Below are 922,746 nucleotides of genomic sequence, written 5' to 3' on the forward strand. Positions count from 1 at the left end.
GAACGCCGTATCACGTACGCAAATCCCGCCTTACCCAGCGGAATACATTTCACTATGAATTGGCGATTTAAGAATCTTTCACAAAGTAGTCACTTTTTTGGAAGGAAAAAGGATTCTAATTTATGATAAAAAGATTCATATTTATTTTAGTATTTATAAAAAGATATTGTCAAGGGAAAGCAATGGGTAAACGTCAGTTTCATCCAACGAAACCATTTCTTTCACGAAAAAGTGCCCAATTTGCCCTTTATTCGAAATCTTCCAGTCCATCGTCCCACTCACCCTGTTGCTGATCCTCATCGACCAGACGTTTGAGTACCTGACGCACCTGGTCCCCGCCGAAGCCCCTACGCATTAAATATGCTCCCGTTTTACGTTTGCGATCCAGCATCTCCCCATGGGTTTGCTGCCATTTTTTCCGTCCCACGGCGAGCGCGCTCTCCAATTCGGCATCTGCACTGATCTCGCCCAATGCCTCGGAGATCAGCTCCGTGCCGATTCCCTTCTGTCTCAGTTCCTGCTTGACCCACAGCCGTCCCTTCTTATGGCTGGTCATTCGCTGCTCTGTCCACATCTTGGCGTATAACGCGTCATCAATCAGCTTGTCCTTCTCCAGGCGCTCCAGCGTCGTCTCCACGCTGCTCGGCTCGAAACCTTTTTGCTGCAGTCGCTGGGTGATCTCCTTGGCTGTTCTTGGCTTCCTAGCCAGATGATTCAACGCCTCTACGTAAGCCCGCTGTCGCTCGTCGGCCACGATAATTTCTTCCAACTCTTCCTTACGAAAAACATTTCCCTTGAACATCCTGTATTTCAGCATTACATCTTCATGAACGGTCATGAGGTACGGACCAAACGCGATTCGGTATCGATGTTTGGGCTTTTTCAGCATTTCGACTGAAGTTACAACCAAATCCTCGTGAGCCGGAAAATGCTCAATACCTGATGATTCTGCCTGCTCCGACATTTCTTTATTCTCTTCTTCCATATGTCGCTCCTCTCACTACCGCGCCATCCTGAGTAAAATAACCAAGACTGACTCTCAATTCTGGATAAATGCAAAGAAGACCGTCTGGTGTTACAAACACCGGACAGTCCTCAACACTTAATCGTTAACCAGCAATTTACTATTCTACTTTAAACAACTCTTGCTCTTCTATTTCCTCTTGTTCCTTATCCTTCTCGGAAGGCTCAGGAACAGCCGTAGTCAGATTGCTCGCTTCACGGATTTTGTTCTCGATAACACTAGCAATCTCCGGATTCTCCTTCAAGAATTGCTTCGCATTCTCACGTCCTTGGCCAAGACGGTCACCTGCATAAGAATACCATGCACCACTCTTATCCACGATATCGAGGTCCGTTCCGATATCGATTAGGCTTCCCTCTCTAGAGATGCCTTCACCGTACATAATATCAAGCTCAGCCTGTTTGAAAGGTGGCGCTACCTTGTTCTTAACAACCTTAATCCGTGTGCGGTTACCCACCACATCGTTCCCCATCTTGATGCTCTCAATTCGACGCACATCCAAACGAACCGTCGAGTAGAACTTCAGAGCACGTCCGCCTGGAGTCGTCTCAGGGTTACCAAACATAACACCAACCTTCTCACGAAGCTGGTTGATAAAGATGGCAATCGTTTTCGATTTATTAATAGCACCCGACAATTTACGAAGAGCCTGGGACATCAGACGAGCTTGCAGACCCACGTGGGAGTCCCCCATGTCGCCTTCAATTTCAGCTTTTGGAACAAGCGCAGCAACCGAGTCAATAACGATGACATCCACTGCACCACTGCGTACCAGAGCTTCCGCAATTTCCAACGCCTGCTCACCCGTGTCCGGTTGGGAGAGCAGCAATTCATCAATATTAACGCCCAGTTTGCTTGCATACGATGGATCCAGAGCATGCTCGGCATCGATAAATGCAGCCTGTCCACCAGCCCTCTGAACTTCCGCAATAGCATGGAGGGCTACTGTTGTTTTACCGGAGGATTCCGGTCCATACACTTCAATAATCCGGCCTCTAGGCAAGCCGCCGGTTCCTAAAGCTATATCCAATGCCAACGATCCGCTCGGCACAATCTCAACTTGCATGTGGGTGGATTCACCCAGTTTCATGATGGAACCTTTTCCGAACTGTTTCTCTATCTGACGAAGCGCCATTTCCAGCGCAGCACGACGATCTGACAATTGTTCCACAACCCTTCACTGTTGATAGTCATATCATACCTTGTTTTGACACGTTTGCCAAGCTTTTTTTCGAACATACATTCGTTTTTTTTATTCAACGCCCCTTCCGGTATATGCTCCATCCCCTATGTATAAAGAACAAGAACCGTGGCAACATCATTCGATATGCCACGGTTCTTCCGTATTTCCCATTATACTTGGAACTGTTCGTTAATTCAAGAAGAGGTACCAAGCAAGGTGTAAATTATTTACTTTTTTTGAAAAGCGGATATCTCTATTTTTGCAAAATTAATCTTGTTTGGAGGCAACAAGACGCTGCCAAAGCCGGTAGAGCAGCGCCTTCGTCGCACGGAGCCGGATCGTCTCACGGTTACCCTGGAGGTGCAGCTCATGCACTTCTGTTTCTTTTCCCCGTTGAGACAATCCGATGTAAACAAGACCTATAGGCTTGCGTTCAGCGTACCCTGGACCTGCTACGCCCGTTACCGATAAACCAAAGTCGCTGTCGGTTACCATCCGAACATGATCTGCAAGCGCTTCGGCAACCTCCGCACTGACGGCTCCCGGCGCATCATCCCCCTCGAGCAGCGCATGCGGGATATGCACAAGCTTCTCCTTGATCTGGTTAGTGTAACAGACGATCCCGCCAAGGAACATCGATGCGCTGCCGGGGATGGAGGTCAGCGTCTCCGCTACAAGGCCTCCTGTGCAGCTCTCCGCGGCGCTTAGCGTCCAGCTATGATCCGCCATCATATCTACAATAACCTTCTCAATGGGCACATCCTCGTTAGCATACATAAACTCAGGGCCTCTCTCCTGGATCCGGGCTTCCAGTTCATTCAGCCGGACCATCGCCTCAGCCTCGCTGGAAGCCTTCGTGGAGATTCGGACGGTGACCTCCCCTTCCTTGGCATACAATGCAATCGTCGGATCGGTCTGGGCCGTAATCAGGTCTTCCAGGCGCTTATCAAGCGCGGACTCCCCGATGCCTGCGAATTTGAGCATCTTCGAATAGATGGGAAGCTCTCCCGTAAGCACATGCTGCAGAAGCCAAGGCTTGGCCTCCTGCTCAAACATCGGCATCAGTTCTTTCGGCGGACCCGGCAACACAATATAATGAGTGCCTTCATACGATACCGCGTTCCCGACGGCGAGGCCTGTTTCGTTCGGAAGCGGAGTCCCTCCCTCGATGGCCAGGGCCTGGCGCCGATTGTTCTCGGTCATTACGGATCCCCGTTCTTGGAAGAAACGTTCGATCCGGTCCATAGCCATCCGATCAATATGCAATGAACGATTCAGAAAGGATGCGAGCGCATCCTTCGTCAGGTCATCCTGTGTGGGGCCCAGGCCGCCGGACAGAAGCACGATATCGGCTCTGCTGCTGGACAGCTGCAAGGTCTCCTTGAGCCTCTCCATGTTATCCCCGACAACGGTTTGATAGTACACATCGATTCCCATTGAGGCAAGCTGTCTGGACAAATACTGTGCATTGGTATTCACAATCTGTCCAAGGAGAAGTTCGGTTCCAACTGCAATGATTTCTGCTTTCATGATTCGTCGATCCTCCTGTATCTTCTATCTCTTCACAATACTCGCCACTCGCCGTCACAAATTTATTACCCTGCGGAAGAAAAAAGCAATAGGATAGCTCCTATTGCCGTTATGCCCCGGTACCTTTAAGAAGATGCCTGTTCTGGACAAAATATTCGATTCCCGAATAGATCGTAATTATCGCGGCAGCCCAGATTGCAATGACATCAAACGGAATTCCCAAGAATACAAACGGGAAATTATTGATCAGAAGCGCGACAATTGCCACAATCTGAATCACCGTCTTGATTTTTCCTGATTGACCTGCTGCAACGACGGAACCTTCCAGGAGCGCAATTTGTCTCAAGCCAGTAACCGCGAATTCTCTGCTGATAATGACAACAGCAATCCATGATTCACATTTCCCCATCTCCACAAGCGATATGAGGATAGCTGCCACCAGCAGTTTGTCCGCGAGCGGATCCATAAGTTTACCCAGGTTTGTCACCATATTGTTTTTCCGGGCCAAATACCCGTCAATCCCATCCGTGCTTGCAGCAAGTATGAATATCAAAGCCGCAATCAATTGGTTATAGGGCAGGACAAAATCATTCCATACAATAGGAGCCGGATAAAAATCAAAATCCACCAGCAGAAAAATCATCATGACAGGGATCAAGCAAATGCGGGCCAACGTGATACGATTGGGTAAATTCATGGGGCAACCTCCCTTGCAACGGGTTGTCTTGAAATTTTCGCAGACCCCGCGACTGTTATCCATCTGTACTTCAATAGGGTCGCTCTTCCCAAGAGCCTAAAGGGTTTGAAGCGTGAAGCGCTGTCTGTCATATTCATCCCCCAGTGATCTATGTATACGTTAATCCTTATATATCGTTTTTTAGTATAATATTTCCGCTCACGCCCTGTCAAAAGAAACAACCTGTCCATCCAATCCTACGTGAGCCTGTGACGGCGTTTATTTGAAATTGGTGAACTGCAGGTCCAGAGAAAGATCCGCTTTGCGAAGCAGCTGCATGATCTGTTGAAGATCGTCCTTGTTTTTTCCGGTTACCCGAATTTGGTCACCTTGAATCTGACTCTTGACCTTCAGCTTGGAATCACGGATCAATATATTGATCTTTTTCGAATTTTCCTGATCGATCCCTTGCTTTAAGGTCAAACGCTGGCGAACGGTACCCATGGAAGCCGGCTCGATCTTGCTGTACTCCACATTTTTCAGCGACAAGCCCCGTTTCACCATCTTGGTTTGCAAAATATCAATAACGGCGTTGAGTTTATACTCGTCATCGGATGCAATGACCAGTGCGTCCTTGTCCAGCTTCAAGCTGCTCTTGCTGCCCTTGAAGTCAAAACGGTTCTCAATCTCCCGCTCCGCCTGATTAACCGCATTACTAAGTTCCTGCATATCCATTTTGGATACGATATCAAATGAATTTTCTGAAGCCATGGTGAATCCTTCCTTTCATTAACGATAATGCTTCTATTATAGGTAAAACATAGAGACAAGTCTAATCCCATTAAGGATCAGCGGGTGGATCCGGAACGAAAAAGACTCCGCTTATCGCCAACACCCGGCGAAAACGAAGTCTGCTCCTTCAACTGCTAGCTTTCTCATCCTGCACCGGACGGCGGAACATGCTCAATATACCAAGCAAAATATGTGCCAGTCCAAAGCCTAATATGCCATATCCCCAGTCGCTTGGAATCAAATAATAGCCCAAGAGGCTGACGATGACGCCTAATCCGAATATAATCCAGTTGACCGTCACGAAAGCAACACCTCTTCCATGAAGCGAAATAACAGCATGCAGCTGCATGCTGTTATTTTGGCCTGGAGGTGAGACAATTATTCTACATCCGTAGTGCCTGTAGAGTCAGTAGTACTGGTATCCGTAGTCCCTGTGGAACCATCTGCCGGCTCCAGCAAGATACGCGACGTTGATTTCCCATCTGTTACGGGCTGGCCGCCAACCGTAATGGTGGTTGCAGCGGAATTCCCCGATTTCACGTAGAGTCCCTGGCTATCCAGGTCAAAGCTGAGCGCAGCACCATTCTCAAGCATTTGGAAAGCCAGCTTCTCCCCGGAGGTATTGTAACCACGATACACTTCTACCCAGCTCTTTCCTTCACTTGTTGCCACAATTTCAACCTTCACAGACGAGCCTGATACCTTAAATACGGTGTTCTTGCCTTCCGTCCGGTCCTGCGTCACCGTAGTTGCTCCAGGCGTTGTATTCCCTGGTTCATCGATGTCCGTGCCATCTGTTCCATCCGTTGCGTCTGTTCCTTCACCGTCTGTGCCTTCGTTACCTGTACCGTCCGTGGCGTTATCGCCGCCCTGCGCTCCGTCACCTGGGGTGGCGGGATCCGTATTGCCAGAATCTTCCGGCTTTTGCGCTTGATCCGTCTGCGTCTGGTCATTATTGCTTACCTGAGGTTCATCCTTAGGCTCATTCGAATTGATTGCCACCAAATAAATGACGACAACGATCAGAATCGGGAATGTCCACATCAGCAGAGTAGGCAGCCATTTCATGTTCCGTTCGGCTGAAGGTCTGGTGGCACGCTTTTGAATAACCGGCTCCATGGTCGCTTCCGGTTCGGATTTAGGCACATCCTGTTTATGACCTTCAAGCAGTTCGTCCGGGTCAATCCCCACCGCTTCCGCATAGGTTTTGATGAATGCCCGCACGTAAAAACTGCCGGGAAGTACTTTGTAATCCCCTGCCTCGATGGCTTCCAAGTATCGCTTGCGTATTTTTGTCATTTCCTGCACATCATCAAGGCTCATCCCTTTTTGTAGACGCGCCTCCCTCAATTGCTGTCCCAGTTCGGACATGCCATCACCTCCTACTTTAGAATTTCGTGGTCAAAGTCAAAAAAATATTATAAATCGTCACTATAAGAGCCCGTGAACGTATCATAAACGATTTCCTCTTCCGGATTGTTTCGCAATTCGATTATAATGTCGAAATCATCATAGGAATATTCGGATTCGCGAACAAAAATATCCGGATGCTCGATCACCTTCGTGCTCCCCATCCCCATAATATCCTGCAGGAGCTGATAGTGGCGCTCATTCGATCGGATCGTGCTGACAATCCCGTCAATGATGAAAACGTTGTTCGAGTTCATCTCGTCCTCAGAGAGTTGACTGCGAATGGTTTGGCGGAGCAGCGTAGAGGAGACAAACGTCCAGCGCTTCATCGCGCAGACGCTGCCAGCGATAATGGACTCGGTTTTGCCGACGCGAGGCATTCCGCGAAGACCGATGACCTGATTACCTTCCCTTTTGAACAATTCACCCAAAAAATCAACAAGTAAACCGAGCTCATCACGCGTAAAACGAAACGTTTTACGATCATCCGAGTCCCGGTCAATATATCGTCCATGTCGGACAGCCAAAATATCCACCAGTTTTGGGGGTCTCAAGGCTGTTACCGTAATATTTTTCATTTTGTTTAACATTTTGCCCATCAGGATAATTTTTTCTTCATCATCCGTTTCCAGCAGCATTCCGCGAGTTTGGCCTTCAACGCCGTTAATTGTCAGGATGTTGACTTCGAGCATACCTAACACGGATGCAATGTCACCGAGCAAACCAGGTCGGTTCTTATGTATCTTGTATTCCATGTACCATTGATTCGATTCCACAAAGACACCTCTTTGCACTTCTTTTCCATCAATATTCGACAAATTTCAGCGAAAATCGCACGCAAAAACAGGTCAAATGAAAAATGGGTCACGTTAATGATATATAAAATAAAAATGAAAGGCAAGTATTAACGATGACATGAAAATTACATTCTTTTTTCTTGACAAAAAGCCCCCGTTGGCGGGGGGCTTTTTGCAAGAGGGTTATGCGTTGTTCTTGGCCAGTTTCACCATCAGACGCGCGATAACGTGGCGTTCTTCCTCGTTACCTACATCCCACAATTCTTTCAGTGCCCGGTTAGATGAGTTTTGCGGATCAACCTTCTCATCAAGGAAATCACCAATCTCATAAGCCAGCTGAGAAATGGTGTCTTCACTCATACCCGCTTTCTCGGCTTGAACGACACGATCGCCCAGGAATTTCTTCCAAGAATCAAAGTTTTTGATTACGGATGACATGAGTTAAATCCTCCTTTTGCGTGGTGGCAATTCAGATTTAAAGTAACAATAGTAATATGTCCCCGTAACCAATACCTTATGAGTGGTGAATTGCACCACGAACTTACGATCAGGTCACCCAGCCGCCATTCGGGCTGATCACTTGCCCGGTAATGTATCCCGACTCGGGAAGCGCCAGAAAATACACCAGTGATGAAATCTCATCCGGCTGTGCCAATCTGCCGACCGGAATCTCATCCTCCAGCATGCGGATCTCATCCGATTCCAGATGCCCCAGCATGGACGTATCCACCGCTCCGGGTGCAACGGCGTTCACCGTCACGCCTGATGGGGCAAGCTCCTTCGCAAGGGCCTTCGTAAAGGCGTTAACGCCGCCCTTGCTTGTTGAATACAATACCTCGCAGGAGGCACCCGATAAACCCCAGATTGAGGACACATTGATAATCCTGCCAAACCGCTGGGAGATCATACGCCCCATAAACGCCTGGGAACACAGAAACATCCCTCTCAGGTTAATGGACATCAAAGTGTCCCACTCTTCTTCCGTCACGTCAGACAGAAGCCCATAATGGGATACCCCGGCGTTGTTTACCAGGATATCGGGCTCCATATCATGACTCTGCAGCTTCTCTTTCATGCGCAATATCTGCTCTTTGTCGCGAAGGTCCGCAGATACGGTTAATACCTTAGCTCCATAGCCCATACAGCGACGGGCAACTTCATTGGCCGCTTCATGCGAATTCATGTAGTGAATAACCACATTCATGCGTACCGAGGCAAAGCGCTCGGCAACAGCCGCACCAATGCCTCTGCTCGCACCGGTGATCAGCACCGTCATTTCCCCGATCGGTTTCAGTTCTCTTCCCATGTCTTGCTTCATTACGGACTCACAACGATCGATACGGCCAATTGATCCCAATCGACATGCTCCTGCAGGCGGCGGTTTACATCATCAATGGCAATGGATTCATAAACCGAAAGAACCTTGAAGAAATCCACCCCGCGGAATTGATAGCGAGTGAATTCATGAGCAATGTTTTCCGGGGAATTGAGCATACGCAAGTATCCGCCCATTTTCTTTTTGCGGGCACGTTCAAAGTCGGAGACCTGAAATCCGGTTGCCTTTAGCTTATCCACCTCTGTGCGGATGCGCTCCAGCAGTTGATCCGGATCCTTCGTATCTCCGCCAACAGCAGAGAACGCATACTGGGGTGAACTGTTATACTCATGGCCGAAGCTGTCGGAAATCAAATCTTCGTCATATAGCTGCTGATACAATTCCGTACTGGATCCGAACAGGAGATCCATCATCAGCTTCGTTGTCAAATCGCGTCGCAGCTGCTCCTCGGCCGTTAAACCGATCTGCTTCTCCTTGAAGCCGAACAGGCATTTCGGAAGTGATACAGCCAGGCGGCTCTCTCTCCGCTTCTCTTCAACTCCCTGCGGCTCTTGATCGAATAAACGCTCAATGGAGCCTTGCTTCTCATACGATTTCGCGGCTTGATTCGAACGGATCAGGTTCATCGTTTCTACAGGATCTACGCCACCCACCACGAACAGCAGCATGTTGCTCGGGTGATAAAACGCATTGTAGCACGTATACAGATCTTCCTTCGTAATCGTCCCGATGGATTCAACCGTACCGGCAATATCAATATGCACCGGATGCACCTTATACATCGCTTCGATCAGACCGAAGTATACGCGCCAATCCGGATTGTCCTGGTACATGTTGATTTCCTGGCCGATAATCCCTTTTTCCTTCTCCACGTTCTGATCGGTAAAATAAGGGTTCTGCACGAAATTGATCAGTGTCTCCAAATTTTCATGGATGTTCTCCGTGGCAGAGAAGAGATACACGGTCTGGTCAAAGCTTGTAAATGCATTCGCCGAGGCACCGTTCGAGGCAAACTTGGCAAAAATGTCGCCTTCCGGCTCCTCAAACATTTTGTGCTCGAGAAAATGCGCAATGCCATCAGGTACGCGAGTTTCGGACTCGCCTTCGACCTTGAAATGGTTATCCACCGAACCGTATTTGGTTGCGAAGGTCGCATAAGTTTTCTGGAAGCCGGGTTTAGGCAGCACGTACACGTGCAGCCCGTTATCCATCACTTCGTAGTACAGCGTCTCCTGCAGGTTGTCATAATGAATGCTCTCCACCGGCTATTCCTCCTTTTGACCTTTCAGGAAATAGATCGTATCCAGCGAAAATGCCGCAGCCGCCTGCTTCACATCATCCACTGTAATGCCTTCCACCTGCTGCAGCAGCTCATCCGGCGTACGTTCCCGGCCTGAGAGCGTCCGATTGAAGTCATAGGCAATCATCTCAAAGGCCGAATCCTGCATTTCCTTAATTACGTTGCGAATCATCGCTTTCGTTTGGGTCATTTCGATATCCGTAATGGCACCCTTAGCCATGTCATCAAGCTGCTGGCGAATAATTTGGACGGCCTTCTCGAAATTTTGAACTTCGATGCCGGACTGAATGGTAGCAATCCCTTTATGACCGTCATATCGGGACGACGCGTAATACGCCAGACTTTCCTTCTCCCTCACGTTAACGAATAGCTTTGAATGCGGGTAACTTCCCAAAATCCCGTTATACATGAGCGCAGCGGCATACTCATCATCGCCGTAAGTAATCGTGCTTCTCAGGCCCATGTTGAGCTTGCCTTGATTAATGTCCAGCTTCTCCACAACCGTCTGCGTCTCGCTCGCGACCGTTCGTGTGGTGGAAGGGACATAATCCTTACTTCCGGTTCGGTTCAGTTTAAAATGCTCCTCTACGAGCTTCTTCACCTCATCCAAACTCGTATCGCCAACTACATACAGATCAAGAACAGATTCATTAAGCCAATTCTGATAGGACTCATACAAGCCTTCCGGCGTGATACCGTCAAGATCCTTCCGTTCTCCTAACGGATGCAATCGATACGGTTCGTTCTTGCACATGACCTCAATGCAGCGTTCCGCGGCGTAACGAATCTTATCATTGACGATGGACTCCAGCTTCTTGCGGACCGTGTCACGCTCGGTCTGTACATAAGATTTGCGGAATGTGCCATTCTCTAGCACAGGCTGGGTGAAAGCTTCACCCAAAAAAGCAAATGAAGAGCGCAGCAGGCTCTCCGGACTCTTAACAAAAGAGTCATTGATCGTATCCATGCGAAAGTGCACGATCTGATAATCGCCACGCTTATACACGTCAAATCCAAATCCGGCGCCATATAACTGCTCCAACTGCTCTCGGAATGCTCTTGTTTCCGGGTATGAAACGGTTCCTCTGCGCAGCACAAAAGGTGTAAGCGCGGTCGAGGTCACGGTTTCTTCTGCTAATGGACTTCCGGCGTAAAGCGATATCGCAAATGTCTTGAATCGGTTGGTCGGCAACACGTGAATTCGTATTCCTCCGGCCATACCGTGTTCAAATTCCGTTTTCGTCAAGGTCCATATCCCCTTACATCATGGATTGTCGTTGCCATAATTTACTTCATAGATAACTTTCATTCTAACCCATTGCAAAGTGAAGAAGCAACCGAAGACAGGCCCCGGTTGCTGTTGTTTGCGGCTTACATACAGAAGATATGTTGACCGATGGTTTTGACTTGAGGGCGGGTCCATATCCATGGCGAGGTCGCTGTTTTCGGATTAAAGTAATACAGACAGCCCCCTGTCGGATCCCAGCCATTTAGCGCCTGCTCTACGGCTTTCCGCGCCTGCTCGTTCGGCTCAAGCCATATTTGACCGTCAGCTACAGCGGTAAAGGCTCTCGGCTCAAATATAACCCCATGCGGCGAGTTAGGGAAGCTTGGAGATTTCACTCGATTGAGAATAACCGCCGCTACGGCAACCTGGCCTTCGAACGGTTCTCCGCGCGCTTCGCCATAAACGGCATTCGCCATGATCCTTAAATCGTTGTCTGAAAGTCCCATGGTATTCGAAGAGGCTAAGTTGTTATTGCCGCCTTCCTTGTTGGATGTACCGCCGCCCGCACCGGCCGCTGCTCCGCCCCCACCTTCATGAAGCTTCGGAGCGGTCGGACGGAAATCCTTGGTTGCATTATACAGTTTAAGCTTGACCTTCGGACCTACGATACCGTCAACCTTCATGCCAAACTCCGATTGGAACCATTTAACGGATCCTTGGGTTTTGGAACCGAATACGCTATCGATTTTGCCATGATAAAAGCCCAGGTATTTCAGACGGCCTTGCAGCTCATACACATCTTCGCCGGTAGAACCAAATTTGATGGTCTGCTGGCTAAAGGTTGGCAAAGCTTCCTGAAGATTTGAATGATCTGCTTTAAGGCCTCCCTGAGCTAAGACAACGGCAGATAACAGGATCGCAATGCTGATCAGAATCCAGATTCTTGAGTTTTTCATGCTGCGCTCTACCTTTCTCTTGTGGTTTAACAAGCCTCGCTACCGTTATTATGACAAGCCTGCCAGTTTCCTATGCACCTGTTCGGCGAGAGGAGCGAACGAAGACGGCACATCATTGAAACACAAAGAGAGCTGTTCCTCTAAGGAACAGCTCCTTGTCGTTCGGAGTAGAGTTAACGATCCTGCACCGATTTATTCAGATGTTCTGCCAAGTTCTACACACGCCATGACCAACGCTCCGACCCCATGAAGATCATTCTCGCATTGATGCCTTTCCACATAGTGCTTATAATCGCCGACACCTGTCCCGATGCAGATTTTAGGCATAACCAGATGCCCCTGATCATTCATATATACGGATTGGGCCAGGCCAGTATATCCGTGTCTTGCGTGCGAGATCAGGGAAGAATCCAGGTAACCGAGACGGATTCCTTTGGCTAAGGTATATATGAAGAGACTGGAGCATGAGGTTTCCAGCCAATTGTCCTCCCGGCCCCCCTTATCTATAACCTGATACCACAGCCCGGTCAGCGGATCCTGATAACGCACCAGCGCCTCACTTAATTCGCGGAGCACGACAGCCAGTTCTTCCCTCGCCGGATGATCCTCAGGCAGTAAATCAAGGAATTCCACGATCGACAGCGCATACCAGCCTAACGCGCGTCCCCAAAATTCCGGGGATTGTCCGCTAACCGGATCTGCCCAAGGCATCGTTCTGCTCTCGTCCCAAGCATGATAAAATAACCCGGTTGCCTGATCCTTGGTATGGGAACGCATCAACCTCTCCTGGAACAGCACCTCGTCAAATAAATGCGGCTCGTTATACTGCTGCGCATATTTCATCGTGAACACGCCACCCATATACAAGCCGTCCAGCCACATCTGGTAAGGATAGCGATCCTTATGCCAGTATCCTCCATCCGTGGTCCGATTCAGCGTAGATAACAGACGGAGCAGTTTATCAGCGGCAGCCCTGTACCGATGTTCGGGACATACAGCATCCAGCTCCATCAGGAGTTGGCCCGCTTGAACGGAATCCAGCTCCCCCCGCTCCAGCAGCAGATTCCCGTTGGAGTCCACCAGATGATCGACATAACCCTTTACGTAATCCAGAAACTTTGACTCACCGCTAAATTTCCACAATTGAGACATGCCAACCAGAAATACGCCCTGGTGGTAATGCCACCGCCCTGCAGGCGGCAGCTGCTCCGGCGAATACGTTCCCATGATCGATTGACAAGCCTTGGTGCCAAGTTGTAGGGGTGATAAGGTTAACGGTCCTTGCTGCTGAATAGGATTGGACATATGTGCTCCTCCTCTTTTTTCTAACCATCGTTCCAACAACTCACGCTATAAAATGACGCCATCCTTAAAAATGGATATTTCCCGGAAGCCATTGCGTTCATTTCTCGTCTGTTCAACACCCGAGGCTAATTGGACCATACGATTCATGAGTTCCTCATGGAGATCCTCCATGCTTTTGCCTTCCAGCAAAGCACCTGCATTAAAATCAATCCAATGCTTTTTGCGAGCGGCCAGTTCGGAATTGGTCGCGATTTTGACGGTGGGGACCGGGCCGCCAAACGGCGTCCCCCTACCCGTTGTGAACAGGACGAGATGGGCGCCCGCTGCAGCCAAGGCCGTAACCGATACGAGATCATTGCCTGGCGCTTCGATCAGGTTTAACCCCGGCTTCGTTGATCTCACGCCGTAACGGAGTACATCGGACACCGTGGCATTTCCCCCTTTTTGAGTGCACCCCAGTGATTTCTCCTCCAGGGTTGTGATGCCACCCTCTTTATTCCCTGGAGAAGGATTTTCATAGATTTCCTGTCCGTGCGATACGAAATATTGCTTAAAATTGTTAATCAGCACCGTAATATCCTTAAACACCTGTTCGTCGGCTGCCCGATCCATCAGGATCGTTTCGGCTCCGAACATCTCCGGCACCTCCGTCAGCAGAGCTGTGCCACCGTGAGCGGTGATGGTATCTGCAATGCGGCCCGCCAGCGGATTGGCTGTAATGCCCGACAGACCGTCCGAACCCCCGCATTTCAGTCCGACCTTCAGTTTGGAGAGAGGAACTTCCGTTCGTTTGAAAGTCTCGGCATATTCCACAAGCTCGGATATGAGGGACATGCCCTCCTCCAATTCATCCTCCATATCCTGAGCACGCATATACTTGATCCGTTTCCCGTCCTGCTCGCCAATCATGGCCTGCATTTGATCGATCTGATTATTCTCGCAGCCGAGCCCGATAATAAGCACGCCTGCCGCATTGCCATGCTGGGCCAGGGACGAGAGCAGACGCTGGGTATGGCTTAGATCATCTCCAAGCTGCGAGCAGCCGTAGGGATGCGGGAAGTGATAAACTCCATCAATGCCTCTCCCTTGAAACTGCTGGCCAGCCATACGCGCTAACAGCTCGCAGGTTTTGTTAATGCAGCCGACGGTGTTGATGATCCAAATTTCGTTGCGGATCCCAACCTCACCGCTTGATCTGATATACCCTTGGAACATCGAGGATTCCATAACAGTTGGTGAATCTTGAGGCACTGCTTTTGCACTAGGATTATACTGGTACTCCACTTCACCGGATAGTCCGGTTTTCAAATTGTGAGTATGGATCCATCGTCCCGGCAAAATGACTTCCTTCGCCAGTCCGATCGAATAACCGAATTTTAAAACATGGCTGCCCGGCTCTATCAATCGAAGAGCCACCTTGTGACCTTTGGGCACGTTCTCGGTTACCTCGATCGCATGCTCCTTCCCGTTCAGAAGCCCGATGGCATGTTCTCCTGCTGACAAAGGACGAAGCGCGATGCCTACATCATCCTTGTTGTGAAGTATGACGATGTCGCTCATGTCTCGATCAGCTCCATTTCTTCGATATAGCCGCTTACAACTTCATGAAGATGGGATATCCGGTTCAAATCCTCGCCCCATAAAGCCTGATTGCCAAGAATGGATGCCACAAGCTGACGTATACTCCATTCCCCCTCTTCTACCTTTTGCCACGCTTGATAAAATGTCATCAGGCTGTCCGGATCATCTCTTAACAGCATCTGTTTACCGTCAAGACACGTTCCGTACCACTGCCCCTCGACCGATTTGGCATGATACAGACGGATTAAGGAGGCTAATCCCCGAGTCATGAGGCTTGGGAGCGTGTTGTGCGAACTGACATATTCTTTTAAGCTTGGCAAAAGCCTCACCTTGAACTTGGAGATGCTGTTCATGGCAATATCCTGGAGCTTGTGCCGAAGAAAGGGATTGCGGAATCGCTCCCATACAGATATGGCATATGCCGTAACCTCTTCCAACGGGAGAGGCACCAAGGGGACGATCTCTTGCAGCATTGCGTCGCGAATGTCTTTTCCCCATTCCGTGCTTTCTGCGATCTCTTTCACTTCAGTGAAACCATGAAGCAAACCGATGGAAGCCATCAGCGTATGCGTTCCATTCAATATTCTTACCTTTCTCACTTGATACGGGGTCAGATCGGGTACCCATCTTGCCTGGAGACCCGCTGACTGCAGGGGCAGCCTGGACTCCAATGACGGGTCGCCCTCAATAGCCCAGAAATAATAGGGCTCCGCCGTGTTCAACAATCGGTCTTCATAACCCCATTGGTCAAAATAGCGCTCAGCCTCTTCCGGATAACCGGTTACGATCCGGTCCACAAGTGAGTTCAGAAACAGGTTGCACTCCTCGACCCAGCTCTGAAAAGCCGGCGAAAGGCCCCAATCCTCTGCATGCCGCAGCACAACCGAGCGCAAGATGTCCCCGTTTCGTTCCAGCAGCTCGCATGGGAGGATCAACAGGCCCTTGTCCGGCGAGCCTTCATAACACTCATAACGCCGATATAAAAGCATAGTCAGCTTTGCGGGGAATGACATCGGTGGTTCCGACGGATTCCAGTCACTGAGCTGATAATCGAGACCAGCTTCCGTTGTATTGGAGACTACGATCTCCAGGGAATCCAGCTCGGCGATCCTTAAGAAATTCTCCCATTCCGCATAAGGATCTATGATCTTTGAGAACACCGGGATCCACCGTTCTTCTTCTATCTTCCGTCCATCCTGGATACCTCGGGTCAGCAAACCGTAAATCCCTTCCTGCTCTCGAAGCTGCTCCAGCTTGCGTCGTCCCCCTGGTCTTGGCTGACTGACGGCAACGCTCCCTTGAAATAACCCCTGCCGGTTGCATTCATAGATCATCCAATCGAAGAACCCTCTAAGAAAGTTGCCCTCGCCGATTTGAAGCACCTTAACAGGGTAATTCAACATTTCCAAGTGGTTCTGCTGTTGTAATTGTAAAAAATCCCGTCCTATCAACTTCAGCGCTCGGCCACGGTCTGTCTTTGCATCCATGATCTGATCTATCTCCCTTCCATCCCGCCAAATCGGAAGTAACTCTCTGCGTTGTTGTAACAAATATCCTGTACAATTCCCCCGAGCCATGGAAGATCTTCCGGCGCTTCTCCCCGTGTAACCCAATCTCCGAAGAGATTGCACAGAATCCGCCGGAAATACTCATGACGGGTATAGGATAAGAAACTTCTGGAGTCGGTCAGCATGCCGACAAATCGGCTTAACAGCCCCATATTGCCTAGTTTGCTCATCTGGTCGACCATACCGTCCTTGGTATCGTTGAACCACCACGCGGATCCGAACTGAATTTTACCCGGAATGCCGTCGCCTTGAAAACTGCCGATCAGTGCTGCGAGAATATCGTTATCGCTTGGGTTAAGTGAATAGAGAATCGTTCTCGGAAGTGCCCGCTCTTGATCAAGCCGATCCATCAACTTCACGAGCGGTACCGCGATTGGACTATCGTGAATCGAATCATAACCGGTATCCGGGCCCAATTCTCGGAACATCCGGGTGTTATTGTTGCGCTGGGCATTAATATGAAATTGCATGACCCAGCCGAGTTTTGCGTAGATTTGGCCGAGATAAAGCAGCGTATACGTTTTGAATTGTTCCTCCTCCTGACGGGAAACCCGCTCCCCTTTAAGCGCTTTCAGGAATATGTCAGCCGCTTGCTTCTCCGTAACCTCTTGATAGGGCACATAATCCAGCGCATGATCGGATACCCGGCCGCCAACCGAATGGAAAAACTTAGCCCGCTGCTCAAGTGCCTTCAGAAATACCGAATAATCCGTAATCTCCATCCGGCTTCGGTCCGCCAACAATTTCACCCAGGGCAGGAACGTCTCCCGGTTAATCTCCAGTCCCTTATCCGGACGGAATGAGGGGAGCATCTGAAATCCGGTATCGCCTTCCTCCGCCAACTTGATATGATAATCCAGGTTATCCGTCGGATCATCTGTCGTACAGACGACTTTCACACGGCTTGAAACGATCAATCCCCGGGTTGTCAAATCATGTTCCTGCAGTCGCTTGTTCGCCGCTTCCCATATCTGCGGAGCATTCTGTTCATGAATGATATCCCTAATGCCAAACAGTCTTTGCAGCTCCAGATGAGACCAATGGAATAACGGATTGCCGATCGTCATCGGAACGGTGCGCGTCCAAGCCAAGAAGCGGTCATAATCGCTCACTCCCGGGCCGCCCGCGATGTATGACTCTTCCACTCCAGCGGCTCGCATTGCCCGCCATTTATAGTGATCGCCGTTAATCCACGCTTCGGTCAAGTTCTCAAACCGGTGATTGTCATAGATCATTTTCGGACTCAGATGACAGTGGTAGTCGATGATTGGCATGTCTTTTGCATAATCGTGGTATAAGGTACGCGCAGTCTCGTTGTTGAGCAAAAAATGTTCATCCATAAAAGGTCTCATCATAACACCGCCCATTTCTGTAGATTATCTACTATGTTACGGCATCATCAGTTGGATTTCTTCACGTTTATTGCGAAATTGAAGGATTATTCAACATATCTTGCTTTGTTTTGGTCAATAGAAGTTGCTACAATATAACTGAAGAACTGGAATAGACCTGATCATGAAGGAATTGAAACGAAGCGGGGGCGATTATGATATCCAGCGATACCCATACCGTAACCTACGGAGAAGAAGAAGGGGAATTTTACTACCATCGCATTCATCGCACAAAGCCCTTTGAACGAAATAACCATTATCATGGAACCTATGAAGTCTACTATCTGGTTTCAGGCGAGCGCAATTATTTTATCAAAGAAAAATTGTACACCATTCGGGCGGGAGACCTCATTCTCATCAATAAATTCGACGTTCATAAAACCTCGGGTCAAGGCGATCCGGAGCATGAACGTATCGTCATAAATTTTAGCGATTCTTTTCTGGGGAAAGGCCACCCCTTGCTGGCATCCGGATTGCTGAGCATGTTTAATCAGGATACGCCGCTGCTGCGTTTAACCGTTCCAGAGCAAGCAATCATCATGCAAATTTTGAATAAAATGGCCGATGAGATCAGAGAAGGCTCTGCTTCGTACGAATACATGCTGCAGGTACTGCTTACCGAGTTATTAATTAAAACCTCTCGGTTAACCCATTCCGCCTCGCTGCCTGCTCACATCTCCATGAACCCGCTCCATCAGAAAATCACGGACGTCGTTAAGTTTATTCACGCCCATTACGCAGACAAAATCACGCTGCAGCAATTATCTGAAACCTTCTACATCAGCCCGTTCTACCTGTCCCGGATATTCAAAGAAATTACGGGCTTTACGATCATTAACTATCTGAACCTCACCCGCATTCGCGAGGCACAGCGCCTTCTGACGGATACGGACCTGAAAATCGTGGACATCGCCGAATCGATCGGCTTTGAAAGCCTGACGCATTTTGACCGAACCTTTAAGAAACTTATGAAAATGACGGCAAGCAAATACCGCAAAAGGCACAGCATCCCGTGAACCAACAAAAAAGGAAGCGATCAACCCAAAATTCTGGTTGTTCGCTTCCTTTTTCTGAAGTTAAGGGATTGACTCCCTTAACTGATTCGATTCTGCTGTTGTTGGTATTGCTCCATAGACATCAGCACTTCCCGCGGTTTGCTTCCCTCGTAAGGTCCGATAATCCCGCGTGCCTCCATGGAATCTATAAGACGCGCTGCACGGGTATAGCCTACGCGCATTCTCCGCTGCAGCAGCGATACGGACGCTTGCTTCGCTTCCAATACGATGGTCACCGCCTGCTCATACAGCTCATCCAATTCTTCTTCATCCGAATTCGACGATTCCTCTATCTCAGGCACTAACGACTCATCATATTCCGCCTGCCCTTGATCCCGGACAAAATCCACAATGTTCTCTACCTCATGATCACTCATGAAGGCTCCCTGCACCCGAATCGGCTTGGAGGAGCCCATCGGCATAAACAGCATATCCCCGCGGCCAAGCAGCTTCTCTGCTCCCGCCATATCCAGAATCGTTCGGGAATCGACCTGCGAAGACACGCCAAAGGCAATACGCGACGGAATGTTTGCTTTAATGACCCCCGTAATAACGTCGACCGACGGACGCTGCGTCGCGATGATCAAGTGAATCCCGGCGGCACGGGCCATTTGGGCCAGACGCGTGATCGCGTCTTCCACATCGTTGGCTGCAACCATCATCAAATCGGCCAGCTCGTCCACGATCACGACGATATAAGGCAATACTGCCGGCAGATTATCCTTCATCAGATTGTTGTAACCTTCAATATTTCGCGTCCCGGATTTGGAGAACAGCTCATACCGTTTCTCCATCTCTACTACGATTTTCTTAAGTGCCAAGGATGCCCGCTTCGGATCCGTTACCACCGGTGCCATCAAATGCGGAATTCCGTTGTAGACATTGAGCTCGACCATCTTCGGATCGACCATCAGGAACTTAACCTCATCCGGCTTCGCTTTATACAGAATGCTGGTAATGATGCCGTTGATACATACGGATTTACCCGAACCCGTTGCACCTGCAACAAGGAGATGGGGCATGCGTGCCAAATTACCGACAATCGTCTGACCTGAAATATCACGGCCAAATGCAATTGACAGCTTCGATTCCGCTTCCTGGAACGTCGGCGTCTCCATAACCTCTCTCATCGTAACCAGTGATACTTCGTTGTTCGGCACTTCGATCCCGATGGCTGATTTGCCAGGAATCGGCGCTTCCATCCGAATATCCTTGGCCGCAAGTGCGAGTGCAATATCATCGGTCAGATTGACGATCCGGCTGACCTTAACCCCGATGTCCGGCTGAATTTCATAGCGGGTTACCGACGGCCCCCGGACCACCTCCAGCACCTTGGCCCGAACGCCGAAACTTTCCAGCGTCGCCTCCAGCTTGCGCGCTGTCTGCATATAATCATTCTGGTCTCCACCCTTACCCCCGTTATTCGGTTTGGATAGCAGCCGGAATGGAGGCAGCTTGTACGGCTTGGGCGGCGGAGCCGGAGGTGCTGCCGGTGCCGTTCCCTCCTGCCCCTCATTACCTGCAGTAGCAGCTTCATTCAACTCGCCATTCGACGCTTCAAGGCCACCCATGGGCTCAGGACTTGCTGCCGTGTTCCCCGAAGGGTCCCCTTGTGCCGAAGGTATCACCGCTTCGTGATCGTCGTACTCGTCATCCAGACGTCCTTCTTGTTTCACTTGCTCGAAGAAATCACGAATAATCGGCGAGGAAGGCACGGATTCTGCTGCAGGAGTGATAACATCCGCTCCCTCCTCCGGTTGAACCGGACTGTTGAACAGGACGACCTCCCCTTTCTCCTTAGCACCATGCCCGTTGCCAACGGTAAATACCGGAGCCGCCTCATCCGCAGCATCCCCAGCCTCTTCCACTGCTTCGTTCCGTTTGTTGCCTTTGGAACCGAACAACTGGAAGAATTGCGGCGCTTTGCGGCGCGGCAGTCTCATGCTCTCCATATCATCCAGATCATCATCTTCATCCAGATCTTCCGGCAGCTTGATGCGTTGTTCCTTCGCGCTTGATTTCGCCGCAGCTCTAGATTTGGTCTGCTGGCTGTTCACTTTTTTCTGAATCCGTTCTCCAGCCTTTACAACCCTCACGCGGAACATCCGCATTAAATCCACATAGGACAGATTGGTAATCAGCATGAAGCTGATCACTAGCATGACAATCACAATCAACTTTGCCCCTATGCTGCCAAACAGCATTAACAGAAAGGCAAACTGCAACGCTCCAATGTAACCGCCGCTGATGTCTCTACCCATGACGGGATGATGTCCATCATCTGCCCCGGCATGAAGGAGCTCGCCTTGCAAATCACTATGTATCTGGCTCATCGCATTTGACGCATTCAATTGTCCAATCGGGGCCAGCTTCGACTCCAAACCTGCAATGCTGCTCATTAAAGTGAGCGATAATACCAAGAGAAGGACACCGGTGCGTCTGCTGTTCCACCGTTTGGGCCATTTCCGGTGAATCATCACCATTAACCCGTAATAGATGCCGATTAGGGGGATGATAAAATAATACTTGCCCAGCAGATATCCCGACATCTTGGACAGGGAACGCCCCACCGGTGCTTCTCCGGATAATGCGATGACCGAAAGTGTCATCAATACAATCCCATAAATTTCATACTTCAATACGGCTGCAAAGGCTGCCTTCTTCTTTCTTTTCCGCTTTGCCAAAAGTGTCACCCCCGAATCCATATTATAGCATAATATTCGGTGGCGTACCTATGTTCTGTTTTCAGCCTTTAGCCTCATTTTCAACCGTCGGAATATAGCGAATCATTGCCCCCGGAGCGTAGCGTGGATTCAAATAATCTTGAAGCCCGCAATCGAGTAAACGGACAATTTTCGCCTGATCCTCTGCCATAGGTTCAACTTCCATTAGTATTCCTTCAACCCGAACTTCCCTGGACGTGACGGCTGCCTGTTCCCCTTGCAGCATCCCGATCGGATCCAATGGCATGACGCTATACCATATCATTGCGTAATCCCTCCAGGTATCGTTTTACGTTCTTCAATCATGCTATTCAAACGGCTTAATGCCTGCCCAATGCCCCCCACCTCGTTCATAAGGCCATATTTGACGGCGTCTGTACCTGAAACCGCGGTACCGATATCCCTGTTCAATTCACCGGTTTTGAACATCAGATCCTTAAACAGTTCCTCTGTTATCCTCGAATGACTCGTTACAAAACGTACGACACGTTCCTGCATTTTTTCCATGTATTCAAAGGTTTGCGGCACGCCAATGACTAACCCGCTCATGCGTATCGGGTGAATGGTCATCGTCGCGCTCTCCGCGATGATCGAGTGATCTGCTGCTACAGCGATAGGGACGCCGATACTGTGCCCCCCTCCAATGACTACCGTTACGGTCGGTTTGCTGAGCGATGCAATCATCTCGGCAATGGCAAGTCCGGCTTCAACGTCGCCGCCAACGGTATTGAGTATGATCAAGAGTCCTTCGATCCGCGGATTTTGCTCAGCTGCCACAAGCTGTGGAATCATATGCTCATATTTTGTGGTTTTATTTTGCGGTGGAAGCACGATATGTCCCTCGATTTGTCCAATGATGGTCATGCAAAAAACGTTGGATTCCCCGCCGCTCGGCAGTCCCGTCTGTCCCAGCTGCTGTATCGTTTCCGTTACGGCCGCTTTTTTGCCTTCCTCGGTGGGGACGACCGGAGGCGCTTCCGTCTCGCCAGTCCATCCTGCTCTTCTGTTGCCGGTAGTCCATTGATCTTTCTCCATCGCGCATCCCTGCCTTTATCTTAATGTCTAGCTGCTGCAATCAACACATAGCTAACCCTTAGTATGGCAAATGACGGGATCATTTTATGCTTATATGGGTACATTCAGCTTGGCAGCGGAATAGCAGCAACCAAAAAAACTCCTGCCGAAATCATTCGGGAGAAGTTTAAGGATCAACCTATAAAAAGCCCCTCTTTCGCGGGAACCGTCCAATTATTACCTGCGAAAAAGGGGCGACTGTGTGCCTGATTATTTTATTATCTTGTATCAGACTTCCATAATGATCGGCAAGATCATCGGTCTGCGACGTGTTTGTTCATACAAGAAGCGTCCCAAAGCGTCTTTTACGCTGGTTTTCAGTGACGCCCACTCATTCACGTTTTCACTCATCAGCTTCTGAAGCGTGCTGGAAACGATACGGTTCGCTTCATCCAGAAGCCCTTCGGATTCCCGTACGTATACGAATCCACGCGAAATAATATCAGGACCGGATACGATGGAACCGTTTTGCTTGCTCAAGGTAACGACAACGACCAGAATTCCGTCCTGGGACAGAAGCTTGCGGTCGCGCAATACGATGTTTCCTACGTCACCAACGCCAAGTCCGTCAATCAGAACATTTCCCGCGGTTACTTTGCCGGCTTTGCGGGCCGAGCCACCTTGGATTTCCACAATTTCACCGATATCGGTAATAAAAATGTTGTCCGGATCAACACCAACGGACTCTGCAAGCAGAGCGTGACGGCGCTGCATCCGATATTCTCCATGGACAGGGATGAAAAATTGCGGTTTCATCAGATTCAGCATCAACTTGAGTTCTTCCTGGCTGCCATGACCCGATACGTGGACACCCGAATTGGATCCACTATAAATCACGTCTGCTCCAAGGCGGAACAACTCATCAATCGTACGTCCCACATATTTTTCATTACCTGGAACCGGAGTTGCTGCAATGATAACCGTATCCCCTGGCAGAATGTCCACCTTGCGGTGAGTGGAACGTGCCATGCGTGTGAGCGCTGACATCGGCTCTCCCTGACTGCCTGTACACAATACGACAACCCGGTCAGCTGCCATTTTGTTAACCTCTTCAGGTTCGATCAGCATGCCGTCCGGAATGTGCAAATATCCAAGCTCAGCGGCAATGGACACCACATTGACCATGCTTCTTCCGATAACCGTTATTTTGCGTCCCGTGGATTCGGCTGCATTAACAACCTGCTGAATCCGGTGCACATTCGATGCAAACGTTGCAACAACTACCCGCTGCTCGGCTTTGCGGAAAATATCTTCCAGCACGATGCCCACGTTTTTCTCGGAAGGCGTGAAACCTGGTCTCTCTGCGTTCGTACTATCTGACAGAAGAGCCAATACTCCCTTGCTTCCGATCTCAGCCATACGCTGCAGATCCGCATATTGGTCGTTTACCGGAGTATGGTCGAACTTAAAGTCACCCGTATGCACAACATTGCCTTCCGGTGTTTCGATACAGATCCCTACGGAATCCGGGATACTGTGATTGGTCTTGAAGAAGGTCGCTTTCAGTGTGTTTCCGAGTTGTACTTCCGAATCCGCATGGATCAGAATCCGTTTCGTCTCACCCAGCAAATTCGCTTCTCTGAGCTTGTTTTCCACTAATCCGAGCGTCAATTTCGTTCCGTACACAGGAACATTCAAGTGTTTCAATACGTAAGGGAGGCCGCCGATATGGTCCTCGTGACCGTGAGTCAGCAAAATCGCTCTCACTTTGTCGCGATTCTCCGTTAAATAGCTAATATCAGGAATAACAATATCAATCCCAAGCATATCTTCTTCTGGGAACTTCAATCCCGCATCCACGACAACGATGTCATTGGCATATTGAATGACATACATGTTCTTCCCGATCTCACCGACGCCGCCCAAGGCAAAAATCGATAGTTTATCGTTGCTTATTTTCTTAGACAAATGTATCTAACCCTCCTATAGTTTTGGACGTCGTACCATTGTTATATTAAATTTCAAAAAAATACCGCACCCAGTCACTTGAATTCATTATACATGATGAAAAAGTGAAAACACAAGTCAACCACCTTCGTGAGCCATAGGATACCCAGAAACAGAAGGGTTTAAAACGAAGAAAGCCACTGCCTTCATTGAAGGCAATGGCTTAGGTTTGGTAGGTGCGCAGCTTACAAGGATGACAGCATATTACGGATAAATGCAGCCTCGTTCTCACTTGGAGAAACGAGCGGCAGACGAACGCCGCCGACCTGATAGCCCCGCTCATGCAGAGCGAATTTAACCGCCGCCGGGTTTGGAAGCGGGTCAGGACATTCAAACAGGCCCTTGAACAACGTGAACAAGGATTGATGCAGCTTGGCGGCTTCCTTCACGTTTCCTTCCACATAGGCGTGGATCATATCCTTCATGCGGGCACCAGCGATATGGCTGGCCACGCTTACGATTCCGTAAGCACCTACGGCCAGAGCAGGCAGGGCTGAGGAATCGTCGCCGGAATAAACGATGAAGCCGTCCGGAGCACCTGCCGCAATGGCGGTGACCTGATCAATCGAAGCACATTCCTTCGTCGCAACGATGTTCGGTAATTGAGCCAGACGCAGGGTGGTAGCCGCGCTTAGGCTGATGCCCGTCCGTCCCGGCACATTGTACAGCATGATAGGTAAGGAAGTTGCCTCAGCGATCGCCTTAAAATGCTGGTAGAGCCCTTCCTGGTTCGGCTTATTGTAGTACGGAGCGACAAGCAAAATGCCATCGACGCCGCAGCTTTCCGCTTTTTTCGTCAATTCTGCAGAATGTGCCGTATCGTTGCTGCCGGTACCTGCGATAATCTTGCTTCGTCCACCTGCCTGCTTCACTGCGAACTTAAACAATTCAAGCTTCTCGTCTTCGCTAAGCGTTGGGGATTCGCCCGTCGTTCCTGCAATGACCAGAGAGTCCGACTTCTGTTCGACAATCAGGTACTCAATCAATCTCGCAGTCTCGTCCCAATTGATCTCGTTATTCTGATCAAATGGGGTTACCATAGCCGTAATCAATCTTCCGAAATCCACAATGATTCCTCCTTAAAGCTCTCCCGAACAGGCAAGCTTCCTTCGTAAGTAATCTTATATATAGTATTTCCTATCAAACGATTAACGAACAGACTCTAAGGTATTATCGGTGAAGTTCAAATTTGTGATGCAATGCGCGCAGCGCTTGAGCCATGTCTTCCTTCTTCACAAGCACCCAGATCGTAGTGTTCGAATCTGCCGATTGCAGAATCGGAATATCGTGCTCGCTCAAGGATTCTACGATTTTGGCCATGATGCCAGGAACCCCGTTGATGCCGCCGCCAATAACGGATACCTTTGCACAGCCGGACAAGCTTTTTGGTTTCAAATCCAGGCTCTGCAGCACTTCAATCGCCTTCTCCGAGTCGCTGTCAAACACTGTATAAAGGACTCCCGTAGGGGTAACATTAATAAAGTCCACGCTAATGGAATGCTCCGCCATCGATTTGAAAACCTTCAGTTGAAGACCTTCCGTGCGATCGCATTCCACTGAGATTTGCGTAATATTGCTTACATAAGCAACTCCCGTCACAAAGCGGTCCACAATTCCGGATTGTATATCTCTGAAGCCCTCCGGCTGGGTAACCAGTGTTCCCTCATTATCCGAGAAGGTTGACCGCACTCTGACCGGAATTTGGGATTGCATGGCAATCTCAACTGCTCTAGGATGAATGACCTTGGCACCTTGATGAGCCATATTGCAAATCTCTGTATAACTTACATAGCTGAGTGGCTTCGCATCCTCGACGATGCGGGGATCTGCCGTAAGAATGCCGTTGACATCCGTGTAGATATCAACCATTTCGGCGCGAAGCGCGGCTCCAAGCGCGGTGGCCGAGGTATCGCTTCCGCCCCTGCCCAGCGTCGTGAAGTCACCCGAATCGGTCTGCCCCTGGAAACCAGTGACGATAACAACTTGGTGAGACTCCAACTCTTTCAAAACCCGTTCAGGTTTTACGTCCTTAATGCGTGCATTTCCGAAGTGATCGTCTGTAAGAAATCCGGCTTGGGCACCCGTCAGCACCGTCGCGGTTATCCCTTCATGCTGAAGCAGACTGCATAGCGTTGTGGCTGAGATAATCTCACCGCAGCAGAGCAGCATATCCCGCTCTCTGTCTGGAAGCGCGTTTCCGCTCTGACCGATCCAATCCAGAAGAGTATCTGTAGCGTAAGGCTCCCCGCGGCGTCCCATAGCCGATACGACCACGACCAATTGGTAGTGATTAGCCAGTTCGCGCTGGATGTGCCCAATAACATGGGTTCTTGCTTGCGGTGTAGACAACGAGGTTCCGCCGAATTTTTGAACTAAGATGCGCATAAAATATTCCTCCGTTTATATATGCCCAGGAGACGTAAATTTCGGGCCGACCGATTGAAACGGCCGGCTACTAAGCCAGGCCGTTCCGTTTGTTGACGATGATTTCTGCGATTAGCACGGCATTCCACATGCTGCACCCTTCAGAAAATGATCTGAAACGATCCACATGTTAAGTCCGCACTGATGTCCCTCCAACAGCTTGAGGATCTTTTGCCCGACTGCGCCAGTTGCTCCAACAACGGCCACATTATAATAATGCTCGGTCATATGGCTAAATTCCCCTTCATGAATGAAACTGCAGCTGTAACTTTCTATGTTGCCCTTATTGATCAAAAGGCTTTATCGCGGTTAACGCGAATATTCAACGATCATCGGCTGCAGCTGCTTCCCTTCCAGGGCCGCATAACACGCTTCCGGAATCAAATCCATTTTGGCGACAAGCGAGTTAGGCTTCTGCTGCGGATTATCCTGTCCGTAAGGAACAAAATAAATATTTTTCGTTACAAGCAGCTTCGCGATATTCGCCGCATTCAGTCCAAGGCCATCATTCGTTGAAATCGCCAGAACCAGCGGTCTGCAATTTCTCATCTGCGCCTTGGCTGCCATTAACACAGGGCTGTCAGTCATCGCATTGGCCAGCTTGCTGGTCGTGTTTCCCGTACATGGGGCGATAACCAAAACGTCAAGAAGCTTGGATGGGCCTAGCGGTTCCGCCTCCACAATTGTAGAAATAATATCATTCCCGGTTATATCTTTCAACTGTTTCTGCCAATTCTCCGATGTGCCGAATCGGGTATCCGTTGTCATAATAGTGCTGGACACAATCGGCACCACATTCGCTCCACCATCTTTGAACCGCTGGATCTGCGGCATCACTTCTTCAAGCGTGCAGTGCGATCCTGTCAGGGCATAACCCACTGTTATTCCATTCCAATTCATCTACGCATCCCCCCGAATCTTGATTTCTTCAGAAATCAGCTCCACCAGCGTATTGGCCATAATGATGCCGGCTGTTTTAGGAGCCACGATTCCGGGTAGTCCGGGTGCGAGCATGGCTTTGATACCCCGTTTTTCAGCATAGCGAAAATCGCATCCACCGGGTGCGGAGGCAAGGTCGATGATGACAGCCTCCCGAGGCATTTTCGAGATGATTTGTGCTGTGACTATCATAGTTGGAATCGTGTTAAAAAGCAAGTCAATATCCGACACATAAGAACTCAGATCCCTTACCAGGAAGGGCTTCCAGCCCATTTCCTCCGCTCTGGCATAGTGCTCCGATTTACGTACGCCCATCCGAATTTTGGCACCCAGGCCTTGCAGGCTGCGCGCCATGGTGAATCCTGTCCGTCCCATGCCAAGCACCATGCTGGTTGATCCGTGAATCGTAAAATCCGTGTTTTGGATCGCCATCATCAGTGCACCTTCCGCTGTCGGAATGGAATTATAGATGGCTACATCGTCCCTCTCCAAAATCTCTACCAGCTTGATCTTATATTTGTCACATAGCGAGCGCAAATAGGGCTTCGCCATGCCTGTATAGATCACTCCATGTCCAGGCATCGCTGCGATATGCTCCTCCTGCAGTCGCAATGCCCCCTCTGAGAACAGCGCGCTGACACGTCCCTCATCATCACATCCCACGACAGGCAGGATCAGAGCATCAGCATTCGATAACAGCTCTGGCGTGAGCTGCTCGCGAGTCACTCCCTGAAAAGAATCCTGCAGTTTCTCAAACCCGGCGATCATGACGGAGGCATCCATCTCAGCGCATTTTCGTATGACTTCAATTTGCCTTGCGTCTCCACCTACAAAGACGGTCCGGACTCCAGTCAGCATGGAAGGCCTCGCTCCTTTCTTCTAACCAACGTATAAACCATCTTATGCCGTCGCCTATAGGGTGGTGAGCGCATTTCAATTAAACTACCGCCTTAACGCAATAAATAACACTATAGATGGCGAGTCGGATCCGAAGCCATTTTGCATGGACGCTAACGCAAAAAACACCGCCCGGCTAGGCCGGAGCGGTGTGCTTGGTAAAACCATGATGATGATATCCATAAATTATCTATAATATAGATTACTTGCCGGTATGACCGAATCCGCCTGCACCCCGTACGGTATCGGACAACTCGTCAACTTCCATGAATTCTACCGCCGGGACGGTTTTGAACACCATCTGGGCAATGCGTTCATTACGCTCAATTGCAAATGGCTCTTGTCCTAAATTCACCAGCAGCACCTTCACTTCCCCGCGATAATCAGCATCAATCGTGCCTGGAGAATTCAAGCAGGTAATACCATGTTTGTAGGCCAGTCCGCTGCGCGGACGGATTTGAGCTTCAAGTTCGGCCGGCATGGCAATCGCAAAACCGGTCGGGATTAATTTGCGTTCGCCCGGGTTCAATACCACCGGCTCATGAACCGCCGCGTGCAGATCAAAACCTGCGGCTAGTTCGGACATTTTCACGGGAAGTTTCACATCTTCATTACCTGGCAATCTATTGATTTGAACGTAGTGCAACAAATTCATTCCTCCTAAGTACATTCAGTGCTTTATCTGAAGTTCCTACCATCGCTAGTGCATATGGAGTCCCGAACATGCGGTCAAGAACCACGTCGACATCCTTCATGTCCACCTGCTCAATCCGCTTAATAATTTCATCCAGGCTAAAATGGCGACCCAGCATTAATTCGTTCTTACCCAAGCGATTCATGCGGCTGCTCGTGCTCTCCAGACTCAGAATGAGACTGCCCTTCAGTTGTTCCTTCCCTTTGCGCAGCTCTTCCTCTGTCATACCGTTCTGTGCCAGATCCTGCAGCATTTCCGTGGTCAGTTGAAGGACTTCCTTTGTCTGTTTGGGCGCTGTGCCCGCATAAATGGTGAACATTCCGTTATCTGCGTGCGAACTATGATATGAGTATACCGAATAAGCCAGTCCGCGCTTCTCCCGGATTTCCTGAAACAAGCGTGAACTCATGCCGCCGCCAATGGCGTTATTCAAGAGTACCATTGCATACTGAAGCTCGTCTCCGATGGAGCAGCCGGGAAACGACATGCAGATATGATTCTGCTCTGTTTTCTTCTTACGGAACTGAACACCATCCAAAAAGGCAGGCACGGCCAGCAGTTCGGAGCTGCCGTGATTGGCAAAGCCGCCAAAATGACGCTCCAATAACTCAATCGCATCCTCATTAATGTTGCCTGCCAGAGCGATCACTGTATTCTCAATGGTATAGTGTTTGTCCATGTAATTTCTCAGCGCTTGCGAATCCATCGATTCCAGCCGTTCCTTTGTGCCAAGAATCGGATAAGCCAGCGGATGATCGCCGTATGCCGATAACGACATCAGGTCATGCACCAGATCATCCGGTGTATCCTCATACATCGCGATCTCTTCCAGAATGACATTCTTCTCTTTGGCTAACTCGCCCGCATCCAGCTTGGAGTTGAAGAACATGTCGGACAGCACGTCAACCGCAATCGGAAAATGCTCATCCAGCACCTTGGCGTAATAACACGTATATTCCTTGGACGTAAAAGCGTTGACGTTGCCGCCGATAGCATCAAATTCTTCAGCAATGGCACGGGCGTCAAAGCGATCGGTCCCTTTGAACATCATGTGCTCTATAAAATGCGTTATCCCGTTGATGTCCTCCGATTCATTGCGGGATCCGGTCTTCACCCAAATACCGAATGAAACCGAACGACTTGTCGGGATTTGCTCCATAACCACTCTTAGGCCGTTAGACAATTGTATTTTTTTCACGAGGGCCCCCCTAACTGTTCCATCCAGGCTCACTTTGGCTGATTACCAGCCTCATGCCATCCATTCATTCTATCAAACTTTACCATGCCGCTCAACTTCCCTTCGGCATAATTCGCTCAGGAGAAAGCGTCTGGCTCACGGTTCCGATTTCCAGCCCTTTGGCCCGTATTCCGTCAATCATTCCCTTTAACGCCCGGGACGAGGAATCGGTGGGATGCATCAAAATCAGGAAACCCGGCTCCACCTTCGTGGAGATTTTCTGAACGACAGCATCCGGTGCAGGATGCTTCCAATCGACCGTATCGAGCGTCCACAGGACTGTCTTCAATCCCCTTGCCTGGGCTATGGATACGGTCTGCTGATTAAAATCGCCGGAAGGCGGCGCAAACCATTTGTTCTCCACACCGAGGCTTTCTTTGAGCAGATCCTGCGTCTTCGCGATTTCCAGTTCCGCCCGATCTCTGCTGAGACGGCTCATATTCGGATGCGTATAGGCATGATTCTCCACCTCATGACCTCGTTTCAGAATTTCGCCGGCAAGCTCCGGGTTCTTCTTCAACCAGCTCCCATCCAGGAAAAAGGTCGTCTTCACTTTCTCCGCATCCAGCGTGTTCAGCATCGGTACCAGAAATTCATTCCCCCAGGCCACGTTAATCATCAGCGATACCATCGGCTTGTTGGGGTTGCCCCGATAAATCGGTTGCTCTCCAAGATCATTAAGCGTTACTTTGGCCGGAATTTGCCGGTATACGTAAGGAATGGCCTCTCCAGCTTTTCGCTTTTTCGACGATGCTGCTTGGTATGTAGCTTCAATATCGATCTCAAGTCCATTATAACCGGGAATCGCTTTCCAGACGGAGTCCACCCTGGCATCCACCGGCTCAATGCGTGATTTTGCCGCAGCGGCTTCGATTTGACTCAATAAATTCAGATCTACTGCATTCTCTGAACCGCTAACGAGTTGCCCCTCGGGTTTAATCTGCAGTCCCGAAACATATCCCCAGGCCCCGCTGAACACGGCAACAGCCGACACCATTGCGGCACCGGTTAGCAGCACAACCATCTTTTTTCCATTCATGGGCATATCCACCCTCCCCTTGAGAAGCTTTGTCCCATTTTATGTAGGTTCAGGAGGAAATATGTGCCTCAAAGTGGGCCTATGCCGTGAAGCCTATTGTAGATGCTTGTTCAAGACTAGAGGAATCCCATGGGCCGAAAAGATTAAAAAAAGAGCCAGAATGATAGGTTCTGCCTCTTTTCCTTGTATCTATATGCTGTTAAACAAACAAAGCGCGGATTAAGATCCGCTCTTGTTTGTTTCCGCAGTCAAAACCGCTTTGCGAGACAGGTTAATCCGTCCCTGCTGGTCGATTTCGGTAACCTTCACAGTAATGACATCACCGATGGCAACCACGTCCTCTACCTTCGCTACGCGCTCAGTCGAGAGCTGGGAGATATGAACAAGCCCGTCTTTGTTAGGCAGAATTTCAACGAATGCACCGAATTTCTCAATCCGTTTGACAGTACCTGTATAGATTTCGCCAACAGCTACCTCACGGACGATGCCTTCGATAATCGAAAGAGCTTTTTTGTTCATCTCATCGTTGGCAGATGCAATGAACACGCGGCCGTCTTGTTCGATATCGATCTTCACGCCGGTTTCCTCGATGATTTTGTTAATGATCTTGCCGCCGGCACCGATCACATCGCGAATTTTGTCCGGGTTGATCTGCATCGTAATAATCTTAGGCGCATATTGGGACAACGTTTCTCTTGGCTTTTGAATGGCTTCTGCCATTTTTCCAAGGATATGCATGCGTCCTTCTTTTGCTTGCTGCAGTGCTTCCTGCAAAATCGCGCGGTCAATACCGTCAATTTTGATATCCATTTGAATGGCGGTAACCCCGTCAGGTGTCCCTGCCACTTTGAAGTCCATGTCGCCGAGATGATCTTCCATCCCTTGAATATCCGTCAAGATGGAAACATGATCTCCGTCTTTAATCAAGCCCATCGCCACGCCGGCTACAGGTGCTTTGATCGGCACCCCTGCATCCATCATAGCAAGTGTGCTTGCACAAATACTCGCTTGGGAGGTCGAACCATTCGACTCAATTACTTCGGACACGAGGCGAATCGTGTACGGGAATTCCACTTCATTCGGAATAACCTTCGACAATGCACGTTCACCAAGTGCACCATGACCGATTTCACGACGGCCTGGAGCGCGAAGCGGACGAGCTTCCCCTACGCTGAACGGCGGGAAGTTGTAATGGTGCATGAAACGCTTGGTCTCTTCCAGATCGATTCCATCGAGAATCTGTACATCACCTAGAGCACCTAGTGTACATACGCTAAGAGCCTGGGTTTGTCCACGTGTGAACAGACCGGAACCATGCGTTCTAGGCAGCAGACTGGTATCGCAATCGATAGGACGGATCTCAGACAGACCACGACCGTCCGGACGAACTTTGTCATGCGTGATCAAACGTCGAACTTCTTCCTTCACGATATCGTGAAGCACTTCTTTAACATCCTTCAACAACTCAGGTGTCTCGATATACTTCTCTTCAAATACGGTGTATGCTTCATCATTGATAGCGTCAATCGCATCCTGGCGAGCATGTTTCTCCTCAATGCGAACGGCTTCAACAAGACGGGCTTCGGCGAAATCACGCACTTCACGATTCACCGTTTCATTGACCGCATGAAGTTTAACTGCCATTTTCTCTTTACCGCAAGCGGCTACGAGTTCCTCGATCTTAGCTACGATTTTCTTGATTTCCTCATGCCCGAACATAATCGCTTCCAGCATGACTTCCTCAGGAACTTCGTTCGCTTCGGCTTCAACCATCATGATTGCATCTTTGGTACCTGAAACAACAAGATAGATGTCGCTTGCTTCCTGCTGTGCAATATTCGGATTCACCACAAATTCGCCATCAATACGCCCTACGGCTACGCCGCCGATCGGACCGTTAAAAGGCACATCCGAGATGCTCAAGGCAGCGGAAGTACCGATCATGGCCGCGATTTCCGGCTCGCAATCCTGATCTACGCTCATCACGAGATTCAGAACCTGTACATCATTACGGAATCCTTCAGGGAACAACGGACGAATCGGACGGTCTGTCAGACGGCTGGCAAGAATCGCTTTCTCGCTTGGTCTGCCTTCGCGTTTGATGAATCCACCCGGAATTTTACCGACTGCGTACAAACGCTCCTCATAGTTGACCGTCAATGGAAAGAAATCCAAATCCTTCGGTTCACTGGAAGCTGTCACTGTACACAGGACTGCCGTTTCGCCGTAACGAACCATCACAGCCGCATTTGCCTGCTTCGCAAGGCGCCCTGTTTCGAATACGAGGGGTCTTCCGCCAAGCTGCATTTCAACACGTGTTTCCATGTAATCCCTCCTCATGGGGATAAATTTTTTTGAAATCTTCTTCTACCATCAGCATGTCTTTTGCAAAACGCTGTCCACATTTCCTAACCAGAGCCATCCAAACGGTCGAAATCGCAAACCTATGTACAGGAACAACCCGAACCGTATAGAACATTCTCCGTATAGATTGCCCCTGGTTATACCATTAAGCGAAATTTAGCGAACAGACCACGCCTACAATCTATAAGAATCTATATTAAGATAACCCCACAAAGTGGAGTTTAGGCTATGAAGCGTACGCAGTACTTTGTGGGGAAGCTCGAAAACGGTAAATTGTACAATACTTAGAAAAGAGCCCGGCTGTGCCGCTGTCGTTCCAAGAAGGACAGTGGACAACCAGGCTGTTTTCGGCACATCTTATGGATGATTAGCGACGCAATCCAAGCTTCTCGATCAAAGCACTGTAACGTTTAACATCCTTGTTTTTCAAGTATGCAAGCAACTTACGGCGTTGGCCGACCATTTTCAACAATCCACGACGGGAATGATGATCCTTCTTGTGTGTACGCAAGTGGTCAGTCAAGTTCGTAATGTTTTCCGTTAGGATAGCGATTTGCACCTCTGGAGATCCTGTATCGGACTCATGAGTTTTGTGCTCGTCAATCAGTTGTTGTTTACGTTCTTGAGTTAATGCCATCCTGTTCACCTCCCTCATTATAATCGCCGTTGGCCCAGGTACCGACGGTGAGATCGAACATCCAAGCCAAGGTTAAAATCGCCCAATCTTCAGGCGACCTCTAAGAGTATAGCATACTTTACCTGAAAAAGAAAATCCGTTTGCGAACAATTTGTCCCAAAACGTTTATTCACTGATTTCTAATATTTTGCGAGCCTCGACGGCATCTCGCTGAATCCACTCCACAAGTTCCTGAACCGATTCGAATTTATGCTCCTTGCGGATATATTGAACGATATCCACCGTCATGGTCTGATCATACAGATCCCCTTCAAAATCAAACAGATGCACCTCAAAAATAGGCTCTGTGATCCCTTCATGGAACGTTGGCTTCACGCCGATGTTCATCACGCCCGGAATCCAGTCGTGATGCTTATCCGTGCGTGCCCGAACGGCATAGACGCCTAATGCAGGTGCCACGAACGGATCCGTCAATTCCAGGTTAGCGGTAGGAAAACCAATCTTTCTTCCCCGCTTCTCCCCATGAATGACCGTGCCGCGGATATGATAATTCCGTCCGAACCAGCGGTTTGCATCCGACAGCTGCCCCGTTTTCAAGGCAATCCGTATGGATGAACTTCCTACCTTCTCGCCATCAACCAAGAATGGCGGAACCGTAACGACAGACATCCGGTCTTCACCGAGTTCCTGAAGTTTGACTGCGTCACCGGCGCCTTTATGGCCGAAACGGAAATCAAACCCGACCACCGCTGTTTGAAGATTCAAGGGAAACAGCATCTCTTCAACAAATGTTTCCGGACTCACCTGGGAGAATTCCTTATTGAACTCGACAACGTACAAAATATCGATGCCCATCTCCTCAAGCAACTGCTGCTTGTCAGGCTGAGGCGTCAGATATCCCTCATAGCTTCCTTTACCAATCACGTCTTTCGGATGAGGATAAAAGGTAATAACGGCGGCCGGCACTCCATTCTCCCGCGCAATATTGACTGCGGTTGAAAGCACGCTGGCATGTCCCAGGTGAAGACCGTCGAACTGGCCGATTGCAGCTACCTTCGGCTCGGCAGCTTCTCGTACGATATCAGAAGATACAGGATAAGATAAAGAAACAATCCTCATGATTACTCACCTCCACTCACTAAATCCAGTCATGCTTAGGAAAATACTTTCACAGGAACGATAGCCCCTGTCTCCTCTTGCTGCTGATAGATTCCCAGAAAGTTTTCCTTTATATCATACAAGCGAATAGGCTCCGAGCTGTCAACAGGTGGTTCTACCGCTCTCGAGGACAAGCGCTGTCCCTGCAGGGCAGCATCCGTTTTCTCTTCAGAAACCGTATGCTTCGGCAGATAATCAATCGCTTGATCCACGGGAATAAGCCGGGTGTGCAGCGTTTCATCCTTCATGAACTGCTCAATTTGCTCCAGGGTTAAGCACTGCTCCTCCGTGATTCCCGCCGATACTGTGCGTACCAGCTTAACCATGACAGACGGCACGCCGAGTTTCCTCCCGATATCCACGCAAAGCGTGCGGATGTATGTACCTTTGGAGCACAATACTCGAAAAGAAATTTCCGTATACTCCCCTTCAGCATCAAAATCCGTCATTTCGATTTCATGAATCGTTACGGTCCGGCTCTTGCGCTCCACGGTCTTACCTTCTCTGGCAAGCTCGTATAATCGTTTACCATTGATTTTGACAGCGGAAAACATGGGTGGGATCTGAGAAATCTGGCCTGTAAAAGATTGCAGCGCTTCAAGCGCCTCTTCTCTGGTCACATGAACATCATCTACCGTCTCTACTACTTGCCCAGTGATATCCTCGGTATCCGTCGAATATCCAAGACGGAGGACCGCGTGATACTCTTTAGGCAGTTCCTGAAGGTATTCCACTACTCGCGTGGCTCTCCCCAGGCATAACGGAAGCACGCCTGTTACTTCGGGGTCCAGCGTACCCGTATGTCCAATTCGCTTCATGCGAACCATTCCACGAACCTTCGCCACCACATCGTGGGATGTCCAGCCTGCCGGTTTGTGAACGGCCAAGATGCCTTCTAATTGCGTCATAACTTTAATCTCACCTGCTCTACTACTCTAGGGATGATGTCCTGAAGGGAGCCTTCAATGCTGCAACCGGCTGCCCGAACATGGCCGCCTCCTCCAAATAACTGGGCTAATGCCGCAACATCCACTTTTCCGGCTGAACGCAAACTCGCCTTGACCATTCCGGATTTCAGTGACTTGAATAGAATCCCGACTTCAACTCCTTGAATGTTTCGGGGGTAATTCACAATCCCTTCCAGATCCTCGCTAACGGCGCCGCATGATTCCATAAACTCAGGCGTTACGTATACCCAGGCTATTTTACCATCATCCGACACACTTAACGTATTTAATGCCTGAACCAGCACTTTCATCTGTGGAAGCGTCATTTCCTCTAGTAACGTTTCCGCAATTTCAGGTCCGTTCACGCCATAGGACAACAGATCGGAAGCGATGCTCATAACCTTAGGCGATGTATTCGAGTACCGAAAACCGCCGGTATCCGTTAGCAATCCCGTATAAATCGCTGTTGCAATATCGGCATCCCAGTCCACTTCAAACAAATTCAGCAAATCATAAAGGATTTCTGCGGTTGCTGCCGCATCCGGCACGACCAGGTTGACGACTCCATAACGATCATTTGTTGGATGATGGTCAATATTAACGATGCTTGCCTGATCGGCAAATACCTGTTTCGTATAGCCTACTCTAGCAAAATCCGCACAATCCACACAAATGACGTGAGAGAACGTTCTTCCTGGCTGCTCTTCAGACAGATTGAGAATGTCTTCTGCATGCCACAACATTTTCATGCGTTTTGGAATGGGCCCCTCATTAATCATCGTAAATTTCTTGCCCAGACATGAGAGAAGCCAGCCCACCGCAAGGGTGGAACTGACTGCATCTCCATCGGGCTGAACATGCGACACAACCAAATAATCATCGTGCTCCAGCAGGAACGATTTCACCTGCTGCAGCTCTTGTTCATAGGTCTGCATTCGCCCTCTCCTTTATAAAAACGAACTACTCTATTTCTCTTCGCGATCCACGATTTCGGTCAGCAGCTTCTCAATATGGCTGCCATACGCAATGGAATCATCGAATTTGAAGATCAGCTCCGGCACATGCCGAAGTCGGATCCGCTTGCCCAGCTCGGAGCGGAGAAAGCCGCTTGCCTTCTCCAACCCTTTTAAGGAAGCTGCCTTCTGCTCGTCGTCGCCGAGCACGCTCAGGTATACCTTCGCTTGAGACAGGTCATTTGTAACATCAACACCGGTCACAGTAATGAAACCGATTCTTGGGTCTTTCATCTCTGATTGGATCAGTTGGCTGAGCTCTTTTTTAATCTGCTCGCCTACGCGCCCAGTTCTGATTTTTGCCATGGTCTGATCACCTCATTCGTTAGCGCTCTACCGTCTCCATGATGAAGGCTTCGATTACGTCTCCTTCTTTGACGTCGCTATAGCTTACCAAGGTAATACCACACTCATAACCTTGTGCCACTTCTTTAGCGTCATCTTTAAAGCGCTTGAGGGAATCGATCTTGCCTTCATGAACGACAATGCCGTCACGGATCAAGCGAGCTTCTGCGTTACGCGTAATTTTACCGGATGTCACCATACATCCTGCAATCGTACCCACTTTGCTCACTTTAAAGGTGCTACGGACTTCCGCATGACCGATCACGGTTTCTTTGTACTCCGGATCGAGCATCCCCTTCATAGCTTGCTCAATTTCCTCGATTACATTATATATTACACGGTGCAGACGAATATCAACCTTTTCCTGCTCGGCGGTTTGTTTCGCTTGGACGTCCGGACGAACGTTAAAGCCGATAACAATCGCGTTGGAGGCAGCTGCCAAAATAATATCGGACTCCGTGATCGCCCCGGCACCGCTGTGGAGAATTTTGACGCGAACGCCTTCCACTTCGATTTTGTTCAAGGAACCTTTCAGTGCCTCAACAGAACCTTGTACGTCACCTTTGATAATCACGTTAAGATCTTTGATCTCGCCGTCCTTAATGTGTTGGAACAGGTCATCCAGCGTCACGCGAGTATTCGTGTTCAACTCGGATTGACGATGGGTAATCGCACGCTTATCAGCGATATTACGCGCTTTACGCTCATCCTCAAACACCATAAACGGATCGCCGGCACCTGGAACTTCAGTCAAACCGGTAATTTCAACTGGTGTTGAAGGACCCGCTTCTTTTAATCGACGGCCTTTATCGTTCACCATCGCACGAATACGTCCAAAGCAGTTGCCCGCTACGAAGGCGTCGCCCACTTTCAATGTACCATGCTGAACGAGAATGCGTGCTACCGGACCTCTGCCTTTATCCAGCTCAGCCTCAATAACGGTACCGCGTGCGCGTTTGTCAGGATTTGCTTTGTATTCATTCACTTCTGCTACCAGAAGGATCATTTCAAGCAAGTCTTCCAGACCCATCCGCTGTTTCGCCGAAACGTTAACAAAGATGGTATCTCCGCCCCACTCTTCAGGCACTAATTCGTATTCCGTCAATTCTTGTTTAACTTTATCCGGGTTAGCATCCGGTTTATCGATTTTGTTCACGGCAACGATGATCGGCAAACCTGCTGCTTTCGCATGGTTAATCGCTTCGACTGTCTGTGGCATTACGCCGTCGTCAGCCGCAACCACGATGATCGTCATGTCCGTTACTTGTGCACCACGGGCACGCATAGCTGTAAACGCTTCGTGACCCGGTGTATCCAGGAACGTAATCTTCTTGTTATTGATCTCGACTTGGTAAGCACCGATATGCTGCGTAATACCGCCAGCTTCGCCACTTGATACGTTCGCGGAACGGATCGCATCAAGCAGCGTCGTTTTACCGTGGTCGACGTGACCCATAATAGTAACGACTGGTGGACGCTCTTTCAGTTCTTCAGGAGCATCGTTTTCTTCAACGGTCTCAAAACGATCTTCCTCTACCGGAATTTTCACTTCGACTTCTACACCGAATTCACCAGCGAGCAATAGAATCGTATCGATATCCAGCTCCTGGTTGATGGTGGCCATCACGCCGAGGAAAATCAGCTTCTTGATGACTTCGGAAGCGTCCTTATGAAGCAGCTTCGCCGTTTCACCGACGGTCATGTTGCCACGGACGATAATTTTCTTCGGCGTGTTGTCGATTTTCTCGCGAGGCGGCTGCTGATTATATTGATTCCGGCCGCGGTTGTTCTTTCCACCGCGATTGTTGCCACGGAATCCTCCCTGACGGTTGTCATCAAAACGTTTGGAGTCTGAACGATTGTTATTGTTGTTTCTGGAATTGCGGTTCTGGCCATTGCTGTTATTGCTATTGTTATTGTTGGATCCTGAGAAACCGCCTCCGGTTCCACCCGGCTTGCTCTGTGGACGCGCTCCGCCTTGGTTGTTGCTGCCCTGCGGACGCGTTCCACCTTGATTATTGCCTTGCGGACGTGCGCCGCCTTGACCTCCGCCCTGAGGACGTGATCCGGTCTGCGTGCTGCCGCCTGGTCTGGATGATTGGCTACGATTGTTCTGCTGACTTCCTTGTGCGGAGCCAGACTGATTTCTTCTGGTATCCTGCCCTCCTTGGGGACGCTGGGAACCTGAAGTGTTCTGAGTGTTTTGATTCGTTCTACTATTCATACCTACCTGCTTTTCCTGTTGTTTTTTGGGCTGGCTTTGACCTTGTTGTCCTGGTGCTCTCTGTCCTGAATTACGCATACCGTCCTGCCCATTACGGTTGCCTTCGGCACTTACACTAGCGGAAGTGCCTTCTGTTTTTGCATTGGATACAGTCGCAGCCGCATTGGCTCCGGAAACCGCTGGTTTACGGTTCTCGGTTCGGGAAGCGTCACCACTATCCCGCTTGGCTGCTGCATTGGATTTGATATCTTTGAAAAACTGCTCTACCTTGGACACCGTATCGTTCTCCATTACGCTCATATGGTTATTGACCGGAATGTTCAAACGTTTGAGGATCGTGATGATTTCTTTACTGCTCATGTTCAACGATTTAGCATATTCGTATACTCGAAGTTTATTGTCTTTGTTTTCCTGTTTACTCAATATACTCCACCTCCGACATTGTCTCCATTTTCTTGGAGATCATTTCTGCGAATCCTTGATCCGTAACTGCCAGCACAACCCGCTCGGGTTTACCTACACTTGTGCCCAGACTTTCCCGGTCAAATCCGATTACCAGAGGGATATTGTAAGTACCGCATTTATCGCGGAACTTCTTTGTTGTATTAACTGAGGCGTCACCCGCCAGAATAACCAATTTTGCATCAGAAGACCGGATGGCTTTGAGCACGATCTCATCCCCGGTAACCACCTTACCTGCCCTCATGGCCAGGCCGAGCTGAGAAAGCGCCCTATTCATCATCGGCAGCACTCTCTTTTGCAGCCAGGAATTCATCTTCCACCTTGATGAAATCCTGTGCCAACTGTTCATAGATCTCAGGTTTCACATGTTGTTTCAACGCTCGATCCAGTGCTTTATTTTTGTGTGCCAGCTTGAAGCAGGAAACTTTGCCGCATAAATACGCTCCCCGTCCCGATTTTTTGCCGGTGAGATCGATCAGGACAGCATCCTCGGGCGTCCTAACAATCCGGATAAGCTCTTTCTTCGGCATCATTTCCTGACACGCTACACATTTACGCAGCGGTATCTTTCTCTGTTTCAAGACGACAACCCCCTGTCATTTGGAATTAATCGACAGAGACGGAATCCTGGTGCATTTCACCTGATTGGGACTTCGGTCTGCCAAATTCCTGCTCCGCCTGACTTTCGCTCTTAATATCAATCTTCCAGCCTGTCAGCTTCGCCGCGAGACGAGCATTCTGGCCTTTGATCCCAATCGCAAGCGAGAGTTGATAATCCGGAACAATTACACGCGCCATCTTCTCATCTTCAAATACTTGAACTTCAAGTACTTTGGATGGGCTGAGCGCATTGGCCACGTATTCTTCAACCTGATCGGAATAACGCACGATGTCAATTTTTTCGCCGCGAAGCTCATTGACAATCGTCTGTACGCGCATACCCTTAGGTCCTACGCAAGAACCAACCGGATCGACTTCATCGTTGCGGGAAAATACCGCAATTTTGGAGCGAAATCCAGCTTCACGCGCAACCGAGCGAATTTCAACGACGCCATCAAAGATTTCCGGCACTTCAAGCTCGAACAGGCGCTTCAAGAGGCCCGGATGCGTACGGGACAGCATAATCTGCGGCCCCTTGGTTGTGTTCTCAACCTTGGTAATGTAAGCTTTGATCCGGTCGCCATGCTTGAACTTCTCGTTAGGCATAAGCTCGGTAAGCGGCAAGGCCGCCTCGATCTTGCCAAGGTCGATATAGATGTTGCGTAAATCTTGGCGCTGCAGCGTACCCGTTACGATATCATCTTCCTTGTCAATAAAAGCGCTGTAGATCAGGCCTCGTTCGGCTTCTCTAATGCGCTGGGTAACAACTTGCTTTGCCGTTTGAGCTGCGATCCGTCCGAAATCACGTGGCGTAACCTCGATTTCCGCTATATCTTCAATCTGAAAATGCGGATTGATTTCCCGGGCCGCATGCAGCGAAATTTCAGTCCGCGGATCCAGCACCTCGTCCACAATCAGCTTCCGCGCGAACACCTTGATGACACCCGTATTGCGATTCATGTCTACCCGTACATTTTGCGCCGTGTTAAAATTGCGCTTGTAACTCGAGATCAGTGCCGCTTCAATGGCTTCAAACAGCACATCTTTGCTGATGCCCTTTTCTCTTTCCAACTCATTCATCGCTTCAATAAAATCCATACTCATTGAAAATCGGTTCCCCCTTTCAAAACTTCCGTTTAAAAAATGATGGCCAATCTGGCACTGGCTACTTTTGCATATGGAATCACGTGCTGCTTCTTGACGGTTTGAATGACTAGCTCCTCGTTATCGAAGGATTCCAGCTTGCCTTCAAACTCTTTCAACCCGTTAATCGGCTCGTATACCGTAACAAACACGTTCTTGCCGACTGACTTCGCAACATCCTCTTTTTTCTTCAGGGGACGTTCCGCTCCAGGAGAAGAGACTTCAAGAAAATAAGCTGTCGGAATCGGATCGTTCTCGTCCAGCTTCTGGCTCAGGTATTCACTGATTAAACCGCAATCGTCAATGTCAATGCCGCCGTCTTTATCAACAAACACGCGCAAGAACCAGTTGCTTCCTTCCTTAACGTATTCCACATCTACCAGTTCAAAGCCGTGTTCGTCCAAATACGGCTGCACCATTTCTTCCACAGTCGTTTTAATCTTTGATGTGCTCAAAGAACATAACCTCCAAGTTGATTTCCTATATACCAAAGAGTAAAGAGTGGGTTGCCCCACTCTTTACACAACGGTTTTATCTCCATGATTACCAAAAAAATTATAACATAGTCTGGTAATAGTGACAAGTATGACTCCTTGACTGTCAAGGCGTCACGGCCATGAAAGGAAAACAAGAATCAGAACAATGACAACTGATTGCTCTCCGGCAGACCGCGGAAGCATCCCATTTGGGTCAACAGCTCCACGGCGGTTTTGCTTGCCTTCGATTTTTGCTGGAAATCCTCTATGGAGAGGAATTCACCGAATTCACGTGCGGCAGCAATATTGCGGGCGGCATTATCACCGATCCCCTGCAGTGCAGAGAACGGCGGAATGAGCGAATCTCCATCCACCTTAAATCGGAGCGCATCCGATTCATACAGATCGATGTTCTTAAACGAGAAGCCCCTTGCCGTCATCTCCAGCGCCATCTCCAGAATTGGCAGCATCCCTTTTTCCTTCGGGCTTGCTCCGAAGCCCAGCTGCTCAATCTCTTCAATTCGGCGATAAATCGCCTCATAGCCCTGACAGCATAATTCGATATCGAAGTCCTCGGCTCGAACCGAGAAGTACGTTGCATAATATTCTATCGGATAATAAAGCTTGAAGTAAGCCGTCCGCACCGCTGAGATAACATACGCAGCGGCGTGGGCTTTCGGGAACATGTACTGGATTTTGAGACAGGAATCAATGTACCACTGCGGCACTTTGCATTTCTTCATCTCGTCAATCCATTCCTGTGACAACCCCCGGCCTTTACGCACACTTTCTGTTATCTTAAATGCGAGGCTAGCATCCATGCCTGCCTTATAAATCAGGAACAACATGATATCGTCGCGGCAACCAATAACGGTTTTGATGTTGCATGTACCATTCTTGATGAGCTCTTGAGCATTGCCGAGCCAAACGCCGGTTCCATGTGACAGACCTGAGATTTGCAACAAGTCGGCAAAACTCGACGGCTGCGATTCCACCAGCATCTGGCGTACAAATTTGGTTCCCATCTCCGGAACGCCGAAGGTGGCCACCGGTGAGCGTATTTGCTCCGGCTTGACGCCCAGCGCTTCCGTTGAGTTGAACATGCTCATCACTTTCGGATCGTTCATCGGAATGGTCGTTGGATCCACGCCGGTCAAATCCTGAAGCATTCTCATCATGGTTGGATCATCGTGCCCGAGTATATCAAGCTTGAGCAAATTCGCTTCAAAGGCATGATAATCGAAATGCGTCGTTTTCCACTCGGCGTTGACATCGTCCGCAGGGAATTGCACCGGCGTAATCTCTTCCACTTCGATGTAATCCGGCACAACGACAATACCGCCGGGATGTTGGCCCGTGCTTCGCTTGACGCCGGTACAGCCTGACGCAAGCCGGTTCAACTCCGCGCCCCGCCAGCGCTTGTTGTTGTGTTCCTCGTATTTTTTAGCGAAACCAAACGCCGTCTTCTCTGCCACGGTACCGATGGTTCCGGCACGGAATACATTCTCCTCGCCAAACATCTCTTTGGTGAAATTATGGGCATGCGGCTGGTATTCACCGGAGAAGTTCAAGTCAATATCGGGAACCTTATCCCCTTTAAAACCCAGGAAGGTTTCAAAAGGTATATCCTGTCCCTCGCCTTTCATCATGTTTCCGCATTCCGGACAAGCTTTGTCCGGCAAGTCAAATCCACTCGGCACGCTGCCGTCCAGGAACCATTCGCTGTGCTTGCAATCGCTGTTCAAGCAAATGTAATGGGCGGGAAGCGGGTTAACCTCGGATATGCCGAGGAATGTGGCAACGACGGATGAGCCTACGGAACCCCGTGAACCAACCAAATAGCCGTCCCGGTTTGATTTCTTAACCAGTTTCTCGGAAATCAAATAGTTCGCTGAGAAACCGTATTTAATGATCGGCTCAAGCTCTTTCTCCAACCGGGCCACTACGACCTCCGGCAAGTTCTCGCCATAAATGGACTTGGCCGTGTCGTAGCAGGTGTTGCGGATTTCTTCATCCGCGCCATCCAGAATCGGCGTAAACAGCTTATCCGGGAACAATTCCAACTCTTCAAAGCGATCGGCCAGCTCGCTAGTGTTCGTCACAACAACTTCATAACATTTGTTCTGTCCCAAAAACCCGAACTCTTCGAGCATCTCTTCCGTAGTCCGAAAATGCGCGTCAGGCTTGCGCATATCCTTGAGCGGGCTGAAACCGGTAATCCCATGGATGGTAATGTCCCGGAACAGCTTATCCCGCGGTTCAAGATAGTGCACGTTTCCTGTGGCGATGACTGGCTTGTTCAGCTTTTCCCCAATGCGCACGACTTTGGAAATTGCGGTTTTTATCTCTTCGGGACTGCCTACCAAGCCTTTGTCCACCAGATGCATATACATCGTCAACGGCTGAATCTCCAAAACATCGTAGAAGTCCGCAATCTCTTCGGCTTCCTCCTCCGTTTTGTTCAGCACCGTTTCGAAGAACTCCCCTTTTTCGCAGCCGGATAGCACCAGTAACCCATCTCGCATCTCTTGAAGCTTGGATTTAGGAATACACGGCACTCGCTTGAAATATTCGGTATGTGACATGGAGATCAGCTTGTACAAGTTTTTCTTGCCCGTCATATTCAAAGCATAAATACCGCAGTGGAAAGGACGGGTATTGGACAGATCCGTACCGACGTAATCATTGAGGCGGTCCAGCATCTTGACGCCTTTGGTTTTGTCCACATCGCTAAGGAGCCCGTTCAGGATTCCAGCCAGTGCAATCGTATCGTCAATCGCGCGGTGATGGCTTTCGAGCAGTACCTTATACTTATCTGCTAATGTGTTAAGACGATGATTTTTAAGTCCCGGATGCACCAGACGTGCAAGCTCCAGCGTATCCAGGTAGGGATTGTCAAGCGTATCCATCCCGGCATTCTTGAGTGCTGCCTGAATGAACCCCATGTCAAATCGAGCGTTGTGAGCCACAAGTACGGCATCCCCAACGAATTCAACAAACTCTTTCAATACCGGCTCCAATTCAGGAGCATCCTTAACCATATCGTCATTGATATTGGTCAATTGCTGGATATGATATGGAATTCGCTCATGCGGGTTAACGAAGGTTGCGTATCGATCAATCTCCTTGCCATCGTTCATCTTCACGGCAGCAAGCTCGATGATTTTGTTTGCGGTAATGGACAAACCTGTGGTTTCAATATCGAATACCACATAAGTGGCACTGCTGAGTTCAATCGACTGTGCCTGTTCCACGATGTTGACGGCATCATTCACGACATTGGCCTCAACGCCGTACATCATTTTAATCCCATGCTTCTTGGCGTTCTTTGCTGCATCAGGATAACACTGTACACCACCATGATCACTTACGGCGATGGCTTTATGTCCCCAGCTCGCCGCTGTTTTGATATAACGGTCGATCGGCGTGACCGCGTCCATCGTGCTCATGGTCGTATGCAGATGGAATTCCACCCGCTTCTCGGCCGCGTTATCCTTGCGCGAAGGAGGCGACGGTACTTCGTTGAGATCAGACGGGATCATCACCAGCTCAGGCACCTGCATAAACCGGTCGTATTCAATCCGTCCGCGAGCCTTCACCCACTTGCCGTTTTCAAGCAAACTCAATACCTTAAGATCGTCCTTCGTCTTGCCAAACATTTTCATTTGCAAGGAATCGCTGAAATCCGTCAGATAGAATGTGAATAACGTACTGCCGTTACGAAGCTCCTTACGATCCAATCCGAAGATGGTCCCCTGAATCGTAATTTTCTTCTCTTCGTCTTGGATCTCCTGGAGCGGAACCGGCTGATCCTTGATATCATACCCAACCTGCAGCCGAACCGCGCCCTCTTCCTCATCCTCCGCGTCCAGCTCAGCTTCCATGCTGCTCATGATCTGCTCGATCACTTCGCGCTCTTCTTCTCGCTTCCTCTGCTCGAACTCCTCATAAGCTGCCTGACCATTATCACCAACCTGCATCTTCACACGCAGCGTCAGATCAAAATATTGTCCGAAAAAACGGGTAATGGCGGCATCGATCTGTTTCTTTCGGGCAAGCTCAAGCGACATGCCATCCGACATGGAGAGAAGGACTTGCCCATCCTCCACCTCGTATTTGGCCCTTGCCATCCATCCATTAACTGAAGGGATCTCCCGATGTGCCCACTCTAGAAACAAGCCCCAATATTCTTGCACGATATCTGCTTCGGGAACGCCGCTTCCATATCGGAACACAAATTTGATCTTCGCGATATGCCCCATCTTCTCCTGAATTCTTAGACAAAATGTGCGATAGACCTCAGCTGGAACCAAGGTCTCCTTCAGGACGGTTATTCTCCAGTCCTTGCTGGCCCTGCTTGTCTCTACTTGCTCGATCACACCATCCAAAAAATAGGGTTCCACCAGATTGGCCGGAACATCTCCCTGCTTGACCAGCAGTTCAAATCGCTTCCTTTTATCTTCTGTTGTGTCCATGGTTCCCTCCCCCTGCATTGCACAAAGCTATAAGAAAAACTTCTATCGACGTACATCCACAGAAGACAAACTGCGTTTAGTCGATGTAAAAAAATAGAATAAAGCCTCCGCTGGCAGCACCCATTCGTCCTGCCCCAAAAAGAAGAGCGTCCGCCATACTGCCATCCGGAAGCTTACTCCAGATGATGAATCCCGGTTTTGGACGAAGGACTCCTCCCTCACCCAAACTTGCCGGGAACTCATATTATCGATTTACTAGTACGCTCTCGCGAACAGCACCGTATGTTTCGCATCATCACCGCATACGAGACACTTGGTTTTCTTCTCAGACGGTTCAAACGGAATGTTTCTGCTCGTAGCACCGGTTTCTTGCTTGACAGTATCTTCACAAGATTCCGAACCGCACCATCCTGCCAAGGTAAACCCGCGTTTTTCTTCCATGCTTTCCTTCATTTCATCCAGCGTTTCCACGGAATAGAAATGATCCTCACGGAACTGCTTCGCGCGCTCGAACATTTCCTGGTGCACCTGCTCCAGCATATTCTGTACTTCCTGTGTCAGATTAGCCTGTTCTACGATTTTCTTCTCACCTGTTATGCGGGAGACAAGCACGCACACGCCATTCTCCATGTCACGTGGCCCGATCTCCAGACGCACCGGAACTCCGCGCATTTCATACTCATTGAATTTCCAGCCTGGACGCACATCCGGATTATCGTCAACGCGTACGCGGATGCCTGCTGATTTCAGTTCACGGAACAGCTCGTCCGTACGACCCACAACCGCATCTCTCGTCTTCGGTGGACCGATTGGAATCATGATCACTTGCGTTGGCGCGACTTTAGGAGGAAGCACCAATCCGCGATCATCCCCGTGAACCATAATCAAGGAACCAATGAGACGCGTGCTGACGCCCCAGGATGTTGTATGAGCGTATTCCAGCGTATTTTCACGGTTCAAATATTGAATGTCAAAAGCTTGTGAGAAGTTGGTACCCATATAATGCGAAGTACCTGCCTGTACAGCTCGTCCGTCTTTCATCATCGCTTCGATCGAGAATGTATCCACGGCGCCTGCGAATTTCTCCGAAGGTGTCTTCTGTCCTTTGATTACCGGAATCGCGAGATAGTCCTCTACGAATTGCTGATAGATATCCAGCATTTGCATGGTTTCCCCTCTTGCCTCAACTTCCGTTTCATGAGCAGTATGGCCTTCTTGCCATAGAAACTCGCTCGTGCGAAGGAATGGCAGCGTGCGTTTTTCCCAGCGTACCACGTTGGCCCACTGGTTGATCAGCACAGGGAGATCACGATAGGATTGAATCCATTTGGAATACATATGTCCGAACATCGTTTCAGAAGTCGGACGGATTGCCAGACGCTCTTCCAACTTCTCTCCTGCCGCTTCCGTTACCCATGGCAGCTCCGGATTAAATCCTTCGACATGCTCCTTCTCCTTCTGGAAAAAGCTCTCGGGAATGAACAGCGGGAAATACGCATTCCGATGGCCCGTCGCCTTAAAGCGCCGATCCAACTCTTCCTGGATATGCTCCCAAATTTCATAACCGTCCGGTTTGAAGACGATGCAGCCTCTGACTGGAGAATAATCCATCAGGTCCGCTTTTTTGATGACATCGATATACCAGCGCGAGAAATCTTCCGCTTGCGGCGTAATCTCCGTCACGAATTGTTTATCCTTCGATTCCTTAGACATATAAATCGTGTGCCTCCCATTAATAAAACGCATGGTCAAAGCTCCTGATTCAGGCGGCTCGACTGGCGTTATTGGCGATATGTGTGAACGAGCTGCGGCTATAAAGCCAGCCCTTATAGTAACTCCATTTGCTAGATAGTGAAGCGTTATAATCTGCTAACAATAGAAAAGGTACGGCATTCGTTGCGGCTGGCGCACCGAGCCGTACCTTAGGGTTTATCCGTTGATCAAACGTAAAATATCGTTATAGGTTACGGCTATCATTAACAGGAACAGCATTGCAAACCCGATAAAATGAACCATGCCTTCTCGGTTCGGGTCAACTGGCTTGCCCCTTAAAGCTTCGATCCCTAAGAATACGAGCCGGCTTCCATCCAATGCCGGTATCGGCAGCAGATTGAATATGCCCAGATACAAGCTTAGAATGGCTGCCCAATAGGTCAGCTGTGCGATACCCTGTTTGGCGATTTGTCCCGTCACTTCGAACGTCCGTACAGGACCGCCAAGATCATCCATGGAGAACTTCTGAATCAACTGTCTGAAGCCCTGGAAAATAATATTCGTTGTATCTACCATCGCGGTCCCGGAACTGGTAATTGTCTCCCCAATTCCTGCGGATCGGGTAGGAAGCTTGGGAACAATCCCGACCTTGCCGCCTTCCTGACCCTCCATGGTCCGCGGAGTTAAGGTCAGATCAAATGACTCCTCACCCCGGCGTACCGTCCATTCCATCGGCTTGTCCTTGGAAGCCGCAATCAATTCGATCATCTTCTGATAATCGGCACCAATAGCGGTTCCGTTAATGCTCTCAATGATGTCTCCCTCTTTCAGATTGGCTTCATCTGCAGGCATGCCTTTGGTAATCTCACCAATCTGTACATAGGTTGGATTCTCAACCGGTATACCGGCCATTTGGATGTGAAGAGCAAACAGCACGAAGGCCAGAATGAAGTTCATGACAGGACCTGCAAAAATCGCAAGCGCTCTTTGGCCCACGGTTTTGCTGCCGAATTGGCGGTCTCTCGGTGCGATCTGCGTCTCTACACCTTTGGCTACCGTTAAGGCTTGCGGATGGATTTCAAATTGCTGGAATTCACCATCCACATCAAGCCTAACCGACAAACGATCCACCATATCCATAAACTGGACTTCGCCGCGAATAACATTCTTACGGTTGTCGAGTTGATCCAGATAAATCTTTTTCACTTGATTCTCTGCATTCAATCGAACCGCAATCGTCTGACCGGGTTGAATCTCAACAAGTTCCGGATCTTCTCCGGCCATGCGGGCATATCCGCCGAATGGAAGTAGACGAAGTGTAAACTGCGTTTCATTGCGTTTATATGAGAACAGCTTTGGACCAAATCCAATCGCGAACTCGCGTACCAAGATTCCGGCACGCCGGGCAAAATAATAGTGACCCCATTCGTGCACGGTAACGATCACAAAAAACATGAGCACCGTTAAAAAAACGACCCGAACCATTTCCAATTCTTTACATCCCCCTTTTCCTCTGAGAACGCAGTATGTCCCTATAGATTATCATTATTCTCCTGTCGTCCACAAGAGAATCACAAGCTATCCGCTTTTTTTCAAGGGAGATTTCAAAAACACTTCAAATCCTATAGTCGGGAAGCTAATTCACGTGCAATTCGATCATTCTCTTCAATCGTCTCCAGTGCCGGTTCCGGCACAGCATGATGGCTTTGCAGCACTTCCTCAATGATCTCTTCTATCCGCAGAAAAGAGATTTCGCCGCGGAGAAACCGGGCAACCGCAATTTCATTGGCAGCATTGAATACCGTTGGCGCTGTCCCACCCATTTTACCACATTCATAAGCAAGCCTTAAACAAGGAAAACGTTCAAGGTCCATCTCCCGGAAATGCAGCTTGCCCGCTTCTGCCAAAGATAGCCTTGGCGCAGGCGAAGACCAACGCTCCGGATAAGTAAGCGCATATTGAATCGGAACCCGCATATCCGGGTTGCCGAGCTGGGCAATAATACTCGAATCACGGAATTCCACAAAAGAGTGAATGATGCTTTCCGGATGAAGAAGCACGGAAATATTGTCATAAGGAATATCATACAACCAGTGGGCCTCCATCACCTCAAGCCCTTTATTGACCATGGTGGCCGAATCAATCGTGATTTTGGCACCCATGGACCAGTTTGGATGTTTAAGCGCATCCTCCACCGTAACGTTAACCAGTTGTTCACGGGTATAATCCCGGAATGAGCCTCCGGAAGCCGTCAGCGTAATCCGTTCAATATCTTCATGCCGCTCTCCGTTGAGGCATTGGAATATGGCGGAATGCTCACTATCAATCGGCAAGAGTTTTACCCCTTTTGCAGCCGCTCGAGCCGTAACCAGATGACCAGCAGTTACCAATGTTTCCTTATTGGCAAGCCCGATTGTCTTCCCCTCATCGATCGCTGCAAGCGTAGAGGACAGCCCCATGCTTCCAACGACCGCTGTAACCACCATTTCCGCATCCGTCGCTGCCGCAATCTCGATCAAACCTTCATGACCATGGAACACTTCGGTTCCGGCAGGAAGATCATGCCTGATGCTGTCAGCAAGCTCTTTTGTGGCAACGGACACTTTACGCGGAGAAAACTCCTTGACCTGCTGAAGCAGCACTTCCTTATTACTCCCTGCTGCAAGGCCCTCAATCTGAAAATGTTCCCGGTGTTTCCTCACGACATCCAAGGTCTGGGTACCAATGGAGCCAGTGGAGCCGAGTACGCTGATCTTCTTCATGCACATCTTTCCTTTCATCAGTAAGGCAGGAGACTCAATATATGTACAAACGGAAATACGACGATCCAACTGTCACATCGATCCAGTATCCCTCCATGGCCCGGCAGCAGTTTGCCCGAATCCTTGATGTCATACACCCGTTTATAAGCGGATTGCACCAAATCTCCGAGTTGACCGATAACAGCGCAGGAAAGTCCAATCAGAATCGCTTGTCCAGCCGTCAGGAATCCATCTGAGAAGAATGAAAAGAGCAGTGATGTGAACACGGCAATGACCACACCGCCGAGCGCACCCTCAACCGTTTTGTTCGGGCTTATGGAAGGCCATAATTTATGGCGCCCCATGGCGCGTCCGACAAAATACGCTCCCGCATCACTTGCCCAGATCGAGGCCAGAAGCAGAAAAGTCCAGAATACGCCATGGCCGTCAGGAGCATGTCGTGATTCGGCGATAAAGGAAAATCCGATTCCGATATACGCTGATGCCAAAAATAATAATGAAACCCGTTTGATATCAATTACATTCTTCGTCGTTACGGTCGCCAGCAAAAATAAAAGGAGCAGGATCCAAAGTACATGTTCCCACGGGATCTGAATATTCAAATTAAGCGGACCCCATGGAAATACAAGCAGCAGCACCCCCGCGTACCCAATCCATGCCGTTCCCCCGAACGGTGCCGTATTGGTCATGCGCACAAACTCATAATAACCGATTAGCGCCATCGCCAGAATAAGAAGATGGTACCATAGACCGCCTATGAAACATAATCCTAAAAAGACCGCTCCCGCTATAATTCCGGTAATCAATCGCTGTTTCAAAACGTTCCATCCTCCATCGGCTACGAAAGTCCACCGTAGCGCCTTGTTCTTTGTTGATAATCGGCTATGGCCTCCACCAAATGATCTTTGGTAAACTCCGGCCAATAGGCATCCGTAAACCATAGCTCACTATACGCGAGCTGCCACAGCATGAAATTACTCAGCCGCAGCTCGCCGCTTGTGCGGATCAGTAAATCCGGATCCGGCAATTCGCCTGTGAGGAGCCGCTGGCCAATCAGTTCCTCTGTAATATCCTCAGGACGAAGAATTCCGTCTCGCACATCTCGTCCGAGCGCCTTGACACTTTCGGTGATCTCTTTCCGGCTGCCGTAATTGAGCGCAAAGTTAAGCACAAGCCCGTCATTGCCGGCTGTCTTCGCAACTGCTTCTTCCATCGCAGACACGGTATGGGATGGAAGGTCTTCCGGATGCCCCATCATGCGGACCTGGACATTTTTTTCGATCAGCTCCTCCAGCTCAATAGCCAGGAACTCCTGAGGAAGCTTCATCAGAAAATCGACCTCATCCTTCGGACGCGTCCAATTTTCTGTCGAAAAAGCATACATCGTCAATATTTTGATTCCCAAATCATCGGCAGCAATGGCCGCTCTTTTGACAGCCTTCATGCCATTCTGATGGCCAACGATTCGCGGCATACCGCGCCGTTTCGCCCAGCGTCCATTACCATCCATGATGATGGCGACATGATGTGGGATGTTGTCCGGAGAGAGCTGATGCGTCTGCTGACTGTCCTCCTGATTCAACCACGATCGAACCCGTTTGATCATTCCATTTCCTCCAGGCATCTTTCTGCAAAAAAAGAGACAAACCCCACCATTGACAGGAGGGGCCACAAGTCTCTTATACTTCCATAATCTCTTTTTCTTTAGCAACGAGGACTTTGTCGACTTCTGCGATAAATTTATCCGTCGCTTTTTGGATATCTTCCTGATGTCTCCGGGACTCGTCCTCGGAAATATCTGTTTTCTCCAATTTTTTGATGTCGTCGTTGGCATCACGGCGAATGTTGCGGATGGCCACTTTCGCTTCCTCGCCGAATTTCTTCGTCATTTTCACCAGCTCGGTTCTGCGCTCTTCCGTCAGTGCAGGTACGACGAGGCGAATTTGATTACCATCATTCGCCGGCGTCAATCCGACATCCGATTTCATGATCGCTTTCTCGATATCGGCCAAGGACGACTTGTCCCAAGGCTGGATCATGAGCGTTCTGGAGTCCGGCGTGCTGATGTTAGCCAGCTGATTCAGCGGGGTTGGCGCTCCGTAGTATTCCACCGTGATCCGGTCGAGTAGCGCTGGCGCTGCCCGTCCTGCGCGCAGCGTTGCCAGGTCACGCTTCAAAGACAGGATCGCTTTTTCCATGCGTTCTTCTGCATTCTTTTTCACCGATTGCGGCATTAATCTACACTCCCTTTGACGATCGTTCCGATTTTCTCGCCCAGAACGACGCGCTTGATATTACCTTGCTCCGTAATAGCGAAGACGATGAGCGGGATGTTGTTGTCCATACATAACGATGAAGCTGTAGAGTCCATTACCCCAAGGTTTTTGTTCAATACGTCTAGATACGTCAGCTGCTCGTACTTCTCGGCAGTTTCATCCTTAAATGGATCAGCGGAGTACACTCCGTCCACCTTGTTCTTCGCCATGAGAATCACTTCTGCTTCGATTTCCGCTGCGCGAAGCGCTGCAGTCGTATCGGTGGAGAAGTAGGGGTTACCTGTTCCTGCCGCGAAAATAACGACACGACCTTTTTCCAAATGCCGAATGGCTCTACGGCGAATATACGGCTCCGCAATTTGCTGCATGGAGATAGAGGTTTGCACTCGAGTCGGCACGTCGATCTGCTCCAAAGCATCTTGCAATGCCAAAGAGTTCATCACCGTTGCCAACATCCCCATATAATCTGCTGTTGCACGGTCTATTCCGTTCGCGCTGCCAGCAATACCGCGCCAGATGTTCCCGCCGCCGCACACGATCGCGACCTCCACACCAAGCTCGACAACCTCACGAACCTGCTCAGCGATCGATGAGATCGTCTCAGCATCAATACCATATCCATTCTGCCCTGAAAGGGATTCCCCACTGACTTTCAATATCACTCGTTTATATACAGGCTGTTCCAAATGATAACCCTCCACTTTAAGACGGCGCCTAAGTATACGACGCCCGTTTGAAAAACGACAGACAGACACACCGGCACACTGCTTGACGGTTTATAAAAATCGGGTAAACACATCCGTCTCAAGTAGAAACTTCTGGTCGTCTAATCAAGACTTAAATCCATACTTTCTTGTGAGATAAGGGTGCCTTTACTCCGAATTTATAACAATCTTATCTCTCTTATGCCTTTATATCTCTTAAAAAAGAAGGAACACAGGTGTGTTCCACTCTTTTCTATAAGTTATATTAGCCTATTCGGCTTATTTATTCACCTGGGACATAACTTCTTCAACGAAGTTGTCTTGTTTTTTCTCCAAGCCTTCGCCCAATTCAAAACGAGCAAAACGACGGATGGAGATGTTCTCACCGATCGTGCTGATTTTTTCGTTAAGCAGCGTGTTGATCGTTTTGTCAGGATCTTTGATGAAGGATTGCTCAAGCAAGCAATACTCTTCATAGTATTTGTTGATGCGGCCTTCAACCATTTTTTCAACGATTTTTTCAGGCTTGCCTTCGTTCAGGGCTTGGTTTTTCAAAATTTCTTTCTCTTTCTCAAGCTCTTCCGTTGGCACTTCTTCGCGACGAACATATTTAGGGTTTGCAGCGGCAATATGCATCGCGATATCGCGAGCAAACTCTTTGAATTGATCTGTTTTACCTACGAAGTCGGTTTCACAGTTGATTTCAACGAGAACGCCGATTCGTCCGCCGCCGTGAATATAAGACTCGACAACGCCTTCAGTTGCAATACGTCCAGCTTTGTTAGCTGCTGCAGACAAACCTTTTTCGCGAAGTACTGCGACCGCTTTGTCGATATCACCATTTGTTTCATCCAGCGCTTTTTTGCAATCCAGCATGCCCGCGCCTGTTCTTTCGCGAAGTTCTTTTACCGCACTAGCTGTTACTGCCATTAGAATTCCCTCCAAATTGGTATGATGAAGTTTGCGTTTGAACCTCTCGAAAACCGTCATACGATTGTTCTCTCCAAGATTCAGACCGCGTTAAGTAGTTGTTCTTCCCCTGCGATGCCAGGCTCCAGATTCCACGCGTTATTCGCACGTCACCCGTTCTAACATCTTAAAAAAAGGGCAGTGAGAGGTTATACACCTACCAACCACCCTTTTCATTTAATTCATGATTTATACGTTTAATCCTGATTACGCAGTTGTTTCTTCGCCTTGGTGAGCTTCAACAACAGCATCGGCCATTTTACCAGTCAACAATTTAACAGCGCGAATCGCGTCATCGTTACCTGGGATTACATAGTCGATTTCATCCGGATCACAGTTCGTATCAACGATACCAACGATTGGGATACCCAATTTGCGAGCTTCCGCTACGGCGATACGCTCTTTGCGAGGATCGATAACGAACAATGCGCTTGGAAGACCCTTCATGTTCTTGATACCACCCAAGAATTTCTCAAGACGATCTTTCTCTTTGCGGAGAAGGATAACCTCTTTCTTAGGCAATACTTGGAACGTGCCGTCCTCTTCCCAAGCTTCGAGCTGCTTCAAGCGGTTAATACGCTTTTGGATTGTTTCGAAGTTAGTCAAAGTTCCGCCGAGCCAACGTTGGTTGATGTAGTACATACCGCAACGCTCTGCTTCTTCCTTCACGGAATCTTGAGCTTGTTTTTTCGTGCCGACGAACAGGATTGTACCGTTCTCTCCAGCTACGTTTTTCACGAAGTTGAATGCTTCTTCAACTTTCTTGACCGTTTTTTGCAGGTCGATGATGTAGATACCGTTTCTTTCAGTGAAGATAAATTTATCCATTTTCGGGTTCCAGCGACGAGTCTGGTGACCGAAGTGTACGCCAGCTTCCAAAAGCTGTTTCATGGAAATTACTGCCATCTTCACGCACCTCCTAAGTTTGGTTTTTGTGTGTCCCTCCGCCAAGATCATTTTTCATTAAGACTCCCAATCCTGGAAGCACCCTCAACGAAATCACTCTAGCGTGTGTTTTAACACCGTCAATTACTATAACATAACCATGGGCAGGTTGCAATGTCTTTTGTGTACTTGATCAGGTCCATTCCATCAACGGCTGCAACCAGATCCTGTAAAGAAAAAAACCACTCTCAACCGAAGGGCTAGTTGGAGGGTTTTGCTGTGATTTTGGTTATGATCGAATTGTAGCTCTCGCCTGCTGTGAACGAATATGTACCGCTTTGGATCATGGTGTTGATCTTTTTCTCGGTTGCCTTATTAATGAATGCTTGTTTGTTATCAATGACGCCTGCACGCAAAAGACTGTTTGCCACATCACTGAGATTATTTCCAGCTGGAATATTCACTTTGATAGGCGCCTCCGCTTTGGCTGGCGTTTTCGGCTTCGCCGGATCCGTCACTTTGAGAGTAGATTCCTGTTTCTTATCCACGCCCGCTTCAGGCTTCTCCGGCTGCTGCGGTGCTTCCGGCTTGTCCGTTCCCGTCTTCCGTGCAGGATCGGCCCCTTCTTCGGACTCACCAGCGCTCTCACCAAGCCTCTTCTCTTCCCACTGCTCCGCCGTCATCAGCTCGTCCGAACCTTCGACGACTTGCATATCCAAAGCTTCCGCTGCAGCCATCAGCTGCTCCTTCGTTAACTCCTGCGTCTCCGATGCGGCTGTGCCTTGACCGATCCACATCAGCTGAAGCAGCACTGCGCCGATCACGAGACCGCTCCCCAGGCCCATCATAAATGTACGGTTCTTGATCACACGGATTCCTCCTGTTTGGCCAACTGGATAATAAGTTGAACTTCGCCTCGCTGAAGACCCGTGGTCTTGGCAATCATATCGATGGACTTTCCTTGTTCATATAGATCAAACAGCTCCGCGTATCTGGATTTGATGGAATGGACAAGTGGTGCAGGCTCAGCTTCGGAAGCCGCTGCAGCCTCTCCTGCAGACAAAGAAGCGGCCGCAGTCGTTTGCGCCAGCTTCTCTTCCGCTGTTCGAAGACGCGTTTGCGATTCGGTCATTTTCTGCTCCATGGCCAGCATGCGCTCCCGCAAATCACTGATCTGTTCTTGATGTGCTTGCTGCTTGGCATCAAGATCTTTCTTCATCTGACCAACCAGTTCCACCAGCTGTTCGTTCTCGTTCTGGATTTCCGCCATATATCCTTCAAGCGTGTTCTCCACTTCTTTTACAACCCGCTCGCTGGACACGGCCTCTTCACGGCGTTTCGGCAGCATAAAAGCATACAGCACGGCGGCAATGCCAAGCAGCACGATATATATCCATGGTTTCAAATCCATTAACTCCTTTGTGCCTATAAATTATCTAGAGCGAAACATCGAAATTTTTGCCTTTATAGGGATGCTCTGCCGGCTGCTCCAATGTCTCGCCCGTTTCCGCCGTTCCCCGACCTTGTTGCTGCCCAGAGGATTGACGGCTCCCGTCATCGCGCACGGCTGTTTCCGCCGTCTCACTCACTTCAGTACTTCGCTGGGCTTCCGCACGGCTGTTCTTGGATAACTCACCCGCAAGCAGCGTCTGATCATTCATCGGGCGCTGCTGGGATTCATTATGCATCTTGCCCGCTTCATTGGTTCTGGGGACCGCAATTTGCATCTCAACCGATTTCAAACTCAATGGAATCACCTCATGATATAGGATCATGTCCACAAGCATTTAAAACGTCTGTTCTGTCCTACAAGAGCGGTACCATAGTGATATCCCCTTCATGATAGTAAAAAGAAACCCGCTGCGTGGGATCCTTAACAAAGCGGGTATACCGCCCTATGACAATTTTGGCACCGCCGTAGATCGTCTTTACCACATTCACTCTTGCTTTGCCGGTATCCTCAAGCATCTTCTCGATTTCCAGCATTCGGTCCTTAATATCGGATTGTTCTGCCATGTTTGATTTTTTGGTGGCATTCAGTTTGATTCGCAGCGCCAGCTTGTCTGGCGACAATTGACCCGAGGAAGCTAACTGATTCAGAAGATAAAGCGCTTTATCGGTTTTATCCATACTTTCCAATGACTGTTTCAATTGGGCTCTAAGATCCGACAGTTCATTCCGCAGCTCCGGGAGAACACCAACTTCAATTACGGTAGCTGTCGACATGCTGTTTCCGATCGTTCGGGCAACCACTTTTTCACCCGCCTGCAAAATGCCGCCTACCACAAGGCCCTTCATACCGTTGCATTCGATATTCCGGACCGCCCGGATATTGGAGTGCATGATGCTCTGCGAGACAAATACGCTAGCGCCGGCTATGACGTTTCCATCCTGGATGAACGAGCTTTTGACATCCTGACCCGCCTTGACATAACCCTTGTTATAACCGATGATTCCGCCGGATATATCGATCGAGCCTTCAGCCTCCAGCTCGGCTCCTTCCACAAAGCCAGTGACTCGGATGTCCCCTGCTGCCTTGATTCTGAATCCAGTCAGCACATTGCCGCGAATGACCACCGTGCCGACAAAGTCGATATTGCCTATACTGTAATCAACATCTCCGTTAATCTCATATACCGGAAACACATTGATTTTTCCCTTTTCGGTTTTGGTGAGGAGTCCGTCAATTGCAGCGTACATTGCGGTTTTCTCGGCGTTAACAACGACGTTCTTCCCAACCTTGAAATGAGCTTCCTTTCCCGGTTTGCTCGGAATCTCCTCTCCGGTCACCGCCGTTCCAGGGACTCCCTTCGTTGGCGGGATTCGGGTGGCTAGCAGCTGCCCCTTCTTTACATTATTTAAACGAATCACTTCTTTATAATCCACTTTGCCATCTTCGATCTCAAGCGGCTTCAGATTTGTCTCATTCCCAAAATTAACGGTAAATTCGATTCTGCCGTTCTGTCCGTGCATAGGTTCCGTTCCCATTGCAATCGGCGTTCTACTATATTGATATTCCTCCGCATGATCTGCGATTCGCCGCAACGTATCATGTTGAAGTCCATATCGTATCTGGTGACTTCTCAGAAATTGTTCAAGAGCTTCTACAGAACAAGAGAAATCCTTCTCCCATTTGGTGAACTGTATATAGGCGACGACCTTGTCATCCGATAGCGTAACGCTAAAGTACTGATCCAATGCATAATCTACAGACAATCCAGGAACCCCCTTCATATATGGCAAGCGTCAATCGTTTTGCATCAGCAAATCCCGATCTTTATCGAGCGCGCCCCGAAGTCTCAAAATCGCTTTGGAATGAAGCTGAGATATTCGTGAAGGTGATAGCGACATCACTTCAGCAATTTCGCTGAGTGATAAATCCTCATAATATAATAAGGAAACTACGGTCCGCTCTTTCGGGGTTAATTTACCGATACCCTTCATCAGGGCTTCTCGCAGGTAAAATTCATGGACCTTGTGATCCGGATTTTTCGCTTTCTCATCAACCAGGAGCGACATTCGGGTCTCAGACTCCTCCTCGCGGATCGGATCCTCCAGAGATGTCAATGTCATGACTGCTACTTCCTGCAGCATGTGCCGGAATTCCTTCTCGGTCACGTCAAGGTAATCACTCATCTCGGAATCACTGACGCTGCGTAAATACTTCTGTTCCAACTGCTGATATGCAGTTTCAATCTTCTTCGCCTTCTCGCGGACAGAGCGCGGCACCCAGTCCCCCTGGCGCAGCGAGTCCAGAATAGCCCCACGCACACGCCAAGAAGCATAGGTTTCGAATTGCAGGCCTCGTTTGTAATCAAACTTCTCGATGGCGTCAATCAGACCCATTACCCCATTGCTGGCCAAATCTCCCTTAGAAACGTTCTTCGGAAGACCGATGGCCAAACGGCTTGAAACATAGTCAACGATGTGCAAATGATATTCGATTAGTTTCTTCTTCGCTTCATGGTCTCCATCTTCCTTCCATGCGCTCCATAAATCCGCATGGTTTAGCACAGAAGCTTTACGTTCGTCCAATTGCCTTCACCCTCCTTATTTTTCCGTAAGGTGACGAACGGCCTTGGCCAGTTCTTCGGGTTCTTTCGTTGAAACCAGCTTAGGAGGATTTAGCGGTACAAAGTCTCCATTCTCTTTGCTGCTGGATTCGGAATGGATTAAATCCATCAATTCCCGATCCTCATCAGGCGTGGATAAATCAAGAACAGTCCCTCGGTCTTGCTCCCGCTGCGTGTCGGCGTCCCCTTGAACAGTGGCTCGCGGACCCGTAATGGCACCAAACACCCAATTCAACAGGAACGCCAGAAGAAACCAAATCGTACATGCAAGGAGAGCACGATTCATGCTAGTCATCCACAGATTGTTACGTATGGAGAAAATAAATGTGAACACAAATCCGGCAATTCCAGTCATCAGATAAAAACGAAGTTTTCCCATTAGCTACAATTCCTTTATGCCCTTTTGTACGCTTCGTATTGTAAACTTACCCGTTGCACAGTCCAACTCAACGGTTCTTCCGTAATTTCCTCCGGTATCCTCGGCAATTAGCGTTATCCCCATCTGCTCGAGCCCAGCCTTGCAGGACTCCACATTACGAGGACCGATGCGCATGGTGTCACCGGAGCCGGCAAAAGCAAACATTTGAGCTCCACCGGCCATTTTGGCTACCATACGTGCCGGGGAAGCCCCCAAGTTCCTCATCTTGTTCAACAGAATCGGAAGAGCCGTATCGGCGTATTTTGCCAGGTTTAGCTGCCCTTCTCTGGCAATCGCTGAAGATGGAAGCATCACATGCGCCATTCCACCAATCTTCGTCACCGGATCATACAACGTCAGTCCGACGCACGAGCCGAGCCCCGTTGTACGCAAAATACCGTTTGGACCTGCGACGTTCAGATCCGCCATGGCTACTTTCACTATGCTTTGTTCTTCAATCATGCTCTAAAGGCACTCCTAAAGCTTCGAAAATTTGAGCAAATGATTGTGGATCAGGTATGAGGAAGAACTGGCCTTCCACCTCGTTCTGCCCTTCTAGGAACGTCGTGTTGATTAAGAGGGCATCGTCTCCCATTTCTCCGAACTGCAGCAGTCCATAACTTAAGATGGCACCTGCCATATCCATCGCGAGAGCCGGCACCGTAGGTGTCATGGACAGATTGGTCAAATCAGCGAGCGACGATAAGTACGAGCCTGACAATATATTTCCGATCTCGCATAATGCGGACTGCTCCATCTCGGAGAATTGCTCCTCATCCGACACTTCAAAGCCCGCCAGATTCTGCAGCAAATTCTTCCCGGCTTCCGGACTCATAATAAAGAAGAGATTTCCCGGCGCACTGCCTTCTACCCGTAAAAATACGGCAAGAACGAGTTGTTCGCTCCCTCCTACACTTTCGGCAATCTGTTCAAAAGGCAGGAGTTGAACTTTGGGAACAGCCATATCAATCGGTTTGTTAAGCAAGCGGGAGAGGGCGGTTGCCGCATTGCCCGCTCCGATGTTTCCAACTTCCTTCAAAACATCCATTTTGATTTCCTTGCCATGCTTAAACAGCTCCACTGTCTACTCCTCAAGGCCTTCCAGCTGAATAATCTCACTTTTGTTCAGCACTTCGGACAGATTCAGCATGACGAGAAGGCGCTCCTCTCCTACCTTCGCGACACCGCGAAGATATTTCGCTTTAATTCCGCCGACAACCTCAGGTGGATTGTCAATGCTGTCCGTATTCAGATCGATGACATCACTTGCCGAATCCACGATAAAACCTACCTGCATGTCATTGACCGCCACGATGATAACCCGCGTTTGATCGGTTGCTTCAACCTCTTCCAATCCAAAGCGGCCGCGCAGATTGATTACAGGAATGACGACGCCGCGAAGATTAATAACCCCTTTTACGAAAGCATAGGTCTTGGGAACACGCGTAATGGGCATCATTCGCTCAATGGTCTGAACCTTGTCTACCTCGATGCCGTATTCTTCCTCGCCAAGTCTAAAGACAATAACCTTGATTTCTTCTCCCATGAATAAGTCCTCCTTCAAAATGTGTGGCCTGCCGCCTGAGTTATAGCAACCTGTTATTTGATAAATGCATTTGCGTCAATAATGAGAGCGACTTGTCCATCCCCTAGAATGGTTGCTCCGGATACTCCCTGAATGGCAGGCAGATATTTACCCAAATTCTTAATGACGATTTCACTCTGTCCGATAAAATCATCGATGGTAAGTGCCGCCAGACGATCCCCTTTGCGGATTACAACGATCTCTGTTTCTTCTTCCAGCTCCTCATCAAAATTCGGAATTTCAAACAAGCGGCTGAGCGAGATGACCGGAATCAGCGATTCTCGGAACTGGATCATGCGACTGCCGTGAACATGTTTGATTTGGCCACGCTTGATGATGCCCGTTTCAACAATGGAGGAAAGCGGAATCGCATATTTTTCAGATCCCATCCGGATTAACATAGCTGCAATGATAGACAGCGTTAATGGAAGCTGAACGGAAAAGTTCGTGCCTTTCCCCGGTGTCGAGTAGATGGTGACGTTACCGCCCAGGGCAACTATTTTGGATTTAACAACGTCGAGCCCAACACCTCGGCCGGATACATCCGAAATTTTCTCTGCGGTGCTGAATCCCGGTGCGAACAGCAGTTGATTGACCTCGTCATCGGTCATGGTCGCTGCTTCGGCCTCTGTCACAACGCCTTTTGCCAGCGCGTTCTTTAGAATTTTGTCACGGTAAATGCCGCGTCCGTCATCTTCAATCTCAATGAAAACATTGTTGCCGCTATGAAACGCGCGCAGATGCACGGTACCGGTCTCCGGTTTACCAGCAGCGATGCGGTCGGCAACAGGTTCGACACCATGGTCAGCCGAGTTGCGCAGCAAGTGGACCAGCGGGTCACCAATCTCATCAATAACCGTACGATCCAGCTCCGTCTCAGCTCCGGTAATAATCAAATCAATCTTCTTGTCCAGTGTTTTGGCAAGGTCACGCACCATCCTTGGGAAACGATTAAACACCGTATCTACAGGAACCATGCGCAGCTTCAGGACGATATTCTGCAAATCGCTGCTCACGCGGCTCATATGCTCAACGGTGTCCGTCAGCTCCTGATTCTTGGACTCACTGGCCAATTGCTCTAGCCGTACCCGGTCAATCAGCAGCTCACTGAACAGATTCATTAATACATCCAGCCGCTCAATATCAACCCGGATCGTTCTCGAAGGATTACCTCCCCCTGCATTTCGGGCAGGTGCCTTGGACTCTTTGGCAGGCGCTGAAGGACTCTTGGCTTCCGGTGAAGCCACAGCCGCTGGAGCTGCCTCTGAAACTTGCGGTTTGACAGCTTCTGCTGTAGCCGCGCTCTCCTGAACCATTTGCTGCAAAGATTCATGATCGAGCGCCACAACCGTAGTAGTCTCGATCTCCGAAACGCCCAGAATCTGGCTTTCAATGTCTTGCGTTTCTCTTTGCGTTATGTAATACAACGAAAATACGCGATCGAATTCACCTTGTTCAATCTCTTGAACGTCCGGATACGTTTTGACGATTTCCCCGGATCTTTCCAGCGTTTCGAATACCATGTAGGCACGAACCGCCTTGAGTTGGCAATCCTCTCGCAATGTCACTTGTATATATAAAACCTTATGTCCTTCCGAAATCGATTGATCAAGCACGGAAAATTGAAACTCATCCAATTCAATTCCTTGGACGGCCACAGCGGAGTTATCTCCTTCGGCAGCTGCCCCTCCAGGCAAAGCTCCTTCACCACGTACAATCGACTGCAAGGAAGCCACGATCGAGGAAACATCCGCTTTCCCGTCTCCGCCTTCGGTAATATCCTGCACCATCGATTCAAGAGCGTCCAAGCTTTTGAAGAGCGTGTCAAAGATAAAATCCTGCATCTTTAGCTTTTCGTTCCGGACAAGATCCAGCACGTTTTCCATCTGGTGGGTAAGTGAAGCCAGATCTTCGTATCCCATCGTTGCTGCCATACCCTTCAACGTATGAGCCGATCGGAAAATAATCTGTACGATCCCGATATCGTCCGGGTTGCTTTCTAATTGAAGCATGTTTTCATTTAATGATTGCAGATGATCATTTGACTCATCAATAAACATTGTCAAATATTGATTCATGTCCATTGAGAGACACCTCCTCTTCAAGTTCACTTTCCGTTATTTACAGCTTGAACCATTCTAGGTGCAATATCATGAAGCGGCAGAACGTGGCTTACGCAACCGAGCTCAACAGCCGATCTTGGCATCCCGTATACGACGCAGGTTTGCTCGCTCTCCGCATAGGTGGATGTCACTCCTGAATCGTAAAGCTTCTTCATCATTCTCGCTCCATCGCTTCCCATTCCGGTCATCAGCACCGCATGACGTTTGATCATGGTCAACGGCAGTAGGGATTCGAACAGCACATCTACAGACGGACGGTGACCATTGCGAGTCTCATCCTGACTGATCCTGATTTGGTAAGCGCCGCTGTCCGAGCGGTAAACCCTCATATGGCTGCCCCCCGGTGCAATGTAGGCTTTCCCCGTTTCCAATACCATCCCTTGTTCTGCTTCCATGACCTCCAGCTGACTGAATGAATTCAAGCGCTGTGCAAGCGATTTGGTAAAACTCGGCGGCATATGTTGAACGATGACAATCGGGGCACAGAAGTCGCCGGGAATGGGCTCGAGAAAAGCTTTCAATGCTCTTGGCCCGCCTGTGGAGCAGCCCACCGCAACCAAATCCGTCAATTCCGTTGACTGCGGTATCTTGGCTTCACGGAGCTGACGACCCTCGTTCTCTGGAAGCAAGACTGGAGCTAAGTCTGCAACAGGCTTACGATCTGCCCGTTTTCTCTTTGAACCAGAGGGCTCGGCGCCGTCCGTAACAGTAGGCATCTTCTTCTCAACAGTCTGAGATGACGGCAAACGAAGCGAATCCATTCGCTTGCTCCGTTGGTCAGTCTCGCGGACCGTCGTTCGCGTCTCATTCAGCTGCGGCTTCTTGTTCAGCGTTTTGTCAGAAGGCTTTGGCGAAAGAGGAACCGTTATGTCCGCACTCCGTCGTCTCTGCTCTTCTTCTTCCCACAATGCCCTCCGCTGTTTAGCCTGCATCGCCGCATTCAGTTGCTTCATTAGTTCTGAACGCACCTGCTCAATATCAAGCGCATTAGAAATGGAAGGCTTTCGTATAAAATCAAATGCTCCTGCCTCAAGGGCAAGAATGGTCTCTTTCATGCCTTGCTCATTAATGCCGGACAACATAATGACCGGACGGGGGCCCGATTCCATAATGAACTTCAGAGCATCCAGGCCGTTCATTTCCGGCATTTCTACATCCAGTGTAATGACATCCGGATTCAATTCCTTTACTTTCCGAACGGCGTCAAGCCCGTTATCAGCTGTTCCGACAACCTGAAAAGATGGATCACGCTCGATGAAATCGGAAAAGATTTTCCTCATAAATGCGGAATCGTCAACGACAAGCACACGAAAAGGCTTCATAGATGTCCACCTCAGTTTCCATTAATCCAAGCAAAGAATCATTTCGTACGTTTGAGCCACCGATGCATAAATCCTTTGATTCCCTTCGGAGCTTTCGGCTCTGTGGCAGCAGGAACGGTCATGTAGCGAAGCGCGATCCGTCTGATATCACTAGAGGCGTTACATCGTGGATAAGCTGCTGTAAATGGGACCTGCCGCTTAACCGCCTGAACAACATGCGTATCATCTGCAATCGAGCCGAGCAGCTTGATGTCGATATCAAGGAAACGCTGGGCCGTCAAAATAATTTTGTTTGCTGCCTCCCGAGCCTCCTGTTCATCACTCGCACGATTGACAATTAGGCTGAACGGAACCTGGTTTTCCGTGCCGTGCACCACCTTGATTAAGGCATAAGCATCCGTAATGGATGTCGGTTCCGGCGTCGTGACGACAAGGCATTGATCAGCGGACGTAATAAACCTCATATTTTCCTTGGACAAGCCAGCTCCCGTGTCAAAAATGATATAGTCCATTTCCGAGGAAATAATTTCAATCTGTGAAATAAAATAATTCATTTCCTCTTCAGACAGGGACATCATGTCAGCCAAACCGGAACCTCCGGCAATGTAAGGAAGCTTGTCCGGTCCATATTGAATTACTTCTTCAATGCTCTTCTCCCGGCGAATGAGATGATACAAGCTGTACCGAGAGCTCACGCCCATAAGAACGTCAATGTTAGCCATCCCGATATCGGCATCAAACACCAATACCTTTTTGCCCATCGACTGTAAAGTCAGCGCAAAATTCAGTGTGAAATTGGATTTCCCAACCCCGCCTTTACCGCTGCTGACCGTAATAATCTTGGCCGTTCTTGGAGATGCTGCCTTACCGCTGTTCCCTGATTGCTGAGAAAAAACAAGCTGGCGGAGCGATTGAGCTTGATCCGTCATGTACGAATCTCTCCCAGCAGTAGATGGCATAACCGCTCGCTGTCGGCCATCAACAGATCATCCGGCACATTTTGACCATTGGTCATATAGGACAAGCGAAGGTTATGGGCATCTATCAGATTAAACAAGGAGCCGTAACTGCCGGTCTCATCCATCTTCGTGAAGATGACCTTATCGAGTTCGTATTTGCTGAAATGATCCGCGATTTTGATCATATCGCTGCTCTTGGAGGTCAGGCTGAGCACAAGATAGGTTTCGCTTTGATCGGAATGGGAGAACAGGCTTTGAAGCTCGGAAACGAGCAGCTCGTTCCGATAGTTCCGGCCTGCTGTATCCATCAACACCAAATCACAATCCTGCAGCTTCTGAAGGGCTCGCTGCATATCACCAGGCGATTGCACGACTTCCATCGGCACATTGAGAATGGATGCATAAGTACGTAGCTGTTCAACGGCAGATATCCGATACGTATCGGAAGTAATAAAACCTACCTTGCGTTGGTTACGGAACAGCTGCTCTGCAGCGATCTTCGCGATCGTGGTAGTCTTACCGACCCCTGTCGGTCCAGCGATATATACAATCCGCGTCTCGGGTTGAACGCCGCCGCCGATACGCCCCTCAAGGAACGCCTCAGCTTGCTTGTAAATCACGTTCTGCAGCTCGGCCTCACTCATCTTCATATGATTAGCTTTCCAGGCTTCCTCCGCGGCCGTGAGCCACTCTTCCGTCAGTTTGGCCGAAAGATCCTGCTTGAGCAGCTGATCCCGAATGAAATGCAGCGGCTCAGGAAGATGCTGCGCTTCAAGATTTTGCCTGGATAATCGCGCAATCCATTCCTTCATTTCCTTAAGTTCTTCAAGGACTCTTTGTTCGGATTCGCTAATTCCTAGACGGGAACTTAAAGACTCCTCCTGTCCCCCACGGGATGATTGAACCGATTGAACAGATTCAACGGAAGCTGCTGTTTCCGTTTGATCGTTTCGCATCGCTGCTTGTGCAGCTGCTTCAGGCTGTTGCACATGGCCCACTTCGTTCTTTTGCCTGTTAACTTCCTCCTCGGAAGCTGCAACCTGGCTCAGAATCTCGGCAAAACGACTATAGTCATCCTCATGCTGTACGCCGGAAGCTGTATCCGTGTTACTCGCAGAATTCGTGGAGGTCTGTGTACCGGGCTTCGAGATTTCAGCCGTTCGTTGATAAGCCTTGGGTACAGCACCAGAAGGTACAGCAGGCAGAACTTTGGACTTCATCGGAGCAGAACCTTTGGATTTCTCCGCTTGCTCTACTGCCGCGATCACCTCGATCTTCTTACGGGTAAACATCCCCAGGAATCCGCCTACCTTGGTTTCCTTCGTACTCAGTATGACGGCATCCGCACCCAAATCCGTACGAATGTGCTGCATCGCCTCAGGCATCGTGTCGACGATATACCTCTTCACTCTCATAAGTTCACCACTCCGACACTTTGAATTTCGACGTTCGGCTCCAGCTCACTATAGGACAACACCGGAATATCCTGCATGCTTCGTTCAATGACCTGCCTTAAATACATTCTTATGGCCGGTGAGGTAAGCAGAACAGGCTGCTGTCCCATCTGAATGATCCGGTTAACCTGTTCACTGAGCTTCTGAAACACACTCTGTGTCGATGCCGGGTCCATGGCGAGATAGCTTCCTTGGTCACTCTGCTGGACGCTTTCGGCGATCTTCTTCTCCAGCTGCGGTCCAACCGTGATAACCCGCATGGCCTCGCCCTCTTGAGCATATTGCTGTGTAATTTGGCGAGAGAGGGCTTGTCTAACATATTCGGTAAGGACATCGGGATCTTTCGAATAATGTCCGTAATCCGCAAGGGTCTCGAGAATTGTGACCATGTCCCGGATTGAGATTTTTTCGCGGAGCAGCTTAGCCAATACCTTCTGTACTTCTCCAATGGTCAGCACAGAAGGAATAAGCTCGTCCACAAGGACCGGATAGCTTTCTCGAATATTGTCAACCAATGCCTTGGTCTCCTGGCGCCCAATCAGCTCATGGGCATGTCTCTTAATTAACTCAGTCAAATGGGTAGCCACAACAGATGGTGGATCGACAACAGTATAGCCAGCAAGATCCGCTCGCTCTTTCATGGCTTCATCTATCCAAAGAGCAGGAAGCCCGAATGCCGGTTCGGTCGTTTCGATCCCCGTTACGGAATCATCCTCGTACCCAGGGCTCATGGCGAGATAGTGATTTAATAATAATTCACCACCGCCGACAGCATTCCCTTTTATTTTTATGACATATTCATTCGGTTTTAGTTGAATATTGTCGCGAATTCGGATAACCGGTACGACGAGTCCCAGCTCAAGTGCGCATTGTCTCCGAATCATAATGATCCGGTCCAATAAATCTCCACCTTGCTGCGCGTCTGCGAGCGGAATCAACCCATACCCGAATTCGAATTCGATCGGGTCCACCTGAAGCAGGTTGATCACACTTTCCGGACTTCGAACCTCTTCGATTTGCTGTTCCTCCTCCAACTGCTCCACTTCGACCTGCTTGCGATCCAGATTGTTCTGCATCCTCCGTGCCGCAATGAATAAGATGAGAGCAATCGGTGCGGTCGTAATCAGATGAATGGGTGTGAAAATCCCTAGCAACAGAACGGTACCTGAAACAATGTACAATAGATGAGGGTAGGAGAAGAGCTGCCCTGTTAGATCCTCCGCCAGGTTCCCTTCCGAAGAGGCTCTTGTAACAATCAAGCCCGCTGCAGTGGAAATCAGAAGCGCCGGAATCTGACTGACCAATCCGTCCCCGATAGTCAGGATGGAGTAAGTGCTCATCGCGTCTCCGAATGACATTCCATGAATCGAGATCCCGATGATAAACCCGCCGATCAGGTTGATCAGCATGATGACAATCGTGGCGATGGCATCACCCTTAACGAATTTACTTGCACCATCCATAGCCCCGTAAAAATCGGCTTCCCGCTCGATTTTTCTTCTGCGCTCCCTGGCTTGCTGCTCATTGATCAAACCTGCGTTCAAATCCGCATCGATACTCATCTGTTTACCAGGCATCGCATCGAGCGTAAATCTTGCCGCAACCTCGGCTACCCGCTCCGAGCCTTTGGTAATGACGATGAACTGTACGACAACGAGAATCAAAAAGACGATGAAGCCAACCGCAATTTCACCATTCGCTATCCACTTACCAAACGTGGCTACAACCTCACCCGCGCTAGCTTCCGACAGGATCAGCTTCGTTGTCGAAATGTTAAGCGCTACACGAAACAGTGTCGTGATGAGCAATAAGGAAGGGAAAATGGAGAAGTCCAGGGCTTCCTTCGTATTCATGGCCACCAGCAAAATAATAAGCGCCAGCGAGACATTGATAATCAGGAGTACATCGAGCAGCCATACCGGGATCGGAAGAATCATCATGAGTACGATGCCAATGACACCCGCAAGGACAGATAGATCTTTTATTTTCACTGCACTGACGCCTCCGGTCCCTAATTATTTCACTTTACCTTTTAGTTTATATACATAGGCCAGCACTTCCGCTACGGCCTGGAACAGGTCTCCCGGAATCGAATCCCCGATTTCCGACCGTTGGTACAAAGCGCGTGCCAGCGGCTTGTTTTCCATCGTTATAATTCCGTGTTCCTTCGCTATTTCTTTAATCCGCAAGGCCATGAAATCCTGGCCCTTCGCAATGATCTGCGGAGCTTCCATCATGGACCCGTCATATTTGATCGCCACTGCAAAGTGGGTAGGGTTTGTGATGATAACGTCGGCATTCGGGACTTCCTGCATCATCCGCTGAAGTGCCATCCGACGCTGGCGTTCCCTGATCTTTCCCTTAATCAGCGGATCGCCCTCCATCTTCTTGTACTCGTCTTTGATGTCCTGTTTGGACATTCGAATGTTTTTTTCGTAATCATATTTCTGATACATATAATCCAGAATGGCTAGGATAATCAGCCCGATGGCAATCTTGAAACCCAGTGACATGGTGATATCGGCCACGAAATGAAAAATGGTGTCGGGTCCCATCGTTGACAAGGAAGATAGTCCTTCCCTCGCAGCCCACAAGGTGGTGTACACGAGGTAACCGATGATGGTCAATTTAATGACCGATTTCAAAAATTCGACCAAGGAACGCATCGAGAATATGTTCTTGAACCCTTTGATGGGATCGATTTTACTGAACTTCATTTTCAAAGTCTCGCCCGTCAGCATAAACCCGACCTGCAAATAATTAGCCACCAGCGCAATAACGAACACCGAGATAAACAACGGAGCCAGCAGAAGCAAGATTTGGACACCGTACTCCCCAAATAACTGCATCACATTGTCTTTCGTAACGTCCATGGAGAGCCGATTAATATAAATGTCGGTGAATAATCGAACGATGCGGTCTCTCATATACCCGCCGAAAATTAACAAGCAAAAGAATGCGGCCAGCAAAACCGATGCACCCGATACCTCCATACTCTTGGCAACTTGGCCTTTCTTACGCGTATCCTGGCGTTTCTTCGGTGTGGCTTTCTCCGTCTTTTCACCAGCGAAAAGCTGTAAGTTGACCGGATACCGGTATGACATCTGCTTCACCTCCATCCTCCTTAAGTCGGCCCGTCTCCAATAACGCCGAGCAACTGCCGGAGTGCTTCAAACATTTTGGCAAACAGATGATCAAATAGTGACACCAGCATCGGCATGAGCAGCATCAGCAGCACGAGTCCAACGATGATTTTGATGATAATACCTATAACAAATACATTGAACTGCGGTGCCGTCCTTGCCAGAAAGCCAAGCCCGACATCGGTCAGGAACAGGGCTGCTACCAGCGGAGCGGCCATTTGAAGTGCCAATACAAAAGAGTGCGAGAATGTCCGTACGAGAAAATCCGTTACATTGCCGTCATGGATCTTCCCAAACACATCACCCGTAATCGGAATCCAATCATAGCTGTACATGATCGCATCGAGCAGATAATGGTGACCATTCATGCTCAGGAATACCAGTAGAGCCAGATAATACTTGAAGGTACCGATTAATGGGGTTGAAGTCCCTGTAAATGGATCGATGACATTGGCCATGCTGAACCCGATCTGAATATCAATTAATGCTCCTGCCGTTTGGACGACGGTCATAATAAGATAAGCAGTGAAACCAAGAAGCAGTCCCACCAATACTTCCTGGACAATCAATATGACATAAGACAGATCTTGCGGAACCACTTCTCCGAGCCCGAACGAAAAATATACGATCAGGGCAATGATGGCCGAAAGGCCTATTTTGTAAGAAGCAGGTATACCGCGTGAAGTAAACACTGGCGATATTACAAAAAAAGCTGTTATTCGACAAAAAATAAGCATGAAAACAGGTAAACTTTGCTGTAACCATTCCATGGACACTCAGCCTATCCGATATATTTGTAGAGATTGTCCAAAATCCCGTGGGTAAAATCCACTAACGTCGTTAATATCCAAGGACCAAACAGCAGTAATGCTACAAGAACAATAATAATTTTTGGTACGAAAGCCAGCGTCTGTTCCTGGATTTGTGTTGTCGCTTGAAAAATACTGATGATAAGTCCGACAACCAGTGCGAGAACCAGCATCGGTGCGCTCACCTGGAGCACAATATAGACCGCTTGTCCTGCCAGACCGATAATAAATTCAGCGCTCACGGCGAGTCCCCCTGTATTCGAATTACTTGCCGCTTATTGCTACGTGTTAAAGCTCATCAGCATGGATTTCACGACCAGATACCAGCCGTCTACCAAAACGAAGAGCAAAATCTTGAATGGCAGCGAGATCATGACCGGCGGCAGCATCATCATACCCATCGCCATCAGCACGCTGGCAACCACGATATCGATGACCAGAAACGGAATGAAGATCATAAAGCCCATTTGAAAGCCGGTCTTCAGCTCACTAATGGCAAATGCCGGTACCAAAACCGTTAAGGGAATATCCTCGTAAGATTCGGGTTTCTCTGCGCCTGTGTAATTCATGAACAACAATAGATCCTTTTCCCGTGTGTGTGCGAACATGAACTTCTTCATTGGATCTTGAGCCTTATCCAGCGCTTCCGCTTGGGTAATCTCACCTTTAAGGTAGGGCTGGAGCGCTACATCATTCATCGACGACAACGTTGGAGCCATTACGAATAAGGTAAGAAACAGGGCCAGGCCGATCAACACTTGGTTTGGCGGTGTTTGCTGTGTGCCGAGCGAAGTGCGGACAAAGCCAAGCACGATAACAATCCTTGTAAAACTAGTCATCAGCACCAGTATCGCCGGTGCAATGCTAAGAATGGTGATCAGGAGTATCAAGGACAAGGAGCTTGTCCCCGGTGTGTCTCCCTCATTGCCGATTTGAATATCGATGTTTGGAATCGGATCCGCAAATGCCGTATGGGAAAACAGAAATCCAAACAATATGAAAATCGCGATAGCGTACGAGATCTTTTTATTCATGAATCTTTTTGATCCTCCCGCAGCAATTCTTCGACCTTTTCTTTCCGGTTCGGTACGCTGCGCAGCTTGGATTCGAACACTTCATGGAAAGAAGATGTATCGTCCAATTCCATTTCTTCCGGTGGTTTGCCTTTACGGAGTTTTGCCGCCAATTTCGTTATGAAAGGCGGCAGTGCCCCATTATGTATTCCAGAATCCTGTTCAAATGCAGCTTGGATAAGCGCAACTTCAGCTGGATCAGAAATTTTGTCCACCAACCGGACGTCTTCGCCAACTCCGATCACATAGATGATGCCCCCAATTTCGACGAGCTGAAGGGACTTGTTAGGGCCCATCCCAACCGCACCCAAAGTACGAATGGAGCGGCCCTGCATCCAGCTCTGATTCTTTCTGCTGAGAAAGCGAATCAGGAACACGATCAACGCAACGATGATGGCAAGTACGATAAAGACATAAAATAACTGTAAATAATACCCGGTAGTACTACTTGAGCTTAATCCATCAGAAGCTGCCATCATCATAAGAAGAATCCTTATACGCCAAGCGTCTTATTGATGGCTTCAATGACTCTGTCCGATTGGAACGGTTTAACGATAAAGTCCTTGGCTCCAGCTTGAATCGCATCAATAACCATCGCTTGTTGGCCCATGGCAGAGCACATAATCACTTTTGCGTTCGCATCGACTTTTTTAATCTCTTTCAGCGCTGCGATACCATCCATTTCCGGCATCGTAATATCCATCGTAATCAGATCTGGACGAAGTTCTTTAAATTTCTCGATTGCTTGCGCACCGTCCTGTGCTTCTCCCACAACCTCGAATCCGTTCTTGACCAATATGTCACGGATCATCATTCTCATAAATGCAGCATCGTCCACAATCAGAATTCGGTTAGCCATTGATAAAAATCCTCCCTAAAATGTTTGTGCTATTGTAATTTTTGAATCCGGTCCCATTGGCTTACGATATCCGTCACGCGTACACCAAAGTTCTCATCGATGACAACGACCTCGCCTTTGGCAATCAGTTTATGATTGACAAGGATGTCTACAGGCTCACCGGCAAGCTTGTCCAACTCGATGATCGAACCTTGTGACATTTCCAGGATATCCTTAATTTGCTTTTGAGTCCTCCCTAATTCTACGGTGACTTTAAGGGGAATGTCCATCAGTAAGTTCAGATTGTTTTCATCCACCTGGGTGTATGGCGCAGATTGCAGATTAGCGAACTGTACGGGCTGTACATTCACATTGCGATTTGGCATGCCGCCATACTGTTGCGGCTGCCCTTGGTAAGGCATCTGCGGCTGTCCATATGGCATGGATTGCGGGATCTGTTCTCCCTGTCCTTGCACTGGCTGGCCGTAGCCTTGTCCGTAGTCGAATCCTTGGCCCATGTCATTGCCATTAACAGGGTTAGCCGGTGCTTGAGCCGGTTCCTGTGTACTGACAGGTGCTTCCACCGTCGGCGCGGCTTCCTGCTTCGCAGGCTGCGGCTCTTCCGTCCCGTTGATAAGCATGTGAACCATATCCTTGGAAAAATGAACGGGAAGCAACTGCATAATGGTTGAATCAATAAGGTCACCGATAATTAATCGGAATGAAATCTTAATCAATGTTTCATCCGGCGGAAGGTTGTTAACCCCTTCACCATTGGCCATGTTCAGAATGTCAATGCCTGGCGGCGATATATTGACAAACCGGTTAAAAATCGTTGACATGCTCGTCGCGGAAGAGCCCATCATCTGGTTCATCGCTTCCTGAACGGCACTGATATGAATCTCGTTGAGTTCCTCTTCCACGGGGTTGCCTTCCCCGCCTAACATCAGATCAGCAATGACCTGAGCATCGCGTGTTTTAATGACTAGAGAGTTAATTCCTTCAAATCCATCCACATAAGTAACATGTACCGCTACATGAGGCTTCGGAAATTCTTCCTCAAACTCGCTTCGCTTAATGATCGACACTTTGGGTGTCGTGATATCCACTTTTTTGCCCAGCAAGGTAGACAGAGCGGTTGCAGCACTTCCAAAGGTAATGTTACCAATCTCACCAAGCGCGTCCTGCTCTAGAGGTGTTAATACATCATCGACAGTCGCCGCCGAAGGAATTGATGCTGGTGATGCCATTTCCGACTGTTTTAACAAAGCGTCGATTTCTTCCTGGGATAAATAGTCTTTACTCGTCAAATTCTTCAGCTCCTTCGATGACAATTTCATCGATTTGTACAGCAACCCGGTCTTTTATCGTTCCGGGACTGCCAATAAACTTTAATCTGTCCCCAACCTTTATGGAAAGTCCATCATGCATCGGTTTGTTTAATGAGATGACGTCGCCGACACTCAGTCCTAAAAATTCGGACACCGTAAGCTGTGAAACGCCCAGCTCGGCAACAATCGGAAGCTTGGCTTTACTTACACGCTGCTTAAGAGCATCTACTTCCTCCGGAACACTCGCTTTTTTCTCCGAGATAAACCACTGATGCGCCGATAGCTTGGACATGATCGGTTCCAGCACCACATGCGGGATACACAGATTAATCATCCCCGTGGTATCGCCGATTTTGGTGCTAAGGGAAATTAGCGCAATGGTTTCGTTCGGAGAAACGATCTGCATAAATTGCGGATTCGTTTCCAATGCCTCAAGGCGCGGTGAGATGTCCAGCACCGTTTTCCACGCTTCCTGCAGACTATCGAATGCCCGGCTGAAAATGCGCTCCATGATGATTGTCTCGATTTCGGTCATCGAGCTGACGGAAGAAGGAGCAATACCCGTTCCTCCCAGCAAACGGTCCAGCATCGCGTAAGCAATGTTCGGATGGACCTCAAGCACCATGCGCCCGACAAGCGGTTCCGCCTCGAATATATTAAGAACTGTCATTTTGGGTATGGAGCGAATAAATTCATCATATGGAAGCTGTTCAACCTGCACCACATTGATTTGCACAAAAGTACGTAATTGCGCTGAGAAATAAGTAGTCAGATATCGTGCAAAATTCTCGTGAATGCGGGTCAAGCTCCGAATATGATCCTTGGAAAACCGGAGTGCCCTCTTAAAATCATAAGAACGAATTTTCTTTTGCGTTTCCTCTTTTTTCAGTTCTTCAGCATCCATTTCCCCTGAAGAGAGAGCGGCCAATAAGGCATCGATCTCATTCTGCGATAAAACATCAACCATCTACTCACCCCCTTACAGGTCGTCCGACGAACAGTCTAGATACCTACGATCATTACTTCTGTCATTTCGATTTGAATTAACTGCCCGGACGTTAACGACTTATTGATCAGGTTCTGCAGCTTGCCAATAAACTGTTCGCGCCCTTTGGAGTCATTAAGCAACTCGGGTTTCGTGTCGGCCAACGTTTTGATAATAATCGGTTTGATTTTAATCTCCTTGATTTTATCGAATTCTTCCTTTGCTTTTTTATCATTAAGCTGAAAAGCAAAGGCCATCTGGGCAATATGTTCAGGATCAGCGAGATTCGTCTTGATCCCGGTGATTTCCGAGGTCATCTTGACGATCTCATCGGCTGACAACTTGGATAAAGCCGCTGCATTAGCCGAAGCCTGACTTTTACTGTTATCGAATTTGTCCGACAATAGGAAAATCGCGACAACAATCAACGTAATAGATAACAGGATCGTAATTAACCAGGGGAGCATCTTTTTCATGAAGGTTCCTCCAATTGCTGCACTTTAATGGTAGCTTGATGAATGCCTACCTCGTGATGATAAGCCTTAACGGAAGCGATGATTTCATTTGCACTTTCAAGCACAATCATGCGCTTTCCATTAATCAAAGTAATGTAGGTGTCAGGAGTCTCCTCAACCATTTCTATCAACAGCGCGTTAAGCCACAACTGCGAACCATTTAACCTCGTTACCGATATCATGGACAGCCTCCTTGTTTAATGAGGGAGGGGGCTCCCCCTCCCTCTCCATCCTTATCGTTTCAGATTGACAACTTCTTGAAGCACTTCGTCCGAAGTCGTGATAATCCGGGAGTTGGCTTGGAAGCCGCGCTGTGAGACAATCATTTCCGAAAATTCGCTGGTCAGGTCAACGTTGGACATCTCGAGCTGACCAGCAATAATAGCCCCGGTTCCTTCTTCGGCGTTGTTCGCTTCAAACCTTACGGCATCCAAATCGCCGTCCGGGATTGCATTCAGAGTTACGCGATACAAATTGCCGCCGATTTTCTCCAGGCCTTCCGGATTCGGGATTTTCGCAACGCCGATGATGGCTCCCTCTTCCGTTGTCCCGTCACTCATCTTCTGAATGATGGCGCCATTCTGCGCAATCGTGAATGCCGTTACATCATCGTCCAACTGGATAGGATCACCGTTCGAATCAAGAACGAGCATACCGTCCGAAGTTACCAGGTTACGCGCAACGTCTACATGAAAGTCACCTGCGCGGGTCAAGAAAGCCATATCTTGATCCTCGCTAAGCTTCACCATGAAAAATCCGTCTCCGTCAATTCTCAGGTCCGTCGGATTATTGGTTGTCATTGCGCTACCTGGAGTATGCAATGTATCGATCGAGCCGATCGATACACCAAGACCGACCTGCTTCGCGTTTACACCACCGGTAGGATCGTCGGTTCCCGGTGTAACACCGGACATCGTTTGGCTGAGAATATCTTTAAACATGACACGTCCCGCTTTAAACCCAACTGTGTTTACGTTGGCAATGTTATTACCAATGACATCAAGCTTGGTTTGGAAACCTCTCATTCCGGAAATACCGGAATACATGGATCTTAACATCGATTTTCCTCCTTTTGTTATGGACCGCTTCTGTCGATCAGCGGCCGCCTGGCTTCCTCACGGGCCAGCCAGATTTATGAGATAATAACTGCACTATCAATTTGCGTGAATACGTTGTCCTTCATCGCTTTACCATCCATCGCAGTGACCACGGTCCGATTCGGAATATTTACAATGAGAGCCATATCCTTCATCAGAATGAGTGATTCCTTACTCCCCTTCGCAGCAGCTTTGTCCACCGCGCTCTGGATCTGCGCAAGCTGATCACCCTTTAATTCAATGCCGCGCTGCTGAAGTCTCTTCGCCGCATGATTGCTGATTTTAAGCAGATTCTCATTTAAAAGTTCCTGGAACGTCCCGGCGGGTGGATAAGCCTGAGCTTGTCCTATCTTTCGCTCATTATGAAGAGCCGCGGGATGTATTTTTCCAGGGTATAGATGGCCTATCATCATGCGGTCACTCATGGCGCTGTTCCCCCAGGCTCTTCTCCCCCTTGTCCGGGATCTCCGGCTTCAGGAACTGACGGATCGGGATTGCCTGTTTCGGGTACGGAAGGATCCGGATTGTTTGTTACAGGATCTGTTGGGCCCTGATTACTGGTGTCAGGTACAGAAGGACCCGGATTGTTTATTTCAGGATCTGTCGGACCTGAATTCAATGCATCTGGATCATTCTCGGTTACAGCGTTCTCGATTTTCACAATCTGGTCAAGCGATACTTCACTGTCACCGACTTTGGCATAATGGACGCCTTCACGAACAATGATGGAATCTACGATCCCACTCTTTATGACGGACTCCGTGCCATCTTCCGGCTTGAACATCCAGCTGATCTGTTTACCGATCAAACTTGAAGCAGCGCCCAGAGACTGACTCATCGCCGTTAATTGAGTATTGATATTCATCAGCTGCTCCAGGGAAGTAAACTGGGCCATTTGGGCAATAAACTCCCGGTCCTGCATCGGCTGAAGCGGATCCTGGTGCCTTAATTGCGTAATCAGGATGCTCAAGAACTGATCCTTTCCAAGCTCCTGGCCGTTTCCGTTTTTACTGCTGACATTCCCTTTAGCATAGTTGGGCCACATATTTTTCGTAGATACCGGATTAGTTGCCATCCAAGCTCACCTCCTCACTGTTAGGCTTTCGCGGTAAATGTTCCTGCTTGTACAAGTTCATCGTCGGCTTGATGCTCAGCAATCCAATCGTTCAATTCTTCCGTCAGATTTGCGGCCAGCACGGCATCATCGGAAGGTCTATCCTTCTCCTTTGAGCGGTGCTGCGGCTGCTGCTGGCCTGATCCAGGCTGACGGCCGTCTTGATAAAGATTCGCATTGGAAGGCTGGCTGCTCTGCGTAACTTCAATTTTCTCGATCTGCAGCCCTTGAGCTTGCAATGCGCTTCGAAGCTGTGCCATTTGCTGGTCAATCAGCTCTTTAGCATCCGTCGAACGTGTCATGAACTGGGCGATTAATTGGCCATTCTGCATCGTAAGTTTGATATCTACTTGACCCAGATGTTCCGGATTCAAGGAGATTCTCGCTTCCGTAAAACCGGTTTGTTTCACGATTTCGAGCTTATTAATAATGAAGGAAGTCATTTCGCTTCCAAAGTTCTCAACAGGCACCGGCGGAGCTGCAGGCTTTACTGCAACTTGCGTACCTGAACGCAGGGCTAGCTGACCGGCAGTGACCGTTCCTTGCTCCAACAGCGAATCGCCTTCGTTAATCACGAACTCAGTTGCTGTACCATCAACGTCGGTACTTAACGTCAGCGATGACCACTTGGCATTCGCTTGGCCCGTTGTTTGTGATGAAGCCGACTGTCCTGAAGTATTCGTGGATACGTTAGACTGAACGGCATCCGGTTGCTTTTGGGCCAGAATGTTATCAAAACTGCCGCTTGCCTTACTCTCCCCGGTCCCTGTTCCTTGACCAAGCAGACTATGGAAAGATTGGACAAGCTGTTTTACAGCAGCTTCGGTAGTCAGATCCACCTGACCAGATTTGGACAGCATCGATGCCAGCTGGCTGATCGTATCCTGTACTGCAAATCGAATGGTCTCTGGTCTGGAAGCCAATGGAGATATCTCATTCCCATCCGAATTTTCTTGTGCTTGAGGAGAAGCTCCGCTCAGCATAAGATTCGCTTGCGTTAGCCAGTTCTGCAGCTCTTGCAATAAGGATGGATCCTCCATTAATGCCTGATCCATGGTGTCCAGCTCCTGCAGCAAACCTTGAAGCAATTCCATCAAGCCTTCAAGCGATGCATCGGTTTCCGAAGAATACTGCGCAAGCAAGGATTCCAGCTTGGCAGCGACTTCCGTCGAAGTTGTTGAAGCGCTGTTACCGCTGCTGTTCATCTGGTAAGCCAGTGTCGCATCAAAGGAAACAGCCGCTGTCGTTTGACCCGCCGCGCTTGTCTTTCCGCTTCCCGAGGGACTGCTCACGGATGAAGACATGTTTTGGACCGTTATTGTCATCGTCTTATTTCACCTCCTTTCCTGAGGATGGAGATTCATTTCAGAGCTTATTTAGAGCCCATCAGGCGATTCAATATCTTTGCTGCCAGCTCCGCATCTTTCGAGGACATCGCATTTAAAATCCGTGAACGAGTAGCATCATCCACTGTATTTAGAATGGTCATGGTCTTAGCGGGGCTGATCTTATACGTTTGCATCAGCAGCTCGGCAGCGTTGGCGGGTGTCATTCCGGCAAAGGTCTGATTCAACTGGTTTTTATCCAGATTGTCGGATGACTTCTTCTGCGCTGCCTCCGTTTCGTTCTTCTTGAGCCTGGATTGCAAAGCCGCGATGGCCAGATCTTCAGAAGTCTCAGCATCTTTAAGCATCATGGTTGCATCTGCAGCCGTTTTCGGATCCATTTTCTGCAGAATGGCAACCCGATTGCTGCTCTTCATCTGACTAAGCATAAGCACCATTTCTTCCAGCGTAAGGTTTTGCATAATCGGTGCGGCTTTGCTTGGACTCATGTCGGCGTAGAGCTTGGACAGTTCACGAATCTGCTTGGTATATGCGTCTTCTTCTTCTGTCTCACCGCTTGTCGATGTGCTTTGCATCGAATCAATTTGGGTTTCCAGCTCTTTCACCTTGTTTTCCTGCTTTGCTTTTTGCTCAGTTACTTCATTTAATGTCTCTTCGCGTTCGGCAAGCTGCTTCTTGAGTTCAACAATCGTAGCTTCCGCGCTTTCTTCCTGCTGCTTCGCTTCTTTGAGTTTCTGCTCTTCCGGGGTCAGCACCGGATCCGGGACCCAGTTCTTCACGATCGGAATTTTATTGGCTACATCGATTAGTCCATCCCGCACATCGGCTCTAAAAAATACGGCAAGCGCCCCGAGCAGAACAATCGTGAATATAGCAGGTACCAAAATCAACAGTATCCGTTCAAATCCTCCGCCTGATTCTTCCTTATCAAGCGGCATGTCTTTTCGTGCCACTCTCATTCCTCCTTCGCGGTCATAACCCTTCGGTGTTTGCAAACCTTATCGGGCTTTGATCGCAAAACGTACCGTCGCCATTTCGTCCAGCTCGTTTTGTTCCCGAAGGAGACTTTCATGCCGGAACTTTTCTTGGGATTTGTCTCTTGCCTTTAACCACACTTTTTCGTCAAGCATCTTGTCAGACAATACCTTTTGTTTCTTCGTTACATTGACATGAGCGATCCGTATGTCATCCCGTTTCCGCTCAATGCATTCTTCCAAATACTCTGCATATACCTGAATGTTTCGAATCTCAGCGACCGGCACGCACCGCGATGCCACCTCCTGCTGAGCGCGATACATTTGATCCCGCATCTCATACAGCTCATTCAGATTTTTCTCTTCTGCCTGCAGCTTCCCGATGGCGCTTGACAGCATCCATTCGGCTTGCGTTTTCTCGTTGCTTTTCAGGTCTACGATTTTCTGGAATGCATATTGAAATTTCATTCTTCAAAGTCATCTCCTTGAAAACTCGGAAATCAAACGTTCCTGAACCTCATTCAATGTTGTCTTCTCATTCACTTTTTGCTTCGTGAAATCCCATATTCGCCCGATATATTCAATCGATTCATCGATATCAGCATTCGAGCCCTGTTGATATGCCCCAATATTGATCAAATCCTCCGAGTCCTTGTATATCGCCATCAGTCGCTTTACGTTCTCGGAAGCATCGATTTGTTCCTCCGGAGAAATATCTTTCATTACGCGGCTAATGCTAGCCAGCACATCGATAGCCGGGAAATGCCCTTTGTTCGCTATATTCCGGTTTAGAACGATATGACCATCGAGAATCCCCCTGACCGCATCCGCGATCGGTTCGTTCATATCATCACCGTCTACAAGCACCGTGTAAAAAGCGGTAATCGAGCCCGTTGGCCCTGTGCCTGCGCGTTCCAGAAGCTTCGGCAGACTAGCAAAAACAGACGGAGTATAACCACGCATGGCCGGCGGTTCTCCTACGGCAAGCCCTACTTCACGCTGCGCCATCGCATAGCGGGTAACGGAATCCATCATCAGCATCACATTCAGGCCGCGATCCCGGAAATATTCAGCGATCGTTGTAGCGATCAAGGCTCCCTTAATACGGATGAGTGCCGGTTGATCCGAGGTCGCTACAATCACGACGGACCGCTTTAACCCCTCGGGGCCCAAATCCCGTTCTATGAAATCCAGCACCTCGCGTCCACGTTCTCCGATCAAAGCAATGACATTGACATCGGCAGATGTATTTCGGGCGATCATCCCCATCAAGGTACTCTTCCCGACCCCGGACCCGGCGAATATGCCGACCCGCTGGCCTTTGCCGATAGATAGCAATCCGTCAATCGCGCGGACGCCGATGCTGATCGGTTCCTGAACCCTCGGCCTATTCAGCGGGTTCTGGGGGACATTATGGGTTGAATAATGCGGCATACGCGCTGGAATGATAGATCCGTCCAGCGGTTGTCCCAATCCGTCGAGCACTTTGCCAAGCAACTCCGAACCTACCTGCACGCTCAGCGGTTTGCCGGTACCGACTACATCACAACCGGGACCAATAGAGTGAAGCTCGCCGAGAGGCATCAGCAACACTTTGTTGTCTCTAAAACCCACGACCTCCGCCTTGAGCGGCTTGGATTGCTTCGTGGGATAGATGTAACAAACATCGCCGATGCTTGCATCCGGACCTTCGGACTCCACCATCAGCCCGATAACCTGCGTAACTTTACCGTTGATGCGAACGGGGTCCAGATGTTTCAGATAATCCATATACCGCGCGCTATTCAGCTTCTTCATCTTGATTTCTCCGTTCCTCATCATCAAGAGCGAACCGCACGAGTTCTTTTTTGATCTCGGCTAGCTGTGTATCGATGCGGGCATCCACGCTTCCGAAGGAAGACCTGATCACGCACCCGCGATCTTTAACCGTGGAATCCGGCAAAATTTGAAGTTCTGCCTGAGAATCGATCGATAATCCGAGCTCTTCCCGTGCTGCGTATACAAATTCGAATTGCTCAGGAGCTATGCAGAGAGAGATGACTCCTTTTTCCCGCTTGCGTGCCAGGTTCTTTCGAATCAGCTCCAGCGTGAAATCAGGTTCAATCGCAAGCTGACGATCCAGTACTTTCTCCGCTATGCTGCAGCTGAGCTCCACCAAGAACGGCTCCGCTTCCTGAATTAAATCATCCTTAGCTTGATGGGCGAGCTGAAGCAATTCACTCGCTTGTAAAGTCGCTTGCTCCATCAGTTCCTTCATCTCAAGTTCTGCCTTGGCTGAGCCCTCGGCGTATCCTTGGTTAAATCCTTCCATCTTCAGCGTTTCAGACAAATCCTCGTCCTGAAGCCTTCTTTCGGTCCACCACGCTTCAATCTGCTGCTGCGCTTCACTCAACAGCCGCTCCGCCTCTTCCGAAGCCTCACGGATTTGCCTTTCGGCAAACTCTTGAGCATCCTTCAGCATCTCATGCTTTAAGCGTTCAGCTTCAGCCAGCGTCTGTACAACAGCCGGCTCGGCAGTCGGGGGAGTATATTCCTCGACCGTTTCCTGGGTTGGTGACGCGTAACGACGAGCAAGATCCAACTCTTTCAACACATCCATCGGTTTATAGTGGGACGATTTGATCAAGTTAGACAATGATGTCATCTCCTCCGCCGCGAGCAATAATGACCTCGCCCGCTTCTTCGAGTCTTCGGATCGTGCTTACAATCCGCGTCTGAGCTTCCTCTACATCACGCAGCCGCACCGGCCCCATGTATTCCATTTCTTCGCGGAAGGTTTCGGCCATACGCTTGGACATGTTGCGGAAAATGACATCCCGTACCTCTTCGCTTGCCACTTTGAGTGCAAGCTGTAAATCGGCGTTCTCGACATCGCGGATAATACGCTGTATCGAACGGTTGTCCACGTTGACTATATCTTCGAATACGAACATCCGCTTCTTGATTTCTTCTGCGAGCTCAGGATCCTGGATTTCCAGGGAGTCGAGGATTGTTCGTTCCGTTCCTCGGTCAACGCCGTTCAAAATTTGAACGATGGATTCAATGCCACCCGCACTGGTGTAATCCTGCGTAACCGTCGCCGACAGCTTCTGTTCCAGCACGCGTTCCACCTGGGCGATGACTTCTGGTGAAGTACTGTCCATGACTGCAACCCTACGCGCTACTTCGGCCTGCTTCTCTTGCGGAAGCGAAGATAGGATCGCGGATGCCTGCTCGTATTGAAGATAGGACAAGACGAGTGCAATGGTCTGTGCATTTTCGTTCTGTATAAAGTTCAGGATTTGGCTTGGGTCCGCTTTGCGGGCAAAATCAAACGGTCTTACTTGAAGCGTTGCTGTCAGTCTGTTGATCACTTCCATCGCTTTTTGCTGTCCAAGTGCCTTTTCCAAAATCTCTTTAGCGTAATTAATACCGCCTTGCGAGATGTATTCCTGGGCTAGACAAATTTGATGGAATTCCTGAATAATGCTATCTTTCTCATCACTGTCGACTTTGCGAACATTCGCAATCTCCAGCGTTAATTGTTCAATTTCTTCATCTCGAAGATGCTTAAATATTTGAGCGGACACTTCCGGGCCAAGTGTAATGAGCAGTATAGCCGCTTTTTGACGTCCGCTTAACATTTGGTTATTTCCCTTAGCCAATGCTTCCACCTCTATTCCTCAGCTAGCCATGTGCGAAGTAAATTCACGAATTCATCTGGCTTCTTCTTCGCCAAGGTTTCGAGCTGCTTACGAACCTGGCTTTCATTGGTTATACTTTCGAGATTAATCGATGGGAATTCCGTAACTGGCGGAAGCAGAATGTCATCTTCAAATTCTTCCTGCTGCTGTCTGCGTCTGCGGATGATAAAATAGGCTCCTCCAGCAATTAACGCTAACGCAGCGATGCCAATCCCCCATAATACAGGTTTTGAAAGAACGGTTTTCGGATTTTCATCCGCATTTACATTAAATACCTGTGAAATAACCGAAACTTTTTTGGACAAATCAGCGTCTGTATAAGTAGAGTCTGTATCCGAGAGCGACGCTCGTACAATATTAACCAGAATGTTCTGTATTGCCGTTCTTGTTGCATCATCCAAAGTTTGTTGTCCGGCAGGTGGTTCAACCGAGACATTAATGGTTAAATCTTTAACAGTATATGGACTTGCTATGATATCCTTCGTAATCCGGTTAACTTCATAGTTAACGGTTTTGGAGAGCTCTTCCGAGTTCGTTTCTCCACTTCCAGAATCGCTAGGATATCCCGGAACAGCTTCTTCGCCTACACCGGCCACTCCGCCGGTTGGACTACTGGTTCCCGAATAGTTCTTCTGGATCTCCTGAACACTGAGCTCAATCCCCTTCATTTCTTCTTCATCAACAGGGGTTACGATGTTTTCTTTGCTCTGCACCTGATCAAAGTTCAGCTTCGAGGCAACCAGGACATTAACTTTATTCGATCCCATGTACTGCGAGAGAAACTGCTGAACATTTTGCCTAACATCGCTTTCGAATTTTTTCTGAAGCGCGAAGTTTTCTTCCACCTTGCCCATCAATCCACCTTGACCGCCTTTAGCTGTTGCGAGCAGCTCGACTTCGTCATTGGTGATTGTAATGTTCTCAACCGGCAAGTTTGGAATGGCTGTCTTCACCAGGTTGTAGTACCCGTCAATGACTTCTTGATTAGGACGATAGCCCGGTTTGAATTGCACAACTACGGAAGCACTGGCTTGATCTTCGTTTCCGTTCTTGGCAAATACACTTTCTTTTGGCAGATTTAATAATACCGTTGCATCTTGGACGCCCTGCATTTTCTCAAGCAGTCGTTCTACTTCGCCATTCAGTGCATTTACATATTTCACTTCGAATTCGTTATCTGTCATCCCGATGGCCGATGCGTTCTTCTCGAAGGTTTCGAATCCGATCGTACCATTCTGTACAAGTCCTTGAGACCCTACATCAATCTGGACTTTAGCTGCGCTCGTACTCGGAACCAGGATGCTTCTGCCATCCTCGCTCAGCTTGTAGGAAATCCCTTGAGTCTCCAGGTGGCTGATGATTCCTGCGGCATCGCTGGAATTTAGATCCCGGAATGCTACTTCGTACTTCGTCTTAGAGAACTGCATCGTTAGTACGATTAGAGCAATCAAAACAAATGCTATTGTAGCGATTAACATTATTTTTTGTTTGTTGCTGAATTGGTTCCAATACTGGGTCATTCTCTCCCTATATTGGGTAATTCTCTCGTTCACATTGTCACCCCATCCGAAACTTTGCTAGAAACATTTAGATTTGCGTGCGCATGATCTCTTGATAGGCTTCTACCACTTTGTTTCGGACCTGTGTTGTGAGCTGAATGCTCAACAGAGCCTGTTGGGCGGATATCATCGCCTGATCTACGTTTACTTGTCCAATCATTAATTTATCGCTCATGACATGAGCATTTTGTTCCTGTGCTGCCACAGAGTTCAGTGCTTCATTCAGGTAAGAGCCAAAATCGCGAATCGATTCGGAAGGAGTCGCTCCATTTTTCACTTGCTCCTGCAGTTGAAGCGGCTGTACGCCCTGAACACTGAACATTGCATTTTGAATCATCTCTTTCTCTCCTCCTACAATATGGGCTTATGTATTTTCACTTGTTATCTACCGATCTCCAATGCCTTCATAATCATCGCTTTCGAAGCATTTATCGCAGTAACGTTAGCTTCGTAAGAACGTGTAGCCGCTAGCATATCCACCATTTCCTTCGTAATGTCCACGTTAGGCATAAAGACATAGCCTGCCGCATTCGCATCAGGATGTGTAGGGTTATATACCTGTTTCAGCGGGGTTTGATCTTCCCGTACCTGGGCAACCTTTACCCCTTGTCCCACATTCTGTCCATTCATCTGTGCTCTAAGAAGCCCTTCAAACGATTCCTGCTGCGGCTGTAACACAACTGTTTTTCGGCGATACGGAACGGCTTGGCCATTCTCGATTCGTGCGCGTGTAGTTTCTGCATTGGCTATGTTGGAGGAGATGACATCCATTCGAAGCCGTTGTGCTGTTAGAGCTGATGCATTAATACCGAAACTATTGCTAATATTCATGAACCCTATCTCCCTTCAATAGCTGTACGCATCATTCGAATCTGCTCATTTACAGCTTGTATGTATGAATTATAACGGAGCTGATTCTCTGCAAGCAGCGACATTTCTCTGTCTGCATCGACATTATTCTGGTTGTTATTCATGGAGCTGCTGCCATCCTTCATGACCGAAGCATCAGGAATCCCCCCGGTTGGACCAATGACAAAATGCCTGGGATCTGTTCTTCTGCCCTGAAGTGACAATTGGGCCCCATCCATTTCTTTTTTCAGAAGACTCTCAAAGGATACCTCGGATCTCTTAAAATGAGGAGTATCCACGTTGGCGATGTTGTTTGCAATCACATTGTTTCTGAGATTTGCTGCATCCAAACCGCTTTGAAGCCGTTGAAAAGAACTATTATTCAACAGGTTCACTAGCTCATTCCTCCTGACTGGACTTTGCAGAAAGGTATTCCACTCTTCCTAGCTAAATCCTCTTTTTTCGACAAATCATATAATCCGTATGAACTAACCTAGGTCTTAAGTAGAAAAAGACAACATGATGTCACATAAACTAAGTTTCTTAAAGATTGGGACTTTTTACAATAAGAAAAAAGCCCTATCTTTTACCAAAAAGAAGGGCTTTGTGTTCATTTTTATCCGATTTTTTTCTATATTATTGCAAATCGTACCACTAAATCTGTAAAATTTAAGCGATTTTTCCCGAAGGGTAGGTCCTGCTACGACCCATAAAATTCACAAAAAATTACGAATCCGTCCCGATCCCTTCCAACATGCGAAATCGCTTCGACAACTTGCTAGTAGGGTCATGATGAATATCGACAATTATTTCCTTTCGCATACCCGGAAGATAGACCTATATGCATGCAACTACAGAATATACTGGCTCAGATCCCGGTCCTGGGCGATGCCGGCAAGTTTCTCCCGGACATACTGCGGCGTGATCACCATGCGGTCCAGCGTCAACTCAGGCGCTTCAAATGACAGGTCTTCGAGGAGCTTCTCCAATATCGTATGAAGTCTCCGCGCGCCTATATTCTCCGTGTTCTGGTTAACCGAAGCCGCGATTTGGGCGATCTCCCGTATTGCTTCTGGGGAAAACTCAACCTCAAGATCTTCAGTACGCAGCAGATTGACGTATTGCTTGGTTAGTGCATTTTTCGGTTCGGTCAAAATGGATACAAAATCGTCGAGTGACAAGCTGCTGAGCTCCACCCGAATCGGAAAACGCCCCTGAAGCTCGGGTATCAAATCCGATGGCTTCGCAATATGAAAAGCACCGGCAGCGATAAAGAGGACAAAGTCCGTTTTTACCGGCCCGTATTTCGTCATAATCGTGGAGCCTTCAACGATAGGCAAAATATCGCGCTGCACACCTTCTCTGGACACATCTGGACCTGATTGACGGCCCTGGCTGGCAACCTTGTCGATCTCGTCGATAAAGATAATACCGGATTGCTCTGCCCGACGAATAGACTCCTGAATGACATCATCCATATCGATAAGCTTGCCAGCTTCCTCTTGCGTCAGCACTTTCCTGGCTTCCTTGACGGACAGCTTGCGGCGCTTTGTGCGCTTTGGCATCAGATTACCGAACATTTCCTGCATGTTCATCCCCATCTGATCATTGCCCTGCCCCGCAAACATATCAAACATGTTCGGAGCAGCATCCTCGACATCAATCTCAATCGTTTCATCTTCAAGCTTACCGGACAGCAGGTTAAAACGAACTTGTCTCCGTTTCTCTTTGAGACTAACGTCCTTATCGTCCGCATCCTCATCTTCGGCCTGGGTATCGTTATTGGCACCGCCAAACAGCATCTCAAAGGGATTGCGCTGACTTTTCTGTCCTTTGGTTGAAGGTGCCAACAGCTGAACGATCCGCTCGTTCGCCATTTCCTCGGCTTTGTCCTTTACCTTCTCGGTACGTTCCAGCTTCACCATCCGGATCGCGGTTTCCACAAGATCACGTACCATGGATTCCACATCACGCCCAACATAACCAACCTCGGTAAACTTTGTCGCCTCGACCTTGACGAACGGTGCATGGACCAGCTTGGCAAGCCTTCTTGCAATCTCCGTTTTGCCGACGCCGGTAGGACCGATCATCAGAATGTTCTTCGGTACGATTTCATCCCGCTCGTCATCTGTAAGCAAACTCCGGCGATAGCGGTTCCGAAGGGCTACAGCGACCGATTTTTTAGCGTCCTTCTGCCCTACGATGTATTTATCCAGCTCGGATACAATCTGTCTTGGCGTCATCGATTCTTTACTCATCGCGAATACCTCCACCCCTGATATGGCTATATGTTACTGTATGGCATCCTTACAGCTCTTCGACAATAATATTGCTGTTGGTATAGACACACACCTCAGAAGCGATCTGAAGCGCCTCTCTCGCTATATCCTTTGCTTCCATATGTCCGGCATGTCGCTTAAGCGCCCGACCTGCCGACAAGGCAAAATTGCCGCCTGACCCTATGGCCAGCACATCATCATCGGGCTCGATGATTTCGCCGCCGCCTGAAATCAGGAGCATTCCTGTTTTATCCATAACAATCATCAAAGCCTCAAGTTTGCGAAGCACACGGTCTTGACGCCAGTCCTTCGCGAGCTCAACAGCGGCACGCTGCAGGTTTCCATGGTGCTCTTCCAGCTTGCCTTCGAATTTCTCAAATAACGTAATTGCATCCGCCACAGAACCGGCAAAACCGGCGACAACTTGTCCCCGGTAAAGACGGCGCACTTTCTTGGCGGTCTGCTTCATGACTACACTTTCACCAAATGTAACTTGGCCATCGCCGGCAATAGCTGCTGTGCCATTATGCCGTACTGCGCAAATCGTCGTGGCGTGAAAAGTCATTTCCATGATGGCAAGACCTCCCTAAGAAAATAAGATTAGATTGTATTTAGTTCGTTAGCATTAATAAATATTCGTACTCCGTCAAGAGCTCGGCTCGCAAGCGCTTCATTTTTTTCCTTTTTGTTGCGAATGCGCTTCTCGAGACTCGGAAGAAGACCGAAGTTCGCATTCATCGGCTGGAAGTTATCGGGATCTGCATGGGTGATGTAGTAGGCCATACTTCCGATGGTTGATTCCTGAGGGAATACAATCCCCTCCTGCCCCTGAGCTGCTCTTGCTGCATTGATTCCAGCAATCAATCCGGATGCCGCCGATTCAACATATCCTTCAACACCCGTCATTTGTCCCGCCAGATACAGATTAGGCCGTGTTTTTACCTGATAGGTTTGTTCCAGCAGTCTAGGCGAATTAACAAACGTATTGCGGTGCATGACGCCGTAACGCACAATTTCGGCGTTCTCGAGTCCCGGAATCATGGAAATGATCCGCTTCTGTTCGCCCCACTTCAAATGAGTCTGGAAACCGACAAGGTTGTAGAGAGTACCTGCCGCATTATCCTGACGGAGCTGCACCACAGCGTGTGGCAGCTTGCCTGTATGTGGGTTCACCAATCCAACAGGTTTCATGGGGCCAAACAAGGCGGTTTGTTTACCACGCTTCATCATAATCTCGATCGGCATGCAGCCTTCGAAATAAATCTCCTTCTCAAACTCTTTCAATTGAGCGACTTCGGCATTGATAAGAGCGTCATAGAAAGCGTCAAACTCCTCTTCCGTCATGGGACAATTCAGATATGCCGCTTCGCCTTTATCATAACGGGATGCCAGATAGACCTTGCTCATATCGATGGAATCCTTTTCCACGATCGGAGCAGCCGCATCGTAAAAATAGAAATAGTCCTCACCCATCAGCTCACGAATCTGTGATGACAATGCGGGCGAAGTCAGAGGCCCTGTGGCAATAACAACGATGCCTTCTTCAGGTATATGCTGAATTTCTTCATTTACAACCTCAATTAAAGGATGCTGATGCAGGGTTTCCGTAATTTCTCCCGAAAAACCATCACGATCAACGGCCAATGCGCCGCCAGCCGGGACGGAATTGCGGTCTGCCGAACCGATGACAAGCGAGTTCAGCATCCGCATTTCTTCCTTCAATACCCCGACTGCGTTGGTTAAACCGTTCGCGCGGAGCGAATTACTGCATACAAGCTCAGCGAACTTGTCCGTATGATGAGCCGGTGTCTTAACGACCGGCCGCATCTCATATAATGTAACGGGTACGCCGCGGCTAGCGATCTGCCAAGCAGCTTCACTGCCTGCAAGCCCTGCACCGATAACCGTAACCCTCTGTGAATCTGTCAAAGTCATTACCCCCTGTATGCCTTACAAATCTGCTGCATCGTCCTGTTCCTCGACCATTTCAGAATAATCACAAGAAGTACATTGAAGCTTGATGCCTTGCTTGCTCTTCTTCTCTACCATCAAACTACTGCAATTCGGACATGGCTTCGTTGACGGTTTATCCCATGATACAAAATCACATTCGGGATAACGATCACACCCAAAGAAGACGCGCCCCTTCTTGCTCCGGCGTTCCACGACATGACCTTCCTTGCATTTCGGGCACGCCACGCCGATATCTTTCACGATCGGCTTGGTATTCCGGCAATCCGGGAAGCCTGAGCATGCAAGAAACTTACCAAACCTGCCCAGCTTATACACCAATGGCTTACCGCATTTTTCGCAGATCTCATCGGAAACTTCATCTTCGATTTCGATTTCCTTCATTTCTTCCTCTGCTACTTCAAGGCGCTTTTCAAAGGATTCATAGAACTCTGCCAATACTTTGACCCAATCTTCGGAGCCCTCCTCCACATGGTCGAGGTCCTCTTCCATGTTCGCCGTAAACTCCACATTGAGAATTTCCGGGAAGAACTGCTCCATCTGTTCGATGACAAGTTCACCGAGCTCGGTTGGCATGAATTTTTTCTCTTCGATGGCAACATAGCCTCTCTTCTGGATCGTCTCCAGCGTCGGTGCATACGTACTAGGACGCCCTATACCGAGCTCCTCCAGCGTTCGGACAAGACGTGCTTCCGTATAACGCGGAGGCGGCTGTGTGAAGTGCTGCTTCGGCTCAATATCCTGCTTCTCCAGAATGTCGCCACTATGAAGCTCTGGCAGGTATTTATCTTCCTCAGTCGTCCCGTCGTCGTTGCCTTCAACGTAGACCTTCATAAATCCAGGGAAACGAACCTTCGAACCCGTTGCGCGGAAGACTGTCTTGCCCGCGGTAATGTCCACAGAAAGCGTATCCAGCACAGCAGAAGACATCTGACTCGCCACAAATCGCTCCCAAACCAGTTTATACAGGCGAAGCTGATCACGACTCATGAACGGCTTTACGGATTCAGGATCCCGCAGCACCGATGTAGGTCGAATCGCTTCATGCGCGTCCTGAGCGTTGGCCGCTTTTTTCGAGTATTGTCTCGGGCTCTCCGGAACGAACGGATCACCATACTTCTCGGTGATGTATTCTTTCGCTTCTTCTTGAGCCGTGCCTGAAATGCGCGTGGAATCCGTACGCATATAGGTAATCAAACCGACGGTGCCTTCCTTGCCAAGCTCGACGCCCTCGTACAGCTGCTGGGCAACGGACATGGTCTTGGCAGCCCGGAAACCAAGTTTACGTGCAGCTTCCTGCTGCAAGGAACTCGTCGTAAACGGTGGAGACGGGTGGCGCTGACGTTCGCGTTCTTTTACTTCGCCGACTTGGAAGGAAGCATCCCGAATCGCTTCGAGAATTTCATTGACTTCCTGTTCATTGGTCAGCTCCTTCTTCGCGCCGTTAAGCTGCGTGAATTTGGCTTCGAATGCGGATCCTTTAATGGCCAGCTTAGCTGTAATGGTCCAATATTCTTCCGGAACGAAAGCGCTTATCTCATTCTCACGGTCGAGAATGATTTTGACGGCTACCGATTGAACGCGGCCGGCAGAGAGTCCCTTTTTTACTTTCTTCCATAGAATAGGGCTGATCTTATAACCAACCAAACGGTCGAGGATACGTCTTGCCTGCTGCGCGTTAACCAAATCCATGTTAATTTTGCGCGGCGTCTTGAAGGCGTCCTTCACGGCCGTTTTCGTTATTTCATTAAATACAACCCGCAGGCTTTGAGTATCATCCAGCTCCAATGCATGCGCAAGATGCCATGCAATGGCTTCCCCTTCGCGATCGGGGTCAGCTGCGAGGTACACTTTTTTCACCTTTTTGCTAGCATCCTTAAGTTCCTTTAAGACAGAACCTTTTCCGCGGATCGTAATGTATTTCGGATTGAAGTCGTTTTCCACTTCAACCCCGATCTGGCTCTTCGGCAAATCGCGAACATGACCCATCGAAGCCTTCACGATATACTTGCTGCCGAGATATTTGCCAATCGTTTTCGCCTTAGCAGGCGACTCTACGATGACGAGTGAATCCGCCACAGGTTCATCCTCCTCTCCAACATTCAAACTTTCCCATTAAATGATCTTATATATAGCACCGGGTAATTGGGTAATCTGCTTTTTTATGATTAAAGATAACAGAACTGAATGCAAATGTCCAAAATCCCACCGGGTGCGCTCGATCATCTCATCCAGCGACCCGGGACCCTGTTCGAGCATATGGTATATTTGTCGTTCGTCATTTGTCAACCCGGCTAGTTCATCCGGATGCTCCTGACGAGGGGCCCGCCGCTCCTTATTGTATGTATCCGAAGCCACTTTTGGCAACCAGGAATCATATTCTTCTATTATATCACTAGCTTGCGTGACCATCTTGGCCCCTTGCTTGATCAAATCCAAGGTCCCTCTACTCTTGGGTGAAGTGAGAGGTCCCGGAACGGAGAACACGTCCCTTCCTGCCTCCAGGGCTAAATCCGCCGTAATCAACGATCCGCTGCGGGCATCCGCCTCTACCACCACGGTACCTAGCGTGAGTCCCGCAATAATCCGGTTTCGCTGCGGGAAGAATCCCGGGAGCGCCTTGGTGCCAGGCGGGTATTCGGAAATGATAAGTCCCTTTGCCGCGATTTCTTCATACAGCGATCGGTTCTCCGGTGGATATATCACGTCAATGCCGGCTCCGAGAACCGCTACTGTCGGTCCCCCGCTTCGCAAAGCCGTATCATGGACTACGCTATCAATGCCTCTGGCCATGCCGCTGACAACCATGAACCCTGCCCCTGCCAACTCCTCGGATAGCATCGTTGCAATCTTGCGCCCATATGCAGTAGGCATTCTTGTACCTACCATCGCAATCCCCGGCCTCGACAGCAGATGAGGATCGCCTATGCAATACAGTACCCAGGGTGCCTGTGGTGAAGATTTTAACATGTCCGGGTAGATATCATCGAGGGCTGTTATAATACGTATTTTTGAACGGTTTGTCAAATTCCATACCCCGGCTTCATGTTGTCCAAACCCGACATCATCCGCACTCGAAAGATCAATCTGCTTTCTTTCGACAACGGAAGAAAAATCTTTGGCCAGTTTATTCGCTTTTTCGACAGATAAACCACAGGTTCTCCAATCATTTGCATCATATGACAGCAGCCCCTGATGCAGTTCACCGTTCAATATGATTCGATTAATGGTCTTCCATCCGATACCTTCGCTTTCATGCAATGCGATGAGCAGTAAGCTATCCAGCTTCATAAGCGGGACCTCCTTAAAATATAAAATCAAAAGCAAAAAAGCAACCCTTCATTTCCTATTCAGGAAATAAAAGGTTGCTTACCTTAAATTATAACCATAGGCTTAGCCTAGGATTGCATAAGAATCTAGTTCTAGTGAGTCGTGCAAGACTCCAAAAGACCTTTCTCCTCAAGCACGCTAACCAGGGTTGAGCCCATTTCAGCAGGTGTAGGAGCTACCTTGATACCGCAAGCTTCAAGTACAGAGATTTTCTCCTTGGCTGTTCCTTTGCCGCCAGAAATAATCGCGCCTGCGTGGCCCATACGTTTTCCTGGAGGCGCCGTTGCGCCGCCAATGAAGCCTACCACTGGTTTAGTCATGTTCGCTTTGATCCATTCAGCCGCTTCTTCCTCTGCGGTACCGCCGATCTCACCGATCATAATAACCGCTTTGGTGTTAGGATCTTCATTAAAGAGTCTCAATACATCGATAAACTCCGTCCCTTTAACCGGGTCGCCGCCAATCCCTACGGCAGAGGATTGTCCGATGCCGCGAGCTGTCAGCTGATGAACGGCTTCATATGTCAGGGTACCACTGCGCGATACAACGCCGACGTGTCCTGGCGTATGGATGTAGCCAGGCATGATGCCGATTTTGCATTCACCCGGTGTAATGACACCAGGACAGTTAGGACCGATCAGACGAGTTTTCTTGCCTTCCATATAGCGGGATACTTTTACCATATCCAGCACCGGAATGCCTTCCGTAATACAAATAACCAGATCCATCTCGGCATCAACAGCTTCCAGAATGGAATCGGCTGCAAAAGCCGGAGGTACATAAATTACGCTAGCGGTTGCGCCTGTTTTGGCTTTGGCTTCCTCAATGGTGTTGTAAACCGGCAATTTGACGGTTTCGCCGTTCTCAAGCGTAATTTCAACTTCGGTTCCACCTTTGCCGGGTGAAGTTCCCCCGACCATCTGTGTACCGTAATCCAGGGCGCCTTTTGCATGGAAAAGGGCTGTTTTACCTGTAATCCCTTGCGTGATAACTTTTGTATTTTTATCGATCAAAATACTCACGATTGATTCACATCCCCTATTGTTATTTGAAAATGAAAGCAACCGCACGGCAGGGCTAAGAAGCCCATCGTGCCATGCCCCTTCAGGAATGAAATATTACTGAACGAGGGAGACGATCTTCTGTGCTCCGTCGGCCATGGAATCAGCAGGTACGATATTAAGACCGGACTCAGCCAGAATCTGCTTGCCGAGGTCTACGTTCGTTCCTTCCAAGCGTACAACAAGCGGACGAGTTAAGCCCAGCTGTTTTGCAGCTTCGACAACACCGGTAGCGATAACGTCGCAACGCATAATACCGCCGAAAATGTTGACAAAAATTCCTTTTACTTGAGGATCGGACAAAATAATCTTGAAGGCTTCCGTTACCTTCTCCGTTGTTGCACCGCCCCCAACATCAAGGAAGTTAGCAGGATCGCCGCCATAATACTTGATAATGTCCATTGTAGCCATGGCAAGACCTGCGCCGTTAACCATACAGCCGATGTTGCCATCGAGAGCTATGTAACTCAAATCGTATTTGGATGCTTCGATTTCCTTCTCGTCTTCTTCGTCCAGGTCGCGCAGTTCAAGGATGTCTTTATGACGGAACAACGCGTTGGAATCGAAATTGAGTTTGGCATCGAGAGCCATGACGTTTCCGTCACCGGTTACGACTAGCGGATTGATTTCAGCGATAGAGCAATCCTTCTCTACAAATGCCTTATACAAGGCCAGCATGAACTGAACGGCTTTACCTACCAGTTCATTCGGAATATTAATGGAATACGCTAATTTCCGCGCTTGGAATGTTTGAAGTCCGATCGCTGGATCTACAACCTCTTTAAAAATCTTCTCAGGAGTTGCTGCTGCAACTTCTTCAATCTCGGTACCGCCTTCTTCGGACGCCATCAAAACGACACGACCGGTAGCACGGTCAACGACCACACCGATATAATACTCTTTGCGAATATCGCAGCCCTCTTCAATGAGGAGACGCTTGACTTCCTTGCCTTCCGGACCTGTTTGGTGAGTCACCAACACCTTGCCCAGAATTTCTTCAGCATAAGCACGAACCTCATCCAGGCTCTTCGCCACTTTAACGCCGCCGGCTTTACCCCGACCGCCTGCGTGAATCTGTGCTTTGACAACGGTTACGGGACTACCCAAAGATTGTGCAGCTTCAACTGCTTCTTCTACCGTAAACGCTACCTTGCCGTTCGGAACAGCTACTCCATATTGCTTCAGTACTTGTTTTCCTTGATATTCATGGATATTCATTCTCGAATCCTCCTATCAACATGACTGGAACAAGGCTGGCTAACACGGAACTAATCTATGAAAGATTCCCCTGTCAACCTTTATATATTAAACCCAAGCTATTGTAACATGTTTTTAAAACGCTTACCTTAAAAAGTTCACAGTTTATCCACTCTATTTGGCATGGGTATGATTCCTTCCAGATATAAATTGGAGAAATATGTAAAAATCATTTGTTTTTCCGTGCATAGTGTATCAATCCAATGATCCCCAATGCGACAACGGCAATACCTAACAATCCTGCTAGCATAATCATAATATTTTCCCATAATATGGTCATCCCGCTTCCCTCTCCTATCCGAAATAATTAGTATATCGATTACTATTATACCATTAAATCCCTTTTTATTTAAGTTAAACTGTGACGCAAAATAAAACTCTTTATCCTTTTTCCACTATCCGTTAGAATGATTGAAAGATTAGTGAACGCATTCATAAGGAGATTCAGCATGAGTTGGTTGAAGTCATTTTTTCCACTGCATTCATTATTTGTTAAAATGCTGGTGTATTTTCTCATCGTGATTTTCCTGCTCTCCTCCTACAATTTATGGTCGATGACATTCTACTCCCGTAATGTAAACAATGAAATTGTCAAATATAATCTGACCCTGATTCGAAATACCGTAGATCAATTTGAGAAACAATACTCTACTTGGAAGAATCTCCTCCTCAACCTTCAGCACGATGAATTTGTCGGCAATATCAACAGGCAGGCCGATTCCGGCGGAAAGAAGGGCATCAATTATCTGCAGGTGGATATGGTGATGGATCAGATCCGGACCTTGGTAAGCCAGCCCTACTATCACTTGAACAATGTCATGATTTACTACCAGAATCATTCCTTCCTGCTTGAACGGGATGGCATCGTTGACGATGACCGCATGTTTAAGCATTACTACATAAGCGACTCCTATCCATACGAGTTCTGGAAACAGAGATATCACACAACCGGTTTTCTACATATGCTCCCCAGCAGCATTTTCTCCATCGGGACAGAGAAGAGCGAGTTACAGCTGATGCCTCTAATTACAAACGTACAGAGCAGTCCCTGGAAGATCATAGCTCTCGTAAATATGAAAAGCTGGTATGAATCCTATAAAGGAATGACCGGTTCCCGTTTTCTGCTGATGGACTCGGAGGGAGAAATTCTGTTCGAATCAGCCCCGGATGTGAAAACCCAGCCACTGCCGGAATGGGACGGCCAATCGGAATGGATGATGGAGAAGGGATCTTATTACTTTTACGAAAAGGGCACCCGCTCCGGCCTCACCTACGTCTCCATTATTCCGCATAACGAACTCAACCAAAGCATCAGCCGCATGAACTGGATTGCCGTGCTGTTATTTGCAGCTACCCTGCTCATCGGGATTCTGGCATCTTGGGTATTTTCCCGCAAAATCAATCGGCCGCTCAAGAGAATGGTTACAGGACTGGGCCAGGCGGAGATGGAGTTATATCAAGGGAGCATTGCCGAATTCAGCGCCATTTCCAACCACCTGAAGGGTTTGCAGCATGAACGAAAGAGCATCAAGGAATGGATGGACCATACCAAACCGCTCTTAACCAGCTACCATTATTTGGCCCAGTTCAAAAACTTTGCACTTGATACCGCCGCTGCCAAAGAGCTTTGGGTCGGCGAGGGTGCATTCATGGTTATCGTTTATCAGTTGAGGTACCGGCACGTCCCTTCGCGTCAGCTTGATGCCTTAATGACAAGAGCAACCGGCAAGATCAAAGATATGATCACGCTGCAAATACAAGAATCGTTTCCCCTATCCCACACCCTTCAGATGGAGGGCAAGCAAATCTTGTCCATTGTGTATACTCAAGAAAAATCTGATATGCTGCAGCAGTGTCTGAGTCAGCTCAAACAGATTTTTGATCAAGATCAAAGCACTTATCTCGTGAATATTGCGGTTTCGTCCGTGTTCCAGCAAACCTCTGATTTTGACCGGGCTTATGCAGAAGCCATGTCGCTCCTGCAACAAGCCATGCCGATTGAGGAAACCCAGATCATCTGGGAGAAAGAACGCCGTGAAGATGTAACAGGATTCACTGCCGAGCAAGAGCACGAGTTTTACGTGAATTTACAGGCCGGCAACGAGAGCAGCTGCCAATCGCTCATTGAGCGCGCCCTGGATCGATTGCAGCGGCAAGAGGCCACGGCCGATCAACTAAGCCACTTTGCCAAATCGGTCTCGGTCCGCATGAGAAGGACAGTAGAACTGCTGAAAATCAATATCGACGCACTTCCGGACTACGCAGAAAAGCTTGCATACAGCGTGACCCCTGAGCAATACCGCGACATCCTTCTCGACGAGCTCGCCCATGCAGCCCATGCGATCCGTCTGAAACGAGAGGAACATTACGATATCATTCAATATGTCTTTCATTATCTGGAGTCGCATTACGCTGAAGAAATATCGCTCGAACAGCTTGCTTCTAAACTCAACATGTCGCCTACTTATCTGTCAGGGTATATTAAAGAGAAAACGGGGAGCAACTTCAGCGACCAATTGAATTCGATTCGAATAACAAAAGCGAAAGAACTACTGCAGACAACAAATATGCCGATACAGGAAGTAGGCAACCGGATCGGCTACCGCAATGTCACTTCCTTTATCCGCATGTTCAAAAAAGTAACCGGCCAAACACCAGGTGATTACCGGAAAACCAACTGGATCCGATAACACACAGGTGAGCGGCCGGCCGCTTTAACCTGTAACCTTTAACCTTTAACCTTTAACCGAGCCAATCAAAGCCCCTTTTACAAAATACTTCTGTATAAACGGATAGACAAGCAGGATCGGCAAGGTGGACACCATAATGGTAGCGAATTTCAAGCCATCCTCCACCACCACGATATCGCCTACAACCGGACCATCCGTTCCCGTCAATTGCCCCGACAGCACGATGTTTCTTAAAATCACCTGGAGCGGCTGCATATCGGCATCCCGCAGATACAGCAGCGGCCCCATGAAATTATTCCACATCCCGACGGCATAATACAATCCGATGGTAGCCAGCACCGGCTTGGAGAGCGGGAGCACAATCCGGAAGAAGATTCCGATTTCGGACAACCCGTCTATTTTTCCGGATTCCTCTAGCTCTTGAGGCATACCCATGAAGAAAGTTCGCATGATGAGCAGATTCCAGGTGCCTACCGCTCCGGGCAGCACCATACCCCATATAGTATTGACAAAGCCAAGCTCCTTCACGACCAGAAACGTCGGAATCATCCCACCGTTAAAAAACATCGTAAAGACGATTAGCATCAAGATCGGTTTGCCCATGACCATCTTGGTCTTGGACAGCGCATAAGCCCCAAGTGCCGTTACAATCAAAGAAATGGCAGTTCCTGAAATCACATAAATCAGCGTGTTCTTATATCCTTTCAGCACCCGTCCGTCTTCGAACACATACTGATACATATCCAGGTTGAAGCCCCTCGGCCATAGCCATACTTCCCCGGAGGCGATGGATGCGGAATCACTGAGGGACACGGCCAGCATATAAACAAACGGGTATAGACACGCCATCACAATCCCGGACAAAATCAAGGCATTGAGCGCGTCAAACCAGTTCCATTTCGGTTTCATCACGTTCCTCCTTTACCAGATGCTGCTTCCGCTGACTCGTCGGCTGAACGAATTGGCCGCGATAATGAAGATAAAGCTGATGATGCCGGTAAACAGATCAATTGCCGTGGCATAACTGTAGTTGCCTTGCGTTAATCCGACCCTGTACACATAGGTGGATATAATATCGGCTGTCTCATAAGTGGCCGGAGTCGAGAGCAGGTATACTTTCTCAAAGCCGATCTCCAGTATTTTTCCGATATCAAGTATCAAGATAATCACGATCGCCGGCGCGATGCCGGGAAGTGTGATGTTCAGCGTCTGCTTCCACCGATTAGCCCCATCCATCCGTGCCGCCTCATATAATTGCGGATCGATTGCCGTCAAAGCAGCCAAATAGATGATAGTGCCCCATCCAATATGCTGCCATACGTCAGTCGTTACATAAATCGATCTAAACCAGGAGGCCTCAACCAGAAAGTTGATCCGCTCGACTCCAATTGCGCTGAGCAACTGGTTGACCACTCCACCTGTCGGGGACAGAAACATGACCGCGATTCCTGCTACAATCACGTTGGATATGAAATGCGGAAGATAACTGACCGTCTGGACAAACCGCTTCAAAAAGGATTTGCTCACCTCATTGATGAGTAACGCAAGAATAATAGGAGCCGGAAAACCGAAAATCAGCTTATATAACCCCAATAGAAATGTATTTCTGAGAACAGGCCAGAAGTCAGGCGTATTAAAAAACATGCTGAAATATTTGAACCCCACCCAGTCGCTCTCCGTGATCCCCTTAAATAAGTTGTAGTCCATAAAGGCGATCGAAATGCCGAATATGGGAACATACTTAAAAATGATGTAATACAGAGCACAGGGAAGAAGAAGCAGCAGCAGGTATTTGTCCCGCTTCACTTTCGTCAAGAAACTCGAATTCTGTGCTTGCAAAAACGTACCCTCCTTAGCGAAATCAAAACTGACCTACAGGCCCCTTCCCATAAGGACCGGGACCAGCCTATACTTCCGAAAGCCGGTCCGGGAAAGGAAAGCAGTGCGCTCATCTGGCAACATCCGTGCAGGTATAATTTTTACTTGGCTTCGTTTAGGAACTTTTGCGTCCGCTCATAAGCGCTCCTATGAACATCCAGCACCTGCTGCACGCCAAGCTTGTTCACTTCGTTCACGTAAGCATCCCAATCATCCATCGGTTTCTGTCCTAGAATGAACTTGGCAATCTGCTCCTCATGGAACTTTTTCACGGTTTCGCCGACCATGCTCAGCACTTCATTTTCTTCATTTGTATAGGCGAGCCTTGGCTGCGGCTTCGTTTCATGGTCAGGCGCAATTTTCATCGCTTCCCGCATTTTTGGAGAATACATGGACTCGTAAGCCGTCATATCCAATACCGTATGTGCCCCGATTGTTGCGATGCCCGTCTTGGTTCTCAAGTCGCCGAACTCTTTGTAATCCACGTTGAATTTGCGAGCCCCGTTCTCGGTTGTGAATGTCTCCCCTTCCCTACCCCAAGTTGCCAATTCAATTCCTTCGGGGGAGAACAAGAAATCGAGGTACTGAAGAAGCCGATCCCGCTCCTTGGAATTTGCCGCCACAGCAAAGCCGTCGGACTGCAATCCTGCGAATACATTGTGGGACTTGCCATCCGGAGTTCCAACAGGAGGAACCATATAATCGAGACTGAACTCGGATGCCTTATCCCCAAGCATTAACGGAAGCTCATCCATGATGCCGATATAGTCGCTGGCGATAAACGATTTGTTCTGAAGCAGCAGATCGTTAAATTGCTTGCGTTTATGCGCCATAAAGTCAGGTGCTACCAATCCTTCCGCATAAAACTTATTCATGTACTCAACCATTTTCTTGTAATTGTCCTCTGTCGGGCCGTAGCGCCATTCGTCCTTCTCATCATCGTAATAATAGCTGCTATTGGTGTTAAACGCCGGTGCCATATTAACCAGAGGACTCAAACCGTTAAACACGGCAATCGGAAAGCTCTCCGGATATATTTCCTTCAATCTTTTCGCAACCGTGTACAATTCGTCGTAGGTGGTCGGCGGCGTCAGATTGTGTTTCTCGAATACGTCGTCCCGGTAAAGCCACGACCGCCTGGATTGCTGCTCAAGTCCATACAACGGCATAAAATAGTTCTTCCCCTCGGGAGACAGAATAGCTGCCTTTACTTCCGGATGGTCCTCGAGAAACTTCCTGTAGTTCGGCATCTGATCCAAGTGCTCGAAATAGTCGACAAACGCTCCGCTTGCCCCGTGCGTGTTGGCGGCATTCAGGCTGTTGACCATCATAAGATCCGGTATCTCGCCCGAGGATATCGCCAGGTTCATCGTTGTGGTGTAATCACTCATCACAGGTTGTACCTTGAAGGAGATGCCGGTTTCTTCTTTCAAGTACTTATAAATCGGCCAATTTTCTTTATACGGCCAGTTCGTATGAGAGAAAGTCATCATCTCTAGTGTGACTTCCTTACCTAAGGCGACGTTTTCATGATTCTCCTCCTTTACCGCGTTTTCTTTTGAGCATCCGCTCAATAACGTGCCGGTTATAATGGCAGCTAATGCCAGCAACCCGAGCTTTCGGTTCCAAATTTTCACGCGAGCCCTCTCCCTTATGTATGATGATGTAACGCCAGCCGCTCTTAAGGCAGCATGTCGTTTATGATTTTGATTCTACTTACGAACCGGTGCGTTGACTATTGACATTCCTTCCCGTTATTGCCTGTAGCTACGATTCTGAAAAAGTGGCAACTTTCTGAACTACGGTACATTCACCGCTCAGATCCCGCACCACGGATGGGCCCTTGCCTATTGAATGGAGTTTCTTGCATAGTGCGAATTGACAGTCGGGAAGGAAAATTTTACAATACGGACTAGAGTCACACAGCGAAAATGAGGAAGCACCCTTTTCGAATCTTGGATGTTCTATTACGATTCAATCCACTGATATCAGAAATGAGGTGCTTTCATTTATGTACGGAAAACTTCATAGCGCTTGCTTGCACGGCATTGACGGCGTTGTCATCCAGGTGGAGGTGGACCTGGCGAACGGGCTGCCCCAAACTTCTATCATCGGTCTGCCTGATTCCTCCATTCGCGAATCTATTGAGCGGGTTCGGGCATCGATTAAAAACTGCGGTTTTACCTATCCCTTAAAACGGATAACCGTCAATCTTGCACCGGCAGATCTGCGCAAAGAGGGCTCTTCCTTCGATCTGGCGATCGCCGTCGGCATATTGCTAACAAGCGAGCAATGGACCTTTTCGAATGCCGGGCAAATGTTGATCCTGGGCGAACTTGCACTGGATGGTACACTTAGGCCCATCACAGGGGTATTGCCGATGGTAGAGCAAGCGAAAAAGGAAGGGTATGCCGGGGTTCTTCTTCCGCGCGAAAATGCTCCGGAAGCTGCATTGATCGGGGGGATCGAGGTCTATGGGCTCCAGCATTTAAAGGAGCTTATCCAGGAAGAGCCCGATGAGAACATCCTTGATAGTGAAGCTGGAGGAGCTACAAGCTTTACCGTTTCGCTGTCAAAGCTCAGATATGATCGGTCGACGCATACAAGCAGAACCCATGTGAACGGCCTGCAGGACAAGCAGCTGGAAGACTATAGAGATGTGATCGGTCAGCAGCATATCAAACGTGCCCTGACCATTGCTGCCGCAGGCATGCACAATATTCTGCTCATTGGGCCCCCGGGTACTGGAAAAACGATGCTCATGAAACGCCTCCCCACCATACTGCCGCCGCTGGCGGACCAAGAAGCGTTGACTACAACGAAAATCTTCAGCGCTGCCGGAAAGCTAAAGCCATCCGACGGGTTGATGACAAGACGCCCCTTTCGGTCCCCTCACCATACCATCTCGGCTGGCGGGCTCATCGGAGGCGGCACCATTCCGAAGCCGGGGGAAGTCAGTCTGGCCCATAAAGGCATTCTCTTCCTGGATGAGCTCCCCGAGTTCTCGAGGCATGTTCTGGAGGTGCTGCGACAGCCCCTGGAGGATCGCGAAGTAACCATCAGCCGGGCACGAGCGGTATTTACCTTCCCTGCGCACTTCATGCTCGCTTGTTCGATGAATCCCTGTCCGTGCGGTTATTACGGCAGTGATCACCCCCATCAACGCTGCACGTGCAGCGTTACCCGAATCGCTCAATACCGCGCTAGAATATCGGGGCCCTTGATGGATCGGATCGACCTTCAAGTAGACGTGCCTCGGCCTAAGGAATGGCCGGGAAGCGCAATACCTATATCATCCGAGCAAATGCGGGATCAAGTCTATGCGGCACAAACGATTCAATTGGAACGCTATAAACAGCTCCCGTTCAGCTGGAACAGCGAACTGTTCGGCAGCTTCCTGAGGAAACATGCGGTGCTGGACAAGGACTCGGCAGAGCTCCTGCAAGCGACAATCGATACGCTGGGCCTGAGCATGCGCGCTTATGACCGAATCCTGAAGCTGGCCAGAACCATTGCCGATCTGGAGGCATCCGATGCAATACAAAGCCAACATATCGCTGAAGCGATTCAATACCGTCAGCTGGATCGACAATATATCACTGCCGAAGAAACAACTCGTTGATGAAAGACAATAGCCCATGGTCATCAGGCTGATGACTCATGAAGACTGGAAGTTTGCTCCTATTGCATAAAATAAACCTGTCATACGCAAAGAAGGTGATGGAGCTCAGCTCCTATCACCTTCTTTGTTATGGCTGCTTCGGCTCGTACCCATCAAAATGCATTCTCGATATGATCCATCGAGACAGACGTCAGATCCGCGCGAAGCATAACGGAGATAACATCAAAACGGATTGGCCGGTCATAATAACGCTTATGATGAACGTACTGCTGGGCCGTGTTTCGGACCTGCATCACTTTGCGAGCATTCACGGACTCGGCAGGCGTGCCGAAGCTATTCGTTCCGCTTCGGCTTCTGACCTCAATTACCACAAGGGTCTCCCCTGTTTCAGCAACGATGTCCAGTTCTCCAAAGCGGCAGCGCCAATTGCGGTCCAAAATCCGGTATCCTTTTTCAATCAGGGAAGCGGCCGCCAGCTCTTCGGCAGCGGCTCCTTTTTGCTTGCGGCTGTCCTTTTTACCGGATGGCGAGTTCATTAGGGCATCATCCCTCCATCCTTCGCTTCACGATCCGCACGATAAACATATGTCAACACTTCCGCTACAAGCTGGTATAGCACCTCCGGAATCTGCTGATCCAGATCCAGCTTAGAGAGAATCTCCACCAAAGCTGCATCTTCTTGGACAGGGACGCCATGCTCTTTGGCCTTGTCTAATATAGACTCCGCCAATTTCCCTTGCCCTTTGGCAACCACAATCGGTGCTTCACTCTCGCCAGGCGTATATTTAAGGGCGACCGCCTTTTTCATGGCCGTTATTTGTCCTTGCTCTTTCTCTTCCTTGCTCATATCCGCATATCCACCCCTTTATAGGTTTGCGGGGTGTATTCTGCCGCCGTTCCCTGCACGGACGCGTCTGAAGTAAGCGGTGCAACTAAGGGTAGCGGTTCTGTTTTTACGCTAAGCAATTGATAGCCGATAGACGAAACAGCCTGAGCCAACTCTTGCTTTTTCCCCTCAAACAGCTCCGCGGCGTAACTCTGATCATTCCGAAAGCTGAGGCTGACAATCCGGTCAACGACCTGCACATCGATCAAGGTCGGGCCTAGAAATTTCATGTCCAAGTCGAACAACAGCCTGCAGTTGGTTGCATCCAGCTCGCCTTTTCGGCCTCTGCGGGATTGAATATGTACGGATGCCGTCTGTTCCCCGTCGACCCCATGCAGAGGTATGAACATGGTAACCTGTGCGAAAGGTGCTGTTCGATCGGTGTTTAGCAAGAGCTGCTGGCCCGTTAAATGCTGAACGACTTGCTGTGCCGCTTCCTTTAGCGCAGGCGGCGCATCCTGGCTGGACAACACCTGAAGCAACACTCCCTTCAGTGTGTCTTGCAGGGCAAGCGCCGATTCACCCGATGGCGTTGAGGCCATAACGGCTTGCTGTACGCCTTGGGCGATATTCTGCTGCCCGGATGGCACAACTGGCTGCGTCAAGCCCTGTTGATTCACAGCACCGGCCTGAGCATTCGCAGCAGCTTGCTGGCTCGCATTCGCCGCATTCCCTGGCGTGCCAAGAGCCCCAGGTGTAATCGCTGCTGCGCCACTGCTGCTAGGGGCAGGTGCTGCTGGCTGGGAAGCTGCTTGTCCGCCTGCTTGGCCTGCCGCGGCAGCGCTTGGCTCAGCTGCGGCGGGCAGCGGTGCAGCAGCACTCGCAGCTGGAGCAGGAGTGTGTGCTGGCACGGCCGCATTCGCTCCTGGAGCCGCGCCCGCGGCCGTGTTGCTGCTGGGCTGCGCGGCTGCCTGCTGCCCGGCAGGTGGTGCGGCGCTACCCGTGCGCGCCGCTTCGCCCGCGGGGCCCGTACCGGCCCCGCGCAGGGCTTGCTGCTCGTGCTCCGCACCGAGCAGCTTCAAGAGCCGCCCCACCCACGGCTCCGCGCTGGGGGTGGGCGGCTTTGGCGAAGGGCCTGCGGCACCTTCGCCTGGAGCTGCCGCCGGGCCCATGGCCACGGCGGCGGGTTGACCGGCGGCAGGCGTTGCCGTGCCGCCGCTGGCCCATGGCTGCGCGAGCTCGCCGCGCAGCTGCTGCAGCAAGCCTTGCAGCTTGGTCAGCAGCGCTTGCTGACCTGAGCCGGCCTGCGTGACACTGCCAGCGGAGGCCTCACCGCCAACCGTGGGAGGTGCTCCGGATGCTGCTTGTTTCCCCGCATCCACCAAACCTCCACTACCTGCGCTTAAAGCAGACGCCAGCTGCTGCTCCAACGACTGCAGTAGTTGATGCAGCTGGGGCCCGAATACCGCTTGATGCAGTCCCTTCACGCTTTCGGGGGTAATCGGCAGTCCGCGGTGAAACGCAATCGCAGCCGACTCCGCCCATTCCGCCGCGGGAATCTGCGGAGGCTTCACGGCCAATGCCTCGCGGAACATGGCGATATTGTCCTTCGTTAGCGGAACTCCCGCGTTCTGCATACCCCGGATCATTTCGCGGTTTTCCTTCGTATCCGGAAGACCGGCAAAATCCAGCACCTCAGCCATGGAAGACGGGGACAGCGGCTGTCCCGGCGTTTGACTAAGCGGCTTGAGAACGGCCGTCCCTCCCTCTCCCGGCGGCTGAACTTGCAGAAGGGCAGTTTCCCCGGCTCGAAGCGGCGTTTCCAGCTTCGCCTTCACTTGAACGCCCTGGATCTGCACCACGGCTTCTTGTCCGTCTTCCGATACGTTCATAACAACACCGCGAACGACCTGACCCGGTTTTAATTCCAACGTCTTGGCGTCTCCCGGCTTTTGCTCTCCCAGGAGGCCGCGAATCAACGATCCGATGTTCACGATAGTTCCTCCCACACCTTCTGTTTACCTTATATATCGGCAGCAGCCCGCCTTTTGACGAGGGCGGGCTGCATCGAAATCTAGAATAAGGACAATTGCTCAATCTCCATATTTTTCAGAAAGCTTCTTCTATGCATAGCGGTAGGTCCGTGCAGCTGCAGCTGTTCACGGTGAAACTTGGTAGCGTAGCCTTTATGTACGGCGATTCCGTATTCCGGATAACGCGTCTCCCATTCCCCTTCGCACAATCTGTCGCGAGTGACCTTGGCAATAATGGAGGCCGCAGCAATGGACTGGCTGTTAGCGTCGCCTTTAATGATGGCACGCTGGGGAATATCGCAATCCACCTTCTCGGCATCAACAAGCAGAAACTGGGGAGTAACAGCCAATTGCTCCATAGCCATCTTCATGGCAAGCCTTGCGGCTTGTTTGATGTTAATTCGGTCAATCGTTTCCGCATCCACCAAACCAACGCCAACCGCCAGCGCCTGTTCCATGATGAGATCATAGAGGGTTTCCCGCTTCTTGGCACTGAGTTTCTTCGAATCATTGATCCCTTCAATCACTAACCCCTCCGGCAAAACAACCGCCGCAGCGACCACGTCGCCGAACAAACAGCCGCGGCCTACTTCGTCAATACCTGCAATATGTATATAACGGCTCCAGTACTCACGCTCGTACATTAATAAATCTGTCATAGGTTTAACCCCTTTGGTTCCGAATTACCGCTTGTTTGATGTCTGTACATACGGTGTATCAAACACGTTCTATCAATCTAGTAACTCTTCTAGATTATCACACTCGCCACAGAGCGTCACCCTTTAACCCCCCTTTCCTGCTGGAGATGATGCGAAAATGCCGGTCCAAACAAGTCACGCACATCAAACGAAGTCGATCTTCAGAGCATCTACCGAGTTAAACTAGATAGAATCAATGCAGTCTAATCTCCTCCTGATCTGATCCATAAAAAATAACCATTCCGCCGTTAACCGGCAGAATGGTTATTTTTTGGTTTAAACTAGTGGAAGATAGCTCTCGTTCACCCTATTGAATCAATAAGGGGATTCCATCGAATAACGCCCAAGCTTGCCTGCGCGTAGTTCACGTAGGAAAATGCTCGAGGCTTTTTCCAGATCGACTCTTCCTCCGCTGACGATGCAGCCTCGTTTTCTTCCGATCGCTTCCATTATCGCCACAATTTCATCCGGGTTATCCAGATCTGTTGGGCGCTCCTTAAGATCAAAACGTTCGCTCATCGATTCCCAATAATAGTTGGAGAAATATTTGATCGCAAAAAAGGCAATATCCTCTACGTTCAATATTTCCTCTTTGATGGCGCCGGTTACCGCAAGACGATACCCTACATTCTGATCCTCGAATTTTGGCCACAGGATGCCGGGTGTATCCAGCAATTCCATCTCACCACCAGCAACCTTAATCCACTGTTGTCCTTTCGTGACACCCGGACGGTCTCCCGTCTCCGCAATGTTACGACCAGCAAGACGGTTAATCAGCGTGGATTTGCCTACATTCGGTATACCTACAATCAACACACGCATAGCTCGCGGGTTCATGCCCTTGGCTATTTGTTTATCGATCTTCTCTTTCAGCAGCAGCTTAATCTGGTTCGGAATATCCTTAACACCTGTCCCTGTGGATGCATCTACAGGAAAGGCGGTTAGGCCATTTTCCTTGAAGTGGGCTTGCCATTGCCTTGTGACCTCAGGATCTGCCAAATCGGCTTTATTCATAATAATGAGCCGCGGCTTGCCCTGCAAAATCTCGTCAATCATCGGATTTCGGCTTGAGAGCGGAAGCCTCGCATCGGTCAGTTCAATTACAGCATCGATCAGCTTCAGCTTCTCCTGAATTTGGCGGCGCGCTTTGGTCATATGTCCGGGAAACCATTGTATTGTCAAACGTCGTCACCTCTACTTTGCACTGCAAACTTTCATCGTTTCTTTAGCGCCTTGGCTAATGGTTGATGAGCCCTATGTCTTTAATCGGCCAGAAGATCAAGTCTGCTCGCCCGATAATATCCCCCAAAGGAACATATCCTATCATACGGCTGTCCGTGCTGTTGGAGCGGTTATCTCCCATCACAAACACATGACCATCTGGCACAACACCATCCTGAACGAACGAGTTCGGGAAATCTGTGTTATTGTATAATCTGTTTTCAGCATGGGCTTGATCAATCGCTTCCTGTATGTAGGTTTCATTCACAGGCTCCCCATTGACAAGCACTTTATCGCCTTCAACTTTAACCGTATCACCAGCAACTGCGATCACGCGTTTAATGAAATCCCTGCCCTCATCAGGAACATGGAATACGATAACTTCTCCACGCTCGGGTTTACGGATATCATATAAAATCTCATTGACGATCAGCTTCTGATTGGATACAAAGTTAGGTTCCATGGATGGACCCTGCACAATAAACGGTTTAAAGAGAAGCCAGCGAATGAGAACGACGAGAACCAGAGCAATGAGAAGAGCCTTCAGCCATTCTACAAGCTCGTTCTTAGCCTTTTTGGCCGGTTTCCCCACGTTGGTTTCAATTGCCTCCTGGTGTTGATCTTTCTCCATAACCCACCGTCCTTCTCTATAGATCGCTTTCGCATTATAGCGATTTTTGGATATACAAAAGGGGCTTGTATATACGCACAAGCCCCTTTTACTGCCTTGTAATTAACGACGAATTTCTTTAATTCTCGCTGCTTTACCGCGCAGTTCACGAAGATAATAAAGCTTCGCACGACGCACTTTACCACGGCGAGCCACTTCGATTTTATCGATTTTAGGCGAGTTGATTGGGAAAGTTCTTTCCACACCAACACCGTAAGAAATTTTACGAACGGTAAAAGTCTCACTGATTCCGCCACCGCGACGTTTAATTACTACACCTTCAAACAACTGGATACGCTCACGAGTTCCCTCGATAACCTTAACGTGTACTTTTAAAGTATCACCAGGACGAAAGCTCGGAATATCTTTACGAAGTTGTTCTTGAGTAATCGCTTGAACGATATTCATCTATGACTCCCTCCTCTCACACAGGTGTTCTTGCATCTTCCGGAAACTCTATGTATTTCCTTCATTATCCGCAGCGGACCACCGTATTCACAACAAAAGAAATGATAACATATTTTGTAGACCGAATCAAGTGTTTTATCTTTACACCCTCATGCATAAACCAGCTTTTTCTCCTAGCTCTGGTCCATAAAAAACCACTTCCAGCATGAAAAATCATGCCGAAAGCGGTTAGCCTCACCTTAATTTACGGTTTCTTTCGAGTCGTGCATGCCCTTATGACGCTTGCCATAGTATTCAAGGATGTCATCTACCGTTTGAAATTGAACTTCTGTATTTGTTGTTTCTTCTATTTTCGCTTCATGTTGTTGTCGATGTTCTGCCATGACAAGATGCCTCCCAGTTCTCAAGTGATTCTCCAGTTACATATTACCCATCAACGCAGGAGTTGTATCAGCAATATTAAAAAATATGACACTGAAGTATACAAATCTGGGCTAAGAGCCAATTCTAAAGATAGAAATCCTTGCGCCAGTTTGAGGAGCATTAATCGCTTTGCTGACTGGCGATAAATTATAGAGCCCTACGGTGTTACCGGCACTTAAATTGATGACCGCAGATCCTGATACCTCGGCAGTGGTTGAATTCGAGTTCATGTTCGCCGTACTGGTTATATTCCCGTTCACGAAGATTCCGAACGTGTTGGGAGCGGTTTGGCCATTTTCGAGCGATATCTGCCAATCTAAATAGTAAAAACCCGCTGTCACAATGGTCAACGTCGTTGTACCATTATATGTTACACCTTGAAGTGTGCTCGTCGAGAATGTTACAGGTGAATTAGTAGCCACATTTTGAGTGACTCCATTACTGGCATACAACACGCTGCCGCCGATAAGCGTATTCGCCTCCGTCGGACCGGTTGGACCTGCTGGACCTGTGGCTCCTGTGACTCCCGTTGGCCCAGTACTGCCAGTTGCTCCGGCAACGCCAGTCGGACCTGTTACTCCCGTCGCTCCTGTTGCTCCCGTTGGCCCTGTAACGCCTGCTGCGCCAGTTGTACCCGTAGCGCCAGTCGGACCTGTCACCCCGGTTACTCCTGTGGCACCTACTTCTCCCGTCGCTCCTGTTGGGCCTGTTACACCGGTTGCTCCTGTGATTCCTGTAACTCCCGTTGGCCCAGTTCCACCAGTTGCTCCGGCAACGCCAGTCGGACCTGTTACTCCCGTCGCTCCTGTTGCTCCTGCTGCTCCCGTGGCGCCCGTTGCGCCTGTGGATCCAGTTACGCCTGTAACTCCCGTTAACCCAGTATCACCAGTTGCGCCGGTTGCCCCAGTTACTCCGGCCGCCCCTGTTGCTCCAGTAGCACCTGTAACCCCTGTTTCACCAATTTCTCCGGTTGCTCCTGTCAGACCTGTCACCCCGGTTACTCCTGTGGCACCTACTTCTCCCGTTGCTCCTGTTGCGCCTGTCAATCCGGTCACTCCTGTGACACCAGTAGCTCCGGTTATGCCTGTTGCTCCTATCGGACCTACTGCTCCTGTTTCTCCCGTAGCTCCTGTTGCGCCTGTGGCTCCGGTAACTCCAATCGAGCCTGTTGGTCCCGTAGCGCCTGTTTCTCCTGTTGCTCCCGTTACTCCTGTGACGCCCGTAATTCCTGTAGCTCCAGTTTCTCCTGCTGATCCTGTAACGCCAGTCGGACCTGTTACTCCCGTCGCTCCTGCTGCTCCCGTGGCGCCCGTTGCGCCTGTGGCTCCAGTTACGCCTGTAACTCCCGTTAACCCAGTACCACCAGTTGCTCCGGTTGCCCCAGTTACACCTGTTATTCCGGTTACTCCTGTAATTCCTGTTGCATCAATTTCTCCGGTTGCTCCTGTCGGACCCGTAACTCCTGTTGGCCCCGTAACGCCGGTTACTCCTGTGGCACCTACTTCTCCCGTCGCTCCTGTCGGACCTGTTACACCGGTTGCTCCTGCAACTCCAGTTGCTCCCGTAGTACCTGTCGGACCTGTTAATCCAGTCACTCCCGTTGTTCCTGTTACTCCTGTAACTCCTGTTGCACCAATTTCTCCCGTCACTCCTGTTGGCCCCGTAACGCCGGTTACTCCTGTGGCACCTACTTCTCCCGTCCCTCCAGTTGGGCCTGTTACACCGGTTGCTCCCGTAGCTCCCGTAGCTCCTGTTGGACCCGTAGCTCCCGTTGGCCCGGTAACGCCTGTTGCTCCTGTAGCCCCTACTTCTCCGGTTGCTCCAGTCGGGCCTGTTACACCGGTTGGTCCTGCAGTTCCCGTTGGCCCTGTAGCGCCAGTTGCACCCGTAGCACCGGTCATGCCTGTTAATCCAGTCACTCCCGTTGCTCCTGTGACTCCTGTTGCACCAATTTCTCCAGTCGCTCCTGTCGGACCCGTTACTCCTGCTGGCCCCGTAACGCCGGTTACTCCTGTAGCACCTACTTCACCCGTCGCTCCAGTTGCGCCTATTATTCCAGTGGCTCCCGTTGCCCCGGTCTCGCCTACTGCTCCAGTCGCACCGGTTTCACCAGTCGGTCCGGTCGCTCCTGTTATCCCGCCAGGTGCCCCTGGCGGTCCTTCCGGACCTGTTGGACCTGTAGCACCCACCGCACCCGTCGGGCCAGTTGCTCCCGGCACGCCGTCCAATCCGGGCCCTCCTGTAGCACCTGCAATGCCTCTCGGGCCAGTCACACCCGTGGCTCCTGTCGCTCCAATCACGCCCGGCTGATCGTTACCTGGCACGTCTTCCAACGTTTCCTGGATCGTGAGACCTTGAACACTTTCAGCGCTCGTCCTTGCTACAGCTGGCAGAGATTGCAGAGCAGCATCTTGGACAGCCACCGGAATGCTTAATGTCGCTATCGTTCCTGAAAGAGCATTCGTATAGTTGATCAACTGTTCATTCAAATGTTCAGGCGACGCCCCATTCCGCAACGATGCATTAATTCCATCCGTTGCTTGTTGCAGCCTGCCCAGCTGTTGTCCGGAACTCCCTAATCTCGCAGCCTGCTGGTTAATTCCCTGAAGTACTTCAGTAAGCTGCTGACGAGACCCGGCCCCTGGATTCGTCGTTGCATTCATAATGTAAAAAGGCAGATTGTTCATTAAATTGATTAGAGGGACAGCATCCGCACTCGGAAACGCATTATCCAGCCTTGATTGAATACCATTTTGCAAAGCAGCGATATCCGGACCGATCTCGCCGCCGACCCCAATTCGTTCTCCATACATTTGAAACAACGTCATGACTTCATTCAATCTTGTTAAAATCCCTTCCAGATTGTCCGAATTGGAAATCCTTGCGATTTGCTGTACAACCTGCCTAAGACCCCGCCGTTCCCGCAGCGAGAACTTCATTTCCGAGACCAGATCGTTAAGGCTCTGCAATTGTATTTTGATAAGTGTGAAATCCTCGTTAACCGGCTGTTCCACAAATGCGTGTAACAGTGATATTAATTGACGGATCAATGTAACGAATGGAGTGGCTTGGTTCCTTCCGACACGGATTCGTCCGGGTGTAAGTCCTTGAATTACAACCTTGCTGTTCCTACGTTTCCTTCTTTCTTGCCTCAATCGATTTCACCCCTTACGATTAATGCATCCGCAAACGCCTATTTATCACACTATTCAATTCATACGAATTTTGTTCTCAGGTGCAAACATGAAACGTGCATATTACTACATACTAGCCACATTCAAGAAATAAAAAAAACGAACAGACCTGTGCTTACAGATCTGTTCGTGAGATTAAACAAAAAAGCTTATGAGGATCCCGCTTCTCGCTGAAGCTTGTTTAAATATGCCCGATCCTGCTTGGACAACTCCAGCTTGTCTAACAACTCAGGGCGACGCTCCCATGTCCGCTTAAGCGCCTGTTCCCGACGCCACACGTCAATATTTGCATGATGACCGCTTAACAAAATATCCGGCACTTTCCAGCCGCGAAACTCAGCCGGACGGGTATAGTGCGGATATTCCAGCAGGCCGGTACTGAATGAATCCGTCACCGCTGACGTTTCATTGCCTAGTACACCCGGCAGCAATCGGACCACTGAATCAATGGCAACCATCGCTGGCAGCTCTCCACCGGTAAGCACGTAATCCCCGATGGATAACTCATCGGTAACAAGAAACTCGCGAATCCGTTCATCATAACCTTCGTAATGACCGCATATAAACACCAGATGGTCTTCCTGAGACAACTCTTCGGCCTTTTTCTGCGTGAAGGTCTCTCCTTGCGGACACATCAGAATGACTCGCGGAGGCTTGGCTGTTCCGGAAATTTCCACTGGAATCTTTCCGGCAGGATTAGCCCCATCCTCATGATTCGAAATTTCATCCGTATCAGAAGCAAGGATATCCTCTACCGCAGCAAAAATCGGGTCCGGCTTTAACACCATCCCCCCACCGCCGCCATATGGAGTATCATCGACCTGACTGTGCTTATTTCCGGCATACTGGCGGAAGTTGATGGCATTCAAGTTCACAATTTGTTTTTCGGCTGCTTTACCCAGAATACTCGAATGAAACACACCATCGAACATCTCGGGGAACAGCGTCAGCACATCGATCCGCATGGACTATAACAACCCTTCCATGAGATGCACCCGAACAAGCTTCGATTCCTTGTCTACATCAAGTACGACATCCGGTATGGCCGGAAGGAGAACTTCTTTTCCCTCAGGTGTCTTGACAACCCACACATCATTCGCGCCTGGGGTCAAAATTTCGGTGATCAAGCCAAGCTCCTCGGCAGGGTCTTCGTCGGTCATCACCTTGCAGCCAATGATCTCATGGAAATAGTACTCGTTCTCCGGAAGCTCTTCCTGGAGATCCGCTGTGATCTTCAGCAGCGAGCCCTTATATTTTTCAGCATCATTGATGCCATGCAGCTCCTTGAATTTAACGATATACATGTTTTTATGAAAACGAGATGTATCCACCGTTACTTCAATCTTGCTCCCCTTGTCCGGGACAATATACAACTGGCTCTTTGGAGCAAATCGCTGGTCAGCAAAATCCGTATGCGGCATGACTTTAACTTCCCCGCGGATGCCGTGCGTATTCACGATTTTCCCTACAGTTAACAACTTTTCAGACATGGTCTTCCTCCTGCATCACTTAATAAACGTTCTAAGCTGGTTTGACCGGCTGATTTCTTCAGCATGTACGAAAAAGGGCTAGGACATGCATCCTAACCCCCTTTCGTATATTTTAAGAAATGATATCAACGGTCACCCGTTTATCCATTTTAACCGCCGCCGATGTTACGACTGTACGCAATGATTTGGCGATACGCCCTTGTTTGCCTATGACCTTCCCGACATCGTCAGGATGCACGTACAGCTCATATACAATCAAGTGCTCCTTCTCAACGGTTTTCACAGTCACATCTTCTGGATGATCCACTAAAGCCTTAGCAATAACGCGAACTAATTCTTCCATAGATAACCCTCGCGATCAGTCTTATTTCTGATGCTTCAGCTCATGAAACTTCTTCATTACGCCCGCTTTGCTAAGCAAGTTGCGAACCGTGTCAGATGCTTGCGCACCATTTTGAAGCCAGTTCAGTGCTTTCTCTTCATCGATTTTAACTTCAGCCGGTTGAGCAACCGGATTGTAATAACCGATTTCCTCGATAAAACGGCCATCACGTGGGGAACGGGAATCAGAAACCACCACGCGGTAGAAAGGAGCCTTGTGAGCACCCATGCGTTTCAGACGAATACGTACTGCCATTTGAAAATTCACCTCCTTCAAAAAATGTCCATTCGATATGACCGAGACTTAACGGAATGGAAACTTCATGCCTTTCCCACCGGTCAAGCCTTTTAGCTGTTTCATCGCTTTGTTCTTGCCGCCTTTAGGACCCATCATATCCGAGAACTGCTTCATCACGCGGCGCATTTCGTCAAACTGCTTGATGAGCCGGTTCACTTCAGCTAGCGAGGTTCCGCTGCCTGCCGCAATCCGTTTACGACGGTTGTGATTGATGATATCAGGCTGCTGCTTCTCCGCCGTTGTCATGGAGTGGACAATTGCCTCGATGCGTCCCATCTGCTTCTCGTCAACCTTGAGATCCTTGGCTTGCTTCATCTTGCCCATACCCGGAATCATATCCATCAGCTGATCCAGAGGACCGAGCTTCTTGACCTGATCCATCTGCTCCAGGAAATCCTCGAACGTAAATTCGGCATTACGCATTTTACGTTCCATTTCCTTGGCCTTGTCTGCATCAATGTTCGATTGTGCTTTCTCGATAAGAGACAGCATATCGCCCATTCCGAGAATCCGCGATGCCATCCGTTCTGGATGGAACGGCTCCAGCGCATCAATCTTCTCGCCAAGCGCCGCGAATTTGATCGGACATCCGGTAACCGCCTTAACCGAGAGGGCGGCACCGCCTCGGGTATCCCCGTCCAGTTTCGTGAGTACGACACCTGTCAGCGTCAATTGCTGGTTGAAGCTTTCCGCGACGTTCACCGCATCCTGACCCGTCATTGCGTCAACGACAAGCAGAACTTCGTCAGGATTTACGACGCTGTGAATCTGCTTCAATTCTTCCATCAGCTCTTCATCGACATGAAGGCGACCGGCAGTATCGATAATGACATAATCGTGACCATTATCTTTGGCATGCTGGAGGCCTTGCTTCGCGATTTCCACTGGGCTTGTCTTATCTCCCAGGGAGAACACCGGCACGTTGATCTGATCACCGAGTACTTCGAGCTGCTTGATCGCAGCAGGACGATAGATATCGCCGGCAACAAGCAGCGGTCGGCTGTTCTGCTTCTGAAGCAGCTTGGCCAGCTTGCCCGAAGTCGTTGTCTTACCGGCACCTTGCAAACCGGCCATCATAATGACCGTTGGCGGCTTATTGCTCTTCGCCAGTTTGGCTTGGCTTCCTCCCATCAACTCCGTCAGCTCTTTATTAACGATGTCAATGATCACCATGCCGGGCGTAAAGCTGTCCATCACTTCCTTGCCGATGGCCTTCTCTTTTACTTTGGATACGAAATCCTTAACCACTTTGAAGTTAACGTCGGCTTCGAGAAGCGCGAGTCGAACTTCACGCATGGCGGCTGTTACATCTTCTTCGGACACCTTGCCTTTACCACGAAGCTTGCTGAACACATTCTGTAGTCTGCTGGTCAATCCTTCAAACGCCATATCCGCCACCTCCGTTCATACTTAATCCCATACCTTTAATCGCTCAACCATATCGGTCATTACATTCTTATCATGTTCACCCAGGTCGCTACTCTCCACCATTTCCCGAAACTTATCCAGCTCCCGGATGCGCGTCTCATGCTTGCTCAGGAGCCCCAACTTCTCTTCATAGGACTCGAGCACCTGCTCTGCACGCTTGATATGTTCATAGACGGCCTGACGACTAATCTCAAATTCACCTGCGATTTCTCCAAGGGAAAAATCATCATGGAAATAATATTTCAAAAAGGTCTGCTGTTTCTCTGTCAGCAGCTGCTCATAGAAATCGAACAGCAAATTGATCCGGTTCGTCTTCTCGAGCCGATTCTCCTGACTCATTTAAGGGCACCCCCCTCGTCAAGGAAAAACACTTTACAGTTCGCTTAACGAACCTTATCATACAAAAAACAAAGGAGGATGTCAAGCCATTTCCCTTGTCATCCTTCTTCATGTTTAGGAAGCCTTCATCCTGCCCGTTCAACCGATAGGAAGAAGGTAGATCAGTATCGCAAAAAAGTGGAGAATCGAACCCGCCAGCACAAACAAATGCCAGATGGCATGATGGTAAGGAAAACCCCGCCATACATAGAATATAGTGCCCAGCGTGTACAGCACGCCCCCAATGGCAAGCAAATTCATACCTTGCGGCGCTACAACCGCCGTTAACGGATTCCAGGCAATGACGATCAACCAGCCCATCGCAATGTAAAATACCGTGGAGAGGAACAGAAACTTCTTGACGAAGAATGCTTTAAATACGACACCAAACAGCGCAACGCCCCATACGATCCCGAAGAGACTCCAGCCCAGCGTTCCCCGGATGGCAACCAGCAGGAAAGGCGTATACGTCCCTGCGATAAACAAGTAAATGGAGGAGTGGTCCATAAACTCAAAGAAATCCTTAGCTTTCCCGTCTCTCAAGCCGTGTACGAGCGTTGAGCTCAAATACAGCAGGAGCATCGTCGATCCGTAGATCGTAAAGCTAACCACATGCCAGGCAGTGCCCTTCAAACTTGAAAAAACAATCAGGAGCACCAGTGCTGCAACGCTTAGTGCCGCTCCTATGCCATGTGTTATTGCATTCGCTATCTCTTCTCTGCGTGGATATGTGTAAGTATTGGCCATAACAGGTATCCTTTCGCTTGAAATCTTATACTTCATTATACGCGCTGCGGGCATGCAAAATCAAAACCGCCCCCTATATCAGCCGCCCTGCGATTGGAAGAATTGCTGGATGGCGCTGACGATTTGGCGGGACGCGGTCCCGTCGCCAAACGGTTTATGGGCTCTTGCCATGCTGTGGTACGCTTCCTTATCCGTCAGCAGCTGCTCTATTCCAGCCTGAACCGCTTCACACTTTGTACCAACACATTTTAGAGTACCGGCAGTGACTCCTTCCGGGCGCTCGGTTTTATCCCTCAGCACCAGAACCGGCTTCCCCAGGGACGGAGCTTCCTCCTGTATACCGCCGGAGTCGGTCAAGACCAGATAGGAACGCTGCATAATATGATGGAGATCAACGACATCGAGCGGTTCGGTCAAGTGGATTCGCTCGTATCCCTCAAGCTCTTGCGCGACCGCCTCCTGCAGCACAGGGTTCGGATGGACCGGATATATCACTTCAATGTCAGGGTGCTTCTGGATCACCCGCTTCACCGCCTCAAACACCCCTTTCATCGGTTCTCCCCAATTCTCCCGCCGATGCATCGTCATCAGTATGAGTCGGCTATCTTTCCGTAACTTGTTCTGTATCGGATGCTCAAAAGGAGCCTGGAGTGTCCACTTCTCGTATCGATTCCCGTGTTTCCCGTTACATACACATGAGCCGAACGATTCTCGGCTTTGAGATTTGCTGCGGACAGTGCCGTCGGGGCAAAGTGCATATCCGCCACTCTGCCGATCCACTCCGGTTCATCTCCTCTGGGAACGGTGCATATTTATCATACGTCCGCAGCCCTGCTTCCACATGTCCCACCGGAACCTTCGCATAATAAGCTGCCAAAGCACCAATAAATGCTGTCGTTGTATCCCCGTGGACCAGCACAAGATCATGTTTTCTCGCTTGGAATACCTTCTCCATCCCTTTTAGCAGGTCAGCGCTCAGACTGTATAAGGATTGCCCTTCCTTCATGACATTCAGATCCGTTTGCGTCTGGATTTCAAAAAAACGAAGCGCCTGATCCAGCATCGCCCGGTGCTGGGCGGTTACGCATACGATTGGAGTTAATCCCGGGGCTGACTCCAATTCCTTGACCAAAGGTGCCCTTTTGATCGCTTCCGGCCCGTTCCGAATATAACAAGAACATTTTTCTGATTCACGAACCTTCACTCCCCCTCGTTTTATATGAAAAGATAGATCTGAAACCTCATATCTTAAGCATTATATGGAAAATTGATAGATTCGTTCCGGTCATGAGTATGCTTGTAGAAATCAACCATTTTTTGGTCATTCGGCTCATCCGTCCAATTCTATGAAGCTAGCAATGCATATATTATCCGAGTACAAAGAAAGGAGGAAACCTCTTGGCTGTTATCATTTATCCGAGAACAATGAACTGGTCGTATATGAAACAGAGACCGCAGCAGCTAATGGCTCAATTGGGCGCGCTTGGTCATCAGGTTTTCTTCGAAAACCTGGCACCGCTGGATAAGGAGTTCAAAGAAATTGAACCAAATGTGTTCCTATTCACAGATACCAAAACATTTCTGCACAAAAAATTGCCTGCCCTTCGCAAAGAACATCCGATTGTCGTCTGGACGACCTGGTCTAAACTCCGTACGCGCATTTCTACACTTTTCAAACCCGACATCACAATTTACGACTGCTGTGATGAATTTCCGCATTGGGCAAAATATGAACCTAAAATGATTGATGAAGCGGACCATGTCGTATGTACCGCAGAGGTGATTCACACCCGGTTGTCCCTGGCATATCCAGATAAACCGCTTACCCTGATCCCGAATGGCGCTGACTCTTCATTTTTTCATATTCCATTCAGTGAAAGGCCCGCCGATCTCCCTCCGGGTCCTGTTGTGGCTTATATCGGCGCCTGGGCGTATTGGGTAGATCATGAGCTGTTTGCTAAAGCGGCCCTTCGTTTCTCGAACGTCCAATTCGTTTCCATTGGAGCTCCTTACGGCAGCTCCGGCGATTATTCGAAGCTTCCCAATGTGCATATACTCGGTGAAAAGCCGCACCAGGAGCTCAAACGTTATCTGACTCATATTGACATTGCTTTGATCCCCTTCCAATACCATCCGATTACGCTGGCAACCAATCCAATCAAGGCGTACGAGTATATGGCATCCGGTGTTCGCGTACTATCAACAGCTCTGCCGGAATGCATTGCCATGGAGCCGCATGTTACCACAGCGACAACCCATGATGATTTCTTGGGCAAGCTGTCCTCCATGCTGCATCACCCGGATACAGCAGAGCATAAGCTGGCACGCATTGCCTACGCCAGAGAGAATCGCTGGGTTGAACGCGGATTGAAAGCCGATCAAGTGATTCGGCAGGCCATCCTGGACAAAGGCATGAGCTCCCATTGAAACCCTATGCCAAACTATGTACGCAGCCATTCGGCTACAGAGCCACCGATACGTTTACCTATCGCGAACAAATTATTCAGGAAATCTCACAAATAGACCGTGAGTGGATTCTATGGGGCGGTAACTTGTCCTTTTCCAATAAGAGCGCACAGACTTCCATTCCGATGCCAACCCCAATTCCAGATCATATTGTCTGTATATGCATGAACGGTGCCCCGCTATATTGGAGAAAATCCTGGCTGCTTGCTGCTCTTACCTACTGGAATAACAGGCTTCCGGCTGCCAAATTTCTGCCTTACGATCTGCTGTCCGAAGACTCAAGCCTTACGATGCATCTGGACCCAACGCAAAATCCCCAGTATCAAAAGGATCTGGAGTATATTCTCCCTATTCTGTCCGCAACAAGGATGCGAGATAACACCACCAGCTCCAAAGGGTCTTTATCCCCTGAAATTCCTCAGCAGCCTGTCGTCTCCATTCTGATGAGCATTCACAATATGAAGAACACTTTAGGCTGGAGCATCCGTTCCGTGTTGGCACAATCAAGCGATAACTGGGAGCTGCTAATAGGTGATGACGGCTCTGAAGACGATAGTCTGGAGGAAGCCTGTGCTTATCTTGACAGCAGAATTCGGGTTCTGTCTCAATCGCGTAACCGCGGAAAGGCGATCATGATGAATCGGCTGCTTTTCGAAGCAAATGGTCAATATATTCTGGAATTGGATGGCGATGACTGGCTGGCTCCCGATGCGGCCGCACTCCTGTCCAAAGCGCTTGACAACAATCCGGACAGCAGGATGGCCACGGGCCGGTATGGATGCTGGGAACGCACCCGGCAGCTCGGTCCTCTATGGAGAAGAAACGTTGATTCGGGCAAGCTTTATTCGGCGTGGTCTTCTTCCTTAAATCGAACGAATCTACACGGCCACCCGCTCATCCCCCGTATGTATCGAAAGTCATCCCTAATCGACATTGGCGGCTGGTGGGATCGGGAGAATCGCTTCGGACGTATCTTCGAAGATATCGATGTCATTACCAGGCTTCTTAAGCACAGCTCACCGATTCAGGTCGATGCCGTATTGTATCATCGCGTCATTTATGGCAGCAGTACCAGCCAACGTAACCGCAGCCTCTTCGAAGCCTGGTGTCAGCAAGCACACAAGAGTTAGACAGCGCTTGAAAAGGAGGTGATACGTACATGCATATTGCCGCTTCCGGGTACTATGGAATGGGAAACTTCGGTGATGATTTATTTCTTCACACCCTTCGCCAAGTATTCCATGATCATCACGTCTATCCCTGGAACTCCCGATTGGATCCCCGTCAGACGGATGCCTTCATCATCGGTGGCGGAGATTTAATTACACCCTACTCGTTCAGTCCCTATTACTTCCCCCCTCAGCTCGTAGGACAGCCCACTTGGGTCTATGGCGTCGGCATTGTGGATGCCTACCCCGAACACACCTGGCCTGAAGAGCAGGTATCCGCCTATCGGGATATCATCTCCAAGGCCAACCGCGCGGTGTTCCGGGATGAACGATCGTCGGCCATCGCCAAGCGGGCAGGCTTCCACCGGAATGTCGAAACAGCCCCTGACATGGTATTCGGCTATCGTCAGCCCGATATCCCGGTGAAACGTTTCTCTAAACGTCCAACGATTGGCGTCGTTGTGTTTTCCTATGAATCATTTCCGATGGACAACATGACCAAACTGCTGGCACATCTTATCGCCAAAGGCTATCATGCCGTCCTTATCCCGGTCATTCATCATCCGGGCAACGCGTACTCCGATTACAACACATGTCTGCAATTGCAGCAAAAGGTAAAGGAGTCCACACCTGGCGCTTCCATTGAGACGCTGCCGTTTCTTATGGACATTGAGCTCACTTACCGTTTCATTCAATCTGTCGACTATTTGATATCTTTCAAGCTTCACCCGTCGCTATCCGCTTTACGTGGCGGCAAGCCTGTACTGGCACTTAGCACCATGAGCAAAGTGCAAAGCCTGCTGAGCTCTTTTCAACTCGGTCAGTACTTTACGGATTATCGTCAACCACTAGATGTTCTGATCGATAAAACCGAAACCTTCCTTAAATACGGCCCTGGTCATGTACAGCAGATTATGCCCATGATCCGCACGGCGGAGGAAGAAAGCACTGCTTCGCTTCTGGATTTAAAGAAGCATATCGAAGAGCACAACCGTTGGTAATACAGAAAGGAGAATGACTATGTGTTGCTTCCTGTTCTGCAGAAGACTTGCAAGGCGAGTCAAGATGTTAACACGGCAGGTCGAACTTCTAAGCCAGGAAACCAGTCAATTAACCGAACGGGTAGAATCATTGGAAAGTCAGGTCCTCACGGGTTTAACGATTAATCCGGAGCTGACTCAATTTTTCGAAGTCCGTACCGGCCAACAAGTCCGGGTCAGCACAACGTTTGTCACGTTGGAAGGGGTCGTTTTGGCTACTGCTGAAGATGGTGTTCAGCTCCGTGAGGCATCTGGTGACCTTGTGCTGATTCCATTCGCCAATATTACTTCCGTTCAGTAATTCCTTCGAATGATGCTGGATCCTCAGCTTCAAACTTTCATTACGGCAAGGAGGTTAACCGATATGCGCTACGTGGATTGGCTGCAGGGATTTATCGGCTCGGAAACCGAAGTAATGGTGCCTGGAGATGTGATCATTGGCACGCTGACCAAAGTGGGCGAAGGAACCATCACCTTAAAAGTACCGCCCATTATCTATGGTCCTCCTACAGATACGGCCATTATCCCGCTTCGTTCAATTGAATTCGTTCGGATCGTCTCTTCATAAGAAGCATGTGCCCGCAGATCGAGCCGAACATGAAGAAGGACCGAAAGTATATCTTTCGGTCCTTCTATATACATATTCGATTAGACCAGTGTCTAGTCTTGTTGTTCTACAGCATTCTCTTCTTCTTTAATCAAACCCGCGAAGAGGGCATGAACGAACTGCTCGGAGTCAAAGGTCTGGAGGTCGCCCATTTTCTCTCCCAAGCCTACCAGCTTCACCGGAATATTCAACTCTTGACGAATCGCGATCACGATGCCGCCCTTAGCCGTGCCATCCAGCTTGGTTAATACGAGGCCGGTCACGCCGCTCTTCTCCCCAAACAGCTTCGCTTGGCTCAGCGCATTCTGTCCTGTCGTCGCATCAAGGACCATCAGTACCTCATGCGGGGCACTCGGAATTTCACGCTGAATGACGCGGAAGATTTTATTCAACTCTTCCATCAGATTCGTTTTGTTCTGAAGGCGTCCCGCCGTATCACAGAGGAGAACATCAGCTTGCCGCTGCTTCGCTGCTTGAACCGCATCAAACATAACAGCTGCCGGGTCTGAGCCGGGCTGCTGTTTAATGACTTCAACGCCAACCCGTTCTCCCCATACTTCCAGCTGTTCAATCGCACCTGCACGGAACGTGTCGCCCGCTGCGAGCAAAACCTTCTTGCCCTCCTGCTTGTAACGATGCGCCAGCTTGCCAATCGTAGTTGTTTTACCGACTCCGTTAACGCCGACAAACAGAATGACCGTAATGCCATCCGGATTCTCCCGCAGCTCATTGCTGCTGTCATCACGAAGGAGTCCCATCAGCTTCTCTGACAATACCGGCTGCAGATCGGCAGCGTCCTCAATCCGCCGTTTCTTCACTTCGGCACGAAGATCGTCCATCAGATCCATCACGGTATTGACGCCGACGTCAGCGCCAATTAGAATTTCTTCCAATTCCTCGTAAAATTCTTCATCGATCTTTTTCCGGCGAATCACCAGGTCCGACACTTTCTCGATAAATCCCTTCCGGGTTTTCTCGAGTCCGTCGCGGAACTGTTTTGTTACGTTTTCCGTTTTGCTGGAAATGCTCTCTTTTAACTTCTTAAAAAAGCTCATACGTACCCTCCATGTCGTTATGTTAAATTAGGCAATCTCCGCTTCCTCATTCTCAAGCTTGACGGACACCAGCTTCGACACGCCGCCTTCTTCCATCGTGACGCCGTACAGCACATCCGCCTCTTCCATCGTTCCTTTGCGGTGGGTGACCACAATAAACTGCGTTTGTTCAGAGAACTCCCGCAAATACTGGGCAAATCGGACCACGTTCGCTTCATCCAGCGCCGCTTCGACCTCATCCAGTACGCAGAACGGAACCGGCTTCACCTGCAAAATGGCAAACAGCAGCGCCATAGCGGTTAATGCACGCTCTCCGCCGGAGAGCAGCTGCAGATTTTGCAGCTTCTTGCCAGGGGGCTGTGCGACGATATCGATCCCGGTCTCAAGCAATCGATCCGGATCGATCAGGACCAGGTCGGCTCGTCCACCTCCGAACAACTTCGTAAATACCGTGCCGAACTCGCGCCGGATCGCATCGAATGTCAGCTTGAAGCGCTTGGACATTTCATCGTCCATTTCCTTAATGACCTGGTACAGCGTTGTCTTCGCTTCAACCAGATCCGCCTTTTGCTCACTCAAGAACAGATATCTCTCATTGACACGCTGATACTCTTCAATGGCCCCAAGATTCACATCTCCGAGGGAAGTTATCGACCTCTTCAAATCACGCACTTCGTTCTGAGCGGCAGTGATGTCTTCCGGAATCGGATACCGCTGCTTGGCAAGCTCATAACTCAGCTCATAGTCCTCGCTTAATTTCTTCAATATATTCTCAAGCTCAACATCGAGCCGGTTTACCCCAATCTCGGTCTGGCGAAGCTGATCATCCACTGACCGCAGCTGCGTGCGCTGTTCCTTGGTTTCGCTCTCTTCCAGCTCCAGCTTCCGGCTTAGCGCGGTGCGTGCAGCCCGTTTGAATTCAAGCTGCTGCGTCGCCTCTTCCTTCTTCAGCTTGTACTGGTTCAGATCCTTGATCTGCTTCACGCTTTCGCTTTCGTTCTGATTCAGGTCGGCTTGAACGGAGGCCAGCATCGTGCGGTTCTGCTTCTGCTCCTTCTCATGGTTGTCGACATCCGACTGAAGGCGCTTGAGCTGTTCCTCCAGCGAGAAGGTTTCCTGATCCAGCTTTCCTTCGCGAACCTTGAGGTTCGTCAGCTGACTCTGAAGCTCTTCCTTCGCCGATTCATTTGCTTTCCGGGCAAACTCTGCAGCTTGGATGGCCAGATGGGTTGATTTCTCTTCTTCCTCCAGCTCGAACAACAGCTTCTGCGCGCGTTCACGGCTTGCCTGAATCTCTTTGGCTTCCTTCTCTTGACTGCTCTTCTCTTCGCCTGCCAGCTCGGCTTGTTCGAGGACGTGGCGCAGCTCATGCTCAAGCTGCTTGCGGTCCCCTGCAGCCTGCTGTTCCTCAATCCGCTTATCGTCTCCAGCTTTACGGAGCTCGTCCAGCTTATCCTGAGATTCAATCATTTGATTCCGGACGCCTTCAATGCCCTGCTGCAGCTTCTCCAGCTGCTTCTCGGTTTCCGAAATTTCCTGATCGAGCTGATCCAATTGACGCTTGCGTCCCAGCAGACTGTTCGTTTTCTTGTGCTGACTACCGCCTGTCATGGATCCGCCTGCATTGACCACGTCTCCCTCGAGCGTGACTACACGGAAGCGATAGGAGAATCTTGCAGCAATCTTGTTCGCTTGCTCCAAGGTCTCGGCGATCACGACATTGCCGAGAAGACTGCCGACGATGTTGCTGTATCTGGAATCATACTTCACCAGCTCGGAGCCAAAGCCTACAAACCCGGCTTCCCCTTCCGCCAAATGCCGGTCGGATGCGGATACGTTCCGCGGACGAATGACGTCCAGAGGCAGAAAGGTCGCCCGACCTAACTGGCGCTGCTTCAGGAAGGCAATCGCCTGCCTGGATACGGATTCGTTCTCCATGACGATATGCTGAACCGATGCGCCAAGGGCGGTCTCCATCGCAAGCTCAAGCTTTTCCGGTACACGAATAAGCTCGGCCACAGCACCATGGACGCCATGGAGCACGGATTTGCGGGATGCCTTCAGCACTTCCTTAACACCTAGCATAAATCCGTCAAAATCGTCCTGAAGCTCTTTCATGGTATCGCGGCGGGAAATTTGTGCTTCTCGCTTCTGCTCCCATTTCCGAAGGGCTCCCTGCGTCTCTTCCTGCAATTTCTGCAGGGATTGATATCGCTCGCTCTCGCTGATATAACCGCTGCGAAGGTCGGCAATCTCTTTACCGAAGCGTTCAATGCTTCGATCGATACTCTCTTTGCGGCGGAGCAAATCCTCTTTCAGGGCTTCCCACTTACCTGACTCTTCTTGTGCTCGATTCATCCGCCGGTCCAGCGCCTCCTGCTGCTGGTCCGCATACCGGATTTCATTCCGCGCTTGAGCCATTTGGTTCATAAGCTCCAGCAAATTCCCCTTCAAGCTCTCTTCCTGCTGCTGACTGATTCCGCCGGTTACGCCCACCAGCTTCGCTTCTTCAGCTGACAGCTGATCCCGCACCTGGGTTAATTCCTGCTGGAGCTCTTGCAGCTTGCTCTTCATGCTCGCAAGCTCGCTTACGCGCTCTCCCAAACGATGATCGCCTGATTGCAAACTTTCTTCCAACTGCTCGCGCGTACGCTCCAGGTTACGGCGGCGCTCCTTAAGCACCTCGCCATAGCCTTCGCTCTTCTCAAACAGCTCGCTGAATTGGAGCAGCTGGCTCTGCAGATCCTCAACTTCCTGCTCCAGTTGGCGCAGTGCCGATCTGTCACTCTCCAGCTTGGCATCATGCGCGGATACAACGGTGGACAGAGCAAGCTGCTCTTCCTTCAGTTGCTCCAGCTTGGCATTGGCCTCGCTCCATGAGGTATGTATCTGTTCGATCTGATACACATACAGAGAGATTTCCTTGTGCTTCAGCTCTTCCCGAAGTTCCTTGTAGCGAATAGCCTTCTCGGACTGCTCTTTCAGCGGTCCGATCTGATCCTCAAGCTCTGTAACCAAGTCGTGGATACGAAGCAGGTTTTGCTCCGTTTCATCCAGCTTGCGCACAGACTCTTTTTTACGAGATTTATATTTAACGATCCCGGATGCTTCCTCAAAAATCCCCCGGCGATCTTCTGAACGTGTACTCAAAATTTCCTCAATGCGACCTTGTCCAATAATGGAATAGGCTTCTTTACCGATTCCGGTGTCCATGAACAGCTCCGTAATATCCTTGAGTCGGCACGATTGCCGATTAATGAAATACTCGCTGTCCCCGCTGCGGTGCACCCGTCTGGTTACGGTTACCTCGTTAAAATCCAGCGGCAGCACATGGTCCTCGTTGTCCAGCGTAAGGGAGACCTCTCCATAATTAACCGCTTTGCGCGCATCACTCCCGGCAAAGATAATATCCTCCATCTTGCCGCCGCGAAGCGATTTGGCGCTTTGCTCGCCGAGCACCCAGCGGATCCCATCGGAAATGTTGCTCTTACCGCTGCCATTCGGACCTACAACGGCTGTAATTCCCCGGACAAATTCCATCTCCGTCTTGTCGGCAAACGATTTAAATCCTGCTAACTCGATCCGTTTCAAAAACATATTCGACCTATCACCTCTCCTGCTATTGTACCACAAGTAGAATCGGCTTCACCGCCGTCTTTGGACGAGGTCCATCAACGTTATAAGCAGCTGTCCCTTATAAAGACAGACAACGAAAAGAGCAAAAAACAGTCATCCTATCCGGGTCCGGTTATCCGCTTGACTGCTCTTTGCTCTTTGTTTGTCATCACATCAGCGAAGCTTTAGGCATCCGCACGTTTCAGCTGCTTTAGGGCTACTGCCGCTGCCTGCTGCTCGGCTTCTTTCTTGGATCTGCCGCTTCCACGTCCAAGACATTCGCTTCCCATGTAAACCTCCGAGACAAACTCCCGCTCATGTGCCGGTCCTCGCTCTTCTACGATACGATATTCCAGTGCGCCCATGCCGTGATGCTGGGTCAGTTCCTGAAGCTCGGTCTTATAATCGCTCATCTGCGGACGACCGTTGACGGTCACCGTGGGAAAGACATGGTCGCTTAAAAACCGGCGAACCGCTTCCAATCCCTGATCCAGATAAAGCGCCCCCACAAATGACTCAAATACGTCTGCCAGAAGAGCCGGGCGGGTTCGACCGCCCGTCATTTCCTCTCCTTTGCCTAGCAGAACGTAACGTCCAAAATCCAGACCTACAGCGAATTGAACCAAGGAAGGCTCGCATACGATAGCGGCCCGCAGCTTGGTTAACTCACCTTCCGGACGGTCCGGAAATAGGTTGTATAAGAATTCGCTCACCGTCAGCTCCAGAACAGCATCCCCGAGAAATTCAAGACGCTCGTTGTCCTGGCTCTGACTGAAGCGATGTTCGTTTACATAAGATGCGTGGGTAAAGGCCTGCTTCAGCAGCATTGCATTGCGAAACTGGATTTGAAGTTTATGCTGTAACTGCTTCAGATCTCCACTCAACACACTGTCCCCTTACTCGGCGTATTTTTTCAGGATAATCGTAGCATTATGCCCGCCAAATCCAAACGAATTGGACATGACGATATCCAAATCGGCTTTACGCGGGTGATTCGGTACATAGTCAAGATCACACTCCGGATCTTGATCCTCCAGGTTAATCGTTGGTGCAATGATTTGGTTCTTCAAGCTCAGTCCGCAGATAACGGCCTCAACGCCGCCAGCAGCCCCAAGCAGGTGACCTGTCATCGACTTGGTCGAGCTAACGGCCACTTTATAGGCATGGTCACCGAGAGCCATCTTAACGGCCTTCGTTTCCGAGCGGTCACCCACCGGCGTTGAAGTCCCGTGAGCATTAATGTAATCCACTTCCTCCGGCGCAATGCCTGCGTCACGGATCGCCATCTTCATGCAGCGGGCTGCTCCATCCGGATCCGGCTCGGTAATATGATGGGCATCGGCACTAAGGCCATAGCCAACCACCTCGGCATAAATGTTGGCACCGCGTTTCAACGCATGCTCCAGGGATTCGATCACAAGTACGCCAGCGCCTTCACCCATTACAAAACCGTCGCGGCCGGTATCGAATGGCCGGCTGGCTTTCTCCGGCTCGTCATTGCGGGTTGACATTGCACGCATAGCGCAGAAACCAGCCATCCCTGTTGGACGAATGGTTGCCTCCGCCCCGCCGCAGATCATGACATCCGCATCACCACGCTGAATCAGACGATATGAATCGCCGATCGAATGTGTTCCGGTAGCACAAGCCGTAACCTGTGTGGTGTTCGGACCTTTGGCTCCCAGATTGATCGACATCTGGCCTGAGGCCATGTTTGCGATCATCATCGGAATAAAGAATGGGCTTACACGTTTCGGGCCCTTCTCGAGCAGGATATTATGCTGATCCTCCCAAGTTCCCAAACCGCCGATACCCGATCCGATCGATACGCCAACACGCTCTGCATCGGCATTCACTCCAATTTCAAGACCACTGTCCTCAAGCGCCTTCGAACCGGCTGCAACCGCAAGCTGTACAAATCGGTCCATCCTGCGGGCTTCTTTGCGATCCATGTAATCCTCCGGATTAAAATCCTTCATGGATGCTGCGATCTGCGTTGTGTAATCACTCACATCAAATGCTTCGATGCGGGATACGCCAGACTTGCCTTCCATCAAACTGTTCCAGAATGTATCCAGGTCTTGACCAATCGAGGTCATGACTCCCATTCCTGTTACAACGACTCTATGTTTCAAACAGACTCACCTCTATGTGGACTGCCCGTCCATCTATGAGGCCGCACACGCAGACTCATGATAACGAAGGCAGTAATAATCTATCACTTGTTCGTGCTAAAGCTTGGATTGAATGTGGAGAAGTCCCGTCTTGCTAAAGAACGGGACTTAACTGTAATGACTTAGGTATGAGATTGTATGTAATTTACAACTTCACCTACGGTCGTAATTTTCTCCGCATCTTCATCAGAGATCTCCATATCAAACTCATCTTCCAACTCCATCACCAATTCAACTACATCGAGAGAATCAGCTCCAAGGTCGTCTTTGAAAGATGCTTCTAATGTTACGTCGGCTTCGTCAACACCCAGGCGGTCGATAACGATGCGTTTCACGCGTTCCAATACATCGGACATCCGGCTCACCTCCTCTTGGTAATTATACGAGATATGACTTCAAATTGCCATAGAAGGCATTTGAAAACGATTTAATGCCCGGCGGCCAGCGCCGGAACAGTAGCGGCGTCTACATATACATGCCGCCATCCACATGCAGCACTTGTCCAGTCATATAGGATGCACTGGAAGATGCTAGAAAAGCAACCACGCCGGCAATCTCCTCCGGCTGACCCAGTCGGGCGAGCGGAATTCCGCCAAGCAGGCCTTCCCGCATATCCTCAGGAAGTTCCCGGGTCATATCGGTATCGATAAAACCAGGAGCCACAGCATTCACCGTAATCCCACGGGAAGCCAATTCCCGCGCGGCTGATTTGGTCAGACCGATGACTCCGGCTTTGGCCGCAACATAGTTGGCTTGCCCCGGGTTACCAAGCGCTCCGACAACGGAGGATATATTGATAATGCGTCCATAACGTTGTTTCATCATGGGACGCGTCACCGCCTTAAGACAATTGAATACCCCTTTAAGATTCGTTTCGATCACCTGATCGAACTCCTCTTCCTTCATCCGCATGATTAGATTATCTCTAGTAATCCCTGCATTATTCACCAGGATATCAATTCGACCAAAAGTCTCCATCACCTGCTTTACCATGGCATCGACTTCTTCAGTCCGTCCAACGTTGGATTTAACCGCGATGGCCGATACGCCCTTTGCGCGAATCGCCTCCACAACCTCGGTTGCGGCCGCTTCGCTGCCTGCATAATTGACAGCAACGTTAGCGCCCAGATCAGCAAGTCCAAGAGCAATGCTCCGGCCAATGCCGCGGGAAGCACCCGTAACAAGCGCAGTCTGTCCTTTTAGAGCTTCACTCATACCTATTCCTCCTTTCCAGAGTGATCTGGTTTTATCCATCGTTATTTATACTACGGTCTCCAAACTGCTGACGCTGTCCAGACTATTTACATTAATGACTTTGACGGATTTGTCAATCTTCTTGATCAAACCGCTGAGTACACTGCCAGGACCAATCTCGACGAAGGTATCCACGCCTTGAGCGATCATCCATTCCACGCTGTCATGCCACAACACGGGGGAGTATACCTGTTCCACCAGCAAACCGCGGATGGCAGCGGCATCTTCCACCGAACGCGCCGTCACATTGGCAACTACCGGCACGGAAGGGGTATTAAACGCAGCCTGCTCCAGTTTACCAGCCAGCCGATCAGCCGCCTCCTTCATCAAGGTCGAATGGAAGGGTCCGCTAACCTCCAGGGGGATAGCCCGCTTGCCGCCAGCTTCCTTCACTCTTTCTGCAGCAGATGCGACGCCTTGAGCTGAACCCGAGATGACGATTTGCCCCGGGCAGTTCATGTTCGCAAGTTCTACAACATGTCCCTCTGCCGTAATGCGCTTGCACAGCTCGGACAAAGCCTCACGATCTGCGCCAAGCACGGCTGCCATTGCGCCTTGACTTCCGGGAACGGCTGCCTCCATGTATTCTCCGCGGGCTCTAACGATCGACACAGCTTCTTCGAACGAAAGCACGCCTGCACATACAAGTGCACTGTATTCGCCGAGGGAATGGCCCGCAACGTAATCCGGTTCGATCCCCTTTCCGCGAATGGCTTCCAGGTAAGCCATGCTGGTTGCGAGTAGAGCTGGCTGAGTGTTTACCGTTTGTTTCAAATCTTCATCAGGACCATTAAAAATAATGGAGCTGAGCGGAAATCCAAGCTGATCATCCGCGGCTAGAAAAAGATCCCTTGCGGCAGGAACCGCATCATAGGCATCCTTACCCATTCCGACGGACTGAGCGCCTTGACCAGGAAATATAAATGCTGTTTTACCCAAAATCGTGTGCCCCCTTCTCTTATTTCACTAGGCCTAAAAGCTGTTATGTTTACCAGATAAGTACGGAGGAACCCCATGTTAATCCGCCACCAAACCCAACCATCAACACCTTGTCTCCTTCTTTCAGGCGGCCGGACTCCTGTGCTTCGACAAGAGCTAGCGGCACGGAAGCGGCTGAGGTATTGGCGTATTTATCAACATTGATCATGACCTTCTCTTCCGGAAGCTCCAATCGCTCCATGGCAGATTTAATAATCCGGATGTTGGCTTGATGAGGAATGAATAAGTCGATATCCTTTTTGTCGATGCCAGCTTTGGATAATACAGCTTCCGTGGCAGAACCCATTACCCGCACCGCAAATTTGAACACTTCGCGGCCGTTCATATAAATAAAGTGTTTATTCGTGTTAATTGTTTCAGCTGAAGCAGGCAATCTCGAACCGCCTGCCTCAATGTACAGATGCGCTCCACCTGCACCTTCCGCACCAAGATCAAAGGCTTGGAACCCGCGGCCTTCCGGCACTTCGCCGACAATCGCCGCTCCGGCACCGTCGCCGAACAGAACGCAGGTATTACGGTCGGTATAGTCCGTAATGCGGGACAAGCAGTCCACCCCGATCACCAAAGCATTGTTGTACATGCCCGTCTTCACGAAATTTGTAGCTGTAGCCAGGCCGTATACAAATCCCGAGCAAGCAGCCGACAGGTCAAATGCCGCCGCCTTTTTGGCTCCAAGCCGATCCTGAAGCAAACATGCGGTCGATGGAAAGAACATATCCGGCGTAATGGTCGCCACAATAATCAAGTCCAGATCCTCGGCGTTCATTCCGGCTGATTTCAACGCGTTCACAGCAGCGTGGTAAGCCAAATCCGACGTCGCTTCATGCGGAGCGGCAATATGCCGTTCCCGGATTCCCGTCATGGAGACAATCCATTCATCGCTTGTATCTACCATTTTCTCTAAATCACGATTTGACAATATTTTTTCAGGTACGTATTTGCCTGTGCCAATAATACCGACTGGACGCAAATTGTTCATTTCCTCACTCACTTCCCGCTGATTTCATTCGAAATACTCTCTACCAATCGGTTCTGCAGCGCCGTCCGCGCTTGGCGAACCCCATTCTTGATGGCGTTCGCATCCGATGAACCATGGCTCTTAACGACCAGACCGCCCAGACCAAGCAGAGGCGCTCCACCATGCTCCTTATAATCAAGCGTCGATTTCAGGCTGCGAAGCTCTGGCATCATCAAGGCGGCAGCCATCTTGGTCTTAAAAGACTTGCTGAACTGCTCCTTCAACAGCGAAAAGAGTGCGTCAGCTGTTCCTTCAATCGATTTCAACAAAATATTGCCCGAGAACCCGTCACATACGAGTACATCACAAACACCGTTCATGACATCGCGGGACTCAACATTGCCAACAAAATGAATGGGCAGCTCCTCCAGCAACGGATAAGCATGCTTCGTCAGTTCATTACCCTTGCCCGGCTCGGTACCGACATTTAACAGCCCGACCCGAGGTTTGGTGATTCCATGCACCTTCTCGCGATACAGGCTGCCCATTAATGCGTACTGCTGCAGATGCTCAGGCTTCGAATCCATATTCGCTCCAAGATCCAAGGCGAGCATCCCCTTGCCATCGAGAGTAGGAATCATTGGCGCAAGCGCAGGCCGCTCAATCCCCTTCATCCTGCCCACGACGAGTAGTCCGGTCGTCATGAGGGCCCCCGTATTGCCTGCCGAGATCATGGCATCGGCTTCACCTTCGCGAATCATGCGCCCAGCCACAACCATTGAAGCATCCTTCTTCCGGCGGACAGCCTTTACCGGCTCATCCTCCGCTTCTATGACTTCACTTGCATGAACCACCTTCAGATTGGACGGTTTGTCCTTCAACAGTGCTCCAATCTGCGCTTCATCCCCTACGAGAATGATCTCAGTATCGCTCCATTCCTGTGCAGCAATGAGCGCGCCTTCGACGTTACTCTGGGGAGCGTTGTCGCCGCCCATCGCATCAATCGCAATTCTCATGCCAAACTTCCTCCTTTACTTATGTCATTCTCCTGCAGATCGGTAGATTACGAAATTCCCCTGAAACACCATTTCATCAGCGACATAAGTAAACACTTCCACCTTGGCCTTTCCCTTCTGGCCAGCAATGGACCTAACGTAGGCTTTGGCAATGCATTTCTCGCCGAGACGCACCTGTCTCAAAAACCGTATATCCGCTGAAGACGTCAACGCGATTTCTTCATTGATTACGGCAATGGCAAGTGAATTGGCTTGAGCGAACACGTAATGACCGCGGGCAATTCGCGTTTTGCTGAATACATGTTCCTCACGGATTTCAAATATCGATATTCCGCTCTTGTCCAACTGCAAGTCAACGACATCCCCGATCACCTCTTCGAGTGACAAGGAACGAACCTGGTCATAAGAATGCTCCGCCATCTGCTTCATTCGCTCACGAAGCTCCGGGATGCCAAGTTCCATACGGTCAAGGCGTATCGTCTGAATGCTCACTTTAAGCTGGCGAGTCAACTCGCGGTCTGTAACAAAGGGATTCTCGTCGATCAGCTGAATCAGCCGCTGGTGACGGTCTTTCTTGGATAAACGATCGATGACGAAACAACTCCTTCTGCCGCTATGAAAGCCGCCATTCTTCAAACATACATATATGTAAATTAGTCGCAAATATTAGAACCTGGTACTAATGTTAAGTATAAATCATGTCACGTTAAAAAGAAAGGGGGACTTCAGACAAAAAAAATAGCACCTCACCAAAGATGAAGTACTACTTATTTAAAAATTATTGTTTGATGATCTCTCTTGCCTTATACGTTCCGCATACTTTACATACGCGATGAGCAAGTTTCAATTCTCCGCATTGCTCGCATTTCACCATGCCTGGCACAGCCAGCTTAAAATGAGTACGACGCTTGTCACGACGTGTTTTGGACGTTCTACGTTGAGGTACTGCCATGTTCCCACCTCCTTATCAATTCAACCCGCTGAACACGGGTGCCAAATCCATCATCATTTAAAGAAGTCCTTCAGTCCGGCTAGCCTAGGATCGATCACTTCCGTATCGCAGTTGCACGTGCTTTCATTCAGGTCCTTGCCGCAATTCGGGCAGAGTCCCTTGCAGTCGGCTTTGCACACCGGAGCTAGCGGCAGGTGGAGCAAAAATGCTTCTTCTACATAGGGAGTGAGATCCACACTCTCACCTTGCACGTATGTAGTGTCATCATTCTCATCCTGAATCGATTCAGGATCTACCACCGGCTGGAATACTTCATGAAAAGGGATGTGCACATGTTCGCTGATCGGCTTCAGACAGCGGGAGCAATTCATCTCCAGCTCGCCTTGCAACCTTCCATGAACATCCACCGTACCCGAAATCGATGAGGCTGCTGTCAAATCCACGTCTAATGGCTGAACAGCAATAATGTCCTTCCGATCCTTAACGGCATTGCTTACATCCACGGTTTGATGGAACTGTAACGGTTGATCGCTGGTTGTCAATTTACGAAATTGAATTAGCATATCCATCACTCCAAACAAACAAAGATTATTATACCGATTCCCAAAGACTTTTGTCAACAGGATAACCCTAAAGAACCATGATTGTTTCCCGATATTTCTCACGCTACAACGAGATTATCACCCATATATGGCGATGAGCTTATTGTTGCAGGAACGTCCTGTAATTATGTTATATTCTTATCAAGGAGTTGAAACTAATGAAGACGGTTGGCATTGTCGTTGAATATAATCCCTTACATAACGGTCATGTTCTGCATTATCGTAAATCCAAAGAAGTAACAGGGGCGGATGCCGTTGTTGCAGTGATGAGCGGTCCTTTTCTCCAACGCGGCGAACCTGCTATTGCAGGCAAACGCGCACGCGCCGAAATGGCCCTTGCCATGGGAGTAGATCTGTGCATCGAGCTGCCGGTAACCTATGCCGTGCAGCCTGCAGAATGGTTTGCATATGGTGCGATAGCTATTCTGGAAGCTACCGGGGTGGTGGACTGTCTTTCCTTCGGATCGGAGAGCGGTACACTGGAGCAGCTTCTACCGCTGTCCCGTTCGCTTGCCAGCGAATCCGGCGAGCTCCAATCCGAAATTGAAAGGCATCTCCGGGAAGGCATGAACTTCCCGTCCGCTTACGGTGCTGCCGCTGCAGCCCTATTCGGCGAGTCCGGACCAGCAATTGCCCATTTGCAAGAGCTGCTCACGCAGCCGAACAATTCCTTGGGCCTGCACTATCTGATTGCCCTCCACCGCCTGGGCAGCCGCATTACACCCTACACCATTCCAAGAGAAAACGCGCACTACCACGATCCCTTGCCGGGAGACTCGTCCATTGCCAGTGCAACCGCCATCCGTAACATCATTCTTTCACAGGGCTTGGAAGCAGCCAGACCCTACATCCCCGAATTCACGCACAACATCATGGAGCGGGAAGTGGAAAGCGGACTAGCTCCCGTCCACTGGGAACAGTTTCGTCAGCCGCTGTTTCAATCCCTACTCACGCATACACCCGCGCAGCTTGAAGGCTTCCTTGAAGTTACCGAAGGCTTGGAATATCGTGTTCAGCGCATGCTTGCGCAGTTGAAGCAGCCTACGGTTGGGTCTCTCCTCGAAGCGTTGAAGACCAAACGCTATACCCGCACCAAACTTCAGCGTATGCTCCTGCACATCATGCTCAATCATGACAAGGCATCCATGAATCGCGAGGAGCTGGCCAAAGGTCCGGGATATATCAGGGTCCTTGGCTTCAGCGACACAGGGCGTTCCTTGCTGAAACGAATGAAGCAAAGCGCCTCGCTACCTGTTATCCAGAAGCCGACAACGCTGGAGCATCCTCAGCTGGAGAGGGACCTGATGGCAGCCGCCGTATACGCCAACGGACACCCTAAGCCGGATATCCGCCATTACTACAGCGATTACCTGCTGCCGCCACTCACCCCTTAGGCGGCAGCTGCTCCAGATAATCTACTGCATCCTGCAGATCGTCAACCGGGACCAACTTCATATCCGTTTTGATTCGGTCCGCCCGCTTCTTGGCTTCATCGTAATTTTTTTGCGGCACAAAAAAGATATCGGCTTCCTTCCGGTCAGCTGCCACGATCTTATGTTTCACGCCGCCAATGGGACCTACGGCGCCTGATTTGTCAATGGTACCCGTTCCCGCTACCCGATAACCTCTGCTTAAATCACCTTCGGTGAGCTGGTTATAAATTTCAAGGGTAAAAATCAGTCCGGCTGAAGGTCCACCGATATTGGTATCCGCAAAATGAATGGTGTGATCGGGATTCGCCGGCTCTACGCTTTGCATCGTTGCAATCATGACGCCAAGACCCGGACGCTCCGCCCCGGTCTTCTCATCCTTAATGCTAACAAGCTGAACCTGTTCTTTAACGGTTTTCCCCTTGCGTTCAAGCTCCACGGACACCACTTCCCCGATCGTTTTCTCGCTTAACAGGCTGGCAATTTTCTCATTATCCTCTGCCGGCTGCCCATCAATCTTGATCAATTTATCGCCAGGCCGGAAATGCTCGGCATTAGCAGATTTTTCGGAGATCGACATCACGAATACATAAGCAGGCTCGATACTGTAGTCAATACCAGCTTCTTGATAAGCGGCTTCCATTGCAGCGGACTGGGAAGAATTCATGTAATACACTTGTGTGGCTGCATACTCGTCCTTACTCTGATCTCCCATTTTCTCGGCCTTTTTCACAACCTCCGAATTGGGATTAAACGCAGACATCATTAACAAAACCATATTGGCATAGCTTGCCGACACGGTTGTCATCATAAATGTGCCCTCTTCCGCCGGATCGCTCTTCTCGACATTGATCATGGGGCGAACCTCCTCGGCGCTCCCCGGCTGGTATACAAGATAAGGGGTCGGCATATAAACGACAACGTACAGCATGACCCCAACCATTAATAAATACAGCGCAATTTTTAAGCCATTCGGTTTTACAGACTTCTTCATGTAGTTTCCTTCCCTCCGCCTTATATATCCAGCCTTCCACCAAGTTTGGTCTGACGGTTGTCTCCTTTGCATAAAGTTGTACTAGCCATGTTTACGCTGAAAGGAGATTCCTTATGAATAAAGACAACGCCGTCAAGTCATCAAACGGGCTGTGGAACACCATCCTGCTGGGTGCTGCCGCTTTCCTGCTTGTACTGGCTGTCGTCAGCGCGCCCGAACCTGCCTTCCAAGCCACCCTGCAAGCACTTAAGCTATGGTGGAATATCGTATTTCCCGCTTTGCTGCCGTTTCTCGTACTGGTGGAAATACTCATCGCCTATGGCTGGGCCCATGGAGTTGGCGTACTGCTGGACCCTTTGATGAAAAAAATATTCAAACTTCCCGGTGCTGGCGGCTGGGTTCTTATAACAGGAATGACAGCCGGGTTCCCGGCAGGAGCGCAGGCCGCCTCCGGAATGTATAGACAAGGCGAGCTTCGTGTCGATGAGGCCGGAAGGCTCGCCGCTTTATCCCACTTCTGCAATCCAATGACCATTCTCGTTGTCATCGGAACTGGTCTGCTTCATCAACCGGAAGCTGGTTATCTGCTGCTGATCGTTCATTGGATTTCCGGACTGCTGGCCGCTTGGATATTCGGCCTTTTCCATAAACCGGCTTCTTCAGAAGGAACACGGCAGTTTACAGCATCGTTAAATAAAGTCCGATCAAGCAAATTTGCCCAACGTCCCCTCTTAAAAAGGGCAGCGACTGAGGCTCTGGAGGCCCATCAGCGGGATGGACGGAGCTTTGGCAAGTTACTGGGCGACTCCGTTACCCGTTCGGTTCAAACCTTAATGATGACAGGCGGCTTTATCTTGTTCTTCGCCGTCCTGACAAGAGTATTGACCGGTCACCTGCTGCCGCAGCTTCCGCCCTATCTTGTATCTGGACTATTGGAGGCCCATCTGGCAGCCCAATCCATCAGCTCATCGGCATTCCAAGCAGGCATATTGCAGCTGGCTGTACTGTCCGCCGCACTGGCATGGAGCGGAATCAGCGCTCAGCTGCAAAGCCTGTCGCTGATGCAGGAGACCGGTCTCTCTTGGCGTTACTTTATGGTGAAGCGAGCCTTGCATTCGGTGCTCGCCTTTGCGATTACACTGGCCTTGTGGAAACCGTTCAGCGCCCTATCAGCAGGCATCGTACCAGCCTTCCGAACGGAACCGCTGGATCACGCCAACGCGGATCAGCACTTCAACTTTTGGAGCGGATTGCCTTCATTCATGCAGGTTCAAGGCGTAATCTGCTTATTATTGATAGCGGCGTTCTGGCTGTGTTCCCGTCTTATTGACCGTTATCGCCGCTAAATTTACGGCGCATCGCGGCATGGACCTCGGGGCTGACCAGATCCGTTGTATCTCCATTAAAATGCGCGATTTCCTTAACAAGACTTGAGCTCAGGAACGAATATTTCGGGTGTGTCATCATAAAGATCGTCTCCGCATCCGGATTCAACTTATGATTGGTGGATGCTAATTGAAGTTCATATTCAAAGTCGGTCACCGTGCGGATCCCCCGTACAATGACCTGGGCATTCTTCTGGCGGATATAATTCGCCAGAAGGTCACGGAAGCTGTCGATTTCCACATTCGGAAGATGTGCTGTTTCCTGTCTCAAGAGGTCCTTGCGCTCTTCAATCGTGAACAGCGGGTTCTTGCTTAGATTATTCAACACGGCCACAATCAGCAGATCAAACTGCTTGGAAGCGCGTGTGATAATATCCATATGTCCCATGGTGACCGGATCAAAACTTCCCGGGTATACGGCAACACGGTATGTACTAGTATTCTCATTTCTCATCCTGTAATTCCTCCTCATCAAGCTCTGACGCTTGATCTTGCGCTGTGTCGTAACGGTATATCGATATGGCGGCTTCTCCGTACTTCGCAGTCCGGAAACAACAAAAGTCACCAAATTTCTCAGGATAATTGTAGCTTGATTCGTATTCCAATACCACCACAGCTGAATCTTGCAGCAAACCTCGCTCTGCCATGTCCAGCATCAGCTCATCACCATTCTTAAACCTGTATGGCGGGTCCAAAAAGACCAGATCGAAGCTGTAGCCGCGCTTTTCTAGCGCTTTAAGCGCTCGTGCCGCATCATTGCGGTACACCTCGGCGCCTTCTTCAAGCCTGGTTGCCTTCAAATTATCCTTGATCGTACTGATGCTCTTCGGCTCCACATCAATAAAAACAGCACGTTCCATCCCCCGGCTTAATGCCTCAATGCCAAGGCCTCCTGTGCCTGCGAACAGGTCAAGCAGGACGCCCCCCTCAAAGTAAGGACCGATCATACTGAATATGGATTCTTTCACTTTATCCGTCGTCGGACGGGTGCTTGTACCAGGCACACTTTTGAGCGGCCGGCCCTTTGCACTTCCGGATACTACTCTCACTGCTTCATTCACCCGTTTCATTATCTATAAATTCATTGCCAAGACAACGCCATTGACAGTAATTATCGTAACACAATCATCCCATATATGAAAAACGAAACATAACGTCTCTCCATTTTTTTTCAAAGTCAGGTATATTTCTACCGCAGCCGGGCATCCTTGAAATATCGACATCAATGAATGTCGTAGACAACCGCGGAGAAGACTTACGTTTCCCCATAAGCTCTTCGTCCGGTTTCTCCTCTCCCATGAGGGAATCTCTTCGGAGGTTCCCGAACTAAATCCCTGTAACGGCAATGTCTATTACAGGGATTTAGTTCTTTTTTTATGTTGAGCCGCTCACCTCGTTGAGCGGCTTTTTTCCATATCAATCCTCACCTTCTAGTCAGACGATTCACCTAACCTTATATGAAAAGCATAACCAATCCCTCTCAGCCAACGTTCTAACGATAAAGGGCATGATGGGAGGAACACGTGATGAACCTGTTTTTATATGCAGGATTGGGTTGCCTGTTGGTTGCAGGGCTTCTATCCGGAGCGTTTACTACGGGATACCAACAAAGAGACAACTTCTATGCTGAATCCAAGGACGACCGCGCATCCAGAGAGAGAGTAACCAACTGGTTCTTATTAGCCGGTTTCGTATTTCTTGCGGTCGCCGGTATTGTGTATTTGTTCCGCTAATTTGGCACTGTGAACATTTGCTCGCTCCCCGCAGCGCAGAATAAAAGCACAGAAGCACCGTTCAGGAAATTCGCCAAAATCGAAACGATGAAGAATGATTTATACGAGGCTTTATTGATATTGAGGGGGAACCGATATTACTTAATCAGGTTTCTGCTAACGATGATCCCCTTGGCAATCCCCTTAACTTAACACCGTTAGGTCGACGCAGTTCATCAAACAATCGCGAGCTTAACCGGCAAGACGCCCCCCGGATATCCGGCGAGCGTTTTTTTTGTTCCCCTCTTTAAGGTCATAACGCCACGCAACCTTTGCAGGAATAACACCGATTTTGTCGAATCAATAAATCTGTTTGAAAAATATTCCTAATGTTACAGTGAAGAGAGGTCATGTAAGTGAGAAGAACGTTGTATGTTCTCGTATTGTTCAGCATGCTGGTGGGACTTGGCTTTGCGGGCACGACGCACGGGATCGCTGCTGCCGAAGAGTCCAGGCTCCAGATCAGCGATATTGCGGGAAGAAACACCTACCTGATGAGCGATGGCTCCATGTGGTCCCTGATTGACGGACGACATGCCATACGGACGCCGGGTAAAGTTGCAGCCATCAGCGGTTATGAATACGAAGGCATTGGTATGACGCAGGATGGGCGATTAGTGGAATGGGATATCGGCAAGGGACCCGAGGTCGTTCCGGGAACAAGCGGCGTGAAGCAGATAGCGGGTTACTACTGGCTGAAGTCAGACGGTACCGTATGGGGCGGCTCGGAAAAAGCAAAAAACCTCAGCGGCATTTTGCTCATCGCCAATGCCGATCAAGAATTCGCCGCCTTGTCCTCCAACGGGGAGCTGTTACTGCAGGATAACTACAAAAAGGGACAATTCAAGAAGCTCGGCATCGTGGAAAACCCTTCAGGGATTAAATCCATGACGGTTCACAGCGGGCGTGTAGCCCTATTGCGTGACAACGGTGACGTGGTTGTATACGAAACGTCCAACTTTGACGATAACGGGCGCATCATACCAGTTACCGTCGCTCAGAATGCAGCTCATATCGTTTATGCTTCCAATGAGCCGACGGATCTTCTGATTGTGACGCTCCAAGACGGAACCGTATGGACAACCGGAGTGTATAAAGACCGCTGGAAGCTCAAGGAGCAGGTCTCCGGACTGAGCGGGATCGTAAAAACCTCCATTTACGGAAATGCAAAGGATCTATCGGAGGGATTCTATGCGCAGCGCTCTGACGGAAGCTGGATCCATCACCAGGATGGACAGAACAAATCGGTTGATGTGCCTGTCGTTAAGGCCGTATCGGTTTCGGTATCCGATGCCAAGCCTTATGTAGGGGATATCCTGGAAGTCAGTATCCAGGAGACTTACACGAACGGGGCCAAGATCAAAGTACCGATTAAAGATGCCCAGATCGATATAGAGAAGCCTTATTTGATGAACATGCAGAAGAATGGAACACTGAAGTCTGCGGGCGTTGGCAAGACACAGATTAGGGTAACCTCGGGTGGTCTGTCCAAATCGATAACGGTATCGTCCAGCCTGCGCAACAATTTGAAATATGCAAAACAGATCAACGGGAATATCATGGTGCCGGCGAAATCCGTCATTCAGGCACTGGGCGGCGCCTACTCGACCAAAAACGGAGCCGTGGAGGCCAAGTTCGGAGAGACCGTGCTCTCGCTTACAGTAGGCAGCAACCAGGCCAAGCTGAATGATAGTCCGCTGCGCCTAAAAGCAGCACCGATCACCGACAAAGGCGAGCTGCTGATTCCGGCCGCCGTGTTATCCGATGTTCTGGGTGCGAAAATCAGCTGGGATACCAAGTGGAAACAAGCGAATATCTCCTTCGGAAGCGATGCAGAGATGACCATTGTCTCTAACGAAACGGCTGGCTTGATCAAAAAAGCCATGCAAGGCAGCTTGGTTAAATTCATCGGCCGAACGTATTGGGTGAATGATTTCGAAGACCTGGAACGCTTCTCGAAATTATCGGTAACCGACATTTTGCCGGACGACAAAGGCGAATTCAACGTGATCTTCAAAACGGCATCAGGAAAAACAGTGAAAAGCTATCCTATGCGCTCTTCGGAAGTGCTGCAGCTGTTTGCAGACCGTTCTTCTTTATTAAATTACGACCCTTATCAAAAATACAAATGGTCCGCATCGGTCTGGAAACAAATTAAAGCAGGCCAGGTTTCCCTCGGCATGACAAAAGAACAGGTGCAGCTTTCATGGGGGAACCCGGCAGCCAAGGACATTACCACTGGCGGCGGTAAAACCATTGAAACCTGGGGGTACTCGAATTTCGATATCGTATCTTTCGTAAACGGTAAAGTTATACTGATTATGATGTAACATGAGTAACAGGCCGGGGCCAGACCTCTGACCGGATAATATTCGTTCTCCCAAGAACAGACCACTCTTCTCGAGCGGTCTGTTTTTATTAGTGATTTTCTGATAGACGGTTAAAACGATGATTCATGACAAGTCATGAAAGCCGATTCTCGCTTCAGAAAAAACAGGACCGCCCTAAGAAGAGGCCATGCCTCTTTTGGACGGTCTGTCGTTGTGACTGCTCATGGTGCTCGGTATCACTTATTGATTCAATTGGTTTGTTCACTCAAAAGATGGATTAGATAAATGCGCGAGTAATGATCACCAACAAGATGAATAATACCAAAATAGCACCTACAGAAGAGCCATATCCATAGCCACCATAACCTTCTCCTACTCCGCTCACATGAATCCCTCCTTTTTTGAACATACCACATGTTATGTTGGTTCCGCTCAAATGAACTGGGCTGCCACCTGTTCGGGTTAAGAATAATGAATCAGCCCATGCCTTGGAATCTGCCGGATTTGGATTGAACATTTCCTTTGATTCCGATATGAAAAAGGCGTGGTTTAACCGTCGTTCCACCACGCCTCATGCGATCACTAATTGTCTATACCTGCGAAAGTTGTTCTTTTTCATCCCGATCGGTCTCAGGATCTGAATATACTATTTTTCTGCGGCGATCGACCAAACCTTCCTCGCCCAACTCACGGTATTTGCGCATCCACACTTTCAGCCGTCCGATATCTGATATTTGTAAGGCGGATGCCACTTCTTTCTTAGTCATACCTTCCAGCCGCATGGCGACTGCCTTTTTCTTCGTTTCGAAACTGTAATGATGGAATGTCTGTCCCTTTTTCGCCATGATTATCACCTCTTTACTACCTTTATCGGCTATCATCGACCTTCTTTCAATACCTAGGGCCTATTCCGACATGCGCATGCCTTCAAGGTCTATAGAACCGATGGTGTTTCCACCTAAATAAATCCATGTTATGGTATAATTTATGTTACAACTTTACATAGAAATTGAGGGATCTCTTTTGTTTAAACTCATCATTTTTGGATTTCTGTTCTACATCTTCGGTAATCCGATTACGGCGATCCTGGTGCTGCTTCTCATCGTGTATGTGCTGGATCGCCGTTTTGTCGGGGTATTTCCCAGTTTGACAAAGCCAATCAAACGTGCACGGAATATTTCCAAGCTGCGCAGACAGATTGCAGTTAGCCCCAGCGACGTTTCATCAAGACACGAGCTTGCCAGATTACTCTTGGAGCGCCGTAAGTATGGGGAAGCCCTGAAGCTGCTGGAATCCATAGCATCCAGTCTAGAGGACTCCGCCGAATTCTGGGACGATATTGGAAATGCACGCCTGCATACCGGCAGCATCACACAAGGGGAAGCGAATATTATGCGGGCCCTGGAGATTAACCCGAGGGTCAAATATGGCCGGCCTTTTCTTCGGCTTGCTGATGCATTTCGGGATTCGGATCGGGAGAAGGCGCTCCATTATTTGGAACAGTTCCATTCCATTCACTCTTCCTCCAGCGAAGCCTTTTATTTGCTTGGTTATATGTATCAATCGCTTGGAAGGACTGAGGATGCCAAGAAGTCCTATCAGGAATCGCTGGATGTGTATCGGTCACTGCCGAAATACAAAAAACGGCAAGAACGTAAATGGGCGGTGCGAAGTTTTTTTAGGAAATTATTATAAATCATAAGTGATTATATATAAACCAAAGGGCGTCCACACGGTCAAGAGACCATGGGACACCCTTTTTTTGATCATTCGGTTTTCTATGCAAGTGGCTTGTACCCAAGTCGATTTAATTGTTCCGCGATCACCCGGTACCCTCGGCCATTCGGGTGTAAACCGTCCACCGACATCAGTTCTTTCTCTCGGCCAGAAAATTGTGTGTAAATATCAGCTACGCGAAAATAGCCGTCGCTTAACCCCATCAAATGCCGATTGAACCGAATCACGTATTCCGTCGCCTCCGTCCAGGCCGGATATGGATTATACAGACCGATAGCGCGAATATAATAAGGTTTGCTGACTGGTGACTTTATTTTTCGGATATGTTTGACGATATTAGCCACATGATTCTGACATCGATACAAGGCAGCGTCCAGCACCTCCCGATTCGGTCGACCTCCCGTGGACTTTACCGCACGTATCAAGTCATTGCCTCCGATTGATATCGTGATGATCTGGGCCTGCTGCAGATGATAGCGAAACGTAGGAAGCTGAACTACCCGATCGTATAACTCATCCGAGGTTAATCCGTTGACCCCGAGATTCTCATGGGCCACGAACTGGCGAAGCTTCTCCTCCGCCATCCGACGGTATAACGGAACAAAACCGCTGCCAGGCATCGCCCCAAACCCAAAGGTCAAGGAATCGCCGACAGCGGTATAATGGTACACCAACATGTTCACCCCCTGCCCCGCTCGTTACGACATTATATGAGGGATGCCCCCATTGCGAAACGGGTTTATTGTCTTGAATGGCAATTTTAATTACACTCCAAGACGGCAAACATGCTTTTAATCTGAATAGCTTATTCTTCGGACTCCTCCACCTCGTAGATGCAGCGGAATCTTTCAACGCCCGGATACTTCTCTCCCAAGCTGTATACCTCAAAGCCGATACTGCGATAGAAGTTTACGGCTTCTTCGTCCGTTTCCGCAATCACGCGGGCCGGTTTAGGCTGAACCTCAAGGAGCAGCTCCAAAATCAATCCGCGACCATATCCCTTTCCCCGATTCTCCGGAAGAACGGCAAGATGCCGAATGGTAAGCTCGTCCTGATCGATATCAAAACCGATGACTCCTAAGAGAAGCCCATCCTCTTCATATCCAAACAACCGGCTGCGGCCCGTCTGATAAGAAGCTGCAGCCTGATCCACCGCTTCCTGATCCGGAAATACCGAGTAACTGAGCAGTTCCTTTACTTCGGGTTGTATCGCTTGCACCGTTATATCTTTAAGCATACTTATCTCCAATCTAAAACTTGTATAGGTCTACAACATCTTCTCTGCACTGATTCCCAGCTTGCGCAGCAGCATCGCCGCCTGCGCTCGCTCGTCCTCCGACAAACCGCTAAGCACCTTAACCATCAATTCCTGATGCTGAGGAAAAATGGCTTCGAAGAATTCTTGTCCCTCTGCGGTAAGCTCAGCATAAATAACGCGGCGGTCCTCAGCGGAAGCCCGGCGAACCAGCAGGTTTTTCTTTTGAAGCTTATCCACCACATATGTAATGTTACCGCTGGAGATGAGCACCTTCTCCCCAATTTTCTGCAGCGGCTGCGGTCCTTTGTGATAGAGTACGTCCAATACACCGAATTCGGTGGAGTTCAATCCGTGACTATTGATGCTGCGATTCGAATGTGTCATAACAGCGTTATAAGCTCTGGCAAGGACAACCAGCAAATGTAACGGGGTATCCTCGTGTTCTTGAATATCCGACATATTTCACCCTCCGAGAGATATCATGTTATTAAGGTTAATGAACGCCGGATCAACTGTCAAATGTATTCTTTGCTTCTATGCTCCCGGAATGCAGTATCCGTACCGTTCCATCCTGGCAGCCTATGATCGCTTGGTCGGCCATACCGATAAACAGCCCATGTTCAACCACGCCCGGAATGACGCCTAGCCGGGAGCTCAATTCCTCTGGGTGGGCAATATGCTGAAACCGGCAATCAGCAATATAATTCCCGTTATCCGTAACATAAAACCCTTCATCTTGCTTACGACGGATTTGCACCATACAGCCAAGCTGGGCCAGTGACCGAACTGTCCACTCATAAGCAAAAGGGACAATCTCAACCGGCAGCGGAAAAGCACCGAGTTGAGCTACGGCTTTCGCTTCATCTGCCACAATCACGAGCCGTTCGCTGTGAAAAGCAGTGATCTTCTCACGGAGAAGCGCTCCGCCCCCTCCCTTGATTAACCGCAGCTGGTCGTCCAGCTCATCAGCCCCGTCAATCGTCAGATCCAAGCGATCGATCTGATGTATGGGCGTCAGGGAAATTCCTTGTTCCATAGCCAGCTTCTCCGAAGCTTCAGAGGTAGCCACGGCCTGGATCGAGAGTCCGGATCGGACCATCTCGCCGATTTTGAGAATGGCGTAATAAGCGGTTGAGCCTGTACCCAGCCCAATCTTCATTCCATCCTGCACATACTTGGCGGCATGCTCCGCCGCCATTTTCTTCATATAATATTCACTCGTCATATGAACCCCTCTTTCGTCTTAAGCTGAAGAAAAAGCTGCAAACCCGCTTGGCTGCTCTCGAAGAGAACAGTCCGGAGCGAGCCTCCCTTCTCAATCAGGAAGCCCGCCTCGACGATATGATCACGATGCTGGAATGGGTACTGTTTGAGCCAAGCGGATCCTATCATATGTAAAGCCGACTGACAAACGTCAGGGGCGCTAACTGCGCCCCTGACTTTCATCTACCTTTGAATCGCGGTCGCTCATCCTTCATAAGGCCTCGATAGAGGTTTGTTTTTGGGGGTCCCCGCAAAGTATTTGGAATAAGCATCGAAGCATAGGCTCCACTTTGTGGGGTAATTTTATATTTGCGCCTCCTTCTCCTGTGTGTACTGCTCAAGCCAATGGACATAGAGCTCTTCATTATCAGGAGAAAAACAAACGAAGTCAATCCGATCCAGGCGGTTATCCGGCAAATCTTCCTCAAGCAGCTTCGTAACCGCCTTTAACGCAACATCACATGCCGGAGCCTTAGGATACTCATAGATACCCGTGCTTATATTAGGAAAGGCGATGCTTCTGGCACCCACCTCGATTGCAAGCAAGAGACTGTTGCGGTAGCATTCCGCCAGCGTATGCTCCTCACGCCGTCCACCGCCCTCCCATATCGGGCCGACCGTATGAATGATATGCTGGGCAGGCAGCCGACCTGCACCGGTAATCACGGCATTGCCTGGCGGGCAGCCGCCTTGCTGCTTGCGAATTTCCATGCACTGCTCCATGATCTCCGGGCCGCCGGCGCTGTGAATTGCGCCGTCCACGCCTTTTCCACCCAGCAGTCCCGAATTTGCAGCATTGACGATAATGTCGCCCGTCCATGTCGTAATATCGCCTATAAAGACGGAGACCGATGTCCTTCCGATTATAAATGTTTTCATTTCGGAAAATCTCCTTTCGGTCTTTTATTTCTCTATTACCCCGCAAGTGGGTGGATTGACCCTGTTTGCCTATTCTGTTCTGGGCTTTTTTTTCGCAGCTGCAGACAGTCGATCGGTCAAACTCTTCTCTTCCGCTCCTTGCAGCGCTTCCTCCACCGTACGGTAGAACATCAGCGTGCCGGTATCCCTGGCCTTCGTCAAATGATGAAGAAACACATTGCCGGCTTGCTCCAGCTTCAAATCCTCCGACTCATTCTTGACCCGGCAAAGATATACCTTCATCATGCCTTGTGGATCGCGAAATTCCATGACGCCGATGGGACTCATCGATCTTTTGTCCTCCTCCGTGAACTGAGGCGTCATATAAACGGTATATTCCGAAGCAGGCGGAGGAATGTATGCTTCCCGTTTTTTATCCGCAATTAATTTGGAATTCATGAATGCGATGTAACCCGCCGCCGCGAACAAAAGGATGCAGGCAGCAATTGCGATATTGAACATGTATGTCTCTCCTTGTATATAATCAATCCATCAGGCTTTAACCTAAAGAGTTCCTCTCTATAAAAATACCCGTAATAACGCAATAATCAGTAAGTGCAGAGGATAAAATGAACGCCATACCCAGCGGCTCACCCGGATAGACTCCAGCTTCCTCCATATATGCGGGCCATAGGCTATCGCAGCCGTCGGGATGACACTCCACATCTGCAGCTCCCAGTTATTAAGGAACCAGAATAACAGGTTCAACACCATATGAAGCGGAACAAGCCAGCTGGCCTGGGCATATCGGAAAATCAAGATCAACAGCAGGCCGTAAGCTCCGTAATCAAACGGAAATTCACTCATTAACGCACAGGCGGCAACAACAATCATCCATGATAACAACTTGGAATCCGACCGTTCCAGCACATACAAAACGATGGCTCCAGCTACCAGGGTAATAACCACATTCAACCCTTTAGGATTCAACGCAAGCTGATAGGGAATTTGGGAGATGGCCGCAATGACGGCAAGCCGAATGATATACTTGGGTCTCGAAGAAGTGTAGCGGTGCCCCTGAACGAGAGCATAGACGTAGATTGGGAAAGCAATGCGGCCGATGATTCTCCAAATCTCCTGATGCGGAAAAAACACAAGTCCTACATGATCAATCAGCATCGTCAGCATGGCGATCCACTGCATGATAACCCCCTCCTCGCACTCGAAGATGTTGAATCTATATGTACTTGAAATCGATATATCTATTATGGGTTGCAACACTGGGACTTGCAAGCGAAGAAACATGAAAGAACTGGATATCCGGCATCCATGTCCAATATCCTCTATAATAAGATCAACAGCAACTTGAGAAGGAAAAGCGCTTGTTTGGATCAACATGATACAGATGGAGGTGACGGCCGTATGGAAAAGAAAAAGAACAACATGGCCCTTGGGATAAGCATGGGGATCGGCGTTGGCGTAGCCCTTGGCGTTGCCATGGATAATATCGCTATCGGCATAACGATCGGTGCCGCCATCGGCATTTCGTTTGGCTCAACCATGTCAAGCGATAACAAGAAGCCCCCTAATGAATAAACAGAACTTCAAATAACAGTAAATAGACCACCCGATTCTTGCCGGGTGGCCTGTTTGGCGTTCGTTTCCCTCTATTTCAATACAGCATGAATTTCTCGAATGTTCCCGTTCCGAACTTCATGAGCCAACGCTCCTGTAAGGAGGGGTCCATCCACCTTGATCGAATCCCCTCCCACCGTGATGAGAGTTAATCGCTGAATCGTAACGCCGTCCTGGCCATACGTATTTGCTGCGCGCTCGCTGCGATACGTCACCTTGACGGAACCAAGGAAGGTGAACGACACTTCTTGATTCTCGTCAAACAGCCAAGCCGGAAGCAGTGGGTTCAGATGCAGCTGAAGCTGGCCGCCTTCGTAACGGAATACCTTCTTCCCTGCCATCATCGTAATCCACATGCTTAGGAATTCGGCCGTCGATCCGCTAAGCCTTGCCACAAAACCTCGTCCATGCACGTGAGGATCCGGATTGACGCTACTGGCAATGAACGAGGAATTCTCCAGCGTGCTGCGTCCATAAACCGCCGGGTCCAGAAAAGGGACAAGGGATGTTTTGATTTCCGAGAAAAACTCGTCATACAATCCGACTTTTAATAATGAAAGCAAGTATTTATAGGTCATATGCAAAAATACGGATTCCCGCTCCAGCCACCCGGCTGTAAATGCACGGATGCGTCCGATTTCATCGGTTTCGCCTCCCAGGCTGACGGACGTTTTATACATCCCCAGCGCGGGATCATACAGATGGGAAGCCTTGATCCGATCATACATCGTTCTCGCCTGGCCTTCATCAGCGAGCTTCATTCCGCGGGCCGGTGCCTCCAGGAAATGCGGGAGCGCATATGCCTTGAATTCAAGCACTTTTGCCGCGGGCAAACCATAGCGGGTGATCACTGGGTTCCCCGCTGCATCCCGAACCTCTTCAAAGCGTTCGGCTTCAAAGCGGAAATACGTTGGCACGATTCCGCCTCCCATCTGCTCGGCACGCTGAATCCCTTCTTCGATTTTGTCCAAGAATGCCGCGTACATGACCTTCACGTTTTCCACCGACATCTCAACCTCCAGACCGCTGATCCCGTACCGGACCGATGCACGATAGGATTCACGCTGCCCCGCTACCAAGTCCCAATAACCGAATGAATCCAATGAGCCGGACTGATATTGCTGTACGGCTTCGTATACACTACCTAAGTAAGACGCGATCTCCTCCGGTACCTGAATCACTTGATGGCCACACCGCTCGGCCGCATCCACGATAAATGCGACCAAACGCTTCAATTCCATCGTTTCGCTCATACCCGATCCAAACAGTCCCGGCAAGCCGTTCATTGCGTCATTCCAGCCCGGCTTGTTCGCCTCCATCTCTACCCCCATCCCGTAAGGATCGAGTGTCGCCATTTTATTGAGGGACAATGAGATCATTTTGACAAACAGATTCGTGCGGTACATGCCGCCTAATCCGCCATCTACCCGCAGCCATTCCGCCGCGTTCCGTTTTCTGCCGAGCTTATTCAGCTTCTCCTCGTCCTCCAGCAGAGCACCATATTGCCGAACCTTGCCTCCTCGACTGATCACAACCTTCTCACTCCGCGGAAGGACGTACACCGGGCTGTCAAAGAACGTATACGTATTCTCCTCAAACAATAGTACCTCATAACGGTCGGGATAAATATTCAAGTAGGTATCAACTAAATCCATATTATACGTCCAATGATCCGACCAGAACCCTTCCCCGAACGAAGCTGCAAAATGCTGATCGGATATCGTCAACAGCCCGGATAAGAACTGTTCCTCGCTAATCTCCAACCTGATGGCTTGATCCGAAATCGCGTTGATGATTTTTCCTGGCGTATAGTCCCCGGCGCATGCCTTTGTCAGCTTCTCATAATCTTCCTCAGCCGCGGAAGCGCGCAGCAGCTCCTGCAGCTCCTCCTCCTTCCCTTCACTCACGCGAAATTTCGTCCCTTCTACGCTAAGCGGGTTATAACCGTCGGCTTGAATGAGACTGAAAAACATCCGGATATTGAACGTGCCCACCTTCGGGTTAAAAAACACGTCATTTCGTCGATTCTGATTCATATCCCGGAAATTGCCATTCCCTTGTGAATAGTACTCCGGCGCAAGAGAGAAGAAGTTATAATCCCGCTCCAGATCCCCATGCTTGCGGGAGTATAGATGGACAACGGCCCCTTCCTTCCCGTTATCGAATAGGAATGGATATCCGCCCCGCAGAAAATTGTCCAGATAGGACTGACGGCTATATTCGTCAAATAGGGGTAATCCCGTTTTGGTGGCCACATCCTCGGTTAATTTCCGGGTCAACGCCGAGGCCTCCTCGCGTTTACGGAGGATATAGGCAGGAGAACACAAATCTTTGGAACGTTTATTGATTTTACCGATATCGTTCACATGACCAACCAGTGTATAAACGGTCGCCGTCTCCCCAGGCTTAAGCTGAGTCGATAATCCGCTGAATCCGCATGGTACTTTGTTCACGGCATAAGGCGTGGCGTTCAGCAAAGCTTCCACCGAGTTCACAGCAAATCGATCAGGGTGGATCAAGGAAGTGTTTCCGCCAAAGATCAGCTCAAAGTCTACAAGGGGTTGGAGCAGCTTCCCATGCTGATTAAACGACAGGTAGAAGTGACCGCTCGTAACTTCGCTGACTTCCGCCTCGTCGTGCGTACTGGAGCGAACTTTATAGAACGGGATCCCCTGATCCAAGTTCTCCACCTCCATCCAGCTCCGCAGCAGATTGCCGACCTCCTTGTACCCGCTATTCTCGACACCGTAAGGCAGAATCTCCGGCATGCCGTCCAGCAGTTCAAGCGATACAGTCCCGGCTCCGATATTCGTTACGCTGACCTCGCGAACAAGGGCGGCAAAATCCTCACCAGGCAGCTGAAAATACGACACCGAAGTGCGAAGTCCTTTACCGGCATGCTCCTCCTCAATGACCAGCTCATTCTGACGAATCAGCATCGTTCTCTTCGCTTTGGAATCCGGCTGAAAGGATTGGAACGGCTCATAAACGGGCCCTGTCCCCGCCATCTTGATAAACGTGCGGAAACCGGTAGTCGAGACATTCTTATACGAGATATTCGCCGGGGAAAATTCCATGATTGGCGAGTTCTTATCGCGTATGCCGAAGCTGCATATTCCCTGACCCCGATTCACATAAAAGGTCCACATCGGAATCCCTTTCAAGCCTGCGATACCCGGCAGAAAGCTGGAAAACGGTTTGGCAAGATCATACTGCTCAATAACAAAGGTATCCTTCTCAAAACGATAATTTGACATGTTAGATCCTCCTTTAATGGGTCATAATCGACTCAACTCTAGAGTCCGATTACTTTCGAAACCGGTTTCGAAAAATGGTAAAAATGAGTCCTGCCTTATATTTCACCTAGGTGACCGGGTGGCAGGATTCCCGGATAATCAATTGAACTGGCAGCATAACCGACTTTACTGTTGCGTCTTGCTCTTCGATGGAAGAAAGAAGGAGCTCCGCCGCAACGGTGCCCAGCTGCTCCGTATCCTGGCGTATGGTCGTTAACGCAGGGGTGATGTAACGGGACATTTCAATATCATCAAAACCAATGATGGACACATCTCCCGGTACATGCAGGCCATGTTCCTGAACGGCACGAATCGCTCCAAGTGCGAGTAGATCACCTGCCGCATAAACAGCAGTCGGCCTCTCTCTAAGCCCCAGCAGCTTCTTCATGGCTTCGTATCCGCTCTCGGTGGAGAAAAAATCGCTGCCGGTTATGTACTCTCCCCTTAGATCCAGGTCAAGTTCCCGAAGGGCTTGCTCATAGCCTTGTTGGCGCTGTTCGCCTGCAAACGTATTCAATCCGCCCGATATATGGGCAATTCTGCGATGTCCGAGCGAATGCAAATACCGAAGTGCCTGCATGCTCCCTCCGATATTGTCGGAGTAAACCGAATGCACATGTTCCGGTGACGAATCCAGAATGACGCACGGAATGCCGCTATCCAGCAGTTCCTGGAAATCGGGATCCTCGCTGCTCGACAGAATGACGACCACACCGTCGACGCCTCGGATTTTGCAATGCTCCACATAACTGCTTCTTCGGCCGCCGACATCCTTGGAGATGAACATCAGATCATACCCTTTGGATACGGCAATTTTCTTAAAGCTTTCGATAACAGCTCCAAAATAGGGGTGACGAATCCCTGCTCCAGTGGCTTCTACAAAAAGAATACCAATGGTCCAGGATCGCTTCGTTGTAAGCGATCTGGCGTTTGCGTTTGGAAGATAGCCCATTTCCTTCGCGGTTGCCAGGATCTTGGCTCTCGTCTTCTCCCGGACATCCGGATAGTTGTTGAAGACTTTGGACACCGTCGTAGGCGAATAGCCTGTTTTCTTGGCAATATCATAAATCGTAGTCAACCTTGGAATCAGCTCCTGCACCTTCGCTGGCATATTCTAATTCAAATCTATCTGATATTAGATTCTACCTGTCCTGGCAGGCTCTCGTCAATGTTATTCCGCACGGACGGACTAGCAGGAGCCGAACCTTCGGTTATCAAAAAAACAAGTCTTCTAGGACAAGCTGGCAGATGCGGTCTGCGGCTTTGCAGGACTTGCCGTTTCCTGATGGCGAATCATCAGAACGCAGATCAGCGCGAGCAGCATGCTGCCAGCGGCACAATAAAACAGAATCGAATATCCCATGCCATCAATGAGCTTGCCCAGCAGAGGCGGTGACGAGATCGCCGCCAGCGAGGATACCAAATAGTACATTCCTGTCCGCGTCCCAATGCTGTCCTCCGATCCGGTAGATACGATAAACGGATAGGAGTTAATATTGATGCAAGCCCAGAATAACCCACCAACAGTCAGCAATACACGGAGCAACACCATTGATTCAACCCATGGTACAAGCGCAAAGACAATCAACAGCCCGCTGACGCCGATCAGAATCATCCGTTTCTTGCCGAATTTACCGCCGAGCCATCCGCTTGGAATGGCGAACAGAACAAAGGCGAGTGAAAAAAACGTTAAGGAAAAGGAAGCCTGCGATTCCGTTAGCCCCATCTCGTTCTTCCCGTACAGAGTAAACAGCGTCTCAACTCCCTGATAAGCGACAAACCAGAAAAATATAGCCGCCAAGAGCAGCACCGTCGTCCGATTGAGCTGACTCTTAAAGGAAACTTTAGTTTTGGCTTCCGTCTGAGCCTGATAGCCTGGAGCGTCGCGCTTCTCCTGGATAAATGTTCTCAAAATGAACAACGACACCAGCGTTATGCCGGCCGCTGCAATAAAAGGTAGGGAGCGATGAGCGCTATACAGTACCGAGCCCACGCCAAAAGCCAGTATAGACCCTATGCCGCCCATAAAGTTAATGATGCCGTTGGCCCTCGTGCGTCGTTTCTCCTCCGTAATATCCGGCATTAGTGAAACGGTAGGCGAACGATACAGGCTCATAGCCAGATTCATGAGGACCATGAACAGTATCAATGTTGCCATCCCGGTGTGAAACGGAATGATTGCGGTAAACAGAGCGCCAAGCGGCATTCCGATGAGCAGGTAAGGCATTCTTCTGCCATACCGGGTATGAGTACGGTCGCTTCGACTTCCAATCCATGGCTGCAAGAACAAGGCAAAGTAATTGTCGATCGTCATAAAAAAACCGATCAGTGCGACACTGGATATGTAATCCTCCAGAAAATAGGGCACAAACGCATTGTAGAGCGCCCAGGTAATGCTAATGCTGAAAAAGCCAAAGCCCAGCAGCCATGTTTTTTTCACAAAGTCACGCTCCCTTGGTTTGTAGCAATCCCCCGAGTACATCCGGATAATCCGTAATAATGCCCGCCACGTCTGCATCGATCAAGGCTTTCATCTGTTCCTCGTCATTGACAGTCCACGGGTGATAGACAACACCATGCTGCTTCGCTTCCGCTACCCATTCCGGTAGAACTGCGCGATGGTATGCATGAAGCGCATCCGCTTTAGCCAATTTGGCATACTCCCACGGTTTGTATAACCCTTCTCCATACAGCAGGCCGGTACGGATTTCAGGATCAATATGTTTGCACTCCACCAGGGAATAATGATTGAAACTTGAGATGACGATTTGCTCTGACATTTTGTAGTGTCTTACGGTCTCGATCACGCGCTTTTCCAGCTCAGGATATTGAATCGACCCGTTCTTCAGCTCAATGTTCACGATCGTGCCACGGTTTTTCGTTAATTCCAGCAGTTCTTCCAGCAGCGGAATCCGTTCCCCTTGAAAAGCCGCTCCAAACCATGAGCCTGCGTCCAACTTGGCCAGTTCGTCGTATGTATAATCTTTGACTAGCCCCTCAGCCCCCGTGGTACGGGCAACACTCTCATCATGGATCAGAACCAGCCTTCCATCCTTCGTCATCTGAACATCGGTTTCAATCCCGGTAGCTCCCTGCTCCAAGCCTTTGGCAAAGGCAGCCATCGTATTCTCGGGGCATATAGCCGATGACCCGCGGTGTGCAAAATTAATCAATTGTGACATTTGTACTTCCTCCTGAGTGGTTAGAAATTGGTTTGTACTATAAATATAGCTCGCAATTGTTAGAGCTATGTTATCATTCCATTTTTCATATTCCACATCGTTTTACGAAACCCTGTCATGCAGACAATTAATTTTTTGAATGGTTTGACTGATTTGCATGTCAGGCATATAATTGTTTAGACAACTATTTTTGAAAACTTGAAATGAAAGGTGTGACTTTTTTCTTGAAAGTACCTAAACGCAACCCCTCCATCGGTTTTCATCTGGGTTACACCTATCGCCGCGCATCCCATTTGTTTGCTAACGCCTTGAAGCCCTATGATATCACCCCTGAGCAATGGCTGGTGCTGTACCACATCGGAGAGCACGAAGGGTTAAATCAAAAGGAAGTTGCCGCCAAAGCGGACAAGGACCAACCGACCACTACCCGCATTTTGGATCTGCTCGAGAAAAAAGGATACACCCGCAAATCCGTTTCGGTAAACGACCGAAGAGCTTTCCAGCTCTATTTGACGGATACAGGCAAACAATTGATCGAGAAAACCACAACGATCGAAAGTCAGTGCGGTAGCCAGTTAATCGAAGGCATTGACGATCATCAATTAGAGATGTTCTGGGACACACTCTCACGCATCAATACCAACATACACAACTTAGAGAATAACAGGAGTGATGTTTCACATGAATGAAATAAATTCGAAACAACGATTATGGACCAAAGAATTCATCACCTTGATGGTCAGCAACCTGTTTCTGTTCCTGACCCTGCAGATGATGCTGACCACGCTGCCCGCATACGCCAAAGAGGCGTTTATGGCAAGCCCGCTTCAGGTCAGCCTGATAACCAGCCTGTTCGCCTTCAGTGCGATCGCTTCCCGCTTCGTGTCAAGCAAAGCGCTGGAAAAAGGAAAACTGCGCCTGCTTCTGTACGTCGGGCTGTTGATATCGCTGATAGCCACGCTCGGCTATTACTGGGCATCCGGCATCGCCTTTCTGCTGCTGATGCGCGTTTTGTTTGGCATCGGCTTTGGCATGACAAGCACCTCGTTTCCTACGATGGCTTCAGACGTCATTCCTATCAAACGACTGGGCGAGGGCATGGGGTATTTCGGATTATCCACTACACTCGCCATGTCGATCGGCCCGATGATCGGCTTGACGCTCCTGCAAGACGGGGGTTTCACACCGCTTGTGGTCATCACCGTCATCATCAATGTACTTATCTTCCCACTCGCCTACGTTCTGACGTTAAAATCGGCAAAACGGAATACGGAGCGCCCCGCAGCCGTTCAACCTCAAGTTGAGGAACAACCAAAGGGTTCATTCAATAAGAAGCTGATTCTACCCAGCATCCTTAACTTTTTGATGTCCATTACGTATGGCGGACTGCTGAGCTTCATGGCGTTGTTCGGCACCGAGGCTCACCTCCGGAATCCCCAGTATTTCTTCTTGTTCAATGCCATTGCCATTATACTGGTACGGCCGTTCTCCGGCAGAATCTATGACCGGTATGGGCACAAGGCGCTGGTTATACCTGCTGCTGTTCTGATGGTCACCGGTTTGCTGTTGCTGACCTTCGCCTCATCGACGGGAACTATGCTGTTATCGGCATTATGTTATGGCCTTGGCTTCGGTGCGATGCAGCCGTCCATCCAGACCTGGATGATCCAGGAGGTTCATCCGCTCCAGCGCGGCATGGCCAACGGCATGTTCTTCAACTCCCTGGATTTCGGTGTCGCTATCGGCTCTATCGCGCTCGGCTCCATCGCCAAATCCACTTCGTACATGATCATGTACCGATATTCAGCCATTGCGCTAGTGCTGTTGATCCTGATTTATATCGTCATGCAGGCAACCGGCAAATCGCGCACTAAAGCTACATCAAAGCTTGAGGATACCGAACCCACCGTTGCAGGATAACGGGGGTTCGAAAGCGAATCCAATTTTTTGGCATCTCTTTGATTTCATTCGAACATTTTGCACGCATCAAGCTCTGACCTACCGGATCGGACCCGGATGGATCATGCAGAGCCCGTTTACTCAATTATACGAGCGGACCTTCGTTCCCTATGCTCCCGATCCGTACCCGAAGATGAGAGAAAGGTCTTGTCTATTATTTATGGACAAGACCTTTCTTTTTCAAGCCCTGCGGTTTCTTGAAATCCACTCGGTATGAATTCCCTCCGGTATCGTCTTCCTTCGCCTCCGGCTTCACGGCGAATAATGTAAGCAGGCCACCTACAGCCGCGACGGCTGCCAACGTGCCGAACAGCACCCAATGATTCGCCCCGAGCAGCAGTGAGACAACTGGCGGACCGAGCGACACGCCGATAAAACGCATACTGCTATATAGGGAGGTAATGGTACCGCGCTGCTCCTTCTCAACACCTTCCGTCAGCAGCGTGTCCATGCATGGCAATACCATCCCGATCCCGATGCCACCAAGCGTCATCATGCCGACTACAAAATAGATCTGTGCACTAAATCCGGTTACGATCAAGGAAGCCGTCAAAATGGCCATGCCCGCGAAACCGGTCCACTTCTTAGCCGCTTTATTTTTGCCCGTAAATTTACCGGCTAAATAAGATGAAAGACATAACAAAGCTAGCGGAATCGCAAGCACCAGCCCTTTCACCACACCGTGTAAATGGTAAGTGCTTTCGAGCGTTTCCGACAAATAGAAAAGAACGCCGAACACGCCAAACATCGCGATGCCGCCGATGGCAAATATCGCATACAGCCATCTTCCCTTCTCGTGCAAAACCTGCTTGGTTGTTTTCAAAAACTCACGAATGGATTGTTTATCGTTATGGTTTGACTTTGGCGTCTTCACAAGAAAAATGACAAGCACGAATGAGATCAGGCACAGAACCGGAATAGCTATAAAGGGCAAGAACCAGATAAAACTTCCGAGCAGGGCACCCAGTATTGGACTGACTACCTTGCCAAACGTATTGGAGGTTTCGATAATACCCAAACTCTTACTAACCTCTTCTTCCTCTTTAAACATGTCACCGACAAGCGGAATGACAATGGGGAATGCCCCGGCAGCACCAATTCCCTGCAGAAACCGACCCGCCAAAATAACGAAATATGCCGCTGTCCCACTCAGCATCCAAGCTGCTACAGCCGAGACTGCTCCGCCTAACGCCGCAATAATTAAGCTTGGGATGATGATTTTCTTTCGTCCATAACGATCCGATAAATAACCGGCAATCGGAATCAGCAAGATGGCTACAACAGCATATACCGTTATAAGCATACTGACTTTGAAGGAACTGATCCCCAGAGCTTTTGAAATCTGCGGCAAAATGGGAATCAGCATGGAATTTCCCAACGTCATGATAAGTGGTATGGATGCAAGGGCAACCAGATCCCATTTTTTGTTTTCCATGAGAGAAAGACCACCTTTGCGTTATCTGTCATCCATATTGTAGGTTCTTTTACCCGGAATATGCATGATTGCAAGGTGGCCGTTTTTTCCCATATGCAATTTTTCCTTATTTATACTTTAAAGCCGGACATCAACTGCCGCAGCTTGCTGGACATTACATTCAAATCCTCAACGGAATTTGTAATTTCCTCCATAGAGGCCAGCTGCTCTTCCGTGGCTGCACTGACGCTTTGGGTTCCACCTGCCGTTGTCTCCGTGACCTCCTGAATTCTGCGGATTGCATGAACAAGCTCTCCTGCTCCGGAGTCCATCTGTTTAGTTGCAACAGTGACACTCTGAATTTGTTCGTTCAATTCGCCGACGGATTGCTCAATATCCTTAAAGGCTCTCTCGGCTCCTTGTGCCACGTTCATGCCCTCGGTCACTTCGCGGGTGCCCTGCTCCATGACGCCGGCCAAATCAACAATATCCTGCTGAAGCTCATGGACGAATTGTCTGATTTCGACGGAAGAGTTTGAGGCCTGATCAGCCAATTTTCGGACCTCAGCCGCTACAACCGCAAAACCTCTGCCATGCTCACCTGCCCGAGCGGCCTCAATGGAGGCATTCAAGGCAAGCAGTGATGTCTGCTCTGCAATTTCGATTATGATCTGTCCCATCGCTCCAATGTTGGAGGCCTTTTCGCCGAGCGCCCGCACCGATTGCGCAGATTGATCCACGCTGGTGCGTATGCCTTCCATCTGAGCCAGCGTATGTATAAGTGCCTGTTCCCCTTCAGCCGCAAGTTGGTTCGTCGTTGCTGCCAATCCGGAGACGCCTTGGGCGGCATGCGCGATATGTTTCATGCCTTCCGCCATGTCCGTTACCGTAGCTGTCGTTTCCTCCGTATCCTGAAGCTGGTTTTCTACCCCCGCCGCCAGCTCTTCCATAATCCCAGAGGTTTGCTGAGAAGCTTGACGGATTTCCTCGGTCGTGGAGTGCAGCGTCGAAGCTGCGACACCAACTTTGCCAGCCGTATCCTGCACCTGTACAACAAGCACCCTGAATCCATCAACCAGTTTATTGTAGGCGTCGGCTACCGCCCTGATCTCATCTTTCGTAGTAATCTGTAATCGGGTAACCAGATCACCACCGCCCTCGGCAATCTTTAAAAGTTGTTCGCTCATCTGATTCAAAGGACGAATCGAGCGAATAAGAAGATATCCCTGTATCGCAAAATAAGCGATACCTGCTATACCGATCAACATGATCACCATGTTCTGAAATCTGCTGCTGTCCGCAATCTGGTCAGCCTGCTTAGCCAAGGCTTCATTTTTATGCACCGTAAATTGGGCGATAAGCGTACTGAAGGAATTACGCACTTCCCGCTCCTTGCTAAACGCAGCCTCATATACCCGGAACGGCACAGCCTTGTAAAAACCGGTGTCATACCCTAATTTGTTTAACACCTCAGTCACGGCCTCGGTGTATATGACATACCCTGTTTCGATCTCGTTAAATACCTTTTGGTCTTCCTCAGCCGTCATCAAGCCTTTGGTTTCAGCCATGAGTTTGGCAACGGACTCCTGTTTCGCTTTCAATGAATCTGCAAAGGTCGAATCTCCGGTCAATAGGTAGCCCCGCTCATCATTAGAGACACCAGTCAATAGGGTCTCCAATTGCGTCAGGTTATAAATGACCTTCTGATCCACTTCAATAATTTCGCTGAACCTCTTCTCCGTCATGTTCGAAGTGATGAACGCGATGATTACGATAACCACCGTAACCGTTGCAAGAATCGTAGACGAAAGAATTAATTTTGTTTTTATCTTCATCCGCAAGCACCCGACCTTTGATATAAGTAATATACCCCCAATCCTTTTTTCGTCAAATTTGTGTCCAAAATGAATAGACTCGGCGGTCGAGAAAGCACTTATTCCGAAAATTATTGAAAAAAATTATTAATCACCGGTCAAATCATGATAAATATTGGATAACTCCCTCCTTATGGTATAACGTATATTCCCTAGCTCTCCCTTTATTGATTTCCGTTTTTTTCCTTTGCTCTGAAACATGGTTTGGTTTTCATATATCAATTAAGAAAAAAAGGCCTGCCTGAGTCTTTGCTCAGACAGACCTTTACTCATTTAATCTTGATCCGGTATAAAGTGGCTTTTTTTCCCGATATGATACACATGAAGTTTGTGCATGGCACGCGTACATGCGGTGTAGAACAGCTTGCGGTCGCTTTCGCGATGGTACACATCCTCAGAGCCGTTATAAATGATCACCGCGTCGAATTCCACGCCCTTGGCCAAATAGGCAGGAACGACAAGCGTTCCTTTCTCAAAAGCCGGAGTGGTTTTGGCAATTAATCGTGTTTGTATATCTGCTGACAACTGCTCGTGTACGCGTCTACTCTCCTCTTCTGTCCGGCAGATCACCGCGACGTACTGGAATCCCTGTTCATGAAGTTCACGGATATCAGAGACAATCGCTGCATGCAGGTGTTTTTCATCGTTCACCGCAACCACACGCGGAGCTTCGCCGCTTCGATTAAATGGAACGATCCGCTCCCCGCCCGGTATCATCTGCCGCGTGAAATCAACGATTTCATACGTGGACCGGTAGCTTTGCGTCAGATTGATAACCTCCGTATCCTCCTTGCCGTAAAGACTTACCAGATTTTCGAGATTGCCGAGTGCCTCTCCATGTGCATAAATCGCTTGATTAAGGTCTCCCAGCACCGTCATTTTCGCTCGTGGGAACAATCGCTTCAGGAATTCCAGCTGGAATCCGGAATAGTCCTGTACTTCATCAACAATGACGTGTCGAATCGACGTGTTCGTGCGGAAACCTTGAAGCAGCTCCTTCAGATAGAGGAACGGTGTCGCATCCTCATACAACAGCGATTTGTTGTCCAGTGACGCAACGGTAAGATTGCAGATTTCTTCCCAATAATCCGGGAGCATCTCCAAATTTCCGGCCGCCCGGCGAAATAACGATTCATCCGTATATAGTTTTCGATACATGCCCTTCACATCCACATAACGGAACCGCTTGATCCAGCGTCTGACCGGCTTGAGCCGATTGCTGATGACCATTTTGGCAAGGACGTCCCTTTCCTTATCGAAATCGTCAAACGTGTCTGCCTTCCGGTTTTGCTTACGTCTCATCGTTTGAAAGGCCCGTTGGTAATCCTCCGTATCCAGCAGCTGGATTTGCTCCTCCACCCACGGGGCGTCTTTTTCGCTCTGAGCAAACTCCGACAGGCGTTTCAGCATCCACTCTTTCATGAGGTCGATACGGCCAGCAAGCTTAACCGCCGCATCATAACCATAGAACTGCGCGGACATTTCGTCGGAGCTAACGATAACCTTACCTTGGAATACGACCGGCTTAAAGAGCATCCCGTCCTGTTCCAGCAGCTCCTTGTATCGTCTGATGGTGTCCAGATAAGCACCCGAGGATTTATAGGATATACTCTGAAGCCGTGCCCGGTAACGCGGCGAATCGTCCGCATTCAGCAGGGTTTCCGTCTGCGTGAACACGTCTTCTAGCTCAAACTCTTTGCCGAGCCGATGCTCCAGATAGGACTGAAAGGTCGTCTGCTGCATATTGTCCTCGCCAAGCTCCGGAAGCACCGTGGATACATAACTGTTGAACAGCGGGTTCGGTGAGAACAGAATCATCTGATCGGCCCGAAGCGTCTCCCGGTACTTATACAACAGATAGGCCACTCGCTGCAGTGCCGCTGAGGTTTTGCCGCTGCCAGCAGCCCCCTGAACGATCAGCATGCGGGTTTTGTCGTTTCGGATGACGGCATTCTGTTCCTTTTGAATTGTAGCTACGATGCTCTTCATCCGATCATCCGCGCTATGGCTGAGCACCTGCTGGAGCAGCTCGTCCCCGATCGTTACACCGGTATCAAACAATACCTTGATCTCGCCGTCATGGATGACGAATTGGCGCTTAAGCAGCATTTCGCCTTTGACCGTACCCGAAGGCGTTTCATATTGGGTCGGACCGGGTGCCCCGTCATAATACAAGCTTGATATCGGAGCCCGCCAGTCGTAAACCAGAAACGTCTCCATATGTTCATCCAAAAAAGACCCTGTCCCCAAATAAATGGTTTCCGTCTCCGTGGTTCCATCCTCTTGAAAATCAATGCGTCCAAAGTAAGGGGATTCCACAAGTTTTCTATACTTTTTAAGCAGCTTGCTGGATTGCAGATGAGCATGCTCACGTTCCGCGAGCACCTGCGACTGCTGTCTCAGGTTGGTGGACGTTTCACCCAAATCGTCCGGGTTGCTGAAGTTGACCGTTACTTCGTCCCAAAAGTCTTTCCGCATATCAATAACGACTTCACGGATATCTCCAACGCTCGCTTCCAGCTGAGATATTTTATTACCGATTTTCGTTGTCACTTCCGTTACCCGTGCCTGTTCTTCTTTCCAATCCTGTTCGCTGATAGCCATTTGTTCATCCCCCTAATATACTGGTTGACAGCGCAAGTTGCCTGTGTTATAATACAATTGTGATATTCTAACCACGAATCCTGATTTTAATGACAAATCATTGCTAATTATAACAATGAGCCCCGTATAATTCAACATCGAATTTCAGAACCGACCCACCGGGCGGTTTTTTTTGCGTTTATATACAATACCATTCCCAAAGCTCACTGCCAAGAGAAATCATCATAAATCCTGGTGCATGAAAACAGCCGATCAAATATGGCATCTTGATCGGCACCCTCATGGTGAACGTCACTTATTTACGCAGCCACGAGAACAAGGCTTCATCCTGCTCTTTATCATCCGCAACGCGGCTGATATGATCCGCTACACGGTTCAGCCGGTCAAGCTGATATCCGTAATCATACATGGAGGCAGCCACTACTGACAGCCGAAGCCCCCCGGCATTGGCGCCTGGCCCGCACATCACCTGCTCCATAAACGCTTCATTGTTCTCCGCCATGGTCTCAGCTTCGTCCTCATTCGGTTTCAGTTTATCTTCGAATTTCCACAAGATATGCTCATGGTACTTCATTAACCGCTCTAGATTATGATCAAACTTCTCGTCGATTTCTTCGGATCGTTCCGCCTGAAAATAGTGGTTCTCCACCGCATCCAGCACTTCATACCCCTTACGAAGGGATTGGAGCAATTGCTTATACACCACTAGCTGTCTTGCTTGACTGTACTTGGCCCGCTTTAGCTTCCTCTGCTCTTCCTCAAACAAATTGTATTTGTCGGACAACGATTTGATCGCCGATTCCAGCTCCTTCTTCTCCGCACGATACACCGAATCCTTCATTTCATGAGAGATGGCCGTGCGCAGCAGAAGTGACATTTTGCCAAATACAATATGAATCCGCGTGATGTACTGTTCCTTGGGTTTCGGGGGAAACACAAGAATATTGATAAGAAATGCAGATATGATACCAATAATCGTCAGAATAAAGCGATTGAGTGCAAAATCCCATTGACCTGAAGCTTCCATCACAGATATTACCGTGACGAGCGTAAGTCCGATGGTCTCACCCATATTCAGCTTCATACAAATCATAATCACTAAAACACACACCAAACCGACGGAAATAGGCTGATTCGATAAAAAGTATCCTCCGAGCATCGCCAGAATCGCACCGAGCGTACTGGTCTGCAGCTGGTCCAGGAAATATCTCCACGACCTGTATATGGATGGCTGCATTGCAAAAATCGCGGCTATGGCGGCAACAACAGGGGATTTAAAGTCAAAGAGCATGGCTAAATAAAGAGCCAGCGTCACGGCTAAGCCGGTTTTGAACATTCTTGCTCCAAACGCCACAGACAGCCCTCCTTACCGAACCCAATTTCACATCTATGGATACACACCATGATACATACTCCTCCGTTTGAACCGCTATTACATGAATTACCCTTGCGCTTCCAATGTTATGCAGTTTCTGATCCAATCCTATCTTCCGGGTTGGCCCGCTTCCCCATCCTCTTCTCGTAAGATCGGACCAGAAATCCAAGCCAAGCGCAAGCAGCCAAATATCCGCCAAGAATATCGCTTGGATAATGGACCCCAAGATAGACTCTGCTTAGTCCGATGCCCAGAATCATGACGACGGAGATGGATATTAAAGTCCCTCTCCCCGCCCTGCTGTCGATATGTCTCCACAGCAAGTAAGCCAACACGCTATAGAACGAGAAGGCAGCCATGGAATGTCCGCTGGGATAACTATATCCCGTAATTTCAATTAAGCGGTGGATGTCAGGCCTTGCCCGTTGAAAGACCCATTTTAATAATACATTCAGAATAGATGAACCGAAGACGACCACAATAAGGAGAAGGATCTCCACGCGGTGCCCCAGTACCCAATATAGCACGGCGATTACAATCAGACATAACATAATCACCGGTCCGATAGAACCTATAAACGACAGCCCGATGGCGATATCCGTGATAAGCGGCTGCTCCCAGGCTTGTACCGTTGTTATGATCGCCATGTCAAACGTTTCCAGGCCTTGCCGCTTTACCAAAGCTGCCAGCGTGACAAATCCTATGAGGCTGATCATCGATATGAGAAAAATCCAGCGTTGTCTTCCTGAAGTCGGGTGTAGCTTCTGTCCGCTCAACTCTCTTTTCTCCTTTGCCTTTGTTTCGAACCCGTGTCAATTGGTGAAAACAAGATAATATCATTTTCCCGAGATAAAGGAAAGTACATTTGGGATATACATGAAATATTCCGTAGTCTATGTCAAAATCGCAATGATTACTCTTTCAAGGAAATTTTTACCGTAAAGGAGCATGTCCACATGAAGATTCTCGTTGTCGGTGCCAACGGCCAAATCGGCAAACAGCTTACACATCTGTTGCAAGACCATGAAAGATATACCGTGAGAGCAATGGTACGAAAAGAGGAACAGGCCGCCCCATATCAAGCTGCCGGAATAGAGTGTGTTCTTGCGAACCTGGAAGGATCGGTCGAGGAGCTTGCTGATGCGGCGAAGAATTGCCAGGCGGTGGTATTCGCTGCCGGCTCAGGCGGAGCTACCGGATACGACAAAACCCTGTTAATCGATCTGGACGGAGCCGCAAAAATGATCGAAGCCGCCGAGCAGGCATCTGTTTCGCGTTTTGTAATGGTAAGTGCGATTGGGGCCCATCATCGGGAATTTTGGAATGAGGAGATCAAACCGTATTATGCCGCCAAGCATTACGCGGATCGCATGCTTCGTCAGAGCAGCCTCACGTACACCATCATTCGTCCAGGAGGACTTACAAATAGACCCGGTACCGGTCGTATTACCGCTGCGGAGGATATCCAGGGCGGATCAATTCCGCGCGAGGATGTAGCACGAACGATTCTGTTATCTTTGGATGAAGAAAATACCTTCCGTCGTTCCTTCGATCTGATTTCAGGAGATACTCCTATATCCGAAGCTTTATCCTCCATTTAAAGAGAATGCCTTTGCCAAAAAAATCGCCCCTTAGTATAAGCGGTACGGTTGTATCCGCTCATACTTCAGGGGCGATCTTTCAGTTCTGGTTGAATAATATAACCAGCTCACAATAAAGGCAGTCCATGCCAACGCAGCGCATAGATCGTGAATTGCTTCGTCAAATTAGCTTTTGTTTTGTTATCTTACGCGCCTGTCTTCTGCAGCATTTGATTCCGCAATATATCTTTTACCGCATCCACAGCTTCTTCCACCCGGTCCACCGCGACAACGATAGGCGTGCTTCCCTCATATTGACTGAAAGAGTGATTATACTTGGGATCATAATAATGCTCGAGCAGCAGCTGTATTCCCTGAGCAAATCGACCCTCTTCCAACGACTTGCCGATTTCCGCGGCGATAGGTGTGTGGATCCTGTTTTTGATTAATTGAAAGGCCGCCAAATATTGCTCTTTAAAAGCGGCAGGGTTGTAATCCTCCAGGATCTGGCGAACACGTTCCGCCATCGGCAGTTCCAACACGATGGCTACCCCCGACTCCTTCTTCTTCATCAGGAAATCGGGAACGGCAATTTTGCCGATCCGTTTGCTCTCCGCCTCAAATAACAAATACGGCGCAGATTCCAGTTGCTTCAGCCGCTCAACCAATCCCGAATCAAACGTCTTCTGATTATTCGCCTGGAGACCGATATGTCCAAAGATCGAGCCGCGATGTCCTGCCAGCCCTTCCAGATCCACGACCGGGTAGCCTTCCTGCTGAAGCTGTTTAAGCACTGCGGTCTTGCCTGTGCCTGTCAATCCATGAAGGACAAATGCTTCTGCGTCCAGACTCTTATGCTCCAGCGTATCCAGCACATACTTCCGGTAAGCCTTAATCCCGCCCGTAATTCGGTTGACATGGATATCCATTAAAGAGAGAACGGTTGCGGCGGTCCGACTGCGCATGCCGCCCCGCCAGCAATAGACCGCCTTATCCCCTTCGATCTCCTTGAATTGCTTCACAAAGCTCGGGAGCTTAGCCGACATAATGGCAAGTCCACGCTCTTTAGCCGCATCCACGCTCACCTGTTTATAAATCGTCCCGATCTCCGCCCGTTCTTCATCATTGAAGACCGGAATGTTCAGACTTCCCGGAATGGTGGAATCCCTGTACTCCGAAGGGGAACGGACATCAATCAAAGTAATCTTCTTCTTGCTTTGCAGTTCCATTAATTCTTTTACGGTGATGTCTTGAAACATGTCTGTTCGCTCCTTTATTGATACAAAACCCGATTCCCTTTATAACTCAACGACAATGCGATTCGGATGGTTATCCACGACCTCACCGATTCTTCCTGCTTCCAGACCCGCATGGCGAAGCTCTGACAGAAGCTGATCGGCCTGCGAGCCATCAACCGCAATGAGGAGTCCTCCTGAAGTAACGGCATCGCACAATATCCACTTATCAATCTGGTCCATGCTGTCCGGGAAATCCACGTCGTCCTTCACGTGATCATAGTTGTTTTTTGTACCGCCTGGAATAACACCACCATCGGCCATCTCTCGAACCCGCTCCAGAATGGGAACGGAAGGTTTAGAAATTCGGATCCCCGTGCCGCTTCCTTTCGCCATTTCAAGCGCATGGCCAAGGAGACCGAAACCAGTCACATCCGTGCACGCATGCACCTCATAAGGTTCCATGAGCTCGGCTGCCGTTTTGTTCAATGCCGCCATCACGGCGGTAACTCGGCGAATCTCCTCATCGCTTAACAAATCTTTCTTGATGGAACTCGTCAGGATACCCACGCCGATTGGCTTGGTCAAAATCAATGCATCGCCTGGCTTAGCACCGGCATTGGTCCTTACTCTGTCCGGATGGACAGTACCTGTAACGGCAAGGCCGAATTTTGGTTCTTTATCATCGATGGAGTGCCCGCCAACCAGGGTTACCCCCGCTTCCTTCAATTTATCCCCCGCACCTCTCAAAATATCCGTCAATACCTGCTTGTCCAGCGTTGAGATCGGAAATGCCACGATATTCAAGGCAGTCAACGGCTTGCCTCCCATGGCATAAATATCGCTGATGGCATTCGCTGCAGCCACTTGTCCAAAATCATAGGGATCATCCACAATCGGCGTAAAGAAATCGACGGTCTGAACCATAGCCAACTCATCCGTGAGGCGGTATACGCCAGCATCATCACTTGTATCCAAACCAACCAATAAATTGGGATTCGGCTCGGCTTGCGGGAGCTTGCGAATGACCTGTGCCAGGTCCGCAGGTCCGATCTTGCATCCGCATCCTCCTTTAGAGGAATACGAGGTTAATTTTATTTTCTCCGATTGACTCATAACGGGTCTTCCCTTCGTCTTAAGAGTTAATTTTAACAAAACACATGCAACAACCCCGGCGTGGATGCATAAAAAACGTCTCATCTACCCCGGGGATACTCTGATATTTGTCCGTTTACTAACACTTGTGATCACACACAATATCTATATTATAAGAAATCGGCTGCTCCAAGTCTAATGGTCTTCCTATTTCTTGCAATTACCGGGAATATCTTTCTTCGTTCTGTCCACAATGTGATATACTAATTGATTGGATATGTAAATCATTTCACAACGCATCGGGGGAATATAGATCATGAATCACTCAAGCGACGGCAGAATGGCCTTTGATCATTCGGATCGCAGAAGAACCATCTGGTTCATCACCATCTTCATCATCATTGCAGCAACAGGGCTAACCTACGTAAAATGGTGGCCTTATTACGATAAAGCGCTCAAAGCTATTATGGAGCACAGCATTGGCTCTTCCATATTAGGCCTGGACCCGGGCAATGCCGCGCCTTCTTGGCAAGCAGCCTGGGAATATGCGGTCACGTATTTTAAAGCAGTTTGGAAAGCGGCGGTGCTCGGTATCCTGCTCGGGACCTTGATCCAGTCGCTGCTGCCCTCCCAGTGGCTGCTCCGCGTACTTGGCAAAACCACCTTCGGCAGCACGGCGATTGGAGGAATCGCCTCCATTCCGGGCATGATGTGTTCCTGCTGCGCAGCACCGATCGCGATCGGTCTGCGTAAGAAAAAGGTGTCTGTAGGCTCCGCCCTCGCGTTCTGGATCGGTAACCCGACCATCAATCCGGCGACACTCGTGTTTATGACGTTTGTTTTGTCATGGAAATTCACCGCGCTGCGTTTGATCTTCGGCATCATTCTGACCTTTGGCGTCAGTTATCTGGCTAACCGCTTTGCCAAAGAGGCGAATCCAGTAGAGATTGACGCGCCAGAGAGCACTGAACAACTAGATGAACGTCCGCTGTGGAAACGCTGGTTCGCCAGCATCGGTCATATGATTATTCGGGTGGTACCGGCTTATTTTATCGCTGTGCTTCTCCTTGGCGCCCTGCAAGTGTGGATGTTCCCTCATTTGGGAGCTGCTGCTGGAAACACGCTGCTGGCCGTCATTTTCTTCTCCGTGATGGGAATGCTGTTTGTCATTCCAACCGCAGCGGAAATCCCGATCATTCAGGCCTTTATGGCCGCGGGCCTCGGAGCGGGCCCGGCCGCAGCGCTGCTTCTGACCCTGCCGGCCATCAGTCTTCCATCTCTTCTCATGGTGAGACGCTCATTCCCGAGGAACGTCATGTGGTTTGTTGTTGCTGCCGTGGTCCTGCTTGGAATTATATGCGGTATAGCGGGAATGCTGATCCTGTAGGCCCAGCTCCAACTTTTTCGATTATCTTTTCAATTTTTATTTTTTCTTAAGGTAAACCCTTGGCTTATCTGGTAAAGTGATTAAAGAATGAACCAACTCATTATTACATGCAGTCGAAGGGAGTCAATCATTAAATGAAAGATAACGATTTGCAGCCAAACCATCCGGGGCAACCCGAGGATGAACTAGGACAAGCCCAAGAGAAAGAGAATAACCAACAAGATCCGGGCAGCTTGTCTAATGAAGAAGAAAGAATAGATTCAACCTATCCTGAGTCGATCGAGCTTCACAAGGATGAGAACGAACAGCCTGCACTCATGCATCCAACAGGGGATCAACCGCTTAACGATGAACAGTCCCCTGCAGGTGGCGGCGGCAACGGAAGCAAAGGTTGGATGATCGCTTCGCTGGTATTGGCGGCAGCGTTAATCGTCGTCCTGATTGTCCCTCCGTTTGCCAAGGGATCCGGCAATGAAGCTATAGCTAAAGTCAATGACGTTAACATTACCAAGGATAATCTATACAACGAGCTTGTCAGCGCAGGCGGCAAACAAACACTCAATTCCATGATCACAGAGGAATTGATTCAGCAGGAGTTGAAGAAGAAATCCATTACGGTGACCGATGCTGACGTCAATAAAGAAGTGGATACCTTGAAGGGAAGTTTCCCGTCCGAGGATCAATTCAATAGTGCCCTTCAGCAAAGCGGCATGACGCTCGATGACCTGAAAGAGCAAACCAAAACCCAGGTCGAGCTCAAAAAACTGATGGCCGACAAAATCAAAGTCACCGATGAAGAAATTAAAGAAATTTACGACCAAAACAAAGAAAGCTTCGCTACGCCTGAGCAAGTTCGCGCATCCCACATCCTGGTCGAGACCAAGGAAGAAGCCGAAGCCATCGAGAAGCAGCTGAAGGAAGGCGCCGACTTTGCAGCGATTGCCAAAGAGAAGAACCAAGATGCTACGAAGGAAACCGGCGGCGACCTGGACTTCTTCGGACGCGGCCAGATGGACCCTGCATTTGAAGAAGCAGCGTTCAAATTGAAGAAGGGAGAGATCAGCGAGCCTGTGAAGAGCTCCTTCGGTTACCACATCATCAAGGTTACCGATCGTAAAGCAGCCACGAACCCTACCCTGGAAGATAAGAAGGAAGAAATTCGCAGTCAGCTTGAGAACCAGAAGGTTTATTCCGAATCCACGGCTTATATTCAAGAACTGAAGGATAAAGCAACCATCACCAATACGCTGGAAGAAACTCCGGCTAAAACGCCAGCAGATCCTGCAAAGGAAACACCGGAAGCACCTGCTGCACCATAAATATTAGTCCAAGCCCCTACCCTTGAGGTATGGGCTTTTTTTAATTCGAAATAAAAAGTTCTTTAAACCCCAGGGAAAACATGTTAGAATGTAAGCGTTATCAAATGTTGATCTTGGAAAAGGGGGAAGCAGAATGATGAAGCACGTATCGGAATCCCGCAACATGTATGAGGACTTCGTGGTGGAGACAGACATTCTGTTCTTTAAAACCGGATCGCACGGTTTGGTCAGCTTTCACGGCAGAAACTATAACATTAAAAAGAGAATGACTGCCGAAAAAATCGCATCCCTGCTCTCCGGTAAACAGTTCTATCATGTCGGCGGAAACTGCTACGTTAACGTAGACAAAATCACGACGGTAGAACAAGGCATCGTTTACTTTGGGGAGAAGGCACCTTCTGCCAAACATCTTCGGATTCCGAGATGGAAGCAAGAGTCACTCAAGCGCCTTGTCGCTGAAGTAAAACAGCCTGTTTGAGAGCAGCGCTCTCTTCAGTATCAGGCGTCAAACACAGAAGATCCCGTATCCGTTAACCGGAAGCGGGATCTTTTGGTTTACAGGGTTAAAGCTTCAGTTTTTTAGCATTGACGATGTACAGATGCTTCAGCGGCATTGCACCGTTTCTGTACTTCCGTGCACCGGATTCAAACAGAACGTACAGATCATTACCCCTCATCGCAATATTCTCGGACATCGGAGGCATCGTCAGCGGCGTAGCCGCAGCCTTTCCCTTTGCTCCACGAGTATATATGAGCAATTTGCTTGCATTGTTGCGGCCGCAGGATTGGCTGTACACAACGCGTGATTTCGTCACGACCGCCCCTTGTATACGGTCAGGTGTACTCCATATATAGGTCGCCTTCCGATTCGACGGGAAACCGTCGCTGGAGGTCAATGGATAACCTCGCAGTTTGCCCTTAGGTCCCGGCGCACACTGTTTGCCTCCTTGATCCTCACCATCCATATATTCGCCAATCCATAGAATGCCGTCTGAATACGTGGCATAGGATGCTTTATGGCCGAGCGCATATGGAGTCATGACAATATTGCTGTAATCTTTCTTGCTGCTAATTGTACTCAGCGGAATTTTGTACACATTTTTGCCGGACGCTACCCACAGATGATTTTTGCTAACCGCAAGCCCTCCGACATGCCCGGTATGCTTTTTGCTGCCGCTCTCATACAAATAGAGTGTTTTGATACGTTTGCTGGTTTTGCTGCTTGTAATCGAGATGCTGCTGGCTTGATTGTTGTCCTTATTGCCCCAATAATGCGAGATAATAATCCAGTTCTTGCTCGGAACGAGAGCCAGTCCTTGCGGAATCCACTCCTTGGTCCCGGAGTAACCAGGAATAGGAGCGCCCTTTTTGCTGATATCGAAAAACTTTTTGTACTTCGAGCTGGCTGCTTCGACCTCTCCGGGATGAACAAGCCCGCTTAAGCTGAAGATCAGCACTAAGCTAAGCAGGAGAAATGCATAACGTTTGGTTCCCTGTCGTTTACTCACAATGAATACACCTCTCTTCCATCGTCATAACCTATAACGGTATGATTTTCACCTTGCTTACCTACTTAAATGTATGTATTCTGGTCTGGTTGTACCTGATGATCGATAGGGATGCAATGGTATGATCCTACCCCTAACTTGCCCCATATTATGGTAATATCAAATTAAAGGCTTATGAACATAGAGAGGATGATTGCGCATCAATCCCTATTTTGATCCGAAATATCCGAAAGTTTTTACTGCTTTCTCCATTGAATATTGGATAGCCATTATGGTATTTATCGCCCTTAGCTCGCTGTTGTACCTGTTCAGGACTACAATCGCCTCCAAGCCTTCTTTGCAAAAGACCGTGAGATGGGGGCTGCTTGCTGCACTTTCGTTACCCGAAGCCTCCCTTCATATCTGGTATGCGTCAACGGGAATATGGGACCCTGCCACTTCGCTTCCATTGGAATTGTGCAGCTTGACCCTGTTTCTCTCCATCGCCATCCTGCTTACGGATGAACGCCGTCTATATCCGTTAGTTTACTTTGCCGGAATTGGAGGGGCCTTGCAAGCTATATTAACCCCCAATCTGGGTTACCCTTTTCCCCACTTCCGGTTCTTTCATTTCTTCGTTGTCCATATCGCGATCATATTGACGGCGTTGTACATGACATGGGTTCGAGGATACCGTCCAACCTGGAAATCCATTGCCTGGACGATGGTCTTCCTGAACGTATCCGCAGTCTTTGTTGGTCTGGTCAACCTCGCTGTCGGCTCGAATTATATGTTCCTGATGCACAAGCCGGACACGGCTTCGCTGCTAGACCTGCTGGGACCGCATCCCGTATACATCCTCGTTGAGGAGCTCATCGCACTCGCGCTGTTTATCCTTATGTATGCCGCCTTTTTTGTCATTCCGGATCGCTTGAAACGCAGTCGCCGCCGTAAACAAGAACAAACACCTTTTTCTTCGGCTGGCAGTTGAAGAAGGAGTCCTATAAATATAAAGCGTATGGATTGTAAACGCCCTGTGTATTCGGGTGCGGCAATCCATACGCTTTTTTTCAGGGAAAAGCCTAGACTAATCCTTAATCCTTAAGATACAGCCTGGAGGTTGCTTCCCAAATTTCGCCCGGAGCCAAACCGAACAAGCCGAGATCGTCAGCCGGCAAGTCCACGTTCGGTGCATTCACCAGGTTGATCTGTGGTTCGGGACAGAAGAACTTCCGGGATGCCTTGTTGTTCCATACCATCCACTGCTTATACGAATTGCCGACATCATAAACGAACGTTTTACCAAGCTTGGTATCCGTCAATTCCATGCGGTTTCTGCCATTTTGCGGAACGGCCGTGTAATGGTTGTCCATCGAATCGAAATAAGGATTTACGCCGCTTGTCCGAAGCAGTTCTTCTTCTGGCGTCAGAGTCTGGAACTTGCCAGTCGGCAGCATCCGCTCACTCATTTCCCACCGCTCGCCCATGGTAATTCTCACGACGCAGTCATCAGCCGTGCTCCCGGGTGCAAACGGAGCGTTGATCGCCGTGTGGAAGGCTAGCAGGCACGGCATGCTGCCGGTACCCAGATTACGGATAAACACATGCTGGGCCAATCCATCCTGATTCAGTGTATAGCGAAGCCGGAAGGTGAACTGGTGCGGAAGCATGGCATACACGGGATGATTCTCATCAATGGTGACCGAAACTACCACGTAGCTTTCAGCCTCGCTGCTGCCATACTCCTCCACACTCCAGGGAATCGTATGTAAAAAGCCATGGAGGTGGTTGCCCGTCTCTTCTTCATTGATTGGGAACTGATAGGTTTGTCCATTCCATGGAAACCGGCCGTCCTCATAACGGTTAGGCGGAAAGAGAACAGGAATGCCGTGAACGCCCGGATTGGATTTGAATGCTTCCATCTCGCCTGCTTCCGGTTCGCGGAGGAACCGGTAACCGCTTTCGTTATCCCTAAAAGCGATGAGATTGCCTCCGATTTCGGGCAATATCGCCGCTTCGTAAGGGCCGTGCTGGAGCCAAACCGCGCGCTCTCCGTGATATGATCCTTCATACGCTTGGTGGTTCATCGGGTCATCTCTCCTCTCAAGTGTGAACGTATATAGATTATCATACCAATGCCCTTAACTTCTATATTTGAGGAGGGATAGTCATTAGAGTCATCCGCTCCCCCCTCACCCCGTTTGTTTAAAATTACATACCGGTTAAGACGTAAGTTTCGTTTTAGAAGAGTTTTGCAAAAGTGGAGCCGGGGCCGATTGATCGCTTGCTGCAGGCTGTGTGGCCGAGACCAACTCCTCATCCAGTTCCTTCGTGTATTCGAGTGTCTGCTGCTCGCTCCAACCCAGTACCGTAGCCATATAATCGATCACAGGCAGCTTCCATTTTCTCGTCCAATCGATATGAAATAACAGGGAACCCGTGCGACGGATGAAAAAGTCGGCCGGCTTCGCTGCCATCTCATGCTGAATCGCATACATCAGAGGTACCAGCACCGATACCGGAAGCGCCGCTGCTTCCGCCTGTTCGGAGCCCTCCTTGGCCAAGCGGAACAATTCCGACACGTTGGAGCCGTACGTTCGCGCCCACTGCTCGGCGAGCTTACGGTCGATTCCTTGCGCGGCGCCGATCTCCGCCTGTTTGCGGACAAAATCAGGGAATTGGGCCGAGCCGCCAACCTGACCGCCGGAAATCGGCAGATTCTTCGTTACGCAGGCACCATACGCTTTCCCGCCGCTTTCTTGGATCCGTCTCGCAACCAGGTCGACGACGGTGCCGGCCATTTTGCGATAGCCGGTCAGCTTCCCTCCGGCAATGGTAATCAGGCCGGACGGGGACTCCCAAATTTCATCCTTTCGTGAAATTTCGGACGGGCTTTTGCCTTCCTCCAGAATCAGGGGCCGGACTCCCGCCCATCCCGATTCAACGTCTGCCGGGTTTAGCTTCACGCCAGGGAACATGTAATGAATGGCTTTCAATATATAATCCCGGTCCTCCACCGTGATCAAGGGACGTACGGGATCGGCCTTGTAGACCGTGTCGGTGGTGCCTACGTAGGTCTTCCCGTCGCGGGGAATAGCAAACACCATTCGGCCGTCAGGTGTATCGAAGTACACCGCTTGACGAAGCGGAAACTTGGATTGATCGATGACCAGATGAACCCCTTTGGTCAGCTGAAGCATTTTCCCCTTCTTGGACTTATCCATTTCGCGCACCTGATCCACCCAGGGCCCTGCCGCATTTACGATTTTGGTTCCGGATACAGACTTTTCCTTTCCACCCAGCATATCCCTCACGGTGATACCGGTGATTCGTCCATTTGCATCATAATTCAATGATTCGGCCTTCGCGTAATTGAACAGAACCGCCCCTCTAGCGGCTGCCTCCTTCATGACCTCCAGCGTCAGCCTGGCATCGTCCGTCCGGTATTCCACATAATAACCGCCGCCCTTAAGGCCCTCCTGCTTCAGAAGCGGCTCCCGCTTCAGTGTCTCGGATGCAGACAGCATGGAACGCCGTTCTCCCCGCTTTACGCCGGCCAGGAAATCATACACCATCAGCCCGATAGAGGTGCTGAACCTCCCAAAGGTGCCACCCCGGTGTATCGGCAGGAGCATCCACTCCGGCGTGGTAACATGCGGCCCATTCTCATACACAACAGCCCGTTCTTTGCCAACTTCGGCCACCATGCCAACTTCAAACTGCTTCAAGTACCGCAGTCCCCCATGCACCAGCTTGGTCGAACGGCTGCTCGTTCCTGCGGCAAAATCCTGCATTTCTACCAACAAAACCGACATCCCGCGGGTGACCGCATCCAGCGCAATCCCCGCACCGGTTATGCCTCCGCCGATTACGATCAGATCAAAGGTTGCCTCTGCAATTTCTTGAAATCGATGTCTGCGCTCCAAACTTGAAAACGACTGTACCTGCTTCACAATGAATCCCTCCCAGTATGATTTACCCTGTTTTTATCTATCGTTACCCTTCCAATGAAAAAAGACAGCAAAAAAGAGACCACGAAACGCGCAGTAACAAACCCCATATCATGAGGTATTCCGCGCCTAGTGGTCTCTCCAAGTCTCCAGACATGTATTCACTTAATGATCATTATACCATAGAAAATGCTAATGAAAAGCCATTGCCGCATAAACGGCTTTTTTCCAGCCGCTGTATAATTGCTCCCTTACGTCTTCCTCCATGGTTGGCTTGAAGCTTTGCCCCATGCTCCATTTGCTGCAGATTTCCTCCTGATCCTTCCAGAAGCCGACAGCGAGCCCCGCCAGGTAAGCGGCACCGAGTGCCGTTGTCTCCGTAATGTTCGGCTGTTCCACCGGAACATTCAGGATGTCGCTTTGGAATTCCATGAGAAACGTGTTGGATACAGCCCCTCCATCCACCCGCAGGGATGTGATGCCATAGCCGGAATCTTCTTCCATCACGGATAGGACATCCCGAGTTTGATACGCAAGCGACTCCAGTGTTGCACGGATGAAATGCTCCTTCGACGTGCCTCGCGTCAGGCCGAATACGGCCCCTCGGACATCGCTGTTCCAGTATGGACTGCCGAGTCCGACAAAAGCTGGCACCACGTACACGCCATCTGTTGAGTTGACCCGACGCGCATAGGGCTCACTGTCCTTCGCCTCGCGGAACATCCGAAGACCGTCGCGCAGCCACTGGATCGCCGAGCCGGCCACGAACACACTGCCCTCAAGCGCATACTGTACACCGCCATCCAGTCCCCAGGCGATCGTGGTGATCAGCCCATGCTCGGATTTTACGGGCTGGTCGCCGGTGTTCATCAGCATAAAGCTGCCGGTTCCGTAGGTCGTCTTCACCATGCCTTCCGAGAAGCAGGTCTGCCCAAATAGCGCCGCCTGCTGATCGCCGGCTGCTCCGGCAATTGGAACCTCGCGACCGAAGAAATGATAGGAAACGGTATTGGAATATACCTCGGAAGAAGGCCTGACTTCGGGCAGCATGGCCATGGGGATATCTAGGAGTTGCAGGAGCTCCTCATCCCATTTCAATTCATGAATGTTGTAGAGCATCGTTCGCGATGCGTTGGAATAATCGGTCACGTGCGCCTGGCCTCCGGACAGCTTCCAGATCAGCCAGGTATCGATGGTCCCGAATATAATGTCTCCGCGCTCGGCCCGCTCACGGGCACCGTCTACATGATCGAGGATCCATTTGATCTTCGTTCCCGAGAAATAAGGATCAATCAAAAGTCCGGTCTTCTCCCGAACCATCCCGTCATGTCCGGCGGCAATCAGCTCCTCGCAGATGCCCGCCGTCTGGCGGGATTGCCAGACAATGGCGTGGTATATCGGTTCGCCACTATTCCGATCCCATACCACGGCCGTCTCCCGCTGATTCGTAATTCCGATTCCGGCAATCTGATCCGCCTTCACGCCCGCTTCGGATAAGCATGTCGCAATGACCGCAAGAATGGAGCCCCATATTTCATTGGCATTCTGCTCCACCCAGCCCGGCTTGGGAAAATACTGCGGAAACTCCTTATGAGCCGAGTGTACGATTTCTCCTTCCTTGTTGAACAGGATCGCGCGCGAGCTTGTTGTTCCTTGGTCAAGCGCCAGAATGTACTGCTCCAATCAACTTCTCCCCTTCCGCATATGCATTTAACCAAAGATAACGTGCAGGTGGAAACGTTGTCAAATCCATTATTCCGTAAGCGAGAAACCTAGCAAGTCCTGCAGCAGGACTGAGGCCGCACCCATTAGCTTGTCTTCCTCGCCAAGGGAGGCCAAACCGAATACCATGTCCTCCTTCAGAATCGGCAGCGCATGCCGGTCTATATAGCTGCGCACCATTTCCAGCAAATTCGGATTTCCATGCGCCATATCCCCGCCCAGGATTAGCGCTTCGGGATTAAACATATTGACCAGATTGACGATGGCTGCTCCCAGAAGCTCAGCCACCTCCTCATTCAGATCCTTTGCCAGCTTGTCCCCTCTCCGAAGAGCTTCCTTGAATACGAACGGAACAATTTTACTGTAATCTCCCCCGCTGAGCTCCTGGATTAGCGTCGGTCTCCCCGTTGCGATTGCCGTAATAATTCGCGAATACACGGCCATCCAGCTGATGTAACTGTCGAGGCAGCCTACATTGCCGCATTCGCAGCGGATGCCGCTGCGGTTTACGCTCGTATGCCCGAATTCGCCGGCACCGCCATGCTTGCCCCTTAGGAGATGATCGTTAATTAAAATACCGGAACCAAGCCCGTCGCCAATGGAGATATAAATCAGGTTCGCAAATGCGTAATCGCCAAATCGGCGTTCAGCCAGTACAACGGAATTCATATCGTTCTCCACCCAGGTGCGCAGTCCATAGCGTTCTTCAATAATCCGTTTCAACGGAACATCGGTCATGCGAAGTTTCGTGTTATAGTGCACCAGGCCCTGACTATCACTCACAATACCCGGCACGGTAACGGAAATCCCGACACACCGCTCTAAGTCTTCTTGGCCTGTCATGAAATTGTCCATCAGGCTCAGCAGCCGCTCGATAACGGCTTCTCCTTGGAGCCCGGCTAGAGGATGCGTTTCCTTCTGGAGCACCTTCGCCTCCAGATTCATGCGGGCCAGCATCATAACCGAATTCGTTATCGCTACAGCGAACAAATAATGATTATCCGGATTGAATTTAAGCAGAATGGGTTTTCTCCCTCCGCTGGAGGAGCCCGTTCCAATCTCGGAAACGTAGCCTTCCTTGATGAGTTCCTGTACGGCTGAGGCGACCGTGGAGGGACTCAGCTTGTTTTTTTTGGCCAGATCGATTCTGGATATGGGTCCCTCTGTGCGGATCTTGTTCAGCACCATGGACCGGTTTAATGCCTGAATCAGCTTATGGTCACCTTTTTTCATATTGTTCAAGCAAGCTCAACCTCTCTATCGTTTCTTCGCATAGTGCGACTTTCTGTATCGGAAAAATGAGGATAGAATCACTATAACATGTTCCAGAACTGAATAAAAACTTATTCCATTACTCGAAATAAGATGTAACGTTAGATCTCATGCTGATTCTCTCATATTGTGAAAAAAAGAATTTAAATGGATTTGAAATCGCTATCTTGAAAAATAATCGACGGGATTATATAATCTTTCGCAATAGAAGCTGGTTGTTCTGTCAAGAAAGATAGCATATCGATGTTAACTTTTTTCGACTTATGGAATAACTATTGCTTTTTACATCACTTACATAAAGGGGGCGCATATGGGGTCCGCTTCACTTCGAACAAGCCGTACGACCAACCACGCTTGATCAAAAACCATGTGAATTCAAGGAGGGTTATCTGATGAAAAAAAGAATGTCTGTCCTGATTTCGGTATTATTCGTGTTCACCGCGTTACTCTCTGCTTGCGGAGGCGGCAATGCCTCTGGAGGAGAAAACGGCAAGAAGGTCATCAGCGTCGCTCTATGGGACGAAAATGTGCGGGACACGCTGGACAAGTCCATTAAAATTTTCAATGAGAAGCACCCGAATGTTGAAGTGAAAGTGACTTACACCCCATGGGCCGATTATTGGACCAAGCTGAAAACCAGCCTCGCCGGCAACAGCGGTCCTGACGTCTACTGGATGAACGGTCCTAACTTTCATTCCTATGCCTCCTCCGGTCTGATCAAAGACCTGTCTCCCCTAATTGAGCAAAGCGGTCTGGACACCTCGGTTTATACCGAAGCGCTCGTCGATATGTACACCTATCAGGGTAAACTTCACGGACTCCCTTACTTCCAGGATTCCGTTGGACTTTTTTACAATAAAGAATTGTTTGACCAAGCAGGTCTGCCTTATCCCGACAAGAGCTGGACCTGGCAAACCGTCGAGGAGAACGCAGCCAAGCTGACGGATAAATCGAACGGCATTTATGGCTTCATCGCGCCGATCGACAGCCAGATCGGATACTACAACTTCATTGCTCAAGCGGGCGGATACGTCATCTCGGACGATAAGAAATCATCTGGATTCGATACACCCGAAGCGCTATCGGCCTTCCAGTGGGAACAGAGCTTGATTGAGAAGGGTTATTCCCCAAGCGCCCAGCAGCAGCTTGAAACGAAGTCCCGCCAATTGTTCGGCTCCGGCAAGGCCGCTATGTTCCCGGGGATTTCGGTTAACTCCCCCGAGTTGTACAAGCTTCTCGGCGATAAACTCGGTGTCGCTGAACTTCCTGCCGGCAAGGAAAAGGCATCGATCGTTCATGGACTCAGCTGGGCCATCAACGGCAAGACGAAGGTCGAGCAGGAATCCTGGGAGCTGATTCAGATTCTTTCCGGCAAGGAAGGTCAGGAATTACTCGCCGAATCTGGATTCTCGATGCCTGCATACAAAGGCACGGAGGGCGGCTGGCTGAAGTCCATCCCATCTCTTGATCTACAGGTGTTCGTGGACAGCCTGGAGTTCGCCGTACCTTATCCCGTATCCCAGAAAACGGCAGAGTGGCAAGACGCTGAAGTCAAGGAAATTCAGGCGGCTTTCCTCGGAAAGAAATCGTTTGAAGAAGCACTGAAAAATGCCGGCGAACAGATGAATGCGATCCTTGCGACAGAAACGAAATGACAAGCTGCCACGCCCAATACGGAAATTAAGAAAGGACGGTGCAGCCTGTGAGCTCTCCCATCACCGTGACCACAGAACCTCCTAAAACAACAACCAAGCGAAAAGTTGGGAAACTTGCCGTACACGAAGCTGTCTGGGGGTATATCTTCATTCTTCCTGTTGTGCTGGGCCTCGGTCTGTTCTATATGGCACCTTCCGCAGCATCTCTGTTCCTGTCGTTTACGTCGTGGGATGGATTAACTTCACCTCAATTCATCGGATTCGATAACTTCGCAAATTTGATGAAGGACGACAAATTCACCGGTTCCTTGCTCAACACGATGCTGTATACGGTCGGTACGGTGCCATTATCCGTTGCACTCGCAACGGTGCTGGCCGTGCTCTTGAACCAGAAGATCAAAGGCATGGTCTTCTACCGCACCCTCTATTTCATTCCCGTGATCACCATGCCGATCGCGGTCGGCATGGTATGGAAATGGTTATACAACTCCGAATTCGGATTGATCAACCATGTGCTGGGCGTCATGAACCTGCCGCAGCCCAACTGGCTGTTCGATGAGCGATTCGCCTTGTTCTCCATCGTGCTTGTCAGTGTCTGGAGCAGCATCGGATACAATGCCGTCATTCTGCTGTCCGGTCTGCAGGGCATCTCCGGCAGCTATTATGAAGCGGCTTCGCTTGACGGAGCGGGGACGTTGTATAAGTTTTTCCGAATTACACTTCCTCTGCTCACGCCCAGCTTGTTCTTTGTCTTGGTCATGTCCTTCATCAATTCGTTCCAGGTGTTTGACCTGATCTTCATCATGATGGATCAACAGACCACGATGCTGGAATCCACCCGAACGGTTGTATACAGCATCTGGGAAGATGGCTTCAAATACTTCAACATGGGTTACGCTTCAGCGCAGGCCTTCATTCTGTTTATCGTTATTCTGATCATCACCATGGTCCAGATGTATATTCAGAAACGCTGGGTCCACTACCAATAACAGGAGGTGTGTAGATGTGAATACTTCAACCAATACGGGAAAAGCAAGCCGTCTAGCGGTCCACATCCTGTTAGCTGTCGGGGCGCTGCTCATGATTATGCCGTTTCTGTGGATGATATCCACATCCTTCAAGTCCTTTGCGGACTCCATGTCCGTTCCGCCCAAATGGCTGCCTGTAGAATGGCACCCGGACAACTACCTGCGGGTCATCCAAACCATCGACTTCGGTACCTATTACTTGAACACCATAATCGTGACGGTGGGACGGACGGCTGGCCAACTCATTCTGTGCTCCCTTGCAGCCTATGCATTTGCCAGCTTGAGATTCCCTTTCAAGAACGCCATCTTTCTCGCGCTCCTGGCCGTGTTGATGGTCCCTTCCCAGGTCGTTATGATTCCGAGCTTTGTCATCATGCGCGAGTTCAACTGGCTGGACACATTCTATGTGCTGATCATACCCGGCATATTTAGCGCCTTCGGTACATTCTTACTGAGACAGTTCTTTATGACGCTGCCGAAGGATCTGGAGGAAGCCGCCAAAATTGACGGCTGCAGTTACTTCCGGATTTACTGGAATATTTACTTGCCTTTATCCAAGGCGGCTCTCGTCTCCCTGGCGATCTTCACCATATTAGCCTCATGGAACGATCTTCTGTGGCCGCTCATCATGACAAGCTCTGAGGAGATGCGCGTGCTTTCGATCGGGATTTCCAGCTTCCAGGGACAGCATTCCACCGATTACCCGCTGCTGATGGCAGGCGCCCTAATGGCTACCCTTCCCATCATCATTCTGTTTATCTTCCTTCAGCGTTACTTCATTGAAGGCATTGCTATGAACGGGATTAAGGGATAGAACTCGGAAAGCACGAACCATGCAGAAAAAAGAGTGGACGGAAATGTTACAGGGTTAGTTATTGGAGCAGGCACCATGGGAAGAACCCATGGTGCCGCCTATGCTTCGATCCCGGGCGTTAAGCTTGCCGGCATTGCGGGTATCCGGGTGCAGGAAGCGCAGCAGAGTTAGCGGACAGACATGGCGTACAGGCCTATGCTTCATTCGAAGCAGCGGCACAGAAGGCGTCGTGGTATTTGAGAGGGTCTTCTGTGCTTTTTATCATTGCGCATCCGTCAATCTAGGTTCAAATGAGTGCTTGAATAATATGGATAGCGGGGCTATAATCACGTGTGAGTAATCGAGTTACCGGAATATGTAACCAACATCTTATACGATCAGGAGTGAGGCAATCTATGATTAAAGCAGGCGTGCTAGGAGCGGGAGGCATGGGCGCCGTCCATATCAAAAACCTTCACGGGAACGAACACGTTCAGCTGGCTGCAATATGCGATACCAATGAAACGTTAGCGCAGCAGCAGGCCGAACTGTACGGCACATCTTACTATACGGACGGCAGCACGATGCTGGAGCAAGAGCATCTGGATGTGCTGTACGTGTGCATTCCACCATTTTGCCATGGGGATATCGAAGAACAGGCAGCCGCGAAGGGCATTCACCTCATGGTCGAAAAGCCGCTGGGACTGGACGCCCAGTCCGTCCGCCACAAAGCCAAGGTCATTGCTGAAAGCGGAATCATTGCAGCTTCCGGCTACTGTCTGCGGTATCTGGACACGGTTGCGATTGCCAAAGACTTTCTCAAGGACAAAAAAATCGGCATGGTTCGCGCCCACTACATTACAACACCTGTACCAACTCCTTGGTGGCGCAAAAAGGCATTATCCGGCGGACAGCTAGTTGAGCAATCCACGCACACCATGGACTTGGTTCGCTACCTGTGCGGCGATATCACCCGCCTGTATGCCGATATGAAGCTGCTGCTGGTAGACGACATCCCGGACCTCGATATTCCGGATGTGGGCGCCATCCAATTCGTGTTGGATTCCGGAGCCGTCGGCCATATGCAAACTGGATTTATCCAGTTCGATCACCGCAGCGGAATCGAGATCATGGGCCGCGACTTCCGCGTCGTTCTGGACGGAACCACGCTCTCCATTGTAGAGAAGGAGAAAGAGATCGTGTATCGGAGCAAAACGGACTTCTACAAAAATCTTACCAACGCCTTGATCGACGCCATTCGTAACAACGACCCAAGCCTTGTGCTGGCATCTTATGAAGACGGCTTCAAGACGCTGGAAGTGACGCTTGCGGCCAATGAATCTGCGGAAACTGGAAAACCCGTTATCCTACAAGCATAATAATATGGGGCATGCTCATGGTCTGAAAACCTTGAGCATGCCCCTTGATTTTGAATTGGCATGGAGTAGCCAGTAACATATATGCTTGTCAATCCACCCGTTTCGCTTTCTTGTGCAAAGATATACTCGCCCCGCTCTTATAAACCAAGCGAAATATACTTCACCTCCAGGAACTCATCCATTCCGTAGTGCCCGCCTTCCCGGCCCAGTCCACTCTCTTTGAATCCACCGAATGGTGCTTGCGCCGTCGAAGGTACGGGATCATTCACGCCCACAATCCCGTAGTCCAGCGATTCCGCAATGTTGACCGCTTCGCCTAGATTCTGCGTGAATACATAGGCGGCTAAGCCATAAGGACTGTTATTGGCACGCTGCACCGCTTCGTCTATCGTCCGGAAAGTGGTAATCGGCGCAAGGGGGCCGAAGGTTTCCTCATTCATACACTCCATGTCATCGGTTGCGTTCATGATGACCGTCGGCTCAACATAATTGCGACCCAGCTCAGATAATGCTTGACCTCCTGCCAGAATGACGCCGCCCTTCTCTTCCGCGTCCTTGATCTGTCTTACGACTTTATCCACAGCGTCCCGGTTAATCAAAGGACCAATATCGACGCCGTTCTCCAGTCCATTTCCTACCTTCAATTGCTTGACAAGCTCAGCAAACTTCGCGGCAAACGCCTGCGCAATGCCTTCCTGAACATATACCCGGTTGGCACACACGCAGGTTTGTCCCCCATTGCGGAATTTAGAGGAGATTAATCCGGCAGCCGCTTGGTTCAGGTCAGCCTGATCCGTCACAATAAACGGCGCATGACCGCCAAGCTCCAGCGATATTTTCTTGACGTTAGCGGCAGCTCCGGCCATGAGCTGTTTCCCGACCTCGGTTGATCCTGTAAAAGACAGCTTTCTTACACGGCTGTCCGCCTGCCACACACCGGAAATGTCGCTTGAAGATCCAGTTACGATGTTAATGACCCCGGCAGGAATACCAGCCTGATCGGCAAGCTCTACCAGCTTGATGGCCGTGAATGGCGTCTCACCGGATGGCTTGATCACCACCGTGCATCCGGCTGCTAGAGCAGGCGCCACCTTACGGGTAATCATGGATGCCGGAAAGTTCCACGGCGTAATCGCTGCTACGACACCAACGGGCTGCTTCGTTACTATGATGCGTTGGCGGCTGGATGATCCGGGTATGGTCTCGCCGTAGATTCGTTTGCCTTCCTCCGCATACCAGGCCACAAAGCTGTTGGCATATTGTATCTCACCTGCTGCTTCCTTCAGCGGTTTCCCCTGCTCTGTGGTCATAATCCGCGCCAATTCATCCGTATGCTCCGCTATGAGCTGATGCCAGCGGCGCAGCAATTCCCCTCGCTCATTCGCCGTCCTGCGGGACCACGCCGGAAAAGCATCGGCTGCCGCATCGACGGCCAAGGCGGCTTCCTTCTTGCCAGCCTTGGACACGGTACCTATCACCTTGCCATCCGCCGGATTATATACATCCATCTGTTCTTCGGTCTGAATCCATTGTCCAGCAATATAGACTTGATTTCGAAACATAGTAAAGACCTCCTCATCGTCTCTTCAGGCTGCAAGTGTCTATTGATCATCATCTTCTAGGTCACGATTCGTCCTTCTTATTATCCGTTACCCACTTACCCTAATGCAAAAAAAATAAAACACCGGAGCTCATGTGAAAGCTCCAGTGTTTTCTATATTCATAACGACTTCACTATCTTATTTAATCGCTGCGTCTACTTCCGTGATCATTTCGGATACGGACGTCAGGCCGCCACCGGAAAGATACCAGAAATCCGGATTCAAGTAAACGATATTACCCTCTTTCGCCGCGTTCGTTGTATTCACAAGCTCGTTCTCAACGACCGCTTTAGCGCCTGAATCCCCTTCGCCTGTGGCAACCGCTGCACCGCGATCGACAACAAAGAGATAATCCGGGTTCATCTCAACGATGTACTCATTCGAAATGTCTTTACCATGTGTGCTGACTTCGATGTTAGGATCTACAGCTCCGAAACCGAACACGTCATGCAGAATGCCGAAGCGGGAACCTGGTCCGTATGCACTGATTTTGCCTTCGTTAGCCAGGATGATCAATGCCTTCTTGCCGGTTGCTGTAGCTTTCTCATTCAAAGCTTTGATGTTCTCGTCAATTGTAGCAAGCTCTTTTTCAACTTCTGCTTCTTTACCAAAGATTTGACCCAGCGTGTTCATGTTTGCTTTAAAGGATTCCATGTATTTGCTTGTATCCACACCCAGGAAGATGGTTGGGGCAATTTTGCTGAGTTCATCATACGCATCTTGCTGTCTGCCGGAAATGATGATCAGATCCGGTTTAATGCTGTTGATTTTCTCAAAGTCAGGTTCTTTCAAGCTGCCCACGTTCTCGTATTTCTTGTCTTCGAATTTAGACAGGTAGGCCGGGACATTCGCTTGTGGAACGCCCAAAACCTCAACACCCAATTTATCGACAGAGTCCAGAATACCAAAATCGAAAACAACGACGCGGGAAGGATTCTTCTTCACTGGTGTTTTGCCCAGTTGATGGGTAATCGTGATTTCATCGGTTGCAGCCGGTGTATCTCCAGCTGCATCTCCGCCGCCTGCGCCGCTTGTTTTATTATCTTGACCACAAGCCGCAAGTACAAGCGTAAACATTGCTACCATAAATAAAGCTAACCATTTTTTCATTGTTTCACACCCCATTTTTATATTTAAAAGCTTTAATAATCCAACATATATTTGAACTTATGGTTGAATATGTAATTTAATATGAACAGACTAAACCATGCCGTCCTGTATCCAAGGCAGCCCTGTCCTTGTCTATGATTAAGGATTCCGTGCTTCTGTTCCCCCAGAATCCTTATCCTCTACTCTCTACTACCATGTTGCTTAGCCGTAGTAGACGCATACCCGATTGTCATTAATCTCTTCGATCTCAATGTCCATGTCATAGATTCCGCGAAGCACATTGCTCTGAATGATGTTCTCGGTCTTCCCTTCGCTTTCAATGGCTCCATCCTTCAATGCCACGATGTAATCCGAATAGAAGGAAGCGAAGTTGATGTCATGAATCACGATTACAATCGTCTTGTTCAGATCAGCGACAAGCTTTCTGAGAATCTTCATAATCTGTACGGAGTGCTTCATGTCCAAATTGTTCAGAGGCTCATCCAGCAGGATATACTCTGTATTCTGGGCGATAACCATCGCAATGTAGGCACGCTGGGTCTGACCGCCGCTGAGCTGATGAAGATATTTATGCTGCATATCCCCAAGCTCCATATAAGAGATCGCCTCATCTACGTATTTCTCGTCTTCTGCGTTCAATCTGCCCTGAGAGTAAGGAAAACGACCGAAGGATACAAGCTCACGCACCGTCAGACGGAGGCTGATATGGTTGGATTGTTTCAGGATGGAAACCTTCTTCGCCAGATCGCCGCTCTTCCATTGGCTGACCTCTTTACCGTCCACCGTAATTTGTCCGCTGTCCTTGCCTGTTAATCTGCTAATCATGGACAGCAAGGTACTCTTGCCGGCACCGTTCGGGCCGATAAAGGAAGTGATTTGACCTTTCGGGATCGTAACCGACACGTTATCAACGACTTTTTTGCCGCCATAGACTTTCGATACGTTCGTAACCTGGATCATGCTTTACTCTCCTTTAGTAGCAGGTATATGAAGTAGACACCGCCGATGAAATTGATGATGACGCTGAGCGTTGTAGAGAACGTAAACACCCGTTCTACAACCAATTGACCGCCGACCAGTGCAATAATGCTAATCAGTACGGATGCTGCAATTAAATACGAATGCCTGTACGTCTTCATAACTTCGTACGCAACATTGACAACCAGGAGCCCGAGGAATGTGATCGGCCCTACCAAAGCGGTAGCCACCGAGATCAGAACGGCAACGACAATCAGAAGCCGCTTCACAACATAATCATAATTCACGCCGAGGTTGATCGCCTGCTCACGGCCAAGCGCCAGCACGTTCAGGTACTTGGCAAATCGGGCAAAGTACAGCAAGGTCAGCACAACGACAATGACCGACAGGACCAGAAGCTCGGTCTTCACATTGTTAAAGCTGGCAAACATTTTGTCGGCCACAAACTGGAACTCGTTCGGGTCAATCAACACTTCCATAAAAGAAGACATGCTCGAGAACAGGGTTCCAAAAATCATGCCGATCAGCAGTAGGAAGTAAATGTTGTTTCCTTCCCTTTTGAACAGAATCTTATATAAGACTCCGGCGAATAGGATCATCCCGCCGACGTTGATCAGAAAGTTAACGTTGCTGCCCAGTTTGTACAGCGTGAAGGATCCGAAGACGAAGATGACGGTGGTCTGGATCAGTACATATAAGGAATCTAATCCCATAACGCTTGGCGTCAGTATCCGGTTATTCGTGACCGTTTGAAACACCGTGGTAGACAGAGCGATCGCTCCGCCGGTCAGAATGATGGCAAGCACCTTCTTGATTCTTCTTGGAAGCGCGTAATCCCAATTGCCGCCAAGATCAATGAACAGAAAGACTGCCACCAGGATGATTGCCGCTGCGGCCAACAGGCCGAGTTTGGCTTTATAAGTCATAAGCCTTTCTCCTCATCAGTAAGAAAATGAATATACCGCTTCCGAGTACGCCCACGGTTAGACTAATCGGAATTTCATAGGGATAAATAATGATCCGGCCCAAGATGTCACAGAACAGTACGAACCCGGCCCCCAGCAGCGCGGTATGCGAAAGGCTTTTTTTCAAGTGGTCTCCTAAGTACAAACTGACAATATTAGGGATGATCAGACCAAGAAACGGAATCACGCCGACCGTCAGCACAACAGATGCCGTAACCAGCGCCACGATGACCAATCCCAGATTCACAACTCTCCGGTAGTGAAGACCCAGGTTGGTTGCAAACTCCTCTCCCATTCCGGCCACCGTAAACTTGTTGGCGAACAGATACGCCAGAATCAAAAGCGGGATACTAATATAGAGCATTTCATACTGGCCCTTCATGATCATGGAAAAATCACCCTGAAGCCATGCGGACATATTCTGAATAAGATCATATTTGTATGCAAAGAAGGTGGCTATCGAACTCACGATATTACCAAACATCAGCCCTACGAGCGGGATGAAGATCGCATCCTTAAACTTAATCCGATCCAGTATCTTCATGAAAATAAAGGTTCCTGCCAGAGCGAATACAAATGCCACGAGCATTTTGATAAGCGGACCGCTTGTCGTGAAGACGAGCATGGCTACCAAAATCCCCAGTCTGGCAGAGTCCATCGTGCCTGCCGTGGTCGGCGATACGAACTTATTGCGGCTGAGCTGCTGCATGATCAATCCGCAGATACTCATGCTGACACCCGCCAATATAAGACTGACAAGCCTAGGAATCCGGCTTACAAGCATAATATGCTGTTGTTGTTCTGTCATCGAGAACAGTTGCAGTGGCGAGATATCTTTAACTCCAATAAATAATGAGATTATCGAGAGTACCACAACGGCTGCAAATAAGTATCTAATCTTCATGGCTCTTCCTTCTATGCGTATGTCTCTAAAATATCCGGGATCTCGCAATTTCCAACGCCATTCTCATTGAGATTGATTATCAATCGCGCTCTGATATGCATTATATCATCCTCATTCTGGCTCGACAAGTGTAATTGAGAATCAAAATCAATTAATTTGTTCATACTTGTATATTTTGTTCATGAATTGTTCATAATATGAAGTTTCGAGAAGACATAGCTAATATCCTCAGGTAGGAAGCACTCCTTTCGTTTAAACCTCCATATAATGAAGCTTCTCAAAAAGCCAAACGGATTCAATTCATGTTTAATAGATAAGGGAAATTATATTTAATCAAAAGTCGTTGACAATTACTCTAAGTTATATTAATATACTAACATAAATATTATTCCTAACTAAACGTAAGTTAATATGGAATGATAATTAAAAATATTGCTAAATAAGCAACATGCATATTTGCTTGAAGTAAGGGACATCTTCTTATCAGGCGTATGCAAATTCGATTACACCAGGAGGTTTTTTTTTCAATGTCTAAAGATTTTTCAACTGCACTCAAAAGTCGCCGTTCTTATTACGGGATTAGCAAAGAATCCGTTATCTCGGACGAGCGTATTCAGGAAATCGTAAACGAAGCGGTTAAGTATACCCCGTCTTCTTTCAACTCCCAAAGTGCACGCGTCGTTGTATTGCTTGGCGAACAGCATGATAAACTGTGGAACATCACGGAAGGCATCCTGAAGGAAGTCGTTGGCGATGAAGAAGCATTCAAATCCACTGCCGAAAAAATGGGCGCATTCCGCGCTGGTTACGGTACGGTATTGTTCTTCGAGGACAACAACGTCATTGCCGGGCTGCAACAGAACTTTGCCGCTTATGCCGACAACTTCCCGATTTGGTCCAACCAATCCAACGGCATGCTGCAATTTGTAGTATGGACATCCCTTGAAGCAGAAGGTCTGGGTGCATCCCTGCAGCACTACAACCCGCTGATCGACGAAAAAGTAAAATCCGAATGGAACATCCCGGAAAGCTGGAAGCTGCTTGCTCAAATGCCTTTCGGTAAGCCGGCTGCTGAACCAGGCGAGAAAGAATTTGCACCGCTTGAAGATCGCGTAAAAGTATACAACTAATTAAATAGATGAAAAAAGGCCGCCTCCCTAAGTTCCCGCAACTTGGATAGGCGGTCCTTTTATAATGGGCAAAGATTGAAAAACCGATCACTAAGCGATACAATTAGTCAAGTAAGAACCCTCGAACTTCTAAGATAACAGAAGCTCCGGGCAAACTTGCGATAACCAACTACATAGGATGTTGGCTGTACTAGGGGTGCCATGTGCTGAGAGACGGCGGTTTGCCGTTAACCCTTAACACCCGATCTAGGTCATACTAGCGTGGGGAAGTGTAGCATTTATGTTTATTTCTTTTCGTAGGCATAACTGCACTTTCTTCACGGGGTGCGGTTTTTTTGCGTGGACTTATATCATGGGGAGGAAATAACAATGAATGAGCTTGTGTGCGGAACCAGTCGGATCGTCGGGTGCCGGTTCTCGGTATTTCCCATGACGGACCGGTTTGTGGAGGTCATCATGGGCGCACTACATTCCGTGGATACGGGGAAGGTATGGATTCAGACAGATGATGTGAGCACCTGTATTCGTGGACGTGCAGAGCATGTCTTTGATGTTACAAGGGCGATATTCGCCTATGCTGCAGCGAGTGGCGTGCACACCGTTTTTAATGGTACTTATTCCATCGGTTGCCCCGGAGATACGGACGCCGATGTATTTATGACTGAGGATTCGACCCTCTTAAACAACGACATCGGGGAACATGCCGATATTGAGACTGCCTGCCAATTCGCTCTTTACCCCATGGGTACCGATAACTACATGGATGTCATCTACGGTGCAGTTAATCGTGCGAAGGCAGCCGGGACATTCGCCGGAAGCGTTCATTACGCCAGCCGATTGGATGGGTCACTGGCCCAGGTGTTTGGATCCCTTGAAGAGGCGTTTTTACATGCGATTCAATCCGACAGCAGCCATTTGGTCATGACTGCGGTTGTGTCCGCACACAGCCCTTCGGTCAAAGCCGCATCGAATTGAGCTTTATTGAAGCAGACAAAAGCCCGGCAAGCGCCGGGCTTCCTGTCACTACTGCCAAGAATCTTGACGGTTTAAACCCAAGCACTCAAGATAATTACGAGCAGGATAAAGAGAACCAAAATAATTCCTACTGAATTGTTCCATCCACCGCCGCCATATACTCCGCTCATGAAGATCCCCTCCTGGATTTAAAGAATGACGTGATGTAATCACACTATTATAGTATTTCCCGTCTCGTGCTAGTGTCACGGCTAATGTACCCCTCTTTTTATATTGGCAAGGAAATTCTATTCCTCATAACCAATGAGAAGCTTGCCTCCGTACGGATGGAGCATTTCCTCGGTGAATGCCATAAGAACTGAAGGATCATCCTGGCGATACATCGCCGTGAGCGCTGTTTCCAATCGTTCTCCCAAGATCGAGTCATAGCGGTTGAACAGACGGAACAGTGTTTTCCCTTCACCCGTCCACTCCCGGTTCACCCTAAGTACAAAATCACAGAGAATCGCCGCTATTTTGTGCACCGTAAACCACTTTTCGGCATCCCTTCGGGGACTCTGCAAATCCAGCAGGTACTCGGTTAGCATATAACGGTATTCGTTAATGTCGGTTAGCGTCAAGGGCATGGGTCCGTAATTCAAGTCGCTTCGGGCTTCCGCCTGCACCTCTTCCCCCTCAGGCAGCGCGTGCAGCACCGTCCCTTCTACGACCATCCGCTGCAATGAAGGATTCGCCGCGATCACTCCCTCATCGAAATATTCGCGATAGGAGGATAAAGACAATATAAATATTTCCGCGATCCACCCATGTGCCTCTATCGTCTTCCTGCTGAAATCATGACCATCCCGTTCAATGACTATGATGTCCAAATCGGATTGTTCATTATATTCACCTCTGCTCGCGCTGCCGCCAAGCACAGCAAGCAAACAGTCGGGATAATCGTATTGTATGATGCGTTCCGCTGCCTCTACCGGTTCCATCCTCATGACGTTTCCTCCAGTATGATTCTGATCCTCCCGAAAAAAGGGCTCAAAATATCTAATTCAGCTAAAACCCTAAACGTACCTGAATCATATGGTAAATAAATAAACGATTACCCTCATGTTGATGACAAGGAAGAAGGGATAGATGAGATGAACTATATTCATATGCTCTCCAAATTAGGTATGGGCAGTGCCCACCCGGGAGGATTCGAGGCAACCCTCCGAATGCTGAAGAATTATCCCATTCAACCGGGCAGCCGCATTTTGGAGGTCGGGTGTGGAACGGGCAGAACCGCATGCCATCTTTCGGAGATGGGGTATCAAGTAACGGCCATTGACCTGAACGAAAATATGATCAAAAAAGCCCGTGCAAGAGCCGAAGCGATGGAAATCGACGTGCAGTTCCAACAAGCGGATGTATGCGCATTGCCTTTCGAGGACAACCAATTCGACCTAATCATGGCCGAATCCGTTACCGTATTTACGGATACTACGAAATCACTGCCCGAATATTACCGCGTTCTGGATCATGGAGGCGTCCTGCAGGACAGAGAATTGCTGCTTGATAAACCCATGCCGGAGGCAAAACTTCAGGAACTGCTCGAATTCTTCGGAATTCCTAATCTCATGATGAGGGAAGAATGGGCGGACTCCCTCTTGGCTTGCGGGTTTAAACAGGAAGAAATTCTGGAGTACAACCACTTCAATGACCAGTTAAAGGAAGAGCAAACACGTCATCTGGATACATTTGAACAGCGCGATAAAGGACTCCTGTTCGATGTGGCGCTCTGGGAAACGTTGTTCAAGCATGACCGCATGATCCTGGATAATACCGATTATCTCGCTTCCGCCTTATTCCGGGCTGTAAAATAAAATCACTTCATATCTGTGCATCAAGTGGGGATTCGCATATTTGCTGCGTATCCCCTCTCCCTCCTCAATTTCAGTCCTTTCGACCTAATCCAACACTTTTTGTCAATTGGTTATATCTAGTTTTGCCTGTCGATGCTATAATCATGGTAAATATATCCTATGTTGTTGAGGAGGACTCATTCTTATGGCATGGTTCAACAGACTCCCTATCTCGCGAAAAATTACCGCAGCCTGTTTTCTCATTGCCGCTTTGTTTGCGGTTCCAATGCTGCTTGCATTTATTCTAATGGGTAAAGCAATCATTGGCGTGGTCATCGTCGTGGCACTAACCGGTTTAACTTTTCCTCTTTCTCGTCTTATTGAGAAAACGCTTACCAATTCCTTTGCGGAGATCTCCAGCGTTTCCGCCAAAATCGCCAAAGGCGACTTCACCTTCCAGGTAGAAGAGGTTGGGGGCATGAACGATCTCAGCCGAACGTTCAACAGCATGGTGGACAAGCTTCGAAAAATATTGCAGGAAACCTCGGATATCACCCGCCAGGTCATGTCGTCAAGCTCCAACATCTCGATTAAAAACCAGGAGCTCATTCAAGTGATGAATCAAGTCTCCTTATCTTCCAATGAGCTGGCTGTCGGCGCGAACGAAATATCGGAAGACGTAGCCGAAATGACGCATTCCATCGGTGAGATCGAAGAGAAGGTCAGCAATTATACGCATTCAACCCAGGAAATGAATACCCGTTCGATCGAAACGCTGGGACTGGTTGAGCAAGGAAGGGACTCCGTTGCCAAGCAGTCTGCAGGGATGCAGCGTAATATTGACGCAACAGCCAAGGTCTCGGAATCCATTGATGCGCTGGCTAAGAGCGCCAGGGGAATTACGCAGATCACGGAGACGATCTCGGAACTTGCCGATCAGACCAACTTGTTATCCTTGAACGCATCCATTGAAGCGGCAAGGGCAGGCGAGCATGGCGCTGGCTTTGCCGTTGTCGCCCAAGAGGTGCGTAAATTGGCTGAGGAATCCACATCATCAACTCGGGAAGTATTCAATCTCGTACGGAGCATCGAATCGGACGTGAAACATGCAACTCAGAACATAAAAATTAATGAAGAGGTCGTCAGGCAGCAAACCGAAATGATCCGTGAAGCTGAGCTGGTGTTCATGGAGATTGTAAACAGTGTGCAGTATATTTCGGAACAGATCTCCGCTTTCTCCAAGGAGAGCGAATCCATGCTGGAAAGTGCGAAGAGCATTTCTTCCGCAATTCAGAATATATCGGCGATTACGCAGCAATCCGCCGCAGGAACGGAGCAGGTGTCGGCATCCATGAATGAGGGCATCTCATCGATCCAGAAGATGGCCGAGGAAGCAGAAGCGATGAATAATGCCGTCTTCCGGCTGCAAAAAACGATCAACATTTTCAAATTTTAAGTAGGGTACAGCCTCCATACATCATGTCTATTACTTTCGAAGCAGCAAACGAACCGAAAATGCGAAAAATGGCTGTGCAAGGATACCATCCTGAGCACAGCCATTTCTCATTGGACACATTTTTTTAATCTGACGAACCATCCGTGTGAGCAGACCCTTCATATGGGACAACTCCCTTTTGTATCATGTCAAGTACACCTGAATTATTGCTCGCTCCATAACCGCGCGATATTCACAAGCCGCCCTTCTTCAAACTCGACTCGATATATATCCGGCAGCGTCATTCCTTGCCAGAAATGATAATCGAATCGTTGATCATAATGCTGCAGCATAAGTGTCATAATGTCGCCGTGCGTGCCAATCACGACACGCTTTCCTAAATGCGTATTCAAGATTCCCTCTAGCACCTGGACTGCTCGGCTTTGTGCGGCTTTGCTGGATTCCCCTCCGGGAAAGGACGTGGTTGGATCCTGAAACAGCATCTTTTTGGCATCGAGGAAGGAATGCCCCTGAAAATCTCCGACTTTCCGTTCCCTTAAGTCCTCCTGCTCCGCAATCGGGAGTCCTAAAGCATCCGCCAATGGTTGGACCGTGACCCTGGCTCGCTGATAAGGGCTTGAAGTAATAGCGTCAATCCCTTCACCCAGGAGCAATTCCTTGACTCGAACCGCAGCGAGGGAGCCCTCCGCGGACAATCCCCGCGACCTTTCCTTCCCATCGATAAAGGGAGATTCCGCATGTCTCACAAAATAGATAGTCGTCATCCTTCGACCTCTGCTTCTTTATGAGACTCACCCTTTAATACGGGCTCCATCATCATCTCTACAAACGGTGTTAACGGTAACAAGCCCAATGACTCCAAGGGAATCCATTTGGCTCCTAATGAGTCTTGGCCGTCACCGTCCGTTTTGATAACAGCTTGAAGATCCAACAGCTCGACATCATACATGATACCGATGTGATGCAGCTCTTCCATCTGTTTCGCTTCATACTGATATACGATCGTGTAAGATACAGCCGTCCGAATGCTCCCCTTAATTGGAGAAAGTCCGGTTTCCTCTGAAAATTCGCGCTGCAGCGTATGCTCCGGCTCTTCTCCGAACTCAATGGAGCCGCCCGGTAAATCCCACTTCCCCTTGTGCGGTCCTCTCGCTTTCTGGATCAACAGGATATGATCATGCTGAATCAGTATTCCATAAACACCGAGATGCGTATGTTTCACCACGGTCAACAACCTCCTTTTCTTGCAGTGAAGGTAATCCATTGACTTCGGAATAGTACGTCTCTCCCATCCTTCACTTCCTGAATATCCTGCTGCACCTGCCGCCTCGTTAAGATCTCCCATTCCGAATACAGCTCATCAAGGATGGAAAAGGCTTTGTCGGCGGATAGATTCAACTCGATTAAGCCTGCCTCCTCTATGCCCGTTTCCTGATCGATTTCCTTTACCTCGGTGCTCATCAATATGCAATGTACGCCCTGCTCCACGGTTCCAGCCTGCATCTGTTTGATCTTGGATACAAAGGCTTCCTCGGAGCTCATATGCTCCAGACATGAGCATGCGATGACGTAATGATAAGTATCCTCGGTAATTTCATAGTGTTCTACGTCTGCCACAAGTGCCTCAAGATTTGAGCTTACGCCATGCAATGCGGCATACTGCAGCAGCTTGTCAACTGCCGATGGCAGCAGATCCACGCAGATGACCTTCCCGTTAACCGCTTGGATCCGCTGCGCAACCGGGATGCTGTTACGCCCGACGCCACAGCCTAGATCCAGTACCCGCATCTCATGAAACGGCAATAATTCCAAATGATCCAGGACCGTCTGAACGGGCTTGGCTAACCAGCTCCCAGGTTGAAACAGTACGGCTTCTTCGTACAATGTCTCGTGATACGATATTTCCTTTTCACGTGCGCGGTTGAATATGTCCATGCTATATCCCCTTGTTCTGGCCGTTATAAGGTCACTCTATAAATTCCATAAGGACAAGCCCATTTCCTTGCTCATTGCAACTCCTGCTAGGATACCTTTTTCTAATCTTCGCTTATCGTTAGCTGCGGCCACTGATCCTGCCATTGCTTCTTTCCTACCCGTTCCAAATAATAGCGTCGCTTATGAAAGTTTGGGCATCTGCGAACACGAAGCGCAAATAAATCCTCCAGTCCGTAAGGACAGCAGAGCTCAAGCTCTCCTTCGGCGTTCAGCCTTGCCCCGACCGCGGTAGCCGTCTCCGTCCAATGAGCTAACGCATCATGGGTCGAGTGATAGGGTTCATCTCCATTCTTCACATGCATTCTGGCCTGATTCTTGACCGACCATTTCGGGTTCCCCGTGGTTGTTCTTAGAAGCTCTTCCAATCGAATATCCCGGGCTTCAGACACATCTTCCGGATCGAAATACACCACATCGATATCCGTATGCCGATCCGTCCCTTCTAACCCATGAAGCAAGTCCCACACATAATTTCGGATGTAGCCTGCAGCAATATAGCATTGCGGCAGCCCTAAGTCACGAACGATGTCCAAATCCGTCATCAATTGCTGATGCTGTCTTATGTACTCCTTTAACCGTTTCTCTAACATACCATCCACCGCCAATGACCTAAATTCTTCTCAGCCCTCTTACCATTCAACTGCCACAAGTTCTTATACTAGTTAGCTGCAACTTGAATAAGAGCGTAACCCTAAAATCCTGTATTCGTGTAAAAAAGCATAGACCGCTTCACGAGAGAAGGAAACGGTCTATGCACACTCATAGATATAACTATTATATTCCAGATAATCCCTGAACGGCAAGAGAAGGCAGGGATTATGGGACGCAGCGGGTGATACCCGAGCTGCATGTTGGACAGGAATCTGAGCATGCATGCGCCATAACAGCTTCAACTTGAGCCAGATTGACTTCGGTATGCTCATGTAAGAGAGCTTATAAGCCGGATTTCGGACAGCCATGCACGAAATAATCCCACTACCGAACAATCAAGTCCAGTGGTGCTAGCTACACAGCCGCGTCCACCCGCTCCTGCGAAGCGCCGTCGCAGCGCTTGCACACTTTCAGGGCAGTCCCGTCCGATTTGGTTCGGGGATACAACAATTTCGTTCGGGTACTTTTGCACACCGGACATGTACCGCGCGCGCGAGTTGGTAGGTTCCACAAGGATTTGCCTCTTTTTTGTTTTGCCATTAGTCAGATACCCCATTTCATAGATTCATTATTATCACTCTTACTTATATGAAAGGGTTCAGCAGAACATGTCGGGCAGCTCCATTTAGATCTCACATACCATCGCTCACAACCATTGCAACCTCATCAGATCCGGAATAGATGGTGGATCGCCCTCATGGTACGCCTCCGTCGCACATTAGAAAAACGAGTGGGTAAGATAACAAAAGCGAGAAGGCAATGAAGACGCCCTCCCGCTTTTGCAACGAATTACTTATTTATAAAAGCCAGAATCTCTTCCTTGGACGGTATGGAGGCTTGCGCGCCTGGCCGGGTCACCGTCAATGCAGCCGCTGCAGTTGCAAACTGAAGGGCTTCTTCCGTTTTCAGCCCCTCCGTGCAAGCTGCCGCATAAGCACCGATGAACGTATCTCCTGCCGCCGTGGTATCCACGGGTCTGACGCGGAAAGCCGGAACGGTGAAACGCTCACCTTGTGCATTCCCATAGAAGCAGCCTTGCTCGCCAAGGGTGATGATCACGTTGGAGGTGCCTCTGCCGATAATCGACGTTGCAGCCGCATCCGCTGAAGCAGTGTCCTCCACCTTCAGGCCGCTTACCACTTCGGCTTCCGTCTCGTTCACAATCAAGGTATCGATCAGCGGCAACACGTCATGAGAGATCTTTCGCGCAGGCGCCGGATTCAACCAGACGCGAACGCCTGCCTTGTTGGCCGATTGGATAACATACTGCGTTGTCTGCCATGGAATTTCATTTTGCAGCAGTACAGCATATACTCCATCCCACTTCACCTCAGTCGCAACATCTTCTTCAGTCAACCGCCCATTGGCTCCTTCCGACAACACGATATAATTCTCGCCCGCCTCGTTAACCGTGATGATCGCCATCCCCGAGGTGCCTGTCTTGGAGAGGACGGATGTAACGCCAACCCCGCGCTCCTCCAAGGAAGCAACCAGGGTATTCCCAAAAGGATCAAGACCGACCGCGCCGACCATGACACAATCCGCACCTGCTGAGGCTGCAGCCACAGCCTGATTCGCTCCTTTACCCCCAGGAAAAAAAGATGTGCCTCTGCTATGAATCGTTTCTCCCGGCCGGGGAAACTGCTCTACATTACTCACAACATCCATATTAATGCTTCCAATGACAACTAGCTTGCGCAAAGATAACCTGCTCCCTTCTCTTAAACCAACTTCGGCTCTGATGTACGGACGTGAACATCCCTGATCTCATTCTCGCCATCCTCCAAGCAGCCAAAGCCGAACATGCCATGACCATAGGCGGTTTCCTTGCATTCTAGCACATGGTCTCCATTAATATACAAGATGAACCGATCCTTCTCGGACACCAGCTTCAGGCGGTATTCTTTCCCCCATTCCCAATCGTATCTTGCCGTAATCAGACGCTTGATCCCGAAGTCCTGTTTGATAAACGATACGGAATTCGGACCGTCGAACCCGGCCAGATAATGCCGCATGACCCCTTGCGCCCTCGTAATCAGACAATGGCTGGTGCCTGATATTGGTCTAATGGTCGCTTCAATCTCCATATCTCCTGCATAGTAATTGCCGGAATAGGACGAGGTATCCCCTTTAGATATACAATGCAATGCCCCGCCACGCAGCTCCCATTTTCCTCGATGATGCGAGAATGGAGTGACAGAAGCGAACTCTTTGGCCTGCTTGGCAAAATCGATCGTATAATCCGCAGCTCCCGTGATGCGGAATTGACCGACGAACAAACTACCGATAGCGCGGTTCAAGAGCGGCGACGGGCTCTCCAAGATCCAGCCGATCTCATCGATCATGGCGCCTTCGGTATCCGGAATGACGAATTCAACCGCGTTCCACTCTCCGCACGCTGGAGTATACGTTGCCAAACGCACTTCCTCCTGCGTATAAGTATTTCGCACATACGGAGTCAAGGTTACTGGTTCGCCTTCCCACTGATCCACATAAATTTGGGCGGATACGGTCTGCCCGCTATAGGCCAGGGGGGCAAAGGTCGGCTTATATTTCTCATCGTTAAACTCCGCCCGGCGATAGAACGGTTTATAGTAGATTTTGCTGCTGTCGCCTTCTACCAGTCGGTCAAAGACCACTTCCAAGGATCCTCTGCTATCATACGTATTCTTGGTTGAATGGCGCAAGACAGGCGTCTTGAACGAATTGCTTGTCCGAAAGCCGTGCGTGGACCCCGGCAGATCGAAATCGAAATACACCTCGCCTTGCTTCACCCGCGACACCAACGCTTCGGGGGCCTTCTCTCCATTGAGGCGATAGCCAAGCAATGCAAGCTCTTTGGCAAATGTCGGGAAATCCACCAGATTCAAATAACCGGATACACTGGAAGCCACGATGAAGTCATTGATCGGCTTGCGATAATGATCCGGAATCCCCGCCAGGCCGCCGTAAACGCCAAGGATCGTGCCCACGTTTCCGGCGTTGCAATCGGTGTCCCAGCCACACATCGATGCGATCTCGACCGTGCGTGCAAAATCCCCCTCACCATACAGAAGGGCAAGCACGCAGATCCCTGCATTCGGGATAATGTGGCAGACACCCGTATATTTATCGTATCCCCAGTGATCCTCCAAGTATTGACGGCAAGCGCGGAAATCGGAAGGTTTCTCCCGGTGGAAGTCCGTGACCGCATGCACCACGCGCGCATAAGTGGAGTCATCCGGAATCATGCGCAGTCCTTCCGCAATAATCTCATCCATGGATGAAGCATCAAAGGCTTTGGCTATGCAAGCAGCCATGAAGCGGGCGCCGTACAGCCCGTTGCCGTCGTGCGAAACACTGGCGGCTTTTTCCGCATAATCCGCCGCTTTCTCCGCCTGACCCGGGAACAGCAGGCCCCAGGAATCGATGAAGATCTGGCCGCCGATCTGCTCCGCCATCTCCGTGCCGTTGACCTCAATCGAACCGGAGCGGGGGGCTGAAATGCCTTTGCGCAGATTAACATAAGCACGGTGCTCCGTACTGATATCCTCGCCGCCCCACCAAAACATGCCGATCCCTTCCCTTGCGTAATTGAGCCATGCTCTACCCACGTCCTCCGGCTCAAGCTCGCGGTCCGTCGCATCGTCATACAGCGCGCGAATAAAGAAAACCGGACCGTTTGCGTCATCGTCCGCGGCAAAGGTTTTGTACGGCTTCACGTAATCCCGGATATCGCCGTATACGTCCCGAATGCGTTCATACGTCCAAGCTACCGGTTCGATGGGAGCACCGAGCCTTATGCCGATGTTCATGCCGATGAATCCCGCATATACCGTCTCTACATAATGTTTAGGTATCATTTGCTCTCCCTCCTGTATCAACCATTCCTCTACATCCGCTAAGCTGCAATTGCTTGTGAAAAACTATGGACTCACAATATTCTTCCGAGATTCATTGATGCGAAGATCCTCCTCAATGATCTGCGCGGCAATGCCGCTGAACCTGTCCGCGATGGCACATAGGTCCAAGCGGTTCACCTTATTCAGCTGCTCGATATCTTCCTTGCGGATGACCTCGCTGCCGTACATGGCACCCAGGATCACCCCGGCCATGACGCCGATCGAGTCCGTGTCGCGCCCGGAATTAACCCCGTCCAGGATCGAACGGTAGTACTCTCCGTCATTGAGCACGATGAACGCCAGTGCCATCGGCAGCTCTTCAATCGACCATAGGCGGCTTGGCGTATAATGGTTGCTCGGGATGCCGACCTTGTCGATATGGCGACTCACGTCATCGCCCATCGGCGAATATTTGAGCATGATCGCTTGCAATACCTCGATCACTTTGTCCATGTCATCCCGCTGATGCCGCAATTCGCGGGCGGCTTGCGTCATTTCCACAATGGCTGCTTTCGTGCCGTCTTTTGCCAGGCTGATCGCGGTGCGGACAATATCGTCCACACTCACCCCCGGCTCAAAGGCCTTCGCCACGCAAGCAGCCAGAACGCCTGCGGCTTCCAGACCGTAGCTGCTCTGATGACCCATCGCAAACAGGATGGCTTCATCATAAGCCGCCTTGGGATTGCCCGCATTGACGATCCCGATCGGGGCGATGTACATCGCCGCCCCGCAATTCACCATATTCCCGATGCCGCCTTCTCTCGGATCGCAATTAGCCAGCACATGACGCATGAAGATGTATTTTTCCGGATAGAACAACCGGTCAATGATCAACGTCTCCTCATTCAGCTCCGGGACAAACGTCTTGCGGAAGGCAATCTCCTTCACGAATTCATTGCCCATATCATAGGCATCCAAATGCCGGCCTTCAGTAAGATAAACATTCATGAGCGCAATGGTCATCAGCGTATCGTCCGTGACAATCCCGTCGCCCCTTACCCGTCCAAGCCGGACGTCGGCAGGCAGATCCATCTTATGCCATCTTGTCATAAGAGATTCCACGCGTCCGTATTTGGACTTGATCTCCTCGTACGTCAATTTCTCGATTGGAGCTCCCATTGCGTCTCCGAGCGCGGTGGATACCACCACGCCCCTCACCCGGTCACGAAACAAAGTCATAGTCATAGGCTCCTTACTTGATGTTTTCGTTGGCATATTTCGTAATTTCTGCACCGCCCGCAGCATTCCAGGCTTCAACGAATTGGTCGAATTGGGACAAGTCCTTCTTGCCCGTAATAAAGTCCGTCGAGTATTCCTTGTACAGGTTGTTCATCGCGTCCCAGTTGGCAATGAACTGCTCGGGAATGATAAAGTTGTTGTCTTCCGTGTAGAATTCGGTAGCCATTTTCAGCGATTCGGTACCCGGCTCACCCAGGAGCGGCGTTTTCAATGGCGTTTCCGATTGGATTTCGGTTGGCTCCCAGAAACGCGCATACCATTCGCTGTAATATTTCTCGTTCAGCTCGATCTCGCCGTCAACCACCTTGTAATGCTCATCTACGAAACCGAGGCGGTCCAGCATTTGGCCCTTCGGACTTGCAAGGTAATCGAACACCTTGAACGCTACGTCTTTATGCGGTGACTGCGAAGAGATCGCAAGCCCTCTGGATTCCTTCGTCACGTCGGTTGCCCCGAAGCCCTGCGCTTCGCCCTTGGCCGGCGGCAGCACGATCAGATTGGCGTCATCTCCGCCCAGTTCCTGCATTCTTCCATCATACAAATCGATGATTTTACCGGCTGTGCCCGTGATAACGGCAGCTTCCCCTTTATAGAAGGCGTCCTCCTTGGTATCCCATTGTTTTGTAATGAATTGCGGGTCCAGCAGCCCTTCCTTGTAGAGCTTATTGTAGAACGTCAGCTTTTCTTTTTCTTTCTGAGAAACCTTGGAATACTCATAAGTTCCGTCTTCCTTCTTGAGCCAAGTCGTATCCAAACCGAAAGCCGTATTGAAAATAAAGTTGATCTCGGCAATATCGCCTGCTGCCGTCAGCGCGTAGCTCGGCTTACCTTCACCCGGCTTCTTCTCCACCAGTTCCTTGAAGAAGGCATAATAATTGTCGACACTCGGGTTCTCCATCAAGGCCTTGGAGCTCTCCATGGCATTAAACCAATCCGCCCGGATGACCGGTGTTTTAGGTGCGAGCGGTTTGATCCACAGCAGATACGGATAACTTGCCATCCGGGTCTTGTTGTGCGGCTCCATGATATTTTTGATGTAAGTTGAATTTTCAATATAAGGTGTCAGATCTTCCAACAGACCTTGATCGGCAATTTGCTGGTCACCGCCCTGGAAATAGATGATATCCGGAATGGTTCCGCCCAGCAGCAGCAGATTCAGGTTCTCGGCATAACTGCCTTGTGCCAGATCCACAAGCTCGAATTTCACGTTCAAGCCTTCGTCTTCAGCCAGGGATTTCTCCAAGGTCTCGAAGAATTTAACCGAAACGGGGTTTGCCGTTCCTTCATCCTTGTACACGATCTTCAGCGTAACCGGATCCCCGGTCCCGTCAGACTGGGCGGTTCCGGGTTCAGTTTGACCTGCTCCCGGCGTGTTTGACTTCGATGTACATGCCGACATGACCATAACCAGCATGGCAACGATGAATAACAGGCTTAATTTTTTCATGTTCATCTTTCTCCCCTTTTTTGAATTTGAACATTCATGCCTTAAAAGTTAGCTGCCTTCGCCTTCCCGCTTAATCCTTCACCCCGCCCTCCAGTTCGCCTTTCGCGTAATATTTAAGAATGAACGGATATAGGAATAACAGCGGTACAATCGCAATCATGATCGTACCTGCCTGCAGGGAAGCAAAATCAAAGTTGATCGAGCTGTCGAACATGTTTTGGTTACCGATCAAGGACGTATTATCCTTGCGGACAACAAATTGTCTGAGTACAACCTGCAGCGGCCATTTGGTTGGATCCGAAATGTAGAGCGTGGCTCTGAAATATTCGTTCCAGTGATATACCCCGTAGAACAAACCCAATGTCGCCAGCCCCGGTTTGGACAGCGGCAGTATGATCTGACTATATAAGCGAAAATGACCTGCGCCGTCGATTCGGGAAGCCTCCAGAATCTCCTCCGGAATGTCCTGAATGAACCGCATAAGAATAAAGAGATAGTACACGTTGACCGCTTTGTACAGTATCAGTGATGTTAACGTATTCATCAGTCCGAGATCCTTTACCAGCAGGTATTCGGGAATCATGCCCGGCTCGAACACCATAATGACGATCAGAAAGAACAACACAACTTTTTTACCGATAAACTCGGTTCTGGCCAGCACGTACGCTGCCATGGAGGTCAGCAGCAGATTCAGGAATGTACCCGCTACGGTAATCCATACCGAATTCAGAATACTGCCCGTAATCAAGGGATTGGACAATAACAGTTGGTAATTGATCGTTGAGAATCCCTTCGGAAAAATGTCCAGTCCGCCCATCAAGTGGGCTTTGCCGGGATCGGTTAAGGATAGCGCCAGCAGATTCAGGAGAGGAACCAATACCATGAGCGTAAACACAAACAACATTAGATAAATAACGATTTTCGAAATCTCCAGCCGTCTCATCGTAATTCCCTCCTTTACCAGACGCCCTTGCCCGAGAAGCGCTTCGAGATGAAATGCGTGCCCAGGATGAGGATGATACCGATAACGCCCTTGAACAGACTTGCTGCGGTTGCATAAGCAAACTGTCCGTTCCCGATACCGATTCGGTACACATACGTGTCCAGAATATCCACCACACTGATGATGGAATCGTTCATAAAGTTAAACACTTGATCGAAACCAGCATTCATGAAGAAGCCCAGATTCAGAATGAAGACGGTTACAACTGTGCTATATAAATGAGGAAGCGTAATGAACCTCATCTGCTGCAGGCGGGTCGCCCCGTCAATCTTGGCTGCTTCATACAATCCTGGGCTGATCTTCATGATGGCTGCCAGATAGATGATGGAGTCCCAGCCGGCGCTTCGCCAGATTTCGGAAAATACAAGCACCCAACGAATATGCTCTTTGCTGGTCATGTAATCAACGGACGGCAGTTGAAAGAAATTCGCAATCAGATTGACTCCGCCTTCGGCAGGATTCAAGAGGCTGATCCAGATCCCGGCAATAACGACCCAGGATAGAAAATGCGGCAAATAAACCACGGATTGTACGTATTTGCGGTATTTCGAGCTTCGAACTTCATTAATAAGCAGTGATAACATGATTGGAATCGGGAATACAAATACGATTTTCATCAAACTGATGATGATGGTATTCTGCAGTACGCTTGTGAAGGCGGGCGAGCTGAATAGCGTCTTAAAGTGCTTCCACCCGACCCATACATGATCCCCCAGAATCCGGTAATCCTGAAAGGCAAGCTTCATGCCGTATAGCGGAATGATGTGAAAGATAAAAAAGTAGAGCAGAGGCAGCGACAGCATCGCGTATAGTACCCAATCCTGCCTTAAGCGTCTCAACACCTTCATGGCTTACCCCTCCTCCAGATGTTCAATGGATAATTTCATGAGGGGAGCATGCTGCTGGGCTCCGTACACGTCTCGGTCGCCGACACTGCCGGACGATATATCCCGCGACATCGTGATTTTGAAACCCAGCGCCTGGTCGAAAAATACCAGGTGATGAATCTGCTCCTCCCGTATCTGATACAGCTCGCATATCGTCCGTTTTGTAATGATGCCGGACTGTTTCACTTTGTCATATTGCTCTTTGGAATCAAACAACACGTCTAAAGTAATTTCGAAGGGGCCTGAGTTTTTGCTTCGCAGCACCTTCGCCAAATCGCCGAGTTGAGTCATGGTTTGATCCTCCTTATCGATGCTCTATCCGAAAAGCATTATTGTTCATTTCCATCAGATGGTAGACGGAGAATTCATAGACAGGACCGAACTCGATATCGCTTGGCGCGAAGGGAAAAGCCAGATTGCCTGCCGTTGATTTACGGCCTTCGTATCCATAATGCAGGAAGGTGGAACGCACCGTGGCGCAGATGCTGTTCGCTAACTCCTGCGTCTTGGCCACCACTTCGAACATAACGCCGACCTCGTGTCCGACGAACGACTCAGGCTCCTTGCTTCCGAGAACACCGTTCTTGCCGTAGTTGTAAAATTGAATCTGATAATCCGATTCCGGAATTTCCCGGTAATATTCCCGTGCCTGATTGCGAACATATTCCTCAACCTCTTCCAGCTTCCCGATCAGGATCGGATCCCGGATCCCCGCCACCACGAAGGTCCGATAAGCGACGCGCCTAGCGCCTTCCAGCTTAATGAAATATTTCTCTGCCGGAAGGAACCGGCTGCCGGTTACGCGAACGATGCCTTTCTCCTCTTCCTCGAAGCGGCAATTCTCCAAATCGAGCGTAAATCCGGGACCATGAAGAATATAAGGGTGTTCCTTCTCATAAAAGGTATGTGCCGCAACGCTGGTTGGGCTGCACGTCCGGTCCGGGTTAAGCGACTGAACGGTAAACGAATCGTCGCTGATCGTGCCAAGAATGCTGTCTTTGGTTGTTCCCGGTTCCGCGCACAATGCGCCGCATTCCAATATTTTGCCCAGATGATAGGATAGCCCCGGGTCCTTGCCGTGGTAGATCCCGATAGCCGCGAAAGGCGAAGGATCATACGCCCTGCCGCAGACGATGATGTCCACGCCCTGTTGAAGCGCTTCCACAATAGGTTCATGTCCCATCTGGGCAACGATGCTGTTGGTGGAGTCAATCAACTCACTGGTGAGTGGCGGAATATTCGGACTTAATGCCTTAATCCGCCCTTCTTCCTTCGCCTGATGGATTTCCTCCCGGGTGAAGTCGGCCCATATGACGGACACCTTGGCCTGAAGTCCCCGCTCATCCAAAATTTCATCAATGATGTCGAGTGTCCATTTCACATGGGTCCGTGCGCCCGAGCCGCCGGCCGAGCCGATGATGATCGGAATTTTTCGTGGCAAACCGTTCGTGAGCATAATATCCAGGTCTTTCTTAACCGCCCGCTTGCTGACGATCGATACGCCGGCACCCAACTTATGCGGTCCCCCATCCGTTGAGCCCGCATCAACAACGATGCCGTGCAGCTCGAACTCCAGTCCGTTCATGAAGGATTGTTCAGGAAATCCATATCCCAGCATGCCGCAGGGGGATAGAATTCGAATGTCTGTATTCATCTGCAGTCCCTCTTTACCAAAATATTCACCCATGACCATTGGATAATTGGATTATCCAATTTGTGCTAAAAGGGGTACGATTCTCCCCTCTTAAACATGAATGTAGTTTTTCTGTATGTTTTCTTTAACCCTGCTGAGATGGTTCAGCAAAGCCAGCTTTGCTTTTACCGGATCGCGTTCCTTAATAGCTTGCAAAATAAGTAAATGTTCTTCGTAGACCTCGCTCTTGCGACCCGGAATCTGGGCTGTTTTGCTCAGCGTCCGCTGAAGCAAATCCATATGCAATTCAATCATATTGACGAGGACCACGTTATGCGTGGCTTTAGCAATTGACAGGTGAAACGCCTGATCCGGCTTCGAGCGATCCTCCGCATTCTGATCAATCTCCCCCCACGTCGCGAAGGCTGCCTCAATCTCGGCGATATCCTCATCGGTTGCCCGCTTGGCCGCTAGCTCCACGATTCCTGTCTCGAACAATTCACGCGCCTCTAACAACTCAATGATAGTCGCACGTTCAATATTGTCCAGGATGCGGCTTCGATCCTCGGCAACATCCAGTGCCTTACTCAGGAAGCGCCCGCCGCCGGGTCTGGCTTCAATCAGTCCTTCGCGCTCCAGAATGCGGAATGCTTCCCGCAATGTCCCGCGGCTAATGCCAAACGATTGGGCCAGCTCCCGTTCAGTCGGAAGAACATCACCCGGAGCCAGATTTCCTTCCAGAATCAGATTCTTGATCTGTTCAATGACATCCTCGTACACCCGATGATATTTAATCTTCTTAATGGTCATATGACTACCCTCTCTATCCCTACTTGCGCAAACGATAATTGGGTGATCCAATTAACCGCATGTTTAGCATAAACGCATCGTAAAAGGCTGTCAAGCACAAAAAATAGCGCTTACATCATCGTTATGGAGATATTTATTGCCTGATTGAAGACATACACCGGGTAATTGGGTGACCCAATCATCTTCAGATTTTTCTTTTTCACATCATCTTATTGATCCACGTTATCCTTGTTATCCGCACCGTTGAGTATGGTTTACTTCAAATATGAGATAAGGTTTTTGATCCAACACCGCCTATAAATTTCAAAACAAATAACCCTGGCTTTGGACGGAAATCCATGACAGGGTTTATGCTCTCTAGAAAATCCAATATTAGGGTTGCGGTCTTCGTTTTGCCAACATCCATCGAACACATCCATATAAGCCGCCCAATACAATAAAGCCTCCAATTGCAGCCACGGTAAGCCATTCGCTATTCCGCTCGATCATTCCAAAAGCTACCTGAGCCTGGAGGGATTCCGCCCGTTCATATTGCCTGGTCAAATCCAGATCCCGCACATGTCTCTGTGTTAGCACCAGGCCTTGCAGGATCATAAATACAAAATAACCTATGTATATCGCTGCAGCAAACAGCACGGATTCCATAACTACACGTTTACGAGTCATTACGATTCTTCCTCTCTCCTTCTGACTTTCTAACCACAACCATAGTCCTTATATCCACTTCACAATCTCACTGATCACATAAGCGGCCGGAATGATCACCAGCTGTGCCAGCATGGTCCCAAAAAACCTTGAAACCATCAGCATCGTATATACTTTGCCAAGCTGGTCCCTCGCTTCCTCGTTCCGAGTCGCCTTGTCGGTAATCAAACCAAGCTGGGGATCGATAAATATCGTTAAAATAATCGTTGCAATTCCGTTGATCAGTCCGGATGCTTGGGATGCCGTGGTGCTGTACTGAGGAACGAGATGTGCTGCGTACAGAGATGACAGGACACCTACTGTGTAAAAAGCGGTGACCACAATATTCAGCATAATAAACCGTTTAGGTATTCCTAAGTAACGAAACTGACTCCATTTCAAATTGGGCTTTCTTATGTAATGCCTTGTGTTCTTGAGCTGTCCAATGGTCACACTGGATACCAGCTTCGGAATCGATCCGGCGACCTCCAGCTTACTGATGACTCTGCTGAACAGATTGACGAAGGTGGGAAACAACGCGATTGCGACAATCGTTCCGATCGAGGCCGCTAACAAAATCGCCCTGAAATAGGAAAGCACGTCAAACGAAGGATCCACCTTCGCATAATCAACAAACTTGGCCGTCAGCGGGGCTTGAACTAAGTTGGATGTTCGGGAAACCAGCACAATGATCCCCGTCAACGATAAGGCAACAGCAATCTTGTTTAGCTTCACCCCGGCATATCTTGCGGAGTATGATAAGGTTTCCGCCGTATGAATAATCATCGTCAGGACAAACACAACGATCAAGCTCTGTATCATAGAGGGCTCCTCCCCACCTGATGTTCAGTTCAAACGCCGTACCCTGTATTGTCGCCAATTGAGTCTGTAAGCTCTAGCCCACTCTTTATATCTATCCGATTTACGATCGAATTAGTACGTGCCCTCCCTGCTCTTCCAGCGTCAACGCCGTCCGACTATATATCTGATGCAGCTGCTGTTGAGTGATGAGACTGGCTTTGTGTTCAAATGTTACATGAAACCGTGAATTGCGTTCTGCAAGATACCGCAAATAGGCGTAGGCATCTCCATAATTCACATCATGATCCTGCTCCGGCAGGACAGGCAGATGATGCGTGAACTTGTCCTCATCATAAAATACGTTACTGTAATGGACCAAATAAACCTGGGATGCCATCCGATCAAGAAAATGATACGGATCAAACCCGTGAAAGGCCCTGCGGGTAATATCAAGCCTGGCCGTGTCCAGCACAAACCCGATTTCAGGATAAGCGTGAAAGCTATCCACAAACACATCCTCGTAATCACCAAAAAAATCATGCTCCAGCACAATACGCTGCCCATATCGGAGCTGCAGTTCACAGAGAAACTCAAATAACCGCTTGGAAATTTCCCGGAATTTTGTTTTGCTCAATTGGTTGTAACTATAACGATGTGCAGGATCGGGAAGTCTCGGATATGGGGTAAAGGGCTCCTGGAAGACCGGATAAAATGGATAATGGAACAGCATATAATCTGCGCCCACACTGGATGCTAACTGAACCTCGGCCGAGATTTGTTCTAGTGCTTCCTGAAAGTCCCCGGACTCGGGAGCATTAACTTGAGGCAATCGAAATCCAGCGTCGCCGAGAATCGGGGCATGCACACCGAAAGCGATCCGCTGGCTGCAGCAATAATCGCTGACCTGCAATAATGCCTCCCGATTCGGAAAGCTGCATATTTCCATCCCGCTGATATGCTGGTCAGCAAGCTCATCCCATCGTTCTTCCGTAAAGTGATCCCACATCCCTACCTGTAAACGCCTCGGAATCATGCCTTTGCCCCTCCTTTGACTTTCCTCTTATCCATGCCGAATCATGGATCCATAATCAACGCTGACCCGGCTGTGCGTCTCGGACGACAGACGAATTGCATCCAGAACAGCTTGTACCCTGTGGCCATCCACGAAATACGGCATGTTCAACGTTGATTGGTTTGCAGTTATACTGTGGTATATCCCATCTATCATCTGATAGAAGCCGTTATAATAGTGCGCCGCTGGTGCCTCCAGATCAGCAGGTGGTTGGAACGTCTCAATATCAATAAATTCAAATGCCCCGCCAAAGCTGCATTCGAGGGTATGGTCATCTCGCATCCTCAGCGTCCCCTTCGTTCCGTAAATCTCTAGCGTCCAACCGACTCCACGAATTCCCGGGAAAAATACATCCGCAAGGACAGAGGTTCCACCCTTAAAACGCCCTGAAAAGGTAAAGGCATCCTCAGCGTCCCTGAACTCAAGCCCTGCATCTCCCCTATAGGCAGGGATCTGGGTTCTCAGGTCGCCGTACACTTCCGTAATCTCTTCGTCCATCCACCATAGGAGTGAATCTATCATATGCGAACCGATCGCAAACAGGAATCCACCGCCATCCTCGCTGCGGGCTTCCCATCCCCGGTAAGAATTAGCCAGTACAGAGTATCCGGAGAAGCTCCCTGTATATTTGATATGCTGAATATCTCCCAGCTCTTTATCTTGCAGCATCTGTTTTATTCGTTGCCGAATCGGCGTCCATCTCCATTGAAAATTAACGAAAGCATGTCGGTCCAGCCGTTCCGACTCTCTCAGCATTTGTAACGTTTGCTCCGTATTCATGCCTAGAGGTTTCTCTGTCAGGACATGGTGGCCGGACTGCAAGGCGAGCATCGTCATTTCATAATGATGGACGGGTGCCGATACGATCGATACCAAATCCAACGGCTCACTCTCCAGCAAGTCACGCCAATTCCTGTAATACGGAATTCCATTCCACAAGCGGTCCTCCGTGCGTTGTCGATGGACACTAGCAATGGATTTCACTTCTATCCCCGGGTGCAGTTGAAGAATGGGAGCATGAACGGTACCGCCAAATCCGGTCCCTATGATTCCTACTGATATTGCCTTCATCTTATGAAACCTCCTAACATCAAGCTACCCGCCTGATGTTATTTTAACATTATTTCCCTCTCCCGTACCCTGTGACTTTGGCCAAGCCTAACTTTTCAATGGTCTAATGTACCCCCGCATCGTCGATGTTTTAAGTTTAAACGGTTGTTGCTTAGATCATAATGGAATTATAGAGGCTTATGTTTAAACGACGCTAACGTTGACTTAGCAGGGGGATCAACATGTGGAAAATGGTGCTTTCCTACCTTCCGGATTGGAAGGTTTTTATGCAGGGTTTCATCGCATTTGTGATTCCGTATATGATCTCTAGGTTTTTTAAATGGATTCATAACTCAAAGGAAGACTGAGGAAATGGCGGGTATCAACAATGAAACAACATGAGAATGAAAAAAGCAAAACATTGAGTTCTGCTCAAGCCTCATTAGAGCATTTTACGGGGAATTTCACCTTGGATTTTGAACTGGTAAGAAAAGAAATCGGCCATAACTCGGATGTGCACTTTAGGGAATTTCATATAGGAGGCACTGGCATTTGTGCGGCCCTCATTTTCTTAGATGGACTGTCGGATAAAGAACTCATCGACAAACACATCATGAAATCTCTTATGGTGAGCTTCTCCGAAAAAAACAATCAGAATCCATCTTTTGTGCAAGGGACCGTTTCTAAAGAGTTTATTAAAAATCAAGTTCTTACCATTAGTGAAGTAACCGAAGCACATCATGTAAAAGATTTAGTGTCCAAGATATTGACAGGTTCGACCGCACTGTTAGTGGATGGCGTGCAGAATGTGCTCATTCTCGGTACAACCAAAGGGAAATCACGCAGTATTGAAGAACCTTCATCGGAACCACTGGTTAGAGGCCCACGTGTAGGCTTCACAGAATCGTTAAGTGATAATACTGCCCTTTTACGACAGCATGGTGACAACTACAACTTGTCCATCATCAAGTTTCAAGTAGGACTACGTTCAAAAAAAGAACTTGTCATCGCCTATATCAAAGATATGGCGGACCCTGCTTTGGTGGAAGAGGTCCAGGAAAGAATCAAAAAAATAAAGATAGATGATGTACCGGAATCAGGATACGTAGAGCAGTTGATCGAGGATAATTACCTCAGTCCTTTTACACAAGTACAGAATACAGAGCGTCCCGACCGTGTTTACAGTGCCTTGATGGAAGGACGAGTTGCGATCTTGTTAGATGGGACGCCTTTCGCATTAATCGTTCCGGTTTCATTTAGTATGATGCTGCACTCACCAGAGGACTATTATGATCGTTGGTTACCGAGTTTTCTCATCCGCTTATTGCGTTATTTCGCGGCCCTTATATCGCTTTTTGGACCCTCCTTGTATATTTCGTTTGTCTCGTTTCACCAGGGAATGATCCCAACCAAACTGGCCTTGTCTATTATGGGCACGAGAGAAGGCGTCCCGTTTCCCGCAATAATTGAAGCACTGATCATGGAAATAGCCATCGAGATTCTGCGGGAGGGCGGACTTCGATTGCCTAAACCCATTGGTCCGGCCATGGGTATCGTCGGCGGATTGGTCATTGGGGAAGCCGCCGTACAAGCGGGGATTGTCAGTCCAATTTTGGTGATCGTGGTGGCGTTAACTGCCATTTCTTCCTTTACCGTCCCTCAATACAGCGCCGGAATTACGTTTCGCATGCTTCGTTTTGTAGCCATGTTTTTCGCTGCTGTGTTTGGATTGTATGGGGTCGTTCTCTTTTTCCTTTTCCTTTGCAGCCATTTAGTGAGGTTGAAGAGTTTTGGTGTTCCCTATATCACTCCGATCGTTCCTTATCGAGCAAGTGATTGGAAAGACTTTATGATTCGTATGCCACTTTTGAAGATGAAACGCCTTCGGAAGGCGATACATAAGAAAGATTCCATCCGCTAATGATAGCTCTCTATGAAAGGAAATACACCAACATGATAGGTAGTTCAAAAGACCAAATTACGACTTCGCAAGCAGTTGTTATCCTCGTCAATTATATTCTTGCAGCCGGGATCCTCACCCTCCCCCGCACATCTGTGGAGAAGGTGAAAACACCCGATGTGTGGATCACCGTTATTTTGGGCGGGATGATCGCAATGATCGTAGGGGTGATCATCGTGAAATTAAACAAGCGATTCCCCGAAAAAACCTTTTATCAATATAACCAAGAAATTGTAGGAAAATGGGTGGGCGGGTTCCTCAGTTTACTTGTGATCGGCTACTTTTTTACAATTTCTGCATATGAAGTCAGAACAATGGCAGAAGTAACCGGCCTTTTTTTGCTGGAAGGTACCCCCACCTGGGCCATCATCCTGCCTTTTATGTGGATAGGTCTCTATCTGATCATAGGCGGAATAAACACGATCGCCCGTTTGTTTGAAATCATATTCCCAATTACGATCGTCATTTTTTTATTGGTTGCCTTTTTGAGCTTAGGCATATTTGAGATTGATAATCTCCGTCCCGTATTAGGATTGGGAATTGCCCCCATGCTAAAAGGAATAAGGACAACGGCTCTTGCATTTTTAGGTTCTGAAATTATGCTGCTCCTTGTAGCCTTTATGAAACAGCCGGACAAAGCCGTAAAAGTTGTTCTAGTTGGAGTATTCATCCCCTTGCTCTTTTACGGCATAACCGTTGTCATGGTCATAGGAGCCCTATCGATCGATGGAGTGGTCACGAGCACATGGCCTACACTTGAGCTTATGCGAAGTTTTGAAATCCCCGGTTTGATCTTTGAACGGTTTGAATCTTTGCTGCTTGTGATATGGATTATGCAAATATTCACTACCTTTACCATTACCTATTATGCGGCTGCTTTAGGGCTGGCTCAGTTGTTCAAAAAGAAGATCCATCCATTTGTATATGGCTTGATTCCGATTATTTACATCATTGCCATGACTCCCAAAAATATTAATGACCTCTTTAAACTTGGGGATACCATCGGTAATGTCGCGTTATTATTATTTGCTGTACTACCATTAATCTTACTTCTAGTATCGAGACTGAGAGGTGGAAAAGCTTGAAGCACATCACGATACGGATCCTCTTGAGTGCGCTGTTGGTTCTTATACTCCTACCTCTTACTGGATGCTGGAGCAATAAAGAAATTGAAGATCTAGGCCTTATTGTAGGCACTTCATTGGATTTGGAAAAACAGGAGGGGGCTCGGGAAGAGTCAGCGGGACAAACAGGCAGGTATCCTAACCGGGATCAAATTACGATAACCAATCAATTTCTGACCGCAGAGACAACAGGTAAAGGAACAAAAACAGGTTCATCAACAAAAAAAGCTTACAACAACGTTTCTGAAACAGGAGATGCTATCCTGCCTACTTTACGCAATATGGTATTAAGAATCGACAAACGTGCCTTTGCCGAACATTCAAAAGTGATTATCATTGGAGAGGATCTTGCGCGTACTTTGGATTTGCAAAAGATGTTGGATTTTTTTATTAGAGAACAAGAGATGAGACCAAGCGGCCTCCTTCTAATTGCTCAAAACCGTGCGAGTAAAACACTAGAATCGAAAAAACCGATGGATATCCCAGCATTCCGGCTCGTTGAAATGACACACGGTCACGGAAGAACCACCAAAATTTTGCCTCCAACTACACTTACCAAAATAGAGGGGAAGCTGCATTCCGGAGCCAGCTTTCTTTTGCAAAATGTCGTCTCGTCGTCGAATGGAGAAATAAAATTTGCAGGAGCTGCCGTCATTGAAGGGAAAACTAAAAAACTGCGTGGTTTTTTGAATGAACAGGAAATAGAGGGCTTAACGTGGATAACCGGAAAGGGGAAAGGCGGTTTAGTTAAAAGCGTTGATAAAAAGACAGGGCAGCCTATTGTATACGAAATGCTGTCTATGAAAAGTAAAATTAAACCTCATGTTGATGGAAACAATATCTCGTTTAATATAGAAGTCGAGTCTGAAGGAAGAATTGCCGAGCATTGGGTGGTTTCGGAGAAACCCATTGAAACTGAATTTTTGAAAAGAGTGGAAAAAGCTATTGAAGAAGAGGTTGAGCGTTTGGTAAAGAATGTACTCGATAAAATTCAACATGAATACAAGACAGACGTTTCCGGTTTCGGAAACAAATTGAGAATTAAGTATCCTCATATATGGAAGACAGCCAAAAAAGATTGGGATCAAACATTTAGTGAGGTTCCGATCCAGTATGAGGTGAAAATAACGATCAAAGATTATGGGACATCCGATGAATGAGTTCGCTGTATATCCTTCTTCATCCCAATGGTGAATCGCTGAAAGCCCAGCTTCTCATAATACGGCTCCAGCTCTTCCTCACACATCAGCTGCGGGAAGACCCCGAACTTCTCGCAATGTTCAACCAATCGATGGAGGATCTCGCGGCCTATCCCTCTGGACTGATAATCCGGATGTACGCCTAATCCGCATATAACGCCGGTAATAACCCCATCGGAAACCAAACGTCCCATGCCTACCAATTTATGCCCTTCATATGCATAGATGGCATACCAGCTCTGCAAGCACATGGTTTTCAATTCGGTAACGGATAGATGAATAGAGTTCCAACCAAGCGAAGCGTACAAAGCTTCCAGTTGACGAAAATCCTCAGGCGCCTCTGAGGTATATATTACGGTCTGTACCATACAATCACCTTCCTTAGGATCTGTTTACCGGATACGCCATAACACTCATCAAGGCATTCTCGGCCTGTGTGGAATCGAGACGGCTGTATTGAACAAATACGGGTGCACTGCTCGTAACTTCCATAGCATAGGGAATACCTGGAGGAATACCGTGCCCGCCGTCCGTTTGAAGCGAGCTGGTTCGTATGTGCTTGGTTCTTCTTGCTGGTACGATGGTTTCCATTCCTAGCAATGGATCACGATCCTCGAAGTAAGCATGAATCGTAACCACAACGTACTGCTCGGTTAAGTTCAACACACAGACGGATTCATGACTGGTTAGTTCTCCGCTGCTTTCAGGAGGGATATACCCGTCGGGAATAATCCATTGTTTTTCGCCTTTTGACATGCGTTTCACTCCTCGCAACTCATGGATTTAGGCTGCATAAATAAAAATACATTCGCTATGGACACCGAAAATTCCTTTAATCCTCGTTGCGACCCATCACGCTAGCGCAAAAACAGAGACAACGGCTGGAGTCCAAGCGCCTTCAAACGGCGAGCCACCATGTCGGCCAACCGGGCCGCACCGCGCTCTTGAAAATGAGTGTCGTCCATGACGCCCTGCGGAAACAGAAGAAACTCCCCTGGCCTCCCCCACATAAACACGGATTTAGTCCCTTCGGGACCCAGCTGGTTAAAATTTCAGCTAACTCCATTATGGATTGGGAGCCTCCGAACATAAATTCAAATAACCGTTCTCCTTGTTCAAATAACCGACTACATAAGCAAAGTCTCTTTAATTATTCCAGGTGCTGGAATAACAGCGCTTGTATTGACAGCGTTTACAACCCGGTACATAATGTGTACACAACATTTTAGGACCAGCGCAAGGAGACGTTGCTGTGCAAAAATGGATAACGATTTATAAAAATATGAAAATCAAAAACAAGCTTTCCCTTCTTATCAGCTTAATCGTTGCAATGGCATTTACCTTCGCTGTCATCGTCCAGCAATATGCCTTCTCCATCTACGACGAGCAGCTGTACCTCAAATCATCCCAGGTCTTACACCTGTCCTCCTCTGCGATTGAGTCAGAGCTCGAGCGGATCGAACAGTTATCCTTCAACATCATTACCGATACCCAGATTCAAAATATGTTACGTTCCATCGCCGGGAGTGACTCCGATTATGATCGCCTCATCCTGCGACAGCATCTGGTGGACCGCCTCCTGAATTATGTAGGCTCCGAGCCGATGCTCTATTCCATCCACCTGATCGATTCCTACGATAAACAGCAGGACGTCGGCAGTGTCGTCCCGATTCATCCCGCCAAAAGGGAGTTTATTCTACAGCTTGCCGGAGAGGCGGATGGAGAAGAACGCTGGGTATACCCGGACGAAATGGATTCGGCTCTTCTACTTTCCCGGGAAATAAGATCCTACTCTGGAACCTTATTCGATCTTAACTACTTGGGAACCATCATTATTCGTATCAATATGGACAAAATCGTCCGGAAATCCACCGGTGGGGAGGGCGACCTAATCGTGACTTCGGGTACGGATGTCATCTACCCCGCAACCCCGCACTTCGATCCGGCTGTCATTCAATCCTCCCTATCATCTGGTAATGGGTACCTTACCCGTGAAATGGATGGTCATACCTACTTCATCGCACATAACCGATCAGGCAATACCGGATGGACGTATATGAATGTCACGCCCTTTAATCAATCCTTTAAGCAAATCATATTCATCAAAGAGCTTGTCATTATCGTGTTTACCGTTATTTTCGCAGTTGCGATCCTGCTCGGCATCCGGTTCAGCCGAGGCCTGACACGTCCCATCGAGAGTCTCATCACCCGGATGAAGCTCGCGGAAAAAGGAAACTTTGCCGAAGCCAACGTGCTGCCTCAGGACGCTGCCCCTGTCGCCATGAACGAGCTGGGACTGCTGCATCGGACATTCCGCCTCATGATCGAGAGAATCAACGCGCTCATTACCGAGAACTATTCGAACCAGCTGTTAATCAAAGAGACCGAGTTCAAAGCGCTGCAAGCCCAAATCAACCCCCACTTTCTGTATAACACGCTGGAATCCGTGAACTGGCTGGCGAAGATGAACAAGCAAACCCAAATCTCCGACATGGTGCAAGCATTAGCCTTCCTTCTTCGGAATTCCGTCAGCTTGAAGGAGCCGATTCTGACACTGGGAGAGGAACTGGAGATTGTTAGGAACTACGTCATTATTCAGAAATTCCGATTTGAAGACCGCCTAGATTTCACGATGGATGTGAAGGAGCAGGATTTGCAGCGCAAAATTCCAAAGCTGTCCCTTCAGCCCCTGCTCGAAAATGCGATTCATTATGCGCTGGAGCCTTCCGTTAACCCTTGCCGAATTACGTTGTCCTGCAAGGAGACCCCTTCCGCGTTCTGCGTCATCGTGGAGGATGACGGACCCGGCATGGCGCCGGATACGTTGACGCGATTACGAAGCGGCGAAATAGCCACCAGCGGTAACGGGATCGGACTGTTAAACATCGATGAACGGATCAAGCTGGCTTTTGGCGAGCACCACGGGTTAACCATCGACAGCGGATCGGGGCTTGGAACCCGGGTGATGCTGTCATTACCCAAATAACGGAGGGATTCGGATGTATAAAGTTCTGCTTGTGGACGATGAACGAATTATTCTAGACGGCATATCACAGATGGTGGATTGGTCGGCATACCGAACCGAGCTGGCCGGTACCGCCCAGAACGGAATTCAGGCATATGAAAAAATCGTCAGGGAGAGCCCGGATATCGTCGTATGCGATATTCGCATGCCCGGACTGGATGGGCTTGAGCTCGTAGCCAAAACCTATGCCTCCCACCCTCACATTAAATTCGTGCTGCTGTCCGGTTTCGGCGAATTTGAGTATGCAAACCGTGCCATGCAGTACGGAGTCAAGCATTACCTGCTCAAGCCGACCGACGAGGTCAAGATCGGAGGAGCGCTGAAAGAGGTCACTGACGAGCTGACCCTGAACCAAAACAAGGAATCATTTATCCAGGAGATGAAAGGCCGTCTTCGCAAGGTGCTTCCTCATGTCAAAGAACAGGTGCTCAAAGAGTTTGTCACCAACAAAACCTACGGACGCCATGACCTGGAGGAATACCGCAGCCTGTTCGAATATAATTTCGATCAGCCCGTCCGTCTGCTGTTGTTCCAACTGGAGGGCATTGTCGAATACGAGCATCAATTCGCCGTGAAGAACATCGCCGAGGATCTGTTGGACACCACGCTGCTGAGTACGACGATCGGGCAGCATGTTCTGGTGCTAATCGAGAACCACCATGATCAGCAGCGGCTCCATCAACAGCTGCAGGATATCCGGTGTACTTTTAAACAGTATTACAAGATGGACGTCACAATCGCGATCAGCGATCCCGGACCTGTAACCCTGGCGCGGAAGCTGTACCGGGATACGCTGCAATGCCTGAACTACCGTTTCTATCTGGATGATAGCGGAATGATCACCACGGAAGATACGCTTCATGCCGGCGGCTTGGAAGGAACGTTTGTCCTCGATGAGGAGCGCCTGTGCATGCCGGTCCGATCCGGCCACCGCAACGAAGCGGAGCTTGCCCTGGCCGAATTCATTCAGGAACTGAAGCGTGCGCAGCTTAGTATCGATATGACCAAATCCTATGTCATTCAGCAGTATGTATCCCTTATCCGTTTAACCGACCCGGATCAGATGCAAGAACGCTATGCACGGATTCCGGAGATCGCCGAGATGAGCACGCTTCAAGCCATTCAAGCCTTTTTGGAAGAATCGGTACGGGAAATCACGATGCGGAACTTCGAGCAGAACAAAGTCAAATATAATGCCATCGTCCGCAAGGTGGTTGAGATTATCGAGGAGCAGCTGGGCAACTCGGAGCTTACGCTCAATCTGGTGGCAAACGATATGCTATATATGAACGCCGACTATCTCGGCAAGCTGTTCAAGAAGGAGACCGGTGAGAAATTCTCCAATTACGTGATGAAACTGCGGATGAAGTGCGCAACTGAAATGATGATAAGCGATCCCGATATCAAGATTTTTGAAATGGCAGAGCTTCTCGGTTTCGGCGATAATCCCCAATATTTCAGCCAGGTGTTCAAAAAACAGATCGGGTGCACCCCCTCCGAATATATGAAAAGGAGTGATTAACTTGTACGTACATCTCTGCTTTTTAAACAAATTGCACGGTTTTTTTCCTTACTCTTTCCCCGCAGAAACAAGATAATTGGGAATGTAAGCACTGACATTTGAAGCGATATGAAGTGGTTTATCAACAAAGGGGAGGAAATGGAATGAAAAAAGTGTTAAACACGGTTCTGATGTTTTCCCTGATCGGAAGCTTGATTGGTTGTTCGGGCGGCGGCGCTGCAGAACCGCCAGCCAGCGGCGGAACCGGAACGGAGACACCGCCACCGGCTGCAAGCGATAGCAAGGATCCGGTCAAACTCCGCATTGCTTGGTGGGGCGGACAGTCCCGGCATGATTATACCTTGAAGGTCATTGAAATGTATGAGTCCCAGAATCCGCATGTCACGATTGAGCCGGAGTATGCTCCATTCGATGACTACTGGAAAAAGCTTGCCCCTCAAGCGGTGGCTGGCGGACTCCCGGACATTATTCAAATGGACATCTCCTATCTGAATCAATATGCTGGCCGGAATCAGCTGGCGGATTTGAAGCCGTTCACCGAAAGCGGCGAGCTGGATGTCGCCGATGTCAGCGAGAATGCGCTGAGCGGCGGTGAGGTCAACGGCAAGCTCGTTGCCATGAACCTCGGCGTGAACGCACTTCAGACCACCTTCGACGTTGAAACGATGAAGAAGAACGGCATCGATATTCCATCCAAAGAATGGACTTGGGACGACATGGACGCAATGGGTGCCCAAGCCAAGGAAAAAGGCCTGCAGATCGGAGGCTTTGCTTACCGGCATGACGTCTTCTTCCCTTACTACCTAAGAACTATCGGCCAGAAAATGTACAGCGCTGACGGTAAAACGATCGGATACAGTGACGACCAGCCCTTTATCGATTATTTCACACGCTATCAGAAATGGTACGACAACGGATATATCCTCTCTCTGGACAAGGAAGCCCAGAAGAAAGGCGTAGCGGAAGAGGATGAAATTGTCCTTGGCAACTCCATATCGGGCACGGGCTGGTCCAACCAGTTCCTTGCAGTGGCCAATCTGGTCACCGATCGTCCATTGGAGCTGAATCCGATGCCAGGGCCTGGAACGAAGGACGGTCTTTTCCTGAAACCTTCGATGTACTTCTCGGTCACCGAAACGTCCAAGCATAAAGAGGAAGCCGCTAAATTCATCAGCTTCTTCATTAACGACATCGAGGCCAACAAGCTGATTAAGGGCGAGCGCGGCGTTCCCGTATCCGCCAAGGTGAAGGAAGAGCTCAAGCCACTACTCTCGGAGAACGAAGCCAAAATTTTCGACTATGTCACTTGGGCTGAGGCCAACAGCACGCCAGGCGATCCTCCAAACCCGATTGGCGCGGTGGAGATCGAGAAGCTGCTGCGAGATCTCAGTGAACGTATTCTGTTCAAGAAAATCTCGATCGAAGATGCCGCGGCTGAATTCCGCAAGGAAGCGAACGCCATCTTGGCCAGATCTCAGCAATAACCAGGATACGGCTAGACAAGGCATCTCCGGCACATCTTTCCTGTGCAAGAGATGCCTTTTTATATCAGTGACCCCTGCACGGGGCGCAACCAAATCTGAATCGTAGGGGTTGAAATCTATGAAGAGGCTCCGTGAGAGCGAACACATCACCGGTTACGTGTTTTCAGCGCCGTTCGTTCTTGGTTTTCTCATCTTTACCTTATATCCAATCCTCTCGTCCCTGTATTATTCGTTCACCAATTATAATCTGATGGAAGCGCCAAGATGGCTGGGCCTCGGGAATTATGAGCGATTGTTCCTGGAGGACGACAAAATCGGCAAGTCGTTTCAGGTCACGTTCACCTATGTATTTGCCAGCGTCCCCCTCCGCCTCATCTTCGCTCTATTTGTTGCCATGATTCTGAATACCGCGACCAAGGCCGTGGGGCTGTACCGCTCCGCCTTCTACTTGCCTTCTCTCATCGGCGGAAGCGTGGCCGTGGCCATCATGTGGCAGCAGATATTCGGCGACAAGGGACTCGTGAACTCTGCCCTGTCCCTCTTCGGGATCCACTCCACGACCTCTTGGATCGGGAATCCCAGCACGGCGCTTTGGACGCTGATCGCATTGTCCATCTGGCAGTTCGGTTCCTCGATGATCATTTTTCTGGCTGGCTTGAAGAATATCCCAAGGGATTACTACGAAGCTGCCAGCGTGGACGGCGCCAACGCGGTCCATCGCTTTTTCAAAATTACGCTGCCTATGCTCAGTCCGATTATTTTGTTCAATCTGACGCTTCAGACGATTTCTGCGTTCCTGACCTTCACCCCTGCCTACATCATTTCGCGCGGAGAAGGCGGACCACTCGATCAAACGCTGCTCTATTCGCTTTATTTGTACCGCAAGGCGTTCTCGCATTTTGAAATGGGTTACGCGTCAGCGCTTGCCTGGATCATGCTCATTATCGTTGGTGCCCTAACCCTGCTCATCTTCAGATCATCTACCCGCTGGGTTCATTACGAGTCGAAAGGAGATTGACGGTTATGACCAAATCCAGACGTTTCCTCTACCATACCCTGGTCGGATTGTTCGCCCTCGGCATGACCTATCCAATTCTGTGGCTGGTGGCAAGCTCGCTTAAACCTAACCATGAAATATTCACGACGGCTTACAGCCTGATTCCGAGTCGGCTGGAATTCTCAAATTATGCTACAGGCTGGAAGGGTTTTGCCGGAACTACCTTCGGTACCTTCTTTCAAAATTCTTTTATCATTGTCATCATATCCACCATTGGTGCCGTCGCTTCCTCCGCGCTTGTCGCCTTCGGCCTGGCTCGGACCAAATTCTTCGGCCAGCAATTCTGGTTCGCCTGCATGATGATTACAATGATGCTGCCCCATGATGTCGTGATCGTTCCGCAATATGTGATGTTCGCTAAATTCGGCTGGCTGTCTTCCTTTAAGCCGTTAATTGTTCCCCAATTCTTCGGAATTCCGTTCTTTATCTTCCTGATCATGCAGTTCATCCGCACGATTCCGAAGGAGCTGGACGAAGCCGCCAAAATTGACGGATGCAGCAAATACGGGATATTCTTCCGGGTCGTTGTGCCGTTGATCGTGCCCGCTCTGATCACGTGTTCGATTTTCTCCTTCTACTGGAGATGGGATGACTTTATCAATCCGCTTATTTACTTGAACAATCCGGAGAAATACCCGGTATCACTCGCCTTGAAGCTATTCCTTGACGGGGAGTCGCTCAATAACTGGGGCGGCATGTTTGCCATGGCTACCTTATCGCTGCTGCCGGTCGTCATCGTCTTCTTCATCTTCCAGAAATACATCGTGGAAGGGATCAGCACAACGGGATTGAAAGGGTAATTCAATAGAATAAATTCAATGGAATATGAAGGGAGCTCATACGATGCCTGCACTTGTATTTGATGATCAACAGATTGAACATGTCATAGACCGCGTGGTCGACCGGACCTTTCGCATGGATTTCAGCTGGGATTGGCCGGGCGGGGTTGCCTTTTACGGAGTATGCGAAGCCTATAAGGCCACCGGCAAGAAGGAGTATCTGGAACGGCTGAAAGCCTGGGTCGACGAAAACATGGAGGAGGGGTTGCCCAAGCTGTCCGTCAACGGCGTCTCCATCGGCCACTCCTTGTTAACGTTGTACGAGGTTTATGAGGATGAGCGTTATATCGAAACGGCCAAGGAAATGGCCGATTATCTCACGCATGATGCGCTGCGTTTCGGCAACGGCATCTTTCAGCATACAGTGAACTCCGAAACGTATAACTTTCCGGAACAGGCGTGGGTTGATACCATGTTCATGGCAGGCTACTTCCTGCTTCGGATTGGCGTGATGCTGGACCGGGAGGATTATTTCGAGGATGGTCTGAAGCAATATCATGGCCATGAGGATTGCCTGCAGGATCCCGTTACAAATCTGTATTACCACGGCTGGGACAATATCGCCGGCAACCATATGTCAGGCGTCTTCTGGTGCCGGGGCAACGCCTGGGCTGCCCTTACGATGGCCCGTGCCCTGGAGCTCGTCCCGGTTACGCATCCCTCCTTCATGATCATCGAAGGCTCGCTACGCGACCAGCTCAGCGCCCTGGTTCGGCTGCAGCATGAATCCGGCCTGTGGCATACAATCACGACCGATCCGCAGTCTCCGCTGGAAACATCCGGGTCGGCCGGTATCGCTGCTGCCCTGCTGACCAAAGGACGCATCTACAATAAATACACGCAGAAGTCGATCGACGGCATTTTGTCCAAGATCACTGAGGATGGCACCGTTACCGGCGTATCCGCGGGAACGGCCGTCATGAAGGATACTGCAGGATACAGAGGCGTGCCGGATAAGCGGATACAAGGCTGGGGGCAAGGACTGGCCTTAACCTTTCTCGCAGAAGTGCTGAAGATCAGGAGCAATCCTTATTGATTAAATGGGATACCAAAAGGCAGGATTGGAGAGGATCAAGTTCGCCTCTACAGCCTGCCTTTTTGTTATATGCAATTTAACGCGATTCTGCGACTACGGTTCTTATCTATTGTCCTCTGTCTCGTCCTCACCGCTTTCCTTCTTCTGCTCTTCAGTCTTCTTCGGATGCGGCGTTCCGTCAAGTCCGTAGACTTCATCATAAGCGTCGAATATTTTCCTCGCAATCGGCGCAGCGCTTTGCGAACCGAAGCCGCCTTCCGGGACAACGACGGCCACCGCCAGCTTCGGATTATCGCGTGGAGCAAAGGCGATGAAAACGCCGTTATCAAGGTTAACACCTTTATATGATTGCTCGGATGTACCTGTTTTGCGGGCAAAATCATATTTAAAATCTTCGAAACCCGCGATACCTTGTGTGTTCATCCCCTGTTTAATGGTGTGCCAGTATTGCTTGGGAAAATCAACTTCATTAAGGACCTCGCGCCCGAATTCCTTGACCACTTTTCCATTCTGATCCGTTATTTTGCTGACCAGCTGCGGCTTGATTCGCTTGCCTTCATTCGCCAGCATCACCGTGTATTGAGCAAGCTGTAGAGGGGTGTATTTACCCTGCTGACCGAAGGAAGCGTAGGCTAACGCCGCAAGATTACTTCCCGCTGCTTTTGTATCAGTATAATTTTTCAGTCCTTTATGCTCCTTAGGCAAACCACTCCCCGTTACTACTCCAAGACCAAACTGCTCCATATACTCATCCCAGACCGTAACGCCCTTCTCGCCGCCATACTTGCTGACTAACTTTTTACCAACCCAATCGATCATGAAGGCATTCGATGATTGCTGAATCGCTTGCTGAGGTTTAATGGGTCCGATTCTATGGCCGCTGGAGTTCCGAATTTTCGTTTCGCTTCCTTCCCGACCTATCGAAGCGTACCCTTGATCGTTATACGTATCGTTAGGGCCAAACAACCCCTCATTTAGCCCGATCAACACCGTCAGCGGCTTAATAACGGAACCGAGAAAAATCATGGACTCGAACCCGTGTCCCGATCTGCCTGATCCGTATATCGTGATCGTGCCATTACCCGACGAGTCCACGACATCTTGTGTAATTTTGCCTCCGCTTCCCCAAACATTCGGGTCGTAATCCGGCATGCTGGCCATCGCGACCACATGGCCAGTATCAATTTCCATGGCGACGGCGTAGCCGGTGACAGCATCCTTATGAAGCTTACCCGATACCGGATTGGTATGAAGATATTGAAGCCGATCCATAATGGCTTGCTCTGTCGCAAGCTGAATGTCTTTATGGATCGTGGTGTGGATATTGAGGCCTTTTTCAGGAGCAACCATCGTTGGAACGCCATCCACCATATTCTGCGGATTAATCGGAATGCTGAGATACCCGCTCTTGCCGCGCAGTTCTTCCTGATACATCCGTTCCAATCCGTCATACCCCACCGACTCTTCTTCCGTGTAGATCAAGCCGGGATTCTCCTGATCCTTGTTGCTTTGATCGATAACCTCATAATCCTTTACGGATTTGGAGCCTCCGAACTTCCGCAAGTATCCGATCGTCTGAACGGCAACCGTATCCGGATCATAATGCCTTACATTCTCCTCCACAATCTGGACGCCGGGGAACTTGGCGCGGTTCTCCATGAAATAAGCGATCTCTTCCTTCGTCAAATCCGTCTTGATGCGTCTGGGTTCATAACCATGCTGCTTGTTATATTCCAAATCCAGGTCTTCAATCACTTTCTTCACCGTTATCGGTTCCGCCTTGGGGTCTCCATACTTGTTAAACGCCTGGACGATCTGCTTTGCCATCTTCTCGGCTTCCGGCCTGTTCGCTTTTCCCTTGTCCGTCTTCTTGCTGTAATCCTTCATGAGCGTGATATACAAAGAGTTCGAAGCCGTAGAGTAAGCAAGCTTGGTGCCGGACGCATCGATGATGGATCCCCGGATCGGCTGCAGCGGGAAGTGCTTCTGTTCTCCACCGGTTTCCTGACTCGCAAGCTCGGGTCCCTCAACGAACTGCAATATGGCCATGCGAACGATAATGACGCAAAAGATAAGAAATGCACTAAAAAAGAAAATATTAATCCGTCCGTTATATCTGCGTTTCATTTCCGTTTCATCCGGTACGTCCTTATAAATTTTAAAACCCTTCACATTGTCTACGCTCCTTTGTTATATGGTTTAATCCAGCCAAGTTGGCAGATGAGGCTGTTTCTCGAATTCAAAGATTCGCTGCAGCTGTTCCTGGGTATTCCGTTCTTCAGACAGCGGAGGCAGTTCGTCCAGCCGGAAAAAACCGACCGCAGACGTCTCCGTTCCCACGCCTGCAGCTCCGCCTGTAATGTCGCACTGAATGAACATTTTGTACACATGGAAGGCCGAAGGCGGATGGTTATGAAACTTCTTATCCAATACAGCCAGTAATCTCGTTGCGCGTACCTCATAACCCGCTTCTTCCTTCACTTCCTTCACAACAACCTCGGCAGGCGATAGACCGATGTCCGCCCATCCTCCCGGCAATGCCCAAGCCCCGTCGGCCTTTTCCTTCACCAGAAGTAGTTTCCCCTCTTGAAAAATAACGCCACGGACGTCCACCTTCGGCGTTTGGTATCCGGTTTCATTCGCAAAGAGCGTACGGATCTTCTCGTCGCCTGCTTCGGTATACTCCTGCATGATCTTGATGCTGAGCTCCCTTAGCTGCTCAAACCGTTCCTTGTCATAGACATCCCTCGTATATTCCAGTCCGGCCTGGCTGATCGCCTGTATCTCTTTTGCCCAATCCAACCATTTTAGTGTCATAGATTCATCCCTCTTCGATTTCTTCTCATATATATAACGCCTGCTACCCACGATTGGTTTATAATGGAAGTGTTTGATTTCAAAATTATAACATATTTTCCGCCTGATTATGAGACGAGTGATATATTAAGGGGGCTTTATTACATGAAGAAAACCCGATCGGTTCTATATGTAATCCTGCTAATCGTTGTGTTCGGTACGGGCTATTATGTCGGATCGAGGTCAGAGAATTCAAAACCGATCTCAAAGGAAAATGCCCGCAAAGCCATCCAAACCCTGTGGGTAAATTCCGCCGAACCTCCGTTGCCCAAGGTGGTGATCGAGGGTACAGAAATCCCGCTTCGGCGTAGTGGTTACTCCTGGTGCAACAGAAATAACTGCGTGACAACGGATGCGGCTCCGCCCAAGCTCGAGGATATGGCGCCGGTTGCCGTCACAGGCGGTACCGACATTCAGACAACGCCACCGGAAGGAATTCATGGTTTCACCATTCAAAACCTGACGGATCCTGATATCGACGGATATACCGTACCGACAGAACCCGGCTCGTACCTGTACGAAATTCATTGTACATGGCCTCTGGAGCAGGGACGCGCCAGCTTTTATTTTGCGGTAACGGTCCAATAGGGTAAGCAGCTCAACTAAAGCGATATCAGTGTTCATAAAAAAAGATGACCTCGACGAATTCGAGGTCATCTGCTTGCTAGTTAAGTCCAGGACGGTTTTCTCTGAACCTTCCCCAATCGGTTCACAGTTCAAACGCCTGGAATGTTTCCTTTTTCCATTAGGAATTCAGTCTTTCTCATCCCTTTGATTCGTTCGGATTAAGGCATACGCCAATTGTCCAGCCATCCCAAGGAATAAACCCGTACCGACGACAATATACACCATCGTGAATGTTTTACCAAGCGGTGTCTGCGGCACGAATTCCGGATGACCTACTGTACTCAACGTCACTATGCAGAAATACAGGGCATCCAGCACCGATAACCCTTCCTGCCTGGTATAAAACATCGTACCCGATATCAGCATAATGACGATCAATACAAACAGCGCTACAAAATACCGCTGCTTAAACGCTCGAAACAGACCGCTGAAGAGACGTTTTAACGTTAGTAAAAAAGATATCATCCCGAAAACCGTCCTATTCTATGACTGGAGTATACGTTACATAAATCACATACAGCTATTATATCAGCGTTTATCCCCTGGGCCCATCCACACTTAGAGGCTTAACCCTGAAGCGTCAGCAGTTCCCGGATTTCCGCCTCGGTCCAGCTTGGAAGCGACTCTTCTCCCGGTTGAACCAGTTCCTCGATCAGATCCTTCTTCTTCTGCTGCAGGGCGACCATTTTATCCTCGATGGTATCCTGCGCCACCAGCCGTATCACCTGCACAACCTTCTTCTGTCCGATGCGATGTGCCCTGTCCGTCGCCTGCTGCTCTACAGCAGGGTTCCACCACAGATCATACAAGATCACCGTATCGGCCCCGGTCAGGTTTAGCCCCGTTCCGCCTGCCTTCAGTGATATGAGGAACACTTCCCGTTCTCCTTCGTTGAAGCGTTCGCACAGCTTCACTCGCTCCGATGCCGGAGTCTGTCCATCCAAGTAGAAAAACGGGATCCCCCGATATCCGAGCTCCCCGGCAATCAGATTCAGCATCCCCGTAAACTGGGAGAATACCAGCATCCGTCTTCCCGCAAGCCGACATTCCTCAATGGTTTCCAGAAGCTGCTCAAACTTGGCCGAACTACCCTCATAGCCCTCCACGAATAGGGCCGGGTGACAGCAGATCTGGCGCAGACGAGTAATGCCCGCTAAGATGCGAATCCGACTCTTCTGAAAGCCATCCTGCGCCAAATGCTTGAGCGTCTCTTGCCTTAACTTCGCAAGATAGGCGGTATAGAGCTTCTTCTGTTCGACCAGCAGGCCCGATGCCTGAACCATCTCGATCTTCTCCGGCAGCTCCTTGAGCACATCCGATTTCAGCCTGCGAAGCAGGAAGGGACGCACTCGCCTCACCACGGTTTCTTTCGGCAATTCCTGAAACGTTTTTCGATCTCCAAAGAGTGCCGGGAAAACGGCATCATATATGGACCATAGTTCCTCAAGTCGGTTCTCGACCGGGGTACCTGTCAGAGCAAACCGATAACGGGCATGCAGCGTTTTGACTACCTGAGCCGTTTGCGTTGTGTAATTTTTGAAGAATTGGGCTTCATCCAGAATTAACGTTAAGAACGGCAGCTTCGCATAGCGCTCAACGTCCCTGCGGAGCAGCGGGTAAGAAGTAATGATGACATCTGCGTTCCCCGCATTCTGTATGATTTTAGCCCGTTCGGTCTGCGTACCATCGGCAATGACGGCCTTGATCTCGGGCGCAAACTTCTGGAGCTCATTATGCCAGTTATAGAGCAGAGAGGCCGGCGCCACGATCAGCGCAGGTTCGTTACGTTCTCTGATCTCCGGAAGTACTGACAGAATGAATGCAATGCTCTGAATCGTTTTACCAAGGCCCATATCATCGGCCAAGATGCCGCCGAAGCGGTAGTGGGCCATCGTCTTCATCCATTGGAAACCAAACTTCTGATAATCCCGGAGGACCGTTTCAAGGCTCGGCGGCACGGCAAAATCCAAATGATCCGGATTCTTCACATGCTGCAGCATTTGGCGCAAGGATCGGCCAAGCTGGACCGTTGATCCCGAATCTTCCCAATCCAGCAGCTGAAGTCCTTGGACTGCCGGCATTTTGAACTGCGTGCCCTCCCCTTCGTATAACCAAGGCCCTACCCGGTTCATTAAAGCAACCATTGCCTGGAACTCGGCGCTTTCCAGCGGAAGCAGCGCGCCGTTTCGCAACCGGTGATATTTGCGTTTTTCTTCAAGCGATTTGACGATCTCCCGAATTTCGGCTTCCCGAATCCCCTCCATATCAAACTTCAATTCAAGCCAATCCGTCCGTTCGTCGACCTCCACCCGCACCTTGGCGCCCATCGGTTCAGTAAGCACCCGTTCCTTCACGGCCGTCGTTGCATAAACAACCAGCAGCTTCTCCAGCTGCGGGATCGTATGATACAGGAAATCGTATTCGGCATCCTCATCGTTCATGAAGAAACCGCCATCGGTCTTGGCAAAGGAGGCGTTCTCCATGAGCTCAAGAATCCGCTGCTCCTGCTCTCCGTCGCGAACGAGGATCGAGCTGCTGCTGCGTATGGCGCGATGCCCCTCCAACGGATTAATGGTGATTTCTCCATATTGAAATTCGAGTCCGGCCAAAAGCCGGCCACGCACCCGGTCCAGATAGAGCTTCGCTTTTAAAGGCGTTTTGACAATGCGGTCAGATACGGTCTGTGCCACATGGACACTTCCAAGCTTCATCAATCCCGGAACCACCCGCTCCATAATGGACTCCATCATCTCAGGTTGAATCCGGATATGCGGTTTATTCGCATTCTCAAGCAGCTGCTTCATCTCGGAGAGTCTTCTGCAAGCATCCAATTCAAGCTGAATAAGCTTACCGTCCACAATGACGAGTCCGTAACTTTCCAGAACGATCATTCGCTCCAGTCCCTTGATCTTCATCAGGTATTGATCATTCCCGGCTTCATCAAACTCGAATTGAAGGGGGATCGGATCTTGAACGAATTCCAGCTTATCCGTGAGGATCCCGTCTAAAGACAACAGGGAATGGTTCGAATGGGATAATCGTTCCCTTACTTGGGGCCAAAAAGTGGGAGGAATAATCAGCATTCGGTCACCGCTTCCGTGTTTGCCATGCGGAGCATACATGTCCAGTGACTGTTTAAACATGCTTTCATGCTCGTATACACGAATCAGCTCCTGGAGAATATCATCATCCTCCTTTTTAAAACTGTGCAGCTCCGGATCGTATGTGAAATTCTTCGTGAACATGCAGGTTTTGCCGTATTTTACACACGCCAGAAACTCTCGAATCCGCTGCACGATATACAATCGTTTCTTACCTATTCGCAGCTCTACGCCGAACAAGTATTTCCGATTTCCGTAAGGATATAACTTGAAGATGAACTCCATCTCCAGAACTTCTCGGGTGTCAAACCTGGACGCTGCCGTGGCCCTCCGGCCTTCGGAATAAGAGAACAATCCGAGCAGCTGGCTGCTGAGCAGCGCATCCTGTTCCCCTTCATCCGAGCTTCTGTCATGCTCCGGAGAATACCGAGGCGTTAATTGCCCGTCTTCTGTATTTCCGCTACCTGAAGGATGTAATAACGATGGATAAGGGCGTATCGGAGCTTCCACCGTTTGCTCAATATCACGGATGTTCAGGAGCAGCGCCGCAATATGTCTGCACCGCTTCCGGGAGAATCCATAATCGATGCAGCTGCATTCGGTGAATACATCCCCGTTCGAGTCAATCTCGGCATAGGCGATACCCGACTCCTGATCCGTCACTTCTGCCTCGTATTTTCGAGTGTCCGGATCTTGTTTCAGCATCGTTACATGTCCATCTCTATATAAAACCCCGCCACGATCATAGGAGGTCTTTCCGCATAATAGTTTGATCACCCGTTCGGTCAGTTGGTAACCCATAACCACAATCCCTTCTCTATTTACTGCTAAAAAACAGTATACCATTTTGTGCGGAAAGGCTAGTAATGCCGATGGCCGATATTCGAAAACGTCTATCGACGTACATTCTCAGAAAACTGACCGCATTTACTGGGATATTTTTCGTGCCATATCAGGAAGGCCCATACTTTGGAGTTTATCCTTACTGATATCAAAAAAAAGAACTCGCCGCTACGGCAAGTTCTTCTTCCTCTGTTTCTCATAATAACGGGTCAAATTGTCATAGCGGGTGTTTTGGCCTCTCCATGCTCCGCTAGAAATAATGAAACCGACAATCATATAGATAAGAAAATAATAATAATACCGTGTTATAAAAAAATCAGGATCAAACTTGTCCTTGTCAAGAAACCAGGTGGCTGCAGCCCACACAATATATAATAAAAAGCCATGGAAAAGGCCCCGTGAAAGCACAAACCTGCCTTTTCCCTTCGCCCGAATCGCCGTCCATTTGCGATAGAATCGCTCATCTCGATTCATCCACTCCCTCCGCTTCGTGGCTTAGATACGTTTGTAATACAGCACCGTCCCGTCCAGTTGGCCGTTAGAGGATATGGCATAATCGGGTATGACTCCAGCTTGGATATAACCCAGAGACTGATACAGCTTGTTGGAGGGGTCCCCCTCCCGGGTATCTAAGACCAGCAAGGTTCTACCCTCTTGCTTGGCTTTCGGCTCCAGATGCAGCATCAACGCTCTGCCGATGCCGCCGCGACGGGATGCAGGATCCACCATCAGTTTCGCTACCTCGGCCCGGTGTCTACCATTCGCCTTCATGGCGCACTGCAGCTGAACCGTGCCGATCATCTGCCCATCCTGCACGGCAACCCACAGGGTAACCCCTGGGCCAAGTACATCCTCCCAGTAAGCGAAAGCTTCATCGTAAGACAGCGGAGCTAAGAATCCTACCGATGCCCCATTTTCAACTACCCGAATCAATAATTCCGTTAATTGATGATGCATGTCGGTTTCTAATGGATCGACTTCTATTATGGAAAACGCAGGGTTCATTATAGGACACTCCCTCTCTCTCATCTAATAAAATTATTCTATCCGTTCCGTTGGCATATGCAATCATTTTTTACGATGCGAAAACCACGACGCGTGGTCAGAATCCTCTTATCGCTTCAAGATGTCAGCCAGTGCTTTATTCAGCGTATCGTATGTAAAATGAAACCCTGCCTTGCAGAGTCTGTCCGGAATAACCCAGCGGCTCTTCAGCACCAGTTCCGTTTCGGTTTGAATAAGCCGGGCGCCCAGCTCAAGCAGCCATTTAGGTGACGGCAATCCCAATCTGCGATTCAATGAAAGCCGAAGCTGCTCCATCAGTTCCTTATTCGTAACCGGATAGGGAGACGCACAATTGAAAACCCCGCTCAGCTCTGCCCTCTCTTGTAAAAACAGAATCATGCGGTACAGATCCTCCACGTGGATCCAGCTGAACTTTTGCTTGCCCGTACCTTGAACGCCACCAAGTCCGTATTTTACCAGGTTAACATAAGGAGTCATGACGCCGCCGCCCGGTCCCAGTACGATGGCAATACGCAAAGCGATTTGTCTTGTTTGAGGCAGCGAGAATGAGAAGAAAGCGCGCTCCCATTCCTTGGCAACCTCGACGGAGAAGCCCAAGCCGATTTCGCCCTGCTCCTCCGTCATCGGCTTATCTTCCGCATGGCGATAAATCGTAGCCGTACTGGAATTAAACCATGTATGCGGAGGAGTATGGCATGCCTCGATGGCACTGCCGAGTATATTCGTTGTATCTACTCTTGATTTGATTATAAGCTCCTTATTTTTCTCATCGTAACGGCAATTGACCGATTTACCTGCTAAATTAATCAGCATATCCGCCCCCTCCAGGGCAGCAACGATAGCTTCTTGATCGTTCCATGCGATATGACCCTTCCGTCGGGATATCATAAGTACTTGTGTTTGCTGTTCATTCGTGAATTTTTTCGTAAGATAAGTTCCGATAAAGCCAGTTCCACCGGCCAAAACGATCTTTTTCATAGAATAGAATCAGCTCATTTCTCTTTGTTTTATCCACATAATAAACTTCCATGATATCTATTGATTCTTACAATATACCATTTCCTCAATAGAGAACAAAAAAGAAAACACCTTCCTCATAGAAGATGTTCCATTCATATAGAACTCGCGGAATCGTAAGATGATTTCAGAAAAACACCAAACTCTCTCTTCTTCCCGGTTCCTTCGGTATCTGCCAATTTCTCATATCTGTCAAAATGCGTTCCCCTAAGCAAAATCTGTAGGGATCTATTGATTTAATAGAGACATGATTTGGTTTTTCATGAACTGATAACTGTGGGGATCATCCTTCTTTGCATAAAAACGGAGTCCGTCCAGCGCTTTGAACAACTGATGGCCTAACAATCTCTCTTCAAAATAAGGAATACTGACGCCTTGCTGCTCCATCGCTTGCTGCAGCCTTTTCGGAAACTCCAGCATCGGGTACCACATATGAAGAACAGAGACATCCAGCATGAAGTCGCCGAACATGGCCATCTCCCAATCCACGATCCCCGTTACATTCTCGTTCTCTCCCAGCATATTGCCCAAATGGAAATCTCCATGTACAAGATATCGCTCTGGAGGCGAATAGCGAACCAGTTCGATCATGGTTTTGTAGATTTCTTCAAAAAAATCTTTTTCCAAAAAACTGCTCTCATACAGATTCTTCCACCCGTGGTAGAATCCTTCTTGCTCCTCATCGAAAACAGAGGTCATGTAGTCCAGCCATGAATGATGAGCAGCCTTGCCTTCCGGATTAATCCATCCATAGCCTTCATAGGACTCTCCGATATGTATCTGACGGATTCGCATGAATTGATGAACGATGTCGGGGATGAGCCCTCGAATTTGTGGCGGCTCAAGAGCACTTATCGGCGTACCGGATACTTTATCCGAAATGGAGAAGTGAATATTCTCCACTTTCCCTATCTTGTGGATACGGGGAATGGGCAGGAATTGCGTGCCGTACATATCGTAGATTTTAAGCGCTTTATGAAGGCTGTCCCCATTATCCTTAAAATGAATGACATAATCGGCTTCGCCCTTGCGGTAACTGAACACCTTACTCAGTTCCCCCATCTCGATGGGGGTGACATTCATTACCGATTCCCCTTCAATAAACTTCAGATGACTTACCGCCATATCCAACGTCATCTCTGGCTTAAATGTTTTCATAACATGATCTCCTCCTTCATCATCTGATCCGGGTTCGACTTGGACGTATTCCATCTTCGATTTAACCCGTCATGCCTTTATTCATACTCATGAGCTTCCGCCTCCAGGCAGGGTGCCGGGTCCATTGGTAAAACTTTGTGATGGCAAACACCAGTCCGGCACCAAAAACAACGCGCAGATGATTCCGACAATGGAGATAACCACGTTGTCCGATGTAATCCCACCGTATACTAATCCACTACCTAGCAGTACAAACGCCAGAGAGCCTATTAGCATTTTGGTCACTTTGGGATAAATCTTTATTTCTTCTTGTTCCTGCATGAGTCGCACTCCTCGTTTTTATTAACTTATGAAGACGATTCTATCATCCGTTGGTCATCCATCAATAACGAACTTGGAACTCCTTGACGAACACCGCTGTACCGGATATATAGACATCCATGGTCTCTTTCCAGCGATTCACTTGAACATTTACTCTCCCGTCTTTCCCCATTTCCTGGCCTTGTTCAATATTAAATTGAGCGGAGGATACTTCAGGGTTCAGGTAAGTCAAATAATAAGCTCCCATTACCCCCGATGCAGTTCCAGTTACCGGATCCTCCACGGTCCCAGAGTACGGCGATGAGAAATGTCTCGCGTGCATGAACGAAGACGCATCCATCGTTTCCAGGCAAAAAGGATGCAGTGAGGCTTTAGGATTTTCTATTAAAATGTCCGGAAACACTGCATTATCAGGGACCATCCGCTCAAAATGCTCCAACCCTTTAATCGGCACCAACAATGTCCAGATCCCCGTGCTTCCATACACGATGGGCATACTTAAGTCCAAATCGTCACGTTTCAGACCTATGGATGATGCCAAGCGGTCCACATCTCCCTCATAAGATATGAATTGAGGATGATCCTGCTTCATCTTCATGGTTAACTGGCCCTCGGCATTTTGAAACTCTATGGGCAGAATGCCCACTTTGGTCTCAATCCACACGGTTTCTTTTTCCGACAGCAGTCCCTTGGTTTTCAAGGCATACATGGATGCCATAGTGGCATGGCCGCACAGGTTCATTTCATGACCGGGAGTAAAATATCTCAGTCTAATATCTGCTTGATCTGATTTTAAGATAAAGGTGGTTTCATTGAATCCAACGCTGCTGGCGATGGATTGCATCTCTTCCTCCGTCAGTTCATCTGCATTCAAGACCACACCGGCAGGATTTCCCTTGTTAGGCTGCACCGAGAATGCATCATAATGAAGTACGTTAATGAATTTCATGTTCCTCTGATCCTTCTTTCTGCATCGTCTAGGAATTGCGATCGAAATTAGAGAAGATTTTACCATTGGGCATTTGTTAAATCTAGACCAAATTTACAAACGGCTTACTTCATACGATATACTTTATATCATCCGGACACACGTTATCGACTATAAGTTATCAAAAAACCGGCCAAAGATGGCCGGATTTATCATAATGTACATTTCTCTTCGAGTTAGGATAATCTGAATATCGACCAGACAATACCAGATGAAGTTGCTCCTCCAAGGTTTAGCGAAATGGCGAGACCATTGGCATCGTAGAACAAGCCGACCACATCGCCTGCATTCAATTGAACATCGCCAGCCAAGGTCACAGCACCATTTCCCAGAACCGCTCTTAAGGTTAGAACCAAGGCAACGTTAACATTCAACAGTGGAAACAATCCGCTGATTAAATCCGTTACAGTCGGTGAGGTCCTTCGTACAGTAAAGGCCGGATTGATTCCCGCTCCGAGGGATACGGTAACTACTGCTGATGTAGAATAATTTATCGTAGCCTGAACCTTCTCGGCTTCGGCATGAAGCAAATGGGCAATCGCGTTTTCTTCCATCGCAATCGATTTTAACAAACCGATGACTACCTCTTCTTTAGTCGGTCTGAAGGTCTCTTCGGGAATCTGCGGCATGCTCATGCTTAAGCCCCTCCTCGTGGAATGATTACTGTGCATGAAGTGAATGTGATCCCAGAATAATCTATCCCCATTTATTACTTAGAATATTGAGCTTTCAAGGGCGATATGCGTCATTTCTGAATAGAAAGGCTTCGCTTTAAGGATTACCCGGTTCATTTCGTAAGCTGACTTGAATATATATCTGGCATATTCTTATGAATCAAAACCATACATGGGGGTAATTTCATTGAACACAATCAGCCTATGCATGATCGTAAAAAACGAGGAACTCGTCTTAAACCGCTGTTTATCCTGTGTTGCCGACATCGTGGATGAGATCATCATTGTCGATACAGGCTCTACCGATCATACAAAAGAAATCGCTGAGTCCTTTACGGAGTTCATCTATGATTTTGAGTGGATTGACGATTTCTCGGCTGCACGAAATTTTGCTTTTAGTAAGGCTACCCAGGACTATATCCTATGGCTCGATGCTGACGATATACTGCTGGAAGAAGACCAGCTCAAGTTAATAGCGCTAAAAGAAAATCTTACGTCCGACATCGATTCCGTTACTATGCTCTATCATTTAAGTTCAGACGAATTTGGTAATGTCACCTTCAGTCTCCGGCGCAACCGTCTTGTGAAACGAAACCGAGGCTTCCGATGGATCGGACCCGTCCATGAGTATTTAGAGGTCTACGGCAATATTATCAATAGCGGTGTCGCGGTTAACCATCTCAGCTCGAAACATGATCCCGATACTGGCCGAAACCTTAGAATCTACGAGAAGCGTGAGACCGCTGGCGAATCGTTCACACCACGAGATTTATTCTATTATGCGAATGAATTAAAGGATCACGGCCAATTCGAGAAGGCTATTGATTATTACGAACAATTTTTACATACGGAAAAAGGTTGGATTGAGGATATCCTCACCGCCTGCAGCAGGCTATCCGATTGCCATCATGAGCTCGGAAACGGGCAAGCCTCTTTTGAATCCTCTATTAGATCCCTGCATTATGCGCCACCACGGTCAGAATTCTGCTGCCGCATCGGTTACCATTTTTTCGTAAAAAACAACTATGACACAGCCATCTATTGGTATAAACTAGCAACCGAGCTTGAGCTGCCTCCGGGTTACATGGGATTTCATAATCCCTCCTTCTCGACCTGGCTGCCTCATCTGCAATTGGCCGTTAATTATGACCGGATCGGAGCTCATGTACTTGCGAATCAGCATAATGAGAAGGCGCTTGTCTATCGTCCAGGCGATGAGACGATGCTGGCTAACCAAGAATATTTCCGAAACAAGCTGCAGGAGCTCGAAAGTGACCAAGAGAGGCCAAGCTTATGAAAGCAAAGGAACGCACGTGTTCTACTCGGCAGTCCTATACGGCAGAAGAATGAAATCCTGGACCATTTTCTGACTTCATTACTCCGGCTGGAACAGGACCATCTGGATGTATGCTATTTCTTTATTGATGACAACAACGATGAGTTATCCAGCGCACAATTGAGCCGATTTATGAGGGAGACAAACCATGTTGTAATCCATAGCGCTCAAAACGACGATTACGATTATATCCGCAACGAGACAACCCTTAGCAAAAACAACAGCCCGGCAACTAAAAAGCCGGGCTGCTGCTATTCTATTGGATCTATTTGACAGAGACGGTGATGGATACGGTCTTGGAATTGTACTGCCCTTTAATGCGGGCGGTTCCCTTCGCGATCGCTTCAATACGTCCGTTCGTTACTTTGGCAACGCTGGAGTTGCTGGTTGTCCAAACGGCGGTGTCTCCAACATTTGTTTTCGCGCCGGTATCGAATTCAGCAGTAACCGTTACAGTCTTAACGTCTCCGGGCTTCAGATTCAGTTTCTTCTCGCTTACCGTCAATTTCTTCAATTTCGGAACTACGTTTACCTTAACTGTAGCCTCTTTGCCTTGGTAAGAACCCGTAATCGTAGCCGTACCTTCGGCAACCGCTTTAACAGACGTTTTGGATACCGTCACAATCGCGCTGTCCGACGAGCTCCAATTCATCTTGGAGGAGAGAGAAACCGTCTTGCCATTGCTGTAGTAGCCTGTAACTTTAATCGATTTGGATTTCTTGATGTTGAGATCGATTTTCTCGGGCTCTACAACGATTTTTACAACTTCCTGTTCAACCACTACCGGAATCTTGATGTCTTTATTCAAGTAAGTTCCTTTCAGTGTCGTCGAACCTTTGGTTAATCCCTTAAGCGTACCGTCCTTGATGACAGCTGCCGAACCCGTCAGTGACCATTCAACGGAGGAGGTCACATCGCTCTCCTTGCCATCTTCAAATACAGCATTTACTTTCGGCAGCGCAATGCTTCTGCCCATAACCAGCTGATACTCTTCTACATCCGGCAGCAGCACCAGCACTTTTTCATTGACGGTAACCAGCACCGTCGCTACTTGTCTGGATCCAATCTTACCGGTGATTGTTGCTGTACCTGCATCAATGGCTTTGATTTTGCCGTCTTCGGTCGTTACCACTTTCTCATCGCTGGAAGTCCAGATAACCGCACTGCTGAAATCCTCTTTCTCGTCGTCCAGAAGCGTTCCCGTCACTTTAGGGAAAGATTTGGATTCGCCTTTGAGCACTTCCACTTCCGTATCGGCTGCCTCAAACTTGGTCACGGTCGGATAAACCTTTACCGTGAATTCTTTGCTGATTCCCAAGTAACTCACCTTGATGTTGGAGGTTCCCGAAGCTCTAGCTGTAATCACACCTCCATTAACGGATACGGCCAGCGGGTTGGATGAGGTCCATTCCCCGGCCACGTCAATGGATTGCGAAGCCGCGTTGCGAACCTTGGCTTGTACCGTAATCGAATCATTCATAAACAGCACCGGATTCTTGACGAAATCCGGCTGATCCAGAATTAAAGCTTCATATGGATTGCGCACATACACATCCAGTTTGGCCGTTGAACCCAGATAGCTCACGCTGATCGTAGATTTACCCAACGCAACCGGTTTTAGCTTGCCATCCTCTATTGCAGCTACGGAAGAATTGGATGATTTCAGCTCGATCTTATCCGTTACATCCATACCTGCATCGGTCTCCGATTGCTTGGCGAATACTTTCAGCTCAACAGGTGCATCGCCAACTAAGAGCTCCAGATCTTCGCCCGGGACGATCGCAAGCTTTTGGTAAGGTGCCGTGACTTTGACAGTAAAGGAAGCCTTACGTGCTTTGTATTCCGCAGTCACGGTTGCACTTCCCAAACCTACAAGGGTCAGTTCGCCTTTACTTACTTTTACTACGCTGTCATCGGAAGAGGTCCACTTCGCTTCTGTTGTTACGTCATTCGTTCCGTCAGCCAACGCTTTGACGGTTAGACCTTCCGTTCCAAGCTTATGTTCCACTTTATCCGGCTGATCCAGTTTAAACTCGTCAATGGCAAATTTGACATCAACATCAATCGTTTTGATCGCGCCTTTGAATTTTGCCGTAATTCGAGCCGTACCTTTCTCCAGTGGAATAATGAGTCCACCGTCAACCTTAACGATTCTTGTGTTGGACGAACTCCACGTCGATTCATTGGTTACATCCTTCTTCGTAGAAGAGCCTTCAATGTTAGCCAATACTCGAAGTTGTTCCGTTGTTTCATTAACGGTTAAGTAAATTTTGCTCTCGTTCGTATCAAATTCAATCGACGTTACGTCCCCGGAGGCGGCGAATACGCTGGTTGGAAAAACCATCGCCAACATCATCACAACGACAAGAAACATCTTCGTTGTCTTTCTGTTTAAGCTCATTTATTTCTCTCCTTTGTACCTTCTGTCTCTCAGGCTTTTTTTCAGTCTATCTCTATATCGACAGTCCCGGATTAAATCGTTACCTTCTGACGCCAAAATAGGCACAAAGTAGGATAATTTCCCAGCGCCGAATTCGAAAAAAATCCCGACGTGATGAAATGAACAGCTGCCCCAATTAGCTCAAGCCGGAGTGACGGTCATCTTACTCCATCAGTTCAATTTAATGAGTTTATAATTGTTCAACAGATAATGAATGCCCGAGTATATCGTCAAGGCTACTGCGGCTAGCATGAGAAATTCGTCCACTTGAATCATAGTGATGAGCTGAAACGGATAATTGTCCAGCAATACCGCTGCAATGGCTATCACCTGAAGCACCATTTTCAATTTCCCGAGACTGTCAGCGGACAATGCGATTCCCTGCTCGGATGCGACCATCCTAAGCCCTGTGATAACAAATTCCCGCGCAATGATGACAACGGCTATCCATGTCGCAACCATCCCTGATTGAACCATCATGATTAAGGCGACCGAAATGAGCAGTTTATCCGCGAGCGGGTCCAGTAATTTTCCGAGATTCGTAATTTGATTGTATTTCCTCGCGATATAACCGTCCAGCTTGTCCGTAGCCGAAGCAAGAAGGAATATACCCAGCGCGATGTTGGTTCCATAAACATGAATGAATCCGAAAAAGCCGCTTTTCTCGGTCAACCATAATGGGTATTCTGCAAAAAAAAGAATAAATAATGGAATCAACAGCATTCTGGCTATCGTAATACGGTTGGCAAGGTTCATCGGCTCATCTCCTCGATCTGCAATTGGAATCGTTCGTTTCTGCTAACTATTCGGCATCGTAAAAGATCATATGCTCTTTATCCGCGCGGTAATAATCCAGCCTGTCTTCCAAGCTGCCCGTATGAAACTCGAACATATGCCCATCCGGGTCCAGAAAGTAGATCGACTTCTTGTCCTTCACATCCCTTGACCTACCCGGCAGAATCTCCACCTGTAGCGCTTGCAGACGAAGCAGCGTTGTTTCATAATCCTTCTCTTCCAAGGTAAAGGCAATATGCGTATACGTTCTATTCGCGGTGCTTCTATCGACATCTTCTTCATTTAAAGCAATCCACAGTCCATTCAAATCGAAATAAGCCAGCTTTCTCCCCTTGACCAGAAGCTTGGCCTCAAACACGTCCCTGTAAAAAGCGATGGACCGTTCCAATTCCGAAACGGAAAAACAAAGATGGTTAATGGCTTGCAGTTTCATGGCTCCGGCGACTCCATTTCTATCGAAGATTCGATAAGATCCAGAACATGCAGCGGTTGATGGATCTTCTCGTACTCGCTCTCAATAAACGTATTGTACCAGTAGGCATGATACGGCCTTAAACCGGCGCTGCGAGCGCCTCTCAGCTCATCCGATCCGCCATCTCCGATAAAAAGGGAATCCTGCGGTGTTACGGACAAGCGCTCACAAGCTAATCGATAGATTTCTTCATTCGGCTTGGCTATCCCAACCTGATAAGAGAAGATGACGTCATCGAAGTAAGGTGCCAATCCGCTCTGGCCAAAAGAAATCACCTCTTCTTCCGAGCAATTGCTGATCAAGCCCAGCTTCAGACCCCTTTTACGCAGAAGTTCCAGCATTCTGCATATTTCATTCGATATCCTATTGAAAGGGATTTTCTTCTCGCTGACTCTCGACTGATAAAGGAACTCCACGTGTTCCTGAGGATAGGGCAAACTCTGCGAATCCAGAATGTCCTGAATCACCGAGTGATAGTCGGGAAAATGCCCATTCATTCTTCGCTCAAAACGGGTTCTCCACTCCTGTTTAAACTCCGCTTCCGATAAACCGAGTCTATACATATAGTCATAGGATCTCTTGGATAACCGCTTGCCGTTTGCAAACTCCGTGATTAACGTCTCATATAAATCGAAGAACACCGCCCTGACCGCCATACCGCACAGCTCCCTTCGTTATTCAACGATACCTGCTGCCTGAGGTATTTTCGCCGGATACCGCTTGACCGTTTCTTCCAGAACAATCCCTACCTTCTCGTCCCAAATCTCGCTTAATTCAAACGTGCCTTCTTCAAAAAATAACGGAAACCGGCGTTTAAACCAATCCTGCATGGGAAGTTTCAATGCCTCTTCCCTATCCACCCATAACAGCTCCCCCTCAGGTGGATGCTCCAGCAATTCCCCTTCAAAGGAAGTGGCCAAATAATTAAACACCATATACCGCAGCCCTGTATTCGGCTCACACGATTCCTCAAGGCCTTTATAGATGATGTCCTTTACAATCAAGCCGGTTTCTTCCCGCACCTCCCGAATGGCTCCGTTGACAATGCTTTCCGGAAAATCCACTTTGCCACCGGGCGCAATATAACCGGGAAATCCTTTGGCATCCGGTCTATTCATCAGCAGGATTCGGCTTCCGTCTTGGATCATACACATGGTGTACAACTTCACTTCGGTCTGCAACCTAATCCCTCATTCCTAACGATTCTACTTGGTTATAGTATACAACCGGAAGCGGTTCATTGAAATTCTTCATTTATATCTTCCAGAAGGAATCCACACGAAATGGAAATCCAGCACCAAAAAAAACGAGCAGCTTTGCACATCTGCTCGTTCATATGATTTCATGATAGCCTTACCTAATCATTTAACATCTCGCTCTTGTCACACTGGATGTGAATTGTCGTGCAAGCGCAGTTAATTCATCCCAACGCTCATTTTCGATAAGTGCCGGTTTCATCAGTGATCCGCCGATACCGGCTCACCAAGACCGCCATCGCGGTACTTCTGGATGTATCCGCCTACTGTTTTTCGAGTGCGATGAAGAGTTTTCGATATGTGCTCGAGGGTTTGTCCCTCCAAACGTAGGCGAACAGCCAGATAACGCTCATACATCCGTTTATTTGTTGTCTGTTTCATCGCTTGTTCAACGGCTTTGATTTCGCTTGAGTTTCCCATTCCCTTCACGTCCTTTTAAAAAGTCTTACTCCTTATTACCCAATTTTGGACATGGAGGTTAAAATGGGTAGATCTTTAAATCATCTTATATGGTTTAGAAAAAGTGATATTGTTTTCTTGCAGTGCTTCGGAGTCTTTTATTTTCAGGGTAGCGCCAAAAATGTCCGTTAATCTCATACTTGGCGGATGTACACGGGGGCTTAGCGGATGTTTGCGCATGATATTTGACTCACTGGAAAGGAGTAACGTGGAAAGGGCCGCTATGAAAAAAAGAAAAGGGAATGCATAGGGGGGGCAAACCCCATCCCTATGCATTCCCTTCATCGTACTTCTACTCATATGCGCCGATGTTCACAGCGTTCCCTTGCACTCTTGGCTGCCCGTCAATGTCCTGCGTTCCGATGATGGCCGTATCCGTCGATCCGGCATCGATCGCCGGGGACGAAGACTGGAGATGGAAGTCGCCTCCGGCAGCGTTGACAAATTTAGGATCTATAAACAAAGAATGCGCGTCGTTACCGGTTCCCGCTTTATATGCGGAGAAGCCTGTGTAATCTTTATTTTTCCATGTCCAGTATGCGTCAGCACTGCCGCCGGGAGCGAAGTATAGATTATAATCGACGACGTTCCCGGAATTCATGGTGTATTCGTTGTAGATCAGCACGTCCGTAGAGCTGGCCACAAAGATATTGTTCTTGATCACGTTATTTTGCGTATCGTATTGAACATAGAGCTGGCCGCTTCCATCGCCCAAAGTATCGTTTTTGTACACGGTGTTGTTCACCACCTTGCAATTCACCGTTGAGCCGCGCTGTTTATCGTAACCGCCCATGGCGATACCGGTCAGCCGGTTGCTGTACACCAGGTTGCTGCGAACCGTAATATTGCTGGTAGCTTTGCCGGCATGCTCGGAGGCAATTTCAATGCCGATGTCATTATTGTAGCTGTAGTTCTGCTCAATGATGCTGTCTTTGCCGCCATCAACATAAATACCGCCGGCTGAATTACTGTTATTCGGGAGCGTTTTCCCATAAGAAGGATTGGTGTTGGAAGAAATGTTGTATACCCGGTTGCCCTTCACCAAGCCATTACGGGCCTGATCATAAGCTGCATTCGGCGCTTTCCCCTCGAAACCGATAATATCGATCCCGATGTTGTCGTTATCGTGAATGAGATTGTCCGTCACCGCAAAGGTATCCACATTACCGTTCAGTACCAGTGTTTCACTGGAACCCAGGACAAGATTGTACAGCTCATTCCCATGAATCGTAATGTCATGAAGCGACTCCGGAGCTTTTGTGCCGTATACGGCGATACCATGAGCATCTCTGCCAAGCAAATCGCTGCCGGTTGGCGTGGCCGTGCTCTTGATATCATGGATCTTGTTGTTGGTCAGATTAATGAAGCCGCCTGAACCGTGGACATAAATCCCCACAGGCATCACGTTTCTGGAAGTCGTGGTATAGTTGCGAATCTCAAAGCCCTGAATGGTAATGTAATTAACATCGGTTATCTCGATAAGCCCTTCGATCCCATTGACTGAAAGTCCAGTACCATCGATGATTGGTTTCTCCGAACCATAGTTCGAGAAGACAATGGGGCCTTGTGAAGCCGTACCGGAGCGTGTTATCTTCAGCTTTTGATTATATACGCCGTCCCGAACATAGACTGTGCTGCCTGGAACAGCCTCGTCAGCCGCATGCTGCAGCGTTTTCCATGGTGCACTGCTCGTCCCCGGATTGGAGTCGCTGCCGCCCGTCGCCACATAATATTCGGTGCCTGCCGCCGAAACAGCGGGGGGTTGGACATTCCCAACTACTAAACCCAGTACAGCCATGCTTAATCCCATCAGTAAAATTTTTCCGAGTCTCAACACAATCTCTCATCTCCCATTATTAATTTGATTACGTAAGCCAAAAGTTCACTAATCAAGCATGCCCTGCCTGCAGACGGAATACGGTTTCCGTGGTCGGTAGATTCCCGGTGCCGCCGATCCCAAGGGTCGACAGCGCCCCACACGCGTTGGCAAATTGCAGCAGTTCCACACCGCCGAGACCTTGCAAATAACCGTAAATGATCCCCGCGTTGAAGCAGTCGCCCGCCCCTGTCGTATCCACCGGAGTTACCACGTACGGCTCGGCTGATATCGCGCTTCCGTCATGCTGGCGGAGCGACGCCCCTCTGGATCCTTGCTTGACCGCAGCCATTCCCGCCACCGGAGGGAGCATAGTCTCAAGCACACTTGTGACACGGTCCGCCGGGAAAATATGCAGCAGTTCATCCTCGCTCGGAATAAATAAATCCGTTTCAGCGAGCAGCGCGCTGATTCCCTCGCGATCCCACTGATTACCTACATCCCAGCCCGTATCAAATGAAGTGCTGACGCCGTCCGATCGCAGCCGCTTGAATAGCTCCAGCCAATGGGGTCTCATCCCGTCCTGCAAATAATAGGAGCCGAAGTGCAGATGAGTTGCCTTCCTTAGCAACGACTCCGGAATATAGTCCGGCGTCAATAGCGGAATGCTTCCGGCGTAGGTTAACAATCCCCGGTCAGCGGGTGTGGAGAAGGATAGCGTGACGCCTGTCTTGATTCCCGGCAACGCAGCGACATGCTCCGTATTGACACCCATACGCTCCAGTTCGCTTGTACAGAACTTGCCGAAATCATCATCCCCTACCACGCTGACAAACCTTACATCTGCTCCCAGGCTTGCCAAGGCGCAGGCCGTGATCGCCGAAGAGGAGCCGAGTACAACTTCGAAGCCGTCGACCATCTTCTCCCGGTTCCATTCCGGTATGACATCCTCGCTGGAAACAATGATATCCACGTTCAGTTCACCGGCAACGACAACAACAGGTGTTGCGGCCTTGGACTCCATCATTTCAATACCGGAACGATGCCCCGTTCCGCCTCGTACAGCTCTTCGAACATACGGCTGATTTCATCCAGCGAACAGACCGCTGCGGACAGCGGGTCCACCATTAGCGCATGGCGGGCCATTTCATTATCGCCCGTCAGCACAGCTCCCACCGCCAGATCAAAGAATGCCATGTTCGAGCGGCACAATGCGGCAAGATGCTCAGGAAGTCTCCCGAAACGGCAAGGATTGACGCCATTACGATCAACCATGCACGCCACCTCGACTACACCGTCGGACGGTAAATTTTCGATGAGACCCCGGTTAGGAACATTGCCGTAGATCACTTTCGGCTCATTCTTCAATACAGCTTCAATTATGATGGCTGCGTATTCATTGCTGGATTGCAGCTCCAGCGGAACCTTACCCTCCAACTGCTGAACGATCTTCTCATCGTTCTCTTTGCGCCAAATGGGCCAATTGTCGGCATAAAAACCAGTTGCGCCATTATAGCCGGAATTGCAGTGCAGATCAATTAGCGATTGGCGTTTCCGGTAATACGGAATATACTCCGAGAAATGGCCGCTCGATTCCGAGACGAAGGCGCCCAGGTATTTCATCGCGTCAAACCGGACTGGGTCCTGCCGCAGCATCTCCGGATCCTTCATTTTGTCAAGCAGGACAGGATACAGGTCTTTTCCGGCATGCGTCAGTTCCACGAACCAGGACATGTGGTTAATTCCGCCGGCTCTCCAAGCCATTTCTTCATAAGGGATTCCGGCATATTCCGCCAGTTGGCTGGATGTATTCTGAATGGAGTGGCACAGGCCAACCACCGGAATGTCCGTGATCCGGGAGGTCAGGAGCGTAACCGCTGACATAGGATTAGTATAGTTAAGAATCATACTATCCGGACACAGCTCTTCGATATCCCGGACGATCTCCACCCAGCTGGGAAGAGTGCGCAGGGTTTTAAACAGGCCGCCCGGTCCCAACGTATCGCCAATGCACTGATTGACCCCATATTTCAGCGGAATTTCATATTCATAACGGACCGTCTCCAGTCCGCCGACCTCAATCTGGTTGATCACAAACTGGGAACCGCCGATCACTTCCCTGCGGTCCGTGGAGGCAATGACCTCCCACCGTTTTCCCGTCATTTCTATAATTTTAAGCACCAGCTTGCGCGCAATTTCGAGCCGCTTCTCATCGATATCGACCAAAGCGATCGTGCCGCCCTCCAGTCCTTCAATCAAGAGGATATCCATGGTGATTTCCTGAGTAAACGCACTGCCTGCACCGATAATTGAAATTTTAGTCATAGCTCTTCTCCTCGCCCTTTCTCTTTATTTCATGCCTGTCATCGTCAGGCCTTTGATGAATTGCTTCTGGAAGATCAGGAATACAATAATAACCGGTATCGTAATCAAGACAGCCGCAGACATGACGACGTTGTAATTGACCATATGTGTCCCGTTAAAATACACAAGCGCCAGCGGAACGGTCATTTTACTCGTATCATTCAACACGATTAGCGGCCACAGGTAATTGTTCCATGAGTTCATGAACGTGAATATCCCCAGCGCCGACAGCATCGGCAGGATGAGCGGCGTAATAATGCGAAGCATAACCTTGAACTCGCCCGCTCCGTCCATTCTTGCGGCATCCAACAGTTCCTGCGGAATGTCCTCGATGAATTGCTTGGCCAGAAACACACCGTATGAGCTGACCAGATTAGGCAAAACAATCGCCATCAGATTGTTAACCAATCCAAGCTTTGCCGTAATAAGATAGGTCGGAATCATAATGACCTGGAACGGAATCATCATCGTGGCCAGGACCAGAATGAACAGCAGTTTCTTCCCCTTGAATTGATGCTTGGCGAAAATATACCCCGTAAGTGAACTGGTAAATAAAGTGGTGATCGTAATGACCACGGAGGTCACCAAACTGTTGAACAACCACTGTCCAAATGGCGCATCGCGGAAGACCGTCCGATAACCGTCCAGGCTGACCTCCCGGGGGAGAAACCCGCTGTTCGCCGATACGATCTCCATATTGCTTTTCAGTGAGGACAGCACCATCCATGCATAAGGCAGCAGCATAATACAAGCGGCTACCGCCAGCACGGCGATGAGAACCCCGTCCCAAACACTACGTCTGTAAGGCATAGGCTAGATATCCTCCTCTCAATATTCCCACTGGGTACGTCCCCATCTCAGTTGCAGCAAAGTGACCAGTAAAATGATCACCAGGAACACGGTCGCCATAGCCGAGGCGTATCCCATATTCGAGTTGGAGAACGCCTGATCATAAATATGCAGCGCCAGCACCCGCGTCTCATTGAAGGGCTCCCCCTTGGTCATGATCTGGAACTGAGGGAAGGCCTGGAAATAAGAGACGACCGTAGTCACGGAGACGAACAGCATCGTTCTGCGCAGCAGCGGCAGCGTGATCCGGCGGAAAATATGCCAGCGGCTCGCGCCTTCCAGGATCGCCGCTTCGTAGTACATGTCCGGGATGGAATCAAGCCCGGCTATAAAGAGGACGATGTTATAGCCAATATCAGCCCACAGGGTCATCATAATGACGGAATACAGCGCATAGTGCGGATCGCTCAGCCACTCGATCGGGGCGACATTCACCTTGGACAACAGCATATTGAACAGGCCGTTGTTATAATTGAACATGGTGTTCCATACGATGGCCGTCCCTGCAAGCGGCGCAATCGTCGGGAGAAAAAATACGGTTCGGAACAAATTTTTGAGCCAGCGAATTCTGACCCGCTGGATGGCCGAAGCAATCAGCAGCGTGATGATGATATTGACCAGCACGGTAATCGCCACGAATTTGAAGGTAACCCACAGCGACTTCAGAAAGACGGCATCCTCAAACATGCGGATATAATTTTCCGCTCCTACGAACAAAGCATTCGAACTGAGCGGATCATACTTAAACACGGACAATCCCAGGCTCCATGCAATGGGAAGGAAAGCAAACACAGCGAACAGCAGCAAAATCGGTGCCAGCGAAATGACGATAAATTTCCGCTTCCCCCTGGACCCCACCATCTCGCCTGCCGGCCTAACATTTCTGGCCCTGTTGGTGGGTACGCCATTACTCATACCAGAACACCCCTATCACTTATGTTGATCTTGACTATCGTTTATGGCCTTTTCGATGTCCGCTAGTCCGTCCTCCACACTTCGTTGCCCGCTTACCATCATCTGGAAGTTGTCATTCACTTGCTTGAAGAAGTAATCCCGGTCCGCTACAGGACCAATCCATTGGCCTAGCTGCAATATTTCCAACGAAGTTTTCATGAAAGGGTTATTTTTGAAAAATTCAGGGCTTTCTGCTATTTCTTTTTTGGCTGGAACTGTAAAGGTGTCTGTATTCCAAGCAGCAAGGTTGTCATTCTCCGAGACGTACCGGATGAACTCAAGCGCAGCTTCCTGCTGTTTGCTATTCTGTGCCACCGTAAGCCCCCAGCCGGATTCAGCCGCGAAGACAGGCGGGTTGTCCGTAAAGGACGGCACAGGCACATATTCAAAATCGTTTACGTTATAGCTGTTCAGCCCCACGGCGATAGCCCAGGGACCACGGTAAGTCATAGCTGAATTCCCTTGATAGAAATAGTCGGACGTATCCAACTCCCCGCCTAATGCAGTAAAATCCGCCACTTTATCATCGGCAACCAGCGATACTAATGCGGACATTGCCTGCTTCGCTTCCGGAGTACCGAAATTGACATGTCCATCCTCGCCCCAATAGGTTCCGCCCTGTTGCAGAATCAAAGACAGGAAAGTGAAGGTGATATTGTCCCTTGACACGAAGTCAAAGCCTTTAACTTTGATCACGTCGCCTTCCCGGACGGTCAACTCTTTCGCGTAATCCACAAGCTCAGCCCAAGTGGACGGCGGACTCTTGAGGCCTTGTTCCTCCAGCATTTTCGGATGGATAAGCATTCCGCCGTTTTCAATGTTGTATTCAAGCGGCAGCCCATAAAGCTTGTTGTCTCGTAGATACCCGCCGAGCGGGGCGTCATAGTACTCTTTCTTTACATTTTCACTATCGGGGATTTCGACTAGCATATTGTTCTTTGAATATTCAGGAACCCATGTGCCGAACATTTCGGCAATATCGGGCGGATTTTTAGCGGAGAACGAAGCTTTGAGCTTCTGGTTGTATACATCATACGGAAAGGTCTGAATTTCAATCTCCACATCAGGGTGTGCAGTTTTATAGTTTGCGATTAACTTCTTGTAAGCATTGACAATCGAATCTTCCTGATGGCTCCAAAACACCAGCTTCACCTTGCCCTTGTCTTGCGAATCTGCGGGCGTGTTGCTGCCGGGATTGGCCCCGCTTGAACAGCCTGTTGCGGTAAATACAACACAAAACATCGCAATCATCAGCATAAACTTGGAATATCGCATCAATATATCCTCCCATAACCTGTATATTGGCCTGTTCGCGAGGGGGCGGTCATGAGAAGAAAGCGCTATTAAGTAGAAGCAGTATGGTCTATGGTTGTATGTACGGCAATCTGCTGCTCCCTGCACGCTTGCTCAAACCAACCCTCGGGCTGCTTATTCGTAATTACTCCCGTCACCTGTTTCAAGGGAATAATGGTAAACAAGGCGCTTTTCTCCAGCTTGCTTTGGTCGAATACAGCATATACTTCACTGGAACGTTCGATCATTAATTGGGCAATACGGGCTTCAAGCTCGGAATGCATCGTAAATCCGTGATTCAGCGATACTCCGTCTACCCCGAGAAACATCTTCGTAATATTAATTCTGTCGATCACATTCTCCGCAAGCGGACCGCTTAACTCATAGCTCTTGGCACGCATGACGCCGCCAATCACTACCACCTGGATGTCTTCGGAATCGGCCAGCTCAAAAGCAATGTTCACCGCATTTGTGACAATGGTGATATTACGGCGGCTCTTCAGAGCTTTCGCAATAAAGAACGTCGTTGTACCCCCCGTCAGGCAAATGATGTCTCCTTCTTCCACCAAACTCGCTGCGGCTTCGGCAATTCGTTCCTTGTCCTGCCGCTTGAAATCGCGCTTATCCGCAAATGGCAATTCCGCTGCCGACTGCATCAGCAATCCTTCATAAATAGCTCCTCCGGTCGTGCGGATAATCCCTCCTGATTTCTCAAGCATATCCAGATCGCGTCTTGCAGTGGCTTCCGAGCAGCCAACGACCTCGATAATTTCCTGTAACGATATTTTTCCGTGCGATTTTATTAGCTCGAGCGTTTTCGCTCTGCGGAGTTCACCCTTTGAATATTGCATAACTCTCTCCTTTTAAATAACTGGGGCCGTAACCCGTTTTAGCTCTATTTTGGAGGATGAAAGGATAGATTGCAATATATGCCGAAATGAACCGAAATGAACTTGCATCTTGTCAAAAAACCAGTTGTAAACGCATTCACAAAACTTGAACATTGACCTGTCGGGCATATTCACGGAAAAGTGTGTAGTCGATGTCTCCCGCTCGATCGGACATCGCATTCGCCGCAGCCGCAGCGGCGGCCACGCGGAGCCTCTTCACGGCCGAATCGCCGCATTCTTCCGCATACGCCATACCGGCAACGAAGGCGTCGCCGCAGCCCACCGTATTCACGCTCTTGATGACCGGAGGCGTGACCAGATACCCTTCTCCTTCCAGGATCGCGATCGCTCCCCGGCTGCCGAGCGTAACGCACACCTGAACAATTCCCTGATCTGCCAGCATCTGCGCGGCCTGAGTCCATTCACTTGTCCCTCGCGGTTCGCGTCCCAGCCAACCGGCTAATTCCTGCTCGTTCGGCTTCACGAAGTACGGCAGTGCGGGCAGCCCTTCGCTTAAAGCTGCCCCACTGGTGTCTAGGAAGGCTCGCGCGCCTGCGGACCGGATGATACCGACCAGCTCTGCGTACAGACCGTCCGCCGCGCCCGCAGGCAGACTGCCGGACAGTACGACCACGCTGGATTGCAAGGCAAGCCTATGCAGCGTTTCCTTGATCCCGGCAGCTTCGATTTGCGTAATGCTCGGCCCTTGTCCGAGCAGTTCGGTCGAGCTTCCGCTGGATTCATCCAGAATGTTGAGACAGACCCGCGACTCTCCAGCCGCCTGGACAAATGCGGTCTGTATACCTCGTTCTGCGAGGCTGCTCTCAATAAATGTGCCGCTCGCGCCGGCGATGATGCCGGTAGCTGTCACTTGCCCGCCGAGCTGCCGGATCACCTTGGCGACATTGTTGCCTTTGCCCCCCGGCTCGTCGACCTGACGGGCCACCCGATGCACTTCGCCTGCGCGAAATTGGCTGACATAATAAGTTCTGTCAATGGCTGCGTTGAGCGTAACCGTAGTGATCATCTGGCAACGCCGGCTTTGCCGATGCTTCCGCAGAGCTGCATTTTTTCCATAGCCAGTCGTTTGACCGCTTCCTTAGCCGGAACCATGTATTTACGAGGATCATTCTCTTCAGGATGGGCCGAAAATACTCCTTTGATCGCATCAGAGAACGCAATACGCAGCTCGGTTGCAATGTTCACCTTGGACATCCCCAGCGATACCGCCTGATGAATTTGCTCGGCCGGAATGCCTGACCCGCCGTGCAGCACCAATGGAACCTCTACACGATCCGCTATACGCGCAATCCGCTCAAAATCAATATTCGGCTTGCCTTTGTAAATGCCATGGGCCGTTCCGATGGCGGGCGCCAATGTCGTTACACCCGTACGCTCAACGAACAGGCTGCATTCTGTGGGGTCGGCCAATGAAGCGTGCTGCTCATCCACGACGATATCATCCTCAACGCCGCCGACCTTACCGAGCTCCGCCTCCACATTCACGCCGGAAGCCAGGGCTACCTCCATCACTTTGCAGGTCTGTCTAACATTTTCCTCAAAAGAGTGCATAGAGGCATCAATCATGACTGAGGTGTAACCGGCCTGTATACATTGGATAATCGTCGAGAAATCAGTGCAATGATCCAGATGCAGAGCAATCGGAAGATTGGTCCGGTCCGCAGCGATTTTAACCGCATGGGCAATGTAATCCGGACCCAGATGTTTGACTGTCCCGACCGTGGATTGAATAATTAGCGGAGAGTCCGTTTCAACCGCCGCTTCAACCACAGCTTGAAGCATTTCCAGGGTGTGCACATTAAACGCGGCGACGGCGTATTTGTCCCTCCGCGCAATTTGCAGCATTTCAGTAGATGAGATGAGTGGCATGCATATCCCCCTTATTAATTTTTCGCTGCAGCACCGAGCTTGCAAATCATAAGGTCGTATTCTGCAGCTGTCTGAACAGTAACGCCTCCCTTCCACTAGGAAATTGCATCAGCAGAAGCAAGTAATGAATTTGATGTTTGTGATCATAATAATCTTTTATCGTGATTAAATCAATCATTTTATAAAAATTATTGTGTTGTTTTACGATATTTATGTCATTTCGATAACTTTATAGGTCTTTTATATTGCATTTTTGATTGAAATGATTATAAAATTGACTTAAAGCGTCATTATTTTATTTCCAGGAGGTTGCTTTTATGAGTTTGACCTATAATGAAATTAAAGGCCAATACAAGGCCTTGCAGTTGACCTACGATTATATGCTCGCCAAGCGCGATGAGATTACCGCCTTTGTCCAAGCGCAATCGATCACCTCCGTTACCTTTGTCGGCTCCGGCTCAAGCTATTGCTTAAGTGAATCGGCCGCTTTCACCTTCCGTATGCGTGCAGGCTTGCCTGCGATTTCATTGGCCGCCGGCGACCTGATGCTTCACTCATCCCGCTACCGCTCCATGCTGGAAGGCACCTTGTTGATCGCCCCGTCGCGCTCCGGCAGCACAAGCGAAGTGGTCGAAGCGCTGCGCTTGATCCAAGCCGGAGAGAATCCTGTTCCGGTATTGACCATTTCCTGCGTGAAGAGCTCCCCGCTGTCGGCACAGGCCAATTTCTCCCTGGAACTGCCTTGGGCTTTCGATCATAGCGTCTGCCAGACCCGCACCGTAACCAATCTGTATGCAGCCAATCTCCTGATTGGCGCCTTTCTTGGAAACGATGAAGCCCTGATAGCCGATATGCAAAAGGCCATTCATCTAGGCGAAGCTTATATGGCGCGTGTGGAGAACAGCATCCGCCGGACCGCCAACTTCGCCTGGACGAACGCCGTCGTACTCGCGGATGGTGAATTGCAGGGTCTGGCCGCCGAAGGCGCAATCGCCTTGACCGAGATCGCCAAGACACAAGCTCACTCGTACCATCTCCTGGATGTACGCCACGGCCCGATGGTCACGGTTGGGTCGGACACGCTCGTCATCGCGGCCTTGTCTAGCAGCGGAATCGACCATCAGCGCAACCTGATGCGCGATATCAAAGACAGGGGTGCCACCGTTATCGCGTTTGCCGATCATGTGTCCGTGGTGCCGCAAGAGATCGTCGATCTCGCCATCATTACAGACAGTCCGCTTGACGTCGCGGTACAGGGCATTCCGTTCATCTTCATCTCGCAAATCGCCGCTTTGGAAAGCGCCGAACGCCACGGCATTAACCCCGATCAGCCCGACGGGCTAGTCGCCTGGGTGAAGCTGTAAACCGAGTCGCCCCCGCATATAGCGGCAACAAAAATAGCGAATCTCCCATAACCAGGAGACTCGCTATTTTCTGTTTACGGCGCGCGGTTGACGGTAAACTTCGCCTGCGGCGTAACCATGAGCGTGATATAATGATTAAAGTAGAAAAAAGTGAGGTGAAGCTGATGAAATGGGAAGAGATTGCTGAATCGCTTCCAAGCGGTTTGGTTAGGGCACACCACGGATGGTGTATAACTGGATAATTTTCGTTTCTTTCGATAGCCGAAATGCGGATGAGCCAAGTGAGTAGCCATCATGTGTTCTTTGATCTCTTGATCCAGGGCTCCTTTTTGGCTACGGTCCAATCGCGTTGACCGCCACTTGTAGTAACTGGTTCTAGGTACTCCCAATCTTGTAACGCCGTGCAAGTCCCTCAGTTCCTCAATGATTTCGTAGTTTTGCTGTCGACTAAGGCTGTCTCCTTTAACAGATTTGGATACCGCTTTTTTAAATAATCTACCTGCGCTTTTAAATAATCCCGTTCTTCTTCGATACTTGAGAACATCGTGCGAGAGCATCCTCTCATTGGACCACCAGAGCCTTTACGCGTATCGAATGCCTCTCCATCTCGATATTTTCTCACCCACGTTTTAAGTTGTGTACAGCTTCGTATTCCCAACTTTTCTGCTACGGCTTGATAACTCGTTGATCCCTCGAGGTACAATTGAACTGCTCTTAATTTTAACTCCTCCGTATACGATTTAAAACTTATCCCTTTTTAGCCATAAAAATATCCCCTCCAAATTCGCTCGCTTCTCATGAGAACATGAGGCTTTTTTCGAGTGTCTACTTTGAGGGGATAATATCAGCTCTGGCCTTCTCGATAAGTGTATGATCAATCTGCTCGAATCTTCGCTTTACGCGGCCATTCTCATGTCGGACGAATATCCGCCATACATCATATAACTTGCGTTCGGGGTTTGAACCTGCATCGGAACCATGCAACCGATGGCTGATGCTTCACTGCTATTCCATTGAATAAGTCTAACGACCGCTTCAACATCCCCGGATTGGTATGCCTCTGCCAATGCCCGAAGATTCAGGGTCATCTCCTCCTCTTCCGGCATAGCCAATGCAAGTTCCTCTTCCTCTGGATCCAGCGATTGCAGCACTTTGTGGGCACGATGAAGGGCCGCTTTCACCGCGCCCTCCGTTGTTTTCAGTTTCATTGCGGTTTCCGAAACAGAATATTCATACACTTCACGAAGCAGCAGCACTGTTCGCTGCAGGGGCGACAAGTGTTCCAGCAGCCATTGAAAAGCGAACTCGATGTTCAGTTTGCTGTCCTCGTTCGACGTTTCTTCCCTAGGCAAAACTTGTTCCAGCTTCTCATCCAGAATTCGTCTATAAGTCTGATCCCGGCGGACCCGATCAATCCATGTATTCTTGGCAATCCGAAGCAGCAGCGCTTCGGGATTGACATGGCTCCGCTGCTTCATATGCTCCAGTGCCTTAATCCAAGTGTCCTGCACCAGATCATCGGAATCCCATGAGGAGTTTGTAAGGGACAGACAATATCTGTGCAGGGTAGCATTCAATTCCTCCAGACTCAGATCAGCCGAAGGGGAGACGCTCGGTCGATATATCGTCATCGGAAGCCAACTCCTTTCCTAATCTCAGTAAGATATCTTATAGGTAAACGAACGAAGTTATCTTTTCGTTACTTTGATGGTCGAAAATTTTATTTTGTGGTTTCTCCGTATCTTTTGCGGCTGCCTCTTCGTTTACTTGCTGAAACCAGAAAACCTAACGAATATGGAGGATGAAACCATGAATATTGTTCCTTATGTTGTTGAACAAACCAACCGGGGTGAACGATCTTACGATATTTATTCCAGATTGCTGAAGGATCGGATCGTGTTTGTGGGTGCAGCCATCGATGACGCCATCGCTAACAGTATTATTGCACAACTGCTGTTTCTGGCGGCTGAGGATCCTGAGAAGGATATCCACATGTACATTAACAGTCCGGGCGGCTCTGTTTCTGCGGGCTTTGGGATTTACGATACCATGCAAATTATCAAACCTCAAGTTAATACCATCTGCACGGGCTTCGCCGCTTCTTACGGCGCGATCCTGCTGCTGGCGGGGGCTAAAGGCAAACGCCTCGCGCTGCCGAATAGCGAGATCATGATCCATCAGCCGCTGGGTGGTGTACAGGGGCAGGCCACCGATATTGCCATTACAGCTAAACGCATCATAAAAACTCGCGAGAAGCTGGCGCACATTATATCCGAACGTACAGGTCAGTCGGTCGAGCGTGTCGAAAAAGATATGGAGCGGGATTATTTTATGTCAGCAGAAGAAGCGAAGGAATACGGGATCATTGACGATATCGTCACTAAACTGTGACGCTATTCAAAATCATGTCCAACACCGCTAGCCCCGATACTTTATTTTATTCACAAGGAGTGGACTGTATATGCTGAAAAGTTTGCTGAATCAGGAAGTAAGTATTTATTTTACAGATGGAAGTTATGTGCGGAGCGGCACGCTTGAAGAAGTAGGTGAACAATTCATACGGTATAAAGATGAATACGAGATGCTGTATGTACCGTTAACCGCCATTCGTTACGTTTCGGTGAATACCAAGGAACGAGACAAACCGAAGGTCGGATTCACGCCGACTGCCTGATCGGATAAACAAGAACCGCATGGGCTAACTTAGCTCATGCGGTTTTCGTTTGTATCGCTGTTTATTTTGTCTAATATGAATGAGACCATTCGCTGTTTACAGGCATCGTTCTGCTCCCTCTGATGAAAGCCGATAAATTGCAGGGTATGAACAACGGAGTAGAAATCAATCATCGCCCGCTGCTCTTCGTTCGCCCCCCACTGTCTGCATAACGCCTCCACGTAGGCCATTCCCTGATCTCCAATATCGGAGACCACCGCCGTCTGGGTGAGGGCGATCATGTACAGCGGGTCCCCGAAGCAGACCCAATCGAAATCAACGATGCCCTGAAGCTCGCCTTCGGCTACAATTACATTCTTGATTGTAAGATCATCAAGGAAACAGACAGGCTCTACTTGGTTGAAATAAGGCGTGTAACGCTGCTTCATCGTTTGTAATTGGACGATAGTCTCCGGAGTAACATCATCGATAATGTTATCTATGTGATTGCGGATATCACGATCAATGATCTGTGTCCAGGATGAAAAAGGCCCCTGTTCCCCGATCGGAACCCAACCGAATCCGGTGCCCCTGGGAAGCTCTGACACGCTGCGTTGGAATGCAATGATCTGTTCGGCAAGTTTGGCCAATTGTTCATGTGTCATTCCCTCAAGCTCATATCGGAGGTCCCGTCCGGGAAAGTGCTCCAGTATCATATAAGCAAAGGGGACCTGTTCCAAGGATACATCCGTTCGGATCACTCTCGGTACCGGCAAGCCTAATGAAGAGAGAATCGCAATATTGTCCGCTGTATGCTCCAAGACGCCGGGCTTGTAATTGGTTCTGAGAATGATTTGTTCGTCTGATAATGTCACTCTATACACCTGATTGGTATGGCCAAATGACATGGGTTCGATCTTTAGCGGCGGACTACCGTAAATCTCTGTTATAAGATCTTCCAGGCTCATCTCCAACACCTGCCCTTAACGGTTGCTTTTTTTATACATCTTCAAAATGTTCAACGACGGGGAATGGATCGTAAAAGTGGTGCAGCAGGTTTTTCCATTCCTGATATTCGGCGGATCCCCTAAAACCTATCGTGTGATCCTCCAAGGTCTCCCATTTCACCATTAGAACGTACTTGTGTTGATCCTCCAGGCATCGCTTCAACTCATGATGGATATATCCCTCCATCTTGGAGATGATCCCTGAGGCGACTTGGAAATTACGTTCAAAATCTGCCGTTAGTCCTGGTCTCACCTGCAGCATTGCCACTTCAAGTATCATCGTATTTCCTCCTTGGTATCAAGCTAATATTCATATCACTCTATCCTCTATATTCAAGCTCGGTAGAAGCCTGAAACGCAAATCCCCCCTCTTCATCCGGCTCAAGACGATACACCTTCTGGACGGCATTCAGGTTCAGCCCTCCATAAATATGCGGGTACAATTGGTTCATCTCATATAAGTCCTCATATACAATCTCCGCATCCACCTGATCTTCTTGAATACCCAGCACCAATAGATCCGTCCTACCAGTATAGAACATATTGGCTACTCCGCTGACTTGCTCCTCTGTGGAGCAGTGGATAAATCGGTCCGTCTGTAAGCTCGGCGGTTCGTACAATCTATTCTCTCGTGCTACCTTCTAGGCTTCCTTAGAAATCATATGATAGATCATGCCCTACGTTCCTCCAGTCGCTGTGCCCCCAAATTTCTTGGAATGGTTTGAAGCAAGGAAGAAATTCGGGGACAAAGCATATGCTTCCGGAGCGAGCTTTCCTGTGGAAAACTTTTAGCCGACCGCTCTCGCTTGTCCGGAATCGTTTCGTCCTCTCCGCTATGTTGTGCGAAAACATACGTTAGACATACGAAAAGAAACCGTTTCTTGATTTCTGATTGAGGACTGACGAAAGTGAGTCTAGAGGTCAGATGGCTTTCGTTTGCCCATAATCTGCGTCAAGCAAGCAGCAACGGACCGAAGAGCAAGAAATAGCGGTGCAAGGATAACATCCTGAGCACCGCCATTTCCTCATTTGACACATTTTTTAATCTGACGAATCGTCAGCCAAGTGAGTAAACCTACTTATGGGACTGCCCCTTTACAATCGTATATTGATCCGGGTCAAAATCCTCGAAGATTACTTCATGGACGGATTCGCCCAAAGCATACGCCAGCTGCCCATTGATAAAAACGGCACATGCCTGCTCATCAATGCCGATCCCACGCTTCACCTTCTTAGTTCTCATCCCCTCCAGCAGATTGGACTGGTCGCTCCACTCCGTATAGTGAACGCTGATCAATACATTCGAAAGTAACCCTACCCCTTGCTTAAACAGCATTACGCTCTGTTCATTATCCAGCGGCGATATGAGGCAGATCTCCGGAAGAATCAAGGCACCTGCCGAATTCCCCGCAATGGGAACACCGTTCTCATAACAGTTGATCAGCAGATCTTTAAAACGACCGGTCGCGTAATAGTGATGGTATTTCTCCGTGTTGCCCCCGCCAATAAATATCCCCGTGGCCTGTGACAACACCTGTTCGGCCTGTTCCATGTCCAGGATCCCATCCTCATCAGGAACGATCACCTGCATATCCCGGGCACCTGATTCTGTCCACATCTGCTGAAACAGGGGAACATACTCCTCCCAGCCCGGTCTGTTCATGATGCATAAAACGATTCTAGCGTTGGAACCGCCCGCTTGCTCTACAAATTGTCTATTGGTCTCTTTTTGAAAGGAATGTCCTCCAAGCAAATATAGATATCGATCCCTCAAGATAACCCCCCCCTTATTTCTTCTTTTTCGGACCTCGTTTGTAAACATAGAACAGCAGCACGGATATAAAGTAAATCGGAAGCAGGATAATGCCAATCACAGCGCTCAACAGGACGATGGAGAGCTGACCCCGGTCTGCCATAACATCGTAATTCACATACCCGTACACAATCCAAACCAGCCATACCAATGTAACGGCATATCCTATTTTATAAGGTAATCTCACAGCATTGTTCACATCCTAGAAGTTGATGACGTTACACATTCATAGACATTTCGAATACAACAATTCAGCAAACTCATGTTGGTTCCGTTCCATCCATTCACTTCTGATCAGAAGTTGCTTCAACATCAGGTGAAAATAGGAGGCGATGTTCCTTCCGGCCAAATGCTGTCCGATATAGATGCTTAATAATGAAACATAATATAACTCCATGATATAGGGAATCCACTGGATCTCTGCTCGGGTTAACCTCATATATTTTCGATATTCATCTAAAAACAACTCGACCTTCGTCAGGGTCTGGTCCTCTTGCTGAAGAAGATGGTTCAGACAGATGGATAGTTCCCATATCCGTAAGTCCATAGCCGCAAAATCAAAATCCAATACACCGCTCATCTCCCTGGACTGGGGATCGATCAAGAGATTAAAAACTAAAATATCATGATGGACCATTTGCTTAGGCAGTACATTCAGTTCAGCTGCATGGTTCAACCCAGATTCATAGTATCCTTGCAAAACAGCTATATGTTCGGCATCAATCTCAAAAGGAGGACATGTCAAAAACTCATAAATGTTCGTCTGATTGGCTAGAGAATGAAGGTTGTAAACTTCATGGAACGCAATCTCAGGACAAACCACATCAACGGAATTCAATTCGAATTGCTGAAGAGCATATGATATTTCCCCAACGGTCCGTCCATAACTAAGCACATCGTACATGCAGGATAGATCAGGGACCACTCCTTCGATAAAGCGTGTCAGGGAGCCCAAGGAACCGTCCGACAGAACCACGTACTTCGCATCATCCTTACAGGAGACGAAACCTGGAACATCAAACGATAAGGAACAACGCTCCAGATAAGCTGTTAATTCAACCTCGAACCGCAATCTCTCTTCATTCTTCGTATGACAATTGTATATTCTTGCAACGTATTTCCCTTGATTCATTACGACAATTCGGGAGTCATTCGTCATGCCGAAAGGCACGGTCTCGATCGAATGCACAGGTCCATGAACATAATGCTGCAAGAGCTCCAGAAATAAGTGTTCCAATGTCTACACCTCATTTTTTTCCAGCGCGTTCCCCTTATGATCAATCTTATAAACCCCATCCTGATTCATGGTCTCACTCAGCAATACCCCCTGATATTCGTGTAACTTGTTCGACACATACTCACGAAGGAATGCTGTCACGTATAGACTAATGGTCCTTTGAACCTGCGATACTTCACCCTCTTTAAACAGTAGGGGAACATCACTGAAGGTCATGTGATTGGCGACCTCTACCTTTAAACAGGACATATACCCAGACAAATAATAATACAACCCTTCATACCCATCGACAAATGGATTCAAGATCGCTTCTGAAAATTGGGGTTGGAGTTCCTTATGGGTACATTTTTCTTGCCGCATCACCAAAAACGGAGTTGCGATATCAGCTCTATCCTGCAGATGGAGAAGATGAAAGCTGGGATCCAGCAAAATCGCTGCCCTGAAATCCGCTTTTCTCTTCACGGCTTCAAATACAGCTGCCCCGCCCAAGGAATGTCCAACCAGACCGATCCGTTCCATGTCCATCAATGGGGATGAAAAACAAGACTCTAGCTCTTGCAAATGAGCGGCCGTATACAAAATATCCTCCACTCTTGCCTGCAACAGCTCGTCCCACAGAACAGTATCAATACTTTCGATGGATGACATCTTTCCCGCTTGTCTGATAAAGCGACCATCAGGATAAATAGAAAACATGGATTCGTCAGTCGCTCCAATCGTTACCACGATAAATCCCTGCTTGACTAAATTTTCGATTTGAAACATGTACATATCTCTTACAATCCCAAAGGCAGGAACATAGAGAATAACCGGGCGTTTCTCAGCTGTATACATGGGCTCGGCTTGATTCACCACCGGAATCCCTATCGATTTAATATGCTCCTCATCCGCACCCATCTCTTTGAGGCTAGCGAGTGCCATTTCAGCACAGGGATCAAACAATCGAGCGTACGATGAGACCGTGGGACTCTCTGCATTAGTCTCTGCCGGATAAAATAGACTGATTATGATACTCCTACCCATATCGCTAGAGTCAAAATCCCCCCTTGAGCGATCGTAAAACACATGTACAAACCTTCCTATGTTCATTCACTTCACTCCAGAATAAGGCAGTTATTAACGTTGCGAATATTATCAAGGCCAGAAGGAACATATGATTCATCTGTGCTACTTACATAAGTGGATCTAAGGCCGACCCGGATTAACCTCCGGCAGCCGGCAATCCGATGAATAAATAGATAAAGAGTCATGACATAGCTCCTTCACCCAATGTCGGCGAGCCAGCGAACGATCCTTACACACCCTGCTCCTCCCTGTAATGACTGACATCCCCATGCAGAATGATGGAAGGCACCTCATCCGTCAGTTCAATCTTGCTCAGGCATGTCGGGTGGATATATGGCAGATCCCACAGCCGGTCCATGCTTCTCCCTTCAAAATAAGCCATTAACAGCTTGACCACCACGGTATGCGTGACCAGCAAAATGCTGGCGCCTGGATTCGATGCGGCAATATCGACAAGCTTGTTCACCGCTCGTTCTCTGACCTCATGAAAAGTCTCGCTGCCCGGGACGCCGAACAGCTCCGGATGATTCCAGAAATGATCCAACTGCTGAGGATATAATTCGCCGATCCGTTCCTGTATCTGTCCTTCCCATACGCCCAAATTAATTTCTTTGAATTCATCGCAAGCCGTAACCGACACATCTCGGTTCCCTCTAATAATCTCGGCTGTATGGAATGCTCTGTTACTGGTACTCGAGTAAATGAGGTCGATAGGGTCATGCTGCAAGGCTTCGCCGAGCCATTCCGCTTGCTGAATGCCTAGCTTCGTCAGCGGCGAATCCAGATGTCCTTGAAATCGGTGTTGCACATTCCACTCGGTCTGTCCGTGTCTTACGAGGTAGATGGTGGTTGTTTCTTTCATCAATCGTTCCCTCCCTAACCTAGTATGCAACTCATCGTTCATCGTTCAGCTAAATCGAACGGTCTGCTTGACGTATGGCATAAGCCAGCTTGTACAGATCAGCAATATCCTGCCTGCCCGTCTCTTCAAATCGCTTAACAGCTTCCTCCAAATCAACCGCCCCTACCGCGATGACCTGCTCGCCATCTTCGGGATTTAGCGGCTCTCCGACGATGCGTACATCTCCGTAACCTACCAATCGGACAAAATGAGGATGGGGAATATGCGGCCGATAGGGAGTCTTGCAGCTGGATTCACAACGAAACTGGCCGAAGATCCGATATGACTCGAGCTCAGCACCCAGCTCCTCTTTAACTTCCCGTCTAAGTCCATCCATATAGGACTCTCCGGGTTCCAGGGTTCCTCCAGGGAGCTCCCAGCTTCCGTCCTCTACCTGAAAAATAATGCAGCGATCCCCGTCAAATGGAAGGATGGTGACATTGCTGACCATCGATTCTTCGAAATCTTCGCCTAGGGCAAACCTGGCTCGCACTACACCCCAATGGATATCATTCGAGAGAGCCGGGAACAGGCTCAAATCCGTGTTTTTTCTCATGAACACAATTCCTTTCGAGCTTTACAAATAATCATTCAACCTATGGAGTGCTGTATTCATGAACCATAAGCACCTGCTCCATCGAGCTCGTAAATCCAAGCCCCTTCAGCACGTTCACCAGTTCCTGATGCGAAGCCCGGATGTTGAATGCGGATCGCTTGCAGGCATAACCGGGCTGCATTATCTCCAGTATCGCCGTCTTCATCACAGCTTCTGCATCGGGGTGTCCTGGAGCGGCCTCACAGCGAAACAGCGTGATTGCTGTCAAACGACCTTTGGCATCGAACACCCGCTTAAACAAACCAAAGCCTACCTGTTCTTCCCCTTCATATACAATAACGCATTCGCCGTCCTTGATACTGGAAGCGTCTGTCTGCCAGACTTCACCGGATCGATAGAAGTCTACGGAGGCAGTCTCCGCGGCTAGGCCTCTGACCAGCGTATACCTTGAAGACGCATCCTGCGTACGCTGCTGCTCCATGGACTGTTCATTCGTCATGATGAGAAGCCGGTCGATGATTTCATATCCAACGCTTTCGTAGAGACGAATCGCTGGCGCATTTGTGCTGATCGCCTCTAAATAGGCACGACGGACGCCTTGTTCTACGTACAGCTCTTCGTTTTTCTCCATCATGTTCTTGCCGATTCCCTTCCCCCGGAAATCGGGGGCTATCGCCGTCCCGCCGTTACGTGCAATCTTAACGCCTTCTTCCTCCCGAAAGCTGTTCATGACGATGCCGGCCGGTACGCCATCCATATAACAAGCGAGTGATCTCTCCATGCACAGACCATCATTTCCGATACGGGCAATGAAACGGTCCAGCGGCATCGAGGCGTTAACCATGTACCCTTCAAATGAGTGATTCCAGAGCTCCGATACTTCCCGAATTGGAAGCGCGCTTAGCGGTTTGTATGTAATCATATTCAAATCCTCCTAATCCATGAGCCACGAGTGAGTAAGGCATATTTAGAGATGCTCTCTATTAAAAACATGCAGGAAAAACACCTGAGTAAAGTACTCATCGTGTTACCCTGCATGTCTTAGCAATGCTTATTTACGATTTAAAGAGCTGCATCGTCTACGCTGTCCAGCCAAGCTTCGATGCTGCCAATGACGGAAGTGACACAGCCATCCTCGAATGGGGAGATCAACCCTGCCACCTTCACCAGTTCAGTGAAGGACTTGCTTCCACCTTGACGGCACAGGTTCAGATAATCTGCCCATGCAGCGGATTGATCCTCATGCATCTTCTTCCAGAACTGGAATGCACAGATTTGAGCCAGCGTATAATCGATATAATAGAACGGCGAATTAAAGATATGACCTTGTTTATGCCAGAAACCGCCTTGCTCCAGATACGCATTATCATCATAGTTCCGGTGCGGCAGATATTTCCGCTCAATCTCGCGCCATGCCTGTTTCCGTTCGGCCGGCGTTGCATCCGGATTTTCATAAACAAAATGCTGGAATTCATCAACCGTAACCCCGTAAGGAATGAAGATAAGTCCGCTTGCGAGATGGTCGAAGCGGTATTTATCCGCCTCATCTTCGAAGAAGCGGTCCATCCACGGCCATGTGAAGAATTCCATGCTCATGGAATGAATTTCACACGCCTCATAGGTTGGGAACCCATACTCCGGCACCTCGAAACCTCTGCTCTCATACACTTGGAACGCATGACCGGCTTCGTGCGTCAGCACATCAATATCGCCGGAAGTCCCGTTAAAATTGGAGAAAATAAACGGTGCGCCGTACTCGCTAATATAGGTACAGTATCCACCGCTCTGCTTGCCTTTTTTGGCAACCAGATCCATGAGGCCGTTCTCCTGCATGAAGGTAAAGAACTCGTGAGTTTCCGGAGACAATTCTTCATACATCTTTGCACCATGGTTGACGATCCAATCCGGGTCACCCTTCGGTGTTGCATTCCCCGATTTGAATGAGAAGTTCTCATCGTAGTACAGCAGTTGGTCCACATCGATTCGTTTCTGCTGACGTTCTTTCAGCTTGGTTGCAACGGGAACGATATGCTCTAGCACCTGGTTGCGGAAATTAGCAACCATCTCCGCGTTATAATCCGTACGGGCCATGCGGGCATAACCAAGCTCTACATAGTTGTTAAAGCCTAGCTTCTTGGCAATCTTGGTTCTCACCTTAACCAGATCATCATAGATACGGTCGAAGTTTGCTTCGTTCTCAGCCATGAAGCCGCTGGACGCCTCCATAGCACGTTTACGCATATTGCGGTCCGTCGATTGCTGGAAAGGAATCAATTGCGACAAGGTACGCTCTTCACCTTCGAACTGAATTTTGGCAGAAGCGATCAGCTTCGAATATTCCGTCGTCAGTTTATTCTCCTGTTGCAAATCCTCAATGATCTCAGGACTGAATGTTTTGAGGGAGAGCTCTGCCAGTTGGAACAGCTGCCGCCCCCATTTGTTCTCAAGCTCGGCTCTGAATTTCGAATCCACGAGGGCCCGATAATAATCCGTTATGTATTCCTGGATGACGGGTCCATTCTCGTCAAAGAAATCCTGCTCTGCCTTATAGAACTCATCGTTCGTATCAATCGAATGCCGGATATACACCAGTTGACTCAGAGTATCCATCTCACTGCGGAGTTTGTTAATTTGGGTCATCGCCTGGTCCTGCTCCTCATACGTACTGGCGGAGGTGAAGGCGTTAAGTTGCTCTTTAAACTTTTGCTCAAAAGCTTTTACGTCGGGGCGTTCATAGCGATATTCGCTGAATTTCATAAGATACACCTGTCCTTTCCCATATAAAAAAATGGATCCTGGCGTCTGATACCAGATTCAAAACACCAAACCTAGTATCTAAATTCTATATGCTAATCACAATATCCTTCACAGGTCTATGAAATTCTACACACCCCTATTCGTTACGTGATGATCTTAAGGCCAATCGCTGAAGCCAGGATTAGAGCAATGAAGAAAACCCGACGCGCTTCCTTCGGTTCTCCGAACGCAAACATTCCCAGCAGCGTGCTGCCGGCCGTCCCGATTCCCGTCCAAATCGCATAAGCGGTTCCCATAGAAATAAAGGCCATCGCGTACGTCAGCAGCAGGAAACTCGAACCAAGCGAACAAGCTAAAAAGATATAGGAGCCCAAGCTGCGCGTCAAGCTCACCCTTCTTAAGGCGATCACACCCAACACTTCACATAACCCTGCGGCGATCAGAGCGAGCCATTCCATTACGCACCACTCTCCTTCGCCTGGTTATCCGTATCCTTCGTGACCAGTTTGAGTCCCAACACACCTGCAGCCAACATGCCAATCAGCAGCAGCTTGATGGGATTCGCCTGCTCGCCAAACACGACGATCTCCACCAGCACCGTACCGGCTGTCCCGAGTCCAGTGAAGATCACATATACCGTACCGATGGGAAGTTTAGCTGCAGAGTCCAGAAAAACTTTAAAGCTGAATATAATCGAAGCGATGGTAATGATCCACTGCCACCAGGTATCGGAATGCTTCAAACCGGATACCCATACAACCTCCAGTGCCCCCGCCAATAATAAGAGCCACCATGCCTTTTTCATCCTCCAACATCCTTCCACTCTATATTTGCATGAAAATATTTATGATGTAGTTGTGATTGTAATCTAAAAATGGCATACCGTATAATGATAAATAATAATGATGTCATCATTTTTAGTGATGCCTGAAGGAGAGAGGAAGGTTTAGATGGAGCTTACCGATCTGAAGGTTTTTCTGAGGATTGCCGATGAAGGGAATATTACCCGCGCTGCGGAGCAACTTGGGTATGTGCAGTCCAATGTTACGGCCCGGGTCAAAAAGCTCGAGAATGAACTGGGGGTTCCCTTATTCAACAGACACTCCAATGGAGTGACTTTGACGGAAAAAGGACGGATGTTCCGGGACTATGCGTGTACCATTCTCAATCTGTCTGAAGAAGCGGTGCGGGCTGTACAGGAAACGCCTTATCCAAGCGGTTCTTTAACCATTGGCGTCGTGGATACGGTGCATTGCGGACATTTCATTAAATCCTTGTCGGACTATCAAACCATGTACCCGGAAGTCACGCTATCGCTCTTGACCGGCAGCTCTTCGGAGCTGATTGCCCAAGTATTAAACTATCAGCTGGACGGTGCATTTGTGACAGGAAACATTCCGCCGAAGCTGGTTGCCGATTATGTAGAAGAGGACGAGGTCAAACTGCTGACCAAATCGAAGGAACAGCCCTTTCCCGACCTGGCGGTCACCAAATGGGCCGTTGCTCCAGCAGGATGCCCATTTCGAAGTATTCTCGAAAGATGGCTGTTAAGCGAAGGAATTCCGCTAACCAATATGATCGAAGTCTCATCGTTAGAGACCCAATTAGGCATCGTACAATCAGGTCTTGCCGCTACGCTGCTCCCCACCTCCGTCTTGAGCGGAGAATTTGCGGATATGGGCAGCTTCTCGATCCCGGAAGCCTTCCGGCATACCTCGACAAGCCTGATCCGGCGCAACGACCGGTTCAGGAACAAGGCATTTTCCGCTTTTGCCGAGCTGGTTAAAGTTAATTTCGATAAGACAGAAGGTTTATGAACTGTGATGTCTCAACATCATAGTTGTCCTCCCAGAGTGGATATAATGGTATTCTCTCCCGACAGTTCCATCTGTTGCTGGATATAATGGGCGACACCATCAAGTTCATTCGAGTCGATAATTTGGTCAGCCAGCTGCCGTATCCTTTCATGCGCGTTTCGCACCGCGATCCGGGTGCCTCCGGCTTCAAACAGCCCCATATCATTGATGTGGTCACCGAAAACCACCGTGCTCTCCAGATCAATACCCATATGGGAGGACCATAATTGCAGTCCGTCTCTTTTGTTTGCTTTAGCATGACTGAATTCCAAGAAAAAGTGGTTATGGATATAGTAATCCGGCATCATATGTGCATGAATCACATCACCGAATAATTCCATGACCTCGCACCGTATCGGCTCCAATTCCTCAAAAAGTCCAATGTATGTAAGAGCTAGCGTCCGGTAATCCGGCGGACAGTTCAGGGTCCTCACTTCCATAAATCGCGGATCATGGGGCCGACTATGATAAAAAGCCTTCTCTCCCTCTCTCCGCAGCGCCTCATGCAAAACACGCTCACGATGATCCACATCCAATGAAAAATAGTAAGGAGTAATACCAAACTTCCTCCCCACGTCGATAATCTCATTCGAGATCTCCCGTTCAAGCCAGGAACCATCGATTACAGTTTGATTCACCCCGTCATATATCAAAGCGCCGTTATATAGAATCAGCGGGTACTTCCAGGAGATTTCCGAGACGACGCTTTGAGCGCTAATATAGCCGCGGGCAGTAGCAAACGTGACGACCACGTCCTGCTCCAGAGCATTCGCGATAACATCCCTAGTATAGGGTGAGAGTGTCTGATCTGATCGTAGAAGCGTTCCATCCAGGTCGGTAATATACGCTCTTTTCTTCATCATGAAGCAATGCCTCCTTCGCCGTCCAGTATGTGACAAAACCCAGTCATAGAGTAGCTCTTCTAAGACTGGGCCTTTATTATGATTCAGACATCTTCCATGATTATACAACTTCTAAGTTGGATAGGGTAAAGGAATTCTATAGAGTCATCAATATGGCATAACTTGTCCCTCGGTGTGAGCACCTTCTCATAACGATCCCATACCATGACAACATCTCCATTATCAAGCACCGGAACACAGTATACACTGCCAATCTGTTTACCCTCTGGAATCTCCGTTATAAAACTCAGCATAGGGGGATGGCACCTCCGAGATTTATTTAGTGATACGCGGCTGAAGATAATCTATAACTTCTTCTATATGCTGAATCTCGGCAAGCGGAAAAACACCCATGCTGTTCATTCTCGCAATGTTCCCGCGATAGGCGATAAATGGAATTCCGGCGCTCTCGGAGGCCGTGCCATCCACCCAGGCATCTCCGACAGACAACCATTCCTTCGGTGATGTATGAGGGAAATGCTTCAATACCTCCAAATAACCATCAGGTGCCGGCTTTAACAAGCCCATGGCTTCTCTTCCAATAATGAGATCAAAATATTGCGCAATCCGATTCTCTTCCAATGCGGCCATCGCTGCTTCAACCGCATTATTCGTCACAATGGCCAGATGCATCTGCCCATGCAAGTGCTGAACAAGCTCGCTTGCGCCCGCTTCTAGTTCTGCACCCATCATCCCTCTCATCTCATGTTCTTTGGCAATATTCCACATCGCCTGACGAAGATCTTCCGACAGCTGCCCTGTATTCATGGCTTCAGCAATAATGGTTGAGGTGGTATGGGTGTCCATAGACAGACCTTGGGGCAAGATTCTGTGATGGCATAGAAAGGCGTAGATGTCCCTCTTCATCGCGCCAAAATCAATGCTGGAATGCAGCAGCGTATTATCCATATCAAAAATAATCCCTTTTATCGTGAACCCGATATCTAATCAACTCCCGTCATGGAAACGCCTTGAATTGCGGCTCCAGCAGGTAAGCCTGATTTGGGTATTCGGATCAATGATGTGACGCTTGCCTGGCCAGGGTAATCCTCCGTCCCATCATCTGCTTGTGAAGCTAAAGTGATATATAGATGATTCTTTGGATCCCCTATCTGTTCGCTGGTCATCTTCATGGATGCGATCCGAAAACCTTTTGCCGACGGAAGCTGTCCTCCGCTAATCAACATATAAATTTCCTGACTCGTTTCCTTAAGCACCCACCCGCCGGGAGCCCTATTTATGCTGTCATCATAAAGCTGTTGAATATCCGGATCAAGATGCGCTACCGAACGGGACTGCCAAGTAAATTCCGAGGCGGTTTTGGTATATAGAAGCTGCTCATACGGAACTTGAATATAGTCTGTCTCGCGGATTTCCCTTTCTTCTTCCGTTACACACTCCGCATCGTAGAAATCGTCTGCTCTCTGCTCATAGCAGCCTGAAATCAATATCATCATAACAATCATGGTGAACGTCAGCCGTCTGTTGATGCGTAGTCGCAAAAAATGCACACACCCCTTCATCTCCTAATCATACACAACTTCCGTACCGGCGATAAAATCGTGAAGGGAACGCTTATCCTCGCGCATCGCAACCATAAAGATACTCACGATGAGACCAATTCCAAACGTTAGCGTATACACAATTCCCGCTACGAGGTTGCGGAGCAGCATCGTTCCTATGCCCGGCGGCTCAAGAAAATCGAATTTGCGTATTCGAATGCCGCATAAACGCTTGCCGATGGTATAACCATTCCAATACACGGGCACCAAAATGGCATACAGACCATAAATCAAATTATTGATCGGCTCATTCTCAAAATTCCCAGTGATCAAACCTGCAATGAACCATAACGGAAGGCTCACGATGATTCCATCCAGAAGATTGGCGCCTAGCCGGATCCAAAAGCCGGCAACTTGGTTTTCGCCCATCAATATACCTCCTTAAAAAATCAAGATAGCATTTAATTATGGACTCCTATCGGCGCTGTCTGTCTGATCAAACTCCTCCCAGTTATGCTTGATCTTGTTCAGGTCATCCTCTAGCCATTTACGAATGATGGGGACGATGAAGCATAAGATACCGAGAATCAAACTAATGATGCTGAATATCCACGGCCCTTTTCCATATTCCGATAACAAATCCTCAAACATCCAGGGATTGTATATCCCCGCAATCGCGGCTGTTAAGTACCGGATACCGTACAAAAAAGCCGAAATAAAGATGAAAATAATGCCCATCGCTTTATTGTTCATAGGGTATCTAGTCCTTCCTATTATCAGTTACTTTATCAACCAAGCAGCGGCAAATGATTATACTCTTTGGCTAATTAGCTCACTTCTGGCTGCGATTAACCACGGATGCACCAATTTCATTTTGTCACGTTGATTCCATACATGGCCCAAATACACAAGCGCCGCTCCGTCTAAATCCAGTTCGTCCAGTTTAGTGCGCATGTCCGCTTGAAAGGTGTGATCGCCTTCAAGTTCCCAAGAGATCTTATCCGCAACGAATAATACCTTATCCAATTGGCTTGCCCCGGCTTTTAACGTTGTATGGCATTCAATAGCGTTCAATATGTCCGGAGAAGTGCAGCCGAAGATACGCTGAGCCATTTCCATGGAAAGCTTCTGATGAATGATCCTGATATATAGGTGTTCCTCTTCATTAATGGGTAAAGACCATTCTTCCGCGGCCTCCTTCATTTCACTTACCGAAATAGCATTGCTGATATCGTGCAGCAGCGCTGCCTGCCGGGCTGCATCTGGGTTTACATCAAATAACGGCGCGATGGCTAACGCCTCTCGAACTACATTCATGATATGCTCGAACGTTTCCTGCTCTCCATGCTTGATGAGAAAAGCTTCTACATCATCCCTTAGGTTATATGTAAACTCTATGCCATGAGTCAACTTACTAAACACGGAATCCCTCATCCTAGACACACACCTTTCCACACAACATTTTCCAATCCCTCATATCATTGTAAGCTTCGGTTCCTGATCGAACAATAGTTTTTCCCACATTTCCCCATATTGGCGTCATCCAGCTCATGTTGAGAATGTAACTTCTACACAACAAAATCAGCCACAAATACAAAAAACAGAATGACTTTCCTACATCGTAGTTAAGCCATTCTGCTGCCTGTTATACACTATTTTATGTATGATCGAAATATGCGGTTACGGTTATCTGCTCCTCGATTTCATAATGACCCCAAGCAAACCATAACCAATCGTAACACCTACCGAGTTCAAAATAAAATCGTCCACATCCAGGCTTCCTCGCCGGGAGATCAGCTGTGCCATTTCGAGCACGAATAACCCGACTAAAAAGAAACCCAACATCTTAATGTATCGAATTCGAAATACAACTGGAATCAACACCCCGAAAGGCACAAACACAGCGATATTCCCAACGATATTGATCAATGAAGCCAAGCTGCGAATGGGGAAATAACTTGCCATCGTCGAAAATGGCACCAGATTATAACTGAATTCCGATTGTGTTGTCCTCCCGAATCCCCAGATCATCCAGTAAGTTAGCAACATGGTGTATCCGATGAGGAGGATCAAGGCGATCATTTTATAATGCGATTTCATTGAGGTCTCCTGTGAAAATGAATTCAAACATATTTATCCAATACGTAGTCTTCGATTATTTCAATATTTCTGCGTTCCTGTGCATACTGTTTAATGTGCTTCTTAATATTCGGATACAAAATAATGTCGTCCAGCTGCTCGAGCGGAATCCATTTCACATCGGTTTGATTCGGATCTGGCGCAGCCGGAAGTTTCGGGGATGATCCTTCATGTGGATAACATTCAAACACGATGTATAGCGTGTGAATGTCCGTTATGTTATTTCCTGGTTGCTTATGAGGAGCATTGTCGTACACAAATGCGACAGGTCCAACCTGTGCTTCCAGCGTGGTTTCCTCGTACAATTCTCTCAAAGCGCCCTCTATAATCGACTCTCCTGGCTCGGCCCCGCCTCCAGGCAAATTGTAATGCATTCCGTTCTCATCTACATACTCGACCAATAACACATGCTCATTTTGAAAAACCAATGCTGTCGGTCTCACCCGAATATGATACGTCATAAAAACCACCTCTCCACACGGCTAATGAATAGCTGCTGAATTTTCTTGATCTGTCTATCATACAATTAACGAAGTCAAAATGGGAATATTATGTATAATTGCAGGTCAAAAAGGCTATCGGGTGATCGCAGCAACCTCCCAGATAACCTCCATCCATTAACACATATTGTTAATTCTTTTAACTTCCTGTTCGATCGTTATCATCCAGTCTCACAGTTTCTCCCGTTTCGCGAGAGACATTTGCAGCCTCCAGAAAACGAATGATCTCCAGCGTCTCAGATAAAGGAACGTCCGAGACACCTGTCGTGAACATCTTCATGATCTGCTCCAGCAGACTCGCATAATAGGGTTTCGGATGCGCCATGATGTCCACAAAGCTGCTAGCCTCTGTTCGATGAATGGTCATCCCAAAGCGTTCGTTACCTGCCCGATTTCCCCGGATCGTCCCGACTCTCCCGTCATTCCAAACCGCTGTTAATACCTCATGCAATTCGGTCGCAGCGACATGCACGCTTACGCATCCGGGTCCGAGAACACGGTAAAGCATCTCCGCCGCATGGATTCCATACCAGAAAAATCCCGGCTGTGTCGGCTGAAGGGGGAGCGGTCCGGCGCAGTCCACGCCAATGATATCATCTACACCGCCGCGAGCCAGTTCATCCTGAAGCCCTTGCGCATATCGAAGAGACGAGCTGCTCATAACGGTAGCCTGAAACTGCTCCGCCAGTTCGGCAATTTCTATTGCGTCCTTACTGCTCACCGCAAACGGCTTATCAATAAATACCATTTGGCAATGAGGAGCAATCGCGCGAAACAAGGACAGATGCGACCTTCCGTCGACCGCTTCGAGCATGACGGCATCGACCTGTTTGGCGACGTCTCCCGGAGAATCCAATATTTCGGCTCCCCACGCAACAAGTTCCTTGGTATACCCGTCCACCCGGCTTATACTAAGCTCGAAGTCCGGGGATCCTCCGGGAAATGCCGCTGTAACCCTTGCGCCTGGAACGTAATAGGGATGTGCCTTGTCATGCAGCATTTTCGAGAAAATGGAGACATGCGATGTATCCAAACCAATCATACCGATTTTCAAAATCATAAGCTCATTCTCCTCTACCTACAGCATTTTAAATGATCACGCTAGCTTTTCGATTCGCTATGTTATTGAGGATATCCAGCAGCCGAACATAGGCTTTTCTTTCAACCATCATATCATCCTGAACCACTAAAGGACGTGACTTTAATTCGTCTTTTAAATTAAACCTGAATCCAATGCAAAAAGACCGCCTCCATCTGATTATCAGACGTAGGCAGCCTTTTTAGAGGATTTATAAATGCTCCGTGCAGTTGAATAAGGGGCAATTCCATTCACCGTTGGACTTGGTTAGAAGAGTTAAGGAGGCATTATCCATATAGGTAGATACAAAACGCTGAGGTAGCAACTTTTGCAGAGATAATCCAATGACGGCGCCATGACTCACAACGAGAACATGCATGTTCTCATATGCTTGCATTACTTCCTCCAAAAACTGAGTTCCTCGCTCGGCGACATCCTCATAACGTTCCATATCTAAGTCCAGTTCCCGCCAGGAGTGCCCCCAAGTCACCAGCCTCTCTTCCTCTGTAGTTCCTTCAATAAGACCGCAATCGATCTCGCAAATTCGTTGATCTTCCATGATATCAAGCACAGAGATCTCTTCAGCAATGATCTGCGCAGTAGCTCTTGCACGGATCAGGGGACTTGAGATGATGATCTCCCAAGGCTCTTTCTTTAAGCGTTCAGCGATTCGTTGAGCCTGTTGCCTCCCCTCCCCATTAAGAGGAATATCGCTCCGTCCCTGAGCCCTATTCTGAACATTCCAATCCGTTATTCCGTGTCTAATAAGACCGATGGTAGCCGTATCATCCACCTCCCACTAGGTACATCTCCATGTAAATCTGCAATATACTCTCTAAGGCTGCATCCTCCATTTTATCACGATGAGGCGGTTCACCAGAGCCACAAATGCAAACACAATGGCAAACGTTATAAAGCCCGAGGATACCTGGCATGCCACCGCGGTTGCAAATATAAGAAATTCGATAAGCAGCACCACGGCATGCGGCAGCTTGATCCTTGCTTTCGGAGAGATGGTCATGCCCCAGATGACGGCTGCAAGCAGTGGAAGCCCAATACCGAGTGCAACCTGTGCCATGAGCCCGGAGCCATAATGGAAGCCCCAGTAACCAATCGAAAATAATAGAATCAATTCCAGAATAAATCGAATCGCAAGATTCAAAACTTTGAACATATTGGAGCACCTTTCGTTTCCTGTTGTATACCAAATGTCAATGCTGTAATCACAGCTCGATTTGCTCCAGGTGATGGATCATATGATCGACATAATCGTTAAATAACCACTCCAGCGTGACCTCCTTTTTATCGGGCAGCACACATTTTTTCTGGAAATCAGACGAATCCGCTTTTTGCATGACACGCAGAATCATCCGGTTCATCTGCTGCCACAGTGACAACACTTCCGATTGATCATATTGATCCTGGTAATTGTTCACCCGAACCCAATCGTTCTGCGCGTACCCCTGAATGGCAATCGGATAATCGGACAGCAAAATTTTTACAAACCGGATATGGTTATTTACCGCTGAATCGCAAAGGTGACCCAGAATCTCCTTCTTGGACCATTTATCGGGCGCAAGCTTCAGATTGAACTCCACCTCATTAGTCGCCGTTACAATCTCTGTCATTTCGGTAATCAATGCTTCCAGCTTCATGATTGACTCCATACGCTATTCCTCCTAAGAGCTCCTCTCAGCCAATAAGCTTAGAGAGCTTGGTTCCATTCTATTCGTGCAATCGGCATTCCCATGAAATCGCTATACTGCTTGGCAGCTTCCATAAACTCCTCTTCTCGATCATTCCTTGGCAAAAACGGACTAAATGCGATTTCGATGCCGCTGCGCTTGATCTCCCGCTTCCAGACACCGACCACTTCCCCGCCTACCACCATCATCGGTTGAAAAACCCCGTTGCGATGGGGAGCGATCTTCGCATCGTGCTCTGTCTCTATGATCGCGCTGCGATCCTTGTAACCCAAGTAATATTCATCAAAACCCGGAAGCAGAACCACCGAATCCGTATCAGTGGACACGGCCGGTGTTGTAACAGAGCTCCAGTATTCCGTGCCGTTGACAAAATCTAAACGAAGGTTTGATTTTACGGCCTCAAAGCCTCGTTTAGCTTCTGTCAGCGTTAATCCGACCCACCACGCAAAATCCTGAATCGTTGCGGGCCCGTGACCTGAAAAATAACGAAGCGCAAGCTCCGCCAGCGATTCTTCAAGCGTTAGCTCTCTCGAATTCGGGACCCATTCATCCAGCAGCACGAAACTCTGCTGTTTACCTTCATGCGGGCCGAAACAGATCATGCCTGTCCGTCCCAAATATCCGAGAATGAAATAACCGCGGCCATTCTTGGTGCTGATCCCCGCTTCCTCCAGCAACTCCATCAGTCTGGGACGGGATACGCGGGTACAGCCACTCAGCGCGTTGCGAATGATCGTGCGGCATCGATGGAGCGTACCTTCGTCAAGCTCAAGTTCGGCCTGCTTCTTCTTATCATGTGTGTGAAAGCGCGATGCCGTCAGCTTCAGCATCCACTTGGCATCCTCCGCAGGCACGAAGAATATCGTCCCTCGCATCGGCCAGGTCAGCACGATCTTGCGATCGATCATGGCCTGCTCCACATCGGACAGCTTGGCAGAATGTGTACGGAGACCGATTCCCCATACCGCTTGATGAAAATCCTGGGACTGCACAGCGCCGAGCCCTCTTACGACTTGCTCTGGACTCTCAGGCTTCATACCTGTTATTCCTTGATTGAACAGCCTTCGATTCGCTATGATTCGACTTGGCACAATGGTCACTCTCCTAAGACATGAATATCTCGCGAGCCTTGAGCCTTCATTTTAAATCCGGAATGGACATCCAGGCGCGATCGTTCTGCCAACTCACCTCAACCGGCGTCTCAAAAAACGAGGTCAAATTCCCGCTTGTCAGCATATCCTTGGAGCTCCCCTGTCCGAATACTGTGCCCCGGCGGATGAGCAACGAGTGCGAGAAGATCGGCAGTATTTCTTCGATATGGTGCGTAACGAATAGCAGGGTCGGCGCATCGGGCTTTGAAGCCAGTGCCGTAATGCTGGACAGCAGCGCTTCCCTCGACAGAAAATCCAGTCCGTTACAGGCCTCATCCAGTATCAACAGCCTTGGAGAAGCCATAAGCGCCCTAGCGATCAGCAGCTTCTGCTTCTCCCCTTGCGAACAGGTTTCATATGTACGACCCAGCAGATGAATGCAATTGAAATCCTTCATAAGCTGCTCAGCCTGTTCCCGATCTGCTTCATCCACCTTCTGATACAAGCCAATCGAGGCGTGTTTGCCGCTGATCACGACATCCAGCGTGGACTCATTCGGACGGATTCTTTCCTGCAACGAGGAGCTGACCCAGCCTATCGATTTACGCAATTCTCTTAAATCCACCCTGCCAAAACGATGCCCGAGCACCGAAACCGTACCGCTGGTCGGCCAGATATAACCGTTAATCATATTCAAAATGGTTGTCTTTCCGGAGCCGTTCAGCCCAAGAACCGCCCAATGCTCTCCTTGCTGTACGGTCCAATCCACGCCTGCAAGAACGGTCTTCTGCTCCCGTTGCCAGGTTACGTTATTCAGTTCAATCGTCGTGTTCATTGCTGATCTCTCTCCTTCTCTACTTCGTCTCTCTTTTCCTCTTTTCAAGGATTATACCAGCAATTACATATTCCTCAATAGCGAGATGAGATCCAGCCTTGTGAGCAGTCTACGTCTTGGAGTCAAGCTATGTATACCGAGCCGGACATTTCATATATTAAAGAAGCTTTGATCAACGATTAAATGTTGACAAATAATTATTTTCGTGTTATGATATAATATTTTTCTATTTACATGAGTTTGCTGATTTGATAATCTACTTCTACTCAAGATAAACACGGGAAGAACCCTTTATACGTGGAGGTATGTAACATGCAAATCGATCAAGGCATTGCCATGCTGGAAATTTCCGCAGCCATGCTGGGACGAATCGAAACGATCCATCCAACATTCATATGGGATCATCAGAACCGGGTGCTTATCGATACCGGCTATCCCGGCCAGTTCCCGATTATTCAGGAGCAGCTATCGGACATCGGGGTTTCCGTCCAGGATGTAAGCAAAATTATTATAACACACCAGGATTTGGATCATATCGGCAGTTTGCCGGCCATGATCCAGCACAGCAACCACGCCCCGGAAGTGTTCGCCAGCGAAATTGAAAAGCCTTATATCGAAGGAGATACAAGGCTTGTCAAATTATCGCCCGAGGCCATTACACAAGCGCTGGCTTCGATGCCGGATCACGTTCCGCCGGAGTGGAGGAATGCGTTTAAGCAAACGCTGGAGAATCCTCCCACAGCCCCAGTGAACAGCATTTTGCGCGACGGCGAGGAACTGCCGTTTGGCGGCGGTATCATCGTGATCCATACGCCGGGCCACACCCCGGGCCATACCAGCTTATATCATATGCCGAGCAAAACCCTGATTGCCGCAGATGCCCTGAACGTTGTAGAGGGACGACTGGTCGGACCAGATCCTGCAAACACTTATGATTTAGCATTAGCCAAGAGTTCCCTGCAAAAGCTCACTCAGTATGACATCCAGAACGTGATCTGTTATCATGGTGGTTTATTTACGGACAATCCCAATCAACACATTTGTGAATTGGCTTACCCTTAAAGCGTTTGTCGGTCCACTTTCGGTCAAGAAGGCTTCCCTTCTTTAAATCCATCGATCCAGCTAATCTCAAGGTACCACATATACGTATCACCGGCCGGCACTTCAGCTGCTGCCTGACGATCCATGGCATACGAGAGATCATCGAGCAGCCCCGTCGCAGGCTCCAGCGCAAGATGGTACTGTCCCTGATAGCCTCCGTAGTTCGCCCAAATCGCTAGATAAGGCACCTGCTCTTTAGGAAACAGCATACAGAGTCCTTCCTCCGCAACCGGATCATAAATGGAAGCTTGCCCATCCGGCAGCTCGCCTGCAAAATAAAACTTCTCCGCCGATGCTTCTAGCCTGCTCTCGGTTCGATTCAAGCGGATATGGGGCTTTTCATCCCATGGCTGCGGCCATTTCCGAATATCGCCGAATTCTCCCAATCGACCGTTCGCCGAGTACGATACGATGATCTCCCTCAGCTCGTGAGGAACGATAATCTCTGCGCCTTCATCGATCTGAAACAACGGATGTGCTGCCCACAGGAAAGAAAATGGGAACGGACTCGAATTATGAACGGCATAATCGATCCGCAGGGTATCTTCACGAGGGAAGGAGTAGGTTTTGCGCAGCTGATAAGGAATTCGAATTCCCTGCACGCTGCAGTGAAGCTGTTTTTCCTCGCTGTGCGCCTTCCATGGAATGGACCATACCTCGCCATGATCGGGAAGCACTGTTCCTTTCCATGGATAAACTGGATACCGGCAAGGATTAATCGTAGGAAACATCTCATCCCAGCCGCTGCCGTCCCGCTTTCCGAAGGAGCTTGCATACCCGTTCGTTTCCAAAGCTCCAGCAGGCTGCACCAGCCATTCCCTGCCAGTCTTTCGATTGCGAAGCGAGATGACCCTGCTTCCGAGTTCAGGCACCAGGACCATCTCCATCACCTCCGTGCACCCTGTCCAAACCTCATATCCATCCAGCATCCCTTTACTCCAGATCATCATCGTCATCTCCTCCGTTGTAGTCAACGCAACACACAGAATGCACAAATGCTCAAGGACCGTTCATAACGGCCCTTGAGAATAAAAAGTCAATCTTTTACATCAACGTCTTGCAAAGCGACAAATGCAACGCAGCTCCTTGATGGTGAGACTCCAGCTGCAGCACCTCGCGGAACAGGTTCTCCGCGGACTGCCGGTCACCGAGTCCAAGATGCCCAAGCCCCATCATGTAGCGGCAATGAATTTCGTTTCTTCGGTCCAGATCTTCATCAAACACCAGGAAGTCCGGCAGCGAGACGGCAAAGTAATCGATGCTCTGAGGCTCGAATATATGCTTCTCCCCGTAATCGATCAGCTTGTTAAACCGGCTGCGGGCTTCATTCTCTCGGCCCAGTCTCCGCAGCGCAGCCCCTTGATAAAAAATCATGTGCGGCGGCTGATCGTTGTAATACATCGCGCTGGTTGGCTCATCCAGCCCTTCCGAAGCTTTCAGGAAGTACGCCTCCGCCTCTTCGGACCGGCCAAGCCCGTCGTATGCGCAGCCCAGGTAATAATCGATGTTATTCTCCTGCGCTCCCGTGAGTTTCCCTTCATTGATGTTGAGCGGGTATTGCTTGGCAGCAAGGAGCTGCTCTACGGCATCCTCGCAGCGATGCTCCTGAAGCAGCTGCTTCGCCAGCTCCACCCGGGCCAATACGTACTGGGCCGGTACCTTACCCTCGCCGCCTTCCCAAGGGTGAAAGTTCCGTTTCAGAATCAAGGCCAATGCCTTCTCATAACGATTCAGCGTATTGTGCAGCGTCATATATTCCAGATATAAATCATCTCGCTGCTCGACCAGCTCCATGTGCTCCTCCATCGCTTTCAAGCGATCGGCCGGAGCATGACCGAGCTTTTTATACAGCTGGTCCAGCTCGTAGAAGACCCTGGCGTCCGCCGGATTCAGCGAGAAGGCTTTTTGCAGGGATACCGATGCTTTGTCGTGGTTCTGCCTCTTGTTATAGAAAGCGAGCGCCAGATTCCGGTGCGGCGTAGCGAAGCTGTCGTCCAGAGCGACCGAAGCTTCCCAGCTGCTTGTGGCTTCATCGTAGCGCTTCTTGTCGTACAGCAGATTCCCCAAGTAGTACAAAGCCTTCGCATCCTGAGGGTGTACGGCGAGCGCCTGCTTCAGCGTCGCGTAATCATGCAGGGAATTCGGGAAACAGTACGACGGATCGGCCGCTGAGGCCAATCGGTAATAAGCAGCTGCCTCTTCCGCTCGGTTCATCTTCATTAAATAACTGCCCTGATAGTAATAAACCATCGGATATACGGCAGGCCCTGTAAGGCGTTCGATGCGCTGCAGCACATCCAAAGCGTCGGCATATTGGCCTGCTTCCGCATAGTCCTGAGCCAAGGCGATATAATTGTGCGGACCATCGCGCAGGAGCTGGGCAAGCGATTCATAAGCCCGCCGGCTTTTAACCTCTTGCTTCTGTTCTTGATATACGGTTACCAGCTCGTTCATCGCGCCCGCATCCATGGGATCCAGCTTGAGCGTTTCCTCAAGCCATGACTCCGCATCCGCCAAGCGTCCCAGCTTTCTTAAGACGAAACTCTTGAGATGCCGCGCCTTATAATTACGGTACTGGGCAGCCAGGGATCGTTCGATCAGCTCGAACGCTTCCTCATATTCCAGCTTCTCGCAGGCAATCTGGGCTAAAGCGAGATAACCGGCCCCTTGCCAAGCCCCCGACCAGACCGACTTGTACAGATAAGCGTACGCTTCATCCAAACGCCCCTGCCATTTCAAAGCTTTGCCCAAATGATAGAACGGTTCGCTGTCATAGGGCCGGGCGTTGTGGCGGGTCAAGGTTACAATGGCTTTTCTAAAATAAACCTCACTCTGCGTAAAGCACCCTCTGCGCAGCAGGAGCAAACCATAGGCATTGTTCAGCCTGACGTCTCCCGCATCGCGCCGAAGACCTTCGATATAATAGGCTTCCGGTTCATAGGTTGCGTGCCTGTACTGTTCCAAATGCTGCCCTGCCAAGAACAGCGCTTCGGTATTCTTCAGGTCCTCCGGCTTGCCAATCGCCGTGGCCGGGTCTGGCGTCCGCTCCAAGGTACGCGGCTTGGGCTGGTAAGCGACCAGCTCTCTGCCGTCCTCAGCGAATACCGCGATTCTCATATCTTCTTCTCTGACACCAGGGTCCAGTTCGATCACGGACTGGAAGGTATCGGCCGGGGACAGCTTGACCTTCCGTTCCAAAAAGGTACGTCCCGCTCCCGTCACCAGGATTCGAGCCCCTTCCCTAACTGAGGTTGCATAGGCATGGACAACGGCCTTATGGTTGTGAACTTCGAGATTTACGGCGGCGTCAATGGACGCGTTCTTCACCAGCCCGATGTCTTTATAGGGCATGAAGTACTGCTTGAAGCTTTTCTCCTCATACGGCGCCAGCCAGGTGAAATCGGGCTGGTTATCGGTATACACGCCGGTCATAAGCTCGATGTACGGGCCGTCTTCGTCGGTCAAGTTGCGATCCCAGGCCTGGCCGAATTCGCCGTGACCCCATGTCCACTGTTTTTTGCCGGGAGATATATGTTTATTGGCCACATGCAGAATCCCCGCTTTCAAGCCATGGTCATAACCACCCACGAAATCGTAATCCGAATGATAGGCCATATAGGATGTCGGAACGGGAATGTTGCGGTACATGGAAATATCGACGCCCGCCGAATAGTCCTGCTTATAATACGTGCCGGTTGCGATCGGAAATTTGGACACGTCCCGTTTCCCATGATCGAACACCGCGTGAACATCCGGCGGAAATACGGACTGGGTATGATCGTTGACCGCTACGGCCGGATTCGCCCACCACAGAAAAGTCTGCGGCTCCGAGGTCCGATTGTACATCTGTGCGTGAATTTCAAGATACGCCTTGCCTGGATACAGCGTGAAGCCGGTAGACACCTTCGTGCCGTACATCCGGTCGATCTCGCCGACCCATACCGTCTTGCTGCCATCCGGGTGATCCGTTAAGCTCCACTCCACCTCGCCAAAGGTGTTCGGCCGGTGATGCTGCGGCCAGTTAAACTCGATTCCCCCGGAGATCCAAGGTCCCGCGAGGCCAACCAAAGCCGGCTTGATCACTTGATTGTGGTATACAAAATCATAGTTGTTGGTTTTATCGATGGCCCGGTAGATGCGGCCGCCAATCTGCGGCATGATCTGAATCTGCACGTAATCATTTTCAAGGAAAATGATCCGGTAGGGTTTTACTACTTTCTCATCATAAATTTTATCGATGACCGGCAGCGGATAGACACGCCCCGAGCTCCCCTGATACACCCGTTTCTCCAAAAACATCGGGTTCAGATCCGGCTTCCCCACTTCATACGTGGGAATCTCCACAGTCTCTTCCCGTACGCTCACATGCAGCTGTTTTGTCATGATTCGTCATCCCTCCATTAATATCAGCGTTGGCTGCTTCATGTCTCTATTTTATAAGCCCGCCTGCACGCAAGCCATTGACGATATCATGTTCATGATGGATTATATTCTGATTATTTCGTTTTCCATCAGGTTGACAAGACTGCCGCCCCGATACATAGTAAAGCTATGGATACCATACGAAAACCAGACGGATTTGCGTCTCAGAAAATCATTGTCCTCCCGGATCATATTATGAAAGAGGCGGCCCGGCATCCGCTTGTGGAACCGCTGCACGTAACCGACATCGGGTACTTTCCGCGTGCGCTTCATCACTACCGGGAACGCCCGGAGGGCAGCGGCGCGTACATCTTAATCTACTGCGTGGAGGGGGAAGGCTGGTACCGATTGAACGGCGGCAAAACCTATTCTCTGCTCAAGGGGCAGGCAGTCGTCATCCCGCCGGATACGCCGCATGAATATGCATCATTGGAGTTTCATCCCTGGAGTATTTACTGGTGGCATATGAAGGGGACGCATGCAGGTTTATTGTTCGATGGCTTTACCGACGCAGCCGAACCCGCCGTCGTTCCGGTCGAACAATCAAGGAGCATCGTGGAGCTGTTTCAGGAAAGTTACGAGCTGCTGCAAAAAGGGTATACGCTGAACCACATTATCCATGTCTCGCAGCTCGCCAGCCACCTGGCGGCCGTGATCCGCCTCGCCCGGCTCCAACCGCAGCGGGGGCTGCATCAGCACAACAAACATGATATGGAGCAGACACTTCTGTTCATGACCGAGCATCTGGAGGGCAATGTGAGCCTGAAGGAGCTGGCGGCCTACGCCAATCTGTCCATTCCGCACTTCACCTTCCGGTTCAAGGAAGCGACGGGCTACTCCCCCATCGATTACTATCTGCGGCTCAAAATCCAGCGAGCCTGCCAGTATCTGGACCTGACCGGCCAGAGCGTCAAGGAGATCAGCCACCGTCTCGGCTTCCAAGATCCCTACTACTTCTCGCGGTTGTTCAAAAAAATCATGGGAAAATCCCCTTCCGAATACCGAGATACCCGGAAGGGGTAGATCCTTCCTCATTGTCTCTAAGCAGCAGTGCGTTTCCGTAACGTCGCTGCTGATTCTTTTTTGGCGTCGTTTCCTCGGAGACCATGGCCCTGCACTTTCTCCTGTACTCGCTCCTTAATCATTCAATAATGAAAGAATTTGTGCATCTGTCGCCTACAGGCCTGATTTTCATCAGGATACAATGGGAGCTATCAATAGGCGAGAGGTGATTAATCATGAATGCACAAACGGCACAGTCGGCGGGCAAGGTCGAACTGGACAAGGACGTGAAAGCGATTGCCAAAACATTCAAAGGCCGCTGGAACGCTCCGTTAGCTGGCTACCTGTTCATTGCTCCCTGGCTGCTGGGTTTTCTCATTTTGCAGCTGTGGCCCATTATCCAGTCCTTCTATCTATCCTTCACCGAGTATTCGCTGCTGGAGCCGGCCCGCTGGATCGGACTCAAGAACTACCAGGATATCGCTCACGACCGGCTCTTCTTCAATTCGCTGAAGGTGACATTTCTGTATGTGATCGCTTCCGTGCCGCTGAAACTGCTGGTCGCACTTGCAATAGCCCTGTTGCTGAACCGGAAGATCCGGGGGATATCCTTCTACCGGACGATCATTTACCTGCCGTCCCTGATCGGCGGAAGCTTGGCGGTGGCCGTGCTATGGCGCAATATTTTTGGCCTGAACGGCTTCATTAATCAACTCGCGATATGGGTCGGTATCGCCCCCAAAAACTGGATCGGCACCCCCTCCACCGCCCTCGGCACCCTGGTGCTGCTGACAGCCTGGCAGTTCGGTTCATCGATGATTATTTTCCTTGCCGGTCTTAAACAAATCCCAAGCGAGTTGTATGAGGCTGCCTCCGTAGACGGGGCCTCTCCGCTCCGCAAGTTCATCCGGATTACCTTGCCCATGTTATCCCCGGTCATCCTGTTTAATCTGATCATGGGCATCATCAACGCATTCCAAATGTTCACTTCGGCTTTTGTTGTCACGAACGGAGGACCTGTTAACTCAACCGAGATGTTTGCTCTGTTCCTGTACAATAAAGCCTTCGGTTCGCTGCAGATGGGTTACGCCTCGGCCTTGGCCTGGATATTGCTCGTGATCATCGGCATCGCCACGGCGCTTAATTTCGTCGCGTCCAAGTACTGGGTCTTCTATGAAACTGAAACGGAGGGTCGCAAATGACAGGTGCTCATAATAAACGAAACTGGCTGGTCCACGTGCTGATGATCGCGTTCTGTTTTGTGATGTTTTATCCCGTGCTTTGGTGGATCGGCGCCTCCTTCAAATCGACGCCGGAAATCAGTCTGCCCACCCTGTTCCCTAAAGTATGGTTGTGGCAAAATTATACGGAAGGCTGGATGGCTCTGCCCAAGTATACATTTACACGCTTCTTTATGAACAGCCTCAAGCTCAACGTGGCGACCACGATCATTCACGTCATTTCAGCCAGCCTGGTAGCTTTCGGCTTCGCTAGACTGTCCTTTCCGCTGAAGGGGTTATGGTTTTCCATCCTATTGATGACCCTGATGCTTCCGGGCCAAGTCACGCTCATCCCGCAGTATACAATGTTCCATTCCTTCGACTGGATCAATACGTATCTGCCGCTGATCGTTCCGTCAGCCATGGGCGGAGCTTTCTTTATTTTCCTGATTGTCCAGTTCATCCGCGGCATTCCGCGAGAGCTCGACGAGTCGGCAAAAATCGACGGCTGCACCTGGTTCGGCATTTATCTGCGCATCATCATGCCGCTGACCCTGCCGGCACTCATCACGGTTACGATTTTCTCGTTTATTTGGGGCTGGGACGAATACTTTGGGCCTCTGATTTATCTGAATACCGTGGACAAGTATACAGTCCCGCTCGCGCTCAGGATGTTCATCGACTCCCAGTCGGCCGTTCCGTGGGGGCAACTGCTTGCCGTATCCCTGCTCTCCGTTCTGCCGCCGGTGGTCATTTTCTTTCTGGCGCAAAAGCATTTCGTGGAAGGGATCGCCACATCCGGGCTGAAAGGTTAAGTTTCAGAGCGGTAAACGGATACTGTGCCGCATTATTTCCAGCTCTTCTTCAGGTAACGGTCAAGCCGGACAATCGCGATCATCCGGCTTCCGCCATCATGGGCATCGAGGCAGCATCGCGAGATGAAGTGTCCTCATGGCTTCCAAAGGAAGGGGAAAACGCATGAATCCGTTTCGCACGTTCCGCATCGATTACGTTTTTTTCTTCAGCTTTGCCGGTTTTATCGCGGTCCTCATCACGATTATGATGATTGTCAGCTATCGGTTTTCGGCTGATGAGCAGGCGGACAGCGCCTCCAAGTACCAGCAGGCGGTGCTGCAGCAGCTCAACAAACAGCTTACAGACCAGATGAGCGCTGTGGAGCAAACCTCGCTAGCCGTGTCCATCAACTCTCCTCTGGTCAACTATGTAACGATGAAAGGAGATTATTATGAACGCAAGACGGCCAGGGACGAGCTGAACCGGGATTATTTGGCGCCGATGCTGAACAGCTCGCGCTCGATGTTTTCCTTTCAGATTTATATGAGTGATCCGCTTCAGGTCGACCCCAACGCCAACATTCAATACCTCCCGCTCGCCTCGGCCAGCCGGGAGAGCTGGTATCCGGCCATCGACAAATCCGATTTTCTCTGGATCGGCCAGCGTGAGGTCGGTTCGCCGCAGGGGAAGCAGCAGGTAATCAGCTTTGTCCGTAAAATCACCACGCTGGACGGCGTGAATCGGGGAATTCTGATCATCAATGTCCGGGTTAAATTTCTGCGGGAAATTCTGACGGAAGACAACTCCTCGGCCAGCCGGCTGCTGCTCGACTCCGGCGGCCGGATGATCATGCACACCCGGATTGCTCCGCCGCCCGGGGAAATCAATGCCATCCTGGAGAGGGTCAGCGGGGATACTGGCCATGCGCATCAGCTGCTGGATGCTGCCGGCTCGCTGCCGGAGAAGAACATGCTTACCGTATGGTCCCGGACGTCCCCGGGCAGCTGGATGCTGGTGGAGCTTACGCCCTGGAAGGAAATCACCAGCGGGAGTGTCCGCCTGGCCTGGACAATGGCCATTGTGGGAGCTGCCACCATTCTGCTGTCCTTGTTCTTCACGTTGTACCTTTCCCGGAATTTCACGCGGCCGATCCGGAAGCTGGTTCAGCTGATGCAGGCGTTCAATCCCGGGAAGCGCGGGCAGCCGCTGCCGACGGCATACCGCAACGAATTCGGCAGCTTGTTCAGCGGCTACCGCAAGCTCACCGAGCGGATCGAAACGCTGTATCAGTCGCTGGAGCAGCAGTATAAAGCGCAGCGCGAAGCGGAGATTAAGGCGCTTCAAGCGATGATTAACCCTCATTTTCTCTACAACACCCTGGATCAGCTGAACTGGATGGCGCTTGAAGCCGGCCAGGAGAAGATCAGCCGCGTGCTCGAGCTGATGGGGCAGATGTTCCGCATCGGGCTGTCGGGCGGCGAATCCATGATATCGATTCAGGAAGAGCTTTTGCACGTTGATTGCTATCTGAAAATCCAACAATTCAAGTGGGGCGAAGGATTGGAATGGCACATCGATTGCCCGAAAGATTTACAGCATCTGATGATTCCGAAGCTGACCCTGCAGCCCTTTGTAGAAAATGCCATTATGCATGGTTTTCATGGCAGACGTCAGGGCCGGATCCATCTGACTTGTGCGGAAGAAAACCGAGGCATCCGGATTTGGATTCGGGACGACGGCATCGGGCTTCGTGAAGACTGGAAAACGCGGAAACGCCATCCGACGGGCGGATACGGCATCCGCAACGTGACGGAGCGCATACAGGTTTATTTCGGCCCGCCCTTTGGCGTTTCGCTTCGCAATCGCACCGATGCGCCAGGCACCGAAGCGGAGATCTATTGGCCCAAGCTGAATCCGCAGCGCAATCACGAAGGGGGAAGAATACATGTGGACCATCGCAATCGTGGATGACGACCGGCAAGTGCTCGGCGGCATGTCCCGGCTGATCCCTTGGGAGCAGCTCGGCGTACGCCCCGTAGGGGAAGCCATGGATGGCGAAGAAGGACTGAGGCTGATTGAAGCAAGCCAGCCCGACATCGTCATCACGGATATTTATATGCCGGTCATGAACGGTCTCGACATGATCGAACAGCTCCGTAAGCAGCAGTACAACGGCAAAATCATCATTTTGAGCGGGTACTCGGATTTTGACTACGCTCGTAAAGCGCTGCGGCTTCAGGTCGACGATTATTTACCCAAGCCAGCCTCACCGACCACGATCCGCGAGGTCTTGCAGCGCGTCACCCGCGAGCTTGCGGAGCACCAGGCGCTCAAAAACAGAGAACGGGAGCTTCAAAACCAACTCATGGAGTATGAGCCGTATCTGGAAAGGGAATGGGTCAAATCCGTCCTCACCGGAGGGACATCCTCCCCGCTGACGGATCACTCCCGCATGCTGGAGCGCCTCGGCTGGAAGAATGCCCAATTCATGATGCTGGCCTTGGAAATCAAGCGGCAGGGACGCATGGAAGGCATCTCCGTCCGGGACTGGCACCTGTTCCGTTTCGCCGTTGGCAACACGGTGGAGGAGCTGGCCGGGCAGGACGGGCTTCGCAGCTATTTCCTGGAGCTGCATAGTCACCACATGGCACTGCTGCTGTATAAACCCCTCTCCTGGCCGACGGAAGCGTTCCGCTCGGAAGTTCTGGCGCTGGCAGGGCGAATCATTTCGTCCGTGCATCGATTCCTCAAGGTCAAGCTTCACATCGGCGCCGGTCTTCGCAAGGACGACTGGCTTGCTATCTCCGACTCCACCGAAGAGGCGTTTCAAGCACTCGCCGAGCGGCGCGAACCGGATGTCGCCCATCCCTGTGTCTACTTATATAACGAAGGCGGCTTCCGGCATTCAGCCCCCCGGAACGTGCGGCCGGTGCGGTTTTTCCAGGAGATGACCGACGCCGTGCGGACCTTCGACGAGCCCAGGGCACTGCTGGCACTGGACGACTTCTTCCGCAAGGACAGCGGGGCGGCTCAGCTCCAGCCCGACGAGCTTACCGCCATCGGAACGCAGTTGTTCGCCATTCTCTCCTATACGTTGTACGAGTCCGGCATCCGGCTCGACGATGAGCTATCTCTTACGGACTTGACCAAAGAACTGGGGCAATTGGAAGATGCACAGCAGTGGAAGGCATGGGTAGCCGAAAAAGTGAACCGAATCTGTTCTCGGTACACGCCGAACGAAAACCTCAAGCATAAAGAAACGGTCGATTATATCATCCAATACATTCATGAGCATTACGCCGAGAACATCCATCTTCAGGATGTGGCCGATCAGGTCTATATCTCCAAAAACTATCTCAGCACCTTATTCCGTCAGTTTACAGGTGAAACCTTTGGCGATTATCTAACCAGGGTGCGAATGGAAAAAGCGAAGAGCATGGTTCTCGAGAAAAAACTGCTGATCGCCGAAATCGCCGAGCGGGTCGGTTATCGGAATGTTCCGTACTTTACCACCCTGTTCAAAAAGCATACCGGGCGCAGCCCCACCGAGTTCCACAAAGCCTAAACGGACGGTTCCGTTTATTCCTGGCGCCTGAGCACCTCCATCTTCATTCGATCATCGTAAAATACTGAAATGATTTGTTGATTTGTCCCCTACAAGAAGGACCCTGGACTTGGTACGGTAAAGGAAGAAGATCAGTTACTTAAGGGAGGTTCATCCTATGAGAAAATCATGGCACCGTCTCGCCGCCGGCGCTGCGGCCGTGTTGTCGCTGTCCCTGGTTCTTTCCGCTTGCAGCGGGATCAAGAAAGAAGAAACCGGATCCGCGGAGTCGGGAGACAGCAAGTCCATCACGCTCCGGATCATGTGGTGGGGTTCTCAGGCCCGGCATGACGCAACTTTGAAAGCGCTTGATTTGTACTCTAAAAACCATCCTGGCATCACATTCGAACCGGAGTATCAGTCGTTCGACGGGTATCAGGACAAGCTGTCGACCCAGTCCGCGGGGAAAAACACGCCGGATATTTTCCAAATGGATGCCGCCTGGTTCAACGATTGGGCGTCCAGCGGACGTCTGGAGGACCTTTCCTCCATTCCGACGGACAATATCGATAAAGCGCTGCTCGAGACAGGCACCTACGAAGACAAACTGTATGCGATGCCGCTCGGCAACAACGCCTGGGGCATGGTGTACAACAAGACGATGATGGACAGCCTCGGCATTCAGCCGCCAAAGACATGGGACGAGTTTTTTGCTATGGCCCGCGACCTCAAGCCGAGGCTGGCCAAGGACCAATACCTCACGCGGGACCTGACCGCGGATGGCGCGTTCTACATGTCGTATCAGCTGGGTATGGGCAAAGGCTTCTCCATGAGCAAGGACGGAAAATTCCATTATGACGAGGCAACCTGGAAGGATTGGATGAACAAATGGGCGGAGCTGCGCAAGGACCAACTCGTGACGCCGCCTGACGTGACCGTATCGGATAAAGGGCAGGACGCGCAAATGGACCTGCTCATCCAGGAAAAAATTCTGCTTCGGGGCGCGCACGCCGCGGAATTCGGCGGAACGGATGCCTTAAAACCCGGCGTGATGGCGTTAACGACCCAGCCGAGGGGGATGCAGGCGAGCGGCTGGCTGAAAGCCTCCATGTACTGGAGCGTCAGCCCCAACAGCAAATATATAGAGGAGTCGAAGAAGTTCATCGACTGGTTCGTCAACAGCGAGGAAGCAGGAGAAATTTTGGGCACATCGCGGGGGATTCCGGTTAACAAAACCATAGCCGATGCGCTCCAACCCAAATTTACGGACGTCGATAAAAGTTCCCTCGGCCTGATCAACGAGGTCTCCAAGGACGGAGCCGCGTTTGACCCCGGCCCAGGGAATAAGGGCGGCTGGGCCAACTTCACGAAGGAATACGACAACATCACGCAGTCGATCATGTTCGGTAAAATCAGCGTCGACGAGGGCTGGGACCAGATTGTCAAATTGAGCAAAAGCCTGGAGTAATCCATGCCGTTAAGCCTGTCTGTTTCTAGGTTTGGTAAAAACCGTCACGCGAAAAGCGATGGCACTTCAAAAGCACCCGAAAATTCTCGGGTGCTTTTACTCGTTTATTTTATAACCCGGCAGAACGCAGAAACCGTCTGCAGTATAACAGGTACGCCATGATTCGAGCTGGTCGGTAGGCTAAACCCAGGACGGTAATCCACATTTCGCCCCTCCTTATGTCCATGATGCATCTAAAATCATTCATAACATGGACGTTAACGTGGAAGTCAACGGCAAAAAAACGCCGCATTGTCTATCAGACAACACGGCGTGCTTCGTTCCAGGTACATATTGATCTATTTTTGGATCTGAATCCGATAAACCAGGCTATCGAAATCCCCGCGCAGCGGCAGCTCGATCCCGATATTCATTAAAGCCCTGCCGCTCCACGTTCCAGCAAGTCCCTCAATGGCATACGACCGGTCGGCTTGCAGTCCGGTCAGCCGCAGTCTCGGCAGCGGTTCGCCCAGCTTCTGGCTGTGCAGGAACGCAAACAGCACGTTGTCGCTGCCGTCTTCGCTGCCGTACTGCACGGCCGTTACACCTTTATGCCGAAGCGTGTCTAGGCGATACTGGCTGCCGAACTGAACCAGATGACGAATGGATTTATACTGCGCGACAAATTCGGCCGATTCCGCTATCAGCTCGTCGCTCCACTCATTCAGGTTGGAGCCGATGCCGAGCGTTCCCATCATGGCGCTGTGGAAACGGTATTTCAGGGATACCTGTCTGCGATTCATCCCTGTCGGCGACTCCGTCACCCAGCAGGTCATCATCCGCGGAGCATACGTGTACGAGAAGCCCTCCTGAATGCTGAGACGGTCAAAGGCATCCGTATTATCGCTCGGCCAGGATTGGTCGGCATACCGGAAGATGCCAAGATCGATGCGCGCTCCGCCGCCGGCGCAGGTTTCAAACGCCACATGTGGGAACTTGCGCCGCAGCTCCGCCCAAATCTCGTACAGGCTCTGAACGTGGCGAATCCAGATCTCCTTCTGGCGGTGAAGCGGATGATCCTTCATGCCGGGTTCGGTTACGGTCCGGTTCATATCCCATTTAATGAACTTGATGTCATGCTGCTCCAGCAGGTCCGTCATAAACTGCAAAATGTACGCCTTAACCTCCGGCTTCGAAATTTTCAGCAGCAGCTGATTGCGAAGCTCCGAGCGCTCCCGCGTCTCGAAATGGTACACCCAATCCGGGTGCTCCCGGTACAGGTCGCTGTCCGGATTGACGGCCTCCGGCTCCACCCAGATGCCAAAATCCATGCCGAGCTCATGCACCTTGTCAATCAGCTCGCCGAGACCGTTCGGGAATTTTTCACGGTTCACGAACCAATCGCCAAGGCCGGCGCGATCATGGTTCCGCCCGCCGAACCATCCGTCGTCCACGACGAACAATTCCACGCCCATGCGCGCGGCTCTTTCGGCCAAAGCCATTTGATCCTTGGCATTGACATCGAAGTACGTCGCTTCCCAGGAGTTATACAGGACCGGTCTCGTCTGGCTGCCAGGCAGAACATCCGAATACTGATAGCGGTGCAGCCGCCGGCTCATCCCGCCAAAGCCTCCGCTGCTGTATCCCCCGACGAAGCCGGGCGTATCGAAGGCTTCTCCCGCTCCCAGCACCCACTCGCTGTCGAAATCGTTGATGCCCCCGGTCACCCGGACATGCTCGAACACCGTACGCTCGGCCGTGATCTTCCAGTTTCCGCTCCAGGCCAGCGCGCCGAACCATACCTGCCCCGCCGACTCCGTGGCATGTCCGTCATCCATTGCAAACCAAGGATTGGTGTGGCTGTCCGTAAAGCCCCTGCGGGATTCCAGCACCTTCTTTCCTTCGGTGAGGAAGGTGCTGCGCAGCTGAAATTCGCCGGACCATTTCCCCGTCACGTGCGTGAGGCGGTAATCCGTCAGATAGGGGATGACCCATGCCGCGGACTGCGCATTTTCCAGCACGATATCCGCCTCGCCGCGGTTTACGATCCGGGCTGAACGTTCAATTAAGTCGCACTCTGGAATCGCCCGATAAGACAGCTCCACTTCGAGCGGATACGCTTCGTCCTTCATGACGATGATCAGCGTCTCCCTGCCTTCCGTCTTGAGCGTGCGGTGCCCGGCATAACGAACTGCCAAGTCACGCACGCCATCCGGCATGCGGACCTTTAGGCTGGGCTCGCTGTATTTGACTCCGCCCCAGAAGCTGTATTCCTCCACCTCCGAATGGACTTCCGCGTCAAACGAGCTGTGCGATCTCGGCCGGAGCAGCGGCGCCGCGTCTTCGATTCCGACCGGCTCCCCCCAGTAGAGATGTTGCAGATTGCCGCTGTCGTTGATGCCGAACAGATAGGAGCTGTTATCGGTTTGTATCGCAAACACGCGAGACTGTTCTTGGTATTGAATGGTCACAGAATATCATCCTTCCGATTCGTGTTGATATGGTTTTTGCCTGAGCAAGAAAAGACGGAGAGCCAAAAGACGAAGCATCTTTTTGACTCTCCCTGGCCAGATTATTTGCCCCACAGCTCTTGACGTTTGTTGAAGTTGTCCGTATAAATCTTTTCCAGCTTGGCCAGGCCAGCCGCCTCGATCTCGGCCATCATCTGGTTATAGGATTCCACCACTTGATCCTCGGACGGCGACAGAGCCATCTTCAGGAAATATTTATTGATGGTGTCGTTCACCTTTGTTTCCATAATGGCTTCCGGCGTCCCGCCAGCCGGGCCCAGGTTGTCATACGGTGCCGTATCAAACGACGTATCGGCCAGGTTCTTGATCGCCAGATCCGTGACCGGATCGGTCTGATAACGGCCCATCAGGTCATACGGGGTTCCGTCCTCGCCCGGACCGTTCTTGATCATCCAGGTCCACTTGCGAATGCCCGTCGTACGGGAGGCTTCGTCCCAATTCTTCTTGAAGTCGTCCAGCACTTCTTGTCTTGGCACATGCTTGCCGTCCTTCATGTCCCAATGTTCGCCCTCAACTCCCCACATCAGCAGATACTGACCTTCCTCGCTGGCCAGGAAATCCAGCAGCTTCATCGTTCGGACCGGATCCTTGTTGGAGCGGCTGATGGCGACGCCGTCCCAGCCCAGGGAGCTCTTCGGTCCATAGGTTGCCTCTTCCGGCTTCACGCCCGGGGCCAGTACTTTATATTGGTAGAATTGACGCTCGTCCTCGGTTGCCTTATCGGCTGCTTCGGTTTTGAGCAGCGCATTCGCATTTCCCACATTCCAAAGCGCTTCCGCCGTGGCAAACACGTTACCGTTGCCCAGCTTCTGCTCGTACTGCTTGGTCTTCATCGTTGCCCATTCCTTGTCCAGCAACCCTTTACGGTACAGGGAATTCAGGAACTTGACCATTTCGAGATACTGCGGATCGCGGACGTCCTTCTTCAGCTCGCCGTTGGTCTCGTAATACGGCATCATGCCGTACATTCCTTTGAGGCTGCCGGTCACGCTGCCGATATTCTCGCCGTTGAGTGTCATCGGAATGCTTTCTTTCCCGTCGATCGTTGGATACTTCTCTTTGAACTTGACGAGCAGCTCCTCGAATTCCTCCGCGGTAAACGGCTCGCCGTTATTCACCTTATCCCCGACGCCCAGCTCCTTCATGATGTCCATGCGCATCATGAATCCGAATACCGGGTACTGCTCCAAGCCGTACCAGTTGGAGAAATAATAATTTTTGCCATCCTCGCTTCGGGTTTTGGTCAACGTGTCGCCGTACATTTTTTTGATATTCGGTCCATGCTCTTCGATCAGGTCATTCAGCGGGACGATCGCGCCGGAGGTAATATACTTGTTCATGATATCGCTTCCACGACTCAATAAAATAACATCGGGAAGATCGCCGCTGGCCAGCATCAGATTCAGCTTCTCGACCGGATTGCCCGTAGGCTGCTGGATCTCGACGGTGACGCCCGTTTTTTCCGTAATCACTTGCGCAACCGGGTTGGTAAAGGCATCCCCCGTGTTTTGGTCAAACCAGGTTAACGTGATCGGCGCGTTGCTGTCCGCATCCGTTCCACTGTCTCCGCCCGATGCCGCCTTCTGGTTGTCGGCGCAAGCCGAAAGCGTTGTCATAACTAGGGCTGCTGCCAGAATCAATTTTAGTTTCTTCATTTGCTGAACCCCTTTCTAAGGTCGTCATATTCAAAAGCTCGAATATATCTATCATTGTAAAAATCAGGAGTTCAATCATCTATAACGCAATCTTACAATTCATGATGCAAAACGTCTTTCATTCAGGGTAGCACCTGCTGCCTGTCCCGTTCGTTTGCTGGATGCCTATCGGAGATTACAGGTATCCGAATGGTCACCGCGGTTCCGATGCCGAGCCTGCTGAAGATGCTGACGCCATATTCCTCCCCGTAGGTCAGCTTGATCCGGTCATCCACATTTTTCACGCCGTATCCAGGCAGATTATCCGATTTGTTCAGCGCATGATCGAGCTGTTCCGGCGTCATCCCGATGCCGTCGTCAATAACCTGGAGCAAGAGGTCGTCCCCCTCCTGCTTTACTTTCACGATGATGTTGATCCCCGATTCGTCCCAGATGGCATGATTGATGCAGTTCTCGATAAAGGGCTGCAGGATCAGCTTGATCGTTGGGGTCCCGAACAGCTGCTCATCCAGGTCGTAATGCATATGGAGCTTGTCCCGGAACCGGATCTTCTGGATCGCGACATAATTCTTCACCAGATTGATTTCCTGCTCCAGCAGAATGATGCGTTTCCCTTTATTCAGCGACACCCGGTAATACTTGGCCAAATAATTGACCATCTGGTACACCTGCATGGCCCCTTCCTTGATCGCCAGGGAAGAGATGGAGGACAAGGTGTTGTACAGGAAATGGGGGTTGATCTGGGCCTGGAGCGTATTCAGTTCCGACTCCTTCCTTGCGATCTCCTTCACGTACACGTCATGGATCAGGGATTGTATGGTCGAAGCCATCTTATTGAACGCAAAGGAAACCTGGCCGATCTCATCATGCCCCATCGGCCTAATCGACAGCCGGAAATCCCCGCGCTCCACCTTCCGGATCTGCTGCAGAAGCACCTCGATGCGCTTGGTCATGACCTTGGTCGTAAAATATAACAGCAGGATGGCTATGCCAATCGCCAGCGCGGAGAACCAGATGACGTTCTTGGTCGCCTGATTCGCATTGGCCAGCAGCTCGTCGTAGGGCACGGTGATGACCGTGGACCAGCCGTTGCTGAGCTTTTTATACGTAAAAAAACGCTCCTGACCGTTAATCTTAATATCGAAAGAACCTGCATCCTGGGTCATTCGCTCCTGAATCGGGAACACGTCAAACAGCTGGTTGGATTGGAGATTCTGATCCCCCGTACTGATCACGCCGCCAAACTCGTCGATAATATAAACGCTTTTGTTGTAATTCTCCATTTTGATCAGGGAGTAGAATTCGTTTGCGTTAATGTCCATGGTCAAAATCCCGTACGGATGCTGCAGGCTGAAATAACTCAAGGAACGGGCAATGGTGATATACGCATCATCGGACTTGAAATCCCCGGAATGGAAGTACACCGTACTGCCGGCGGCATCCAGCACCTGTTCCTCCATCACCGGAGGCATCTCTTCCGTATATTTGACGTATTGGCCGTCGGAATAGAGGGTGTGGTTCCCCGTATATATCGTAATGCCCAGAATGTTGGCATTCAGGGTCATCAGGGACGGCAGCGTCCGGTTGATATATTGGTAGGCATCCAGATAATAGTACGCCTGCTCATAATCGGTAGACAGATAATTGCGGAGCTGCGCATCCATGTAGAGGATGTTCGACAGCTGATTGTAATACTCCAGCCGTTTCTCCACGTTGGTGTTAATCTGTGCCAGCGATCCGCCCAGCGCCGTATAGGTATGCTCCGTAATCGTGCTGCGCGTCGAAGAATACGAATAATAGATCAGCAGCGAGAACGGCAGGATGATCACGATGAGAAAGATGAAAAAGAACTTGTGCCGGAGCCGCCAGTTGGTGTATGCGCGTAAGTGCGCGAACGGGAGAACCCCTGCCAGACGGCTCCACAGGCCGGTCGGTCTAGATGTTTTTGCGGTATTCATTCGGCGTAACTCCTTGGCTTTTTAAGAATAAGGAAATGAAGTAGGATGTGCTCTCATAACCGACCCTTTGGGCGATATCCTGCACTTTGAGCGAATCGTCGGCCAGCAGCTCCTTGGCTTTGTTCAGCCGGATTCTCGTTAGGTAATCATGAATCGTCATCCCGGTTTTCTCCTTAAAGATGGAACGCAGGTAGTTGGGAGACAGATATACCTGATCGGACAAGCTGTTGATCGTGATGGCCTGGTGATAGGTCTGGTCGATCGTCGTGCGCACCTGGTGCACCAGCCTGGCATTTTTGTCCATGAACCGGTGTTCCAGCGTCCGAATCGCATGTCCGGCGAAATCGATGATGATCGCTTCGATTTCAATAATGGTTCGGCACTGATAGATGGAATGGTAAAGCTCCGCCCGCTTGTGGCTCTCCGTGATCGGTTCGTGGATCCCCTCCAGCAGACGCTCCACCAGTCCGATGGCAAAGTCGCACACTTCGGTTTTTCTGATTCGCAGCATGACCAGCCGGTTGAAGTAATCCCGCAGCTTCTGCGCGGCCTGCTCGGACGCCAGCTGATGAATGTCCTCGAAATAGGCCGTTTCTTCGAAAGGAGGAATTTGCCGGCTCTCCAGCTGCCGCAACACGTCCTTGGCATAGATGACTCTCCCGTTCCCGACGTAAAACATCTCCTCCAGCATCATCCGCGTCTCCCGGTATAAATCCTGGATGCGGGACAGCTCTTCCGGCTCCTCGTTCACGGCCGCGGTCATCGTAAAGCCCAGCGTATCCTGCATCTGCTTCAGCAAATCCTCCCACGTAAAGCGGCTCAGATGGCTAGCCGCATCCATGAAGATGCCCAGCTCGCCTTCCCGGCAGATGACCAGATCCGCCTCCAACTTCTTGTCCGCAAGCCACTCCTCCATATACGTCTGCAGACGCGCCATGCCATCCTCGAGGGACAGCCCCGGCTGTGCAGCGTGCGGAGCATCGAGGCCGAGCAGCGTTAGGGTATACGTTCTCGGCTCCGTATGTCGGGACAGCTTATGGTAGCTGGCAGCGAGGTTCCTGAATCGCTCCTTGTTCTGCTCGAACATCATCTCTCGTACAATATTGGATTTGGTCACGCGAATGGAGCGGTTCTTCATCCGCACTTCCTCGCAGCGCCGTTTCACTTTATCGATAACGCTTACAATTTCGCTCAGATCCAGCGGCTTCAATAAATAGCCGACGGCTCCCACGTTTAAGGCTGACTTCACATAATTGAATTCATCGTGTCCGGTCAGGAAGACAAACTGAATCCAGTCGAATAACTCACTCACCCGTTTCGACATATCAAGCCCGTTCATGACGGGCATCTGGACGTCCGTCAGTACGATATCGGGCTGAATCACCTCGATCTTCTCCAGGGCATCCCTGCCGTTCAGGGCTGTTCCGGCTACATATATCCCCATCTCTTCCCAACGAATATAATCTCGGATCATCTCAAGCTCCAGCTCTTCGTCATCTACGAGAAAAATGCTATACATGCTCATACCCCCTGTGTCGGCTTTATCCCTTAATATTATAGCGATTTTGTCTTTTTAACTATGGGAACAAGCAATGTAAGTTATTTTCAAGCATCTTTCGTTACATTGTCATATCGACACTCATTTTTTCCGAGTCTTATAATTTGAGTTAACTTGAGATGCGAGGTGCCCCATATGAAACCTGCTACAACCTTACAGACGCGGAGTGACTTGAACTTAAGTCCTCATCGAAAAAGCCGCTGGGCCATGCTGAAGCAGCAGAAATATCTATTCCTGATGATGCTGCCCGGACTGATCTGGGCCATTGTGTTTGCGTATACGCCCATGGTTGGTCTATACATGTCCTTCGTCAATTACCAGCCGACGCTTGGCGGCTTCTGGTCGACTTTATTCACGAGCGAGTTCGTCGGCTTGGAATGGTTCCGTTACTTCTTCAACAACGGCGACTTCTGGATCGTCATGCGAAATACGCTGGCCTCCACGCTGATCACGCTTCTCTTCTCCTTCCCGATGCCGATCCTGATCGCCATCGCGATTAATGAGATCAAGAATGTGAAGTTCAAAAAGACGGTGCAAACCGCCTCCTATCTTCCCTATTTCATATCCTGGGTTATCGCGGCCAACATCATCGTGACCCTGCTCTCCTCGGACGGCGCGATTAACGGCATATTGAAATTCCTCCACATTACCGATGAAAGCGTTTTATTCCTGCAGAACGGCAAGTACTTCTGGTGGATCGTCGCGCTCGGCAATACGTGGAAGGATATGGGATACAGCTCGATTATGTATTTGGCAGCCATCTCGTCCATCAACCAGGAGCTCTATGAAGCGGCCAAAGTCGACGGCGCCAACCGTTTTAAGCAGATCCGGTACATCACCCTGCCCCACCTGAAACCAACCATTGTCATTCTGCTGATTCTGGCGCTTGGCGGCATTCTGAACGCGGGCTTCGACCAGCACTTCCTGCTCGGCAATGACCTGACGCGGGATTACTCCGACGTCCTGTCCACCTATTCGTTCCGCTACGGCATTCAGAACGGCATGTTCTCCTATGCGGCTGCCGTCGGCATGTTCAGCTCCGTGGTCGCATTCATCATCGTGGTCATCGTCAATTACACGGCGAAGAAGCTGAACGGGCAATCCCTATTCTAAACCATAAGGAGGTACATCCATGTTAAGCAAAAAAACCGTGCCCGAGCGTATCTTCGATGCCTCTTTATACCTGTTCCTGACCGGCATCTTTCTCGTAACCTTCTATCCGTTCTGGAACATCCTGGTCATCTCCTTGAACGATGCGACCGATACGATGCGGGGCAACCTGTACTTCTGGCCTCGCGTGCCAACGATCGAGAGCTACCTGACCATCTTCCGGAACCCGGAAATCTGGAGCGCCATTAAGATTACCGTGCTCCGGACCATCGTTGGGACGGCGGTATCCATCTTCTTCATTACGCTGCTCGCCTATCCGCTCAGCAAGCGCAGCCTGCTCGGATGGAAATACTTCTCCTTCTTCTTTGTGTTCACGATGTATTTCGGCGGCGGGTTGATCCCGACGTATATGATCATCAAATCCCTGGGGCTGATTGACTCCTTCTGGGTCTACATCTTCCCTGGCTTAATCGGCGTCTTCCTGATGATTCTGGTGCGCACCTTCATGGAGCAGATCCCCGGCGAGATCGAGGAATCCTCCAAAATCGACGGCGCGAACGACCTGCAGACGTTCTTCCGCATCATCATGCCGCTGTGCGTGCCGGTGCTTGCCACGATCGGCCTGTTCCTGGCCATCGGCCACTGGAACTCCTGGTATGACTCCTATGTGTATACCTACAAGCCGGAGCTCAAGACGCTGCAGGCGGTTCTGGTCAAAATCCTCAACCAGTTCCAGACCGCCGGCATGATGTCCGATGCCCAGCAGCTGGCGCAGGGCTCCAAGCGGATCCCGGTCTCCAGCGAAAGCATCCGGATGGCGGTGACCATGGTCGCCACGCTGCCGATCATTATGGTGTATCCCTTTGTGCAAAGGTATTTTGTGAAGGGGATTATGATGGGGGCTATAAAGAGTTAGATTGTGGGGAAAAGAGTTAGTGTGTGAAAGGGAAAAAGATCGCTCTTACCCCTTCTGGGTAAGAGCGATCTTTAATTTTTAGAATTGTCGATAACCCTCGAAATAAACGGAGAATAATTTATATACTTCGTACATTCTCATCTCCAAACCAAGATTTTGCCTTCTCAAGCACTTTGTCACTAGGATTATGATAAAAGACAATCAGGTTGTTCTTTGCTCGGGTACAACAAACATAGAACATCTTTTGAGTTCTTATTAATATTGATTCTTTATCCTTTCTCTCACAAAACAAATAATCAAAATTATAGTCATTCCATTTACCATTGTCTAATATAACTAAAACATTATCAAATTCTGCACCTTTAATCTTATGTTGTGTTGAAAAAGGCGTATATCCTTCTAAGTAGGCAAATAAATTTTGAAACTCTTGAAACTCCACCTTTTTTACCCTATTAAAAATATACTCATTTTCAATGATATAATTATTAAAGCTATCATCTTTTTGACAGATCTTTTTCTCATCTGCAAAATCAATTACTTCCCCTATAGAACAATTGGACATCCCTTCGATTCGGTTAATAATATCTTTCACTTCCGTCTTATTCTTTATAGAAGTGATCTGAAATTCTGTTTTCCTGATAAAATCGTTATATGACTTCTCTTTATAAAGTTGTACTATGGTTTGGATCTTAAAAAGATGCTTAATCAAAGGATCCCTTTTCGAACCTACATTAGTTTCATCCTGTTCATTTTGTTTCTTGTCAGCAATAAGAGAATCTTTAGTCATATATAATCCCCGAACTTTTGAAAATGGAAGATCTTTTAATTGGTTATAAAGTGCATTATTTGTTGGATCATCGGTGATAATTTCTTTTCTTAATTTATTCCTATTTTTTAAAGCAATTAAATCTACTACTTGATCAAAGGTATATTGTTCATCAATTTCTATTTTATTTTCCTTAATTTTGGCCTTAATCTTATTTTTCAAATCAATTATCGGGTCCTTATCATATATCTCCATTAAAGTTGAGAATCCAGCTTTCGGAGCTATTAGATTATGTGTAAGGTACAATTCTTTTGTTTGTTTAGAGTCCTCAAAATTCCAATCTCTAAAAAACTCTGAATTCTTAATTTCATTAAGATTATTATTTGATGAGTACAGAAATTTAATATTTCCTTCTTTAATGTTGCCAATAGACATATTTGGAGCTTTATGATCTTGAGAAGGTTCTTGAGTCAATCCGTCAGCCCTTAATTTATTCGCTAACTCAATAACTAATTTTGGATTTCTTCTATTTTGTTTTTTCTTAACTTCTTTGATTTCTTGCGAATCAATATATTCTTTTAAATCGCCAATACTATTATCATAAATCGCTTGCATAGCATCACCGAAGAAACCTATTATATTCTTCTTTTTACTTTGTTTTATATGTTCTAAAAAAATTTCAATAACTAAAGGATCTGTATCTTGATATTCATCAATAAAGATGAATCGATATTTATCCTTCAAAATATCACAAAGGAGTGGGTAGTTTTTATACATTCGGTTTGCTAATTCAAGTAATTCATCATGCGAAATGATACCATCTTTAATACGGGAATACTCTTTGTATTGAATGCCTACAATTGAATCAATGCATTCTCCATCAACATTTGTTTCAGGAATTTTTATTTTTGAATTCTCATCGTTTATAAGAGTTACTAATTCTTTTTTTAAATTTCTTTGAAAGGATTTAATATTACTCCAAAGAAAATCATGTATAGTCGATACATATAAATTACTATGATCTACCCTTTCTTTAATTTCTTTTACAGCAGCATTTGTATATGTAATACACGCAACTTTTGTTGTTGGATTTTCTTCTAGTGCTTTCTTAATTACCTGTACTAGAGAATATGTTTTACCACTACCTGCACCTCCACTTAATAGGAAGTTTTCTCTATTATTGATAAGCTCAAATATCTGTTTGACTTCACTTTCTAGTTGTTCTTCAGCCATATTAACCCTTCCTTTATGTAACCTGGTATTTCCCAATTACAATATTTTTTATTTCCCTCTTCTAAACTATTAAGTAAAATCTCCATAGCAAAGGATGGCTTCTTTGATACACACTCTTCTGCTAAGAAATAGCAATCATTATTGTCATCATCAAAGTAATGGATATTTTTTAGACTTCTGAATTCATCCTTGTTATCTTGGATAAATTGTCTATTCAGATGAAAAAAGGAATCTTCGAAACTTCTAGCATGGTATACCTCAGAATTTTTATTTATTTCTGATGTTTGGTAAATAATTAGCACTTCTCCATTTTTTGATGGTACCCATTGTTTAGTTTCAATATTTTTTGTGACTATCTTATCTTCTAGCGTCAATCTTTTATAAAATTCGATTACTTTTACTTCATTAGTTGACTCTATGGATGATTCACTTATAGCAGTCGCAGCTACTTCTTCTAAATATGATTGAGAATACGCAGAGTAATTAATAAAATACTTCAAGGAAGCATTAGTTATTGTAGATGCTTCAATATCTGACACTCTGCATTTGACATCTGAACTGACTTCTTTACCTTGTTTTTCCTTAATTTCCTTTTTTGCAGAATCTATATCAGTAATAATCAAAGATTTTAAACCAATAAAGGCGATAAATTTTTCGAATATATGAGAATACGCACCAACTTCTACAATAGAAATGTTCTGTGAAAGTAAAGGATTCTCAATGTATTCTTGATCAACTTTTTTCATCATTGCTGGTAACAATATCCTTTCAGTGTCGCCCTCGATAAATATAGCCTTATCTGCAAAGAAAAGCTCTGCTCGATGTAGCGTTAAATATTGTTTCAAGAATTTATAATTATTTAATTCCCCATCTTTCTCATACTCATCTTTTAAATCTTTTAAATTTTTAGTGATCACTTCATTATGGTGAGTTTTATAGAAGTATTTAATATCGTTGAAGTCACTTTCTGAAGTGATATGGCACGAATGAGTCGAAATAATGGTTTGTAAATTAAAAGCTTTGCCATCCTCACCACTGCTAGCGTTCTTTAATATGTCTTTAATATTTTTAATGAATATGTACTGCATTTGTGGATGAGTGTGAGCTTCAGGCTCCTCTATAAAGAGCAAGTTAATATCTGCTGGTTCTTCATTCGGTTTGTTTTCTATTCTAAAATCACTCAAGAGAAGTTCAATTTCAAAAATCATACTAATTAAATTCAGATAACCTAGACCGTTATAATTTTCTGGCAATAAATGTTCTCCGTTATGGTCATACATTACAGTGGTATTATCCTTGAGCAATTCTTTATGTTGTAGTGTAGAGACAATCTTTATAATGGAATCTCCTTTGCTAAGACCACCAAACCGACCTACTTTATCAATTACTTTTTCAAACAAACCACTATATATTTCATTTAAATGTGCATCCGTTTTACTAAGAACATCTTTAAATTCTTGAATTTTATCCGTTTCATTTTCTTTTTCTTCTTTTTTCTTATAATAATTTGAAGATAATATCGAAAGTGTCTTATCAGAGTCTATATTCGATACATTTCTTTTTGCACTAATTATCTTGAAGTTCAAAACTTTATCAATAGAAATTTTCTCTTTAAACAAATCAATGTAATCACTCTCCATCACAGTCGATGTCTTATAATCAAAGCCTATTGATTTTCTGAATAGTTTAAAATACTTTTTATGGTTATTTTTTAGAAAGTCATTAATAGACTCCGTTCTTATCTCGTTTAAATCTACGATTGTATTTTTTTTATATTTAACTTTAAATTGTTCGTAGTCTACTTTCATCTCTCTTAGATCTTCTTCCAATAACTTATATTCGAATTTGATAACAATTGTTTTATTGCGAGGATCTAAATCTAGCATTAACTTACTAATGTTAGCTAAATTATCAGTTTCGTCGTATTCAATAAACACCATTAACGATATCCCCAAAAAAGAGATCTCTTGCTCTCCATCTGATTCATTTCCAATTATATTTTTCAGTTCCTTTTGAAATTCAATATTAAAATCGTCAAAGGTGAATGAATTTATATTCGATTTAGATCCGATAAATTTATCAAGTATTGAAAGTAATGAAGTTTTTCCGCAGTTGTTTTTACCTATTACTAAGGATAATTCTTTTTCGAGATCAAGTTCAAAAGATCTCAATAATCTAAAATTTTTGATCTTTATTTTTGTAATCTTCATTAATTTCGCTCCAGTTATCAAATTTTATAAAAATTCACATACTACTCAGAAATAACATTTAAAACAGAGAGATAGTTATTTAGTTTAATGCATCATTATTCCAACATATTACATTCTATAAAATAAGACTATTTCCTCTACAAATAAATAACAAGTCTAGTTATTATGAACTATCAAAAAAAAGAAGTCCTTGGAGTTAACCCAACAAAGACTTCTTATTTAAACCTAAATAGTATATCTAAGACATCATTTCCTCTCCACCTCACCCCCCTGCCTCAAGACCTACCTCCATCTCCCTCCCCCATAAAACACCCGCACACTCCCGTCCTCATTCCCCTTCACCCTCGCCTCAACCAACTTCCCATTCTCCCAGCTCATGTCCACCTCAATATTCCCTTTCGCCTTCAGCCCTTTCACGCTGCCTGTCGGCCACATGGCCGGCAGTGCAGGCAGGAGATGAATCTCGCCTTCGTGGCTCTGCAGCAGCATTTCCGCAATGGCGGCGGTGCCGCCGAAGTTGCCGTCGATGACAAAGATGTTGGCCTCGGCTCCGGCTACGCCGGGTTTGGAGTAGGTGAGCATGTTGTCGAAGCACAGTTCCCCGATCAGGTGAGCAATATGCTGCACGGCTTGGTCTCCGTCATGCAATCGGGCGTAGAAGAGTCCGAACAGGGCCGCGGTAAATTCGATATCCTCCAGGTCGGCCCGGCTGTTCCGGTTCTCCAATGTCACTCGGGCTGCCGCAGCTAGTTCCGGCGTATGATGCGGGGTGATTTGGCTGCCGGGATACAGGGCAAACAGATGCGACAGATGGCGGTGCTCCGGCTGCGCCTCCTCGTAGTCCTCCAGCCATTCCTGCAGCTGTCCCTTCTTGCCGATCATCAGCGGAGGCAATTGATCCAGCGCTGTCTGCCACTTCTGCTGAAGCTCCTCATCCACGCCCAGCGTCTGTGCTGCCTTCACGCAGAAGGCCAGCAAATCCCGAACCAGGACCTGATCCATGGTCGGGCCCATGGACAGCTGCTGATGCCCATCCTCCGGATTGCCGGTATAAAAGCTGTTCTCCGGCGAATTCGACGGACCTGTCACCAGCCAGCCATACTTCGGATGCACGGTCATGTAATCCATGAAAAAGGCCGCGGCCTCCTTCAGGACGGGATAGGCCAGCTCCTCCAGAAAAGCCTGATCCTGGTTATACGCGTAATGCTCCATCATATGCGTCGCGATCCACAGTCCGCCCGTCACGTTGAGCCCCCAGGAGGTTTCCCACCCCGGTGACGCAAATCCCCAGGCATTGGAGAATACATGGGCCACCCAGCCTTCGGCATCATAATAATGGCGCGCAGCCGAGCGACCGGCCACCGACAGCTGCTGGATGTACCGCATGAGCGGCTCATGGCTCTCGCTCAGGTTCGCGGCCTCCGTCGGAAAATAATTCATCTGGGTGTTCGTATCCAGGTGATAATCGCAGCTCCAGGCCATCTTGTTGGCTTCGCCGTCATTCCATATGCCTTGCAAATGCATGGGCAGGATGGAACCTTGTCGTGATCCACTAATCGTCAAATACCTTCCATATTGATAAAACAACGCAAACAACGCCGGATCATCCCGCTTGCCCTGCTTAAATCTACTGATCCGCTCGTCCGTAGGCAGACTGGCATGCTCGGAGCTTCCCAGATCTAAACTTACACGTTCATATAGCGGCTGATAATCCGCCAGATGCCTGGCTCTCAGCGCGTCATATCCTAGCAGCAGAGCCTGCTCCAGCTGCAACGCGCTTTTCTCTCGCCAGCCCTCACCTTCTTGACGGTAATCCGTATTCACCGCAAAATAAATCGCCGCCTCATCCGCCCCGGATACGTTTATGGTGTCAGCCGTGCAACTTACCTGCCCGCCTTCCGCAGCGACCCGAAGCTGGCCTTGGCAGGACACCCCGCACTCCCCATTGCTATGTATGCCTTCCAGCGCCTGTCCCCGGAATTCGATCGTATCCTTTTCGGTTACGACAGCATGAAAAGGACCATTCTCGCCTCGAATCGAAATGCGGAATGACACGCCTGACGACCCATGGCTGCTGCGAATCCGGGATACGATCACCTGATCGGCATGGGAAGCAAATACTTCTCGCGTCATCCCCGCTTCATCAATCTCGCAAAAAGAACGCACTATCGCCTCTTGCAGATCCAGTTCCCGATGGAACAGCGGCTTAGCTGCTGCCTCTTGTCTCCCGCCTTCGGATGGTTTCACGTTATGGTCAAACTCCAGAACGACTTGGCAAAGTCCCAGATTGGTGCCAAAATTCAATTTTTCCGGCTCCAGGTGCTTCTTGGCCAGTCGATCACCTTCGCGATAATTTCCTTGGAAGAAATACTGCCGCATCCGCTCCAAATCCGCTTTGCTGTTGCTTTGCCCTTGAGCCGGCTCCGGCTGGCCGGACCAATAAGTAGTTTCGGTAATATTCCAGACCTCCCGATGCGGAGCGGATATGACCACATTCCCCATTCGGCCGTTGCCGATCGGCAGCCCTTGCGGCCAGCCCTGAGCTGGTTTTGTATACCACAATTTCATGTCTGTCATTTTGCATTCTCCTCTTCATTTGATTTTCCAGTCTTGAGACAAGCGTTACCCTTACAACAAAGGCAAGAAATCGCGATTCCCGGATGGAGCCGAGAACCGCGATGAACTTGCAGATGTACATGATGAATTGATGACTTCTTCTTATGGATTAGGGACGATTTTATAAAGCTTGGATTCGGCCGCTTTTAGCGTCACATCCAGCGAAGAGCCAGACGCCGTCTGAGATTGACCGCTCCATACATCCGTCACCGTATAGGGCGCTGCCCCTTCCGAAGCGATACCGGCCCGAACGAGATCCACGGTGTGCTGCGCCGCATCTTGCGTATAGTTAAACACGGCTACATAGTGGGTTCCCTGATCGTCCAGCACGAATACGTTTGCTGCCTGCGTGCCCGTGTTGCCTTCTACCGGCCGGAACGCCTTGCCCTTCATCGCAAGCCCGTTTACTTCCGGATTCGTCAGCAGCGTTTCCATGTACTGCCTTGCCGTCGCATCCGTTACGTCATCCGAATTCAGGAAGACCGTGCCGGAGATTGCGGCCGCATTGACGCGCGACTGCGCGCCTTCGATCGATCCGCCTTTGGTTAAGTGCATATAGTCCGGATCGGTATAATGATAGATCGTTCCGTTCTGCCACCAGCCGTACGTGAGATTGTTCAGCTGGTATTCCGTGCTGCCGATACTTCCGTCGATATCGCACGAGATGCGGCGGCTGTGCGCATATTGGCTAGGGAACGGCGGCGCGATGGAAGCGCTGATGAACATGGAGCCGTCCAGCACTTCATTCAGGTAAGCCATCCCTTGATTGTAGGCCTGGACGCCGGTTTGAACGTTGGCGTCATCGTGCTTGCCTTCCATTGCTCCGTGGCTCAGAAAATCGATTTTGATATATTCAAAGCCCTTGCTCTTGAACTTATTCATGTAATAATCGATCCGCTGTTTCACGCCTGGATGTGTCGGATCTACGGCGTAAGCGCCGTCCAGCGTCGGCAGCACGTTTCCGTCCAAATCACGCAGCACGATATCGCCGTATTTATACTTGCCGTTCGTCCCTTCGACTTCCTGCTCCATATTGTTGCCCCAGTACACGAACGGCGAATAATAGATGCCGGCCTTCTGTCCATTGCTATGAATGAGCTGAACCAGATCCGTCAGCTGCTGATCCGTCATGTTATCCCAATAGGAATCGAGATTGATGTAGATATTGCCTTCATTGTTGAAGGAATGGTTCTGAATATGGTCTTTAAAATAATTCGAGACCGAAACTGCCTTGTCAAAGCTTAAATCGCTGGCATAAGCTCCCCAGCTGTTCCAGCCGACCGGAACGCCTTCTGGAATGTCTTCGCCAAAGGCTAACGGAGGCTGGATCGCTGCATTCACCTGGCCAAACTCCTCCAGCCCGGTCCGATAATCCTCGAAAAAGCCGACCATGATTTTCGGCGAAGCAATCTGCTTGCCCGTTACTTTTCCATGCGAGATCGTGTCCCACGTGGAGGTGGATGACGTAAATCCGCCATATACGCGCAGTTTGTTCAATTTGTCATTCGAGCCGCTCCAATAGATGCCGGTTTTCCACGTGTCATGCGTCACCGATCCGATAACGAGGCCGTTCCGGCTCGTATTGTCATAGATGGCCGTAAGTTCCGAGCTGATATACAGACCGTTGTTGAGGCCGGTATTCATCGACTTCGCTTGGTATCTGGACCAAGCATCATTGTCGAAGGGAACGACGAGGACCCGGTTATCGTCATAGCTGCCGATGTCGATGCCGCCTCTCGCTTCCATCGCGATGGGGGCTATGTTCCCCGTAGATATTGCGGAATGATGGGAAGCGACTGTTTCCGTAAGCAAATATGGCCCGTCTTCATAGACGTAATAAATTTGGCTGAGCGATGGCTTTCCCCCATCCTCATTCACAACCGTCACCTTGATGCCCTTGCCGGTTGCATCCTGGAATGGGACCACTTGATTTTTATAGAATTTATGATGTTTATAGTCCTTACTTGCAACCATCCGGTCGAGCTGGATCTCGCTGTATAATCCCTTGGCGACCGCTTTGCCATTCCAATTGTATTGCGACAATCCGGTCGAGGTGTTGTACAGCAGCTCATACGTCGGATTGGATACCTTGAAGCCGTTGGCATACTCGGTTAAGGTGATGGAGCCATAGCTGGTGGCTTTCTCTTGCTTGCCCAAATCGCCAATGCTTCCATCAGGGCCTGATCCGTCATCGCCGGCTGAATCAAAGGTCAGCTCAATCTTGTCAAAATCGGGCGAGTAGCCGCCTGCGTCATCGAACAGAATCGTGTTGCTGCCCTGCTTCAAGTAAATTTGAATCTGGTAGGTGTCGATCGTGTTCCAATCCGCTGTTTTCGGAAAACTGAAATTCTCCTTCTCCGCTCCGTTCACGGAGATCGAAGCCGCGCGGGAATCCCCGGAGATGTAGAACATGTTCATATTGTATATGCCGGCCTTATCGGCTTGAATCCCGTTGAACGTCAGGGTGGAGCCGCCGTACAGATTGCCGGCTTTTTGCCCGCCTGAACAGAAGCCGCAATCGACCGCTCCTGCATGGCCGGTAAACGCGTTCTCAGATGCCTCGGCCTCGTAGGAAAGGATGCCTCCGGCCGTTTGACTCGGCGGCTGCGGTTCTGCCGAAGCCAAGGAGCTGCCTAGCACAGACCCCGCTAACAGAATCGATAAGAATAGCATGAATGGCTTTTGGAAGAATTTGAACGGATGAATACTCACTGAACCTCTCCTCCTTCTATTCATTGATTTCGGCTTAATTTCAGGATTTTCGATTCGGCTGGCGCCAGCTCGACCGTAAGTGTACCCTCCGATTGACCCGCCGTTCCTTCCCACACATCCAGGACCGAGTAGGAAGCGTTCGCCTCGAGGCGGCAGCGTTCCAAGGAAACCGTCTTCTGCACGGACTCGGCCCCGTCAAAGTTAAATACGGCAATATACGTTGTTCCCGGTTCGCTTGGATGTGTCAGTACAAACGTATCCGCAGCCTGTTTCCCGTGATTCCCCTCTACGGGCACAAAGGTTCTACCCAATCGGGCAATCTCAGTGATTGCCTCATTTCCCAGCCAGGTCTTGGCGCGCCATGCCGCTTCCTCATGCCGGAAGTCATCGCCCAGCAGCAGCACCGTTCCCGAGATCACGGACGCGGTCAGACGGCTTCGACCTTCATGGCGGGTCGTCGAATCCTGGTTGAAGCTTTTATAGATCACGGCATGGTCCGGATCGTTAAAACGGTACAGCGTATCGTTCATCCACCACCCGTGCGTCAGCGAGTTCAGCAAATATTCCGTATCCTGGATCGTTCCGAACACATCGCAGGAAATTCTGCGGCTGTGCGCATAGGAATAAGGGAACAGCGGGGCAATCGACAGGTTGATGAAGAACGGTCTGCCGATCCGCTCCGGGGAGAGTTTATCCGTCAGATACGACAGGCCGTAATTGTATGCAGCGATCCCCGTCGTAATATCCGGGTCGTAATGCTTGCCTTCCAAAGCCCCGTGAGCCATGAAGTCCAGCTTGATATACTCAAATCCTTCGGAGATGAATTTATCCATGAACCAATCGATTCGCGCCAGGTTCCCGGGATGCGTAGGATCAATCGCAAGTCCTCCGGCAATATCCGGCAAAATCTCGCCATCCTGGTCGCGAAGCAGGATATCCCCATAGGTATACTTCCCATCGGTGCCCTCCACGGGGCTGCCAAACCCAGCCGGACTTCCCCAGAACGCAAACGGCGTCCAGTATGTACCGGGTTTGTGCCCGTTCTCGCGGACCCTTTTCAAGGCATCCTCCATCTCGGCAGGCGTAAGACGATCCCAGAATGCATCGAAATTAATGTACAGGGTATCCTCGTTATGAAAGCCCTGCGGCTGAACCTCCCGCTTCAGAAAATCGCTCGTCGCCACATAGAGGTCGTAATCCAGCGTGCTCATGGCGGCCGACCAGCTGTTCCAGCCGATCGGGACGCCGCCGTCCCAGCTCAGTGCAGGCGCTATCTTCGTATTCGCTTCCCCATACGCTTCAAGTCCTGTCCGGTAATCGTCGTAATCCCCTACCATAACCAGCGGAGATTCGACGCGTGTTCCACTTACGTAGCCATGCGGCTGGGAATCTCGGGTCATGATGTCGGCCGCGCCAGCGTACAGTTCCAGTTCATCCAGCTTGCCTGCGGTTTCCCCTTTCACGCGAATGCCGGTTTTCCATACGTCATGACTGATCGATCCCAGGATCAATCCATAACGGCTATCCGGCTGGAACAAGGCCGTCACTTCGTAACTTTCCGTCTCCAGCGGGGCCGTCTCCGTCAGATAGCGCACCCATTTGTCATTGTCATAAGGCACGCGGAGCACATGCAGCGCTTCTCCCGGAACCGTCTCGCTCCCACTTGATACTTTATCGGTTTTCACCACCGCGATGCGGTTCACCTTCATTTCCTCTTCGCCGACAATGACGACCCGCGTGATGAAAGATGAAGCTCCTTCATAGACGTAAAAATGCTGTTCCAGTCCTGGGAGCAGATCGGATTCATGCTTAATCACGGCATGGACTCCTGTACCGAACGAATCTTGGATCTTTTCCGGTTGGCCTATCATATAGTGGCGGTCGTAATTTCCCGTATGGTATTCCCGGCCCTGCCAGCGAAAGCCGCTTCGTACTTCTTGCAGAGCGAATCCCTTACTGCCTGCGTAGGCGTAACCGCCTTTTTCCAAATCCACCTCAATGGCCACCAGACCATTCGCCAAGCGAATGTGAGTTTCGGCATTCACCCCCACGTTCACCGCCGTATCGCTGCTTCCTAACATCTGTGGATTGCCTCCTTCTGCGTGCATCTGTGCTGCATTCAGGCCGTTATAGCATCAAGCGCCTTTTACAGCTTGGTACCATTATAGAAGCGCGGGTAAAGCGCTTACTATACAACGATCTTCCGATCCATATCGGGATATAACACATCTGGAGCGACCCATTTGTTAAAATGCAATATGGCCTCATTTCGCTATGAAATCACCTAATTAAAAAGGTTACCCGAGGACAAACGAATCGCCCGGATAACCTCTGTAAATACATAAGCTATATTGAAATAAAGCACCTATTCGCGAGCCGTGATGAAACACTTGATACCATCAGGACCCGTGAAACTGGAAAATCGGCCAATCCCAGGCTTATCCTGAGTCTCAATGATGGAATGCGCACCAAGCCTCCGAGCATTGATTAAACTTCGTTCACAGTCTTGAATGGTGTAATAAACATTCCATTCAGACCAAGCTGCTCCATTATCGGAAACAACCATACTCAGGCCGCATTCATATTGGCTACGATTCTGAAACACAATCGTTGCATCCTCATTTCGATTTTCAAGTTTCCAATCGACAGCTTCGAATAGAATTCTCCCGGTACTACTGCATTAGTTGATGTCAGTACCAGCCAGCACGGCAGCCCTTCTGTTGTCATATCCGATATCTCGTTATGGGCATCCTTAGTGATTGCATAGTGATCACGGCGCCCATTGGATCCTGAATGGTAGATAAACGCAAATTCATGACGTCAAAAGGTTCTCCAATAATTCATCTGATATCAGCCGGTGGCGGGGTCTTAGTCGCTAAAGCCGCCAGTATAGCAAGCATGTCGACTTCTAATTTCCACTGTCGGACCGGCGATTTCGCGATCTGGTCTACCAGATTGCGCACCAGCAACTCATGACTTCATTTTTGCTAAAGCGCAGCACCAAAAGAATCAAACATCTGTTTTATGTCAACTGCAGGATTGGATCTCTAGTTTACCTAGTTACATCAAGGGTTGGTTTAATTGTTTAAATAGCGAAAGTTGAGATGAAGTTAAATCAGGTCTGACCAACTATAGGACTCAATGCACGGATCACTCCAGTACCCCAATAGTTTCCCATTTAAACGAAATTTCTGAACGGATACCTGCTTCATCAGCTAGATCTATCAACGCTTGTTGCAAATCCTCTTTGTTTACGTAAACATAGGGACTTTTCCAACTGGATTCCAACTGCAATGAACGAATCTGATTCGGTTTGATTTTCGGGAAATTATAGACCCATTGTTGAAGATCAGATTCAGGAATATCAGACTTCACATTTTCACCGATAATGTCCAATATGTTTCCCCATTGGGAAATCCCTTGAAAATCCCCCAATTTCTCAATAATCTGCTTGATCACTTGCTGCTGTCGATCGTTACGTGCGAAATCGGAGGACTCTCGAGTCCCTTGATTTGATTTACGATACCTGACATAGTCGAGCACTTGTTGACCATTAAGAGTCTGCAAACCCTTTTTTAAATCGATATGCGTTCCGTCTGCGGAATCGTTATATTTCATATCCATGTCAACATCGATTTGCAGTCCTCCAAGTGCGTCCACGGTCTGCCGTAAGGCATCAAAATTCAACACGACCATATGATCAATCGGAAAACCTAGCAAATCAGAGAAAAAACGTTTTGTATTAGGAATAGCCTCTGACTTATCCTTTATATAGTAATAAGCATAATAATAATTGGATTTATGAGCAGGCAACGATTTAGGTTTTAGCAGCAAATCACGCGGCAGGGACAACAAACTAGCAGATTGGGTTTGTGGGTTGAAACTGACAAGCATAAGAACATCTGTATTCATCACCCCACCACCACCATCCCGACTATCTACACCCGCCAAAAGAAATGTCATAGGTTGAATCGATTCCTTCTTTACATAATCAATCGGATCATCAGCCAGCTTTGGAGCTGCCACACGTTGAATCGCAGCATCCGCCTTATAATATATATACCCCGCATAGATTCCAACTCCAAGTATCAGGACGCTTATAACAAGGTAAATGCTCATCATAACTTTACGAATTGCTTTTCTCTTAGGTTTGATAGACATAATTTCCTCCACTCAATTCTAATAACATTCAATTTTTGAGTTTAGAAGCTTTTTTATAACTTTTCCAAATATTTTTCTCGATTTTTTCATAAAGATTGATGCCAGCGTTCAAACATTTATGAGCTACAGACCATCGATAAACCATTTGATAAACCATAAACGCACTAATTACACCAATAAATGCTCCCGTGATGACATCAGAAGGATAATGAACACCATTCCAAACTCGGGAGAATGAAATTAAACCTGCCAATATAAGCCAAATTACGCCATCTTTCTTACGAAACAACCATATACCTGTTGCGATTACAAAGGCCCCAATCGAATGATTACTTGGAAATGAAGCGTTAGCGGAATGTTCAACTAATTGGTTAACCGTATGATGGACAAAAGGCCTATCCCTATAAAAAAAGTGAGAAAGTATACTACCAACACTAAATCCAACACAAGCTGACAAGAGAGTTGTTATCACCATTTGCCTGTTCTTATGGATGCGAGTAAACCAATAAACAATAATCCCCATGTAAAAGAGGTATTCCGCTTTTTCTGATAAAAAACGCATAAATGGATTTAGTGCAGAGAATGTTACTGCCATTTGATTGATGAATTGAAATACGAGATCATCCGTTTGAGAAATGCCCAATTTCTTAACCTGCTTTCTATTTCTGTAATAATAAGGTTGTCTTCAGTTCATTCTATATAGATATCGTTTTTATGAAATTTGACACTTAACACCAAACCAATTGCAATCATATTACTAAGTAGTGAGCTGCCTCCATAACTTATGAACGGTAAGGAAATACCCGTCAGGGGTACCAAGCCGATATGCATGCCTATATTAACGAAAATTTGAAAGACTAACATTCCTATAAGCCCGGTAACAAGATATGCCCCTGCAAGTTCTCTACTATCTTTGACGATATGAACCATACGATATATGAGAAGGAAATATAACAGTAACAGCACCGCAGAACCCAAAAAACCATATTCCTCGCCTATGACCACATAGATCGAATCGGAATACGCATAAGGAACAAACCCTCTACGTAAAAAAGATACGTCACTTCCAGTCAATCCTCCCAAAGCTATCGCATATTGTGCGTTTTTAACATGCCATGATTTATCGGGATCGCTGGCTGGGTCAAGAAAGGTCTGAATTCTTGACATTTGATGAGGCTCTACAATCTTGGATAACAATTCGAAATTGGCATAGTATAGCCATAATATTATGCCTACCGTAATGATCATAATACTGATGAACAGAATCATATATAATGAACGGATGTTACCCATCCACAGCATACTAAGCAGTGCACCCACAAAAACTAGAGAAGTGCCTAAATCCGGCTGCTGCATGATTAAGATGATAGGAATCATAAAAATGATACAAATCGGTAATATATCTTGAACAATTCGAAGCTGGGCTCCCTCTCGCTTGCCTAATAAATGAGCAATCAGAAGCACTGTAAATAATTTAGCTAATTCAGAAGGTTGAAGCTGAAAACTTCCAATACTTAGCCAACGAACAGCACCGTTAATGTTCTCTCCGGTAAACTTTACAAGAACCAGCATCCCTATGCCAATTACATAGAGAACGTAGGATAGCTTACCAAACAGAACTCTATAATCTAACAATGCGAGAGCCAGCATAGGAATGCAGAATGCACCGAATAGATATAAATAACTAATGTGAAGGCCTTCTAAATTCGTATCCACTGTAGCTCCATAAATAGCAATCGTACCAATGGCAACAAGACACAATATAATGAACAGCATGGTTTTATCCAGTTTTGAAATTATGTGGGTGATAAACATGATGGCTACCTCTATTTTGTTGAATTTCTGTAGGAATCCCCCTAAAAATGAACATCACAAATAATCCGATGAGCGCAAATACGCCTTGTTTCATGACGTAATGCCACGGACTACTGTGTTTTATGATTCAGGTCGGCCCCTTATTTTACCGTTCAAATCATAGGACACCTCCCCCATTTTAACTACAATCCTTGGGAAGGATATTCAAGATCGATCTTACCGTGATACTCCTCCTTGGATAACAGCTTCAATTTATCTTCACTCAAGCCATAAATGTCCAGACCATTTCCTGCAGCCCCTAGCGACCAGCCAAGCACGAGCTCGGATCGACCGTCCTGATCGATATCTGGAAATCCAGCATACTCCAAGCCGTAACCAAAGCCCTTGACTTCCGAGACGATTCGCCACTCCTCATTATCTTGCTTAAATAGCGCCGCTTTCAACATTTTACCTGTCGCTTTATTCTCTTCATATACAACGACGGCTTCATCGATACCGTCCCCGTCCATATCTCCGAACGAGATATCATTACCGTCTTTTCCCTGCGTAGGAACTAACAATTGAACCTCGTCAGGTAGTAATTTGATAAGTTCATGGTTGATTTTATCTCGCTGAATACTTGCTTCTGATAATGGAGGCTTAATCATATCTACTGGTGTTGCGGGAATCCCACATCCTCCGAGCAACAATAACGTAGTTGATATGAAACCTATTCTAATGAGTTTGTTGAGCATTCTGATTACCAGCTCCTCGATTGTCAAGGTTATTGACTATTCTATCTTTGAAAGGGAACGAAGTGGTTATGAAAAAGTTAAATTTTATAATTTTCTTCTATCGGCAAGTAGATCTGGACTTTCGTACCCTTACCTACCTCACTAATTATGCGTAATTCTCCATGATGTAACTTAATGATCTCATTTGATATGGATAGACCCAGACCACTGCCAGGTGCTTGTGGATCTACTTTGTAGAATTTTTGCAGCACATTCTCTAGATTCTCCTCTGCGATTCCTGACCCAGTGTCCTCAACGGTAATAACAACTTGTTCTAGAGCTGTATGAGCGTGTATAAAAATTCGACCATTGGCATCTGTAAATTTGAGTGAATTATCAATTAAATTAATGAGTACTTGCTTCAAACGATTCTCGTCTGCATTAATGTTAGGGAGATTCTCCTCTGCTTGTATTTCGAGTGAGACTCCTTGCCGAGCAGCTCTTGGGGCAAGTTGTCTACCCACATGATGCAATAATTCTGATAGATGAACAGGTGCTGAGTGTAAGACAATTCTTCCATTATCCAGTTTAGAGAAATCTAACAGTTCTTCCACCATACGAGATAACCTGTCGCTTTCTGATTCAATAATAGCAAATCCTTCTTTAAGGATTTGCTCGTTGTGATTCCCATTCGATTTCAGCGTGATGGCCCAGCCTTTAATTGACGTTAATGGCGTTCGCAGTTCATGGGACACGGATGAAATAAAATCATTTTTAAGCTGTTCGCTCTTCAAAATTCTACCTGCCATCATATTTAACGTATCAGCCAAAGAACCCAGCTCATCCTGATAGCGTTTATGTACTCTTATGCTGAAGTCTCCTTCTGTCATCTGATCTGCCGCCTGTTTAAGATCCTTAATTGATCTCGTGATGGTCCGAGACAACAATAGTCCAAGAACGGTAACAATCGCAAGAACAAACAGACCTACACAGATCAGTACGATTGAAATACGATTAACTGTCTGTAGTGTTTCAGTCAAGGAAGTGACAAATCTGACTTCTCCCACGATGATATCATTGGCTCGTAAGGGAAAAGATACCGCTAATATCGCTTCTTGGGTGGAAGGGTCCTTGCCTCTCCATGTGCCGGGTTGTCCTTGGAGTGCAGTTCGTACATCTAAATACGTAGTCATGTCATTGCCGCCTGGAAGTCCGGTAGAGTCCTGCAAAAGTCGGCCTGAGGAATTAATAATCTGTACTTGCGCATCCGAGTTATGTGCAAACCCCTTTAATAATCGATACGATTGTTTCTCCAGATCTTCATCGGCAAAATATTGCTGAAAAAAAGAAGCAGACAGCTCCGCTTGATTCATCAGAATCCGCTCAACATTATGAAGATAATAATATCTCACGTAAACCATGAGAAAAATCTCAAGAATGAGAACAGTGATACAGATGACCACAAAATAACTTCCTACTAATCTTTTCTGAATACCCACTTCTTAACCGTCCTTCCTGAAGCGATATCCTACTCCCCATACCGTTTCAATCCAATGTGGCTTGGAGCCATCATCTTCAATCTTTTCCCGTAACTTTCGCACGTGAACATCTACTGTTTTAGGATCTCCAACATAATCCTCTCCCCATACGAGATTTAATAATTCATTCCGGGATAGTGCTGTATCGGGATGTTCTAGAAAGGTTCTAACTAGTTGAAATTCCTTCGGCGTTAATTCAATAAAGAAGTCATGTTTGAACACTTTATTCGAATTCAGATCCATCCGAATTGGACCGGATTGAATCACGGATCTTTGCGGTTTTAGAGCAGTTTCTGTTCGGCGCAATATCGCATTAATTCGTGCTACAAGCTCTAACGGATTAAACGGTTTGACAATATAATCATCAGCTCCGATTTCTAATCCTTTGATCTTGTCCAGATCTTGTCCGCGGGCAGTTAAAAAGACGATGATGACCGCAGGCTCTATCTCTCTTAACTGTCGGCAGATTTCAAATCCATCAGCATCTGGCAGCATTATGTCCAGAACAACAACACCGGGTCGATTCGTAGTAAAGAGTTGTATCGCTTCTCCTCCAAATGCAGCCTCACTCACCACAAATCCGTTGTTTATTAAATTTATCGATACAAAACGTCTAATATGTGCATCATCTTCAACAATAAGTACTTGATTACGATTAGCGGTATTTATAGCTTCCACCCCCATAACTCGATTCCTAACACGTAAAACGCAAAAAAAGCCCCCCCTGTAAAGAGACAGCCTTGTACTCAGATCCTTATTCTTACCTGTGTAATTATTACATGTGGATATTACTCTAAATTGATTAACTTGTCAAAAGCTTCTACTGACCAAGGAATCCTGTCAACTGGATTATGTGCGTGTTGCAGCAAATACAGTGACCTTTCCTTGGTAAATCAATCAAAAACCGCCCCCGTAAATGCTTGGGGTGGAAATCTGCTCACGAAGCCTTTATGAAGAGTTGTGGTACTTAGCTTGACAATCCGTCGCAGAAAAAAGGACTACCTTCAGATGAAAGTACACACCCTTAGATAACCCTATTGAAAAATCACATCCAAAATCTTGGTCATGATTGCACACTCGATCGCGAATATAAAAAAACAGCTGCCTAAGAAAACAGATAACTTCAACTCACCCCATTGATCCTTCCAGAAGCGTCTTCGAAACAAAGAGATGATATCCGGTGTAAATGCGTATTTCACGGACTGCTTCAGATCGTCCACATTATCAAAAATCCGTCTGAAGATCCACTTGTATAACGGAATGTTAAGGATAAACAAAACAACATAAACCACAAGATAGAGTATACTGCACCACCGCCTTTAACTGTAGTATTTTTCACAAGCTTTATTGTTAATACACTGCTATCTAAAAATGCTTCCACCAGATCCCCGCGCACTCCGGCACCGTGGACCATTGATTCGCTATGATCTTGTCAGTTAACGCTTGACCGAAAAAGAACCCCGTTCTCCGCTGTGCCTCTTCGACCGACTCAAAAACATAATCCGTCCGAATCCACCGATGGCTAAATCCGTACTCCTGCTCTAATCCAGCATAATAATCGGTTAGGAAATGAGGGGGATTCGGCGTCTCCGTTCCGGTTCCCATCGTTTCCAGAATGATCATCGTCCCGCCCGGCCTCAAGACACGCCTCAGCTCCACCATGACAAGCCTCAGATTCTCACGGCCATCCTCTTCGCCTGAATTGGCCAAATAACTAATGCTCCAACCCGATACAATCAGATCAACACTCGAGGAATCAACCGGCAGGCTGCGGTGATCTGCAACGACAGTAGTCCAATTGCGGAAATCATAAGCTTCAGATAATTTCTCGTCCAATATATGTAACATCGGCTCGGATATATCGGTACAGATCAAGGATCTTACGTCTGGAGCAAGCAGCATGGATATCCGCCCTGATCCGGCTCCCAAATCCAGCACATCCAGTCCCTCATAAGGCTTTAATTCACGAATAATCTTGGATAAGTCGGGCTGTTTGCTAACCATGGCCTCATAGGCTTTAGCCTGTTGGCCGTAAATTTCATCAATATACACCACGTATACCCCCTCCTGAATCGGAACGATTAATCTTGCTTTTCCAACTCGCTTATCAGCTTGTCGATCCGATGAAAGTCTTCTTTTGCATCCTTACATATCGCCCTCATCGCTATGCCGGCAACTAGCAGTATGATGGCAATCATCAAAAAAAAACCGTAAGTATGCTGCCTCTTAAGTCATTCGTAAAGTTGTAAGCCAGAATTTCAGAGAATTGGCTGTTAAAGAACGTAATTATGGTCATAATGAAAAAAAGTGCGCTCAAACTCAGGAATACGATGGAGCATTTTCTTGTTCTGTCAAAGTACGGCATGTCATTTCCTCCTATCCAGCCTTCTTGCAGAATTATTTCTTCGCGAGGTTCCTTGTCTTCTGTCCATGAGCCTCTGTATCAGTTTGAACATGAAGCACAGCAGCAGCGAGAAGGCGATCATCATGAAGTACGTATTCCAGTTGAAAAATTGATTGTTCAAATGTATCGAAAGGAGGCCGCCGGTCGTAATGGATTCAATATGTTTCCAGTCCGCTGTCCCCCACCTCAATTCGAACGCCTCGGCTAGGACTACTCTATAGACTTCGAGTCGATGAAGCTGAAATACATAACCCGCTATAATATAGCCAGCCAGGGCTAAGATCAGCATGCTTAACTTGCTGAGGGACATCTTAAGATCCTTGAACATACGAATCCATTGAAGAACAAGCACCAGGAAAAGAATACTCAGAGGGATTAACAGCAGGATGACTGGATTTCCGTTTCCAGAACTAGTGCCAGGCTTCGGGGTCATGGCATTCCCCAGTAGAACCAATATTAGACAGACCAGAGCATTGATGAACAGACCGGTGAGATGTTTAATCTTCATTGTCATTACACTTCCCTCACGCTTCCCTCACGCTTCCCTGCAAAAGCCTATAATCTCTTCATGAACGAGCTCCGGCATCTCATGATTGATCGCATGGCCCGCGCCCGGAACGATGCGGTAACGCATCCCATTTGTCTCCAGTCTGGCAACCGCCTTCGGATAATAACTAAGCAAATCCTGCTCACTGATAACAAACAAGGATTTGCTGCGAACAGCCTGAATGTCGGCAGACGAATGGATCGTAATGGTATGCTTCATCATGGAGCGATTGTTAAAGTACTTCAGCAAGTAGCACCAGTGCTGCATAAGCTCCGGGTTGTTCTCGAATGCATCCGCATGGGTACCGCACAGCTTGCGAAGCAGTGTACGCACACTCCGTTCTGAAGGGAACAGTGCTTCCGGCAGAAAAGCCCTCATCATTTTGCTCATCACTTCAAGCTGACTTCCGGCAATGCCGCCAGCCAAGCATACAATCTTTCTTACTCTATTCGGTCTGACGATGGCGTAATGGTAGGCCAGATAAGCTCCATAGGATACACCGGCGATATAGACAGCATCTACATTCATAGCCTCAAGGATTTCGTCCAACCATTTTGCCTGATTGAAATCATGAGCATACTTGTCGTTTGGCTCGCTCTTCCCCGAACCTCCGATATTATCCACGGCGATGATATAGAAATTGCGGGATAACTCCGCCACGTTATAAATCCACATCATGGCGACGTTGTCGCCCGTTCCATGCAGTAACAGCAGCGGGGGGAGGTCCGATGAACCTGCCGTTATTACGTGAGTTATCCCGTACGAGGTAGATATTTCATGCTGCTCATACGGTACCGTCCATCCCTCCATCAGGCGGTCATAGGATTCATAGACAAGCTTTTGTCCATTAACGCTCTTAAAACGCTTCAATCCCTGCACCTCCAATGACATATCATGAGCTGAGTATCTTCAGCGGAGTCCGGAAAATATCGGGCAATCAATCGCTCGATGAACGAGTTAATCGCTGCCCTTCTGTCCGTTAATGTCTCATCAAGATCGAAGATTATCGCTTTTAACATCATAGGGGACCTGCTTTCTATCAGAAATGAGCCCGCTCTCCATTGGCTTTGGTGAAAATATGCTCCGGATATTTTAATGCCGTCGGGGGCAGCTGATCCTCTGGAAAGAACTTGAGTTCCGCGAACTCGTCATTCTCACGATCCACCTCACCCGAAATGATGCGGCATTCGAACACAATCGTAAGGTACTCCACTTGATGTCCGTTGCTGTACGTATATCGGCGTTCTTTTCCACCATATACCCCAATGATTCGTTCAGGTACGATATCAAGCCCAGTCTCTTCCTTCGCTTCGCGGGTCATCGCCTCTGCTGGGGATTCTCCCAGCTCGATGGCACCGGCCACAAGTCCCCATAAATCTTCATGATGCTTTCTTCCAAATAAAATAAAATCCTGATCATTGCGGATAATGCCGGCGACGGACGGCATAAATATTAACTGGTTTCCGATCTTTTCTCTTAGATCCTTATAGTAATCTGACATTCCCATGATTTGATGGCTCCTTTGGATTCCTAATAAAATGGATAACTAGAATCTGTTCTCTATTATTAATGCCCTCATCGTATGTATCGCACTGATTAATGCATCCTTATCGCGTTGTTTACCTTTTGGGGTTGATGTCATTTCTATCATTTCAAAGGCCTGCTCCACGCTAACCCATTTGATTTCCTGCGTTTCCTCATCATAATGAGCACTCCATCCTTCCGGACTCATCAAAAAATATTTCGTCACGCATGTATCCGATTCATATTCACCCGGAATGGCCGCGATAATGCTGCATTTATAACCTGTCTCCTCTAACACTTCCCGGGTTGCGGTTTCTTCCGGGGAGTTATCGCTTAATTCAGCACCGCCTTTGGCGAAGGTCCAAACATAGCCGCCCCAATGGTCGCTCGGACTTCTCATGAGGACCTCTTGATTCTGATTGAACACGATGCCTCCATAAGCATACTTGGATCTCCAGCTCAATTGGGCTCACTCCTTATGTAACTTCGCGTTTTCACGGTTCAATATGGATGTAATCTGCGCGATATGATGCTGGTTGTGCCACACAAATCGCTGCAGCGCGATATCCAGGGTAATGCTGCCAAGCACTTGAGTTCTCATGGTTCTTTTGAAATCCTCGGGCTGTAAGTCCTTCAGCAGTATAAGAAAACGAAAATGAAGTGTTTCCAAAAGCGTAAGCGAGTTCTCAATGGGAACCTCCGTGTAATCACTCAGTTCAGCCCATAAATCCTCCCGGTATGAGTTTGCCACCGGCTCCTCCTCGGTCAATGCACGTTTAAATCGCAAATATGCGTTCATATCGTTATCAGCCAGATGGTGCACAATTTGCTGAATACTCCACCCCTCTTCACGATAAGGCATATGCAGATGGGAAAGGGGACATTTCATTATGATTTGCCGGAGCGTCGGTACGATTGAAGGTATCTGTTGTATAAACCTCTGTCTCTCCTCCAATGTCGGCTCCACCTTTGGCTCAAAGGAACCCAGGGGAAAACGGATGCTGACCACTTCCTTACCTCCTCGATACATCAATCGTATCCTTCACATACGAAAACATATGAACGGTGTTCCACAGCAGTAAAGAACCATCATGCTTCTCATCCTATTACTAGTCCCCATCTATGGGTTAGACCTATGTTTGTTGTTGCAGATAGATCGTATAAACAATACACCGGAGAACACGGAAAGCAGCATGTGAATTTCCGGTTTCCCGAATATCTCTATAACAAACAGCCTTCCAAGTCCAAACCACTCGAGCCAATAAATACTAGGAATGAAGATGATGACCGTAAGTATAGCAGCTGGTAATAACAGCCAGCTTAATCGAACTTGCCCCTTAATTAAACAACCCAGTGCTCTCCACTCTATTAAAACTCCGAACAGAAATCCGTATAAGCTCATCTTTAATAACGAGAATTGCTGGGGAGATAAATCTTGATACGCTCTTTGAATTTCATCATGAGTTTCTGTCATCAGGTACAGTAATATGAACATACCGATGACAACGAATCCGCCAAAAGCGATTTTTTTAAGTTGGATCATCCCTCTTTCGCTCCTTTATTCAAAAAAATAATACGAAATAATCCGCTAAGAATTATGAATATGCGATGACCCAGAAGTTAGAAGCAAAGACGGATGAAACAATGCAAGCGAGTGCTGCACGCCATTCTTGAGATTCTCAACGATCTGTCTCATGACTTCGACATCCCGGAAATTCATGCTGTCATCTGCCAAGATATCAGGCAGCATAACCCACCGGCTATCCTTAATCTCGCCAGCTCCCAATTGAAGCGAGCCTCCCACCACTTCCCCGGTAAAATGAAACATGATGACATGGTTATTCAAACTGCTGAGGAATTGATAAACCCCTGTAGTGCCTGTCAATTGGACATCATATCCCGTCTCTTCCTTCACTTCTCTTATAGCCGCCTCAAGCACAGCTTCCCCAGGCTCGATGCGCCCGCCAGGGAAGTTCCAGGTATCCCGCACCGAAGGTTTATTTTCCTGGATGATGAGCACTTGATCCCCTTGAACAAGGGTAACGCTGACCACAAGTACAATTCCATTTTCCGTCATATCCTCATTCCTTTGCACACTGATCATAAACAAACAGAACCCACCTTTGGTGTTAACCACGAGGAGGGTTCTTGGATGAAATATTTGCTGATTAACATTATTCTACCGTTAACGCACATTACGCGCAATCCAACCATGTCGTTGAAACTTCAAAACGGATGACTACCCTTCTCGCGCATAATGATCCAGGCTTGTCCAAAAGGATCCGAAAAATCCAGAAACCATGCGAAGCCTTCGTCCCGAATCTGCTCAACTCTCGCGCCAGCCGCAGATAAATAGGAACTCAGTTCTACAATGTCCCGATTGGTTTTGAATATAAACGATGCCTCTTGTCCAGACTTCGGTTCCCCAGCATTCACGCATTCCAATAATAGATTGGGGCTATTGTACAGCGTCAACATATAGAAGCTCTCTTCCTGCATCAATATGTTAAACCCTAAATTTCGGGTGTACCATTCAGCCGCTGCCTCAATTGTATCTTTCGTAAAGATCATCCGGATGTCGTCCAATCCCTCCAGAACCGGAATGGGTTCCTCCACAGATTCCACCTGTGGCATTGGAGCCGGCTTATAACCACCTTCAAGATAGAGAGCTTCAATCTCGCGATTCTCAAGGGCACGATTATAGATCCGCAGATCGTCGATACGTCCCTGGAAAAAGAAGTACGGTTCATCGGTTGATTTTCTGCCTATATACATCCGTTCTTCATTGTGTGGTGTAAAACTGCCTGAACGCTCGGCAACGGGACGACCATTCACGTACATTCGGTAACGGGATTCCTCGTAAGTCATGGTCACATGATACCAGTGTTCCTTCACGATCTTGGCGTTCATCGATAGATCCGGTTCTCTCAGGAAACCATGGAGCGTAATATACTCATCCTTTGTGCTAAGCTGAAACGTCCGGTTCTGGTTGTGGCCATCTTGCGAAACTATTGCGCTATGCCATCCTCGGAGGATCTTGTGCGTATCATAATAACACCATACGGATATTGAAAAGGCATCATTAGAAAGAATAGGCGGTTGGTCGATCCGGACATAATGATTTCTGCCATCCAACGCTAAAGCCCCGCCCTTCCGTCCAAAGCGGTCGATGCCGTATTTTCCGCCTTCAAGCCGTCCATGTCGTCCCTCTCCGCTGCTGTCTCGTACATCACCATCGAACAAATACTCCAGTACGAGGCCTTTCCGTAAATCGATGTTATGGATAGTCCTGCCAAAAATCTCATCAATTGTGACCCCGAATACATCAGCGAGCATCGGAATTAGTAAAATATCCGGGCAGGATTGCCCATTCTCCCATTTACTCACGGCCTGATAGCTGACACCCAATCTGTTAGCCAATTGCTCTTGTGTGATGCCGAGCTGTTTTCGCAGCCTGCCGATATTTCCGTTAATCACGTTATTCGCCTGAATCATAAGTCAAGACCACCACTTTTCCATGAGATACCTCTACTATAAACAACACTGTAACGAAAAAACATAACGCGGATGTAGAGTATCGCTATCCGGAATTCAACCTCTGGTTGAGTTTCTTTTTTTGTCCGGCTATGGGTATATTCCTGATACGCTCATCCATTTCCTCCACGAATATCCATAACGAAAGCAAAAACCTAAAAAATTGTAAATACGCAACCAGCTAAAAATAAGATATGATATGGGCAAATCAGGAAGGGAGGACAGGTTAACAATTAACATCCACTTTAGAAGGAACATCATCTTGCACATGACGAAGGAGGAATTTTAATGAGAATCCCCAAAATCACCAGCCTGTTCATGATGCTTACATTTCTGACGACGGCGCCGTTATCCGCTTCCGGCGAACTGGCAAGCGCGGCTGAAGCATCGTCGGGGCCTTTGCGCGTGATGAGCTTCAACCTGCGTTATGCGGCCAATGACAGTCAACCTTGGGAGAACCGCCGCCCTGTTACGAAGAACCTGATTCTGGAGCATAAACCGGACGTCATCGGGACGCAGGAAGGACTTCATCGGCAAATTGTTGATCTGGAGAACGATCTGCCAGGATATGATCGGATTGGAGTCGGACGTGAAGGCGGGAACTTAGGGGAGTACATGGCGATTTTTTATAATACGGAGCGGCTGAAGCCCTTGGAGCAGTCTCACTTCTGGCTGTCCGATACGCCGCAGACGATCAGCTCCGCCAGCTGGGGGAACCAGATTCCACGCATGGCAACCTGGGTTCGATTTCAGGATCTTCAGAATGGCAAAACCTTTTATATGGTCAACACGCATCTGGATCACCAATCCGAGGTTTCCCGGCAGAAGAGCGCAGCACTCATCGTTGATAAGATGAAGGCCTTTGCCTCGGATATCCCCATAGTTGTGACCGGCGATTTCAATACTGTTCCGGGAAGCGAAACGTATTCGATTTTCACAAGCAACGGGCTGTCGGATGCACATGTCACCGCCAAGAAGCGAACCAACGATGACCTGGGAACCTTCCATAATTACAAGGACCCTACGGGCGGCGGCAGCGGAAACCGGATCGACTGGATTCTGCACGGCCAAGGCTGGAATGTTCTGCACAGCGCGATTATCAATTACCATGAAGACGGCCAATATCCGAGCGATCATTATCCCGTCATGATGGAAGGCACGCTGCAAAAGGCAAACAAAACCACTGAAGAAACCGTGCCCAAGCTGCCCTTGACTACGGCTCTGCGCATCACCGAGGTCGTCGCTAACTCGAACGAGCAAGGGAATTACAATTATGTGGAGATCTACAACCCGAATGACCGGGAGATTGATCTGGAAGGATATCAAATCTACTACTATTACGATCCTGCCCTCCCATTCGACAAATCCAAGTCCAATCGCTGGACCATTACGAAGGATCGCTACAGCACCGATACCATCATCCGCCCGAATGAAACCAAGGTGATCTGGATCAAGAAGCAACCCTGCTGTTATGACCTGAGTATGGAGCAGTTCCTTGCCAACTATAACGTCGCCTCCGGAGATGAGCTCTCTCCTTCTCAACTGCTGGCCGTCTTCACGCCGGGCAACAATCAGGGCCTGAACGGAACCTCCACCAGCGGACGCGCACTGGGTATTTCATCGCCATCCGGCACGCATCTTATAGGTGTCCAGTTCAATAACGGGCAGCTGGATGTCGGAGTCAACGAATCGATCACATATCAGGAGCCCGAGCCGCTGACAAGCATTATGCAGAAAAAAGAAACTCACCAAGTCCCTTCTCCAGGTCAACCGTAATATATAAAGTCCCCCTTGATCGCTGAAAGTGCCATCTAAGGGGGACTTACTTTATTAGATCGATGTGGATTTATATTGAACCGCCAAACACTGCTTCGCGATGTAAAAAATCTGACCCATATGCTCCGAGTAATGCGTGGCGCATTGATGCAGTATGTCGAGGTTGCTGCGGTCTTTACCGCGTACCGATTGAACCTGTTCAAAGTCCTCGCCAGGCATGGATTTAACCGTATCGATCAAGAACTGAAACCGATTCTTCACGATCTGAATCAGATCATCCCGGCTGACAAAAACCTGCGTCAACTCTTCCTCCCGGTTCCGTGTAACATCTTGATGCAGAATCCCCTTCATGACCCGCTCTTGAATGTTGCCTTCGATGTGCCTGATCAACGTCGATATGCTCAGACTGGAATGGTTTGGCCTCCAATTGACTTGCTCATCGTTTAACTGCACCAGCACTTTTAAGGTACGGCTGCGGATGTTTTCAAATTTTTCCTCCAGCCACTTCCGGTTGAACTCATGATCCATATCGCAACACTCCTTTTTGGGTATGATAAACGATTTGATGTCACGCCTTCATCGCTTTCCAGATGTATTTATGTTCACGAACCCCAAGCTGTCCGTCGATCTGATTCTCTCGTATCTTGGCGTCCAGCTCTCCCTTCATCTCCGGCAAGGTGAAATCAGGATTCCCTGGCGTATCCGACAGATTTAATGCAAATTCGTGGGCATTCGGGAAGTAAGTAATCGCTTCATTATACTCCTCAATCTCGACATTCATGTAGCCATTCTCCGACAATCGCCTTCGAACGTCAGTCACATCCGTATGGATCCCGATGATGGTGCCACCTGAAGCTAATATCCTGGGATGTTCCAGGATCGAGGTGGGCCCCCTGCGGTCATAGATGAGGTCAAACTGACCATCTTGAAAGGGCATCTCGGTCTTCGTTGTGGCATACACAAATTCCACATTCCGGGTTCCGCTGCTCTCGAGTAAGGATTGGGAGATTCGGATCATCTCCGCGGAGTTGTCAAATCCAATGATGTTCTCAGCATGCCTGGACATCCGGAGCGTGAACTCGCCATGCCCGCAGCCTGCATCCAGCACCGAATGAAACTGCGGCAGCATCTCCACTAACCGCTCCTCAAACACCTCTTCCGCCGATCTCCCGACTACGGTACACACCGCTCTTCCTTTGTAGCCGCCATTCCTGCGTGCGACCATGTCATACCAAGCGATTCCCATATGTTTCCTCCTCCGTGATAGGCTGCATTGCATTCACCATCCAAGATAGCAGAAACCTGTTGTAATATGATCTGGTACAAGCCGATAGGTACTGAAATCAACCGGTATATCTAATGAATTAAAATATTACCATTTTGTTCCGTAATGTCAACGGTTACATTCAAAAAAATTCCATCAAAATCATACCTTTATCTTTCAAAGTCCCCGATAGCATTCAGAAAAAACAATTGCTTTTGTCATAATTTGTCGTCTACAATGATGGGATATAAATCCAATACATAACTAAATACAGGGGGATTCAAATGTTTCTAAGAAGGTGGAGTCGATTATTATCTTTAACTCTTATTCTATCGTTGTGCATGACAACCATGGCAAGCGCGGCGGAATCCAGTCCATCCAAATATGCCTGGGCCAATGAATCCGTTGATTTCCTGAGATCCCATGGGGTCTTTAAGAACATGGAGAATCGAACAAATACCTTAGGCAAGATGGTGACCAAATCTGATCTTACCCTCATGGTTCATCGGTTGTTTACCGATTTACGGGTCGAAAGCGATAAGAACATCAAAATACCCGGCGTACCTAGTGAGCATTCATCTTACCAGATATTCAAGGATGTTTACGGCAGCATACCGTCGGCGCCGAGCGGATTAATTGCGGCCGCCGACAAAATCAATTATCATGACGAAACCTTCAAGTTTATACCGGAGAAAGTGCTAACACGCTGGGACTTGTTAATTACGCTGAATGCGCTGTTCGATGATATTGGATATTCCCTGGAGTTATCGGACGGTGAGTATATTGCGAGACTGCGGGATATCAAAGATCTTCCCAAAAGGTATTTCAATTCCTACAGCCAATATGAAAAATGGAAGTATGCCTATCAGCCGTTGGCACCCGAAATCGGATTGATGCAAGACAAAAAATGGGGGCCTTCCTTAGCCTCCGATCTGGATTACGTCAAAGCTTATGCACTGCTCGGCTTTGCCGAGGCGGGCATCATGAAACCCGACGCGAAAGGGTATTTTCGCCCGAACCAAAAGGTAACATTAGCCGAAACCGCAGTCGTCCTGCATCGTATTTACGACTATTATGATGGCAACGACTATGTCCAGGAACCATCAGCAGATGATCTCATCCCGAATGGCACAAGAAACTTTATCTATGCGGGTTCCCCATCAGGGCACGGAGAAAGTCCGGTTTCTGACTTTGCTTTGGTGAATCCCGATTCCATACCGGAATTCTATTTGGCCGTGAAGGCTTCAGAGAAAATCGACTTGCAAATCAACGTGAACGGGGAGCCATCCTTTTATACTTACGAACAATTGAGCAACCCTAAGCAGCCTGTTCGAATAGCCATGAATGGCGCATCCTATGCGGAGTTCATTCCCATTATCCGAAGTAAGGGCCAAAAAGCCACCGATGACAATAATAACATTGAAGTTATGTATTATTACGCTGATACATTCCAGGACTTCACCAAATTATTAGGGAATGAAACCAATTTCTAGTTAGACTGACAAAGGGAGTGCACAACTGTTACAAGCAGTAGGCACTCCCTTTTATCGTGGCACAAGACATATCAAGTTCTTAGAGTGCCCTCCAACCCGCTTTGCAGATCCTCAAATACCGGTCTTTGAACGGAGCTAATATCCTCTAATTCAATCTCATGCAATGCCTTGAATTCCAACTGCAACGACTCGTTGTTCACATCGTGATGAATAAGTACCCTGCCTTGTTCCTCTGTCTCCCCTTCCAAATCCACCATGGCGTTAAAAATAAACATCACAAACACGACTTCATTTCCGTCCGGATATCGATACTGCATTCTGGGTCCGCTATAGACCGCATGAAGTTCACTATCGCGGACGACCAGCCCCGTTTCTTCGAGCACTTCCCGTCTCATCGTCTCTTCCACGGATTCGCCGGCCTCCATACCGCCACCGGGAAGCCCCCAGTTGCCATAGTCTGAGCGTCGCTGGAGCAATATTCGCCCTTGATGATCCCGGATGATGGCGCCGCCAGTCACTATGATTTTCATATCAGCATAATCCTCTCCACATACGTATAGGCCAAGGGTTTACAGCATAAGCTTCGCTACCGATTCACCCTCCGACCACGGCATGACGCCGATTTCCTCAAAACCCGCTTTGACGTAAAGCTGCCTGGCCCGTTCGTTCTTCGGATCAAAACTTATCATAAGGACATCCGTCCGGTCAGGTTTGTTACGGATTTCTTCAACTATGTATCGCAAAGCCGCTTTACCGTAACCTTTCCCTTGAAAATTCCCGTCGATCATCAAACGGTAAATCCAGTAGTTCCCGTCATCGGAGTCCAAGCCATACAACGCGAATCCGACCATCGTCTGCTCATCATAAATGGCCATCGCTTCAAAATGTTCAAGAAATTGAAACTGGGCAATCGAATACAGATTGGAGGCAATAAATCCTTCTTGCTCCGGCCTGGCTTTCAGTTTAATGCATTCGGTCCAATTATCCTTATCAACTGGTTGCAGTCTAATCATGTTAAGCTCCTTCGATGGTTGTTGGTTTTATTCGTTGGTATAGATCATGCTCGTCAGTTCATCTCCTGGTAAGAACCCCAGCTTCGTATATAAAAGCTCAGCTCTATTCCCCGTAGTTACAAACAATCGTAGGACGTCATAATAGCGGTCTAATTTGCGTTCGGCTTTTCGTAACATATACTCGGCCAATCCCTTCCCCCTATAGGCATGAGCAACAGCAATTTCATAAATTAACGGTAGGTCCTCCCAAAGGGATACGAAACATACACCCACGATTTCATTGGATTGTTGATCGACTATAGTTGAAGAAGCATCTAATAGAATATCAATTGAATTATTCTCAAAATAATAAAGTATATCCTGGGTAAAAGCCTCACCATCACGGTCATCGATACTATTATGATAGGCATCCATCATCAGTCGGGTTATTTGCACCAATTCACCTGGTTCTGGTTGTTCACACCTAAATTGATCGACAAGGAATGGGCTGTGTGTATCCACTGTGGGTCGAATCATGCATTTTCTTGCTTGCTCGGGTTTAAAGCCTTCTGCCGCGAATGCTGCCATATGTTCAGGTAGAACGTTGTACGCATGTATTCTAGTGATTCCAGTTATATTCTCCAAGATATATTTCTTCAAATAAGCTGCAATCGGTTGCGAAAAACCAAAGGGAGGAATAGCAAACAGGGATCCCAGCGTATTCTCCGATATTGATATTCCTGCTATTCTTATACCGCCAGACATGATCCAGTAGCAGTCGTCCGCATCCGCCATCATCTGCTGCACATGCTTCCAACTCGGTCTGAACCAAACATTCTTCCGATATGTTGCAAAATACCTGGAATATAGGATAGGCTCTGCTTTAACTAATGAATATACCGGATGGATATGCTGCTGCGCCTCTCCCATTATCTATAGCTCCCTTCCTCGACTAAGACTTAACTTTCCATGACCAATCTTTTCAGTAAGTAATAATGCTGATGACCCCTCGGGGCATCGTCGATACGTGCAATCTCTTGAAATCCATGTTTTCGGTAGAATTCCGGCGCTTGAAAGCTGAAGGTATTAAGCTTGATGAAGGTACATTGCTTTTCTTTTGCAATCCTTTCGATCTCCTGTAGTAATCTTGAGCCGTAACCCCGCCCCCGGAATCGGTCATCCACCCACAGAATATCGACCTCAATCCAATTCCAGCAAAACACGCTATTGATCCCGCCTACGATATCACCATTCTCATCTTTTATATGTAAGTTGATCTCCTCATAATTCTGCTGTAAATCTTCTGCGATATGCTGTGCATTAAATTTGATCAGGTTCGTCCGTACCGAATGCGCTTCTTCAGGACTGCTTTGATTGATGTTAATCTGTGACAATTGGTCACTCCCCTTTCTCTTTACTTGTAGGTTTAATTGAACATTCAGCTTCATAACTTCCTCATCGCCAAACCAGATTCCCGTTTCCACAAAACCTAGATTGCTGTACAAAGTTTTCGCTATCTGGTTATCCTTATGTACGGTCAGGCGTATTTCTTTACATTGCGGAAATTGGCCTTGGATCCATGTAATCATCTGGAGTAAAGCTGCTCTGCCATATCCTTTGCCCTGTTCACTTGCATCTATTAAAAAGCCGTTAATCCAATAACCATCGGCTGTATTCACTTCATAAGCATGCATAATAAATCCAACCATTCGGTTCCCGTCATATATCGCAAAGGGAATGTATTCGACTTCATCACCATCCGGTTTGATGTAGATCTTGGCAAGAGATACAGCTACCGCTGGCACAAACCCCTGCTGTTGGTCCAAAACCTGCAATGCCAATGCTTCTTCCCAGTTCTTCCGATTGACCGGCATTAATTCTATGTCCATATCACTGTCCTCCCTAGCGAGCATACACTAAACCAAATAATACCATATGGAGAAACCATATTTCCGGGATTAAATGACTTTAGATAAACTCTTCCAAAATACATCCAGCCTATTCAACTATAATCCTCTATCACTGCTACCTTTTCATCTCTAAACGCAAATACGGATTTTCCCTTCATTTGAATCTATCGCCTGTCTTCATACCGTTGGGCAGATCCTAAGCGAGAATCCCCTCGTAGTCAATCTCAACCTGAGCTTTGTCATCTTCAAACGAATAACCAACGATAGTCTGACAACGATAGGAGAAGCCCTTCATTTTCATAGGATTCACATTACATATCTCCTTTCATCAGTTGGGTAGCAACCATGATTTTGTAAAACTCCGCCTTTTGCTTTGCACACTTCTCATCAGCTTATCATTTAATATACTGACTCTACTATAATAAAAGAGGTGAATCGAATGGGTCGTGTCCGTGCTGTTCCTCAACCAGATTTAGTATTAATCAGCTGGTCAAGAAACCCTCTTGTTACGGGCTCCGCGCGTAGAATCGTTGCTGCCCGTGTCATTGGCGATGCTTCTCCCTGCCGAGCTGATTTGACGCCGAATACACTGTTAAGAACCGCCTTAGCCTGCTTACTGGATCATGATGTAGGTTTCAAAATCGTATTCCGCCAAAGAACATCCAACATTAGCGGATACCTATTATTGCAGCGTAATTAATAGATTTGGGAAGGAGTAGCGATCATGCTGCTTCTTTTTTTAGCTCTTTTCATTAATATTGTTGCAAACAAGAAGCTTGCAAGTAAGCCAATTTCACAACAACAGTAAAGCTGCGGGCATAAGAAAACCAGTTGTTGAGAGCAACTGGTTCAGTAAAGTTCTTAGCTTGGATAGTTGTTTAACCAATTGAATGCTTGTTCATAATTATCAAAAAATTTAACGGATTCTTTTGTGTTGGATTGCTGTAAGTAATTCATGATCTCCCCTTCTTCAAGAAGAAACGCAATTGCCTTGCTGTGATTCAGAATGGTTTCATTGAAGAACTTATCTTTCCATGCTTTTTGAACGGAGAAGTGGTTTGGGGTATATCCTTTTCTATCTACCAATAATTTGTATTTCAGACCCTCACCAATAAACTGCTGACATGACTTTTCAAAACCATTAAACCATTCAATAACGTCATCAGTGTTTATCTTCCCTATCAGACGAGTAACAATTAAATCTCCTGCAACTGTAGTGCTAATATTCTTTTCAATCAAAGTGGAATCATCTCCCTTAGTTTCTATTATGCGTAAACTTGCTATAAAATCAATGTAAACAAAAACTATTCTGCCACTGAAGCAACACTATTCACGAAATGAGTCTATTTTATTTACGAATTTCGATACACATTATCAGCCTCTATACCCATATATTTACAGCTCAGGAACTCTCCATTCATTTCACAAGATCCCATCGATTGCCAGATTAGATTGCCCAGGAAATATCTTTTCTCGAATAGCCTTTTGTAATGAAAAAAGCTTGCAGGTATTCCTTCCCCCTGCAAGCTTCCTCGTAAGAACCTCTATTCACCTTTTTCATATCTAAACCATATCTCTATGATCTTTTGTCTCTATATTTATTTCAAAAGGGCAACACTTACGGCAACCTTCTCCAGCTGTGCTTTGCTTAAGGAATGATCCGGAGAGCTGATCGTCACGAAGCGGTCATTGATCTGAAATCCCAGCATGTCCGTATCATCCGGTGTATACCATTTCGCTTTAACCCCATTGGACAATGTAACCGGTTTGCTGTCATATCCGTGAGCGTAGTCTCTTGGGGAAATGTATACCGTCATATGTTTGAAGACCATGTTGACGCCATCTCCCGAAGCACCCGTCTTTTGATACACATCGCCTTTTACCATCTGACTTGGAGCATACGGTGCTTCGAAACCATCAAATTTAGAGAATGCATTTTTGATTTCTTTTAATTGAGCATCGTTATATTTCACTGTAGTTAACTCGATCGTCTGACCGTTTCCAGGATTACTTCCGATCAGCACCTGATGATTCTTCGCATCGTATTGCACGGGTACATTCAGTACATCAGCAATCGCGCGAACCGGCAAGTACGTTGTGTTTTGATATGTGATCGGTGTCAATTTTTTGCCCGTGTTATATACGGTACCGTCCACTTTGATACCGATGCTGTGATTCAGGTAAGCCGAGATTTTCTCCAGATTTGCTCCCGCATAGACGCCTGCAGCTCCCGTTAACGTCATTCCCAGCACGGCAACCGCCGCGATTGATTTTTTTAACTGTTTCATTTCATCCATTCCTCTCGTTGTCTCACCAACTTTCCAAGTCGATGAGTAATAGTATGAAGCATGATATCTTTATTTAAAATCAATGACATGCGTCGCAATTAAAGCTTCTTTATCATCAATCGTAATTCCCAATCTTTTTCCAGTTGGACTCCAAGTCAGAGGATAGACCGGATGGGCCGCAGGATGCACCGCTGAATAATAGGGCGCCATCCAGCTTACTTTCCCGGAAGCCGTATCAAACACATACACGCCGTTCATCCCGCTTTCATTCTCCGAATACACATCGAAGGCTAATCTGGCAGAATCCGGCGACCAGGACGGGTAAGAAATCAGATTGCCTTTTCCGATAAGTGATCCTTGCAAGCTGCCGGCTGCGTCATAGATCAGTAAATTGCTGCTTGAGTTCCCTTCTGCGTTGGTTGCTGTGGAGACGGCAATGTACTCTCCATCCGGCGAGATGGTAAAGCTCCATACATTTTCAATGAGATGTACCGGCTTCGACTGCCCCGGTTCAACCACCTTAAGCACCTGGTTCACATCGGTATAATAAATCCGGCCTTTACTCGCTCCGAATTGGTTGTAAATTTCAACGTCCTCATCCTCAATGGCGGTGATGGTGTAAGTACCGTTCGTGGAAATGAGACGAATCTCCCCCTTGCCGCTCATGGAGCCTGCCGCAAGAACATAGGTGTCCGCATCGAGCCAACCGCCAATCTCCATGTAGTTGTCACCCTTTACCGGTATGCTCTTGCCGGTACTTAGATCCTTCATAAAATTGTCTGCCGTGTACTTATCCCTCCATTTCTGTATGAAGCTATGTTTACCGTCCGGCGAGACCTCTTCCTTGACTAGATGTTGGCCTGGATGCGCCGCTTCATCATTCGTGAGCTCACGCCGCTCGCCTGTGCTTACGTTCACCTCTTCGGTGGCGTACGCATATTTCGGTTCTTCCGTTGCAGTTGCTTCCTTGACCATTTTGGTGGTAGTGACCCTGACCTCGTTCTCCGATATCCACGTCTCTATGTTGGACGAGGCAATCCGGTGCGTCTGATTCACGATCACTTCCCGACCGGCCTTCCCGCTTGCCCCGTCAACGACCGTGAGCTTTCGCTCTCCCGGTGCTTTACCTCCGGCATTCGATACAGGCGGCTGGCTGGATTGACTGTTCCCCGGTTCCACGATCGTCAACCGATCCTGGGACTGGCAGGCCGCAAGGGCTGCAGCCACAGCAATGACAGACAGCAACTTGACCCCATGCTTCCCAAATCTATGTTTCATAACAGGTTTCCTCCTATGCATATCCCCCAAGGAGCTTCGGCAGCTGCAACTAATGTGTCATAACATGCCGCCTCTTTCCCTGTTGAACTCAGTATAGAATGCGAATATTTCGATACGATATCGAGCTTGTAACGAACTTGTAAACAAAGATATACCCTTTAAAAAAAAGCCCCGACCTATTCAAAGTCTGAACTTTCTTCTGTCGAAATAACCTCTGACGATTGTGGCCGATTCATCGGCAAGACAATCACAAACGTAGAACCACTGGGACCGGATTCCACAAGCTGAACGGACCCATTCTGCTTCTCAGCCAGATTGCGTACCAGGGCTAGCCCCAGCCCTGTCCCTCCGTGAACCCTGGAGCGGTCGCTGCTCACCGTATAAAACGGATCGAAGATCCGTTCCCTTGCATCATCCGGGATTCCGATTCCGGTATCACTTACCTTGATGATCATCCGATCATGGCCATGCTCATCCTGCTTCACTTCGTTCGAGAGCGTGACAGTTCCTCCGGGCCGATTGTATTTAATTCCGTTATCCAACAGATTCAGAACCATGTGCATCAGATTCTCCGGATCGGCCCATACCTTACCATCCGTTAGGGAGGGCTGAATCGCAATGTTAGTTTGCTCTGCCTTAGCTTCCAGTCGGGCTGCCGCCTCTTGCAGAATCGGCAGAAGCTCTACGTGCTCCGCATGGGTTTCGAATTCGTAAATATCCATGGACGATAACTGAAGCGCCTTCTCCACCAATCGATATAGACGCTGTGCTTCCTTGCTGATCTGTCCCCTGGCTTCCTCAAGCAGGGCTGGATCATCGCGATACATTTCAAGCAAATCCGCATAGGCCAGTATGGAAGTCAGCGGCGTTTTCAATTCATGGCTGATATTCCCGATAAACTGCTTCTGCTGCTGTTCCAGCTCCTGCAGCCGTTCGATGGCATCCAGCAGCTTCAGCTTCTCCTCCGTGAGCTGGCTCACCGAGGAGGAAATTCGCCCGCTCATCTCATATATGCCTTGCGCCAGCTCACCGAGCTCATCATTTCGCTTAACCGTCGGCTCGCTAAGATAGACTCCTTCGCCAATCTTCTGCGCAGCCTGGTTCAATCTGCTGATGACATGAACCTGCCGCCAGACGTATAGAAAACCGATTAAGAAGCCCGCGGCCAATACGGCAAGACCCGTCACGATAAACAGGTTCTGGATCCGATCATAGAAAGCATGCTGCTCAGCTAGCGATGCGTGGAATTGAATCGTTCCGATCGGTTTATCCATATTCCGAAGCGGAGCGAGATAAAGCAGCTGGTCCCCCTCGGTAATGTAGGCGGAACGCCCTTGCGCTGTGTGTGCAAGTGCGTCTTGTACATCCATTTTCGGCTGAAACGGAAGGGAAGTCCCTGTGAATGTACCATCCAGCTTATACAGGGTCACCGGCATGCCGCTCTGGGTTCCAAGATCAACCGCTAGCCGTTGACCGACATTTTCCATAAAATCATCCGGCTGGGTTTGAGGATTCGTCAAAAATTCCTGATGAACCCTGAGATTGGCCGCTTCGGCTTCATGGGCGAAGGATTGCTCCAGGCGCACCCGCTGATCCTCCCGTATCCCAGCAAGAACCAATGTGCTAAGAACAACAACAACGGCGATCAACAGCAAGGCGAGAAGAAGTGCGACTTTCCACTTTAAGCCGAAACGGACCTTTCTTTTGCTCATGATGGAATCTCCGTGCTTTTATACCCAATGCCATAAACGGTTTGGATCACTTCGTGCTGGTTTCCCAGCTTCTTGCGCAATCTCTGGACGTGAATATCCACCGTACGCGTGCCGCCGGCAAAATCCATATCCCATACCTGTTCAAGCAAGGCCTCGCGCGAATATACCCGTTCCGGATTCCGAGCCAGGAGAGCCATAAGGTCAAACTCCTTCGGTGTGAGCTCAAGAGGTTTGCCTTCAGCATGAATGGTGCGATTCAACAGGTTAATGGTAAGCCCGGATATTCGGATGACATGCTGTTCCGGGGCTTGCTGCCCAACTGTCTCAGGGGTGCGGCTTCTTCGGGACAATGCCTTTACCCTGGCGATGATCTCCCGCATGTCAAAGGGCTTTGTCATATAATCATCCGCACCAAGCTCCAGCCCGAGCACTTTATCCACAATATCGTCCTTCACCGTCAAGAGCAGAATGGCAGGACGCTGCCGATCCTCGAGCTTGCGACAAACATCGTACCCGCTAAGCTTCGGCATCATAACATCGAGCACCATCACGTCAGGATCAAACGATTCCACACGCTCCAGCGCTTCCTGCCCATCCCCTGCCGTCTCCACCGTATGTCCTTCTCTTCGCAGCGCATAAGCGACTGCGCTTGAGATACTAATCTCATCATCCACTACAAGTACCTTGGTCATTGCAGATACGACTCCTTTACTGGCCGATTACAACATTTACTAGTGCAATGATGGTACCGTATCCGGCATCATAATTCAACCTGGATGGGCTGCAGTACACTTCAACAGAAAAAGAGAACCCAAGGCTCTCTTTGATTTACCCGCTTATTTTTCAAAAATATACATGGCACCATTCCTGGGTTGTACAAATCCCTTTCCTCGGTAACCTCTTTTGGACAATTCCTGAGTCAGCACTTTCATGAATGCACCATGACTAACCACTAATACGTTGCGATTATGGTAACGTTCTTCGATCCAATCGATGATATGCCCAGCTCGCTCCAGTGTCTCGCTTCTCCGCTCCGCTTGTGAGCCGTGAGACAAATACCAAGCCAAACGCCCCATCAGCAACCACATATGGTAATGAAGCTTTAGATTTCCCAAAGGATGAATCGATTGGACCTCAATCTCTCTTAACCGATTCGTTGCGATGATAGGGCCTGTATATATCGTTTCTGCCGTCTGAATGGCTCGGGATAAATCACTGGATATACATACGTTCCACTCCGAAAAACCATAGTCCAGGTCCGATTGTTCAATTTCGGCGTTATTGTAAGCTTCCACCCAAGCATTAAACTGATTGGACGTCATCCATTTTCTATCGAGTTCATGTATAACTTTAAAATGTCTTACCAATCCAATTTTCATAGGGCTCCTTAGGTCGTTTATTCTCGACTAACCGTGCCAAAAGAAATCTTCATATTCGGCGCGTAAGTTAACCACGAATCGCTATCAAACACCTGAAACAGCTTAAGTTCGGCGGCATATTGGGCTTGTGCTTCTTCCACTGATAAACCTCTCTGTACCAACTGCTCCACTACCTTAACCGAATCCTCGAGTTCCTGCCCAATGCCTTCTTCCTTCAAGGACTGAAAAAGCCGATCTTTCTCTGCAGCGTCCATATTCTGGTCCAAAAAATTCACTTTGTCACTGACTCGGCACTCCACATTCCGTAATCCCAGCTGACTTAGGAATATCGGCAGCTTCATGCCGATGTTTCCGTCTTTTCCGCTATCTTTGGCGCTCTCTTCGTACAATTTCTGTAATATGCCTAGAGGGACAACTTCAGAATGCTGGATTTCATCAAATCCATAATTTGCCGTATTAGCAATCCAATGGGGCTCAAAACAAATGACTCGGCCACCGTCCAGTACACTATCGATCATTTTTTGAAGAATCATCCGAGGGTTTGCCATATGTAATAAAAATGCATGGCAGATCGCAACGTCATACTGACGATGCACAAACATGTCCTCAATATCTCCTTGGATGAATTCAGCGGAATAGGGCAGCTTATCAAACACTTCTCTTGCTTCCTTGATCAAATCTTCACCTTTGTCTATACCTGTATAGGTTGACCCTTCGGGTAATAGCGGGAGAAGCTTCACTCCAAGATACCCATAGCCACAACCATAATCCACAATGTTAACGGGGGCATTCAATTTCCAGACGTTCTTCACTAGAAACTCCAGGTAGTCATCGTTGTAATATAACCATCTGGTATTTCTCAAATATTCGATTTTAGAATCCCAGTAATATTCGGACATCATCTTTACTCCTTCCTTCAAGCATCAAGATTCCTAACTAACTCCGTCCGTATCAAGCCTTGCCTTATGGATCACTTCACGAATGAAATCAGCCTTGCCGTTGGTATAGGCCACGCGGTCATGTTTATATTGACTCTCAAGAACTTTTTTTAAGGTATAATACTGATCCCTTGTATCCGGATGGTTCATTAAATACTCCCTGAATAAAATCTGGTCGTTCCACTGTTGGCCTTGATACTTGTAAACATGAAGATGATGGGTCCCCGCCCGCCATTGCCCTCTACGAAAGAAGAGTCGCTCCGGAAACTCCGGTTTAAACACATATTCATACCCGATTCTGGCCAGATTCTCTATATATTGTTCATTTACTAGCGTTAAACTCAAAATACCAGCCATCATATCGATGGTCGGTTTCGATCCTAAACCCATCACCGACGTGCTCCCGATATGTTCGATATGGACATCAAGTCCCTTCAGTGCTGACTCAATTTTAGCTTTTTCCCGTTCGAACTCGTCTTTCCAGTCCGGATTGTATGGTGTTACAATAACTTCTTCCATGCGAATATTCCTTTCGATACATGATAGACCATTACGCAGCCCTTATATATTCCGTCTCAGCTTAATTTCAAACTCCGGCTTCCATCTGCCCACCTGGAAAAACCCACCCGTTACGGTCCTTCACCAACAATATTTCACCGCGTTCATTCTCAACCACGCCGCCTACAGCGACATATGTGTTGGCATCATCATGACAACAGCCCCCGATAGATAAGATATACTTCAATTTTCACAAGACAAGGCCCCTTAGATTTCGTTATAATTCACAATGCTTCCAGGTTCAAAATTCTTCTCAATAATATGTAGCAGATGCGCCCCGATTTCCTCCGTAGATAGCAGCTGTCCAGACTCATGCGCATTGGCGAAGGCTTTGGCCATTTCAAACTCCTGCTCATTTTTCCCTCTGGCCATTCTTTGCATATCCGTGTCCACCATTCCAGGATTGACCGCAATGATCTCCACCGGGTTCTGCCGGTTCCTTTGCTCGGTCCCAACACTCTGTGTAAACATATTGATCCCAGCCTTCGCCGTGCAGTATACGCTCATCGTAGGTGCTGGATATGTTCCGGAGCCAGAAGAGATGTTGATGATTTTCTTTCGAATGGAGAGCCCCTCCGTTTTCTTGATGAAGCAGGAAGTTAAGATCATCGGCGCAATCAGACCGATTTGCACATTCATATGAATATCTATCGCATCGCATAGTTCAATGGCCTTCAGTGGTTCAAGCATGGACGCATTATTGATAAGGCAGATCATATCCGCATGATCGGCATCAATCTCGTCAAACACTCTATCCACAAGCTCCTCCAGACCCAACGTATCGCTCAGATTATATACATGGTGATTGTATTTTAGATAGCTGCTCAATCTCTCGGACGTTCCTCTCGCGACCCCATGCACGACATGGCCCTTCTCTAGAAGCATGTGGGCCAACTGCTCCCCGATTCCTCTCGAGGTTCCCGTAATTATGAAATGGCCTCCACTCAATGTTTTAACCTCCGTTATTCTAAAAAGATAGCTTCATAATATATTCTTCCACTTCTTCACCACGAGCATGGGCATAGCCCTTATCTTCCCCCCAGATGATGAAGCCGTTTTTTCCCAGGATCCGAATCGAGGCGATATGATCTTTAACTGCGCGTGCATACAATGGACGGGTTTTGATATCTCTGATAAATAACGAAAGGGCTCTCGTCGCTATGCCTTTCCCACAATATTCGCGCCCTATCCAGTAGCTGACTTCGGGCTGACCCATATGTTCGAATAATAAAATCTGCCCGGCTACTTGTCCCTCATATAAAACGGTTTTCTTGATGATGGTCTCATCGCCTAAGATTTTGGCCCAATGCGCATCAAAAGCTGCCTTATCCGAAGGATCTTTCACTGTATAAGCCGCCATGTAGTTTGCCTCAGGGTCTTGTTGTTGCTCAAAAAATATGGCAAGATCGTCTTCGAACACATCTCGCAATAGCACCTCAATCATCACTAGTCACCCCAGTCGCCTATTGTTTTCTTCCATCGTCTATACCTAATGGATTTCACATAAGACATCCGTTATCCTGCAACCATCGCACAATTTTCTAACTGCATTGTTATGCGAACCCAAAAGTGGCAGGAATAAATCGCTTGAAATTATGAAGAATAGGGTCCAGAAGATTTCGCCAAACTTGTGGTTTGATCACCAAGTCGAGGAAGCAGCCCAGCATTACATCTCTATTTTTAAAAATTCGCAGATCGAGCGTATCACGCGTTACGGTGCAGAGAAGAATGACAATCATGAGTTTGCCGAAGGTGCGATCATGACTGTGGAATTTCAGCTGGAAGGCCAACATTTTGTCGCCTTAAATGGCGGTCCGCATTTTACCTTCAACGAAGCCATTTCATTTATTGTGCATTGCGAAACTCAAGAAGAATTGAACTATTATTGGGAGAAGCTGTCTGAGGACGGTGACGAGAAAGCCCAAGTATGCGGTTGGCTGAAAGACAAGTTCGGTGTATCGTGGCAGATCGTCCCGGCTAACTTAAGCGAAATGATAACCGACCCCGATCCGGCAAAATCGGAACGAGTCATGAAAGCTTTACTCCAGACGAAATCAAAAATTGACATGCATGTGTTACAGCAAGCCTACGAGGGGTAAGGAAGGCTGCCTTTAGGGTAGCCTTTCTTAACCGTTGAAAGCTCTCTATCAGATCGAGGCGGGACATTAGTGATTACATCATAACTCAAGTTCATGCGTGACTAGTTCATCATCCGCATTTTCCTTAAAACCTAAATTCTTATAAAATTCAGCTGCCTTGGGATTGTCCGTTTTCAAGACGAGTTTAGTATAATGGCTGCTCGCCATATGAATTACCGCATCAACCAACTTTCTCCCGGCTCCATGACGCCGAAATTCCTTTAACACATACAGTCTGCGGATCCTGCCGATGCTTCCGTCAGAATACGGATCACGATTTAACCCGCAAATGCCAATGACTCTATGACCAACTCGACATTCAAACAAGGCTTCATCTTCATGCTGAAACGTATTGATGCCCTCTTTATATTCATTCACTAGCCTATGGATATTCCTAAATCCTTCTTCCTTGCTTTCAGTCAGGAGCTCGGTGATGTCTACTGCACCCAGGTCGGAAACTTCGTGAACGATCATGTTGTTCATGGTATGTCCTTATCCCCTGTTTCCCTGCAATTTTTATTATTTTTGTGGAGTCTAGTATTTAAAAAAAGTATTCAGAATACCAACCGCTCGTAATTGATAATCCTTGTTATCTTCCGTATATATTTGTTCGACTCCCATATAAATAGCAGCATGTTTTATATGCCCTGACTTAAACCGGATTTCCTTCCCGGATTTACTACATTTATTTTCTATCCCTGTGTTTACGCACGTAATTCCATATTCCTTCGACAACCATCTGTTGTAATCGGCCTCATTGGGGCAGGTAACTGCTAAAATGATGAGAACCAGTACCAATATTGCAACCATTCTTCTAATTAATTTTTTCATACCCCTTATCGTTTCTGCCCAATATACAATAAATGAGATGAGACTCCCAGAATGCTTGGGTTCTCCGCTTCCCGGTAGATCAGGTTCATGACTTCTTGGAATTCCTCTTCCCCACGGGACCGCCAATAATCGAACTGCTCTGCCTTGAAGGAGCCTGCTATACTTGACGAACCTATCAATTTGATCGTCTCGAAGCCATGCGATTCCATGAACGGCTTAACGTCCTCCAAGTTATAATAATACGCACCGGTAAATCTTCCTTCATCGTTATGATTGAATATCCCGGTCCTAACAAATTCCTTAATGCTGCTGATATTATCATTCGGTTTCCATTGTTCCGGAAATGATAATGATGTCATCAGATGCCGAATCCGGGTCATGAATGCCACAAAGACGTAGCCTCCCGTTTGAGTAACGCGATACAATTCCTGGACAGCCGTAGACCGATCCTGCTCAGTCTGCAAATGGTATAACGGTCCCATCATAAGTGCACCGTCAAACACCTCATCTTGAAATAGGCTAAGATCGTTGGCATTGGCACGGTGAAACCCCTTGAACTGGCCTGTTAACTTGAATTCTTCGGCTTTAGCAGCCGCAATCTCGACTAATCTTGGCGTAAGGTCTGTTAAGGTCACATCGTAACCGTTCTTCGCTAATTCTATCGAATACTTCCCAGGTCCCGCACCGTTATCCAACACATGACCTTTCTCAGGCAGCATACTCAAGATATGATGCAAATTGACGACAAATTCAATGGGCTCCCTATCCAAGCGCCCCCATTCATCGAAGGCATTATAATAATCTATCACTTTGTTCAACTGATTCACCCCTTCACTTAATCGCCTGCTTGTAGAGCTGAACAACAACCACAATACTCCCTGATTACCCCTTACTCGTCACTTCAATCCATCTAACGATGACTTCTTTTAATTGTTCTTTCTTCTCCTCCAGATCGTTTAAATTATAAATCTTCACGATTGCCCGATCATTAGAGGCCCATTCCAATAGAGTATCCTCAGGCATGGCTCCCTTGATGTCATGAGTTTGAACTTTTGGCCCACAATGAAAAATGATGCGAAAGAAGCCTTTCCCTTGTAAATTCAAAGTGATTCGGTCTTCGCCCTGAACGCAGAAGCTGGGTGCATTCCATTTGATCTGCTCGGTTATCTGATCATCGACGCTTAATATGAAGCTTCTTACTTCCTCAATTTCAGCCTTTAATGGATGCTCAAGATGGTGAAGATACTCCACGACTTGTTCGTGACCTGTTAATTTTGCCATCCATAACTCCTCCTCATATACTAAGGCAATTGAAGGAACTCATTTTACCCAGGTGGAATTCATTCATAATTTCCTTGCTGTCAAGATCGGCTGATAGAAACCCGATTCCGAAGGCATATGCCATCTGATATCGGTGAATCCCGCTTCCTCCAATATTGCACTTAATTCCGTTCTCAATAAAGCTCTATAGGATGTGCTGTTGACTTCAGTCTTCCATGACCCATCAAGCTCTTGCATAATAAATTGGTTGGTTATATAGTGATTTCCAGCTTCAGCCCAATCCCAGACTTGAAAAACGATACGTTTTCCTTCATCCATAACTCGGGGCAACGTGGAGCGCTGTTGATTCTGCAGAATCTCGTCATAGTCCCTCATCGATATAATCAGTAGCCCCTTGTCTCTAAGCTTCTCATAGAAGTTCCGGCAAGCCACGCTTAATTCTTGGTCGTCCAGTAGGTGGGGAACAGCATTGTCAGCAGACAAAACGACATCGAATTGACCAGGAACATCCTTATCCAGCGTCCTGAAATCCGCGACTCCAAAATGAACATGTACCCCAAACTTGTCAGCTTCCCTCTTCGCTCTCTCAACCGAATTGGGGCTAATATCTGTTGCCGTTACAGTAAAATCATGCTGCGCTAATCCCAAAGCCTGTGTTCCTATCCCACATGATGCATCCAGGAGATCGATCGGACCCTCATGGCCCTCTGCGTATAACGAACGAATAAACTTATCGAAGAAAGCCCCCTGCCATTGAACCGTTTCAGGCCAATTCTTAAATATCAGGTGATATGTTTCCGATAGCTCATTGTAAAAATACAAGCTTGTGTCCTTCAACCTTATCCCCTCCTATGAACAAAGCATGTTTTTATGCGAGTATTGTTAATAATGTCGATCCAAATCTTAAACCGTCTCTGGGAGCAAGCAAGAGTCCAAAAAATATGGACTAACGCCTTTTCAATAAATTTGCCCACTATGCTGATAATCTCCTTGGATTTCAGAATCCTTAACCAAGTTTCGTCTGACTTAAGGCCCCTTACAAATATGTTCCACACGGTAGATGAACTCCCCTGCAAGTTCCAATTGTGAACAGGCGAATTCCATATCCCCGTGACCTGCAATGGCGTAATCCACGTTGCCAAGTGTAGACATTAATATGCGGGCGGACAGTGCAAATCCAAAGGCATCCCGGTCTGCCACAATGTCGGGACGGCTTATCATAAACCGGAATGTTGGCTCCTGCTCCCCTTTAAATAAAGCCAGATTTGCCACAAATGAAGCCAGATCCCAGTAACGAGGCATCAAGGATACATCTTCAAAATCCATCCAGAGCCAGCCCCTTGGGCTCGGCATTAAATTGCGGGCATGAGCATCGCCATGGCTGGGAACCAACAGCTGGGATTCTGCGCGCATCTGTTGATCTATTTCATAAAATTTGTGGATTAATCGTTGTATCCGATCATCCGGATGAGCGGATAATCGCGTAACCGATTGATGGATCCTGTCCCACACACCCAGAATAGGGAGTTCTCCGGTATATTGCTCCATGGCAAGGGTTAATGTATTCACTATGTTGACCGCTTCGCTCGGTGAAGGGAATGGGAGTGCTGTTTGAGGAATGTACTCCCAGAACGTCATCCAGTGCCCATCCAGCTCAAGTGGTCCTTCTTGCGAGAAATGCACAGGCAGCAGCACTGGAACTCCCTCCTCGTGAAGATGAGAAGCTACGCGCAGCTCTTGTTCAAGTTTCTTGCCTATTTGGGGATCTTGTTCGGGGGTAAACGCAGCAACCCGGGCAACGATCGGATGAGGGGCCAAGTGAATGATGATATTTCCTCCGCAGCTTAAGATCTTTGGCATAACTTCAGTCAGGCCGAAATTCGCTGCAGCAATTTGCAAGTGGGAACAAAGACTGTCCATGGCTGACAAGGCAGCACCTCCTTTAAACGGTAATAGCATCATCTTAAAGTTCTCATCGTCTACTTCATTCTAATACTTCTACGACAATGATTATTGGGGTAACAACCTTTTTCAATCCGTTCAACACCTTTAGGATTCTATTTCACTCTGCCAGTGAGTTCCAGAGCTCCTCATACTGAAAGCAAAACCCGGCCTAAGATATTTCCTATCTAAGTCGGGTCATGTGGTGTTTGAGTATTTTTTTCTAATGAGATTAAATCGTAACTCCCTCTTCCCGATACGGCTTCAACAACGCCTCTCTCATCGCTTCATCCGTTTCAATCAAGGCACTGATCTGAATCGGGGTTTGTTCGACGAGCTTACCGTCCTTATATGTACAGCGATGATCATAGCAACTGGGATCATGCAAGATAAGTTCGAGCGAACCCGGTATATTGGCTGCAATTCCAACATTCGCATCGTCCGTTATCCATTTAACGGGTTTCCAATCCAATATGCCTTCAGCTGTCGTGATTGGAGTATGGTAGATGTAATCCTCAGGCACCTCTGCTAGATATAAATACATACCACCCGTAATAGAACCGTTGACGGACCAAGTCACTACGCCTTTAAAGGTTAGACTATAGTCTTGTAGATGTGTCTCTTCTTCCAATTCACGTAACATCGAGTCTCGTGGGGTTTCGTTCGCCTCCAGCTTGCCTCCCACGCCATTCCAGCACCCCATCCAGGGCGGGGATTTACGATTCAACAATAAAACCTCATCACCGCGCCGAATAAAACAAATATTGTATTTAATCATTTGAAATGGATCCCCCTTCTGCATCGGTTGCTCTTATGTTAAGCTTCTGGTCTTATCTTCGATTGGCTTCTGTTCATCTTCATGTCAGTTTACTTTGACAAAACTCCATTTACTGTTCGAGTAAGTTAACCAAACCTGGTACTCAGTGATTTCATCTCTAAATTCATATACCTTATCCATATCCAAGTAATGCCCAACGCCAGTAACAGGTACGCTTATACTCGCTTTGCTTTTAACGATTTTCGAGAAATCGATGAATAAGCCTTCCTTAGTCGATTCCAGAAGCATGGCGGCTATGTCATCTGGAAGGTCTTCCATTTTCCGACGTGTTAATCTATGTAATTTGGACACGATGACCCTAGACAACAGAGTCTTATAATCCTCAAGGTCAGATACATACAGCTTATTGAACCATCCATCATCATGCGCGTAGTAAGCAAACCTAGCTTTCGGTATTTCATGTAAGGGCTCGGCAAAATGAGCGAAGGTTAATAATTCCGCAATTTGAAGTTTGGTTAATTTGACCAGATCTTCTTCCCTATCAAAATCAACCCAGCAAAAATCTCCATAATCGTATACGCTATCTTCCACTAATCCATCAAGTTCTTGAGATGTCACATAATCTAATCTGGAATGGATACTCCACTGGGCATCTTCGAACTTGTGTTTAAGGAGAATCAAATTCTCCGGTCGGTTACTTACACATGACATAAATTCATAAAATTCAATGCCGTAGGAATAAAAGTACAGGTTATGTTGTTCCTTCCCATTCACATAGATCAAATCTCTAAGACTTTGTTTAGACATGATGACCTCTCTCTAATGCTATCAATGTATAGTCACTGCAAGCAACTACTCCCTCGAGTACAAGAGCGCACCACCAGACCCCAGAATAACGAAATGTTGACCAGACGGGGAAAAACCGCATTTTATTTTCCCATCCAGCCGGTTCAAATCGATTATCGCGGCATGTTTGAGATATTCATAGTTAGGGACAAACACCCGATCCAAGACTACGGAAGCCCTTGGCCACCAGGGGTAAATGACTTCCAGCATCCAGCCATCGTTCGTGATATGAATCCCGTCTCCAGACTCAAATCCAAAAATAGAAATGTCCTGTCCGTCCTGCGGAATACGAAAACTCAAGTAGTTATCGGTAATATGATCATCCGTTACATTAGGATCCTGGTCTCTGTGCAGTCGGTTCCCGGATCTGGCCTGTGTAATGCTGTAACCGGAGCTGCTGATCAGAACAAGGTTCTCATCGGCATCCCATCCGCACGCAATGCACCCCCCAGCCGGAATAATAACCTCGTGACGCCAAGGATGGGGTGGTTTCGTAGGTTCTTTGGCTTGTGCCTGGTGCAGCAAATCGATCTCAAACTTCGTTCTGATTTCTTTTTTTGAATGTTTAAAAGGGTTCATATCCTACTCCCCCATTGATCTGAATTAAGGCGAATACGCTCATTCCTTCTCTGCTGGTTAGTAAGACTAACCACGCTAATTAAAAACAATATCACGGTTTAGGATGATGATTCAACTCCTGTAGTCTTGTGTTAAGCTCATCCAATGAACGCTGCATGCGTTCCATCCTTCTCAGAGCAGAATATTGATTGCTGATAATCCCGGCCAAGCCGACTATCATAATGATAATAATCAAACCGATCATATGTAGAATGCATCCTTTCCGTTCTTAGATTGATCTCTAATAATATTTGTTATCGGGTAACATCGATGCGTACGTCCCCGGTTTATCAATTAAGGAAAATAAAAAATCATCCCGATCGCATCTTCTTGTTATGCGAAGGCGGATCATCACTACCCAACTCCTTGCGATGAAGAATAGGATTCATATTACTTTGATCGATGTTCAATGTTCCATCAGCTTGTTCTGCCTCATGATTAAATACCAAATACCCTCCAATGATTTCATTGCCTGACTCCAGTATATATCCCACAATCTGATTGTAAGTCATTGTTTTTTCTTGCAGAATATACCCTGTTTCGATAACCTCTTTATCCAAAAATGGTTTCAGGTCCACATGACCCAATTCTTTAATATCTTTCACATGCGACTTAAAGGATTGTAAAGTATGAGCAGCGTATTTTGTTTCGGACGCAAATCTATCAATGCTCCATCCGTAATCCTCCAAGTAATTAATATGCTGTTCTTTATGGATTTCTATGACGACCCCATCATCCTCTTTATTACAACCAACAAGGATAACTAACATTAGAATGAAAAAAAATTTTAATTTCAATTCTCCAGTCCTTTCTTGCATCAGGATTATATATCCGAATGAGAAGCCTTTAATTCCTTCTACACAAAACGGCTACGAGTATCCCATATGTGCGGGTCCAATTTTACCGCTGGCGTAAAAGTTGTCGTCAATGCGTACCGCCCACCGGATTCCGCAGATTGATAGGCACCGAACAGAATCTCGTGCACGTGCAGCTGCTGTTTCGCAGACTGGACGGGCTGTTCACCCGTACGGAGGCAGCGAACAAAATGGGCAATAACACTCTCATCACGTTGTTCCGCAATTTGACGATACGGGAGATAACAGTTCTCATTCCCCCGCCAATTGACTGGCTCCGCATCTGGAACAGCGTCTCCCAACGTGTGAACAACCAAAGGATATCCACCGTCATTCATAGCTATAGTGCCTTTTCGTCCGTAGATCAGCGTATTATTCTGCTTGAAGGACATTCCCCATAACGAGCGAATAACGGCATGCTGCCCACCTCCAAATTGAAGGATGAGGGTGGCATTATCATCCACATCGCTGTTCACCTTCTTACCATCGCCAACGATGCGATTGGGAATTAGCGTGTTGACTTCAGCCATCACACTTGCAGCGGGGCCTAACAAACCGATTACCCTTCTATTTCTCTATAAATACTCAGTGCCTTCTTCATCTTCTCTGTGTACTCCATGGAGTGGCTCGAATTTAATAGCTTAACATCCTGACGCCCGCTGGAGCTGAGCAGCTCCTTGTCACTTAATACCTGAATGAGCCTGTTCACGGTTCCTTTACTGCCATCTATAATGCGAATGTGATCCGGCAGCAGATCCGTTAAGATTCTTTTGTAAAAAGGATAGTGGGTACAGCCCAAGACGATGGTTCCATACTCATTCATATCGAAGGATTCGAATTGCTTGGTAAAGTAAGCATTCATGACCTTTTGATCGAAATTCAAAGCCTCACAGTGCTCTACCAACTCCGGCAGAGGCAGGGAGTCCACGATATGCATGCTATCGACTCGTCGAACCAAATCCCTGTACTTCGATTCCTTTAAGGTCAGCGGCGTAGCAAGCACCAAGATTCGCTTCCCGCTGGAACGATTGATTTCGACGGCCGGCTTTACGGCCGGCTCCATCCCGATGACTGGGATCGGATAAGCCTTCCTTAGATCGGAAATCGCCATACTTGTAGCCGTGTTGCATGCAACGACGATGGCTTTGACTTCTTCCTTCATGATCGTTTCCATCGCATGATGGATGTAAGATTTCACGTCTTCCTTGTCTTTGGTACCATATGGCACATGGAGGGTGTCCGCATAAAACAAAAAGTCTTCATGCGGCAGCTTCTTCATAGCCGCCGATAACACCGTTAAACCGCCTAAACCTGAATCAAAAAAAGCTATTCTCATGTTTTTCACCTATCGTTGTATGTTTTTCTGTCAGCATCCTTACGTAAATATCCTTATACATTATACTCCACTACTACAATCTTCGCAGGGCCATCTGTACGATTGGGATCGTAAGTGGATCAGGTTCAAAATACAGAACGACCCAGCCTTATTGTAATCTCAGAGGCCGGGTCGCGTGCGTCGTTTCTATGCAATTCTGAGAAAAACATGTAACTTCCTTCGCAAACATTAAGAAATGCGTGTTTTACTCAAAACATTTCAACAGTGCCAAGGCCTCTTCATGATCGGGTTCCAGAACAAGCGCCTCACGCGTGTATTCCAAAGCCTCCTCGTCAAGACCAAGCTCATAGCAGCAGATCGCCAAGCAATATAAAACCGTTGGCACCGGCTCGTCTTCATCCGTCTCCACGGATTCCTTCAGGAAGAACCTCGCATCCTCGTACATATCCATCTCGAACAGCACCAGCCCCGCGTCCAATGCCAGATCATAACGCTGCTCCATCACATAGTACGATGACCACATCTTATATATGCCTGTTCGGATATCCAGTATTTCTTCGTCATTGGCATCCGGCAGCAGATTCGAGATGCGTTTCGCGCTCTGAATGAAGAACTCGGCGTCATACCCACCCAAACGCCAAAAAGACAAAATTTGCTGCATGCCCATGCTCTCAATATTCCGGTCGATCCATTCCTTCATGCTGAAAAATTCATCCGGTCCGAAGCGTTCGATAAATTGGCGGTAAGCGATCCGAGTATTGGCATAACTCGTCGGTGCTTCCAGCATGAGGATACAGCCGATGTTAATATTTTTATAATGCTGCGTGGGGAAAATCGCCTCTGCACCCCTTTGCTCAAACACATACTGAAACGCATGATAATTTGCTGTAAGAGAGAAGCTGCCATGGAAAATTAATTGCGGCGGTTCGGCGAACTTCCAATTATCGATATGATGATCTCCTTTATCCGCTGTGAGAAGCATGAAACCCGACGTTGATAACTGATTCAGACGCTCCATGCAGGTCAAACCCACCTCTGGAAACAGGATATGCGAATCCTCCAGCTCTTGCTGGTAGTGGGCAATCACATCGCGGTACCGGTAGGTGTCCTCCTCGTATCTGGGTTCACGGCGATGCTCGTATGCCAGTTTCATTCGTTCCAGCACTTCAGCTGGCTTGAGTTTGTTGTGCTGCTCCGGAAATTCGATGACAACATCACTCTCGTAAATCTTGCCTTCCCCCACATAGATCAGTTCTTGCGGAATGCCGTCAAAAAAATAGTTAGCGACAACCAGCAGCGGCTGCTTCAGATCTCCAGGACGTATCGTTGTCTTCGATACCACCAGGTTCAATTCCGTGTCATGCACGGCATCGAACCTCGCGAAGTCCAGCAGTCCCTGTTCAATATAGGATTGCATGGCAGGATGTTGATTCCATGCTGTAACATTTTTAATCGGCAGATCGGTCATGACATAGCGGAAAGGGGGCAGTGCTATACCCGCAAAATCTCTCAGCTCGCACAGCTTGTGCAGCACATGGTAACCGAGGCGCCCGGCTCCGGCTCCCAATTCCAGAATTGTTACAGTTTCGGTTAGATCACCTTGATCGGCGCGGTCCCGAAGGAATCCGAATATAATTTCGGCGTAAGCTGTAGCAATCATAGGGTTGCTCGTAATATACTGTGGAACCTGATCATTATTCCAGGCTTTCATCCCCAGTTCTTCGTAATAATTCCGCTGTAGTTCCCAAATGGGTGCTTCACTGTAACGGAAGCGTTGTTGAATATTGTCCGTCATTCTATATAACCCTGCTCTCTGTATCATTAAAGTACACTCTGATGATGTGCATGCTCATATGCACCGGTCGACCAAGAACGTCTATTGAATCGTACCATATAACTTGGTTCTACCCAAACCTTCTAATGATAAAATCCTGTGTATAGGCTTGAGCTTGATGGCAAATATGCCATTCTTAGGCGTATAGGCACCTTTCCTTCCACACCCTAATATAGTGTAGGAGAACAGAAGGGCGGGATGTGCATGGGTACGAGCATGGAACGAGAACAATGGGCCATTTTCTTGGCAGCGATCTGCGGACAGACCTATACACAATTCACCAATACGGACGGCTCATTTGTCCTTCCGCTAAATTATTCGCTTTATGACACCATTGAGGCGAACTCCTTAATCAGCGTGTCCGAGCGCTTTGGGTTTATTCTAGAGTCACCGGATGAAATTATTATCGCCTTTCGGGGCACCAGTTCCACGACAAACTGGATCTCAGATGCCATCGCCTCCCAAAAAAACTTCAAATATATTAAGGACTCTTCTCTCACACACCGCGGTTTCACTAACATATACGCCTCTGCTCGCGGCCAGATTATGTCGGCACTTAACCAACTTCCTACCCACAAGACACTGTTCATTACCGGCCACAGCCTTGGAGGAGCGCTCGCAACCTTATGCGCAGTCGATGTGGCCGCCAACACGGACCACCAATCCCCTTATGTATTTACCTATGGGTCCCCTCGTGTGGGAGATCCCGATTTTGCCAAGGTCTTTGCCAAATATGTTCGAAGCAGCTGCCGCATTGCTAACCTGTTTGACGTCGTAACGCACGCCCCGCCTCATATCTACAAGATGCCAAAACGAGAGAAGAAATTCTATTACAGCCATGTGCATACCCAATGGCCCTTGACCTTCCAGAATGGGTCGGTGAGCGGAAACCACGTGATCGGAAGTTATTATACGGAGCTTGCCAAGCTCCAGCCGCAATTTGCCGAACGCTTAAGTTCGATGAATCCCGAGTTCTGTCCGGTTGTAGAATCACCTTTGGAGAAGGTGTAAGCCTATTTTTCGGATCATAAAAGAAAGCGGATTTCCCTGAGAAAGGAATCCGCTCTTTTATTTCTGATCTAACCAAGAATAGATTACACATGAGTACCGGTTAACATCGGGAACAAAACCTTCATTTCAGCTTCATTCGGTCTTCTGCCATAATCCGCAATTTCGAAAGGCTCTGCATATTGTACGCTGGCTGCATGGTCTTGGCCATATTGCTTCGCAAGTGAGGGCAGCATTTCGTTCGAGACGCTCAGGAACCGATCCCAATACTTCAGAATAAAGTCCCGCTTCTCTTCCCAGGTATTCGGTACCGCATCCAAGAAACCGCCCTGCCAAGGTGCAAACTCATAGAATTGGGAAGCGTGGGCATCACAGGCCAGCAATTTCTTCTCGATGACGCTTCCTGCATCGAAGACAATATCCGATTGATACGTCGCCCGTGCTGCATAATCCGGCATCAGCAGAAATATCGGCGATTTCTTCAATGACGGCACTTCAGGGACGGCATTAGGTACGTTCGCAACAAAATCTGCCGCATCCCGCACTACCTTCCCGACATTGCGGTTATCCACATGACCGGGACCGTCCGGATGGAACGTAATGACGATATCAGCCTCCCAGCCACGAATTTGACGGATCACTTCCTTGCGTACTTCGGGCGTTGGCATCAATTCGCCATCGGGAATAGGTAGGACGACGTATTCCAGTACCCCAAGACATTTTGCTGCCTCTTGCGCTTCTTGAATCCGACGTTCGACCAGCTGCTGCCCGCTCATTTCATGATGACCACAGCATCCATCGGTTAACGTTACAAACTTCACCCGATGCCCCATCTCCGCGTAAGCTGCCGAGATCGCGCCAGCATAGATTTCAGGTTCATCCGGATGCGCTGCAATGACAATCACATTGAGAATTTTAGACATCTGCTGCTTCCTCCTTGTAGTTTCTTGAATATACGATCGATATGATACCGATTACTTCGTCCGTTTCATCAATGGATGATCTTCCTTCAACTCCAGCAAATCCCACAGGTTCCCGTATAAATCCTTGAATACCGCCACCATGCCGTAATCCGCTTCTTTGGGCTCTCTTACAAACTCAATTCCCCGCGATACCATTTCACGATAATCTCTCCAGAAATCATCCGTGTATAAGAATAGGAACACCCTGCCGCCCGATTGGTTGCCTATAAATGGCTCTTGCTCCGGCTTGGACGCCTTGGCAAGCAATATTGTCGTGCCAGCCGATCCGGGAGGTGCTACGACCACCCAACGTTTATCTTGTTCAGGCTGGTATGTATCTTCAATCAAGGTGAAATTCAGCTTTTCGGTATAAAATGCGATAGCCTCATCATAGTCCTTCACGACTAAGGCGATATGGACAATGGATTGTATCATGTTCTCTCCCCCTCCGATATGATTGTTCAATTCTTGTACGATCATCATGAAGTTCCCGTCCGGGAGCTCAACTAGTCTTTCCTACAACTGTTTACCTTCAAAGAACTCTTTTTCAAGAATGGAGTAATAGAACTGATCCGTCCACTCTCCCTTCCAAAAAAGCTCTTCTTTAAAAACAGCTTCTTGGGTCATACCGATATGCTCCATAAGAGCTGCAGATCGAGCATTATGCGAATTGCACATACCAACCACTTTATGCGCGTGCAGTTGTTCAAAAGCAAATTTCAAAAGGAGATTAGCAGCCTCACTTCCGTATCCCTGTCCGCCATGTTGAGGAAGGATCGCAAATCCCAATTCCCAACTCTTCCTGTAGTCGATATAACTCCACACTTGAGCAAGTCCGATTGGAGTTCTATTCCGATCATTCACTAAACGAACGATAAAATCATAGCTTGTTGTTCCGCTTCCCTCATTGATTTTCTCCATATAGTTGCTTCGAACAACTTGTTCGTCGGACTGTACTGATTCTTCAAACTGCCATAAATCCCGATCGCATTCAATCCTGCATATAAAATCCAAGTCATCGTTTGTGATTCTAGATAAGATTACGTGTTCTCCATAGATCTCCATAAGGATCCTTTCTTATTACTATCATAGTATGGATTCATACGCACAAATACGATATTTTCTACTCAACCTTCCAAGCATGTGCTAATTTTATGAGTTCTTCTTTCGCTATTATTTCACTATCGCCTATAACTTCTCCTTCAATATAATAAGTTCTTATTAATTCCTCCGACTTTCCTTTAACGGGTTTCTGAATATATATCAAATAAAATACTTTATCCGGAGCTGGATAAGCTGCCGAACCACCATGTAGAAATCTAATTAATGTAGCCTGACCAATTGGCAGGTGTATACTTTCTTTGTTCGTTATTTCCGAATGATTTCGAATGCTCACATGTTCTGTCGGACCATCTTGTTGTCCAACCGTGAGCTTAATAAGATCTTTCCAAATAACTGAGTCTGTATGTTCATCTAATGTCAGGGTAACGGAGTTATTAGGAGTGGTAGCCTCATTCGATTTTGGGAGTAAAATGAATGTCATTAGAATTGAAATAAGTACAATAAGAAGCGATATAAAAACAGTGGATTTTTTGGTCATTTTGTTACCTTTCCTTAACCAGATTCTATATGCTTCGATCAATTTTTATCGACAGCGAAAGAGCGATGTTACAAGATGAGAACTTTCTTGCATACAACTCATCATCTACGTTTCATCAGAATTTTCTAAGCTTTGATACATATTTTATTTTATGGTATTATATATGTAATAAAGACCAAGTGCGGCGAACACTTGGTCAGTACAATTGGCTTGGATGGTTTATTCCCTTCTAAGTCATTCAGGAACGAAAAACCCACCTTCGGCGCTTAACCTTTGGGTGGGTTTTTACTTTTTCTTGTTGTTATTATTAATGTATGTTAAAAGAGCAAGAATGAACGATCCAAACAGAAACATAATCGTTAATGCATCCTTTACCTCCACGGCTTCACCCCCTTTCGAAGGGAAACCATGCCCACCCAAGATTCAATTGTAGTTATATTTTACCATGCTGACTGCCATCCCAAGTTTTGCAGTCCAATATAACGCCATTTGTATTTCCAATATCGAGCGTTGGAGTCAGCTTCACAGCTGCAAAGCCCTCCTCTGTTTCGATCAATTCCCCAACGAAATAGGCATGCCTTTTATATTCGGCCAGAAGTATCTTTTTATCATCACTTAAATTGAATTGAATAAGTGTTCCTGTTATTGTCTCGATTTCGAGATACCTATCTATCGCATCTTGCTCTGTTTTATATTGCTCTACCAACATGCCGACGATGACAAGTATGCGTATGATCATGATAACTTGCCCTTTAATTCTCTCAGTCTTAACAAAATTTGAGCTGCATGCCCTTTCATACATACGCTGATAAATAACCCTTCGTTAAATCGATCCCCGCGAATATAACTGGTCATTAATTTCCTAAGGGTTTCCAGATCGGCGTTCATGATGCTGCTATCCATATTGTTATCTAAGTTCCTATAGATCTCGTTCTCCATTAACCAGTCGCTCCAGTTAAATACCATTAAGAAGCCGACATCATCTAACGCTTTACGAAAACTTCCAATTTTCTCACTTTCGCACATGTATCCATTTACTTCATGATAAAAAACGGACCCAGGATCCTGGAAATATTCGAGGTATTGGAGTAATCGATCCACGTCTGCGGAGGTTAAGTCTGCGTCATACGGCATTCAATCACCTCACTGATTCTAATTAATCCCTGCACAGGGTTCCCACGGCACCTGGGGATTCCCCCTGAGGGCACTAGTTCTACTAGCGCCCTATCGGAGCTTTCCTAGCCTCGAATGTAATCATCTGATCCGCTTTAACGGGTTTATTCAACCATGCATAGTCAGCCGATTTCGTGATCTCTTCATAACCCTGCTTCTCTAGCATGAGTTCAAATTCGTGATATCCATACCAACTTAGAGGAAACCGTTGCAGCTCGGTCTGAATCAGATTCCCTTCCTTCCACTTTTCATATTTCATAATCGACACAGTTTTCTGCTCCAGCAGATTCATTTCCGTGATTCTTTCTTCTAATATGATCACTTCATGATCAGAAGTTTCCCAAGTTCTAGTAGAGGCATGATTCGCTTCGATATCAGTAGGAATAAACAAATCCATAATTAATCTGCCACCAGGTTTCAGATGAGAATAAAAATGATGCAGTGCGGCGACTGCCTGCTCCCGACCCTCCACTAATTGGAAAGATCCGGCGGGAATGATAATGGCTTCATATGAATCCGTCAATGCAAAGTTATGCATTTCGTCTTCATACAGTTTAGTTGCAAGGCCCAATTCCTCGACTCGTCTTCTGCAAGAATCCAGCATGGCTGCTGAGTTATCGACACCTTCCATATCGATCCCCGCTTGAAGCAACGGAATTAACACCCTGCCTGATCCACAGCCGACTTCCAGGACTTTTCCTTTTACCTCCTTCAGACGCTCTAAATAATACTCCACGTCACCAAACGAGAAACCTAATGGTTTACTCAGATCATACACTTCCGTACACAGCTCTCCGTACAAACTATACATAGGATAAAACTCTCCAATCTATATGTATTTTTTTGCTGTTAATGCCCTCTAAATCAGTATCATTACACTTCTCTTTTCTCATCCGGTCGATAGAGGATTCTTTGGTAATCCCAATCTTTAGTATCCATATCGCCTAGATACATTCTCTCATGCTCAGGTACTCGTTCATATTTCTCTCTAAGTTTTTCTCTGTAAAACTCGATGGGATTTTCTAAATATAAATAATAAGCATCCCTGCATTCTTCGAGCGCTGTTTTCTCTCCATTCAGTTTCTTGTGAAGATCCATGAATTCCTTATGTTTCTCCTCGATCTCTGCCGCATACAGCGGTTCAGATAATGTAACCTCTCCAAGTCCGGCCATGCGAATAGGCAATTCCCTATCAAAGGTAGTAAACAAAGTCCCGTCCTGAAACCAAACGTTTGCTTCGTCAAGATGGCACTGGACGTCTTGAGGCAGGTTGTAGATCATGACTTGACCGTCCTGGTAAACATTCAGATGAACTAAATAGTTCGCACCTTCGTTTTTCATAAAAATGTTGAAGCCGTCACCCTCCGCCGTCTGATAGAACAGTTCGCTTTTTACATAAAAATCAGTGGGACGGGGGGAATGGGCCACTCTTCTGGCTTCCCATTGCTTCTGCTCCCGCTCTGAAATTTCATATATATTCACGAATTCCGGATTCAAGAGCCGAATGGTCTGCTCAATGTGCTCATAGTAGCTTTCTTGATTAAATCTCCAGTTCGCTTCCTTCACTTGGAACGCACCCAGGCCATGTATAGACAGATTTTGGCCAACCGGTACGACAGGCGTCAGCCAGTTGGAGTTGATCTTGTTTTTTAAGCCTTTAAGGTCAACAAGCTCCCAGCAATTCGTCATGCCATCATCATAGATATCTACATCAATATAAAAGTACTGCCCTCCGTTGCAAATCACCCCCGGGATGGTTGTACCCTCAACGATTTTGGATCTTCGAATTTTTTTCATAGTATTCACCTTTTCGATTATAGTTAATGATGCTTCCGTCTATTACGAGCCTGGTGGCTAAACAGGATCGTAAAGTTTGAACCTGTAATTCGCATGTTAGGTGAAGCGATTAGAATCTATTTCTTTAGAGGCATTCCTTACATCATATAAGAGAGCCACAGGAAGAACTATACCATTTATATTTATAAACAATCTCTACTTATATCGATTCCCAAGGCACATTCAAGACCCTGGTGTTCTTCTTCGCATCGTAGCGAATGGAGTCAAATTTAACGCTTGGGTTTTTAATCGATAATGATTGATTGATCTATATGCCTAATATGCTAATGACCTTGTGATTCTGCAGTTGAAACGCGATCCAGTCCACGAATTCCTGCATGAGCCGGATTAATTGATCCATATTCTCTTCCAGGGCCTCGATAAAATCCGTTTCAGACGAAGTAAATATGAAGCCAATATGCTCCTTCAACTCCTCCGCTTGGGGACGGCCTTTCAAGAAAATCAGGGTTTCTTCAAGTCTGTTCACGATCCGCCTCCATCTTTCTGCATCCAATTCATTGAATGCATAGTGGTCGTACGGTTCATATTCTTTTTCAACGGCGCTTTCCAGGTAACCGAAAGTCTCTTCATCCATATAGATAGAATCCACGTTCCAGCACCGATTCCGGTAAGGCCCTGGCAATACCTCTATGTAACATGAACCTTCCAGCTCATCCAGCCTGTATATTTTCATAATACCATCCTTCTTGTTCCTAACATTCTCATTCTATATTACATCCTCATTTCCGTTTGGTAAAAATAGCAAAAGGACTCCCCCGGCTCATGAAAATCATGGCAACAGGAAGTCCCCTATGTGTAGTGCGTTTAAGCTACGCTCTTAAAAAGGCAATGTAATCCGTTATGATCCCCTTGTATCCCAAATGCCGGAGCATTGTAGTGATATTGCCTCTATGATATGTTCCATGATTTACGACCTGCTGGAGAATCTCCGAAATCGAATTTTGAAATGCTTCCCCCGCAGTGTTGTGATAAGTCACAACCTTCCCCATATCGTGAGCCGACGTTAAATATTCACGGTGCTCGGTTTGGAGCTGGCTCATGTATTGACGAGCTGCTTCCATATTTGCAAATGGTCTCGCGACAAGCGACGGAGGACTTTCCTCCTTGATTCGGGCAAACCAAACTTCCTCCGCAGCTGCAAGGTGACCGAGGACTTCCGCGATGGAGTTGAAGCCCAGATTCACTTCCTGGAGAAACACGCCTTCCGGCAAGGATTGCAAATGATTCAAAACTCTTTCGTTCGCCCACATGTGATAGTCGTACAATTGAAGATACGGTTTGTTCATTCTGCTCTCTCCTCTCTTGATCGCTTTATCGGTCGATTGGAATGCACGATATCCTAATACAACATCGATCCCGTCGAAAAAGCCCCCGGATTCTACACCCGATATGAGCACAGCAATTGGCTTTATATATGGGTATTCTCCATTGGATTCGGTTATCCTTTTTTCAACGCGTTCAGCACCCCATCCACCTCTCATTCGGCAGGTTGGTGGTGCTGCAGGCTTCCCCTCCGTCGAAGCCGCCAAGAGAGTCTGCGGTCGAGGGGCTGGTTTGGAAGCACGTTGTCCAGCCCCATTGGACCTTGTGATTCTTAGCCTTTCACCTGCAAACTCGCGATCGCTCCTCTTGTCGAGTCGGGGCCGACCTGAATGCGGAACTCGCCGGGCTCCACCACAGGCTTCATGTCAAGGCCGATTAGTTCCAGCTGCTCGCTGCCGATAGTGAACGTCACTTCCTGCGTCTCCCCTGCCTTCAAGAATACTTTTCGGAACCCTTTCAGAGCCTTCTCCGGCCGGGTCACGGAGGCGGACAAATCCGAGACGTACAACTGAACGACTTCCACGCCGTCCCGAGCTCCCGAGTTGGTCACGTCGATCCGGACCGTGGCTTCGCCACCTAATGGGATGAACTCCGGCTCGACCGTCAGGTGGCCGTAACGGAATTCCGTATAACTTAACCCGTAGCCGAACGGATATTTGGGCTCCAAATCCGTCTCCAGGTAACGCTTGCCCCGGGTCCGTCTTGCATTATAAGGAATCGGCAGCTGACCGACCTCCTTCGGAATGGACAGCGGCAGCCGACCGGACGGATTGACGTCGCCGAACAGTACGTCCGCGATCGCGTTGCCTCCCTCCTGGCCGGGATACCAAGCTTCTACGATCGCCGGAATAAACTCGTCGATCCACGGCTCCGTAATCGGCCGTCCGTTAATATAGATAACTACCACCGGCTTGCCAAGCTTATGGATCTCCTTCAGCAGCTCCAACTGCACGCCCATCAGCGTCAGGGTCGAGCGGTCAATCCCTTCCCCGCATTCCATATCGCTCTCGGCATGCCCGGTCACGACCGAGGCGCCGGTTCTCAGATCGATGGTGCCCTCCCCGAAATCCCGTGCGCTGGAGCCGCCAAGCACCATCACGATGACATCGGCTTGCTCGGCGCACGCCAGCGCCCGAGGAAACCCTTCCCTTGAATCGCCTTGAATGCGGCAGCCCGGCGCATACAGAACGCGGCTGTCTCCCAGCCGTCGGCGGATGCCGTCCAGCACCGTCACGATCTGCCCCGGCGGCTGAGGGGAGGTATAATCGCCAAGCTGATTATACGGCGCATGGGCGTTGGGGCCAATGACGGCAATCGTTCCGACACTCGGACCCAGAGGCAGCATGTTCCCCTCGTTCTTCAGGAGCACGATTCCTTCAGCCGCTGCTTGGTAGGCCAGTGCGATATGCTCTTTGCAGCCTATGACCTGCTCTGCCCAGGCTGGATCCATATAAGGCCGATCAAAGAGACCCAGCCGAAACTTCAGTTCCAACACGCGGCCGGCTGCCTTATTCAGATCGTCTTCGGTGATCAGCCCTTGCTCCAGCGCTTGGTGAAGATGTGCCCGGAACATGGTCCCGGACATCTCCATGTCGACACCAGCCTTTAGCGACTGGGCTGCCGCTTCCACGCCATTTCCGGCCGTATTATGACCGCATGCCAACATATGGATAGCGCCGCAATCGGTAATGACGAAGCCGTCGAAGTTCCATGCCTCGCGGAGCACGTCTTGCAGCAGGTACCGGCTGGACGTGCAAGGTACTCCGTCGATTTCGTTGTAGGCCGTCATGACCGACAAGGCTCCCGCTTCAACGGCCTTGCGAAACGGCAGCAGATCGACTTCGTGGAGCTCCCGGAGCCCGATATGCACCGGTGCCCCATTGCGCCCTCCTTCGGAAGCGCCGTAGCCTGCGAAATGCTTCAGCGTAGCCAGCAGGCTGGTATGCGAATCAAGGCGCTCTCCTTGCAGTCCCTGCACGGCGGCAACCGCAAATTCGGCCACCAAATGGGGGTCCTCGCCGAAGGTTTCTTCGGTACGGCCCCAGCGGGGATCCCGTACCACGTCCAGCACCGGCGAATAGGTGGCCGCTCCCCCCTGAGCCCTAGTCTCGGCAGCAACGGCTCGGCACATGCTCCGGAACAGCTCCGTGTTCCAGGTGCTCCCGATCGTGAGTGGTACGGGGAACACCGTCGCCCCGATCGCCATATGTCCGTGGGAGCATTCTTCCCCGAACAGAATCGGAATCCCCAGTCGAGCGTGCTCCATCGCGTAACGCTGAATCGCATTAACTGCTTCCGCCCCTTCCCGCGGGGACAGTCCGTTCGCCAGCGTCACCCCGGTCCAGGGATCGGCCCGCAGCGTACCGTACAAAGAACCGATTCCTCCCTCCGCAAGCTGCGACTTGAACTCCTCGGTAAGCTTGATCGTACCGTCGTCGCTCTTTATGTAAGCTTTCCAGCCGAACGGCTGGATCAGCTGTCCGATTTTCTCCACCGCCGTCATCCGCTCCAGCAAGTCCTCGACCCGCCGCGAAACTGGCCATGCAGCGTCCTTGTAGTCCATGGCGCACACCCTTCCTTTTTCCAGTTAAAATCGTTCAAAATGATTACATGCAATCGTTCGTTGAATGTTCCCCCATCCTATAGGGGTTCGGGTTTAGGCGCTTTCCCATCGGATTCAACGCCACACCGCCCAAGCAGCAGCCCTTCCGACGTTCCCAATTGAAGAAAAAGGCCCTCCGGCACGATCCGCTCGACCGGAGAACCTCCCTCTATGTGTATCGTGCAGAAGGCCGCGCCGTGACTATCCAGGTCAACAGAAAGAACCCTCTTCCAACCGTTTAAGGGGCGAGTACGCCTCAAGAAGGTTGGCTCTGCCGGATCCGTACCTCCTCCGGCCGGTATACGGTCCGCACTTGTCCCCCGGCATCGGTCATGAACATCACGGTCCGCTCCCGTTCCAATTCGAAGGCATAAACCGCTTCGGTTACCGGATCCCTTACCTCAACTTCTGCGCTTGCCCCATCCTCGGAAACGAAGACGTACAAGCTTCCATGCCCGAATGCCAGCTTGCGGCCGTAGATTCCGGGCAGCTCGCCTCCCTTCAGCCATTCCAGCTCAGGCGAAACGGCTGCGGAGCGGATAGCTTCCGCGTACAACGCCTGGATCGGCTCCCAGCGCTCGTTCATCTCGACCGGGAGCGGGCACCAGACGAACCGTCCCGCGCCCAAGATAACCGTGATGGGCTCTAGCGTCCCATCCAACCGGCCCGCCGGGCGATCCACCGCCAGCGCGTTAATCTTCCGTTCGCCGAACGAAACGGCGAAATGCTCTCCCGCCAGCTCCAGCGTTTCTTCCCGAAGAACGTTAGCATGGACGGTTTCGCCGATCTCCTGCTGCAAGCGGTGCGGCGCCGGCCCCCAATACGCATCGTTGCGCAGCGGGCCTGTCCACAGGACCGTGCTCCCTTCCCTTGCCAGGTCGAGGAGCTGATCAAACGCGGCATCGTCGAAATTGTGCGCGCTCGGCACAATAATCAGCTTGGCCGGATAGCGCTTCAGGTCCTCCAACTGGTATTCACCGATGCCCCGCGGATGGACGTTCATGCCGAACGTCAACGCGCGCATAGCCCTCGTCGTTGCTTCGTATGCCAGCTTGCGGCTGGAAAAATCATTCGAATACGGGTAAACGACGGCGATGTCCTCGAGCTGCCGTTCATCGTCGAACAGGCCGGCTGCTTCCTTCATGAAGCGGCCGAAGTCATAGGACACATCCGCTTCGGGCTTCTGCGTTCCGTCCGCCCGAAGCGCCCCGATGTTGGATTCGTTGGCGTTATCCATGAAGTAGTTAATATTCCAAATCCACTGCACGGCCCCCGCGCCTCCTGTCGAAAACGCATAGGCATACTTGCGCTCCAGAATGCTGCGCAACTCTTCCTCCGTCCGTTTGGCGATGCCGTCCGGACGCTGCACGTGCATGATGCCGGTCTCCTGGACCAGATTCGGCTTGTCCGGCGTTTTGGTGAATATGCCGTCCCAAGCCAGGTGATCGTTCTGCCACCAGGAGTGGACCGTCGTATAATCGACTGCGGGGCCGTAGAACGAAGGCGACGGGCGCTGGGAGCAGATGCCCTCATCCTGCCCGACCGTCACCAGTTGGCGGGGATCAGAGCGGCGAATGGTGCCGATGAGCTCGGATGCCCACCGATTGTGCATATCCATAGTGAACAGCGTGAAATCGATCCACGGTCCCCACTTCTTCGGCTGCAGCACGCTGTTGAACAGCTTGTCGTCCGGACTCGGCGCCGGCGCCGAGTCGAAGGACGGAAGCTCGCCAGGCGTCATGTTCCAGCGCTCCTGAAGCAGCGCGAGATCATCCCTGTGGCGCTCCCGGAGCCACTCGGACCAAGCTTGCCGCTCGAACCGGTCCCCTATCGATACCGGCCCCTCGAAGATTCGCTTCGGATCGAACAGCGAAGGCTCATTGATCAGGTCCCAATGCACGTTGGTCGTGCCCCTGTGACGTCCCACGATAGAAGCGACAAAGCGCTTTTGCGCCTCCACCGATCGCGGATCCAGGTACGGGTTCACGCCTTCCCAGGCTTCGGGTGCAAACGAGAAGAACGTAAACGTCACTTCCAGCTCATGCCGCTTGGCCGTCAGGATAAAGGCATCGATCGCCCGCATAACGTCCTCGGCAGCATGACCGTCGGCGTACATGATCATCCGGTATCCTGTCCATATACCCGTCCGAATCAGGTTGATCCCCGCCCGCTTCATCTCCGCCATATCCGCATCCCAACGCTGCACGTTCGGCAGATGGAGGAATTTGCGCGCGACGTCGGAGGTCATGTACGTCATGCCAACGATCGGAACCGTTCGTACGCCGCGGCGGAAGTAATCGCGCCCGCATTCCAGCCGCTCTCCCGCCTGCAGCAGCGGACGATCAACGCCCCATACCGCCTGGGTCAGGGTGCGGCGCTCCCCGGAATCGGACTCGGCTTCGCAAACGATCCGGTACAAGCCCGCTTCCAGCCGTACGGGTACGGACAAGCGAAGCTGCTGCAGATCCCGTTGTTCCATGCCGGCTTCCGACTTCTCGTGTCCGGTCCAGACGGTCTCGCCGTCGTCTTCCTTGATAAGACTCACATCAAAATGCCAGGTCTGCGCCGGGGCGGACGTCCGGGACAGCGCCTGCAGTTGGATCGTCAACCGCATTTGCTCGCCCGGCTCGTAAGAGGCATAGTTCGGCTTCAGCCACAGCTCTGTCACGCCTGTTCCCGCGTATTCGGCCAGATCCTTCAGGATGTCCATCCCTTTCGTATCCCAGAACGATGCCCTCAGCTGCTGGTTGATCAGAATCCAGCGGCCCCCCGCGTAATCGCCCTTATGCTGTTCCAGCATGACGACCGGAGCGGACCGCTCTCGTCGATCACGGTCCATGCCGATCAGCAGCGGCGAGATGACGGCGTCCATCGGACCGCATGCCCCCATCTCGGCCGGGATGTCGCTCGCTTTGGTCGGATGCAGCGTCAAGCCCCAGGTCGGCTCGATGCCGAACAGCTCCTCGCGTCCGTGCAGAATCGGAAATTCGGCAGAAGCCTTCAGCTCCCGGACGCGCGATACGTCAACCGCCAGCGCATCATGGATATCCATTCGCTGATGATAAGCCAACTGCTCGCGTTCGGCATGCCAGCTTCCGTTCAGCTCTCGAATCGGCCTGCGGAAAGGCACGCCACCGGCATGAACCAGACCGCCGCCGGCCTTCAGGTGGGCTTCGATGGCCGCCCAAGCCGCTTTCGGAAAGTACGGCCCGTGCAGATGAACCAGCGCGTCCCAGCCGCCTTCCGTCAGCCGCTCAGCCACGTCCGCGGCACCTGCGACCACCGCCCATTCCCGCAATCGATCCAGTGCCTCTGCAGACGGACGTTCGCCTTCGTAAGGAAAATGCTCGTCGTAAAATACCAGCGTTCTCATCGCTTACTCCTTTCTCGTCCGCGGCTGGCCGTCGACGTATACGGATGTTCCGCGCGTTCGGGCCCAGTCGGCGATCCGGGAAGGGTCGCCGGTCCAGAGGCGGTTTACTCCCCATTGATTCGTCTGCGGCCGCTCCTCGCATTCGATGCGGATGACCGGGAACAGCTCGGTCGGACGTTCCCGCGGCAGCCCTTCGATCCACAGCACGTCGCCCTCCTGTCGGAACGACAGCTCCTGCCCCGTTGTCAGCAGCGTAACCCGTGATACCGGCGTCACCAAGTCCGCCAGCCTCAGCACCGGCCTCCCATCCCAGAAGCGGATGATGAGATACAGCTTGTTGTCTTTCATCGTCTGCCGCCCGTAGGTGATGAACTCCGTGAGGTTCCCGCCGTCGGAGCCGTAGATGGCCTCGCCGTGAACGTCCAGCCACTCCCCGATCTTCAGCGCCCGCTCCACGAAGGCCGGGGGAAGCTGTCCGTCGGGCTGCGGTCCGACGTTAAGCAGAAGATTGCCGCCCACGGTCCCCCCTTTTTCCGCGCACTCGCACAGCATGTCGAGCAGAACGTCGGCCGGACGCCATCGTTCGCCGTTCGTATAGCCCCACAACCGCCACGTTGTTACCTGGCTGGATTCCCACAGCCGCTTCTGATCCGGAACGATGACATGCTCCGGCGAGCCGAAATCGCCCAGCACCTCAGAATCGCCCGAGCCGCCGCCGCCGTCCGCATGCAGCTTCTCCTCCTCGGACAACCCAAGGCGGTTGTTGACCAGGATGTCCGGCTGAATCGACTTCATCCGCTCCACCAGCTTGATGCTGTCCAGGTCCTCCGCGGTTCGCGGCCAGACCCCGTCAAAAAAGAAATGATCGATGCGCCCGTATTTCGTGACCAGCTCTTCCACTTGGGCATGCAAATACTGCTTCATCGTCTCCCAGCCCTCGGGATCCTTCTCCGGTCCGTCGAAGTAAGCCGGGATCCGCCAATCGATCCAGGAATAATATAAGCCGACCCGAAGCCCCTGGGCTCGGAACGCATCGGTAAATTCGCGCACCAGATCCCGGCCGGGCGCCTGCTTCGCGCTGGAATAATCCGTCGTGGCCGTATCCCACAAGCAATATCCGTCATGATGCCGCGTTGTTAAGCAGGCATATCTCATCCCCGCCTTGCGCGCGGTGTACGCCCAAAGCTCGGCGTCAAAGAACTCCGGATTCCACTCGCAGGCCTTCTGCGCGTATTCGGCCTGGTCCAAATGCTCCCGGAACAGAACCTGCTCGCCGCGCCCGTATTGGGCATAAGGCCCGAAATGAATAAACATGCCGTACCGGCTTTCCGTAAACCATTGCCAGCCTTCCCGGATGGCTTGTGTTTGCTTGGTCATGAACTACGTCCTCCTTATTCTGCACGGCTCTTGCCGTGCGGCCAGCCTTAATAAAGACTTTCGCTTCTAACTCTTTGAGCAGTCTCAAGGCTTCTTATGACCTTTACTCTAGCCCGGGAATCCCTGTCTTGAACACTTTACTTTTGAGAGAAAACTTTGATTTTGGCCAATATCGGAGAATTGAAGCCGTAAGGCGGCGCCCATGATCACTCCCGAATCCCCTTAGACTCGACTCGAAATTTCTCACGGCCTGCTTCATGGTTCATGCACGAAAAAAAGCAATTCCTCCCCGGCACTAACCGGGAGGAATTGCCCTGTTTAAAAATCATGTTCATTGCCGCCGATCGCGTCTGCACTTACGACTGACCGGCTCTCCACTCATCGAATTGCCGTTTATATTCCTCCACGACTTCATCGAGACCGGCGGACTTCATCGCGGCCAGCATTTTATCGTAGGCGTCCTCGTATTTAACGACCCCATGCATGACCGGATAGACGCTGGTCTTCAGCTCTGCGATGCAATTCGCGTACTGGGAAGCGACGTTTGCCGGATCGAAGGTGAAGCCGATCGTGATGCTGTTCACGGCATCGTCCGCAACCGTCGTACGGCGCTCCAGCCGCGCAGGATCTGTATTCGTCGGGTAACGGTTCATCTCGACGTGGCCGAGCAGCCAGTACGGAAGCTCATAAGCCGGAGAACCGTTCTCGTTCTTGGCCAGATAATCCTTCGTATTCTTGCCGGTATCCTTCCAATGGACGTCCTTCACGCCACTCTGTACGAGATCCATGTTCTCCTGGCTGCTGTACACCCAATTTAAAAATTGAATGCCGGCCTCCGGATGCGGAGACGTGGCCGAGATCCCGTTGGAATTCCGGATCGCGTAGGATCTAAATTTCGGCTGGTCCGCCAAATAGTAAATATCCAGCTTCGCGTCCGGGAATGTTTGAAGAATGGCGTCGCTCAAACCGACGTCGCCCGGTCGATACAGATAACGCCCGGCCAGCTCCTCCTGATTGATGACCTCCGTCGGTGTCGTAAGCAGATCACTCATGATCAGCCCGCGCTTGTATGCCTCGTTCATGTACAACACGTCTTTTTTGAACTCCTCGGTTTCAAACCAGGACTTCACGTTCCCCTGCTGATCGATATATATCATGTTGTCCGCCACGGTAAACGGATAGGTGTCGTACGTCGTATGCAGGAAGTAGGCAGGCTCCTCCAGCATCTTGATATACACGTTCTTGTTGTCCTGCGGCCAGTTCTTCTGCAGCGTCTCCGCCGCATCCAGCAGCTCCCCCGGCGATGTCGGTGGCTTCAGACCGTTTTTCTCGAGCAGATCGGTGCGGATCGTGAACATGCCATCGTTATAAGCGGTATCCGCCCAGAAATTCGGCACGTACGTGATCTTGCCGTTGATTTTCGACGACTCCCAGATCCAGTCCGGCATGGAAGCTTTCAGCTCGCTGCCATACTGATCCAGCAGATCGTCGATCGGAATGATTCCGCCGCTGCCGGCAAGCACCGTCGGTCCTTTTGTATCGTGCATGATGGCAATCAGCTCAAACTCCTCGCCCGTCGACATCATGAGGTTGGTCTTCTGATCCCATACGTCCCACGCGATGTAAGTCGGTTCATACGTGAGGTTCAGACCGTCGGCCTCCAGCTTCTCGTTGATCGCTTTAACCGCCGTTTCCAAATCCTGCGGCGCGGAGCCCGGAAGCAGATACCGGACCGGCAGCTTGTCCCCTCCGCCGTTCTCGCCGCTCGCCGATCCGTTCTCGCCGCCGGCATCACCCCCGCCGGAGCAGCCTGCGATTACGGATACCATAAATATCGCGGCTAGCCATAGTGCTAGCGCTTTCCTTTTTTTCATGTGTGTCTCCCCCTGTCTTCATTTGGTTTGCTCATGCGGTACGATTCCTATCTTAAGGAGACATTAGGGATGACGTATACTTCAAAATGATGATTTTCGCCATTTTAAAACGCTTGTAAGAGGTTGTTCAGAAAGTCATCTTTTGATCACGAGGCAGGTCAGGAAGCAGTCTAAGGCGTCGAATCTTGAATTCAGCCGGGCCTTCCGTTGCTCACGTAGGTTTGCAAGCTTATGCTTCCGAAGCCGTTTTCTTATGAAAACGTTCAGCTCCGCTACTCAGTCCCTAGCTTCATCCAACCTAAAGCGTTTTGCAAAAACGCACATCGGAAGCAAAGACTTCGGTGCTGAAAAGTCGAATTTCTGAACCCTCACTTTAACCGCCCGTCACTGCGCTTTTTTCGTCTCGATCGCATGCTGGCTTCGGAACTGTGCCGGGGAGATCTGGTAGTGCTTTTTAAACAGCGTATAAAAATAGGTCGTATTCAGAATGCCCACCTGCTCGCTGATCGATTGAACCGACTCCTCGGTGCTTGCGAGGAGCTCTCGGGCCTTTTCCAGTCGAACGGCATTCAGGTAATCGTTGAACGACAGCTCGCAATGCGCCTTGAAGAGCTTGCCGACATAGCTGCGGGACAGCTTCACCTCGCCCGCGACCTGCTCGAGCGACATATCCGGCCTTGCATAATGCTTGCGTACGTACATCTGGATAAAATCAACTACCTCCGCATGCCGAACCGCTCCCGATTCCTCGGACAGGCTGCAGAGCCTAAGGGCAAGATCCTTCAGGGCATCCGCGGTTTCCTGCAGCGTCTGAAAACGGGTAATCCGCCGGGTAAAGTCAAGGAAGAGATCCGCGCTTTCCCGATTTTTCACCGTATGGACATTGAGCTGCTTGTACAGGCCCCCGATGAACTGGTTGATGAAAAACATGACTTCATGGTAGTTGTAATCGCGAATTTCCTTAATCCACTGATCGATTTCCTTCTCTAATTTATCCCGCTGCTGCAGCTTGATGGCCTCGATGATGCGCTTCTCCCGCTTGTCCGGATACTGCGCCTCGGTATGCTCCGACTCCGCGGCGATGACCGGATCGCCATGGAACATCCTGCCCTTGCCTGCGAAGAAGCGCTGCTGGAAGCAGGACTGCGCGCAATCGAACGATTCGCGCAGCTCCTCGTACGTCTGCGCGGCAGTTCCGATGCCGACGGTGACGGACACGCGGAGCGTGCGGAGCATCTCGCCCTGCAGCTCCTCCAGCATGCCCAATACATGGAGCGGAAGCCGGCTCTGCTTCATGGGGAGAATGATCGCAATGGTCCCGTCCCCCACCGTTGCCACGCTCGCTCCCTCCGGTTCCAGCATCTGCTGGGCCGCCTGGGCGACGGCTGCGCAGGTATAGGACTGCAGCTCCTCGTCCTCGCCCCCGGGCGAGCCGTCTAAGCTGTCGAGCAAAAGGACAGCCGCCAAGAAATAGGGCCCCTTGCCTTCCCGGGCCAAACGGCGGAATGCCGTCTCGTCGCCGCCTTTCAGCAGCTGCAGCACGTGCGCCTGCCTGGCGACGGAAGCCTCGGACTCCATCGACTTCATTTTCTCCGTCATTTCGGCATAGGTTGTATCCAATATGGCAAATTCGTTGATTTGCAGCCGGTTTTCCTTCATTTTCGGTATGGCGCTCATTTTCTCCAGCAGGTGGCGGATCGGGTTGTACGCATGATGCGTCAGCCAGATCGACAAGAACATGCTGACGATGAAGCATGCCAAAGCGAGAACCAGCGCCGACGTTCGGAGGGCCTGCATGTTGAACAACAGATTTTGATATTGGCTTACGCTGATAAACGTCCAGTTCATATCCCTGGATTTGACGTAGGTAACGAGGCTTTTGCGGCCGTCGATGGAGCGGGTGAAGTAACCGCTTTCCGCGTCCGTTCCCAGAATGGACTGGACATAGGATTCCTGCGATACATCCTCCATGAACCGGGACCGATCCGAATGGGTGATGATGGTCCCCTTGTCGTCAATGACGTGCAGCGAATCCACCGCTTCGTTGCGGTAGCCTCCGATCAGATCCTGGATGGTGTCGGTGCTCATATTGATCACGATCGCGCCCTTGGAGCTTAACGGCGAATAATAGCTCGGAAGGAGGACGAAAGTAAGGACATCTTCGCTCCGGTTCGCCGAAGTGGCGGAAGAAATCTTGCGCGGAAACAGGTGAAAATAAGATGTATTCTTGCTGTTGATCTCCTCCAGCAGCGCCTTCTCCTGCTCCTTGGTAATCCCCTTCGTATTCAGATACGTGTTATTCGAGCCGTTATAGATCCCGATCGAATGGATGAACGGATAGGTGGACTGAACTCGGTTAAGGGTGCCGAACACTCCATACTGTTTCACCGGATCGGCCTCTTTGTCCAAAAGGGCATTCACGATCTCCTTGTCGCTGAGCAAAAGGTTGCCCACGTTATACACCTGGTCGCGGATGACGCTGGATACGGCGCTGTTCTGCTTCAGCATCGACTCGGATATTTTCCCTACCTCCTTCGCGGTGCTCCAGGAGAACATCATGTACAGGACGACGGTTACGAGGGCAATCATCGCTGCCGTGAGCAAAACAAAGCTGAGAAACATATTTCGATACACTGCATAACGGAATAATCGCTGCCGGATCATATTCTCCCTCCTTATCATTCGGTCTGTATAGTCAACTGAGATCTTATCATTCATGAAAATTACTAACATTATATGTAATATACATGTTAATTTAATAGGGTTGCCTAGCCATCCGATCGCTTGGAACGGATCGATATTTTATTCTCATCTTACATTTGCCGCAGGCATACATCAATATGAAAACGCATTCTTTATTTTCCTCCCCAAACTTCCCTTCATAGACTTCATCGGCTAAACCCCTTATAAAACAAAGCCTTTCCGGTCATTATTCAATCCTGGCGACACTGTGCGAAATACTCAAATTCGAAGTTTTTGCCGTTTTTTAAAACAGGCATTCACCCCTTCAATCCGCTCAAATTCCATTTTCATAGTTTACTGCACGCGGCAACTCTCTTTACACTCAAATCAGAACTGCTACGCTTGCAGCCCCCATCACTTACGAAAGGACGTGCCTACCTATGAAAAAAAGCCGCTCCGGCTTCCTGAGCGAAATCCGCTCGAACGGATCCGCCTACCTGCTCGTCGTACCGGCTGCCATCTATACGCTGGTCTTCGGTTATTTCACGCTTCCGTACATGCTCATTGCGTTTCAGAAATTCAACTTCAAGACAGGACTCTTCAATTCCGCCTGGGTCGGCTTTGACAATTTCAAGTTCTTCTTCTCGTCGCCCCGGGCGTGGGAGGTCACCTTCAACACCTTGAAGCTCAATTTTCTATTCATCATCGTCGGCACGCTCGGAGCCATGGCGCTGGCCATTCTGTTCAATGAACTGCGCAGCCGCTGGTTCTCGAGGGTGACGCAATCCACCATTCTGTTCCCGCATTTCTTGTCCTGGGTCATCGTCAGCTACATCATCTATAGCTTGCTGTCGACCGATTACGGCATCCTGAACCGGATCCTGGCGTTCTTCCATATTGATCCCGTCAACTGGTACGCCTCGCCACAGTACTGGACGTGGATTCTTACGACCGCGGCGGTCTGGAAGGACCTCGGGATGAACCTCGTCATCTACCTGGCTGCCATTACGGGAATCGATGACAGTTATTACGAAGCCGGCCGGATCGACGGCGCTACCCGCTGGCAGCTCATTCGTCACATTACGATTCCACTCATGCTGCCGACCATATCCATCCTGACCCTGCTGGCCTTGGGCAAAATCATGTACGGCAGCTTCGACATGATCTACGCCATCGTGAAAGACAACGGACTGCTGTATCCGACCGTCGACGTTATTGACACGTATGTGTTCCGTTCCCTTCGCACCATCGGGAATCCGGCTCAGGCGATGGCCGTCGGACTGTATCAATCCGTGGTCGGCTTTATTCTCGTATGGGGCAGCAACAAAATCGTGAAAAAGGTGAATCCGGACCATGCATTGTTCTAAAGCGTGCCGGAACCACTCGGAAAGGAGCCTAACTTAGATGACGTCCAGACCCAAATTTTTCGACGCCGTAAACACCGCCCTGATCGGCATCATCTCCATCCTCTGCATCCTGCCCATGCTGCTTGTGCTCATGGTGTCCTTTACCGACGAAGCCAGCATTAAACAATTCGGCTACCAGCTGTTTCCGAGCGATCTGTCGCTTGATGCTTACAAGCTGCTCCTGTTCGGCAGCACGCCGCTGTACCGAAGTTATATGATCTCGATCCTCGTGACGGTGGTCGGCACGATCCTTGCGGTCACCATTACATCCATGGCCGGATATACGCTGGCCGCCAAGCATATCCGTTACCGTAACGGGCTCGGACTGTTCTTTTTCATTACGATGGTATTTAACACGGGCCTGGTTCCCTGGTACCTGATCAACCTCAATCTCGGCATGAACAACACGATCTGGGCCCTGATCATTCCGTCCTTGGTGTTTAACCCGTTCAATCTGTTTCTCGTGCGCAACTACATGTCCCAAATTCCGCCATCCCTAACGGAGGCGGCCAAGATCGACGGCGCGAGCGATTTCTATATCGCGTTCCGGATCTACTTCCCGCTGTGCATGCCCGTCCTTGCAACGATCACGCTGTTCTACGGCATTGCCTACTGGAACAACTGGTTCAACGCCATCATGCTGGTGGACAACGAAAAGCTGTATCCCCTTCAGTATCTGCTGTTTAAGCTGAACTCCGAGATCAGCATGATCCAACAAATGCAGAGCAGCGGAGCCATTCTCGGCACCCAGACGCTTCCTCAGGAATCGGTGAAGATGGCCACCGCCATTCTCACGATCGGCCCGGTGGTGCTGTTCTATCCGTTCCTGCAGCGATATTTTATTAAAGGGCTGTTGATTGGCTCTTTGAAGGAGTAGTGGTTTCATCCACATGCCATGGTCTTTGGAAAAAAACCGTGAATCAGCTTTAACCGAAATCAAAGAGGCTAACCGTGTGAGCGGTTAGCCTCTTTTTTATATGATGGATGTCTTTATGGATACAAAGTCTGCGGCTTCGGATGGAGCATCGTCAACGGGGGTAGTTAGCGTAACCCTGATGTTGTGCATTGAGTCAGTAACGGTAATCCGGTCTTTGAAGAACAGGAAGAATGCTAAAACGCCCGGCTTTTGACTTCCCCTTGATACGCCAATGCATCCATAGCCCTTAACCGCTGAACTTCGCTCAGCTCCGATAACTCGGCCCATTTATATTCAGAATGTTCAGCACTGAGAATAATTTCCCCATGAAGCGGAATCGAACATCGAAATATGCCGACCTGCGCGTTGATATGACTGTGATAATAAAATCCGGTCAAAACCGCATCATGTAGGGTGATGCCCAGTTCTTCGCGGCATTCGCGGAAAATGGCTTCATGGATCGTTTCACCGGGGTCAACCCCGCCTCCGGGCAAACTCCATCCCTTGTTCCCATAAGTCCGTTTTAACAAAAGCAGCTTGCCGTCGGCGTTCGCTATGATGGCATGCACACCAAATCTGTACGTGTCATGAAAGCTCAAATTCCATCCTCCCATCCTGACATTAAAATGTTATATCCGCTAACGCAAACGATCCCTCATTTCCTCCAGCACAATTCCCCACCATGAAGAGGAACGGACGGCTGATTGATCCATATCTTTCAGCTCCCGCTTCATTTGTTCGAAGGCGCTCTTCCACTCGCGCTGAGTCTGCAAGGCGTCCGGACGGGTTCCCGGCTTGATCTCCCCTCTCCTAAACTTCTCAAGTTTCAGGCGAGATTGTTCCGCCGTCATGATCATGGGAGGTGGATCGGGCTGCAAGCGCTCCGACTGCTGTTGGAATAGGAACACCCGGTCCATAAATGCAAGCAGGCTCTCGACGGAGGCGTTCATGTAGGTCGGTTTCTGTGTACCGCCTTCCGTTACTGCCCAAATCTCCCCTGTATCCGTTTTGATCGCGACATGAAGCCCTTCGCTCCAGATCTCCCTTCCGATCGCGATATAGTCGCCATGAACATCCTGTAGCGGTAACGCTTGGTGAAACAGAAGACCCAAAGGAGGCTCTTGTAGCTCAAAGTTCGGCATTCCCCAATGCACGAGCATTTCCGCCGTCTTCTCGGGCATTCCCAGGCGATCCAAGCTTTCCCTCGTATAAGACAGCACTCCGTGATCATACAATGTGTGAAATTGCTGCTCCACTCTATCCCTCCCCTAAAATTCAAAACTGGTACGCAGTCTTAAGCATATGGTGATGAAATGGTCTACAGATATTCGCCGAAATAGAACTGCAGCGCTTCCCGGGAATACCCATCGCTTCCTTGCCACTCCGACATCGAGAAGAAATCGTCGTCTCTCCTTGGGCGCGTGCGAGGCGTGTCCTTCGGAACCAACACGCCAGCATATCCCAGTACTTCCATGAGCACGTCTCGTTCATGCTTGCTTGAAGGCAGAACATCCTTCAAGCGCTTCTCAAGATGACGCGGGCTATCTGTTTCGCCGCATCCGTCGACGGCTGTAATCAGCTTCCTCAGAATGGCGATATCCTCCTCTTTCACCGTCAGGTCCTCCTCATGGCTCAACAGCTCCAGATCGAGCCAGCAGTAGAGCAGCTGATTCAAACGGATGCCTCCCCATTTGACCCGTTCGAAATTCAGCACGTTCAGGTCGGCATTCACGTAATCCCGGTCGGACTGGAGCCCGGCATGGTTACAGTCTCCGCAGCTGCTGTAATTCGGCATGGCCGAGCGTCGTTCTTCGTACTGATGAAGAGGCAGGCGCGATGTAAGCGCCCAACTGGAAAGCGCGCTTCGCAGATGCACTTGTCTCGTGGACAGACTGTGCAGAAATGCGGCAGCAACCCTTTCTTTAGTAACCGTCTTATGTAAGCTATGAAGCCGCTGGATCAGCTCATCATGCCCGATGGTGATGGGATCGAACATCAGCCCCATGCTTTTCGCGTATTCAAAATCCTCCCCAGCAAATGGCATTGGGTTGTTCTTCCAGCCGCTGGATGACCAGAACGTTTGCAATAATATCTTTTTTGCCTTTTTGTCCACAGCTTCTCACTTCCCATTTTTTTCTTGCTCCTATCATATCAAAATAAGCAAAAAATTTATTTGAATCCTTCGATAATTTCATTTATTTGTTTAATATGTCTTTGTTCATGCAAGTACAGTGATTTAACCCATTCAATTAATAACATCTCTTTAAAGACAGGGTGGGTGAATTGTCTTCTGCTTAGCACCGACGGGTCTTCTAATGAATGGAGTAGTTCCGTTAGCTTCTCTCTTGAATGATGCAGTTTCTCGACAATTTCTTGATATTCTATAATTTCATCGGTTGGTTTAGCAATGTCAGGAGCTTCTAACTTTCTACTTCTGTCCAGCAGAAATTCCAAAGGTTTATTCTCAATAATTGAATCTTCCTTGCCCTTCAATCCTCTTTTAATAGCAACCACATACAATTCTTCTGTCTTATATAGGTGTTGACATACCTGGCTGATACTCCAACTGTTTGAGTCATGCCGCCTGTTCAGCTGCTCTCCGCTCAATCCATTGAGGACTGTAAGCAATACCTCCCTTGTTTCCTTTAATTTTTGATTAATTTCTTGAAATTCCAGGGTAACCACTCCTTCATTTCTGAAATCGTAAACAAAAGTGCCCCAGCCTTAGATAGCTGTTATCTTAGGCTTGGGGCATTTCACTGTCTGCTTCTTCCATTATTATACATCTGATAACCGAAGGGTGTAAGCCCCCAAGTGTAAATAGGCTTGCAAAAAAGTGTCTCTTCCGGCTTCACTTTATAGCAGAGTAACCTTCTCTTTTAATTTGAAACCGGCCTGCAAGAGGCCGGTTCGATGCGTTACGGCGTAAGGACGCCGTCGCCGATAATAATTCGCTGGGTTTTGCCATAATCGCCGGGCGTAGGAACGATGATAAACTGCAGCGTGTGGACGCTGCTCACATTCACATCGAGGTCGAGCGCAGCGGGCTTTGCCGAACTGAAAGAAAGCATCTTCAGCACTTTCTCGCCACCCATGACCTTGACCTTACTGCTGCCGTACTCGCTTCCGACGGTCAACTTGTCAACTGCGACTTCCGCAGTCAATCGCTTGTATTGCTGGTTCAGACCGACTGAAACAAATCGCATCCTAAAATGCAGATGATACGAAAAGGAAGATATAACTTATTCCTCAATAATTCGTGTCTTGACAATGGGGAGCATTACAGTTTTTGTCCCCCAAGTACAATTTTGTCTTCATTTGTCTCAACCTTCTGTTCAGATATGTCAGTGTTAATTGACACAAATCTCCCCATACTTACTGATGTCCAGATAATAATATCATTCATTTTGATTAATTCTCCTATAATACAGATTAATATCAATCCTATTATCATTCACTGAGTTAGTTCTGTATCATTTCGCCGATTTATGAGGGGAGATTTGTGTCAATCAATACCTCTCCTATGCAGATATATAAATAGGGTTTGTTCAGAGAATTGAGCCGAAAACTAAGTTTAGGGTTCTTTTACAACCTGGATATTATTAATGAACCCAGCCGTAGGTGTAAATATAGCAGTAAATTTATTACTCTTCACATCATACTCAAATAACCCACGTTCGTTTTTAACGATTGCTATCGTATATATTTTGCTGCCATCTTTAGAGTAATTGGCTTCTCCTCTTTGTAATCTTGTAGTTTCCCACTTACTCACACTAGTGGTTTTTCTAGCAGTATCATAGTCAATAACTATAGAGGGGATTTGCCCCTTGTTATATTCCTTGTCACCAAATGCAATAACATGACCCTCTTTATTCATCAGCATACGAATCCAGTAATTTTTACTAAAGAGCTTTGTTTTCTCTTTCAAATCGTAATCCGTTTCGTATATGGTATACGTTGGCATTTTGAAATTATTCTGTCCCGCAGGTCCATCTTGATGGGTCAGACTATAATTCCGTTCCTTCAACGAATAAGCCGAAGCATAAACTTTTTTGTTACTATGATCTAATGTAATAGCTTCTACGAGCTTGTCATCATCACCCCAGAGTCTCATCTCATTGGAGGTGAGATCAATAGCGCCTAATCGTATGGCTCTCTCTCCTTTTACATTAGCCACAAAAAATAATTGATCCCCTGAGGGAATAATATAGTTGACTGCAAATAAGTTATCGGTAAGTTGAGTGCTTTTTTCACTCGATAAATCTCTGACAAAGATCTGGTCTCCGTAATCTTTGTCTGTCCCTACCCTTTGGGTATAGTACACTACTTGATTAGGCTTATCATAAAAGCCCAACGGATATTGAGCTGTATATTCGAATTGAAAGACCTTTTTCAATTGCTTTGTAGCTGTATCATAGCTTAGTATTTGTGTCATTATGGATCCGTTTTCATCTGTAGTCGCATATTCTGAATAAGTCATCGTAATGTAATCCGTTGCAGGTGCTGGTGGCTTCTCCTCTGAACTAGCTTTAGGAGTAGTATTGGCTGTGCTTGTTGTTTCCGAACTAGCATCTTTAGACGAGCATGAAACCAGTAATATCGCTAACAACAAATACATTAACGTCTTTAATGTTTTTTTCAAATCAATCTCTCCTTAATTTCTGTTTCTATAATCAATTATGCCTATGGCTTAAGCCATAGGCATAATCTCTATAACTTTAAAATTGATAATAGTATCTACCCGGGAAAGATAATGTATCACTGTAAGTATAACCGAATTGTACATTATTCCAGCCCCAGAAATAGTTATCCATTACTGCATCAGGAAGAGAACCAATGTCGTTCTTATATACAGTTTTAACAATATTAGTATCTAACGCTCTAGCAGTGATTGGAGTTCCATGAATTGCATTATCAATTTGTTTTTTTGTTGCGATATCACCTGCTCCTAATGTCTTACCGCTTGATCCTACTGTTCCAGATCCACCAACACCAGCCCTGAAAACAGTAAATCTACCCTCTCCTGTTACAGCACCTGAAGAAATAATTACTTTTTGTCCTGATCCATATGTGTAAGTTCCTGCAGGTAAACGTCCTGGATAAGGGACTGTTGAACTTGGAATATCGGCTGCCACTGCTGCATGTTTCGGAGCAATACTCTCATCTACATAGACATGATTAATGTGTCCATCAGATCCATAGATAACTACAGTACCTGGAGATGGTTCTGGAAGATCAAATCCAAGATCTATCACTGGTAAATCCTTGACAGTATCTGCTACAGCTTTGAAAAAATCATCCTCAGCAGCTCTTCCATAAATATCCGGCACTTCTTCATAAGCTTGTAATGAACGTAATATATCATTTGTATCTCCAGCATGATCTGCTGCACTTGTATCATAGGTTATTATTGGTTTTTTCTCTGCATTATAAGTCAAAATTGCACCTGGAACAAAAGTTGTTGGTATCTGATTTTTCACAGCTTCCAAATCAATCCTTGTTTCGCGTGATTCGTTTGAAGTAATGCTATTTAGTTGAGAATTTTCAACAGCATTTACCATCACACCACCAGACAATAGCAATAAGGCCGTAGACAGGCTTACGGCAATCCATTTCTTGCTTTTCTTAGATTTCATTTTTACAACCTCCTCTAATTTATAAGAAATAGGGTCAATCCCACTTGCTTTCTGGAAAAATTTTCACTTTCTAGCCTTCATCTTTGAAGGTTAGACCGGAGAAATCCGTATACGATGATATTATTTTTATTTTTTTTCGTAATAATATCCTCTTATTATCAACTGTTTTGTATCTTCGGTCACTTCCTCACCAATATCTCCTCTAACAACTTCCTCTCGTGGAAATTGTTTTGGAAAAGGTGCATAATAAAATTCTCCATGTTCAGTTACTACACTTTCCACCGGTTCTGTTCGAGCTTTTCTGTCGTATTCAATTTGCCAATCTGGTAATGCTTTTTTTGGTGGAGTGGTGTCATTAATAGTCGAGTCTATAACTTGCTTATTATCTATAAGTTCTCTGATTATAAAAAAAGCGCTCATTAATACAAAACAACATGATGCAATGATTATAGTTCTTCTTAAAAACTTCTTATTCATGATCACTCACCCCTTCTAAGATGTTATTTGTTGTTGAGGAAATACTTAAAAGATAGCATCAATATATCCATTCCCTGAAATTGAAAAATCGTTCAAATTTGTTACCATTACTTGGTATGTACCAGGAGGTACGTTCCATATCTCTTTTGTTTCGTTCGTATGTGTAAATCTCCCATAGATGAGGGCTGGCGTTCCAAAGTAATCTCTGTTGACGAGTGTATAATTCACAGAGGGGGCTTTGTTACTATTAGTAGCCCACTGAACTACAGTAATCTTGTATTTAGTTGCTGAAGAAGTGAATTCACCTGAGAAGTGGGACACACCGGATGGACCAGCTGGTGCCAAATTATCAAAAGCCCAAGACATATTAGCCATAGGTTTAATATTTCCTTCTGGTTGAGTTTCTGTGGGTTCTACCATCAATGATTCTATAGGAATAGCATTTCTTATTGCCTCGTGATATTCTTCCTCAGTAAGATCACTTAAAATTGAGTCTGAATTCACAATTTCAGAATATGGCGGAAATCCTTTTACCCAATCGTTTTCAGCAGCCTCTGCATTAGAGACACTGCCAGTATGTAAACCTACAGATGTCAATATAACTACTAACATTGTTACAAGCATTTTTTTCATTGAAAAATCCTCCTCAATCGTTAATAAATAACGCATCTATCATGAACTTAGTTATGCTTTTCTAACGTTTCGTTTGTGAACTTCCCAGAAACGCAATAACATAACCACGATTAACACAAAATTTATCGAAAGAGAGATCATTTAAAATGTTGTTAATAGAGGATAGTTAATCCGAATTTAAGGTATGAATAGTATAAAGTATTTTTCTCAAATCTTGCGAAGTAAAATTTGTATTATTCTTACTTGAATGGCGACCTATGGAACATTGCCCTTCATGCTTCAATGCCTTGTCTTTCACTTACAGTTCACCTGTAATTAAAGCCTTCCATTAGGACGGCCAAATAAAGTAAAGGACACACATAAATCACATAAATCATAGATCATCTGTATCCCTTTCAAGAAATTAAAGCCAGTTTATTATTTTTATTGAATTGATATGCCTTCGACTATCATCTTTTTAAAAAGTGAGTCACAATGGTATGGTGATAGTCTTCATTGTTCTTCAGGCCAAACTTAAAAAGCGGGTGCCGATATTTAATCGGTACCCGCTCACTGCATGCTCTCTTCACATCCAATTATTGGTTTGATCACTGCTTTTTTCTCCAGCAAATCCTACAGATTAATTTATTTAAATCCTTCGATAATTTCATTTATTTGTTTAATATGTCTTTGTTCATGCAAGTACAGTGATTTAACCCATTCAATTAATAACATCTCTTTAAAGACAGGGTGGGTGAATTGTCTTCTGCTTAGCACCGACGGGTCTTCTAATGAATGGAGTAGTTCCGTTAGCTTCTCTCTTGAATGATGCAGTTTCTCGACAATTTCTTGATATTCTATAATTTCATCGGTTGGTTTAGCAATGTCAGGAGCTTCTAACTTTCTACTTCTGTCCAGCAGAAATTCCAAAGGTTTATTCTCAATAATTGAATCTTCCTTGCCCTTCAATCCTCTTTTAATAGCAACCACATACAATTCTTCTGTCTTATATAGGTGTTGACATACCTGGCTGATACTCCAACTGTTTGAGTCGTGCCGCCTGTTCAGCTGATCTCCATTCAATCCATTGAGGATTGTAAGCAATACATCCCTTGTTTCTTTTAATCTCTGATTGATTTCTTGAAGTTCCAGGGTAAACACTCCTTTCCATTGGTTTTTTAAGGTGCGATTGCTTTTCCGGATTGTTGACGATCTTCATTTCTAAAATAGTCAATAAAAAATGCCCCAGCCCTAGATAGCTGTTATCTTAGGCTGGGGCATGATCTGTCTGCTACTTCCATGATTATACATCTGATAGCCGAGGCGTGTAAGCCCTGCGTGCAAATATGGTAACAAAAAAATTGTTTCTTCCCGCTGCAAATCCATTATAGGAGGTCTTTCAGTTTTACAAATATAACGGTTGGACGGGCAATTGGGAACAACGAATCAAGCACGGAAAGCCTGCGGCACATTACCTTGCGCTAGGCTGGCTTCCGATTTACGAAGGAACATATTTTATTTTGAACAAAATCGAAGCCAGGGCAAGGATAGCAAACACGATTCCGCTCCAGATTAACTGATGGATACCCGCAACGGCTATCAACCAGCCCCCTACCGTGGTGCCAAGTGTAATGCCCAGGTTGGAAAACGATACAAACAAACTGTTGCCAAACTCCGGTGCATCTTCAGTCACCGTTGTCAGCCATGTTTGGCTGACGATTAATCCTCCGGAATGGACCATCCCCCATAAAACCACAACGATCATGGCCGGAATCCAGTATGGTGCCAGGCTATACAGCAGTACATAAACCGCAATATACAGGATAGGGAACAGCATCACGGTCACCCGTATGTTTTTTTGCAGCATGGCCCCAAAAACGAAATTGCCGAAAATCATGATGATTCCAAAACCCATCAGCATCACACTGATCACCGATCCGTTCATAGGTGTAACCTGGCTGAGGTATTCCGCAAAATAACTGTACACCGAAAACATTGCCGCAAAAATAAAAATGACCGACGTTATATTTAACCACAATGCGGGTTTCCGCAATATCCCCAGCTGTTTGCCGAATGACATTTTGTTCTTAACCGGCATGGACGGGAGCCAGGCCAATATACCAGCAAAGGCAATCGCGCTAACAGCCGCTCCAAACAAAAATGCGGTTTCCAGTGAAACCTTTTCCGCCAGGTAAGAAGTCAAAGGCACACCAAATGCAAATCCGAGCGTAATCCCGGCAAATACCTTCGTGACCGCTTTACTGCTCTTCTCAGGTGGAACCAGCTGGGCCGCAGTGACCAAAGCCACGGAAAAAAAGACCGGATGAAAGCAGGCCGGAATGATCCGGAACGCCAGCATCACTTCGAATTTCGATGTCATGGCGTACACGATATTGGACACCGCAAACATGAATACTGCGATAAGAAGAATCACTTTCCGATTGATACCGGATGCCAATAATGTCAGAAAGGGGCCCGAGATGGCGACCACAATGGCAAACACACTGACTAGCGTACCCGCCTGCGATGCCGTGATATTAAATTTCCGGGCCACTTGGGGCAGAACGCCAACGATACCCATTTCCGTCGTAATAATGCCAAAAACACCTAAAGCCAACATGATAATAAGTAAAGGGTTCACTTGTTTCTGTCTCAAAGAAATGATGCTCCTATTCTGTCATTTGTATTTTCATATCTGTATATGTAGATATGTTAGTCCGCAGCTTCACCATCTATATTCAATTATATATCTATATATCTAGATGAATTCGAACAAAAAAACACCTCCTTATAGTTTGTTTTGAATATACTCGGAAAATTCCTTGATGGTCTGTTCATTCCGGCGATAATAGGTCCACTTTCCGATACGCTCGGACTCAAGCAGTCCCGCTCTTTGAAGTGTCAGCAGATAATTGGAAATGACGGATTGCGCCAGCCCGCTCTTCTTTTGAATATCGGCTACACAAATTCCGGTCCGGAAACTGATGCCGTATTCCATATATTTTTTCTCCTCAAAATGATGCTCCGGGTTTTTCAGCCAATCCATGATTTGACAACGGGTCTCATTGGATAACGCTTTGTAAATTAAAATAGGTTCCATACAGATCATTATATCTATTTATATAGATTTGTAAATGTTTTTTTGAATACTGGTCACTGGATTAAATAGATAATCTAGAGTAAAAGACTTTCTAGACAAAGGATTGCCAAGTTCCCAAGAGTGCATCGAGGAAATCTACTGACATTACAAATATGCAGAACAAAAACAGACACGCTGAATAGCGTGTCTGTTTTTTCTTTTTCGGATAAATTCATTTGGAAACGAAGGTTTGATGTTGGTAATAGCTGTGCGACTCAGCTGAAATCAATGATGATTGATTGATCACTGTATAAATGGAATATTTATACATTACCTCATCACTTTAGCAAGCTCCGTGAAAATAACCCCGAGCGCGTGTGCGCCCGCATCCGGGTATCCGATGCTGCGTTCGCCTACCGTGCCCGCTCTACCCATTCGGGCAACGATGTCTGCCGTCTTCTGCGCTCCGAGCACCGCCGCTTCTGCCGCCTTAATCGCTGCTGGCTTCATCTCTTCACCTTGCTCTGCACTCTGCGTCCAGGAATCCGCGAACGGGACGAGTGCGTCGATCAATGTCTTGTCGCCGACGACAGCTCCTCTTCCGAACGATCTTTCGCCCGTATCCTGGATTCCTTTCACAACGGCCTGCATCATATCTGCGACCTCTTGAACGGACAATTCCTGCTTCTGACCGGCAGATTTACTCGCTGCACGGAATGCGGATCCCCAGATCGGTCCGGAAGCCCCGCCGCAATGCTCCATGATGATCAACGAGCAGGCGTCGAGGAAATCGCCGATATCGCTGAGATGGTGGGTCAGAATATCGTCCCACTCCGCCTTGAGCTGCTTGAAACCCTTGGCGACGCTCATGCCGAAATCGCCGTCTCCGGCATGGGCGTCGAGCTCGCAGAACGGCACCTCGTTCTCGATGATGACCTCGCTCATTTGATCGATCAGATATACGATATTTTGCAAGGATAGCCGGTTGTTCTTAATCACCGCAGCGTCAGCATCCGTATTGTTTTTATACGAAACTGCCCTCTCTGACTTCTCTTCTTGAATAACCTCGGTATAGTTCACGGGCTCAAAAGATCCCTTAACCGACAGTGCCGGCGTATCGCATGGCGCAGACAGCCACTTCTTGAGCGTCTCGTCCAGCTTCATGATTGTCACCGATGCACCTGCCATGTCGATGCTGGTCATATAGTTGCCGACGAAGACTTTGAATACCCGCTTGTTCCGGGACGCCAATTCACGCATCACGGAATTGTTCAGCAAGTACAGCTCCTGCAGCGGCGTGCCGCCAAACCCATTGATTAATACGGCAACTTCGTTCTCTGCAGAATCATTCATCTGCAAGTTGTCCAGCAAAGATGTGACCATCCGCTGCGCCAGCTCATCTGCAGGAACAACGTTCTCCCTACGGATTCCCGGTTCGCCGTGAATGCCGACGCCGTATTCCATCTCGTTATCTTCGATATGAAACGTCGGAGTTCCCTTGGCGGGCACGGTGCACGAGGTAAACGCAAAGCCGATGCTGCGAACATGGTTAATCGCATGCTGCGCCGCTTCTTTCACTTCCGGCAGGGACAGTCCCGCTTCTGCGGCTGCTCCGGCTACCTTATGAACGAGCACCGTTCCGGCAACCCCTCTTCTCCCTACCGTATAGAGACTGTCTTCAACGGCGATGTCATCGTCGACCTTCACATAATCCACTTGGATACCGTCCTCGCTCGCAAGGTGGGCCGCATTTTTGAAGTTCATGATGTCGCCGCTGTAATTTTTGATAATAAGCAGCGTTCCCTTATTACTCGCAGAGCTGCGGATCGCTTGATACACCTGGATTTGGGACGGGGAAGCAAACACATCGCCGCACACGGCCGCATCCAGCATGCCACTTCCAACGAATCCGGCATGAGCTGGTTCGTGGCCGCTTCCGCCGCCGCTGATCAGTGTAACTTTATCTTGGTTGATCTCTTTTTTGGAAATCACTTTGAATTTAGGGCTGAACGCTAACTCAGGATGCGCCAGCACAAGCCCATTGCACATTTCCCGAACCAAGGTTTCCGGTTTATTCATGATTTTCTTCATCTTATATCTCCTTACTTAATTTGTATTGACGACCCAACTGGTCAGCGGCCATAATCGCGGATGCTACCGCTTCCTCCGAAATCGGGAATGGCATCGAATGGATGGATTCCTCGGCAATACATGCCTTCTTGGCCACTTCAAGCAGCTCCTCGTAGGTCACACGCTCTACGCCGATATCCTCCAGGCACACAGGAAGACCGATCGACAGGCAGAAGTCCAGCACTTCCTTCATTTCGTCCCGGTCGGCATTCTCAAGCACCAATTGAGCAATCGTACTAAAGGCTACCTTCTCGCCGTGATAATAATGATGCGTTCCTTCAAGAGCCGTCAAGCCATTGTGAATCGCGTGAATCGCTGCCAAACCGCCGCTCTCGAAGCCTAGTCCCGATAACAGAATATTCGTCTCGACGATATTCTCCAAGGCTGGCGTCACAATATTTTGATCACAGGCCAGTTTTGCTCTATACCCGTTCTCAAGCAGTGTTTCATAACATAGCTTGGCAAGTCCCAGCGCTGTAATCGTCCCTTTGGCGTCACCGCATACGCCTTCGCGAACACCGCACGGCAGACCGGCATTGACATTGGAGTAAGATTGAGCCGTCGCTCTTGCTTCGAAATAGGTAGAGAGCGCATCCCCCATACCAGCAACAAGGAATCTAGTCGGCGCTTTGGCAATAACCGTCGTATCAATCATGACGACACTAGGACTTTGTTTAAAATAAGCATAATCATCGAATTCGCCTTCCGGAGTATAGAGTACCGCCGAATGGCTTGTCGGTGCATCGGTTGCCGCAATTGTCGGGACAACAATCAGGGCCTCACCTTCGGCTACGCATTTTGCCGTATCAATCGCTTTGCCTCCGCCGAGGCCAATCGTGCAGGCACATTGATGCTCCTTCGCCAAAGCTTGCAATCTGGCAACCTCCTGCCGGGAGCATTCCCCACGGAAGCCGCTTTCAACTAGCGTTATATTAAATTTCAGTTTCGTTGACTCCAGCTTGTCTTTCACCCGTGCAACATCATCGGGATGGGCAATCAGCAGAGCGGATTCACCGAATGTCTTCACAAAATAACCTAAATTCAACAGTTCGTTCTCACCTTGCACATATTTTGTCGGACTGATAAACGCTCTTCTCATGTTCATTCCTCCTAAGTAAACTATACTTATTATTATAGGTTGTACTTAATCGGGAAGCATGAAACAATGAGATCGGAATAAAGCGTTTTCTTATCGTATTTTTTTGTCATCTCTATGGAAAATTGTATTATCTTGTTCTTCAGTAGAAGCATTCGCTATAATATTCAGTAGAGTTTCTATAACTTTTCATAGGAGAATGTTGTCATGTCCAAATCCCGATATGATTTAGAAGAAATCATTGATTTGGAGAAATGGGAGAAGCTGCAGGATTCCTTATCGCTCGTGACCCAAATGGCGATCCTTACGATCGATTACAAGGGCGTTCCCGTCACCAAGCACAGCTACTGTCAGCCTTTCTGCCAAGGCGTGCGCCAGGATTCCCATCTCTCTCCATATTGTCAAAAATGCGACGCGCGTGCCGGCATTGAAGCGGTTCGCCAAAACAAGCCATACATCTATTTATGCCATTTCAACATTATCGATATCGCCATCCCGATCATTATTGATAACCAATATCTTGGTGCGATCATGGCGGGACAGCTCAAGCTCCGAGAATCTGACGCGCCGATGCTGGAGCAGATCGTATCTCGGCCGCCCAATGTGGAGTCAAACCGAAAGTTTAAGGAACTCGAAGGGGATTACGATGCACTACCCATCTTATCCTATGATGAGGTGACGAAGTGCGTGGATCTGCTGCTGCAATTAAGCACCTATATCGTGGAGGAAGCGATTCAGAAGCATACCACGATCGATTTATACAAAAAAGTGCTCACGTCCAACATGGATGCGCCAGCTTCCATGGAAGGTTATAACGAGTCGGATCGTGCGGTCCGCAGCATCCAATCCATGCAACAGGAGCTCTCAGGAGCACTGATCGATACCAAATTGAAGAATGGCGCTGGGCGGTTCGTCTCATCGAATGCCGTGCTTCAGCCTGCGTTTGACTACATTTTTACGCACAAGCATGAGAATTTCACCCTGAAGGAAATGGCCAAGCTTTGCCATATTAGTCCCAGCTATTTCAGCCGCATATTTACGAAAGAAACGGGAGAGAATTTCTCCGTCTTTATCGCCCGACTCAAGATTGAATGGGCCAAGCAGCTGTTGGAGTCCACCGATTCGCCGATCCATCAAGTGAGTGATGATTTGGGCTTCTGCGATACGGGCTATTTTATCAAAACATTTAAAAAGTTCGAGCACCTCACCCCGGCCGTGTACCGGAACATGTATGCCGGGCTATCGGCTAAGTGATCGGTTTACCAACCGATCATTACAAGTAAACCCCTTCGTTCATGAACGAAAGGGTTTTTGCACATCATCCATAATAATCGAATACAATTTTAAATCTTCATGTGACCCTTTAACCCAAATCGCTTTTCTTAATAAACCTTCATAGGACATGCCGGCCTTTTCCATCACTCTGGCTGACCCTACGTTTAATGGGTGACAACTGGCTTCGATTCTGACTAATCCCATTCTTTCAAATCCAAAAGAGATGATGGTCCTGATCACTTCGGTCATGTAACCACGATTCCAATAATCCTTGGAGAGGGCATAACCCAATTCAGCTTTAGCATGGTGAACATTCCAAGACATAAATCCTGAGGTCCCGATGATCTTTCCGGTTTCTTTGTCCACGATTCCCCAAGGGGCCACTGAATGTTGGCTGTATTTATGCAGGACCCTCGTTAAATAGAGGCGGGTATCTTCCATCGTTCGATGCGTCGGCCAGGCCGTATATCTCGATACGTCATCATCCGAGCCGTAATGAAATATATCCTGTTCGTCTTCGCTCCTCAGTTTTCTTAATATCGTTCTGTTTGTTTCTAACGTGGGGAGATCCGAAAAGACATCTTCGATCCGCATATCATTCACCCTCCAAAGCTATCACGATTGATTTGAAAAGAGACAGATAACATCTGCATAAAACCTTAATTATGTATGATATAGTTCCTTTGCACTTAAGTAAACTTCCGAGAGATAGTTCTTGTTTGGAACGAATCTTCTCATAATGGCTCTCTATCCTTTCAACTATTTATTCTTCTGCTTTGCAACTTGCATACCGCCGATGATAAGCATGAGAATCCCAATTACTGCTAGAATAATCCGAACTAAGAATGGACTCATTGAAAACACAGTTTCACCTTGCCATTGCAATTCGAACAACCTTTCATTCAGCCCCACAATCGCCAATAATGGCTTAAGAAACAAACTCAGCGCTAATAATACTATCCCCCAAATAATATTGCTATTCATTGATTCAAAACCTCTTTTCCAATTAAGATAAATGAAGATTAATTCACAATAAAACGATCTATCATTGCCTTTCTAGAATTTTATTCGTCATCGAAGAAAACAGGATAAAGCAATCAAGCGTCTCTCCTCTCGTCAGAGCGTCCAATACTACCGTACCATTAATCTTTGGTCTTATGACATCACGAAATGTATTTATATTTTTGTTAAACAGAAATCCATTATTAATTTATATTCCGATCTCCTGCATTTTCACCATAACTTTCTTGACCCTGCCATCCATATCCGTTCCCCCAAACTTTGGAAGCTTGAGTTCGCCTACAATCTTCCCATCGCGCATAAACATAATGCGCTCCGTCCGTGCCGCAACTTGTGCATCGTGAGTGACAAGCATGACCGCAGTACCGTCTGCATTGATTTCAGAGAATATGTCCATCGTTTCCTGAGCGGATATGGAGTTGAGTGCGCCCGTAGGCTCGTCGCCGAAAATAATGCTCGGGTTGTTCATCAGCGCCCGGCATATTCCCGCACGCTGAAGCTGACCACCCGAAACCTGGGTGATGCTGCGTTTTTCAAGCTCTGCAATGCCTACCCTTTTCATAAGCTCTCTTGCCTTCACCGAAATGTTCGCGGCGTTTTTTCGGTTATCCCGCATGGATGGAAGAATGATATTGTCGAGGATATTCAAATTTTTCAGCATCGTCGGCTGTTGGAACACAAAACCCATTTTGGTTCTGCGCATATCTGCAAGCTCATTCTCCCCAAGCGTCGATAAATCCTTACCCTCAAAAACGACTTTTCCGCCATTCACGCCATCCGTCCCGCTCAGTGCAAACAATAGCGTTGATTTCCCCGAGCCTGATGGTCCCATAACAGCTACGAACTCGCCCTCGTGAATATAGGCGGACACCCCGTCCAGAACATTGTGCTGTTCGCCGCCTTCACCGAAAGATTTTACGATATCATCACCGATAATCATCTTTTTCATCTGCCTACTCCTTTATATTTTCGGATATTGTTATTTGTCCTGCGCCCGATGTGCCGATCATGGTAGCGATTAGTATCGAGGCTATCATCATAAGCGGGCTATACAGATACGCCGAAAGCGGATTGACCGCAAAATGAAACGCCGACGCTCCAAACGAAGAGATAACCGCACCCGCAAGCATTTCTCCGAGCGTGTTTGCCAGAAGGGTTCCGAGAACCATGCCGACAATCAGAACAAATACAGAACGCGAAGCATATTGCACCTTAATGTCCGTGTTCGTAAATCCGAGAGCTTTCATAACGGCAATGGAATATCGGTCCTTAGCAACAAGCATTTTCATAAACAACAGGGTAATCAGTACCGATATTATCAGCGCAACAGCCATTGCTGCGTGTGAAGCCTTCTTGACGGAATTTATGGTTGAGCCGAATGTCTGTGCAACAAATTCATCAATATCTGAAATCTTGGCAAAATCAAACCTGTCCGCATAGTCCGAAATCCTGGCGTCGACAAGAGATTTATCCGAAAGTTCAGCGAAGATCATGCTCCACATCATATCCGCCGAATTGTCGGTGAATACCGCCTTTGCGGTCTTGCCGCCGTTGGTAATGTCGGAGTATATTCCGCTTACCGTTAGTTCCTTCTCCTGTCCCTCCATCACCAGCGTAATGCCATCACCGGCCTTTTTGCTCAGCTCATCCGCGTTCAAAACCGACAGTGCAATTTCATTCTCTGCGGCGGGTGCTCTGCCTTTGGAATAGGCAATTGGGAATATGGAATGGTCGCCGAGTTCGATTTTTATGTTTTCCTCAGAACCGTCTTCTGTTTTGATGTTAAATGCTTTTGTTGTAAGGACGGCAACCTTGGATATGGCACGGTCGCTGCTCATCGCATTCCGTAGTTCAGCCGTTTTCTCTGAAATGTTATCGGTCTGCTGTATGTCAGCACGTATATCATAGTTTCCGATCCCCATATATTGGATGAAGCTTGTAGAGGAGATGGTGTTGTACAAATTCTGTGGAACAATCATGATAAAGGCTGCAATCACCAACACCGTTAGGCTTGTAGCATAAAGCTTTTTCCTTGCGAGAACATCTTGGATACCGAGGAAAACATTCGTATTCAACACCCTGTTTCCACTTAGATTAAAACCTTTTGCGCCTGTGTTTTTCTCCTGTGAAGTGCCAAAGCGTATGGCTTCTGCGGCGGATATCTTTCGAAAACGTTTCAACACTGTGTTTACATAGGCGATGATGGCAAGGAATACAAGCAGTATGCCGATGATTCCGAACAATAAAGCATAAGCGGAATTTTCGCTTTCCCCCATATACAGCCTTATATTTTCAAGAAGCATGCCTTGGAACATAACCGACAGTGCAAAACCGAGCATACTACCCACCCCGGCAATCGCTGCGTATTTCGCAAGATACATCTTCTTTATGTCGGAAACACGCTGCCCTATTGCCTTCATAACCCCAATCTCGCGATAATCTTCTTCGATTTTCGCCAGGAGCGTAAATCGTATGCACATCAATGCGATGGCCACAACAAGCGCGCTCACAAAAAGTATAACCGCGATCATCAACCCATCGGAAAGTGCGTTCATCATTTTAAAAAGCTTATATGTAACGGTTGGTCCGTTTCCTTCAAGTCCTGCGGAGGCATAAGCCGTTTCAAATGAACCGAGCTCAGATAAATCCTTTAATCTAAACTCAATCAGATACTCCATGCTGCCGAGGCCCTTGATTTCCGCGTAATCATGTTCATGTACAAGAAATCTCTTGGATGAAGAGAGTGTAGAATTCATCTGCGAATCCCGGAGGAATCCCGCAACGATAAACTCCTTCCCACTAATGACCGCCTGATCACCGACCTTGGTGGTGCCATCCTTCATATAGCTTATTGGAACATACAACTCGCCGATGGCGGGTTTAATGATGTTACCGTCGAGATCAAGAAGATAATCGAATTTTTGGCTCTGCATGCTAAATCCGTTATCCTGGACACTATTCGCAAGCGAATGTTCGCCTAATCGTATCCGCGCACCGTCCATATTGAGAAATTCTATCACTTGTACATCATCCACATTGCTATGCTGCTCCGCAAAAGCCGAAAGCCGCGCAGTATCTATTTCACCGGAATGCATCTGCATAAAATGCGGGGTTTTAGCTTGCGTCATCAATGTGTTGAGCGCACCCGAGAGATTGACGACGAGGATCGCCGCGAGCGAAACAAGCATTGCCGCAGCAGCGACAAATACCATAGTTGTTAGCGTAGTGGCTTTGCTTTTTAAAAGATCATTGCGGATTATTCTGGAGTACATAAGACACCTCTGTTTTCAAGCATTTTAACCGACTTTAATTTATACAGAATGACCGAAGTTACGCATAACAGCATCCCGGCGATGATAATGAGAAATCCCATCCCTCTGCCGAGTCCCGTACCGATGATTTTTCCCACACTGTCAGAAAGCACGCCACCTTCAACTAACAAAGGGGTGAACACATAATCCGCCAAAACACCCGAAAGGGCATAAGCCACTACAAATCCAAGCTGGGAAAGGATTCCGATCAGTGCCCAAGCTCTGCCTTGAACGGAATTATCAATGTTGGTACGAACTAGAAAATCCAGGCTTGTGTTGGCAAACGGAAGCATTGCAAAAAACATGAATCCCGAAACACAGATCAAGGCAATATGTTCTCGAAATCCGAACGCCATCATAAACACGCCTACACCAAACAAAGAAATCGAAAGAATGTTCACATAACCCTTTTGAATGGGAAGAAATCCTATAATGACACTGGATACGAGCATTCCCGAAGCGATAATGGTTTCTATCATCCCTACGACGGAGCTGCTTGTAAACGTCAGCAGCATGGGAATGGAGAGTGTTTCAATAACTCCAAGGTAAAATGTCAGCACCGATGTCATAATCACAAGAACAAGCACACCTCTGTTAGTAGAGACAGCGTTCCAACCGGCTTTGATTTCGTGGATGAACGATTGCGTGTGTTCGTATGTCTTGGAGACAAGGCCCCTGCGGACGGCAAGCGTAGTTGCAACGGTGACAAAAAAAGTGCAAATGTCGATGACAAGCAGCAGCTTTATATCCGTAACGGTGAGCAAAAATCCCGCAAGGATCGGCGAAATCAGAAATTTTGCCGATCCTGCCACCTGGACAAAACCGCTTGCCCTCGTATACTGCTCCTCGGTCAGCAAATCCGTAACCGTAGCCTTGTATGCGGGGTCAAGCAGCGATGAAAACACCGAGCTTATGGTAACTCCCACACAAATTTGCCATAGCTGTGCTTCTCCGCGAAGCATGCATATGAGGATGAATACAAGGCCGATCGCAGAAAGACTATCGCCTAGCACCATTAACAGTCTGCGGTCATAGCGGTCCGCAAGCACTCCGGCAAATGCGCTTAAGAGTAACGACGGCATGAACGCAAGCAAGGTTACAAGAGCCATGGCCGAAGCCTTTCCCGTCTGTTGGAAAACATAAATCCCAAGTCCGAACGATGTGAGCCCGTTTCCTATGGTTGAAATAAGCTGTCCCGACCACAGTAAGAGAAATTTCTTGAAAGACTTCTCTGGTTTATTCATGGCTGCTCTCGTCTCCTCCACCAAACATCTGCATGACGTCCATCAGACTTCCGCTTGCTGCACCGAGCAGCCTTTCTACGTTACAAACAAAGGCCAGCATTCGTGAACCGCGCTCCTCATTCGTCAAGGTAATCATATCGTCATCAAAAACGGTATTCGCATAGATCACAACCATTTCCATGCATTCATACGGAAACGGTGTGCTGAACATTCCCTGCTCAATGCCTTCGCGGATGATTGCTGTCAGGATCGGCGGAAGGCCGTTGATGATGACCTTTTGTATTTTTTGATGCATCAGCGCGTTCTGCGGCTTGTGAATATGCTCCATAATTTCCTTGCTGCTTCCGCCGCTTAAGTTCATTGCCATCACAACGCGGATAATGCGTTCGACTACGGGTATCGTCTTGTCGGCGGCAATGACCTGTGCCGCATCCAGAAGACCGTCACTATACCGATCAATCAACGCATCCATAATATCCTCCTTCGACTTGAAGTGATGATACAAGGTTCCCCGCGCAATCCCGACCTTTTCGAGAATATCGTTTGTACTTGTGCCGTCAAAACCCTTCTGACCAAAGAGCTCATCCGCGGCGTCAAGGATTTCGTTCCTGCGTTCTTCCGCTTTTTTTACAACTCTCATTGTTACACCTCCTCTACACCGACCGACTGACTGTCGGTTATAGAATAACAGGTTTCCTGTTATTGTCAATATGTAGTTAGCTGAAAAACAAAAGCAGCCCATCCTCTATTGAGGAATGAGCTACTTTTAGTTGTTCATTAGCTGTTCTCCGAAATATATCCATCCCTTAAAAGGCCATAATACACGAGGTCTTCATATTGGTTCCATTTCCTCACATGCTGTCTTAAACGACCTTCATATTTCATTCCTAACTTTTCCATGACTTTACCCGATGCAGGGTTTTTCCCCAGATAACGGGCAAATATACGGTTCAATTTCATTTCGTCAAACGCATACCGTACGATACCTTTTGCCGCTTCCGTACAATATCCATTGTTCTTATACTGTCTCCCAATCCAATATGCAAGTTCACCATGATCAAAATTCCTATTACATCCAATACAGATAGCGCCTATTACATGCTGTTCTTCTTTATGTACGATAGCTAGTTCCAGTGATCGGTCTTCATTAAAGTTATGAGCATGTGTTTCTATCCATTGTTCTGCCATCCCATCCTCATACGGATGCGGGATATATAATGTTGTTTCCGCAATATATGGATCCCCTGCTAATTGTTGAACGACTTTGGCATCATCTAGACGGAAAGGCCGTAATGTCAATCTTTCCAATTGAATGGTCGGCAGTTTCTTCAAATGGTTCTCCCCCTTAGTTCCATGAATACTCCTCTGTTCCCTGTCAACCAAGAGAAGACAGACCCTTTTTCGGCAATCGAATCGTGAACGAAGTTCCTTGTGAAGGCTCACTTTCTACACTAATTGTGCCGTCATGAACCTGAACCAGCTTGTAGACAATCGCCATTCCGAGTCCCGTGCCCTCAGAGGTAGAATCCGTGGTCGTGCCCCGGTAATATTGCTGGAATAGGTGCTCCACCATATGGGCCGGCATCCCTACGCCATTGTCCTTGATGCGGATTACAGCATGCTCTCCTGTGTCCGCAATCTGTACATATATATTCGTATGTTCAGGATTGTGGAGGATGGAGTTCATCATCATATTTTGCAGGATGCGCTGCATGAATTTCAAATCAAAATCAACATAAATGGCAGGTGGATCCGCTTGAAAATGCAAATGATAGCTGCTCGCTTGCGGACTATTGCTGATATCGGCAACTACCCGTTTTGTAAATTCGACGATATCTTGATTCGTCTTCTGTAATGGCAAAGCGCCGTCAGCGCGATTGAGCTGTGTGACGAGGCTTAAATCTTGAATCAATTCCTCCATATGCTTTCCTTTGTCGTCCATTTCCCGAATGAAAGAGATCGCCTCTTCTTTCGACCACTCGTACTGCTCATTCAATAAAAGCGCTGAGTAGCCTTTGATATAGGTTAACGGTGTTTTCAAATCATGAGAAATCCCCGCAATCCATTCCTGCTTGGCTTCTTCGATTTGGCTCCTCTCGATTTCGTTCGCTTGCAGTTTGACTCTCAAGGATTGAAGATACTCAAGCACCTCCTGATACAGGCGGAACCGCATGCGAAGTTTCCCTTTACGGGTATATATTTGAGGCAAATCGTTAGGTTGCTCATAGTTGTCCTGCGAGAGTCGATGAATCCAGGCCATGATGAATCCGATCGGTCCGCCAAAATACCATCCAAACAAGACGATGCACAGCAGCGTACTCGCACCAAAGATCCATCCGACAAACAGTCCTTCATCATCTAGACTGACATGGATACCGAGCAAGGGAAGAAGGCCTTCAAGGATAATAACAACGAGTACACCCGTGCCAAGCATCCATAGAATAAGTCCTAATGCCAAATGAATCGTAAATCGAGTTTTTATTCGCATGACAGCGCCTCAGTCGGGGGGATGAATTTATAACCGATTCCCCGCAAATTCACGATGATTTTTGGTTTTCGGGTATCATCGCCGAGTTTTTTTCGCAGCTTGGCGATATGGATCGTGACCGTTTTTTCTTCCCCGTACACATCATTTCCCCATACCAATTCGTAAAGCTGAGCCGTCGTGAAGATATGATTCGGATGTTTACAAAAGAAATGCAGCAGCTCCAGCTCCTTCGCCGTGCATTCTACAGGTTGACGCTTCACGGTTAACGTTGCCGATTCCGGATGAAAAGAGAAGTAGCCGTAATCGAACGCCGTGTTTTGTTGATGAGCATTCTCCATAAACCTTTGCCGGCGAAGGATCGCCTTGATTCGGGCAATGACCTCCAGTGGATTAAACGGCTTGGTAATATAATCGTCCCCGCCGATCCCTAGACCCGTTAATTTGTCGAAGTCGGTGGAGCGTGCGCTAATAAAAATAATCGGTGCATTCGTATGTTTCCGAATCTCCGCACATAGTTCAAAACCGCTTAGATCCGGGAGCATAATATCGAGCAAAATCATATCATATGCCTTCTCTTTGATCCGCTGCAGCGCGCCTTTGCCCGATGATGCGGTGTCGATATGCGTAAAATTCTCTTTGCGAAGCGTGATCTCCAATAACTTCAAAATACCGATTTCATCATCGACAGCTAGTATGGATGCAGATTCCATTGCGATTTTCCCCTCACTTCAAGCTTTATCCTGTGTATTCACTTTTCTATCTTACTCTATTTACAAGATCCCGAGTTTACTCTAGTCAAAATGTTACGAGCTTTTTCCATTGTGTTTACTTTATTTTTACTTTCGTTCCCTAAGCTTAGTGTAGCACATCATTAAGGGAGGAAATGACAAGTGAACGCCGCCATTCAAATCAATCAAGTAAGCAAGGCATTCAAGGGCACGGAAACCATTACAAACGTCAATATGAGTATCAGCAGAGGAGAAATTTACGGATTTTTAGGTCCGAATGGAGCCGGTAAAACAACCATTATGAAAATGATCTTAAATCTGGTAAAACCATCTTCCGGTGATATCCAAGTATTCGATCAGTTGGTTCTGCCAACATCGGTTCAATACTTAAAAAGAATCGGCAGCATCATTGAATACCCCGTGTTTTACGACCGGCTGACTGCGGAGGCCAATTTGGAGTTTCATTGTAGATACATGGACTATCGCGATAAGACAGCGCTCAAGGAAGCGCTGGAGATCGTAGGTCTTCAGGGTGTGGGGAAGAAAAAAATCCATGAATTCTCTTTAGGGATGAAGCAGCGATTAGGGATTGCGCGCGCGATTGTTACGAAACCCGATATTCTTATTCTGGATGAACCTATCAATGGGCTTGACCCGATCGGGATTAAGGAAATGCGGGAGCTTTTCTTGCATTTAAAGGAGAGATACGGAACGACCATTTTAATTTCGAGTCATATCGTGTCCGAAATCGAATCGATCGCCGATACGATTGGCATTATTCATCAGGGAAAACTATTAAATGAAGTCAAGATGAATGATATTCGAAGACAACATGCCGGATCATTAGAAGAGTACTTCATCAATCTCATTCATGGAGGCAAACGCTATGCTTAAACTTATACAGCTGGAATGGCAAAAAAGTAACATATCCCGTTATTTTAAAGGATTGGCCGTTTGTATCGTGGCTATTTTCTCCGCCGCTGCATTGATGTCCCAGGGCCCTAGCGGTGATAGTGAACCGCTGTTTCAAAATTATACTGAATTCATTACTTTAACGGATATTTTAATGCGCATCACTTATATCATTTTCGCGAGCGTTATTTTATCACGTTTAGTGATTGAGGAATACAAGAGCAACATGATCCAAGTGTTATTTACCTACCCCTTGCAGCGAAAAAAAATCATTCAAGCCAAGTTGTCGATTGTGTTTGGATTTAGCTTCTTCAGCATCATCGTCTCTACGTTTGTGATCAATTTGTTAGTGTACTTCTTGAATCCGATTATCGGTTTATTCGAAGACCCGGTGCATATTGGTGACATGACGGCTACCCTTTCAGCAACGTTGATCCATGCATTTATGATAGCTGGAATCAGCCTGATTCCTTTATCTTTTGGCATGCGAAAAAAATCGACGTCTTCCACGATTACCTCGGCTGTCGTCATTGGATTCGTGATTAACGCAACGGTGTCTGACGGGGGAAGCTCGACCAGTCTGTTTCATTTCATCGCCATCCCGATTGCTCTCTGTCTGCTTGGCCTTATCCTTGGCTATCTTTCTTTTCATAAAGTAGATCGAACCGATGTAGCTTAAAATTTCACCGTATATGAATGGAGGACTAGAGCATGAGGAAAATCATAACCACTTCGCTTGTTTTGCTTACCGTTGGCGGGTTAGTTATGGGCTGCCAAGGCGTAGGGAAATCAACAAGTTATAACCATGAATCTTCCTACGAAGCTAACCGCATTGAAGAAATTGAAGTCAACAACGAATCTTGGGACATTGAATTCAAGCGTTCCGATTCCCCGAACATCACCATCGCTTGCGAAGGCAAGCGGCAGAACAATAAGAGCGACCCTGTAACGATTAACCATGACGGGAATAAAATTGTCGTTACCCAGGAAGACCAGGGTAGTGCCATGGCAGGGTTCACTTTTAGCAAAAAAGGGACGATTTATATCTCGATTCCCGACCGTGAAGTCGATACGATTACATTGAACAATAATGCAGGTGACATCAAGATGAAGAATGTAGTGGCGCAAAACATTGTCATCGCCAACAATGCGGGGTCTGAGAACATCGAAGGACTTTCAGCAGAAAAGGGTGTGTTTACTTCCAAAGACGGGGATATCAAATTGAAAGACAGCTCGCTAAACGAATTAACGGTAACCACAGGCAGCGGCGCCAGCTATATGACAGACGTGACCAGCCCCGTGATGAACATCACTTCAACCTATGGGGAAGTATCCGTCAAAGAGATCGAAGAGGGAACGTTGCTGCGAGTAGAAACACAATCGGGAGATATCGCCGTATCTTATAAAACACCTCCTGCTTCGTTAAAGCTTACCGCAAGCAGCGACTCATCGGATATAAGCGTTGGTTTAGATGGCTTCAAGGTAAAACAGAGCACGGAAAAATTAATCAAAGGCACGATTGGGGATGCATCCAATTCAATGGAGCTTATCAGCCGTGTCGGAACGATTGCTGTAAAATAGCTGAAGGAATACGGCTAGCAATATCATTTTGTCGTCAACCCTTAATAACGCAGAAATCCCCCACGCTACCTCCGGTTGCAAGGTCAACTGAGTATATCCATAGCTTTATCATATTGTTGTGTCAGAGCCCTCCATGCTACAATATCGTTAAAAAACTGGCTGCGCAAACATTCGGCCTATATTAGAAGAGAATCATGACCAGTATTTCGACTTTTATTTCTATAGCTTCAAGTAAAGGAGAACAATCGGCATGATTACTGTGCAGCTTATTTATTTCGGACTCATGTTTTGGTTCGGCTTATATATAGTTAGCCGAGATGCAAGAAACGTTCGGCTATTGCTGGCCGGTCTTGGCGTAATTGTTTGCTCGTTCGGTGTTGGGGCAGCCGTATTGATGCCTTACAGCCTAGAGCCTCATCGCATCGCACTGCCACTTAGCAAGATACAAGATATCTCCTCCTATCTGCCTTTGGTTTTGTGGCAAGGTGCCGTTCTATCCACTGTCGCGGGAAAAGAAGATAAACGGAACGCATTATGGACGTTATGGAAGTATGGTTTAATAGGGCTGGCGCTGGGCAGCGTGATTTGGCTGGCCTTCGCTGTGAATCCTGACGAATTCGTTGTCTCCTATAAAGCTGCGTTATGTACATTTTTCATCCTGTTTATAGTGCTTTCCCTATGGGGAACATTGTCCGATAAGATAAAGCGGCCCCTTTCCTTCTATGTCTTCAGTTATGTGCCGCTTCTTATATTTGCCTGCATGACGGCTTTGGCCTTCTTTTATCCGAACGACGCATGGAACAAGGGAGTCATAATGGCACAAGGTACGGGAATGCTGGTGTTCAGCGCGTATACGATGATCAAAGAAATCAGGGAGCAAGGGGAATCCTGGCTGCCCGATTTGTTTCGGTCCCTCGATTACTCTGTCTTTTTTACGCTCATTTTTTCCGGTCAGGTTGCGCTTGTTATTTGGCTTGGAACGGGGACGGGTTTCGATTTTATTACACTGTTGTTATTGATGATCAGCATGATGGTTTCCATTGCATTCCAAGTGTTTGTGTATCCAATTCGGGCTTTGCTCGACAACTTCGCTTTAATGATGTTCCCGAAGCTGCGTCTGGAACGCTCCAAACTGCGTTTGGTCGAAAGCGTCCAGGCTCGTATTGATGAGGATGCGAAACCGGAGGAGATGGACGATGAGGAGCTCTACCGTCATATCCGGCGCGCAACTAGCAACTTGGGCAACCTGGAGCGTTTGGCGTCAAGCCCGCTCACGCAGTTGAAGCTGATTGACGAAAGGCTGCGGAAGCGAGGAGCGGTTGATGGTGTAATGGAACGGGCTAACGAGCTTAAATCTCTGCTTATCGAAAATATACTGCAAATAAAGCCGCGCCAGGATGAATCGTTTGGCACGACGGACGAATGGAAGTTTTACAATGCTTTGTACTTCCCTTACGTCGTCGGAATTAAGCCATATAGCGTACGTTATTCGGGTAATCAGCTGGATGCCCCTTCCCAAGATGCTTTGGCGTGGTTCCGTTCCTGCGTGCCCGAGCGCACCTGCTACAATTGGCAGAATGCTGGCGCGCGTCTTATAGCAACAAGTCTAAAGGAGAAAAACGCACTGATCAAGGCGCAATAACGATGACTTAGATGGCGGTTGTTTTCTTGGGTATATCCACCCAAAAAACAACCGCTTTTTATTGCTGACCGAAAAAAAAGCCATATTGGCACCAAATGGCAGTGAAAAGTATGGTTTTGGCAGTAGTTTGTGGGCTAATCTCGGGTTGTTAGAACATAGCCAAACCATTAGGAGGAATGTACAATGTCCCAAGCAAGCATCCAAACCGCAAAAACGGTGCATCAATTGGTGATCGGATCCATTCAAGCGATTCCGGAAGAAATCTACGATATTACTCCGGCAGGATTTAAGAATACCATTCGTTGGAACACCGGTCATATCGTGACTATGCTGAATTGGTTTCTCTCCGCAAGCCCGGCGTTAAATACGAAGCTGCCGGAAAACTATTCCGGCTTATTCATGACCGGAACGAAACCGTCGGACTGGACTGCCACGCCCCCATCGAAGGAGGAACTGATTCAATATTTATCCGTGCAGTACGACGATCTGTCCAAGGTAAACCCCGAGTCGTTGATAATACCTTTGAATCCACCGTTTGAAATGGGGCCGCTAAGGTTCGAAACGGCAGGCGAGCTGTTTAACTTCGCATTCATCCACGAAGCAATGCACTTGGGGATCATTTCTTCGCTTGTGAAAACTGTACAAGCGGACAATGAAGCGTGCTTAAATGAAAGGGGATAAATATGAAACCAAATGAAGCTATAACGCCTACAGGAGAAACTTTCATCCGCAAAGTTCTGGTGATAAATTCCGTTTCGTCCGGAGCATGCGGGTTGCTATTGTTATTATTTCCCGGGTATGTTGCTGAATGGACTGGATTAGACAGTAGAACCGGCTTGGTCTCAACTGGTGTTTTCCTGCTCGTATTCGTCGCATTTCTCGTATGGACCGCATCCAGGAGCATTGTTTCTCCAGGGGCCGTGCTTGTTATTACAGTGCTCGACTTCCTCTGGGTCGTCGGCAGTGCGCTTCTGCTGGCGGATAAAGGAACTACAGTGACGATGACCGTTTTCGGCGTTTGGGCGGTTATTCTGGTCACCGCAGTCGTCGGCGTATTCGGGATTTTCGAGGCAATATATTGCTGGCGCAACCGTGCTTTTGGAAGAGATCAAACGATCCGGTAAATGGCGCGGCCTGTCGGATTTCTTCTTCGACTAGTGCTTTACAGCAAAGAGCCTTTGTCTTGCACGGGCTCTTTGCTCTTGGTAATGAGATTGGCTTATTCAGAGTGCGTAAAGATATTCGCTGTCACCGCTTAGCTACAACAAGTGAATTAACGAGCTTCCGTTCATCATTTGGAAGCTGGGTACATCCGCATTATTCGAAATAAACACTTATTTCGATAGCTTGGCATCTGCAGCATGAATTGTACTCCTAATATTCCCCTCCCATTCAAATATCTTCTTCTGTAAAGCATGAATCTGGTTAGCATCATCAACGATCCGTTTCAATTCTGCAGCAGCCTTCACAGCATCTCCCTCCTTGACAGCTGCTTTATAACGTTTATTCACTTCATTTTTATCTTTATTGAAGTCTGTTATTTTTTTGTTCTCGGCTGTGATTTGTTTCTTTAGCGTTTGCACCGGTAATAAAGCATCTTTGACGATTTTGGCTTTTGCGGCAGCCTGCTTCTTCGCAGCTGTTAGAGCATCCTTTTTCAATTTGATCTCCTGTCGCGCTGCATTAGCAGAAGCCTTTATATGGTTTCGCTTGAGATCATACAGAAGAGCGGACTTTCGATCTTTGCGTTTCCTTGCTTCCGTCGCTTTCTTGCCGAGATCAGTATATTCCGCAAGCATAGGAGCGTATTTTTTCTGAGTCTGGTCTGCTTCTGTCTTTAACTTGTCGAGCTTTACCTTGTCAATGAGCTGTACTTTCGAATTAATTTCTTTAAGTTTGTCATTGTTTTGTTTGCGCAGCACCTGTATTTGCTGCTTATCCTGTTTATTGGCTAACTCCAATGCGGTAAAATTGTCATACAACTGGTCAATGCTTGTTAACGCAGCATCCCACCCAGTATTTGAAGCCTCTGCATAAAGCGGTCTGGCCACAAGCAGGAAAAACATGATTAGAACGACTAGACTGTTTATATAGCGGTTTTTTCTTCTTCGTTGCAACAAAACAATCATCTCCCTTATCCATATCATCCTCAAAGGAAGAGCAAAAAGCACCCCACAAGAAAGGCTTCATGGCCTGTCCTGCGAGGTGCTTCTCCCGCACTTCTTTCGATTTGATAATAGTATATATTTGATCTAATAATATGTCAATCATTTCCTGGAACATTCGTTCCCATTCCAACCTCGAAATCGTTTATTGATTTTTGCATAGATTTCTAATCTCATCAAAGTTCCCAAAACACTCTTATTATTTGTGTTGCCAAAGCCAATTTCTCCTGCTTCAAAGAAACTGGAGTTGATTCACTGGTAATGATTCCTCCATCGATTTGGCTTTCCACTCCGGATATTCCGAGAATACTTCTTCCGGTGCATGCAGGTATTTAATCTTGGGCAGTTGATCATCATTGTATTCCACATGAACATTATGGGCGCCTGCCTTGTAAACATGCAGAGTAATCAACCGGATCAGGTCAGCTGCCGCGATCGGTCCCATCACCACAACCGTCTGGCCGGGCTGTACATTCACACCTACCTTGACGGCGAGCTCCGCATAATTTTCCAATTGCTGCTTCAGTGATGCCACAATGCGGAATGAGAGTCTGATATCATAAAAAACCCACCTTTTTCAAGATGGGCTCAAACGAGAGGATTAGATAGAAACCTGCTTACGTAAAAATAATATTCTGAAAAAAAACGCTATTATGACTCCTGAAGTTCTTCCTTCGGTTCCGGAGCCATCTTCTTAGCCAAAAACAGGGCTACAATAACCGCCGTAATTCCGCCGACAAGCTTCCCGACAATCATTGGGAAAATCATTTCCTTCGCGACCCCGGCTGTAAAACCAAGATGATCGCCGAATACAAATGCGGCCGACACGGCAAATGCGACGTTGATGACCTTGCCCCGCGCATCCATGTCTTTCATCATGCCAAACATGGGTATGACGTTAGCAAGCGTCGCAACCAGCCCGGCTGCCGCAATCTCATTCATGCCGAGCAACTTGCCCAGCTTCATAAGCGGTTTATTAAATACTTTCGTAATTACAAATACCATCGCAAAAGCGCCGGCGAGTACAATAGCAATATCGCCAACGATCTTGATTCCGTCTTCAACCGGAGCAAGCCCCGGAATCAAGGTCATTCCCGTCAACTGCTGCGTGATGCCAGCTGCGAGTCCCAATGTCGCAACGATGACGATGAACTGCCCAAAAACCGTGAACCCTTTGATCATACCCTGCGGAAATTTCCACAATCCCAGCACGATAAGTACAGCAAACAAAATAATTGGAACCAGGTTGGACAAAATCATTGTGATCGAGTAACCGGCAACCAATCCGCCAATCAAGCAACCGAGCGGTATAGTTACGATACCGGCCAGCACGCCGGTAGCCAAAAATTTCTGGTCTTCTTTTTTAATAATGCCAAGTGCAACCGGAATGATGAATACAATCGTAGGGCCAAGCATAGCCCCCAGAATCGTTCCTGCGAATAATCCCGCTTCCGGACTCTGCGCGAGTTCCTGTGCCAGCGAGAAGCCGCCCATGTCGTTCGCCAGCAATGTAGTCGCAAACATGGCGGGGTCTGCTCCCAATGCGCTGTATATCGGAACGACGACCGGACTTAGCACTTTGGCCAGGACCGGAGACAGGCAGATGATCCCCACCATGGCGAGCGTAAGCGAACCCATGGCCATAATCCCTTCATCGAATTGATGTCCCAATCCGAACTTGTACCCAATGCACTTATCGATGGCACCGAGAATCATGAAAATAACCATGCCGTATATGATAATTTCATTAATCTCCACGTACATGCTCCCCCATTCTATCGCTATATGATCCAAAGCAAATGGTTTTCATTGACCATCGTGCCCTGAAAACTCCCTACCGGAAGTGTTGTATGATTTCTTCGGACGGGGAACGAAGCACCGCATGATGAATGATCCGCTTTGGATCCATGGAGGATACAAACACCTTCATCCCCTGCTCCACATCGCTGACACTTCCTGTGAACACGGCGAGAAACTTGCCCCCAATCGCCATGCCAAGATTCATTTTTTTCACATGAATGTCGCATTGCTTCAAAGCTTCATTTAATGCAAAAATGCCGGGAGACACCGTAGCCGTCTCCACAATGCCAAGCGCATTCACAGGCAGGGTGGAAGGACGGCGTTTCAATCCATCGATAATATCGGGATGTACGCCATGCAGTTCAAAGTCGCTGATCCGGAATTCGCCGGCTTCCACCTTGGCTGTCTCCATCGCTGCCTGTACGTCTGCGGTATCCCCGCTCATGACGATCAGAAACTTGCCCGGACAGATCGGCTTCATATGATGCACTTCAACAGGCGAAGTCTTCAGCATTTGGTCCGCTGTTTCGTAACCTTTACTAATGCTGCGCATCTCAACAACGCCTATTGCACTAATCATGTGTCACCTCGATCGAATCGACGATCCCCACGATGACCGCATCAACGGGTACGTCTCCATTGGCAAACGATGTTCGGGCCGCACTTCCGGTCGTTACCAATACCGTATCCCCTATGCCTGCCCCGGCATTATCCGCAGCGACAAAATATTCACGTGTGACGGGTTCTTTGGCATATGATAACGGTTTGACCACGAGGAAGGCCATCCCGTTCAGCTTATTATCCTTGCGGGTAGCCCACAGGCTTCCCATAACTTGTCCCATGATCATAAGTTCACCTCGCCCGTTATCTTCTACGTATCTGCATCTGCTGCATGCGTAAGTAATCCTGAGCAAGCGGCGTAATGATACTGTGCCGGTCTATCACGATCTCTGTCCGGTTCTGCAGACGGTGCTTTTTCACTTCCGCTTCGGTAATGACTTTGCGGCTCAATACTTCCGCATCATGCGGTGCATAAACGGATTCGGTATGAGGCTCAACCTGAGTCATATCCTTAAGCCGCCCTTCCTCCATACAAACCGGAAGCATTTCCGTTTCTTTGACCATCCGGATTCCGTAATCGCTCAGCTTGTCTGTAAATTCATCGTACATTTTGTACAACAAAATGGGGGCCGTTGACTTGTATTTGCGGTATAGCAATCCTTCCTCGAACGCAATCACCTTTCGTCCCTTCAGCAGCATCGTGAGCACGAACCGTTCACGCGGGCCTGCGCTTATGCCGTTCGCAAGGTGGGATAACAGCTGAATACATATTGTAGGAATAATCAGCACATCACAATCTCTGAGCGCCTCATCGTAATAACGCACCTCATAATATGGCTTCAGTTTATTTTCCAGTTCCGGCAACGGTTCCACAGTCAGTAGAACCGCTTGCTTTTTGGATACATCCGGCTTCTCCGTCTGTGCCAGTTCCAGCCGTTTCATCACCTCAGCCGTTACGGTTTCGATAATCGCTGCCCGATCCAGAGCTTCTATGTTCATTTTTTCACGCTCCTAAACCTGGATGCCCTACTTCAAAATTTTCCCCTTCGTACCTTTCGTAAAGCCGCATGCATTTGCTTCGTCGTAGTCAATATGCATGTAGGTCTCAAAGTTCGGGCTCACTCGAACCAGCACATCGTCAAAAATAAGCGGACGTTTGCCATACACTTTTACCTTCACGATTTCGCCGTTTTTTACGTTGTATTTCTCCGCATCCTCCGCTTTCACGTGAATATGGCGTTGTGCTGCGATTAATCCTCGATCGAGCCGAATCATATTGCTGCCCGAAGCGATGACGATTCCCGGGGTTCCTTCCAACTTACCGCTTTCTTTTACCGGAGCGGATATTCCGAGCACAACCGAATCTGTGAGCGATACCTCTACTTGCGATTCTTTGCGTTCCGGACCAAGCACGACGACATTATGCAAAGAGCCCTTGGGCCCGATCAGCGTCACGCGTTCTTTGCAAGCATATTGCCCCGGCTGGGAAAGATCCTTGGCTTTCGTCAGCTGATATCCCTTGCCGAACAAGGCATCGATCGTTTCCCGATTCAAATGCACATGTTTGCCGGATGCTTCGATTTCGAAACAGGTTTCATCCTGCACCCGCTTAACCACTTCATTAATGATGCTCTCTACCAGTTGGTTATCCACCTTAGTCACCTCATCAGTTGTACTCTCCAACACGGATGCGGAACATGATAATCCAGAACAAGGAAGACAGCCTGTTCAGTGATCGAATGATATCTTCACGTTCTACATCTCCGTGTTCCTTCTTGAAGGCTTGATAAGCCAGCAGTTCCGTCTCCCTCGTCAATGTGCGTAACGCATTTATGACAACAACCGCTTCGCCCATATCATAGCTGGGTTGAAAATGTTCCAGTCCAAAGTATTTCTTGGGAAAATGGGATTGCTCCCTGAGTTCCTTGGGGTTCAGCCCAAGCAAATGGAATTCTTCAATGCTTTCGCTAAGCACTTCGCACCGTACGATCCGCCTAACGAATTGCAAAATCTCTTCCAAATCGTTGACCAGCTTGGTCATATTCAGCCTGAAGCAGCTGATTTGCGCTTCCAATATTTTTGTTTCCAATGAGTCCAGCTTGCCGCGGAATAATATCCGTGGATGATCCTTAAAAACGAGCATATTTCCATACAAATGGGTCATATGCTCAGGCTTCGTTTCCAAAAATCCGCCGTACAGCGTCCGAAATCGCTTTTTCCCGCCGGTTGCTGGTTCAACATCCAGGTTGGTCGTCACTTGAAGCTTAACTTCGTTTTGCAGCATCGATTCTTGCGCTGGTGCCGGTACCGGTTCCTTTACCGTATCCTTATCCGTCTCAGAAGCTGTCACATACCGCAGTTCAATCTGATGATCGGTCAAAAAGCTTTTGGCTGATGGCGTCAGTATCGTTCCCGCAGCCGTCTCATAAACGGCAACATCCTTCAAATTCCGATTTCGAAAATACTTGCGCAGCTCGCTTTCCGTAATCACAGCCATGTTTTCACATCCTTCTAAGGCGAATGCGTGTTCATATTTCCTTACGCGATCGTCCGAACTGTTACAAGCCAGGATAAATCGCCATAGTCAGAAGTGGAATGCGGGCGAAGTGCCCGCATTCTGCTGTCTTCCTCGTCCGGCTTGTCAGAGTAGTTTTATTCTGCTTTTGTGGTTTTAGGCAGGATTGCGTCCACTTCAGCATGAGGTCTTGGAATCACGTGTACCGAAAGCAATTCGCCAACACGTTCTGCCGCAGCTGCGCCTGCGTCGGTAGCTGCCTTAACAGCGCCCACATCGCCGCGAACCATAACCGTTACGAGACCTGCACCGATTTGTTCTTTGCCGATCAGCGTAACATTTGCTGCTTTCACCATTGCGTCTGCTGCCTCGATTGCCCCTACCAAACCTTTTGTTTCCACCATTCCCAATGCGTTTGCGTTTGCCATGATAAAATTCCTCCTAATAATTTGTATTTATAATGAATTTTAGGGTTACCTATAATGGGTTGCTCGTCTTGCCGATGAAATCTACGAAAACTTACATTTTTTCAAGAATACGTGCCACAATCATGTCGATAAGTTGTTCTTTGTCTTCCGGAAGGCTGCATGCGGCTTTCGGCTGCGATTCTTCCTTTCGGTCCGCCAAATCTTCCATTTCTATTAGTCCATAGGCGATTCTGCGAATGTTAAGCAGATTAAGCGGACTGATGTTGTCGGATGTGGAGCTTCCGCCAACCGCACCGCAACCAAGCGTAAGCGCTGGTGCAAGTGCTGTCGTTGCGCCGATGCCGCCAAGCGTACCCGGTGTATTGACTAACAAACGGGACACCGGTTTTTTCAAAGCGAACTGGCGTACAATCTCTTCATTTTCGGAGTGAATGCACATCGTATGGCCTGCGCCTTCTCCATTCAGAATTTCGATGCAGCGTTCGCATGCAGCTTCCCAGCTACCCTCTGTGTAGAAAGCCAGAATTGGAGCCAATTTCTCTCGTGAATATGGAACATTGCGTCCCACGCGGGTTTCTTCGGCGATCAGCACGCGAGCTCTAGCAGGAATATTCAGATTCGCCAGTTTTGCGATATGATCTACGCTGCGTCCAACGATTTGCGGGTTCATGGTGCCATTGGCCCGCATAATGAATTTGCCAAGCTGATCGGCTTCCTCTGCGGAAAGGAAATAAGCTCCTTGCTTTTTGAATTCAGCCACAACCGCTTCCTTGCTGCATGCTTCGACGACAACGGATTGCTCCGAAGCGCAAATCGTGCCGTTATCGAAAGTTTTGGAGTCCATGATGCGTTTGACTGCAAGCGGAATATTCGCGCTCTTCTCGATAAAAGCAGGGCCGTTGCCTGGACCAACGCCGATTGCCGGCGTACCGGATGAATAAGCGGCTTTGACCATCGCCGTTCCGCCTGTTGCTAGAATCAAGGCGACATCGTTATGCTTCATCAATTGATCTGTTCCTTGAATTGTCGGAACCGTCATGACGCCAATGGCACCTTCTGGGCATCCTGCTTGCACAGCTGCCTCGTTAATGACCTTCACCGTTTCCAGAATACTCTTAAGCGCATTCGGATGCGGGGAAAACACGATACTGTTTCCTGCTTTAAGCGCAATGAGCGTTTTGTAGATAACCGTCGAAGTCGGGTTGGTGGATGGAATTAGACCGGCAATGACACCGACTGGGACAGCTACCTCCATCAACTTATTCTCTTTGTCATCTTTCAAGATGCCAACGGTGTTCATGTCCTTGATAGACTCGTAGACTTGCTGCGAAGCAAAAGCATTCTTGATGACCTTGTCCTGCCAGCGGCCGAAGCCAGTTTCCTCATTGGCCATCTTCGCCAGCTTCTCGCGATGGTTGTATCCGGCATCGGCAACCGCTTTGACGATCGCGTCGATTTGCTCTTGCGTCATGGCGGCGAGCTTAACTTGCGCTTCCTTGGCTTTGTTGATCAGATCACGGACTTCTTGAATGGATCTCAGGTCTTTATCCAATGTTTCCATCAATATTCCTTCTCTCTACTGCGTTTTTACATCGATAGATGTGTATTTGTTTTCTTTAGTAAAAGCGGTCGGTCTTCTTTGCATTTTCATCGATAGATGTTTCTCCTATGAGCTTGCCCTTTTTGACTTCTTGCCGGACTTGGCTGCCGATTTTTGCTTCGGTTGCTCACGGAGTTTACCGTCATTGTGCTTGCTCTTTGGCGCATCGGCCTGCTTCTTATCCGATGTTGCTGCCGGATCATCGGCATCCTTCTGCTCAGGGACAAGCTTTACTGCGGCTTTTTCATCTTCTGTTTCCCTGACGTCGGGTGTGGATTTCTCCTCCGCTTGAGTTTGGATTTTCTTCATCGGTGAAGGTTTCCGCTCCGGCTGGGGCCCAGCAACATTCGCTTCATTTGTCTTTAGTACCTGCGGCCAAACCGTATCTGCCGCTTTGAGGTCTTCTGAACTTGCCCCTTCTTCCGCCAAATCTTTAGAAGCGGCAGTTTCTGCAGTTTGTTTCTGCTCCTGTTCATCCATGGTTGCGACTGCCTGAAGCGGACTTTCGTCAGTATCATCCTGTTCTTCTATCAAAACTGCCGTTTCTTCATGCATTCTGGCAATCACATGGCGGGTCAGCAGCACATTTAATTGCTTCGCCATCTCCGCTCCTGCGGAAGCAGCAGCCTGCACCGCTCCGACATCTCCATCCAGCTTGACGGTCACCAGTCCACCCCCGATGATCTCCATGCCGATACAGGTAACGCTTGCCGCCTTTAATGCGGCATCCGCTGCGGCGACTGCACCTAGATACCCTCTGACTTCAACTAGCCCTAACGCGCTATATCTCATGGTCCGCTACCTTAATAACTCGTTGGGTTATCCGCAACGAATTGGACAGCGTCCGCGAAAGCGTCGCATGCTGCCTTGCAGGCCGATTGACTGCCTGTCAGCAGTGCGCCGGCGAAGTTGGTCTCGGACGGTGGGCCAAAGAAGGTTGCAATCGTAACATCGGCGGCTTTCAGTGCTGCATCGATCGCATACATCGCTTCCAGCGGCGGAGCGATCAAATAAGCGAGCGCCTCACCTTCTTGGATCCCCGCCGTCTCGGATAAATAGGAGCCTGTTCGGGATACGCAGTGGGCGAAATAGGTGATGCTGTCATCCTCATTGGCGCTAACGAAATGAGCGCCGCTTCCGATGAAATCAACGACAGCGTTCATGCCGCTGCGTACTTCCTCGGGATTTGGCCCAGCCAGAATCCCAATGACTTCACCTGCCAGCTTCGTTGAAGCATTAGCCGATCCGGCATACATGCTTCTTGCATACACAACATCCACAGCGGCTGCTTTCGTTGCTTCATCCAGTGCTGCGTAAGTTACGTCATCAATGTCAGCAGTAATGATACCCAAACTTTTATGGTGCGGCTTCAGCTCCAGCTTGTTTGCCATATCCAGGCTTACGTTGGAAATGAGCTTCATCCCGAGCACTTGTGCATGAATCGGTTCGTTTCTCATACGTGCCTCCAGCCTTTCCTATAGTTTTAAATCAATGCCTGATGCTTTGCGATCAATCATGGTCTTGATCAATTCGGCAATATGCGCCCCTGCTTCTACGGCAGGGGTACCGCCGGAATGAATGTTGGAAATAACGGTACGTCTTGCTTCAGGCATGCCCACCGTTGGTTTATAAGCAATGTAGGCACTCATGGATTCTGCCGTTACAAGCCCCGGGCGTTCGCCGACCAGCAGGCAAACCACATCTGCTTCCGTTACATCGCCAATGACGTCCATGGAAGGAACACGGCAATGCTTGACGAACAGGATATTGCCTGCATCGATGCCATACATCTTAAGACCTTGCGTAATGGATGGAATGATATCCCGCAAATTGGCTTCGATCGCTGCCGAACTTAAGCCGTCTCCAACCATGATTTGCACTTTAGCCTGCTTGGTCGTGTGCTGCTTGATGTACTCGATGGTCTCATCCGAGAATTGACGTCCCAAGTCCGGACGCGTAATATATTCATCCTTGTCCTGACACTTGGTGGTGATAGGCACAAGGTGCATCTCCTTGACGAAATCTTCGGATACATAGGAGAACACGGCGTCTTGAGCAGCGGCATGGTCAGCGCGGAAACGCAGCGATGTAAACGTCTTGTACCGCGGACCTGCGCGCCAAACGCCAAGACGGGCCGGCGTTTTTGCTTTCATTCTCATATATCCTTCGCGATCCGCCGGATCAGGCACGAGCAGCAGCTTGCGAAGGTTAATTTCCGTGATATCATCCAAGCATTCACCGTCGTCCTCTTGTGCTTCCTCAGGTACAGTTTTCTGCACTAGTCCACCTTCGTGCGGCTCCGCGTTATGCGCAATCGGTGCTGCAACTGTCGCCGTTTCAACAGGCTTAGCAACTTCTTGCTCTGCCTTGTTTCCTACCATCTCGTTCAAAATCGATTCAATCATCGATTTCAGATCTTTCTCGTTCATGTGAGCTTCCTCCTTTCCTTACTTGAGAAATACTGACGCATCCCCGGCTTTTTTGGTCAGTTTGCCGTTTTCGATAAAGCCCATTTTCTCCATCCACTGCTCGAATTCCCGAATTGGACGCAAACCGAGCAATTCACGCAGCGTTGCCGTTTCATGATATCCGGTCGTCTGGTAGTTGAGCATGACATCGTCGCCATGCGGGATACCCATGAAGAAGTTGCAGCCTGCTGTAGACAGGAGAACCGCCAGGTTTTCCAAGTCGTTCTGATCCGCCTTCATATGGTTCGTATAGCAAGCGTCGCAGCCCATCGAAATGCCTGTCAGCTTGCCCATGAAGTGATCTTCCAGGCCGGCACGGATAACCTGCTTCGCATCGTACAAATACTCGGGTCCGATGAATCCAACAACAGTATTGACAAGGAACGGGTTATACCGCTTCGCGAAACCGTAACAGCGTGCTTCCATCGTCACCTGGTCGATGCCATGATGAGCTTGGGAAGACAGTTCGGAGCCTTGCCCCGTCTCGAAATACATTACATTTGGCCCAACCACCTGGCCTTGATTCAGCACAAGCTGCTGCGCTTCCTCAATCGTGGCCGCATTGAAGCCAAACGCCTCATTCCCTTTCTGCGAACCTGCGATCGATTGAAAAATAAGTCCTGTGGGCGCGCCGCGCTTAACAGCTTCCATCTGGGTCGTAACGTGAGCGAGCACGCAGGTTTGCGTAGGAATTTCCCACTTCTGCCGAAACTCCTCGAACCGTTTCAGGACACGCGTCACGCTTTCTACGGAGTCGTCGACCGGATTGAGGCCAAGCACCGCATCCCCGATCCCGAAAGTCAGGCCTTCCATTAGGGAAGCCATGATACCGTCGGGATCATCTGTCGGGTGATTCGGCTGCAGCCGTGCCGACAACGTGCCCGGACGCCCGATCGTCGTATTGGCATGCGCCGTAACCCGAATTTTCTTGGCCCCGTAAATCAGGTCAAGGTTCGTCATGATTTTCGCAACCGCAGCGATCATTTCTGCTGTCAGTCCACGGGAGATGCGCTTGATGTCGCCTTCCGTTGTGTTCTCATTCAAAATCCACTCCCGAAGCTCTTCGACGGTCCAGTTTTGAATTTCACTGTAAATGCGCTCATTCACGGCATCCTGAATGATACGTGTTACTTCGTCCTCTTCGTAAGGAACCGCCGGATTATTGCGCAGGTCCGACAATTTGATCTGGGAAAGAACTACCTTGGCGGCTACGCGTTCTTCTGCCGAAGCGGCTCCCAATCCGGCCAGCGTATCCCCCGACTTTTCTTCATTGGCTTTTGCCATGACATCCATGAGCGTCTTGAATTGATAGACTCGCCCAAACAATTTCGTTTTTAAAATCACAAAAGCTCCTCCTTCCACTTGCAGCTCGAATAGATGAAACTCGAATCGTTAATGTGCGACTCTTAGTGAAAAACAAGCGTTTTAATAACGACAGGCAGCACCTTGCCACCCGCAATCGGCTTGCCGATGTCGATATAGTCGCCATTGTCTACCTGTACGCTGTCGATGCAGATGACATCTTTCTTGTAATTCAGCAACGCGTACAATGTTTGCCCCAGCACCTTCGCCAGATCGTGATGAACAATTACGATGAGCGGATACTCCCGCTCCAGCAGTTCAGACATCCCTTTGTACAAACCTTGGGCATATTTCTGAACCTCCTGAAAGCTTGCATTTTTCTTTCCTTCAATCGAAATGGCCACCCGCTGCAAATCATTGTTCAGTTTGAACCAATCCAGCTTATCGGTGATGGCCTTTGCCAACTGCTCACTGCTTCCGGACTCGTCGACCACAGAAAGCTTCAAGATCGGTAAATTCTTGATCGGGAAACTTTCATCCGTATAGGTAATCGTGCTTCCACTGATCTCCGTCGTATGGGATCCTGCTCCGACAACGGTAGCCCGGATGGTCTCGGCTGAACGGGCAACGGTCAGCTGCTGCGTTAGCGGAGAAGAGGCGATTGCTCTTCCAAGCAATATACCGATGTCTCCGAACTCGAATACGTCCCCTGTGGATTCATGATAAATGTAGTCTGCAACCCCTCCTGAGAAGGAAATACACGGAATCGCAAGGTCCAGCTTCAGCCCTTTGTTGGTGACGATGGTGTTATAGAAGTCTCCCGGTGGTCTGAGGCCGACGCTTTCTTCGAGCAGCTTGACCAATTCCCCGATAATCGGCTGAAGATCATCTGGAGTGACCCGCTGGCCTATAGCAAGACGGAATCCCCTTTGCTCGGCAAGCTGCTTGATTTTAGGCGCGATATACGTGATTTCATGCGAACTTTTATCAACCTTGATCAGGCGCCCCCCAATATCGAGGCAGCCCGTATCCAACAGTTCGCCATCGTTGAATAATGCCAAATTGCTTGTACCGCCGCCAATGTCGATGTTGGCGATGCAGGTGGAATGCTCTTTGGAATACGAATGTGCACCCGCGCCTTTGGCGGCAATAATGCTCTCCAGATCCGGCCCTGCGGTTGCGACTACGAAATCACCGGCAAAGCCGCTTAGCGAGAGCACGACTTCATTCGCATTCTCTTTGCGTGCCGTCTCACCCGTGATGATGACCGCTCCTGTCTGGATCTCATCCTTGCGGATGCCTGCCTTCTCGTATTGCTCCTGCACGAACGACTGAATCTTCAACATATCGATCCGGTTATCTTCCAACACGGGTGTAAAACAAATGTCGCTTCGATAGACCACTTCTTTTTCTGTAATAACCAAGCGAGGCACCGAAAACGAAGAAGCCATGTTTTGAATATGGAGCTTAGACAGCACCAGTTGGGTCGTAGAAGTTCCCATATCGATGCCAACGCTGAGCAATTGTTCTTCCACTTTGTTCACCCCCTGGCTTGATTTCAATATCACCCGGACTACAACTTGAAGTGCGAGTTCAAAAAGGTCGGTTTTCAGCACCGAGAAGGTTGAATGAAGATAGGGACTGAGGAGCGGAGCGTACATTGGGGTACGTGAGCACCGGAAGGCCCTTCTGAATTCAAGATTCGATGCCGAGCCCGCTTCCTGATTTACTGCGTGATCAAAAGCGGACTTTTTGAAAAACCTCTTAAAGAATGCAGAAAGGCTTAAAGTGACAACCTTCCGGATATACCGGAAGGTTTACTTTAAGCCTCATTGCTTCGAAGACTACGCCCTTGTAGTCCGATGATATTATTTTTTGAACGTAAAAGTCACTGTTGTGCCCGTATCGCTTGATACGATCGAAAGCTTACCTTTCAGCTTGTCTTTAACATAGCTGTGGACAATCGTCAGCCCCAAGCTTTTATGCGAAGTTTCCCCGACAACGAACCCGGCTCCGTCGTCTGCCACGACGACCGTCACCAGCCCGCCTTCTACTTTTGTCTTGACGGAAATTCTTCCCTCCGAACAATCGCCGAACGCATGTTCATAACTGTTATGTAGCAGTTCGCTTACAATCAGCGCGACAGTTACGGTCCGATCACTGTCCAAGCAAATGTTTTGCTCTGAAGCAATCTCCACCTTGACGGCGCGGCAATCAACAAAACAGCGTTCGATATTGGATGCAATCAATCGTATAACATCCATGAGATCCACTTCGGCTTCGATCTCCGTCGACAGCAATTCATGGGTTGCGGCGATCGCGAGCACGCGACTGACACTGTCATCAAGGCATTTCTTGGCCTCAGGGCTTTTGCACTGCCGCCCCTGAATGCGCAGCAGAGACGCTACCATCTGCAAATTGTTTTTTACCCGGTGATGAATTTCGCGAATGGCAACCGATTTAGAAACGATCTCAGCTTCCTTGTTTCTAATCTCGGTTATATCATGCAGAATAACGCCTACGCATAAATCCTTTTCCTCAATGAACAAGCGTTTCACCTGATAGTAACGTCCGGCGGCTTTCACTTCCACCGTAAGCGGACAACATAGCGAGGATGAATGCTGGCTCATGACCTCGGAGAACATCGTCTGATCAAGCGACAAATTATCATAATGCAATCCTTGGATATCTTCCAAATAACCAAGCTGTCTGTAATATACGTCCGCCTGTTCATTTTTCAGCTTCAAAAACCCATATTTATCGAACACCAGAACGGCGTCTTCCAATTGATTGATAATCGAATCCTTGAACTGCAGCATAGCCCCCAGCATCGAGGACATCTCCCCATCCTCGCATGACGCTCTCTGCCTGTTGAAGTGGGCTTGTATATTGTCGCGGACATCTTTTTCATAGATCAGAACGGCAATGACGCCGCTTTGATTTTTAATAGGATATACCGTTTGCCGAACCAGATGATTCTCCTGCGTCCTGGCGACGAGCCCCTGCGACATAATGCCTGTTTCAAGCGTCCGCAGGACGCCAGGTTCATTCTCGCGCAGCGCCTTCTCCCCCGTAACCGGAAAATAATACACCGATTTGCCTTCACATGGACGACGATGATAGACCACGATGGCTTCGCTTGCCACGCTCGACAATACGTCGATGAACACATCATCCTCTACCTCGGTCATTTGAAATGACTCCGCTATTTCGCAGATCCGGACTATATCCTCTTCCGACAATCCGGTGTGAAGGCTGCAAAGCTGCCTGATCCGTTTTTTGAAATCAATCATAGGAAATGACGATGGTACTAGCAATTTCAATCAGAGGACATCGCCGATCCATGCTGAGTTTTCGCAAAATTTGATAGGCTTCCTCTTCCGTGTAGCCATTTTCTCTCATCAATATGCCTTTCGCTTTCTCGACCGCTTTGCGTTCTTCCATCTTCTGCGTCAGCTTTGAGAGATCTTGTTCCAGCTTTCGGAATTCTTTGCCTCTGGCTATCGTGACTTCCACCATAGGAATGAACGACTTTTCATCAAGCGGCTTTACCAAGTAACCAAGCGCACCGACAGAAGATGCTTTTTCAATCGTCTGTTTGTCGCTGTAGGCGGTCAAAAGGATGATCCCGCCCGCCAGCTGTTCTGAAAGAATTCTTTTACTCGCCTTGAGCCCATCCAAAATGGGCATTTGAACATCCATGATGACGAGGTCAGGCAGATGCTTCTTGCATAATTCGATAGCTTCAAAGCCATCGGAAGCTTCGCCTACTACATTGTAGTTAGCCTCTTCTAGCATCTCACGAATATCCATTCTTGTAATAGGTTCGTCATCGACTATTACAATTTTTCCATTCATGCGTCATGCACCTCATTGTCTGTCGTTATTTGCTTGTCGCTTGTCTATCAATAAGCCCCGCTTGCATTTGAACTAGAATCCAAGTCGTTTACGCCCTCAAATAATCCCGAAGAGCATCCACTCCCACGTTCTCGATCGTCGAGACTTCAAAAATCCGCTCCACGCCGGCCGCCATTAAATGCGCTCTAGCCTGCGCGATTTCTTCTTGCGACTTGGCCAGTTCCACCTTCGTTACCACTCCGATAACCGGCTTGGCGAATACCGTTGCAAAAGCCGGCGGGAAATAGCTGTCTTCTTTCGTGCAATCCTGAACCAGCCCAATGACATCGGCATCTACACTGGATACTAACAGCATTTTGTATAAATACCGGTTCTCGATGCATTCGCCCGGCGTATCGATCGCCTGATCGAAATTTTCGACGGCTTGCGTTTTCTTATAGGCAATCTCCTCACCGTGCAGCCATTGGCACAGCGTGGTTTTGCCTGATCCTGTACTTCCGGCAAAAATAATTTTCTTCATCATAAGCTTCTCCTACGTTCTCGTAATGTTCGTATTTGCCGAGAAGCCCAATATATTCTGCAATCCATGCAGCACTGCGCTGATCGCAGATTCTACTGATGATACATCGCCCGTAATGACGAGTGAACCGCTGAAACGGTCGACAAAGCCGATTTGTACGCCAGCCGCCTTTGTAGCGATATCCGCTGCAATGATGGAGGCTTCGCTTGGCGTGATCGTCATAACGCCGATGGACTGATGCGCTTCGTTTCCGAGTCCCAGCTTCTTGTAAATGTCCGGGTTCGGGTTCGCGATAATGTGAGCGAGCGTGACCTGTTTGCCAGGCACATACTCCTGAATCACACGTTGTTTCTCGGCTCCTTGTTCCATACTCCTCATCTCACTCTCGTATCGAAAACACTAATAGAGGTTGTTCAAAAAGTCCACTTTTGATAAGAAAACCTAATCGATGACACTTCAAGGATGAGCGACCGCGATGCATAGGTAGGTTTTCTTGCGATATAGAATTTCATCAGCCTCCGCTGATAACTAATAAATTCTTTATCTATCACGAAGTGAATCTAGAAGTAAACTCGGCATCGAATCAGCCGGGAAAACCGGCCTTTTTGAACACGCAACTAAAATTCACTGCAAAAAACAATAAAAGCCCCTTAAAAGTCCATGCGGAATTTTTAAGAAGCCACTTTGCTTTGATTTGTATGCAACACGCCATTGTGTTACTTTCACTATATTTGAATATTGCAAGCGATGTCAATACGAAATCCGTCAAATTTCGACTCGATCTTAGAATTGAAACATTTTGTTCAAAATTTGAAGCACGTCCTCTGCCGTAGGAACGCGTGGATTTGTTGCCGTGCATCCGTCTTTCAGCGCGCCTTCGGCGATCGACTCTCTCATCTCTCCAAACAGCGATTGATCCACACCGCATTCGCGCAGCGTTTGCGGCATATTCAATTGCTTCTGCAGCAGTTTGATTGCCTGTACGAGACTACGGACGCCGCTCTTGGCATTTGGTGCGGATAACCCCAAGCTTTTGGAAATTTCGGCATACCGAACCGCCGCTCTATTGCTTTCTTCCTTGCCGTAACCCGGCTTGTAATCGGCATTAAATTCGATGACATGCGGAAGAAGAATCGCATTCATGCGTCCGTGGGCAATTTTGAATTTGGCTCCCGCCACATGCGCGATCCCATGATTCAATCCCAGAGACGCAATATTAAACGCCATCCCCGCGATGCAGGATGCATTATGCATTTTTTCGCGCGCCTCAAGATCATTTCCGTCCTTATAAGCTCGCGGCAAATAAGCAAAGACCAGCTTCATCGCCTTCTCCGCCAGCGCATCGGAGATATCATTGGATTTGGTGGATACATACGCTTCAATGGCATGCGTCAAAACATCCAGTCCGGTATCGGCCGTAATGAAGTCCGGCACGCTTTTGACGAGCTCAGGATCGAGAATCGCTTCTTGCGGCAGCATGTCATCGGATACAAGCGGATATTTGATGTTTTTTTCTTTGTCGCTGATAACGGAGAATGACGTAACTTCAGAACCCGTCCCGCTTGTCGTCGGGATTGCAATGAACGGGATATCTCGCTGGTCAAGCAGCTTTTTCGTAAACAGCTTCATCGCTTTAGCGGCATCAATGGCAGAACCGCCGCCAATGGCAATGATTAGATCGGTGTTGAACGCACAGAGCGCCTCGACACCTTCCGTGACGACTTCAATCGGCGGATCAGGCACGATATTGCTGAAAACATATTGCTCGTTACTGCTGTGCAGGCGATCAAACACCATGTTAATCATGCCCGACTTCACCATAAATGGATCCGTGACAATGAACATACGTTTGTTTTGCCACTCTGTTAGACGATCCATCGCGCCTTGCCCCATATAGAGGTCGGCTTTAATCGAAAGTTTATCCATGTAAAGCACCTCCAAGAAGTAATTGCAACAAAAAAAGAGGCCATTCAAAGGGAAATCCCCTTCAAAAGCCTCTTTGCTTGTTATCATGTATGCACGCCATTGTGCAGCTTCTTATCATTTAGTTTTGCATATATACTGTACACCGTCATTCCAATCTTCGTCAACCGCTTCCGGAACTTGTCCTTAGATCAGACACATTAACGGCACGAATTTATAAGTGCCTGTTCAAAAAGGTCGGTCATCAAAAGCGGACTTTGGGAACAGCCTCTATCAATAAAAAAAAGGGATATGCACCCCATAGTGCACGTGCTTCTTCGTCCTTGAAGAATCTCCCCGTTTGCGAGCTATACCTCATTGTATATATTCGGCGGCGAACACCCGGCTGTGGCCGACAACATCGTCGGCAGCCTCTGCTGCAATTAAAAAAAGCCTAGCGAGGCGGGAAACGTCACTAGACTTGTAAACCAGCCATTTTCGCCTCGAAATGACTGGTCTCTCCAAAGTTATTAGACAAAAGACCTGACTTAAGACCGATCATTCGGTCTATCACAGTGGCGGGACCGTGTTGGATTTGCACCAAACTTCCATTGCCTATAACTTTTTCTATTGTACATGACGCGAATAGTTGCCCATTCGACATCATTATAGCACAATCGACGCGTTTGGCGATATAAACCTAAAAAAAATGATTGACCGAATGAAACTCAAATAAAATAAAATGCCTCGGGCAGACCAAGGGACGAACGCTGCAGCGTAGATACGGTGAATTGTCTCATAAAGACAAACAAGGAAATGGTTTTCCCATTCATTTATTCATGATCCATGTTTCTCTTCTGCTCAGAGTACCACTTTCTAAGCTGATTAATATGGGCTTGATGATAACGGTTATGGTCGGCCATATGCCATAATCCCCACCGGATGGTGGCTTGCTTTTCATTTTCGTGACCAAAGGTGACAATGCTATCCAGATCAGCATCCGTTAATTGCGTGCATGTTTCCTTCAACATATTTAATACAACTTCATATTTAGATATAAGCATGTCCAAAGGCATCCCTTTGACCATTGGCAGCCTGTTATGTTCATCGATCATGGGGCCGTATTCATCTATGAATGACTGGGGAAGCGCCTCCCCTTTAATCCTATAAATCCAGTTCAGGTCGACGTACATGATATGTTTTATTAACTGAGCGGCACTATTGAAATTGTCACAAGGTCCCTTGAAGTCTATTTCCTCTTGGGCCATGCCCTCTGATATGGACTTTAGACGTTGGCTGTTCTCTCTGACAGCGCTATATAACATTCCCACGATCGTTGACATATTCTCTTCGCCTTGCAAATCGTACAACATCCTAGCACAACCTCCCTTGTAAATACAAATAGCATCCCAGCCTCACTATTTGGACTTTTGAATTCTTTGTTTCAGTCGTATCGATTTATTCAAGTGCAGAAAAATATGCCTTGTCGCCGGCATGAGCACTAATCCCGCAATCGTTTTGTTTCCCCAGTATTCAAGCAACCACGATGCTTCTTCCTTAACCGCATGCTGTACTTTAAGTTCATGAATTCTTGCCGCTTCAACTTTTTGCTTAAAGTCGCCTGGAAATAAACGGGATATGACTTCACGAGTGTTTCGCCCAACTTCACTTCGATAAGCTAATAAAGAACCAATATCAAGAGCCGCACTCAAATTAGCGATTTCTGCTTCCGTCATTTCATTTCCAGAATGAACATCATCAATGTGGAGTTTCTTGTTCCATTGACCTGAATGCAATACTTGGACATCGTTATTTACGAGCACGCTCATCGTCATGTCTTCAATACGCGTGATATGCCACATATGCCATATTATTGAGTTTTTTGTATCAGGAGCCGTAACTGGATATTGACGATATGTTTCCTCTTGTAGATCTTTAACTAACTCATCCTCAAGGGTCGCAATGGGTGAATGGCTCATTCTTGATGAATGTAACAAGCGATGCTGCTGCAAGAATAGGTCAACCGCACGCTGATGCTTGGCCGGATCCAGAATCATCTGGGTTAGCTTTTTGTGATTTTCATTCCACTGTTTTCTTTCACTCAAATCCATGGAGAACCCTCCCTTTATAGCCTCTTCCTAATATCCATGTAACGGCTTCATTATAATCTGTCGCGATAAAATCAGGATACGCTTCTTTCCATTTGCCGAAGTACTCGTTGTTATTATATTTTTCCAGTTCCTTGGGGCCAGCTCCCGTCTTCACTAGCACTTTCTTGCAACCGGCTTCTTTGACAGCAACCATATCCGTCCATCTATCCCCTAGGACAAAGCACTCCCCTAAGTCCAGATTATTTTCTTCCGCGGCTCTCATCAGCATCCCTGCGGATGGCTTTCTACACGGACAACCCGCTCCATGCTCATGAGCACAAAGATAGATCTTATCAAAACCAAAGGCTAATAATTCCGATTCGAATTCGTCCTGTGTTACTTCGCCACGAGCAATTCCAGGTTGATTCGTAAATGAACAAACAAGCATGCCTGCGGCTCTGAGTGAACGAATCGAATCCTGTACTTGTGGAAAAAGCTCAAATTCACTGGGCAAAACAACCCGATCGGTTCCTCCAAGTGTTCCGTCCCTGTCAATGAAAACCACTTGTCTTGAGAGCTCTAGCAATTGGTTATGCTCCTTTCCTTATTCATTTTTTGCGTTGGATAGTACAGGATGTCCCGGACGATTTAAACATCACTGATTGCCCGATTCATATCGCTTTCTCACTCAATTTCGTCGGTTTCGCTCCAAATAGCATATGCGCCGTAGCCTAAATACTCGCGCACCTCAAGAACCTTACTGCCCCGTATCAGAATTTCCATACCATTTTCGGAGTCCCACGCTGTACCTCCACCCAAGATTGCTCCGAATGTATTATCGTTTCGATCATAAGGATTTCGATAAAGGTCAACTTCCCCTACGGACATAAACTTCAAAATATCCTCTCCATGCACTCCATCTAAGCCGGGAGGATAATCAGCCGTATCGCTAGACATTTTGAGATTTTTCCACGCGCATGCTTTCTTGCATATTTCGTTTATGGTTTCATCCGGCAGCTGATTCAACAGATCTTGTATGTAAATTTCCGCTTCTTCCACACTCATGTCTTCCGTGCTAAAACGATATTCAACTTCACATTCGAACAACGCAAGATACCCAAACCCAGACATGCCGGTTTCCTCTGAAGGATCTTCTATTCCTACGTGTTTTAACTCAAATCTTTCGCTCACGCTATCTTCCTCCCGAATAATCCGTTTATTCTTGATTTATAATTCAATGCTATATTCTTCATTCTCGACTGCACGGCAAAAAACCTTTTGCCACTGACGCTTCGCATGTACCGGGACACTCCATGGTCCCCCAGGCTAGGCACTGGCTGAAGGAAGTTGACTTTGATCCACAACCATACTACGATATGTAGTATGAGGTGGAATAGGAATGAAGATTAAAAAAATGAATATCGATGGTGAAGGCCTGAATCGATTTTTTGGACCACTGGAGTCTCGAATTATGGATATTCTCTGGTCTTCGGAAGCGCTTAGTATCAAGGAAGTCCAGTCGATCCTGAATCAGGAGAGTCCGATCTCGATCAATACGGTGATGACGGTCATGAATCGTCTTCTGGATAAAGGCCTGCTGACAAAGACGATGACGGGAACCGGCCGGACACGGGCAGCCAAGTTCAGTCCGCTGCAGTCAAGGGAGCAATTTCTCACCGAACAGACAAAGGAAGTGTCGCAGGGACTCATTCAAGAGTATGGGAGCTTGGTCGTGAACCATATGATCGATGCGCTGGATGATGTCGATCCCGAGGTGATCGCAAAGCTGGAGCGTAAATTAAACGATATCAGACACGGGAAAAAGCAATGAATCCCACCACACGGCTAAGATGTACCTATGCACTGATGATCGTATTCGTTTCTGTTGTCATCGTACATATGGGAATGTTCATTACCTACCAGGTCCGAAGCGGAATATTTCAAGGTCCCGTTCTGAATTACGCCTTAGTCGACATTGTCATTGTATATACAATTGTTCAGCTCATTTGGCGAAGTACCCGGCAATTGGTTTTATCGCATAAATGGTTAAAGCACTTCCGTGCCAACAGGCACGATAAATTAACCAAGCGCCTGAATTACAAGTACCGCGGCTGGGGAACGGAAATCATCGTTGTACAGGACAATGCCTTTGTGGCTCTGACAATTGGTCTTCTGCGACCGAAAATTGTCGTGTCCACTACGGTTTTAGAGATGTTTAATGACAAGGAAGTAAAGGCAATTTTACTGCATGAACGATATCACTGTCGCAATCATGATGGTTTAAAATCGTTCTTTTCGACCCTGCTGGCAGACGCCTTTGGTTATTTACCAATCGTTAAACCAATTCTTCGGTACTATCAGACGTGGCAAGAGCTGTTTGCTGACCGATTCGCCATCCGAAAGATGGGCACGGAGCTGTATTTAGGCAGTGTCTTATTAAAATTAGCCAAACTTGGTAAGCTTCGGCGTTATGAGGCTGCCGTTCATTTTACGGATACGACATTGCAATACCGGGTCATGCAGGTTCTTGAGCCTGACAGAGGGGTGAATGTTCCGCTAGCCCTGCTGAAGCCTTTTCTGAGATCCTGCTCCATTTTGCTACTCTTTATGTTGACCGGGGATTCGTAATCCCTTTTTTTGAACTATTATACTACATCATGTAGTTTGATCACGCCGAGCATAAACAGAATATTTTATCCGGGAATCTATGATGGGGGTATGAACATATGCACAATGAACTCATTCGTATCGGACCTGTGACCATTTATGGATATGGATTGATGATCGCAATCGGAATCCTTATCGCTTACAAGATCGTTGTTAATAGAACCGCATCTAGGCAACTGGAACTTTCTCATGTTTCCTCTCTAACTTTCTGGAGCTTATTAGGCGGATTGATCGGAGCTAAGCTTTTGTTTTGGATAACCCAAATAAATAATATCATCCATGATCCTTCATTGGTTCTGAATTTTTCGGAAGGATTTGTGGTATACGGTGGAATTATCGGGGGGATTGGGGTTGGTTATGTCTATTGTAAGAAGAAAAAGATAAGCTTTCTAAAATACCTTGACCTTTTTGTACCCTCCCTTGCATTAGCGCAAGGCTTTGGAAGAATTGGCTGCCTTCTCGCCGGCTGCTGTTATGGTGAAGAAACGGATCGTTGGTTTGGAATTACGTTTCACGAATCCCAGCTTGCCCCGAATGATGTCAAACTCATTCCTACACAAATATTAGAGAGCTTACTCAGCTTTTCCATTTTTTTCATATTAATCTACATTGCAAGAAGAAAGAGACCTAACGGCCTAATAGCAGGTCTATATCTCATTTTTTATAGTTCAGGGAGATTTATTATCGAATTTTTCAGAGGCGATATCATCCGAGGACAGTTCGGTGCCCTCGCTACTTCGCAGTGGATCGCACTAGCTGTTATTTTGGTCACTTGCATCGTATTCTTGACTAAGGCTCCCAAAAAAGATCACGATATAAGATACGGACAATCTTGAGTCCTTCACTAAATCGTGTTTTCTTCCCTAGATTAAAAGCGTTAGATACATGGTGAGGCTCAGCCTTAAACAAATGAAAAAACTGAGCCCCGATAGTATATCCTGTCTTCTTGTAGAAACTGATCTTGATCGCTACTGTCACGTATTCTTAATCCAATATCTTTTAATTACGTTTCCATCTTCCTCTATGTAATCTGTATCCGGCTTCCCACCGTTCTTGATAATGGTTCTTTCCGATCCCACATTACCGGCATCACAGACAACTAATACATCGTTTATCCCCAGTTTCTTAGCTTCAATCAAGGACAATTCCAATAGTTTAGTCGCATAGCCTTTCAATCTTTCCAACGGGCGGATTCCATAACCAATATGCCCGCCAGCATTATATAAATGTTCGGTTAATTGATGTCTAATATTAGCCGCACCTAATACTCTATGATGATGATCGACCAACCAAAAGGTTGAATCGGAGACCCAGCCTTCCTTTACACCAATCCCCTTCTCTTGATTAGAGAGTTCCTTCAACATTCCCTGAAAATCACTTGGATCCTTGCTTATGACCCAGGGGATCATATTCTCACCGGATTCTTTCCATTCTTGATAAAATGATAAATATTCTTCTTCAATCTCTAGCTGAGGCTTAACTAATCTTACATGGTTCATATGTTGAACGTCCTTTCATGGCTTTTTATGTCCTTCAAACGGGAACATAGTACAAAATAGGCTGCCCCTAAAGGCAGCCTATTTTAGTTACTGTGTTTACTTGCTGGCGGAGAGAAGGAACTTCTCAAGTGCCCCTGTATCGGTAATACTGTGATTACATGCTTGGCTATCCAAACATACGTATTGGCCAATGAAAGAAAGATTATCTGGTGAAGCGACGGCTGGCTTGGTCTTGACCGAGAACAAGGCAAGCTCTTGATGCCGGTTGCAGAACAGACAGTACCCTTTCTTGTTGGTCGGGGTAATTCTTCCCTCGATCCCGATGAATCTTCCTTCGAACGGATATACGATAAATAACTTGTTAGTGGCAATGTCCACCCAGCCTAAATACGTTACATATCGAAAGTCGATCGATTGCAGATCCGGAACTTTCAGTTTCTTATTTTTAGGAAATAGCTTCTGAATCTGTTTCAGCGTAATCGTCGGATAAGGCTCCAGATAGGGTTCTAATGCGTTAAGATATTTCTGGAAATCCTCGGCCCTCTCGATGGTTGATATTTCGTCCAGCATCCGCTTCTGATCCTCTGTCAAAGACGGAAATGCTTCCATAGCGTTCGTTACGGCACGATATCTAACCGTTTCCAAAACCTTTCGATCCGCGACCGTTCGCAATGTTTTCAGAAGGAACTCCGATTGTTTTTTAATCATATTAAACTGGTGGTTTCTAATAAATGGTGTACTCATAGCTTTCAGCCCCTTATTTTTATTAAAAATGAAGGTGCAAAGCCTGTTATTAGAAACGATAAAGTTAAGGTTGGGCGATCGAATTCATCTATCGCACCCCACGCAAAGTATCGCCCCAGATCAGGCTTTGCATGAGGACTTCCTAGCTAATGAGCAATTCGGTATTGCCATCAGTATAACCCCCAATCACATATCATACGCAAAATTATAACAGCAAGTGCCAGATGGCGCAATTTATTCCGTTGGAATGAAACACCGTCTTTCTCAAACTTCAAATCTATTTAATGGTGTCATACAAGTCTGCTTCAATATCATCCACTTTCCCTTGTCCCCATTCATCCGAAATCTCCAGATGCCAGGATCTCAGGAATCGTTCATGGTTATTTTCTCGTATCCAGTGATGGAGCTTTTCATATGTATTTCTAATTTCATGATTAGGCCCCTGATGTCGTTGGACTGCATATTTTTGTTTTGGAATGACTAAAGAAACCATCCCTTCAGGAACTTTTTTGATTTCATTTACCTCAACACATACCCAATAACCATCTTCTTCTTCCGATACTTCCTCAACGAAGAATGCACCGACAAGTCTTGCCGGTGTTACAACGTCATGAATCTCATGCAATCTTTCTTTAAGTTTAACAGAAGCCTTGGGGATCTCATTGACATACTGGTCACCTGAACATACCACTCTTATTCCGACTAATTTCAATTCATGGAGCTCGACTACTTTCATAGGGCTCACTCTCTTTCGTTGAATTGATTACCTTCACGCTTCGTCTTTCTAGGACTCATACCGGCTGTTTTACTCACAAAGCATGTTTTGCATTGGTTCTTTGCAGTGCTGGTATCCATTCTTTTTGTAAAAATTAACCCCTCCATCACTGGGCCATACTATAATAAATTCATATTTGTTCTCTTTTGCCCATTCGTTGATGTTTGATATTAATTTACTTCCTATTCCTTTACCTCGATAATCAGGTTTCGTATATACATTCGTCATATATGCAAATGGATGTGTGATTCTTCCTGGTCTCGGTACCTTGTGAATGAGTTCAATATATATGTTGGACACGACCATGCCGTCTTCTTCAGCAACCCATATTTTCCAAATATCACTTTGAAAAGCACCTAATAAAAATTCATAACACTCCTCGTAAAAGTCGCTATAGGTTTCATTTTGTAATTTTCCATCTAGATCGTCCTCAAGTGTAAAATCCCATCTCATTCGAATGAGTTGATCCATATCTTCCTTAGTCGCAATTCTCATTATCATTGAAACACCCCAGAATTCATTAAAATCACTTCACCTTTCAAATAACTCCACACACTATCTGATGTTAATTCTTTGTACTGAATTCTTGAATGTATTTCTTTGAATCTTCCATGTATCTCTCCGTGTAATTATTCTTGGAAAATTCACTGATTACTTTTCTCCAAAAAGATATGGCAGATATATTACTCTCCATCTGAGCTACTTTCCAATTTGCTTTGAATAACCCAAATGCCTGTTTAGCTGCGGTGCGACCGATCCCGTTTCTTCTATATTTCTTCAAAATCATAAAATCATAAATTACATGCGTTGGGTCTGGATCCGTGTCTAAGTTTTCAAAAAGCACAACCAAGAATCCTACAATTGCTCCTGACGATACTATGAAATACGGGTTCCATCTAGGGTCATCTTCCCAATAGAAATCAATGTTCACCCCGTATGTTCCATCATCATATAAATCCTCATTAGTATATCGACTAAAATCATAATGATAAAATTGATACATGTTTGATAATCTTTCTTTCTCTTGAACTGTAACAGGAATAAGTTCGATTTCCATAACGTCTCCTTTTTTATCATCCTACTATCTCTTGGAAGTTTCATAGATTCGGCCTAAAGATCCGGTTTACCTGGTTTCCAACCTCCTTCCAATCTATGTAACAACATATAATTGGGGTTTGCTTCCCAAGCTTCAAAGGGCACAAAACATGCTGCATTCATCGCATCTAATAATCTAGATCTTTGCTGCGGTCTCGTTATGTATTCCTCGATATTAGATTGATCAATTTTTATGTATCTAGCTTCGAGTATCTCATCTTCTTGTATTTTAATTTCTCCACTTATGTATTGAGCTCTAAAACATATAGACAAAACTTGTTTTGTTGTATTCATATAAACACCGGTTATACCAATTGGCTTAATAACGATGCCCGTCTCCTCAAGAAACTCTCTGCAAATTGCTTTATCAAGGGGTTCCCCTAATTCAACATTGCCACCTGGCATTTCCCATGTATCTGAACGCCAATGTGTTCTAAGCAACAATACCTCACCACGATCATTAGTGACTAGAGCTGAAACCGAAATACATTGTTTAGGTACCTGGTATTCCAAACTACTCACTTCCTCTAATTTAACTTTAGACCCTTTCATCAACTGAGATGTTTCTCTAAAATGCCATTAGGATAAACCATAATAGGATATTTGGTAGTCAAAATCAAGGGACATTCCAACTTTCTCTGCAAGTCGAATAGACCCTGTATTATCCGGAGTACAGTCCCAGTAAGGATGAATTCCTTGTTGTAGGCATTCCTGAACAAATGCTCGAGCTACTGCAGCGCCATAATTTCTTCTTTTATGCTGTTCAAGAGTTTCGATATCAATTGCATGCGTTTTATCCACAACAAATGCTGAAAAACATAAACTCACCACATTGTTATTATCCTCAACAAAGTATCCGAAGCCTTGCTCTAAAAAAGAGTCTGTAGAATCCCAAAACCGTAATATTTTGCTTTCTAAAAACGAATGGTTTTCCAATCGTCTTGACTTCAATAACTCACAACTTATCCGTTGAATATTCACCTCTTGATTTTGAAATTCAATAGATTGAGGATTCCCTCTTAATGTAAACACATGTTGAGTATCGCTCGAAATGTTACGCTGCTGAAAAATGTTTTGTATCGTTTTATCCCAAGGATCAGGATCTAAGCCAATCTCGACCCAATTAATATTTTGCTTCTGTAGTTTGGGTTCTATATGCTTTCTCATGTATTCTTCTAATCCTGTTAAAAAAGATATACTCTGCGGATCTCCAACAATCTGAAAACCTTTTTGTCCTTCAATCCAAATGAATGCTGCTGTGGGTTCTGTTGAATGATCTACATAGACCCCACCCGGGTTATTTCCGCTAACCACAGCCCTAACCTCGATATTCTTACACTTATCCGTAATGTGTCTTATTTTATAAAACTCTGATTTATTCAGTTCTGTTATCATTGTTACATCCCCGATTCTATGATTTATTGATTATACTGAATTAAGGAGCATATAAGTTTCTTGTATTACGAACCGGAGAGGATTTTTGATCCATATCGTCAATTCCGTTTTCTTTTTATTACAAATGCTTTATCTGCCCTTTCAAATCCGATCCTCTCATAAAATCCTGCGGCTTTCGGTGCTGAAGTGAGGACATATTGAATTTCGTCTTCTCCTAATTTGTCCCTCAATACTCTTATTAGTTCTTTGCCAATTCCTAATCCCTGATAGTCCATATCCACTGCAATATCTGAAATATAGCAGCAATATGAATAATCTGTAATTGCCCTTAAAAATCCCACCAGTTTACTTCCTTCTCTTACCGTTATAATCTCATCTGCATTATCTATCATCCTATGAATTCGATCTGAATCGCCTACCGGTCTCCTGATCCCTGATCGAATAAATACTTCTTCAACCTCGCTGACAATACAGTTATCATTGATTTTATATTCCAAATTCACAGTCAAACCCTCGTTTATTTTATTTTTCACTTACTAACCATGTCTTGGCCTCTTCAGGGTCAGAATAATAAGATATTTTAAGGGTAACTCCTGCTTTTTTGATACTTCTTTTTAACCTCCATTCGTTTATTGCAGATAACCCGACAAAGGATAGTCTCTCAATATAGTTATCTAAATTCTTTAGATTATTTATTAATTCTTGAAGAACCGTACTTGTCACCGGTATTGTGTACATATCCACCCATATTTTTAATTTCTTGTTTGTTTTGATTATGAAATCCTCTTCTTGTTTCATCAATTCAAAAAGTGTTTCTTCATCTTTATATTTATTCCCATACTTTAGACTATGAATTTCACCGCCCTTGTAATAATAAGGAAATATCGAACCGCCAGGAGATTTCACTTCATCTCACTTCCTTCTTTCTAATTATGTATTTACAATGATTACTGATAATATTAGGGCATTCATAAGTTTCTCGTGCTGTTTTTCTTGTATTCGCTCCATTTTCCCCCATTAACCGTCGTCATTTCTTTTGACACTTACAACTTGCTCTTTAAATTCTTAACTAAATAAATTAACAGATCATCATCAACTTTAACTGATTCTCCTGGTATTACTTGAACATTTTTATAGGACATCCCCCTACCATCCATCACGTATCCACGAGATGTATACATTCTTTGGGCATTTCCATAATCCCTGTATAATCCTACTCCTAGCCCTATGTATTTAGAGGTCTTTGAGGCAATATGTTCTAATTCATCAAATAATCTATTTGCTATATGCTTTCTTCTATAGTCTGGAAATACGTTCAAATCATTAATCTCAGGAATATTGTTTTCAATAAAATAAGGATACTGTGATTCATAGATTAAATGACAGCATCCTGCCAACGAATCATTGTAATAAGCAATCATGGTTACTCGTTTATTGGTAGTGTTCTCACTCAGGCACTTATGATAATAATCTCCTTGTCGATACCACCCATAACGCTTAGCAAATTCTTGATCCAATAATTCAGCTTCTTCTAATGTAGTTAGTCTCTTTATGTTTATGATGTCCCTCATGTTTTATCCCCTTCTTTGGATCTCATTCACAAAACGCAGAATGAATTTCTTCGAAGACCTATCTGAGATAGCATCTAGTCAAAATCTCTCTTGATTTCTTACAAATCTATATGTGCATGTCATTATCTATAGAGAGATTTATTATTTCAGAATGAAGTTCTCCTTCATTATCATTCCATGTAATCGTTAAAGTAGTACTTTCATAGTTTTGTCTATCCTTCTGTAATTCGTCGTAAGAGTACTCACTTTTTATAGAGCCTGTATCATTAAGATCAGCTAAAATAGATACTGGCCCACCTTTAGAGCTCCCTACATTCGCATACACTGTTTCATATTCTCCATATGGATTAGTTTCTTTGAACTCAAGCTTATAATAGGTGCTATTCTCAATATCTGTCGGATCACCCTTATATGCTAAATTTCCATGTCCTCGTAGAATTTTATTAGGTGAGATGATTATTTTGTAATCCGTAATGTTCCACTTCTCTCCTGTTCCATTAAGTGTGTATACTTGAACCTCAATATTAGACGACTTAACAACACTATTAAAATACATATAACTCCATATACCATTTGAAATAATGATAATACTCAATAATAAAACGATTGTTTTTTTCATACTCCACTCCTTGAACGGGAACTCATGATTGCAAGATTTCACATACCGTTCTATGTACTAATGAAACGCCCCAGCTTAGATAGTACTTATCTTAGGCTGAGGCGTGATGCCGAGCTTATGCGTAGATTTCATATATTCAGGGCTACTTGCCATCGATGTCAACTTTTAACCCCCACACATATACAACTCTTTACTCGATGGCTGAAAAGCACGAACCTTCATGTAACCGCATGCGAGAGTTTCAGTCTTATTCACACTTAGGGACTTACGCCCCTTAGTTATAAAACAAAAAAATCTGCTTAAACCGCTTGGATACTTTCTACTTATAGACCGCTTACTCCTCTTCAGGCTAACTTAAAGACTGTGCCGCAAAATGGAAAAACGCCATGGCATCCTCCCCGGTGGCAAAACCAGCCTGTGCCATCTTGTCGCTGCCCCCGCCTTTACCGCTATAATCAGCCAGATACTGCTTGAAGAACGCACCGCAGGCGAGTCCGCTCTTTCCTCCTTGAGCGAGGACTAGCTTATTGTCCGCGTTGGACACGAAGAGCACGATAAGTTCAGCTTCTTCGGTAAGCTTGGCCGCCAGGTTCTGCATATCCTTCAGCGGCTTGTCCGCAAAAACGTGTTTGATCAGGCTGCCTTGACGGTCTGCCAACAGCTTTCCCGCCAGGTAAGCATCATTCTCAGCCTTCACGGCGTTCAATTCAGCTTGGAGCTGCTTCTGTTCTTGATCCCATTTTGCAATCCGATCTAGAATCTCTTCCTTTCCGGTATTAAACCTAGCCGATAGGCTGCCGAGAATCTCCATTCCGGCATTAAATTCATTCAACGCTCGATATCCGCATTTAAAATAGATGCGCATATGCCCCTTCTGCTTCTCGGCTCTCAGCAGTTTAATCATTCCGATCTCACCCGTTGCGGAGACATGTGTACCTCCACAAGCGTTATATTCGATACCTTCGATTTCAACGATCCGGATATCGCCGGTTACCTTTGGCTGCTTCACAAGAGGCAGGGCAGCAGCCTGCTCCCGGCTCACAAAATAATTCGTTACTTTTCGATTAAGGTAAATCTGATCGTTAATTTCCAATTCCAGCATCATCAGTTCGGCCTGAGACAGGTCAGATCGGGCGATATCAATCGTAGTGTAATCTTGACCCAGGTGAAAACTGAGTGTTTCCGCCTGGCATACTTCCAGACATATGGCAGACAAGAGATGCTGGCCGCTATGATGCTGCATATGGTCGAATCTTCTATTCCAATCCAAACGACAGCTAACCTCTTCCTTCTCAGGCAAACGCTCGACTCTATGCAGAATTTCTCCTTCTTCCTGAACAACATCAAGAACGGGAATCTTATCGATCCACCCTAGGTCACAGGGCTGCCCTCCACCGAGCGGATAAAAAGCCGTTTCCTCCATTACTAGATAGGTCCCGTCCTCCCGCTCCAGCCTGCGTGTGATTCGTGTCTCCCACTCCCGAATATAAGCGGATTCGTAATATAGCTTCTTCGTCATCTTCATGTCCTCGCAGTTCTCAGGTTAATTTATTTCAGGCTCAACTAACTACTTAATAATAAAACAACAAAAAACATATACAAAGATAATTAAGTCTCCAACAGATGGAACTTATTCCGAGAACGTCATATTTACTCCTGATACGGAACTAGAAAGTCTTCTCGAAAATATATAGGTCACCTTCTTCTCTGACTTTGGTGAATCCACACTTTGTATAGAAGTGATGATTCTTGACACTCCACTTAGGAGTATCAAGCCACCATTTTACGCTATCCGGAAAACTTCCTTCAATTTCTTTCATTACTTTTTTACCGATTCCTTGATTCTGATAGTTTGGATCAATAAAAATCCGCCCTAGATTATGTACTTGATTGCTTTCTATAAATATCATAGCGCCCCCAATGATTTCTCCATTATAGAGCACTTTAAAATATTCACCACTATGCATCATCTCTTCTTGCCAACTTACGGAATCGTATCCTAGTGGGCCACAGAGTTCATTATTATTAAAATGTTTCGATTCATCATCAAAGCTGGCCTTTTGTATTTCAGCAAGTTTTGAGGCATCACTTTTTATTGCTCGTTCTAGTATCAGCATGAGATACAACTCCGTTCAATCATCTATTCTCTATAATATGCTTACGTGGGTACTAACGAAACAACCCAACCCTAGACAGTTCTTATTGCCCCTCAAAACCAACCATAGTACGATGACCACCAATCATATTGAATTGATTGATTTCGGTTACTTCATTAAAGAAACCTTTAATCTCGATATGAGGATATTCTAAGTCGATATTATGGTTTCCTTCATACATTTCCTTAGGAGCAGATATGGTGAGCAGTACTTCTTCTCTCTATCCAATTTTCTGAATCCCTCCCAAGTATAGATTCACCCGGTTACTGTCTGTCGAAATTATTTCACTTTGTAAAAATAGGGCCCACACATGTCTTCATGAGTATTTACATACGTCCAAGTAAAGTTTTTATCGAAAATATATATATCTTGTTGAGAATCAAAATCCTCCGCGACTATTGCTTTTGCATTACTGTATAGAAGTACACTGGGAGAGTTCTGGTACATAACATATAATTCATCTTTATTTTCGGTATTAAAAGCATTTCTTGCTTCATGTGCTTTCAAACAATCTTGTACTTCATAACTAAAAATATGCCACCTATATTGATTGTAATAAATGCTTTCTTTTATATCGTCGCTCGAATCTCTTTTCTAATCAAGCGTTCTCCCCCTAAATAAGTCGTTTATGTTCTTAGTTCTTGTATTCACGAACTGCCTATTTTAAAGTTATTCATTTGTCTTATTTAATTCTTGATTTAGCCTATCTATTTTGTCTTCTATTCTTCTTAAGCTTTCTTTTGTATTTTTTGTGTGTAAAATTAATCTATTCACAAATCGAAATAATCCTACAAAGAACAATATAACTAATAAAATAATGAAAATTTGAGATAACGCTGCCATCCAAAATAAATCCAAGATATTAGCCCCCTTATTAAAACTAAAAACTAATTTACGGCCCATTGTCCCTTGAATCATTGTTTAATATTACTATTTTCAGGTGTTTCATCTCATGTTCAGGTAATCCCTTCCATGATTATACATCTGACTAACAAGCGGTGGTAGTCCAATAGTTTGAATACTGTGTTATCTGATTCCATTCCTTCCACTAATCAACTATCGTTTCTCGCTAGTTCAATCATTTAGTAAAACACACTCTAACAACTTCTTTCATCTACAATGTGGAGTTGACAGATGGAGCAGTAAAAAAGCCCTTACTTTTCCGCTTAAATCCGCTTGAAATTCAATAAGAGGTCATAACTTTTTCTCTTAAAATTCTAGCTAATATTCATATGGTTAACAACCGATAATAACCATAAGGAAATATTGACCATTTCGTTATAAGGGACGTGTTTAAATGCCTCAAATTTCAAGCGTATCCAGCAGACCATCGTCTACACCGCCTGTAAAGTCAAGAACAAATATTATGTCTCCCATTGACCGAGAGATTGAGCAGCTAATTAATCAAAAAGGAATTATTAATGAAAAAATCGCGAGTATTAAATCAGACGAAAAGCTGGACTCTAAACAAAAAGATGAAAGAATTAAACTTTTAACCACGGATATGCAATTACTTGAATCTCAAATTATGCAGAAGAGAATGGAGAAGACTGAGGAGAATAAAAATAACAACAGTGCTTCTTCTCAAAAGGAGAATTCGAATAATAAAATCGAAACGGATACAGGTAAGCAAGATGTATCAGGTATATCAATGGAAAAGTTTTTACAAGCTAGTAATCTACATGACCAATTGACCAAAATGGCAAGTGTACGTAGATCACTGAAAGTGGAAACTGACACTCTTAGGCATGAAGTAAGAAAGGGAAGAGCTCTTCTTGGAGGTGAGAATGAACCCGGCGACCCAGGCAAATCGGAAATGAGAAAGAATCTAGAATTGACAGTTAATAAATCGAAAACCGATGAAGCGCTAAACATCGAGAAGAAAATTACTGAATTGGATCGTAAAATGAGTGAAAAGATCGAAGCCACTAAAGAAGAGATTCAAAGCGATAACAAGAAGATCGTCACCAGAGAGGTTGATCATAAGGAAGATGTATCCGTATCTGCTCAAACTGTAAACGCTGCGGATACGCTAAGGCATAATCAGGATGCAGACAAGAATAAGCATAATAACCTTCAAACACAACGGAATATTGGTATTGACATTCGCGTTTAGAAGAGTTCTATGCTTCAAAATATACATATATTTATCATAACGATAGAACCCGTTATCTCAAGGATTGACATGAAAATGAATAGCACCGTGTGAACAGTTATTGACTGTTTGTACGGTGCTATAGTTATATGCTCATGATCCTGTCGGTCCCGTGTTTTTTTTCCAGTGCACGCTCTTTATTCAGATCTATATTGACTTTTATATTCAAAAATCTCATCAACAGCTTGATGATACCCACCTGATCGTCGAAAGGATTCCCTAATATTGGCGGCGGCTTTCTTGAAAGATGAGAGGCTTAACACATGATCTGCAGCTTCACGCAATTGATTTGCAGTCAAGCTTTGCATTTGTAATGTTATGCCTGCTCCGATATTGGCGACTTGCCCCGCTATGATTGGCTGATCCGCGCTTTGTGGAATTACAATGAGCGGAACCCCATAATAAAGACCTTCATGGGCACTATTCATTCCACCATGTGTAATAAATAATTTAGCATGTTGCAGTACATCTGTTTGTGGAACGTAATTCTTTACGATGAAGTTTGTAGTAATTTCACCTAAATCAGAAATTTGGACTTTACTCCCAATCGACATGACGATGGTATGATCCGTGTTCCCAAATGCCTCAATACAAAGCTTATAAAAATCCATTGCATGATTAAACACGGTACCCAGTGATATGTAAATGGGGTTTTTCCCCTGGATTGCAGTAAAGTCGAAGTTTTCTTGGGTTAATCGTGAAGAGATGGATGGACCTACAAATTTATACGATTGGTCGAATGCTTCTTCTTCAGGTTGAAACTCCCTTGTTGTATAAACAATCGTAAGCGGCGCAGGATTGCACAGCACTTCGTAAGACGAATCGATCTCCACATTATATTTTTCCTGCACCATTGCCGTCAGGCTTTGGAATTTATCGTTTATAGGTTTCGCGATGTCTGCAGGGACATTCACAAAAAATGGTTCCAGCATTTTATCGAATGATTCTTTTGTCTGCGCAAAAGTAGTACAAGAGTTGATTGCAGGAAGCTTAAGAATTTGAGCAAGTAAACGACCGCAACCAAACATGGAATCATGAATGATATAATCAAAATGCTCTCCATTGATCTGTTCAAGAACGCTTGGTATGACGATATCTGCCGTAAGTAAAAGACCGTTGGCTCTTTCGAGCAAATAATCTCTCCCACCTGAGATAAAGGCTTTAATAAATTTTTGATCGTCAAATGTTCGAACGGTTGCCCCCGCCTTCTCGATGCGCTCCCGAAAAGCTTCTATACAAAAGTACACGACCTCTTCTCCACGCGAAATAAGCTCTTGCACAACACCAATCGTTGGATTGATATGTCCCTCAGATCCGCCATTAATAAATAACACACGCGCCATATCTACCACTCCTTAAAGGGGACTGTCCCATACCATCGTTCGAATCAATAATGGAATCAAGTTTATCATAGTACAATACTCAAAAATCTCAAAACTTGGATCGCCCATACTTTCCGGTTGAGCAATGTCCTTACAAAGCGGGTCTGCTTCATGGACAGTTCTGGACCAGAAGTACTAAAAATAAAAAATCGTTCTGTATACATGTTTCAAACTAATGCTAACTGGGTAATAGTATTAGACATATTAATGCATTAGGCAGTTATACGGTCCTTCTCGAAAGGGACTCGTTGCCTGCTTACGCATTTTGCATATATCCATTTGGGCCGAGGGAAGCAGTGGCACCATGACATAGCTGCTTGATTCTCGCAGGTATAACAGGGATTCATGTATGAGATCGCATATTTTCCCGAATACGAACAGGGGCATACAGGCTTGGAATACTTCTTCGGATGGATGTAACAAGGGATTGCACAGTTTGGAAAGCTACAATGCATATAAAGGTGGAATTTTGGGTATGTAAGTCAATACCATAACGATGATTTTTAACTTAAATTGTTAGTACCCTCAGGGCTTCCTCTTAGATCTTTCTCCACCCCTTAATCATGCGCTTAATCCTATTCCATTTTGATTTCTTTTAAAGCTAACTTGCTTAGCTTCATTTTCCATTTCTACATAACAAGGCTGAAGCCTTCCCTTATCTCTGGCACCACACTTTTCCTTCAACAATTTTTGGGTCCCGATGGATGATATGCCAAATGCTCCGCATAATATGGATACTGCTTGCAAAGGGGCGATTGAATGATAGTACTGGAGCTTGTGAACAAGGTTTACGATAATGGCTTTCACGCGCTGAAAGATATTAATCTGGAATTCAAAAAAGGGGAAATTACCGTCCTCATCGGACCGAGTGGCTGTGGCAAATCGACTACCATGAAGCTGATCAACGCGCTCAATACGCCGTCATCGGGCAAAGTTCTGATTGACGGGAAGGATATCTCGAGATTGAATCCGGTTGAACTGCGGCGCAATATCGGCTATGTCATTCAAAGCGTTGGTTTATTTCCGCATATGAATATCTCCAAGAACGCGGGCGTGGTTCCACGTCTGATAAAGTGGGATAAAGACAAAACAGATCAAAAAGTAAATGAATTGTTGGACATGGTCGGACTGGACCACACCATTTATGGTACGCGCTATCCATCCGAGCTAAGCGGCGGACAACAGCAGCGCGTAGGCGTAGTGCGGGCGCTTGCCGCTGAACCCGATATCATCCTGATGGACGAGCCGTTCTCCGCACTGGATCCGATCAGCCGTGAGCAGCTTCAGGATGAGCTGATCCGGCTTCAGCAGGAACTCAATAAAACCATTATTTTTGTGACGCATGATATGGATGAAGCTATTAAAATAGCGGATACCATCGTTCTGATGAAAGATGGCGAAGTGGTTCAAACGGGTAGACCGGACAGCATTTTACGGCATCCCGCAAACGATTTTGTACGTGACTTTATCGGTTCCAAACGTCTGCAAAATGAAAATGAAAGCGCCTATGAAATTCCGCTTGTAGATGAAGTGATGATTACGAATCCGGTCACGGCATTCCCGAGCCGGGGATTAGCTGAAGCCATCAAGATGATGGAAATGAAGCGTGTCGATTCTCTGCTGATCGTGGACCGTAACCGTCAGCTACAAGGAGCGGTTTCAATCTACCGGGTTCTCGACCAATACGGCGAGGAAGGCAAAACGGTGGCTGACGTTATGCATCCAGTCCGTTTTTCTGTGGCTTCGGGAAGCACGCTTCCGCAGGCCATCGAGATCATGGACAGCCATCAGCTCAGTAATCTTCCTGTCATAGACAGTAATAACCGGTTCCTCGGATTAATCACAAGAGGCAGTGTGGTTAAACATTTGGCCGAAGTCTATCCAACGATGGTTCCTCCGGTGCTGAACGGAGAGGGTGAGTGATATGAACGCATTCTGGAGTTTTATCACGGAACGTTATCCGGATATTCTAAATGCATTGCAGGAGCATCTGGTCCTCTCATTCTCTGCCGTGCTTTTGGGGACTGTTGTTGCCGTACCGATCGGAATCCTGTTGGTATACAACCGGATAGGCTGGATGAACAGCATCGTATTTTTCATTACGAACCTGTTTCAGACGGTTCCAAGCCTGGCTCTTCTGGCTATTCTGATTCCGCTTCTCGGCATCGGCATGAAGCCGGCCATACTCGCGCTATTTTTGTACTCCCTCATGCCCATCCTGCGGAATACCTATGACGGTTTTCACTCCGTGGATAAAGGGGTGCTCAATTCGGCCAGGGGGATGGGATACAGCACCGCCCAAACGATTTTGAGGATTCAGCTTCCCTTATCGCTTCCTTACATCATGTCCGGTATCCGCATTACGACCGTGTACATCATCAGCTGGGCAACACTGGCTTCCCTGATTGGTGCTGGCGGTTTAGGCCAGCTTATTGTATCTGGACTTGGTGTCAACAAGCCCGAGATGATCTTCATCGGTGGCATTGGTGCCATTCTCTTGGCACTTGTAGCTGACGGTCTGCTTGGGCTGCTTGAGGGCTGGCTAAGCAAACACTACCATCAGACTCAGACCCGGGACGCTGCGATATGAGTCACATCAACCGTAGACAGCGAGGCGGACGGAACAAGGAAGGCGTGATGAAACTGAAAAAGCTTAAATGGGCTCCGATGTTAATCTGCATGATGGCTCTTGCCGCTTTAACCTCCGCATGCGGAATTCAAAGCGAGATTACGATCGGGACTCAAACCTATACCGAAACCAAGATTATGGCTGAAATGTATAAAGCTCTGATTGAAGACCAAACCGATCTGAAGGTGGATATTATCCCGGATCTGGCATCGAGTTCATTGGTCATCAATGCGATGAAAAGAAACGACGTTCAGATGGCAACATTATATACCGGTGAGATTTTCAACAACCATTTCCCGATCAGCGGTACCAAAGACCGCGCCAAAGTCTTGAAGGAAGCTCAAGATGGATTTCAGGAACACTTCGGGTTCACCTGGATGAACCCTCTGGGTTTTGAGAACACCTACGCGTTCACGGTAAGAAAGGATCTGGCCGAAGCCAATGGATATACCAAAATTTCCGATGTCAAAAAAGACATGGACCGTATGAAGCTTGGGGTGGATACGACGTGGCTGGAGAGAAGCACGGATGGATATCCGGCGTTCTCCAAAGCGTATGACATCAAATTCGGTCAGGTGTTCCCCATGGAAATCAGCCTGGTATACAGTGCGGTAGCCAATGAGCAGGTGGATATCGTGTTGGCCTATTCTACGGATTCCCGGCTGAAAGCCTACCAATTGCAGACGCTTCAGGATGACCAGCAATTCTTCCCTCCATATGATGCAAGTCCGGTATTGCGTTCGGACCTTTTAAAGAAGCATCCTGAAATCCAGGATACGATAGCGCCTTTAATCGGTCATTTGGATGCAGATACGATGATATCGCTTAATTATCAGGTGGACATTGAGAAGAAAAGCGAACGAGAGGTCGCGATCGCGTACTTGAAAGAGCAGGGCCTCTTGAAAAGCTAAAGGAGGGTAAGCATGGAAAATGAACATTTAACATTTGCCGACTTTTTGTCGTATATATCACGAAATCAGGGGTTGCTCTGGGAGTATTTCATCCAGCATATTACAATGGTGGTTATCGGTCTGGGACTGGCATTCATCGTCGGAGTACCGCTTGGCATCCTCTGCTCTAAGAGCAAATGGGCTGCCAAGATCATTTTGTTTATCACCAACATCCTTCAGGTGGTACCAAGCTTGGCGATGCTCGTGGTTCTCATGTTATGGATGGGACTCGGAACGACAACGGTCATGGTGGGACTCTTCCTGTATTCACTGAATCCAATTGCACGTAATACGTACGTTGGGTTAAAACAGGTCGACCACAGCTATCTTGAATCCGGAAAAGGAATTGGGATGAGCCCCTTCCAAATGCTCGTGAAAGTGCGTTTTCCGCTTGCGTTGACTTATATCATGTCGGGTCTGCGTATTGCCGCCGTCATCGCCATCGGCGTAGTAACGATTGCTCCCCTCGTCGGTGGAGGCGGGCTGGGACGGGAAATATACGCTGGATTGAACAGCAACAACTCCCTCCGAATCTTTGCAGGTGCCATTCCTGCCGCTGTGCTGGCGATCGTTGCGGATATCGTGCTTGGCATGCTGCAGCGTAAAATGGATCTGGCTAAACGAAAGTCAGCCAGTGCGGCTCCATCGCCTGCGAAAATGCAAAATATCAACTGACGCTTGTAAAGCGTATATTTGACTCAAACGGGGCATCCCAAAAGATCTAAGATCTTGCGGATGCCCCTTTTCTATGAGTTGTTAGCACCAGCGACTTAAGGTGCGTACGCCGAAGTGTGATTAGGCATTAGACGAAGTCACTTTGTTTAACCTACAACCGATTACTTGCTTAGAAATTCCATATATATCCTTACGAGTTTACTTAGAATCTCAATACTGTCCTCAACATTTTCGGTCTCTAAAGAATGATTGGCATTAGGAATTTCAATGACCTCTCTAACTTTGTCTATGTTAATTTGATTTGCAAGTTCATTATTAAACACTTCATCCTTTGTTCCATAAACCACAAGTCCGTTAAACTTGTTGATATAGTGAATTGTATCTTTGATTGGTGTCAAAAATAAGTGTTTGATTGGAATTTCAAGTTTCCCATGAACTTCACCAGCAACTATTGTCCCTATGCTCTTACTAATAAAAACAACTTGCTTGTACTTGCCAATGATTCGTTGAACCGATTCGTGGCTATCTTCTATGACTCTTTGCAGTTCATTAACATCCAAATTCGTTCTCGCAGCTTGATATCCATATTCCAGTACCAATAAATCAAAACCGCTTTGAAGTGCCGAAGACCCAGCAAAATGTAGGCTTGGTTTATCACAAGGATAGTTTTTTCCGGGAAACAGAACAACCAACTTGCTGTTTTCCTCATAAAGTTGAATATATTTTTGTTTCATTTCAGTTTTCCAATACGAGGGAACATTTAAAACCTCTAATTTCATTGTCTCCCATCCTTCCCTGTTTCAAATGATTTCGTCTAACGTTTGGATACTCGCGAACCCGAGAACCTTAAAGTCCAAACAAATAATAATTCCATTATTGTTTAAATGCCCCCATTTCGCTAGTAAATAATTATTTTCTTCGTTGGCCAGCTTTAGCGTCCTTATTTCAAATGATTTGCACCCCGATGCAATAAATGGGTCAGAATTTAATAAACAAATGTCATCTATTTCCCCTCCTCACACATTCTTATCTATCCCCATTCGCTTCCCCACTTCAACAGATTCTCCTCTTCCGTCCAAACATCTAACACGAGATCGCGTGGAGCATCAAACACGGCTGTTCACAATCTAGCGTCCACTCTTTTTGTTTGTTGCAGTTCATGCACGTCTCCGACTTTAACTTGTTGAAACTATGCGAAGATTTTTTCGCAGCTTGCAGCTTGCGGCTTGCGGCTCGCTGCTTAACCCCAATGATTTGCAATCTCTCCCCACTTATAAGGGCCAATCTTTAATATGGTCGATTCAGTTTTATATTCGCCAGTGCTTGATCTTAATAATGGCAACCCTTTCCTGATTTTATATGATTCCGGAAAAAACAACCATCCTTTATGCTGAATATGTCAAAAGCACATCAAATATGGAGGAGGAACTACGGTTTATGCAGATGAGCAGGAACATCATCAAAAAGCTTATACCTGTTATAACATCTCTGGGACTGGTTGCCACAGCGATGGCCGGCTGCAGTAGTGAGAAGATGCCAAAGGGGCGTACGGAATCCACAGAGTCAACCCAACCTTTGAGCAACTTATCGTATTGGAAACAGATGCATCCCGACGCAGCCGCTATTATGAAAAGCTATGGTGAGATTACCGCTATTCAAGAAATCGAAAATAAAACCGGTGTCAAAATCGATTACCAACACCCGGCCCAAGGCCAAGCTGGCGAACAATTCAACTTGATGATGGCCTCGAAATCGCTGCCCGATGTCGTTGAATATTCGTGGAATAATTATCCGGGAGGCGCTCAAAAAGCGATTAAGGATGGAAAGATCATTCCATTAAATGACTATTTGGACCAAGCGCCTAACTTCAAAAAGCTGCTGGACGAAAACCCGGAATGGAGAAGACAGGCGTCAACGGACGATGGCGATCTTATCGGTTTTCCGTTCATCCGCCCCGTGAGAAAACTGCAAACCCACTCCGGCCCGGTTATACGTAAAGATTGGTTGGACAAGTTGGATTTGCCTATTCCCAGAACCATCGACGAATGGTATACCGTTTTGAAAGCGTTTAAGGAACAAGATCCCAACGGCAACGGAAAGGCGGATGAAATTCCGATCATGATGGGAGCAGGCGAACTTGCCTTTACTGGCGCTTTTGGCATCCCGAACGGCTTCTATCACGAAGGAAATACGGTTAAATATGGCCCCGTTCAACCCGAATATAAGCAATACCTTACAACTATGAACCGTTGGTACAATGAAGGCTTGCTGGACAAAGACTTTGCAGCCAATGACAGCAAAATGTACGATGCAAAAATAACCGGCAATCAGGTCGGTGCGGCTGTTATGGCTGTAGGCGGAGGCATGGGCAGGTTTATGGATTTAATGGAGTCCAAGGAACCGCAATTCAAGCTTATTGCCACACCCTATCCGACGTCACAATCTGGCGGTAAACCGATATTCGGTCAAATGGACAATCAGATTGTCGGCATATTCACTGCTATAACTGAAAGCAACAAGCACATCGCTGAAACCGTAAAATTCTTCGATTATTTCTATAGTGAAGAAGGACGAATGATCATGAACTTCGGTAAAGAAGGCACATCCTATACGATGGTTGACGGTTATCCGAAATATATGGATTCCGTCATGAACAATCCGGAAGGATTGCCGCTTGCCCAATCCCTGAAACAGCATGTCTTGTCCGCTGATGCGGGTCCTTTCTTGCAGGATGTACGCTATATGGAGCAATATGCGGCCAGACCGGAGCAGCAAGAGGCTTTGACGGTCTGGGCAGAACCTTCGAATGAAAAAAGAATGCCTCCGATCACCATCGCCCGGGAAAATAATAGCCGATATGCCTCGATCATGAACGATATCGATACGTATAAAAATGAAATGATCGTTAAATTCATTATGGGCGCAGAATCGCTGGATAAGTTCGATGAGTATGTCGCTACCATGAAAAGCATGGGTATCGACGAGGCAATTCAAATGCAGCAATCCGGATTGGAACGCTATAACAACCGATAACATGCCTACTACACTGGAGACGGAAAGCTTGCGGCTTGCCGTTCTCCGGTATTCAAAGAAGGAGTAAACCATGCCTAATGTACAGAGAAACATTGTGAAGACGGCAACGGGGAACCGGGCAGAGAAGAAATGGAGCATGATAAAAAAGGACATAATACGGAACCGCTACATTTATCTTATCCTGCTGCCCGTCGTTGCCTACTACATCGTTTTTCATTACGGACCCATGTATGGTCTGCAAATTGCTTTTAAAGATTACGGACTTGCCGACGGAATTTGGGGAAGTCCATGGATGGGTTTCGATCATTTTGAAAGTTTTTTTGGAAACTACTATTTTTGGAGACTGATTCGGAACACCTTGCTGATCAATATCTATGAATTGCTGTTTGCGTTCCCCGCTTCGATCATACTTGCCTTATTGCTTAATGAGATTCGCAGGAGTTTTTTTAAACGAATCGTCCAGACGATAAGCTATCTCCCGCACTTTATCTCCATCGTCGTTGTGGTCGGGATGATGATCGATTTCTTTGCCCGCGACGGTCTGGTGAATCAACTTCTTGGCATGATCGGACTTGAACCGATTGCCTTCATGCAGGAGCCGGGGTGGTTTCGGTTCATGTACGTCTCTTCCGGCGTCTGGCAGGGAATCGGATGGGGCTCTATTATCTATCTCGCCGCCATAGCCAACATTGATCCGACTCTCTATGATGCGGCCCGGATTGACGGAGCGGGACGATGGAAACAGACCTTGCATATTACCCTGCCCGGGATCATGCCGACCATTGTGATATTGCTCATTCTCAACATGGGATCCATGCTTTCCGTCGGGAGCGAGAAAATTATTTTGATGTACAATCCGATGACCTATGAGACGGCCGATGTCATCTCTACCTATGTATTCAGGAAAGGTATCCTGGGAGCCGATTTCGGTTATACCGCTGCCGTTGGGTTATTCAATTCGGTCATCAGCTTCATTCTGATCGTACTCGCCAATTCCATTAGCAAACGAGTGAGCGAACATAAATTGTGGTAAGGGAGGACCGGTATGTTTCACAAACGCAGCCTGGGTGAATCGATATTTTCCGTCGTCAATACATGTTTCATGCTCCTGCTTTGCTTCGTCACGCTTTATCCGTTCCTATACGTATTATTCGCATCTTTAAGCGATCCTGCAGAAATCGCCCGATTTCGCGGCATGCTGTTTTTCCCGACCGGGTTTAATCTGGATGCGTATAAAGCCGTTATAGATAATCCCATGATTCTGACCGGCTACCGGAACACCCTCTTCTATGTTGCTGGCGGCACAATCATTAACCTATTCATGACAACGCTCGGTGCCTATGCCCTTTCTCGCCGCAACGTCTATTTCAACAATTCCATCATGCTCATCATCGTGATTACGATGGTGTTCAATGGGGGGCTGATTCCAACCTTTCTGCTGGTGAACAGTCTCGGCATGCTGGATACGCCTTGGGCTCTTCTCTTGCCCGGGGCTATCAGTTCATTTAACTTGATCATTATGCGAACCGCCTTTCAAGCGGTACCCGTTAGTTTGGAGGAATCCGCGCGGATCGACGGGGCCAATGATTGGATTATTATGAGCAGAATCATTGTGCCTCTTTCGATGCCCGTTATTGCCGTCATGGTGCTGTGGTATGCAGTGGGACATTGGAATTCATACTTTAGCGCATTGATTTATTTGCGTGATCGGGAGTTATTTCCTCTACAGCTAGTGCTCCGTGAAATTCTGATCTCGAATAGTACGGACAGTATGACGACCGATGCAGCAGCCACAGATCGGTTGGACATCGGGATCACGATCAAATATGCGACGATTATCATATCTACACTTCCAATATTATGCCTGTACCCGTTTCTGCAAAAGTATTTTGTGCACGGTGTCCTGATTGGTGCGTTAAAAGAATGATCATCACACGAATCGGTCATCCAACGAAGGGAGCAAGCTTGCTCTTCCCGAATTATAGGGATGGAGCAAGCTTTTCTATACTAGGAGGATCGCCATGTTTTCAATCATTCGAAGAAAGAATGCCGGAAGCAAAAGAAGGAGCCTATTCATCAGGATGCTCGTATCCAATTGTCTTCTGCTCCTGGTTCCCATCCTGATTTGGTTTGTGTTCTATACCAATATTGAACATATCATGAAATCCAATGCGGAACGGTCCAATCTCGGCATGCTGGAGCAGATGCGTCTCAATATAGACAGCAATTTTAAAGAAATTGAACAATTATCCCATCAAATTATACTCAATCCGAAGCTGCGTTATTTATTGGATACGGAACACAAAGACTTGTCAGAACGGTATCATTTGGTCCAGTTTACAAGAGATTATTTAAACATGCATTCGAGAATTACCAAGGATTTTGTGTACGATTTCTATATTTTTTTGGACCGAAGCGATTCTGTAATCAAACCGAATCTCGTAACCGATTCTCACAACTTTTATGATAAATATTATCGCTTTGAACATCTGACCCATGAAGAATGGCGTAAGCAGATGACTAGCTATCATAGTCAAACATACCTGCCGTCCTCCACCTTACAACGAAACGGCTACCTGAAGGATGACCCCATGCAAGTGATTACCTTTATGCAATCGTTGCCGGTCGAAGACACATCCAATATTAAAGGGAATCTTACGGTTCTGATCGATGAAACCAAGATTCACGAAATGACACGACAAATCGAGTCCGCAAACGGGAGTTCCGTTTATATCGTGAACCAAAATCATGAACTCATCAGTAGTACCCCTGGTGCAAGTCCGTTATCACACTCGATATTGAATGAACTGAAGTCGAACTCCGGTTTACGCAATTACAATCTGAACGGTCAAGATGTAACGGTATCATTCACAACCTCGGGACAAGTCGGATGGTACTATATTGCTGTGATGCCTTTGAATATATATCTACAGAAAGTGAAACAAATGGAGCATCTTGCGCTGTGGCTTCTCTTGCTATGTATCCTTGCGGGGAGTGCAGCTGCATATGGAATCGCGTACAGAAACTATTTTCCAATCAAGAGAATGATAGAGGCGATTCAGGCCGGAAAGTCTCATCCACGTAAACCTGCTGTGAATGAATTTGACTACATCCTGGAAATGATGAAGATTTCCTGGGATGAAGAAAGGCATATTAAAAACAAACTGACTCAACAACTGCCCATTCTTCGTTCTAACTATTTGCATCGTGTGCTTCAAGGCTACTTTGAACCTCCAGAGCAAATGAAACAGTCGCTGGAATTTATGGGCATCCATTTTCCATTTCCTCATTTTGCCGTCATTCTCGTTCAAGTGGACGACATGTCCCGGTTCGCACCGAACCAAAGTGAAAAACAATGGGCATTGGTGCGATTTATCATCTCCAATCTGGCTGAAGATTCAATCTACGAAGGCCATACGATACATACGATCGACTTGGAGAAAGACCGGCTGGCCCTGCTCGTTAATCTAATGCCGGATCAGATGGATCATCCGGCTTGCCGGGTGAAGGACATCGTATCCGAATTGCATCGCATGCTGGAGACTAGGTTCAAGCTGGAGATCAGCATAGCCGTAAGCGGCGTTCATAAGGGCCAGCATCAGATTGGGGAAGCCTATTTGGAAGCGGCTGCCGCCTTAGAGTACAGGATGGTCAATGGGCAGCTGTCGACCTTTTACTATCATGATATTCGCCAGAAAAAGCTGCAATATTATTACCCCGTCGAAACCGAGCTGCAGTTAATTAACTGTATTCGAAGCGGCGATACAGAGCAAGTTATCCAACTGCTCACACAGCTGTTCGATCGAAATTTTCGCGACGAATCCATCACTCCGGAGCTTGGGAGGTGCTTATTATTCAGTCTTGCCGGTACCCTGTTGCGTATCATGGCATCGGATTCGGATACGCTGGCCTACCGGAAGCTTACAGAAGGTGACATCCACCCTGTGCGATTCCTGGTTTCCTGTAAAACAACCGACGAAATGTTTGAAAAAGCGAAGGACCTGTATGTATCGGCCGCCGAATCGTTCAAACTGGAACGAAGCGATCACAATGAACAGCTCCTTCTGCAAATTCAAACCTGCATTCAAGCGAATTACGCCGATCCAAACATGAGCTTGAATTTAGTGTCTGAGCATTTGCAGATCACGCCGCAATATATTTCACAATTTTTTAAAAGAGTGAGTGGACAGAACTTCAACGACTATCTGACTGTCGTACGCATGGATCACGCTAAGAAACTGATGTCGGATCCTGGGCTGACCAACGCACAGATTGCCAAGATGGTCGGTTATACAAGCGATACTGTTTTCATTCGGGTTTTTAAGAAGATCGAAGGCATTACTCCCGGTAAATATAGAGAAAGTATTACGAAATGTGCCGGATTAAATCAATAGGAATATATACCGCATTATTTTATATCGGCAGCACATCTCTCATTAAAAGACAGGATGTGCTGCATGATTACGGTCGCTTTTCTTGACGCGCTATCCGCCATTTTTCAATCCATGGGAGGGTTACTGCCAGGGATAGGCTACTTGATTAGTCCCCTCGCTACAGCCCCCATTGTGTTATGTACGATCCTTTCCGTCGGTTCCGGTCTGACCGCCTATTTGCTCACGATGTTGCTTCTCTTTTTTATCCAACCAAGCGAACTGATCGTTTTTCCTTTCACGACAGGCTTATTGGGGCTTGGGGTTGGCGGTTCGCTGATATATTTGAACATACGTTTGCCGGTCGTGATTACCGGGTCGTTGTCTTTGTGGGCAGGAATCCTTTTGTTGCTATACGTTTTTTGATTTCCTGTTCTGGGCCCGGCAGTTTCATCTACATTTAGCCTGAGTACGATCGCCATCATTTATGTGTTCTCGCTTTTCTACAGCTGGCTTTGGGTAGAAATAAGCAGGTATTACATTAAGAAAATAAGTAAAGGGATTACTTGATTAAGACTAGGCAATCCACGCTATCAGCGCCCACTAACCTCTTTCTTCTACCAGCTGTTAGTATCTTCTTCGAATTCCCCATAACTCCTGCCAAATAATTCTTCTAAAACTCCATTGTCAATTTTTTTGAACCGAGCCTTTTTCAATTAAAAAAATAAAACGGCCATACGATTGAGCTTGGCCGTTTTAATCTCTATGTCTTTTATTAATTGGCTTGATTCAAACTAACAGGTCCTAAACTACCATAAGACCCTTGGAATTGTCCTTTGAGGACATAAGTTCCAGGGCTAAGATAACCTACTGAATACTCGACAGGACTTGAAGAAGTTGGCCCAATATTCACGGTAGTCGTGAAGACTGTACTAAGTTGACCAGATGGTCCTTTCGAATAAAGCGTTAGATCAACGGTTTCATTCGTAGAACTCCATAGGCCAACACTTAATTTATATTGAGCTGGTTGGCTAACTGTCAAATCATGAGATGTTGCAGTATAGGCAGCAAATGCATTAGTAGAGAAAGAGAAGCACGCTAATAATAAGATTAGTACTACTTTTTTCATTTATTCACCTCCTTTCTTTCCTTCTTGATATAGAATGTCAGTAGAGAAAATATATGTAATGGTTAGATCATAAAGTAATATTTTAACTATTATACCAAAATAAATATTATATGCATATATATCGAAATTCTGAACAAAAAACGTTTGGTGTTGGTGGTACGGTTAATATATTGCAAAAAAAAGCACCGATTCCATCTGCAGTGCAGAGGAACTGGTACTTCTAGATTTCAGGTATTCGCTTCCCCCTGCATTACTGTAAATTTCCTGTGTGTGTTTAAGTTTGAAAAGGAACCAAGGTAGCCGTGTTAGCAACTCCAATCATCGTTATGATCAATGTATTCACCATTGCACCGAGCCAAATGTTTCCTGTCAGTTTGTATAGGCTTCGACTAATCATTGCCGCTGCAAATAATAAGAAAATAAAGGGAAGTAAAACCATGGGATAAAGTCTCGTCTCTTGCCAGAATGAGTTGCCCGTCATAAATAAAACAGCATACTGGATTCCATTGATCATCATGATTCCAAGCACATTTCCGAATCCAGCGACAATCATGTTTACTTTTTCAGACTTGATATTGCTGAAACTCAATTTGTTTATAAACAACGAGTTCGTCAGATAAAAAATGAAGAAGAATGGCAGGTAGTTCATCCACACCAAGAACTTATCTGAATGGAATGTAAATACCCCCAGTATCCATAATTTAAAATCAGCATTTAAGATGTATTCTGCCAAAAATACAACCGTAAAAAAGATTCCAAAGATACATAGAGCAAGAATAAAAGTCTTCATCAAGGGGTTCAGACCGATTTTTAATCCTAGATGTTGAATAGAAAGCTCAGCACTATTTCTTTTCTCCTGTCTATATTTCCAAATAACCAGGGCCAATCCAACAAGGCTATTAAAGATCGCCCATATCATAATATAGTTTGTAATCGGCTGGGGAAACCATTTTACAGACATGAAACTGGACGTGCTCTTAAAAATAAACCGGTCTAGTTTTAAGGCTACAATGACTCCAACTGCAGAAAACAGCCAACTAAGCAGCCAGCTTATCCAAAAAAGTCTGGTTTTCATTGTACTCTTTTCCGTTTGCATCGTACCCGTTAACGAACTTTTTTGTTCTTTTGTTAATTTTAACTGCCGGAAGTACGGAATTTTTAATAAGTAATAGGATGCCGGGTAAATCAATAGAAAGATGCCCAATAATCCGATAAAACTAAAAAGCTCTTTCCAGATCCATAGCTGATCGGTATTTTTTATTTTTGGCGAGAGCCCGAACGAATGGTTGAAAAAATCGACCGTTTCAGCAACTGTTTTTTGGGAAAAATGTGCCCACTCATGCGTTTGCTTAGGATTATGAACGACTCTCAGCGTCTGGCTTTCCGCATCCCCATAATATTGACCTACCTCAAAGCTTGACTGCTGTTCCTCTTTTGGAAAAATCGAGTTAATTGCGACTAAACCTTCAAGAGCATTGTTGGATAGATCACCATTTCCTTGGGACAAATCATAATTCCCCTCATCCAATTGACCATAAATAATTCCTAAGTTAGCGTGAATTTGGCTAAAAGCTTCTTCACTTGATAAACGGATATTTCCTATTGGCAGTCCTGCTGATACTTTATTCAAAGAATTTGCATATTCCAGTTCACGATCCGTAATGTCTTCTCCGCCTTCCGATTCCGGTGTTTTCGCTTTTTCCATTGCAGTATAATACTGTGAACCATAATGCATTAACGTCATCCATGTTGACATCCCCCCCATAGAATGTCCCATAACACCGATCCGATGGTTATCGATGTAATTCAGATTATGGTAGGCAAATTCCACTAGAGGTATCATTCCCTCCCCATTTGCAACAACTGCCTCCATTACCGGTTCACTCGCCGAGCTTGATTTTCCATGATAGTATGCATCGAATGTCATGACAGCAATTCCTCTTCGTGATAATTCAATGGCATTTACATTTTGCATATGTTTATTGTTTAGATAACCATGCTCGGTAATAACCAAAGGAACCTTGTTCTCTGCGCTCGATTGTTTAGGTTTATATATTTGTCCAGACAACCACTGTCCATGTTCAGTTGGAACCTTAAAATTAATAATTTCTGTCTTTCCAAAGGAAGTTTGCAAAAAACCAGATAAACAAACGCTTACAATAATCATAACGACAGACACAACAAATAACCTTCGTGTGCTCTTCTTCTCCATAAAACTCCTCCTCAAAATAAAAACAATATAGTTTCCTAAGTAAACTATATTGTTTTTATACTACACATAATAAGTGAAAGCAATATAGAATATATCCCTTTGTTGAATTTATTTTTTTTGATATAATTTTAAGAGCTAAATGAACAGGAAAAGAGTGATGTCTATGTCACTAGAATGGATGGGGAGAAATAGAATATTTGTCGAGAGGCTTGTAAAATTTGGTAATGCTTATGCGGACTCTTACAAAAAAGAGTATCCGTATAATACTCCTTTTTTATTTTCTGCTGCTCAAATTCAAGTACTAGAATATATATTGGAGAATGAAGATAAAAACCAAAATATGCTTGAAATTTCTAATCGGTTGGGAATATCTAAAAGCGCATTCTCAAAAAATGTTACAAAAATGGTGGAGAAAGGGTTTCTCGAAAAATACCATACCTCTGACAATAAGAAAAACATTATTATAAAGGCTACCCAAACAGGCAAAGAAGTATATGATCAATACGTACAATACGCTTATGAAAAATCCTTCAAGAAAATCTTTTCCCTGCTAGATGAAATCCCGGAGCAGTATATTCAGAAAATGGAAGCTATCTTAGATATCGCAGCTACGGCTACATCAGAAAAAACAAAGCAAAAGAAAGAGGTTAAACTCATTCGAATAGAGTAATAAGCGAAAACTTGGGATACAGCATATTAATTAATAGAAAGACATAAAAGTCAGCCTTTATTGGCTGACTTTTTTAATGAATGATATAGCATTCACTAATTGAGATATCATGTGTTCCAAGTCTAGGCAAATGACCGGTCTGTTCCACCATCATACAGAGCAACATAGGGGAGCTCCAACTGCTCCTCTCCCTTCCTATAACAACCGAGTAGGTAGGGCAGCTCCCCCTTCCACTCACACCACCGTACATGCTGGCCGTACGAAAAAAAGGAGATCCCCGCCTTCGCGGAAATCTCCAATGCCTTTAAAATGATCATTCATTATCTAATGTTTTCTAAACAAAGAGTTCAACTTCCTCACGAACACTTACTATACCCGCAATTCCCGCAAGTCTTGCATCCTTCGATGTTAATCAGAGACGCCCCGCCACAAGATGGGCATAGATCCAGCGACATGGAACTGCCGCCTGCGTGCGAACCATGTCCACCATATCCCGCGGCTATGGTCTCACTCCCGGCATCTGCATCAGCAGGCGCCATCGTGGCTGCGACCGGTGCCGGATCATGGTCATGATCCGCCCCAGCGTTGTTTGCCACGTGCGTTTCGAGCGCCTTCGCCACCGCGTCGGCGATAGATTCTACACGGTTTGCGCCGAAGCCGATCGCGCCGGTGCCGCCGATGCCCTTAAGGTGCTTGATCAACAGCTCCACCTTATTGCCATGGTCCCCGTAACGGAGGAACAAGGAGCAGACGCGGCCCAAGGCTTCCGCCATCGCGAACACATCCGATCCGGCCTTGCCGACGTTCAGGAAGATTTCGCTTGGAATGCCGTCCAGATCGTTGATCGTAATGTACGCCATGCCAAACGGCGTGTTCATTTTATAGGTTGCGCCGCGCAGCACTTGCGGACGCTTCTTGTATTGTTTATCCAGCCCGCTCTTGCTCGGTGAGGCTGTCACTGCCACGCTTGCAGCCGCCGGCTCAACGCTCGCCGCATCCTCTGCGGCTTGGCCTGTCGCGCTTTGCTCCAGCGCCGTGTCCGCAGTAGAAGCTGTTGTCGCTTCGGCGGCCTTATCTTCTTTTTTCTCCGTCTGCAGCACCTGCACGTCACGGCTGCCGTCGCGGTAGATCGTTACACCTTTGCATCCAAGGTCGAATGCCAGCTCATACAAACGCTTTGTATCTTCAACCGTGAAGTCCGACGGGCAGTTTGCCGTCTTCGAGATGGAGCTGTCTACCCAGCGCTGAATCGCCGCCTGCACGCGGATGTGATCCTCGGCAGAGAGGCTCATCGCCGTGACGTAATAATCCGGAAGCTCCTCGCCCGGATGGCTGTCCAGCCAATCCTGGGCAATCGGCACGAACTGCTCGTCGAAGCCGAGTCGGCTTTGACGGAAGTATTTGAAGGCAAAGTACGGCTCGATCCCCGTCGACGTTCCGACCATGGTACCCGTGCTGCCCGTTGGCGCTTGGGTAATGACGGTTACGTTGCGTGCACCTTTTTTGCGTACCGCTTCGGCAACTTCAGGATACACTTCGGTCATATTTTTCATGAAACCGCTTTGCAGGTACAGTTCGGCATCGAATGCTTGGAACGAACCCTTCTCCTCGGCAATATCCGCAGAAGCGAGATATGCTTCGCGCGCGATGAAGCCATACAGCTTATCCAGGAACTCCAGCGATTCCGGACTGCCGTAACGGATGTTCAGCTTGATCATCAGCTCGGCCAGACCCATCGTTCCGAGACCCACGCGGCGCTCTTTTTTCTGGTTCAATTCGTTTTCTTCAAAATGGTACGGCGTCCGGTCAATGACATTATCCAGGAAACGCACAGAGTAACGCGTCGTTGTCGCCAGCTCATCCCAGGCAACGTCATGATTCGCTTCATCATAGAACTTCGACAGGTTCATCGCGGACAGATTACATACGCCCCAGCCCGGAAGTCCCTGCTCACCGCAAGGGTTCGTACAGATAATTGGATTGAAATACCAGCTGTTGGACATCTGGTTATAGTATTCCATGAATACGACACCCGGCTCTGCCGATTTCCATGCGGATTCGATAATGGTATGCCAGACCTCGCGTGCTTTTACGGTTTTATATGGAATGATACGGTGTCCGGCTTTCTTCCATTTATCCAGATCCCCGTCCCACAGCTCATCATAATCAGGATCAGTAGTATCCGGGAACACCAGCTCCCAGTCCAAATCTTCCTTCACAGCCTTCATGAAATCATTGCTGACGCATACCGACAGGTTCGCGTTCGTGACTTGTCCCATCGTCTGCTTCACCGTAATGAAATCCTCCACGTCCGGGTGCCAATCGTTAATCATCAACATAAGCGCGCCCCGGCGGCTTCCGCCCTGCTCGATCAGGCCCGTCGTATAACTGAACAATCCGCCCCACGATACCGCACCGCTGGAGGAACCGTTCACGCCTCTCACGATCGCACGCCGAGGACGCAGGGAAGACAAGTTAATGCCGACACCGCCGCCGCGAGCCATAATCTCGGTCATCTCGCTCAGGGTTTCCATGATGCCGCCCCGGCTGTCCTTCGGCGAAGGAATCACGTAACAGTTGAACAGCGTCAATTCATCGCTCGCACCAGCTCCAGCTGCAATCCGTCCGCCCGGTACCAGCTTCCAATCATCCAGAATCTCGCTGAACTTTCCGCGCCACTCTTCCTGCAGTTCCGGCGTTGCCTCAACCGATGACATGGCAGCCGCGAGTCGATCCCACATTTCTTCCGGCGTTTTCTCGATGGTTAACGTTAGTTTCTCCACATCCGATTCCACAAGCTCGCCCTTCCGTGTCTTCACCGTGACCTTGCGGCCTTCGCGCTTCACGATTTCGCCAACTTCCTTGGTCGGAAATTTAGGATCATCCTTCGTCAAAACGAGCACCACATCGCCTACCTTCGCGTTATTGGTGTCCGCATCCTTCCAGGCATACCGGTCCAAAAAGATCTTCTCGCTTAAACCTTCCAGCCGCTGATTCTGCATCGTACTCAAGAGCAACTACCTCCTATATAAGATATAAAATTTAAAAAGATTCCCAAGTATATGTGCTCACCAACAACATAACCTGTTATGTAGCCGGTCAAACATCCTAAACCACTATATACACCATATATAGTGCTACCAATTCATTATACTACACTATATATAGGTTAACTATGCCGATAATGTGAAAATTAAGCCAACAGTTCCAAGCTCCCGCTCGCAAGCTTCCGCTTTCTTCCTCTCGCTCTCTTTTTCGCCCTTTCCTATGAAAAAAAAGGATGAAAATATCCAATTCCAGCAGCCGTGCGCCCTATAGGGTATTCCGCGCCTCCCGAATTCGTGCAAGGTTATGAAGACTTCTTTTTTCGTCCATACTACATATACACCGCTGGCCCGGAATCTTTCACAACAGGAGGAGATCGACATGAACCAACAGCTATCTGCCGACTCAGGCATGATTATCGACCCGCGCCTTCCCGTTCCTTTGCAGATCGACCGTTCCTGGTTTGACGATCTCGCCGGACGACTGGGCAAAGGCGGCCCTTGGGGGGACTATCGTCTGGCCCAGCTTGCCGTGGAGGGCGAGAAATCCCGCTTGGTTACAAGCTTTGAAGAATTACAATGCCTCAAGCACCTTGGCGGCTTATCCCCGCTCCCCCATCAGACCGATACCGCAAGACGCGTATTGTTCGAGATGTCGGGCAGAGCGATTCTGGCCGATGAGGTGGGACTTGGAAAGACGATTGAAGCCGGCCTTATTTTAAAAGAATACATCGTGCGCGGCTTGGTATCCAAAGTGTTGATTCTAGTTCCGGCTTCCCTTGTGCTGCAATGGGTTCGCGAGCTAAACTCCAAGTTCGGCATTTCTGCGATTGCGCAAAAAAAAGCGTACTCCTGGGGCAATGACATCGTTGTCGCATCCATGGACACGGCCAAACGCGATCCGCATCAGGAGATTCTGCTGAACGAGGAATACGATATGCTCATCATCGATGAGGCGCACAAACTCAAGAACAAGAAAACATCCAATTATCAATTCATTCAAAAGCTGCGCAAAAAATACTGCCTCTTGCTGACGGCCACGCCGGTGCAGAACGATCTCAGCGAGCTCTTCAATCTGATCACTCTGCTGAAGCCGGGCCAGCTCGGAGGCCAAGGGCAGTTTGCCGCTAATTTTGTTGTCGATAAACGAAGACCCAAGAACCAGGATCAGCTCAAGGATGAGCTGTCCAAGGTCATGATCCGTAACCGCCGCGGCGAGGGCGAAGTGAAATTCACCAAGCGATCCGTCCGCAATGTAGGGCTTAGCCTTTCGCCCGAAGAACAGTCATTATACGACGGCGTTACGTCCTTCGTCAAAGATCAGTATCAGGCAGCAGGGGGAAATTTAAGCAGTATGCTGTCACTCGTTACGCTCCAGCGTGAAGTGTGCAGCAGCCGCGATGCCGTCTTCGTGACTCTTGTTAATCTGTCCAAGAAGCTGCCCGAGGACTCTCCGCTGCGCGATAAAATCTGGGAGCTCGTCTATCTCATCAAGGCCATCAAAGCCAACACCAAGGCGGAAAAAACCATCGAGCTCATCCAGCAAATGAACGAGAAGGTCATCGTATTTACGGAGTACCGCGCCACGCAGGAATACTTGCTCAATTATTTTCGCGATCACGGACTGATCTCCGTACCGTACCGAGGCGGAATGAACCGCGGCAAGAAGGACTGGATGATGGATCTCTTCCGTGGCAAGGCGCAGGTCATGATCGCGACGGAAGCTGGCGGCGAAGGCATCAATCTGCAATTCTGCCACCATATGATCAACTTTGATCTGCCCTGGAATCCCATGCGGGTTGAGCAGCGGATTGGACGCGTGCATCGTCTCGGCCAGACCAATGACGTGAAGATCTACAACCTGTCCACGTCGGGAACCATTGAAGAGCACATCCTGAACCTGCTGCACGAGAAGATCAACATGTTCGAGATGGTCATCGGCGGACTGGATGTCATTCTGGAGCGGTTCGAAAAGAAGGAATCCATCGAGAAGAGTCTGTACAAAATCATGCTGGAGTCCGGCAACGACGATGAGCTCCGCCAGCGCATCAGCACATTGGGCGACTCGATTCACCATATTAAACAGGATATCGAGCAGGGAAGCACCGTCGAAGAAAATCTAAGAGAGGAAGAAGCCTAATATGACCATGACGCCGCAGGAGGTGCAGCAGCACTTCATGGCCTATTTGGAAGCCACCGAATGCACCGTCATTGAAAAATCGCCTGAGCATGTCACCGTGAAACTGTCACCGCAAGCCGACAAAATGCTCACCAACCGCCCGTATTACTGGGGCTTCGTGGAACGTACCGGCGCTCCCGCCGAAACGTTGTCCTTCAATTTCGTGTTTGATCCGGAGAAATACGACGAACGGCTTGCAAAGACCCAAGCAGCCGAGGCCAAAGCGCAGCTCGCGGCACCCGCGCAGGATCCCCTCCTGGCCCGCTTTTACGGGAATGCCCCAGTTCTGCCTATCCTCGGTCCCGGCCGCATTCAGCGGGAGAACATTGGCTACGGCAGCAGCCGGCTCGCCCAAATCTGGAATGCTTCCCGGGAGGAAGGCAAATGCGTCTACCTGTTCCAGCAGCGCGATACCGAGCCGCGTCCGAGAGCCCGTTCCACTCCGTATGAGCAGTGGCTGGGCGTCTGCTTCAAGGTGGAGTTCAGCTGTGATCTGAAGCGGGAGGAATTGTTTTTTCTCGGAATCTCATTATCTAGTCGTGCGATTGCCCATGACTTCCCGGCGATCCTGATTGGACGCGAACTGACGCCCCGCTTGCCCGAGAGCGTTCACGTCCGACCCGCGGCTCTTACGCTCGAACAGGCCGTAGATGTGCTGGAGAACCATCTTATCGACAAGATAAGCAAGCTGGACTATGACTGGGCCACCAAAGCAAGAGAACGTCTTGAAGAAGAACTGCTGGTGATCGACAGCTATTACGAGGACCTGCTCAAGGAGCAGGATGAAGAGAAAAAAGCGCTCATTGAGGAGCAATATAAGAACCGTCGGTCGGAAATGCAGTGGCAGTACGAGCCGAAAGTGAGCTTGTCCGTCATAACCTGCGGTCTATTTCATCTGTGTTCGCCTGTGGGTGCGTCATCATGACGCCCCTCTACAAAAGCAGGCAAAAAAAGAACCATTCTCCCTTCTCCTACCGCGACAGCTTGCAACAGCCTTTGCAGAGCTTGTCCGATATGATGATTTCAATACATCCACGGCGCGTAGGGCCAAGGAAAGGCGGTTAATGATTTGAAACAGTGGAACATGAAACTTCATAACCATGATGACAAGGATTGCAAGAATTCCCAGCCAAAATCAACCGATAACAAACAGACCAGCCGATATCGAATGCTGTCTGTCTCTATGATCGTAACAACTATCCTGTGGTTCAGCTCGTTCCAGCCGCAGGCAAGCTTGGCTGCCGCTAGCCAAGCCGACGTTTCCAATTCTGCGAACAGCCCTAGTCTGACCAGCACCAGCACTCAGCTTACAGCGGATCATCATAGATCAGGCGTTTCAGATGTTAATCAGAACAACGCCGTGGCTCAGGTACCCGGGAGTTTGATGGACTTTGCGGAGGAGACTGTCGCTCAATTATCGGCCCATGCGCCATTTACGACCTGGGATGAAGCCAAGCTCGAATTCACCCCGCTTGGTCCGGGTACGCACGGCTGGTTGGTCACGATTTCCGATGAAGGACTGCCGCAAGGATACATGATTATCAGTGCAGAAGAAGACGGTGGATATATCCTGAGTGAATACGGAATCGGCTCGACTCTTCCCTACAGCCAAGCGCCGTTGAAAGAACGGCTCTCTGCGGAAGGACTTGTGAAGGTCGGAGGATCATTGCCTCAAGGAAGCATCGTGCGCAAGCTGTATGACGTGTCCCCCGTCTGGCAGGTCCAGCTGCCCGGCAAGAAGCCGATTTATTTTAATGCACTAAATAGTGAAGCTCTCCCGGATGAGCCCCAGCAGACGCATTCAACGACGAAGCTGGTATCCGTATCTCTGCCTGCAACAGCCAAAGGACTCGTGGCTTCATCCACGTCCAATCATTGGTTTGCCGCCACTCCCTCCATCGCAACCGGCGACTCCATGGATCCTTACGATAATCTGCTGTGGCTGGCCTCAAGCGAACTAACGACCCGAAGCAGCGCCGATCTGCGGAATTTACTACAAGAGCACTCCACCCTGATATTCAAGTCCAAAAAAGGCAATGCCGCTTACGGCGCACCTTTTAACTTAACCGGCTGGCATCGCTGGTCCCCGGCGAATCAGGAAAACCCGGCTGCGCTTTATGTGTCGGTTCCCTTACGGAATACAGACACTCTCCGTTTCTTGCCGGCATCCCGGTTAATCGGACAAGGTCAATTCTATGCTCAGCCGAAATGACACGGGTTAAAGCAAGCAGCCCTCATCCATGCAATATGCCATGACTGACAAAAGGACGCGGCCCTTTAACGGGAAGCGTCCTTTATATTTTTTCAAAACGGTTTATGGTTGTGCACTCAGCACTCACAAGGGTCTACAGCCATTCCAAAGCATGTTTCGAACCTGACATCGTGCGTAACAGGAAGCAATACGCACGATGTACAAAATGCGACTTCATGAAGGAACGTGCAGCAGCTGCTACTTTGCCCTTTTTTTGCGCTTGGTGGTTACATCTTCTTTCCATAGCGACATGGAGAACGGAATCATGCCGAACCACCTTGTGGTCCAGGATTCCTTCACCTTCGCCTTGCGCCGAACGTCCTTGGGCGTATCTATATAATGAACTACGCGCTCGGTAATGTACTTGATTAAATCATCGCCGCTAGCCATATGAATCAACTCCTTATGGTTTATCCACATCCCAATATCAGTTTGCTCCATTTCGATCGATTCTAGACGCACGCATTTGAACGGCATGATTTTTCCGCTAAATGCACATTCTAATAAAGCCGAAATTTTACGTGAAAGAAGGAATCCATCATGGTTAAGGCAGCAGGGGTGTGGATGCTTCTCTTTACGCTGGCATTCCCGGGTTCTGTCACCGAAGCCTGTCCAGTGAAGAAGCATGCCATGACGCATCCCGCAAGAACCGTTCATCAGACATCGATACAGACAGCCCGGCTTACGTCCGAAACGCCGGAATCCACCCACTCATCGGGTCAGGAAATCGACCAGTCCAAGCTCCGGCACCTGCACCCTTTTGCACATGATGTCGTTCTGATCGATGTGGGTCATGGCGGCATTGACGGCGGTACTTCGTATGGGGACATTCTCGAAAAAGATATCAACCTGGCCATTTCACGCAGAGTGTTCATGCTGCTTCGCAAGGAGGGTTATCATGCCGTGCTGAATCGCGATGCCGATTACGCCCTTAGCGACGACAACCGCTGGCATCGAAGCTCCTCCAGACACCGCCGGGATCTGTCGCAGCGTAAACAGCTCAGCAGCGAGATCCCGACCAAGCTTGTAGTCAGCATTCATGTGAATTGGGGAAAGAACTCCTCCAAGCGCGGAGGCATCGTCCTGCATCAATCCGAGGGACGGAGCACCCTACTTGCGGACACCATCCAAGAGCAGTTGAATCTGGTTTACCGCAACAACAATGGCATCATGATAGGCAAGCCGTATTATCTGCTCAATCAAACCCAAGTGCCCGCCGTCATCGTTGAAACGGGTTTCCTCAGCAACATGGAGGACCGGAACTTATTGACCAGCCGCAATGGTCAAATGCAGATTGCCGAGGCCATTGCCGACGGGATTATCGGTTATTTAACGGCCCTGTAGTTTGGGGCTGTTTTTTGTTTTCATCCTACCCGGCTCAGTAGCCAACACGATTCGGAACGGAAATCATCTGTTCGGGACCTTTTCGGGGTATTCCGATTACGCACAGCGCGTCAGCAGCAACATTAGCGAGATCATTCACAGCATGCGTGGCCGCTGCCTCAACATAAGAACAGCCTTCCATACAGGGAACGGAATCACCGGGTCCTTGTCTGGAAGGCTATTTATTTTTTATGTCTATACAAGATATGGGCTGACCTTTGTCGGATAACCTTTTATCGTCCAGTTTCTCACAACATGGCAAAAAATCGCCATCAGTGCTGCTATTGCACTAATACGCAGGCAGCGGATTCGGCCGCCAGCTTGATCGTTCCCTTACCAGATCGCTGATACCTACAAACTCCACCTTCGTCTGCAGTTTAGGAATGCTTCCTTTTAGCGCTTCTGCCGTGCGGATTCCATACACGCCAACGTGGCCTATTGCAATGCAGGAAGTTCTCTCTTCCGCATGCTGTGCTGCGGTCTGCAGCTGCTTGCTCACGTGCTGAACGGTATGAACGTCATCCAGGAAGATATCGTTGGCGATGGATGGCATCCCCTTCTCCGCTGCCAGTTTGCCAACCACACTGTAGTAATTCGTCTTGCTGTCGATAAAAAACAGCCCTCTCTCCCTGCATACGTCGAGTACGATGGACATGACTCGTTCATCCCCGGTAACCTTGGAACCCATATGATTATTAATCCCTACAGCGTAAGGAATTGAATCAATGGCCTCTTCCATGCGTTTACGAATCTCCTCATCGGTAAGCGAGCTTAAGATGGCACCCGGTCCAAGCCAGGAAGCTCGCCCCTGCTTAGGCTCCATGGGCATATGGATAATCACGTCATGGCCTTGCCGATGTGCGGCCTCGGCGTCCTTCACGCTTGTGGGCAAAAAAGGCATCACAGCGACCGTGATTTTGACAGGCAGACTGAGCATTTCCTGAGTCCCTTTCTGATCATTGCCAAAATCATCGATGATAACGGCTAGCTTATTCGTTTTCTTTTCCTGGCCGGGTCTGTTGCGCCCGGATTCTTCGTACACTTGGTTTGGCTCCTGACGTGACAGATCAGTCCAAGCAACCATCCCTGCACCATAACCTATCTGTGGTCCGTTCACGATCCCCCATACCATACACAGCAGGATCACCGAATTTTTATATACCTTCCGCATCTTGACGCCCCTTTCCACTCCTATTCATACATACCTAACCGTATTGTTTGAGTAAAGTTGATCAAATATGTAAGTCAGAAAGTAAATGTTGCCGGTTTGCCGTCCAAGTTTCAACACAAAAAAGCTCGCAAACTGCTAAAAAGCAAGTTTACGAGCTTCTTCATAAGGATGCGGTCGAGAGGACTCGAACCTCCACGGGGGTTAGCCCACACGGACCTGAACCGTGCGCGTCTGCCAATTCCGCCACGACCGCGTATCATACTCATCGCTTATAGGAGACAAGCTCTTATCAGCGGCGACAAGATACATAATATCACGCCAGGTAAATCGAGTCAACACTTTTTTTGAACTTGATTAAAAACCTGTTTTCCGGTTAAAATAAGAACATAAGTTCCTATCCAATAACCACTTTCTATATAAAGGCGGTGATGTTGATGGCCATACCGGCTGTTACGACAGAAGAACGAGCATTGATCAAGAGTTACCTGCTGCTGATGTTCATCCATAAAGTGTTTGAAAGGGATTGCCGAATCATTCAGGAGAGCGGTGTCTTCAAGAGCCCGCAATTGTATGTAGAGGTTGTGGGGAACGGAGCCAAGCGTGCTGCTGTGCTTCTTCGTGAGGTGAAACAGGAATTCACCAAGCGGGCGATCAAGGTGTATGATATTGGGCAAAACCAGGATGGAATCCAGGCGCGATATGCATGCCGGGGTTACATTGGTTCGATGAACATTCTATGGCCATCCTTCCGTGAGGAGATGATGGACCGCATGCGAGCCTATCTTGGGCTGGTCCCGCCCGAGACCGAGTCCTCCGAGCAAGCCCATCCTCCTGCCGCTGTTTCCGCCCGCTAAATCGCCGCCCTTTAAACAGAGAATAACCGTCTCCCCCACTGAACAAGAATGCTCCGGATGAGACGGTTATTGGTAACACGTGAATCAATGAAGATTATGCTGTATGCGGGTCAGTCCCTGCGAGAGAGCATGTCCCGCACTGGCGGCAGACGCCACGGCTACAGCCTCCATTATCTGAGTATCCGAGGCTCCCTTCGCACGGGCTTCCTCCATATGATAGAAGGTGCACAGCTCGTTATTGGCGAACAGTCCGATCCCGAGCGCGATCAGCTGCTTCGTTCGCTCATCCAGCTCGCCATCCTGAAAGCAAACGCCGGTGAACTGATGATACGCCTCTGCCATCTCCGGCATGCTCTGCTTCAAATTCAGAATTTCATTCTTATAAGCCGAGACCTTGTCATTGGACATTTCCATAACCCAAAGCAACTCCTCCACAAAAATTTGATGCGAGGTTAAGTTGTCCGAGAAGTTCGAGATCTATGCCTACTCCTACTCTTCGATCGGGCTTACTCTTGGATCTTTTTTAAGCTGGTAGCTGTAGCGGCGATCCAGTTTAACGACCCGCCGATTTCTACGGCGTATTATGACCTGCTCCGGGTCCCAGGCGACGACAAAGCCTATAATATCATTGGTCTCCAAGCCATCTCGCACAACCCGAACCAATTCGCCGGAGAGCCGCAGCTCATCGAGTCTTTCATCGCTAATCATCACCATACCTCCTCCATAAACGTACTCTGCAAAAAAAGACCTAAATGAGATCATTTAGGTCTTTTGAATGCGTTGCGATATCGATAAACATCCCGACTAAGAGATGTTCTATATACCCATTAACGCTGTGCCGGCTCGATGCTGTCATTCTTCTCGTACCAAAAATCCAGAACGGTTGAAGACATGACACGCTTCTCGATATATTCTACCTGCTGAGGCGTAAACTGTTCCTTCCATTCGAAGGAAACCTCCTTACACAATCCGGCAATCGTCAGCAGTTCTGACCAGGCAACATAGCGTTTGTACCAGAAAAACTGAGGATGTTCAATCATATAGGGATATAGATCATCAAACTCCGTATGTTTACAATCCAAAGCACGTTCAAAATGTACCTTTGCTTCATTCAGCTTCTCGATCAAAAACGGCTCGGTTACAGGTTGTTTCCCCATGGTGCTGCCTCCTCTCTCTTGCCTACCTCTTTATTATAAGCGAAAATCACGGAGGCGAAAAGATTTTGTTGTGATTTTAGGCAGAAATCCGATGAACATTGACTACGAATTTCCATTTTTCCACTTCCCCAAAGCTAGGTGGAATCGTTCATGACTTAAGGCCTAATCCGTCGTTGCTCTATCGCTAACATGCCAAAGAAGATGCTAAGTTTTAGCTGAACGTAATCTTGCCGTCCTCAAGCGACGAGATGGTAACAAGCGATTCCACATGAACATTCTGTTCGCGCAGCGTTCGCGCTCCGGCCTGGAAGCTCTTTTCAATCACAACGCCAAGCCCGATTAATTCCGCCCCTGCTCGTTCAATAATTTTGATCAGGCCTCTTGCAGCGTCCCCGTTCGCGATAATGTCATCAATGAAGAGTAACTTATCCTCTTCACCGATAAACTGGCGCGATACCATAATGTCCGTGACAATGCCCTTGGTAAAAGACGGAACCCGCTCACACAAGGCGTCTGGATCGGCGAGCAGCGTTTTTTTGCGCCGGGCGAATACCATTGGAACTCCCAATTCCAGCGCCGCGGCAAAAGCAACAGAAATGCCGGAGGATTCCAGCGTTACGACCTTGGTCACACCGCTTTCTTTAAATCTCACCGCGAATTCCCGACCCATATCCATAATTAATGCCGGATCTACTTGATGCGTCAGCAAAGCATCCAGCTTCAGCACCTGATCCGACAACACGACACCTTCTTTGATGATCCGCTCCTTCAACCAATCCATCCAAAAGACCTCCCACGATTCCTTTGTCGTAAAAGTACCATATTCCACTCTATACGGCAAGTACAAACGGGGACTCCGTCATTTAACTGTACGATTCTCGTCACAATTCCTGACATGAATCTCCGCTACCTGGCACTAACCCGTGTCACGCCTCCGGCAAAGGACCTGGACAGGTAGGAGTCATGTCCCAGCTGAGCCAAGCATACCTTGTACTATGCAGAACGATTAACTTTCAAGGGGGATGCGGGGCTTGCGTAAATCTATTCGTGTTTTACAGATCGCCTTTACATATATCGGAACCATCGTCGGCGCTGGCTTTGCGACCGGACGGGAAATCCTTCAATTCTTTACCCAATATGGACACTGGGCTACACTGACCATTCTGCTTACGACAGGATTATTTATTTGGCTCGGCACGAAAATCATGACGATATCCAGGCAGATCGGGGCAAAATCCTTTGAGGACTTGAATAAATTTCTGTTTGGAGAGAAAGCCGGCGTCTGGATCAGCCTCTTTATGTTTGTCATTCTGCTCGGGGTGAACAGCATCATGCTTGCCGGCGCTGGCTCTGTTTTTGTGGAGCATCTGAACATGAGCTATCAGACCGGGCTGTTTGTCACGATGATCGGAACCTATTTCATTCTCAGAAAAGGCATCCAGTCTATCATGACGATGAACAGTCTTGTCGTGCCCATGATGCTGACCTTATCGCTTGCAATTATTTCTCAGACGATTCAGACGCCGGGGGCCACCCGTTTCTTAACCTTGACTACGGACCATAGCCTGCCTGCGGTTTGGCTGGCGCCCCTGCTCTACACCGCATTTAACCTGGTTATGGCGATGCCGGTGCTGGTCCCACTCGGCAGCCAGACCGAAAGTGCGCGCACCGTAACCTGGGGAGGTATCATTGGAGGTACGGGCGTAGGGTTTATGCTGATGGCAGCACATTTTGCGATGTCCGCCCACATGCCCGGCATCGCCCAATTCGAAATCCCGATGGGCAGCATCGCCAACCAGTTGGGCTGGCTCGTGCAGATCATCTATCTCATTCTGATCTTCCTTGAAATTTTCAGCACCTTCGTGGCCAATATCTACGGGATTACCCTGCAGGCTCAGCAGCGAACCTCACTCTCGCCCAGAGTGATTACCCTTGGCATTATGGTGTTCTGTTATTTCTTCAGCCAGTTCGGGTTCAGTTCCTTGCTCTCTCTCCTCTACCCGATGTTTGGGGGAATGTGTCTGCTCTGGGTGCTCCGGCTAACTTTGTTCGGAACCCCCGATATCAGGGGAAAATAAAGGGGCTTTCCCAAAGGTATGATAAACCTGCCCTTGGGAAGCCCCTTCTTATGGCTACATCGTGATAAATTGTGCATTGGGTATGCGTTTCATGGTTTGCTCTGCTACATGTCGATGACACGTCATCATCACGACTTGCCGGTCTTGCGACAATTCCGCGAGAAGCTCGAGCGCATGTCCGAGCCGTTCACCGTCAAAATTAACAAACAGATCATCAAGCAATAGCGGCAATCCCATCGCATGTGGCATCGATTGAATCAGACCGAGCCGCATCGTCAAATATAACTGTTCCGCCGTGCCGCGGCTTAGCCTGCTGCTCTCCACCAATTCACCAATCGGGCGCTCTGCCAGCAGACTCTGATCTCCCATCCGCATGACCATCCGGCTGTACATGCCGCCGGTCAGTATGGAGAAGTAGCGGGAAGCCAACTGCAGCACCTGCGGCTGTTTCTCTTCCTCGTACATGCGGCGTGTACGTTTGATAAATTCGGTGGCCATCGAACGTACCGCATATTGCGAAACTAATTCCCTCAGGGCGGAGCGCTGCTCCTCCAACTGCTGCAGGGCGGAATCCTGGTTCCCCGCGGCTTCCAGTGACTCTCTCTCCTGAAGCAGCCGCCCCCGCCGTTCCTGAAGCTCGTCCCGCAGGTGGAGCACGGCGGATACGGCTTCCTCCTTCTTGAAACATTGAGCTTCAAGTTCCGCAGCATCCGTCAGCTCCAGCAGCTGTTCAAGCTGCCGGCGACCCGCATCATCCCAGCCGCTGAACATGGTAATTTCGTGATGGCGGATCGTGCGTACAAGTTCCTCCCGGCGTTTCGCAGCAGCTCCCATACGAAGAAAGGTTTCTTCGTCTGCCGTTTGAGACGATGCAATCAGAGCCGCTTTACGCAGCTGCAGCGCTTCCCGCTCCTCTTCTATCACAGCCCCCTCTTTGCGAAGCTCTTGAACACGCTCTGCAAGGACCTTCTTCTGTCTCGAATCCTCTTGATAGCTCTTCCATCTGGAATGTACGTTGCCGAGCTCAGCGACGGCTGGGATTCGGCTGCCGTTAGCGTCTCCCTGGGGATCCGCCGCAAAGATCTCATGGCATTGGATGATATAATCCTCCGCCTCTTTTAACAGCACATCCATTTTCAGGCCAAGTGATTTTTGCTGCCGGATCAGCTCCTGCCCCTGCTCAACCTTGACGAATACGTCCAGCATCACGTCAGGCGACAGACTCTGCGGGAGTGATCGGTACATAAGCCACGCCTCCCACTGCCGCTCCAGCTCCAAATATCGCTTCTCTTCCTGATCGATGGCGCCCTGAACCGTTTGTAATTCAACCTGTTGCAGCGCAGCCTTCTCCTCAGCCGCCGCACAATCGGACGTCAGTCGATCGAGCCGCTGCCGCCATGCTTGCCAGCCCTCCATCACGGATCGAAGCTCGCGCATCTGCGCCTCCACCATGAAGGGGTCGCGAGCCAGGACAACGTTTTTGTCCCTTCGACTGCCCGGGATCGTACTCACTGCTGCTGCCGCGTAAGGGGCAGAGACCAGCCTGGAATAGAGATGATCTATATGTTCCGTTCCCTGTCCGTCTAGATTATTGATCTCATTCGAAACCGTACCATGATCTTCCCGGTCACGTAGACCGCTCCAGAATACATAACTCATGCCGAGCAGCATCACGATGCCTGAGACCACGGCAGCTTCCGTGGTTGATGTCCATAGCAATACGGCTACCAACAGGAATGTCATAACAGCCATTCCCGCCAGCAGAGCCGCGTACATCCGAGGCAATCGGCCCCTCCCCGACTGGCGTGTGGAAGCAGGTTCCGGCTGTGTCCGGGTCAATCTCCGTTCGCGCCAACGCTCGATCTCCAGCTGCAGCTGATTCCACAGGGCAGCGGTCTCCTGGGGCGCTGCCGGCTGAATCATGGCAAATGCCTCTTGTCCCCGATCCATTTCCTCGCGCAGCTGCCGCCTGGCTTCCCGCAGAGCCGATTCGGCTGCTGCCGCCGAACGCTGGGCCCCGCGCTGTTCAATGAACAGTGCCTCCATCCGGCGATCATACCCGGCAAAGGCCGCACTGATTCGCCGGACCTCCTCGCGCTCCGAAGCGGATACCGATAGAGTCAGCAGCTCTTGCCGGGTCCATGCCGGATCGATATCTCGGAGCAGCTGTTCCAGCCGGATCTCCTGAGACTTGTATTCGGCCGTAAGCTCGGCAAGCTCCCGGCTTGCGGTTTCATGCAGACTTCGTTTCGCCCATAGCTCCTCAATCCGTTCGCCATACTGTTCCATGAACGCATTAAGGGGGAGGGCTCTCAGCTTATCCTCCACGTCCTCGATCGCCCGCTCGACGCGGATTAACTGGGCGAGGAGAAGACGCTCTTCCTCCTGCATCTTTTCGTATCGGGGGATTCCATCCGGAGGAAAGTTGTCACTGTCCATCAGATCCTTGAGTTCCAACCTGGCCTCACGCCATTCCAGCCAGGCCGGACGAATGTCCTGCGCTTTTCGAAGCAGCGACAAATCCTCGGCGTCCCTGTTGCGATCCTGTTCCAGAAGATTCAACCGTTCCTGTATTTCCAGAATGGATGTAACGGTCTCATTATAGCGGGAAACGTACGTCTTGCTCTCCGAAACCTGGGTTCTTAAATGCTCGATGGATTGCAGCAGCTTGGCGGTATGCTGAACCTTTCCGCGCGGCTTATACAGCTTGTCCATCTCCTGGGACAACTTGCGTTCGGCTTCCAGTATATTAGCCCCGCCGCCGATTCCGGCATGAAACAGGTAACCGCTCATTTCGGTAGATTGCAGGCTGCGGATTTCCTGCAGCTCGCTTAACGAGATGGCAAACAACTGACGAAACATATCCCTGGACACGCCGCCCAAGGCATATTGCTCCAACTCCTGCTGTCCAAGCTCGATCACGATCCCGTTATCCGCTAGTTTATGAATATGTACGCGCTCGCCTCTGCCGGTGGCTGAATGTCCTTCTCTGGAACGGCTGTAGCGCCGGATCACCCAAGGCACACCCTCCTTATCCAGAAAACGCAGCTCGCCGCCGTGTACGCCTTCCCCAGAAGGCTCGCCGCGTTCTGCCGGCGAGCCCTTCCCCGGGAATCCGTACAGCATGGCTCGGATAAAATACAGGACACTGCTCTTTCCCGCTTCATTCGGCCCATACAGCACGGTTACAGGGGCATCGATATCAATGCTCTTGTCCCGAACAGCTCCGAAGCCTTGAATGTTCATCCGCTCTAGTCTCATGTTCCGACACCTTCCTCTTGCGAACGATCGCGCAGCAATAACCCTAAGGTCAGTTCCTCCGCTCTGCGAACCCATTCCAGCAGTTCCTCCGGATTAATCTCGTCCAGCAAGGAGCGGAGCTCCGCATGCTCCAGCAGAGGCTCCAAGCTCTTGGCAACAACCCCATCAGGATCTTGAACCCGTCCCTGCTCGCCTCGAACAAGACGAAGCAAGTCCCCTGCAAAGCTGTCTTCCGCAAGCAGCCTCTCTGTATCGATCGCGTCCCCGGATTGAAGGGAGAAACTCTCGATCCAGACGCATCCCCGATAGCCGCATGTCTGCCCCTTCGCGGCTTCTCTTCTCCGCAGATCGGTCAGCAGCTCATCGAGTACATATCCGCCTTCAAGCTGACGATGAACCGGACCTCGTCCCGTAATCCGAACGCGGATCATGCTAAGCCTATCCGCGTTCTCTCTGGCTATTTCGGTGAGAATGGATTCCAGTGAGCGTCTCCATTCATCGACATCCTGATAAGAATCAAGTGGCGCTTCAACGATGTGCCAGCGCATGGAATCGAGCTCATGGAAGCTCAGCTTCGTGTTGAAGCTCCCATCCACATCAACGATATAACATCCCTTGGGTCCCGTCTCCCGGACATGACGTCCCTGGATATTGCCCGGATACACAATAAAAGGAGATTCCTGCAAAGTTCGACGGGAGTGAATATGCCCGAGCGCCCAGTAATGATATCCGGCCTGGATTAGATCCCTTTTCGTACAGGGTGCATAGGTTTCGTGATGAGGATCCCCATCCACGTTCGCGTGCAGAAGTCCGATATGGTAGAGACCGGATGACGGAGCAGGATAACGTATCGCAATATTATCGGTTACCTTCGAGGTCGGATACGACATCCCGGTAATGACCGCCACTTCTTGATGATCCGAGCGGCGAACGGCTGTTACGCTTGCAGGCTCCGCCCAAAACACATGGACATGGGGAGGCAGCGTCATAGTAAGCTTGGTGCTGTCCAGCGGATCATGATTTCCATGGATCACATATACCGCAATCCCTTCCATTCCCAGACGGTTAAGGGACTCCAGGAAGCGAAGCTGTGCGCGCAGCGAGATGTTGGAGCTATCATATATGTCCCCGCTGATGACGATAAAATCAACATGTTGGTCGATGGCGAGCTGCACGAGCCGCTCCAGCGCACGGAAGGTCGATTCCTGAACGAAAGACCGCAGGTTGTCATCGAGCCCGCTGATCCCGATAAACGGACTGTCCAGATGTAAATCCGCAGCATGCATAAATCGAAAAGAAGCCATAACCGATCCCTAACTCTCTATCTTAGGTTGATATTTCAAATACATTTTTTTCAGTTCATTTACGGATCTGGACAGGGAGTATTGACTCTTCGCCTTATCCGAAGCGGTCCGGGCAAGCTCATAACGGTAGAGTGGATCACTGATGACCTTCTCGAGCGCAACGCTGAGTGCTATCGGATCCTCCGGCGGTACAAGCAAGCCGTTTACCCCATCCTCGATCTGCTCAGCGATGCCGCCGACATCGGTGCCTACCAGCGCAAGGCAACTAAGCGCCGCTTCCGCGAACACCGAGCCGAACGCCTCCGCTCTCGAAGGCAGGACAAAGATATCAAAGAACGGCATAAACTCCTCGGGATGCAGCGTATATCCGTAAAAAATCGTCTCCTGGTAGATGCCGAGTGTTTTGGCCATCTCCTCGAGCTCCTGTCGGGAAGGTCCGTCGCCGATAATATGAAGAACGTAATCATATCCTTTGCGTTTCAGTTCCGCGCAGGCTTGAAGCAGAATGTCCAATCCTTTTGCGGGTACCAGACGGCATACCGTAATCAACTGCGGCACCGCATTTTCATGAGGCACCGGTTTAAATCTTTTATCATCAAATCCGTTATGAATAACCCCGATTGATTCGGGCGTATTCACGTAGGGAGCCATATAATCCTTGAAGGAGTTCGACACCGTCAACAAACGGTCGCTGATGTACTCAAGCTCCTTATATAAAGAGACCAGGAATCTGTGCTCCAGCCCTCCTTCTTTGATTCTTCCGTTCAGGATGAGCTCGCGCTCGTAACTGGAATGCACGGTTTGGATGAGCGGAACCTCAGGGAATACGGCTTTCATCGACATGCCTGCAATCGGATGATGACTATGGATAAGATCATAAGGCTTTTGAAGACGCAGACGTGTCCACCACAGGTAATCCCGGTAGGTTTGAAGGTATTTCGCTACAATCGCACTCCCTTCGAACTCTTTCCAATCAAAGGTATGGAATACCGGATCCTCCTGGCCTTTGTTGCGGATCCGCTTGGGCAGCCAGAACATCTCCATCTCCCAACGAGAGGAATGAAAACGCTCCTGCAAATAAGGAATCATGGACGAGACGCCGCCTGGCTGTTCAGGAGGGAAGAATAATGCTTGAAGAAGTTTCATGGGGATCCCCCTTTCTCTAAATCTCTTTTCAGATTCATTGTTTTTCGATATGATATATTAGAACATATGTTTCATTTAAAGGAAACCTATCCCTACTCAGGAGTGAATCGATTTGTCCTATGAATTGAGTTACTGGTCCACTTCTCCACTACCTACCATATTTGCTGTATGCGGAGCTTATATCGCGCTTATGATGCTGATCATGTGTCTCTTTATGTACAGCAAGCAACGCAAGAATGCTTACATATATATGGCGGCAGCCTTCTTCTTCATTATGACATACGAGGGTCTGAACATCCATTCGGCTTGGAGTGGAAAATCTGTTTTTTCACCGGAATCGGACGTCCTTCGTTTCATTCAGCTTTTTTCGTTTGTCCTGCTGAACGTCTCGATTGTCATGCTGTACCGTAGAGTCAAGACCATGCATTATTGGCTTCCCTTGTTGTCAGCCCTACTTCTTATGCTTCCGCTCATTCTTCCCTCATTTCTTCCTTACACCCTGGACCCGATATGGCAAAGCATATATTTTGATGGTTTTCAGCTCGTTGCGCTCTATCTGGCTTATACCAAAGTCACCCCGCGGATCGGACAACCGATCAAATATGCGATTGGACTTGCCGTCTACGCCATCTCGGCTATCCTGCAATCCATACATACCTATTCTGGCAGTCTGTCTCCTGCGCTTCAGGGACTCGCACTCGCCCTGCCGGTGCTTTTCTATAGCATCGTGTTCTTCATCCTGTTCAGACGCATTGTCGAGCTGATGCAGTCCATCTACCGGTCCGCCATTACGGACGGATTAACAGGACTCTACAACCGCAGGCATTTTATGAAGTATCTGGACCATTACGCGTCTCAGGAATTGAAGATATCCGCTATCTTCTGCGACATCGACAATTTCAAGAAGCTGAATGATACCCAGGGCCATGCCAGAGCCGATGAAGTACTGAAGCAGGTCGCCGCCATTATGGAGGAAGAGCTTGATGGTATCGGGATTACCGGCAGGTATGGCGGCGAGGAATTGGTCGCCCTGGTGGTTGACCGCAAAGTCAAACCCGCGCAGGTCGCCGAGAACATCCGAGCCAGAGTGGCAAGCGAGAGCATCGTCACCATCAGTATCGGCTACAGCGTACTGCGCAAAGGCGTTCGCGGCGATGAACTCATGAAACAAGCCGATAAAGCGATGTATCATTCCAAAACAACCGGCAAAAACAAGGTATCCGATTACCGGTCCTTAAAAACCTCTTCAACCGAATCAACGGTATCCGCCGGATAACACTGGCGCAGGCTGCCCACTATATGAAGTGGGCGGTCTTTTTTTTGCTTGACATTTCTTTACTACGCCCTCGGCAACATGATAAACTAATGACCGATTCCTTAAAGCCAGAGAAGAAATGAACTCTGAACTGGGATTTCTTTTCCATACACTGCAGCATGTACCTTATTCTAAAGAAGGAGCAATATAACGAATGAGAAAGGAACTATTGCCTGTTGGCTTTGTCGCCAGCATGAATGATATTCTTGGGGATGCCTCGTGCGATTTTTGGGACAGCTATGATTTCCCCCGCACCCACGGGCTGCGTCTTAACCGGCTGAAAGCGGTTCATGCCGCAGACAGCGTAAAAAACCTCATCCGGCAATTCGAGCTGACACCCGTCCCCTGGTGTGATACCGGATACTATTATGATGAAAGCCTGCGCCCAGGCAAACACCCCTATCATGCCGCTGGACTATATTATATTCAGGAGCCCTCGGCAATGTCCGCAGTCGAGCTGTTGAATCCTCAGCCCGGAGAGACCATCCTGGATCTTGCGGCAGCTCCCGGCGGCAAGACCAGCCATATTGCCTCCAAGATGATGGGCCAGGGACTGCTTGTCTCCAATGAGATCCACCCCGAGCGGGCGCGGATTCTTGCCGAGAACGTGGAACGTATGGGAATCATGAATACCGTCGTTACGAGTGCGGCACCGGATCAGCTATCCCGCCGTTTCGTTGCCTGCTTTGACCGGATCATGCTCGATGCGCCATGCTCCGGTGAAGGCATGTTTCGAAAGGATGCCACAGCGATTGAGGAATGGTCGCCTGAGCATGTGGATCTGTGCGTCGCCCGGCAGTGGGACATTGTCCAGGAGGCGTACCGGATGCTCAAACCGGGAGGAACTCTGGCTTATTCCACCTGTACATTCAACACGGCCGAGAATGAAGAGATGATTGAGCGCATTCTTTCACAGTATCCCGATATAGAGCTGCATGAAATGAAGCGCTTGTGGCCCCACTTGGAACGGGGGGAGGGGCATTTTGTTGCTATCTTGGTCAAATCGGCGGCTGCCGGAGCTTTACATGAAGACCTCGGTTACTCTGAGGGCAGCAGTAAATCTCCCGCAAAATCAAATCGAGGCAGCAAACAAACGCCTGCGCCTTCCGCTCTGGCTGAATATCAGGCTTGGGCGAAGCAGGACATCCCTGGATTTGAGCTTAACGGCGGTACTCCGATATTGTTCGGTGAGGAGCTGTACTGGCTTCCGGTCAGCGAGAGCTTGGCATGGAATGACAAGCAGCTGAAGGGATTAAAGATGCCGCGCGCAGGTCTGCATCTGGCTCATCTGAAGAAGAATCGTGTCGAACCGGCGCATGCCCTTGCTATGTCCTTGCATCCTGGCCAAGCTGCCCGCAGCTGGGATCTGCCTTCAGATTCTGCCGAGGCAGCTGCTTATTTGCGGGGAGAAGTGATCTCCATTCCTTCCGAATACCGGGGATGGACGTTGGTAACCACGGATGGATTACCTCTGGGTTGGGGCAAAGCCAGCGGCGGACAGCTCAAAAATCACCTGCCCAAAGGCTTGCGCAAGCCCAAGTAACGCCCATTTCTAGAACCCATACAGAACCGTACAGATCGAAACCATCGTTAAAACGGATAAGCTTCCGAATTCAGCAGTCTGATTAAATATGTACAAAGGGGCCATCTCTCTGCAACAACATGCAGGGAGTATAGCCCCTTTATCATTTATAAAACTTTATCTGGCCATCTAATCTAATCAAAAATCATAAGCTGCGTCTTTGGTCTCCTGGATCGCGGACACCACATTCAAATGCATTACCGTGTCTTCGACCAGACGCTCAATGCGAAAGAGAATATCGTCGTTCACGATTTCATTGCGGTGAAAGTCCTTTTCTTCGATGAACACGTACGTTGGAACGATATGTGCCTTCATATAGGACAGAATCGGCTTTAACTGCTGCTCGATCATTAGAAAATGTTTCGCAGACCCTGCCGTTGCCAGCATACTGGCGACCTTGCCCCGAAAAGCGTTCACCGGCAATAAATCGAAAACGTTCTTGAGCGTCGCCGGGATGGAAGCCTGGAAGGTAGGCGTACCGATGATGAGTGCATCTGCCGCCATAATCGTTTCGGCTACATAGCGGGTATCCCCCTCATATTCCCGATAATCCCGGCCATCGCCGAAAACAAGGTTGTATTCAGCTAAATCCAGCAAGATCATCTCGGCATCCGGATACTTATCGCGGGCAGCCTTGAGCGTATAATTCATCGCCGTTTTGGTCTTGGTGCCGACGTTCGAGCCGGCGATTCCTACGACGTTCATCCGATTTCCTCCTTGCTTTTTGCAGTATGTTTTCTGATCTCCGGCGCGATTACCGTAGCGATCAGTTCAATGTTTTTGGCGATTTTGTCAAACGGCAATCCACCAAAGTCGATCTGTGCCAGGAAGCGCTGTTGTCCGTACATCTCATATTGATACAGCATCTTCTCGATAATCTGCTGCGGACTGCCGACCATCAGAGCATCCCGGTGATCCGTCGACTGCGCGAATTGCTGCTTCGGATAACCACTGCCTTTCAATGCCATCATGCCGGAATTGATGTGCGGGTAGTACTCGCGAAGCGCATCCTGCGAGTTCTCCGCCGTATATAACAAACTGGTCGTCGCGATCGGAAACTGAGAAGGATCATAGCCGCTCCGCTGCAACGATTCCCGGTAGGCCTCCACGGCTAGCTTGAAATTAATGGCCGGGCCGCCAAGCGTGGTCAGCATCATCGGAACGCCGGCGTAACCGGCCTTGATTGCACTCGCCGGCGGCCCTCCGACCGCGCGCCAGATCGGCATTTTTCCGGATTGAGGCTGCGGAAGAATGGTCGCATGGTTCAGTGGTGCACGGAACTGTCCCTCCCAGGTTACGGTTTCTTCCGCGTTGATTTTGAGCAGCAGCTCCATCTTTTCTTCGAATAATTCCTCGTAATCGCGCACATCGTAACCAAGCAAGCTGTACGCACCGACGCGAGAGCCGCGTCCGGCTACAATTTCGGCACGCCCCTTCGAAATCAAATCGAGTGTTGCAAAATCCTCATACACCCGCACTGGATCCGACGTGCTTAACACCGTGGCCGAGCTTGCTATTTTTATGTTTCGGGTTGCCTGGGCAATCGCGCCAAGGATGACCGTATGCGCTTGGGTGGTAAAATAAGTCTGGTGGCTCTCCCCTACCGCGATCACATCCAACCCGGCCTCATCCGCCAGCTTGGCTGCCTCAATGAGTTCATGTATGCGTTGTTCCGCGCTTATGCGCTTCCCGGTCATCGGATTGATCATGTGCTCACCGATGGAGTAAATCCCGATCTCCATTCCTTTGTCTGGATGAATTCGATATTCTTTCATGCGTTGATGTCTCCTTTATTCGTCTATTGGTGTCAATCCTGCTTCAATTTCAGCACGCTTGGCCTCCAGGAACGGCGGCAGATCCAACTGCCTGCCCAGCTCTTCCACGGTGGAATCTGCTGTAAAGCCGGGTCCATCCGTCGCCATTTCGAATAAGATGCCGTTCGTTTCACGGAAATACAAACTTTTGAAATAAAATCGGTCAATGATTCCGGTTGATTGAAAGCCATGTTGGGATACCGCCTCGTTCCAATAAGCCAATTCCTCCTCGTCATTGACGCGGATCGCCAGATGGTGCACACTGCCGCGTCCCGGTCTTTCGTTGGGTCCATCCTGCTCTTTTACCACGATTTCGCCGAGTGCTTGCCCTTCGACGGACTGATATATCGCTTCGTGCTCCGAACGGAAAACCTCGACATACCCGAGTACTTTCGTGAGCGTGGCTGCCATTTTATCTAGATGGCGTACGGTAATCTCTACCGTTCCCATCCCCAGGATGCGGTGCGCCTGATCAGCGGGCGACCCCTCCCACGCTGCCCAGTCTGCCGGCACTTCTGCACCGTTATGGTTAATCAGAATGAGGCGCAGCCCTTCCGGATCTTCAAACGGCAATGCCTCTCTGCCTGCATACATGTGATATCACTGTGCGTAACTCTAAGTTGTTCAAAGCGCTTTTTCCAATACTTCAGACTTTCGAATGACGGAACAAGCAGCCCGATTTGTGTAATGGCGTTGGTTCCGCGCACGGTTCTCCCTGTAGCCGGCATTTCGAAAAAGGATAATTCCGTACCGGCGCTTCCCGTTAAATCCCCATAAAACAAATGGTACATGGAAGGATTGTCCTGATTGACCGTCTTCTTCACTCTTCGCAAGCCCAATTTCTTTTGATAAAACTCATGATTTAATGGAGCATTCTTCGTAAGCATGGATATATGATGATGCCCTGGTATATGATGCATAGCATCTCCACCTCTTTCAGTTTACTAATTAAGTGATGATTAAAAAATAAGCCGTTTTATGACATCTGTGCTTGTGATTGATATATAAAGGCTCTTCGCTAGCTTGTTGCAATAATCAATGATTTACGATTACGGCTATGCTATTGTTTGTTTCATCTATCATCTGAGGTTATATTTGAAAGCCTCCTACGTTGGGTAACGGTTACCGCTTCTGTTAGCTACTTCCCGGAGCTGGGGCGGTACAGATACAAACAATCGAATGCGGAACCAAGAAGATACCGTGTTCATCATCATATCGTCCCATCCCTCCTTGAAGTTTATAATGCATTACCTTGATATCAATTTATCAGTTAATTGATTAACTGTCAAGATAGAGACTCTTGATTTAAAGATTTTATATTGCCATTTGATTTCCTCCTTACCCACAGGTAAAAAACCGACAATGGCTGCCTCGCCAAACTTGCCAAGACAGCCCCATCGTATAGAACACTTGCATGATTAAAACCGATCCGGGTTTTCTCCCCAAACTCCTCGTTCTTTTCTTCCTTGCAGCTTGATTTAACTCTCGGCCGGAGCGGCCTGTTCCTTCGCCGGAATCTTGGCGGCAGGTTTGCGAATCGTAGACGCCGCATCGGCGTCCCGAATCCATATCGCCGCTCCTGTACCGATGAGCAGGAAGCCTGCAGTCCCCAGCAATGCCGCGCGGTATGCCAGCAGATTCGGCTCCATCTCCCCTGCCGCGTTCACGGTCCCCGTACCAACGGCAGCCAATATGCCCGATAGAATGGCCAGTCCTATGGCAGGACCAAGCCTGTTCTGCACCGTAAACCAAGTCGAAGCGCGCCCCATTGAAGCAGGCGGGATGGTGGCGAAGGCCGCGATCTGAACGGATCCAACGGTCTGCCCGAGGAAAATGCCCACGCCAAACAGCAGGGACCGTATGAACCAAGGATTGGTACTTGCGTCCACCATGCTGAGCATAATAAAGATCAGCGCGGTTGCCCCAAATCCCATCATGATCACCCGTCTTGGACCGAGCCTTGGATACGTCCAGGGTACGAGCTGCGAGGCAACCATAAGTCCGATGGCTTCGGGAAACGTAGTCAGCCCCGTATCCAGCGCGGAAACATGCAGGGCGTTCTGATACATCAAAGGGAATACGTACAGCATTCCCAGCAACCCCGCAGAAGCACACATCGCGATGAAACCCGTCGTTCGAAACAAGCGATTGCCTAACAGCCGCAGATCCAGCAGCGGTTTCTGTGCGCTCAGCTCTACCTTGACCAGTGCAGCGAGTAGGAGCATGCCTGCCAAACCGGCGCTCCATATCTGCGGGGCGTTCCACCCAAGCAGCGGTCCCTGGCTCAGGGCGTACATCACCAGTGCAAGACCCGGCGCGGACAGAAGCAGACCTGGCACGTCCAGTTTGCCGGCATCCGGCTCACGATGTTCCTTCAGCCAGAACAGACCGAACACTAGCGCAGGAATACCAATCGGCAAACTCACATAGAAGATCCACCGCCATGTCAAATACTCAACCAGCAGACCGCTCACAATCGGACCGACTGCAGGCGCAATCGCAATGGGCAGGATGAGAGCCCGGGAGATTTTCGCGCGCTCCTGCGGCGGGAACATGCGGAACAACATCGCCATGCCGACCGGGGTCAGCAAGCCGCCGCCAATGCCTTGGATCACGCGAAACAGCGTCAGCGCAGCTAAACTGTCGGCAAAGCTGCATAGTGCCGACGCTCCCGTGAAAATGGCCAGTGCCAGCAGACACGTTCGCTTGGTCCCCCATTTGTCGCCTAACCAGCCCGCCATCGGCAGAACGATGGCGAGGCTGACCAGGTAACCGACATTCAGAATACCAGAGGCCGCAGGCGGCACTTCAAGCTCCCGGCTGATCGTCTGAAGTGCCACGTTCAGCACGGTTGCGTCCATGGCAACCACAAACATCGCGGCCACATAGACGATGCATATTACCCTTTTCGGATTCAGCCAATCGCTCATGGCCTGTGTTCCGGTAATGACCCGGCAATGTCATACAAGCTTCGTTGCCGCAGATCAACCCAGTTCTCGTTGATAAAGGCCACGCATTCCTCCCGCGTGCTAAGTCCAAAAGCCGGTGTCCAGCCGTTCGGAACAGCCGCGAAATCCGGCCAGAGCGAATATTGCCCCTCATGGTTCACCAGTACAAGAAACTTGCCGTCGACTTGCTCAAAAGGATTGGTCATGGATGAGTTCCCTCCTCTCCAATGTGGCCTGCCCTCGGGGTACAGCTGCCTCCAGCTTGCTTAGAATACACTTGCCGATATAGTCCAGAGGACCCGGCTGGCATAGATCCTTATGTCGGCATGCGATATCATGCCGTTCAATTCGCCCTCCCACATAAGGGCTCCACATCTCCGGTTCGATGGGCTCGAACCAATCGGGGATGATGGTCGAGTGGAAGAATATTATATCCCCCTCAAACTTCTTCGGAACGAACGCCTTCAACAGCTGAACCGAGTTCTCATAAGTCGCCTTCAGATTCATCATCGTCTCTTCCTCCAAGGACGCCAGCGCACTGCTCTCATTACGCAGCAATTCCAGCGCTGTCGCTATAGTTAGCGGTGTGTCTCCAAGCCCCTCTTCAATGCTCTCCTTGTCAAAGCCGCCAAGCGCCAGCAGCGCGGTCAAAGCCTCGTCTTCGTCGGGGTTTTCCTTGATCGGCAAATAATGACTTGGGTAAGCATCCAGTATGGCTAGCATTTCAATGTCTTCACCCGCCTCCTGCAGCTGTACCGCAATCGACTGAGCGACATTGCCGCCCAGAGACCATCCGAGCAGCCGGTATGGCCCTCTTGGTTGAAGGGAACGTATATGGCCGATATAGTCTGTCGTCATCTCTTCCAGTGATTTCGGCAGCTCCTCTACTTGCGCTATCCCCCTCGCCTGTAAGCCGTAAATCGGATAATCCATGCCGAGATGCTTCATCAAGCCGGCATAGCACCAGCTTAGTCCTCCAGCCGGATGCACGCAGAACAGCGGGATTTGACTTCCATGCGCCCGAAGCGGAAGCACAACCTGCAGCGCACTGGTACCGCCACCCATCTCAAGCTTGTCGACAAGGCCCGCTACCGTAGGGGACTCGAATAAAGCCGCTATGCTTAACTCTTTTCCAAGCGCTTCGCGAACCCGGCTGATAAGCCGGACAGCCAATAACGAATGGCCGCCGAGCTCGAAGAAGCCGTCATCGATACCCACCCGTTTGACTCCCAATATCTCGGCAAACAACTCGCATAACACTTCTTCCTGCGGGGTTCGTGGATGGCGTCCATCTGCATCGAACGGCATATCGGGAGCCGGCAGCGCTTTGCGATCGAGCTTTCCGTTAGGCGTAAGCGGCAGCTTGTCCATAAATACGAACGCCCCGGGAACCATGTAATCAGGAACCATCGAGGCGGCATAACGGCGCAACTCTGCACCTGAAGACAGCTCACAACTGGGCTTGCTCACAACATAAGCCGCAATCCGCCGATCTCCTGGCTGGTCCTCACGCACAATGACAGCCGCCTGCGCGAGTGCCTCATGGCGAATGAGGACCGATTCGATTTCACCAAGCTCGATCCGGAAACCCCGTATTTTCACCTGATGATCGGACCGTCCCAAATAATCCAGCGTACCGTCAGCCTGCCGCTTCGCCAAATCGCCGGTTCGGTACATTCTTGTCCCAGGCGGACCATACGGATCTGCCACAAACCGGTCGGCCGTCAGGTCGGGTCGTCCCCAATACCCCCGCGCAAGTCCTGCGCCGGCGACATACATCTCTCCGGTTACGCCATACGGAACGGGCCGAAGCTTGGCATCCAGGACATATACTCTGAGATCCGGTATGGCTTCTCCGATCATGCTGCCGGCTCCCGGCAGCGCAAGGTTCCGGTTCAATTCCATATAGCTGACATGCACGGTTGTTTCCGTAATGCCGTACATGTTGATCAGGCGCGGGGCATCGTCGGCATGACGCTCATACCAATCCGCAAGCCGTCCGAGCTCCAAGGCTTCACCGCCAAATACAACGTACCTGAGCGACAGTTTCTGCCCCATCTCCGCCTGCTCTCGATCCGCCTGAATCAACGGATAGAACGCCGAAGGCGTCTGATTCAGCACCGTCACACCTTCCCGGACCAACAAGCTCAACATGTCGTCCGGCGATCTGCTGATCGTATGCGGAACAACGACGAGTCGGCCACCGTACAAGAGCGGTCCCCATAATTCCCATACCGAGAAATCAAAGGCATACGAGTGGAATAATGTCCATACATCGGTCTCATCAAAATGAAACCAATTCGCGGTAGAATCAAACAATCGGATGACATTCTGGTGCGGTACAAGCACGCCCTTCGGTTTGCCGGTAGACCCGGAGGTATAAATGATATACGCGGCACTCTGCGGGGTAAGCGGCCTGTGACGCTCATGGTCGCTTGGATTTACTTTAGAATAACGCTGCAACCGTAAAGCTTGCTCGGACTCATCGATCACGATGCATCTGATGTTTGCCGATCCCGGCAGCCGATCCAGCACATGAACACTCGTAATGAGACATACCGGACAAGCGTTCTCCATCATGTAAGCCAGTCGATCCTCCGGGTACTCCGGATCCAGCGGCAGGTAAGCGGCCCCCGCCTTAAGTACAGCCAATATGCCGATAACCATGTCCATCGAACGCGGCAAGGCGAGTGCTACGATCTGATCCGTACCGACGCCTGCTGCAATCAACCAGTGAGCAAGCCGATTAGCACGCTCATTCAGCTCCTCATAACTCAGAGACAATCCATCATGGACAATCGCGACCGATTGAGGCGAGCGGCTGACCTGCTCCTCAAACTGCTGGGGCAAGGTTGCCTGCTTAGTGAAAGGCAGCGGAGCGCTCCACTGTCGACGGATTTCCTCACGCTCATGAACGGTTAATATATCAAGTTGACTGATGGTTTTACTTGGTTCAATGGCAGCACTCTCCAACACGCGCACATATCGCTCCGCCATCGCTTCTGCCGTTCTGCGCTCGAACAAATCTGTACTGAATTCGATTAAACCGTCCACTCCGTCAGGTTCGCCGTTCATATCCCGCCGCTCTGTCAGCTCGAAGGTTAGGTCAAACTTCGCCGTACCTACGCTTTGCAACTGCAGCTTTGAGCTGACTCCCGGCAGCTCAAGCGAAGTTTCCGGCGTATTTTGCAGCACGAGCATCACTTGGAAAAGCGGATGTCTCGCCCGGGAACGCGGCGGGTTCAATGTCTCGACAAGCCGCTCGAACGGCACATCTTGGTGCTCGAAGGCGGCCAGGCTCCTCTCCCGTACCTGTTGCAGCAGCTCGTCGAATGGTGGGTCATCCGACGTGTCTACACGAAACACAAGCGTATTGATGAAGAAACCAATCAATTGATCCAGACTGTCGTCGTTCCGGCCCGAGACCGGACTGCCGATCGGAATGTCCGTACCTGCACCCAGATTCGTAAACAGCGCCGCCATCGCAGACTGAAACACCATAAATAATGTCGCTCGATTGCTCTGCGCGAGCGTATTCAGCTGCTGATGCAGTTCACGCGAAATCGGAAACGACACGCTTCCGCCCTGATAGCTGGCGACAGCTGGCCTCGAATAATCGGTGGGCAGCTCCAATTGCTCCGGTAAATCGCAAAGTGCCTCGGTCCAATAGTCCAGCTGACGGGCGATCAAACTGCTCTTATCGCCCGAGCTGCCAAGAAGCTTCTCCTGCCAAACTGCATAATCTGCATATTGGACCGGTAACGGAGACCATTCCGGCTCACTCCCCAGGCACCGTGCGGTATAGGCATTCGATAGATCTCGTGTCAGGGGAGTAAGCGACCAGCCGTCTCCCGCTATATGATGCAGCAGCAACAGCAGAACAAACTCTTCGTTTTCCAGCTTGAACAACTTTACCCGCAGCGAGGTTTCGGTGGCAAGCTCGAATGGGTGCCTGACGGCTTCGGCCAATCGATCAGGCAGCTCCGACTCGCTGATTTCGGTCACCATCAGTTCCGGTCGTGCCTCCTCGGCGTCCAGGATGTGTTGATAGGAAGTCCCCTCTTGATCCGGGTAAACTGTGCGCAGCGATTCATGACGAGCCGTCACATCCCCCAGCGCCATTCGCAATGCGTCCACATCAAGCTCACCTGACAAGCGAGCCACAAGCGGAATATTATAGGTCGGACTCGGACCCTCCAGACGATATAAAAACCATAACCGCTGCTGGGCAAAAGATAACGGCAGATGCTCGGTCCTCATCACGGGACGCACAGCCTGTCTGGCCGCTTGCGCATAATCAAGCCGCTTAACGAGACTCGCGACCGTCGCTGCTTCAAACAGACTTCCCATGCTAAGCTCCACGCCAAAGGCCTCCCTGACACGTACCATCACCCTGCCGGCAAGCAGGGAATGGCCGCCGAGGGCGAAGAAATCATCATCAATGGTAACCCGCGGTAACCCGAGCACCTCGGCAAAAATCGTGCAGAGCATTTCTTCCTGGGGTGTCCGCGGCATGCGGCCGACTGTCAACGGATGATCCGGCGCAGGCAGCGCCTTGCGATCCACCTTTTTGTTCGGCGTTAACGGCAGCGCGTCGAGTGCCACGATAACAGACGGCACCATGTACTCGGCCAGTTTCTCTGCGGCATAATCCCGTAACTCTGCCATATTGATGAGGCTTGAAGCAGATGGAGACGGTACGATATAAGCAACGAGGCGTCGATCACCGGCCCGATCCTCACGGATGATGACACAGGCCTGCTCCACCTGGTGATAAGCCACAAGCACGGACTCAATCTCTCCCGTCTCGATACGGAAGCCGCGCAGCTTGATCTGATGATCGGCACGCCCCAAATAATCAATCCAACCATTCTCCAGCCAGCGGGCAAGGTCGCCTGTTCGGTACATCCGGGATCCGGACGGACCAAAGGGATCCGCTACAAATCGTTCCGCCGTCAAGTCGGGTCTTCCCAGATACCCCCGGCCAAGCCCCGAACCTGCAATATACAGCTCACCTGTTACGCCTGGCGGAACCGGCGAGAGTGAAGAATCGAGCACATACAGTCTCGTATTCCACACCGGTCCCCCAATGGATGGCTTGTCCCGTTCATGATCGAGCTTCGCCGCCGTCGAATAAATCGTTGTCTCCGTCGGTCCATATTGATTATTCACTTCACAGTTTAGATCTTGCAGCGCAAGCTTAAGACCGACAGGCAGCGCCTCGCCCCCAGTGATGACTTTCAGACGCTCAAACTTTTCTGGACGGCAAGCGACAATGGACTGCCATAACGTCGGGGTCGCCTGCATGACGGTCGTCCCGGTTTCCCGAATTCTGCCTATGAGCGCCGCTGCATCGAGAATGGTATCCCGCATCACGATGTCGAGCGTCGAACCGCAGACCAACGGCAGCAGCACCTCCATGACCGAGATGTCGAATGACATCGTGGTAACCGACAGCCAGCGATCCCGCTCCCCAATCTCCAATCGCTCGCGCATATCCGATAGCAGATTGGCAAGTCCTTCGAACGTGAGCAGGACGCCCTTGGGCCGTCCTGTGGATCCGGACGTATAGATAACATAGGACGGGTGAAGCGGCAGCAGCGGACGTATGCGATCATCATCGACAGGATTATGAAACGCCTGCTGCTCCAATCGCTGGTGGGTAGCCGGAGCATTCAGCACGATCACGTCCTTGTCTTTCATGACAGCTGCGAAATTTCCAGCCAGCTCCTGTGTTGTGATCAAACACGCCGGCTTCGCATCTTCAAGCATATAGGCGATCCGTTCATCCGGATAATCCGGATCTAACGGCAAGTAAGCCGCTCCAGCCTTATGCACGGCCAGGATCGCAACGATCATGTCCGCCGAACGGGGCAGGGAAAGGGCAACGATTCGTTCAGGACCTACTTCACGGGCAATAAGTAAGCGAGCCAGGCGGTTCGCTCGCCTGTTCAGCTCCTCGTAACGAAGGGTTAACCCTTCGCATACCACCGCCTCCGCCTGTGGGGTACGTGTCACCTGCTCCTCGAATAATTCCGGTATGCTTAACTGTGGTAAGGGACGAGCCGTATCATTCCATTGAAAAAGCACCTTGTCGCGTTCTTCCGGCAAGATAAAGGCCACGCTTCCTACAGAATGGGCCGGCTCCGCTTCGGCCAAGTTGTCCAGCAAATACAAATAGCGTTGTAAATGGGACTCTAACTCCTCCAGGTTATAGATCAAGGGATTGGCATCCATATCGACTCTCAGCCCGTTCCCATCCGAACTATCCAAACTTCCATATACGTTCAAGGTCAAGTCATCCACCGGTCCGGAAGCCAGGTTACGGACGCTGCCGCCGAAACCACCAAAGTTCAATTCCGAAGCAAAGGGCATCACATTCACGAGTGGTCCAAATAACCTGCGGTTATCGGCGAGCAGCTTGAGATCGCGCCGGATGTCCTGATGCCTGTAGCGCTGATGCCGCTTGATCTCGCGAACCTCCCGTGCGACCTGCTGCAGCAGGTTGATCAGACTCATATCGGGCCTTATGTGCGCCCGGAGCGGCAGCACATTCATGACCATCCCTGGTATACGGATGGAGGCCGAACCTAGGCGACCCATCACCGGCAATCCAAGCACAACATCCTCAGCGCCTGTTATACGGTGTATATATAAGGCCATTGCAGCCGCAATTACATCCGGCCAGCTTGTCCCTGATGCTTGTGCGACCTCCTGTAAGCGATGGATCGAAGATTCGGGAAGCTGCACCGATCGGCGCAGGAAGCTGCGTGCCGAACGCTGTGCCTGACCGCCTAAGCTGACGACCTCCGGCTCATCGACAAAGCGCCGCAGCCAGAATTCACGATCCGAGTTGAGCTGCTGCGACATGCGGTATGACGTATCTTCTTCCAGGATCGTACGAAACCTGCCGAACGCTCCTATACCGGAAGATACTCCGCCCGCCAATTCCGTGTAGACTTGGGAAACTTTTTGCAGCAGAAGCGATACGCCGAACCCATCGATTACGATATGATGAATGCGTTGGTACCAATAGTAGCGATCGGCAGCGATCTTGAACAGCGCCTCCGTAAACAGCGGCCCTCGGCTCAGATCGACCGCTTGGGCAAGATCATGTTCCATCCAGCTTTGGGCAGCATGATGGGGATCCTTCTCCCCGCTGACATCCAGCACATGGAGGACCCAGTCCGGAGATGGATCGATCGACTGCCAAGGCCCGTCCATATCTTCGCCGAAGCGAACATGCAATGCATCCGCCTCCACGACCACTTGACGTAAGACCCTCTCGAACAGAACCGGGTCTATAGGTCCTCGTATTTCAATGCATTCCGCCGTGTTGAATATTGGATTGACCGGGTCAAGCTGCTGGGCGTACCAAATCCCCAGCTGCGCTCCGGACAGAGACCAGCGCTCCTTCTCCCGCTCAAGCATATCCATCCCTCCTTACACCGTATAGTAATCATAATTAGGCCGCGACAAGCACAGCTTATCCGACAACAATTCCCACCAACCCGCCAGTGTAGGCCGCTCGGCCAATTCCACAAAGCTGATATCGATGCCTCCACGCCGCAAACGCTCGGCCAAACTCATGATTCGAATGGAATCCAGCCCCCAGTACTCAATCAGATGGTCATCTTCGCCAATATTAGACGACTGCTCCTGCAGCAAATCTGCTACGTTCTCTCGCAACGTTTGCAGCGTCAACAGCGGTAGTGCGTCCGCAGAACTCTCCCCCTCTCCGCTTGGAGCTACAGAATGCTCCGAGACCGTATGCTGCCCTTGGGTTAACGAAGCAACCAAACGTTCCGTGGTCAGCGTAACAGCGCAGCGTTCGGCTGCATAAGTCAGTGCCAGACGATGCTTCTCTTCCGAAAAATCGGCAAGGGCATCCGCAATGAAGAATGGCTGTATGTCTTTCATAAAAGCTTCGGTTGCGGTCAGCAAACAACCGATATGGGCGTAAATCCCGCAGATCATCAGCTGGTCGCGGCCTTGCTCGCGCATCATTTCATGCAAATTGGTTTTCTGAAAGGCGCTGTATCTCCATTTGGTTAACAGCAGATCCCGCTCTGTTGGCGCCACCTCATCCACGAATCTCTTCTGGTAAGGACCGTCATTGATGCCGGACCCCCAGAAATCCTGCAGCAGACCACGCTGCTCCGGTGCTTGTCCGCCAGGTTGTGCCGAATAGATCACGGGAATGCCAAGCTCATCACAACAAGAGCGAAGGTTCTGAATATGGGCGATCAGCTCAACGACAGGCGATTGATCCGGAGTGAACGCGTCGATGAAATATTGCTGCATATCGTGGATGAGCAGCACGGCACGGTTGTGATCTGCCGTCCATGCCACCTTATTCTTGGGCAGATCCGCCTCCCCAGGCATGGGATAAGGTAAAATCTTAGGAAGTGCCATCATATCTCCTCATTTCTAAATGAATTGGATATATTCACCCGAGCGTCATGATGTTTGTATCGCTAGTTCGCGCAGACTCTTTTTGCTTACTTTACCGACACCCGTGTGCGGGAAGGAATCCATAAACTCCACCCGATCCGGGATTTTGTATGCAGCGAGCCCCCTATCTCTGAGAAAAGCCTTCAGTTCATTGCCGCTAACCGCAGCATCATGGACGATAACGAATGCACAGGTCCGCTCGCCCAGATACTCGTCCGGCATGGCGACCACGGCTGCATCGTGCACGCTCGGATGGGCAAGCAGATGATTCTCGACCTCCTCGGCCGCGATTTTGTCACCCCCGCGGTTAATCTGATCCTTGGAACGGCCTTCGATCACCAGGTATCCTGAGGGCGTCATGCTCGCCAGATCCCCCGTTCGATAGAAGCCGTCTGTGGTAAAAGCCTTTTCGTTAAACTTGTCCGCTTTATAGTAGCCGCGAATCGTATAGGGTCCCCGTGTCAGCAGTTCCCCCACTTCACCGGGAGCCACCTCCACGTCATCCTCATCGACCAGCCGCACTTCATCATACGGGGACATCGGACGCCCCTGCGTATGCACCGTTATCTCTTCTGGGTCATCCAGCCTGGTATAGTTCACCAAGCCTTCCGCCATCCCGTATACTTGCTGCAGCGTACATCCCAGCACCGTTTTTACCCGCTTGGCTGCCTCTACACTGAACTTGGCCCCGCCCACCTGCAGCACCTGAAGGTGGGATAGATCATCCGAGCGGGATTGTGCGGCCTCAAGCCAGATTAAGGCCAAAGGCGGGACGACCGCCGTTATTGTTACGGCCTCGGAGGCGATCAGCGGAAACGCCACCTCCGGACTCGCGGACCGGGCAAGGACAACTCTCCCTCCCGCATACAGCGTCCCCAGTACGCCCGGCGAGCTAAGCGGAAAGTTATGGGCAGCGGGCAGTACCGCCAAATAAACGCTATCCTTATCCAGCGAGCAGATTTCGGCGCTCATGCGCAAGCTGTAAATATAGTCGTCATGCGTGCGCGGAATGAGCTTCGGCAGTCCGGTCGTCCCGCCGGACAGCTGCAGGAACGCAACATCGCCGGGATCGGGGCCTTCCTCGTCTAATTCGCTTGAAGGACTGCCCGAATCATCGAGATACAGGTCATCCAGGGATAGAAATGAACCCGAGCCCGGGTCGCCTGCAACGATGACATGGCGCAGCGAAGGAACCGATGCTTGAACTTGAGCTGCCAAGTCCCGGTAATCATATCCCGAATCCTGATCCGGTATAATATAAGCGGCAGCTTCGCTGAATCCGCATAGATATACGATTTCGCTCCGGCGGTGGACGGGCAGGGCGAAGACAGGAATTGCCCCGATGCGGAACAGCGCAAATATCGTATCGAAAAATGGCGCGATATTCGGCAGCTGAACGATAACCCGTTCCTGCGCTTTAATCCCGAGCTTAAGAAATCCCGCTGCTAGGCGGTCCACCCGGTTGTCCAGCTCAGCATAACTTGTACGCTGATCGCCACTCACGATCGCAGTCCGCTCCCCATGCGCTGCCGCACGCTTCCGCAGCAGCGCTCCAAACGTTTCGCCCTGCCAGCATCCTTCCTCCCGATAACGGGCTGCAAACTCCTCCGGCCAAGCAGCCTTACAACCTTCCAATTCCAACATCCTCATTCCTCCTCCAAAAGCGTTGTCTGTTGCTCATTCAAGCCCATGGTTGCAAGAATCGTGCGGAATTTGGCTGACGTCTCGGCCAGCTCGGCTTCCGCATTGGAGCCTGATACGATTCCGGCTCCCGCAAACACCCGCAGTAAGGTTCCTTCCGTTTCCGCGCAGCGAATCGTTACGGCCCACTCGCCGTCTCCGTTAGCATCCGACCAACCAACGGCCCCCGAATAGAATCCGCGATCAAACGGTTCGATCGCTCGTATGACATCCCTGGCCGCATCGGTTGGCGTGCCGCAGATCGCCGGTGTCGGGTGCATCGCCAGAGCAAGATCCAACGACGTTACGGAATCATCCTTCAGGACGCCGTTGATTTCGGTAGACAGATGCCACATGGCATTCGTGTGGATGAGGGTAGGTTCGGCGGGAACTTCCAACTTGCTGCAAAAAGGCTGCAAAGCCGACGCCACAGCATCAATTACCAGGGCATGCTCATATCGGTCCTTAGCGGATGACAGCAGGGCTGTCGCCCGCCGCTTATCTTCAACGGGGTCGGTACTCCGCGCGGCGGAACCGGCCAAAGGATTCCCCTTGATTCGAAGCCCCTTCTTCGTTACGAGCAGCTCTGGGCTTGCCCCAAACAGAGTCCTTGTAGATGCAACGGCATCCGGACTGGAAGCGTGGGGTAACTCGGGTGCCAACGGAACGGCAAACGTATAGCCATGGGAGTGATGATAAGCTAAGTGATTCAATATATGAGGAATGGACAATGCATGAGGAAGCGTGATCTCCAGTGTTCGGGATAGCACCGCTTTATGGAGTGTTTCTTGACTAATCAGATCCAGCAACCGGTTCACGCCTTCCTTGAACGCCGCCGGTTCAGGAACGGACAGCACGTTATAACTGGAAATCCGGGGCCTTTCCGGGGCTTGGCCTGTAGAGAATAGAAGGGAATTATACCACTGAGCCGTAAGCGGAATAAACAGGTTCGCCGGCTTCAATATGTCAAAAGGGATGGCGCCTACAACAACGGCATCCGACCGTCCCGCTTGCTTGGCGAGGTCCAGCAGTTCCCAGACGCGTTCCGGCAGTGAACTATGATCGTTCCCTGAGGGAATCAAAAGTCTTGAATACTCTCCATGCGTTAACAACGTCTTGCGCGGGGATGAGAAGAAGAAGGACGAACCGACCCGGTATTGTTCCATAAGTTGCACAGCCTCGGCTGCGGTTGGAGCATCATACTGTAACATTTCAGTCTCCTCTCTGCTTATGAGCCTACCATTTATCGAATTTGCAAAAAGAATAAAACACGAGAATCCTCAGCAGCCCAACGTCGCGCCGCCATCCACGCATACATCCTGCATGGTCATGTGCCGGGCCCGATCGGATACGAGAAAAATGACGGCATCCGCAATATCGGAAGGGAGCGCGATTCGACCAAGCGGTATGCCGACACGGTAAGAGTCCAGCGCCCCCTCGATGATGGGCCCTGCGCCTTGATCATCCTTCCAGAGCAAACGCTGCATCCCGGTATCCGTAGAACCCGGGGAAACCACATTACAGCGGATGTGATGACGGGCATATTCCAGCCCCAAACACTTCGTGAACATCGTGGACGCTGCCTTCGAAGCAGCATAAGCCGACATCTGGGCCCGTGGAACTTTGGATGCATTCGAGCTCACGGTCACGATAGCCCCAGAATTACGGCTCGCCATCCGTCGGATGACCGAGCGTGACGTGTAGAATACGCCGTTGGTGTTGACGTTGAAATGCGCCTGCCAATCCTCGTCGCCAAGCGACTCAACCCCCCCGATTCGCAGCACTCCGGCAACGTTAACGAGAATCTCGATCGGACCGAGTTCCTCCTCAATCCGCTCAATCATCGCTTCAACCTCGGCACTGCAGCTGACATCCGTCTTGTAAGCCGCAGCCCGTACACCTAAGCCGCATAGATCGGTCGTAAGGCTGATCAGCTCGGCCTCCTTCTGATCGCAAGCCGCGACGACAGCTCCTTCCCGGGCGAGGGCTCGTGCCACCGCTTCGCCTATCCCTTGGGCGGCACCGGTCACGAGGGCTACTTTCCCGTTAATACCTGTAATCTCCAAGGCGATCACCTCCTTAGTCGTGAGGATAAAGTGCATGCCGTAATGCTCTGCTGATGAGGACAGGCAGCACGGAAAGATGTCCCTCGTCCTCAAACTCTTTGAATTCGGCTGAGATGCCATACATAGACACAGCAGTCAGACGCTCGGCGAGCTCGGATGCGCTGATGCAATTGCCGGTGACATGGGACCACTCGTGCTCTCCTGCACCAAGCAGCAGCCGAACATGGCAAGGCTCTTCCTTGATGCGTTCGACAAAGTGCTGCTCCAGCTCATGTAAATATTCCTGATTCCAGTGAATAGATGGGCTGCCCGCGATATAACACGAGAATGCCTGCGGTTTGCTGAACATGGCATAGAGCGTGAACAGCCCGCCAAGAGAATGACCGAAGATCGTCTGACGACGGCGGTCGATGTTAAATTCGCTCTCGATCTGCGGTTTCAGTTCCTCCTCGATGAATTGCAGGAACTCAGCCGCTCCTCCCTGTTCCGGTACGGAACCCCCATCCAGCTTGTTTTTGAACTTCATGTTGGGGTAGGGCGTGTAATCATAGAACCGATTCGGGGCATACTGCCCCTCCGTCTCGTAACCGATACCGACTACGACCGCCGGCAATATCCCAGTTTTGTCTGGCCTATGGCACTGTAGGCGCAGTGTTTCGACCATCGTGTGAAACACGCTGTTGCCGTCCAGTAAATAGATGACCGGATATCCAGACGGCGGGGCCGGTCCCATCGGCTGTGCCGCAATGATTCGGTAGCGGCGCTGCCCTACCCTCGAGCGCATCACCCAATGCTCCGCATGGGGCAGCTCCACGCTGCGCCGCATCATATCAACGTAAGGCGTATGATTGCTCATGCAGTGCCTCCCTACTGACCCGTGATGGAGCGAACGACATCATCCACGATTTTCTCGTAGGCAATAAGGCCGCTTCCCAGCCAGTATTCGTTATTCGCTTCATACACCTGCCCGTTCTTGACAGCCGGCATGCCCTTCCAGATCGGGCTTTCCGTGATTTCCTTTAAGCGTTCCGTTCCCTGATCGTAGGCGTTAATGACAAAAATATAATCTGCATCCAGCTGCGGCAGTATCTCCAGCGAGATGTTAGCTGCATTCTCGTTCTCGACCAGCTTGGACTTGCCCAGTCCCAGGTCTTGATGGAGCACAAAGCCGCAGAGATAATTTCCGCCCATCAAACTGACGCCTCTAGGTGCAAAACGAATGATGGCAACGTTCTTGTCCCCCACCACGGAACTCAGCTTAGCCTTCGCTTCGCTTGCTTTTTGCTCGTAATCCTTCAGAGCGGTCTCGGCCTCCGTTGCTTTCCCAAGCAGATCCCCCAAGGTGGTCAGCGATTTCTCAACATTACCGGAAGCATTTTTGAACACGTATGTTGGCGCGATTTTGGCGTATTTTTCATATGTACCGTCTGCGGCATAGGTTTCGGTATGGAGCACGATGAGATCTGGTTCATAGGACATCAGGGCTTCTGGTGAAGGTAAGCCTCCTGAAAAATCAATCAAGGGGACGCCGTCCAGCTCCTGCTGCAAATAGGTGTGTCCCATCTTGCCGTTGGCCCATTGTGCAACAGGCTTCACGCCGAGCTTCAGCAAAGAATCCTCCATGTTCGGTGCAAACACTTTGTTCACCTCAGCCGGAATCTTCACTTCATGCCCGAGTTCATCCGTTACCGTACGCTCCTCCTTGGGTGACGTCTCCTCACTGTTCGTCCCTGTTTCTTCCGTCGACGTTTGGCTGCCCTCTACCTTACTGGACGTCTCAACCGCTGCCTTCTTCGCTGCCTGCTGCTCGCCGCCCGCTGCTTCGGAATCCACCTTGTCCCCACAGCCTGACAACAAGCCTATGACGATAACACAGCACGCCAATGCTGATATTTTGATCCTCCAACTTCTCTTTCCACGGTTAAAACGTTCTGCCACAATATATCTCCTCCTGTGATAATGATTCTCAATTAAGTCGAGTATATATTACGTAACAAACGATTCACCATGGCTTTTATCCAGAACTCCATTTGGACTATCTCCTGTAAACAGCAGCAATGCCTCGTCCAGCATTCTCGTCACGGCAAGAGCGGAATATTCGAACCAGGGATCGGACGAGATCATGTAGACGCTGCTTCGAACGACAGCTCGGAGTGTATGCCATTTCGCAGAATGCAAAAGCGCAAGCCAATAGCGGCGTGATGTGGCTTCAGGGCATACCGCGATCAGGATCCGGTCCGGATTGATCCGTTGCAAATCATCCAGCGTGATCTGTTGATTACGCATGGTATCCAGACCGCAAGCTTCCTTGAGCTGTAAATCCTGGTATAGCACTTCCTTAAGTCCCCGGTTACCGTATGCATAGAGGCTCTGTCCATATATTCGCAGCGCAACGATACTCTCGCTTCCCATTACTTGCCGCATTCGTGAGCGTGCGTACTGCACTCGACGTTCGTACTGTTCTATCCATAATTGTGCCTGCTCTTCTTTATTCAAAAACGTTGCGATACTCTCCAGCTGCTTCCTCCACCCTGCATGGGACGGAACAATCAAGGTAGGGGCAATATGCTCCAGCTTGGTGACTTCCTCTGGACCGAGATGGTCCATGCCGATAATAACGTCAGGTTTTGCGCGGAACAGCTGCTCGATATTCTCCTCGAAACGGCTGTCCGGATAAGGGGACGTCAGCTTTAGGCGCGACTTGATCTCCGAGTGATAGGCATTGTAGTAATACGGGGTCCACTTCGCGTCAAGAGGCGCAGCGGCAGGGACGACATTCAACGCTACCAGCTGCCCGATGATAGAGGAAGAGCAGGCCGCAATAAGCTGCCTTGAATTTCGGGCATATTCGGACGGCGACATGCCCACCTTCTTTTTAAAAATACGGCTGAAATAGAACTCATCCTTGTAACCGACTCGCTGTGCAATGTCTCGAAGCCGATCGTCCGATTCGGCCAAATAACGCTTGGCATGATTCATACGAACGTGGGTTAGGTAGTCGATCGTGGTTTGGCCGAATGTCTTTTTAAATAAATCCACAAAATACTTAGGACAAATATTAGCCATCCTGGCCAATTGGCCAATAGATAACGCCTCTTCATAGTGGCAATCGATAAACTCCTTAATCTCAACCAGACTGGTTCTCCCGCTACGATCCGAATCCGATAGGCTATCTATTTTCAGCTCTTCTTCCGTACGCATGAGTTGCCTCCTTTTTCCGATAAAACGAGATACAGGCTATGCAGGCATGTTTATCAGCCTCAATAATTGATAATGATTATCATTTTCATTGATAAAAATAGCATGCCATTAGCAACGTGTCAATCCAAATTTGGAAGGAAATGCTTGTCCTCATGCTCTGAATGAAACCTGTTAACAGGTTTCAAACTACGCAAAAAACCCGCCATTAGGCACTTTCCCAAGTGTCCTGTGGCGGGTTCTCTTTTATAAAATAGTCGATTTACGACAAACAGTATTTCACCAATGCCTCGTGTACGCCGTCCTCATTATTCGAAGTTGTCACCGCATTGGCTGCAGCCTTGACCTCGACCGGAGAGTTATCCATCGCAATCCCCATCCCTGCATAGGTCAGCATCGTAATATCGTTGAAGTAATTGCCGATGGCCAGCACCTCGTCCGGCTCATAACCTCTTCTTGCTGCCAGCTGCTGAAGCGCGCTTCCCTTGGATGCTTCACTATCCATAAGATCGATGAAGTATTCTCCGCTTCGCAGCATGTTAAAAGGAAGGGTCCACTGGCTCCAATCTGCGTAAACGCGGTCGATATCGGCGGATTCGCCAAAGGTTGTGAATTTGACGACCGGGTCTGACAGCTCCTCCCATGACGGCAAGTTGCTTGGCAGCATTAAATAGTTCTCGTACATCGAACGAACCGGACCGGCAAGCTCCTCCACCTGGTCCACATACATCTCAAAGGCGGTATTCACGTCAAAATGCACCCCGTGCTCACGGCAGTATTTCATGAAAGGCTCAAGCTGAAGCGGGTCCATGCCGAACTGATGCACAATTTTTTGGGTCTCCACTTCTACCGTTGCCGCACCATTATGACTGATGACATAACCGCCAAGACCCATGCTTTTCATAAAAGGAATCGAATTCAGCGGTCCTCTGCCTGTGCACAGTACAATTTCCACCCCTTGTTTTGCGGCTTCCATTACGGTGTTCCTCGTTTTCTCCGTGATTTCATGATCATCATTCAACAGCGTTCCATCAACATCAAGTGCTACCAATTTGTATGCCATTCTCCATCCATCCTTTAGTCTCTATTTCTCTATCGTGATTATGCCCTTCCGATCAAAGACAATTCTTGCTCGGTCAGCTCCCGGTACGCCCCGATCTCGAGCTTTTCATCCAATCGAAGTTCGCCCATGCTGACTCTTTTGAGATAAACGACTTTTTTGCCTACCGCCTCAAACATCCGCTTGACCTGATGAAATTTACCTTCATGGATCGTAAGCGAGATGCGGGACAGCTGGGCCCCGTCGCCTCGTTCCTCATGGGAATGGATTACCAGCTCTCCGGGCAACGTTACGTATCCGTCATCTAAGGTAATTCCCGCAGCAAACAACCGCACATCCTCATCGTCCACCCTGCCCTCTACTATCGCTTCATAGGTTTTCGGGATATGCTTCCGGGGCGACAGCAGCTCATGGGCCAATTTACCGTCATTTGTAAGCAGCAGCAGTCCTTCCGTGTCCTTATCTAATCGGCCCACCGGAAACGGCTCGAAGATCAGGTATTCCTCATCCAGGAGATCCAGCACCGTACGGTCACGAAGATCCTCGGTCGCCGAAATAACGCCCGGAGGTTTGTGCAGCATGAGATACACAAATTTCCGGTATTGAACGGTCTCTCCCTCAAACTCAATGATATCCGTATAAGGATCAACATGTTTGCCAGAGTCCTTCATCACCGTTCCGTTGACCACGATGCTCCCTTGTTTGGCTTTTTTCTTCAATTCGGCCCGCGAGCCGAATCCCAGATTGGATAACACCTTGTCCAATCTTTGCGTTGTTCTGCCTTTAGCACTCATATCGATGTCCACCTCCACCCTGCCGGATACTCATTTTTCAATATTCCTGCCTGCCATTTGCCCCAACCGGCTGAGTATCCGTCTATACACACTAACACATAACCCTTCGCTTCAGCACCCGATCGACAGATCACGCGCTCTTCCGGAATCGATAAGGTTTCCCCTTTCAAATACCGGACCGCTTCCCCGTCCTCGGAGGACAGGCTGACATAGCGAACAGCCTCATCCGCTCGAAGTGCTGTAGCCAAGGGATGTCCAGGTACAAACCGTTCATTCTTCAACTGTCCCATATACCATCCGGGACGAATCACTTTGAGCTGCTTCAGCCGCTCTTCTGGCAGGGGCGATACATACACATGGTTCCCGTAGATTACGGGATATCCCGTCAGCTCCATATCCAGCTGCTCGCGAATAAAGGCTTGTAATAGATGAATCGAACCCGATTGAGAATCCGTAACGCTCCGGCGGGATGCCTGCTGGCGCGTTGCACCTTTACCGTATTTCCCTGGTTTACCTGATCTCTCCTCCCGAAGAACAGTTTTACCTTTACGTTCACGGGATTGCTCTGTCCGGGAGGATATAGCAAGCGACTCGTTGACCAAGCCGCCAGGCTTGAATAATGGAGCTTGTTCCCGTTCAGCCTCACGCATGTCCAGCTCGCCCTCCCGCTGAAGCACGGCCATGAAATGTCCTTCGCCTCTGACCTTATGCGGCCACAGTCTGGCGGTCCCGGAAAGCTGCTTCAGTACATCGTCCTTCACCTTATCCTGTCCCGACATCCAGGCCGTTTCACCCGGAGAATAAAATTCCGAATGATCCACCGGGACCACGCAAAAATCCGGATGCTCATTCAGAAACTCCGCAATCATCCCTTCGTTCTCCTCTGGAGAGAAGGTACAGGTAGAATACACCAGCCGACCTCCCGGACGGAGCATGGCTGCTGCCGATTTCAAAATATCCCGCTGCATCTCCGCAAACTTCAGTGGAGACGACGCTTCCCAGTACTTCAGCATGGATTCGTCTTTGCGGAACATCCCTTCGCCGGAGCAGGGGGCATCGATCAATATTTTGGAGAAAAATCCGGGGAAAGCACCCGCGATCCGCTCCGGATCCTCATTCAGCACCACGGCGTTCCGCACGCCGTACATCTCCAAGTTTTTGGCAAGCGCTTTGGTGCGGTCCGGATGAAGATCATTGCTAACCAACACCCCCTGCCCACTCAGCTTTGCTGCAATCTGCGTAGATTTGCCGCCGGGAGCCGCGCACAGGTCCAGTACCAGATCCCCCGGCGTTACGCCGAGCAGTTCAACCGGAGCCATCGCGCTTGGTTCCTGAATATAATATAACCCCGCATGATAGTAAGGATGCCGTCCGGGACGATCTCCAGCCTGAGTATAATAACCGGTGGAACACCAGGGGATGGGCGCAAGGTCAAAGGGGGACAACTTCATGAATTCCTCTCTGCTGATCTTCAGCGTATTCACCCGAATGCCGGCATTCGGGGCTTGTTCATAAGACTTCATAAAATTGTCATAGTTTTCGCCAAGCAGCGATTTCATCTTCGCCAGAAACGGCGAGGGCAGTTGTAATGCCATACATGGTACCTACCTGTTCTGTATCGTATCGTTTGAAAGTATATTTTCACCGTGCTGAAGCAAACATTCGCATGTTCCGCTCCGACTTTTAATATTGTATAATAAACTACATTAAAAAGGACAAGTCCTTATTTATTATTAATCATTAGGGGGTGGATCCATGAACCGCAAAAAAAAGAATAAATACACCGCATTATACGCCTTCGGCGGAGTCTTCGTCTTATTGATTGCTGCACTCATTTTCTTGAACGGTCAAGGAGAAGCAAGCGAATTGTACGGGGGCAAGAAGGTCTCCAGCCTGAACCCGGCTACGCAAGAACTCCTTAATGATCCGAACTACCAGCAAATCATTTTGCCGGATCAGCTGAAGAGCAAGGTTGACAACAAAGAGAACTTCTTCGTGTACTTCTTTGCATCCGACTGTCCGCACTGCCGTGCGACGACCCCGGAACTGATGCCTTTGGCGGATGATGCTGGAATTACCATGCACCAGTACAACCTTCGCGAGTATCAGGAAGGCTGGAGAGAGTACAACATTGAGTTCACCCCGACGCTGGTCTACTTCGAGAACGGTGTAGAGAAAGAACGCATGGTCGGCGGATTGAAACCGGAAGGTTCCAGTGAAGGCTATTCCATCGATGACTTCAAGCAAATCCTGGATAAATATAAAGGGAGCGTGACGAAATGAACCGCACTCGCGCCATCCTCTTTACCTTTATCATTTCGGGCATGCTGCTGACCGCATGCGGCGGTAAAGAATCCGCTGCCGGGCATCAGCACGGCGCCGATTCTGAACGATATGAGACAACAGCCAGCATGACAGTTATGCCGAAGTTCCTGTCGAGCTATACCGACAATACGCAAGCAACCTATGCTACGGTCGGAGAATTAGAGGACATCATAAAGGAAATCAAATGTTATTGCGGCTGCATGGACGAGGAGAACGGCTATCACGATTCCCTTCATCGCTGCTTCATTGCCGAGAACAAGGACGGCGAAGTCAAATGGACGGACCATGGCGCTCAATGCGGCATCTGCCTGACCGAGCTGCAGGATGCCAAACGGCTTCATGACGAAGGAAAATCCGTCGAGGAAATCAAACAGTTCATCGATGATAAATACAAAGGTACCGAATCTTAATCCTAAATGGTCATATAAAAAAGAGCTGCCCAAAAGTAGATCCCTCTACAGACGGGCAGCTCTTTTTTCACTTGTTCCTAAAGTTACTTGGAATGTGCCCGCTCCGGCTTTCGCCGCTGCGGAATGTTCGGCATGATGCGCTCCGATGCCAACCGAACTGCCTGCTTAAGCTCAGTATCCCCAATTTCGATCGTCAAATCCCTATAGGGAAATGGACGAACGTCATACGACGCCAGCTGCTTGGCATAGTCACGTACTTCGCTTACCAGCTTCCCCATCGAGATCCCCAGTTCATCCCCGGGATAACTCCCGAGTCGGGATACAGCGCTTGTGAACATTTTAAATGCTCCTCTTACGTTGTTGTTCCTGAAATGAAAAAGCCCGACAGCCACTTGCAGAAGTCCCTTATACCTTGGATCACGATCCCGCGCGAGCCACAGTTCCTCTAACACTTCATGACATTCGAAGTAGTCCCGATCACGGTTAAAGTAAACGAGGTAAGCGACATACAGCGGTTCATAGCTCATGCTCGTTTACTTTCTTCTTCGCTTCGGCCAGCAGCTCCTTCACCTCATCCAGAAGCACCTTCATCGCATCCATGTCATGATCCTGAAATATCGCGTTAAACCGGCTCTGAAAAGCAATTGCCTCATTGACCAGATGGAAGAAATACAGCTTGTGAATCGCGTTCAGCACCTGTGTCGTAATATTGGAATCGTCCTCGAACTGCCGCTGCGCCTCCAATATATCCTCCCGGATGCTCGACATTTCCGTATCCAGCGTATTCGCCGCTTCTCCGGCCTTCTTCAGCCGTGCCCGAATGTCATCCGGAAGGCTTTCCCGGTACTTGTAGCTAAGGGAATGCTCAATCGTAGCCCAGAAATTCATAGCCAGCGTGCGGATCTGAATTTCGGCAAGCACCTTCTTTTGCCCCAAAGCCGTTTGCACCGGATATTCGATAATCATATGAAAGCTCCGATAGCCGCTCTCTTTGAAATTGGTAATGTAGTCCTTCTCGTATAATACGGTCAGGTCTTTCCGTGCCCGGATATATTCGGCTACCCGCCGGATATCCTCCACGAACTGACACATAATCCGAATGCCTGCGATATCCTCAATCCCGGTTTCCAACTCGTCCATCGGCACATCGAGGCGTTTCGCCTTGTCCAGTATGCTCGAGATCCGTTTGACCCGACCCGTTACGAATTCGATCGGTGCGTATTCCTCCCGTTTTTTCAGTTCGGAACGCATCGTCTTGAATTTAACCTTCAATTCCTCAACGGTCTGCTCATACGGAAGCAAAAATGTCCCCCAGTCTCTAACGTCCATCGCCTTGCCTCCTGTCTTTACCCTTTACCGATGATTAGCCCCGACGGCTTCGGAAATATGGCTGAAGCCATCCCGTGCAAGCAGCTCCCGGAGACCGGAATGAAGCTTGCGGTTCACCTCAGGCCCTTCATAGATAAGTGCTGTATAAATTTCCACCAGGCTTGCGCCCGCGCGTATTTTGTCATAAGCATCACTTGCCGTAAAAATTCCGCCAGAGCCGATAATCGGAAGCGCACCGCCGGTCTGCTTGTAAATCCGGGATACGATCTCCGTCGATCGGTTACGCAGCGGTTTGCCGCTAAGGCCGCCGGTTTCTTTGGCGTTACTGTGCGTCAGGCCATCCCGGGAAAGCGTCGTGTTCGTGGCGATAATGCCAGAAACGCCGCTTGCACTAATCGTATCCACCATGAATTCCAGTTCCTCATCACTCACATCCGGCGCAATCTTCACCAGGACGGCCTTCTCGCCTCCATGGATCTTGGCTTGGCGGGACATTTCGTTCTTCACGGCTTCCAGCAAGGATGATAATTCACTCCCATGCTGAAGGCTGCGCAAGTCCGGCGTGTTCGGGGAACTGATGTTGACAACAAAAAAGTCGCCATACGGAAATAAAGCTTGAATGCAAGCTTCGTAATCACCGTTGGCTTTCTCGTTCGGAGTCGCCTTGTTCTTTCCGATGTTGACGGCAACCGGAATACGGCGTGCCTTGAGTGCGGACAGCCTTTTTGCCATCGCCTCGGCCCCTTCGTTGTTGAAACCCATCCGGTTGATGAGTGCCTCATCCGGAGGAAGCCGGAACAATCGCGGCTGTTCGTTGCCCGGTTGTCCCTTCGGGGTCACCGTTCCTACTTCCATAAATCCGAAGCCTATGGAAGAGAAACCTTTGACGGCCTGGGCATTTTTATCTAACCCGGCGGCAAGTCCGACCGGTGTCGGGAAATGAAGCCCGAACAGGTCCACCGCCAAATCCGGTGTTTCGCTAACACCGTACATCCCTCGCATGACAGCGTCTGCGCCGACCACGCCGGAGGCACGTCCAAGGCCGCCAACCACAAGGTGGTGAGCTTTCTCGGGATCGAGTTTAAAAAATATAGGTTTGCCTATGTTGCGGTACAGCACATCCACTCTTCCTCTCATCCAGTTATTTCTCTATCCTTCAGTTTATCCGTTTCTGCCTCAAAAAGAAAGTTCTTCAGCATAAACCGGGCGATCGTCCTGACGAGAAAGCGATATGGCAATTTCGGGACAAACCCCTTACAATAAAGGAGGATTGTACAAATCATTTTCATGATCATGAAGAGAAAGAGGGGAAAGACATGTCAGCCAAACGTAAGCCTCCGACCTTGCAGCAGAAAAAAGAAGAGGTTAATAAGAAGGCCATACTATGGATCAGCTCCGGCATCGCTCTTCTTATTATCCTGATTATCGTTCTGATTGTGATCGCCCAGCCTTAATCCAGCCAGTGATACATCTTGTTGGGGTTGGTCTGCCCCTGGGCAAGCTTGAGCTTAAAACGCTCTTTCGGCGTCCACAGGTCCTCGGGCAGAACCCCTTCCCGAATTGTCACGACGGTTCCCATCGGAACCAGATCAAACAGCTCCTCCATATCCTCTTTAAGCATACGGATGCAGCCCTCAGATTCATTCGCTCCGATACTGTCCACATCTAGCGTACCGTGTATCGCGTATTGCGTATCGGACAGCTGCATTCCCCGCGTCCCATAGGGGCCCTTCGTGGTCCCGTTCGGATTAACAACCTTGTCATTAATATGAAAATCACCCAGCGGCGTTTTCGCTCCTCCAAGCCCGACCGCATAATTGCGCAGCATGACGGTGCCGCTGACAACGGCAAGCCGATGATGTTTCCGGTCAATGATGACCTGAAGCGGCTGCTCAAAAAAAGGATCCCCGTTCGGCGAAGTCCCCCAATATCCAATCTCCTCCGGGTCGTTCCCAGGCTGCTGCCCCGGCTGGTCCTTAGGGCCGCCAGTTCCTTGGGACTTATGCTTCATTAATGCTCCGAACATCTCCTCCATTGCTTTCGAACGGCCGGACAGCCAATTATTCGGATACGGCTGCGTCAGTTCGTTCAAGCCTTTAGGCAGGCGTCCATGCCGAGCCTTATACTGGTTGGCCGCTTCCTGCAGCACGGCCGTCTCGACTTGCAGATCCGCCCATTGCCCCGCGCTCCGCTTTAGCTGCGAACTGTCCGCAGGCTTGCAATCACACTCCAATTCAGCTCCTTCATATGGCTGGATCGCAATGGCGCCTTTAGCATCCCGATGCAATCCGTATAAACGTTCCATGTCCTTGCTCCATAACTGCCACTTGCCCGATTGCTTCATCCCCAGCGCAACCGACCAATTCGGCAATGCCTGCGGATGCCGAAGCAATGAGGACAGGGCTCCGGCGGAATCCTTCCCCTGACCGGAAGCAACGGCGGTATACAGCGGTTCTTTACGCGAATCCCGCTTCTCTTTGTTAACGGCCGTGGCGGATACCGGCTCATTCGGCGGAAACACATCTGATGCAAAATCCCCCGGAACGGAGCCCGGTGCCTGGGCTGGAGGAAGGAATACCAGCAGCAATAACACCAGCGCAGCAAGCAAACGCCGGGTTCTTTTTCGCCTGCGGTCCTTGTCCCTCTCCATCTCCAATAAACGCTGTTCGTAATTTTTCCATATATCGGACGGGACCTGACTAAGCTCGAAGGCTTCATAGACCCCTTCTGCCTTGTTGTAGCAGTAATTTGCCTTGCCCTGTTCGCCGGCCTGCTCATATTCCTTCCCCAGCAGGTACCAGGCCATTTTATTATCAGGATGCGTCTCCACATACCTTTTGAGGTACAGCGAATTGTTCATTCGGGAGCCTCCTTTTATGACATTTTTGCCTCTATTATCCTGTATATCGGAATAAACGCTCCAATTATGTATGAATCGTCGGATACGAAAAAACGCCCCCTGCCTTTGTCGGGCAGAGGGCGTCGGTATAAGTTCAAGATGGAATATCAGGGCTTAAAGCGGTATTGGTTATTCTGCGTTAAACGGCTCGTCTGCAATCCGAATTGAATCTGTTGGGCAGCCATCGCAGGCATCCAGCATATCATCATGCATATCTTCCGGAATTTCAGTTACCCCGCGGTTGTTGTCTCCGTCAAAAATAACTTCTGCCAGGCCTTCGTCGTCGTAATCGTAAATATCGGGTGCCGTTGCTCCGCATGCGCCGCAAGCAATGCAGGTATCTTTATCTACCCAAGTAAACTTCGCCATAGTCTCTCTTCCTCCTGTATATCTATAAACATCTCTATAAACATAGTATAAGCTGACGGTCTCCCGCCACCATCTACATATATTAATACAATTTTTTTAGGAATACAAATATATTTCCTAACATTTTCCGACAATAATTTGTTATTTTCAAAGGAAATGAAGGAGCTTCAGCTATCAAAAAAAAGGCTAATCGCGGTCCGGGTCCTTCGCGGGCGGCTGAACGGCATTTTTATTATCGTTCCCCAGATCCCTTACAAAATCCATCTGTAAAGATGTACCTCTCCGCTTATGATTGCGGATTAAGGACGATGGGTCATCTCCCAGCATGCCGGCGGTCAGCACCGCACTCTCGCCGAATTTATTGCGCAGCTCGTCCATGACCCGGGTCAGCGATTCTTTCTTTGGCTGTTTCTCGTAATCGAACAAATCCAGCTGAATGGCGGATTCCTCCTTCGCGATAAGCTGCTGCAGCGTTACGCCAAGCAGACGAAGCGGCTTGTCCTGCTTCCAGTGCCGGTGATACAGCTCGCACGCTTCCCGGTAGATATCCTCGGTATTTTCCGTCGGAATGGCCAGATGCCTCGACCGGGTGATGGTCTTCATATCCGGTGTACGCAGCGTGATCTGTATGCCGCTGGTCATAAGACCCTGCCTGCGGAGCCGGCGCGCTACCTGATCGCTCAGATTCAGCAACACCCTTCGCGCCTCCTCCGCCGAAGTAACATCCTGCGGGAGCGTGGTCGTGTGTCCGATCGATTTGCTCTGTTCCCGCTCCGCAACGACAGGAGCATGGTCGATGCCGCTGGCTGCCCTTTTCATCCATGACCCCATTACGCCAAAAGTCGAGGTCAGCAGGCCTTCATCGGCAGCGGCCAACTGTCCGATCGTCTGAATGTTCAACTTACGCAGCTTGTCGGCTGTTTTACTCCCGATGCCAAACAGCTCTGCGCAGGGTCTGTTCCAGAGTACCTGCGGGACATCCCGTATCCGCAGCACGGATAGCCCGTTGGGCTTTTTCATGTCCGAGGCCATCTTGGCCAGCAATTTATTCGGAGCAATGCCGACGGAGCAAGGCAGCGACAACTCCTCGCGAATGCGCTCCTGGATCTCCCGGGCGATATCCAGGGGGGTTCCGAACTGCTTCGATCCCGTTATATCCAGGTAACATTCGTCAATCGAAGTCGCCTCCAACAGCGGCGTATAGGCATATGCTATATTCATAAATGCATTGGAATACTTGCGGTACAGATGAAAATCCGGCTGGATGATCATCAGGTCAGGGTAGATCCGCAGCGCCTGTCTCACGTTCATTCCTGTGCGGATCCCGAGTGACCGTGCCGCATAGGAGCAGGTGACGATGACGCCTTTTCGCAGCTCGATGCTGCCCGCGACAGCCGTGGGCTTGCCCCGGTAAAGTTCCGGCTCCTCCGCTTCGTGTACAGAACAGTAAAAAGCATTCATATCCACATGAAGTATAACGCGGCCGCTGGCCGGATAATAATTGTCGATATGTCCCACGCAGATTTCCTTCTTTCTTCCTTTCTTCGGAACGGTTCTACTTAAGTCTTGTTGCCGCCCTCATCTTGAAGTTCATTTTGAATGATTCTCACGTTTTCCTTATGGCACTTTCCCGTGAATTCAGAGACAAACCCATGCTCCTGTCGCAGCTGGTCAAGGGCCGTATCATCGCCCTCTATAACAGCCTGACGCAGTCGCTCCAGATAACTCCGGGCTGCCTCCACTCTTCGATTCATCTCGGTTCGGCTTGTCGTATGCCGGCCATGCCCAGGGATAAGCAATGTAACCGGATGCTCCCTAAGAATCCTTGCAGCTTGGCGAATCGTTCCTTCATAGTCCCTCGCACTTTGGAAGATAAATGGGAGCTCAAAATCGGATAAGTAGTCACCGGCTGCAAATACTCCCACAGAATCAATCACGGTAAACAAGCCGTCGGCCGTATGTCCCGGTGCTCTATAGAATGTAAGCGTTGTGGAGCCCATTGCGAGCTGTTGTCCATCTTTCTCGATAACGATATCAAGTACCGGGAATTCTATGGGATAATCGCGAGTAATATAGTGGGAAGCGTCAAAATCACGAATTGATTTCAGTTTATCTTCTTTTTTCGGGTCATCTCTGAGTCCGGCACTCCCAATCGTCTTGGCGTCCGGGAAAGCTTTATATCCGATAATGTGGTCGTAGTCCCCATGCGTGAAGATGAGATAACATTCCCGGTTTCCCCGAACCGCGTTAACATGTTCTCGAATCTCCTCGATTTCGTGCGGCAGCCAGTTCGGATCGATGATTATGATGCTCTCATCCAACTGGATGACCGTTGAAGTGGTCTGAAATAATGCACTTTGGAAAATCGTCACCTGATCATTAGAATATTGAATCATGTCATAAACTCCATTCCATTATATCTTCTTCAGTCAATGAAGTGTCTTCATGTCATTCCATGAAGAATTACGAAGACTGTTCTAACGCCTTCAGCATAACGCTCGCGCCCGACGATGGTCAAGGATGGGCCCCTACCGGAAAAGTTTGTTTTACTCTGTTACTTTCCCGCAAAGAAATGTTATAATACAAAATTATAAACAATGCGGTCCAATCCCGGACACCCAAAGGAGGACATCATGTCTAAGTCCATTTCCATCTTTGATACGACACTTCGCGACGGAACCCAAGGCGAAGGAATCAGCTTGTCGGCGGACGACAAGGTCAAAATCGCCAAGAAACTCGATGCTCTTGGTGTTCATTATATTGAAGGCGGTATCCCGGGAAGCAACAGCAAGGACATCGAATTTTTCAAAAGAGTCCAGGATCTCGGCTTAACCTCAAAAGTAACCGCGTTTGGCAGCACTCGCCGCAAAGGCTCCATCGCCGACCAGGATGCCAATCTGCTTCGGATTTTGGAATCCGGCGTTTCTGCGGCCACTTTGGTCGGGAAGTCATGGGATTTCCACGTCCATACCGCGCTTCAGACGACACTCGAAGAGAATCTGGCGATGATCTATGATTCCATCGCTTTCCTGAAGCAAAAAGGCCTCGAAGTGATTTTTGATGCCGAGCACTTTTTTGACGGCTATAAGAACAATCCCGAATATGCTGTTGCCGTATTGTCCAAAGCACGAGAGGCAGGCGCTGATTGGCTTGTCATGTGCGATACGAACGGCGGCAGTCTCCCGCACGAGATCTCGAACATTGTTACATCTTTAGCGGGTCCATTGCCCGGCGCTCCACTCGGCATTCACACCCACAACGATTGCGAGCTTGCCGTTGCCAACACCCTGAGTGCCGTACAGGCTGGTGTCCAGCATGTGCAGGGAACGATGAACGGTTATGGGGAACGTTGCGGGAATGCCAACCTGTGCTCCATCATCCCGAATCTGCAGTTGAAGCTGGGCTATGAGTGCATCGGAGACGATAACCTACGCACGCTGACAAATACCGCACGGTATATCAGTGAAATCGCCAACGTCAATATGCCGGTTAACCAGCCGTATGTGGGTAACGCTGCCTTTGCCCATAAGGGAGGCATCCATGTTTCGGCGATCCTGCGCGATTCTAGAACGTACGAGCATATCGAACCGGAGAAAGTCGGAAACAAGCAGCGCGTGCTTGTTTCCGAGCTTGCAGGACAGAGCAACATCGTATCGAAGGCGCAAGACATGGGTCTTGACTTTGATCCGGCTAGTGAACAATCCAAGCATATTATCGGAAAAATCAAGGATCTTGAGCATGAAGGATATCAATTCGAAGGCGCGGACGCCTCCCTGGAGCTGCTTCTTCGGGAAGCGAACGGAGAGCTTAAGGAGCTGTTTACCTTCGAATCCTTCAAAATGCTGGTAGAGAAATCAGCCGGGCAACCGGTTGTCTCCGAAGCCTTCGTTAAAGTCAACGTTGCCGGTGAGAGCATCTACACTGCGGCAGAAGGCAACGGTCCGGTCAATGCGCTTGACAACGCGCTGCGTAAAGCGCTGGTCCAATACTTCCCGACACTCAAGCAAATGCATCTCGCTGACTATAAGGTACGGGTGCTCGATGACAAGGATGCGACGGCAGCCAAAGTACGGGTGCTGATCGAGTCCAAGAACTTTGAGAATTCCTGGAACACCGTCGGGGTCTCCAGCAACGTCATTGAGGCGAGCTGGGAAGCGCTGGTGGACAGTATGCGCTATGCGCTGCTCGGCCAAATCTCACCGGAACAGGTGCATGAGTCCGCGACTAGACAAGGGTTGGTTAATCACTAAGGCTGTATCCAAATATAAAAAGCGCGTATCCGCCATGTCATGAACATGGTGGCCGCGCTTTTTTGGTGTTTCCGCCGCCTTTCGCTTCACAACTAATTCAACAGCTTGGTTACCTTCTTGCGAAGATCCTTGGGATCCGGAGCGCCCAGAATGATTTCCTGGATCACGCCGTTTCGATCAATCAGCACATTCGTTGGGAAGACCTGGCCTTTATACAACTCCTCGAACACTTCTCCTTTGGGATCGAGAAGGATCGGATACCGGAGTTCAAAATCCTTAACGAATTGACGGGCTTTCTTCTCATTGTCATACTTGGACACGTTCACGCCGTAGATTTCCAGCTCATCTGCATATTCCGCCGCCAACTTATCGAGCTCCGGGGCTTCTTGCTTGCACGGTTCACACCATGATGCCCAAAAATTGACGACCATTGCTTTATCGCGCGCTCCGCCGCCGGCATAGGTCTTGTCGTCCATCCCCTTCAAGGTGAAGGTGGGGGCAAGCAGTCCAGCCTTGGCGCCTGTCTCCGTCGGGAGCGGCTTCTCCTGCGTGAAGACGGCTTGAATGTTGTCGCCGGCTTGGTTATAGATTACAGCGCCTGCCGCAACAACAAGCAGGACGAGAATGATGATATTTCGTTTCATAGGTATAGGTTCCTTTGCTAAACTTAGTTATAGTCCTTATTGTACCCTGAAACCCTGATCTTTCAAACACGCGATCAATTTCAATTATAGCCCGGGAGGGAAAAAGATGAACCCGTCTGACATGGCCCTGGAGCAGCTTCTGCTGCACGCGGCAGTACAACAGCATCTATCGGACTATACGTATGATTGTCTGCCAGAGGAAGCCTGTGGCGTCCTTATCGGGCACTCTAGTGCAACAAGCCGATCGGTAACTGTTACGCAATTTATCCCCGTAAAAAATACAGCGGAGTTTCCGCTGCATTCTTTTCATCTGGACCCTGTTCAATGGACCCGCTTGGTGTTAACTGAAAAAGGAATCGTCGGTTTGTTTCACAGTCACCCGCACACATCCCCTGAGCCGTCCGGCGAGGATCTGCTGCAGCTTCCATCCTTCGGCGGATTGCTTCAGGTGTATGCCATCGGATCTCCTGCAGCTCCGAACCCTCCCGGCTTGAGACCATTGCAGCTTCATGCCTACAAAATTATTCGGGGAAAAGAACCCACCGAATTAGACAGCGATCTACCGTCAAATTCCTGGGTTCGTCCGGCAGCGGAGTCCTATTCCCTAGCCCCGATTCCTTGCCAGATCAAATAGGGTAATAAGCTATTGCTGCATCCATTATGTTCAAGAGGTTATGCCTCGCTTAGATAGACATACAAATCTCCCAGCGTGGTTGCATGGCCGCGCGCTTGAATTTCTTTCATATAATCCGCCCACAACCGGGCAGTCATGCGCGCGTCGGACAGAGCATGATGCCGGCCCTCCACCGGGATGCCGCTGCTCCGCAGCAGCTCATCCAGACTGTAGTCCTTCTGCTCAGGATATAATCTCTGTGCGAGCATCATCGTATCGAGGAGCCGATGGGTTAATCGGACCTTCGATGTCTTCCACAAGGCTGCGTTCAGGAATCCACGGTCATGCGCAGCGGCATGGGCAACAAGCACCCTGCCTCCTATAAAAGCCATGAAATCATGCAGCCCCTCCATTAAAGGCGGGGCTGCATCAACCATATGCTGCGTAATTCCCGTCAGCTCAGCAATGAATGGAGGAACAGGAGCACCGCTGTTAACGATCATATGAAAGGTTTCGTTCTCGATCACTTGCTCGCCGATGACCTTGATTGCACCGAATGACAAAATTTCATCACCGTGCTGGTGATTGAACCCCGTCGACTCCAGATCAAATACGACAACTTCCAGCTCGTCCAGCGGGGTACCCAGAACCTCCGGCCTCCGGTTATCCTTCATCTGGGATCGGATGAAGGCCAACTGCTGCGCTGTCTGCGCGCCGCGCATGGAGGCGATGGCGGAATTAAAGTCACCCAAGCGGAGTGATCTCCAGAACCCACCGTTCGATTGTCCCGGTTCAGTCATGGGTTCCTCCTCTCCGCAAAACGGTGCTCTCGCTGCAATGACCGGTGTATCCGTCTGACCACACCAAGCGTATCGCGAAGCTCGTACTGCATGGTTTTGTTCTTGAGCTGCTCCTGCGGGATATACCCGCTGCTGATGATCAGCCCGTTCTCCAGCCTATGGGGCGTGTTATTTCTCAGCCGAAGCGCCGTCAAGAAAGCACGCTGCACGCTTTCCAGCAGGAGGTTGCCGCCCTCAAGCAGCATCACCTTCTCCATGCGCTTTTGCGTTGAAGTTTCGATGATGCCTCTTTGCAGCGCCATCGTGCGAATGCTGTTCACAAGCGGAATATAGACGCCATACTTCACGTCAAATTCACCGGCATGCTCACCAAACCGCTCCGTCACTATTCGTCCCATGACATTTAGCGTTGCCTTATGCTTGACCGTGTTTCGCAGCACGGCATTGCCGATGCTCGGGTGCAGCTCGACAGAGCTTCGGAAATGGTCAACCCATTCCTCCGATAGTTTGCCATCTCCTGCTACATGACGGAGATCCGAGGCGATGATGAAATTGCGAATCGGCTCCCACTGCTGGTCTTCACACCACTCGCTAATCTGATTTTTCCAATCGCCAAGCTTTTTGCTCCATAATGGTTCCGAACACATTACCTTTCCCGAACATTTGGGATAGCCTGCATCCTCCAGCAGATTCGCCAGCCGAAGGCCAAATTCCCGAAAAAAAGGGAGCTGATCCTCCTCCAGCTCATCGCCAATGATCAGTCCATTGTCCTGATCACTCCACAACGTAGCTTCCTGCCTTCCGCTGCTGCCAAAAGCAACAAACGCATAACGCGCAGGAGGCCGGCCCAAGCCAGCCTCCCACATGTCCTGCTCACAGATTGCCGCGGCACGCTGTCCAATCAGATCGTGCATCGTATTGACGGATGCGATCCACTCTCTCAGCTCCATGTCATGACGCATCTCGATCAGATGTTTCTGACAAGCGATCCGTTCATCTCGTAATTGCTGGGCTGTTGCTGCTGTCTGAATTTCCGAGAATACCGGAAACAGATTGACGGATTTCAGAGGTTTCATGCCGCGGCCTCCTTATTGCATATTCATTAACCATTTCGAGTTTATTATTTATAATGCGGTGTCGCTTCCAGGTAACGCTTTGCCTCCGGAACGAAACTCAGGGGAGTTCCCTTCCGATTCCACCAGAAGTTTCATTTGCTCCGGATATCCGTAAGTTCCGTGTTCACTGATATCAAGGCCCATCAATTCTTCTTCCTCCGTTACGCGAATACCCATCGTGACTTTCATGATATACAGAATGATGAAAGAGATCACGAGAACGAATGCAAACGTTCCGATCAGACCCAGAAGCTGAACGCCAAGCTGACCGAAGCCCCCGCCGTAGAACAAACCTTCTTTGCCTACGCCTGTAATTTCAACAAGTCTCGGTGCTGCGAACAAACCGGTGGATACGGCACCCCACATACCGGCAATACCATGTACGGAGAATGCATATACAGGATCATCAATGCCTTTGCGGTCAAACCACTGAGCCGTAAAGAAGGTAATCGTACCGGCTACTGCACCGATAACAACAGCCGCCCAAGGTTCCACGAATGCGCAAGCCCCTGTGATGGCAACAAATGCAGCGAGGATACCGTTCAGCATGCTGGGTATATCCGCTTTGCCCAGAACCGCCCAAGAGATCAGCAACGCTGCAAGCGCACCTGCCGCTGCTGCGATATTCGTATTTAAAGCCACGAACCCGAAGAAGCCGTCCGTGAGTGCGGAGATGGTGCTCCCCGGATTAAATCCGAACCAACCAATCCAGATGATGAACACGCCGAGTACCGATAATACCTGGTTGTGACCTGGGATGCTGTTAGGCTTCCCGTCCTTATTATATTTGCCAAGTCGGGGTTTCAGAAGAACGGTAGCCACCAGCGCCGCTGTAGCACCTGTCAAGTGAACGACCGTCGATCCGGCAAAGTCCTGCATACCCAGAGCCCCAAGCCAGCCGCCGCCCCACACCCAGTGAGCAACAATCGGGTAAATCACGATGGTGAACAGCAATCCGAACACGATATAAACGCTAAGCTTCGCACGTTCGGCCATACCGCCGCAAGCGATAGCCAAGGAGACGGCTGCAAAGGATAAATGGAACAGAAACATAATGGTCGTTGGCACATCGTAAGCGGACAAGGAATCAAATGAGCCTGATGCATTGTCACCGCTTAAGAAAAAACCTTCAAATCCGAAAAAGCTGTTCCCGTTACCGAATGCCAGGCCAAATCCTAGCGCCCAGAAGGCCACGATCGAAATGCCGAAGGTCAGGAATGTTTTACCGGCAACGTGGCCTGCATTCTTCATACGAACCGATCCGGCTTCCAGCAGTGCGAACCCTGCTTGCATGAAGAATACGAGCAATGCTGCCAAGAATACGAACACGGAGTTCAAACCAGCCGTTAATTCAACATTTGTGGCTCCTCCATCAGCGGCGAACGCGCTCGCCGGGAATGCAAGCAATGCGATTGCTCCCGCAATTAAACCTAGCCATCTTTTGTTCATGTTTTACACTCCCCTTAATGTCAACTAATATAACATCAACTTGAATTCATATTGTCATTATAGGGGGGTGAATGAATATCTGCAACGATTTTTTTCATGATAAACACCATTTGTGTAATATAATCTAACATTAAGTGCATTCAGTGCAAATCGTCTAACATTATGTAGAGTTAAAAAAGACGACTAAACATCCATGTTTTTTTGTCACAACTATGACGTTTGACTGTATGGTTCATGATCATGTATCATATTTCTATTAAAATGAAAATATAAATGCATTCATTAATGTCCAATTCAATGAAAGCTTGTGAGGTGATGAATGATGGGGATCACGAGAGGAAACCTTTTCCGGATCGGTGAGCTGGCCAAGGTTGCTGGAATCAGCGAAAGAACCATTGACTATTATACGAAGCTGGGTTTAATCTCCCCTGAGAAACGGACGTTAAAAAATTACCGGTTGTACAGTTCTGAAACCTTAAGCACTCTCGAACGTATTAATCAGTTAAAGCAAGAGAAATATACTCTCGATGAGATTAAGGAGAGACTGGATCGCTGGAAGTCGGTACCCGATGATTCCGAAATGACGGAGAAGCTAACCAAGCTCGAAATACAGATGAGACAGCTGGAACGGGATGTGAAGGAACTCAACCCGCTTCTGCGTGAATTAAAACCAAGTCAAGCCCGGGAAGTACTTGCTAACATCCTTCCTAAAGGAGCTGCCTGTATCGAGTCGATTCAAATTTTGTTGAACCAGTTCACTTCGATGTAATGGTGAAGAACCAAACGACAACTTTGTATGGGGGTATGATATATGTATTCTGACTGGATGTTTATTCTCATTATTATCGCTTTTATATTCTCGCTCTGGGCTCAGTTCCGGGTCAAAGGCACATTTAATAAATGGGCCAAGGTTGAGAACAGCACCGGCATGACCGGATACGATGCTGCCCGGCACATGCTGGATGCGAGCGGTCTCCACGATGTTCCGATTGAACCGGTGCCAGGCACACTCTCCGACCACTATGATCCGACTAAGCGCGTTGTGCGTTTGTCCGAGCCCGTTTATTATGAACGTTCCATCTCGGCTGTCTCTGTTGCTTGTCACGAGGTCGGCCATGCGATCCAGCATGCGGAACACTATCCGATGCTTGTCGCCCGGCACAAGATGTTCCCTGTCGTAAATTTCGCATCGGGTATCGCTCCGTTTCTCTTGATTGCGGGATTCTTGTTCCAAGCCATGAATCTGGTCGGTCTCGGCATTCTCTTCTTCTCTTGCGCCGTTGCCTTCCAGCTTGTCACCCTGCCGGTCGAGTTTAACGCAAGTAATCGTGCCCGTCAGCTGATGGTTCAAGAAGGCTATATCGCCAATGACGAAGAGCGCGGAGTCGCTAAAGTATTGAACGCCGCAGCTCTGACCTATGTCGCTGCCGCCTTGATCTCTCTGCTTGAGCTGATCCGTTATATCATGATCTTTACAAGCAACCGGGAATAGTTTAATAAAGCGTAACAACAAAGGGCTTTCCTCTCTACCATGGTTTGGCGGAGAAGGAAAGCCCTCTTTTTGTATTAGGTTATTCTTGATGAATGAAGCCAGGTTAGGGAGTTGTTGTGGAATCCGCTTTCCCTTCCTTTTTCGGTGACGGATCAATACCAAAATATTGAAGCAGAAACGCACGGAAGGCTTGCGCAACCGGTGGCAGCTTCTCGTCCGCGCGGTGAATCAGACCGATGGAACGCGTTACCTTCGGCTCCGAGATCCGGACGCGTGCCGGCTGCAGCGGATTCGTCTGGAATAGCGCCATTTCAGGAAGCAAACTGACCCCCATACCGGCTGCAACCAGCCCGCGGATCGTATCCGTTTCCTCGCCTTCAAAAGCAATTTTCGGCGTGAACCCGGCTTCCAGGCAGGCATGCCACACAATCGGACGCAAGGAGTAGCCTTTGCTGAACAGCACAAAGCGCTCCTCTTTCAACTGCTCCAGCTTGATGGACTGCTCCCCCGCAAGCGGGTGATTCGGCGGCAGGATCGCAAACAACTCCTCTGTCAAGACGATATCTCCATCCACTTGATCATGACGATCCGGAAACGGCGACACAAATGCCAAATCCACTTCAGCCCCAACCACGTCCCGGATCAAAGTCGGGAACATCCCCTGCTTGAACCGGAACTTCACGTTCGGGTATTTCTTCCGGAATTCAGCCACAATGGACGGAATCAAATGGATGCCCAGGCTGTGCGGGAATCCGATGCGGATCTCCCCCTGCTCCGGGTCCAGAAATTCATGTATCTCGACGACCGCACGGTCCAAGTCCTTCATAATGCTCTCCACCCGTTTGCAAAAAAGCTGACCTACCGGGGTTAACTGCAGATTCCGGCCTTTTTGCATGAACAAATTAACACCAAGCTCTTCTTCCAACTGATGTATTTGACGGCTGACGGCTGACTGAGCCACATGAAGTTCTTCTGCCGCTTGGGTAACGTGTTCCTTTTGCGCAACCTTTACAAAGTATTGCAACTGTCGTAATTCCACGCCTTTTATCGCTCCATTCTTATTCCCTAGAAGACTTGAAGACTTTATCAAATCATCCAATTCTATTATAACAGACCCCTCTAAGGTCCGATTATGTTCGACGTTTAAATAATCGAATCATGAGACCGTAGAGGAAAAATCCGCCTACCAATCCGCCGACATGTGCTACAAGGCTGACCCCTGGGGTAAACGAGAACAGAATCCCCAAAATAAGCAGGGTGAACAGCGTCTTGCGGGACGACTCATCAATGACATGTCGCTGGAACAGGGCGATGTACAGATAAGCGCCATAAGCTCCGTAAATGGCTCCTGATGCGCCTACAAGGAAGGTATAACTCTCCATGCGCTCATAATAAGCCAAACCGATTACATTACCGAGAACACCGCTGAGCAGATACAGAATGGCAAACTTCCAGCTCCCCATGATTCTCTCCAGCGGGGGAACAAATACCAGCAGTGCGAAGCTGTTGAATAATAAATGATCAAATCCATTATGCAGGAACATCGCCGTAAAGTATCTCCATGTTTGGTCAACGAATTGCGGCAAATCCGATAAAGCTCCATATTTCAGCAGCGTAACCGGATTTCTGGAACCGCCGTCAAAGGAAGTGATCGCAAACATCACCAGGTTGATCACGAGCAGCAGCGATGTAACGGGATAATAACGCAAATAACTTTTCCAATTTTCATAACGTACGAATATCATAGCATCCTCCTCATCCTAAATCAGGCCAGGGATGCCCCTTAGTGGACATTCCCTTTTTAAAAAGATTATAATGTACCATGAACCTGATCACCAAACTTTGATATCCAAGGAGGAGATTTCTCATGGCTCAAGAACGTTCAGGAGCTGCCACTTTCAAAGGCAATCCTATTACACTCATCGGACCACAGCTCAAGGCTGGTGATGCCGCGCCGGATTTTACAGTGAGCAAAAACCTGCTCGAAGACGCATCTCTTAAGGATTATGCCGGTAAAATCAAGCTAATCAGTGTCGTTCCTTCCCTCGACACCGGGGTATGCGACGCACAGACTCGCCGTTTCAATGAAGAAGCCGCCGGTCTAGGCGATGATGTGGTGATCCTTACGATCAGTGCCGACCTTCCGTTCGCCCAAGCTCGCTGGTGCGGAGCTGCAGGCGTTGACCGGGTCATTACGCTGTCCGACTATAAATCGCGTTCTTTCGGTGAAGCGTATGGCGTGCTCATCAAGGAATTCCAGCTCGACATGCGTTCGATCTTCGTCGTGGATACTAACGATACCATCACCTATGTAGAATACCTTGGTGAGATGACGGAGCACCCGAATTACGAAGCCGCGATCGATGCAGTAAAATCTTTGCGGTAACACGCCAAAGGCTACATACACTGCACACTTTTAAAAAGCGGGAGAGCAGCTCTCCCGCTTTTTCTTATTCTACTAAGCATCCACTTTATACTTGCTCAGTTTCTTATCCAGAACAGCGTACAGGTTCAAGATAACCCGGTAGTTCGCTCCCAGATCCCCTAGAGAACCGCGGGACGCCGAATACATATCAACTGCGCTGCGAACCGGACTGATGCCAAGCACGGATACGGTAATGTCCAGTGTACGTCCAAACGAGGTTCTTTTCTCGAGCGTAATTTCTCCCACGGATTTAACCTCATGCAGAACTTTGTAACCCGGAATTTTTTTTAGTGTCGAGGAAACCTCTTCAAAACACTTTTCTTTTGAAAGATTGTAATAACGCGTCTTCAGCTTGGGATCTTTAGCACGGTCGCTTGTGCCGTCATAGCTGCGCACGATACCAATTAGAACTCGTTTTAATGACAAAGACCGTTCCTCCTTTATAAATGACCGTTCCATCCATACTCTAGTTTAACATTGTTTATGCTTTCAGCAAACCTTTATATATAGCAAAAAGGCACCTCTTTCACTTCAAATTCGAAATGAAAGAGGTGCCCATTCATTGGTTTAACGAAACCCGCCTATGCCGTCCGGTAAACATTGTCTTCGAACCTGCATTAGCAGGTGGGTGACCGCAGAACCGCTTATGAATTCCCCTTGTCATATAGACAGGGCATTTCAGCCACGATTACGTATAGATCTCCCTAGACATCGTCATTGGTTCAAAACAACGGAAAACCGAAACGAACATCGCAGGATGTAGTCTTATTATAGGGGGTTTTGCCGGAAAAGTAAACCTCGCATATTAAGGTTTCGATCCATTATCTCCCTTTTGGGCAGCATCCATGCTTTCCAGAAGAGCTTGTTCGGTTTCAGACTCCTCTTCCTCGGCTTTCTTCATCTTCTCCTGCTGTTCCTGCATTTTGGTAAAGGTAGCATAGAAGTTAAAGAACGCAAACAATGCCATCAGGCAGAACAGGAAGAACACGAACAGCACCGGCATCTGCGTGCCGATATATGCCAAGACAGCGCTTCCGATCAACGTCGAAAATACCCGGAACGGGCGAATCAATGTCAGCAGTACGGCATTTTTCAACAGCTGCATCGTTTTCATCTCATAATGGACAGTCATGGAGAAGAAATTAAACAGGGAAACAAACAGCACGATAAGCAGCACGAGCATCACAATGCCGACAAGCTGGAAACCATCAAGCTGCGTCATATAAACCGTGTAATCCACATACATAATCACGAACAGCAGCGTATAAAAAATGCCGCCGATCATGCTCTGCTTGTAATTTTCCTTATAACCCTTAAAGAACGTTTTGAATACGGACACATCCGGATTGCCCATGACCCACTTACGTACAACGGTAAATAAAGCCGCCGTAGCCGGAAACAGAACAAACGGTGATAATATTCCGAGAACCCAGTTGGACAGCAGCTGCTCATTATGCGCATCCGGTGTCTGAACGGCCATCAGGAATTTAGTTAGAACAATAAACAGGAAAGGCGATGTACAAATAACCCACAAGATGTTCGAAAAAGCAATACGGGTAATCCACTCGGTGAGCTTGTATAAGCCACCCATGGCTCCTTTCATTTCCAAATCCGTTTCCTCCTCACTCAAATCATGCATGTATCTATTAATATACCTTATTTTGTACATGCATTGCCAGAGCCTAATTTATACGCACCTGGGTGAATGTCCAATCCAGCGCCATCGTTTTTCCATACGATATCTCGTAATCCGTTCAACAAGCTTGAATTTCCAAATTAAAAGAGGAGGGATTATGTATGTCTTGTGAAGGTGGCGGCGGGTACGGCTACGGATCAAATGTCGGTATTGTCTTGGTTCTGTTCATTCTCCTTGTAATTATTCTCAGCACATTCTATATCTAATGACTCCCTGAACCATTCAGTGAAACAGATCAGCTGTTATTGATCTAAAACTGCAAGTTTAAAGGGGATGCACCCAGGGTGCATCCCCTTTAAACATAAACAAAAGACGAAGCGGGCTTCACTTAGCGTGGGCAACTGCTTCGTCTTTTGTGCTCGGTTACTTCAGTCAGATAAAGTTAACCGTAAATACTATTCGTCTCCGCTCCGGTTAGGACGACGTTCGCCGCCGCTGTAGGAACGCGGTTTACGGTCACCGCTATTGTTGCGGTCACGGTTGTAGCCACCGCCATCGCGGTTGCCATAACTGCTGCCGCCGCCATCACGATTGTATCCGCCTTTGGAGTAGCCGCCACGGTTACCACCGCTACCGCTGCCGCTTCCGCCATCACGGCGATATCCACCGCCGCTGCTGCGGCCACCATAGCCACCGCTTGGCTTACGGCCATTGCGAATGTCCGGCTTCCGGCGTTTTGCACGGATCGGATCTTCAGGCGTAAGATGAATATCGGATGCTTCCTTCTTGTCGCCTGTCAGGATTTTCATTGCAGCTGCCAGCAACTGTACGGAATCGTACTGCTCCAGCAATTGAATCGCGAGACCTTTGTATTCGGTCAATTCACCTTGGTCAATGATTTCAAGCACACGCTCAGCGATGATACGTTGTTTGCCTTCAATCGCTTCGGCAATCGTTGGCAACGGCTTGCGTGGAATTCGGTGACGAGTCACACGCTCGATGAAATACAGATGATCCATTTCACGCGGCGTCACGAAGGACCAAGCCGTACCTTCCTTACCAGCGCGGCCTGTACGTCCGATACGGTGTACATAACTTTCCGGATCTTGCGGCAAGTCAAAGTTTACAACATGGGTAACGCCCGATACGTCGAGACCGCGTGCTGCCACATCGGTTGCCACGAGGACATCGATGCTTCCGTCACGGAATTTACGCATAACGGTATCCCGTTGGTGCTGGGACAGGTCACCATGAAGGCCATCTGCCGAGTATCCACGTTTTTGCAATGCTTCTGCCAATTCGTCAACACGGCGCTTGGTACGTCCGAAGACAATCGCAAGCTCAGGTGACTCCATATCCAGAAGGCGGCTCAAGGCTTCGAATTTTTGACGCTCAGGAACTTCGATATATGCTTGATCGATCAGAGGTGCACTAACGTGCTTAGGAATAACGGATACATGCTCAGGTTCTTTAAGGAACTGGGATGCCAGCTTCTGAATGTTAGCCGGCATAGTTGCGGAGAACAGCAAGGTTTGACGCTCTTCAGGAACAAGCTTAAGGATCGACTGGATGTCTTCCATAAAGCCCATGTCCAGCATTTCATCCGCTTCATCCAATACAACGGTTTGGACATCATCAAGTCGGATGGTTTTTCTGTTGATGTGGTCAAGTAGTCGACCTGGTGTGCCGATAATAATTTGAGGCTTCTTTTTCAAAGCGCGAATCTGACGCCCGATATCTTGTCCACCATAAATAGCCAAGGAACGGATTCCTTTAAAACGGGACAGTTTACCGATTTCTTCAGCAACCTGGATGGCAAGTTCACGGGTTGGTGTCATAATGAGAGCGACGATACGCTCCTCTTCCTTGGCGATCTTGTGAATAAGAGGAAGGCCGAATGCTGCTGTCTTACCCGTACCCGTCTGTGCTTGTCCAATCATATCCTTGCCGGTAAGAGCAATCGGAATCGATTGGGATTGGATCGGTGTGGCTTCCTCAAAGCCAAGTTCAGTAATTGCTTGCAGCACGCGCGGCTCCAAGCCAAAATCTGCGAAATTTTTCAATAGGTTCATACTCCTTCTATCTGTGGACTTCCACTTTCTTCTCTGTATTCTTAAGTAGCGGTAACGTTTATAGGCTTTCCCGGCCAGCAGGATTTTCTGCACGAGGTGAACCGGTATATTTCTCTTATCACCAGTATGTTGACTGGATAATGTATAATCATCCTGATAAGCTTGCAAAGTTATCAATGTAACGGACTACTCAAGAATATCCAATACATTATATCACAAAACATTTCTGGAATACCAGCAAGCTTAAAGAAGTCATAATAACCGGGAGGTGATTCCTATGTTGAAGCGTCTATGGACCTATTTCGCGATCGTATTCGGCGGCATCATTATCGCCGGCGGATTTAATTTATTTCTGATTCCCCATCATCTGCTTAGCGGTGGCGTTTCCGGCGTGGCTCTGATTATCGGCTATTTCACGCCGCTAAATATCAGCATCATGTATTTTGTGCTTAATATCCCGATTCTTATAACCGGTTGGTTCAAGCTTGGCAAAAGATTCGTTGGTCTCAGCGTGATCTCGGTTATCGTTACTACCCTGTTCCTTGAGCTCATTCCAGTTACTCCGGTTGCAACCGAGATGCTGCTCTCCTCCGTTTTCGGCGGCGTGCTTGTCGGATTCGGCACCGGCCTCTCCTTTCGGGTTGGCGGTTCTACCGGGGGCTTTGATATCATCGGCTCCCTCGTTACGAAATATCGGGACTTCCCCGTTGGAAGTGTACTCGTGACGCTGAACGCCATCGTCATTATGGCGGTTGCTTATTTGGAAGACGACTGGAATCTGGCCCTCGCCTCGATGGCTTCCATCTATGTTGCCGGAAAAATGGTGGATATGCTCCATGTCAGTCATATCAAGGTTACCGTCTTTATTGTCACGAACCAGACGGAAGCCCTGCTGGAGAAACTGCTCAAGCGCCCCCGCGGCATAACCAAGATCAAAACCGAGGGAGCCTTCAGTCATAAAGAAAAGGATATGCTTATGACCGTCACGACGCGATATGAGCTGGCTGAGCTAAAACAAATTATTACAGAAACAGACCCCCTGGCCTTTGTTAATATCGTGGAAACCACGGCTGTCATGGGTCAATTCCGCAAGAACTAAATATTTACCACCTGTGAGGGGTTGGTAAATATGTGGTATAATATTTGTGCGCGGTTCCTACAATATTCATGAGATCTGTTTCCCGGGCATCGCTTTGGCCCAATTTTAATTGTTTTTCCGTTTTACAAAAGAACGTCCTGCCTAACCAATTTGGAAGGAAAGGGTGATTTTTATGGAAATGGAAACGGTAAAATTGTCACAAATCGTCATGAAGTGGTTCCCGGAAATGATACCGTTCTTTAGACAGAAGGAACTAAATTCCATGATCGTTCTAAGGGACGGGCTGAGTATTCTGGAGCAGGAGGATGCTCTTGAAATCATTCAGTTCAGCATTTGCGAGCATCAGAATCAAACGCCGCTTCATTAATTTTAATGCAACACGTGAATATCGCACGACAAGTGCCGTTATTCACCGGTAAAATTCACCGGTGAATAACGGCATTTTTTTATGGAGAAATGTAAATTCTATAAGCACGTCTTTCCCCACCATGCAGATAAAGCTGTAAGTAAACGCTATCACCTTCTTATGCTCATTATTTCCGATGCTTGTCACTCCCCATGTTCACAAGTTGTTCACGGCCAGCGCCGAGAAATGTCGATATTTAGCGTTTAAAACGCCCTTGACCCGTTTAATGAACTAGGTACGCTCACCCCCGTTTCCAATTTATTGTCGATTGTAACAATCCTGTTCTTTTTGAAGGCATCCGTTCCTTTATAATCATGATGTGAATGTACACAAGGGAGAGAGTAATTATGAATATCATCTTGGCTTTATTCATCTTAGCGTCCGCGGGCTTCGGCGGTTCCAGTCCGCAAGATAACAGCCTTACCGCCAAACTTCAGGCTTCATTAAATACCGCTATGATTCAGGGCATGCACCAAAACAACAACCAAGGTCAGGGCCACAGCGGCATCAAATCAAACACAACAGAGATCGATCCGCAGATTGAAGCGCCTAAAGTCAAGGGCATTTATGTAACGGCTTATAGCGCAGGCGGCTCCAGAATGAATCAACTCGTAGATCTTATGGACAAGACCGATCTCAATGCCATGGTCATTGACATCAAGGACGATGAAGGATACATAACGTACAAAACCGAGAATCCGAAGCTGAAGGAACTCGGTAAATCTCAGCCTTTTATCAAAGACATCAAGCAATTGATGAAGCGGCTGGAGAAACACGATATTTATCCGATCGCCAGAATTGTCGTGTTCAAGGACACGATTCTTGCCAAGAAAAACCCGGAGCTTTCCTTCCGTAAAGGAGACGGCAGCGTCTGGACCAATGGCGGGGGCGACAGCTTCGTGAACCCGTACAGTAAAGAGGTTTGGGATTACAACATCGAAATCGCCAAGGAAGCTGCAAAACTTGGATTCAAGGAAATCCAGTTTGATTATGTCCGTTTTCCGGAGGGCTTCGAGAAACGCGCCGATTCCCTAAAATATACCAAGACGGATCAATCGCGCGTGGACGTGGTATCCGACTTTGTACAATATGCCCGGGAAGAACTAGCACCGCTCGGCATACGCGTATCCGTTGACATCTTCGGGTATGCTGCTTCGGTACCCGCGGCAGAAGGGATCGGCCAAGACTTCGTGAAAATCTCCAAGAACGTCGACATCATCAGTCCGATGGTATACCCTAGCCATTACACGGCAGGCTGGTTCGGCTCTCCTGTACCGGATAAGGCTCCTTACCAGACCATCAAAGGCTCCATGGAAGCTACCCACAAAAAGCTGGATGAGCTGGGGGATCAAAAACCGATCATTCGGCCTTGGATTCAGGACTTTACTGCGAGTTGGCTCGGAAGCGGAAATTATGCCAAGTACGGCAAAAAGGAAATCGAGGAGCAGATTCGCGCCCTCAAAGATACAAACGTCGATGAGTATTTACTCTGGAATGCTTCCAACCGTTATACGGAAGGCGTCACTCATAAATAATTCAATTATCAGTCGCAAAGGGTCGGCCAACAACAGGGCCGGCCCTTTCTGCGTTCAAACCGTTCGGTGAACTCTCTTGACAGCAGATGCTATGATGATGGATAGGGCTGGTTTCACCCCCCAATCTTTGAAATTGACGTACTCCAATTCAAACGCTGGTTGAGTTCTGGCTCGCCGCTCAATAAGCCAGTTATTGTTCCCAGCCATAGCAGGACCCTACAATATGGGGACAGCGTCATAAAAACTACAATAAGAAAGGCACAAACGCACATGCAACCGACCACAACAACACGGGGAAAGCTGAAGCAATTCGCGATTATTCTGATCCCCATTCTGATTACGCAGCTAGCCTTATCGGCCATTACTTTTTTTGACACCAACATGTCCGGAAAATTCAGCTCGGCCGACTTGGCAGGCGTAGCAATCGCTACAAGCATTTGGATCCCGGTCCAAACCGGCCTTAGCGGAATTCTAATGGGGATAACCCCCATCGTTTCGCAGCTCGTTGGCGGGCGACAGGAAAATAAAGTCGCTTACCAAGTGAACCAGGCGCTCTGGCTGTCCATCTTACTCGCCATCGTCGTACTTGCGATCGGGTATGCCGTTGTACCGGGCATTCTCGGAGCCATGAGCCTGGAGCCGGAAGTTCGGCGGATTGCTTCCCAGTTTCTCGCCGCCATATCGATTGGCATCATCCCGCTGTTCGCATATACCGTGCTCCGCAGCTTTATCGATGCCCTTGGGCAAACTAAAATTTCCATGGTGATCACGCTGATTACCCTGCCGGTAAACGTAGGCTTGAACGCTCTCTTCATTTATGGATTCTGGGGCTTTCCAAGAATGGGAGGCGTAGGTGCCGGCATCGCTTCAGCGATTACATACTGGACCGTTCTCATCATCGCGATCGTAATCATCCATAAAAATCAGCCCTTCTCTTCATTCAGCATCTTCAGGCAGCTTCAAGGTGTTTCCTTGAGCGCATGGAAAAGCCTGTTAAACATCGGCGTGCCGATCGGGTTCTCCATCTTCCTCGAGACCGCCGTCTTCGCAGCGGTGACGCTGCTTATGAGCAGCTTTGATACGGCGACCATTGCCGCACACCAAGCGGCCCTGAATTTCGCTACGACACTGTATATGCTTCCATTAAGCATATGCATGAGTCTGACGATCCTGGTTGGCTTCGAGGCCGGCTCTGGACGCATGAAGGATGCCTGGAAGTACGCTAAACTTGGCATTAGCACAGCCGTTATCCTATCGCTGATCACGGCGGTCATCCTATTTATGGCCGGCAGACAGGTCGCCGGATTATATTCTAACGAGCCTGCAGTCGTGGCGCTGATCCAGCAGTTCCTGCTGTTCGCGATTTTCTTCCAGATCTCGGACGCGATCGCCACACCGACTCAAGGGGCGCTGCGAGGCTATAAAGACGTGAATGTCGCTTTCATGCTCGCTTTTCTGTCTTTCTGGGTCATTGGCCTGCCTGTAGGATATGTGCTCGCCAACTACACCGATTGGGAAGCCTTCGGCTACTGGATCGGATTAATCACAGGCCTTGCCGTCGGCGCTGTCCTGATGCTTATGCGTCTGGTCAAAGTTCAACGCAAGTACACACGACAGGTTGATGCTTCATCTCGATCCGTATCCTAAACGTCTATCGACGTACCTTCTTAAAAAAGACCGCCTCCATGCAGAATGCGTTCTGCAATGAGAGACGGTCTTTTTGCTTATCATCAAAAATTAGGCAGCAGCCTAATTTATTGGGACAATCGCAATGCCAAATCGTAAAGCTCACGGTTAAATTCTTTCTTCGTGTTAACGACCTTGTCAATATCCGTGAGGACCAGTTCGCCCTTGATGATGCCGCATCCTTTATCGGATTGGCCGTCAATCAGACTGCGAACCGCAAAATCGCCAAGACGGCTGGCCAGGTTGCGGTCAAACGGAGTCGGAGCTCCACCGCGCTGGATATGTCCAAGCACCGTTACTCGTGCATCGATTGAGGCATGGCACTCTTTAAGATCACATACGATGTCCTCGCCGCGTCCAACACCTTCCGCTACGATGATGATACTGTGACGTTTGCCTTTTGCAAAATTCTCGCGCAAGCGGGTTGCCACTTCATCAAGGTTATACTCTACTTCCGGCACCAGAATGGTCTCTGCGCCTGATGCAAGACCTGCATGGAGCGCAATGTCGCCGCAGTGGCGTCCCATAACCTCTACAACGGACGAGCGAGCATGGGAAGACATTGTGTCGCGCAGTTTATTAACGGCGTCTACAACGACGCTAACGGCTGTATCAAAGCCGATCGTATAATCGGTAAATGAAATATCGTTATCAATCGTTCCTGGAAGGCCCATCGTTTTGATTCCGAGTTTACTGAGCTTGTTCGCCCCATGGTAAGAGCCGTCTCCTCCGATAACGACCAGTCCGTCGATGCCATGCTGATTCAGAATGTCGGCACCCTTCTGCTGCCCTTCCGCCGTCTTGAATTCTTCACAGCGGGCGGAACGAAGGATTGTGCCTCCACGCTGGATGATATCCCCTACGCTGCGAAGATCCATTTTAATAATATCGTTCTCGAGAAGTCCTTGGTAACCGCGCTGAATCCCATATACTTCAAGACCATAATACATACCGCTGCGTACAACGGCGCGAAGCGCTGCGTTCATCCCTTGGGAATCGCCACCACTTGTAAGAACTGCAATTTTTTTAACCTCTGCCATGTTTCGTTTCCTCCTTCAATGTCACTCATGCTTTATGCTTACGAATCCATCGGCTGTTGACGTAGAAAAAGATCCGGGTCATCGGACTCTTCTTCATCAAACGTTTGGATACGGAGCGAACCAGCTGCTGCTCGCTGACTTTTGGATCGGATAAATATAACGCCAGTAACCCCTCAATGATCATACGATGAAAAGGGGTCGAGGGAATTGTTCTGACATCCTTCCGGGCCCACTCAACTATGGAAGCTATACGGTTCAGCATCGTATCGGCATCTTCGTAATAATTACAAAAGTTCAGATCGCCACCCAGCCTGTCTTCGTCTTGATCAATAAGATAATCCAGCATAATGTGGAGACTGCATACATTCGGAAAATAAGACGCATGAATGGACGATGCATCCTCGTCATCCAGAAACGGATCAGTTGCAGCCAAGAATAGCATGAACACACCCAAGGTTGATCCCGTTGCAGCCGCAAACTCGTTCCACCGCAGATGCGGTGTCCGATGAGCATGCTGGGACCACCATTCAAGCAATGCCGCTTCTCTCTTATCCGGATGGATGTGCTTGTGTACCTGCAAATCGGTATACAGCCCAGCCAAATCCCTTATGTAGGGCTTTGCCGCTTCATATCCTGATAATTGACCGATGCAATCCCGGCATTTCTGCACAAGACGGAGAAGGTAACCTCCATCCTCCCTTTCGGTCCGGAGAGCGTAATAATCGGCCGGCTCAGTCTCAGGCGTAACGGCATCCAACATCGACTGATGGAGCTGTCTGAAATCCGCTGGATCCAGCGAAGTACTACGGTCACATAAATTATCGAGATAATCGCTAATTGTCTGGTAAGCTACAATCAATGGAATGAGAATATGCTTCTCCGGCAGATTGGCTGCGGCATACACCGCTCCGCCCTGGCAGTGAAATCTTTTGTTATCTATACTGGCCAGTGCCTGCTTTCGTAGCTCCTCATCCGGAATTTGCTCAGCCTCCCGGCGCCACTTCTCCAATTCGATCCGCACTTCCGGAAGTATGAATTTATACACCCGGCTCATCAGCCCAACCGGACTGCGCGGAACTTTGCGGCTTAGCTCTTGATTATTCAATGAACTCTGCCTCCACATGGTTGTCTTTTTATACCTATCCAAATCAAACCTATTATAATATGATCGTTCATTTTGCACAAATAACACAAATCATTGACGGCGTACGGTAGTTGGACGCGTTCTATAATCCATCTATCTCCATTATGCGATATGTTATATACTAGTCGGAGCTGAATAACAGACCATGAACCTCATAAATAGCGTTATCTATACGGGCTCATGAAAAGAACGGAGATCCCCAGCATGAAACTTCCCGCTACGCCCAGACCGGATCAGAATTGGCTGCGCGCCTTTATGTTTACTATTTTTGGCACGACAGCCCTCGTCATTTCCTATTTCCCGCTATATTTCAAAGAAATCGGCTTCAGCAGCGCGCAGATCGGTTATCTGTATGCCATCGGTCCGCTTATATCCATGTTCTCCAATATGATTTGGAGTTACACCAGCGACAAATACCAGACTATCAAACGTATTATGAACATTCTGATTATCGGACAGCTCGTCACGATGCTTGTGTTGTGGCAGGTTGCAAGCTTCGGCGTTGTATTGTTCACGATCAGTCTGTTTTATTTTTTCTACTATCCGGTCTATCCCCTGGCGGATACGATGGCCATCCAAACGGCACAGAGGTACGGACGCAGCTTTACGGTCATTCGCGTATTCGGCTCACTCGGCTATGCGTTCTTCGCGCTTGCCATTGGATATGCCATCGGTGCTGCAGGCGCATCGGCCACACTGGCGATCGGCATTGGAATCGGCGTGTTCACACTGCTCTGCTCGTTTCTTCTCCGCGACGGAGTTGCTGTCAAGTCAGAGCCTGTTGAGCTGGGAGCCCTCCTCAAAATATTGCGTTCCAAAGAAATATTGTGGTTCTTCGGCTGCACGTTCTGCCTTGCCATCGCCCACCGTATGAATGAAGCCTTTCTTACGCTTACCTTATCCGAGCTCGGTGCGGGCGAAGGACTCATCGGCTGGTCCTTAATGGTCTCGGCTGGCAGCGAGATCCCAATTTTCTTCCTGCTGAGCAAGTATGGCGACAAGATAAAGGAGCTGCCGCTGCTGACCTTTGCAAGCCTAATGTTTGCGCTCCGTTTCCTGCTCATGGCCCTGGCAGCTGATCCGTTGTCCGTGCTCGCGGTTCAGTCGCTTCACAGCATTACTTTCGGCGTGTTCTATGTAACCGCCGTGCGTTATATTACAAGGATCATTCCTTGGCAGTACCGCGCGACCGGCATGGCTCTATTCATTATCTTCTGGTCAAGCGTTTCAGGACTTCTCAGCGGAGCCTTCGGCGGTTTGCTGTTCGAAGCGGCAGGAAGACCGGCCTTCTACCAGCTTGCAGCCCTCCTGGCCTTAATCGCTGGTCTCGGGTTTCTTTACCGGCACCTCTTTGCCAAGCCGGAGGATATGAATGTCGGCGGAATCAGCGCTTAGAGGATCCGCTTGGATATCCCTCGCTTGCTCCAAAACAATAAAGGCAAGTACGGACCAAAAATCATCCGTACTTGCCTTTGCTTTCTAATGACACTGGCTTGACCCATCAGAATACAAAAAAGCACAGTTCTCTAAACCGAGAACTGTGCTTCATGCCTTGGTAATTCTATAAGATCTCCGTATTGGGAGCTAACTTACAGTTTTGTTACGTTGGCTGCTTGAGGACCACGGTTACCTTCAGTGATGTCGAACTCAACCGCTTGACCTTCTTCCAAACTCTTGAAGCCTTCTTCTTGAATTGCGGAGAAGTGTACGAATACATCCTCGCCACCTTCAACGGAAATGAAGCCGTAACCTTTTTCTGCGTTAAACCATTTAACTGTACCTTTCAAATGAACAACCTCCTAAAAATACCGCCATCTATGGCGAATATCCATATTATATCCCATGTTTTCTGACAATGCAATCCGTCAATTCGCCCTAAGGGGCTTTTTTTGAACCACTATTTAACAGAAGATTATTTGCTTTTACGCCCACGAGTGCGTTATCATTTACCCAAAAGCCTAAGTAGCAAACGGAGAATGCATATGATCAAAAAACATGAAATATACAAAAAAGACAAGTGGAACATGATGACGGTTGAAGTTCAGGGCCGGTACATCGTTCTACGCGAAATTTCTGACCAGTGGGGCGAAGAGACCCATACCTTTATGAGTCGGCCAGCCTTGATGCACTGGGCTCAAAACCGTTTCCCCAAAGCAGATTTTGAAGGCCGGGAAGATGAGTGGAGAGAAATGATGGCTGCTTTTAAGCAGGTGTAGAGCATGGATTATACAAATATTGTCATCTTCATTATTCTCGCGTTCAGTCTCGGTGCCGTCATGATCATGTACCGGGATAAGATACCGCCAAGACTGAGGAAGGGGATGGCCCTGATTGCCGTCGCCTTCATCTTGTTTGCCTTTTACCTTATTGTATACAGTTTCTTGAATCCAGGTTCCTCGTAAATTTATAGGATGAAATTGGCGGGTACGCGGCATACTATCGCTCGGATGCTTCAATTCGAGGAGGTATTATGCCATGAGAGGCGCCAAGGTGCTCAGCATGACAATTGCAATCTGCCTGATCGCTCTAACTACCCGCAACGAAGTCTTATCTGAAGGAACCCGGACTCCAACTAATACATATCATTCAAGGAGGATTTCCATGGAACAATTGTTAAAACGCGCTGATGTCCCTAAAGAGCATCAATGGAAGCTTGAAGATTTATTCGCTGACCAGAAGGCATGGGATGCGAGCTTTGCGGAGCTGAAGAATCTTCTGAAACGCACAGCCGATTATCAAGGCAAGTTAACCAACGCGGCTTCCATCAAGGAATGCTTCGAGCTTGAAGACGAAATCTCATATCATGCCGAACGTTTATATGTTTATGCTCATATGCATCATGATGAGGATACAGCAAACCCTACATATCAGGCGCTATCTGCCAAAGCCAAAAAATTGAATGTCGAAGCCGGAGAAGCCCTCTCTTTCATCACGCCGGAAATTCTGTCCTTGTCCGAAGCGGAGCTTGACAAACTCATTGAAGACCCTTCCCTCAAGGAATTCAAATTTACGCTGTCCGAGATGAAACGGGAGAAAGCGCATGTTCTGTCCAAGACCGAAGAAGCGCTGCTGGCTCAGGTCGGCAACCTCTCCTCTGCGCCGCAGACCATTTTCGGCATGCTTAACAATGCGGATATGAAATTCCCGAAAATCAAAAACGAGGACGGCAAGGAAGTCGAGCTCACGCACGGCAACTATATTCAATTCTTGGAGAGCCCGAACCGCGAAGTTCGCGAGCGTGCTTTCAAAGCCGTATACGAAACCTATGGCAAGCAGAAAAACACGATTGCGGCTACGCTGAATGCCAATGTAAACAAAAATATGTTCTATTCCCGCGTACGCAAGTACCCTTCGGTTCTGGAAATGGCGCTCTATGGCGATAACATTCCGAAGGAAGTCTACACCAACCTGATCGACACCATTCACGAGAGCCTGCCGCTCCTCCACCGGTACATGGAGCTCCGCAAGAAGCTGCTGGGCGTGGATGAGCTTCACATGTACGATTTGTTCGCACCGCTCGTAGAAGAGTACAAGTGGGACATCACTTACGAAGAAGCAAAACAAATGACCAAGGAAGGCCTCACGCCGCTTGGTGAAGATTATCTCAGCAGCCTGCAAGCCGGATATGACAACGGCTGGATCGATGTATATGAGAATGAGAACAAACGGACCGGCGCATACAGCTGGGGGGCTTACGGCACCCATCCTTATGTGCTGCTGAATCATAAAGATAACCTGAACAGCATGTTTACCCTTGCTCATGAGATGGGTCATGCGCTTCACTCTTACTATTCCGACAACGCCCTGAAATACCGTGATGCCCAGTACACCATCTTCCTGGCTGAAGTGGCATCCACTACGAACGAAGCGTTGTTGATGGATTACTTGCTGAAAAACGCCAAAGATCCGAAGCAAAAAATGTATCTGCTCACCTACTATGCCGATCAATTCCGGACCACGGTATTCCGTCAAACGATGTTTGCCGAGTTCGAGAAGATTGTGCACGAACGCGCGGAGAGCGGCGAATCCCTGACTCCTCAAGACCTATCCGACATCTACTATGAGCTGAACGTGAAATATCACGGCAAGGGCATGCAGGTGGATAAGGAGATCGGCATGGAATGGGCACGGATTCCTCATTTCTACAACAGCTTCTATGTGTACAAATACGCCACTGGCTTCTCGGCTGCGACCAGCTTCTCCAAGCAAATCCTTGAAGAAGGCCAGCCTGCCGTTGACCGCTACCTCGGCTTCCTGAAGAGCGGCGGCAGCGATTACTCCATTAACATTCTCAAGAAGGCCGGCGTGGATATGTCCTCACCAGAGCCGATTCGTGAGGCGATGAGCGTGTTTGAAGACATCATCAGCCAAATGGAGCAATTGACGAAATAAACAGCCTCTATAGCAGGATGAGCGATTCTTAAATTGACCAGTGGAATAAAATCCCTTGCCCTTTACAGGCAAGGGATTTTATACTGTTTGGAGGAAGGAGGTGTTCCCCATGAAAATTCAATGGTCGCTAATCGCAGCCTTATTGTTTGCCCTGATTACGGCTGTATTCGCCGTCATCAACGTCAATCCGGTCGAAGTGAATCTGTTATTCGGCACAGTCAATGTACCGCTGATTCTGCTGATTATCGGGTGCTCACTGATCGGGGGACTGATTGTCGGCACGTTCGGCATTTACCGTCAATATCAAATGCAGAAGGAAATCCGTTCGTTAGCGGAGCAACTTATACATATCCGTGAAGTAACGGGATACACCCCTGAAGTACAAGCTGCCGAAGAGGAAAGCAAGAAAGAAGAGAAGGACGCCCCCGCTGCTGAATAGGGAGGGCTGTTCGTTTGAAACAAGGAGGCTTAACAATTCGTGTCGATACAACCGAATGAAACTTATGTGCTGGACCTGCTAAAAGAACTGCTCGATACACCGAGCCCTACCGGATATACCCAAGACATTATGAAGCGGATCGAACAGGAAGCCGCTTCGCTGAATGTCTCGCTGGAATGGAATGAAAAAGGCGGTGCCATCCTGTCCGTTCCTGGACAAGACGGCAGCCGTACAGTTGGACTGAGCGCCCATGTGGACACGCTTGGCGCGATGGTTCGTGCCGTGAAATCAGAGGGCACGCTCCGGCTTACCTCCGTTGGCGGATACATGATGAACAGCATTGAGAATGAATACTGTATCATCCACACGCGCAGCGGCAAGAAATATACAGGCACCATCCTGTCCACGCATCCTTCCGTTCACGTGTACAGCGATGCTCGTGATTTCAAGCGCCAGGAAGCCCATATGGAGGTCCGGATCGACGAGTTGGTGGAGTCAGCCGATGATGTGAAGAAACTCGGCATTGGGGTTGGCGATTTTGTTTCCTTTGATGCTCGTCCGGTCATTACACCAAGCGGGTACATCAAATCGCGCCATCTGGATGACAAAGCCAGCGTTGCCGCCCTCTTCGGCTTGCTCGAAAGCATGAAGCGGGATAACTGGAAACCTAAACACAATGTGAAGCTTCTCATCTCGAACTATGAAGAAGTGGGACATGGCGCAGCCTACATTCCTGCCGACATCAATGAAATGATTGCGGTTGATATGGGCTGCATCGGCGATGACCTGAGCTGCAAGGAAACCGATGTATCCATCTGCGCGAAGGATTCATCCGGTCCCTATGACTATGACATGACCAGCCGTTTGATCCAGCTGGCCGAGAGCGAAGGCATTGCTTATGCGGTGGATGTCTACCCTCATTACGGCTCTGACGCCTCTGCGGCGCTTTCCGCAGGCAGCAACATCAAGGCCGCGCTGATCGGTCCCGGCGTTCATGCATCCCATGCCATGGAAAGAACGCATAAACAAGCCGTTCTTAACACCGTTAAGCTGCTGGCAGCCTACGTCAGGTAAATCATTCATAAACAACGTCTATTTACGGACTTTCATAGAGGAGCGTCCACGTTTAGAGAATGTTGTTCTTACGAATCTCACAAGGTTTCCGCTTCGCTGAAACCTTAATCTAACAAAGGGGCGTCCCGCCAAGGCATTATGCCTGGGGACGCCCCTTTGTTATTGATATGGATCGCTTAAAATCATTACGATTTCTTGCTCTGTTCAATCTTCTCCGCGAGCTCGTTCAAATAGGTCCAGCGTTCCATCAGATGCTCCAGCTCACGTTCCGTTTCCTCTTGAGCCTTCATCAGCTCCTGAAGCCTGGCTGCATCGCTGCCGGCGGTCTCCATCTCCGATTGAATGGATGCTAGCTTGCTCTCTGCTGCTTCAATTAGGCCGTCAATCTGCTCATACTCCCGCTGTTCTTTGTAACTGAATTTCAAGCGCTCTCGCGGTGCTTCTTTAGCTGAATCGCTATCCGTGCCATCATTGCTCCCCGAAGCAGACTTGGAACTGGATGCTTCCGTTTTACTCGCGGCAGCTTCACCACCATGGCGCTGCATCCATTCCGCATATTCGCTGTAAGAGCCGACATGGACACGAATCTGACCATCGCCCTCAAACGCCACAATCTTGTCCACCGTTCGATCCAGGAAAAAGCGATCATGGGATACCACGATACAGACGCCCGGGAACTCATCCAAATATTGCTCCAAGACGGACAATGTCTGGATGTCCAAATCATTCGTCGGTTCATCCAGCAGCAGCACATTCGGTGCGCTCATCAGCACCCGAAGCAGATACAACCGTCGCTTCTCGCCTCCGGACAGCTTCGCAATCGGCGTCCACTGCAGCGCGGGCGGGAACAGGAACCGCTCCAGCATCTGGGCCGCGGTAATCGCCGAGCCGTCCGCCGTGCGGATAACCTCTGCTTCATCCTTGATATACTCAATCACGCGCTGACTACCATCCATCTCCTGATGCTCCTGCGTGAAATAACCGAGCTTGACCGTCGGTCCCAGCACGACTTCCCCGCCATCTGGCTGAATCAGCCCGGCAATCAGATTGAGCAGCGTGGATTTGCCGCTGCCGTTGGGGCCTACGATGCCAATTCGATCTTCGGGAACTGCGATGTAGGAAAGGTCCTGAATTAACGTTTTGTCGTCGATCTTCTTCCGGAGACCTTCGATCTCCAGAATTTTGCGTCCCAAGCGGGTGGAAGCGACTGAGACGTCAAGCTCACCAGAGCTGTGCACCATTTCCTGATCCTTGAGTTTCTCAAAGCGCTCAATTCTCGCCTTCTGCTTGGTCGTACGGGCCTTGGCACCTCTGCGAATCCAGGCAAGCTCGCTCCGCAGCAAATTCTGACGCTTTTGCTCGGAAGCAGCCTCGCGCTCCTCGCGTTCTGCCTTCAGCTCCAGAAAACGGCTGTAATTCGCCTCATATCGGAACAACCGTCCATGATCCAGCTCCAGCATGACATTCGCCACCCGGTCCAGAAAATACCGGTCATGCGTAATCATGAGCAGCGCACCGCGGCGCTTCTGCAAATACTGCTCCAGCCAGGCGACGGATTCATTATCAATATGGTTTGTCGGCTCGTCCAAAATGAGCAAATCGGAAGGCTGAATCAAAGCGGCGGCTAATGCCACTCGCTTACGCTGGCCGCCCGACAGCGTACCCATCTTCGCTTCATAATTCCGAATCCCCAGCTTGGACAGGATGGTTTTCGCATCGCTTTCAAGCTGCCACGCCTGCAGTGTATCCAGCGTCTGATTGAGCTTCAGCAGTTTCTGCTGCAGCTCCTCATGACTCGGATGCAGCTCCAGCAGCTCCATCGTTTCGGTGTACTCCCTCACCGCCTTCATCTCCGGAAGATCGCCCTCAAACACCTGCTGGAGGACGGTTTTGTCCGGATCAAACTCCGGGTTCTGTGCCAGGTAACGCACCCGGATGCGATTGCCCATCGATATTTTACCGGAGTCGGGCGGCTCGAGCCCTGCGATGACGCGCATAAACGTGGATTTCCCTGTGCCATTAACGCCGATAATGCCGACTTTATCCTGATCCTCCATTCCGAAGGACGCATCTTGAAACAGAATTTTATCCCCATAGCTTTTTGTTACCTGTTCAACGGTCAAAATATTCATTGTTATGATCCCTACTTACATCTATAGATTTCGTTGAGCGTTGTTTCATCGGTAAGATGGATACATTATAACGCAATCAGCACTGCAATCCCATAAGCTGCCGCGCCGCCGAGAAGTGAACTGACCAGATTAACTGCATCATTGGACATCCAAGCATATCCGCGCATGCGCACCGTATCTTGGCCGCAGTGTTGAGATACTTCCACTGATTTGCCGCACGCACGGCACCGATACATCACCTGTAAAGTCGCTCCGAGGTACGAATCGGCAAAAGCTCCAACCAATCCGCCCGCAAGGGCTGCCAGGACATACGGCCATATCTCTGCATCCATGCCGCTCCATCCAGCAAGTAACCATCCGCCTGCCCCAATCAGTATGCTCCCTACCGCTGCAGCCGTGGAGCCGACCCAGGAGACGCCGCCGGATTCGCCGACGGTCAGTACCTTGCCGTTCAGCACGGAACGCGGAGGCTTCCGGCTAAGGCTGCCTAACTCCGTGGCCCAGGTATCCGCCGTTACGGTAGCCATAACACCTATAAACAGGAATACCCACAGATCGGACGGGAACCATGCGTTTATCAGACACAGCACCATACCGATGCCGCCATTGGCGAATACCTGGCCTGCATCCCGTCGGCCTGTCTTGGCATAGGATTTCTCCAAGTCGGCCTTCCGCTGTTTCCCGTACCGGGAGAGAAGTGTAGACGTTATGAAAAAAAGAAGCAGGGTTCCGAACCAAAACACGTTCCCTGCTCCGTAATATATGGTACCCATCAGAATAGCGGCCGCGGCTCCGGATTCCGATAGCGATCGTTTCCTGTATGCGGCTCCTGCCACGATAAGGGCACCTGCCGCTCCGATCAGCCAATCCATCTGTGACCCCTCCCATGATAAAGCATATCAGATTACCCGATTTCGCAGCGGCCCAGACGGACATCTCCCCAGAACAATTCGAATACGTCACCGGATTCCGTCGGACCTACGCCAGCCGGTGTACCCGTAAAGATTAAATCACCTTGACCAAGGCCATAATGTTCGCCGATGTAATCGATGATGCGCTGAAGGGAGAAGATCATATCCTTCACATTCCCGCGCTGTACCTCTTCGCCGTTCTTCCTTACGATAAAATCAATATCTGCCAGCTTCGCGGTTCCGGGAAACACAATGGATGGAGTAAGCGGTGCAGAAGATTTAAACGCTTTTGCCGCGGTCCAAGGATGTCCCTTCTCCTTAATGACCGACTGTACATCACGCAGCGTGAAGTCGATGCCAAGAGCCATCGTTTTTACAAGCTCGTCAACACTTTTGCCTGGCGCGTAATCCTCTGCGAGCTGTATAACAAACTCACCTTCAAAATGAAGACTGCCGCGGTCCATCGGCAGCTTCAACACGCTGCCATCCAGCGGAACGACGGCATGCGAGGGTTTAAGAAAAATCATCGGCTCATTCGGTACGGCATTGCCGAGCTCCGCCGCATGCAATTGATAATTACGACCTACACAGTAAACGTTATTCACTAAGGCACACATACATTAAAACCTCCATTTTCTTCGCCAGAATGGAACTTTAGGTGCAATTTTATGGATAAAAATCTGCCCCCATGTATCGGGGCGGTTCGTACAGATCATGATGGCAGGATTCATTCTGGCCAGCGATCTCATGCTCTTCGCATCATCCACCGTCCAGGCCATCGGCGTAATGCCATTCTTCACCAAATCCGACGCGAAGGCCGCATCCAGATGGGAGTAGCCGATGGATAAAAAGGAGCATTTCATTTGCTTCAGGCGTGCTACCAAATTGCGAGGATGCGCATCAATAATAAGTCCGGTTCTCACATTAGGTTCCAATTCCTTCGCTTTCATCAAGGCTTTCGGCTCAAAGGAAGTGAGCACCACATCCGGAAGCATCCGGTGGGCATGAATCCGTTCCAGAACGGCCTTCTCAAGGCCGGGATACATATCTCCGCTTGTTTTAAGTTCGATATTAAGTTTCAATCGGCCTTTGACAAGCTGCAGGACTTCATCGAGCGATGGAACCTGCTCTCCCCTGAATTGGCGTCCCTTCCATTCTCCGGCGTCCATCCTCCGGATTTGCTGCCAGGTCAGATCCTTCACCTTGCCCTTCCCGGTCGTCGTACGATCCACGCTGAAGTCATGTATCACTACAGGGACCCCGTCCTGAGTCAATTGCACATCAATTTCCATCCAATGCACGAAGGGCTCATCCATCGCCATCTGAATGGCTGCGCGCGTATTTTCAGGTGCTTTACCGGAAAACCCCCGGTGAGCCACACATAAATTGTTCATGGTGGGACCTCCTTGCTGTAACGTTTAACGAATTATTCCACAGCCTTGCCTGCGATTACTTCACCATCAAGCGCTATTTTGACGCCGCCAACGGATCGCTTCTCCACCTCTTTCAGCAAGGCCTCAGCTTCTTTGCCTTCAAGCGGGATGACCTGTCCGATCTCCGTACGATAAGGCGTCAGCTTCAAGTCACAATCTCCTTGCTTGCTGCATGACGCCTGAAATACGGCTGTTTTCCACGTATCTTCATTCGACGATTTAGTAAATATAAAATTGCCGGTACTATACGCAATCCACTTGCCTTTGTACTGCTCCAATCCCTGCAGCACATGGGAGTGCCCGCCGATAATCAGGTCAGCCCCGCCGTCAATGAACGCGCGTGAGAGATTGATCTGATGGACATTCGGCGTCTTATGAAGCTCCTCGCCCCAATGGGCAATCACGACCACCAGATCGGCCTTGGAACGCGCTGCCTGGATCGCTTCAACCGCCTTGGGCAGCACATGGTCATACGCCCCGGCCACCCCCGGCCTGTTCTCCAGCGCGTACCAGGTCGTTTCCGGGAGCACACGGCTGAATCCAAGCAATGCAACCTTCATGCCCTGAAGCTCGAAATACTGGGCCGCGAAGGCTTCTTCCTCATTCCGTCCCGCTCCCACATAACGGATATCCTGGTCCTTCAAGTGCTTCAAGGTATCCAAAAGTCCTTCTTGGCCTTGATCCAGGATGTGATTGTTAGCCAGATTAACGGCCTCTACTCCGGCATCTCGGAGAGCCGGCAATACGTCCGGTGAGGACTTGAATACGAATTTCTTATTGGCCGCGCCAACGCCTCCGGTCGTAACCGGCGTTTCCAGATTAAGCACGGTTAGATCGTCCTCCAGGAATGCGGTGCCCAGATGCTTGTAGGGATAATCATATCCGTGCTTCTTCAGCTCAGCCTCCACCTTGCCCGAGAACAAGGTATCCCCTGCAAAATGCATAACCACCCGCTTTGCCATCGCGGAATCGGTAGGATCATCTGTTGCGCTGCCTTCTGGCTCGGTCCTATCGGAACCTGGGGGTTCGCCAGTCTCCGTCGTCTTCGGAGGCTTTGAATCCGCCCCCTCCCCGTCAGCTTGTTGTCCGGAGCCGGGGCTATCCGCCTGATCCCCTTCCATGCCAAAGTCCGGCATACCAGGCGGATAAGCCGTTTGCTGAACAGGATCTTCCTTAAATTTAAAATGATAGACAAGCAAAGCAGCGATCATAAAAATCAAACATAAGTTAAGCATGATCCAAACCCGTCCGGTTCGCTGCTTACGGGCCTTCTTCTCGGCCTTGCTTTTCTCTGATCGTGACAGATGCATAGGTCACTCCTTTATTCACTTATGAGCTCGCGTTATAAGTCGCTTCCCCCATTATACCAGCTTCCATATAAAGAATAGAACCCCCCGTCACCGGGGAGTTCCATATCTAAGCTTCTATTCGAATTTCCGGTAATAACGGATTTACAGACCTATCAAGGTGATCACGGAGTCGCTGAGCGCTTCCATGTAAAGCGGGTCACTGTTCAAGGAGTCGATACGCTCAAGCCGCATATCCATTTCCTTGGCAATGCTTTTGGCTTCAATATCCAGATCGTACAGGACCTCAAGATGATCCGAGACGAAACCGACCGGCGCAACCAGCACATCCTCGACCTGCTCTTCTTTATTCAACGTTTGCAGCGTATCCAGAATGTCAGGACCGAGCCAAGGCTCCGCCGTCCGACCAGCACTTTGCCATGTGAACTGCCACTTCTTAACGCCGGCCTGTTCGGCTACGGCTTTGGATGTCTCGAGCAGCTGCTCCTGATAGGGATCTCCGATGGACAAAATGCGTTCCGGGAGGCTGTGAGCACTGAACAGCACTCTCACGCTGTCGCGGTCAGCCCCTGCTTCCTCGAACTGGTTCAGCTTGGCGGACACCCGGTCTGCAAAGGCCTCGATCAGCTTCGGATGCATGTGATAGCTCTCCACAAACGAAATCTCAAGTCCCAACTCATCCGCTTTGGCCTGAGCGCGCTTCACGTAGGATCCGATGCTCATCGTGGAGTAATGAGGAGCCAGCACGATGCCGACAGCTTCCTTAATGCCGTCCCGCACCATTTGCTCAACACCATCTTCAATGTACGGAGCTGCGTGCTTCAGTCCCTGATAGCATACAAACTCAAGATCGATCGCGCGAGGATCCGCATTTAATGTATCCTGCAGCGTGCGTACCTGTCGGTCCGTATTCTCACGGAGTGGAAAGACACCCCCAACAATCGCCTCATAGCGGTCAGTAAGCTCCTTGAGCTGCTCCTCTGACGGCTTATTCCCGCGGCGGATGTGGGTATAATAGCTCTCGATTCCTTCCATGTTCTCCGGAGTACCGTAGGACATAACCAACACGCCAATCTTGTTCTTCATACCATCTCACCTCTGACTAATAAAATATTCAACATTTAAGAGCGTTGTGCACCTGCCTGCAGTGCTAGAGCGGAGTATTCGTGAATATACGATGTCAACTCACGCAGTTTCTCTAGCGAAGCCTCCGGGAATAAACCGTGCCCTAGATTAAACACAAAGCCGGGCTCCTGAATCCCCTGATCGATAATCTCCTTCGCATACTGCTGGATGACCGGCATCGGTCCGGTCAGAACGGTCGGGTCCAGATTGCCCTGAACAGCATACTTATGCTCTAAACGGCGGCGTCCTTCTGCAATGGACACTCGCCAGTCGAGACCGATGACATCCGTGCTGAGATGCGTAAGCGTAGGGAGCAGCTCACCCGAGCTCACGCCTGGAAAATAAATTTTCGGAACACTCAGGTCCTGAAGCTCCGCAAAAATACGCGTAATGGTTGGTAGGACAAACGTTTGGAAATCCTGTGGAGACAATGCCCCCACCCAGCTGTCGAACAATTGAAACGCTTTCCCGCCGTTAGCGACGTGGGCACGCAAATAAGCGATCACCATATCCCCAAGTTTGTCCATCAGCGAGAACCATACCTTCGGCTCACTGTACATGAGCTCTTTCGTGCGAAGATAATTTTTGGATGGTCTGCCTTCAATCAGATAGCTGGCAATCGTGAACGGAGCACCGGCAAACGTGATTAGCGGCACTTCCAGCTCCTTATCCAGGATACGGATCGTCTCCAGGACATGTCCAAGATCCCCCTCGACATCAATCGGGCGTAGTTTCTCTACATCCGCCGCAGATCGGATCGGATTATCAATCACCGGGCCGATATTTTTCACGATATCGAAGTCTACCCCGATTGAGGCAACGGGATTCATAATATCGGAATATAAAATAGCCGCGTCTACACCAAGCTTCCGTACGGGCATCAAGGTTACCTCTGCCGCCAGCTCCGGTTGACTGCATATTTCCAGTAAGGAGTACTTTTCTTTAATCTTTCGATACTCCGGGTCGTAGCGTCCCGCTTGACGCATGTACCACACAGGAACATGATTCACTTCCTGCCTACGGCAAGCGCGAATGAATTGATCGTTATAGGTCATGATTAGGCCCCCATCAATGTGTATAAAGTTTCCTAAATTTCATTATGCCCTTTTTAAAAGTAAGTAACAACCGTCTTACATGGACAACCTATGAAAATCACATGACAATCTTATGACATTGTTAGCTTTTGGCACTTTTTAAATATGTTATACTGAAAGAACGGCATTTTTAGGGTAGTCCCACAATTCGTCCGGTTATTCCGGGCTCGACAGCTTAGAAAGGAAGTGAAGGGCACATTGACCAATTGGAAAATCAATCTCATTGTGCTTTGGTTCGGACAGTTTTTGGTCAACTCCGGGATGACCATGATCACCCCGTTTCTGACATTATATCTGGCGCAAGACCTGAATGTTGTTGGAGACCGGGAAATAGGACTATGGGCAGGATTGATATTCGCCGCCAACTTCCTGACATCATTCATTTTTCAACCGATCTGGGGGAAAGTCGCAGATAAATACGGACGCAAAATCATGCTGCTGCGCTCCGGCTTCGGCATGGCGCTGGTCATTGCCTGCATGGGCTTTGCTACCCATCCATGGCATCTGCTGGTTCTGCGTTTGCTGAACGGTACCATATCGGGATTTAATCCTGCGGCGATATCGCTCGTATCAAGCACGACGCCAAAGAATCGAATGGGATTTGCGATGGGCATCATGCAGTCCGGACAAGTTGCAGGCACCATTCTCGGTCCGTTGATCGGCGGACTCATGGCCAGTTGGGTCGGATTCCGGCCAATCTTCTATATCACCGGCGGACTGATCTTTGCCGCTTCGATGCTTGCCTTGTTCCTGGTTAAAGAAAACTTCAACCGCGAGCAGGCAGCCAAGGCGCCGCAGCCCTCGGTTATTGCCGGGCTTAAAGAGCTGAGCCACATTCCGCAGCTGCCGGCGTTATTCGCCGTCACGTTCCTGCTGCAATTCGCCATGATTAGTCCCATGGCACTGCTCCCGCTGTACGTTCAGAAACTGCATGGAACCGCGGTGGATATTGCGATATGGGCCGGGTTCGTTGTAGCCGTAACGGGGCTGTCAAACATGATCGCCTCCCCGATTCTCGGCAAGCTCAGCGACAAGGTCGGTGCGCACCGCATCTTGACCTACGCCTTGATCGGTACGGGACTTACGCTGATCCCGCAAGCCTTCGTTCAATCGGTGTGGCAGTTGATTATTGTGCGGTTCATGATGGGCGTCTTCATGGGCGGGCTGCTGCCGAGTGTCAACGCGCTGATTCGCTCTTACACGCCGGACGGCATGGAAAGCCGCTCCTTTGGTTTCAATACAAGCTCGCTTGCGCTTGGCAACATGCTGGGCGCGGTGATCGGCGGATTCTTATCCGGTTTCATCGGAATCGAAGGATTGTTTATTACTTCCGGCTGCCTGTTGATCATCAATATGATGTGGGTGAGACGAAAGCTGTTCTCGCAAAAGCCTTCGCCCAAATATCGTTGATCCCCCTGGGTCTGTCATCTAGATGGAGCGAGTCTCCCAAACCAAACAACAAAGGGCTGTCCCGTGGTCTACATCGACCCGTGGACAGCCCTTTGTTATATTCATGTACCCGTCAAATCACCTACATCCATGGGCCATGCGCCGGATTATACCAGGCGGCAAGCTACAAAATGACCCGATGCACTCCTTCCAATGGTTATCTGATCGTCCAGCACATCTCGCTATTGATTGTTTCATCCTTTAACTCGTGCAAGGATCAGCCCGTCATAAGCGGGCAGCAGCGTGCTGATCAGCCTCTTGTCCGTCGCGATGATTTCATTAAACCGGCGTACCGCTTGAACCGAAGGACCGTTCTTCTCCGAGTTCAGCGTTCTGCCGCGCAAAAAGCAGTTATCCCCAGCTATAAGCGCACCCGGATTCGCAAGCTCCAAGGCATAGTCCAAGTACAGAGGATAGTTCTCCTTATCCGCATCAATAAAGAAAAAATCGAATGTCCGTCCGTCCTGCTTCAACGCTGCCAAACTGTCCGCAGCCGGACCGATCCGGTACTCCACCCGATCCTTGAATCCGGCCTTCTCCAGATGCCTGCCTGCAAGTTGCGCATATTCTTCCTTCAGCTCGAGTGAGGTGAGTTTGCCGTCAGCAGGAAGCCCTCGGCACAGACAGATGCCGCTATAACCGCCAAGGGCACCGATTTCGAGAATATTTCTAGCGCCGGCCGTCTGTACCAGCATGGTCAGCAATCGGCCATATGCCGGTGCCACCGAAACCTCCGGCATCCCATGCTCGCGGATGGCCTCTATCACGAACTGAAGCTCTTCATCTTCAGGGTATAATTGGTTAACATAATCATCAGGGGTCGTAAGCAATGAAGCCGCCTCCTTTGTCTTAATAAGATGCGTTGTTTCCCGCTAAACCTAACGAGAACTATCATATGATAATTGTCTTAGTCAATGCAATCGCCTATACTATATAGAATTGAACCGGCGGCGACTATCGCCGTACACATGTTAAATGGAGTTGACATCGTTAATGCCTCGATTACAATTGATCGCGACGGCCCCGATGGGGCTGGAAGCCGTCGTTGCCCGCGAGTTGAAAGAGCTCGGGTATACCGACATGGAAGTAGAGAATGGTAGAGTTACCTTTTCAGGTGACCTGATTGATATTTGCAGATGCAATCTGTGGCTCCGTACATCGGACCGTATTCTCGTCAAGATGGGTGAGTTTAAAGCCTTTACCTTCGACGAACTCTTTGAAGGAACCAAAGCTCTTCCATGGGAAGAGTGGATTCCGGCGGATGGCGAATTTCCTGTGGAAGGACGCTCCCATAAATCGCAGCTTAGCAGCGTTCCTGCCTGTCAGGGCATCGTGAAGAAAGCAATCGTGGAGAAGCTTAAGCTCTCGCACCGTACGGAATGGTTCCCCGAGGATGGCCCACGTTATGTAGTCGAGGTTTCTCTCTTGAAGGATCGAGCCATACTGACCCTTGATACTACAGGGCCAGCCCTTCATAAACGTGGCTACCGCAAGCTGGTTACGGAAGCTCCGCTGAAGGAAACCATGGCTTCCGCCCTGCTGCAATTAAGCCGCTGGGGCCCGCATCGTCCGTTGTATGACCCGTGCTGCGGTTCAGGCACCATTCTGATCGAAGCCGCGATGATGGCCTGGAATATTGCGCCCGGCCTGCGCCGCTCGTTTCCGTCCGAGCATTGGGATATCATCGGAGACAACCTCTGGGAAGATGCACGCGAGGAGGCTTTTGACGCTGTGAAGGACGATATTCTGCTGCATATCGCCGGAAGCGATATCGACCCGAAAGCGATCGAAGTAGCCAAAGCCGCCGCTAAAAGTGCGGGACTTGCCGGCGAAATCGACTTTAGAGTCCTCCCTGCAGCCAAAGCCATACCTGAAGGTGAATATGGTTGTATTATCACTAATCCACCCTATGGCGAGCGGTTAAGCGAGAAAGAGGAGGTTGAACGTCTCATTCGCCAGCTCGGATCCGTAACGCATTCACTCCCGACCTGGTCCTTCTTCGCGCTTAGCCCGACCAAGCAATTTGAGCATTACTTCGGCCGCAAGGCGGACAAGCGCCGCAAGCTGTTCAATGGCCGGATCGAATGCCAGTATTATCAATACCTGGGCCCCTTGCCGCCGCGTAACAAATCGGCAGAATAACGAAATGACGCTTCCTGCAATCGCCGCCCTTGGGCGGCTTTTTTGCTCGGTCATCCAGGCCAAGCTATAATAAAAGGATGTTTTTGAAAAAAGGAGGATACCCACGTGCTCTCATCCCCATCATGGAGCGATATCCGAAGCCGGGTCTCCAAAGGGCTGCATTACCGATACACCGCATATTTATTATTCCTTATCCTCATGATGTACAAGCTGATCATGCTTGATCATCATCTCCATATTACCAACATGAAGCTGGATCAGGCAGACTATGTGATCGCTGTTGGCTCGCTCCTGCTGATCTCCTTCTGGACCTTGTGGCTTCCGGCAAGAGGCCGGCTTGCGGCCTTAACTTTATTAAATCTCTTATGGACGGGGATTCTGTACGCCGATTTGATCTATTATCGCTACTTCGATGATTTCATTACAGTGCCGGTACTTATGCAGGCCGGACAAGTCGGTTCCCTCGGGGATAGCATTCGTTCCCTGATTCATGCGTCCGATCTGTTCTTTTTTATCGATTGGCTTATGATCGTCCCATTTACTGCCGTGATGGTGTTCCGCAAACGGAGATCCACCTTTGGAACCTACGCACTCCCGGGTGAATATCGCCAGCATCGGCGGAACCGGATCATTCGCCGTTTGGTAACAGGCACACTTGTGTTCATCCTCGGCATGGTCATGACTTTCATTCCGATCAAGAAAGCGTCCAATACATGGGCCGTTGGCCTCTTTGAAGGCAATTGGTGGAATATTACGCTGTATAATGTGACGGGACTGATCGGCTTTCACGGTTATGATATCTACCGTTATGGACGAGATCATCTCGTGGGGCAGCCCAAGCTTCCGGAAGAGGAAATCAATCAGATCAAGGCATGGTTTGATGCTAAACGTATGGAGCCGTCCGATACGGACGCCTTGTTCGGCAAGTATAAAGGCAGCAATGTCATCATGATTCAGACGGAGGCCTTCATGAATTTTGTCATCGGCCAGTCGATCGGGGGGCAGGAAATCACCCCTAACTTCAACCGTTTGATGAAGGACAGTATGTATTTCAGCAATTTTTATCATCAAACCGGTCAAGGGCGAACGTCCGACGCGGACTTTGTCACGCACAGCTCCTTGCTTCCGCTGCCTACAGGTTCCGTATTTACGCGATATGCTGATCGCGAGTACGATACCCTTCCGGAGATTCTGAAAGAACAGGGCTATGGCGCAAACGTGTTCCATGCCTATGACAGCAGCTTCTGGAACCGTACCACAATGTACCGAGAAATGAATTACGACCGGTTTTACAGCAAGAAAGATTTTGAAATGAACGATGTGCAGGGATGGTCATTGAGCGACAAAGCGTTCTTCGCGCAATCGCTGGATGCGATGAAAGGCATCAAAGAGCCCTTCTATTCCTTCCTGATTACGTTAACGAGCCATCATCCGTATTATGTCCCCAAGGATGGGGTGAAGCTGGATACAGGGGCTTTTGAAGGCTCAATATTCGGGAACTATTTGCAGTCGATCCACTATGTTGACGAAGCATTCGGCCAGTTTGTCGAGCAGATGAAACAGCAAGGACTGTGGGATAACACCCTATTGATCATCTATGGGGATCACGACAATTCGATCAAAGAAAAAGCGGACTATGAGAAATTCCTGGGACGAGAACTGAATGCACTCGACATGGAGCAAATCATGAATCAGGTTCCCCTGCTCATCCGCCTGCCTGATGGGAAGCAAGCCGGAGTATATCCGGAAGCCGCTGGCATGATGAACGTGACACCAAGTATTCTTCATCTTCTCGGCGTGCCAAAAGAACCGTATTACTGGATCGGAAGCCATCTGTTCGATAACAAGCCGCGTCTAATTCCGCTGCGCAGCGGCGCATTCTCCGATGAGAAAGTGTTCTACCTGCCTACCGAAACGGCCGGACTTGAAGGCGGAACCTGCTACGATCTTGCGACGCGTCAGCCGACGGATATTCAGGCCTGCCGTGAAGGTTATGATAAGACACAGGAGCAGCTGCGTATTTCCGATCAAGTGATCACGTATGACCTGCTGAAGTTATTTAAATCACAGGGCGAAGCGAATGCCCGATAACCGGGCCTAACAAATTCCAAATTTTATTCAGCCTCTGATCGCTGTTGACTGGGGCTGCTTTAAACCAAACCAACCAGGCTGATCATATCCATCAGCCTGGTTGGTTTTTTGAGCTAGGCGTGTCCGAAGAGGCACGCCTAGCTGCATTTATGAAGAATCATCTTTTTACTGGTAACATTTCTTATATCAAGCCCGGCGGGTAACCGACTCAAGATGTTTTCTCCGATTGACAAGCGTTCCGTACATCAGCACAAGCCCCATCCATGCCAGGCTAGCTACAATCCCCAACGTCATATAGGCAATGTCAGGTGCAAAGAGTCGTATGGAATTCCAAGGGGAGCTTGTCAGACGCGTGAAGAGCGGAATGATGCCAGCTGACATCGCAAATAGAACCAAACTCAGCGGAAGCGTGAGATATAACTTCAAGTTGCGTTTCTTCATTCTTAGCAGCAACCATATCAAAATAGCGAGCAGGATGAACAAAGTTCCCGCCAATCCCCAAATCATCGGATGGACTCCAATGGAAGGAGGTTTCGGGTCTTGTCCGTCTAGTATCCCCCTCAAATCCTTGGAGACCTGAGACAATCTGGCTTCCTCCAAAATGTGATTCTTGTTGGTTAAAATAACGGCCCCTACGCCCCGATCACGGATGAAGAAGATTTCCGCCCGTGCCTCCGGCGTTGATCCGGAATGCCATACCAGAGTCTCGCCTTGGTCCGTCTCGCTTATTCTCCAGCCAAAACCATAGGCGCGATCCGGTCGATGCTGAACTAAAGGCGACAGGAGCAGCTCCTTATATTCTCGACGAAGCAACATGTCGTTATCTTGGAGCAAAAATTGGAGATACCGTGCCATATCGTCGATACTCGCCGTGATATAACCATAAGAAGCACCGCTATTGTCATAGGGAACGCTGTTCACTCGCGGATAGCCGAACCAGGATTGATACCCTTGTTCAAATCCGGATTGAACCGCCCGCTCCTCATCGGCTGCAGCCGTACTCATGCCCAGCGGACCAAATACATGCTGTTCCATACAATCGGCATAGGATTGACCCGACACCTCCTCCAGAACTGCACCCAGGATCATATAATTGGCGTTACTGTATTGATGTTGTTCCCCTGGCGCTCTAGTAAGCTTCGCGTGGGAGAGATTACGCACATTCTCTTTCAGGGCAGAAGCATCCTTCGCACCCACATCAGAATACTCCATGCCCGTATATGTACTATATCCGCTCGTCTGAGCGAGCAATTGCCTTATCGTTATTGACGACGCCTCGGAAGACGCTTCGGCCGCAAACCATGGCAGATAGGTCCCAATGGACTCATCCAAGTCGACCCTGCCCGACTCCACAAGCTGAACAATCCCTAACGCCGTCATGGATTTGGAGATGGATCCGAGGAAAAATGGAGTATTAGAGCTGACCGTGCTGCCTTCTGCTGTAACGCCATAACAGTTTGTAAACAGCGTGTCCCCATCCTGTACGATGGCAACGGAAAGGCCCGGAATTTGATATTCCTCCATCATCGCTTTCATGTAGAGGTCAACCTTATCGGTCATGCCTTCATCCGCTTCGACAACGTTCCCCCATGTCGGAAGTAGAAATGCCAGAACGGTTAAAACGACATACGTCCACTTCTTTCTCATAACACGCTTCCTCCTTCTGTAAAACGGAGGGCACGTCTATGTTTTCTTTTACCGAAGACGTAGACCAGAATCGTAACGAGCACCGAAATCGAAAGGCTGGATACAATCAACATCATATTCCACCACATCTGATCGGATATCCGGTACAACAGATTGAAGCCGGTTATCTCAAACCCCTTCACCCATGCCGTCGTTAATGAGAAGGAAAACAACAGCTGACATAGGATATAAACGGCCGCAAAGACCAGTGGATATTTCATAAAGCCCCATACGCTAAGCCGCCCGCTACGCGTTCCCGGTTCTTCAGGAACAGACTCGAGATCCCTGACGTCTTGTACTCTAACCAAACCTTGCACCTCTGCATAATCCCTGACATACATATTGGGAGAGCCCAGATCTTCAAGACCATTCTCCCCGTGCTCCCGGCTTGCCTCCAGATGCTCCTGGATCTGTTCGACAACGGCCTCCACCTGGCTTGACGTCATTTCGTACCGTTTCAACTCGCGGCGAACGGCCGCGATAAATTGTTCTTCTTCATAGGATAATGTCATGGTCTCTGGCTCTCCTGTTCCACGCCATCTTCAAAACGCTGCACATTCGACGAAAGCAATGACCGAATATCCTGCTGCAGCTCCTGCCACTCCTGAATCTTCTTGTCCAGAAACAGATCTCCACTAGGCGTTATTTCATAATACACTCTGGCTTTACCGCTCTCGCTAAGCTCTCTCGTATCCGTCACCCATCCCTGATCTTTCAGCTTGGAAAGGATTGGATATATGCTTCCTACTCCCTTCAATTTCAGTCGGTGTTTCTCCAGCTCCTTCATGATCTCGTAACCATAACTCTTGCCATGACTCAGAATGGCCAATACGCACATTTCCAAATGCCCTTTAATTAAACTTGTTCTATCCATGACAACAATTTAACAAAAATATATATCGGAATCAAGTATATAATTCAAATACGTATATCAATATGTAAAAAAGCCCGTTCATTAGCTCGAAAGCTATTGAACGGACTGCACAGGATCATAAACTACTTTTTAGCTGAACGAAGCTTGGACAGACGTTCCTTCTCATCGCCTAACAACTCTTCCGCCAATTCCACCGCGTTTCGATTTCCCTGCTCAATTACCTGGGAAACCGCTTGCTCCGTATGGGATAACGAATTCTCCGCTTGCTGAATCAGCTGTTCCGTCGGATGGGACATTGCCGAGGATACGGCACGGTGCAGCTTCTCCACGGAATCTAGCGCGCTGTTGCTGGGACTGTTGGAGTGTAAACTGGAATCGTGACTGTTCATGACGGATGCTCCCTTCTAAAGTTGTTGTTCCCGTTGCCCTCTTAGCATGGATGGCTGAGCCAGGAACTATACCCGTAGAATGGGAATTCCACTTTAACTTCAATGCAGGTGTGTTAAACAGTTTGTTTGTTATTTCACAAACGGCAGCGCCTTTGCCAGCACTTCATCCTCTGTAGGCGCGCTGACATAACGGCCATTGATATACATAAATGCTCGTTTGCCGCAAGGACCGCAATAGGATTTACAGCCGATCTTAATGTCGGCATCCGGTACCATTTTCTTAATTTTCGGGATCATTGTCTTCAACTTCGTATGTCTGCACTTCTCGCAGACTCGAATATCATTAGCCATTGTACATTACCTTCTTTATTCTGAAGTAACCTAGTGGTCGCCGTGATTGCCCTGGGACGGATTCGTAATTACAAAGCCTTCCTCAGGAAAATAAAGATAGTCGATTTTGACGCCGTCCAGGAAAGGTTGTCCTGCCTCCAAAATGACGTCGATCTCTTTATCTGTGGATACGATGACATCATTTTCCTTAGGCGTGTCCAGATCCAGGCCGTAGTGGGCATGATCGCCATGCGCATGGGTAACCAGCACGCGGAGTTTCTTATCCTTGTTCTCTTCCTTGTCCAGCTCTCGCTTTAACACCTTGGCGGCATTACGGGTAATTTTACATTTCACGTATATTCATCTCCTCACGGATGTTTCATTCAATATGTTATTGTAGACCCCTGCCAACTTTTTCGCAAGGGTCCGATCCGTATTGTTACCGCCCGAAGCTCATTTACCGTACGCGCTTGGCGGGGCCCTGGTCCTCACTGATCAGACCTGGATATTTCCGTTCAACCCGGGATACGAACCAGTTCATCAGCAGCATCGTGACTCCGATGTCATCGATCGGCAGCAAAGGCATAAAGTCCGGCAGCACCCAGTACAGCACAACGGGGACCAGAAATAACAGCTTGTCCCCGAGTGCAACCCGGGAAGAGGCTAAATACCCAAATATCCGCTGGAATACATGCGACCAGCGCCGAAGCGACCATAATCTTCTCCACTTCATATTGTTCCCTCCATTCCAGGCAGCATGTCTATATCATTACCCAATTAGCAAATCTCTAAGAAATCCCGGAAACACGGTATTCCGGTGGCTGCTTCAATAAAAGCGCGAAAAGAGGCCACTGCCTTGTGATCCATTAAAGCAGCGGCCGTATTCTTCTATATTTTATACGTTGAATAGACCTATTCGTTTCAAACGATCTTATTCCAAAGACATAAACGCAGCTAGAATAGAACCCACCTCGACGCACAGATCCTCGAAATCCTCAAGCGGCAGCGGATTCATCCCATAACCAATCTCCACGGTAAAGCCCGGCCTCCGGTGATGCTGAATGAACCAATCCTTGTATCCTGCATCGCTGCCCTGCAGCTTCACCGGCCTGTAACCGCCGGCCTGACCTAATCTTCGGGCCATGTCCTCACTCTCCGGAGGTTCGTAGTCCCTATAATTCCAATAGATTTCCCTGCCTTGGCTGTGCAGGGAAATGGCCCGTTCCGGAGATATCGATAAAGTATGCTGATAGACGGCCTCGGCTTCTGGCTCACTTAGCGGCTTTGTCCCCGCATAATCCTGCGGCGACGGATGGATCTTGCCCCTCCGCGCGACTTCCTCATTCCAATGCGCAGGGAATTGATCCCCCAAATCCACGCCGTTAATATTAGCCTTCCAGCGGCGAAAGTCCTCGCGCCCGCCATTCCATTCGAGCAGACGCTCATAATATGGATGAGAAGGGGTAACGCCTTCTTGGACAAGCTCTACCCCATCCGGGTTCGCCATCGGCACGATCCATAACGTATAGTTCCGGTACCACGCATTCGGATCCTGAAAATAAACCAGTGACTCTTGCGATAAAGCCTTGCTATATTCCTCCATGAATCGCATCAGACAAGGGGTTGTGATCCATTCATTGGCATGCAGCGCAGCGTTTATATGAAGGTTCTTCGGGCCTTTGCCGATTTTGGCCGCATAAATGGGTTTGCCGAGCACACTACTGCCGATGACACGCCACTCCATAACAGGGTAGCGAAGCTGCATCTCTTGTATATCACGTTCCAGATCCCTCGGTCCGTATTCGCCGGTTAATCGTATCATGCGCCTATGCGTGGTACCCGGCAGAACGATCGTTTTTCCCTGTGGCAAATGATGAGCTGATAATCCGGGATTCAGTTCTTCCAAGGCTTCCTTCCGAAACCGGAACGTACTGGCAATACTATCAAAGGTATCATGTTCCTGAATGACATACCTTCGGCGCAACGATGCAGGAAGATAGAGCATTTGCCCCTGCTGGAGATACGGCTGCTGCGCCGCCCATGGATTCGCCGTAATCAGCTGTTCATACGCCAGACTATATCTGGCAGCCACGCGTCTTAGCGTGTCGCCTTTCTGTACGACATATTGCTGCATAATGGATTCCTTTCCGCGGCAAAGCCGCTTCAATTAGCGTCCATTCCATGTATATGAGCGGCCGGTTGTCCAACATGTATGATGCAAAAGATTGAAAAAGGAGCCGATATCCCCATCCTTTTCGAACCCTGGCACGAGAAATAATAAAGGCAGGCAAGGTGTAATCCCTTGTCCTGCCTGCGCTTGCTTGCTCTTATTCATTCCAGATAAGCTCTAAGGTATGAACGTGAATTATAGCTTCGTAATTTGCCAGACAACAGGTGTCCGCTTGATATGCTCTCCGAGCCATTCGGTCGCAATGCTCTGAAAAATGACCGGATCTCCTGTACAGAAAAATTGATGCACCGGGCTCTCCATGCTGCTCGCGAGCTGGCCTTTATCGTACAGAATCGTGCTGACCTCGCGAGCCGTCTCATCGGCGGAGCTGATCAGTTTCACGGACGGTCCCATAACCGTCTGGATCGTATTCATCAGGAACGGATAGTGAGTACAGCCCAGGATCAGGCAATCAATGGAGGTATCCTTGATGCCTCTCAAGGATTCTTGCACCACCTGCAAAGCATCCTTGGATCGGAACAATCCGTGTTCGACGAGCGGTACCAGTTCGGGACAGGCTTGACTTTGCACCTCGACGTAAGGCGAGAGCTGTTTCAGAGCCGCTGTATATGCTCCGCTGCCAATGGTTCCGACAGTACCGATCACGCCGACATTACCGGTCTTTGTTGCGCTTATGGCGGCACGCGCCCCTGGGTGAATGACACCGATGACCGGTACAGGCACTTTGGACGAAATATAATCAAGCGCCGCCGCCGTAGCCGTATTACAGGCGATCACAATCATTTTAGGATCATACTGAATTAAATAATCTACAATTTGCTCCGTAAATAAACGGACTTCTTCCGGCGTACGGGGTCCGTAGGGTGCGCGGGCTGTATCTCCGAAATAAATAATTTTCTCTCTCGGGAGCTGTCTCATCACTTCTTTAGCGACAGTCAGCCCGCCGACACCCGAGTCTAGTATTGCGATTGCTTGCTGCACGAACCCACCGCTTCCTTCTTGTCAAATTCATGGTTTACAGTGATACCATATGTCATTTCGGATCGAAATGTACCTTAAATCTTACCCCAATTCCCCCCTATCTTCAACAAGGGTGCCGCTCCCAAAAGATCGTTGGTTAATTGTTCAAGTAATTGTAGGACTCTTGCGCCGGTCGCTGACCGTAGGTAGTTTATACTATAATAAGCGCGCGTATAGTAAAGGAGAATTCTACGTGAATGACAACATACATCATACCGACCTTATGGAAGCTGCGAAGCCGTTTATCGAGCTTTGTTATGCTGAATTAAACCGCTCCCCGGAAGAAGTCGAGGACCGGCTCATGAACATCCGCTCACAGATCGAGCTGACAGGTACATATGAGCATACGCTTGAGGAACTGACGCATGGAGCCAAAATGGCTTGGCGAAACAGCAACCGCTGTATCGGCAGACTGTTTTGGGATCGCCTCAAGGTATTCGATGCCAGGCACTTAACGGAAACCTCTGACATTTTCTCAGCACTCCTCCACCATATCGAGAGTGCCACCAATGGCGGAAAAATCATGCCAACAATTACGATTTTCAGGGCTGTACGTCCAGGAGAAGCCCCACTTATTATCAAAAACCACCAGTTGATTCGGTATGCCGGTTACGAAACGGCGGACGGGACGTTTGGCGACCCGGCTTCTCTATCCTTCACGAAGGAATGCATGGAGCTGGGATGGCGGGGAGACTTGACCGACTATGATGTGCTGCCGCTGGTTGTGCAGCAGGGGAATGAGCCGCCTGAGTGGCTTGCGATACCGAAATCCTACGTGCTGGAGGTCCCTTTGGAGCATCCCGAACTTCCTGCTCTTAAAGCGGAAGGTATAAAATGGTACGGGGTGCCTCTCATCTCGGACATGCTGCTTGAAATCGGCGGCATTATGTATACGGCAGCACCGTTCAACGGCTGGTATATGGGAACCGAAATCGGAGCCCGTAACCTTGCAGATGAAGGGCGCTACAACAAGCTTCCGCTTATTGCCAAGCTGATGGGGCAGGATACTTCCAGCGAAACTACCTTATGGAGGGATCGCGCATTGGTTGAACTCAATGCTGCCGTGCTCTATTCCTACAAAAAAGCGGGCGTCAGCATTGTGGACCATCATTCGGCAGCAGCCCAATTCGGTTTGTTTGAACAGCGCGAACAGCAAGCCGGGCGGGAGCTCACAGGGGATTGGAGTTGGTTGATTCCTCCGGTCTCGCCGGCTACAACCCATATTTTCCACACCTCTTATCATAACGACATCCGTTCGCCGAATTTCCATTACAGGATCAAAGGGCAGTAATCGGGGCTTTATTTCAAATCGTTTATACACAACAAAGCCGGGGCTCATTGCCGCCCCGGCCTTCATGTATTTTGATATGATCCTTATCCTCGTAAATGAGTGCTGAAGCGGTCATCTGATCCTGGATTAATCGTTGACCTTCACTTCGGCAGCAGTGGACACATAAGCCTCTTCTTCAAAATCCTCGTCAAACGAGGAGACCTGCGCAATTTCCTCTTCCGCCAGCCAGCTTTCTTGCCGGTTGCGCCAGGACTGAATATCGGAGATCACGTTCTCAGCCCGATCCGTCATGATGCCGATCAGGTTGACGCCCTGCTCTCCTACCTTCTCCGCTGCCTCCTGCACCTTGGTGCCGATGCCGCGGGCGCCGTCGGCAATGTCATTCCGAAGCTCTTTGCCGGATTTTGGAGCCAGAAGAAGTGCGGTAACAGAACCTGCAACACTGCCGATCAATACTCCCCAGAGGAGCCCTTTGCTCTTCTCTTTCATATTCCATCTCTCCTTCTATTTGGCTTGCCCTTCGCCGGACTTGGAGGTGTATTTGTTCCATGAATGCCAAAGCGTCATTCCGGCATCAACCCACCGGAACATCTCCCCAATCTGCCGTTCATTATCGAGGCGAGCACGTTCCAGATGCTCAATGGCAGTTATGGAAGCTTTTTTCCCTACAGCATGAACCGCATCGGCCGTCTTGGCTACCGCTGACGCAGCATCGGACAGGGAAGCGGTAACAGCTTCGCCGGCCGCCAGCTGACGCTGAATCATCTCTAACGAGACGGATGCCTGGTCCAGCACCTGCAAGGCTTCCTGACTCAATCGGGTACTGTCTTCCTCAAGCCGGCCCAGCATGGTCTCGGCCCGCCCGATCAGCTTTTTAACCGACAGCATCATGATCACCGCCGCAACCGCGATCAGAACGATGCCGATAGCAGCGGCCAGCGCACTCCATTCTGTCATCGGGAACTCCTCCTTTCGTCCGACCGGGCGAATGCCTAGTCGCTTGATGCATTATAAGCAGTATGGGCTTGTCTTGACACAACATCGGCGATTTTTTTATTCCAGCAGAGAAAAACCACGAGTATCCCCTACAACTTCGGAACATCCCAGCCGCTTGAGATAAAGACAACAAAAAAAACAGACCGTTCAGGGATTCCCTGAACGGTCTGTTATGGATGAATCGTATGGAAGAGCCCATGGCGTCATGGATATCTCTTTTTTAAAACTATACAAGCCTCAGTACATCTCGTTTTTTAAATACTCACGGACATTTCCCGCAAACTGCTCCAGCACATCAGGCAGAATCGGGGTTAAAGAATGAAGCGTATGCCTGTCCCAATCATAGTAGTCCTGCACGAGCGGTTTACGCAATCGAACCAGCTCCAGCAGCACCTTATGAACCTCTTCAGGGAACACCTTTTCCTCATGATTAATATCCATGATATCTTCATAACTGCTGGCATCCCGCATAATAAATCCGTCAATCAAGTAGCTGCCGACATCCGTTACGACTTCGATCGCCAGATGAAGCGCACGCTCCTGAACCAAGCCCAGCACCAGGCCTCCGTCCCATGATTGTGCCGCAGCACGCAATCCTTCCGCGATTTCGGGAATCGCGCTCAGACGCCGTTCAATTTGTTCTTGATTCACATAATACACCGCAAATCTCCTCCAGCCTGTTGTTGTAAAGTCTATATCATTGCTTACACTTCAAAATCAACGCTAAGCGTATGATCTTTCACCGTATTGATGTATTGGATCACTTCCTGGTGAACAGGATGAACGGCATATGCTTGTAAATCTTCAAGATTGTCCACTTCAACGATCAAAGCCAAATCATAAGAGCGCTCGGAGCGAATAACATCGGCACCCGCCTCAAGGGATCTTAGCATCGGAATCTTGCCATCCATATCACGCAGCACCTGCACCGTCTTCTCAATATTCTCGGCGGATGAATCCTTCAATTTAAAAAAAACAATATGTTTAATCATCGTCCGTTCCTCCATCTCTAGCATTTATGTAAATCTTTCGTATCTATCATACCCCGTTCGTCCGGAAAAAGAAATCGCTACCACCAACATATCGGACATATCAGCTGCGCCAGATCTAGCCAAATAGGAGCACCCTCTGACTTACGCCAGAACGTGCTCCTGAAATCGAATTCTATTTAAGGGAACAACCGCTAAAATCAAGAACTTAATTGGTTCAGCATGTTCTGGGCAATCCAGACGCCGGCGGCTCCTGCCTGAGCAAGCCCCCTGGTAATTCCGGCACCATCCCCGCCACAATAAAGACCCTTGATTTCCGTCTCGAAAGACTCCGACAGCTTCGGTCTTGCGGAGTAGAACTTGGCCTCCACCCCGTAGAACAGCGTGTGCTCTGACGCAATCCCCGGCGTGACTTTATCAAGCGCTTCGACCATCTCGATCAGGCTTTTTCATAGTGAACCTTATTTTCAGGGATATACGAATAAGCATCTTTTTCTTTATCAACCTTAGTTAATATAAAACGAATTGACGAATGGGTCAAGTTAAATCGTATTAATTGTTCGTGTTTAACTCCTTTTATTTTGGTCGTAAACGCCATTCACCCCAGTTTTAAGCACTAAAAGACGAACAATAGATTATACTAATCAAATAAACGAGTAGGTCCATCGGACCATTACATCGGACTTATAAATCATGTAACAACGAAATGGAAACAATTGTTTTATGTTTGGCTATTGAAAAGTGAGTGTCGAATATTGTAGTATTGTGTTAAAAAAATCGGAGGAATTATGCCTACACAACTGCAGCAAGAAAAACACTCCATTGAGGCGTGGTCCCTGATCAATCGTAAATATTTGGGGAAAGGTGTGCGAGTCAAGCGCTTTCGCCGGCCGACCCGCTGCCAAATTCGCAACCGCGTCCTACTAGCCGTACTTATGGCCAACGATATCAAATTGTCGCAATTGGCCGAGGAACTGGGAGTATCCTCCCGTAGTGTCAGCGCCTGGGTATATGAGGGACGCGTTCCCGGAAAAAACAACCTGGAGAAGGCCTGTGACTACTTGGGTTATCCCCGCCACATACTCTTCAGAGAGGAACTGCTGGACAAGTCACCTTTAATCTGTCAGCCGGCACCTTCCCGCTTCATGAAACGCACCCTGACACGCTCACCGGTTAGCAACCGGATTCTGACAGGTCTGTGCATGGTTCATGATTTGTCGGTAAGCGATGTAAGCCGCTGGATCGGCGTGCATCCTGGCACATTCCGCAAATGGCTGCACCAGGGCACCGTACCATCCCCAGCGTTCCAGGAAAAAGCGGAACAGTTCTTCCGTATCCCTAAATCTGTTCTATTCGCAGATTGCGCATTAAAGCAAAATTCCTAATCGAAGTTGCCTTAATGCCATAACCATACTTATATTTCAACCCATGCTCAGCTTATCGGATCGCTCCGGCTAAGCCGGGCTTATTTTCTGTTATGGCATATTTCGAGACGATCAGGGAATACAAGTAACATTCAGATTTGCAACATTCAACTTGAGGTGACAGACATATGACGTTACGTCATAAACAAATTGGCGCTGCACTGGGATTGCTCACCGGAACAACCATGGGAAGCGGCATTGGATTCCTGCTCGGCTGGCACTCCTTTAATCTGATCGTCTTGGTAACCCTCTTCGGCTTATTCGGAGTTGCGGCTGGTCTTTGGCTAGGCTCCCGAATGATATTCAAAGAGCTCCCTTAATGAATGATATGATATTCATCGTTCTGCCTCTTCCTCGCTGAGAATGGAGGCAGAACCACACAAAGAAGACCGGAGGTTTCCGGTCTTCTTTGTTATGAATTAGTTATGGGTCCTTGTATTAACAACATACAATGGTCCAGACACAGCGCCTACGTTCTTGGGAGCTTCAGCAGCTCCATCGGTGATAGCTCCCGTGGCAGGGCTGCCGATGGTCGTATCCGGTATATCCTGGTCGCTCCAGGTTTTACCTCCGTCCTCGGTTTTGGCTTGACCGCTGAATCCCGTTTCAGGCGAGATGAAATGGAGAAATCCGGCATTCGGCGTGCTTCCAATCCAAATCCACGTCTCCCCGCCATCCGTGGTGCGATACAGATCGTTATTCTCCATCACGGTCCAGGCCTGTTTGCCATTCAGCGCAAAGATTTGGCGTACCGTGCCTTTCGGCTGAGCCTGAACCTCCCATTCCGTACCACCGTTATCACTAAAAGCAATCCAGCCTTCCCCGCCAATCCAGCCCGAGCTATGATTAATGAGCCGGACCGCCGTCACTTCCGCTAAATCCACATCGGGTTCAGCGGTCTGATGATCGGGCGATACGTCCGTATCCTCTACTGCAACGACACTGCTTCCCGCGGTGTCATCACCTCCTGAAGCTGACCCGGAAGGGAGCTCTGTCTCCGGGGTATTCTCATTCGAAGAAATCACCGATTGCTCAGGTACCGGATGCTGAGCCACATTCCCCTCATCCGTTGGTTGACATCCAACAGACAAACTCACAACAACGAGCATCGACAACATAAAGCTAAACCCTATTCGAGGTTTTATCACAGGATCACACCCCTTGTATTCAAAATAACTCGCCCGTAACTTCCGCTAACAGGTCTTATATTATAAATCCAACTCCATTGAATTCACCTTAAAGCTGAACGGTTCCTCCTGTTTAGTATAACGCGAGTTCTGCATGAAGAGGAACGAAAAAAAGCTGTTCTCCAAGTTAAATTTCCACTTGAAAAACAGCTTTGCTTCATAGATGCGGTCGAGAGGACTCGAACCTCCACGGGGGTTAGCCTGCTAATCCAAATACTTGATAAGCTTGGACCAAAAGGCCGAATAGTGCTCCCAGTTCATAAACTCCAACGATCCCCAGTGCGGCGAACAATCGCTTGCAAAGGCTGCCGTCTTGCCGGCTCCGTAGGTTCCGACCGTCAGAATGGCATCGCCTTCATGGCTTAGCAATTCCTCTGCCCCCGGCTTGGCTGACAGTTTATTATAACCCAGCAGCCTAGGCCATTCTCCCAAATCATTTACCAGTGGATGCGGCTGCGATACGACAGGCGAGAAGCCGCTTGGCATCTCTACCCGATCATCTTTGTCCATCATGACTACCGGCAGCACATCGGCCAATATCGTATTTCTATAATTAGCTTTCCCTTCGATTCCCATGAAGGTCAGGTAACCGCCAACCATCAGCAGGCCGCCCCCTTCAGCGACATACTGCTTCATTAGCTCAAGGGCGTTCGGAATGATTTGCATTTGATAGAAGGTTGGATTTTGGAGCAGGAATGTGTTGGCCCCTACGTCACTAAGTACAATCGCATCATAGGCTTTTAGCTCTTCCAACGATTGAGGGAAGCGCACCTGTACTTCATGCGCAGGCATATAGGTGACGTCAATTCCCTCCTGACGCAGACAGGACAGCAAATAGGTTGCTCCCTCCTCGTACTTGGTCGAGGTAAAGCTGTCATAACCTTTCGTATGAATCATATGCACAACCCAAGATTCGCCAACAAATAAGATTTTCATCAGTTCAAGCACCTCCGTATTTTATATCACCAGGCCCTATACCTACAGGCCGTCTTGATCCCGTTTTTGCGCTTCCTCGATTTCACACCAGTCCACAATCGTTTTGGCAATCATCTTGACCGCCTGAATCACTTCATCGACAGGTGTAAATTCGTCGCTATGATGGGCAAGGCTGGGGTCGCCTGGTCCAAAGTTAACGGTCGGAATGCCGACGTTCACCGGCCAGCCCATATCGGTATGGAAGCCCAGTCCTTCGATCTTCCCTTCCTCTCCAATAGCCTTCAAGGATTGTACACAAGTCTGAACAAAGGGATGAGACACATCCGTTTCTGCACAATCGGCATCCACCAGCCATTCGATTTCCGGCATATGCTCACGCAGCCAAGGATCTGATTCCGATACCTCGCGCAGAAAGTCCGTCAATTCCTTCTTTACGTTGCCGCCTACAAGCTTCTCGTCACGCTCCGATGGCAAGTATTGCGCGTTAAATACGATTTCCGCCTCATTCGCGAAGGAGGTCGGATATTCCCCAGCGTTTAATTGCGCAACATGCACCTGACAAGGGATCGCCAAGTAGGGATGAGTCTTGCTGACAGCCCATTGCTCATTCAAGCGGTCCAAATGCTCCAGAATATATCTCGCTTTCTTAATCGCATCCACCGCGCCGCCGTCCTGCCAATCCGCTTGCGGCATCTCAATATGGCCGCTGCGGCCTTGGATTTTGATTTTCCCCCACAAAATCCCACGGCACAGCGGGGCGATCGTTAGCGAGGTCGGTTCTGTCAAAATGCATGCATCTGCTCGATAGCCATGGTGGATGAAATCAAGCGCTCCCATGCCTCCCGCTTCCTCATCGACGACCGTGCCGACAACAACCGGCCCTTTAAGCTTAAACCCGCTGCGAAGAATCGCTTCGACGGCCATAATCATGGCTGCGACTCCGCCCTTCATGTCAACGGTGCCGCGACCGTACATCTTCCCGTCAATCACTTTGCCCTCGAACGGATCGACTGTCCATTTGGAGCCTGCCATGACGACGTCAATATGGCCAAATAAGAGCAGGGACTTGCCTTCCGTTCCTTTGCCAAACGTAGCCGCCAGATTGGGTCTGCCCGTAAAATCTCTTCCCGGATAATAGCCCGCCATGCCTTCATATTGCTTCAGTTCATCAGCGACGGGCTCCCAAATCTCGATGTCCGCACCCAGTTTCTCCAGCTTGCCGGCAATAAATTGTTGCAGGTCCTTCTCTTTCGATGGCCCTGGCTCCTCGAAGAACCAGGGGTTCACGCTCGGAATTTGAATAAGCTGCTGTAAAAATTGAATAATTTCATCTTGATGATTCTCGATCCAATCCATCACTCTTTGTTCTTGGTTCATCTCTCTCTCTCCTTTGTGGCAGCACTCTCCTGATACCGCATGAATCCGCAGCTGCCGTAAGCAAGAGTATCAGGAGCCGTGCCTGCTCCCTTATTCGAATCGAACTGTGCTTCCGTTCATAAAATCAACCCACGGATTGATCATCTCATCCCCGAATTTATCCTTTTTCTTCTCGATGCCGAACATATAACGGGCGTCGTCAACAGCCGGGTAGGCCGGGCTATGCCAGACCCCCCGATGGATGACGATAGCTTGTCCGGGCTTGATTCGGAAGCACTTGACGGTGGAAGCATCAGGGCTTTCATCCGGATTGTCAATATCCATGCACAATGCTACAGGCTGCACAATCTCACGATCAAAGGTAAGCAGAAGCTCTTCGCGGCTGACATGCCTCTCCATGGCTGTGACGACAAATTCGCGCCGCTTGGTGTCGACAAGTCCAAATCCGATGGGCTCCCATACGTCCAGCATTTGAACATAGCTCCAGCAATCCCACCCGTCACCGGATTTGGAAGGGTCAATCGCCGGCACATCCACCACTTTGCCATAGGGAGCAAAAGCCTCCTCCGTTAAATCTTCTATCTGCACCTTATACTCCATTAAGGCCGCCTCCTAAGGGTGTTATTAGAAATCAAAGCTGTCCACATTATCGTTCGTGACTTCAAGCGTGCCAATAAAGACGCTTTGTCCGTCTACCTTCACTGTTCCAATCGTCGGAATTTCCATGCCGTCTTTGATTTCCTTGCCTTGAGCCAGTTGATCCATAATATAGACCGTTACGTAAGCCAGCTTGCCCGGATCCCAAATAATATCTGTTTTGATCGTGCCGTTCTTGATGTAATTTTTCACGACGCTCGGCACGGCAATGCCTGTAATGGCCACTTGGTTCTTCTCCAAAGTGCCTGCCTTTACAGCTTGCTCCACGACCTCCGCGGCTGCAGGAGGTTCGCCGCCTGCAAATCCGATTATGCCTTTCAGATCAGGGTAGGTTTGAAGCAGGTTTTGCGCATTGGCATACGCCTTCTGTTGATCGTCGTCGCTCGCGACAGTCGTTACGACCTCAATCTCCGGATAGTTGGCTGCAAAATAAGCTTTAGCCGCATTGGATTTGGCAATCTGGTTTTGCGAGCCCAGACCGGCTACCATGAACGCGACCTGTCCTTTGCCGCCGATTTCCTCTCCGATCGTTTTGGCCAGAAGCTCCCCGATTTCTTGGTCTGTAGCCGGAGCTACATAATATTGGCGGTCTGTGTCCGGCGCGTCACTGTCCCAGGTCACAATATTGACGCCTTGGCCTGCCGCCTTCTTGAACACAGGGCCTACCGCTTTCGCATCATTGGGCGATACGCCGATGCCGCTTACTTTGCGGGTCAGCATATCCTGAATCATATTAATTTGCTTGGAGGAATCCGCCTCTGTCGGCGCATTGAACAGAACCTTTACCTTCAAATCGGCCTCCGCCTTCTTCGCGCCCTTCTCAGCCGCCGCCCAATAAGCAGGGCCGATGGACTTTGGATTCATAAAGTAAGTTCTGGATCCCGAAGCTCCCTGGTTCGTTTTGCCTCCGTTATCCGTTTGATTCCCGCTTGTACTTCCGCATGCTGCCAAATTCAAAGCCAATACGCCCGTCAGTAACGTCAATGCCAGCTTTTTCATAGGTTTCACTCTCCATTGAATTTTTTGTTTCCTACAGCAAGCAGAAGCAATGCCCCTAATATGACTGCCTGGTAAAGCACGGATACACCTAACAGATTCAATCCATTACGCAAAAACACGATGATTAGCAGCCCGACAAATGTGCCTGAAAGACTCCCCCTTCCTCCAAAAATATGTGTGCCCCCTATCAGAGTCGCTGTAATGACATCGAGCTCTATATTGGTACCCGATGTCGCCTCTGCGCTTGCCAGACGCGACACCAGAAATATACCCGCCAAGGCCGAAAACAATCCGCTAAGCATAAAGAGGATAAACCGGATGCGTACGACCGAGATACCTGAGTAGCGGACAACCTCTTCATTGTTGCCAATGCCGTACACATAAGTGCTGAATCTTGTTTTCTTCATGACAAAGCTGGCCAGAAGGAACATCACCACTAGGAAAATCGCATTAACCGGAATGCCGCCGACATACTGCTGGCCCATAAAGTAGAATGCATCCGGAAAGCCGCTAATGGGTCTGCCCTGATTGATTACGTAGACCAGACCCCGCAGCATCACGAGCATGCCAATGGTGACGACGATCGCCTGCATTCGGTGCCTTGCGATCAGATAGCCGTTAACCGCCCCGCACAGCAAGCCAGCCAGCAGCCCAATGATCACGCTGATCCATATATCGAGGCCCCGCTCAAAGGCAACTCCCATACTTACAGCGGAGAAAGCGAGAATTGAGCCTACCGAAAGATCCATGGCACCGGATATGATGATCATGGTCATCGGTATGGCGATCAGCCCTACTTCAACCATCTGGTTCAGCACATTCATAAAGTTAGTGACGGTCAGGAAATAGGGAGACAAGAAGCTGAACAGCACGATAATGACGAGCAGCAGCAGCATTTGAACGATCAGCTTATTTCCCCTAAGCGGGAACCGGCTTGTCCATGTACTCATACCAATTCCCCCTCTTTTCCTTTGTTTTGCCTTATACGCTGCAGCGTATTAATGACAATTGCCAGAATAATCAGAAAACCGGTTGCAGCATCAACCCAGAACGGTGAAACCTTGGATATAATGAGCCCGTTTTTGACAATGCCCATAAAGAGCACACCCAGCATCGTTCCGGCTATGGTGCCGACTCCTCCAAATATACTTCCCCCGCCGATAAGAACGGCTGCCATGACTTCAAACGCTAAACCGCTGCCTGCTGTCGAGGCTTGCACACTGCCTACCTTTGCTGCGAAAATAACCGAGGCGATCCCGACCAGCAAGCCGGTTAATACATAGACCTTAAACTTGGTTCGGGCTACGCTGATTCCCGCCAGCTTGGCTGCTGGTCCATTCCCGCCAATGGAGTAGATTCTTCGGCCCTCACGGGCGAATTTCATTAAATAAATGAAGACCGCGATAAGAATGACGGCTATTAGCAGCGGGAAGGAAATGCCGAGCAAATACCCTTGTCCGAAGAATCGAAATCCTCCCGGAAAGTTCGTCATCCAGGTTCCTCCGCTGATCCCTACCGCAATGCCCCGGAAGATATACATGGTGGCCAAGGTGACGATGATGTCCGGTATTTTCCTAACCGCAATGAAATAACCATTGACCATGCCGCATAGAACCCCGATGCATATCCCCATAGCGGCTGCAATCCATGGATGGATGCCATGGCTGAGAAACAATCCGACAGAAGTCGCTGTCACTGCCAGCACGGAGCCGACGGATAAATCCATGCCCCCCAGCAGAATGACCATCGTCATCCCGATCGCCACGATGAACATGGAGATGTTCTGATCCAGAATCAGCCTTATATTTTCGAATTGCAAGAAGTCAGGAGATATAATGGAAAACAACAGCGTAACGAGAATGGTAAATAAAATAATAGGCGCTTCATGCACATTTAGTAGGCGTTTCATATGCGGCCTCCTTCTGAAAGCGGATGTGAAGCACGCTGCAGCAATTGTTCCTGATCAGCCTCGCCATGCGCAAATTCATGCACGATCGTGCCTTTGTATAGCACCAGGATCCGATCACAGAGTCCAATCACCTCCGGCATTTCGGACGAAATCAGCAGGATGCTCAAGCCTTCCTGGGCCAGTTGATGAATAATATTGTAGATCTCCGCCTTCGCTCCGACGTCAACTCCCCGGGTCGGCTCCTCCAGAATAAGAATATCGGGATTCGCTGCAAGCCATTTGCCAATCACAACCTTTTGCTGGTTGCCGCCACTCAGAAAGTCTACGCTTTGGCCATCGTTGGGCGCTTTTATTCGAAGCTTCTCCATATACTCCTTGCTCATCTCTTTAATCCGCGCCTCGTCCAGCACCGTATACTTTGAAAGCTGCGGCAGCATTGGAATGGACAGATTTTGCCGAATTGACATCGGTTTAATGATGCCTTGACGGTGACGATCCGGCGGAACATAAGCAATCTTCTTTGCTTTGGCCTGGCTCGGATTATTGATTTTCACCGCTGCGCCACGAATAGTGATTTCACCCGTTCCCCGCTTTAGACCGAATAAACGCTCGGCAATCGTGTGCGTGCCCGAACCCGGAACGCCGAATAGCCCTAATATCTCTCCTTTTCGCAGCTCAAAAGATACACAGTGTGCGGAATCGAGCGACAACTGCTCGACCTTCAGCACAACCTCTTGATCGTGCTTCTTCTCCCTTACCGGATATAGCTGGCCAACCTCTTTGCCCACCATCATTTGAATCAAGCTCTGTTCGGTAACCTCTTCGATTCCACGGGTATCAATCTTGGCTCCATCCCGCAGCACCGTTACCTTATCCGCAATTTCAAATATTTCCTTCATGCGGTGAGAGACATACACGATGGCTACGCCCTGCGCCCGGAGCCGGTTGACCACATCAAACATTTTTTTCACTTCGTTTTCCGGAAGCGCCGCTGACGGTTCATCCATAATGAGCACATCCGCCTGAAAAGACAGCGCTTTCGCAATTTCGATTACTTGCTGGCTGTGAACGCCAAGATGCCGGACCTCCTGGCGGACATCAATTTCACCTCCCCCTATGGAATCAACCAAACGCTGCGCCTCGTCATACATTTTGGACCACTGTATCCGGCCGAATTTGCCCACCATTTCCGGACGGTCGATAAATATATTTTCCGCGGCTGTCAAATTAGAAAACAAATTGAATTCCTGATGGATAATGGACACTCCTTGCCGCTGGGCGTCAAGCGGGTTGCCGAATGTCACTTCTTTGCCCTTCAGTCTGATCGTTCCTTGCGTCGGTGAATATACGCCGGACAAAATTTTCATCAGCGTGGATTTCCCTGCTCCGTTCTCCCCCATAAGCGCATGGACTTCGCCCGGATAGAGCTCAAAGCTAACATCGGATAACGCTTTGACCCCTGGGAATTCCTTGCTGATGCCTTCCATTTTCAAAACCGGATGCCTCATCGTTCGACCTCCTATTCACCTTACTGAGCTGCTTTTTGGATAACTTTAACAAGACTAAGCGTTAAATCGCCAAAGTCTGAGAATACAGGTGTCCCTTTCCAGGAAAGAAACCCCGTATATTACCTTTTTTTATAACGGTCTTATTAACCTATTGTTCTACACCGTAAGAAACGATTGTACCTGTTCTTCTGTCGGAATCGAGCTTTGGGCACCTGGTTCAGATACAGCCAGCGCCGATGCCGCTGTCGCGTAGCACAGACAATCGCGCAGCTCCGCTCCCGTTACATATTTGGCTGCGAACGCTCCGATGAAGGTGTCTCCGGCCGCTGTCGTATCCACTACGTCAACCGAAAATGCGGTTAATGTGATTTGCCTTCCGGATTGGTCCATATAGATAGAGCCTTTGCTTCCCAAAGTAATAATGAGATGAGGAATGCCGTCATTAAGCAGTTTCTTTCCGGCCTCCAGAGCCTGGCTGCTTCCTTCAATACGGATGCCGCTCAGCTCCTCCGCCTCGACCTCATTCAGAATGAGGAAAGTGACCTTGCTCAGTTGGCTCTGGTCAAACCCGTCAATTGGAGCTGGATTCATAAATACCGGAATACGTTGCTCTGCCGCTTTATCCAGCACCCTTTGATTGGCTGCCGATGATATTTCATTTTGCAGCAAAATGACGTCGAAACCAGAGAGGTCCAATTTATCTACCTCGTCTGCACCATACCTTCCATTAGCGCCTGAGGATAAAATAATGTTGTTCTCGCCTGCTCCATCGATTGTAATCAAAGCAAGCCCCGTCATACACGGCTTCTCGATAACATGATCAAGATCAATCCTAGCCTCCGCCAATTCCCTGCGTATGTCGATCCCAAAGGAATCCGAGCCCAGTGCACCCGCCATAGCGACCGAAGCTCCGGAGCGAGACGCGGCAACAGCCTGGTTAGCCCCCTTGCCCCCAATAAAGAAACGGGTCTCGTTGCCCTGTATCGTTTCGCCGGGAACCGGGTGACGCTCAACCTGTGTGACAATGTCCATATTCATGCTGCCCACTACCAAGATTTTCGCCATAGCTCTCCCCCCCAGTATTACTCCTTCAGTCTTTTGACTGAGCCGAATTTCTTCAATTCAACATCCAATATCATTTTTTTCAGCTTCGTCCGTTCTTTAGGCTCTCCCTTGATTTTTTGAATGAGCATTTCCGCCGCTTGAATTCCCATCTCTCTTGTCGGTCTGCTGACCACGGTCACTCTTGGCTGCACGAACTGGGCAAGCTCGTTATCATCAAAGCCAATTAATGAAATATCCTCTCCGATTCGGAGATTCAAATCGCGTATCGCTTTAATCGCACCCGTACAGATGACGTTGTTAGCCGCAAATATAGCTGTCGGTGGCTGCTCGGATTGCATAAGCTCCGTCGTAAATCGGTAGCCGTCCTCTTCCAGCCAATTCCCCTGCTTGTGATAGGCAGGATCGGGTGTCAGGCCGCTCTCATGCATAGCTTGACGATATCCCCAATAACGGTCCTTGCCATCGTTAAAATCATGCGCCCCATCTATAATGGCAATGCGTTCATGACCATAGTCCACGAAATGCTTGGTCGCTTCGTACGCGCCGCGGAAGTTGTCGATTAAGACACCATCGTGGCCGCAATCGTTGATATAACGGTCGACAAGGATGGTAGGCTTGCGAATGTTCCGGTAAAACTCTGCATCCTTATGCGTACCGATTAAGATGATTCCATCCACATTTTTCCCTAGGAAGCTTTCAAAAAATTCTTCCTCCTCTGCCTCATCGCTATTCGTGGAGACTACTAGAGTAAAGAAGCCTTCCTTCTTGGCCACCTCTACCATACCGCCAATGACTGCGGTGTAGAAGGGATTCTGAATCTCCGGCACCACGACGGACAGCATGTTGGTTTTTTTATTGACCATCGATGCAGCCATCGTATTCGGAACGAAGTTCATCTCTTCTATTATTTTGAGTATTTTCTTGCGAGTGGCTTCACTTACGCGATCTCGTCCATTCATCACTCGGGATACCGTAGCTACAGATACGCCCGCTTGCTTGGCTACGTCCTTAATTGTAATTTCCTTGTTCGTCTTAGCCACCCCCTTCCAATAATTTATTGTCATAACGTTTTCTCAATATTTCCCTTTGATAATAAACGATATGAGTTCATTTCCCACTCGAAAAATGTAAACGTTTACGCAATTTCTAGTTTTATTTTAGTACATGCCCATTCAGATTACAATATGTTTTTTTATAAAAATCAAAAAATAAAACGTTTACATTTACGATATCTACCCTATTTATGTTAGGTCCTTGTTCGGTATTCAACTAAAATCTTAATATAACCTTGTTTATATGTCATATATTATCACATAAAATCAAGCTCTTCATTGGTACCGAGTAAGCCTCAGGAAAAATCACACGACTTTTATTAGAATCTAACTATCAGCCACTCCTCAAAAAAAACTAGAAACGTTAACCCGTTGTTTCCCTTATTTAAAACCTCCTTTTTTAACCAATTCTTTGTTAAAACGTTTACGCAATTTATTTGGAAATGCGCATTGTTAATGTAAAACAAAAAGCCTGGAGGAATCAGGAATAAAAACCTGAATGCCACCCGGCTTGCTGCCTCTTACTTTAAGGATGCATGATAGTTCTCAGGAGATTGCTGTTCCCAAGAGCCATTGGCTAGATCTATTTTACAAGACCTTAGGACGGAAAGTGTAGGATGTAATTACAGTATCGAACATATTACCTGGTAGCTCACTCAAACGCTAAAAACGCCGAATTAGACACATGATCTATTGATCTAATGAACTACTGATAAATGCATTTGGTGCCGGTGAGAGGACTCGAACCTCCACGGTTTCCCTCACGATTTTGAGTCGCGACTGCTATTGAGAAGATAGCAGAAGTTAAGTCCAAGAAGAGGAATTTAAAAACCGCTAAAAGCCTTGTAGAATCAAGGTTTTCAGCGGTTTTTCTGGTCTTTTCCAAGCCCCGTAAGGGTTCCCGGCATCTGGGCAAAATGAAGCCTTTTGGGGATGTTGGAGAGAACTCGGGAAGAACTCAGAAAGAACAACAACAGAACGGCCCGCTCCCTACCATTGACAAAATAATGAAGCATCTGCTTCAGGGAGGGTAATTGAAATGTCCAAAACGACGGTTATTACCATTGCCAATCAGAAAGGCGGTACAGGCAAAACGACCACTGCATACAATCTTGCTTACGCTTTATCTAGGTCGTGTCTGAAAACTAAAGAATCCTATGGTATGATATGAGAAAAACGAATGGAGAAACAAGCATGATTCCAAGACGGTACGAAATAACCGATGAACAGTGGGAACAAATAAAGGACATGTTCCCGCCCTATCAAACAGGAAGACCGTCGAAATTAAGCAATCGTACGATGTTTAACGCCTTTCTTTGGATTGCCCGAAGTGGTGAGGCATGGCGAGACTTGCCGGAAGAACGTTATGGTTCATGGAAAACGGCCTACAGTCGTTTCTGCAAATGACATCGAACCCGATTTTGAAAACTTGAGCATCGATTCTACATCGGTCAAAGCCCACCAACACAGTGCCGGTGCAAAAAAATCGCAGATGGACACGAAGTAAACCAACACATCGGCGTCAGTCGTGGCGGCAAGACGACCAAACGTCATGCCGTAGTCGATGGATTAGGCAACCCTCTAGCTTTTCTACTGACGGGTGGTCAAGTTTATGATTCTGTTCCAGCGATCGAATTGCTTCAGGAGTTGGATATTACGGGTAGCCACATTCTTGGCGACAAAGCCTATGGCTCAGAAGCGATTCGGAACTGGATTACGACTAAACAGGCCACTTACACCATTCCGCCTAAAACGAATAGTCAACATCCATGGAAGGTCGATTGGTATCGGTACAAAGAACGCCACTTGGTTGAATGCTTTTTCAATAAAATCAAACACTTTCGCCGTGTGGTCACTCGTTACGATAAGTTGGCTAAGTCATTCCTCGCGTTTATATACATAGCTTCCATTTTTAAATTGACTCAATGATAGTTTTCAGACACGCCCTAAATGACAATGTTAAAAAAAGTGGCGTAATGGCCTCCTCCTATGTAGGTGGGCTTAATAGTAGAGCCTTTATTCCGGTCAATGAAGATCACGGCATGATTCAAGCAGTTCAGCGGGGTACCCTTACACTAGAGAAGCTGGAAGCTATGACCTTTGGTCGAATTTGGCGGCCTGCTCGGATATGCACCAGTTATAGCAGTAAACGGCTTCAACTGCGCGAACTTCGTTAATCGTGGCGGACGAATCTCAGCTCCAATTCATAGCTTTAAGAATTAATTGAAACCTCAAACAGCAAGTCCCTATTTCACTTAGGAGACTTGCTGTTTTTTTGTGTTAGTTGGTCAGTCGTAGAAAAAAACTTTAGCTGAATGAAGAGGCATATCATTTGATATACCCCTTTATCCATCTTATTGCAATTAAATCAAACCGTTTCCATTCTATTTGAACTGGAACCAAGTTAAATTTGCAACTGTGGTTGAATCTGACTTAACAAAAGTAACATATACCGTATGGGTTCCTACAGCTGTCCCGGCATTAAGCGGGATATTCTTGACTGACCATGTCTGCCATCCGCCTGTGCTTTCTGCCGTCCAATAACCCAGCATAGTGCCTGTAGGACTGTCCAAGTGGAATTCTATCCTTCCGCCGGAATTAGCGGATGCAACCTTCAAATCAATACTTGTTTTAGCTGTACTACCAAAGTCTACATTTTTAAATGCTATATAGTCGCCATTACTCCCTCCACCAACATCCAGCCCACCATCAGTGCTTGCCTCATAGGATATAACACCTGAACTAAGGTTATAACCTTCCGCTTCAAATTTCAATGTGTTGAATTTGGGAGCTGCAGCATAGCTGTTAGTATCTGTTATTTTCAATTCTGCGAGTGTAGTTGCCGCAACTCCACCGACGCGAACATTGTTTAATGTAACTCCGGAGACAGTAGATGTGTCACTCCAACCCTTCATTATTGAAACTTCACCTAAAGCGCGTAAATTGATATTATTATAGACCACATTTTTTATCGGACCGGTTTTTGCAGAAAGATCAAACCACCTGGAGTGAACACCGGATCTTGGCCAGAAGCCTTCTACATCTATATTGTCAAATATGATGTTTTGTGCTGCTGGAGTCCCATAAAGATGACCTACCGCTAAAGCGCGCCAGCATCTGTATACATAAGAGTTTTTAACAACTATGCCATCCTGAAGCTGTTTCACTCCATCTCCAACCTTGAATGCTCCACATCTGCTCCAAGCCAAAGCATCATCCACAACTACATTTGACTGGTTTTCAGGACTTCCCGGCCAGTTTGCAGCTATATCCGTAGTTGCTACATCCCATGTCTTAAATGAGTATGTGTCATCCTCCGATACTGCTACCGTGTGCTTTATGAGTACATTCTGGCTCTCTTGAATGTCTATTGCATCATTTTCATAATCAAGTTCATTGTTGTTGAAGTGCTTTGTATTCTGGAATGTTACGTTATTAGATCTTGTAACGATTGTAGCCCAGCCACCGCTGTCTCTTATGGTTATGCCGTCAACCGTGAAGTTGCTGCACTGCAAGGGTACAAGAATATTGTTCAAATAATTGTTTGTATTTCTCATATAATGGCCATTGCCGTCAATAGTCCCCCTGCCGTATATCTTAATATTGTTTGCATTTGTTTCGGTATAAATAAACCATGTTCCATCCTTATTCAGAGAATTCTTATGAAAATGAGTAGTGTAATCGCTTGGATTTCCTGAACCCCTTATAACAGAACCACCCTCCAGATAAACCGAAACATTGCTTTTTAGAACAAGGTTTCCGCTCTTGTAAACTCCGGCTGGAACGTATACGATACCGCCACCTGCTGCGTTAGCCGCATTTATGGCGTTTTGTATTGCAGTTGTAGCCATAGCGGCACCGGTACTGTCGGCACCGTATTGAGTTTTAACATTGTATATACCTGTACCGGATGAAGCCGGAACATTGGTTTCAAGAGCATCTGCCGCAATAACCAGATCTTTCAGGTTATTGATTTTAACTATAAGATAGGTTGGTGATGAAAGTGTAAATGTAAGTGTATTTCCGCTCTTTGTTGCAGTGATTCCCAAAGCTTTGGGAGAAATATTATAGGTATTGATTGGCTCGCTTGCTGTTATTGTGATTGTAGTAGTACCTGAAAAAGAGAAATTACAATAATTATAGTTTACAAATACCGCCGAAGTGTCGATTACCGGTATATTTGTAGAGTCTGCTGTTACCGTGTATTGACTGGTCGTGGTATAGATCGGCGGTAATGGATAGCTTACAATTGTAGCCGCCGCACTTGCTGTCAAAGGAACGACAGCTAACAGACTGGCGAGCATACAAACAATTAAACTTAATAATTTTAACTTTTTTAACATAAATAAACACCTCTTTCATATTTTCAGAAAATACTCTGTCATCAGTGAATAATGATTTCACCAGTGATGCTCTATTACTCTTTTCATAAAGTCGACATATTCCTGTTCAGCTTCGGAAGTGGCAGAGTAATACTAACCTTTTCTGCATCAGCAAAGTTTCCTTTTAAAGTACAGCCCCGGTTTTGTTGCATCTTGTGCAGGATTTCTGCGTTGGTCGCTACTACTGAGCTGTATTGTTGCATTTTATGCACAATCTCCCCACGGTCGCTGCTATTGATCTAGCATTGTTGCACTTCATACACAATCTCCGCGCAAGCCGCTCCAATCATGGCACATGGCCCCACTGTTACTCCGCATTTCCGCCCTCAGCCTGCTTCCAATCTTATCTATGCTCCGGCTCCAGACAGAGCCGGAGCAGATCGTCCACATGGGCCGTTGCCAGACATTCCACCGTATCCGCAGAGCCGTAATAGATCTTGACCTCGCCGTCATCCTCCAGAATCATCCCTCCCGGAAAAATCACATGATTGCGGAAGCCCCCGCCAATCTCATAGTCTGTCTCCGGTGCCAGCAGCGGCTGCCTGCTCATGCCGATCACCTTGCGGGGGTCCTCCAGATCCAGCAGCATAATTCCGGCGGTATAGCGCTTCTTCCAGGTGTCCTCCCAACCGTGCTTGCCTCTGGCCGGGTCCACATCCACCGCATGGAAGGTGGTCAGCCAGCCCTTATCCGTCCGGACCGGAGGTGCGGCCGGGCCGACCTTGTCATTGGCAAACGGCACCTGCTCAACGGCGAGCAGTAGGCTGGAGTTGCCCCAATGCTTCAGGTCCGGCGACTCGGAGATCCAGGCATCGAAGCGGTCCCGGCCGCCGCGGCTGTATACCGTGAAGGGACGCTCCAGCCGGACATACTTGCCGCCGATCAACTCGGGAAACAGTACCATATTGCGCAGGTCCGGTGTAGACAGGCTGAGCACCTCGAAGTGTTCCAGATCATCGGTAACGGCAATTCCGCCGCGGATGCCATGGTGCGTATCCACGGCAAAACACATATAACAACGGCCGCCGATCACGGTCAGGCGCGGGTCGTAGGCGCGGATAATTTCCTCGTCATGCATTTTGAACACTGGCTTCGGGCCGGCGGTCCAGCTCAGCCCGTCGTCACTGTAAGCAATGCCGAGATCCGTGGTGTGGTGCGGCTCAAGCGTCTGATCGACCAGTGAGCCGTAATCATTACGGAAGATCATCACATACTTGCCGTTAAATTTCGTTACACCGGCATTGAATACCAGTGCGGTGGGGTAAGGAACCTTCGTTGCATCCAGCACCGGATTGCCCGGATACCGCCGGATGAACGGGGCAGATTGCAGAATTGCCGGAGCGTGTTGAGTCATGGGGTGTACCTCCTTGAATGTTAAATATGGAATATGGGTTGCGCAGGGCCGGACCGCTACCCTTTGAGGGAACCGGCCGTCATCTGCATGAAGGATTTGTTGGCGAACAGATAGGCCACGAGAATCGGCAGAATGGACAAGCAGGCGCCCGCCATCATATAGTGGGTCTGAGAAGCGGCCGAAATCCCGTATTTCAGGTTCGCCAGCCCGACGGTCAGCGTCTGCAGCTCCGGCTTCGTCATCGTGAACACGAGCGGCAGCAGATATTCATTCCACGCGCCGCGGAAGGTGAACAGGGCACCTACGCCAAGTCCGGGTCCGAGCAGCGGCAGAATTATCCGCCAGAAGGTCCGGCCGGGAGAGCTGCCGTCCATCAGCGCCGCCTCGTCCAGCTCGCGGGGAATCCCCTTCATGAAGCTGGAGAGAATGAAGAAGATCGAAGCATGGGCGGAGATCAGAATCAATATAACGCCCCACAGGCTGCTGTGCAGATGAAGCTTAACCATCAGATCGAACTGCGGACGCAGCACGACCGCCCCTACAGCCACGAACATGGTGAAGGATTGCAGTCCGATATACAATTTTTTGCCGGCAAAATCCATCCGGTCCACCACATAAGCCGCCATGGATGATACCAGCAGCGTGCCGACCACCGCCGCCAGGGAGACAATCAGGCTGTTCAGGGTATACCTGGAGAAATTGGCCTGCGCCCAGGCTTCGGCATAGTTCGAGAAGTGCCAGCTCGCCGGCAGGAAGGTCGCTCCCGCAGTAAGCTCAGCATTAGTCTTGAAGGAGCCCAGGATGGTGATAACGACCGGAATCAGCGTAATAAAAGCAACAGCCAGCAAAAAAATCCACAGGATGATATTGCCCAGTATGGTTCTTAGTCTCATAATAGCCTCTCTCCTCAATCGGTCTGATTCATGCGTCTGGATGCGTAGAAATAAATGAGTGATATCATCCCTACAATGACCGCAGACACAAAGGCGACCGCACTGCCGTATCCGAACTCCTGGACCTGAACCGCCGCGCTGCTCCCGCCGACAGGGAAAAATAATTTGTACAAATACAGGAACATGACCTCTGTCTTGCCTACAGGACCTCCTTCAGTCAGAACCATGATGCTCTCGTAACCCTTCAGGGCTGTAATGATCGCCAGCATAATAACCATCTGCATCACAGGTCCGAGCATCGGCAGGGTGACATAGCGGAACTGCTGGATTCTGCCTGCCCCGTCCAGGGAAGACGCCTCATACACATCCTCCGGAATATTCTGCAGACCGGCGAGGAAGAGCAGCATATAATTGCCGACCGCCCCCCAGGCCGCAACCAGAATGACGGTGAGCATGGCATATTTCGGCCCCAGCCAGTCCACACCGGAATCGGAGAGGCCCAGGCGGATCAGAAACTGGTTGAGAATCCCGTTATATGAGTTGAAAATCGTGAAGAAGACTACGGCCATTACAGCGGTACTGATGACGGTCGGCATGAAGAAAATCCCCCGCAGCAGTTGTCTGCCCCGCAGCCCCCGGTTCAATATGACTGCCAGCAGCAGGGCCAGCGGAATGGTGATCAGCAGCTTGCCGCCAGCATAGACAAATGTATTCACCACCGAATCCCAGAACTGGGTGTCCTTCAGAATGCGGCTGAAATTGGCCAGACCGGTAAACCGCGCCGTTCCGAACCCTTTGTAATCATAGAACATATAGCGGAACGCCCAGGCAATCGGGTAAATCCCGAGAACCAACGTGAGCAAGGCACTTGGAAAGATAAAACTGTATGAAAATAAGGCATGTTTCGTTTTGTTCATCTGGTTTCTTCCGGCTCCTTTCCTTTACGACCAGAGCAGAGGGATGAGGGAGTTGCTCCCTCATCCCCCGCTATCCCGGCCTATATCTCTATCCCTAACCTTCTGTCTACTTGGCGAACTTGCCGCCCAGAGCGGCGGGATCAAAGCCGGTATCCGGCTCAGCCTTTATGCCGTCATTCGCAATCACACTGTCCAGTGCAGCGTTATAGCGTTTGTTCAGATCAGCGATAACCGCCTTCAGGTCGCCGCCGTTCAGCATATATTTGAAGAAGGCGTCATCCGATTTCATTCCTTCCGGTGCTACAGACGGATAGACCGGCCACACCCCATCGTGCTTGTTCGGCAGGAAGCCTTCAATGCCGTTCACATCCGGTGTCTTGGCTGCTGCGCTAATGGATGGAACCATGGAGATGCCGAAGCCTTTTTCCTGATAATCCGTCAGCACCTGATCGCCGTACATGAACTCCATGAACTTCCAGGCTGCTTCTTTATGCTCTGATTTCGAGCTCAGCGCCAGCCATTGGCCCCCGAGGAAGCCGGAAGCCCCCTTCACGGTGCCGTCGATGGTAGGAACCGGAGCGGCCGCCCAGTCAATCTTGGCCGGGAACTGATTCTTGTAGACGCCAGGCTCTGAGGAGTAGGACATATACATTCCGATCTTGCCTTCCGCAAACTGCGCCCGCAGCGGATCAATATCCAGCGATTCTACACCCGGCAGCATGCTGCCGTCGTCCCTGATCTGCTTAAAGGCATTGATGATCGGCTCGAAGCCGCTGAAGTCGTAGCGGGCTGTCTTGAAATCATACCCGAAGCCGCCATAGCCGCTCATCTCCGCAACCACCCGTGCCGAACGTGCGAACGCACTGCCGGGGCTCTTGAAGTTAAGGGCGAAGCCGTAAGCGCCGTCCGCTTTGCCGGCTTCTGTCAATTTCTTGGCTGTATCCACCAGCTCCTGCAGGGTAGTCGGCGGATGTTCAATGCCCGCTTTGGCAAACAGATCCTTGTTGTACACCAGACGCATGGTCGTCCCATAGTTCGGCAGACTGTAACGCTTGCCGTCGAATTCATTCAGATCCGGCATGGCCGGGAATTTCGCCTTCAGCTCATCGTTCAGGAACTCGTCAATAGGAGCGAGAAAGCCTTTTTTGTAGAAGGTCTGGATGGTATTCTCCTTCACCCGGATCACATCCGGTGCATCGGAGGTCTGGAAGGACAGATCGAGCGCGGTATCGAAGTCGTCGCCCTTGACGACCAGCTCCACCTCAATCCCGTCAGTATTGGTTGCGTTGAACTCGGCTACCTTCTCCTTCACGAAATCCGCATCGTGGCGGTCGCCTGTCCAGTAGCTGATTTTAGTTTTCCCCCCCGAGCCGGCTGTCGCCCCGTTTCCCGTGCCTTCAGCAGCATTGCCGCCGTTGCTGTTACCGTTGCCGCAGGCTGCCAAGCCAAGTGCCAGGACCAGGCTCAGAGATGTCATTAGCATACGCTTCATCATTGGTAGTGCCCCCTTATATATCCCTGCTGTATTCGCTTACAACCTGATTATAGTTCGATAGGCGCATCCAGATAAGGCGGGTAAGCCCACATTAAGGGCAGATTTCTGCAGGAGTTCTATACAGACAAGGGAGGTAATCTCCGCCCTGCGGAAATCCCTCCCCTGCTGATTCCTATTCTTTTCCAAGATAATACAATTTGAACTCGGACGGGGTCATGCCGGTATATTTCTTGAACACCTCGCTGAAATAGCGCCTGTGCTCATACCCGAGATCCTGGGCGATCTCCTGAACCTGCCGGCCGCTGATCAGCATCGCCTTGGCCTTCTCCATCTTCTCATGCATCACATACTGCTGAAACGAAATTCCCTGCACCTTCTTGAACAGATTGGAGAAATACCCCTGGCTAAGGTTAATCTGCTTCGCCATCTGCTCCAGCGACAGCCCCGTGTCCAGATGACTATGGATATATTCGACGGCCTGACGGATAATCCGCGTGGACTCCAGAGAACGGGCTTGCTCCACCAGCGCACAGGCCTCCCGGCAGAGCCAGGACAGCAGGTCCCGTATATCTTGAAGGGAAGGATGCACCTGGTTCTTCATGGCAGCAATTCTGAGTTCCAGCGGCTCCACCTGCCCATAAGGGAACTGCTCCAGCAGGACCCGGCAGATCCTGGAGCTCAGCTCATAGCCGACACTTTCAACATAACGCGGCTCAGGCAAAAGCCCGCTGTCCAGCAGCTCCGCGAACAGCTGGTCCAGCACCTGCAGGCTTTTGGCGGAATTGCCGGAACGCAGGGCGAACAGCAGCTCCTGCTCGGCGGCGACGGAATAGCTGTGGAGCGAGAGAGGTTTATTCTCGATATTGCTATAATGATATACCCCGTTGCCCCCGGTATAGAAATGATACCCCAGCGCGCTAAGCGCCTGCCTGTACGCCGTGCCCAGCTCCTGAATCGCCGCTGTGCCCAGGCCCACGCCAATAGAAATGGTATGACGCGAGAAGCGGCTTACATTCATGCAGCAGGCCTCCGTAATCAGCGCGGCGGTCTCCGGGTCTGAGCCGTTCATGATACAGACGTACCGGTCTGTCGCCTCCCGGATAATAACGCCGCGGGTCAGGGCGGAAATCGTCTCTTCGAGAATATTGTGCAGGCTGAATCTTAGCAGCTCGACCTCCTGCACAGGCTGGCCGCTCAGCTTCTCCGCGAAATGATCGATCTCGGCGACAAACACGAAGAAATCATACTGGTCCAGCGGGATATCGAGATAGGCCCAGCGGGAACGGGCATCCGCTTCTGTCGTCTGGTGGTGCAGCAGGAAGGTGAGATATTCCTGGCGGAGAATAGGCAGACTTTCCCTGATTCTCGCCTCCATTACAGCAAGTCTGGCGGTCTCCTGACGCTCCTCCCGGCACAGCTCCCTGGCCTTCAGCACTGCATTCACAATCTCCTCCAGGGAAAAGGGCTTCTTCACGAAATCAAGCGCCCCCAGCCGGATGGCTTCCTGGGCATAAGAGAACTCCGAGTAAGCGCTGAGGATAATAATCTTACAGTCCGGCAGCACCTCCAGTATCGCCCGGGTCATCTGCAGGCCATCCATTCTTGGCATTCGGATATCCGTCAGCACAATGTCCGGCCGGGTCTCGCGGATGATCTGCAGGCCCGCTTCGCCGTTAAGCGCCGTACCTGTGACCTCAATACCGTGCTCCTGCCACGGCGGCTTGCGCGAGACCATCTCCACCACACTTTTGATATCGTCGATTACACATAATTTGAACCTTTCCGGCTCCAGCTTTTGGTCCATCCTTCAACTCTCCTCCTCTGCGGGAATCCACAGATCCGTCCGCGATCCCTTACATGGTTCGCCGCCAACGTCCATACGGGCTTCGTCCCCGTAATACAGGGCCAGCCGGTGCCTGATGTTGAACAGGGCATAACCTTTCCTCGACTGCGGAGCCCTGACCATCCCCTGCTTGACCCGTTCAGCATCAAGCCCCCGTCCGTTGTCGGTAATGCAAATATGCAGCAGCCCCTGCTCCCGGCTGACCGTGATGTCTATCCTGCCTCCTATTGTCCGGTCGCTGAATCCATGCTGAATGCTGTTCTCCACCACCGGCTGCAGGATAATCTTCGGCAGCAGGCAGGACAGCAGGGCCTCGTCCTCTACCGTCACCGTGTATTCAAACAGTCCTTCATAGCATTTCTGCTGAATGGCGAAATACTGCCGCATGTGGGACAGCTCATCCGCAAGGGTAATCAGATCCTTGCCGCCGCTGAGCCCGATCTGGAACATCTGCGACAAAGACAGGATCATCTCATTCACATCGTCATTCTCGCCCATTACCGATTTGCAATAAATGGTGTTCAACGTATTGTACAGAAAGTGCGGCTCCATCTGCGCCGTAAGGGCACGGATCTCTGCATGACGCTTGCCCTCCTCCTTGGTCTTCACATCCTCGATCAACATCTTAATCTCCGACATCATCCGGTTGAACTGAAAGCCAACCTGGGCAACCTCGTCCTCATAACGGCTCTCATACACCACACTGAGCTGGTTCTCTTCGACTCTGCGCATCAGCCGCCGCAGCTTGAACAGGGGCTTCAGCAGCACAGATGTCAGCTGATTGGAGATCAGCCAGGTCGCCAGCAGGAAGACAACGATGACATAGAGGGTAATGCGCTGCACCCGCTGCAGCTTACCCAGCAACTGGTCCCGCGACTGCATCCCGGAGATAATCCAGTCGGGTGATGCCGCTGAGCTTGTATAATTTACCAGATACTCCTTGCCGCCATAGCTGTAGTTGTGATCCTGCGGATCGGCTGCTTTTCCGGCTTCAGCAAGCACCGGCTTCCAAGGGAATCTGCCCCGGAACGGCCAGCGGGACTCCACTACCGCCTCTCCTTCCCCGCTCACCAGGTAATAATTCCATCCTGCTTGTTCACCGCCTTTATTCAGCAGCTCATCTATCCGGCTCTCCCTGATATTGACCACAATAAATACATTGCTGATCGGCGTGTAAGGGTATTCATAGATTCCCCGGACTATGAAGGAGACCACCCGCTGGCTGCCCGTGAATAACCGGTCATAATGTCCTTTGGCCCAGTAGCCGCCCGGCTGCTCCTTGCTCAGATCATATAATTCCGAGCCGTAGAACGAGTTGTCCTGCGCCCGGATCTGCGTAGTGGAATAGAAATCGCCAATCGGGGTAACGATCAGCACATTCTCAATGATCGGCTGATTGAACGTTGCCTGCGAGAGTACATATTGCAGATCAGACAGATGTACATAATAATTAGAGACCTCATGGCTCAGCACATCCATCATCATCTTGCGGTACGCATCGCTCAGCATCAGGGACTGCACGGACAGCGCTACATCATTCAGGCGGGAATCCAGGAGCTGTGCCGTCTTGCTTACGGTCTCCCGGCTGCCGGCGTAAACATTATCCTCGATCTCCTGCGCGGCAATCCAATACGAGAAAGTGCCCATTGCACTGATGGACAGCGTAATCAGCACGATGAACGAGAACAGAATCCTCTGTTTGATGGATATCCGGTAATACCTGCCGGCGATCTGCCGCCGGAGCTGCCGGCCATAGGCTGTGAATGTATTCATAGTTCCCCCTTCTTGAGCATGTATCTCCCTACGATTGTCAGTTCTTGTCACTTGTACCATACGGCTGCTCCGGCCCGGCGTCAAGACAGGGCATGATTATTTAGCGGATTCCGTCCCTTATTATCAATAGGCAGGGGGCCCTCCGCATAACATGGTGCGAATTCACTAATCATGGCTCAGGTTGACGGGAAGCTGCGCGATTGAGTAATTATGCTTGTGACGGTCAGTCCATTCCGTTTGATGCCTTTCTGCGGCAAATGTTGAACGATCCAACAGTAGCAGAGCTCACTGATTTTGTTGCCTCATACGTAAAAAATAATACAATTAGCCAAACTGACGGTTTCAAGGGCGATTCTATGAAGCATGAAACAGAGATGGGGGGAACGTTGAGCGAAGTCCTGCCCCAACTGAATACTGGCAGCAACGCAGTGTTCACTTATTATGGCGGCGGGGAATCTGGTCCGCTTCATGTGGTATTCCATGTATAGGTCTGGGAACAATAAACTGCTTCCATTTGCTGCTTCGACACCTGGATGAACAAGGGCTGGGACCAGTTGTTGGCATTACGATTGCGGATGTAGAGCGCTATTGAGACCAGGAGCATTGACGGACTGATCGAACGACTGGCTGACGACTATGCGGCCCGTCTTCTGGATACCGGACATCGTCAATTTCAGCTAATCGGCTACTGTTTGGGAGTGTTACTGCTAATACATAATGACCGGCGGTTGACGGCGTAAGTTGTCCTGCTGGTGACGGCCAAGCTGTCCGGTCTATGGTGTGAAGAAAGGGAGAATCATGACAATTCTCCCTGGATGACGCGTTTGATCATATGATCGTCAATGATGCGATGTTTGTTCTGCGAGCCGTAGATGAGGCTGTGCGTGCAGACCTTGTTGATCAGGCGCGCGGCGCCGCTGGAGAAGCGGAACACATCGTCGATCGCCGCCTCTGTAAACACGTCGTGCTCGGCACCGGCGTAGCTCATGTGCCGGGCGATGTACGCGCCGGTCTGCGCCCGGTCGAAATGAGCCAGCTTGCATTGCAGATCGATTCGCTGGCGAATCGCCGCGTAGGCTTGCAGCCCAAGGCGGTCCCACAGCTCGCTTTGCCCAACCAGGATAAGCGCCATGGGGCTCTGGGCATCCATCTTGAAGTTGAGCAGGAAGCGGACTTCTTCAAGCATCTCGCGATCCAGCAGATGCGCTTCGTCGACGACGACAACGGGCTGCAGCCGGTGAATGCCGCGCATGAGTTCGATCTCCCGATGCAGTTGGCGCTTGGCGTCGCCGCGGCAGAACTTCGATTCGCAGCCCAGTTGTTCGAGCAGACCCTTGTAGAAGTGCCGCGGCGTAAGCTTGGAGTCCGACAGGTACAGCACCTTGTATGTCGCCGGGTCGAGAACCTCGGTAAACCTGCGAATCGTCGTCGTCTTGCCGGTTCCGCAGTCGCCGGTGACGACGGCAAACCACTGCCGCTGGACGGCGTACGAGAGGCGGCCGAGCGTCTCCTCGAGGATGACCGACTCGTAGAGTTCGCCGGTCGGCATGTCCCGGGAGAACGGCGCACGGCTGAGGCCGTAGAACGACTCAAACATGACCGGCCTCCCTGCTCACCTGGCGGTAGGCAACGGCCGGTGCCTGCTGCTCCTTGCGGACAGCGCTCCGGTCTTCCGCTGCGGCAAGCAGCCGGGAAGCTTCTGCCGGCACTTCGCCAAGATGCTCAGGCAGCGGCGGCCGCTTGCCGGCACGCTCGCCGATGACGAGCTCGCGGACGCGCCATGGTGCATGATTCTCGTACTCGATTGTAAGATCCGTGATGTCCGCCGGGTCGAAGATGACGTCAACCGTCTGCCCGATGAACGACAGGCCGACTTCGTACTTGCGATCCTGAAAGCTGATGCAGCCCGACTTGTCCACCTTGCGCGTTTCACCATGCAGAAACGCGGTGGCGAGCTCGTCCGAGTCTACGAACCGAAGCGCCTTCTTGTCGCTGCGGAACGCGGTCTCGGGGCTGCACTTCTCTGGCAGCGCCGAGTGGGACTTGTGCTGGTAGCATTCGGAGAGCCACACTTGAAACAGCTCATTTAATCGCTCCAGCGTTTTCGGCTTCTCGAGTGCCGCCTCGCTCAGGAAGGCGTCGACCACACGATTAAACCGTTCGACCTTGCCCGTCGATTCCGGCGAGTACGGCTTTGCGAACAGAAGCCGGATGCCGAGCTTGGAGCAGGCGCGCGTCATCCATTTGGTGCGGTATTGCTTGCCGTTGTCGAAGTACACCGACTCCGGCACGCCGAACTTCTGGATGGCCTGGCGGAAGCAGTCCTCGACGATGGTCTTGTCCATGACCGGGTAGAACGCGCCGTGCAGCACAAAGCGCGTCGCGTCGTCGATGAACGTGACAAGGAACACCTGCTTCATGGCACCGCCCGGACCGATGGGCAGGTACGGTCCGTATTTGAGGTCCGAATGCCACAACCGGTTGCGGTGGCGCTGCTGGAAGCGCCGGGCGGCAACGCCCGACTCGGCGTACATGCGCATGTGGCGCGTACTGTAGCCCCGGGCGGCGAGCCGCTCTTGCAGCGTGCTGCGCTTCACCGATCCGGGCGCGATGCGGCCTTCCCACTCGAGAATCTGAATGAGCTGTGAGACGCTTCGGCTTGGCACTTCCCGGCGTAGCAGGATGGCCTGCTCCAGCACCTCCGGCGCGATGGTCTCGTCCGATGGCTGACGGCCTTTGCCTTTGGGCTGCAGGCCGCCGAAACCCTCCATCCGGTACGCCGCCAGATACCGCCGAAGCGTCCGCTCGCTGATCCCGATCTCTTCGCAGATCCGCGCTTTGACTTCCCTTGCCTTGGCTGCATCCAAGCCTTCCGCTAATAACGGCGCAAGCAGCTGCACGCGCTCCGAGGCGATGCTTTCGGCCTTCTTTCGATCTTTCATCCGTTTGCTTCCTTCCCCTGGTAGACTTCCAGATGAGTCTACCACAGCGGTTAGCCGGACAAGAAGGCAGAACGGGTATGTATCCACAAATGGCTGTTTGCGACCGGCCGGACAATTCGTCCCAGCCAGCCGGGGGCTTTGCCCACAAGCTGTCCGATTTGATGGTGTGCAGGCTGCGAAGGGACGGACGGCTCTTCTGCAGGGTCTGGATGAAAACGAAGGGCGATGGACCGCAAGGCGCCCAGCAAGTAGCTGCTGTGCTCCCGAAACCAGCTCTGCCACCGCCGAAGCGTCGCGTCGTCCGCGGCAATGGCAGGGAGAGATTCCGGCTCCGCGACGATCTCTTCGATGCATGCCGATTCATACCGTTTGTACGACACGAAGCAATCCGGGAGCTCATGATGGATCTTTCGGCAGCCGCTGCACCGCAGACGACGGATGACGAGGAGGCGGCAATCTCCATCTCCGCCCGCCAGCTTCCGCCGCCGACTGCCAATGACGACGAGCCTTTCGCCGCAGCACGGGCATGGCACCACTTCTGCACACCGAACAAAAAACGCCGGGTATCTTCTCAACCAGCGCGTACTCTGTTACAATGACCATGTTGATTGAGGGGATGCTTCCGGTTCGTTTGTTGGCGCAGACGAACGCACAAGGGAGGCATCCTTTTCCTTTTCTGAGATATGGTCATTATATTCGGCAGCTTCTGGACAGGCAATCCCGCCAGCAAGTGGACGTTATCTCTAAGCAGCAACATGGGAGGACTGATCGCGGTTGAAACAGTTGGTCGTTTGTTGGAGCCAGGGACTGGAGGTTGTAGACTTGGTGCTGGTAGACAGCCATCCTGTTCTTCATTCCATTGAAGATGAATTAGCAATGGAAGCGCTATTAGTACCGAACCTTAATATTTCACTGGAGCAGGCCGGTTTTGTCGGAGCTGCCTCGGGACAACTTATTCGCGGCCTACAGACAGTTTTTCTGTGAAAATAAGGATAACCAGATGAATGGACGAATTTCTGTTTTTGGGCAATACAATGCCCGGGATCTCCATTTCCATGAGTCCATGTTTAGACGATCTATGGGTTGGTAGCACTAATTAACTTGCTCGTTTTTGGGGTCGGCCTTCTAGGTAAGCTTCTTTGTTTTTCAGCATGCTATAGGCTATGACCAGTAGGGTTCGTGCCATAGCAATTGGCGTTAGCATGAAAGAAGTACAAGAATGGCTGGGTCACAGTGTCTATTCCACCACAGCCAACATCTATACTCACTTGGAATTCAGTTCCAAGGTCACTTCCGCAAACCGAATGAATGAAGTAATAAAAAATAAAAACAGTCCACTAGATTTTTAATCTAATGAACTGCTCTTAGTAAAGTAATACCGGCGAGAGGACTCGAACCTCCACGGTTTCCCACTCGATTTTGAGTCGTACATGTTATTGTCCAAGAAGAGGAACATAAAACCCGGAAAAACCTTGTAAAATCAAGGTTTTTCGCGGGTTTTTTCGTTTCTTCCAGGCTACGAGGAGATAAAACATGTCAGAAGCCGGCTCAGAGCCGACTATTATTCCTGACCCTTATACCCTTCTGCTTCTGAATTACCCAGATGTCGTTACGGTGGAGCAAATGTGTGAAATGCTTGGCGGCATCAGCACCAAAAAACAGCTTACAAATTACTGAAAGTAATGAGCACTAGCCTCAATATTTTAAATAAAAAAAGTTCCTGCTCTGCCAAAAAAAGCAGATCAGAAACCTATTATAATTGAAGTGGTGCGGTCGAGAGGACTCGAACCTCCACGGGGGTTAGCCCACACGGACCTGAACCGTGCGCGTCTGCCAATTCCGCCACGACCGCATATTATGTAAAGTCGGTATCGTGTTGATCACCGTAATTAAGAGTATATTACGCCCATAGTTAAAAAGCAAGCATTTTTTTAAAAAAATGGTCGAAACCATATATTCCGCGTGATTTCGACCATTCATGGCAACATCAGATCGTCCACTGATCATGAATAATTCCGGATAAGACCCATGTATTCCCTTCCTGCTGAAACACAAGACGCAGGCTTTCCCAGTCCATGCCAGCATAATCAGGATGAACCCCATCGAAGTAATACTCAACGATGACTGCCCCTTTATACTGGCTGGTCGCATTGTTCAACGTATTTCCTTCGCTTTTGGATTGGTTGTAACCCACCCAAGGCGCAGCGGCAAAATCGCTTGTATAAATAAACGTCTTATAATACTTTTCGAAATTCATGGAAATCGGTTTACCGCTGCCATCAAACTCGCCCCAACGGTATAAGGTATCATCTTTAAACCCATCGCGCAGCTGTTGTTTGCTCAACGTGATATCCTTCTGACGGTCCACATAAGCGTATGGGGAGAAGGTGACTCCTTTTGAATGAGCGAATTCTGCAAGCTTCTCAAAATCTTTGTTTTTCAATAGCGTCATCACTTGATCCGCACTCTTGGACAAGGCAGTTTCAGCCTCTTTAGGTGTGAGCACAGGAAAGATCATGGCTTGTTTTGAAGCGTTATTCCAGGTTACCTTGCCTCCGAGACCTTCAGCCGAGAACCGCAGTGGAATATAGACCCGTCCTTCCTTAAGCTTAGGCGAAGCATCCAGCGTCACCCATTTACCGTCTTGTATCGCATTGGGCTTTCCCACTGTATAACTTGTCGTATGTTTACCGTTGCTCACAACCGCGGTCTGCTTGGCTTGATTCCAGTGAACCTCCGCCCCCATCGCAGTCGAAATATCGCGAAAAGGAACCATGACTAGGCCATGCTGAATAATTGCCGGAGAATCGAGCATCAGCTTCCCTCCATTCACTCTAATCTCAATCTGTTTGTTCGAGGATGCCTCCGCTGCCACTACTCCCCCTCCATACTGTAAGTTTCCGGTTAAGGCTATAACCGCCGCAGTAATCCCTGCCAGCAGCACTCGAACCCCTTTGCGCTTCTTCATCAACAGCTGTCACCCCTTCTTATGTTCTCTGTCCATTTTCGCTGATAAATGGTCTATACCCTTAATTCCAAGCGCGAAACGTTATTTTATCTATTCTTACACTTCCATGACGATGCGATTCCGCTTTAAACCTCGATTCATGCTCACGGGCTCCGAATACTCATCCTCCATGATATGTTCCCCCTTATACTAAGGCAATTAAAATATATAATCGCGGAATATATTTTCCAAGCAATTTCAGCAGATTTAATTTATTTCTAATAATGCTTTACATTCCTATTTCATGCGAAGACAGGAAAGAGGGATAGGGATGCTATAAGAAGAATACTCTTACATTAAGATTACATGCGCATAGGAGGACTGTATTTGAAACGATACATGTTGCCATTGATCATCCTGATCATGAGTCTGCTTTATATGTTCTTCATTCCATCCGAACCCTTGGCTGTCAAGCTGCTGTTCAAGCTCATTCCGATGTGGCTCATCATCCTGTTTGCCTATCGGCAATTCCCGCCCCATAGATCCAGAATTCACTATTTGCTGTTAACAGGACTGTTCTTCTGTATGATCGGTGACGGGACGCTCATCTGGTTTGTTGTCGGTCTTTCTGCCTTTCTGATCGGGCATCTGTTCTACACGTCCGGCTTCTTGGGGCAGTGGCGCTATTCAGCTCCCCGCCTTCTCAGCATCGTTCCGATTGCAGCCTATTCGGTATGGATGGGCATCCAATTGGTGTCTTCTCTCAAGTCGAACGGAGAACAGGCTTTGATTATTCCTGTCATCGCCTATATCGCAGTCATTTCGTTCATGCTCTGGACAGCCATCATGACCGGGAATCGATATGCGATGCTTGGAAGCCTGCTCTTTGTCATCTCTGACTCGATCTTGTCCTGGAACATGTTTGTTGCCGATATCCGCTATTCGGACATATGGATCATGACCACTTATTACGCGGCCCAATTCCTGATAGCCAGAAGTATCTCGGCTTTTGACAGCCCTCGATTGCAGGCCTTAGGAAGCTCGTCCTTGAATACATCTGCCGCCCCATAGAAGACATAAAAAAGCCGAGCCCGGGTCCACCCGGGCTCGGCCCTGTGCATCATATTTAGCCCAATCATAGGATCTGGCCTTATAACCATTCGGGCATCAAGCAAATCCGATAAACGCTTAATCCCGCCAGTTCATGCGAACCTGCTTAATCCCCTCTACCTGCCACAATTGCTCGAACAATCCGTTAATTCCCTTGCTGTTAAAAGAATAGACCCGGAATTCCATCGTCACCTTGGTCGAATCGTCTTCCGTCGTGTCATTATTCACGATCATGCCTTCCACCGTCATATTTGCCTTTTGCAGCAATTCCGTAATGGTACTTACATGAACTGGACGATCTCCAGCCTCAATGATGATCTTCAAACTGCCTGACTTTTTGATAAAGAGAAATTTTGATTCCAATTTATTCAACACCAGCGTGCTGACGAGAACGATCGCCGTCGTTATGATCGCGGGCCAGTAAAATCCGGAACCGACACTTAAACCGATAGCCGCTGCTACCCATAGGGTTGCCGCCGTGGTAAGACCTGAAATGATATGATTGGAACGCCGCAATATTGCCCCGGCACCAAGGAAACCGATACCGCTTACAACTTGTGCCGCCAGCCGGGCAGGATCAACCCTCGCATTAGGATGATTGATCAGTGCAGAATCAAAACCGTAAATGGAAGTCAGCATAATCAGTGTTGATCCGACAGCCACCAAGAGATGGGTTTTTAAACCGGCCTGCTTGTTTCTGCGTTCCCGCTCCCAACCGATTAAACCGCCAAGCAATGCAGCCAATAGCAGCCGCATCAGCATGGTCTCCGGATCCAGTTGAAACACATCCATTCCCTAATCTCCACCCATCTTTGTCATTTACGGAGGCTCTTTCGCTATACCATATGTTCATCCTGCCAGCGCCATAGCTCTTTGCTGGAGGTGGATATGCCAATTACACCGCTCTTCAAAGCTGTATCAAAATCCTCCAGATCGATCATGAGCCCTCCTGCGATGACGGGCACGTCCACCTCTGCACGAATCCGTTCCATAATCCGCTGACACACCATGCCCGGCAGCACTTCAATGGCATCCGGATTGGAGGCCTTAATCATCTTGATCCCGTTGTCCAGGGAAACAGAATCGAATACAAACAGTCGCTGAACCGTTAACAAGCCCAGTTTCTTCGCTTCAACAATCGCGGTGTTTTTTGTCGTAACAATACCATCGATGCCAACCTTTTCTGCTAAATACTTAACCCCCGTCTTGTCTTTGCCGATCCCTTCAATCAGATCAAAATGCACAAACGAGAGCTTGCCCGCCTCCCGAATCTGCTCAACAATCGATTCGATGATAAAAATATCGGTCTTAAGAATAAACACGATATTCGATTCGGTTGCTAGTACATTGGGCAGTTCATCGGCATTCATTAATGAAGTAATAATGGGCTTACGCTTCAAGCAATACGAAATTCGTTGTGCACCTTCAACACTGGTTTTCATGTCTTCACCTCGTTGCCGCAGCAGCATCTCCAATTCTCCCGTTGCCCCGGCTTATTTTTGTAAATACTCATGACTTGGCTTCGTCTGCCTGCTTCACGGCAGTACCGCTGAGATAAATATCGTAGACCGAATTCAGTACATAGGTGGGCTTCACGCTGCTGTTCATCAGATCGTCCCTGGTTGATACGCCTGTCAGCACCATTGCCGTACTCATCCCTGCCTGATTTCCCATCTTGATATCCGTCTCCAGCCGATCCCCTGACATCAGACAATCTTCAGCCTGCACTCCCAAAATATCAAGAGCCGTCAATGCCGTCAAGACGGAGGGTTTGCCCATGACGGTCGTGATTGTTATACCGGCAGTGCCTTCGATGGCACCGATCATACCGCCGCAATCCGGCACATCGCCGCCAGGCATTGGACATGTTCGATCCGGGTGGGTGGCAATCACTTTAGCGCCCCGTTTAATCGCCTGATATGCAAAATCCAGATGACGGTAGTGAAAATCCCGATCCCAAGATACAACCACAACATCGGTTTCCTCCGGCGATGAGGCGAATCGTATTCCATTGTCCAGCAGCTCATTCTTCAATATATCTTCGCCAATGACATACACGTTTGCGCCCGGATGATGTTTTTGAAGATAATGAATCGTAACGAGTGCAGGATTCAATATATTATTCAGTTCAACTTGAATGCCAAGCTTCCTTAATTTCTTCAAATAGTTTTCCCTGGAATCTATCGTTTTGTTGGTCAAAAACAATAGCCTCTTACCTAGTCCCTGCAAATAATGAATGGTCTCCACCGCACCATCAATGGCCTCAGCCCCAAGATAAATCGTGCCGTCCAAATCAAAAATATACCCTGAATAATGATCCATAATTTCGTTCTCCTCTGCATGTTCAATCTGTAATTTCGCCCGTTAACGTAAATTGGACATGTTCTGGCCAGATCAGTTCTGTTATGGACCCACAGTCCCCATCCGTAAAGTATACATATGACAACGTCATGCCCTTTAGTCCTTGGACAAGCGGTTCCACGCGGATACAAAAAAATGAGAAGCACTTTGCATTGAAAAAGCCTTCATTCATGACAAATGAAAGATTCTCGTTATGCAAAGGGCTTCTCATCATCTCTGCCCAGCTCTATAACTTTATATGGTTATACTACATCCACATTTTACATTTGACAAGATGCTCCTGATAAATAAGATTCCTATCGATTCATCGCTGAAACGGCGGAGGAATGCTCGGCTTCCTCGTCGGAGCGCGGTCCTGTGACGTCTTCCCGATCCGGCAGATCCGTAAACCGTTCCATCCTGCTGTCTTCCACCATTCCCCATGCCAATTGCAATTGATCCTGCAGCAGCTCCCATTGCCTGTTGACTTCCACATGATTCCATTCTAAATATTCACGCATTATTCTCATCACGGAAGCAAGGGTTCGCTCGGTTTTTTGCCGGTCGAATAATATCCAGCCTGTTCTTCTTAATAGAAAATCCACTGCGGTCATCGTCATCTCATATTCGATGGAATACTCGATTTCCGCGCGTAACAATCGAAGCTCGACCGTGTCTGCTTCCTGCGAAGAAGCACCGATCCGGTTCATCAGTTCCATCGTATTGGAGCCGTACCTGTTCATGAGGCTCACAATGTCTTCGGGTCTGATGCCGAGGGATTCACCCTGCTTGATTAACTTCTTCTGAACCTCCTCATAGGTGAGGCCATTCAGGTCGCCTCCGCTGATGGGAACACGATCCGTCGTACAAGGAGGATAGATGGTGCCATCGCCGTCTTGAAGCTGTCTGGCTGCAAGATTCACGACCTTTTCAGCCATTTTCCGAAATCCGGTCAGCTTTCCGCCTGCAATGGTGATCAATCCAGAATCGGATATAAACATCTCATCTTTCCTTGATATTTCCGAAGGATCCTTTCCTTCCTCGCGGACGAGTGGCCGTAACCCTGACCATCCGGATTCAATATCGTTCAGCTTCAGCCTTGATTCCGGAAAAGCATGACTCACCGCATCGATAAGATACCGCCGATCCTCCTCGGTAATACCGGGCGTCTCAATCGCACCCTCATAAAGGGTATCGGTCGTTCCGATGTAGGTCTTGCCCTCTCTTGGAATGACAAAAATCATTCTCCCACCCGGCACATCGAAATAAGCAGCCTGGCGTATGGGAAGCTTGGCATGATCCACCACCAGGTGAACGCCTTTCGTTAAGAGCAGCCGCTTTCCCTTGAGCGAATTATCCTTGAGCCTGACCTGATCCACCCATGGCCCGGCCGCATTGATGATTTTTTTGGCGCATATCGTATAGGTCTTACCACTCACTTGGTCTTCTACGTGAACTCCTACTACTTTTCCTCCTCGATACATGAATTCCTGGACTTTGGCATAATTCGCGATGAGAGCTCCCTTGGCCCTTGCAGACTTCATCACTTCAACCGTTAATCGCGCATCATCGGTTCGGTATTCATAATAATAACCGGAACCTTTCAATCCCTCCTTTCGAAAGAGCGGTTCAAGGGTCAGGGTACTCTCGCGCCGGAACATCTTTCGCCGTTCACTTCGTTTGACCCTTGCCAACCAGTCGTACAGATACAACCCGATCGAGCTGGCAAGATAACCATAAGTACCCTTTTTATAAATAGGGAGCAGCATGGGAATGGGCTCCACCAGATGCGGAGCGCTCCGGTGAAGCAGTGCCCGTTCAGAACCTACCTCGCGTACCAAGCCGATCTCTCCTTGCTTCAAATACCGAAGACCGCCATGAATCAGCTTCGTTGATCTGCAACTCGTTCCCGAAGCAAAATCATTCATTTCCACTAATCCGACGCTCATCCCTCTACAGCTGGCGTCCCAAGCAATTCCCGCACCCGTGATACCGCCGCCAATCACCAGCACATCCAGCTTTTTGGCCGACATGTCCTGCAAATATTGGGTCCGCATCTTGGCGGATAAGCTTGTGTACACCTGACATTCTCCTCTCTGAATTTAAAATTCAAAAAAGAACCGCTTCTGCTAAGAATACATACCGAATACAGTACGCATTTAAGCAAAAGGGTTCTCCGTTATCTCCGCCACTTTATGCAATAAATATGATTATTCATTATAGGTTGCTTTTATACTTATGTCTACATGGAGCCCATTCAGAACCGTTAAAGCCGATTCTCACTTTTTTCGTAAAGCCGATGGAGCCATACTTTTATATTTTTTGAAGGTTCGACTGAAATAATAAATATCATTAAATCCGGTTGCAGCCGCGATTTCGGATACCGTAAGCGGACTTTCCCGAAGGAGATAATCCGCCCGGTTGAGCCTCGTCTCATTCACATACTCTGTCACGGTCCGACCGCTGATCTCCTTGAACAAGCGGCTGAAATGAAAACGGCTGAGACCAGCCATGCTTGATAGGAGCTCCACTGACAAATCCTCCCGGTAATGCTCCTCGATATACTTGAATATCGGGGCAAAGCGCTCTACATTCTTCATCCGCTCGACGTATTCATCCAGTGTAAGGACCGTCGCTACATAACCTCGTACAAGCAGCGTAAGCAGCCGATACAGCTCTGATTTGACCGCCAGCTCATAACCGAATTCCCGCTGTTCCAGCTCATGAATGATGGACAACATGGAGGCTAACGCATCATCCCCGCTAATTCGATTCTCGAAGATTAACCGGTTCTGGGTGATGGGTGTGATGAATTTCATCTCGGTTGCATCCAGCGAATGGCTCTGAAGCAGCGAAAAGTCCGCGATTAACGCATAATAAAACAAATGATCCGATAAGCTGAGGCCGTAATGCAGCTCATTCCGGTTAATGACGATCATATCGCCTTCCTTGACCGTGAAGGTGGACGAGCCGCACTCCAGACTCGCTTCCCCAGATATAATATATAGAATTTCAAGATGTTCATGCCAATGATGGTTAAACAAAACCTGTCCCCGGCCGTCAAACTCGCAACGATGGACCTTAATCGGAAACTGAGGATCCGGCATTGTCATCGGTTCTTGAAGTGTTTTGTCCAATGTTCTGATCTCCTTCCAGTAAGACAGCACAATTGTACAAACAAACAGCACGGTTTATCATGGTGTCTTCCTCTAAAAGCATTATAATACGAAAGTGTAATGCAGTAAATTCAGAGGAGTGAACTCATGAAATCTATTAATATTGGCGTCATTGGCACGGGATCGATCTCTGCTATGCATTTGCAATCTTATCAAAAACATGCGAACGCGAATTTGCTCGCCGTGTGCGATTTAAATGAAGAAAGAGCACAGCGTGCAGCTGAAAAATACGGTGCTACCAAAGTCTACACCGATTATAACGAACTTCTGGCTGATCCGGAAATCGATGCTGTAAGCATCTGTACCTGGAACAATACGCATGCCGAAATCAGTATTGCGGCACTGAATGCGGGCAAACACGTTCTGGTTGAGAAACCTCTCTGCCGTACCGTTGAGGAAGCGCTTCAAGTACAGGAAGCCGTTAAATCTTCCGGCAAGCTGCTTCAGGTCGGCTTCGTAAGACGTTACGATCCTAACGCTCAAATGCTTCGCGAGTTTGCAGACAAGGGTGAATTCGGGGAAATCTATTTCGCGAAGGCTTCCTCCGTTCGCCGTCTAGGCAATCCAGGCGGCTGGTTCTCTGACATTGAGCGTTCCGGCGGCGGACCTCTCATCGATATCGGCGTGCATGTCATTGATCTGTGCTGGTACATGATGGGTCGCCCTAAACCAGTTTCTGTCAGCGCCAATACATACCGGAAGCTGGGCAATCGCTCTAACGTTCGCAACCTCTCCTTCTACAAAGCGGCTGACTATGACGCGGAGAAGAACACGGTTGAGGATATGGCGAATGCGATGATCCGTTTTGAAAACGGCGCCTCTATACTGGTGGACGTCAGCTTCACGCTGCACGCTAAGGAAAATCTGCAATCCGTTAAATTATATGGAGACAAGGGCGGCTTTGAGATTGATCCTGAAGTGGTCATCGTCACGGAGAAACACGATACCATTATCAACATTCAGCCTCAGACAGACAGCACAGGATTCGCTTTCGACGCGGCTTTCCAAAGCGAAGTCGATCATTTCATTTCCAGCATCGAGAACGGCACGTCACCTCTCAGCCCAGTAGAAGACGGCGTTGAGATCATGAAGATTCTGTGCGGGATCTATGAATCCGCCGAAAAAGGGGTTGAAGTTCTACTATGAAACTTGGAATAAGCTCGTACAGCCTGTACCAGGCCATGAACAAAGGCGAAATGACCATTACCGATGTCATCGACTACGTTGCAGAAATCGGTGGAGAGCATATCGAGATCGTTCCGCTCGGCTTTAACCTGAAGGAAACACCGGAGTTGATCGATACAATTAAATCCCATGCCGCTTCCAAAGGGCTTGAAATTTCCAACTATGCCATCGGCGCCAATTTTGCGGAATTGGATGACGCTGCATATGAAGCGGAGATTGAACGAGTTAAAGGTGAAGTGGACATTGCAGCCGCACTTGGCGTTAAGCTGATGCGTCATGACGTAGCGTCTTCCAAAGACTTGTCCATCACGCATTTCCTGGAGGAGCTTCCTCGCCTCGCCAATGCATGCCGGATCATTGCCGATTATGCGGCTGAACGTGGCATTACGACAAGCGTGGAGAACCATGGCTATTTCATTCAACATAGCGACCGTGTAAAAGCGCTGGTTCAGACCGTGAATCACCCTAACTTCAAAACAACCCTGGATATCGGAAACTTCCTCTGTGCAGATGAGGTGTCCACTGTGGCTGTCAAGAATAACATCGGCTTGGCCTCGATGGTTCACTTTAAGGACTTCTATTATCGCCCGGCTCACCGCGCACCTGGATCCGGTTGGTTTAATACCTCCAGCGGCAACTGGCTGCGTGGCGCGATTGTCGGCCAAGGCGATATCGATATGCCCGAAGTCGTTCGCATCGTGAAGGAATCCGGTTATGACGGCTACATCTCGATTGAATTCGAGGGGCTGGAAGATTGCCGCACGGGAGCTAAGTTTGGATTGGAATATGTCCGTAAAGCCTGGAATGAAGTTTAAGTTAGACGGTCGATGGATGAACACAAGGATGATACAAGGGGGATATTAGGATGTCGAAGCCTATCATGCCTAACAAAATTGGCGTTATTGTTGACAGCTTTCGAGTTGGAGTAAGAGACGGCCTTCTTAAAGCCCGGGATGTCGGAGCAGACGGCGTTCAGATCTATGCCGTTCATGGCGAAATGGATCCGGCCAACCTCTCTGCTTCGGCCCGTAAAGAATTGAAGGATTACATCGATTCACTGGGACTTGAAATCTCCGCTCTCGTTGGTGACCTTGGCGGACACGGTTTCCAGGACCCTGCTGAAAATGCGGCTAAAATCGAGAAATCCAAACGAATCATGGAGCTCGGCTTGGAGCTGGGAACCAATATCATCACCACGCATATCGGTATCGTGCCGCAAGATCATAACAGCCGCGTATATGAAACGATGCATAAAGCTTGTCTGGAGCTTAGCACATTCGCGAAGTCGATGGACGCCTTCTTTGCCATCGAGACAGGTCCGGAGCCTTCTGCTCATTTGAAATCATTCCTGGATGGTCTCGGTTCCAACGGTGTGTCCGTTAACTTTGATCCTGCCAATATGGTCATGGTCACTGGAGACGATCCGGTACAGGGTGTGTACAATCTGAAGGATTATATCGTTCATACACACGCGAAGGACGGAATCAAGCTGGCTGACTATATCGATCCTCGCGATGTATACGGTGATTTCGGATACGAAGCACCTGCGCTTGACCATGACAAAATTGCCGATATGGCCGAATCCGGCGAGAAGTTCCGTGAGGTACCTCTTGGAGAAGGTGGCGTTAACTGGAATGCTTACTTGCAAGCTCTCAAGGATATTGGCTATACGGGGTATCTGACAATCGAACGTGAAGTGAAAGCCAATCCGGAAGCGGATATCAAGCTCGCCGTGGACTTCTTGAAAACATTCAGAGCTTAACATCTACACGATTATTTAGTGTTCTTGCTGAGGGATGTCAGGCGCTATTGCTTTGGTCATCTGCAATGAGCTCATTAACCAAATAACTAAACAAGGCCAATCAGGTTATTCCCTGATTGGCCTTGTTTATATTTGTTCTACCCTATAGTAAGTAAAATTAGGATACTACCTGTTTCCCAGATACCGTCTCCAAAGCGCCGTTCGCTCTCGCGGAACGAATCTCGGCTTCAATAATTTCTAGCGATCCGGCAGCGCTTTCTGGTGTACATACCGTTACCGGCTTTCCTTGCGCAACATGCTCAATGAAATACCGGAGTTCACGGTAATAGCCGGAATCCTCGGACAGCTCAGCCGTAAAGCCTGGAGCGTTTTCAGGGTACACCGTCAGTTCATTATTCTCAAACACCAGCGTAGCCTCTTCCAGATTCACCCGATATCCCATATAGAAACCGTGTTCGCCGTGCAATGTCCAATCCGCATGTGCGTTAATCACTTTGCCATCCGGGAAACTGTAGTGGGTGGATACAATATCGTACGAGCTTCCTTTAATAATCGTTTTGGCAAATGTCGATACCCGCTCCGGTTTGCCCATAAGATAGTGGATCATATCCACGTCATGCACATGCATGTCCGTAATGCAGCCACCGCTCTTGTCTCCTTCCAGGAACCAGCCTTTAGGCGGCTCCGATCCCCGGAAGAATTCGCCTGCAACGATGCTTCCATAACGGCCGTCCTCCACACATTCTTTCAAATATTCATAGGCTGGCCAGAAACGCAGGCATTGTCCGATCATGAGCGTTTTTCCTGTGCGTTCCGCTGTTTTCACCATGCGCCAGGCTTCTTCCGAGCTGCCTGCGACAGGTTTCTCGCACATGACGTGAATGCCCTTCTCCAGCAGCATGCAGGACATGTCCGCATGCAAATATGTCGGCAGGCATACATCCACTATATCCAGCTCTTCATTCTCCAGCATTTTGTCCACATGGTCATAAAGATGATAGGGCTCCAGGTCGTATACATCCCGCTCGGTCGCCATATTGCCGTTGGCTTTGCTGTCCTTAAGCTCATCAATACGCAGATCGCAAATCGCCACCAGCTGGATGTCCGCACCCTCTTCGGCTAGTCGAACATAATTGTCGAAATGCATGCGGCCCATGAAACCAAATCCCAATATTCCGATTTTCAGCATTCTCTTTCCCTCCGTATCCCTTATTATGATTGGCCTTGATGCTGGCGTGCATCCGGCTTGCGCAAAGATGGCGTACGTCCAAGAATCGCATCCATTGCATTGGATGTATTAAATATGATCTGCTCCGAATAGTGGGTATACGCCGGGATCATCTCTGCCGTGACATAGTTGTCATAGCCGATCAAGCGCAGCGCTTCAACAACGGCCGGATAATTAACGTCCCCTGCCAACAGGTCAACAAAACCGTGCAATCCGCCTGCCTGTCTGCGGTAATCTTTGAAATGGACTTTTTTGATCCGCTCACCCAAAATCCGAATCCAGTGCTCCGGATAACCGTTATGCACAACATTGCCTACATCGAAATAGGAGCCGACATATTCGGAACCGATCTCGTCGATGAAGTTCCTCAATTCCAGCGGTGACAGCAGGAATTTATTCCATACATTCTCGAGCGCGATGGCAACGCCGGCGCTTTCCGCGTAAGGAACCAGCTTACGAATGGATTCTTGAGCCCGCTCGTAGGCATATTCGTAGTCAATGACTGCTGAACCGGGAACGAAATCGACCCCGACCGCCCCTGGGATCACAAGTATGGCATCCACTCCAAAAGCGGACGCGAGTTCCAGCTGCTTCTTGCAAATATCCATGGCCTTCTCACGGACAGCCGGGTCATCACTTGTCATCGGGTATTCCCAATACAAACCTGTCGCCAAACCCGCGATTTCCAGGTCCGCTTCTTTCAGCTGTGCCGCTATGGCCTGTACTTCCTTGTCGCCAGCCTGAAGTCCGAGCTCCCCTGTTTGGTTTAATGACAATTCGATTCCTTCAAACCCAGCTTCTTTTGCCAATCGGATGCAGTCGGAGATGGAAGCATCTCCCGGGAACGACCAGATATTAATCCCTTTCTTCATCGTGAATCCCTCCTAAAATCAATAGGTTGATGTTGTAACACTCGTTTTCTGAAACACATCATTTGACTTTTTCCGTCAAGTTGTAAATAAACCATTCGGATGTAATAATACTTATATAATAAATAAATATTCCGCTAAATGATTTAGATAGAAAAGTGATTATTTGGACAATTCCGTTCTATTTATCATCTCTTAATAACATTTTGGAGTGAGCATACAATGGCCGATATGGATCTCAATTTTCCGATAAAACGCGAAGCGCCTTTTAGGGAATGGTCACCCTGCATTCACTATGCGCAGTTTCAACGCATGGCGATGGGATCACTCCCGCAGCGCAGGTTATACGATTTTGAACTGCTCTATGTATACCAAGGGGAAGCTGCTACCACGATGTACGGGAACCGCTATCGCATCGAAGCGGGTCAGTTGATCTTCCTGCCGTCCGGTGTTTACCACCAGAATGAGGTAGTTTCCCATCCTGACGCGCGGTTCCTGGGGATCCATTTTGATTTCTTTGATGAGCTGGACATACAGACCGAAGCGGATATGATCGTGAATGAAGCCGTGCTGGATACGGATAAATTCGCCCATGAAGCGGTGTCCTCGGCTTTTCCCCCACTTTCTTCCCGTGTCATCTACACGCCCCCATTGCCTTGCGTTCAGATGATGGAACGAATCGTGGAGGAATTCACCCTGCGTCCAGCCGGCTATGAGCTTGCCTGCAAAGGGCTGATGCTGGATGTGCTCGTTCAATTGCTTCGGACGCATCCTTCCCAGGCCTTGACGGAAACGTCACCGCACGATGCCAAACTGATTGAACTGATGTCTCAAATCGAAAAAACTCCAGCCAAAGACTGGAGCAACAAAGTGATTGCGGAGCATTTGATGTTAAGCCCGGATCATACCGCCAAATTGTTCAAACGCTTTGCGGGGATGCCGCCAAGTGAATTCGTGCAAACCGTTCGTCACCGCGAAGCGCGCCGGCTTCTCCGGGAATCCGACATCTCGATTGAGGCGGTTGGCGAAGGGGTCGGATACCCGGATATTCATTATTTTAGCCGAATCTTCCGCAGACTGGAGGGAATTACCGCTACCGATTACCGTAAACTCTCAAGAATTCTGTAAGGTGGGCAAACCACGGTCAGCACTTGCATGCGTTCGAAGCCAGCGCTCCATTCGGTCGAGTGCTTCGCTCAATTGATCGGACGAAGTTGCATACGAGCAGCGAATAAAGCCTTCGCCCCCGGCGCCAAACACATGACCGGGTACAACGGCGACCTTTGCCTCCCGAAGCAATCGTTCCGCAAACTGCTGCGAGCCCAGGCCGGTGCCGCTTATGCTGGGGAATGCATAGAAAGCACCCTGAGGATCGCGGCAGCTTAGGCCGATATCGGTCAGACCTTGCACAAACATCTTTCTGCGTTCATCATAAGCCCGCTTCATTACGTCCCGATCCCCGAGTCCATTCCTTAAACATTCGAGAGCCGCAATCTGCCCCATGATGGGTGCACAGAGCGCAGTATACTGATGAATCTTGACCATAGCGCTCACCAAGTGGGAATCGCCGCAGAGGTAACCGACCCGCCAGCCCGTCATGGCAAAGGCTTTGGAAAATCCACCGATGACGATGGTGCGCTCCCGCATCCGAGGCAGCGAAGCAATACTGGTATGCGTGCGGCCATAGGTAAGCTCGGCATACATCTCGTCTGAAATCACCACCAAATTGTGCGTAACCGCAAGGTGCGCAATCGGCAGCCAATCCTCATAGGTCATCACGGCGCCTGTCGGATTGCTTGGAAAGTTAACAACGATCGCTTTCGTCCGAGGGGTAATCGCCTTCTGCAGCGCATCCGCAGTCAATTTGAAGTTATGCTCTGCTGAGAGCTCCAGTTCAACGACAGTTCCTCCGTTCAATTGCACAAGAGGAGCATAAGCGACATATCCTGGCACGGGAATAATAATTTCATCTCCCGGCGAAATGAGCGCCCGGAGCGTAAGATCAATCGCTTCGCTGCCGCCAACCGTGACCAGTATCTCTCTCGTCGGTTCGTATTGCAGCTGGAATCCGGTATCCAGATATTCCGCAATCCCTTCCCTTAGCTCCATTAGCCCTTCATTCGGCGTATACATCGTGCGGCCATGCTCCAGAGCTCGTTTGCAGGCCTCAATCGCACACGATGGCGTCACAAAATCCGGTTCCCCCACGCCGAGAGAAATGACATCATCGTCCGCTTCCGCCGCATTAAAAAATTGCCGGATGCCGGAAGGCGGCATGACTTGCACCGTTGACGTTAGAAAGCTGCTCGTTGTATTCATATCCCTCTACTCCTTGCCTTCGCTTTTTCGTTCCGATAATGAAGTTTCAATGATGGCATCCAGAAGTCCGCTGAACGAATAGCCCGCTGCTTCCGCGCTTCTTGGCAGCAAACTGTTCTTCGTTAAACCCGGAAGCGTGTTGACCTCTAAAATATAAGGAGTCTCTTCCTTCAGGATGATATCGATCCGGGCATACACACTGCACTTCAGCGCCTTATAGCATTGAAGCGCAGCTGCGCGCACCCGCTGCTGAAGTTCGGCAGGAAGCTCAATTACTTGCTCATCCGCTTCGCCTTCTTCGTATTTGGATGTATAATCGAAAAACTCGGAGTTCGGCTTGATGGACACAATCGGGAGCATCTCACCGTTCAAAACCGGGCAAGTGATCTCCTCTCCCTTGATCATTTGCTCGATCATCACCGAGCGGTCCCACCGCAATGCCTCTTCGACGGCAGAAGCAAGGGCTGCCGAATCACGCACGATCCGAGTGCCCACGCTGGACCCGCCTGCATTCGGCTTCACCACGACAGGAAATCCGAGTCCCTCCACGTCAGCGGCGGCCAACTCCTCCATACTGCTGACCATGATCCAATCGGCTGTAATCAATCCCTCGTACCGCAGTAGCTTCTTGCTCAGGTCTTTATCCATGCAAACGCTGCTGGAGAGAACGCCGCTGCCTGTATACGGAATGCCCAGGGAGTCGAGTGTGCCTTGCACCGTCCCGTCTTCCCCGTATTGCCCGTGCAGGGCGAGCAAAGCAATATCGATGCCTTTCGTTTTGCTGATCAGCTCGCGTTTATTGTTAATCTCGATCGGATAAACCTCGTAGCGGCTTTTATCCAGATGAGCGATCATCTCTTTGCCAGTCATTAGCGAAACTTCACGCTCGGATGATACGCCTCCCATGATGACGCCAACCTTCATGATGTAGACCTCCTAAAAGTTTTGTGACACCTCTCCGCATGCTCCGCCTTCACCGTTGAAGTCAAAAGTTCTTTTTCTCAGACCAACTTCCTTGCAAGCTGATCATCACTACGCATGCGGATTATTCTTCCGATCTCTGTTGCCCTCAGATTTCCGCTGATTAAATATTCATTTGTTGAAATCCGACGGCAAAGGAGAGCGCTCCGCTTCTACAGAATCATTCCGCCTTCTCCGTTGAAATCAAAAGTTCTTTTTCTCAGACCAACTTCCTTGCAAGCTGATCACCACTCCGCATGCGGATTATTCTTCCGATCTCTGTTGCCCTCAGATTTCCGCTGATTGAATATTCTTTTGTTGAAATCCGACGGCAAAGGAGAACGCTGCGCTTCTACACAATAATTCCGCCTTCTCCGTTGAAGTCAAAAGTTCTTTTTCTCAGACCAACACTTCCTTGCAAGCTGATCATCACTCCGCATGCGGATTATTCTTCCGATCTCTGTTGCCCTCAGATTTCCGCTGATTAAATATTCATTTGTTGAAATCCGACGGCAAAGGAGAGCGCTCCGCTTCTACAGAATCATTCCGCCTTCTCCGTTGAAATCAAAAGTTCTTTTTCTCAGACCAACTTCCTTGCAAGCTGATCATCACTCCGCATGCGGATTATTCTTCCGATCTCTGTTGCCCTCAGATTTCCGCTGATTGAATATTCATTTGTTGAAATCCGACGGCAAAGGAGAGCGCTCCGCTTCTCCAGAATAATTCCGCCTTCTCCGTTGAAGTCAAAAGTTCTTTTTCTCAGACCAACTTCCTTGTAAGCTGATCATCACTCCGCATGCGGATTATTCTTCCGATCTCTGTTGCCCTCAGATTTCTACTGATTTGAATACTCATTGTTGAAATCCGACGGCAAAGGAGAACGCTGCGCTTCTACACAATAATTCCGCCTTCTCCGTTGTAGCTTTATTACACCAGCTTTCTGGCCGCCTCGCCGATGATGCGGATTCCCTTCTCGATGTTCTCGTCGGAGACGCGGGAGAATCCGAGGCGCATGGTGTGATGGCCGCCGCCATCGGTATAGAAAATGTCGCCCGGCGTGAACACCACGCCCTGGGCTGAGCAGGCTTCCAGCAGTTCCCGGGTCCGGAAGTCGGGACCGAATTCAACAAACAGGTGAAGCCCGCCGTCGCCGGACAACCGCTCCATCGGAATCCACTCCTCGCAGCAGCGGATCGCCAGCTCATATTTCCGCTTGTACTCGGCCTTCGCCCTCTTTAAATATTTCTCGAAGTTGCCGTTGTACAGATATTGAAAGAGCAGGGATTGATCCAGGGTCGACGTATGAATGCTGCGGGCGCGTTTCACGCTCTCCAGATAATGAATCAGCGTCTTGTCGGCTAGCACCCATCCGACTCGCAGGCCAGGAAATAGGATTTTGGAGAAGCTGCCCAAATAGATCACGCTGTTGTTCTCGCCGCCTGCACATGCAACGAGAGGCGCGATGTGCGAGCCCGAATAGCGCAGCTCTTCGTTGAAACCGTCTTCGATAACGGGAATTTCGTACTCATTCAGCAGCCGGAGCGCTTCCAGCCTCTTCTGGTGAGACATCACGATTCCTGTAGGATTATGATAGGAAGGCACAAGGTACGCCATGTCGTACGTCCGCTCCGACAGCTCGCGTGCAAGCCCCGTCAGGCTAATGCCGTCTTGCTCCATCTCGACGCCGGTAATGGCGTACCCGTGCATTTTAAAATTTTTAATAGCTGTATGATGGGTAGGATTCTCGCACAGAATGCGGCCATGCCCTTTGTTCAAGGCGGATAGCACCAGACTTAATCCTTCCGTAAAACCGCTGGTGATCAGCATATCCTTACCCTGAATGTTCACGCCCTTGTTCTCCATATAACGGAGGAGGTAATCAATAAGCGGTTTATAGCCCTTGGCGTAACCGTAGTTTAGAAGTACATCACCTTCAAGCGACATCCGGTCCAGGAATGCACGTTTGACATTTTGCAGATCGAACAGCTTCTCATCGGGAGCGATGCTTGTAAAAGATATGGAGCCCTTCTCAGCGCGGATGCCGTGTTTCATCAGATCATTCTCTTCCGCAAGCCTGGCGTATTCGTTCAGACGAGAACCCCAGTCCAGCCGTTTGCCTTCGGGCTGCATGGATGCCCCGCTGATCGAAGGGACAACAAAGTGCCCTTGCCCTTTAACCGCGTAGATATAACCTTCATCCTCCAAATCCGAGTAAGCACTCAGAACCGTATTACGGCCTACCCGAAACAATGCACTTAGCTCGCGCGTGGAGGGGAGCTTCTGATCGGCTTGCAGCGCCCCGGTCGTCATCAAGCGCTTCATGTAATCTTTAACTTGAATGTACGCCGGACGATCATCCGCCAACTTGAAATCCAAATACATCGTTCTTACCCCCTTGCTCTTATGATGGCATAAATTCGGCGGTACCACTAGAACCACAGCAGGCCTCTTTCGCCTCGGGCGTGGTTTGCCGGTGACAGGCCGACTTTTTATATCAAACAACCTTGGCCAATTCTTTGGATTTAACAGGATTTAAGTGTCCATTAACAGAACTATACCATCTTGACACGAATGCAAAGGAGATTATGATGGTGAACCTTCCAAGAATTGTAATCAGCAATCTTAATTCCATGATAAACGAGCCTATTAAGATATCTGCCATGGGTATGCAGCCACGGGAAGCCGTGACGTTCCACCTCATCAAAAAAATAAACGAAGAACGTTATTTAGCTTCATGGGCAAGCTTTAGGGCAGATCAAGACGGCAAGGTTGCTCTGGACGAGCTAGCTCCTGATCACGGCACGTACCGCGGCGTTGACGGTATGGCTCTGTTTTGGTCCATGAAGCCGGTCACCAAAAATGTAATGACGCAATATTTTGACAACACGTCGATTCAGAGCGAGCATCGTGATGAGCTATCTCCGCAAGCTCTACTTGTCCTGCTGGAAATGAACGACAAGGTGGTTGCACATCAAGTGATCACCCGCCATTGGATGAGCGATGACATAAGGAAACTTAACATTCGGGAAGCCGGTTTAACTGGTAGTTTTTTCTATAGCCAAGATATGAACCCCAGACCTGCCATTATGGTTGTTGGTGGATCCGAGGGAGGAATAAATGAGAAAACCGCCGCTCTTTTAGCCTCACACGGATTCACGGTGTTATCCCTGGGCTACTTCGGCTTGGAGAGTCTACCAAAACAACTTAGAGATATTCCGCTTGAAACCATACAGACGGCTTTAACGTGGTTGCACAACAGACCTGAAGTTCAGGCAGGCGGAATCGGCATTCATGGTACCTCCAGAGGCAGTGAATTGGCTTTGTGGTCAGCGACCTTGTTTCCTGACATTCATGCAGCGGTTTCATTAAGCGGATCGGCCGTATCATTCTGTGGCATTGTTCCGTGGACTGATCAGCCGACACTTCCACCTGCATGGACCTACCAAGGACAGCCGCTTCCTTACCTTCAGCCTGATAATCCAATCGAATTAGCGCGTGAATGTAAGGATATGTGGACCAACCGGAATAGAAACCCCTTCAGAACCTGGCATGACGGACTTGCGAAAAACACGGATTTGGTTGAAGCTGCAACCATTCCTCTAGAAAGGATGAACGGCGAGCTCCTCATGATATCGGGATTGGCTGATGAGAGCTGGAATTCCGCTTATCTCTCGGAGCAAGGTTTCAAACGAAAGACAGCTTTCCACAAAGACGCATCCAAACATCTGATCTATGATGGGGCAGGACATTACATTGGTATACCTTATCTGCGAGCGGTGTCCTCCGATCAGGGAAACCAACAGGCTCTTGCACAAGCAAGCGTAGAATCATGGAAAGAAACCATTCGTTTCTTCAAGCGCGTATTATGTAAATAAAATAAAGGTCTCACATTCCTATAACGGGAATGCGAGACCTTCTTATACAGAGTTCAATGCCGCCAAGATTTAGTTTGTACTCACCAGCCGGCTTACTTCACAACCAAACTTTCCTTGATCTTATCGTTGATCCACTGCCGCTTCGACAGCAGCCATTCCTGCTCCCTCGGATACGTCTTAAAGGTGATTGGCTCTTCGAGCCCTTCCTCCAGCGCCTGCAGCACAGCCTCTCTGCCGATCTGCGTCTCCAGCAGCTGAAGCGCTCTCAAATCCTGAAGCGCTTCCTGAAATACCTTCAGCCTAATGGATTCAATCGGTCCTTCTTCACCAGGGTATACCACAAAAGCATCCCCGGAAGGAAAACCGCAATCCGCATCCGTCACCTTGAACGGATCAATGGCGCGTTTCGAGTATTGCGAATTCCAAAAGTTATATCCCCAATGGAGAAATCCCTCGATATTAAACTTATACAGCTGAATCCCGATGATCCGGTTTCTTGCCGAAGGCAAATTGAAGAAACGGTTGGACACTTCCTTGTACTGGGAACAGCAATAATAGGTCCACAGTGGCGTTACCTGTTGATCCAGAAAAGGCTCAATGTGATTGCTGGCCGGAATCGGACGCTTCACCAGCCCCTGCTCATAGAACGAAATATCGGAGAGCGCATCAATGATCGGGTAATCCGGCAGCAGCTCGTTCATCAACCGGCTTGCATGACCGTAGGCCTCCAGATGGGACTCGGATGGCTCATCGGATACATGGAAATAACAGCGCTGCTCAAGTCCCCGGCTTTCAATCCAACCGGTGAGGTCCGGTATGAATTGTCTGATGAAGGCATGATACTCTTCTCCGGTTGCATCCGTCTCCCATCCGAACAGCTTCTCAGGCTTTCCCTTCACGTTAGCCATAATCTTCGGCGCATGCCCGGCTCCCCACTGGGTGAAAAGATGCGAGAATTCCAGATACTGAATCCCATTAGAATCACACAGGTCTGCCCAGCGGTCCAGCTTATCAAACCCAAATGCATATGTTCCATCCTTGTTTACAACAACGTCAACCAGCTGCACCGTTGGCCGTTCTCCGCCCACTTCCGTATCCAGCGGAGGCGTAAACAATGGCGTCAGGATCATATTGATGCCATGCTGAGCGGCGGTCCGCATAAACTGACCGATCAACGTCCAGTGCCGTTCACTAAATATCTCCACCTCGTAGTAGTTCGCCAAGCAATCGGCATGGAACCATTCCGTATGAATCAGCGTCTGGTCCGGCAAGATTGCCGGAATCACTTCGAGCGTGAACACCTCTTCTCCAAGCGACTCCCCTGACTCTTCTTCAAAACAGACCCGGATTTCATATGTACCGCCCTTGATCTCACCCTCAGGCTGTACCGTAATCCATAGACTTCTCCACTGGTTCGGGCATCCGGTTATCACAGGCTCTGATGTCAGAGGCAGCAGCGGGTCCGGATACAGCCCGGGCGCAGCTCTTAAGATAAACTCGTCATGATCATAATATGTAGGCATCTCCGATGGAACCAGGCCTACAGAACGGACGGTAATCCGCTCGCTCAACTCAGATTGCAGATGAACCCGGATGTTTTTCAACAAGCGATTGGAACGGTAAGCAACTTGAAACGAGTACGTCTCATTGCCAAACGACGACCCTCTGTCATACGAGGCTTGGGATAGTTCTTCATCGGCAAATACTTTGGACAAAGAGCTCAACAGCCGGGTCTCAAATGATACGGAATGACTCATGCAGGTTACACCTCTCTACAATGAAATGGGATACTTTCACGTACATCTTACACTAATCTGGATGAAACGGAAGGTGAATTTTGCGTTTTCGAAAAAAAAGGAGCCACCGCTCCTTTGCGGTGGCCGCCTTATTATGGCTCCATACCGGAATTCCGCGAAGATGCTAGAATTCTCCCATCAATCCGAGCTACGGTATACTTCAAAGCCGGACAGACGCGGACACCATCTCGATTCCAAAATGGTAAGCCTGATATATTGAGCCCGTACAGCGGGAAAGCGGCAAATGCGTTTGCGCCCGACATAGAAGAATGAACGGGGATTACCAACACTTTTTTGGAGTACGGAAGAAAAACAAGTCTAAAGCATCACGACTTCCATAGCATTTACACCGCCCTTAAGCTATGGTAATTATCCTTGTCTTAAGCTGCGGCAACAGAGGGAGATCAACCGACTATAGACCGAAACTACGGATTTGGAGGAGTCGGCACTGCTGGTTCTCCCTCGCGGCCAAGCCGCCGGCTTGCCGTTTCCCTGCGTCCCGTCGCGGGGACATGGGCCCCCGCTTTTGCCAAACCGAACCTCGGCATATTGTTGTACAGACATTCATATTGTCCTTCCGGAACCAAATAGGTTTCGTGGAATATCCCTACGTCCCCTCCCGTTCCAATCTTGCGGTTGAAATCCTGCCATGCCTTCAGGTGATTGGCTCCGTGACGGGCATAATGCTCCAGGTGTTCGAAACTCCTCCAATATTGAATAAGAGTAAGCCCCTTGCCGGAAAAATGATAGGTACCGTCCATGAAACCGAGCTCATCCTTGTTCCGGTACAGCTCCTGAAGCATCGGGGACATGGCATTCATGACAGGCAGCCACTTATGGACCGCCCACCACTTGTTAATCCGAAACCCGATCACGAATACAACGAAGGATCCTTCCATGTGTGCGGTATATCGACCTGGAATGACTTTGCTCATACCTGTTCACTCCTCTTCCTTTATTTCTAGCAGACCAAGATGCGTTTCGTAAAAGCGACTGATTTCGGTTGAATTATACAATTGCGCCGTCAGAAACGCGCCATAAAAAATGGTGAAACAAATCTGCACAGCTTGCTCCAAGGTAAAAGCTTTGTTCAGCCTTCCGGCTTGCTCCTCTTCCTTCATGAACTGCTGGAACAAATCGTACATGTTAGGTGACTTGCTTCCCGCTTCCTCGTGTCCGGGAAAGAGCAGCGATACTTCCGCAGAGCTGAGCTCCGGCATGCAGGGCTGCATGTTCTGCTCCGCGAGAAAGGAGATCAGGCTTGGCATCATGCCTGGCCTCACTTGATGCTCATTAGCCACTTGGGACAACAGATGCCGGAAAGCCTGAAATCCCTTTTTCCCTTCCGTATCGATCTCGATAACCCGCTTGGTCAGCCATACCCGCATAAAATAAATCAGCAGATCCTCTTTGCGTTGATAGAACTTAAAAAAAGTGACTTTTGAGATTTCGGCTCGCCTGCAGATGTCCTCCACCATAACCTGGCTGAACATCCGATCGCTCATCAAGGATAATGCCGCTTCATACAGCGCGATTTTGTTCTTGGCTTTTTTTAATTCCCTTAATGGGATATCCGGATCCATTGTGATAGCCCCCTTAAAGTTAACTTATGTAAATAAATTAACACGAGTTAATTTATTTTGTCAACACAACCATATCAAATAGCAGACAGACAAAATACCCCTAACATCAGGCACGCTGATGTTAGGGGTACGGGATACTTTCACTCTGTCTTTTGAATATGGGGTCTCTTCCTTTACCAGTACATATCCCAATCTTTAAAGACCCTCACTAAAGCTTCGAAATAGAAATAGTCACCCCAGATGCAGCATTCGTCGATTCCGTTGCCGAGCGGCTTTCCGTACACCGCATGCTGCAGAATACCATTGGATCCTGGGAGCGATACCGTAGTATATCGATCGCTTAAAGACTCAAGGACACGCAGTGCCGCGTTCTCGTACGTACGACGCTGCGGATACGAGAGCGGCAAATGCTTTGCCAGTTCCAGCATTCCACATACCGAAATGGCTGCGGCCGAGCTGTCCCTCTCTTCCTGCCCTTTGGTGAATATCAAATCCCAATAGCACACATAATCCTCTGGCAGCCGATTCAAAAAGTAATTCGTGACTCGCTCGGCATCATGCAGCAGCGATTCATCCTTCGTATATGCGTAACTGAGCGGCATACCGTAAATGGCCCAGGCCTGACCGCGGGACCAGCATGAATGATCCGCATATCCTTGGGACGTTTGTCCAAACCTTGGTTCTCCGCTCTCGACATCCATATAATACGTGTGATACGTTGAGGAATCCTCTCGGATCAAATAACGGGAGGATTGCTGCGCATGGCTTATGGCGGCGCGCCGATACTCCGGTTTGCGGGTTTCCTCTGTCGCCCAATAGAGCAAAGGCAAATTCATGCAGCAGTCGATGATCATTCGGCCGCGCTGTGAAGGCTGGTCCAGCTTGCCCCAAGCCTGAATGATCCCGGCTTTCTCGAAATACCGCTCCATCAACAGGTCTGCTGCGGCCAAGGCAATCCGTCTTGCTTCCTCATTCCCGGTCAGCTTATAGGCGGCAACGCAGGACAAGGAATACAAAAATCCCAGATCATGCGTCTCCGTGGCGATGCGCTGCTCCACGCGCTCCTTGTAGCTGTGGAGCTGAAGCTCCGCAGTCGACCGGTACTTGGCATCCCCCGTGACCTCATAAGCAAGCCACAGCATCCCGGTCCAGAATGACGAGGTCCATTCCGTATTGCCGATTGGCTCGTAGATATGATTGCGGCTTGCAGGGGATGGAAAACGGCCTGAAAATGTGTCTAAATTCTCATCGATCTTATGCAGCACGAATTCGATGGCGGCTTTGGTCCTTTGCTGCGTCCATGTCGTTATCTCGCCGTATTTTAAAGGTTCCTGGATCGCTTCCATTTCTAATTGGCCACTCCTCTCCGCGTTTAACGTTATTGCCCGCTTGCGCTCACCCGATATTTGCCGGGGGTGACCCCCTCCAATTTCTTGAATGCCCGGATGAACACGACATCATTGGTATATCCGACCAGTTGGGCCAGCTGCGCATTGGTCAGTTCCGATTGCTCCATCAATGTCTTCGCTTTCTCAATTCTCGCTCGGGTAATATAGTCGGTGATATTGCATCGATTCATCTTCTTAAAGAAACTCGAAATATATTGCGGCGTCATGCCGAAATGATCGGCGATCATACCGAGTCCTAAATTATAATCGGTTAAATTCCGGTCAATGAATGCCATCATATCCTGCTGCAGCTGGATGCTGTGATCGCTGTGCTCCGTATGAAAGAGACGGGTCAGCTTTTCATACAACCGCTTGGTCTCAGCCTGCATTTCATCGCTTGTGGCACAACCGAATATGTGTTTTACGGGATCAAAGCTCGGTCCCAGCAGGGTTTCATGATTCGTGTTCGTCAAATTCAATATCTTCAGAAAGGTGCTTATGATATTGAAGAACAGGCATCTGCCCAGTTCAGGGGTCATGCCCGCCGAATTAAAATTCATCGTGTAAATATTGTCCAGCAGCTTGGCAACGTTTTCCGTATCGCCGCTTCTGACATGATTAACAAGCTGCGACTCGAACTCGATCGGATAGTAATAATGATGCTTAATGTCCCGTACATATCCGAAGTGAATGATGGAATTTCTACCGCTGAACATGCGGTAATCCAGGGCGGCCATGGCTTCGAGATAAGCGCTGCCGATGGTTCCGTTTCCTGTGTGTACGCTGCTGACGGCAATCGTCACGGAAATGTGGAAACGGTCCTCCAGTATACGGAGCAATCGCTCTGCAATCTCATGAAGGAAGAGCTCGGCATCCGCCTCCTCAATCGGATGGAAATTGACCAGGAACGCTACCCGGTCGCGTTCCATATCGACGGCGAATCCCTGGTGACCCGAATTCGCAATGTCCGTGCCGATATTGGAGACAATAAAGCGGATTTGCGTCCAATCTTGCTCGGATGGTTCCGGTGACAGTCTTGAAATATCCACAGCTTGAACGATGATTACTGCAAACATATCAGACCCGAAGTGTATGCCCATGGCCACTAATGACGGCCCTCCTTGATCCTCCGCATGATCCGGATCGATGTACCCCCGAATGAGCCTTGACAGAAAATCAGCGCGGATGACGGGCGTTTGCCTGAACAGTCGCTCTCTCAGATGCCGCTGCTCAACGAGCGAGCCTTCGATCGTTTGCAAAATGAAATCATATTCGTTCGCGGCCGGCTTATCCTGAATCGGCTTTCCTTGAAGAATGGCATCAACCACCCGTTTAACGGGACTGTATTGTCGGTATGCAAACCAACAAGCAACGGCTGCTCCTGCGACAAGCGAAACGACAAACACCGTCAGCGCCATTCTCTTCAGTTGTGCTACTCGTTCCATGACACTGTCCATCGGCATGACGGATACATACTGCCAGCCGGCCTCCTTGGATTCCGTAAAAGTGATCATGCTGTCCGTGCCATTTAATGCTGTCTTGAACAATCCCGATGGACCGGCTAGTCTTTCCGTCACCTGCACGGACAGCTCCGAGTCCGAGGAACTTGCGATCACGCCCCGTTCCTTATCGAGGATATAAATCTCGCTGTCGTTGGCGGACTCGATTTGCCGGAACATTTCTTGAAGCTGCTGCCCATCGATCATGATAACCAGCGTTCCTCGGATATTAGACACTTCATGAAGCGGAAGGGATTGCGCATAAGTGATCACATTCGCCGGGTTGCCATTTCCTTGGTTCGGGTCCTGAAGCAGCACATCGGAGGGCAGAAATGCCTTGTTATGATAGCTGCCAAGCAACGTCCGCTTCCATGTATCAAAGTCCATATGCCCAAACCGGTAATACTTGTCGTAAAAGGTTCTTGCATCCGTCCGCAATCCAGGCTTCAAAATGACGTCTCCGGCCTGCAGATGAACATAGTAGTCCTTCACGAATCCGCTTACAAAAGATTGATAACGATTTAAGTAATCGCGGACGAATTCTACCTGGCGGTACGCCCCCCCTTGATCATGCCGATCAAGATTCAGCAAATAAGCCAGTTTGGGGTTAAACATAATTTGCTTGGCCAAAATATCCACTTCTTTAAGCTTGCTGTCCATGGAAAGCCGCAGCTGCTCCAGCATCGCCGAATTTGAACGCTCCGCATTGTTTTCCATCACGTTTTCCACCCGTCCATATAGAAAAAGCCCCACGGTCATAGGCAATAAAAGGATGAGCAAATACGAAACGATCATGGTTTTCAAGACGCGTCCCCGACTGCTCTTTCGCTTGCCGGGAAGAAGGCCGGGTATCGAGATCATGACGCATTCCTCCAAGAAAATGTATGGAAAAACCTATTTCTTGAATCCTTCGCCAAACGGACTAGCAAACCCTTTAATAATTTCGGTCACCCCAAGAGAGACGCCACCCCTCGTTAAAAGGGATGCTTAAATTTTGGGTACATCGGGGTATTAAAACACCTGAACTAATCGTACCGAACGAAGCTTCACGGCAGCCGCCTGCCAAATTTCCGGTCCGAAAGGTTTCGGCTTCGCAAGCTTGGTCGATAAGGTCAATGCATACATACCTGGATTGTCAATGACGATTCGCCCGATCGATGACTGAACCTCGGTATACGGATGCTGGCAGGATATGGAGTCGCTGACGACCTTATCCTCTTGAGGAACACACGCAATCGTCTGCTCTGCTGCCTGTACGGTGACTTCATGATCATATTCCTTTTCCCAAACGGCATCGGATCTTTTAAAGTTGACGAGTTTGACTTCATATATGCCGGACGACGACGCCTTAAAGGTCCACCGGGCCTCGTTCATCCCGTTGCCTGTCGTTATGTCCGACAGTACAAGATCCAAATGAATGGCGCCCTCCGCCTGTTGGATAAAACTCCGATCTACATCGATCCTGCCCTCGACTTCCAATGCAATAACTGATACGTGATCTTCCGGAGGAAGCTCCGGCAATCGGATCCGCATCGCGTGATGGTCCGTTTCCGGCCGATAGCTCTGTTGCACGGGAAGACTGCCTGTACTCGGGTCTGTGAGCAGATAAGCTTTTTTAACCGTATTTCTCACCCCGTTCAATAACAGTTCTTCCGTTGGCCAATGGCGATTGTACACATGGAGGAAGAGCGTATTTCCTTTCACCGTAATCGCCCCCCATTCCAGCTCGTAAGGGAACGGGCTTGCGCTTGTGCCGTAGACCGCCTCTCCATTTCGCGCCAGCCAACCGCCAACTTCCTCCAGGCGTAGAGCGGATTTTTCCGGAATTATTCCTGTTTCCGTAGGGCCGACATTGAGCAGCAGATTTCCTCCCTTGCTTACGATGTGCACCAATTTTCGGACCAAAGCATCCGTCGATTTCCATACTTGATCCTTCGTGCTGTACCCCCACGATTGATTTAGGGTCATCGGCGTCTCCCATTCCCTTGTTTCCTCGCCATGCATCGGGATTTCGTTATCACCCTTGGATTGGTAGTCTCCAAAATCAGGCCAATGGCTTACCCTGCTGTTAATCAGGCATTCGGGCTGAAGCTCGCGGATCATGTTCACCATCGTTTCGCTCTCCTTCTTCGACAATCCGCCGGATGTGTCGAACCAGAGCAGGCCGACCGGACCGTATTCCGTCAGCAGCTCGCGTACTTGTCCCTTCGCTTTATGGTTCCAGTAACTGAAGAACGCCTTCTTCTCCAGCTCGTAGTCCCACAGATTGTTAAACGTATCATGGAGCGCATGCGGATGGTGCCAATCAATGACATGCGAATAGTAAAAGCAGAGGCGGATTCCTTCCTCCCTGCAGGCCTCGGATAATTCCTTCAACGCATCCCGGCCGAATGGAGAAGCATCCACGATATTGAACGGGTCCATCCGTGAATGGTACATTGCGAAGCCATCGTGATGTTTGGCTGTAATGACGATATATTTCATGCCTGCCCTTTTGGCGCAATTCACCCAAGCTTTGGCATCAAACTGTGTCGGATTGAATTCCTCGGCAAGTTTCTCATATTCCTTTACCGGTATTTTGTTGGCATACATGACCCACTCCCCTTTGCCGAGCAGGGAATATACCCCCCAGTGGATGAACATGCCGAATTTGGCATCCTTCCACCACTGCATCCGGTTCTTCCTTTCCGTTACGATCTCTAATGAGTCAGCCATCGTTCTCCTCCTATTCCTTAATGGCGCCGATCAAAACACCTTTGACGAAATATTTTTGCAAAAACGGATACAGAAGCAGGATCGGCAATGTGGATACGATAATCGTTGCATATTTAATGGTGTCCGCGATCGCCATCCGGTCTCCCGAGGCTTCCGTCATCATGCTGTCCGTTGTATTGGTTATGAGAATTTCCCGTAGCACGAGCTGGAGCGGGAATAGCTCCCGGTCCCTTAGATAGATGAGCGCCCCGAAATATGAATTCCAGTGCCCCACGGCATACCATAGGATCATGACGGCGATAACGGGCATGGACAGCGGAATAATGATCCGGAACAGAATGATCAGATCGTTCGCACCGTCGATTTTCGCCGACTCCTCAAGACTAATCGGAACGGACTGAAAGGCGGTCCGCATAATGATCATATTGAACGTGCCAATCATCCCGGGGATCAGCATCGCCCAGATCGTGTTCAGCATCCCCAGGTTATTGATCAGCAGATAAGTCGGAATCAGGCCGCCGCCGAAAAACATGGTGATGACGATCAGCATCATCAAGAGATTTTTGAAGTACAGGTTTCTGCGGGACAGCACGTAAGCACCGATCGCCGTGGCCACCAGATTGATGGCTGTACCCGCCGCGACGTAGATCAGCGTGTTCCGATATCCCGTCGTAATCATCGGATTGTTAAACACCGCCTTATAGGCTTCGAAGTTAATGTCAAGCGGAGCGAACAGCAGCCCCCGGTGTTGGGCCAATGAAGCGGGATCGCTGAACGAAGCGAAGGCAACATACACGAACGGATATAAGGTGACGAAGCAGAGGCCCGTCAGGATCAACGCGTTCAAACAGACGAAGGTTAACTCTCCTGCGGATCGTTTGTTAGCCATGAACGCCCTCCTCTCTACCACAGTTTATGTTCGCTGACCCGCTTGCTGATGGAGTTCGCGAGTACAAGCAGGATGAAGCTGACGACCGAATTAAATAATCCAACGGCGGTCGTGAAACCGTAATCCGTCTCCAGAACCCCTCTACGGTAGACAAAGGTCGAGATCACGTCTGCCGTTTCATAAGTAAGCGGGCTGTACATCAGCAATACTTTTTCGCTGCCAACACTAAGCATGGACCCCATATTGAGAATAAAAATGATGATGATCGTTGGCAGCATGCCCGGCAGCGTGATGTGCAGCATTTGTTTCCACCGGCCAGCCCCGTCCATCTTGGCAGCTTCGTAAAGGGTCGGGTCAATGGTGGCGATGGCGGCAAGATAAATGATCGAACCCCAGCCTACGCCTTGCCAAATGCCGGAGCCGACATATATCGTACGGAACCAGCTGGCCTCGCTCATGAACGGAATCGATTCGATGCCGAAAAAGCCCAGAATCTGATTCACCAAGCCATCTCTTGCAAGAAAATCGAACATGATCCCTGTCACCACGACGATGGATACGAAATGCGGCAAATATGATATCGTCTGAACCGTACGCTTAAAAAGCCGGCTGCGGATTTCGTTCAGCAGCAGGGCAAGAATAATCGGTGCCGGAAACGCGAAGATAAGCTCATAGACATTGATCAGCACCGTATTGCGCAGAAGGCGTTCGAAATAATAGCTGTTAAAGAAATTGCGGAAATGCTCAAATCCGATCCACTCGCTTCCCCAGATGCCATCGGCAATGCTGAAATCTTTGAAAGCCATCAAGAGACCATACATGGGTCCGTAGTGGAAGACGGCATAGTATAGAATAACGGGAAGCGCCAGTATATAAACGAATTTATTCCTTCTCAAATCGTTCGCAATCGTTGTCCATTTCCCTTTGTGCTCGAAGGGATTATCCTGGGTTGCAGACAAACGAATCCCTCCCTCCAAATCAATTTATATTGCAGCGCCAAGAGCGGCGGAGACTGCAGATTTCCGCCGCTTCAGGACGTTTAACCGTTTACCGTTTACCGTAACGCTCCAAGGCTTTTTGCTGTATTTCCAGAGCTTCGGCAAGACCCATGGATTCAATGGTTTTCACATACTTGTCAAACTGATCCAAAGGCTCGGCGCCCATGACGAACTTCAAGTACATCTCGTCCTTGTATGTGTTGATGTCCGTCATGATTGAAGCATAGCGGCTGCTCTCGGATTGGGTCGGCGTTGTGCGCGGCATTTTCTTTTCCATGGTCGGCTCTGCCCAGATGATCTTGGACTCCAGCTGATCCGGCTCAGTCGTGTATTGTTGATCGAATCGTATATCAAGCATGAACGGTCCGCTGAAGGTTGCGCGGTTATGCTTGGACATGGACTGGATCAATGGCAGTCCGGAAGGATCTTTCAATACTTCGGGCTTAAATATCGGCTTGCCGTCCTCCATCGCGTAGCTGACGCCCTCTTTTCCGAAATTAAACAACAGGGCGCCTTCCTCGGAATAGCCGTAATCCAGCCACTTAACCGTTTCAATCGGATTTTTGTTGCTGGTGGTAACGGCTGCCCCGATTCCGTTAAATGCATAGTCCTTATATCCCCAAATCTGCTTATCGCCTTGGTTCATTACAGGATAGGGGGCTGCCACCAATCTGAAGTTCGGATCTTTATCCTTCATCAGCGTTCCATACTTGCCAATCCCGCTGCCGGTGTATAGAATCGCTGATCCGATTTGCCCGCCCGTAATCTTGGCCTCCAGCATTTTCTCATCGGTCGTCGCAAAGTCCTGATCAAGTAAGCCTTCTTTGTACCACTGGTTCATGAGCGTCAGAAATTCCTTGAACCTCGGGTCCGTCGGGCCGTATTTAACCTGTCCTTCCTCTTGGTAAAATCCGGCATTAATTCCCCATGCCCCGAGAAAAGCGGTCGTTGTATCGACATCTCCTTTCGTCAGATACAAGGGAATCTCATCCGCCTTGCCATTGCCATTCGGATCTTGTTCCTTAAAAGCCTTCAACACGTTGTACCATTCATCAATCGTTGTCGGCATCGAAAGCCCCAGCTTATCTAACCAATCCTGCCGGACCGTCGGTCCGAGAAATACCTTAAGCTTGTCGTCGGTGCGCAGGAACGGGAACACATATATGCTGCCGTCATCGGTCGTAATTTCCTTCTTCCACTCCGGATGCTCCTCAAGCACCTTTTTAAAGTTCGGGGCGTATTGGTCGATCAAATCATTGAGTTTGATGATTTTGCCGTCCTTGATCGCCTTCTCCGGTCCCCCCGGGTAACCGGCCCATGAATACTCGATCACGTCCGGGAGCTTATCCGAGGTCATCATGAGGTTGAACTGCTCCGTAGCCTGCTGGCCCTGCGGAGGATGCTGAAAATCCACTTTCACCCCGGTTATCCTCTCCAGTTCCTTATAAGCCTCGATTTCGTTATAACTCTTCATCGTAGCGGACACTTGGCTAACGATTTGCACCCAATACGTCAGTTCCGATAGAACCGGAGGGGATTCCGGGTCCAACGCTGCCTCCGGTTGTTCCTTGGCAGAGCCGCCGCAGCCTGCTGTTATGGCGATGGTGGCGGCAAGCAAAACCATCCAGAATACTTTAAACCTGTTGACCTTCATTATCATTTGCCTCCCTTTTCATTTGCATGTTGTGTGAACTTCTGGTTTGTTAAGCACCACCTTACTGAACATTCTGGCGATTGAACACTGCCGTGTTTTCTAATTGTGCAGTATATTTTTAAGGCAGTACATGGTCTATATTTAATCTTGGACTGATTTATTTAACGATAGATGGTCATTAAAGAGTTCAAGGGCGGCCGAAACGGCCGCCCTTTTCATCAATATAAGCTGCTAGGAAGCCGAGCTGCGGCTTCGGATGTAGTCTATGTCTCCAAGAAGAAGCTCCGCGAAGCCGGAATCGATATGCTTGCCTTGCTGCGCTTTGATGGCGTTCTCCAGTGAAGTCAGCGCATCTTCGATGGCTTCGCTTCGGGCCAGATGCCGCTGGAGATCCGAGATTTTAGCCAATAAACTTTGGGAGATACCACGATTATCGATCCATCCCTTCTCTTCCCCTGCTCTCACGATATCGTCGAGCTGTTCCTGATTCACAACAACTTCGAAAGGATACTCGCGAACCGTGATATTCCCTGCTGCATCTTCTGCCGATATCCGAAGGGTGTGTGGTCCGGCCGTTAGCGTTAACGCTTCTACAACCAGCGTATCAGGAGCTTCCTTACCATCCAGCTCCAAGGCGATATTGGATACACCGCTTAATGTGTCCGAGATTTGAGGCGAAATGGTGATATGCTCGGTTTGGTATACGGACTGGGTCACGTTTGCCATGATTTCCGGCCCGGTCCGGTCGATCTTCACCGTCTTAGAAGCTTCGTCGCTTGTCACGCCCGACATAGCGGCCACTCGGGCATGTATCGTTGTCTGGCCTTCCGCTTCTACAAGTATGGGAGCCGTGTAATCCGTCCATTTGCCTTCGGATCCGATCTTGTACTGGCTTCGCATGCCCGCCGCTTCAGCTTCCGCTGTCATGGCAACGGTGACCTTCACCGATTCACGGTTCCACTCGGTGTCCATGTCGGCCTTAATCTCGGGAGGAGCGTTCAGCGTATGCGTCTCCCGAAGCCGCCACACCTCCTGCGAAGGCATCGGCAGATTCAGGGCGTCAACGCGGGAACGAACCTCATCTTTGGAATACGGCAGGGCCCATTTGTCAAAGAATTCTGTCAGATTCTCGCCTGCGATTGTGGATGCCATGACCACAAACGTATCGATCTCCTCTTGGTTCGTCGCAGGCAGCTGCGACGCCGGCAGCTCCCGGTAGGCCTTGTGAAGCTCGGCGTAAAAATCCCATCCATAAGCCAGGGAAAGCTGGCGGAACATCACGAGATAGCCGAAGAGATCCAGTTGGCCCGAAGCGCCGAACGACCTGCCCGGAAGATCGCTTTCGATATATTCAAACGCTAAGTCATAGGAATCTTTCCCATCGGCATTGCGAATCAATAAGTTGCTGCTGTTGCCGAATTTCTCTTGGACGTATAGGGAGTAAATATTTACCGTGATTTCACCCGTTACGTTCCAGTTCCAGGCTCCTTGCTGATATTCGTGGCCGGTCTCGTGCCAGAAGCCCCATCCTCCCTGAGTAACTCGGGATATGTCCACGGCATGGCCCGCTGAAGGATCAATGTGGAACATGATCGGATAGCCGGCATGCATATAACCCGCACTAATTTGACGATCCGCAACGTAACGGAACGGAAGGTCTATACTCTTATGCGGCAGCGGTTGATTTGGGGAGAGTCCTGCGACTTCCTCTGTGTAGTCCACGATCGCGTCCCACTTCTCCAATAATTGCTGCGGATCTCCAAGCTGCCTGATATACTCGGACGGAAGCGTCAAGATCACTCTGCGTCCTTGAAGTTCTGACCATGGAGAAGGATAATATCGAATCGCATCTTCCCATTCGTCAGAAGAGGTCTCACCAAGGATATAATACGGAGCACGAACTCCCCCGCTGATTTCAATATTCTTCTCAACGCCAGGCTGCAGCTTGGTCGGAATCAGGTAAATCAGACCGCCATAAGGGCTGCGAATCCGATTTTCACCCGGAAGGAGCGGCTTTCGCTGCGTTATGACCGGAGGTCGTTCCCATTCCGTATTACTTGTCAAATTGTCCGTGTGTGCCCCAACCTGCACATCCAAATGCTGCGTGCCTTCAGGGACCTGAACCGTTACCCAATCTCCGGCCGGCGCGTACAGCCCCGTGCTGATCCAATTCTTCGGAACCGTCCCTTGACGTAAATAGTCAAAGGTTGAATAATCAAAATTCACGTGAACGGATTGTCCCGTCACTCGCGGGGCGTCCGCCGGAACAGCTCCAGGAAATTGATCGGCATAAGGGGACTTGGGGGCCGTCAGATCATTGCCGATCCGCCCCAATTGAAATGCTAACAATGCACTGGTATAGGGCGCCTTGGAACGGTCCAGCGGAAACGTAAGCTGGGACTCCAAATCGCTGGCATCCTGCTCGATCACGGCATACAGCGGACTTTGAGGGGTGATGCTGCTGACGGTTCCACCTGTCACCGAAGCGATGACCTGCTGCTTCTTATCCGCGCCGGCGCCAGGCCGCCCGACGTTCACCTGATCCGGTGCCAGCGTTCCTGCCTCAATCGCTTCGGCCTGCTCCAGCAGCTTTAGCGAATGATAATTGGCGGATTGCTCCGTCGTCAGTTTAGGCAGGGTTTCCGTTCGGGTCGATGCCGTATTGTTCATTAAGCCGAGGCCCATCCGGTTCAAAAGACGCTGTACCGGGAAATCCTCACTGAGCCTACCCGACCGGCCTTCATATGCATTCCCGAGAAAGACATGCGGATACTGCTCCATCACCCAGCCCTTTAAGGGAACAACGACATGACCGCCTTGCGCGACGTAGTCCTCGAGGACGTCGACCTCACTATCCTTCAAGGTGCCGTCAACATAAGCTACGGGGTAGCGGGACGGATCCAAGTGCTCAGGCGTGAATTGCTCCAACCGGACCAGATCGATCGGCACGTCGGTTTCGATGGTATAATTTTTCCACGTTGCTGACAACATGGGCAATCGGCCCCTGCCTTCCAATGCCTCCTGATAGGTCAACGTCTCGGAATCCTCGGTCAGCCACAGGAGGATGTTACGGGCCACCGTCTTCCGCTCATCGGTAATATCGGAGGTAAACTTGAAATAGGAATCGTCACCTGCAACAACGACTTTGCCTTTTCCGTAACGGGCAGCCGCGAGAATCGGCGTCGTATCGGGGTTTACCGCCAGGACGAAGGCTTGATCTCCGATGGCAGCTACTCCCCCGTTATACGTGGCCGATACCGTCGGATAACCGGACAAACCCTTGTAAATAACATCAAGATCCTGTTGAGTCGCCATATTCGCGGCGGTGTTCGAGTCTAATAAATGAACTTCAGCCTGCTCTGTCATACCATCGGCCGCCATCAGTGTCTTTCCTGCTGGCGGAACGGCCACAAGCGCGCACGTAACTGCCAATAACAGCTTCAACCACTTTTTGGTGTGGAAACCCATAGTCAACCGTTCAACTCCTTTGTCGATGATTTCGTAATTACCAATGAGAAACGAATAACTTCGATTCCACCTCCCCTGCGATCCCTTTCTCCCCACGTCCTAAATATAAAACGGCCGCCCGGAACACCATACAGTCGATTTTTAAGATCGGACTGTATTTTTTCCGGACGGCTCTGCCTTTTTTTAATATTCGGTTGACGGTAATCAAGCGGTGTGCCTGTTTCTAATAATCAGCCCCTGGCTGCGGCATCCGCATAAAAGATAATCGTGTAAAATTTCGTTGTTTCATTACCAGGATTCACGTACCGATGGGGCCGGTTAGCCGAGAAATGCACGGAGCTTCCGGCAGGCACGGTGTAGCTTTCGTCTTCGCGCCAAAGCTCCAGCTCCCCCTGATGCACAAAAATATACTCCTCCACGCCATCATTATGAGCTTCAGATCCGTGGTCGCAGCCCGGATCCATTATAACCATGTAGGACTCAAATTTGGTGCGCAGGTTGTAGGAGAACAAAGGGTATACCCGGTACGCGCCTTCGGCCTCGTGAAAAGGCTCCACGTCCTCCGGTGATACCACGGTTACTTCGGTTTCCGCCTCTTCGATGAGCGTGGTGAATGAAATACCGAGGCCGCTAACGATGCGCCACAATACAGAGATCGTCGGATTGGAATCCCCCCGCTCGATCTGTCCCAGCATGGCTTTGCTTACACCGGTCAACTCGGCTACGTTATCGAGGCTGAGGCCCCGTGATTTGCGGATGGCTTGCAGATTTCTCCCTACCTTTTTATGAATGGGTTCCAAGTGTAACCATATCCTCCTTCTGAAACTAAGCCGTTAACTGATCTTGCTCTGATCCGCTTGCGGCTTCTCCATAAGCTTTGACACCATATCATCGGTCATATGGTTCAAATCATATTGTACATCAAATCCCCATTCTTCGCGTGCTGCAGTTGCATCGATCGAATCCGGCCATTCGTTCGCAATCGCCTGACGGACAGGATCCACGTCATAGTCGAGGCTGAAATCCGGTATATGCCGGCGGATGCTAGCCGCAATCCCCTCAGGATCGACACTCATCGCCGTGACATTAAAGGCGTTACGGTGCTTCAGCTTGGAAGGATCAGCTTCCATCAATGTCATGATGGCGGAAATCGCATCCGGCATGTACATCATGTCAAGGTAGGTCCCATTATCAATATAGGAAGTGTAGCTTCCATTGCGGATGGCCTCTACATACATCTCAACCGCATAATCCGTCGTTCCCCCGCCCGGAGGCGCGGAGTGGGAGATCAGCCCTGGAAAGCGCAATCCGCGGGTATCCACTCCGAATTTATGGTAATAGTAGTCACACAACAGCTCGCCCGAGACCTTGCTGACTCCATACATCGTTAACGGGCGCTGCACCGTGTCTTGCGGCGTTGCATTTTTCGGGGTATCCGCCCCGAATGCCGCGATGGAGCTCGGCGTAAAGAACTGGCAGGATAATGCCCGTGCCGTCTCGAGGGCACTTAACAAACCGCCCATGTTCAGGTTCCACGCCAGTGCCGGATTGGATTCTGCCTTGGCGGACAACAGGGCTGCAAGGTGGATAATCGCATCCGCCCGGTGTTCTTTAGCCGCTTCGTGGAATGCGTGGTGGTCGGTTACATCCAGTATTCTGAATGGTCCTGATTGGACCGTTTCATGATGGATTTGGCGAATGTCCGTTGCGAGAACAGCTTCTTCACCGTATATTTGCCGCAATTTCGCCACCAGGTCTGAGCCAATCTGACCGAGCGCACCGGTTACCATAATTCGTTTCATCACTTGTGCCCCCTTATTAGATCAGACCCAACTCGCGTCCGATGGTTTCATATGCGGAAAGTGCGCGATCCAGCATCTCCTTCGTATGAATGGCGGTTGGCATATTCCGAACTCTTCCCGTGCCTTTTGGTACCGTCGGGAACACGATCGATTTGACATACACGCCTTCTTCGTACAATCTGGTGCTGAATTTCTGGGTGGTTGTCTCATCTCCAATAATGCACGGCGTAATCGGAGTTTCGGTACGACCGACAGAATAGCCAAGACGCTTAAGTCCTTCCTGCAGATAACGGGTGTTCTCCCACAGCTTCATTTGCAGATCTTTGCTGTTCTGCAGGATATCGATAGCGGTAATACAAGCGGCTACGGTGCCTGGAGGCAGCGCCGTGGAGAACAGGAACGGCCGGCTGCGGACCTTGAGCCAATTCACCAGATCCCGTGATCCAGCAACATACCCGCCGACAACGCCAACCGCCTTGGACAGCGTGCCGATCTGAATATCTACCCGCTCCGACAACCCGAAATGCTTCACCGTACCTGCACCGCCGCCAAGAACGCCAGATCCATGAGCGTCATCCACATAAGTAATCAGATCATAGGTTTCGGCGATCTCCACGATTTCGGGGAGCTTCGCAATATCGCCATCCATCGAGAACACGCCATCGGTAATGACCATAATTTTGTTATATAAACCGGATTCTCTCGCTTCTTGTGCTTTCGAACGCAAATCGTCCATGTCCGAATGGTTAAAACGAATAACCTTCGCCTTGGTCAATCGGCAGCCATCAATAATGGACGCATGGTTGAGCTCATCCGACAAAATCGCATCCCCGGCACCCATCACCGCCGAGATTGCCGCCATATTGCAATTGAAACCGGATTGATACGTCAGCACCGCCTCGGTTCCCTTGAACTGGGCAAGCTTCTCTTCAAGCTCTACATGAAGTGCAAGCGTTCCGTTAATGGAGCGAACTGCCCCGCTTCCAGTCCCGAAATCGGTCGTAGCCCGGATCGCCGCTTCTTTCAATCGCTCATCATTCGCCAGTCCGAGATAGTTGTTGGAAGATAAATTCACGAATTCACGACCCTGAATGGTAATAAGCGGGCCATTCGGACTTTCAAGAGGCTGGATGGTATTATAGAGTCCTTGCTCCTTGAGTTCCGTTAGATTATCCTGTAAGAAAGCGCTTAACGATTGACTGGACATATGAAATTCCTCCCGTGGATCCGAAGTATCTTAACGTACATATCATTTACCATTCCATTGTATGCAAAAAGTCACATGTATGCAATATCCTGTACAAAAATATGTTATATTGCATAAACAAAAAAGCCATGCTTCCTCAATCGAGAAAGCATGGCTTCTTCATGGTTATTCTCTTAACGTCCAAATATCGGTTTGCGGCTTAGGCAAATTCAATGAGGCAATCCTTCCTCTTCCGTCTTCCGTCAGGCCTATTGCCCATTTGTCGAAAAATTCAGTCAGGTCCTCTCCAGCCGTTTGAGAAGCTATGACGGCAAAAGTATCCACCGTACCTTGAATTTCGTCGCGAGATAATTCGCGGAATTTCTCGAATATCCGGGTATAGAATTCCCAGCCGTAAGCAAGCTGAAGCTGCTTGAACATCACCAGTCTTTCATAATTGCCGATTTGGCCGTATTTTTTTGCCGGATCATGGTTTTCTACAAATTCGATTCCCCGGTCATAGTAATTCTTGCCGTCATTCCCGATTTTCAATAGTTCGGAGGCATTCCCATACTTCTCTTGGGTGTACAGTGAGAATAGGTTAACGGTCACTTCCCCTACATCGCTCCAGGTCCATGTCCGCTGCTGGTATTCATGCCCAAGTTCATGCCAGAATCCCCAAGCGCTTGTTTTTATATAATGGACATCCAGTAGGTTGGCCGCATAACTGAACGGCATCATGATCGGATATCCCGCATGCATCGCCCCGGAAGAGATCTGTCCGTCGGCGACGTAACGGCGGTTCAATTGATGGGCGGTATGAGGCATCGCCCTGTCCGGATCAAGGCCTACCAGTTCATCATAACTGTCGTAAATTTCGTCCCAGGTCCGCATCAACTCCTCCGGGTCGGTTACTTGGCGAATCAAATCCGAGGGGACCGTCAGGATCATTCTTTCGCCTTGAAGCTCCGCAAAAGGGACGGCAACCGGCCCCGTGCGAATTCTATCCCATTCCTCAAGCGTAGTCTTGCCGAGCACGTAATGCGGTGCTTCCGCCGCCCCGCTGATCTTGACGGTTGCCCGAAAATCATCCTTCGCCTTTAGGGGAATGAGATATATGAAGCCACCATATGGGCTGTTGACTTGATGGATGCCCGGGGTCAGCTTCTGGTGGTTTACGATAAGCGGAACTCGTCCCCACTTGCCGGATCCTCTCAAATCGTCATCATGCGAACCGATTTGAACCGTTAAATGCTCCACGCCTTCCGGTACTTCAAGCGTAATGACTTTACCGGGGGGTGCATACAATCCGGTACTGATCCAATTTTTCGACGGAAGGGCGTGCGTGTACATCGTATTGGGGAAATCAAAGTCGACCTCGACTTCACGGTCGTTAACGATAGCCGCTTCCTCCGAAACTACTCCCGGAAATGCGTCGGCATACGGAGATTTCTCGTTGGCCTTATCCAAGGTAAAATGACTGAAACGGAAGTTATGCAGCGTATTCGTATAGGGCTGCTGAAATTTTTGGATCGGGAACTCGGCGGGCGGCAGGCTGTCGGCCTCTGTATCTGCCCAAGCGTACAGCGGGGATTCGCTGGATAACGTTTCGAGCGTCTCGTTTAGTATATTGTAGAGCCGCTCCTGTTTTTTGTTCGTGGGTGTGCCCGGCGGACCGATATTGATTTGATCGTAAGTGATCGTTCCCTCTTCCACTTCCTTGCCTTGAGCAAGCCGTGTCTTAATATGATGATCGTTGGCTTGCTCATAGGTCAATGCCGATTCGCCCACATTGGACTCTGAGCCTCTATTCATCAGCGTCAGTCCAGCCCGGTTAAGCAGCTTTTGAATCGCAAAATCACGGCTGAGTCTGGCTCCCCTCAGATTGCCGACCTGAAGCACGATTTCCTCAGGGGTATCACGTGTTATTCCCTCGATGCCGCTCAGGTTATCCGCCACGACGATGCCGCCGCCTAACCGTAGATATTGATCCAGCGCTTCCAGATCCTTATCCTTCATCGTATGGTCTACATAGGCTGCCGCATATTTTTGCGGATTCAGGTTTACGGAAGCCCAACTGTCGATTTTCACCAATTCAATGGGTAAATCCGAATTTACCGTGAGAGCGGCAGAGGTAGTTATTAATCGAATTTTCTTTCCCGGCTTCCTTAATGCATCCTCATAGCGGTTCGTATGATCATTTCCTTGACCTTGATTCGTAGAGGCATCGTCCGTCAGCCACCATAAAATATTCCGGGCAAGCTTACTCGCGGGATCACCCGCCGACCCGGACAGATTGAAATACTCCTTGCTCCCGGCGACAACGATACGCCCTTTGCCGTAACGGGCTGCCGAGATGGCTGGAATATAATAATCGGGCACGTTGATATTGAATGCAGCGTCCCCTACTGCAGCAACACCGCCGCCAGCGAAATATGGAATCGCTTGCAAATCCTTATAAAATATGCTGAAATCGTTCTTAAGTACGTCCAGTGGCGTTCCTGCCAACCAATCGGAATCAGTCGCTCCGGATGATTCAAGTTCGGGCATCCCGGTGGTATTTGCCATAGCAGGATCCGTCACCGTCCGTTTACTGATCTCCGCAGGTTCGGCAGCTGCAATGGATGCGGTCATTAATAATATCGCTGACCCGATTACTGCGAATTTCTTAATCCGTTTCATCATCTTCATTCCTTAACGATTCCTCCTCGATTTCATTTGATATCCTGATGGAATGGCAAATCAGCCCAAAGCTTTGAAGTCATTACCTCCCCTTGATATGTCATTGAATGGGATTCCTCATTTAGCTTAATGAATGCCGCTCGGATTTGTAATGCATAAAAAACACATCAATGTATCCAAAATACACAACCGGTAGGGGGCAGCCAATGGATATTAATCACCTGAAGTTGATTCAGAATTACCTCGCTAACGCGAACCTTCGCTTATCCATTGCCAAGGTTGATAAAGTGTCCCAGAACTGGCGCTTCTTTAATATGAGGCCGTCCTATAACGCCCTTTATTTTATAAGGGAAGGGGAAGGCTGGATTAAGATCGACGAACAAGAATATCATCCCTGCCCCGGACAAATCGTTCTCATGCCAGCCGGATCGCTTCATTCCATCTCTGTCGTTAACGACAACACCTACAGGAAGTTCTGGTGCCATTTTACCGCCAAGGTGGACACGCTGAACTTGTTTCAGCTGATTCATCTTCCCCACGTGCTGGATGTGCCGGACGAGTCATTTATGGAGCAGTTTTTCAAGGAGTTGATCGATGCATATGGGAGCAGCGCTTGGACCGCCCCACTGCAAAGGAACGAAATACTGATGAAGCTTGTCCGACATTATCTTGACATCGTTCCCGATCGCCAAATCTCGCTGTCCATGCTGCCTGATATGCAGAAGCTGAACACGGTATTCCAGTATATCGAGGAGCATATCAGCGATAACGTCAGCGTGGAACAATTGGCGGGACTTATCCATTATAATCCCAACTATTTTATCCGCTTCTTCAAATCCAAAATGAAGATGACACCTGTGCAGTATATTATTAAAGTCAGGATCGAGAAGACAAAAGGTCTATTGATGACCACGGATTTGACGCTGGAGGAAATCGGGAGGAAGGTGGGAATGGAGGTCCATTATTTATGCCGGGTATTCAAGCAGTTCACCAACATGTCGCCGGGGGAATTCCGTAACCAGATCATGTCCAACCGCTAATAAAAATCCCCCTGAGAGGGTTATCGGAATCCTTTTCCGATACCTCCCAAGGGGGATATGATGGGCGACTATTTGGTTACGAATTCCAAATATCGTCCGCAATCTCCTTAATGAATGATAGTTGCTACCCATCAAAATCAGGTGGATATCGCTTCATGCAGCGCCTCGACATAAGCGGCAGCAAGCTTGGACAGAGTCGCATTCTTATGACTGATCCATCCGACGTTGATCGTCTCATCACATGCGAGCGGAACCGGAATAATCTCGTTCCCGTTCAGGTCAGCACTCAGCACTCCGGTCGAAATGGTATAGCCGTTCAGACCAATCAGCAGATTGAATAGGGTCGCGCGGTCATTGACCCGGATGCTCTTTTTATGGGATAACGTGCTGAGAATTTCCTCGGAGAAGTGGAACGAATTGTATTCCCCCTGCTCAAAGGATAAATACGGATAATTCTGAAGCTCGTCAATGGTCACGATGGACTGCTTCGCCAGCGGATTTTTGATGCTGATAAAAATATGCGGCCTCGCCGTAAACAAGCTGGTAAACTGCAGTCCTGCATCCTTCAACAACTTGTTGATCACCTTGGCATTGAATTCATTGAGGTACAGAATGCCGATTTCGCTGCGCAGGGTTTTAACATCCTGAATAATTTCATAAGTCTTCGTCTCCCGCAGGGCCAACTCGTATTCATCCTGTCCATATTCCTGAACCAGATTCACGAAGGCATTGACCGCAAAAGCATAGTGCTGTGTAGATACCGAAAAATGCTGCGGAGAAGGCTTCGCATTCAGATAACGTCCCTCCAGTAGCTCGGCCTGCTCTACCACCTGCCGTGCATAGCCAAGAAACTCCGCGCCCTCTTTGGACAATGATATGCCTTTGTTGGTGCGCTCGAATATCGTAATGCGAAGCTCCTCTTCCAGATCCTTGATTGCATTGGACAGACTGGGTTGGGAAATGAACAAGCGTTTAGCCGCCTCATTCATCGAGCCTCGATTGGCTACCTCAATGGCGTACTTTAATTGTTGTAAGGTCATAGACGAGCCCCCCTTTTATATTTCATGTTCAAAAAACACTCGTGCATCATATCTACTGCTATTCATGCTTCAGAGGCAGAAATACGGAAACACCGACCCTGCCAAGGTTCGCTTTGTACTTGGATGGAGCATCGTGAGCAGATGGAATCCGGCTAGCAATCGAAAGCACCAATCGGTTTGGAGACTACTGTATCAACTTTAGAACCATTATAACCCGTTTCCATCATAAGAAGTGATCTGGTGGAACGTCTATATCAGATCCAAAAAAATGCGGCTGGACTGTCGATGTTTCTCATACATGAGGGGGGGGGTTACACGCATTACGAAATCGGGAGTGCCACCGTCAATAGACACGAATGAAAAAAAACAAGCGCCAATCACCAGGCTTCTTCGAAGTTATTGGTAATTGAGCGCTTGTTAAGACTAACTAAGGCTCTAAATATTCACCTTATAACCCAGAGCCAGTTCATCCCCCGGAAGCCCCCGGATTCCCCAGTTATGCTGCGGTGTCTCAAATATCGTAATCTCCACATCCTGCGGAGCGATTCGCAGCGTATTCTGAATCCGTTCGAATAACAATCGAATCAGATGTTTCTTGGCCTCCACAGTACGACCTTCAAATACGCTGATCTCGATCACGGTGTAGCGATCCGTTCTCCCGTCAGGGAAGTGGAAATCCTCCCTGTTCATGGGAAAAAACCGATGGAATTTCTTATCCACCGGAAGTTCAAACGCTTCGACCACGCATGCGTGTATCACTTCCGATAATTGCTCTTTGACTGGGTTCAATCGATCCCGGACGCCGTAAATTTTGATCTGCGCCATGCTCTGCTCATCTCCTCTATTCTCATCTAAGCTCAGGCTATGTTATCTAATATTTCTATTCGATTCGAGCAGTATAAAAACCTTCTTGTATAGTCCTACTCCCCGGTCTGGAACTGCTTCTTCGCCCACTCCACATAGGATGGATGGTTACGGATCAATTCCTCATGCGTCCCGCTTCCCGTAATTTGTCCTTTTTCAAGCACAATGATCTGGTCCGCCTCGACGACAGTCGATAACCGGTGCGCGATGACCACGGTCGTACGCTCGACCATCAGATTGTTCAGCGCCTTCTGCACTTCATGCTCGGAGTCGCTGTCCAGGCTTGCTGTCGCTTCATCCAGAAGCAGGATGTCCGGCTTCCGAAGCAGCGCCCTTGCAATCGCCACCCGTTGACGCTGACCTCCGGATAACTGGATGCCTCGCTCCCCAACCTCCGTGTCATATCCTCTCGGCAATGCCTCGATAAATCCCTCCGCATAGGCCAATCTCGCCGCTTCAGCAATTTCCTCGTCGGAGACCGGCTCTTCCCGTCCATAGACGATATTGTCCCGAATCGTTCCGGTCATCAGCGGGCTGTCCTGGGACACATACCCGAGCTTTCGCCGCCAGGACTCCAAAGTATAATCACGGATCGCTTCCGAGCCAAAGTAAATCCCCCCGCCGGATGGCGCGTAGAATCGCTCAATCAAGGAGAACACCGTGGTTTTGCCGCTGCCGCTCGGCCCTACCAATGCGGTGACCTTCTTGGCAGGAATCGCAAAGGATACCTCGGACAGAATGGTCTCGCCTTCATGATAAGCAAACGTCACCTCTTTAAATTCAACATCCCGATGCCCTTCCGGTGCCATGCGCACCGCACGATCGTCGCTCTCCGGCTCATATTCGAGGATAAGTCGCAATCTCTCGGTTGCCGCCATCACTTTTTGGAGCTGGGAATAGAAAGTGGCAAACTGGCTGAAAGGAAACATGATCTGGAACAGCAGCAGAATAAACGATACCAGTTCGCCTGCACTGAGTGCCCCTGAAGAGACGCGAACGCCGCCGTATCCGATGATGACCACCAGCAGCACAACCATGACCATCGACATCAACGGAATCAGGACTGAATTGATCTTGGCTTCCTTCATGCCGAATCGGTACAGACTGTCCATATCGTCATACCCGCTTTTCTCCTCCCTCCGCTCTGCATTGGAGGCTTTCACCAGGCGAATCTCGCCGATCACCTGGGTCAGCATGGCGGACAGCTGGGCTAACTGTCCATACATACTGATTGAAATTTTGTACATTTTTCCGCCAATGGGCATTAATATGCCGAACCCTACCGGAACGGCAATCAGGATGATGAGGGTCATCCGCCAATCCAAGTAAAACAAGATTGCAACGGCCCCTAAAACGGTCAGCAGATTCGAGCAAAAAGCAATCAAATGATCCGTGATCAGCGTTTTCACTTCGTTTGTATCGTTGGTCACCCGGCTCATCGTTTCTGCCGAGCGATGCTTGTCAAAGAACGGAACCGGCAAGGCCAGCACCTTGGTCCAGAGCCGTTTCCGAATTTTGTTGACCGTCTGGTTCCCGACATAGGCAAGCATATAATAGGAAAGTCCGCTCGCCACGGCTTCCAGCAGGAACAGAACGGCCAAAAAGCCGACCATGCGAATATTGAACGAATCTGCCGCAAAATTATCGATGAATTGGCCGGTGATGAGCGGGACGACCAGTCCCGTCACCGCACCAACCAAACTGAGCACGATGGCCAGAAAGAGCACCAGCTTCGGGATACCCGAAGAACGCAGAAGCTTCAAAAAATATCGAATCGTGGTTTTTGTAACCTTACCCTTTTCTTCTACGGTTTGCTCCACATGGAATTCCTCCCTTTTCGCATCCATCCGTCACATATAGATTTCTTTGATAAAACGGCCGGTAAACGAGGCTTCCACAGCCGCCACGTCTTCGGGCGTTCCTGTCGCCACCACAGACCCGCCGGCAGCTCCTCCGCCAGGTCCGATATCAATGATCCAATCCGATTTCCAGATCAAGTCCAGATTGTGTTCAACCAAAATCACAGTGTTCCCCGCGTCCACCAAGCGGTTGAGCAGAACGAGCAGCTGCCGGACATCTCCTGGGTGAAGCCCGGTTGAAGGTTCATCCAGCAAATACAGCGTGTGATTTTTAGTTTTTTTGCTCAGTTCCTTGGCCAATTTAATCCGCTGCCCCTCACCGCCGGATAAGGTACTCACCGATTGCCCCCACTTCAAATACCCAAGTCCGACATCGCAGAGCAGTTGGGTCAATTCCATTATTTTCTGTCGATCCTCCAGAATCGACAGACTTTCCTCAATTGTCATATCCAAAATGTCGGAGATGGTATAACCATTATAGGTCACGCGCAGAACCTCTTCCTTAAACCGTTTGCCCTTGCAATCCGAACAACGTACTTCCAGCTCCGGAAGGAAGTGCATATGCACGGACACCACGCCAAGGCCTTGGCATGTCTCGCATCGTCCACCTTGCGTGTTAAAGGAAAAGTGCTTGGCCGTCAATTGACTTTCCTTGGCTTCCGGCAAGCTGGCGTACCAGTTTCTGATATGGGTGTAAACATCGGTATACGTAGCAATGTTGGAGCGCTGCATTCGGGATACCGGCGATTGGTCAACCGTAATCAGTTGCCCTACCGATTCCCAACCCGTGATGGCCTTGCAGCCGATTGGAGTTGATTGATCGCTTCCGGATTCCGCCAGAAGATCAAACAAAAGCGTGGATTTACCGGATCCCGATACACCTGTCACCGATATGAGACAGCCGAGCGGGAAAGAGGTCGTGATATGTTTCAGATTTCTTAAATGTGCATCCTCGATCGTCAGCAGCCTTCCGTTTCCAGCCCTGCGCTGACTCGGTGCCGTGAGCATCGTGTTATCCCGGAAGTAGGATCCGGTCACAGACTTGGGATTTTGGATCAATTCCTCCAGCGTTCCTTGACCGACAACCGTACCGCCCATCGTTCCCGCACCCGGTCCGATATCAATGATATGGTCAGCGGCCCGCATCACTTCTTCGTCATGCTCGATGACGAGGACCGTGTTGCCCAGATCCCTCAGTTGTTTCAGAACCTGGATGAGTCCCCTGGTATCTTTGGGATGCAGTCCCGTTGTCGGTTCGTCCAAAATGTAAAGCACCCCCGTGAGGCCTGATCCCAGAATCGATGCGAGCCGAAGCCTCTGGGCTTCTCCGCCCGACATGGTGACGACCTGCCTCTCCATGGACATGTAACCCAGCCCCACATCCATAATGCGCTTTAGTCTCACGACGGAATCATGAATGAGCGGTTCCACAATCGTTAATTGGTCCTCCGTCAGCTTCTTCAGCAGTGCCTCCATCCAATTCAAGGATTCCCCGATCGACCAGGCGTTGACTTCGTTAATGGAGACTCCTTCTACTCGGACGCGGCGGCTGTTCTCCTTGAGCTTCGTTCCGTGACAATCCGGACAGACATGCTCATGAAACAGGGATGCTTCACCGAACTCGCTCCCCTTCTCCCGGTACCTTCTCCAGATCCCGGTGACTACACCCTCGTACTTGCCTTGTCCTACGGACTTCGGCGGCTTCATCTCAGGAAAATGCCGGCTGAACTGCTCGCTCTCTACGCCGAAATACAGGAGATCACGCTGAACATCGTCATAATCCCGAAGCGGCATGAACTCATCGAATGCGAACCCGTAATACTTGGCTGCCGCTTTCAGAATGCTGGTGTTATAATCGGTAAGAGCGCTGTACCACGTTGCCACCCCGCCGTCTCTTAGGCTTAATTCCGGACGGAACACGGCATCCATGTTCAGACTCACCGTTTGACCGAGTCCGCTGCATGTTTCGCATGCGCCTTCCGGCTTGTTAAAGGAAAAATGCGACATCGTCAATTTTTCGAGACCATGGCCGCATCGCCTACAATGAACCGTCTCGTGAGAATCGCTGATCTCTTCCTCATCCGCTAGCCCGTGATAGACTTCTCCATCCACATGAGGCATCACCGTATCGCCACAGGACGGACAAGTACGTTCACCCAGCTTGGCAAACAGAATTCGAAGCAGCGTGTAGATATCCGTCACCGTTCCGATGGTGGATCTTGGGTTCCGGTTCGTAATGTGCTGTCCCACGCTGATCGACGGGGAAAGTCCTTCAATCGAATCCACCTTCGGCTTGCTGACCGAGTCCGACACCATGCCCATGGATTCCATGTACTGCCGCTGGCACTCCCGCTGCAGTGTATCCATTGCGAGCGTGGACTTCCCGGAGCCGGACGGTCCTGTCATGACAACCAGTTTGTACTTCGGGATTTCAAGCGAAACATTCTTCAGGTTGTTCTCCCGGGCACCGCGAATCTTAATCGTTCCTTCCATTTCCAAACCTCCTAAAGTTTTGTGGAGCTGAGCTTCATTGAGAACCTTCGCCATAAAACTCGCTTCGAATACTCTTTCATTTTGGAACCTTAGCTCCAATACTTCATTTTACAAACCCATCTTACAACATTGATGCAAGTACAAAATTCCAAACAGAAAAAGGTTGATCTATCGCCGTTTTGGAAATCAAAAGCCGTCATGGAGCTTTAAGGTTTATGTATAATGTTTGATGCCGTTTCATTTGTGTAAACACAGCATGGACTATATAATGGGCTACAAATAAGTACTTATCGTATGTTCTGAGGAGAGCGGTACCTATGCCGAAAAAAATCGCATCCGAATTTTATTTTATTGGCAACCATCCCGTACTGGATTTCGTCAATACCAAAATTGCTTTCAACGGTCAGCCGCTGGATTTGCTGCATGACTTCGAGGCTTTACTGGATTGGCAGGTCAAGGCTAACCTGCTGACCGAGGTAGAGCGAAACTTGCGCAAGGCGGTATGGACTGGCTCCGAGGAGGAAGCCGGGATCGTGGAAGCCGCCAGACTGCTCCGCGATCACCTCTTTATTCTGATTCAGCCGGGCAGTGTGAACGAAACCTCAACGGTGGCCAGCCTGCAGTTTGTCAATGGGCTGCTGCAGGAGCAAATCACTCGCACAACGCTTGTGGCAGAAGGCAGCACCTACAGCCGCAAAAGCCGGATGCTTTTTCGCAAGCCGCTGGATCTGTTGACCCCGGTCGCCGCAGCTGCCGTTGATTTTTTAACCACCCATGACCTGAAACTGGTGAAAACATGCGAAAATCCGGCGTGCGTGCTTCGTTTTTACGACAATAGCAAAAACGGCACAAGGCGCTGGTGCAGTCCCAAAACCTGCGGAAACCGCATGAAGGTCGCTGCCTATCTGGAGCGTCAGAAACAGCAGCATACGAAGGAATCTTAGATAAACCATCTAAGATTCCTTTTTTAATACCCAAAACAATACTTTACAAGTTAAAACATTTTTGGAACGGCAATCATCTTGAGATAGATCAAGACGATGAGACCGCTATTTTCCCAGCAGACTTTTCATTGAGCCATGCTTCATGATACAATCCCCCAGAAAAAAGGATTCAGGCAGATCCGCATGAGGCAAGGGGGACCATCATGGGTATCAGACCGATTGATATCGCCAAGAAACTGGGGATTACCACAAGTGCGCTCAAGCACTATGAGCAATGGGGGATTGTTCCTCCCGCGAAGCGTGCTCCGAACGGATACCGGATATATACCGAGGAGCATGCCGCTTACTTTGAGTGCATCCGAGCCATGTTTCCTGGTTTCGGCGTAGACGTTACGAAGCAAGTGATGGTCAAACTGCAGGAGAGCGAGCTGGATGAAGCGCTCTGGATCGTAAATGAGGTCCAAGCCAATCTCCAGCAGGATAAAATCCTCGCGGAGCGGACCATCCGCATTCTGGAAACCGAGCAGCTTGACGTGGTCGATACCCGTGGCCGCAAAAGAGAGCTGACCATCGGGGAGGTTGCGGCCGAGACCGGCGTTCCCACCTCGGCCATCCGCCACTGGGAGAAGGAAGGCGTCCTTAATCTGTCTCGGGATCGGGAAAACGGCTATCGGAAGTTCGATGGCGCCCAGATCCGGCAGATCATGATCATTCAGATTCTCCGCTCAGCGAATTACCCGCTGGAGGTCATCAAGGATGTACTGCAAGAACTCGAGCATCATCAAGTCGATAACGCCAGACGAGTGCTCAAGGACACGCTGGTATACCTCAACTACCGCAACCATAACCAAATACGCGGCGTTCACTATCTATATCAGCTGTGCCAAGTGCTGAAATTAATGTAAGGCCCATTCCCCATTCACACTGTGGTTTAACATACAAAAAAAACAATCACGGATGTAGATCATCCGTGATTGTTTTTTTGATCCTTAATCACCATATATTAGGGAGACTCAAAGAGTTTCACCGATTATCCAAGAGGTTATCTCGTTATGGAAATTGGCATGTGCTCTTAGCTATCATGTGCCGCTTATGGATTAACTTTGATGGAACCAAGGGCAGTCGTCAGGGATATTTTCGCTCCGCCGCCGTTTATGTCACTCTGACCCCGGCTTGCTCCAGTAATCTGTCCAAGCTCGGTTTCGGTATCCAGCGTGTATTTCATGGACGGCGCAAACATGGCCGTGATGCTGCCTGCCGATGTGTTGGCCGTCAGCGTGCTGTCCTTATCGATCTGCTCAAGGTCCAGCTTAACACTGCCCGCTTCGGATACGATCTTGGAATTGCCCGTGATTTCCGTTTTGGCGAGCTGAATTTCCCCGGCTCCCAACTGAAGGTCAAAATCCCCCTTCAATTCGTTCACCCGAATCTTCCCAACATCATTCTTGATGCGGATATGCTGCAGGTCTTCCGGTACTTCGATCACATAATCTATCATGAATCCGGAGTCGCCAAATTGCTTCTGCGACCAATCCCATAAACTCTTGCTGGAGTCCTCCATAGGGTGCGTTCTTAATTCCAGGATGTCGTCCTTGAGCGTAAAGGAAGTAGCGGCCTGCTCCGTAACCTGGGTACGAATGTTGTCATTCTTGAAGAAGCCTTCGTTAAACCACACGGTCGTTTTCACTTTGATCTCATCACCGGGTGCAGCGATGAGCTCCACATTGCCTACGGCATGGTCGATGGCCAGTCCCTCGGCTGTGCCGACTTCCTGAGCCGTCGTCAACTCGAACTCTTTCCCTTCCCGCTTTACATGATCACTGATAGCAAGTGCTGAATCGCCGGCCATATTCCCGACTTGCGCTAATTTATCAAGCTCCCGATTTACCGCTTCATCCGCATTTTGGGCGACGTCGCATCCGACCAGCACGGCAAATATCAACAGCGATGAAATTTTCACTGCCATCATGCTATGTTTTCTCATAAAATCCTCCACGTCCATTCCTATGTATGTATATGTCCATTATATCGTGAAGGAAAAAGTTAACACGCTGCCACGGACCAGTTTCTTCCTGGACCTTAGTCTGGGACGCCCCTCCGTCTTTTGTATGACGCTGCACGTACGAATCATTCCTCCATCGCTATCCGCAGCACGACCTTCCCCCGAACATGCCCGGACTCCACGGCGCGATGCGCTTCCGCCGCTTCGCTCAGCGAAAATGTCCGGGACACATGGATCTTCAATTTCCCTTGTTCATATAATTGAACCAGTTCAGCCAATCGATCCTTAGATCGCTGACTGCGGATCGCGCAAACTCCCAGTTCTTCTACCTGATCAAAGGCTACAATCGTGCCGATGCGGCTCCGGTCTCCGACAAGCTCCACCGAGGCTCGCAGCGCTTCTTCGCCAGCTGCATCAAGCGCAGCACTCACTCCCTCGGGGGCTGCCGCCTTGACCCGGTCTACAAGACCTGGGCCATAAACAACAGGAACAGCGCCCAGTGAACGAAGATAATCATGATTTCGCTCGCTCGCCGTTCCGATGACCCGGGCTCCCCTGGCTCGAGCGATCTGGACGGCAAAAGAACCGACGCCACCTGCTGCCGCATGAATCAAGACCGTATCCCCGTGACCAACCCCTAACGTCCCAAGTGCCGTATGAGCGGTTTGCCCCGATGCGGTCAAGACTCCGGCTTCTTCCCAAGGCATGGAATCCGGTTTGCGTACAACTTGATCTGTGCTGACCACCACATACTCAGCGTAGCAGGCGAGTAAAGACCAGCCAATGACGTCCTCTCCAACCTCAAAGCTGGTGACCCCCTCACCTACCTGATCTATCGTTCCGGCGAACTCGTTACCAAGGATTTGCGGCATCCGCAATGTCACGCCGGGCGGCGCCCAGCCGCTCCCCCTGATCCCGCAGTCGGCCGGTTGCACGCCTGCAGCCTTGACTTTAACCCTTATCTGGCCGTTACCGGCCTGAGGATCTTCAAATTCCAAGACACGCAGGACATCCGGCGGTCCAATCGTACTAAACGCAGCGGCTTTCATATCGATCATCCTTTCATGAATTCCTTGATCTTGTTTCTGAGATCATTCTATAATCATCAATAGATAATAAAAAATACAAAATTGTCTATGTATATATATACTGGAGTATATAAGCAAGGGGGGGGACCGTAATGGAAATGTTACAGCTGAAGTATTTTGTAACCGTAGCAAGACTTGAACATATGACCAAAGCCGCAGAGGAGCTCCATATTGCTCAGCCGGCGCTCAGCAAGACCATTTCCAGACTCGAAGAGAATCTCGGCGCTCCGTTATTTGAACGCCAAGGCCGGCAAATCCGTCTCAATCCGTATGGCAAAGCATTTTTGGCAAAAGCCAAAGCAGCCCTGCAGCTGCTGGAAGAAGGACGGAGGGAAGTCGAGGATCTGGCGGGACTGGAGCATGGGCGCATTCATATGGCCTTATCCAACATGGAGCAACTCAGAGAGCCTTTAAGATTGTTTCTAAGCAAACATCCGAAAGTCAACTTTCATATCATCCAGTCTTCGATGGAGGATATGGTTCAGACCATTGAACATAATGAGGTTGATTTCTTTCTCACTTCCATGCCCATCCGGCACCCGGATATACGCAGCTTGCCTTTGCTCGTCGAAGAGGTGTTCTTGGCCGTTCCCCCCACCCACCGTTTAGCCGAAAAAAATCAAATTCACTTAAGCGAGGCTGCAGGAGAATCATATGTCGGTTATAAAGAAGGCCATCCGTATCAGAAGATGAATAATGAGTTTTGCAAACAAGCCGGTTTTCAGCCGAAGGTCGTCTGCGAGGTGGAAGACCCCGGAACCATAGCCGATCTGGTCCGTTCTGGATTTGGCGTAGCTTTAATCGGTGAATGCAGAAGCGGCGAGGAGTTAAAGCTGACGAAGCTAAGCATTCGAGAGCCTCAGACTCGTCGCATATTCCAAATTGCATGGCTGGAATCCAGGTACTTGTCCAAGGCCGCAATTGCCTTCCGTGATTTCCTCGTGGAATATTACGCGGAATCACGGTAAGCCGACCACAAGGGGCTGTCCCAAAAGATCTTAGATCTTGCGGGAGGCCCCCTTCTTGCTGTTAGAAGAACACTCCCTGTACGAATCGTTCCTACCATCGCTGTTGCCCCCACATTTCTTGGAATGGTTCTGGGTAAAGACGAAATGTGGGGGCAAAGGCGAGCGCTGACGCTTGTCCGGAATCGTTTCGTCCTCTCCGCTACGCCATGCAAATTTCTTACTTTTTTAGACGCAAAGAAACCGTTTTTCGGTAAAATGGAGGTGCTATCCAAACCATTAATGGATTTGGAGGAAGATATCCCTTAGGCACCATCTGGTTTGCATCGTCAATGAAGACATCAACCCGTTTGGACGACCGAATCTTTGCGAGTGCCTATCCCGGCGGCGGTCAATTGATGAAAAAACAGCAAAATAAAGGAATGGCGGTTCCAGGGAGATCAGCCCTGTACCGCCATTTCTCTCTTTGACGTAATTCTAGATCCGTTGTGTGTAAGCGTAGACGATGACTTTGGTGAGCATCTTGGGATGGTAGCTGTCTCGACGCCGTGTGCCAAAGCAACAGGATTGTCAATCAAATCCTATACTCGAATTCCATCATGCCCGCCTCTAATCGTCATCTTATTCAAGCCAACTTGCTACCGCATTTTAACGTCATCGCCATATTGCGCGCTGTACGCTCCATATTGGCGGCGGCTTGTCTTATCGCATCGTCCAGGCTGCATACGCCGGGCACAATCGTGAACACGATATCGATGCCATGCTCAAGCACCGCTTCATGCCCGTCCGCAAGCGAGCCCGCGATGCCGATGACCGGCACTCCGTACCGCTTGGCCGTCTTGGCCACGCCCATCGGCGTTTTGCCGTAAATCGTCTGGCCGTCGATGCGGCCTTCTCCCGTAATGACGAGATCCGCATCCTTCACTTGCGAAGCCAGCCCCGTCGCTTCGATAACGATATCCACGCCCCGCTTCAACTCAGCGGCCAAAAAAGCGAGCATACCGGCGCCAAGCCCTCCGGCTGCGCCAGCGCCGGGAATCTGGGCCACGTCGCGGCCCAAGCATGCCTTAATCATCGCCGCATAATGGTTGAGATTGCCGTCAAGCTGCTGTACCATGGCTGGATCGGCGCCTTTTTGGGGGCCAAATACGGCCGAGGCGCCGCGCTCTCCGGTCAGCGGGTTGTCCACATCGCACGCGGCCACGAAGGCAACCTGCTTCAGCCGCGGATCGGCTCCGCCCGTATCGATGCGGGCAATGCGATGCAACTCTCCACCGCCATAGCCTATTTCCGAGCCATCGGCGTCAAGCAGCCGCACCCCGATCGCCTGCGCCATGCCAGCGCCGCCGTCGTTCGTGGCGCTGCCGCCCAAGCCGAGAATAATCGTGCTGACGCCTTCGTTCAGCGCCGACGTAATAAGCTCCCCGGTGCCGCGCGTCGTCGTCGCGAGCGGATTGCGCTGCTCCGGCGGCACAAGCGCTAGTCCCGAGGCGGCGGCCATTTCGATAATCGCGGTCTTCCCGTCACCAAGTATGCCGTAGAACGCGGTCACGGGGGTGCCAAGCGGTCCCGTCACTTCGCGGTGAACCAATCGTCCACCTGTCGCATCCACCAAAGACTGCACCGTGCCCTCCCCGCCGTCAGCCATCGGCACATTGACGATATCCGCTTCGGGATACACGGCGCGTATTCCCTTCTCTATGGCATGACATGCCTCTAATGCGGATAAACTCTCTTTAAATGAGTCTGGAGCAATTACAACCTTCATTCTCTCCACTCCCTCTCCATCAGTCTTAACCAACTGCCTGAACAATCATTTTGCCGCAGATTACAAGAACCAGCCGAACACGCCGAACACCAACGTCGATACGACGGCCAGGACGAGACCGATTGCGGTCTCATACGGAATAAGGCGCAGCCGCTCCTTCATCGCCATATTGACGCTTCCGCCCGTTGCATGGAAGAAGCTGCCGTGCGGCATATGGTCGAAGACGGTCGCCCCGGCGTGAATCATCGCCGCAGCGCCCAGGGAAGCAACGCCAAGCCCCATAATCGTCGAGCCGAACACCGAGCTGGCGACTGCGGTACCTGCTGTTGTCGAAGCGGTGGCTAAGGACATGAACGCGCCGCTTATCGGCGCAAGCAAGTAAGCCGGCAAGCCGGAGGAGGCCAGACTGTCGATGATGACATCCTTCAATTGCGAATTCGATATAATGCCGGCCAACGTCCCTGTGCCGAGCAGCATGACAGCCACGCCCGACATTTTGCCCAAGCCCGATACCGCAAATTGATTGATCTGCTTGATGCGGCCCATGCACAAGGCGCCAACGAGCCCGCCGACCGGCAGCGCGATAACCGGATCGATGACGATGCCGGCAAGCGGGCGCAGCGCCAACAGCACAATCGCCGTGATCGGAGCCATCATCGCTGCCAGGAAGCTCGGAAGCTGCTGAGAGCTGTCGTCTACGCTTTCCTGGCCCGTGATCTTCGTTCCCTTTTTGGACAGGCGCTTCGCGATCAGATAAGTGGCAAAAAGCCCAAGGACAGCCGGTATGATTCCTGCCATCATCATCGATGTCAATGGAATATTGAATGCCTCTGCCGCCGAGATGGCGTTCGGATTCGGCGACATAATGTTGCCGGCCTTCCCGCCGCCGATCATGGCAAGCAATATCGCCATGCGGGACAAGTCGGCGCGCTGCGCAATCGCGATCGCAATCGGCGCCACCGTAATGACCGCGACGTCGATAAATACGCCGACCGCCGTCAGTACCATCGTCGCGAACGCCAGCGCAAACAGCGCACGCGTCTCGCCGACCTTGCGGATCAACGTTTCGGCAATCGTCTTCGCGCCGCCCGATTCAATCAAGACGCCGGCAAGCACGCCGGCTGCCAGGATGCGCAGCACGGCCGGAATCATGCCCTTCGCGCCATCCATCATCAAATTCACCGAATCAACCAGCCCGATTCCGCCGACGACCCCTCCGGCAAGTGCCCCAATCATCATGCCATAGGCAGGAGGGACTTTACGCAATATAAGCACAATCGCCACAACCAATGCCGTCAAAGCACCAAGTACAGTTACAGATACGTCCATAGTCAAGACCCCCTAATGTGTTGTCTCAATTCGTTATACTATTACTGTACCTGTAATGTGAAAGCGCTTCATCATGCATAAAAATGAAATAAAGCGCTTTATTGAGCGTGTTTTTTGTTCAAATGCACAAATCATGCATGTTCCTTCCAGACGCCGTCACTCTCCGGCTTCCTCTCTTTCAGCGCGCTTAGCCAGCGGGCCGTCATTAGCGTATATAAATCGCGAAAATGCTTCGGGTCTTTGCCGGTCGCCTCATGAATGCGCTGCAGTCGGTAGCGAAGCGTATTCCGGTGAATCGACAGCCGCTCGGCGATGCGCTGCTGCTCGCCGTTCTCATCATAATAGGCCTCCAGCGTCTGCTGAAGTTCCCCGCTCTTATCCTCCTGCGCAAACCGCCGCCATAGCCGCTGCAGCTCTTCCGCCACCCACGAGGGCGTAACGTTCGCTGCCACGGTCTCATTCGGCATATCTTCGCCGTAGTATACCGTCTGCTCCGGGAATATCGCCTGGCCCGCCCGCATCGTATCTTGCGCGGAACGATAAGACGCGATTAAGCCGTCGATGCCGGAATACGCCTTGCCAACCGCAATGCGGAGCGGCGCAATCCGCTTCTCCTCCAGCAGCCTGCGAATGTGACGGATGCCTTCGCATATATCGGCGTTCGGCTCCCGCGGGTGGAGATGGGGCTTATACAACACGATTTGGCGCGTATTGTGAATGGCGATCAGGTCGATGGCGGGCCGACCCTCCAATATTTCAACCACCTGCTTGAGTGTAGACAATGAATTCGCGTCCTGCGCACCGATCAGCTCCATAATGCATGCAACCCGCGCTTTATCCGGATGGAAGCCAATCCGTTCCGCCTGGAGGCGCAGCATGGCGTTATCCTTGCCGTCCGCATGAATGATGGACTGAAGGAAATCCTCCTTCATCCGCTTATCCCATTGGGCTTTTTCCAGCAGATCTGCTTGCTCCAAGTACATTTCCGCCGTCATTTTCACCAGCTCGCCGTACTTGGTCACCTCGTTCGGATCGCCGGTAATACCGATGACCCCAACAACTTCGCCCTGGAAGTGAATGGCCAGATTCGTTCCGGGCAGCACCCCTTGCAGCTTGCGCGCGCTTTCCTCGTCAATCTCGAAGCGACCCTTCCTCTCAATCGCAATGAGCGCCCCTTCATGCTTCTGATATAAGCGCGAGCGGTCGCCAGAACCGATAATCCGCCCCCGTTCATCCATGACGTTCACATTATAATGAATCACTTGCATCGTCCGCGTTACAATTTCTTGCGCCAATTCCTTAGTCAATCTGCTCATCTTGTCTATCCCCTGTCTATGTCCGGCATGATATGAAAAAACGCCCTCCATCCGATAAGCGCGATTAATCGCATTCTTCCGGGATAGGGGCATTCAGCTTCGAATAACGTTATTATACGCCCTAAATGTGAGTGTTAACACGAGGAAGGGAATTTCCTCACGAAGTGGCTGTTATTCGGTGAGTTACTATAATTAACGATTATTTTGTCTGAGTATACGCTTTCGCGTTTCTTTTGTAAACTCAAACACCACCAGTATAGCCTCAAGAGAACGCAGGTACTCATGATTCCGTCGCTTGCGGTTGAGGTGGATTTCTTTCTAAGAATGTATCGCTTAAGCGAAACTTCCCGGTGAATCGTTTATTGGCTGAGCATTCATGCCACGAACCAACAAGCCGATCCTGATGGATCGGCTTGTTACTCCCTGTCTCTCCTGAGTTTGAGGCTCCCCTCTATGCTACTTCACGGTACGGTTATAATCCTGAATCTTGGTCGTAATTTCTTTCGCTGCGTCGTCCAGTGCCTGCTGCGGTGACTTTTTATTGTTCAGCACCTCTTCAATCGCCCCTTCCACAATCTGTCTTGCCTCGGGGAATACGCCCATCACGGCACCCTGGGTCGCTTTAACCAGCTTCGTCTGGTGCAGCTGATCAATGGCTGTCTGGAATTGCGGGAATTTCTTCAGATTCTCCTTCACGCTTTCTTCCTCATACGCCTTCGTGGTAATCGGGAAGTACCCGGTATTGATATGCCAGTATGCCTGCTCCGATGGAGAGGTCAGGAATTTAATGAACTCCCATGCGGCTTTTTGCTCTGCTTCAGGACGACTGTTCATCATCCACAGGCTTGCTCCGCCCACGATAACACCGCCTTCTTCCGCTCCTTCCGGCTTCGGAAGGAAGCCTGTGCCTACTTCAAACTTGCCTTCCGAGCTATCCACAAGTCCCTTCAAAGCTGCGGTTGAGTCCAGAATCATGGCGACCTGACCGGCCGAGAATGCCTTCTTGGAATCATCGGTTTTACGTCCCAGGTTATTGGCTGCCTTGGAATCGATCAGATCCTTCCACCAAGTCAGCACCTTTACGCCAGGCTCGGTATTGACTAGTGACTCGGTCGCCAGATCGTCTCGGCCGTTGCCGTTGTTCACATACTCCGCACCCTGATTGGCAAACAACTGCTCCATAAACCAGCCGTATATAGCAAAATTCGCTCCAACCGCCTTCCCTTTTTTCGATATCGTGTCTGCCGCGATTTTCAGTTCTTCAAACGTCTTGGGCGGACTTTCCGGATCGAGCCCCGCATCCTTGAACAGGTCTTTATTGTAATACAGTATCGGATTAGAGGAGTTGAAAGGCATGGAATACAGCTTATCCTCAAATGTATAATACCCGCTGATGTTAGGCTCTAGCTGCGACACATCCCACTGATCCGCATCAATGAACTCCTGCATGGGTGTAATTAGTTTGGAATCGATCATAAACCGGCTGCCGATCTCGTACATCTGGACCACGGAGGGTCCCTCGTTTGTTCCCATCGACGCCTTCAGTTTACTTAACAGGTCATCATAGGTTCCCTGATACACCGCTTCTACCTGCACCTTGTCCTGTGAAGCGTTAAAGTTGGCGACCAATTGATCAACCACCTTGGTATTAGCTCCTCCCATCGCATGCCAGAACACCACTTTTTGAACACCAACATCGGTCTTTGGTACGGAATCCGTCCCCTTATCAGGCTCCTCACCCATGTTAATGTTACACGCGCTAAGCAGCAGCATGATCGCAGCTAACACGATACTTACCAACCTCGTTCTTTTTTTCATCCGCGATTCCCTCTCCTTTCGTTCGTAAAATGCTTCCTATGATAAACCTGCATATGACAGGCCAACCACCGCACTAACCTTTCAACGCACCAGCGGTAATTCCGCGCACCAATTGTTTGACGCCAAAAGCCAGCAGCACAAAGGAAGGGATCAGCACGATGGTCACGCCGGCCAGAATCAGGTTCCATGACATCACCTCAGCATGCTGCAGCATAGCCACCCCGATCTGTACGGTTCGCATCGAGGCCTGGTTTGTGATCAAAAGCGGCCACAAGAAGTGATTCCAGTGCGTGAGGAAGGTATACACCGCCAAGGTAGCAATGGAAGACCGGGACAACGGCAGCACCATGGACAGAAAACTGCGGATATGACCGCACCCGTCGATTTTGGCCGCATCAAACAGCTCACGCGGGAGCTGCAGAAAAAACTGGCGCAGCAGAAACACGCCAAAGGCCCCTGCCATAAACGGCACGATCAATCCCTGGTAGCTGTCCATCCAGCCCCAATCCTTAATGGTCAGATAATTCGGAATAATCGTGACTTCCCAAGGAATCATCATCGTTGACAAGAAGAGTCCGAACAGCAGTGCCTTACCCTTAAAATTAAGAAATGCAAACGCATATGCGGCCAGACTTGATGTAATGACCTGACTGATCATGATGGCCGACGAGACAATGAAGCTGTTCAGAATAAAGCGAATAATCGGGAAGCCGGAGATGGCCTCCGTAAAATTGCCCAGATAGAAGCTCGACGGGAACAGCGGTGGTGGGAAATTAGCTACCTCCTTCTCGGTCATAAAGGCTGAGAACACCGTAAAGATGAGCGGATATAACACAATCAAAGACAGGAGGATGAGCAGCAGATAGGTAAACAGGGACGTAATTCCGCGCAGGGTCATTGGTAATGCACCTTCTTTTCCAGAACTTTAAACTGCAGCAGCGTAAGGAGCAGAATAATCGCAAACAGGATCAGAGCCTGTGCGCTGCCGATGCCAAACCGGAAATTGACGAAGGCATCCTGATAAATGGAGTAAACCATGACATTGGTGGAGTTGATCGGACCTCCCTTGGTCAGAATGTGAATTTGCCCGAATGCTTGAAATGCACCGATAACCGATACAATCAAAGCAAAGAAAATCGTAGGTGACAGCAGTGGCAGTACGATTTGGATAAAGGTCCGGATCGGCCCGGAGCCGTCCATTTTGGCGCTCTCGTATATCTCCTCCGGAACTCCCTGTAAACCGCTGGACAGCACAATAAACAGAAACCCCATGTTCATCCAGATCGTCATGATCGAGATCGAGATCAGAGCCCAGGAAGGATCGGTTAACCAAGGGATCGGCCCGAGATGAACGAAGCTTAGAAAATAGTTCAGCATGCCCGCCGTAGGATGAAACAACAAAAACCATATAATCGAGCCGGTCCCGACGGAAATGACAATCGGCAATGAGAAAACAAACTGAAACACCTTCATCCCTCGCAGCTTGTTGTGGGTAATGGCGGCAAGAAACAGCGACCATATCAAGGAGGTGGGCACGGTAAACAAAATAAACATCAGCGTTACGCCAAGATTCTTATAGAATGATCCTGATGATAAAAGCCGGATAAAATTCTCCAACCATACAAATTCAACAACCTGACCCCGCGGATCCGTTATCGTCATGCTGAGATAAACCGATTTCAGCATCGGGTAGAACAAAAACATCATAAACAAGATGATGGAGGGTGCCAGAAATCCATAGGCTAAAGCATGCTCACCCCAGAGCCTTTTTCTTATCGCTGCACTTTTAGGTTTCTTGCCGTGTAAAACGCTTTCATTGCTAGACAACCGACATTCCCCTTTCTTCGAAAATTTCTCTCTGCCATTCGAAAAGATGCAAGGATTCGCAAAAAAAGAGAAAAAAAACACATAAACTGCATGCCGAAAAACAGACAAGCAATTCATGTGATTCTCCTCTTCTCCATCACATATGCAGCATGCTCTAAACAATCCTCCCTTCATTATTATCAATAACATTGAAAATTTAGAACATTCCATGCCTTGATATTTCGAGCCTTGACAATAGCTGGAAATGACAATATTCTTGAGTAAACACTCAGTATATGGGATTCGTCATTTAATCAAAAAAGGAAGCCATCTGCCTATGCCCACAACAAACAATCGAAATGCCAAGAAGGAACGGATATTGAACGCCGCTCTGAAGCTGTTCTCGCAGCAGGGATTTCATGCGACGACAACCAAAGAGATTGCCGCCGAAAGCGGCGTTGCCGAAGGGCTGATCTTCTACCACTTCGGAGATAAGCGGAAGCTGCTGCTCTACCTTGTGAACAATTTTTCCTTTGTACCGCAGGTTCAAGAGGATGCCCGGGAACTGGCAAAGCTGCCTACGGAGGAAGCCCTGTTTCAATACGGCTTGACGTACCTCCAGTTTCTCAGGGCTAACATGGACTACGTAATGCTCATTTGGTCACCCGAATTAATACAGGATGCCGAAGTATCGAATGAGGTGTCTCGGCTGATCGGTGGCTTCGGGACAGCAGGCAGCAGCATACTCAAACAGGCGGCGGGATCGAAACATCAACCTGAACATACGATTCAGGTTGCGATGATGATGATAACCTCCTCCATCCTGGTTTACTTTATGCTCCAATCCCGTTTCGGGAAGGAGGCGCTCCCGCTCGGAGACGAATCGTATATTCGTGAGCTTGTCCGGCTGCTGATGCACGGATGGAATGGACAGTCATAATCCGGTTCATCAGACAAGATGTTACACACAGCAATGAAAAAAGCTGATAGCAGTACCGAGATTCATCGCTGCATCAGCTTATTTCATGCTCTCATTTTGAGTGTATACTCAGTTTTCTGTAGATGCCATATATATTAAATACCGAAGGGAGTTATGGAATTGACGTTATCGCTCATTCAACACTGGAATCTGAATATGATACTGTGGCTGCTGCCGGTCGTATTTTTCATTCACGATGGAGAAGAGATTGCCACGATGGAATGGTGGCTCAGGAAGAACAAGAATAACCCCTGGATCTCCAAATTCTCGCCTGTCTCCATTCCATGGGATAAACACATCACCCTGCAATTCACATTTGCCGTACTGCTAATCGGCTTCATTCTCACCAGTGTAACGTTCCTTACGGCTCTTAACGCCGAAATCGGCAGCCCATTCAACGTGCTGTTTGCCGGCTTTGTTGCGGTTTTCCTGCTGGATGGTGTGAAACACGTGGGAGCTTCGATTGCTCTTAAGACATACACCCCGGGTGTCCTTACAGCCGCGTTCCTTGAGATTCCTTATGGGATCTATGCGCTCTATCGCTTTCTGCATGCAGGTATCGTTGATACCGCGGCGCTCATTATTGGAACATTGATCGCCTTGCCCATCGTTCTGTTTCTGGTTTGGTTTGGTCTGACGCTCGGGAAGCAAATGGCGCCAATCCGAAGAAATATGTAACGTTTAATATCTCAACTGGTAGTGTTCCAGCACCACATCCGCCAATCCTGCTTGCTCAAGAAGCGGAACAGGTGCCAGGAAGGTGACGGTGATAACTCCCGGATCCCGGCCGATGTCGATGGAACCAGTAATCGTAGCCCGGTTCATCACTTCCGGCACGGAAATACCCAAAACGATTGCTGCCCGCTGCAGCCCGTTGGCGGTCGCCTCGTTCAGAGTGGCGCCTGTGCCAATGAAGGAGACTGGCGCGGTGTCTTCTATCTGATCCAGCCCCCAGCTTCGGGCCGCCTGCAACGCTTGTGCTTTCTCCTCAGGGGTAAATGGCCGAGCCAAGTACGGAAGATCCTCTTCCACTGGCAGCAGCACAGGTCCGTCTAGCTTCAATCCTTTGATGAGAAATGTCCATATGCCCGTCCGTGCGGTCCTCCAACTGGCTACTCGCTCTGCCGCTTCCTGATGAACAATTGGAAGATTATCATGAATGTGCAAAAAAGATAGATGACGTTGGAACAAAGATAAGATGACGGGGGATACTTATTCAGCCTGGAGATTCACTCTCATTATCTTTTCATATTTCTGCAAATAATCGATGGGTATGGCGAGCCCAACGGTAATCGATTGATCTTCCCGTGTTGTAGTTGTAGTGGCAAACACAACAGCGATAACATTTCCTTCCTTGTTGATTACAGGGCTGCCACTGTTTCCGTTATAGATAGGCGCCTGTATCATGAGCATAGGAAGCTCTCGATTAGCTGTTGGAGTTAATCCTAGCACGATACCTTCAGTGGCGATTCGGTTGAATGATAACGGATTTCCGATGACATTTATAGGTTCGCCCTCTTGATACGGTGTCTCTGTTTCTAGTTGAAGTGTAGGCAGGTCGGTCTCATTGTCTCTAATCTGAAGTATGGCAATATCGAGCTCTATGTCACTGACGATAACATCTGCGAGATATGATTTACCATGAAGAAATTGAACAGTGCCAACTTTGTCATCTTCCGTTACATGTTGATTCGTAATAATGAGGCCGCTTGCGGCTACATTGAAGCCAGTGCCTTTCCGATCGCCGGCATTTATGTTGACAACGGCTTCTTTATAATGCTGGATCTGTTCATTTTGCGATAATTGTGAGTCCTTCTTCAAAAACCGAAGTGACGGAAGATTATAAATTTGCGGAACAAACGCGATCAGATTGCCGAATAGCAGCATGGCCAGCAAAATAATGATTGTTTTTTTGATCCATATTCTTTTGGGGGGAGTATTTAGCTCATCATCTTCATTGTCGTCCTCCGTGTTCCAACCCTCAACTTCATCTTCGGGGGCAGGGCCAACGGTATCATCTAATAGCTCGATAGATGTTTTTGGATCATGTTGCTCATCGTTATGGATGGAAAATACCTCCTTGCTAATGAGAAAATAGAACTTTCACTGATTCAAGATGATTATATCAAACCTTGGCAGACTGTGATCGGGTACGAATTGAAATTTATGCAAGATAAAAAAAACAAGCTGCTTCATGTACCTCACAAAAATCTTCATATAAGCCAAGCGCTGGCTCATAACCATAATAGATAGCAGTTTAAACGGAAACTTTGCGAGAAAAAAACGTATGGAGGGAGATACGCATTCATGGACGATCAGAATCAGAACCAGAACCGAAGAAATCAACACCATGTGCCTCAACCGATACGCCGTGACGGAGCAGGCGGACCGGATTATGGTCCGCGGGATGTAATGAGGGATATGCAGAATCCCGACATGCTTGTGCCTCCGGTCACGGATTCGGGCTTGCTGCCCAATTTGAGGGTGTCGTTCTCCGACACGCATATGCAGCTGAACCATGGCGGCTGGTCGAGGGAAATCACGATACGGGATCTCCCGATTGCCACCACACTGGCCGGTGTGAATATGAGCCTGACGCCCGGCGGCGTTCGGGAACTCCATTGGCATCAGCAAGCGGAGTGGTCCTACATGATCTGGGGCAGCGCCAGAATCACGTCAGTCGATCAAAACGGAAGAAATTTCATTGCGGATGTGGGACAGGGTGATCTGTGGTATTTTCCCGCCGGTCTCCCCCACTCCATCCAGGGACTGGAGGGAGGCTGTGAATTTCTGCTTGTGTTTGACGATGGTCACTTCTCGGATCTGAACACCCTGTCGATTACCGACTGGTTTGCCCACACGCCGAAGGATGTGTTGTCCGCCAACTTTGGCATACCGGAGAGCGCTTTTGACCATATCCCGGACAAACAGGTTTATATTTTTCAGGATCAGGTACCGGGTTCACTCGAAAGTCAGGAGATCCAGTCGCCATATGGTCAGGTGCCACTCAGCTTCAAGCACCGGCTGCTGGCACAGGAGCCTATCGTAACCCCGGGGGGCTCCGTAAGGATTGTCGACTCGAGCAATTTTCCGATCTCCAAAACCGTTGCAGCCGCACTCGTCGAGATTAAACCTGGCTCGATGAGAGAGCTCCATTGGCATCCGAATCAGGATGAATGGCAGTATTACCTTGCAGGACAAGGACGAATGACCGTATTTGCAGGCAATGGGGTGGCTCGGACATTTGATTACAGGGCCGGCGACGTCGGTTATGTGCCCTTTGCCTTTGGCCACTACATACAGAACACGGGCACCGAGTCTTTATGGTTTCTGGAGATGTTCAAAAGCGACCGATTCGAGGATATTTCCTTGAATCAGTGGATGGCTTTGACCCCTCGCGACCTGGTCCAGGATAACCTGAGAATCGGATCCGAAGTCACCGATGCTCTGCGCAAAGAAAAGTGGCCTGTCGTAAAATATCCGGGATATTCGTATTATCCAAGATAATGCCTGTTCTCCCCTGTTTTTTTCGGATATTGCCCCATTCTTACAAAATGCTCAAGCAGACCTGCCGAGGGATTGGCATTCCAAGGCAGGCTGCTGCATGTGCCGTCAAACTGACATTGACTTTTTTTTACTCCTGCCATATAGTTCATTAATGAAACTATATTACACGTGAACTATTCGAGAGGAGAACTATTGTTGAACGACAAGGCAAAGCAATGGATCGACCGATATGTGGATGTCTATCTGCTGGTCACCCGGCGGATCAACGCCCAGATTCGGGAGCATCTTGGTGAGGATCTGACCAATGACCAGTTTCAGGTTGTGCGTTTAATCAACAGCATGGATCACTGTACTTCGTCCCATTTGGCGGAGACACTCGCCGTTGGCAAGAGCTCGATTACCGCCATCGTCAATCGTCTCGTGGATGCAGGCATTATTGACAGAACCCGAGATGAAGCGGACCGAAGGCTGGTATATCTAAATGTAACGGAATACGGAAAATCTATTTTTGAATCCGCCCAGGAGCAGATGCGGGAGATCATCTCCCCCTACTTGCAGCATTTTGAAGAAAAAGATATTGAAATGTTCATCTCGATGTTCGAGAAGCTGGGGCAATTGATGTTTGAATCAGGGGGGAGAAAGAATTGAAAGCCATACTGAAAGCAAGATGGGCCCTTATCGTTCTATGGCTGATTGCGGCAGTCGTGCTGTTTTTGTTCGCACCTTCCATGTCGGACCTGGTCCGGGAGAAGGGGCAGTTATCCGTTCCTGACGGATACACCTCGTCGCGGGCCGCAGAAATTCTCAAGGAAGCTTCCGGCGGCGAAGGCGGGGAGACCTTGCACCAGGTTGCGCTCGTCTTCAATAAACCCGATGGGTTAAGCGAAACGGATAAGGAGAGTATCCGAGAGGGCGTTCAAGCTTTAAACAACAATAAAGAAAGCCTCCATATTGATTCCATCAATGAACCGTTCACGCAAACGGAGCTGGAAGACACGCTGATTGCCAAAGACGGCAAGACCATCATGGTCGCGCTTCAGGTCAGCGGCGGCCAGGAAGCCGTGAAAGCTCTGCCCCAGAAGGTTGATCAGGTGCTGGAAGGCGTTCAAGCCGATCATTACCTGACAAGCGAAGGTCTCATCAATGAAGATACCATCGTCAGCTCGGAGGAAGGCCTGAAGAAAACGGAATATATTACGGTTGTCTTTATTCTCCTCATTCTATTCGTTGTATTCCGTTCCTTCGTAGCACCATTCGTACCGCTGTTGACCGTAGGTCTCAGTTATATCGTGTCACAGTCAGTCGTTTCTTTTCTCGTTGACCAATTCAACTTCCCGATATCGTCCTTCACCCAGATCTTTATGGTGGCCGTCATGTTCGGGATCGGAACCGACTACTGCATCCTGCTGATCAGCCGGTTTAAGGAAGAACTCACCACGTCGGAGGATACCAAATCGGCCATCATCGAGACTTACCGAAAAGCCGGCGGCACCGTGCTTTATTCCGGGCTTGCCGTATTTGTAGGTTTTGCAGCGATCGGGTTATCCAAATTCATTCTGTACAAATCCGCAGTTGCGGTTGCAATTGGCATTGCCGTTATGCTTCTAGCATTGGTTACAGTCGTCCCATTCTTCATGGCGGTGCTGGGCAAGAAGCTCTTCTGGCCGTCACGCGGCAAGCTGGAGCATAGCGAGAATAAGCTTTGGGGAGCGGCAGGTTCCTTCTCTCTTAAGCGCCCTTGGGCGGCATTGCTTGTCGTCGCTGTGATCGTGGCCCCTTTCTTGGCTACATACAGCGGCAAACTGTCATTTAACAGCCTGGAGGAAATCGGGCCAAGTTACGCTTCAGTCAAGGGCTTTAACATTATTTCGGATAGCTTCGGTCCCGGACAATCGCTGCCTTCCACCATCGTGATCAAGAACGATGACCGGATGGATACGGCAGAATACATGGGACTCGCGGAAAAAATCAGCCGGGAAGTGGAAAAGGTTGATGGCGTATCCAGCGTACGCGGGCTCTCCCGTCCAACCGGTGAGCAGATCAACGATTTCCTCATTCCAACGCAAGTGAAAACGTTAAATGAAGGATTGGGAGAGTCCAAAGACGGACTGACCCAAATCCAGAATGGACTATCCGAAGCAGGCAAGCAGCTCAGCGAGAATACGCCGAAGCTGAATGAAGCCGCAGCGGGAGCCAAAGAGCTGACCAAGGGAACCGCCGACCTCAAGGACGGCATTACGGAGCTTGGCCAAGGCCTCAGCGCCATTCAAAAAGGAATCCAAAGCGGAAGCGCAGGCGCAGGCGAACTCAAAACCGGGCTTGCCCAAGCTGCGAAAAGCGCGAAAGAGTTAGCTGCAGCCCATGCCCAGCTTCTTCAAGGTTATAAACAGCTTGATACCGGATTAGCAGCTCTTGACGGCGGCGTTGCCGAACTTAAAGAGCAACTGGGCGGCGTGGCGACCGCACTGAGTGGACTTGAAGGCTCCTTCACAGGATTGGAGAGCAATTACCCGGAACTCATTCAAGATACCGACTACCAAACCATTAAGGGTACCGTTACGCAAACAGCTGCAGGCACAGCCGAGCTGGCAGCAGGGTTAGGACAAATCTCCGAGCAGCTTAAAGGTGCGTCTGCCGGCTTATCGGAAGCAAACGCCGGCTACGCTAAGGCAGCCGCCGGGCAAACGGCGCTTGCCGACGGTCTTCAGCAGCTCGTGTCCGGTATCGCCGAGCTGCAATCCGGCCTTTCGCAGGCAGCTAACGGGCAAGGACAGATCGTAAGCCAAATTCCTTCCATTACGGGCGGTCTGGACCAGCTGCAGGGCGGGCAGAAGCAGCTTGCCGACGGCTTTGGTGATCTAACCGGCCAGATCGGAGAGCTGACGGAAGGGCTGAACTCCAGCGCGGACGGATTGAAGCAAATTTCGGACGGACTGCATTCCGCTCAGGATTATCTGCAGCAGATCCAGGACGTTCAGGATGAAGAGCTCAGTGGTTTCTTCATTCCACAGGAAGCCCTGGAGAATAAAGAATTCCAGACGGTATTCGATACCTATCTCAGCAAGGACCGCAAAGTGATGACGCTGGACGTGGTTCTGGCAACCAATCCGTACAGCGAAGAGGCGCTGGGCAGCGTCGAACAGATTCAATCCGCGGTAGATCGCGCAGTAAAAGACACGAAATTGGAGAATGCCGAGGTTGCTATCAGCGGCATTACCAGCACGAATAACGATTTGCAAAACATATCGAATGAAGACTACGCGCGTACCGTGATTCTCATGCTGAGCGGAATCTTCATTATCCTGGTCGTGCTGCTGCGCTCCATCGTGATGCCGATCTATCTGATTGTCTCACTGGTCATCACATACTTTACGGCTGTCGGCGTAACCGAGATGATCTTCGTTCATGGCTTCGGGTATTCTGGCATTACCTGGGCCACGCCGTTCTTCAGCTTTGTCATGCTGATCGCACTTGGGGTGGATTACAGCATTTTCCTCATGGCGCGCTTCAACGAGAACAAGTCCTGGAATGTTCAGGATGCCATCTTACATGCCATGCGCAATATGGGTACTGTGATCCTGTCCGCGGTGGTCATTCTTGGCGGTACCTTTGCGGCGATGTATCCGTCCGGCGTACTGTCCATGATGCAGATCGCAACGGTTGTCCTGGTTGGACTTGTGCTCTACGCACTCCTGTTCCTACCATTCTTCGTGCCGGTAATGGTCCGTATCTTCGGCCGGGCTAACTGGTGGCCGTTCACCCCGAAGGAGCAGGACGCAAAGAGCAGCCCTTCCGGACATGACGTAGGAATGTAACCATTATAAAGATGACCCAAACCTAACAATATTCACAATAACCGCCTTTTTCCTGATTGATGACAGGTAAAAGGGCGGTTTTTTATACGCCATATCATTAAAAATGAACGGAAACCTTGTTCGTACTTGGAACTGCCTCCAAAGAACTGAACAAATGCTTTTTGCAGGGGAATAACTATACGACCGTCACATTTTCTCGTATATTAAGAAGAAGAATCTCGAATTTCACAACAACCCATACAAAACCTAGAAGGAACGTGAACCGTGCCGACGCGATCTGCAAAAAATACATATCACATGGGAAGTAAAAAGATTGTTCAGTATATATTGGCAATTACTGTTTTTCTGTCCTTGCTCCTCAGCATTCGCTGGTATTGGATCGAAGCCTTCGTTCCTCCCCACCACCCGAAAGCCTCCCAAGGGGTGCTCGACTTGCGCAGTTGGGACCTCATTCATTCCAAATCCATAACATTGGACGGGGAATGGGCGTTCTACCCTGACAAACTCGCCACAAAACAGGAGCTGGAGCAAACCCATCCGCAGCATCGCTATGTGCAGGTTCCGGGAAATTGGCAGGGAAGCCAAACGAAGGAATCCGAATCCGCCTATGGTACCGGCACCTATCGGCTTCGTATTCTGATTGATCCAGCCTTAACCGCTCCCCTTTCCTTCTGGATCCAACAAATTCAGGCTTCGGCGAGCGTCGAGATAAACGGGCTTAAGGTAGGGGAGATGGGCAAAACCGGAGAGGACGGAAAAGACACCTATTCACCGGCTCGAAGTCCCTTCGTTGTCGATTACGCTCCCGCTAACCACACGCAAGAAATCGATTTGATTATACGGGTGGCCAATAATGAGCATCCGCTCAAAGGCGGAATCGTAAATTCCATCAAGCTGGGATCCAGCGAAGCCATCCACGATGAACGCGGACTTTCCATCGATCTTCAACTCATTACATTCGTCGTGCTCATCCTTCACGGTCTGTATTCCTGCATCCTGTTTTTATTCAATCCGAAGGAATGGACGCTGCTTGATTTTTTCCTGCTGCTTCTCACCGCATCCGTGACGATTGTAGTGTCAGATGACGATTTACTGCTGAAATGGCTGTCCATCAATTACACTTGGGATCTTAAAATCTCCATTTTGTCTTATTCTTGGCTATCTTTTTTCATATTGAAAATGACCAGAAGTTTCACCATAAAGACTCGCAGCCGATGGTTTATCGGTTATGGCATTTCCCTGCTTCTATATTCCGGATTTATTGCAATCGCACCTGCTTCCCTTGTGTTCTGGACGGTGGAATATAAAGTTTTTAGCATTTATTATATATTGCCGGTTGTCATCTCTATCTATATGTTCGGGAGAATGGTGGCTGCAAGCCGGGATGACGCGATCTTTCTGCTCCTGGCAGCCAGCGGCATTTTCTCCAGCGTGATCTGGGGAGCGCTTAACAAATATCAGGAGCTTCCAACCGTATACTACCCCGTTGATGTCATCTCGGCCATCATCGGTTTCTCGGCCTATTGGTTTAAGCGTTATTTCCGCAATGCCGATAAAATCAGCAAGCTCAACCGCCAATTACAGAAAGCGGACAAAATGAAAGACCGGTTTCTAGCCCAGACGTCACATGAGCTGCGAACGCCGCTGCACGGGATTATGAATATCGCCCAGAGTGTGACGGACAGGGAGCAGCATCATATGGACAGTCGAAGTGCAGAGGATATGAATCTCCTTATTAAGGTTGGACGTCAGATGTCGCATTTGCTGAATGATCTCCTGGACGCAGTAAGGCTGAGGGAAAAGCGAATCATACTGCATGCCGAGCCGCTGTCCCTGCCCTCTGTCGTAAATGGCGTTATCGATATCTTGAAGTATTTGGTCGAAGGAAAAGCCGTAGAGTTGAAAATGAATTTAGACATATCCGAAGCCCTCCCTCTCGTTATGGCCGATGAAAAGAGGCTTGTGCAAATCCTCATGAATGTACTGCATAATGCCATCAAACATACCGAGGAAGGAATCATTGCCGTATCGGCCATCGCCAAGAACGGGCAAATGATCATCGAGGTAACGGACACGGGAACAGGAATGGATCAGGAAACACAGCAGCGTGTATTTCTACCATACGAACAAGGCGATCCCGGATACGGCGACACCAACGGCATCGGTTTGGGCCTTAGCATCAGCAGAGAGCTGGTAGAGCTTCATGGCGGCAGCATGACGGTTCACTCCGAAGTCGGAAAGGGTTCAACGTTTACCTTCACCCTTCCTTTGGCTGATTCGACGGATATTGAGATTTCTCCGAGCATATTGACCGAGCGGCTGGGAGCCTATGAAGAAATGGCAGCAAGCCGGAACAACCTCAACGGCCAGCCGCTCCTAACCGTAGAAGCGCCGTCCATGGAAGAGCAGATGAATATCCTGGCAGTTGACGATAATCTTGTAAATTTAAGAGTGCTTGCCAGCATACTGATGACTGAACCTTACCACCTGCAATTAGCAACTTCGGCCGGAGAAGCGCTGGAATTGCTCGGAACGAAACCATGGGATTTGGTTATCGCAGACGTGATGATGCCGCAGATTTCAGGCTACAAGCTGACACGGATGATAAGAGAGCGTTACTCCTCTTCCGAACTCCCTGTGCTTCTGCTGACGGCGCGCAGCGAGCCCTCCGACATGTATGCGGGATTTCGGGCAGGTGCTAACGATTATGTCACGAAACCGGTGGACCCAATGGAGCTTAAATACCGTATCCAGTCATTAATTACATTAAAGCAGTCCGTAAACGAGCGTCTTCGTATGGAGGCCGCTTATCTGCAAGCGCAAATCCATCCGCATTTTTTGTTTAACACCTTGAATTCCATCCACGCTTTGAGTGAAATTGATGTGGATAGAATGCGAAAACTTAATGAGGCTTTTAGTTCATACCTGCAAATCAGTTTTCAATATCAAAACTCCGGCAAATTTGTCTCACTAACGGAAGAACTCGAACTCGTACGCGCTTACTTGTATGTTGAGAAGGAGCGACATGGTAACCGGCTCCATGTCATATGGAACGTGGATCAGGACGCGAACCTCCTGCTTCCTCCCTTAACGATTCAGCCTCTGGTCGAGAATGCGGTACAGCACGGTATTATCCCAATAGCTAAAGGCGGCACCGTCGAAATCCATATAATCCGTCAGGAGCAGTCCACGCTAATTCAGGTCAAGGATAACGGCATGGGAATGAATAGAGAAAAAGTACAGGAGTTGCTGGATGCTCCGCGCAAGGACAAAAGAGGGATCGGTCTGTATAACACAAATCGCAGGTTGATTCAGACGTATGGGAGCGGTCTTTCCATTCAAAGCGAGGTCCGTGCGGGGACAAGCGTATCTTTTGTCATCCCTGATCCGGAGGAATAGCATCTCTTAACAGAAAAAGGAGGGGGTCCCGTCAGATCTAAGATCGATCTAAAATCTTTGGGACACCCTCCTTTTTTTCAAATATAGACGGATCCGATTGCTTCGGGTTCTTGTTCCTTCTGCCATTAACTTGATCAGGATCGCCGCAAACGAAAAAGATGCTCCAGTCTAGCAGCTCACGATACAACTCCGATATAAAACCCGTCATACCCCTTACTTCCCACCGTTTGAATAGCTGTGCCGGAAATGGCAGAGTGTTCGGACAGCATATCCATGAATTTGCGGATACCGTGCACCCGAGGGTCTGTGCTGTGATGATCGATAACTTCTCCATCCCGGATCACATTATCGCTAATAATGACGGTGCCTGGCCGTGAGAACTGTAACGCCCATTTCAAATAATTCGGATTGTTGGGTTTATCGGCATCGATAAAGATCAGGTCAAACGGCTTCACCTTCTCTTTGGCCAGCTGCTCCAACTGCAGCAGGGCATCGCCTACCCGGATTTCCACTCTATCCTGTAGTCCGGCCAATACCACGTTGGATTTGGCAACCTCGGCATGATGCGGATCGAGCTCAAGTGAAATTAGTTGCCCCTCAGCCCCAATCGCCCTAGCCATCCAGATCGTACTGTAACCTCCCAGCGTACCGATCTCCAAAATTCGTTTCGCGCCTTTGATCTGAACGATGACGTTCAGCAGCTTACCTTGAGCCTTGGATACATCAATTTCCGGCAATCCGGCCTCGCGATTTGCAGCTAACACCTTCTCCAGCACCTCATCATAAGGAATCAAATGTTCTGCGATGTAATCATCCACTTTTCCCCAAGTTGCAGCTGCAGCATCCTTCTTTTTCATGTCCGTTTCCTCCCTTATTCTCCATCTGGATCTTACAAAATCATTGTATGTGATTTATTGTTATAGATATAATATATATTTAAAAGACTTATATAACTTAAATATATGATTGGATAGGAGTGCGGCTCTCATGAATTTACACGCATTACGTCTCTTTTACGTCATCGCCACAACGGGCAGTGTTACCCGTGCTGCTGAATTGTTAAATATAAGCCAACCCGCCATAACAGCCCAGATTAAAAAATTCGAGAAGGAACTGTCCCTTACTCTCTTTAAACCGCAAGGCAGGGGCATCGGATTGACGGAGGCCGGAGCCGAGCTCGTCCCGCTTGCCAAAAGACTCTTCTCTGTCGAACAGCAGATTGAACAATTCTGTCTGGATTACCGCAGCGGTTCGAGGGGACAGATCCGCTTGGCGGCAACCTATCTACCTTCCCATTTTCTCCTGCCGGCATGGCTTGCGAAATACAAGCAGCGGTACGAAGAAGTAGAAATGAGCATAACCACCACGAATTCAAGCGATGCGCTTAAGCAGCTGTTAAATATGGATGTCGAGCTTGCGATATACGGCGGCCTGCCAGAGGAATCTCGGAATACGATACAGACCGAGGAGCTGTTCCGGGATGAGTTATGGTTTGTCGTATCCCCCGATCACCGTTATGCCAATCAGCGTATCACCCTGGAAGAGATGATGAGAGAGCCTTTTGTTATGCGGGAGGAAGGCAGTTCAACGCGGGAACGGTTATTTGCCTTATGCCGTACCCATAGCGCACCTTCCCCGCGGATCACGCTGCAATTCAATGGTCTGCACGAAGCAATCACAGCCGTCATTGCCGGATACGGTGCAAACTTTGTGTCTTCACTCGTCGTGCGGGAGTATGTGGAACGCGGCGAGCTGGGCCGGGTCTATGTTGATGGAATCGAGCTGCAAAATATCATAGCAGTTTGCACCCGCAAGCATGAACCGTTATCCGCTGCCGCCATGAACTTCGTGGATATGATCCGGAATCAGTAAGTTACCGTTACATTTCCCCTATACATATTTCCTGCCGGGCTTCTCGTATTCTGATATGCCGTTGCTGATGCATTGTTATAAGCCCCGATCACATACGCGGAAGGGTCTGTCAGGTAAAGCGTATTGTTGGAGAACCCGTTATCGATTCCCCACCCCGGCACGATCTCGTGGAGCTGAAACGCATCCACAATGGTGCTGTTCCCGTTCTGATAAGCCGTATTATTCCATATGATAGCCCCATTGCCTTTCACATCGATAAAGCTGTCAGCATAATTCGCACCGCTAATTCCCTCACCATAGAAGATGCAGTTCTCAACGAGCGTTCCCATCGACCGTTCCTTGATATCGATGTGCTCTGCCGTTATATTCGGACCAAAAATAACATTACGTATCGTATTGTAGTGGGTATTCTGGTTGTAGCTCGCTCCCTCTGCAGAACCTACATAGACCCCTTCCCCAAAGCCCGCTCCCGTCTTGCCCGTATTATGAATACGGGAGTTCTCAATGGAGCTATAGGAAGTGCCGTCCCGGAAATGCACCGCTTCGTAACCGATATGGTAAACCTCTACATCCGTGATGCGGGTAAAGTTGGAATTGTCCAGGATGATTCCCTTTTGCGCATTGGTAAACTTTAGATTGCGTATGATCCAGTAGTCGCCCCGAACGCGTAAACTGTAACCAGAACCTGCGGAATACCCGGAAATAATGGCTGGTTCAGCCGGGTTCTGACTCTCGATGACGATAGGCTTCAGGGCAGTTCCCTCGACATCCGTGGAGAAACTTCCCGTGTATGTCCCGGGTGCCAGGACAATTCGCTTCCCGGGTACCACATTCTTCAATGCGCTCTGCAAGCATGACGTTGTGGAACAAGCGATAAGATCCGACGGATCAGGGTTCGATACTTCAGCTCCGCTCTTGTAAGCGCTACCAACATTCCAGGGAATAGTCGTGCATTCGGCAAGAGCCGTACCCTTTCTGCTTAATGTATCCTTTCCACCGGATACCACTGACGACTCGGCATTAGCGTAGTCCGATCTAACCCATGTAGACGTCAATAACAGCAGCGTCAAAATGACTAATATCGGTTTGATTAGGCCGCGGTTCGTTCCCGTATTTCTCATCAAACATGCCATCCTCCTTCAAATTGATCATGATATGCATCATTACCATAGTAATGTGAAGGAGAATAAAAACATTCCATTCACGAGGTTAATAATCGAACCGACAAAATAAGCAGAACAGAACATGGGGCGTCCCGCCAGATCCAGGATCTTTTGGGGCACCCCTTTTTTGTCTACTTTTCTTAAGCTTGATTATTAAATTCGCCGAACGCGTTAACCTTTAATGGAGCCAATCATGACGCCTTTCTCAAAATATTTTTGCATAAACGGATAAATGAGTAGAATCGGAAGCGTTGATACGATAATGACCCCGTACTTGATCTGATCGGCATACCGCTGGGCATATCCTCCTGCATCCCCACCTGTTCCGGCACCGCTTGAGAACACCTGGTTCGACAGCAGAATATCCCGCAGAACGATTTGCAGCGGCTGGAGCTTCGTGTCCCGGATATAGATCAGCGCGGTGAAGAAATCATTCCAATGCCCCACCAAATAATAAAGTCCGATGACGGATACCAAGGCTTTGGACAGCGGCAAGGCCACTTTGAAGAAAAAGGTGAAGTGGGAGCAGCCGTCCATGACGGCCGCCTCATGTAGCTCCTGCGGCAGCGAGTTTTCAAAAAACGTCCGCGCAATGATCAAATAGAACACATTCACGGAGAACGGGAGAATGAACACCCAGATGGTGTTGGTCAGTCCAAGCCCCTTCATCAACAAATAGGTGGGAATCAGCCCCCCATTGAAAAACATCGTGATCACGAAAATGAACATGATGATTCGTCTGGCGCGAAATTCCTTTCTGGACAGCACGTAAGCCGCCGGAAGCGTGAACAGCATGTTAACCAAGGTTCCAAACACTGTGTAAAACAGCGTATTTCGGTACCCGGTCCAAATTCGCATATCCTTGAAAATCTCCTGGTAACCGAAAAAGCTGATGTTTTTGGGGATAAACATAACCTTCCCCGTCGATACGAGCGTTGAGTCGCTGAACGAAGCAATGATGATAAAGTACAGCGGATAGGCGATCAGCAGAAAAATCAAACCGCTCAGAAAACCCAATATGATCTTAAACGCTATCTCCTTACCGTTGATGCGCGTTCTACTATGTTCATGTTCCACAACCGTTTCTCCTTCCCCGATCATTAGAATAGGCTCGTTTCCGACATTCTCTTCGATATCGTGTTCATCGCATACAAGAATACGAAATTGATGAGCGTGTTAAACAAACCGATAGCCGAAGCCAAGCTGAATTGATTGGAGATGATCCCGATTTTATAGACGTAGGTGGCAATGACCTCCGAGACGGGAAGGTTCAGCGAATTCTGCATCAAGAATATTTTCTCGAAGCCGGTCCCGAGGATATTCCCCATGCTGAGAATAAACAGGATGATGATGGTCGGGATGAGAGCGGGAATGTCGACATACCGGATCGTCTGCCATCGGCTGGCCCCATCGATTTTGGCAGCATCATACAGCTGGGGATCAACGGTGGACAAGGCTGCAAGATAGATAATGCTGTTCCAGCCGCAATGCTGCCATATGTCGGAAAGCACATACACCGGGATAAATGTCGAGGTGGAGGCTAACAGATTGATATGCCCCAGCCCCACCGCTTTCATAAAGTGACCGACAACTCCGGTTTCGGAGGATAGCAGCACATTCAGCATGCCGACCAGCACGATGATGGATATGAAATGGGGGAGGTATACAGTGGTCTGCATCAGCTGCTTCATTCTTTTTCTGCGGATCTGGTTAAGGATGAGGGCCAATATGATCGGAGCCGGAAAGCCGAGCACGATCGTGGCCAAACTGATCAGAAATGTGTTGCGCATTAAATCCGTGAACAGATAACTGTCGATGAATTGCTGAAAGTAGGCAAGCCCTCGCCACTCACCGCCAGTCAAGCCTTTGCTGAAATCGTAATCCCGAAAAGCAAGCTGGATGCCGTACATCGGGATATAGTTAAACAACAGGATGACGATAATAGCCGGAAAGATCATAATCCACAGCTGATAATCTCGTCTGAAGGTGTTCTGTCTTTTACGGGATTCCATATCCTCCCTCCTAGTTTTGATTCATGTAGTCGTCATAATATTTTTGCATAATTTCCAAGTTCTGCTTCAGGCCTGCTTTCTCGCTTTCCTTGATGTACGTGTCCCATTCGGATTCCACTCCGCCCTTGGTCACCCATTTGGCAAAGCTGGATTCCGCCAGATTCATCACATTGGTGTTGTTCAGGCTCATGGCGTTATTGTCCATGGTGGAATATTTAATAAACATGCCAGGAAACACGTCCTTGTCGGGATCCACTTCTAAAGCAGCCTCCAGAGGCTCCGATTGTCCCAGCACCTCCTGCATATCGGTGCCGAGCGTCAGCTTCAAGGAATCGGGGATATAAAATGCGCCGTTGTCCGCCATCGTTGAGGTCCATTTCCATGTTCCCGGATCCATCTTGGCATCGGAAGGAGGCAGAACGGCATATGTACCGTCACCGTTATCTTTAATATTCGGACCGATGGATCCGAACAGCACTTGCATACCCACCTCGGGCGCATAGAGCTCGTTGATGAATTTCATGGCCGCTTCCTTGTTCTTGGTCTTGGCGGACATGACAATATGGTTGGGTCCATAGTTCAGCGAGTAATGATCATAGCTCCAGGACAGCTTCCCTGCATAATCTGCAGATACTTTCATCGGCGGCATGGAAGCATACTGCGGTGCCAACTGCTCACCGAAACGGTCGGAAGCCACCCATCCCCAGGTGAAGCCGACCTTCGCCGTGTCCCCTTCGCCGCGCGCAATGGATTGATATTTCGTATAATCATGGGTGAACACTTCCGGGTTAATAAGCCCCGCCTTGTACAGCTTGTTCAGGAATATAACCATCGTTTTGTACCGTTCATCCGTCAGGAAGTTCTTCACCTGTCCGTCCTCCACAAAATAGCCCTGCCCGCTGCCATCTGTCAGCGTAATGCCCATGCTGCCCAAGAGTACCGCAGGGTTAAAATATCCGCCGATGCCTCCCGGCCAATCCATCGGAATCTCGTCACGGGGATCGCCGTTGCCGTTGGCATCGTTCTCTTTGAAGGCAACGAGCACTTCATACAGCTCATCCCATGTCGTCGGCATGCTCAGCCCGAGGTGATCCAGCCACTGCTGGTTAATGAATTGCCTGCTGGCGGAAGCCGGCCAGAACCGCTGATATTTCGGAAGACCGTATATTTTGCCGTCCGACTGCGTTGCAATCACTTTCGTATCCGGTTTTTCATTAAACATGTTCTGTACGTTGGGTGCTTGATCAAGCATGCCGGACAGATCCTGGAAGAGCCCCTGGAACTGCGCAAAGTCGGCATCCGTAATCACGTTCGGTCCGATAAACAGATCCGGTATATCCCCGCTGGCTAGCATCGTCCCTTTCTTCTGTCCCCAATCCGCGGTAATCTCCTGCCATTCGATGTCCACGCCCGCCGTTTCCTCAGCCTTTTGCAGCCATTCCATTTCAGCCAGCGGCTTTGTAAGCGGATGCTTGGTAATGATGGCAGTGAGTTTTACATTTTTGCCTGTTTGATCTCCGGGTGTTTCGGCCGATTCGTTAGCGTCACCTCCGCCCCCGCTGCATCCTGCTAATAATAATGCAGAGACGACGATAAGCGAGATGAAAACGTTTACCCTTTTCTTCATTCCATTACCTCCTGATTTGGTTTGTTGGTCTGGTCCATGGGGGAATGCGGCCATGTTTTGGCCTTGCTTTGGGACATATTTCACTCTAAACGGAGGGGAAGAGCCCCGTAAACGAACAGTTTTTTAAGCATCCTCATTTTTTGAAAGCGCTTATAATTAAAGAGGTGAAAGTGCGACCAGTCCGGATCGCTACAGGGAATTCAAATATTGTATATGTTCAAAAATTGAAGCTGCTCCGCTTTAAGAAAGCGCCGGCAAAGAAGCGTATAACGAAAAAAGTTTACAAAAGACCGCTGTGAGCTGCCTTATTCGGCATCAGCGGTCTTCGTTTTATGCTTTATGCGTATTTCGATATTGACCAGGTGTCGTGCCCACCATCTTTTTGAAGGAACGGATAAAACTCGAGGTGTTGGTGTATCCGACCTGTTGGGAAATGGATTCGAGGGTCTCCGCGCTGTCTCGCAGAAGCTGTATGGATTTCTGGATGCGAAGCTGATCGATATACTCTTTGAAATTTTGCCCCATCGTTTTCTTGAAGTGATGGCTGAAGTTGGAGACCGACATTTCAAAATAATCGGCCATCATCTGCAGCGAGCAGTTTGGATCCATTCCTTTCTCCGCAATAAGGGACAGAATTTCTTCCTGCGTTGCCGTACGGGACACGGGGAGCGTTTCGCTGATCATATCGCATAGCTTGCCATAACTCTCCCTGATAATTCCGATCATCTGCTCCAGTGTATAACGGTGGTTAAATGCCGCCTCGGTTAGCCGAAGCAGGCTCTGGTCGTCATGACGGAACCGCTGGAGGCCGTTGAAGATGACGGTAACCGTATTGAGGTACACGCTCCGTATCATATGCGGCGGCAGGCTGTCATTGCTTAAGTAACCGATCATTCGCTCCGCCAAAGAGGACAGCATGGCCGCATCGTTCTTGAGGATCGCAAGCTCGAGGGATTGCAGGATTTCGGCAAAATAGGAGACGGCTCCGGTTTGGGGGACCTCGAGGTTGTCAAAGACCAGCACGGTCCCGGTCTTCCGGATGCGCAGAAACTCCGCTGTGCGGAGCGCTTGCAGGTAGGAGAGATGGAGGTCCACCGGCAATTGGGCAGCGCTAGGCTTGCCGATGCCAATCGCCGTCTGTTGGCCGGTACGCTCCAAGATTTCTTCCTGCAGCCGCTCTAGGCAGGATTTAATAGGGAAATCATCTGTATGGGAGCACGCCAGAATCAATTCCTGCTGATAGATGCTCTTGAAGAAGTAACCCTGGGCATCATCAGGCAGCAGGCCTTCATATTCCCGGCAGCAAGCCAATATCTTGTCCATCCCTGCTCCATCCGCTTCACAGCATAATACGGCAACCGTGAAGTTATCATGACGAAACTGGATGCCGACCATGCAGGCTTCCTGTTCAAAGTTCTCCCAGTCTGGAATATGCCCACTCACCAGCTCAAACAGCAGGTTATCCCGCATAATCGGCAAAGATCCTCTCACATGCTCATCCAGCTTGCTGTTAGCCTGCGAAAGCTCCTCCAACGTATACTTGATCGTATCAATCTCATTCATCGGTTTTCGCTCCTGCGGTTCAAACACATGTACGGCCAGATCAACCAGACGTCGAATTGGCTGGTAGTTCTTCCGGATGGATACATAGATGATGAACACTTCAAGCAGCAGAATCAGCCCGACAAGGATGGCTGTATTCAGCTGAATCGTCCGAATGCCCTGCAGGGACTTAGATACCGGCAGCAAACTCACATATTTCCATCCATTCTTCTCCGAAACCGAGGACGATAACAGATAGTCCGATCCGCTGATTGTATGAATACCCGAAGAGGAAACTGACTCTTCCCCTAAGTCATGCACAAGCTTCTTGAAATCATCGGAGGATTGGTATGACGTGTCATTGGAGGATACCAATCGCCTTCCCTGGCCGTCTAACACAAAAAAATCGCCGCTATAGGTTTCCGAAACGGACTTCATCATCCGGACAATCGTATCCTCCCTGACCATGATCATGACGGCTCCGGGGGAATTCGAGCCCCCTACCGGCAGCGGCTGAACGAAGGTCAGCATTCTGACCCGGTTATTGCCGGGCACAACCACATTCTCCACAGGCCTGACGATAGGAGCATTAAGATCATTCAGGGTCTGGATCATATCATCATGCGCCCAGTTTTCATAATAGTAACCGACACCCGGAATGGAGAGGTCATCCAGACTGTATGCGCTTCCAGTTTTGGAAAACAAATAACCGATGTTCTTCACATACAGCAAGGTGTTGTAAATAAAAGCATCGGTTGCATTGTATTTTTTCATCTCATTGGCAATAAGCACCCGCTGGTAGTCGCTTTCCTCCGCCTTATACATTTTGAATTCCCGGTTCTGCACCAGCTCAAACGGCAGATTGTACACATACCTTGTAAACGTATCCATCGATGTCATAAACTGCTCCGTAATATGCGCATTCCAGTCCATTTCCTTCTCTTTCACCACTTCTGCCGAATAAGGATAGTAATAGCACAAAATGACAATCACGGGAAACATCAGCACAAGCAAATAGGAAATCAATAATTTTGTCAGCAGGTTAATCTTATGGATTCGCAAGCGGCGACCACCTCCCTATCCTTCATTCCCAATCTGAAAATGTTATCTATAAGAATACGTAATTTTCAAAAAAAAGAAAACTCATTTCCTGTTATAACCTTTGGAAATGAGTTTTTTGATATGTGTACTATTTTAGTGGCATGTGGCAGCAGTTAAGAGGATTGTTCCACTCCCCATTTTTCGGCCCACTTCTCCATCTCCTTCAAAGAATCCAGGAAGTCCAGCCCCTTCTCGGTCAATGAATACTCAACGGATATCGGAACGGTAGGGAATACCTCACGTCTTACAATACCGTTTCCTTCCAAATGCCGCAGCACATCCGTTAAGGATTGCGTCTTGATAATAGCTGCATCCCGGTGAAGCTGATTAAAACGTTTCGCTCCTTGAGCTAATTGCGCGATGACAAGAAACGCCCATTTGGCTCCAAGAATTTGCAGCACTGAGCAGATATGATTGAACGCCGGCGTTTCCTGTAAGTCTTCTTTAACCGGTTCCACTGCCTCACCCCATTACTAACTAATCGTAAGTTAGTCAAAATGATTGGATAATATCCAAATACTTTGCCTTCTTACATAATATATGCGTCTTACTTATAATACAAACACAAAGAGATTTCAAGTTAATCCAACTCGCTTGCGGCATGTGCTAGCCATGATCGCAGAGGGTAGTGATCTCCTAACGAAGGGATGAATTAAATATGAATCGATTTACGATATATTTATTGGCGCTTGGGGTTTTTCTTACTGCCACCTCGGAACTGGTCGTCTCCGGTATTCTGTATGCAATCGCAGACGAGCTTCATATTTCCTTGGCCTTTGCCGGCCAGCTGATTACCGCTTATTCGCTTGCTTTTGCAATTGGAACACCGATTCTGGTCTCGCTCACCGCTCGGTTCAACCGTAAAAAAGTGCTGGTCGGCTCTCTTCTGCTGTTTATTGCCGGCAGTCTCGTTTCCTATTTCAGCACTGAAGTCTGGATGCTCATGGGTTCCCGCATCATCCTGGGGGTAAGCTCAGGAGTGTATCTCGTTGCCGCAATGGGGACAGCAGCCAAGCTGGTATCACCGGATACATTAGGCCGTGCCATCGGCACCATCGTGCTAGGTTTCAGCAGCGCCATGGTGCTGGGCGTACCGATCGGAATATGGATCACGAATCTGCTGAACTGGCAATCGATCTTTCTGCTGCTGGCTCTGCTCAGTCTGCTGGTCGCCTTTATCCTGATCAAACTCCTGCCGGATGTTGAAGGGGACGCTCCTGTTCCCTTTCACCAGCAATTCAAAGTGCTGGGGAGTCTCGTCATCGTCAGCGCCCTGCTGCTTACGTTCTTCCGGGAATCCGGCAACTCGGTACTGTTCACGTATGTTACGCCATTTATCCAGGATATCTTCCATATCGCTCCCTCAGGCATCAGTATCATTATGCTCGGCTTTGGACTATTTGGAGCGATCGGCTCCAGACTCGGCGGATATGGGGTCGACCGGTTTGGGCCAGCGAAAGTGATTACCCTCAGCACGCTCATTCATATCGCAATATTCGCGCTTCTTCCACTGCTCGCAGGCCAATCGATTATAGGACTCGGGCTGATGGGAATCATGGTGCTGTCCATGTTTGCGGCGGGTCCGGCCGTTCAGAGTTATTTTATACAGAAGGCACCGGGCTCCTCCAATCTGATTCTCAGCTTAAACACCTCCATTGTGCACCTCGGGTTAGCCGCAGGCGCGGGTTCAGGAGGCTTCATGGTCAATACGATATCCACGCTTCAATATCATCCATGGCTCGGTGGATTCGTGCTCGCACTAGGCCTGGCTGCAGGACTGGTCAGCTTCTCGGCCGGTCGAAAGACATGGGTTCCAAAATCGGCTTGACCTCACCCGCTCCCTCATATGAAATTTTGTCCAAGCCCCCCTGCCAACGGGTGGCTTGCATGCTGCTGGTTCCGAAAATGGGCTCACGCATGATTGCCCATGGGAATAACGTATTTTATGGGTCAACGCCTATTACAATATGAAGGGCAGGAATCACAGTGGCAACCTCTTATATGGATTTCACCTCACCGTCCGTTCGGTATACTTATGATATGAGCAATAATCCGTTTTTCAAAAAAGATAGCCGAAATTATATTAATTCTCTCTCCATAAAAGAATTGAACACGCTCGGCAACGCTTCCCTGCTGGATATATACCTCAGCACCGGAAACGTGATAGAGCCGCATATCCATCAGAATGCATCGGAATTGGTGTATGTCATTTCTGGTACAGTCATCGTCTCTATCGTCAATCCATTTACGAAGGAGCTGCTAAACTTCACGTTAACGCCCGGTCAGGTTGTGCTCGTGCCCCAAGGCTGGTGGCATTATGAAATGGCGACGGTTGACAACACCCACCTGATCGCGATTTTTGACGCACCGGTGCCTGAGTTTATTGGAGGCTCGGATCTTTTGAGATTGACGCCGGCCAGCGTGTTCGCTCACACCTACTGCCTGGATGAAGCCAAAGTCAAGGATACTCTCGCTCCGATTACCGATACGGTTATCATCGGCCCGCCCAACGACTGCTCGCTGCAAGAGCAAGTGCAAGGGCAGATGAAACATCCTCAGTATTTGTCACATCATAATCAGCACTATTATCATCAAGAAACATCTGGTAATCGTCGAGACTATGAGCTTCTTCAGCAGCAGCAACAGCAATACCAACAACAGCAGCTGCAATTTCAGCAGCAGCAACAGCAACCGATGTTCCAGCAGCAATTTCAAGCTCAGGATCAACCGCAGCATGGAGCATATGCTGCTGAACCGCAGCGAATACCGACTCAAGCACAAGAGCAGTTCCGTTCGCAGCAGCAATTAAAAGAACAACAGCGTCAGCAGTTCATTCAACAACAGCAGCAGTTGCCATTCCTGCAGCGCCAGCTGATTGGAAATGGCTGGGATCAATTCTGATCAACCCTCTGGTGATAGAGTTCCTCCATAGAAATACGCAGCATCACGATTCGCCAGCGATGCTGCGTATTTCTTTTTTATATGGAATTATATTATTTAGGAAGACCGGATGCTCCCGTTATTTTCATCTTCCGACACTCAATGTTCTCAGGCCGCGTAACCGAAATGGACCACTGAATGCCCGATGTCAAATTCACCAGGCTTAAATAATATCCATGTCCTGCACCGGTATCGATCCCCAGCTTGCCATCGCCATACCAGAGCTCCTCTGGCGGTACACCTAGACGAAATGTAGACGTATGACCGAATACAATCGTTTTATCCAACCATTGGGGGGACAGAAAAAACGGCTCGCGAATTTCCGTTAATTCTTCCGGGCTCTGAGCATGAAGCGGAATTCCGGGCCGAATGCCTGCATGCACAAACAAGTATTCGTCGTATTCGGTCCATAGCGGCATGGCTGCTATGAATTGTTGATATTGTAACCATTGGGAAGCTGGGAAGCCTGCGTGTGCCGGCACTTGATGCAACCATTTACGTTCGTTGTTTCCCTGAAGCGCAACCGCACCCGAATCACACAGCTCCTTCACATAGTCCAGAGTCCCGCCTGAATCGGGTCCCTTGTTCACATAATCCCCCAGCAAAAATAGGCGGTCCACCTCCGGATCATAATGTACATGCCGCAGGAGAGTTTCAAGCAGATAACCGTAGCCATGAACATCCGAAACTGCGTACACCTGACTCATGGGGCTAACATACTGCTGTCTGCATATATCATGGTTTGATCCGGAGACAGTCGTATCAACAATTCGCTTCCGGCATCCACGCTGCAATCATGGAATAAATGAATAGGCTGCTGATCTGCCGTTTCCACAATGACTCTCCATCTTGTTCCTTCGTACACCGTCTGCACCACCGTCACCTTCAGCAGGCTCCCTTCCTGCGAAGCTTCGCCGCGCCAAATCCGGATGGACTCAGGATGGACCATCATCACGGCCCTGCCGTCTCCCTTATCCACGCCGATGCGGAGTCCGGCTATCGGACTCCCGGCAAGCATGGCTATTGGCTGTCCATCCTGGGTCAGTTTGGCTTCCAACTGATTATGATAGCCCATGAGCTGCGCAACCCAAGGGCTTGCCGGTCTCTCAAACAACGCCCTCGGCTCCCCGAATTGGTCAATTCCTCCATCCCGTAAAATCAGGATTCGATCAGCGACCGTAAATGCCTCCATACGATCATGCGTCACATACAGGGTAGCGATGGATAATTCGCCGAGCAATCTGGCCAATTCACCGCGCATATCTGTTCTAAGTTTGACATCCAGATTAGACAACGGTTCATCCATTAATATCAGCTTTGGCTCTGTTGCCAACGCTCTCGCTATGCCTACTCGCTGCTGCTGACCGCCAGACAGTTGGGCCGGCAGGCGGTCCAATAAGCCTTCCAGCTTCAGAAGCGACTGGAGTCGATCCAATGTATTCGCTCTGTCTTTAGTGTCTAACTTTCGGCGTTTCATCCCATACTCCATATTTTGTTTCACCGTCATATGCGGCCAAAGGGCATAATCTTGAAACACCATATTAATGGGCCGGTTCTCCGGGGGAATATAGTGTCTCCCCCGTTCAACGGTGACCCCCGCCATCTCTACCTCGCCTGAATCTATGCGCTGAAGTCCGGCAACCATCTGCAGCAGCGTGGATTTTCCGCAGCCCGATGGACCGAGAATGCAAATGCGTTCCCCTTCCCTCACTTCAAACGTGATCGGCTTCAAGACTTGCTGCGAGCCGAATGATTTCGATACGCCCTTTACCTTTAGGATCATTCCACTCTCCATCCTTTCTAAGTTGGATCACGCTCTATCGACAGCCATTTCCGTCTACCGCTTTCTATTGCCATCCAGCCATCGAAATACAAGGCGTCCCGCAGCTTGAAGCAGTATGATGATGAGCACCACGGTACCGCAGCTTACAACGGTAGCAGCCGTAGCATAGCCGTAGCGCGAGAATTCAAAAGCTCTGTCGATAACCAGTGGCATCAGTGAATAATTAGCCGGTTTCAGCATCGAGGCCAGGGCCAAATCAAATACGCTGGTTCCAAACGAAGCTAGGATCGCGATAAGCAAAGACTGACGTACCATGGGCAGTACGATATCCCGCATCCGTTCGAATATGCTCGCGCCTTGGATAGCGGCTGCCTTCAGCATCGTGCCGGACAAATTGCCGAACGCTCCAAGCTGGACCCTGACTGCGTAGGGGATGGCACCGGCTATACCCGCAATCACGAGCAGCGAGGGGGTTCCGTATAAATGGAGTCCTATAGGCTCCAGCCATTTCTGATTCCATATGAAAATATAGCCGATCCCGAGCACAACGCCGGGGACCGCTAGGGATATGATGGAGAACAGCTGAAGCATGGGCTTTAGCCTAGACTCCGTGAAGGTCAGCATGTAGGCAACAACAAACCCGATCAGCATGCTAAACAATGCGGCTGCGGCTGCAATTGCGAGTGAATGATACATTCCTTCCAGATAACCGAGCAGCCGGTGATCCCCAGCCTGTCCTGCAAATAATTCACGATAATGCTCCAGCGTAAAATTGCCCGGATTCAGGCCTCCGCCTGCCTGTTTCAGCAGAGATACCGCTGCACTCGTCCCAATCGGAATCCCGAGACTCAGGAAAAGAAAAACCGTAATTGACAGATTGTACATCCAGGCAAACCGCGGCTTAACCTTCTCCATTTTGACTGCTCTCGCATTCAGAAAGTCGAATCTGGATTTACGGAGGGTCACCATCAGCAAGGTCATCGCCAGCACCAGTATCAATACCAAGTAGAATGCCAGCACTCCCGCCATATCAAAACGTACAGGTGACTGGTAAATGGCCGAGTAAATGGAGTAGGTCAGCGTCGGGAATTTATACACAGTTGCCAATGCGGCAGGCAGCCCAAAATCGCCGATCGAATCCATAAAGACCAGTGTCCAGCCCGCAACATAAGAAGGGAGTGCCAGTGGCAATTCGACGGTTCTCCATACGGTGAAAGGCCTCGCGCCGTTCAGCCTGGCTGCATAACCGAACTGCCTTATATTCCACTCCGAAGCTGCCATAATAGCCAAGTAAGCTAACGGGAATTTGCTTAGGGACATGACAAACACAAGTCCGGCAGGTTGAAAAATAAATGAAGTGACCCACGTCAGCCCCAGCCACTGATGAACCAGTCCATCCGCACTGGCAAACAATACCCAGCCCTGTGCAATCATGAACGATGGCGCGATCAGCAGAACCCACGCCGTCATATCCAGCAATCTTGCTGTTGCAAAGTTCCATCTTGCCCGGATGGTTGCAAGTACGCCTCCAATGATCGTACCGAACGTAGCCGTCCCCAGCGCTAATGTGACTGAATTCAGGAGGGATTGTTTCCACAGAGGTCGGTGAAATATGTCTCCGATCAAACCCAAGCTGCTGGACTGGATCTGCCCGAAAAAGAGTCCAGGGAAAATCACGTTGATTAGCACGGCAAGCAGCGGCAGAAAAATAAAAACAAACAGGAGGAGGGTTACCCCGCCTCCATAGCGAGCTTCCGAAGTATTCATGTTATGTGCCTACCTTACGTTTTGATCCGCAAACCAAGTCTTGATCTCAACCTCATGCTCTGAGGCCCACTTCGCAGAAGGCAGCATAAAGGCTCCGTTCGGTTCACGTTCACTTCGCGCTGACACACCTTCAGCGAGCGGCGTAAAGAAACTATCCGTGGAATCCTGACTGGTTAACATCTGCTGTGTCTCGGGTTTTAGCATATATTCCACAAATGCCTTGGCCGCTGCCGGGTTCTTGGTATGTTTGCTGATCGCTACAACACGCAAGCTGCCTGGCGCACCCTCACGCGGCCATATCACCTCAATAGGCTCACCGGCAAGCTTCAGTTCATAAGCATTATGCTCCTGAAGCGCCGCAACCTCGATTTCTCCGCTCAACAGCGCCTTCCCGACAGGACCGTTCTTGGGGTATACATGCAGCCCCTTCTTAAAACGCTGCTCATATTTCTGCTCTGCCGCTTCGACACCCCATTGCTCATAAAAAGCAGATACGAGCGGATAGGCAGGCGCTGCTACGGCCGGATCGGCATGACCCACAGGGCCGTCATAGGCAAAAAATTTCTCCCAGGTCGTCGGTGCCTTCTCCGGCGTTACCAGCGTTGTGTTATAAGCGATGACCCCGGCCGCATGAATGCCTATAGGAAAGTAGGCGAAATCTTCGGGAACATAACTCCGTCCGTTTTCGGACAGATTTCCCAGATTCTCAGGCTCCCAGTCTGTCAGCAGGAAATCGCGATCTACCAAATTGCGCACCGAACCGTGCCCATCCATCATCAGGACGTCCCACTGCGGGTTACCCTGCTCGGCTTCTATTTTGGCCAATGCTTCTCCCCCGCCGTAATGCACGGCTTCTATCTTGAAGCCTGTCTCTTCCATAAACTTCGGAGCAATGAAATCTACAAAATCATTTCCGTATAAGTAGATCGTTTCCCCGGTATCCTCTGCGTCGTCGCTGGTCAAGGATACGTCCGACTGTCCGGCGGTACTTCCGCTTCCGCTGGTAATGGGTCCGGTCGTTTCCTTAGATCGAACCGTTTGCTGTCCATCCAATTGCGCGCAAGCCGACAACAACATCATCAGCGCAGTTAAAGTGATGAATATCCCATGTTTAAAACCTCTTTTTTTGTTCATGTCACCCTCCTGTTTCTGATTTCCTTCTTGGTTCCATTTCAGCATAACGCGCCAAATTCAATTAAAAATTATCGCTGCGTTAACAAAGAGTTAAATAATATCTATCAAATGTTAGATAAGATTAAGATTATCAATGATGAAATGGAAAGAGAGGATAGCAACATGAACTTACAGCAATTAAAAGTATTTGTGCTTACCGTGGAGCTGAGGAAGTTGTACCTTGTGGCTCAGAAGCTGGGCATTACCCAGCCAACCGTCACCTTCCATTTAAATAAGCTGCAGGAAGAGCTTGGCCTTGCCTTGTTTCACACCAAGTCCTACCATGTCATCAAGCTTACGGAAGCCGGTCAAGCCTTTTATCATTACGCATCGCAGATCCATTCCCTGTCTGAGGAAGCTTCATCAACTATGGATGTCTTCCGCGGAACCGCTGCAGGAGTACTCGCCATTGGCAGCACCCATACTCCCGCTACCTACCTGTTACCGCCGTTTCTGCAACAGTTGAAACTCAATTATCCGGGGTTGTCCATACAGTTGGATGTCCGACCGGCAGCCTATATTATCGAGAAAGTCAAAAAATACGAGCTCGATGTAGGCATCATATCGAACACGCAAGTAGATGAGCCTGAATTCATCGTACAGCCGCTGATCCATGATGATCTGGTGCTTATATTCGCCCCGGATCATCCCTTTGCCAGCATAAGAGATTTAATTCCGAGCGATCTGGTCGAACATCCCTTTGTTTCGCATGAACCAGGCTCCATCAGCAGACAGCTTATTGACCGCTGGGCTGACAAACATCATATCCACCTTCAAATATCATTGGAAATCTCGGGAACCGAAGCACTGAAAGCAGCCGTTCGGCACCGTCTGGGGTATGGCATGATCGCAGAAGCTGCCATACAAGAAGAACTGGCAGAGGGGAAACTCCAATCACGACCTATTCCGTCCTGGCTGCCCGAGCGCCGGATTTATGCCGTTCGCCACCGTAATAAGCTGATCAGTCCCGCGCTGCGGATGTTCTGGAGAAACCTTTTGGACAATTTTGCATCACAACAGCCAGAAGAGAGTCATGACACGATTCAAGATTAATCCCGCTATATTTCGTATTCCTCGAAAAACGGTTAGAATAGTAAGGTACGGCATCCATCGAATGCCAATGAGAATTTTGAAGGAGGATCCCTATAACATGAGCGTTGATTATAAAGCGTATTTCGATGAACACCGCGAAATCCATCTGAATGAGTTGAAGGAATGGTTGTCCATTCCGAGCATTTCGGCCCTGTCCGAGCACAAAGGCGATGTGGCAAAGGCTGCCGAGTGGCTCGCAGGCAAGCTGACGGAAGCAGGCCTTGAGCATGTGGAAGTTCATCAAACGGCAGGACATCCTATTATTACGGCAGACTATCTGCATGCCGAAGGCAAACCAACCGTGCTCGTATACGGTCACTATGACGTACAGCCTGTAGACCCGCTTCATCTGTGGGAAACGCCGCCCTTCGAGCCGGCTATCCGTAACGGAAAATTGTATGCACGCGGAGCAACGGACGATAAAGGCCAGCTTTTCCTGCATGTCAAAGCCGTTGAAGCCATTTTGAAGCAAGAGAAAGAGCTTCCGGTCAACATCAAATTCTGCATTGAAGGCGAAGAAGAGGTGTCCAGCCCGAACCTCCCGCTCTATCTTGACAACAACAAGGACAAGCTGGCCGCAGACGCCATCGTGATCTCGGATACATCCCTGCTCGCACCTGGCAAACCGGCCATTTCCACAGGCCTTCGCGGATTGTGCTCCCTAGAATTGTCTCTGGAAACAGCCAATACCGACCTTCATTCCGGTACATATGGCGGCGGCGTACCTAACGCCTTGCATGCCCTCGTCTCCCTGCTCTCTTCGCTTCATGACGAGCAAGGCCGTGTCGCCGTAAAAGGCTTCTATGACGGCGTGCTCGAGCTGTCGCCTGAAATGCGCGAGGAATTTGCCAAGCAGGAATTTGACGAGGATAAGCTGAAGCAGGATGTCGGCCTCGATTCCCTGTACGGTGAGGAAGGATTTTCCTTCGTTGAACGCGTGGGAGCGCGTCCGACCCTTGAGCTGAACGGAGTATACGGCGGATTCCAGGGTGAAGGCAGCAAGACGGTTATTCCGAAGGAAGCCCATGCCAAAATTACGTGCCGCTTGGTGGCGGACCAGGATCCGCAAGCGGTCCTCGACGCGATTGAAGCCCACTTGCATGCCCACACTCCAGTCGGTTCGAAGATTACGTTTAAACCGAAGGAAAAGGCATTCGCCTTCAACATCGATCCGTCCCATCCAATGCTGCAAAAAGCCGCGGACGCCTTCGAACATGTCTACGGCACGCGTGCCCTCTTTACAAAGGATGGCGGATCCATCCCGATCGTCGAGAAGCTGTCCAGCACGCTTGATGCTCCTGCCGTCATGATGGGCTTTGGCTTGCCGGACGAGAATCTGCACGCTCCGAACGAGCATTTGAATTTGGAGAATTTCGATAAAGGTTTGCTGACGATCGTTGAGTATTTGAAGCTCGTGTAAACTTTTGCCGCCAACGGCCAAAGCGTAGACGCCAACATCACCTGGACACCGCGACCTTCACGCGGGAAGGAAAGCCCAAAGAGTAATCGTAAAGATCCTAAAAAAGAACGCGTATGGCGGGATAACCGAATCCCTGCCAATACGCGTTCTTTGTTTTTAAGAAAAGTCCCTTATGCCATCCACATACCGACCATCGGACTGCGGCTTCGGTTTACCGAAGAAAATCGGCCATGGGGTGTGTCCTACTAAAACTTATTACTGGCTGCTATCCCCAAACAGGTAATTTCATCACCAACAAGCCGCTGCTATCACCAACAAGCCACACTATCACAACAAGCCGAACCTAACGGACCACAGATCCGCTATTGGCACGATTCAGGCGATTTTCTTATCCTAACGGACACCAAGTCCGTTATTCATCCCTTTCGCTGCGAAAAAACGGACTTTTTATGCAAATAACGTACCTCATGTCCGCTAGAATCCCAGTTTAGCTCTTATCTGATCAAATAACGGATCCTGTGTCCGTTAAAATCCGAAAGTATCCACTTATGCAATCAGCAGTTATCACCGTCCTATGTCCGGTAAGCCCGAAAGTATACATTTAACACGCTTGCCATCGGGCTCGGTTAACACCGTGACTTTACTCTGTTTAGCATTGACCGTTCTTCAAACAAACTATGTTTTTGCGCGTAGCAGCGCATATGCATAAATAGCGATGGGGATGTTAATAAAAGTGCATATCGGTTATTAAAGAGAGAACATATGTACATCGCATGAGGAGGGGACAAATGAGAGCAGTCACATTTCAAGGCGCAAAAGACATTCAGGTCAAAGACGTGCAGGATCCATCCCTTCAGACACAGGATGATATTATCGTCCGCATCACCTCTACAGCCATTTGCGGTTCCGATCTTCATATATACCTCGGGACTATGCCCACGACTAAAGATTTCGTGATCGGCCATGAGCCCATGGGGATCGTAGAAGAGATCGGTGCTAACGTAACCCGCGTAAAAAAAGGCGACCGCGTCGTTCTTCCCTTCAATGTTTCTTGCGGCCACTGCTACTATTGCAATCATGATATGGAAAGTCAATGCGACAATTCCAATGGCAACCCGGATGTCCATACCGGTGGATACCTGGGTTACACCGAACGCTATGGAAATTATCCTGGAGGGCAGGCTGAATATCTGCGCGTACCGTACGGGAACTTTATGCCGTTTGTCATCCCCGAATCATGCGAACTGGAGGATGAGGCGCTTCTCTTCTTGTCCGATGTTCTGCCTACTGCCTATTGGAGCGTGGAAAATGCCGGCGTTAAGCCAGGTGATACCGTGACGGTGCTCGGCTGTGGACCGGTCGGTCTGATGACCCAAAAATTCGCCTGGATGAAGGGGGCTAAACGGGTAATCGCCGTGGACCGCCTTCCCTACCGGCTGCAAAAAGCAAAGCGGATGAACAATGTTGAGATCTACAATTTTGAAGACTATGATGATATGGGCGCGTACATCCGCGAGATCACTAAGGGCGGCACGGATATTGTGATCGACTGCGTTGGCATGGACGGGAAGAAGTCAACCATGGAAGCCATTGGTCAAAAGCTGAAGCTCCAAGGCGGAACGTTAAGCGCAATGGATATTGCCTTCGATGCCGTTCGCAAATTCGGCACCGTTCAGCTGACCGGCGTGTACGGTTCATTGTACAACATGTTCCCGCTGGGCCATATTTTTGAACGAAACATTACCCTTACCATGGGACAAGCCCCTGTCATCCATTATATGCCGGAGCTGTTCAGGAAGATCACCGCCGGGGAATTCGATCCAACCGAAGTTGTATCCCACCGGCTTCCACTGGAACATGCAAGCGATGCCTATCGGATATTTAGCGATCATGAAGAAGACTGCACCAAAGTGGTTCTGAAGCCGTAGCGTAATTTCGCAGCGAAAAGAATTAACCAAGCATTCCCCTGTCATAATCTAGCTTGGATAGGAAGTGCTTGGTTTTTTATGTCCTGTTTTGATGGAGCTTAGTGCGTGAGCATAAATTTTGCCGGATGAGTGTTGGACGTTTGGGACATGAGCTCACGTCTTAAGGATGCGTGTCGTCGACGGCAAACACATACGCCGAGTCGAACGCCTATTTATTTGCTTTTGTTGCATTCACCCGGATGATCGTTCCGCAGGGATCGGATATCCAGTAGCCTCGCGAGTTCTCGTAAACCTCCACCTCATCCCTGCGATCCACCTGATGCTCTCTCAAATATGAAGCGGCGGTCTCGGGATGATCCGTAGTGACCTCTAACCAGACATCCTGCTGAGCATAGTGAGTCATGCAATCCAGCCATAAATTGTTCGGGCCGTGCTGAAAGAGGTGTGAACCATCCTTGAAGCCTAAATAAGGCAGCCGCAAAACCTCTTTGTAAAAATGCACGGTTTCCTCATACTTGTACTTCGGAATTTTAAGGGCAATATTGTTTCCGCCGACAAACTGAATATCCGCTGATGACATGAGTACAAACCTCCTTTTGGGATTTGATGTCATTGTATCATGCAGCATCACCGAAAAATTCTTCTGGATTGCTATCCTAGCAGCGCTGGTTTAAGACGACCTCGGCATTGGTTTATACCAGTTGGGCATATGCGTCTGGAACCCCTCATACCAGTTCAGCACCTCTTGAGCCTGATTCACCATAACCTCCACTTCCTGCTCTCCGAATGGAATCGCCCAATGAATTGAGGAAATCTGATTGCTCGCGATATAAAGTGCCATTAATCTGAAAAATGAATCCGGTACCTCACATCCTTGAAAATATCCGTGAATACGACCGGAAGCAAACCACGGGCTAATCGCGGCATCCCACGTAATCCGATTAAACTCCTCCCAAGGGTCACCATAATCCGCCCGGTTGAAATCGATGATGCCCAACTCACCTTCAGGAGTAACCACCATATTGCCGACATGATAATCCCCATGCTGAAAAGCACGGGGCCGCTCATCAAGCAAATACCGATGCTCCTCCATAAAACGAATGATGTTCTCAGCACCTGCGAGCTGGATGCCACAGTTCTTATAATTTTTGATGTACCTATCCATTTTGGAATTATAATAATCCACCCATGTGTCAAAGCTGCTTTCAGCCGGAATGCGATGCATTTCGCTTAAATATTGGCCTGCCTGAACGCCAAGCCGGTACTGCTCCTCAGAATCCAGCAATGGAATCGCATCCCTTGCATCTTCTCCCGGAACCCATGTAAACAGGGAAAATACTTGCCTGCCATCATGGCATACGCCAAAATCAATCGGGCGAGACGTACGCATTTCGATAGAATCAAGCTTTTTTACCGCTTCAAACTCCCACCGCTTTCGCTCATATTGAGAGATGTCGGATAATCGGAGAAGCCACTCCTGGCCTTCCGTATCCTGAACATAGTATTTACGATCTGCCGACCAGCCCTTGTCAACGGTTTGAACGGTCATCCATTTATCTGCCCCTGGGATTTCGTGAATCGCTTCCTGCATGCTGTACACCCCCTATATTCGATATCCGGCACGATCTTTAAATCTCATACATTATAAAGGAAGAGGGTTCTATAGACCATGCAGATAATTTCCGGCTAAACACTGAAATAAATAAATTCTTCTTCTCCCATAATCACTGACCGTAATTGTCAGGAATGATGTAATATACTCGACTTACAGCATCCATCCTAATATAAAGCGAGGGTTTACACATGAACATGAGTATAGAGGATTTTACGACAGAATGGTTAAAAGAGGCACGGATTACAGAACAAGTCATGGACGCATTAACCGACGATTCGCTCAAAACGGCCATGACGGATCAGCATCGCACGCTCGGTCAGCTGGCATGGCATTTGGTAATGTCGGTTCAGTATATGACCATGCTCGGTCTACAATTTGAAGGCCCGTCCCGTGAGCAGGAAATCCCCGATTCCGCCGCCGAGATTCAGAGCAGCTACCGCCGGATCCGGCATGCCTTTCTGGATGCCGTGAAATCACAATGGAGCGAGGATGATCTTCGCGCTACCCGTGATTTCGACGGAGAGCCTTGGGCAAATGCGGCATTTCTGCATTTTACCCTGGTTCATCAAGCCCATCACCGCGGACAGATGACGGTGCTGATGAGACAAGCCGGCCTGCGGATTCCCGAGCTCTACGGTCCGACTTACGATTCCTGGATCGACAAGGGAATGGACCCGCTCGTGTAGAAAAGATACAATCTACTTAAAAGCAAACATTCGGGATCATCCCATCTGGAAGGAGCGAATCTAGATGTCCAAAGCGGATAATATGCTGTCGATCCTGTGGATGCTCCGCTCGGGCAAGAAGATGACCGCGCAGCAAATCGCCGATGAACTGGAAATCCATGTTCGAACGGTGTACCGCTGCATCGATTCGTTATGCGCCAGCGGCGCGCCCATCATCGCCGATTCCGGGCCGAACGGCGGTTTTCGGATCCTCGGACAGTTTGCAGAATCCCCGCTGATGTTTGATGCAGAAGAGCAGAAGGCATTGGTGCATGCCTCGATCTTTGCCAAAGAAAGCGGCTATCCGTTTACAGACGCACTGCAGCGGGCGATTGACAAGCTGAAGCTTTATACGAACGAAGAGCAGCTTTCTCAGATCGAACGGCACAGCGGCGGCGTCTCGGTGTTGCAGCCTCCTGTCCATAAGGGGCTGCGGCCGCTGCTTCAGACGCTTGAAAGTGCCGCGGCGCACGGGCAAACCCTGAAAATGACGTATTCGAAGGGCAGGGAAGGCGCCAGCATTACCCGAAACTTTGACCCCTACGGTATCATCCACTGGAAGGGTCAATGGTATGCCGCCGGCTTCTGCCATCTGCGTCAAGAGATTCGCAATTTCCGCGTGGATCGGATCATTGGGCTGGAGCTGACAGAACATGGATTTGAACGGCCCGCTGATTTTTCGGCCAAGGATGTACTGCTTGGCAGTCTGCTGCCCGATCAAGGCAGCCATGAACCGCTGGTCCATGTCGTCATCCAAGGCCACGAGCATGTTCTGAATGAATTAAGTCAGCATTGGTTATTTGGACATACGCTTGTGAAACGCTGTGATGGAGAAGCTCATTTCCGACTGGATACGTCTTCGCTGACGTCCTATGTTCCCTATTTTCTTCTCCCATATGGCAAATCTTTAACCATTCTGGAGCCCGCTTCTCTTGTTCTGAAACTGTCAGAAATCACGACAAGCATGGCGCTCCATTACGAACGCATGTTAAGCGACATGACCAAAAAGGAAGGGTGAACCCGATGGAGAAATTCGCGATGTACGGAAAGCTGATTGCCCATCCCGGCAAACGGGATGAACTTGCAGAGATCCTGCTCGAAGCAGCAGCGATGCTTAGCGATAACAAAGATTGTGAACTCTATATCGTCAACGTTTCGGACAGCGATCCGAATGCCGTCTGGGTCACGGAATTGTGGAGCAGTCAAGACGCGCATGCCGCTTCATTGCAGGGAGCCGATACGTCCGAACTGCTGCAGCGCGGGCGGCCGCTGATTGCCGGTGCGGAGCCGCTCAGGCTTAAACCGCTAGGAGGAAAAGGTTTTTAGGTAACCCAACCCTGATCTGAAGAATAGAGGCTGTCCCCGAATCGAAATTCAGGGACAGCCTCTTTTTTGCTATATATTGTTCCGGTATTCCGAGGGGCTGTAACCAACCTCTTTACGAAACGTTTTCGAGAAATAGTTCGCCGATTCAAAGCCAGTTGCGTCCGCAATTTCTTTGATGCTCAGAGGGGTCGTTCTCAGCATGAGTTTGGCCTGCTCCATTCGTTTAAGGCTTAAATATTTCTGCGGCGTGATCCCGAAATGCCGCTTGAAGTACTTAATAAAATAATTCGGATGCAAATGCAGCGTCCCCGCCATCTGCTCCAGCGTAATCTCCTCATGCAGGTGATTCTTAATGTACTGCTGCACTTTGTGGAGCCTGCCCATATCTTCCATTTTGTCCGTATGAATCTGCGGGTGCTGGTGCTCGAACACTCGGGACAGGATGTCCAGCATCACCGACTTTTCCTTTAACCGCGCGGCGATGGTACCGGTACGATGCGCATCCACCAGCTGCTGGAATAATGACGGAATCTCCGCGTTCTCCGATAAATCATAGCAATAGGGAACGTTCAGCCAGGAAAATACATCGGAATCGCCTACGGTCGCCGAGAAGTGCGACCAATATTTAAGATAGGGGCGGCCGCTGATGACAGAGTAGGATTGCCTGGTCCGTGCCGGCATCAGAACCAATTGACCCGGAACGGGATACAGCTCCTCATCGCCGATTTTCACCCATCCTTCCCCATCCAGGATAAAATAGAGCTTGTTGTAAGACACGGTGTAGTCGAATTCCTTCCACTCCGGCCAGCACTGCGTTCTTTCGGCCTCCCAGATCTGAACCTGCATGTTCAGGAGCATCTGCTGAATGGCTTCATGTTCATTTCGTTCATTCTTCATCTGCGATTATCCTCTAAAGTTATTATAATACCCGTCAGAGTTAAGTAATTATCTATTCATACTAACACATTCTTGTTAAAATCAAACTCGACAATTCCAAGAATCGGAGGTTTGAATCCATGACAACAACTACCACTCCAACCAATCAAGTCATCCAGGAACGAAACCAGCGTGTGCAATGGTTCCAGAACGACCGTTTCGGCATGTTCATCCACTGGGGGCTCTACTCGATCCCAGCCAGAGGCGAATGGCTCCGAAGCTCGGAACAGATGAGCATCGAAGACTATCAGACCTATTTCGATGAATTTGATCCCGTTGACTATAATCCGCGGGAGTGGGCCAAAGCGGCCAAAAAAGCAGGCATGAAATATGCGGTGCTGACGGCCAAGCACCATGACGGATTCTGTTTGTTCGACAGCAAGCTGACGGAATATAAATCAACGAATACCAAAGCCGGCCGGGACCTCGTGCAGGAGTTTCTGGAAGCTTTCCGTGAAGAAGGCCTTAAAGTCGGCCTCTACTTCTCGCTGATCGATTGGTACCATGAGGACTATCCGGCCTATGGGGACCGCATTCACCCGATGCGCGCCAACGAAGCCTTCAAGCGCGATCCCAAAAACTTCGACCGATACCTGGATTACATGCACGGGCAGGTTCGGGAGCTGCTTACAGGCTACGGCAAGCTCGATATTATGTGGTTTGACTTCTCCTATGGTAACATGCGCGGCGAAGTATGGCGCGCCACCGAGCTGATGAAGATGATCCGCGAGTTGCAGCCGCACATTCTGATCGATAACCGGCTTGAAGGCAGCGGCGAGAGCGGAGGCAGCATCTACACTACCGATCCTTCCGTTTACAGCGGAGATTTCGCGTCACCTGAACAGATCATTCCGCCGCACGGCGTCGTGGATCAGATAGGTGCCCCGATCCCATGGGAAGCCTGCATTACACTGAATAACAATTGGGGCTATGCAGCCGCCGACCGCAATTACAAATCGGCAACCACGATCATCCGCAAACTGGTGGAATGCGTTAGCAAGAACGGCAACATGCTGCTGAACGTCGGGCCTGACGCGAGGGGCGTCATCCCTAAGGAGAGCCTTGACGTGTTGGAGGAAATCGGTGACTGGATGAGCAAGAACGGCGACAGTATCTATGGCTGTGCGGCCGCCGATTATCCGAAGCCGGATTGGGGTCGGTACACCCAAAAAGGCAATAAGCTGTACGCCCACGTCTTTGAGGAGTCCATCGGACCGATCAATCTCATCGGCATGGCCGACAAGGTGAAGAAAGCCCGTCTGCTCGCGGACGGATACGAATTGTTCCTCAGCCGCCCATGGAGCGCCGCCGAATTCGTCGAAGACGCATTCGTTAATTTCGCGCGGCCTGAACACTTCACCTATCCGCTCCCCGACAAACGCAATACCGTCATTGAACTGGAGCTTTATGACGAATCGGATCGTTCGTAACGATAAGATCGCATATACTATGAACTAATCCCTATAAGAGCCTGACTTGATGTTTTGTTACATCGCGTCAGGCTCTTTTTTATGCCCCGACACCCTATCCTCCTGTTATCATCATGCAATTCCAAACGCAAAAAAATCGTATTGCACAATAACTGTTTATGCTATATACTAATTATAAATTAAACTGTTTATTATATATACAATTAATTAAGGGAGATGTGCTGACAATGAGTAACTATGCTGTTGAGATTCGGCAACTTCGCAAAAGCTTTGGGCACCAAACCGTGCTGGACGGGATCGACCTGAGCGTGCCGCAAGGAAACGTATTTGCTCTTCTTGGTCCTAATGGAGCCGGCAAAACAACCTTGATCAACATCCTGTCCACATTGGTGAAGCCCGAAGCCGGCAGCGTGAAGATTAACGGATTTGATCTCCGCCATCACAAACAGGATGTGCAGCAGTCCATCAGTCTGACCGGCCAATTCGCTGCCGTTGACGAAGTGCTGACCGCGGAAGAGAACCTGCAGATGATATGCAGGCTGTCCGGTCTATCCGCAGCGGAAGCGCGCCTGCGAACTGCAGAACTGCTCGAACAATTCGATCTCGCAGCTGCTGCCGCCAAGCGCGTGAAGACGTATTCGGGCGGGATGAAGAGAAGACTTGATCTTGCGATCAGCCTTGTTGTGCCGCGGCCCGTGCTGTTCCTGGATGAACCAACCACGGGACTGGATACACGCAGTCGCCGTACCCTGTGGGATATCATTCTGCAGTTGAAGAGCCAAGGTATCACCATACTGCTGACCACGCAGTATTTGGAGGAAGCGGATCAGCTCGCGGACCGGATCGCGGTCCTGGATGGCGGGCGAGTCGTTGCTGAGGGAAGTCCGGCCGAGCTGAAGACCCGTGTCGGAGGAGAAGTTCTGGAGCTCCGCGACGAACACGACGAGGTGATTCACAGGATTCCGACAAGCGGCAGCATCGGGGACGTCGCTCAGACGCTCCATGAGTTCACTCACCTGCTACCGAACGAGACGCGCGTAAGTCTTCACAGGCCAAATATGGATGATGTATTCCTGTCGCTAACCGACAAGAAATTGGAGGAAATCGTATGATGAGAGGAACAGCTTCGAACACAAAAACAACGTCCTTTGCGGTCACCCAGAGCGTTTTTATCGGTCGCAGCTTACGTCACAGCATCCGGAACGCGGAGGCGATGATTACGGCAATGATGCTGCCGATCATGTTGATGCTGCTGTTCACCTATGTATTTGGCGGCGCCATTGATCCCAGCGGACAGTATGTAGACTACGTGGTGCCGGGAATCATTCTGTTATGCGCAGGTTTCGGATCGTCCAGCACGGCCGTCGATGTCTCCCAAGATATGACCAATGGCATCATTGACCGCTTCCGGACCATGCCCATTCAAAGCATGAGTGTCATTACAGGACATGTGGTAGCCAGCCTTGCTCGAAACATGCTGGCGACTGGCGTCGTTATCGCTGTGGCTCTGCTCGTTGGATTCAGGCCTTCAGCCGGACTTCTGGATTGGATTCTCGCCATCGGCTTGATCGCGCTCTTCATCTTTGCCTTCACTTGGCTTTATGCCGCCATCGGCCTCGTTGCAGGCAGTCCGGCAGCGGCCAGCAGCTATGGATTTGCACTGCTCTTCCTCCCCTACCTCTCCAGCGCCTTCGTTCCTACTGAGACGATGCCGACATGGCTGCAAGGGGTCGCAAGCAACCAACCGATCACGCCCGTCATTGAGTCCATTCGCGGGTTGCTGACGGGAGGTTCTATCCAGGATCACATCGGCTGGGCAATTGGATGGTGTCTGTTCATCCTTGTCGGGTCCATGGTATGGAGCATGTGGACGTTTAAGAGAAAAGCCGGTCGACGCTAACTATGCATACGCTTGATAAAACGTCCGCTTTGGGCCAAATCAACCAGCAAAAAACCGATCCTCATGCGAGGATCGGTTTTTTGCTCAGCTACGGCACTCTCTTATCGACCACGGCCTGTAACTTTGACCGATAACATTACTTGTCCGACTGTCCGGACTGTGTCTTTGCCTGGAGATAATGATCAATGCCGTCCAGAATGCGTTCTAACCCGAAATCAATGTCATTGCCAATCGGATTCACTTCCTCGTTGTCTTCCGTATAGACCCCCGACATCACAACCGGATACAGGAACGGAAACCGATCCGGCTTCATAAGCTGTTTCAGCGCTGCCGTATAATCGATTCCACTGAACTGTTCCGGGGTGGAGCCTGCCTGTATGGCGCGGTCCATATCCCGCTGCATCATGCCGCTTGATCTAGCGTAATTGCTTAACAAGAGAATCAAAGACATCCGCTCATAATCATTCAGCGGGAGATCCGTCATGAACCGCAGACCCCAATCGATAAATCGCAGATTGTTCGGCGTAATGGGAATACCCGTAATCGGAATGTCTCCAAACCAGGGGTGATCCCGGAATACCTGCATCGTCGATTTGACGTAGGCCCGCATATTCTCGCGCCAGTCGGCAGAATCTTCCGGAGGAATGGGAATATCGCACGCGGCGTTCTGCATTAGCAGCAAAAGGTCGTCCTTGCTGGAAATGTACCGGTACAGCGACATGGCGGTAAAACCCAAGGAGGACGCGATTCGATTCATGGAGACAGCGGAAAGCCCTTCTTTATCGGCGATATCGATAGCCGTCTCCACAATCTGCGACAGGCTCATCTCCCGTTTCGGTCCCCGCTGCGGCGGCTTTACCAATCCCCAGCTAAGAGCCGCCCCTCTGGGCAGCTTGGATCCAATATCCGAATCCATACTCTGATCGTTTGACATAAACAGTGTATCCTTTCTGCATCCTAGCTTCTGATGTCATCGATAATTGTTTATATTATAAACAGTATATCATATATGCTCATCCTTATGTACTGGGTAGCATATAAGCATCAGTGCGAAGATACCGACTTGACCCACATATACTCAATCATGTGACAGATGCATCAAAATGTTGACCAGCTTCCCGAACGGATCGCGGACAAAAAAGCGTCTTACTCCCCAAGGCTCATCAACCGGTCCATATTCAATGGAAAAGTCTGCCCGCCTCATCGCATCCAGCACAGCCTCTAGCTCATCCACTTCGATCGACAGATCCGGGACGGGCGTGCCGCTGCCTCCCTCGGAAGCAAAGCTGATCTGTATGCTCATCCTCTCCTGCGAGCCATAAGTGGTGAGCCAGCCATGATCCATTAACATATCCAGACCCAGCACATCTTGATAAAACGTCTTGGCTGCGGCGATATCCTTCGTTGCGACATTTGCGACAATGCGTTTAACTCCCAACTTATACTCCTCCATTCATCATGACTAAAAATATCATTACATCTACGTTATACACGCCATCATGTAAAATACATAACTAAAGTGTAACAAATATTCCCAGCTAAAAAAAGCTGTTAAGATTTACTCAACAGCTGATTCGTTAGCTTCCCCTATCCCTTCGTTCCGCCCTGCAGCCCGAAGCCCTTGGACATGAATTGCTGGGAGAGAATGTACATGATGATCGCCGGGATGGCGTACAGCACCGAGAAGGCGGCCAGGCTGCCGTAATCGACCATGCCATACTGCCCGAAGAACTGATAGAGCTTCAGGGAAGCCGGGAATTTCTCAGGCGACTGCAGCAGAATATACGGGACGAAGAAATTGCCCCAACTGCCCGAGAAGGTAAATATCGCCACCGTACAAATACCCGGAACCATCAGCGGTGCCACGACCTTGCGCATTCCCGTAAACACCGAAGCCCCGTCCACCCAGGCGGCTTCCTCCAGATCGCTCGGCACGGAATCCATGAAATTCTTCATCATCCAAATCCCGTACGGCATGGATGACGCTACATAGAACAAGATGACGCCCAAAATATTGTCATACAGCTTCAGCCCCAGGAACAGCTGGTAAACAGGCACCATCACAGCCGTAATCGGGAGCGATGTCATAAACAGAATGGTCAGCATAAAGGGTTTCTTATATTTCATCTGATAACGGGATAGCGGATAAGCTGCAAGCAGCGCCAGAAGAACAACCAATACGGCTTGGCCAAGCGACATCACCAGACCAATCAGGTAAGCGCGCTGGTTCTCGCTGCTGGTAATCACCTCAACATAGTTAGCGCCGGTAACCTTGCTGGGCATCTTCAGCGATTGCATCGCATTCGGATCGACGGAAGCCACGAGAACCCAGAGCAGCGGCAGCACAAAGCAAATGCCGATCCCCGTAAGGATCGCGTACGGCAGAATACGATAGATTAATTTACGTTGTTTGGCATTCATATGATCTCACCTCTGGTTACTCTTTCATCGACCTGATATACAGCAGGCTTAAGACAATCCCGATCAACAGCAGCAGCAGCGAAATGGCGGTTCCATAGCCTAATTGATAGTTCACAAATGCCTGATTGTACATGAAGATCGGCAGGGTCGTCGTAGAATTGCCCGGACCGCCCCCGGTCATCGCATAGATGAGTCCGAACACCCCAAGCGTCTGCAGCGTAACCAGCATCATGTTGGTTGTAATGGTGCTTTTAATGTACGGAATAATGATACGCGTGAAGATTTTCCACTTGGAGGCTCCATCCACCACCGCCGCTTCCTCAATTTCGTTAGGCACATCATCCAGCGCAGCTTGAAATACCAGCATCGAGAAGGCCGTACCGTGCCAAATGTTCGCAAGAATGATCGTCAGCATCGGGACGGTAAACAGCCAGGTCACTTCCGAAAATCCAAAAAAAGTGATAATCGCATTCAGCGTGCCCTCATCCCCGAAGAAGCTGTACAAGCAAAGAGCGCATACAATCTCGGGCGTCACCCAGCCCGCAAGCACAATCGTTCCAATCACTCGCCGAAAAGTCTTGTTCCTCTGCTTCATCAGCAGGGCGATCAGAAATCCCAGCACCTGCTGCCCGATCACCGCCGAGCCGATAAGGAAAACCAGCGTGTTCCATATACTGATTCGAACCGTGGGGTCCTGGAACATCCGGGCATAGTTGTCAAGGCCGATAAACTTAAGCTCCCTCGCCGCTTCGCCGGTTAACGCCAGGTTGGTGAAGGAATAGAAGAATGTTAACAGAATCGGATATATAAAAAACACGAGCATAATCGCGATTGAAGGAAGCAAAAAAAAGAGCCAGGTATACGTTTTTCTTCGTTTCGGGTAAACGTCCACGGACAGACTGCTCATGTGTCTTCTCCTTCCATGCGGATGATCTGAAAAACCGCTTGCCCAAGTCTCCGCGATGAATGGAGTGCTTGAGCAAGCTGGTTTTGCTTATAGCCAATTATTTCTCCACGATATGATCCGCTCCGACAATGCGGGTGACGTCCTGCGCATATTTATTCATGGCATCCGCCGGCGACGTTCCCGTTGCCACGGACTCCACCATCGTCTGGATCTGTGTCGACACTTCCGGATACTTCTCCTGAGCCGGTCTGAACTCTGCATTCTGCAGGTATTCGGTCGCGATTTCGTTAAACGGCATTTTCGTATATTCCGGATCCTTGGCAACATCGGCACGTACCGTGATATTCCCTGAGGCCATGACAAGCTTCTGCGTATTATCCTTGTTTAGCGCATATTTGATAAATTCCCAAGCCTCGTCTTTGTTCTTGGAATTGCTTGGAATCGACAGCGCCCACCCTCCGGCCAGCGTAATGGACCCAGGGTCCTGCCCTTGGCTGGTCGGCATCGGCGCGAAGCCGAGCACATCTTTGTATTCAGGCCATGGCGCCGCGCCTGATTCCATATAGTTGCCCGTAATCCAGGAGCCATCCAGCGAAATCGCCAGCTTGCCTTGCGGCAGGTATTCGCGGGACGCCGTGTTGCCTGCCTGGCCATTCAATACTTTGGAGAGCGGCGGTCCGAGTTTCTCCTTATTAACCGTCTCCACAAAGGTCAGCGCATCGAGAATGCCCTGGCTTTTCGTAATCCATTTGCCGCCGGCATCGTCATACAGTCTTTCGCCTGTTCCGTAGAGCAGCATTTCATAGGTTTGCATGGAGGTTGCTTCGCCTGTAGCCTTGCCCATGTTCATCCAGATCGGCACAACGTCAGGCGCCTTCTCCTTGATCGTTCGCGCAGCGCTTAAGACCTCCTCCCAGTTCTTAGGCTGCCAATCCTCCGGAAGACCTGCTTGTTTGAAAATGTCTTTGTTGTACCAGAGGCCCCTGGAATCCGTATTGTACGGTACGCCGTACACCTTGCCATCGCTAGCGGTAACCCCCTTCTTCATCGCTTCAATGAAGGAACCGTTGCCCCAGTCTTCCCATGCCGCCAATTTATCGTCAAGCGGTTCCAGATAGCCTGCGCTTGCATCAGAGTTCAGGATAAAGGTATCCTCTGTCACAATATCCGGCGCCGTATCTTTGGACTTGAGCGCCAAGGCCACCTTGGCAAAATAATCGCCTTCCGATGCCTGAATCGGTGTCGGCTTAATCTCTACGCTTTTGTCGGGGTAACTTGCCGATAGTTCCTTGAGCCATTTATAGAACGCTCCGTTCTCGCCGATTCCGTCATCCCGAAACGTCACGGTAATGATTTTCTTGGCTGTCTCTCCATCCTTTCCCGGCTCCGGATCGCCGGTATCGGCTGGGGTTCCCTTACCCCCGGTACAACCGAATAACAAAGAAACGCTTAATAAAGCCGTCGTTACTAGCCAAAAACCCCTCTTGCTTGACTTCATACGAATCCCTCCTTTTGGCTGCAGCAATTTGATATATTATCCAAATTTTGTATACGCTTACGAGAGCGTATATATAACTCTATTTTGAAAATAGTGGGGATATTCGGAACTTTTTTTCGTAACAAATAGGCCGCTCAATATGAAAGCGACCTATAGCAGCCATTCTTCTGCATTTTCTCATCATATTCTTTATTTTCATAACAGGATATGAAATCAACTAATTACCAGAAATAGAAAATATTAATATATAAATGTGAGTCTATTGATTGATATTAAGTTCCTTCCTATTTAGGTCTTTACTTTTGCTGGAAATCCAATTATATTTGTATGTACAAACAATTAAATGAACATACTGGACTGGAACCATACCAGTAATAACCTATGCCATTGGAGGTATACCATCCATGAGTGACCGCTTGATTTTTTTGTTGGCTTTATTCTCGGTAACAGGATCGGGACTCATAGCCGGGCTGTTCTTCGCTTTCTCGTCTTTTATAATGACAGCACTGGCCCGGATTCCCAATGAACAGGGGATTCATGCCATGCAGTCCATCAATGCAACCATTCTCAATCCTTTGTTCGGCACATTGTTTACAGGCACTGCATTAACCAGTATCGTGCTTGCGGTCTTATCCATCATGCGCTGGGGGGAACCCGGCTCGTTGTACTTGCTTGCCGCCAGCCTGCTTTATTTAGCGGGATTCATCGTAACGATGGCGTTCAACGTCCCGCTAAACGACGCACTGGCCGCGGTTGACCCAGGTAGCGGTGCCAGAGGCGAGGTATGGATTAACTACCTGAGACGCTGGGTGCCATGGAATCGTGTACGAACCATCACTTCTTTAGGGGCGATGATCCTGTTTGTTTTTGCCTTACGGCATCTCCCTTAAGACGGGATCACGGGAATGGGGCGGCTATAATCCATAATCCTTGAATGCCTCCCCATCGTTCCACATGTTATTAAATGCCGATTCAAAACTTGCGCCTGTCGCTTCATCCTAAATGATCACGGCAATATCATCGTTCTCTTCCACAGCCGATTGGAAGTAATTGAATGAACCCACTTCCACCTTCGTTCCGTCAAGCAAAATTCATGCATCTGTGGTTATAACGCCCACCGCTTGTTTGATAAAATTGTACAATTCTCCGTCCATCCCATAGGATAATGCATCATCCGGATACTCCGCATAGTACTGCTCTGCTGAATGAATAAACTCTTCATTTATATGAACCCATGACGACATCTTTTCACTCCAAATCTTCGCCAATATCCTCACCTCGTCCTCATGTGGTGCCATGCCCTTCTCATATAACCTTCGAAATTCGGAAAGAAGCCGAGCTCCTTCAGCCTGCAATTCCTCCAGTTCGTTTTCTTTCACCAAGCTGAACCATTTCTTCATCTCTTCGGATTGCGGTGCTTTAAAATGCCGACTCTCCGTCATCCTCATCAACAGAATCGCCATCAATAAACGCTCACTAGACACGTGTTCTCCTGATAGGAACAACTTATCGATTCCCTCGATTCGACTACGCAGCTCCGTCAAAAATTCGATTTGATCGTTCAATTGAGCGAGCTGAATATCCATCATATCTCTAAGAGAATGTCCCGATTCATTCATGGTTAATTTGATATCCTCCAATGAGAATCCTAACTGCTTCAAGGTCATGATTTGATGCAGTTTAGCTACGTCGTCTTCGGTATAGAGACGGTGACCCGCTTCCGTATTTTCCGAGGGGGAAAATAGCCCGATTTGATCATAATGGTGCAGCGTTCGAACGGTTATCCCTGTGCGCTTCGCAAGTTCACCGACTTTCCAATTTCGCTTACGGATACGATCCCCTCCCAAGAATAGTTGAACGATTCGACTCAATCATAATGTAAGAAGCTTTGTTCCCTCTTGCACCTGACGCTACGTCAGGAATTATACTGCAAATAATACGATCCAACTAGTTTTCAACAGTAAATACCATCAGAAAGGACTATAGGATACAATGCAGAATGGAAACTTCGTACTACAAACGTTAGCCTACAATCATCAAGTGCGCATTTTGTTTGTAGAGAATACTGAACTTCTTAACGATATGTGCCATCCCCCGTCGATGCACAAACTGCTCAAAACAGCATGGGGACAAACCATAACCTCCGCTTGTCTGATTATAGGAACATTAAAATACAATCAGAGATTAAGCTTAAAAATCAAGTTTAGTAATGCGCGTCATAAAATTTTTGCTGATGTAGACAGCATGGGGAATGTACGGGGATACCTCAGTGATGAACTGGTACACATAACCCCGGATCAGCTGAATCATATACATCTTAAACAAATAGTCGGTGATAAGGGCAGCATTCATATAACGAAGGATTTAGGCATGAACAGCTTGTTCACCGGAATTACGGATATGCCTTATCGTAACATCATAGATGACTTGTCACATTACTATCAACAAAGCGAACAAACATCCACCGATTTCTACAGTTATATCCAATTTAATGAGAACGAAGAAATTGTTTTAAGTAGAGGTATCATGGTTCAACTTCTTCCCGGCTGCCCCCCGCATCGGATTCAGCAGATAAAAAAGGAGCTCAGAACGCATCAGTACATTTTGGCGGATAAATCCAACGGTCTCATGGAGATACCTGGCAAGATTTTCAAAGACATAGAGATTGTCGGGAGCATCCCGATTCAACATTTCTGTGGCTGTTCAAAAGAAGTGTTATACCCCATACTTCATTCACTAGAAAAGAAAGATTTGAAGTACGCTGTTATGAAAGCAGAACCGATTGAACTTGTCTGCCATATTTGCGGCAGCAAATACGATTTCGAGCCCCATGAAATTGCCGGACTCCTCTAGCCCTCTTCATGGGTACACCAAGATCTAAACAAACTTTCTAACAGAAAACCCATACCATCTCTACCGATTCTTCATTAGATATACTATCAATCTAGTAAAGGCGGTGGAGATATGGGGATTCCCATGATAGATAAGTGGAATCACGCATGCCAACTTGACACTTCAGCCAAGCCGCGTCGTAACATCGGATGGATTTCAAGCAATTGGAGCGGATACAGCGTCACAGGAAAAAAAGGGGCCTTCAAACGGATATCCGCCAAATGGAATGTGCCGTTTGTTCGTCCAAGCCGTGCGGCGACTTATTCGTCCGCATGGATCGGAATAGACGGCTTCGGCAACAGCAATCTGATACAGACCGGAACGGGTCATGAATTCATAGACGGTAAGGCTTACTATTATGCATGGTGGGAAATTCTCCCCGCCTCGGTTACGATCATTCCGCTGCCAATTCAGCCGGGGGATCGGATGCATGCCAGCATCAGCAAGCGCAGCGGTTCTAACTGGTTAATCTGCCTTCGAAACGTATCACGAAATTGGATCTTTCGAACGCTACAACGTTACAATGGTCCACAGACCTCGGCGGAATGGATCGTCGAAGCGCCACAGGTCAATGGGGCACTTGCAACAATGGCACGATTATCCCCTGTCGCCTTCTCCTGCTGCCGCGTCAATGGGAAAAGTCCAAAACTCACAGCCGATGACGGAGGCATTATGCTTCAGAATTTAAGCGTTACTTCCATACCTTCCAATCCGAACAGGGCAGGAGACCGGTTCGTTGTCAAAAGTGTTCCTCAATAGAGTCTTGACCTTCAGGCAGCGTAAAGGACGATCCTCATGATGATACGGAGCAGCTGTAAACCCGATAACCAACAACAGCCGCTGCACACCGGAAAAGTCCGGCAGGCAGCGGCTGTTTCTTTATCATGATTCGTAAACTGGCTTTCCTTTGAACAGCACAGCCCGGCGGGGTGACCGTCTGGCAACGGCTTCTGCGGAGCAGCTGGCTTCTACAATCACCGCATCCGCTGCATCCCCGACGTTAGGCCAAACATAGCGACCGTCCTGGTCTAACGGCGTCACGCCTCCCGTAATAAACCCGAGAGCCTGTCCGAGGGAACGCTCATCGGACATATGGAAACGTTCGGCCAGCAAGCCCACTTTGTCCAGATTATCCCCTTTGCCGAACGGGGACCAATGGTCCATTATGCTGTCTTGCCCAAGCGAGATGTCTACACCACGGCGGTGCAGCTGCGGAATCGGAATGGTTCGGCCAAGCGGTACGGAAGAGGTGACCGAGATGCCCAAATCCGCCAACCGAATCGCCACCTCATCTACTTCGCTTGGTGAGACATCCGCGAAAGCCAGCGCATGGCTGAGCGTGACTCTCCCATTCCAACCCGCCTCTTCCGTAAGGTCAGCCACGCGCTTAAAGGTATTCAGCCCAACATGTGACGACTCATGCAGGTGCAGGTCAATGCCGGCGTTGGCTTCAACAGCCAGCTCCATCACGGTGTTCAGTGATTTCTCCATGTTCTCATCCACCGTTGTAGGATCCAAGCCCCCAACCAGCGCTGCGCCGTTTCGGAGCGCATCCCTGACCAGGGATACGGACTGGCTGCGAAGCAAGCCGTGCTGAGGAAATGCTACAATCTCAACAAAAGCTTTTTCCCTGTATCCTTCAACCGCCTGCAAGGTGGCCTCTAAATTTCTCAAGCCGACAACAGGATCGACATTGCAATGGGAGCGGATATGCGTAGACCCGTAGCGCAGCAACAGATCAAGCAGTCCCTCCGCTCTTTCCTTCGCGGTAGGAAGAAGCTCTAGAAGCAGCCTCTCTTCCTCCTCGATTCGGCTAAAGATTCCGTGAGTCGGACGGCTCGGTGCCTTCCAAGGGCCTCCATAATAGGTTTTGTCCAGGTGGATATGCATATCCCTAAATGATGGGAGCATCAGATCCCCCTTCATATCCCGAGTCGGCAATAACGTATCAGGCAAAGCATCCGCAGGGCGGATCTCGGAGAAAGCCTCATTCTCTATTTTCATATGAAAAAGTCCCGTTTCGGTTCCGGTCACGACGTCATCCTCGTAGCGGTAACCCGTCTCCAGACGGACATGCAGCAGCCAATATGCATTACTTTGTTCGATCATAGCGTTCATCCCCTTCTCGTTTATACCTGCCTTCTATTTGCCTCGCTCTTCGTTTACAGCGTCCAATAGGATGCGTTCGATTTCTTGGTATCCCCGCTCCCTGGCATGCTGCAGGGGAGTTACGCCATTCCCGTCGGGAAGCCCAGCGTCCGCCCCATGATCCAGCAGCAGCTTCACGATGCGCTGATAATGCTCACTGCCGTCACCAAGAATGACAGCCTCGAGCAGCGCGGTCCAGTTCAAGTTATTAATATGGTTCACATCGATGTCGGTCCGGGTCAACAGCTCTTGAACAATCTCCACATGTCCTCGGTCGGAGGCCGGTATGAGAGCCGTCCCGCCAAAACGGTTGGTCAACGTCACATCCGCATCGGCTTCGATCGCCAATCGCATAATTTCCACCATTCCTTCTGCACCGGCATACAAAAATACATTATTTAGTTGCTTATCTCGAATATTGATATCAGCGCCAGCCTGGATCAAAGCCTCTACCGTTCCGACATGATTGTGGTAGGTTGCAGCCATTACCGCTGTTCTTCCCTGCTCATCCGTCGCATTGATGTTTGCGCCGGATTGAAGAAGCTGGCGTACTTGCTCCGTATTGCCTTGCTCGGCATATTCAATGAGTTCATGATCCATATTCTGCACCTCTTCTTTCTCCAGATTAGGTTGACAGGCCGACAGGAGAAGGATTAATAGAATCGCTGATAAACGCAGCACTCGATGCTCCCTCCTCTTTCTATCGTGTATATTGGTATGCTAACATGAGACAGAACCATATGAAAAATACTTAAAAAATTGAATTCACTAAGGTTTTTCATATACAAGGAGGATTGTTTCAACCTATGGACATCAGACAGCTCCGGTATTTTATTGCCATCGTGGAGGAAGGTACGATCTCGCTTGCCGCCAACCGGCTTCATATTTCCCAGCCGCCTCTCAGTCAGCAGCTGAAAGCGATGGAGGAAGAGCTCGGGTCCGTCTTGGTATATCGTAGAGGCAAGCGGCTCGAAATCACCGAATCAGGTAAAACGCTGTATAAATATGCGCTCCAGATGACCCAGCTCATGGAAGAGGCCAAAGCCGAGGTTAAAGAGGTCGGGAACGGTGATAAGGGAGCACTGAGTCTTGGCATCAATACATTATCTTCGGTAGAACTGCCGTCATGGCTGCAGGAGTTCAAAACAAGATATCCCCAAGTTTCATATAAAATTCAGCAGAACGAGTCGTATCAGCTCTGTGAGCTCGTGAGAAACCGGTCGCTCGAATTAGCGATCGTCCGCCTGCCGCTCGAATTGGATGATTTCTCGATCCTTCATCTGCAGACGGAGCCTTTTTATATGCTCACCTCTGAGCCATCCATCGAACAAGAGATAACCCTCCCTCATATTGCGCAGTATCCGCTCATTCTGCCAAGCACGGAAGGGTTGGGCGTGTATTATACGATCCAGATGGCATTCTCGGAACAGAAACTCCAGCCGAACATCGCAGCCGAATGCTCCGACATTTCGCTGCTGCTGCGTTTGGTCGCTTCGGGTTTTGGCGTGGCGATCGTTCCCGAAACGCTGGTCAAGCAGCACTTGCCTGCTTCTGTTCATGCTTACAAAATCAAGGACACCCCGGCTGCGGCTTCCGCAGCCTTGATCTGGCTGAGAGATCATCACGTCTCCAGAACGGCTCTGAACTTCATTGACTTGTTGACAAGTGCCCTATAACTACTTACTGCTTCCATAATCGGCCCCTCATAAAAAAGAAGACAGAGCTAATGAAAGCTCCGTCCTCTGGGAAGAATTTATAGCTGTTATCTTGTCCGATACAATGAACCGGCAGCCTCCTGCTCCTGCTTCTGTCCTTGGGAGTGAAGATACAGCTCTTCATAATACCCATGGGAGTCCAGCAGTTCCTGATGCGTGCCTTGCTCCACGATCCGCCCTCTGCTCATGACTAAAATCCGGTCTGCCCCCATGATGGTAGATAGGCGATGGGCAATGACAAGGGTCGTTCGCCCTTCGGCCACGAGTTGCAGCGCGTTCTGGATCAGCTGCTCCGTATGCGAATCCAGGTTGGCGGTCGCTTCGTCAAGAATGAGAATCTTGGGCTGGAAGACGATGATCCGGGCGAAGGAGATCAGCTGCCGCTCGCCGGCGGACAAGCCGCTCCCCCGCTCCGACAAACGGGTGTCATAGCCTTCCTTCATCCTCATGATGATCGAATCCGCACCGATAAAGCGGCAAGCCTCGATCACCCGTTCCCTCGAGATGGTCTCATCGAACAACCGTACATTGTCCAGTACCGTGCCGGAGTAGAGATACGGCTCCTGCTGAACAAGGCCTACCATCCGGTGCAGATCGGACTGTGCCAGCTCCCTAATGTCGATTCCATCAATCCGAATGCTTCCTTCGTTCACATCATAGAAACGGCACAGGAGACTGATGAGCGAGCTTTTTCCCGCTCCGGTAGTTCCGACGATCCCGATCATCTCTCCGGGTTTGATATGGAGATCCAGGTCCTGAATGACCGGCGCCCCGCCTTCGTAACCGAACGTGATCCGGTCAAAGTCAACGCGTCCCTCAACTTTTGCTTTCTCAATAGTCACCGGCTTGCGTTGATCGGTGACCTCAGGCTGAATCGCCAGGAGGCCCCATATCCGGTTAATCGCCACCGTTGCCGATTGCAGCGTATTCCACTGCTGGGTGATCGTGTTGATCGGCTGGAAGAATAAACGGATATACGTTATAAAGGCATACAGCACGCCGAACTCCAGCGTCGTCCCCAGGACGGCTTGTCCACCGAGCCACGTCACGAATGCAATCGCCAAGTTGTTCAAAATTTCGTAGGAGCGGTTAAACAGCACGTTCGTCCGGATCTCCCGAATGTTGGCCTTGAAGTAAGAGCCGTTCCGTTCCTCGAACTGCTTCTCCTGCTCCTTCTGCTGATGGAAAACTTGAATCAGATTCATCCCCGAGAGATTCTCCGCCACAAAGGCCACCAGCCGGGATAACCTTGTTCTGGCCATCTGATAGGTGTGGCGCATATAACGCCGAAACGCAATGGCGATCCCCGCAATGATCGGCAGCAGGATCAAGCAGTATAAGGTCAGCTTGACATCCAGCTGGAACATCAAGACCAGAATGAAGATCAAAGTGAATCCGTCGCGGAACAGGCTGAGCAGCACCTGGTTAAAAAACTGATTGATCGCTTCGGTATCACTGGATACATGCGTAATCAAGCTGCCGCTCGGCACTTTATCGAAATAAGACATCGACAGCTTGGATATATGGGCAAACAGCCGTTTGCGAATGCTCGCTACAATGCTCTGCCCCGCCTTTTGCAGCAAATTATTTTGCAAATAGGTGAACACCATACTGAGCAGCGATAGCAAAAAATAGATACCACATATGACCATCAGGCTCCGAAAATCGTTCTTGCCGACCATCAGATTATCATCGATTGCGATTTTCATCAGGTACGGCTGCAGCAGCTCTGCCGATATGGCAATCAAGGTGCAGCCGATAAACCCGGCAAAGATCAGCCGATATTCCTTCATATAACCCGATAAAGCACGAAATGTGGATATATATTTGGGCTTGGACTGAGGGGCATTCAGATCCGCCTTCTGGTCCAGCTGCCAATTGTTAATGGCCTGTGCCATGATGCTTCATCCCCTCTTCCTGAATGTCATGCAGCGTTCGGTACAGTCCGTCCTTCGACAGCAGTTCTTCATGCGTACCCCGCTGAACGATCTCTCCCTGATCCAGGACGATGATCTCATCGGCATGTTTCAATGCACTGATCCGGTGGGCAATAATGATCGTGGTCTTCCCAGCGCGGATATCGCGAATCGTCTCCATAATTTCGGTCTCCGTCACCGCGTCGACGGCGCTTACGCTATCATCCAGAATGAGGATAGGTGCATCCTTAATCATTCCCCGTGCAAGGCTTGTCCGTTGGCGCTGTCCTCCGGAAAGCGTAATGCCTCGCTCCCCTAAGCGGGTTTCGAACTTATCCGGAAACTCCGCGATGTTGTCATATACGCGTGCTTTTCGCGCTGCTTCCTCAACGACAGCCGGCTCCGTGTCCCGTTTATAGAAGGCAATATTCTCGCGGATGGTCGAGCTGAACAGGAAGCCGTCTTGAGGAACATAGGCAATCCCTTCGCGCAGGCTTTTTAATGTAAGCTTCCGAATATCCACGCCCCCGATCAGCACTTTCCCCGGAGACGGATCGTAGGTACGCAGCAGCAGCTTCATCAGCGTAGTCTTGCCGCTTCCCGTTCGGCCAATGATGCCCAGCGTCGATCCTGGCAAAACATCCAATTGAATGCCGCGCAGAACCTGTCTATTCCCCTCCTCTTGACCATTCACATCATCATAGGAGAAGGATAAATCACGCACTTCGATGCCCGGAATCTCCTGATTCAGCTCCTTGGCACCAGGCAGTTCCTTAATGTCGGCCTGCTTGCCAAGCAGGTCGTTCAATCGGTCAAGCGAAGCCCTCGCGCGCTGAACGACATTAATGACATTGCCAATCTGCTGCAGCGGATTCATCAGCATACGGATGTAAAGCGTCAATGCGACAAAGTTTCCGACCGTAATGCGGCCCAGAATCGTCAGGTAACCGCCGAATAAGAGGGCGATAATGAGTGAGGCGGCACCCAGAAACGGAATGATCGATTGAAAGAGCGATGACACGCGAACCAGCCGCAGCTGCTTGTCCCGGATGCGGTCCACCGTCGTCCCAAAGCGCCGTTTCATCGTGTCTTCCACCGCGAACTTCTTGGTGACACGGATCCCGCCAAACTGCTCCTCCGCGGATTCCGTCATCAAACCCAGCGCTTCCTGAACCTGCAGCGATCTTCTCCTGATAATCGGCCCGAGCCAAACGACAATTACCGGAATCAGCAGCAAGGGAGCGATGCTCGCAGCCACCAGATACAGCGGTACGTTCGTTATTAGCAGCATGACGATCGTGGAGACCAGAAGGATGGAGGAGTTTGCCGTCTGATTGATCCCCATCGAGATCGCTTCCCTTACTGTCGTCACGTCATTCATGAAATAACTTAGCAGCTTGCCAACGCCATTCTTGGAATAAAATCGCTCGCTGAGCCCCGTAAAGTGGACAAACAATCGGCGCCGGTTCATAAATTCGAAATACCGTCCCGTGTACATCACCAGAAACTGGCCGATGCCGCCGATGACGGCGAAGCCGACACCGATGCCCAGCAGCGTCCAACTGTAGCGTACGATGCCATCGACAGACAATAAATCATCCTTCAGTTCATCCGTGAAATTGCCCAGCACCCTCGGGAAATTAACGTGAATGATGTTAGCAACCAAATGGCAGCAAACCGACAATACATAAAACGGCCACGTCTTCCTGAAAAAATCTCCGAGTATTCGATGAGAGTCCAATGTCCCATATCACTTCCTGTCCCGTTGTTGGATTGATTAGTCCGTTACGTTTTCCTCCTTCCATACGTTTGCTGTGATACTCCCATATTAATAGGTTCTATAAATAAATCGGTCCTCCTTCCTGAACGGCCATATGATTTATTCAAATTTAGACATACTAGAGTAACAATAATCGATGTAATTTCACTCCAATCATCTAAAGAAAAAAGCCGCAAACATCGGTCGCGACTTTTTCAAAAAGTGTACCTATGGATGACATGGATGACGCTATCCTGATTTTCGGCTCACGCTCACACGGCCAACCAAGGTGCCGGCTCGCCCGAATAGGTCAGCGATAGCCTATGCATGGCCCGGGTACAAGCAATGTAGAGTAAGCTTCGATCCATCTCGGAACGATAGTTTTCGGCGTCCGCAAAAGGAACGATAACTTGATCGAATTCCAGGCCCTTGGCCATATGGGCGAAGGTGATCGTAATCCCATCCTGAAAGCGGTCGCTGCTAAAATCGAGCAGATTTACGCTGCCCTCAAGCTCTCTGATGGACTCATACACCTGCCGGGCCTGTGAAGATGTTTTGCATAGGATCCCCATCGTCTGCATTCCGGAATCTAAAAAGTGACGGCTAAGATCTTGTATGAACTCCAGTTCCTCCCGGGCGTCACGACACCGGATCACCTGCGGTTCTTCTCCATGCCGCTCCACGGGAATCATGGTGCTGCCCGGATGGATCCGCTTCGCAAGCTTCATGATTTCCAGCGTGGAGCGATAGCTTTTTAACAACTCAATCGTATCGGCATGTGGAAACACGCCCTTGATATCATGCAGTGAAGTGGACGTATATACGTTGACCGACTGATTGCTGTCCCCAAGAATCGTTTTTTTGCACGAAAACCATCTGGAGAGCACGGCATATTGAATGGGTGTATAATCCTGCATTTCATCGACCAGCAGATGCTTCACCATATCGTATGACGTGCTTCCCTCCAAATACATTTTGAGATACAGCAGCGGAAAAACGTCTGCATACTCGATCATTTCCCTTCCTTTCATGACGAACATGTCCGGTATGTTCCTATACGAGAAGAATTCCTTGTACATGCTGAGTGCATTTTGAAATTTGAACATTTTCTTGATCGCGGTTTTGACCTTTTTGGCTTCTGCCGCAGTCAGTCTCTCTCCATCCTTTGTACGAACCCGACCTGACAGGATGGAGGCCGTCTTCTCCAAGCGCTGCCTGAGCGGCATGGTCATGATGCTAAGGTAAATGTCCCTGATCTCCGAAGCCAAAATACATACGTCCTTCAACTGAATATCCGCAGGCAGGAAGAACTGCTCATCGGCATATTTCATATAAGCCTCCAGTTCGTGTACGAAATGCATACTGGCCTTATACTGGATCCGTTCAATGACCTGCTCGTCATGGGTGCTCACGATTTCGTTCACCTGTTCGGAGAAGGTCTGAAACTGACATAATCCACCCAGCTCTTTGGCAGCAAGCTCCTCCATCGTAACCTCCATGATTTTCTCTTCGCCAAGCTCTGGCAGAACGTTGGATATATAATCGGAGAACACTTTATGGGGGGATATAATGAGTACGTTGCTGGAAGTCAAGGTCTCCTTATGGCGGTACAATAGAAACGCTACCCTATGCAGAGCCACTGAGGTTTTGCCTGAGCCTGCCGCCCCCTGTATGATCAGCTCATTTGCGGTTTCGTTTCGTATGATGGCATTTTGCTCCTGCTGGATGGTAGCCACAATATTCTTCATCTTCTCGTCCGACGTGCTGCTGAGCTCCTTCTGCAGCACGTCGTCATTGATGTTCATGGAGCTCTCAATCATATATTCCATATGACCGTCTTTGATTTTGTACTGCCTTTTGACGGTAACTTCGCCTTGCATCCTGCCCATGGGCGCTTCATACGACGCAGGACCGACATTGTAATCATAGAACAAGCTTGCTACCGGCGAGCGCCAATCATAGATGAAATGCTCCTGACTCCCTCCGTCCGTGAAAGAATGGATGCCGATATAGTAAACACCTTCTTCAATCGTTTCATTCGTTCGGAAATCCACCCTGCCAAAATACGGCGAGGCAAGTAGTTTGCGAATCTTTTGCAGCCTGGCCACCGTCTTCTCTCCCGTATCAATCGATAAGGAAATATCAACCCGGTTGGCCGCTCGTTCCGCCGCATCCAATTGGGCCATGTTCACCCACAGATATTTCTTCGCTTCAATGATATCTTTGTACGAATCAGACACCTTCCCCTCTAACTCCTCCGATGCTCGATGAAGCTCCTTTAATACAAACTCTAGATACTCCCGCTCTGCGCTTTCGCTTGGATTCAGCATTCGTAAATTCCCCCTCTATGCTAAAGAATAGCTCTAAGTATAGGGGTTTCCCAAAAAAAATATAGACTTATACTTTCCGTTGTAGTATTGTGTATTTATCGTGGGTCCAAAAATACCTATACGATTTACATCAACCATAATGACGATACATAGAGAAAAACCAGGCTGCATGCTGATGCAAACCTGGTTTTTTTGTGTCTCTTACCGCTCGTTTTTTGTCTGATACAGATACAGCGTAAGCGGGGCGAAAATAGCGATAATCAGCACGCTGACTCCAATTCCGGTCATAATCACAGGCATGGTTGCCGTGCCGTTCATCAGTCCCCTGACCGTGGTTGCCGCCATGCTGATCGGATTCAGATCAATGAGAATGCCCGTCCATTTTGGCATCGTCGACGAATCCACCAGAATGTTGCTGGCAAACAGCAGCGGGTATATCGCAATCATGCTGGACCCCGAAACCGTCTCCGGCCGTTTGGCCACGACGCCGATCAGCGCAAATATCCAGCTGACGCTGAATGCAAAAAATAGGATGAAAGCAATGGCGAGTACAATTTGGATGACGCTGCCCTCGGGGCGGAAGCCCAGCGCAAGCCCTGTACCCAGAGCAACGATAACGCCGACCGTATAGCGTAAACCATCCGTCAGGATGGAACCAAGCACGGAAGCGGGCTGCCAAAAGGGCAGCGTTCGAAAACGATTGTATACCCCTTTGGTAATATCTGAGCATATCGTGGTTCCGCTATACACCGTCATGGGAACGACTGTCAGGATCAGAATGCCGGGCAATAGGAATTGAATATAAGCCCCGGTTGTCCCGGCCATGGCGCCGCCGAACAAGTAACTAAATATAAGCAGCAGCAGAACCGGCGACAGAACCGCGTCCATCACCAGACCAAATCCGTTATGCTTGGTATGCTGCCAGGTTCTCCACATAAAAATTCGAATTGCCGTCAGGGTATTGGGAGGATCGGTGTCAGCTTGGCGAACAGGCAGCACGCCGTCCTTATTCGCTGTATGATGGCTTACACTCATCACGTGCCCCCCTTCGACTTCACGTGGGTTAGTGACAGAAAGACCTCGTCCAGACTCGGTTCGCTTAAGGCGAAATATTCAATGGCGAATCCGTTCTTCATCAGCGTACAAATGGCCTGATTCGCAGCACTTGCATCCTTCACCGGAATCTTATGTACCAACGGATGATCGTCCTGCAATACGTTCAGCGCGTGTTCCTCGTTTAACAAAGTACCGAGCTTGTGCTGATCGGTCGGTTCGATGAATTGGATGGTTAACGTTCTGTTGCCAACGGAAGCTTTAAGTTGCCGGGGTGTCCCTTCCGCAATCAAACTCCCTTTATCCATCACGGCAATCCGGTCCGCCAACTGGTCAGCTTCTTCCAGATATTGCGTCGTCAGCAGCACGGTGGTTCCCCGCTTCAAAAGCGACCTTACCACCTCCCACACTTGATTGCGGCTTTGCGGATCGAGGCCTGTTGTCGGCTCATCCAGAAATATAACGTCAGGCTCGGTAACGATGCTGGCGGCAATATCCAGCCGCCTCCGCATCCCGCCAGAATAATGCTGCACCGCGCGGTCCTTCGCTTCGCCGAGTCCAAAGGATTCGATCAGCTCCTCGCTTAAGGATCGAACCGTTTTCGCCGAATAACCGAAGAGCCTGGAAATCAACATTAAATTCTGAAGACCGGAAAGTCCTTCATCCAGTGCTGCAAACTGGCCTGTCAGGCTGATCTTTCTCCGAACGTTCCGGGCATTGCCTACGACGTCAAATCCGGCCACGCTTGCGAACCCCCCATCCGGCTTAACCAGGGTGGATAACATATGGATGGTGGTTGTTTTTCCGGCGCCGTTCGGACCTAACAAGGCAAACAGCTCTCCTTGTTCGACTCGCAGATCGATTCCTCGAACGACCTCCATGCCGTTGTAAGATTTGCGAAGCTCCTTCGTTTCAATGGCGTAAGGCAAGTTTCACAGCTCCTCCTCTTCCTATAAAAATCTGTCCCTAGAATGCCATGCTGGCTTACTCTTAAAAATCGTCCAGATGATCACGGACCCAATCAGCAAGCGTGGCTGCCGGCCGCCCCGTGACTTCCTCCACCGTCGGCAATACCGTATAACCGATCTCGGGCGGATTTTTTCCCATTTGCACAAAAAACTCAATCGATTCCTCGTCATAGCCTTGCTCTCTCCATTTATCCCTCGCCTGTTCCTCGGTCAGTTCGACAAAACGGATTTCCTTGCCTGTTACCTCGCTTATCATCCGAACCGCTTCTGTTCGCGAGAGGGCTTCCGGTCCCGTAAGGAAATATTCTTGTCCATGGTGACCTTCCTCAAGAAGTGCGGCGACGGCAACCCTCGCGATATCGGCTTCATGTATTCTCGCACTCAGCGCATGGCCGAACGGCTCGCGGACAACCCCCTCCGTGCGGATCGACTCCTGCCAATCCACCAGAATATTTGCCATAAATTCGCCTGGCTTCAGCAAGGTCCATTCCATCCTGCTGTCTCGAAGGGCGGCTTCGACAGGACCTTCTTCATAGCCCACCAATACCGTTACCCGCTTTACGCCTGCCTTCTCGGCAAGCTCGATAATCCGGGGATCTGTCTGCAGGGTCCCGTAAGCCTCATCACTGGAGATGATCAAATGCATGGCCGTCACGCCTTGCAGAGCGGGAATCAGGCTATCCGGGTCATTGAGATTCCCGGCAACCATCTTGACGCCCTCCGGTACTTTCGCTTGCTGCGGATTGCGAGAGATCGCTCTTACTTCGTTGCCTTGCAACACAAGCTGCTGCACGATGTGCTTTCCAACGGTACCTGTAGCGCCTGTTACCAAAATTGTCATATGGAACTTCCTCCTTGAGCGTTGATTTAAGATTCATATTGTTGGATTGTTCATCATTCATAACGTTTACGAATTTCCTCCAGCTCCTGCAGCAAATCTTCTTTCAGTTCCGGCGGGGAGAGGATCTCCACCTTGGAACCGTAGCTTAAGATCACCGAGATCGCATAAGCTTTGGTATAAAAAATGGTTTGGACATCGAGAAGTCCCTCGCCAGAGATGAAGGCCTCCGGAAATTGCTCGGTCACCCGCGGTCCCGCGGAAGTATCGAAACGAAGATGAGCCTGTATACCCGGCACCGCCTCCTGATCCTCCCGAACCAGGTTACCTCTTGGGAAGAACGTGTCAGTGGATACTTCAAGACTGGATATGCGCGATACTCTGAAGATTCGTTTTGCCTGCTTTAACAAGCAGTAAGCCTCCAAATACCACACGCCTTGTTCCCAGTACAGCTGGAGCGGCTCCACTTGCCGCTCCGAGCAGCTGCCGGATGTGCTCGTATAATGAAGGGTCATCAGGTTCGAGCGTTCAATGGCATTTAGAATGGGCTGTACCCATGCCCGCTCATGTTCCGACGTGCTCATATCGAATAGGATTTGTTCATGACATCCTCCGTTCAACAGGGCGGGCTGCAAGGTTCCGAGCTTCTTCATGATGGTGGTGTATCTCCCCTTCACAGTCCTTTCGATGCCCTTCAAAAGATTGTAGATCGCCAAAAAGTCATCAACGGAGAAGTGCTGCCTCGTCAGATAGAACCCGCTCATCAATTCAAAGCCGCCATCCGCACCGGGATAGGAAGCAACCGGGATTCCAGCCTGATTAATGAGGTCCACATCGCGGTAGATCGTACGAACCGAGACTTCATACCGGGCGGCAAGCGTTGTGGCCGTCACTCTTTTTTTGGTCAACAATTCCATCGTAATGCCTAGCAGCCTGTCGAGTTTCATCGTTAACACTCCTCGCGTCTCGTACTTTTTGACTTCTGAATCGAATGATAAATCATAAATCCTGACATCTAGTATGTCAGGATTAAATATCGTTCCTGTTGGAATGGGGATTATTTTGGCAAGCGAAAGCCACCCGACCTCCAGGCTCGCCTTATGCAAGCCCCGAAGCAGAATGCGCCGGAATCCCCGGTTATTTTTGATCTGCCCAAACACACTTTCCGGCTCGACCATTCGCCGAACCGACAACGCATGACCCTCCTCGCTTCGAAGATTCTCCCGGCAATCCACATGAACATAACATTCTTGCGAACGGCTTTGGCGATCTGACGAGAAGATCCGTTGTGTGTAAGCGTAGACGAAGACTTTAGTGAGCATCTTGGGATGGTAGCTGTCTCGACCGCCGCCGGGATAGGCACTCACAAAAATTCGGTCGTCCAAACGGTTGATTGGCTTCATTACGACGCGAACTAGATGGTGCCTAAGGAATATCTTCCTACAAATCCATTGGCAGATCGAGTTGGTCCATGGTAATTGAATGTACAAAAGAAACCGTTCCTTTCGTACATGGTTTGGGTAGCACCACCATTTTACCAAAGAACGGTTTCTTTGCGTCTAAAAGTAAGCAATCTGCACGGCGTAGCGGAGAGGACGAATCGGTTTTGGACAAGCGTCAGCGCTCGCCTTTGCCCCCACATTTCGCCCTTGCTCAGAACCATTCCAAGAAATGTGGGGGCAACAGCGATGGGAGAAACGATTCGTACACGGAGCGTCTTCTAACAGCAAGAAGGGGCCCCCGCAAGATCTAAGATCTTTTGGGACAGCCCCCCTGCCATGCCGAGCTGTTGCATATTACGCTTTCCATTCGACCCATTCGCCATCCTGCGGAATTTCCATTTGTGCGCGCAGACCTTCCGCTGCCAGACGGCCAGATAGCCCCTCTCTTGTCACAAGGCAGTGGTTGATGGCTTCCATATGGACCGCAACCGCCTTTGTGTGGGGAGCATAACGCAGCAGTTCAATCACATCGTCCTCATCCATGATGATCGGATCTCCCGTGAGAAACCGGGCACCGCCGGCGTTGACCACCGTCATATCAGGCTTGTGGTCATCCAAAACTTCTTTCACTTCATCACACCAGATGGTATCGCCTGCTATATACAGGGTCGGCTGTCCTTCTGCCTTCAAAATAAAACCGGATACCTGCCCCATCATCTGACCGATCTCACCCGTACCGTGATGACCGCCGGTTCGGATTATCGTAACCCCTTCATATTCCAGGGTTTCCTGGACTGCCGTCACGGACGTAAAACCTTGCGATGCCAAGGTATCCTCGTCCCCCGGTTGACACAGAATCGGCGTCGTCTTTGGCAGTGCATCCATAGCAGCTTGATCCCAGTGATCCAGGTGCAGGTGCGTGACCAGCACCGCGTTCGGACGGAGCTTGTCAGCCATGGAGAACGGCAGCGGCACAAGCGGATTCCGTCTGTCATTCGCAGTGTTGATGACCGGCGGGTTCGCCTTGGCATTGCTAAACATCGGATCGACCAGCAGTTCAAGATGGGCATACTGTATTCTTAACGTAGCATTACGTATAAGCTGAAGTTTCACTTTCATTTCCCCTTTGTTTCATTTAATATGGTTCTGAATCCATTATAGAGAACGCTAATATTCCCGCCTACAGCTTCGTGAAAGGAATTAGGGGAACTCACTTTCATCGTGAAAGGAAATGACCATGCCAAGCGCTCATGAACTCGACAAAGTCGATCTTCGCATATTACATCACCTGCTGGAGGATGCGAGCCTATCTCACAAAGCCATTGGACAGCAGGTACATTTGACAGGGCAAGCCGTCGGGGCCCGTGTTCGGAAGCTGCAGGATCTGGGTGTCATTGAAGGCTTTACGCTGCGCTGGAATCCGGACAAAATCGGTCTGACGGTTCATGCGTTTATTACCATGTTCATGGTGTTAAACACGTTATCCTTTGTTCAGTCACATGACATGGTTGCCGAAACCCATCGCGTCAGTGGTGAAGGGTGTTATTGGTTAAGAGTACGGGCCAGCTCACCCAAGGAATTGAATGATTTTCTGGAAGAGCTTCTGAAGTACGGCAATTATAAAGTCAGCCTGTCCATTGATCAGGTGAAATAAAAAAGAAGAAGCCGCGGATCCACGAGATCGGCGGCTTCTTCTTGGTATCTATTGCGAATTTTTCATATGATGTATTTTTAATATAATTTCATTTATTTCACTGCGTTTCCTTCCGCCATCAATTCCCGCGCATATTCGTTCAAATTGATGGATTGGCCGTGATTCAACCTCGATTTCTCCGCCGCGAACGCAATAAGGTGGCTTCGCACGGAGGCACTAGCTGACGTCAGGCTCTCCTGCCCGTTATAGCTCCGAACCTCCTTCAGGAAGCTCGCCACAATTCCGCTGTCGCCCCCGCCATGTCCGCTGGACTGCGAAGGAATCGTGATCTCCGTTTTCTGTCCGGTCAGGAAATCGTAAACCGTAATCTTGCCTTCCTCTCCCCGAAGCTCGCCGCGGGTGCCCATGATCTGAATTCTGCGCTCCTGTTCATACGTGAATCCGCACATGCTGAACATCGCGGTGGCACCGCCCTCAAACTCCATGTTAACGACCTGATGATCGACCACATTGTTATCGCTCCGATATACGCAGCGGCCATAGTCCGTATCGCGAAGCCCTTGAATGATGTTCGGCTTGGTCAGCTCCTGGGTGAAATGCCCCGCCCATCCCTTGTACTGGTCGCTCAAGTAAAACCGTGGTGCCGAATACGGACAGGTTGGTTCCACCTGGCAATCGAGGCACCGATCGGCCGAACCTTCGGGAGCCTGCTCCTCCCGGAAATGCATCAGGGAGCCAAACGAAGTGACCTGCGTACACGGCCGGTCCATCAGCCACGACAGCACATCCATGTCATGGCAGGATTTAGCCAGTATCATCGGGCTTGCCTTGTCGGAGTTATTCCAATTCCCCCGCACAAAGCTGTGCGCGATATGCCAGTATCCCACATTCTCGTTCAGTTGGATCGAAGCCACCTCACCGATGGTCCCTTCCTGAATCACGCGTTTGATGGTACTCCAAAAAGGGGTATATCTCAGAACATGGCATATGGTCAGCAGCCGGTTGTTACGAATGGCCGCCTGCTCCATCTCAAGACACTCCTTCGGTTCCGGAGACATCGGTTTCTCCAGAAGCACATGATACTGTTTCTCCAGAGCTTGCATGGTTGGGCCATAGTGCATGCGATCCTGTGTACAGATGACGGCGATATCGGCAAGGCAGGGCTCCGCCAGCAGCGGCTCCCAGGATTCATAACACCGTTCCGGCGGAATTCCATGCTTCTCGGCAAAACGGATTCGCCGCGCCGGATCGGCCTCGGCCACGGCCACGAAGGTCAGCTCATGCGGATAATCCAGGGCATAAGGGGCATACCCCCCGGCGCCGCGCGCGCCTGCCCCAATCAATATGGCTTTCAATTGTGTCATATCATGTCGCTCCTTTTAGGTTCTGCTACTCGCTTTTATTTGGTATATCGATCAGCCGCGGACTGGTAAATGGCCAGATAGCGCTCCGACCCCATCTTTTGCAGGTTAGCTACGTATTGATCCCAGTTATCAAAGGACTCGTTGCCAGCTATGAATTTATCCCGCATCTCATCCACGTACGTATTAATGTCGGTCTGGATACCGGTAAGCTCAGACTGCTCATCGGCGGTAAAGTTAAACGGCGGCCAGACCTTGTCTTGAGGTATGACGTACGGCTCGGCTTTTTTTGCATTCTCTACGGACGTCGGCAGGCCTTCTGCTCCCTTGAAATACTTCTGCTTCACGAAGCCCGGATAATATCCGCCAGGCCATATCAGATACTGCCCTACCGCCTGGTCCAGATTGAGACCCTCCGGATTGTTCTTGATCTCGTCCACGTAATCCACATTGCCATCAGCATCTTCCTTATACGTTTCATCTTCCCAGCCCATGAAGAACATGCGGATGCCCTCGTCACTGTAGAAGTAATCCATCCAGCGGATCAGCGCGGCCGGATTCTTCGCTTTATCGGTCAGGACAAACATCCCAATGTTCCCCAGCGGAGAGCCCGTGGCGCTGAACATCTGATCGCCGTGCGGCCCCTTCAATACCGGAAGCCCTACATAACCCTCTTGGTTGTAGATGGCGATCGGGTCCACATTATCAACGACGCCGAGAAGACCTTCCACGCCTTTGGCGTCTACCTCCGTGCTCTTCACGGACATGATATCCTGCTCCAACAGGCCGTCCTTGTACAGCTTGTTCACGAACTGAAGCAGTTCCTTGTATCTTGGGTCCGTCGGAATGAACCGGACCTTTCCGCTCGCCGGATCGGTATCCACGTTAATGTTCGAGGTTCCGTGATAATTGAGGCCGAACGAACCTCGCAAATAGTTAACGATACCGGTAGTTCCCACGCCGCCCCATGCATATTCATCCTTCTGGCCGTTGCCGTTCGGATCCTTCTCCTTAAACGCTTTCAACATATCGTAGAATTCATCCAGCGTCTGCGGCTCTTGAAGGCCAAGCTTTGTCAGCCACTCCGACTTCACCCACGGCGTTCCGTAGAGCACGGACCGGAATTCCGGATCGTACAGCGTCGGAAGCCCGTAAATGTTGCCGTCCGGCATCGTAATCCCCTTCTCGATGACAGGATATTTCTCCATCAATGCCTTGAAATTCGGCGCATATTGATCAATCAGGTCATTCAGCGGGATAAAAGCGCCCTGCTTGCCGTATTTTAGCAGATCTGGCCTCGGGAATGCGGAAGCATAGAACATTTCCGGATAATCGCCGCCGGCGAGCAGCAGATTCCGTTTTTCCGCCAAGTTGTCCTTGTGCACCGTGTCCCACTGTACCTGAATATTGGTCATTTTCTCATATTCCTGCCACAGCTTGATGTTGTTCCAGTCGGCGTTGGCAAAGAACTTTCCGGCAAATCCGGTCACCGTCATCTTGTCACTGACAATCGGAAACCCGGTCTCATTAATCGCTGTTTTCCCTTCACCCGCGGAGTCCGATTCAGCCGTTCCTCCCGAACCTTTCGAACTGCAGCCCACCGTCAACGATACCGACAACATGCAGGTCAACAGAAGACTTCCCCATTGCTTCAGCTTCATCCGTAATCCTCCCCTTTTCATGTTCCATCCATATATCCATGCAAGGAATTATCCTTTGATGGCCCCAATCATCACGCCTTTGACAAAATACCGCTGCAGGAACGGATAGAGCGCCAGTACCGGAAGATTAGCCACGACCAGCACCGCGTACTTAATGCCCTCCACTTCCCTTTGCTGCTTGATCGCCGATTCGGTCGACATTTTGACCATGTCGTTCGTTTGTCCCTGAATCAGAATTTCGCGCAGGATGAGCTGCAGCGGAAATTTATCTTTATCCGATAAATACAGAAGTGCATTGAAGAACGCATTCCAATGACCGACCGCATAGAACAAAATGGTCACCGCGATAATCGGCATGGACAGCGGCAGTATGATCCGGGTCAAGATTTTAATGTTCGAGCAGCCATCGATCGTCGCGGCCTCCTGCAGCTCGCCGGGTATGGACTGCTGAAAGAAGGTGCGCATAATGATGATGTTCCAGATCGATACGGCATTCGGGATAATCATGACCCAGAGCGTATTCAGCATGCCGAGGTTCTTGATCAGCAAGTACGTCGGAATGAGTCCTCCGCTGAAAAACATCGTGAAGACCAGCAGCGCCATGATGGCATTTCGCCCGACAAAATCCTTCCGGGACAGCGGATAAGCCGCAAGGATAGTCATCGTGAGATTAATGAATGTGCCAAGCGACGTATACACCAGCGTATTGGTAAAGCCGCTGATGATATCCTTGTTCTGGAAAATTTTCACATAGGAATTCAGGTTGACTCCCTTGGGCCACAGCAGCATCTCGCCCCTCAGAACCGCCTGCGGGTCGCTAAACGATGCGCTGAGCACAAAGACCAGCGGGTACATAACAATGATGGTGACCAGGATCAGAATCGTATAGTTGATAACATTAAAAATGCGGTCCCCTCTGGTTTCAATTTGCATGGCTCTTTCGCTCCCCTCTTTACCAAAGACTGGTCTCGCTCACGCGCTTCGAAATAAAGTTCACGACAACCAGCAGGACAAAATTGATGACGGAATTAAACAATCCGATGGCTGCGGAGAAACTGTACTCGGCATTCTGAATCCCCATTCGGTAGACATAGGTGGCAATAATGTCGGAGCTCTCCATATTCAGGTTGTTTTGCATCAGGAGCACCTTCTCAAACCCGATCCCCATAATGCTGCCCATGTTCAGGATCAAGAGGATGATGATCGTTGGCATAATGCCTGGGATGTTAATATGCCATATGCGCTGAAGCCTGGTCGCACCATCGACACGCGCAGCTTCGTGCAGTTGGTTGTCTATGCCGGCAAGGGCTGCCAAATAGATAATGGAGCTCCAGCCCATGGTCTGCCATACATCCGACAGAACGTACAGAGATTTGAACCAGGAGGGCTCCGTCATGAAATTGATCGGCTGACCGCCAAACATTTCAATAAAATGATTGATGATGCCGTAGCGGGGCGACAGGAAAATCATCATCATCCCGACAACGACCACGGTAGACAGAAAGTGAGGAGCATACGTGATGGTCTGCACGAATTTCTTGAAACGTTCAGCCCGAACCTCGTTCATGAGCAAAGCCAGAATAATCGGGATCGGAAAACCGACAGCAAGGCTGTATAAACCGATGCCCAGCGTGTTCTTAATCAGGCGCCAGAAATAATAACTGTTGAAAAAGCGATCGAAGTGCTCAAAGCCGACCCACGGACTGCCCCATATCCCTTTCGTTGCTATAAAATCCTTAAAGGCGATCTGGATGCCGTACATCGGAACATACTGGAACAGGATGTAATAGGCGATGACCGGTGAAATCAGGGCATAAAGCTGCCAATTACGTAAAACACGATTCCACAGTAAGCGCTTACGTTTCGTTTCAGGTACCGCGGTTGCTGCGGGCTGCAGGGTCGTATTAGCCAATGAGCATCACCTCGTATGTATGGATTGGGTTAACCTCGTAACACTAGCAAAGCGATCTTCACATGCCATTAAAGCATTGGGATATCCGCTCATTCAGCGGATCAGTTCCAATTCACATGAATGGAGCTTGGAAAGTACTCGTTTATGATTTCCCTCCTTTTCTCTGCAATCCGTCATATGACTAAGCTACCTCCACCTCAAGCTATCCGTTAGCCAATATGGTTTTGGAGCGCACTATATGTTAGATATAGTAACGCAATATTTTTTATAAATAAAACCCGAACAAGTCAGGTGTTATTTCATTTCTTGGATTTGTTTTGGACATTAATTTGGTTAATTCAGGATTTTATTTGGATATGTATTGGTATATGAAAGGCATAACGCTGAGCAAGCGCAGGGCCTAATACATTAATAAGGGGAATTGATTTATTCTTATAATCCATTTATATAAAAGGAATGAAAGCGCAAACAAAAACAAAGTGGAAATGTGCGAAGTGTCGTTTATTCCGAATTCCAAAATCAGAAATTCTATTCCAAACATATCATTGATTTTCACTCATAATAATATAGCAATATGGCATTGTCAAACACTTTTTGGACTTTTTTGGCGCAAAAACTTCAAAATTTAGGTAAAACCTGCAAAAAAACAGCTGTCGGATTTCAAGCCGACAGCTGTTCAATGATCTTTTTTATCTTTTCATGTTATCTAATCATACATATTGAATCAGTTAATTTCACTCTCTTGTGAAACTTGAGGACTCCCGAACAATCAATGAGCATGGCAGTAATATTTTGGTTGCCACCTTGAAATGTCCGTCCAAATAATCCACGATGGATTTGGCAGCCACCCTGCCGATCTCGTATTTGGGCACGGAAACCGAGGTTAACGGAGGCGTTGTATATTGGGCTACATCAATGTTATCCATCCCCACGATTGCGATATCTTCCGGTATGCGACCTTGATTCTCGACAACGGCACGCATGGCTGGAATGGCAAGCATGTCGCTGGCACAAAAAACAGCAGTTGGCCATAACTCTTTGGGAAGCCCTCCCAATAGCTCGGACATCTTGCTGAAGCTCCGATCCACATTCCATCCCGTATTCATCAGCCACTCCTCGCGCACTTCCAGTTTGGCTTCCAGCATAGCGAATTTATATCCGACATACCGTTCTTCGCTCTCCATCTGCTTGGAATACGCAGGCCCCCCGATATAAGCGATTCGCGTGTGCCCCTGGTCAATCAGGTGGCGTACGGCTGCCCTCGCTGATAAAATCCGGTCACAGTCTACAACGGGCACGGTCAGCCGCTCATCATTCAAACTCACACCCATGATGGCAACCCCGGCCTGCTGTATCAGTTCAAACAACTCCTTGTCGTACCAGCTGACGGCTACAATCCCCTGGGCTCCTGTCTCCCTAAGCATAAGGCTTATTTTGTCCGCATCGCCGATTTCCTCGCATGTACGAACGATCGCCGGGGGCTGTCCGAGTTCCTCCATTTTTTTATGGAAACCGGCAAGAACCGTTGAGAAATACGGGTGGTCGTCCATCAGGTTTTGGGGCACGACACAGACAACCCGCTTATCGGCCGTGCCGTTATCATGTACACTTTTGGATGGCTCAGGTAGTTTATATCCAAGATCAAGCGCAGCTTGCCTGATTTTCTGCTTGGTATCCTCGCTGACCGGACGGCTTGCATCATTGCTGATGGCCCGCGAAACCGTAGATATGGATACCCCGACCCGTTCGGCGATATCTTTAAGCTTAGCCAATCGCATCTCCTCCTCCGCAAAATTTGGAACCAAATTTTCCGCCATCCATTGATCATAGCATAAACTTTCTCATTTTGGGGCGTCAAATTGATGTCCGTTTTTTCGCTGGAGAAGGGGGTTATGTCTTACAGATTCTTTCGTTTTCCGACCTTGTTTGAAGATGCTGCATATCAGGCGCCGTTACAGCATAGCTGTCACCAGCGGTTACTCACATTAAGCTCCCAATGGCACGCGCTCGGTGCTCTCCCGCTTTCCTAATCGGAAAAGTACAAACGACACTACCATGGCTATGGCAACGCCCCCGGCACCGATCCAGGTGATGGACGATAAGGACCATTGCTCCACGGCAACCCCTCCGATGCCTGCGCCCGCAGCCATGGCGAGCTGCATCACGGACTGGTTCAGGCCTAGCATAACCCCGGATGAATTCGGCTCCAACTGGACGAGGTTATACTGCTGCGTCGGACCCGAAGACCAGGCGGATAACGACCATATCACAAGAATCGCAAACACGAAGATGACAGATACGGCTGCTTGGGTAAAGGTCAGAACGATTAGCGCGAGAATATGCAGAAGCATGCCACCGGTTAATGTAAGCGGCACTCCCCATCGATCCGTACTGAATCCGCCGAACTTGGAGCCGATAAGGCTGGCAATGCCAAAGGCAAACAGTGCTGCACTAATCAGACCTTCGTTCAGGCCGCTGACTTGAAGAAGGTAAGGAGACAGGTACGTATAGGCAATGGAGTACCCGCCCAGCCAGAAGAACGTGATCGCCAAACCGAGTGCGACTTTAGTCTTTTTGAGCAGCGCAAATTGCTGGAGCAGCGGCACGGGAGCATCTCCTTTTGTTTTTGGAATCGCCTTATGCAGCACGATCATGGAAACAACTCCTAGAATGGCTATGAAACCAAATACGGATTTCCACCCAAAAACAGCAGCTACGACACGACCGAGGGGGACGCCAATGATCAGGGAAGCTGTGAAGCCCATGACAACCGTAGCGATTGAACTCGCCTGTTTACCCGGCGGTGCGATTTTGGCGGCAATCCCGAGCGCCGTTACAACTACCATCCCTGCCCCCATCGCCATAATAACGCGCGCAATCACAAACGGAATATACCCCGGAAGGGCAAATGACAATAGATTCGCGATCACAAAAATACCCAATGAATAAACCAACAGCTTCCGTCTCTCTACTCTAGCGGTCAGCGCCATAAGAATAGGGGTCAAGATCGCATATACCAAAGAGAAAATCGTGATCAGCTGGCCAGCAGCGGTTATCGTAATTCCTAACGAATCCGCAATTTTATCCAAAACTCCCGATATAATATACTCCGATGTTCCCACTAAAAAACTAACGATAGCCAAAAAATAAATCTTCCAAGCACCTGTCATAATTGCAAATTCCACCTTTATCTTAAATTTATATATCGTGAATTGTCGATATGTTAAACCAATAAAAAGACATATCGCAATATATAGATATATAGTACGGAGCAAGACTGAATATTCCTTATTTCTTAAGGAATCATTCAGTACCTGCGTTATATCTCCTGCTTCAAATACTCTCCGATTTCTTGGATAACTTCTTCATCCCGCTTATAATACGTGAATTTTCCAAGCCGCTCCGTCTTGATCAAACCTGCCCGATGCAGAATCGATAAATATTGCGATGCGGTGGACTGCGTCATATTCAGTTTCTCGGTCACCTGGCTTACGCATACCCCGACTTTCCTCATATCAATCCCTTCGTGGGGTGTAAAATGTTGTTCCGGTTCCTTGAGCCACTGCAATATTTCAAGCCGCGATTCATTCGACAACGCTTTAAAAACTTCGATTGGTTTCATACGTATCATTATATCGAGAATTATCGATGTGTCAACCTATTTCCCTCAAATACCTCCCGAACGAATGCCATAGCGTCTCATGGCACTCGCGTAGAACCATCCATTTGCCGTATGCAGCGCCGTCTCCTCGTCGATCCAGCCAGATAGGACCCGCTCCCACAGAAACTCGGCAACCAGCTTCTTCACAAGCAAATTCTTGCCGTAACTCCATTCCATACAGCGGGCATCGGAGACGATAATCGAGCTCTTGCTTGCCGGGAGTGCCTCCAGACGGTACTGCATGCTGTCCCGGTAGGTGCTTGCCCGGAAGTTGAACCACCACATGCCGCCGACATGAACGTTCGGGAAATTCCAGGCTGCCTGCACCGCATCAAGATTGTTGAGCTCCGATGCAAGCACAAGCTCAAATTCACAACGATACGACTCAAACAAAGCAGTCAGCTTGAGAATCCGCTCTGTATCGTTGGCCGGGAACGCCGTACCGCACCACGACCTCTCTACTCCCAGAAACAGCTGTACGAGCAGGCCGTTCCGCTCCGCAGCACCACATATGACATGCAGCAGCTCCATCAGAATGTCGTCACGCCCGCTTGCGGGCCCAATCTCCTTACGGATATGCGAACTCGATTCATACCGCGGCAGCGTTGTCATGATGCCCGGGAGGCCAGCTTCGCGAAATCCGCCGAGCAGCAGGTCAATCTCGCCTCTCACATCCAGAAAAGTCCTGGCCGGATCATTAGAATGCACCATGCGGTCAACCCATGGACCCAGCACCCCGTCAATCCGGGGGATCAATACGGCATCATCCCGCATGCCTTGAAACGTTGCATGTTCGGGATGATTCACGACAAACCGGCGGATGTTCATCCGGTCTGCCGTTTGTTGTGCCCAGCCCTCTTCGGCGGACGCTTGCCGTACGCGAGCCATAGCTTCCCGCACCGAATGTTCATCCTTGATGATGACTCCGTATAATTCACGCATAATGGAGGTGAATACCCAGTTCATCAGCGTGCTTCTCGTTGATTGATAGGCTTTTAGAAAAGCAGCAATTCGCTCCGCCTCCGGCAATTTATCCGCTTCATCCGGGTAGCCACCGGCTTGCAGCTCTCGGTAGAACCAGAAGTAATGGGCGATCTCCCAAAAGTCCCTTGCGCCAAGCCGGTCACCGATAAGATGGGTATGGGTATCGAAGACCGGCAACCCCATGATTTGCTCGAAGAATACAGCTTGTTTGCCGCTCATATCATGCAAGCTCATGTGAACATCTCCTTCTCTTCATGAATCGGTTAGTTATTTCCGGTTTTCCGAGATGACAACGCCCTTCCCCTCGTTGTAGCGGTCTGTGGCTTCCTTAATAATCTCAAGGCCACCCTTCTTCTTATATTCCTCAATCACTTTCGGCCAATCCGAGATCGGCTCTCTGCCATAAATCATCTTGATCATATGATCGAGAACCAGCTTCGGCCCCACGTCATCGCCTTGCGGTGCGGTATCCGGATATTTGGAATACGCGTCCAATGCCGGGGAGAAGCGGATCGACCCCAGCCCTTCCTTGAAGACCACCGTATCCATGAACTTGATCATGTCCTGCCCGTCCTCGGTCAACTCTTCCTTTGCCTTGTTGTACACCATATCGTGGACGAACCAGAACATGCTGCGGAAACCGTCTTCATCCATGGCTTCAGGCGTGGATGGAGGCGTGAACTTGATTGCGCCGTTCTCCCGGGTGTAAGTTTCACCTTCAATCCCGAACGAGAAATATGTCTCCGCCTCCGGCGTCAGCATCCAGTCAAAAAACTTGATAATGCCGATGGCCTTCTCCTCTGAGACCTTGCTATTAATATAGTAAGACGTATTAATGCTTGAATACAGAAGATGGCCTCCGGTGTTCTCCGGACCGCGCGGCGATGCAATGATATCAACCTTGGCGTCTGGTACGGCATTTTTCAGCTTGCCGCGGAAGCCTGCCAAAAGCTGGGCGTTGGCGGACCACATGCCGGATTTACCGCTCTCAATGTTTTTGCCATAGTCACTGGAGGTCAGGGTCGCAAAATCTTTGGGAATCAAACCTTCATCGTACATGGTCTTATAGGTCTCCAGTGCCTTCGTCATATTTTCCACGTCAAAGAACTTGGGAACAACCTCCCCGTTCTGCAGTTCGTACTGGGATGGCAGCACATCGAACGCCCCCAGAATCGTGTCGGCATATTTAAAGTTCTCCCGCATTTGATACGGGAACTCAACGCCTTCCTTCTTCATCTCACGCATTACGTCCAAAAATTCATCCACCGTTTTTGGCGCCGGGAGCCCTGTCTTTTCCAGCAGATCGGTCCGGATATACAGCCCTCTCCGGGACGGGTTGGACAGCCATGCCGGTATTCCATAAATTTTGCCGTCATAGCTTGTCTCCTGCCAGGCTTCCTTCGGCACACTCTTCATCAAATTCGGAGCATGCTCCTTCAGCAAGTCGTCAAGCGGCATAAATACGCCTGCTTCTACGGAACCGGACATCCCCTTGCTTGTAGCCCCTCCCACGTTCTGTACGACATCCGGAATATCATTAGAGGCAAACATTAAAGTCATTTTGCTATCGAAGTCCTTCAGTGGAAGCATGGTCAGCTCAATATCCGTATTGGTCAGCTTCTCAAGCTCCTTCACCCATCTCTCTTCATTTACATCCTTCGAACGCTCGACATGTTTGTTTCCGCTGGTTGCCATGGACATCGTGAAGGACAGCTTGCCGTCAGCGGCAGCGCCCGAAGAACCGGAGGTTCCGCCACCTGCTTCCTTGGCACCATTACAGCCGACCGCCGTTAAGGTGATTAGCGCGCTCATCAAAACCAAACTCCATTTTCTTCTCATTCATATCGCTTCCTTCCATATTTCTTACAATTTTTTTACCTTTGCACTTCTGATAACTACTCGAATTTCGAGCTGCTCATCTCCTTGTGAACCGGATATCCCTTTCCCCCTTGGCGTATCACCTCAAAACATAAAGCGCTTTCATAATAACATCCAACTCCCGAATATTAACATGTACTTTCTTCTGATCGCATGTGTTTTCCTATGCTGGTGGCGTAAGCAGACCGGGATGCCGATAACCGTTTCATGGAAACACCTCGTCAAACGCACAAAAAAACGGCATTTCTGCCGTTTTGATTTGCAAAGCTTATTTTACATGATCATGAATCCAGTTCAGCAGCGGTTCTTCCGCAGGCTGCCAGCCGAGTAAATTCCGGGCGTGAACGGCACGCACGCGGCTGTTCGAGGCAATCGCGAACCTCGCCCAGTCTCCAAGCTCAGCCATCGCATCCTCAGCCGGCCAAGACATCGTTTTTCCGCCGAAACCAAGAGCCTTGCTGACGGATCTTGCGATATCCCCATAGGATTCCTCGCCATTCTCCGCAAAAAAATAGGAAGCGGACGGCGCTTTCGTAAGAGCCAGCAGGTACAGCCGTGCCAAATCCTTGATATGGACGTTGGACCAACGGTTGACCCCTCTGCCCACATGAATGCCGGCTGCCATTTCACGCGACTTCCGAATAATCTGCGGCAATTGATCGCTCTCTGTAGGCAAACCAAGCGCGTCCCCATATATCATGGAAGGCACGATCACGACGCTTCGGACCCCGTCGTCGATTCCGGCTCTACGCACACGGTTATTGATCGCCACGCGTTCTTCCCGGATATCCATCGGCGTGAATGGCGTCTCTTCATCGTAAATCCGTTCACTGACGGAATCTCCCCTGGCGTCATCGCCGACGACACTGGAGCCCGACGTATGCAGGAATGGTTTTCCGCTGCCGCGTAAAGCTTCAATGAATGTTTCCACCGCCAGACGATGATCCGAGTCCGCCGTGTGAATAACCGCATCGCTCATTTGCGCGTATTGGGTTAGCGTCTCCGTATCCTCCAATGTCCCGAGTACGGGCGTTATGCCCAGCCCCTGAAGAGCATCTATTTTATCTCGATTGCGTACCAAGCCGTACACCGTATGACCTGCATCAAGCAGAACTTTCGCAACGGAGCCTCCTATATAACCGGTAGCACCTGTAACAAAGACTTTCATGTTGTGAACTCCTCCTGTTTTCAGACTTTAGGTTGCCCTCTCATTCTAACGGCAGCCCTATCTATAAAACAAATCATGAAATTATCGCGTATTTATAAATATTATTATATATAATCCCGAATTGTGGAGATGACTTCTTGAATTTGAGGCAGATGCTTATGTTTGGCTTGATAAGCAAAAAACAACTCATTGGTCACTTTGCATTCTTCGCATATGACTTTCGATTTACCCTTGTCTGCCGAATCGCCTAACAGATAGGTCGCCACAACGCTTAACCCCATACTTTGCTCAACCGCCCTCAAAATCATATGTAAATTCGGAATGATATGCTTCGGTCTAATTAATGGCCTCTTCTTAAAGTGCTCTCGCCAAATCCTTCGTATGATGGGCAATTCCAAGCCATAGCTGATCCAGCTCTGGGAGGATAGCCACCGCTCCTTCTGCTGAACCCCCGTAAATACAGGTACGTCGTAATCCCCGGGAGCAACGATAACAAATTCTTCTTCCATAAACTTCACATACTCGATTCCCGGTGTTTGATACTTCTTGGACGTAATGACAATATCGAGCTTATCTTCTTTTAATAGCTCCAGCAGCTCATCCGCGGTCCCAAAATGGGAGAGCGTACATGTGCTGAACGTTTCAAGCTGGGGCAGGATTTTCTCACTAAAAAATTCATGCGCCGCTCCGATCTTAATGACCGTAAGCGAGGGAAGCGAAGCCGATTTAAATTGCATCGTCGTTTCTTCAAGTGACTCGATCAGAGGAGCCAATTGCGAGTACAGCTCCTTGCCTCGTTCGGTTGGCACCATTTTTCGGGTCGTGCGAATAAACAGCGCTTCTCCCACCTCGGCTTCCAAGGCAGCGAGATGCTGACTCATCGCCGGCTGGGTCATGATCCGGGTCTTCGCCGCTTCGGAAACGGAATTATGCTTATAAATCGTGCAAAAGCTTCTGTACCACTCAAAATCGACCATCAATGAAGCACCTCCTGTCAAATATCAATCGAAAGGTCCCCTGTTGTTCTTACATTTCAATTTCTTAATACTAACATTCATTCCCTGATGCTGAGATCTTATTTCCTAATGTACTATAAAAGAGATGATGCTTGAATGTTTAGCAAAAAAAGAACCGACTCCTCCAGAATACGAGTCGGTTCTTTCGTTCAGGAAGATTTGGCAATCGCCGTTTTTCTCTCCTTGCCTCTAATGCCAGGCAGCAAGGAAAGCAAGCCCACGACAGCCAAGAGCGCACCAACCCACAGAGGCGATGCCAAGCCAAAACCGGCATCTATGGTCATTCCACCCGTAGAGGAGCCGACAACAACCCCCAAGCTGATAACAGAACCATGAACAGTCGTTACAAGTGACCCCGTATCGGCGACCCTTATCACCCGGGTAGCCATCGCCGGGTTCATTGGCACACCCACCAGACCAACAAGCACAACAGCGATCATGGCAACGACCGGACTGTGAACGAACAGTCCAAATACCATCAAGGCAGCGGCTAAGGTAATCAGCCCTATCGTGAGAATCGGCATCATATAATGATCCGCCAGCCTGCCGGTAACCACATTGCCAAACACCGTGGCCACGCCGTATACGCCCAGCAGGATTGGAACCGACGAAACACTGAATCCAGCAAGCTCGGTTAAGATTGGCGAGAAATAACTGAATGCGGCAAAGGTTGCGCCTATAATCAGCATGCTTGTAGCATAAGCAGCCCACAGCCGGCGATTCTTAAAGGCAGCCAGCTCTTGCCGGATGCCAGCCTTCTCCGGCTTCGGCAGGGATGGAATCGTAAACAGGCCTACCAGTCCTGAAACAAGCAGCAGGACAACCACGGCCCAGAAGCTGGCACGCCAGCCCAGCAGCTGCTCGATCCACATCGCCAGCGGAACTCCGATTGCGGTAGCAACCATCAATCCGCCGATTACGATAGAGCTTGCGCGTCCCCGCGACTCCGGATCAACAAGGCTGAAGGAGATAGCGAGCGATACACCGAACGCGGCAGCGGAGGAAAGCCCTGTAATGATCCGCGCCGCCATCATGACTTCGTAATTCGGGGCTATGGCGCCTAAAGTCTGTCCCATTAGGAAGATAACGGACACGGTCATGAAGGCTTGTTTGGGCCTCACTTTCAACAGCCCTATCGTCAGCAACGGCCCTCCTACGATCATCCCGACTGCATATGCGGTAATGAGATACCCGATGGCGGCAATCGAAACGTTGAATTCCGCTGCAAGCGAAGGCATAATGCCAGCCACCATAAATTCGGAGGTGGTCATTGAGAAGATCATTAGGCCTAATACATAAATGGAAAAAGGCAATGGGAACAGCTCCTATCATAATTATTCAATAGTTTTGTAACTTTCAGTACAAAAATAAGCGCAATAAGTCCAACCACACTTTAAACCGCACTATAGCTGGATTACACTTTCTTCACATAAAATCAACTTCTTTACTATTCAGTACAAAAATATTCAAAAAAACACGCCTCTCTAAATTACTACATTTCGTAACGTACCATTTCGTCGTTGCAACACCATGCCCTCCATACCCTTGCGCATGGTGTTGGCTGCTCCTTTCCTAAGGCTTCCAGCTCATTATATATATTTTGTAACGGTCGGTCAATAAATGTTGTTCATTCCACAGAATTGTCCTTTACGACAGCCAAAATACCCCACTTCTACATGAGAGATAGCGTGGGGTATTTAGCTCCGCAACAGCTTTACGTTGCCTTAATGGCTTGCTCATTAGTGAACGTACCGAGCTTCCTTAGCTCATCAAACCAACCATCAACGATCTCAATGACGGCATTAATTATAATTCTCTCGCCGGCTCTTGCACCTGCGTATCGTGGCTGGTATCAAGCAATACCGCATTAATTCCGTTAAGAAAAGCCAACGCGCTCGCCTTAATAATATCCGTATCCATTGCGCGCCCGGAATAGATTTTGCCCTGATATTCGATTCGAATGTTTACCCGGCCGATGGCTTCTTTTCCTCTGGACAGACTGTTGATTTTGTAATCCTTTAACTGTACGTCCAAACCGACCAAAGCTTTCATGGCGCTGTACAGCGCATCAATCGGGCCATCCCCCACCATGCTGTCCCTGAACGTCTCGCTGCCTTTTCTCAGCTTCACGGTTGCCGTCGGATACAGATCATTGGTCACGACCTGGAACGAATCCAGCTCATACAGATGACTGCTGACTTCTTCATGGGTACGATGCTGGGTCACCAGATAAAAAACGTCATGATCATATACTTCCTTCTTAGCATCGGCAAGCTGCAGGAATTTCTCAAACAGCGCTTCAAAATCTTCGCCTTCGCCTGTCTCGAAACCAAGCTTCTCCACCGCATTCTTGAACGCATGTCTTCCGGACCGCGCTGTCAGGATCAGCTCCATGCTGTCAGCGCCAACTTCCTCCGGCGACATAATTTCGTAAACCTGTTTATCCTTAAGCAATCCATCCTGATGGATGCCGGAAGAGTGCGCGAAGGCATTCTCACCCGTAATCGCCTTATTCACCTGCACATCCAGGCCCGTCAAATGCGTCAGCAGCCTGGAGGTTCTAATCAGCTCCTTGAGCCGGATATTGGTGGAGGCCTTAAAATGATTCTCCCGGACTTTGAGTCCCATGACCACTTCTTCAAGCGACGTATTGCCTGCGCGCTCCCCTAAACCATTGATCGTGCATTCCACTTTCTGCGCACCGTTCCGCACGGCACTGAGCGTATTTGCCGTAGCAAGCCCGAGATCGTTATGGCAGTGAACGCTGAGGATAACCTGATCGTTCAGATTCTTCAGGCGCTCGTTGATTTTGCGGATCAATTCGCCGAATTCGTCCGGAACGGCATAACCGACCGTATCCGGAACGTTAATCATCGTGGCACCGGCCTTTACCACGGCCTCGATCGTTGTCCACAGATATTCGAAGTCGGACCTGGATGCATCCTCGGTCGAATACTGGACATGAGGCAGCAGCGTTTTGGCGTACTTCACCGCATCAACACCCATCTGGAGCACCGCATCCTTGGAGCGGTTGAATTTCTTCTCCACATGAATATTCGAGGTGCCGAGCACGATATGAATCAGCGGATTTTGCGCGAGCTTAATGCTTTCATATACGGCGTCGATATCGCCCTTCACCGCACGTGCAAGTGCGGTAATGGAGACGCTATCGCCTACGGTTCGGGCGATTTCCTGAACCGCTTGGAAATCCCCTGCCGAAGACGCGGGAAAACCCGCCTCGATAATATCGACATTCAGCCGCTTTAGCTGCTGTGCAAACTCGATCTTTTGCTGTACGTTCAGTTTGGCGCCCGGAACCTGCTCTCCGTCGCGCAAGGTTGTGTCCAATACGATAATGTTGCGTTCCATTTGATATTCCTCCTCGATAATCGATCGTTCATTTTCCTTCATTTATATCAAGCGGGGTTGGTTAAACCCGGAATTTAACCAACAAAAAACCCCGCCTCTACGTATAGAGGCGGGGTTGAACCCGCGGTACCACTCTAATTCATTTTTATGCAAAATGATCTTCTTCGATGGCCATCACCATCTATCCCTATAACGGTGGAACTCCGGCTAACCCTACATGATCAGGCAGCTGTTCATAGACGAGTTCAAAGGGAACGACATTACCGTTTCACACCTGCCAACGGCTCTCTGAAAAGTCATTACGCTTTTACTATTTCTAATCAAAACATTTCGATATGAATTTTGATAACTATCTTAAGGAAAGAGAAGCGTTTTGTCAACCCTTTATCTTCCAAAAGCAAAAGAACGCATGGGTTACAGCAATCCGGACTTCTTCACATTCGCCAGGAAATCATGGAATTCCGGAATATTCAGCTGCTGCGCCGCATCGGACAATGCCGTAGCCGGATCGGGATGAACCTCTACCATCACGCCGTCTGCACCTGCAGCAAGAGCCGCTCTGGCACAAGGGGCCAGGATGTCCTTACGGCCTGTGGAATGGGTCACGTCCACCAGTACCGGAAGATGTGTTTCTTGTTTCAGAATCGGCACCGCCGAAATGTCCAAGGTGTTTCTCGTCGCCTTCTCATACGTCCGAATACCGCGTTCAATCAGCATCACCTGCGTATTGCCGCGGGACACGATGTATTCCGCAGCGTGCACGAACTCATCGATCGTAGCTGCAAGACCGCGTTTCAACAGCACCGGAGTCTGAACATCCCCCGCCGCTTTTAACAGCTCAAAATTCTGCATGTTCCGCGCACCGATCTGAATGACGTCAATGTATTCGCACGCAAGCTCGATATGCGCAGGATCCACGATTTCGCTGATCGTCTTCAGGCCGAACTCGGACGCCACTTCCTTCAAAATTTTTAGGCCTTCAATACCCAAGCCCTGAAAATCGTAAGGCGATGTTCTCGGTTTGAACGCGCCGCCACGCATGACGGTCATGCCCGCTTCCTTAAGGGCAGCCGCAACCTGGCGTACTTGCTCATAACTTTCAACGGAGCATGGTCCTGCGATCATTACCGGCGTGCCGCCGCCAATGATGGTGCTGCCCAGCTGAATCAGCGTATCCTCCTGCTTCTTCTTCCGGCTCACCAGCAAATGCTTCTTATGATCGACTTGCTGCAGCTTCAAGGATGCCTGGAAAATTTGTTTAAATAAATGACGCACTGTTTCATTATCGAAAGGACCTTGGTTATGCTCCACCAGAGTGTCCAACATTTTTTTCTCACGTACCGGGTCAAAATCAGGCACTCCCTGCTTTTGCTTCTCCTGACCGATCTCCTGGGCGATTCGTGCTCGCTCCGACAACAGCTCCAGCAGCTGAAGATTAACGGCATCGAGCTCCGATCTTAATTGTTCCAAACGTCCTTGACTCATCTGAAATCTCTCCCTCACCTATTTTTCTAGTTTATAAAAACAAAAAGACCCCCCGCCCGGAAAGGGACGAGGAGTCGTGGTACCACCCTTATTAGACATGCCGATAAAAGCAAACACATCTCACTTGAACCTCTTAACGCAAGGGTTACGGGTAAACCTACCATCCGCACAGAACATGCAGATTATCAGCATACCAGCTCCGGAATGAACTTCAGCGGAGAACCTTCGCCCGGGCGCTCTCAGTCGGTGGCAGCCCTTTCCTGTCAGGAACGTTCTTTCGCTTACTCTTTCCATCATCGCTTGTTATAACATATCGTGTTCGTTAATTAAGAAGCATTGTAATACACCCCGGATTGAAATTGCAAGAGTTTTATTTAAAGCTTGGGTGCTTTGATGCAGTGAAGTTTTATATAAGCGGGCTTCATGTCAGAGACGAACATTCACCTTCTGCCCCTGTTTTACCGGATTTCCCCAATACGTAAACAGGCGCCAGATGTATTCGAATGGTCCTATCGGGAGCCGATTCAACCAGACTCTGCTGAAGATCGCTTGCAGAGCAAAAATGACGACAACCATCACCATCTGCCAGATCGGTTCGATCGTTCCGTACCACCCCAATCCATAGCTGTAAAAGATCAATCCGCACAGGATCGATTGGAGCAAATAGTTGGTGAAGGCCATTTTTCCGGGATAAGAAAATAAATTCAATACCTTCTGCCACGATGTATTCTGGTATAAAAGTGCAAACGCGCCGATATAGCCCAGGGTCAAGAGTGGTGCACCAACGAATAAGGCTACCGCCTCGCCCCAGGATGGAAGTCCATCCGCTAGCGACATCATGAGTTGAAGGACAAGACCCAGGCTCCCGCCAATGACGACCAATCTAATGATCCCCATCCGGTGCCTCTGGACCTCATGCAAAATACGGTGCTTGCAGAAGTAGGCACCCATCAGGAACATCCCTAATACTTGCGGGTAGAAGACCACCATATTCAAGATGGAGCCGATGTAATCATTCAGCCGCTGAGCGATGATCTGAGTCATCGTCCCTTCTCCGTATATGGCTGCATCCCGCTCTTGGAAATAGATCCCCATCTGATGTGCATCCGCCTGGCTCAACGGCTCAAAAACCTGTCCGGCCGAGGAGCTCAGCAGACTTGCTCCCGTCAGGAGGACGGGAACGAGCAGCAGCAGGGACAGTGACCAGATCAGCAGCGTTCTCGGCTTGCAGCGCTGAAACAGCATCAGCAGAAAACCCATGAGTGCATAGTGGGTCAGAATGTCTCCGTACCAAATCAGGATGCCATGGATCAGACCGATCAGAAGTAAAGCCGTCAACCTGCGAGTATAGATGCGGTTAAAGCTTCGGCCTTTGGCCTGACTGCTCTCCTGTAACAACACCATGCCAAAACCAAACAGGAAAGAGAAAATCAAAATAAATTTGCCGTCAATAACAATTCCGCGCAGCAGCATCAGGATCTCATTGTACCAGCCTGACCATAATTCGACCCCGAAGGAAATGGTTTGTAACGATGTTGTAAAAAACGTAATGTTCACTAAAAAGATGCCTAGTAGTGCAAATCCTCTCAAGCTATCGATGAGCTGTATTCTTGGCTGTGGATTCGTTGCCATCATCGTACCTCCTTATCATTGTGCCTTCAGGTTAAGGTACAATCATAAAGAAAGGATAAAGATTTACATATTGAACTAAAAATACAGTAGCTTAAACAACACTACGCATGCGGATCATTCTTCCGATCGCTGTTGCCCCCAGATTTTCTATTTATCCATTAAAGAATGGTTGAAATCCGGGGGCAAAGGCGACCGCTATCGCTTCTCCAGAACGATTCCGCCTGCTCCGTTGAAGTATGAATATTTCATAAGTTTAATAGCGGAACTTTTCTTTATCCTTTCTTTAGAATTCTCAGGTAAACTATCAAGATGAATTTACGACTAGGACTTCTTGGAGGATGTAATAAATATGGCAAACGAAACGATCCTATTGGTGGATGATGAAGAAGAAATCATCTCTTTTATACAAGACGCTCTGGAGATTGAAGGCTATCACGTACTGACTGCCGGAAGTGGACGGGAGGCGCTAATCCAGAGCGAGCAGCAGCCATCCCTGATCATCCTCGATGTGATGATGCCCGAGATGAACGGCATTGAGGTCTGCGAGCAGCTTAGGGAAAGGACGCAGTGTCCCATTGTGTTCTTGAGTGCTTGCCAAAGTGAAATGGACCGGATCCGAGGGCTCGCTGCTGGCGGGGACGATTATCTGCTCAAGCCCTTTAGCCTCGCGGAATTGAAAGCCAGAATCCATGCCCATCTGCGGCGAGAACAGAGAATTCACGCGCAAAAAGAACAAGGCGTCCTGCGATTCCAATCCCTGATGATTGATTGCAAGGGACATGCCGTTACCTGCAGCGGGCACAACATCGCTCTTACGAATAAGGAGTATCAGATCGTAGAACTGCTGGCGATGCATCAGGGGCAGGTCTTTTCCAGAGAACAGATTTACGAGAAGTTATGGGGGTTTGACGCTGAGGGGGACGACGCTACCATTACCGAGCATATCAAGAAAATCCGGGCCAAGCTGGCCGCCCACGCCAAGGACCGCAGCTATATTCAAACCGTATGGGGCATCGGCTACAAGTGGGATCCCAAATGATGAAACAGCGTTCCATCAAAAACACGTTCGCCCGCCATTTCGTCTCCATTCTGGCCTGCAGCTTGCTGGCTACGCTTGTAACCTGGGGACTGCTCGTCATGCTTCTTGGGTACTTGTTCAACCATGACATCGTGCTCCCGGCAAATCATTACGAAGCTCAGATCCCTGTTATTTCGGAGTACGCGGTAGACCGGGGCGATTCTGTCATGAGCACGCAAGGACAAGCCGAACTTGAAAAGGTGATCCCCTCGCAGGGCATGTCCTACCTGGTTGTATCCCTTACCGGCGAACCCTTATATGGTGATCTTGCTCTAAAAGAATCGCTTAGCCGGCAAAAGATACTGGCACGCTTGAACCAGACGCGCAGCAGCATGAATCAAGTCGTTAAATACATTCCGGTTGTCTCCAGTGACGGAGATCTTGCAGGAGCTCTTCTGCTTGGATATAACCTGAAGGTGACGGCAGCCAATCCGGCGCTGAATCCCGTGATAACCTTTGGCTCCCTGGCCTTTATTCTGACGCCTTTTCTGTATATCATCTTGTTCACTCTGATATTCGGAAGACGATTCAGCCGCAAAATCAGCACTCCGCTGCAGCAGCTTCTCCAAGGAGCCGAACAGATTAAGGAGCGAAATTTACACTTTTCCATGACGGGGACATCATCCATAACGGAAGTTAATCAGCTTACGAATGCTTTTGAGGACATGCGTCAGGAGCTGGAGCAATCCATCGAGCGGGAATGGAGATTGGAGCAGGATAGAAGCACCATGTTTGCGGCTCTCGCTCACGACCTTCGGACACCGCTTACGATTATTCAAGGACATGTTGAGGGCTTGGAGCAGATGAATGGGAAGTCTTATGGAGCTAAACAATCGCAATATCTGCAAGTCATCAAACGCAACACCACACGTGCTTCGAAACTCCTTCAGGATATGAACACCATCGCAGAAATTGAAAAGGTATCTTTTCGGCTTCAACCGCTTCCCGTGGATATTGAAGAATTAGCGGATGATAAAACCATGGAATATGCCGCTTTATGCAGCAATAAGAACATAACGTTCCATACGGAGATCAACGATAATCGAATGAACAAGAAGCCCGTCATCCTGGATCCCTATCGCATCATGCAGGTTCTGGATAATCTCGTTTCGAACAGCATTCGATATACCCCAGAAGCCGGACAGATTCTATGGCGGATCGAAATCACCGAGCAGGAGGTGATGATGGCTGTGACGGATAATGGAGCAGGTTTTGGGCAGCAGCAAGATCTGCAGCAGGTATTTAAGCAGTTTTATCAAGGGAATCATCCTTCCTCCAGACAAAAAGGGCATTCCGGTCTGGGGCTGTATATCGCCAAACTTCTCATTCAGCATCATGGAGGGCATATTTCTGCCGAGAACACCCCGCCTCGCGGGGCAACGGTGCGCTTTACCATACCGACCCAAACATCATAACTTCTCCAAGCATCATAAAGAGGCATCCTACACGATCCTATGGATCGGGGATGCCTCAATTGTTATACCTTTAACCGATAAATCGCCTTATTATCGAGTCCGCGAATCATCGGTGTCCACGGCTCCGTTTCAAGCGTCGTATCCAGGGCATCCTCTACCATCTGCAGCTTGGCGTCCAGCAGGTCGATATGGTGCAGCGCAACGGCTTCAGCTGTTTGCGGCTGAACCGGGCTCCCCCACTCTCCCAGGTTATGATGGGACAGTACGAGATGCTGCAATCCCAGTACCACTTCGGATTCTAGCGCGATGTCGTTCTGAATGGCCGCTTCCACGATCCAGTTGGATGCCAGGGCGATATGCCCAATCAGTTTACCCTGGTTGCTGTAGTCCGTAACGATGCCCATCTGGGCGATCATCTCTTCCGGCTTTGCGATATCATGTAGGATAATGCCGGCCTTGATCAAGTCCGGATTCAGAAACGGCCGCTGCTTGCAGATGAAATCACCCATCTCCAGCATGCGGACAATATGATAGGCAAGTCCGGCAAAGTAAGCATGATGATAGGTTTTGGCAGCCGGATAATGCATCAGCTTCTCTTCCACCTTCGACACACAATATTGCACGATGCTTCGTACCTGCGGCTCCGTAATCTCATTCATCGTAAGTTTGATCGTATGTAACAGATCCACGGGACGGATTGGCGCAGCCCTTACAAAATCGGTCAAGGAAACGCCATCCTCATCTGTTGCCTTACGGATTCGGCTAATTTTGACTTGAAGCTGATCCCTGTAGCTCAGCACGGTTCCCTGGATTTTGACTAATTGCATCGGCAGGAATGTTTCTTTATCCTGAATGGTCACATCCCAGTACTTGGCCGAAATCTGGCCGCTCGCATCCGAGAGAATAATGTCAAAATAATCTTTCGGCGGCGTGCCGTTGGTCTGTCTCATATTTAATTCTTTCAGCAAGTAAAATCCAACAAAATCATCTTGAACGCTAAGTTTATTAATCGGTTTCATCTGGTTCCTCCCACGATCTTCATTCCATAAAACTACTCTATCATACTTATAACCTATTACTAAATACGATTCCCAATTCGTTCATAATTCTTGATCTGAAAGATTACAATCTAACGAAAAAAACCACTTAGCAAAGTGGCTTTTTACGATTTTCATATTATTTATGTCTAGATTCAAAGCCGCAGTCATAAGATCAGCTAAAATAATAAATGAAATCCAAGCGTTTTATTCCCTCCACGCACCTGGATGGTCGTCCTGGACCAAATCCAGCTCCACGGCTCTTGCGTTCATCTGCACCTGCTCGACGCTCTTGCAGCCTGGAATAACACAGCTGACAGCAGGATGCTTCAAGCACCAGGCCAACGCCCACTCGGCCATATTCACGCCCTCCGGCACTTCGTTCTGCTTAATCTCTTCCACAAGCTTCAGCTTGGCATTAATCTCGTCCTGGTCACGGTTCTTGCGCACATTATCGCTGAAGACCGTCCCCGGCTTATACTTTCCGCTTAAGTACCCGCTCGCTAGCGGAACTCGCGCCAATACGCCAAGATCCTGCTTCATGCATGAAGGAAGAACCTCTTCCTCCGGAGCTTGGTCCAGACGGTTATACACGACCTGAATGGCTTTGGCATTAACCTCCGCGGCCTTGTCAGTTTGATAGATATTTTTGTTGCTACCAATGGAAATGCCCAGATTACGGATGGTTCCCGCCTGAACCTGCTTGTCCAGCATCGTCCACATATCATCATTGTTGAACACTTCATCCGAGCCGGAATGGAATTGATACAGGTCGATGTAATCGGTACGAAGCGCTTTAAGTGATTCCTCCAGTTGAATTCGGATTTGCTTCGCATCCCAAGCGTGCTCCCATTGCTCATGCCATCGATGACCAAACTTCGAGGCAATGACCCAATCCTCGCGGCGGTCGCGCGACAAGAAATCGCCGATGAAATTCTCGGACATATGATGAGGCCCATAACATTCGGCTGTATCGAGCAGATTAATGCCAAGTTCCTTCGCATGCGTTAAGATGGCATCGACTTCCTTTTGATTGAAATCCTTCCCCCAATCACCGCCAAACTGCCAGGTTCCCACACCGACTACCGATACTTTCAGATCCGTTTTCCCGAGACGTCTGTACTTCATATACTCACCCCTACTCGTAGATTTGTGCGCCTATATCTTATTTGAAATTGCAACCGTTTGCAACTCTTGCTGCAGACTCTTTTTTTCGTCCATAAACCTTATTTTCATTCACTTGCCGCATCCTGACTGTTTAATAACAAGTCGTTATGGTGAACCCTATAATACGTAAACATTTTGCTATAATAGAACGGAATCAGAAAGGAGGATTGCAGGCGTGAATACTCGGACACTGGAGCAATGGATACCGGATATTATCGAGAGTCTAAAAGCAAAAACACCAAATGACTTTCAGCGAATGATCGATGAATTTCTGCCTTATGACCTGGCCAGAATACATAGCCATCTCAGCGATACAGACCAAACCCGCTTTCTGCAATTTCTGAACGAGGAACAGCTGGCCGATATGATTCAGGAAATGGAGCACGACCAGCAAATCGAGGTTTTGGGCAAGCTGGGCAAAGAAAAAACAGCCATCATCCTGGACTTGATGGATAACGACGACCTCGCCATTCTGCTTGACGAGCTGTCACCCGAGCAGAAAGACGAATTCCTCAAGGGAATGCGGGACGAGGAATCCCAATTTGTCCAGAACCTGATGAAATACCCGCCGGAAACTGCGGGCCGAATCATGACGAACCGTTATGTGTGGATTCCCCAGCATTACACCGTATCAGAGGTAGTCCAGAAGCTGAAAACCTACGTCTCCATTTCGGAAACGATCAACTATCTGTACGTCATTGACCAAGACAAAAAGCTGATGGGCGTGGTGTCCTACCGTGGACTCATTTTGGCCGAGCCGGATGAATATATGGTAGATATCATGCACAGCCGGGTTCTGTCCGTACCTGTGGATGCCGATCAGGAGGAAGTCGCCCAGATTATCCAAAAATACGATCTCGTCGCCATCCCCGTCGTTGAACAGGATAACAGGCTTGTAGGCATCATTACGGTTGACGATATTCTCGACGTCGTCATCAAGGAAGCCGACGAGGACATTCGGAAAATGAATGCCACTGGGGGCAAATCCATCGACTTCAACACCAAAGCAACCGTTGCCGCCTTTCGAAGATTGCCATGGCTAATCTTGCTCTTATTCATCGGTCTGATCTCCGGAACGATCATTTCCCGATTTGAAGAGACACTGGCTCAGGTTGTGGCGCTAGCCTTCTTCATGCCCATGATTGCAGGAATGACCGGCAACACTGGCACGCAGTCCCTTGCTGTTATTGTGCGAGGCCTGACCACGAAAGAAATGACGAAATCGCTGGTGTACCGGCTATTAGCGAGAGAGCTGAAGGTCGGATTGATGATTGGGGTCACATGCGGCATTCTGATATCCTTGATCGCATATTTCTGGCAGGGCAATCTCTATCTGGGGTTTGTGGTCGGAAGCTCGTTGATTGCAACACTCATCGTGGGAACCATGGCAGGTACCATCATCCCCCTCATTCTGTTCAAATTCAAGATCGATCCGGCCGTAGCCTCGGGGCCGTTAATTACAACCATTAACGATATCCTATCGCTTGTCATCTACTTTGGTATCGCCACCCTGTTTCTTTCTTACATTTAGCTGGTATTTACGAATAAACAGCATCATTTAGGATAAAAAAGACTTCCGGCTCACGCTCACGAACCGGAAGTCTTTTTTTTTTTGGCTCTGCCAGAGAAAGGTTATACGCAGGCTCAAGCACCGGCTTCGCATAACCGGATGTGGCCGTATGGATCATGGCAATCCTTAGTTCCTCTTCCGAAATATCGAGCCAAGTCGTTTTATAATTAGCCAGTCGTGACATCCTTCTTGTTTTGTCAGGTCACCTCTATAAAAGAGTTTTTAATTTTTTTGAGCGAAAGCGATTTTCAATCCAATAAGTGCAAAAATCGAGCCTTGCAAAATGTTAATCTTTTTGGAGATGGTAGGACTCTTATGCAGGAAATGTCCCAGTTTACCAGCAAATATACTGACAAAAGTGAAAATTATTATCGTTTGCACTAAGAATATCATTCCATATAGAAGCATTTGTAACGATACATTTCCAGCTTGATAATTTACAAATTGCGGGAGGAATGCAAGGAAAAACAGTGATACTTTGGGGTTAAGGATATTCATTATAATCCCTTTTTTATACAAAGACTCATGTTTTGAGGTGTTTAAATTAGTCTGTGCAAAACTCGAATCCTTTTCTCGAAATGCCTTATATGCTAAGTACAACAGATAAGCCGCTCCTGCATATTTGACAATTGCAAAGGCTACTGAAGATTGATAGATAATTGCTGAAATTCCGAAGGTTGCTGCAAGAATATGAACAATTAAGCCTGTACAAAGCCCCGCAGATGCTAAAATACCAGCACGTTTCCCTTTAGAAATACTTTGAGCCAAAACAAACATATTATCTGGCCCAGGTGCCAATGTTAACAAGATTGCAGCACTTAAAAATGATACTAATGTCAGAAAATCCACTATGAATCCTCCTTTTTTTTTATATAATTATAACCCCCTGTTCAAGATCTATCCACCGCCTAAACCAATCCAATTTGAGTTGGTTTACGTATATGAATGCACGACACATAGGAACACACGCCAACGCGTTGCCCCTTCTCTGCTATCTTCTGAACTTGTCACTAAAATGGCAGATCCTGATCAACTGAATCAATTACATGTAGACATTGGACATCAAAAAGCCGCACCTGGAGAGGGAGCGGCTTCGGTTTATGACTGAAAGGAATTCATTGAGTAAAAAAAGTCTACCAAATACCATTACAGTGCGGGCACACTCACCTAACAAGACGAAGATGAAAGTTCCTGACTTCGTTTGATGTTATTTTATCCTTGTTCATTACCAGTGTTTCCACTATATCGATGAGCATGTGGAATCCTGCCATCTACTGTGGTATAGCCTTCAAAATAATGATAATGCCCGCCGCCTGCCAAGGGAATGGCCGGGCCAGTGGTTCCTCTAATCATGTGCTTGTGTTGGTCGTTAAATGATGTTTGGGCATGATAATTATGGACGTGTGGAACGCCACTTGGAGCTGGTTCAGTTACACCCACGTAATGATGGAAATGTCCAACATCAAAGGAGGTATCTCCTTCAAAGGGATGAACATGAACGTTAACGGGTCTTCCATCCCAAGATGTAAGAAACAGTTGATGCGAGTGTTCCGATTCGGAGTCATTGGAATGAACAATAAAACCGGTTATTGGTATTTCCATCAAATACGCCTCCTTTATATTAATGCATGATTTCTTTCTTGTTTACCTTCATGCCAGACAATGACCGATCGAACATGTCAAGGATAAATAAGAATCGTTCAGCCTCACGAAAAACGTGATCTGCTAATAAAGGGTGAATGATACTTTTGATTCGACACTCCTCAATTAAATCGCGCGCGGTCTTCTTAAAATCTCGCAATGATTTGACTGAAACGCGGTTTTCATCAACAAATTGACTTAGTAATGGATGGGTTTGCGATTGTGGACGCATGGAACTTAAGTCAATGGCTTGAAACATCAACGTATCAAAATCTTGGCTAAACTCCCTTGCTTGTTCCACTAATTTTCGCTCGGATGGATCAAGCAGATGACCTATAAATTTTGCATGGTCAGCCATGATTTTTAGGAAAAAGACATTTTCATCGATAATCGCATCAGGTAATGGTTCAAGTCTCCCGCTATTGAGTTCCTCTAACCGATTTCTAAAGTAATTTGCTTCTCGGCTAACATGATCTACAAGCAAAGGGAAGTTTGTACCCCCAGGAAGTTGGCACCTTAGTATGAGCCCAAGTACCTTTCTCTTAAATGCCCAAATGTGAACAGCGGCATTGTGAACTTCTGAATTAAACTGTCGAATTGTTTGGGGATCAGTATCAGCTTGAAAAGAATGTGATCTTCTTTCAATCTCTTCAAAGATTGCATGAAATTGATTAGCCTCATTAATTAACTGCGTATCTTCACATCTAAATCCGAGTCGAAGAAAAAAGGAATGTTCTTTCATAATGCGTGACCAAAAACGTATTTCGTCTAATGATCTGACTACAAAAGGATCCGACAAACCATATCCCACCTTTCGGCACACTTAAAAACAACCATCTAAATTGGCTTGATAGCAGAGTATATGGTGAGGGCATGTTTCAATATGCATCTGAGGTGAGAAAATGAGCAGGCGTAATGAATGAGCCAAAAATTCACTGTATATTCAAACTGCGTGTTTGACGAAAAGATAATACGTTTGTTACAATCTCACCAACAAACAGGAAAAGGATGAGGACGATGGTTCGTCGTTTGAAAAGGTTTAAGAATGTAGCTATTGCACTAAGCTTCTGAGTAAATCATGATTTATTCTACTTAGAAGCGAGGAGAAAAAGAATGAAACAACATTCGTTTGAACACTGGTCCGAAATTAAGTATTTAAAGGATATTGTCACCAACCCCATGATTCAAGTAGGGGAATACTCTTACTATTCTGGTTATTACGATCATCATGATTTTGAAGATGGGTGCGTTAGATACCTATGGGGAGATGAAAAATCCAGAAGGTTGTTTAACCCCATCGAAGACCATGGTTGGCATATAGATAAATTGATTATTGGAAACTACGTATGCATTGCAAGTGGTGTAGTTATTTTAATGGGTGGAAATCACAATCATCATCCTGAATGGATAACCGTATATCCGTTTGTGGAGCAGATTGAAACTTCTTACCTACCAAAAGGCGATACAGTCATCGAAAGTGATGCCTGGATTGGAATGAATGCCATGATTATGCCAGGTGTGACCATAGGCGAAGGCGCCATTGTAGCGGCCGGTTCGGTAGTTGCAAAAGATGTCCCACCATATACTATCGTAGGCGGTAACCCTGCTAAAGAGATAAGGAAACGCTTTGCGGAAGAAGAAATTGAAAAGTTAAAGGAAATGCGATGGTTTGATTGGAAGCGCGAGAAAATTGAACGGGTCAGTCATATCTTGTCCAGTTCTTCCGTTAATCAATTATATGACTTTTATCAAAAAGAAATAAAACCATACGTTTAATTTCAGATCTTCTCATAGAAAAAACTAATAGTTTAAAAAGCAATAGTCCCTTCTTGGAATTCAAGAAGGGACTATTTTTCTGAGCCCGATCCTCAAAGTTTTGTTTATCATTCAAAACTCTTTTGTCATCCTGTTCAAAGAAACCCATTAGCTTCGTATCCCCTTTGATTTATGTGGTTGGCATTGCTTAAACATTACCAAAAAGTAACTAGGTCACTTCAAAGTGCGTACTTCTCAATCCGAACCCTAACGTGCAAAATGACATTAATCAAGAACATGTCGTTAGGAGATGAATTTATGAATACGGATCAACATTCACATTATTCGCAAAAGACGGCTTTGGTTGTAGGAGCCAATGGGGTGATCGGCCGCAACCTCATCGAATACCTTGCGACGCTTCCCGATTGGGATATTATTGGTGTATCGCGCCGAGGCGGGGAATCAACGAAACGTGTTCGTTATATATCGGCCGACCTGCTTGATCGCGAGGATACGATCGCCAAATTAAGTCAATTATCGGAAGTGACGCATATCTTCTATGCTGCCTATCAGGACCGGCCAACGTGGGCCGAGCTCGTTGCACCGAATCTGGCGATGCTCGTCCATGTAGTGGAAGCTATCGAGCCGATTGCTGCCAATTTGCAGCATGTCAGCCTGATGCAGGGCTACAAGGTATACGGCGCGCATCTCGGTCCATTCAAGACGCCAGCACGGGAGTCGGATGCCAGCCATATGCCGCCAGAATTCAATATCGATCAGCAGAACTTCCTCGAGGAACGGCAGCAAGGCAATGCTTGGACCTGGTCAGCCCTGCGTCCATCCGTTGTCAGCGGCTTCGCCCTTGGAAACCCGATGAATCTGGCGATGGTCATTGCCGTCTATGCCTCGATTTCGAAAGAGCTCGGCATCCCGCTGCGTTTTCCAGGTAAGCCCGGGGCCTATCACACTCTGCTGGAGATGACCGATGCCGATCTGCTCGCGAAGGCTACAGTATGGGCAGCAACCGAAGAACGATGCGCCAATCAAGCATTTAATATCACGAACGGGGACCTGTTCCGTTGGAACGAGTTATGGCCGAAGATTGCGAAATACTTTGACATGGAAACCGCGCCACCCCTGCAGATGAACCTGGAAACGGTCATGGCGGATAAAGAGCCGGTTTGGAATCGTACGGTTGAGAAGCACGGACTTGCGGAGCACACGTATCAAGAGGTTTCGTCCTGGAAGTTCGGTGATTTTGTGTTCTCCTGGGATTATGATTTCTTTGCAGACGGTTCGAAGGCCCGCCGCTTCGGATTTCATGAGTATGTCGATACAGAGGCCATGTTCATGAACATCTTTGACGAGCTCCGGCGGTGTAAAATCATTCCATAAGGATAGAAGAGCCGACTTTATGGATTCAAAGTCGGCTCTTTCATTCACTATACCTTTTAATGCGGATCCTCCAATGCCGGCTTCTCCAGCACCATGGCGGATTCGCCATACTTCCGTTCGATATGCGTATCTCCCCATCTGCACATCAGATGAAGAATTTCCTTTAAGCTCCAGCCATACTCGGTCAATTCATACTCCACCTTGGGCGGAACTTGATTATACGTTTTGCGTAATATAACGCCCTCCTCTTCCAGTTCCCGCAGATGCTGTGTCAGCATTTTTTGCGTGATCTTGGGAATCAGGCTTAAAAATTCACTATTGCGTCTTTTACCGAAGGTAAGATGAAAGAGAATGACCGGTTTCCACTTCCCGCCAATGACCTCCAGCGTAGCTTCAACCGCGGTATTGTACACTTTGTCTTTATTCTCCATGTAAGCCTCGCTCCTTCGTTCCACGATATGACATCACCAACTATTTCCAACCTCCCGCTTTACTTCTTCGACTATCGCACGAACCCCTTCCTCGATCTGATCCAACCGTGCTCTGGAAATACTGATACGTATAAACTTCTCGCGTATAAGGTAGTCGGACAGATAAAACAGCTTGCCAGACACCACATGAATGTTCCGTTCTTGCAGCCGCCTGATCAATCGCTCCAGGTTAACGGTCTGCGGCAGCTTAAACAGCTTATATATTCCGCCATCGCCAGGTACGGCTTCAATCAATCCAGTTCCCTCGTATCGCTGCACAGCAGCATTCAGAGATTGCATTCGGACTTCATACTGGCTATAAATCTTCTGTTTGTGCCGCTCGTACATCCCGTTGCTGATATAAATTTCGAGCGCCGCTTGGGACAGCAGCGACGTATCCCCATAACTACTGTGGGCATTAAACGTTTGGAGCAAATGTTCCGGCAGGACGACGGCTCCCAGGCGCAATCCAGGGAAAATAATCTTCGAGAAGCTCTTCAAATACACGACATGCGAAGTTCGGTTGTAGGCATAGATGGGATCGTATCCCCGCTCCTCGCCGAGATCAGCCATATAATCGTCTTCCACAATGTAGACATTATATTTCGCCGCCAGGTTAGCAATGGCCTTCCTCTGCTCTGCACTATAGGAGGTGCCCAGCGGATTATGATATCTTGACATCGTATAGAAAAATTTAATATGTCCGGATCGGAAATGCCCCTCCAGAGCCTGCAGGTCGATCCCCTCTGCCGTGCGGGTTAATCCGATAACGGGTACTCCTTCACTCTCCAACAACTGCAAGTAGTTATTGTAGCTTGGCTGTTCGACCAGAATGGCGGAATGTCCGCCGGGAAACGGCATTTTTGTCAAAATCTCAAGTGCCTGCTGGGCGCCCGCCGTAATCACGATCCTCTCCGCGGCAGTGAACACTTGAGCTCCTGCCAAATGGGAGACCAGGGTATGGCGCAGTTTCTCCATCCCTTGCGGATCGCCATAGGTAAACAGTTCATATTTATAGGTATCAATCGCCTTGTTCAGGCAATGCTGAAAATCCAGATACGGGAATACATTCACATCCGGAGAGGCCGAAGAGAAATCGATCATGGTGCTGACACTCGCGTCTTCTTCCTCTTTCGGACGATCGACCACATAATATCCGCTCTGGGATACGGAATAGATCGCATGTCGTTTCTCAAGCTCGGCGTAGGCTCGCAGCACGGTGCTGACACTGCATCCGTACGTGAGCGCAGCACTCCGTACGGAAGGCAGCTTCTGCCCGGGACGGTATTGTCCTTCCGAGATTTTGGATTCCATATCCGAGAGGATGGACAAGTATTTTCTCATCATGCACCTCCTGTCATTTCTATGCTTGATTATATCCGACCGAGCCTCAATCTAAAAAGATCTAATATTTTTAGGTGAAAAACCTAATTTTATTAGGTTTTTTGGGAGGAAAGCGTCTGATAGAATAAATACAAGCGCTTACAATGCAACGATTCAAGGAGGAAACGTGATGACCAAACCCGTACAGCCTAATGAACCGATCGTAACCCATATCTATACCGCGGACCCTTCCGCCCACGTATTCGAGGGTAAAATTTATATTTATCCATCCCATGATCTGGACCACGAGAATACCTCCAATGATAACGGCGACCAGTATGACATGGAAGATTACCATATTCTATCATTGGATGATGTGAATGCTCCATGCGTAGACCATGGCGAAGCCCTTCATGTAAAAGATGTTCCATGGGCGAAAAAGCAAATGTGGGCACCGGATGCTGCCTTCAAGAACGATACTTACTATTTATACTTCCCTGCCAGGGATCATGACGATATTTTCCGTCTTGGCGTAGCGACAAGCTCGTCCCCTTCCGGCCCCTTTAAGCCGGAGCCTCATTACATCCCGGGCAGTTACAGCATTGACCCTGCCGTATTCGTGGACGACGATAACCGGGCCTATATTTACTTCGGCGGCCTCTGGGGCGGACAACTGGAACAATGGCAGACCGGATCGCATATTTCGGATGCGGAAGGACCTGCCGCAGACGCGCCTGCCATGGGACCGCGGGTCGCAGAGCTGAGCGACGACATGCTTACTTTCAAGGAGACGCCGCGAGAAATATCCATCGTCGATGAGGAGGGCAACCCGATTGTCGCGGGGGATGAAGAGCGAAGATATTTTGAAGGACCTTGGGTCCATAAATACAACGGCACCTACTATCTTTCTTATTCTACCGGCTCAACACACAAAATCGTCTACGGCACGAGTCAAAGTCCAACGGGGCCTTTCGAGTTCAAAGGCACGATTCTAACACCTGTTATCGGCTGGACGACCCATCACTCCATCGTTCAGTTTCAGGATAAATGGTATCTCTTCTACCATGACAGCTCCCTCTCCGGCGGGGCCGACAACAAACGCAGCGTCAAGTTCACCGAGCTGACCTACCATGAGGACGGTACCATTCAGACGATTGATCCGTACGGTAAATAAGGCATACCAAGCTGAATTCCACGATGATGGAGTTCAGCTTTTTTTATTTCATTTTTTATACAGCTGCTTCGCTGTCGTTGTTTAGTGATATAATGAAAGCTGCTATCATTTTTTGATGTTAGTGTCGGCGGATCCATCTATATCATAACGAAGAAGGAATGCAACCATGACAAGGCAGCTTATGAAACGATATATCATCCTCATTGTAGGTCTATTCTTAATGGGACTTGGCACGGCTCTCGTGACCAAAGCCAATATTGGAACCTCCCCTATTGCCAGCGTACCGTATGTGCTGAGTTTAAAATTCCCCCTCTCCATGGGACTGATGACCATCCTGTTATGCCTGCTGTTTGTGGTGATCCAGGTCCTCCTGCTCGGTAAGCAGTTTCCCAAGATGCAATATCTGCAAGTGTTTGTCGGTGTTCTGTTTGGCCTGTTTCTGGATATGGGGGCGTATATCGTAAGTTCGCTCAACTTTACAGTGTATTTCATGAAAATTTTGGCGTTACTGACGGGCTGCATGATTCTGGCGATCGGCATCTATCTTCAAATCATCGCGAATACGATCCTGAACCCGGGTGAAGGCATCGTGAAAGTCATCTCTGAAAAGCTCGGTGCCGAATTCGGGAACATTAAGATCATGTTCGACTGGACCCTGGTATCCATCGGCATCGTCATCTCGCTGTTTGCTTTCGGTTCGATTGAAGACGTACGCGAGGGCACGGTCATTTCGGCTTTTCTGGTCGGTTATTTCATCAAGGCGCTGCGCCGGATCATGTTTCGTTTGCGCAGCAAAAGAGCCCGGGAAGCAGTGCTCGAGCAGAACTCGTAATTTTCATGAGAATCCTGTGGTTAAACGGTCACATTTTGATTATAATAAATGGTAAGAGACGAAGAACGTCCCAGCGCATTCCTTATTTGGAGTGAGGCCGGGGCGTTCTTTTTTTATTTATATGGGGAGGTATACCGTAAGATGGATTTTGAGAAGGCTCATAGGACATTTATGCATTATCATCTAAGGAACAGAACCGGAGAAAGAAGAGGTCGTCTGGAACGAGGGCATGGTGAGGCCGAAACCTTGTTTTGCCAAAATGTCTGGTGGCCGCTGCGTGGTCATTTTCGCGATTTACATCCACAATTCGAGGTGCTGGATTGGCGCGGACGATCCTATTATTGCAGCTTCGCCCTCATCACTCCGCATCTGAGGCTGATCATCGAGGTTAAACCATTTAGCACACATACAACCAAGATGGACCGGCAGAAATATTGCAACGAGCTGAATCGGGAAACTTTTTTATCCGCCATGGGTTATCAGGTGATTTCATTTGCTTGCGATGATGTGGCTCACCGCCCGGAGCTGTGCATGACGCTCCTGCGGATGGTCATAAACCGGTATCTGGCAGAACCGCATTCAACAAGTGTATCCACGGTAACAGAACGCGAAATCATCCGGTTTGCATGCATGCTTGCACGACCCCTCCGCCCGATCGATGTGAAGACACATCTGCGTCTGAATCATCGGACCGCCCTTCGCTTCCTTCATTCTCTTTGCGATAAGGGGCTGCTAATTCCGGTAACCGGGTCCCAGGGCAAACATGTTGTGAAGTATGAGCTCCATCCCTATGCGGCGCAGTGCCTATAGCTGCTAGGGGGAGGTCTCCCGAACGGATAGACTCGCGCTTTGCCGTAAAATAAACAAGCTGACCCATTCGATCCTGGAGTCAGCTTGTTGGCAGTTCGTGTAGTTTATGCGTTGAGAACCCGCCCGTTATTACACACCCTTTTTATACAAAGAGAATGAGTATATCGCTGGAGCCGCTGCAATCAGTATAATGACAGGGACAACTGCGACGGCAAGGTTCACCTTCAGAAACGCCATCAGGATCATGAAAGCTCCGCCTGCCATCCATAGATACCCTGCAAAACGATGCGTTTTATTCCAATTATCCTGGCTGTTCAGCGTCCAAGGCAGCTTGATGCCCACCGTATAATTCTGTTTGCTCTTCGGCAAATAATTGCCAGTGACCACGAGAAGCATGCCCACGAGAGCCGGTGCAATCGTCTGGATCGGCAGCTCGGCCCCCATGGCCTTGAACAGCGTGATCGGCATGAGAATGAGAGACAGCGCGGGGATGAGCCATAGACCCATCGTTCTTAAAACCGGGGCAGCATTCATTTTCTTAGGATCGTTGTTAAGCGCTACATGCATAATGACGTTAATAACTGCCGTAAACAACGGAAGCACAAACGCCGCAATCGCCTTCGACACATAATTATCCGGATTGCCCGCCGCGTCCCAGTGAACAGCCACCTGCTCAGGCAATTGGCTATACAGCGTCATTGATAAAATAATCGGCAACAAACAGATCAGCGTTGTTATAACCAGCATCGAACTATTCTTTTTCCCCATCTTGTTTCCCCCCGTTAAATTGTGAAAACCACAACATAATTTCTTCGAAAACGGACACGTTGATCTCATAGTAAATATAATTTTTATATTTCGTTTCAAATATCAGCCCGGCCTTCTTCAGCTGCGATAGATGATACGAAATAGTTGCCCCGGTCATATCGAAATGCTGGCCGATCTCTCCGGCTGACATTTTACCGCGCTTGAGCATAACGAGGATGTCCCGTCTCACCGGATCAGACAACGCCTTAAATGTTTCCGGAAACCCCAATGTGCATCACCCATATTTCTATTTAGAATTTCATCTAAATACATTATCTCTCATCCCTGCACCGAATTGCAATACCTATTTTGAAAAAAATCTAAATAGAAGATAAAATGGGTATCCCTACAGGCCCTATCACCATAACCAAGAAATCGTTACTTATCTTAAAACAACAAAAGTCCGCTGCGGAACAGCACACGAGCTGATCCTCAGCAGACTTACTTTCAAGGTCTGTTTATCCAAGTACCTTTTCAAATACCGGAAAGCTTGCTGTTCTGCCCGGGAAGTTGACTTCTCCCCGCAGGTCATAACCTAATCCTTGATACAGCTTGAGTGCAGCGGTATTCTTGGCATAGGTATCCAACCGAAGACTCGTGTAACCCTCTCGAGCCGCATATTCTTCGGAGAAGGCTACCAATTTTCGACCCAAAAGGCATCCGCGAATTTTTGGTGGGATAGCGCCTTTAAACGTTCCTGTTAGGATGACCATTTATCTAAGCAATGTAAGAGTCACCTCTATCGTATTATTTACGAATGAGCGCTCCGGACGGGATTTCAACATGACGGTCAGCCCAATTAGCGATACGATGAGCGCTTGTGATAAAGCTTTGGCGTTTGTGTCACTCGCAAGCTCGCCCGATTGTATGCCTCGTTCAACGGTTTCTTGAAATATGACCGCCAGGTACATCTGATGCTCCCTTGTCAGAATTTCAAATTTCTCATCATGAGGCGCAAGCTCGACCATCGTATTGATGCAAAAGCATCCTCGGCTGCGGCTTACGGAATATTCCTCATCAACCACATTCTCAAAAAGAGCTCGAAACGCCTCTCTTACCGTTCGATGGTTTTGCAGCCTGGTTCGCGCCTCGGAAGCATGCGACATCGTGTATTTTCGCAGAGCGGTTTCGAACAGTTCTTTCTTGTCGCCAAAGGCTGAGTATATACTGGGCCGCTGAATACCCATTCTGGAGGTCAAATCGCTTAATGAGGTAGCCTCATATCCCTTCTCCCAAAATAACTGCATCGCGGCATCTAATACTTTCTCTTCATCAAATTCGCGGACTCGTCCCATATTGAAATACCTCTCGTTACATTTGATTTTAAAGAAATTTTATGATCACACTGGAAAGCAAACAGTTTTTCATTACCAATCAGTATAATTGATTTTATGATATATGGCTGCTTTTGTCAAATACCGATTCCCTGTATATTGCAGTGTTATAACTACATTTTCAAATGTTACTCATACGATTGAAATAAATCCGTTGACATAGATTGTTATTATGGGATATATTTATCAGGCGATTTAACATACCGATCGGTACATAAAAAACCTCGATAGGATTGGTGCATAAAATGGAAAAATTGATAGCAAAAAAAGCGGTCCATGACGAAGCAGCGGCGAATGCGTCACAGGGGACGGTGACCACGGCCGAATCCGGGAATCGTATGCCTCTGACTCGTTACGTTACGTTATTGTTTGCGATTGCTTGCGGTATGTCAGTTGCCAATATCTACTTCGCTCAGCCGCTGCTCGATGAGCTGTCGAACGAGTTCAACATGGACTATTCCATCATTGGAATTCTGATTACCGTCACACAGATCTTTTATGCATTGGGACTGCTGCTGCTGGTGCCTCTGGGGGATTTACTGAACCAGCGTCGATTAATTATCGGTCAAATGGCGATCTCCATGGCGGCTCTCGTTATCGTTGGAACTGCTTCGTCCGGCACGATGCTCTTTGCAGGATTGGCTTTGGTCGGATTGCTTGCCGTAGTAACGCAGACTATTGTGGCGTTCGTGGCGACCATAGCTGCTCCTGCTGAACGAGGGCGTGCCGTAGGTGTGGTAACCAGTGGAATTGTGATTGGGATCCTTCTTGCTCGAACCATTTCAGGAGTTTTGAAGGATCTTGCAGGATGGCGTTCGGTTTATTTGGTTTCTGCTGCGTTGATGCTGCTCATGGTTTACGCATTATATAAGGTGCTGCCCAATGTTGAGCGTAAGGTAAAGACTCTTCCCTATTCTCAACTGCTTAAGTCGGTACTGATGTTGTTCCTGCAAGAACGGTTATTACGAATCCGCGCTGTTTTAGCTATGCTGATTTTTACCGCTTTCAGCATTTTGTGGACACCATTGGTGCTGCCTCTTAGCGCGCCGCCACTATCCCTTTCGCACTCTGCCATCGGGGCGTTTGGTCTCGTGGGCGTCGTGGGTGCATTGGCTGCAGCAAAGGCCGGTAAGCTAGCCGATCGAGGTTACGGCCAAAGAACGACGGGAATTGCATTGTCCCTGCTATTGCTGTCATGGCTGCCGATCAGCTACACGGAACAGTCCCTGTTTGCCTTAGTCATTGGTATTATTCTGCTGGACTTGGCGGTACAGGCGGTGCATGTCACGAATCAAAGTATGATATTTGTATTTCGCCCACAAGCGCGCAGTCGCATGGTTGCCGGGTATATGATTTTTTATTCCATCGGAAGTGCCGCCGGTTCCATTGCTTCGACCCATATCTATGCACAGTATGGCTGGCATGGAGTTTGCTTGCTTGGAGCCTCCGTGAGCGCTTTTGCTCTTATATTTTGGGTTATGACCAAAGGCGTTAAGAGCAATAACGGTTACTAAAATCTAAAGGAGAGTATTTCCTAGAGGCTGGCATTACTTCGTTTGTAGAAACTAAGCGGATGTTCACACAGGTGAAGTGAAGAGTCATGTCCCAGCTGTTGCGAAAAGTGTTAGAGGAAATTGTTCTTACTGATAAAGTGGGACCCTTCATGTGTTTGTAGGCGGGCATCATCGGAAGGATTATGCGGCATCTTCGCCGACGGTTGTGATGTCCGCATGCCTTTCCTTACAATAGCAAAAGACACGCCGGTATGGGCGTGCCTTCATTAATCTTTCCTTATGGTGTTTTCCCCAGGATCACTTCGCCTGTCGCTTTATTCCAGAACGACGGAATGCCAAGCTTTGATGTGATCAACTCCAATGGAAACATGCTCGAATCAGCCAGGAATGGAATGCTGGCATTTTCTCGCGTCACCTTCCCGTTCACCAATACAACTGCAGGATCACTGGACTTAATGGATACGGTATTCCCTCCATAAGAGAAAGACCAAACTGGAAATCGATGATTTCCGTGTTTCGGATCCGGATTGGACTGTCCGCGCTTCACTTTGATCCCGAGCGCTTCAAATACGCTATTATACGGTACATACAGCTTGTCTTTCACAATGGCGGATGATCCGTAGAAGCTAACCTTTTGTCCGTTTACCGACCAGGACAGAGGAGTCTGTACGAAGACTGGATTCCCATCGTTCTCGTTAAGAGAGCCGCTGCCCTGATATTTCTCTTCTCCCCAAGCCAGCACCTTACCGTCCTGATTGGTTGCATAACCTGTATATCCCTTGGTGCCCCATAACGCCGTTATACCTGTCAGACCTTTCACTTGAAAGGGCTTTGCCGTCGGGTCGTTGTAATTCCACTGCCAGACCGTGCCGTCGTTTTTAAGCATAAATAAACGGTTGGACCCTGTTCTTATCTCTCGGATTTCTTTAAGGCCCTTTACTGCAATCGGCGCTTGCTGCTTGGTATTCACATTCCACCGCAGCACCGTCCCATTCTCATGCAGCAGGAACACGTCATACCAATCCACTGCGATTCCGGTAATGGAGGAGGTAACCAGCGGTTTAACCTCGCCAAACTCACGTTCCAGGCGGAATCGATCGTAGAAACTGTTATATACCGTTAACATATCGACGCTGCCATCTTTACCGAGAATCAGTGCCTCATGTCCGGCGACCACTATTGTTTTTGCATTCGTGACTCCTTTGATAGGGAAGTACTTGACGGTCATCTTTAAATGATCATTCGGATCATACGTCGGACGCCATATCGTTGCAGTCCCATCCTTATGTAATGCGACAGAACCATGGTTTGAAATGACCAAACTGGCTACACCCTTAAGTCCTTCCAGCTTCATCAACCCTCCCCGTTTTTGGAAAGGATCCCCGTTAATATAAGGCGAGTAATTATCGCCCCAGGCCCACACATCCCCGTTTTTGTCCAAGGCATATGAAGAATTGTCACCTGCCGCCACCTGAACAATATCAGTTAGACCCGCAACTTGCTTTGGCACCAATTGATGAATGCTAGTCCCGTCACCTACTTGACCTGACTTGTTATAACCCCAGGCGGTCACGGAGCCGTCGCTCCATGCCGCTACACCATGCCCGCTGCCGCCAGCCACGCTTACCGGTATGGGGCGGGAATCACCGTTCACGGCCTTCGCAGCTCCCACAATGCCCAGCACCGTCCAATTGGCTGCTAATAGCATCGTCACTAACATATAAGCTACCCTGCGATTCCATTTCTTCACGAATAAGGCCTCCATTCACGATCTATAATGTTATATAATACCATATCTTAAAAGATGATAGGGAAAAATAGTATACCATCTTCCAATATTTGGAATCCGTTATTCAAAAATGGCTGGATTCAGCCTATGTTTGTTGGAATAATGTTGCCGTCACTTTGCAGTCCGCGCACAAGAACATATAATAGATGCCTTCCCCGTACTCCTCGATCTGTTCCCAATCCAGCTGCCCGACGAATGTCATGCTTTTGGAACAGCAGGAGCAGGAGGGATATACGGCATCCTGAATCCAAGCCGGATAGCCGCCGATTTGCGAAACCGCCGGACCAAGCGTCCAATAGGCCGCATAATAGCTGTTGCGAGGATGGTCCGCAAGCCGTAAGGACTGCCCCACCGCCGAATAGCTCCTATCATCCTCCTCGGAATCAGGCTCCGGTACATAACCCTGTCTACTATTGACTTGGCTCCATTCGGATTTCCCATGGAAATCTACGTCCATATAGATCGTATCGTAACAGCTGCAGTTCAGGCAGGTGCTCACTCGCAGCCTCTCTCCGGACAACCCCAAGAATTGAAGCTTCGGATGGCTGATGTCCAGATCCGTCAAGGTGGTTAGACTGCTTCCGCACCATGGACAGAGAGTGGAATGCTCCTTCAAAAATTTTGCGGGTTCCGGTTCTGCTACACATGTGCTTTCTGACAGCTCTATTTTTTCTATGGCATAGCTGTCATGGTAGAATAATAGGCGCTTGCTCCCTTTCTCCGTAAGCTCCCATCCCCCCTCATGCGCATAAGCTTCAGGCGGAACGTATAGTTCCTTTGCCCATGATGGAGGCACAGCCCGCCATTCTTGAAATTGGTGCACAACCTGATCATCCCCAATCCAAGCCAGGGCAAGCAGCAGATGGTTGCGGTTATCCTTGTCCTGTTCTACTTGTTGTAGCAGCTTGTCGCGGCTATGGGCAGATGCATCTTTGAACAAAATGCCGGGGTAATAGATACCGCGCTCCATCAACGTTGGGATACAGGATTCAAGCGACTTGTTCTGATAACAGACCAGGGAAACCACAATTTCCTGGCAGGTGTCCTCATCGCCCGCTTCCAGCAGATCAAGGGCAATAGTCAGCATGCGCTCGGCCTCACTTGGTGATAATGCTGAATATACCTCTTCTCTTTTCAGAGGATAGGGAATATATCGAATCAATGGATCCCGCCTCAGCGGGGCATGCATGATCTTAAGGATCTCTACTGGATCTGTAATCCCTTCATATAAGTCGATGTCTCTCCGATTTTGTTCTATGTAACGCTGCTTTTCCTTGCGCTCCATTTCCTGCTTGCACGGCATGCAATAACCGCCGGTCTTGGCCGCGGTTGCCGGTAATATCGTTGCGGAACAGCCTTCGCTTCGACATGGCAGCCGTTCTGTCATGCTAGCCCCTCCTTGTTCTATGGTTAGTCAACTCGGTTCAGTTGGATTCTGGCTCTTATTCTATGGTAAGTCCACTCAGTTTGATCCTGGCTCCTATTCATCCTCATGGCCATAATCTCCTCTATTAACTATAGCTTTCTTTTCATTCCCATATCAACAGGGGCTAAATGAATCATACCACTGGACCGGCAGGTATTTAGATTTCAGCATATTAGGGAGCATGATGATTGGGAGCCCTATAGCGTCTCCATTGGAGTCGTGCACGCTGCTCCCTGTATGCACGGTGCGTGGTCCGGGACATGCTCTATATGCTAATCCTTCCTTTACGGTGTCCATTGTGAATAGCATACTCCTTGTGTACGTACTCTTAACGGTGGAACCGGTTGGCGCATCGCTAAGCGCTCTCATCTCAGCGATTGCGCGAACCCTGTTCGCCACGTGGGGTGCAGCGGATGCCAACCGTACTCCTGCCGGGCTTTGGCGTTGGAAGCACCCCGTTCGCCGCGCTTGCTCCCCGCTTGATATGCTGGAGCAGGCGCTTGCAGCGCCTCGGCATACACCGGTAGCCACACCGTACCTGTAGCAGGCTCGTCATCTACGATATTGACCGGACCCGCCGGCCAGTTCAATGCCTGCAGAGCGGCATTCGCCGCATCCTCGACATGGAGAAATGACATGATGCCATCCGTTGCTGGAAGAGCTCGAGTTCGTACCTTTTCCGCCATTACCCCGTTGGCGTCGTACCACGTGCCAGGGCCATAAAACATACCATACCTTAAAATGACGTGATTCGGCATTTGTGCAACGGCATGTTCCAGCGAGACGATCCCGTCTATCGTGGACTTGCGCAGCGCAGGCGCCTGGACATCCAAGGGGACGTCTTCGGTGGCAGGATGATCTCCGGGCTCATAAGCCCAGGCAATGCTCTGGGCAATCATTCGTTTAACGCCATGGATCTGCGCGGCTTCTACCAGATGACGGGTACCCTCCATTCGAATCCTCGCATTATCCTCCAGATTCCATTGGCTTAGCGAAGTGAGCTGATGGATAACGACATCCGGCCGTATTTCCCCGATCGCGGCTATCATCCCTTCCCGATCAAAAGCATCTGCTATGATCCCCCTTGCTCCCCATGATTCGATCAACCCTTTTCGCTGAGGATGGTGGGTCATGCCTGTAACCTCATGACCAGCTTGCACCAGCTTGGGAAGCAACCGCTGACCGATAACGCCAGTAGAGCCTGCTACGAATATTTTCATAAATGATAACCTCCAGTCTGCTGCATATGAAGTGGATTGGGTATCTCCCCATCAACAATGGGATATTTTCAGTTTGATCTTAGCATGATGGATAGACAGCTATAAGTACCACTTTTCATCAAGTCAACCATGCCATTTCATTCGATTGATAGATTATGACTGACAGGTGGAAAGAGTACGGGGCACTCGCAGTTTGACAGGCGCGACAGGGTGCACTGTGACAAGCGTGAATAGAGTACTCGCTGTACGTGAACAAAGCATTGTAGTTAGACAAGTGCTTAAAGCACTGTTGTTTGACAAGCACGATAGAGTACACAGCAATCGCATGATTCGTTCAACATAAAAACGCACCACATTAAGTGGTACGTTTTTATGGGAACAACCTTCTCCTATCATTACTCTTCGTCTATTACATCACTTACTGATATATGCATACGGCTGTGCAGCTGCTGGCACTCCGGCTGATCGCACACGCTATAAAAAGTAACAATTCGATTCGTATCCACCGTATCGATTTGAGAGTTGCAATGCCTGCACAAGATGACACCCATATTCACCTTTTTAATGGAATTGTTCACGCTTCACTCATCCTCTCTTGGTATCAGATTTGTGTTCGAACTTCCCAGCCATCGTCTTCCTGATTAATTGCAGGACTGAACCTCCCCTTCTCGCTTCAAACTCGTCTGGTTTCGATCCACCTCCAATAATGCATATTTTATAATCATCTTATGTGATTAATGTACATTATAAATAAATAATACACAATATATATTCATGTATTTGTTTAATCGCATCATATATGACGTCATATTTATTTGAACAACATAAAAAACGCTCCCTGTAGTAACAGAAAGCGGTTCAATGACCTAAATTTGCGAAGATCAGGCTTTCAGATCTTTTTAAATCAATTGGCGAACTATATCGCTGTCAAGCATAATATGAAAGCAATACCTTATTGCTAAACCCGCAAAACACGAGTTATACTAGCCATCATAAGGACGTGAAGAACACGCCGCTTCTATGCAAAGTGCCCCAATGAAAGATTGGGTTGCATTGTATGGGGCGGCTTTTTTATGTTCTAGCGCAATCGCATTCCATCTAATACTAAGGGGGAAAATTGAACATGTCACGGTTTGATCAACAATATGAGCTTTGGATGCACACGAATATCCTGAATGAAAGGAATCCCCGCAGGCTCGAAATCCTTCATAAAGGGTTGGGCCACGGCACCGTCGAGTTTCTGCGCTCGGTATGGTTTCCGGCGATCGGTAATTTCAATGACTTGCATCCGGAATGGGAAGTACGCGATTTCGGCAATGGTTATCGTTACTTGGACCTTGCCTATATGCCCGGTGGTGCGAGAGGAGGGATCGAAATCCAAGGATACGGGCCGCATGCCCGTGATCTGGACGTAAGAAGGTTTAAGGATTTATGCCGCCGTCACTGCTTATTGGCACTGGATGGTTGGACATTCCTTCCCATTGCCTACCCCTCCATCGTCGATGAGCCAAAACAGTGCCAGCAGCTCATCTTATCCTTCGTCGGCAGATTTGTGGCATCAGATGTACCTGCGTCCTTAAGTTGGCTGGAGGCAGAAGCTGTCCGATTTGCGCGGCGATTGCTGCGACCGATAACGCCCTTAGAACTCGCTAATCATCTTAGGGTGAGTGACCGGCATACCCGACGCTTATTGCATAAACTGGTCGAGCTCCAGATTCTGGTCATAGCAAGCGGTCAACAACGAGCCCGAACCTATGAACTCCGCTTGTAATGAACTGCAAACACGTGACTATGAAACTCCACTTGTTACAGCAGGACTTACGGGAGCATCCAGCAGTTCTTGCAGATATTGCAATTCTCGCAGTTATTCAGGTAGCCGAGAGACAACTAAACAAACTAAAGGACACCAGATCCGTTATTTCGGAAAAAACAACCACTTTACCCTTACTTCCGGACTCAGAATCCGCTATTCACTTTAAAAACCACGAATTATCGCACTTCCCTATGTAATAGCGGATCTGGTGTCCTCATATAGCCCAAAACCCACCGATCGAGACGAAATAGCGGAACCTCTGTCCTCATAACGTAGCAATAGTCAAACCCAAGACCGCGCATAATAAACATCAACACTTGCAATAGTCAAACCCAAGACCGCGCATAATAAACATCAACACTTGCAACAGTCAAACACGAGACCGTACCTATAACATCTCTAAAATCCGCATGTAATGGCAGTACCTACGTGAGCATGCATCAGTTCTTGCCAGATATCCACCAGACTCATACTGCGGCCTAGTATTCCTCGGGCAACATACCTACCCCTACGGACCCTCAGATCCATATGACTGAATCTCTTCATTTTGGTGCTATAACCTGGCTTTGTAAGGTAGTCAGCATCTCATCCCAATAACGCCTCATGATCTCTCTCATATAAACATCATCCAGCATCTCCTGGTGAATCGCGATGGTTGTTTTTCCGGTATTCGTGGACAACACATAGATTTGCAGCCGGGACGGGTTGTCCCACTCCTTGCGTTTCCAGGTCAAGCGCAGCTTATGGTAAGGTACGACCACGGTAATTTTGCCGGACACGCCTTCCTTTGACTCATACTCATGCCCGACCTGCAGCTCCAGAGAAGGGACATCTCCGATCCATAACGACAGCCCCTCAGAAGACATGAGGAAATCCCAAACTCTCTCTTTCGTCACGGCCATCGTTTTTCTGACCCCGATCTGCACCCCGGCATCTTTGGATACGCCGACCTGCACCCGCCCCATAATCTGCTCATACATGACGGCGATCCACTCGCCCCATTCCCCGGATACCTGATGCTGCTCAACGATATGGTTTCGGATCTGCTCATGTGACCAGAGCGGGCCCACTTCCTGCCCAAGGGCCACAATCCATTCTTCCCAAGAACGTCCCGTTACCTTCATCACTTCTTGTTTAAAAATAGAGCCTGCCATCAGCGTACACTCTCCTCCCTGACGCTATCTGATGAAGTTCATTATATAATACAAACACTGACAAAGAAGGTCAGTGTTTATCTTCAGGATTGATAATATTTTAATAGGGACTCCGCAATGTCGATCATGCCTGATTTCAGTTCATCGGGCCCCATGATTCGAATTTTTCCGCCAAACGACAAAAGGTAGTAGGCAACTTGCGTGTATAACGTATGCTCATCCAGCATGAACACCGCATGCTCCGCCGTACGATCGACGAGGGCTTGACTGAGCAGCCAATGCGAACATAAATCGTCCAAAGCTTGTGGGATTCCTTGGATATGCACGGAAACCAAATGAGGATTGGATTCGGAACCTTGCCCCGATAGCAAGCTGTCCAATACGTACTCCCGCGGGGAAAACGACGCCGGACGGTCAAACGTGTTGTCGGTATGCCGGATATCGCTCATACGGTCGACACGGAAGCAGCGAATTTCACCGCGCAGATGGCAATATCCCACCGCGTACCATTTACTTTTCCAGTGGACGAGTCCATAAGGATTCAGGATACGTGTATGTTCCATACCGTCGTAGCCTGTGGTGTAATCGATCTCGAGACTGGATTGCCGGTCGATCCCCGCCTCGATCTCATGCAGTATCCTGGTGAGCGAAGAAGCTGTAGGAGGATGGATGGCCTCAATACTGTTTTCGCGGCGTTCCAAACGCTCCAGCTGCTCCGGATTCGTATATCGTTTAATTTTGGAAACAGCTCGATGGAGCGGCTCTTCGGAGGGATAGCCCGCTTCCCGTGCGAATGCGGCTGCATGAAGAAGCGCCTTTTGCTCATCGGCCTCGAAAAACAGCGGCTCCAACTTGATATGCTCCGGGATGGAGTAACCTCCATCGCGCCCAATCTCGGATACGACAGGCACGCCGGAAATACACAGCGCATCAATGCACCGATAAATCGTCCGAATATGTACGCCCAGCTCCTCCGACAGTTGTTTAGCGGTCATTCTTCTTCGCGATTTCAGCAGCCATAGCATCGCCAGCATATTATCGGCTTTAGACATTGTGTGCAGCAGCCCTTCCCTTGGAATTCATTTCATTCTTGTGATCACATTATATATCACTTCCATAGAAGGCTCAGAGATTTCTTCCTGCTATCATCCGGATGTTGATCACCGCTCCCCCTCATTCCGATGAGAAAAGCCGACCCTCTGCAGGATCGGCTGGTAAATGAGTACATCGTGTGGCACTGCTCCCTGTACCCGCACGGTGCGTGATCCGGGGCATACTTGGATGGCTGTCAATATCCTTGAATGATGCCTTGCTTCATCTGCTGTCATAATCATGCCCCGCTGTGAATGATGACTTTTCCTCAATGATCATGGCCCACCGTGATGACAACGCTGCCCCTCTTGCGTCCTTCATCCACGTATCGATGCGCCTCGGCCATTTGCTCTAATACATACCTTCTGTCGATGACCGGCCTGATCTTCCCTTTTCCCAGCAGCTCCACAAGCAATCTCAGATCCTCCATCAGCACCTTGGCCACACCTTGTCCTTCAACGGTTACATAGCTCTCGCCCTGGGTGAGCAAATGCTTGCATCTGGATTTCGGCAGTTTACCGACCGCATCCAGAATGATGTCGTATCGCGCTCCGCTTGTCGTAAAATCCTCTTTTGTATAATCAATGACCCGATCGGCTCCGAGCGACCTCACCAGCCCCACATTCGCGGTACTGCAAACGCCGGTAACCTCTGCTCCATAATGTTGCTTGGCAAGCTGTACAGCTAAAGTCCCCACCGCACCGGACGCTCCATAAATCAGAACCTTGTGCCCTTGCCGGATATTCCCTTTTCTTAGAAAATGCAGGGCCGTCGTTCCTCCGAAAGATACGGCGGCGGCATCGTCATAAGTCACATGATCGGGCTTTAACAGCAATAACGCGTCTTCGCGCATGCAGATATACTGGGCATACGTGCCGAATCGCATTCCCCTGAATGCCAAGACCTGATCGCCTACCTTGAATCGCGTAACATCCTTTCCTATCGCTTCTACTTCCCCTGCCAGCTCCACCCCGAGTATCGGTTGTCTTGGCTTTCTCAGACCCAGCACCAGCCGCATGGGAATCCTGTACAAAAGAGGACTGCGAAATCCCCGTACTCGGCAATCCCCCGAATTAACGGTGGTTGCGTAAATTTTGATCCGAATTTCGCGATCCTTAGGGATCGGCTTCTCTACCTCTTGCAGCTTTAAAACATCCGGCGCTCCATAAGCGGTACATACCATTGCTTTCATGGGTTTCCTCCAAACTCGCATTTGCAATCAGTATATCTGCCGTCAGGTACCGGGCCATAGATACTTAAGTATGGTTTTCTTATGAACAGCAGTATGGTTTTCTCATGAACAGCGATATTTGAAGGGAGATCGCTATGGATGAATAGCGATTCTGTGATCGTCGCCTACAGTAAACCCAGCTCGCGCGCACGCGCTACAGCTTCGGTACGGCGCGTGGCCTGAAGTTTATCGAAAATCATCCGGTTATGCCCTTTCACGGTGCTGAGCGTAACAAAAAGCCTCTCGCTAATCTGACGATTAGATAGCCCCTCGGCAATGAGACGGAGAACCTCCAATTCCCGCCGGCTTAGCGGCTCAATCAGGGACTCCGCAGGCTGAACAAACCCTGGAACGAATACTGATGTAACACCACTTTCGAGTCTTTCAGCATCAAATGCATGCAGCAGCCGCTCCAGATAGTCGTGCATCGGTTTCTTTATAGCTTCTCTTAACAGCTGCTTCTGCTTCGATTTGTCTACGGCTTCCCTAAATAGCTTCTGCATCGGTTTGCTCACAGTTGCTGCGCTTAGTAACTCCTGCATCGGTTGCCCTCCATCGATAAACAACCGGATGAAACCGCCCGGCTCGCTCATCCCCAGCACATCGGCAACAATCTGTGCGGCTTTCAGCTTCTCACCGTGGGCTTGAAGGGCCAAAGCCTGCAGCACCTTCACTTTGAGCTGTTCGTCCACCCATTCCTTAACTTCCATATCCGTCCGCAGTTGTTCGAGCATCACCAGCGCTGCCGCCGTATCCCCCTGTGCGAGCAGCACTCTGGCTAGGCTTAGCTTGAGCTCAAACTTCTGGGCAAGCTGCAACGCTGAACTGGCATTCCCTTGCTGCAGCAGGGCAAGCACCTGTGCCTCGGCAATATGGGGTAGCTGATGCGTGAAATGATGCTGACGGGCGAAGTGATCCGCCTTGTCTAACATGGCAGTCGCTTCGCTCACCGCTCCCCGTGAAAGCTTCAGCCTTGCGAGAAATACCTCGCAAGCCACGCCCCTGTCTATATGCTCGAACTGCCCTGCCAAGTGGAGGGCCTGCTGCCCATGCTGTTCCGCGGCATCCAGATCATTCCACTCACTGCATATTCGGGCTAGGCCCAGATGCGCTTCGCACGCTGCCGGCAGCGGAGGATCACCTGCTAAATCCAGAACGCGCCGATACGTCTCGGCCGCTGCATATAACAGATTCTCCGCCTCCTGAATCATTCCGAGTCCGAGCGTCGCCATCATGTTGATCATGATGTGCCCAATCTTCTGACTGATGGTTACGGCTTCCCGATAAGCCTTGCCAGCCGCGGCCCGCTCCCCCTGCAGCTGGTAGGCGTATCCCAGCGTCCATATCGTCGCTGTGCGCACGGGCAGATTATGCGGACTCAAGAATTCCAAGGCCCGGCGCGATTCCGCCATGATGGTTTCCGGCTGATGTTTGCTGACAGCAAGGGTGGCACGTATAGAGGCGATATGCCCTATAAGATCCCGGGTATAATCGTCCTCCGCAGCTTGCAGATAGATTTCGGCGGCTTGAAGTTTAGGTTCGATACCGGTCATTTGACCGACCATTAACATGGCGGAAGCATGCATGAGCTGCAGCGCGGGCCTTGCATCCATTTCTTCCTTAGGCAAGGAATCCAGCCAATGGAGCACAGGTCCTATTGCTCCACGGAAGATCAAAGGTATCCCCTCCCCTTCAATGAGGCGTGCGGCGCGATCCACATCCTGAGCGGCAATCGCATGTTGAAAAGCTTCCAGCAGAAGAGCTTGACGTTCATGCCATTCGCTGGCACGACGATGCAATTCGGACACGTCCCTCTCTCCGCCAGCCGCAGAAGCACCCGTTCGGGTTAGACGCTGCCGAAGCGCATCCGAGAACAGGTGGTGATATCGGTACCAGCGCCTCTCCTTGTCCAGCGGAACGATGAACAGGTTGACGCGCTCCAGATACTCCAGGGTTTCTTGACCGGAGATGGTGTTCTTCGGAGCATCACGGTCTTCGCTACGAAGAATATATTCACACAATGGACCACACAGCCGGTCAAGAATGGAGGTATTTAGCAAAAAATCCTGAGTACCCTCAGGCTGCTGCTGCAGCACTTCTTCAACCAGATAGTCCAGTACGTCACGGTGCTTGCCGCCGAAGGATCGGATGAAGGTGGCGGCATCTTGCTGGCCCTGCATGGACAGCGCCGCTAATTGCAGGCCGGCAATCCAGCCCTCCGTGCGGGATTCGAGAAGCGCCGCATCCTCTGCTGACAAATCCAGTCCCATGGAGCGGCACAGGAATTCAGAGGTTTCAGCAGATGTGAAGCGCAAGTCTGATGTCCGCACTTCCGTCAACTGGTCCCGGGCACGCAGCCGGGCCAAGGGCAGTTTAGGATCCTGGCGGCTGGCGATAACCACATGCATCTGCGGCGGCATGTGCTCAATGAGAAAGCCAAGAGCGCTGTCTATCGGTTTGGAATCAATTACGTGGTAATCATCAAGAACCAGAATGAAACGGTCCCCCATGGTCGCAATGTGATTAAGGATGGCCGTGACGATGGCTTCGACCGACAGAGGAAGTGGGGATGGAGCTTGGAGTTTGCTTATGATGCCCTCTGCGATATCAACCCCGACGGTTTGCAGGGCAGCCACAAGATAAGCCAGAAATCTTGCTGGCTCACGATCCCCCTCCTCCAAAGACAGCCAGGCGACGGGCAGTCGTGAGTCTTTGATCCATTGGCTGAGCAGCGTAGTTTTACCGCTGCCTGCAGAGGCGGAAATCGTAGTCAGCTTGCGTTGCAATCGCAGCCCCTCGTTCAAACGCTCGATCAAGCGGGGGCGAAGAACAGCCCTCGACCGGGGAGAAGGTATATACAGTTTCGTAGACAAAATAGGCGTGGACATCATAACCCCCGTTATGCCGTCATAGCAGCATTTTTTAACATATATATTATGATAAAGTGTTCGACAGCCTCCCGGTTTTCCCTCTTGTGCGCGATATTCGCTCGCTGCAGTCAAACGCAGAAGCAAGATTTGAAGGGTTAGGCATACGATGTATGCGAAATGCTTGAAGCCCTGTAATTGAACCCATCATCCCCATCATTCATGCATAAGGAGGTTCCAGATGAAAATTCACCATTCGATTCCCTGGCGTGACAATCTGTATCTGTTCAACTATCGAAGCGTACATACAGAGCCGGTGGAATATTTTCATTATCACGAAGGGTTGGAGATCCTGTACATTCATGAAGGCGCCGGAAGATATATCGTCAATAATCAAACGCACTCGCTGAAGCCCGGCACCTTGGTATTGATTAAACCTTTTCAAATTCACCATATTCAAGTCATCGTACCGCCGAATTACATTCGCAGCCTGCTGAAAATCAAAGCCTCTGTCATCGAGCGCTTCCTCACCGCACTCCCGCAGCTGACAACCGCTGTTTCACAATTGCTGGAGCATCCGTGGTCCAATCAGGTGTTTCATCTGTCGTCCAAGGATGCCTTATTTTTGGAAAATCAGTTTTTGCAGTTGCATGAGATGCTGGCCAGCGTTCCGCGAAAGGTCCAGAAGGAAGTTGTCGCCCTGTTTTTATTTCATTTCTTCACCTACTTCAATAGCCATATTTACCCGCCGGATCGCAGCGGGGGCTTCAAGTATCATACTGTGGCTGATTCGATCGAGCCTGTCGGCGCCATGGTAAGGTGGATCGGCAAGCACTATCATCTATCCTTCACGATTAACGAAATAGCTGCGGAACTTCATTTCTCCCCCAGTTATTTGTCCAAGCTGTTCAAAGACCAGATGGGCATGACCATCATCGAATATACGAACAACAAGCGAATGGAGGAAGCCAGAACGCTTCTTGGCTTGCCTTCTCTGACAATCGAAGAGGTCAGTAAACAGACCGGATTCAAATACCCCTCGTATTTTATCGCCATGTTCAAAAAAAAGTACGGCATGACGCCTCTCCAGTATCGAATGCAGACGAAATTATGATATTTTCAAGCAGCAATGTGGTATGGGGATTGGATTATAATTAGAGCGCTAAACAATGAATCTGATCCCCGTTAAGTGAGGTGATGTGTTTCGCACAGAAAGAACATAAGGCAACAAATGCGACTGTACGATGAATAGTGTCCAAAATAGCGAGGAGGTTTCATGATGATCAAGCCATCATTCAAGTTTGGCATGGTATCCTTATTTTGTTTCATGCTTGTATTCGCATTCTACCCTGGTCATATTGTAAAGGCGGCAACCAAAACGGTCCCGGCCGGTGACGTTGCGACGCTGCGGAGCTACTTAGCCAGTGCGAATCCCGGCGACATTATCGAAGTGTCCGGGACCTACTCGGTGTCGGATGGAACCATTGCAACCTCCAGGAGCGGATCGTCAGGCAATTACATCACGATTCGCGGCACGGGCGGCGGGGCTACATTTCATTTCACCGCATCGGCGGGAAATGCCGCATTCCATATCAAAAACAACTATTATAAGTTGGAGAATGTGACGATTAACTCCAATGCCAAATCGAACAAAGGCCTTCTGATCGAAGCCTCACATGGCTACGTTACCAACGTAACGGTCAAAAATACGACCGCAGAAGCGTTCAAGATCCGGAAAAACAGCCAATACTGGCTTGTCTCGAACAGTACCGCACAAAGTGCGGGGCAAGGTGGAAAATTCGGCGAGGGCTTCTATGTGGGGGATGCCGATCAGAACTGGACCACACTGCCGAATCCGGATCGAAGCGGTTATATTACATTCCTGAACTGCAGCGCCATACAAACCAAAAACGACGGCTTTGATTTCAAAGAGGGCACGCATCATATCAAAGTGATCGGCAGCACGGTTGACTTTCAGAATACGGTTCCGGAATCAACCGTGGGCAACAACGGAATATTCATGCGGGCCAATGATGTACAGATTATCAACACCACGGTCAAAAACAATGCAGCCACGGGCCAGGCGTTCAGAACAAGCAAAACCACGGCCTCGGACGGAGTGTCCTACGGAAGCAATTTGGAGCTTAAGAACGTAACCGCATCCAATATGTCGGGAGCGATGATTTACACGAACTATACTTCGAACAAATTATATACCGACTATACAATGACCGGGGTTGCCGGGGGACTCTACGCTTCCGGATCCAAAACAGCGACGTCTTCCAATCCGTCCTCCTTCGTGGAGATGACGTGGAGCGGCGAAGGCGGAGATACTTACGGCGGTTTCTAGCTAAAAGCTTTGCAGGCCACCTCAAGGTTTTTCCTTAGGTGGCCTGCTGCTTCATGTTTTCCTAAACGTATAGCATAATCCGCTCTCATTTTAAATGATCGGATTCACGAAACGGGCAGATCAACAGCGCTTCCCGGATCGTCTCGGCAACAATATCCGCTGCCGTTTGTCCCGAAGTCAGCCCTCTTGTGCCTTGCCCCGCCCACAATGACATATACTCCGGATTATCTTGGCGATTAGCCGCGTTTCGTATGTCACGGGTCACCGTATTCTGCGTAGGAAAGGGCAGCGGCTCTACGCCGCTCTCGTCCCATTGCCTGATGAATGCATTGCGGATGCCCCTTGCAGGCCGGCCCGAGAACGCTTTGGTGATCACCGTGCTCTCTTCCGTACTCCGAAGCAGCGCTTGTTTGTAAACCTCATGCGCACCCGATTCAACCGCGGTCAGGAATCGCGTCCCCATCTGAACGCCTTGGGCTCCAAGAACAAGCGAAGCCGCGAGTCCGCGTCCATCCATCACGCCTCCGGCGGCAATCACGGGAATCTTGACGCGATCCACGATTTGCGGTACCAAGGCAAACGTTCCGATTTGGGCACCCATCGGGTGCTCCGAAATGTCAAACGTTCCACGGTGTCCGCCCGCTTCGCTGCCTTGGGCAACGACGGCATCACACCCTGCCTGCTCAGCCAATATGGCTTCACGAACCGTGGTTGCCATCGCAACAACCAGAAGCTTAGCCGCTTTCGCTTGCTGCATATGAGGCTCATCCAGAATCCCGAATGCCGTACTGATGACGGGCACCTTCTCTTCGATCAGAACCGCGAATTGCTGCTCGAACCAATCCGGGGTTGTTACGTGATCCTTGCCCGCATGAGGAATGCCAAGGTCATCCCGCATCCGGTTTAGCTCCTGTTGAACCTCTCCAATTCGCTCATGGCGATCCGGGGCTCGTGTCGTAAACAGGTTGACGGCAAAAGGCTGATCCGTCCGCTTGCGGATCTCCTGAATGCTGTGACGAATGGCAGCCGGCTCCATATAAGCCGCACCCAGCGTGCCGAGTCCGCCTGCGTTGGATACGGCGGCGACCAGTTCAACTGTCGTCGGTCCCCCGGCCATTCCTGCCAGAAAGAGCGGATAGCGGATTTGGAACCGTTGGCACAGCTCAGTCTGCAGTTGAATGTTCATGATATAATCTACCTCCTTTAACACTACAGATATTATCCTATTATATAGAAGGAAACTTCCAATAAAAGAAAAACGTCGATCGACGTACTTTTCCAGAAGACAGACTGCATATAAGACGTACTCTCTACAGCAGATGTTTTTCTTGCGAGATCAGGAGGGGGGAGCATCGGGAGTTTATACTTTCTTATCTCTAAAAAAAAGCCGCTAAGCACCTTGAAACGTGTTTAGCGGCTTTTTACGGGTTCTTTCGTCCGGGGATACTCTTCCCCCTGATGGTTACACCGTCTTCTAGGACATTTTCACCAAGCTGTAGTTTTTCTTTCCTTTGCGAATGATGATGAACCGGCCGCCGATCGCTTGGTCGGCTGTCACCTCGTGACCGACGTCGCTGATACGCTCGCCGTTCATCGAGATGGCGCCTTTGGTGATATCCTCGCGAGCTTGCCGCTTGGAAGGCTCGATGCCCAGATCCACAAGCCAGTCCACGATATTCTTCGTTTCCGGCGTGGCTTCGAATGTCGGCATCTCCTTGAAGCCCTGCTCGATCTCATCGGCCGTAAGGGATTTAATATCGCCGCTGAACAAAGCTGCCGTAATGCGCTTGGCCTGCTCCAGCATCTCCTCGCCGTGCACGAATCTCGTCATTTCCTCAGCCAGCATTTTTTGTGCTTCGCGTTTATGCGGCTCGCTCTGCACCTTTTCGGCCAGCTCGTCAATTTGCTCTTTGGTCAAGAACGTGAAGTACTTCAGGTATTTCACGACGTCGCGATCGTCGGTGTTCGCCCAGAACTGGTAGAACTCGAATGGCGTTGTTTTGTTCGGGTCGAGCCAGATCGCGCCGCCGGCCGTTTTGCCGAATTTCGTGCCGTCGGCCTTCAGCATGAGCGGAATGGTCAGGCCGAATGCTTTTGCCTCTGGTCCTTCCTTCTTCCGGATCAGGTCGAGGCCGCTTGTAATGTTGCCCCATTGGTCCGATCCCCCAATTTGCAGCTGTACGTCTTCATGCTGGTACAGATGCAAGTAGTCAACCGACTGCAGGATTTGGTAAGAGAATTCCGTGAATGAAATCCCGCTGTCAAGCCGGCTCGCAACCACGTCTTTCGCCAGCATCGAGTTAATGCTGAAGTTTTTCCCGTAATCGCGCAGGAATTCGATAATGTTGATTTTATGCGTCCAGTCGTAGTTGTTAACCATGCGGATCTGATTGTCGCCCTCCGTCACGAAGAGCTTTTTCATTTGTCCGGTCAACGCATCAACGTTAGCCTGAACCTGCTCCAGCGTCTGCAGCGAGCGCTCGGTTTGACGTCCGCTTGGATCGCCGATGGTGCCGGTTGCGCCCCCGATCAGAATGACCGGACGATGGCCCGCAAGCTGGAACCGTTTGAGCATGATGAAGGGAATCAGGTGACCGATATGCATGCTGTCGCCCGTTGGATCTACGCCGCAGTACAGCGAGATTGATTTTTCATTCGTAAGCTTCCGGAGGCCTTCGGCATCCGTCTGTTGGTTGATCGCATCGCGCCATTCTAGTTCGTCGATAATATTCACAGTGTTAACACTCCTTCAATTCATTAATTTCCTTATAACGAAACGTCCAACTCGTTGAAAAACAAAAAATCGTCCCTTGTCTGTTATAGACATAGGGACGATTATTAACCGTGTTACCACCCAGATTGCACAAATGTTCTGCACGCTTGCCGCGCGTCATTCATGCCGCTCATTAGACGAGATATCGTTCGCCGTTTCCGCTCGGCATTACCCGAGATACTCCAGAGTGTAATTCGCTGCCTTGGTGTGTACCGGGTTCCATCATCCCCCGGCTTTCTAGAACAGGGACCAAGCTGCTACTGGGCTCTTTCAACGTATGTTGCTTATAAGATTACAGACAGTATAGTGAATTAATAAATCGATGTCAACCTGCGTTTCGGACGGATGTCCTGCTTTCCCCGGCAGCATGAGTAAACGCCGTGGGATGAGCCCCCTTGGTATCAGGTGCGGCGCATGTACGCACGAACCGTAATGGGAGCAAAGATCGCCACGATGACCACGGCGCCGACCAAGGATATCGTGAGATCCCAGCCCACGGTGCCAGCGTTGGTGAGATCCCGAACGGCTGTCACAAGATGCGAGATCGGATTCATATTGACGAACCACTGCAGCCAGCCCGGCATCGTATCCACCGGCACGAACGCGTTGGAGAGAAACGTGAGCGGAAACAGCACGATCATCGATATTCCCTGTACGCCGGAGGCGGATCTTGCAATCACGCCGCAGAAAGCAAAGATCCAACTGATGGCCCACGAGCACAAAATGACGACCAGCCCGGCAAGAGCAACGTAACCCAAGCCGCCCTCGGGCCGATATCCCATAATATAACCCATCGTAAAGGTAAGCACCGTTGCAATGGTATATCGAATCGTATCTGCCAGCAGGGCACCGGCCAGTGGTGCAATGCGTGCAATCGGCAGCGATTTGAACCGGTCGAATACGCCTTTATCCATATCCTCACGCAGCTGAACACCTGTGACGACGGAGGTCGTAATCACGGTCTGGACGAGGATGCCGGGAATGATAACGGGCAAATAACTCGCCACGTCACCGGAGATGGCGCCCCCAAAAATATAGGTGAACATCAGTGTAAAAATAATGGGCTGGAACGTGACGTCAAACAACTGCTCGGGCGTACGCCGGAGCTTCAGCAGCCCGCGGTAGGCCATTGTCAACGAATTTCGCATCGTCTGACCGAAACTCGTGCGGTTCTTGAGCTGACGTTCCGTCCCTGGCTGAATCATGGTGCTGCTCATACCCTTGCCACCTCTCTATCATTGGATTCATAAGCCCCTTGGCCAGCGTCTTCCTTCACGCCGTGGCCGGTGATCGTTAGGAACACCTCATCCAGGGTCGGCTTCTGCACGCTCATCTCGGACAAGCCGATTCCTGCCGTGCGCAGCTCGATCAACAGGTCTGTAACAAGACCCGCATTAGCCATCGGTGCCGTTATCTTTCCCGCTTCCGGCGATACATTAGCATGAACTTTGAGCACTTGTTCCACGGTATGGCGGGTGCGATCCATGTCCTGTAAATGCTGGACGGTCAAATGCAGCGAGGAAGTGCCTACCGACATCTTCAGTTCATCCGCCGTCCCCTCGGCCACAACCCGGCCGTAATCGATAACGGCGATGCGGTCTGCCAATTGATCCGCCTCCTCGAGATACTGCGTGGTCAGCAATACCGTTGAACCGGTATTCACCAATCGGCGGATCGTATCCCACATCTGGGAACGCGTACGCGGGTCAAGCCCCGTCGTCGGTTCATCCAGGAAGATGAGCGGCGGTTGGGCAATAAGGCTTGCCGCCAGATCCAGTCTTCTCCGCATGCCGCCGGAGAAATTTTTTAGCGGTCGCTTCGCGGCTTCCGACAAACCGAATTCCTCAAGCAGCTCACTCGCTTTGCGCCGCGCCTCCGTACGCCCCAAACCTAGCAAACGGGAGAATATAATCAGATTCTCCGTAGCGCTGAGCGATTCGTCCACCGACGCGTATTGACCGGTTACCCCGATCAACTGACGGACGATCTGCGATTCCACCTGCACGTCGTGTCCAAAGATTCGGGCCGTACCGGCATCCGGCCTTAGCAAGGTCGCCAGCATCCGGATGGTGGTCGTCTTGCCTGCCCCATTCGGACCAAGCACACCGTAGATCGTTCCGGTACGCACGTTCAGATCCACGCCATCCACGGCACGATTATCGCCGAATGTTTTGACTAGTCCATAAGCCTCAACGGCCAAGTCACCAGGGTTAGGCTCTATTTTCTTTCTGTATACATGCTCCATTATGATTTCCTCCTCTTTGCTAATGGATGATGCTTGAATCGTAACACCCCTATTTAAACGGAATGTAAACCGGGAAAAGAATGGGCTCTTCTTATGAAATGATTCTCAATCGATAAGGATTCACGGTTTACTCCGACTACTTCTGAGGGTAAACAAAAAAAGTGACAGCACAGAAATACCTTCTGCACTGCCACTTTTTCCTTTATAAAAACGGGAAACCTCTCCGCCCACATGCTACCGCTGCACTTGCCTTTTCTTCGTCTTCTGTTAAGCCTTCGGCCACTTACAAATAGCATGATTAAAGGTTTTCCCCATCCTGATCCATCGTATATTTTACCTGCATGATAATATTCTGTTCGTGATCCCCAAATTGGCGTCCGAACAGATTCAGCCCCCCTTGATTGACGGCATCGGGCTTGATGCCGATACGCAACCGCAATTTGGGACTCTCGGAAAGATTCAGTTCATCCAATGTAACGCCCGATACTTTCTCCATGTCCAGCGTTGTCTTCTCATGATCAACCCGCCATGTCTTGAGAAACCCGTACTGCGTTGCCCAATCGTACCACCAATTAGGGTTCAGCTTGCCGCGCCGATCCCCGAAATCGCCGGGGCTAGTCCACATGCCGATCTCCACGCCATTGACCCACACCGAAATATTCGAAGGCCAGTTTTGATCATAATTGGGTGCCTCAGAGCACATCTCCATGGATAGTTCAAGCGATTGGATTCGTGCTCCGGCTGGAACATCCATCGGCAGCAAGTATTCCAAATATCCTTTGCGCAGCCAGATGATCTGGGCATTCACATGCTTGGGGTGGTAAAAGCTGGCCGGCTCGTCTTCCTTAATGATGTAACCGTCCGCATTTGCCATTCCGCATGTAGGCGCTACTTCGCAATCGCTGTAATGGCCAATCGGCATATCGACTTCATAAACATGCGTGATTCCTTTAGGTACCGAATTTTTTAAATTTAATGCAAAATGAACATCGTCATAATTACGGCTGCACACCTTCATTGCTCCTCGCGAAGCCGGAAGCAATTCCGTATTAATTAACTCGGCTGCTTCCAACACTTTGATATTGCTCGCAACCGTAGAAACGGGAAGTTTGAGTTTCTCGGCGATTTCAATGACATTCAAGTTCTTGGAGTTCAAGAGCCTCAGAATATCCACCCTAGAGCGCGTTGACAAGGCATGAGCTACCGTGACCAGTCTTTCCGGGTCGTTAAAACCAAGTTCCAGCACAAATCCGCTCTCCTTTAAACATATTCATTACAATAATTTTACTTCTTAATGAAATGAAAAACAATCATACTGGAAAGGCTTACACCGTCCATTTTCCTGCCTCTTGCCATAGGGCATCGTATAGTCGGACGTAGAAAACCATGACTTTCATAGCCAGAAATGGCCTCCGGGGGAGAACCGGAAGCCATCCATGATCAAGCTAACAACACTTTATTTATCGACCCGCTACGCATCCGCTGTATCCTAATTGGGCGGCTTGATGTCGAAAAAGTCGATTTCTCCGTATCCCTCGCCTTTTGAAAAACGTATCGTATTCACGCCAGCCTTCAACTGAACCCGCGCCGTGGACAGCCCCCAGTTCTCCCATCCTTTATTCGTGATGTGGAACTTGCTTGCGGTACCGGCATTTACGCTGAGCATGAGATGGGACCAATCCCCCCCGGCTGTTCCATTCGCCGTTCGGGCGAGCAGAATGTATTCGCCTGCGGACGCGGCATGTACCTTGAATTCCACATAGCTCTCCCGCGTATCGATATGCCCGGCCTTCATGCCTCCCGAGCCGTTAGGGCTCTGAGATGCATAGGCGATACCTCCAAATGTCCCTTCCTCACCTTCGTAACGGATATGTGCTGCTTCGCCGGAAGGCAAGGTTATCGGAGCATTCGGATTCACCGGGACGCCGAGATTGGGCGTGTGGTCGGCATGCCACGTGAATTTCTGCATTCGAACCTCGCGGTTCCACCCGGCATTATTGTATTTGGCGACATGATAGAGCATCCAGTCCTCCGTACCGTCGGGCGACTTGGTGAACGAATGATGACCCGGTCCGTACAGACCGTTACCGGACTTGAATATAGGCTGGCTGCGTTTGCTCCATGATGCCGGATTCAGCAGATCGCTGGTTGTGCTGGCCGTGATGAGGCCCAGGCAATAGTCGTTGGTCCAGCTTCCGCTTGCCGAGTATACCAGATTGATGAGACCGTTTCGCACAATCACCTGAGGCCCTTCGTTTACATGCGGGGAATGGTTCGTTTCCCAGCTGTGGGTAGGCCTTGCGATTTCAACGCGATTCGAATCGATCGTCCAGGGATTGCTCATGCGGGCGATATACAAATTCTGCCGGACGTTGGTGTCGCCTTCCCAGCCGGACCATATAAAATACAGCTGACCGCCTGTTTGCAGCACCGTGCCGTCAATCGCCCATTTATTCGTCGGGTCCGTAATTTGGCCCTTATACTGCCAGGTTCCCTGCATCGGATCCGCCGACGTGTTCTCCATGACATACATGCGGTGATTGACGTTATCCCCGTCATCCTTGGCATAGTAGATGTACCAGGCGCCATTGATGTAATGCAATTCGGGAGCCCAGATGCTGCAGCAGCCCGTTTCGACGACCGTCGTCGGAGCTGCATCGATCGTGGTAAGCTGTGCGGACTTCCATATGGTCACATTTCCGCCGGTCGTTTTCGTGAAGTAATAGAAGCCGTCGGTGTGTTTATATACCCATGGATCCGCCCCCTCCTGCATGACCACGTTGTAGAAGTTATTTTGAAGCGTAGCCGCATGTGTCGCCTGACCCATAGGAAGAATAAGGAATGCGCATATCGTGAGCAATAATTTATTCCGGTAATTCACCTTCATCCTTCGTCACGTTCCTTTCGGATAATATGCAATCATACACCACGCAGAAATGTAACACCGCCTACTTCGATAACGGTCATGATACCGGCTCAATCTTCAATCGCGGCCTTGCGGGAATTGATGCGGCGAATCACTTCGGGATCGAATTTTGGACGTCTGTCATAGGTATACAATCCGTTCACTTCCTGCTCCACGTCGTACAGCTGGGTATAACAAAATCCGAACATTTTCGGATGATCCAGCAGCACATTCGTTAAGCCCGCATAGCGCGTTAGAAACGCTTCTTCGGAGGTCGGCCTGTCGCCGTAACCCCAGGACTTCTCGTCTTTTTGGTCCGGATTCCACCATATGCCGCCATATTCGCTGATGAAATAAGGCTGGCCTTCATACTGCTGCCGATTCGGGAAGCTATTGTACACCTCTCCGCCGTTCTTCATCGGTTCATATCGTTCCTTGAATGTCTCCGGGTTCTGGTCGTAATCATGGATATCGAAAATATCCGTCACGACATGGAAGTTACCGCTCGTATCAATGACGGGACGCGTCGGATCCATCTTTTTCGATACTTCGTACACAATGCGCAGCACTTCGTTATTTTGCTTGGCGCCGTCACGGTCCCATGTCTCGTTAAAAGGACACCAGCCGATGAGAGCAGGATGATTGAAATCGCGTTCCATGCCTTCGAGCCATTCTGGGAGAAAATATGACAGCCCCTCCGTTGTGGTAATGTCCAATCCCCAATTTGCATGTTCTCCCCACACCAGATACCCTAAACGGTCCGCCCAGTATAGAAAACGCGGTTCAAACATCTTCTCGTGAAGCCTTGCGCCGTTAAAGCCGAGTCCCATCGAAATTTCGATGTCTTTGCGGAGATCCTCATCGCTTGGGGCGGTGTAGACCCCATCCGGATAGAAGCCCTGATCCAGCACAAGGCGCTGAAACACGGATTTGCCGTTGATGCGGAAGGCCATGCCGCCCAGCATGACGGTTCTAAGCCCGAAATAGGATTGGACCGTGTCGCTCACCTGATCCCGTCCTTGCAGGGTTAATTCCAGATCGTACAGCCTGGCCTGACCCACCTCCCACAAGTGAACCTCCGCCAATGGAATGGTAAGTTTGACGGACGGCCCGGATACGACCGCACTGGCGTTCCCTACAGGTTTTCCCTCATACAGAGCGGAGGCGCTCAGTTTATGTCCCACAGCATTTCCGCATATCTTTACTTCTAGGTGCGCGCAGGCATTATCGGGATCACCCACTATTTTCATGTCGGACAAATAGGCCTCCGTCACTCGCTCCAACCATACCGTCTGCCAAATCCCCGTCGTACGGGTGTAATCACAGCCATGCGAGTGAAACCGCCCGCTTTGTTTCCCGCGCGGCTGGCGTCCGGAACGGACGTCGTCTTCCGCACAGACGGTAATCACGTTCTTGCCCGGTATCACATGCGACGTAATATCAAAGCTAAAAGGCGTATATCCTCCGCGATGCATTCCTACGGATACACCGTTTACCCATACTTCCGTCTCGTAATCCACAGCTCCGAAGTGAAGCAGGATGCTGCCTTTCCATTCTTCAGGCACGGTAAAATCGCGTTTGTACCATACAGCTGCCATGAAATCCTTATATTCAACGCCGGACAGCTTACTTTCGGGGCAGAAGGGAACGGTGATCGTTCCGGATAGATCATGTCCCGGCTCATGGAATCCGCGCTCCTTCCCGCTTTTCCCATGATCGATTTCGAATTGCCAAGCACCGTTCAGATTAATCCATTCAGGTCTTACCCATTGCGGGCGGGGGTACTCCGGACGCGGCAGTGTTAATTCTGTCATGTTTAACTCCTTCTTTTAGGTTTAATTTGTCGGTATTTATCTGTTACCCGGCTGTCACCTATGGCTTTAGCCTCGGCTTCCCTTCACGTACAGCCTGCTGGTCTCTTCCCAGATTTCATTTGGCTCAAGACTGAAACACCCGATTTCTTCGGCTTCCATGTCCATATTGGGCGCATTGACCAGATTGATCTGCGGCTCAGGACAAAAGAAACCCTCGGTCGCTTCGTTGTTCCAGATCATCCATTGTTTATAGGAGGTGCCTACGTCATAAACCAGCGTCAGTTTCTCCGCCCGATCGGTAAGCTCCATCCGGTTTCTTCCATTTTGAGCTACAGCGGTATAATGATTGTCCATACTTTCGAAGAAGGGGTAAACGCCTGCTCCTTGCATGACCTGCTCGTTAGCGGACAGCTCCTGATAGGATCCGGTGGGCAGCATTCGCCCATCCAGCTCCCACCGCTTCCCGACGGTCAGCTTTAAGCGGTAATCCCGGGCGTCGCCTCCATTGGTAAATGGCGCGTTGATGGACGTATGGAACGCCAGCAAACACGGCATGGCTTCTTGGCCTGTATTGGTAATCGTTACCCGCTGGGATAGCCCCTGCCGGCTTAAGCCATACCGAAGCTGAATATGGAACCGGAACGGGAAGCTTTGGAATACCGGATGCTGTTCATCCACGTGGACAGACACGGTCACATAAGCTTCCTGCCCGGAATGCCCGTATTCATCGACCTCCCATGGAATGTTGTACAGAAATCCATGCAGATGATGACCGGTTGCCTCTTCATTGACCGGCAGCTGATGGACTTTGCCGTTCCACCGGAACTGGCCGTCTTTATAGCGGTTCGGGGGAAACAATACCGGAATGCCATGAATTATCGGCCTTGCTTTGAATCCCGGCATTTCCTCCGACGTCGGCTCATGCAGAAACCGATAGCCCTTATCGAGGTCCCTGAACGATATCAAATTCCCGCCGATATCCGGAAGCATGATGGCCTCATAACCCCCGGCTCTCAAATAAACTGCTCGCTCGTTATGGTATACGCCTTCGTAGGCATTCGTCCCTTCCATTTCTCCTCCTCCTATTTACCCGTCATGATGTTGCGAATGGTTTCAAGCGGCGCCTTCGGCTTACGGTCATACGTCAGCAAACCGTTGATTTCCTGCTCAACATCCGTCAGCTGCGTATAGCAATATCCCTGGATCACCGGGGATGAAAACATCGGATCCACTACGGCCTTGAGCCGGATCAGGAAGTCCTCCTCGTTCTCGGCGCCGGAATACCCCCAGCCCTCCCAATCGCTCTTCTTAAAGGCTATCCCGCCAAACTCCGATACCAGAATGGGTTGGCCTTCGTAAGAAGCACCGCCGACGAATATTCTCCGGTTCGCCGGCATGGCTTCCACCGCGGAAGCGGCTGTTGCATACCGCTCCTCCAGCACTTCCTGGCGGCTCTCGTAGTCATGAATAGTAACCAGGTCGGTGGTCATATGCTCCCACCCGTCGTTGTAAACAACCGGCCTGCTCTCGTCCAATGACTTCGTTAAATGATACATGGCAAGCCCATGCTGCTGCTGACGCTTATCCATCTGAACATTGGGAACGCCCCAGCTCTCATTGAGCGGAACCCAGGTGACGATGCAAGGATGGTTATAGTCCCGCTCGATGATCTCCTGCCATTCCGCCGTGAAGCGGCGAACATATGACTCGGAATATTCATACGCGTTAGCCGCCTCGCTCCATAACAGCAAGCCGAGCTGGTCGCACCAGTACAAGAACCTCGGGTCCTCCGTCTTCTGGTGCTTTCTCACGCCGTTGAATCCCATTTCCTTCGCCAGCTCCACATCGCGCTTCAAAGCCTCGTCTGAAGGAGCCGTCAGAATTCCCTCAGGGAAATACCCCTGATCCAGCACCAGCCTTTGGAAATACGGGCGGTTATTCAGGCACAGCTTGCCGTTCTCGATCGATACCTTCCGCATCCCGAAATAACTGGATACTTGATCGACAACGTTCCCATCTTGAACAAGGCGAAACTCGATGGTATACAAGTTCGGAAACTCGGGGCTCCAGAGGCGTCCCAGGCCATGATCCGTAAAATCGCTCAGTCCTATAGTCCGGAGCTGTTCCGCATTTCGGATCGTATACTGATCCTCGGCAACCAATTCACCCTTATACGATATGGTGATCTGCAGCTTAAGATCCTCTGTAGATTTATAGCCGTCATGGAATGTCCGGATGCGAATTTCGTTCCGGTCAATGTCAGGCGTCATCATCGCTTTGCTCAGATGTACCGAGGATACCGGCTCTATCCACACACTCTGCCAGATGCCGGTCGTACGGGTATAGAAAATGCTTGCCGAATGCTCAAGCCAATATTGTTTGCCCCTCGGCAGAGTGACGTCGCGGCTGAAATCCTCCGCCCGCAGCACGACCGTGTTGCTTCCTTCCGTGAGCGCGGCCGTAATGTCCGCTTGAAACGGCGTATGCCCTCCTTCATGCATGGCCACCAAATGCCCGTTCACCCACACTTTGGCCATATAATCCACGGCCCCGAAATGAAGCACGATCCGTTTCCCGTTCCAGTTCTGCGGGATTTCAAACGTTCTGCGGTACCATACCACATCATGAAAAGAAGGATCTTCAATGCCGCTCAGCCTGCTTTGGAACGTAAAGGGGACGTTGATCTTCCGTGTAAAGGAAGCCATCGCTTCCGCCCGATACCACCCTTCATCCTCGCCGATGGTTTCATCATCAAAACGGAAATTCCATTCGCCATTGAGGGTTAACCACTCTTTGCGCTGAAACTGGGGCCTCGGATATTCGTTGCGAACCGTTTGTGTCTTGCTAACTTCTGTCAACATGATGCAACTCACTCCTAATTATTCAATCTCTCTATCTACTCGTTTGAACGTCTAGCCTTTGATCGAACCCACATAAACGCCTTTCACAAAATACTTTTGCAGGAAAGGATACACCAGCAATATAGGCACGGTCGAAACTACTATTGCGCAATATTTAACCAACTCCCGGAAAGCCGTCGAGCTCTGAGCACTGTTAATGACAACCCCGCCCGCGCTGCCGATCGTGGTGGCCGTCGAATCATTAGCGACCAGGATTTCCTTCATGAGCAGCTGTAACGGGAACAATTCCCTATCCTTCAGCAGGACCATCGCGTTAAACCAGGAGTTCCAATTCCCGACCAGATAATACAGGAAGATAACGGCCAGCGTGGCTTTCGACAGTGGCAGGATGACCGTGATCAGAATATTGGCCTGGCTCGCGCCGTCAATCAATGCCGCTTCTTCCAGCTCTCTCGGAATCGATTGGAATCCGGTTCTTAAAATGATGATGTTCCAAGTGCTTAAAGCGGTCGGCAGAATCATCGCCCACAGATTGTTGTACAAGCCGATGTCCTTCATTAACAGGAACCAGGGAATCAGCCCTCCGCCAAAAAACATGGTGATCGTAATTAAAATCATGATAAAATTTTTGAAATACAAGTCCCGCCTGGAGAGCACGTATGCGCCTAATATCGTCATGACCATATTGACCAAGGTGCCCAGTCCAACATAAATGATCGTATTCATGTACCCCTTCAGCAGGCTGTTGTCTTTAAACACCAGCTTGTAACCGTCGAGCGTGAACCCCAGCGGCTTTAACAATACCCCTTTATGAGCCATCAAGGCGCTGGGATCGCTGACGGAAGCAAAGAAGATATGCAATATGGGATAAAAACAAACCAACGTTAATGCGGTTAACAGCGTATAGTTCGTGAAGTCGAATACGCGGTCCCCTATGCTTTTATGCTTCCTTCTTCGTTTCACTTTGAGTTGCTTGATATCCTCCATAGCCTTCCCTCTCTCTTACCATAAGCTGGATTCAGATCTGCGCTTCACGATGGTATTTGTCATCCATAACAGCCCGAAGTTCACGATGGAGCTTATTAATCCGACGGCTGTGGAATAACTTAGGCTCGCTTCCCTCAAGCCCCTTCGGTAAACATAGGAGGCGATGACATCCGCCGTATCATAGATCAAAGGATTATAGAGCAGGATAATTTTCTCGTAGCCGGAGGCCATCAATCCGCCGATCGCAAAGATAAACAGGATGATGATGACCGGACTGATCTGAGGCAGCGTAATGTACCACATTTTTTTCACCCTGCCGACCCCGTCGATATCGGCCGCTTCATATAATGATGGATCGATGGAGCTCATCGCAGCCAGATAAATGATGCTGTCCCATCCGATGCTCTGCCAGATTCCGGAAAAGGTATAAATCGGCCGGAACAAATTGGAATACCCGAGAAGGGATGAGTAGTCTTTTCCCGTTATGAACGAAAGCAGCTGCGTAACGACACCTTCATTGGCCGTAAAGATGTGAATGATCCCGCACACAACCACCAGTGAAATAAAATGCGGCATATACGTAATGGTTTGAACGGTCCGCTTAAACTTGGAAGAACGAACTTCGTTCAGCAGCAATGCCAAGATGATCGGTGCCGTAAATCCAAACACGATGCCCCACACATTCAGCAGGAGCGTATTCTTGACCACTCTCCAAAAATAGGGTCCGGAGAAAAAATCGATGAAATGCTTGAAACCCACCCAATCGCTATCCGCGAAGCCCAGCAAAGGCTTGAAATCCTTGAATGCGATCATGACGCCCCACATCGGCCCGTAGCAGAAGATAATGAACCACGCCACGACGGGAAGGGCCATCAGATAGACGAACCAATTCTTTTTCAGGTCCTTTTGAATCAACCGCTTGGCATTCTTGGGCTCCGAGGGCGTCCGAACATGGTCTATTTCCCTGTTTTTCCGTAATATCTCCATGAATCAACCACCTGTTCTTATTATGAAAACTATCGTTGGTTATACCGATCCAAGGCTGCTTGATGGAGACTTAAGAATTCGTCCAGCCCCATGCTCTGCGCTTCCTTCAAAAATTTATCGTAAGCATCGACCGGCAATTCGCCCATGATGATCTTCGCAAAGTATTCTCCGCGCAGCGTCGATAACTGGTTTCCAAGCTCGGCTTCGCGCGAGGCTTCGTCTTTCGTAAACGTGATTGGCGGCATCGCCATGCTGGTATCCATGTTTTCCGTCCAATTCTTTCGGATATCTCCGGAATAACTTCCTTTCGCCGAGATCAACGGGTTGGCATGATGCTCGTCGCGGATATTCGGCCAACTGTGCCAGCGGTATTTCCAAAGTGTGACGTCTACCGGCTGACCGTCCGGATCATTGTAGATGTAGCTGTTTTCAGGATAATAAGGCATTCCTTGTTCATCCACCAAATGCACCGTGCCGTACTCGCCAAAGTTAATGAGCTCCCAGCCTTTTTTGCTGAAGTTGAAATCCAGCCATGCCATTGCAGCTTCGACATTTTTGCTCTGGGTGGTGATGGCCGCACTGGTTCCGGTTCTTTTGAAGTTTTTATAGGTGGTCGAGGATTTGTCTCCTTTGTTAAGTACAGGATTCAGCGCCCCCACGAAATCAATATCGTTCTGCACTTTCCAATAGCTCCACATCGTATCCGGTGAGTCCATCATCACGGCCGTATCATCGGATATCGCGCTAGCCATCCGTTGATTGAAATCAGCGGTTGCCCAATCCCGATTCAGCAAACCTTCCTTGTTCCACTGCTGCATGGTCGCGAGATATTCCTTGGCTTTCGGCTGCGCAGGACCCCATGCGACCTTGCCGTTCTCATCCAGGAAGGTCCAGTCCCAGACGCCATATGCACCATTAATGATGCCGGTAAAAATTTGACCGTACGTCGATCCGTAATTCAGTGGAGCTTTATATCCGACTTCCTTAGACTTCTTCAGGAACTCATACCATTCGTCTATTGTTGTCGGGACTGGAAGTCCCGTCTTATCCAGCGCTTCCTGCTTGATCAGCGTTCCGAACCAGATCCATTCGGAATACGGGGCGATGCCGTAGAAGCCCAGCAGCCTGCCATCGTCGGTCACGGTCGTTTTTCTTCTCGTTTCGTCCGAATTGCGCCACGCTGTATAGTTGGGAGCATGCTCTTCCATCAGGTCGGTCAGATCGAGGTAAGCGCCGTCATTCACCCCCGCTTCAAAGCCTCCCGGATAACGACCCGGGTCAATGATGATGTCCGGCAGCTCACCGGAGGAGATCATCAAGGTAAAGGCATCGGCTTCCTGCCCGACAGGCGGCGTAATGAAGTTCACCTTAATGCCGGTCAGTTTCTCCACCTGCTTCTGAACCAAGTGATTATTCATATCCGGGATGTTGGAGTTGGCAGGCATCCATACATCAAGCACCACATCGCCTTTGACGGGATAAGCGGAATAATCGCTAGGAATGACTTCTTCGAAAACGTCGCCAAGGTATGTATCATTCAGCGTGCTGTTTACCTCGTCAATTTGTTCCTGCGTTGGTGCTTTGTTGCCGCGTATGTCCCCGCTAATATCTTCAAAGGTCACCTCATTCTTCTCTTTGGAGACGCCCTCCTCCTGGGTTACGGTATTATCGGGCTCATTCTTTGCTTTACCGCTGCAAGCGGTCACCATCGAAATGATCAATATGGATATGAATAACAGAGTGAAAAAACGCTTCATCGTTCTGTTCATGCTTAACCTCCCATGATATGAATAATTGACGAGCACCCCCAGCATTAGCGCCGAGAGGATCTATATTCCGTAGTTTTTAAGGGGCGCCAGTTTAAAGCTTGCTATCTACCATTCTTCAATCGTCGGAGTGTCTAAGCACCCCCGTCTGAAATGCTGCTCTTCCTCATCACCATTCCAATGGATCCCCTTTCACATGTAAGTTGACGGTATTACCAACCTCTACGCGTCCATTTAATACAATTATCCTGTATCTTTAACCGAAGTATAAGCATATATATTTATCTTGTCAACGCTTTCATACATAATTTTTGTAACTAAAGTGAGTCGTTTTTTCAAATACATGCTTTTAATTTAGGATATCGGAAACGATAAATAATCACACATTCCTTTATACAAAGGGATTTTCGTTTGAAAAAACACGACTTTTCGTTATGGATTTGCAATTCCTTCACGTTTCACTCTTATCCGTAATAAACCCCCATTCATTACACAAAATCCGTAATGAATGGGGGTTTATATAAAATCCTATGAATGTTCACTTCATCAGTGCGGCATTTGCCACTCCTTTGCCGTCATCATCATTCTTCTCGGCAGTACCTACTCGTTTATGTTATGAATCCGCATACATGATTCTCCGGACGGTATCGGTATGGCCTCCGAATCACTGGCAGGGACACCGAAGTCCGGGGTTCCATCCGGCTTCCAGTCGAACTTCTGGATGCGGGTCGATCGCAAGGCCGTATCTGCTCCAGGCGCTGGAAGCGCATGGTAGACGATCCAGTCCTCCTTGCCATCCGGTGATTGCGTGAAGCTGTTATGGCCGGTGGCATACACCCCGTTTCCCACGCTTTTGCAAAATACAGGCTCCATGGATTTAGTCCAGGAAAGCGGGTCCATCGGATCTGCGGTTTCATCCATCGTGAGCATTCCCAGCGCATAATCCTCAGACCAGGTGGTGCTGGCCGAGTATACTAGGAAGATGCGGCCGTTTCGCTGAAGGATAACGGGACCTTCGTTAATGGCCATTCCGCCTTGTTTTTCCCAGGATAGAGTCGGGGCCGTGAGCAATACATGGTCCCCCGTCAAGGTCCAAGGGTTCGACATTCTCATGATGTATATGGCGGAACCGTAGTCCGGGAAATGTCCGTACCCGGCATACAGGAAATAAAGCTGATTCCCTAAGGTCATGACTGTACCGTCCAGTCCGGGTACAGGGGTTGGCAGCGCGCCCTTCCACTCCCATTCGCCTTCCATCGGATCAGGCTCCACGTTCTCCAGCACGCATATTTGGCGTGACTCGTCGCCTCCTCCATCATTTGCCGTAAAATAAATGTACCATTTGTTATCCAAATGATGAATTTCCGGCGCCCACAGGTTATAACTATAGCGTCCGCCGGCTTCCGGAGACCAGATCGTTTTCTTCCGGCCCTCCGCAAGGCCTGTCAAGGTCGCGGATTGCGTCAACTCCAGACGATCGCGTCTCGTCGACATAAAATAGTAATGGCCGTCCGTATGCTTCCATACCCAAGGATCGGCTGCTTGCTCCACAATCGGATTATTGAATGTTGGTCCATGTGGCATCTTCTTATCCCCCTCATCCTTCAATTTTCTGTAACCTGAGTAACCACTGCGGCGATACCAATGATGACTCCCACTAGCTCCTCCACACCTCCCGCAAAAAAGTTAAACTCATCTTACTGATGTCTTCCAGCGTTGTCTATAAGCAAAAACAAGAGGTATTTTATGTTATATTATCTAACATATAGGGGGGGGTGGATGTATTGGTTCATGAGGAAGGGAACCCACTCCGTTGGGATCGGTGCCAATCGGGAGTCCGTCCAGAACACTATTGTCGAACGCAAAAAAAGCTAATCCATTAAGGATCAGCTTTACTGTACAATGGATCTTGCCAGACGAAACCCGAGATCCTCAATCCGAAAGGTCGGGTGGCTACGACGGCGGCATGTCGCCCCACAGCCCCTGGCCTCTTCCGCCCAGCTTCCGCCGCGGAATACTCTGTATGAGCCGTATACGTCCGGATCGTATATATCCCAACACCATTCCCACACATTTCCGAGCATATCGTAAAGCCCCCAGGCATTCGGATGCTTTTTGCCTACCACATGCAGGGCACCCCCGGAATTCCCTTCATACCAAGCGATGTCATCAAGCTCTCCGTAACGATAGCCATCACTCCCGGCCCTACACGCATATTGCCATTCCGCTTCCGTCGGTAGGCGGTACCCATCCGTCTCCCAGTTGCACACCACACGCTCACCATCTTCCGTGGCCGAATAACACTCGTCTAGACCTGAGTGCCGAGATAGCATATTACAGAAGTGAATCGCATCATTCCATGATACATCGACGACCGGAGCCTGCATGACATCAGTGAATTCTGCCGACTGCGACATAAGCGAGAAATATAACGCCTTTGTAACAGGAATCGGTGCAAGCTGAAAAGCATTCACTTCAACCGCCCACGAAGATTTGATTCGGTCGTCCCTTAATTGAATTTCGCCTGCTGGAATGTCTACCATCGGATATTCTTTTGGATTAAACCCTGGTACTGACAACCGTCTTCCTCCCGCTTTCGTCTCTTAGTTCAACCTGCTTAACCGTTCAATTCCCTGTTGTTCACTCGGCAAGAAAAAGAAATCGTTTCCCTTATTGCATTCATATATGAAGTCTTGCAAGCTTTGGCTTGGATAAATAGAAAAATTTCCGATAATCGCAACCTTTACATGATAATTGATATACTTCTGAAGGATTTCGCCTGCAAGGCGCGTCTTCAAATCAAAGAAGGCTTCGCTAAATATCGACTGATTCATCACCAAACGATGGCTGCCCGTTTCATATTGCACGGTTGCCATAAGATCCAATGCGGATTGGACATCCTTTATCAATATTTCATTGCTGCTTACGACCGCTATGGTTCCTCTATCTGTTTCAACCTTCTCGATATCCATAGTTCCCTCCTGTTTGGGTAAGTCTTCTTACATAATCCTCACATATGTACCGGTTATCGCCGCCGTTGGCCGGTGGAACGTTCGCTACTCTAAAGAAGCTCAGACCTATAACCATCGCCATCAGCCCATAGGCAGCGCTGTGGGAATCCTCAACGGACATCTGTCCCGTCCGATTACCGTAATCCATTATCTTGGTGATGCCTTGGAGATCAGTCTCGTAACTCTTCGATACAACTTCCTGCAAATTGCGATCCAGCATGGCTTTTGAAAAAAACTGCACAAAGAGTTTGCCTTGATCGGCATGCGGGATATACATCTTCTCGACCCCATCCAGCTGCGACACATTAATCGTTTGATCCTTGTCATCGGTGAGCGGGGGAAGCATAAACTTCAGGGCAAGATCCATCATTTCCCCCGATGTCATGGTATGCTCAATGCCTGATTCGATCTTCAGTCCATAGTACGCCAAGAACGACTTGAAAGCTTCGATCGTCAATTGATCCTTATTCTTAAAATAATAAGTGACAACTCCCTTGGAGCAGTTCGCATGATCGGCAACCTTATCCAGGGTCATGCCGTCAATCCCATACATGCTGATGCAGGTTAACGTGGCATTAATGACGTCTGCCCTGCGTTTTTGTTCCATCCCTAATTTAGGCATGATTTCTTCACCTGTATCTTTTATTTTTATTTATACTGAACAGTCGGAATAAAAAGAGTGTACACAATGATGGCACATATTGTCAATGAGGGTTTATTGAATCGATAGCCAAGCTAAATGGGTAATTCCTACCGTCCATCAGGGTTCCACCATACTGGCCCTACTCACAATTACTATTTCGAGCGATAGAAAACGAATTGATTATAGCAGTAACGGGTATTACAAATCCCGATAAATTCCGGAGGGAATATTTTTGATTAGCCAGATGAATTAATTCAACTGATCTATGGCTTGGATTGCATCCCTGTACACCGTCTATTTGATCGGACAATTCTTGTATGGCAATTCGGAAGTTTTCGCTCGGGGTTACCCAGCATGGTATGCCTGGGGACTCTCCTCTCTCCCCTTACTTTCGCTGGCCGGGGCTGTTATCTTGGGTGTCCGGACATTCTGTTTTCAGAAATCCAATTCCGGGAAACAGCAGTTACGAGCATGCTTCTCTGCGATGACGGTCATTCTATGCCTGTTCTATACAGCATTTTTGTTCTATTGGAACATGCTCTCGTTTCATTACTCATAGAACTGGAAAACATATTTGCACGAACGCCACCATTTTTGTCGTACTAGTTATAACTCCTGCGTCATCGCGGAAACTGAGAAAATCATTTGAAGAAAACAAAAAACATGGAAGAACAATTCCATGTCTTTCAAAAACATTTCCTTCAGGAATGGGGCTGCTATTGCATTAATCATCGATCAGAACATCGTTATAACCAATGACCAACGAGATTTTCTGGTTATCCGCCAGAGATACCCCCTGAGAAATACGGGCCTTTAGCCGGGCATAAAGAATCTTTGGAGTTTCCCATATACATGCGGAAGTTTCATTGCACCTGCCTACCCTACAGCGTAGTCTGCCAAGTTGCTGATGCCGATAAACATATCAACAAACATTTAGTCAGCTATGAATAAATTTCTTGCCTTAAATAAAGGTGAGTTTATTCCACTGCTCCAGTCGCGCCGATCCGAAGGTCGACCTCTACTTGAAAACGAGCTCGGGTCTTCGCCCCAGTTATCCTGAGCCGCCTTGTATAAAGGATAGTGATATGCTCTTGCATACAGACCGAATCCTACTTCTCAATGCTTTTCTTCATTTCCTTGCTTAATTTATAAGCCATTTCTTCGGAATTTTCCAAAAGCTCATATTCAAGAGACTTTTCTGTAATGCTGATAAACGAGTTTATCTTAATGTTGTATTGGAACCTGCCATCTTCATGAGTAGTCTTAATCTTTACAGAAACGTCCGCTATACTAAAACTCACCAAGTCGGTATTAAAAGGTAATTGTTCTTGTATTCGGTATCCGTATTCTTCAAAGTCGAAACAAGGAAATGGAACAAAAGCTCTTAAGTTGCGAACTTTCGCTTCTTGAGAGCTTCTTTTATTCAGCCAGTCTAGACGCCAATGACCGTGGATCAAGCTCACCTGACATAATTAAGGAATAATTAAGGATTGGCTAAAGATAGAATTAAGAATTGTTTTTTAGGATAGAAATGCACCGGATACCTAATTATGCAACTTGTCGACAAGAGAATAATCGTTATTCGTGTTAATACGGCACTGAAAACAGGAAGGAGAACCATATGAATACGAGAATGCGAAACCCTATCTTTGGGTTCCTGATAAGTGTACTGCTCTTAATCGTCTTTTCGGTTCCAACCTATGCGGCGGATACAACTTATGTCGGGGAAACCCCTTCGGGAATTCCTTACGATCGGCTGGAGCAGGAGATCGACAGCTACGTAAACTCCCATATAGGAAAATCGACCCCAGGCGCCGCAATTGTGGTAACCAAGGGTGACAAGGTTATTTTCTCCAAAGGCTATGGTTATGCCAACATCGAGAAAAAAACGGCAGTCGATCCCGCCAATACCGTGTTTGCTTATGGATCTATCAACAAAGCGTTCGTCTGGACGTCCGTGATGCAGCTGGTGGAAGCGGGCAAGATGAAGCTGGATCAAGATATCAGAGCTTATTTTCCCGAAGAGTTCGCGAAGAAGCTGCGTTATGACAAGCCGATTACGATGTTGGACATTATGAGCCATACGGCCGGTTATGAGCAGCATCCGCTCAGTACATTTACTCCGTCGGCGGAGAATCTGACTTCACTTGAAGAGACGCTGTTGTCTTCCCAACCGCAACAAATCTATGAACCCGGCAAAGTGATCGCCTATTCCAACTTTGCCACCGCCTTGGCCGGTCTGGCGGTCGAGAAGGTCAGCGGGGAATCTTTCTCCGACTATGAGATGAACCATATTCTGCGTCCGCTGGGAATGAACCGCAGTTCCGGCCATCCTATGCTGGGTGATCACCCGGATTTGCAGGAAACGGAGGCAATAGGTTACGCAGTGAAGGAAGAGGGTGGTTTTGAAGCGAGAGCACACTTTTATGTTCCGTTATATCCTGCGGGAGCTATGGAAGGAACCGCGGAAGATCTGGCCCGATTCGTGATGGCGCTGAATGTCCCGGACAGTCCGCTGTTCACCCGGCCGGAGACCGTGCAGAGTATGCTTTCCCGGAGCTACACGCCGAACGAGGAGATTCTGTCGAATGCGCACGGATTCTGGGAGTACCGGGCTGAGCCTCATGTCGTTGGACATAGCGGGAATGTGAAGGGATTTTCCGGCAATTTTGCCGTCGTCCCCGATGAACAGCTCGGCATTGTTGTCTTGACGAACACGGAGATCGAGCAGAAACTCACCTCCGGCATCATCAATCTGCTGGTTCAGTACAAGACAAAAGCACCCGAAATTAAGGTCCCGGCGGCCGATTTGTCGCCATCCGGCAAATTAGCCGGCTATTATGTGCAATCGGGAGGTACCTACACCACTTACCACGAGCTCATCAATTATCTGGGTTTAATTAAGGTGAAGGCCAAGGGCGAGCATGATCTTACTCTGAGCGTGATGGGTTTATCAGGAGTTTTAAAGCAAATTAGTCCGAATGTTTATAAATTCGACAAGTCCGATGATCCAAGATTTGAAAGATTGGCGCCGATCCTGTACGCGGAAATTTCGAATGGTCAAGTCGTGCGCTTAAGCAAAGGGATTGCAACGGATATTTTGCCGATCAAGGGAAGTCGCTCGATCCCGGCACTGATATGTTATCTGGTGTTGGCCGCAATCGCTGTTTTGTTTTTTATACTTGCCCCGCTGGTGATGTCGATGCGATGGCTGATACGGAAAAGAAAAGGAAGTCCGTCCGCATCCGCAGCCCATCGTTTGCTGACGGCCGCTATCGTGTGCGGGACGATTCTGACAGTCCACATCCTGTATCTGCTGGCGAATGCCTTGATCAACGAAAACGTGACGGTAGGCCAGATGAACTTTGGTGTCGCCTTGAACTGGGTACTGGCCATCCTCGTCGGTATGCTGATTGCGCTCTCTTTTGTTAAAGGCAAACATCAACCTGAGTCCAAATGGATTAAAAGAGTCCGGATCGGGGTGGGAGTACTGTACTCCGGCTTTGCACTGCTGCTTGCCAATTGGCACTTCTTTCATTTTATCCCATAAACGAAGAGTTGGAAATCTGCTTGTCCTAGTGGAGCCGCCATGTGCACTGAGCATTAGAAAACGGAACAAAAGCTCTTAAGATGCGAACTTTCGCTTCTTAAGAGTTTTTTTATGGAAACAGTCAAGACACTAATGACATGCTCCTCGACTCCGCACACCGCATTGATCGCGGTCTCCATTCCCGAAGGATGGCGTTTTACCGAGATGTACATGGTCATTTTCTACGCGGCCCTGATCGCGATCCCAAAAGAAATAGAGGAAGCCGCAACCATCGACGGCAAGTGAACCCTGTTGCCAAAAGTCTCATCACTGGCAGAATGCATACAATTGGACTCGTTTTATCAGACAGTACGGACGACGGCGATTATTTTGAAGACTTATACTTCCTGCATTTTGCCCAAGTCATCAAACATCAATTAAAAGCGTTGGGATATAAGATTATCTTGCTGGACTTTGAAGAAATCTTCATGAATATCCAAATGGTCGATGGAATCATCGTCAAAGCGACCATGGATACGGTCAGCGCATCGAACCTGTCGAAGAAGTATTTCCGACAGAACTGATGGTTCGGCGAACCAGCTAGGTTGTTTTTTAGGAATGCAATCCGACAATAATTCAAAAAAGTCGAGCAGGGAACGATGAGGTCCCCTGCTCGACTTTTTCTATCTTATCCTCTGGTCTCGATTTTTACATCGCTGAATTGAGCACTGCCCTGACTGACGAACAAACCGAGCTTCCCATGCTGGATATCGTACATTCTGGCACTCATCGCTATGTTCTCATCCACGTAAATTTCGCAAATCGATCCGTCCATAAACACATTGATTTCGTAGGAACGTTCAGGAATAAGCTCAATCGGACGTTCCAGCTCTACCTCATAAGGGAACGTCTTGCCTCCCTCTTCCGACTGCATAATCGCGCCCCGGAAGGTAAGGCGGTTTCGTTGCGGTTCCAGCGTGACATAATAGGCCACATCCAAGGTGTCTTCTGTTCGGAGCAGGAACCCAAGTCCTTGTGTTTGCTCGGAGAATGAAACACTCGCGGATATCTTGCATTGATCCGGCAATTCCTCCCGGGTCGTGCAGCCAGCAAACCCATACGGCGACTGACAGGAGAGCGAGCGATCCGAATCGAGCCACGCTCCCTCAACACGGTTAAAACGCACGAGCATCGGTTCTTTAAATGCAGCATCGACCGTATCTGGCACTTTGACGCCGAGGGTGCCATCCGGACGCTGCACGATTTCATGCACGATCAGGTTACCGCCCCAATCCCAAGTGTCGTAATCCTTGCCAAGGGACTTGGGCGGATTCCAGCCGAATAAATCGTCGTTTTTTGTCGGATTCCAACCGAACAGGTAACGATTCTGTCCGTCAGCCACGGATTTGGCCGCATAGAAGGCCCGCCCGTCAAACGTATCCTCTTTCGGGGTAATCCAAGGGCCATTCAGACTACGGCTCATTCGGTAAAATGTTGCAAATCTTCCCGTATAAGAGGAGTAGATCAAATACCACCAATCCCCGATCCGGAACAAATCGGGGCATTCGTGAGCCCCCACGTGCAGATTCGGCGCGTACAGGGGTTCGCGGTACTCCCAGGCTTTCAGATCCTTGGATGACAGCAGCGCAGTGCACCCTTTCCGATTGGTCGGCCCTTTCGCCATCGCCGAAAGCAGCATCCAATATTGTCCTTCTTCTTCATTCCAGAACACGAAGGGATCGCGCCAATCGGAAAGCTCATAGATGCGGTCGTCAGCTGCAAAGGTATCCTCGGGAATGGGCTCCCAGGTCTTCAAGTCTCTGCTGATCGCATGACATACCAGCTGCTTGCCCGGTGGGAATATGCAATAGAACATATGGTAGATACCGTCCACTTTCAGAATATGACCGGTGCCGCCTTCAATCTTACAGGGTCCTTCTTCCCGATAATTGACGAAGTCCTTCGTTCCAACAAGATACCAGCCGTGATCAAGGCCCTCCCGGTAGTTATCCCGCCAGCCGTGCAGATAGAACAGCTTAAACTCCCCGTCTTCATAATAGGGAATAACGTCCCCTACCCAGGCGTTCTCCGGTCGATAGTAAAATTCCTTCATCTTCATCCCTCCTGATGGTTTAAGTGGCTTAATCGTTCATCCAAGGAAACGGGCATGGTCATGAAGGGAACATTGTCGCAAATATGAAATCGGTTGACTGAGGTATGTCCGTTCGCATCCAGTTCGATGTGCGGCTGGCTGGCGAAGGCACTGTCAAACATCGGGAAAGGCGGCTCGGCCGCCCAGGCATAGCCAATATAATCCTCGCTGCCCGTTCCGAACGTGGATGGAAAGGATTCGCCATCCACGAAAAACTTCTCGTCTCCTTCTCCCCACCACCAGTCAATCGTTTTTCGATCCCAAAGCCCGTACCACCAGGTTTCGGCTTCCTCATCCGGTTTCTCCCAAGTATTGTACACATGCAGATGAACGCCGCAGAACCTTCCCCGGCCTTTCGTCAGCAGCAGAGGCCAATCCGGCCAGCGATCTCCGCCTTCCTTGAAGCGCTCCGCATCCAGATCCAGATAATCATCCCGATGCCATTTGGAATGAAAACGCAGGAGGTTGTCCGCATGAGACTTGGATAGAGGAGTATACAAGATCTCCGCCGAAATCTCGCATGCCTCCGTCCCGTCATTTTCAATTTCAATCCTGGCCCCTTCCGAGAACGGCATGTACCAATAACTGTACATTTCATGTTCATTCATACCGAGAGGCAGAGAGCGGTACGGCTTGATCCCGGGCGCACTGCCAAAAAAATCACCCAACGGAGCCCATACGGAAGGGGTTTCTTCATTGTCCCATTTCATTGAGATGGCCAATTGCCTGGCCATGATCCGCTGCTGTTCCTCGCTTTTTCGTCCAAGGTCTGTCCTCATCCGGATCATGGAAATAGCACCGGCCCCCTGTGTATCAAAAAGTAATGCCTTTCCTCCTGCCGGTACGGATACCGTAACGCTCTCGCCTGCAGATCCTTCCGCTTTCAAGGAAGAATAGGCTCCCCTTTGCTGCAAAATCCGGTCTGCTTCAGCCAGTGCAATCGCCGCTTCCTTGTCGATCCTACCGTTAAAGGACGGCAGTTGGACCCCGGCAGGGAAGGTGGTGTAGGTTATGTGATAATAAGCGCCCCAACCTTTATCCAGCAGCACCTTGCAGTGTTTTTGAAACGGGATGGGGATAAAGCAGTTTCTTCCACGAGACAAAGTAGGCGACAGATTCGGAAAATTGGATGGCGGCCCTTCCTGATTGAATTTTTCAAAATAATCTCGGAAGGGCTGATCGATCACGGGGGTATCGGCATGATCAACATAAATCCGGATATGTCCATCCTCGGGAAGCGCGGACCAGAATCTCCAGATGACGCCGGGACCGTCCAGTTCCATGGCGACGATGCTGTCTCCTTCCTTACGAATGAAGCCTCCTCCGTCATCATTGGCGCCCCAATTCTCGTATAAGCCTGTCTCGGCATTGTAAATGGAGCTCCGGTCAAAGCTTGAGAAACACCCCGATTTCTCACCGGCCTGCGGTGGTACAGCCAGAGCTTCCAGATCATATAATCGCTTCACGAGGTCTTGATACGTATAAACCTGCTCAGTTTGATTCATGTTAGTCTCTCCTTTGTACCTGCACGTTTTCTTGGTTATCTGTCACTTTATCCAAATGGTAAGGAGCGCCTAAGCGCTCACATTACCAAATGACCTGCATATCCCAAATATCCAAGGATTTAACCATTAGATCCCCGTCTCCCCAAATTTCAAGCCCCAAAGCATCCGTACGGCTCGGATACACCCGGGTCGTCAGGCTTTTCAATCCGTTGGCATAGGCTTCAACCATGGAGCGGTCCAAATAAATGTGAAGCTTTAGATTCTCCCCTAAGAGCTCCAGATTGCCGCCCTGAATTCCTCCGCACTTTTCTCCCGGGTGAAGCGTGGTTTTTGTTCGGTCGACAGAGAACATGGATTGGTTCATATCATAAAACAGCAGGGTCTCTTCTTCTCCATCCGGTGTACGCCGGATTTTGATCCCGAATCGTTTGGCGCTGCCCGGGTCGATTTCCAACTGGATCTCAAGCATGTCGCCTTGAACATCCTGAAGCCGTTCATTAGCCTCAGTCAATGATTTGTCCCGGAGCGATAGCCGTTTGGAGCCGCGCAGCGATTGAAGCTCCTGAATCGGCTCAATCCCCAACCGTCCATCCTCCCTCAGATACACGCTGAGCGGCAAACCGGCGTTATGAGCCCAACCCGATTGATATTCAAGTTCGAGCGTCCGGTCGCCTTGGGCTATCGTAAATATGATCTTTCTGCCGGTCTTCGGATCAACCATTCCGCTCGGGCCGGTAAAATGAAAATCACCAACGTCAATCAATTGCGGTTCCTCTTGATCCGGAATAAATGATAGATTTTGCTTGTCAAGCTGCCCGATCCAATAGAATACCTCGACATCCGCTCCCTGTCCCACAGGGCTGACCAGTAAAAGATGCTTGTCCACACCCTGCTTATCGCTGCCAAGGGGGAGAAGCACGGGAAGCTCCCAGATGGGTCCAAGATAAGGAAACTTCTGAATATCCGCTTTAAACAATGCTTCTTTGTAAGTCCAACTCAGCATATCCTGAGATTCAAAAGCCAGCGCTGCTCCACCTTCGCCTTCGATCCCGGACCCGACCAAAGCAAACCACCCGTCATCGTCCTTCCACACGAACGGATCCCGGAAATCCCCGAATGCGCCCATGCCCTTCTTCTGTACAATCAACGGTACCGGATGCTTGACCCAATGAACCAGATCCGGGTCTCCATCCCGGGTATAGGTACTTCGTGCAAGCGCCACGCTCTGATTAGGCGAAGCACCGTCATTGCCCGCTGTAAAGAACAAGACAGGCAGGCCGTCTGCATCGTAGGTCGCGCTTCCCGACCAGATCCCATCCGGTGCGAGCGAATCCTTTTCAGGGGCTAATGCCACTGGAAGATCACGCCAATGCACCAGGTCCTCGCTTACCCAATGTCCCCAATGAATGTGATAAAAAAATGGCCCAAGAGGGTTATGCTGATAGAATAGGTGGTATTGACCATCAAAATAGATCGGAGCGTGGGGCTCGTTCATCCAATGCGCCGGCGGGCTGGCATGATACTGCGGTCTGTGTCGATCCAGAAGCAAAGGTGTCCGATCCAATTTGATCTCATCATACGCTAATTGCGGATGGACTCCTCCGCAGGCATCATTCAACACTTGCCGATAAGATGCGGCAATCTCCTCCGCGCTCAAAGCGCGATTATAAATCTTGAGTTCATCCATGATACCGCTAAACATGTGAAGGCTAAATTCGCCCGCCCATTGGCTGCTGTGATTATTTTTGCCAATGAGTAGTTCCGTGTCTACCGCTTCGGCCAAACGGGAATGACGTGGCAGCTCAGCCGAAGCGATTTCGCTACCGTTTAAGTACAATTTCATTTCCCCTTGATGCCCATCGAACACAGCATTTATATAAGACCAATTGTTTTTTGGCAGTTCAAGACCGTCCGGCGACCAAAGTTCCTTCCAGTCTCCTCCTTCCAGCCCGACTTGGAAGGACCAGGAGCCATGACGAAACATGCCCAGCAGATAACCCTGCTGGCGATCCATGTTGTAGCGGTTCACAATGGCTGACAGCTTATTTTCAAACCCCCATTCATAGGAACGGGGAGCTACCCATAATCCGATACTCAGTGCTGATCGATATTCTGTCTTCCGGTTCGCATCTCCCTCTTTAAACCGATGGGCAATGTAGGTTGAGTAACCATCGAACAGTAACCCGTTTCCCATGACCCCCGGTCTCCACTGCGGATCGCAGGATTCCGTAAACTCGGCTTGATTCAATACGTACTGAATGTCATCCCGCACTTGAGACATATTCTCTACAGCATGGGATCCGGTTCCTTCATCGAAGGGCCAATACATCATCAGCCCCTGATCGTCGGATGTTTGGCTCACGCTTCATCCCTCCCTGATGTCTGTCCTATGTTGTTATTTGAAGTATGAATAGACTGAAGTTCATGGACATGGAGCGAGTTCAGCACAACCTGTCCTGATTCCGTACTTATTGAAAGGTCATTCAGCGGGGCATCCGGAAAAATTTGATCCGTGAGAACCACCAGGCCTTCATTTGCATACACTTCAACCGCATTGCGATCCAACCAGATATGCAACTTGATTTTTCCATTTTCCGGAACCAATCTGGCGCCATGCTTGCACGCAAACGACGGGTGAAAGTCCGTCATGCCTGATTTGGAACGGTCGATGAATATCCATTGGCGAACAGGATCATATCCGATTGAAGTCTCACTCTGCCCGGACGATTGCATTTTGATATAAACCTCGCCCGCGGATTGAATATTGATGTCCGCTTCAATCTCAAGCAAGTCATTCTTCGTCTTCAGCATGTAAGGTGAATCAGGTGCAACCGTAATCATATTCCAGTTCCTCGATTCTTTCCGTAGCTGCTCTATTTCCCGGACAGGCATTTGGGTTAGTACGATGCCCTCATCCCGATTGGTCAATGACAAAACGCGTGGCAGCGTCATTGCGCCTCTCCATGCGCCGGTAGGCGTCTCGTTGGCATATTTCCAGTTGCTCATCCATCCGATGATCACGCGCCGTCCGTCTTGCTCAGGTATATCCGACCAGGTGACACCTGCATAGTTGTCCCGACCATGATCCAGCCACATGATATGATCAGACGAATTGTCGTTGATGAAGGTATTTCCGTCAAACTCTCCGATAAAATATTGCGTGCGTGATCCTTCCGGACAGGAAGGGTTATCCCCAATGCTGATGACAAGCACCCATTTGGAACGCCCGCTGTCATCGATCGGCAATTCAAAGAGATCCGGGCATTCCCAAACACCGTCATGCGAGCCTTCCTCATGGCCGAATTCCCCTGTAAGCGACCAATCACGCAAGTTCTTCGATCCATAAAAGCGAACATGATCTCCCGCAACAATGGTCATAACCCACCGCTCACTTTGTGCATGCCAGAACACTTTCGGGTCCCTGAAGTCTACCAGACCAGGCTCAGCAAGAATCGGATTCCCCTCATATTTGTGCCAGGTTCTGCCTTTATCGCTGCTGTAAGCCAAGCTTTGCCGCTGGCGCGGCTGTCCGGTCTCTGGACATGTGTCCGCATGAGTAAAAATCGCAGTCAATCCGTGAGTGCCCGCGAATAGTCCGCTGCTGTTATTAAAGTCAACTACACAGCAGCCGGAGAATATGGCTCCGTGCTCGTCTGGGAACAGAGCGATAGGCTCATGCTGCCAGTGAATCAGATCATGGCTTATGGCATGACCCCAGTGCATCGGTCCCCATTTATTGCTAAAGGGATGGTGTTGATAAAACAGATGATATTCTCCCTCGTAATAGACTAATCCGTTCGGATCGTTCATCCAATGGGATGGAGGCGAAAAATGAATTCCCGGTCTAAACCTCTCGTCCATCTGTTTATGTGACTCCATGATCTTATTGATTTCATCTATCGTCGGCATTGACTGAAGAGCCCCTTTCCGTGTTGTCACTAATGCACCACCAGCATTGGCAAAAGTCAGCATGCTGATGATTTGCTGTTTGTCTAATTTATTTAAAGAAATGTTGCATTCCAGTATTTTATATAATAAGCAGCCTAGAAAAGCGTCGCCGGCCCCCGTCGTATCGATGGTATTCACTTTGAAACCTGGGACATAACCTTCATGGGCAGCCACCCGGTAATAGCAGCCTTGTTCACCTATCGTAACGACAATAAAGGCGATGCCGAATTGTTGCTGTAACATGAGTGAGCCTTTTTCAACATCGGTTATACCCGTGATAAAGCAAAGCTCTTCTTCTGATATTTTCAAAATATCTGCATGCTTCATGCCCCACAGGATATTTTGCTTCGCTTCCTCCTTGCTCTCCCATAATGAAAATCGGATGTTTGGATCGAATGAAAGCAAAACTCCGGCCTCCTGGGCCTTAACGACTGCCGCTCTTGTTGCTGAACGTGCCGGCTCATGGGTCATCGACAATGAACCAAAGTGAAGCGCCCGGCAGTTCCCAATCCTGTCGAGCGGGACATCCTCAGTGCGTAACAAGGTATCCGCTCCCGGCTGCCGATAGAAGCTGAAAGATCGGTCTCCGCTGTCATCCAAATGGACAAATGCCAGCGTTGTTTTGGCTTCATCCGTAAACGAAAGCGCACTCACGTCGACCCCGCAGCTGAACAACGTGTTGTGCAGCAACGAACCGAAGTGATCCTTACCAACCTTGCTGATTAAAGCAGATTTGGCTCCTAAACGGGCTAGTGCGGCTGCTACGTTAGCCGGAGCCCCTCCGGGATTGCATTCTAACTGCTCGTTGCCCCCGTCTGAACGCCCTTCCGGAGTAAAGTCTATCAACAATTCCCCAATGGCTATTACATCAAGCACAGTTTCTCCCCACCTGTCGTTTGATTATCTATCTATTTTAGATTTGCGTTATAACGATCCAGCCCGTTTTGATAGATCTCCATCAACTCATTCAAGCCCATTTTATCCAACGTCTTCACATAGCTGTCCCACTGTTCATCCACGCCGCCATCAACAATGAATTTTCCTCGCTGGGTATTGACATATTTAATCAATTCGGGCTCAATTCTATTGATTTTGTCCAGTTCCTCCGGCTCAAAGAAGATACTCGGGTAGTTTTCCTTTTCCATATAGGGATCGTAATATTTCTCCAAGTCTTTAACGCGCTGCTGGGCTCTAGGCTCCAAATCAACGACTTTTCCCAAATCTTCGATGGTAATAACGCCTGGTCCTCCAGCGCCTGGAGCGACTTTTTGACGGAATTCGCCTGCAGAAGTCCCTTCGGGAAGCGGCAGGTTTACCAATTTCCCATTCTCGTCCTTCTCGAATACGATATCCAGTGGACCCCAGTGGATTTGAGCAGCCATGTAGGGCTCATACTGCTGATCGATCCAACGCATCGTAATTTCCGGATTCTTGTTCTCTTTTGTAATCACGAAAGCGCCGCGTCCTGGACCGCCACCGTTGCCGCGACCGATCAATTGATCCCCGTTCGGTCCTTTGAGCGGAGACAGCAACGCATAATCCTCGCTTCGCTCCGTTCCAACCACCTCATCGACTTCCCACCAGATGTAGGAACCGAGTGTTTCGGTTGATGTTTTCCCTTTGGCCAGATACTGAGCGGCGTCCTGGGTGAACGATTCAGGATCAATCAAGCCCTGCTTATACCATTTTTCATGGAAATATTTCAATGCTTCCTTATATTCAGGCTGCGTAGCAGTAAAGATCACTTTTCCGTCGCGGACGATCCGATGTTCCATGTTATCCGGAAGTCCGAAAGCTCCGAATATGCCAGCAATATCCATACACCACTGCATGTGCATAAAGCTTAACGGAATTTCGTCAGCCTTGCCGTTGCCGTTTGGATCCTGTGTTTTAAAGGCAACTAATGCTTCTGTATATTCATCCAATGTTTGCGGCATTTTCAGCCCCAGCTTGTCGAGCCAATTTTTATTGATGACGTGAAAGAAGGGGTTTGTTCCAAGATTGTTCTCTTCCCACGAAGGCAGCCCGTATATATGCCCATCCGGTGCCGTGATCGAGGACTTAATGTCAGGCCGGCGATCTAAGAGCGCTTTCAGATTAGGCGCATATTGATCAATTAAATCTTCCAGCGGGAGGATGGTACCATCTTCTCCGTAAGTAACCAGCTCGTAATCGGAGAATCCGGCTCCGTAAAAAGCATCCGGTAAGTTGCCGCTGGCCAGCAGCAAATTTTTCTTCTCTGTAAAGTCGGTGTCCGGAATGTTCTCCCACTCAATCTTAACGTTGGTTTCCGCTTCCAATCGTTTGAAAATTTCCATTTGCGAATACTCTGGCGCCAATGCTGCTTTCGGGGATACCATCTTTAACGATACCGGTTCATTCACAATCGGAAGACCCGTTTTGTTAAAATTCGCAACCTGATCAGGATTATCCGACTGATTCTTGGCGTCTCCTGAACATCCACTCAGCGCAAAAGCTCCGGCCAGTATAAGAATCCCCGCTCTTTTGAATACAGATTTCATCGTACATAACCTCCCTCAAGATCATTCCACAAGTTGGATATCTTTCATCGTCCTACTTACTTCTGTATTTATCTGGATGCAGATGTATCAATGCTGCTGTACATCCCCCCCTTTCCAGACCATGACAACATCATCCCTTGATCGAGCCGATCATTACGCCTTTGACAAAATACTTCTGCAGGAAAGGATACAAAATCAGCAACGGCAGACTGGATACCATGATGACACCGTATTTGATCAGCTCCGTTACGCGCATCTTCGCCGCGTAGGATTCCACGTCCACCATCATGCCGGAGTTTACCTGATTCTGGACGAGAATGTTGCGAAGCACCAGTTGCAGCGGATATTTACTTTCGTCGTTCAAATAGATCAAAGCATCAAAGAAACCATTCCAGAAGCCGACGACATGATACAGCACCATGACGGCTAAAATGGACTTGGATAAAGGCAATACAATGCTCCAAAAAAATCGGGTGTTGGAACAACCGTCAATCGAAGCAGCTTCCCACATTTCATCAGGTATAGAGGACTGGAAAAAAGTCCTTACGATAATGACATTCATGATGCCGCCGGCACCGGGGATCACAAGCGCCCAGATCGTGTTCAGCATGTGAAGATCCTTGATTAACAAATACGTAGGGATCAACCCGCCGCTAAAAAACATGGTGATCAATAAAAACCACATGATAACAGACCTTCCAACCAGATCCTTACGTGCTAACGGATAAGCTGCAAATACGGTAACCGCTACTCCGATCAAGGTTCCCATACCCGCGTATAACAGGGAGTTGGCATACCCGATCCATATAGAGGAGTCATTGAATATTCGTTCATAGCCATCGAGCGTGAAGCCCTTAGGAAATAACCACACTTCCCCCGAATAGATTAGATTGGGATCACTGAATGAAGCAATCAGCACAAAATACAGCGGAAATAATACGATCAGCATAACTACGGTCAAGAAGAAATAGTTAATGGCGTCAAACCATGCGTCTCCTCTGCTTTTTCTCTTCAATAACTGATTCAAAGTGAATCCCCCCTACCAAAGACTGGTTTCCGTTAATTTTTTGGCGATCCGGTTGACGGTGACAATCAGGATGATATTAACGACGGAGTTAAACAGTCCGACTGCCGTTGAAAAACTGTACTGCGCCTTCTGAATCCCCAATTCGTATACATAGGTCGGAATAATATTCGAAGTCGCATAGTTCAGATCGCTTTGCATAAGAAATGCTTTCTCGAAACCGATGCTCATGACGTTCCCGAGTGCGAGAATAAGCAGAATGACGATGGTTGGCAAGATAGACGGAATGTCCACGTACCATACACGCTTCCATTTACTTGCTCCATCCATAATCGCGGCCTCATGCTGTTCGGGATTAACCCCGGCAAGCGCAGCCAGGTAAATAATCGTGGCGAAACCGGTCTCTTGCCATATGCCTGACAAAATGTACAATGGACGGAACCATCCCTCGTCAGCCATGAATAGAATGGGTTCTCCTCCGAACCAGGTAATGATGAGGTTCACGAGTCCGCTGTTTGGCGATAAAAAAACATGGAGCATACCGACGAGCACAACGGTAGAAATAAAGTGCGGTGCATAAATGACGGTCTGGATAAATTTCTTGTATCGCTTGCCCAGCATCTGATTCAGCATGATCGCGATAATAATCGGAGCCGGGAAGCTGAACACAAGCGATAGAAAACTGAGGGTTAGCGTATTTTTCATGATGGTCCAGAAGTTATAAGAATTGAAAAAATCAATAAAATGCTGGAAACCTACCCATTCGCTGCCCCAAATGCCCTGGCTCGGTGAAAAATCCTTAAATGCAATTTGTACTCCATACATCGGATAGTACTTGAACAGGAGGTAAACCAGAATGATCGGCAGCAGGAACAGATACAGCTCATAGTTGCGTTTGACTCGACTCCAAGTTTTATGATTTTCTTTGATCAGGGGTTGTTCTCCCCCGGAATCTCGTGAAATCACCGTCATACTCCCTTTCTTCGTAAAATAATTGCATGTTATTGAAACGTTTCCAATTTAATTGAAACGTTTCCAATTTTCCATGAGAAAAACGTCACCCGGTTAATCCACCGGTGAAACAGCCGTGGCAGTTGATGTTTTTCCAATACTTATTAAAGGGTAAAGCCTTTTTATTCTGAGGAACAATCAAGTCGTTTCACCTTGTCTAAATATGACCGGAAGACGATAAACTTCCCGGTCCAATGTTTCGCCATCGATCTTTTTGTAGAGCAGCCGGATCGTCGTACGTGCCATCTCCTCTACAGGTTGTCTGATCGTTGACAATATCGGATGGAAATAAGGATGATCCTGAATCCCGTCATATCCGATGACCTTTACATCCTCTGGAACGCGAATGCCCAGCCTACCTGCTCTCTCGATATACTTGGCGGCGAACATATCCGTAATGGCAAAAATGCCGTCCACGTCCCGATACTCATTAAGAAACTCGCCATAATAGGCATCGTCGTCCACAACGGGGTCTGTCTTCTCATATACAACATAATCGACTCCCATTGTTCTGGCCTCCTGAATGAAGCCTTCTTTCCGATTCATGGTTTCACTGAAAACGGAAGTGATGCTCCCCAAAAAGGCAGGTTTTCGGGATCCCGCTTTGACAAGTTCTCTTAACGCCAGACGCCCTCCTTCATAATTATCCGAAGTGACGCATGTGATTTTCTTGTTGAAATGCCTGTCGATACTGACAATCGGAATGTCATTGCTAACGTAATTTTCAATATCGTTGTACGTAATGCCGACAATACCTGCCACTTTGTTTTGCTGAAGCATATCAAGATAATACAATTCCTTTTCAGGTTTGCCGCCGCTATTGCATAGCATGAGCTTAAAACCTTCCCGATCCAACTCATCTTCAATATAATAAGCCAGTTCGGAGAAAAAGGGATGCCAGATACTCGGGAGCAGCAAGGCTACCATCTTGGACTTCCGCATTTTAAAATTTCGGGCAATCTCATTAGGAATATAATTCAACTCTTGTATGGCCTGCTCGACTTTTCTGCGCGTTGCGGGTTTAACGGCGCCCGAATTGTTAATGACGCGGGACACAGTTCCCACAGCTACGCCAGCTAAATTGGCAACATCTTTAATACTAGACATCTAACCCCCCACTTATTCTCTCTTTTATGGAAATCATCATAACACCAAATTGGAAACGTTTCAATATCTTTTTTGGAAACGCTGTCGTCATTCTAACAGGGGGAACTTTGGCAACATTCTTAGCATGTTGATTACGTTTTAAAAAACTAGAGCGGCAGGGTCAAATTAGACCCTGCCGCTCTCTTATAGGTTTCGGATAGCCATGTTTCCATAGGCAGATTCGTAGTCTCCTTCGAATCTATGGGTCGACACGGTATACGCTTTTATTTCCCCGCCAAAAACTCATCTAACTGACGTTGTACCTCAGCTACATATTCATCAATGCCTGCCTTCTTTAGCTTCTGAATGGCCTTAGGATACGCTGTTTCAAAGTCCACAAAACCGGAACGTATAGCAGCTAAGTCCTTGCCAACGACTTCTTTCAGAGCTGTTTCGATAGATTTGACTTTCTCATTATTAAATCGGAAGCCCAATGAAGCGGATCGTACAGCCTGGTCATCCCAGCTCTTATACTGATCGATGGACTCTTGTGCCACATCCGGCCCGAACAATTGGTAATTTTGGTTTCTGAACATCCATTCATAGAAGAATTCGCTAGGGGTCAGCTTATTGATTCTTCCATCCACAATCTCGTAATCCTTGCCTTCGACGCCATAGAGGGCAAACTGGTAATTTTCCTGGGATTTATAAATCCAGTTCACAAACTTCATGGCTCCTTCCGGATTAGGAGCATTTACTGGTATGCCAAGAACTTCTCCGCCTGTGGCTGTCACATAGCGCGGTTTATCCTCGGCTAACAGGTAAGTTTTAACTTTGGCATCCGGTGCATTGGCTTTGATTGTATTAATAATTTCCATTTCCTTGCCCACAGATCCTTCAACCCATAAATATAGACCTGTCTGCATGCGAGAGTCTCTCTCATTGTATTTAATGGTCAGATCCTCTGTATATAACCCTGCATCATACATTCCACGGTTAAACTTCGCTACTTGCTGGAAAGCCTCTGTTTCATAATAACTGTATGCTTTTTTACTGTCTTCCCCGAATACGACCAAATCTTCTACGGCGATCCAGTTATATTGTTCATCGGCAAAATATCGGGTTAAAGGTTTAAAGACGACATCGGCAGGTCCTTTCATATCAGGAAACTTGGCTTTCGCCTTTGTTGCGAATTCTTTTAGATCATCGGCAGTCTTCAAGTCGGTCATCCCCACGGCTTCGAGAATATCCTGACGGACGGCAACCAGCTGGTACATGGCCGAGGACGGTGCATATGCCGACGGAATGCCATGAATTTTCCCATCGATCGTTGCGCCTTGAAGCTGTTCCATCGGCAAAACTTTCAACATATCCTGACCATAGTCCTGGATTAAATCATCCAATACCATGGCTTGTTTCTTGTTGACGATCGTCGAAAGGTCCGGGAGTCCATCCCAATATAAATCGATCGGTTCATTTGCGGCCAGCATGATATCTTTTTGTTCCCAATACTGGGCCCACGGCACAAATGTGACTTCGACCTTCAGACCGAGATCGGCTGCCATTTTCTCTGCAAATTCGTTGTTTAGAAATTCGTTCATGCGATCGCTTCGTTCCCCTGGGTACAGAATCGTGACGGTTTCGAGCGCGGCTGCCCCCTCTTTTTTGCCGCTGCATCCTGCCATTACCGAAACGGATGCGATCAATAAAACCAATAAGATCAGCATTTTCCTTGCTTTCATGAAAGACCCTCCCTAATAAAATGGTTAATCTATGTTAAAAGCCTGAATCGGCCAATAACCACGCAGGTGTCTATTCTTTTACCGCTCCGGCCATAATCCCGTGCACGAAGTATTTTTGAATGTAAGGATACAGGAAAATGATCGGACCGATCGTAATGACCGTAATGGCCATCTTCACGGTTTCCGCAGGCAATGTGATGTTGCCTGATGCCCCTGACGGAATCCGTCCGGAGCTTATCGCATTGACGTTCGACAGAATGTTGTAGAGGAAATATTGAAGCGGAAATAAATCGCGTTCGTTAATAAAGATCAGCGCGTGCCACCAATCATTCCAATATTGAAGCGCATACATTAAACCGACCGTCAACAGTGCGGTCTTGCTTAATGGAAGAGCGACTTTTACGTAGATCGTAAAATAATTGGCGCCATCCATCTCGGCCGCTTCATATAAAGACGGAGAGATGCTTGCAAAGTACGTTCGCATCAGAAACATGTTCCATACGCTGAATATGGACGGCAGGATCAAGGCCAGAATGCTGTTCTTCAATCCGTAATAATTGACGCTGACCATGTACCACGGAATCAAACCGGCTGAAAAGATAATCGTAAAGTTGCTAATGAAGGCGAGCACGTTGCGGTATTTTAGCTTTTTTATGGATAGGGAAAATGCAATCATGCTGGTAATCAACAGAGCCCCGAACGTCCCCACAGTGGTTACAAACAGGGTCACGCCATAGGATTTGAGCAATTTCATTCCACTATTAACAAAGATATATTTATAGGTATCCAAGCTGGGGCTCAGTGGGATGATCGAATATCCGTTTCTCGCAACGGCCTGTTCCGAAGAAAAGGACACGCTTAACGTTAATACAAGAGGATACAGACAAACGAGTGCGAATAAGCCAATGAATACATATGCAAAGGCTATCACCAATTTATCACCAAGCAATCTATTCTTTTCCATCATCAAAATAGACCCTCTCCGTCGTTTATTTTCTTAGCGGATTTGTTAGCAGCCGTAATCAGGATCAAGCCCATCAAGGACTGGAATAGCCCGATTGCCGTCGAGTAAGAAAAGCCCAGCGTACGCATCGACTGATAAACGTAGGTATCGATGACCGTGACTTCTTCAGCCAGGACCGGGTTGTTGCCGACAATACCGTAAATCATCCCAAAGTCCCCGTAGAAGATTCGTCCGACGCTCAGCAAGCTCAAAACGATGATCGTCGGCTTCAGCATGGGCACGGTCAAGAAAAGAATCTGCTGCAATTTGTTGGCGCCATCCACCTTGGCCGCTTCGTATAAGCTCCCGTCAAAATTGGACATCGCCGCCATGTAGACAATGGAACTGTAGCCGCTCCATTTCCAGACGCTCGACAGAATGATGATCCACTTCCAATATTTTGGCTCCGAGTACCAGGAGATCGGCTCTGCACCGAAGAACTTCAAAATATGATTCGCTACGCCCACATCCGTGGAGAAAATTCCGTACAGAATCGCCCCGACGACAACCCATGATATGAAATACGGAAAAAACATCATGCTTTGAGCGATCTTTTTGTAGGCTTTATGCCGAATTTCATTGATCAGAATGGCAATGCTGACAGGAATGATAATGCCTAATATGAGACCGAAAAAGTTGATGTACAGCGTATTATAGGTTACCTTCCATCCCATGCTGTTTTCCGAGAAAAAGTATTTGAAGTTGTCCAGACCCACAAATTTGCTGCCGAAGATGCCGTCGACCACATTGAAATCGGTAAACGCCATCCATATCCCGGCAAACGGGATATAGGAGAACATGATCAGCACAATCAGCGCGGGCACGCACATGAGATACAGGATCCTGTGTTTTTTTATTTCATAGAGAAATCCCTTAACAGCCGAACTCATTCCATCACCCCTTTACATGTGATTACACGACTATACTGTAATGCCGTGTTGCAGCTTCATCTTTAGTTCATCCAGATCGATCACGGTACCGGTAATTCTCGCCTCTTCCGCGGCATAGGCCATCATATGGCTTTCAACGGACATGTCGATGGAGGATCTGCTGCTGAAGTCGGCATTCCCCAGATTCTCCAAAAAGTCGTTCATCAGACCAGTATCGCCGCCGTTATGTCCGCCGCTCACCGTTGCCGGCCGAATGACGGTTTGCTGAACAGGTTCTGCCATATTGGAGTTAAAGCGGGTGACTTCAATAACATTCAAACTGTCATCCCCGCGGATCTCCCCATGCTCGCACATGATTTTGAGCGTGCGGTACATTTTATTCGTAAATCCGCTCAAGTTAAACGTTGCCGTAACCCCGTTCTTAAACTCGATAATGGTCACCTGATGATCACACACATCATTGTCCATCCGATAAACGCAGCGTCCGTAAGGACTCGTTGCGAGCGCTTGGAGCAGTCCCTCTTCGCTTTGATCCGCAGAAATGACGGCAGCCGGCCATTGGCCCCTTACAGGCAAATAGGCTTTTCTTGCATCGAATCGGCAGTCCGCAGCTACCTTGCAGTCGAGGCATCGTTCCGCACTGCCTGCCGGTGCATTCTCCTCTTTGAAATACGTAAGGCTTCCGTACGAAGAGATTCGTTTCGCCCCGCTGTCCACAAGCCAGGATAGAATATCCATGTCATGGCAGGACTTCTGCATGATGATCGGACTCGCCAGATCGCTTCTTCTCCAATTGCCTCTTACGAAAGAATGTGCCATATGGAAATTGCCGATGTTCTCGTTGTGCTGTATGGTCACGATCTTGCCGAGCTCATTGCTATCGATGATTTTCTTGATTTCCGCAAAGAAGTTCGTATATCTGAGCACATGGCATACAATCACTTTCCGGCCTGTTTCATTGGCTTTTCGTTGTATTCTCAAGCTTTCTTCAGGACTTGGTGAAATGGGCTTCTCGAGCAAAATATCATAACCAAGATCAAGCGCCTTCATTGTTTGCTCATAATGGTCCTTGTCCATGGAAGAGATGATGACGGCATCGCAAATTTTACCGAGTCGATAAAATTCATCTACGGATGCAAATTGTTTCTCCAGCGGAATCTGAAACTCATCCGCCGCTGCCTTTCTTCTGCCGACATCCGGCTCGATTACCGCCACAATTTCCTCACTTTGGTAAGCATGCCTTGAATAGATCATGCCTCTTTGTCCTGCACCAATTAATGCTAGTTTCAACTCCATAACCTCCAGCGAACTTGTATTTGTCCTAAACAATCTACTCCTGTTCTGGAACCACAGGATCTTCCAAGGGATAATATCCTTCCGGATAATAGGCATCCCAAATATTCATAAGCGGATCCTCATCGGATATTTCGACTTGTATCATGCCTGCCTCATAATACCCATCCTGCTGCGGATTCTGTATATGCAGGGGGATATACGACCGGTCTTCGAAATAGAGTGCTATACTCAGCGTATATTTTCCCGGTAACATATCCATCAAGGGGACCATCTCGTTATGGACAAGGTCTCCGGTTAACCAGGAATGCGTGGCTGCTTGCAGGGGATACTCATAGGAAACCTCCCCCTGCTTTAACTGCACCCATAACTGAAACTCCCGATAAATTCTCGAACTGCCCGCGTTGACGAACCAGAATCGCAGCGGCAAGCTCCCACGGCTATATACCGTTTCCGGATAAGTCAGTCTACGTAAAGTTATATGATATCCAAGCCCTATATTCAGATTGGAGAGACCGGCGTGCCAGCGATACGCCTCGCGTCTTGTATGAGGACCGCAAACGTTATCAGTCACATGAAGGACCACCTGGTAACGCTTCCATACTTTCTGCAGCTTATGTATGGCAAAAGCTTCACAGCATTCGATCCAATTCTCCTCACCGCACTTCACCAGCAGGCCAAATCCGCGACTGCGTTCTCTTAAATGTTGAATCAATCTGTCATTCTGCAGTTCGGCTAGCAGCGTCTGCGTTTCAAACGACTCCACATAAGCGTTCCATTCTTCCTTACTGTCAGCTAAGGTTGATATCAGAACGGCTGTTAAGCGTCTGTCGGAGTCAATATAGCTACCGACTTTTCGGATCAAAGCGGCAAAACAATCAGGTGCGTAATCCTGAACCCAGATTGGCAATTCCGGTACCAGGACTAGAATGGGGTTTTGGGCCGTACGCAGTGCTTCATGGATCGCTTCAAGTCTGTATTCTCCTCGAACCGGCTCAAGCGCTCTCCAGGAAAAGGAGACGTATTCGAATGGTCCCTGTCTTGCATCATGCTCGCTATTCGATAAGGGCTGCGGTCGGATTTTTACGGTTTTATACTTCTCGTAGTTTTCGAGCGAGTATTTCCCCATCCTCTTCTCTCCTTTGCAAATGGCTGTCAACGGTTCTATGGAATTGCTCGATATCTGCATCGGTTATATATGGCCGGCTGCCAATCTTATCGATATCTTCCCGCAATACAATCATGCTTAATGTGTTAAAACGGGCTCCCGTCTCCATATACGCCGCTGCTGCTTTTTGCAGGGAGGTTGTATATTCGCCTGGGTTTCGGACCGGGTCTGCCTTCCTGTCTCCAAAGGCTTCATAACGCAGCATGCCGTCCCCTTCCATGGTCGGATAATTATAGAATTGTCGTTGAACGAGGACGATATTGCTTCTTTGCTGGTCCAGGATAAGCGACAGCCTTGTATCATAAAGCCAGCTTGAGCTCCAGAAACCTTTGATGGATAACTCCGGAAAGTACTGGTCATAGAATGCAGTGGCCATCTTCATGGAGCTCTTCAACCTGTCCGGTGTGTACCCGGGGCCAGATGGAATGTGAAGGGCTAACAGCGTATCCCCTTTTTGAAGTGCCGGCTCCCATTCCTTCTTAAGGATCGGCGTTGTTTCTCTTTCTACGAATCCCATGGGATTTATCCGATTAGCGATGACAAACTCGGCATTCTCGTGCCATTCTGAGGTGAAGTTTCCTTGAAGATCATATACATCATTGATGCCGTTCCGTTGTCCATCACTGCGAAATTCTTCGCCTGCGTGCCGAAGGGCAATAACCTCCTGCGTGTCCACATGACGGAACATGGTGAAAGGATCCTCAAATCGGTAGGGGATAAAATAAAACCGGTCTAACAGAAAGATGGAGCAGGTATAAAAATTCATCACCCATGGAAAATCATGAACCTTGGCATCGCCGTGCTCCACCAATTTTTCCAACTGAAGCTTCAGGGGCTGTTGAGGGATCTGCTCGTAGTAGGCTTTAGGTACGGAACGCGCCTCCAGCATGTTCATGGAAGGAACAACGCAGGCCAGCAGCAAAAGAAAGGAGTATAATTCTCCGTATTGCTCCATGCATCCTGGTGTCATATTCGTATAATGAGTCTCATCACAGCGATTGCGTAAAGTGCACATATCATCTACCAAAAATTGGGTAAAGTGAAATAGTACGGCATCCTTTTCTATCGCCTCAACCCCATGAACGAGCCATTGGCGGGTAGGTTCAGGAATTTGGTACTGCTCAAAGATTCCAGACAAGAACTCCCTCGGAATGAGATGGGGCTTGCTATCCGGTTTATATCGATGATATTTAGCCTCCAACCCTTCAGGCAGGTAATCAAAGTTGCAGATTGCGATACACTCGTTAAACTTCAACAGACTCTCCACTTCCTTTTCTCCCCCGTTCAACTGTTAACTTGCCCACCGGATAATAGCCGTCCTTGTTCCCCTCGATCGCCAGCTGGATATTCCCGATTTCCTTAACCCCGGTTTCGATGCCAATCTCCAAATGATATTCGCCTTCGGACATATTACCGGGTAAACCGAAACATTCTTCCCAAACAATGTCTTCGTCCGGCAGCCACTCCCTAATATCCTCTCTGCTGCGCAGCGTATAGGTTTGGTCATGTCCAGTAAGCCTCACAACCAGCGGATAGGGATTATAAATCGGGGCCACTCCTACATTAGCCCACAACGCACTGATTGTTAGCCGACCACCCGCATTCACCATCGAATCGTACGTGAATTTCCTCAATTCAAAGCGGTATCCCATCTTGTTCAGCCAAGCCTTGACCTTCTCTTTCCACGGTTCAGGAACTACCGTTCCTTTGTTGTTAAAGGAAGAAATGTGCCACTTCAGCGTTTCTTGAATGATATAATCCATATCCCAGCCCTGAAGATACCAATCATTCATGTGCCAGCATGCTTCAAATAGAATCGGAGCCTTCTCCCAGGCATCTCCCATGTTGAAATTCTGAATATTCTGGGGATAGAAATCCGTCATATGAGACCACTGTTTTCCATGAAAGCCGCCCATATCACCCAAGCAATCGACGCGAAAGCCCACTTTGGCTTTGCGCTCCTTCATGATGCTGATCGACAGGGGATCATGCAGCAGAGCTTGGAGAGGGGTTATTTTAAACCCATCCAAGTAAGCATCTGTAATGCGCTTAATGGCCTCCGGCTTTAAAAACTCCGTTCCGCCGCCTTCTCCCCAGGCCCCTACAATCGTCAAATCAATCGAGCTTATGACCGGGTGTCCGTCAAACCGTGCGGCAAACGCCTTGATAAAGTCAGACCAATACAACACATAGGGTGTGGTCTCAGGGTCTACCCTCCAGAACGGAAAGTCGGGCTCCTCCGGATGTTCCGCACGATACCAAGCTGGTATATCATCTTCTTCGCTTAACGCGTATGGGGAACAGCGAACCACGGCCGTACAGCCTAGCGATTTGGCGTAGTCCAGCCTCTCCTCAAGAACTTCCCACCTATACTCCCCTTGACGAACTTCCAAGTCCCGCCAGCGCACGCTGCAGAAATACACTTTACTGTCGGGATGATTGTACGTTCTGCTGTCTTCCGTGAACTTATATTTCTTCTGCTCTTCCCCTCGGTTGTTGCAGATCCGATCCGGGTCCCCCATTAACCCCGGTGCTGCTATAAAACCAATGCCCGGGTTGTTTAGGATGTCTTCTAAAATCTTGGGGTAAACCGTTACAGCTTTGTTCATGTTCTAATCAGCCCCCCGCCGCCTGCTCAAACGGTTATTTTGTTACGTTAATGTTACGTAACAAAACAGTGTAAACGCTCGTGACGTTTCGTGACTTCATGTTACATCATCCATGCATATCCTTGCAATAATAATTTTAAATTTTTAAAAAAATTCTAGTAACATTGCACGAGAGGAACATGTTATGATTGATTTTAATCATGAATGCCTGTAAACTTAGAACGTAACGGAATAACGCAACAAACTAACGCAACAAAACAACCAACAGGTCCATTATTGTTTACCATGTGACATTCCTATAAACTCTAAATGGTGACTATTCGTAACTAAAAAGGAGAATGTGTTTATTTATGAGTACCATTCGGGATGTTGCTAAATTAGCAAATGTATCTACTGCCACCGTATCCAGAGTGTTAAACAATGATACGAAATATAAGATTACGGACGAAACCCGGGAACGAGTTTGGCAGGCGGTTACGCAGCTGAACTATAAAATCACTTCAAGTCCCAAGCGAAAAGTTTCAACCAAGGATCATTCCGAGAGCAAGTCGCATATCAAAATCGGTTGTGTACTAAGCGTAACAAAAGATAAATACAACGATCCTTATTTCATGTCGATCTTATCCGGTGTGGAAGAGCGATTGCTGAGTGCGGGATATAACATTTCCTTTATCCGGACTGGAATCGAGCTGAATGATAGCAAGATCTTATTCAATACATTCAGCGAACCGATTACCGGTCTGATTCTTATGGAATCGTTGAACAGTGAAACCTATGAGTATATACGCAAGCAGGTCCCTTATATCGTGGGGATTGATACCGAGCGCGGGGATATCGATAATGTCGGCTATGATCATTACAATGTTGCTTCGATGGCCGTCAACCACCTCATTGAAAAAGGCCACACCCAGATTGGTTACATCGGGGGAAGCGGATTAACGAATAACCTGAAAGACAGCCGCCGTTACCGAGGCTACTACGCCACCATGCATGCTGCCGGAATGTCTGTGAATCCCGATTGGGTTATTGATTGCATGTGGGATGAAGCGGTCTGCATTGAACAAATAAATCATTTATGTAAGACCAAAAATTGCCCGACCGCCTTCTTTGCAGGCAGCGATCTAATGGCCATGGCTGCCCTCAACGGCTTGTATAACAACGGCATTGCCGTTCCTACTGAAGTGGCTGTCATGGGTCTATCCAATATCGAGGTGTCCAAGTATTCCAATCCGCCTCTATCAACGATCGATGTACCGACAAAAGAAATCGGCATGGTTGCCGTCGACAACCTGATTGACAGAATGAACGGAAATCAACTACTGCCCAAGAAGGTGATTTTGCCTACCCGTTTGGTCGTACGCAGTTCCACTTAAAGGGACTATGAAGTTGAAATGAATATATTCATCAACGCATTACACATGAAGGCACCTGACACGGTGCTCTTTTTTTCATGGTGGATGTTGGAAGTAAGGAAATTACATAGGAAAGGAGGTGAGAGCTTCAGATTCGGTAGAGTGAATCCATTGTTAAAAAGACGTTTGGACTTGCTACTCTATGATACCAATCATTCTGTGAGGAGGTTTTGACATGAAAGCATGGGGTATTAACATGAAAATGACGTTCGCTATTTTTATTATGACGGCTGTTCTCCTTACCTTGCTCCCTTATCCCCTCTTTATTTCGACTGCTGAAGCGGCTTCTATCGTTGTGGATGGTGATCCGAGTGACTGGGAAGGGATTCCGGCGCTTGCCACGAATTCTGGAACCGCTGGTGTCTTAAAGGCTTCCCACGATGACAAGAATCTTTATCTGCTTGTGGAAGGCTCAAGCCTTAGCACTACAATGGGGAGCTTCTGGCTGAATACGGACAAGAATGCTTCGACCGGGTATCAAGCCTTCGGATGGAGGGCGACCGGAATTGAATGGCTCCTCGAAAATCAATCGCTTTACCGCTACGCCGGAAATGGCAGCAGCTGGAATTGGGATTGGTCTTCCTCCCTCCCTTCTTCTCAATACGTGCGTTCCTCATCTGTGATCGAAGCAGCGATCCCTCTCGCTACACTTGGACTAGCTGCAGGCAGCAGCGTGAACATTGGTTATCTGGATAACAATTCGGATATCCATCGCCTGCCAGCGCAGAACCAGCCGCTTCCCATTTATACCTTACAAGCACAAAATCCGGGAGGAAACATGATCGAATTCTACCCAGCCGAGCTGGATGATCCGCTCAATAACCCGTTTAAGGGTTGGGCTCCTTCAGCGAAATCAACCAATTACCCGCAGGACCACCGTCTCGTGTATGCCGGTGTCACCTGGAAGGAGTTAGAGCCAACCAAAGGCAACTATGATTTCAGTGCAATTGAAGCATCCAATCATTTCGACGATTGGCAGAGCCGCGGAGTCAAGGTGGTGCTGCGCTTTATTCTGGACAGTCCTTCCGGCGTGCCTCACCGGGATATTCCCGACTGGCTGTACAACGACATGGCCAGTTTAGGACAATCTCCTGGTAAGGCCTACCAAGATGAAACCGGTGGTATGGGAGCCGGCAACAACACGGGCTTCTCCCCGAATTACAGTTCCGAGTATTTGATCGCCAGACACAAGCTTGCCATTGAGGCGATTGCGGAGCATTACAACACGGCCGATAGCCCGATTGCTTTTCTGCAAATCGGTTCGCTGGGCCATTGGGCGGAATTCCACACCTGGCCTTACATCGGACCGAACGGGGAAAGCAACTATACAGGCGCGTTTCCTCCGAACCCAATATCCAACCAGTACATTCAGCACTATATTGATGCTTTTGCCGATCAGGAGCATCATACGCAGCTATTGATCAGACGGAGCGTGGAATTGGCCAAGAATAATAACAAGGGTCTGATTCTAGGAATGTATAATGACGTGTTCGGAGATCAGCCGAGCTTCGATTCCGAATGGGGATGGTATACTGGCACACAGAACGGTTATTGGGATGATATCGGCCAGCAGCAGCCAAACCATGCCAACTTCTGGGACACTCGCGTCTCTGGCGGCGAATTTTACGGGGGTGCCTATGGTATGAATGCTGCACTCACGACAGGCAGCGGCTTTAATGAGACGCTGCGGCAGACCGAGCTTAGCAAACCGAGCTGGCTTGGACCGAATTCTCCAGCTTCCTTGGCGCTAGGCAATCCGTTGCAAGGCAATATGGATACGCTGAAGAAACGAATGGGCTATCACTTTGTATTGAAGAAAGTTGCATATCCACAAGAAAATAGCGGAAGTGCGTTAAATGTATCCGTCGCTGTGGAAAATAAGGGAGTTCAACACTTCCCGTTCAATTGGCCTGTTGAAGTGCAGCTGCGCAGCGGAGGCCATGTCGTGGCACGTCAATCCACATCGGCGGACTTAAGAACCTGGAGGACTGGTTTGCATACGGCCTCAGGCTCTATCTCCACCAACACGCTGCCAAACGGTACCTATGAGCTGGCCATAGCGATTCTTAATCCGTCCACGAACCAACCCGGGGTTGATTTTGCTAATACGGAGCGCCTTTCGGACGGAGCTTATAAGATCGGCACATGGACAAAATAATGAAAGCCGCGGGCTGATCCGAAACGATGAACAACAGCTATCGGGAATAGCCCGATAGCTGTTGTTCACCTAAGATGCCAATAAAATCATCCCCTGGCTGAGTTCTCGACAGGTCAGGTAACCGCATTTCGATTGTGCGCTTTGTTGTGGAAGAGTCGGCGAGGCAATTTCCGCTAAGCCTCATACTCCAAATCCTCATAATCCCCCTCTTCTTTCAATTCCGTCCGTTTCTCCGCATATTCCGTCACCATTCACCACCCTAACTGGTAATCTTCCCCTTGTTTTCCTCGGCCCATGCTATAATGGACTCACCATTCAAAGCATACGGAACAGGGGCGACTTTTTAATGAATTCTCCTAAAACAGTACTGATCATTGAAGATGAACAGGATATCTCGCGCATTGTGAATGACTATTTGCGTGTTCAGGGATTCAGCGCGTTCATCACGGAAAATGCCGGCGACGGATTGCAGGCGGTCCGCCAACGGCAGCCAGATTTTATCATTCTCGATCTGACGTTGCCTGACGCTGACGGGATTGAAGTGTGCCGCAAGCTCCGTACATTGACGGCTGCGCCCATTCTAATTTTGAGCGCCCGCAGCAGCGACACGGACAAAGTGCTTGCCCTGGGTTTTGGCGCCGATGATTACATGACCAAGCCCTTCTCGCTCAGTGAACTGGTCGCTCGCGTCCAGGCACATTTGCGCAGAATGGCAGATCCGAAACTCCCGGTATCCCCACAGCAGCGCTTGCATTCGGCGCCCTGTCGATTGATAAAAATGCCCGCAAGGTCATGGCCGGACAGCTGGAAATTTCTTTATCCGCCAAAGAATTTGATTTGCTATACTTTTTGGCCTCCAACCCTAATCAAGTGTTTACCAAATCGCAGCTGCTGGATCATGTGTGGGGGTATTCGGCTTATGTCGAGGATAATACGATCACGGTCTACATTCGGCGGCTCCGTGAGAAATTGGAACGAACCGAAATCAAGTCCTCCTATATTAAAACCGTGTGGGGCGTCGGATATAAATTCAACCCCGATGAAACGGAGTAGCCTCTATGGACTGGAAAACTTGGTATGCTAGACGACTCTGGGCAGCTGGTCTATCCATCATTACAGTGATACTATCTGTCGTTTGGCTTACTCTTATTGGACCTTCAAACCAGCTGGCTCCGTCAACTATTGTGAAGCAAATTCGCGTACTGACGAATCCGATCGTCCATACCTTGGAAAATGAGCATGCGGAATTACTGCTCACCGACGCTCCGATCCGGCGGCAATTAACAATCTGGAGTCAGGAGACGCGGGGCGGCCTCAAGGTTGTGCTTCCTGATGGAACGTTGATCTATGATAGCGAAAATTCATCGAAGCGCCCAATCAATCCGCGCTTTGAACTAGACTATACGCTGCGCATTTCTGACAGCGAACCGCCCCACTATCATCTCGCTTTTCCGCTGCGGGATGCGGGCACCAAAGCCTTTGTAGGTTACGCTCAATTTGCGGTCCCGGCATCTGCCTTGGCCGCAGCAATGCCCTCCTCCGACTCCTTTATTTATTTGCCATGGATCATGCTTTCTCTGGCACTTTTGACGCTGCTTTATTTATTCTTCTCCATCGGACGCCGGGTGCAGCATGACCTGGTGCAGCCTGTTGCCGGACTCAAGCCTTATGCGGAAGCTATATTGAGAGGTGACTATGAGCAGCGTGCCGAATGGACAAGCAATAATGAGGTCGGGGAGCTCTATGCCGTATTTGATCTCATGCGTGAAGAGATTCGTAATTTACATATCCAGCAAGCTGCACACAGCCAGTCGCATAAAGAACTCATATCCAATCTGTCTCATGACTTGAAAACTCCGCTGGCGACAATCAAAGCGTATATTGAAGCAATTCGCGAAGGGATTTGCCCTGATCTGCCAAGTGTGATGACTTATCTTGAAGTTGTGCACGCAAATACGAGTAAGATGGCCGTGCTCGTAGACGATTTGCTGCTGCACGCACTGCGTGATCTGGAACAGATTGCCGTACATCCGATTGAGCAGTACAGCGCTCCAACGCTGGAGCCTATCTTCAACGTGATGGGCCATTATATCCGAACAATGGGCGTACGCTGCGAAGAGCCTGCTGTGATTCCTAACGTGCTTGTCCGAATCGATGCTGTACGGATCGAGCAAGTCATTGCCAATCTCGTCACGAACGCACTGAAGCATACCAAAACCGGGGATACAATTCGCCTCGCTGTTGAAGAACACTCGGAAACATCCTGCCTGCAGATCATCGTCTCCGATACAGGCAGCGGGATTTCCCCGCGTGATATGCCTTTTATTTTTGAACGGTACTACCAGGGTAACGTTTTACAACGAACTGCCGGCCAACTGGCCGAGCGCCACGGGGTCGGACTGGGTTTGTCGATTTGCAAATATATTATGGAAGCGCATGACGGTACGATCTCTTTTCACAGTCAACAGCAGCAGGGAACGACCTTCTGCTTAACTCTGCCCCTTTAGCTGACTCCTGTCATACTTTATTTATAATTTGATAACAAATGCGCAAGATTCGTCCTCTATACTTTGATGGCAGTGGGAGATAAAGAGAGGAGATCACAATATGCCTTCAAGCAACACCGTCATGCTGCAAGCTAGTAATTTATGCAAAACATACACCACCGGCAAGGAGCAATACCATGCCATCCGCAATGTCGATCTGTCCATTTATGAAGGAGACTTTACCGTCATCATGGGCGATTCGGGGTCGGGTAAGTCCACCTTGCTGTACTTGCTCAGCGGACTTGATGATGTGACAGCCGGAGAAGTCTGTCTGCAGGGACAGCGCCTTGATCAATTTTCAGCCAAGGAGCTTGCACGCTTTCGGGCGAATCAGATCGGCTTTATCTATCAAAACAGCAACCTTGTACCGGATCTGTCGCTATTCGATAACATTGCCCTCCCTGGATATATCGCTAATCAGGACAAGGAACAAGTACGGCAAAGGACACATGACTTAATGGTCAATCTGTCCCTCGATAAACAGAGCAACCGGCTGCCTTCCCAAGTATCCGGAGGACAGCAGCAGCGGGCGGCAATCGCCAGGGCGCTCATCAATAACCCGGACATCATCTTCGCCGATGAGCCTACCGGCAGCCTGAACTACGAGCAAGGCGTTACGGTGCTTGATATATTGAGCCAGATGCACGCGGAAGGTCAATCGATTGTCATGGTCACCCACGACATGAAGGCAGCCTGCCGCGGCAATCGCCTCATCTATATTCGAGATGGCAAGATCGGGGGCACGCTGGATATGGGACCCTACAGTCCAGAGCAAGCCTCCGAGCGGGAAGCGATGATCTTTGCTTATGTCACCGGGAGGAGGTAGTCTGGGATGCGAGCCATATTAACACTCTGCTGGGGCAACCTGCGCAAAAGAAAAATGCAAAACACGCTGATCGCATTGCTTATTGCCCTATCTGCCCTACTAGTCAGCACCGCATTTACGGTCTTGATGAATACGGAAAATGTATTCAACGATCGCCATACGGCTGCTCAGGGTGCCCATGAAGTCATCAATATGACCCGCGGGTTGCATGACAAACAAATGGTAGCCGATTGGTGGTCAAGCCAAGACGGAGTAACCGCATCCAGCTTAGTCCCTTATAAGCCATGGACGGGACTGGTCTATAACGGAAAAGAATTGCCCAATCTTTATCTGTATATGATCAATACGCCTCCGATGCCGCACGGGGTCAACAATCCTCTTCCCGGTACAGGCCCTGAGCATCTGACCGTTCCGGAAGCCGGCGAGATCTGGATACCCACCTCGCTTGCCTACAAATACAACATGCACATCGGTGATGAATTGACGTTCACCTCAGGGACTGCACCAGTACATTTCACGATTGGCGCCATTGTCATCGACTTATCCCATGGCGGTCCTTTCTCGACCACTGCCCGCATCTGGATGAACGATGCCGACTACCGGTCAACCATGGGTAGCTTGTCCACTCCGGAGCAATACATGTTATCGCTTCGCTATGCGTATCCCGAACAAAGCGGGGAGTACTGGCAGCGCTTTGAGCAGGCGCTCGGATCGCCGTTTTTGGAGGAACGCGTTTCGTTTGCCGAATTGTCGGCCTTTTACTTTATCATGAACAAGGTGATCGGCTTTGTCATGAGTTTCCTCGGGCTGATCATGATCCTCGTCGCTTTGCTTACGATCGGCTTTACGATCACGGACACGATCCTTGCCAATTATCGCACCATCGGCATTCTCAAATCGATCGGCATGACTTCCGAACGCATCATCGGTACCTACTTGCTGCAATACGGTTTAATGGCGATTGTCGCCTTGGTCCCAGCACTGATTGCAAGTCGCCTCCTTTCAGATGTCATCATCCAGAATTCCCTGTCTTTTCTCAAATCCGATACAGCACCTGTTCCCGTACAAGCAGCAGATGTTGCGATCTGGACCGGCTGCGGCCTGCTGCTCATCATCCTTCTATGCGTCCTTGTTTATGCTGCTAAGACACGCCATATTGAGCCCATTCAAGCGATCCGTTACGGCATGTCGGAATCCTCGCATAGTCGTACCCATCTGCATGGTGCCCGCATAAGACTACTGGACCGATGGTCCGTACCCACGGTCATCGGCTGGAAGCATGTGAGCGGCAACAAAAAAAGCGCAGCACTGATCTTTCTGCTAATGAGCATCACGGTGGCTGTGCTCGTCTTTGGCGCCGTGCTAGTAACCAGTGTCTATCGCATTGGTGAAACGTCGGCCCAGTGGGGTTATGACGATGCGGATATCGCCATTATGGTTATCCATGCGGAAGGTATGGATCGGGCAGAAATGCAAGCCTATATCCAAAACGACCCTCGGGTTCTCAGTCTAAACTGGTCTGGGGCCGCCACCGGCGTCATCGCGGATGTCGAAGGGGATAGCGATCATCAACAGACGTTTAGCCTCCCTTTGACGGTCGTGGAAGGCAGCATGGACGAGATGGGATTTGCCTCGCTTGCGGGCCGTAATCCTGCACTGCCTAATGAAGTTTCTATCGGAATCAATATTGCGCGTAAGTTGGACAAAGATATCGGCGACATACTCACGATCTACATTGAAGGAAAACCGCAGCAATTGCTGATCACCGGCACCTTTCAGTCTATTTCCAATTTGTCGAACGTCGCCAGGGTCACCTCGGACCTTGTGGAGCAGTTGCATCCGGACGCCGGGTTTATTCAGCTGAAGAGCAAAACCGATAGCGATGCGCTTGTACAGCAGCTGAACGAGCGTTACGGCCCTTCCATCCAAGCGCTGAAGCAGGAAGTGCTGCTCGATTCCGTATTCAAAGAAGCTGCGGCGGTTTTGCTCATTCCGATGAGTATGCTGGCTCTTCTGTTCATGGCTGTCACTTGTCTTATTGTTTATACGACTTGCCGTCTGCATATTCGTAAGGAAACGAAAACATATGGGATCTATGCCTCGCTCGGCCTGACAGCAACCGATATCCGTCGTGCCTTGACAAGTGGCATTGCCGGACTGGCTGCGCTTGGTGCACTTGTTGGCATCGCTTGCGGTGTCTACGCATTGCCAGCCGTGCTGCGCGGTCTGCTCTCTACCTACGGTATTGTCAAGCTGCCACTCATCATGGAATGGCCGCTGGCCATTGGGCTGGCTCTGATCGCGCTTGCTATTGCCGTCAGCGGCTGCTGGTTGGCTTCACGAATCCTCCGCCGCACCTCCCTTCGGGTGTTGGTAATGGATTCATGAGGACAGTCCACGAGCAAAAAAAAAAGATGACCTCCAAATTTCGGAGGTCATCTTTTTTTTGCTTCTTGCCTTAGTAAATCTTAATCCGTTTGTTTCACCGCCCAAGTAGATATCTTCTTATGAAGAAGATCTACTTTCTTTTGATATATTCTTCTTGGTTTTTTAATTGCATGTAACGAACAATCAGCTTATCCAACGACTGTGAAATGGCGACAACATCTCGATGCACCAATTCGAAACTGCTGGCCACTCGCTCAAGTTCTCTTCGTAGAAGTTCGAGTTTTTTCGCTACTTGTTCGAGCTCGCTCTCGATAGAAATCATCTTGTTCACCCACCCCCGTCGTAACAAGTGATTGATGACCGTTGCCACAGTTCCTGGGACAAACTTTTTCAAACCATAAGAATTGAATCTCTCATCTTATCGATAACGCGAATCAGCTTAAAGCTACAGCTACTTATCATTATAAAATTCGACGTAAACAAAAAAAATACCCAGAATTGGGTAATCTTTGTCTTAAGAATTTTTATGACGGTTATGTAAATTTTTTAAGAAATGCTCCTTTATGGTTGACTCTCGTTTTTGCATATATCTTTTTAATAAAAGTACGAACCGTACTTTGACTAATACCATAAATATCAGCAATTTCAGGTACATTTTTATTCTCCAGCCACCCATATGCTATTTCTTTCTCTCGATTCGTTAATTCATATTGGTGAAAGTGAGAATAGATCAATTCCCTCTGCAGAATGGGATCCTTTTGAGGTAACTTTTCTTCAATATTCTTGGCCAAGTGTTCAATGAGTGGTATGGCAAATGTAACCTCGTGTAAATAATGAAAACTAAGGCCAAGGTAGCCTATGATCACATTTTTTATTCGAATGGGAGTACAAACACACGCCAATTCTGAAAACAAGCGATTACTATGCTCGGCCCCAACTACGACAGAAAGCGTTTGTTGTTCCATGGATAATGAAATGGCATTATTTCCTGCGTCTTCCATTGCCAATGAGGTCCCACTTTTCATATTATTTCTCTCGAGAAAACTTTTTAACGAACCTGTTCCGCAATAATCGATGACGGTTCCATCCATATCTGTTATAACAAATAAATAGGGTATAGACAGCAAATCGTTCATATTCCTTGTTTCCTCTTGGAGCAAATAAAGAATTTCTTTCCGTTCAATCAACCTTTCTTTTATTTCAGTCATACTGAGGATATTAGGAAAATGATTGTTTGCTTCTACCAGTGTTCTTTGACCCATTATTTTCCCTTCTTCCCTTGTAAGAATAAGCGATTAATAATGGAATCGATCTCCTATTCATCGCCGCGGCTGCATTCGGCAGCTCCTAGCGAAAAATAAAAAAACCCCATCCATTATGATAACCACAACAAAACAGACGGAGGCTTCCGTCGTATTCGGCAACTGGCTGGCATCGCGGTCTTAAGTAGCTCCACATTAGCCCCTGTAGCTTTGCGTCGCCACTTTTCAGTGGGTTTGCTATTATCGTACTACGAAGTGTGAATTTGTCGAATATTCAAACATGTTATGACATATTCAAACTATAACTTACATTGTTTTTCATTTAATATAGGCCGCACGACCCAAATTTCCATATTTTTGTTATATTTGTCAATCACTCTTATGTCCGTACACAGAATCACTTTTTGCGCCAAGCGGGTTCATAGATCGACTTAGGAGGAGGAAACTGATGAATCCAGTTAATGATCCGGGTCGATATCCACTGGCATACAACTGCAAGGATAATAATTTTCCAATCGATCACATAGGCAGTGAAGGCGAATATGATTCCATTCATCCAGAACAATGAGGTACCGGGGTTGATTCTTTTATACTTATAAATGGCTAAGGCAACATAACCGATTCCCCCGTTCGATACCCTCTGCTTTATGAGGATGGCGACACCTGTTCCGAGAATAACCGAGCCAAATAGAAGATCGATCCATACGTTGCCAAACGGGGGTTCTAAGAACACCTCGAAGAAATTAACGGAAACGGACGTCACCGTTATAACAAATATGGTCCCGAAGGCACTGACACCGTCAAGATAAGGGACTGTAAAGGCGAGGAAAATAAAATTGGCTAACCACAGTCCGAGACTCATTGGGAGCTCAAACACATGGTTCAGAAGAACCGCGATCCCTGCTCCTCCCCCCGAAGGAATGGCGTGAGGAAACAAGAACATTGCCATGGCAAAACCTTGAATGATGGAGCCGGCGGTAATGAAGAAGAGTTTCTTGGAAATACGACGAAAGAAAAAGGGGCTTTTTCGCCCGGGCATGATCTGTAAATTCACACGGAATCATCCTTCATAGATTAGAGTAACAAGCCAGTCCTGCTTGTTTAGTGTATGCTTGTTCCCTGAAGGGGATTACCGGGATCGGTCTCTTCAACGAAAATATGTATAGGCTGACTCTGGAGATATCCATAGACAGCCCTCTAGAGGTTGTTCAAAAAGTCCGCTTTTGATCACGAAGCGAATCAGGAAGCAATTCGGCATCGAATCTTGAATTCAGCCGGGCCTTCCGGTGCTCACGTACCCAAAACGTACGCTCCGCTCCTGACGTCCCTAGCTTCATCCAACCTTCTCGGTGCTGAAAATCGACCTTTTTGAACACGCACTTCTAGTAATTATCATTCTCTTGTGGTTTGGTCTATGTTTAAATCACGTAACAAAATCCATCCGTATGTTTCTCTCTCACCCCGAGTTCAAACGTATCTTGACGAAGTCCCCGGCGCATCGTTTCAAGGGAAAGCACTTCGGTGGGTTGGATATTCCCCAAATGCACATTAGATCCCAATTTGCGGAGAAGCATCGCTTGCTGCTCCTTAAGAGGTGCCTCCCAAATCAGCTTTCTTGCATCCGACACGTAGTCGATGATAGTATTTATCATTTCTTCCTGGCACTCGCCATGCTTATCGAAAATACCGATACCTAGTCCTGACTCGCGCGCTTCAACGATGATATACTCGGCACCTACGTCTAAATCCGCTTCCATCGTATACGCGAGCATTTCGGCTTCGATGCGGGAACCGGATTGCTTTTTACCATACTCCGTAAAAACCCGAAGTCCGCGTTGTTTACCTTCCCGGATGAGCTCCGTTCGTTTTTTTCGCGACATCTCAATCGTGCCGTCAGATACTTCTATAGCGTTAAATCCAAGACGGCAAACGGTATTAAAAAATGCGGGGACGACATCTTGCTGCACGGCTGTCTCAAGCAAGGTTCCGCCGGGCATGACCGTGATTCCATGTTGTTTGGCTAGATTGATCTTATATAGCAGCATTTCCGTTTTATACAGCGGAGCCGTCCCAAAACCGAATTTGACGCAATCGATGTAATCCGAGGCTGTCTCGATCACATCTGAAAACATGTTTCTACCCAAGCCTTTATCAATAACCATCGTCATCCCGCGTTCCATGACCCCGTAGGTGTCGTGGTCTTTTTTGCCGTGCTCGGGATTTTCGCGCAGCCCGCTCGGATCACATATCTCCATGGGCCAAACTGTTCGCAGGGAACTGTTCATTTTAGGATCTCCTCAATTCTTTTTGATGTAGTCGTTTAATCCAATGACATTGGCATAATATGCTCATGCCCATTGACAGGTGCCCATCTTTTACAATAAGCGATTTGTCTGGTCATCCGATCCGCCGAGGCGGCTTAATCAAAAAGAACACGAATCCTAAAGCAACCAAAGATAGTGAAGACACGGTTATAAAAACGACATGATCCGATTTGTCCATCATCCACCCGAATAAGGGAGGCCCTGCTGCAACCCCCAAAAATCGCAAGCTATTGTAAAGGGACGTAATCATTCCCCGCTCACTTTTCTCAACAGCGCCGGTGATCATTGTATTTAAGCAAGGAAGAAGCATTCCGGTTCCAATGCAGCTGACTGTTAGCAACCCGATAAACACATAAATGTTGTTAAAAAAGAAAAGCGTAGCCGCCAGAGAAAGGGTCATGGCAAGCAGCCCGATATTCATCAGCCAACGGATCAGCAGGCCCTTTTTCTTGATCAAGCTTCCAGTTGTATAGGAGGTGATCACCATCCCGAGTAATGGAATGGCCAATATCAAGCCCTTCTTGACCCCGTCGATGTGGTACGGCTTGTCTTCAAGAATGTTGGATAAATAGAATAGTACGCCAAACAAAATGAACAACCCCAGTGATCCGGCAAAAAAAGCAGTGATGAGCCAGCGGCCTTTTTCTTTGAAGATGCCTTTGATTTTCCCAAGGTATTTCCCTAGTTCTTGCTTTGAAGATTGTTTCGATTCTTTGATCATAAAAATGACGGCCAACAACGATAACGCACAGAACACGGGAAATGCGAAAAAGGAAGCATACCACACGATTAGCATAAGCAGGGAACCGATGATCGGGCTGAGTACCTTCCCTGCGCCATTGGAGGCTTCGATTAAGCCCAGTGCCTTGCTTTCGGTCCCGCCATCGTATAAATCGCCAACGAGCGCCATGGCAATCGGTGCTGTTCCGGCGGCCGCTAGCCCCTGAATCGCCCTCGCAGTGATAATCACCGCAAATGAGTTCCAAATGGCGCCGAATCCTGCCAGAATACCGGCAGCTCCATATATGATCAAGGCGGGTATAATAATAATTTTTCGTCCATATCGATCGGACAAATAACCAATAATCGGAATAAACAAGCCTGCTGCCAAGGAGAAAATTGTGATGATCAAGCTGCTTTGAAATTTACTGATACCAAGCTCCCTTTGCATTTCAGGAAGCCCCGGGACTAGCATGGAATTGCCGAAAACGAGTACGATCGGGATCGTCGCTAGTGCGATAAATTCCCACAATTGACCCTTTGAGCTGTTAGAAGACTTTGATTTTCCGGAAGATTCGCTGTCTTTTGTCTCCGCGGAGTCGGTCTGCAGGTCGATATCGCTATTAAAGCTAATATTCAGTTTTCGCTTTTTGGTCTTTTCCATGGTATCGCTCCTCAGACTTGAAGTTCGTTTATAGTAGGCCATTTATTAGTACATGCTTCCTAATTATCACCACATCCGAATTTAATATTCCTTTATTGCTGCGGAATCCTTGGAGGATTTGAGCACTCCTTGGATTTGGGCAAATATACTGTTACTAAAATAGCCCAAGTATGCCGGGTGAAAGGGGTTTGCTGCATGCCGATACAGATTATCCAAGGACATCATCATACATTGGAAGCATCACACATCAATGTTGTAATTGATGTTATAAGGGCTTTTACCGTAGCGCACTATGCCTTTATCAATGGGGTTCAAGGTATCATTCTGGCAGGAACTCTAGACGACGCCTTGCGTCTAAAAAAAATCGATCCTGACTTTTTATTAGCGGGAGAGATACAGGGGCTGCCGATTCCGGGGTTTGAACTGGACAATTCGCCTGTACGTTTACACAACTTGGATCTTCGGGAGAAATTTCTGATCCAGAAGACAACCAATGGGGTTACAGCAACCCTAAACGCATTGAGTACCGAGCACCTATTCGTTACCGGGTTCACCAATGCAAGAACAACAGCAGAGTTTATAAAGAGAAACTTATTAAAAGAAGACAACATGATGATTAATTTAATTGCTTCGCATCCGTCAGGGGATGATGATCTGGCCTGCGCACAATATATATCGGAGATTCTCCAAGACACTAACCGTATATCTGCCGAGGAAACCATTGAACGGATTCGAAAGTCAGAAGCGGCCGAGAAATTTTACGATAATGAAAAACCGGAATTTTTACAGGAGGATATTTCGTTTTGCATCCAAGAGATCCCTTCCGATTTTGTAATGAAAGTGAATCGGAACAAAAACCATCCGTTGATTGAAAGGTTCCAGGTGGGGGGCTTTAATCACTGATTATGGATTCGTCACCATAAGGGTATAATTTACATTGATAAAAGAACGAATGTTCGCATATAATACAAACAAACGTTCCCGTCAATGAGGTGGTTAATGATGTTGAGTATTGGGTTGAAGCCAGATGAAACCCAACTGGTGAAGGATTATATTTTATTACCCCTTTTACTTGATGTGTTAGAGCATGATCGTTCGATCCTATGCAGAGCAGATTTAAAGACCCCCGAGCTAACGAATGCGATCATCGACCATTTGCAGGCAGCCGCATTATCCGATTTAGCTCAAGCTCGTAAAAAAATGCGTGAATATGCCATTAAGGTTTACGAGGATCGAAAAACAAAGCTGGGCATTGAGGTTGAATTCGTCTGTAGAGGGTATCATCACAAGCTGTCCATACTATGGGGGCTAATTGAGGCGGAGATCGAGCAAAGATCGTACACCTACCTGGGGCTACAAATTGCAGATAAGGGGAGTCTGTTGTGAAATCATCTAACCGAGTCATCATGTTAGGAGATTGCCAGTCCTTTTATGCATCTGTTGAGAAAGCTGACCATCCCGAGTATACAGGCCGCCCTTTGGTAGTTGCAGGGGATCCGGAAAGACGTTCAGGTATCGTGCTGGCTGCTTGTCCGCTTGCTAAAAAAAAAGGAATAACGACGGCAGAGAGATTAGGGGAAGCACTGTCAAAGTGCCCGGATCTTGTCGTCATTAAACCTAGGATGCAGAAGTATATTGACGTTTCGATGCAAATCACGGAGATATACAAGAGTTATACCGATTTGGTTGAGCCTTACAGTATCGATGAGCAATTTTTGGACGTTACCGGTTCGCTGCACCTGTTCGGTACACCCGATGAGTTAGCCACAACCATTCAGCGTCATGTCCTGGATGCTACGGGTGTTAACGCTCGCTTCGGCATCGGTGAAACCAAAATCCTGGCTAAAACAGCCTGTGACAACTATGCCAAGAAAAATCCGTCCGGCATCTACACATTGTCCAAGGACTCGCTTGCGGATACCCTTTGGAAACTGCCCGTTAGCTGTATGTTTATGGCCGGCAGCAAGATGACCCGCCACTTTAACGTCATGGGGCTGCCCACGATCGGCAGCGTGGCTCAGACGCCTCTTGCTAAATTGAAGCAGATGATGCGCCGTAAATTCGGTAAAAATTCCGATATTTCAGCCGAGATGTACTGGCGAATTGCCAACGGAATCGATGATAGCCCGGTAAGGCCAGGCACTCACCAGGTTGACCCTAAATCGGTTGGACACATGATGACCCTCCCTCGGGACTATACCAAGCTGGAAGAAATCAAGGTCGTGCTGCTTGAGCTGACGGAGTTGGTTTGCCAGCGATGCCGCGGTCTTGGTTTTATGGGGCATGTTGTGTCGGTCGGTTGTATGGGTGCAGATTTTGACCGCCCTACGGGATTTAGCCGACAGATGAAGATGGAGGATCCGTCGAATATTACGAATCAGGTTTACCGCTGGGCATGCCGGCTGCTTGAAACGTATTGGGACGGCCTGCCGATTCGGCGGGTCGGTATTAGCTTGTCGCAGTTTTCCCCGGATACGGAATACCAAATGTCATTGTTTGATACAGGACGGGAGCGGTCGATGGCACTTGAACGGGTGACCGATGCCCTAAAAAATAAATACGGGAATTCGATTGTGATTAGAGCCGTATCCAAAACAGACGCAGGCCAAGCGCTGGATCGATCAGCCAAGATAGGAGGACACTATAAATGACAACACGAAAAAAGCTTGAGGGAAACGGGCTGTGGGAATCCAGTCGGATGATGCTGCCGGAACACAAAGAAACCATCATTCGCAGGCAACTGGAAGAAGGCAGAAAAGACCGGCCGACGCTGGATCCCCAAGAAATGGAATTAATCGAGAGCGCGCTCGCCGAGTCATTTCATGAACACCGCATGATTTCCGTAAGGCTGTTCGATGAATACGAGAACACGGAATTGACAGGAATTGTCGTGCTGATCCACACGTTTAGACGGGAGATCAAACTATCCATGGCCGAAGAGGAATCGCGTTGGATTAAAATTGACGAGATCATTTCAGCAGGATCATGATAAAACTAAACCCCCAGTGAGATAACGCATCATAAATACCTCTGATCTCGATCAGAGGTATTTATGCTACTGCACATTATAAATGCATACATCCTGGCGGTTGATCCCCCTCATGGAAAACGGCTCCCCCTGCCCTGGTTACAGGACAAGGAGAGCCGAAATCTGACGAATTATGGTTTCATTTTTATCCGTTTGCGACCTAGCCATACACCGAAAGCGATCAGCCCGAGACCAGCCAAATAGAATGGATAAGGGCTCGCCTCACCGGTTTTGGGAAGCATCGGAACCGTCGTTTGCGGTGTTGAAGTCTTCTCAGATGGAGTTGGTGCTTCCGGCTTTTGAGGCTCAGGATCGACGCCCCCTCGCGGAATATCCTCTTCGTCAATATCGACGGCAGGTGTTTCCGGCTCTGCCGGAGGTGTCTCAGGTGTTTGAGGCGTCTCAGGCGTTGTTGGTTCACCTCTTGGAACATCCTCATCCGGCACCTCTACCTCACCGGTCGGATTACCCGGATTGGTAGGGTTCCCCGGGTTGCCTGGGTCTGTCGGATTGCCGGGATTCGTTGGATTCCCCGGGTTACCTGGGTCTGTCGGATTTCCAGGATCCGTTGGGTTCCCCGGATTCCCCGGGTCCGTCGGATTACCAGGATCCGTTGGGTTTTCAGGATCTGTCGGATCTGTTGGATCTGTTGGATCTGTTGGATCTGTAGGCTCGCCAGGTACTACCGGCTCTTCCTTGCGGTTCGTAACGATCATTTTCTTAACATTATCTTGATTCTTGATGCTGGAATCAATCGTTACGTCCCACTTCGCTTGCTCGATCTTATATCCTTCTGGAGCGGCCAGCTCCTCCAAAACATACTCGTCGTACAGCAGCTTCGTAAACAGGATCTTGCCTTCATCATCCGTGGTTTTTACGATCGGCGTCCGTTTGCCTGCCTTATCATAGAGCGCAAACTTGGCTCCCGCCAGCGGTTTCGTCTGATCGTCCTGATCCACCTTCGTTACTTCCAGGCTGCCCGTTACGCCGCCTCCCGAACCTGAACCCGAGGAAGTACGGACAATAACCTCTTCCGTCGTTTCCCGAGTCTCTGTCTTCAGCTGATCTCCTTCGAGAGCCACCTTATTCTGTACAGCCTCTTTATCTTCAGCAATAATGAACGACTGATATTCCAAAATATAGGCCGTCGAGATGTCACCCGTGAATGTTAACTCGAATGTCTCTTTGTCACCGTCAAGCCTATGGATGGTTAAGGTGTAATCCTTCCCTTTAGTCAGCTCCTGAGCCTTTTCCGCTTTTCCATTTGCATTGATCTTGGTTACGTACAAATGGAAGGAATCCTCGATCAAGATTTGGTTCGCACTTGGATAGTCGATTATCTTGGCGTTGGAAATATGCGACTGACCTTCATTGATTCGAATCACCCAGTCGATTTTGTTTCCGTTTTGGGCGCCGTTTTTCTTCACATATTCGCCGCCGTGCGGAATCGTTACGCTGGCGTTCCATGTCGCTTTTTTAGCGCTGCCATCCAGCAGTTCCGCTGTATTATCGATTTTATTGACAATCAATGTGCCTTCCAGCGATGTTTTGAATTCAATCCAGTATGCCGATGAGATCGGGCTGGTAAACCGAACGGACAGCTGGTTTCCGTTAGCTTCTGATGGTTCCGTCACTACATATTGTTCAGTTGGAACTAGCGAGCCCTTCTGAACACCATTACGTCCCCCGGTCAGCTTCATCTCGTATACCTTGACCGAATTGGGCACAAGCTTCTGCTCGTGCTTCAGAACATCGGTGACGATCGCTTCTTTAAGCAAATCGAGATTATAATTCAGCTTGATGTTCCACGTAATTTCTTTGCTGACAGGATTGTAGCTGCCGTCTTTACCGCCGTTATTTTTCGTATAATCGTCAGCGGAGAAGCTCGCATCCCGCTCAATCGGTCCTTTGGTCTTGCCTTCCTCGATCCATGTCATCGAAGCTCTGTTCAAAAAGTCCCGTTTGCGATCCTTCAGCCAGCTGATGTTAAACTTCGTTTCATATTCAATCGTATAGGTGGTGTCCATCTTAGAGAATTCGATTACAAAGCCTTCGCGTACATTATCGTACTTCACCGCGTACTCGCTCTCTGGAACGACTTTCCCGTCCGCTTTTACGATCACTGAATCCGGAACGAATTCGAGTCCGCCTTGCGGGAACGTATCCGTGATGACTACCTTCTCCATGCTATATTTGGTGCCGTCCGGTTTTTTATCACCGTTGACCGTAATCTTCCACTTTGCCGTTTTATTGGCGAAATCGATGCTCGAGGTTCCCTTCACCAGCGCAGGGCTTCCATAGCCCGGGGCCGTTACTTCCTTGGACGCTTCACCCGATACGACTTTGTTCTTGACACCCTGCCCTTCGGAGCTCAAGCGATCGACCGGCTTCGTCTGGTAAACGATCGTATACGGCGAATCGATATCCTTATTGAATTGAAGCTCGAATCCGTTCTTACCTTTCGCTACAGCGGTGTAATCCTCTTCGGAAGCCAAGTCTTTGGCATTCGTCGAATTTCCGTTATACACCTTCAACGAATCGGCAATCCAGGTGTGGTTCTCACTAAATTCATCCGTAATGATGGCTTGAGCGCTCGGAATCTTTTTCTCGTTGAAATTGTATTTCACCGTCCAAGTGATGATTCCGGTATCCTTATTCTGGCGATACGACTTATCCAGAAATTGGCCGCGATCTACCGTTACGGTAGCCGTCGATTGGGCATTTTCCATCCCTTCGCCCGACAGGACAGCGGTGTTCTCAAACCGGGACTGTTGACCGATAAGCTTCGTCGAGAAGCGAATTTCGTAGGCTTTGCTGATAGTCTCATCCTGGAATGCAAGCTCCAGGTTGCCGCCGCCCGTTTGGAGGGCGTACTTCCCAGCGTCCAGCTTATCACCAAGAACCGCTGAGCCGTCACCGTTAACCTGCAGGTTGTAAACCTCTACGGAATCCGCGATGAGTTCCAAGCCTTCAGGCATTTCATCTATGAGAACCGCGTGCTTGATTTTATCCAATGATTTGTTGATCTGGACCGTCCAATCGATCTGGTCTTTGCCAATCGCTTTCCCTTGCTTCTCGATCAGCTTTCCGCCTTGCGGCTTTAGGTTCACGATGATGGTCTGAACCCCGCCCTTGATCGGAATAGCAATAATGATTTCCGTGCTTCCTTTAAGAACTTCCTTCTTAAACTCGGTACGAATTTCCAGCTTGCCGCTGATGTTGGAATGATTCTCCACGTAATCGTTGAAGGTCATCACAATTTTCCCATTCCGATCAACGGTAAATCGGCCAACTTCGCCTTGACCGGCAAGGAGCGGTGCGTCAATGTCCGTAAAAATCTCAAACTGCGTCGGCAGCTCGAAAGTGAATGTATCCCCATTCTTGTAGCCGTGTCCGTTCGGAAGCTCCCATTCGTAGCTGAGATTAACGGCTGCACCGATGTCCAGGCTGCTGTCCGGATTATACACCGCATCAACCACGGTACCGTTCACATCGGTTAATACGACTTTGGTTAGTATTCCTTCCATGTCGACTGCTGGTGCTGGTGTGTTATATACGTCATCCGTGACTGTCTTTGGCTCCCTAACTTCTAATTCCTGCACGCCAATCTCTGATTCCTGCACAGTAACGGCTGATGGCTGCTCGCTACCAGCAGCATTCGCTGTCCAAGCGAATGTGCCGAGTAGTGTTTGAAACAGAAGCAGCAGCGCCACAACAATTCCACTTACTTTTTTCTTCATAATCTCTCCCTCAATCTTATCATTACCCTCGTAATATTCGGTTCCGATCTAACTTTCCGTGCGTTCATTTCGTCCCATGCTTCTACCAAAATGCATGCCAATAATGGACTTCATGAGCCATCATCTCCAAGACCTGTTATGGGCGCACGATTCATTGGTGTCTGTATTTTCCTTCAGAACCCAGCGGGCTTTCTGCATTATATCGGCCAAAACTCTACAATTTCTATACAACCGAAATAAGCCTTGGACTTATTCGTCCAAAGCTTAGTTTATTACGCATTAATTTAGTAGTATTTGGATGCTGAATAGCTGGAGGCATCTTTAATCATTTTGTATCCGGTCCCTTTGCTTTTCCAGCTTGCATCGACGGTTGTGTCAATGGTTACCCACTGCCCATTCAAATATACTTCATTCCAGGCGTGATACACATCAACGTATTCCGAGGTTCCCATGGCAAGCTTTGCCGGAATATCGAGGCTGCGGAGCATGGAAGCGAATAGGGAGGCGTAATCATAGCACATCCCTTTCTGTCCAGCGATCGTGCGGTTGCTATCGGGAAGGTAATCCGTCAGCTTGCTGGATGCTAGAGCATTGTCGTACCGGACCGTCCCGACGATATATTCGTAGACAGCCTGTACTTTTTCCTCGTCGGAGTGGGCAGAACGGGTTAGCTTTTTCGCAAGCTGAGCAGCCTTGCCCTCTTCGCTCCAATCGATATTTTGTACAGAGTTCAAAAACACTTTGCTACCGTTCGTCAGTTGCAGCTTAACTGCCGCTTCCTGAACGATCTTGTATTTGCTACCGCTGACTTGTTCCAGCACGGAAATCGTGTAATCTCCGTTGCCCATCTGCAGTGGAAAAACTTCCTGCTGCTTGGCCGGCGAAAGCCCATATGTATATTGGTCCTGACCTTTTCCGATCATGAGCTTCGTCTTGGTGCCTGCTTTCACGTCATATTGAATGACGATTGCCCCACGGTCCAGTTCTTCCAAGCCCAGCCAATCTTCAGATGGTGCAGCTTGTACAACCGGAGCCCATATCAGAAACGCAAAAAGTCCAATTATCGCGAACACTGCGTTGCGCATGTGTAACTCCCCTTCGGTGGCCAGGCTGCCATTTGACATTTCGTCAAGAAGGCCCTGTAGCTTTGCGTCCTAGTCTTTCGACAAGTTTGCCATTATCATATTAGAGTTCCACGTTTGTCCAAAAAACAAAAAAAGCGTTTTCATTCGGTAGCTGGCTGTCATTGACGTTTCGTCAAGAAGACCCTGTAGCTTTGCGTCCTTGCCTTTCGACAAGTTTGCCGTTATCGTGAGTAGCTTTTGTGAGTACATCATATCAAATATCTCAATTTCCATCAATAAAAAATTTAAAATTTGGAATATTGTCATAGGTCAAACAGAGCCATCTAATCCCAACACTTGTCTTGTTTATTAGCCGACCAATAGAACAATCAATTCTTTCGAATCTAACGTTTGTTGACTATAGTATCAAGTTTGTTATCTGGAAGCAGCGAATCCTCCTCTTATACAATGAAACTAACAAGTGCACCGACAAGCGAGATTACACCGTAAGGAGTGAGGAAACATGAGCTCGAAAGCCGAATCAAAAGATAAACGAAAGCGCTTACGAATACGCTGGCACAAGCAGGATACAGAACTTACCCTCTTGGCGCTGCCGACCACGATTTGGTACCTCCTGTTTAGTTTCTTACCGATGTTCGGGATCATTATCGCCTTCAAAAATTTCAAGATTAGCGGCGGCTTCTTGAGCAATGTGTTTAACAGTCCATGGGTCGGCCTCAAAAACTTCGAATTTTTATTCAAATCGAATGACGCTTGGATCATTATTCGCAACACCATTGGCTACAACATTGTGTTTATCGTGCTAGGAATCGTTCTGCCCGTTCTATTCGCGATTATGATCGGACTCCTCCACAGCCGCAAAGCGAGCAAGGTCTATCAGACAATGATGTTCCTCCCCTATTTCCTATCCTGGGTAGTCGTATCTGCGGTAGGCTGGGCATTCTTAAGCTTCGATAAAGGGATTGTCAATCAAATGCTCGTCAATATGGGCAGCGATCCGATTAACTGGTATATGGAGCCGAAATATTGGCCATTGTTCTTGATTCTCTTAAATGTCTGGAAGGGCCTGGGCTATGGTATGGTCATTTATCTGGCAACCATCACGAGCATTGACAGCACCTATTATGAAGCAGCTGTTATTGATGGCGCATCGATTTGGCAGCAGACGAGATTTATTACACTGCCCATGCTCAAGCTGGTGATCGTCATGATGTTCATACTGGCCGTCGGGCGGATATTTTACACTGATTTCGGCTTGTTCTATCAGGTCACGCGAGATTCCAATTCGCTGTTCAACGTGGCAACCACCATCGATGTCATGGTGTATAAGCAGCTGAAAACCGCCACCGTAGGGATGGCATCCGCAGCCGCATTCGTACAGTCTGTTCTGGGATGCGCAACGATTCTAATTGCTAACTGGATTGTTCGCAGAATCGATCCGGACAGCGCGATGATGTAAGGAGGCAAGACGATGACACCGAAAACCACTTACGAGACAGGCCTTGAGAAGTTTAACCGCACAAACAAAGCCGTCAATCTGTTCTTCAACTTGATATTTATCATCTTGGCTCTGCTCTGCGTCATACCCGTAGTTGTTGTTCTGTCGATTTCCTTCTCCAGTGAGGAGTCCATCCGTGAGACCGGTTATCACCTGCTCCCGGTCGCTCTGTCGGCTGAGGCATACGTCTATATCGTTAAGCAGGGAACGATGATTCTGCGAGCGCTCGGGGTATCCGCCCTCGTTACCGTGGCCGGTACCGTGCTCGGCGTATTGCTTACCGCCTCCATGGGTTATGTGCTGTCTCGCCCAAACTACAAGCTCAGGGGCTTTCTGACCTGGGTGGTATTCATCCCCATGGTATTCAACGGCGGCTTGGTGTCCAGCTACTTCATTAATACCAATTTATTAGGACTTAAGGATAGCATCTGGGCACTTATTCTACCGCTGGCTGTTTCATCGTTCAACGTGATTATATGTAAAACCTTCTTCAAGAGCACGATTCCCGATGGGCTGATCGAATCTGCTGAAATCGATGGTGCCAGCCAGCTGCGAATCTTCTTCTCTATCATCCTGCCGATCTCGCTGCCGGTCATCGCAACCATCGGACTGTTTCTCTGCTTTGCTTACTGGAATGACTGGTTCCAATCGATGCTGTATATCGACAACCAGAACCTGTATTCCCTGCAAGCACTGCTCAACAGCTTAATGAGTAATGTAGACGCACTCGCGAAAAATGCAGCAAGTATGGGCGTCAGCTACGCCATGCTCGTTGCCACGATGCCGAAGGAATCAGCCCGCATGGCTGTCGCCATTCTCATTGTTCTGCCTGTAGCATTCGCCTACCCTTTCTTCCAGAAGTATTTTATTTCCGGATTGACGGTCGGCGCCGTGAAAGGCTAAAGACGAAATAAGCCAAGAAAAAACCTTGGTTTATGATAGATCACACTGTACAACTCTTAAGCGATTTAACTTCAATGAGGGGGAATTTGGAATGAAGAGAGCTTTTAAGTTCATCTCTACACTGTGCGTACTGGCACTCATATTGACCGTTTTAGCAGCCTGCGGCGGCTCGAAGTCTCCAGCTGCGACGGATGGATCTAAAGCGACAACAGACACACCGAAGGACAACACCGAAACAAGCAAGGATATTCCGACATTGACCTGGTGGACCATCGGGGGCCAAGTGCCGAACAATTTCAGCAAAGCGGTTGATGCCATGAATGCCTATACGGCCGAGAAGATTGGCGTGAAGGTTGACATCAAGGTAGCCAGCTGGGGAGAATGGGATACCAAAATGAACACCATCGTGAATACCGGCGAACCCTTCGACATCATGTTCACGAACAGCGGTAAATACAGCAAGCAAGTAGCTATGGGCGCATTTGCCGATATTACGGATCTGGTTCAGAGCGAAACGCCCGACTTGTACAAACTGATTCCCGAAAAAGTATGGGAAGGCACAAAAATCGGCGGCAAATATTATTCCGTTCCGACGTACAAAGATTCAGCGCTAACGCAGTACTGGGTATTCGATGATAAGTATGTGCAAAAGTACGGCATCGACATGAATAATATCAAAACGCTGCAGGATCTGGATAAACCTCTCCATGACATGAAGGCTGGCGAAGGCAAAAGCTTCTATCCGCTGCCAATGACGCAAGGCGAAGGCTTGAACGGTTTCTTTAACGAATATGACGATTTAACGCTAGGCTTTCCTCCTATCGGCGTGAAAGCGGACGATGCAGCACGCACGGTGGTCTCTGTTCTCGAGCAGCCGGATGTCATGGCTAATCTGAAGCTCCTGCACCAGTGGTATCAGGATGGTATCATCAACCCGGATGCTCCGACGAAAACGGAGAACGACAAAGGCAGACCGTTCTTTGCAGCCCAGGCATTCCCGGGAGCCGAGGTCAGCTGGCAAATCAATGACGCCGTTGAAAAGTATAATATGGTTCAGCATTATGGTCCTATCTATACCACCAGTACAATCCAAGGCTCGCTCAATGCGATTTCGGCAAATTCGAAATATCAGAAGGAAGCTTTGAAATATCTTGAATTAGTGAACACGGATCCCAAACTTCGCAATATGCTGGCATTCGGCGAGATAGGCGTAGACTACAACAATGTCGATGGCGAAAAGGTGATTGAGCGTACATCCGATACTTGGCCGCTGGCTGCCTACACACAAGGCACATTCTTTAATTTGGCGGTGACCAAAGGCGCTCCCGAAGATCAATGGGAACAGGTTAAAAAGCTGAACGATGCAGCGACCTCCTCTACGATCCTAGGCTTTGCGCTGGACATCACCGATCTTCAGACCGAAGTGGCGAATTGCCAAGCGGTATGGGATAAATACAAATATGAGCTGATCACGGGCGCATCCGATCCGGAGAAAATGGTGCCGAAGATTACGGCTGAATTAAAATCAGCCGGCATGGACACGATTATGCAAGCTGCCCAAGAGCAAATCAACAATTACTTCAAGTAAGATTACATTTCAAGCGCATCCCTTAATGAGGCTCTCTTAAGGGGTGCTTTTTCCTTACGATCTATGAAGCTAGGCGTTAATCGTGTTAAATTGAGATATAGCAACTTGTTTCAACGACCTGCTGCAATCGAGGTGTCATATGGGCTCTTTTTTGCAAATCAAAATTTATCGTCACAAGTTTATTGCCTATGTCATCTTCGTCGTCGCCATCGGAATCACGCTTGGTACGCTGACCTGTGCCATGCTGCTGAATCAATGGGTTGGCAACTCCCGGATCGAGGCGGCTAATGCCTTCTCGCGTGTAGAGAATGAGCTGCAATATGATGCTGACCGCATTGAGGCTTACATGCAGCGTATTTACTCCAATACAGGTCTGATGGATGATGCTCGCAGCTTTTTAAGCAGCAGTGCTGAGGGATACTTAACCAGCAGGCTGCAGAACAGCCAATTCTCACAGCCGCTGGTTTCTTTTCCGGAAGATGTTAAGACCTATCTGTACAGCTGGGCGCAAGGTGAAATCACGCAGATAAGCACGCATACCGACAAGTATGGCAATGTCGTCCGTTTTAATGATAACGGAATTGCAAGCTTTATCTTCGGGCTTCCGAATACGGATGAAGCTTTTCGCGACACCCTGATGAAGGGATTCGTATATCGCAAGAAACTGTCGGATCCCACGTCAGGTCCCCAGGAATTCGGTGAGCTGCGCTTCTTGGTCAGCAGTGAGCAAATCTTTAAATCCGTTCAAAGCTTCCGATTGGGTAATGCGGCTGCAGTCAGCCCTTCCGGTGAAATATATCTGATCGGTAGCGGACCGGACCGGGACCTAGAAGAACTATCCCGACTAGCAGCGGCGAATGGACGCAGTCACGGTATTATTTCTAGGGGTGTTTTGAAACATATCTTTTTTGTCTCCTTTCCATCCACCAAGTTTAATTTCAAATTCGTGAGCATCATCGATTTATCCATGCTCATCCGTCAGCATGCCGGGATGCTGATCACCATCTTTCTGATCGTATTGACGGCCATGATTAGTGTGCTTCTACTCATTGCATACAATATGCGGGATGATGCCCTTTTCCTGCGCCGCATCATTCAATCGATTGGACGTGTGAAAATGGCCAATTTCACGCCTAACCGCCCTGCCCGTTACCGTCGGAATGAATACGGCATGATCGCCCGGGAATTGGACGATATGATTCAGCAGCTGGATAAGCATATCCGGAATGAATATCTGTTAAAGATCAAACAGCAGGAAACTGAAATGAAAGCGCTTCAACACCAAATCAACCCTCATTTTTTATACAACACGTTAGAGGTTATCCGCTCCACTGCTCTTGTCAATCAGGACAGGGACACCGCTGACGCCATTGCAACGCTGGGGACGCTCTATCGCGAAATCGTCAAAAAGGAAAATATCATTTCGATTGCAAGCGAGCTGGAATTGCTGCAGAAGTACTTGGAGATTATGGAGTTTAAGTATCCCGAGCGCTTTTATTATCAAGTCAATGTAGAGCCGGCACTGCTCCTCATCCCTACCGTGAAATTCTGGATGCAGCCTTTGGCTGAGAACTTTTTCATCCATGGCTTTAACGCGAATCATGAGTTTAATTTGTATGTCGTTAATGGCTTTGAAGCCGAAGACTGTTATGTACTGGAATTCGTGGACAACGGACGCGGTATTCCTCCGGAGCGTTTACATACCGTTCGAAGCACAATGTCTAATCATGATGAACCATCTTCCAATAGTATCGGGCTGCGCAACGTATATACGCGCCTTCACTTTTTCTACGGGGACGGCTTTTCGATCGAGATTGCGAATAATGAGGAATCTGGAGTCAACATTTCCGTGCGGATTTCAAAAGAGGTGATTGAACATGTACAAACTGATGATTGTGGATGACGAACCTCAGATTTTGGAGGGAATGAAGCGAATCCTGGATTGGAAACAATACGGTTTTGGTCGGATCGAAACCTGCGAATCCACGGAGGAGGCCATGTCCAAAATGGTCGACCTGCTGCCGGATGTCGCCATATTCGATGTTTGCATTGGCAAGGAGCTTGGATATGAAGCGATCCGCAGATTGAACGAATTTCAAATTCCTACGAAATATATCATTATGAGCGGCTATAGTGAATTTACATATGCCCAGGAAGCCATTCGCTGTGGCGTCAAAGACTATCTGCTCAAGCCTATAGAACGCACCAAGCTGCAGCAAGTGATTGAGAAGATCATCGTTGAGGATCTGGGCGGTTCGATAGGTAACAGGAATGGCGAAAGCCTGAACACGGACCCGGTATTAGGTGTAAGCTATGACAGCTTATCCAAGCTGGTCAACCGTATTCTGCTGATGATCAGGACAGAGTATGCTCAGAATATAACCTTGAAGTCCGTAGCGGAGCGTTTTCAGATGAACAGCACCTACCTTGGACAATTATTTCTTAAAGAAACCGCGATGAAGTTTTCCGAATATCTCATGGCTTACCGAATGCTTCTTGCACAAGAACGAATTCAATCGACAGATGAGAAGATTTCCTACATCGCATTTTCCGTCGGCTACAACAATCTCAACTACTTCTATACGCACTTTCACAGCTTTTTCGAAAAATCTCCTTCTGAACTGCGGGGAAAAGGGTAACAACAAACGCGGCGAAAAAGGAGGATACCGATGATGTTTAAGCACCCAAGAAGCCCCAAACGCATCTTCATGATCATCAGTCTCATATTGCTGCTCACATCCTATACAACCGGCTGCTTCCGGCAGCCTGGATACAACAACGAAACATATGATGGGGACACGGTAAACCTGATCTATTATACGATCGGAGAGCCTGACAAGGATCTGCAGCTCGTCAATGATAAAATCAATGAAATCATGGTTCGTAAAATCGGTGTGACGATCACCTATGTCAAGGTAAGCTGGCAGGAGTATGAAGATCGGCTGAACACGCTGATATCCGCCGGAAGTCCATTTGATATTGCTTTTGCACCCGATTATGCAACCACCGCTATGCGCGGCGCCTGGCTGAAGCTGGATGACTATCTTGCCGGCCTTGGCAAGGAAATGTACGATGCCATTGACCCCACCTTTTGGCAAGGGGTACGTATGAACGATGGCAGCATTTACGGTGTGCCGACCAATAAAGAGTTAGCCGTGCTTGATCAGTGGATGTATCCCGCTTCCATCGTGAGTAAATATAATATCGATATTACCAAGTACAATGCGCTGGAATCGCTTGAACCGCTGCTTCGGATGATTCATCGGGAAGAGCCGACATACATCCCCATGGAATTGGATCGGGATTCCCACAATTTCTTCGCTCTCCATGGATACGAATATATTATGAACCATAAATTGCCCTTGATGATCAAATCACTGGACCCGAGCGCTCAGGTGGTGAATATCTTCGAAACCAAGGAAGCGCGGCAGGTGCTGGATACGTTGCGGAGTTATTACAAGGAAGGCTTCATTAATGAGGATGCCGCACTGCGAGAGCCTGGAGGACTTAAACGAGGGGCCAAAGTGTTCTGGAAGTCTTCAGGCGGCGGTCCGCTCTCGGAGACGACTTGGAGTAAGGATCGCGGCTACAAGATTGTAGCGAATCCCGTAACCCCAAGCACCGTCACAACGGAATCCGTCCGGGGCGGCATCATGACCGTGAACGCCAATACGAAGCATCCGGTGGAATGCATTAAATTCCTGAATTTGCTCAATACGGACCCGGAAATACGAAACTTATTTAACTATGGGATTGAAGGCGTGCACTATACACTGGATAAACAAGGGCAAGTCGTTCTAACTACGGACAAGGACAGCGATGGCAACCCGATTCCGGATGCGCCTGCAAGCCGCTATTCAGGAGTACAGTACACGCAGGGGAATTGGTTTATCCTGAAAACCATGGGCGGCGATAACCCGGACCCCCTCGACAAATGGGATCAATTTCGCAAATACAACGCAGGCGTCGTCAAGTCCAACGTGCTCGGCTTTACACCCGATCTATCCCAGCTGACCGCCCAAACCGATAACATCGAGATGGTCTGGCATAAATATTATCCGAGCCTCATGACAGGCTCCGTCGATGTGGATACAATCCTCCCCAAGTTTAATGAGGAGCTGAAGCAAGCCGGCATGGACGACGTACGACATGAAGTGCAGAAGCAGCTGGATGCTTGGCGGGGTGAGATGAAGTGAGTATTGACAGCTTTTGCTTCCCGCGATCGGGTCGACCTTGGCCTCCACATTGAGACATGATCCTATTCAAAAGAGACCCTGAAGCGGATAGCTTCAAGGTCTTTTTCGCTGTTTTTTTCACTTGGTCCCCTATACGGTGACGGGGAAAAAGCACATTTTTGAAGTAAGTAGCTATTCCCATTTATCGTAGGCTGCGTGCAAATTAACTTCGGATAGGAGTCCTTTTTGCAGCTGTGGATTCGGAACCATTCGGTTGTACTTTATAATCTTTTGATTGATGGCCTCGAACGCTGTCTCCGGAATCGCAGTCGACTCCGGGCGGTCCAAGAGCCGCTTGATGTCGGCGGCGATTTCTTTTCTCAGCTCCACCCATGCTGGCTGGTAATTCGCGTTCTTCATGATCCCGGTTAGAACATCCCCGTCTTCGATCTTAATCGGCTTTCCCTTTAACGGTGAATCGTCAAAGCCGCCTTCTCTGGCAAATTTGTCGACGGCCGATTCCAGAAGCCCGCTGCTGGTCGACATGTAGGGTCGTTCCTTTTCTTCACTTTGATCTTCTTCGGGAGCAAGAGCTGATTCTTTTGGGTCATCGTTCAAATCCATTCAGTCACCTCCGTCTTACATATCAGGGAAATAGATTCTGTCCTTCGATGAAATATTAACAAAATATTGAATTACCCAAAATATAACATACTGCGTCTGAAGTTAACAATTCCCTTGAGCGTGTATGATTACATCATTTGGGCTCGCCAGTAACGGCAAAAATCATTATGAATCCGCGGAGATTCTATAAGTCTTTTCTAGTAAAGAGGCTTATCGTTAAGAAATAGGAAGCGATGAATACAACTACGATACCGATTAGGATAAGAAGTAATGTTTGATCATTAATGAGACCTTTCTCACTCACCATATTCATTAGCACCGCTGCAGGTTGTGCCAGGATAATTAGGGAGACCATGAATACTGCATTGATAATTCCGGCCCCTTTTTTACTAAGTGCGTAAAAAAGAGGCATATAGATAGAAATGAGAACAAGCAGCATTCCTACTGAAACCAATATGGGCAATAGCGTATAGTCTGGCTTTTCAAGCTGTGGGAATGAAAGCTTAATGAGTCGGTGAATCCCGTAAGAAGCAATGACTCCAAACAATGTATAGATGATGGCTGTTATGTATTTGGCTTGCACAATATGTTTGCGACTAATCGGCAGCGTGACCAGAAATTTATGATTATGGTTTTTGATATCGATCATCGTAGCTAGAATGATGGAGCCGAAAGCCGTATAGATTCCTACAAAATAAATGGACATTTCACTTTTGGGTATAAAAGCGAAACTGAATACAGCGAGATAAAGAAGAATCGTCCAAAGTGAGCTTTTTAAAGCGATAAAGTCTTTACGAAGCAAATTAAGCATGAACTCGTCCTCCCTTGGCCGTGAAATACATGATGTCTTCTAAGGATGGTTTTTCTAAAATAGCATTATTGCCGAACAGCTTCGCGGCCTTGCGTCTATTATCTACTAAGCCCTCAAAACCAAGCGCCGTCTCACGGATCCCGATAAATTCCTTTCGAATATCCGAATCAATCAGTTGTAAGTCGCCCTTCACGATCGCGTATCTCTCAAGCACATCATCTTTTGCTTCATTGAATACGAGTTTTCCGTCATTGACGAAAGTAATATAGTCAGCAATGCGATCCAAATCCGCTGTAATATGTGTCGAGAAGATAATCGTATTTTTTTCGTCCTGCATCATATCCGCCAGTAGATCGAGCATTTCCCTTCTGAACACAGGATCGAGTCCGGAAGTCGGCTCATCCATAACCAGGAGCTCAGCCTCATGGGATAAGGCAATGGCAAGGGAGAGCTTGATCTTCATTCCCTTAGATAAATCTTCAACCTTCTTCTTAGGAGACAATTCGAATTGTTCGAGGTGGCGGTTAAACTTCTTTTCATTCCAATGGCTGTAAAAAGGTGCGATCATTCTCTTCGTATCACGAATCGTAAGATGCTCATAATAGAAGCAATCATCCGAGACGATGCCGATGCGCTCTTTAATTTCGACTTCATGTTTAGGCATATCAAGGCCGAGTATTTTTACACTGCCGGAATCGGGACGGATCATGCCAAGCATCATCTTGATTAAGGTGCTTTTACCAACACCATTCGGACCAATGAGTCCGGTAATGTAGCCTTGTTTCACATCCAGTGAAACATGATCGACTTTAAAAAGAGGGTATGTTTTTGTTAAATTTCGTAATTCGATTGCATTCATGGCGTTTGTTCCTCCTCGAACAGTAAAGTCAGATGATCGATTACATCTTGTTGGCTCATGTTTAATTCCTTGCTTTCTCGAATGATATTCATCATTTTCTCTTCTAATCGCTTCATGCGCTGCTCCCTGATGAAATCTTTATTCGCCCCTGATACGAAACACCCCTTACCTACGACCGAATCGATTAGTTTTTCGTTCTCCAATTCTTCATAGGCACGCTTAGTCGTAATAACACTAACCTGCAAATCCTTAGCAAGCTGCCTTATAGAAGGGAGACTGTCACCTGCGCTCAATTCTCCGCTCAGAATACTTTGTCTAATCTGGTCCATAATCTGTATGTAAATCGGATCACTCGATGCGTTGGATAATATGATTTTTATGCCGTTCACCTCACTGCTGTTAATTAAGTGTATAGTGTATATATATAATATATACACTATTCTCTCTTGTGTCAATTCATCCATCTGGGCAGTCATTCTTGTCTACTTCGATTAAAAATAAAAAAGCCGCGGGTTACGCGACTTTGTATGGGTGTATGTTCTTGTCTCCGACAGGGCCATCTTATGGCATACTCAACTTCATTTATTGTTACTGGAGTGCCGATGCATCCCGAATCAAATAGGCTGCTGCTTCAGCTGAAATATGCTTACCCGTTTGGGCGCGGACTTGATTTATAAATGCTGTGATATTAAATAAGGATTTCGGCAATATTGGGGCAACGGTTATCGAAGCACATACGTTTTATATTGTCGGGATTAGCCGTACTGACCAGCGTCGTCGGTATCTGTTCATTATTGCACGGCTAGTTTCGCAATATCCATCCCAGCTTTAGCGCAATACTCGGCCGCACGTCTGCAGGCTTCCTTGATTTCCGTTAAAGCCGGATGCCAGGAGGAGCTCCTCTGGGACCGAGAAGACCAACGGATAAGGGAGATGCGTTCATGAGCCTCATCCCCTCTTCGTCAAGCAGCGGCAACAAACCGATAAGCGTCTGATCGTTCAAAGAATAATGGCAGTAAGATATGATGGCGTCTACTTCTAGTTGGGGGAACAGTTTCTCCAACAATTGCAGAGGCAGGCCGCAAATCCCTCCAAAGCGGATTTCCCCTTTTTCTTTTAAGAGCTGGAACGAACGGATTAGGGAAATTCGTCGATTGACAATTGCCCCAGTTAGAATTACATTGAATATAGTTAAGCACTTAACTATATGGAAGGCGTGATCACTTTGAATGACCTGCAACAATACGTGCTGGATTTGCCGCTGCCTACCCTTGCTTTCTTCACACTGGTGGAAACAACGGCAATGCTGGTCGACGTATCCGAAAGCTACTGGAAAGCGCAAGGGCTGAACGGAGCCAGAATACGGATTTTAGTTGAACTTATGAAAGAAGGAGGGACCATGCTTCCCTCCAAGCTGGCACAAAAAATCGGTGTAACCAAACCCAATATCAGTCTGCTGCTTACCCCCTTGGAAAATGAAGGCTTCATTCGTCGGGATAACCATCCCCAGGACGGTCGAAAGTTGGTCATCACCATTACAAGTGAAGGTCAGCGTCTATTGATCCAAAACCTGCCCGCGAACAGGCAGCGGATTTCCGATAAAATGAACGTGCTGAATGATCATGAATTAAAGCAGCTCCTAGACCTTCTCCAAAAATTAAAAGAAGCGTAGCGGTCTTTTACGCCCACTTAGTTAAGCAGTTAACCCAATATGGAAAGGATGACATTCGATGTCTACCGTAATTACAGGAGCCAATGGCCGGCTCGGCCGTTTCATTATCAAAGGGCTTCTTCACCGTGTTCAGCCCGATCAAATCGTTGCTTGCGTTCGCCATATGGAGTCCGGAAAATCATTGGAGGAGCTGGGAATTGCTGTCCGTTTCTGCGATTACGACGAACCTGCCTCCTTGGAGGAGGCATTCGCCGGCGCCTCGCGGCTGTTGTTCATTTCTAGCCCCCATCCCGATGATACCGTTCGTTTGCGGCAGCATGCCCATGTGGTTGAAGCTGCAAAAAAAGCGAACGTTGGCCATTTTTTATACACCGGTTTCGCCTTTCCTGAACATAGCGACATTTCAATGACCCATTTGCATTTGGCTACCGAGCATGCTATTCGAACAACCGGAATTCCTTATACTTTTCTTCGCAGTGGTTTGTACATGGACTTTATTGAAGCGCTGGATTTGAATACAGTCATGTCAACAGGGATTCTTCGCATACCTCCAGGATCGTGGAAATTCAACGCTGTTACGCGCTACGATCTGGCGGCCGCCATAGCGGGGGTAATATCCGGTGAGGACCATTGGAATAAGACTTATGAGCTTGTTGCGCCAGCCGCTTGGAGTTTCAACGATTTGGTCTCCACTCTTTCAGAGCTAACGTGCAAACCGATATCCCTATGTCCCACCTACGAGGTCCAACATTGGATATTTAGCTTTTTAAGAAAAATCGATACGGCTTCAACTTCTGGCGACCTGGAGAATTTATTGGGCCGTCCGGTAACAACGCTGAAAGAAAGCCTCAAATCTTATATCGGGACAGAGGTCAGATCTGACTGATGATAACATCGAGACGAAAGTTGCTGGTAGCATCGCCGACCTACCAGGATTAGCTGAAATACATTAAAACGGCACACCGTTAGCGCCTTAGCTTTAACTCTTTATCCGGGATATAACGACGGATCATGGCAATATTTTGAGAGCCGATTTCAATGAATCCTTGATGTGCACCTTTAAGTGAGGGTTCCTGCTGCGGATCTTCAATCGCACGCTTCGGCAATCCTTTTGTATCCAACACATAAGCGGTACTGCGTCCTTCGATAAACAGCACACTGTTACCGAGCATAATATTCAGCTTGAGCTCATCCCACTTGGATTCTGGTTTTATGTGTTCCTTTTGCTCGTAATTGGCAGATCGCTCCTTCACTATCCTTTGCTCCCTTCATTCCCGCATGTTTTTCCTTATTATGACGATTATGGACGTTGATATGCATATCCTTACAAACTGGGGAACGGATGTGGATGGAATGGTGCCAACGGTGCAACAAGGATTTGGTGGTACTTTTGATCAACTCGCCAAGTACCTTGAAAGCCAGAAATAATTACACTGATAAAAGGACTAACTAAAACAACGGCGATAAGATACAGTATTAGTCACATTTGTCAGAACAAATTAATATTCTGAATTAGTTCATTTCCAGAAGGAGTGCGTTAATGAAGAAAAAATTAACCTATGATTACATTGTGGTAGGCACAGGTCCGGCAGGAGCCGTCATCGCAAAGTCACTCACTGATGACATGCGAACTTCCGTGCTTGTATTAGAATCCGGTGGAAATCATGACAAAGACAAACCAATCAAAGATTCAACCTTTGCACTTGAGCTTGAAGAAAGTTTCTTTCCGAATTACTTCTGGCAGGGAGAAGGCATTCCCCAAGAAGAACTTGACGGACGCGCATTCGAATGGACGACGGGGCGACTCTCGGGTGGCGGTTCTTCAATCAACGGAGAGCAGTATGTACGACCGACAGCTGCCGTGCTCCTAAAGTGGGAACGACTGCTCGGACCTCAATGGTCACCTGAAAAAGCCACGCAACGATTCAAAGCATTGGAGAATTATAACGGTGAAACCACAAATATCAATGCGCATGGGTATCGAGGAAGAATTGACATCAGGCAAGCACCCGAAACTCCGACACCGATGGCTCACAAACTGACAACTGCGATCGAGCGGGCAACAGGTTACCCTATTATTCTTGACTACAATGATCCGGATACTCCCATGGGACCGTTCACCCGTTGGCAATTATACCAACAACCTGATGGTCGTAGGGAAAGCTCATCCACAGCCTTCCTGTCTCCCGATATTATGACGCCAACAGGTCGGGGAGTTCATAACCGAAAATTAACTGTAATGTTTCGGACAACGGCTCTCCGTATTCTCTTCTCCGGTAAACGTGCTGTTGGTGTTGAATATTTGAAGGATGGCAAATGCATCCGTGCGTATTCCCGTAAAAAAGTTATTATATCTGCAGGAATAAATAGCCCTCAGTTGTTAATGTTGTCTGGAATTGGATCCGCTAAAATATTGAAAAAGGCTGGAATCCCTGTCATCTTCGATAACCCAAACGTAGGGCAAAGGTTAAAAAACCATACGCTAAATTCCGCTGTATTTGCTACCAATTCAGAAGATCGTCCCCTCCCTACCCTAGATCCAAATGCACTTTATACGGGAGGAGCTTTCTTGCCAGATCCATCGGGTATCGATCCGGATGAACGGGCGGTGCAACTCATTGGCATCGGATCTGAAGAAGAATTGACAATAGCGATTTTGTACTTGCGGCCAAAGAGCAATGGGACGATTCGCGTACAAAGCAAAGATCCGCTAAATATCGTATTGGCAGACGAAGGATTTCTCTCGAATCCAGACGACATGGAAGCTGTAAAAAGAATTTATCGAACGTATATCAGAGATATTGCCCTAGAGTTGGAAAAGATTGATTCTTCGTATCAGCTCCTATCCCCAACATTCGATGTGATTGATGATGATGACAGGCTTGAAGAATTTATTAAGGAAAATTTTGATCATAATCACCATCAGCAAAGCTTTCTGCGTATGGCTCCTTTATCGAAAGGAGGAGTCGTTGACCGTAGAGGAAATGTGCATGGGGTTCAAGATTTGATCGTTGCAGATGCGTCCATAGTTCCATTTACAGTCGATGGAAACACCTCTTCTGCTGCATATCTTATCGGCTATACCATAGCGAAGCAATTAGGTAAACGCAAAAAAAATCAACGTGGTTATAAGGAAGTGGGGGATGAATAAAAGCAAGCTCTTTCGTAACCAACTTCACCCATGAGTGCCCCTCCTTTTCAACGTTATGATTCAAATTATTCAAAATTTTATAAAGTTGACACGGCGAATTGTTATTTAGACACACCGGAAAACAAAGACCCTCTAGCCGAATATAACGGGGGCTCTATGCAAAGAACCCTGCAGAATAATACTGCAGGGTTTCTTTGCACATATCCAATCAGAACCATGTGAAAGTGAAGAGCCGGACAAACTGGACTATTTCAACTTCGAAATCATGCAAATACCAGTTATGTATCAGACTTAAAACGAATGACAGCATAAATTAGACTGCAGCCGATATAAATGATCATTCCGATAACGATCTGTATTATTTCAGATTCTGAATGATGAGTATAATGATTAACAAGAAACATTATGAATATTAGGACTAGCGCATCTATTATCAATCGACTACATTTTATCCTCTTCATCATAGGGATCATAGCAAGTAAATTACAGCATACTGCAATGAACTCCAAAGTGAGAATACCGACTGTTGCCCCCCTGTAATTTAACCCAGGTTTTGCTACAAGAAAGTAATGAACGATTAATGAAATACTTATTCCACTAATTAGACCAATTAACGGTACTTTTTTATACTCTTGGACCCAAAGTATGCTTGTGCTTACTTCACGTAAACCCACAAGCAATGGAACGATAAATAAAAATTGAATGGGTCTTGCCGCCTCAATTGTGCCAAATAAAATAAGTGAAATTTCCTTATTATAGACATAAAGAAACAGACTCGATATCCAGCCCCATATCCAGGATACCTTCAGTGCTATTCTGGTACGGAGATGAAAACGTTCATAGTTTCTTGCCTGCCAATCTGCTACCATTCTCATTGTTAATGTATGTGAAAGTGCAGCAGTGACCAGGGTGGGCATATAGGCTACAAGTGCAGCCATACCTGTAAGAACTCCAAACATTGCTGTTGCTTCTGCAGATGAATAACCCGCAGTTTGAAGTCTGTTAGGGATTATAATAGCGTCCAAAACATCAGAAAGCGGAATCAGCAATCTGGTAATGGATATAATGAAAGAACTGTGTATAAACCACTTTAATCTCTTTTGGAATTTAATGTCTGAATAACGGATTGGGGCTTGATTACCTTGTCGATTCACATATAGGTAATATGAAATTAATACTAAAAAAGCAGAAATCGCACCAAGCGATGTACTCAACATGCTGTTACCGGTTGCAATTGCAGGACCTTGAGGCAGGAAAAGAAAAACGATAGCTAGCATGAACAACACTCGAACTGCTTGTTCAATAATTTCGGAGACAGCAATTACATTGTATAATTCGATGCCTTGTAAATAACCACGAAGTAGACTTAATAAGGGAACTGTAAAGAAGGCCGGGGCCAGAAAGTGAATGAAATAATAAAGCTGCTCGTTACCAAGCATCCTTGCTACCGTATCTGAATAATAAAAAGTAAGAGTAGTTGCGCATCCCCCTATAATGATTAAATAAATAGAAAAAATCTTGAACCATATCCAGCCTTGTGAGGGATGCTTCGCAGTGTACAAGGCTAATGCAGTTGGTAATCCGCCGGTTAGCAACATTAATCCTAACCCAAAATAGGAGTAAGCAATCTGAAAAAGCCCAATCCCCTCCGCACCAATAAGTCTTGTTAGTGATACTCTGCCGATTAAGCCGATTGCTTTTACCATCAAAATTGCACATATTCGGAATACCGTTTGTTTGATGAAAGAAGAGCTCATCATTTTCCTCCACTGCATAAGACTTGTCCGTATCATCCTATGACCATGGGGAATGCGATATGAATAGTGCAAACTTTTTATCTAGAATGCCAATACATGTACTAGTCGTTGATGTGAATCAAAATATATTTGGTATGTTTATCCCAGCCCAAATCAAAAGGCGCTCGATAACGATCGGCAGTATGCGAATTAACCAGAGGATAACCGTTGGCATCAAATCCGGTTACTACTGAAAAGTGGTCTACGTCATTGTCTACAACATGAGCAATTAAATCACCCGGTAACAGTTTTGCAAAAGCGGTATCCGGATGTTTGCTTGTTGGTTTTATAAGTTCAGAGAAATATCCGGTTGCAATGACTTTTCCATAACCGGAGTGTACAATAAAGTTCTTAAAGGCATCCGTCTGAACCCAAGTTCGGGTCCCGCCCCCAGTATAGCGATAACGCCAAGGTCCCTTCATCTTGAGACCTCCACCCTCCTCCTGATCACCAACCACCTGGGAAGCAAAATTTGTGCAATCTCCACCTTTAACGTTATAATTCAAATATTTTGGATTGTACCGCCCATTATTGCCTGCACCCCAAGCAGTACCTGCATATTTATTAGCATATTCAACGGCTTTCTTTCTTTTGTATTTTTTTCCATCCTTTATATTTTCATTGTGAAGAGGAAAATACACAGTGCCTCCTGACGTCCCTCCAATTAATTCGGGGTTTTCTTCTATAGGATCAAGATACCACTCTTTAAACACAATCCAATTTCCATTCTTTTTTTTCAAAGTAATAGCATGCCAAGTACCAATACCAAAAGATTGGGTAGGCAAGATTTTATCTACATATATGTAGCTTAATTTTTGGGAATGAGCTAACGATACTTTCGCTGTATCCCCTTCCATTTGAATTCGGGTAACACGAATATCACTTTGAGAATCCGTAAAATGAATTCCTCTATAATTTCCCCATGTATTTAGATAGGTCTTTCTTTTTTCCTCTACTCGATATGCATTACGACTTGAATTATAAGCTTGATCGTAGTAACTCGTCATATTCGATGATTTATTCACTAAAAAATTTGAACGAACAGCGAATAACTCGTTTAAATACTTTTTTATCTCATCCTCTGAAGGATTAGTGTTTGTGATGTGTGAACTTCCAAAAAGCAGCACTATTGTTGTGTATATACTGAAATAAACAGTTTTCGTCATTTTTTTCTCCCGTTTTCTCTACGTAGTATTGTTATTTTAACAACCGCGTATAAACGACTAGCCTCTTTTCATGCTCACCCTTTATTCGATCGTACTTTCCTGTACAAGTAATTAAATTTAACTGCTCTATATCGGTATCGCCGAATATTTTTTCGATAGGTGCTTGAGCTGTAGGGTAAGATTCTACGGCCACGACTTTGAAGACGAGATAATTCCCCTCATTGTCTGATAACACTACAGGTTCCCCAGGCTTTATCTTTTTAAGTGGGTAAAAAACAGCGGGGCCTGTATAATTGTCAACATGCCCTGCCAAAATAGCATTTCCCTTTTGTCCAGGCAAAATGCCATCTACAAACACGCCAGCTACCTTGCTTGATACGGGAGCATCCATCTGCCCATTCTCTAACAGTCCTACTGGTTCAACAGGGGCCTTTATACCAACCGATGGAACCCACACTTGGTTTGGTTTTATAAATACAGATTCTTCATCTTCATTTATTATGTTCTCTTCGTCTTGCTGCTTTGAATTTTTTACGGTTACACTTGGTTCTGCTTTCCCCTCGGAAATTTCTTTAGAGTAAGGCGACCCGGTTTGACGCAGGGGGGGAGGCTTTTTTTCAGAAGACTGCGATGCATGATAATGACAACCTGATAATAACAAAACAGGAAGAGTCATAAATACTATGAGTGTTAATTTGCGTTTATCATTCATTAGTATCATCCTTCGTTAAAAGAAAAGAGGAAAACCTAATTTTCCTCTTTTCGATCTTGATTTCTTACTCGCTCACGCCACCATAACCTGTTTTCGGTAGTGCTTTTGGTTTAATGCTCTTGGTGTGCACTTTATGCGCTTTGCTTTTAGCTCGCATTTTGTGCTCTTTTGCTTTGTGTTCTTTCATTTTGTGTTCTTTCGCATGCAGTTTGTGTTCTTTAGCTTCGTGTTCTTTAACATGCATTTTGTGCTGATGACTTTCTACTGGTGCTGCAGATGCAGTGATTGCCGAAGCTGAAAGGAACAAACAAGTTGACAAGGCAAAAATTGCTGCTTTTTTCATGTAAAATACCTCCTTTGTGTTTTCCCCAATTTAGTTATCTACACAGTCGTCTCAAGTTATTGATGGTAATTTTGACCTGTTAAAATTCCCTAATTACGATAACGGTTCTTGCCCCGGGTTTGCCAATTGATATAATTTTATGTACGATAAAAAGCCGCACATTGTGCGACTTCATGAATTGGCTCGAAGATGTTTATAACTGGAAAGCCTCATTCTCTTTTTGAGCTTATCTGCGCGTTCCTACTCTGTTATTGCCTCGTTGAAATATGGATCTGGCGATCTGTCGCATTCGCTCGTCGTGGAGATTGCACAGTGCTTATTGAGCAGTTTGGTTTAGTCCATCGAGCAGATTTTGCTTTAAGGACTCGAGGCAGCTCAGGGGAATGCAACATCCCTTTAACAAATACTGTTCAATACTCCCATACTGTTTCATAATCTCATAATGCGTTCTGGTGGAATTCGGTACAGGCTCATTAATCGAATGAATTTCTCTATTTTTTTCATTTTAGGACCCATTCGTTCGTTGGAATATAAGTAATCCATCATTACGGACTCATAATGTACCCCCAGAAATAATTGAATTATAGCCGTGACAAACCTGTACAGTCCTTTCCTCCAGTACAAGGGATCAAGGCGGGGACATTTCCCGCATCGGACAGCAGGCAAAATATCTCCTTAATTTTATCTTTGCTACTGAAAGCCATATGATGATACATATATTTCATCATTTGTTCAAAGAATAAAAACCCGCCAGTCAACAAGGACAGGCGGGTTTCTAAAGAAATAGCATTCATTTACTTATTAGATAAATAGAGGCCGAGCTCTGATAACAGTGCACTTCCCACGTACGTTCCCGTGAACACGAAAACCGCAACGATTGCGACACGCCACGATGTTTTGCGAAGATCAACCAGCCTGTCGGCAACGGAAATGCCGGCAAACGCCAAAATCGGGGTCGTAATGGACAAGAAGTTGACGTTGGCGATGGCATCCACGAACACATCGGAGATCAGGCAGCAGATAAGCGAAACGATCGATACCCAGCCGAGAACCGGGAAGTCCTGCAAGAATTTCAGCGGAGCTTTTTTCATGAGTGTCGAGATCAGAACGCCGATGAAGGAAAAAAGCCACAGCACGGCCAAACCCGCGATCGTCCCTAACGTAATATGTCCTTCGCCGTTTTTAATGAATTTCATTTGCTCCGTAAATAAAATAAGACCAACGCTAAGCAGCAGGACGAGGGCGTATTTAGCGTATTTATTCAAACCGGTGCTCATTTCTTCTCACCTCTGACCATTAATTTGTACATAAACCGCTGCAGCGGCACCGCGAGAAATACCATCGTATACGTTCCGAGAAAGCTGGTAAGCAGCTGGCTCGCAGCAGCGTATCCGTTAATGGTCTCCGTCATCTCAGGAGAATGCGCGATTAGCGCGGAAGAAGAGCCTGTCATCATACTGGCCGAGCCGACGCCAGAGGACATGGCTAACGCTTCGATCGAGAAGCCGGCAGCAAGCATGACCGGCGCAAGAATGCTGAAGAACAGCGTGCCGAAGAGGGTGCCTATAATATAGAGGGACAGCACCCCACGGCCTTCGTCGGAGTCAAGCGTATATTTCTCGGATATGTAGGCAAGTTCCCCTTCCCTCCCAAGTCCGAGCGTAGCGCCGATGGCTTCCCTTCTCAGACCGAGCAGAATAGCTATTGGAAGTCCGAGCAGAATCGTACCCAAGTTGCCGATTTCCTGAATGATGAACACCCAGCCAACTTTTAAGATTTCTTCTAATCTAGGAGCAACGTCGGCGCCGTATCTCGCCATAAGCGGCAGCATAATAAAGATTAGATACTTGCTGGAGAAGCCGACGTTCTCCTTACTGTAAATTTTCTTCATAAAACCTTTCCGGAAAATCGACAAGCCAAGCAACATCGTGATCAAAATGGCGAATACGAGTGGGAGCAGGCTAATTTTTACGGAGCCAATATGGATCGACTGAATGCCGATAAATTCGGCAACCGCAATTACAATGAGCACGAATGCAAGCAAATATATATACTGTAGTTTTAACTTCATGCCATGTCCTCTTTTCTGTTTCTTAGTTAGAGCCAACAATCGACGCAAGGAGCTGCTCGTATTCAGCGAATGTATGGCGGTACAGCTTCGATCGGTCGATACGTCCACTCATTCGCTCCAGCACCTGGGTTAAGAATCTCGGAAACACTTCGTAAATAAACTCGGGATCGATATCTTTAAAATCGTCGCCGTGAATCGTTCCTGTAAAGCCGCTGTATCCGATTTGAATACAAGGCATCATGAAGGCTAGGTCGCCAATGTCTCCTGCTGCGCTGATGGCGTTGTTGTTCCAAACATTAGCGATCTCCTCGTTATCTTGGAACGCCTCCAAGACGAATTCGGACAAATACCGGTCCTGAACGAACGGCAAATATCCCATCTGCGTCTTAATCTCGACCTCGCCTTGAAGGGCCAGCGCGCTGCCCTTGGCCGCATCATCCATCTTGGAGGCCGCTTCCTTCATGTAGTCGACCGACTGAGTACGCAGATCGCTGCCAACCGTAATCCGATTAGGAATGACGTTTGTCGACATGTCGGACTCCAGAACGATCGGATTCATGCGGACCTTCTCACTGTCCTTCATTTGCTGCCTGCTCAGGCCTAACGCGACATTGAACAGGGTCGACATGCTGTAGGCATTTTTGGCGGAGAAAGGATCGAAACCCGCATGGGTTGCTTTTCCAGTAAACGTATAATGCTTATATAGGAATCCAGCCAGGTCGCAGTTGATTTCTATCGTCCGTTCCGCAAACTCTCCGCCCATGGCGTGTACGCATAGTCCAATGTCAATATCGTCGAACACGCCGAGTTTCATCGCTTCGGGTTTCCCTCCATAATAGGAGATCTTACCGCTGGCGAGCAGTTCGTCCCTAAAAGCGAGATCCAAATACTCCTCAGCGGGAATGAAAATAAACGTTATTCTATAATCCAGAGCTTCGTACGCCTTAGATTCAAAATAATGTTTGTATAAAGCCAGGGCGATCGCCACCTGCGTATAATGACCGCAATTGTGTGCCGCTCCCGTCGCCTTGTCTGATCGCCAATGAGTTGGAGCGTATACGGCGTCCAACTCCGCAATAAAAGCGATGTTCATCGGCTTGCCGCTGCCGAGGGTTGTCCGAAGCCCGGTTGTGCTGAATGATTGCAGCTCGATATCCGGATTAACCTTCTTCAGAAAATCCGACACCGTTTTATTGGTTTTAAATTCCTTGTAGCCAAGCTCAGGGTTATCGAATATGGTTCGTGCTACATCTGCAATTTCTTCGTACTGTTCTTTAAAGTTCATAGCTGCCTCCTTCTTGATGAAAATAATTCTTATGTTATTTTAGTTTCCTTAGTTATGTCAATAAAAATCACTTTATATTATTATCCTATAGAAGTGATCATAATTTGATATAACTCGATCTTCCCGCAGCTATTATTAAGACGGTCTATAGCTTAACGCCTATTTTCTACCATTATAAAAAAATCACACCTTTTTTTCTGTAAAGAGCCAAAAATATCTGGTTTTATCTCCCCTGCTGTATCTCGGAGTAAAAAACATTCACTTAGGGCCGACGCTTCCCGCCTTCCTTTCACCGAACGTGGTCGAAATTCTCGTCGACAAGTTCGGAATCGGCGGCATTACAAATGTGGAAGAGGATATGAAGATGTTCCTGGGGCGTAAAGGGGCGCGTGCAAGAAAGACCTGGCCGGCGGCCAGGTCTTTTGTCTATTGGCTTGTTAGCATCATGAGGCAGGGAGCCTAAGCCAATCCGGGGTTGCCTCCGCTTTCGGGATTATCTATGATTTCCTTCACTTCACTTTCATAAGCGCCACTTGCCTGCTCATCCGGTTCACCCCAGTAGCAAGGAATATTTCAACCTTTAATTCCTGATAACGTTACACCCTTGACGATATACTTTTGGAAAATGATAAAGATGATAATGATCGGGATCGAAGCATACGCATTCACCGTCATTGGCAAGGTTTCGTCCTGGTTATAGGAGCTCATGAAAAACGGGATACCGATGGGAAGCGTAAACAAGTCTTCCGATTGAATCGCCAGAAACGGCCACAAGAAATCGTTCCAGGTGCCTAGGAAAGAAAAGATCATCAAGGTAGACAACACCGGCTTGGATAACGGAATAAAAATATTCCACCACACCCGAAATAAACTGCAACCGTCTATTTTTGCAGCCTCCACCAGCTCATTCGGCATCCCGTCGAAAAATTGCTTCATGATGAGTACACCAAGCGGTCCTGCGAGACCCGGCAAAATGAGAGCTGCATAGGAATCCAGAATCCCCAAGCTGTTAGCTACCATATACAAGGAAACAATCGTCGCTTCGCCGGGAATCATCATCCCGCTGAGAATGAGCCAGAAAGCTAACTTCTTATAACTGAAATCGATCCGCGATAAAGCAAATGCGGCGAGTGAAGCCATGGTCAAGCTGAGTACAGGCACAATAACAGCGATGATTAAGCTGTTCATGGTCCATTTGATCACCGGCGCATTCTCAAAAATATAAGCGTAGTTTTCGAACGAAAACGGCGGCAGGAAACGATCCATCAGATCGCCCATCGCACTACCCTGCGGTTTTAGAGATGTGAATATCATGTAGATCACCGGAACGACAAAGATCGTTGCCAAACCGTAAGCTATGATGTGCAGCAGTATTTTTGGACCCGTCCACCGTTTAGAGCCAGCGAAATCACCCATTTCCTCATCACCTCATTCACTTTTTTTACCGAAAATTTTAAACTGCAAGAATGAAAGTACCGTCAGAAAGACAAAGAAAATAAATGACATCGAGGTTGATAATCCAAGATCGTTGGCGGTAAAGCCGGTTTCATAAATGTATTGAATCATCGTCCGGGTTTCATTCCCTGGCCCGCCGCGGGTAACGAGCCATACCTGGCCGAATACTTTAAAGGACGCTATCACTTGAAGCACAGTAATCAGTACGAGAAGGCCTCGCATCGCAGGCAATGTGATAAATTTGAGTCTTTGCCAAGCATTGGCTCCATCCAGTGTCGCTGCCTCGTAATGTTCAGCAGGAATATCCTGCAGCCCCGCGAGTAGCACGATCATGTTAAAGCCCTGTGTCCACCAAAGCGTAATCATCACGATGGAAATCCAGGCAAGCTGCGGTTCATTCAACCAGAAAATTTCGGATTCCGGACTGAGAATCCCGAGATTATGCAGCACCGTGTTCACTAAGCCTGAGTAAGGCGCAAGAAGAAATATCCAGACAAAGCTAACCACCGCTACGGACAATACATTTGGCATGAAAAACACGGTTCTCAGAAAGGTCTTTCCTTTTACCTTTGAATCAAGAATTAAGGCAAGCAGGAAAGGCGTTACGATCATAAATGGTGTGGAGATTAAGGCGAAGTAGGTCGTATTCCAAAGAGAAGCCCAGAAATCCGAATCTTTCAGTGCATAGAGGTAATTTTGAAGGCCGACAAAGCCTTCTTTGCCAATCAGCGTCCAATCATGAAAGCTGACGAACAGTCCGTAGAAAATCGGCACAATCGAAAAGAGAATAAAGAAAAAGAAATACGGGGCAAGAAAACCGGTTGCCAGCAATTCGTTCTGCAGCTTTCTTTTCCGCTTGCCTATGGACATATCAACCAGACTAGGATCTTTTACCGTTACCGGATTCATGATTCAACCTCCCAAAGTGCATCGGAGTTACATCCTCGGTAACTCCGATGCAAATCCAACAGCCTATCGTTTCAGAAGCTTTTCCATGCTTTGTACCGCTGCGTCCAATCCTTTATCGACAGGTGCTTTACCAGACCAGATCGTATCTAATGCCTGCACAAGCTGGTCTTTTGCCGGCCACATTTTTGGCGATCTTGGCAAATACACACCATCGTTGCCAGCCTGCAAATAGTCCTGGCGATAAGGCATATTTTTGAACGCTTCTGACTCGACAGCCGTTGTGGAAGGTGGAATATGTCCGGCCTTGGACCATTCAGCCGCATTGTCTGTCACCCATTTTGCAAACGTGATCGACGCTTTTACCTTGTTTTCGTCCTGCCCTTTTTTCTGGACCGGCAAAATGAAGTTGTGTGAATCAATCCAGGTTGCAGGCTTATCATAAATTTGCGGGAAAGGAATGGCTCCGAATTCCAGTCCTTTTGTTCCTTCCAGTGTGCTCGTAAACCAGACCCCTGTTGGCATCACAGCACCCTTCCCCGCTTGGAATGTCTCGCCGATTTTAGGAAGGTTTCTTGGTATCAAGCCGCTCTCAAACCAGCTGCTAATATATTCTGCAGCCTGTTTGCCCTGCGGATTATTTAACGTCACCTTTTGGCCGGATTCATCAAACAGGCCCTCTCCTCCAAGCTGGTTGTAAAGCGCCCACCAGATCCGGTATGGATCCTCGCCTGTGGAGCCGAGCAGCATATTCACATTACCTTTGGGAACACCGTCTTTGATTTTTTGCAGAAAGCTGTTGAAGCCTTCCGGACCAGGTTCAATGATTGGCTTTTCATTTTCGTCCAGCAAATTCAACTCACGCAATATTTTTTTGTTGTAATACAGGATGAGCGGATGAGCATCCAGCGGCAAGGCATATTGCTGATCGTTAAATAACGTTGCGTTTACCATGTTTTCATTGAATCCGCTTAGATCAATACCCATCGAATCGATATATGAATCCAATGGCTCGATGATTTTCAGTTCTACCAGCTCGCTTAATTTGGACGTGTGGGATACCGCAAGATCAGGCGCATTGCCGCCTGCGACAGCGGTTTGCAGCTTGGTATAAAACTGGCCCCAATCCTGCGTCAATGCCTTCACTTCGATTTTACCTTTATGTTCATCGTTAAATTTTTTCACCAGTTCGTTCATAATGGCGCCGTCACCTCCGCCGAACATGTTCCAGTAGGTGATGGTGACTTTCTCACCGGGAGCGGTTCCCCGCCCTTTTGAAGCGTTTTCATTTCCGTTATCGGTTTTACCTTCATTGCCTAATGAGCATGCACTTAACACGAATGACATAACAAGCAGCATCCCTAATGCGACTTTATAGAGCTTGGAAGTTTTCATAAAAATCCTCCTTATAAAGTGATAAAACTAAACAAAACTCCGCTTAAATTCTTCGTTGGTTAAGTGTTCTCGTTACCGCTCTCCTCTCCCTCTTAATAAATGGATATAGCAAGAACCGGTAAAGATAAACCAAACATTAAACAATCTAAATCCATTCGTCAATACTTTTTTATCGTTTTTTTAATTAAAACAAAATACTTGAAATGAATAAATTTATAACCATCAAACCTAAATCTAATTCATAAAAAAGAGGCTTCCCTGTACAGGAAAAGCCCCTGATCCGACCCGTTTCGACTGTTTTACAAACATCAGCAGCATTTTTCAAATCCGACATTATATCTCGATTCTACAATCCTTGCGATGCTATGATTCAGTAGATGATTCTCATTATGATATCTTGATCATAATCACCAAACTGCTTGCCGAAAATATTGATGCCTCCAATATGCTCTGCATCCGGCTTGATCCCGATTCGTAAACTAATCAACTTATTCTCGAGCAGACGGAGATCATCTAGATTCACCTCAGAAACAGCAACGTCGTCGAGGAAGCTCCCTGAGTTATCAACTTTCCAGGTTTTCAGCAGCCCGTATTGCGTATGACTATCGGGTAGCCACGGCGGGTTCAGCTTTCCCCTGCGGTCCCCAAAGTCACCAGGAGAAGTCCATGTTCCGATTTCTACATCATTGATCCAAATCGTAATATCAGACGGCCAGTTATGATCGTAAAGAAATGCTTCTGAACATAGCTCCATCGAAAACTGAATGGATTTAATGTCTACGTCTCTCTCTGAAAACAGAGGAAATTTATATTCTACATATCCGCGGGAAAACCAGATCAGCTGTGCAGAAATTCGGCTCGGATGAAAAAAGTAGGCCGGCTCGTCCGGCGGTTGAACCATTCCGGATTCAGTGATCAAGCCGCATGTCGGATGGATTTCGCAATCCGTATAACAGCCAACGGGCATCTCAATCTGGTGCAGATTGGTCGGACTGTAGATTCCGTTGGTTAATTTCAAACTCATACGTAAATCATCAAACGTTCGTGTGCAAACCTTCATTGTGCCTCTGGATGCGGGCAGTACCTCCGTCGCGATAATGCCCGCATTTTCCAGCACCCGAACATTGAAGGCGACCGTCGATACAGGCAGATCTAATTTTTCAGCAATATCGACAATATTTTCTCGGCTGTGATTCAAAAGCTTTAAAATGTTTATCCGGACTTCCGAAGCCAATGCATGTGCCACTTTTCTCAGTCGTTCCGATTCATCGATTGACAACTCCAACATTTTGCCCTTTTCCCCCTATTGCGAGTTTTATCTGCATAGCTGGTTATCATTATACGTTACAACAACCATATCTCCGCAACTCCCTAAGAGCACCAGATGTGATAACACATAGGCCCTTAACTGCAGCTGTTATATTGGGCATCGGTGTTGAATTGGCGCTTAAGCCTGTGCTGCCTGCAGAGTTCACGAATCTTCTCTACCATGTGATTTGTATTTGCTCCCGTAGGCGTCTTTCCAGCGATAGTAGGTTGCACGAGGAAGCCCGATCCATGCACTTGCTTGGGTCACACTGACTTCCCCTCGAATGGACTCCATCCACTCCACTACAATCTTTGGAGACACCTCCTTTCCATTTCCTTGTACTTTTTTAGCAGATCTAATTGTTACTTCAAAAACCGATTTTCCGCCTTTAGTTTCTCCAATTCTGATGTGTACTCAGATCCTTTGCCGTAGCTTTATTGTTTACCCACAGGCTGTTTCAATCAATGCAATTCTCCGGCTCGGTGCCATCTCATCCACGTTCTTAACTATTCCAAGCTACTCCATGACTTCGCTCACGGGAATACCCGTTAATCTCATTTCAATGGCTTTTCTCTTCACTTCTACAGGGTAGCTTACTCTTGTTGCCAACGCAAAAACACCTCCAAGTTTGTCTCCATATCTTACGACATGGTTGCATCCTCTTGAAGGTGTTTACATTTGTCTCACGTTATGGGGTCAGTCTCGTCAGTCCCAAGCCCAATAGAACCGACTCTTTGATACAAGTGAACAGACGTGGATGGTTCAGGAAACCGAACGATGGCCCAAGGATGAAATCTCTCTTGCCTTCCTGTACCACTTGAACCAGGTAGTCTACACTGCCTCAAATTTGCCATGTGCTATAAACACTGACTTCATAATAGATCCTTCCTCATCTTCTATTGAGCAGTAGCGAACTTGCGAGTAATGTTCCTATACTTTGTAGGTGAGATGCCTTTTTTAGCCGTAAATTGCTTGATAAAGTAAGTGTCATACTCAAATCCGGTATCACGTGCAATTTCATCAAGCTTCATACCTGTATGGGTTAGAAGTTCGCACGCAACTTTTAAACGATAAGAAAGCAAGTAACCGATAGCTGTATTTCCGCATCTCTCTTGAAACATCTTATTTAGAGTCACACGGTTCAAATGAGCGCAACTCGTCAAATCTTCCAAAGAAATCTTTTTGGGATAGTTAGTGTGTATATATTCCAATACCAAATCAACAGGGGATTGTTCGCTATTTCGATTTAAATCCTCAAGCAAACCTAAAATTTGGATGAGGTATTTTTTTATTCTGCATACCCAGCGTTCATCACTTTGCGCCTGCACTTCCGTACCTAGTATGAAGAACCATTCAAATAAAAGCGGGTATGCTTTCTCCGTTACACGGGGTACACCTGTGTATCGATCATCTCTTTGAAAAAGTGAAAGACCTGTTTGTATTCTCGGAGCCGTCGGAAAGTAGCCCTGCGTTTCGGAAAGAGTTATGGTGTTAAGAAATTCGGGATGAAAACGAAAAGATTGTGCGGCAACGTTTTGTTTCTCCATTACTTTCATGTCATCATCTTCGGTCAAGCAAAGAACACCGGGAGAGGAAATGGATATTGGCCGTTCGTTTAATGTCCCGCTCATACTTCCTGACGTAATGAGAATCAGTGTAAGACGTTCAGGATAAGGAAGCATGTCAAAATCCTCCGCTGCGGCAAATTCAATATTCACGGTTCGGTTTTTGTGTCGATCTATTTGCGGCATAGCAGTCACCTATCAAATGTTATAGTTGGATACTTCATTTATGCCAGTGTACCACACAAGTGTGAGGGATATAATAGCGATGTAACAACAAAAGGAGGGAAACCACGATGGCTATTGAACGTTTTCATATTCATGTCTCCGACGAGATCCTTGACGATCTAAAATACAGACTGCATCACATTCGCTGGCCGGATCAAGTAGAAAACGCGGGATGGGAACGAGGCACAGAAATAAGTTATTTAAAGTCGCTCGTTTCGTATTGGAAGGACCATTATGATTGGCGCGCCCAAGAATCCAAGTTGAACCACTTGTCCCAGTTTTGCTGCAATATCGACGGCATCGACGTGCACTTCGTACATGAGCGTGGTAAAGGACCAAACCCATTGCCCATTATTCTTACCCACGGATGGCCCGATAGTTACCTTCGTTACCAAAATATTATCCCTCTTCTTACGGATCCGGCCAGCTACGGCGGTAACCCTGAGGATTCTTTTGACGTGATTGTCCCTTCATTACCTGGATTTGGATTCTCTAGCCGCCCCAAACATCCTGGCGTCAACAATTTTCGTGTCTCGGAAATGTGGGCTAAGCTAATGACAAAAGAATTAGGCTACAAAAAATTTGCTGCCGCAGGTGGGGATATTGGCTCCGGTGTTACAAGATACCTGGCATCAAACCATCCCGAACTGTTATTCGGAATCCACCTAACCGATGTCGGCATTATAAGAAATCTCATGACTTCTTCTGATCAGGCAAAGCTTTCGGAAGAGGAACTGCGATACAAGAAAAACGCTTCGAAATGGATTGCGCAGGAAGGAGGCTATATGTCCCTTCAATCGACACGACCCCAAAGCCTTGCTTATGGACTTTCCGATTCACCGGCAGGTTTGGCTGGCTGGATCATTGAAAAATACCGTGCATGGAGCGATTGTAATGGCAACCTCCAGCATAGATTCAACGAGGATGAACTAATCACTCATATTATGATTTATTGGGTTACGAACACGATTGGATCGTCAGCACGGATGTATTATGAAAATTCTCATTATTTACCACCATTGGGCTATATAGATGTACCGACAGGCATCGCATTATTCCCTGCAGACATATTGTTGCCGCCCAAAGAATGGGCTATGCGCAACCTAAATGTAACCCGCTGGACTTCGCTGCCCCGCGGCGGACATTTTACCGCTATGGAAGAACCCGAGCTTCTGGCCCAGGACATTCGTGCCTTCTACAAGCCTTTTAGAGTGAAATATAATAATTAATATTCATCAAGATCCAATCAGTGGACTCCCCGCTACTTCAATAAACAACGGCAGCCGATCGTGAGGTCGGCTGCCGCTATGTGATTTTCAACTAGAGGAATACATGAGGATAACAGTGTCTCTAGAAATGTATTTCTCAATGTCGCCTGCGCCGTTCGGCACTCATCCACTCAGGAGTCCAGGTCTGCTCTTTGTCATCGATACGTTTGCCTGGTGGAACAATTGCATCAATAGCATCCAACACATCTGTGCCGAGCCTCAACTCCGCACCGGAAATATAGGCTTTTAATTGCTCTAAAGTGCGTGGTCCCCATAGAGTTGCTGTGACGGATGGATGACTTTGGGTAAAAGCTATTGCCATATCGGCTAGTGAAATCCTCGCTTCATTTGCCAGCTGTTGCAACTTTTCAATGATCATAAACTTATGTTCATTTTCAGCTAGTTCAGGATCTAACGTATCTACATATCCTTTTAATGTGGCAGCGCGTGAATCGCTTTGCGCGGCCTGACCAGCCTTGTATTTTCCAGTTAGTAAGCCACCAGATAGAGACTGGTATACATGCAATTCAACTAAAACACCATCAAAGACCAGTTGTTTGGCAAATAATAAGGCTTCATCTATGAACAAATCAATGCTGCCTATGCTGATATAAGTAGGAGGTAAACCGGCCAGTGATTTAGCACGCGCTGGCACGAAATATTCGCTGGTCCCCTCTTGACCTGGTTCATGCCCTAATACCGATTTCCAGCCGAAATAATTGCTTTTTTTTATCCAAACAAACTCGCCGGCATAGGGAGGATCCCGGGAAATACTCGTACGGTCATCGAGCATTGGGCTGCGCAATCTGAGATCATGGATGTCGAATTCCTTTTGATCTCGAACGTATAGGGCTAGACCTGCGGCTAATCCGCCACCTGCGCTGCTTCCTGCTACAGCGACCTTCTGAGCATCTATCGCCAATTCCTCAGCATGTTCGATGCACCATCTCAGGCCTGAATAACAATCCTGCAATTGACTTGGCTGAATATGTTCCGGTGCTAGTCTGTAGTACACAGATACGCAGCAAAAACCATGTTGCGTTGCAAGCGCTGCATTCCCTTGACGATCAACGACAGTAACTTAGAATCGTTTTCGACATAAAAAACACTTATGAAGAAACTTCATCAGTGCCGTTTGCTACTTATTTGCAATAAACAATATTCTTAATAGTTTCAATGGAGAGAAAATAGTCCTTAGCAAGCTGTTCAATACTGCTATTATTCTTACACACTAACCTCATAATACGAAACTACTTTACTTCATTGCCTCATGAAATTTTTCCTACCAAACTATTTGATCTACACTATACAGGGCTAACCAATCCTGCAGCGGTACATTTCATCTCTATAAAAAAGACGCATCTCTAGGAAAACGGATCTTCAAAGAGTGCGTCTTGCAGCTATTTAACGAAATGTTCGTCTTTTTCCCTGTAATTATCTCAAGCTATAATATCACGTTTCGTACACTTTGCACCCCTTGAAAAAACTGCGGCAGATATTTGCGGTTTCGCTCCAGCATCTCATCCAGCATGGTTTCCGCGACACCGACGGAATCGATGAGCGGATGAGCGCTAAGAGCGAGCAGCGCTTTCTCTCTACTTCCCGTTACTGCCGCTTCGATGGCCAGGCTCTCGTAGGTCTTCACAGCTTGGATCAGGCCAACCGCCGCATCCGGCACTCGCTCGACCGGTACCGGCACCGCGCCGTTCTTCGTCACGACGCAGTTCACTTCGATACTGGCATCCGCCGGCAGGAAATCCAGCGTGTCGCCGTTCATGACATTCAAGGTTTGAATCTCTCCGCTATCCGTATGAATGGCCTTCATCAGATTGACGGCCGCCTCGGAGTAATAAGCACCGCCGCGCTGCTCAAGCTGCTTCGGCTTTTCCGCGAGCTCCGGCCGCTTGTAAATCTCGAACAGCTCATCCTCAAGACGCTGGACCGTCTCGGCTCTTGTCCCGCCTCTGGCCGCGGCAACCTGCTGCTCCTCCAGCATCTCCCGGTGGAGGTAATAATATTTCAAATAATAGGACGGAATCGCGCCCATCACCCGAATCAGCGTATCGTTCCAGGCAAGCTGCGGCACGTTACCTGCCGAGTAGCTCCCTCCCGCAGCCAGCAGCTCCTCCAGTTTCGACTCCCCGTCAACCTCGATCCGGCTGATCCAGTGCAGGTGATTCAATCCGGCGAACTCGCAGTAGATGCGCTCGGCCGGTACCTCGTAAAGCCCGGACAACCACTTGTAAGCGGCGATGGGGGAGTTGCACAAGCCGATGGAACGGATGCCGGAGTGCTTCATGATGGCTTCCGTTACCATCCCGGCGGGATTGGTGAAATTCAGCAGCCAGGCATCCGGACATAATGCCTCCATGTCCTTGCATATATCCAAAAGCACCGGTATCGTACGCAGAGCCTTCATCATGCCGCCGGCTCCGGTCGTCTCCTGCCCGAGCATCCCGTATTTCAGGGGGATCGTTTCGTCCCAGCCTCTGGCCTCCAGCAGCCCGACTCGCATCTGAGTCGATACATAATGGGCACCCTTTAGTCCTTCCTGGCGGTCCAAGGTCAACGTAATGCGGATCGGCAATCCGCTTCGCTCAATCATCCGCTGGGCCAAGCCGCCTACAATTTCGAGCTTACGCCGGCCTTCCGGGATATCCACGAGGACGATGTCCGTCACCGGAAACGACGCATAATGACGGATGAAACCTTCAATCAACTCAGGGGTATACGAGGATCCACCCCCGATAACAGCAACCTTCAATCCAGTGCCCATTCCACATTCCTCTCCTTCACTGCAAGCTCATGCTGCAATTGTTCATACACGGCGGTGCCCGGAACGACGCCGCTCTCATCCATTGCGAGCAGGACGGCACCCGCTGCCGGCTCAAGGGCCAGAATGCGCAGCCGGCTATTCGGGGCTGCCGCAAGAACCTGAGATTCGATATACGGAACGATATATTCCCTTTCTCCCCGGGTCAGGACGCTGCCGGCCAGCACGACGTCGAAGGCGTCATTGCCCATGTTAAGCTTATGAATAACCGCGCTGGCGACCTTCCCCAGCTCCATGCCTTGTCTTTCCAGTATCTTTCTTGCAGCCTCATCCACGGGTGCAGCGTGAAACAGCAGCTTCGCTAATGTATGCGGCGCCCTTCTGCCCTCGTCCAAAAATCGGTGAAACATCTCCTCCACGCTGCCGAACCTAAGCGCATCCAGCGTGAGCGGCGTCAATGAAGTCGGCTTCTCCCGGCCTTCCCAGGAACGAACGACCGTCCGAAACACCTCGACGGCCAGGTCAGCTCCTCCGCCGAAATCGCCGAACGCATAACCGAATCCTCCGATCTGAACCTCCTCGCCTGTCGCGTTGACGCCGTAGCCGTTCGTTCCGCTACCGCATATGAGGACGACGCCGTCCCTCTGTCTTGTGCCGGCTCTCATCGCAATGACGGTATCGCATGCGATATGGTGTTTCTTGAAGCCCATGACGTCGATCATGGGCCGCAAGATGCGGAAATCCGCCTCGCGGTCGGCTCCCGCCAGCCCGAACGACGCGCAGGCGATGTCTTCTCGCCCGAGTCCCGCCTGCCCAATCGCTTCATCCACTGCCTGCCTGATGCTTGCTTCCGCAAGCGCTGCTCCAAGCTGATGGTTGCCGCAGCCGCCCATTCCCTTCCCTGCGATTCGTCCCGTCTCGTCCGCCACGACGGCCAGCGTCTTGCTTCCTCCGCCGTCAACCCCCAAGTAGTAATTCAAGTATGATCTCTCCTATGATGCCCGGCTCATGAAGCCGTGACGTTTATTTCGATGCTTCCAGCTTCTGCTTATTCTCCTGCCATTTCGCCGTTTTGTACTTCAACAGCTTGTCGTAACCCGCTATTTGCGCATCCGCCTCTGCCTTATCCAGAAGCGAGAGCACTTCCTGATCTGAGGAGGCCGAGCTGATCGCCTTGGCTCTGGCCTGCTCATAAATTTCGAACACGCGCTGCGCAATAATGCCTTCCTCCGAATCGCCTGCCGGATCGAGGTTGACGTACTCCGTCGTATTCATCTGCGTCTTCCAGGTAATCTCCGATTGCCAATACGTTTCAAAGTTCCGCTTCTCCGGCGGCAGCGTGGATTCGAATTTCATCTTGGAATTGTCCACATACACCGTGTTGCCGTTCCACTGGAAATTAACCGTGGCGTTCATCAGCTCATCGCGCCCCTTCGCATCGCTGGTGAATTTATCGGTGAACAGCGGCATATCCTCTTCATCCGTTCCATCCCAATACAAGCCTTCCGGTCCCCACATGATCGTCCGCTGTCCTTCGGGACCCGTGAACCAATCCAGGAACGCGAAGATGGCTTCCGGATCTTTGGCCGCTTGCGTAATAACGCTGACATTCCAGCCAAGCTGCTTGTAGTCGCCCGGGAAAATCTTGTCGCGATCCACTCCTTCCTTGTGGACCGGCCATATCATAATGTAACCGGCATCCGGGTCTTGCGCCTTCAGCAGATTGTGGCCCTTAGAACCGAACTCGGTCGGGCTGGATGCCACATAAACCGCCACGTTGCCGTTGAGAATCTTCTGCTCGACTTGCTCCAGCTTCTGCGTGAAGGCATCCTGCGTAACGAGCTTCTCGCGGTACAATCGGCTCATGTATTGAAGCAGCTCGCGATAGAACGGATCCGTGAACAGGGACACAAGTTGATCCCCTTGCGGAACGGCGATCATACTGTTGAACGTATACGGGCGGTTCTCGGCAAAAGCGGACACCATGATGTCCACGCCCGCTGCCGATTGGCCTACCTCCAGCGGGACGACATCCGGATACTTCGCCTTAACTTGCTTCAGATAGGCGTACAGATCATCCGGCGTTTCCAGTTTCGGCGATCCGAGCTCCTCGTAAATCTTTTTATTAACGAGATAGCCCGCATTGCCGTTCGGCTGCGTCGTATACCAGTTCGGGAATTGATACAGCTTGCCGTCCGGCGAGCGAAGCAAGTCGAGCGTGGACTCCCCGGCCCATTTTTTCAGATTCGGGTATTTATCCAGATAATCGTCGAACGGCACCAGCATGCCCTCAGCACGCAGCTTCTCGACCTCCGCACCCGGTTCCATCCATATGACATCCGGCAGTTCACCGGACACGATCATCGTACTGAGCTTGTTCTTAGCTACGCCGCCGGAGCTCACCGGAACCACGTTGACCTTCTTGTTCTCTTGGATCCACTTCGTTGCAAGATCCGCACCCCAATCCGGCATCGTGTACCAGTCATAATGGCCGTAGAAGGAGAATTCCAGCGGCTTCTCTCCCAGCACAAAGGTGTCCTCCGCAGCTGGTTTCTCATTGTTTTGAGAGCTTGGGCTCTCCTTCTCCGGGCTTGCAGAGTTACCTCCTGAGCCCGAACATCCCGTTAAAGCCATAACGATGACAAGTGTGACTGACCATGCAGATAGAAGCCTTTTTCCCCTTTTTTTCATTCCAAGTGCTCCCTTCATGATTCATCTATGGTCAAAGCTGCTGCTTCAAACCCTTGGCAAGGCTGCTGGTAAATTACTCCTTCAAAGAACCGATTAATACGCCCTTCACGAAATACTTCTGAACGAACGGGTATACGCACAGGATCGGGACGGTTGCCACCATCATGGTCGCCATGGACAAGGACTTGGTGGTTACGGCCTTCATTGCGCTCATCCGGCCCTGCGCCGCGGCATCCATGTTCTGCATTTGTTCCATCATGATATTGGCATTGAGGATCTGCTGAAGCTTCGTCTGGATCGGCAGCAGATCCGCGTTGGATATGTAAATGCTTGGCGCAAACCAATCATTCCAATGATACACGGCCGTGAACAACGACAGCGTCGCAATGACCGGTCCCGATAGCGGAAGCACAATCCGGAAGAATACGCCCCAGTTCGAGGAACCGTCGATATGGGCCGACTCCTCAAGCCCGGGCGGGATGCCCTTAAAGAACGTACGGAATATGATCATATTCCACACGCTGATGATGCCCGGTATGACCATGACCCAGAACGAGTTCATCAGGCCCAGCTCCCGAATGAGCAAATAATTGGGAATGAGTCCGCCGCTGAAGTACATCGTCACGATGCAAGTGACCATATAAAAATTGCGTCCCATCAACTCGTGTTTGGATATGCCATAAGCGAATATGGCGGTTGCCACAATGGATAGAAAAGTACCGATGACCGTTCGGAAGACCGAGATGACGAACCCGTCAATGAGGCGCTCGTCCTTGAACACCACGCGATAATTCTCCAGTGTGAATTCGCGCGGCCAGAACGTAATGCCCCCCTGCATCGTGTCGGTCCCCGAGTTAAACGAGATGACGGCAGCGTTCCAGAATGGGTACAGCGCGATAAATGCCAGCAATGCCAAAGAGCCGTAGATGAAGCCAACGAATACCCGATCTCCGTTTGACAGCCTCATATGTATCTCTCCCCTTTCTTCCCTACCATAGGCTGTTCCCCGATCGGCGGGCCCAGTAGTTGGCTCCGGCCAACAACAAGACGCTGATTATCGCCTTGAACAGTCCTGCCGCCGTTGCGTAGGAAAACCGGCTGTTCTGAATGCCAATCCGATAGACGTACGTGTCCAGTACGTCGCTGACATCCCTCAATACCGGATTGCCAGCCAGCAGCAAAATGTCCTCGAAGCCTGCATTCAGGAAGTTGCCGATCGCCAAAATCGAGAACACCACGATGATTGACATGATGGACGGAATGGTGATGGAGATAATCTGCTTCAGACGGCTCGCGCCGTCAATCGAAGCGGCTTCATACAGCTGGGGATTGATGCCCGCGATGGCCGCCAAATACACAATGGAGGAAAAGCCGATCTCCTTCCACACATTCGTAACCGTCAGGATGCTCCAGAAGTACTTCGGTTCCGACAGAAAATTAATCGTTTCATCGATCAGGCTCAGCTTCTGCAGCAGAATGTTCAGACTGCCGTTATCCGTCGATAGAATCGATATCGCAAAACCCGAGACGATGACCCATGACAAAAAATGGGGCAAATAGCTGATGGTCTGGACGATTCGTTTGAAGGAACGCCTCCCTACTTCATTGAGCATCAGCGCAAGCAGAATCGGCGCCGGAAACCCGATGCACAGCTTCAATAAGCTGATGACCAGGGTGTTCCGCATAATGGTCCAGAACTCCGGCGCCCCAAAGAACATCTCAAAATGCTTGAAGCCGACCCACGGGCTGTTCAAAAACCCCTTGAACAGACTGTAGTCCTGGAACGCCATAAGCACTCCGTACATGGGAATGTAGCTGAAGACCAGAATGAACATCATGGCCGGAAGCACCATCAACTGTATATCCCACTGCTTCAAAAAACGGCGCAGGCGGCTTTTCTTCACATGCGGCTCCGCCTTGCTGTCGATCCCGGTTTGCGGCATTGGCATCTCCCCCTTTTAATTTTGTGTTAGATTTATTGACACAACCTTGAGATGCTTGCCACTTTATTGTATCGCCTGACCAGGCTCATTTCTCTGCTAAAACAAGCAAAAACCAGCACTATTTCACTGGTTTTTAGGAATGTTGCTTTTGTGAAGCCTTCGGCGTCATGCCGATGTGCTTTTTGAACAGCCGATTAAAATTGGTCAGCGTGCGGAAGCCGCATTCCAGGGCAACGTCCATCACTTTCATATGGCCTCCTTCCAGCATCGTGACCGCCTGCTCCAGCCGAATGTGGATCAGGTACAGGAGCGGCGGCATGCCGACCGCGCGCTTGAATATCTCGCTGAACCTAGAAGAACTGAGATAGACCAGGGAAGCCAACTCCTCCAGCGTCCAAGGGTGGGCGAAATCTTGCTCCATTACCATGATGACTTGACGCATTTTCTCCAGCTGCCGTTCGCTGATGCTGGGCTCGCTTCCGCCGTCCCCCTCGATCCGGCATTCCCGGTTCACGGTAGCGAGAAACTGCAGCAGAAGCGAGTACACTACCGTAGCGTAAGACCGCCGTTCCCTCTCATGCTCCTCCTTCAGCTCCATCAGAAGCGAACGCAGCTTGTCCATGGCAGGATGATTGCGGTGTATCAGGTTCATGTAGTGCTTTCCCATCTCGCGGAACGGACTGAACAGTTCCGGATCGAACCGGAGGTTATGGATGAACCAGGTCGAATCGAACGTAATGACGGTCATGACAAGATCTTTCGTTTCGTAGGCGCAGTGCAGGTCATTGGAGTTGATGAGCAGCACATCCCCTTGCTGGAATTCGAATTTTTGCCCGTTGATGATGTAGTAACCCGTGCCGGATTTAATGTAATTAATCTCCAGCACGTTGTGCCAATGAAGCTTCTGATAGGGGCTGGTCACACCAATCGTATCGGCGACGAAAACGGGACAATTCTTGGCTAATTTTACTTTTTCCTTCGGAATTGCTTCTTCTCGCATGATCGATGGCATGATAAATCCCTCCACACTCGATTTTTTTGTAAGCGTTGCACACATACATCTCTTGTCATAAACTCTATCATTCATATTCCATTGTTGTAAATAAAAAAGCTATCCCATGTCTGATTGACCTGGGACAGCTTGTTGGTGCGATGATGCTGGAACAATCGAGATGCGGATTAAGTAAACTCCTCGCTGCTCGAAAATCCTGTATTCGCATACAACGAAAAGCTAGTTGGCCGGCGTGAATTTGATCCAGTCATAGTACGCGCGTACCGGCGAACCAGGGTAATTGAATTTCCCGGTCCATATCTCGGCCGGTCCCGATCCCGACCACAGATTGACCATGATATGGCCCGGGCTGGTCGGAAGCGCTCCGCGCGAGCCATTCTCCGTGTGGACCAGATTACCGTCTACATACCACTTAATGGATGATGGTGACCATTCGAACGCATAATTATGAAAATCGATCGAGGCATCGAACCCCAGATCGATGATTGTGCTATGCTGGCCTACTCCATTCGTAAAATAATTGGTTTCCAGCTTTGTGGTGTCTTTGCCCAATATTTCAATGTCGATTTCGTCATTGGATGTACCCGTCGCTTGTCCGGAATACGTAAAGAGGCTTGTGACGAGTCCTGTTCCGTTTGCTGCTTTTATACGTGCTTCAACCCGGCCATAACCATACTTGACATGAGTTGCATATTCAGCTGAAGCATAATTTTTCCCCGAGCAGTTGTCCGGACACCCTGTATTGTCAAGTCGCAGAGCCATAATGCCATTGGAAAATTCCTGATTAGCGGTCTTCCAGCCCACTCCGAAATCCGGACCGTTGGCCCATCCATCCGAGGTATAGAACAGACTAGGATTCGCGCCGTTTAAAGGTTCGTTAAATGCAACGTCTGCCGCCGACGCTTGAATGGGTAACAGCAATCCGCATATCAGGGCACCTACCGTCAGAACAGCCGTCATTTGCTTTCTGAAATCCATTAAATTTTTCATGAATAACACCTCTTTCTTAGAATGTAATAAACAGAAAACGATCTAGCGCTTCTTGGAATCCGAATTGAATGAGCCCCCTTTCTTCACGTTATGGTTTCGAGATAACTTAACTTTGGATCATCTTCATCTTACATGTAAAAATCTAGTCGATCTCAGCCATTTCAATCATAAAACTGCACTATTTAACGGTTATTTGTATCATTCGATGGGGAATAGGCCTGTTTCAGAACTCTTGTTCCTTCCTGACACTTCCTTCTTCAGCCACCTATCTCTAATTTTACAAAGTAGGCACCGGCACATATTGCTGCCGATACGAGGTGGGCGACCGCAGTAATATTTTGCGAATGTCTCGAGAACATGTGATGGTTGTTGAATCCAGCGAAAAAGGCTTACAGTCCTAAACGTTACCGGCGAATTGCCGTTCTGTAAGAAATGGTCCTGTACATCATCCTACAGACTTCTTCGACCTCACTCCGGACCACAAAAAGAAAACTGTTCCTCCTTTACGAAGGATCAGCGCGTTCTTTCTCTGCCAGCATTACAAGGCTGTTTTGGGTGATTTCAACATGGAGAAGGGACACCTGTTCGTTCTTCTCACTTGTATTTTTTCGTCTGAACTAAACTTAACCATAGAAAAACTGCACCTCCAATGTTAGATGGTGTCTAACAAGTGGGGTACAGTTCAAAAGTTGATGGTTTTTTTATATTCTGAATTTAGAAATATAACTGTTCACGTATTGTTGTAGTTTCTTGTTTTCAATATTAGGTTTAGAAGAATATTCTAATCATTCCATAAATACTTTTTTTGGCGAACCTCGTATTCTTCCATTACTGTAAGGGCTGTCACTAAGATTTATAACCTTACGTGACAGCCCTTCTTGTTTACTATGAACAATAATTATTTCTCAATCTTATTGGGCAATCCATAGGCTTTTCGAACAAGTGAGAAATATTCATCAGCCTTAACGATTTGGTATTCTGGGCCAAGAGATTCAGTGATAGCTAGAACATCTGATGGTGTCATACTCCACGCGTTGATTCCAATCGAAATAAACTTTGAAGATTTGCCATCCCAGTCTTTCTTTGCATCAGTCAATACATTTTTCCCGTCCTGAACAGTGGAGATGCCTCGCATCATCGATACCGGCAGGCTTCCATTCATGATTTTAATATCGTCTTTATCTTCCCCTGCCAAGAAAAGACCTGGAAGTTTATAATTTTTCTCATACGCGGCTGCCGTCGACTCGCTGAGCGGAATGTCTTTTCCAAGTTCACGATTCAGCACATATGGGTACGACATGTCGGTTTTCTTAAGATACGAATAGGATTGTTTCAGGTATTCCGTAAATGTCTCCTTCGGCCAGACATGCGGATTGAAGTAGCTCGCTCCAGATGGTCCTGCGATAAGGAGATCATTTTTTGTCGCAGTTGAACGGTAATAATTTAGAATGGCAGGTGCTGCATCATACAGCATCGGACTTGAGGTCCAGTTAATGGGTACTTTGCCCCGAGCGGGATCATTCCATAAGTTACGCATATGGTTCTGGTCGTATTGCAAATTGTCACCTTCGCCAAAAGTATATGTCACGTAAATTTTATTCTCGAGCTTAGGATCAACTCGTTTAGGTGTCGGTTCTTGTTTTACTTTTGTTCCTGAAAATACGGTCATGTTATGAAACCAGTCAGAAGGTAACACATACACACTATGACGAGACGTTAGTTCGAGGCCAGCGACCTCCCCTTCAAAATCATTGTCGAACCATCCCATATAAGGCGTCCCTGGCTTTACATCGGATAGAATCTTCTCGAAAAGCACCTTTTCCTCAGGTACGCTTGTTGACAGCCAGAAGACCATTGCTTTGTTTGCTACGGCATAATCACGCAGAAAACCAAAAGGCTCCTTCTCTTCAGATGAAAGTGGTTTAATATTGCTTGCTGATACTTTGTATTGGTTCCACATTTCAATTGATACTGTTAATTGCTTCGTATTGGCTGAAGGTTTAAATTCGTATACAAAGTAATTGCCGTGATCGACGAAGCGGTGATCGCTACCAGGTAAAAATTTGGAGTTATGTTGGTCATAGAGAAAAGGTTCTTCCTCGGAGGTACCCGTTTTAAAATCTGAGATGACCTGTCCGTCTGCCTTCACAGTCACTTGATGAACGGCTGGCCCCCAGCCATCCTGAGGAAAGGCATCTTGGAAGCGGAGATAGACAGCCTCTTTTCCCAAATAGGAAGATAAATCATATTCAAATGTTTTCCGATTACTTCCATCACGTACTTGTTCCTTCTCGACAGCAATCGTTTGGAACGAATCAAAATTTCCTGGCGGGATCGGGATGGATGTGTCCGGACTCAACCCGACCAGCATTCTTTGAGTCGTTTGGCTCCAGAGATTCTCATATTGCCAATTGTATGCGTCCATACGATTCTTGAATTTGCCTTGTAAGTCTTCAATTACCGCCAGGTTATACGGTGCAACAGTTAATTGTTGTGCAAGTTCAGGACTGGCGACAACAGCATCTTTTAGTCCAGCAAGTGTAGTTGCCACATTAATTGAATCCGGTATATCAGGATCATATACGATTATGCCTTTAATTTCTTTTGCATATTTCTTGAAAACATCCATAGCGTTGTCATGTTGCTTATAAGGAACTTTTAAATCCTTCAGCCAAGGGTCAACTTTATTCTGAAGCACATAAATTCGTGGTTGCTCCCTGTTTATAATCCCTTCAAGAGTTGTCAAAAGCAATTTGATATCCCCGGGTGCCTCATAAACATTAGCAACATCCAAATGTTTAGCTTTACCGAAGTTTGGAAGCGCTTGATTTTTAGGCCATTTCAAAGAATTCAATTGCGTAGAAGCATCAGTAGCAGCAAATGCGCTGACCGATAACACGGTTGTACAGACTAGGGTAATACACAAAACGGCTAACTTACGAATCATAATTTTCATTTCTCCTTTTAGTGTGATGTGATGTACAGAACAAACAGCGTTCTCTTCTTATACACTCCTTCCTCTGCAAATAAGTAATAAATAATTCATTTATATATTAAATATATTTATATATATATTTCAATACTTTCGACAAAGGTTCCTTAAATTCGACATTCAATCACAAATTAAATGACATTTTAAAAGAAAATGATTGTATATTTTGTTGGATTTCAATAAGAAGACGTTTCCTTTTCGATTCCATGACATGAATTCACCTTTTTTTGCATTGGTGATTTCAAAAACTTAAACAATATATTGAATATATACTTTTCTTAGTTGTTTGATTCATTTTTTCACTTTTAGCATCGGTGTCATGTCATAAAACAAATATAGAATGCCTGGATCCTTAAAGGATCCAGGCATTCTATTAATAACAATATATTTCAAAAACAGTCCCTTATAGTAGCGTTCGACGTACCAATCTCATCTGACCATTTATCCCAGAAGGCAGTGCTGACTTTCCATATAAATTCTCTAAGGTGTTTGCTGCATGAATGTTAATTTTATTATTTCCCTCTTGTAAATATGGCGTTATGTCCCATCGGTAAGGCGGCCATAGCCGGATGCCAGCTTCCATATCATTCACATATAAGCATGCCGTCTCCCTTATCTCATCAGCTTCCAGCCATAACTCATCATTTGGGGCTAAGCTAACATGTGTTAAGTCCACATATTGCGAGTACGATCCCGTACCCGAATAATAAGGATAGCCGGCAGTATTCCAAAATCCATCCAAATGTTCCACATCGGCATTTAACGTAGTATGATCTTCAATTGCGAATGGACCAATCAGAAATGCAGGGAATGAAATAGCCGGCATCAGTTCCAGTAAAGAAACCGTCAGAATCTCCAGCTCATTTTCGCCTACCAACAAATGAGGCGTGATATCTACACTGTCGTAATAAGCGTCCTGCCAAGAAGATTGTTTCAATGCTTCCTGGCGTATACCATTGACGAAGATTTCAAGATTCCTTCTACGTGACAGAAAGCCGATATGAGATGGAATCTTCTGCTCCACATCGTCTAGAATCAACTCAATCTTGGCCGATTGTTCTTTTCCTGACGCATCCGAATGACCGGAATCGCTCTGTGATTGAACAATCTCGATCAATTCTTGCGTCATCCTAAACGTAGTTCGATACGTATTCACTTGTCCAGGCATTATGGCGTTCATCTTGGACTGTCGGTCATTCAACGTTACATGCCATTGATCTAGAAGAAGAACATTGGGATCGACAGTCTTAAACTGCCACTTCTCACCAAGAACGACCACATCTGTAGAAGTTCGGTCTCCATTGTTTGTATGTTCTTGCGGAAAGGACGGCTGCTCATGAGGGCTTACCGATAATACTCGCAGCTCTCCCGGCACAAATGTAAGAACAGCTTCACTGTCTAACCGACGCACTCCCCCGTTCTCCAAATCCCATTCTTCCAAGTAATCCTTATTTTCTCTTGGATCGAGCTTAATGGTCACTGACTGCTCCGACCAATTCATAATCCACACATACACAAAATCTCCGATTTTGCGTTCCACTCTAATCAAATCTTCGGACTGTCCTTTTATCAGGTTCCAGAGAATAGCTGGTGGTTCTCTTAACAAATCGCTTAATTGAGCACAAAAGGCTTCCAGTCGATCCCCAGCCTGATCGCCTTCATGTGCAGCGTCGTTCATGGAATAGAACAAGCTGTATCCTTTGCCAACAGCATGTAATTCCCCGTGCTGACGATCGGAACTAAATAGCTCATTTATATACTTCAGTAACTCCGGATCTTTCCGCATAGTCTCGCTATACTGAGGAATCGCCCCTACAGCAATTAGAGTGCCGCCTTGCTTCACAAAGGAAACGAGTTGTTCAGCGATGTCCCTAGACATCACCTCAATCTCTGGCATAATCAAAATCGAATAGACGTTCCCATCTCCGCCAAATCGATACCCTTCTCCATCCACGAGGGTAGCATCGCGAAGCTGACACTCATCTACATAGTCATAGTCGATGGACCCGCGCAGCATGCGATCCGACAGAAGCGAGAACAGGACATCTGAAGAAGGATGCCTATTCGATTCACCGGATGCGAACATATTTTGGTATACCGTATGAATAGGCGATAGCAGCAGTACCTCTGGCGTTCGTTTACCGCTTGCGCCTAGCAGACTCAATCGACCAATATAATCGGCAAAGGCCTTATAATGCGGCCAATGCGGTGCATGTTTGAATTCTGTCGGTGGGAAATCGGTTTTCCTAACCCCTGCAAACGAATAATAGAACGCATGCGGGATAAACAGATTCACACCTAAGAATGCCATGAAATTAGCATCCAGTCGCCTCTGGCGCATGGAATAGCCGTGACCGCTTGCGCCAAAAGATTCACAGATCACTCGTTTCTTCCTATCCAGCTGTGCTACGGAAGCCGCCGTCTTCACGGACACGATCCGATGCGGATTCTCCTTCGTACCGATTCCGGGAGTTAGATAATCCACGCCTGCGTAGTGGAACTGCTGCAATACCCGGGTCTGATTGCCTTGTGACCTAGCCTGTCCCCAAACTGGCTCCTCCAGCGTATGACCAATATACAGCAGTCCGTGCCGCTCACACCATGAACGAATCGCATGATGATAGCCCTCAACATACCAGCGCGTAATCGTATCATAATATTGCTGTTTCGTTGACCTGCTGCCATCTGCCATGTTATATAACAATGCGCCCAAGCGCGGGATTAGATCATATCCATTCTCATGCTGATACCGCTGTGCCATCCCATGTGTCCATGCAAAGACCATGCCCGGCAAGGTAGCGCCCACATCATGAAGAGTCGTCCGGATCGCTTCCACGCCGAAGAAGCCATCATGAATCATGAGTCCAGGCTCGTCGGTAAATACACCTTGAATCGTGGAGCCGAAATATGTCTGCAATGGCAGAAACGGTTCATAAGACATTTGAATGAAGGTCTGAACGGCTTCCGGATTCAATGTATCCAAGTAGTACCCTTGGGCAAACGTGATGCCCTCCGCAATTTCGCAAGACCAGCAGGCCAGTACGATATAAGTATCCTCCGTATCCGGCTTCCAATCCCGCCCCCATAAATGCGTGATATCTTCCGGACTATCATAGAGCAGCCACTCACCATCCTGTTGAACAGCGCGATAAGCCAGAATGGCGATAAGCTCATTGTTATCGTAGGAGGCAAAATCCAGCCGCAATGCTTCTTGCTGTGCGGTACGCGAGTGCCTTTTTTCCTCAACCCTTAAGTAACGCATGCGATATTCCGGATGCTGACGTGTTAGCTTACCGCCCAGCGTTCCGCTCGGCCAATTATCCTCATCGTACAGCCAGACGACCATATTGCGTTTCTTGCACTCTGTTGTGCAAAACTCCAACACTTCTATAAATTCTGGCGACAGGTAAGGGGTTTGCATCCCATGACGCGCATGCAGAACTACACCCCCAACTCCCGCTTCAAACATCGATTGAATCTGGCTCTTGAGTTCCGGCTTCTCAAGTTCATGATTCAGAAACCAGAAAGGCTGCGGACGATATGTTGCATCCGGATTCTCGAATTGCTGCTTCAGCTGTATCAGGTTCAGGTCCTTGCGAATTTCTTCGATAACATTATTCACATTCATCACCTGTCTTCACTCGAATTTGTCTTTAGACTCTTGCATGAGTAATTGAATGAAGAAGCCCCCGACAACAGAACGATTCTGGAAATTCTTCTGCTCTGTGGTGATCGTGTCATACCAATCCGTTACCGGAACACGAGCGAAGGTTTCATTCAAGAAATCCCATAGGGGTGAGATAAATAACTCAAACTGTGCTTGTGTTGAACTCATGGAGGCACACCATACCAACCAATCCGATTTGGTATACGTATCCCGGCTATCCAGTGGGAGGCCATAGCGATTTTGTTTATCCATGTAGTATTGGAGTTCTTTAGCGGCGATTTCTTGTGGGAACAGGTGCAAATCCAGAAGACGATCCCACACCAGATTGTATTTCATGCTCCAAGTATCCGGCCCACTGTCAAAAGTCAGTTTATAGTGATCCCCGGCATCTGCCATGGACACCCACTCATTCGCCATGTTCTGAGCGGCCTCACGATAAGAGTCTCCCTCCTGGAGACCAAGCTTGTTACACATGTATGAATAAGCAGCTATGCCTAAGATAGCCTTAATCGACAGATTTACGTTGTGCGCCAAATGACCGGCGAAGTCATCGGTGCAGAGCTGATTTTCTGGATCGAGTCCATTCTGCAGTAGATACCCCGCCCATTTCGTAAGCGGTTCCCAATGTTCCCGGGCAAAATCCGCATTCCCTTCATACTTGCATACCGCGGCAGCCATCAAGAGCATATTGCCGCATTCCTCAATCGGCATCTGGTCTTCCAGCTTGTTCTCTCCATACACCTGACCATTGGCTTTAGGGTATGTTCCTACGTCGTGGGGCGCAAAATCAAACGTCCAATCACGGCTCATGGCATACTTATAAATTGGACGCATCATACCCTTGATCAGTTCCGGGTTATATCTCAGGAACAATGGAATCGACGGGTAACTGACATCGACCGTAGCGATACATCCATTACTGAAGTTCTCTTTGGAGAAAAATAAAACATCTCCCGCTTCATCGGCAACCAATTTATGCGCGGCAATCGCCTGTCTGTACGTAAGCGCCAGGATATCCCGGTACTTCTCACCGCCTGCGGCTTGGCTCTCTGTTAACAGCTCATGATTAAAGCTCTCGCATCTTTGCAGGATCTCTTCATATTGATCGGCTGCCATTAACAACATTTCATGAAACGTCAATCCGTTTCGTTTCCAATACGCATCCAGCGGTTTATGAAAATATTCGATCGCATGAATGTCCTCATACGCAAGCATCAGGTACTGGGTTACCGGCACTTCCTGGACTATACCCATGTCCATCTCTGCCGCCATGACAGGCATGTTATCGGATACCGCTCTCGGATGGTTCTGATCATCTTCTAACGGTAATTGACCGGTCTCCACATACAACCCGCGGCTTGTTACAGAATGAATCACCGTCTGGATGCTAGATGTCCGGGGAACCGCCAGAACCATATATCCCCAATCGATTCTTGTATCATCTCCAGCTAGTTGTAATATTGGCTGTTCGACCGTACCCATGGACATCGCATTCAGTTGTCCATCAATCACGTGGCGTTCCCATGTCACTTGCTGATCCGGTGTATGTACACACCACTCGCCTGTCACATCGAGGTAAATCTTAACTTGATGTGACTCCCCATCCATAGAACGAACTTGAAAAGTCACGTAGGTTACGGGCCTTGATAACAAATCGAGATCATCCAGCAATAAAGGCGTGGTGAACTGAACCTTAAGTTCAATTCCTTCCCCTTGAAAAGTATATCGGGTGGTTACAGGCTCAACCGTCAGACCGGTTTGAACGAGTGCCTCCGGCTCCGGAAATTCAGATTGATCCTGCAATGAAACTTTCCCCATAAATCGTCTGGGCTTGCCATCAATGATCGCAAGGCCAATCATGCCATGAGTCTTGTTCGTCCAATGCCGGGTGTGATCCTCATACAGATGATCTGCAGCGGACCAAACGCTAAAATAAGGATCTACGGTTACGAGAGGCACAGATGGAGGTCTGAAATTCGTTGTCATTACACTACAACTCCTTAAAGTGATATGTAAATGTCGGTATCAAGAATTACGTTTACCACTAATGTATTCCTCATGAAGATGGGTTGTCCTTGCGCTAAAGCAAAACAACGAAAGGCTTCGCCCCCTTGTTCCCAAGGTGCTGCGAAGCCTTTCTTGTTATCGGGCTCCAATGATTATGAAGTCATCAGTTCGGCATCTGAACGGTAACGACGTCTTTACCTTTCAAATTTTCGTTCGTGAACTGCATCGCTTTCTCATATCCCGTCTTTCGGAGCTGCTCGCGAAGATCGTTTATTATTCCCATCGCAGCTTCATCTGATTTCGCAAAAACAGCTTCCTTCCAGGCATCCCCCATACGATCCATCGAAGGCTTCAGCATTTCCCATTCCGGCGCTTTTGTAATGACATCTCCCGGGTTATAGGCCGTAATCACGTGAATGCCGTTGGGACGGAGGATTTGGCGTGCTTGCTCCATGGAATCGAGCCGTTCCTGTTCGGCCCAGATGTCTCCACCAGCTGCGGAGTTGATGCGATCAAGCCCCGTAATCGATTCCAGGCCGATGCTAATGCCTTCGTTCTTGCGCAGCTTTAAGTTAGTATCCGTGCTGAATTTATCAAACCATTCCTGATTGGCAACAGGCTTACCGTCCTTCATGTCCCAATGGACGCCTTGAACTCCATATCTGGCCAGCATGAAACCTTCATCGGAAGCCATATAATCGAGGAACTTTAGAGCCGCATCTATACATGGGCCCTTGCAGCTTTTGGTAATGGCTGTTACGTTGTTGCCTTGAATGCCTAAATCCACGGGGCGGTTCGGGTCAACATCTGCCCGCTCCAATGGGCCGAGTGGAATGTAATCACTTCCAGGATGTGATGTGACATATTCCTTGGAAGCGTCCAAAATGGCTGGATAATGTGCGGCAAGGATGGCAATTCGACCTTGATTGATCTTTTCCTTAGCAATCGGGTCTGTCTGGGTAAAGGCTTCTGGATCGAGCAACCCTTCTTCAACCAGTTTGCGATAGAACAGCGTGTATTCTTCATAACCCTTTGTGAAGAAGTCTCGCTCAACGGTTCCATCACCTTTGTCTACATAGCTGGCACCCGAATAGAACATGGTGTTGCCAATGCCAATGGCCCAGCCGTTACTGAAGCCCCCCAGAGGAAAGACCGGCTGGCCGTTCTCCTGCAATTTGGCATCCTTAATTTTTTTGAGGAAGTTATAGAAATCCTCCTTCGTTACGACAGACTGAGGGTCCACGCCGACCTTCTCAGCGATGTCTTTTCGAACATAGAAGCCGTAGAGCCAGTCCATGCCGTCATTGTTCGTGGCAGGCTGATTCTGTAGAAGTAAATATTTTTTTCCGTCGTACGCATCAATCGCTTTCTCATATAATGCAGGCGGCACATTTTCTTCCGCAATGGATTTGGCGAGGTTCGGATAATCTTTCAATTTGTCTGATATATCTACCAACTGCCCCTCTTTGGCAGCCTTGATAATGCCGTCCAGTTCGCCTCCCCATGCAGGTCCAGTGTAGATATCCGGCAAATCCTGCGTGGCAAAAATCTGGTTGACCTTCTCGGTCTCACTGCCTTTGGTGTATTCCCACTGGAGGGTAACGCCCGTCTTCTCCTTGATGACTTCTTCAACAGGTGTCATTCCATTATCGGATCCGGATGATCCGTTCCAATTGTGTAATATTTTGAGTTTGTATGAATCTCCTTCAGTGCCTTCTCCGTTATCTCCGTTCCCTGATGAATTCGTGCAGCTGATCAACATTCCTCCAACCATGATGGACACGAGCAATATGGATACGCCTTTCGACCAAATCCTGTTCAAACCAATCGCCTCCTGGAATACGAATATTAATGATCTTGGTGAAACTGGGTGAAGCTCATCAAATTCCGGGTCAGGATGACCTAACCTTTAACCGAACCGATCATAACCCCCTTTACGAAATATCGTTGCAAGAACGGATAAATACACAAGATCGGGAAGACCGTGATGACAAGCAAGGCCATACGGAGGGATTCGGGCGTTGCTCCTGCCCCGGCTGCACCGCCAACCGTTTGCCCGCCCTGTTGCGCGGCGCGCTGCATCGAATTGGATAGTGCTTCCGCTTCCGTCAACATTTCTTGCAGCAGGGTCTGCACCGGAATCAAATCTTTGTTGGATACGTAATAAGCACCCGAGAACCAGTCATTCCAATGCGCCACCCCAATAAAGAGCGAGATGGTTGCCAGCACCGGTCCCGAAAGAGGCAAAATGATCCGGACGAAGATTTGAAAATCACCATACCCGTCAATGTATGCTGATTCCTCCAACTCCTCTGGAATGCCTTGTAGAAAGGTCCGGATAATGACAATATGCATGAAATTGAACAGCATCGGCAAAACGTATACCCAGAAGCTGTTGATCAGATGCAATTTCTGGAGCGTAATAAACAACGGAATGAAACCGGCACTGAAAATGGTAGGCAAGAAGATGTAAAAAGTGAAAAACGAGCGGCCGGGTAACGTCTTTTTGGAAAGCGCATAGGCCATGAGCGTACACAGGACCACATGAAGGAACGTTCCCAACACGGTGCGCATGAGTGTAATTTGGTACGCCTTCCAGATACGGGCGTTATCAAATACCTGAGCATAGTTCTCGAGCGTGAATTTTCGAGGAAGAAAATAGATCGCGCCCTGCATAGAATCCTTACCGTCATTCAGTGAATAAGCCAAAATGTAAATAAACGGGTAGATCATAGAGAAGCCAACCAAAGCAAGAAAGGTATAGTTGACCACGGAGAATAAGGACCATTTACGTTTCATAACGTCACCTCCTTAGAACAGGGATACATCACTGACTTTGCGGGCAATCCGATTGACCGTCAGAACCAATATTAGGCCAATAATGCTTTGAAATAATCCAACAGCTGCGGCGTAACTGAGGCGCCCTTCCCGGATACCGGAGTTGATGGCATGCACGTCCAGTACGCTGCCCATGCTGGCGGTCGCCGGTCCGTTCAGGAGAAGCAGCTGTTCATAGCCCGCGCTCATCAAATTACCCACGGCAAGAATAAATAATATAATGGCCACATTACGGATACCTGGAAGTGTTATGTGCCACATCTGCTGAAAACGTCCTGCGCCATCCATCTTAGCAGCTTCATATTGCTGCTGATCGATTCCGGCAATGGCAGCCATAAAGATGATGGAATTCCAACCGATATTCTTCCAGATGTCGGATCCCACAATCATCTGATAGAACCAAGTTGGATTGTTCAGGAACTGGATTGACTCCGCTCCAAATGACCCCAATAAATCATTGACCGGACCGCCGTACGGAGTAAGCAGTCTCTGCATCAGGGTGACCACCACGATCCAAGATACGAAATAAGGTAAATAGGAAAGGGTCTGAACTGTTTTCTTGAACTTCAACTTTCGAACCTCGTTCAAAAGAAGGGCAAGAATGATCGGCATTGGAAAGCCGATAAGTAGTTTCATGAGACTGATGATGACTGTGTTGCGGATGATATCACCGGATTGATAGTAGTTAAAGAATTGTTCAAAGTACTTGAAGCCAGCCCATGGGCTTCCGCTGAAGCCGCCAACGAAGGTGTAATCCCTGAAGGCAACTTGAATTCCATAAAGGGGCACATAGGAGAATAAAAAAAACCAGACGATGCCAGGCAGCATGAACAAGTAGAAGAGCTTATGTTTCCAGATTCGCTTCATTAATCGATTGTTTGGCTTCATCACATTCCCAACTCTCCTTTCTTAAGGGGGGGGCAATAAGCCCCCTTTATACCTGCTATAGTGCTTTTAATCGTAAAGTTATGATTTCGAATGGTGTGAAGGACAGAGCTATTTCCGATTTTTTGTCAATTGGTAGTGGTGAAATGATATTTTCCATCAGATCAGTCGTCCAGGCTTCGGATGCATCTAATCCGATGTGAAGATTTGCCTTGACTTGTGTTCCAGACGTTTCATACAGACGGACGATGATGTCGTTACTGTCCTCGGCTTTTTTGACCGACTCTACCATGATGTGTGGATGGTCCGGCTGCAGGAAAGCTTTCGTATGAGGCAGCTTATCCTCCGGCATATCAGGTAAAGATGACGAGGAAATCATGCGAAGCGGAATATTCAGTTCATTTCCTCTTCGATAGATTTCAGCCTGTACATGATTTCCTTGATGCGGATATAACGAGTAGGTGAACTTATGCTCTGCACGATCCGCCACCGGATCCGGATATGAGCTACTGCGCAGCAAATGAAGGTCAAGCACGTTATTGATGGCTCGATGGCCGTATTTGCAATCATTGAGCAGCGAGACTCCGTAATCCGGCTCCGATAAGTCAATCCATTGGTGAGCGCATATCTCATCTTTCGCAAAGTCCCACATCGTATTGCGGTGGGTCGGTCTGCTCAAGCTGCCGAATTGGATTTCACAGTGAACCTGATCAGTACGGATATGAACAGGGAAAGAAGTACGTAACATTTTACCGTTTTCTCTCCAATCCACAGTGGTCTCGAAATCGATACGTCGACTGCCCTCTGTTAAAACGACCGTCTGGGTTAGTGTGGATTCCCCATAGTTGAAATCGAAGACCAGACCGGTTCTTGGCCCATCCCGAAGTTCCCTGATGTCATTTAGAACTAACGGCATCCCAAGATTCGCTGAATAGTCATGACGGAAATCCCAAGCATCCCCGTCGTCATGATACACACGAAGGTCGTTACCCAGATGTCCTTGCTGGATAACTTCACGAGCTTCTAGCTTATCCAAGATCGAGATTATGGCACCATTCTGGTCAAATCTGACGATAAGTTTGTCGTTCTCAATGCTGCATTCATCAGTTGTAACATGAACACCCGAATCCAGCGTTTCTGTGTCTATTTCAATGCTGGACGCTACTTCATCTTCGACTACATGGTCGGCAGCATCAGATACAACGGTGTATCCCATGGCAGGAACTTGTACTTTACGCCATCGCCCATTGGTATGGAGCCACTCCTGGCGTTCCCAAGGCAGTGAATTGAACACCACGACGCCAGAGGAATCCACCTCACTCGATGAGATATGGTCTGCTAAATAGCGGTAGGTTTCGGTGATCATGGCTTCTGTCTGCTGGAGCAATTCCTCATACCGTATTAACGACTCATCGTACACCCGCTTAATTGAAGAGCCTGGAAGTATGTCGTGGAACTGGTACAGAAGGACTTCCTTCCAGATCGTCTCCAGTTTCTCGGACGGATAAGACTTACCAAACTGGGCAGCAAGCACAGAGGCGAACTCCAGTTCACGCAGCGCTTTCTCCATCTTGCGGTTGTAACGCTTGCTTCGTGCCTGACTGGTCAGGGTTCCTTGATGCTTCTCCAGATAAAGCTCGCCGCGCCAAGTCTGGAATTGATCGCGTTCTTCATTCAGCCGCTCGAAGAATTTCCAGGAAGGCTCCTGTATGACAGGGGACAAGCCAAGCAGGTTCTTCTCACGCGCCAGCCGTTCCAAATGCTCTTCTCCCGGACCACCGCCTCCGTCTCCAATGCCGAAGAGCATCAGTGCGTGGTTGGATACATTTTTATCTAAGTACTCCCGCTCTGCTTTGATAATAGAACGCGGAGCCGCCGGACTGTTGTAAGTATCCTCAGGAGGCATATGCGTTAATACTGAGGAACCATCGATGCCTTCCCACAGAAAGGAATGGTGGGGATGGCGATTGTACTCACTCCAGGAGAGCTTCTGGGTCATCATGTAATCCACACCGGATTTTTTCAATAATTGCGGTAAGCTTGCGGAGTAACCAAATACATCTGGCATCCACAGCGACTTCATCTCCATCCCAAATTCCTGTTGAAAATAACGTTTGCCATACAGAATCTGGCGTACAAGGGATTCACCACCCGGCACATTGGTATCCGATTCCACCCACATGGCCCCTTGCGGTTCCCATCTTCCTTCTCGCACCCGTTCCTTGATCTGGTCATACAGCTTGGGATAGTGCGACTTCATCCAATCATATAACTGGGGTTGACTCGCTCCGAACACATAATCAGGGTACCGTTCCATCATGCGAAGCACAGTCGAGAATGTTCTTGCACCCTTTCGGATCGTTTCACGGATCGGCCATAACCAGGCCAAATCAATATGTGCATGACCAACGGCACTTATGCTCAACACAGGATCTCCACCACGAAGTGATAATTGTTCGTCTAATAATCCCTTAGCGCGATGAATACGGTCTGGTGTGAGTTCCGTCAAGATTAATGAAACATCATATAGAGATTGAAGAATCTTTTCTCTACGCGCTGTGCCGATAGGAAGATGCTCTGCCGTTTCCAGAAGCACCTCTGTGTCGTAATACAGACTTCGGATGCCTTCATGACAGATCGCAATTACCGCTTCTTTTAAAGTACCGCCGCGGTACTTGCCAAATAAGTCATTATTACCAGCATCAGCCCAAAGTTCGAATTCGCCTCCGCTTATCGAAGAATGATCTACTTCAACTACTCTTTTTCCGGGGAGGCCCAGTGTAAAGTCAAATTCCGAATTGATGGTAGTTAAACCTTGCACAGGCGTCCCTTCGTTATCCACTAGACAGAGTTCGCCATTCACGTCCAGCAGAAGAACAACCTTTGCGTCAGGACTAGGTTGTGGAATGTGACCAGTAAAGCAAAACCAGGCACAATCCCATAACTCGCCCCATCGCTCACCATGCGAAAGCGTGATTTTTTTTCCTGACATTCTTTCTTCGAACGAGACGGGCTCCGGTGTAACCCAAGCCGTCACTTTCAACTTGCCAACCGGCTCATAAGTGGCTTCACGGAGTTTGGACAGCATTTGATTCAAATGTTCGGATCTTATTGGTTCGTATGGCATGATTGTTCTTTCTCCTCTCGTTCAAGCATTTAAAGTCTCGCTACCCAGCTTGCTTGAATCTCTATCTTGTTCTCGTTGCCATGTCATATTGCAGCAGTACGGTTTGCGATTTCGGATCCCATTCCCATTCGGCAGGTACTGTCTTGTCTTGGCTTATACAACAGACCGGTACCGGTTCGGTTAGGCAGTATAGTCTGGCTGTTCCCCGTAAGCTTGCTGGACCCTTGGCTATAAATTGAAAACCTGTATTTGTATAGTCAAGTCTTCAATTCTGGAGGAGGCAGAAATTAGGTTAACTTCGCCTTGTTGCGGCCGTCCGGCCGTAACATCGTATAACAGAGCTTGCTCCCCTGGAGCTAAACATACTTCTTGACGAACATGCAGGGCAGGATCGAACAAGTCAACAACTGGACCAGGGATAACCAGTGGTTCTTCCGATATGGACTCTTCTAGAACGAAGTCAATGATATAGGGCCCACGCTTGAATTTGAAATAATGCTTTGATTCCCAACGGAAGTTTGAACCGAGAAGTTTCTCCAACGTTTCTCTAATGGACTGGCGGAGCCTGTCTGCCCCCCGTCTTCGCTAAGGAACATGCAGCCGGATGTACACCGAGCCAATTGACGAGTCCTTTGCCCGAGTAATGAATGCCTTCCTGCTTGGCTTCAAGACCAAGCTGCTCAATAATCGCTCTCAAGGAGAGTGATAAATCTTACTTTGGCCTGTGCATAATGGATATCAGAGCACTCTGGCTTCATAAACTCATAAACTCAAAAGAAGGACACGATATGGAGCCAAGCTTATAATCGGCCCATGTATGATTCGGGTTGTCTTCGATGGGATCATGAAGAAACCACATTCGTCTGTCTGTTCCCCTTACCACCTCTTGCAAAACACCATACTCTAAGTATGCGGTTTCAAAAAGTGCGTTCCTTTCGCCCCCACAAAGTCAGTTGAAGATCATGATCGGGATGATAGGGTGCTGATTCCTGGAATCCAATTCGTTCTTCTTTACGATCTCGAAGCACAGTCTTAACCTCCCTACCCTTGTTTAATCTATTTTTTCGTTGTCTGAGTTTCCGCTACCCATAAAATATAATATACATTAATAATATATTCAATATATTTTTCACAAAAATAAAAAGTCCTTTCCGGATCGTATACGGAAAAGACTTTAATCAAACTCCAAAATTAAGATGAGGGACAGGTTCCCGAGGTTTGTCGAATGACAAGCTCAGGTTGAATTAGAATCTTGTTGAAGCCCGTAACAGCTACGCCTCCACGAATGACTTCGAGAAGCTGGCTGGCCGCCCGAATTCCCATATCCCTCTCAAACTGCTTAACATGCGTGAATATACTGAACTCCTCCACGATAGAAGTTGGATCATCAAAGCTTACGATCGATACGTCTTCGGGAATACGAAGTCCTGCTTGCTTGGCCATTTGGTAGATCTGAACACCCAGCCTGCCATTAAGTGATATATAAGCCGTGACCATTTTGTTACGGATATATCGGTACAACGGATGGGCTTCCGCATCCTTAAGGACAGGCAGTGGCTTGAAATCCGTAATCATATGAGCGGGATTAATAAGTGCCCCTTTATCTTTCAATGCTTCAATATAACCATCAATTCGCTCCTGGACCGTGACAGTTTGCAGCGGTGAATCCGAACAGATGGCTATATCACGGTGTCCTAGCTCCCATAGATGTTCAACAGCCAACTTCGCACCTAGACTTCCATCGGCAGCGATGAAATGGGTCTCGACTCCCGGCAAATATCGGTCAATTAGCAAAAAGGGAAATCCAGATAGCTTCATGCCGAGAATTTCCTCGTTATAATTTCCTTCATCAACAGGAAAGATAAGTAATCCCTCTGCTCCAAGTGCTTTTAGCTCCTTGATCGAGTCCTTTTCTTTCTCGATCTTGCCATCCGTCAACATGATCATGCTGCGGTAACCTTCTTGATTCAGTGTTTGTTCAATACCCTCAATTAGTCGGATAGCAAAGTAGTCATGGATCGTAGGCATGATAACACCGATCATCCCTGTACTAAGTCCCCTTCTCCTTGGTATTGGAGATTCAGAAAATGCTGTGGTAACTGAGTCTGTCTCTTCTGCTACAAAACTACCTTTACCAGGAACACGATCGATCAGCTTCTCGTTAGCTAAGCCTGTTAGGGCATTTACAACCGTAATTTTGCTAACATTAAATTGATCCATTAGCTCCTTCTCTGTCGGTATTCGATCACCCGGCTTCATATTCTCCGAGTTAATTATTTTGCGGATATAGTCTTGGATTTGTTGGTATAACGGTATTCGATCATTAGTGCTCATAATAATCACATCACCAATTCATTCATTATATTTTTATATATATAATATATTTTTACACATACAAGCACAATAAACAACCATAGAGAGGATATTGGGAAACGATATAGTTAGTATCTTTGAATGATTGAGGTATCCGTAAGGCTTAATGAGCACTGTTGATTGAAGCCATTTATAATCAATCAATTCCTTGGAACATGATCACAGAATACTTGTTGCCTCATTTTCCACCGCATAAAATCAGGATAAACATCAGAGGGTTGGTCCAAATCCTGATACAGATTTTCAAGATGTGAACACCGCTGCCACGATGGTAGCTTAATGTTGTTTCTTTATTAGAAACTTTCCAACATTTTTTGAAAATCCCCTATGAATTACCTATGATGAGGCCATGCTGCATGCATTTTTTGAGATTAACTAAATTGTTATTAAGAGGTGTACTTTATGACTGTCATTACAATTTGTGCGATTCTAAAAGCAAAACAAGGACATGAGAATCAGCTACGCGATGAATTACTCAAACTTATTGAACCGTCGCGTGCAGAAAAAGGCTGCATACAATATATGCTGCATAGATCTCTCGAAGAGAAAGGCACATTTGTCTTTTATGAATCTTGGGCTGATGAAAATGCCATAATTACACATGTAAACACAGAGCATTATCAAACATACCGAAAAAATATCGAAACAATAATCGATACTATGGATGTGTATCATTTAGAAAATATGGAATCATAATTGCAAAGCACTTATCTAATTAAGGACATCCGGTTCTTAAGTTGGCATTATGCTCTTAGCTGAGTTTCAAATATAGAAACTTTTTCTCTTTATTTGAACTCATTTAAGTTCTCACTTAATATTAGCCTACATAAAGGAGGTGAAAGTATGAATTCAAAAATCTTCATAGCACTAATGTCACTTGCGCTTAGTGCTTTTGCCATTGGAACGACGGAATTTGTTATTGTCGGGATTCTGCAAGAGGTAGCCTCAGATCTTGGCATAGCAGTAACGCAAGCAGGGACCCTGGTGTCTGGGTATGCAGTAGCCCTTGCGATTGGAACCCCGATCGTCGTCGTTCTAACTGGAAAATTGCCTAAAAAAGGATATCTGGTGTTCCTCATGATCGTGTTCACTGTTGGTAATGCTCTGGCAGCTGTAGCTTCTACCTATTCCATTTTGCTCTTATCTAGGATCATTACAGCTGTTGCTCATGGTGTGTTTTTCGCCGTTGCTGCTACAGTGGCCGCAGATATGGTCCCGGCTAACAAAAAAGGTACCGCCATCTCCATCATGTTCACCGGGTTAACCGTCGCGACCATTCTTGGAGTTCCCCTTGGGACATATATCGGACAGCAATTTGGTTGGCGGATGTCATTTGCCGTAGTCGCCATATTAGGGCTAATAGCTTTGTTGGTCAGTCTTGTAGCCGTCGAAAAAGTCCCGCGTTCGAAGCACTCACCGAGCTTGAGGGATGTTGGAAGTTTGATTGCCAACCCTCGGATCATCACGGCACTGCTAATGACGGTACTGGGTTTCGGTGGAACTTTCGCCTTGTTTACGTATATCTCTCCTATCCTTGAAGAGATTAGCGGGTACTCAGCTTCGTCTATTTCATGGTTGCTGCTGGTTTACGGTGTTGCAGTGGCTATTGGGAATATTATCGGGGGAAAATTAGCAAATGGGCATCCTGTAAAGGCGCTTCGATTCGTATTCCTGTTTCAGGGCATTGCCCTGCTGCTTCAAATATGGCTACTGCCCAACAAGACGCTCACCATTTTGTCCCTCATATTAATGGGTTTCTTCGCTTTTATGATGTCTCCCGGCGTACAGGCTTACATTCTAATGCTTGCAGAAAAGCTGGTACCTTCTGCTAAGGATGTCGCTTCCGCATTAAACATCTCTGCATTTAATATTGGGATAGCTGCTGGTTCAACATTGGGGGGGCTTGCAGTAGACCATTTGCATATGATGGACACGGCTTGGATCGGTGCGATTATGGCGGGATTCGCCTTTTTACTCGCAGCTATAAACTACAGAATGGATAAGAAACAGAAACTTTTTGTTGAGGAGAGAGGATAAATGGATTTGAATGCATTAGACCTTCTGGAGAAAGAATTGGAATTTACAAGTTTTAGCCATCAAGATGGACTTGCCATTGGCAACCGGATTGTGCAGTATGCTCAAGAAAACAATGTAGCGGTCGCCGTGCATATTGAACGTAACCGAGTTCCCGTGTTTACGCATCTAATGGATGGTACTTCGGAAGAAAACTACGTATGGTTGTTTCGCAAAAAACGGATTGTCGATCACTATAACCGCAGTTCTGCCTACATTGAGGAGCGCTTTATCCAAAGCGGTGCTTCTCATGCAGAACACTCTCTGCTTTCTACTGCAGAGTATCAAGCGGTGGGGGGGGCTATTCCCATCCGTGTCAAGGGTGTTGGCGTGGTCGGGTCTGTAACGGTCGGGGGTTTGACCGGCGAGTTGGATCATGCTTATGCAGTTGAGGGCATTCGCCTGTTTCTGAAAGGAGAATAAGGGGTTATGGTCATAACCACTTAAATATACATGAGAGGGTTGGGCGTTAAGCTCTTTCCCTCTCTTTTTCATTCGTAATCAGTTCATCAAGAGCTGTTTTCGATGTAACCTATACACCCCAATCGTGCCTGTGCAAGTATGCGTGCTCATGGATACAGATCTTGGTGTTACCCTAGATCTATCCTTGTACAACAGAATATTCATTGTAATCAGTGGAGATCCTCTGGCGAAGGACCGAAGCTGTACAATTTTATTTCATACAAGTTAAAATGGAATGCAATGGTTTTTATTTATGTGTCAATAATTCAATTAGAATAAAAAATAATTTCCGATTTCAGTAAATCTGAAACTATATGGATAGTCATAATGGCAAAATTAAAAAGATGACTAGAGGTGAATCAATGGATCAATATGAGGTTGCAACCCTAAAAAAAGGATTGCTCATTCTAGACGCGTTGCAACAAGGCGAACCCATGAGACTGACTGAGATCATGCACCGGTTTAACCTTAACAAGTCGACAACTTTTCGTCTGCTATATACGCTGGAAATGACAGGTTTTATTCAAAAAGAAGGCCACACGTACAAAGCTTCTGAATTAAAGGGGCACCATTCATCATCTGCCAACACTCGACTTAATTGGTTAGTTGTTCCATCCCTGCATCAATTAGCGCAGGAACTTGGCGAAACCGCATATATCGGGGTTTTAGATGGAATGAAAGTTATGACAGTACAAGTAGTGGAGGGCAATCATGCCATCCGTAGCCATACACGTGTAGGTGATTCCGCTTATGCCCATCTAAGTGCCTTTGGAAAAGTTATCCTGGCGCACTTGAGTGATGAACAACTAAAAAAAATGCTTACACATCTTACCCAGCACAAAGCAACAAAGCATACCTTTGACGACAACCATTTATTAAAAGAGCATCTAAACGTAATCCGTCAACAAGGATACGCCATTGATGATGAAGAAACAGAAGTGGGTTTACGCTGCGTTGCTGCACCCATATTTTATAATGGTACAGTGATCGCAGCATTGGCTATATCCGGCCCTGCCGCACGATTGAGCCGGAAAAGAGACCGTGTTGTAAGTAAAAAATTGAAGGAATGCAGTGCTCAGATATCTGGTCTACTTTGAGCCACATAATCCTTAACTGCCAGATAGATTCAATTACCATTTTGCATTGCTACCCGCGAGGACTTGCAGTGTTTAACGGAATTATTGGCCGAAGGCACGATTAAAGCAGAGGTTGATTCCATATTCCCGTTAAATCAAGCGGATAAAGCGCTGGAGAAAAGCGAAGCAAGACATGGACGGGGAAGAATTTTGCTGATGAATGCAAACTCCATCTAACAGCGAAACAACACGAGTGCTGGCGCGCTACGTGTTGTTTTCTTGTCTCACTCCCTACTGACCTTGACCGAACTATCCTGCCCGTTAGTTGAACAATAGCAGCCGATCATGTTAACTGCACCTCCATTGTTAGTCGTGTTTAACAAAAGGTTCAGTTCACAAGTTGATCGACTGCTATCTGGGGTTTATTGAGCTATCGTTCCCCGTTAGCTTAATCTAGACAGATGTGGATCTTGTTCATTGTCAAGCCAATCAGGTGTTTTAAACCGAAGATTTTCTTCAGAGCGGCTGATGCTCACGAATATCTCTCACGCCTTCCGAACAGAGGGCGAGTAAAATACGTCACCATGCATATGCTGAATTTTGTCCCAGTTGCCGGGATTGGTCGTGTCTGGAGAGCGGCGTTCCAGAATGGCCTGATATAGGACAGTTTTTTGTTCCAAATGGGCAACGTGCTGTTTGGCTTCTTCGAGCTTAACGAGCGCCGCTTCTTTATGCTCCATTATTAGTGCGCAGCGTTGCGAAATGGTCGAATCCCCTTCGAGACAGAGATCGACGTACATTTTAATGAGTTCAATCGGCATCCCGGATTGCTTGAGGCATTTGACGCCATGCAGCCAGTTGATCGATTCTTCGTCGAACATCCGAATGTTGTTTTGATTTCGCTGTACGCTCGGCACTAGGCCTTTATCCGTGTAAAAGCGCACGGCGTGCTCGGTGAGTCCCGTTATTAAGGCGGCTTCTTTGACCGTATGCATGTGTAATCCTCCTTGGAAAATAAATTATTGAAGACGGCTTGACTTCGTGTAAGGCGAAGGCAATAAGCTTATTGTAATGCAAATCAGCCGTAAGCGGAATCCCCGCTGAGGTGCCCGATTTCCGAGATGCATGAAGTTTGCCGTTTTACAATTGAACAATGGGAGGAATTACAATGCAAACCGTAACATTGAACAACGGAGTGAAAATGCCAATCATTGGCTTCGGTGTCTACCAAGTTCCCGATGCTGAAGAATGCGAGAACGCCGTATATGAAGCGCTGATGGCCGGTTATCGCCTGATCGACACCGCCGCCGGTTATCTGAACGAGGAAGCGGTCGGACGCGCGATTAAGCGCAGCGGCGTACCGCGTGAGGAGCTGTTCATCACGACCAAGCTCTGGGTTCAGGATGCCGGCTACGAGAGTGCCAAGCTGGCGTTTTCCAAATCCTTGAAGAAGCTACAGTTTGACTATCTCGATCTATACCTTATTCACCAGCCGTTCGGCGATTACTACGGCGCTTGGCGTGCGATGGAAGATCTGTACCGCGAAGGCAAGATCAGGGCGATCGGTGTCAGCAACTTCCTGCCCGACCGTCTGATGGACCTTATCGTGCATAACGAAATTTTGCCCGCCGTTAACCAGGTCGAAACGCACCCGTTCTACCAGCAGATCGAGAGCGCTGCTTTTATGAAAGAGCAGGGAGTGCAGCACCAGTCGTGGGGGCCGCTCGCTGAAGGACGCAACAACATGTTTGGCAACGAAGTGCTGACCTCGATCGCGGAAAAATACAACAAGTCCGTCGCTCAGGTCGTGCTGCGCTGGCTTGTTCAACGTGAAGTCGTTGTCATTCCAAAATCGGTGAGAAAAGAGCGGATCGTCGAAAACTTCAACATTTTCGACTTTGCGTTGAGCGCGGACGATGTCGAACAAATTTCCACCCTCGATACGCGGGAAAGTCTTTTCTTATCGTACCGCGATCCGGAAGTCGCCAAGATGATGGGCAACTGGAAAGTCGATCTGTAAACCTTGATCGAACCGTAAACTCATCGCGCGTTTATCCTCATCTATTAAGAAAGGACAGGGCGCCCCTGTCCTTTCTTTACTTGAATAGTAAATTTTAAGAATAGTAAAACTGCTGCTACCGGTGTAACGAAATCTAAACTCCCGCCAATACAGGTAACACACAGGGCCACCGAGACCTCCATAACTATCCTGCCCGTTAATTGAACAAAGGCAGCCGACCTCGTTAACGGCTGCCTCTTGTCTTCTATTGATTAACGTTTCGCGTTAGTTGAAACGGCTACCAATGACTTGGCGTCGCTCCTTTATACTAAACGTTCCCGTGGTTAAGTCTCCATGGGGTAAGAAAGTCCCTCCACTTTCTTATCTAAGCGAAGCAAGTCTCCACGATCTCCGTAAAAACAGATTCTCAAATACTCTCCCAATACTCTCGAACGACCTATTGAACTTTGCATCCAGTTTTCTCTGTTTATCGTTTGACCATTATAGTTGGAATCAAAGCCATATGAAAAACAATTAATTTTTTGAGGTAAATGCTTCGCCAATGTACGATATTGCCTGCCCGCACCATGAGATTTGCATACAATTAAAAGTGACTCGATAGTGTCGAAGTCAAATATTTCTTTAGCAAATAACACATTCTCTAAAGTGTTCCTTGAGCGATCTTCATACACGATTACATTTAAAGGAATACCTGCCTCAGTTAGTTTATTAACAATGACATGCGCTTCGGGTACAGTTTTATCTACCCAATTCTCATGCTTAATTCCTGTAGGGCTGACTCCTCCTGTGACAATAATCATTCTGCCCAAGCCTCTATTATAAGCGTCAATCGCGGCTTCCCAATGCCCCGGATGAGTACCTCCGAAAACAAAAATAGCATCGCAAGGTAATATTTCCTTAGATAAGAAAACGATATCAGTTAATTCGTTTATCTGTACTTCAGTTAATTCAGGAACTACAGGATCTTTAGGAATTTGAGGTTGCATATAACACCCTCCTCAATTCAAATCATTATTCTAATTTATGCGTCGTACCTAATTAAGTACTGACAATTTACATATACCTGCCTTTAAGTTGAGTAATGACGATTTTCAATACAAGCGGTTAATATCTACTTGCGCAATCCTGTCTGTTAGTTTAAATAAAAAGAGCAGCCATTGTTCTGTCGGCTGCTTTCGTGCGTTTATTCATCATTCTCAACAGGCTGTCTTCTAGTCTTTAATGAGCTATCGTCTTCTGGAGAATATCCAAAATCACTTCACTTTGTTTAAAGGAATCTCAGCAATAACCTTGTTTCCCATAAGTACAAGTAATGTAGAATCAAGCGCAGATTTTCGCACTTCATCAATATCCACATCCTTCTTTATCGAATACTCAAGATTAAGTGTAGTCTTTCCTTCTGTGTCAAAATTTCCTGAACTACCGCCACCACGAAGTTGCATTTTTACATACTTTTTATTTGATTCCAATTCCATCAGTGATGCTAAATTATTGTTAGGCCTGACAGCAAAATTCAATCCTTCGTTAAACACATAGCAAGACTAGTAGTATAAGAGTAATATGTCTTTTCTTAAGCATAGGGCACACTCCAATTCTTAGGTTCGTGAATGTAACAATTTTATTTTGGTGTATTATGCCCTGCTTATTATTTTTTATTAAATGGATAAGAGGAAGTGAGTTTTCTATAGCTAAACAGCCGATAACTCTGGCCGGCTGCTTTTTTGTCATTATTGACCTATCGTTCCTCGTTAGCCTAATTAAACGATGTTATGCCAAAAAACGCTATAAAGCACAAATTATGAGGTCAAAGATTAATTGATTGGGAGGGCTTTCCAATATTCCCACGCTTTTAGATAGCTCTCCAAATCATGCGGATGGAATTGAATACAGATACCAATACGGCAATACAGTTGAAAGATAACTTCTTCAATAAGTCTTGATCTCTCCAAAGGTTCATGATTCAGCAAATTGAATGCTGCCAATAAGGTTTCTAGGTTTAAATCTTCTGGAGAGGAACAAAAAGCATACGTAAAATCATATAACAAAGGACCAATCATTGGCGAAGGGTCGATAACACCAACTAATGAGTGTTCATGAAATACAAAATTATGGACACCAGTATCTCCATGGAGCAAAAATCTTGCTTCATTCTCTGCACTTTTGGATATTTTTTCAACAATGGATTCCAATCTATAATAATCCTCAATTGGTAAAAGGCTTCCCCAATTATTTCTCGTATCTTCTAAACTCCGAATGTTCCATTCACGCCAGGATTGAACCGGTGATCCCAGTCTTCCCCACTTGTCTGTATGTGGACGTTTTTCGTAATGATTGAATAGCTCTTTCGCCAAAATTGTCAACCAATTTATTTTTAAACCGCTGTGATTATGAGTTGTACCATTAATGTATGAATACACGATAAACTCTTTTGCAGGATCAGTATAGAGAATTTTAGGCAAGAGATTAATGTGACGATGAGTATTAAGAAATTGTTCCGCCAAGATAATTTGTTGCGAGCGATCTATTTTTAAAACGTATTTCGATTCGCTGTGCTCTGAAAGAATATAAACCCGCCCATCTGTAGAACCAGTCTTATTTTTAGTTGCAATAACAGTGTTATCAATTAAGCCTTTTTCATGAAGATCTTTGAGGATGCTGTTTATATCTAGTTGTTCTAACATTTAATTTCCCCTTAACAATCGATTAGATGAATATGTGACTAAATAGATTTCATCAAAATTCTAAACTCTTGATAAAATTCCTTTTTTATAACTTCATCTATAAAGATCGTATAGTTGACCAGGAGGAAGTTCAAGGTAAAGTTTTGTTTAAATCAACTATCCTGCCCGTTAGTTCAATCAATAACTGGAACAACTATCAACTCATCATTTTTCTTTCTTCCAATATAACGGTTACAACGATTGCAATCTCATAATCGATCACTCAAAACACAGCGCTAATTATCTCAACCATCGGAATCAGACAATTTTCACATCATTATATGCCTTCTACACAACAATTGAAGTTCGGTAAAACCTGTATGTATACACTGTCTCCTGATGAAGATTTCATTATTGATTTGTATCCTACCTATTCAAACGTTGCCATTGCATCAGGCTTCTCCGGCTTGTATATCTGATCCACTCAAATTTAGGGAGCCCCTTAACTTTGATCCAATTGGACAGCATGGATACTCCCCTTCCTAATTAATGAGAGTCCTGACTTATGAATTACCTCTGTTGAGTTTGTTCTTATATTCCATCGGATTAATTCCATGATACTTTTTGAAGATTCTTGAAAAGTGAATACTGTTTTCGTAACCAATCCGATTGGCGATTTCATAAATCCAACAGGCCATAGCTTCACCTCCGAGTGGGTGATCGCCGCATTTGAACTTAGTGACCCTGCGATGACATGAATTAAAGGTATGGCAACAGCTATGCAAAATAATGAAAGCAGGATGAAGTTAGCTGTATCAAAAATAACTTCTCCTGTCGTTCGTCTGATTCTCATGCTCGTTTGACCTCCTAGTAAATTCCTTCGCCGTCCATTTGCTTATACGGTTAGCAACAACAAGTAGAATGAATCCAATGACAGATTTAAACAGTCCGATAGCTGTAGTGATGCTGTATTGGCCCTGGAGAATACCGACACGATACATATAAGTATCGAGTACATCACCGGTCTCAAATGTAGCCGGGTTCAAAAATTGATAGATTTGTTCGAAACCGGAATCAAATATATGTCCGATCTTCAACAGTAGAAGAATCATAATAGCTGGAAGTAGCCCGGGTAAAGAAATATTGAGAAATTGCCTCCAGCGGTTAGCACCATCCATTTTTGCTGCTTCATACAAGGAAGGACTGATACCAGCAAGCGCTGCTATAAAAATAATGGCATTCCAACCCATTTCCTTCCAGATCCCAGAGCTTATGATGATGGTTCGGAAATACTCAGGCTTCTGAAGAAATGAAATGGTCTCTCCCGAGAAAGAATGAAGCAATTGATTGACTAATCCATTGCTTGGAGACAGAAGCATATACGTTAGCCCAAATACGATCGTCCAGGATAAAAAGTGCGGCAGGTAAAGTACCGTCTGGACAATCCGCTTGTATGCCATATGCCGTACTTCGTTAAGCAGACAAGCCAAGAGGATCGGTAATGGAAATGCAAATACGATCTGATATAAACTGATAATCAGCGTATTGCTCATTAAACGCCCAAAATTATTGTAAGCAAACAATTGCTGAAACCATTGAAAGCCCACCCAATCGCTTCCAGCGTAACCTTTAAAGATATTGTAGTCCTGGAAGGCGATGAAACTGCCCATCAACGGTAGATACTTAAATAACAAGAAGTACAGAATGCCTGGAACGAGCATGATGTAAAATGCCCGATAACGGATTAGGTACCTCCAGAACCCTTTTGTTTCAGACATGAATTTTGGAAGTCCCTTGAAGGTTTCCGTTGATGAAGTAGGCGTCATATCTTGTCTCCTTTAATGCCCTTGATTTAGAACCTATCCTCATTATAGAAGCGCCGGATTGGCTCAACAATGTGACCGAAATCTGATTTACTGCAGTAATCGTCCAAAGCAGGTTTATCCGAAGCACAAGAAGGCTGCTGATAACATAAGCAAAGGACACACCTCTAACGAGAATGTGTCCTTTGCTTATTGGTCAACTGCTCATCCATACCTTCACTTCACTGTTCAGGACCATACACCTCAAATTCCCAAATCGAATATCCGTATATCGTAGCCCGAACCGTTCCGTACATCCGAACATACCGTGCTTCTACTGCGTCAAAAGTAATCGTCTCAAGACCACCTTTGCCTGACGTGGTGCTGTATACATCTCTCCAATTTGTCTCATGGCTTGGATCGTCGGCCACCTGTATCCGATAGCTCTTCCCGTAAGAAGCCTCCCAATAGAGCCTAACTTCATCTATCGTTTTGGACTCTCCGAGATCCACGTAGATCCAACCGGGATCCACTCCCCGCTTCGAACCAAAGCGCGTTGTTAACTTCCCGTCGTTCACGTACGGCGCGGTATCCTCCAGTCCGTCGTTGGATGAAGCCACGGCTAGACGGTGCAGCGCCAGATTGGGCGCTGCATGTTCTCATGACCTAATGAATGGCCATGCATGTTTCTCCATATTAATTCCGTCCCCAAATCCATTTAGATAAATTCGTCCTATAAAAGCAAAAAACCCTTGATGATATATCATCAAGGGTTTTCTTATTATGGAGCCTAGGGGGATCGAACCCCTGACCTCATCGCTGCCAGCGATGCGCTCTCCCAGCTGAGCTAAGGCCCCGTAAGCGACTTCTATATCATATAAAAAATCAGCAGGCATGTCAACATGTTTTTCACATTTTTTGATGACGTGCTGTATCCCTTTTACTTCTCTATATAATGTCACTTAGCGATGATGATAATGGGCCCTATGAGAGCACCAGAAGAGCACCTGGATCGTATGGAACCATGGCGCTCTTACAACTCCGAAACGTCCGTACCCTTGGACAGCAGGCTTTTCAGTTCCTTCATAAACATATTGATATCCTTGAATTGGCGATACACGGATGCAAAGCGGACGTAAGCTACCTCATCGACCGGATATAACCGCTCCATCAGAAGCTCCCCGATCTGGCGGCTCTCCACCTCTGCTGCTGCGGTATTGCGCAGTGCCTTCTCTACATCCGATACGATCATATCCAGCTGGTCCACGGATACCGGACGCTTCTCGCATGCCCGGATCAAACCGCGGAGCACCTTCTCCCGGCTGAATTCTTCGCGGCTTCCGTCCTTTTTCACGACGATCAGCGGCGTTTCCTCCACCATCTCAAAGGTTGTGAATCTCTTGCTGCACTGCTCGCATTCCCTGCGGCGGCGGATGGATTTATTCTCGTTGGCCGGCCTGGAATCAAGCACTTTCGTTCCGGCATAACTGCAATATGGACATTTCATAAAGTCATCTTCACTTCCTTCGTTTCAGCGTATTTCGCCTTGAATGGCGCTACAGAAAAATTTACCAGCAAAACTTTGTTTTTTTATGTTATGAAAATGCGAAACCCGAGACATAATACTTTTACCAACCCAAGGAGGTGAACTTAACATGGCACAAAGCAACAACAACTCCAACAACCTGGTTGTTCCTCGCGCAAACGCTGCTCTTGAGCAATTGAAGTACGAGGTAGCTCAAGAACTTGGTATCTCCATTCCACAAGACGGATACCAAGGTAACATGACTTCCTACGAGAACGGTTCGATCGGGGGATACATCACAAAGCGTCTTGTAACCCTGGCCGAGCAACAATTGGCTGGTCAATTCTCCGGTCAATAATCGATTCTTCCTTAAAAAAGGAGTGTTGGACGGCTCGATGTAAGAGCCTGTCCAGCGCTCTTTTTTGTTAAAAGCCGTCCTTATATACATCTGTATACTGATTATAATAATAAATCACGCGCTGTACATAGTGACGGGTTTCCCCGATAGGAATACTCTTCACATTCTCGTAGGTTCCATCCCACATGCCCTTGTTGATCCAATTCTTCACGTTCCCGGGGCCTGCATTGTAAGCGGCGATGGCGGCAATCGGATTGCCGTCCATTTCCTTGTGCAGATTCTGAATATACCAGGTGCCCAACTGGATATTCGCATCCACTTCATTCTTCACGTTCAGCAGGTTCACCGATGGCAGCTTGGCCATTTCCATCGCCCAATTCGCCGTATCCGGCATCAGCTGCATAATGCCCAGCGCACCTTTCTTGGATTCCTTGCCTGGCTTGAAGTTCGTCTCCACTCGAATGATGGAAGCCACCAGGAAGGGATCGACCTCATAGTAAGCGGCATGCTTCCGGATTTCATCCTTATAATGAATCGGATACAGCAAGGTCATCCAGTTCGAGCTCAGAAACAGCAGCGCTACAAAAGAGACAAACAGCAGAAGCAGCACTCTTTTTTTACGGAGCCACCTCATAACCGAACCAGCCTGCCCCACAGGTTGTCCACCTGCTGCTCTGTTTCGGCCAATGTTCCGCTGTTATCAATAAGGATATCCGCGAGACGCTTCTTCTCCTCGATATCCATCTGGCTGTTTAAACGCGCTTCTGCCGCTTCCCTGTTAAGATCATCGCGCACCATCAGACGCCCTAGCTGCAGCTCTCGCGGTACATAAACGACAGCGATCTGGTCAAGATAAGAATAATGCTCCTTAGCCTCAAGCAGAAGCGGTATATCCGCTACCACGAGCCGATCCGGATACTGCCGCTCATACGCTTCCGTCCGTTCCCGGATTTCCTGCCGGATCGCCGGATGCGTGATCTCATTCAACACCGTTCTCTGCTCGGGATGATGGAAGATCATCTCCCCGAGTTTTTTTCGATTCAACGTACCGTCCTCAAACAGGATCGCTTGTCCAAAATGTTCGGTCACTTTACCCAGCACCGGATGACCCGGGAGCATCACTTCCCGGGCGATGAGATCCGCATCGACGAGAAGTGCTCCCTTCATGGTCAACATGGAGGACACGGTGCTCTTGCCTGTTGCAATTCCTCCGGTTAAACCGATATTCATGACTTCACCTCATAACAGCTTCATTATACCCATGACGATTAACAAAAAAGCAGGCAAATAAGAGATAAAACGCATGCCGCCTTTGGACGCAAAACGTAAACCAACCCTCATGCCCAGCACCAGGAATATCCCGCTAAACAAGGAAACAACCGTTGCGGTACCTAGCGGTGAGAAGCCCAGCATGGCTGCGCCAAGCCCTGCCCCGAACGCATCGAGCGATAGCGCGATCCCGAGCCACATCGCCTCCCACGGAGAGATGCTGCCGGAGTCGTCCAGATCCGCCTTCGAGGGACTGCGGAGAATTTGAATGACAACGCCGATCTTCGGAATCTCAAGAGAGAATACTGCCCGCTGAAGATGCTCTTGACCTGCCGTGTTAACCTCACGTCGTAATTTTACTTGATGGTCAGCCCCCTGCGTTTCTATAAGAGACTTTGTAATAACCTCATTAGAAACCGGCTGCACATCAGACTCGTTTTTTCTGCGAACTTGCTGGCATAGAGACCATAAGCCCAGCAGAATCAAAATGGCGGCTCCGATCACGGACGCCACAGATGGGGATAAGAACCGCTGTAACAGCGCGCCTGCCTGCATGGAGGCGCCAAGCACCAAGCCGGAACATAGCGAGATGATCAATACAGACAGCAGCGGTATCCTGGTTTTGCGCAGACCGTATGTAACCCCCGCCCCAAATCCGTCCAGGCTTAATGCCATAGCCAGCAGCACAGACGAGAAAATATGACTGAGCACCCTTTTCCCTCCTCGTAAGCTCCACATCAAGCGGCTCATTCATGAAGAAGAGCAACTCCATGCGCTCCACATATGTTCCACATTATATGTGTGAGGAAAGGAATGGGTGCACGCCTATTGGATTACTTCCTTAACGGCTGACACTTCGGGCAGAAGTGGGTCCCCCGTCCGCCAACCACGATCTTATGAATCGGTCCTCCGCATGTATTACACGGCTCGTCCTTCCGTCCGTAAATCTGATGACTGTGCTGGAACATCCCCATTTCACCCTGTCCATTGACATAGGATTTAATGGAAGAACCACCCGCGTCAACGGCTTCGGACAGTGTATCCACAATCGCATGAAACAATCGCTTGAGCTCGGCATCCTTCAGGCTGTTAGCATTGCGTTCCGGATGAATCCCGGCTCGAAACAATGCCTCATCGACATATATATTGCCGATACCGACCACATATGCCTGATTCAGCAGCACCGCCTTGATCTTCGTTTTCTTGCTGCCGATGACTTCCTTAAAGGTTCCGAACGTAAACGTCTCATCCAGCGGCTCATAACCCAGCTTGGCAAGAGGAGCGTGCTGGAACTCTTCCCCCGTTGCAAAAAGATGCATCGTTCCGAATTGGCGTACGTCCTTATAGCGCAGCTCCGTGCCATCCGAGAAATGAAAGATGACATGGGTATGCTTCTCCACCGGCTCCTCGGCAGGGTACACCCCGTAACGCCCTTCCATCCGAAGATGCGAGACGAGCACTAGCCCATCCAGCAATATCCGTAAAAATTTCCCGCGGCGCTCTACACCTTCCACGGTATGATCCTTCAGCATAAACGCAAATGCCTCAATATCGTCGGGACGCTGAATGATCCGCGGCAGATGTACGGATACGTGATCTATATGCTTACCTTTAATCAATTGGTTCAGTGTTCGTTTCACTGTTTCTACTTCCGGCAATTCCGGCATAATGACTTCACCTCATTTCCCATTATACCGGAAGTTGGGACAGAGCGGGACCATGGTTTTGTGGAAAGGTATGGTGCATATCGCGCCCCTCTTCACGCCATGATCCCTATAAAAGATCTTCTATTGACTGACACAATGTCCAGCTTTACTTCGCTTCGTACCAGTTCTCGCCATAGCTGACTTCCGACTTCAGCGGTACCGACAGCTTTAGTGCCTGGCTCATCACTTCCGGAACCAGTTCCTTCATGATCTCCAGTTCATCCTCCGGCACCTCAAACACCAATTCATCATGCACTTGAAGCAGCATGCGGCTCTTCAACTGACGATCATACAATGCCTTGTCCATATGGACCATGGCCAGCTTGATAATGTCGGCGGCCGTTCCCTGAATCGGCGTATTCATCGCCGTCCGCTCCGCAAAGGACCGCAGATTAAAGTTGCTGGCATTAATCTCCGGCAGATACCGTCTGCGTTCAAGCAACGTTTTCACATAGCCATCTTGCTTCGCCTGCTTGACGATCACGTCCATATAACGCCGCACACCTTGGAACACCTCGAAATACTGGTCAATGAATGCCGCGGCTTCCTTCCGGGTAATGTTCAGGTTCTGGGACAAGCCATAATCGCTGATTCCATACACGATGCCGAAGTTAACCGCCTTGGCGGACCGGCGCATATTGGAGTCCACCTCATCCACGCCGACTCCAAACACATCCATCGCAGTCTTGGTGTGGATGTCCATATCGTGGACAAAAGCTTCCTTCAGCCGTTCATCATCCGAGATATGCGCAAGCACACGCAGCTCGATCTGGGAGTAGTCAGCTGCCAAAATGCTCCAGCCCGGCTCGGACGGAACGAAAACCTTACGCAGCTTGCGACCTTCCTCCAGACGGATCGGAATGTTCTGCAAATTCGGAAATTGGCTGCTCAGACGTCCCGTTGCGGCAATCGTCTGGCGATAATAGGTGTGCACTTTGCCAGTCTGTGACGAAATCTCTTTCAGAAGACCTTCCACATAAGTGGATTGCAGCTTGGCCAAGGTACGATACTTCAGGATCAGGCGAACAATATCATGATAAGGCGCCAGCTTCTCCAGCACCTCGGCATCGGTAGAATAACCGGTTTTGGTCTTCTTGATGACCGGAAGCTCCAGTTTAACAAACAGAATCTCGCCCAGCTGTTTAGGCGAATTGAGATTAAATTCCGTTCCAGCGATCTCATAAATCTCATGAACAAGCTTCGAGATCTGTCCTTCAAACTCGCGACCCAGCTCCTTCAAATCCTCCGCATTCACGGCAATTCCCTGCTTCTCCATATCGGCCAGAATGCGGGATAGCGGCATCTCCAGCTCATGGAACAGCGGCAGCATTTCATTAGCTGCCAGCTCCTTCTCCTGAACGGGAACCAGTTCGGATACAGCCAGGCATTTTCTGGCCATATGCTCGCTGAGCTTCTCCATATCGGGAACCTTGTATTTGGCCCCTTTACCGAACACATCCTCATCGGCTTGAAGATACGCAAGCCCGTATTTAGAGGCCAGTCCGCTAAGGCTTTGATTCGCTTCCGTCGGGTCCAGCAGGTATGCAGCCAGATGAACGTCGAATGCTGCGCCGGCAAAAGCGATCCCCTGCCAGTGGAGAGCCAGATCAATGCGGTGCAGATCATACCCGCGTTTCGGGATTCCACTATCGGCAAGCCAAGCACGGACAGGTTCAGCCACTTCCGACTTCAGAACCTCAAACGGAATGAAGTACTGTCGTTCCTCTGTAGCGAGCGCGAGCCCGATCACCTCGGCATGATGAGGGTTTTCCCCATGCGTCTCAACATGGAGCACGGTCACCTGGGCCAGGTTATCCGCAACCTCCGCAAGTTCCTTCGTGTCCACAAGGGTCACTTCAATCTTCGCTTCGGGCTTCGACTCAGCCGCATCTCCACCCATTCCGCTTATGCTCAGGTTTAACCGTTCAATCAGCGATTTAAACTCCAGCTTCGCCAGTGCAGGTCCTGCCGTCTCTTCATTCAGGCCTGTAAACGCCATGTCATCCAGCGACTGCTCCATCGGTACTTCGCGGAAGATCGTGGCCAGCTTCTTGCTCAGTATGGCGGAATCGGCATGCTCTTCGATCTTCTCTTTCATCTTGCCCTTCAGCTCATCTGTACGTGACACCACGGCCTCAACGGATCCAAATTCATGAAGCAGCTTCAGAGCCGTCTTCTCACCCACTCCTGGAACGCCGGGAATGTTATCGGAAGCATCGCCCATCAGCCCCTTAAGATCGATAATCTGATCAGGCGTCAGGTTATAACGCTCCTTAATCTGTTCCGGTCCGTAATACTCAATATCAGTAACGCCCTTGCGGACCATCGCGATCGTGGTATGTTCCGAAGCCAACTGCAGCATATCCTTATCCCCGGATACGACCATCACCTTGCGGCCAGCTTCGTCAGCTTGACGGGTAATGGTCCCGATAATGTCATCGGCCTCATAACCGCCAATTTCGAACTGGGAGACGCCAAGACCCTTCAGCAGCTCTTTCAGCAGCGGGAATTGTCCGGAGAGCTCAGGAGGAGTCTTTTGACGGCCACCTTTGTAATCCTGAAAATCCGCATGCCGGAACGTTTCCTTGCCGGCATCGAATGCCACCATCATATGGGTCGGTTTATGCTCCTCAATTAAGCGAAGCAGCATGGTCGTAAAACCGTAAACTGCATTCGTCTGCTGTCCACTGGCATTGGT

844 protein-coding genes, 3 tRNA genes, 1 other RNA gene, 14 pseudogenes, 5 riboswitches and 2 other annotated features (1 of these 869 only partly in view) are annotated in these 922,746 nt (G+C 48.8%); of the genes and pseudogenes, 198 read left to right on the forward strand and 664 right to left on the reverse strand.

Annotated elements, in window-relative coordinates; all coding sequences use genetic code 11:
* Nucleotides 1–247: 247 nt before the first annotated feature.
* The 17 genes from MHH48_RS22755 to uxaC all read right to left on the reverse strand — a co-directional run bounded on the left by MHH48_RS22755 (nucleotide 248) and on the right by uxaC (nucleotide 18,038).
* Nucleotides 248–985, reverse strand: a complete 738-nt coding sequence (locus MHH48_RS22755) for a RecX family transcriptional regulator (RefSeq protein ID WP_076324927.1) — start codon at nucleotides 983–985, stop codon at nucleotides 248–250.
* A 139-nt stretch (nucleotides 986–1,124) separates the two neighbouring features.
* The gene (gene recA, locus MHH48_RS22760) at nucleotides 1,125–2,186 is read right to left on the reverse strand and encodes a recombinase RecA (RefSeq protein ID WP_076324928.1); all 1,062 of its coding nucleotides are present in this window, start codon (nucleotides 2,184–2,186) and stop codon (nucleotides 1,125–1,127) included.
* Between the two features lie 288 nt (nucleotides 2,187–2,474).
* Nucleotides 2,475–3,737, reverse strand: coding sequence for a competence/damage-inducible protein A (locus MHH48_RS22765; RefSeq protein ID WP_076324929.1), 1,263 nt, complete (start codon nucleotides 3,735–3,737; stop codon nucleotides 2,475–2,477).
* Nucleotides 3,738–3,846: 109 nt separating this feature from the next.
* Nucleotides 3,847–4,434: a CDP-diacylglycerol--glycerol-3-phosphate 3-phosphatidyltransferase gene (pgsA, locus tag MHH48_RS22770; RefSeq protein ID WP_076324930.1), complete on the reverse strand. Its 588-nt coding sequence runs from the start codon at nucleotides 4,432–4,434 to the stop codon at nucleotides 3,847–3,849.
* Nucleotides 4,435–4,692: 258 nt separating this feature from the next.
* Nucleotides 4,693–5,184 carry a YajQ family cyclic di-GMP-binding protein gene (locus tag MHH48_RS22775; RefSeq protein ID WP_076324931.1) on the reverse strand — a complete coding sequence of 164 codons (492 nt, stop codon included), beginning with the start codon at nucleotides 5,182–5,184 and terminating at the stop codon, nucleotides 4,693–4,695.
* 148 nt (nucleotides 5,185–5,332) lie between these two features.
* A complete protein-coding gene (locus MHH48_RS22780) occupies nucleotides 5,333–5,506 on the reverse strand; it encodes a DUF4175 domain-containing protein (RefSeq protein ID WP_144023504.1) in 174 nt (57 codons plus the stop codon).
* 77 nt (nucleotides 5,507–5,583) lie between these two features.
* Nucleotides 5,584–6,576 carry a helix-turn-helix domain-containing protein gene (locus tag MHH48_RS22785; protein WP_076324932.1) on the reverse strand — a complete coding sequence of 331 codons (993 nt, stop codon included), beginning with the start codon at nucleotides 6,574–6,576 and terminating at the stop codon, nucleotides 5,584–5,586.
* Between the two features lie 47 nt (nucleotides 6,577–6,623).
* The gene (locus tag MHH48_RS22790) at nucleotides 6,624–7,391 is read right to left on the reverse strand and encodes a DUF3388 domain-containing protein (protein ID WP_076324933.1); all 768 of its coding nucleotides are present in this window, start codon (nucleotides 7,389–7,391) and stop codon (nucleotides 6,624–6,626) included.
* 204 nt (nucleotides 7,392–7,595) lie between these two features.
* On the reverse strand, nucleotides 7,596–7,850 hold the full coding sequence (locus MHH48_RS22795) for a DUF3243 domain-containing protein (RefSeq protein WP_076324934.1): 255 nt from the start codon (nucleotides 7,848–7,850) through the stop codon (nucleotides 7,596–7,598).
* Between the two features lie 109 nt (nucleotides 7,851–7,959).
* Nucleotides 7,960–8,730, reverse strand: coding sequence for a 3-oxoacyl-ACP reductase FabG (fabG, locus tag MHH48_RS22800; RefSeq protein WP_076324935.1), 771 nt, complete (start codon nucleotides 8,728–8,730; stop codon nucleotides 7,960–7,962).
* Complete coding sequence (locus MHH48_RS22805) at nucleotides 8,730–10,010, reverse strand: pitrilysin family protein (protein WP_076324936.1); 1,281 nt, start codon at nucleotides 10,008–10,010, stop codon at nucleotides 8,730–8,732. Before MHH48_RS22805 ends, fabG (MHH48_RS22800) begins: the two co-directional genes overlap by 1 nt.
* Nucleotides 10,011–10,013: 3 nt before the next feature.
* Nucleotides 10,014–11,294: a pitrilysin family protein gene (locus MHH48_RS22810; protein WP_076324937.1), complete on the reverse strand. Its 1,281-nt coding sequence runs from the start codon at nucleotides 11,292–11,294 to the stop codon at nucleotides 10,014–10,016.
* Nucleotides 11,295–11,419: 125 nt separating this feature from the next.
* A complete protein-coding gene (gene sleB, locus MHH48_RS22815; protein ID WP_076324938.1) occupies nucleotides 11,420–12,232 on the reverse strand; it encodes a spore cortex-lytic enzyme in 813 nt (270 codons plus the stop codon).
* A gap of 192 nt (nucleotides 12,233–12,424) precedes the next feature.
* Entirely contained in the window at nucleotides 12,425–13,537 is a 1,113-nt protein-coding gene (locus tag MHH48_RS22820; protein ID WP_076324939.1) for a glycoside hydrolase family 88 protein, read from the reverse strand.
* Nucleotides 13,538–13,582: 45 nt separating this feature from the next.
* The gene (locus MHH48_RS22825; protein WP_076324940.1) at nucleotides 13,583–15,097 is read right to left on the reverse strand and encodes an altronate dehydratase family protein; all 1,515 of its coding nucleotides are present in this window, start codon (nucleotides 15,095–15,097) and stop codon (nucleotides 13,583–13,585) included.
* A complete protein-coding gene (locus MHH48_RS22830) occupies nucleotides 15,094–16,605 on the reverse strand; it encodes a tagaturonate reductase (protein ID WP_076324941.1) in 1,512 nt (503 codons plus the stop codon). The genes MHH48_RS22825 and MHH48_RS22830 overlap by 4 nt, the downstream gene beginning before the upstream one ends.
* A gap of 8 nt (nucleotides 16,606–16,613) precedes the next feature.
* Nucleotides 16,614–18,038 (reverse strand): glucuronate isomerase, encoded by a 1,425-nt coding sequence (gene uxaC, locus MHH48_RS22835; protein WP_076324942.1) that lies wholly within the window; start codon nucleotides 18,036–18,038, stop codon nucleotides 16,614–16,616.
* Between the two features lie 194 nt (nucleotides 18,039–18,232).
* Here uxaC and MHH48_RS22840 point away from each other — a divergent pair, with 194 nt between their 5' ends.
* Entirely contained in the window at nucleotides 18,233–19,093 is an 861-nt protein-coding gene (locus MHH48_RS22840; RefSeq protein WP_076324943.1) for an AraC family transcriptional regulator, read from the forward strand.
* 77 nt (nucleotides 19,094–19,170) lie between these two features.
* Here MHH48_RS22840 and MHH48_RS22845 read toward each other — a convergent pair whose 3' ends face one another.
* The 77 genes from MHH48_RS22845 to sucC all read right to left on the reverse strand — a co-directional run bounded on the left by MHH48_RS22845 (nucleotide 19,171) and on the right by sucC (nucleotide 98,368).
* A complete protein-coding gene (locus MHH48_RS22845) occupies nucleotides 19,171–21,837 on the reverse strand; it encodes a DNA translocase FtsK (RefSeq protein WP_179090700.1) in 2,667 nt (888 codons plus the stop codon).
* A gap of 40 nt (nucleotides 21,838–21,877) precedes the next feature.
* A complete protein-coding gene (locus MHH48_RS22850; protein ID WP_076324945.1) occupies nucleotides 21,878–22,120 on the reverse strand; it encodes a YlzJ-like family protein in 243 nt (80 codons plus the stop codon).
* The gene (locus MHH48_RS22855) at nucleotides 22,117–22,890 is read right to left on the reverse strand and encodes an ATP-dependent Clp protease proteolytic subunit (RefSeq protein WP_076324946.1); all 774 of its coding nucleotides are present in this window, start codon (nucleotides 22,888–22,890) and stop codon (nucleotides 22,117–22,119) included. The genes MHH48_RS22850 and MHH48_RS22855 overlap by 4 nt, the downstream gene beginning before the upstream one ends.
* A gap of 267 nt (nucleotides 22,891–23,157) precedes the next feature.
* A complete protein-coding gene (locus tag MHH48_RS22860; protein WP_076324947.1) occupies nucleotides 23,158–24,837 on the reverse strand; it encodes a ribonuclease J in 1,680 nt (559 codons plus the stop codon).
* A gap of 224 nt (nucleotides 24,838–25,061) precedes the next feature.
* On the reverse strand, nucleotides 25,062–25,943 hold the full coding sequence (dapA, locus tag MHH48_RS22865) for a 4-hydroxy-tetrahydrodipicolinate synthase (RefSeq protein WP_076324948.1): 882 nt from the start codon (nucleotides 25,941–25,943) through the stop codon (nucleotides 25,062–25,064).
* A gap of 103 nt (nucleotides 25,944–26,046) precedes the next feature.
* A complete protein-coding gene (gene dapG / locus MHH48_RS22870; protein WP_076324949.1) occupies nucleotides 26,047–27,261 on the reverse strand; it encodes an aspartate kinase in 1,215 nt (404 codons plus the stop codon).
* 111 nt (nucleotides 27,262–27,372) lie between these two features.
* The gene (locus tag MHH48_RS22875; protein ID WP_083659783.1) at nucleotides 27,373–27,528 is read right to left on the reverse strand and encodes a hypothetical protein; all 156 of its coding nucleotides are present in this window, start codon (nucleotides 27,526–27,528) and stop codon (nucleotides 27,373–27,375) included.
* 81 nt (nucleotides 27,529–27,609) lie between these two features.
* Entirely contained in the window at nucleotides 27,610–28,200 is a 591-nt protein-coding gene (locus tag MHH48_RS22880; RefSeq protein WP_076324950.1) for a dipicolinate synthase subunit B, read from the reverse strand.
* Nucleotides 28,201–29,097 (reverse strand): dipicolinate synthase subunit DpsA, encoded by an 897-nt coding sequence (dpsA, locus tag MHH48_RS22885; protein WP_076324951.1) that lies wholly within the window; start codon nucleotides 29,095–29,097, stop codon nucleotides 28,201–28,203. It lies immediately after the preceding gene.
* A 241-nt stretch (nucleotides 29,098–29,338) separates the two neighbouring features.
* Complete coding sequence (dut, locus tag MHH48_RS22890) at nucleotides 29,339–29,785, reverse strand: dUTP diphosphatase (RefSeq protein ID WP_179090701.1); 447 nt, start codon at nucleotides 29,783–29,785, stop codon at nucleotides 29,339–29,341.
* Nucleotides 29,760–31,028, reverse strand: coding sequence for a pitrilysin family protein (locus MHH48_RS22895; RefSeq protein WP_076324952.1), 1,269 nt, complete (start codon nucleotides 31,026–31,028; stop codon nucleotides 29,760–29,762). The genes dut and MHH48_RS22895 overlap by 26 nt, the downstream gene beginning before the upstream one ends.
* Nucleotides 31,029–31,119: 91 nt before the next feature.
* Complete coding sequence (locus tag MHH48_RS22900) at nucleotides 31,120–32,112, reverse strand: polysaccharide deacetylase family protein (protein ID WP_076324953.1); 993 nt, start codon at nucleotides 32,110–32,112, stop codon at nucleotides 31,120–31,122.
* A gap of 213 nt (nucleotides 32,113–32,325) precedes the next feature.
* Nucleotides 32,326–34,431, reverse strand: coding sequence for a polyribonucleotide nucleotidyltransferase (gene pnp, locus MHH48_RS22905; RefSeq protein WP_076324954.1), 2,106 nt, complete (start codon nucleotides 34,429–34,431; stop codon nucleotides 32,326–32,328).
* A gap of 406 nt (nucleotides 34,432–34,837) precedes the next feature.
* The gene (gene rpsO, locus MHH48_RS22910; RefSeq protein ID WP_006211281.1) at nucleotides 34,838–35,107 is read right to left on the reverse strand and encodes a 30S ribosomal protein S15; all 270 of its coding nucleotides are present in this window, start codon (nucleotides 35,105–35,107) and stop codon (nucleotides 34,838–34,840) included.
* A gap of 165 nt (nucleotides 35,108–35,272) precedes the next feature.
* Nucleotides 35,273–36,226, reverse strand: a complete 954-nt coding sequence (locus tag MHH48_RS22915) for a bifunctional riboflavin kinase/FAD synthetase (RefSeq protein ID WP_076324955.1) — start codon at nucleotides 36,224–36,226, stop codon at nucleotides 35,273–35,275.
* 35 nt (nucleotides 36,227–36,261) lie between these two features.
* Entirely contained in the window at nucleotides 36,262–37,173 is a 912-nt protein-coding gene (truB, locus tag MHH48_RS22920) for a tRNA pseudouridine(55) synthase TruB (protein WP_076324956.1), read from the reverse strand.
* On the reverse strand, nucleotides 37,170–38,147 hold the full coding sequence (locus tag MHH48_RS22925) for a bifunctional oligoribonuclease/PAP phosphatase NrnA (protein ID WP_076324957.1): 978 nt from the start codon (nucleotides 38,145–38,147) through the stop codon (nucleotides 37,170–37,172). The genes truB and MHH48_RS22925 overlap by 4 nt, the downstream gene beginning before the upstream one ends.
* A 30-nt stretch (nucleotides 38,148–38,177) precedes the next feature.
* Nucleotides 38,178–38,531 (reverse strand): 30S ribosome-binding factor RbfA, encoded by a 354-nt coding sequence (gene rbfA, locus MHH48_RS22930; RefSeq protein WP_076324958.1) that lies wholly within the window; start codon nucleotides 38,529–38,531, stop codon nucleotides 38,178–38,180.
* Between the two features lie 19 nt (nucleotides 38,532–38,550).
* Nucleotides 38,551–41,217 (reverse strand): translation initiation factor IF-2, encoded by a 2,667-nt coding sequence (gene infB, locus MHH48_RS22935; protein ID WP_076324959.1) that lies wholly within the window; start codon nucleotides 41,215–41,217, stop codon nucleotides 38,551–38,553.
* Nucleotides 41,210–41,533: a YlxQ family RNA-binding protein gene (locus MHH48_RS22940; RefSeq protein ID WP_179090708.1), complete on the reverse strand. Its 324-nt coding sequence runs from the start codon at nucleotides 41,531–41,533 to the stop codon at nucleotides 41,210–41,212. The genes infB and MHH48_RS22940 overlap by 8 nt, the downstream gene beginning before the upstream one ends.
* Nucleotides 41,526–41,837 (reverse strand): YlxR family protein, encoded by a 312-nt coding sequence (locus tag MHH48_RS22945; protein WP_053492673.1) that lies wholly within the window; start codon nucleotides 41,835–41,837, stop codon nucleotides 41,526–41,528. The genes MHH48_RS22940 and MHH48_RS22945 overlap by 8 nt, the downstream gene beginning before the upstream one ends.
* A 25-nt stretch (nucleotides 41,838–41,862) precedes the next feature.
* Nucleotides 41,863–42,960, reverse strand: coding sequence for a transcription termination factor NusA (gene nusA, locus MHH48_RS22950; RefSeq protein WP_076324961.1), 1,098 nt, complete (start codon nucleotides 42,958–42,960; stop codon nucleotides 41,863–41,865).
* Between the two features lie 32 nt (nucleotides 42,961–42,992).
* Entirely contained in the window at nucleotides 42,993–43,454 is a 462-nt protein-coding gene (gene rimP, locus MHH48_RS22955) for a ribosome maturation factor RimP (RefSeq protein WP_076324962.1), read from the reverse strand.
* A gap of 179 nt (nucleotides 43,455–43,633) precedes the next feature.
* Nucleotides 43,634–47,950 (reverse strand): PolC-type DNA polymerase III, encoded by a 4,317-nt coding sequence (locus MHH48_RS22960; RefSeq protein ID WP_076324963.1) that lies wholly within the window; start codon nucleotides 47,948–47,950, stop codon nucleotides 43,634–43,636.
* Between the two features lie 255 nt (nucleotides 47,951–48,205).
* Nucleotides 48,206–49,663: a proline--tRNA ligase gene (proS, locus tag MHH48_RS22965; protein WP_076324964.1), complete on the reverse strand. Its 1,458-nt coding sequence runs from the start codon at nucleotides 49,661–49,663 to the stop codon at nucleotides 48,206–48,208.
* A 216-nt stretch (nucleotides 49,664–49,879) separates the two neighbouring features.
* A complete protein-coding gene (rseP, locus tag MHH48_RS22970) occupies nucleotides 49,880–51,154 on the reverse strand; it encodes an RIP metalloprotease RseP (RefSeq protein ID WP_076324965.1) in 1,275 nt (424 codons plus the stop codon).
* A gap of 131 nt (nucleotides 51,155–51,285) precedes the next feature.
* Nucleotides 51,286–52,425 carry a 1-deoxy-D-xylulose-5-phosphate reductoisomerase gene (locus MHH48_RS22975; protein ID WP_076324966.1) on the reverse strand — a complete coding sequence of 380 codons (1,140 nt, stop codon included), beginning with the start codon at nucleotides 52,423–52,425 and terminating at the stop codon, nucleotides 51,286–51,288.
* A gap of 17 nt (nucleotides 52,426–52,442) precedes the next feature.
* On the reverse strand, nucleotides 52,443–53,243 hold the full coding sequence (locus MHH48_RS22980) for a phosphatidate cytidylyltransferase (RefSeq protein ID WP_076324967.1): 801 nt from the start codon (nucleotides 53,241–53,243) through the stop codon (nucleotides 52,443–52,445).
* 20 nt (nucleotides 53,244–53,263) lie between these two features.
* Entirely contained in the window at nucleotides 53,264–54,031 is a 768-nt protein-coding gene (locus MHH48_RS22985; RefSeq protein WP_076324968.1) for an isoprenyl transferase, read from the reverse strand.
* Between the two features lie 73 nt (nucleotides 54,032–54,104).
* The gene (frr, locus tag MHH48_RS22990; protein WP_071220110.1) at nucleotides 54,105–54,659 is read right to left on the reverse strand and encodes a ribosome recycling factor; all 555 of its coding nucleotides are present in this window, start codon (nucleotides 54,657–54,659) and stop codon (nucleotides 54,105–54,107) included.
* Entirely contained in the window at nucleotides 54,659–55,387 is a 729-nt protein-coding gene (gene pyrH / locus MHH48_RS22995) for a UMP kinase (protein ID WP_006211297.1), read from the reverse strand. The genes frr and pyrH overlap by 1 nt, the downstream gene beginning before the upstream one ends.
* A 297-nt stretch (nucleotides 55,388–55,684) precedes the next feature.
* Nucleotides 55,685–56,335, reverse strand: coding sequence for a translation elongation factor Ts (tsf, locus tag MHH48_RS23000; protein WP_076325251.1), 651 nt, complete (start codon nucleotides 56,333–56,335; stop codon nucleotides 55,685–55,687).
* 246 nt (nucleotides 56,336–56,581) lie between these two features.
* Nucleotides 56,582–57,280, reverse strand: a complete 699-nt coding sequence (gene rpsB, locus MHH48_RS23005; RefSeq protein ID WP_036642081.1) for a 30S ribosomal protein S2 — start codon at nucleotides 57,278–57,280, stop codon at nucleotides 56,582–56,584.
* A gap of 239 nt (nucleotides 57,281–57,519) precedes the next feature.
* Nucleotides 57,520–58,128 carry an endolytic transglycosylase MltG gene (locus MHH48_RS23010; protein WP_076324969.1) on the reverse strand — a complete coding sequence of 203 codons (609 nt, stop codon included), beginning with the start codon at nucleotides 58,126–58,128 and terminating at the stop codon, nucleotides 57,520–57,522.
* Entirely contained in the window at nucleotides 58,125–58,670 is a 546-nt protein-coding gene (locus MHH48_RS23015; RefSeq protein ID WP_076324970.1) for a hypothetical protein, read from the reverse strand. Before MHH48_RS23015 ends, MHH48_RS23010 begins: the two co-directional genes overlap by 4 nt.
* Before the next feature lie 25 nt (nucleotides 58,671–58,695).
* Complete coding sequence (locus tag MHH48_RS23020; protein WP_076324971.1) at nucleotides 58,696–59,007, reverse strand: hypothetical protein; 312 nt, start codon at nucleotides 59,005–59,007, stop codon at nucleotides 58,696–58,698.
* A 58-nt stretch (nucleotides 59,008–59,065) separates the two neighbouring features.
* Nucleotides 59,066–60,475: a FapA family protein gene (locus MHH48_RS23025; protein ID WP_076324972.1), complete on the reverse strand. Its 1,410-nt coding sequence runs from the start codon at nucleotides 60,473–60,475 to the stop codon at nucleotides 59,066–59,068.
* Between the two features lie 30 nt (nucleotides 60,476–60,505).
* Nucleotides 60,506–61,294, reverse strand: coding sequence for a FliA/WhiG family RNA polymerase sigma factor (locus tag MHH48_RS23030; RefSeq protein WP_071220103.1), 789 nt, complete (start codon nucleotides 61,292–61,294; stop codon nucleotides 60,506–60,508).
* A 15-nt stretch (nucleotides 61,295–61,309) separates the two neighbouring features.
* Nucleotides 61,310–61,711, reverse strand: coding sequence for a hypothetical protein (locus tag MHH48_RS23035; RefSeq protein ID WP_076324973.1), 402 nt, complete (start codon nucleotides 61,709–61,711; stop codon nucleotides 61,310–61,312).
* 3 nt (nucleotides 61,712–61,714) lie between these two features.
* On the reverse strand, nucleotides 61,715–62,212 hold the full coding sequence (locus MHH48_RS23040) for a chemotaxis protein CheD (RefSeq protein ID WP_006211305.1): 498 nt from the start codon (nucleotides 62,210–62,212) through the stop codon (nucleotides 61,715–61,717).
* A complete protein-coding gene (locus MHH48_RS23045) occupies nucleotides 62,205–62,831 on the reverse strand; it encodes a chemotaxis protein CheC (protein ID WP_071220100.1) in 627 nt (208 codons plus the stop codon). The genes MHH48_RS23040 and MHH48_RS23045 overlap by 8 nt, the downstream gene beginning before the upstream one ends.
* 3 nt (nucleotides 62,832–62,834) lie before the next feature.
* Nucleotides 62,835–63,296, reverse strand: a complete 462-nt coding sequence (locus tag MHH48_RS23050; protein ID WP_076324974.1) for a chemotaxis protein CheW — start codon at nucleotides 63,294–63,296, stop codon at nucleotides 62,835–62,837.
* 53 nt (nucleotides 63,297–63,349) lie between these two features.
* The gene (locus tag MHH48_RS23055; protein WP_076324975.1) at nucleotides 63,350–65,419 is read right to left on the reverse strand and encodes a chemotaxis protein CheA; all 2,070 of its coding nucleotides are present in this window, start codon (nucleotides 65,417–65,419) and stop codon (nucleotides 63,350–63,352) included.
* A 23-nt stretch (nucleotides 65,420–65,442) separates the two neighbouring features.
* Nucleotides 65,443–66,780, reverse strand: coding sequence for a chemotaxis response regulator protein-glutamate methylesterase (locus tag MHH48_RS23060; RefSeq protein WP_076324976.1), 1,338 nt, complete (start codon nucleotides 66,778–66,780; stop codon nucleotides 65,443–65,445).
* A 38-nt stretch (nucleotides 66,781–66,818) separates the two neighbouring features.
* The gene (locus MHH48_RS23065) at nucleotides 66,819–67,709 is read right to left on the reverse strand and encodes a MinD/ParA family protein (RefSeq protein WP_076324977.1); all 891 of its coding nucleotides are present in this window, start codon (nucleotides 67,707–67,709) and stop codon (nucleotides 66,819–66,821) included.
* The gene (gene flhF, locus MHH48_RS23070; RefSeq protein ID WP_076324978.1) at nucleotides 67,706–69,154 is read right to left on the reverse strand and encodes a flagellar biosynthesis protein FlhF; all 1,449 of its coding nucleotides are present in this window, start codon (nucleotides 69,152–69,154) and stop codon (nucleotides 67,706–67,708) included. Before flhF ends, MHH48_RS23065 begins: the two co-directional genes overlap by 4 nt.
* The gene (gene flhA / locus MHH48_RS23075) at nucleotides 69,151–71,184 is read right to left on the reverse strand and encodes a flagellar biosynthesis protein FlhA (RefSeq protein WP_076324979.1); all 2,034 of its coding nucleotides are present in this window, start codon (nucleotides 71,182–71,184) and stop codon (nucleotides 69,151–69,153) included. The genes flhF and flhA overlap by 4 nt, the downstream gene beginning before the upstream one ends.
* A 24-nt stretch (nucleotides 71,185–71,208) precedes the next feature.
* Nucleotides 71,209–72,297, reverse strand: coding sequence for a flagellar biosynthesis protein FlhB (gene flhB, locus MHH48_RS23080; protein ID WP_076325252.1), 1,089 nt, complete (start codon nucleotides 72,295–72,297; stop codon nucleotides 71,209–71,211).
* 20 nt (nucleotides 72,298–72,317) lie between these two features.
* Nucleotides 72,318–73,106 carry a flagellar biosynthetic protein FliR gene (gene fliR, locus MHH48_RS23085; protein WP_076324980.1) on the reverse strand — a complete coding sequence of 263 codons (789 nt, stop codon included), beginning with the start codon at nucleotides 73,104–73,106 and terminating at the stop codon, nucleotides 72,318–72,320.
* Between the two features lie 11 nt (nucleotides 73,107–73,117).
* Nucleotides 73,118–73,387, reverse strand: a complete 270-nt coding sequence (gene fliQ / locus MHH48_RS23090; protein WP_009594725.1) for a flagellar biosynthesis protein FliQ — start codon at nucleotides 73,385–73,387, stop codon at nucleotides 73,118–73,120.
* 39 nt (nucleotides 73,388–73,426) lie between these two features.
* Nucleotides 73,427–74,179 carry a flagellar type III secretion system pore protein FliP gene (gene fliP / locus MHH48_RS23095; RefSeq protein ID WP_076324981.1) on the reverse strand — a complete coding sequence of 251 codons (753 nt, stop codon included), beginning with the start codon at nucleotides 74,177–74,179 and terminating at the stop codon, nucleotides 73,427–73,429.
* Nucleotides 74,176–74,700 (reverse strand): flagellar biosynthetic protein FliO, encoded by a 525-nt coding sequence (locus MHH48_RS23100; RefSeq protein WP_076324982.1) that lies wholly within the window; start codon nucleotides 74,698–74,700, stop codon nucleotides 74,176–74,178. Before MHH48_RS23100 ends, fliP begins: the two co-directional genes overlap by 4 nt.
* A gap of 11 nt (nucleotides 74,701–74,711) precedes the next feature.
* Nucleotides 74,712–75,077 carry a response regulator gene (locus MHH48_RS23105; protein ID WP_006211317.1) on the reverse strand — a complete coding sequence of 122 codons (366 nt, stop codon included), beginning with the start codon at nucleotides 75,075–75,077 and terminating at the stop codon, nucleotides 74,712–74,714.
* A 29-nt stretch (nucleotides 75,078–75,106) separates the two neighbouring features.
* Nucleotides 75,107–76,366, reverse strand: coding sequence for a flagellar motor switch phosphatase FliY (gene fliY / locus MHH48_RS23110; RefSeq protein WP_076324983.1), 1,260 nt, complete (start codon nucleotides 76,364–76,366; stop codon nucleotides 75,107–75,109).
* Complete coding sequence (gene fliM / locus MHH48_RS23115; RefSeq protein WP_076324984.1) at nucleotides 76,356–77,354, reverse strand: flagellar motor switch protein FliM; 999 nt, start codon at nucleotides 77,352–77,354, stop codon at nucleotides 76,356–76,358. The genes fliY and fliM overlap by 11 nt, the downstream gene beginning before the upstream one ends.
* A gap of 35 nt (nucleotides 77,355–77,389) precedes the next feature.
* Nucleotides 77,390–77,848, reverse strand: coding sequence for a flagellar basal body-associated FliL family protein (locus tag MHH48_RS23120; protein WP_076324985.1), 459 nt, complete (start codon nucleotides 77,846–77,848; stop codon nucleotides 77,390–77,392).
* The gene (locus MHH48_RS23125) at nucleotides 77,845–78,069 is read right to left on the reverse strand and encodes a flagellar FlbD family protein (protein ID WP_009594749.1); all 225 of its coding nucleotides are present in this window, start codon (nucleotides 78,067–78,069) and stop codon (nucleotides 77,845–77,847) included. The genes MHH48_RS23120 and MHH48_RS23125 overlap by 4 nt, the downstream gene beginning before the upstream one ends.
* Nucleotides 78,070–78,120: 51 nt before the next feature.
* Entirely contained in the window at nucleotides 78,121–78,945 is an 825-nt protein-coding gene (flgG, locus tag MHH48_RS23130; protein ID WP_076324986.1) for a flagellar basal body rod protein FlgG, read from the reverse strand.
* Nucleotides 78,946–79,019: 74 nt separating this feature from the next.
* Nucleotides 79,020–79,409 carry a TIGR02530 family flagellar biosynthesis protein gene (locus MHH48_RS23135; RefSeq protein WP_076324987.1) on the reverse strand — a complete coding sequence of 130 codons (390 nt, stop codon included), beginning with the start codon at nucleotides 79,407–79,409 and terminating at the stop codon, nucleotides 79,020–79,022.
* Nucleotides 79,406–80,059 (reverse strand): flagellar hook capping FlgD N-terminal domain-containing protein, encoded by a 654-nt coding sequence (locus MHH48_RS23140; RefSeq protein ID WP_076324988.1) that lies wholly within the window; start codon nucleotides 80,057–80,059, stop codon nucleotides 79,406–79,408. Before MHH48_RS23140 ends, MHH48_RS23135 begins: the two co-directional genes overlap by 4 nt.
* A 20-nt stretch (nucleotides 80,060–80,079) precedes the next feature.
* Nucleotides 80,080–81,423 carry a flagellar hook-length control protein FliK gene (locus tag MHH48_RS23145; protein WP_076324989.1) on the reverse strand — a complete coding sequence of 448 codons (1,344 nt, stop codon included), beginning with the start codon at nucleotides 81,421–81,423 and terminating at the stop codon, nucleotides 80,080–80,082.
* A 47-nt stretch (nucleotides 81,424–81,470) separates the two neighbouring features.
* The gene (locus MHH48_RS23150) at nucleotides 81,471–82,403 is read right to left on the reverse strand and encodes a kinesin (protein ID WP_076324990.1); all 933 of its coding nucleotides are present in this window, start codon (nucleotides 82,401–82,403) and stop codon (nucleotides 81,471–81,473) included.
* Between the two features lie 39 nt (nucleotides 82,404–82,442).
* The gene (gene fliJ, locus MHH48_RS23155; RefSeq protein ID WP_076324991.1) at nucleotides 82,443–82,886 is read right to left on the reverse strand and encodes a flagellar export protein FliJ; all 444 of its coding nucleotides are present in this window, start codon (nucleotides 82,884–82,886) and stop codon (nucleotides 82,443–82,445) included.
* 9 nt (nucleotides 82,887–82,895) lie between these two features.
* The gene (gene fliI / locus MHH48_RS23160; protein ID WP_076324992.1) at nucleotides 82,896–84,215 is read right to left on the reverse strand and encodes a flagellar protein export ATPase FliI; all 1,320 of its coding nucleotides are present in this window, start codon (nucleotides 84,213–84,215) and stop codon (nucleotides 82,896–82,898) included.
* Nucleotides 84,199–85,053, reverse strand: coding sequence for a FliH/SctL family protein (locus MHH48_RS23165; protein WP_076324993.1), 855 nt, complete (start codon nucleotides 85,051–85,053; stop codon nucleotides 84,199–84,201). Before MHH48_RS23165 ends, fliI begins: the two co-directional genes overlap by 17 nt.
* On the reverse strand, nucleotides 85,046–86,062 hold the full coding sequence (gene fliG / locus MHH48_RS23170) for a flagellar motor switch protein FliG (RefSeq protein WP_071220479.1): 1,017 nt from the start codon (nucleotides 86,060–86,062) through the stop codon (nucleotides 85,046–85,048). Before fliG ends, MHH48_RS23165 begins: the two co-directional genes overlap by 8 nt.
* A gap of 11 nt (nucleotides 86,063–86,073) precedes the next feature.
* On the reverse strand, nucleotides 86,074–87,654 hold the full coding sequence (gene fliF, locus MHH48_RS23175; protein WP_076324994.1) for a flagellar basal-body MS-ring/collar protein FliF: 1,581 nt from the start codon (nucleotides 87,652–87,654) through the stop codon (nucleotides 86,074–86,076).
* A 34-nt stretch (nucleotides 87,655–87,688) separates the two neighbouring features.
* Nucleotides 87,689–87,997: a flagellar hook-basal body complex protein FliE gene (fliE, locus tag MHH48_RS23180; RefSeq protein WP_076324995.1), complete on the reverse strand. Its 309-nt coding sequence runs from the start codon at nucleotides 87,995–87,997 to the stop codon at nucleotides 87,689–87,691.
* 44 nt (nucleotides 87,998–88,041) lie between these two features.
* The gene (flgC, locus tag MHH48_RS23185; RefSeq protein ID WP_076324996.1) at nucleotides 88,042–88,491 is read right to left on the reverse strand and encodes a flagellar basal body rod protein FlgC; all 450 of its coding nucleotides are present in this window, start codon (nucleotides 88,489–88,491) and stop codon (nucleotides 88,042–88,044) included.
* A gap of 5 nt (nucleotides 88,492–88,496) precedes the next feature.
* On the reverse strand, nucleotides 88,497–88,904 hold the full coding sequence (gene flgB / locus MHH48_RS23190; RefSeq protein ID WP_076324997.1) for a flagellar basal body rod protein FlgB: 408 nt from the start codon (nucleotides 88,902–88,904) through the stop codon (nucleotides 88,497–88,499).
* A 456-nt stretch (nucleotides 88,905–89,360) separates the two neighbouring features.
* The gene (hslU, locus tag MHH48_RS23195; RefSeq protein ID WP_076324998.1) at nucleotides 89,361–90,767 is read right to left on the reverse strand and encodes an ATP-dependent protease ATPase subunit HslU; all 1,407 of its coding nucleotides are present in this window, start codon (nucleotides 90,765–90,767) and stop codon (nucleotides 89,361–89,363) included.
* Between the two features lie 49 nt (nucleotides 90,768–90,816).
* Nucleotides 90,817–91,359, reverse strand: a complete 543-nt coding sequence (hslV, locus tag MHH48_RS23200; protein ID WP_006211334.1) for an ATP-dependent protease subunit HslV — start codon at nucleotides 91,357–91,359, stop codon at nucleotides 90,817–90,819.
* Nucleotides 91,360–91,388: 29 nt separating this feature from the next.
* Nucleotides 91,389–92,717, reverse strand: a complete 1,329-nt coding sequence (gene trmFO / locus MHH48_RS23205) for an FADH(2)-oxidizing methylenetetrahydrofolate--tRNA-(uracil(54)-C(5))-methyltransferase TrmFO (RefSeq protein WP_076324999.1) — start codon at nucleotides 92,715–92,717, stop codon at nucleotides 91,389–91,391.
* A gap of 21 nt (nucleotides 92,718–92,738) precedes the next feature.
* Nucleotides 92,739–94,838, reverse strand: a complete 2,100-nt coding sequence (topA, locus tag MHH48_RS23210; protein WP_076325000.1) for a type I DNA topoisomerase — start codon at nucleotides 94,836–94,838, stop codon at nucleotides 92,739–92,741.
* A gap of 36 nt (nucleotides 94,839–94,874) precedes the next feature.
* Nucleotides 94,875–96,050: a DNA-processing protein DprA gene (dprA, locus tag MHH48_RS23215; RefSeq protein WP_076325001.1), complete on the reverse strand. Its 1,176-nt coding sequence runs from the start codon at nucleotides 96,048–96,050 to the stop codon at nucleotides 94,875–94,877.
* A gap of 131 nt (nucleotides 96,051–96,181) precedes the next feature.
* On the reverse strand, nucleotides 96,182–97,111 hold the full coding sequence (gene sucD / locus MHH48_RS23220) for a succinate--CoA ligase subunit alpha (protein WP_076325002.1): 930 nt from the start codon (nucleotides 97,109–97,111) through the stop codon (nucleotides 96,182–96,184).
* 96 nt (nucleotides 97,112–97,207) lie between these two features.
* Nucleotides 97,208–98,368 (reverse strand): ADP-forming succinate--CoA ligase subunit beta, encoded by a 1,161-nt coding sequence (gene sucC, locus MHH48_RS23225; RefSeq protein ID WP_076325003.1) that lies wholly within the window; start codon nucleotides 98,366–98,368, stop codon nucleotides 97,208–97,210.
* Nucleotides 98,369–98,856: 488 nt separating this feature from the next.
* Between sucC and MHH48_RS23230 the strand changes: the two genes are divergently transcribed.
* A complete protein-coding gene (locus MHH48_RS23230; protein WP_076325004.1) occupies nucleotides 98,857–101,097 on the forward strand; it encodes an AraC family transcriptional regulator in 2,241 nt (746 codons plus the stop codon).
* A gap of 45 nt (nucleotides 101,098–101,142) precedes the next feature.
* Here MHH48_RS23230 and MHH48_RS23235 read toward each other — a convergent pair whose 3' ends face one another.
* The 3 genes from MHH48_RS23235 to MHH48_RS23245 form a co-directional block, all read right to left on the reverse strand.
* Nucleotides 101,143–102,006, reverse strand: coding sequence for a carbohydrate ABC transporter permease (locus MHH48_RS23235; RefSeq protein ID WP_076325005.1), 864 nt, complete (start codon nucleotides 102,004–102,006; stop codon nucleotides 101,143–101,145).
* Between the two features lie 12 nt (nucleotides 102,007–102,018).
* A complete protein-coding gene (locus MHH48_RS23240; protein ID WP_076325006.1) occupies nucleotides 102,019–102,936 on the reverse strand; it encodes an ABC transporter permease subunit in 918 nt (305 codons plus the stop codon).
* Between the two features lie 140 nt (nucleotides 102,937–103,076).
* Nucleotides 103,077–104,612, reverse strand: coding sequence for an extracellular solute-binding protein (locus MHH48_RS23245; protein WP_076325007.1), 1,536 nt, complete (start codon nucleotides 104,610–104,612; stop codon nucleotides 103,077–103,079).
* A gap of 374 nt (nucleotides 104,613–104,986) precedes the next feature.
* Here MHH48_RS23245 and MHH48_RS23250 point away from each other — a divergent pair, with 374 nt between their 5' ends.
* Nucleotides 104,987–106,597 (forward strand): YifB family Mg chelatase-like AAA ATPase, encoded by a 1,611-nt coding sequence (locus tag MHH48_RS23250; protein ID WP_076325008.1) that lies wholly within the window; start codon nucleotides 104,987–104,989, stop codon nucleotides 106,595–106,597.
* A gap of 152 nt (nucleotides 106,598–106,749) precedes the next feature.
* Here the strand turns inward: MHH48_RS23250 and MHH48_RS23255 are convergent, their stop codons facing one another.
* The 17 genes and pseudogenes from MHH48_RS23255 to wecB all read right to left on the reverse strand — a co-directional run bounded on the left by MHH48_RS23255 (nucleotide 106,750) and on the right by wecB (nucleotide 121,960).
* Nucleotides 106,750–107,133, reverse strand: coding sequence for a YraN family protein (locus MHH48_RS23255; protein ID WP_076325009.1), 384 nt, complete (start codon nucleotides 107,131–107,133; stop codon nucleotides 106,750–106,752).
* Nucleotides 107,133–107,444: an EscU/YscU/HrcU family type III secretion system export apparatus switch protein gene (locus tag MHH48_RS23260; RefSeq protein ID WP_076325010.1), complete on the reverse strand. Its 312-nt coding sequence runs from the start codon at nucleotides 107,442–107,444 to the stop codon at nucleotides 107,133–107,135. The genes MHH48_RS23255 and MHH48_RS23260 overlap by 1 nt, the downstream gene beginning before the upstream one ends.
* Entirely contained in the window at nucleotides 107,441–109,417 is a 1,977-nt protein-coding gene (locus tag MHH48_RS23265; RefSeq protein ID WP_076325011.1) for a hypothetical protein, read from the reverse strand. The genes MHH48_RS23260 and MHH48_RS23265 overlap by 4 nt, the downstream gene beginning before the upstream one ends.
* An 80-nt stretch (nucleotides 109,418–109,497) precedes the next feature.
* The gene (locus MHH48_RS23270) at nucleotides 109,498–110,115 is read right to left on the reverse strand and encodes a ribonuclease HII (protein ID WP_076325012.1); all 618 of its coding nucleotides are present in this window, start codon (nucleotides 110,113–110,115) and stop codon (nucleotides 109,498–109,500) included.
* A 354-nt stretch (nucleotides 110,116–110,469) separates the two neighbouring features.
* A complete protein-coding gene (gene ylqF, locus MHH48_RS23275) occupies nucleotides 110,470–111,336 on the reverse strand; it encodes a ribosome biogenesis GTPase YlqF (protein WP_076325013.1) in 867 nt (288 codons plus the stop codon).
* Nucleotides 111,337–111,391: 55 nt separating this feature from the next.
* Nucleotides 111,392–112,006, reverse strand: coding sequence for a signal peptidase I (gene lepB / locus MHH48_RS23280; protein WP_076325014.1), 615 nt, complete (start codon nucleotides 112,004–112,006; stop codon nucleotides 111,392–111,394).
* A 102-nt stretch (nucleotides 112,007–112,108) separates the two neighbouring features.
* On the reverse strand, nucleotides 112,109–112,453 hold the full coding sequence (gene rplS, locus MHH48_RS23285; RefSeq protein WP_015736355.1) for a 50S ribosomal protein L19: 345 nt from the start codon (nucleotides 112,451–112,453) through the stop codon (nucleotides 112,109–112,111).
* Nucleotides 112,454–112,692: 239 nt separating this feature from the next.
* Nucleotides 112,693–112,836 (reverse strand): hypothetical protein, encoded by a 144-nt coding sequence (locus MHH48_RS23290; protein WP_179090702.1) that lies wholly within the window; start codon nucleotides 112,834–112,836, stop codon nucleotides 112,693–112,695.
* A gap of 111 nt (nucleotides 112,837–112,947) precedes the next feature.
* A complete protein-coding gene (locus MHH48_RS23295; RefSeq protein WP_083659785.1) occupies nucleotides 112,948–116,031 on the reverse strand; it encodes a collagen-like repeat preface domain-containing protein in 3,084 nt (1,027 codons plus the stop codon).
* 188 nt (nucleotides 116,032–116,219) lie between these two features.
* The gene (trmD, locus tag MHH48_RS23300; protein ID WP_076325015.1) at nucleotides 116,220–117,035 is read right to left on the reverse strand and encodes a tRNA (guanosine(37)-N1)-methyltransferase TrmD; all 816 of its coding nucleotides are present in this window, start codon (nucleotides 117,033–117,035) and stop codon (nucleotides 116,220–116,222) included.
* A gap of 3 nt (nucleotides 117,036–117,038) precedes the next feature.
* Nucleotides 117,039–117,560, reverse strand: a complete 522-nt coding sequence (gene rimM, locus MHH48_RS23305) for a ribosome maturation factor RimM (protein WP_076325016.1) — start codon at nucleotides 117,558–117,560, stop codon at nucleotides 117,039–117,041.
* A 112-nt stretch (nucleotides 117,561–117,672) separates the two neighbouring features.
* Nucleotides 117,673–117,903 (reverse strand): KH domain-containing protein, encoded by a 231-nt coding sequence (locus MHH48_RS23310; protein WP_006211360.1) that lies wholly within the window; start codon nucleotides 117,901–117,903, stop codon nucleotides 117,673–117,675.
* Nucleotides 117,904–117,924: 21 nt separating this feature from the next.
* On the reverse strand, nucleotides 117,925–118,197 hold the full coding sequence (gene rpsP / locus MHH48_RS23315) for a 30S ribosomal protein S16 (protein ID WP_006211361.1): 273 nt from the start codon (nucleotides 118,195–118,197) through the stop codon (nucleotides 117,925–117,927).
* A gap of 48 nt (nucleotides 118,198–118,245) precedes the next feature.
* Nucleotides 118,246–119,628, reverse strand: coding sequence for a signal recognition particle protein (ffh, locus tag MHH48_RS23320; protein WP_076325017.1), 1,383 nt, complete (start codon nucleotides 119,626–119,628; stop codon nucleotides 118,246–118,248).
* Nucleotides 119,629–119,649: 21 nt separating this feature from the next.
* Nucleotides 119,650–120,006 carry a putative DNA-binding protein gene (locus MHH48_RS23325; protein WP_076325018.1) on the reverse strand — a complete coding sequence of 119 codons (357 nt, stop codon included), beginning with the start codon at nucleotides 120,004–120,006 and terminating at the stop codon, nucleotides 119,650–119,652.
* A gap of 138 nt (nucleotides 120,007–120,144) precedes the next feature.
* Nucleotides 120,145–120,792 (reverse strand): hemolysin III family protein, encoded by a 648-nt coding sequence (locus MHH48_RS23330; RefSeq protein WP_076325253.1) that lies wholly within the window; start codon nucleotides 120,790–120,792, stop codon nucleotides 120,145–120,147.
* Nucleotides 120,793–120,870: 78 nt separating this feature from the next.
* A pseudogene (gene wecB, locus MHH48_RS23335) lies at nucleotides 120,871–121,960 on the reverse strand (UDP-N-acetylglucosamine 2-epimerase (non-hydrolyzing)).
* Between the two features lie 230 nt (nucleotides 121,961–122,190).
* Between wecB and MHH48_RS23340 the strand changes: the two are divergent.
* The 5 genes from MHH48_RS23340 (at nucleotide 122,191) to MHH48_RS23360 (ending at nucleotide 126,035) form a co-directional block, all read left to right on the forward strand.
* Nucleotides 122,191–123,219 carry a glycosyltransferase gene (locus tag MHH48_RS23340; protein WP_076325019.1) on the forward strand — a complete coding sequence of 343 codons (1,029 nt, stop codon included), beginning with the start codon at nucleotides 122,191–122,193 and terminating at the stop codon, nucleotides 123,217–123,219.
* On the forward strand, nucleotides 123,216–124,388 hold the full coding sequence (locus MHH48_RS23345) for a glycosyltransferase (RefSeq protein ID WP_076325020.1): 1,173 nt from the start codon (nucleotides 123,216–123,218) through the stop codon (nucleotides 124,386–124,388). The genes MHH48_RS23340 and MHH48_RS23345 overlap by 4 nt, the downstream gene beginning before the upstream one ends.
* A 29-nt stretch (nucleotides 124,389–124,417) precedes the next feature.
* The gene (locus MHH48_RS23350; protein WP_076325021.1) at nucleotides 124,418–125,428 is read left to right on the forward strand and encodes a polysaccharide pyruvyl transferase family protein; all 1,011 of its coding nucleotides are present in this window, start codon (nucleotides 124,418–124,420) and stop codon (nucleotides 125,426–125,428) included.
* A gap of 64 nt (nucleotides 125,429–125,492) precedes the next feature.
* Nucleotides 125,493–125,768, forward strand: a complete 276-nt coding sequence (locus tag MHH48_RS23355) for a hypothetical protein (RefSeq protein ID WP_256720743.1) — start codon at nucleotides 125,493–125,495, stop codon at nucleotides 125,766–125,768.
* A gap of 63 nt (nucleotides 125,769–125,831) precedes the next feature.
* Nucleotides 125,832–126,035 (forward strand): hypothetical protein, encoded by a 204-nt coding sequence (locus MHH48_RS23360; RefSeq protein WP_076325023.1) that lies wholly within the window; start codon nucleotides 125,832–125,834, stop codon nucleotides 126,033–126,035.
* Between the two features lie 92 nt (nucleotides 126,036–126,127).
* Here the strand turns inward: MHH48_RS23360 and ftsY are convergent, their stop codons facing one another.
* From ftsY to MHH48_RS23420, 12 genes are all read right to left on the reverse strand, one after another.
* Entirely contained in the window at nucleotides 126,128–127,129 is a 1,002-nt protein-coding gene (gene ftsY / locus MHH48_RS23365) for a signal recognition particle-docking protein FtsY (RefSeq protein ID WP_076325024.1), read from the reverse strand.
* Nucleotides 127,130–127,156: 27 nt separating this feature from the next.
* Complete coding sequence (gene smc / locus MHH48_RS23370) at nucleotides 127,157–130,726, reverse strand: chromosome segregation protein SMC (protein ID WP_076325025.1); 3,570 nt, start codon at nucleotides 130,724–130,726, stop codon at nucleotides 127,157–127,159.
* Nucleotides 130,727–130,929: 203 nt separating this feature from the next.
* Nucleotides 130,930–131,628 (reverse strand): ribonuclease III, encoded by a 699-nt coding sequence (gene rnc, locus MHH48_RS23375; protein ID WP_071220044.1) that lies wholly within the window; start codon nucleotides 131,626–131,628, stop codon nucleotides 130,930–130,932.
* Nucleotides 131,629–131,640: 12 nt separating this feature from the next.
* Complete coding sequence (gene fabF, locus MHH48_RS23380) at nucleotides 131,641–132,879, reverse strand: beta-ketoacyl-ACP synthase II (RefSeq protein WP_076325026.1); 1,239 nt, start codon at nucleotides 132,877–132,879, stop codon at nucleotides 131,641–131,643.
* 161 nt (nucleotides 132,880–133,040) lie between these two features.
* The gene (gene acpP, locus MHH48_RS23385) at nucleotides 133,041–133,274 is read right to left on the reverse strand and encodes an acyl carrier protein (RefSeq protein ID WP_006211375.1); all 234 of its coding nucleotides are present in this window, start codon (nucleotides 133,272–133,274) and stop codon (nucleotides 133,041–133,043) included.
* A gap of 109 nt (nucleotides 133,275–133,383) precedes the next feature.
* Nucleotides 133,384–134,133, reverse strand: coding sequence for a 3-oxoacyl-[acyl-carrier-protein] reductase (fabG, locus tag MHH48_RS23390; protein WP_076325027.1), 750 nt, complete (start codon nucleotides 134,131–134,133; stop codon nucleotides 133,384–133,386).
* A gap of 45 nt (nucleotides 134,134–134,178) precedes the next feature.
* The gene (gene fabD, locus MHH48_RS23395; RefSeq protein ID WP_076325028.1) at nucleotides 134,179–135,111 is read right to left on the reverse strand and encodes an ACP S-malonyltransferase; all 933 of its coding nucleotides are present in this window, start codon (nucleotides 135,109–135,111) and stop codon (nucleotides 134,179–134,181) included.
* A gap of 49 nt (nucleotides 135,112–135,160) precedes the next feature.
* Nucleotides 135,161–136,150: a beta-ketoacyl-ACP synthase III gene (locus tag MHH48_RS23400; protein WP_076325029.1), complete on the reverse strand. Its 990-nt coding sequence runs from the start codon at nucleotides 136,148–136,150 to the stop codon at nucleotides 135,161–135,163.
* Nucleotides 136,151–136,158: 8 nt separating this feature from the next.
* The gene (gene plsX / locus MHH48_RS23405) at nucleotides 136,159–137,145 is read right to left on the reverse strand and encodes a phosphate acyltransferase PlsX (protein WP_076325030.1); all 987 of its coding nucleotides are present in this window, start codon (nucleotides 137,143–137,145) and stop codon (nucleotides 136,159–136,161) included.
* A 24-nt stretch (nucleotides 137,146–137,169) separates the two neighbouring features.
* Nucleotides 137,170–137,781 (reverse strand): transcription factor FapR, encoded by a 612-nt coding sequence (gene fapR, locus MHH48_RS23410; protein ID WP_179090709.1) that lies wholly within the window; start codon nucleotides 137,779–137,781, stop codon nucleotides 137,170–137,172.
* A gap of 142 nt (nucleotides 137,782–137,923) precedes the next feature.
* Nucleotides 137,924–138,097, reverse strand: coding sequence for a 50S ribosomal protein L32 (gene rpmF / locus MHH48_RS23415; RefSeq protein WP_006211382.1), 174 nt, complete (start codon nucleotides 138,095–138,097; stop codon nucleotides 137,924–137,926).
* Nucleotides 138,098–138,150: 53 nt separating this feature from the next.
* A complete protein-coding gene (locus tag MHH48_RS23420) occupies nucleotides 138,151–138,660 on the reverse strand; it encodes a DUF177 domain-containing protein (protein ID WP_076325031.1) in 510 nt (169 codons plus the stop codon).
* Nucleotides 138,661–138,857: 197 nt separating this feature from the next.
* On the opposite strand from MHH48_RS23420, the gene MHH48_RS23425 reads away from it, so the two are divergent.
* Entirely contained in the window at nucleotides 138,858–140,093 is a 1,236-nt protein-coding gene (locus MHH48_RS23425; protein WP_076325032.1) for a nucleotidyltransferase, read from the forward strand.
* Here MHH48_RS23425 and MHH48_RS23430 read toward each other — a convergent pair.
* Nucleotides 140,083–141,123 (reverse strand): SepM family pheromone-processing serine protease, encoded by a 1,041-nt coding sequence (locus MHH48_RS23430; protein ID WP_076325033.1) that lies wholly within the window; start codon nucleotides 141,121–141,123, stop codon nucleotides 140,083–140,085. The two genes, MHH48_RS23425 and MHH48_RS23430, sit on opposite strands and share 11 nt — an antisense overlap.
* Before the next feature lie 113 nt (nucleotides 141,124–141,236).
* Here MHH48_RS23430 and MHH48_RS23435 point away from each other — a divergent pair, with 113 nt between their 5' ends.
* Nucleotides 141,237–142,469, forward strand: a complete 1,233-nt coding sequence (locus tag MHH48_RS23435) for a nucleoside recognition domain-containing protein (RefSeq protein WP_076325034.1) — start codon at nucleotides 141,237–141,239, stop codon at nucleotides 142,467–142,469.
* Here MHH48_RS23435 and coaD read toward each other — a convergent pair.
* Together coaD and rsmD are read right to left on the reverse strand one after the other, a co-directional pair.
* On the reverse strand, nucleotides 142,447–142,962 hold the full coding sequence (gene coaD / locus MHH48_RS23440; protein ID WP_076325035.1) for a pantetheine-phosphate adenylyltransferase: 516 nt from the start codon (nucleotides 142,960–142,962) through the stop codon (nucleotides 142,447–142,449). The two genes, MHH48_RS23435 and coaD, sit on opposite strands and share 23 nt — an antisense overlap.
* A complete protein-coding gene (rsmD, locus tag MHH48_RS23445) occupies nucleotides 142,952–143,557 on the reverse strand; it encodes a 16S rRNA (guanine(966)-N(2))-methyltransferase RsmD (protein ID WP_076325254.1) in 606 nt (201 codons plus the stop codon). The genes coaD and rsmD overlap by 11 nt, the downstream gene beginning before the upstream one ends.
* A gap of 477 nt (nucleotides 143,558–144,034) precedes the next feature.
* Here rsmD and MHH48_RS23450 point away from each other — a divergent pair, with 477 nt between their 5' ends.
* Both MHH48_RS23450 and MHH48_RS23455 read left to right on the forward strand, forming a co-directional pair.
* The gene (locus tag MHH48_RS23450; RefSeq protein WP_076325036.1) at nucleotides 144,035–144,241 is read left to right on the forward strand and encodes a DUF5316 family protein; all 207 of its coding nucleotides are present in this window, start codon (nucleotides 144,035–144,037) and stop codon (nucleotides 144,239–144,241) included.
* Between the two features lie 395 nt (nucleotides 144,242–144,636).
* Entirely contained in the window at nucleotides 144,637–146,610 is a 1,974-nt protein-coding gene (locus MHH48_RS23455) for a stalk domain-containing protein (RefSeq protein ID WP_076325037.1), read from the forward strand.
* Between the two features lie 277 nt (nucleotides 146,611–146,887).
* On the opposite strand, the gene MHH48_RS23460 is transcribed toward MHH48_RS23455, so the two are convergent.
* Nucleotides 146,888–147,019 carry a sporulation protein YjcZ gene (locus tag MHH48_RS23460; RefSeq protein WP_083397613.1) on the reverse strand — a complete coding sequence of 44 codons (132 nt, stop codon included), beginning with the start codon at nucleotides 147,017–147,019 and terminating at the stop codon, nucleotides 146,888–146,890.
* 181 nt (nucleotides 147,020–147,200) lie between these two features.
* Nucleotides 147,201–147,455 carry a helix-turn-helix domain-containing protein gene (locus MHH48_RS23465; RefSeq protein ID WP_076325039.1) on the reverse strand — a complete coding sequence of 85 codons (255 nt, stop codon included), beginning with the start codon at nucleotides 147,453–147,455 and terminating at the stop codon, nucleotides 147,201–147,203.
* 178 nt (nucleotides 147,456–147,633) lie between these two features.
* On the opposite strand from MHH48_RS23465, the gene MHH48_RS23470 reads away from it, so the two are divergent.
* Nucleotides 147,634–148,305, forward strand: coding sequence for a tetratricopeptide repeat protein (locus MHH48_RS23470; protein WP_076325040.1), 672 nt, complete (start codon nucleotides 147,634–147,636; stop codon nucleotides 148,303–148,305).
* A gap of 83 nt (nucleotides 148,306–148,388) precedes the next feature.
* Here MHH48_RS23470 and MHH48_RS23475 read toward each other — a convergent pair whose 3' ends face one another.
* The 4 genes from MHH48_RS23475 to rpiA form a co-directional block, all read right to left on the reverse strand.
* On the reverse strand, nucleotides 148,389–149,024 hold the full coding sequence (locus tag MHH48_RS23475) for a GDSL-type esterase/lipase family protein (RefSeq protein ID WP_076325041.1): 636 nt from the start codon (nucleotides 149,022–149,024) through the stop codon (nucleotides 148,389–148,391).
* Between the two features lie 128 nt (nucleotides 149,025–149,152).
* Complete coding sequence (locus MHH48_RS23480; RefSeq protein ID WP_076325042.1) at nucleotides 149,153–149,584, reverse strand: GNAT family N-acetyltransferase; 432 nt, start codon at nucleotides 149,582–149,584, stop codon at nucleotides 149,153–149,155.
* Between the two features lie 30 nt (nucleotides 149,585–149,614).
* Entirely contained in the window at nucleotides 149,615–150,064 is a 450-nt protein-coding gene (locus MHH48_RS23485) for a MarR family transcriptional regulator (protein ID WP_076325043.1), read from the reverse strand.
* A gap of 49 nt (nucleotides 150,065–150,113) precedes the next feature.
* Nucleotides 150,114–150,830, reverse strand: a complete 717-nt coding sequence (rpiA, locus tag MHH48_RS23490; protein WP_076325044.1) for a ribose 5-phosphate isomerase A — start codon at nucleotides 150,828–150,830, stop codon at nucleotides 150,114–150,116.
* A gap of 47 nt (nucleotides 150,831–150,877) precedes the next feature.
* Here rpiA and MHH48_RS23495 point away from each other — a divergent pair, with 47 nt between their 5' ends.
* Entirely contained in the window at nucleotides 150,878–151,003 is a 126-nt protein-coding gene (locus MHH48_RS23495) for a hypothetical protein (RefSeq protein WP_256720744.1), read from the forward strand.
* 168 nt (nucleotides 151,004–151,171) lie between these two features.
* Here the strand turns inward: MHH48_RS23495 and MHH48_RS23500 are convergent, their stop codons facing one another.
* The 3 genes from MHH48_RS23500 to MHH48_RS23510 form a co-directional block, all read right to left on the reverse strand.
* Complete coding sequence (locus MHH48_RS23500; RefSeq protein WP_076325045.1) at nucleotides 151,172–151,747, reverse strand: macro domain-containing protein; 576 nt, start codon at nucleotides 151,745–151,747, stop codon at nucleotides 151,172–151,174.
* Between the two features lie 69 nt (nucleotides 151,748–151,816).
* Nucleotides 151,817–152,248 (reverse strand): hypothetical protein, encoded by a 432-nt coding sequence (locus tag MHH48_RS23505; protein WP_076325046.1) that lies wholly within the window; start codon nucleotides 152,246–152,248, stop codon nucleotides 151,817–151,819.
* Between the two features lie 57 nt (nucleotides 152,249–152,305).
* Nucleotides 152,306–152,929, reverse strand: coding sequence for a TraX family protein (locus MHH48_RS23510; RefSeq protein WP_076325047.1), 624 nt, complete (start codon nucleotides 152,927–152,929; stop codon nucleotides 152,306–152,308).
* Nucleotides 152,930–153,148: 219 nt separating this feature from the next.
* Here MHH48_RS23510 and MHH48_RS23515 point away from each other — a divergent pair, with 219 nt between their 5' ends.
* Nucleotides 153,149–153,322 (forward strand): hypothetical protein, encoded by a 174-nt coding sequence (locus tag MHH48_RS23515; RefSeq protein ID WP_179090703.1) that lies wholly within the window; start codon nucleotides 153,149–153,151, stop codon nucleotides 153,320–153,322.
* A gap of 71 nt (nucleotides 153,323–153,393) precedes the next feature.
* Here the strand turns inward: MHH48_RS23515 and MHH48_RS23520 are convergent, their stop codons facing one another.
* From MHH48_RS23520 to MHH48_RS23535, 4 genes are all read right to left on the reverse strand, one after another.
* Nucleotides 153,394–156,618 (reverse strand): cellobiose phosphorylase, encoded by a 3,225-nt coding sequence (locus MHH48_RS23520; RefSeq protein ID WP_076325048.1) that lies wholly within the window; start codon nucleotides 156,616–156,618, stop codon nucleotides 153,394–153,396.
* Between the two features lie 106 nt (nucleotides 156,619–156,724).
* Nucleotides 156,725–157,735, reverse strand: a complete 1,011-nt coding sequence (locus MHH48_RS23525; RefSeq protein WP_076325049.1) for a LacI family DNA-binding transcriptional regulator — start codon at nucleotides 157,733–157,735, stop codon at nucleotides 156,725–156,727.
* A gap of 153 nt (nucleotides 157,736–157,888) precedes the next feature.
* Nucleotides 157,889–159,097, reverse strand: a complete 1,209-nt coding sequence (locus MHH48_RS23530) for an SLC45 family MFS transporter (protein ID WP_076325050.1) — start codon at nucleotides 159,095–159,097, stop codon at nucleotides 157,889–157,891.
* Nucleotides 159,098–159,101: 4 nt separating this feature from the next.
* Nucleotides 159,102–159,839, reverse strand: a complete 738-nt coding sequence (locus tag MHH48_RS23535; RefSeq protein WP_076325051.1) for a glycerophosphodiester phosphodiesterase — start codon at nucleotides 159,837–159,839, stop codon at nucleotides 159,102–159,104.
* Between the two features lie 224 nt (nucleotides 159,840–160,063).
* Between MHH48_RS23535 and MHH48_RS23540 the strand changes: the two genes are divergently transcribed.
* Both MHH48_RS23540 and MHH48_RS23545 read left to right on the forward strand, forming a co-directional pair.
* Nucleotides 160,064–160,528 carry a MarR family transcriptional regulator gene (locus MHH48_RS23540; protein WP_076325052.1) on the forward strand — a complete coding sequence of 155 codons (465 nt, stop codon included), beginning with the start codon at nucleotides 160,064–160,066 and terminating at the stop codon, nucleotides 160,526–160,528.
* Nucleotides 160,521–161,759 carry an MFS transporter gene (locus MHH48_RS23545; protein WP_076325053.1) on the forward strand — a complete coding sequence of 413 codons (1,239 nt, stop codon included), beginning with the start codon at nucleotides 160,521–160,523 and terminating at the stop codon, nucleotides 161,757–161,759. Before MHH48_RS23540 ends, MHH48_RS23545 begins: the two co-directional genes overlap by 8 nt.
* A 193-nt stretch (nucleotides 161,760–161,952) precedes the next feature.
* Here MHH48_RS23545 and MHH48_RS23550 read toward each other — a convergent pair whose 3' ends face one another.
* The 5 genes from MHH48_RS23550 to MHH48_RS23570 all read right to left on the reverse strand — a co-directional run bounded on the left by MHH48_RS23550 (nucleotide 161,953) and on the right by MHH48_RS23570 (nucleotide 169,841).
* Nucleotides 161,953–163,233 carry an MFS transporter gene (locus MHH48_RS23550; protein WP_076325054.1) on the reverse strand — a complete coding sequence of 427 codons (1,281 nt, stop codon included), beginning with the start codon at nucleotides 163,231–163,233 and terminating at the stop codon, nucleotides 161,953–161,955.
* Nucleotides 163,234–163,343: 110 nt separating this feature from the next.
* Nucleotides 163,344–165,047: a methyl-accepting chemotaxis protein gene (locus MHH48_RS23555; protein ID WP_076325055.1), complete on the reverse strand. Its 1,704-nt coding sequence runs from the start codon at nucleotides 165,045–165,047 to the stop codon at nucleotides 163,344–163,346.
* A gap of 312 nt (nucleotides 165,048–165,359) precedes the next feature.
* Nucleotides 165,360–167,690 carry an RNA polymerase recycling motor HelD gene (helD, locus tag MHH48_RS23560; protein WP_076325056.1) on the reverse strand — a complete coding sequence of 777 codons (2,331 nt, stop codon included), beginning with the start codon at nucleotides 167,688–167,690 and terminating at the stop codon, nucleotides 165,360–165,362.
* Between the two features lie 295 nt (nucleotides 167,691–167,985).
* Nucleotides 167,986–169,044, reverse strand: a complete 1,059-nt coding sequence (locus MHH48_RS23565) for an aromatic acid exporter family protein (RefSeq protein ID WP_076325057.1) — start codon at nucleotides 169,042–169,044, stop codon at nucleotides 167,986–167,988.
* A gap of 107 nt (nucleotides 169,045–169,151) precedes the next feature.
* A complete protein-coding gene (locus MHH48_RS23570; protein WP_076325058.1) occupies nucleotides 169,152–169,841 on the reverse strand; it encodes a phosphatase PAP2 family protein in 690 nt (229 codons plus the stop codon).
* Between the two features lie 180 nt (nucleotides 169,842–170,021).
* On the opposite strand from MHH48_RS23570, the gene MHH48_RS23575 reads away from it, so the two are divergent.
* Nucleotides 170,022–170,666: an SDR family oxidoreductase gene (locus tag MHH48_RS23575; RefSeq protein ID WP_076325059.1), complete on the forward strand. Its 645-nt coding sequence runs from the start codon at nucleotides 170,022–170,024 to the stop codon at nucleotides 170,664–170,666.
* A 185-nt stretch (nucleotides 170,667–170,851) separates the two neighbouring features.
* Here the strand turns inward: MHH48_RS23575 and mnmH are convergent, their stop codons facing one another.
* Nucleotides 170,852–171,904: a tRNA 2-selenouridine(34) synthase MnmH gene (gene mnmH / locus MHH48_RS23580; RefSeq protein WP_076325060.1), complete on the reverse strand. Its 1,053-nt coding sequence runs from the start codon at nucleotides 171,902–171,904 to the stop codon at nucleotides 170,852–170,854.
* A gap of 39 nt (nucleotides 171,905–171,943) precedes the next feature.
* Entirely contained in the window at nucleotides 171,944–172,996 is a 1,053-nt protein-coding gene (gene selD / locus MHH48_RS23585; RefSeq protein WP_076325061.1) for a selenide, water dikinase SelD, read from the reverse strand.
* Nucleotides 172,997–173,291: 295 nt separating this feature from the next.
* On the opposite strand from selD, the gene MHH48_RS23590 reads away from it, so the two are divergent.
* The 3 genes from MHH48_RS23590 (at nucleotide 173,292) to MHH48_RS23600 (ending at nucleotide 176,159) form a co-directional block, all read left to right on the forward strand.
* Nucleotides 173,292–174,362, forward strand: coding sequence for a permease (locus MHH48_RS23590; RefSeq protein WP_076325062.1), 1,071 nt, complete (start codon nucleotides 173,292–173,294; stop codon nucleotides 174,360–174,362).
* Between the two features lie 134 nt (nucleotides 174,363–174,496).
* The gene (locus MHH48_RS23595; RefSeq protein WP_076325063.1) at nucleotides 174,497–175,681 is read left to right on the forward strand and encodes a peptidyl-prolyl cis-trans isomerase; all 1,185 of its coding nucleotides are present in this window, start codon (nucleotides 174,497–174,499) and stop codon (nucleotides 175,679–175,681) included.
* 133 nt (nucleotides 175,682–175,814) lie between these two features.
* Nucleotides 175,815–176,159, forward strand: coding sequence for a LytTR family transcriptional regulator DNA-binding domain-containing protein (locus MHH48_RS23600; RefSeq protein ID WP_009590070.1), 345 nt, complete (start codon nucleotides 175,815–175,817; stop codon nucleotides 176,157–176,159).
* Nucleotides 176,160–176,244: 85 nt separating this feature from the next.
* Here MHH48_RS23600 and MHH48_RS23605 read toward each other — a convergent pair whose 3' ends face one another.
* A complete protein-coding gene (locus tag MHH48_RS23605; RefSeq protein ID WP_256720745.1) occupies nucleotides 176,245–177,189 on the reverse strand; it encodes a hypothetical protein in 945 nt (314 codons plus the stop codon).
* A 193-nt stretch (nucleotides 177,190–177,382) separates the two neighbouring features.
* Here MHH48_RS23605 and MHH48_RS23610 point away from each other — a divergent pair, with 193 nt between their 5' ends.
* Nucleotides 177,383–178,159, forward strand: coding sequence for a TIGR02206 family membrane protein (locus MHH48_RS23610; RefSeq protein WP_083659786.1), 777 nt, complete (start codon nucleotides 177,383–177,385; stop codon nucleotides 178,157–178,159).
* Between the two features lie 103 nt (nucleotides 178,160–178,262).
* On the opposite strand, the gene MHH48_RS23615 is transcribed toward MHH48_RS23610, so the two are convergent.
* The 4 genes from MHH48_RS23615 to MHH48_RS23630 all read right to left on the reverse strand — a co-directional run bounded on the left by MHH48_RS23615 (nucleotide 178,263) and on the right by MHH48_RS23630 (nucleotide 184,073).
* Nucleotides 178,263–179,255 carry an aldose 1-epimerase gene (locus MHH48_RS23615; protein ID WP_076325064.1) on the reverse strand — a complete coding sequence of 331 codons (993 nt, stop codon included), beginning with the start codon at nucleotides 179,253–179,255 and terminating at the stop codon, nucleotides 178,263–178,265.
* Nucleotides 179,256–179,390: 135 nt separating this feature from the next.
* Nucleotides 179,391–181,121, reverse strand: a complete 1,731-nt coding sequence (locus MHH48_RS23620; protein ID WP_076325065.1) for a glycerol-3-phosphate dehydrogenase/oxidase — start codon at nucleotides 181,119–181,121, stop codon at nucleotides 179,391–179,393.
* A gap of 189 nt (nucleotides 181,122–181,310) precedes the next feature.
* Nucleotides 181,311–182,801, reverse strand: coding sequence for a glycerol kinase GlpK (gene glpK / locus MHH48_RS23625; protein WP_076325066.1), 1,491 nt, complete (start codon nucleotides 182,799–182,801; stop codon nucleotides 181,311–181,313).
* A gap of 69 nt (nucleotides 182,802–182,870) precedes the next feature.
* Nucleotides 182,871–184,073, reverse strand: a complete 1,203-nt coding sequence (locus tag MHH48_RS23630; RefSeq protein WP_076325258.1) for an ROK family transcriptional regulator — start codon at nucleotides 184,071–184,073, stop codon at nucleotides 182,871–182,873.
* A gap of 431 nt (nucleotides 184,074–184,504) precedes the next feature.
* Here MHH48_RS23630 and MHH48_RS23635 point away from each other — a divergent pair, with 431 nt between their 5' ends.
* The 4 genes from MHH48_RS23635 (at nucleotide 184,505) to MHH48_RS23650 (ending at nucleotide 188,967) form a co-directional block, all read left to right on the forward strand.
* Nucleotides 184,505–185,767, forward strand: a complete 1,263-nt coding sequence (locus tag MHH48_RS23635; protein ID WP_076325067.1) for a sugar ABC transporter substrate-binding protein — start codon at nucleotides 184,505–184,507, stop codon at nucleotides 185,765–185,767.
* A gap of 47 nt (nucleotides 185,768–185,814) precedes the next feature.
* Nucleotides 185,815–186,756, forward strand: coding sequence for a sugar ABC transporter permease (locus tag MHH48_RS23640; RefSeq protein ID WP_076325068.1), 942 nt, complete (start codon nucleotides 185,815–185,817; stop codon nucleotides 186,754–186,756).
* A 16-nt stretch (nucleotides 186,757–186,772) separates the two neighbouring features.
* On the forward strand, nucleotides 186,773–187,609 hold the full coding sequence (locus MHH48_RS23645; protein WP_076325069.1) for a carbohydrate ABC transporter permease: 837 nt from the start codon (nucleotides 186,773–186,775) through the stop codon (nucleotides 187,607–187,609).
* Nucleotides 187,610–188,004: 395 nt separating this feature from the next.
* A complete protein-coding gene (locus tag MHH48_RS23650; RefSeq protein ID WP_076325070.1) occupies nucleotides 188,005–188,967 on the forward strand; it encodes a Gfo/Idh/MocA family oxidoreductase in 963 nt (320 codons plus the stop codon).
* 137 nt (nucleotides 188,968–189,104) lie between these two features.
* On the opposite strand, the gene MHH48_RS23655 is transcribed toward MHH48_RS23650, so the two are convergent.
* The 5 genes from MHH48_RS23655 to MHH48_RS23675 form a co-directional block, all read right to left on the reverse strand.
* Nucleotides 189,105–190,529 (reverse strand): NAD-dependent succinate-semialdehyde dehydrogenase, encoded by a 1,425-nt coding sequence (locus tag MHH48_RS23655; protein WP_076325071.1) that lies wholly within the window; start codon nucleotides 190,527–190,529, stop codon nucleotides 189,105–189,107.
* Nucleotides 190,530–190,706: 177 nt separating this feature from the next.
* Nucleotides 190,707–191,678 carry a siderophore ABC transporter substrate-binding protein gene (locus tag MHH48_RS23660; protein ID WP_076325072.1) on the reverse strand — a complete coding sequence of 324 codons (972 nt, stop codon included), beginning with the start codon at nucleotides 191,676–191,678 and terminating at the stop codon, nucleotides 190,707–190,709.
* 201 nt (nucleotides 191,679–191,879) lie between these two features.
* Nucleotides 191,880–192,638, reverse strand: coding sequence for an ABC transporter ATP-binding protein (locus MHH48_RS23665; RefSeq protein ID WP_076325073.1), 759 nt, complete (start codon nucleotides 192,636–192,638; stop codon nucleotides 191,880–191,882).
* Complete coding sequence (locus tag MHH48_RS23670) at nucleotides 192,635–193,582, reverse strand: iron chelate uptake ABC transporter family permease subunit (protein WP_076325074.1); 948 nt, start codon at nucleotides 193,580–193,582, stop codon at nucleotides 192,635–192,637. The genes MHH48_RS23665 and MHH48_RS23670 overlap by 4 nt, the downstream gene beginning before the upstream one ends.
* Complete coding sequence (locus tag MHH48_RS23675) at nucleotides 193,572–194,525, reverse strand: ABC transporter permease (protein ID WP_076325075.1); 954 nt, start codon at nucleotides 194,523–194,525, stop codon at nucleotides 193,572–193,574. Before MHH48_RS23675 ends, MHH48_RS23670 begins: the two co-directional genes overlap by 11 nt.
* Before the next feature lie 527 nt (nucleotides 194,526–195,052).
* Here MHH48_RS23675 and MHH48_RS23680 point away from each other — a divergent pair.
* The gene (locus MHH48_RS23680; protein WP_076325076.1) at nucleotides 195,053–195,655 is read left to right on the forward strand and encodes a nitroreductase family protein; all 603 of its coding nucleotides are present in this window, start codon (nucleotides 195,053–195,055) and stop codon (nucleotides 195,653–195,655) included.
* Between the two features lie 182 nt (nucleotides 195,656–195,837).
* Nucleotides 195,838–195,940: riboswitch (TPP riboswitch) on the forward strand.
* Between the two features lie 84 nt (nucleotides 195,941–196,024).
* Nucleotides 196,025–196,630: a YkoF family thiamine/hydroxymethylpyrimidine-binding protein gene (locus tag MHH48_RS23685; protein WP_076325077.1), complete on the forward strand. Its 606-nt coding sequence runs from the start codon at nucleotides 196,025–196,027 to the stop codon at nucleotides 196,628–196,630.
* Nucleotides 196,631–196,701: 71 nt separating this feature from the next.
* Here the strand turns inward: MHH48_RS23685 and MHH48_RS23690 are convergent, their stop codons facing one another.
* Both MHH48_RS23690 and MHH48_RS23695 read right to left on the reverse strand, forming a co-directional pair.
* The gene (locus MHH48_RS23690) at nucleotides 196,702–196,800 is read right to left on the reverse strand and encodes a sporulation protein YjcZ (protein ID WP_076325078.1); all 99 of its coding nucleotides are present in this window, start codon (nucleotides 196,798–196,800) and stop codon (nucleotides 196,702–196,704) included.
* A 117-nt stretch (nucleotides 196,801–196,917) separates the two neighbouring features.
* Entirely contained in the window at nucleotides 196,918–197,616 is a 699-nt protein-coding gene (locus tag MHH48_RS23695; protein WP_076325079.1) for a nucleotidyltransferase domain-containing protein, read from the reverse strand.
* A 147-nt stretch (nucleotides 197,617–197,763) separates the two neighbouring features.
* On the opposite strand from MHH48_RS23695, the gene MHH48_RS23700 reads away from it, so the two are divergent.
* Nucleotides 197,764–198,486 (forward strand): class I SAM-dependent methyltransferase, encoded by a 723-nt coding sequence (locus tag MHH48_RS23700; protein WP_076325080.1) that lies wholly within the window; start codon nucleotides 197,764–197,766, stop codon nucleotides 198,484–198,486.
* A gap of 184 nt (nucleotides 198,487–198,670) precedes the next feature.
* The gene (locus tag MHH48_RS23705) at nucleotides 198,671–199,921 is read left to right on the forward strand and encodes a methyl-accepting chemotaxis protein (protein WP_076325081.1); all 1,251 of its coding nucleotides are present in this window, start codon (nucleotides 198,671–198,673) and stop codon (nucleotides 199,919–199,921) included.
* A 203-nt stretch (nucleotides 199,922–200,124) separates the two neighbouring features.
* On the opposite strand, the gene MHH48_RS23710 is transcribed toward MHH48_RS23705, so the two are convergent.
* The 18 genes from MHH48_RS23710 to MHH48_RS23795 form a co-directional block, all read right to left on the reverse strand.
* On the reverse strand, nucleotides 200,125–200,685 hold the full coding sequence (locus tag MHH48_RS23710) for a histidine phosphatase family protein (RefSeq protein WP_076325082.1): 561 nt from the start codon (nucleotides 200,683–200,685) through the stop codon (nucleotides 200,125–200,127).
* Nucleotides 200,682–201,146, reverse strand: a complete 465-nt coding sequence (locus MHH48_RS23715; RefSeq protein WP_076325083.1) for an NUDIX domain-containing protein — start codon at nucleotides 201,144–201,146, stop codon at nucleotides 200,682–200,684. The genes MHH48_RS23710 and MHH48_RS23715 overlap by 4 nt, the downstream gene beginning before the upstream one ends.
* A 2-nt stretch (nucleotides 201,147–201,148) precedes the next feature.
* Entirely contained in the window at nucleotides 201,149–201,856 is a 708-nt protein-coding gene (locus MHH48_RS23720) for a class I SAM-dependent methyltransferase (protein WP_076325084.1), read from the reverse strand.
* 101 nt (nucleotides 201,857–201,957) lie between these two features.
* On the reverse strand, nucleotides 201,958–202,506 hold the full coding sequence (locus MHH48_RS23725; protein ID WP_076325259.1) for a nucleotidyltransferase family protein: 549 nt from the start codon (nucleotides 202,504–202,506) through the stop codon (nucleotides 201,958–201,960).
* A 415-nt stretch (nucleotides 202,507–202,921) separates the two neighbouring features.
* Nucleotides 202,922–203,107 (reverse strand): hypothetical protein, encoded by a 186-nt coding sequence (locus MHH48_RS23730; protein WP_074961828.1) that lies wholly within the window; start codon nucleotides 203,105–203,107, stop codon nucleotides 202,922–202,924.
* Nucleotides 203,108–203,356: 249 nt separating this feature from the next.
* The gene (rbsK, locus tag MHH48_RS23735; protein WP_076325085.1) at nucleotides 203,357–204,268 is read right to left on the reverse strand and encodes a ribokinase; all 912 of its coding nucleotides are present in this window, start codon (nucleotides 204,266–204,268) and stop codon (nucleotides 203,357–203,359) included.
* Nucleotides 204,269–204,288: 20 nt separating this feature from the next.
* The gene (locus tag MHH48_RS23740; RefSeq protein ID WP_076325086.1) at nucleotides 204,289–206,409 is read right to left on the reverse strand and encodes an ADP-ribosylglycohydrolase family protein; all 2,121 of its coding nucleotides are present in this window, start codon (nucleotides 206,407–206,409) and stop codon (nucleotides 204,289–204,291) included.
* A 63-nt stretch (nucleotides 206,410–206,472) separates the two neighbouring features.
* On the reverse strand, nucleotides 206,473–207,627 hold the full coding sequence (locus MHH48_RS23745; RefSeq protein WP_076325087.1) for an ADP-ribosylglycohydrolase family protein: 1,155 nt from the start codon (nucleotides 207,625–207,627) through the stop codon (nucleotides 206,473–206,475).
* Nucleotides 207,628–207,640: 13 nt separating this feature from the next.
* Entirely contained in the window at nucleotides 207,641–209,134 is a 1,494-nt protein-coding gene (locus MHH48_RS23750; RefSeq protein ID WP_076325088.1) for an extracellular solute-binding protein, read from the reverse strand.
* A gap of 70 nt (nucleotides 209,135–209,204) precedes the next feature.
* The gene (locus tag MHH48_RS23755) at nucleotides 209,205–210,077 is read right to left on the reverse strand and encodes a carbohydrate ABC transporter permease (RefSeq protein WP_076325089.1); all 873 of its coding nucleotides are present in this window, start codon (nucleotides 210,075–210,077) and stop codon (nucleotides 209,205–209,207) included.
* A gap of 14 nt (nucleotides 210,078–210,091) precedes the next feature.
* Nucleotides 210,092–210,985 carry an ABC transporter permease subunit gene (locus MHH48_RS23760; protein ID WP_083659788.1) on the reverse strand — a complete coding sequence of 298 codons (894 nt, stop codon included), beginning with the start codon at nucleotides 210,983–210,985 and terminating at the stop codon, nucleotides 210,092–210,094.
* Nucleotides 210,986–210,988: 3 nt separating this feature from the next.
* Complete coding sequence (locus tag MHH48_RS23765; RefSeq protein WP_083659789.1) at nucleotides 210,989–211,315, reverse strand: DUF4387 domain-containing protein; 327 nt, start codon at nucleotides 211,313–211,315, stop codon at nucleotides 210,989–210,991.
* A gap of 13 nt (nucleotides 211,316–211,328) precedes the next feature.
* Entirely contained in the window at nucleotides 211,329–212,678 is a 1,350-nt protein-coding gene (locus MHH48_RS23770; RefSeq protein ID WP_256720746.1) for an acyclic terpene utilization AtuA family protein, read from the reverse strand.
* A gap of 90 nt (nucleotides 212,679–212,768) precedes the next feature.
* Complete coding sequence (locus tag MHH48_RS23775) at nucleotides 212,769–213,467, reverse strand: FadR/GntR family transcriptional regulator (protein WP_076325091.1); 699 nt, start codon at nucleotides 213,465–213,467, stop codon at nucleotides 212,769–212,771.
* Between the two features lie 372 nt (nucleotides 213,468–213,839).
* On the reverse strand, nucleotides 213,840–214,133 hold the full coding sequence (locus MHH48_RS23780) for a hypothetical protein (protein ID WP_076325092.1): 294 nt from the start codon (nucleotides 214,131–214,133) through the stop codon (nucleotides 213,840–213,842).
* 48 nt (nucleotides 214,134–214,181) lie between these two features.
* Nucleotides 214,182–214,973, reverse strand: coding sequence for a lipid II flippase Amj family protein (locus MHH48_RS23785; RefSeq protein ID WP_076325093.1), 792 nt, complete (start codon nucleotides 214,971–214,973; stop codon nucleotides 214,182–214,184).
* A 100-nt stretch (nucleotides 214,974–215,073) separates the two neighbouring features.
* Nucleotides 215,074–215,985 carry a xylose isomerase gene (locus MHH48_RS23790; RefSeq protein ID WP_076325094.1) on the reverse strand — a complete coding sequence of 304 codons (912 nt, stop codon included), beginning with the start codon at nucleotides 215,983–215,985 and terminating at the stop codon, nucleotides 215,074–215,076.
* 27 nt (nucleotides 215,986–216,012) lie between these two features.
* Nucleotides 216,013–217,095, reverse strand: coding sequence for a Gfo/Idh/MocA family oxidoreductase (locus tag MHH48_RS23795; protein WP_076325095.1), 1,083 nt, complete (start codon nucleotides 217,093–217,095; stop codon nucleotides 216,013–216,015).
* Between the two features lie 367 nt (nucleotides 217,096–217,462).
* Here MHH48_RS23795 and MHH48_RS23800 point away from each other — a divergent pair, with 367 nt between their 5' ends.
* The 3 genes from MHH48_RS23800 to MHH48_RS23810 are packed head-to-tail and all read left to right on the forward strand — an operon-like array spanning nucleotide 217,463 to nucleotide 221,318.
* Nucleotides 217,463–218,995, forward strand: coding sequence for a spore germination protein (locus tag MHH48_RS23800; RefSeq protein ID WP_076325096.1), 1,533 nt, complete (start codon nucleotides 217,463–217,465; stop codon nucleotides 218,993–218,995).
* Between the two features lie 32 nt (nucleotides 218,996–219,027).
* The gene (locus tag MHH48_RS23805) at nucleotides 219,028–220,119 is read left to right on the forward strand and encodes a spore germination protein (protein ID WP_076325260.1); all 1,092 of its coding nucleotides are present in this window, start codon (nucleotides 219,028–219,030) and stop codon (nucleotides 220,117–220,119) included.
* Nucleotides 220,116–221,318 carry a Ger(x)C family spore germination protein gene (locus MHH48_RS23810; protein ID WP_076325097.1) on the forward strand — a complete coding sequence of 401 codons (1,203 nt, stop codon included), beginning with the start codon at nucleotides 220,116–220,118 and terminating at the stop codon, nucleotides 221,316–221,318. Before MHH48_RS23805 ends, MHH48_RS23810 begins: the two co-directional genes overlap by 4 nt.
* Here MHH48_RS23810 and MHH48_RS23815 read toward each other — a convergent pair.
* The 3 genes from MHH48_RS23815 to MHH48_RS23825 all read right to left on the reverse strand — a co-directional run bounded on the left by MHH48_RS23815 (nucleotide 221,297) and on the right by MHH48_RS23825 (nucleotide 222,373).
* Nucleotides 221,297–221,725, reverse strand: coding sequence for a GNAT family N-acetyltransferase (locus tag MHH48_RS23815; RefSeq protein WP_076325098.1), 429 nt, complete (start codon nucleotides 221,723–221,725; stop codon nucleotides 221,297–221,299). The two genes, MHH48_RS23810 and MHH48_RS23815, sit on opposite strands and share 22 nt — an antisense overlap.
* A gap of 13 nt (nucleotides 221,726–221,738) precedes the next feature.
* Entirely contained in the window at nucleotides 221,739–222,113 is a 375-nt protein-coding gene (locus MHH48_RS23820; RefSeq protein ID WP_076325099.1) for a sensory rhodopsin transducer, read from the reverse strand.
* A gap of 101 nt (nucleotides 222,114–222,214) precedes the next feature.
* Nucleotides 222,215–222,373 (reverse strand): hypothetical protein, encoded by a 159-nt coding sequence (locus MHH48_RS23825; RefSeq protein WP_256720748.1) that lies wholly within the window; start codon nucleotides 222,371–222,373, stop codon nucleotides 222,215–222,217.
* A 236-nt stretch (nucleotides 222,374–222,609) separates the two neighbouring features.
* Here MHH48_RS23825 and MHH48_RS23830 point away from each other — a divergent pair, with 236 nt between their 5' ends.
* The 6 genes from MHH48_RS23830 to MHH48_RS23855 all read left to right on the forward strand — a co-directional run bounded on the left by MHH48_RS23830 (nucleotide 222,610) and on the right by MHH48_RS23855 (nucleotide 230,320).
* The gene (locus MHH48_RS23830) at nucleotides 222,610–224,343 is read left to right on the forward strand and encodes a sensor histidine kinase (RefSeq protein WP_076325100.1); all 1,734 of its coding nucleotides are present in this window, start codon (nucleotides 222,610–222,612) and stop codon (nucleotides 224,341–224,343) included.
* Between the two features lie 13 nt (nucleotides 224,344–224,356).
* Nucleotides 224,357–225,904, forward strand: coding sequence for a response regulator (locus MHH48_RS23835; protein ID WP_076325101.1), 1,548 nt, complete (start codon nucleotides 224,357–224,359; stop codon nucleotides 225,902–225,904).
* A gap of 143 nt (nucleotides 225,905–226,047) precedes the next feature.
* Nucleotides 226,048–227,388 carry an ABC transporter substrate-binding protein gene (locus tag MHH48_RS23840; RefSeq protein ID WP_076325102.1) on the forward strand — a complete coding sequence of 447 codons (1,341 nt, stop codon included), beginning with the start codon at nucleotides 226,048–226,050 and terminating at the stop codon, nucleotides 227,386–227,388.
* A 118-nt stretch (nucleotides 227,389–227,506) separates the two neighbouring features.
* Entirely contained in the window at nucleotides 227,507–228,406 is a 900-nt protein-coding gene (locus MHH48_RS23845; protein ID WP_076325103.1) for a sugar ABC transporter permease, read from the forward strand.
* 5 nt (nucleotides 228,407–228,411) lie between these two features.
* The gene (locus MHH48_RS23850) at nucleotides 228,412–229,245 is read left to right on the forward strand and encodes a carbohydrate ABC transporter permease (protein ID WP_076325104.1); all 834 of its coding nucleotides are present in this window, start codon (nucleotides 228,412–228,414) and stop codon (nucleotides 229,243–229,245) included.
* Between the two features lie 43 nt (nucleotides 229,246–229,288).
* Nucleotides 229,289–230,320, forward strand: coding sequence for a glycoside hydrolase family 88 protein (locus MHH48_RS23855; RefSeq protein ID WP_076325105.1), 1,032 nt, complete (start codon nucleotides 229,289–229,291; stop codon nucleotides 230,318–230,320).
* A gap of 102 nt (nucleotides 230,321–230,422) precedes the next feature.
* On the opposite strand, the gene MHH48_RS23860 is transcribed toward MHH48_RS23855, so the two are convergent.
* Nucleotides 230,423–232,492, reverse strand: coding sequence for a penicillin-binding transpeptidase domain-containing protein (locus MHH48_RS23860; protein ID WP_076325106.1), 2,070 nt, complete (start codon nucleotides 232,490–232,492; stop codon nucleotides 230,423–230,425).
* Nucleotides 232,493–232,519: 27 nt separating this feature from the next.
* The gene (locus MHH48_RS23865; RefSeq protein WP_076325107.1) at nucleotides 232,520–233,137 is read right to left on the reverse strand and encodes an NUDIX hydrolase; all 618 of its coding nucleotides are present in this window, start codon (nucleotides 233,135–233,137) and stop codon (nucleotides 232,520–232,522) included.
* A gap of 144 nt (nucleotides 233,138–233,281) precedes the next feature.
* On the opposite strand from MHH48_RS23865, the gene MHH48_RS23870 reads away from it, so the two are divergent.
* On the forward strand, nucleotides 233,282–233,764 hold the full coding sequence (locus tag MHH48_RS23870) for a hypothetical protein (RefSeq protein WP_076325108.1): 483 nt from the start codon (nucleotides 233,282–233,284) through the stop codon (nucleotides 233,762–233,764).
* Nucleotides 233,765–233,929: 165 nt separating this feature from the next.
* Here MHH48_RS23870 and MHH48_RS23875 read toward each other — a convergent pair whose 3' ends face one another.
* The 9 genes from MHH48_RS23875 to MHH48_RS23915 all read right to left on the reverse strand — a co-directional run bounded on the left by MHH48_RS23875 (nucleotide 233,930) and on the right by MHH48_RS23915 (nucleotide 242,892).
* A complete protein-coding gene (locus tag MHH48_RS23875; RefSeq protein WP_076325109.1) occupies nucleotides 233,930–234,268 on the reverse strand; it encodes a potassium channel family protein in 339 nt (112 codons plus the stop codon).
* Nucleotides 234,269–234,369: 101 nt separating this feature from the next.
* A complete protein-coding gene (locus MHH48_RS23880) occupies nucleotides 234,370–237,705 on the reverse strand; it encodes a DEAD/DEAH box helicase (protein ID WP_076325110.1) in 3,336 nt (1,111 codons plus the stop codon).
* 210 nt (nucleotides 237,706–237,915) lie between these two features.
* Nucleotides 237,916–238,221, reverse strand: coding sequence for a hypothetical protein (locus tag MHH48_RS23885; protein ID WP_076325111.1), 306 nt, complete (start codon nucleotides 238,219–238,221; stop codon nucleotides 237,916–237,918).
* Between the two features lie 21 nt (nucleotides 238,222–238,242).
* Nucleotides 238,243–238,752: a GNAT family N-acetyltransferase gene (locus MHH48_RS23890; RefSeq protein ID WP_076325112.1), complete on the reverse strand. Its 510-nt coding sequence runs from the start codon at nucleotides 238,750–238,752 to the stop codon at nucleotides 238,243–238,245.
* A 108-nt stretch (nucleotides 238,753–238,860) separates the two neighbouring features.
* Entirely contained in the window at nucleotides 238,861–239,751 is an 891-nt protein-coding gene (locus tag MHH48_RS23895; RefSeq protein WP_076325113.1) for a TIGR01777 family oxidoreductase, read from the reverse strand.
* A 267-nt stretch (nucleotides 239,752–240,018) separates the two neighbouring features.
* Nucleotides 240,019–240,948 carry an aminoglycoside phosphotransferase family protein gene (locus MHH48_RS23900; RefSeq protein ID WP_076325114.1) on the reverse strand — a complete coding sequence of 310 codons (930 nt, stop codon included), beginning with the start codon at nucleotides 240,946–240,948 and terminating at the stop codon, nucleotides 240,019–240,021.
* Nucleotides 240,949–241,035: 87 nt separating this feature from the next.
* Nucleotides 241,036–241,269 carry a hypothetical protein gene (locus tag MHH48_RS23905; protein WP_076325115.1) on the reverse strand — a complete coding sequence of 78 codons (234 nt, stop codon included), beginning with the start codon at nucleotides 241,267–241,269 and terminating at the stop codon, nucleotides 241,036–241,038.
* A 61-nt stretch (nucleotides 241,270–241,330) separates the two neighbouring features.
* Entirely contained in the window at nucleotides 241,331–242,218 is an 888-nt protein-coding gene (locus tag MHH48_RS23910) for a PhzF family phenazine biosynthesis isomerase (protein ID WP_076325116.1), read from the reverse strand.
* Between the two features lie 215 nt (nucleotides 242,219–242,433).
* Nucleotides 242,434–242,892: a hypothetical protein gene (locus MHH48_RS23915; protein WP_083659790.1), complete on the reverse strand. Its 459-nt coding sequence runs from the start codon at nucleotides 242,890–242,892 to the stop codon at nucleotides 242,434–242,436.
* A gap of 226 nt (nucleotides 242,893–243,118) precedes the next feature.
* Here MHH48_RS23915 and MHH48_RS23920 point away from each other — a divergent pair, with 226 nt between their 5' ends.
* On the forward strand, nucleotides 243,119–244,228 hold the full coding sequence (locus tag MHH48_RS23920) for a glycosyltransferase family 2 protein (RefSeq protein ID WP_144023505.1): 1,110 nt from the start codon (nucleotides 243,119–243,121) through the stop codon (nucleotides 244,226–244,228).
* 304 nt (nucleotides 244,229–244,532) lie between these two features.
* On the opposite strand, the gene MHH48_RS23925 is transcribed toward MHH48_RS23920, so the two are convergent.
* The 15 genes from MHH48_RS23925 to fba form a co-directional block, all read right to left on the reverse strand.
* Nucleotides 244,533–246,668: an Ig-like domain-containing protein gene (locus tag MHH48_RS23925; RefSeq protein ID WP_076325117.1), complete on the reverse strand. Its 2,136-nt coding sequence runs from the start codon at nucleotides 246,666–246,668 to the stop codon at nucleotides 244,533–244,535.
* 210 nt (nucleotides 246,669–246,878) lie between these two features.
* Nucleotides 246,879–247,463: a CDP-diacylglycerol--glycerol-3-phosphate 3-phosphatidyltransferase gene (gene pgsA / locus MHH48_RS23930; protein WP_076325118.1), complete on the reverse strand. Its 585-nt coding sequence runs from the start codon at nucleotides 247,461–247,463 to the stop codon at nucleotides 246,879–246,881.
* 46 nt (nucleotides 247,464–247,509) lie between these two features.
* Nucleotides 247,510–247,935: a metallothiol transferase FosB gene (fosB, locus tag MHH48_RS23935; RefSeq protein ID WP_076325119.1), complete on the reverse strand. Its 426-nt coding sequence runs from the start codon at nucleotides 247,933–247,935 to the stop codon at nucleotides 247,510–247,512.
* Nucleotides 247,932–248,630 carry an HAD family hydrolase gene (locus MHH48_RS23940; RefSeq protein WP_076325120.1) on the reverse strand — a complete coding sequence of 233 codons (699 nt, stop codon included), beginning with the start codon at nucleotides 248,628–248,630 and terminating at the stop codon, nucleotides 247,932–247,934. The genes fosB and MHH48_RS23940 overlap by 4 nt, the downstream gene beginning before the upstream one ends.
* Before the next feature lie 18 nt (nucleotides 248,631–248,648).
* Complete coding sequence (locus MHH48_RS23945; RefSeq protein WP_076325262.1) at nucleotides 248,649–249,128, reverse strand: 8-oxo-dGTP diphosphatase; 480 nt, start codon at nucleotides 249,126–249,128, stop codon at nucleotides 248,649–248,651.
* A 303-nt stretch (nucleotides 249,129–249,431) separates the two neighbouring features.
* Entirely contained in the window at nucleotides 249,432–249,650 is a 219-nt protein-coding gene (locus MHH48_RS23950) for a helix-turn-helix domain-containing protein (protein ID WP_076325121.1), read from the reverse strand.
* A 331-nt stretch (nucleotides 249,651–249,981) separates the two neighbouring features.
* On the reverse strand, nucleotides 249,982–251,526 hold the full coding sequence (locus MHH48_RS23955) for a right-handed parallel beta-helix repeat-containing protein (RefSeq protein ID WP_179090704.1): 1,545 nt from the start codon (nucleotides 251,524–251,526) through the stop codon (nucleotides 249,982–249,984).
* Between the two features lie 52 nt (nucleotides 251,527–251,578).
* Nucleotides 251,579–252,532: a carbohydrate kinase family protein gene (locus tag MHH48_RS23960; RefSeq protein ID WP_076325123.1), complete on the reverse strand. Its 954-nt coding sequence runs from the start codon at nucleotides 252,530–252,532 to the stop codon at nucleotides 251,579–251,581.
* Nucleotides 252,529–253,830 carry an alpha-galactosidase gene (melA, locus tag MHH48_RS23965; protein ID WP_076325124.1) on the reverse strand — a complete coding sequence of 434 codons (1,302 nt, stop codon included), beginning with the start codon at nucleotides 253,828–253,830 and terminating at the stop codon, nucleotides 252,529–252,531. The genes MHH48_RS23960 and melA overlap by 4 nt, the downstream gene beginning before the upstream one ends.
* Nucleotides 253,831–253,854: 24 nt before the next feature.
* Nucleotides 253,855–254,679 carry a carbohydrate ABC transporter permease gene (locus MHH48_RS23970; RefSeq protein WP_076325125.1) on the reverse strand — a complete coding sequence of 275 codons (825 nt, stop codon included), beginning with the start codon at nucleotides 254,677–254,679 and terminating at the stop codon, nucleotides 253,855–253,857.
* Nucleotides 254,680–254,697: 18 nt separating this feature from the next.
* The gene (locus tag MHH48_RS23975; protein ID WP_083659792.1) at nucleotides 254,698–255,633 is read right to left on the reverse strand and encodes a sugar ABC transporter permease; all 936 of its coding nucleotides are present in this window, start codon (nucleotides 255,631–255,633) and stop codon (nucleotides 254,698–254,700) included.
* A gap of 15 nt (nucleotides 255,634–255,648) precedes the next feature.
* Nucleotides 255,649–256,947 carry an ABC transporter substrate-binding protein gene (locus MHH48_RS23980; RefSeq protein WP_076325126.1) on the reverse strand — a complete coding sequence of 433 codons (1,299 nt, stop codon included), beginning with the start codon at nucleotides 256,945–256,947 and terminating at the stop codon, nucleotides 255,649–255,651.
* A 68-nt stretch (nucleotides 256,948–257,015) separates the two neighbouring features.
* On the reverse strand, nucleotides 257,016–257,816 hold the full coding sequence (locus tag MHH48_RS23985; RefSeq protein ID WP_076325127.1) for a DeoR/GlpR family DNA-binding transcription regulator: 801 nt from the start codon (nucleotides 257,814–257,816) through the stop codon (nucleotides 257,016–257,018).
* Nucleotides 257,817–257,952: 136 nt separating this feature from the next.
* Nucleotides 257,953–258,882: a 1-phosphofructokinase family hexose kinase gene (locus MHH48_RS23990; RefSeq protein ID WP_076325128.1), complete on the reverse strand. Its 930-nt coding sequence runs from the start codon at nucleotides 258,880–258,882 to the stop codon at nucleotides 257,953–257,955.
* Nucleotides 258,879–259,745 (reverse strand): class II fructose-1,6-bisphosphate aldolase, encoded by an 867-nt coding sequence (gene fba / locus MHH48_RS23995; RefSeq protein WP_076325129.1) that lies wholly within the window; start codon nucleotides 259,743–259,745, stop codon nucleotides 258,879–258,881. Before fba ends, MHH48_RS23990 begins: the two co-directional genes overlap by 4 nt.
* 317 nt (nucleotides 259,746–260,062) lie before the next feature.
* Between fba and MHH48_RS24000 the strand changes: the two genes are divergently transcribed.
* On the forward strand, nucleotides 260,063–261,109 hold the full coding sequence (locus MHH48_RS24000; protein WP_076325130.1) for an SIS domain-containing protein: 1,047 nt from the start codon (nucleotides 260,063–260,065) through the stop codon (nucleotides 261,107–261,109).
* A gap of 74 nt (nucleotides 261,110–261,183) precedes the next feature.
* Here MHH48_RS24000 and MHH48_RS24005 read toward each other — a convergent pair whose 3' ends face one another.
* From MHH48_RS24005 to MHH48_RS24015, 3 genes are all read right to left on the reverse strand, one after another.
* Nucleotides 261,184–261,453 carry a hypothetical protein gene (locus MHH48_RS24005; protein WP_076325131.1) on the reverse strand — a complete coding sequence of 90 codons (270 nt, stop codon included), beginning with the start codon at nucleotides 261,451–261,453 and terminating at the stop codon, nucleotides 261,184–261,186.
* A gap of 68 nt (nucleotides 261,454–261,521) precedes the next feature.
* Nucleotides 261,522–261,812 (reverse strand): hypothetical protein, encoded by a 291-nt coding sequence (locus MHH48_RS24010; protein WP_340387556.1) that lies wholly within the window; start codon nucleotides 261,810–261,812, stop codon nucleotides 261,522–261,524.
* Between the two features lie 193 nt (nucleotides 261,813–262,005).
* The gene (locus MHH48_RS24015) at nucleotides 262,006–262,740 is read right to left on the reverse strand and encodes a sigma-70 family RNA polymerase sigma factor (RefSeq protein WP_076325133.1); all 735 of its coding nucleotides are present in this window, start codon (nucleotides 262,738–262,740) and stop codon (nucleotides 262,006–262,008) included.
* A 178-nt stretch (nucleotides 262,741–262,918) separates the two neighbouring features.
* Between MHH48_RS24015 and clpP the strand changes: the two genes are divergently transcribed.
* Both clpP and MHH48_RS24025 read left to right on the forward strand, forming a co-directional pair.
* Complete coding sequence (gene clpP, locus MHH48_RS24020) at nucleotides 262,919–263,500, forward strand: ATP-dependent Clp endopeptidase proteolytic subunit ClpP (protein WP_340387559.1); 582 nt, start codon at nucleotides 262,919–262,921, stop codon at nucleotides 263,498–263,500.
* A 70-nt stretch (nucleotides 263,501–263,570) separates the two neighbouring features.
* Entirely contained in the window at nucleotides 263,571–263,783 is a 213-nt protein-coding gene (locus tag MHH48_RS24025) for a hypothetical protein (RefSeq protein WP_076325135.1), read from the forward strand.
* Nucleotides 263,784–263,812: 29 nt separating this feature from the next.
* On the opposite strand, the gene MHH48_RS24030 is transcribed toward MHH48_RS24025, so the two are convergent.
* The 13 genes from MHH48_RS24030 to MHH48_RS24090 form a co-directional block, all read right to left on the reverse strand.
* Nucleotides 263,813–264,730 carry an aminoglycoside phosphotransferase family protein gene (locus tag MHH48_RS24030; RefSeq protein WP_076325136.1) on the reverse strand — a complete coding sequence of 306 codons (918 nt, stop codon included), beginning with the start codon at nucleotides 264,728–264,730 and terminating at the stop codon, nucleotides 263,813–263,815.
* Nucleotides 264,731–264,761: 31 nt separating this feature from the next.
* On the reverse strand, nucleotides 264,762–265,049 hold the full coding sequence (locus MHH48_RS24035; protein WP_076325137.1) for an antibiotic biosynthesis monooxygenase: 288 nt from the start codon (nucleotides 265,047–265,049) through the stop codon (nucleotides 264,762–264,764).
* 40 nt (nucleotides 265,050–265,089) lie between these two features.
* A complete protein-coding gene (locus tag MHH48_RS24040; RefSeq protein WP_340387564.1) occupies nucleotides 265,090–265,389 on the reverse strand; it encodes a DUF952 domain-containing protein in 300 nt (99 codons plus the stop codon).
* 455 nt (nucleotides 265,390–265,844) lie between these two features.
* On the reverse strand, nucleotides 265,845–266,543 hold the full coding sequence (locus tag MHH48_RS24045) for a cyanophycinase (protein ID WP_076325138.1): 699 nt from the start codon (nucleotides 266,541–266,543) through the stop codon (nucleotides 265,845–265,847).
* A gap of 13 nt (nucleotides 266,544–266,556) precedes the next feature.
* Nucleotides 266,557–266,769, reverse strand: coding sequence for a hypothetical protein (locus MHH48_RS24050; protein ID WP_076325139.1), 213 nt, complete (start codon nucleotides 266,767–266,769; stop codon nucleotides 266,557–266,559).
* A gap of 39 nt (nucleotides 266,770–266,808) precedes the next feature.
* Entirely contained in the window at nucleotides 266,809–267,819 is a 1,011-nt protein-coding gene (locus MHH48_RS24055; RefSeq protein ID WP_076325140.1) for a phosphotransferase, read from the reverse strand.
* Nucleotides 267,820–267,822: 3 nt separating this feature from the next.
* Complete coding sequence (locus MHH48_RS24060; protein ID WP_076325141.1) at nucleotides 267,823–268,908, reverse strand: dienelactone hydrolase family protein; 1,086 nt, start codon at nucleotides 268,906–268,908, stop codon at nucleotides 267,823–267,825.
* 205 nt (nucleotides 268,909–269,113) lie between these two features.
* Nucleotides 269,114–269,746: a histidine phosphatase family protein gene (locus MHH48_RS24065; protein ID WP_076325142.1), complete on the reverse strand. Its 633-nt coding sequence runs from the start codon at nucleotides 269,744–269,746 to the stop codon at nucleotides 269,114–269,116.
* A 49-nt stretch (nucleotides 269,747–269,795) separates the two neighbouring features.
* On the reverse strand, nucleotides 269,796–270,341 hold the full coding sequence (locus MHH48_RS24070) for an NUDIX hydrolase (protein ID WP_076325143.1): 546 nt from the start codon (nucleotides 270,339–270,341) through the stop codon (nucleotides 269,796–269,798).
* A gap of 40 nt (nucleotides 270,342–270,381) precedes the next feature.
* A complete protein-coding gene (locus tag MHH48_RS24075; RefSeq protein WP_076325144.1) occupies nucleotides 270,382–271,263 on the reverse strand; it encodes a GNAT family N-acetyltransferase in 882 nt (293 codons plus the stop codon).
* 140 nt (nucleotides 271,264–271,403) lie between these two features.
* The gene (locus MHH48_RS24080) at nucleotides 271,404–273,098 is read right to left on the reverse strand and encodes a M3 family oligoendopeptidase (protein ID WP_076325145.1); all 1,695 of its coding nucleotides are present in this window, start codon (nucleotides 273,096–273,098) and stop codon (nucleotides 271,404–271,406) included.
* A 143-nt stretch (nucleotides 273,099–273,241) separates the two neighbouring features.
* Nucleotides 273,242–273,556 carry a multidrug efflux SMR transporter gene (locus MHH48_RS24085; protein WP_076325146.1) on the reverse strand — a complete coding sequence of 105 codons (315 nt, stop codon included), beginning with the start codon at nucleotides 273,554–273,556 and terminating at the stop codon, nucleotides 273,242–273,244.
* Entirely contained in the window at nucleotides 273,556–273,903 is a 348-nt protein-coding gene (locus MHH48_RS24090; protein WP_076325147.1) for an SMR family transporter, read from the reverse strand. The genes MHH48_RS24085 and MHH48_RS24090 overlap by 1 nt, the downstream gene beginning before the upstream one ends.
* A 145-nt stretch (nucleotides 273,904–274,048) precedes the next feature.
* Here MHH48_RS24090 and MHH48_RS24095 point away from each other — a divergent pair, with 145 nt between their 5' ends.
* The gene (locus tag MHH48_RS24095) at nucleotides 274,049–274,915 is read left to right on the forward strand and encodes a LysR family transcriptional regulator (protein ID WP_076325148.1); all 867 of its coding nucleotides are present in this window, start codon (nucleotides 274,049–274,051) and stop codon (nucleotides 274,913–274,915) included.
* A 17-nt stretch (nucleotides 274,916–274,932) separates the two neighbouring features.
* Here MHH48_RS24095 and MHH48_RS24100 read toward each other — a convergent pair whose 3' ends face one another.
* The 14 genes from MHH48_RS24100 to MHH48_RS24165 form a co-directional block, all read right to left on the reverse strand.
* Nucleotides 274,933–275,814 (reverse strand): Cof-type HAD-IIB family hydrolase, encoded by an 882-nt coding sequence (locus MHH48_RS24100; RefSeq protein ID WP_076325265.1) that lies wholly within the window; start codon nucleotides 275,812–275,814, stop codon nucleotides 274,933–274,935.
* A 318-nt stretch (nucleotides 275,815–276,132) separates the two neighbouring features.
* Nucleotides 276,133–276,765: an HAD-IA family hydrolase gene (locus MHH48_RS24105; protein WP_076325150.1), complete on the reverse strand. Its 633-nt coding sequence runs from the start codon at nucleotides 276,763–276,765 to the stop codon at nucleotides 276,133–276,135.
* 35 nt (nucleotides 276,766–276,800) lie between these two features.
* The gene (locus MHH48_RS24110; protein WP_076325266.1) at nucleotides 276,801–277,358 is read right to left on the reverse strand and encodes a hypothetical protein; all 558 of its coding nucleotides are present in this window, start codon (nucleotides 277,356–277,358) and stop codon (nucleotides 276,801–276,803) included.
* 24 nt (nucleotides 277,359–277,382) lie between these two features.
* A complete protein-coding gene (locus tag MHH48_RS24115) occupies nucleotides 277,383–277,787 on the reverse strand; it encodes an RDD family protein (protein ID WP_076325151.1) in 405 nt (134 codons plus the stop codon).
* 36 nt (nucleotides 277,788–277,823) lie between these two features.
* Nucleotides 277,824–278,111, reverse strand: coding sequence for a hypothetical protein (locus MHH48_RS24120; RefSeq protein WP_076325152.1), 288 nt, complete (start codon nucleotides 278,109–278,111; stop codon nucleotides 277,824–277,826).
* 57 nt (nucleotides 278,112–278,168) lie between these two features.
* Nucleotides 278,169–278,780, reverse strand: coding sequence for a bis(5'-nucleosyl)-tetraphosphatase (symmetrical) YqeK (yqeK, locus tag MHH48_RS24125; RefSeq protein ID WP_179090705.1), 612 nt, complete (start codon nucleotides 278,778–278,780; stop codon nucleotides 278,169–278,171).
* Nucleotides 278,781–279,044: 264 nt separating this feature from the next.
* Entirely contained in the window at nucleotides 279,045–279,458 is a 414-nt protein-coding gene (locus tag MHH48_RS24130) for a VanZ family protein (protein WP_076325154.1), read from the reverse strand.
* A 23-nt stretch (nucleotides 279,459–279,481) separates the two neighbouring features.
* Nucleotides 279,482–279,958 (reverse strand): NUDIX domain-containing protein, encoded by a 477-nt coding sequence (locus MHH48_RS24135; RefSeq protein WP_076325155.1) that lies wholly within the window; start codon nucleotides 279,956–279,958, stop codon nucleotides 279,482–279,484.
* A gap of 178 nt (nucleotides 279,959–280,136) precedes the next feature.
* Complete coding sequence (locus tag MHH48_RS24140; protein ID WP_076325156.1) at nucleotides 280,137–281,057, reverse strand: oxidoreductase; 921 nt, start codon at nucleotides 281,055–281,057, stop codon at nucleotides 280,137–280,139.
* A gap of 229 nt (nucleotides 281,058–281,286) precedes the next feature.
* Complete coding sequence (locus tag MHH48_RS24145) at nucleotides 281,287–281,868, reverse strand: histidine phosphatase family protein (protein WP_076325157.1); 582 nt, start codon at nucleotides 281,866–281,868, stop codon at nucleotides 281,287–281,289.
* 42 nt (nucleotides 281,869–281,910) lie between these two features.
* Nucleotides 281,911–282,249, reverse strand: a complete 339-nt coding sequence (locus MHH48_RS24150; RefSeq protein ID WP_076325158.1) for a YrdB family protein — start codon at nucleotides 282,247–282,249, stop codon at nucleotides 281,911–281,913.
* Nucleotides 282,250–282,298: 49 nt separating this feature from the next.
* Complete coding sequence (locus MHH48_RS24155; protein WP_076325159.1) at nucleotides 282,299–282,742, reverse strand: DinB family protein; 444 nt, start codon at nucleotides 282,740–282,742, stop codon at nucleotides 282,299–282,301.
* A 38-nt stretch (nucleotides 282,743–282,780) separates the two neighbouring features.
* Nucleotides 282,781–283,872, reverse strand: coding sequence for a winged helix DNA-binding domain-containing protein (locus tag MHH48_RS24160; protein WP_076325160.1), 1,092 nt, complete (start codon nucleotides 283,870–283,872; stop codon nucleotides 282,781–282,783).
* A gap of 46 nt (nucleotides 283,873–283,918) precedes the next feature.
* Nucleotides 283,919–284,707 (reverse strand): ABC transporter ATP-binding protein, encoded by a 789-nt coding sequence (locus tag MHH48_RS24165; RefSeq protein WP_076325161.1) that lies wholly within the window; start codon nucleotides 284,705–284,707, stop codon nucleotides 283,919–283,921.
* A 312-nt stretch (nucleotides 284,708–285,019) separates the two neighbouring features.
* Here MHH48_RS24165 and MHH48_RS24170 point away from each other — a divergent pair, with 312 nt between their 5' ends.
* Nucleotides 285,020–285,769 carry an MBL fold metallo-hydrolase gene (locus tag MHH48_RS24170; RefSeq protein ID WP_076325162.1) on the forward strand — a complete coding sequence of 250 codons (750 nt, stop codon included), beginning with the start codon at nucleotides 285,020–285,022 and terminating at the stop codon, nucleotides 285,767–285,769.
* A 23-nt stretch (nucleotides 285,770–285,792) separates the two neighbouring features.
* Here MHH48_RS24170 and MHH48_RS24175 read toward each other — a convergent pair whose 3' ends face one another.
* Nucleotides 285,793–286,758, reverse strand: coding sequence for a hypothetical protein (locus MHH48_RS24175; RefSeq protein WP_306024477.1), 966 nt, complete (start codon nucleotides 286,756–286,758; stop codon nucleotides 285,793–285,795).
* A 94-nt stretch (nucleotides 286,759–286,852) separates the two neighbouring features.
* On the reverse strand, nucleotides 286,853–290,191 hold the full coding sequence (locus MHH48_RS24180) for a DUF5107 domain-containing protein (protein WP_076325164.1): 3,339 nt from the start codon (nucleotides 290,189–290,191) through the stop codon (nucleotides 286,853–286,855).
* 168 nt (nucleotides 290,192–290,359) lie between these two features.
* Here MHH48_RS24180 and MHH48_RS24185 point away from each other — a divergent pair, with 168 nt between their 5' ends.
* From MHH48_RS24185 to MHH48_RS24210, 6 genes are all read left to right on the forward strand, one after another.
* The gene (locus tag MHH48_RS24185) at nucleotides 290,360–291,253 is read left to right on the forward strand and encodes an AraC family transcriptional regulator (RefSeq protein ID WP_076325165.1); all 894 of its coding nucleotides are present in this window, start codon (nucleotides 290,360–290,362) and stop codon (nucleotides 291,251–291,253) included.
* A 215-nt stretch (nucleotides 291,254–291,468) separates the two neighbouring features.
* A complete protein-coding gene (locus tag MHH48_RS24190; protein ID WP_076325166.1) occupies nucleotides 291,469–292,434 on the forward strand; it encodes a sugar ABC transporter permease in 966 nt (321 codons plus the stop codon).
* Entirely contained in the window at nucleotides 292,431–293,267 is an 837-nt protein-coding gene (locus MHH48_RS24195; protein ID WP_076325167.1) for a carbohydrate ABC transporter permease, read from the forward strand. The genes MHH48_RS24190 and MHH48_RS24195 overlap by 4 nt, the downstream gene beginning before the upstream one ends.
* A gap of 163 nt (nucleotides 293,268–293,430) precedes the next feature.
* Nucleotides 293,431–295,218 (forward strand): sensor histidine kinase, encoded by a 1,788-nt coding sequence (locus tag MHH48_RS24200; protein ID WP_076325168.1) that lies wholly within the window; start codon nucleotides 293,431–293,433, stop codon nucleotides 295,216–295,218.
* Nucleotides 295,193–296,812: a response regulator transcription factor gene (locus MHH48_RS24205; RefSeq protein WP_076325169.1), complete on the forward strand. Its 1,620-nt coding sequence runs from the start codon at nucleotides 295,193–295,195 to the stop codon at nucleotides 296,810–296,812. Before MHH48_RS24200 ends, MHH48_RS24205 begins: the two co-directional genes overlap by 26 nt.
* Nucleotides 296,813–296,969: 157 nt before the next feature.
* Nucleotides 296,970–298,259, forward strand: coding sequence for an extracellular solute-binding protein (locus MHH48_RS24210; protein ID WP_076325170.1), 1,290 nt, complete (start codon nucleotides 296,970–296,972; stop codon nucleotides 298,257–298,259).
* A 338-nt stretch (nucleotides 298,260–298,597) separates the two neighbouring features.
* Here the strand turns inward: MHH48_RS24210 and MHH48_RS24215 are convergent, their stop codons facing one another.
* The 4 genes from MHH48_RS24215 to MHH48_RS24230 form a co-directional block, all read right to left on the reverse strand.
* Nucleotides 298,598–300,709, reverse strand: coding sequence for an alpha-galactosidase (locus tag MHH48_RS24215; protein ID WP_076325171.1), 2,112 nt, complete (start codon nucleotides 300,707–300,709; stop codon nucleotides 298,598–298,600).
* Nucleotides 300,710–300,810: 101 nt separating this feature from the next.
* Nucleotides 300,811–302,424: an ABC transporter substrate-binding protein gene (locus MHH48_RS24220; protein ID WP_076325172.1), complete on the reverse strand. Its 1,614-nt coding sequence runs from the start codon at nucleotides 302,422–302,424 to the stop codon at nucleotides 300,811–300,813.
* A 122-nt stretch (nucleotides 302,425–302,546) separates the two neighbouring features.
* Nucleotides 302,547–304,382, reverse strand: coding sequence for a sensor histidine kinase (locus tag MHH48_RS24225; protein WP_076325173.1), 1,836 nt, complete (start codon nucleotides 304,380–304,382; stop codon nucleotides 302,547–302,549).
* Nucleotides 304,360–305,901, reverse strand: a complete 1,542-nt coding sequence (locus MHH48_RS24230) for a response regulator (protein ID WP_076325174.1) — start codon at nucleotides 305,899–305,901, stop codon at nucleotides 304,360–304,362. The genes MHH48_RS24225 and MHH48_RS24230 overlap by 23 nt, the downstream gene beginning before the upstream one ends.
* A 174-nt stretch (nucleotides 305,902–306,075) precedes the next feature.
* Between MHH48_RS24230 and MHH48_RS24235 the strand changes: the two genes are divergently transcribed.
* The gene (locus tag MHH48_RS24235) at nucleotides 306,076–307,053 is read left to right on the forward strand and encodes an ABC transporter permease subunit (protein WP_076325175.1); all 978 of its coding nucleotides are present in this window, start codon (nucleotides 306,076–306,078) and stop codon (nucleotides 307,051–307,053) included.
* A 19-nt stretch (nucleotides 307,054–307,072) separates the two neighbouring features.
* Nucleotides 307,073–307,966: a carbohydrate ABC transporter permease gene (locus MHH48_RS24240; protein ID WP_076325176.1), complete on the forward strand. Its 894-nt coding sequence runs from the start codon at nucleotides 307,073–307,075 to the stop codon at nucleotides 307,964–307,966.
* Nucleotides 307,967–308,084: 118 nt separating this feature from the next.
* Here MHH48_RS24240 and MHH48_RS24245 read toward each other — a convergent pair whose 3' ends face one another.
* The 21 genes from MHH48_RS24245 to MHH48_RS24345 form a co-directional block, all read right to left on the reverse strand.
* The gene (locus tag MHH48_RS24245; RefSeq protein ID WP_076325177.1) at nucleotides 308,085–309,965 is read right to left on the reverse strand and encodes a UvrD-helicase domain-containing protein; all 1,881 of its coding nucleotides are present in this window, start codon (nucleotides 309,963–309,965) and stop codon (nucleotides 308,085–308,087) included.
* Nucleotides 309,947–312,175 carry an ATP-dependent endonuclease gene (locus MHH48_RS24250; protein ID WP_076325178.1) on the reverse strand — a complete coding sequence of 743 codons (2,229 nt, stop codon included), beginning with the start codon at nucleotides 312,173–312,175 and terminating at the stop codon, nucleotides 309,947–309,949. Before MHH48_RS24250 ends, MHH48_RS24245 begins: the two co-directional genes overlap by 19 nt.
* Nucleotides 312,176–312,457: 282 nt before the next feature.
* Nucleotides 312,458–314,752: a glycoside hydrolase family 95 protein gene (locus MHH48_RS24255; protein ID WP_076325179.1), complete on the reverse strand. Its 2,295-nt coding sequence runs from the start codon at nucleotides 314,750–314,752 to the stop codon at nucleotides 312,458–312,460.
* Between the two features lie 141 nt (nucleotides 314,753–314,893).
* Nucleotides 314,894–317,503 (reverse strand): carbohydrate-binding protein, encoded by a 2,610-nt coding sequence (locus MHH48_RS24260; RefSeq protein ID WP_076325180.1) that lies wholly within the window; start codon nucleotides 317,501–317,503, stop codon nucleotides 314,894–314,896.
* Nucleotides 317,504–317,523: 20 nt separating this feature from the next.
* A complete protein-coding gene (locus MHH48_RS24265) occupies nucleotides 317,524–319,584 on the reverse strand; it encodes an alpha-galactosidase (protein WP_076325181.1) in 2,061 nt (686 codons plus the stop codon).
* A 1,069-nt stretch (nucleotides 319,585–320,653) separates the two neighbouring features.
* Nucleotides 320,654–321,664 (reverse strand): LCP family protein, encoded by a 1,011-nt coding sequence (locus tag MHH48_RS24270; protein WP_076325183.1) that lies wholly within the window; start codon nucleotides 321,662–321,664, stop codon nucleotides 320,654–320,656.
* A gap of 28 nt (nucleotides 321,665–321,692) precedes the next feature.
* Nucleotides 321,693–322,307, reverse strand: coding sequence for an undecaprenyl-diphosphatase (locus tag MHH48_RS24275; RefSeq protein ID WP_076325184.1), 615 nt, complete (start codon nucleotides 322,305–322,307; stop codon nucleotides 321,693–321,695).
* A 47-nt stretch (nucleotides 322,308–322,354) separates the two neighbouring features.
* The gene (locus MHH48_RS24280) at nucleotides 322,355–323,479 is read right to left on the reverse strand and encodes an FtsW/RodA/SpoVE family cell cycle protein (RefSeq protein WP_076325185.1); all 1,125 of its coding nucleotides are present in this window, start codon (nucleotides 323,477–323,479) and stop codon (nucleotides 322,355–322,357) included.
* A gap of 182 nt (nucleotides 323,480–323,661) precedes the next feature.
* Nucleotides 323,662–324,039 (reverse strand): hypothetical protein, encoded by a 378-nt coding sequence (locus MHH48_RS24285; protein WP_256720752.1) that lies wholly within the window; start codon nucleotides 324,037–324,039, stop codon nucleotides 323,662–323,664.
* A 251-nt stretch (nucleotides 324,040–324,290) separates the two neighbouring features.
* Nucleotides 324,291–325,691, reverse strand: coding sequence for a HAMP domain-containing sensor histidine kinase (locus MHH48_RS24290; protein WP_076325187.1), 1,401 nt, complete (start codon nucleotides 325,689–325,691; stop codon nucleotides 324,291–324,293).
* A gap of 3 nt (nucleotides 325,692–325,694) precedes the next feature.
* A complete protein-coding gene (locus MHH48_RS24295; protein WP_076325188.1) occupies nucleotides 325,695–326,414 on the reverse strand; it encodes a response regulator transcription factor in 720 nt (239 codons plus the stop codon).
* Nucleotides 326,415–326,518: 104 nt separating this feature from the next.
* Nucleotides 326,519–326,599 carry a hypothetical protein gene (locus MHH48_RS24300; RefSeq protein ID WP_340390707.1) on the reverse strand — a complete coding sequence of 27 codons (81 nt, stop codon included), beginning with the start codon at nucleotides 326,597–326,599 and terminating at the stop codon, nucleotides 326,519–326,521.
* A 496-nt stretch (nucleotides 326,600–327,095) separates the two neighbouring features.
* On the reverse strand, nucleotides 327,096–327,782 hold the full coding sequence (locus MHH48_RS24305; RefSeq protein ID WP_076325267.1) for a class I SAM-dependent methyltransferase: 687 nt from the start codon (nucleotides 327,780–327,782) through the stop codon (nucleotides 327,096–327,098).
* 314 nt (nucleotides 327,783–328,096) lie between these two features.
* Complete coding sequence (locus MHH48_RS24310) at nucleotides 328,097–328,642, reverse strand: hypothetical protein (protein ID WP_076325191.1); 546 nt, start codon at nucleotides 328,640–328,642, stop codon at nucleotides 328,097–328,099.
* A gap of 27 nt (nucleotides 328,643–328,669) precedes the next feature.
* Nucleotides 328,670–329,551, reverse strand: coding sequence for an alpha/beta hydrolase (locus MHH48_RS24315; protein ID WP_076325192.1), 882 nt, complete (start codon nucleotides 329,549–329,551; stop codon nucleotides 328,670–328,672).
* Nucleotides 329,552–329,720: 169 nt separating this feature from the next.
* Nucleotides 329,721–330,188, reverse strand: coding sequence for an NUDIX domain-containing protein (locus MHH48_RS24320; RefSeq protein ID WP_076325193.1), 468 nt, complete (start codon nucleotides 330,186–330,188; stop codon nucleotides 329,721–329,723).
* 39 nt (nucleotides 330,189–330,227) lie between these two features.
* Entirely contained in the window at nucleotides 330,228–330,668 is a 441-nt protein-coding gene (locus MHH48_RS24325) for an NUDIX hydrolase (protein ID WP_076325194.1), read from the reverse strand.
* A 6-nt stretch (nucleotides 330,669–330,674) separates the two neighbouring features.
* Nucleotides 330,675–331,214, reverse strand: coding sequence for a YfiT family bacillithiol transferase (locus MHH48_RS24330; RefSeq protein WP_256720754.1), 540 nt, complete (start codon nucleotides 331,212–331,214; stop codon nucleotides 330,675–330,677).
* A gap of 111 nt (nucleotides 331,215–331,325) precedes the next feature.
* On the reverse strand, nucleotides 331,326–331,748 hold the full coding sequence (locus tag MHH48_RS24335; protein ID WP_076325196.1) for a hypothetical protein: 423 nt from the start codon (nucleotides 331,746–331,748) through the stop codon (nucleotides 331,326–331,328).
* A gap of 45 nt (nucleotides 331,749–331,793) precedes the next feature.
* Nucleotides 331,794–332,282, reverse strand: coding sequence for an NUDIX hydrolase (locus MHH48_RS24340; RefSeq protein WP_076325268.1), 489 nt, complete (start codon nucleotides 332,280–332,282; stop codon nucleotides 331,794–331,796).
* Between the two features lie 149 nt (nucleotides 332,283–332,431).
* Nucleotides 332,432–333,700 (reverse strand): LamG-like jellyroll fold domain-containing protein, encoded by a 1,269-nt coding sequence (locus MHH48_RS24345; protein ID WP_076325197.1) that lies wholly within the window; start codon nucleotides 333,698–333,700, stop codon nucleotides 332,432–332,434.
* 327 nt (nucleotides 333,701–334,027) lie between these two features.
* On the opposite strand from MHH48_RS24345, the gene MHH48_RS24350 reads away from it, so the two are divergent.
* Entirely contained in the window at nucleotides 334,028–335,515 is a 1,488-nt protein-coding gene (locus tag MHH48_RS24350) for an endonuclease/exonuclease/phosphatase family protein (protein ID WP_076325198.1), read from the forward strand.
* 54 nt (nucleotides 335,516–335,569) lie between these two features.
* On the opposite strand, the gene MHH48_RS24355 is transcribed toward MHH48_RS24350, so the two are convergent.
* Together MHH48_RS24355 and MHH48_RS24360 are read right to left on the reverse strand one after the other, a co-directional pair.
* On the reverse strand, nucleotides 335,570–336,043 hold the full coding sequence (locus tag MHH48_RS24355; RefSeq protein WP_076325199.1) for a DinB family protein: 474 nt from the start codon (nucleotides 336,041–336,043) through the stop codon (nucleotides 335,570–335,572).
* 40 nt (nucleotides 336,044–336,083) lie between these two features.
* Nucleotides 336,084–336,761, reverse strand: coding sequence for a class I SAM-dependent methyltransferase (locus MHH48_RS24360; protein WP_076325200.1), 678 nt, complete (start codon nucleotides 336,759–336,761; stop codon nucleotides 336,084–336,086).
* 302 nt (nucleotides 336,762–337,063) lie between these two features.
* Here MHH48_RS24360 and MHH48_RS24365 point away from each other — a divergent pair, with 302 nt between their 5' ends.
* Nucleotides 337,064–338,272 carry an S-layer homology domain-containing protein gene (locus MHH48_RS24365; protein WP_076325201.1) on the forward strand — a complete coding sequence of 403 codons (1,209 nt, stop codon included), beginning with the start codon at nucleotides 337,064–337,066 and terminating at the stop codon, nucleotides 338,270–338,272.
* 71 nt (nucleotides 338,273–338,343) lie between these two features.
* Here MHH48_RS24365 and MHH48_RS24370 read toward each other — a convergent pair whose 3' ends face one another.
* The 16 genes and pseudogenes from MHH48_RS24370 to MHH48_RS24445 form a co-directional block, all read right to left on the reverse strand.
* A complete protein-coding gene (locus MHH48_RS24370) occupies nucleotides 338,344–338,802 on the reverse strand; it encodes an NUDIX domain-containing protein (protein WP_076325202.1) in 459 nt (152 codons plus the stop codon).
* A 39-nt stretch (nucleotides 338,803–338,841) separates the two neighbouring features.
* Nucleotides 338,842–339,285, reverse strand: coding sequence for a GNAT family N-acetyltransferase (locus tag MHH48_RS24375; RefSeq protein ID WP_076325203.1), 444 nt, complete (start codon nucleotides 339,283–339,285; stop codon nucleotides 338,842–338,844).
* Nucleotides 339,286–339,312: 27 nt separating this feature from the next.
* Nucleotides 339,313–340,194: an N-acetyltransferase gene (locus MHH48_RS24380; protein ID WP_076325204.1), complete on the reverse strand. Its 882-nt coding sequence runs from the start codon at nucleotides 340,192–340,194 to the stop codon at nucleotides 339,313–339,315.
* Nucleotides 340,195–340,223: 29 nt separating this feature from the next.
* Nucleotides 340,224–340,712, reverse strand: a complete 489-nt coding sequence (locus MHH48_RS24385; RefSeq protein ID WP_144023508.1) for a GNAT family N-acetyltransferase — start codon at nucleotides 340,710–340,712, stop codon at nucleotides 340,224–340,226.
* A gap of 51 nt (nucleotides 340,713–340,763) precedes the next feature.
* Nucleotides 340,764–341,153: pseudogene (locus MHH48_RS24390) on the reverse strand (GNAT family N-acetyltransferase); the annotation flags it as partial.
* Nucleotides 341,154–342,035: 882 nt separating this feature from the next.
* On the reverse strand, nucleotides 342,036–342,482 hold the full coding sequence (locus tag MHH48_RS24395) for an STAS/SEC14 domain-containing protein (protein ID WP_076325206.1): 447 nt from the start codon (nucleotides 342,480–342,482) through the stop codon (nucleotides 342,036–342,038).
* Between the two features lie 290 nt (nucleotides 342,483–342,772).
* Nucleotides 342,773–343,462 carry a stalk domain-containing protein gene (locus tag MHH48_RS24400; protein ID WP_076325207.1) on the reverse strand — a complete coding sequence of 230 codons (690 nt, stop codon included), beginning with the start codon at nucleotides 343,460–343,462 and terminating at the stop codon, nucleotides 342,773–342,775.
* Nucleotides 343,463–343,531: 69 nt separating this feature from the next.
* Nucleotides 343,532–344,740 carry a hypothetical protein gene (locus MHH48_RS24405; protein ID WP_076325208.1) on the reverse strand — a complete coding sequence of 403 codons (1,209 nt, stop codon included), beginning with the start codon at nucleotides 344,738–344,740 and terminating at the stop codon, nucleotides 343,532–343,534.
* 176 nt (nucleotides 344,741–344,916) lie between these two features.
* Nucleotides 344,917–346,452 (reverse strand): HAMP domain-containing sensor histidine kinase, encoded by a 1,536-nt coding sequence (locus MHH48_RS24410; RefSeq protein WP_076325209.1) that lies wholly within the window; start codon nucleotides 346,450–346,452, stop codon nucleotides 344,917–344,919.
* Entirely contained in the window at nucleotides 346,449–347,144 is a 696-nt protein-coding gene (locus MHH48_RS24415; RefSeq protein ID WP_076325210.1) for a response regulator transcription factor, read from the reverse strand. The genes MHH48_RS24410 and MHH48_RS24415 overlap by 4 nt, the downstream gene beginning before the upstream one ends.
* A 144-nt stretch (nucleotides 347,145–347,288) precedes the next feature.
* Entirely contained in the window at nucleotides 347,289–347,831 is a 543-nt protein-coding gene (locus MHH48_RS24420; protein WP_076325211.1) for a histidine phosphatase family protein, read from the reverse strand.
* A 17-nt stretch (nucleotides 347,832–347,848) separates the two neighbouring features.
* Complete coding sequence (locus tag MHH48_RS24425) at nucleotides 347,849–348,730, reverse strand: class I SAM-dependent methyltransferase (protein ID WP_076325212.1); 882 nt, start codon at nucleotides 348,728–348,730, stop codon at nucleotides 347,849–347,851.
* Between the two features lie 33 nt (nucleotides 348,731–348,763).
* On the reverse strand, nucleotides 348,764–349,288 hold the full coding sequence (locus tag MHH48_RS24430) for a GrpB family protein (RefSeq protein WP_076325213.1): 525 nt from the start codon (nucleotides 349,286–349,288) through the stop codon (nucleotides 348,764–348,766).
* 73 nt (nucleotides 349,289–349,361) lie between these two features.
* Nucleotides 349,362–349,480: pseudogene (locus MHH48_RS24435) on the reverse strand (NUDIX domain-containing protein); the annotation flags it as partial.
* A 54-nt stretch (nucleotides 349,481–349,534) separates the two neighbouring features.
* Nucleotides 349,535–350,275 (reverse strand): SDR family NAD(P)-dependent oxidoreductase, encoded by a 741-nt coding sequence (locus tag MHH48_RS24440; protein ID WP_076325214.1) that lies wholly within the window; start codon nucleotides 350,273–350,275, stop codon nucleotides 349,535–349,537.
* 19 nt (nucleotides 350,276–350,294) lie between these two features.
* A complete protein-coding gene (locus tag MHH48_RS24445; RefSeq protein ID WP_076325215.1) occupies nucleotides 350,295–350,771 on the reverse strand; it encodes a GNAT family N-acetyltransferase in 477 nt (158 codons plus the stop codon).
* Nucleotides 350,772–350,922: 151 nt separating this feature from the next.
* On the opposite strand from MHH48_RS24445, the gene MHH48_RS24450 reads away from it, so the two are divergent.
* Nucleotides 350,923–351,426 (forward strand): VOC family protein, encoded by a 504-nt coding sequence (locus tag MHH48_RS24450; protein ID WP_076325216.1) that lies wholly within the window; start codon nucleotides 350,923–350,925, stop codon nucleotides 351,424–351,426.
* A 78-nt stretch (nucleotides 351,427–351,504) separates the two neighbouring features.
* Here MHH48_RS24450 and MHH48_RS24455 read toward each other — a convergent pair whose 3' ends face one another.
* The 13 genes from MHH48_RS24455 to MHH48_RS24515 form a co-directional block, all read right to left on the reverse strand.
* Nucleotides 351,505–351,948, reverse strand: coding sequence for a GNAT family N-acetyltransferase (locus tag MHH48_RS24455; RefSeq protein WP_076325217.1), 444 nt, complete (start codon nucleotides 351,946–351,948; stop codon nucleotides 351,505–351,507).
* 353 nt (nucleotides 351,949–352,301) lie between these two features.
* Nucleotides 352,302–353,114 carry a class I SAM-dependent methyltransferase gene (locus MHH48_RS24460; protein WP_076325219.1) on the reverse strand — a complete coding sequence of 271 codons (813 nt, stop codon included), beginning with the start codon at nucleotides 353,112–353,114 and terminating at the stop codon, nucleotides 352,302–352,304.
* 64 nt (nucleotides 353,115–353,178) lie between these two features.
* Nucleotides 353,179–353,577: a DUF1801 domain-containing protein gene (locus MHH48_RS24465; protein WP_076325220.1), complete on the reverse strand. Its 399-nt coding sequence runs from the start codon at nucleotides 353,575–353,577 to the stop codon at nucleotides 353,179–353,181.
* A gap of 63 nt (nucleotides 353,578–353,640) precedes the next feature.
* On the reverse strand, nucleotides 353,641–354,414 hold the full coding sequence (locus MHH48_RS24470) for a class I SAM-dependent methyltransferase (protein ID WP_076325221.1): 774 nt from the start codon (nucleotides 354,412–354,414) through the stop codon (nucleotides 353,641–353,643).
* A 189-nt stretch (nucleotides 354,415–354,603) separates the two neighbouring features.
* Nucleotides 354,604–355,497, reverse strand: a complete 894-nt coding sequence (locus MHH48_RS24475; protein ID WP_076325270.1) for a phosphotransferase — start codon at nucleotides 355,495–355,497, stop codon at nucleotides 354,604–354,606.
* 253 nt (nucleotides 355,498–355,750) lie between these two features.
* Nucleotides 355,751–356,296, reverse strand: a complete 546-nt coding sequence (locus tag MHH48_RS24480) for an 8-oxo-dGTP diphosphatase (protein WP_076325223.1) — start codon at nucleotides 356,294–356,296, stop codon at nucleotides 355,751–355,753.
* A gap of 84 nt (nucleotides 356,297–356,380) precedes the next feature.
* The gene (locus MHH48_RS24485; RefSeq protein ID WP_076325224.1) at nucleotides 356,381–357,103 is read right to left on the reverse strand and encodes a hypothetical protein; all 723 of its coding nucleotides are present in this window, start codon (nucleotides 357,101–357,103) and stop codon (nucleotides 356,381–356,383) included.
* A 45-nt stretch (nucleotides 357,104–357,148) separates the two neighbouring features.
* On the reverse strand, nucleotides 357,149–357,721 hold the full coding sequence (locus tag MHH48_RS24490) for a hypothetical protein (protein ID WP_076325225.1): 573 nt from the start codon (nucleotides 357,719–357,721) through the stop codon (nucleotides 357,149–357,151).
* A 91-nt stretch (nucleotides 357,722–357,812) separates the two neighbouring features.
* Nucleotides 357,813–357,965, reverse strand: a complete 153-nt coding sequence (locus MHH48_RS24495) for a hypothetical protein (RefSeq protein WP_179090706.1) — start codon at nucleotides 357,963–357,965, stop codon at nucleotides 357,813–357,815.
* 106 nt (nucleotides 357,966–358,071) lie between these two features.
* Nucleotides 358,072–358,578: a DUF4830 domain-containing protein gene (locus MHH48_RS24500; RefSeq protein ID WP_256720755.1), complete on the reverse strand. Its 507-nt coding sequence runs from the start codon at nucleotides 358,576–358,578 to the stop codon at nucleotides 358,072–358,074.
* Between the two features lie 38 nt (nucleotides 358,579–358,616).
* On the reverse strand, nucleotides 358,617–359,168 hold the full coding sequence (locus MHH48_RS24505) for a hypothetical protein (RefSeq protein WP_076325226.1): 552 nt from the start codon (nucleotides 359,166–359,168) through the stop codon (nucleotides 358,617–358,619).
* A 5-nt stretch (nucleotides 359,169–359,173) separates the two neighbouring features.
* Nucleotides 359,174–359,950 (reverse strand): glutamate racemase, encoded by a 777-nt coding sequence (murI, locus tag MHH48_RS24510; RefSeq protein WP_076325227.1) that lies wholly within the window; start codon nucleotides 359,948–359,950, stop codon nucleotides 359,174–359,176.
* Between the two features lie 244 nt (nucleotides 359,951–360,194).
* Nucleotides 360,195–361,745, reverse strand: a complete 1,551-nt coding sequence (locus tag MHH48_RS24515) for a tetratricopeptide repeat protein (protein WP_076325228.1) — start codon at nucleotides 361,743–361,745, stop codon at nucleotides 360,195–360,197.
* Between the two features lie 243 nt (nucleotides 361,746–361,988).
* Here MHH48_RS24515 and MHH48_RS24520 point away from each other — a divergent pair, with 243 nt between their 5' ends.
* Complete coding sequence (locus MHH48_RS24520) at nucleotides 361,989–362,795, forward strand: lipase family protein (RefSeq protein WP_076325229.1); 807 nt, start codon at nucleotides 361,989–361,991, stop codon at nucleotides 362,793–362,795.
* An 83-nt stretch (nucleotides 362,796–362,878) separates the two neighbouring features.
* On the opposite strand, the gene MHH48_RS24525 is transcribed toward MHH48_RS24520, so the two are convergent.
* From MHH48_RS24525 to MHH48_RS24600, 16 genes are all read right to left on the reverse strand, one after another.
* A complete protein-coding gene (locus MHH48_RS24525) occupies nucleotides 362,879–363,715 on the reverse strand; it encodes a PIG-L deacetylase family protein (RefSeq protein ID WP_076325230.1) in 837 nt (278 codons plus the stop codon).
* A gap of 51 nt (nucleotides 363,716–363,766) precedes the next feature.
* The gene (locus MHH48_RS24530) at nucleotides 363,767–364,189 is read right to left on the reverse strand and encodes a VOC family protein (protein WP_076325231.1); all 423 of its coding nucleotides are present in this window, start codon (nucleotides 364,187–364,189) and stop codon (nucleotides 363,767–363,769) included.
* Between the two features lie 81 nt (nucleotides 364,190–364,270).
* Nucleotides 364,271–364,819, reverse strand: coding sequence for a GNAT family N-acetyltransferase (locus MHH48_RS24535; protein ID WP_076325232.1), 549 nt, complete (start codon nucleotides 364,817–364,819; stop codon nucleotides 364,271–364,273).
* Between the two features lie 58 nt (nucleotides 364,820–364,877).
* Nucleotides 364,878–365,354 (reverse strand): hypothetical protein, encoded by a 477-nt coding sequence (locus tag MHH48_RS24540; RefSeq protein WP_076325233.1) that lies wholly within the window; start codon nucleotides 365,352–365,354, stop codon nucleotides 364,878–364,880.
* Nucleotides 365,355–365,639: 285 nt separating this feature from the next.
* Nucleotides 365,640–365,735, reverse strand: a complete 96-nt coding sequence (locus MHH48_RS24545) for a putative holin-like toxin (protein WP_227793437.1) — start codon at nucleotides 365,733–365,735, stop codon at nucleotides 365,640–365,642.
* A gap of 52 nt (nucleotides 365,736–365,787) precedes the next feature.
* Nucleotides 365,788–366,093 (reverse strand): hypothetical protein, encoded by a 306-nt coding sequence (locus MHH48_RS24550; RefSeq protein WP_076325234.1) that lies wholly within the window; start codon nucleotides 366,091–366,093, stop codon nucleotides 365,788–365,790.
* On the reverse strand, nucleotides 366,090–366,488 hold the full coding sequence (locus MHH48_RS24555; protein WP_076325235.1) for a DUF6508 domain-containing protein: 399 nt from the start codon (nucleotides 366,486–366,488) through the stop codon (nucleotides 366,090–366,092). Before MHH48_RS24555 ends, MHH48_RS24550 begins: the two co-directional genes overlap by 4 nt.
* Nucleotides 366,489–366,570: 82 nt before the next feature.
* Nucleotides 366,571–367,338, reverse strand: coding sequence for a class I SAM-dependent methyltransferase (locus MHH48_RS24560; RefSeq protein ID WP_076325236.1), 768 nt, complete (start codon nucleotides 367,336–367,338; stop codon nucleotides 366,571–366,573).
* Between the two features lie 62 nt (nucleotides 367,339–367,400).
* Complete coding sequence (locus tag MHH48_RS24565; RefSeq protein ID WP_076325237.1) at nucleotides 367,401–368,324, reverse strand: hypothetical protein; 924 nt, start codon at nucleotides 368,322–368,324, stop codon at nucleotides 367,401–367,403.
* Between the two features lie 307 nt (nucleotides 368,325–368,631).
* On the reverse strand, nucleotides 368,632–369,057 hold the full coding sequence (locus MHH48_RS24570; protein WP_076325238.1) for a hypothetical protein: 426 nt from the start codon (nucleotides 369,055–369,057) through the stop codon (nucleotides 368,632–368,634).
* A gap of 136 nt (nucleotides 369,058–369,193) precedes the next feature.
* Nucleotides 369,194–369,670, reverse strand: a complete 477-nt coding sequence (locus tag MHH48_RS24575; protein ID WP_076325272.1) for a DinB family protein — start codon at nucleotides 369,668–369,670, stop codon at nucleotides 369,194–369,196.
* Between the two features lie 308 nt (nucleotides 369,671–369,978).
* A complete protein-coding gene (locus MHH48_RS24580; RefSeq protein ID WP_076325239.1) occupies nucleotides 369,979–372,270 on the reverse strand; it encodes a glycoside hydrolase family 3 N-terminal domain-containing protein in 2,292 nt (763 codons plus the stop codon).
* Nucleotides 372,271–372,565: 295 nt separating this feature from the next.
* Nucleotides 372,566–375,682: a glycoside hydrolase gene (locus tag MHH48_RS24585; RefSeq protein WP_076325241.1), complete on the reverse strand. Its 3,117-nt coding sequence runs from the start codon at nucleotides 375,680–375,682 to the stop codon at nucleotides 372,566–372,568.
* A 3-nt stretch (nucleotides 375,683–375,685) separates the two neighbouring features.
* Nucleotides 375,686–377,059, reverse strand: a complete 1,374-nt coding sequence (locus MHH48_RS24590; protein ID WP_076325242.1) for an alpha-L-fucosidase — start codon at nucleotides 377,057–377,059, stop codon at nucleotides 375,686–375,688.
* Between the two features lie 356 nt (nucleotides 377,060–377,415).
* Nucleotides 377,416–378,933, reverse strand: a complete 1,518-nt coding sequence (locus tag MHH48_RS24595; protein WP_076325243.1) for a DUF3502 domain-containing protein — start codon at nucleotides 378,931–378,933, stop codon at nucleotides 377,416–377,418.
* Nucleotides 378,934–379,317: 384 nt separating this feature from the next.
* Nucleotides 379,318–381,597, reverse strand: a complete 2,280-nt coding sequence (locus tag MHH48_RS24600) for a helix-turn-helix domain-containing protein (RefSeq protein ID WP_076325244.1) — start codon at nucleotides 381,595–381,597, stop codon at nucleotides 379,318–379,320.
* Nucleotides 381,598–382,055: 458 nt separating this feature from the next.
* Between MHH48_RS24600 and MHH48_RS24605 the strand changes: the two genes are divergently transcribed.
* Nucleotides 382,056–382,982, forward strand: coding sequence for an ABC transporter permease subunit (locus MHH48_RS24605; protein WP_076325245.1), 927 nt, complete (start codon nucleotides 382,056–382,058; stop codon nucleotides 382,980–382,982).
* A 37-nt stretch (nucleotides 382,983–383,019) separates the two neighbouring features.
* Nucleotides 383,020–383,898: a carbohydrate ABC transporter permease gene (locus MHH48_RS24610; RefSeq protein WP_076325246.1), complete on the forward strand. Its 879-nt coding sequence runs from the start codon at nucleotides 383,020–383,022 to the stop codon at nucleotides 383,896–383,898.
* A gap of 233 nt (nucleotides 383,899–384,131) precedes the next feature.
* Here the strand turns inward: MHH48_RS24610 and MHH48_RS24615 are convergent, their stop codons facing one another.
* The 15 genes from MHH48_RS24615 to MHH48_RS24685 form a co-directional block, all read right to left on the reverse strand.
* A complete protein-coding gene (locus MHH48_RS24615; RefSeq protein WP_076325247.1) occupies nucleotides 384,132–384,536 on the reverse strand; it encodes an NUDIX domain-containing protein in 405 nt (134 codons plus the stop codon).
* Between the two features lie 39 nt (nucleotides 384,537–384,575).
* The gene (locus tag MHH48_RS24620; RefSeq protein WP_076325248.1) at nucleotides 384,576–385,193 is read right to left on the reverse strand and encodes an SUKH-4 family immunity protein; all 618 of its coding nucleotides are present in this window, start codon (nucleotides 385,191–385,193) and stop codon (nucleotides 384,576–384,578) included.
* A gap of 62 nt (nucleotides 385,194–385,255) precedes the next feature.
* Complete coding sequence (locus MHH48_RS24625) at nucleotides 385,256–386,050, reverse strand: hypothetical protein (RefSeq protein ID WP_076325249.1); 795 nt, start codon at nucleotides 386,048–386,050, stop codon at nucleotides 385,256–385,258.
* Nucleotides 386,051–386,106: 56 nt separating this feature from the next.
* Nucleotides 386,107–386,613: a DinB family protein gene (locus tag MHH48_RS24630; RefSeq protein WP_340390709.1), complete on the reverse strand. Its 507-nt coding sequence runs from the start codon at nucleotides 386,611–386,613 to the stop codon at nucleotides 386,107–386,109.
* A gap of 242 nt (nucleotides 386,614–386,855) precedes the next feature.
* Nucleotides 386,856–387,143 (reverse strand): NPCBM/NEW2 domain-containing protein, encoded by a 288-nt coding sequence (locus MHH48_RS24635; protein ID WP_076326745.1) that lies wholly within the window; start codon nucleotides 387,141–387,143, stop codon nucleotides 386,856–386,858.
* Between the two features lie 368 nt (nucleotides 387,144–387,511).
* Nucleotides 387,512–388,579: a hypothetical protein gene (locus MHH48_RS24640; protein ID WP_076326746.1), complete on the reverse strand. Its 1,068-nt coding sequence runs from the start codon at nucleotides 388,577–388,579 to the stop codon at nucleotides 387,512–387,514.
* Between the two features lie 76 nt (nucleotides 388,580–388,655).
* Nucleotides 388,656–389,573, reverse strand: coding sequence for a hypothetical protein (locus MHH48_RS24645; RefSeq protein WP_076326747.1), 918 nt, complete (start codon nucleotides 389,571–389,573; stop codon nucleotides 388,656–388,658).
* A gap of 126 nt (nucleotides 389,574–389,699) precedes the next feature.
* The gene (locus MHH48_RS24650) at nucleotides 389,700–390,050 is read right to left on the reverse strand and encodes a hypothetical protein (protein ID WP_076326748.1); all 351 of its coding nucleotides are present in this window, start codon (nucleotides 390,048–390,050) and stop codon (nucleotides 389,700–389,702) included.
* A 45-nt stretch (nucleotides 390,051–390,095) separates the two neighbouring features.
* Complete coding sequence (locus MHH48_RS24655; RefSeq protein ID WP_256720892.1) at nucleotides 390,096–390,683, reverse strand: hypothetical protein; 588 nt, start codon at nucleotides 390,681–390,683, stop codon at nucleotides 390,096–390,098.
* Between the two features lie 624 nt (nucleotides 390,684–391,307).
* The gene (locus tag MHH48_RS24660; protein WP_340390711.1) at nucleotides 391,308–391,766 is read right to left on the reverse strand and encodes a DinB family protein; all 459 of its coding nucleotides are present in this window, start codon (nucleotides 391,764–391,766) and stop codon (nucleotides 391,308–391,310) included.
* Nucleotides 391,669–391,896 carry a hypothetical protein gene (locus MHH48_RS24665; protein WP_340390742.1) on the reverse strand — a complete coding sequence of 76 codons (228 nt, stop codon included), beginning with the start codon at nucleotides 391,894–391,896 and terminating at the stop codon, nucleotides 391,669–391,671. Before MHH48_RS24665 ends, MHH48_RS24660 begins: the two co-directional genes overlap by 98 nt.
* A gap of 264 nt (nucleotides 391,897–392,160) precedes the next feature.
* A complete protein-coding gene (locus MHH48_RS24670) occupies nucleotides 392,161–393,282 on the reverse strand; it encodes an MFS transporter (RefSeq protein WP_076325865.1) in 1,122 nt (373 codons plus the stop codon).
* Nucleotides 393,283–393,450: 168 nt separating this feature from the next.
* Complete coding sequence (locus MHH48_RS24675; RefSeq protein WP_076325855.1) at nucleotides 393,451–393,762, reverse strand: metalloregulator ArsR/SmtB family transcription factor; 312 nt, start codon at nucleotides 393,760–393,762, stop codon at nucleotides 393,451–393,453.
* A 309-nt stretch (nucleotides 393,763–394,071) separates the two neighbouring features.
* Entirely contained in the window at nucleotides 394,072–395,832 is a 1,761-nt protein-coding gene (gene dhaK, locus MHH48_RS24680; protein ID WP_076325854.1) for a dihydroxyacetone kinase subunit DhaK, read from the reverse strand.
* Nucleotide 395,833: 1 nt separating this feature from the next.
* Nucleotides 395,834–396,970, reverse strand: a complete 1,137-nt coding sequence (locus MHH48_RS24685) for a glycerol dehydrogenase (RefSeq protein WP_076325853.1) — start codon at nucleotides 396,968–396,970, stop codon at nucleotides 395,834–395,836.
* 204 nt (nucleotides 396,971–397,174) lie between these two features.
* On the opposite strand from MHH48_RS24685, the gene MHH48_RS24690 reads away from it, so the two are divergent.
* Nucleotides 397,175–398,221: a PocR ligand-binding domain-containing protein gene (locus MHH48_RS24690; protein WP_076325852.1), complete on the forward strand. Its 1,047-nt coding sequence runs from the start codon at nucleotides 397,175–397,177 to the stop codon at nucleotides 398,219–398,221.
* 39 nt (nucleotides 398,222–398,260) lie between these two features.
* Here the strand turns inward: MHH48_RS24690 and MHH48_RS24695 are convergent, their stop codons facing one another.
* The 9 genes from MHH48_RS24695 to MHH48_RS24735 form a co-directional block, all read right to left on the reverse strand.
* Nucleotides 398,261–398,836: a GNAT family N-acetyltransferase gene (locus MHH48_RS24695; protein ID WP_076325851.1), complete on the reverse strand. Its 576-nt coding sequence runs from the start codon at nucleotides 398,834–398,836 to the stop codon at nucleotides 398,261–398,263.
* A 165-nt stretch (nucleotides 398,837–399,001) separates the two neighbouring features.
* Nucleotides 399,002–399,226 carry a hypothetical protein gene (locus tag MHH48_RS24700; RefSeq protein ID WP_076325850.1) on the reverse strand — a complete coding sequence of 75 codons (225 nt, stop codon included), beginning with the start codon at nucleotides 399,224–399,226 and terminating at the stop codon, nucleotides 399,002–399,004.
* A 226-nt stretch (nucleotides 399,227–399,452) separates the two neighbouring features.
* Nucleotides 399,453–400,211: an ABC transporter ATP-binding protein gene (locus MHH48_RS24705; protein WP_076325849.1), complete on the reverse strand. Its 759-nt coding sequence runs from the start codon at nucleotides 400,209–400,211 to the stop codon at nucleotides 399,453–399,455.
* A gap of 4 nt (nucleotides 400,212–400,215) precedes the next feature.
* On the reverse strand, nucleotides 400,216–402,534 hold the full coding sequence (locus MHH48_RS24710) for an ABC transporter permease (protein ID WP_076325848.1): 2,319 nt from the start codon (nucleotides 402,532–402,534) through the stop codon (nucleotides 400,216–400,218).
* On the reverse strand, nucleotides 402,519–403,817 hold the full coding sequence (locus MHH48_RS24715) for an MFS transporter (RefSeq protein ID WP_076325847.1): 1,299 nt from the start codon (nucleotides 403,815–403,817) through the stop codon (nucleotides 402,519–402,521). Before MHH48_RS24715 ends, MHH48_RS24710 begins: the two co-directional genes overlap by 16 nt.
* Nucleotides 403,810–404,457, reverse strand: coding sequence for a TetR/AcrR family transcriptional regulator (locus tag MHH48_RS24720; RefSeq protein ID WP_076325846.1), 648 nt, complete (start codon nucleotides 404,455–404,457; stop codon nucleotides 403,810–403,812). Before MHH48_RS24720 ends, MHH48_RS24715 begins: the two co-directional genes overlap by 8 nt.
* A gap of 137 nt (nucleotides 404,458–404,594) precedes the next feature.
* Complete coding sequence (locus tag MHH48_RS24725) at nucleotides 404,595–405,149, reverse strand: GNAT family N-acetyltransferase (protein WP_076325845.1); 555 nt, start codon at nucleotides 405,147–405,149, stop codon at nucleotides 404,595–404,597.
* Between the two features lie 43 nt (nucleotides 405,150–405,192).
* Nucleotides 405,193–406,305, reverse strand: coding sequence for a HAMP domain-containing sensor histidine kinase (locus MHH48_RS24730; RefSeq protein WP_076325844.1), 1,113 nt, complete (start codon nucleotides 406,303–406,305; stop codon nucleotides 405,193–405,195).
* Nucleotides 406,296–407,015 carry a response regulator transcription factor gene (locus tag MHH48_RS24735; RefSeq protein ID WP_076325843.1) on the reverse strand — a complete coding sequence of 240 codons (720 nt, stop codon included), beginning with the start codon at nucleotides 407,013–407,015 and terminating at the stop codon, nucleotides 406,296–406,298. The genes MHH48_RS24730 and MHH48_RS24735 overlap by 10 nt, the downstream gene beginning before the upstream one ends.
* A 180-nt stretch (nucleotides 407,016–407,195) precedes the next feature.
* Between MHH48_RS24735 and MHH48_RS24740 the strand changes: the two genes are divergently transcribed.
* The 6 genes from MHH48_RS24740 to MHH48_RS24765 all read left to right on the forward strand — a co-directional run bounded on the left by MHH48_RS24740 (nucleotide 407,196) and on the right by MHH48_RS24765 (nucleotide 412,292).
* The gene (locus tag MHH48_RS24740) at nucleotides 407,196–407,927 is read left to right on the forward strand and encodes an ABC transporter ATP-binding protein (protein ID WP_076325842.1); all 732 of its coding nucleotides are present in this window, start codon (nucleotides 407,196–407,198) and stop codon (nucleotides 407,925–407,927) included.
* The gene (locus MHH48_RS24745) at nucleotides 407,920–408,624 is read left to right on the forward strand and encodes an ABC transporter permease (RefSeq protein ID WP_076325841.1); all 705 of its coding nucleotides are present in this window, start codon (nucleotides 407,920–407,922) and stop codon (nucleotides 408,622–408,624) included. The genes MHH48_RS24740 and MHH48_RS24745 overlap by 8 nt, the downstream gene beginning before the upstream one ends.
* Nucleotides 408,625–408,656: 32 nt before the next feature.
* Complete coding sequence (locus MHH48_RS24750) at nucleotides 408,657–409,526, forward strand: DUF4097 family beta strand repeat-containing protein (RefSeq protein WP_076325840.1); 870 nt, start codon at nucleotides 408,657–408,659, stop codon at nucleotides 409,524–409,526.
* A 250-nt stretch (nucleotides 409,527–409,776) separates the two neighbouring features.
* The gene (locus MHH48_RS24755) at nucleotides 409,777–411,168 is read left to right on the forward strand and encodes a hypothetical protein (RefSeq protein ID WP_076325839.1); all 1,392 of its coding nucleotides are present in this window, start codon (nucleotides 409,777–409,779) and stop codon (nucleotides 411,166–411,168) included.
* A gap of 183 nt (nucleotides 411,169–411,351) precedes the next feature.
* Nucleotides 411,352–411,849 (forward strand): DinB family protein, encoded by a 498-nt coding sequence (locus MHH48_RS24760; protein ID WP_076325838.1) that lies wholly within the window; start codon nucleotides 411,352–411,354, stop codon nucleotides 411,847–411,849.
* Between the two features lie 2 nt (nucleotides 411,850–411,851).
* Nucleotides 411,852–412,292, forward strand: coding sequence for a hypothetical protein (locus MHH48_RS24765; protein ID WP_076325837.1), 441 nt, complete (start codon nucleotides 411,852–411,854; stop codon nucleotides 412,290–412,292).
* 210 nt (nucleotides 412,293–412,502) lie between these two features.
* Here MHH48_RS24765 and MHH48_RS24770 read toward each other — a convergent pair whose 3' ends face one another.
* From MHH48_RS24770 to MHH48_RS24885, 24 genes are all read right to left on the reverse strand, one after another.
* Nucleotides 412,503–413,288 carry a hypothetical protein gene (locus MHH48_RS24770; protein WP_256720807.1) on the reverse strand — a complete coding sequence of 262 codons (786 nt, stop codon included), beginning with the start codon at nucleotides 413,286–413,288 and terminating at the stop codon, nucleotides 412,503–412,505.
* Nucleotides 413,289–413,565: 277 nt separating this feature from the next.
* Nucleotides 413,566–413,847 carry an aminopeptidase gene (locus MHH48_RS24775; protein ID WP_256720806.1) on the reverse strand — a complete coding sequence of 94 codons (282 nt, stop codon included), beginning with the start codon at nucleotides 413,845–413,847 and terminating at the stop codon, nucleotides 413,566–413,568.
* A 137-nt stretch (nucleotides 413,848–413,984) separates the two neighbouring features.
* Nucleotides 413,985–415,091 carry an ethanolamine utilization protein EutH gene (gene eutH, locus MHH48_RS24780; protein ID WP_076325834.1) on the reverse strand — a complete coding sequence of 369 codons (1,107 nt, stop codon included), beginning with the start codon at nucleotides 415,089–415,091 and terminating at the stop codon, nucleotides 413,985–413,987.
* A 76-nt stretch (nucleotides 415,092–415,167) separates the two neighbouring features.
* Complete coding sequence (locus MHH48_RS24785) at nucleotides 415,168–415,713, reverse strand: BMC domain-containing protein (RefSeq protein ID WP_076325833.1); 546 nt, start codon at nucleotides 415,711–415,713, stop codon at nucleotides 415,168–415,170.
* On the reverse strand, nucleotides 415,706–415,981 hold the full coding sequence (locus MHH48_RS24790) for a EutN/CcmL family microcompartment protein (RefSeq protein WP_076325832.1): 276 nt from the start codon (nucleotides 415,979–415,981) through the stop codon (nucleotides 415,706–415,708). Before MHH48_RS24790 ends, MHH48_RS24785 begins: the two co-directional genes overlap by 8 nt.
* A gap of 16 nt (nucleotides 415,982–415,997) precedes the next feature.
* Nucleotides 415,998–416,693: an ethanolamine utilization protein gene (locus MHH48_RS24795; protein ID WP_076325831.1), complete on the reverse strand. Its 696-nt coding sequence runs from the start codon at nucleotides 416,691–416,693 to the stop codon at nucleotides 415,998–416,000.
* A gap of 27 nt (nucleotides 416,694–416,720) precedes the next feature.
* Nucleotides 416,721–417,347, reverse strand: a complete 627-nt coding sequence (gene eutD / locus MHH48_RS24800; RefSeq protein ID WP_076325830.1) for an ethanolamine utilization phosphate acetyltransferase EutD — start codon at nucleotides 417,345–417,347, stop codon at nucleotides 416,721–416,723.
* Nucleotides 417,348–417,360: 13 nt separating this feature from the next.
* On the reverse strand, nucleotides 417,361–418,191 hold the full coding sequence (locus MHH48_RS24805) for a cobalamin adenosyltransferase (RefSeq protein WP_076325829.1): 831 nt from the start codon (nucleotides 418,189–418,191) through the stop codon (nucleotides 417,361–417,363).
* A 155-nt stretch (nucleotides 418,192–418,346) separates the two neighbouring features.
* Nucleotides 418,347–418,637 (reverse strand): BMC domain-containing protein, encoded by a 291-nt coding sequence (locus MHH48_RS24810; RefSeq protein WP_076325828.1) that lies wholly within the window; start codon nucleotides 418,635–418,637, stop codon nucleotides 418,347–418,349.
* Nucleotides 418,638–418,728: 91 nt separating this feature from the next.
* A complete protein-coding gene (locus MHH48_RS24815) occupies nucleotides 418,729–420,198 on the reverse strand; it encodes an acetaldehyde dehydrogenase (acetylating) (RefSeq protein ID WP_076325827.1) in 1,470 nt (489 codons plus the stop codon).
* Between the two features lie 105 nt (nucleotides 420,199–420,303).
* Nucleotides 420,304–421,029 (reverse strand): BMC domain-containing protein, encoded by a 726-nt coding sequence (locus MHH48_RS24820; RefSeq protein WP_076325826.1) that lies wholly within the window; start codon nucleotides 421,027–421,029, stop codon nucleotides 420,304–420,306.
* Nucleotides 421,030–421,040: 11 nt separating this feature from the next.
* Nucleotides 421,041–421,694 (reverse strand): ethanolamine utilization microcompartment protein EutL, encoded by a 654-nt coding sequence (gene eutL, locus MHH48_RS24825; protein WP_076325825.1) that lies wholly within the window; start codon nucleotides 421,692–421,694, stop codon nucleotides 421,041–421,043.
* 18 nt (nucleotides 421,695–421,712) lie between these two features.
* Nucleotides 421,713–422,666, reverse strand: coding sequence for an ethanolamine ammonia-lyase subunit EutC (gene eutC, locus MHH48_RS24830; RefSeq protein ID WP_076325824.1), 954 nt, complete (start codon nucleotides 422,664–422,666; stop codon nucleotides 421,713–421,715).
* An 18-nt stretch (nucleotides 422,667–422,684) separates the two neighbouring features.
* Nucleotides 422,685–424,049 (reverse strand): ethanolamine ammonia-lyase subunit EutB, encoded by a 1,365-nt coding sequence (locus MHH48_RS24835; RefSeq protein WP_076325823.1) that lies wholly within the window; start codon nucleotides 424,047–424,049, stop codon nucleotides 422,685–422,687.
* A gap of 62 nt (nucleotides 424,050–424,111) precedes the next feature.
* The gene (gene eutA, locus MHH48_RS24840) at nucleotides 424,112–425,542 is read right to left on the reverse strand and encodes an ethanolamine ammonia-lyase reactivating factor EutA (RefSeq protein ID WP_076325864.1); all 1,431 of its coding nucleotides are present in this window, start codon (nucleotides 425,540–425,542) and stop codon (nucleotides 424,112–424,114) included.
* Nucleotides 425,543–425,875: 333 nt separating this feature from the next.
* The gene (locus tag MHH48_RS24845; protein WP_076325822.1) at nucleotides 425,876–427,300 is read right to left on the reverse strand and encodes a sensor histidine kinase; all 1,425 of its coding nucleotides are present in this window, start codon (nucleotides 427,298–427,300) and stop codon (nucleotides 425,876–425,878) included.
* The gene (locus tag MHH48_RS24850; RefSeq protein ID WP_076325821.1) at nucleotides 427,293–427,865 is read right to left on the reverse strand and encodes an ANTAR domain-containing response regulator; all 573 of its coding nucleotides are present in this window, start codon (nucleotides 427,863–427,865) and stop codon (nucleotides 427,293–427,295) included. Before MHH48_RS24850 ends, MHH48_RS24845 begins: the two co-directional genes overlap by 8 nt.
* An 88-nt stretch (nucleotides 427,866–427,953) precedes the next feature.
* Nucleotides 427,954–428,385 (reverse strand): EutP/PduV family microcompartment system protein, encoded by a 432-nt coding sequence (locus tag MHH48_RS24855; protein WP_076325820.1) that lies wholly within the window; start codon nucleotides 428,383–428,385, stop codon nucleotides 427,954–427,956.
* A 12-nt stretch (nucleotides 428,386–428,397) separates the two neighbouring features.
* On the reverse strand, nucleotides 428,398–428,754 hold the full coding sequence (locus MHH48_RS24860; RefSeq protein ID WP_076325819.1) for a BMC domain-containing protein: 357 nt from the start codon (nucleotides 428,752–428,754) through the stop codon (nucleotides 428,398–428,400).
* Between the two features lie 414 nt (nucleotides 428,755–429,168).
* Nucleotides 429,169–430,311, reverse strand: a complete 1,143-nt coding sequence (locus MHH48_RS24865; RefSeq protein WP_076325818.1) for a 1-propanol dehydrogenase PduQ — start codon at nucleotides 430,309–430,311, stop codon at nucleotides 429,169–429,171.
* A 458-nt stretch (nucleotides 430,312–430,769) separates the two neighbouring features.
* A riboswitch (adenosylcobalamin (AdoCbl) riboswitch) is annotated at nucleotides 430,770–430,923 on the reverse strand.
* A gap of 197 nt (nucleotides 430,924–431,120) precedes the next feature.
* Nucleotides 431,121–431,660 carry a DinB family protein gene (locus MHH48_RS24870; RefSeq protein ID WP_076325817.1) on the reverse strand — a complete coding sequence of 180 codons (540 nt, stop codon included), beginning with the start codon at nucleotides 431,658–431,660 and terminating at the stop codon, nucleotides 431,121–431,123.
* 45 nt (nucleotides 431,661–431,705) lie between these two features.
* Nucleotides 431,706–432,398: a DinB family protein gene (locus MHH48_RS24875; protein WP_076325816.1), complete on the reverse strand. Its 693-nt coding sequence runs from the start codon at nucleotides 432,396–432,398 to the stop codon at nucleotides 431,706–431,708.
* Nucleotides 432,385–432,963 (reverse strand): HAD-IIIA family hydrolase, encoded by a 579-nt coding sequence (locus tag MHH48_RS24880; RefSeq protein WP_076325815.1) that lies wholly within the window; start codon nucleotides 432,961–432,963, stop codon nucleotides 432,385–432,387. Before MHH48_RS24880 ends, MHH48_RS24875 begins: the two co-directional genes overlap by 14 nt.
* A 98-nt stretch (nucleotides 432,964–433,061) precedes the next feature.
* On the reverse strand, nucleotides 433,062–433,568 hold the full coding sequence (locus MHH48_RS24885; RefSeq protein WP_076325814.1) for a hypothetical protein: 507 nt from the start codon (nucleotides 433,566–433,568) through the stop codon (nucleotides 433,062–433,064).
* Between the two features lie 208 nt (nucleotides 433,569–433,776).
* On the opposite strand from MHH48_RS24885, the gene MHH48_RS24890 reads away from it, so the two are divergent.
* From MHH48_RS24890 to MHH48_RS24900, 3 genes are all read left to right on the forward strand, one after another.
* Complete coding sequence (locus tag MHH48_RS24890) at nucleotides 433,777–434,208, forward strand: BlaI/MecI/CopY family transcriptional regulator (protein WP_076325813.1); 432 nt, start codon at nucleotides 433,777–433,779, stop codon at nucleotides 434,206–434,208.
* Nucleotides 434,205–435,005 (forward strand): M56 family metallopeptidase, encoded by an 801-nt coding sequence (locus tag MHH48_RS24895; RefSeq protein ID WP_076325812.1) that lies wholly within the window; start codon nucleotides 434,205–434,207, stop codon nucleotides 435,003–435,005. Before MHH48_RS24890 ends, MHH48_RS24895 begins: the two co-directional genes overlap by 4 nt.
* Before the next feature lie 98 nt (nucleotides 435,006–435,103).
* Nucleotides 435,104–435,880 (forward strand): prolipoprotein diacylglyceryl transferase, encoded by a 777-nt coding sequence (locus MHH48_RS24900; protein ID WP_076325811.1) that lies wholly within the window; start codon nucleotides 435,104–435,106, stop codon nucleotides 435,878–435,880.
* A 138-nt stretch (nucleotides 435,881–436,018) separates the two neighbouring features.
* Here MHH48_RS24900 and MHH48_RS24905 read toward each other — a convergent pair whose 3' ends face one another.
* The 15 genes from MHH48_RS24905 to MHH48_RS24975 all read right to left on the reverse strand — a co-directional run bounded on the left by MHH48_RS24905 (nucleotide 436,019) and on the right by MHH48_RS24975 (nucleotide 445,756).
* Nucleotides 436,019–436,543, reverse strand: a complete 525-nt coding sequence (locus tag MHH48_RS24905; RefSeq protein WP_076325810.1) for a GNAT family N-acetyltransferase — start codon at nucleotides 436,541–436,543, stop codon at nucleotides 436,019–436,021.
* 96 nt (nucleotides 436,544–436,639) lie between these two features.
* Nucleotides 436,640–437,287: a FusB/FusC family EF-G-binding protein gene (locus tag MHH48_RS24910; RefSeq protein WP_076325809.1), complete on the reverse strand. Its 648-nt coding sequence runs from the start codon at nucleotides 437,285–437,287 to the stop codon at nucleotides 436,640–436,642.
* Between the two features lie 277 nt (nucleotides 437,288–437,564).
* Nucleotides 437,565–438,023 (reverse strand): GyrI-like domain-containing protein, encoded by a 459-nt coding sequence (locus MHH48_RS24915; protein WP_076325808.1) that lies wholly within the window; start codon nucleotides 438,021–438,023, stop codon nucleotides 437,565–437,567.
* A 69-nt stretch (nucleotides 438,024–438,092) separates the two neighbouring features.
* The gene (locus MHH48_RS24920) at nucleotides 438,093–438,557 is read right to left on the reverse strand and encodes a GNAT family N-acetyltransferase (protein ID WP_256720802.1); all 465 of its coding nucleotides are present in this window, start codon (nucleotides 438,555–438,557) and stop codon (nucleotides 438,093–438,095) included.
* Nucleotides 438,558–438,627: 70 nt separating this feature from the next.
* The gene (locus tag MHH48_RS24925; protein ID WP_076325806.1) at nucleotides 438,628–439,119 is read right to left on the reverse strand and encodes a GNAT family N-acetyltransferase; all 492 of its coding nucleotides are present in this window, start codon (nucleotides 439,117–439,119) and stop codon (nucleotides 438,628–438,630) included.
* Between the two features lie 53 nt (nucleotides 439,120–439,172).
* Complete coding sequence (locus MHH48_RS24930; RefSeq protein ID WP_256720801.1) at nucleotides 439,173–439,670, reverse strand: NUDIX domain-containing protein; 498 nt, start codon at nucleotides 439,668–439,670, stop codon at nucleotides 439,173–439,175.
* A gap of 66 nt (nucleotides 439,671–439,736) precedes the next feature.
* Nucleotides 439,737–440,552 carry a GNAT family N-acetyltransferase gene (locus tag MHH48_RS24935; RefSeq protein ID WP_076325804.1) on the reverse strand — a complete coding sequence of 272 codons (816 nt, stop codon included), beginning with the start codon at nucleotides 440,550–440,552 and terminating at the stop codon, nucleotides 439,737–439,739.
* Between the two features lie 98 nt (nucleotides 440,553–440,650).
* Nucleotides 440,651–441,055 (reverse strand): GNAT family N-acetyltransferase, encoded by a 405-nt coding sequence (locus MHH48_RS24940; RefSeq protein WP_076325863.1) that lies wholly within the window; start codon nucleotides 441,053–441,055, stop codon nucleotides 440,651–440,653.
* Nucleotides 441,056–441,074: 19 nt separating this feature from the next.
* Complete coding sequence (locus MHH48_RS24945) at nucleotides 441,075–441,458, reverse strand: hypothetical protein (RefSeq protein ID WP_076325803.1); 384 nt, start codon at nucleotides 441,456–441,458, stop codon at nucleotides 441,075–441,077.
* Between the two features lie 137 nt (nucleotides 441,459–441,595).
* On the reverse strand, nucleotides 441,596–442,123 hold the full coding sequence (locus MHH48_RS24950; protein WP_144023520.1) for a GNAT family N-acetyltransferase: 528 nt from the start codon (nucleotides 442,121–442,123) through the stop codon (nucleotides 441,596–441,598).
* Between the two features lie 106 nt (nucleotides 442,124–442,229).
* Complete coding sequence (locus MHH48_RS24955; protein ID WP_076325802.1) at nucleotides 442,230–442,742, reverse strand: hypothetical protein; 513 nt, start codon at nucleotides 442,740–442,742, stop codon at nucleotides 442,230–442,232.
* Nucleotides 442,743–443,091: 349 nt separating this feature from the next.
* Nucleotides 443,092–444,261: an alanyl-tRNA editing protein gene (locus tag MHH48_RS24960; protein ID WP_076325801.1), complete on the reverse strand. Its 1,170-nt coding sequence runs from the start codon at nucleotides 444,259–444,261 to the stop codon at nucleotides 443,092–443,094.
* Nucleotides 444,262–444,409: 148 nt separating this feature from the next.
* A complete protein-coding gene (locus MHH48_RS24965) occupies nucleotides 444,410–444,859 on the reverse strand; it encodes a GNAT family N-acetyltransferase (protein ID WP_076325800.1) in 450 nt (149 codons plus the stop codon).
* A gap of 318 nt (nucleotides 444,860–445,177) precedes the next feature.
* Nucleotides 445,178–445,405 carry a DUF4275 family protein gene (locus MHH48_RS24970; RefSeq protein ID WP_076325799.1) on the reverse strand — a complete coding sequence of 76 codons (228 nt, stop codon included), beginning with the start codon at nucleotides 445,403–445,405 and terminating at the stop codon, nucleotides 445,178–445,180.
* Nucleotides 445,406–445,567: 162 nt separating this feature from the next.
* Complete coding sequence (locus tag MHH48_RS24975) at nucleotides 445,568–445,756, reverse strand: DUF4083 family protein (protein WP_076325798.1); 189 nt, start codon at nucleotides 445,754–445,756, stop codon at nucleotides 445,568–445,570.
* A gap of 439 nt (nucleotides 445,757–446,195) precedes the next feature.
* Here MHH48_RS24975 and MHH48_RS24980 point away from each other — a divergent pair, with 439 nt between their 5' ends.
* Complete coding sequence (locus tag MHH48_RS24980) at nucleotides 446,196–447,014, forward strand: FlxA-like family protein (RefSeq protein WP_144023518.1); 819 nt, start codon at nucleotides 446,196–446,198, stop codon at nucleotides 447,012–447,014.
* 176 nt (nucleotides 447,015–447,190) lie between these two features.
* On the opposite strand, the gene MHH48_RS24985 is transcribed toward MHH48_RS24980, so the two are convergent.
* Nucleotides 447,191–448,396: a macrolide family glycosyltransferase gene (locus MHH48_RS24985; protein WP_076325796.1), complete on the reverse strand. Its 1,206-nt coding sequence runs from the start codon at nucleotides 448,394–448,396 to the stop codon at nucleotides 447,191–447,193.
* 798 nt (nucleotides 448,397–449,194) lie between these two features.
* Here MHH48_RS24985 and MHH48_RS24990 point away from each other — a divergent pair.
* Genes MHH48_RS24990 through MHH48_RS25005 form a run of 4 tightly spaced genes read left to right on the forward strand, consistent with a single transcriptional unit; the run spans nucleotide 449,195 to nucleotide 452,689 of the window.
* Nucleotides 449,195–450,358, forward strand: coding sequence for a betaine/proline/choline family ABC transporter ATP-binding protein (locus tag MHH48_RS24990; protein WP_076325795.1), 1,164 nt, complete (start codon nucleotides 449,195–449,197; stop codon nucleotides 450,356–450,358).
* A 1-nt stretch (nucleotide 450,359) separates the two neighbouring features.
* Nucleotides 450,360–451,025 (forward strand): ABC transporter permease, encoded by a 666-nt coding sequence (locus tag MHH48_RS24995; RefSeq protein WP_076325794.1) that lies wholly within the window; start codon nucleotides 450,360–450,362, stop codon nucleotides 451,023–451,025.
* Complete coding sequence (locus tag MHH48_RS25000; protein WP_083659819.1) at nucleotides 451,022–451,975, forward strand: glycine betaine ABC transporter substrate-binding protein; 954 nt, start codon at nucleotides 451,022–451,024, stop codon at nucleotides 451,973–451,975. The genes MHH48_RS24995 and MHH48_RS25000 overlap by 4 nt, the downstream gene beginning before the upstream one ends.
* 12 nt (nucleotides 451,976–451,987) lie before the next feature.
* Nucleotides 451,988–452,689 (forward strand): ABC transporter permease, encoded by a 702-nt coding sequence (locus MHH48_RS25005; RefSeq protein WP_076325793.1) that lies wholly within the window; start codon nucleotides 451,988–451,990, stop codon nucleotides 452,687–452,689.
* A gap of 161 nt (nucleotides 452,690–452,850) precedes the next feature.
* On the opposite strand, the gene MHH48_RS25010 is transcribed toward MHH48_RS25005, so the two are convergent.
* Nucleotides 452,851–453,468, reverse strand: a complete 618-nt coding sequence (locus MHH48_RS25010; protein ID WP_076325792.1) for an alpha/beta hydrolase — start codon at nucleotides 453,466–453,468, stop codon at nucleotides 452,851–452,853.
* A 658-nt stretch (nucleotides 453,469–454,126) separates the two neighbouring features.
* On the opposite strand from MHH48_RS25010, the gene MHH48_RS25015 reads away from it, so the two are divergent.
* The 5 genes from MHH48_RS25015 to MHH48_RS25035 all read left to right on the forward strand — a co-directional run bounded on the left by MHH48_RS25015 (nucleotide 454,127) and on the right by MHH48_RS25035 (nucleotide 460,518).
* Complete coding sequence (locus MHH48_RS25015) at nucleotides 454,127–455,722, forward strand: extracellular solute-binding protein (RefSeq protein ID WP_083659818.1); 1,596 nt, start codon at nucleotides 454,127–454,129, stop codon at nucleotides 455,720–455,722.
* 70 nt (nucleotides 455,723–455,792) lie between these two features.
* Nucleotides 455,793–456,755 (forward strand): ABC transporter permease subunit, encoded by a 963-nt coding sequence (locus MHH48_RS25020; RefSeq protein WP_076325791.1) that lies wholly within the window; start codon nucleotides 455,793–455,795, stop codon nucleotides 456,753–456,755.
* Nucleotides 456,756–456,767: 12 nt separating this feature from the next.
* Nucleotides 456,768–457,649 (forward strand): carbohydrate ABC transporter permease, encoded by an 882-nt coding sequence (locus MHH48_RS25025; RefSeq protein ID WP_076325790.1) that lies wholly within the window; start codon nucleotides 456,768–456,770, stop codon nucleotides 457,647–457,649.
* A gap of 94 nt (nucleotides 457,650–457,743) precedes the next feature.
* Nucleotides 457,744–460,116 (forward strand): AraC family transcriptional regulator, encoded by a 2,373-nt coding sequence (locus MHH48_RS25030; protein WP_076325789.1) that lies wholly within the window; start codon nucleotides 457,744–457,746, stop codon nucleotides 460,114–460,116.
* Nucleotides 460,117–460,179: 63 nt separating this feature from the next.
* Complete coding sequence (locus MHH48_RS25035) at nucleotides 460,180–460,518, forward strand: hypothetical protein (RefSeq protein WP_256720800.1); 339 nt, start codon at nucleotides 460,180–460,182, stop codon at nucleotides 460,516–460,518.
* A gap of 349 nt (nucleotides 460,519–460,867) precedes the next feature.
* Here MHH48_RS25035 and MHH48_RS25040 read toward each other — a convergent pair whose 3' ends face one another.
* Nucleotides 460,868–461,221, reverse strand: coding sequence for a hypothetical protein (locus MHH48_RS25040; protein WP_076325788.1), 354 nt, complete (start codon nucleotides 461,219–461,221; stop codon nucleotides 460,868–460,870).
* 274 nt (nucleotides 461,222–461,495) lie between these two features.
* Complete coding sequence (locus MHH48_RS25045; RefSeq protein WP_076325787.1) at nucleotides 461,496–463,433, reverse strand: alpha/beta fold hydrolase; 1,938 nt, start codon at nucleotides 463,431–463,433, stop codon at nucleotides 461,496–461,498.
* 163 nt (nucleotides 463,434–463,596) lie between these two features.
* Between MHH48_RS25045 and MHH48_RS25050 the strand changes: the two genes are divergently transcribed.
* On the forward strand, nucleotides 463,597–464,103 hold the full coding sequence (locus tag MHH48_RS25050; protein WP_076325786.1) for a MarR family winged helix-turn-helix transcriptional regulator: 507 nt from the start codon (nucleotides 463,597–463,599) through the stop codon (nucleotides 464,101–464,103).
* Between the two features lie 356 nt (nucleotides 464,104–464,459).
* Here the strand turns inward: MHH48_RS25050 and MHH48_RS25055 are convergent, their stop codons facing one another.
* Nucleotides 464,460–467,114: an adenosylcobalamin-dependent ribonucleoside-diphosphate reductase gene (locus MHH48_RS25055; protein WP_076325784.1), complete on the reverse strand. Its 2,655-nt coding sequence runs from the start codon at nucleotides 467,112–467,114 to the stop codon at nucleotides 464,460–464,462.
* Nucleotides 467,115–467,529: 415 nt separating this feature from the next.
* Between MHH48_RS25055 and MHH48_RS25060 the strand changes: the two genes are divergently transcribed.
* From MHH48_RS25060 to MHH48_RS25070, 3 genes are all read left to right on the forward strand, one after another.
* Entirely contained in the window at nucleotides 467,530–469,287 is a 1,758-nt protein-coding gene (locus tag MHH48_RS25060; protein WP_076325783.1) for an SNF2-related protein, read from the forward strand.
* 1 nt (nucleotide 469,288) lies between these two features.
* Nucleotides 469,289–470,251: a YqhG family protein gene (locus MHH48_RS25065; protein WP_076325782.1), complete on the forward strand. Its 963-nt coding sequence runs from the start codon at nucleotides 469,289–469,291 to the stop codon at nucleotides 470,249–470,251.
* Nucleotides 470,252–470,395: 144 nt separating this feature from the next.
* On the forward strand, nucleotides 470,396–471,538 hold the full coding sequence (locus MHH48_RS25070; RefSeq protein WP_083659816.1) for a hypothetical protein: 1,143 nt from the start codon (nucleotides 470,396–470,398) through the stop codon (nucleotides 471,536–471,538).
* A gap of 237 nt (nucleotides 471,539–471,775) precedes the next feature.
* Here the strand turns inward: MHH48_RS25070 and MHH48_RS25075 are convergent, their stop codons facing one another.
* Entirely contained in the window at nucleotides 471,776–471,967 is a 192-nt protein-coding gene (locus MHH48_RS25075; protein ID WP_076325781.1) for a YqzE family protein, read from the reverse strand.
* Between the two features lie 150 nt (nucleotides 471,968–472,117).
* On the opposite strand from MHH48_RS25075, the gene MHH48_RS25080 reads away from it, so the two are divergent.
* The gene (locus tag MHH48_RS25080) at nucleotides 472,118–472,921 is read left to right on the forward strand and encodes an N-acetylmuramoyl-L-alanine amidase (RefSeq protein WP_076325780.1); all 804 of its coding nucleotides are present in this window, start codon (nucleotides 472,118–472,120) and stop codon (nucleotides 472,919–472,921) included.
* A 328-nt stretch (nucleotides 472,922–473,249) separates the two neighbouring features.
* Here MHH48_RS25080 and MHH48_RS25085 read toward each other — a convergent pair whose 3' ends face one another.
* A complete protein-coding gene (locus MHH48_RS25085; protein ID WP_076325779.1) occupies nucleotides 473,250–474,131 on the reverse strand; it encodes a divergent polysaccharide deacetylase family protein in 882 nt (293 codons plus the stop codon).
* 169 nt (nucleotides 474,132–474,300) lie between these two features.
* Nucleotides 474,301–474,384, reverse strand: a tRNA-Leu gene (locus MHH48_RS25090).
* Nucleotides 474,385–474,565: 181 nt separating this feature from the next.
* Between MHH48_RS25090 and MHH48_RS25095 the strand changes: the two genes are divergently transcribed.
* The gene (locus MHH48_RS25095) at nucleotides 474,566–474,985 is read left to right on the forward strand and encodes a hypothetical protein (RefSeq protein ID WP_076325778.1); all 420 of its coding nucleotides are present in this window, start codon (nucleotides 474,566–474,568) and stop codon (nucleotides 474,983–474,985) included.
* Between the two features lie 84 nt (nucleotides 474,986–475,069).
* Here MHH48_RS25095 and MHH48_RS25100 read toward each other — a convergent pair whose 3' ends face one another.
* The 4 genes from MHH48_RS25100 to MHH48_RS25115 form a co-directional block, all read right to left on the reverse strand.
* The gene (locus MHH48_RS25100) at nucleotides 475,070–475,399 is read right to left on the reverse strand and encodes a carboxymuconolactone decarboxylase family protein (RefSeq protein WP_076325777.1); all 330 of its coding nucleotides are present in this window, start codon (nucleotides 475,397–475,399) and stop codon (nucleotides 475,070–475,072) included.
* A gap of 75 nt (nucleotides 475,400–475,474) precedes the next feature.
* Nucleotides 475,475–475,693, reverse strand: a complete 219-nt coding sequence (locus MHH48_RS25105) for a hypothetical protein (RefSeq protein WP_076325776.1) — start codon at nucleotides 475,691–475,693, stop codon at nucleotides 475,475–475,477.
* A gap of 119 nt (nucleotides 475,694–475,812) precedes the next feature.
* On the reverse strand, nucleotides 475,813–476,142 hold the full coding sequence (locus tag MHH48_RS25110) for a hypothetical protein (protein ID WP_076325775.1): 330 nt from the start codon (nucleotides 476,140–476,142) through the stop codon (nucleotides 475,813–475,815).
* Between the two features lie 211 nt (nucleotides 476,143–476,353).
* Nucleotides 476,354–476,923, reverse strand: coding sequence for a xanthine phosphoribosyltransferase (locus tag MHH48_RS25115; protein WP_076325774.1), 570 nt, complete (start codon nucleotides 476,921–476,923; stop codon nucleotides 476,354–476,356).
* 250 nt (nucleotides 476,924–477,173) lie between these two features.
* Here MHH48_RS25115 and MHH48_RS25120 point away from each other — a divergent pair, with 250 nt between their 5' ends.
* Nucleotides 477,174–478,220: a hypothetical protein gene (locus MHH48_RS25120; protein ID WP_076325773.1), complete on the forward strand. Its 1,047-nt coding sequence runs from the start codon at nucleotides 477,174–477,176 to the stop codon at nucleotides 478,218–478,220.
* Nucleotides 478,221–478,274: 54 nt separating this feature from the next.
* Here the strand turns inward: MHH48_RS25120 and MHH48_RS25125 are convergent, their stop codons facing one another.
* From MHH48_RS25125 to MHH48_RS25135, 3 genes are read right to left on the reverse strand one after another with little or no spacing between them, the layout of a single operon-like run.
* A complete protein-coding gene (locus MHH48_RS25125) occupies nucleotides 478,275–481,481 on the reverse strand; it encodes an AAA family ATPase (RefSeq protein ID WP_076325772.1) in 3,207 nt (1,068 codons plus the stop codon).
* Entirely contained in the window at nucleotides 481,478–482,785 is a 1,308-nt protein-coding gene (locus MHH48_RS25130) for a DNA repair exonuclease (protein ID WP_076325771.1), read from the reverse strand. The genes MHH48_RS25125 and MHH48_RS25130 overlap by 4 nt, the downstream gene beginning before the upstream one ends.
* A 9-nt stretch (nucleotides 482,786–482,794) precedes the next feature.
* Nucleotides 482,795–483,931 carry a glycosyltransferase family 4 protein gene (locus MHH48_RS25135; RefSeq protein ID WP_076325770.1) on the reverse strand — a complete coding sequence of 379 codons (1,137 nt, stop codon included), beginning with the start codon at nucleotides 483,929–483,931 and terminating at the stop codon, nucleotides 482,795–482,797.
* A gap of 112 nt (nucleotides 483,932–484,043) precedes the next feature.
* On the opposite strand from MHH48_RS25135, the gene MHH48_RS25140 reads away from it, so the two are divergent.
* Nucleotides 484,044–485,207: a GGDEF domain-containing protein gene (locus MHH48_RS25140; protein WP_076325769.1), complete on the forward strand. Its 1,164-nt coding sequence runs from the start codon at nucleotides 484,044–484,046 to the stop codon at nucleotides 485,205–485,207.
* A 193-nt stretch (nucleotides 485,208–485,400) separates the two neighbouring features.
* Nucleotides 485,401–486,789: an RsmF rRNA methyltransferase first C-terminal domain-containing protein gene (locus MHH48_RS25145; RefSeq protein WP_076325768.1), complete on the forward strand. Its 1,389-nt coding sequence runs from the start codon at nucleotides 485,401–485,403 to the stop codon at nucleotides 486,787–486,789.
* A gap of 177 nt (nucleotides 486,790–486,966) precedes the next feature.
* Here the strand turns inward: MHH48_RS25145 and MHH48_RS25150 are convergent, their stop codons facing one another.
* The 16 genes and pseudogenes from MHH48_RS25150 to MHH48_RS25225 form a co-directional block, all read right to left on the reverse strand.
* Entirely contained in the window at nucleotides 486,967–487,533 is a 567-nt protein-coding gene (locus tag MHH48_RS25150; protein ID WP_076325767.1) for an NADPH-dependent FMN reductase, read from the reverse strand.
* Nucleotides 487,530–488,603 carry an LLM class flavin-dependent oxidoreductase gene (locus MHH48_RS25155; protein WP_076325766.1) on the reverse strand — a complete coding sequence of 358 codons (1,074 nt, stop codon included), beginning with the start codon at nucleotides 488,601–488,603 and terminating at the stop codon, nucleotides 487,530–487,532. Before MHH48_RS25155 ends, MHH48_RS25150 begins: the two co-directional genes overlap by 4 nt.
* 15 nt (nucleotides 488,604–488,618) lie before the next feature.
* Nucleotides 488,619–489,562 (reverse strand): annotated as a pseudogene (locus MHH48_RS25160) (ring-cleaving dioxygenase).
* Nucleotides 489,563–490,120: 558 nt separating this feature from the next.
* Entirely contained in the window at nucleotides 490,121–491,572 is a 1,452-nt protein-coding gene (locus tag MHH48_RS25165) for an MDR family MFS transporter (protein WP_076325765.1), read from the reverse strand.
* The gene (locus MHH48_RS25170) at nucleotides 491,569–491,796 is read right to left on the reverse strand and encodes an MbtH family protein (protein ID WP_076325764.1); all 228 of its coding nucleotides are present in this window, start codon (nucleotides 491,794–491,796) and stop codon (nucleotides 491,569–491,571) included. Before MHH48_RS25170 ends, MHH48_RS25165 begins: the two co-directional genes overlap by 4 nt.
* Nucleotides 491,780–499,021 carry a non-ribosomal peptide synthetase gene (locus MHH48_RS25175; RefSeq protein ID WP_076325763.1) on the reverse strand — a complete coding sequence of 2,414 codons (7,242 nt, stop codon included), beginning with the start codon at nucleotides 499,019–499,021 and terminating at the stop codon, nucleotides 491,780–491,782. The genes MHH48_RS25170 and MHH48_RS25175 overlap by 17 nt, the downstream gene beginning before the upstream one ends.
* Nucleotides 499,022–499,033: 12 nt before the next feature.
* Nucleotides 499,034–500,005 (reverse strand): isochorismatase family protein, encoded by a 972-nt coding sequence (locus tag MHH48_RS25180; protein ID WP_076325762.1) that lies wholly within the window; start codon nucleotides 500,003–500,005, stop codon nucleotides 499,034–499,036.
* Nucleotides 500,006–500,050: 45 nt separating this feature from the next.
* Nucleotides 500,051–501,694, reverse strand: coding sequence for a (2,3-dihydroxybenzoyl)adenylate synthase (locus tag MHH48_RS25185; RefSeq protein ID WP_076325761.1), 1,644 nt, complete (start codon nucleotides 501,692–501,694; stop codon nucleotides 500,051–500,053).
* Nucleotides 501,691–502,935 carry an isochorismate synthase DhbC gene (gene dhbC, locus MHH48_RS25190; RefSeq protein WP_076325760.1) on the reverse strand — a complete coding sequence of 415 codons (1,245 nt, stop codon included), beginning with the start codon at nucleotides 502,933–502,935 and terminating at the stop codon, nucleotides 501,691–501,693. The genes MHH48_RS25185 and dhbC overlap by 4 nt, the downstream gene beginning before the upstream one ends.
* 69 nt (nucleotides 502,936–503,004) lie before the next feature.
* Nucleotides 503,005–503,790, reverse strand: coding sequence for a 2,3-dihydro-2,3-dihydroxybenzoate dehydrogenase (locus MHH48_RS25195; RefSeq protein ID WP_076325759.1), 786 nt, complete (start codon nucleotides 503,788–503,790; stop codon nucleotides 503,005–503,007).
* 13 nt (nucleotides 503,791–503,803) lie between these two features.
* Nucleotides 503,804–504,646 carry an alpha/beta hydrolase-fold protein gene (locus MHH48_RS25200; RefSeq protein WP_076325758.1) on the reverse strand — a complete coding sequence of 281 codons (843 nt, stop codon included), beginning with the start codon at nucleotides 504,644–504,646 and terminating at the stop codon, nucleotides 503,804–503,806.
* 11 nt (nucleotides 504,647–504,657) lie between these two features.
* Nucleotides 504,658–505,728, reverse strand: a complete 1,071-nt coding sequence (locus tag MHH48_RS25205) for an ABC transporter substrate-binding protein (protein ID WP_076325757.1) — start codon at nucleotides 505,726–505,728, stop codon at nucleotides 504,658–504,660.
* A gap of 48 nt (nucleotides 505,729–505,776) precedes the next feature.
* The gene (locus MHH48_RS25210) at nucleotides 505,777–506,991 is read right to left on the reverse strand and encodes a helix-turn-helix domain-containing protein (protein ID WP_076325756.1); all 1,215 of its coding nucleotides are present in this window, start codon (nucleotides 506,989–506,991) and stop codon (nucleotides 505,777–505,779) included.
* A 259-nt stretch (nucleotides 506,992–507,250) separates the two neighbouring features.
* A complete protein-coding gene (locus MHH48_RS25215) occupies nucleotides 507,251–508,051 on the reverse strand; it encodes a Cof-type HAD-IIB family hydrolase (RefSeq protein WP_076325755.1) in 801 nt (266 codons plus the stop codon).
* A 38-nt stretch (nucleotides 508,052–508,089) separates the two neighbouring features.
* Nucleotides 508,090–508,842: a pseudouridine synthase gene (locus MHH48_RS25220; protein ID WP_076325754.1), complete on the reverse strand. Its 753-nt coding sequence runs from the start codon at nucleotides 508,840–508,842 to the stop codon at nucleotides 508,090–508,092.
* Entirely contained in the window at nucleotides 508,839–510,437 is a 1,599-nt protein-coding gene (locus MHH48_RS25225) for an RsmB/NOP family class I SAM-dependent RNA methyltransferase (protein WP_076325753.1), read from the reverse strand. Before MHH48_RS25225 ends, MHH48_RS25220 begins: the two co-directional genes overlap by 4 nt.
* Nucleotides 510,438–510,597: 160 nt before the next feature.
* Between MHH48_RS25225 and MHH48_RS25230 the strand changes: the two genes are divergently transcribed.
* Entirely contained in the window at nucleotides 510,598–511,125 is a 528-nt protein-coding gene (locus tag MHH48_RS25230) for a thioredoxin family protein (RefSeq protein WP_076325752.1), read from the forward strand.
* A complete protein-coding gene (locus tag MHH48_RS25235; protein ID WP_076325751.1) occupies nucleotides 511,122–511,577 on the forward strand; it encodes a PCYCGC motif-containing (lipo)protein in 456 nt (151 codons plus the stop codon). The genes MHH48_RS25230 and MHH48_RS25235 overlap by 4 nt, the downstream gene beginning before the upstream one ends.
* A gap of 83 nt (nucleotides 511,578–511,660) precedes the next feature.
* Here MHH48_RS25235 and MHH48_RS25240 read toward each other — a convergent pair whose 3' ends face one another.
* From MHH48_RS25240 to MHH48_RS25250, 3 genes are read right to left on the reverse strand one after another with little or no spacing between them, the layout of a single operon-like run.
* Complete coding sequence (locus tag MHH48_RS25240) at nucleotides 511,661–512,104, reverse strand: DUF309 domain-containing protein (RefSeq protein WP_076325750.1); 444 nt, start codon at nucleotides 512,102–512,104, stop codon at nucleotides 511,661–511,663.
* Nucleotides 512,094–512,906: a GTP pyrophosphokinase family protein gene (locus MHH48_RS25245; RefSeq protein WP_076325749.1), complete on the reverse strand. Its 813-nt coding sequence runs from the start codon at nucleotides 512,904–512,906 to the stop codon at nucleotides 512,094–512,096. The genes MHH48_RS25240 and MHH48_RS25245 overlap by 11 nt, the downstream gene beginning before the upstream one ends.
* A gap of 24 nt (nucleotides 512,907–512,930) precedes the next feature.
* Nucleotides 512,931–514,025: a quinone-dependent dihydroorotate dehydrogenase gene (locus MHH48_RS25250; RefSeq protein ID WP_179090728.1), complete on the reverse strand. Its 1,095-nt coding sequence runs from the start codon at nucleotides 514,023–514,025 to the stop codon at nucleotides 512,931–512,933.
* Between the two features lie 197 nt (nucleotides 514,026–514,222).
* Between MHH48_RS25250 and MHH48_RS25255 the strand changes: the two genes are divergently transcribed.
* Nucleotides 514,223–514,360, forward strand: a complete 138-nt coding sequence (locus tag MHH48_RS25255) for a hypothetical protein (protein WP_015736685.1) — start codon at nucleotides 514,223–514,225, stop codon at nucleotides 514,358–514,360.
* Here MHH48_RS25255 and MHH48_RS25260 read toward each other — a convergent pair.
* The 4 genes from MHH48_RS25260 to MHH48_RS25275 all read right to left on the reverse strand — a co-directional run bounded on the left by MHH48_RS25260 (nucleotide 514,357) and on the right by MHH48_RS25275 (nucleotide 518,570).
* A complete protein-coding gene (locus tag MHH48_RS25260) occupies nucleotides 514,357–515,766 on the reverse strand; it encodes a L,D-transpeptidase (RefSeq protein ID WP_076325747.1) in 1,410 nt (469 codons plus the stop codon). The two genes, MHH48_RS25255 and MHH48_RS25260, sit on opposite strands and share 4 nt — an antisense overlap.
* Before the next feature lie 168 nt (nucleotides 515,767–515,934).
* Nucleotides 515,935–516,174, reverse strand: coding sequence for a ferredoxin (locus MHH48_RS25265; protein ID WP_009594795.1), 240 nt, complete (start codon nucleotides 516,172–516,174; stop codon nucleotides 515,935–515,937).
* A 186-nt stretch (nucleotides 516,175–516,360) separates the two neighbouring features.
* Nucleotides 516,361–517,692, reverse strand: coding sequence for a DNA polymerase IV (locus MHH48_RS25270; RefSeq protein WP_076325746.1), 1,332 nt, complete (start codon nucleotides 517,690–517,692; stop codon nucleotides 516,361–516,363).
* Between the two features lie 41 nt (nucleotides 517,693–517,733).
* Nucleotides 517,734–518,570 carry an MBL fold metallo-hydrolase gene (locus MHH48_RS25275; RefSeq protein ID WP_076325745.1) on the reverse strand — a complete coding sequence of 279 codons (837 nt, stop codon included), beginning with the start codon at nucleotides 518,568–518,570 and terminating at the stop codon, nucleotides 517,734–517,736.
* Nucleotides 518,571–518,807: 237 nt separating this feature from the next.
* On the opposite strand from MHH48_RS25275, the gene cimA reads away from it, so the two are divergent.
* The gene (gene cimA / locus MHH48_RS25280) at nucleotides 518,808–520,424 is read left to right on the forward strand and encodes a citramalate synthase (protein WP_076325744.1); all 1,617 of its coding nucleotides are present in this window, start codon (nucleotides 518,808–518,810) and stop codon (nucleotides 520,422–520,424) included.
* A gap of 92 nt (nucleotides 520,425–520,516) precedes the next feature.
* Here cimA and MHH48_RS25285 read toward each other — a convergent pair whose 3' ends face one another.
* Nucleotides 520,517–521,068 carry a TlpA disulfide reductase family protein gene (locus MHH48_RS25285; RefSeq protein WP_076325743.1) on the reverse strand — a complete coding sequence of 184 codons (552 nt, stop codon included), beginning with the start codon at nucleotides 521,066–521,068 and terminating at the stop codon, nucleotides 520,517–520,519.
* A gap of 106 nt (nucleotides 521,069–521,174) precedes the next feature.
* Here MHH48_RS25285 and MHH48_RS25290 point away from each other — a divergent pair, with 106 nt between their 5' ends.
* Nucleotides 521,175–521,702 carry a M67 family metallopeptidase gene (locus MHH48_RS25290; RefSeq protein ID WP_076325742.1) on the forward strand — a complete coding sequence of 176 codons (528 nt, stop codon included), beginning with the start codon at nucleotides 521,175–521,177 and terminating at the stop codon, nucleotides 521,700–521,702.
* A 38-nt stretch (nucleotides 521,703–521,740) separates the two neighbouring features.
* Here MHH48_RS25290 and MHH48_RS25295 read toward each other — a convergent pair whose 3' ends face one another.
* From MHH48_RS25295 to MHH48_RS25305, 3 genes are read right to left on the reverse strand one after another with little or no spacing between them, the layout of a single operon-like run.
* Nucleotides 521,741–522,481, reverse strand: a complete 741-nt coding sequence (locus tag MHH48_RS25295; RefSeq protein ID WP_076325741.1) for a 3'-5' exonuclease — start codon at nucleotides 522,479–522,481, stop codon at nucleotides 521,741–521,743.
* Complete coding sequence (locus MHH48_RS25300) at nucleotides 522,478–523,557, reverse strand: DUF294 nucleotidyltransferase-like domain-containing protein (protein ID WP_076325740.1); 1,080 nt, start codon at nucleotides 523,555–523,557, stop codon at nucleotides 522,478–522,480. Before MHH48_RS25300 ends, MHH48_RS25295 begins: the two co-directional genes overlap by 4 nt.
* A 48-nt stretch (nucleotides 523,558–523,605) precedes the next feature.
* On the reverse strand, nucleotides 523,606–525,045 hold the full coding sequence (locus tag MHH48_RS25305; RefSeq protein ID WP_076325739.1) for an ammonium transporter: 1,440 nt from the start codon (nucleotides 525,043–525,045) through the stop codon (nucleotides 523,606–523,608).
* Nucleotides 525,046–525,364: 319 nt separating this feature from the next.
* Here MHH48_RS25305 and MHH48_RS25310 point away from each other — a divergent pair, with 319 nt between their 5' ends.
* Together MHH48_RS25310 and MHH48_RS25315 are read left to right on the forward strand one after the other, a co-directional pair.
* A complete protein-coding gene (locus MHH48_RS25310; RefSeq protein ID WP_076325738.1) occupies nucleotides 525,365–525,814 on the forward strand; it encodes a MerR family transcriptional regulator in 450 nt (149 codons plus the stop codon).
* A gap of 42 nt (nucleotides 525,815–525,856) precedes the next feature.
* Entirely contained in the window at nucleotides 525,857–526,537 is a 681-nt protein-coding gene (locus MHH48_RS25315) for a zinc metallopeptidase (protein WP_076325737.1), read from the forward strand.
* Nucleotides 526,538–526,640: 103 nt separating this feature from the next.
* Here MHH48_RS25315 and MHH48_RS25320 read toward each other — a convergent pair whose 3' ends face one another.
* Complete coding sequence (locus tag MHH48_RS25320; RefSeq protein WP_076325736.1) at nucleotides 526,641–527,576, reverse strand: LysR family transcriptional regulator; 936 nt, start codon at nucleotides 527,574–527,576, stop codon at nucleotides 526,641–526,643.
* 91 nt (nucleotides 527,577–527,667) lie between these two features.
* Nucleotides 527,668–528,282, reverse strand: a complete 615-nt coding sequence (locus MHH48_RS25325; protein WP_076325735.1) for a rhomboid family intramembrane serine protease — start codon at nucleotides 528,280–528,282, stop codon at nucleotides 527,668–527,670.
* Between the two features lie 122 nt (nucleotides 528,283–528,404).
* Between MHH48_RS25325 and tpx the strand changes: the two genes are divergently transcribed.
* Nucleotides 528,405–528,923, forward strand: coding sequence for a thiol peroxidase (tpx, locus tag MHH48_RS25330; RefSeq protein ID WP_076325734.1), 519 nt, complete (start codon nucleotides 528,405–528,407; stop codon nucleotides 528,921–528,923).
* A 72-nt stretch (nucleotides 528,924–528,995) separates the two neighbouring features.
* Here the strand turns inward: tpx and MHH48_RS25335 are convergent, their stop codons facing one another.
* From MHH48_RS25335 to MHH48_RS25345, 3 genes are all read right to left on the reverse strand, one after another.
* Entirely contained in the window at nucleotides 528,996–529,388 is a 393-nt protein-coding gene (locus MHH48_RS25335) for a DUF1499 domain-containing protein (protein WP_006211699.1), read from the reverse strand.
* A gap of 144 nt (nucleotides 529,389–529,532) precedes the next feature.
* A non-coding RNA gene (gene ssrS / locus MHH48_RS25340) (6S RNA) lies at nucleotides 529,533–529,724 on the reverse strand.
* Between the two features lie 43 nt (nucleotides 529,725–529,767).
* A complete protein-coding gene (locus tag MHH48_RS25345; RefSeq protein WP_076325733.1) occupies nucleotides 529,768–530,571 on the reverse strand; it encodes a DUF624 domain-containing protein in 804 nt (267 codons plus the stop codon).
* Between the two features lie 188 nt (nucleotides 530,572–530,759).
* Here MHH48_RS25345 and MHH48_RS25350 point away from each other — a divergent pair, with 188 nt between their 5' ends.
* Nucleotides 530,760–530,864: a YjcZ family sporulation protein gene (locus MHH48_RS25350; RefSeq protein ID WP_207383580.1), complete on the forward strand. Its 105-nt coding sequence runs from the start codon at nucleotides 530,760–530,762 to the stop codon at nucleotides 530,862–530,864.
* Nucleotides 530,865–531,053: 189 nt separating this feature from the next.
* On the opposite strand, the gene MHH48_RS25355 is transcribed toward MHH48_RS25350, so the two are convergent.
* Nucleotides 531,054–532,661 carry a DEAD/DEAH box helicase gene (locus tag MHH48_RS25355; RefSeq protein WP_076325732.1) on the reverse strand — a complete coding sequence of 536 codons (1,608 nt, stop codon included), beginning with the start codon at nucleotides 532,659–532,661 and terminating at the stop codon, nucleotides 531,054–531,056.
* 286 nt (nucleotides 532,662–532,947) lie between these two features.
* On the opposite strand from MHH48_RS25355, the gene MHH48_RS25360 reads away from it, so the two are divergent.
* The 4 genes from MHH48_RS25360 to MHH48_RS25375 all read left to right on the forward strand — a co-directional run bounded on the left by MHH48_RS25360 (nucleotide 532,948) and on the right by MHH48_RS25375 (nucleotide 537,357).
* Nucleotides 532,948–533,769 carry a YitT family protein gene (locus MHH48_RS25360; RefSeq protein WP_076325731.1) on the forward strand — a complete coding sequence of 274 codons (822 nt, stop codon included), beginning with the start codon at nucleotides 532,948–532,950 and terminating at the stop codon, nucleotides 533,767–533,769.
* A gap of 172 nt (nucleotides 533,770–533,941) precedes the next feature.
* The gene (locus tag MHH48_RS25365) at nucleotides 533,942–534,136 is read left to right on the forward strand and encodes a hypothetical protein (protein WP_076325730.1); all 195 of its coding nucleotides are present in this window, start codon (nucleotides 533,942–533,944) and stop codon (nucleotides 534,134–534,136) included.
* 386 nt (nucleotides 534,137–534,522) lie between these two features.
* A complete protein-coding gene (locus MHH48_RS25370) occupies nucleotides 534,523–535,710 on the forward strand; it encodes a putative glycoside hydrolase (protein WP_076325729.1) in 1,188 nt (395 codons plus the stop codon).
* A 270-nt stretch (nucleotides 535,711–535,980) separates the two neighbouring features.
* The gene (locus tag MHH48_RS25375) at nucleotides 535,981–537,357 is read left to right on the forward strand and encodes an MATE family efflux transporter (RefSeq protein WP_076325728.1); all 1,377 of its coding nucleotides are present in this window, start codon (nucleotides 535,981–535,983) and stop codon (nucleotides 537,355–537,357) included.
* Between the two features lie 107 nt (nucleotides 537,358–537,464).
* On the opposite strand, the gene pfkA is transcribed toward MHH48_RS25375, so the two are convergent.
* Both pfkA and MHH48_RS25385 read right to left on the reverse strand, forming a co-directional pair.
* A complete protein-coding gene (pfkA, locus tag MHH48_RS25380; RefSeq protein WP_076325727.1) occupies nucleotides 537,465–538,436 on the reverse strand; it encodes a 6-phosphofructokinase in 972 nt (323 codons plus the stop codon).
* Nucleotides 538,437–538,461: 25 nt separating this feature from the next.
* Nucleotides 538,462–539,541, reverse strand: coding sequence for a tetraprenyl-beta-curcumene synthase family protein (locus tag MHH48_RS25385; RefSeq protein WP_076325726.1), 1,080 nt, complete (start codon nucleotides 539,539–539,541; stop codon nucleotides 538,462–538,464).
* A 243-nt stretch (nucleotides 539,542–539,784) separates the two neighbouring features.
* On the opposite strand from MHH48_RS25385, the gene MHH48_RS25390 reads away from it, so the two are divergent.
* The gene (locus MHH48_RS25390) at nucleotides 539,785–540,975 is read left to right on the forward strand and encodes an MFS transporter (RefSeq protein WP_076325725.1); all 1,191 of its coding nucleotides are present in this window, start codon (nucleotides 539,785–539,787) and stop codon (nucleotides 540,973–540,975) included.
* A 194-nt stretch (nucleotides 540,976–541,169) separates the two neighbouring features.
* Here MHH48_RS25390 and MHH48_RS25395 read toward each other — a convergent pair whose 3' ends face one another.
* Nucleotides 541,170–541,367, reverse strand: a complete 198-nt coding sequence (locus MHH48_RS25395; protein ID WP_006211711.1) for a cold shock domain-containing protein — start codon at nucleotides 541,365–541,367, stop codon at nucleotides 541,170–541,172.
* 195 nt (nucleotides 541,368–541,562) lie between these two features.
* Between MHH48_RS25395 and MHH48_RS25400 the strand changes: the two genes are divergently transcribed.
* The 5 genes from MHH48_RS25400 to MHH48_RS25420 all read left to right on the forward strand — a co-directional run bounded on the left by MHH48_RS25400 (nucleotide 541,563) and on the right by MHH48_RS25420 (nucleotide 545,485).
* Nucleotides 541,563–541,796: a hypothetical protein gene (locus MHH48_RS25400; RefSeq protein WP_076325724.1), complete on the forward strand. Its 234-nt coding sequence runs from the start codon at nucleotides 541,563–541,565 to the stop codon at nucleotides 541,794–541,796.
* A 3-nt stretch (nucleotides 541,797–541,799) separates the two neighbouring features.
* Nucleotides 541,800–541,982 carry a hypothetical protein gene (locus MHH48_RS25405; protein WP_076325723.1) on the forward strand — a complete coding sequence of 61 codons (183 nt, stop codon included), beginning with the start codon at nucleotides 541,800–541,802 and terminating at the stop codon, nucleotides 541,980–541,982.
* 199 nt (nucleotides 541,983–542,181) lie between these two features.
* The gene (gene pepF, locus MHH48_RS25410) at nucleotides 542,182–543,972 is read left to right on the forward strand and encodes an oligoendopeptidase F (protein WP_076325722.1); all 1,791 of its coding nucleotides are present in this window, start codon (nucleotides 542,182–542,184) and stop codon (nucleotides 543,970–543,972) included.
* Between the two features lie 109 nt (nucleotides 543,973–544,081).
* Entirely contained in the window at nucleotides 544,082–544,411 is a 330-nt protein-coding gene (locus tag MHH48_RS25415; RefSeq protein ID WP_076325721.1) for a lipopolysaccharide assembly protein LapA domain-containing protein, read from the forward strand.
* Between the two features lie 39 nt (nucleotides 544,412–544,450).
* Nucleotides 544,451–545,485, forward strand: a complete 1,035-nt coding sequence (locus MHH48_RS25420) for a M42 family metallopeptidase (RefSeq protein WP_076325720.1) — start codon at nucleotides 544,451–544,453, stop codon at nucleotides 545,483–545,485.
* A 185-nt stretch (nucleotides 545,486–545,670) separates the two neighbouring features.
* Here MHH48_RS25420 and taeA read toward each other — a convergent pair whose 3' ends face one another.
* From taeA to hemE, 7 genes are all read right to left on the reverse strand, one after another.
* Nucleotides 545,671–547,617: an ABC-F type ribosomal protection protein TaeA gene (gene taeA / locus MHH48_RS25425; protein ID WP_076325719.1), complete on the reverse strand. Its 1,947-nt coding sequence runs from the start codon at nucleotides 547,615–547,617 to the stop codon at nucleotides 545,671–545,673.
* A 65-nt stretch (nucleotides 547,618–547,682) separates the two neighbouring features.
* Nucleotides 547,683–548,489, reverse strand: coding sequence for a DUF92 domain-containing protein (locus tag MHH48_RS25430; RefSeq protein ID WP_076325718.1), 807 nt, complete (start codon nucleotides 548,487–548,489; stop codon nucleotides 547,683–547,685).
* Between the two features lie 32 nt (nucleotides 548,490–548,521).
* A complete protein-coding gene (locus MHH48_RS25435) occupies nucleotides 548,522–549,145 on the reverse strand; it encodes a fumarylacetoacetate hydrolase family protein (RefSeq protein ID WP_076325717.1) in 624 nt (207 codons plus the stop codon).
* Between the two features lie 3 nt (nucleotides 549,146–549,148).
* On the reverse strand, nucleotides 549,149–549,922 hold the full coding sequence (locus MHH48_RS25440) for a glycerophosphodiester phosphodiesterase family protein (RefSeq protein ID WP_076325716.1): 774 nt from the start codon (nucleotides 549,920–549,922) through the stop codon (nucleotides 549,149–549,151).
* Between the two features lie 32 nt (nucleotides 549,923–549,954).
* Nucleotides 549,955–551,271, reverse strand: a complete 1,317-nt coding sequence (locus tag MHH48_RS25445; RefSeq protein WP_076325715.1) for a CapA family protein — start codon at nucleotides 551,269–551,271, stop codon at nucleotides 549,955–549,957.
* 141 nt (nucleotides 551,272–551,412) lie between these two features.
* Nucleotides 551,413–552,354 (reverse strand): ferrochelatase, encoded by a 942-nt coding sequence (hemH, locus tag MHH48_RS25450; RefSeq protein ID WP_076325714.1) that lies wholly within the window; start codon nucleotides 552,352–552,354, stop codon nucleotides 551,413–551,415.
* 35 nt (nucleotides 552,355–552,389) lie between these two features.
* Nucleotides 552,390–553,448: a uroporphyrinogen decarboxylase gene (gene hemE / locus MHH48_RS25455; protein ID WP_076325713.1), complete on the reverse strand. Its 1,059-nt coding sequence runs from the start codon at nucleotides 553,446–553,448 to the stop codon at nucleotides 552,390–552,392.
* A 237-nt stretch (nucleotides 553,449–553,685) separates the two neighbouring features.
* Between hemE and MHH48_RS25460 the strand changes: the two genes are divergently transcribed.
* Nucleotides 553,686–554,897 carry an MFS transporter gene (locus MHH48_RS25460; protein WP_076325712.1) on the forward strand — a complete coding sequence of 404 codons (1,212 nt, stop codon included), beginning with the start codon at nucleotides 553,686–553,688 and terminating at the stop codon, nucleotides 554,895–554,897.
* Between the two features lie 233 nt (nucleotides 554,898–555,130).
* On the opposite strand, the gene MHH48_RS25465 is transcribed toward MHH48_RS25460, so the two are convergent.
* Complete coding sequence (locus MHH48_RS25465; RefSeq protein WP_076325711.1) at nucleotides 555,131–555,766, reverse strand: O-methyltransferase; 636 nt, start codon at nucleotides 555,764–555,766, stop codon at nucleotides 555,131–555,133.
* 163 nt (nucleotides 555,767–555,929) lie between these two features.
* Between MHH48_RS25465 and MHH48_RS25470 the strand changes: the two genes are divergently transcribed.
* Together MHH48_RS25470 and MHH48_RS25475 are read left to right on the forward strand one after the other, a co-directional pair.
* A complete protein-coding gene (locus MHH48_RS25470; RefSeq protein ID WP_076325710.1) occupies nucleotides 555,930–557,078 on the forward strand; it encodes a class I SAM-dependent RNA methyltransferase in 1,149 nt (382 codons plus the stop codon).
* A gap of 105 nt (nucleotides 557,079–557,183) precedes the next feature.
* Nucleotides 557,184–559,169: an LTA synthase family protein gene (locus MHH48_RS25475; RefSeq protein ID WP_076325709.1), complete on the forward strand. Its 1,986-nt coding sequence runs from the start codon at nucleotides 557,184–557,186 to the stop codon at nucleotides 559,167–559,169.
* Between the two features lie 186 nt (nucleotides 559,170–559,355).
* Here the strand turns inward: MHH48_RS25475 and MHH48_RS25480 are convergent, their stop codons facing one another.
* The 9 genes from MHH48_RS25480 to racE form a co-directional block, all read right to left on the reverse strand.
* On the reverse strand, nucleotides 559,356–560,816 hold the full coding sequence (locus MHH48_RS25480; RefSeq protein WP_076325708.1) for a serine hydrolase domain-containing protein: 1,461 nt from the start codon (nucleotides 560,814–560,816) through the stop codon (nucleotides 559,356–559,358).
* A complete protein-coding gene (locus MHH48_RS25485) occupies nucleotides 560,813–561,367 on the reverse strand; it encodes a hypothetical protein (protein WP_076325707.1) in 555 nt (184 codons plus the stop codon). Before MHH48_RS25485 ends, MHH48_RS25480 begins: the two co-directional genes overlap by 4 nt.
* Nucleotides 561,364–561,729 carry a PadR family transcriptional regulator gene (locus tag MHH48_RS25490; protein WP_076325706.1) on the reverse strand — a complete coding sequence of 122 codons (366 nt, stop codon included), beginning with the start codon at nucleotides 561,727–561,729 and terminating at the stop codon, nucleotides 561,364–561,366. Before MHH48_RS25490 ends, MHH48_RS25485 begins: the two co-directional genes overlap by 4 nt.
* A gap of 122 nt (nucleotides 561,730–561,851) precedes the next feature.
* Nucleotides 561,852–562,118 carry a hypothetical protein gene (locus MHH48_RS25495; protein ID WP_076325705.1) on the reverse strand — a complete coding sequence of 89 codons (267 nt, stop codon included), beginning with the start codon at nucleotides 562,116–562,118 and terminating at the stop codon, nucleotides 561,852–561,854.
* A gap of 129 nt (nucleotides 562,119–562,247) precedes the next feature.
* Nucleotides 562,248–562,469 (reverse strand): DUF1450 domain-containing protein, encoded by a 222-nt coding sequence (locus tag MHH48_RS25500; protein ID WP_076325704.1) that lies wholly within the window; start codon nucleotides 562,467–562,469, stop codon nucleotides 562,248–562,250.
* Between the two features lie 30 nt (nucleotides 562,470–562,499).
* Nucleotides 562,500–562,802: a heme biosynthesis protein HemY gene (locus MHH48_RS25505; RefSeq protein WP_076325703.1), complete on the reverse strand. Its 303-nt coding sequence runs from the start codon at nucleotides 562,800–562,802 to the stop codon at nucleotides 562,500–562,502.
* 103 nt (nucleotides 562,803–562,905) lie between these two features.
* The gene (locus tag MHH48_RS25510; protein WP_076325702.1) at nucleotides 562,906–563,181 is read right to left on the reverse strand and encodes a hypothetical protein; all 276 of its coding nucleotides are present in this window, start codon (nucleotides 563,179–563,181) and stop codon (nucleotides 562,906–562,908) included.
* Between the two features lie 198 nt (nucleotides 563,182–563,379).
* Nucleotides 563,380–564,582 carry a M14 family metallopeptidase gene (locus MHH48_RS25515; protein WP_076325858.1) on the reverse strand — a complete coding sequence of 401 codons (1,203 nt, stop codon included), beginning with the start codon at nucleotides 564,580–564,582 and terminating at the stop codon, nucleotides 563,380–563,382.
* 231 nt (nucleotides 564,583–564,813) lie between these two features.
* A complete protein-coding gene (gene racE / locus MHH48_RS25520; protein ID WP_076325701.1) occupies nucleotides 564,814–565,620 on the reverse strand; it encodes a glutamate racemase in 807 nt (268 codons plus the stop codon).
* Nucleotides 565,621–565,882: 262 nt separating this feature from the next.
* On the opposite strand from racE, the gene MHH48_RS25525 reads away from it, so the two are divergent.
* Nucleotides 565,883–566,950, forward strand: a complete 1,068-nt coding sequence (locus MHH48_RS25525) for a nitric oxide synthase oxygenase (protein WP_083659823.1) — start codon at nucleotides 565,883–565,885, stop codon at nucleotides 566,948–566,950.
* 126 nt (nucleotides 566,951–567,076) lie between these two features.
* Here the strand turns inward: MHH48_RS25525 and MHH48_RS25530 are convergent, their stop codons facing one another.
* The 5 genes and pseudogenes from MHH48_RS25530 to MHH48_RS25550 all read right to left on the reverse strand — a co-directional run.
* Nucleotides 567,077–567,439, reverse strand: a complete 363-nt coding sequence (locus tag MHH48_RS25530; protein ID WP_076325699.1) for a YtxH domain-containing protein — start codon at nucleotides 567,437–567,439, stop codon at nucleotides 567,077–567,079.
* A gap of 15 nt (nucleotides 567,440–567,454) precedes the next feature.
* Nucleotides 567,455–567,907: a DUF948 domain-containing protein gene (locus tag MHH48_RS25535; protein WP_076325698.1), complete on the reverse strand. Its 453-nt coding sequence runs from the start codon at nucleotides 567,905–567,907 to the stop codon at nucleotides 567,455–567,457.
* Between the two features lie 276 nt (nucleotides 567,908–568,183).
* A complete protein-coding gene (locus MHH48_RS25540; protein WP_076325697.1) occupies nucleotides 568,184–568,606 on the reverse strand; it encodes a HepT-like ribonuclease domain-containing protein in 423 nt (140 codons plus the stop codon).
* A gap of 44 nt (nucleotides 568,607–568,650) precedes the next feature.
* A complete protein-coding gene (locus MHH48_RS25545) occupies nucleotides 568,651–568,938 on the reverse strand; it encodes a Dabb family protein (protein WP_076325696.1) in 288 nt (95 codons plus the stop codon).
* A 197-nt stretch (nucleotides 568,939–569,135) separates the two neighbouring features.
* Nucleotides 569,136–569,384: pseudogene (locus MHH48_RS25550) on the reverse strand (FAD-dependent oxidoreductase); the annotation flags it as partial.
* Nucleotides 569,385–569,723: 339 nt separating this feature from the next.
* On the opposite strand from MHH48_RS25550, the gene MHH48_RS25555 reads away from it, so the two are divergent.
* Complete coding sequence (locus tag MHH48_RS25555; protein ID WP_076325695.1) at nucleotides 569,724–570,320, forward strand: helix-turn-helix transcriptional regulator; 597 nt, start codon at nucleotides 569,724–569,726, stop codon at nucleotides 570,318–570,320.
* Between the two features lie 167 nt (nucleotides 570,321–570,487).
* A complete protein-coding gene (locus MHH48_RS25560; RefSeq protein WP_076325694.1) occupies nucleotides 570,488–570,679 on the forward strand; it encodes a hypothetical protein in 192 nt (63 codons plus the stop codon).
* Nucleotides 570,680–570,778: 99 nt separating this feature from the next.
* Here MHH48_RS25560 and MHH48_RS25565 read toward each other — a convergent pair whose 3' ends face one another.
* The 10 genes from MHH48_RS25565 to MHH48_RS25610 all read right to left on the reverse strand — a co-directional run bounded on the left by MHH48_RS25565 (nucleotide 570,779) and on the right by MHH48_RS25610 (nucleotide 581,061).
* Nucleotides 570,779–571,507, reverse strand: a complete 729-nt coding sequence (locus MHH48_RS25565) for a hypothetical protein (RefSeq protein ID WP_256720798.1) — start codon at nucleotides 571,505–571,507, stop codon at nucleotides 570,779–570,781.
* 243 nt (nucleotides 571,508–571,750) lie between these two features.
* Complete coding sequence (locus tag MHH48_RS25570; RefSeq protein WP_076325692.1) at nucleotides 571,751–572,482, reverse strand: glutamine amidotransferase; 732 nt, start codon at nucleotides 572,480–572,482, stop codon at nucleotides 571,751–571,753.
* Between the two features lie 42 nt (nucleotides 572,483–572,524).
* Complete coding sequence (locus MHH48_RS25575) at nucleotides 572,525–573,859, reverse strand: ArgE/DapE family deacylase (RefSeq protein ID WP_076325691.1); 1,335 nt, start codon at nucleotides 573,857–573,859, stop codon at nucleotides 572,525–572,527.
* A gap of 90 nt (nucleotides 573,860–573,949) precedes the next feature.
* Complete coding sequence (locus tag MHH48_RS25580) at nucleotides 573,950–574,459, reverse strand: ureidoglycolate lyase (protein ID WP_076325690.1); 510 nt, start codon at nucleotides 574,457–574,459, stop codon at nucleotides 573,950–573,952.
* 24 nt (nucleotides 574,460–574,483) lie between these two features.
* On the reverse strand, nucleotides 574,484–575,515 hold the full coding sequence (locus MHH48_RS25585) for an autoinducer 2 ABC transporter substrate-binding protein (RefSeq protein WP_076325689.1): 1,032 nt from the start codon (nucleotides 575,513–575,515) through the stop codon (nucleotides 574,484–574,486).
* Between the two features lie 5 nt (nucleotides 575,516–575,520).
* Entirely contained in the window at nucleotides 575,521–576,465 is a 945-nt protein-coding gene (locus tag MHH48_RS25590; RefSeq protein ID WP_076325688.1) for an ABC transporter permease, read from the reverse strand.
* Nucleotides 576,462–577,424 (reverse strand): ABC transporter permease, encoded by a 963-nt coding sequence (locus MHH48_RS25595; RefSeq protein ID WP_076325687.1) that lies wholly within the window; start codon nucleotides 577,422–577,424, stop codon nucleotides 576,462–576,464. The genes MHH48_RS25590 and MHH48_RS25595 overlap by 4 nt, the downstream gene beginning before the upstream one ends.
* Complete coding sequence (locus tag MHH48_RS25600) at nucleotides 577,421–578,932, reverse strand: sugar ABC transporter ATP-binding protein (RefSeq protein WP_076325686.1); 1,512 nt, start codon at nucleotides 578,930–578,932, stop codon at nucleotides 577,421–577,423. Before MHH48_RS25600 ends, MHH48_RS25595 begins: the two co-directional genes overlap by 4 nt.
* A 156-nt stretch (nucleotides 578,933–579,088) precedes the next feature.
* A complete protein-coding gene (locus MHH48_RS25605) occupies nucleotides 579,089–579,997 on the reverse strand; it encodes a ribokinase (protein WP_076325685.1) in 909 nt (302 codons plus the stop codon).
* Nucleotides 579,998–580,014: 17 nt separating this feature from the next.
* Nucleotides 580,015–581,061, reverse strand: a complete 1,047-nt coding sequence (locus MHH48_RS25610) for a LacI family DNA-binding transcriptional regulator (protein ID WP_256720797.1) — start codon at nucleotides 581,059–581,061, stop codon at nucleotides 580,015–580,017.
* Nucleotides 581,062–582,088: 1,027 nt separating this feature from the next.
* On the opposite strand from MHH48_RS25610, the gene MHH48_RS25615 reads away from it, so the two are divergent.
* From MHH48_RS25615 to MHH48_RS25625, 3 genes and pseudogenes are all read left to right on the forward strand, one after another.
* Nucleotides 582,089–582,220 (forward strand): ParA family protein, encoded by a 132-nt coding sequence (locus tag MHH48_RS25615; RefSeq protein ID WP_080742533.1) that lies wholly within the window; start codon nucleotides 582,089–582,091, stop codon nucleotides 582,218–582,220.
* Between the two features lie 23 nt (nucleotides 582,221–582,243).
* Nucleotides 582,244–582,978: pseudogene (locus MHH48_RS25620) on the forward strand (IS5 family transposase).
* A 17-nt stretch (nucleotides 582,979–582,995) separates the two neighbouring features.
* Nucleotides 582,996–583,272 (forward strand): annotated as a pseudogene (locus MHH48_RS25625) (DUF711 family protein); the annotation flags it as partial.
* A gap of 161 nt (nucleotides 583,273–583,433) precedes the next feature.
* On the opposite strand, the gene MHH48_RS25630 reads toward MHH48_RS25625, so the two are convergent.
* The 7 genes from MHH48_RS25630 to MHH48_RS25660 all read right to left on the reverse strand — a co-directional run bounded on the left by MHH48_RS25630 (nucleotide 583,434) and on the right by MHH48_RS25660 (nucleotide 593,706).
* The gene (locus MHH48_RS25630; protein ID WP_076325681.1) at nucleotides 583,434–585,392 is read right to left on the reverse strand and encodes a carbohydrate-binding protein; all 1,959 of its coding nucleotides are present in this window, start codon (nucleotides 585,390–585,392) and stop codon (nucleotides 583,434–583,436) included.
* 382 nt (nucleotides 585,393–585,774) lie between these two features.
* Nucleotides 585,775–586,785, reverse strand: coding sequence for a glycoside hydrolase family 130 protein (locus tag MHH48_RS25635; RefSeq protein WP_144023517.1), 1,011 nt, complete (start codon nucleotides 586,783–586,785; stop codon nucleotides 585,775–585,777).
* Between the two features lie 56 nt (nucleotides 586,786–586,841).
* Complete coding sequence (locus MHH48_RS25640) at nucleotides 586,842–587,678, reverse strand: carbohydrate ABC transporter permease (protein WP_018751893.1); 837 nt, start codon at nucleotides 587,676–587,678, stop codon at nucleotides 586,842–586,844.
* A 14-nt stretch (nucleotides 587,679–587,692) separates the two neighbouring features.
* Nucleotides 587,693–588,595 carry a sugar ABC transporter permease gene (locus MHH48_RS25645; RefSeq protein ID WP_018751892.1) on the reverse strand — a complete coding sequence of 301 codons (903 nt, stop codon included), beginning with the start codon at nucleotides 588,593–588,595 and terminating at the stop codon, nucleotides 587,693–587,695.
* 106 nt (nucleotides 588,596–588,701) lie between these two features.
* Nucleotides 588,702–590,090 (reverse strand): sugar ABC transporter substrate-binding protein, encoded by a 1,389-nt coding sequence (locus MHH48_RS25650; RefSeq protein WP_076325679.1) that lies wholly within the window; start codon nucleotides 590,088–590,090, stop codon nucleotides 588,702–588,704.
* 172 nt (nucleotides 590,091–590,262) lie between these two features.
* Nucleotides 590,263–591,894 (reverse strand): response regulator, encoded by a 1,632-nt coding sequence (locus tag MHH48_RS25655; protein ID WP_076325678.1) that lies wholly within the window; start codon nucleotides 591,892–591,894, stop codon nucleotides 590,263–590,265.
* Between the two features lie 3 nt (nucleotides 591,895–591,897).
* Nucleotides 591,898–593,706 (reverse strand): sensor histidine kinase, encoded by a 1,809-nt coding sequence (locus MHH48_RS25660; RefSeq protein WP_076325677.1) that lies wholly within the window; start codon nucleotides 593,704–593,706, stop codon nucleotides 591,898–591,900.
* A 200-nt stretch (nucleotides 593,707–593,906) separates the two neighbouring features.
* On the opposite strand from MHH48_RS25660, the gene MHH48_RS25665 reads away from it, so the two are divergent.
* Entirely contained in the window at nucleotides 593,907–594,194 is a 288-nt protein-coding gene (locus MHH48_RS25665; RefSeq protein ID WP_076325676.1) for a hypothetical protein, read from the forward strand.
* Nucleotides 594,195–594,502: 308 nt separating this feature from the next.
* Here MHH48_RS25665 and MHH48_RS25670 read toward each other — a convergent pair whose 3' ends face one another.
* From MHH48_RS25670 to MHH48_RS25680, 3 genes are read right to left on the reverse strand one after another with little or no spacing between them, the layout of a single operon-like run.
* Nucleotides 594,503–595,303 carry an AAA family ATPase gene (locus MHH48_RS25670; RefSeq protein ID WP_076325675.1) on the reverse strand — a complete coding sequence of 267 codons (801 nt, stop codon included), beginning with the start codon at nucleotides 595,301–595,303 and terminating at the stop codon, nucleotides 594,503–594,505.
* A complete protein-coding gene (locus tag MHH48_RS25675; protein ID WP_076325674.1) occupies nucleotides 595,296–596,648 on the reverse strand; it encodes a DDE-type integrase/transposase/recombinase in 1,353 nt (450 codons plus the stop codon). Before MHH48_RS25675 ends, MHH48_RS25670 begins: the two co-directional genes overlap by 8 nt.
* Before the next feature lie 50 nt (nucleotides 596,649–596,698).
* A complete protein-coding gene (locus MHH48_RS25680; RefSeq protein ID WP_340390713.1) occupies nucleotides 596,699–597,184 on the reverse strand; it encodes a DUF6431 domain-containing protein in 486 nt (161 codons plus the stop codon).
* 238 nt (nucleotides 597,185–597,422) lie between these two features.
* Between MHH48_RS25680 and MHH48_RS25685 the strand changes: the two genes are divergently transcribed.
* The gene (locus MHH48_RS25685; RefSeq protein ID WP_144023516.1) at nucleotides 597,423–597,632 is read left to right on the forward strand and encodes a hypothetical protein; all 210 of its coding nucleotides are present in this window, start codon (nucleotides 597,423–597,425) and stop codon (nucleotides 597,630–597,632) included.
* A gap of 549 nt (nucleotides 597,633–598,181) precedes the next feature.
* Nucleotides 598,182–598,325: a hypothetical protein gene (locus tag MHH48_RS25690; RefSeq protein ID WP_213643833.1), complete on the forward strand. Its 144-nt coding sequence runs from the start codon at nucleotides 598,182–598,184 to the stop codon at nucleotides 598,323–598,325.
* An 88-nt stretch (nucleotides 598,326–598,413) separates the two neighbouring features.
* Here the strand turns inward: MHH48_RS25690 and MHH48_RS25695 are convergent.
* Nucleotides 598,414–598,500, reverse strand: a tRNA-Leu gene (locus tag MHH48_RS25695).
* Nucleotides 598,501–598,635: 135 nt separating this feature from the next.
* Nucleotides 598,636–599,616: a copper amine oxidase N-terminal domain-containing protein gene (locus MHH48_RS25700; RefSeq protein WP_076325671.1), complete on the reverse strand. Its 981-nt coding sequence runs from the start codon at nucleotides 599,614–599,616 to the stop codon at nucleotides 598,636–598,638.
* A 366-nt stretch (nucleotides 599,617–599,982) separates the two neighbouring features.
* Between MHH48_RS25700 and MHH48_RS25705 the strand changes: the two genes are divergently transcribed.
* Nucleotides 599,983–600,666 (forward strand): lysoplasmalogenase, encoded by a 684-nt coding sequence (locus MHH48_RS25705; protein ID WP_083659815.1) that lies wholly within the window; start codon nucleotides 599,983–599,985, stop codon nucleotides 600,664–600,666.
* Nucleotides 600,667–600,783: 117 nt separating this feature from the next.
* Here the strand turns inward: MHH48_RS25705 and MHH48_RS25710 are convergent, their stop codons facing one another.
* The 5 genes from MHH48_RS25710 to MHH48_RS25730 form a co-directional block, all read right to left on the reverse strand.
* Nucleotides 600,784–601,497, reverse strand: a complete 714-nt coding sequence (locus tag MHH48_RS25710; RefSeq protein WP_076325669.1) for an MgtC/SapB family protein — start codon at nucleotides 601,495–601,497, stop codon at nucleotides 600,784–600,786.
* Between the two features lie 44 nt (nucleotides 601,498–601,541).
* Complete coding sequence (locus MHH48_RS25715) at nucleotides 601,542–602,147, reverse strand: glycerol-3-phosphate responsive antiterminator (protein WP_076325856.1); 606 nt, start codon at nucleotides 602,145–602,147, stop codon at nucleotides 601,542–601,544.
* A gap of 67 nt (nucleotides 602,148–602,214) precedes the next feature.
* On the reverse strand, nucleotides 602,215–603,027 hold the full coding sequence (locus MHH48_RS25720) for an HAD-IIA family hydrolase (RefSeq protein ID WP_076325668.1): 813 nt from the start codon (nucleotides 603,025–603,027) through the stop codon (nucleotides 602,215–602,217).
* A 335-nt stretch (nucleotides 603,028–603,362) separates the two neighbouring features.
* Entirely contained in the window at nucleotides 603,363–605,126 is a 1,764-nt protein-coding gene (locus tag MHH48_RS25725) for a glycerol-3-phosphate dehydrogenase/oxidase (protein ID WP_076325667.1), read from the reverse strand.
* Between the two features lie 198 nt (nucleotides 605,127–605,324).
* The gene (locus MHH48_RS25730; RefSeq protein WP_076325666.1) at nucleotides 605,325–606,182 is read right to left on the reverse strand and encodes an AraC family transcriptional regulator; all 858 of its coding nucleotides are present in this window, start codon (nucleotides 606,180–606,182) and stop codon (nucleotides 605,325–605,327) included.
* A 126-nt stretch (nucleotides 606,183–606,308) separates the two neighbouring features.
* Between MHH48_RS25730 and MHH48_RS25735 the strand changes: the two genes are divergently transcribed.
* The 3 genes from MHH48_RS25735 to MHH48_RS25745 are packed head-to-tail and all read left to right on the forward strand — an operon-like array spanning nucleotide 606,309 to nucleotide 609,168.
* On the forward strand, nucleotides 606,309–607,367 hold the full coding sequence (locus tag MHH48_RS25735; RefSeq protein WP_076325665.1) for a Gfo/Idh/MocA family oxidoreductase: 1,059 nt from the start codon (nucleotides 606,309–606,311) through the stop codon (nucleotides 607,365–607,367).
* Nucleotides 607,364–608,221: a sugar phosphate isomerase/epimerase family protein gene (locus MHH48_RS25740; protein WP_076325664.1), complete on the forward strand. Its 858-nt coding sequence runs from the start codon at nucleotides 607,364–607,366 to the stop codon at nucleotides 608,219–608,221. The genes MHH48_RS25735 and MHH48_RS25740 overlap by 4 nt, the downstream gene beginning before the upstream one ends.
* 50 nt (nucleotides 608,222–608,271) lie before the next feature.
* The gene (locus MHH48_RS25745) at nucleotides 608,272–609,168 is read left to right on the forward strand and encodes a sugar phosphate isomerase/epimerase family protein (RefSeq protein WP_076325663.1); all 897 of its coding nucleotides are present in this window, start codon (nucleotides 608,272–608,274) and stop codon (nucleotides 609,166–609,168) included.
* A gap of 157 nt (nucleotides 609,169–609,325) precedes the next feature.
* On the opposite strand, the gene MHH48_RS25750 is transcribed toward MHH48_RS25745, so the two are convergent.
* Together MHH48_RS25750 and MHH48_RS25755 are read right to left on the reverse strand one after the other, a co-directional pair.
* Nucleotides 609,326–610,357 (reverse strand): Gfo/Idh/MocA family oxidoreductase, encoded by a 1,032-nt coding sequence (locus tag MHH48_RS25750; protein WP_076325662.1) that lies wholly within the window; start codon nucleotides 610,355–610,357, stop codon nucleotides 609,326–609,328.
* Nucleotides 610,358–610,380: 23 nt separating this feature from the next.
* Entirely contained in the window at nucleotides 610,381–611,268 is an 888-nt protein-coding gene (locus MHH48_RS25755; protein WP_076325661.1) for a sugar phosphate isomerase/epimerase family protein, read from the reverse strand.
* Between the two features lie 219 nt (nucleotides 611,269–611,487).
* Here MHH48_RS25755 and MHH48_RS25760 point away from each other — a divergent pair, with 219 nt between their 5' ends.
* Nucleotides 611,488–612,393 carry an AraC family transcriptional regulator gene (locus tag MHH48_RS25760; RefSeq protein WP_076325660.1) on the forward strand — a complete coding sequence of 302 codons (906 nt, stop codon included), beginning with the start codon at nucleotides 611,488–611,490 and terminating at the stop codon, nucleotides 612,391–612,393.
* Here MHH48_RS25760 and MHH48_RS25765 read toward each other — a convergent pair.
* From MHH48_RS25765 to MHH48_RS25775, 3 genes are all read right to left on the reverse strand, one after another.
* A complete protein-coding gene (locus tag MHH48_RS25765; RefSeq protein ID WP_076325659.1) occupies nucleotides 612,379–613,584 on the reverse strand; it encodes an aminotransferase class I/II-fold pyridoxal phosphate-dependent enzyme in 1,206 nt (401 codons plus the stop codon). The genes MHH48_RS25760 and MHH48_RS25765 overlap by 15 nt on opposite strands.
* A gap of 6 nt (nucleotides 613,585–613,590) precedes the next feature.
* The gene (locus tag MHH48_RS25770; protein ID WP_076325658.1) at nucleotides 613,591–614,508 is read right to left on the reverse strand and encodes a D-alanine--D-alanine ligase; all 918 of its coding nucleotides are present in this window, start codon (nucleotides 614,506–614,508) and stop codon (nucleotides 613,591–613,593) included.
* 963 nt (nucleotides 614,509–615,471) lie between these two features.
* A complete protein-coding gene (locus tag MHH48_RS25775) occupies nucleotides 615,472–616,926 on the reverse strand; it encodes a PLP-dependent aminotransferase family protein (RefSeq protein WP_076324093.1) in 1,455 nt (484 codons plus the stop codon).
* A 278-nt stretch (nucleotides 616,927–617,204) separates the two neighbouring features.
* On the opposite strand from MHH48_RS25775, the gene MHH48_RS25780 reads away from it, so the two are divergent.
* Entirely contained in the window at nucleotides 617,205–618,419 is a 1,215-nt protein-coding gene (locus tag MHH48_RS25780; RefSeq protein WP_179090671.1) for an acyl-CoA thioesterase/bile acid-CoA:amino acid N-acyltransferase family protein, read from the forward strand.
* A 92-nt stretch (nucleotides 618,420–618,511) separates the two neighbouring features.
* Here MHH48_RS25780 and MHH48_RS25785 read toward each other — a convergent pair whose 3' ends face one another.
* The 14 genes from MHH48_RS25785 to MHH48_RS25850 all read right to left on the reverse strand — a co-directional run bounded on the left by MHH48_RS25785 (nucleotide 618,512) and on the right by MHH48_RS25850 (nucleotide 640,088).
* Nucleotides 618,512–620,176, reverse strand: coding sequence for a DUF4091 domain-containing protein (locus tag MHH48_RS25785; RefSeq protein ID WP_076324095.1), 1,665 nt, complete (start codon nucleotides 620,174–620,176; stop codon nucleotides 618,512–618,514).
* A gap of 464 nt (nucleotides 620,177–620,640) precedes the next feature.
* A complete protein-coding gene (locus MHH48_RS25790) occupies nucleotides 620,641–621,150 on the reverse strand; it encodes a DUF4188 domain-containing protein (protein WP_076324096.1) in 510 nt (169 codons plus the stop codon).
* Between the two features lie 6 nt (nucleotides 621,151–621,156).
* On the reverse strand, nucleotides 621,157–621,798 hold the full coding sequence (locus MHH48_RS25795) for a TetR/AcrR family transcriptional regulator (RefSeq protein ID WP_076324097.1): 642 nt from the start codon (nucleotides 621,796–621,798) through the stop codon (nucleotides 621,157–621,159).
* 173 nt (nucleotides 621,799–621,971) lie between these two features.
* Nucleotides 621,972–623,144 (reverse strand): glycoside hydrolase family 88 protein, encoded by a 1,173-nt coding sequence (locus MHH48_RS25800; RefSeq protein WP_076324098.1) that lies wholly within the window; start codon nucleotides 623,142–623,144, stop codon nucleotides 621,972–621,974.
* A 32-nt stretch (nucleotides 623,145–623,176) separates the two neighbouring features.
* Nucleotides 623,177–625,546: a helix-turn-helix domain-containing protein gene (locus tag MHH48_RS25805; protein ID WP_076324099.1), complete on the reverse strand. Its 2,370-nt coding sequence runs from the start codon at nucleotides 625,544–625,546 to the stop codon at nucleotides 623,177–623,179.
* 150 nt (nucleotides 625,547–625,696) lie between these two features.
* Nucleotides 625,697–627,400 carry an alpha-L-fucosidase gene (locus MHH48_RS25810; RefSeq protein ID WP_076324100.1) on the reverse strand — a complete coding sequence of 568 codons (1,704 nt, stop codon included), beginning with the start codon at nucleotides 627,398–627,400 and terminating at the stop codon, nucleotides 625,697–625,699.
* Nucleotides 627,401–627,410: 10 nt separating this feature from the next.
* On the reverse strand, nucleotides 627,411–628,289 hold the full coding sequence (locus MHH48_RS25815) for a carbohydrate ABC transporter permease (RefSeq protein WP_076324101.1): 879 nt from the start codon (nucleotides 628,287–628,289) through the stop codon (nucleotides 627,411–627,413).
* A gap of 14 nt (nucleotides 628,290–628,303) precedes the next feature.
* The gene (locus MHH48_RS25820; RefSeq protein WP_076324102.1) at nucleotides 628,304–629,248 is read right to left on the reverse strand and encodes an ABC transporter permease subunit; all 945 of its coding nucleotides are present in this window, start codon (nucleotides 629,246–629,248) and stop codon (nucleotides 628,304–628,306) included.
* 88 nt (nucleotides 629,249–629,336) lie between these two features.
* Nucleotides 629,337–630,941, reverse strand: coding sequence for an extracellular solute-binding protein (locus MHH48_RS25825; protein WP_076324103.1), 1,605 nt, complete (start codon nucleotides 630,939–630,941; stop codon nucleotides 629,337–629,339).
* Nucleotides 630,942–631,172: 231 nt separating this feature from the next.
* A complete protein-coding gene (locus MHH48_RS25830) occupies nucleotides 631,173–634,409 on the reverse strand; it encodes a M60 family metallopeptidase (RefSeq protein ID WP_076324104.1) in 3,237 nt (1,078 codons plus the stop codon).
* A gap of 230 nt (nucleotides 634,410–634,639) precedes the next feature.
* Nucleotides 634,640–635,209, reverse strand: coding sequence for an XRE family transcriptional regulator (locus MHH48_RS25835; protein WP_036660138.1), 570 nt, complete (start codon nucleotides 635,207–635,209; stop codon nucleotides 634,640–634,642).
* Between the two features lie 33 nt (nucleotides 635,210–635,242).
* Complete coding sequence (locus MHH48_RS25840; RefSeq protein WP_076324105.1) at nucleotides 635,243–636,211, reverse strand: NAD-dependent epimerase/dehydratase family protein; 969 nt, start codon at nucleotides 636,209–636,211, stop codon at nucleotides 635,243–635,245.
* Nucleotides 636,212–636,227: 16 nt separating this feature from the next.
* Entirely contained in the window at nucleotides 636,228–637,418 is a 1,191-nt protein-coding gene (locus MHH48_RS25845) for a glycine C-acetyltransferase (RefSeq protein ID WP_076324106.1), read from the reverse strand.
* A gap of 165 nt (nucleotides 637,419–637,583) precedes the next feature.
* Nucleotides 637,584–640,088, reverse strand: a complete 2,505-nt coding sequence (locus MHH48_RS25850) for a M60 family metallopeptidase (RefSeq protein WP_076324107.1) — start codon at nucleotides 640,086–640,088, stop codon at nucleotides 637,584–637,586.
* 197 nt (nucleotides 640,089–640,285) lie between these two features.
* On the opposite strand from MHH48_RS25850, the gene MHH48_RS25855 reads away from it, so the two are divergent.
* Nucleotides 640,286–641,119 (forward strand): AraC family transcriptional regulator, encoded by an 834-nt coding sequence (locus tag MHH48_RS25855; RefSeq protein ID WP_076324108.1) that lies wholly within the window; start codon nucleotides 640,286–640,288, stop codon nucleotides 641,117–641,119.
* 137 nt (nucleotides 641,120–641,256) lie between these two features.
* Here the strand turns inward: MHH48_RS25855 and MHH48_RS25860 are convergent, their stop codons facing one another.
* The 4 genes from MHH48_RS25860 to uvrA all read right to left on the reverse strand — a co-directional run bounded on the left by MHH48_RS25860 (nucleotide 641,257) and on the right by uvrA (nucleotide 647,375).
* Nucleotides 641,257–642,159 (reverse strand): LysR family transcriptional regulator, encoded by a 903-nt coding sequence (locus MHH48_RS25860; RefSeq protein WP_076324109.1) that lies wholly within the window; start codon nucleotides 642,157–642,159, stop codon nucleotides 641,257–641,259.
* 435 nt (nucleotides 642,160–642,594) lie between these two features.
* Nucleotides 642,595–642,984, reverse strand: a complete 390-nt coding sequence (locus tag MHH48_RS25865) for a tautomerase family protein (protein WP_076324110.1) — start codon at nucleotides 642,982–642,984, stop codon at nucleotides 642,595–642,597.
* Between the two features lie 95 nt (nucleotides 642,985–643,079).
* Nucleotides 643,080–644,843 carry an ABC transporter ATP-binding protein gene (locus tag MHH48_RS25870; RefSeq protein ID WP_076324111.1) on the reverse strand — a complete coding sequence of 588 codons (1,764 nt, stop codon included), beginning with the start codon at nucleotides 644,841–644,843 and terminating at the stop codon, nucleotides 643,080–643,082.
* Between the two features lie 30 nt (nucleotides 644,844–644,873).
* A complete protein-coding gene (gene uvrA / locus MHH48_RS25875; protein ID WP_076324112.1) occupies nucleotides 644,874–647,375 on the reverse strand; it encodes an excinuclease ABC subunit UvrA in 2,502 nt (833 codons plus the stop codon).
* Between the two features lie 317 nt (nucleotides 647,376–647,692).
* Here uvrA and MHH48_RS25880 point away from each other — a divergent pair, with 317 nt between their 5' ends.
* Complete coding sequence (locus MHH48_RS25880) at nucleotides 647,693–648,319, forward strand: CGNR zinc finger domain-containing protein (protein ID WP_076324113.1); 627 nt, start codon at nucleotides 647,693–647,695, stop codon at nucleotides 648,317–648,319.
* Nucleotides 648,320–648,522: 203 nt separating this feature from the next.
* A complete protein-coding gene (locus MHH48_RS25885) occupies nucleotides 648,523–649,224 on the forward strand; it encodes a MerR family transcriptional regulator (protein WP_076324114.1) in 702 nt (233 codons plus the stop codon).
* A gap of 185 nt (nucleotides 649,225–649,409) precedes the next feature.
* On the opposite strand, the gene MHH48_RS25890 is transcribed toward MHH48_RS25885, so the two are convergent.
* The gene (locus MHH48_RS25890) at nucleotides 649,410–650,303 is read right to left on the reverse strand and encodes a DUF4097 family beta strand repeat-containing protein (protein WP_256720669.1); all 894 of its coding nucleotides are present in this window, start codon (nucleotides 650,301–650,303) and stop codon (nucleotides 649,410–649,412) included.
* A 143-nt stretch (nucleotides 650,304–650,446) separates the two neighbouring features.
* A complete protein-coding gene (locus MHH48_RS25895) occupies nucleotides 650,447–651,370 on the reverse strand; it encodes an NADP-dependent oxidoreductase (protein ID WP_076324476.1) in 924 nt (307 codons plus the stop codon).
* Nucleotides 651,371–651,501: 131 nt separating this feature from the next.
* On the opposite strand from MHH48_RS25895, the gene MHH48_RS25900 reads away from it, so the two are divergent.
* The gene (locus MHH48_RS25900; RefSeq protein WP_076324116.1) at nucleotides 651,502–652,377 is read left to right on the forward strand and encodes a LysR family transcriptional regulator; all 876 of its coding nucleotides are present in this window, start codon (nucleotides 651,502–651,504) and stop codon (nucleotides 652,375–652,377) included.
* 622 nt (nucleotides 652,378–652,999) lie between these two features.
* Here MHH48_RS25900 and MHH48_RS25905 read toward each other — a convergent pair.
* The 6 genes from MHH48_RS25905 to MHH48_RS25930 all read right to left on the reverse strand — a co-directional run bounded on the left by MHH48_RS25905 (nucleotide 653,000) and on the right by MHH48_RS25930 (nucleotide 660,432).
* On the reverse strand, nucleotides 653,000–654,142 hold the full coding sequence (locus tag MHH48_RS25905) for a glycerate kinase (protein WP_076324117.1): 1,143 nt from the start codon (nucleotides 654,140–654,142) through the stop codon (nucleotides 653,000–653,002).
* 60 nt (nucleotides 654,143–654,202) lie between these two features.
* Nucleotides 654,203–655,471 (reverse strand): SLC13 family permease, encoded by a 1,269-nt coding sequence (locus MHH48_RS25910; RefSeq protein ID WP_076324118.1) that lies wholly within the window; start codon nucleotides 655,469–655,471, stop codon nucleotides 654,203–654,205.
* A 131-nt stretch (nucleotides 655,472–655,602) separates the two neighbouring features.
* Nucleotides 655,603–656,787, reverse strand: a complete 1,185-nt coding sequence (locus tag MHH48_RS25915) for a sugar diacid recognition domain-containing protein (protein WP_076324119.1) — start codon at nucleotides 656,785–656,787, stop codon at nucleotides 655,603–655,605.
* A 456-nt stretch (nucleotides 656,788–657,243) separates the two neighbouring features.
* Nucleotides 657,244–658,605 carry an ABC transporter substrate-binding protein gene (locus MHH48_RS25920; protein ID WP_076324120.1) on the reverse strand — a complete coding sequence of 454 codons (1,362 nt, stop codon included), beginning with the start codon at nucleotides 658,603–658,605 and terminating at the stop codon, nucleotides 657,244–657,246.
* 73 nt (nucleotides 658,606–658,678) lie between these two features.
* A complete protein-coding gene (locus MHH48_RS25925) occupies nucleotides 658,679–659,503 on the reverse strand; it encodes a carbohydrate ABC transporter permease (RefSeq protein WP_076324121.1) in 825 nt (274 codons plus the stop codon).
* A complete protein-coding gene (locus tag MHH48_RS25930; RefSeq protein ID WP_076324477.1) occupies nucleotides 659,500–660,432 on the reverse strand; it encodes a sugar ABC transporter permease in 933 nt (310 codons plus the stop codon). The genes MHH48_RS25925 and MHH48_RS25930 overlap by 4 nt, the downstream gene beginning before the upstream one ends.
* 316 nt (nucleotides 660,433–660,748) lie before the next feature.
* Here MHH48_RS25930 and MHH48_RS25935 point away from each other — a divergent pair, with 316 nt between their 5' ends.
* Together MHH48_RS25935 and MHH48_RS25940 are read left to right on the forward strand one after the other, a co-directional pair.
* Complete coding sequence (locus tag MHH48_RS25935; RefSeq protein ID WP_076324122.1) at nucleotides 660,749–661,351, forward strand: TetR/AcrR family transcriptional regulator; 603 nt, start codon at nucleotides 660,749–660,751, stop codon at nucleotides 661,349–661,351.
* Nucleotides 661,352–661,504: 153 nt separating this feature from the next.
* Entirely contained in the window at nucleotides 661,505–662,068 is a 564-nt protein-coding gene (locus MHH48_RS25940; RefSeq protein WP_076324123.1) for an HXXEE domain-containing protein, read from the forward strand.
* Nucleotides 662,069–662,071: 3 nt separating this feature from the next.
* Here MHH48_RS25940 and MHH48_RS25945 read toward each other — a convergent pair.
* Nucleotides 662,072–662,464: pseudogene (locus MHH48_RS25945) on the reverse strand (acetamidase); the annotation flags it as partial.
* 138 nt (nucleotides 662,465–662,602) lie between these two features.
* Entirely contained in the window at nucleotides 662,603–663,277 is a 675-nt protein-coding gene (locus tag MHH48_RS25950) for a serine protease (protein WP_256720705.1), read from the reverse strand.
* A gap of 420 nt (nucleotides 663,278–663,697) precedes the next feature.
* On the opposite strand from MHH48_RS25950, the gene MHH48_RS25955 reads away from it, so the two are divergent.
* The 4 genes from MHH48_RS25955 (at nucleotide 663,698) to MHH48_RS25970 (ending at nucleotide 672,111) form a co-directional block, all read left to right on the forward strand.
* The gene (locus MHH48_RS25955) at nucleotides 663,698–664,897 is read left to right on the forward strand and encodes an oxalate decarboxylase family bicupin (protein WP_076324126.1); all 1,200 of its coding nucleotides are present in this window, start codon (nucleotides 663,698–663,700) and stop codon (nucleotides 664,895–664,897) included.
* 195 nt (nucleotides 664,898–665,092) lie between these two features.
* On the forward strand, nucleotides 665,093–665,545 hold the full coding sequence (locus tag MHH48_RS25960; protein ID WP_076324127.1) for a MarR family transcriptional regulator: 453 nt from the start codon (nucleotides 665,093–665,095) through the stop codon (nucleotides 665,543–665,545).
* Entirely contained in the window at nucleotides 665,542–668,712 is a 3,171-nt protein-coding gene (locus tag MHH48_RS25965; protein WP_076324128.1) for an MMPL family transporter, read from the forward strand. The genes MHH48_RS25960 and MHH48_RS25965 overlap by 4 nt, the downstream gene beginning before the upstream one ends.
* Before the next feature lie 264 nt (nucleotides 668,713–668,976).
* Nucleotides 668,977–672,111 (forward strand): ATP-binding protein, encoded by a 3,135-nt coding sequence (locus tag MHH48_RS25970; protein ID WP_306024475.1) that lies wholly within the window; start codon nucleotides 668,977–668,979, stop codon nucleotides 672,109–672,111.
* 176 nt (nucleotides 672,112–672,287) lie between these two features.
* Here the strand turns inward: MHH48_RS25970 and MHH48_RS25975 are convergent, their stop codons facing one another.
* The gene (locus tag MHH48_RS25975; RefSeq protein WP_076324129.1) at nucleotides 672,288–672,968 is read right to left on the reverse strand and encodes an O-methyltransferase; all 681 of its coding nucleotides are present in this window, start codon (nucleotides 672,966–672,968) and stop codon (nucleotides 672,288–672,290) included.
* 130 nt (nucleotides 672,969–673,098) lie between these two features.
* Here MHH48_RS25975 and MHH48_RS25980 point away from each other — a divergent pair, with 130 nt between their 5' ends.
* Entirely contained in the window at nucleotides 673,099–673,983 is an 885-nt protein-coding gene (locus tag MHH48_RS25980) for a LysR family transcriptional regulator (RefSeq protein WP_076324130.1), read from the forward strand.
* On the opposite strand, the gene MHH48_RS25985 is transcribed toward MHH48_RS25980, so the two are convergent.
* The 6 genes from MHH48_RS25985 to MHH48_RS26010 form a co-directional block, all read right to left on the reverse strand.
* Nucleotides 673,977–675,104, reverse strand: coding sequence for a right-handed parallel beta-helix repeat-containing protein (locus MHH48_RS25985; RefSeq protein WP_083659745.1), 1,128 nt, complete (start codon nucleotides 675,102–675,104; stop codon nucleotides 673,977–673,979). The genes MHH48_RS25980 and MHH48_RS25985 overlap by 7 nt on opposite strands.
* A 213-nt stretch (nucleotides 675,105–675,317) precedes the next feature.
* The gene (locus tag MHH48_RS25990; protein WP_076324131.1) at nucleotides 675,318–676,247 is read right to left on the reverse strand and encodes a carbohydrate ABC transporter permease; all 930 of its coding nucleotides are present in this window, start codon (nucleotides 676,245–676,247) and stop codon (nucleotides 675,318–675,320) included.
* Nucleotides 676,247–677,158 carry an ABC transporter permease subunit gene (locus MHH48_RS25995; RefSeq protein ID WP_076324132.1) on the reverse strand — a complete coding sequence of 304 codons (912 nt, stop codon included), beginning with the start codon at nucleotides 677,156–677,158 and terminating at the stop codon, nucleotides 676,247–676,249. Before MHH48_RS25995 ends, MHH48_RS25990 begins: the two co-directional genes overlap by 1 nt.
* Nucleotides 677,159–677,168: 10 nt before the next feature.
* Nucleotides 677,169–678,785 (reverse strand): ABC transporter substrate-binding protein, encoded by a 1,617-nt coding sequence (locus MHH48_RS26000; protein ID WP_076324133.1) that lies wholly within the window; start codon nucleotides 678,783–678,785, stop codon nucleotides 677,169–677,171.
* A gap of 330 nt (nucleotides 678,786–679,115) precedes the next feature.
* Nucleotides 679,116–681,389 (reverse strand): AraC family transcriptional regulator, encoded by a 2,274-nt coding sequence (locus MHH48_RS26005; RefSeq protein WP_076324134.1) that lies wholly within the window; start codon nucleotides 681,387–681,389, stop codon nucleotides 679,116–679,118.
* A 152-nt stretch (nucleotides 681,390–681,541) separates the two neighbouring features.
* On the reverse strand, nucleotides 681,542–681,886 hold the full coding sequence (locus MHH48_RS26010) for a helix-turn-helix domain-containing protein (RefSeq protein WP_076324135.1): 345 nt from the start codon (nucleotides 681,884–681,886) through the stop codon (nucleotides 681,542–681,544).
* Between the two features lie 200 nt (nucleotides 681,887–682,086).
* On the opposite strand from MHH48_RS26010, the gene MHH48_RS26015 reads away from it, so the two are divergent.
* Both MHH48_RS26015 and MHH48_RS26020 read left to right on the forward strand, forming a co-directional pair.
* Nucleotides 682,087–683,256 carry an MFS transporter gene (locus MHH48_RS26015; protein WP_076324136.1) on the forward strand — a complete coding sequence of 390 codons (1,170 nt, stop codon included), beginning with the start codon at nucleotides 682,087–682,089 and terminating at the stop codon, nucleotides 683,254–683,256.
* Nucleotides 683,257–683,414: 158 nt separating this feature from the next.
* Nucleotides 683,415–684,329 carry a cupin domain-containing protein gene (locus tag MHH48_RS26020; RefSeq protein ID WP_076324137.1) on the forward strand — a complete coding sequence of 305 codons (915 nt, stop codon included), beginning with the start codon at nucleotides 683,415–683,417 and terminating at the stop codon, nucleotides 684,327–684,329.
* A gap of 92 nt (nucleotides 684,330–684,421) precedes the next feature.
* Here the strand turns inward: MHH48_RS26020 and MHH48_RS26025 are convergent, their stop codons facing one another.
* From MHH48_RS26025 to MHH48_RS26040, 4 genes are read right to left on the reverse strand one after another with little or no spacing between them, the layout of a single operon-like run.
* Nucleotides 684,422–685,075, reverse strand: coding sequence for a metallophosphoesterase (locus MHH48_RS26025; protein WP_076324138.1), 654 nt, complete (start codon nucleotides 685,073–685,075; stop codon nucleotides 684,422–684,424).
* Complete coding sequence (locus MHH48_RS26030) at nucleotides 685,072–686,151, reverse strand: ABC transporter ATP-binding protein (RefSeq protein ID WP_076324139.1); 1,080 nt, start codon at nucleotides 686,149–686,151, stop codon at nucleotides 685,072–685,074. The genes MHH48_RS26025 and MHH48_RS26030 overlap by 4 nt, the downstream gene beginning before the upstream one ends.
* A 54-nt stretch (nucleotides 686,152–686,205) precedes the next feature.
* Nucleotides 686,206–687,918, reverse strand: a complete 1,713-nt coding sequence (locus MHH48_RS26035) for an ABC transporter permease subunit (RefSeq protein WP_076324140.1) — start codon at nucleotides 687,916–687,918, stop codon at nucleotides 686,206–686,208.
* 9 nt (nucleotides 687,919–687,927) lie between these two features.
* Nucleotides 687,928–689,052 carry an extracellular solute-binding protein gene (locus MHH48_RS26040; RefSeq protein ID WP_076324141.1) on the reverse strand — a complete coding sequence of 375 codons (1,125 nt, stop codon included), beginning with the start codon at nucleotides 689,050–689,052 and terminating at the stop codon, nucleotides 687,928–687,930.
* A gap of 162 nt (nucleotides 689,053–689,214) precedes the next feature.
* On the opposite strand from MHH48_RS26040, the gene MHH48_RS26045 reads away from it, so the two are divergent.
* From MHH48_RS26045 to MHH48_RS26055, 3 genes are all read left to right on the forward strand, one after another.
* Nucleotides 689,215–690,144, forward strand: coding sequence for a LysR family transcriptional regulator (locus MHH48_RS26045; protein WP_076324480.1), 930 nt, complete (start codon nucleotides 689,215–689,217; stop codon nucleotides 690,142–690,144).
* A gap of 97 nt (nucleotides 690,145–690,241) precedes the next feature.
* Nucleotides 690,242–691,603 carry a dipeptidase gene (locus MHH48_RS26050; protein ID WP_076324142.1) on the forward strand — a complete coding sequence of 454 codons (1,362 nt, stop codon included), beginning with the start codon at nucleotides 690,242–690,244 and terminating at the stop codon, nucleotides 691,601–691,603.
* Between the two features lie 788 nt (nucleotides 691,604–692,391).
* Nucleotides 692,392–693,531: a zinc-dependent alcohol dehydrogenase gene (locus MHH48_RS26055; protein ID WP_076324143.1), complete on the forward strand. Its 1,140-nt coding sequence runs from the start codon at nucleotides 692,392–692,394 to the stop codon at nucleotides 693,529–693,531.
* Between the two features lie 208 nt (nucleotides 693,532–693,739).
* Here MHH48_RS26055 and MHH48_RS26060 read toward each other — a convergent pair whose 3' ends face one another.
* Complete coding sequence (locus MHH48_RS26060) at nucleotides 693,740–694,111, reverse strand: hypothetical protein (RefSeq protein ID WP_076324144.1); 372 nt, start codon at nucleotides 694,109–694,111, stop codon at nucleotides 693,740–693,742.
* A 90-nt stretch (nucleotides 694,112–694,201) separates the two neighbouring features.
* Nucleotides 694,202–695,122: a phosphotransferase family protein gene (locus MHH48_RS26065; protein WP_076324145.1), complete on the reverse strand. Its 921-nt coding sequence runs from the start codon at nucleotides 695,120–695,122 to the stop codon at nucleotides 694,202–694,204.
* A 212-nt stretch (nucleotides 695,123–695,334) separates the two neighbouring features.
* On the opposite strand from MHH48_RS26065, the gene MHH48_RS26070 reads away from it, so the two are divergent.
* The 3 genes from MHH48_RS26070 to MHH48_RS26080 all read left to right on the forward strand — a co-directional run bounded on the left by MHH48_RS26070 (nucleotide 695,335) and on the right by MHH48_RS26080 (nucleotide 697,197).
* Complete coding sequence (locus tag MHH48_RS26070) at nucleotides 695,335–695,832, forward strand: DinB family protein (protein WP_076324146.1); 498 nt, start codon at nucleotides 695,335–695,337, stop codon at nucleotides 695,830–695,832.
* 64 nt (nucleotides 695,833–695,896) lie between these two features.
* The gene (locus tag MHH48_RS26075) at nucleotides 695,897–696,889 is read left to right on the forward strand and encodes a YafY family protein (protein ID WP_076324147.1); all 993 of its coding nucleotides are present in this window, start codon (nucleotides 695,897–695,899) and stop codon (nucleotides 696,887–696,889) included.
* A 5-nt stretch (nucleotides 696,890–696,894) separates the two neighbouring features.
* Nucleotides 696,895–697,197, forward strand: coding sequence for an antibiotic biosynthesis monooxygenase (locus MHH48_RS26080; protein WP_076324148.1), 303 nt, complete (start codon nucleotides 696,895–696,897; stop codon nucleotides 697,195–697,197).
* A gap of 69 nt (nucleotides 697,198–697,266) precedes the next feature.
* Here the strand turns inward: MHH48_RS26080 and MHH48_RS26085 are convergent, their stop codons facing one another.
* Entirely contained in the window at nucleotides 697,267–698,094 is an 828-nt protein-coding gene (locus MHH48_RS26085; RefSeq protein WP_076324149.1) for an AraC family transcriptional regulator, read from the reverse strand.
* A 119-nt stretch (nucleotides 698,095–698,213) separates the two neighbouring features.
* Here MHH48_RS26085 and MHH48_RS26090 point away from each other — a divergent pair, with 119 nt between their 5' ends.
* The 3 genes from MHH48_RS26090 to MHH48_RS26100 all read left to right on the forward strand — a co-directional run bounded on the left by MHH48_RS26090 (nucleotide 698,214) and on the right by MHH48_RS26100 (nucleotide 701,463).
* A complete protein-coding gene (locus MHH48_RS26090) occupies nucleotides 698,214–699,563 on the forward strand; it encodes an alpha-L-fucosidase (protein WP_076324150.1) in 1,350 nt (449 codons plus the stop codon).
* A gap of 227 nt (nucleotides 699,564–699,790) precedes the next feature.
* Entirely contained in the window at nucleotides 699,791–700,675 is an 885-nt protein-coding gene (locus tag MHH48_RS26095; RefSeq protein ID WP_076324151.1) for an ATP-binding cassette domain-containing protein, read from the forward strand.
* A complete protein-coding gene (locus MHH48_RS26100; RefSeq protein ID WP_076324152.1) occupies nucleotides 700,672–701,463 on the forward strand; it encodes an ABC transporter permease in 792 nt (263 codons plus the stop codon). The genes MHH48_RS26095 and MHH48_RS26100 overlap by 4 nt, the downstream gene beginning before the upstream one ends.
* 136 nt (nucleotides 701,464–701,599) lie before the next feature.
* On the opposite strand, the gene MHH48_RS26105 is transcribed toward MHH48_RS26100, so the two are convergent.
* The 5 genes from MHH48_RS26105 to MHH48_RS26125 all read right to left on the reverse strand — a co-directional run bounded on the left by MHH48_RS26105 (nucleotide 701,600) and on the right by MHH48_RS26125 (nucleotide 706,289).
* The gene (locus tag MHH48_RS26105; RefSeq protein WP_076324153.1) at nucleotides 701,600–702,397 is read right to left on the reverse strand and encodes a TetR/AcrR family transcriptional regulator; all 798 of its coding nucleotides are present in this window, start codon (nucleotides 702,395–702,397) and stop codon (nucleotides 701,600–701,602) included.
* 144 nt (nucleotides 702,398–702,541) lie between these two features.
* Entirely contained in the window at nucleotides 702,542–702,901 is a 360-nt protein-coding gene (locus MHH48_RS26110) for a VOC family protein (RefSeq protein WP_076324154.1), read from the reverse strand.
* Between the two features lie 149 nt (nucleotides 702,902–703,050).
* Nucleotides 703,051–703,884, reverse strand: coding sequence for a carbohydrate ABC transporter permease (locus MHH48_RS26115; RefSeq protein ID WP_076324155.1), 834 nt, complete (start codon nucleotides 703,882–703,884; stop codon nucleotides 703,051–703,053).
* 16 nt (nucleotides 703,885–703,900) lie between these two features.
* The gene (locus tag MHH48_RS26120; RefSeq protein WP_076324156.1) at nucleotides 703,901–704,791 is read right to left on the reverse strand and encodes a sugar ABC transporter permease; all 891 of its coding nucleotides are present in this window, start codon (nucleotides 704,789–704,791) and stop codon (nucleotides 703,901–703,903) included.
* Between the two features lie 97 nt (nucleotides 704,792–704,888).
* Complete coding sequence (locus tag MHH48_RS26125) at nucleotides 704,889–706,289, reverse strand: ABC transporter substrate-binding protein (protein WP_076324157.1); 1,401 nt, start codon at nucleotides 706,287–706,289, stop codon at nucleotides 704,889–704,891.
* Between the two features lie 404 nt (nucleotides 706,290–706,693).
* On the opposite strand from MHH48_RS26125, the gene MHH48_RS26130 reads away from it, so the two are divergent.
* The gene (locus MHH48_RS26130) at nucleotides 706,694–707,179 is read left to right on the forward strand and encodes an anthrone oxygenase family protein (protein WP_076324158.1); all 486 of its coding nucleotides are present in this window, start codon (nucleotides 706,694–706,696) and stop codon (nucleotides 707,177–707,179) included.
* A 201-nt stretch (nucleotides 707,180–707,380) separates the two neighbouring features.
* On the opposite strand, the gene MHH48_RS26135 is transcribed toward MHH48_RS26130, so the two are convergent.
* Nucleotides 707,381–708,160, reverse strand: a complete 780-nt coding sequence (locus MHH48_RS26135; RefSeq protein ID WP_083659746.1) for a MerR family transcriptional regulator — start codon at nucleotides 708,158–708,160, stop codon at nucleotides 707,381–707,383.
* Between the two features lie 121 nt (nucleotides 708,161–708,281).
* Here MHH48_RS26135 and MHH48_RS26140 point away from each other — a divergent pair, with 121 nt between their 5' ends.
* Both MHH48_RS26140 and MHH48_RS26145 read left to right on the forward strand, forming a co-directional pair.
* Nucleotides 708,282–709,142, forward strand: a complete 861-nt coding sequence (locus tag MHH48_RS26140) for an Hsp33 family molecular chaperone HslO (RefSeq protein ID WP_076324159.1) — start codon at nucleotides 708,282–708,284, stop codon at nucleotides 709,140–709,142.
* A 111-nt stretch (nucleotides 709,143–709,253) separates the two neighbouring features.
* Nucleotides 709,254–709,940 carry a G1 family glutamic endopeptidase gene (locus tag MHH48_RS26145; protein ID WP_076324160.1) on the forward strand — a complete coding sequence of 229 codons (687 nt, stop codon included), beginning with the start codon at nucleotides 709,254–709,256 and terminating at the stop codon, nucleotides 709,938–709,940.
* 123 nt (nucleotides 709,941–710,063) lie between these two features.
* Here the strand turns inward: MHH48_RS26145 and MHH48_RS26150 are convergent, their stop codons facing one another.
* Both MHH48_RS26150 and MHH48_RS26155 read right to left on the reverse strand, forming a co-directional pair.
* Nucleotides 710,064–711,290, reverse strand: coding sequence for an amidohydrolase (locus tag MHH48_RS26150; RefSeq protein WP_076324161.1), 1,227 nt, complete (start codon nucleotides 711,288–711,290; stop codon nucleotides 710,064–710,066).
* Between the two features lie 33 nt (nucleotides 711,291–711,323).
* Nucleotides 711,324–711,929, reverse strand: coding sequence for an ankyrin repeat domain-containing protein (locus tag MHH48_RS26155; RefSeq protein ID WP_340390714.1), 606 nt, complete (start codon nucleotides 711,927–711,929; stop codon nucleotides 711,324–711,326).
* 206 nt (nucleotides 711,930–712,135) lie between these two features.
* Here MHH48_RS26155 and MHH48_RS26160 point away from each other — a divergent pair, with 206 nt between their 5' ends.
* On the forward strand, nucleotides 712,136–713,005 hold the full coding sequence (locus tag MHH48_RS26160) for a LysR family transcriptional regulator (protein ID WP_076324163.1): 870 nt from the start codon (nucleotides 712,136–712,138) through the stop codon (nucleotides 713,003–713,005).
* An 86-nt stretch (nucleotides 713,006–713,091) separates the two neighbouring features.
* Here the strand turns inward: MHH48_RS26160 and MHH48_RS26165 are convergent, their stop codons facing one another.
* The 9 genes and pseudogenes from MHH48_RS26165 to MHH48_RS26205 form a co-directional block, all read right to left on the reverse strand.
* Nucleotides 713,092–714,942 (reverse strand): ABC transporter ATP-binding protein, encoded by a 1,851-nt coding sequence (locus tag MHH48_RS26165; RefSeq protein WP_076324164.1) that lies wholly within the window; start codon nucleotides 714,940–714,942, stop codon nucleotides 713,092–713,094.
* Nucleotides 714,926–716,701, reverse strand: a complete 1,776-nt coding sequence (locus tag MHH48_RS26170) for an ABC transporter ATP-binding protein (RefSeq protein ID WP_076324165.1) — start codon at nucleotides 716,699–716,701, stop codon at nucleotides 714,926–714,928. The genes MHH48_RS26165 and MHH48_RS26170 overlap by 17 nt, the downstream gene beginning before the upstream one ends.
* A 290-nt stretch (nucleotides 716,702–716,991) precedes the next feature.
* Nucleotides 716,992–719,049: a 3'-5' exonuclease gene (locus tag MHH48_RS26175; protein ID WP_076324166.1), complete on the reverse strand. Its 2,058-nt coding sequence runs from the start codon at nucleotides 719,047–719,049 to the stop codon at nucleotides 716,992–716,994.
* A 201-nt stretch (nucleotides 719,050–719,250) separates the two neighbouring features.
* Nucleotides 719,251–720,084 (reverse strand): ABC transporter permease, encoded by an 834-nt coding sequence (locus MHH48_RS26180; protein WP_076324167.1) that lies wholly within the window; start codon nucleotides 720,082–720,084, stop codon nucleotides 719,251–719,253.
* Nucleotides 720,084–721,031, reverse strand: a complete 948-nt coding sequence (locus tag MHH48_RS26185; RefSeq protein ID WP_076324168.1) for an ATP-binding cassette domain-containing protein — start codon at nucleotides 721,029–721,031, stop codon at nucleotides 720,084–720,086. The genes MHH48_RS26180 and MHH48_RS26185 overlap by 1 nt, the downstream gene beginning before the upstream one ends.
* A 61-nt stretch (nucleotides 721,032–721,092) precedes the next feature.
* On the reverse strand, nucleotides 721,093–721,911 hold the full coding sequence (locus tag MHH48_RS26190; RefSeq protein ID WP_076324169.1) for an NAD(P)H-binding protein: 819 nt from the start codon (nucleotides 721,909–721,911) through the stop codon (nucleotides 721,093–721,095).
* Between the two features lie 53 nt (nucleotides 721,912–721,964).
* Nucleotides 721,965–722,855 carry a YafY family protein gene (locus MHH48_RS26195; protein ID WP_076324482.1) on the reverse strand — a complete coding sequence of 297 codons (891 nt, stop codon included), beginning with the start codon at nucleotides 722,853–722,855 and terminating at the stop codon, nucleotides 721,965–721,967.
* A gap of 183 nt (nucleotides 722,856–723,038) precedes the next feature.
* Nucleotides 723,039–723,311 (reverse strand): annotated as a pseudogene (locus tag MHH48_RS26200) (hypothetical protein); the annotation flags it as partial.
* A 393-nt stretch (nucleotides 723,312–723,704) separates the two neighbouring features.
* Nucleotides 723,705–724,463, reverse strand: coding sequence for an MBL fold metallo-hydrolase (locus tag MHH48_RS26205; protein WP_076324170.1), 759 nt, complete (start codon nucleotides 724,461–724,463; stop codon nucleotides 723,705–723,707).
* 124 nt (nucleotides 724,464–724,587) lie between these two features.
* Between MHH48_RS26205 and MHH48_RS26210 the strand changes: the two genes are divergently transcribed.
* Complete coding sequence (locus MHH48_RS26210) at nucleotides 724,588–725,004, forward strand: Lrp/AsnC family transcriptional regulator (RefSeq protein ID WP_076324171.1); 417 nt, start codon at nucleotides 724,588–724,590, stop codon at nucleotides 725,002–725,004.
* 92 nt (nucleotides 725,005–725,096) lie between these two features.
* Here the strand turns inward: MHH48_RS26210 and MHH48_RS26215 are convergent, their stop codons facing one another.
* From MHH48_RS26215 to MHH48_RS26285, 15 genes are all read right to left on the reverse strand, one after another.
* A complete protein-coding gene (locus tag MHH48_RS26215) occupies nucleotides 725,097–726,368 on the reverse strand; it encodes a Gfo/Idh/MocA family oxidoreductase (protein WP_076324172.1) in 1,272 nt (423 codons plus the stop codon).
* A gap of 35 nt (nucleotides 726,369–726,403) precedes the next feature.
* Nucleotides 726,404–728,026 carry an extracellular solute-binding protein gene (locus tag MHH48_RS26220; protein WP_076324173.1) on the reverse strand — a complete coding sequence of 541 codons (1,623 nt, stop codon included), beginning with the start codon at nucleotides 728,024–728,026 and terminating at the stop codon, nucleotides 726,404–726,406.
* A gap of 48 nt (nucleotides 728,027–728,074) precedes the next feature.
* Nucleotides 728,075–728,959, reverse strand: coding sequence for a carbohydrate ABC transporter permease (locus MHH48_RS26225; RefSeq protein WP_076324174.1), 885 nt, complete (start codon nucleotides 728,957–728,959; stop codon nucleotides 728,075–728,077).
* 19 nt (nucleotides 728,960–728,978) lie between these two features.
* Nucleotides 728,979–729,938 carry an ABC transporter permease subunit gene (locus tag MHH48_RS26230; protein ID WP_076324175.1) on the reverse strand — a complete coding sequence of 320 codons (960 nt, stop codon included), beginning with the start codon at nucleotides 729,936–729,938 and terminating at the stop codon, nucleotides 728,979–728,981.
* Nucleotides 729,939–730,672: 734 nt separating this feature from the next.
* Complete coding sequence (locus MHH48_RS26235; RefSeq protein ID WP_076324176.1) at nucleotides 730,673–731,710, reverse strand: LacI family DNA-binding transcriptional regulator; 1,038 nt, start codon at nucleotides 731,708–731,710, stop codon at nucleotides 730,673–730,675.
* 213 nt (nucleotides 731,711–731,923) lie between these two features.
* On the reverse strand, nucleotides 731,924–733,108 hold the full coding sequence (locus MHH48_RS26240) for an MFS transporter (RefSeq protein ID WP_076324177.1): 1,185 nt from the start codon (nucleotides 733,106–733,108) through the stop codon (nucleotides 731,924–731,926).
* Nucleotides 733,109–733,257: 149 nt separating this feature from the next.
* Nucleotides 733,258–733,560, reverse strand: coding sequence for a metalloregulator ArsR/SmtB family transcription factor (locus MHH48_RS26245; RefSeq protein WP_076324483.1), 303 nt, complete (start codon nucleotides 733,558–733,560; stop codon nucleotides 733,258–733,260).
* A gap of 45 nt (nucleotides 733,561–733,605) precedes the next feature.
* Nucleotides 733,606–734,817 carry a glucuronate isomerase gene (locus MHH48_RS26250; RefSeq protein WP_076324178.1) on the reverse strand — a complete coding sequence of 404 codons (1,212 nt, stop codon included), beginning with the start codon at nucleotides 734,815–734,817 and terminating at the stop codon, nucleotides 733,606–733,608.
* A 33-nt stretch (nucleotides 734,818–734,850) separates the two neighbouring features.
* Entirely contained in the window at nucleotides 734,851–736,422 is a 1,572-nt protein-coding gene (locus MHH48_RS26255; RefSeq protein WP_076324179.1) for an extracellular solute-binding protein, read from the reverse strand.
* 307 nt (nucleotides 736,423–736,729) lie between these two features.
* Nucleotides 736,730–737,629 carry an NAD-dependent epimerase/dehydratase family protein gene (locus MHH48_RS26260; RefSeq protein ID WP_076324180.1) on the reverse strand — a complete coding sequence of 300 codons (900 nt, stop codon included), beginning with the start codon at nucleotides 737,627–737,629 and terminating at the stop codon, nucleotides 736,730–736,732.
* A gap of 104 nt (nucleotides 737,630–737,733) precedes the next feature.
* A complete protein-coding gene (locus MHH48_RS26265; RefSeq protein WP_076324181.1) occupies nucleotides 737,734–738,606 on the reverse strand; it encodes a LysR family transcriptional regulator in 873 nt (290 codons plus the stop codon).
* Between the two features lie 188 nt (nucleotides 738,607–738,794).
* Nucleotides 738,795–739,958 carry an MFS transporter gene (locus tag MHH48_RS26270; protein ID WP_076324182.1) on the reverse strand — a complete coding sequence of 388 codons (1,164 nt, stop codon included), beginning with the start codon at nucleotides 739,956–739,958 and terminating at the stop codon, nucleotides 738,795–738,797.
* Nucleotides 739,959–740,451: 493 nt separating this feature from the next.
* Nucleotides 740,452–742,014, reverse strand: a complete 1,563-nt coding sequence (locus tag MHH48_RS26275) for a 2-isopropylmalate synthase (RefSeq protein WP_076324183.1) — start codon at nucleotides 742,012–742,014, stop codon at nucleotides 740,452–740,454.
* Nucleotides 742,015–742,116: 102 nt separating this feature from the next.
* Nucleotides 742,117–742,347 (reverse strand) — a binding site (T-box leader).
* Nucleotides 742,348–742,428: 81 nt separating this feature from the next.
* Entirely contained in the window at nucleotides 742,429–743,499 is a 1,071-nt protein-coding gene (locus MHH48_RS26280) for a bifunctional 3-deoxy-7-phosphoheptulonate synthase/chorismate mutase (RefSeq protein ID WP_053492057.1), read from the reverse strand.
* 426 nt (nucleotides 743,500–743,925) lie between these two features.
* Complete coding sequence (locus MHH48_RS26285; protein WP_340388008.1) at nucleotides 743,926–745,134, reverse strand: DUF418 domain-containing protein; 1,209 nt, start codon at nucleotides 745,132–745,134, stop codon at nucleotides 743,926–743,928.
* 346 nt (nucleotides 745,135–745,480) lie between these two features.
* On the opposite strand from MHH48_RS26285, the gene MHH48_RS26290 reads away from it, so the two are divergent.
* Entirely contained in the window at nucleotides 745,481–746,170 is a 690-nt protein-coding gene (locus MHH48_RS26290; RefSeq protein WP_076324185.1) for a response regulator transcription factor, read from the forward strand.
* Nucleotides 746,167–747,624, forward strand: coding sequence for a HAMP domain-containing sensor histidine kinase (locus tag MHH48_RS26295; protein ID WP_083659748.1), 1,458 nt, complete (start codon nucleotides 746,167–746,169; stop codon nucleotides 747,622–747,624). Before MHH48_RS26290 ends, MHH48_RS26295 begins: the two co-directional genes overlap by 4 nt.
* Nucleotides 747,625–747,686: 62 nt before the next feature.
* Here MHH48_RS26295 and MHH48_RS26300 read toward each other — a convergent pair whose 3' ends face one another.
* Together MHH48_RS26300 and MHH48_RS26305 are read right to left on the reverse strand one after the other, a co-directional pair.
* Nucleotides 747,687–748,643 (reverse strand): HD domain-containing protein, encoded by a 957-nt coding sequence (locus MHH48_RS26300; RefSeq protein WP_076324186.1) that lies wholly within the window; start codon nucleotides 748,641–748,643, stop codon nucleotides 747,687–747,689.
* A gap of 225 nt (nucleotides 748,644–748,868) precedes the next feature.
* Nucleotides 748,869–749,789, reverse strand: coding sequence for an aldo/keto reductase (locus tag MHH48_RS26305; RefSeq protein ID WP_076324187.1), 921 nt, complete (start codon nucleotides 749,787–749,789; stop codon nucleotides 748,869–748,871).
* Between the two features lie 214 nt (nucleotides 749,790–750,003).
* On the opposite strand from MHH48_RS26305, the gene mgtE reads away from it, so the two are divergent.
* Nucleotides 750,004–751,359: a magnesium transporter gene (gene mgtE / locus MHH48_RS26310; RefSeq protein ID WP_076324188.1), complete on the forward strand. Its 1,356-nt coding sequence runs from the start codon at nucleotides 750,004–750,006 to the stop codon at nucleotides 751,357–751,359.
* Nucleotides 751,360–751,366: 7 nt separating this feature from the next.
* Here mgtE and MHH48_RS26315 read toward each other — a convergent pair whose 3' ends face one another.
* From MHH48_RS26315 to MHH48_RS26330, 4 genes are all read right to left on the reverse strand, one after another.
* Nucleotides 751,367–751,582, reverse strand: a complete 216-nt coding sequence (locus MHH48_RS26315; RefSeq protein WP_076324189.1) for a hypothetical protein — start codon at nucleotides 751,580–751,582, stop codon at nucleotides 751,367–751,369.
* Nucleotides 751,583–751,620: 38 nt separating this feature from the next.
* Nucleotides 751,621–752,247: a LysE family translocator gene (locus tag MHH48_RS26320; protein WP_076324190.1), complete on the reverse strand. Its 627-nt coding sequence runs from the start codon at nucleotides 752,245–752,247 to the stop codon at nucleotides 751,621–751,623.
* A 363-nt stretch (nucleotides 752,248–752,610) separates the two neighbouring features.
* Complete coding sequence (locus tag MHH48_RS26325; protein WP_076324191.1) at nucleotides 752,611–753,000, reverse strand: YmaF family protein; 390 nt, start codon at nucleotides 752,998–753,000, stop codon at nucleotides 752,611–752,613.
* Nucleotides 753,001–753,019: 19 nt separating this feature from the next.
* Entirely contained in the window at nucleotides 753,020–753,781 is a 762-nt protein-coding gene (locus MHH48_RS26330; protein ID WP_256720706.1) for a DUF2935 domain-containing protein, read from the reverse strand.
* 371 nt (nucleotides 753,782–754,152) lie between these two features.
* Between MHH48_RS26330 and MHH48_RS26335 the strand changes: the two genes are divergently transcribed.
* Together MHH48_RS26335 and MHH48_RS26340 are read left to right on the forward strand one after the other, a co-directional pair.
* Nucleotides 754,153–754,815, forward strand: a complete 663-nt coding sequence (locus MHH48_RS26335) for a CatB-related O-acetyltransferase (RefSeq protein WP_076324193.1) — start codon at nucleotides 754,153–754,155, stop codon at nucleotides 754,813–754,815.
* A gap of 297 nt (nucleotides 754,816–755,112) precedes the next feature.
* The gene (locus tag MHH48_RS26340) at nucleotides 755,113–756,189 is read left to right on the forward strand and encodes an SDR family oxidoreductase (RefSeq protein ID WP_076324194.1); all 1,077 of its coding nucleotides are present in this window, start codon (nucleotides 755,113–755,115) and stop codon (nucleotides 756,187–756,189) included.
* Nucleotides 756,190–756,245: 56 nt separating this feature from the next.
* Here the strand turns inward: MHH48_RS26340 and MHH48_RS26345 are convergent, their stop codons facing one another.
* Nucleotides 756,246–756,620: a helix-turn-helix domain-containing protein gene (locus tag MHH48_RS26345; protein WP_076324195.1), complete on the reverse strand. Its 375-nt coding sequence runs from the start codon at nucleotides 756,618–756,620 to the stop codon at nucleotides 756,246–756,248.
* Between the two features lie 33 nt (nucleotides 756,621–756,653).
* Nucleotides 756,654–758,003: a PLP-dependent aminotransferase family protein gene (locus tag MHH48_RS26350; RefSeq protein ID WP_076324196.1), complete on the reverse strand. Its 1,350-nt coding sequence runs from the start codon at nucleotides 758,001–758,003 to the stop codon at nucleotides 756,654–756,656.
* A gap of 169 nt (nucleotides 758,004–758,172) precedes the next feature.
* On the opposite strand from MHH48_RS26350, the gene MHH48_RS26355 reads away from it, so the two are divergent.
* From MHH48_RS26355 to MHH48_RS26365, 3 genes are all read left to right on the forward strand, one after another.
* Nucleotides 758,173–759,156 (forward strand): glycoside hydrolase family 43 protein, encoded by a 984-nt coding sequence (locus MHH48_RS26355; protein WP_076324197.1) that lies wholly within the window; start codon nucleotides 758,173–758,175, stop codon nucleotides 759,154–759,156.
* A gap of 166 nt (nucleotides 759,157–759,322) precedes the next feature.
* A complete protein-coding gene (locus tag MHH48_RS26360; protein ID WP_076324198.1) occupies nucleotides 759,323–759,988 on the forward strand; it encodes a DUF6198 family protein in 666 nt (221 codons plus the stop codon).
* Between the two features lie 141 nt (nucleotides 759,989–760,129).
* A complete protein-coding gene (locus tag MHH48_RS26365) occupies nucleotides 760,130–760,798 on the forward strand; it encodes a hypothetical protein (RefSeq protein ID WP_076324199.1) in 669 nt (222 codons plus the stop codon).
* Between the two features lie 129 nt (nucleotides 760,799–760,927).
* Here MHH48_RS26365 and MHH48_RS26370 read toward each other — a convergent pair whose 3' ends face one another.
* The 4 genes from MHH48_RS26370 to MHH48_RS26385 all read right to left on the reverse strand — a co-directional run bounded on the left by MHH48_RS26370 (nucleotide 760,928) and on the right by MHH48_RS26385 (nucleotide 762,900).
* Nucleotides 760,928–761,566: an SdpI family protein gene (locus MHH48_RS26370; protein WP_076324200.1), complete on the reverse strand. Its 639-nt coding sequence runs from the start codon at nucleotides 761,564–761,566 to the stop codon at nucleotides 760,928–760,930.
* Nucleotides 761,550–761,834: an autorepressor SdpR family transcription factor gene (locus MHH48_RS26375; protein ID WP_076324201.1), complete on the reverse strand. Its 285-nt coding sequence runs from the start codon at nucleotides 761,832–761,834 to the stop codon at nucleotides 761,550–761,552. The genes MHH48_RS26370 and MHH48_RS26375 overlap by 17 nt, the downstream gene beginning before the upstream one ends.
* Before the next feature lie 229 nt (nucleotides 761,835–762,063).
* On the reverse strand, nucleotides 762,064–762,258 hold the full coding sequence (locus tag MHH48_RS26380) for a GNAT family N-acetyltransferase (RefSeq protein ID WP_340388028.1): 195 nt from the start codon (nucleotides 762,256–762,258) through the stop codon (nucleotides 762,064–762,066).
* Between the two features lie 60 nt (nucleotides 762,259–762,318).
* Nucleotides 762,319–762,900, reverse strand: a complete 582-nt coding sequence (locus tag MHH48_RS26385) for a TetR/AcrR family transcriptional regulator (RefSeq protein WP_076324202.1) — start codon at nucleotides 762,898–762,900, stop codon at nucleotides 762,319–762,321.
* Nucleotides 762,901–763,277: 377 nt separating this feature from the next.
* Here MHH48_RS26385 and MHH48_RS26390 point away from each other — a divergent pair, with 377 nt between their 5' ends.
* Together MHH48_RS26390 and MHH48_RS26395 are read left to right on the forward strand one after the other, a co-directional pair.
* Nucleotides 763,278–764,453 (forward strand): MFS transporter, encoded by a 1,176-nt coding sequence (locus MHH48_RS26390; RefSeq protein ID WP_076324485.1) that lies wholly within the window; start codon nucleotides 763,278–763,280, stop codon nucleotides 764,451–764,453.
* A 32-nt stretch (nucleotides 764,454–764,485) separates the two neighbouring features.
* Nucleotides 764,486–764,670: pseudogene (locus MHH48_RS26395) on the forward strand (LLM class flavin-dependent oxidoreductase); the annotation flags it as partial.
* A 60-nt stretch (nucleotides 764,671–764,730) separates the two neighbouring features.
* Here MHH48_RS26395 and MHH48_RS26400 read toward each other — a convergent pair.
* The 4 genes from MHH48_RS26400 to MHH48_RS26415 all read right to left on the reverse strand — a co-directional run bounded on the left by MHH48_RS26400 (nucleotide 764,731) and on the right by MHH48_RS26415 (nucleotide 769,466).
* On the reverse strand, nucleotides 764,731–766,203 hold the full coding sequence (locus MHH48_RS26400) for a chromosome condensation regulator RCC1 (protein WP_076324203.1): 1,473 nt from the start codon (nucleotides 766,201–766,203) through the stop codon (nucleotides 764,731–764,733).
* Nucleotides 766,204–766,327: 124 nt separating this feature from the next.
* A complete protein-coding gene (locus tag MHH48_RS26405) occupies nucleotides 766,328–767,629 on the reverse strand; it encodes a DUF1963 domain-containing protein (protein ID WP_076324204.1) in 1,302 nt (433 codons plus the stop codon).
* Between the two features lie 404 nt (nucleotides 767,630–768,033).
* Nucleotides 768,034–768,888 (reverse strand): NAD(P)-dependent oxidoreductase, encoded by an 855-nt coding sequence (locus MHH48_RS26410; RefSeq protein WP_076324205.1) that lies wholly within the window; start codon nucleotides 768,886–768,888, stop codon nucleotides 768,034–768,036.
* Nucleotides 768,889–769,283: 395 nt separating this feature from the next.
* Nucleotides 769,284–769,466, reverse strand: a complete 183-nt coding sequence (locus MHH48_RS26415) for a GapA-binding peptide SR1P (protein WP_076324206.1) — start codon at nucleotides 769,464–769,466, stop codon at nucleotides 769,284–769,286.
* Between the two features lie 545 nt (nucleotides 769,467–770,011).
* Here MHH48_RS26415 and MHH48_RS26420 point away from each other — a divergent pair.
* Nucleotides 770,012–770,659, forward strand: coding sequence for a transcriptional regulator (locus tag MHH48_RS26420; RefSeq protein ID WP_076324207.1), 648 nt, complete (start codon nucleotides 770,012–770,014; stop codon nucleotides 770,657–770,659).
* 584 nt (nucleotides 770,660–771,243) lie between these two features.
* On the opposite strand, the gene MHH48_RS26425 is transcribed toward MHH48_RS26420, so the two are convergent.
* The 4 genes from MHH48_RS26425 to MHH48_RS26440 all read right to left on the reverse strand — a co-directional run bounded on the left by MHH48_RS26425 (nucleotide 771,244) and on the right by MHH48_RS26440 (nucleotide 777,066).
* Complete coding sequence (locus MHH48_RS26425) at nucleotides 771,244–771,855, reverse strand: SRPBCC domain-containing protein (RefSeq protein WP_076324208.1); 612 nt, start codon at nucleotides 771,853–771,855, stop codon at nucleotides 771,244–771,246.
* Between the two features lie 83 nt (nucleotides 771,856–771,938).
* On the reverse strand, nucleotides 771,939–772,907 hold the full coding sequence (locus tag MHH48_RS26430; RefSeq protein WP_076324209.1) for a YafY family protein: 969 nt from the start codon (nucleotides 772,905–772,907) through the stop codon (nucleotides 771,939–771,941).
* A gap of 308 nt (nucleotides 772,908–773,215) precedes the next feature.
* On the reverse strand, nucleotides 773,216–774,139 hold the full coding sequence (locus MHH48_RS26435) for an NAD(P)-dependent alcohol dehydrogenase (protein ID WP_076324210.1): 924 nt from the start codon (nucleotides 774,137–774,139) through the stop codon (nucleotides 773,216–773,218).
* Nucleotides 774,140–774,303: 164 nt separating this feature from the next.
* On the reverse strand, nucleotides 774,304–777,066 hold the full coding sequence (locus MHH48_RS26440; protein WP_076324211.1) for a LuxR C-terminal-related transcriptional regulator: 2,763 nt from the start codon (nucleotides 777,064–777,066) through the stop codon (nucleotides 774,304–774,306).
* A gap of 220 nt (nucleotides 777,067–777,286) precedes the next feature.
* Between MHH48_RS26440 and MHH48_RS26445 the strand changes: the two genes are divergently transcribed.
* Nucleotides 777,287–778,159 carry an AraC family transcriptional regulator gene (locus tag MHH48_RS26445; RefSeq protein ID WP_076324212.1) on the forward strand — a complete coding sequence of 291 codons (873 nt, stop codon included), beginning with the start codon at nucleotides 777,287–777,289 and terminating at the stop codon, nucleotides 778,157–778,159.
* A 162-nt stretch (nucleotides 778,160–778,321) separates the two neighbouring features.
* A complete protein-coding gene (locus MHH48_RS26450) occupies nucleotides 778,322–779,395 on the forward strand; it encodes a hypothetical protein (RefSeq protein ID WP_256720677.1) in 1,074 nt (357 codons plus the stop codon).
* Between the two features lie 85 nt (nucleotides 779,396–779,480).
* Here MHH48_RS26450 and MHH48_RS26455 read toward each other — a convergent pair whose 3' ends face one another.
* The 17 genes from MHH48_RS26455 to MHH48_RS26535 form a co-directional block, all read right to left on the reverse strand.
* A complete protein-coding gene (locus MHH48_RS26455) occupies nucleotides 779,481–780,581 on the reverse strand; it encodes a nitronate monooxygenase family protein (RefSeq protein WP_076324214.1) in 1,101 nt (366 codons plus the stop codon).
* Between the two features lie 288 nt (nucleotides 780,582–780,869).
* The gene (gene tyrS, locus MHH48_RS26460) at nucleotides 780,870–782,129 is read right to left on the reverse strand and encodes a tyrosine--tRNA ligase (protein WP_076324215.1); all 1,260 of its coding nucleotides are present in this window, start codon (nucleotides 782,127–782,129) and stop codon (nucleotides 780,870–780,872) included.
* Nucleotides 782,130–782,219: 90 nt separating this feature from the next.
* Nucleotides 782,220–782,451, reverse strand: a binding site (T-box leader).
* Between the two features lie 118 nt (nucleotides 782,452–782,569).
* On the reverse strand, nucleotides 782,570–783,385 hold the full coding sequence (tetB(58), locus tag MHH48_RS26465) for a tetracycline efflux ABC transporter Tet(58) subunit B (RefSeq protein ID WP_076324216.1): 816 nt from the start codon (nucleotides 783,383–783,385) through the stop codon (nucleotides 782,570–782,572).
* Nucleotides 783,382–784,413 (reverse strand): tetracycline efflux ABC transporter Tet(58) subunit A, encoded by a 1,032-nt coding sequence (tetA(58), locus tag MHH48_RS26470; protein ID WP_076324217.1) that lies wholly within the window; start codon nucleotides 784,411–784,413, stop codon nucleotides 783,382–783,384. The genes tetB(58) and tetA(58) overlap by 4 nt, the downstream gene beginning before the upstream one ends.
* A gap of 298 nt (nucleotides 784,414–784,711) precedes the next feature.
* The gene (locus MHH48_RS26475; RefSeq protein WP_076324218.1) at nucleotides 784,712–785,659 is read right to left on the reverse strand and encodes an ArsR family transcriptional regulator; all 948 of its coding nucleotides are present in this window, start codon (nucleotides 785,657–785,659) and stop codon (nucleotides 784,712–784,714) included.
* Between the two features lie 243 nt (nucleotides 785,660–785,902).
* On the reverse strand, nucleotides 785,903–787,300 hold the full coding sequence (locus MHH48_RS26480; RefSeq protein ID WP_076324219.1) for a family 43 glycosylhydrolase: 1,398 nt from the start codon (nucleotides 787,298–787,300) through the stop codon (nucleotides 785,903–785,905).
* Between the two features lie 89 nt (nucleotides 787,301–787,389).
* Nucleotides 787,390–789,132, reverse strand: coding sequence for a sugar-binding domain-containing protein (locus MHH48_RS26485; protein WP_076324220.1), 1,743 nt, complete (start codon nucleotides 789,130–789,132; stop codon nucleotides 787,390–787,392).
* Nucleotides 789,133–789,198: 66 nt separating this feature from the next.
* The gene (locus MHH48_RS26490) at nucleotides 789,199–790,203 is read right to left on the reverse strand and encodes an aldose 1-epimerase (protein ID WP_076324221.1); all 1,005 of its coding nucleotides are present in this window, start codon (nucleotides 790,201–790,203) and stop codon (nucleotides 789,199–789,201) included.
* Between the two features lie 11 nt (nucleotides 790,204–790,214).
* Complete coding sequence (locus MHH48_RS26495; RefSeq protein ID WP_076324222.1) at nucleotides 790,215–791,993, reverse strand: glycoside hydrolase family 2; 1,779 nt, start codon at nucleotides 791,991–791,993, stop codon at nucleotides 790,215–790,217.
* 51 nt (nucleotides 791,994–792,044) lie between these two features.
* Complete coding sequence (locus MHH48_RS26500; RefSeq protein WP_076324223.1) at nucleotides 792,045–792,980, reverse strand: carbohydrate ABC transporter permease; 936 nt, start codon at nucleotides 792,978–792,980, stop codon at nucleotides 792,045–792,047.
* 15 nt (nucleotides 792,981–792,995) lie between these two features.
* Nucleotides 792,996–793,967 carry an ABC transporter permease subunit gene (locus MHH48_RS26505; protein ID WP_076324224.1) on the reverse strand — a complete coding sequence of 324 codons (972 nt, stop codon included), beginning with the start codon at nucleotides 793,965–793,967 and terminating at the stop codon, nucleotides 792,996–792,998.
* 29 nt (nucleotides 793,968–793,996) lie between these two features.
* Nucleotides 793,997–795,736: an extracellular solute-binding protein gene (locus MHH48_RS26510; RefSeq protein WP_076324225.1), complete on the reverse strand. Its 1,740-nt coding sequence runs from the start codon at nucleotides 795,734–795,736 to the stop codon at nucleotides 793,997–793,999.
* Between the two features lie 597 nt (nucleotides 795,737–796,333).
* Nucleotides 796,334–797,317: a glycoside hydrolase family 43 protein gene (locus MHH48_RS26515; RefSeq protein WP_076324226.1), complete on the reverse strand. Its 984-nt coding sequence runs from the start codon at nucleotides 797,315–797,317 to the stop codon at nucleotides 796,334–796,336.
* 308 nt (nucleotides 797,318–797,625) lie between these two features.
* Entirely contained in the window at nucleotides 797,626–798,276 is a 651-nt protein-coding gene (locus MHH48_RS26520) for an SUMF1/EgtB/PvdO family nonheme iron enzyme (protein ID WP_076324486.1), read from the reverse strand.
* A gap of 60 nt (nucleotides 798,277–798,336) precedes the next feature.
* The gene (locus MHH48_RS26525; protein ID WP_076324227.1) at nucleotides 798,337–798,705 is read right to left on the reverse strand and encodes a DUF4180 domain-containing protein; all 369 of its coding nucleotides are present in this window, start codon (nucleotides 798,703–798,705) and stop codon (nucleotides 798,337–798,339) included.
* A complete protein-coding gene (locus MHH48_RS26530; RefSeq protein ID WP_076324228.1) occupies nucleotides 798,686–799,366 on the reverse strand; it encodes a TetR/AcrR family transcriptional regulator in 681 nt (226 codons plus the stop codon). Before MHH48_RS26530 ends, MHH48_RS26525 begins: the two co-directional genes overlap by 20 nt.
* 1,130 nt (nucleotides 799,367–800,496) lie before the next feature.
* Entirely contained in the window at nucleotides 800,497–800,844 is a 348-nt protein-coding gene (locus tag MHH48_RS26535; RefSeq protein WP_256720678.1) for a hypothetical protein, read from the reverse strand.
* Between the two features lie 164 nt (nucleotides 800,845–801,008).
* Here MHH48_RS26535 and MHH48_RS26540 point away from each other — a divergent pair, with 164 nt between their 5' ends.
* From MHH48_RS26540 to MHH48_RS26550, 3 genes are all read left to right on the forward strand, one after another.
* Nucleotides 801,009–802,937 carry a serine hydrolase domain-containing protein gene (locus tag MHH48_RS26540; protein ID WP_076324229.1) on the forward strand — a complete coding sequence of 643 codons (1,929 nt, stop codon included), beginning with the start codon at nucleotides 801,009–801,011 and terminating at the stop codon, nucleotides 802,935–802,937.
* A gap of 111 nt (nucleotides 802,938–803,048) precedes the next feature.
* Complete coding sequence (locus MHH48_RS26545) at nucleotides 803,049–803,222, forward strand: hypothetical protein (RefSeq protein ID WP_256720679.1); 174 nt, start codon at nucleotides 803,049–803,051, stop codon at nucleotides 803,220–803,222.
* Between the two features lie 32 nt (nucleotides 803,223–803,254).
* A complete protein-coding gene (locus tag MHH48_RS26550; RefSeq protein WP_256720680.1) occupies nucleotides 803,255–803,500 on the forward strand; it encodes a hypothetical protein in 246 nt (81 codons plus the stop codon).
* 104 nt (nucleotides 803,501–803,604) lie between these two features.
* Here MHH48_RS26550 and MHH48_RS26555 read toward each other — a convergent pair whose 3' ends face one another.
* From MHH48_RS26555 to MHH48_RS26625, 15 genes are all read right to left on the reverse strand, one after another.
* Nucleotides 803,605–805,029, reverse strand: coding sequence for a glycoside hydrolase family 32 protein (locus MHH48_RS26555; RefSeq protein WP_076324230.1), 1,425 nt, complete (start codon nucleotides 805,027–805,029; stop codon nucleotides 803,605–803,607).
* 2 nt (nucleotides 805,030–805,031) lie between these two features.
* The gene (locus MHH48_RS26560; RefSeq protein ID WP_083659751.1) at nucleotides 805,032–806,573 is read right to left on the reverse strand and encodes a glycoside hydrolase family 172 protein; all 1,542 of its coding nucleotides are present in this window, start codon (nucleotides 806,571–806,573) and stop codon (nucleotides 805,032–805,034) included.
* Between the two features lie 82 nt (nucleotides 806,574–806,655).
* On the reverse strand, nucleotides 806,656–808,935 hold the full coding sequence (locus MHH48_RS26565; protein WP_076324231.1) for a GH32 C-terminal domain-containing protein: 2,280 nt from the start codon (nucleotides 808,933–808,935) through the stop codon (nucleotides 806,656–806,658).
* Nucleotides 808,932–811,397 (reverse strand): PfkB family carbohydrate kinase, encoded by a 2,466-nt coding sequence (locus MHH48_RS26570; protein WP_076324232.1) that lies wholly within the window; start codon nucleotides 811,395–811,397, stop codon nucleotides 808,932–808,934. The genes MHH48_RS26565 and MHH48_RS26570 overlap by 4 nt, the downstream gene beginning before the upstream one ends.
* Nucleotides 811,398–811,429: 32 nt before the next feature.
* Nucleotides 811,430–813,043 (reverse strand): ABC transporter substrate-binding protein, encoded by a 1,614-nt coding sequence (locus MHH48_RS26575; RefSeq protein ID WP_076324233.1) that lies wholly within the window; start codon nucleotides 813,041–813,043, stop codon nucleotides 811,430–811,432.
* A gap of 130 nt (nucleotides 813,044–813,173) precedes the next feature.
* Nucleotides 813,174–814,070 carry a carbohydrate ABC transporter permease gene (locus MHH48_RS26580; RefSeq protein WP_076324234.1) on the reverse strand — a complete coding sequence of 299 codons (897 nt, stop codon included), beginning with the start codon at nucleotides 814,068–814,070 and terminating at the stop codon, nucleotides 813,174–813,176.
* Between the two features lie 12 nt (nucleotides 814,071–814,082).
* Nucleotides 814,083–815,039 (reverse strand): ABC transporter permease subunit, encoded by a 957-nt coding sequence (locus MHH48_RS26585; RefSeq protein WP_076324235.1) that lies wholly within the window; start codon nucleotides 815,037–815,039, stop codon nucleotides 814,083–814,085.
* 177 nt (nucleotides 815,040–815,216) lie between these two features.
* Nucleotides 815,217–816,185: a LacI family DNA-binding transcriptional regulator gene (locus MHH48_RS26590; RefSeq protein ID WP_076324236.1), complete on the reverse strand. Its 969-nt coding sequence runs from the start codon at nucleotides 816,183–816,185 to the stop codon at nucleotides 815,217–815,219.
* A 263-nt stretch (nucleotides 816,186–816,448) separates the two neighbouring features.
* Nucleotides 816,449–817,906: an ABC transporter substrate-binding protein gene (locus tag MHH48_RS26595; protein WP_076324237.1), complete on the reverse strand. Its 1,458-nt coding sequence runs from the start codon at nucleotides 817,904–817,906 to the stop codon at nucleotides 816,449–816,451.
* A 70-nt stretch (nucleotides 817,907–817,976) separates the two neighbouring features.
* Nucleotides 817,977–818,873, reverse strand: a complete 897-nt coding sequence (locus tag MHH48_RS26600; protein WP_076324238.1) for a carbohydrate ABC transporter permease — start codon at nucleotides 818,871–818,873, stop codon at nucleotides 817,977–817,979.
* Nucleotides 818,873–819,799 carry an ABC transporter permease subunit gene (locus tag MHH48_RS26605; protein WP_076324239.1) on the reverse strand — a complete coding sequence of 309 codons (927 nt, stop codon included), beginning with the start codon at nucleotides 819,797–819,799 and terminating at the stop codon, nucleotides 818,873–818,875. The genes MHH48_RS26600 and MHH48_RS26605 overlap by 1 nt, the downstream gene beginning before the upstream one ends.
* 30 nt (nucleotides 819,800–819,829) lie before the next feature.
* Complete coding sequence (locus tag MHH48_RS26610; protein WP_076324240.1) at nucleotides 819,830–821,089, reverse strand: Gfo/Idh/MocA family oxidoreductase; 1,260 nt, start codon at nucleotides 821,087–821,089, stop codon at nucleotides 819,830–819,832.
* Nucleotides 821,090–821,129: 40 nt separating this feature from the next.
* On the reverse strand, nucleotides 821,130–822,221 hold the full coding sequence (locus MHH48_RS26615; protein WP_076324241.1) for a DUF4832 domain-containing protein: 1,092 nt from the start codon (nucleotides 822,219–822,221) through the stop codon (nucleotides 821,130–821,132).
* A complete protein-coding gene (locus MHH48_RS26620; protein WP_076324242.1) occupies nucleotides 822,184–823,527 on the reverse strand; it encodes an acyltransferase domain-containing protein in 1,344 nt (447 codons plus the stop codon). The genes MHH48_RS26615 and MHH48_RS26620 overlap by 38 nt, the downstream gene beginning before the upstream one ends.
* Entirely contained in the window at nucleotides 823,505–824,869 is a 1,365-nt protein-coding gene (locus MHH48_RS26625) for a DUF4832 domain-containing protein (RefSeq protein ID WP_076324243.1), read from the reverse strand. Before MHH48_RS26625 ends, MHH48_RS26620 begins: the two co-directional genes overlap by 23 nt.
* Before the next feature lie 350 nt (nucleotides 824,870–825,219).
* Between MHH48_RS26625 and MHH48_RS26630 the strand changes: the two genes are divergently transcribed.
* The 7 genes and pseudogenes from MHH48_RS26630 (at nucleotide 825,220) to MHH48_RS26660 (ending at nucleotide 834,199) form a co-directional block, all read left to right on the forward strand.
* Entirely contained in the window at nucleotides 825,220–826,242 is a 1,023-nt protein-coding gene (locus tag MHH48_RS26630) for a LacI family DNA-binding transcriptional regulator (protein ID WP_076324244.1), read from the forward strand.
* 214 nt (nucleotides 826,243–826,456) lie between these two features.
* Nucleotides 826,457–828,439: a DUF4832 domain-containing protein gene (locus MHH48_RS26635; RefSeq protein ID WP_076324245.1), complete on the forward strand. Its 1,983-nt coding sequence runs from the start codon at nucleotides 826,457–826,459 to the stop codon at nucleotides 828,437–828,439.
* 346 nt (nucleotides 828,440–828,785) lie between these two features.
* Nucleotides 828,786–829,073: pseudogene (locus MHH48_RS26640) on the forward strand (response regulator); the annotation flags it as partial.
* Nucleotides 829,074–829,231: 158 nt separating this feature from the next.
* The gene (locus MHH48_RS26645; protein ID WP_256720684.1) at nucleotides 829,232–829,492 is read left to right on the forward strand and encodes a helix-turn-helix domain-containing protein; all 261 of its coding nucleotides are present in this window, start codon (nucleotides 829,232–829,234) and stop codon (nucleotides 829,490–829,492) included.
* A gap of 5 nt (nucleotides 829,493–829,497) precedes the next feature.
* Nucleotides 829,498–830,946, forward strand: a complete 1,449-nt coding sequence (locus MHH48_RS26650) for a HAMP domain-containing sensor histidine kinase (RefSeq protein WP_076324246.1) — start codon at nucleotides 829,498–829,500, stop codon at nucleotides 830,944–830,946.
* Between the two features lie 100 nt (nucleotides 830,947–831,046).
* Nucleotides 831,047–831,811, forward strand: coding sequence for an ABC transporter ATP-binding protein (locus tag MHH48_RS26655; protein ID WP_076324247.1), 765 nt, complete (start codon nucleotides 831,047–831,049; stop codon nucleotides 831,809–831,811).
* A gap of 6 nt (nucleotides 831,812–831,817) precedes the next feature.
* Nucleotides 831,818–834,199, forward strand: coding sequence for an FtsX-like permease family protein (locus MHH48_RS26660; RefSeq protein WP_076324248.1), 2,382 nt, complete (start codon nucleotides 831,818–831,820; stop codon nucleotides 834,197–834,199).
* Between the two features lie 130 nt (nucleotides 834,200–834,329).
* Here MHH48_RS26660 and MHH48_RS26665 read toward each other — a convergent pair whose 3' ends face one another.
* The 5 genes from MHH48_RS26665 to MHH48_RS26685 all read right to left on the reverse strand — a co-directional run bounded on the left by MHH48_RS26665 (nucleotide 834,330) and on the right by MHH48_RS26685 (nucleotide 839,169).
* Nucleotides 834,330–834,521, reverse strand: a complete 192-nt coding sequence (locus MHH48_RS26665) for a Spo0E family sporulation regulatory protein-aspartic acid phosphatase (protein WP_076324249.1) — start codon at nucleotides 834,519–834,521, stop codon at nucleotides 834,330–834,332.
* Nucleotides 834,522–834,732: 211 nt separating this feature from the next.
* Nucleotides 834,733–835,461, reverse strand: coding sequence for a LuxR C-terminal-related transcriptional regulator (locus tag MHH48_RS26670; RefSeq protein WP_076324250.1), 729 nt, complete (start codon nucleotides 835,459–835,461; stop codon nucleotides 834,733–834,735).
* Between the two features lie 154 nt (nucleotides 835,462–835,615).
* Nucleotides 835,616–835,710: riboswitch (cyclic di-GMP riboswitch) on the reverse strand.
* A 148-nt stretch (nucleotides 835,711–835,858) separates the two neighbouring features.
* Nucleotides 835,859–836,500, reverse strand: a complete 642-nt coding sequence (locus MHH48_RS26675) for a YitT family protein (RefSeq protein WP_083659763.1) — start codon at nucleotides 836,498–836,500, stop codon at nucleotides 835,859–835,861.
* 379 nt (nucleotides 836,501–836,879) lie between these two features.
* Nucleotides 836,880–837,746 (reverse strand): phosphosulfolactate synthase, encoded by an 867-nt coding sequence (locus MHH48_RS26680; RefSeq protein WP_076324251.1) that lies wholly within the window; start codon nucleotides 837,744–837,746, stop codon nucleotides 836,880–836,882.
* 112 nt (nucleotides 837,747–837,858) lie between these two features.
* A complete protein-coding gene (locus MHH48_RS26685; RefSeq protein ID WP_076324252.1) occupies nucleotides 837,859–839,169 on the reverse strand; it encodes an MFS transporter in 1,311 nt (436 codons plus the stop codon).
* Between the two features lie 195 nt (nucleotides 839,170–839,364).
* Between MHH48_RS26685 and MHH48_RS26690 the strand changes: the two genes are divergently transcribed.
* The 4 genes from MHH48_RS26690 (at nucleotide 839,365) to MHH48_RS26705 (ending at nucleotide 842,158) form a co-directional block, all read left to right on the forward strand.
* Nucleotides 839,365–840,072, forward strand: coding sequence for a 2-phosphosulfolactate phosphatase (locus MHH48_RS26690; RefSeq protein WP_076324253.1), 708 nt, complete (start codon nucleotides 839,365–839,367; stop codon nucleotides 840,070–840,072).
* Between the two features lie 96 nt (nucleotides 840,073–840,168).
* Complete coding sequence (locus MHH48_RS26695; protein ID WP_256720685.1) at nucleotides 840,169–840,555, forward strand: hypothetical protein; 387 nt, start codon at nucleotides 840,169–840,171, stop codon at nucleotides 840,553–840,555.
* Complete coding sequence (locus MHH48_RS26700; RefSeq protein ID WP_256720686.1) at nucleotides 840,552–841,820, forward strand: DNA polymerase IV; 1,269 nt, start codon at nucleotides 840,552–840,554, stop codon at nucleotides 841,818–841,820. The genes MHH48_RS26695 and MHH48_RS26700 overlap by 4 nt, the downstream gene beginning before the upstream one ends.
* On the forward strand, nucleotides 841,817–842,158 hold the full coding sequence (locus tag MHH48_RS26705) for a YolD-like family protein (protein ID WP_076324255.1): 342 nt from the start codon (nucleotides 841,817–841,819) through the stop codon (nucleotides 842,156–842,158). Before MHH48_RS26700 ends, MHH48_RS26705 begins: the two co-directional genes overlap by 4 nt.
* Nucleotides 842,159–842,328: 170 nt before the next feature.
* On the opposite strand, the gene MHH48_RS26710 is transcribed toward MHH48_RS26705, so the two are convergent.
* Nucleotides 842,329–845,937: a collagen binding domain-containing protein gene (locus tag MHH48_RS26710; RefSeq protein ID WP_076324256.1), complete on the reverse strand. Its 3,609-nt coding sequence runs from the start codon at nucleotides 845,935–845,937 to the stop codon at nucleotides 842,329–842,331.
* A gap of 284 nt (nucleotides 845,938–846,221) precedes the next feature.
* A complete protein-coding gene (locus tag MHH48_RS26715; RefSeq protein WP_076324257.1) occupies nucleotides 846,222–847,022 on the reverse strand; it encodes a transglutaminase-like domain-containing protein in 801 nt (266 codons plus the stop codon).
* A 12-nt stretch (nucleotides 847,023–847,034) separates the two neighbouring features.
* Nucleotides 847,035–847,123, reverse strand: a riboswitch (cyclic di-GMP riboswitch).
* Between the two features lie 42 nt (nucleotides 847,124–847,165).
* Nucleotides 847,166–847,252: riboswitch (cyclic di-GMP riboswitch) on the reverse strand.
* Nucleotides 847,253–847,524: 272 nt separating this feature from the next.
* Here MHH48_RS26715 and MHH48_RS26720 point away from each other — a divergent pair.
* The 6 genes from MHH48_RS26720 to MHH48_RS26745 all read left to right on the forward strand — a co-directional run bounded on the left by MHH48_RS26720 (nucleotide 847,525) and on the right by MHH48_RS26745 (nucleotide 855,207).
* Nucleotides 847,525–848,481, forward strand: a complete 957-nt coding sequence (locus MHH48_RS26720) for an ABC transporter permease subunit (protein ID WP_076324258.1) — start codon at nucleotides 847,525–847,527, stop codon at nucleotides 848,479–848,481.
* A gap of 12 nt (nucleotides 848,482–848,493) precedes the next feature.
* On the forward strand, nucleotides 848,494–849,423 hold the full coding sequence (locus MHH48_RS26725) for a carbohydrate ABC transporter permease (protein ID WP_076324259.1): 930 nt from the start codon (nucleotides 848,494–848,496) through the stop codon (nucleotides 849,421–849,423).
* Between the two features lie 91 nt (nucleotides 849,424–849,514).
* Complete coding sequence (locus MHH48_RS26730) at nucleotides 849,515–851,011, forward strand: ABC transporter substrate-binding protein (RefSeq protein ID WP_076324260.1); 1,497 nt, start codon at nucleotides 849,515–849,517, stop codon at nucleotides 851,009–851,011.
* A 139-nt stretch (nucleotides 851,012–851,150) separates the two neighbouring features.
* On the forward strand, nucleotides 851,151–852,914 hold the full coding sequence (locus MHH48_RS26735) for a histidine kinase (RefSeq protein ID WP_076324261.1): 1,764 nt from the start codon (nucleotides 851,151–851,153) through the stop codon (nucleotides 852,912–852,914).
* Entirely contained in the window at nucleotides 852,889–853,650 is a 762-nt protein-coding gene (locus tag MHH48_RS26740; protein WP_076324262.1) for a response regulator, read from the forward strand. The genes MHH48_RS26735 and MHH48_RS26740 overlap by 26 nt, the downstream gene beginning before the upstream one ends.
* Nucleotides 853,651–853,680: 30 nt before the next feature.
* Nucleotides 853,681–855,207, forward strand: coding sequence for an ABC transporter substrate-binding protein (locus MHH48_RS26745; protein WP_256720687.1), 1,527 nt, complete (start codon nucleotides 853,681–853,683; stop codon nucleotides 855,205–855,207).
* Between the two features lie 171 nt (nucleotides 855,208–855,378).
* On the opposite strand, the gene MHH48_RS26750 is transcribed toward MHH48_RS26745, so the two are convergent.
* The 5 genes and pseudogenes from MHH48_RS26750 to MHH48_RS26770 all read right to left on the reverse strand — a co-directional run.
* Nucleotides 855,379–855,810 (reverse strand): DnaJ family domain-containing protein, encoded by a 432-nt coding sequence (locus MHH48_RS26750; RefSeq protein WP_076324263.1) that lies wholly within the window; start codon nucleotides 855,808–855,810, stop codon nucleotides 855,379–855,381.
* A 184-nt stretch (nucleotides 855,811–855,994) separates the two neighbouring features.
* Nucleotides 855,995–856,621 carry an ABC-2 transporter permease gene (locus tag MHH48_RS26755; RefSeq protein WP_076324264.1) on the reverse strand — a complete coding sequence of 209 codons (627 nt, stop codon included), beginning with the start codon at nucleotides 856,619–856,621 and terminating at the stop codon, nucleotides 855,995–855,997.
* Complete coding sequence (locus tag MHH48_RS26760) at nucleotides 856,614–857,480, reverse strand: ABC transporter ATP-binding protein (protein ID WP_076324265.1); 867 nt, start codon at nucleotides 857,478–857,480, stop codon at nucleotides 856,614–856,616. Before MHH48_RS26760 ends, MHH48_RS26755 begins: the two co-directional genes overlap by 8 nt.
* Nucleotides 857,477–857,860: a GntR family transcriptional regulator gene (locus tag MHH48_RS26765; protein WP_076324490.1), complete on the reverse strand. Its 384-nt coding sequence runs from the start codon at nucleotides 857,858–857,860 to the stop codon at nucleotides 857,477–857,479. Before MHH48_RS26765 ends, MHH48_RS26760 begins: the two co-directional genes overlap by 4 nt.
* 356 nt (nucleotides 857,861–858,216) lie before the next feature.
* Nucleotides 858,217–858,606 (reverse strand): annotated as a pseudogene (locus MHH48_RS26770) (aldo/keto reductase); the annotation flags it as partial.
* An 81-nt stretch (nucleotides 858,607–858,687) separates the two neighbouring features.
* Between MHH48_RS26770 and MHH48_RS26775 the strand changes: the two are divergent.
* A complete protein-coding gene (locus tag MHH48_RS26775) occupies nucleotides 858,688–859,152 on the forward strand; it encodes a MarR family transcriptional regulator (RefSeq protein ID WP_076324266.1) in 465 nt (154 codons plus the stop codon).
* Between the two features lie 58 nt (nucleotides 859,153–859,210).
* Complete coding sequence (locus MHH48_RS26780) at nucleotides 859,211–860,038, forward strand: NmrA family NAD(P)-binding protein (protein WP_076324267.1); 828 nt, start codon at nucleotides 859,211–859,213, stop codon at nucleotides 860,036–860,038.
* A 79-nt stretch (nucleotides 860,039–860,117) separates the two neighbouring features.
* Here the strand turns inward: MHH48_RS26780 and MHH48_RS26785 are convergent, their stop codons facing one another.
* Nucleotides 860,118–860,405 carry a spore germination protein gene (locus tag MHH48_RS26785; RefSeq protein ID WP_256720688.1) on the reverse strand — a complete coding sequence of 96 codons (288 nt, stop codon included), beginning with the start codon at nucleotides 860,403–860,405 and terminating at the stop codon, nucleotides 860,118–860,120.
* A 287-nt stretch (nucleotides 860,406–860,692) separates the two neighbouring features.
* Between MHH48_RS26785 and MHH48_RS26790 the strand changes: the two genes are divergently transcribed.
* Nucleotides 860,693–862,303 carry a GMC family oxidoreductase gene (locus MHH48_RS26790; RefSeq protein ID WP_076324268.1) on the forward strand — a complete coding sequence of 537 codons (1,611 nt, stop codon included), beginning with the start codon at nucleotides 860,693–860,695 and terminating at the stop codon, nucleotides 862,301–862,303.
* Between the two features lie 278 nt (nucleotides 862,304–862,581).
* Here the strand turns inward: MHH48_RS26790 and MHH48_RS26795 are convergent, their stop codons facing one another.
* The 7 genes from MHH48_RS26795 to MHH48_RS26825 form a co-directional block, all read right to left on the reverse strand.
* Nucleotides 862,582–864,009, reverse strand: coding sequence for an oligosaccharide flippase family protein (locus tag MHH48_RS26795; RefSeq protein WP_340388096.1), 1,428 nt, complete (start codon nucleotides 864,007–864,009; stop codon nucleotides 862,582–862,584).
* A gap of 152 nt (nucleotides 864,010–864,161) precedes the next feature.
* The gene (locus tag MHH48_RS26800; RefSeq protein ID WP_076324270.1) at nucleotides 864,162–865,265 is read right to left on the reverse strand and encodes an amidase domain-containing protein; all 1,104 of its coding nucleotides are present in this window, start codon (nucleotides 865,263–865,265) and stop codon (nucleotides 864,162–864,164) included.
* 31 nt (nucleotides 865,266–865,296) lie between these two features.
* A complete protein-coding gene (locus MHH48_RS26805; RefSeq protein WP_076324271.1) occupies nucleotides 865,297–865,977 on the reverse strand; it encodes a class F sortase in 681 nt (226 codons plus the stop codon).
* Between the two features lie 64 nt (nucleotides 865,978–866,041).
* A complete protein-coding gene (locus tag MHH48_RS26810; protein WP_076324272.1) occupies nucleotides 866,042–866,320 on the reverse strand; it encodes a hypothetical protein in 279 nt (92 codons plus the stop codon).
* Nucleotides 866,321–867,114: 794 nt separating this feature from the next.
* On the reverse strand, nucleotides 867,115–867,597 hold the full coding sequence (locus MHH48_RS26815; RefSeq protein WP_076324274.1) for a hypothetical protein: 483 nt from the start codon (nucleotides 867,595–867,597) through the stop codon (nucleotides 867,115–867,117).
* Nucleotides 867,594–868,391, reverse strand: a complete 798-nt coding sequence (locus MHH48_RS26820) for a DUF3100 domain-containing protein (protein ID WP_076324275.1) — start codon at nucleotides 868,389–868,391, stop codon at nucleotides 867,594–867,596. The genes MHH48_RS26815 and MHH48_RS26820 overlap by 4 nt, the downstream gene beginning before the upstream one ends.
* Before the next feature lie 22 nt (nucleotides 868,392–868,413).
* Nucleotides 868,414–869,676: a M20/M25/M40 family metallo-hydrolase gene (locus MHH48_RS26825; protein ID WP_076324276.1), complete on the reverse strand. Its 1,263-nt coding sequence runs from the start codon at nucleotides 869,674–869,676 to the stop codon at nucleotides 868,414–868,416.
* Between the two features lie 217 nt (nucleotides 869,677–869,893).
* Here MHH48_RS26825 and MHH48_RS26830 point away from each other — a divergent pair.
* A pseudogene (locus MHH48_RS26830) lies at nucleotides 869,894–870,052 on the forward strand (hydroxylamine reductase); the annotation flags it as partial.
* Between the two features lie 197 nt (nucleotides 870,053–870,249).
* Here the strand turns inward: MHH48_RS26830 and MHH48_RS26835 are convergent.
* From MHH48_RS26835 to MHH48_RS26860, 6 genes are all read right to left on the reverse strand, one after another.
* Nucleotides 870,250–871,092 carry a carbohydrate ABC transporter permease gene (locus MHH48_RS26835; RefSeq protein ID WP_076324277.1) on the reverse strand — a complete coding sequence of 281 codons (843 nt, stop codon included), beginning with the start codon at nucleotides 871,090–871,092 and terminating at the stop codon, nucleotides 870,250–870,252.
* 12 nt (nucleotides 871,093–871,104) lie between these two features.
* Nucleotides 871,105–872,040, reverse strand: a complete 936-nt coding sequence (locus tag MHH48_RS26840; RefSeq protein WP_083659754.1) for a sugar ABC transporter permease — start codon at nucleotides 872,038–872,040, stop codon at nucleotides 871,105–871,107.
* A 63-nt stretch (nucleotides 872,041–872,103) separates the two neighbouring features.
* Complete coding sequence (locus MHH48_RS26845) at nucleotides 872,104–873,432, reverse strand: ABC transporter substrate-binding protein (protein ID WP_083659755.1); 1,329 nt, start codon at nucleotides 873,430–873,432, stop codon at nucleotides 872,104–872,106.
* Nucleotides 873,433–873,802: 370 nt separating this feature from the next.
* Complete coding sequence (locus tag MHH48_RS26850) at nucleotides 873,803–874,720, reverse strand: helix-turn-helix domain-containing protein (RefSeq protein ID WP_076324278.1); 918 nt, start codon at nucleotides 874,718–874,720, stop codon at nucleotides 873,803–873,805.
* Between the two features lie 183 nt (nucleotides 874,721–874,903).
* Nucleotides 874,904–875,062, reverse strand: a complete 159-nt coding sequence (locus MHH48_RS26855; protein WP_179090676.1) for a hypothetical protein — start codon at nucleotides 875,060–875,062, stop codon at nucleotides 874,904–874,906.
* A 575-nt stretch (nucleotides 875,063–875,637) separates the two neighbouring features.
* Nucleotides 875,638–876,492, reverse strand: a complete 855-nt coding sequence (locus MHH48_RS26860) for an AraC family transcriptional regulator (RefSeq protein ID WP_076324279.1) — start codon at nucleotides 876,490–876,492, stop codon at nucleotides 875,638–875,640.
* 107 nt (nucleotides 876,493–876,599) lie between these two features.
* Here MHH48_RS26860 and MHH48_RS26865 point away from each other — a divergent pair, with 107 nt between their 5' ends.
* The gene (locus MHH48_RS26865) at nucleotides 876,600–877,760 is read left to right on the forward strand and encodes an epoxide hydrolase family protein (RefSeq protein WP_076324280.1); all 1,161 of its coding nucleotides are present in this window, start codon (nucleotides 876,600–876,602) and stop codon (nucleotides 877,758–877,760) included.
* 136 nt (nucleotides 877,761–877,896) lie between these two features.
* Here the strand turns inward: MHH48_RS26865 and MHH48_RS26870 are convergent, their stop codons facing one another.
* The 18 genes and pseudogenes from MHH48_RS26870 to MHH48_RS26955 form a co-directional block, all read right to left on the reverse strand.
* Complete coding sequence (locus tag MHH48_RS26870) at nucleotides 877,897–878,325, reverse strand: aldo/keto reductase (protein WP_256720707.1); 429 nt, start codon at nucleotides 878,323–878,325, stop codon at nucleotides 877,897–877,899.
* Nucleotides 878,314–878,874: pseudogene (locus MHH48_RS26875) on the reverse strand (alpha/beta hydrolase fold domain-containing protein); the annotation flags it as partial. The gene MHH48_RS26870 and the pseudogene MHH48_RS26875, both read right to left, overlap by 12 nt.
* A gap of 369 nt (nucleotides 878,875–879,243) precedes the next feature.
* Nucleotides 879,244–880,575 carry a 6-phospho-beta-glucosidase gene (locus MHH48_RS26880; RefSeq protein WP_076324282.1) on the reverse strand — a complete coding sequence of 444 codons (1,332 nt, stop codon included), beginning with the start codon at nucleotides 880,573–880,575 and terminating at the stop codon, nucleotides 879,244–879,246.
* Nucleotides 880,560–881,552, reverse strand: coding sequence for a BadF/BadG/BcrA/BcrD ATPase family protein (locus MHH48_RS26885; protein WP_076324283.1), 993 nt, complete (start codon nucleotides 881,550–881,552; stop codon nucleotides 880,560–880,562). Before MHH48_RS26885 ends, MHH48_RS26880 begins: the two co-directional genes overlap by 16 nt.
* Nucleotides 881,553–881,595: 43 nt before the next feature.
* Nucleotides 881,596–883,263: an extracellular solute-binding protein gene (locus MHH48_RS26890; protein WP_076324284.1), complete on the reverse strand. Its 1,668-nt coding sequence runs from the start codon at nucleotides 883,261–883,263 to the stop codon at nucleotides 881,596–881,598.
* Between the two features lie 73 nt (nucleotides 883,264–883,336).
* On the reverse strand, nucleotides 883,337–884,230 hold the full coding sequence (locus MHH48_RS26895; protein ID WP_076324285.1) for a carbohydrate ABC transporter permease: 894 nt from the start codon (nucleotides 884,228–884,230) through the stop codon (nucleotides 883,337–883,339).
* Nucleotides 884,231–884,252: 22 nt separating this feature from the next.
* The gene (locus MHH48_RS26900; protein ID WP_076324286.1) at nucleotides 884,253–885,206 is read right to left on the reverse strand and encodes an ABC transporter permease subunit; all 954 of its coding nucleotides are present in this window, start codon (nucleotides 885,204–885,206) and stop codon (nucleotides 884,253–884,255) included.
* Between the two features lie 133 nt (nucleotides 885,207–885,339).
* Nucleotides 885,340–886,218: an AraC family transcriptional regulator gene (locus MHH48_RS26905; protein ID WP_076324287.1), complete on the reverse strand. Its 879-nt coding sequence runs from the start codon at nucleotides 886,216–886,218 to the stop codon at nucleotides 885,340–885,342.
* 219 nt (nucleotides 886,219–886,437) lie between these two features.
* Nucleotides 886,438–887,208, reverse strand: coding sequence for a glycoside hydrolase family 16 protein (locus tag MHH48_RS26910; RefSeq protein WP_076324288.1), 771 nt, complete (start codon nucleotides 887,206–887,208; stop codon nucleotides 886,438–886,440).
* Between the two features lie 898 nt (nucleotides 887,209–888,106).
* Nucleotides 888,107–890,155 (reverse strand): GxGYxYP domain-containing protein, encoded by a 2,049-nt coding sequence (locus tag MHH48_RS26915; RefSeq protein ID WP_076324289.1) that lies wholly within the window; start codon nucleotides 890,153–890,155, stop codon nucleotides 888,107–888,109.
* 448 nt (nucleotides 890,156–890,603) lie between these two features.
* The gene (locus MHH48_RS26920; protein WP_076324290.1) at nucleotides 890,604–893,828 is read right to left on the reverse strand and encodes a glycosyl hydrolase; all 3,225 of its coding nucleotides are present in this window, start codon (nucleotides 893,826–893,828) and stop codon (nucleotides 890,604–890,606) included.
* Nucleotides 893,829–893,837: 9 nt separating this feature from the next.
* Nucleotides 893,838–895,853, reverse strand: a complete 2,016-nt coding sequence (locus tag MHH48_RS26925) for a glutaminase family protein (RefSeq protein ID WP_076324291.1) — start codon at nucleotides 895,851–895,853, stop codon at nucleotides 893,838–893,840.
* A 184-nt stretch (nucleotides 895,854–896,037) separates the two neighbouring features.
* Nucleotides 896,038–897,696, reverse strand: a complete 1,659-nt coding sequence (locus MHH48_RS26930; protein WP_076324292.1) for an extracellular solute-binding protein — start codon at nucleotides 897,694–897,696, stop codon at nucleotides 896,038–896,040.
* 80 nt (nucleotides 897,697–897,776) lie between these two features.
* Entirely contained in the window at nucleotides 897,777–898,673 is an 897-nt protein-coding gene (locus MHH48_RS26935) for a carbohydrate ABC transporter permease (RefSeq protein ID WP_076324293.1), read from the reverse strand.
* 12 nt (nucleotides 898,674–898,685) lie between these two features.
* Nucleotides 898,686–899,600 (reverse strand): ABC transporter permease subunit, encoded by a 915-nt coding sequence (locus MHH48_RS26940; protein ID WP_076324294.1) that lies wholly within the window; start codon nucleotides 899,598–899,600, stop codon nucleotides 898,686–898,688.
* Between the two features lie 55 nt (nucleotides 899,601–899,655).
* On the reverse strand, nucleotides 899,656–902,724 hold the full coding sequence (locus MHH48_RS26945; protein WP_076324295.1) for a glycoside hydrolase family 38 C-terminal domain-containing protein: 3,069 nt from the start codon (nucleotides 902,722–902,724) through the stop codon (nucleotides 899,656–899,658).
* 547 nt (nucleotides 902,725–903,271) lie between these two features.
* Nucleotides 903,272–903,421, reverse strand: coding sequence for a hypothetical protein (locus MHH48_RS26950; protein ID WP_179090677.1), 150 nt, complete (start codon nucleotides 903,419–903,421; stop codon nucleotides 903,272–903,274).
* Nucleotides 903,422–903,915: 494 nt separating this feature from the next.
* The gene (locus MHH48_RS26955) at nucleotides 903,916–905,058 is read right to left on the reverse strand and encodes a GntR family transcriptional regulator (RefSeq protein ID WP_076324297.1); all 1,143 of its coding nucleotides are present in this window, start codon (nucleotides 905,056–905,058) and stop codon (nucleotides 903,916–903,918) included.
* A 441-nt stretch (nucleotides 905,059–905,499) separates the two neighbouring features.
* On the opposite strand from MHH48_RS26955, the gene MHH48_RS26960 reads away from it, so the two are divergent.
* The 5 genes from MHH48_RS26960 (at nucleotide 905,500) to MHH48_RS26980 (ending at nucleotide 908,945) form a co-directional block, all read left to right on the forward strand.
* Nucleotides 905,500–905,793: a putative quinol monooxygenase gene (locus MHH48_RS26960; protein WP_076324298.1), complete on the forward strand. Its 294-nt coding sequence runs from the start codon at nucleotides 905,500–905,502 to the stop codon at nucleotides 905,791–905,793.
* A 147-nt stretch (nucleotides 905,794–905,940) separates the two neighbouring features.
* Entirely contained in the window at nucleotides 905,941–907,134 is a 1,194-nt protein-coding gene (locus MHH48_RS26965) for an MFS transporter (RefSeq protein ID WP_076324299.1), read from the forward strand.
* Complete coding sequence (locus MHH48_RS26970) at nucleotides 907,135–907,593, forward strand: heme-binding protein (RefSeq protein ID WP_076324300.1); 459 nt, start codon at nucleotides 907,135–907,137, stop codon at nucleotides 907,591–907,593.
* Nucleotides 907,594–907,994: 401 nt separating this feature from the next.
* Nucleotides 907,995–908,729 carry an IclR family transcriptional regulator gene (locus tag MHH48_RS26975; RefSeq protein WP_076324301.1) on the forward strand — a complete coding sequence of 245 codons (735 nt, stop codon included), beginning with the start codon at nucleotides 907,995–907,997 and terminating at the stop codon, nucleotides 908,727–908,729.
* Nucleotides 908,730–908,792: 63 nt separating this feature from the next.
* Nucleotides 908,793–908,945 (forward strand): zinc-binding dehydrogenase, encoded by a 153-nt coding sequence (locus MHH48_RS26980; RefSeq protein ID WP_256720692.1) that lies wholly within the window; start codon nucleotides 908,793–908,795, stop codon nucleotides 908,943–908,945.
* Between the two features lie 308 nt (nucleotides 908,946–909,253).
* On the opposite strand, the gene MHH48_RS26985 is transcribed toward MHH48_RS26980, so the two are convergent.
* Complete coding sequence (locus MHH48_RS26985) at nucleotides 909,254–909,703, reverse strand: MerR family transcriptional regulator (protein WP_076324302.1); 450 nt, start codon at nucleotides 909,701–909,703, stop codon at nucleotides 909,254–909,256.
* Between the two features lie 173 nt (nucleotides 909,704–909,876).
* Here MHH48_RS26985 and MHH48_RS26990 point away from each other — a divergent pair, with 173 nt between their 5' ends.
* On the forward strand, nucleotides 909,877–910,728 hold the full coding sequence (locus tag MHH48_RS26990) for an aldo/keto reductase (RefSeq protein ID WP_076324303.1): 852 nt from the start codon (nucleotides 909,877–909,879) through the stop codon (nucleotides 910,726–910,728).
* A 323-nt stretch (nucleotides 910,729–911,051) separates the two neighbouring features.
* On the opposite strand, the gene MHH48_RS26995 is transcribed toward MHH48_RS26990, so the two are convergent.
* From MHH48_RS26995 to nrdR, 8 genes are all read right to left on the reverse strand, one after another.
* Entirely contained in the window at nucleotides 911,052–911,714 is a 663-nt protein-coding gene (locus MHH48_RS26995) for a YdcF family protein (protein WP_076324304.1), read from the reverse strand.
* Between the two features lie 267 nt (nucleotides 911,715–911,981).
* Nucleotides 911,982–912,245: a hypothetical protein gene (locus tag MHH48_RS27000; RefSeq protein WP_144023490.1), complete on the reverse strand. Its 264-nt coding sequence runs from the start codon at nucleotides 912,243–912,245 to the stop codon at nucleotides 911,982–911,984.
* Between the two features lie 294 nt (nucleotides 912,246–912,539).
* The gene (locus MHH48_RS27005) at nucleotides 912,540–913,409 is read right to left on the reverse strand and encodes a phosphotransferase (RefSeq protein ID WP_076324306.1); all 870 of its coding nucleotides are present in this window, start codon (nucleotides 913,407–913,409) and stop codon (nucleotides 912,540–912,542) included.
* Between the two features lie 481 nt (nucleotides 913,410–913,890).
* Entirely contained in the window at nucleotides 913,891–914,241 is a 351-nt protein-coding gene (locus MHH48_RS27010; RefSeq protein WP_076324307.1) for a hypothetical protein, read from the reverse strand.
* Entirely contained in the window at nucleotides 914,204–915,214 is a 1,011-nt protein-coding gene (locus MHH48_RS27015; protein ID WP_076324308.1) for an ABC transporter permease subunit, read from the reverse strand. The genes MHH48_RS27010 and MHH48_RS27015 overlap by 38 nt, the downstream gene beginning before the upstream one ends.
* 218 nt (nucleotides 915,215–915,432) lie before the next feature.
* Nucleotides 915,433–915,810, reverse strand: a complete 378-nt coding sequence (locus tag MHH48_RS27020) for a discoidin domain-containing protein (RefSeq protein ID WP_256720693.1) — start codon at nucleotides 915,808–915,810, stop codon at nucleotides 915,433–915,435.
* 164 nt (nucleotides 915,811–915,974) lie between these two features.
* A tRNA-Ala gene (locus MHH48_RS27025) sits at nucleotides 915,975–916,047 on the reverse strand.
* 176 nt (nucleotides 916,048–916,223) lie between these two features.
* A complete protein-coding gene (gene nrdR, locus MHH48_RS27030; RefSeq protein ID WP_076324309.1) occupies nucleotides 916,224–916,697 on the reverse strand; it encodes a transcriptional regulator NrdR in 474 nt (157 codons plus the stop codon).
* A 148-nt stretch (nucleotides 916,698–916,845) separates the two neighbouring features.
* Here nrdR and MHH48_RS27035 point away from each other — a divergent pair, with 148 nt between their 5' ends.
* A complete protein-coding gene (locus MHH48_RS27035; protein WP_053492022.1) occupies nucleotides 916,846–917,073 on the forward strand; it encodes an alpha/beta-type small acid-soluble spore protein in 228 nt (75 codons plus the stop codon).
* 67 nt (nucleotides 917,074–917,140) lie between these two features.
* On the opposite strand, the gene MHH48_RS27040 is transcribed toward MHH48_RS27035, so the two are convergent.
* The 5 genes from MHH48_RS27040 to polA form a co-directional block, all read right to left on the reverse strand.
* Complete coding sequence (locus MHH48_RS27040; protein WP_076324310.1) at nucleotides 917,141–917,707, reverse strand: lytic transglycosylase domain-containing protein; 567 nt, start codon at nucleotides 917,705–917,707, stop codon at nucleotides 917,141–917,143.
* The gene (gene coaE / locus MHH48_RS27045) at nucleotides 917,704–918,303 is read right to left on the reverse strand and encodes a dephospho-CoA kinase (RefSeq protein ID WP_076324311.1); all 600 of its coding nucleotides are present in this window, start codon (nucleotides 918,301–918,303) and stop codon (nucleotides 917,704–917,706) included. Before coaE ends, MHH48_RS27040 begins: the two co-directional genes overlap by 4 nt.
* A gap of 9 nt (nucleotides 918,304–918,312) precedes the next feature.
* Nucleotides 918,313–919,053: an MntP/YtaF family protein gene (locus MHH48_RS27050; RefSeq protein ID WP_076324312.1), complete on the reverse strand. Its 741-nt coding sequence runs from the start codon at nucleotides 919,051–919,053 to the stop codon at nucleotides 918,313–918,315.
* A 122-nt stretch (nucleotides 919,054–919,175) separates the two neighbouring features.
* Nucleotides 919,176–920,009: a DNA-formamidopyrimidine glycosylase gene (mutM, locus tag MHH48_RS27055; protein ID WP_076324313.1), complete on the reverse strand. Its 834-nt coding sequence runs from the start codon at nucleotides 920,007–920,009 to the stop codon at nucleotides 919,176–919,178.
* Nucleotides 920,010–920,154: 145 nt separating this feature from the next.
* Nucleotides 920,155–922,746, reverse strand: partial view of a DNA polymerase I gene (polA, locus tag MHH48_RS27060; RefSeq protein ID WP_076324314.1) — the 3' portion only. It continues 69 nt past the right edge of the window; 2,592 of the gene's 2,661 nt are visible here — the last part of the coding sequence; the start codon falls outside the window, past its right edge; its stop codon occupies nucleotides 920,155–920,157.

This window comes from Paenibacillus sp. FSL F4-0100 (assembly GCF_037993005.1).
Lineage (GTDB): Bacteria > Bacillota > Bacilli > Paenibacillales > Paenibacillaceae > Paenibacillus_AQ.

Coding starts and splice junctions, on each gene's coding strand:
- MHH48_RS22755 (WP_076324927.1), bottom strand. CDS start 985: ATGGAAGAAGAGAATAAAGAAATGTCGGAGCAGGCAGAATCATCAGGT.
- MHH48_RS22765 (WP_076324929.1), bottom strand. CDS start 3,737: ATGAAAGCAGAAATCATTGCAGTTGGAACCGAACTTCTCCTTGGACAG.
- pgsA (WP_076324930.1), bottom strand. CDS start 4,434: ATGAATTTACCCAATCGTATCACGTTGGCCCGCATTTGCTTGATCCCT.
- MHH48_RS22775 (WP_076324931.1), bottom strand. CDS start 5,184: ATGGCTTCAGAAAATTCATTTGATATCGTATCCAAAATGGATATGCAG.
- MHH48_RS22785 (WP_076324932.1), bottom strand. CDS start 6,576: ATGTCCGAACTGGGACAGCAATTGAGGGAGGCGCGTCTACAAAAAGGG.
- MHH48_RS22795 (WP_076324934.1), bottom strand. CDS start 7,850: ATGTCATCCGTAATCAAAAACTTTGATTCTTGGAAGAAATTCCTGGGC.
- fabG (WP_076324935.1), bottom strand. CDS start 8,730: ATGAAGCAAGACATGGGAAGAGAACTGAAACCGATCGGGGAAATGACG.
- sleB (WP_076324938.1), bottom strand. CDS start 12,232: ATGAAAAACTCAAGAATCTGGATTCTGATCAGCATTGCGATCCTGTTA.
- MHH48_RS22820 (WP_076324939.1), bottom strand. CDS start 13,537: ATGTCCAATCCTATTCAGCAGCAAGGACCGTTAACCTTATCACCCCTA.
- MHH48_RS22825 (WP_076324940.1), bottom strand. CDS start 15,097: ATGAGCGACATCGTCATACTTCACAACAAGGATGATGTAGGCATCGCG.
- MHH48_RS22830 (WP_076324941.1), bottom strand. CDS start 16,605: ATGGATGCAAAGACAGACCGTGGCCGAGCGCTGAAGTTGATAGGACGG.
- uxaC (WP_076324942.1), bottom strand. CDS start 18,038: ATGAGACCTTTTATGGATGAACATTTTTTGCTCAACAACGAGACTGCG.
- MHH48_RS22840 (WP_076324943.1), top strand. CDS start 18,233: ATGATATCCAGCGATACCCATACCGTAACCTACGGAGAAGAAGAAGGG.
- MHH48_RS22845 (WP_179090700.1), bottom strand. CDS start 21,837: ATGGATTCGGGGGTGACACTTTTGGCAAAGCGGAAAAGAAAGAAGAAG.
- MHH48_RS22850 (WP_076324945.1), bottom strand. CDS start 22,120: ATGATATGGTATAGCGTCATGCCATTGGATCCGATCGGGATGCTGCAA.
- MHH48_RS22855 (WP_076324946.1), bottom strand. CDS start 22,890: ATGGAGAAAGATCAATGGACTACCGGCAACAGAAGAGCAGGATGGACT.
- dapG (WP_076324949.1), bottom strand. CDS start 27,261: ATGCGCATCTTAGTTCAAAAATTCGGCGGAACCTCGTTGTCTACACCG.
- MHH48_RS22875 (WP_083659783.1), bottom strand. CDS start 27,528: ATGACCGAGCATTATTATAATGTGGCCGTTGTTGGAGCAACTGGCGCA.
- MHH48_RS22880 (WP_076324950.1), bottom strand. CDS start 28,200: ATGAATTGGAATGGAATAACAGTGGGTTATGCCCTGACAGGATCGCAC.
- dpsA (WP_076324951.1), bottom strand. CDS start 29,097: ATGCTGACTGGAGTCCGGACCGTCTTTGTAGGTGGAGACGCAAGGCAA.
- MHH48_RS22900 (WP_076324953.1), bottom strand. CDS start 32,112: ATGCCCATGAATGGAAAAAAGATGGTTGTGCTGCTAACCGGTGCCGCA.
- pnp (WP_076324954.1), bottom strand. CDS start 34,431: ATGGAAACACGTGTTGAAATGCAGCTTGGCGGAAGACCCCTCGTATTC.
- rpsO (WP_006211281.1), bottom strand. CDS start 35,107: ATGGCATTAACTCAAGAACGTAAACAACAACTGATTGACGAGCACAAA.
- MHH48_RS22915 (WP_076324955.1), bottom strand. CDS start 36,226: ATGAGGATTGTTTCTTTATCTTATCCTGTATCTTCTGATATCGTACGA.
- truB (WP_076324956.1), bottom strand. CDS start 37,173: ATGACGCAATTAGAAGGCATCTTGGCCGTTCACAAACCGGCAGGCTGG.
- MHH48_RS22925 (WP_076324957.1), bottom strand. CDS start 38,147: ATGCAGACCTATGAACAAGAGCTGCAGCAGGTGAAATCGTTCCTGCTG.
- rbfA (WP_076324958.1), bottom strand. CDS start 38,531: ATGGCAAAAATCAGAACTGGGCGCGTAGGCGAGCAGATTAAAAAAGAG.
- MHH48_RS22940 (WP_179090708.1), bottom strand. CDS start 41,533: ATGAATAGGGCGCTTTCTCAGCTCGGCCTGGCCATGAGGGCAGGTAAG.
- nusA (WP_076324961.1), bottom strand. CDS start 42,960: ATGAGTATGGATTTTATTGAAGCGATGAATGAGTTGGAAAGAGAAAAG.
- MHH48_RS22960 (WP_076324963.1), bottom strand. CDS start 47,950: ATGGACACAACAGAAGATAAAAGGAAGCGATTTGAACTGCTGGTCAAG.
- proS (WP_076324964.1), bottom strand. CDS start 49,663: ATGTCTAAGGAATCGAAGGATAAACAATTCGTGACGGAGATTACGCCG.
- MHH48_RS22975 (WP_076324966.1), bottom strand. CDS start 52,425: ATGAAGAAGATCAGCGTACTCGGCTCCACTGGCTCCATTGGTACCCAG.
- MHH48_RS22985 (WP_076324968.1), bottom strand. CDS start 54,031: ATGATCAAACGGGTTCGATCGTGGTTGAATCAGGAGGACAGTCAGCAG.
- frr (WP_071220110.1), bottom strand. CDS start 54,659: ATGCCGCAATCGGTGAAAAAGAATGCAGAAGAACGCATGGAAAAAGCG.
- tsf (WP_076325251.1), bottom strand. CDS start 56,335: ATGGCAGTAACAGCTAGTGCGGTAAAAGAACTTCGCGAAAGAACAGGC.
- rpsB (WP_036642081.1), bottom strand. CDS start 57,280: ATGGCAGTAATTTCCATGAAACAGCTTTTGGAAGCTGGCGTACACTTC.
- MHH48_RS23015 (WP_076324970.1), bottom strand. CDS start 58,670: ATGGATTTGAAACCATGGATATATATCGTGCTGCTTGGCATTGCCGCC.
- MHH48_RS23035 (WP_076324973.1), bottom strand. CDS start 61,711: ATGGGAAAACTTCGTTTTTATCTGATGACTGGAATTGCCGGATTTGTG.
- MHH48_RS23040 (WP_006211305.1), bottom strand. CDS start 62,212: ATGATTGAAGAACAAAGCATAGTGAAAGTAGCCATGGCGGATCTGAAC.
- MHH48_RS23050 (WP_076324974.1), bottom strand. CDS start 63,296: ATGGGAGAAGAAATCAAGGTTATTGTCTTTAGACTTGGCGAGGAAGAA.
- MHH48_RS23055 (WP_076324975.1), bottom strand. CDS start 65,419: ATGGACATGAATCAATATTTGACAATGTTTATTGATGAGTCAAATGAT.
- MHH48_RS23060 (WP_076324976.1), bottom strand. CDS start 66,780: ATGAAGCCTTTTCGTGTGCTTGTCGTTGACGATTCCGCATTTATGAGG.
- MHH48_RS23065 (WP_076324977.1), bottom strand. CDS start 67,709: ATGACGGATCAAGCTCAATCGCTCCGCCAGCTTGTTTTTTCTCAGCAA.
- flhF (WP_076324978.1), bottom strand. CDS start 69,154: ATGAGAGTGAAGAGGTATATCGTCGACACGATGCCTGAGGCGATGCAG.
- flhB (WP_076325252.1), bottom strand. CDS start 72,297: ATGTCATACCGGTATCCGGTCAACTTACAGCTTTTCGCTGGTGAAAAG.
- fliR (WP_076324980.1), bottom strand. CDS start 73,106: ATGGAATGGTTACAGCAAAGTTTACCTGTTTTCATGCTTATTTTTTGT.
- fliP (WP_076324981.1), bottom strand. CDS start 74,179: ATGAATAAAAAGATCTCGTACGCTATCGCGATTTTCATATTGTTTGGA.
- MHH48_RS23100 (WP_076324982.1), bottom strand. CDS start 74,700: ATGATGATGGCAGCTTCTGATGGATTAAGCTCAAGTAGTACTACCGGG.
- MHH48_RS23105 (WP_006211317.1), bottom strand. CDS start 75,077: ATGGCTAACCGAATTCTGATTGTGGACGATGCTGCATTTATGAGAATG.
- fliM (WP_076324984.1), bottom strand. CDS start 77,354: ATGGTTGATGTTTTATCGCAGAATGAGATCGATGCCTTATTGGCCGCT.
- MHH48_RS23120 (WP_076324985.1), bottom strand. CDS start 77,848: ATGAAAAAGATGCTCCCCTGGTTAATTACGATCCTGTTATCTATTACG.
- MHH48_RS23125 (WP_009594749.1), bottom strand. CDS start 78,069: ATGATATCGGTAACGAGGTTAAATGGTTCGCAGTTGTGGCTTAACGCG.
- flgG (WP_076324986.1), bottom strand. CDS start 78,945: ATGTTAAGATCCATGTATTCCGGTATTTCCGGAATGAGAGGTTTCCAA.
- MHH48_RS23135 (WP_076324987.1), bottom strand. CDS start 79,409: ATGAGTGACCGCATGATGATAGGCCATCTATACCCTGGAAAAATACAT.
- MHH48_RS23140 (WP_076324988.1), bottom strand. CDS start 80,059: ATGGCAACTAATCCGGTATCTACGAAAAATATGTGGCCCAACTATGCT.
- MHH48_RS23145 (WP_076324989.1), bottom strand. CDS start 81,423: ATGACAATAACGGTCCAAAACATGTCTTCATCCGTGAGCAGTCCCTCG.
- MHH48_RS23150 (WP_076324990.1), bottom strand. CDS start 82,403: ATGAGAGTGGCACGAAAAGACATGCCGCTTGATAAGGAAGAATCAGGC.
- fliJ (WP_076324991.1), bottom strand. CDS start 82,886: ATGAAATTTCAATATGCATTCCAGAAAATCGTAGACCTGAAAAGCAAC.
- fliI (WP_076324992.1), bottom strand. CDS start 84,215: ATGAAGAAGCTGAATAGCGCGCGGTATATGGATTATCTGAAACATCTG.
- fliE (WP_076324995.1), bottom strand. CDS start 87,997: ATGATTCAAAATGCAATGTTCAGTGTTCAGGGCGTACAGCCGCTTCAA.
- flgC (WP_076324996.1), bottom strand. CDS start 88,491: ATGAATATTAGCAATAGTTTCGGTATTAATGCATCAGCTCTAACAGCA.
- hslU (WP_076324998.1), bottom strand. CDS start 90,767: ATGAGTAAAGAATCGATGACGCCAAGACAGATTGTATCCGAGCTGGAT.
- hslV (WP_006211334.1), bottom strand. CDS start 91,359: ATGGAAATGACTTTTCACGCCACGACGATTTGCGCAGTACGGCATAAT.
- dprA (WP_076325001.1), bottom strand. CDS start 96,050: ATGAAGCTGGATAGCTTACTGCTCATCGCATTGCATGAAAGCGAAGGT.
- sucC (WP_076325003.1), bottom strand. CDS start 98,368: ATGAATATCCATGAATATCAAGGAAAACAAGTACTGAAGCAATATGGA.
- MHH48_RS23230 (WP_076325004.1), top strand. CDS start 98,857: ATGAGTTGGTTGAAGTCATTTTTTCCACTGCATTCATTATTTGTTAAA.
- MHH48_RS23235 (WP_076325005.1), bottom strand. CDS start 102,006: ATGAAACCGAAATGGAACTGGTTTGACGCGCTCAATGCCTTGATTTTG.
- MHH48_RS23250 (WP_076325008.1), top strand. CDS start 104,987: ATGTACGGAAAACTTCATAGCGCTTGCTTGCACGGCATTGACGGCGTT.
- MHH48_RS23255 (WP_076325009.1), bottom strand. CDS start 107,133: ATGAACTCGCCATCCGGTAAAAAGGACAGCCGCAAGCAAAAAGGAGCC.
- MHH48_RS23260 (WP_076325010.1), bottom strand. CDS start 107,444: ATGAGCAAGGAAGAGAAAGAGCAAGGACAAATAACGGCCATGAAAAAG.
- MHH48_RS23270 (WP_076325012.1), bottom strand. CDS start 110,115: ATGACAGATTTATTAATGTACGAGCGTGAGTACTGGAGCCGTTATATA.
- lepB (WP_076325014.1), bottom strand. CDS start 112,006: ATGGAGAAAGATCAACACCAGGAGGCAATTGAAACCAACGTGGGGAAA.
- rplS (WP_015736355.1), bottom strand. CDS start 112,453: ATGAATATCGTTCAAGCGATTACTCAAGAACAACTTCGTAAAGATATT.
- MHH48_RS23290 (WP_179090702.1), bottom strand. CDS start 112,836: ATGGCAGAACATCGACAACAACATGAAGCGAAAATAGAAGAAACAACA.
- trmD (WP_076325015.1), bottom strand. CDS start 117,035: ATGCGGATCGATGTGCTGACGCTGTTCCCCGAGATGTTCGATGGTGTG.
- rimM (WP_076325016.1), bottom strand. CDS start 117,560: ATGTCTGAAAAGTTGTTAACTGTAGGGAAAATCGTGAATACGCACGGC.
- MHH48_RS23310 (WP_006211360.1), bottom strand. CDS start 117,903: ATGGAAGAATTAGTTCGCGTTATTGCTAAGGCTTTAGTGGATCATCCA.
- rpsP (WP_006211361.1), bottom strand. CDS start 118,197: ATGGCAGTACGTATTCGTCTGAAACGCATGGGTGCTCACAAGGCTCCT.
- ffh (WP_076325017.1), bottom strand. CDS start 119,628: ATGGCGTTTGAAGGATTGACCAGCAGACTACAGAATGTGTTCAGCAAG.
- MHH48_RS23325 (WP_076325018.1), bottom strand. CDS start 120,006: ATGAGTCAGGAGAATCGGCTCGAGAAGACGAACCGGATCAATTTGCTG.
- MHH48_RS23330 (WP_076325253.1), bottom strand. CDS start 120,792: ATGGCCAATACTTACACATATCCACGCAGAGAAGAGATAGCGAATGCA.
- MHH48_RS23350 (WP_076325021.1), top strand. CDS start 124,418: ATGCATATTGCCGCTTCCGGGTACTATGGAATGGGAAACTTCGGTGAT.
- MHH48_RS23355 (WP_256720743.1), top strand. CDS start 125,493: ATGTTAACACGGCAGGTCGAACTTCTAAGCCAGGAAACCAGTCAATTA.
- MHH48_RS23360 (WP_076325023.1), top strand. CDS start 125,832: ATGCGCTACGTGGATTGGCTGCAGGGATTTATCGGCTCGGAAACCGAA.
- ftsY (WP_076325024.1), bottom strand. CDS start 127,129: ATGAGCTTTTTTAAGAAGTTAAAAGAGAGCATTTCCAGCAAAACGGAA.
- smc (WP_076325025.1), bottom strand. CDS start 130,726: ATGTTTTTGAAACGGATCGAGTTAGCAGGATTTAAATCGTTTGCCGAC.
- acpP (WP_006211375.1), bottom strand. CDS start 133,274: ATGTCCGATGTATTGGAACGCGTGAAACGCATCGTTATCGACCGCCTG.
- fabG (WP_076325027.1), bottom strand. CDS start 134,133: ATGAGTGAAGCTCTAAAAGGACAGACTGCGCTTGTTACGGGTGCTTCC.
- MHH48_RS23400 (WP_076325029.1), bottom strand. CDS start 136,150: ATGAACAATTTGCGTCCAGTCGGTATTATTGGCACAGGCAAATACGTA.
- plsX (WP_076325030.1), bottom strand. CDS start 137,145: ATGAGAATTGCGATTGATGCGATGGGCGGCGACAACGCTCCCCAGAGT.
- rpmF (WP_006211382.1), bottom strand. CDS start 138,097: ATGGCAGTACCTCAACGTAGAACGTCCAAAACACGTCGTGACAAGCGT.
- MHH48_RS23420 (WP_076325031.1), bottom strand. CDS start 138,660: ATGCTAATTCAATTTCGTAAATTGACAACCAGCGATCAACCGTTACAG.
- MHH48_RS23425 (WP_076325032.1), top strand. CDS start 138,858: ATGAAGACGGTTGGCATTGTCGTTGAATATAATCCCTTACATAACGGT.
- MHH48_RS23430 (WP_076325033.1), bottom strand. CDS start 141,123: ATGAAGAAGTCTGTAAAACCGAATGGCTTAAAAATTGCGCTGTATTTA.
- MHH48_RS23435 (WP_076325034.1), top strand. CDS start 141,237: ATGAATAAAGACAACGCCGTCAAGTCATCAAACGGGCTGTGGAACACC.
- coaD (WP_076325035.1), bottom strand. CDS start 142,962: ATGAGAAATGAGAATACTAGTACATACCGTGTTGCCGTATACCCGGGA.
- MHH48_RS23450 (WP_076325036.1), top strand. CDS start 144,035: ATGAACCTGTTTTTATATGCAGGATTGGGTTGCCTGTTGGTTGCAGGG.
- MHH48_RS23460 (WP_083397613.1), bottom strand. CDS start 147,019: ATGTTCAAAAAAGGAGGGATTCATGTGAGCGGAGTAGGAGAAGGTTAT.
- MHH48_RS23465 (WP_076325039.1), bottom strand. CDS start 147,455: ATGGCGAAAAAGGGACAGACATTCCATCATTACAGTTTCGAAACGAAG.
- MHH48_RS23475 (WP_076325041.1), bottom strand. CDS start 149,024: ATGTTGGTGTACCATTATACCGCTGTCGGCGATTCCTTGACCTTTGGG.
- MHH48_RS23480 (WP_076325042.1), bottom strand. CDS start 149,584: ATGCTTAAAGATATAACGGTGCAAGCGATACAACCCGAAGTAAAGGAA.
- MHH48_RS23485 (WP_076325043.1), bottom strand. CDS start 150,064: ATGTCGGATATTCAAGAACACGAGGATACCCCGTTACATTTGCTGGTT.
- rpiA (WP_076325044.1), bottom strand. CDS start 150,830: ATGACGAGTGAATATTATATGAAGAAAATGGCGGCGGAGCATGCCGCC.
- MHH48_RS23500 (WP_076325045.1), bottom strand. CDS start 151,747: ATGAAAACATTTATAATCGGAAGGACATCGGTCTCCGTCTTTATAGGC.
- MHH48_RS23505 (WP_076325046.1), bottom strand. CDS start 152,248: ATGTTCAATATCGCAATTGCTGCCTGCATCCTTTTGTTCGCGGCGGCG.
- MHH48_RS23510 (WP_076325047.1), bottom strand. CDS start 152,929: ATGCAGTGGATCGCCATGCTGACGATGCTGATTGATCATGTAGGACTT.
- MHH48_RS23515 (WP_179090703.1), top strand. CDS start 153,149: ATGGAAAAGAAAAAGAACAACATGGCCCTTGGGATAAGCATGGGGATC.
- MHH48_RS23520 (WP_076325048.1), bottom strand. CDS start 156,618: ATGTCAAATTATCGTTTTGAGAAGGATACCTTTGTTATTGAGCAGTAT.
- MHH48_RS23535 (WP_076325051.1), bottom strand. CDS start 159,839: ATGTCACAATTGATTAATTTTGCACACCGCGGGTCATCGGCTATATGC.
- MHH48_RS23545 (WP_076325053.1), top strand. CDS start 160,521: ATGAATGAAATAAATTCGAAACAACGATTATGGACCAAAGAATTCATC.
- MHH48_RS23550 (WP_076325054.1), bottom strand. CDS start 163,233: ATGGAAAACAAAAAATGGGATCTGGTTGCCCTTGCATCCATACCACTT.
- MHH48_RS23555 (WP_076325055.1), bottom strand. CDS start 165,047: ATGAAGATAAAAACAAAATTAATTCTTTCGTCTACGATTCTTGCAACG.
- helD (WP_076325056.1), bottom strand. CDS start 167,690: ATGGCTATCAGCGAACAGGATTGGAAAGAAGAACAGGCACGGGTAACG.
- MHH48_RS23575 (WP_076325059.1), top strand. CDS start 170,022: ATGAAGATTCTCGTTGTCGGTGCCAACGGCCAAATCGGCAAACAGCTT.
- mnmH (WP_076325060.1), bottom strand. CDS start 171,904: ATGTTTCAAGACATCACCGTAAAAGAATTAATGGAACTGCAAAGCAAG.
- selD (WP_076325061.1), bottom strand. CDS start 172,996: ATGAGTCAATCGGAGAAAATAAAATTAACCTCGTATTCCTCTAAAGGA.
- MHH48_RS23590 (WP_076325062.1), top strand. CDS start 173,292: ATGAATCACTCAAGCGACGGCAGAATGGCCTTTGATCATTCGGATCGC.
- MHH48_RS23595 (WP_076325063.1), top strand. CDS start 174,497: ATGAAAGATAACGATTTGCAGCCAAACCATCCGGGGCAACCCGAGGAT.
- MHH48_RS23600 (WP_009590070.1), top strand. CDS start 175,815: ATGATGAAGCACGTATCGGAATCCCGCAACATGTATGAGGACTTCGTG.
- MHH48_RS23615 (WP_076325064.1), bottom strand. CDS start 179,255: ATGAACCACCAAGCGTATGAAGGATCATATCACGGAGAGCGCGCGGTT.
- MHH48_RS23630 (WP_076325258.1), bottom strand. CDS start 184,073: ATGAAAAAAGGTGACCATAAGCTGATTCAGGCATTAAACCGGTCCATG.
- MHH48_RS23635 (WP_076325067.1), top strand. CDS start 184,505: ATGAAAAAAAGAATGTCTGTCCTGATTTCGGTATTATTCGTGTTCACC.
- MHH48_RS23650 (WP_076325070.1), top strand. CDS start 188,005: ATGATTAAAGCAGGCGTGCTAGGAGCGGGAGGCATGGGCGCCGTCCAT.
- MHH48_RS23655 (WP_076325071.1), bottom strand. CDS start 190,529: ATGTTTCGAAATCAAGTCTATATTGCTGGACAATGGATTCAGACCGAA.
- MHH48_RS23660 (WP_076325072.1), bottom strand. CDS start 191,678: ATGAAAAAATGGTTAGCTTTATTTATGGTAGCAATGTTTACGCTTGTA.
- MHH48_RS23665 (WP_076325073.1), bottom strand. CDS start 192,638: ATGATCCAGGTTACGAACGTATCGAAAGTCTATGGCGGCAAAAAAGTC.
- MHH48_RS23670 (WP_076325074.1), bottom strand. CDS start 193,582: ATGACTTATAAAGCCAAACTCGGCCTGTTGGCCGCAGCGGCAATCATC.
- MHH48_RS23675 (WP_076325075.1), bottom strand. CDS start 194,525: ATGAAGATTAGATACTTATTTGCAGCCGTTGTGGTACTCTCGATAATC.
- MHH48_RS23680 (WP_076325076.1), top strand. CDS start 195,053: ATGTCTAAAGATTTTTCAACTGCACTCAAAAGTCGCCGTTCTTATTAC.
- MHH48_RS23685 (WP_076325077.1), top strand. CDS start 196,025: ATGAATGAGCTTGTGTGCGGAACCAGTCGGATCGTCGGGTGCCGGTTC.
- MHH48_RS23690 (WP_076325078.1), bottom strand. CDS start 196,800: ATGAGCGGAGTATATGGCGGCGGTGGATGGAACAATTCAGTAGGAATT.
- MHH48_RS23695 (WP_076325079.1), bottom strand. CDS start 197,616: ATGAGGATGGAACCGGTAGAGGCAGCGGAACGCATCATACAATACGAT.
- MHH48_RS23700 (WP_076325080.1), top strand. CDS start 197,764: ATGAACTATATTCATATGCTCTCCAAATTAGGTATGGGCAGTGCCCAC.
- MHH48_RS23705 (WP_076325081.1), top strand. CDS start 198,671: ATGGCATGGTTCAACAGACTCCCTATCTCGCGAAAAATTACCGCAGCC.
- MHH48_RS23710 (WP_076325082.1), bottom strand. CDS start 200,685: ATGACGACTATCTATTTTGTGAGACATGCGGAATCTCCCTTTATCGAT.
- MHH48_RS23720 (WP_076325084.1), bottom strand. CDS start 201,856: ATGGACATATTCAACCGCGCACGTGAAAAGGAAATATCGTATCACGAG.
- MHH48_RS23725 (WP_076325259.1), bottom strand. CDS start 202,506: ATGTTAGAGAAACGGTTAAAGGAGTACATAAGACAGCATCAGCAATTG.
- MHH48_RS23730 (WP_074961828.1), bottom strand. CDS start 203,107: ATGGCAAAACAAAAAAGAGGCAAATCCTTGTGGAACCTACCAACTCGC.
- MHH48_RS23740 (WP_076325086.1), bottom strand. CDS start 206,409: ATGATACCTAAACATTATGTAGAGACGGTATATGCGGGATTCATCGGC.
- MHH48_RS23745 (WP_076325087.1), bottom strand. CDS start 207,627: ATGACTTTGTTTCGTGACCGGGTGAGGGGCGTGGTGGTATCCACCGCG.
- MHH48_RS23750 (WP_076325088.1), bottom strand. CDS start 209,134: ATGAAAAAATTAAGCCTGTTATTCATCGTTGCCATGCTGGTTATGGTC.
- MHH48_RS23755 (WP_076325089.1), bottom strand. CDS start 210,077: ATGAGACGGCTGGAGATTTCGAAAATCGTTATTTATCTAATGTTGTTT.
- MHH48_RS23760 (WP_083659788.1), bottom strand. CDS start 210,985: ATGAAGGTGTTGAGACGCTTAAGGCAGGATTGGGTACTATACGCGATG.
- MHH48_RS23765 (WP_083659789.1), bottom strand. CDS start 211,315: ATGACTCAACTCGGCGATTTGGCGAAGGTGCTGCGAAGCAAAAACTCA.
- MHH48_RS23770 (WP_256720746.1), bottom strand. CDS start 212,678: ATGAATACAGACATTCGAATTCTATCCCCCTGCGGCATGCTGGGATAT.
- MHH48_RS23775 (WP_076325091.1), bottom strand. CDS start 213,467: ATGACCATTAAGAAGATTAAATATCATCGGGTGTACGAGGATGTCATT.
- MHH48_RS23780 (WP_076325092.1), bottom strand. CDS start 214,133: ATGACTCGTAAACGTGTAGTTATGGAATCCGTGCTGTTTGCTGCAGCG.
- MHH48_RS23785 (WP_076325093.1), bottom strand. CDS start 214,973: ATGATACAGAGCTTGATCGTTGTGTTTGTCCTGACGATGATTATTCAT.
- MHH48_RS23790 (WP_076325094.1), bottom strand. CDS start 215,985: ATGATTCCGAGGCGTTTACAGGTAGGGATGTGGGATCACTTTACGGAA.
- MHH48_RS23795 (WP_076325095.1), bottom strand. CDS start 217,095: ATGAAGGCAATATCAGTAGGAATCATAGGGACCGGATTTGGCGGTACC.
- MHH48_RS23800 (WP_076325096.1), top strand. CDS start 217,463: ATGAAACAACATGAGAATGAAAAAAGCAAAACATTGAGTTCTGCTCAA.
- MHH48_RS23805 (WP_076325260.1), top strand. CDS start 219,028: ATGATAGGTAGTTCAAAAGACCAAATTACGACTTCGCAAGCAGTTGTT.
- MHH48_RS23815 (WP_076325098.1), bottom strand. CDS start 221,725: ATGGTACAGACCGTAATATATACCTCAGAGGCGCCTGAGGATTTTCGT.
- MHH48_RS23820 (WP_076325099.1), bottom strand. CDS start 222,113: ATGTCAAAAGGCGAAAAACAATGGATTATTCCCGACGGGTATATCCCT.
- MHH48_RS23835 (WP_076325101.1), top strand. CDS start 224,357: ATGTATAAAGTTCTGCTTGTGGACGATGAACGAATTATTCTAGACGGC.
- MHH48_RS23840 (WP_076325102.1), top strand. CDS start 226,048: ATGAAAAAAGTGTTAAACACGGTTCTGATGTTTTCCCTGATCGGAAGC.
- MHH48_RS23845 (WP_076325103.1), top strand. CDS start 227,507: ATGAAGAGGCTCCGTGAGAGCGAACACATCACCGGTTACGTGTTTTCA.
- MHH48_RS23850 (WP_076325104.1), top strand. CDS start 228,412: ATGACCAAATCCAGACGTTTCCTCTACCATACCCTGGTCGGATTGTTC.
- MHH48_RS23855 (WP_076325105.1), top strand. CDS start 229,289: ATGCCTGCACTTGTATTTGATGATCAACAGATTGAACATGTCATAGAC.
- MHH48_RS23865 (WP_076325107.1), bottom strand. CDS start 233,137: ATGACACTAAAATGGTTGGATTGGGCAAAAGAGATACAGGCGATCAGC.
- MHH48_RS23870 (WP_076325108.1), top strand. CDS start 233,282: ATGAAGAAAACCCGATCGGTTCTATATGTAATCCTGCTAATCGTTGTG.
- MHH48_RS23875 (WP_076325109.1), bottom strand. CDS start 234,268: ATGATATCTTTTTTACTAACGTTAAAACGTCTCTTCAGCGGTCTGTTT.
- MHH48_RS23880 (WP_076325110.1), bottom strand. CDS start 237,705: ATGGGTTACCAACTGACCGAACGGGTGATCAAACTATTATGCGGAAAG.
- MHH48_RS23885 (WP_076325111.1), bottom strand. CDS start 238,221: ATGAATCGAGATGAGCGATTCTATCGCAAATGGACGGCGATTCGGGCG.
- MHH48_RS23890 (WP_076325112.1), bottom strand. CDS start 238,752: ATGAACCCTGCGTTTTCCATAATAGAAGTCGATCCATTAGAAACCGAC.
- MHH48_RS23895 (WP_076325113.1), bottom strand. CDS start 239,751: ATGAAAAAGATCGTTTTGGCCGGTGGAACTGGCTTTATCGGAACTTAT.
- MHH48_RS23900 (WP_076325114.1), bottom strand. CDS start 240,948: ATGAAAACATTTAAGCCAGAGATGACGTTGGATATGGCGGTAAGTCAT.
- MHH48_RS23905 (WP_076325115.1), bottom strand. CDS start 241,269: ATGCAGGAACAAGAAGAAATAAAGATTTATCCCAAAGTGACCAAAATG.
- MHH48_RS23910 (WP_076325116.1), bottom strand. CDS start 242,218: ATGAAATTCATTAACGTACTTCATTATGATGCATTCTCGGTGCAGCCT.
- MHH48_RS23915 (WP_083659790.1), bottom strand. CDS start 242,892: ATGAGCATGCCGCAGATTCCCGAAGAGACCTTCAGACCGACTAAAGAA.
- MHH48_RS23925 (WP_076325117.1), bottom strand. CDS start 246,668: ATGAGCTTAAACAGAAAGACAACGAAGATGTTTCTTGTCGTTGTGATG.
- pgsA (WP_076325118.1), bottom strand. CDS start 247,463: ATGAACCTTGCCAACCGTATTACGATAGCCAGAATGCTGTTGATTCCA.
- fosB (WP_076325119.1), bottom strand. CDS start 247,935: ATGAAACTGCAAGCCATTAACCATCTTTGTTTTTCCGTTTCGGAATTG.
- MHH48_RS23940 (WP_076325120.1), bottom strand. CDS start 248,630: ATGGCGGTCAGGGCGGTGTTCTTCGATTTATATGAGACGTTAATCACG.
- MHH48_RS23945 (WP_076325262.1), bottom strand. CDS start 249,128: ATGTGTATGATCCAAGACGGAAGCCGAATCCTGCTGATGAATAGACCG.
- MHH48_RS23950 (WP_076325121.1), bottom strand. CDS start 249,650: ATGGGAAACTCAAGCGAAATCAAAGCCGTTGAACAAGCGATGAAACAG.
- MHH48_RS23960 (WP_076325123.1), bottom strand. CDS start 252,532: ATGATGGAGTCCAAGGCCGCAACACCTGTTGTTGTCGTTGCCGGTGAA.
- melA (WP_076325124.1), bottom strand. CDS start 253,830: ATGACTAAAATTTCAATTATCGGTGCAGGCAGTGCGTTTACTCAGGAA.
- MHH48_RS23970 (WP_076325125.1), bottom strand. CDS start 254,679: ATGCCTTACAGACGTAGTGTTTGGGACGGGGTTCTCATCGCCGTGCTG.
- MHH48_RS23975 (WP_083659792.1), bottom strand. CDS start 255,633: ATGAGTAATGGCGTACCCACCAACAGGGCCAGAAATGTTAGGCCGGCA.
- MHH48_RS23980 (WP_076325126.1), bottom strand. CDS start 256,947: ATGCGATATTCCAAGTTTATGCTGATGATTGCGATGTTTTGTGTTGTA.
- MHH48_RS23985 (WP_076325127.1), bottom strand. CDS start 257,816: ATGCAATATTCAAAGGGTGAACTCCGCAGAGCGAAAACGCTCGAGCTA.
- MHH48_RS23990 (WP_076325128.1), bottom strand. CDS start 258,882: ATGATCACTACGGTTACGCTCAACGCAGCCATTGACAGAACTTATTAT.
- fba (WP_076325129.1), bottom strand. CDS start 259,745: ATGCCACTCATCTCATCTACTGAAATGCTGCAAATTGCGCGGAGGGAC.
- MHH48_RS24000 (WP_076325130.1), top strand. CDS start 260,063: ATGAGTTTGACCTATAATGAAATTAAAGGCCAATACAAGGCCTTGCAG.
- MHH48_RS24015 (WP_076325133.1), bottom strand. CDS start 262,740: ATGACGATATATCGACCGAGCGTCTCCCCTTCGGCTGATCTGAGTCTG.
- clpP (WP_340387559.1), top strand. CDS start 262,919: ATGAATATTGTTCCTTATGTTGTTGAACAAACCAACCGGGGTGAACGA.
- MHH48_RS24025 (WP_076325135.1), top strand. CDS start 263,571: ATGCTGAAAAGTTTGCTGAATCAGGAAGTAAGTATTTATTTTACAGAT.
- MHH48_RS24030 (WP_076325136.1), bottom strand. CDS start 264,730: ATGAGCCTGGAAGATCTTATAACAGAGATTTACGGTAGTCCGCCGCTA.
- MHH48_RS24035 (WP_076325137.1), bottom strand. CDS start 265,049: ATGATACTTGAAGTGGCAATGCTGCAGGTGAGACCAGGACTAACGGCA.
- MHH48_RS24060 (WP_076325141.1), bottom strand. CDS start 268,908: ATGAACATAGGAAGGTTTGTACATGTGTTTTACGATCGCTCAAGGGGG.
- MHH48_RS24065 (WP_076325142.1), bottom strand. CDS start 269,746: ATGAAAGAAACAACCACCATCTACCTCGTAAGACACGGACAGACCGAG.
- MHH48_RS24070 (WP_076325143.1), bottom strand. CDS start 270,341: ATGAGAAAAAACACGGATTTGAGCCTGTTCCCGGCTCTCTCGAATGAT.
- MHH48_RS24075 (WP_076325144.1), bottom strand. CDS start 271,263: ATGATTACATACAAACCGCTAAGCGCGCTTCCAATTCGGGAAGTATCG.
- MHH48_RS24080 (WP_076325145.1), bottom strand. CDS start 273,098: ATGAAATTCAGCGAATATCGCTATGAACGCCCCGACGTAAAAGCTTTT.
- MHH48_RS24085 (WP_076325146.1), bottom strand. CDS start 273,556: ATGGAATGGCTCGCTCTGATCGCCGCAGGGTTATGTGAAGTGTTGGGT.
- MHH48_RS24090 (WP_076325147.1), bottom strand. CDS start 273,903: ATGAAAAAGGCATGGTGGCTCTTATTATTGGCGGGGGCACTGGAGGTT.
- MHH48_RS24095 (WP_076325148.1), top strand. CDS start 274,049: ATGGAGCTTACCGATCTGAAGGTTTTTCTGAGGATTGCCGATGAAGGG.
- MHH48_RS24100 (WP_076325265.1), bottom strand. CDS start 275,814: ATGAAGAAAAGAGCGTATATTACCGACCTGGATGGAACGCTTCTACGA.
- MHH48_RS24105 (WP_076325150.1), bottom strand. CDS start 276,765: ATGGATAATACGCTGCTGCATTCCAGCATTGATTTTGGCGCGATGAAG.
- MHH48_RS24115 (WP_076325151.1), bottom strand. CDS start 277,787: ATGGGCGAAAACCAAGTTGCCGGCTTTTGGATCCGGCTAGGCGCCAAT.
- MHH48_RS24120 (WP_076325152.1), bottom strand. CDS start 278,111: ATGAACAATAAAGCGATGGGCATTATTTTCATCTTTATTTCGGCTTTT.
- MHH48_RS24130 (WP_076325154.1), bottom strand. CDS start 279,458: ATGAAATCGCATTATAAAATGATCGCCTTGATCCTCCTCATCGGATAC.
- MHH48_RS24135 (WP_076325155.1), bottom strand. CDS start 279,958: ATGACGTATCATATTCGGGTGAGACCGACAGCATTGGTTTTTCAAAAT.
- MHH48_RS24140 (WP_076325156.1), bottom strand. CDS start 281,057: ATGATTTTGAAAATCGGTATGATTGGTTTGGATACATCGCATGTCTCC.
- MHH48_RS24150 (WP_076325158.1), bottom strand. CDS start 282,249: ATGTTCAAAGTTTTGAATCTTGCGATTCGATTTATTCTGGAATTGATT.
- MHH48_RS24155 (WP_076325159.1), bottom strand. CDS start 282,742: ATGGAGTCAATCATGAAGCTGGAAGCATTGATTACCGAAATGACAGAG.
- MHH48_RS24165 (WP_076325161.1), bottom strand. CDS start 284,707: ATGAACACGACGATTGAACTGAATAACGTAACCTGGCAACGGGAGCAG.
- MHH48_RS24170 (WP_076325162.1), top strand. CDS start 285,020: ATGCAAATCGATCAAGGCATTGCCATGCTGGAAATTTCCGCAGCCATG.
- MHH48_RS24175 (WP_306024477.1), bottom strand. CDS start 286,758: ATGATGATCTGGAGTAAAGGGATGCTGGATGGATATGAGGTTTGGACA.
- MHH48_RS24180 (WP_076325164.1), bottom strand. CDS start 290,191: ATGACAAAACAGCTGCATGTGAGCGTACGGGAAGAGACTGTGGAGATT.
- MHH48_RS24185 (WP_076325165.1), top strand. CDS start 290,360: ATGGATACCATACGAAAACCAGACGGATTTGCGTCTCAGAAAATCATT.
- MHH48_RS24190 (WP_076325166.1), top strand. CDS start 291,469: ATGAATGCACAAACGGCACAGTCGGCGGGCAAGGTCGAACTGGACAAG.
- MHH48_RS24195 (WP_076325167.1), top strand. CDS start 292,431: ATGACAGGTGCTCATAATAAACGAAACTGGCTGGTCCACGTGCTGATG.
- MHH48_RS24200 (WP_076325168.1), top strand. CDS start 293,431: ATGAATCCGTTTCGCACGTTCCGCATCGATTACGTTTTTTTCTTCAGC.
- MHH48_RS24205 (WP_076325169.1), top strand. CDS start 295,193: ATGTGGACCATCGCAATCGTGGATGACGACCGGCAAGTGCTCGGCGGC.
- MHH48_RS24210 (WP_076325170.1), top strand. CDS start 296,970: ATGAGAAAATCATGGCACCGTCTCGCCGCCGGCGCTGCGGCCGTGTTG.
- MHH48_RS24220 (WP_076325172.1), bottom strand. CDS start 302,424: ATGAAGAAACTAAAATTGATTCTGGCAGCAGCCCTAGTTATGACAACG.
- MHH48_RS24225 (WP_076325173.1), bottom strand. CDS start 304,382: ATGAATACCGCAAAAACATCTAGACCGACCGGCCTGTGGAGCCGTCTG.
- MHH48_RS24230 (WP_076325174.1), bottom strand. CDS start 305,901: ATGTATAGCATTTTTCTCGTAGATGACGAAGAGCTGGAGCTTGAGATG.
- MHH48_RS24235 (WP_076325175.1), top strand. CDS start 306,076: ATGAAACCTGCTACAACCTTACAGACGCGGAGTGACTTGAACTTAAGT.
- MHH48_RS24240 (WP_076325176.1), top strand. CDS start 307,073: ATGTTAAGCAAAAAAACCGTGCCCGAGCGTATCTTCGATGCCTCTTTA.
- MHH48_RS24245 (WP_076325177.1), bottom strand. CDS start 309,965: ATGGCTGAAGAACAACTAGAAAGTGAAGTCAAACAGATATTTGAGCTT.
- MHH48_RS24250 (WP_076325178.1), bottom strand. CDS start 312,175: ATGAAGATTACAAAAATAAAGATCAAAAATTTTAGATTATTGAGATCT.
- MHH48_RS24255 (WP_076325179.1), bottom strand. CDS start 314,752: ATGACAGACATGAAATTGTGGTATACAAAACCAGCTCAGGGCTGGCCG.
- MHH48_RS24265 (WP_076325181.1), bottom strand. CDS start 319,584: ATGTTAGGAAGCAGCGATACGGCGGTGAACGTGGGGGTGAATGCCGAA.
- MHH48_RS24270 (WP_076325183.1), bottom strand. CDS start 321,664: ATGTCTATCAAACCTAAGAGAAAAGCAATTCGTAAAGTTATGATGAGC.
- MHH48_RS24280 (WP_076325185.1), bottom strand. CDS start 323,479: ATGTTTATCACCCACATAATTTCAAAACTGGATAAAACCATGCTGTTC.
- MHH48_RS24295 (WP_076325188.1), bottom strand. CDS start 326,414: ATGGGGGTGGAAGCTATAAATACCGCTAATCGTAATCAAGTACTTATT.
- MHH48_RS24310 (WP_076325191.1), bottom strand. CDS start 328,642: ATGAAGATTAAACATCTCACCGGTCTGTTCATCAATGCTCTGGTCTGT.
- MHH48_RS24320 (WP_076325193.1), bottom strand. CDS start 330,188: ATGGGAATGTCAGATTACTATAAGGATCTAAGAGAAAAGATCGGAAAC.
- MHH48_RS24335 (WP_076325196.1), bottom strand. CDS start 331,748: ATGATCCAACTTAAAAAAATCGCTTTTGGCGGATTCGTTGTCATCGGT.
- MHH48_RS24340 (WP_076325268.1), bottom strand. CDS start 332,282: ATGACGGAAAATGGAATTGTACTTGTGGTCAGCGTTACCCTTGTTCAA.
- MHH48_RS24345 (WP_076325197.1), bottom strand. CDS start 333,700: ATGATTCAGGCGAATAACGTGATTAACGGAAATATCGGCAGGCTGCGA.
- MHH48_RS24350 (WP_076325198.1), top strand. CDS start 334,028: ATGAGAATCCCCAAAATCACCAGCCTGTTCATGATGCTTACATTTCTG.
- MHH48_RS24355 (WP_076325199.1), bottom strand. CDS start 336,043: ATGGATCATGAGTTCAACCGGAAGTGGCTGGAGGAAAAATTTGAAAAC.
- MHH48_RS24360 (WP_076325200.1), bottom strand. CDS start 336,761: ATGGGAATCGCTTGGTATGACATGGTCGCACGCAGGAATGGCGGCTAC.
- MHH48_RS24365 (WP_076325201.1), top strand. CDS start 337,064: ATGTTTCTAAGAAGGTGGAGTCGATTATTATCTTTAACTCTTATTCTA.
- MHH48_RS24370 (WP_076325202.1), bottom strand. CDS start 338,802: ATGAAAATCATAGTGACTGGCGGCGCCATCATCCGGGATCATCAAGGG.
- MHH48_RS24375 (WP_076325203.1), bottom strand. CDS start 339,285: ATGATTAGACTGCAACCAGTTGATAAGGATAATTGGACCGAATGCATT.
- MHH48_RS24380 (WP_076325204.1), bottom strand. CDS start 340,194: ATGGGAGAGGCGCAGCAGCATATCCATCCGGTATATTCATTAGTTAAA.
- MHH48_RS24385 (WP_144023508.1), bottom strand. CDS start 340,712: ATGAAGCTGAATGTTCAATTAAACCTACAAGTAAAGAGAAAGGGGAGT.
- MHH48_RS24400 (WP_076325207.1), bottom strand. CDS start 343,462: ATGAAACAGTTAAAAAAATCAATCGCGGCGGTTGCCGTGCTGGGAATG.
- MHH48_RS24405 (WP_076325208.1), bottom strand. CDS start 344,740: ATGAAACATAGATTTGGGAAGCATGGGGTCAAGTTGCTGTCTGTCATT.
- MHH48_RS24410 (WP_076325209.1), bottom strand. CDS start 346,452: ATGAGCAAAAGAAAGGTCCGTTTCGGCTTAAAGTGGAAAGTCGCACTT.
- MHH48_RS24415 (WP_076325210.1), bottom strand. CDS start 347,144: ATGACCAAGGTACTTGTAGTGGATGATGAGATTAGTATCTCAAGCGCA.
- MHH48_RS24420 (WP_076325211.1), bottom strand. CDS start 347,831: ATGAAAATTGGATTGGTAAGACATTTTAAAGTTATACATGAACTCGAT.
- MHH48_RS24425 (WP_076325212.1), bottom strand. CDS start 348,730: ATGTCCGAATATTACTGGGATTCTAAAATCGAATATTTGAGAAATACC.
- MHH48_RS24430 (WP_076325213.1), bottom strand. CDS start 349,288: ATGGAAGAAGTTATTGTAACACCATACAATCCGGACTGGAAAGACGAG.
- MHH48_RS24445 (WP_076325215.1), bottom strand. CDS start 350,771: ATGATTGAGGTGCTATTGCGAGATGTGTTCGAAGACGATCTTGCCATA.
- MHH48_RS24450 (WP_076325216.1), top strand. CDS start 350,923: ATGAAGAATAGGGTCCAGAAGATTTCGCCAAACTTGTGGTTTGATCAC.
- MHH48_RS24455 (WP_076325217.1), bottom strand. CDS start 351,948: ATGAACAACATGATCGTTCACGAAGTTTCCGACCTGGGTGCAGTAGAC.
- MHH48_RS24465 (WP_076325220.1), bottom strand. CDS start 353,577: ATGGCAAAATTAACAGGTCACGAACAAGTCGTGGAGTATCTTCACCAT.
- MHH48_RS24475 (WP_076325270.1), bottom strand. CDS start 355,497: ATGGACAGTCTTTGTTCCCACTTGCAAATTGCTGCAGCGAATTTCGGC.
- MHH48_RS24480 (WP_076325223.1), bottom strand. CDS start 356,296: ATGATTAAATACAATATTTGTTTTATTCGGCGCGGTGATGAGGTTTTA.
- MHH48_RS24485 (WP_076325224.1), bottom strand. CDS start 357,103: ATGTCTAAACAAAGTCTTAGAGATTTGATCTATGTGAATGGGAAGGAA.
- MHH48_RS24490 (WP_076325225.1), bottom strand. CDS start 357,721: ATGAACCCTTTTAAACATTCAAAAAAAGAAATCAGAACGAAGTTTGAG.
- MHH48_RS24495 (WP_179090706.1), bottom strand. CDS start 357,965: ATGATCGGTTTGATTATTATCATTATGATAGTCGGCTTGGCCGGGATT.
- MHH48_RS24500 (WP_256720755.1), bottom strand. CDS start 358,578: ATGCAAGAAAGGACTGGAGAATTGAAATTAAAATTTTTTTTCATTCTA.
- murI (WP_076325227.1), bottom strand. CDS start 359,950: ATGAGAATAGCTTTTTTTGATTCAGGTTTAGGCGGTTTAACGGTGTTA.
- MHH48_RS24515 (WP_076325228.1), bottom strand. CDS start 361,745: ATGACGGACAATATTCAACAACGCTTCCGTTACAGTGAAGCACCCATT.
- MHH48_RS24520 (WP_076325229.1), top strand. CDS start 361,989: ATGGGTACGAGCATGGAACGAGAACAATGGGCCATTTTCTTGGCAGCG.
- MHH48_RS24525 (WP_076325230.1), bottom strand. CDS start 363,715: ATGTCTAAAATTCTCAATGTGATTGTCATTGCAGCGCATCCGGATGAA.
- MHH48_RS24530 (WP_076325231.1), bottom strand. CDS start 364,189: ATGATACAATCCATTGTCCATATCGCCTTAGTCGTGAAGGACTATGAT.
- MHH48_RS24535 (WP_076325232.1), bottom strand. CDS start 364,819: ATGGAGATCTATGGAGAACACGTAATCTTATCTAGAATCACAAACGAT.
- MHH48_RS24540 (WP_076325233.1), bottom strand. CDS start 365,354: ATGACCAAAAAATCCACTGTTTTTATATCGCTTCTTATTGTACTTATT.
- MHH48_RS24550 (WP_076325234.1), bottom strand. CDS start 366,093: ATGATCATACGCATACTTGTCATCGTCGGCATGTTGGTAGAGCAATAT.
- MHH48_RS24555 (WP_076325235.1), bottom strand. CDS start 366,488: ATGCCGTATGACGCAGACTTAACCTCCGCAGACGTGGATCGATTACTC.
- MHH48_RS24560 (WP_076325236.1), bottom strand. CDS start 367,338: ATGTATAGTTTGTACGGAGAGCTGTGTACGGAAGTGTATGATCTGAGT.
- MHH48_RS24565 (WP_076325237.1), bottom strand. CDS start 368,324: ATGAAAAAAATTCGAAGATCCAAAATCGTTGAGGGTACAACCATCCCG.
- MHH48_RS24570 (WP_076325238.1), bottom strand. CDS start 369,057: ATGAAAATATACAGGCTGGATGAGCTGGAAGGTTCATGTTACATAGAG.
- MHH48_RS24575 (WP_076325272.1), bottom strand. CDS start 369,670: ATGAACAAACCGTATCTTCAATTGTACGACTATCACATGTGGGCGAAC.
- MHH48_RS24580 (WP_076325239.1), bottom strand. CDS start 372,270: ATGGACTACAAGGACGCTGCATGGCCAGTTTCGCGGCGGGTCGAGGAC.
- MHH48_RS24585 (WP_076325241.1), bottom strand. CDS start 375,682: ATGAGAACGCTGGTATTTTACGACGAGCATTTTCCTTACGAAGGCGAA.
- MHH48_RS24590 (WP_076325242.1), bottom strand. CDS start 377,059: ATGACCAAGCAAACACAAGCCATCCGGGAAGGCTGGCAATGGTTTACG.
- MHH48_RS24595 (WP_076325243.1), bottom strand. CDS start 378,933: ATGAAAAAAAGGAAAGCGCTAGCACTATGGCTAGCCGCGATATTTATG.
- MHH48_RS24600 (WP_076325244.1), bottom strand. CDS start 381,597: ATGATCCGGCAGCGATTATTCCGTTATGCAGTGTATCGAAATATGTTT.
- MHH48_RS24605 (WP_076325245.1), top strand. CDS start 382,056: ATGAAAAAAAGCCGCTCCGGCTTCCTGAGCGAAATCCGCTCGAACGGA.
- MHH48_RS24610 (WP_076325246.1), top strand. CDS start 383,020: ATGACGTCCAGACCCAAATTTTTCGACGCCGTAAACACCGCCCTGATC.
- MHH48_RS24635 (WP_076326745.1), bottom strand. CDS start 387,143: ATGCGATTTGTTTCAGTCGGTCTGAACCAGCAATACAAGCGATTGACT.
- MHH48_RS24645 (WP_076326747.1), bottom strand. CDS start 389,573: ATGAAATCTAAGAAAAGCAAGAAATGGATTGCCGTAAGCCTGTCTACG.
- MHH48_RS24650 (WP_076326748.1), bottom strand. CDS start 390,050: ATGAATAAGAAGTTTTTAAGAAGAACTATAATCATTGCATCATGTTGT.
- MHH48_RS24655 (WP_256720892.1), bottom strand. CDS start 390,683: ATGAAAAAAATGCTTGTAACAATGTTAGTAGTTATATTGACATCTGTA.
- MHH48_RS24670 (WP_076325865.1), bottom strand. CDS start 393,282: ATGTTGGCTTTAGGTGTTTTTGGCATTATTACGACGGAAATGGGTATC.
- MHH48_RS24675 (WP_076325855.1), bottom strand. CDS start 393,762: ATGGAACCTATTTTAATTTACAAAGCGTTATCCAATGAGACCCGTTGT.
- dhaK (WP_076325854.1), bottom strand. CDS start 395,832: ATGAAGAAAATCATGAATAAACCGGAAACCTTGGTTCGGGAAATGTGC.
- MHH48_RS24685 (WP_076325853.1), bottom strand. CDS start 396,970: ATGAGAAGAGCGTTTATCAGTCCGACAAAATATGTGCAAGGTGAGAAC.
- MHH48_RS24690 (WP_076325852.1), top strand. CDS start 397,175: ATGTCCAAATCCCGATATGATTTAGAAGAAATCATTGATTTGGAGAAA.
- MHH48_RS24695 (WP_076325851.1), bottom strand. CDS start 398,836: ATGCGGATCGAAGATGTCTTTTCGGATCTCCCCACGTTAGAAACAAAC.
- MHH48_RS24700 (WP_076325850.1), bottom strand. CDS start 399,226: ATGAATAGCAATATTATTTGGGGGATAGTATTATTAGCGCTGAGTTTG.
- MHH48_RS24705 (WP_076325849.1), bottom strand. CDS start 400,211: ATGAAAAAGATGATTATCGGTGATGATATCGTAAAATCTTTCGGTGAA.
- MHH48_RS24710 (WP_076325848.1), bottom strand. CDS start 402,534: ATGTACTCCAGAATAATCCGCAATGATCTTTTAAAAAGCAAAGCCACT.
- MHH48_RS24715 (WP_076325847.1), bottom strand. CDS start 403,817: ATGAATAAACCAGAGAAGTCTTTCAAGAAATTTCTCTTACTGTGGTCG.
- MHH48_RS24720 (WP_076325846.1), bottom strand. CDS start 404,457: ATGAGAGTTGTAAAAAAAGCGGAAGAACGCAGGAACGAAATCCTTGAC.
- MHH48_RS24730 (WP_076325844.1), bottom strand. CDS start 406,305: ATGCGAATAAAAACTCGATTTACGATTCATTTGGCATTAGGACTTATT.
- MHH48_RS24735 (WP_076325843.1), bottom strand. CDS start 407,015: ATGGAATCTGCATCCATACTAGCTGTCGATGATGAAATCGGTATTTTG.
- MHH48_RS24745 (WP_076325841.1), top strand. CDS start 407,920: ATGCTTAAACTTATACAGCTGGAATGGCAAAAAAGTAACATATCCCGT.
- MHH48_RS24750 (WP_076325840.1), top strand. CDS start 408,657: ATGAGGAAAATCATAACCACTTCGCTTGTTTTGCTTACCGTTGGCGGG.
- MHH48_RS24755 (WP_076325839.1), top strand. CDS start 409,777: ATGATTACTGTGCAGCTTATTTATTTCGGACTCATGTTTTGGTTCGGC.
- MHH48_RS24760 (WP_076325838.1), top strand. CDS start 411,352: ATGTCCCAAGCAAGCATCCAAACCGCAAAAACGGTGCATCAATTGGTG.
- MHH48_RS24765 (WP_076325837.1), top strand. CDS start 411,852: ATGAAACCAAATGAAGCTATAACGCCTACAGGAGAAACTTTCATCCGC.
- MHH48_RS24785 (WP_076325833.1), bottom strand. CDS start 415,713: ATGATTAGTGCAATAGGCGTTGTTGAGATGCGCAGCATTAGTAAAGGT.
- MHH48_RS24790 (WP_076325832.1), bottom strand. CDS start 415,981: ATGATCATGGGACAAGTTATGGGAAGCCTGTGGGCTACCCGCAAGGAT.
- MHH48_RS24795 (WP_076325831.1), bottom strand. CDS start 416,693: ATGAACATAGAAGCTCTGGATCGGGCAGCGATTATCGAAACCGTAACG.
- MHH48_RS24805 (WP_076325829.1), bottom strand. CDS start 418,191: ATGGCTGTGATTACGGAAAGCGAGCTGCGCAAGTATTTTCGAAATCGG.
- MHH48_RS24810 (WP_076325828.1), bottom strand. CDS start 418,637: ATGGCAAACGCAAACGCATTGGGAATGGTGGAAACAAAAGGTTTGGTA.
- MHH48_RS24815 (WP_076325827.1), bottom strand. CDS start 420,198: ATGGAAACATTGGATAAAGACCTGAGATCCATTCAAGAAGTCCGTGAT.
- MHH48_RS24820 (WP_076325826.1), bottom strand. CDS start 421,029: ATGAGATATAGCGCGTTAGGGCTAGTTGAAGTCAGAGGGTATCTAGGT.
- eutL (WP_076325825.1), bottom strand. CDS start 421,694: ATGAGAAACGAACCGATTCATGCACAAGTGCTCGGGATGAAGCTCATT.
- eutC (WP_076325824.1), bottom strand. CDS start 422,666: ATGAACGAGAAAGATCTGAAATCGATGATTGAATCGATTTTGAACGAG.
- MHH48_RS24845 (WP_076325822.1), bottom strand. CDS start 427,300: ATGATTGATTTCAAAAAACGGATCAGGCAGCTTTGCAGCCTTCACACC.
- MHH48_RS24850 (WP_076325821.1), bottom strand. CDS start 427,865: ATGAATGGAAAAATTGTAATAGTCGATGACGAACCTATTACAAGAATG.
- MHH48_RS24855 (WP_076325820.1), bottom strand. CDS start 428,385: ATGAAGAAAATTATTTTTGCCGGAAGTACAGGATCAGGCAAAACCACG.
- MHH48_RS24860 (WP_076325819.1), bottom strand. CDS start 428,754: ATGGAACAAGGAGCCGAGAAACAACGTGTGATTCAGGAGTATGTGCCT.
- MHH48_RS24865 (WP_076325818.1), bottom strand. CDS start 430,311: ATGGATAAACTTTCGATTAAAGCCGACCTCTATATGGGGCAAGGCGCG.
- MHH48_RS24870 (WP_076325817.1), bottom strand. CDS start 431,660: ATGTTGTACGATTTGCAAGGCGAAGAGAATATGTCAACGATCGTGGGA.
- MHH48_RS24875 (WP_076325816.1), bottom strand. CDS start 432,398: ATGGATTTGAGTGAAAGAAAACAGTGGAATGAAAATCACAAAAAGCTA.
- MHH48_RS24890 (WP_076325813.1), top strand. CDS start 433,777: ATGAAGATTAAAAAAATGAATATCGATGGTGAAGGCCTGAATCGATTT.
- MHH48_RS24895 (WP_076325812.1), top strand. CDS start 434,205: ATGAATCCCACCACACGGCTAAGATGTACCTATGCACTGATGATCGTA.
- MHH48_RS24900 (WP_076325811.1), top strand. CDS start 435,104: ATGCACAATGAACTCATTCGTATCGGACCTGTGACCATTTATGGATAT.
- MHH48_RS24905 (WP_076325810.1), bottom strand. CDS start 436,543: ATGAACCATGTAAGATTAGTTAAGCCTCAGCTAGAGATTGAAGAAGAA.
- MHH48_RS24910 (WP_076325809.1), bottom strand. CDS start 437,287: ATGAGTACACCATTTATTAGAAACCACCAGTTTAATATGATTAAAAAA.
- MHH48_RS24915 (WP_076325808.1), bottom strand. CDS start 438,023: ATGAAAGTAGTCGAGCTCCATGAATTGAAATTAGTCGGAATAAGAGTG.
- MHH48_RS24920 (WP_256720802.1), bottom strand. CDS start 438,557: ATGAGAATTGCGACTAAGGAAGATATGGATCAACTCATTCGAATGAGA.
- MHH48_RS24925 (WP_076325806.1), bottom strand. CDS start 439,119: ATGGAAATCGAACTTATTCCTGTTACAGTTCAAGAGAAAGAAAGATTA.
- MHH48_RS24935 (WP_076325804.1), bottom strand. CDS start 440,552: ATGATAACAGAACTGAATAAATCAGAGTTTTATAAAATAAGACACATT.
- MHH48_RS24950 (WP_144023520.1), bottom strand. CDS start 442,123: ATGAGGGACATCATAAACATAAAGAGACTAACTACATTAGAAGAAGCT.
- MHH48_RS24955 (WP_076325802.1), bottom strand. CDS start 442,742: ATGAAAAAAACAATCGTTTTATTATTGAGTATTATCATTATTTCAAAT.
- MHH48_RS24960 (WP_076325801.1), bottom strand. CDS start 444,261: ATGACGAAGAAGCTATATTACGAATCCGCTTATATTCGGGAGTGGGAG.
- MHH48_RS24965 (WP_076325800.1), bottom strand. CDS start 444,859: ATGCTGATACTAGAACGAGCAATAAAAAGTGATGCCTCAAAACTTGCT.
- MHH48_RS24980 (WP_144023518.1), top strand. CDS start 446,196: ATGCCTCAAATTTCAAGCGTATCCAGCAGACCATCGTCTACACCGCCT.
- MHH48_RS24985 (WP_076325796.1), bottom strand. CDS start 448,396: ATGGCGCGTGTGTTATTTATTAATGGCGGATCTGAGGGACATATCAAT.
- MHH48_RS24990 (WP_076325795.1), top strand. CDS start 449,195: ATGATAGTACTGGAGCTTGTGAACAAGGTTTACGATAATGGCTTTCAC.
- MHH48_RS24995 (WP_076325794.1), top strand. CDS start 450,360: ATGAACGCATTCTGGAGTTTTATCACGGAACGTTATCCGGATATTCTA.
- MHH48_RS25000 (WP_083659819.1), top strand. CDS start 451,022: ATGAGTCACATCAACCGTAGACAGCGAGGCGGACGGAACAAGGAAGGC.
- MHH48_RS25005 (WP_076325793.1), top strand. CDS start 451,988: ATGGAAAATGAACATTTAACATTTGCCGACTTTTTGTCGTATATATCA.
- MHH48_RS25010 (WP_076325792.1), bottom strand. CDS start 453,468: ATGAAATTAGAGGTTTTAAATGTTCCCTCGTATTGGAAAACTGAAATG.
- MHH48_RS25015 (WP_083659818.1), top strand. CDS start 454,127: ATGCAGATGAGCAGGAACATCATCAAAAAGCTTATACCTGTTATAACA.
- MHH48_RS25020 (WP_076325791.1), top strand. CDS start 455,793: ATGCCTAATGTACAGAGAAACATTGTGAAGACGGCAACGGGGAACCGG.
- MHH48_RS25025 (WP_076325790.1), top strand. CDS start 456,768: ATGTTTCACAAACGCAGCCTGGGTGAATCGATATTTTCCGTCGTCAAT.
- MHH48_RS25030 (WP_076325789.1), top strand. CDS start 457,744: ATGTTTTCAATCATTCGAAGAAAGAATGCCGGAAGCAAAAGAAGGAGC.
- MHH48_RS25035 (WP_256720800.1), top strand. CDS start 460,180: ATGATTACGGTCGCTTTTCTTGACGCGCTATCCGCCATTTTTCAATCC.
- MHH48_RS25040 (WP_076325788.1), bottom strand. CDS start 461,221: ATGAAAAAAGTAGTACTAATCTTATTATTAGCGTGCTTCTCTTTCTCT.
- MHH48_RS25045 (WP_076325787.1), bottom strand. CDS start 463,433: ATGGAGAAGAAGAGCACACGAAGGTTATTTGTTGTGTCTGTCGTTATG.
- MHH48_RS25050 (WP_076325786.1), top strand. CDS start 463,597: ATGTCACTAGAATGGATGGGGAGAAATAGAATATTTGTCGAGAGGCTT.
- MHH48_RS25060 (WP_076325783.1), top strand. CDS start 467,530: ATGAACCAACAGCTATCTGCCGACTCAGGCATGATTATCGACCCGCGC.
- MHH48_RS25065 (WP_076325782.1), top strand. CDS start 469,289: ATGACCATGACGCCGCAGGAGGTGCAGCAGCACTTCATGGCCTATTTG.
- MHH48_RS25075 (WP_076325781.1), bottom strand. CDS start 471,967: ATGGCTAGCGGCGATGATTTAATCAAGTACATTACCGAGCGCGTAGTT.
- MHH48_RS25080 (WP_076325780.1), top strand. CDS start 472,118: ATGGTTAAGGCAGCAGGGGTGTGGATGCTTCTCTTTACGCTGGCATTC.
- MHH48_RS25085 (WP_076325779.1), bottom strand. CDS start 474,131: ATGCGGAAGGTATATAAAAATTCGGTGATCCTGCTGTGTATGGTATGG.
- MHH48_RS25095 (WP_076325778.1), top strand. CDS start 474,566: ATGGCCATACCGGCTGTTACGACAGAAGAACGAGCATTGATCAAGAGT.
- MHH48_RS25100 (WP_076325777.1), bottom strand. CDS start 475,399: ATGGAAATGTCCAATGACAAGGTCTCGGCTTATAAGAATGAAATTCTG.
- MHH48_RS25105 (WP_076325776.1), bottom strand. CDS start 475,693: ATGATTAGCGATGAAAGACTCGATGAGCTGCGGCTCTCCGGCGAATTG.
- MHH48_RS25110 (WP_076325775.1), bottom strand. CDS start 476,142: ATGGGGAAACAACCTGTAACCGAGCCGTTTTTGATCGAGAAGCTGAAT.
- MHH48_RS25115 (WP_076325774.1), bottom strand. CDS start 476,923: ATGGATTGGTTGAAGGAGCGGATCATCAAAGAAGGTGTCGTGTTGTCG.
- MHH48_RS25125 (WP_076325772.1), bottom strand. CDS start 481,481: ATGAGACTAGAGCGGATGAACATTCAAGGCTTCGGAGCTGTTCGGGAC.
- MHH48_RS25130 (WP_076325771.1), bottom strand. CDS start 482,785: ATGGCTTCTTTTCGATTTATGCATGCTGCGGATTTACATCTGGACAGT.
- MHH48_RS25135 (WP_076325770.1), bottom strand. CDS start 483,931: ATGAAACTTCTTCAAGCATTATTCTTCCCTCCTGAACAGCCAGGCGGC.
- MHH48_RS25145 (WP_076325768.1), top strand. CDS start 485,401: ATGAGAAAGGAACTATTGCCTGTTGGCTTTGTCGCCAGCATGAATGAT.
- MHH48_RS25150 (WP_076325767.1), bottom strand. CDS start 487,533: ATGAACGTCGTAGGAATCGCCGGCTCGAACGTCGGCACCAAGACCAAA.
- MHH48_RS25155 (WP_076325766.1), bottom strand. CDS start 488,603: ATGAAAGAATATCGAATTCATCCAGACAAAGGAATGGAGATCGGGATT.
- MHH48_RS25165 (WP_076325765.1), bottom strand. CDS start 491,572: ATGAGCGATTGGCTGAATCCGAAAAGGGTAATATGCATCGTCTATGTG.
- MHH48_RS25170 (WP_076325764.1), bottom strand. CDS start 491,796: ATGACCAATCCTTTTGAGCAAGTCGACGGCAAGTTTCTTGTACTGGTG.
- MHH48_RS25175 (WP_076325763.1), bottom strand. CDS start 499,021: ATGCTTGAGCGGGAGAAGGAGCGCTGGTCTCTGTCCGGAGCGCAGCTG.
- MHH48_RS25180 (WP_076325762.1), bottom strand. CDS start 500,005: ATGGCACTTCCTAAGATTTTACCTTATCCCATGCCTGGGGAGGCGGAT.
- MHH48_RS25185 (WP_076325761.1), bottom strand. CDS start 501,694: ATGAGGATGTTGGAATTGGAAGGTTGTAAGGCTGCTTGGCCGGAGGAG.
- dhbC (WP_076325760.1), bottom strand. CDS start 502,935: ATGTTACAGTATGATGCTCCAACCGCAGCCGAGGCTGTGCAACTTATG.
- MHH48_RS25200 (WP_076325758.1), bottom strand. CDS start 504,646: ATGAGCAATCATACGCCTTACGTTGATATGATGCGGCGCAGCGTGGAG.
- MHH48_RS25210 (WP_076325756.1), bottom strand. CDS start 506,991: ATGCGTACGGAAGAAGAGCTGAAAATAGATAGCCTATCGGATTCGGAT.
- MHH48_RS25215 (WP_076325755.1), bottom strand. CDS start 508,051: ATGGCATACAAATTGGTAGCACTTGATGTTGATGGAACGCTGTTGAAT.
- MHH48_RS25220 (WP_076325754.1), bottom strand. CDS start 508,842: ATGAGTGCTAAAGGCAGAACAACGCAAAGATTGGACAAGGTGTTATCC.
- MHH48_RS25225 (WP_076325753.1), bottom strand. CDS start 510,437: ATGGCATTACAACTGCCCTCGCCGTTTCTGGCGAAGATGAAATCGCTG.
- MHH48_RS25230 (WP_076325752.1), top strand. CDS start 510,598: ATGAACCGCAAAAAAAAGAATAAATACACCGCATTATACGCCTTCGGC.
- MHH48_RS25235 (WP_076325751.1), top strand. CDS start 511,122: ATGAACCGCACTCGCGCCATCCTCTTTACCTTTATCATTTCGGGCATG.
- MHH48_RS25240 (WP_076325750.1), bottom strand. CDS start 512,104: ATGAGCTATGAACCGCTGTATGTCGCTTACCTCGTTTACTTTAACCGT.
- MHH48_RS25245 (WP_076325749.1), bottom strand. CDS start 512,906: ATGGACGTTAGAGACTGGGGGACATTTTTGCTTCCGTATGAGCAGACC.
- MHH48_RS25255 (WP_015736685.1), top strand. CDS start 514,223: ATGTCAGCCAAACGTAAGCCTCCGACCTTGCAGCAGAAAAAAGAAGAG.
- MHH48_RS25260 (WP_076325747.1), bottom strand. CDS start 515,766: ATGAACAATTCGCTGTACCTCAAAAGGTATGTGGAGACGCATCCTGAT.
- MHH48_RS25265 (WP_009594795.1), bottom strand. CDS start 516,174: ATGGCGAAGTTTACTTGGGTAGATAAAGATACCTGCATTGCTTGCGGC.
- MHH48_RS25275 (WP_076325745.1), bottom strand. CDS start 518,570: ATGATTCAATATTCTAATGATCAGGTGACGATTTTCCAAAGTGCATTA.
- cimA (WP_076325744.1), top strand. CDS start 518,808: ATGTCTAAGTCCATTTCCATCTTTGATACGACACTTCGCGACGGAACC.
- MHH48_RS25285 (WP_076325743.1), bottom strand. CDS start 521,068: ATGAAACGAAATATCATCATTCTCGTCCTGCTTGTTGTTGCGGCAGGC.
- MHH48_RS25290 (WP_076325742.1), top strand. CDS start 521,175: ATGAACCCGTCTGACATGGCCCTGGAGCAGCTTCTGCTGCACGCGGCA.
- MHH48_RS25295 (WP_076325741.1), bottom strand. CDS start 522,481: ATGACTGAACCGGGACAATCGAACGGTGGGTTCTGGAGATCACTCCGC.
- MHH48_RS25300 (WP_076325740.1), bottom strand. CDS start 523,557: ATGAAACCTCTGAAATCCGTCAATCTGTTTCCGGTATTCTCGGAAATT.
- MHH48_RS25305 (WP_076325739.1), bottom strand. CDS start 525,045: ATGAACAAAAGATGGCTAGGTTTAATTGCGGGAGCAATCGCATTGCTT.
- MHH48_RS25310 (WP_076325738.1), top strand. CDS start 525,365: ATGATGGGGATCACGAGAGGAAACCTTTTCCGGATCGGTGAGCTGGCC.
- MHH48_RS25315 (WP_076325737.1), top strand. CDS start 525,857: ATGTATTCTGACTGGATGTTTATTCTCATTATTATCGCTTTTATATTC.
- MHH48_RS25325 (WP_076325735.1), bottom strand. CDS start 528,282: ATGATATTCGTACGTTATGAAAATTGGAAAAGTTATTTGCGTTATTAT.
- tpx (WP_076325734.1), top strand. CDS start 528,405: ATGGCTCAAGAACGTTCAGGAGCTGCCACTTTCAAAGGCAATCCTATT.
- MHH48_RS25350 (WP_207383580.1), top strand. CDS start 530,760: ATGTCTTGTGAAGGTGGCGGCGGGTACGGCTACGGATCAAATGTCGGT.
- MHH48_RS25360 (WP_076325731.1), top strand. CDS start 532,948: ATGTTGAAGCGTCTATGGACCTATTTCGCGATCGTATTCGGCGGCATC.
- MHH48_RS25365 (WP_076325730.1), top strand. CDS start 533,942: ATGGAAATGGAAACGGTAAAATTGTCACAAATCGTCATGAAGTGGTTC.
- MHH48_RS25370 (WP_076325729.1), top strand. CDS start 534,523: ATGAATATCATCTTGGCTTTATTCATCTTAGCGTCCGCGGGCTTCGGC.
- MHH48_RS25375 (WP_076325728.1), top strand. CDS start 535,981: ATGCAACCGACCACAACAACACGGGGAAAGCTGAAGCAATTCGCGATT.
- pfkA (WP_076325727.1), bottom strand. CDS start 538,436: ATGGCAGAGGTTAAAAAAATTGCAGTTCTTACAAGTGGTGGCGATTCC.
- MHH48_RS25390 (WP_076325725.1), top strand. CDS start 539,785: ATGAAACTTCCCGCTACGCCCAGACCGGATCAGAATTGGCTGCGCGCC.
- MHH48_RS25400 (WP_076325724.1), top strand. CDS start 541,563: ATGATCAAAAAACATGAAATATACAAAAAAGACAAGTGGAACATGATG.
- MHH48_RS25405 (WP_076325723.1), top strand. CDS start 541,800: ATGGATTATACAAATATTGTCATCTTCATTATTCTCGCGTTCAGTCTC.
- pepF (WP_076325722.1), top strand. CDS start 542,182: ATGGAACAATTGTTAAAACGCGCTGATGTCCCTAAAGAGCATCAATGG.
- MHH48_RS25415 (WP_076325721.1), top strand. CDS start 544,082: ATGAAAATTCAATGGTCGCTAATCGCAGCCTTATTGTTTGCCCTGATT.
- taeA (WP_076325719.1), bottom strand. CDS start 547,617: ATGAATATTTTGACCGTTGAACAGGTAACAAAAAGCTATGGGGATAAA.
- MHH48_RS25430 (WP_076325718.1), bottom strand. CDS start 548,489: ATGGATTGGCTGATCGGAGCGGCAGGTGCCCTTATCGTGGCAGGAGCC.
- MHH48_RS25435 (WP_076325717.1), bottom strand. CDS start 549,145: ATGTGTGCCTTAGTGAATAACGTTTACTGTGTAGGTCGTAATTATCAA.
- MHH48_RS25440 (WP_076325716.1), bottom strand. CDS start 549,922: ATGAACAATTTATGTGTGGCTCACCGGGGGTTTTCCGGTAAAGCACCT.
- MHH48_RS25445 (WP_076325715.1), bottom strand. CDS start 551,271: ATGCATCTGTCACGATCAGAGAAAAGCAAGGCCGAGAAGAAGGCCCGT.
- hemH (WP_076325714.1), bottom strand. CDS start 552,354: ATGAAGAACAAGATTGGCGTGTTGGTTATGTCCTACGGTACTCCGGAG.
- hemE (WP_076325713.1), bottom strand. CDS start 553,448: ATGACCTATAACGATCAATTCATTCGCGCTTGCCGTAGGCAGGAAGTG.
- MHH48_RS25470 (WP_076325710.1), top strand. CDS start 555,930: ATGCCTCGATTACAATTGATCGCGACGGCCCCGATGGGGCTGGAAGCC.
- MHH48_RS25480 (WP_076325708.1), bottom strand. CDS start 560,816: ATGAGAAAGAAGTGGACGTATGTCGTTTTAACCGTTCTGGCATTTCTA.
- MHH48_RS25485 (WP_076325707.1), bottom strand. CDS start 561,367: ATGACATTATCCTATGAAGAAGAACAATTTATCGCGGCCGTTCGCCGC.
- MHH48_RS25490 (WP_076325706.1), bottom strand. CDS start 561,729: ATGGATAGAACAAGTTTAATTAAAGGGCATTTGGAAATGTGCGTATTG.
- MHH48_RS25495 (WP_076325705.1), bottom strand. CDS start 562,118: ATGAACAGTCACGATTCCAGTTTACACTCCAACAGTCCCAGCAACAGC.
- MHH48_RS25500 (WP_076325704.1), bottom strand. CDS start 562,469: ATGGCTAATGATATTCGAGTCTGCGAGAAGTGCAGACATACGAAGTTG.
- MHH48_RS25510 (WP_076325702.1), bottom strand. CDS start 563,181: ATGAAGTGGAGAAGATTATGGTCGCTTCGGCGCTGGTCGCATGTATTC.
- MHH48_RS25515 (WP_076325858.1), bottom strand. CDS start 564,582: ATGCAGCAATATGTCGTACAGAAAGGCGACACGCTAAGACGCGTGGCT.
- MHH48_RS25525 (WP_083659823.1), top strand. CDS start 565,883: ATGGAAGCTGCGAAGCCGTTTATCGAGCTTTGTTATGCTGAATTAAAC.
- MHH48_RS25530 (WP_076325699.1), bottom strand. CDS start 567,439: ATGAAAGAGAAGAGCAAAGGGCTCCTCTGGGGAGTATTGATCGGCAGT.
- MHH48_RS25535 (WP_076325698.1), bottom strand. CDS start 567,907: ATGACAGAATGGAGTGCGCTGGCCGCTGCTATCGGCATCGTTCTGATC.
- MHH48_RS25545 (WP_076325696.1), bottom strand. CDS start 568,938: ATGATTAAACATATTGTTTTTTTTAAATTGAAGGATTCATCCGCCGAG.
- MHH48_RS25555 (WP_076325695.1), top strand. CDS start 569,724: ATGCCTACACAACTGCAGCAAGAAAAACACTCCATTGAGGCGTGGTCC.
- MHH48_RS25560 (WP_076325694.1), top strand. CDS start 570,488: ATGACGTTACGTCATAAACAAATTGGCGCTGCACTGGGATTGCTCACC.
- MHH48_RS25570 (WP_076325692.1), bottom strand. CDS start 572,482: ATGAAAATCTTATTTGTTGGCGAATCTTGGGTTGTGCATATGATTCAT.
- MHH48_RS25575 (WP_076325691.1), bottom strand. CDS start 573,859: ATGAACCAAGAACAAAGAGTGATGGATTGGATCGAGAATCATCAAGAT.
- MHH48_RS25580 (WP_076325690.1), bottom strand. CDS start 574,459: ATGGAGTATAAGGTGCAGATAGAAGATTTAACGGAGGAGGCTTTTGCT.
- MHH48_RS25585 (WP_076325689.1), bottom strand. CDS start 575,515: ATGAAAAAGCTGGCATTGACGTTACTGACGGGCGTATTGGCTTTGAAT.
- MHH48_RS25590 (WP_076325688.1), bottom strand. CDS start 576,465: ATGAGTACATGGACAAGCCGGTTCCCGCTTAGGGGAAATAAGCTGATC.
- MHH48_RS25595 (WP_076325687.1), bottom strand. CDS start 577,424: ATGAAACGCCTACTAAATGTGCATGAAGCGCCTATTATTTTATTTACC.
- MHH48_RS25600 (WP_076325686.1), bottom strand. CDS start 578,932: ATGAGGCATCCGGTTTTGAAAATGGAAGGCATCAGCAAGGAATTCCCA.
- MHH48_RS25605 (WP_076325685.1), bottom strand. CDS start 579,997: ATGGCGAAAATCTTGGTAGTGGGCAGCATGAATATGGACATTGTCACA.
- MHH48_RS25610 (WP_256720797.1), bottom strand. CDS start 581,061: ATGACAATAAATTATTGGAAGGGGGTGGCTAAGACGAACAAGGAAATT.
- MHH48_RS25615 (WP_080742533.1), top strand. CDS start 582,089: ATGTCCAAAACGACGGTTATTACCATTGCCAATCAGAAAGGCGGTACA.
- MHH48_RS25630 (WP_076325681.1), bottom strand. CDS start 585,392: ATGTTAAAAAAGTTAAAATTATTAAGTTTAATTGTTTGTATGCTCGCC.
- MHH48_RS25635 (WP_144023517.1), bottom strand. CDS start 586,785: ATGACTCAACACGCTCCGGCAATTCTGCAATCTGCCCCGTTCATCCGG.
- MHH48_RS25640 (WP_018751893.1), bottom strand. CDS start 587,678: ATGAGACTAAGAACCATACTGGGCAATATCATCCTGTGGATTTTTTTG.
- MHH48_RS25645 (WP_018751892.1), bottom strand. CDS start 588,595: ATGAACAAAACGAAACATGCCTTATTTTCATACAGTTTTATCTTTCCA.
- MHH48_RS25650 (WP_076325679.1), bottom strand. CDS start 590,090: ATGATGAAGCGTATGCTAATGACATCTCTGAGCCTGGTCCTGGCACTT.
- MHH48_RS25655 (WP_076325678.1), bottom strand. CDS start 591,894: ATGGACCAAAAGCTGGAGCCGGAAAGGTTCAAATTATGTGTAATCGAC.
- MHH48_RS25660 (WP_076325677.1), bottom strand. CDS start 593,706: ATGAATACATTCACAGCCTATGGCCGGCAGCTCCGGCGGCAGATCGCC.
- MHH48_RS25670 (WP_076325675.1), bottom strand. CDS start 595,303: ATGTTTGAGTCGTTCTACGGCCTCAGCCGTGCGCCGTTCTCCCGGGAC.
- MHH48_RS25675 (WP_076325674.1), bottom strand. CDS start 596,648: ATGAAAGATCGAAAGAAGGCCGAAAGCATCGCCTCGGAGCGCGTGCAG.
- MHH48_RS25690 (WP_213643833.1), top strand. CDS start 598,182: ATGTCAGAAGCCGGCTCAGAGCCGACTATTATTCCTGACCCTTATACC.
- MHH48_RS25700 (WP_076325671.1), bottom strand. CDS start 599,616: ATGAAGAAGCGCAAAGGGGTTCGAGTGCTGCTGGCAGGGATTACTGCG.
- MHH48_RS25710 (WP_076325669.1), bottom strand. CDS start 601,497: ATGGATGTGTTTCAACTGGATCCGGAGACCATGCTGATGCGGCTGCTA.
- MHH48_RS25715 (WP_076325856.1), bottom strand. CDS start 602,147: ATGAAAACCAGTGTTGAAGGTGCACAACGAATTTCGTATTGCTTGAAG.
- MHH48_RS25720 (WP_076325668.1), bottom strand. CDS start 603,027: ATGGATCATTATTCAGGGTATATTTTTGATTTGGACGGCACGATTTAT.
- MHH48_RS25735 (WP_076325665.1), top strand. CDS start 606,309: ATGAAATCTATTAATATTGGCGTCATTGGCACGGGATCGATCTCTGCT.
- MHH48_RS25740 (WP_076325664.1), top strand. CDS start 607,364: ATGAAACTTGGAATAAGCTCGTACAGCCTGTACCAGGCCATGAACAAA.
- MHH48_RS25745 (WP_076325663.1), top strand. CDS start 608,272: ATGTCGAAGCCTATCATGCCTAACAAAATTGGCGTTATTGTTGACAGC.
- MHH48_RS25750 (WP_076325662.1), bottom strand. CDS start 610,357: ATGCTGAAAATCGGAATATTGGGATTTGGTTTCATGGGCCGCATGCAT.
- MHH48_RS25755 (WP_076325661.1), bottom strand. CDS start 611,268: ATGAAGAAAGGGATTAATATCTGGTCGTTCCCGGGAGATGCTTCCATC.
- MHH48_RS25760 (WP_076325660.1), top strand. CDS start 611,488: ATGGCCGATATGGATCTCAATTTTCCGATAAAACGCGAAGCGCCTTTT.
- MHH48_RS25765 (WP_076325659.1), bottom strand. CDS start 613,584: ATGAATACAACGAGCAGCTTTCTAACGTCAACGGTGCAAGTCATGCCG.
- MHH48_RS25770 (WP_076325658.1), bottom strand. CDS start 614,508: ATGAAGGTTGGCGTCATCATGGGAGGCGTATCATCCGAGCGTGAAGTT.
- MHH48_RS25775 (WP_076324093.1), bottom strand. CDS start 616,926: ATGTATTTGGATTTCAAGTTGGCGGATGATCGTCCGGCGTACATTCAA.
- MHH48_RS25780 (WP_179090671.1), top strand. CDS start 617,205: ATGGGTATGCAGCCACGGGAAGCCGTGACGTTCCACCTCATCAAAAAA.
- MHH48_RS25785 (WP_076324095.1), bottom strand. CDS start 620,176: ATGAGTCATTCCGTATCATTTGAGACCCGGCTGTTGAGCTCTTTGTCC.
- MHH48_RS25790 (WP_076324096.1), bottom strand. CDS start 621,150: ATGAGCAAAGTCATTCCAGGTCGATATACCGCACACATGGAAGGATCC.
- MHH48_RS25795 (WP_076324097.1), bottom strand. CDS start 621,798: ATGGATCCGGATATCCCATTAAGGGAATTAAAAAAAGCCAAGAACAAA.
- MHH48_RS25800 (WP_076324098.1), bottom strand. CDS start 623,144: ATGGAAGCGATCCAGGAACCTTTAAAATACGGCGAGATAACGACATGG.
- MHH48_RS25805 (WP_076324099.1), bottom strand. CDS start 625,546: ATGATCTCGATACCCGGCCTTCTTCCCGGCAAGCGAAAGAGCAGTCGG.
- MHH48_RS25810 (WP_076324100.1), bottom strand. CDS start 627,400: ATGGCTGACTCATTAGAGATCGTAACGGAAAGGAAGAACCGGATGCAG.
- MHH48_RS25815 (WP_076324101.1), bottom strand. CDS start 628,289: ATGGCTAACAAACGATCCGCAGGAGAGTTAACCTTCGTCTGTTTGAAC.
- MHH48_RS25825 (WP_076324103.1), bottom strand. CDS start 630,941: ATGAAGGTCAACAGGTTTAAAGTATTCTGGATGGTTTTGCTTGCCGCC.
- MHH48_RS25830 (WP_076324104.1), bottom strand. CDS start 634,409: ATGGGTTTCCACACCAAAAAGTGGTTGAAGCTGTTATTGGCAGTTACG.
- MHH48_RS25840 (WP_076324105.1), bottom strand. CDS start 636,211: ATGAAACGAATTATGGTAACCGGTGCGCTCGGTCAGATTGGCTCAGAC.
- MHH48_RS25845 (WP_076324106.1), bottom strand. CDS start 637,418: ATGTCCAGTCAATCGTTAAGCGCTTTCTTACAGGATAATCTAACGGAA.
- MHH48_RS25850 (WP_076324107.1), bottom strand. CDS start 640,088: ATGAAGATGATGAAACGGATTAAGAAATTCGCAGTAATCGGGTCAGCG.
- MHH48_RS25855 (WP_076324108.1), top strand. CDS start 640,286: ATGGATATTAATCACCTGAAGTTGATTCAGAATTACCTCGCTAACGCG.
- MHH48_RS25860 (WP_076324109.1), bottom strand. CDS start 642,159: ATGACCTTACAACAATTAAAGTACGCCATTGAGGTAGCCAATCGAGGC.
- MHH48_RS25865 (WP_076324110.1), bottom strand. CDS start 642,984: ATGGCGCAGATCAAAATTTACGGCGTCCGGGATCGATTGAACCCAGTC.
- uvrA (WP_076324112.1), bottom strand. CDS start 647,375: ATGGAAGGAACGATTAAGATTCGCGGTGCCCGGGAGAACAACCTGAAG.
- MHH48_RS25880 (WP_076324113.1), top strand. CDS start 647,693: ATGCCGAAAAAAATCGCATCCGAATTTTATTTTATTGGCAACCATCCC.
- MHH48_RS25885 (WP_076324114.1), top strand. CDS start 648,523: ATGGGTATCAGACCGATTGATATCGCCAAGAAACTGGGGATTACCACA.
- MHH48_RS25890 (WP_256720669.1), bottom strand. CDS start 650,303: ATGAGAAAACATAGCATGATGGCAGTGAAAATTTCATCGCTGTTGATA.
- MHH48_RS25895 (WP_076324476.1), bottom strand. CDS start 651,370: ATGAAAGCCGCTGCGTTTAGTACGATTGGACCGCCGGATGTCCTGCGT.
- MHH48_RS25900 (WP_076324116.1), top strand. CDS start 651,502: ATGGAAATGTTACAGCTGAAGTATTTTGTAACCGTAGCAAGACTTGAA.
- MHH48_RS25905 (WP_076324117.1), bottom strand. CDS start 654,142: ATGAAGGTTGTAATTGCTCCAGACTCATTTAAAGAGAGTTTATCCGCA.
- MHH48_RS25910 (WP_076324118.1), bottom strand. CDS start 655,471: ATGGACGTATCTGTAACTGTACTTGGTGCTTTGACGGCATTGGTTGTG.
- MHH48_RS25915 (WP_076324119.1), bottom strand. CDS start 656,787: ATGAGCAGATTGACTAAGGAATTGGCGCAAGAAATTGTAACGCGGACG.
- MHH48_RS25920 (WP_076324120.1), bottom strand. CDS start 658,605: ATGAAAAAAAGAACGAGGTTGGTAAGTATCGTGTTAGCTGCGATCATG.
- MHH48_RS25925 (WP_076324121.1), bottom strand. CDS start 659,503: ATGACCCTGCGCGGAATTACGTCCCTGTTTACCTATCTGCTGCTCATC.
- MHH48_RS25935 (WP_076324122.1), top strand. CDS start 660,749: ATGCCCACAACAAACAATCGAAATGCCAAGAAGGAACGGATATTGAAC.
- MHH48_RS25940 (WP_076324123.1), top strand. CDS start 661,505: ATGGAATTGACGTTATCGCTCATTCAACACTGGAATCTGAATATGATA.
- MHH48_RS25950 (WP_256720705.1), bottom strand. CDS start 663,277: ATGCTGCTATTCGGCAATCTGATCGCGTTTGTTCCGCAAATTTATAAT.
- MHH48_RS25955 (WP_076324126.1), top strand. CDS start 663,698: ATGGACGATCAGAATCAGAACCAGAACCGAAGAAATCAACACCATGTG.
- MHH48_RS25975 (WP_076324129.1), bottom strand. CDS start 672,968: ATGAAAAAGAAGGATGCTGCAGCTGCAACTTGGGGAAAAGTGGATGAT.
- MHH48_RS25980 (WP_076324130.1), top strand. CDS start 673,099: ATGAATTTACACGCATTACGTCTCTTTTACGTCATCGCCACAACGGGC.
- MHH48_RS25985 (WP_083659745.1), bottom strand. CDS start 675,104: ATGAGAAATACGGGAACGAACCGCGGCCTAATCAAACCGATATTAGTC.
- MHH48_RS25990 (WP_076324131.1), bottom strand. CDS start 676,247: ATGATCGGGGAAGGAGAAACGGTTGTGGAACATGAACATAGTAGAACG.
- MHH48_RS25995 (WP_076324132.1), bottom strand. CDS start 677,158: ATGGAATCCCGTAAAAGACAGAACACCTTCAGACGAGATTATCAGCTG.
- MHH48_RS26000 (WP_076324133.1), bottom strand. CDS start 678,785: ATGAAGAAAAGGGTAAACGTTTTCATCTCGCTTATCGTCGTCTCTGCA.
- MHH48_RS26015 (WP_076324136.1), top strand. CDS start 682,087: ATGAATCGATTTACGATATATTTATTGGCGCTTGGGGTTTTTCTTACT.
- MHH48_RS26025 (WP_076324138.1), bottom strand. CDS start 685,075: ATGAGTCAGGTGTACGCAGTTTCGGATGTTCATGGCTACGGTTATCTG.
- MHH48_RS26030 (WP_076324139.1), bottom strand. CDS start 686,151: ATGATCCTAAAGGTAAAGGGCGTATCGAAATCATTCGGCTCGCAGCAA.
- MHH48_RS26035 (WP_076324140.1), bottom strand. CDS start 687,918: ATGAATACTTCGGAAGCTCGCTATGGAGGCGGGGTAACCCTCCTCCTG.
- MHH48_RS26040 (WP_076324141.1), bottom strand. CDS start 689,052: ATGAACAAAAAAAGAGGTTTTAAACATGGGATATTCATCACTTTAACT.
- MHH48_RS26045 (WP_076324480.1), top strand. CDS start 689,215: ATGAACTTACAGCAATTAAAAGTATTTGTGCTTACCGTGGAGCTGAGG.
- MHH48_RS26050 (WP_076324142.1), top strand. CDS start 690,242: ATGAGCGTTGATTATAAAGCGTATTTCGATGAACACCGCGAAATCCAT.
- MHH48_RS26055 (WP_076324143.1), top strand. CDS start 692,392: ATGAGAGCAGTCACATTTCAAGGCGCAAAAGACATTCAGGTCAAAGAC.
- MHH48_RS26060 (WP_076324144.1), bottom strand. CDS start 694,111: ATGTCATCAGCGGATATTCAGTTTGTCGGCGGAAACAATATTGCCCTT.
- MHH48_RS26065 (WP_076324145.1), bottom strand. CDS start 695,122: ATGCAGGAAGCGATTCACGAAATCCCAGGGGCAGATAAATGGATGACC.
- MHH48_RS26070 (WP_076324146.1), top strand. CDS start 695,335: ATGAACATGAGTATAGAGGATTTTACGACAGAATGGTTAAAAGAGGCA.
- MHH48_RS26075 (WP_076324147.1), top strand. CDS start 695,897: ATGTCCAAAGCGGATAATATGCTGTCGATCCTGTGGATGCTCCGCTCG.
- MHH48_RS26080 (WP_076324148.1), top strand. CDS start 696,895: ATGGAGAAATTCGCGATGTACGGAAAGCTGATTGCCCATCCCGGCAAA.
- MHH48_RS26085 (WP_076324149.1), bottom strand. CDS start 698,094: ATGAAGAATGAACGAAATGAACATGAAGCCATTCAGCAGATGCTCCTG.
- MHH48_RS26090 (WP_076324150.1), top strand. CDS start 698,214: ATGACAACAACTACCACTCCAACCAATCAAGTCATCCAGGAACGAAAC.
- MHH48_RS26095 (WP_076324151.1), top strand. CDS start 699,791: ATGAGTAACTATGCTGTTGAGATTCGGCAACTTCGCAAAAGCTTTGGG.
- MHH48_RS26100 (WP_076324152.1), top strand. CDS start 700,672: ATGATGAGAGGAACAGCTTCGAACACAAAAACAACGTCCTTTGCGGTC.
- MHH48_RS26105 (WP_076324153.1), bottom strand. CDS start 702,397: ATGTCAAACGATCAGAGTATGGATTCGGATATTGGATCCAAGCTGCCC.
- MHH48_RS26115 (WP_076324155.1), bottom strand. CDS start 703,884: ATGAATGCCAAACAACGTAAATTAATCTATCGTATTCTGCCGTACGCG.
- MHH48_RS26120 (WP_076324156.1), bottom strand. CDS start 704,791: ATGAGCAGTCTGTCCGTGGACGTTTACCCGAAACGAAGAAAAACGTAT.
- MHH48_RS26125 (WP_076324157.1), bottom strand. CDS start 706,289: ATGAAGTCAAGCAAGAGGGGTTTTTGGCTAGTAACGACGGCTTTATTA.
- MHH48_RS26130 (WP_076324158.1), top strand. CDS start 706,694: ATGAGTGACCGCTTGATTTTTTTGTTGGCTTTATTCTCGGTAACAGGA.
- MHH48_RS26140 (WP_076324159.1), top strand. CDS start 708,282: ATGCAGAATGGAAACTTCGTACTACAAACGTTAGCCTACAATCATCAA.
- MHH48_RS26145 (WP_076324160.1), top strand. CDS start 709,254: ATGGGGATTCCCATGATAGATAAGTGGAATCACGCATGCCAACTTGAC.
- MHH48_RS26150 (WP_076324161.1), bottom strand. CDS start 711,290: ATGATCGAACAAAGTAATGCATATTGGCTGCTGCATGTCCGTCTGGAG.
- MHH48_RS26155 (WP_340390714.1), bottom strand. CDS start 711,929: ATGGATCATGAACTCATTGAATATGCCGAGCAAGGCAATACGGAGCAA.
- MHH48_RS26160 (WP_076324163.1), top strand. CDS start 712,136: ATGGACATCAGACAGCTCCGGTATTTTATTGCCATCGTGGAGGAAGGT.
- MHH48_RS26165 (WP_076324164.1), bottom strand. CDS start 714,942: ATGGCACAGGCCATTAACAATTGGCAGCTGGACCAGAAGGCGGATCTG.
- MHH48_RS26175 (WP_076324166.1), bottom strand. CDS start 719,049: ATGCTGAATCCAAGCGAAAGCGCAGAGCGGGAGTATCTAGAGTTTGTA.
- MHH48_RS26180 (WP_076324167.1), bottom strand. CDS start 720,084: ATGAGTGTAAGCCATCATACAGCGAATAAGGACGGCGTGCTGCCTGTT.
- MHH48_RS26190 (WP_076324169.1), bottom strand. CDS start 721,911: ATGACAATTTTGGTAACAGGCGCTACAGGTACCGTTGGAAAGCACATC.
- MHH48_RS26195 (WP_076324482.1), bottom strand. CDS start 722,855: ATGAAACTCGACAGGCTGCTAGGCATTACGATGGAATTGTTGACCAAA.
- MHH48_RS26210 (WP_076324171.1), top strand. CDS start 724,588: ATGCCAAGCGCTCATGAACTCGACAAAGTCGATCTTCGCATATTACAT.
- MHH48_RS26215 (WP_076324172.1), bottom strand. CDS start 726,368: ATGACACAATTGAAAGCCATATTGATTGGGGCAGGCGCGCGCGGCGCC.
- MHH48_RS26220 (WP_076324173.1), bottom strand. CDS start 728,026: ATGAAGCTGAAGCAATGGGGAAGTCTTCTGTTGACCTGCATGTTGTCG.
- MHH48_RS26225 (WP_076324174.1), bottom strand. CDS start 728,959: ATGCAAATTGAAACCAGAGGGGACCGCATTTTTAATGTTATCAACTAT.
- MHH48_RS26240 (WP_076324177.1), bottom strand. CDS start 733,108: ATGACAGGTGCTTGGAAGATTTATTTTTTGGCTATCGTTAGTTTTTTA.
- MHH48_RS26245 (WP_076324483.1), bottom strand. CDS start 733,560: ATGAAACCAATCGAAGTTTTTAAAGCGTTGTCGAATGAATCGCGGCTT.
- MHH48_RS26250 (WP_076324178.1), bottom strand. CDS start 734,817: ATGAGCTTGCATGATATGAGCGGCAAACAAGCTGTATTCTTCGAGCAA.
- MHH48_RS26255 (WP_076324179.1), bottom strand. CDS start 736,422: ATGAGAAGAAAATGGAGTTTGGTTTTGATGAGCGCGCTAATCACCTTA.
- MHH48_RS26260 (WP_076324180.1), bottom strand. CDS start 737,629: ATGAAAGTCTTTGTTACAGGTGCTACCGGTTATATAGGAGGCTCCGTT.
- MHH48_RS26265 (WP_076324181.1), bottom strand. CDS start 738,606: ATGGTCGATTTTGAGTGGTACAGAAGCTTTTGCACGATTTATAAGCAT.
- MHH48_RS26275 (WP_076324183.1), bottom strand. CDS start 742,014: ATGGAACGCAACATTATCGTATTGGACACAACCTTGCGCGACGGAGAG.
- MHH48_RS26280 (WP_053492057.1), bottom strand. CDS start 743,499: ATGAGTCAAGGACGTTTGGAACAATTAAGATCGGAGCTCGATGCCGTT.
- MHH48_RS26285 (WP_340388008.1), bottom strand. CDS start 745,134: ATGATGGCAACGAATCCACAGCCAAGAATACAGCTCATCGATAGCTTG.
- MHH48_RS26290 (WP_076324185.1), top strand. CDS start 745,481: ATGGCAAACGAAACGATCCTATTGGTGGATGATGAAGAAGAAATCATC.
- MHH48_RS26295 (WP_083659748.1), top strand. CDS start 746,167: ATGATGAAACAGCGTTCCATCAAAAACACGTTCGCCCGCCATTTCGTC.
- MHH48_RS26300 (WP_076324186.1), bottom strand. CDS start 748,643: ATGAAACCGATTAATAAACTTAGCGTTCAAGATGATTTTGTTGGATTT.
- MHH48_RS26305 (WP_076324187.1), bottom strand. CDS start 749,789: ATGAAGTACAGACGTCTCGGGAAAACGGATCTGAAAGTATCGGTAGTC.
- MHH48_RS26315 (WP_076324189.1), bottom strand. CDS start 751,582: ATGTCACGACTGGCTAATTATAAAACGACTTGGCTCGATATTTCGGAA.
- MHH48_RS26325 (WP_076324191.1), bottom strand. CDS start 753,000: ATGGAAATACCAATAACCGGTTTTATTGTTCATTCCAATGACTCCGAA.
- MHH48_RS26330 (WP_256720706.1), bottom strand. CDS start 753,781: ATGAAAGAACATTCCTTTTTTCTTCGACTCGGATTTAGATGTGAAGAT.
- MHH48_RS26335 (WP_076324193.1), top strand. CDS start 754,153: ATGAAACAACATTCGTTTGAACACTGGTCCGAAATTAAGTATTTAAAG.
- MHH48_RS26340 (WP_076324194.1), top strand. CDS start 755,113: ATGAATACGGATCAACATTCACATTATTCGCAAAAGACGGCTTTGGTT.
- MHH48_RS26345 (WP_076324195.1), bottom strand. CDS start 756,620: ATGGAGAATAAAGACAAAGTGTACAATACCGCGGTTGAAGCTACGCTG.
- MHH48_RS26350 (WP_076324196.1), bottom strand. CDS start 758,003: ATGAGAAAATACTTGTCCATCCTCTCGGATATGGAATCCAAAATCTCG.
- MHH48_RS26355 (WP_076324197.1), top strand. CDS start 758,173: ATGACCAAACCCGTACAGCCTAATGAACCGATCGTAACCCATATCTAT.
- MHH48_RS26360 (WP_076324198.1), top strand. CDS start 759,323: ATGACAAGGCAGCTTATGAAACGATATATCATCCTCATTGTAGGTCTA.
- MHH48_RS26365 (WP_076324199.1), top strand. CDS start 760,130: ATGGATTTTGAGAAGGCTCATAGGACATTTATGCATTATCATCTAAGG.
- MHH48_RS26370 (WP_076324200.1), bottom strand. CDS start 761,566: ATGGGGAAAAAGAATAGTTCGATGCTGGTTATAACAACGCTGATCTGT.
- MHH48_RS26385 (WP_076324202.1), bottom strand. CDS start 762,900: ATGGGACGAGTCCGCGAATTTGATGAAGAGAAAGTATTAGATGCCGCG.
- MHH48_RS26390 (WP_076324485.1), top strand. CDS start 763,278: ATGCCTCTGACTCGTTACGTTACGTTATTGTTTGCGATTGCTTGCGGT.
- MHH48_RS26405 (WP_076324204.1), bottom strand. CDS start 767,629: ATGACAGAACGGCTGCCATGTCGAAGCGAAGGCTGTTCCGCAACGATA.
- MHH48_RS26410 (WP_076324205.1), bottom strand. CDS start 768,888: ATGAAAATATTCGTAGCAGGCTCTACTGGCGTTATCGGTCAGCGGTTG.
- MHH48_RS26420 (WP_076324207.1), top strand. CDS start 770,012: ATGTCACGGTTTGATCAACAATATGAGCTTTGGATGCACACGAATATC.
- MHH48_RS26425 (WP_076324208.1), bottom strand. CDS start 771,855: ATGGCAGGCTCTATTTTTAAACAAGAAGTGATGAAGGTAACGGGACGT.
- MHH48_RS26430 (WP_076324209.1), bottom strand. CDS start 772,907: ATGTCTAAAGCCGATAATATGCTGGCGATGCTATGGCTGCTGAAATCG.
- MHH48_RS26435 (WP_076324210.1), bottom strand. CDS start 774,139: ATGAAAGCAATGGTATGTACCGCTTATGGAGCGCCGGATGTTTTAAAG.
- MHH48_RS26440 (WP_076324211.1), bottom strand. CDS start 777,066: ATGTCCACGCCTATTTTGTCTACGAAACTGTATATACCTTCTCCCCGG.
- MHH48_RS26445 (WP_076324212.1), top strand. CDS start 777,287: ATGAAAATTCACCATTCGATTCCCTGGCGTGACAATCTGTATCTGTTC.
- MHH48_RS26450 (WP_256720677.1), top strand. CDS start 778,322: ATGATGATCAAGCCATCATTCAAGTTTGGCATGGTATCCTTATTTTGT.
- MHH48_RS26455 (WP_076324214.1), bottom strand. CDS start 780,581: ATGAACATTCAACTGCAGACTGAGCTGTGCCAACGGTTCCAAATCCGC.
- MHH48_RS26480 (WP_076324219.1), bottom strand. CDS start 787,300: ATGAAGGTGAATTACCGGAATAAATTATTGCTCACGATATGCGCATTC.
- MHH48_RS26485 (WP_076324220.1), bottom strand. CDS start 789,132: ATGACAGAATTAACACTGCCGCGTCCGGAGTACCCCCGCCCGCAATGG.
- MHH48_RS26490 (WP_076324221.1), bottom strand. CDS start 790,203: ATGGAAGGGACGAATGCCTACGAAGGCGTATACCATAACGAGCGAGCA.
- MHH48_RS26495 (WP_076324222.1), bottom strand. CDS start 791,993: ATGTTGACAGAAGTTAGCAAGACACAAACGGTTCGCAACGAATATCCG.
- MHH48_RS26500 (WP_076324223.1), bottom strand. CDS start 792,980: ATGGAGGATATCAAGCAACTCAAAGTGAAACGAAGAAGGAAGCATAAA.
- MHH48_RS26505 (WP_076324224.1), bottom strand. CDS start 793,967: ATGGAGATATTACGGAAAAACAGGGAAATAGACCATGTTCGGACGCCC.
- MHH48_RS26510 (WP_076324225.1), bottom strand. CDS start 795,736: ATGAACAGAACGATGAAGCGTTTTTTCACTCTGTTATTCATATCCATA.
- MHH48_RS26515 (WP_076324226.1), bottom strand. CDS start 797,317: ATGCCACATGGACCAACATTCAATAATCCGATTGTGGAGCAAGCAGCC.
- MHH48_RS26520 (WP_076324486.1), bottom strand. CDS start 798,276: ATGGTAGACATTCCAGCAGGCGAAATTCAATTAAGGGACGACCGAATC.
- MHH48_RS26525 (WP_076324227.1), bottom strand. CDS start 798,705: ATGGATATCGAGAAGGTTGAAACAGATAGAGGAACCATAGCGGTCGTA.
- MHH48_RS26530 (WP_076324228.1), bottom strand. CDS start 799,366: ATGCCTAAATTAGGGATGGAACAAAAACGCAGGGCAGACGTCATTAAT.
- MHH48_RS26540 (WP_076324229.1), top strand. CDS start 801,009: ATGAATACGAGAATGCGAAACCCTATCTTTGGGTTCCTGATAAGTGTA.
- MHH48_RS26545 (WP_256720679.1), top strand. CDS start 803,049: ATGGAAACAGTCAAGACACTAATGACATGCTCCTCGACTCCGCACACC.
- MHH48_RS26550 (WP_256720680.1), top strand. CDS start 803,255: ATGCATACAATTGGACTCGTTTTATCAGACAGTACGGACGACGGCGAT.
- MHH48_RS26555 (WP_076324230.1), bottom strand. CDS start 805,029: ATGAAGGAATTTTACTATCGACCGGAGAACGCCTGGGTAGGGGACGTT.
- MHH48_RS26560 (WP_083659751.1), bottom strand. CDS start 806,573: ATGAATCAAACTGAGCAGGTTTATACGTATCAAGACCTCGTGAAGCGA.
- MHH48_RS26575 (WP_076324233.1), bottom strand. CDS start 813,043: ATGAAATCTGTATTCAAAAGAGCGGGGATTCTTATACTGGCCGGAGCT.
- MHH48_RS26585 (WP_076324235.1), bottom strand. CDS start 815,039: ATGACGGTGATTTCACGAGATTCCGGGGGAGAACAACCCCTGATCAAA.
- MHH48_RS26590 (WP_076324236.1), bottom strand. CDS start 816,185: ATGTCTAGTATTAAAGATGTTGCCAATTTAGCTGGCGTAGCTGTGGGA.
- MHH48_RS26595 (WP_076324237.1), bottom strand. CDS start 817,906: ATGAAAGCAAGGAAAATGCTGATCTTATTGGTTTTATTGATCGCATCC.
- MHH48_RS26600 (WP_076324238.1), bottom strand. CDS start 818,873: ATGATGGAAAAGAATAGATTGCTTGGTGATAAATTGGTGATAGCCTTT.
- MHH48_RS26605 (WP_076324239.1), bottom strand. CDS start 819,799: ATGAGTTCGGCTGTTAAGGGATTTCTCTATGAAATAAAAAAACACAGG.
- MHH48_RS26615 (WP_076324241.1), bottom strand. CDS start 822,221: ATGGGGAAATACTCGCTCGAAAACTACGAGAAGTATAAAACCGTAAAA.
- MHH48_RS26625 (WP_076324243.1), bottom strand. CDS start 824,869: ATGAACAAAGCTGTAACGGTTTACCCCAAGATTTTAGAAGACATCCTA.
- MHH48_RS26630 (WP_076324244.1), top strand. CDS start 825,220: ATGAGTACCATTCGGGATGTTGCTAAATTAGCAAATGTATCTACTGCC.
- MHH48_RS26635 (WP_076324245.1), top strand. CDS start 826,457: ATGAAAGCATGGGGTATTAACATGAAAATGACGTTCGCTATTTTTATT.
- MHH48_RS26645 (WP_256720684.1), top strand. CDS start 829,232: ATGGCCGGACAGCTGGAAATTTCTTTATCCGCCAAAGAATTTGATTTG.
- MHH48_RS26650 (WP_076324246.1), top strand. CDS start 829,498: ATGGACTGGAAAACTTGGTATGCTAGACGACTCTGGGCAGCTGGTCTA.
- MHH48_RS26655 (WP_076324247.1), top strand. CDS start 831,047: ATGCCTTCAAGCAACACCGTCATGCTGCAAGCTAGTAATTTATGCAAA.
- MHH48_RS26660 (WP_076324248.1), top strand. CDS start 831,818: ATGCGAGCCATATTAACACTCTGCTGGGGCAACCTGCGCAAAAGAAAA.
- MHH48_RS26665 (WP_076324249.1), bottom strand. CDS start 834,521: ATGATTTCTATCGAGAGCGAGCTCGAACAAGTAGCGAAAAAACTCGAA.
- MHH48_RS26670 (WP_076324250.1), bottom strand. CDS start 835,461: ATGGGTCAAAGAACACTGGTAGAAGCAAACAATCATTTTCCTAATATC.
- MHH48_RS26675 (WP_083659763.1), bottom strand. CDS start 836,500: ATGCCCGGGCGAAAAAGCCCCTTTTTCTTTCGTCGTATTTCCAAGAAA.
- MHH48_RS26680 (WP_076324251.1), bottom strand. CDS start 837,746: ATGAACAGTTCCCTGCGAACAGTTTGGCCCATGGAGATATGTGATCCG.
- MHH48_RS26685 (WP_076324252.1), bottom strand. CDS start 839,169: ATGGAAAAGACCAAAAAGCGAAAACTGAATATTAGCTTTAATAGCGAT.
- MHH48_RS26690 (WP_076324253.1), top strand. CDS start 839,365: ATGCCGATACAGATTATCCAAGGACATCATCATACATTGGAAGCATCA.
- MHH48_RS26695 (WP_256720685.1), top strand. CDS start 840,169: ATGATGTTGAGTATTGGGTTGAAGCCAGATGAAACCCAACTGGTGAAG.
- MHH48_RS26705 (WP_076324255.1), top strand. CDS start 841,817: ATGACAACACGAAAAAAGCTTGAGGGAAACGGGCTGTGGGAATCCAGT.
- MHH48_RS26710 (WP_076324256.1), bottom strand. CDS start 845,937: ATGAAGAAAAAAGTAAGTGGAATTGTTGTGGCGCTGCTGCTTCTGTTT.
- MHH48_RS26715 (WP_076324257.1), bottom strand. CDS start 847,022: ATGCGCAACGCAGTGTTCGCGATAATTGGACTTTTTGCGTTTCTGATA.
- MHH48_RS26720 (WP_076324258.1), top strand. CDS start 847,525: ATGAGCTCGAAAGCCGAATCAAAAGATAAACGAAAGCGCTTACGAATA.
- MHH48_RS26725 (WP_076324259.1), top strand. CDS start 848,494: ATGACACCGAAAACCACTTACGAGACAGGCCTTGAGAAGTTTAACCGC.
- MHH48_RS26730 (WP_076324260.1), top strand. CDS start 849,515: ATGAAGAGAGCTTTTAAGTTCATCTCTACACTGTGCGTACTGGCACTC.
- MHH48_RS26735 (WP_076324261.1), top strand. CDS start 851,151: ATGGGCTCTTTTTTGCAAATCAAAATTTATCGTCACAAGTTTATTGCC.
- MHH48_RS26740 (WP_076324262.1), top strand. CDS start 852,889: ATGTACAAACTGATGATTGTGGATGACGAACCTCAGATTTTGGAGGGA.
- MHH48_RS26745 (WP_256720687.1), top strand. CDS start 853,681: ATGATGTTTAAGCACCCAAGAAGCCCCAAACGCATCTTCATGATCATC.
- MHH48_RS26750 (WP_076324263.1), bottom strand. CDS start 855,810: ATGGATTTGAACGATGACCCAAAAGAATCAGCTCTTGCTCCCGAAGAA.
- MHH48_RS26755 (WP_076324264.1), bottom strand. CDS start 856,621: ATGCTTAATTTGCTTCGTAAAGACTTTATCGCTTTAAAAAGCTCACTT.
- MHH48_RS26760 (WP_076324265.1), bottom strand. CDS start 857,480: ATGAATGCAATCGAATTACGAAATTTAACAAAAACATACCCTCTTTTT.
- MHH48_RS26775 (WP_076324266.1), top strand. CDS start 858,688: ATGGAAGGCGTGATCACTTTGAATGACCTGCAACAATACGTGCTGGAT.
- MHH48_RS26780 (WP_076324267.1), top strand. CDS start 859,211: ATGTCTACCGTAATTACAGGAGCCAATGGCCGGCTCGGCCGTTTCATT.
- MHH48_RS26790 (WP_076324268.1), top strand. CDS start 860,693: ATGAAGAAAAAATTAACCTATGATTACATTGTGGTAGGCACAGGTCCG.
- MHH48_RS26795 (WP_340388096.1), bottom strand. CDS start 864,009: ATGGTAAAAGCAATCGGCTTAATCGGCAGAGTATCACTAACAAGACTT.
- MHH48_RS26800 (WP_076324270.1), bottom strand. CDS start 865,265: ATGACGAAAACTGTTTATTTCAGTATATACACAACAATAGTGCTGCTT.
- MHH48_RS26805 (WP_076324271.1), bottom strand. CDS start 865,977: ATGAATGATAAACGCAAATTAACACTCATAGTATTTATGACTCTTCCT.
- MHH48_RS26810 (WP_076324272.1), bottom strand. CDS start 866,320: ATGAAAAAAGCAGCAATTTTTGCCTTGTCAACTTGTTTGTTCCTTTCA.
- MHH48_RS26815 (WP_076324274.1), bottom strand. CDS start 867,597: ATGAGCACCGGTTTGAATAAATACGCTAAATACGCCCTCGTCCTGCTG.
- MHH48_RS26820 (WP_076324275.1), bottom strand. CDS start 868,391: ATGAAGTTAAAACTACAGTATATATATTTGCTTGCATTCGTGCTCATT.
- MHH48_RS26825 (WP_076324276.1), bottom strand. CDS start 869,676: ATGAACTTTAAAGAACAGTACGAAGAAATTGCAGATGTAGCACGAACC.
- MHH48_RS26835 (WP_076324277.1), bottom strand. CDS start 871,092: ATGGGTGATTTCGCTGGCTCTAAACGGTGGACGGGTCCAAAAATACTG.
- MHH48_RS26840 (WP_083659754.1), bottom strand. CDS start 872,040: ATGAATCCGGTAACGGTAAAAGATCCTAGTCTGGTTGATATGTCCATA.
- MHH48_RS26845 (WP_083659755.1), bottom strand. CDS start 873,432: ATGAAAACTTCCAAGCTCTATAAAGTCGCATTAGGGATGCTGCTTGTT.
- MHH48_RS26850 (WP_076324278.1), bottom strand. CDS start 874,720: ATGTTGGAGTTGTCAATCGATGAATCGGAACGACTGAGAAAAGTGGCA.
- MHH48_RS26860 (WP_076324279.1), bottom strand. CDS start 876,492: ATGCCGCAAATAGATCGACACAAAAACCGAACCGTGAATATTGAATTT.
- MHH48_RS26865 (WP_076324280.1), top strand. CDS start 876,600: ATGGCTATTGAACGTTTTCATATTCATGTCTCCGACGAGATCCTTGAC.
- MHH48_RS26880 (WP_076324282.1), bottom strand. CDS start 880,575: ATGGGCACTGGATTGAAGGTTGCTGTTATCGGGGGTGGATCCTCGTAT.
- MHH48_RS26890 (WP_076324284.1), bottom strand. CDS start 883,263: ATGAAAAAAAGGGGAAAAAGGCTTCTATCTGCATGGTCAGTCACACTT.
- MHH48_RS26895 (WP_076324285.1), bottom strand. CDS start 884,230: ATGAGGCTGTCAAACGGAGATCGGGTATTCGTTGGCTTCATCTACGGC.
- MHH48_RS26900 (WP_076324286.1), bottom strand. CDS start 885,206: ATGCCGCAAACCGGGATCGACAGCAAGGCGGAGCCGCATGTGAAGAAA.
- MHH48_RS26905 (WP_076324287.1), bottom strand. CDS start 886,218: ATGCCATCGATCATGCGAGAAGAAGCAATTCCGAAGGAAAAAGTAAAA.
- MHH48_RS26910 (WP_076324288.1), bottom strand. CDS start 887,208: ATGAAAAATTTAATGGATTTCAGAAAGCAAATGACGGCTGTTCTGACG.
- MHH48_RS26915 (WP_076324289.1), bottom strand. CDS start 890,155: ATGATTCGTAAGTTAGCCGTTTTGTGTATTACCCTAGTCTGTACAACC.
- MHH48_RS26920 (WP_076324290.1), bottom strand. CDS start 893,828: ATGAATGTGAATAATGTTATCGAAGAAATTCGCAAGGACCTGAACCTG.
- MHH48_RS26925 (WP_076324291.1), bottom strand. CDS start 895,853: ATGACAACGAATTTCAGACCTCCATCTGTGCCTCTCGTAACCGTAGAT.
- MHH48_RS26935 (WP_076324293.1), bottom strand. CDS start 898,673: ATGAAACGTAAATGGTCCTTATTCTCCGTGGTCAACTATACCTTTCTT.
- MHH48_RS26940 (WP_076324294.1), bottom strand. CDS start 899,600: ATGAAGCCAAACAATCGATTAATGAAGCGAATCTGGAAACATAAGCTC.
- MHH48_RS26945 (WP_076324295.1), bottom strand. CDS start 902,724: ATGCCATACGAACCAATAAGATCCGAACATTTGAATCAAATGCTGTCC.
- MHH48_RS26955 (WP_076324297.1), bottom strand. CDS start 905,058: ATGAGCACTAATGATCGAATACCGTTATACCAACAAATCCAAGACTAT.
- MHH48_RS26960 (WP_076324298.1), top strand. CDS start 905,500: ATGACTGTCATTACAATTTGTGCGATTCTAAAAGCAAAACAAGGACAT.
- MHH48_RS26965 (WP_076324299.1), top strand. CDS start 905,941: ATGAATTCAAAAATCTTCATAGCACTAATGTCACTTGCGCTTAGTGCT.
- MHH48_RS26970 (WP_076324300.1), top strand. CDS start 907,135: ATGGATTTGAATGCATTAGACCTTCTGGAGAAAGAATTGGAATTTACA.
- MHH48_RS26975 (WP_076324301.1), top strand. CDS start 907,995: ATGGATCAATATGAGGTTGCAACCCTAAAAAAAGGATTGCTCATTCTA.
- MHH48_RS26985 (WP_076324302.1), bottom strand. CDS start 909,703: ATGCATACGGTCAAAGAAGCCGCCTTAATAACGGGACTCACCGAGCAC.
- MHH48_RS26990 (WP_076324303.1), top strand. CDS start 909,877: ATGCAAACCGTAACATTGAACAACGGAGTGAAAATGCCAATCATTGGC.
- MHH48_RS26995 (WP_076324304.1), bottom strand. CDS start 911,714: ATGCAACCTCAAATTCCTAAAGATCCTGTAGTTCCTGAATTAACTGAA.
- MHH48_RS27005 (WP_076324306.1), bottom strand. CDS start 913,409: ATGTTAGAACAACTAGATATAAACAGCATCCTCAAAGATCTTCATGAA.
- MHH48_RS27010 (WP_076324307.1), bottom strand. CDS start 914,241: ATGAGAATCAGACGAACGACAGGAGAAGTTATTTTTGATACAGCTAAC.
- MHH48_RS27015 (WP_076324308.1), bottom strand. CDS start 915,214: ATGACGCCTACTTCATCAACGGAAACCTTCAAGGGACTTCCAAAATTC.
- nrdR (WP_076324309.1), bottom strand. CDS start 916,697: ATGAAATGTCCATATTGCAGTTATGCCGGAACGAAAGTGCTTGATTCC.
- MHH48_RS27035 (WP_053492022.1), top strand. CDS start 916,846: ATGGCACAAAGCAACAACAACTCCAACAACCTGGTTGTTCCTCGCGCA.
- MHH48_RS27040 (WP_076324310.1), bottom strand. CDS start 917,707: ATGAGGTGGCTCCGTAAAAAAAGAGTGCTGCTTCTGCTGTTTGTCTCT.
- coaE (WP_076324311.1), bottom strand. CDS start 918,303: ATGAATATCGGTTTAACCGGAGGAATTGCAACAGGCAAGAGCACCGTG.
- mutM (WP_076324313.1), bottom strand. CDS start 920,009: ATGCCGGAATTGCCGGAAGTAGAAACAGTGAAACGAACACTGAACCAA.